This window comes from Bradyrhizobium sp. Bra64, assembly GCF_024519875.1.
In the GTDB taxonomy this organism is placed as follows: Bacteria; Pseudomonadota; Alphaproteobacteria; order Rhizobiales; family Xanthobacteraceae; genus Bradyrhizobium; species Bradyrhizobium japonicum_G.
The window spans coordinates 926,954-1,616,569 of sequence record NZ_JALJRD010000001.1; the positions used below are offsets into that span (position 1 = coordinate 926,954).

The 689,616-nt window shown below is 64.0% G+C and carries 619 protein-coding genes, 1 tRNA gene, 2 other RNA genes, 8 pseudogenes and 1 riboswitch; of the genes and pseudogenes, 365 read left to right on the forward strand and 265 right to left on the reverse strand.

Annotated features, from left to right (window positions below):
• From NR187_RS04485 to NR187_RS04585, 21 genes are all read left to right on the forward strand, one after another.
• Positions 1 to 430 (forward strand): flagellin (locus NR187_RS04485; protein ID WP_256805836.1); only part of this gene is annotated, 430 nt, incomplete at its 5' end.
• Between the two features lie 271 nt (positions 431 to 701).
• The gene (locus tag NR187_RS04490; RefSeq protein ID WP_211387292.1) at positions 702 to 1,619 is read left to right on the forward strand and encodes a flagellin; all 918 of its coding nucleotides are present in this window, start codon (positions 702 to 704) and stop codon (positions 1,617 to 1,619) included.
• A 298-nt stretch (positions 1,620 to 1,917) separates the two neighbouring features.
• A complete protein-coding gene (fliF, locus tag NR187_RS04495) occupies positions 1,918 to 3,546 on the forward strand; it encodes a flagellar basal-body MS-ring/collar protein FliF (protein WP_211387291.1) in 1,629 nt (542 codons plus the stop codon).
• The gene (locus NR187_RS04500) at positions 3,543 to 4,247 is read left to right on the forward strand and encodes a hypothetical protein (protein WP_211387290.1); all 705 of its coding nucleotides are present in this window, start codon (positions 3,543 to 3,545) and stop codon (positions 4,245 to 4,247) included. The genes fliF and NR187_RS04500 overlap by 4 nt, the downstream gene beginning before the upstream one ends.
• 6 nt (positions 4,248 to 4,253) lie before the next feature.
• Complete coding sequence (locus NR187_RS04505; protein ID WP_211387289.1) at positions 4,254 to 5,579, forward strand: MotB family protein; 1,326 nt, start codon at positions 4,254 to 4,256, stop codon at positions 5,577 to 5,579.
• Complete coding sequence (locus NR187_RS04510; protein ID WP_256805837.1) at positions 5,576 to 6,772, forward strand: chemotaxis protein; 1,197 nt, start codon at positions 5,576 to 5,578, stop codon at positions 6,770 to 6,772. Before NR187_RS04505 ends, NR187_RS04510 begins: the two co-directional genes overlap by 4 nt.
• Complete coding sequence (locus NR187_RS04515; RefSeq protein ID WP_256805838.1) at positions 6,769 to 8,124, forward strand: flagellar hook-length control protein FliK; 1,356 nt, start codon at positions 6,769 to 6,771, stop codon at positions 8,122 to 8,124. The genes NR187_RS04510 and NR187_RS04515 overlap by 4 nt, the downstream gene beginning before the upstream one ends.
• Positions 8,075 to 8,656 carry a transglycosylase SLT domain-containing protein gene (locus tag NR187_RS04520; RefSeq protein WP_256805840.1) on the forward strand — a complete coding sequence of 194 codons (582 nt, stop codon included), beginning with the start codon at positions 8,075 to 8,077 and terminating at the stop codon, positions 8,654 to 8,656. Before NR187_RS04515 ends, NR187_RS04520 begins: the two co-directional genes overlap by 50 nt.
• Positions 8,657 to 8,776: 120 nt before the next feature.
• On the forward strand, positions 8,777 to 10,006 hold the full coding sequence (locus NR187_RS04525) for a flagellar hook protein FlgE (RefSeq protein ID WP_256805841.1): 1,230 nt from the start codon (positions 8,777 to 8,779) through the stop codon (positions 10,004 to 10,006).
• Positions 10,007 to 10,040: 34 nt separating this feature from the next.
• Complete coding sequence (flgK, locus tag NR187_RS04530; RefSeq protein ID WP_256805842.1) at positions 10,041 to 11,516, forward strand: flagellar hook-associated protein FlgK; 1,476 nt, start codon at positions 10,041 to 10,043, stop codon at positions 11,514 to 11,516.
• 3 nt (positions 11,517 to 11,519) lie between these two features.
• Positions 11,520 to 12,566: a flagellar hook-associated family protein gene (locus tag NR187_RS04535; RefSeq protein WP_211387283.1), complete on the forward strand. Its 1,047-nt coding sequence runs from the start codon at positions 11,520 to 11,522 to the stop codon at positions 12,564 to 12,566.
• A gap of 68 nt (positions 12,567 to 12,634) precedes the next feature.
• Positions 12,635 to 12,979 carry a flagellar biosynthesis regulator FlaF gene (gene flaF, locus NR187_RS04540; RefSeq protein WP_211387282.1) on the forward strand — a complete coding sequence of 115 codons (345 nt, stop codon included), beginning with the start codon at positions 12,635 to 12,637 and terminating at the stop codon, positions 12,977 to 12,979.
• On the forward strand, positions 12,979 to 13,389 hold the full coding sequence (gene flbT / locus NR187_RS04545) for a flagellar biosynthesis repressor FlbT (protein ID WP_211387281.1): 411 nt from the start codon (positions 12,979 to 12,981) through the stop codon (positions 13,387 to 13,389). Before flaF ends, flbT begins: the two co-directional genes overlap by 1 nt.
• Positions 13,390 to 13,403: 14 nt before the next feature.
• The gene (flgD, locus tag NR187_RS04550) at positions 13,404 to 13,826 is read left to right on the forward strand and encodes a flagellar hook assembly protein FlgD (protein ID WP_211387280.1); all 423 of its coding nucleotides are present in this window, start codon (positions 13,404 to 13,406) and stop codon (positions 13,824 to 13,826) included.
• The gene (fliQ, locus tag NR187_RS04555) at positions 13,823 to 14,089 is read left to right on the forward strand and encodes a flagellar biosynthesis protein FliQ (protein WP_018453982.1); all 267 of its coding nucleotides are present in this window, start codon (positions 13,823 to 13,825) and stop codon (positions 14,087 to 14,089) included. Before flgD ends, fliQ begins: the two co-directional genes overlap by 4 nt.
• Before the next feature lie 76 nt (positions 14,090 to 14,165).
• Positions 14,166 to 16,247, forward strand: a complete 2,082-nt coding sequence (gene flhA, locus NR187_RS04560) for a flagellar biosynthesis protein FlhA (protein ID WP_211387279.1) — start codon at positions 14,166 to 14,168, stop codon at positions 16,245 to 16,247.
• On the forward strand, positions 16,244 to 16,996 hold the full coding sequence (gene fliR / locus NR187_RS04565; RefSeq protein WP_211387278.1) for a flagellar biosynthesis protein FliR: 753 nt from the start codon (positions 16,244 to 16,246) through the stop codon (positions 16,994 to 16,996). Before flhA ends, fliR begins: the two co-directional genes overlap by 4 nt.
• A gap of 6 nt (positions 16,997 to 17,002) precedes the next feature.
• Positions 17,003 to 17,422, forward strand: coding sequence for a hypothetical protein (locus NR187_RS04570; protein WP_211387277.1), 420 nt, complete (start codon positions 17,003 to 17,005; stop codon positions 17,420 to 17,422).
• Complete coding sequence (locus NR187_RS04575; RefSeq protein WP_211387293.1) at positions 17,419 to 17,895, forward strand: rod-binding protein; 477 nt, start codon at positions 17,419 to 17,421, stop codon at positions 17,893 to 17,895. Before NR187_RS04570 ends, NR187_RS04575 begins: the two co-directional genes overlap by 4 nt.
• Before the next feature lie 42 nt (positions 17,896 to 17,937).
• Positions 17,938 to 18,450 (forward strand): flagellar biosynthesis protein FlgN, encoded by a 513-nt coding sequence (locus tag NR187_RS04580; protein ID WP_211387276.1) that lies wholly within the window; start codon positions 17,938 to 17,940, stop codon positions 18,448 to 18,450.
• Positions 18,447 to 18,905 carry a hypothetical protein gene (locus NR187_RS04585; RefSeq protein WP_211387275.1) on the forward strand — a complete coding sequence of 153 codons (459 nt, stop codon included), beginning with the start codon at positions 18,447 to 18,449 and terminating at the stop codon, positions 18,903 to 18,905. The genes NR187_RS04580 and NR187_RS04585 overlap by 4 nt, the downstream gene beginning before the upstream one ends.
• Before the next feature lie 132 nt (positions 18,906 to 19,037).
• On the opposite strand, the gene NR187_RS04590 is transcribed toward NR187_RS04585, so the two are convergent.
• Positions 19,038 to 19,808 carry a response regulator transcription factor gene (locus tag NR187_RS04590; protein WP_256805843.1) on the reverse strand — a complete coding sequence of 257 codons (771 nt, stop codon included), beginning with the start codon at positions 19,806 to 19,808 and terminating at the stop codon, positions 19,038 to 19,040.
• Positions 19,809 to 20,625: 817 nt separating this feature from the next.
• On the opposite strand from NR187_RS04590, the gene NR187_RS04595 reads away from it, so the two are divergent.
• Positions 20,626 to 21,567, forward strand: coding sequence for a hypothetical protein (locus NR187_RS04595; protein ID WP_256805844.1), 942 nt, complete (start codon positions 20,626 to 20,628; stop codon positions 21,565 to 21,567).
• A 13-nt stretch (positions 21,568 to 21,580) separates the two neighbouring features.
• On the opposite strand, the gene NR187_RS04600 is transcribed toward NR187_RS04595, so the two are convergent.
• Complete coding sequence (locus tag NR187_RS04600; RefSeq protein ID WP_256805845.1) at positions 21,581 to 22,159, reverse strand: MarR family winged helix-turn-helix transcriptional regulator; 579 nt, start codon at positions 22,157 to 22,159, stop codon at positions 21,581 to 21,583.
• Between the two features lie 675 nt (positions 22,160 to 22,834).
• Here NR187_RS04600 and NR187_RS04605 point away from each other — a divergent pair.
• Positions 22,835 to 23,722 (forward strand): dienelactone hydrolase family protein, encoded by an 888-nt coding sequence (locus NR187_RS04605; protein WP_256805846.1) that lies wholly within the window; start codon positions 22,835 to 22,837, stop codon positions 23,720 to 23,722.
• 109 nt (positions 23,723 to 23,831) lie between these two features.
• Here the strand turns inward: NR187_RS04605 and NR187_RS04610 are convergent, their stop codons facing one another.
• Together NR187_RS04610 and NR187_RS04615 are read right to left on the reverse strand one after the other, a co-directional pair.
• Positions 23,832 to 25,097 carry a serine hydrolase gene (locus NR187_RS04610; RefSeq protein WP_256805847.1) on the reverse strand — a complete coding sequence of 422 codons (1,266 nt, stop codon included), beginning with the start codon at positions 25,095 to 25,097 and terminating at the stop codon, positions 23,832 to 23,834.
• 119 nt (positions 25,098 to 25,216) lie between these two features.
• Positions 25,217 to 26,068, reverse strand: coding sequence for an SDR family oxidoreductase (locus NR187_RS04615; protein WP_211384228.1), 852 nt, complete (start codon positions 26,066 to 26,068; stop codon positions 25,217 to 25,219).
• A 142-nt stretch (positions 26,069 to 26,210) separates the two neighbouring features.
• On the opposite strand from NR187_RS04615, the gene NR187_RS04620 reads away from it, so the two are divergent.
• Positions 26,211 to 26,951, forward strand: coding sequence for an HAD family hydrolase (locus NR187_RS04620; RefSeq protein ID WP_256805848.1), 741 nt, complete (start codon positions 26,211 to 26,213; stop codon positions 26,949 to 26,951).
• Positions 26,952 to 27,006: 55 nt separating this feature from the next.
• Here NR187_RS04620 and NR187_RS04625 read toward each other — a convergent pair whose 3' ends face one another.
• Positions 27,007 to 27,414 (reverse strand): nuclear transport factor 2 family protein, encoded by a 408-nt coding sequence (locus NR187_RS04625; protein WP_211384229.1) that lies wholly within the window; start codon positions 27,412 to 27,414, stop codon positions 27,007 to 27,009.
• An 85-nt stretch (positions 27,415 to 27,499) separates the two neighbouring features.
• Positions 27,500 to 28,969: a mannitol dehydrogenase family protein gene (locus NR187_RS04630; protein ID WP_256805850.1), complete on the reverse strand. Its 1,470-nt coding sequence runs from the start codon at positions 28,967 to 28,969 to the stop codon at positions 27,500 to 27,502.
• A gap of 143 nt (positions 28,970 to 29,112) precedes the next feature.
• Here NR187_RS04630 and NR187_RS04635 point away from each other — a divergent pair, with 143 nt between their 5' ends.
• The 6 genes from NR187_RS04635 (at position 29,113) to uxuA (ending at position 35,366) form a co-directional block, all read left to right on the forward strand.
• The gene (locus tag NR187_RS04635; RefSeq protein WP_256805851.1) at positions 29,113 to 29,937 is read left to right on the forward strand and encodes a FadR/GntR family transcriptional regulator; all 825 of its coding nucleotides are present in this window, start codon (positions 29,113 to 29,115) and stop codon (positions 29,935 to 29,937) included.
• A gap of 88 nt (positions 29,938 to 30,025) precedes the next feature.
• On the forward strand, positions 30,026 to 30,985 hold the full coding sequence (locus NR187_RS04640; protein WP_211384795.1) for a sialic acid TRAP transporter substrate-binding protein SiaP: 960 nt from the start codon (positions 30,026 to 30,028) through the stop codon (positions 30,983 to 30,985).
• Positions 30,986 to 31,124: 139 nt separating this feature from the next.
• Complete coding sequence (locus tag NR187_RS04645) at positions 31,125 to 31,703, forward strand: TRAP transporter small permease (RefSeq protein WP_211384232.1); 579 nt, start codon at positions 31,125 to 31,127, stop codon at positions 31,701 to 31,703.
• 4 nt (positions 31,704 to 31,707) lie between these two features.
• Complete coding sequence (locus NR187_RS04650) at positions 31,708 to 33,114, forward strand: TRAP transporter large permease (RefSeq protein WP_256805852.1); 1,407 nt, start codon at positions 31,708 to 31,710, stop codon at positions 33,112 to 33,114.
• Positions 33,111 to 34,160, forward strand: a complete 1,050-nt coding sequence (locus tag NR187_RS04655; protein WP_211384234.1) for an L-idonate 5-dehydrogenase — start codon at positions 33,111 to 33,113, stop codon at positions 34,158 to 34,160. Before NR187_RS04650 ends, NR187_RS04655 begins: the two co-directional genes overlap by 4 nt.
• 18 nt (positions 34,161 to 34,178) lie before the next feature.
• The gene (gene uxuA, locus NR187_RS04660) at positions 34,179 to 35,366 is read left to right on the forward strand and encodes a mannonate dehydratase (RefSeq protein ID WP_256806205.1); all 1,188 of its coding nucleotides are present in this window, start codon (positions 34,179 to 34,181) and stop codon (positions 35,364 to 35,366) included.
• 169 nt (positions 35,367 to 35,535) lie between these two features.
• Here the strand turns inward: uxuA and NR187_RS04665 are convergent, their stop codons facing one another.
• Positions 35,536 to 36,474, reverse strand: a complete 939-nt coding sequence (locus tag NR187_RS04665; RefSeq protein ID WP_256805853.1) for a LysR family transcriptional regulator — start codon at positions 36,472 to 36,474, stop codon at positions 35,536 to 35,538.
• 211 nt (positions 36,475 to 36,685) lie between these two features.
• Between NR187_RS04665 and NR187_RS04670 the strand changes: the two genes are divergently transcribed.
• From NR187_RS04670 to NR187_RS04695, 6 genes are all read left to right on the forward strand, one after another.
• Positions 36,686 to 37,765: an ABC transporter ATP-binding protein gene (locus tag NR187_RS04670; RefSeq protein WP_256805854.1), complete on the forward strand. Its 1,080-nt coding sequence runs from the start codon at positions 36,686 to 36,688 to the stop codon at positions 37,763 to 37,765.
• 30 nt (positions 37,766 to 37,795) lie between these two features.
• The gene (locus tag NR187_RS04675; RefSeq protein ID WP_256805855.1) at positions 37,796 to 38,512 is read left to right on the forward strand and encodes an HAD family hydrolase; all 717 of its coding nucleotides are present in this window, start codon (positions 37,796 to 37,798) and stop codon (positions 38,510 to 38,512) included.
• A gap of 15 nt (positions 38,513 to 38,527) precedes the next feature.
• Positions 38,528 to 39,835: an FAD-binding oxidoreductase gene (locus tag NR187_RS04680; protein WP_256805856.1), complete on the forward strand. Its 1,308-nt coding sequence runs from the start codon at positions 38,528 to 38,530 to the stop codon at positions 39,833 to 39,835.
• Between the two features lie 22 nt (positions 39,836 to 39,857).
• Positions 39,858 to 40,907, forward strand: coding sequence for an ABC transporter substrate-binding protein (locus NR187_RS04685; protein ID WP_211384239.1), 1,050 nt, complete (start codon positions 39,858 to 39,860; stop codon positions 40,905 to 40,907).
• Between the two features lie 73 nt (positions 40,908 to 40,980).
• Positions 40,981 to 41,793, forward strand: coding sequence for an ABC transporter permease (locus NR187_RS04690; protein WP_211384240.1), 813 nt, complete (start codon positions 40,981 to 40,983; stop codon positions 41,791 to 41,793).
• Positions 41,790 to 42,575 (forward strand): ABC transporter permease, encoded by a 786-nt coding sequence (locus tag NR187_RS04695; protein ID WP_211384241.1) that lies wholly within the window; start codon positions 41,790 to 41,792, stop codon positions 42,573 to 42,575. The genes NR187_RS04690 and NR187_RS04695 overlap by 4 nt, the downstream gene beginning before the upstream one ends.
• A 6-nt stretch (positions 42,576 to 42,581) precedes the next feature.
• On the opposite strand, the gene NR187_RS04700 is transcribed toward NR187_RS04695, so the two are convergent.
• A complete protein-coding gene (locus NR187_RS04700) occupies positions 42,582 to 43,232 on the reverse strand; it encodes a TetR/AcrR family transcriptional regulator (RefSeq protein WP_256805858.1) in 651 nt (216 codons plus the stop codon).
• 207 nt (positions 43,233 to 43,439) lie between these two features.
• On the opposite strand from NR187_RS04700, the gene NR187_RS04705 reads away from it, so the two are divergent.
• Together NR187_RS04705 and NR187_RS04710 are read left to right on the forward strand one after the other, a co-directional pair.
• Positions 43,440 to 44,780 (forward strand): MFS transporter, encoded by a 1,341-nt coding sequence (locus NR187_RS04705; protein WP_256805859.1) that lies wholly within the window; start codon positions 43,440 to 43,442, stop codon positions 44,778 to 44,780.
• A gap of 23 nt (positions 44,781 to 44,803) precedes the next feature.
• Entirely contained in the window at positions 44,804 to 46,318 is a 1,515-nt protein-coding gene (locus NR187_RS04710; RefSeq protein WP_256805860.1) for a carboxylesterase family protein, read from the forward strand.
• A gap of 38 nt (positions 46,319 to 46,356) precedes the next feature.
• Here NR187_RS04710 and NR187_RS04715 read toward each other — a convergent pair whose 3' ends face one another.
• The 7 genes from NR187_RS04715 to NR187_RS04745 form a co-directional block, all read right to left on the reverse strand.
• On the reverse strand, positions 46,357 to 46,989 hold the full coding sequence (locus tag NR187_RS04715; RefSeq protein WP_211384245.1) for a hypothetical protein: 633 nt from the start codon (positions 46,987 to 46,989) through the stop codon (positions 46,357 to 46,359).
• Between the two features lie 8 nt (positions 46,990 to 46,997).
• Positions 46,998 to 49,250, reverse strand: a complete 2,253-nt coding sequence (locus NR187_RS04720) for a xanthine dehydrogenase family protein molybdopterin-binding subunit (protein ID WP_256805862.1) — start codon at positions 49,248 to 49,250, stop codon at positions 46,998 to 47,000.
• Between the two features lies 1 nt (position 49,251).
• A complete protein-coding gene (locus NR187_RS04725; RefSeq protein WP_211384247.1) occupies positions 49,252 to 49,716 on the reverse strand; it encodes a (2Fe-2S)-binding protein in 465 nt (154 codons plus the stop codon).
• A 244-nt stretch (positions 49,717 to 49,960) separates the two neighbouring features.
• Positions 49,961 to 50,689: an aspartate/glutamate racemase family protein gene (locus NR187_RS04730; protein WP_256805863.1), complete on the reverse strand. Its 729-nt coding sequence runs from the start codon at positions 50,687 to 50,689 to the stop codon at positions 49,961 to 49,963.
• A 39-nt stretch (positions 50,690 to 50,728) separates the two neighbouring features.
• Positions 50,729 to 51,487: an amino acid ABC transporter ATP-binding protein gene (locus NR187_RS04735; RefSeq protein ID WP_256805864.1), complete on the reverse strand. Its 759-nt coding sequence runs from the start codon at positions 51,485 to 51,487 to the stop codon at positions 50,729 to 50,731.
• Positions 51,484 to 52,146, reverse strand: a complete 663-nt coding sequence (locus NR187_RS04740; RefSeq protein WP_211384250.1) for an amino acid ABC transporter permease — start codon at positions 52,144 to 52,146, stop codon at positions 51,484 to 51,486. Before NR187_RS04740 ends, NR187_RS04735 begins: the two co-directional genes overlap by 4 nt.
• Positions 52,147 to 52,159: 13 nt before the next feature.
• Complete coding sequence (locus tag NR187_RS04745) at positions 52,160 to 52,999, reverse strand: transporter substrate-binding domain-containing protein (RefSeq protein ID WP_256805865.1); 840 nt, start codon at positions 52,997 to 52,999, stop codon at positions 52,160 to 52,162.
• Between the two features lie 220 nt (positions 53,000 to 53,219).
• Between NR187_RS04745 and NR187_RS04750 the strand changes: the two genes are divergently transcribed.
• The 10 genes from NR187_RS04750 to NR187_RS04795 all read left to right on the forward strand — a co-directional run bounded on the left by NR187_RS04750 (position 53,220) and on the right by NR187_RS04795 (position 62,535).
• Positions 53,220 to 54,137, forward strand: a complete 918-nt coding sequence (locus NR187_RS04750; protein ID WP_211384252.1) for an NAD(P)-dependent oxidoreductase — start codon at positions 53,220 to 53,222, stop codon at positions 54,135 to 54,137.
• A gap of 12 nt (positions 54,138 to 54,149) precedes the next feature.
• Positions 54,150 to 54,503 carry a RidA family protein gene (locus NR187_RS04755; RefSeq protein ID WP_211384253.1) on the forward strand — a complete coding sequence of 118 codons (354 nt, stop codon included), beginning with the start codon at positions 54,150 to 54,152 and terminating at the stop codon, positions 54,501 to 54,503.
• Between the two features lie 10 nt (positions 54,504 to 54,513).
• Positions 54,514 to 55,740 carry a pyridoxal phosphate-dependent aminotransferase gene (locus NR187_RS04760; protein ID WP_256805866.1) on the forward strand — a complete coding sequence of 409 codons (1,227 nt, stop codon included), beginning with the start codon at positions 54,514 to 54,516 and terminating at the stop codon, positions 55,738 to 55,740.
• Entirely contained in the window at positions 55,737 to 57,398 is a 1,662-nt protein-coding gene (locus NR187_RS04765; protein ID WP_211384255.1) for a thiamine pyrophosphate-binding protein, read from the forward strand. Before NR187_RS04760 ends, NR187_RS04765 begins: the two co-directional genes overlap by 4 nt.
• A gap of 3 nt (positions 57,399 to 57,401) precedes the next feature.
• On the forward strand, positions 57,402 to 58,667 hold the full coding sequence (locus NR187_RS04770; protein ID WP_256805867.1) for an FAD-binding oxidoreductase: 1,266 nt from the start codon (positions 57,402 to 57,404) through the stop codon (positions 58,665 to 58,667).
• 9 nt (positions 58,668 to 58,676) lie between these two features.
• Positions 58,677 to 59,420, forward strand: coding sequence for an aspartate/glutamate racemase family protein (locus NR187_RS04775; RefSeq protein WP_211384257.1), 744 nt, complete (start codon positions 58,677 to 58,679; stop codon positions 59,418 to 59,420).
• Between the two features lie 111 nt (positions 59,421 to 59,531).
• Entirely contained in the window at positions 59,532 to 60,233 is a 702-nt protein-coding gene (locus NR187_RS04780) for a GntR family transcriptional regulator (protein WP_256805868.1), read from the forward strand.
• A 326-nt stretch (positions 60,234 to 60,559) separates the two neighbouring features.
• Positions 60,560 to 61,102 carry a thiamine pyrophosphate-binding protein gene (locus NR187_RS04785; protein WP_256805869.1) on the forward strand — a complete coding sequence of 181 codons (543 nt, stop codon included), beginning with the start codon at positions 60,560 to 60,562 and terminating at the stop codon, positions 61,100 to 61,102.
• A 5-nt stretch (positions 61,103 to 61,107) separates the two neighbouring features.
• Entirely contained in the window at positions 61,108 to 61,698 is a 591-nt protein-coding gene (locus tag NR187_RS04790; RefSeq protein ID WP_256805870.1) for a thiamine pyrophosphate-dependent enzyme, read from the forward strand.
• Between the two features lie 57 nt (positions 61,699 to 61,755).
• Positions 61,756 to 62,535, forward strand: coding sequence for an SDR family NAD(P)-dependent oxidoreductase (locus NR187_RS04795; RefSeq protein ID WP_256805871.1), 780 nt, complete (start codon positions 61,756 to 61,758; stop codon positions 62,533 to 62,535).
• Positions 62,536 to 62,542: 7 nt separating this feature from the next.
• On the opposite strand, the gene NR187_RS04800 is transcribed toward NR187_RS04795, so the two are convergent.
• From NR187_RS04800 to NR187_RS04815, 4 genes are all read right to left on the reverse strand, one after another.
• Positions 62,543 to 63,337: an IclR family transcriptional regulator gene (locus NR187_RS04800; RefSeq protein ID WP_256805872.1), complete on the reverse strand. Its 795-nt coding sequence runs from the start codon at positions 63,335 to 63,337 to the stop codon at positions 62,543 to 62,545.
• Between the two features lie 17 nt (positions 63,338 to 63,354).
• Positions 63,355 to 65,088 (reverse strand): FAD-dependent oxidoreductase, encoded by a 1,734-nt coding sequence (locus NR187_RS04805; RefSeq protein ID WP_256805873.1) that lies wholly within the window; start codon positions 65,086 to 65,088, stop codon positions 63,355 to 63,357.
• 8 nt (positions 65,089 to 65,096) lie between these two features.
• Entirely contained in the window at positions 65,097 to 66,311 is a 1,215-nt protein-coding gene (locus NR187_RS04810) for an ABC transporter substrate-binding protein (RefSeq protein WP_211384268.1), read from the reverse strand.
• A 260-nt stretch (positions 66,312 to 66,571) separates the two neighbouring features.
• Complete coding sequence (locus NR187_RS04815; protein WP_256805874.1) at positions 66,572 to 68,113, reverse strand: hypothetical protein; 1,542 nt, start codon at positions 68,111 to 68,113, stop codon at positions 66,572 to 66,574.
• Positions 68,114 to 68,308: 195 nt separating this feature from the next.
• Here NR187_RS04815 and NR187_RS04820 point away from each other — a divergent pair, with 195 nt between their 5' ends.
• From NR187_RS04820 to NR187_RS04855, 8 genes are all read left to right on the forward strand, one after another.
• Positions 68,309 to 69,658, forward strand: coding sequence for a PotD/PotF family extracellular solute-binding protein (locus NR187_RS04820; protein ID WP_211384270.1), 1,350 nt, complete (start codon positions 68,309 to 68,311; stop codon positions 69,656 to 69,658).
• An 84-nt stretch (positions 69,659 to 69,742) separates the two neighbouring features.
• A complete protein-coding gene (locus tag NR187_RS04825) occupies positions 69,743 to 70,621 on the forward strand; it encodes an ABC transporter permease (RefSeq protein WP_256805875.1) in 879 nt (292 codons plus the stop codon).
• Entirely contained in the window at positions 70,618 to 71,523 is a 906-nt protein-coding gene (locus tag NR187_RS04830; RefSeq protein ID WP_256805876.1) for an ABC transporter permease, read from the forward strand. The genes NR187_RS04825 and NR187_RS04830 overlap by 4 nt, the downstream gene beginning before the upstream one ends.
• 7 nt (positions 71,524 to 71,530) lie before the next feature.
• Positions 71,531 to 72,637 (forward strand): ABC transporter ATP-binding protein, encoded by a 1,107-nt coding sequence (locus NR187_RS04835; protein ID WP_256805877.1) that lies wholly within the window; start codon positions 71,531 to 71,533, stop codon positions 72,635 to 72,637.
• A gap of 21 nt (positions 72,638 to 72,658) precedes the next feature.
• Positions 72,659 to 73,150: a (2Fe-2S)-binding protein gene (locus NR187_RS04840; RefSeq protein ID WP_256805878.1), complete on the forward strand. Its 492-nt coding sequence runs from the start codon at positions 72,659 to 72,661 to the stop codon at positions 73,148 to 73,150.
• Between the two features lie 2 nt (positions 73,151 to 73,152).
• Entirely contained in the window at positions 73,153 to 75,540 is a 2,388-nt protein-coding gene (locus tag NR187_RS04845; RefSeq protein WP_211384277.1) for a xanthine dehydrogenase family protein molybdopterin-binding subunit, read from the forward strand.
• Between the two features lie 11 nt (positions 75,541 to 75,551).
• The gene (locus NR187_RS04850) at positions 75,552 to 76,349 is read left to right on the forward strand and encodes a xanthine dehydrogenase family protein subunit M (RefSeq protein ID WP_211384278.1); all 798 of its coding nucleotides are present in this window, start codon (positions 75,552 to 75,554) and stop codon (positions 76,347 to 76,349) included.
• Between the two features lie 16 nt (positions 76,350 to 76,365).
• A complete protein-coding gene (locus NR187_RS04855) occupies positions 76,366 to 77,853 on the forward strand; it encodes an amidase (RefSeq protein ID WP_211384280.1) in 1,488 nt (495 codons plus the stop codon).
• Positions 77,854 to 77,856: 3 nt separating this feature from the next.
• Here the strand turns inward: NR187_RS04855 and NR187_RS04860 are convergent, their stop codons facing one another.
• A complete protein-coding gene (locus NR187_RS04860; RefSeq protein WP_211384282.1) occupies positions 77,857 to 78,756 on the reverse strand; it encodes a LysR substrate-binding domain-containing protein in 900 nt (299 codons plus the stop codon).
• 215 nt (positions 78,757 to 78,971) lie between these two features.
• On the opposite strand from NR187_RS04860, the gene NR187_RS04865 reads away from it, so the two are divergent.
• The gene (locus NR187_RS04865; RefSeq protein ID WP_211384283.1) at positions 78,972 to 79,769 is read left to right on the forward strand and encodes a fumarylacetoacetate hydrolase family protein; all 798 of its coding nucleotides are present in this window, start codon (positions 78,972 to 78,974) and stop codon (positions 79,767 to 79,769) included.
• Between the two features lie 152 nt (positions 79,770 to 79,921).
• Positions 79,922 to 80,323, forward strand: coding sequence for a hypothetical protein (locus NR187_RS04870; protein ID WP_256805879.1), 402 nt, complete (start codon positions 79,922 to 79,924; stop codon positions 80,321 to 80,323).
• 10 nt (positions 80,324 to 80,333) lie between these two features.
• Here NR187_RS04870 and NR187_RS04875 read toward each other — a convergent pair whose 3' ends face one another.
• The 4 genes from NR187_RS04875 to NR187_RS04890 are packed head-to-tail and all read right to left on the reverse strand — an operon-like array spanning position 80,334 to position 83,660.
• A complete protein-coding gene (locus NR187_RS04875) occupies positions 80,334 to 81,077 on the reverse strand; it encodes an IclR family transcriptional regulator (protein ID WP_211384286.1) in 744 nt (247 codons plus the stop codon).
• A 33-nt stretch (positions 81,078 to 81,110) separates the two neighbouring features.
• Entirely contained in the window at positions 81,111 to 81,962 is an 852-nt protein-coding gene (locus NR187_RS04880) for a CoA ester lyase (RefSeq protein WP_211384288.1), read from the reverse strand.
• A complete protein-coding gene (locus NR187_RS04885) occupies positions 81,962 to 82,420 on the reverse strand; it encodes a MaoC family dehydratase (RefSeq protein ID WP_349643101.1) in 459 nt (152 codons plus the stop codon). Before NR187_RS04885 ends, NR187_RS04880 begins: the two co-directional genes overlap by 1 nt.
• Before the next feature lie 37 nt (positions 82,421 to 82,457).
• On the reverse strand, positions 82,458 to 83,660 hold the full coding sequence (locus tag NR187_RS04890) for a CaiB/BaiF CoA-transferase family protein (protein WP_211384290.1): 1,203 nt from the start codon (positions 83,658 to 83,660) through the stop codon (positions 82,458 to 82,460).
• Positions 83,661 to 83,888: 228 nt separating this feature from the next.
• On the opposite strand from NR187_RS04890, the gene dctP reads away from it, so the two are divergent.
• From dctP to NR187_RS04920, 6 genes are read left to right on the forward strand one after another with little or no spacing between them, the layout of a single operon-like run.
• Complete coding sequence (dctP, locus tag NR187_RS04895; protein ID WP_256805880.1) at positions 83,889 to 84,917, forward strand: TRAP transporter substrate-binding protein DctP; 1,029 nt, start codon at positions 83,889 to 83,891, stop codon at positions 84,915 to 84,917.
• A 35-nt stretch (positions 84,918 to 84,952) separates the two neighbouring features.
• On the forward strand, positions 84,953 to 85,507 hold the full coding sequence (locus tag NR187_RS04900) for a TRAP transporter small permease (protein ID WP_211384293.1): 555 nt from the start codon (positions 84,953 to 84,955) through the stop codon (positions 85,505 to 85,507).
• Positions 85,508 to 85,515: 8 nt separating this feature from the next.
• Positions 85,516 to 86,805, forward strand: coding sequence for a TRAP transporter large permease (locus tag NR187_RS04905; RefSeq protein WP_256805881.1), 1,290 nt, complete (start codon positions 85,516 to 85,518; stop codon positions 86,803 to 86,805).
• A gap of 40 nt (positions 86,806 to 86,845) precedes the next feature.
• Positions 86,846 to 88,012 carry an acyl-CoA dehydrogenase family protein gene (locus tag NR187_RS04910; RefSeq protein WP_211384297.1) on the forward strand — a complete coding sequence of 389 codons (1,167 nt, stop codon included), beginning with the start codon at positions 86,846 to 86,848 and terminating at the stop codon, positions 88,010 to 88,012.
• A gap of 31 nt (positions 88,013 to 88,043) precedes the next feature.
• Complete coding sequence (locus NR187_RS04915) at positions 88,044 to 89,597, forward strand: class I adenylate-forming enzyme family protein (RefSeq protein WP_211384299.1); 1,554 nt, start codon at positions 88,044 to 88,046, stop codon at positions 89,595 to 89,597.
• Between the two features lie 6 nt (positions 89,598 to 89,603).
• Entirely contained in the window at positions 89,604 to 90,851 is a 1,248-nt protein-coding gene (locus NR187_RS04920) for an acetyl-CoA hydrolase/transferase family protein (RefSeq protein ID WP_211384301.1), read from the forward strand.
• Position 90,852: 1 nt separating this feature from the next.
• Here the strand turns inward: NR187_RS04920 and NR187_RS04925 are convergent, their stop codons facing one another.
• From NR187_RS04925 to NR187_RS04940, 4 genes are all read right to left on the reverse strand, one after another.
• On the reverse strand, positions 90,853 to 91,389 hold the full coding sequence (locus NR187_RS04925; protein WP_211384303.1) for a hypothetical protein: 537 nt from the start codon (positions 91,387 to 91,389) through the stop codon (positions 90,853 to 90,855).
• A 13-nt stretch (positions 91,390 to 91,402) separates the two neighbouring features.
• On the reverse strand, positions 91,403 to 92,722 hold the full coding sequence (locus NR187_RS04930; RefSeq protein ID WP_372702956.1) for a hypothetical protein: 1,320 nt from the start codon (positions 92,720 to 92,722) through the stop codon (positions 91,403 to 91,405).
• A 63-nt stretch (positions 92,723 to 92,785) separates the two neighbouring features.
• Positions 92,786 to 95,200: a hypothetical protein gene (locus NR187_RS04935; RefSeq protein ID WP_256805883.1), complete on the reverse strand. Its 2,415-nt coding sequence runs from the start codon at positions 95,198 to 95,200 to the stop codon at positions 92,786 to 92,788.
• A 183-nt stretch (positions 95,201 to 95,383) separates the two neighbouring features.
• On the reverse strand, positions 95,384 to 95,677 hold the full coding sequence (locus NR187_RS04940) for a hypothetical protein (RefSeq protein WP_211384306.1): 294 nt from the start codon (positions 95,675 to 95,677) through the stop codon (positions 95,384 to 95,386).
• A gap of 35 nt (positions 95,678 to 95,712) precedes the next feature.
• Between NR187_RS04940 and NR187_RS04945 the strand changes: the two genes are divergently transcribed.
• From NR187_RS04945 to NR187_RS04995, 11 genes are all read left to right on the forward strand, one after another.
• On the forward strand, positions 95,713 to 96,411 hold the full coding sequence (locus tag NR187_RS04945) for an RNA polymerase sigma factor (RefSeq protein WP_256805884.1): 699 nt from the start codon (positions 95,713 to 95,715) through the stop codon (positions 96,409 to 96,411).
• Positions 96,412 to 96,552: 141 nt separating this feature from the next.
• The gene (locus NR187_RS04950) at positions 96,553 to 97,377 is read left to right on the forward strand and encodes a flagellin (RefSeq protein ID WP_256805885.1); all 825 of its coding nucleotides are present in this window, start codon (positions 96,553 to 96,555) and stop codon (positions 97,375 to 97,377) included.
• Positions 97,378 to 97,441: 64 nt separating this feature from the next.
• The gene (gene fliD / locus NR187_RS04955; protein ID WP_256805886.1) at positions 97,442 to 99,136 is read left to right on the forward strand and encodes a flagellar filament capping protein FliD; all 1,695 of its coding nucleotides are present in this window, start codon (positions 97,442 to 97,444) and stop codon (positions 99,134 to 99,136) included.
• Entirely contained in the window at positions 99,136 to 99,564 is a 429-nt protein-coding gene (gene fliS / locus NR187_RS04960) for a flagellar export chaperone FliS (protein ID WP_256805887.1), read from the forward strand. Before fliD ends, fliS begins: the two co-directional genes overlap by 1 nt.
• Positions 99,565 to 99,718: 154 nt before the next feature.
• A complete protein-coding gene (locus NR187_RS04965) occupies positions 99,719 to 99,991 on the forward strand; it encodes a hypothetical protein (RefSeq protein ID WP_211384310.1) in 273 nt (90 codons plus the stop codon).
• Positions 99,992 to 100,269: 278 nt separating this feature from the next.
• Complete coding sequence (locus NR187_RS04970) at positions 100,270 to 100,938, forward strand: flagellar hook assembly protein FlgD (protein ID WP_211384311.1); 669 nt, start codon at positions 100,270 to 100,272, stop codon at positions 100,936 to 100,938.
• Between the two features lie 19 nt (positions 100,939 to 100,957).
• Positions 100,958 to 102,223, forward strand: coding sequence for a flagellar hook protein FlgE (gene flgE, locus NR187_RS04975; protein ID WP_211384312.1), 1,266 nt, complete (start codon positions 100,958 to 100,960; stop codon positions 102,221 to 102,223).
• Positions 102,224 to 102,226: 3 nt separating this feature from the next.
• A complete protein-coding gene (locus NR187_RS04980) occupies positions 102,227 to 102,487 on the forward strand; it encodes a hypothetical protein (RefSeq protein WP_256805888.1) in 261 nt (86 codons plus the stop codon).
• Positions 102,488 to 102,496: 9 nt separating this feature from the next.
• The gene (locus NR187_RS04985) at positions 102,497 to 102,970 is read left to right on the forward strand and encodes a flagellar protein FlgN (RefSeq protein ID WP_211384314.1); all 474 of its coding nucleotides are present in this window, start codon (positions 102,497 to 102,499) and stop codon (positions 102,968 to 102,970) included.
• A gap of 19 nt (positions 102,971 to 102,989) precedes the next feature.
• Entirely contained in the window at positions 102,990 to 104,765 is a 1,776-nt protein-coding gene (gene flgK, locus NR187_RS04990) for a flagellar hook-associated protein FlgK (RefSeq protein WP_256805889.1), read from the forward strand.
• A 14-nt stretch (positions 104,766 to 104,779) separates the two neighbouring features.
• Positions 104,780 to 105,691, forward strand: a complete 912-nt coding sequence (locus NR187_RS04995; protein ID WP_256805890.1) for a flagellin — start codon at positions 104,780 to 104,782, stop codon at positions 105,689 to 105,691.
• Positions 105,692 to 105,698: 7 nt separating this feature from the next.
• Here the strand turns inward: NR187_RS04995 and NR187_RS05000 are convergent, their stop codons facing one another.
• From NR187_RS05000 to NR187_RS05010, 3 genes are all read right to left on the reverse strand, one after another.
• A complete protein-coding gene (locus NR187_RS05000) occupies positions 105,699 to 107,285 on the reverse strand; it encodes an AMP-binding protein (RefSeq protein WP_256805891.1) in 1,587 nt (528 codons plus the stop codon).
• A gap of 33 nt (positions 107,286 to 107,318) precedes the next feature.
• Positions 107,319 to 107,954 carry a uracil phosphoribosyltransferase gene (gene upp / locus NR187_RS05005; RefSeq protein ID WP_211384318.1) on the reverse strand — a complete coding sequence of 212 codons (636 nt, stop codon included), beginning with the start codon at positions 107,952 to 107,954 and terminating at the stop codon, positions 107,319 to 107,321.
• A gap of 69 nt (positions 107,955 to 108,023) precedes the next feature.
• The gene (locus NR187_RS05010) at positions 108,024 to 108,764 is read right to left on the reverse strand and encodes a crotonase/enoyl-CoA hydratase family protein (RefSeq protein ID WP_211384319.1); all 741 of its coding nucleotides are present in this window, start codon (positions 108,762 to 108,764) and stop codon (positions 108,024 to 108,026) included.
• Between the two features lie 82 nt (positions 108,765 to 108,846).
• Here NR187_RS05010 and NR187_RS05015 point away from each other — a divergent pair, with 82 nt between their 5' ends.
• On the forward strand, positions 108,847 to 109,428 hold the full coding sequence (locus NR187_RS05015) for a TetR/AcrR family transcriptional regulator (RefSeq protein WP_256805892.1): 582 nt from the start codon (positions 108,847 to 108,849) through the stop codon (positions 109,426 to 109,428).
• 3 nt (positions 109,429 to 109,431) lie between these two features.
• On the opposite strand, the gene NR187_RS05020 is transcribed toward NR187_RS05015, so the two are convergent.
• From NR187_RS05020 to NR187_RS05055, 8 genes are all read right to left on the reverse strand, one after another.
• A complete protein-coding gene (locus NR187_RS05020) occupies positions 109,432 to 109,560 on the reverse strand; it encodes a hypothetical protein (RefSeq protein ID WP_256374891.1) in 129 nt (42 codons plus the stop codon).
• Positions 109,561 to 109,660: 100 nt separating this feature from the next.
• Complete coding sequence (locus NR187_RS05025) at positions 109,661 to 110,056, reverse strand: hypothetical protein (RefSeq protein WP_211384321.1); 396 nt, start codon at positions 110,054 to 110,056, stop codon at positions 109,661 to 109,663.
• 18 nt (positions 110,057 to 110,074) lie between these two features.
• Positions 110,075 to 110,266, reverse strand: coding sequence for a hypothetical protein (locus NR187_RS05030; protein ID WP_211384322.1), 192 nt, complete (start codon positions 110,264 to 110,266; stop codon positions 110,075 to 110,077).
• Positions 110,267 to 110,380: 114 nt separating this feature from the next.
• A complete protein-coding gene (locus tag NR187_RS05035; RefSeq protein WP_256805893.1) occupies positions 110,381 to 110,779 on the reverse strand; it encodes a hypothetical protein in 399 nt (132 codons plus the stop codon).
• Positions 110,780 to 110,804: 25 nt separating this feature from the next.
• Complete coding sequence (gene dapA / locus NR187_RS05040; RefSeq protein WP_256805894.1) at positions 110,805 to 111,722, reverse strand: 4-hydroxy-tetrahydrodipicolinate synthase; 918 nt, start codon at positions 111,720 to 111,722, stop codon at positions 110,805 to 110,807.
• A 24-nt stretch (positions 111,723 to 111,746) separates the two neighbouring features.
• Positions 111,747 to 112,001: a hypothetical protein gene (locus NR187_RS05045; RefSeq protein ID WP_211384324.1), complete on the reverse strand. Its 255-nt coding sequence runs from the start codon at positions 111,999 to 112,001 to the stop codon at positions 111,747 to 111,749.
• Between the two features lie 133 nt (positions 112,002 to 112,134).
• Complete coding sequence (locus NR187_RS05050) at positions 112,135 to 112,413, reverse strand: hypothetical protein (protein WP_211384325.1); 279 nt, start codon at positions 112,411 to 112,413, stop codon at positions 112,135 to 112,137.
• Between the two features lie 21 nt (positions 112,414 to 112,434).
• A complete protein-coding gene (locus NR187_RS05055; RefSeq protein ID WP_211384326.1) occupies positions 112,435 to 112,902 on the reverse strand; it encodes a hypothetical protein in 468 nt (155 codons plus the stop codon).
• A 428-nt stretch (positions 112,903 to 113,330) separates the two neighbouring features.
• Here NR187_RS05055 and NR187_RS05060 point away from each other — a divergent pair, with 428 nt between their 5' ends.
• The 6 genes from NR187_RS05060 (at position 113,331) to NR187_RS05085 (ending at position 121,563) form a co-directional block, all read left to right on the forward strand.
• A complete protein-coding gene (locus NR187_RS05060; RefSeq protein ID WP_038965694.1) occupies positions 113,331 to 113,420 on the forward strand; it encodes a K(+)-transporting ATPase subunit F in 90 nt (29 codons plus the stop codon).
• A gap of 112 nt (positions 113,421 to 113,532) precedes the next feature.
• Positions 113,533 to 115,236, forward strand: a complete 1,704-nt coding sequence (kdpA, locus tag NR187_RS05065; protein ID WP_256805895.1) for a potassium-transporting ATPase subunit KdpA — start codon at positions 113,533 to 113,535, stop codon at positions 115,234 to 115,236.
• Positions 115,237 to 115,285: 49 nt separating this feature from the next.
• Positions 115,286 to 117,400 carry a potassium-transporting ATPase subunit KdpB gene (gene kdpB / locus NR187_RS05070; protein ID WP_211384328.1) on the forward strand — a complete coding sequence of 705 codons (2,115 nt, stop codon included), beginning with the start codon at positions 115,286 to 115,288 and terminating at the stop codon, positions 117,398 to 117,400.
• 107 nt (positions 117,401 to 117,507) lie between these two features.
• Positions 117,508 to 118,113, forward strand: coding sequence for a K(+)-transporting ATPase subunit C (locus tag NR187_RS05075; protein WP_256805896.1), 606 nt, complete (start codon positions 117,508 to 117,510; stop codon positions 118,111 to 118,113).
• Positions 118,114 to 118,153: 40 nt separating this feature from the next.
• On the forward strand, positions 118,154 to 120,877 hold the full coding sequence (locus NR187_RS05080) for a sensor histidine kinase KdpD (protein WP_256805898.1): 2,724 nt from the start codon (positions 118,154 to 118,156) through the stop codon (positions 120,875 to 120,877).
• Entirely contained in the window at positions 120,874 to 121,563 is a 690-nt protein-coding gene (locus tag NR187_RS05085) for a response regulator (RefSeq protein ID WP_211384331.1), read from the forward strand. The genes NR187_RS05080 and NR187_RS05085 overlap by 4 nt, the downstream gene beginning before the upstream one ends.
• Before the next feature lie 132 nt (positions 121,564 to 121,695).
• Here NR187_RS05085 and NR187_RS05090 read toward each other — a convergent pair whose 3' ends face one another.
• Positions 121,696 to 122,580, reverse strand: a complete 885-nt coding sequence (locus NR187_RS05090) for a Ku protein (RefSeq protein WP_256805899.1) — start codon at positions 122,578 to 122,580, stop codon at positions 121,696 to 121,698.
• A 119-nt stretch (positions 122,581 to 122,699) separates the two neighbouring features.
• On the opposite strand from NR187_RS05090, the gene ligD reads away from it, so the two are divergent.
• The gene (gene ligD / locus NR187_RS05095; RefSeq protein ID WP_256805900.1) at positions 122,700 to 125,360 is read left to right on the forward strand and encodes a DNA ligase D; all 2,661 of its coding nucleotides are present in this window, start codon (positions 122,700 to 122,702) and stop codon (positions 125,358 to 125,360) included.
• A gap of 98 nt (positions 125,361 to 125,458) precedes the next feature.
• On the opposite strand, the gene NR187_RS05100 is transcribed toward ligD, so the two are convergent.
• Positions 125,459 to 125,623 (reverse strand): DUF3309 family protein, encoded by a 165-nt coding sequence (locus tag NR187_RS05100; RefSeq protein ID WP_211384334.1) that lies wholly within the window; start codon positions 125,621 to 125,623, stop codon positions 125,459 to 125,461.
• Positions 125,624 to 125,795: 172 nt separating this feature from the next.
• Here NR187_RS05100 and NR187_RS05105 point away from each other — a divergent pair, with 172 nt between their 5' ends.
• Entirely contained in the window at positions 125,796 to 126,113 is a 318-nt protein-coding gene (locus tag NR187_RS05105; RefSeq protein WP_211384335.1) for a polyhydroxyalkanoic acid system family protein, read from the forward strand.
• 3 nt (positions 126,114 to 126,116) lie between these two features.
• Here the strand turns inward: NR187_RS05105 and treY are convergent, their stop codons facing one another.
• The 6 genes from treY to NR187_RS05135 are packed head-to-tail and all read right to left on the reverse strand — an operon-like array spanning position 126,117 to position 140,120.
• Positions 126,117 to 128,903 carry a malto-oligosyltrehalose synthase gene (gene treY, locus NR187_RS05110; RefSeq protein WP_256805901.1) on the reverse strand — a complete coding sequence of 929 codons (2,787 nt, stop codon included), beginning with the start codon at positions 128,901 to 128,903 and terminating at the stop codon, positions 126,117 to 126,119.
• A 1-nt stretch (position 128,904) separates the two neighbouring features.
• The gene (gene treZ, locus NR187_RS05115) at positions 128,905 to 130,659 is read right to left on the reverse strand and encodes a malto-oligosyltrehalose trehalohydrolase (protein ID WP_256805902.1); all 1,755 of its coding nucleotides are present in this window, start codon (positions 130,657 to 130,659) and stop codon (positions 128,905 to 128,907) included.
• A complete protein-coding gene (gene glgX / locus NR187_RS05120; RefSeq protein WP_256805903.1) occupies positions 130,656 to 132,734 on the reverse strand; it encodes a glycogen debranching protein GlgX in 2,079 nt (692 codons plus the stop codon). Before glgX ends, treZ begins: the two co-directional genes overlap by 4 nt.
• A 3-nt stretch (positions 132,735 to 132,737) precedes the next feature.
• A complete protein-coding gene (gene glgB / locus NR187_RS05125; protein WP_256805906.1) occupies positions 132,738 to 134,876 on the reverse strand; it encodes a 1,4-alpha-glucan branching protein GlgB in 2,139 nt (712 codons plus the stop codon).
• Positions 134,869 to 138,162 (reverse strand): maltose alpha-D-glucosyltransferase, encoded by a 3,294-nt coding sequence (gene treS / locus NR187_RS05130; protein WP_256805908.1) that lies wholly within the window; start codon positions 138,160 to 138,162, stop codon positions 134,869 to 134,871. Before treS ends, glgB begins: the two co-directional genes overlap by 8 nt.
• An 11-nt stretch (positions 138,163 to 138,173) precedes the next feature.
• Complete coding sequence (locus tag NR187_RS05135; RefSeq protein ID WP_211384341.1) at positions 138,174 to 140,120, reverse strand: maltotransferase domain-containing protein; 1,947 nt, start codon at positions 140,118 to 140,120, stop codon at positions 138,174 to 138,176.
• A gap of 203 nt (positions 140,121 to 140,323) precedes the next feature.
• On the opposite strand from NR187_RS05135, the gene malQ reads away from it, so the two are divergent.
• On the forward strand, positions 140,324 to 142,285 hold the full coding sequence (malQ, locus tag NR187_RS05140; protein WP_211384342.1) for a 4-alpha-glucanotransferase: 1,962 nt from the start codon (positions 140,324 to 140,326) through the stop codon (positions 142,283 to 142,285).
• A 30-nt stretch (positions 142,286 to 142,315) separates the two neighbouring features.
• Positions 142,316 to 144,121 (forward strand): glycoside hydrolase family 15 protein, encoded by a 1,806-nt coding sequence (locus NR187_RS05145; protein ID WP_211384343.1) that lies wholly within the window; start codon positions 142,316 to 142,318, stop codon positions 144,119 to 144,121.
• 173 nt (positions 144,122 to 144,294) lie between these two features.
• On the opposite strand, the gene NR187_RS05150 is transcribed toward NR187_RS05145, so the two are convergent.
• Genes NR187_RS05150 through NR187_RS05175 form a run of 6 tightly spaced genes read right to left on the reverse strand, consistent with a single transcriptional unit; the run spans position 144,295 to position 151,809 of the window.
• Positions 144,295 to 145,107, reverse strand: coding sequence for an HAD family hydrolase (locus NR187_RS05150; RefSeq protein WP_256805909.1), 813 nt, complete (start codon positions 145,105 to 145,107; stop codon positions 144,295 to 144,297).
• 34 nt (positions 145,108 to 145,141) lie between these two features.
• Positions 145,142 to 145,672, reverse strand: coding sequence for a gluconokinase (locus tag NR187_RS05155; protein ID WP_211384345.1), 531 nt, complete (start codon positions 145,670 to 145,672; stop codon positions 145,142 to 145,144).
• Positions 145,659 to 146,408, reverse strand: a complete 750-nt coding sequence (pgl, locus tag NR187_RS05160) for a 6-phosphogluconolactonase (RefSeq protein WP_256806206.1) — start codon at positions 146,406 to 146,408, stop codon at positions 145,659 to 145,661. The genes NR187_RS05155 and pgl overlap by 14 nt, the downstream gene beginning before the upstream one ends.
• Positions 146,408 to 147,919, reverse strand: coding sequence for a glucose-6-phosphate dehydrogenase (gene zwf / locus NR187_RS05165; RefSeq protein ID WP_256805910.1), 1,512 nt, complete (start codon positions 147,917 to 147,919; stop codon positions 146,408 to 146,410). The genes pgl and zwf overlap by 1 nt, the downstream gene beginning before the upstream one ends.
• Positions 147,920 to 147,947: 28 nt before the next feature.
• Positions 147,948 to 148,946 carry a phosphogluconate dehydrogenase (NAD(+)-dependent, decarboxylating) gene (gene gnd, locus NR187_RS05170; protein ID WP_211384348.1) on the reverse strand — a complete coding sequence of 333 codons (999 nt, stop codon included), beginning with the start codon at positions 148,944 to 148,946 and terminating at the stop codon, positions 147,948 to 147,950.
• 13 nt (positions 148,947 to 148,959) lie between these two features.
• Positions 148,960 to 151,809, reverse strand: coding sequence for a bifunctional transaldolase/phosoglucose isomerase (locus NR187_RS05175; RefSeq protein ID WP_256805911.1), 2,850 nt, complete (start codon positions 151,807 to 151,809; stop codon positions 148,960 to 148,962).
• 308 nt (positions 151,810 to 152,117) lie between these two features.
• Between NR187_RS05175 and NR187_RS05180 the strand changes: the two genes are divergently transcribed.
• The 4 genes from NR187_RS05180 to NR187_RS05195 all read left to right on the forward strand — a co-directional run bounded on the left by NR187_RS05180 (position 152,118) and on the right by NR187_RS05195 (position 157,838).
• On the forward strand, positions 152,118 to 152,768 hold the full coding sequence (locus NR187_RS05180; RefSeq protein ID WP_211384350.1) for an STM3941 family protein: 651 nt from the start codon (positions 152,118 to 152,120) through the stop codon (positions 152,766 to 152,768).
• A 297-nt stretch (positions 152,769 to 153,065) separates the two neighbouring features.
• Positions 153,066 to 155,009: a PrkA family serine protein kinase gene (locus NR187_RS05185; protein ID WP_211384351.1), complete on the forward strand. Its 1,944-nt coding sequence runs from the start codon at positions 153,066 to 153,068 to the stop codon at positions 155,007 to 155,009.
• 19 nt (positions 155,010 to 155,028) lie between these two features.
• A complete protein-coding gene (locus NR187_RS05190) occupies positions 155,029 to 156,306 on the forward strand; it encodes a YeaH/YhbH family protein (protein WP_211384798.1) in 1,278 nt (425 codons plus the stop codon).
• Positions 156,303 to 157,838 carry a SpoVR family protein gene (locus NR187_RS05195; protein WP_211384352.1) on the forward strand — a complete coding sequence of 512 codons (1,536 nt, stop codon included), beginning with the start codon at positions 156,303 to 156,305 and terminating at the stop codon, positions 157,836 to 157,838. Before NR187_RS05190 ends, NR187_RS05195 begins: the two co-directional genes overlap by 4 nt.
• 9 nt (positions 157,839 to 157,847) lie before the next feature.
• On the opposite strand, the gene NR187_RS05200 is transcribed toward NR187_RS05195, so the two are convergent.
• The 6 genes from NR187_RS05200 to NR187_RS05225 all read right to left on the reverse strand — a co-directional run bounded on the left by NR187_RS05200 (position 157,848) and on the right by NR187_RS05225 (position 160,620).
• On the reverse strand, positions 157,848 to 158,291 hold the full coding sequence (locus tag NR187_RS05200; RefSeq protein ID WP_211384353.1) for a DUF1801 domain-containing protein: 444 nt from the start codon (positions 158,289 to 158,291) through the stop codon (positions 157,848 to 157,850).
• Positions 158,288 to 158,500 (reverse strand): hypothetical protein, encoded by a 213-nt coding sequence (locus tag NR187_RS05205; protein WP_372702963.1) that lies wholly within the window; start codon positions 158,498 to 158,500, stop codon positions 158,288 to 158,290. Before NR187_RS05205 ends, NR187_RS05200 begins: the two co-directional genes overlap by 4 nt.
• A 54-nt stretch (positions 158,501 to 158,554) precedes the next feature.
• Positions 158,555 to 158,986, reverse strand: a complete 432-nt coding sequence (locus tag NR187_RS05210) for an SRPBCC domain-containing protein (protein WP_211384355.1) — start codon at positions 158,984 to 158,986, stop codon at positions 158,555 to 158,557.
• On the reverse strand, positions 158,983 to 159,306 hold the full coding sequence (locus NR187_RS05215) for a helix-turn-helix transcriptional regulator (protein WP_211384356.1): 324 nt from the start codon (positions 159,304 to 159,306) through the stop codon (positions 158,983 to 158,985). Before NR187_RS05215 ends, NR187_RS05210 begins: the two co-directional genes overlap by 4 nt.
• A 203-nt stretch (positions 159,307 to 159,509) precedes the next feature.
• Positions 159,510 to 159,959 (reverse strand): DsrE family protein, encoded by a 450-nt coding sequence (locus tag NR187_RS05220; protein ID WP_211384357.1) that lies wholly within the window; start codon positions 159,957 to 159,959, stop codon positions 159,510 to 159,512.
• Positions 159,960 to 159,999: 40 nt separating this feature from the next.
• A complete protein-coding gene (locus tag NR187_RS05225) occupies positions 160,000 to 160,620 on the reverse strand; it encodes a hypothetical protein (RefSeq protein WP_211384358.1) in 621 nt (206 codons plus the stop codon).
• A 196-nt stretch (positions 160,621 to 160,816) separates the two neighbouring features.
• On the opposite strand from NR187_RS05225, the gene NR187_RS05230 reads away from it, so the two are divergent.
• The 3 genes from NR187_RS05230 (at position 160,817) to NR187_RS05240 (ending at position 163,660) form a co-directional block, all read left to right on the forward strand.
• The gene (locus tag NR187_RS05230; RefSeq protein ID WP_211384359.1) at positions 160,817 to 161,395 is read left to right on the forward strand and encodes an STM3941 family protein; all 579 of its coding nucleotides are present in this window, start codon (positions 160,817 to 160,819) and stop codon (positions 161,393 to 161,395) included.
• A gap of 250 nt (positions 161,396 to 161,645) precedes the next feature.
• On the forward strand, positions 161,646 to 163,196 hold the full coding sequence (locus NR187_RS05235; RefSeq protein ID WP_256805913.1) for an SUMF1/EgtB/PvdO family nonheme iron enzyme: 1,551 nt from the start codon (positions 161,646 to 161,648) through the stop codon (positions 163,194 to 163,196).
• Between the two features lie 17 nt (positions 163,197 to 163,213).
• On the forward strand, positions 163,214 to 163,660 hold the full coding sequence (locus NR187_RS05240; protein ID WP_211384361.1) for a DUF4399 domain-containing protein: 447 nt from the start codon (positions 163,214 to 163,216) through the stop codon (positions 163,658 to 163,660).
• Here the strand turns inward: NR187_RS05240 and NR187_RS05245 are convergent, their stop codons facing one another.
• From NR187_RS05245 to pqqA, 10 genes are all read right to left on the reverse strand, one after another.
• Positions 163,661 to 164,716, reverse strand: coding sequence for a 2-oxoacid:ferredoxin oxidoreductase subunit beta (locus tag NR187_RS05245; RefSeq protein WP_256805914.1), 1,056 nt, complete (start codon positions 164,714 to 164,716; stop codon positions 163,661 to 163,663).
• Positions 164,713 to 166,560, reverse strand: a complete 1,848-nt coding sequence (locus NR187_RS05250) for a 2-oxoacid:acceptor oxidoreductase subunit alpha (protein WP_211384363.1) — start codon at positions 166,558 to 166,560, stop codon at positions 164,713 to 164,715. The genes NR187_RS05245 and NR187_RS05250 overlap by 4 nt, the downstream gene beginning before the upstream one ends.
• Positions 166,530 to 168,329, reverse strand: coding sequence for an FAD-dependent oxidoreductase (locus NR187_RS05255; protein ID WP_256805915.1), 1,800 nt, complete (start codon positions 168,327 to 168,329; stop codon positions 166,530 to 166,532). Before NR187_RS05255 ends, NR187_RS05250 begins: the two co-directional genes overlap by 31 nt.
• A 232-nt stretch (positions 168,330 to 168,561) precedes the next feature.
• Positions 168,562 to 169,239 carry a DUF4286 family protein gene (locus NR187_RS05260; RefSeq protein ID WP_211384365.1) on the reverse strand — a complete coding sequence of 226 codons (678 nt, stop codon included), beginning with the start codon at positions 169,237 to 169,239 and terminating at the stop codon, positions 168,562 to 168,564.
• Positions 169,240 to 169,252: 13 nt separating this feature from the next.
• Positions 169,253 to 170,239: a prolyl aminopeptidase gene (pip, locus tag NR187_RS05265; protein ID WP_211384366.1), complete on the reverse strand. Its 987-nt coding sequence runs from the start codon at positions 170,237 to 170,239 to the stop codon at positions 169,253 to 169,255.
• Positions 170,229 to 171,428, reverse strand: a complete 1,200-nt coding sequence (gene pqqE / locus NR187_RS05270; protein WP_256805916.1) for a pyrroloquinoline quinone biosynthesis protein PqqE — start codon at positions 171,426 to 171,428, stop codon at positions 170,229 to 170,231. Before pqqE ends, pip begins: the two co-directional genes overlap by 11 nt.
• Positions 171,425 to 171,736, reverse strand: a complete 312-nt coding sequence (gene pqqD, locus NR187_RS05275; protein ID WP_211384368.1) for a pyrroloquinoline quinone biosynthesis peptide chaperone PqqD — start codon at positions 171,734 to 171,736, stop codon at positions 171,425 to 171,427. The genes pqqE and pqqD overlap by 4 nt, the downstream gene beginning before the upstream one ends.
• A gap of 11 nt (positions 171,737 to 171,747) precedes the next feature.
• A complete protein-coding gene (gene pqqC, locus NR187_RS05280; RefSeq protein WP_306235238.1) occupies positions 171,748 to 172,503 on the reverse strand; it encodes a pyrroloquinoline-quinone synthase PqqC in 756 nt (251 codons plus the stop codon).
• 20 nt (positions 172,504 to 172,523) lie between these two features.
• On the reverse strand, positions 172,524 to 173,453 hold the full coding sequence (gene pqqB / locus NR187_RS05285) for a pyrroloquinoline quinone biosynthesis protein PqqB (protein ID WP_256805919.1): 930 nt from the start codon (positions 173,451 to 173,453) through the stop codon (positions 172,524 to 172,526).
• 117 nt (positions 173,454 to 173,570) lie between these two features.
• Entirely contained in the window at positions 173,571 to 173,651 is an 81-nt protein-coding gene (gene pqqA / locus NR187_RS05290) for a pyrroloquinoline quinone precursor peptide PqqA (protein WP_007595659.1), read from the reverse strand.
• A 249-nt stretch (positions 173,652 to 173,900) separates the two neighbouring features.
• Here pqqA and NR187_RS05295 point away from each other — a divergent pair, with 249 nt between their 5' ends.
• The 6 genes from NR187_RS05295 (at position 173,901) to NR187_RS05320 (ending at position 178,233) form a co-directional block, all read left to right on the forward strand.
• Entirely contained in the window at positions 173,901 to 174,158 is a 258-nt protein-coding gene (locus NR187_RS05295; RefSeq protein ID WP_211384371.1) for a hypothetical protein, read from the forward strand.
• Positions 174,159 to 174,297: 139 nt separating this feature from the next.
• Positions 174,298 to 175,698, forward strand: coding sequence for an amidase family protein (locus NR187_RS05300; RefSeq protein ID WP_256805920.1), 1,401 nt, complete (start codon positions 174,298 to 174,300; stop codon positions 175,696 to 175,698).
• A gap of 2 nt (positions 175,699 to 175,700) precedes the next feature.
• The gene (locus tag NR187_RS05305) at positions 175,701 to 176,177 is read left to right on the forward strand and encodes a glutathione peroxidase (RefSeq protein ID WP_211384373.1); all 477 of its coding nucleotides are present in this window, start codon (positions 175,701 to 175,703) and stop codon (positions 176,175 to 176,177) included.
• Positions 176,174 to 176,431, forward strand: a complete 258-nt coding sequence (locus NR187_RS05310) for a DUF3297 family protein (protein ID WP_018318553.1) — start codon at positions 176,174 to 176,176, stop codon at positions 176,429 to 176,431. The genes NR187_RS05305 and NR187_RS05310 overlap by 4 nt, the downstream gene beginning before the upstream one ends.
• 125 nt (positions 176,432 to 176,556) lie before the next feature.
• A complete protein-coding gene (tarD, locus tag NR187_RS05315; protein ID WP_211384374.1) occupies positions 176,557 to 177,726 on the forward strand; it encodes a D(-)-tartrate dehydratase in 1,170 nt (389 codons plus the stop codon).
• Between the two features lie 219 nt (positions 177,727 to 177,945).
• Positions 177,946 to 178,233, forward strand: a complete 288-nt coding sequence (locus NR187_RS05320) for a GIY-YIG nuclease family protein (protein WP_211384375.1) — start codon at positions 177,946 to 177,948, stop codon at positions 178,231 to 178,233.
• 290 nt (positions 178,234 to 178,523) lie between these two features.
• Here the strand turns inward: NR187_RS05320 and NR187_RS05325 are convergent, their stop codons facing one another.
• Both NR187_RS05325 and NR187_RS05330 read right to left on the reverse strand, forming a co-directional pair.
• Positions 178,524 to 179,876, reverse strand: a complete 1,353-nt coding sequence (locus tag NR187_RS05325; RefSeq protein WP_211384376.1) for a malonyl-CoA decarboxylase — start codon at positions 179,874 to 179,876, stop codon at positions 178,524 to 178,526.
• Between the two features lie 272 nt (positions 179,877 to 180,148).
• Positions 180,149 to 180,949, reverse strand: coding sequence for a helix-turn-helix transcriptional regulator (locus NR187_RS05330; RefSeq protein WP_256805921.1), 801 nt, complete (start codon positions 180,947 to 180,949; stop codon positions 180,149 to 180,151).
• Positions 180,950 to 181,008: 59 nt separating this feature from the next.
• Here NR187_RS05330 and NR187_RS05335 point away from each other — a divergent pair, with 59 nt between their 5' ends.
• On the forward strand, positions 181,009 to 182,181 hold the full coding sequence (locus NR187_RS05335) for an MFS transporter (RefSeq protein WP_256805922.1): 1,173 nt from the start codon (positions 181,009 to 181,011) through the stop codon (positions 182,179 to 182,181).
• 385 nt (positions 182,182 to 182,566) lie between these two features.
• Positions 182,567 to 184,834, forward strand: a complete 2,268-nt coding sequence (locus NR187_RS05340; RefSeq protein ID WP_211384379.1) for a cation:proton antiporter — start codon at positions 182,567 to 182,569, stop codon at positions 184,832 to 184,834.
• Here the strand turns inward: NR187_RS05340 and NR187_RS05345 are convergent.
• Both NR187_RS05345 and NR187_RS05350 read right to left on the reverse strand, forming a co-directional pair.
• Positions 184,831 to 187,998: an efflux RND transporter permease subunit gene (locus tag NR187_RS05345; protein WP_256805923.1), complete on the reverse strand. Its 3,168-nt coding sequence runs from the start codon at positions 187,996 to 187,998 to the stop codon at positions 184,831 to 184,833. The genes NR187_RS05340 and NR187_RS05345 overlap by 4 nt on opposite strands.
• A gap of 12 nt (positions 187,999 to 188,010) precedes the next feature.
• Complete coding sequence (locus NR187_RS05350; protein ID WP_256805924.1) at positions 188,011 to 189,204, reverse strand: efflux RND transporter periplasmic adaptor subunit; 1,194 nt, start codon at positions 189,202 to 189,204, stop codon at positions 188,011 to 188,013.
• Positions 189,205 to 189,479: 275 nt separating this feature from the next.
• Between NR187_RS05350 and NR187_RS05355 the strand changes: the two genes are divergently transcribed.
• The 3 genes from NR187_RS05355 to NR187_RS05365 all read left to right on the forward strand — a co-directional run bounded on the left by NR187_RS05355 (position 189,480) and on the right by NR187_RS05365 (position 193,486).
• Positions 189,480 to 190,271 (forward strand): ABC transporter substrate-binding protein, encoded by a 792-nt coding sequence (locus tag NR187_RS05355; RefSeq protein ID WP_256805925.1) that lies wholly within the window; start codon positions 189,480 to 189,482, stop codon positions 190,269 to 190,271.
• A 148-nt stretch (positions 190,272 to 190,419) separates the two neighbouring features.
• A complete protein-coding gene (locus tag NR187_RS05360; protein ID WP_256805926.1) occupies positions 190,420 to 192,126 on the forward strand; it encodes a phospholipase C in 1,707 nt (568 codons plus the stop codon).
• A 16-nt stretch (positions 192,127 to 192,142) separates the two neighbouring features.
• Complete coding sequence (locus NR187_RS05365) at positions 192,143 to 193,486, forward strand: cytochrome-c peroxidase (RefSeq protein WP_256805927.1); 1,344 nt, start codon at positions 192,143 to 192,145, stop codon at positions 193,484 to 193,486.
• On the opposite strand, the pseudogene NR187_RS05370 reads toward NR187_RS05365, so the two are convergent.
• Together NR187_RS05370 and NR187_RS05375 are read right to left on the reverse strand one after the other, a co-directional pair.
• Positions 193,483 to 194,152 (reverse strand): annotated as a pseudogene (locus NR187_RS05370) (IS5 family transposase). The gene NR187_RS05365 and the pseudogene NR187_RS05370 overlap by 4 nt on opposite strands.
• Positions 194,153 to 194,334: 182 nt before the next feature.
• On the reverse strand, positions 194,335 to 195,327 hold the full coding sequence (locus NR187_RS05375) for an ABC transporter substrate-binding protein (RefSeq protein WP_256805928.1): 993 nt from the start codon (positions 195,325 to 195,327) through the stop codon (positions 194,335 to 194,337).
• Positions 195,328 to 195,462: 135 nt separating this feature from the next.
• Between NR187_RS05375 and NR187_RS05380 the strand changes: the two genes are divergently transcribed.
• Entirely contained in the window at positions 195,463 to 196,998 is a 1,536-nt protein-coding gene (locus NR187_RS05380) for a winged helix-turn-helix domain-containing tetratricopeptide repeat protein (RefSeq protein ID WP_256805929.1), read from the forward strand.
• A 208-nt stretch (positions 196,999 to 197,206) separates the two neighbouring features.
• Here NR187_RS05380 and NR187_RS05385 read toward each other — a convergent pair whose 3' ends face one another.
• The 6 genes and pseudogenes from NR187_RS05385 to NR187_RS05410 form a co-directional block, all read right to left on the reverse strand.
• Positions 197,207 to 198,280 carry a hypothetical protein gene (locus NR187_RS05385; RefSeq protein WP_211384387.1) on the reverse strand — a complete coding sequence of 358 codons (1,074 nt, stop codon included), beginning with the start codon at positions 198,278 to 198,280 and terminating at the stop codon, positions 197,207 to 197,209.
• A gap of 41 nt (positions 198,281 to 198,321) precedes the next feature.
• A complete protein-coding gene (locus tag NR187_RS05390) occupies positions 198,322 to 198,771 on the reverse strand; it encodes a cupin domain-containing protein (RefSeq protein ID WP_211384388.1) in 450 nt (149 codons plus the stop codon).
• A 134-nt stretch (positions 198,772 to 198,905) separates the two neighbouring features.
• On the reverse strand, positions 198,906 to 199,985 hold the full coding sequence (locus tag NR187_RS05395) for an HWE histidine kinase domain-containing protein (RefSeq protein WP_256805930.1): 1,080 nt from the start codon (positions 199,983 to 199,985) through the stop codon (positions 198,906 to 198,908).
• 212 nt (positions 199,986 to 200,197) lie between these two features.
• Positions 200,198 to 200,368 (reverse strand): hypothetical protein, encoded by a 171-nt coding sequence (locus NR187_RS05400; protein WP_211384390.1) that lies wholly within the window; start codon positions 200,366 to 200,368, stop codon positions 200,198 to 200,200.
• Positions 200,369 to 200,402: 34 nt separating this feature from the next.
• Positions 200,403 to 202,244 (reverse strand): annotated as a pseudogene (locus NR187_RS05405) (ATP-binding protein).
• 129 nt (positions 202,245 to 202,373) lie between these two features.
• The gene (locus tag NR187_RS05410; RefSeq protein ID WP_306235249.1) at positions 202,374 to 203,006 is read right to left on the reverse strand and encodes a cupin domain-containing protein; all 633 of its coding nucleotides are present in this window, start codon (positions 203,004 to 203,006) and stop codon (positions 202,374 to 202,376) included.
• Positions 203,007 to 203,227: 221 nt separating this feature from the next.
• On the opposite strand from NR187_RS05410, the gene NR187_RS05415 reads away from it, so the two are divergent.
• The 7 genes from NR187_RS05415 to NR187_RS05445 all read left to right on the forward strand — a co-directional run bounded on the left by NR187_RS05415 (position 203,228) and on the right by NR187_RS05445 (position 212,349).
• Positions 203,228 to 204,919, forward strand: a complete 1,692-nt coding sequence (locus tag NR187_RS05415) for a peptide ABC transporter substrate-binding protein (protein WP_211384392.1) — start codon at positions 203,228 to 203,230, stop codon at positions 204,917 to 204,919.
• 27 nt (positions 204,920 to 204,946) lie between these two features.
• Positions 204,947 to 205,897, forward strand: a complete 951-nt coding sequence (locus NR187_RS05420) for an ABC transporter permease (RefSeq protein ID WP_211384393.1) — start codon at positions 204,947 to 204,949, stop codon at positions 205,895 to 205,897.
• 2 nt (positions 205,898 to 205,899) lie between these two features.
• Entirely contained in the window at positions 205,900 to 206,775 is an 876-nt protein-coding gene (locus tag NR187_RS05425; RefSeq protein WP_211384394.1) for an ABC transporter permease, read from the forward strand.
• A 52-nt stretch (positions 206,776 to 206,827) separates the two neighbouring features.
• Complete coding sequence (locus NR187_RS05430; protein WP_211384395.1) at positions 206,828 to 208,156, forward strand: FAD-binding oxidoreductase; 1,329 nt, start codon at positions 206,828 to 206,830, stop codon at positions 208,154 to 208,156.
• A 13-nt stretch (positions 208,157 to 208,169) separates the two neighbouring features.
• Entirely contained in the window at positions 208,170 to 209,096 is a 927-nt protein-coding gene (locus tag NR187_RS05435; RefSeq protein ID WP_211384396.1) for a glyoxylate/hydroxypyruvate reductase A, read from the forward strand.
• Positions 209,097 to 209,297: 201 nt separating this feature from the next.
• Positions 209,298 to 211,166 (forward strand): ABC transporter ATP-binding protein, encoded by a 1,869-nt coding sequence (locus NR187_RS05440; protein WP_211384397.1) that lies wholly within the window; start codon positions 209,298 to 209,300, stop codon positions 211,164 to 211,166.
• A gap of 259 nt (positions 211,167 to 211,425) precedes the next feature.
• A complete protein-coding gene (locus NR187_RS05445) occupies positions 211,426 to 212,349 on the forward strand; it encodes an AraC family transcriptional regulator (RefSeq protein ID WP_211384398.1) in 924 nt (307 codons plus the stop codon).
• 62 nt (positions 212,350 to 212,411) lie between these two features.
• Here NR187_RS05445 and NR187_RS05450 read toward each other — a convergent pair whose 3' ends face one another.
• A complete protein-coding gene (locus NR187_RS05450; protein ID WP_256805933.1) occupies positions 212,412 to 213,338 on the reverse strand; it encodes a catalase family peroxidase in 927 nt (308 codons plus the stop codon).
• Positions 213,339 to 213,446: 108 nt separating this feature from the next.
• Positions 213,447 to 214,670, reverse strand: coding sequence for a polyhydroxyalkanoate depolymerase (locus NR187_RS05455; RefSeq protein WP_256805935.1), 1,224 nt, complete (start codon positions 214,668 to 214,670; stop codon positions 213,447 to 213,449).
• A gap of 169 nt (positions 214,671 to 214,839) precedes the next feature.
• Here NR187_RS05455 and NR187_RS05460 point away from each other — a divergent pair, with 169 nt between their 5' ends.
• On the forward strand, positions 214,840 to 215,496 hold the full coding sequence (locus NR187_RS05460) for a glutathione S-transferase family protein (protein WP_211384401.1): 657 nt from the start codon (positions 214,840 to 214,842) through the stop codon (positions 215,494 to 215,496).
• Positions 215,497 to 215,775: 279 nt separating this feature from the next.
• On the opposite strand, the gene NR187_RS05465 is transcribed toward NR187_RS05460, so the two are convergent.
• Positions 215,776 to 216,000 carry a hypothetical protein gene (locus NR187_RS05465; protein ID WP_211384402.1) on the reverse strand — a complete coding sequence of 75 codons (225 nt, stop codon included), beginning with the start codon at positions 215,998 to 216,000 and terminating at the stop codon, positions 215,776 to 215,778.
• 183 nt (positions 216,001 to 216,183) lie between these two features.
• Between NR187_RS05465 and NR187_RS05470 the strand changes: the two genes are divergently transcribed.
• Entirely contained in the window at positions 216,184 to 216,540 is a 357-nt protein-coding gene (locus NR187_RS05470; protein WP_211384403.1) for a hypothetical protein, read from the forward strand.
• A gap of 9 nt (positions 216,541 to 216,549) precedes the next feature.
• Here NR187_RS05470 and NR187_RS05475 read toward each other — a convergent pair whose 3' ends face one another.
• A complete protein-coding gene (locus NR187_RS05475; RefSeq protein ID WP_256805936.1) occupies positions 216,550 to 217,653 on the reverse strand; it encodes a mandelate racemase/muconate lactonizing enzyme family protein in 1,104 nt (367 codons plus the stop codon).
• A 177-nt stretch (positions 217,654 to 217,830) separates the two neighbouring features.
• On the opposite strand from NR187_RS05475, the gene NR187_RS05480 reads away from it, so the two are divergent.
• From NR187_RS05480 to NR187_RS05500, 5 genes are all read left to right on the forward strand, one after another.
• On the forward strand, positions 217,831 to 218,676 hold the full coding sequence (locus NR187_RS05480; RefSeq protein ID WP_211384405.1) for an AraC family transcriptional regulator: 846 nt from the start codon (positions 217,831 to 217,833) through the stop codon (positions 218,674 to 218,676).
• A 137-nt stretch (positions 218,677 to 218,813) separates the two neighbouring features.
• On the forward strand, positions 218,814 to 219,740 hold the full coding sequence (locus tag NR187_RS05485; protein WP_211384406.1) for an SMP-30/gluconolactonase/LRE family protein: 927 nt from the start codon (positions 218,814 to 218,816) through the stop codon (positions 219,738 to 219,740).
• 108 nt (positions 219,741 to 219,848) lie between these two features.
• Positions 219,849 to 220,442 (forward strand): GNAT family N-acetyltransferase, encoded by a 594-nt coding sequence (locus tag NR187_RS05490; protein WP_211384407.1) that lies wholly within the window; start codon positions 219,849 to 219,851, stop codon positions 220,440 to 220,442.
• Between the two features lie 111 nt (positions 220,443 to 220,553).
• Entirely contained in the window at positions 220,554 to 222,200 is a 1,647-nt protein-coding gene (locus NR187_RS05495) for a GMC family oxidoreductase (RefSeq protein ID WP_211384408.1), read from the forward strand.
• A gap of 54 nt (positions 222,201 to 222,254) precedes the next feature.
• Positions 222,255 to 222,542, forward strand: a complete 288-nt coding sequence (locus NR187_RS05500; protein ID WP_211384409.1) for a hypothetical protein — start codon at positions 222,255 to 222,257, stop codon at positions 222,540 to 222,542.
• Between the two features lie 939 nt (positions 222,543 to 223,481).
• Here the strand turns inward: NR187_RS05500 and NR187_RS05505 are convergent.
• Both NR187_RS05505 and NR187_RS05510 read right to left on the reverse strand, forming a co-directional pair.
• The gene (locus NR187_RS05505) at positions 223,482 to 224,324 is read right to left on the reverse strand and encodes a MoxR family ATPase (RefSeq protein WP_211384410.1); all 843 of its coding nucleotides are present in this window, start codon (positions 224,322 to 224,324) and stop codon (positions 223,482 to 223,484) included.
• Positions 224,325 to 224,416: 92 nt separating this feature from the next.
• Positions 224,417 to 224,662, reverse strand: coding sequence for a GlsB/YeaQ/YmgE family stress response membrane protein (locus NR187_RS05510; RefSeq protein WP_027519717.1), 246 nt, complete (start codon positions 224,660 to 224,662; stop codon positions 224,417 to 224,419).
• 123 nt (positions 224,663 to 224,785) lie between these two features.
• Here NR187_RS05510 and NR187_RS05515 point away from each other — a divergent pair, with 123 nt between their 5' ends.
• The 3 genes from NR187_RS05515 to sseA all read left to right on the forward strand — a co-directional run bounded on the left by NR187_RS05515 (position 224,786) and on the right by sseA (position 227,484).
• Positions 224,786 to 225,961 carry a VWA domain-containing protein gene (locus tag NR187_RS05515; protein ID WP_256805937.1) on the forward strand — a complete coding sequence of 392 codons (1,176 nt, stop codon included), beginning with the start codon at positions 224,786 to 224,788 and terminating at the stop codon, positions 225,959 to 225,961.
• A 131-nt stretch (positions 225,962 to 226,092) separates the two neighbouring features.
• Complete coding sequence (locus NR187_RS05520) at positions 226,093 to 226,506, forward strand: rhodanese-like domain-containing protein (protein ID WP_211384412.1); 414 nt, start codon at positions 226,093 to 226,095, stop codon at positions 226,504 to 226,506.
• Between the two features lie 126 nt (positions 226,507 to 226,632).
• The gene (sseA, locus tag NR187_RS05525) at positions 226,633 to 227,484 is read left to right on the forward strand and encodes a 3-mercaptopyruvate sulfurtransferase (RefSeq protein ID WP_256805939.1); all 852 of its coding nucleotides are present in this window, start codon (positions 226,633 to 226,635) and stop codon (positions 227,482 to 227,484) included.
• A 2-nt stretch (positions 227,485 to 227,486) separates the two neighbouring features.
• Here the strand turns inward: sseA and NR187_RS05530 are convergent, their stop codons facing one another.
• On the reverse strand, positions 227,487 to 228,332 hold the full coding sequence (locus NR187_RS05530; RefSeq protein ID WP_256806207.1) for a hypothetical protein: 846 nt from the start codon (positions 228,330 to 228,332) through the stop codon (positions 227,487 to 227,489).
• 368 nt (positions 228,333 to 228,700) lie between these two features.
• Between NR187_RS05530 and NR187_RS05535 the strand changes: the two genes are divergently transcribed.
• Complete coding sequence (locus NR187_RS05535; protein WP_211384415.1) at positions 228,701 to 229,888, forward strand: L,D-transpeptidase; 1,188 nt, start codon at positions 228,701 to 228,703, stop codon at positions 229,886 to 229,888.
• 722 nt (positions 229,889 to 230,610) lie between these two features.
• Here NR187_RS05535 and NR187_RS05540 read toward each other — a convergent pair.
• Positions 230,611 to 231,573, reverse strand: coding sequence for a D-2-hydroxyacid dehydrogenase family protein (locus tag NR187_RS05540; RefSeq protein WP_211384416.1), 963 nt, complete (start codon positions 231,571 to 231,573; stop codon positions 230,611 to 230,613).
• A gap of 130 nt (positions 231,574 to 231,703) precedes the next feature.
• On the reverse strand, positions 231,704 to 231,919 hold the full coding sequence (locus tag NR187_RS05545; protein WP_018454129.1) for a hypothetical protein: 216 nt from the start codon (positions 231,917 to 231,919) through the stop codon (positions 231,704 to 231,706).
• 232 nt (positions 231,920 to 232,151) lie between these two features.
• Here NR187_RS05545 and ettA point away from each other — a divergent pair, with 232 nt between their 5' ends.
• Positions 232,152 to 233,801 (forward strand): energy-dependent translational throttle protein EttA, encoded by a 1,650-nt coding sequence (gene ettA / locus NR187_RS05550; protein WP_211384417.1) that lies wholly within the window; start codon positions 232,152 to 232,154, stop codon positions 233,799 to 233,801.
• 7 nt (positions 233,802 to 233,808) lie between these two features.
• A complete protein-coding gene (locus NR187_RS05555) occupies positions 233,809 to 235,035 on the forward strand; it encodes a lytic murein transglycosylase (protein WP_211384418.1) in 1,227 nt (408 codons plus the stop codon).
• Positions 235,036 to 235,134: 99 nt separating this feature from the next.
• Here NR187_RS05555 and NR187_RS05560 read toward each other — a convergent pair whose 3' ends face one another.
• Both NR187_RS05560 and NR187_RS05565 read right to left on the reverse strand, forming a co-directional pair.
• Complete coding sequence (locus tag NR187_RS05560; RefSeq protein WP_211384419.1) at positions 235,135 to 235,419, reverse strand: hypothetical protein; 285 nt, start codon at positions 235,417 to 235,419, stop codon at positions 235,135 to 235,137.
• Between the two features lie 232 nt (positions 235,420 to 235,651).
• The gene (locus NR187_RS05565; protein WP_211384420.1) at positions 235,652 to 235,990 is read right to left on the reverse strand and encodes a hypothetical protein; all 339 of its coding nucleotides are present in this window, start codon (positions 235,988 to 235,990) and stop codon (positions 235,652 to 235,654) included.
• A gap of 131 nt (positions 235,991 to 236,121) precedes the next feature.
• Here NR187_RS05565 and NR187_RS05570 point away from each other — a divergent pair, with 131 nt between their 5' ends.
• The 3 genes from NR187_RS05570 to bfr all read left to right on the forward strand — a co-directional run bounded on the left by NR187_RS05570 (position 236,122) and on the right by bfr (position 237,474).
• On the forward strand, positions 236,122 to 236,418 hold the full coding sequence (locus NR187_RS05570) for a hypothetical protein (RefSeq protein ID WP_256806208.1): 297 nt from the start codon (positions 236,122 to 236,124) through the stop codon (positions 236,416 to 236,418).
• Positions 236,419 to 236,579: 161 nt separating this feature from the next.
• Positions 236,580 to 236,852, forward strand: a complete 273-nt coding sequence (locus NR187_RS05575; protein ID WP_195802814.1) for a bacterioferritin-associated ferredoxin — start codon at positions 236,580 to 236,582, stop codon at positions 236,850 to 236,852.
• Positions 236,853 to 236,985: 133 nt separating this feature from the next.
• Positions 236,986 to 237,474, forward strand: a complete 489-nt coding sequence (gene bfr, locus NR187_RS05580) for a bacterioferritin (protein WP_011089420.1) — start codon at positions 236,986 to 236,988, stop codon at positions 237,472 to 237,474.
• Between the two features lie 70 nt (positions 237,475 to 237,544).
• Here the strand turns inward: bfr and NR187_RS05585 are convergent, their stop codons facing one another.
• Together NR187_RS05585 and NR187_RS05590 are read right to left on the reverse strand one after the other, a co-directional pair.
• Positions 237,545 to 238,147 (reverse strand): MSMEG_1061 family FMN-dependent PPOX-type flavoprotein, encoded by a 603-nt coding sequence (locus tag NR187_RS05585; RefSeq protein WP_211384421.1) that lies wholly within the window; start codon positions 238,145 to 238,147, stop codon positions 237,545 to 237,547.
• Between the two features lie 31 nt (positions 238,148 to 238,178).
• A complete protein-coding gene (locus NR187_RS05590) occupies positions 238,179 to 238,580 on the reverse strand; it encodes a DoxX family protein (RefSeq protein WP_249129123.1) in 402 nt (133 codons plus the stop codon).
• 187 nt (positions 238,581 to 238,767) lie between these two features.
• Here NR187_RS05590 and NR187_RS05595 point away from each other — a divergent pair, with 187 nt between their 5' ends.
• Together NR187_RS05595 and NR187_RS05600 are read left to right on the forward strand one after the other, a co-directional pair.
• Positions 238,768 to 240,183 (forward strand): S8 family serine peptidase, encoded by a 1,416-nt coding sequence (locus NR187_RS05595; RefSeq protein WP_256805943.1) that lies wholly within the window; start codon positions 238,768 to 238,770, stop codon positions 240,181 to 240,183.
• 44 nt (positions 240,184 to 240,227) lie between these two features.
• A complete protein-coding gene (locus NR187_RS05600; protein ID WP_211384424.1) occupies positions 240,228 to 240,470 on the forward strand; it encodes a hypothetical protein in 243 nt (80 codons plus the stop codon).
• Between the two features lie 5 nt (positions 240,471 to 240,475).
• On the opposite strand, the gene NR187_RS05605 is transcribed toward NR187_RS05600, so the two are convergent.
• A complete protein-coding gene (locus NR187_RS05605; RefSeq protein ID WP_256805944.1) occupies positions 240,476 to 240,826 on the reverse strand; it encodes a hypothetical protein in 351 nt (116 codons plus the stop codon).
• Positions 240,827 to 240,958: 132 nt separating this feature from the next.
• Positions 240,959 to 242,020, reverse strand: a complete 1,062-nt coding sequence (locus NR187_RS05610; protein WP_211384426.1) for an alpha/beta fold hydrolase — start codon at positions 242,018 to 242,020, stop codon at positions 240,959 to 240,961.
• A 125-nt stretch (positions 242,021 to 242,145) separates the two neighbouring features.
• On the opposite strand from NR187_RS05610, the gene NR187_RS05615 reads away from it, so the two are divergent.
• Both NR187_RS05615 and NR187_RS05620 read left to right on the forward strand, forming a co-directional pair.
• Positions 242,146 to 242,412 carry a DUF2277 domain-containing protein gene (locus tag NR187_RS05615; protein ID WP_211384427.1) on the forward strand — a complete coding sequence of 89 codons (267 nt, stop codon included), beginning with the start codon at positions 242,146 to 242,148 and terminating at the stop codon, positions 242,410 to 242,412.
• Positions 242,413 to 242,508: 96 nt separating this feature from the next.
• The gene (locus NR187_RS05620; protein ID WP_211384428.1) at positions 242,509 to 242,718 is read left to right on the forward strand and encodes a hypothetical protein; all 210 of its coding nucleotides are present in this window, start codon (positions 242,509 to 242,511) and stop codon (positions 242,716 to 242,718) included.
• Positions 242,719 to 242,721: 3 nt separating this feature from the next.
• On the opposite strand, the gene NR187_RS05625 is transcribed toward NR187_RS05620, so the two are convergent.
• Entirely contained in the window at positions 242,722 to 243,231 is a 510-nt protein-coding gene (locus tag NR187_RS05625; protein ID WP_256805945.1) for a collagen-like protein, read from the reverse strand.
• A gap of 152 nt (positions 243,232 to 243,383) precedes the next feature.
• Here NR187_RS05625 and NR187_RS05630 point away from each other — a divergent pair, with 152 nt between their 5' ends.
• A complete protein-coding gene (locus NR187_RS05630) occupies positions 243,384 to 243,665 on the forward strand; it encodes a hypothetical protein (RefSeq protein ID WP_211384430.1) in 282 nt (93 codons plus the stop codon).
• Positions 243,666 to 243,674: 9 nt separating this feature from the next.
• Here NR187_RS05630 and NR187_RS05635 read toward each other — a convergent pair whose 3' ends face one another.
• Together NR187_RS05635 and NR187_RS05640 are read right to left on the reverse strand one after the other, a co-directional pair.
• On the reverse strand, positions 243,675 to 243,923 hold the full coding sequence (locus NR187_RS05635; RefSeq protein ID WP_211384431.1) for a helix-turn-helix domain-containing protein: 249 nt from the start codon (positions 243,921 to 243,923) through the stop codon (positions 243,675 to 243,677).
• A gap of 216 nt (positions 243,924 to 244,139) precedes the next feature.
• Positions 244,140 to 244,907 carry an SDR family NAD(P)-dependent oxidoreductase gene (locus NR187_RS05640; RefSeq protein ID WP_256805946.1) on the reverse strand — a complete coding sequence of 256 codons (768 nt, stop codon included), beginning with the start codon at positions 244,905 to 244,907 and terminating at the stop codon, positions 244,140 to 244,142.
• A gap of 277 nt (positions 244,908 to 245,184) precedes the next feature.
• Here NR187_RS05640 and NR187_RS05645 point away from each other — a divergent pair, with 277 nt between their 5' ends.
• Both NR187_RS05645 and NR187_RS05650 read left to right on the forward strand, forming a co-directional pair.
• Positions 245,185 to 246,747: an outer membrane protein gene (locus NR187_RS05645; RefSeq protein WP_256805947.1), complete on the forward strand. Its 1,563-nt coding sequence runs from the start codon at positions 245,185 to 245,187 to the stop codon at positions 246,745 to 246,747.
• A 171-nt stretch (positions 246,748 to 246,918) separates the two neighbouring features.
• Positions 246,919 to 247,404 (forward strand): J domain-containing protein, encoded by a 486-nt coding sequence (locus tag NR187_RS05650; RefSeq protein ID WP_256805948.1) that lies wholly within the window; start codon positions 246,919 to 246,921, stop codon positions 247,402 to 247,404.
• A gap of 6 nt (positions 247,405 to 247,410) precedes the next feature.
• Here NR187_RS05650 and NR187_RS05655 read toward each other — a convergent pair whose 3' ends face one another.
• The 4 genes from NR187_RS05655 to NR187_RS05670 all read right to left on the reverse strand — a co-directional run bounded on the left by NR187_RS05655 (position 247,411) and on the right by NR187_RS05670 (position 249,436).
• A complete protein-coding gene (locus NR187_RS05655) occupies positions 247,411 to 248,049 on the reverse strand; it encodes a hypothetical protein (protein ID WP_256805950.1) in 639 nt (212 codons plus the stop codon).
• A 94-nt stretch (positions 248,050 to 248,143) separates the two neighbouring features.
• Positions 248,144 to 248,395, reverse strand: coding sequence for a hypothetical protein (locus NR187_RS05660; protein ID WP_211384436.1), 252 nt, complete (start codon positions 248,393 to 248,395; stop codon positions 248,144 to 248,146).
• A 241-nt stretch (positions 248,396 to 248,636) separates the two neighbouring features.
• A complete protein-coding gene (locus NR187_RS05665) occupies positions 248,637 to 248,897 on the reverse strand; it encodes a hypothetical protein (RefSeq protein WP_211384437.1) in 261 nt (86 codons plus the stop codon).
• Between the two features lie 155 nt (positions 248,898 to 249,052).
• A complete protein-coding gene (locus tag NR187_RS05670) occupies positions 249,053 to 249,436 on the reverse strand; it encodes a RidA family protein (protein WP_211384438.1) in 384 nt (127 codons plus the stop codon).
• Between the two features lie 518 nt (positions 249,437 to 249,954).
• Here NR187_RS05670 and NR187_RS05675 point away from each other — a divergent pair.
• A complete protein-coding gene (locus tag NR187_RS05675; RefSeq protein WP_211384439.1) occupies positions 249,955 to 250,389 on the forward strand; it encodes a hypothetical protein in 435 nt (144 codons plus the stop codon).
• 216 nt (positions 250,390 to 250,605) lie between these two features.
• Here the strand turns inward: NR187_RS05675 and NR187_RS05680 are convergent, their stop codons facing one another.
• Complete coding sequence (locus tag NR187_RS05680; RefSeq protein WP_256805951.1) at positions 250,606 to 251,301, reverse strand: glutathione S-transferase family protein; 696 nt, start codon at positions 251,299 to 251,301, stop codon at positions 250,606 to 250,608.
• Between the two features lie 66 nt (positions 251,302 to 251,367).
• Positions 251,368 to 252,018, reverse strand: a complete 651-nt coding sequence (locus NR187_RS05685; protein ID WP_256805952.1) for a glutathione S-transferase family protein — start codon at positions 252,016 to 252,018, stop codon at positions 251,368 to 251,370.
• Between the two features lie 160 nt (positions 252,019 to 252,178).
• On the opposite strand from NR187_RS05685, the gene NR187_RS05690 reads away from it, so the two are divergent.
• A complete protein-coding gene (locus NR187_RS05690; RefSeq protein ID WP_256805953.1) occupies positions 252,179 to 252,907 on the forward strand; it encodes an SDR family oxidoreductase in 729 nt (242 codons plus the stop codon).
• 121 nt (positions 252,908 to 253,028) lie between these two features.
• On the opposite strand, the gene NR187_RS05695 is transcribed toward NR187_RS05690, so the two are convergent.
• The 8 genes from NR187_RS05695 to NR187_RS05730 all read right to left on the reverse strand — a co-directional run bounded on the left by NR187_RS05695 (position 253,029) and on the right by NR187_RS05730 (position 260,009).
• Complete coding sequence (locus NR187_RS05695; protein ID WP_256805954.1) at positions 253,029 to 253,541, reverse strand: mismatch-specific DNA-glycosylase; 513 nt, start codon at positions 253,539 to 253,541, stop codon at positions 253,029 to 253,031.
• Positions 253,542 to 253,617: 76 nt separating this feature from the next.
• Positions 253,618 to 254,604 carry a DUF2971 domain-containing protein gene (locus NR187_RS05700; protein WP_256805955.1) on the reverse strand — a complete coding sequence of 329 codons (987 nt, stop codon included), beginning with the start codon at positions 254,602 to 254,604 and terminating at the stop codon, positions 253,618 to 253,620.
• A gap of 30 nt (positions 254,605 to 254,634) precedes the next feature.
• Complete coding sequence (gene thiC / locus NR187_RS05705; RefSeq protein WP_256805956.1) at positions 254,635 to 256,533, reverse strand: phosphomethylpyrimidine synthase ThiC; 1,899 nt, start codon at positions 256,531 to 256,533, stop codon at positions 254,635 to 254,637.
• A 168-nt stretch (positions 256,534 to 256,701) separates the two neighbouring features.
• Positions 256,702 to 257,310, reverse strand: a complete 609-nt coding sequence (locus tag NR187_RS05710; RefSeq protein WP_256805957.1) for a thiamine phosphate synthase — start codon at positions 257,308 to 257,310, stop codon at positions 256,702 to 256,704.
• Positions 257,297 to 258,079: a thiazole synthase gene (locus NR187_RS05715; protein ID WP_256805958.1), complete on the reverse strand. Its 783-nt coding sequence runs from the start codon at positions 258,077 to 258,079 to the stop codon at positions 257,297 to 257,299. The genes NR187_RS05710 and NR187_RS05715 overlap by 14 nt, the downstream gene beginning before the upstream one ends.
• Before the next feature lie 4 nt (positions 258,080 to 258,083).
• Entirely contained in the window at positions 258,084 to 258,281 is a 198-nt protein-coding gene (gene thiS, locus NR187_RS05720; RefSeq protein ID WP_211384447.1) for a sulfur carrier protein ThiS, read from the reverse strand.
• 7 nt (positions 258,282 to 258,288) lie between these two features.
• Complete coding sequence (locus NR187_RS05725; protein ID WP_256805959.1) at positions 258,289 to 259,308, reverse strand: FAD-dependent oxidoreductase; 1,020 nt, start codon at positions 259,306 to 259,308, stop codon at positions 258,289 to 258,291.
• A riboswitch (TPP riboswitch) is annotated at positions 259,296 to 259,423 on the reverse strand. (Overlaps the previous gene by 13 nt.)
• Positions 259,424 to 259,475: 52 nt before the next feature.
• The gene (locus NR187_RS05730) at positions 259,476 to 260,009 is read right to left on the reverse strand and encodes a lytic transglycosylase domain-containing protein (RefSeq protein WP_211384449.1); all 534 of its coding nucleotides are present in this window, start codon (positions 260,007 to 260,009) and stop codon (positions 259,476 to 259,478) included.
• A 235-nt stretch (positions 260,010 to 260,244) separates the two neighbouring features.
• Between NR187_RS05730 and NR187_RS05735 the strand changes: the two genes are divergently transcribed.
• Positions 260,245 to 260,463: a hypothetical protein gene (locus tag NR187_RS05735; RefSeq protein ID WP_211384450.1), complete on the forward strand. Its 219-nt coding sequence runs from the start codon at positions 260,245 to 260,247 to the stop codon at positions 260,461 to 260,463.
• Between the two features lie 2 nt (positions 260,464 to 260,465).
• On the opposite strand, the gene NR187_RS05740 is transcribed toward NR187_RS05735, so the two are convergent.
• Entirely contained in the window at positions 260,466 to 261,794 is a 1,329-nt protein-coding gene (locus NR187_RS05740; RefSeq protein ID WP_256805960.1) for an ATP-binding protein, read from the reverse strand.
• Positions 261,795 to 261,807: 13 nt separating this feature from the next.
• Positions 261,808 to 262,578 carry a response regulator gene (locus NR187_RS05745; RefSeq protein ID WP_211384452.1) on the reverse strand — a complete coding sequence of 257 codons (771 nt, stop codon included), beginning with the start codon at positions 262,576 to 262,578 and terminating at the stop codon, positions 261,808 to 261,810.
• A 180-nt stretch (positions 262,579 to 262,758) separates the two neighbouring features.
• Between NR187_RS05745 and NR187_RS05750 the strand changes: the two genes are divergently transcribed.
• Complete coding sequence (locus tag NR187_RS05750) at positions 262,759 to 263,310, forward strand: hypothetical protein (RefSeq protein WP_256805962.1); 552 nt, start codon at positions 262,759 to 262,761, stop codon at positions 263,308 to 263,310.
• 224 nt (positions 263,311 to 263,534) lie between these two features.
• On the forward strand, positions 263,535 to 264,077 hold the full coding sequence (locus NR187_RS05755) for a PRC-barrel domain-containing protein (protein WP_256805963.1): 543 nt from the start codon (positions 263,535 to 263,537) through the stop codon (positions 264,075 to 264,077).
• A gap of 192 nt (positions 264,078 to 264,269) precedes the next feature.
• Here NR187_RS05755 and NR187_RS05760 read toward each other — a convergent pair whose 3' ends face one another.
• The 8 genes from NR187_RS05760 to NR187_RS05795 all read right to left on the reverse strand — a co-directional run bounded on the left by NR187_RS05760 (position 264,270) and on the right by NR187_RS05795 (position 274,106).
• Positions 264,270 to 265,481: an ABC transporter substrate-binding protein gene (locus NR187_RS05760; protein ID WP_256805964.1), complete on the reverse strand. Its 1,212-nt coding sequence runs from the start codon at positions 265,479 to 265,481 to the stop codon at positions 264,270 to 264,272.
• A gap of 295 nt (positions 265,482 to 265,776) precedes the next feature.
• Complete coding sequence (locus NR187_RS05765; protein WP_256805965.1) at positions 265,777 to 266,607, reverse strand: ABC transporter permease; 831 nt, start codon at positions 266,605 to 266,607, stop codon at positions 265,777 to 265,779.
• A complete protein-coding gene (locus NR187_RS05770; protein WP_372702957.1) occupies positions 266,604 to 267,866 on the reverse strand; it encodes an ABC transporter permease in 1,263 nt (420 codons plus the stop codon). Before NR187_RS05770 ends, NR187_RS05765 begins: the two co-directional genes overlap by 4 nt.
• Positions 267,867 to 268,087: 221 nt before the next feature.
• Positions 268,088 to 269,146 carry an ABC transporter substrate-binding protein gene (locus NR187_RS05775; RefSeq protein WP_256805966.1) on the reverse strand — a complete coding sequence of 353 codons (1,059 nt, stop codon included), beginning with the start codon at positions 269,144 to 269,146 and terminating at the stop codon, positions 268,088 to 268,090.
• A gap of 67 nt (positions 269,147 to 269,213) precedes the next feature.
• The gene (locus NR187_RS05780; RefSeq protein WP_256805967.1) at positions 269,214 to 270,323 is read right to left on the reverse strand and encodes an ABC transporter ATP-binding protein; all 1,110 of its coding nucleotides are present in this window, start codon (positions 270,321 to 270,323) and stop codon (positions 269,214 to 269,216) included.
• A gap of 129 nt (positions 270,324 to 270,452) precedes the next feature.
• Positions 270,453 to 272,015 carry a DUF4403 family protein gene (locus tag NR187_RS05785; protein ID WP_256805968.1) on the reverse strand — a complete coding sequence of 521 codons (1,563 nt, stop codon included), beginning with the start codon at positions 272,013 to 272,015 and terminating at the stop codon, positions 270,453 to 270,455.
• A 201-nt stretch (positions 272,016 to 272,216) separates the two neighbouring features.
• Positions 272,217 to 272,855 (reverse strand): PQQ-binding-like beta-propeller repeat protein, encoded by a 639-nt coding sequence (locus NR187_RS05790; protein WP_211384460.1) that lies wholly within the window; start codon positions 272,853 to 272,855, stop codon positions 272,217 to 272,219.
• A gap of 30 nt (positions 272,856 to 272,885) precedes the next feature.
• Positions 272,886 to 274,106 carry a helix-turn-helix domain-containing protein gene (locus tag NR187_RS05795; protein ID WP_256805971.1) on the reverse strand — a complete coding sequence of 407 codons (1,221 nt, stop codon included), beginning with the start codon at positions 274,104 to 274,106 and terminating at the stop codon, positions 272,886 to 272,888.
• A gap of 162 nt (positions 274,107 to 274,268) precedes the next feature.
• Between NR187_RS05795 and NR187_RS05800 the strand changes: the two genes are divergently transcribed.
• Complete coding sequence (locus NR187_RS05800; RefSeq protein ID WP_256805972.1) at positions 274,269 to 275,063, forward strand: DUF899 domain-containing protein; 795 nt, start codon at positions 274,269 to 274,271, stop codon at positions 275,061 to 275,063.
• Positions 275,056 to 275,331, forward strand: coding sequence for a hypothetical protein (locus NR187_RS05805; RefSeq protein ID WP_256805973.1), 276 nt, complete (start codon positions 275,056 to 275,058; stop codon positions 275,329 to 275,331). Before NR187_RS05800 ends, NR187_RS05805 begins: the two co-directional genes overlap by 8 nt.
• Before the next feature lie 58 nt (positions 275,332 to 275,389).
• Here NR187_RS05805 and NR187_RS05810 read toward each other — a convergent pair whose 3' ends face one another.
• Entirely contained in the window at positions 275,390 to 275,809 is a 420-nt protein-coding gene (locus tag NR187_RS05810; RefSeq protein ID WP_211384464.1) for a cytochrome c family protein, read from the reverse strand.
• Positions 275,810 to 275,917: 108 nt separating this feature from the next.
• Positions 275,918 to 276,625, reverse strand: a complete 708-nt coding sequence (locus tag NR187_RS05815) for a L,D-transpeptidase (protein WP_256805975.1) — start codon at positions 276,623 to 276,625, stop codon at positions 275,918 to 275,920.
• 274 nt (positions 276,626 to 276,899) lie between these two features.
• Between NR187_RS05815 and NR187_RS05820 the strand changes: the two genes are divergently transcribed.
• The 3 genes from NR187_RS05820 to NR187_RS05830 all read left to right on the forward strand — a co-directional run bounded on the left by NR187_RS05820 (position 276,900) and on the right by NR187_RS05830 (position 279,578).
• A complete protein-coding gene (locus tag NR187_RS05820; RefSeq protein ID WP_256805976.1) occupies positions 276,900 to 277,952 on the forward strand; it encodes a glycosyltransferase family 1 protein in 1,053 nt (350 codons plus the stop codon).
• A gap of 35 nt (positions 277,953 to 277,987) precedes the next feature.
• Entirely contained in the window at positions 277,988 to 278,677 is a 690-nt protein-coding gene (locus NR187_RS05825; RefSeq protein ID WP_256805977.1) for a methyltransferase domain-containing protein, read from the forward strand.
• A gap of 241 nt (positions 278,678 to 278,918) precedes the next feature.
• Positions 278,919 to 279,578: a hypothetical protein gene (locus tag NR187_RS05830; RefSeq protein WP_211384468.1), complete on the forward strand. Its 660-nt coding sequence runs from the start codon at positions 278,919 to 278,921 to the stop codon at positions 279,576 to 279,578.
• A 337-nt stretch (positions 279,579 to 279,915) separates the two neighbouring features.
• Here NR187_RS05830 and NR187_RS05835 read toward each other — a convergent pair whose 3' ends face one another.
• The gene (locus NR187_RS05835) at positions 279,916 to 281,580 is read right to left on the reverse strand and encodes an aminotransferase class III-fold pyridoxal phosphate-dependent enzyme (RefSeq protein ID WP_256805978.1); all 1,665 of its coding nucleotides are present in this window, start codon (positions 281,578 to 281,580) and stop codon (positions 279,916 to 279,918) included.
• A gap of 35 nt (positions 281,581 to 281,615) precedes the next feature.
• On the opposite strand from NR187_RS05835, the gene asd reads away from it, so the two are divergent.
• Positions 281,616 to 282,479, forward strand: coding sequence for an archaetidylserine decarboxylase (asd, locus tag NR187_RS05840; protein WP_211384470.1), 864 nt, complete (start codon positions 281,616 to 281,618; stop codon positions 282,477 to 282,479).
• Between the two features lie 66 nt (positions 282,480 to 282,545).
• Positions 282,546 to 283,112 carry an NUDIX hydrolase gene (locus NR187_RS05845; RefSeq protein ID WP_211384471.1) on the forward strand — a complete coding sequence of 189 codons (567 nt, stop codon included), beginning with the start codon at positions 282,546 to 282,548 and terminating at the stop codon, positions 283,110 to 283,112.
• A gap of 78 nt (positions 283,113 to 283,190) precedes the next feature.
• Here the strand turns inward: NR187_RS05845 and NR187_RS05850 are convergent, their stop codons facing one another.
• Positions 283,191 to 284,645 (reverse strand): FecR domain-containing protein, encoded by a 1,455-nt coding sequence (locus tag NR187_RS05850; protein ID WP_256806210.1) that lies wholly within the window; start codon positions 284,643 to 284,645, stop codon positions 283,191 to 283,193.
• Between the two features lie 187 nt (positions 284,646 to 284,832).
• Positions 284,833 to 285,609: a DUF2147 domain-containing protein gene (locus NR187_RS05855; protein WP_256805980.1), complete on the reverse strand. Its 777-nt coding sequence runs from the start codon at positions 285,607 to 285,609 to the stop codon at positions 284,833 to 284,835.
• 194 nt (positions 285,610 to 285,803) lie between these two features.
• Between NR187_RS05855 and NR187_RS05860 the strand changes: the two genes are divergently transcribed.
• Positions 285,804 to 286,682, forward strand: coding sequence for a DUF2147 domain-containing protein (locus NR187_RS05860; protein ID WP_256805981.1), 879 nt, complete (start codon positions 285,804 to 285,806; stop codon positions 286,680 to 286,682).
• Positions 286,683 to 286,981: 299 nt separating this feature from the next.
• Positions 286,982 to 288,184, forward strand: a complete 1,203-nt coding sequence (locus tag NR187_RS05865; protein ID WP_256805982.1) for an extensin family protein — start codon at positions 286,982 to 286,984, stop codon at positions 288,182 to 288,184.
• Positions 288,185 to 288,228: 44 nt separating this feature from the next.
• Here NR187_RS05865 and NR187_RS05870 read toward each other — a convergent pair whose 3' ends face one another.
• Positions 288,229 to 288,408 carry a hypothetical protein gene (locus tag NR187_RS05870; protein ID WP_256806222.1) on the reverse strand — a complete coding sequence of 60 codons (180 nt, stop codon included), beginning with the start codon at positions 288,406 to 288,408 and terminating at the stop codon, positions 288,229 to 288,231.
• A 119-nt stretch (positions 288,409 to 288,527) separates the two neighbouring features.
• Here NR187_RS05870 and NR187_RS34870 point away from each other — a divergent pair, with 119 nt between their 5' ends.
• The 6 genes from NR187_RS34870 (at position 288,528) to NR187_RS05900 (ending at position 294,364) form a co-directional block, all read left to right on the forward strand.
• Positions 288,528 to 288,665 (forward strand): hypothetical protein, encoded by a 138-nt coding sequence (locus NR187_RS34870; protein ID WP_306235158.1) that lies wholly within the window; start codon positions 288,528 to 288,530, stop codon positions 288,663 to 288,665.
• A gap of 312 nt (positions 288,666 to 288,977) precedes the next feature.
• Positions 288,978 to 290,276 (forward strand): M20 family metallopeptidase, encoded by a 1,299-nt coding sequence (locus NR187_RS05880; protein ID WP_256805983.1) that lies wholly within the window; start codon positions 288,978 to 288,980, stop codon positions 290,274 to 290,276.
• Positions 290,273 to 291,112, forward strand: coding sequence for an ABC transporter permease (locus tag NR187_RS05885; RefSeq protein ID WP_211384477.1), 840 nt, complete (start codon positions 290,273 to 290,275; stop codon positions 291,110 to 291,112). The genes NR187_RS05880 and NR187_RS05885 overlap by 4 nt, the downstream gene beginning before the upstream one ends.
• Positions 291,113 to 291,134: 22 nt before the next feature.
• Positions 291,135 to 292,145 carry an ABC transporter substrate-binding protein gene (locus NR187_RS05890; RefSeq protein WP_211384478.1) on the forward strand — a complete coding sequence of 337 codons (1,011 nt, stop codon included), beginning with the start codon at positions 291,135 to 291,137 and terminating at the stop codon, positions 292,143 to 292,145.
• Between the two features lie 63 nt (positions 292,146 to 292,208).
• Positions 292,209 to 293,588 carry an amidase family protein gene (locus NR187_RS05895; protein ID WP_256805993.1) on the forward strand — a complete coding sequence of 460 codons (1,380 nt, stop codon included), beginning with the start codon at positions 292,209 to 292,211 and terminating at the stop codon, positions 293,586 to 293,588.
• A gap of 47 nt (positions 293,589 to 293,635) precedes the next feature.
• Positions 293,636 to 294,364 (forward strand): Crp/Fnr family transcriptional regulator, encoded by a 729-nt coding sequence (locus tag NR187_RS05900; RefSeq protein WP_211384480.1) that lies wholly within the window; start codon positions 293,636 to 293,638, stop codon positions 294,362 to 294,364.
• A gap of 15 nt (positions 294,365 to 294,379) precedes the next feature.
• Here NR187_RS05900 and NR187_RS05905 read toward each other — a convergent pair whose 3' ends face one another.
• Both NR187_RS05905 and NR187_RS05910 read right to left on the reverse strand, forming a co-directional pair.
• On the reverse strand, positions 294,380 to 294,715 hold the full coding sequence (locus tag NR187_RS05905) for a DUF6665 family protein (protein WP_256805996.1): 336 nt from the start codon (positions 294,713 to 294,715) through the stop codon (positions 294,380 to 294,382).
• A gap of 179 nt (positions 294,716 to 294,894) precedes the next feature.
• Entirely contained in the window at positions 294,895 to 295,530 is a 636-nt protein-coding gene (locus tag NR187_RS05910) for a TetR/AcrR family transcriptional regulator (RefSeq protein WP_211384482.1), read from the reverse strand.
• 199 nt (positions 295,531 to 295,729) lie between these two features.
• Between NR187_RS05910 and NR187_RS05915 the strand changes: the two genes are divergently transcribed.
• From NR187_RS05915 to NR187_RS05930, 4 genes are all read left to right on the forward strand, one after another.
• Positions 295,730 to 297,049, forward strand: coding sequence for an HlyD family secretion protein (locus tag NR187_RS05915; RefSeq protein ID WP_256805998.1), 1,320 nt, complete (start codon positions 295,730 to 295,732; stop codon positions 297,047 to 297,049).
• 204 nt (positions 297,050 to 297,253) lie between these two features.
• A complete protein-coding gene (locus NR187_RS05920; RefSeq protein ID WP_211384484.1) occupies positions 297,254 to 298,837 on the forward strand; it encodes a DHA2 family efflux MFS transporter permease subunit in 1,584 nt (527 codons plus the stop codon).
• A gap of 327 nt (positions 298,838 to 299,164) precedes the next feature.
• Positions 299,165 to 300,964, forward strand: coding sequence for an ABC transporter ATP-binding protein (locus NR187_RS05925; RefSeq protein WP_256806007.1), 1,800 nt, complete (start codon positions 299,165 to 299,167; stop codon positions 300,962 to 300,964).
• Positions 300,965 to 301,025: 61 nt separating this feature from the next.
• Positions 301,026 to 302,432 (forward strand): MATE family efflux transporter, encoded by a 1,407-nt coding sequence (locus NR187_RS05930; RefSeq protein WP_256806009.1) that lies wholly within the window; start codon positions 301,026 to 301,028, stop codon positions 302,430 to 302,432.
• A 403-nt stretch (positions 302,433 to 302,835) separates the two neighbouring features.
• Here the strand turns inward: NR187_RS05930 and NR187_RS05940 are convergent, their stop codons facing one another.
• Positions 302,836 to 303,906, reverse strand: a complete 1,071-nt coding sequence (locus NR187_RS05940) for an AraC family transcriptional regulator (protein WP_256806011.1) — start codon at positions 303,904 to 303,906, stop codon at positions 302,836 to 302,838.
• Between the two features lie 62 nt (positions 303,907 to 303,968).
• Here NR187_RS05940 and NR187_RS05945 point away from each other — a divergent pair, with 62 nt between their 5' ends.
• Positions 303,969 to 304,337 (forward strand): DsrE family protein, encoded by a 369-nt coding sequence (locus NR187_RS05945; RefSeq protein ID WP_256806013.1) that lies wholly within the window; start codon positions 303,969 to 303,971, stop codon positions 304,335 to 304,337.
• Positions 304,338 to 304,440: 103 nt separating this feature from the next.
• On the opposite strand, the gene NR187_RS05950 is transcribed toward NR187_RS05945, so the two are convergent.
• Together NR187_RS05950 and NR187_RS05955 are read right to left on the reverse strand one after the other, a co-directional pair.
• Complete coding sequence (locus NR187_RS05950; RefSeq protein ID WP_211384489.1) at positions 304,441 to 305,184, reverse strand: sulfite exporter TauE/SafE family protein; 744 nt, start codon at positions 305,182 to 305,184, stop codon at positions 304,441 to 304,443.
• A gap of 137 nt (positions 305,185 to 305,321) precedes the next feature.
• Entirely contained in the window at positions 305,322 to 306,692 is a 1,371-nt protein-coding gene (locus NR187_RS05955) for a PLP-dependent aminotransferase family protein (protein WP_256806015.1), read from the reverse strand.
• A gap of 49 nt (positions 306,693 to 306,741) precedes the next feature.
• Here NR187_RS05955 and NR187_RS05960 point away from each other — a divergent pair, with 49 nt between their 5' ends.
• The gene (locus NR187_RS05960; RefSeq protein WP_256806017.1) at positions 306,742 to 307,206 is read left to right on the forward strand and encodes a DUF983 domain-containing protein; all 465 of its coding nucleotides are present in this window, start codon (positions 306,742 to 306,744) and stop codon (positions 307,204 to 307,206) included.
• A 72-nt stretch (positions 307,207 to 307,278) separates the two neighbouring features.
• Complete coding sequence (locus NR187_RS05965) at positions 307,279 to 307,992, forward strand: alpha/beta fold hydrolase (RefSeq protein ID WP_211384492.1); 714 nt, start codon at positions 307,279 to 307,281, stop codon at positions 307,990 to 307,992.
• A 130-nt stretch (positions 307,993 to 308,122) separates the two neighbouring features.
• On the opposite strand, the gene rnpB is transcribed toward NR187_RS05965, so the two are convergent.
• Positions 308,123 to 308,553, reverse strand: an RNA gene (rnpB, locus tag NR187_RS05970) — RNase P RNA component class A.
• Positions 308,554 to 308,702: 149 nt separating this feature from the next.
• Between rnpB and NR187_RS05975 the strand changes: the two genes are divergently transcribed.
• Both NR187_RS05975 and NR187_RS05980 read left to right on the forward strand, forming a co-directional pair.
• Positions 308,703 to 309,056: a YciI family protein gene (locus NR187_RS05975; protein ID WP_256806019.1), complete on the forward strand. Its 354-nt coding sequence runs from the start codon at positions 308,703 to 308,705 to the stop codon at positions 309,054 to 309,056.
• A gap of 22 nt (positions 309,057 to 309,078) precedes the next feature.
• Entirely contained in the window at positions 309,079 to 310,311 is a 1,233-nt protein-coding gene (locus NR187_RS05980) for an RNA polymerase sigma factor (protein ID WP_256806021.1), read from the forward strand.
• A gap of 72 nt (positions 310,312 to 310,383) precedes the next feature.
• Here NR187_RS05980 and NR187_RS05985 read toward each other — a convergent pair whose 3' ends face one another.
• A complete protein-coding gene (locus NR187_RS05985; RefSeq protein ID WP_256806023.1) occupies positions 310,384 to 311,166 on the reverse strand; it encodes an N-acetylmuramoyl-L-alanine amidase in 783 nt (260 codons plus the stop codon).
• 511 nt (positions 311,167 to 311,677) lie between these two features.
• On the opposite strand from NR187_RS05985, the gene rsmH reads away from it, so the two are divergent.
• The 20 genes from rsmH to ligA all read left to right on the forward strand — a co-directional run bounded on the left by rsmH (position 311,678) and on the right by ligA (position 338,169).
• Positions 311,678 to 312,667: a 16S rRNA (cytosine(1402)-N(4))-methyltransferase RsmH gene (gene rsmH / locus NR187_RS05990; protein WP_211384496.1), complete on the forward strand. Its 990-nt coding sequence runs from the start codon at positions 311,678 to 311,680 to the stop codon at positions 312,665 to 312,667.
• 3 nt (positions 312,668 to 312,670) lie between these two features.
• Positions 312,671 to 313,063 (forward strand): hypothetical protein, encoded by a 393-nt coding sequence (locus NR187_RS05995; RefSeq protein ID WP_256806027.1) that lies wholly within the window; start codon positions 312,671 to 312,673, stop codon positions 313,061 to 313,063.
• Positions 313,060 to 314,814, forward strand: a complete 1,755-nt coding sequence (locus NR187_RS06000; RefSeq protein ID WP_211384498.1) for a penicillin-binding protein 2 — start codon at positions 313,060 to 313,062, stop codon at positions 314,812 to 314,814. Before NR187_RS05995 ends, NR187_RS06000 begins: the two co-directional genes overlap by 4 nt.
• A gap of 83 nt (positions 314,815 to 314,897) precedes the next feature.
• Entirely contained in the window at positions 314,898 to 316,370 is a 1,473-nt protein-coding gene (locus NR187_RS06005) for a UDP-N-acetylmuramoyl-L-alanyl-D-glutamate--2,6-diaminopimelate ligase (protein WP_256806029.1), read from the forward strand.
• Entirely contained in the window at positions 316,367 to 317,746 is a 1,380-nt protein-coding gene (murF, locus tag NR187_RS06010; RefSeq protein ID WP_256806031.1) for a UDP-N-acetylmuramoyl-tripeptide--D-alanyl-D-alanine ligase, read from the forward strand. The genes NR187_RS06005 and murF overlap by 4 nt, the downstream gene beginning before the upstream one ends.
• A 165-nt stretch (positions 317,747 to 317,911) precedes the next feature.
• The gene (mraY, locus tag NR187_RS06015; protein ID WP_024339539.1) at positions 317,912 to 319,015 is read left to right on the forward strand and encodes a phospho-N-acetylmuramoyl-pentapeptide-transferase; all 1,104 of its coding nucleotides are present in this window, start codon (positions 317,912 to 317,914) and stop codon (positions 319,013 to 319,015) included.
• A gap of 7 nt (positions 319,016 to 319,022) precedes the next feature.
• Positions 319,023 to 320,423, forward strand: a complete 1,401-nt coding sequence (gene murD, locus NR187_RS06020) for a UDP-N-acetylmuramoyl-L-alanine--D-glutamate ligase (RefSeq protein WP_256806032.1) — start codon at positions 319,023 to 319,025, stop codon at positions 320,421 to 320,423.
• A 2-nt stretch (positions 320,424 to 320,425) separates the two neighbouring features.
• Complete coding sequence (locus tag NR187_RS06025) at positions 320,426 to 320,824, forward strand: hypothetical protein (RefSeq protein ID WP_256806033.1); 399 nt, start codon at positions 320,426 to 320,428, stop codon at positions 320,822 to 320,824.
• A gap of 100 nt (positions 320,825 to 320,924) precedes the next feature.
• Complete coding sequence (ftsW, locus tag NR187_RS06030) at positions 320,925 to 322,076, forward strand: putative lipid II flippase FtsW (protein WP_211384503.1); 1,152 nt, start codon at positions 320,925 to 320,927, stop codon at positions 322,074 to 322,076.
• 113 nt (positions 322,077 to 322,189) lie between these two features.
• The gene (gene murG / locus NR187_RS06035) at positions 322,190 to 323,290 is read left to right on the forward strand and encodes an undecaprenyldiphospho-muramoylpentapeptide beta-N-acetylglucosaminyltransferase (RefSeq protein ID WP_306235161.1); all 1,101 of its coding nucleotides are present in this window, start codon (positions 322,190 to 322,192) and stop codon (positions 323,288 to 323,290) included.
• A 123-nt stretch (positions 323,291 to 323,413) separates the two neighbouring features.
• The gene (murC, locus tag NR187_RS06040; RefSeq protein ID WP_211384504.1) at positions 323,414 to 324,817 is read left to right on the forward strand and encodes a UDP-N-acetylmuramate--L-alanine ligase; all 1,404 of its coding nucleotides are present in this window, start codon (positions 323,414 to 323,416) and stop codon (positions 324,815 to 324,817) included.
• A gap of 275 nt (positions 324,818 to 325,092) precedes the next feature.
• Entirely contained in the window at positions 325,093 to 326,013 is a 921-nt protein-coding gene (murB, locus tag NR187_RS06045) for a UDP-N-acetylmuramate dehydrogenase (RefSeq protein ID WP_256806035.1), read from the forward strand.
• Between the two features lie 131 nt (positions 326,014 to 326,144).
• A complete protein-coding gene (locus NR187_RS06050; protein WP_211384506.1) occupies positions 326,145 to 327,131 on the forward strand; it encodes a D-alanine--D-alanine ligase in 987 nt (328 codons plus the stop codon).
• Positions 327,132 to 327,480: 349 nt separating this feature from the next.
• Positions 327,481 to 328,509: a cell division protein FtsQ/DivIB gene (locus NR187_RS06055; protein ID WP_211384507.1), complete on the forward strand. Its 1,029-nt coding sequence runs from the start codon at positions 327,481 to 327,483 to the stop codon at positions 328,507 to 328,509.
• Entirely contained in the window at positions 328,506 to 329,828 is a 1,323-nt protein-coding gene (ftsA, locus tag NR187_RS06060) for a cell division protein FtsA (protein ID WP_211384508.1), read from the forward strand. Before NR187_RS06055 ends, ftsA begins: the two co-directional genes overlap by 4 nt.
• A gap of 87 nt (positions 329,829 to 329,915) precedes the next feature.
• A complete protein-coding gene (gene ftsZ, locus NR187_RS06065; RefSeq protein WP_211384509.1) occupies positions 329,916 to 331,712 on the forward strand; it encodes a cell division protein FtsZ in 1,797 nt (598 codons plus the stop codon).
• 360 nt (positions 331,713 to 332,072) lie between these two features.
• The gene (lpxC, locus tag NR187_RS06070; protein WP_256806038.1) at positions 332,073 to 333,035 is read left to right on the forward strand and encodes a UDP-3-O-acyl-N-acetylglucosamine deacetylase; all 963 of its coding nucleotides are present in this window, start codon (positions 332,073 to 332,075) and stop codon (positions 333,033 to 333,035) included.
• A gap of 245 nt (positions 333,036 to 333,280) precedes the next feature.
• Positions 333,281 to 334,171, forward strand: a complete 891-nt coding sequence (locus NR187_RS06075; protein ID WP_211384511.1) for an outer membrane protein assembly factor BamD — start codon at positions 333,281 to 333,283, stop codon at positions 334,169 to 334,171.
• A 13-nt stretch (positions 334,172 to 334,184) separates the two neighbouring features.
• Positions 334,185 to 335,855, forward strand: a complete 1,671-nt coding sequence (recN, locus tag NR187_RS06080) for a DNA repair protein RecN (RefSeq protein ID WP_211384512.1) — start codon at positions 334,185 to 334,187, stop codon at positions 335,853 to 335,855.
• Between the two features lie 160 nt (positions 335,856 to 336,015).
• Complete coding sequence (gene ligA / locus NR187_RS06085; RefSeq protein WP_256806039.1) at positions 336,016 to 338,169, forward strand: NAD-dependent DNA ligase LigA; 2,154 nt, start codon at positions 336,016 to 336,018, stop codon at positions 338,167 to 338,169.
• A 113-nt stretch (positions 338,170 to 338,282) separates the two neighbouring features.
• Here the strand turns inward: ligA and NR187_RS06090 are convergent, their stop codons facing one another.
• Together NR187_RS06090 and NR187_RS06095 are read right to left on the reverse strand one after the other, a co-directional pair.
• Positions 338,283 to 339,557 (reverse strand): multidrug effflux MFS transporter, encoded by a 1,275-nt coding sequence (locus NR187_RS06090; RefSeq protein ID WP_256806040.1) that lies wholly within the window; start codon positions 339,555 to 339,557, stop codon positions 338,283 to 338,285.
• A gap of 234 nt (positions 339,558 to 339,791) precedes the next feature.
• The gene (locus NR187_RS06095; RefSeq protein ID WP_256806041.1) at positions 339,792 to 341,618 is read right to left on the reverse strand and encodes an aminopeptidase P family protein; all 1,827 of its coding nucleotides are present in this window, start codon (positions 341,616 to 341,618) and stop codon (positions 339,792 to 339,794) included.
• Positions 341,619 to 341,805: 187 nt separating this feature from the next.
• On the opposite strand from NR187_RS06095, the gene NR187_RS06100 reads away from it, so the two are divergent.
• Complete coding sequence (locus NR187_RS06100) at positions 341,806 to 341,979, forward strand: hypothetical protein (protein WP_211384516.1); 174 nt, start codon at positions 341,806 to 341,808, stop codon at positions 341,977 to 341,979.
• A 29-nt stretch (positions 341,980 to 342,008) separates the two neighbouring features.
• On the opposite strand, the gene NR187_RS06105 is transcribed toward NR187_RS06100, so the two are convergent.
• Positions 342,009 to 342,896, reverse strand: coding sequence for a 50S ribosomal protein L11 methyltransferase (locus NR187_RS06105; RefSeq protein ID WP_256806042.1), 888 nt, complete (start codon positions 342,894 to 342,896; stop codon positions 342,009 to 342,011).
• 164 nt (positions 342,897 to 343,060) lie between these two features.
• On the opposite strand from NR187_RS06105, the gene NR187_RS06110 reads away from it, so the two are divergent.
• Positions 343,061 to 343,216, forward strand: coding sequence for a Flp family type IVb pilin (locus NR187_RS06110; protein WP_049823422.1), 156 nt, complete (start codon positions 343,061 to 343,063; stop codon positions 343,214 to 343,216).
• A 244-nt stretch (positions 343,217 to 343,460) separates the two neighbouring features.
• Here NR187_RS06110 and NR187_RS06115 read toward each other — a convergent pair whose 3' ends face one another.
• Positions 343,461 to 345,071 (reverse strand): NAD(P)/FAD-dependent oxidoreductase, encoded by a 1,611-nt coding sequence (locus tag NR187_RS06115; protein ID WP_256806043.1) that lies wholly within the window; start codon positions 345,069 to 345,071, stop codon positions 343,461 to 343,463.
• 231 nt (positions 345,072 to 345,302) lie between these two features.
• Here NR187_RS06115 and NR187_RS06120 point away from each other — a divergent pair, with 231 nt between their 5' ends.
• Entirely contained in the window at positions 345,303 to 347,582 is a 2,280-nt protein-coding gene (locus NR187_RS06120) for a spermidine synthase (protein WP_256806044.1), read from the forward strand.
• Between the two features lie 36 nt (positions 347,583 to 347,618).
• On the opposite strand, the gene NR187_RS06125 is transcribed toward NR187_RS06120, so the two are convergent.
• Entirely contained in the window at positions 347,619 to 348,554 is a 936-nt protein-coding gene (locus NR187_RS06125) for a glycerophosphodiester phosphodiesterase (RefSeq protein ID WP_249129128.1), read from the reverse strand.
• 219 nt (positions 348,555 to 348,773) lie between these two features.
• Here NR187_RS06125 and NR187_RS06130 point away from each other — a divergent pair, with 219 nt between their 5' ends.
• From NR187_RS06130 to NR187_RS06140, 3 genes are read left to right on the forward strand one after another with little or no spacing between them, the layout of a single operon-like run.
• A complete protein-coding gene (locus tag NR187_RS06130; protein ID WP_256806045.1) occupies positions 348,774 to 349,733 on the forward strand; it encodes a fatty acid desaturase in 960 nt (319 codons plus the stop codon).
• Between the two features lie 45 nt (positions 349,734 to 349,778).
• On the forward strand, positions 349,779 to 351,161 hold the full coding sequence (locus tag NR187_RS06135) for an MBOAT family protein (protein ID WP_211384522.1): 1,383 nt from the start codon (positions 349,779 to 349,781) through the stop codon (positions 351,159 to 351,161).
• Complete coding sequence (locus NR187_RS06140; RefSeq protein WP_211384523.1) at positions 351,136 to 352,149, forward strand: hypothetical protein; 1,014 nt, start codon at positions 351,136 to 351,138, stop codon at positions 352,147 to 352,149. Before NR187_RS06135 ends, NR187_RS06140 begins: the two co-directional genes overlap by 26 nt.
• Positions 352,150 to 352,161: 12 nt before the next feature.
• Here NR187_RS06140 and NR187_RS06145 read toward each other — a convergent pair whose 3' ends face one another.
• From NR187_RS06145 to NR187_RS06155, 3 genes are all read right to left on the reverse strand, one after another.
• Positions 352,162 to 353,862 carry a fatty acyl-AMP ligase gene (locus NR187_RS06145; protein ID WP_256806046.1) on the reverse strand — a complete coding sequence of 567 codons (1,701 nt, stop codon included), beginning with the start codon at positions 353,860 to 353,862 and terminating at the stop codon, positions 352,162 to 352,164.
• A gap of 25 nt (positions 353,863 to 353,887) precedes the next feature.
• Positions 353,888 to 354,142: an acyl carrier protein gene (locus NR187_RS06150; protein ID WP_148744638.1), complete on the reverse strand. Its 255-nt coding sequence runs from the start codon at positions 354,140 to 354,142 to the stop codon at positions 353,888 to 353,890.
• Positions 354,143 to 354,418: 276 nt separating this feature from the next.
• Positions 354,419 to 355,198, reverse strand: a complete 780-nt coding sequence (locus NR187_RS06155; protein WP_256806047.1) for a L,D-transpeptidase — start codon at positions 355,196 to 355,198, stop codon at positions 354,419 to 354,421.
• 315 nt (positions 355,199 to 355,513) lie between these two features.
• Here NR187_RS06155 and NR187_RS06160 point away from each other — a divergent pair, with 315 nt between their 5' ends.
• Positions 355,514 to 355,837: a hypothetical protein gene (locus tag NR187_RS06160; protein WP_211384526.1), complete on the forward strand. Its 324-nt coding sequence runs from the start codon at positions 355,514 to 355,516 to the stop codon at positions 355,835 to 355,837.
• Positions 355,838 to 355,886: 49 nt separating this feature from the next.
• Here the strand turns inward: NR187_RS06160 and NR187_RS06165 are convergent, their stop codons facing one another.
• Positions 355,887 to 356,648 (reverse strand): ABC transporter permease, encoded by a 762-nt coding sequence (locus NR187_RS06165; RefSeq protein ID WP_211384527.1) that lies wholly within the window; start codon positions 356,646 to 356,648, stop codon positions 355,887 to 355,889.
• The gene (locus NR187_RS06170; protein WP_211384528.1) at positions 356,645 to 357,568 is read right to left on the reverse strand and encodes an ABC transporter ATP-binding protein; all 924 of its coding nucleotides are present in this window, start codon (positions 357,566 to 357,568) and stop codon (positions 356,645 to 356,647) included. The genes NR187_RS06165 and NR187_RS06170 overlap by 4 nt, the downstream gene beginning before the upstream one ends.
• Before the next feature lie 290 nt (positions 357,569 to 357,858).
• Here NR187_RS06170 and NR187_RS06175 point away from each other — a divergent pair, with 290 nt between their 5' ends.
• On the forward strand, positions 357,859 to 358,581 hold the full coding sequence (locus tag NR187_RS06175) for a hypothetical protein (protein WP_211384529.1): 723 nt from the start codon (positions 357,859 to 357,861) through the stop codon (positions 358,579 to 358,581).
• A gap of 153 nt (positions 358,582 to 358,734) precedes the next feature.
• Here NR187_RS06175 and NR187_RS06180 read toward each other — a convergent pair whose 3' ends face one another.
• Positions 358,735 to 359,127, reverse strand: a complete 393-nt coding sequence (locus tag NR187_RS06180; RefSeq protein ID WP_211384530.1) for a PRC-barrel domain-containing protein — start codon at positions 359,125 to 359,127, stop codon at positions 358,735 to 358,737.
• Between the two features lie 365 nt (positions 359,128 to 359,492).
• Here NR187_RS06180 and NR187_RS06185 point away from each other — a divergent pair, with 365 nt between their 5' ends.
• Positions 359,493 to 360,482 carry a putative zinc-binding metallopeptidase gene (locus NR187_RS06185; protein WP_211384805.1) on the forward strand — a complete coding sequence of 330 codons (990 nt, stop codon included), beginning with the start codon at positions 359,493 to 359,495 and terminating at the stop codon, positions 360,480 to 360,482.
• 21 nt (positions 360,483 to 360,503) lie between these two features.
• On the opposite strand, the gene NR187_RS06190 is transcribed toward NR187_RS06185, so the two are convergent.
• Positions 360,504 to 361,355, reverse strand: coding sequence for an alpha/beta fold hydrolase (locus tag NR187_RS06190; protein ID WP_256806049.1), 852 nt, complete (start codon positions 361,353 to 361,355; stop codon positions 360,504 to 360,506).
• A gap of 131 nt (positions 361,356 to 361,486) precedes the next feature.
• Here NR187_RS06190 and NR187_RS06195 point away from each other — a divergent pair, with 131 nt between their 5' ends.
• Entirely contained in the window at positions 361,487 to 362,104 is a 618-nt protein-coding gene (locus NR187_RS06195; RefSeq protein WP_256806050.1) for an ABATE domain-containing protein, read from the forward strand.
• Between the two features lie 34 nt (positions 362,105 to 362,138).
• Here the strand turns inward: NR187_RS06195 and NR187_RS06200 are convergent, their stop codons facing one another.
• Positions 362,139 to 362,816 (reverse strand): TetR/AcrR family transcriptional regulator, encoded by a 678-nt coding sequence (locus NR187_RS06200; RefSeq protein WP_256806051.1) that lies wholly within the window; start codon positions 362,814 to 362,816, stop codon positions 362,139 to 362,141.
• A 171-nt stretch (positions 362,817 to 362,987) separates the two neighbouring features.
• Between NR187_RS06200 and NR187_RS06205 the strand changes: the two genes are divergently transcribed.
• The 3 genes from NR187_RS06205 to NR187_RS06215 all read left to right on the forward strand — a co-directional run bounded on the left by NR187_RS06205 (position 362,988) and on the right by NR187_RS06215 (position 365,955).
• Complete coding sequence (locus NR187_RS06205; protein WP_211384806.1) at positions 362,988 to 363,839, forward strand: DUF3313 domain-containing protein; 852 nt, start codon at positions 362,988 to 362,990, stop codon at positions 363,837 to 363,839.
• Positions 363,840 to 364,064: 225 nt separating this feature from the next.
• Complete coding sequence (locus tag NR187_RS06210) at positions 364,065 to 364,874, forward strand: outer membrane protein (RefSeq protein WP_256806052.1); 810 nt, start codon at positions 364,065 to 364,067, stop codon at positions 364,872 to 364,874.
• 136 nt (positions 364,875 to 365,010) lie between these two features.
• On the forward strand, positions 365,011 to 365,955 hold the full coding sequence (locus NR187_RS06215) for a LysM peptidoglycan-binding domain-containing protein (RefSeq protein WP_211384535.1): 945 nt from the start codon (positions 365,011 to 365,013) through the stop codon (positions 365,953 to 365,955).
• Positions 365,956 to 366,070: 115 nt separating this feature from the next.
• Here the strand turns inward: NR187_RS06215 and NR187_RS06220 are convergent, their stop codons facing one another.
• A complete protein-coding gene (locus NR187_RS06220; protein ID WP_256806053.1) occupies positions 366,071 to 370,159 on the reverse strand; it encodes a VCBS domain-containing protein in 4,089 nt (1,362 codons plus the stop codon).
• A gap of 502 nt (positions 370,160 to 370,661) precedes the next feature.
• Here NR187_RS06220 and NR187_RS06225 point away from each other — a divergent pair.
• Together NR187_RS06225 and NR187_RS06230 are read left to right on the forward strand one after the other, a co-directional pair.
• Complete coding sequence (locus tag NR187_RS06225; protein WP_315986369.1) at positions 370,662 to 371,279, forward strand: FecR family protein; 618 nt, start codon at positions 370,662 to 370,664, stop codon at positions 371,277 to 371,279.
• A gap of 60 nt (positions 371,280 to 371,339) precedes the next feature.
• A complete protein-coding gene (locus NR187_RS06230) occupies positions 371,340 to 372,146 on the forward strand; it encodes a tetratricopeptide repeat protein (RefSeq protein ID WP_256806054.1) in 807 nt (268 codons plus the stop codon).
• Between the two features lie 36 nt (positions 372,147 to 372,182).
• Here the strand turns inward: NR187_RS06230 and NR187_RS06235 are convergent, their stop codons facing one another.
• Positions 372,183 to 373,256 (reverse strand): tartrate dehydrogenase, encoded by a 1,074-nt coding sequence (locus NR187_RS06235; protein WP_256806055.1) that lies wholly within the window; start codon positions 373,254 to 373,256, stop codon positions 372,183 to 372,185.
• Between the two features lie 21 nt (positions 373,257 to 373,277).
• Positions 373,278 to 374,576 (reverse strand): MFS transporter, encoded by a 1,299-nt coding sequence (locus tag NR187_RS06240; RefSeq protein ID WP_211384540.1) that lies wholly within the window; start codon positions 374,574 to 374,576, stop codon positions 373,278 to 373,280.
• Between the two features lie 132 nt (positions 374,577 to 374,708).
• Here NR187_RS06240 and NR187_RS06245 point away from each other — a divergent pair, with 132 nt between their 5' ends.
• Together NR187_RS06245 and NR187_RS06250 are read left to right on the forward strand one after the other, a co-directional pair.
• Positions 374,709 to 375,626, forward strand: a complete 918-nt coding sequence (locus NR187_RS06245) for a LysR family transcriptional regulator (RefSeq protein ID WP_211384541.1) — start codon at positions 374,709 to 374,711, stop codon at positions 375,624 to 375,626.
• 38 nt (positions 375,627 to 375,664) lie between these two features.
• On the forward strand, positions 375,665 to 376,489 hold the full coding sequence (locus NR187_RS06250; protein WP_256806056.1) for an aspartate dehydrogenase: 825 nt from the start codon (positions 375,665 to 375,667) through the stop codon (positions 376,487 to 376,489).
• A 3-nt stretch (positions 376,490 to 376,492) separates the two neighbouring features.
• On the opposite strand, the gene NR187_RS06255 is transcribed toward NR187_RS06250, so the two are convergent.
• From NR187_RS06255 to NR187_RS06290, 8 genes are all read right to left on the reverse strand, one after another.
• Positions 376,493 to 377,797, reverse strand: coding sequence for a sorbosone dehydrogenase family protein (locus tag NR187_RS06255; RefSeq protein ID WP_256806057.1), 1,305 nt, complete (start codon positions 377,795 to 377,797; stop codon positions 376,493 to 376,495).
• A 226-nt stretch (positions 377,798 to 378,023) separates the two neighbouring features.
• Positions 378,024 to 378,233, reverse strand: coding sequence for a hypothetical protein (locus NR187_RS06260; protein ID WP_256806058.1), 210 nt, complete (start codon positions 378,231 to 378,233; stop codon positions 378,024 to 378,026).
• 92 nt (positions 378,234 to 378,325) lie between these two features.
• Positions 378,326 to 378,952, reverse strand: coding sequence for an isoprenylcysteine carboxylmethyltransferase family protein (locus NR187_RS06265; protein ID WP_211384545.1), 627 nt, complete (start codon positions 378,950 to 378,952; stop codon positions 378,326 to 378,328).
• Between the two features lie 30 nt (positions 378,953 to 378,982).
• Complete coding sequence (locus tag NR187_RS06270) at positions 378,983 to 380,014, reverse strand: NAD-dependent epimerase/dehydratase family protein (protein WP_256806059.1); 1,032 nt, start codon at positions 380,012 to 380,014, stop codon at positions 378,983 to 378,985.
• 29 nt (positions 380,015 to 380,043) lie between these two features.
• Positions 380,044 to 380,580, reverse strand: coding sequence for a DUF962 domain-containing protein (locus tag NR187_RS06275; RefSeq protein WP_256806060.1), 537 nt, complete (start codon positions 380,578 to 380,580; stop codon positions 380,044 to 380,046).
• Between the two features lie 154 nt (positions 380,581 to 380,734).
• Positions 380,735 to 381,406: an OmpA family protein gene (locus NR187_RS06280; RefSeq protein ID WP_211384548.1), complete on the reverse strand. Its 672-nt coding sequence runs from the start codon at positions 381,404 to 381,406 to the stop codon at positions 380,735 to 380,737.
• A complete protein-coding gene (locus NR187_RS06285; RefSeq protein WP_211384549.1) occupies positions 381,406 to 381,822 on the reverse strand; it encodes a hypothetical protein in 417 nt (138 codons plus the stop codon). The genes NR187_RS06280 and NR187_RS06285 overlap by 1 nt, the downstream gene beginning before the upstream one ends.
• A gap of 91 nt (positions 381,823 to 381,913) precedes the next feature.
• On the reverse strand, positions 381,914 to 384,520 hold the full coding sequence (locus NR187_RS06290; protein ID WP_256806061.1) for an ATP-dependent helicase: 2,607 nt from the start codon (positions 384,518 to 384,520) through the stop codon (positions 381,914 to 381,916).
• A 240-nt stretch (positions 384,521 to 384,760) separates the two neighbouring features.
• On the opposite strand from NR187_RS06290, the gene NR187_RS06295 reads away from it, so the two are divergent.
• Positions 384,761 to 384,934 (forward strand): DUF1328 domain-containing protein, encoded by a 174-nt coding sequence (locus NR187_RS06295; protein WP_211384551.1) that lies wholly within the window; start codon positions 384,761 to 384,763, stop codon positions 384,932 to 384,934.
• A 6-nt stretch (positions 384,935 to 384,940) separates the two neighbouring features.
• Here NR187_RS06295 and NR187_RS06300 read toward each other — a convergent pair whose 3' ends face one another.
• Entirely contained in the window at positions 384,941 to 385,447 is a 507-nt protein-coding gene (locus NR187_RS06300) for a thioesterase family protein (RefSeq protein WP_256806062.1), read from the reverse strand.
• A gap of 86 nt (positions 385,448 to 385,533) precedes the next feature.
• Between NR187_RS06300 and NR187_RS06305 the strand changes: the two genes are divergently transcribed.
• The 3 genes from NR187_RS06305 to NR187_RS06315 all read left to right on the forward strand — a co-directional run bounded on the left by NR187_RS06305 (position 385,534) and on the right by NR187_RS06315 (position 388,859).
• Complete coding sequence (locus NR187_RS06305) at positions 385,534 to 386,958, forward strand: FAD-binding oxidoreductase (protein ID WP_211384553.1); 1,425 nt, start codon at positions 385,534 to 385,536, stop codon at positions 386,956 to 386,958.
• A 99-nt stretch (positions 386,959 to 387,057) separates the two neighbouring features.
• A complete protein-coding gene (locus tag NR187_RS06310; protein ID WP_256806063.1) occupies positions 387,058 to 388,374 on the forward strand; it encodes a Spy/CpxP family protein refolding chaperone in 1,317 nt (438 codons plus the stop codon).
• 122 nt (positions 388,375 to 388,496) lie between these two features.
• On the forward strand, positions 388,497 to 388,859 hold the full coding sequence (locus tag NR187_RS06315; protein WP_211384807.1) for a hypothetical protein: 363 nt from the start codon (positions 388,497 to 388,499) through the stop codon (positions 388,857 to 388,859).
• 147 nt (positions 388,860 to 389,006) lie between these two features.
• Here NR187_RS06315 and NR187_RS06320 read toward each other — a convergent pair whose 3' ends face one another.
• The 3 genes from NR187_RS06320 to NR187_RS06330 all read right to left on the reverse strand — a co-directional run bounded on the left by NR187_RS06320 (position 389,007) and on the right by NR187_RS06330 (position 393,423).
• Positions 389,007 to 390,731, reverse strand: a complete 1,725-nt coding sequence (locus NR187_RS06320; RefSeq protein WP_211384555.1) for a SulP family inorganic anion transporter — start codon at positions 390,729 to 390,731, stop codon at positions 389,007 to 389,009.
• 134 nt (positions 390,732 to 390,865) lie between these two features.
• The gene (locus NR187_RS06325) at positions 390,866 to 392,356 is read right to left on the reverse strand and encodes a caspase family protein (protein WP_256806064.1); all 1,491 of its coding nucleotides are present in this window, start codon (positions 392,354 to 392,356) and stop codon (positions 390,866 to 390,868) included.
• Positions 392,357 to 392,502: 146 nt separating this feature from the next.
• Positions 392,503 to 393,423, reverse strand: a complete 921-nt coding sequence (locus NR187_RS06330; RefSeq protein WP_256806065.1) for a LysR family transcriptional regulator — start codon at positions 393,421 to 393,423, stop codon at positions 392,503 to 392,505.
• A 95-nt stretch (positions 393,424 to 393,518) separates the two neighbouring features.
• On the opposite strand from NR187_RS06330, the gene NR187_RS06335 reads away from it, so the two are divergent.
• Positions 393,519 to 393,962, forward strand: coding sequence for a DoxX family protein (locus NR187_RS06335; protein ID WP_211384558.1), 444 nt, complete (start codon positions 393,519 to 393,521; stop codon positions 393,960 to 393,962).
• A 2-nt stretch (positions 393,963 to 393,964) separates the two neighbouring features.
• On the opposite strand, the gene NR187_RS06340 is transcribed toward NR187_RS06335, so the two are convergent.
• Positions 393,965 to 394,123: a hypothetical protein gene (locus tag NR187_RS06340; RefSeq protein ID WP_211384559.1), complete on the reverse strand. Its 159-nt coding sequence runs from the start codon at positions 394,121 to 394,123 to the stop codon at positions 393,965 to 393,967.
• A 182-nt stretch (positions 394,124 to 394,305) separates the two neighbouring features.
• Here NR187_RS06340 and NR187_RS06345 point away from each other — a divergent pair, with 182 nt between their 5' ends.
• The 3 genes from NR187_RS06345 to NR187_RS06355 are packed head-to-tail and all read left to right on the forward strand — an operon-like array spanning position 394,306 to position 398,187.
• A complete protein-coding gene (locus tag NR187_RS06345; protein WP_211384560.1) occupies positions 394,306 to 395,337 on the forward strand; it encodes a TRAP transporter substrate-binding protein in 1,032 nt (343 codons plus the stop codon).
• 7 nt (positions 395,338 to 395,344) lie between these two features.
• On the forward strand, positions 395,345 to 397,198 hold the full coding sequence (locus NR187_RS06350; protein WP_211384561.1) for a TRAP transporter large permease subunit: 1,854 nt from the start codon (positions 395,345 to 395,347) through the stop codon (positions 397,196 to 397,198).
• An 11-nt stretch (positions 397,199 to 397,209) separates the two neighbouring features.
• A complete protein-coding gene (locus NR187_RS06355; protein WP_256806066.1) occupies positions 397,210 to 398,187 on the forward strand; it encodes an NAD(P)-dependent oxidoreductase in 978 nt (325 codons plus the stop codon).
• A gap of 6 nt (positions 398,188 to 398,193) precedes the next feature.
• Here NR187_RS06355 and NR187_RS06360 read toward each other — a convergent pair whose 3' ends face one another.
• Positions 398,194 to 399,360: an ABC transporter substrate-binding protein gene (locus tag NR187_RS06360; RefSeq protein WP_256806067.1), complete on the reverse strand. Its 1,167-nt coding sequence runs from the start codon at positions 399,358 to 399,360 to the stop codon at positions 398,194 to 398,196.
• Positions 399,361 to 399,684: 324 nt separating this feature from the next.
• Between NR187_RS06360 and NR187_RS06365 the strand changes: the two genes are divergently transcribed.
• The 5 genes from NR187_RS06365 (at position 399,685) to NR187_RS06385 (ending at position 408,270) form a co-directional block, all read left to right on the forward strand.
• Positions 399,685 to 402,075, forward strand: coding sequence for an EAL domain-containing protein (locus NR187_RS06365; RefSeq protein WP_256806068.1), 2,391 nt, complete (start codon positions 399,685 to 399,687; stop codon positions 402,073 to 402,075).
• A gap of 100 nt (positions 402,076 to 402,175) precedes the next feature.
• Positions 402,176 to 403,477: an MFS transporter gene (locus NR187_RS06370; RefSeq protein ID WP_256806212.1), complete on the forward strand. Its 1,302-nt coding sequence runs from the start codon at positions 402,176 to 402,178 to the stop codon at positions 403,475 to 403,477.
• A 157-nt stretch (positions 403,478 to 403,634) separates the two neighbouring features.
• Positions 403,635 to 406,220: an EAL domain-containing protein gene (locus NR187_RS06375; RefSeq protein WP_256806069.1), complete on the forward strand. Its 2,586-nt coding sequence runs from the start codon at positions 403,635 to 403,637 to the stop codon at positions 406,218 to 406,220.
• 80 nt (positions 406,221 to 406,300) lie between these two features.
• Positions 406,301 to 407,674, forward strand: coding sequence for an HD-GYP domain-containing protein (locus NR187_RS06380; protein WP_256806070.1), 1,374 nt, complete (start codon positions 406,301 to 406,303; stop codon positions 407,672 to 407,674).
• 134 nt (positions 407,675 to 407,808) lie between these two features.
• Positions 407,809 to 408,270 (forward strand): hypothetical protein, encoded by a 462-nt coding sequence (locus tag NR187_RS06385; protein ID WP_211384566.1) that lies wholly within the window; start codon positions 407,809 to 407,811, stop codon positions 408,268 to 408,270.
• Between the two features lie 55 nt (positions 408,271 to 408,325).
• Here the strand turns inward: NR187_RS06385 and NR187_RS06390 are convergent, their stop codons facing one another.
• The 3 genes from NR187_RS06390 to NR187_RS06400 form a co-directional block, all read right to left on the reverse strand.
• On the reverse strand, positions 408,326 to 408,754 hold the full coding sequence (locus tag NR187_RS06390; RefSeq protein WP_256806071.1) for a hypothetical protein: 429 nt from the start codon (positions 408,752 to 408,754) through the stop codon (positions 408,326 to 408,328).
• A gap of 14 nt (positions 408,755 to 408,768) precedes the next feature.
• Complete coding sequence (locus NR187_RS06395; protein WP_211384568.1) at positions 408,769 to 409,122, reverse strand: hypothetical protein; 354 nt, start codon at positions 409,120 to 409,122, stop codon at positions 408,769 to 408,771.
• Positions 409,123 to 409,183: 61 nt separating this feature from the next.
• Complete coding sequence (locus NR187_RS06400; RefSeq protein ID WP_256806072.1) at positions 409,184 to 409,615, reverse strand: hypothetical protein; 432 nt, start codon at positions 409,613 to 409,615, stop codon at positions 409,184 to 409,186.
• 182 nt (positions 409,616 to 409,797) lie between these two features.
• On the opposite strand from NR187_RS06400, the gene NR187_RS06405 reads away from it, so the two are divergent.
• Entirely contained in the window at positions 409,798 to 411,036 is a 1,239-nt protein-coding gene (locus NR187_RS06405) for an MFS transporter (RefSeq protein WP_256806073.1), read from the forward strand.
• A gap of 12 nt (positions 411,037 to 411,048) precedes the next feature.
• Here the strand turns inward: NR187_RS06405 and NR187_RS06410 are convergent, their stop codons facing one another.
• A complete protein-coding gene (locus tag NR187_RS06410) occupies positions 411,049 to 411,660 on the reverse strand; it encodes a TetR/AcrR family transcriptional regulator (protein ID WP_211384570.1) in 612 nt (203 codons plus the stop codon).
• Positions 411,661 to 411,792: 132 nt separating this feature from the next.
• Here NR187_RS06410 and NR187_RS06415 point away from each other — a divergent pair, with 132 nt between their 5' ends.
• From NR187_RS06415 to NR187_RS06430, 4 genes are all read left to right on the forward strand, one after another.
• Complete coding sequence (locus tag NR187_RS06415; RefSeq protein WP_211384571.1) at positions 411,793 to 413,025, forward strand: cytochrome P450; 1,233 nt, start codon at positions 411,793 to 411,795, stop codon at positions 413,023 to 413,025.
• A 132-nt stretch (positions 413,026 to 413,157) separates the two neighbouring features.
• Positions 413,158 to 416,817 carry an AsmA-like C-terminal region-containing protein gene (locus NR187_RS06420; protein WP_256806074.1) on the forward strand — a complete coding sequence of 1,220 codons (3,660 nt, stop codon included), beginning with the start codon at positions 413,158 to 413,160 and terminating at the stop codon, positions 416,815 to 416,817.
• Between the two features lie 351 nt (positions 416,818 to 417,168).
• Complete coding sequence (locus NR187_RS06425; RefSeq protein WP_211384573.1) at positions 417,169 to 418,293, forward strand: DUF2336 domain-containing protein; 1,125 nt, start codon at positions 417,169 to 417,171, stop codon at positions 418,291 to 418,293.
• 47 nt (positions 418,294 to 418,340) lie between these two features.
• The gene (locus tag NR187_RS06430; RefSeq protein ID WP_211384574.1) at positions 418,341 to 418,589 is read left to right on the forward strand and encodes a hypothetical protein; all 249 of its coding nucleotides are present in this window, start codon (positions 418,341 to 418,343) and stop codon (positions 418,587 to 418,589) included.
• A gap of 41 nt (positions 418,590 to 418,630) precedes the next feature.
• On the opposite strand, the gene NR187_RS06435 is transcribed toward NR187_RS06430, so the two are convergent.
• A complete protein-coding gene (locus tag NR187_RS06435; protein ID WP_211384575.1) occupies positions 418,631 to 419,368 on the reverse strand; it encodes a 3-oxoacyl-ACP reductase family protein in 738 nt (245 codons plus the stop codon).
• A 98-nt stretch (positions 419,369 to 419,466) separates the two neighbouring features.
• Between NR187_RS06435 and NR187_RS06440 the strand changes: the two genes are divergently transcribed.
• Positions 419,467 to 420,060, forward strand: a complete 594-nt coding sequence (locus tag NR187_RS06440) for a TetR/AcrR family transcriptional regulator (protein WP_211384576.1) — start codon at positions 419,467 to 419,469, stop codon at positions 420,058 to 420,060.
• A gap of 177 nt (positions 420,061 to 420,237) precedes the next feature.
• Positions 420,238 to 420,717, forward strand: a complete 480-nt coding sequence (locus tag NR187_RS06445) for a YkgB family protein (protein ID WP_256806075.1) — start codon at positions 420,238 to 420,240, stop codon at positions 420,715 to 420,717.
• 12 nt (positions 420,718 to 420,729) lie between these two features.
• On the opposite strand, the gene NR187_RS06450 is transcribed toward NR187_RS06445, so the two are convergent.
• Entirely contained in the window at positions 420,730 to 421,227 is a 498-nt protein-coding gene (locus tag NR187_RS06450; RefSeq protein WP_256806076.1) for a GNAT family N-acetyltransferase, read from the reverse strand.
• A gap of 311 nt (positions 421,228 to 421,538) precedes the next feature.
• Between NR187_RS06450 and NR187_RS06455 the strand changes: the two genes are divergently transcribed.
• Entirely contained in the window at positions 421,539 to 423,200 is a 1,662-nt protein-coding gene (locus NR187_RS06455; RefSeq protein WP_211384578.1) for a hypothetical protein, read from the forward strand.
• Between the two features lie 241 nt (positions 423,201 to 423,441).
• Here the strand turns inward: NR187_RS06455 and NR187_RS06460 are convergent, their stop codons facing one another.
• From NR187_RS06460 to ssrA, 7 genes are all read right to left on the reverse strand, one after another.
• Positions 423,442 to 425,313: a ferrous iron transporter B gene (locus tag NR187_RS06460; RefSeq protein WP_211384579.1), complete on the reverse strand. Its 1,872-nt coding sequence runs from the start codon at positions 425,311 to 425,313 to the stop codon at positions 423,442 to 423,444.
• Positions 425,314 to 425,335: 22 nt separating this feature from the next.
• The gene (locus NR187_RS06465; protein WP_211384580.1) at positions 425,336 to 425,611 is read right to left on the reverse strand and encodes a FeoA family protein; all 276 of its coding nucleotides are present in this window, start codon (positions 425,609 to 425,611) and stop codon (positions 425,336 to 425,338) included.
• Between the two features lie 115 nt (positions 425,612 to 425,726).
• Positions 425,727 to 425,981 carry a ribbon-helix-helix domain-containing protein gene (locus NR187_RS06470; protein WP_211384581.1) on the reverse strand — a complete coding sequence of 85 codons (255 nt, stop codon included), beginning with the start codon at positions 425,979 to 425,981 and terminating at the stop codon, positions 425,727 to 425,729.
• Positions 425,978 to 426,166, reverse strand: a complete 189-nt coding sequence (locus NR187_RS06475; RefSeq protein ID WP_211384582.1) for a DUF4169 family protein — start codon at positions 426,164 to 426,166, stop codon at positions 425,978 to 425,980. The genes NR187_RS06470 and NR187_RS06475 overlap by 4 nt, the downstream gene beginning before the upstream one ends.
• A 277-nt stretch (positions 426,167 to 426,443) precedes the next feature.
• Positions 426,444 to 427,877 carry a class II fumarate hydratase gene (gene fumC / locus NR187_RS06480; protein ID WP_211384583.1) on the reverse strand — a complete coding sequence of 478 codons (1,434 nt, stop codon included), beginning with the start codon at positions 427,875 to 427,877 and terminating at the stop codon, positions 426,444 to 426,446.
• An 87-nt stretch (positions 427,878 to 427,964) separates the two neighbouring features.
• A complete protein-coding gene (locus NR187_RS06485; RefSeq protein WP_211384584.1) occupies positions 427,965 to 428,483 on the reverse strand; it encodes an SspB family protein in 519 nt (172 codons plus the stop codon).
• Positions 428,484 to 428,597: 114 nt separating this feature from the next.
• Positions 428,598 to 428,963: a transfer-messenger RNA gene (gene ssrA, locus NR187_RS06490) on the reverse strand.
• Between the two features lie 96 nt (positions 428,964 to 429,059).
• On the opposite strand from ssrA, the gene NR187_RS06495 reads away from it, so the two are divergent.
• The 11 genes from NR187_RS06495 to NR187_RS06545 all read left to right on the forward strand — a co-directional run bounded on the left by NR187_RS06495 (position 429,060) and on the right by NR187_RS06545 (position 438,695).
• The gene (locus NR187_RS06495) at positions 429,060 to 429,665 is read left to right on the forward strand and encodes a chromate transporter (protein WP_211384585.1); all 606 of its coding nucleotides are present in this window, start codon (positions 429,060 to 429,062) and stop codon (positions 429,663 to 429,665) included.
• Positions 429,662 to 430,192 (forward strand): chromate transporter, encoded by a 531-nt coding sequence (locus NR187_RS06500; protein WP_256806077.1) that lies wholly within the window; start codon positions 429,662 to 429,664, stop codon positions 430,190 to 430,192. Before NR187_RS06495 ends, NR187_RS06500 begins: the two co-directional genes overlap by 4 nt.
• Positions 430,193 to 430,286: 94 nt before the next feature.
• Positions 430,287 to 431,048, forward strand: coding sequence for a tripartite tricarboxylate transporter TctB family protein (locus NR187_RS06505; protein WP_256806078.1), 762 nt, complete (start codon positions 430,287 to 430,289; stop codon positions 431,046 to 431,048).
• 7 nt (positions 431,049 to 431,055) lie between these two features.
• Entirely contained in the window at positions 431,056 to 432,570 is a 1,515-nt protein-coding gene (locus NR187_RS06510; protein WP_211384588.1) for a tripartite tricarboxylate transporter permease, read from the forward strand.
• A 224-nt stretch (positions 432,571 to 432,794) separates the two neighbouring features.
• Entirely contained in the window at positions 432,795 to 433,589 is a 795-nt protein-coding gene (locus NR187_RS06515) for a thymidylate synthase (RefSeq protein WP_211384589.1), read from the forward strand.
• A 5-nt stretch (positions 433,590 to 433,594) separates the two neighbouring features.
• A complete protein-coding gene (locus NR187_RS06520) occupies positions 433,595 to 434,080 on the forward strand; it encodes a GNAT family N-acetyltransferase (protein ID WP_211384590.1) in 486 nt (161 codons plus the stop codon).
• Positions 434,080 to 434,589, forward strand: coding sequence for a dihydrofolate reductase (locus NR187_RS06525; protein ID WP_211384591.1), 510 nt, complete (start codon positions 434,080 to 434,082; stop codon positions 434,587 to 434,589). The genes NR187_RS06520 and NR187_RS06525 overlap by 1 nt, the downstream gene beginning before the upstream one ends.
• A 158-nt stretch (positions 434,590 to 434,747) precedes the next feature.
• Positions 434,748 to 435,887 (forward strand): FtsH protease activity modulator HflK, encoded by a 1,140-nt coding sequence (gene hflK, locus NR187_RS06530; protein ID WP_211384592.1) that lies wholly within the window; start codon positions 434,748 to 434,750, stop codon positions 435,885 to 435,887.
• On the forward strand, positions 435,884 to 436,780 hold the full coding sequence (hflC, locus tag NR187_RS06535) for a protease modulator HflC (RefSeq protein WP_211384593.1): 897 nt from the start codon (positions 435,884 to 435,886) through the stop codon (positions 436,778 to 436,780). The genes hflK and hflC overlap by 4 nt, the downstream gene beginning before the upstream one ends.
• A gap of 70 nt (positions 436,781 to 436,850) precedes the next feature.
• Entirely contained in the window at positions 436,851 to 437,057 is a 207-nt protein-coding gene (locus tag NR187_RS06540; protein ID WP_211384594.1) for a DUF2065 domain-containing protein, read from the forward strand.
• 144 nt (positions 437,058 to 437,201) lie between these two features.
• Positions 437,202 to 438,695, forward strand: coding sequence for a Do family serine endopeptidase (locus NR187_RS06545; RefSeq protein ID WP_211384595.1), 1,494 nt, complete (start codon positions 437,202 to 437,204; stop codon positions 438,693 to 438,695).
• A 74-nt stretch (positions 438,696 to 438,769) separates the two neighbouring features.
• Here the strand turns inward: NR187_RS06545 and serB are convergent, their stop codons facing one another.
• The gene (gene serB, locus NR187_RS06550; protein ID WP_256806079.1) at positions 438,770 to 439,675 is read right to left on the reverse strand and encodes a phosphoserine phosphatase SerB; all 906 of its coding nucleotides are present in this window, start codon (positions 439,673 to 439,675) and stop codon (positions 438,770 to 438,772) included.
• An 11-nt stretch (positions 439,676 to 439,686) separates the two neighbouring features.
• Here serB and miaA point away from each other — a divergent pair, with 11 nt between their 5' ends.
• The 8 genes from miaA (at position 439,687) to ilvC (ending at position 447,681) form a co-directional block, all read left to right on the forward strand.
• Positions 439,687 to 440,643: a tRNA (adenosine(37)-N6)-dimethylallyltransferase MiaA gene (gene miaA / locus NR187_RS06555; RefSeq protein ID WP_211384597.1), complete on the forward strand. Its 957-nt coding sequence runs from the start codon at positions 439,687 to 439,689 to the stop codon at positions 440,641 to 440,643.
• Between the two features lie 329 nt (positions 440,644 to 440,972).
• The gene (locus NR187_RS06560) at positions 440,973 to 442,748 is read left to right on the forward strand and encodes an acetolactate synthase 3 large subunit (RefSeq protein ID WP_256806080.1); all 1,776 of its coding nucleotides are present in this window, start codon (positions 440,973 to 440,975) and stop codon (positions 442,746 to 442,748) included.
• A gap of 4 nt (positions 442,749 to 442,752) precedes the next feature.
• Positions 442,753 to 443,724, forward strand: coding sequence for a threonine dehydratase (locus NR187_RS06565; RefSeq protein WP_211384599.1), 972 nt, complete (start codon positions 442,753 to 442,755; stop codon positions 443,722 to 443,724).
• A 22-nt stretch (positions 443,725 to 443,746) separates the two neighbouring features.
• Positions 443,747 to 444,289 (forward strand): acetolactate synthase small subunit, encoded by a 543-nt coding sequence (gene ilvN / locus NR187_RS06570; protein ID WP_211384600.1) that lies wholly within the window; start codon positions 443,747 to 443,749, stop codon positions 444,287 to 444,289.
• A 3-nt stretch (positions 444,290 to 444,292) separates the two neighbouring features.
• Positions 444,293 to 444,988 (forward strand): class I SAM-dependent methyltransferase, encoded by a 696-nt coding sequence (locus tag NR187_RS06575; protein WP_211384601.1) that lies wholly within the window; start codon positions 444,293 to 444,295, stop codon positions 444,986 to 444,988.
• A gap of 40 nt (positions 444,989 to 445,028) precedes the next feature.
• The gene (locus NR187_RS06580) at positions 445,029 to 445,919 is read left to right on the forward strand and encodes an EamA family transporter (protein ID WP_256806081.1); all 891 of its coding nucleotides are present in this window, start codon (positions 445,029 to 445,031) and stop codon (positions 445,917 to 445,919) included.
• A gap of 7 nt (positions 445,920 to 445,926) precedes the next feature.
• Entirely contained in the window at positions 445,927 to 446,529 is a 603-nt protein-coding gene (locus NR187_RS06585; RefSeq protein WP_211384603.1) for a LysE family translocator, read from the forward strand.
• 132 nt (positions 446,530 to 446,661) lie between these two features.
• On the forward strand, positions 446,662 to 447,681 hold the full coding sequence (ilvC, locus tag NR187_RS06590; RefSeq protein ID WP_007600992.1) for a ketol-acid reductoisomerase: 1,020 nt from the start codon (positions 446,662 to 446,664) through the stop codon (positions 447,679 to 447,681).
• Positions 447,682 to 448,058: 377 nt separating this feature from the next.
• On the opposite strand, the gene NR187_RS06595 is transcribed toward ilvC, so the two are convergent.
• Positions 448,059 to 448,679, reverse strand: a complete 621-nt coding sequence (locus NR187_RS06595; RefSeq protein ID WP_211384604.1) for a hypothetical protein — start codon at positions 448,677 to 448,679, stop codon at positions 448,059 to 448,061.
• A 106-nt stretch (positions 448,680 to 448,785) separates the two neighbouring features.
• Between NR187_RS06595 and NR187_RS06600 the strand changes: the two genes are divergently transcribed.
• The 5 genes from NR187_RS06600 to NR187_RS06620 all read left to right on the forward strand — a co-directional run bounded on the left by NR187_RS06600 (position 448,786) and on the right by NR187_RS06620 (position 454,905).
• A complete protein-coding gene (locus NR187_RS06600; RefSeq protein ID WP_249129135.1) occupies positions 448,786 to 449,454 on the forward strand; it encodes a TetR/AcrR family transcriptional regulator in 669 nt (222 codons plus the stop codon).
• A 304-nt stretch (positions 449,455 to 449,758) separates the two neighbouring features.
• On the forward strand, positions 449,759 to 451,471 hold the full coding sequence (locus tag NR187_RS06605; RefSeq protein ID WP_211384606.1) for an LTA synthase family protein: 1,713 nt from the start codon (positions 449,759 to 449,761) through the stop codon (positions 451,469 to 451,471).
• Positions 451,472 to 451,803: 332 nt separating this feature from the next.
• Entirely contained in the window at positions 451,804 to 452,970 is a 1,167-nt protein-coding gene (locus NR187_RS06610; protein WP_211384607.1) for an NEW3 domain-containing protein, read from the forward strand.
• A complete protein-coding gene (locus tag NR187_RS06615; RefSeq protein ID WP_256806083.1) occupies positions 452,967 to 453,953 on the forward strand; it encodes an ABC transporter ATP-binding protein in 987 nt (328 codons plus the stop codon). The genes NR187_RS06610 and NR187_RS06615 overlap by 4 nt, the downstream gene beginning before the upstream one ends.
• Complete coding sequence (locus tag NR187_RS06620; protein ID WP_211384609.1) at positions 453,943 to 454,905, forward strand: ABC transporter permease; 963 nt, start codon at positions 453,943 to 453,945, stop codon at positions 454,903 to 454,905. Before NR187_RS06615 ends, NR187_RS06620 begins: the two co-directional genes overlap by 11 nt.
• A 92-nt stretch (positions 454,906 to 454,997) precedes the next feature.
• Here the strand turns inward: NR187_RS06620 and NR187_RS06625 are convergent, their stop codons facing one another.
• Both NR187_RS06625 and NR187_RS06630 read right to left on the reverse strand, forming a co-directional pair.
• Positions 454,998 to 456,557 carry a glycine betaine ABC transporter substrate-binding protein gene (locus tag NR187_RS06625; RefSeq protein ID WP_256806084.1) on the reverse strand — a complete coding sequence of 520 codons (1,560 nt, stop codon included), beginning with the start codon at positions 456,555 to 456,557 and terminating at the stop codon, positions 454,998 to 455,000.
• Positions 456,554 to 457,336: an ABC transporter ATP-binding protein gene (locus NR187_RS06630; RefSeq protein ID WP_256806085.1), complete on the reverse strand. Its 783-nt coding sequence runs from the start codon at positions 457,334 to 457,336 to the stop codon at positions 456,554 to 456,556. Before NR187_RS06630 ends, NR187_RS06625 begins: the two co-directional genes overlap by 4 nt.
• Positions 457,337 to 457,470: 134 nt before the next feature.
• Here NR187_RS06630 and NR187_RS06635 point away from each other — a divergent pair, with 134 nt between their 5' ends.
• The 14 genes from NR187_RS06635 (at position 457,471) to NR187_RS06700 (ending at position 470,078) form a co-directional block, all read left to right on the forward strand.
• Positions 457,471 to 458,289 (forward strand): ABC transporter ATP-binding protein, encoded by an 819-nt coding sequence (locus NR187_RS06635; protein WP_256806086.1) that lies wholly within the window; start codon positions 457,471 to 457,473, stop codon positions 458,287 to 458,289.
• On the forward strand, positions 458,289 to 459,074 hold the full coding sequence (locus NR187_RS06640) for an ABC transporter permease (RefSeq protein ID WP_211384613.1): 786 nt from the start codon (positions 458,289 to 458,291) through the stop codon (positions 459,072 to 459,074). Before NR187_RS06635 ends, NR187_RS06640 begins: the two co-directional genes overlap by 1 nt.
• A gap of 100 nt (positions 459,075 to 459,174) precedes the next feature.
• Positions 459,175 to 459,711: a DUF305 domain-containing protein gene (locus NR187_RS06645; RefSeq protein WP_256806087.1), complete on the forward strand. Its 537-nt coding sequence runs from the start codon at positions 459,175 to 459,177 to the stop codon at positions 459,709 to 459,711.
• Between the two features lie 8 nt (positions 459,712 to 459,719).
• Positions 459,720 to 461,189: a YncE family protein gene (locus tag NR187_RS06650; RefSeq protein WP_256806088.1), complete on the forward strand. Its 1,470-nt coding sequence runs from the start codon at positions 459,720 to 459,722 to the stop codon at positions 461,187 to 461,189.
• Between the two features lie 40 nt (positions 461,190 to 461,229).
• On the forward strand, positions 461,230 to 461,748 hold the full coding sequence (locus tag NR187_RS06655; protein ID WP_256806213.1) for a sigma-70 family RNA polymerase sigma factor: 519 nt from the start codon (positions 461,230 to 461,232) through the stop codon (positions 461,746 to 461,748).
• Positions 461,745 to 462,518 carry an anti-sigma factor gene (locus NR187_RS06660; protein WP_256806089.1) on the forward strand — a complete coding sequence of 258 codons (774 nt, stop codon included), beginning with the start codon at positions 461,745 to 461,747 and terminating at the stop codon, positions 462,516 to 462,518. Before NR187_RS06655 ends, NR187_RS06660 begins: the two co-directional genes overlap by 4 nt.
• Before the next feature lie 104 nt (positions 462,519 to 462,622).
• A complete protein-coding gene (locus tag NR187_RS06665; RefSeq protein WP_256806090.1) occupies positions 462,623 to 463,648 on the forward strand; it encodes an ABC transporter substrate-binding protein in 1,026 nt (341 codons plus the stop codon).
• Positions 463,649 to 463,678: 30 nt separating this feature from the next.
• On the forward strand, positions 463,679 to 464,383 hold the full coding sequence (locus NR187_RS06670) for an NUDIX hydrolase (RefSeq protein WP_211384619.1): 705 nt from the start codon (positions 463,679 to 463,681) through the stop codon (positions 464,381 to 464,383).
• Between the two features lie 94 nt (positions 464,384 to 464,477).
• The gene (locus tag NR187_RS06675; protein ID WP_306235176.1) at positions 464,478 to 465,788 is read left to right on the forward strand and encodes an ABC transporter substrate-binding protein; all 1,311 of its coding nucleotides are present in this window, start codon (positions 464,478 to 464,480) and stop codon (positions 465,786 to 465,788) included.
• 15 nt (positions 465,789 to 465,803) lie between these two features.
• Positions 465,804 to 466,574 (forward strand): ABC transporter ATP-binding protein, encoded by a 771-nt coding sequence (locus NR187_RS06680; protein WP_211384621.1) that lies wholly within the window; start codon positions 465,804 to 465,806, stop codon positions 466,572 to 466,574.
• Entirely contained in the window at positions 466,574 to 467,278 is a 705-nt protein-coding gene (locus tag NR187_RS06685; RefSeq protein WP_211384622.1) for an ABC transporter ATP-binding protein, read from the forward strand. Before NR187_RS06680 ends, NR187_RS06685 begins: the two co-directional genes overlap by 1 nt.
• Before the next feature lie 13 nt (positions 467,279 to 467,291).
• On the forward strand, positions 467,292 to 468,173 hold the full coding sequence (locus NR187_RS06690) for a branched-chain amino acid ABC transporter permease (RefSeq protein ID WP_211384623.1): 882 nt from the start codon (positions 467,292 to 467,294) through the stop codon (positions 468,171 to 468,173).
• On the forward strand, positions 468,170 to 469,189 hold the full coding sequence (locus NR187_RS06695; protein WP_211384624.1) for a branched-chain amino acid ABC transporter permease: 1,020 nt from the start codon (positions 468,170 to 468,172) through the stop codon (positions 469,187 to 469,189). The genes NR187_RS06690 and NR187_RS06695 overlap by 4 nt, the downstream gene beginning before the upstream one ends.
• Complete coding sequence (locus NR187_RS06700) at positions 469,149 to 470,078, forward strand: polyphosphate kinase 2 family protein (RefSeq protein ID WP_211384625.1); 930 nt, start codon at positions 469,149 to 469,151, stop codon at positions 470,076 to 470,078. The genes NR187_RS06695 and NR187_RS06700 overlap by 41 nt, the downstream gene beginning before the upstream one ends.
• 194 nt (positions 470,079 to 470,272) lie before the next feature.
• Here NR187_RS06700 and NR187_RS06705 read toward each other — a convergent pair whose 3' ends face one another.
• Positions 470,273 to 471,163, reverse strand: coding sequence for an MBL fold metallo-hydrolase (locus tag NR187_RS06705; protein ID WP_211384626.1), 891 nt, complete (start codon positions 471,161 to 471,163; stop codon positions 470,273 to 470,275).
• A gap of 759 nt (positions 471,164 to 471,922) precedes the next feature.
• Here NR187_RS06705 and NR187_RS06710 point away from each other — a divergent pair.
• The 4 genes from NR187_RS06710 to NR187_RS06725 all read left to right on the forward strand — a co-directional run bounded on the left by NR187_RS06710 (position 471,923) and on the right by NR187_RS06725 (position 477,374).
• On the forward strand, positions 471,923 to 474,262 hold the full coding sequence (locus tag NR187_RS06710) for a mechanosensitive ion channel domain-containing protein (RefSeq protein WP_256806092.1): 2,340 nt from the start codon (positions 471,923 to 471,925) through the stop codon (positions 474,260 to 474,262).
• A 375-nt stretch (positions 474,263 to 474,637) separates the two neighbouring features.
• On the forward strand, positions 474,638 to 476,290 hold the full coding sequence (locus NR187_RS06715) for an NAD-dependent malic enzyme (RefSeq protein WP_211384628.1): 1,653 nt from the start codon (positions 474,638 to 474,640) through the stop codon (positions 476,288 to 476,290).
• 301 nt (positions 476,291 to 476,591) lie between these two features.
• A complete protein-coding gene (locus NR187_RS06720) occupies positions 476,592 to 477,116 on the forward strand; it encodes a septal ring lytic transglycosylase RlpA family protein (protein ID WP_256806093.1) in 525 nt (174 codons plus the stop codon).
• A gap of 102 nt (positions 477,117 to 477,218) precedes the next feature.
• Positions 477,219 to 477,374: a hypothetical protein gene (locus NR187_RS06725; RefSeq protein WP_256806094.1), complete on the forward strand. Its 156-nt coding sequence runs from the start codon at positions 477,219 to 477,221 to the stop codon at positions 477,372 to 477,374.
• On the opposite strand, the gene NR187_RS06730 is transcribed toward NR187_RS06725, so the two are convergent.
• From NR187_RS06730 to NR187_RS06745, 4 genes are all read right to left on the reverse strand, one after another.
• Positions 477,349 to 477,630 (reverse strand): hypothetical protein, encoded by a 282-nt coding sequence (locus NR187_RS06730; protein ID WP_256806095.1) that lies wholly within the window; start codon positions 477,628 to 477,630, stop codon positions 477,349 to 477,351. The genes NR187_RS06725 and NR187_RS06730 overlap by 26 nt on opposite strands.
• Before the next feature lie 14 nt (positions 477,631 to 477,644).
• The gene (locus tag NR187_RS06735) at positions 477,645 to 477,950 is read right to left on the reverse strand and encodes a hypothetical protein (RefSeq protein ID WP_256806096.1); all 306 of its coding nucleotides are present in this window, start codon (positions 477,948 to 477,950) and stop codon (positions 477,645 to 477,647) included.
• A 111-nt stretch (positions 477,951 to 478,061) separates the two neighbouring features.
• A complete protein-coding gene (locus NR187_RS06740; RefSeq protein WP_211384632.1) occupies positions 478,062 to 478,334 on the reverse strand; it encodes a hypothetical protein in 273 nt (90 codons plus the stop codon).
• 132 nt (positions 478,335 to 478,466) lie between these two features.
• The gene (locus NR187_RS06745) at positions 478,467 to 481,154 is read right to left on the reverse strand and encodes an alpha/beta hydrolase fold domain-containing protein (protein WP_256806097.1); all 2,688 of its coding nucleotides are present in this window, start codon (positions 481,152 to 481,154) and stop codon (positions 478,467 to 478,469) included.
• Positions 481,155 to 481,345: 191 nt separating this feature from the next.
• On the opposite strand from NR187_RS06745, the gene NR187_RS06750 reads away from it, so the two are divergent.
• Together NR187_RS06750 and NR187_RS06755 are read left to right on the forward strand one after the other, a co-directional pair.
• Complete coding sequence (locus NR187_RS06750) at positions 481,346 to 481,594, forward strand: hypothetical protein (RefSeq protein ID WP_306235253.1); 249 nt, start codon at positions 481,346 to 481,348, stop codon at positions 481,592 to 481,594.
• A gap of 80 nt (positions 481,595 to 481,674) precedes the next feature.
• Complete coding sequence (locus NR187_RS06755) at positions 481,675 to 483,132, forward strand: carboxylesterase/lipase family protein (protein ID WP_256806099.1); 1,458 nt, start codon at positions 481,675 to 481,677, stop codon at positions 483,130 to 483,132.
• Between the two features lie 17 nt (positions 483,133 to 483,149).
• Here the strand turns inward: NR187_RS06755 and NR187_RS06760 are convergent, their stop codons facing one another.
• Positions 483,150 to 483,329: a hypothetical protein gene (locus tag NR187_RS06760; protein WP_027519499.1), complete on the reverse strand. Its 180-nt coding sequence runs from the start codon at positions 483,327 to 483,329 to the stop codon at positions 483,150 to 483,152.
• Between the two features lie 142 nt (positions 483,330 to 483,471).
• Between NR187_RS06760 and NR187_RS06765 the strand changes: the two genes are divergently transcribed.
• On the forward strand, positions 483,472 to 484,275 hold the full coding sequence (locus tag NR187_RS06765; RefSeq protein ID WP_211384636.1) for a class III extradiol ring-cleavage dioxygenase: 804 nt from the start codon (positions 483,472 to 483,474) through the stop codon (positions 484,273 to 484,275).
• 27 nt (positions 484,276 to 484,302) lie between these two features.
• On the opposite strand, the gene NR187_RS06770 is transcribed toward NR187_RS06765, so the two are convergent.
• Positions 484,303 to 485,022, reverse strand: a complete 720-nt coding sequence (locus NR187_RS06770; RefSeq protein ID WP_256806100.1) for a Crp/Fnr family transcriptional regulator — start codon at positions 485,020 to 485,022, stop codon at positions 484,303 to 484,305.
• A gap of 167 nt (positions 485,023 to 485,189) precedes the next feature.
• The gene (locus NR187_RS06775; protein WP_211384638.1) at positions 485,190 to 485,462 is read right to left on the reverse strand and encodes a hypothetical protein; all 273 of its coding nucleotides are present in this window, start codon (positions 485,460 to 485,462) and stop codon (positions 485,190 to 485,192) included.
• Positions 485,463 to 485,682: 220 nt separating this feature from the next.
• Between NR187_RS06775 and NR187_RS06780 the strand changes: the two are divergent.
• Positions 485,683 to 485,873: pseudogene (locus tag NR187_RS06780) on the forward strand (hypothetical protein); the annotation flags it as partial.
• Between the two features lie 6 nt (positions 485,874 to 485,879).
• Here NR187_RS06780 and NR187_RS06785 read toward each other — a convergent pair.
• The 5 genes from NR187_RS06785 to NR187_RS06805 all read right to left on the reverse strand — a co-directional run bounded on the left by NR187_RS06785 (position 485,880) and on the right by NR187_RS06805 (position 490,116).
• Complete coding sequence (locus NR187_RS06785; RefSeq protein WP_211384639.1) at positions 485,880 to 486,140, reverse strand: SemiSWEET transporter; 261 nt, start codon at positions 486,138 to 486,140, stop codon at positions 485,880 to 485,882.
• Positions 486,141 to 486,383: 243 nt separating this feature from the next.
• Entirely contained in the window at positions 486,384 to 487,838 is a 1,455-nt protein-coding gene (gene glgA, locus NR187_RS06790; protein ID WP_256806101.1) for a glycogen synthase GlgA, read from the reverse strand.
• Positions 487,835 to 489,097: a glucose-1-phosphate adenylyltransferase gene (gene glgC, locus NR187_RS06795; protein WP_211384641.1), complete on the reverse strand. Its 1,263-nt coding sequence runs from the start codon at positions 489,095 to 489,097 to the stop codon at positions 487,835 to 487,837. The genes glgA and glgC overlap by 4 nt, the downstream gene beginning before the upstream one ends.
• A 242-nt stretch (positions 489,098 to 489,339) precedes the next feature.
• Positions 489,340 to 489,738: a hypothetical protein gene (locus tag NR187_RS06800; protein WP_256806102.1), complete on the reverse strand. Its 399-nt coding sequence runs from the start codon at positions 489,736 to 489,738 to the stop codon at positions 489,340 to 489,342.
• A gap of 189 nt (positions 489,739 to 489,927) precedes the next feature.
• Positions 489,928 to 490,116: a hypothetical protein gene (locus NR187_RS06805; protein WP_211384826.1), complete on the reverse strand. Its 189-nt coding sequence runs from the start codon at positions 490,114 to 490,116 to the stop codon at positions 489,928 to 489,930.
• A 245-nt stretch (positions 490,117 to 490,361) separates the two neighbouring features.
• On the opposite strand from NR187_RS06805, the gene NR187_RS06810 reads away from it, so the two are divergent.
• The 3 genes from NR187_RS06810 to NR187_RS06820 all read left to right on the forward strand — a co-directional run bounded on the left by NR187_RS06810 (position 490,362) and on the right by NR187_RS06820 (position 492,688).
• Positions 490,362 to 490,814 carry a hypothetical protein gene (locus NR187_RS06810; RefSeq protein ID WP_211384643.1) on the forward strand — a complete coding sequence of 151 codons (453 nt, stop codon included), beginning with the start codon at positions 490,362 to 490,364 and terminating at the stop codon, positions 490,812 to 490,814.
• A 344-nt stretch (positions 490,815 to 491,158) separates the two neighbouring features.
• Complete coding sequence (locus tag NR187_RS06815; RefSeq protein ID WP_211384644.1) at positions 491,159 to 491,470, forward strand: septal ring lytic transglycosylase RlpA family protein; 312 nt, start codon at positions 491,159 to 491,161, stop codon at positions 491,468 to 491,470.
• Between the two features lie 48 nt (positions 491,471 to 491,518).
• A complete protein-coding gene (locus NR187_RS06820) occupies positions 491,519 to 492,688 on the forward strand; it encodes a Gfo/Idh/MocA family protein (RefSeq protein ID WP_256806103.1) in 1,170 nt (389 codons plus the stop codon).
• Positions 492,689 to 492,770: 82 nt separating this feature from the next.
• Here the strand turns inward: NR187_RS06820 and NR187_RS06825 are convergent, their stop codons facing one another.
• The 9 genes from NR187_RS06825 to NR187_RS06865 all read right to left on the reverse strand — a co-directional run bounded on the left by NR187_RS06825 (position 492,771) and on the right by NR187_RS06865 (position 504,083).
• On the reverse strand, positions 492,771 to 494,081 hold the full coding sequence (locus NR187_RS06825; RefSeq protein WP_211384646.1) for an ABC transporter substrate-binding protein: 1,311 nt from the start codon (positions 494,079 to 494,081) through the stop codon (positions 492,771 to 492,773).
• 195 nt (positions 494,082 to 494,276) lie between these two features.
• Entirely contained in the window at positions 494,277 to 495,515 is a 1,239-nt protein-coding gene (locus tag NR187_RS06830; RefSeq protein WP_256806104.1) for an ABC transporter substrate-binding protein, read from the reverse strand.
• A 40-nt stretch (positions 495,516 to 495,555) separates the two neighbouring features.
• On the reverse strand, positions 495,556 to 497,037 hold the full coding sequence (locus NR187_RS06835; protein ID WP_211384811.1) for an ATP-binding cassette domain-containing protein: 1,482 nt from the start codon (positions 497,035 to 497,037) through the stop codon (positions 495,556 to 495,558).
• Positions 497,037 to 497,963 carry a branched-chain amino acid ABC transporter permease gene (locus NR187_RS06840; protein ID WP_211384648.1) on the reverse strand — a complete coding sequence of 309 codons (927 nt, stop codon included), beginning with the start codon at positions 497,961 to 497,963 and terminating at the stop codon, positions 497,037 to 497,039. The genes NR187_RS06835 and NR187_RS06840 overlap by 1 nt, the downstream gene beginning before the upstream one ends.
• A 1-nt stretch (position 497,964) precedes the next feature.
• Positions 497,965 to 498,840: a branched-chain amino acid ABC transporter permease gene (locus tag NR187_RS06845; protein ID WP_211384649.1), complete on the reverse strand. Its 876-nt coding sequence runs from the start codon at positions 498,838 to 498,840 to the stop codon at positions 497,965 to 497,967.
• Positions 498,841 to 498,948: 108 nt separating this feature from the next.
• Positions 498,949 to 500,160: an ABC transporter substrate-binding protein gene (locus NR187_RS06850; protein WP_249129170.1), complete on the reverse strand. Its 1,212-nt coding sequence runs from the start codon at positions 500,158 to 500,160 to the stop codon at positions 498,949 to 498,951.
• A gap of 283 nt (positions 500,161 to 500,443) precedes the next feature.
• On the reverse strand, positions 500,444 to 501,547 hold the full coding sequence (locus NR187_RS06855; RefSeq protein ID WP_211384651.1) for an FAD-binding oxidoreductase: 1,104 nt from the start codon (positions 501,545 to 501,547) through the stop codon (positions 500,444 to 500,446).
• 59 nt (positions 501,548 to 501,606) lie between these two features.
• Positions 501,607 to 502,728 (reverse strand): D-alanine--D-alanine ligase family protein, encoded by a 1,122-nt coding sequence (locus NR187_RS06860; protein ID WP_306235180.1) that lies wholly within the window; start codon positions 502,726 to 502,728, stop codon positions 501,607 to 501,609.
• 131 nt (positions 502,729 to 502,859) lie between these two features.
• Positions 502,860 to 504,083 (reverse strand): SMP-30/gluconolactonase/LRE family protein, encoded by a 1,224-nt coding sequence (locus NR187_RS06865; protein WP_211384653.1) that lies wholly within the window; start codon positions 504,081 to 504,083, stop codon positions 502,860 to 502,862.
• Positions 504,084 to 504,320: 237 nt separating this feature from the next.
• Between NR187_RS06865 and NR187_RS06870 the strand changes: the two genes are divergently transcribed.
• The 5 genes from NR187_RS06870 to NR187_RS06890 all read left to right on the forward strand — a co-directional run bounded on the left by NR187_RS06870 (position 504,321) and on the right by NR187_RS06890 (position 508,896).
• On the forward strand, positions 504,321 to 504,629 hold the full coding sequence (locus NR187_RS06870) for a hypothetical protein (protein ID WP_211384654.1): 309 nt from the start codon (positions 504,321 to 504,323) through the stop codon (positions 504,627 to 504,629).
• A 389-nt stretch (positions 504,630 to 505,018) separates the two neighbouring features.
• The gene (locus NR187_RS06875; RefSeq protein WP_211384655.1) at positions 505,019 to 506,587 is read left to right on the forward strand and encodes a 2-isopropylmalate synthase; all 1,569 of its coding nucleotides are present in this window, start codon (positions 505,019 to 505,021) and stop codon (positions 506,585 to 506,587) included.
• A gap of 246 nt (positions 506,588 to 506,833) precedes the next feature.
• The gene (locus tag NR187_RS06880) at positions 506,834 to 507,835 is read left to right on the forward strand and encodes a TRAP transporter substrate-binding protein (protein WP_211384656.1); all 1,002 of its coding nucleotides are present in this window, start codon (positions 506,834 to 506,836) and stop codon (positions 507,833 to 507,835) included.
• A gap of 195 nt (positions 507,836 to 508,030) precedes the next feature.
• Entirely contained in the window at positions 508,031 to 508,651 is a 621-nt protein-coding gene (locus NR187_RS06885; protein ID WP_256806105.1) for a Spy/CpxP family protein refolding chaperone, read from the forward strand.
• Positions 508,652 to 508,820: 169 nt separating this feature from the next.
• Positions 508,821 to 508,896 (forward strand) — tRNA-Lys (locus NR187_RS06890).
• A 482-nt stretch (positions 508,897 to 509,378) separates the two neighbouring features.
• On the opposite strand, the gene NR187_RS06895 is transcribed toward NR187_RS06890, so the two are convergent.
• Complete coding sequence (locus NR187_RS06895) at positions 509,379 to 509,894, reverse strand: Lrp/AsnC family transcriptional regulator (protein WP_211384658.1); 516 nt, start codon at positions 509,892 to 509,894, stop codon at positions 509,379 to 509,381.
• Positions 509,895 to 510,006: 112 nt separating this feature from the next.
• Between NR187_RS06895 and NR187_RS06900 the strand changes: the two genes are divergently transcribed.
• The 6 genes from NR187_RS06900 to NR187_RS06925 all read left to right on the forward strand — a co-directional run bounded on the left by NR187_RS06900 (position 510,007) and on the right by NR187_RS06925 (position 516,735).
• Positions 510,007 to 510,297 (forward strand): hypothetical protein, encoded by a 291-nt coding sequence (locus NR187_RS06900; protein WP_211384659.1) that lies wholly within the window; start codon positions 510,007 to 510,009, stop codon positions 510,295 to 510,297.
• A complete protein-coding gene (locus tag NR187_RS06905) occupies positions 510,294 to 511,523 on the forward strand; it encodes a thiamine pyrophosphate-dependent enzyme (RefSeq protein WP_256806106.1) in 1,230 nt (409 codons plus the stop codon). The genes NR187_RS06900 and NR187_RS06905 overlap by 4 nt, the downstream gene beginning before the upstream one ends.
• A gap of 2 nt (positions 511,524 to 511,525) precedes the next feature.
• On the forward strand, positions 511,526 to 512,539 hold the full coding sequence (locus NR187_RS06910; RefSeq protein WP_256806107.1) for an alpha-ketoacid dehydrogenase subunit beta: 1,014 nt from the start codon (positions 511,526 to 511,528) through the stop codon (positions 512,537 to 512,539).
• Between the two features lies 1 nt (position 512,540).
• Positions 512,541 to 513,803, forward strand: coding sequence for a dihydrolipoamide acetyltransferase family protein (locus NR187_RS06915; protein WP_256806108.1), 1,263 nt, complete (start codon positions 512,541 to 512,543; stop codon positions 513,801 to 513,803).
• Between the two features lies 1 nt (position 513,804).
• Positions 513,805 to 515,211, forward strand: a complete 1,407-nt coding sequence (gene lpdA, locus NR187_RS06920) for a dihydrolipoyl dehydrogenase (protein ID WP_256806109.1) — start codon at positions 513,805 to 513,807, stop codon at positions 515,209 to 515,211.
• Between the two features lie 72 nt (positions 515,212 to 515,283).
• Positions 515,284 to 516,735, forward strand: a complete 1,452-nt coding sequence (locus NR187_RS06925) for an aldehyde dehydrogenase family protein (protein ID WP_256806110.1) — start codon at positions 515,284 to 515,286, stop codon at positions 516,733 to 516,735.
• Between the two features lie 55 nt (positions 516,736 to 516,790).
• Here NR187_RS06925 and NR187_RS06930 read toward each other — a convergent pair whose 3' ends face one another.
• From NR187_RS06930 to NR187_RS06940, 3 genes are all read right to left on the reverse strand, one after another.
• Positions 516,791 to 517,885, reverse strand: a complete 1,095-nt coding sequence (locus tag NR187_RS06930; protein ID WP_211384665.1) for an isocitrate/isopropylmalate dehydrogenase family protein — start codon at positions 517,883 to 517,885, stop codon at positions 516,791 to 516,793.
• A 14-nt stretch (positions 517,886 to 517,899) separates the two neighbouring features.
• The gene (locus NR187_RS06935) at positions 517,900 to 518,646 is read right to left on the reverse strand and encodes a glucose 1-dehydrogenase (RefSeq protein ID WP_256806111.1); all 747 of its coding nucleotides are present in this window, start codon (positions 518,644 to 518,646) and stop codon (positions 517,900 to 517,902) included.
• Positions 518,647 to 518,779: 133 nt separating this feature from the next.
• Positions 518,780 to 519,490, reverse strand: a complete 711-nt coding sequence (locus NR187_RS06940; RefSeq protein WP_211384667.1) for a GntR family transcriptional regulator — start codon at positions 519,488 to 519,490, stop codon at positions 518,780 to 518,782.
• 136 nt (positions 519,491 to 519,626) lie between these two features.
• Between NR187_RS06940 and NR187_RS06945 the strand changes: the two genes are divergently transcribed.
• The 7 genes from NR187_RS06945 to NR187_RS06975 all read left to right on the forward strand — a co-directional run bounded on the left by NR187_RS06945 (position 519,627) and on the right by NR187_RS06975 (position 528,052).
• A complete protein-coding gene (locus tag NR187_RS06945) occupies positions 519,627 to 521,048 on the forward strand; it encodes a sulfatase (protein WP_211384668.1) in 1,422 nt (473 codons plus the stop codon).
• A 118-nt stretch (positions 521,049 to 521,166) separates the two neighbouring features.
• Entirely contained in the window at positions 521,167 to 522,747 is a 1,581-nt protein-coding gene (locus tag NR187_RS06950) for an ABC transporter substrate-binding protein (RefSeq protein ID WP_256806113.1), read from the forward strand.
• A gap of 31 nt (positions 522,748 to 522,778) precedes the next feature.
• Positions 522,779 to 523,732, forward strand: a complete 954-nt coding sequence (locus tag NR187_RS06955) for an ABC transporter permease (RefSeq protein WP_211384670.1) — start codon at positions 522,779 to 522,781, stop codon at positions 523,730 to 523,732.
• Positions 523,725 to 524,633, forward strand: coding sequence for an ABC transporter permease (locus tag NR187_RS06960; RefSeq protein ID WP_256806114.1), 909 nt, complete (start codon positions 523,725 to 523,727; stop codon positions 524,631 to 524,633). Before NR187_RS06955 ends, NR187_RS06960 begins: the two co-directional genes overlap by 8 nt.
• Before the next feature lie 30 nt (positions 524,634 to 524,663).
• Positions 524,664 to 526,076, forward strand: coding sequence for an amidase (locus tag NR187_RS06965; RefSeq protein ID WP_256806115.1), 1,413 nt, complete (start codon positions 524,664 to 524,666; stop codon positions 526,074 to 526,076).
• Positions 526,077 to 526,088: 12 nt separating this feature from the next.
• Positions 526,089 to 527,069, forward strand: a complete 981-nt coding sequence (locus NR187_RS06970; RefSeq protein WP_256806116.1) for an ABC transporter ATP-binding protein — start codon at positions 526,089 to 526,091, stop codon at positions 527,067 to 527,069.
• Between the two features lie 14 nt (positions 527,070 to 527,083).
• Positions 527,084 to 528,052 (forward strand): ABC transporter ATP-binding protein, encoded by a 969-nt coding sequence (locus NR187_RS06975; protein WP_211384674.1) that lies wholly within the window; start codon positions 527,084 to 527,086, stop codon positions 528,050 to 528,052.
• 414 nt (positions 528,053 to 528,466) lie between these two features.
• Here the strand turns inward: NR187_RS06975 and NR187_RS06980 are convergent, their stop codons facing one another.
• The 4 genes from NR187_RS06980 to NR187_RS06995 form a co-directional block, all read right to left on the reverse strand.
• Positions 528,467 to 529,894, reverse strand: a complete 1,428-nt coding sequence (locus NR187_RS06980; protein WP_211384675.1) for an undecaprenyl-phosphate glucose phosphotransferase — start codon at positions 529,892 to 529,894, stop codon at positions 528,467 to 528,469.
• Positions 529,895 to 531,118: 1,224 nt separating this feature from the next.
• Positions 531,119 to 532,264 carry an acyltransferase gene (locus tag NR187_RS06985; protein ID WP_256806117.1) on the reverse strand — a complete coding sequence of 382 codons (1,146 nt, stop codon included), beginning with the start codon at positions 532,262 to 532,264 and terminating at the stop codon, positions 531,119 to 531,121.
• A complete protein-coding gene (locus NR187_RS06990) occupies positions 532,261 to 533,274 on the reverse strand; it encodes a hypothetical protein (protein ID WP_211384677.1) in 1,014 nt (337 codons plus the stop codon). The genes NR187_RS06985 and NR187_RS06990 overlap by 4 nt, the downstream gene beginning before the upstream one ends.
• Before the next feature lie 29 nt (positions 533,275 to 533,303).
• On the reverse strand, positions 533,304 to 534,533 hold the full coding sequence (locus tag NR187_RS06995) for an O-antigen ligase family protein (RefSeq protein WP_211384678.1): 1,230 nt from the start codon (positions 534,531 to 534,533) through the stop codon (positions 533,304 to 533,306).
• Positions 534,534 to 534,622: 89 nt separating this feature from the next.
• Here NR187_RS06995 and NR187_RS07000 point away from each other — a divergent pair, with 89 nt between their 5' ends.
• The 3 genes from NR187_RS07000 to NR187_RS07010 all read left to right on the forward strand — a co-directional run bounded on the left by NR187_RS07000 (position 534,623) and on the right by NR187_RS07010 (position 538,083).
• Complete coding sequence (locus NR187_RS07000) at positions 534,623 to 536,290, forward strand: hypothetical protein (RefSeq protein WP_211384679.1); 1,668 nt, start codon at positions 534,623 to 534,625, stop codon at positions 536,288 to 536,290.
• A 70-nt stretch (positions 536,291 to 536,360) separates the two neighbouring features.
• Positions 536,361 to 537,284: a glycosyltransferase family 2 protein gene (locus tag NR187_RS07005; protein WP_211384680.1), complete on the forward strand. Its 924-nt coding sequence runs from the start codon at positions 536,361 to 536,363 to the stop codon at positions 537,282 to 537,284.
• Positions 537,285 to 537,357: 73 nt separating this feature from the next.
• Complete coding sequence (locus NR187_RS07010; protein WP_211384681.1) at positions 537,358 to 538,083, forward strand: FkbM family methyltransferase; 726 nt, start codon at positions 537,358 to 537,360, stop codon at positions 538,081 to 538,083.
• A 36-nt stretch (positions 538,084 to 538,119) separates the two neighbouring features.
• Here the strand turns inward: NR187_RS07010 and NR187_RS07015 are convergent, their stop codons facing one another.
• The 3 genes from NR187_RS07015 to NR187_RS07025 all read right to left on the reverse strand — a co-directional run bounded on the left by NR187_RS07015 (position 538,120) and on the right by NR187_RS07025 (position 543,545).
• Positions 538,120 to 539,406, reverse strand: a complete 1,287-nt coding sequence (locus NR187_RS07015) for a lipopolysaccharide biosynthesis protein (RefSeq protein WP_211384682.1) — start codon at positions 539,404 to 539,406, stop codon at positions 538,120 to 538,122.
• A gap of 219 nt (positions 539,407 to 539,625) precedes the next feature.
• Entirely contained in the window at positions 539,626 to 540,702 is a 1,077-nt protein-coding gene (locus tag NR187_RS07020; RefSeq protein ID WP_249129139.1) for a glycosyltransferase family 2 protein, read from the reverse strand.
• Between the two features lie 350 nt (positions 540,703 to 541,052).
• Positions 541,053 to 543,545, reverse strand: coding sequence for an Ig-like domain-containing protein (locus NR187_RS07025; protein ID WP_256806118.1), 2,493 nt, complete (start codon positions 543,543 to 543,545; stop codon positions 541,053 to 541,055).
• Positions 543,546 to 544,347: 802 nt separating this feature from the next.
• Between NR187_RS07025 and NR187_RS07030 the strand changes: the two are divergent.
• Together NR187_RS07030 and NR187_RS07035 are read left to right on the forward strand one after the other, a co-directional pair.
• Positions 544,348 to 545,427 (forward strand): annotated as a pseudogene (locus NR187_RS07030) (acyltransferase family protein); the annotation flags it as partial.
• Between the two features lie 213 nt (positions 545,428 to 545,640).
• Positions 545,641 to 546,552: an aldo/keto reductase gene (locus NR187_RS07035; RefSeq protein WP_256806215.1), complete on the forward strand. Its 912-nt coding sequence runs from the start codon at positions 545,641 to 545,643 to the stop codon at positions 546,550 to 546,552.
• Between the two features lie 50 nt (positions 546,553 to 546,602).
• On the opposite strand, the gene NR187_RS07040 is transcribed toward NR187_RS07035, so the two are convergent.
• A complete protein-coding gene (locus NR187_RS07040) occupies positions 546,603 to 547,850 on the reverse strand; it encodes an acyltransferase (RefSeq protein WP_256806119.1) in 1,248 nt (415 codons plus the stop codon).
• 171 nt (positions 547,851 to 548,021) lie between these two features.
• On the opposite strand from NR187_RS07040, the gene rfbF reads away from it, so the two are divergent.
• From rfbF to NR187_RS07065, 6 genes and pseudogenes are all read left to right on the forward strand, one after another.
• The gene (rfbF, locus tag NR187_RS07045) at positions 548,022 to 548,864 is read left to right on the forward strand and encodes a glucose-1-phosphate cytidylyltransferase (protein ID WP_211384685.1); all 843 of its coding nucleotides are present in this window, start codon (positions 548,022 to 548,024) and stop codon (positions 548,862 to 548,864) included.
• Positions 548,865 to 548,877: 13 nt separating this feature from the next.
• The gene (locus tag NR187_RS07050; RefSeq protein ID WP_256806120.1) at positions 548,878 to 549,936 is read left to right on the forward strand and encodes an NAD(P)-dependent oxidoreductase; all 1,059 of its coding nucleotides are present in this window, start codon (positions 548,878 to 548,880) and stop codon (positions 549,934 to 549,936) included.
• Positions 549,937 to 550,235: 299 nt separating this feature from the next.
• On the forward strand, positions 550,236 to 551,006 hold the full coding sequence (locus NR187_RS34955; protein ID WP_211384687.1) for a response regulator transcription factor: 771 nt from the start codon (positions 550,236 to 550,238) through the stop codon (positions 551,004 to 551,006).
• Between the two features lie 285 nt (positions 551,007 to 551,291).
• Positions 551,292 to 551,560: pseudogene (locus tag NR187_RS34960) on the forward strand (transposase); the annotation flags it as partial.
• Positions 551,561 to 551,915: 355 nt separating this feature from the next.
• Positions 551,916 to 552,209, forward strand: a pseudogene (locus NR187_RS34965) (hypothetical protein); the annotation flags it as partial.
• Positions 552,210 to 552,272: 63 nt separating this feature from the next.
• A complete protein-coding gene (locus tag NR187_RS07065; RefSeq protein ID WP_244550073.1) occupies positions 552,273 to 552,578 on the forward strand; it encodes a Crp/Fnr family transcriptional regulator in 306 nt (101 codons plus the stop codon).
• A 128-nt stretch (positions 552,579 to 552,706) separates the two neighbouring features.
• Here the strand turns inward: NR187_RS07065 and NR187_RS07070 are convergent, their stop codons facing one another.
• Positions 552,707 to 554,116 (reverse strand): glutamate-1-semialdehyde 2,1-aminomutase, encoded by a 1,410-nt coding sequence (locus NR187_RS07070; protein ID WP_256806216.1) that lies wholly within the window; start codon positions 554,114 to 554,116, stop codon positions 552,707 to 552,709.
• A 579-nt stretch (positions 554,117 to 554,695) separates the two neighbouring features.
• On the opposite strand from NR187_RS07070, the gene NR187_RS07075 reads away from it, so the two are divergent.
• From NR187_RS07075 to NR187_RS07085, 3 genes are all read left to right on the forward strand, one after another.
• Positions 554,696 to 555,277, forward strand: coding sequence for a dTDP-4-dehydrorhamnose 3,5-epimerase family protein (locus NR187_RS07075; RefSeq protein ID WP_256806121.1), 582 nt, complete (start codon positions 554,696 to 554,698; stop codon positions 555,275 to 555,277).
• Between the two features lie 169 nt (positions 555,278 to 555,446).
• A complete protein-coding gene (locus NR187_RS07080; protein WP_211384814.1) occupies positions 555,447 to 556,682 on the forward strand; it encodes a class I SAM-dependent methyltransferase in 1,236 nt (411 codons plus the stop codon).
• 29 nt (positions 556,683 to 556,711) lie between these two features.
• Positions 556,712 to 558,073 (forward strand): DUF4910 domain-containing protein, encoded by a 1,362-nt coding sequence (locus tag NR187_RS07085; protein WP_256806122.1) that lies wholly within the window; start codon positions 556,712 to 556,714, stop codon positions 558,071 to 558,073.
• A gap of 540 nt (positions 558,074 to 558,613) precedes the next feature.
• On the opposite strand, the gene NR187_RS07090 is transcribed toward NR187_RS07085, so the two are convergent.
• A complete protein-coding gene (locus NR187_RS07090) occupies positions 558,614 to 560,647 on the reverse strand; it encodes an HlyD family type I secretion periplasmic adaptor subunit (RefSeq protein WP_256806123.1) in 2,034 nt (677 codons plus the stop codon).
• Positions 560,648 to 560,716: 69 nt separating this feature from the next.
• Positions 560,717 to 562,858, reverse strand: coding sequence for a type I secretion system permease/ATPase (locus NR187_RS07095; RefSeq protein WP_256806124.1), 2,142 nt, complete (start codon positions 562,856 to 562,858; stop codon positions 560,717 to 560,719).
• A 347-nt stretch (positions 562,859 to 563,205) separates the two neighbouring features.
• Here NR187_RS07095 and NR187_RS07100 point away from each other — a divergent pair, with 347 nt between their 5' ends.
• From NR187_RS07100 to NR187_RS07115, 4 genes are all read left to right on the forward strand, one after another.
• A complete protein-coding gene (locus tag NR187_RS07100) occupies positions 563,206 to 564,561 on the forward strand; it encodes a glycosyltransferase family 4 protein (protein ID WP_256806125.1) in 1,356 nt (451 codons plus the stop codon).
• Position 564,562: 1 nt separating this feature from the next.
• A complete protein-coding gene (locus NR187_RS07105; protein ID WP_256806126.1) occupies positions 564,563 to 565,696 on the forward strand; it encodes a radical SAM protein in 1,134 nt (377 codons plus the stop codon).
• 17 nt (positions 565,697 to 565,713) lie between these two features.
• A complete protein-coding gene (locus NR187_RS07110; protein ID WP_256806127.1) occupies positions 565,714 to 566,919 on the forward strand; it encodes a glycosyltransferase family 4 protein in 1,206 nt (401 codons plus the stop codon).
• 465 nt (positions 566,920 to 567,384) lie between these two features.
• Positions 567,385 to 568,101, forward strand: coding sequence for a hypothetical protein (locus tag NR187_RS07115; protein WP_256806128.1), 717 nt, complete (start codon positions 567,385 to 567,387; stop codon positions 568,099 to 568,101).
• Between the two features lie 39 nt (positions 568,102 to 568,140).
• Here NR187_RS07115 and NR187_RS07120 read toward each other — a convergent pair whose 3' ends face one another.
• Positions 568,141 to 568,380, reverse strand: a complete 240-nt coding sequence (locus tag NR187_RS07120) for a cold-shock protein (protein WP_211384697.1) — start codon at positions 568,378 to 568,380, stop codon at positions 568,141 to 568,143.
• A gap of 857 nt (positions 568,381 to 569,237) precedes the next feature.
• Positions 569,238 to 569,483, reverse strand: coding sequence for a DUF1488 family protein (locus tag NR187_RS07125; RefSeq protein ID WP_211384698.1), 246 nt, complete (start codon positions 569,481 to 569,483; stop codon positions 569,238 to 569,240).
• A gap of 401 nt (positions 569,484 to 569,884) precedes the next feature.
• On the opposite strand from NR187_RS07125, the gene galE (NR187_RS07130) reads away from it, so the two are divergent.
• Together galE (NR187_RS07130) and NR187_RS07135 are read left to right on the forward strand one after the other, a co-directional pair.
• Positions 569,885 to 570,877, forward strand: a complete 993-nt coding sequence (gene galE / locus NR187_RS07130; RefSeq protein ID WP_256806129.1) for a UDP-glucose 4-epimerase GalE — start codon at positions 569,885 to 569,887, stop codon at positions 570,875 to 570,877.
• A 1,555-nt stretch (positions 570,878 to 572,432) separates the two neighbouring features.
• Positions 572,433 to 572,876 (forward strand): cupin domain-containing protein, encoded by a 444-nt coding sequence (locus NR187_RS07135; protein ID WP_372702964.1) that lies wholly within the window; start codon positions 572,433 to 572,435, stop codon positions 572,874 to 572,876.
• 120 nt (positions 572,877 to 572,996) lie between these two features.
• Here the strand turns inward: NR187_RS07135 and NR187_RS07140 are convergent, their stop codons facing one another.
• The 5 genes from NR187_RS07140 to NR187_RS07160 form a co-directional block, all read right to left on the reverse strand.
• The gene (locus NR187_RS07140; RefSeq protein WP_256806130.1) at positions 572,997 to 573,224 is read right to left on the reverse strand and encodes a hypothetical protein; all 228 of its coding nucleotides are present in this window, start codon (positions 573,222 to 573,224) and stop codon (positions 572,997 to 572,999) included.
• Between the two features lie 94 nt (positions 573,225 to 573,318).
• Positions 573,319 to 573,918, reverse strand: a complete 600-nt coding sequence (locus NR187_RS07145) for a DsrE family protein (protein ID WP_256806131.1) — start codon at positions 573,916 to 573,918, stop codon at positions 573,319 to 573,321.
• Positions 573,919 to 573,954: 36 nt separating this feature from the next.
• Positions 573,955 to 574,575 carry a hypothetical protein gene (locus NR187_RS07150; RefSeq protein ID WP_256806132.1) on the reverse strand — a complete coding sequence of 207 codons (621 nt, stop codon included), beginning with the start codon at positions 574,573 to 574,575 and terminating at the stop codon, positions 573,955 to 573,957.
• Positions 574,572 to 575,615, reverse strand: coding sequence for a TAXI family TRAP transporter solute-binding subunit (locus tag NR187_RS07155; RefSeq protein WP_256806133.1), 1,044 nt, complete (start codon positions 575,613 to 575,615; stop codon positions 574,572 to 574,574). The genes NR187_RS07150 and NR187_RS07155 overlap by 4 nt, the downstream gene beginning before the upstream one ends.
• A 94-nt stretch (positions 575,616 to 575,709) precedes the next feature.
• Entirely contained in the window at positions 575,710 to 577,401 is a 1,692-nt protein-coding gene (locus NR187_RS07160; protein WP_256806134.1) for a hypothetical protein, read from the reverse strand.
• 270 nt (positions 577,402 to 577,671) lie between these two features.
• Here NR187_RS07160 and NR187_RS07165 point away from each other — a divergent pair, with 270 nt between their 5' ends.
• Positions 577,672 to 579,324 (forward strand): polysaccharide biosynthesis/export family protein, encoded by a 1,653-nt coding sequence (locus NR187_RS07165; protein ID WP_211384703.1) that lies wholly within the window; start codon positions 577,672 to 577,674, stop codon positions 579,322 to 579,324.
• Between the two features lie 68 nt (positions 579,325 to 579,392).
• The gene (locus tag NR187_RS07170) at positions 579,393 to 580,247 is read left to right on the forward strand and encodes a class I SAM-dependent methyltransferase (RefSeq protein WP_256806135.1); all 855 of its coding nucleotides are present in this window, start codon (positions 579,393 to 579,395) and stop codon (positions 580,245 to 580,247) included.
• 78 nt (positions 580,248 to 580,325) lie between these two features.
• Here NR187_RS07170 and NR187_RS07175 read toward each other — a convergent pair whose 3' ends face one another.
• From NR187_RS07175 to NR187_RS07215, 9 genes are all read right to left on the reverse strand, one after another.
• Positions 580,326 to 581,663: a hypothetical protein gene (locus tag NR187_RS07175; protein ID WP_256806136.1), complete on the reverse strand. Its 1,338-nt coding sequence runs from the start codon at positions 581,661 to 581,663 to the stop codon at positions 580,326 to 580,328.
• Complete coding sequence (locus NR187_RS07180) at positions 581,657 to 582,931, reverse strand: glycosyltransferase family 4 protein (protein WP_256806137.1); 1,275 nt, start codon at positions 582,929 to 582,931, stop codon at positions 581,657 to 581,659. The genes NR187_RS07175 and NR187_RS07180 overlap by 7 nt, the downstream gene beginning before the upstream one ends.
• A 13-nt stretch (positions 582,932 to 582,944) precedes the next feature.
• Positions 582,945 to 583,703 (reverse strand): hypothetical protein, encoded by a 759-nt coding sequence (locus NR187_RS07185; protein WP_256806138.1) that lies wholly within the window; start codon positions 583,701 to 583,703, stop codon positions 582,945 to 582,947.
• The gene (locus tag NR187_RS07190) at positions 583,690 to 585,687 is read right to left on the reverse strand and encodes a hypothetical protein (RefSeq protein ID WP_211384708.1); all 1,998 of its coding nucleotides are present in this window, start codon (positions 585,685 to 585,687) and stop codon (positions 583,690 to 583,692) included. Before NR187_RS07190 ends, NR187_RS07185 begins: the two co-directional genes overlap by 14 nt.
• On the reverse strand, positions 585,654 to 586,820 hold the full coding sequence (locus tag NR187_RS07195) for a glycosyltransferase family 4 protein (protein ID WP_211384709.1): 1,167 nt from the start codon (positions 586,818 to 586,820) through the stop codon (positions 585,654 to 585,656). Before NR187_RS07195 ends, NR187_RS07190 begins: the two co-directional genes overlap by 34 nt.
• Before the next feature lie 44 nt (positions 586,821 to 586,864).
• Entirely contained in the window at positions 586,865 to 587,653 is a 789-nt protein-coding gene (locus tag NR187_RS07200; protein WP_249129143.1) for a glycosyltransferase family 2 protein, read from the reverse strand.
• Positions 587,650 to 588,906 carry a SidA/IucD/PvdA family monooxygenase gene (locus NR187_RS07205; protein ID WP_256806139.1) on the reverse strand — a complete coding sequence of 419 codons (1,257 nt, stop codon included), beginning with the start codon at positions 588,904 to 588,906 and terminating at the stop codon, positions 587,650 to 587,652. Before NR187_RS07205 ends, NR187_RS07200 begins: the two co-directional genes overlap by 4 nt.
• 219 nt (positions 588,907 to 589,125) lie before the next feature.
• Complete coding sequence (locus NR187_RS07210) at positions 589,126 to 590,688, reverse strand: hypothetical protein (RefSeq protein ID WP_256806140.1); 1,563 nt, start codon at positions 590,686 to 590,688, stop codon at positions 589,126 to 589,128.
• Positions 590,689 to 590,696: 8 nt separating this feature from the next.
• Positions 590,697 to 591,812, reverse strand: a complete 1,116-nt coding sequence (locus tag NR187_RS07215) for a hypothetical protein (RefSeq protein WP_256806141.1) — start codon at positions 591,810 to 591,812, stop codon at positions 590,697 to 590,699.
• Positions 591,813 to 592,056: 244 nt separating this feature from the next.
• Between NR187_RS07215 and NR187_RS07220 the strand changes: the two genes are divergently transcribed.
• The 6 genes from NR187_RS07220 to NR187_RS07245 all read left to right on the forward strand — a co-directional run bounded on the left by NR187_RS07220 (position 592,057) and on the right by NR187_RS07245 (position 602,683).
• On the forward strand, positions 592,057 to 593,280 hold the full coding sequence (locus NR187_RS07220) for a cellulase family glycosylhydrolase (RefSeq protein ID WP_306235183.1): 1,224 nt from the start codon (positions 592,057 to 592,059) through the stop codon (positions 593,278 to 593,280).
• Positions 593,277 to 594,281 (forward strand): glycosyltransferase family 2 protein, encoded by a 1,005-nt coding sequence (locus tag NR187_RS07225; RefSeq protein WP_256806142.1) that lies wholly within the window; start codon positions 593,277 to 593,279, stop codon positions 594,279 to 594,281. Before NR187_RS07220 ends, NR187_RS07225 begins: the two co-directional genes overlap by 4 nt.
• Before the next feature lie 47 nt (positions 594,282 to 594,328).
• Positions 594,329 to 595,387 (forward strand): UDP-glucose 4-epimerase GalE, encoded by a 1,059-nt coding sequence (gene galE / locus NR187_RS07230; RefSeq protein ID WP_211384714.1) that lies wholly within the window; start codon positions 594,329 to 594,331, stop codon positions 595,385 to 595,387.
• Positions 595,388 to 596,108: 721 nt separating this feature from the next.
• A complete protein-coding gene (locus NR187_RS07235; protein ID WP_256806143.1) occupies positions 596,109 to 598,514 on the forward strand; it encodes a family 16 glycosylhydrolase in 2,406 nt (801 codons plus the stop codon).
• A gap of 109 nt (positions 598,515 to 598,623) precedes the next feature.
• Positions 598,624 to 601,272, forward strand: coding sequence for a type I secretion system permease/ATPase (locus NR187_RS07240; RefSeq protein ID WP_256806144.1), 2,649 nt, complete (start codon positions 598,624 to 598,626; stop codon positions 601,270 to 601,272).
• Positions 601,259 to 602,683, forward strand: coding sequence for an HlyD family type I secretion periplasmic adaptor subunit (locus tag NR187_RS07245; protein WP_211384717.1), 1,425 nt, complete (start codon positions 601,259 to 601,261; stop codon positions 602,681 to 602,683). The genes NR187_RS07240 and NR187_RS07245 overlap by 14 nt, the downstream gene beginning before the upstream one ends.
• Positions 602,684 to 602,887: 204 nt before the next feature.
• Here the strand turns inward: NR187_RS07245 and NR187_RS07250 are convergent, their stop codons facing one another.
• Entirely contained in the window at positions 602,888 to 603,601 is a 714-nt protein-coding gene (locus tag NR187_RS07250) for a response regulator transcription factor (RefSeq protein WP_249129144.1), read from the reverse strand.
• A gap of 1,415 nt (positions 603,602 to 605,016) precedes the next feature.
• Here NR187_RS07250 and NR187_RS07255 point away from each other — a divergent pair.
• Positions 605,017 to 605,202: a hypothetical protein gene (locus NR187_RS07255; protein ID WP_256806145.1), complete on the forward strand. Its 186-nt coding sequence runs from the start codon at positions 605,017 to 605,019 to the stop codon at positions 605,200 to 605,202.
• Positions 605,203 to 605,550: 348 nt separating this feature from the next.
• Complete coding sequence (locus tag NR187_RS07260; RefSeq protein WP_256806146.1) at positions 605,551 to 606,267, forward strand: response regulator transcription factor; 717 nt, start codon at positions 605,551 to 605,553, stop codon at positions 606,265 to 606,267.
• Between the two features lie 646 nt (positions 606,268 to 606,913).
• Here NR187_RS07260 and NR187_RS07265 read toward each other — a convergent pair.
• The 5 genes from NR187_RS07265 to NR187_RS07285 are packed head-to-tail and all read right to left on the reverse strand — an operon-like array spanning position 606,914 to position 611,493.
• Complete coding sequence (locus NR187_RS07265) at positions 606,914 to 607,639, reverse strand: SDR family NAD(P)-dependent oxidoreductase (protein ID WP_256806147.1); 726 nt, start codon at positions 607,637 to 607,639, stop codon at positions 606,914 to 606,916.
• Positions 607,632 to 609,017 carry an AMP-binding protein gene (locus tag NR187_RS07270; protein WP_256806148.1) on the reverse strand — a complete coding sequence of 462 codons (1,386 nt, stop codon included), beginning with the start codon at positions 609,015 to 609,017 and terminating at the stop codon, positions 607,632 to 607,634. The genes NR187_RS07265 and NR187_RS07270 overlap by 8 nt, the downstream gene beginning before the upstream one ends.
• The gene (locus tag NR187_RS07275; protein ID WP_211384722.1) at positions 609,004 to 609,249 is read right to left on the reverse strand and encodes an acyl carrier protein; all 246 of its coding nucleotides are present in this window, start codon (positions 609,247 to 609,249) and stop codon (positions 609,004 to 609,006) included. The genes NR187_RS07270 and NR187_RS07275 overlap by 14 nt, the downstream gene beginning before the upstream one ends.
• 34 nt (positions 609,250 to 609,283) lie before the next feature.
• Positions 609,284 to 611,227 carry a long-chain-acyl-CoA synthetase gene (locus NR187_RS07280; RefSeq protein WP_372702958.1) on the reverse strand — a complete coding sequence of 648 codons (1,944 nt, stop codon included), beginning with the start codon at positions 611,225 to 611,227 and terminating at the stop codon, positions 609,284 to 609,286.
• Positions 611,224 to 611,493 carry a phosphopantetheine-binding protein gene (locus NR187_RS07285; RefSeq protein ID WP_211384822.1) on the reverse strand — a complete coding sequence of 90 codons (270 nt, stop codon included), beginning with the start codon at positions 611,491 to 611,493 and terminating at the stop codon, positions 611,224 to 611,226. The genes NR187_RS07280 and NR187_RS07285 overlap by 4 nt, the downstream gene beginning before the upstream one ends.
• 243 nt (positions 611,494 to 611,736) lie before the next feature.
• On the opposite strand from NR187_RS07285, the gene NR187_RS07290 reads away from it, so the two are divergent.
• The 6 genes and pseudogenes from NR187_RS07290 to NR187_RS07315 all read left to right on the forward strand — a co-directional run.
• On the forward strand, positions 611,737 to 612,963 hold the full coding sequence (locus tag NR187_RS07290; RefSeq protein ID WP_211384723.1) for an acyl-CoA dehydrogenase family protein: 1,227 nt from the start codon (positions 611,737 to 611,739) through the stop codon (positions 612,961 to 612,963).
• Positions 612,964 to 612,988: 25 nt separating this feature from the next.
• Positions 612,989 to 613,993, forward strand: coding sequence for an amino acid--[acyl-carrier-protein] ligase (locus NR187_RS07295; RefSeq protein WP_211384724.1), 1,005 nt, complete (start codon positions 612,989 to 612,991; stop codon positions 613,991 to 613,993).
• 31 nt (positions 613,994 to 614,024) lie between these two features.
• The gene (locus NR187_RS07300; protein ID WP_211384725.1) at positions 614,025 to 615,299 is read left to right on the forward strand and encodes an O-acetylhomoserine aminocarboxypropyltransferase/cysteine synthase family protein; all 1,275 of its coding nucleotides are present in this window, start codon (positions 614,025 to 614,027) and stop codon (positions 615,297 to 615,299) included.
• A gap of 27 nt (positions 615,300 to 615,326) precedes the next feature.
• Entirely contained in the window at positions 615,327 to 616,484 is a 1,158-nt protein-coding gene (locus NR187_RS07305) for a homoserine O-succinyltransferase (RefSeq protein WP_256806149.1), read from the forward strand.
• A gap of 11 nt (positions 616,485 to 616,495) precedes the next feature.
• Positions 616,496 to 617,356 (forward strand): acyl-CoA acyltransferase, encoded by an 861-nt coding sequence (locus NR187_RS07310; RefSeq protein WP_211384727.1) that lies wholly within the window; start codon positions 616,496 to 616,498, stop codon positions 617,354 to 617,356.
• Positions 617,357 to 617,384: 28 nt separating this feature from the next.
• Positions 617,385 to 617,720: pseudogene (locus tag NR187_RS07315) on the forward strand (branched chain amino acid aminotransferase); the annotation flags it as partial.
• Positions 617,721 to 617,865: 145 nt separating this feature from the next.
• Here the strand turns inward: NR187_RS07315 and NR187_RS07320 are convergent.
• Positions 617,866 to 618,141: a hypothetical protein gene (locus NR187_RS07320; protein ID WP_211384728.1), complete on the reverse strand. Its 276-nt coding sequence runs from the start codon at positions 618,139 to 618,141 to the stop codon at positions 617,866 to 617,868.
• A gap of 694 nt (positions 618,142 to 618,835) precedes the next feature.
• Here NR187_RS07320 and NR187_RS07325 point away from each other — a divergent pair.
• The 3 genes from NR187_RS07325 (at position 618,836) to NR187_RS07335 (ending at position 621,092) form a co-directional block, all read left to right on the forward strand.
• Positions 618,836 to 619,354 (forward strand): hypothetical protein, encoded by a 519-nt coding sequence (locus tag NR187_RS07325; protein WP_249129145.1) that lies wholly within the window; start codon positions 618,836 to 618,838, stop codon positions 619,352 to 619,354.
• A 413-nt stretch (positions 619,355 to 619,767) separates the two neighbouring features.
• Positions 619,768 to 620,031, forward strand: a complete 264-nt coding sequence (locus NR187_RS07330) for a hypothetical protein (protein WP_211384729.1) — start codon at positions 619,768 to 619,770, stop codon at positions 620,029 to 620,031.
• A gap of 305 nt (positions 620,032 to 620,336) precedes the next feature.
• Positions 620,337 to 621,092, forward strand: a complete 756-nt coding sequence (locus tag NR187_RS07335) for an outer membrane protein (RefSeq protein ID WP_211384730.1) — start codon at positions 620,337 to 620,339, stop codon at positions 621,090 to 621,092.
• Positions 621,093 to 621,170: 78 nt separating this feature from the next.
• Here NR187_RS07335 and NR187_RS07340 read toward each other — a convergent pair whose 3' ends face one another.
• From NR187_RS07340 to NR187_RS07350, 3 genes are all read right to left on the reverse strand, one after another.
• Positions 621,171 to 621,410, reverse strand: a complete 240-nt coding sequence (locus tag NR187_RS07340) for a hypothetical protein (protein ID WP_256806150.1) — start codon at positions 621,408 to 621,410, stop codon at positions 621,171 to 621,173.
• 154 nt (positions 621,411 to 621,564) lie between these two features.
• Positions 621,565 to 622,059, reverse strand: coding sequence for a hypothetical protein (locus NR187_RS07345; RefSeq protein ID WP_211384732.1), 495 nt, complete (start codon positions 622,057 to 622,059; stop codon positions 621,565 to 621,567).
• A 162-nt stretch (positions 622,060 to 622,221) separates the two neighbouring features.
• On the reverse strand, positions 622,222 to 622,755 hold the full coding sequence (locus tag NR187_RS07350) for a GNAT family N-acetyltransferase (protein WP_256806151.1): 534 nt from the start codon (positions 622,753 to 622,755) through the stop codon (positions 622,222 to 622,224).
• A 207-nt stretch (positions 622,756 to 622,962) separates the two neighbouring features.
• On the opposite strand from NR187_RS07350, the gene NR187_RS07355 reads away from it, so the two are divergent.
• The 6 genes from NR187_RS07355 (at position 622,963) to fabI (ending at position 630,266) form a co-directional block, all read left to right on the forward strand.
• Positions 622,963 to 623,808 carry an HD domain-containing protein gene (locus tag NR187_RS07355; protein ID WP_256806152.1) on the forward strand — a complete coding sequence of 282 codons (846 nt, stop codon included), beginning with the start codon at positions 622,963 to 622,965 and terminating at the stop codon, positions 623,806 to 623,808.
• Positions 623,809 to 623,880: 72 nt separating this feature from the next.
• Positions 623,881 to 624,987 (forward strand): AI-2E family transporter, encoded by a 1,107-nt coding sequence (locus tag NR187_RS07360; protein WP_211384735.1) that lies wholly within the window; start codon positions 623,881 to 623,883, stop codon positions 624,985 to 624,987.
• A 65-nt stretch (positions 624,988 to 625,052) separates the two neighbouring features.
• The gene (locus NR187_RS07365) at positions 625,053 to 627,281 is read left to right on the forward strand and encodes a DUF3141 domain-containing protein (protein WP_256806154.1); all 2,229 of its coding nucleotides are present in this window, start codon (positions 625,053 to 625,055) and stop codon (positions 627,279 to 627,281) included.
• 23 nt (positions 627,282 to 627,304) lie between these two features.
• Positions 627,305 to 628,261 (forward strand): phosphate acetyltransferase, encoded by a 957-nt coding sequence (locus NR187_RS07370; protein WP_256806155.1) that lies wholly within the window; start codon positions 627,305 to 627,307, stop codon positions 628,259 to 628,261.
• A 5-nt stretch (positions 628,262 to 628,266) separates the two neighbouring features.
• Positions 628,267 to 629,481 carry an acetate/propionate family kinase gene (locus NR187_RS07375; RefSeq protein ID WP_256806156.1) on the forward strand — a complete coding sequence of 405 codons (1,215 nt, stop codon included), beginning with the start codon at positions 628,267 to 628,269 and terminating at the stop codon, positions 629,479 to 629,481.
• A complete protein-coding gene (gene fabI / locus NR187_RS07380; protein ID WP_256806157.1) occupies positions 629,478 to 630,266 on the forward strand; it encodes an enoyl-ACP reductase FabI in 789 nt (262 codons plus the stop codon). Before NR187_RS07375 ends, fabI begins: the two co-directional genes overlap by 4 nt.
• 32 nt (positions 630,267 to 630,298) lie before the next feature.
• Here fabI and NR187_RS07385 read toward each other — a convergent pair whose 3' ends face one another.
• The 5 genes from NR187_RS07385 to NR187_RS07405 form a co-directional block, all read right to left on the reverse strand.
• On the reverse strand, positions 630,299 to 630,757 hold the full coding sequence (locus NR187_RS07385) for a MaoC family dehydratase (RefSeq protein WP_211384740.1): 459 nt from the start codon (positions 630,755 to 630,757) through the stop codon (positions 630,299 to 630,301).
• 13 nt (positions 630,758 to 630,770) lie between these two features.
• A complete protein-coding gene (locus NR187_RS07390) occupies positions 630,771 to 631,421 on the reverse strand; it encodes a 3-oxoacid CoA-transferase subunit B (protein WP_211384741.1) in 651 nt (216 codons plus the stop codon).
• A gap of 3 nt (positions 631,422 to 631,424) precedes the next feature.
• Complete coding sequence (locus NR187_RS07395; RefSeq protein WP_256806158.1) at positions 631,425 to 632,072, reverse strand: CoA transferase subunit A; 648 nt, start codon at positions 632,070 to 632,072, stop codon at positions 631,425 to 631,427.
• Positions 632,073 to 632,150: 78 nt separating this feature from the next.
• Positions 632,151 to 632,603 carry a hypothetical protein gene (locus NR187_RS07400; RefSeq protein WP_256806159.1) on the reverse strand — a complete coding sequence of 151 codons (453 nt, stop codon included), beginning with the start codon at positions 632,601 to 632,603 and terminating at the stop codon, positions 632,151 to 632,153.
• 152 nt (positions 632,604 to 632,755) lie between these two features.
• Positions 632,756 to 633,682: an alpha/beta fold hydrolase gene (locus tag NR187_RS07405; RefSeq protein ID WP_211384744.1), complete on the reverse strand. Its 927-nt coding sequence runs from the start codon at positions 633,680 to 633,682 to the stop codon at positions 632,756 to 632,758.
• Positions 633,683 to 633,815: 133 nt separating this feature from the next.
• On the opposite strand from NR187_RS07405, the gene NR187_RS07410 reads away from it, so the two are divergent.
• From NR187_RS07410 to NR187_RS07425, 4 genes are read left to right on the forward strand one after another with little or no spacing between them, the layout of a single operon-like run.
• Entirely contained in the window at positions 633,816 to 636,323 is a 2,508-nt protein-coding gene (locus NR187_RS07410) for an alpha/beta hydrolase (RefSeq protein WP_211384745.1), read from the forward strand.
• 9 nt (positions 636,324 to 636,332) lie between these two features.
• Complete coding sequence (locus NR187_RS07415) at positions 636,333 to 637,196, forward strand: alpha/beta fold hydrolase (protein ID WP_211384746.1); 864 nt, start codon at positions 636,333 to 636,335, stop codon at positions 637,194 to 637,196.
• Positions 637,197 to 637,227: 31 nt separating this feature from the next.
• Positions 637,228 to 637,578, forward strand: coding sequence for a phasin (locus NR187_RS07420; RefSeq protein WP_211384747.1), 351 nt, complete (start codon positions 637,228 to 637,230; stop codon positions 637,576 to 637,578).
• A 26-nt stretch (positions 637,579 to 637,604) separates the two neighbouring features.
• Positions 637,605 to 638,063, forward strand: coding sequence for a potassium channel family protein (locus NR187_RS07425; protein ID WP_211384748.1), 459 nt, complete (start codon positions 637,605 to 637,607; stop codon positions 638,061 to 638,063).
• On the opposite strand, the gene NR187_RS07430 is transcribed toward NR187_RS07425, so the two are convergent.
• Positions 638,041 to 638,724, reverse strand: coding sequence for a helix-turn-helix domain-containing protein (locus tag NR187_RS07430; RefSeq protein WP_211384749.1), 684 nt, complete (start codon positions 638,722 to 638,724; stop codon positions 638,041 to 638,043). The two genes, NR187_RS07425 and NR187_RS07430, sit on opposite strands and share 23 nt — an antisense overlap.
• A gap of 355 nt (positions 638,725 to 639,079) precedes the next feature.
• On the opposite strand from NR187_RS07430, the gene NR187_RS07435 reads away from it, so the two are divergent.
• Positions 639,080 to 639,703: a response regulator transcription factor gene (locus NR187_RS07435; RefSeq protein WP_211384750.1), complete on the forward strand. Its 624-nt coding sequence runs from the start codon at positions 639,080 to 639,082 to the stop codon at positions 639,701 to 639,703.
• A gap of 192 nt (positions 639,704 to 639,895) precedes the next feature.
• Positions 639,896 to 640,270 (forward strand): response regulator transcription factor, encoded by a 375-nt coding sequence (locus tag NR187_RS07440; RefSeq protein ID WP_211384751.1) that lies wholly within the window; start codon positions 639,896 to 639,898, stop codon positions 640,268 to 640,270.
• Between the two features lie 15 nt (positions 640,271 to 640,285).
• Here NR187_RS07440 and NR187_RS07445 read toward each other — a convergent pair whose 3' ends face one another.
• From NR187_RS07445 to NR187_RS07455, 3 genes are read right to left on the reverse strand one after another with little or no spacing between them, the layout of a single operon-like run.
• Entirely contained in the window at positions 640,286 to 640,900 is a 615-nt protein-coding gene (locus tag NR187_RS07445; protein WP_211384752.1) for an invasion associated locus B family protein, read from the reverse strand.
• A gap of 29 nt (positions 640,901 to 640,929) precedes the next feature.
• Positions 640,930 to 641,817, reverse strand: coding sequence for a S9 family peptidase (locus tag NR187_RS07450; protein WP_211384753.1), 888 nt, complete (start codon positions 641,815 to 641,817; stop codon positions 640,930 to 640,932).
• Between the two features lie 11 nt (positions 641,818 to 641,828).
• Positions 641,829 to 643,517 (reverse strand): aspartate:alanine exchanger family transporter, encoded by a 1,689-nt coding sequence (locus tag NR187_RS07455; protein WP_256806160.1) that lies wholly within the window; start codon positions 643,515 to 643,517, stop codon positions 641,829 to 641,831.
• A 134-nt stretch (positions 643,518 to 643,651) separates the two neighbouring features.
• Between NR187_RS07455 and NR187_RS07460 the strand changes: the two genes are divergently transcribed.
• From NR187_RS07460 to NR187_RS07480, 5 genes are all read left to right on the forward strand, one after another.
• Entirely contained in the window at positions 643,652 to 644,326 is a 675-nt protein-coding gene (locus NR187_RS07460; protein WP_256806161.1) for a YoaK family protein, read from the forward strand.
• Positions 644,323 to 646,065 (forward strand): SulP family inorganic anion transporter, encoded by a 1,743-nt coding sequence (locus NR187_RS07465; RefSeq protein WP_256806162.1) that lies wholly within the window; start codon positions 644,323 to 644,325, stop codon positions 646,063 to 646,065. Before NR187_RS07460 ends, NR187_RS07465 begins: the two co-directional genes overlap by 4 nt.
• A 171-nt stretch (positions 646,066 to 646,236) precedes the next feature.
• Positions 646,237 to 648,990, forward strand: coding sequence for a decarboxylase (locus tag NR187_RS07470; RefSeq protein ID WP_211384757.1), 2,754 nt, complete (start codon positions 646,237 to 646,239; stop codon positions 648,988 to 648,990).
• A 13-nt stretch (positions 648,991 to 649,003) separates the two neighbouring features.
• Positions 649,004 to 650,704, forward strand: a complete 1,701-nt coding sequence (locus NR187_RS07475) for an aspartate:alanine exchanger family transporter (protein ID WP_211384758.1) — start codon at positions 649,004 to 649,006, stop codon at positions 650,702 to 650,704.
• 32 nt (positions 650,705 to 650,736) lie between these two features.
• Complete coding sequence (locus NR187_RS07480; protein ID WP_211384759.1) at positions 650,737 to 651,171, forward strand: hypothetical protein; 435 nt, start codon at positions 650,737 to 650,739, stop codon at positions 651,169 to 651,171.
• A 42-nt stretch (positions 651,172 to 651,213) separates the two neighbouring features.
• On the opposite strand, the gene ppk2 is transcribed toward NR187_RS07480, so the two are convergent.
• Complete coding sequence (ppk2, locus tag NR187_RS07485; RefSeq protein ID WP_256806163.1) at positions 651,214 to 652,014, reverse strand: polyphosphate kinase 2; 801 nt, start codon at positions 652,012 to 652,014, stop codon at positions 651,214 to 651,216.
• 38 nt (positions 652,015 to 652,052) lie between these two features.
• Positions 652,053 to 652,505 (reverse strand): hypothetical protein, encoded by a 453-nt coding sequence (locus tag NR187_RS07490; RefSeq protein ID WP_211384761.1) that lies wholly within the window; start codon positions 652,503 to 652,505, stop codon positions 652,053 to 652,055.
• 159 nt (positions 652,506 to 652,664) lie between these two features.
• On the opposite strand from NR187_RS07490, the gene NR187_RS07495 reads away from it, so the two are divergent.
• The 7 genes from NR187_RS07495 to NR187_RS07525 all read left to right on the forward strand — a co-directional run bounded on the left by NR187_RS07495 (position 652,665) and on the right by NR187_RS07525 (position 660,875).
• Entirely contained in the window at positions 652,665 to 653,096 is a 432-nt protein-coding gene (locus NR187_RS07495; protein WP_256806164.1) for a hypothetical protein, read from the forward strand.
• Positions 653,089 to 654,321 carry an HlyD family secretion protein gene (locus NR187_RS07500; RefSeq protein WP_211384762.1) on the forward strand — a complete coding sequence of 411 codons (1,233 nt, stop codon included), beginning with the start codon at positions 653,089 to 653,091 and terminating at the stop codon, positions 654,319 to 654,321. The genes NR187_RS07495 and NR187_RS07500 overlap by 8 nt, the downstream gene beginning before the upstream one ends.
• Before the next feature lie 100 nt (positions 654,322 to 654,421).
• Positions 654,422 to 655,741, forward strand: coding sequence for a TAXI family TRAP transporter solute-binding subunit (locus NR187_RS07505; RefSeq protein WP_211384763.1), 1,320 nt, complete (start codon positions 654,422 to 654,424; stop codon positions 655,739 to 655,741).
• Positions 655,742 to 655,838: 97 nt separating this feature from the next.
• On the forward strand, positions 655,839 to 657,743 hold the full coding sequence (locus tag NR187_RS07510; RefSeq protein ID WP_211384764.1) for a HAMP domain-containing sensor histidine kinase: 1,905 nt from the start codon (positions 655,839 to 655,841) through the stop codon (positions 657,741 to 657,743).
• A 129-nt stretch (positions 657,744 to 657,872) separates the two neighbouring features.
• Complete coding sequence (locus tag NR187_RS07515; RefSeq protein ID WP_256806165.1) at positions 657,873 to 659,510, forward strand: DUF3300 domain-containing protein; 1,638 nt, start codon at positions 657,873 to 657,875, stop codon at positions 659,508 to 659,510.
• Positions 659,507 to 660,424: a DUF2950 domain-containing protein gene (locus tag NR187_RS07520; protein WP_211384766.1), complete on the forward strand. Its 918-nt coding sequence runs from the start codon at positions 659,507 to 659,509 to the stop codon at positions 660,422 to 660,424. Before NR187_RS07515 ends, NR187_RS07520 begins: the two co-directional genes overlap by 4 nt.
• Positions 660,408 to 660,875, forward strand: coding sequence for a hypothetical protein (locus tag NR187_RS07525; RefSeq protein ID WP_211384767.1), 468 nt, complete (start codon positions 660,408 to 660,410; stop codon positions 660,873 to 660,875). The genes NR187_RS07520 and NR187_RS07525 overlap by 17 nt, the downstream gene beginning before the upstream one ends.
• A 147-nt stretch (positions 660,876 to 661,022) precedes the next feature.
• Here the strand turns inward: NR187_RS07525 and NR187_RS07530 are convergent, their stop codons facing one another.
• Positions 661,023 to 661,373: a RidA family protein gene (locus NR187_RS07530; RefSeq protein WP_211384768.1), complete on the reverse strand. Its 351-nt coding sequence runs from the start codon at positions 661,371 to 661,373 to the stop codon at positions 661,023 to 661,025.
• A 314-nt stretch (positions 661,374 to 661,687) separates the two neighbouring features.
• Between NR187_RS07530 and NR187_RS07535 the strand changes: the two genes are divergently transcribed.
• Positions 661,688 to 664,009: a molybdopterin guanine dinucleotide-containing S/N-oxide reductase gene (locus NR187_RS07535; protein ID WP_256806166.1), complete on the forward strand. Its 2,322-nt coding sequence runs from the start codon at positions 661,688 to 661,690 to the stop codon at positions 664,007 to 664,009.
• A gap of 84 nt (positions 664,010 to 664,093) precedes the next feature.
• Here the strand turns inward: NR187_RS07535 and NR187_RS07540 are convergent, their stop codons facing one another.
• Positions 664,094 to 665,074 (reverse strand): helix-turn-helix domain-containing protein, encoded by a 981-nt coding sequence (locus NR187_RS07540; RefSeq protein ID WP_256806167.1) that lies wholly within the window; start codon positions 665,072 to 665,074, stop codon positions 664,094 to 664,096.
• 350 nt (positions 665,075 to 665,424) lie between these two features.
• Between NR187_RS07540 and NR187_RS07545 the strand changes: the two genes are divergently transcribed.
• On the forward strand, positions 665,425 to 668,304 hold the full coding sequence (locus NR187_RS07545) for a winged helix-turn-helix domain-containing protein (RefSeq protein WP_256806168.1): 2,880 nt from the start codon (positions 665,425 to 665,427) through the stop codon (positions 668,302 to 668,304).
• Positions 668,305 to 668,369: 65 nt separating this feature from the next.
• Here the strand turns inward: NR187_RS07545 and NR187_RS07550 are convergent, their stop codons facing one another.
• The 4 genes from NR187_RS07550 to NR187_RS07565 form a co-directional block, all read right to left on the reverse strand.
• Entirely contained in the window at positions 668,370 to 669,326 is a 957-nt protein-coding gene (locus NR187_RS07550) for an alpha/beta fold hydrolase (protein WP_256806169.1), read from the reverse strand.
• Between the two features lie 120 nt (positions 669,327 to 669,446).
• Positions 669,447 to 670,148 carry a type 1 glutamine amidotransferase domain-containing protein gene (locus NR187_RS07555; RefSeq protein WP_256806170.1) on the reverse strand — a complete coding sequence of 234 codons (702 nt, stop codon included), beginning with the start codon at positions 670,146 to 670,148 and terminating at the stop codon, positions 669,447 to 669,449.
• 188 nt (positions 670,149 to 670,336) lie between these two features.
• Complete coding sequence (locus NR187_RS07560) at positions 670,337 to 671,044, reverse strand: hypothetical protein (protein WP_256806171.1); 708 nt, start codon at positions 671,042 to 671,044, stop codon at positions 670,337 to 670,339.
• A 118-nt stretch (positions 671,045 to 671,162) separates the two neighbouring features.
• The gene (locus NR187_RS07565; protein WP_256806172.1) at positions 671,163 to 674,003 is read right to left on the reverse strand and encodes a winged helix-turn-helix domain-containing protein; all 2,841 of its coding nucleotides are present in this window, start codon (positions 674,001 to 674,003) and stop codon (positions 671,163 to 671,165) included.
• Between the two features lie 326 nt (positions 674,004 to 674,329).
• On the opposite strand from NR187_RS07565, the gene NR187_RS07570 reads away from it, so the two are divergent.
• The 7 genes from NR187_RS07570 (at position 674,330) to msrA (ending at position 679,782) form a co-directional block, all read left to right on the forward strand.
• On the forward strand, positions 674,330 to 675,001 hold the full coding sequence (locus tag NR187_RS07570) for a sensor histidine kinase (protein ID WP_211384776.1): 672 nt from the start codon (positions 674,330 to 674,332) through the stop codon (positions 674,999 to 675,001).
• Between the two features lie 33 nt (positions 675,002 to 675,034).
• The gene (locus tag NR187_RS07575) at positions 675,035 to 675,748 is read left to right on the forward strand and encodes a VOC family protein (RefSeq protein ID WP_211384777.1); all 714 of its coding nucleotides are present in this window, start codon (positions 675,035 to 675,037) and stop codon (positions 675,746 to 675,748) included.
• A gap of 255 nt (positions 675,749 to 676,003) precedes the next feature.
• A complete protein-coding gene (locus NR187_RS07580) occupies positions 676,004 to 677,317 on the forward strand; it encodes an epoxide hydrolase family protein (RefSeq protein ID WP_256806173.1) in 1,314 nt (437 codons plus the stop codon).
• A gap of 62 nt (positions 677,318 to 677,379) precedes the next feature.
• A complete protein-coding gene (locus tag NR187_RS07585; protein ID WP_256806174.1) occupies positions 677,380 to 678,228 on the forward strand; it encodes an enoyl-CoA hydratase/isomerase family protein in 849 nt (282 codons plus the stop codon).
• Between the two features lie 108 nt (positions 678,229 to 678,336).
• Positions 678,337 to 678,759, forward strand: coding sequence for an OsmC family protein (locus NR187_RS07590; protein ID WP_007601290.1), 423 nt, complete (start codon positions 678,337 to 678,339; stop codon positions 678,757 to 678,759).
• Positions 678,760 to 678,779: 20 nt separating this feature from the next.
• A complete protein-coding gene (locus NR187_RS07595; RefSeq protein WP_256806175.1) occupies positions 678,780 to 679,229 on the forward strand; it encodes a cupin domain-containing protein in 450 nt (149 codons plus the stop codon).
• 37 nt (positions 679,230 to 679,266) lie between these two features.
• The gene (gene msrA, locus NR187_RS07600; protein ID WP_211384781.1) at positions 679,267 to 679,782 is read left to right on the forward strand and encodes a peptide-methionine (S)-S-oxide reductase MsrA; all 516 of its coding nucleotides are present in this window, start codon (positions 679,267 to 679,269) and stop codon (positions 679,780 to 679,782) included.
• Positions 679,783 to 679,955: 173 nt separating this feature from the next.
• Here the strand turns inward: msrA and NR187_RS07605 are convergent, their stop codons facing one another.
• Positions 679,956 to 680,660, reverse strand: coding sequence for a TetR/AcrR family transcriptional regulator (locus NR187_RS07605; RefSeq protein ID WP_256806176.1), 705 nt, complete (start codon positions 680,658 to 680,660; stop codon positions 679,956 to 679,958).
• A gap of 81 nt (positions 680,661 to 680,741) precedes the next feature.
• Between NR187_RS07605 and NR187_RS07610 the strand changes: the two genes are divergently transcribed.
• From NR187_RS07610 to NR187_RS07625, 4 genes are all read left to right on the forward strand, one after another.
• A complete protein-coding gene (locus NR187_RS07610; protein WP_256806177.1) occupies positions 680,742 to 681,887 on the forward strand; it encodes an HlyD family secretion protein in 1,146 nt (381 codons plus the stop codon).
• A complete protein-coding gene (locus tag NR187_RS07615) occupies positions 681,884 to 683,380 on the forward strand; it encodes an MDR family MFS transporter (RefSeq protein WP_256806178.1) in 1,497 nt (498 codons plus the stop codon). Before NR187_RS07610 ends, NR187_RS07615 begins: the two co-directional genes overlap by 4 nt.
• 92 nt (positions 683,381 to 683,472) lie before the next feature.
• On the forward strand, positions 683,473 to 684,411 hold the full coding sequence (locus NR187_RS07620; protein ID WP_256806179.1) for an aldo/keto reductase: 939 nt from the start codon (positions 683,473 to 683,475) through the stop codon (positions 684,409 to 684,411).
• A gap of 604 nt (positions 684,412 to 685,015) precedes the next feature.
• Positions 685,016 to 687,865 (forward strand): winged helix-turn-helix domain-containing protein, encoded by a 2,850-nt coding sequence (locus NR187_RS07625; RefSeq protein WP_256806180.1) that lies wholly within the window; start codon positions 685,016 to 685,018, stop codon positions 687,863 to 687,865.
• A gap of 7 nt (positions 687,866 to 687,872) precedes the next feature.
• Here NR187_RS07625 and NR187_RS07630 read toward each other — a convergent pair.
• A pseudogene (locus NR187_RS07630) lies at positions 687,873 to 689,616 on the reverse strand (ATPase); the annotation flags it as partial.

Consider the following 689,616-nt stretch of genomic DNA (forward strand, 5'->3'; position numbering starts at 1 on the left):
CACGATCGGCTCCATCACCGTGACGACCGCCAACTACTCGCTCTACACCAGCACGCAGAACGGCCTTCTGGACACGGCGGCCAGTTCGAGCGCTCCGTCGATCGACACGATCAACATCTCGGCGCTGACCGACTCGGCGGCTGACCAGACCCTGCTCGATGGCTACATCGCGCAGGTCACCGCCGGGATCAATTCGGTGGCCTCGGCCGCCGCCAATCTCGGTGCCGTCAAGAACCGCATCGCGACCAACACGGACTTCGTGAAGTCGCTGATGGACTCCGTGGACCGCGGTGTCGGCCAGCTCGTCGACGCCGACATGAACCAGGAGTCCACCCGTCTGGCGGCTCTCCAGGTCCAGCAGCAGCTCGGTGTGCAGGCGCTCTCGATCGCCAACAACAGCAGCCAGAGCATCCTGTCGCTGTTCCGCTAAGCCTTCAACCATCCAGGCGAGGGCCGCGCTTCTCGCGAAGCGCGGCCCTTTCGTTTGGCGCGACGTCCTGCGCGCCGTCATTTCGGCAGCCCTGTTGCCGAGGGGGCACAGAGCCACAAGCCTCGCACAAGCTTCGCTCGCTAACATCGCCACTACGACAGGTTGGGCCTAACGCGCATTTCCGCAGCCCAAAGGCATGACGCCGCCCTGTCGTACCGGTGCAAGCCCGGTATGTCCCCCAAGCTCAATTCAATCTCAAAGGGACATCAAAATGGGTTCTAGTCTGCTTACCAACTCCGCCGCAATGACCGCGTTGCAGACGCTTCGGAACGTCAGCTCCAGCCTGCAGACGACCGAAAACCGGATCTCGACCGGCCAGCGCGTCTCGACCGCCTCGGACAACGCCGCCTATTGGTCGATCGCGACGTCGATGCGCTCCGACAACGCCGCGCTCTCGGCAGTCTCCGACTCGCTCGGTCTGTCGGCCGCGACCGTCGACACCGAATATACCGCTCTGACCTCGGTCATCGGCGACAAGGACTCCGGCCTGACCAAGCTCCAGGCGCTGCTGGTCGAAGCCAAGACCGCTGGTATCGACCGCACCAAGATCCAGGCTGACATCACCCAGATCCAGCAGGATATGAAGCTCAAGGCCAATTCGGCGACCTTCAACGGCGTGAACTGGCTGAGCACGACGACCGGCACCACGCCGACGAGCTTCAACCTCGTGTCGTCGTATTCGCGCGTCGGTGGCACGCCTACGATCGGCTCCATCACCGTGACGACCGCCAACTACTCGCTCTACACCAGCACGCAGACCGGCATCCTGGACACGGCGGCCAGCACGACTGCTCCGTCGATCGACACCATCAACATCTCCGCCCTGACCGACTCGGCGGCTGACCAGACCCTGCTCGATGGCTACATCGCGCAGGTCACCGCCGGGATCAATTCGGTGGCCTCGGCCGCCGCCAATCTCGGTGCCGTCAAGAACCGCATCGCGACCAACACGGACTTCGTGAAGTCGCTGATGGACTCCGTGGACCGCGGTGTCGGCCAGCTCGTCGACGCCGACATGAACGCGGAATCGACCCGCCTTCAGGCGCTGCAGACCCAGCAGCAGCTCGGCGTTCAGGCGCTCTCGATCGCCAACCAGAACAGCCAGAGCATCCTGTCGCTGTTCCGTTAAGCCGCGGCTTCGAAACCGGCCGTGCTCCCAAGGGAGCACGGCCTCCGCCATGGACGGCGGATCCGGTGGCACAAGACGTGCCCGCAATCGACCTCCCGACGCCAGACTCGACCCAGTACGTATCGCCGATCGCGCTGTCATTCGCCCGATCGCCCGCACGTTGCCGCCGATCGCGTCGTTCACTCGCTTGCAAAATTGCAACGCCTCGCCGGCGAACCGGCACATTCGCATTCTCGCGCAACCTTCAGACAAGGTTGGCAGCGGAGTGTCCTCTACGTTCGCATCGGTACGAGGTCACATGCTGCTCAGTCGTGCGCAGATACAGCAACTGCTCAACAACCTTCTGGAGCTTGGGCCGCGACGCCTGATGGCCCTGGGACTGATCGGCTTTGCCGTTCTCGTCACCGTCGTCGGCGGCGCCTATTATCTGAGCCGGCCCGAATTCGAGACGCTCTATACCGGCCTCAGCCGGGAAGACGTGACGCGGATGGGCGCCGCGCTGCGCGAGCAGAACATCACATTCGACGTCAATACCGCCGGCGATGCGGTTTCGGTGCGCCCGAGCCAGACCATGCAGGCGCGAATGCTGCTCGCCGAGAAAGGGCTGCCGACCAGCGCCAATTCCGGCTACGAGCTGTTCGACAAGATCGGCTCGCTCGGCCTGACTTCGTTCATGCAGGAAGTCACGAAGCTGCGCGCGCTCGAAGGCGAGATCGCACGCACGGTGCAGTTGATGAAGGGCGTCAAGGCCGCAAGGGTGCATATCGTGCTGCCGGTGCGCGGCTCGTTTCGTGCCACCCAGCAACCGCCGTCGGCCTCGGTCGTGCTGCGTACCGACGGTGCGATCGAGGCGCGCACGGCGCAGTCGATCCGTCACCTCGTCGCGGCCGCGATTCCAGGCATGACCCGCGACAAGGTGACGGTGCTGGATGCCGACGGTTCGATGCTGCTGGCCGAAGACGACGAGGCGAGCGCCGCGCCGACCAAGATGGCGAACCTCCAGAAGACGGTCGGCGGGATGGTGCAGGAGAATATCCGCAAGGCGCTGACGCCGTATCTGGGCCTCGACAATTTCGAGGTGAGCGTCGCGCCGCAGCTCTCCACCGACAAGCGGCAGATCAACGAGACCGTCTACGATCCGGAGACCCGCGCCGAGCGTTCCGTCCGTAACGTGCGCGAGAAAGAATCGTCGCAGAACGCGGATCGCTCGACGCCGACTACGGTGCAGCAGAACCTTCCGGACCAGCAGGTCAACGCCGGCGGCACCAAGAACTCCAGCGAGGACAAGACGCGCCGCGAGGACGTCACCAATTTCGAGGTCTCGTCCAAGACCACGACGACGGTGAGCGACGGCTATCTGGTGAAGAAGTTGTTCATCGCGGTCCTGGTCAATCGCGCGCGCCTCGTCGCCGACCTCGGCGACAAGAGCAACCAGGCCATCGTCGACAGCAAGCTCGCCGAGATCAGCCAACTCGCGGCGACGGCGGGTGGGCTGGACAAGCAGCGCGGCGACCAGATCCAGGTAACGGCCGTCGACTTCATCGAAGGCTCGCGCGAACTGGCGCCGGTGCCGCCGATCAGCTTCGTCGAAATGATCAACAAGCAGCTCGGCAGCGTCATCAACGCGGTGACGATCCTGGCCGTTGCATCGATGCTGGTCTGGTTCGGGCTTCGCCCCGCGGTCAACGGCATTCTGACCCATCGCGCTGCGCAGGAGCAGACCGAGGCGGCAGAAGCTGCCCAGCTCGAGGCCGCCGGAGCCCTTGCATTGGCTGAAAGCGAGGAGGCCGAGCTCAACCTCGTCGAAGATCTCGAAGGCAAGATGCAGCGAACGCCGCAGAAGCGGCTGGAGCAGATCGTTCGGCTCGATCAGATGCAGGCGGCAGCGATCCTCAAAGACTGGATGCGACGCGAGGAGGCGGCATGAACGCGGCAATCGGAAAACTTCTGACGCAGTTCGACGCGAACGGCCGGGCCAAGTCGCCGCCGCCTCCGCCGCCCAAGATCCAGGACGTGCTGACGAGGCAGAAGGAGGTCCGGCGCGAGCCGCAGCCCCAGCCTCAGCTTCAGGGTCAACCGCAGCCGCAGCCTCAGCCTCAGTCGCCGTCTCCCGCTCCGAAGGCGGAAGCTCCGTCGGCCAACCTTCTGGACGATGCCTATCGGCGCGGCCATGCCGCGGGCGTCGCGGAAGGCGACGCCCGGATCGCCGAGGAGCGGGTGCGCAGCGCGATCCGGCTCGGCGAGGAGCGGGCCAAGTGGTCCGACCAGCAGGCGGTCGCGGTCGTCAGTGGCTTCGAGACGGCTTGCCGCGAGATCGAGACCAACATCGCGAGCTCCGTCGCACGGATATTGCTGCCGTTCCTGGCTGAGGCGGTCCGCGACAAGGCGATCGGGTCGCTGGTGGAGCAGATTGCGGCGCTGACCGGCAATTCGCCGGTGCCGGTGTTCAAGGTCACCGGCCCGAGCGAACTGCTCGACCTGGTGAAGATACAGCTCGATACGGCCCGCCGAACGGGTATCGAGTACGAGGCCGCCGAGACCTTCGAGGTCCGCGTCGTCGCCGACCAGACCGTGATCGAGACTCAGCTCTCGGCCTGGAGCGAACGCCTGAAAGAGGCGCGCCGGTAGCCCGCCATGAATGAGGTCAAAGCAGAGCTCGTCATCATCCGTCGGCGGAGCGCCTTCGACGACGAGAAGCCGCACGGTGGCGTCTGGAAGATCGCCTATGCGGACTTCATGACCGCGATGATGGCGTTCTTCCTGGTGATGTGGCTGATCAATGCGCTGAACCAGGACCAGAAGCAGGTGGTGGCGAGCTATTTCAATCCGATCAAGCTCGCGGAGAACGCGCCCGCGCCGAAGGGCCTCAAGGATCTCTCCAAAAAGGAGCCGTCGTCGTTCGAAGGCCAGGACGGCAGGCGTCAGCCGGCCGGACCCAGCGAGGAACGTCGCGGCGACTCCCCGACCGCCGAGAAGCCGCCCTTCTACGAGGAGAAGGTCCTGTTCCGCGATCCCTATGCGACGCTCACCGAGATCGCCAACAGCGCCAACCAGGCCTCGGGCCAGCGGCGCGCCGGCGCGCTGACGTCGGCCGAAGAGGACGGCCTCAAGGGTGGCGACGCCTACCGAGATCCCTTCGATCCCGGCTATTGGAAGCTCGCGCCGCAGGCGTCCAAGGATGCCGATCGCATCATCGAGAGCGAGCCCAAGCCGAATGCGTCCGCGCGCGACAATGCGGCCGGGACAGTTCAGGGCGAGCCGCAGGCGCGTCGTGCCAGGGCGGACGATGCCGCCGGAAACGTGGCTCCGAACGCCGATGCTTCGTCCGCAAGCCTGTCGCCTCTGCTGCCGCCGGGGCCTGCGCCGTCGCAGTCTGCACGCGACGGCAACGCGCAGCCGGGCGCCCAGTCTGGCGTTCAAGCCAACGCCGCCGCACCCGCGCGGCTCAACGATACGACAAAGGAGTCCGAGCCGCGCGATGCGGCCCAGACGCAGCAACCGACGGTCAAGCAGCTGCAATCGGCAATCGCAGAGGCGCTGTCGGACATCAAGGCCGGCGCGGGACCGGCGGCCGAGGTGCGTCAGGTCGAGGAAGGACTGCTGATCAGCCTGACCGACGACGCCAGCTTCGGCATGTTCGCGGTCGGCTCTGCTGAGCCCCGGCCGGAGCTCATCCGCGTGATCGACAAGATCGGCCCGCTGCTGACGAAGCGGCCTGGCATGATCATCGTCCGGGGACACACCGACAACCGGCCATACAAATCGGAGACCTACGACAATTGGCGGCTGTCGACGGCCCGTGCGCAGATGGCCTATTACATGCTCGTCCGCGCCGGCGTCGATGCGCGGCGGATCGAGCATGTCGAGGGTTACGCCGACCGGCGGCCCAAGCTTCAGAACGATCCGGCGGCCGCGCAAAATCGCCGGATCGAGATCCTGATCCGGGAGAAGCGTCCTTGATCAAGCCACTGCTCCGCGCCGCGCTGCTGGCGCTGCTGCCGATAACGGCGGCGGGCGCATTTGCCGAGCCGGCACCGGCTCCGGCGCCATCGACATCGGGCGAGCCATATGAGCTCGTGCGCGCATTGCAGGCCGCGCAGGACGGCATCGCCAACGGCGATACTGCGGCGTATGGCAAGCACATCGCGTTGATCCGGCAGATCGGCGAAAAATTTGTCGCTGCGGATCCGGGCGTGTGGAGCAACCCGCAGAACGGCCAGGCCGTCGTCATCTATCTGCTCAGCGGCGGCGGGCCGCAAATCGTCCGCAAACTGCCGCGCGACAAGCTGAACGTCGACGCACGGCTGTTCGATGGTGCGCTTGCCTATGTCGAGGGCCGTCAGGACGAAGCGCGCGAGTTGCTCAAGGACGTCAAGCCGCGCACGATTCCGTCGGGCCTGGGCGGACAGGTCGCACTGGTGCAGGGGGCGCTGTTCGCGCGCACCGAGGCGTCGCTCGCGATCGAGCGCCTGGACGACGCGCGCCTGCTCCTGCCGGGCACGCTGGTGGAGGAAGCGGCGCTGCGGCGCCAGATCCTGCTGGTCGGCCAGGCGGAGGATTTCGACAAGTTCGAGTTCCTGACGCTGGCCTATATCCGCCACTACCGCAACTCGGTCTATGCCGGGGATTTCTGGCAGCGTTTTTCCACGGGCGTGACGCAATCGAGCCTCGCGCTCGACGAGCGCCGCTTTGCGCGGATCGTCACTCTGCTCGAGCAGATCGATCGCGCGAGCCGGCTCAAGCTCTATCTCGTGATCGCGCGCACCGCGATGGTGCGCGGACGGCTGGTCGTGACCCGGCTTGCCGGCGAGCGCGCGCTCGCGCTCAGCGCCGATGCCTCGGCGGATCGCGAGCGCGCGCATTTCTTCCGCGGCGCCTCGCGGGCGCTGACGGACGAATATGACGGCGGTATCGCCGAGCTGAAGGCGCTCGTCCGGTCGAAATTGCCCGAGCGCGATCTTCCGCTCCTGAATGCAACGCTGCAGCTCGCGCTCGATGTCCGCAAGCCGTTCGCGGGCGGAACGGTCGCCGCAGCCGACAAGCCTCCGGTCACGCCGGCGCGTCTCGATCTCGCATCGTCGGCCGCGACGCTCGCGCGCGCGCAGAAGCAGTTCGGCGAACTCGAACTTCTCACCAGGGATCGCCGTCCATGACGAAGCTCAGTGGAACCTCCGGACAGGTGTTTTCGGGACTAGCCGAAAGCCTCAGCATGCGGGGCGCATCGCGCTCCGGCAAGAGTGCCGCGGCGAAACCGCAGGCGGACTCGTCGTTCAACGATCTGCTCCACACCGTCTCGAACCTCGCCAAGCGGGCCCTGAACGATGAGGGCGGCGATACGGCCGTCAAAGCGGCAACGCTTCGGACGGGCCTGGCGCATCAGAGCGACAAGGACAAAGCAAGGGACGAGACGGCGCACGACGGCACCGCGACGGTCGAGGACTCCAAATCCACCGGGAAATCCCCCGCGAAGAAGACCGGCAAATCGTTGGAGAAGCAGGCTCCGGTCGACCCCGGCGAGAAGGCCGACGTCCAGAACCGGCCGGGGATTTCCGCAATCGTCGGACAGGAGATCGCCGCCGCACCGGCCGCGAAGCCGCAGCTGCAAGCAACAGCCGGCGACAAGCAGGATACCCCCGTGCGCGGCGAGCGGTCCTTCACTGCGAAGCGCGAAGTTCAGGTCACGGACTTGACGAAGGCGGCAACGGCCGAGTCCCGCCCGTCTGCTGTCGCTCCGACCGCTGCGCGCTCGCAGGCCGCGGCTCCGCGAGCGATAGACGCCGCCCAAGCGCTATCGACGCAAAGCGAAGAGCCGTCGAAGGCGATGCCCATTGCACCCGGCTTCGAGGCCGTCGCCGCCAATGTCGAACGCGCCGCCAAGGCCTCGGCGCGGGATGCGCTGCCCGAGGCGACCAAGGTCACGGTGATCCAGCAGGAAACCCATCTGCCTCCGGCGCAGTTCAACGCCCCACAACAAATTGCCAATGCCGTCGTCGCCGAGCTGAAGGAATCTCCGGTGCCGGCGGCGTCCGCAGCTCCCGATTCTGCGGCATCCCAGACCTCCGCGCCGGACCAGCCGCTCAAGATCCTGACCATCAATCTCGAGCCGCCCGCGCTCGGCAACGTCACCGTTCGGCTTCGTCTCGTCGGCACCGAAGTGTCCGTCCACCTTGCCGCCGAGCGCAAGGACACGAGCCAGATGCTGGACCAGCGGCGCGACTCGATCCGCGAGCTCATGCAGTCGGCGGGCTACGTCGCCGACGTTGCCCCTGTCCAGCACGGCTCGTTGGATGGATTCCAGAGCGGCACCGGCCAGTCGCAGTCGCAGCTCTCGGGCCAGCAACAGCCGTCGTCGCAGTCGCAAGGCACGTTCGGCGGCACGAGCACGTCGTCTGGACAATCGGACGGCGGCGCGAAGCAGACCCGACAGGAGCGCCAGTCCAACCAGGAGACGCGTCATGACCAGGACGTGGCGCCGCAGATTCGTCGCGGCCCTGTTTATCTGTAACGCCGGCGCCGCGGCAGCGGCGACCGACAATTCGCGCCCTTGCGAGCGCGAGATGGCGCGCGCGTCCCAGCAGCACGGGATTCCGCTCGGCATTCTCTATGCGGTCGGACTGACCGAGACCGGGAGGCGCGGCGCGCTTTATCCCTACGCGCTCGGCGCCGAGGGACAGACCGTCTTCGCCAAGGACATGAACGACGCGATCGCGAATTTCGAGGCGATGCGAGCCAAGGGCATCAAGCTGATCGACCTCGGCTGCATGCAGATCAACCACTATTATCACGGCGACAAGTTCGCCTCGGTGCGGGCGATGTTCGATCCCGCCAGGAACGTCGACTACGCCGCGCGCTTCCTGAAGGAGCTCAAGCAGCGCGAGGGCAGCTGGACAATGGCGGTCGCCCGCTACAATGCGGGGCCCAACAACCGGCCGGCGCAGAAGCGCTACGTCTGTCACATCGTCGCTCATCTCGTCTCCAGCGGCTTCGGCGCGTGGACCGACAAGGCGCGCTCGTTCTGTCGGCCCAAGACCACCTGAAGAGACTACCTGAAGAGACCACCCGAGGAGCGACATCAAGTTGTGCATCGTTCCCGATCATCAGCCTCGCGCAAGCAACAACCCCCATTGTAACTGCAACCTACCAAAGGAGCCCAATTCATGAGCCTGTATGGTGTTATGCGCACCGGAGTCTCCGGGATGAACGCGCAGTCCAACAAGCTGTCGACGGTTTCGGACAACATCGCGAACGTCAACACCACCGGCTACAAGCGGGCTTCGACGGAGTTCTCCTCGCTGATCCTGAAGAGCGGCTCGGGCAATTACGATTCCGGCGCGGTCGAGACCACGGTCCGCTATGCCATCACCGATCCCGGCAACCTCCAGTTCACGACCTCGACGACGGACCTCGCGGTCCAGGGCAACGGCTTCTTCGTCGTGCAGGACCCGAACGGCAACAATTTCCTCACGCGCGCTGGCTCGTTCGTGCCCGACAGCACGGGCAATCTCGTCAACACGGCCGGCTTCCAGCTGATGGGCTACAACATCCAGAACGGTGCCACGCCCACCGTCGCCGCCAACGGCTTCGGCGGCCTTCAGGTCATCAACGTCAACCAGATGGCGCTCCAGGCCGCGCCCTCGACCAAGGCGACCGTGGCGGCCAATCTCGATCCGAGCGCAACCGCGATCGCGGCTCCGGCCGGTCCGGCCAACTACACGTCGAAGACCTCGATGGTGACCTACGACAACATCGGCAATGCCGTGACGCTCGACGTCTACGCCGCAAAGACGGGCGCGAATACCTGGGATATCGAGGTCTACAACGGCGCAACCGCGCTGACGACGAGCGGCCCCGCGACCACGTTCACCTTCGACGTTACGGCGGTCGGCAAGGGTGCGCTGGCCGCCGCGAGCCCGACGTCGCTTTCGGTGGCGATCCCTGGCGGTTCTGCTGCCTTCAATATCGACCTCTCGGCGATGACGCAGGTCGCCTCCGCCTTCGACTTCAAGGCGACCGTCGACGGCAACGCTCCGTCCGCTGTCGAGAAGGTCAACATCGACGACAAGGGAGTGGTCACCGCGGTCCTCAAGAACGGCACCGAACTTCCGAGCTTCCAGATCGCGCTGGCGACCGTGCCGAGCCCCGACCATCTGACGCCCGAAGTCGGGAATGTCTATTCGCCGAACCTGGATTCCGGAAACGTGCAGGTCGGCCTCGCCGGCCAGGGCGGCCTCGGCACGATCCAGTCGGGCGCGCTGGAGGATTCCAACGTCGATCTCGCCGACGAATTGACCTCGATGATCGAGGCGCAGCGCGGCTTCACCGCGAACTCGAAATCGTTCCAGACCGGCGCCGATTTGCTGGACGTGGTCGTCAACCTGAAGCGCTGATTCCCGCAGCGTTCGTCGCCGGCAAGAGCAGATCATGAACCTTACCGCCGCTCTCGAATCCGCCCGCTCCTCGCTCATGGCGTCGGGCATCCAGTCGTCGGTCATCTCGCGCAACATCGCCGGTGCCAGCTCCACCGGCTATTCGCGCAAGATTGCCGTGTTGGACAACCTGCCCGGGACCGGCGTCTACGTGGCGGGGATACAGCGCGCGGCCAGCTCGGGTCTCTACAACAACGTTCTGATCGCGACCTCGTCGTCGGCCAAGCAGAGCGCGATCCATGACGGCCTCCAGAAGATCGCATCTGCCACGGTGGACGATCCGGAACTCGACCAGTCGCCGACGGCGCAGCTCAATGCGCTGAAGCAGGCGCTCCAGCAATATGCCAACGCCCCGGACAACACTACGCTGGCGCAGGCGGCGGTTGCGTCAGCCAAGGACATGGCGACCGCGCTCAACCAGGCGACCCAGACCGTGCAGTCGGTCCGTGAGGGTGCGGATGCCGACATGAAAACGTCGGTCCAGAACATCAACCGGCTGCTCTCCCAGTTCCAGTCCGTCAATACGGCGATCGTGAAGGGCACGATCTCCGGCGACGACGTCACCGACTACCTCGACCAGCGCGACAGCATCGTCTCCCAGCTGTCGCAGGAGCTCGGCGTCACGATGTCGATCCGCACCAACGGAGACGCGGCACTCTACACCGACAGCGGCGTCGTGCTGTTCGACAAGACGGCGCGGACGGTGAGCTTTGCGCCGACCAACGCCTATACGGCCGGCACCACGGGCAATGCTGTCTATATCGACGGCGTGCCGGTGACCGGCGCCAATTCGGTGATGCCGCTGAAGTCGGGCAAGCTGGCGGGCCTCGCCCAGCTGCGTGACCAGGACGCGGTCACCTATCAGAGTCAGCTCGACGAGATCGCGCGCGGCCTGATCAATACCTTCAAGGAGAGTGATCAGTCCGGCGCGGCGCTGCCCGACGTTCCCGGTCTCTTCACCTATCCCGGCGCGCCGGCGATGCCGGCGAGCGCCACCGTCTCAGTAGGCCTCGCAGGCACGATCTCGGTCGCCGCGTCGGTCGATCCGGCCCTGGGCGGCAACCCGGATCTGCTGCGCGACGGTGCGATCAGCGGCAACGCCGCATACCAATACAACACCGCCGGCAACGGCGGCTATTCGACCCGGTTGCAGCAGCTCATCGGCGACATGGATGCGTCGCAGCCGTTCGATGCCACCACGCAAGGCAAGCCGAGCGGCAGCCTGATCGACTTCGCCTCGTCGTCAACGAGCTGGATCGAAAACCAACGCAAGGCCGCGGACGACAACGTCACCTACCAGAACACGCTGCTCGACCGCAGCACTGCGGCGCTGTCGAACGTCAGCGGCGTCAACATGGACGACGAGATGTCCTTGATGCTTCAGGTCGAGCGCACCTATTCGGCGTCGTCGAAGATCATCTCGACCGTCGACGAAATGTTGCAGAGCCTGCTGGCTGCCGTGGGGAATTGAGCCATGATGAGCGCGAACTACATCTCGACGTTGATGCTGTCTTCGTCGTTGAGGTCCTCGATCACGAACAACCAGGCTGCGCTGAGCAAGGCGTCGACGGAGGCAACCACCGGCCGCTTCGCCGATATTGGCCTCGAACTTGGTGCCACGACCGGCAGCGACGTCACCCTGCGGGCGGATTGGAGCTTCGCCGATCAGCTCGTCGATACCAACGGGCTCGTCTCGGGACGCCTGGACGTGACGCAGAACCGGATCACCCAGCTCAGCACGACCGCAACGGACTTCCTCAAGGACCTGATCGCGGCCCGCAGCACCGACGGCGGCGGGCGGATCATCCTGCCGCCTGCGTCCTCCAATCTCCAGGATCTGATCGGCGCGTTGAACGTGTCCTATAACGGCTCGTACCTGTTCTCGGGCATCAACACGCAGAACCAGCCGATCACGGCTTACGCCGCCGGCTCGGCCAGCAAGAACCAGGTCGACTCCGATTTCCTTGCGACTTTCGGCTTCTCGCAATCCTCCGCCAGCGTGAGCAGCATCACCGCCGCTCAAATGCAGACCTTCCTCAACACCAGCTTCGATGCCGAGTTCGCGAGCCCGGCCTGGAACACCAACTGGTCAACGGCCACCGACCAGGTCATGCAAAGCCGGATCTCAACGACCGAGATCGCCGATACGTCCGTGAGCGCCAACCAGGCCGGCTTCCGCAAGCTCGCCGAGGCCTACACCATGATGGCGGATCTCGGGAACACGAACCTGAGCCAGGAGACGTTCCAGGTCGTCGTGGACAAGGCTATCGGCCTCGTCGGTAACGCCATCACGGACCTCGCTGCGCTCGGCGGCAGCGTCGGCACGGTCCAGCAGCGGCTCACCACCGCAACCAGCAAACTGAAGGCGCAGCAGGACATTCTGAACAATCAGATCGTCGGTATGGAGCAGGTCGATCCGGCGGAAGCCTCGGTCCGGGTCAACACCTTGCAGACCCAGATCCAGACGGCGCTCGCGCTGACCTCGCAGCTCCAGAAGATCAGCCTCATCAACTATCTCTGAGTCATAGCCCGTTCGTAAGGCCTGCAATCCTTGTCTTGTTATTCGGTCTCCTGCGCAGAGTTTTCCTGATGACGTTTGAAGCCTATGAAGCGGTCGTCGACGAGAGCGGCTATGAGGCGCGGGGCCGCGAGCGGCAGGCGCTCAGCCTCGGCATCGATCGGCTCGAGCGAATCCAGAAGGGGCGCTTCAGCTTCGAGGATCTGGTCGAGAGCCTGCTCTATGTGCGGCGGCTGTGGACGATCTTCATCGAGGATCTCGCGCATCCGGAGAACGGACTGCCGGACAAGCTGCGCGCCGACATCATCTCGATCGGCCTGTGGGTCGTCAAGGAAGCTGACCGCCTCCGCGAAGAGAAGTCGGACGACGTGATGCAGCTCATCGAAATCAACCGCCTGATCCGAGACGCTCTTTGATGAAGATATCCTTGCGCGCGGGTGAACGGGTCTACATCAACGGCGCGGTGCTGCGTGTGGACCGCAAGGTCTCGCTCGAACTCGTCAACGACGTGATGTTCCTGCTCGAAGGGCAGGTGATGCAGGCCTCCGACGCCACCACGGCGCTGCGCCAGCTCTATTTCATCGTCCAGCTCATGCTGATGAATCCGACCGACGTCCGGGATGCATCGGCCCTGTACGGGCAGCATCACGCGGCCCTGGTCGCGGTGTGCGAGAGCCACGAGATGCTGGTCGGGCTTGGCGCTGTCGACGAACTGGTCGGAGCGACGCGTTACTTCGAGGCGCTCAAGCGGATCCGGGCGCTGTTTCCGGTGGAGCAGGCCATCCTGGCGGGCGCCAAGACCGATTCCCCATCCGAAGCTGCCTGACAGCGGAGAGGCACATGAACGTCACCAGCGCGACCGATAGCACCGGCAAGTCGTCCAGTTCGACCGGTTCCACCACGTCGACGTCGAGCACCGGCGTCGACTACAACACGTTTCTTCAGCTGCTCATCGCCGAGATGAAGAACCAGGATCCGACCAATCCGATGGATACCTCGCAATATATGAGCCAGTTCGCGCAGCTCTCGTCGGTCGAGCAGGCGATGCAGACCAATACGAAGCTCGACGCACTGCTGTCTTCGCAGTCGCTGTCGCAGGCCGACGGCTTGATCGGAAAGACCGTCAGCTTCACGGACTCGACCGGAGCGACCTTCAGCGGCAAGGTCGCTTCGATTTCCATCAACAGCGACGGCTCCGTCGCGACCCTCGAGGACGGCACCAAGGTCGCCGTCGGGCCCGGTCTCACGATCAGCCAGTCATGAATGAACGGGACGCCCTCGACATCGTCCAGGCGGCGATCTGGACCATCATCGTCGCCTCCGGCCCTGCCGTCGGCGCCGCGATGCTGGTCGGCACCATCATCGCGCTGATCCAGGCCCTGACCCAGATCCAGGAGGTGACGCTGACCTTCGTTCCGAAGATCATCGTCATTCTCGTGGTCGTTGCCGTCTCCGGCTCCTTCATCGGGGCCCATCTCTCCACCTTCACCGAGATGGTCTATTCGCACATCGAGCGCGGTTTCTGATCCGGACGGCCCCGGCCACCACCCCCGCGTAAGCTTTGCACGGCAGATTACGCGCCGGATCCTCTGCCGGTGACCCATGGCCGATACGTTAGCTGCTAGCCTGCCGACCCCGCGACGATTGGGCGCCGACGCCTTCTTCGCGGGCGGCATCGTGGCCATGCTCACGATCCTGTTTCTGCCGATTCCGCCGATCCTGATCGACCTCGGCCTCGCCTTCTCGATCGCGCTGTCGGCATTGATCCTGATGGTCGCGCTGTGGATCCAGCGGCCGCTCGACTTCTCGGCCTTTCCGACCGTGCTGCTGATCGCGACGATCCTGCGCCTGGCGCTGAACGTCGCGACGACGCGGCTGATCCTGTCGCGGGGCGGGGAGGGCGAGCAGGCGGCCGGTCACGTCGTTGCCGGCTTCTCCAAGTTCGTCATGGGCGGCGACTTCGTCATCGGTCTGATCATCTTCGCGATCCTCGTCACGGTGAATTTCGTCGTGATCACCAAGGGTGCCACGCGTATCGCCGAAGTCGGCGCCCGCTTTACCCTGGACGCGATCCCGGGCAAGCAGATGGCGATCGACGCGGATCTGTCGGCGGGCCTGATCGACGACAAGGAAGCGCAGCGCCGGCGCCGCGAACTCGAGGAGGAGAGCGCGTTCTTCGGCGCCATGGACGGCGCCTCGAAGTTCGTTCGGGGCGATGCCATCGCCGCCCTGATCATCACGGCGATCAACATCTTCGGCGGCATCATCATCGGCGTCACCCATCACGGGCTGACGCTGTCGCGCGCAGCCGACGTCTACACCAAGCTCTCGGTCGGCGACGGCCTGGTGTCGCAGATGCCGGCGCTGATCGTGTCGCTGTCGGCGGGCCTGCTCGTCTCCAAGGGCGGCACCAGGGGCTCAGCCGAGCAGGCCGTGCTGCGGCAGCTCAGCGGCTATCCGCGCGCGGTGTCTGCCGCCGCGCTGATGATGTTCGTGCTCGCCTTGATGCCGGGGCTGCCGATGGCGCCCTTCCTGCTGCTCGGCGGCGTCATGGCATTCATCGGATACGCGCTGCCGAGGCGGCAGGCGGCGCGGGAGCGGAAAGAGGATGCGCGCAAGGCCGACGAGCGCGCCCAGTCCGAGGCCAAGGAATCCGTCAAGGAATCGCTCAAGACCGCGGAGATCGAGCTGGCGCTCGGCGGCCACCTTTCGGTCCATCTGCTGGGCTCGCGCACCGAGCTCGCGCACCGCGTGGCCAAGATTCGCAAGAAGTTCGCCAAGCAGTACGGCTTCGTGATTCCCGAGATCAAGCTCACCGACAATCTGTCGATCGACCCCAAGGGATACCAGATCAGGCTCCACGACACCCGCATCGCCCAGGGCGAGCTCCGGCTCGGCGAGGTGCTGGTGCTCGTCGACAAGGACGGCAAGCCCGACGTGCCCGGCGAAGAGGTGATCGAGCCGGCCTTCGGCATGAAGGCATTGTGGGTGACCGACGCGTTCACCGACGAGGTCAAGCGGCAGGGTTGCAAGCCGGTCGACAATCTGTCGGTGCTGCTCACGCATCTGAGCGAAGTGATCCGGGCCAATCTCGCCCAGCTTCTGTCATACAAGGATATGCGCGGCCTGCTCGACCGGCTCGATCCCGAATACAAGCGCCTGGTCGAGGACCTCTGCCCGTCGCAGATCTCGTACTCGGGCCTGCTGGCGATCCTGAAGATCCTGCTGGCCGAACGCGTGTCGATCCGCAATCTGCATCTGATCCTGGAGGCCATCGCCGAGATCGCGCCCCATGTGCGGCGCTCCGAGCAGGTCGCAGAGCACGTGCGCACGCGCCTTGCCCAGCAGATCTGCGGCGACCTCTCGGACAACGGCGTGCTCAACGTGGTCCGTCTCGGCAACCGCTGGGACCTGGCGTTCCACCAGAGCCTGAAGCGCGACGCCAAGGGAGACGTCGTCGAATTCGACGCCGATCCGCGCCTGATCGAGCAGTTTGCGACCGAAGCCAGCGCCGCGATCCGCAAGTTCACCGAGAACGGTACCAGCGTTGTGCTGGCGGTGACCCCTGAAGCCCGTCCCTATGTCCGGATGATCCTGGAGCGGGTGTTTCCGACGCTGCCGATCCTGTCGCATGTCGAAGTCGCGCGCAGCGCAGAGATCAGAGCGCTCGGAGCCATATCGTGATCAGCGGCCTCGCCGACAGCGTTCTGGTGACGTTCATCGTGTTCTGCCGCATCGGCGCCTGCCTGATGCTGGTGCCCGGCTATTCCAGCGTCAACGTCCCGGTCCAGGTCCGCCTGTTCGTCGCACTCGTCACAACGTTTGCGCTGACGCCGATCCTGATCGCTGTCCTGAAACCCCTCACGGACAATGCCGCGCCGCTGACGCTCGCGCTCCTGATCGGCTCAGAGCTCGTGGTCGGCAGCGTCATCGGGCTCGGCGGTCGCGTGTTCTTCCTCGCGCTCCAGACCATGGCCACCATGATGGCGGGCGCGATCGGGCTGAGCAACATCCCGGGAACGCCGATCGCCGACACCGATCCTGCGCCGGCTTTGGTGCCGCTGATCATGGCGGCCGTCACCACGCTGTTCTTCATGACCGACCAGCACTGGCAGGTCCTGCGCGGGTTGATGAACTCCTACGACGTCTGGCATCCCGGCGACAGGCTCGGCGGCGGCATGGCGCTCGACCAACTCGTCGGCCGGCTGTCCGAGGCGTTCGTGCTGACGCTGCGGATCACCAGCCCTTTCATCGTCTATTCGGTGATCGTCAACCTGGCGGTCGGCCTGATCAACAAGCTGACGCCGGCGATTCCGGTCTATTTCATCTCGGTGCCCTTCGTGCTGTGCGGAGGCTTCCTGCTGCTCTACCTCACCAGCGACGAGCTCTTGACGCAATTCATGCTCGGCGTCTCGTCGTGGCTGGCGGAGTGACCGGTCATGACGTCGCGCGCGGACAAGCTCGGCCGGATGGTCTCGCTCGTGAAGCTCCAGCTCCGGCTGTCCGAATGGCAGCTCGCGCAATTGCGGCAGCAGGAGAGAAGCTTGCAGGACGAGCAGGAATGGCTGGTCGGGACCCTGAACGACGGGACGCCCCCGGCGGGATCATCGAGCGAATCGATCGCGCGGCGCTTGAGCAGGACGAGCGTCGGCGCACGCGCGGTTCAGGCCCAGGCCTCGCAGCAGCTCGACCAGGTCCGCGCGGAGAGCCGCCGTATGAAGCAGCTCGAACAGGTCGCGAAGGCGGCACTCGCGGAAAAGCTTCGCGACGCCGAAAAGCGATCGCTCGAGGAGATGACGGGAACCAGCCTCATTGTGCGCGAGTGGACGCCACGGCCAGCCAACCGGACCAAGACATGATCGTAACAGCGACAACCGACCTCGTTCTCGACGTTCTCGATGCGGCCGACCCGGTAGCGCAGCGCGCGGCGACCGCCAAGCTCGACGGGCTGAAAGCCTCCGATGCCGATTTCGCCGCCACGATGGATGCGGAGGTGGGCAAGGCTGCGGCGGCGGCCGATCAAGCGGCGACGAAGCTTTCGGAAGCGCAGCCGGGTGCGGTGAACGGGGCTCCGGTGCCGGTGATCAAGGCGCCGGCTTCGGGCGAAGTGTACCGGAAGTTCGAAGCTTTCATTCTCCAGACCTTCGTCGAGACGATGTTGCCGAAGGAGTCGGAGGAGGTCTTCGGCAAGGGCACGGCCGGCGGCGTCTGGAAGTCGATGCTGGCGGAGCAACTGGGTGCTCAGCTGGCGAAGGGCAAGGGAATTGGCATTGCCAAGCAGCTCGCCGCCGCGCATCCGGCGGGGCCTGACGTTACGGGCAAGGGCGGATGACGATCCGGAAATGGAAGACAGAAGTTGAAGGGTGAATTTCCTATGCAGGCACAAGATGGCGCGGCGACCCTGGTGATGGAACAGCCGGTCGTGGAAACCGGGGCGATGACGACGGCAGCCGCGACGACCGACGTGCTGTTGCCCGTGCCGCTGCCGAATGGCGGCGGCGAGATCGTGAGCGACGGCGCGGACGCGGCGAGATCCGACGAGGTGCGCGGCCTGCTGGCCGCGATCCGCCGGCTCGAAAGCATCGTCGAGGAGGAGACCGCCGCGCTCTCGACGGGCAATAAGATCGATTTCGACGATTTCAGCGCCCGGAAGAGCCGGAGCATGCTGGAATTCGTCCGCTTGATGCGGGCACGAATGCATCTCGGCGGCGAGGTCGAGATCACCGAGGAGATCCAGCGGTTGCGCGAGAAGCTTGAACGGAATCGCGCCATCCTCGAGATGCATTACGACGCGGTACGCGAGGTTGCGGCCATCATCGTCAAGGCCATCAGGGACGCCGAATCGGACGGCACCTATACCGGTCGCGCAGCACAGGACGGAAAATGATCAGACTCGTGCTGGCCGGGCTCTGGGTATGCATCCTCACCGCGGGCACGAGCTATGCCGTGGCCTATTGGAAGGAAAACGGCAGCCTGCTGCCGGCGAAAGACGAATATCTCGAGGGGCTGCAGTACCAGAAGACGCGGGCGCTGAGCGTGCCGATGGTCGAGGGCGGCAACGTGCAGGGCTATATCGTCGCGCGCTTCGTCTACACCGTGGATGCGAGGACCTTGCACCAGCTCACCGTTCCGCCGGAGCCGTTCGTCGTCGATGAGGCCTTCCGCAGGATCTATGCCGACGACCGCCTCGACTTCAGAAAGCTCGCCCGTTACGATCTTTCCATCCTCACGACGGCCATCAAGCAGCGCGTTAATGAGCGGATGCAGGCGGAAATCGTCCAGGACGTCCTGGTCGAGGATTTCAACTACGTGTCGAAGGACGAATTCCAGCAGAAGCCCTGACGCACCAGCCGGCTCCGGAGCGTCGCGGGACCGTGCCTGCGTTCGCCGCTTCTATCGTTGAAACTACAACGGCCTCTGCGAAATTGGTTAGCAGAGGCCGTTGTCGGTTTCGAGGGTGTGCGCCCCGCCGGTTCAGTTTCCAGCCGGATACGCCGCCGGGGCGGCATGTGCCCGGTTCAGGAGAATGCCGACCTCGTCGAGCTCCTGCATCGGCACGTCAATGGTCTCGCCGGCCGGGATGTTGAGGCGGTATCCGACGTAGCGCCGGGCCACGATCGCGTCGAAGCCGAGGCGGTCACGAAGTTTCTTGCGCAGCTTGCTGACGTGACTCTCGATGACGCTCTCGTCGAAGGTCGACTCGAAGATGCCGTAGACCGCGTTGAAGATCTGCGTCTTGGTGATCCACTTGCCGTGGTTGCTGACCATATATTCGAGAATGCGCAGTTCGCGGCGGGGCAGGGTGAGGGCGTGGCCCGCGATCTCGGGGTCACGTCCGTTGAAGAAGACCTGGATCCTGGTCTCGCAGGGCCTCGGCAGTTCGCCCACGCGACGGCGCGCGATCGCGGCCGTTCGGGCGAGGATCTCGCGGAGATGAATCGGCACGTGCACGACGTCATCGACGCCCGATTCGAACAGCTCGAGCGTGTTCTTGAGCATCTTCTGGCCGCTCATGGCGATGATGGGCGCCGAAGAGCGCTTGCGCATCGCCCGCGGCAGGCTTCCACGGGCGTCGCAATCCCCGAGGAGGAACGCGTCCACCGCAGCCAGATCCGATTCACTCGCAGATTGCAGCCAGTCCCAGAATTCTCCGGAGGAGAAGCCGATCGACGATACACCTTCGCGAACGAGCCCTCCGACGTAGCTGTTCGCGACGCTCTCGCGATCATCAACGATAATATACATCAGTCTTTCGCCCCTGTTTCGCAACTGTTGCGGCCGGTTGTTTGTTGTGATGCCCCGGCTCGGCAACGATGCTGTTTGACGACATTCCTTCCCGCGAACCGTTATTATGGTTTCGATATTCGCGGGCAGCCCTACGCATTCAGTGCCTGCGTCTCGCAGGCCTGCTACTTCGACTCGATACTGAACGCTTACTGCGTGAGGCCCGGCGGGTGTCTTACGGATCACCCCGCGGAGCGGATTGAGAAAGCGACCTAGAACAGTTGCGCCAGGTTGCTCATCGCGTCCGAACGCTACTGCACTGTGTCGATCTCCTCGCCAACTGGCGAGAATCACTTGAGTAGGACCGTAACAATTGCCGATTTCCGATCAAGCGTGCGCAACAAAGCGATTGCTACACGTGCTTGATGCTGTTGGTTTGTTTCGGGTTGTTTCTTTGTATATCCAATCGCATCAGTTGATTTGGAATTCGAACTAGTTTTGCACCGTGGCGGTTCTAAAGTTCCGCATCCCCGTATGATTGCAGCTATTTTGGGTGGTCTTGCAGGTCATGCACATCGAGTGGTTCTCAACCCGGGATTGACTCTCGCCGTCGCGTTTCCATGTGCGACAATTCGACTCATTATGGCGAGATGACTCCAGTTTGGCGAAATCTTGGCGGGTGTGTGTCTTTCGAGTCGCACTCTCGCCACGTGTATGACTCGTCGGACTCATGTGACGTCGTCGCACGCGATGAAAAGTTTTCGATACGCACGTTTCGGGCAAGCTTCGGCAAATAACGTCATCGTCCGACAGATCGAACCGAACGGAGCATTCCCGCATGTTGTCCGATGGACAAGCTCGTCCCAACGCGACCGCTGATGTTTCCGCAGCGGCGAAGCCGGCTGCGGAGGTGCGCGATGTCAGGGACAATACGGCGCGAGCCCCCAAGCCCGCTGCGAATACCAAGCGTGTGTCGGCGGCAGCGAGTGACGAAACTCTGGCAAAAGAGGCGCTCGAGGGTCTGAAGCGTATTCGCGCCAAGGCGCGCCTCGACAAGATGGCGATACCGAAGCCCGCGCCGACCGTGATCAAGCCGGCAGTGATCGTGGCCAAGCCGCCGCCGCCGCGCCCGACATGGGTTGCGCCGCTCGCCACATTGGCGGTCGCTTCGATCCTGGTGGTCTGTGCCTGCACCGGCGTGATCGCCTATCTCACCACGCAGCCCGCCCAGAGCAGCGTCGCAGCCAATACGGAGATCAGGATTCTGCGCGAGACGGTGGCGCAGCTACGCAAGCAGGTGTCGGGCGTGTCCGAAAATCTCGACGGCCTGCGCACCGCGGTCGATCAATCAAGCAAGGCAACCAATGACCGTTTTGGCCGTTTCGCCGAGAACCTGGATCGCATAGAACGGGTGAGTTCGTCCTCGACGGTGAAGCTCGACAAGCTCGCCCTGGCCCAGGACCAGGCTCCGACGCCCGCCGCCTCGCAACCGCAACAGCCAGTGCCGATGATGGCTTCGGTCGCGGCACCCGAGATCACGGGATCGGTGCCTCCATCCGAGCGCGGGTCGGCACCGCGAAAGGCGGTCAAGGGCTGGTCGGTCCGCCAGGCCTATGAGGGAATTGCGATCCTGCAGGGCCCCAACGGCGTCATCGAGGCCGTGCTGGGACAGCAGGTGTCCGGCCTTGGCCGCATCGAGGAGATCAGAAGCGAGAACGGACGTCTGGTGGTGGAGTCCAGCGGGGGCGTCATCTATTCGTCACGAAAGGCGGCACCCTGATCGAAGGCCGCTTCTATTGACGGTGATGCTCGAAGCTGGTGCATAGCAGATCGACCTCCGCCTCCGCGATCGGCGCGCGAAACAGGCGGCAGCTGAACTCGACCGTCGTCTTGCTGTCCGTCGTGGTGCGGTCTTCGCGGAGGAAGATGCATCGCTTGCAAACGTCGGTGTGATGCCGCTGTTCTGCGGCGTCCGACTGATCCAGCACATGCCGGAACGTGTCGCGGAAGCGGATCTTTGCCTCGTCGTCGAGTACGTCGATCGCCTCGACGAGGACGTTGACGGGGTCGCGCACCAGGAACTTCTTGCCCTGCAGCGTGACGCTCAGCATCACCGAGCGCTTGTCCTTGGCCGAGCGCTTTCGCTCGACATAGCCGAGCCGCTCCAGCTCGCCGATGATGAACGAAGCAGTGCCGCGCGTGGTGCCGACGTAACTCGCGAGCGCCGACGGTGTTCGGGAAAATCGGTTGGCGCGGGACAGGAAACGCAGCGCCATCCACTCGCGGTCGCGCAACCCGTGCTTGGCGCCTTCGAACCACAGGATCCGCGCGGCCTGCTCCAACAGTTCAATCGATTCGCGAGCCAAGTTCATTTCAATTCCAGGTCGGATAAAGCTTTATTCAATTGAGCCTTTGGTAGCGCAATCTGGGTGGACGAGGATGAATCTCTCGGGCGATCCTTCCTCCGTTGCCGGAAGGCAGACCGCGCGCGGGAAGAGCCTTGGTTCTGCGGAGGGAACTTCCGGACGTGGAACTAGAGCTTCACAAAGAAAGTTCGAGTAAATCGCCTCGCTCAACTCTTCCGATAATTTCAGTCAAATGACCGCAGTTCGCGCGCGGATCTCCGATGGCTTGCGATGCGGGAGCAACATGATGTGTTGTTGCGGCTACGGCAGAGCTCATTTGTTGCCGCGACGTGCTTCGAATTGCGCGACGAGGCGCGTCGGCTGCAACTCCCGGCAGCGCAAGTCAGGACGAGGGAACCGCCATTTTCGGTTAATGGATGTTGCGCCGCAGCGCAGCCAGCCGGTTAAATCCGAAATACGATCGGGCCTGGGAATGCCAGCGTGCCGTCCGTGATCGAGCAAGCAAACCGTTCAGCATCTTGTTGCGACGAGCCTGATGCCCGAGGCCGCGCCGGTGAAACAGCGCCGCAAGCAGGCCTGATGGCGGCAGCGCTCGCAGGCTGGTGATTTGCGTTTGGCCGGCAACCAAGGGCGAATGCGCCGCCTGAAGGATCGGGGCCAGGCATCAGGAAGGACCGACCGATGAGTCTCGAAACCACCATCACATCCGACGTCGTCGGGCTGACGAAAGTCGCCCCGGTCTCGCGTCGCGGCTTCATGAGCGTCACCGCGGCTGTAGCCGCCGGCTACACGCTTGCGGCCGGGCCGGTCCGCGCCGAGGTGATCACGACAGACACCAACGGTCTCCAAACCGGCGATGCCAGGATCAAGGTCGGCTCCGAGGAGATGCCTGCATATTTTGCCCGCCCCGCCGGCAATACCAAGGCGCCGGTGATCATCGTGGCGATGGAGATCTTCGGCCTGCACGAATACATCAGGGACGTGACGCGGCGCCTCGCCAAGCTCGGCGCATTCGCGGTCGCGCCCGACTATTACTTCCGCAAGGGCGTCGATCTGACAAAGGTCACCGACATCAAGGACCTGCTGCCGGTCGTCAATGCCAAGCCGGACGCGGAGCTGCTGTCCGATCTCGACGCAACGGCGGCGTGGGCAGGATCACAAGGCGGCGATACCACGAAGCTCGGCATCATCGGCTTCTGCCGCGGCGGTCGCACGGTCTGGGAATATGCCGCCCACAGCGGCACGCTCAAGGCCGGCGTCGCGTTCTATGGTCCGCCGGTCGATGCGCCTAATCCGCTGTGGCCGAAGAGCCCGATGCAGCTCGCGCCCGAGATGAAGGCGCCGGTGCTCGGCCTCTATGGCGGCGCCGATACCGGCATTCCCGTCGCCCAGGTCGAGCAGCTCAAGGCCGCGCTCGAGCGGAACAAGAAGACGGCCGAATTCAAGATCTATCCGGAGGCGCCGCATGGCTTCCATGCCGACTACCGCGGCAGCTACCGCAAGGACGCGGTGGATGATGCCTGGAAGAAGGCGCAGACCTGGTTCAAGAAATACGGCGTGTTGAGCTGACGCTGAGGCATGATCCGGAAAAGTGCGCAGCGGCTTTCCGACAAGATCATGCTCAAACAATTCAGGAGGCGGCCCGAGCGGTCGCCCTTGCTATTTCAAGGCGCCGGTCTCACTTCACCATCGCGCCATAGACGATGTCCTGGACCTGCTCGCGGTAATATTTCCTGACTTCGCCAGGTGCCGCCGTTCCCACCACGACGACGAGACGCTCCTTGGGGTCGCAGAAGAACTGCGTCCCGTAGGCGCCATTCCAGGTGAACTCGCCGGGATTGCCGGGAACCGATGACAATCCCTCGCTGGTCCGGACCGCGACCGCGAGGCCAAAGCCGAAGCCGGCGCGATGCGGCTCGACATTCGCCACGTTGTTCTTGATCTCGGGACCGAGATGGTTGGTCGTCATGTGATGCACGGTCTTCGGGGAGAGGATGCGCTGGCCGTCGAGATCGCCGCCGTTGAGCAGCATCTGGCCGAAGCGGATGTAGTCGCCGACCGTCGCGAACGAGCAGGCGCCGCCGCAGTCGAACCTGGTCGGCGTATCCAGCAGCTTGATGGCCTGCGGCTTGCCGGTCAGCGGATCGTTGCCGAACGGGCGGGCGAGGCGCGGGCGCTGTATGTCGGTCGGATGAAAGGTCGCATCCTTCATGCCGAGGGGTTGCCACACGTTGGCGGCGAGATAGTCTCCGAGCTTCTGCTCGCTGACCTTCTCGACGACGGCGCCGAGCACGTCGATGGAGAAGCCGTATTCGAATTCGGTCGAGGGCTGATGCGCCAGCGGCAACTTCGTGATGCGGTCGATGAACGCCTGGGTGTCGCCTTCGATCGCCGGCGCGACGCCATCAGGATATTGCCGCGCCACCGGGCTAGATGAGTCTGGGCGGCCGCCATACATCAATCCGGACGTATGCCGGTAGAGATCGTGGATGAAGATCGGCGAGGCCTGCGACTCGAGCTTGAGCGAACCGTCGGCCTGGACGACGCCGACTTTCATGCCGGCAAAGCCGTGATAGTAGTCCGACAGCTTGGCCTGGAGCGGCAACTTGCCTTGTTCCATCAGTGTCAGGCCCGCGACCGCGGCCATCGGCTTGGTCATCGAGGCCAGCGCGAAGATCGCATCGACGGGCATTGGCGTGCGCTTGTCCGGATCGAGCATGCCGTAGGCCCTGTAGTGCACGAGCTTGCCGTCCCGCGCCACAGCCACGACCGCGCCGGGCACGCGCTTGGCGGCGATCTCGCGGGCGAAGAAATCGTCGAGGCGGGTGAGGCCCTGCTTTGAGAAGCCGGCATCGTCGGGATTGGCTTCGGGCAGCGGCGCGGCTTGCGCTGGACCGAACGTGATGACGGCAGCCGCCGCGATCATGGCGATCGTCTTCTTCATTGTTTCCTCCCAAGGCGAGCTCGTTATGCAGTGGCCCCGCTCAACGGGTAGATCAAGGCCGCGCTGGCGCGAAGTCAAGCGCGAGCACGGCATGTCTGGGGCGGCGGAGATGCCGACCCCTATCGTCCTTCCCCCGCGCGCCATAGCGCATCCAGGGCGTGGCGGTAGCTCGGATAAGCAAGCGTGACGCCGAGCTCGCGCTTCAGTCTGGCGTTGCAGACGCGGGCGCTGCTGGCATAGAAGCTGCGGGCCATCGCCGACATCTCGGCCGTCTCGAACGCCTCTTCGGGCGGCGGTGCAACATTCATCAGCTCCGCCGCGTAAGCAATCACGTCCTGCGGCGGCGCCGGCTCGTCGTCGCAGACATTCCAGGTGCCGCCGCCCGGGCGATGAATGGCGGCCATGATCGCGCTCGCGATGTCGTCGACATGGATGCGGTTGAAGACCTGTCCCGGCTTGATGATGCGCCGAGCTGTTCCAGCGCGCAACGTCACCAGCGCGTTGCGGCCGGGGCCGTAGATGCCGGCAAGCCGCAGGATCGCGACATTGCCGTGCGCCGCGTCCCTCCAGGCCTGCTCGGCAGCAAGGCGCAAGCGCGCGCGCTCGAGGCTCGCCTGCGGCGGCGTGCTCTCGTCGACCCACCCGCCGGCGTGATCACCATACACGCCGATCGTGGACAGATAGACGATCTTGCGGTGGCGGCCCGCCGCCAGCACGCCGGGAAAGGCCTTGATTGCGGGATCGCCGGTGCCGCCGGGCGGGATCGAGACGAGAAGGATATCGGCGTCGCGGATGCGTTCGACTGTCTCGCGTGCCGGACCGCCGCCGGAGAAGGCATGTGTCTCGATGCCGGCAAGGTCGTTTCGTGTTCCGGGATCGCGCACCGTGCCGGCGATATGCGTGAAGGTGCCGCCAAACCTGCGGACGAAATGCCGGGCGCTGTAGCCGAGGCCGAGGATGAAGAGCCGCATGCGTCTGCCGTTCTGGTCGGAGTTCCCGTTCGCGCGAGCTGCGCATCCTCGCTCATAAGAGATTTTTGGGTCCGGCAAAAGATATTGCGATTTGTTCCGCCCGCCAGTGCGGGCGATGCTTGCCTGTCACAGAGGGGACAGGATGAATGCGTCGATCACGCGGGCAGAATTCCCCGCTAGAGTGCCAAGGGACGCTGCGGAGCTGATCCGGAGCGCCGCCGCGCTGATCTTCGATGTCGACGGCACCTTGGCCGAGACCGAGGAGCTGCATCGGCAGGCCTTCAACCATGCCTTCACCCGCCATGGCCTCGACTGGCAGTGGGACCGTGCCGTCTACAAGGACCTGCTGCGGGTCACCGGCGGCAAGGAGCGCATCCGCGCCCACCACGAAAGGCTGCGGATCGCTGCGCCATTGTCGGACGAAGACATCGCTGCGCTCCATCGCGTCAAGACCGCACAATACGCCGAGCTGGTCGCGACCGGCTGCTGCCCCTTGCGGCCGGGCGTGACGGAACTCCTCGCTGCTGCAAAGGCGCGCGGCCAGCGGCTCGCGATCGCAACCACCACCTCGCACGGCAACATCGATGCGCTGCTGTCGCAGGCGCTGGGAACGCGCTGGGCGGCGGACTTCGACGCGATCGTGGCCGGCGATGACGTGCGCCAGAAGAAGCCGGCACCGGATGTCTATCTCGAAACGCTGGCCCGGCTGAACCTGGAGGCTTCCGACTGCGTCGCGATCGAGGACTCAGCCAACGGGCTGATCGCGGCCTCGCGCGCCGGCATTCCGGTCCTCATCACGCGGAGCATGTTCTTCAGCGACGATGATTTCGGCGATGCACGGTTCGTGCTGGATGATTTGTCGGAACTCGGGGCCGCCAAATGAAAAAGCAACAAAACAACCCCATGCACAGTAGAACGCGCCCGCGGGCCGGCCGCCTTCAGTGGACCCGGTGGCTCGCTCTATCGTCTTCGCCCTGCTCGACAATCTGCGCAATTGGGCTCGACTGATGATGCACAAGGCGCCAGCCGTCGCCGACGCGCCGAAAATGATTGGCGGCGGCCAAAGCGGTGCCGTCGACGATCTCGATGCAGAGCACGCGCGCGCTGTCGCCATCGACGATCGCCTGCGGTTCGGCGCAGACGATCTGCGGCCGCTCCGGATTTTGCAGGATGTCGCGCCAGCTTCCGATCACGGTGGCGCGGCCGATGATGGCCGGCCAGCCGGGGTGGATGCAGGAAATGGCGTCATCGTCCGCCCACATCCGCTCCATGCCGTCGAAGTCGCCCTTTGAAAAGGCGGCGTAGAAGGCCGCGTTCGCGGCGATGACCTTGCTGTCCTTTGCCATGCCTTTCGGGTGGGGCAACGACAGGCAAAAATCAAGCGCGACTTCCGTCGGTTTTGACCGCAGTGCAGCATTGCTCGCTTTGTAGTCACGCCGAGATGAGCATCGCCACCGCGCGCCGCGCGCCGTTCTTGTAAAGCCGGTCGAGCGCCGCGGTCACGGCCTCGCGCAGGCGCGGCTCGGCGGCCAGCGGTCCGAACACCTTCTCGACCCCAAGCAGCGCGGGCGCGAGCCGTTCGGCGACGGACCCCGCCTCGCGTGCCAGCGCCGCGAGCTCGCCGGCAAGCGGATCGCGCACGTCGATCGCGCGGCCCTGCTCGTCGAGGGCTGTGACGTAGCGCATCCAGCCGGCCACCGCGAGCGCATGCGTTGCGATCGGAAGGTTTCTGGCGAGACGGTCCTGCATCGCGCCGAGCAGGCGCTGCGGCAGCTTTTGCGAGCCGTCCATCGCAATCTGCCAGGTGCGGTGATGCAGGGCAGGATTGGCGAAGCGCTCGAGCAGCGAGGCACGATAGGCGGCAAGGTCGGTGCCGACAGGCATCGTCAGCGTCACCGCGGCCTCTTCCATCACCTGTTCGGCGAGACGGGCGAAATGCGGATCCAGCATCGTGTCGGCGATGGTCTCATAGCCCGCGAGATAGCCGAGATAGGCCAGCGCCGAGTGGCTGGCGTTGAGCAGCCGCAGCTTCATCAGCTCGAACGGCTTGACGTCGGTGACGAGCTCGACACCCGCGGCGGCAAGATCAGGCCGTCCCGCTGTAAAACGGTCCTCTACCACCCATTGCGTGAAGGGCTCGGTCATGACGGGCCATGCATCGCGCATGCCGAGCGCGGTCGAGACCATATCGCGGTCGGCATCATTCGTCTCCGGCACGATGCGATCGACCATGGTCGACGGGAAGGCGGCGCTATCAGCGATCCACTTGCCGAGATCCTTCGAGCGCAGTGTCGCGAACTGCGTCACGATCCGCTGCACGGTATGGCCGTTGGCGGCAAGGTTGTCGCAGCACAGCACGGTGAAGGGCGCGAGTCCCTGCGCCCGCCGCCGCGCCAGCGCAGCCACGATGAAGCCGGGTGCCGAGCGCGGCGCGTCGAAATTGTTGAGATCGTGCACGACATCGGGATGGCGCTCGTCGAGATCGCCGGTCTGCGGCGTGTGGCAATAACCCTTCTCGGTGACGGTGAGCGAGACGATGCGGATGGCGGGATCGGCCATCCGCTCGACCAGCGCTGCCGGCTTCTCGCGCGCGACCATGCTGTCGAGCAGCGCGCCGATCACGCGGTGCCCGGTGCCTTCGGCGGCACGCACGGCGACAGTGTAAAGATGGTCCTGCGGGGCGAGGGCGTCGCGCGTATCCGGGCTACGCAGGCTCGCGCCGACGATGCCCCAGGCGTTGCTGCCTGCGGCAAGACAATCGTCGATGACGACCGCCTGATGGGCGCGATGGAAAGCCCCAAGGCCGAGATGCACGATGCCGGGCGTAACGCGCGAACGGTCATAGGCCGGGCGGCGGATAGCCTGCGGCAACCGCTCGAGATTGGCGCTGCCAAGGCGCATGGACGTCTCCCTTTGCTTTGGCCGCTGCTTGACATGGCGCCCGTCCTCGGTCAATGCTCCGGTCAATTGGTAAGACCAATTTTCCAAAATTGGCGGGCCGCCGGGGGAAGCCTCCCCTGCGAGACCTTTTAGGGAGGACCAGCGTGCCGCTGGAAGCTGTGGAGGCGAGACGGCTTTATCGCCAGGTCGCCGATCAATTGCGAAGCCTGATCGACAGCGGCGAGTACGCGGTCGGCAGCCGCTTGCCGACCGAGCGCGAACTCGCCGAGCAGCTCAAGATCTCGCGGCCGACCGTGCGCGAAGCCCTGATCGCGCTCGAGGTCGAAGGCCGCCTCCGCATCCGCGTCGGCTCCGGCATCTATGTGATCGAACCGGCGGCCGTTGCGGCGCCCGCAACCGCCGCAGTGATCGAGGGGCCGTTCGAGCTGCTGCGCGCCCGCGAATTCCTGGAAAGCGCGATCGCCGAACAGGCCGCGCGCGTGGCGACGAAGGACGACATCGCGCGGATCGACGCTTCCGTTCTAGCGATGGAGAATGTCGAGCATCCCGGCGAAGCCTCGATGGTCCACGACCGTGCCTTCCACGTCGCGATCGCCGGAAGCCTCGGCAATGCGGTTCTCGTGCGCGTGGTCGGCGAACTGTTCGACCAGCGCCTCAATCCCTATTTCGCGCAGCTTGCGCATTATTTCGAGAGCCCAGGCACGTGGCGCACGGCGCTCGACGAGCATCGCGCCGTGCGTGACGCCATTGCGGCACACGATCCGCAAGCTGCCCGCGATGCCATGCGCGATCATCTGGCGCGCTCCCAGGAACGCTTTGCGCAGAATTTCGGCGCCGAGACCGCGGCAGGATCGTCTGCCGGGCGAGGCCGGGCGGCGCGATCTGCACCAACGCCGGCGGGATCAAAACGAGCGCCGAAGAAGCGGGCCAAAAAGCAAGCCAAGAGCGGCAGCGCGCGACAGCGATGAGATTGGGCGGCCCGTCTCGGTTTTGGGCGGGCGAACAAGAAGCAGACTTTAGTCAGTGGAGGATAAGTCAGTGTTGAAGAAAATGACGATGGTGCTGGCGACTTCGGTCGCGGCGATGTTCGCGACGACCCATGCCGGCATGGCGCAGACCAAGCTGAAATGGGCGCATGTCTACGAGACCTCGGAACCGTTCCACACCGCTTCGGTCTGGGCCGCGCAGGAAATCGGCAAGCGCACCAACGGGCGCTACCAGATCGACGTCTATCCGGCATCCCAGCTCGGCAAGGAAGCCGACATCAACCAGGGCCTCTCGCTCGGCTCGGTCGACATCATCATTTCCGGCTCGAGCTTCGCGGCCAAGAGCTTTCCGCCGATCGGCGTGACCTACTATCCCTACACCTTCCGCGACGCCGACCATCTCCTCGCCTACACCAAGAGCGACATCTTCAAGGAGCTCGCCAAGGGCTATGAGGACAAGAGCGGCCACCACATCGTCGCCGTGACCTATTACGGCGTGCGCCAGACCTCGTCGAACAAGCCGATCAAGACCTGTGCCGACCTCAAGGGCCTGAAGATGCGCGTGCCCGACGTTCCGGCCTATCTGGCGATGCCGCGTGCCTGCGGCGCCAACACCGCGCCGATCGCGTTTGCCGAAGTCTATCTTGCGCTCCAGAACGGCACCGTCGAGGCGCAGGAGAATCCGCTGACCACGATCGAGGCCAAGAAGTTCTACGAGGTGCAGAAGCACATCGTGCTCACCGGCCACATCGTCGACCACCTCAATACGGTGGTGGCGGGCGCGCTCTGGAAGAAGCTGAGCGACGAGGACAAGAAGATCTTCACGGACGTGGCGCAGGAGGCTGCCGCCAAGGCGACCGCGGAAATCAAGCAGAACGAAGCCAAGCTGGTCGCCTTCTTCAAGGAGAAGGGCCTGACCGTGACCGAGGTCGACAAGAACGAGTTCCGCGACGCCGTGCTGAAGAACGTCGCGTTCGAGACCTTTGGCTATCGCAAGGCGGATTGGGAGCGAATCCAGGCGGTGAAGTAGCGACCTTGTCGTCATTCCGGGGCGGTCCGCAGGACCGAACTACGGTGCGCAATAGCGCACCTGAGAATCTCGAAGTTCCGGGTCCGGTGCTAGCGCACCAACCCGGAACGACGCGTTGCAGGTTTTGAGGAGCATCCCCATGTCCACCGCCGAAACGCACCGGCAGATCACCGCGGACGAGATCGCCCATACCTTCGAGGAGGAGGCGGCGCCGAAGGTCGATCTCGGCATCTACGCTTTCGAGGACTGGGTGGCGCTGGCGATCTTCTGGGTGATGGCGCTCGCCGTCTTCCTGCAGTTCTTCACGCGCTACGTGCTCAACGACAGCTACGCCTGGACCGAGGAGATCGCGACCTACTGCCTGATCGGCGTGGTCTTCATCGGCTCCTCGATGTGCGTGCGGCTGTCACGGCACATCCAGGTCGATCTGATCTATCGCTATCTGCCGCATCTACCGGCGCGCGCGCTGTCGACCGTCATCGACCTGATCCGGATCGCATTCTTCGGCTACGCCATCAAGCTGGTCTGGGTCTACATCCAGATCATCGGCGATGAATCGATGACCACGATCAATCTTCCCAAGGACTACGTCTACTACGCGGTGCTGCTCGGCTTCGTGCTGATGTTCGTGCGCTCCGTGCAGGTGGCGGTGCAACATCTGCGACAGGGCTACTCGATCCTCGAACGTCCCGGCGCCTACGACGGTTTTGAAGGATAAAGTCATGCTGCTGTTGCTTGGAGGCTTCCTCATCCTGATGCTGCTCGGCGTACCCGTGGCGATCGCCATGGCCTCGTCGTCGCTGCTCTACATCCTCGTCAGCGGGGTGACGCCCGACGTCACGCTGGCGCAGCGCATGATTGCCGGCGTCGAGAGCTTTCCGTTGCTCGCTGTGCCGTTCTTCATCCTGGCCGGCAACCTCATGAACATCGCCGGCGTGACCGGCCGCATCTACAAATTCGCGGTCGCGCTGGTCGGCTGGATGCGCGGCGGCCTCGGTCACGTCAACATCATCGGCTCGGTGATCTTCTCCGGCATGTCCGGCACCGCGATCGCGGACGCCGCCGGTCTCGGCACCATCGAGATCAAGGCGATGAAGGACCACGGCTACACCATCGAGTTCTCGGTCGGCGTCACCGCGGCCTCCGCGACGCTCGGTCCGATCATCCCGCCGTCACTGCCTTTCGTGATCTACGGCATGATGGCGAACGTCTCGATCGGTGCGCTGTTTTTGGGCGGCGTCATTCCCGGCGTCGTCCTGACCCTGCTGATGATGGCGACCGTCACTTATTTCGCCCACAAGAACAAATGGGGCAGCGACACCCCGTTCTCCTGGCCGCAGCTCGGCTCGGCCGGCCTCGAGATCGCCATCGTCCTGGCTTTCCCGCTTGCGATCTGGCTGATGGTGGTTGCCGGCATGTCGACCAACATGGCGGTCGTCATCGGCCTCGGCGTGCTGCTCGCGATCGACTGGTACTTCGACTTCTCCGCGGTGATGGCGCTGATGGCGCCGGTGATCCTGATCGGCGGCATGACGCTCGGCTGGTTCACGCCGACGGAGGCCGCGGTCGCCGCCGTGATTTGGTCGCTGTTCCTCGGCCTCATCCGCTACCGCACCATGACGCTGAAGACGGTGGCCAAGGCGACCTTCGACACCATCGAGACCACGGCCTCGGTGCTGTTCATCGTCACGGCAGCCTCGATCTTCGCGTGGCTGCTCACGGTGTCGCAGGCGGCCCAATTGCTGTCGGACTGGATGCTCAGCATCACCCACAACAAATGGGTGTTCCTGGCGCTTGCCAACGTCCTGATCCTGTTCGTCGGCTGCTTCATCGACACCACGGCGGCGATCACCATCCTGGTGCCGATCCTGCTGCCGATCGTGCTCAAGCTTGGCATCGATCCGATCCATTTCGGCCTGATCATGACGCTGAACCTGATGATCGGCCTGCTGCATCCGCCGCTCGGGATGGTGCTGTTCGTGCTCGCCCGCGTGGCAAAGCTCTCGGTCGAGCGCACCACGGTCGCGATCCTGCCCTGGCTGGTGCCGCTGATGCTCGCGCTGATCGCGATCACCTACATCCCCGAACTGACCCTCTGGCTGCCTAAATACATGGGACTCTCCAAATGACCTCCACGGCTCTCGCCGCTACCCTGTTCGGGCCCGAAGACCTGCGCATGATCGAGCATCCGCTCGACAAGCTCGCAGGCGGCATGGTGCGTATCCGCTTCGGCGCCGGCGGCATCTGCGGCTCGGACATGCATTACTTCCGTCATGCCCGGACCGGTGATTTCGTGGTGAAGTCGCCGCTGGTGCTGGGCCATGAGATCTCTGGCGAGGTCGTGGAGATATCCGGCTCCGCCGCCAATTTGAAGGTCGGCGACCGCGTTGCCGTCAATCCGTCGCGCTGGTGCGGCCATTGCGTCGCCTGCCGCGAAGGCCGGCCGAACCTCTGCGAGAACATCTACTTCATGGGTTCGGCCTCGAAGACGCCGCACATGCAGGGGGGCTTTGCCAATTATTTCGACGCGATCCCGGCCCAGTGCGTGAAGATCCCGGATCATGTGTCCTATCAGGCCGCGGCGCTCGCCGAGCCGCTTGCGGTCTGTCTGCACGCGGTCGCGCGTGCCGGCAACATCGAGGGCAAGCGCGGCATCATCTTCGGTGCCGGTCCGATCGGGCTTCTGACCATGCTGGCTGCGCACCGCGCCGGCATGACTGACATCACGGTCGCCGACATCGCGCCGGCGCCGCTGGCCTTTGCTAGCCGGCTCGGCGCCTCTCATGTCGAGAACGTCGCAAGCGGCGAGGAGGGCCTCAAGGCGCAGGCTGCTTCGCGGCCCTATGACGTCGCTTTCGAGGTCTCGGGCACGGCCGCGGGCCTTGCCAGCGCCATCGGCATCATCCGGCGTGGCGGCATCGTGGTGCAGATCGGCAATCTGCCGGGCGGCCAGATTCCGGTGCCGGCCAACGCGGTGATGGCGAAGGAAATCGACCTGCGTGGCTCATTCCGCTTCGGCTTCGAATTCTTGAACGCGGTGGAACTGATCGGAGCCGGCAGCGTCGACGTGCTGTCGCTGGTCACCGCCGAGCGGCCGCTGTCGACCGCGCCCGACGCGCTGCGGCTGGCGCTCGACCGCTCGCAGAGCGTCAAGGTGGTGCTGACGGCGAACTGACCCGGGAGAATTTCGATGATGCTAGAGGGATGGCGCTGGTACGGGCCCGATGATCCCGTGTCGCTCGACGATGTTAGGCAGGCCGGTGCGACCGATATCGTCTCGGCGCTGCATCAGGTGCCGATCGGGGAGGCCTGGACGCGCAAGGCGGTCGAGGAGCGCAAGAATTTCATTGAGCGCGGCCAGCCCGGCCGCTCGCAACTGACCTGGTCGGTGGTGGAATCGATTCCGATCCCCGACGACGTCAAGCGTCTCGGGGGCAAGGCTACAAAGTCGATCGAGGCGTGGATCGCGAGCCTTGAAGCCGTGGCGGCCTCCGGCATCAAGATCATCTGCTACAATTTCATGCCGGTGGTCGACTGGTGCCGCACCGATCTGGAATGGGAGCTGCCGAACGGCGCCCGCGCCATGCGTTTCGACCAGGATCGCTTTGCCGCGTTCGAGCTGCACATCCTGAAGCGTCCCGCGGCACTCGAGGAATACTCGCCCGAGCAGCAGGCGCGCGCGAAAAAGCTGTTCGACGGGATGAACGAGGTCGACATCGACTATCTCGTCATGGTCATCGCCAGCGCGCTGCCGGGCTCGACCACCGAGCCGATGACGATCCCGCAGTTCCGCGACCGGCTTGAAACGTATCGCGACATCACGCCAAAAATCCTGCGGCAGCATCTCGCCGAATTCCTCGCGCGCGTTGCGCCGGTCGCCGAGCAACTCGGCGTCTCGCTGACGCTGCACCCGGACGATCCGCCGCGCCCGCTGTTCGGCCTGCCGCGCGTCGCCTCCAGCGCCGACGACTATCGGGCGCTGTTCGACGCCGTGCCGTCCAAGGCCAACGGCATCTGCCTGTGCACCGGCTCGCTCGGCGTGCGCGCCGAGAACAACCTGCCTGCCATGGCCGAGCGCTTCGGCCCGCGCATTGCCTTTGCGCATCTGCGCGCGACCAAGCGCGAGGCGGATGGCCTGTCGTTCTACGAGTCCGATCATCTGGACGGTGACGTCGACATGGTCGCAGTGCTCAAGGCACTGCTGAAGGAGAACGCGCGGCGTTCGCCCGACAAGCGGATCGTGTTCCGGCCCGACCACGGCCACCGCATGCTCGACGACCTCGCCGCCACCAAGCGCACCAATCCCGGCTACACCGCGATCGGCCGCCTCCGCGGCCTCGCCGAGCTGCGCGGTGCGATCCGCGCAATCGAACATCGGTAGGGACGGCGCTCTATCCACCCGTCATTGCGAGCGCAGCGAAGCAATCCAGAATCCCTCCGCGGAAAGACTCTGGGTTGCTTCCGCCTTCGCCAAGGCTTCGGCGGACAAGTCGCTGCGCTCGCAGTGACGTGGAGGGAGAGGTGCCCCACTCCAAACACCTCCCGCTCGCTCAATAGCACGCCGCCATCGCACCGAGTTTCGGATGGAGCCGGTCGATCGCGGCGATCTCGCTTTGCATCTGCGCGGTGATCCAGTCGCGGATTTCGGCGGCGATGGGGCGCATCGGCCGGTTGCGCGGCGGCAGGAACTCGCAGATGCGCCGCGTGGTGGTGAGCGCGTTGGATGCCGGCACCAGCGCGCCGGTCAACAGCCAATGCGAGGCAACCGTCAGCCAGCCGAGCGCGATGCCCTGGCCGAGCAGGGCGGCCTGCACCACGACGGCATAATCGGTAAAGCTCAGCGCCTTGGCCGCGCCACGCCGCCGGGTGAGGAACGATGAATAATCCGCCGCCCAGTCGCCGGGCGTGTCGGCAAGGCGGATGATGGTGTTGCCCTCGGCAGGCCCGGTCTCGCCGAGATAGGCAGGGCTGCACACCGGCAGCATCACCTCTTTCATCACCAATGTGCCGCCCGAAGACGGTTCTTCGCGATCGCGGAAGCGCATGCCGAGATCGACATTCTCCACCGGTCCGCGCAGCGCGCCCGAGATGAGCTGGAAGCGCAGATCGACCTGCGGAAACTGTTTCTGAAGCTTGTCGATCCGCGGCATCAGCCAATGCGTGGTGAAGGCGGAGGAGACCGAGAGCGTCACCGTCTCGGTGCCCTTGCGGCGGCGCTCGATCTCGATCAGCCCGGTTTCGATGCTGCGAAAACCGTCGAGCACGCGCCGATAGAGCAACTCGCCTTCCTCGGTGAGCACCGCGCGTCCCGCTTTGCGGTCGAACAGGCGTACGCCAAGATGATCCTCGAACTGGCCGAGCATGCGGCTCACCGCCGGTTGCGTGACGTTCAATTCAGCCGCAGCGGCCGTGAAGCTGCCGTTGCGCGCTGCTGCGTCGAAGACGAACAGAGCGTTACTTGAGGGCAGCATCCGGCGCAGCTCGGGCATAACGCCATGTTATGAGCCTGGTAAGAATTTGGCAATTGCCGAGTTCTGCCAAGTCTGGTGTCATTGGCATGACAGCATAAAGACAGGGTCTTGGAGCAAAGATTGGTTGCAGCGCACGCTGCGATCCGGATTGCTCCGAATCCCTGTCTATAAAGCAGGCTTATGGCGTGCAGTGAGGCACGCTGTTGCAGGACACAGACGGGGTCGATCGTTGGACAAACGAGCGGAAAGCGTCGAGATCAGGTCCGCGAGCAAGGCTTACGGCGCGGTTCGCGCCCTCGACGACGTGTCCCTCAATGTCGGCGCCGGCGAGTTCGTCTCGCTGCTCGGCCCCTCCGGTTCCGGCAAGACCACGCTGCTCGGCATTTTGGGCGGTTTCATCCTGCCATCGTCCGGCTCGATCCATTTCGGCGGCCGAGATGTCACCTGGATGCCTCCGCACAAGCGCGACATCGGCGTCGTGTTCCAGAACTACGCGCTGTTCCCCCACATGAGCGTCGGCGAGAACGTCGCCTTTCCGTTGCGCGCACGGCGCCTGCCGAAGGCGATCTGGCCGGACAAGGTGCGCGCCGCGCTGGCGATGGTCGGTCTCGCCGGCTACGAGGAGCGCGGCATCGCGCAGCTCTCCGGCGGCCAGCGCCAGCGCGTGGCGCTGGCGCGCGCCATGATCTTCGAGCCGCGCCTGATCCTGATGGACGAGCCGCTCTCCGCGCTCGACAAGCAGCTCCGCGAATCCATGCAGATCGAGCTGCGCGCGCTGCACAAGCGCATCGGCGCCACCATCATCTACGTCACCCATGACCAGCGCGAGGCGCTGACCATGAGCGACCGCGTCGCCGTGATGAAGGACGGCAGGCTGATCCAGATCGACGCGCCGGCGCGCCTGCACGATTACCCCGCAGATTCCTTCGTCGCGAGCTTCATCGGCGAGGCGACGATGCTGCCCGTCCGCCGCGTCGATGCCTCCAGCGTCGCGCTCGGCAACGCTCTTCTGCGCAGCGCCCGCGCCATTCCCGACGGCGATGCCCTGATGCTGGCCGTGCACAGCGAGAAGCTGCTGATCGACGACGACTCGCAGGATATCGCCTGCAACCGGTTGACCGGCACCGTCACCGACATCGTCTATCAGGGCGAGAGCCTGCGCATCTTCCTCGCGCTCGAAGGCGGCGTCGCGCTCAGCCTGCGCCAGCCAAGCTATCACCAGGCCTATAGCCGCATTCCGCCGCTCGGCGGCAGTCTCACCGTCACCCTTCACCCCGAGGACACCATCATCGTGCCCGGGGGAACCTAAGCCTTGTCCAACCCGAGAGAAGAAGCGCAAATGTCGTCAGCAGCCTCGTTCAGCAATTTCAAGGTCCTCACCTTCGATGTCGTCGGCACCTTGATCGATTTCGAGACCGGCGTGCTCTCCGCGGTGCGCAGGATCTCGGGCAAGTCGCCGGCCGAGCTCAGCGACGACAAGATTTTCGAATCCTACAAGCGCGGCCGCGACCGGCATTATGAGCGCTCGAGCGAGGTGATGTTCCACGTCTATCGCTACCTCGCCAAGGAGCTCGGGCTTCCGGCGGACGATGCAGCGTGCGACATGTTCCAGCTCTCGGTGTTGCGCTGGGGACCGTTCCCGGACTCGGTCGAGGCGTTGAAGCGTCTGCGCACGAAATTCCGCCTGGTCGCCATGACCAATGCCGACCGCGTCGCGCTCTCATGTTACGCGCATGCGCTCGGCGATCCCTTCGATGACACCGTCTGCGCCGACGAGACCGGCGTTGCAAAGCCCAATCCGGAGTTCTTCGCCTACAACAAAGGTCGTCAGTCCGCCTTCGGCTACAAGCAATCCGACATCCTGCACGTCGCGCAGAGCCAGCACCACGACATCGGGATCGCGCGGAAGCTCGGCTACAAGGTGTGCTGGATCGAGCGGCGCCAGGGCATGGCGGGCTTCGGCGGCACGCCTGCCGTCGAGAAGCTGACCAAGCCGGATTTCCACTTTTCGACGCTGAAGGCGCTCGCTGACGCGGCCATCGGGCCGGCGGCGTAATCGGTGAGCACGGGCATGACACGGGACTGGAGCGCGCTGCCATCGGCCAACTCGCTGTGGGAAGCCACGGCGGAGCCGGCGCGCGCGTTTCCCGTGCTGTCGGGCGAGAAACAAGCGGATGTGGTGATCATCGGTGCGGGCTATACCGGCCTGTCCGCGGCGCACCACATTACCAGGAGCGGGCTCGCGCCGGTCGTGCTCGAGGCCAACCGGCCCGGCTGGGGCGCGAGCGGCCGCAATGGCGGCGTGATCACAGCGAAATTCCGCCTGTCATTCCGCGAGATCGATGCCGTGCACGGCCGCGCCATGGCGCAGCGCATGTACGGGATCGCGCATGAATCCACCGACATGGTCGAGGAGCTCGTCTCCGAATTCGGCATCACCAGCGCAGCGCTGACGCGCACCGGTCAGGTCAAGGCCGCGCACAACGAGACGACGCTGAAGGCCGCGATCGACGAGGCCAACTGGATGAAGCGCGAGATGGGCGATGCGGAAGTCCGCATCCTCGACAAGCGCGAGGTGCGCGAGGAGACCGGCTCCGACATCTTCGTCGGCGGCGTGCTCAATCCCGGTTCTGGTGGCATCCATCCGCTGAACTATCTGCGCGGCCTCGCCGATGGCGTGGCGCGTCGCGGCGTTCCGATCTTCCAGGAGTCGCCGGTGATCAAGCTCCGGCGCGAGAACGACGGCATCGTCGCCGAAACGCCACAGGGCGCGGTGCGGGCGAAGCAGGCGATCATCGCTAGCAACAGCTATTCGGATCTGACCGGTGCGACCGCGCATATGCAGCGGACGCTGATCCCGTTCCGCAGCGCCATGGTCGCGACCGAGCAGCTGCCGCGCAATCTCGCCGGTCGCCTGATGCCGACCGGGCGCACCTATACCGAGACCAAGCGCATGATGCGCTGGTTCCGCATGGTCGACAATCGCGTCATCTTCGGTGGCCGCGGCGCCTTCGGCAAGCAGGATTCCGAAGCTGCCTTCGATGCGCTGCGCAAGGCGATGGTCGGCATTTTTCCGGACCTCGCGGATGTGCCGCTCGCATACAAATGGTCGGGCCTGGTCGGCATGACGCTGGACTCCGTGCCGCATATCGGCCGGCTCGACGACCGCACGCTGTTCTCGATGGGCTACAACGGCGCGGGTGTGGCGATGTCGAGCCTGATGGGCCGCTATCTTGCCGCCTTCGCGCGCGGCGAGACGCCCGAGGTCGGGCTGCTCGATGCGCGGCGCCTGAAGGCCATTCCGTTCTATCCGCTGCGCGAGCCCGCCGTGCGCATGGTCGCCGGCTGGTACCAGTTTCTCGATGCGATCGGTCAATGAGATTTATTTGGAGGAGGCGAGGATGACGATGAAGCGGAATTCTGGGTTTGGCTACACCCTGCTGGGCGCGATCGCGCTCGGTGGCACTGCGGCCCATGCGGCCGAGCAGATCACCTTCGTCTCGCAAGGCGGAGCCTATCAGCAGGCACAGACGGTGGCGATCCTCGATCCCTCCGCCAAGAAGCTCGGCATCACCATCAACCAGGACTCGATTCCCGACGCCTGGCCCGCGATCAAGACCCAGGTCGGCAGCGGCAAGCCGATCTGGGACGTCGTCGACACCCCGACCGGCTATTGCCTGCGCGGCGGCGAGCAAGGGCTGATCGAGAAGCTCGACTTCTCGAAAATCCCGAACGCGGCGGCGATGCCGGAGGCGTATCGCAGCCCCTATTCGGTGTCCTACGAGTTCTATTCCAGCGTGCTGGCCTACAGCCAGAAAACCTTCCCGAAGGATGCGCCGAACAGCTGGGTCGACTTCTGGGACGTCAAGAAATTCCCCGGCCGCCGCGCCCTGCGCAACCACCCGATCGCCACGCTCGAGGCGGCGCTGATGGCCGACGGCGTCGCGCCCGACAAGCTCTATCCGCTCGACGTCGATCGCGCCTTCAAGAAGCTGGAAGAGATCAAGCCGAATATCACGGTGTGGTGGACCTCCGGTGCGCAGTCGGCGCAGTTGCTCAACGACGGCGAGGTCGACATGGAGATGGCCTGGAACGGCCGTGTCAGCGCCGTCGCGAAAGAGGGCGCGAAGGTCGCTTTCACCTACAATCAGGGTATCCTGCAGAGCACCTCGCTCTGCATCCTCAAGGGTGCGCCGAACCTCGACACCGCCGTGAAGTTCCTCAACGAGGCCGTCGATCCCGTGCACCAGGCCAATCTGCCGCTGCAGATCGACTATGGTCCGGGCAATCCCAAGGCGTTCGAGACCAACGTGATCAAGCCCGAGCGCGCCGCGCAATTGCCGAGCGAGCCGGCCAATGCGGCCAAGCAGGCGCTGATGTCCTACGCCTGGTGGTCCTCGCCCGCCGGCGAGGCGGCCGAGAAGCGCTGGGCGTCGTTCATGCAGAAGTAAGCGAAGCGAGGCCGCGTTGACGACATCCGTGCCAGATCCCTCCCAAAAGCATCAGCGCCGTGAGCACTGGCTGATGCTGGCATTGGTGTCGCCGGCGCTGCTCGTGATCCTGCTGCTGATCGTGCTGCCGGTCGGCTGGCTGGCCTGGCAGTCGATCTACCATGACGGCTTCACGCTGGAGAACTATCGCCGCATCTTCACCGAAGACATCTACTGGCGCAGCTTTGCGCTGACCTTCGAGATCAGCCTCGCGGTCACGTTGATCGCGCTGTTGCTCGGTTATCCCGTCGCCTATCTCGCCAATTCCGTGCCGAAGGGGTGGAGCATCCTGATCCTTGCGCTGGTCGTGCTGCCGTTCTGGACCAGCGTGCTGGTGCGGGCCTATGCGTGGCTGGCGCTGCTCCAGCGCACCGGCGTGATCAACCAGCTGTTGCGTTATCTCGATGTGATCTCCGAGCCGCTCGCGCTGGTCCACAACACCTTCGGCACGGTGGTGGCGACCGTGCACATCCTGCTGCCATTCATGGTGCTGCCGCTCTACGCCACCATGCAGAAGATTCCGGGCGATTTGATGCAGGCCGGCGCCAGCCTGGGTGCGAGCCCGTCGCTCACCTTCGCCCGCGTCTTCCTGCCGCTGTCGCTGCCGGGCGTGCTCGCGGGCTGCACCATGGTGTTCGTGCTCTGCCTCGGCTTCTACATCACGCCGGAACTGCTCGGCGGCGGCCGTACGGTGATGGTGTCGATGCTGGTGAGCCGCAACGTCGAGCTCTACAACCAGTTCGGGGCTGCGAGCGCGGTCGCCGTCGTGCTGCTCGTCAGCGTGCTCCTGATCTTTGTCGCCGTCAGCCGCTTCATCTCGCTCGATCGTATCCTGGGGCAGAAATGATGCGAGTGTCGCCCGCCCGGATCGCTCTCTATGTCGTCAGCGCGCTGGTGCTGGTCTATCTGATCCTGCCGGTGCTGATCATCGCGCCGATCTCGTTCTCCAGCGCGCGCTTCCTGACCTTCCCGCCGCCGTCGCTGTCGCTGCGCTGGTATCAGCAGTATTTTTCCAATCCGGCCTGGATGCAGGCGACGCGGGTGACGCTGACGGTTGCGCTCCTGACCGTTCTGATCGCCACGCCGCTCGGGGTTGCGGCCGCCTATGCGATCAGCCAGTCGAAGCTGCGCATCATGCGGTTGATCCACATGATGCTGTTGTTGCCGCTGGTGGTGCCGATCATCATCACCGCGGTCGGCATCTTCTTCGTCTATGCCAAGGTCGGCCTGGTCGCGACCCTGCCGGGCCTCGTGCTCGCCAACGTGATGCTGGGCCTGCCCTACGTCATCATCTCCGTGCTGGCGGGCTTGCAGAGCTTCGATCCGGCGCAGGAAATGGTGGCGCGCAGCCTCGGCATGAACCGCCTGCGCAGCTTCTTTGCGGTCACGCTGCCGCAGATCAAGTCCAGCGTGGTCGCCGGCGGCATCTTCGCCTTCATCTCGGCGATGGACGAGACCATCGTCGCGCTGTTCATCTCCGGCGGCCAGTATCAGCCGCTGACCAAGCGCATGTTCACCGCGCTCCGCGACGAGATCGATCCGACCATCGCCGCGATCTCGACGCTGATGACGGCGGCCTCGTTCATGCTGGTGCTGCTGGCGAGCGCGCGGCAGAAGAAGAGTGGGTGAGGGCTACTAATTCTGCTTCCCCAGCCACGCCAGGATCATCTCTACGATCTGCGTGCGGCTCTTCGCGAGCACCCTGGGCTCGCTGAGGTCGCGGTCGAACAGGGCGCCGAAAGTGTGGCGGTTGGCGACGCGGAAGAAGCAGTAGGAGGAGATGGCGAGGTGCAGGTCGATGGCGTCCACGTCGTTGCGGAAGACGCCTTCGCCACGGCCGCGCTTGAGGATGCCGTCGAGCGTCGCGATCACGCTGGCATTGAGCTGGCGCAGCTGCAGATTCTGCTTCAGGTGCTTGCCGTGGTGGATGTTCTCGATGCTGACGAGGCGGATGAAATTCGGATTGCGCTCGTCATGGTCGAAGGTCGCCTCGATCAGGCGGCGCAGTCCCTCGCGCGCGTCGCAACTGGCGATGTCGAGCTGGTCCTCCAGCGCGCGGATGCTGCGATAGGCCTCCTCCAGCACCGCAAGGTAGAGCTGCTCCTTGCCGCCGAAATAATAATAGATCATCCGTTTCGACGTGCGCGTCCGCGCCGCGATCGCATCGACGCGGGCGCCGGAATAGCCCTCCGAGGCGAATTCGGCCATCGCCACCTCAAGGATGTCGCGCCTGGTTCGCTCGGGGTCGTTGATGCGCTTCGATAGGGGCGGCATGCGCTCGAGCATCGCTGTTTCTCCCGCCAGTTTCCACGGATCACCTTGAAGGTGAAGGCAAATTTCACCTGTCGCGGCATTGATCCAATGCGTATTGCATAAACGTACTAGTTCGTACATTATGGCTTCAAACCAAGGTTGCGGCAACCAGAACCACAAAAACGCGCGCGGCGGTCAGCCTGACGCGAACCGCACCGGACACATGGGGAGGAGATTCAGATGACGTTGACATCAACCGCACCGCTGCACGCGCCGTCCAGCGCGGAGGCCACGCCGAACAAGCTGCCCAAGCGCGCCGCGCTCGTCAGCTTCGTCGGCAGCATGCTCGAATACTACGACTTCTTCATCTACGGCACCGCGGCGGCGCTGATCTTTCCAAAAGTGTTCTTTGCCAATGTCGATCCGTCGACCGGGACGCTGCTCGCGCTGCTCTCTTTTGGCATCGGCTACGTCGCGCGTCCCGTCGGCGCCGTCATCCTCGGTCATTTCGGCGACCGCATCGGCCGCAAGACGGTGCTGCTGTTCACCCTCGTGCTGATGGGCGGCTCGACGCTTGCGATCGGCCTCTTGCCGGATGCCAAGGCGATCGGCAACGCCGCGCCCGTCATCCTGACCCTGCTTCGCCTGTTGCAGGGCCTCTCGGCCGCCGGCGAGCAGAGCGGGGCGAACTCGCTGACGCTGGAGCATTCGGCCAATTCCAACCGCGCCTTCTTCACGAGCTGGACCCTGAGCGGCACACAGGCCGGCGCGATCCTGGCGACGCTGGTGTTCATCCCGGTGTCGAGCCTGCCGGAAGACCAGCTCCTGAGCTGGGGCTGGCGCATTCCGTTCCTGCTGTCGTTCTTCGTGCTGGTCGTCGCCTATCTGGTGCGGCGGACCATGCCGGAGACGCCGGTTTTCGAGGACATCAAGGACAAGGCGCAGGTTGCGCGCTTCCCCGTGGTCGCGTTGCTGCGCGACTATTGGCCGGACGTGCTGCGCGTGATCGCCTGCGCGCTGATCGCCACCGTCAGCACCATGACCGCCGTGTTCGCGCTCGGCTACGCCACCAGCAAGTTCGGCGTCGCGCGCCCGACCATGCTGTGGGCCGGCGTGCTCGGCAATGTCACGGCGCTGATCACGCAGCCGTTCTGGGCCCTGCTCGCCGACAAGATCGGTCGCAAACCAGTGTTCATCGGCGGCGTGCTCGGTTGCGCGGTGCTGCTGTTCCCGTATTTCATGCTGATCACGTCGGGAAATACGATCGCGGTCTTCGCCGCTGCGATGATCCTCTCGGGGATAATCTACGCCGCGCCGAATGCGATCTGGCCGTCCTTCTATGCCGAGATGTTCGCGGCGCGCGTGCGCTATTCCGGCACCGCGATCGGCACCCAGCTCGGTTTCCTCGCCGCCGGCTTCACGCCGCTGGTGAGCGCGAGCCTGGTCGGCGAGGGACCGAACGGCTGGATTCCCGTCGCGATCTTCGTGGCCTGCTGCTGCGTGATCTCGGCGGCGGCCGCAGCGACCGCGCGCGAAACCCACAATGTGGATATCGCCGATCTCGGCAAGCGACGTGCTTGAGCGAAAAACAGGATAGCGATCGCATGCTGACCAATGCAGTTCCGACGACGAGTGGGCCGATCGTCGGCTCTGAACAGGCCGGCATGCGTGCCTTCAAGGGCGTGCCGTTCGCGATCGCGCCGCGCTTCGCCAGTGCGAGGCCGCCGCTTTCGTGGACGGAACCGCGCCGCTGCACGGACTACGGCGCTTTTGCGCCGCAGCCCGGGCATCTCGACAACGCGGATGAGGTGTCCTGTCTCAGCCTGAACATCTGGGCGCCGGCGGGGGCCGATCGTCCGCTGCCGGTGCTGTTCTTCATCCATGGCGGGGCCTTCGTCACCGGTGGCGGCGCCGATTATGACGGCTCTTTCCTTGCCGCGCGCGGGCCGGCCGTGATCGTCACCATCAACTATCGGCTCGGGCCGCTCGGCTTCCTGCAATTGCATCGTCATGGGCTCGACGAGGCGAACAATCTCGCGACGTCGGACGCGGTCGCTGCGCTCGACTGGGTGCGCGCCAATATCGCGAATTTCGGCGGCGATCCGGATGCGATCACGCTGTCGGGCCAGTCGGCCGGCGCCTCCATGGTGATCGCGCTCGCAACCTTGCCACAGGTCAAAGGCAAGTTCATCCGCGCCCTCGCGCTCAGCGCGCCCGGGCGCAACATCATGAGCGCCGATCATGCCGACGACGTCGCGCGCCGTGTGTTCGACGAGCTCGAACTTGCAGGTGATCCCGCCGCGATCGCGGCCGTGCCGCTGCCAGAGCTCTTTGCGGCGGTGGAGCGGGTCGGCCGCAGGCTTGCGGACGAGACCGCCTCAGGCACCGTGTTCGGCCCGGTGCTGGACGGCATCGTGATCCCGCGGGAGCCGCGCGAGGTCTTTGCCGACGGGACCTTGCGCGACATCCCGCTTTGGCTCGGCTCCTGCCGCGATGAGATGGTGATGTTCCTGAAGAGCACCCCGCCCGCCGCGATGATCCGCACCACCGAGCGGAATGTGCGCGCCGCATTCGGCGACGCCGGTTGGGAGCGCCTGCTTGGTTGTTACCGCGCGACGGCGCGCCGCGACGAGGATCCCTACGAAGCGCTGCTGTCGGATGCGTTCTGGCATCGTCCGATGGCGGACCTCGCGCGGGTTCACGCTGCGGCAGGCGGTGCAGTGTGGCTGAGCCGGTTCGACCATCGCCCGGCGCTGGAGCCGTTCCTGTCGCAAGGGCCGACCCACGGCGCCGATAATGCCTGTCTTTGGGCGCATCCGCCGAATTTCATCGATCGCCCGATCCTGAAGCGCAAGGGCGGTCCGATGACACCTGCCGACATCGATGTCGCCGCGCAGTTCCAGGCAGACCTGTTGCGGTATGTCACGACGGGCCGGCCCGATATTGCCGAGGCCTGGCCGAGGTTTGGTGCGAGCAAGGAGGCTCGTGCGATTTTCGCTCAGCCGTTCCAAGTCTGTGCGCTCAACGAAGGCGCGCGCTTCCGCGTCTGGGCGGAGCTTCTGGCAGCAGATGCGACGCAGGGTACGGTCGCAATGCGGGGTGAGAGCGTCCGCGCCTGAGCCGACTGCTCTCGGCATCGTCGTCGCAGCATGCGCTGTCAGTTTGGGCAGGGTTGCCCGGCGGCTCCCCACATGGCCATGTCCTTGACGTGATCCTCAAACGTGCCGGGCGGCGTCGTACGACCCGCTCCGGGCGCCCATCCGCGCGGGATGAAGCCGTTCAGCGATGCATCGTGCCTGAGATGCTCGAGGAGACCGACGGCGTCGCGCCCGCCATTGCGTTTGGGATCCTTCAGCTGTGCACAGATCTCGGCGCCGCTCTTGCCGAACCAGATGAACTCGACCGGAGCAAGCTGCCAGTCGATGCCGGCGCGTGGCGGCGATGGTGCCGGCTCGTTGGCCTGGGTGGAGGTCATGTGACAGGTCGAGCAGGCGATCTTCTCGGCGCCGATGCGGCTGTCGCCGCCATGGATGTTCATGCCATGCACGCGCGGCCTGGTTTCGCCTGCCGGCGTCCAGATCGGAATGGCTCTGGCATCGACGTGACAGTTGGCGCAGCGCGGATGCGTCACCACCGCTTCGATCCGCTTCCAGGCTTCCAGCCCTTCGGCGCGGCTGACGCTGCCCGGCGGCAGAGCGTCCTTTTTGGCCTCGTCCTTGGCCGCGCCAATTCCGGTGAGGGCCGCAATGGCCGAAGCGGCGAGGGCGAGCCTAATCAGGGATCTCTTCATGACCCGCCTCACACGAAATCAATGAACTTGTTGAAGGGCATTTCGCGGATGCGCAGTCCGGTCGCCGCGAAGATCGCATTGGCAAGCGCGGGCGCGGCCGGCGGGACGGGCGGCTCTCCAACGCCTCTCACCTTCGGATCGTTCTCGAGCCCGCGAACCTCGATGACGGGACATTGGTAGATCCGCATCGCCTCGTGATGATTGTAGTTGGTCTGCTGCACCGCGCCTTTGGCGTAAGTCAGCTCGCAATTGATGGCGTGGCCGAGCCCCCAGATCACGCCGCCCTGCACCTGGTTTTCGAAATTGACGGGGTCGACCACCTTGCCGACATCGACCGCGATCCAGACCTTGTCGATCCTGATGCCTCGCTCCGTCTTCGTGACCTCGACGACTTCGGCGGTCGGCGTGCCGAAGGACTCCACGAAGGCGACGCCACGGCCCCTGCCGTTGCCGAGCGGTCCCTTCCAGTCCGACATCTCCGCGACCGTTTCCAGCACCTTGCGGTAGTGCGGCACGGTGCACATCGCGATGCGCGCCTGCATGGGATCGAGACCGGCCGCATGGATCAGCTCGTCGATGAAGCTTTCGGTGAAGAAGCCCGATGTGGAGGCGCCGACCGACCGCCACGTGGTGCTCGGCGACAATCCCTGGGCCTCGTAGCTCGTGGCCCGGAAATTGGGGATGTCGTAATAGACGTTCCACAGACCCGCGGCCAATTGCCCGTCGGGATCCTTCGAGGGGGTGCCCGAACGCTCGAGCAGCCCCTTGAGCGGCGTCGTCGAGGCCAGTTGCAGATCGGCTGCGACGATCGTGCTCTTGTCGACGCTGCCGCGGTGCCTTGCGATCGCAATCTGCCGCGGAATGTCCTGCAGGAAATCCTCCTCGCGCGAGAACACGAGCTTGATCGGTGTTCCCTTCATCTGGTTTGCGATTTCTGCAAGAACCCGTACGTTCTCGTATTCGAGACGATGGCCAAAACTTCCGCCGGCCCATTGATTGTGGAAGGTGACCTGTTCGGGCTTGAGGCCGATCGCTGTCGCCGCAACATACTGCACGAAACGGGGGCTTTGATGGCTGACCCAGATATCCATCCCCTTGTCGGTGACGAGGCCGATCCCGTTCAGCGGCTCGAGCGGCTGATGCGCCACATAGGGCGCGCGATATTCGGCTTCGACAAGCCTGCCTGTCTTCAGGCCGGCTTCGATATCGCCGATCTTCCGCCACTCCTTGCCGAGGAATTCAGGTTTGAACGAGGATTCCAGCACCTTCCAATGGTCGGCCTGCTCGGCGGGATAGGCCGAGGCCGCCCACTCGCAAGCGATGGCGTCGACCGCCTTCATGGCGTACCAGCTGTTCGTGGCGATCACCGCCACGCCATTCTTGATTTCGAGGATCTTCCTGACCCCCGGCATCGCGCGCGCCTTGCTGGCGTCGTATGACTTCAGCGGCTGGCCCTTGCCAGGGTTCAGCTTGACGGAGGCATACAGCATGCCGTCCGTTTTCAGGTCGATGCCGAACTTCAGCTCGCCCATGACCTTCGCGCGAATGTCGAGGCGCGTCATCGGCTTGCCCAGCAAGCGCCATTTCGACGGATCACGCGGCTTGGCATCGAGCACCGGCGGAATTCTTGCGGCATCCGCGGAAAGATCGACATAGGCGATCTTGGTGCCGTTGGGCAGGATCACATGGCCCGATTGGGTGCGCAGGTCAGCCACGGCGACCCCCGACCGCTTGGCGGCGGCGGCCTTCAGCGTCTCGCGCGCGACCGCGCCGGCAACGCGCAGCTTTTCGTAGGTGTCCGGCAGCGTGCTCGACCCGCCGGTCATCTGCAGGCCCGACTGTCTGAGCCATTCGAGCGTCTTGGCGCGCGCTTCCTCGGCGGCCGGACTTTGGTCGGCAGCCACGAACGGCGCGAATTCGTCCGCAAAGCCCGTATTGAAATAGGCGGGGCTCGGGCCGGCGAAGCGAACTTCGAACTGGCCGGGATCGAGGTCCATCTCTTCGGCGATCATGATCGGCTGTATCGAGCCGACGCCCTGACCGATGTCGGCATGCTGCGCGATCAGCGTGATTTTATCCGGGCTGATCTCGACCCAGGGGTTGAAGCTTGCGGAATTCGGTCCGAGCCGGGCGGACAAGGGATTGTCACTGTCCGTCGCGGCTTGCGCAGCGTCGCCGTAGGAGCCGAATACGACACCGCCGGCCACCGCGGCGGAGCCGAAAACGAATGCGCGGCGGGACAGCCTCTGCAACTCGCCCATCTCACTTCTCCGCCATCTTCTTCGCGGCCGCAGCGTGGATCGCCGCCCGAATGCGGGGATAGGTTCCGCAACGGCAGAGATTGCCGGACATCACCTCGTTGATGTCCTCGTCGGTCGGCTGGGAGATCAGATCGAGAAGCGAGATGGCCTGCATGATCTGCCCGGTCTGGCAGTAACCGCACTGTGGAACCTGATGTTCGATCCAGGCCTGCAGAACCGGGTGCTGGTCCCGCTTTTCCAGCCCTTCGAGCGTGACGACCGACTTGCCTGCGATCTCGCCGATATGCGCCTGACAGGCCCGGACCGCCATTCCCTCGATCTGGACGGTGCAGGCGCCGCATTGCGCGACCCCGCAGCCGTATTTGGGACTGGTGATACCAAGCTCGTCGCGGAGCACCCAGAGCAGCGGCATCTCCGGAACAACATCGACCTGGCGCTTGATCCCATTGACCGTGAGCTCGATCATGTCGGTGTCCTTTCGCGCGTCCTTGCGGGACGTGAGGTCGAACGAGTACGCTCCAGCGAGCGTCGTCGAATTGTTAGACCGGCATGCTCAGCGTGTCGCTGATGCGGCGATGCTGTCAAACCGCGCCGCCGCGGCATTTGCAAAATCGCACGACGACGAAGGTGTGTGATTTTGCCGCGCCCTTCAGGGCGATCGAAATAGATTCAGAAATAGATTCAATTGTCTTTGATCGTTCGGAAGGCGATCAGCGCAGGAACGGCACCGGATTGGCCGCGCGGTAGAACAGATTGATCAGCGTGTTGATGTCGAACACCGGCAGGCCCGACACCTCGGCGACGTCCTTCGAGAACGGGCACATGTTGGTGCACTCGAACAGGACCGCGCCGGGATTCTTGCAGGACGCCATGAAGGCCTGCGTCATCTCGATCATCTCGGCGCGCAACACCTCGGTGTCCAGTTCCTCGCGGCCGAGAATATAAGTCGCTGGAAACTGCGCATCCGGCTTCATGCCCTGGATATGAACGGGAATTTGCTTCTGCGACCAGCCGACGCCGCGAAAATGCTCGTCGTTCATGTGATGGCCGCGTTCGGTGAAGACGCCGATGACCTTGCCCGGCGGCAGCATGGCGTGGATCAGCGGCGCCTGGATCAGGCTCGTGGTGAAGACGGGAATGTTCACGGCGGCGGCGAGCTGCTTCTGGAACGGCGCGAGAAAGCCGCAGCTCGTCGTGATGGCCTTGACGCCCTCGGACTCCAGCTCGCGGGCCGCTGCGACGAACGGCTCGAGCAGGGCCGGATCTGGATGATCGCCCATGATCTTGGTGGCGTGCGCGCCGCGCACGATCTTGTAGCGCACCGGGAAGTCGTAGGAGAGCGCGTTGCCGATGTCGCCGCGCGGGCGCGGGAAGCGGGTATCGAGCATCAGGATGCCGATCGTCTCGCCGTAATTCGTGAAGCCGCCGCGGAGTTTCATGGTTGTCCCCACCGATTCGGGATGGTCGTCACCAGCAGTCTAATGCGTCTCGTGAAACCGGCTCAAGAACGCCTTCAGCCGTTCGCTGCGCGGCCGGCGGATGGTTTCCTCGGGCGTGCCGATCTCGGCCATGATGCCGTCGTTCATGAAGCCGACGCGGGTGGAGACGTCGGCGGCGAAGGCCATCTCGTGCGTCACTAGCACCATGGTCATGCCTTCGGCGGCGAGGCTGCGGATTACGGCGAGGACTTCGCCGACGAGTTCGGGGTCGAGCGCGGAGGTCGGTTCGTCGAACAGCATCACCTCGGGCTTCATCGCGAGCGCACGCGCGATCGCGACGCGCTGCTTCTGGCCGCCGGACAGGCGGCTCGGGAAAGCGTCGGCCTTGTCGGCGAGGCCGACCTTGGCGAGCAGATCGCGGCCGAGCGCGTCGGCTTCGTTTCGTGCCATGCCCTTGACCTGCACCGGGCCCTCTTTGACGTTGGCGAGCACCGACATGTGCGGGAACAGGTTGAAGTGCTGGAACACCATGCCGACATTTTCGCGCAGCTGCGCCAGTTGCGCGTCCTTCGGTGCGCGAGGACCTTTGCCGAACGCGAACCGATGCGTGCCGATCGCAAGCTCGCCCTGCTGCGGCATTTCGAGCAGGTTCAGGCAGCGCAGGAAGGTGGACTTGCCGGAGCCGGAGGCGCCGATCAGCGTGACGACCTCGCCGCGCTCGACCGACAGCGAGACGCCCTTGAGCACCTCGTGGTCGCCGAACGCCTTGTGGATGTTGCTTGCGATCAGGGCACTCATCGATGTGCTCCCAGCTTGAGCTCGACCCGGTCGGCGACCAGCGTCAGCGGGAACAGCACGACGAAATAAAGCACGGCGATCGTGGTGTAGACCTCAAGCGGCTTGTAGCTCGTCGCCGTGATCACCGAGCCCTGATAGAGGAGGTCCCCGACCGCGACCACCGACACCAGCGAGGTGTTCTTCAGCTGCATGATGGTCTGGTTGATGAAGGAGGGGATCATCACCTGGGTTGCCTGGGGCAGCACGATGCGGCGGAAGATCTTGCCGCGCCGCATGCCGATGGCGCGGCCGGCTTCCCACTGGCCGACGTCGACGGCCTCGATGCCGCCACGAAAGATCTCGGCGTAGAACGAGCCGGCATAGAGCGACAGCGCGATGAAGCAGGCCATCGCCGGCGACATGTCGACGCCGATCAGGACGGGCAGGGCGTAGTACATCCAGACGAGTTGCACCAGGAGCGGCGTGCAGCGAAACACCTCGATATAGAGCCGCAGCGGCACCGAGACCCAGCGCGGTGCCGTCGTGCGCAGAATGCCGACGACCAGTCCGATCGCGAGGCCCGCGACCACCGTGGTCACCGTGTAGAACAAGGTGACCAGGAGCCCTTGCCAGATCAGGCCCCAATACGGCTTGAGCGCCGCGAACTCCCAGACATACATCGTCGAACGGTCGTCAGAACTGCACTTCGGCCGGAAGGTCCTCGGCGGTGAGGCCGACTGCTTCAAAACCCTTCAGCATCCATTCGCGGGTCTGGCCCATCGCGCGGTTGTAATCGGCCCAGGCGCTGAGGAAGTCCTTGTAGCGGCGATCGCTCTCGGCGCGGATGCCCATGTTGGTCGGCAGCGTCAGCAGCGGCCGCGGGATCGCGAGATCGCCGAGATTCGGGTTCTTCTTCAGGGTCGAGACCGAGAGCACTGCCAGCGATACGTTGCAGTCGGCGCGGCCGGTCGCAACCGCGAGGATCGCCTCGTCGCGGTTCTTGAAGCCGAGGATGGTCGCCTTCGGGCAGTAGCGGCGCGCGATGGTCTCGTGCGTCGAGCCGATGTCGACGGCGATCTTGACCTCGGGCTTGTTCAACTCGGCCCAGGTCTGCGGCTTGGCAAAGCCCTTCTTGGTGATGACCGTGAAGGAGTGCACCAGGATCGGCGTCGGGAAGTCGATGACGAGGGCGCGTTCCGGCGTCGGGTTCACTGCGAAGGCGAGGTCGACCTTGTCGGCCTGGAGGTCGAGGATCTGGTTGCCCCAGGTCGATTCCAGCGTCTCGACCTTGGCGCCGAGCTTGCCGGCGATGTCGTTGGCCATGTCGATGCAGGCGCCCGACCACGTGCCGGTGGCGAGGTCCTTATGGAAGTAGGGCTCCTGGCCGACGATGACGGCAACGCGCAGCACGCCATTCTTCTTGATGCGGTCGAGCGTGGAGGTCGGTGCGGTGTCGGCCCTGGCCGGGCTGCTCGCGGCGGCAATCGCTGCGCCTGCCAGCGCCACGGTGGTGAGAGCGTCCCTGCGATTCATGGTCTCTGTCTCCCTGGAATTTGGGTCGGATCGGTCGCTGGACTAGTTCTGTATTCAGGATAATATGCAATACGGTATTTTAGATTGCTGACCATTTGTGCGACAGGGCAGAAATCAGCCCAATATCTTGGCAGAGCTATATAAAATTGAGGTTGTCATTCGCATGATTATCTGAATACAAGTCTGAATGCAATTTTCTCGTGATCTCAAGGAGAGGCCTGTGCGCGCTCTGTTCGTCGATGCAAACGACACCCTGGCGGCGGTGACCGACAAGCTGCTGCGCTCGCAGAACCTGGCTGTTGGCATCAACCGCAACCCCTCCATCAAGCCGGACGATCTCCCCAGCCTGCTCGGCGATTCCGAGATCATGATCGTCGATCACACGGCAGTGCCTTCAGTGATTGCCGCCAAGTGCAGCAAGCTGAAGCACGTCGTCTTCCTCGGCACGGGCGCCCGCAGCTACATGAATCCGGAAGAGCTCGCCGAGTGCGGCATCGCCGTCCACACCATCAAGGGCTATGGCGATACGGCAGTCGCAGAATGTGCGATCGCGCTGATGTGGGCCTCCGCCAAGAGTTTTGGCGAGATGGATCGCGGCATGCGCGAGGGCAACTGGCTGCGCCGCGACGCGGTCCAGCTCACCGGGAAGACGCTCGGCCTGATCGGCTTCGGCGGTATCGCTGCGGAAGCAGCCCGCATGGCGGCGGGCTGCGGCATGAAGGTGATCGCCTGGAACAGGACCCCGAAGACGCATCCGGGCGTCGAGTTCGTTGCGCTGGAGAAGCTGCTGGCGGAAAGCCACGTCATCTCGCTGCATCTTCTGCTCAACGACGAGACCAAGGGTTTTCTGTCACGTGAGCGTATCGCGCAGATGCGTCCAGGCAGCATCCTGATCAACACCGCGCGTGGCGCCGTCGTCGATGAAGACGCGATGCTCGACGCGCTTCGCTCGGGTCACATCGCCCATGCCGGCCTCGACGTCTTCACCGTCGAGCCGCTGCCAGCCGGACATCCGCTGACCAAACTGCCGAACGTGACGCTGTCGGCGCATTCGGCGTTCCGCACGCCGGAGGCCAGCGACAACCTGATCGGCGCCGCGCTGGATCACTGCCGCCGCATCATCGCCACCGGCAAGTAACAAGGACGTCCCATGTCTGATATCACCCGCATCGACCAGAACGCCCGCCGCAGCCGCGCTTCCGTGTTCGGCGATCTCGTCTTCCTCGCCGGGCAAGTGGCGGACACCAAGACCGCCGATATCACCCTGCAGACCCGCGAGGCACTCGGTAAAGTCGACGACATGCTGGCGCGCGCCGGTACCGACAAGTCGCGCCTGCTCAGCGTGCAGGTCTGGCTCAGGACCATGGACGATTTCGACGCCATGAACGCGGTCTATGATGCCTGGGTCGTGCCCGGCAACGCGCCGACGCGTGCCTGCGGCAAGGTCGAGCTCGCCGATCCCGCCTACCGCATCGAGGTGATCGCCATCGCCGCGCGCAAGTAAGGGCTGGCTCGTGACCGTCCAGGCTCCCGCAACCGGCTTCCGTCCAGCCCAGCGCATCAGCGCCATCGGCGTCTCCGAGATCCTGAAGATCGGTGCGGTCGCGCAGCGGCTGAAGCGCGAGGGGCGGCCGGTGATCGTGCTGGGCGCCGGCGAGCCGGATTTCGACACGCCCGATCATGCCAAGGACGCGGCCGAGCGCGCGATCCGCGCCGGCCAGACCAAATACACCATCCTCGACGGTTCGATGGAACTGAAGGCGGCGATCGCTGAGAAATTCCGCCGCGAGAACGATCTCGTCTATGCCACTGAGGAGATCACCGCCGGCGCGGGCGCCAAGCAGGTGATCCACAACGCCTTCATGGCGACGTTGAGCCCGGGCGACGAGGTCATCATCGCCGCGCCCTACTGGACCAGCTATGCCGACATGGTGCGCATCGCCGACGGCACTCCGGTCGACGTGCTCTGCCGCGAGGACAACGGCTTTCGCCTCGATGCCGCCGACCTCGAACGCGCGATCACGCCGAAGACGCACTGGCTGCTGCTGAACTCGCCGTCCAATCCGACCGGCGCTGCGTACTCCGCGGCGCAGTTGCGCCCGATCCTGGATGTGCTGGGGCGCCATCCGCATGTCTGGCTGATCGCCGACGACATCTACGAGCACCTGACCTATGACGGCATGCCGTTCGTCACGGCGGCAGCGCTTGAGCCCAGCCTGAAATCGCGCACGCTGACGGTGAATGGCGTCTACAAGGCCTATGCCATGACCGGCTGGCGCGTCGGCTATGGCGGCGGCCCGCGCGAGCTGATCGCAGCAATGGCGGTGGTGCAGAGCCAGAGCACGACCAATCCGTGCTCGGTGAGCCAGGCCGCCGCGATTGCCGCACTGACCGGGCCGCAGGATATTCTGGCCGAACGCCGCGCCGCGTTTCAGCGACGCCGCGACATCGTGGTCGATGCGCTCAATGCGATCGACGGCGTCAGCTGCCGCCGGCCGGAGGGCGCGTTCTACACCTATCCCAGCTGCGCTGGCCTGATCGGCCGCCGTGCCCCCGACGGCACCACGATCGACAGCGATGCCGCGTTCTGCCGCTTCCTGCTGGAGAGGCATGACGTAGCCGTGGTGCCGGGCAGCTGTTTCGGCCTTGCACCTTATTTCCGCCTGTCCTACGCCACCTCGGAACAAAACTTGCGCGAGGCCTTAAAGCGCATCGCCAAAGCCTGCAGGGAGCTGTCATGACCATTCGCAACACCCGCACCGGGGGCCAGATCCTGATTGATCAGCTCGTCGCGCAAGGCGTCGAGCGAGTCACCTGCGTGCCGGGCGAAAGCTATCTCGCCGCGCTGGACGCGCTGCATGACAGCCCGATCGACGTCATGATCTGCCGCGCCGAAGGCGGCGCCGCGATGATGGCGGAGGCCTACGGCAAGCTCACGGGGCGCCCGGGCGTCTGCTTCGTCACCCGCGGCCCCGGCGCGACCAATGCCAGCCACGGCGTCCACATCGCGATGCAGGATTCGACCCCGATGATCCTGTTCGTCGGCCAGGTCGATACCGGCATGCGCGAGCGCGAGGCGTTCCAGGAGCTCGACTACAAGGCGGTGTTCGGCACCATGGCGAAATGGGCGGTCGAGATCGATCGCCCCGACCGCATCCCGGAGCTGGTCGCACGCGCCTTCCGCGTCGCGATGCAGGGCCGTCCCGGTCCCGTGGTGATCTCGCTGCCGGAGAACATGCTGACCGAGACCGCTGCTGTCGCCGATGCCATGCGCATCGAGCCGGCGGTGAGCTGGCCCGCGCCTGCCGATATCGAGCGTCTCGGGGCGATGCTCGCGAGTGCCAAGGCGCCGCTGGTCATTCTCGGCGGATCGCGCTGGACCGATGAGGCAACCAGGAGCATCGCGCGCTTCGCCGAGCGGTTCGACCTGCCGGTTGCGACCTCGTTCCGCCGGGCGTCGCTGATCGATGCCGATCATTCGCACTATGCCGGCGACCTCGGCATCGGGCCGAGCCCGGGCCTGAAGGCGCGCATCGACGGCGCCGATGTCCTCCTTCTGATCGGCGGCCGCATGTCGGAGATGCCGTCCTCGTCCTACACGCTGCTCGACATTCCGACGCCGCGACAGAAGCTGATTCACGTGCATCCGGGCTCGGAAGAGCTCGGCCGCATCTATCAGCCGGAGCTTGCGATCCAGGCCACGCCCGCCGCCTTCGCCGCCGCTGTCGAGACACTGAAGCCGGCCGCCGCGCCTGCCTGGAACGGCGAGGCCGCCAAGGCGCATGCCGATTATCTCGCCTGGACCGAGAAGGCGCGCGAGCTGCCGGGTACGTTCCAGTACGGCCAGGTCATGACCTGGCTGCGCGACCGCCTGCCGAAGGATGCGATCGTCTGCAACGGCGCCGGCAATTATGCCGGCTGGATCCATCGCCATCACCGCTTCCACAGCTTTGCCTCACAGCTTGCTCCGACGTCGGGCTCGATGGGGTATGGCGTTCCGGCGGCGGTGCTGGCCAAGCGGCAATACCCGGATCGCACCGTCATCGCCTTCGCCGGCGACGGCTGCTTCCTGATGAACGGCCAGGAGTTCGCGACCGCCGTGCAGTACGACGCGGCGCTCGTCGTGATCGTCGTCGACAATTCACAATACGGCACCATCCGCATGCACCAGGAGCGCGACTATCCCGGCCGCGTGGTCGGCACCCAGCTCAAGAACCCGGATTTTGCGATGTACGCAAAAGCGTTCGGCGGCCATGGCGAGCGGGTCGAGCGCACCGAGGAGTTCGCTCCGGCTTTCGAGCGCGCGCTGGCCTCGGGCAAGCCGTCGATCCTCCACTGCATCATCGATCCGCGCGCGATCTCGGTCGGCAAGGATTTTGTCCCAGCGGTGAAGGCTTAAGCGATGTCCGAGGGCCGCCACGTCGCCATCATCGGTGCCGGTGCGGTCGGCGTGATCAGCGCCATCGAGGCGCTGCGCGAGGGCCATCGTGTCACGCTGATCGATCTGGGCGAGCCCGGAGGCGAGCAGGCGGCGAGCTACGGCAATGCCGGCTGGCTCTCCTCGCATTCGGTGATCCCGCCGGCCGAGCCCGGCGTCTGGAAGAAGGTGCCGGGCTATCTGATGGACCCGCTCGGACCGCTCGCGATCCGCTGGTCCTATTTGCCGAAGGCGCTGCCGTGGCTGATCAAGTACCTGCTGTCGGGCTGGACCGAGGCGCGCGTCGAGAAGACGGCTTTCGCGCTGCGCGATCTCCTGAAGGATGCACCGCTGCTGCACCGGAAGCTGGCGGAAGAAGCCGGCGTGCCTGAATTGATCGAGCGCAACGGCGTGATGCATGTGTTCCCGTCGCGCGGCAAATTCGACAACGATCTCGGCTGGCGCCTGCGCAAGAAGGTCGGCGTCGAATGGCTGGAGCTCAACGGCGATGAAATGCGTCAGCGTGAGCCGGATCTGCATCCGCGCTACACCTTTGGCGTGGTTGTGGAGGAAGCCGGACGCTGCCGCGATCCCGGCGCTTACGTTGCTGCGCTCGCCAATCATGCGATCGCCAGTGGTGTGAAGCTCGTGCGTGCCAAGGCGACGGGCTTCAGGCTTTCCGGCGACAAGCTCGTTGCTGTCGTTACCGAGACTGGCGAGATTCCTTGCGACGCGGCAGTGGTCGCCGCCGGTGCGCATTCAAAACGGCTCACCGCTTCGGTCGGCGATCCCTTGCCGCTCGAGACCGAGCGCGGCTATCACGTCATGATCGAGAACCCGGAGTCGGGGCCGCGCAGCTCGATGATGGCGTCGGACGCCAAGATGGTGGTGAACTGGACCGACAAGGGCCTGCGCGCCGCCGGCACCGTCGAGATCGCGGGCCTCGAGGCCGCGCCGAACTGGAAGCGCGCCGAGATTTTGCGCAACCACCTCTTCAGTATGTTCCCGAAACTGCCGAAGGACATTCCGCCCTCGCGCATCAAGACCTGGTTCGGCCATCGGCCGAGCATGCCGGACGGACTTCCCTGCATCGGCCATGCCCGCGCCTCGCGCGACATCGTCTACGCCTTCGGCCACGGCCATGTTGGCCTGGTCGGCTCGGCCCGCACCGGCCGCCTCGTCGCCCAGCTCCTGAGCGGCAAGAAGACTGAGATTCCGCTCACGCCGTTTTCGCCCAATCGTTTCCTCTGAGATCGCACCATGACCACTCCAGCCAGCTCATCCTCCCGCATCGCCCGTGGCGGCAAGGCCATCTACGGTGCGCCGCTCGGCATCTTGATGCTGGAAGCGCGCTTCCCCCGCATTCCCGGGGATATGGGCAACGGCACGACCTGGCCGTTCCCCGTGCTCTATCGCGTGGTGAGCGGCGCCTCGCCGGAGAAGGTGGTGCTGAAGGGCGCGGCCGGCCTGCTGCCCGACTTCATTGATGCGGCGAAGGATCTGGTGCGGCTCGGGGCCGAGGCGATCACCACCAATTGCGGTTTCCTGTCGCTGTTCCAGAAGGAGATCGCGGCCGCCGTCGGCGTGCCCGTCGCGACCTCGTCGCTGATGCAGGTGCCGTGGGTGCAGGCGACACTGCCGCCGGGCAAGCGCGTCGGCCTCGTCACGGTGTCCGGCTCGACCTTGACGCCGGCCCATCTCGAAGGCGCCGGGGTGCCGCTCGATACGCCGCTGGCCGGCACCGAGAACGGCAAGGAGTTCTTCCGCGTCCTGATCAAGGCCGAGAAGGACGACATGGACATTGCGCAGGCCGAGCGCGACGTGGTCGAGGCCGGCAAGGCGCTCGTCGCCAGGAACCCCGATGTCGGTGCGATCGTACTGGAATGCACCAACATGCCGCCTTACGCTGCAGCACTTCAGGCCGAAGTCGGATTGCCCGTCTATGACATCTATTCGATGATCACCTGGTTTCACGCGGGACTGCGTCCGCGCGCCTTTTCCTGATTCCGGCCGTCCCAAAGCACTGAACAAGCCCTGCCAGACCTTCGTTTGCATTGCCATCGTCTGAGGCGCCCCGGTATATTGAACTGTGTTCGGGCATAAATGCAGATTGTGATGAGCAACGTGGAACTGGCTTCCGACAGTATCGTCGATCGCGTCTATGAACAGCTCAAGGCGATGGCCGTGAGCTATGAGTTCAAGCCGGGCGAGCGGCTCAACGAGGGCGAGCTCGCCAAGCGTCTCGGCGTCAGCCGCACGCCGCTGCGCGAGGCGCTCAACCGCCTCAACACCGAAGGGTTTCTGCGCTTCACGCCGGGCAAGGGCTTTTTCTGCCGCGAGCTCGACGCGCACGAGATCTTCGATCTCTACGAGCTGCGCAAATCGATCGAGGTCGCCTCGATCCGCCTCGCCATCAGGCGCGCCAAGGACGAGGACATCGACGCGCTGCTGAAATTCCTCGAGGCCACCGGTCCCGATCCCGGTGAGCGCTCCTCGGTCGAATTGGTCGAGTTAGACGAGACCTTTCACGAGCGGCTGATGGGCATGTCGAACAATGCCGAGATGCTGCGCGTCCTGCGCAACGTCAACGCCCGCATCCGCTTCGTGCGCTGGATCGACATGGACAGCATCAACCGGTCCAACACGCAAGCCGAGCACCGCGCCGTCGTCGAAGGGCTGAAGGCACGCGACGAAGAGGTCTGCGTATCGGTGCTGGAGAAGCACATCGACCGCCGCCTCGATCGCATCACGTCCGCGATCAAGGAAGGCTACGCGCAGATTTATATGCCGACGACGGCGCGGTCTGCGGCCAACTAGTCTGCGTACCGCAGTGACGGTGCTCTCCCTTTTCCCCTTGTGGGAGAATGTGGCGCGAAGCGCCGGATGAGGGGTATCTCTCCGCGCATGCCGATGCGCGTGAGCGCGTAGAGGCAACCCCTCACCCGAGCGAGGCCGTGTCGACTTGCGGGGATGCCCTCTCCCACAAGGGGAGAGGGCGCAGCAATGCGCATCGCGCCTCCGGTCCCGCAGGCGCACCAGCGCACGCAGCTATACAATCCTTCAATATCTGATCGTGCCAGACGGTCAGAGCCTTCGCACGCGAACGTCGCTAGCGTGCTGCTCGAAATTCATGGAGACCCACGGTGCACAGCCCTCAACCCAATCTCGACACGCGCACAAGCGACGACTGGCCGGAAGAGCTCTATCGCATCCTGAAAGCCGCCGACGTCAGGCAGATATCCTATGTCCCAGATGCCGGCCATAGCCAGCTGATCCGGCTGTTCTCCGCCGATCCTGACGTCACCACCAACGTGCTGACGACCGAGGAGGAGGGCGTCGCGATTGCCGCCGGCGCCTGGCTCGGCGGCCAGCGCAGCGTGCTGCTGATGCAGTCGAGCGGAGTCGGCAATTGCATCAACATGCTGTCGCTGTCGGCGATCGGCCGCTTTCCGCTGCTGATGCTGGTGACGATGCGCGGCGAATGGGCCGAGTTCAATCCCTGGCAGGTGCCGATGAGCCGGGCCACGCAGCCGTCGCTGGAGGCGATCGGGCTGAAGGTGATGCGGGCGGAGACGGCGGAGGATCTGGTCGAGACGGTCGAATCGGCGGCTGCGCTCGCGTACGATTCCGATCAGCAGATCGCGGTCCTGATCGGGCAACGCCTGATCGGCAAGAAGAAGTGGTGATATCGATGTCCGTACCCTCTCAGCTTGATCGTCGCGTTGCCGTCGCGGCTCTTCTCGAGAACCGCAAGGACACGCTGGTCGTTTCCGGCCTCGGCTCGCCCACTTACGACCTTCATTCTGTCGGCGACCACGACGGCAATTTCTATCTCTGGGGCGCCATGGGCGGCGCCGCGCTGATCGGCTTTGGCCTTGCTCAGGCGCAGCCGGGAAAGCGCGTGATGGCCCTCACCGGCGACGGCGAGCAACTGATGGGCCTCGGCGGCATTGCCACCATCGGCGTCGCGCGCCCGCGCAATCTCGACGTCGTCGTGATCGACAACCAGCATTTTGGCGAGACCGGGATGCAGGCGAGCCACACCGGCCGCGGCGTCGATCTCACGGCGATCGCCGCAGCATGCGGATTTGCCGCGACGAGGACCGTGCGGACGCTGGCGGAGGTGCAACGCCTCGCGTCGCAAATCGCTGAGCCGGCCGATGGCCCGCGGCTTTTCGTCATCAAGGTTCTGGCGGAAAATCCGCCGCGTTCGCTGCCGTCTCGCGATGCCGTCTTTATCAAGAACCGGTTCCGTGCTCATCTCGGATTTGCGGCGGCTTGAGCTGAGGCCCTTGCCCGGAATAGGTTTGCCGCAAGCAGCTATTCTGGAGTGAGCCCCATGAAATTATCCGGCAAGGTCGCCGCCATCACCGGCGCGGCGCGCGGCATCGGCAAGGCCTGCGCAAAACGATTCCTCGACGACGGCGTCAAGGTCGTCATATCGGATGTCGATGCCGAGGGCCTCGCTGCGACGGCCGTCGAGCTCGGGCATCCGGACGCCTTGCGCACCGTCGTTGGCAATGTCGCCAAGCGCACTGACGTGGATCAGCTCGTCGCAGCCGCCGTGAAGGAGTTCGGCCGGCTCGACATCATGGTCAACAATGCCGGCGTCGCCCGCAACCGGGATATCCTGGAGATTTCCGAGGAGGAATTCGACGAAATCATCGGCATCAATCTGAAGGGCGCGTTCTTCGGCGTGCAGGCGGCGGCCAGGCAGATGATCGCGCAGGGCGGCGGCGGGGTCATCATCAACATGTCCTCGGTCAACGCGCTGCTGGCGATCCCGGCGCTTGCGACCTACGCGATGTCCAAGGGCGGCATGAAGCAGCTCACCTCGGTCGCTGCCGTCGCGCTGGCCCCGCACAATATCCGCGTCGTCGCGGTCGGGCCGGGCACGATCCTGACCGACATGGTGGCCTCGTCCATCTACACCTCGGAGGATGCCCGCAAGACCGTGATGTCGCGCACGCCGGCCGGCCGCGGCGGCGAGCCGAGCGAGGTGGCGTCCGTGGTCGCGTTCCTCGCCAGCGACGATGCGTCCTACATCACGGGGCAGACCATCTATCCCGATGGCGGCAGGCTGATCCTGAACTACACGGTGCCGGTGAAGGAGAGGTAGGGCCGGTTCACTCCGCGGCGATCGTCATCCCGTAGCCCAGTCGCTTCGAGATGCCGCCGGCGCAGTCGCGCAGCGCATTTGCGATCGGGCTATCCCAGCGGGCGTCAAAGGTGCCTTCCGGCCCCATCGCGGTGATGACCAGCGCGACATGGCCGGAATGATCGAACACCGGTGCGGAGAACGCATTGACCCCGGGCAGGGGATCGCCGAGCGCACGGGCGAGGCCGTGCTTGCGGACTTCAGCGAGCATCTCGGCGACCTTCGCGCCTCTTACAGCGCGCTTCGGATTGTAGCCGACGCCGTGACGATCGAGTCCGCTCTCCAGCGCGGCGTTGATCGTCTTCTCGGGCAGAAAGGCCGCAAAGGCGCGGCCCGTGGCCGTCTCCAGCAGCGCCATCACCGAACCGGCGCGCATCACGACGTGCACGGGCTGGCCGGGTTCTTCGAGCTGCACCACGGTCGGGCCGTGCGTCCCCCAGACCGCAAGCGAGACCGCGTGCCCGATCTGGCTTGCGAGGCCGGCGATCTTCGGTCCGGCGATACGCACGCCGGAGAGACGGCGCAGGCTGATCAGGCCGAGCTCCAGCGCCAGCGCGCCGATCTCGTAGCGGCCGGTGGTCTCGTCCTGCTCGATCAGGCCGATGCGGGAGAAGCTGGCGAGATAAGGATGCGCCTTGGCCGGCGTCATGCCCGCCTCGCGGGCGAGATCGCGCAGCATCATCGGTTCGCCGCATCTGGCGAGCGCGCGGAGCAATTCTCCACCGACCTCGATCGACTGGATACCGCGGCTTTCTCTCTTCATGCGCCTCCTGGCGTGGCCTATGCCGCGTCGCGCCTGGCGGCGCGGTCGGCGAGATGACGGCCGGCAATGTAGCCGAAGGTCAGCGCCGGCCCAAGCGTGATGCCGGCGCCGGGATAATTGCCGCCCATGATGCTGGCCATGTCGTTGCCGGCGGCATAGAGCCCGGGAATCACCCGGCCCTCGGAGTCCAGCGCCCGCGCATTCTCGTCAGTGACGATGCCGGCATAGGTGCCGAGATCGCCGACCACCATCTTGATGGCGTAGAACGGGCCGTTTTGGATCGGCGCGACGCAGGGATTCGGGCCGTGCAGCGCGTCGCCCTGGTAGCGATTATAGGCCTTGGTGCCCTTGCCGAAGGCGGCATCGTGGCCCTGCGGCGCGGTCGCATTGAACTGCTTGACGGTCTCGGTGAACGCGTTGGCATCGATGCCGGCCTTCGCCGCCAGTGCCTCCAGCGTATCGCCGCGCATGAGATAGCCGGTATTCAGATGGTGGCCGAGCGGCATGGGGAAGGGCGGCACGCAGCCGAGGCCGTATTTGCGCAACGTCGGATGATCGCAGACGAGATAGGCGGCGATCTCTTCGCCGGGCTTGGCGGCTTTGACCATGGCCTGGACGAAATCGTGATAGGAATTGCCTTCATTGGCAAAGCGCTTGCCGTCACGCATCACCGCGATCACGCCAGGCTTGGCGCGGTCGATGAAATGCGGCATCACGCCCATTGAACCGTCCTTGCGCGTGGTCAGCGACACCGGCACCCAGGCGGCCGCGTTCGGCAAGCGATCCTCGACGTGACCACCGACGGACTCCGCAAGGCGCAAGCCGTCGCCGGTATTGCCGGTCGGTCCGGGCGAAAAATGCTCGTTGCCGGTCGGCGCGTGCGGAAACATTTTCTTGCGGCGTTCGACGTCATGGGGGAAGCCGCCGCAGGCGAGCACGACGCCTTGTCTTGCATGAATGCGGACGTCGCGTCCCTCGCGCGAAACGATCGCGCCGGTGACGGTGCCGTTTTCAACCGTCAGCTCGCGCACCGGCGAGGACAGCCACATCGGAATCTTCAGATCCTGCGCGGATTTCGCGAGGCGGCCCGCCAGCGCATTGCCGTTGGTCAACGTCATGCCGCGGCCGTAGCGCAGCACGTCCATCAGATGACGCGACAGGCGCTTTGCGACATATACGGCGGACGCCAGCGACTTCGTCACGCGCATGAAATGGATGATCTCCTTGCCGGAGCCCAGCATCATGCCGAACACGGTGAGTTCGGGTAGCGGCATGCCGAGCGTCTTGATCTGCTCACCCAGCTCGCGGCCGTCGAACGGGCGCGTCACCATCGAGCGGCCGCCCTGCGCGCCGCCGGGCGCTTCGGCATGATAGTCCGGAAATACCAGCGGCATGTCGAAGCGGAGCGCGGTCTGGCTGGTGAAGAAATCGACCGCCTCGGGGCCGGCGCTGAGGAATGCGTCGACGCGCGCGGCGTCGAAATTGTTGCCGGCTTCGTGCCGCAAGTAAGTGTGGGCCTGGTCCCGCGTCTCCGCGATGCCATAGGCCTTCGCCAGCGATGTGCCGGGAATCCAGAGCCAGCCGCCTGAGCGCGCTGTGGTGCCGCCGAAGCGCGGCTCTTTCTCGACGATCAGCACGTCGAGGCCGCGATGGCGTGCGGTGATCGCGGCCGACATGCCGGAGGCGCCCGATCCGGCCACGAGCACATCGCACTCGTAAGTCTCAATTGCGTTGTGCGCGTTGCTGGTCATGTCTCACCTCACTTCTTCAGCAGCGGACATTTGGATTCGGAGACCGGACGGAAGGCGTCCTCGCCCTTCACCGTCTTGATGATCTCTAGGTAGTCCCAGGGTTCCCTGGACTGCTCGGGCGACTTCACCTTGGCGAGATACATGTCGCGGATGACGCGGCCGTCCTCGCGCAACTTGCCGCCATGGACGAATGTATCCTCGATCGGCAATTCGCGCATCTTGGCCATTACCTTGGCGGCATCGTCGGTGCCGGCCGCCTTGATACCTTTCAGGTAATGCAGCACCGAGCCGTAGACGCCGGTGTGGATCATGGTCGGCATCACCTTGGTGCGCTCGTAGAATTTCTTGGACCAGGCCCGGGTCGCCTCGTCCATGTTCCAGTACGACGCCGTGGTCATGTAGGTGCCCTGCGCGGCCTTCAGGCCGACCGCGTGGACGTCGGTGTCGAACATCAGGAGGCCGACGAGCTTCTGGCCGCCCTGCACGAGGCCGAATTCGCCGGACTGCTTGATCGCATTGTCGGTGTCCTGGCCGGCATTGGCGAAGGCGACGACGTCGGCTTTCGAGCTCTGCGCCTGGAGTGCAAAAGAGGAAAAGTCCGCCGTGTTGGTCGGATGCTTGACGCCGCCGAGCACTTTGCCGCCCATTTCGTTGATGAAGCGCGTCGCGTCCTTCTCGAGCTGCTGGCCGAAGGCGTAATCCGCGGTGATGAAATACCAGGATTTGCCGCCTTCCTTGATCACGGCGGAGGCCGTCACCTTCGACAGTGCGTAGGTGTCGTAGGTGAAGTGCACGGTGTTCGGGCTGCACAGCTCGTCGGTCAGCGAGCTCGCGCCGGGGCCGGAGAGCAGTGCGATCTTGCCCCGCTCGCGCACCATATTGTGGACCGCGATGGCGATGCCGGAATTGGGAATGTCGACCACGGCGTCGACCTTGCCGTTGTCGAACCAGCCGCGCACGATCTGCACGCCGACGTCGGTTTTCATCTGGTGGTCGGCGCTGATGATCTCGATCGGCTTGCCGAGCACGGTCGGCCCGAACTCCTCCACCGCCATTTTTGCGGCTTCGACGGAGCCCGGCCCGCTGTTGTCGCGGCCCCAGCTCGACAGGTCGGTCAACACGCCGATCCGCACCGCGTCGTCGGAGACTTGCGCGGTCGCAGTCGTTGTCATCGCAGCCGAACTCATGGCCGCGAACATGGCCCAGGCGAGATGCCCTCTCATCGTCGTTCCCTCTCTTTTTACGGGCCGCTTGGCGCGGCCGGCTATTCTCGCGATAATTAGATATTAACAAATAGGTTTGTCAATGACGAATTTGATGGGATGGTTGGGTTCCGGGCCGTTGGCTCGCCATGACGACGTCCCAAACCGTCGTCATGGCGAGCCAACTGGTCCGCGCGAAGCGCGGCCCGATGACAGGCTTCGCGAAGCAATCCAGAATCTCCCCGCGAATGACGCGCGAATTGCTCGGGTCGCGAGCGTGGTCATCGGCACGCGGGGTTCGCGGCGCCTGGGACGACGAGGAACGTGATGGTCTCGGGCGCGAGGCGAACTGCACCGGCAGCCGTCGCTCGCCCGGCGAGGTGCGGCAGCTCATCACCGTCGGTCAGCGCGAGTGTCGTGCCGTTCAGTTGCACTGTCGCGCCTTGCTGCCTCTCTGCCTGCAAGCTATAGCGCTCGGCGGAACGCGGCAGCACGATCGCGCGCGAGGTGCGGTGTGAGATGTTGATCGCGAGCATGGTCACGGCGCCGGGCCTCGATGGATGACAGTGGGCGTAGACGTGCAGGTCGGGCACTGCCGCCGCGCTTGCATCGAGCACTGTCGCTCCCATCAGCCGATGCCAGAGCAGCGCGCCCCAGTAATTCGGACGTGGACGGAACGTCGTCTCGTCGAGCAGGCCGTAATCGCTCGCCGCCAGCGTGTTGTGCATCACCACCTGAACCCCGGCTCGTGCCAGGCGTCCGAGCTGGTCGAGATAGCGGAAGGTGTCGAGAAACGTCCTGTCCCAGCGATTGCCGCCGCAAGCGGCATCGGCGGTTTCCGTCAGCCAGATCGGTTTGCCCGGCGCGAATTCATCGCGCAGGCCGCGGTAGATCGACAGCGTCACATCGGTTCGGGCCAGCCATTCTTCGGACAACGCGCGTGCCGGCGCGTCCCGGCCGCCGCAGCGTGGCGAGATCGTGTTGTAGTGATGATAGGAGAAGCGATCGATGTCGGCTCCGGATTTCGCGAGCAGGTCGTGCGTGCGAATACCGGATGCGGAAGGGGATGCGGAATCGCCGACGGAGCCCGGGCCGACGATCAGCGTCTCCGGCGCCGCGCGCCGTATCCAGTCGCGAAAGACGTCGAAATCGCGGACATAGGCTTTCGCGTCATATCCCCGCGGCGCTCCGCTCGTCGCCGCGAGCGTCGGCTCGTTCATGAACTCGGCGGCGGCGATGTGGTGGCCCAGCGATCGCGTGTCATCGACCAGACGCCGCGCCTGGTCCGGACTCCACACGCCATCGGCACCGCGGCTGCCGGGACTGATCGCGAAGGAGGTGACGATCTCCGCATCAGTCGCACGCGCAAAGTCGACGACGCCGCGCCACTGTGCACGGCTCAGCACCGTGTCAAACCCCGGCGGCGGCGCGGCTGGTGCCTGTTCGCTGCGGGCAAAGAACGTCGCATTGGCCCAGGTGCCGCTTACGCGCAGATAGGCCGGCGACAAGGCGGCAGCGAGCTTGCGCAGTCGCGCATTGGCAAGATCGATCGGCGGCCGGTCGCTGTAACGATTTCGCTGATCGATCGTGTGCATCGTTTGCGGATAGGGCTTCCAGAACCGTCCGCCGGTCACCTCCACCATCTCGATGTTGTAGGATTGAAAGCGCGGATCGATCGTGCCGATAAATTTCAGTTCCGCTGGCGCGATGGACACATCTCCGGCGCGCGCCGCGCACAACGTTGAGGCAATCAGCAGCGCGATTGTCGTCAGAGCCGCCGCTGGGACGAGCCCGCACGACCGAGGCCACCGGCTTGCATGCATGTCCTGACGCCTTCTTATGCGCGCTGCTAAAAGCCGATGCAGCGGGGCGAACCATTAGCCGCGTTTATACCGCGAATTTTTACTTCCAATTTTACTTCGCGACATCCGGCCCATAGCCTCGCCCGCAACTGATCACATCCGCAGCCGGTCAATGACGATCGGAGCGAGCGCTTATTGTAACCAACGAGGGTTGCCATGCTTGACAGGGACAAGGGGACATCCACTGCCAATCCGGCGGGGACGAGCGACAAGTCTGCGAAAAAGCTGAGCCGGCGCACGCTGTTGAAGGGCGCGGCAGCAATTGCCGGCGCAGCCGCAGGCTCGGACGCGATCCGCGGCTTCCCGACCATCTGGGCGCAGGAGATCAAGGATATCGAGCTGCGCCATGTCGGCGTGTCCTATTCGGTGGTGAAGGCGATCGGCGACCAGGCCGCCAAGGATCTCGGTTTCAAGGTGACGATGCAGAACCTCGACACCTCCGCCGCCATCAACCGTTTCATAAGCCAGCCTAATACGGTCGATATCGCCGACCTCGAGGGCTGGCAGGCCAAGCTCGCCGCCAAGCGCAGCGTGATCCAGGGCATCGAGGTCAAGAAGATCAAGGAGTTCGACAACATCCTGCCGATCTTCACCAAGGGCGAGATCGACGGCCACAAGATCCCGCGCCAGGGCATCTCGCCCTACGAGGCGATGTACATCTCCAAGCCCGACTCGACCGACCTGCATGACGGCGTCACCGAATGGGCGACGTTCCTGCCGCAGGTCTACAACGCGGACTCTATCGGCTATCGCCCGGATCTCGTCGGCCATGAAGTGACCGAGTGGAAGGACCTGATCGACCCGAAGTTCAAGGGCAAGGCGGCGATCCTCGACGTGCCCGCGATCGGCATCATGGACGCCGCGCTCTGCTTCGAAAGTGCCGGGCTGATCAAGTACGGCAACAAGGGCAACATGACCAAGGAGGAGATCGACTTCACCTGCAACAAGCTGATCGAGCTGAAGAAGCAGGGCCAGTTCCGCGCGACCTGGACCACCTTCGACCAGTCGGTGCAGCTGATGGCGGCGGGGGAAGTGGTCATCCAGTCGATGTGGTCGCCGGCGGTCGCTGCCGTCCGCGTCAAGGAAATCCCTTGCGTCTACGCGCCGGTCAACGTCAAGAACGGCAAGGAAGGCTATCGCGGTTGGTGCAACGGCATGGGCCTGATGAAGCACCTCTCCGGCAAGAAGCTGGATGCCGCCTACGAATATCTCAACTGGTATCTGTCGGGCTGGCAAGGCGGCTTCGTCGCGCGCTACGGCTATTACAGCCCGGTGCCGTCGACCGCGAAGAAATTCCTCACCCCGGCCGAGTGGGCGTTCTGGTACGAGGGCCAGCCGGCGCCGGAGGTGGTCAACGATCCCTATGGCGTTGCGATGGAGAAGGCCGGCACCAAGCGTGACGGCGGTTCGTTCCTCGACCGCGTCAAGAACATCTCGTGCTGGAACACGCTGATGGACGAAGCCGCCTACATGAACAAGCGCTGGAACGACTTCAAGGTGGCGTAAATCCTGCTTTCCCTGGCCCGACACGAGCGCCGGCGCGGCGACGCTCCGGCAGAGAGACCGAACTGAAGCGTGGCTTTTGCCGACATGCAGCCAAGTCCAAACCCATCACGCGCCAATCTCGCCGGCTGGCTCTACGTGTCGCCGCTGGTCCTGGTGCTCGTGCCGTTCTTCGTGGCGCCGATCCTCGTCGTGCTGGCCGCAAGCTTCTTTGCGACGGACGGCTTTGGCGGGCTGACGCCGGGTTTCACGCTCGCAAGCTATGTGGAAGTGCTGCATTCGGCGCTGACGCTGAAGCTCTATCTGGCGACCATCAAGTTCACGGTGCTGACCTGGATCTTCACCCTCGTCATCGGATTCTTCGTCGCCTACTTCCTGGTGTTCCACGTCCGCAATCAGCTGCTCGCGATCGGCCTGTTCCTTTTGTGTACGGTGCCGTTCTGGACCTCGAACATCATCCGGATGATTTCCTGGATTCCGCTGCTCGGCAAGGAAGGCCTGATCAACCAGGCGCTGCTGGCGCTCGGGGTGATCCGTCAGCCGCTTGAGGTGCTGCTGTTCTCCGACCTCGCGGTCGTCATCGCCTATGTCCACCAGCTCACGATCTTCATGATCGTGCCGATCTTCAACTCCATGGCGCGGATCGACAAGAAGCTGATCGAGGCCGCAATCGACGCCGGCGCGAGCCGTTTCGACATCATGCGCCTGATCGTGGTGCCGATGTCCAAGAGCGGCATCGCGCTCGGCACCATCTTCGTGGTGTCGATCGTGATGGGCGATTTCTTCGTCGTCAAGGTCATGTCCGGCGGCGGCTCGGCCTCGGTGGTCAGCGCCTTCTACGAGGACGTCGGCGTGCTGCAATATCCGACCGCGGCGGCGAGCGCCGTGCTGCTGACGCTGGTGCTGGTCGCGATCGTCTCGCTGATCCTCCGCACTGTCGACATCAGGCAGGAGATCACGCGGTGAGCGCCATTCTTGCCGATATGCCCAAGACCGACGCGTCAAAGACGGGCGCGCCCGCGACGACCAGGGCGATCGCACCGAGCAAGGGCGGCCGTCCCTGGACGTTCTACGTCCTGGCGACGCTGTTCGCGTTCTATGTGATCGCGCTCTATGGCCCGATGTTCTGCATCTACGTCCTGTCGTTCCAGGATATCCGCGGCGGGCTCGTGTTTCCGATGAAGGGTCACTCGCTGCACTGGTTCGTCGATCTCTTCACCCAGGTGCGGACCGGAGACGTCAAGGGCTCGTTCGACCGCTCGATCAAGCTCGCGGTCATCGTCACCGTCATCACGGTGGTGGTCTCGTTCCTCGCCGGGCTCGGCTTCCGCAAGCGTTTTCGCGGCGATACCGTCGTCTTCTACATGATGATCGGCAGCCTGGTCGCACCGGGCCTCGTGCTCGGCCTCGGCACCGGCCTTCTGTTCCAGGCGCTCGGGCTGAATGCGAGCTGGTACACCTCGGCGCTCGGCGCGCAGCTGTCCTGGACGCTGCCGTTCGGCGTGCTGGTGATGTTCGCGGTGATGTCGCGCTTCAACCACGTCTGGGAGGAGGCGGCCTACGACCTCGGCGCCAGCCGCTGGCAGTCGATCCGCCTGGTGATGATCCCCGTGCTGGCGCCCGGCCTCGTCGCGGTCGCACTGTTCGGATTCACGCTCTCTTACGACGAGTTCGCGCGCAGCCTCCAGACCGCGGGCTCGCTGAACACGCTGCCGCTGGAGATCTGGAGCATGACGCTGAACGTCACCTCGCCCTCGCTCTACGCGCTCGGCACCGTGACGACCATCGTCTCCTTCATCGTCATCGGCGCGAGCCTGGGCAGCATCGTGCTGATCCAGAAAAAGCGCGGCAGCAGCGCAAAGGGTTGAGTTGGGAATGAAGAGCGATCGAGGCGATATCGAACTGGCGGGCGTCTGCAAGAGCTTCGACGGCGCGACCTACGTGGTCGACGGCGTCAATCTCAAGATCGCCGACGGCGCCTATTGCTGCTTCATCGGCCCCTCCGGCTGCGGCAAGACCACGATCTTGCGCATGATCGCCGGCCATGAGGACCCGACTGCCGGCGAGATCGTGATCGGCGGGCAGAACGTCGTCGGGCTCGCGCCGGTGCAGCGCCGTACCGCGATGATGTTCCAGTCCTACGCGCTGTTCCCGCATCTGACCGTACGCGACAATATCGCGTTCGCCTTGCGCGTGCGCGGCATGTCGAAGGCCGATCGCCTGCGCGCGGCCGACGCCATGATCGAGAAGGTGCGGCTGACGCAGTTCGCCGACCGCCTGCCGGCGCAGCTCTCCGGCGGGCAACAGCAGCGCGTGGCGCTGGCGCGCGCCGCGATCACCGAGCCGCGGGTGCTGCTGCTCGACGAGCCGCTGTCCGCGCTCGACGAGCAGCTTCGCGTGCAGATGCGCCAGGAGCTGCGGCGGATGCAGCAGGATCTCGGCATCACCTTCATCCACGTCACCCACACCCAGCTCGAGGCCATCGCGCTCGCCGATCTCGTGGTGGTGATGGAGCAGGGCAGGATCAAGCAGGCCGGAGCGGCGCGTGACGTCTATGCCCATCCGCATGACCGTTACGTCGCCGAGTTCATGGGCGGCCAGAACGTGCTGTCGGGGCTGGTCAAGAAGGTCAACGGTTCGACTTTTACGCTCGCGCAGGTCGCGCCTGATGGCATCGAGGTTCCTCTTCAGGCGCGGTCCACGGTCAGCGTCGGCGACAAGATCGATATCGCCGTGCGACGCGACGACGTCGCGCTGGTCCGGCCGGGCAGGGAGCTGCCGCCGGGCTGCACGACGTCGCTGCCGAGCCGCGTGCTCGCGATCGAGTACCAGGGCTATTTCGTCAAGGTCATGCTCGACACCGTGCCGGACGACGCGTTCGTCGCCTATGTGCCGGAAAAGGTCTTCTTCGCGGATCCGTTCACCGTCGGCGACGTCGTGATGGCCACATGGGCCACCGGCAGCGCGCTTCCACTCGCCTAAAGCCCCGTCGCGCACAGGAGTATGACCGTGCAGATATCCTTTACACTCAACGGACGGCCAACTACTGTCGAAGTCGAGCCGGCAACGCTCGTCGCCGAGCTGCTGCGCGAACAGCTCAGCCTCACCGGCACTCACATCGGCTGCGACACCAGCCAGTGCGGCGCCTGCGTCGTGCATCTCGACGGCCTGCCGGTGAAGAGCTGCACGCTGCTGGCACCTGCGCTCGATGGCGCGACGCTGCTCACTATCGAAGGCCTGCAAGGTGCGCCCGGTTCGAACCGGATGCATCCGATGCAGGAAGCGTTTCGCGAGCATCACGGCCTGCAATGCGGCTTCTGTACGCCCGGCATGCTGATGACAGCGGTGGCGCTCGCGACCGAGAAGCCGGACCTGACCGAGGCTGATGTCCGCCACGGCCTCGAAGGCAACATCTGCCGTTGCACCGGCTATCAGAACATCGTCGTCTCGGTGATGGCAGGCGCTGCCGCCATGAACGCCGCCAAGGGAGAGTGACCATGGGCAACGTGATCGGCATCGGCGCATCACCGAAGCGGAAAGAGGATCAGCGCTTCCTCACCGGCCGCGGCAATTACGTCTCCGACATCAAGCGACCCGGCATGACCGCGGGCGTTTTCGTCCGCTCGCCGCATGGCCACGCGGTGCTGCGCGGCATCGACAGGAGCGCGGCGCTGGCCGCGCCCGGGGTCATTGCCGTCCTGACTGGCGCGGATGCCGCGGCCGACAAGCTGGGCTCGCTGCCCTGTGGCTGGGGCATCTCGGATGCCAAGGGTGTGCCCATGAAGGAGCCGCCGTTTCCGATGCTGGCGCAGGGCAAGGTGCGCTTCGTCGGCGACATGGTGGCCTTTGTCATCGCGGAGACACCGGAGCAGGCGAATGCGGCGGCCGAGCTGCTGAAGATCGACTATGAGGTGCTGCCCTCCGTGGTCGGCGTGCTCGAGGCTTTCAGGCCGGGCGCGCCACAATTGTTCGACGACGTGCCGAACAACATCTGCTGCGACTGGGAGCTCGGCGACAAGGCCGCGGTCGAGTCCGCGTTCCGAAAGGCGGCGCATGTCGCAAAGCTGAGCCTCGTCAACAATCGCCTGATCGGCAACCCGATGGAGCCGCGCGCGGCGATCGCGGAATACGAGCCGGGCACCGACCGCTTCACGTTGTGGACCACCAGCCAGTTCCCGCACGTCGTGCGCTTTCTGATGGGCGCGCTGGTGCTGAACATCCCGCAGCACAAGCTGCGCGTGGTCGCGCCCGATGTCGGCGGCGGCTTCGGCGTCAAGCAGTTCCACTACGGCGAGGAGGCCGTGATCACCTGGGCCGCCAAGCGCGTGATGCGGCCGATCAAATGGGTCGCGAGCCGTTCTGAGGGCTACGTCTCGGATCGCCACGGCCGCGATCACGTCACCGAGGCCGAGCTTGCCCTCGACGAGACCGGGAAGTTCCTGGCCTTCCGCGTCAACACGCTCGCCAATATGGGCGGCTATCTCTCGACCTTCGGGCCGAACATCCCGACCAATCTCTATGGCCCATTGCTCGGCGGCGTCTATACCACGCCGGCGATCTACTGCAACGTGAAGGTGGTGTTCACCAATACCGTTCCGGTCGACGCCTATCGCGGCGCCGGCCGGCCCGAGGCGACCTTCGTGCTGGAGCGCATCGTCGATGTCGCAGCGAGCGAGATGGGCATCGATCGTGTCGAGATCCGTCGCCGCAACATGATCCCGAAGGAAGCCTATCCGTATCAGACGCCGGTGCTGGTGCAGTACGATTCCGGCGATCCCATGGGCTGTCTCGACGGTGCGCTGGTGGCGGCCGACGTCAAGAATTTCGGCGTGCGCAAGTCGGCCTCGGCCAGCAAGGGCAAATTCCGCGGGCTCGGCTACTCGACCTATGTCGAGGCCTGCGGCCTTGCGCCGTCGCGTTTCGCCGGACGGCTGGGGGCGCGCGGCGGCCTCTATGAAAGCGCCACGGTGCGCGTGCATCCGACCGGCCAGGTGACGGTCATGATCGGAACGCACAATCACGGCCAGGGCCACGAGACGACGTTCGCGCAGATCGTCTCGGAAAAGCTCGGTGTCGCCTTCGAGAATGTCGATATCGTGTTCGGCGACACCGACCGCGTGCAGTTCGGCATGGGCACCTACGGTTCGCGTTCGCTGGTGGTCGGGGGCGCGGCGCTGTCGAAGGCGACCGACAAAGTGGTCGCCAAGGGCAAGAAGATCGCGGCTCATCTGCTCGAAGCCGCCGAAGTCGACATCCAGTTCAAGTCCGGAAAATTCTCGGTCGCCGGCACTGACCGCGCCAAGACGTTCGAGGAAATCGCGGGCGCCGCTTACGTGCCGCATGACTATCCGCTCGAAGTGCTGGAGCCGGGGCTGGAGGAGCAGGCCTATTACGACCCCGTCAACTTCACCTATCCCGGCGGCTGCCACATCGCCGAGGTCGAGGTCGATCCGGAGACGGGCACGGTGACGCTCGTGAATTACACCGCCGTGGATGACGTCGGCACGGTGATCAATCCGATGATCGTCGAGGGCCAGCTGCATGGCGGCATCGTGCAGGGCGTCGGCCAGGCGCTGTTCGAGAACGCAGTCTATGACGAGAGCTCAGGCCAACTGCTGTCGGGCTCGCTGATGGACTATTGCATGCCGCGCGCCGATCACATGCCGATGATGAAGGTCGCGACCCATTCGACGCTGTGCACGCACACCCCGATGGGCGTGAAAGGCTGCGGCGAGGTCGGCACGATCGGCTCGCCGGCCGCCGTCATCAACGCGGTGGTCGATGCGCTGTCGCATCTCGGCGTCACCCATGTCGACATGCCGGCGACGCCGAACCGGATCTGGCGGCTGCTGCAGAACGCGTCGCTACCGGTCGCGGCGGAATAGGGAGAGCAACAATGAAACCGTTTGCCTATCACCAGCCGGACCAGATTCCCGACGCTGCTAAACTCCTGACCTCGATCGAGGACAGCAAGCTCGTCGCCGGCGGCATGACGCTGATCCCGACGCTGAAGCAGCGGCTGGCCAACCCGCCTGCCTTGATCGACCTGTCGAAGCTCGGACACCTGAAGGGTATCACCGACGACGGCGACAGCATCACCGTCGGTGCGATGACGCCGCATGCGCAGGTCGCCGCCTCGAAGCTGGTGCAGACGAAAATTCCCGGTCTCGCGGCGCTGGCCTCGATGATCGGCGATCCTGCCGTGCGCAGCCGCGGCACCATTGGCGGCTCGGTCGCCAACAATGATCCGGCCGCGGATTATCCGGCCGGCGTGCTCGGTCTCGGCGCCACCATCGTCACCAGCACGCGCGAGATCGCGGCCGACAGGTTCTTTCTCGGCCTGTTCGAGACCGCGCTCCAACCCGGCGAGATCATCACGGCGATCCGCTTTCCCTTGCCGCTCAAAGCGGGTTACGCAAAATTCAAGGCGCCGGCGTCGCGTTACGCGCTGGTCGGCGTGTTCGTCGCAAAATTCGCCGATGGCGTCCGTGTCGCCGTGACCGGTGCGGGTCCCGGCGTATTCCGCGTGCCGCCGATGGAGATGGCGCTGTCGGAGAACTTTGATCCGTCTGCAATAGCGGCGATCAAGATCGATAATGACGGCCTCACCTCCGACATCCATGCCGAAGCCGACTACCGCGCGCATCTCGTCACGGTCATGGCCAAGCGCGCCGTCGACGCGGCGCTCAGCTAACTCTTTAGGGTTGATGATGACTGATGGTTCCGGCCGAACGGCCTTTCCGCCGGCGCCGACTGGCCTTGGCGCGCTTTCTGCAGCCGAGATCATGGCCGGCTACCGGCGCAAGGCGTTTACCCCGCGCGATGTCGTCGACGACACCATCGCCGCGCTTCTGGCGACGAACGAGACCTGCAACGCGGTGGTGACGCCGATGTACGAGCAGGCGAGGGCGGAAGCCGATCGTCTCACCAGGGAGATGCGTGCGGGCGAAGCCAGGGGGCTGCTTGCCGGCGTGCCCGTCACGATCAAGGATCTCGTCTTTGTCGCGGGTGTGCCGGCCTATGGCGGCTCGCCGATGAACAAGAGCTTTGTCCCCGAGGCCGATGCGGCCGTGGTGTCGGCGCTGAAGGCGGCGGGTGCGATCATCACCTGCAAGACCACGACCTGCGAGTCCGGTTACAAGCTCACGGCCGACAGCCCCGTCACCGGGACGACGCGAAACCCCTGGAATCCCGGCCGCACCAGCGGTGGATCGAGCGGCGGTGCGGCGGCGGGCGTCGCCGCCGGCTGCGGTCCGATCGCGATCGGCACCGACGGTGTCGGCTCGATCCGGGTGCCGTCGTCCTTCTGCGGCGTGTTCGGCCTCAAGCCGACCTTTGGCCTGGTGCCGCGCTCGCCCGGCTTCTCGCCACCGTCATGGGGCTCGCTCGCACATACCGGGCCGATCACGCGCACGGTCGCGGATGCCGCACTGACGCTGGAGATCATCGCTGCTTACGATCTGCGCGATCCGGCGAGCCTGCCGGCGGCGCCGCGGCGGTTTGATACCAACGTCGCGCCGTTGAATGGCATTCGCATCGGCGCCAGCGTCGATCTCGGCTACGCCGCCGTCAGCCCCGACGTGCGCTCGGCGTTCGGCAAGGCGCTGGCTGTTCTCGATGCGTGCGGCGCGCAGGTCACCATGGATGGACCGGGCCTCGATCCCGGCATTCTGGAACACACGCTCAAGCCGATCGCCTTCACCGAACAGGCGGCTGCGGTCGCGACCAAGACCACGGCCGATCTCGCCGGCTCCGAAGCAGATTATCGCGATGTCGTCAGTGCCGGACGGCGCTACAGCGGCACGGACTATATCGAAGCCGGTTATCGCCGCGGCCAGGCGCGCAGCGGCTTTCTGAAGCTTTTCGAGCGCGTCGATGCGCTGGTGACGCCGACGGTTGCGGTGACCGCGTTCGAGGCCGGCCGGATTGGCGTCGACATGATCGACGGCAGCAAGGTCGATCCGCATCTCGGCTGGTCGCCGTTCACCTGGCCGATCAACCTCGCTGGCCTTCCGGCCGCGACGCTGCCCTGCGGTTTCGATCGCGACGGAATGCCGATCGGCCTTCAGATCGTCGCTCCCTGGCTCGACGAGCCCACGATTTTTCGCATCGCTGCTGCGTTCGAGGCGGCTTTGCCCTGGGCGAAGTTCTGGCCGCAGCTGGCGCTTCGCGAAAGTCCCGCGCGCGCGAAGGCATGAAGCTCAGGACAGCTCGATCGGCACCCCACGGCCGCTGAGTTCTTCGTCGAGGCGCAGATAGTGCGCGAGATAGTCGTGCAGCGCTGTCGCCGCCTTTGAGGTCGCGCCGCTGGATTTGTAGAGCAGCAGCTCGATCTTCGGCAGCGGCGGCAGGCCCTCGTTCGGGCCGATCTCGCGCATCGCCGGCACCAGCGCGCTGCGGCCGAGCACGGTGACGGCCATGCCGGCAAAAGCCGCAGCCTGCAGGCCGCCGACACTCTCGCTGACGCAGGCGATGCGCCAGCGCAAATTCGCGCGCTCCAGCGTATCGATGGCGTAGTCGCGATAGATGTTGCCGGGGGGCAGCAGCGCCAGCGGAATCGGGCGTTCCTGATGCGCGGCGGATTGCTCGCCGGTCATCCAGACCAGCTGCTCGCGCCGCACCACCTGGCCGCCGGTGAAATCGTTCATACGGGTAACGAGTGCGATGTCGACATCGCCGCGCTTGACGAGGCCGACCAGCGGCGTCGACAACGCGCAATTGAGCTCGACCTGGACGCGCGGAAAGGATTTTCGAAACACGCTGAGGATTTGTGGCAGCATGAACGCCGCATAGAGGTCGGGCGTGCCGAGCACGACCTGGCCCTCGATCTCCTGCGACGCCAGTTGCGAGATCAACTCGTCATGCAACCGCAGGATGGACTTGGCGTAGGTCAGGACCGTGGTGCCGTCTTCGGTCAGCGTCAGCCTGCGGCCGGCGTGCTCGAACAATTGCTTGCCGGTCAGCTCCTCCAGCCGCTGCAATTGCAGGGTGATCGCCGGCTGGGTGCGACCCAGCCGTCGCGCGGTCTCGGTGATGCTGCCGGTCTCGACCACCGAGATCAGTGACCGGAGCATACGGATATCGAGACTGATGAGGTTCATGCGGCGTCCATGTCGCCCAGATTTTATGCAAGTTCCATGCTAACGGGGCGGCAGTCCGGCCTGGGCTGCGAAACCGCAGGATGGCCTGCTCTCAACAATAAGGCGATGCCGCGTCGCGTCCCGTCCCGTCGTTGTTGCTGGCATACTGAATATCGATTATCAGCCGGAGCGGCGCGTACGACGCTGCCCAATAAGGCTGAAAGGGAGCACAAAACATGAAAGAGACCTCATCCACGCGACGCGATCTGCTTGCCACCGCCGTGGCGGTGACAGCAGCTTCGATGGCCGAAATTGCTCCCGCCGCGGCGCAAGCCGGGCCGAAGCCGATCTTCCCGGTGCCGATGGTCACCATCCCGATCGTCGGCGAGACCCAGGTGTTCCAGGTCCGCCGCATCTATTGCATCGGTCGCAATTATGCGGCGCACGCGATCGAGCGCGGCTCGGATCCGAACCGCGAGCCGCCGTTCTTCTTCCAGAAACCGACCGACGCGATCCAGAACGTCGCGGTCGGCGAGGTCGCCGACCATCCCTATCCGTCGCTGACCAAGAACTATCATCACGAGGTCGAGCTGGTCGCCGCGCTGAAATCCGGCGGCACCAACATCCCGGCCGAGAAGGCGCTCGAGCATGTCTACGGCTACGCGCTCGGCCTCGACATGACCCGGCGCGATCTCCAGAACGGCATGGCCGCGGAGAAGAAGCCGTGGGAGATCGGCAAGAGCTTCGACCACGCCGCGGTGCTGGGTCCGATCCATCCCGTGAGCAAGACCGGTCATTTCGAGAAGGGCGCTATCTCTCTGGCAATCAACGGCAACGTCAAGCAGAGCTCGGATATCAGCAAGATGATCTGGAGCGTTGCCGAGCAGATCGCGAAGCTCTCGGAAGCGTTCGAGCTGAAGGCCGGCGACATCATCTATTCCGGCACGCCGGAGAATGTCGGCCCGGTGGTCAAGGGCGATGTGCTGCTGTGCAAGCTCGAGGGCCTCCCGGACATGTCGATCAAGATCGTGTAGTGGTCGCGCCGACGGGCCTCCGCGGCTCAGTTGGCTGCGGAGCTCTTCGATTGACATCGGGTTCCCCGGCCGATTGCCTTTTGTTGGCCGGCAAGCGAACCTCGTGAGGCCATATTTGGGCATGAGTCATCTCCCGTGAGGGAGGCGCTCCGATGAACAAAGCTTTGATCGCTGCCGTCGTGATGGTGGTTGGCGTGCCCGCGAGTGCTGTCGCGCAGGAGCGCGCCGGCGCTGCGGCTCTGGGTGCCGTATCAGGCGCCGTCGTGCTCGGTCCGATCGGTGCCGTCGCGGGCGCTGTGGTGGGTTATACCGCGGGGCCTGCAATTGCCCGGTCCTGGGGCGTGAGAGATTCACACTCGGCGAGACATCGGCCGCCGCCGCGCCGCGATGCGTATCGCGCAGCCGGCGCTCCGCCGCGCGCACGCGAGGCGATGAATGCCAACGGCCAGATCAGAGCTGCTACCAATCCGCCCGCTCAAGCCGCGCCTGCGGTGCAGCCTGTCGAAGCTGCGCCGGCGCAGACGTCGGCGCCGCCCATTCAGGGATTCGAATGAAGCTTCGGCGTCAGGCCGCGGTGGTCTTCGGCCGCAGCCGGTCGACCGTCCTTGCGATCAAGGCGGCCACTTCGCCGACCTTCGGCCCAATCCGGAACTCCGGGCCGGCGACGACGACTGATAGACGGCGATCTCCGATCGGCAGTGGAATCGCGGCGCCCGCGAGGTCGCGGCTGTAGTCGCCGAAGCTCTGGCAATAGCCGCGCGCGATCGAGTTGCGCAGCTCGGCTTCCACCGCCTCGATGCTGATCGGCGTCGACGGGCCGTATTGCTTGAATTCGATCTTGCGATAGACGGAGTCGCGCTCCTCCTGCGAATATTGCAGCAGCAGCGCGCGGCCGCTCGCGGTGGCGTGGATCGGTACGCGGTGGCCGATGGTTGCGAAATAGCGGATCGCGGCCCCGGATTCGACGACGTCGATGAACACCGCCATCACGCCGGCCGGTGCCACGATCGAGGCGGTCTCGCCGGTCTCGGCGGAAAGATCGGCGATCAGCGTATGCGTCCAGGGCGGAAGCGGCTCGACCTCCGAGATCATCCGCGCCATCGCGAGCCACCGCGGCGTCGGATAGAACCCTGCGCGCGGCCGCGGTTCGTAGAGATAGCCCTTCTCCGACAGCGTCGCGAGCAGATTGAAGGTCGACGAGCGCGGCCAGCCGAAATGATCCGCGATCTCGGCAAGCGTTGCCGGCTTCCTCGTTTGCGCGAAGAATTCCATGATCTCCAGAACATTGGCGGCTTGGCGAACGATCATGATGGATCCCGTCTGGCGACGCTGCGTCCTGATCTAGGGCTGGCCGAGGATCTTCTTCGCGGCGCGAAGATGCGGCTTGTCGATCATCTGGCCGTCGAGCCGCAGCGTGCCGGAATTCGGATTGCTCGCGAACGCCGCGATCACCTTCTCCGCCCATGTGCGCTCGGCCTCCGTCGGCGCAAACGCCGCGTTGACCACGTCGACATGCTTGGGATGGATCAGCGCCTTCGCCGAAAAGCCGTCGCGCCGCGCCGCGCGCGTCTCCTGCTCGAGACCGGCGAGGTTATCGATGTCGGTATAGACGGTGTCGATCGGCGCGACTTCGGCCGCGGCCGCCGCCATCAGGCAGAGATCGCGCGCCAGACGATACGGGCTGTGGAACACGCCGCCCGAGGCCTTTTCGGTGGCGCCGAGCGAGGCCGAGAGATCTTCCGCGCCCCACATCAGGCCTGCGAGGCGAGGGGAGCATCCCTTGTAGCTGCCGAGGCCGAAGATCGCGCCGGCGGTTTCCGTCGCGACACAGACGATGCGCGTCGTCCCGACCGCGATGCCGGCTGCAGCTTCCAGCGCTTCGAGCCATGTCGCCACCTGCCGCACGTCGTCACCGCCCTGTGATTTCGGCAGCACGATTCCGTCGGGCTTGCCCGGCATGACGGCGGCGAGATCGGCGAGCGTCATGCCGGTGTCGAGGGCATTGACGCGGACATAGAGCTGATACGGCCCGCTGCGTCCTTTCAGCATCGCGAGCGTCAGCCCGCGCGCCTCTTCCTTCTTCTCGGCGACGACGGAATCCTCGAGATCGATGATCAGTGCGTCGGCCTTGCCTTCGCTCGCCTTCTCGAATTTGCGCGGGGAATCCCCCGGCACGAATAGCATCGAACGCATCAGACCGGCCTCTTGTGCATCATCGCCATGCGGCGGCATTTACCGACGATCTCGTCGTTCTGGTTCAGGGCGTGGTGCTCGAACTCGACAATGCCCGCCTTGGGGCGCGATTTGGATTCCCGCAACGAAAGCACCTTCGTCGTCGCCCGCAACGTGTCGCCATGGAAGACCGGCTTCGGAAAGGTGACGTCGGTCATGCCGAGATTGGCGACGGTGGTGCCCATGGTCGTATCATAGACCGTCATGCCGATCATGATGCCGAGGGTGTAAAGGCTGTTGAAAATGCGCTGGCCGAACTCGGTCTTTGCGGAAAAATGGGCGTCGATGTGCAGCGGCTGCGGGTTGAGTGTCAGCAGGCTGAACATGGTGTTGTCCATCTCCGTCACGGTCCGGGTCAGCGGGTGCCTGAACTCCTGGCCCACGGAAAAGTCCTCGAAGTAAAGTCCGGCCATCGCCATCTCCTCCCTATGTCCTGCGATTTGGCTGGCGCGGCCGTTAAGCTAGCGCCGCCAGTTGAACTGCTTTCTGCTCTGCGAGCCGTTCGATTTCGTCGGCCGAGAAGCCAGCCTCGCGCAAAATATCGCGACCGTGCTGGCCGAGCGTCGGAGCGGGGCCGGCGGCTTCCGGCTGGGTTACGCTCCAGGTCGAGGGCACGCGCATCTGCCGGATACGGCCTTCGACGGGGTGATCGACGGTCTGGAAGAAGCCGACGGCGTTGAGATGCGGATCGTCCAGAATCGTCTCCAGCGTATGCATCGGCATTACCGGAATGTCGGCGCGCTCCAGCAGTTCGCGCCATTCGGCGGTGCTGCGCGTTGCGAAGATGTGGCCGATCTCCTCGTAGATCTCGTCGATATGCTTGGTGCGCGACGCATGGTTGGCAAAGCGCGGCTGATCGAGGAAATGCGGCTGCCCGATCGCCTCGAAGAAGCTGCGCCAGTGCTTGTCGTTGTAGATGAGGACGCAGAGATAGCCGTCGCTGGTCTTGTAGGGCTTTCGATAACGCGAGAGCAGGCGGGCATAGCCGCCATGATCGAGCGGCGGATCGTAGGTCAGTCCGCCGAGATGATCGACCAGCACGAACTCCGTCATCGATTCGAACATCGGCACGTCGATGCGCTGGCCGACACCGGTGCGCTGCTGGTGCATCAGCCCGCCCATGATGGCGTTGACCATCATCAGGCCGACGATGCGGTCGGCGATGGTGACCGGAACGTAGCGCGGTGTGCCGTCGCCGGCTGCCGCGAGCAGCGTCGGAATGGTTGCCGCGCCCTGGATCAGATCGTCGTAGGCGGGCTTGGCGGCATAAGGGCCGGACTGGCCGTAGCCGAAGGCGCCGACATAGACGAGAGCGGGATTGATCGCGGCCAGCGTCTCATAATCGAGGCCGAGCCGCGCCATTGCCTGCGGGCGCACATTATAGACGAGCGCGTTGGCGCGCCTCGCCAGCCGCAGCAGCGCGTCCCGCCCCTCCGGTTTTTTCAGATCGACGACGATGCTGCGCTTGCCGCGATTGGCATTGAGAAACATCCCGCCCATGCCGGGCGTACGGCCGGGACCAATTTGGCGGACGATGTCGCCCTCGGGGCTTTCGACCTTGATGATGTCGGCGCCCATGTCCGCCAGCACTTGGGTGCCGTAGGGGCCCATCAGCACCGAGGTCAGATCGAGAATGGTGAAGCCGGCGAGCGGTCCCATGGGGCCTCGTGGGATGAATTCATATACGTGGAGTTAGAGTTCAGAAAAGACTGGTGTCAATTCGGCAACTTCGCACCGCGGTGCATAGCCATATGACAAATTTCATATACTTGACAGATAAATTCACATATATGTATTTTTAACTCAAGCAAGAATTGGAGTGAAGGCCGAGCGGTCGGCAGCGATGAGCTGCCGCCTTCGGCGTGGGAACGCGTCAAGGAGAAGCAAATGAAGAGAAATCTGGTCCGGGCCGCCGTAGCGCTCTCACTCTCGCTGCCGCTCTCGACGCTGCAGGCCCAGGCGCTGGAGCTGAAAGTCGCCGACTCTTTCCCCGGCGACCACTATCTCGTTCGTCTGATGCTCAAGCCGTGGATGGAGGATGTCACCAAGCGCACCAACGGCGGCGTCACTTTCACCCATTATCCGAACCAGCAGATCGGCAAGGCCACCGACATGCTGCGCCTGACCCAGTCCGGCGTGATCGACATCGGCTACATCGGGCCGTCCTACGTCTCGGACAAGATGCCGCTTTCCGAGGTCGCGCAATTGCCGGGCGCATTCCAGACCAGCTGCCAGGGCACAATGGCCTATTGGAAGAGCGCGCGGGAAGGCATCCTGGCCAAGCAGGAATATGCGCCGAACAAGATCAAGCTGCTGATGGCCGTGGTGCTGCCGCCTTATCAGGTGTGGACCGCCAAGCAGAAGGTCGAGACGATCAAGGACATGGCTGGCCTGAAGCTGCGCACTACCGGCGGCGCACAGGATCTCACCGTGCGCACGCTCGGCGCGGTGCCGGTACGCATGGCCGCTCCGGATGCCTATGAATCGCTGTCGCGCGGCACGATGGACGGGCTTCTGTTCCCCATGGACAGCGTCGTCGCATACGGCCTGGACAAGCTCGTCAAGTATGCGACCGAAGGCGTCAGCTTCGGCAGCTTCATCGTCGCCTACTCGATCAATCAATCGGTCTGGGACAAATTGCCGGACGATGTGAAGAAGGCGATGAACGAGGCGTCCGAGGCGATCACGCCAAAGGCCTGTGCCGATGTTGACAACGAGCAGGACGTCACGCGGCAGAAGATGAAGGATCAGGGCATCGGCTTCACCGCGCTTCCGGATGCCACGCGCACGGAAATGAAGGAAAAGCTCAAGGGCGTCGCGCACGAATGGGCGGCCGGGCTGGACAGCCGCGGCAAGCAGGCCTCCGCCGTGCTCAAGGAGTTCGAGGGCTTGCTCGCCGCCGGCGCCGCGAAGTAGTGGGGCACCATCGAAGCGGAAGGGAGACGTCGGAGATGATCAAGCGAGCAGCGGATGTGCTCGGTGTGCTGGAGCGCGCGCTGACGGTGATCGCGGCGGTCTCTCTCTTCGCGATCATGGCGCTCGTGGTGGCCGACGTGTTCATGCGCTACGTCATGAACAGTCCGTTCTCCTTCACCTATGATCTGATCGGACTCTATCTCCTTGCCGGCGTGTTCTTCCTGACGCTGTCGGACACCTTGCGCGTGCATGCGCATGTCGGCGTGGACATCCTGCTGTCACGATTTCCGCCGGCGGGCCGGCGGCTGTCGGAGGTTGTGACGGCGCTCACGGGGCTGTTCGTCTTCGTCCTGATCTCAAAGGTCGGGTTCGAGCGTGCACTCGAGAACTACCAGCAGCAAGACGTGCTCGCCGGCGCCATCCCGTGGCCGACCTGGATCTCCGCTGCGCTGGTGCCGTTCGGCTGCTGTGTGCTGGTGTTGCGTCTGGCGCTGCAATTGATCGGCCACGGGCTCAGCCTCGTGAGCGGTCGCGACCTCTTTCCCCTGCCGCCGGAGACCGGGACCGGCGAAGCCAACTCGTTCGAGTAGCCCATTCCATGACAGTCATCATCGTTCTTGTGCTGCTCTTCCTCCTGCTGGCGATCGGCACGCCGGTCGGTTTCGCCATGGGATTCGCCGGGTCGGTCGGCTTGCTGATGGTTGGCGGCACCGGCACGCTGTTCGGCATTCTCCAGACGGCGCCGCTTTCGACGGTATCGTCCTATGAATTGATCACGATCCCGATGTTCCTGCTGATGGCGGATCTCGTCTTGCTGTCCGGCGTCGCCGACGACATGTTCAAGACGGCGTCGGCCTGGGTCGGCCGCATTCCCGGCGGGCTCGGCATGGCGACGGCGCTGGCCGGCGCGGGCTTCGGCGCGATCTGCGGCACCTCGACGGCGTCCGCAGCGACGCTGGCATCGACGAGCCTGCCGGCGATGATCCGGCAGGGCTATGAGCCGAAGATGGCGGCCGGCGTCGTGGCCATCTCGGGAACGCTGGCCATGCTGATCCCGCCCAGCGTGGCGCTCGTCATTTTCGGTTTGCTCGCTGAAGTCAACATCGGGCAGTTGCTGATCGGCGGCATCATTCCGGCGATGCTCGTGACGGCAACGATCATGGCGACGATCGGCTTCCTGGTCTGGCAGGACCCTTCGCGAGCCCCTCGCGTGGAACCCGTGCCGTGGCGGGAGCGGTTTGCGCTGCTATGGCAGGTCGGCCCGATGGTGCTGTTGTTCTCGCTCGTCACTGGCACCATCTATCTCGGCATTGCGACGCCGACGGAAGCTTCGGCTCTCGGTGCCGCGGGAGCGCTGGTGCTCGCCATCGCCAAGGGCAGGGTTACGCCCGGCTCGCTCTACAAGGCGCTGCTGAGCGCTTGCCATGGCACTTGCATGATCGTGACGATCCTCGTCGGCGCCTCGATCTTCGGCTACTTCTTCACGCTCACCCACGTCACGCAGGACCTCGTTGCCTGGATCGGCTCGCTGTCGACCTCGCGCTGGGTGATCATCACGCTGATCCTGTGCGGCTACATCGTGCTCGGCTCCTTCATGGACCAGATCGCGATCCTGGTGTTGACCGTGCCGATCGTGCTGCCGCTGATCAAGACGCTCGGCTTCGATCCGATCTGGTTCGGCGTCATCAAGATCGTCACCGCCGAAGTCGGCATGATCACGCCGCCGGTCGGGCTGAACTGCTTTATCGTCGCCCGCTATGCCAAACGGCCGGTGGCCGAAGTGTTTCACGGCACCTTCCCGCATTTCATCGCCCACCTGATCGCGATCGCGATCCTGGTGGCGTTTCCGAGCATCATTCTCTGGCTGCCCTCGCAGATGGGGCGCTAGGATCGGAGCTCTCGCGGCTCCCAAGAAGGAGATCAAGAACATGGATTTCGCGCTCACCGATCAGCAGGAAGCCATTCGCGATGCCATCGCAAAGATCTGCGAGGGCTTTCCCGACGCCTATTGGCTGAAGAAGGACCACGACGGCGGCTTCCCGCACGACTTCCACAAGGCGCTGGCCGATGCCGGCTGGCTCGGCATCTGCGTGCCGGAAGCCTATGGCGGCTCCGGCCTCGGCATCACCGAGGCCGCGATCATGATGCGCGCCATCGCGGAATCCGGCGCCGGCATGTCCGGGGCCTCCGCGGTGCACATCAACGTGTTCGGACTCAACCCCGTCGTCGTGTTCGGCACCGAGGAGCAGCGCAAGCGCATGCTGCCGCCGATGGTCGAGGGCCGCGAGAAGGCGTGCTTCGCGGTCACGGAGCCCAACACCGGCCTCAACACCACGCAGCTCAAGACCCGCGCGGTCGCCAAGAACGACCGCTACATCGTCAACGGCCAGAAGGTGTGGATCTCCACCGCGCAGGTGGCGCACAAGATCCTGCTGCTCGCGCGGACCACGCCGCTCGAAGAGGTGCGCTCGCCGACCCATGGCCTCAGTCTGTTCTATACCGATTTCGACCGCAACAAGATCAAGGTCCACGAGATCGAGAAGATGGGCCGCAAGGTCGTCGATTCCAACGAGCTGTTCTTCGAGGACTTTGAGATCCCGATGGAAGATCGCATTGGCGAGGAAGGCAAGGGTTTTCAGTACATCCTCGAAGGCATGAACCCCGAACGCATCCTGATCGCGGCGGAGGCGGTGGGCCTCGGCAAAGTCGCGCTGTCGCACGCCAGCGAATACGCCAAGACGCGCGTTGTCTTCAACCGGCCGATCGGCAAGAACCAGGGCATCCAGCATCCGCTCGCGGTGAACTGGGTCGAGCTCGAGGCGGCCTGGCTGATGGTGATGTCGGCGGCTTGGCAATATGACAAGGGCCTGCCGTGTGGGGCCGCCGCCAATGCCGCAAAATATCTCGCGGGCGAAGCGGGCTTTTCCGCCTGCGAGCAGTCCGTGATGACCCATGGCGGCTTCGGCTACGCCAAAGAGTTTCATGTCGAGCGCTATTTGCGTGAAAGTCTGATCCCGCGCATTGCGCCCGTGAGCCCGCAGCTTGCGCTCAGTTTCATCGCGGAAAAGGTGCTTGGGCTAGCAAAGTCGTACTAAGCTGACGCGCGGATAGCTCGGCAGGATCGCCATGAACCTCGCTTACCATCTTCTGCGGGCCGCCAGGGCCGACGCATCCGTGCCGGCGTTGCTGAAGGGGTTGACGCCGGTTGCCGATTACGGCCGGCTCGCTGCGACGGTGGCGTCGCTGGCTGCGTCGCTTCAACAGCATTTTGGCCTCGCCAAAGGCGACCGCGTTGCCTTGCTGATGAAGAACGTGCCGGACTATGTCGCCTGTCTCTATGCCTGCTGGCATGCCGGGCTGGTCGCAGTTCCCATCAACGCAAAGCTGCATCCGCGCGAGGTCGCGTTCATTCTCGACAATTCGGGCGCGGCGATCGTGTTCGTGACCGAGGACATGGCGGGGGTTGCCTCGGAAGCTTTGGTCCTCGGCACCGCCAAGCCGCGCATCGTCGAAATCGGCACCGCCGAATATCGCAGGTTGGAGAAGAGCGAAGGCATTGCCATCGCCGACGTCACGATCACCGACCCGGCCTGGATCTTCTACACCAGTGGCACGACGGGCCGGCCGAAGGGCGCGGTGCTGAGCCATCGCAATTTGCTTGCGATGTCGCTGAACTATCTCGCCGAGATCAATCCGATCGCGCCGGGCGAAGCGCTGCTGCATGCCGCGCCGATGTCGCATGGCTCCGGCCTCTACATGGTGCCGCACGTGCTCGGCATGGGCGCGCAGATCATCCCGGAGAGCGGTCGCTTCGAGACGGACGAAATCCTTGAGCTGACGACGAAGCGCGACGGCATCTCCTTCTTCGCTGCGCCCACCATGGTGCGGCGCCTGACGGTCGCGGCTGAGGCAGCGGGGGTGACCGCGCGGGGGCTGAAGACGATCATCTATGGCGGCGGCCCGATGTACGTCGCCGATTGCAAGGCCGCGCTGGCCGTGTTCGGACCAAAACTCACGCAGATCTACGGTCAGGGCGAGACGCCGATGACCATCACATACCTGCCGAAATCGATGCATGCCGATGCCGGGCATCCGCGCCACGAGGAGCGCCTTGCCTCGGTCGGCATTGCCCAGGGCGTCGTCCAGGTGCGCACCGTGGATGAGGCAGGGCAGGATGTCGCGACGGGTGAGATCGGCGAGATCATCGTGCGGGGTGACACCGTGATGTCCGGCTACTGGCAGAATCCGGACGCAACCGCGAGCACGCTGCGCGACGGCTGGCTCTACACCGGCGACATGGGAGCTTTCGACGCGCACGGCTTCCTCACGCTGAAGGACCGCTCCAAGGACGTCATCATTTCCGGCGGCACCAACATCTATCCGCGCGAGGTCGAGGAGGTGCTGCTGCGGCACGAGGCCGTCGCCGAGGTTTCGGTGATCGGCCGGCCGCATCCGGAATGGGGCGAGGAGGTCGTGGCGGTCGTCGTACCCGTCACCGGAAAAACCGTGGCGCGCGATGAGCTGGATCAGATCTGCAACGCCTGGATCGCCCGCTTCAAGCGACCCAAGCATTATTACGTCACCGGCGAGCTGCCGAAAAACAGCTACGGCAAGATCGTCAAGACAGAGCTGCGCACGCTGCTCGGCGAATCCTCTGCGCGCCTCACGCCGATGGGTTGAGTGGCCATGCCCGAGCACGCGCCGCCGATCGACTTTTCCGGCCTGATCCGTCACGGCGATCTCATCGTGTGCGGCCAGGCGACGGCGGAGCCCGCCACGCTGACCGAGGCGCTGATGGCACAGGCGGCACATCTTCCGCCGTATCGCATGATGCTTGGGCCGGTGTTCTCGGAGACGTTTTCCGCGTCTTGCACGGGGAGCGTCTCTTTCCAGAGCTACGGTGTGATCGGCAATGCGCGGCGGCTCGCGAAAGCCGGGCGGCTCGACGTGATCCCGAGCAATTACAGCGCCTTCTGTGCGGACTTCGCCGCGCGCCGCCACAAGGCCGATGTCGTTCTGGTGCAGCTTGCGGAGTCCAGGGGCCGGCTCAGCGCCAGCCTCTCCAACGACTATGTCATCGACGCCGCACGCGGCGCGCGCCTCGTCATCGCCGAGATCAATCCGGATTCGCCCTTCACGTTCGGCGCGGAATGGCCGGAGGATGCGCCGATCCATGTCCGCGTGGTGGCTCGGAGGCCGCCAGTTGAATTGGCACCGATGCCGCTCGACGATGTTTCGCGGCGCATTGCGGCGCATGCGGCCGGCCTGATCGTCGACGGCAGCACGCTGCAGTTCGGTGTCGGGCGGATACCGGACGCGGTCCTCTCCTCGCTCTCCCATGTACGCAATCTCGGCATTCATTCCGGCCTGATCGACGATGCTGTCGTCGACCTGATCGAATGCGGTGCGGTGACGAATGCGGCGAAGGGCATCGATGCCGGGATCACCGTCACCAACCAGGTGATCGGTAGCCGGCGGCTCTATCGTTTCGTGCACGAGAACAAGGCGGTCGCGGTGCGGCCGACGTCCTATACGCACGGCCAAGGCGTGCTGGCGCGGATCAGCCGGTTGGTCGCGATCAACTCGGCGCTTCAGGTCGGGCTGGACGGCAGCGTGAATTCCGAGACGCTGAACGGCGTCGCCATCGGCGCGATCGGCGGGCAGCTCGATTTCGTCCGCGGTGCCAATGCCTCGCCCGGGGGCAGGGCGATCATCGCGCTACCGGCGGCGGCCTCTGACGGGAGCTGCCGGATCGTCTCCAGGGTCGAGACCGTGACGACGCCGCGCGCCGACGTCGATGCCATCGTCACCGAATGGGGCGTTGCGGAGTTGCGAGGTTGCGGCCTGGCCGAGCGGGCACGCCGCATGATCGCGATCGCGGCGCCCGAACACCGCGACGCGCTCTGGGAACAGCTTCGCCGCGCCGCGTGCTAGCTCAGTTCATCATCGCGAATGCCGGACGCTGGCTCTCGCTGGAGCCGATGATACCGGGGAGGTCCGCCGCCTCGCCGGCGATCATGCCCGACATCTGCCAGAACAGATGGGCGAGACGGGAGAACACCAGGCGCTCGCGTTCGGCAGGAACGGTGCCGTCCGGGACCGTCACGGTTTCGAGGCCGACAACCTTCTTGAAATCCGGCCAGATCGTCATCGATTGCGCGATCACGGAATAGCAGCGCGGATCATCGTCGCTCTCGTCGGGTGCCGGCGGCAAGCCCGGGTATTGTACCGGTGCCGCGTAGAACTTGTAGGCACCATAGCCGAGCTGGAGCAGGAACTTTTCGGAGACGGCGACGTCAGCGGCAAAGGACACCAGCCGCGCTTCGCTCAGCACCTCCGGTTCGATCGAGCTGAGGTCATGGGCGCGCAGCGCCGAGCAGAAGGCGAGATCGTGATTGTGCTCTCGGAGCAGATTGGCCAGGGGCTGCTGCTGTTGCACGGTGTCGGTGAGCAGGATGATGGTCTTGAGCATCTTGTGACATGCCTCAGGGAAAGAGATGGCGGGCGGTCATGACCGCATCGTCGGCGGCGTGGTGAGCGAAGAAGTCGTTGGCGATGCGCTGTCCCGGCGCGATCTCCAGGATGCGGTAGCGCGCGAGAGCTGCGGCGTCCCGCGCGGCGCCGACGTCGTCCTGCCAGGCGCAGAGCGACAGCTCGAGCCGGCCATATCCGCCGCAATCGGCGGCATAGGCGCCGGTCACGGCCTCGACAGTTGCGGCCACCGCGCCCGCGTCGCTTGCGGAGATATCGCGCAGGATCACGGAGATGCCGTTGCCGGCTTCGGCCTGCGACGTCATCACCATGAAGGCATCGCGGGCGCCGGTGCGGCCGGCGCGACGGGCCGCGCGCACCATGCTTGCAAAGGCCGGATCGGGCCCGAGCTCCAGCGTTGTGGTCTGCTGGTCATGCAGGATCGTGGCGCGCATCGCGCCGAGGTCGCCCTTCAGCGCGTGATAGGAGCGCGGCAGCCATACCGTGTCGAGTGGCAGCTGTGACGAGGTCAGGCTCCAGGCCTGGTCGAGCAGATAGCCCTCCCAGATCGCGGGATAGGATGCGGCGAGTTGCTGCCAGCTGCGCAGGAGCATCTCCGCCCCCTTGGTGCGGCCGAGATAGAGCGTGCGCGCCGACATCTCCCAGCGGTTCCACTTGTGCAACGCGACGTCGCAGCCGAGGTAGGACGGCAGCAGCGGCGCCTCGCGCAGCATGGCGCCGGCTTCGACGAACAGCAGCGGCTCGCGAAACTTGTTCCACATCCGCATCATGAACTCCGCCTTCTCGAAGCAGAGGACGCGGTCGCTGAATTCCGTCTCAATCGCCTCGATGTGACAGGCCAGGTCGAACCGCTCGAGCGAATGCCGCAAGGCGAACGCTGCTGTCGCGTCGCCGCCGCGCGGATAGCATGAGACGATCCGCGGCCGGAGGGAGGAGGCATCGGAAGCGGCGAGAAACTTCGACCAGCCGATGCCGCCCCACCACATCTCGTGCGGGCCGTCCGCACCGCAGGGGCCGACCGAGCCGAACTCGGTCAGCTTGGACTTGAGAAAATCGAAGCCGGGATTTTCGCTTCTTGGGATGACGACGGCACAGCCGGGCGTGAGCGAGCGGTAGAACAGCTCGGCCGCAGCGCCGCTCAGCGGCTCCTTGAGGATGACGACGCCGTTTCGGCGGCCCTCGCTGACGTCGTCGAACGTCGGCGCACCATACTGGTTGACGAGCCAGCCCAGGCGGTCGCGCTGGGCCCGGCCGAGTCTCACGCCACCCGATTGCAGCAGCCGATCAAGGTTTGCGTGCGCCTCGTCCGTCAATTCCGTGCCCCTCAAATCGTCAGCCCTTGGACTTCAACGTCCCGAGCGGCGCGATCAGGCGCACTATTTGGGGCTGGAGCCGAGCGGGGTGATCGCGACGGAATAGACCGCGATCTGCTGCGTCATGGGAACGACGGGGATCAGCAGGCAGCCATCGTCGCTCTCGGCGCGATAATGCGAGCCATTCCGCCGCACGCCGGCATAGACCAGGCTGTCGGCCCCGATGCCGACGACGTCCTGGCTCTCGGCGGCGCCACGAACGTCATCGCCTTGCTGTACAGTCACGCCATGAAGAAGGCCCTCGGGCGCGAAATTCGCCAGCGGCAGCGCGATCATGGTGATACCCATGGTGCGCGACAGGGGAATGCGCAGGCGCAACTCGCCGAGACCGGTGCGATGGGCGCTTACGCTCTCCAGCGCCGCATCGCCGCCAGCGCGGAACAGGCCGACTTGAACCGGGCCGCAGGGCCGTTCCTCGAAGACGTCGGCAGGCAGGCGGTTGGTACCGAACAGCACATAGAGATAGCCGTAGGAGGGGGACAGGCCGGCAAAGCTGCCGGCGAGCCACATCGGCGGTGCCACCGAAGCGCAGGCGGCCGAGAGGCCGCGGGCGGTGATCTGGTCGCGCACGAATCGTTCGTCGAGCAGCGGCGCGAGCGCGTGGGTACCGAGATTGACGTCGTGCTTCAACGTGCCGAGCAGCGCGAGCTCGTCATCGTCGGGCAACAGCAGGAGCCGCGCCAGCGTCGCCGCGCACCAGCGCGCGGCAACCTCGGGCGCAGCATAGGGATCGAGGCCATGGTCGAGCGCGAGGTCTCCCGCGTTCTGCGCGAAGGCGTGCGCGCCGGCCTGGATCTCGGCGGCAAGCGCCATTTGTTCCGCGGGACGCGGATTGATCTCGCGCAGCACCGCGCGGCCGTCGTAATCGCGAACCGAGCCGTCGGCGGAGCAGCAGGCCTGCTCCAGCAATGCCACGTTGCGGATCAGCATGCGCTTGACATGCGGCGTGACCACGAGGTCGGATACAAAACCCATCGCACTGTCCTGCTCGGCGAGATCGTCGAAGGCGTCGTCGAGCGAGATCAGATAGGCGCCGTGGAGGCGGATCTCGATGCCTTCCAGGTCGAAGATTCGGCGCAGCGCCTTCTGCACGCTGCCGGAATAGCCGAGATCGGCGAGCACGAGGTCGGTGCAGTCGTCGAAGCCGGGGATGGCGTGGCGAAGATAGACGAGCAGACGGGCCCGCAGGCCGGTGGCGAGTGCGACGATTTCAGCCGGATCCATCAGTCCGGGAAGCGCCTCGGCGAGCTCTTCGCCGGAGGCGATACCGCCGGGACAGCCGGCAAAGAAGGCCGCGACCTCCGACGGCAGGATCTTCACCATGTCGCGGAAGGTCGGTGCGTCGATCCTGAAGACCTTGCCGAGGAGATCGACGAGCGGCTGCATCGTGTCGGCCGAGGCAATCAGGCCGACGCGACGGTTGATCTCGACATAGGCCGACGGCATCCCGTGCAGGTCCTGCCAGATCAAATGCGACAGGAAGCCGTCGCGGCCGAGAAAGGCGAGAGCAACCTTCCTGCCGGGACCTGCGACCTCTTCGCACCGCCTTGCGACGAAAGCGTCGAATGCCGTCATGACCGGGCCGAGCACCGTGACACCCAGGTGGAAGGCCGGCGACCTCTCGGCGTTGCGCGCGGCGGCCATGCGCCGCAAGGTGCGCGCGCCGTGGTCGAGCCGCGACGGCGCGCCCTGACACAGCAGCTCGAACAGCGCCGTCTCGCGCTGAAATTTCGATGCGAGCCGGGCCGTGGCCTGCGGATAGTAACGTGGGCGAATGCCGTGGCGCCTGGCACCCTTGATGTCGGCCTTGTCATTGTCGCCGACGTGAAAGGAGGCGCTGGCGTCGATGCCCTCGGTAGCGAGGTATTTTTCGAACAGCGCCTCGCTCTTGCTGCTGCCGTGGTCGCAGGAGGCGTAGAGAAAGTCCCACGTCAGCCCGGGACGGCAAGCCCGCAGCAGCCGCGCCAGCCGGTCGGAATCCCAATACGTGTCGGAAATGAAGCCGACGCGATGGCCCGTGCGCTTCATGTCCAGATATTGCCGAAGCATGTCCGGGTTGGCGCGACAAAGCTCGATCTCGGCCCCGAACTCCGATTCGACCAGATCGTTCAGTTGGCCGCGTGTGAGACCGAACAGCCTGAACGGAAAATAGGAATAGATCTCCGCGATGTGAACTTCGCTTCCGCCGCGCTTCTCCTTCGCGGTCCTGCGCGCACGTGCTTCGGCCTGGATTCGATGCTGAACGAAACTTGCGGAAACATTCGGACAAGTTCCTGAAATGCCGGATAGCTCGTAAGTCCTTTCAAACACACCATCCGGCGTCGTGCAGGCGCGAAGCAGAAACGTATCGAAAACATCGAACGACCATGCAGAAACAATTTTCGCGCGGGGCTCGAGCTCGGCCGTTGCGATCTTCATGCGACAATTCCCCGTCCACCAGGACGATTAACGTGCGCATGCACGGAGTCAGGCGCCGCAAATGCGAAAAAAATTCACGCGCGATTCAAAATCGCGTTCGTCGCGACTGACAGATTCAAAAAAAGCGCTAGGTTCGAAAAGGTGATTCGGAAAAAATTGCCGAGTGCAGAAGTCGTCTCGCGTTCATTCACACTCGGAAACAATCGCGTCTGCTTGCAGTACGCGCGTGTCGCGTTCGATCATCCAGTGCCGCGTAATGTCAGCGTTTTCTCCCGAGTGCATCTGTTCAGGATGGACGATCCGCCATGGCGCGAGACGATGTGATGATTGCAGGCTGGACGCGCGATGGTCACGCGCAGTCGGCAATTCTTGCCCGATGCTCGGCAAAAGATACCGGATAACATCTTGAAAAATAACAAAAAATCTCCGCCTGGATTGTTTTGGCTCCGCGTTCAACGCCTGGAAGCCGTGTGGCATGTGCGCCCCCGGCATTGCGGGTTGGAGGTTGCGGGATGAGTTACGCTGCTGATGTCTGGGCTCCCGCCGAGGCCGGGATCGCGACGACGGCGCCGGTCGATGCGATCGTGCCGGTGACGCCGTCGGTGCCGCTCGCGCCGGACAGTGCACCTGTCACCGCCGATGTCGTCTATGACGAGGACAGCGAGCTCCTCGACAGGCTCGCGGCCGGCGACGAAGCCGCGTTCCGTGCGCTGGTCGAACGCCACATCGATCGCGCCTATGCGATCGCGCTTCGCATCGTCGGCAACGCGGCGGATGCCGAGGATGTGGTCCAGGACACCATGCTCAAGATCTGGAGCCATCGCGGACGCTGGCAGCACGGCCGCGCCAAATTCTCGACCTGGCTCTACCGCGTCATCTCCAACCGCTGCATCGACCTGCGCCGCAAGCCGCGCAACGAGAATGTCGAGACGGTGCCGGAAGTCGCCGACGGACAGCCCGGCGCCGTCGAGATCATCGAGCGCAACGAGCTCAACGGCATGCTGGAGCTCGCGATGCAGCGCCTGCCCGAGCAGCAGCGCATCGCGGTGATCCTGTCGTACCACGAAAGCATGAGCAACGGCGAGATCGCCCAGGTGATGGGCACCACGGTGGCCGCGGTGGAATCGCTGCTCAAGCGTGGCCGCCAGCAGCTGCGCCAGCTGCTGCGCAAGCACGAGCGCGACATCCGCACCGCGTTTACCGACTGCTAACCATAAAAATCACTTCACGAAGATTTTCGCGCCTGATCTGCTTGCGCTCCGCCGTTTGAGCGAACGGACGGGGCTGCGGTCCGCGTCGTCAATCGTCTTCAACGATGCGGCACGCCATGCCCATCAGCACAGGAGCTTCCAATGCCCGCAATCAATACCAATAGCGCCGCCAACGCAGCGGTCCGCTATCTCAACATCAACTCCGCGCAGGAAAGCAGCTCGCTCTCGAAGCTGTCGAGCGGCTCGCGCATCACCTCGGCATCCGACGACGCCGCGGGCCTTGCGATTTCCACGCGTATCTCCTCGGACGTCACCACGCTCCAGCAGGCCGCGACCAACGCCTCGCAGGCCACCGCGATCCTCCAGACCGCCGACGGCGGCGCCTCGAACATCTCCGACATTCTCGCGCGCATGAAGTCGCTGGCCTCCGAGTCCGCTTCGGGCACCACGACCGACTCCAGCCGCGCCTATATCCAATCGGAATTCTCGCAGCTCAACTCGGAAATCGACTCGATCGCGACCGGCACCCGCTACTCCAGCCAGAGCCTGCTCGACGGATCCAGCGTGTTCTCGTCCGGCGTGTCCGTGCTGGTCGGCTCGGACGGCTCCGACACCATCACCATCACGCTGACCAGCCTCACGGCGTCCTCGCTCGCCGTCACCTCGCTCGACGTCAGCACCCAGTCCGGCGCGACGTCGGCGCTCGACGCCCTCGATACCGCGATCGACACGGTCTCCGCCGCGCGCGCCTCGATCGGCGCCCAGGAATCGCGATTCAACTTCTCGTCGGATTCGATCTCGACCCAGACGCAGAATCTCCAGTCGGCAAACTCCGCGATCAAGGACGTGGATATCGCTGCCGAGCAGTCCAGGCTGTCTTCGGCCGAGGTGAAGACCCAGGCTGCCGTGTCGGCGCTGGCCGCCGCCAATCAGATGCCGCAGTACCTCCTCAAGCTGCTGGGCTGATGACCAACCGACCGGGCCGGCATGATGCCGGCCCGGCCCTCTCTGTCAGGGACGGACGAGCAAAGTGACCAGCGTCAGTTCGAGCACCAGCAGCACAAGTACGACGAGCTCGTCGGGCGTATCGGTCACGACGAGCGGAACCACCAATTCGAGCAGCATCGACTGGACGGCGCTGATCCAATCGGCCGTCGACGCGAAGACCGCGCAGGCGGACACGATCTCGACCACGATTACGAACAATGAGGCCAAGATATCGGCCTATCAGACGCTCCAGAGCGATCTGAAGACGCTGTATTCAGGGCTGGCGTCGCTTTCGACCGCGGTGGTCAACTCGCTGTCCACCAGCGCATTTGCGACGCGCGCGGCGAGCATAAGTTCCACCGGCGACGTGAGCGCCTCGTCGGCGCTCTCCATGACGCTGAAGAGCGGGGCCGCGATCGGCGACCACACGCTGACGATCAGTCAGCTGGCCGCCGCTCAAAAGGTTTCCGGCACCTCGCAATCGAGCCAGACCGACGAACTCGGATACTCCGGCACGTTCTCAATCGGCCTGGAGGGCGGCAGCACCGCCGACATCAGTGTCACCAGCACGATGTCGCTTCAGGACGTCGTCGATGCCATCAATGCCCAGACCTCGACGACCAACGTCCAGGCCTCGATCGTGCAGGTCTCCAGCACTTCGTTCCAGATGGTGCTGACGGGCACGGAGGATGCCGCCGACATCACTTATTCCAGCACGTCCGGCGACGATATCCTGAACAAGCTCGGCGTGACCGACAGTTCGGGGAGCTTCACCGACGTGCTCCAGGAGGCGCAGGCCGCCGAGTTCACGCTCGACGGCATCGCGATGACGCGCGACACCAACGATATTTCGGACGTCCTGAGCGGCGTCACCTTCAGCCTGCTCCAGGAGACGCCGGACGGAGCGACGCTGAACATCAGCATCGAGACCGACACCAGCCAGATTGAATCGACACTGGAGACGTTCGTCACCAACTACAACGCCTTTCGCGACGAGGTGGTCGCCCAGCAGGCGACCGCAACGGACGGCACCGCGGATTCGAGCGCAGTGCTGTTCGGCGACGGCACCATGCGCAACATCATGGACGCGCTCCAGAATGCCCTGAACACGACCGTGGGCGGCATGACCATGGCCGATCTCGGCCTGTCCTTCAACGAGAGCAACGAACTCGAGCTGGATACCAGCACGCTGTCGGATATCCTGAGCACGAATCTGAGCGGTGTCACCAAGCTGTTGTCGGCGCAGACGACGACGTCGTCGAGCCAGCTCAGCGTCGTCAATACCGGAACGTCGCCGCAATCCTTCACCCTGGATCTGGCAGTCGATTCCGACGGCAACCTCACCTCGGCGTCGGTCGGCGGCGACACATCGCTGTTCACGATCAGCGGCACCACGATCATCGGCGCTTCCGGCTCGATCTACGCCGGCATGGCCTTCACCTATAGCGGCTCGACCTCGCAGTCGATCACGGTGACGTCGACCTTGGGCATTGCAACGCAGCTCTATCAGATCGCTAAGGACTACTCGTCGTCGACCGGCGCGCTGCAAACGCAGATTACCAGCCTGACGACCCGCGATGATGATCTCCAGCAGAAGGTCGACGACATCAACAGCGCGGCGTCGACGCTGCAGTCGCAGCTCGAGACGCAATACGCGAAATACCAGGCGGCGATCGAGAGCGCCAACAGCACGCTCGATTATCTCAAGGCCCTGCTCAATTCCAGCTCGAGTAATTGATGATGAATAATGCAATGGCGTACATGGCCAACCAGGCCTATCGGGGGACAGCAACGAGCGTGCCGCCGCTCAAGGCGGTCTCGATGCTGCTTGGCGGCACGATCACCTTGCTCCAGAAGTCGCTGAACGCGCAGGAGGGACGACGCTTCGAGGAGGGGCACGAGCACCTGATGAAGGCGACCGCGATCCTGCGCGGGCTGAGCCACAATCTCGATTTCACGAAGGGCGGGGCGGTGGCGGAACAGATGTTCCAGACCTACAACGCTTTGATCCTGGCGAGCCTCAAGGCTTACGGCCGGCCGCATGCCCGCGAGAGTTTTCGGCGGATCATCGCCGGGCTGACCGAGCTGCGGGAGGCCTGGGAATCGGTCGATGCCACGTTGCGGAGCAGCAAGGCCGGGCCGGTCGATTCGGCCCGCGCGGGCTGAAGCGGCCTATTCCTCCGCAGTGCGGGAGGGGCGTTGGGGGCGGTTGTTTTGTCCCCATTTGCCGGCGATTTTGGCGGCCGGAGCCGCTGAAATCCGGTTTCCGCATCGCCCGCAATGCTTTATGACGGCCTGACCGAGGCGGGACCGGCGGGCGATGGACGTCACCGAGTTTGAAGAACTGATCGACCGGCTGGGCGAGGATCTCTCGCTTTGGCCCGATGATCGGCGTTTGCCCGCCGAAGAGCTGCTGGCGCACTCGTCGGCTGCGCAAGCCCTGCTCGAGGAGGCCCGCGCGGTTCGCAGCGCGCTTGCAGCCCCTCCGGTGCGTGCGCCCAAAGGCCTCGCCGACCGCATCGTCGCCGCCGCTGCGAAAATGAAAGGCGACACTGCCGAGCCGCGCACCGAAGGCGAGACAACGGAGAGCTGAAGGGCTCCTTCCGAAAGCGTGTTCTTCAATTCGTTGCGGTTGCCGCCAAGCCCGGCCATGACGCAGTGGAAGCGTCGGCACCCCGAACACTCCTCTCGGATGCGATTGCTTTGCCGCGCGTGAGGCCCGCACGGCAGATTTTGCCGTGTCGAAAGCCGTTTTTGCGCGCGTGAATCCCCGCCTGAATCCGCGCGCGCACCCGTTTCATCAGCACACAGATTTCAAGCGCCGCCGACCGACGTCTCGTCGCCGGCGGCGCGGGAAGGCCGGAGTTTCTGATGACCGTTTCCGCAACGAGTTCTGCGTCGACCGCCACCACGACGACATCGTCGTCGTCGAGCACGTCGTCCAATTCGACGCTGACCTCCAGCGATTTCCTGAGCCTGCTCGTCAGCGAGCTCCAGAACCAGAATCCGCTGGATGCGACCTCGACCACCGACCTCGTCAATCAGCTCACCTCCTACGCGAATTTCACCTCCCAGCAGTCGATCAACTCCAACCTCAATTCGCTCGCGAGCTCGTTCTCCAGCCTCGTGACGCTGAATTCGGTGAACTACATCGGCCATACCGTCGAGGCAAAGACGGACACCTCGACCTTGAGCAACGGCTCGGCGACGTTCGGCTACTCGCTGTCCTCTGCCGCCTCGAACGTGTCGATCAGCATCTCGGACTCCTCCGGCAACGTCGTCTACACCGGCACGGGGACCGGCAATTCCGGCTCGAACAGCTTCACCTGGGACGGCAAGGACTCCAGCGGCAACCAGCTTTCCGACGGCGGCCAGTACACGATCGCGGTGACCGCGACGAATTCCTCCGGAAATTCGGTGCTCAATTACACGACCGTCACCGGCACGGTGACCGGCATCGACACCTCGACCTCGACACCCTCGCTTACCGTGAACGGCATTTCCGTCAGCGCGGCCAACATCATCGGCGTCACATCCTGATTTCTTCCGGAGTTCTATCATGAGTCTCAGCGGCGCATTATCCTCGGCGATCTCGGCGCTCAGCGCGCAGAGCCAGTCCCTGTCGATGATCAGCGACAACATCGCCAATTCCGACACGACCGCCTACAAGACGACGTCCGGGATGTTCGACGCGCTCGTGACGGCGTCGAGCAACACCACCTCGTATGCCTCGGGCGGCGTCACCGTCTCGGGCCGCGCCAACATCACCCAGCAGGGCCTGCTGGCCGCGACCTCCAACGCCACCGACGTCGCGATCCAGGGCTCGGGCTTCTTCGTTGTCACCGACGCCAAGTCGGGCGGCACCGTCGCCTACACCCGCAACGGTGCCTTCACCACCGACAATGCCGGCTATCTCCAGAACAACGGCTATTACCTCGAGGGCTGGCGCACCGACGCGGACGGCAATGTCGTCGGCAACGAATCGGCGAGCAATCTCGAAGCCATCAACACCCAGGTCGCCTCGACCAGCGGCAGCGCCACCACCAAGACCACGATCGCCGCCAATTTGCCGTCGGACGCCGCGACGGGCGAGACCTATACCAGCTCGATGACGGTCTACGATTCGCTTGGCGCCGCGAATTCGATGCAGATCACCTGGTCCAAGACCGGCACCAACACCTGGAGCGCGAGCTTCGCCAACCCGACCTCGGCTTCTGACACCACCACCGCGACGGGGACCGCTTCCGGCACGATCGACATCACCTTCAACAGCGACGGCTCGCTGGCCAGCACCAGCCCTGACCCGGCGACCGTCTCGATCACGGGCTGGACCGACGGCGCGGCCGACAGTACGATCACCATGGATCTCGGCACCGCCGGCAAGACCGACGGTCTGACGCAATACGCGTCCGGCGAAACCACGCCGTCGGTCAACGTCACCAGCATCGACTCGGACGGCCTGTCCTACGGCAAGCTGTCCAGCATCTCGATCGGCGACGACGGCGTGGTCGATGCGACCTATTCGAACGGTCAGACCATCGCAATCTACAAGATCGCGGTCGCGACCTTCGCCGATCCCAACGGGCTCGCCGCCTCCAGCGACGGGATCTATTCGGCGACCGTGACGTCGGGCAACGCCGCGCTGCAGGCGTCCGGCGAGAACGGCGCGGGCACGATCTACGGCAGCGAGCTCGAATCCTCGACCACCGATACCTCCAGCCAGTTCTCGAGCATGATCTCGGCGCAGCAGGCCTATTCGGCGGCGTCCCAGGTCATTTCGACCGTCAACAAGATGTACGACACCCTGATCTCGGCGATGAGGTGAGTGGTGCGCAGTGAGGAATCCGGGACTGTCGGCGAGGCGCTGCTGCGTCGGCTGCAACGACTGGTGGCGCGGGCCGCGACCGCCAAGGGCGGCGAGCGCAGGCAATTGCTCGCACTGATCGACGACCTCGAGACGGCGCGCCGCGGCCTGTTGCGGGAATGCGCGGAGGTCGAGGGCCAGATGAGGCAGGCAGCCGTCAGGACGGCTGCGATCGCCGCTTACCTGCGCAACGCGCAGGCCAGCCGCGGCAAACGGAATAACTAGAAGAAGGCGATGACCATGACTGTAGCCCAAGCCAAGAGCCACGCCACGAGGACGAGCGCCGCAAACGGCGACACGCGGATCAAGTCGCTGATCGCGCTGATCGACACGCTGACCGCGCTGGTCGCCGAGGAGAATGCGGAGCTTGCCAAGGGCCTGCCGGCCTCGCGCCTGAAGCAGGTCGACGAGAAGAACCTCCTGGCGGAGATGTTCGAACGGACGGTTGCCGAGTGCGCGGCGGGCACGACCAGCCTGAACGTACCGGACCGGATCCTGCGTGAGCAGCTCATGGAGCGGATACTGAAGCTGCGCGCGGCGATGGACGAGAACCTGGTGCGCCTGCGCGCGGCGATCGAGGCCAGCAACCGCCGGATCGAGGCCGTCATGCAGGCGATCCGCGAGCAGATCGCGGCGGTGTCGCCCTATGGCGCTTCCGGCCGGGTCGCCGCGCGCTCCGTCTCCAGCGGCACCAGCCGCAGCGCCTGACGATTCGAGGGGCCCCGCCGTGTCACTCAATATCGCACGATCGATCGCCTTCAGCGGACTATCGGCCACGTCGGTGCAGATCAGCGTGACGTCGTCGAACATCTCGAACGCCGACACGACGGGCTATACCGAGAAGACCGCCAGCCAGTCGAGCAGCGTCACAAACGGCGTCGGCACTGGCGTCACCGTGACCGGCATCACCTCAACCGTCGACAAGCTGCTGCTGAAGTCGCTGGTCGCGGCGACTTCCGACCTCGGATCGGCCGATACCACCAACACCTATCTGACCTCGCTCGAAAAGCTCTACGGTTCGACCAGCAGCACCGATGGGAGCTCCACGGGAACCTCGCTCGCAAACAGCATCGCCACGCTGGAATCGGCGTTGGCGTCGCTGGCGAACACGCCGAGCAGCGCCTCGCTGCAATCCAATGTCGTCAGCGCCCTCGATGACGTCGCGAGCCAGTTGCGGGAGACGTCGAGCGGCATCCAGAAGCTCCGCGGCGACGCCGACCAGGACATCTCGTCCTCGATCGACGACGTCAATGCGGATCTGGAGCAGATCGCGGATCTCAACGCCGCGATCAAGCAGACGGCGGCGGCCGGCCAATCGACCGCGGACCTGGAGGACCAGCGCAACACCGCGCTCCAGGACGTCGCCTCCAAGATGAACATCAGCTATTTCACGGCGTCGAACGGCGATCTGCAGGTCTATACCACGTCCGGGCAGGCGCTGGTCGACAGTTCCGCGCACACGATCAGCTATACCGCCGCGGCCAAGGTGACGGCGTCGACGACTTACACCGCCGGCTCATCGTCGAGCGGCTTCAGCGCGATCACGGTGAACGGCGTCGATATCACTTCCCAGATATCAGGCGGCGACATCGGCGCACTCGTCACGCTTCGCGACAAGACCCTGTCGGAGGCGCAGTCCCAGCTCGACCAGCTCGCACAGCAACTCGCCTCGGCCATGAACAGCGTCTCGAACGGCGCTTCTTCGGTGCCGGCACCAACCAGCCTGACCGGTACGACTGCCGTCACCAGCAGCACGGCGCTCTCCGCCACCGGCACGGTGCGCATCGCCGCCACCGACCAGAGCGGCAATCTGGTCTCTTACGGTGATCTCGACCTCTCGTCCTATTCCACGGTCGGCGATCTCGTCACCGCGATCAACGGTATCTCCGGGCTCTCCGCATCGGTCGATTCGGACGGCCATCTTTCGATCACGGCGACCGGCTCCGGCAATGGCGTCGCCATCAATGAGATGACGAGCTCGGTGGGAAGCTCCGGCGAGGGGTTTTCGGAGTATTTCGGTCTCAACGATTTGGTGACGGGAACGAGCGCGTCGGATATCGCGGTCAACAGCAAGATCCTGTCCGGAACCAACGAGCTTCAGCTCGCGACACTGGACTCCTCGTCGAGCCTGACGGCCGGCAACACGGTGCTGTCGTCGGGGTCTGCCACGGTCGTCAATGCCTTCTACGATGCTTTGACGGAGTCGCGGACATTTTCCTCCACCGGCGGGCTCGCCGCCACTACCGGCTCACTCGCCGATTACGCCTCGGCGGTCGTGTCCGATGTCGCGAGCAAGTCGTCGCAGGCCTCCACCAACTACACCGCCAAGGAGACTGCGCAGTCGACCTATGCGAACTCCCTGTCGTCGCAGTCGGGCGTCAACCTGGACGAGGAATCGGCGAAACTCAGCACGCTCCAGAACAAATACTCGGCAGCCTCCGCGCTGATCCAAGCCATCAACTCCATGTACTCGGCGCTGCTCTCCGCCGTGCAGTCGACATAGGAGGCACCCTGGGCATGGTGGCGATGCGGGTCGCGACCTTCGCGCAGTCGAGCAAGATGATTTCCGACGCGCTGCGCGTGCAGGCGGTCATGGCCGAGAAACAGGTCCAGGAATCGTCCGGCATCGTCTCGAGCGATATCGGCGGTTACGGTTCGGACGCCCAGCACGTCGTCAACCTCCAAGTCTCGGTGACGCGTGCGCAGTCCTATATCGATGCCGCGACGCTCGCCGACAGCAAGGTGCAGGTGATGTATTCGGCGGTCGGCTCGATGACCGACATCATCACGCAACTTCGCTCCCAGCTCAGCGCCGCCTCGACCGGCAGCACGACCGAAGCGACCTCGGTGATCAGCTCCGCCCAGCAGATGCTGGAGGAGATGGGGTCGATCATGAACACGCAGTATGACGGCCAGTATGTCTTTTCCGGCGGCAAGACGGACACGGCCCCGGTCGATCTCACGGGCTTTTCGTCGGGGACGGGCTCTCTCGCCACGGCGGACAGCAGCTACTACGGGGGCGACGACGAAATCGCCTCGGTGCGTGTCGGCGCCGGTGAAACCGTCTCCTATGGCGTAACCGCCGACAATTCGGCGTTCGAGGAGGTGATGCGTGTGCTGAAATTCGTCGCCAACAGCACCTCGCTGTCGTCCGCGGACATCTCCAGCGCGCTCGATCTTGCCAGCACGGCGCTCGACGACACGGCGGCCGTGCAGGCGAAGCTTTCCAGCGCGGCGTCCTCGATCGAGACGGCGAGCGCCCGCCAGAGCGACTACAAGAGCTATGCCGAGACGTTGTCGAGCGACCTCACCAGCGTCGACGTCGCCGCCATTACGGCGCAGCTCTCTACCTACGAGTCGCAACTTACCGCGTCCTATTCGGCGCTTGGCAAGATCCTGAGTCTGAATCTTGCGAGCTATCTGAAGTAGGACAGGCTCATTCGGCCGCGATGCGCTCCATCGCCATGGCACGAAGCCGGGCGCGCTGGATCTTGACGCCGTTGGCGCTGTCGGTGACGGGGAAGGTCTCCACGACATAGATCCGCGCCGGCACCTTGTAGCCGGCGAGCCGCTCGCGCAGGCGCGCGACCAGCTTCTCCTGTTGCGGCGGCTCCTGGTGCGGTTCCTGGGCCGGGATCACGAAGGCGACGCAGCGGGCGTTTCCCTTCAGATCGACCGCGACCACCTGGGCGTCGGCCACGCCAGCGCACGATTTGAGCTCGTCCTCGATCTCGCCGGGGGCGACGAGAAAGCCGCCGAGTCGCATCGCGTCTCCTGCACGGGTCTCGTAGACGAACGAGCCGTCGCCGCGCAGCCGGCCAATGTCGCCGGTGCGGAAGAAGCCGTCCGCCGTGATCGCATCGCGCGTTGCGTCCGGGTTGTTGAAGTAGCCGAGGAAGCGCGAAGGCGCGCGGATCTCGATCTCGCCGGAGACGCCTTCGGCCGCGAGCTCGCCGCTCTCGGTGTCGCGCACGCGCACCATCGCGTCGGGTGACATCGGCCAGCCGCCGCCCTCGATGCGGTCGGCAAAGGCATCGCCAGGCCGGGCTATCGAGAACAGCGCCTGCACCTCGCTCGAACCGTAGAGGCCGAACAGCTGCACGCCGCGCGCCTCGGCGTCTGTGCCAAGCTCGCGCCAGCCTGGCTGGAATGCAGCGAAGCCGCAGACTTCGAGATGCGGGAACGGCCGCGGCGCATCGGCGAGTGCGAGGATGCGGCGAAGCATCTCGTCGGAGCCGAAGGAATGCGTGATCCTGCACTCGCCGAGAATCTTGAGCGCTGGCGCTGCTTCGAAAGCCTCGAGCACATGAACGGTCGCGCCCGCGGCAATGAAGCCGAGCAGGCTGGTCATGCCGAAGGTGCCGCAGAATGGCAGCATGGCCAGCAGCGAGTGACGCTGCGGCAAGAGTTTCAGCGCTTTGGCGACGGAGGCGGCGTGGGTGGCCAACGTCCGCTGCGAATGCGCAACGAGCTTTGGTCCCCTGGTCGTGCCCGATGTCGTGTACAGCAGAACCGGCAGGTCGACGTCGTTCTGCGGCGGTGGGGCCGGCGGATAAGGCTTGTCGAAGGCGTCGAAGCGTACACAGGGCCATTGTGCGGGAATCCTGTCCGCGCCGACCACGGCGAGTTCCCGCAATGCGGGGACCTCGTCCCTGGCGACGTCGGCGAGGATGGCGGCGAAGTCGATCGAGCGGAACGCGGCTTCAACCACCATGAGCCTGGCGCCGGAAACCTTGAGCAGATGGGCGACCTCCGCGCTGCGGTAGCGGGTATTGACGGCAGTAACGACCGCGCCAAGGCGGGCGGCAGCGAACAGCAGCGCGACCCATTCGATCCGGTTGACCAGCCAGATCGCGATCACGTCGCCCTTGCCGACGCCTTGCGCGGCAAGCCAGGCGGCAGCCTGTTCGACCTTCTCTGAAAGCTCCGCGCGCGAGACGGGCGTGCCGTCGAACACGAAGGCAGGGCCGGCCGCGGCTTCGCTCCGGATCAGCCATTGCAGCGAAAGTTCATTGGCGCTCATGCCAACCGAACTAACCCGATCGCGCAATCCTGTCTACTTTGTGCCGAACATCCGGTCGCCGGCGTCGCCGAGGCCCGGCACGATGTAGCCGTGGTCGTTGAGCCGCTCGTCGATCGCGGCGGTCCAGATCGGCACGTCGGGATGCTCGCTCTGAAACTGCGCGATGCCCTCGGGGGCGGCTAGAAGGCACACGAAGCGGATATCGCGGGCGCCGCGCGCCTTGAGCAGGGAGGCGCCGGCGCAGGCCGAGTTGCCGGTCGCCAGCATCGGGTCCATCAGGATCACGGTGCGGTCGGACAGGTCCTGCGGCGCCTTGAAGTAATATTCCACGGCCTGCAATGTTTCAGGATCGCGGTAAAGCCCGATGTGGGCGATGCGCGCCGAGGGCATCAGTGCCAGCATGCCATCGAGGAAGCCGACGCCCGCACGGAGGATCGGCGCCAGCGTGAGCTTTTTGCCGGCGATCTTCGGCGCCTGCATCGGCGCGATCGGCGTCTCGATCTCGACCAGCTCCAGCGGCAGGTCGCGCGTCACCTCGTAGCCGAGCAGCATCCCGATCTCGTTCAGGATCTCGCGAAAGCTCTTGGTCGAGCGGTCCTTCTCCCGCATCAGGGAGAGCTTGTGCTGGACCAGGGGATGGGCGACGACGTTGACGCTGCTTGTGCTCATGAAACCGATCTACACGGTTCCGTGAAATTGCGCCAGATCGGCCGGGTGTTTTCCGCCGGATACGTGGCCTCAAGCCGGCATCGCGACCTCCTTGCGGGCACGGCTGCTTGCCTCGTAGGCAGCCATGGTCAATTCACGCTCGATCGCCGTTCGCATGGCGTCGATGGCCGGCTGGCGCAGGCGCTTCTTCGCGGTCGCATGCGACGGCATGTGGATCGCGCGCAATGCCGCGATGATCTCCTCGAGGGCGTTGTCGATGGCTTCCGGCGAAACGACGCGATCGAGAAAGCCCGCAGTCAGCGCCTCTTCAGGCTCGTACATTTCGCCCAGCGTCGCGGTGCGGCTGAGCCAGGCCGGATGCAGGCGGCTGCGTGCGAGCTCGATGGCGAAGCTGGGCGGCGCAATGCCGATCGCGACCTCGTTCAGCCCCATGCGGTGCGGCCCGCGGGCGCCCAGCCTGACGTCGCAGGCGAGCAGCAGGAACGTCCCCATCGGAAAGGCATGGCCCTCCATCACGCCGATGGTCGGATGCGGAAACGACATCAGCCGCAGCGCAAGCTCCGCGCCGGCCCGGACCATCTCGAGACTCCCGGCGGCATCGCCCGAGGCGAACACCTTCAGATCGAATCCCGCGGAAAAGACGCCCGGCCGCGCCGAGCGCAGCACCACGATCCGCGCTTCCGTCTCGGCGCGGTCGAAGGCGGCTCCGATCTCGCCCAGCATGGCGGCCGACATCACGTTGACCTTGCCGTCGTCGAGCCCGACCCGCGCGACGCCGTCCTTCAGCTCGTAGGTCAGTCCCTTTGCCATTTGCCTCTCCTCGTTGTCACGCCTTGACTGTCGGAGGCTGATGTAGACCAATCAATATAATTTATGATCGAAGGAGGACGCCATGCCGGCCGTGCCAAGACACCGCCAGCCCATCATCAATGCGGCGGTGACGCTGTTCCGCCGCCAGGGCTTTGCCCGCACCGGCCTGAACGACATCGTGGACGTCAGCGGTGCGCCGAAGGGGTCGCTCTATCACTACTTTCCGGATGGAAAGTCCTCGATTGCCGTCGCTGCGGTCGAGGAAGCCGGCCGCCGCGTCGCGGCGACCGTCGCAAAACTCGCGGCCGAATGCGGCTCGACCGGCGATTTGCTGCGCGCCCACGCAAGGCTGCTGGCGGGATGGATGCAGGGCTCCGGCTTTCGCAATGGCTGCCCGATTACGACCGTGCTGCTGGAGCTTGCACCGCGCGAGCGCGCGGTGTCCGATGCCGGCCGCAAGGCTTATGCGGCGCGGATCGCGCTGCTTCGTGACAAGCTGATTGCGGACGGGTTCGCCAGGCCGCGGGCGGAGGCGCTTGCCGTGCTCTGCACGTCGGCGCTCCAGGGGGCGTTGATCCAGGCGCGAGTCGAACGCAGCGGCCGGCCGATCGAGATCACCGCGGTGGAACTGGCGCGCCTGATCGAGACGGAAGTGAAGCGGTGAGGACTAGACGCCGAGTCCCCGCGCGACGAGCGTGATCACGATCGTCAGGATCGCGCCCCAGACCAGGCTCAGCGTCATCGTCAGGATCGTCGTGGTGACCGCGTGCTCGAGATTGCCCTTGAGGAGCTGCATGCTAGCTGTCCGAGGCGGGCGCTGCGGTGAGGCGCATGCCGAACAGGAGCGCGGCCATCAGCGCGATCAGCATGATGATCTTGAGCTCGACCATGTCCAGCTACCTCGCAGCCTTGTGCCCCAGGAGACGCTTGAGCCCGTCCAGCACGTGTGCGGCTGTCACGATCAGCGGATTGCCCTGGTTCTGGACGTCGAGCTCGAAGGTCTCGGCGGGAAATACCAGCGCGCATCGTGCCGGTCCGCTCTGCCGGTTGGCGAAATCCACCGCCGAGCTCTTGAACAGGAAGACGCCGCCCGTGCATCCGTTCGCCTCGCGCGCGACCCAGAGGCCGGCGCCGTTGCGCCCGATGAAGAAGGCGGGGATGGCGGCACTGACGACATCCGGGTCGAGCGGCCCAAGCGTCGCCGCCTGCGCGTGCCGGGTCTCCGGCCGGCGGCGGGAAGCCTGGAGGGCGATCGCAGCCATGGCGGCCTCCTCACACATCTGCAAGGTCATGATCGTCTCCCATGCTCGTCAGGCGTGGAGGTGCCAGACATAGATCGCGGTCTTCAGCGCGATCAGCGCGGTGAGCACGCTGCCCATCGAGAGCACGGCCAGCGCACTCAGCGCGATGCGCTTGAGCCGGGCCTTGCGTGCATCCGATATCAGCGCGGGGCGTTCCGCCCAGCCAAGGGGGCGTTCAACGCCATGTGTCAGCATCGACATTCTGGTATTCCTTCGAAAGCCTGACGGCGGTCGAAGCCGCCGCCATCAGTCTCGAATGATGGCCATCGGCGCGTAGGATTGCGAGATGAGCGCCGGGCTCGCTGCATAGGAATCTCATAAAGAAGCGGTCTGTCGTGTCGGCAGGCCCCTGAACAGATCCGGGCTCCGCTTGCGGCGAACGTTGGATGGAGCAGGGCTCGAACCCGTGATCCCGAGGGCTGCGGCAAAGGCGAGCCGCAGCCGTGATTCGTCAATTTGTTGGCAAAAATGGCCAAGAATCGCTTCGGCGTCCTCTTGCTGTCCATTGATCGCAACGCAGAGCCGCGAGCTGGATCGCCGGAAGAAGTGGAGGGAGTCATCGGTGTTGCGCCGGCCGAGACGATCGAGTTCTCCGGCCAGAGCCGCGATGTTCACTCTGTCGCAATCATCCCGCGTCACGGCAAAGCGCAGCAGCGCCAATTGCCAGGCACGGAGCAACCGGTGATGCCCATCGGCCGGTGGGATAGAGCTCACGCAAAAATCGCCCGCACCTGGAACATCAGGCACCGACGCCGTCGATCAGTTCCTCGTCGGCGATCGCGGCGAAGGCTCGCACCATTTCCCGCTGCGCCGCCGCGTCCAGCGGCACGATCGGCAGTCGCGTCTGTGCCGACATCAAGCCGAGCACGCCAAGTGCATGTTTGAGCGCAGCCGGGCTCTCCTTCGAGAGGCAGGCGATGAGCGGGATCAGTCGCTTGTGTAAATAGCGGGCGGATTGCAGCCGGCCCTGCCGGACCTGGGAGAAGATCGTGCGGCAGAGATCCGGAGCGATGTTGGCGACCTCGGAGATTGCGCCGTCGCCGCCGCTGGCTATGAAGCTGAAGGCGGTGGGATCGTCGCCGGATAGGAAGCGAAATCCGGCCGGGAGGTGCCGGGACAGCCGCATCGGGCGGGTGATGTCACAGCTTCCATCGCGCAGGCCGACGAACTGGCGGGATTCGAGGAGACGCAGAAGCGTCTCGTCGGCAAGCGGGCGCAGCGTTCGGGACGGAACGTCGTGCAGGATCACCGGCAAGCCGATCGCACCGGCGATCGCGCGGAAGTGCGCGAGCATTCCCTCCTGCATCGGCTTGTTGTAAGCGGGCACCACCGCCATGACGGCATCGGCGCCGGCTGCCTCCGCCCGCCGCGCAAGTTCGATGGCTTGGCCGGTGCCATTCGACATCGCGCCGGCGATGATCCGAACGCGGCCGCGGGCGACGTCGACCGCGGCGCGAATTACGAACTCCTGCTCGGCCGGCGAGAGCGTCGGTGCCTCACCGGCGGTTTCGCACAGCACGAGTGCGGGAACGCCGGCCGCGACCTGCCGCTCACACAGCGCGGCGAACGCCTTCAGGTCGATCGTGTCCGCCGCATCGAACGGGGTCGGCATGTCCGGGATGAAGCCGGTGAACCAGGCTGAGGGTGGAGTGAACATGGCTTTTCGCCTGTATGCGCCGGCTCAGGCGGCGCGGCGTGCGCTGTTGCTGCCGGGGCTCTTGCCCATGTCGAGCTCGATCTCGCGCGGCAGCTCGACGATGGTTTCGGGGTGCTGGCCGTTTTCGAACAGCGCATATTTGATCGCCTGCGCGCGGCTGACGAACAGGCCGCCATAGAGGCCGCTCTGTTCCTGGGCGACCCATTGTCCCCCGTGGTTGCGGCCAATGAAGACGATGGTCGAAGGCGAGCTGCACGAGGGAGGTTCAACGAGTTTCACGGATGTAGTCCTTCCGATTGATGCGGGCGGCGGGGACATGTCCCGCAACCGTTCGATCAATATCTTTTCAGGTGGGTATGATTTCGAGAGCGTTCGGAAGGTGATCTCATAGGAAGATCATAAAGTCTGGCGTTCAGGTCAGCTCGTTGACGACGTGAACCAGCGCGAACAGCGCACCGAACGCCGCGCACTCGTCCCAATGATTGAGGGCGCCACCGAACAGCGGCTCGCGTCGCAAGAGGGCGACGGCGGCGCACAGAATGATCGACATCCAGAGCAGCGCGGCGAGGCTCCGCCCGAAGCTTATGCTGCCGAAGGCGGCAAAGGCGGCGAGGAGTACGACGCGGACGGCAAAGCGCGCGATCGCGCGTGTCGGGCTCAGGACCCTCGATATGTCCGAAGACTGCGGCAAGGCGCGAACCCGCCCGGCCGGCTAGCTGAAGTTCTCGCAGCCGACCGGCTCATAGAACGGGTCGGGGGCGGGGCGCACGATGGGAACGCTCGGCCGCGAGATTTCCACGGCCAACGCCTGTACCTCGATGAACGCCGACAGCAGGGCCAACGCAAGGTCGGCATGCCGGGCTTCGACAGCGGCGTCGAGCCAGTCCGGCAATTCGCGCTCGCGCGAGAGCGCGCAATGCCATTCACCCTCGTCATAGGCGATGCGGCGGACCTGCCACAGCGGCAGCTCGAGCTCCAGCAGCGCCAGCGCGGCATCGGCCCAGGCCTCGGCATCGACCAGGCGCATGATGCGCGCTGTGCGCTCACTTTGTCCAAGCGAAGGGAAGCGCCGGCAGGCGTGATCGATGATGTCCAGCAGCAGCGATCGCGTCACTGTCGGTGCCGCGCGAAGCCGCTGGCTGATTGAAGGCGGGTCGTAGTGTCGGAGTGTGGCGGTCATGTCAGGCCTCCTGGAATTGGCGTCGGTCAGTCGGCCGGCCTCTCCAAAATGGCGAAAATGGCATTTGAAAACGAGATGGGGACGGGGCGGGAGATATAGGGATTTCATAAGTGGCGGGCCTATCCCGCTCGGCGCCGCGCCCCGGCCTTTATGAGATTCCTATAACGTCGCCATAGCCCTCATCTCGAAAACCTATGCCCGTGGTGGCACTTCAGCACGGTCAAAAATCCCGACTGGCGCCGTGGAAGCGCGTTGCATTCCATGTCCGCGCGCCCCGCCGGGTCCCAGAGAAATGGTTGCGCCGGACATAAAGACGCAACGAGGAGTATCTCCATGATGGACATTCTGATGCTGGCGCTGGGCTTCGCCTTTTTCGCCCTTGCGATCGGCTACACCTACGCCTGCGAACGGCTGTGAGGGAGCGGACCATGATCTTTGATTATGCGCTCGCCGGTGCCGTCTCGTTCGGCCTCCTGTTCTACCTCACCTACGCGCTTCTGCGGCCGGAACGGTTCTGAGCCGTGCTGCTCCTTGTCGAATTGCTGCTGGCGGACGCCGTGCTCGTCGCCTGCCTGCTGACGGTGTTCCTGCCGCTGTTGCGCCGGGCGCCAAGCCTGAAGGATTGATTCCATGACCATGATCGGTTGGCTCCAGATCATTCTCTATTGCGCGATCATCGTCGCGCTCGCCAAGCCGCTCGGCTGGTACATGACGCGCGTGTTCGACGGCGAACGGACGTTCCTGTCGCCGGTGCTGCGGCCGATCGAGGCCGGCATCTACTGGTTCTCCGGCGTCGACGAGAAGCGCGAGCAGCACTGGCTGACCTACACGGTCTCCATGCTGCTGTTCCATGTCGGCGGCTTTCTCATCATCTATGGCGTGATGCGGTTGCAGGCCGCGCTGCCCTTCAATCCGGCAGGCCAGGGCGCGGTCGCGGAGGACCTCTCCTTCAACACGGCGATCTCCTTCATCACCAACACCAACTGGCAGAACTACGGCGGCGAGAGCACGATCTCCTATCTCGTGCAGATGCTCGGCCTGACGCACCAGAATTTCCTGTCGGCCGCAACCGGCATCGCGCTCGCGGTCGCCCTGATCCGCGGCTTCTCGCGCGCCTCGGCGCGCACCGTCGGTAATTTCTGGGTCGACGTCACCCGCACGACGCTCTACGTGCTGCTGCCGATCTGCGTCGTCTACACGCTGTTCCTGGTCTGGCAGGGCATGCCGCAGACGTTGGGCGATTATGTCGAAGCGACGACGCTCGAAGGCGCCAAGCAGACCATCGCGGTCGGCCCGGTCGCCTCGCAGGTCGCGATCAAGATGCTCGGCACCAACGGCGGCGGCTTCTTCAATGCCAACGCCGCGCACCCTTTCGAAAACCCGACCGCGCTGTCGAACTTCGTGCAGATGCTGTCGATCTTCGCGCTCGGTGCGGCGCTTACCAATGTGTTCGGCCGCATGGTCGGAAATCAGCGCCAGGGCTGGGCAATCCTCGCCGTGATGGGCGTGCTGTTCGTCGCCGGCGTCGCCGTCACCTATTGGGCCGAAGCCAACGGCACCTCGACCCTGCAGGCGCTCGGCCTGACCGGCGGCAACATGGAAGGCAAGGAAGTCCGCTTCGGCATCGTTGCCTCCTCGCTGTTCGCGGTGATCACGACGGCGGCCTCCTGCGGTGCGGTCAACGCCATGCATGACAGCTTCACCGCGCTCGGCGGCATGATTCCCCTGATTAACATCGAGCTGGGCGAAATCATCGTCGGCGGCGTCGGCGCCGGCATGTACGGCATGCTGCTGTTCGTCATCCTTGCGATCTTCGTCGCAGGCCTGATGGTCGGCCGCACGCCGGAATATGTCGGCAAGAAGATCGAGGCGCGCGAGGTCAAGATGGCGATGCTCGCCATCCTGGTGCTGCCGCTGATGATCCTGGGCTGGACCGCGGTCGGAGTGGTCTATCCGGCGGCGGTCGCCTCGATGGCGAATGCCGGCCCGCACGGCTTCACCGAGGTGCTCTACGCCTTCACCTCGGCGACCGGCAACAACGGCTCCGCCTTCGCGGGGCTCACCGGCAACACCTTCTTCTACAACCTCACGCTCGCCAGCGCGATGTTCGTCGGCCGGTTCTTCATGATCGTTCCCGCGATGGCGATCGCGGGCTCGCTCGCCGCGAAAAAGTCCATTCCGCCGTCTGCGGGCACCCTCCCGACCACCGGCGGGCTGTTCGTCGGCCTCGTCGTCGGCGTGATCCTGATCATCGGCGGCCTGACCTTCTTCCCGGCGCTCGCGCTCGGCCCGATCGTCGAGCATCTCGCGATGAACGCCGGCCAAGTTTTCTGAACAGCAAGTGTTCTGATCGACAGCCTTCTGATTGTTTGGAGTGACCTCCATGGATACGATGAAACTGCAAAAACGCGCTTCCGTCTCGGCGATGCTCGATCCCAAGATCGTCGTGCCCGCGATTCGCGCGTCCTTCACCAAGCTCGACCCGCGGCTGATGATCAGAAATCCCGTGATGTTCGTGGTCGAGACCGTGGCCGCGCTCACCACGGTGATCTTCCTGCGCGACCTCGTCACCGGCGGCGCGAATCTCGGCTTCACCTTCCAGATCATCCTCTGGCTCTGGTTCACGGTGCTGTTCGCCAATTTCGCCGAAGCGGTCGCCGAAGGCCGCGGCAAGGCGCAGGCCGATTCGCTGCGCAAGACCCGCACCGAGAGCCAGGCCAAGCTGCTGACCGGCGCCGGGCAGGCCTTCCAGCTCGTGCCGGGCACCAGCCTGAAGGTCGGCGACATCGTGCTGGTCGAGGCGGGCGATACCATCCCCTCCGACGGCGAGGTGATCGAGGGCGTCGCCTCCGTCAACGAGGCCGCCATCACGGGTGAGTCCGCGCCCGTGATCCGCGAGTCCGGCGGCGACCGTTCGGCGGTGACCGGCGGCACGCAGGTGCTGTCCGACTGGATCCGCGTCCGCATCACGGCGGCGCAGGGCTCGACCTTCATCGACCGCATGATCAAGCTGGTCGAGGGCGCCGAGCGGGCGAAGACGCCGAACGAGATCGCGCTCAACATTCTGCTCGCGGGTCTCACCATCATCTTCGTGTTCGCCACCGTCACCATCCCGAGCTATGCGGCTTATGCCGGCGGCTCGATCTCGGTGATCGTGCTGGTCGCGCTGTTCGTGACGTTGATCCCGACGACGATCGGTGCGCTGCTGTCGGCGATCGGCATCGCCGGCATGGATCGCCTGGTGCGCTTCAACGTGCTGGCGATGTCGGGCCGCGCCGTCGAGGCCGCCGGCGACGTCGATACGCTGCTGCTGGACAAGACCGGAACGATCACGCTCGGCAATCGCCAGGCGACTGCGTTCCGTCCGGTTCGCGGCGTGACCGAGCAGGAGCTGGCGGACGCAGCTCAGCTTGCCTCACTCGCCGACGAGACGCCGGAAGGCCGTTCCATCGTCGTGCTGGCGAAAGAGAAGTATGGCATTCGCGGGCGCGACATGGCCGAGCTTGGCGCGACGTTCATCCCGTTCACGGCGCAGACCCGCATGAGCGGCGTCGATGCCGGCGGCTCGTCGGTGCGCAAGGGCGCGGTCGATGCCATGCTCAATTATGTCGGGGGCGGCGCGCCGCTGGCCGTCGCTTCCGGCAACACCGCACGGGCCATCCAGCCGGTGGCGCTGTCGGACATCGGACGCGAGGTCCAGACCATTGCGGACGACATTGCGAAGGCGGGCGGTACCCCGCTTGCTGTCGCCAGGGACGGCAAGCTGCTCGGCGTCGTTCAGCTCAAGGACATCGTCAAGGGCGGCATCCGCGAGCGCTTTGCCGAGCTGCGCCGCATGGGCATCCGTACCGTCATGATCACGGGCGACAACCCGATGACGGCCGCGGCGATCGCGGCGGAGGCCGGCGTCGACGATTTCCTGGCGCAGGCAACTCCCGAGGACAAGCTCAAGCTGATCCGCGACGAGCAGGCCAAGGGCAAGCTGGTGGCCATGTGCGGCGACGGCACCAACGACGCGCCGGCGCTCGCGCAGGCCGACGTCGGTGTCGCCATGAACACCGGCACCCAGGCGGCCCGCGAGGCCGGCAACATGGTCGACCTCGATTCCAACCCGACCAAGCTGATCGAGGTAGTCGAGATCGGCAAGCAGCTGCTGATGACGCGCGGTGCACTGACCACGTTCTCGATCGCCAACGACGTCGCAAAGTATTTTGCGATCATCCCGGCGATGTTCCTGGCATTCTATCCGCAGCTCAACGTGCTCAACGTCATGAACCTGTCGAGCCCGCAAAGCGCCATCCTGTCGGCGATCATCTTCAACGCGTTGATCATCATTGGGTTGATCCCGCTGGCGCTGAAGGGCGTCGCCTATCGTGCGGTCGGTGCCGGCGCTTTGCTTCGACGCAACCTGCTGATCTACGGCCTCGGCGGTATCGTCATTCCCTTTATCGGCATCAAGGCGATCGACCTCGTCGTCGTCGCCTTGCATCTGGCCTAACCCGTCATTGCGAGGAGCGAAGCGACGAAGCAATCCAGACTGCCTCGGTGGAAAGACCCTGGAATGCTTCGCTTCGCTCGCAATGACGATATATTTGGAGACCTAACATGCTCAGAGAAATCCGCCCCGCCATCGTCCTGCTGCTGGTGCTGACCGCCATCACGGGCCTGGCCTATCCGCTCGCGATGACGGCTATCGCCGGCGCGATCTTCCCGGCGCAGGCGCAAGGCAGCCTGATCGAGAAGGACGGCAAGGTGATCGGCTCCGCCCTGATCGGGCAGGAGTTCAAGGACGACAAATACTTCCACGGCCGCCCCTCGGCGACGCTCGCGCCGGACCCGAACGACTCGACCAAGACGGTCTCGGCGCCCTACAACGCCGCCAACTCCGGCGGCTCCAATCTCGGTCCGACCAGCAAGGCGCTGGCCGACCGGTTGAAGGAAGACGTGGACAGGCTCAAGAGTGAGAACCCGAACGCGGCCGTGCCGGTTGACCTGGTCACGACCTCGGCCAGTGGTCTCGATCCGGACATCTCGCCGGAAGCTGCCGAATTCCAGGTGCCGCGGATCGCCAAGGCTCGGAATATGCCGGAAGACACGCTGAAGCAGCTCGTGGCCTCCACCACGCAGGGCCGTTGGCTCGGCCTGCTTGGCGAACCCCGCGTTAACGTATTGGCGCTGAACCTCGCGCTTGATCGTGTGGCCGCGAAGTAGCGCTCTATGCTAGGAATGCCCGGATGACTATATTGGCCTGATGGTCCGAGAGCGCCGCGATCCCGAACAACGGCCGTCTCCCGAGGCGCTGCTGGAAGCTGCGCGCCGGGAGGAGGGCGCGAGCGGCAAGTTGAAGATCTTTGTCGGCGCCGCCCCCGGCGTCGGCAAGACCTACGAGATGCTGCAGAGCGCCCACGCCAAGCGCAAGGCCGGCATCGACGTCGTGGTCGGCTTCGTCGAGACCCATGGCCGCGCCGAGACCGAGGCTCTGGTGCGGGGGCTCGAGGTGGTCCCGCGCAAGCGGCTCGACTACCGCAGCCAGATCGTCGAGGAGATGGACCTCGATGCGGTGATCGCAAGGCGGCCGAAAATCGCCTTGGTCGACGAGCTCGCCCACACCAATGCGGCTGGCAGCCGCCATCCAAAACGCTATCTCGACGTCGAGGAGCTGCTCTCCCACGGCATCGACGTCTACACCGCCGTCAACATCCAGCACATCGAGAGCCTCAACGACGTCGTCGCGCAGATCACCCATGTGCGGGTGCGCGAGACGGTGCCCGATTCGGTATTCGACCGCGCCGATGCGATCGAGCTGATCGACCTCACGCCTGACGACTTGATCCAGCGGCTGAAGGAGGGCAAGGTCTATGTGCCCAAGCAGGCCGAGCGCGCGCTGGAGCATTATTTCTCGCCGGGCAATCTGACCGCGCTGCGCGAGCTGGCGCTGCGGCGCACGGCGGAGCGGGTCGACGAGCAGCTGCTCACGCACATGCAGGCGAACGCTATCGCCGGGCCCTGGGCCGCAGGCGAGCGCATTCTCGTCTGCGTCAGCGAGGACCCGCGCGCTGCGAGCCTCGTGCGCTACACCAAGCGGCTGGCCGACCGATTGCATGCGGCGTTCACCGCGATCTCGATCGAGACACGGCGCTCGCTCCAGCTTTCCGACGAAGAGCGCGACCGGGTCGCCGATACGCTGCGGCTCGCGGAAGCGCTCGGCGGCGAGGCCCTGACCATCCCCGCCGTCGGCCGCCGCATCGCCGACGACGTCATCAATTTCGCGCAAGGCAACAACGTCACCCAGATCGTGATCGGCAAGTCGACGCGATCGCGGTGGTTCGAATTGACGCGCGGTTCCGTCGTGCATGATCTGGTGCGCAGTGCCGGCAATATCAGCGTTCACGTCATTCCCGGCGATGAGCTCGCGATCGAGCCCGCGCCGAAGTCGGCGATCCAGACCGCGGCACGTTCCGAGCCGTTTGACGCACGTCCCTATCTGAAGGCGCTCGGGATCACTGCGCTCGGCCTTGCCGCAGCGGTGGGCATCAAGCCCTATTTCGGCATCGAAAACGTCGACCTGATGTTCCTGACCGCGGTGGTCGCCGTGGCCGTTCGCTATGGGCTATGGCCGTCGCTCCTGGCGAGCATAGCGGCGTCGCTGGCGTATAATTTCTTCTTCCTGCCGCCGGTCTACACGTTCACGATTACCGATCCGACCAATGTCGCGGCGTTCTTCTTCTTCATGCTGATTGCGTTTGTGGTGTCGAACGTTGCGGGACGGGTGCGGACCCAGGCCGACACCGCGATCGGCCGCATCCGCACGACCGAGCAGCTCTATGCGTTCAGCCGCAAGCTTGCGGGCACCGCCACGCTCGATGACGTGCTGTGGGCGACCGCCTATCAGACCGCGCTGATGCTGAAGGTCCGCGTGGTGCTGTTGTTGCCCGAGGACGGCCTGCTCACGGTCAAGTCCGGTTATCCGCCGGAGGATGAGCTCGACCAGGCCGATCTTGCCGCCGCCAACTGGGCCTGGAGCAACGATCGCACGGCCGGCCGCGGCTCGGACACGCTGCCGGGTGCAAAACGGCTGTTCCTGCCGATGCGTACCGGGCGCGGCCCGATCGGCGTCATCGGCATCGACGACGATCGCACAGGTCCCTTGCTGACGCCGGACCAGCGACGGCTTCTCGACGCGCTGGTCGACCAGGGCGCGCTCGCGATCGAGCGCGTGCTGCTGGTCGAGGACATGGACCGCGTCAAGCGGACCGTCGAGTCCGAGCGGCTGCGCTCGGCGCTGCTGACCTCGATTTCGCACGATCTCAAGACGCCGCTCGCGTCCGTGCTGGGGGCCGCCTCGACCATGCGCGATCTCGCCGGGGCGTTGTCCGACACCGAGAAGCGCGACCTGCTCGCCACCGTGATCGACGAGTCCGAGCGGCTCAACCGCTTCATCGCCAATCTGCTCGACATGACCAAGCTCGAATCCGGTGCCATCGTGCCCAACACGGCGCTGCACGACCTCGGCGAGATCGTCGGCAGCGCGCTGCGACGGGCAGCCAAGATTCTCACCGCCCACAAGGTCGAGCTGGTGCTTGCCGCGGACCTCCCCATGCTCCAGCTCGATGCCGTGCTATTCGAGCAGGTGCTGTTCAACCTGCTCGACAACGCCGCCAAATATTCGCGGCCCGACACCACGATCTCGATCAGGAGCCAGCGCGACAGGGATCATGTGGTGCTTCAGGTCGCCGACGAAGGCGACGGCATTCCGCCGGACGAGCTCGAGAGCGTGTTCGACAAGTTCTACCGCGCGCAGAAGGGCGATCACGTCCGCCCGGGCACCGGGCTCGGCCTTGCCATCTCCCGCGGCTTCGTCGAGGCGATGCGCGGCACGATCGCGGCCGCCAACCGCAATGACCGGAGCGGCGCGGTCCTGACCATCCGTCTGCCTGTTCCGGCACAGACCCACTCATTGGATACCGCCGCATGAGCGCTGCCCCCATCAAGGTGCTGGTCATCGACGACGAGCCGCCGATCCGCAAATTGCTGCGGATGGGGCTGACGACGCAGGGCTATGAGATCCTGGAGGCGCCGAACGGCAAGACCGCGCTGGAAAAGCTCAGCGAAGAGCCCGCGCTTATCATCCTCGATCTAGGCTTGCCCGACGTCCAGGGCCACGAGCTGCTGCGCACCATCCGCGCCCGCAACGAAAGCGTGCCGATCGTGGTGCTGTCGAGCCGCGGGGACGAGGCCGGCAAGGTGCAGGCGCTCGATCTCGGCGCCGACGACTACCTGACCAAACCGTTCGGCATGGACGAGCTGCTGGCGCGCCTGCGCGCCGCGCTGCGTCACCAGTTGCAGGTCCAGGGCGAGCGCCCGATCTTTCGCAGCGGCGATCTCTCGGTCGATCTCGTCCGCCGCATCGTCAAGATCGGCGAGCGCGACATCAAGCTGTCGCCGAAGGAATACGATCTGCTGCGTGTGCTCGTGCAGCACGCCGGCAAGGTGCTGACCCATCGCTTCCTGCTCAAGGAGCTGTGGGACGAGCTGACCGACGCGCAATATCTGCGCGTCTATGTCCGCCAGCTCCGCCAGAAGATCGAGGCCGATCCGGAGCGTCCGCAATATGTGCTGACGGAGACGGGGATCGGCTACCGGCTGAAGGCGGGAGATTAGTGTATTTCACGCCGTAGGACTGAAGAGCGCGTTTCCGGCCATACCCGTCATTGCGAGCGCAGAGAAGCAATCCAGGCTGTCTCCGCGGAAAGATTCTGGATTGCTTCTCTGCGCTCGCAATGACGGAATGGGTTAACCCGCCTTCCGGTGTCGGGCTGTCGAACGATGCGTCTTCTTCGCGCTGCGGCTACGCCCCGTCGCGCGGCGCGCGTGAGCCTTCGCTGCCGTTTTCTTTCCGCCGCGTCCCTTCAGGCTCTGCTTCAGCGCGTCCATCAGGTTGACGACGTTGCTCGGCCGCTCTTCGGGCTCCGGCAGCTCGATCTTCCTGCCGCTGGCCTTGCGCTTCACTAGCGCCTTCAGGGCGTTCTCGTATTCGTCCTTGAACTTGCTGGGGTCGAAATGCGAGGCCTTGGTATGCAGGATGTGGCCGGCGAGCTCGACCATGTCCTTGGTGGTCTTCGGGTTCTTGATGTCGTCGAAGAACTGGTCCTCTTCGCGCAGCTCGTATGGGAAGCGCAGCGTGGTGCCCAGCAGGCCCTTGCCGAGCGGCTCGATGGCGATGATGTGCTCGCGGTTGGTGAGCACGATCTTGGCGAGCGCGACGCGGTCCTGGTCCTTCATGGCATCGCGGATCACGGCGAAGGCGTCGACCGCAGCCTTACCGTCGGGCGCGATGTAATAGGGGTGGTTGAGATAGCGCTGGTCGATCTCCTCGCTCGGCACGAAGCTCTCGATGTCGATGGTGTGATTGCTCTCGATCTGGAGCGCCTCGAGCTCTTCCGGCTCGATCTCGACATATTTGCCCTTTCGCAGCTCGTAGCCGCGCCCCTTCTGGTCGCTTTCGACGACGTCGCCGGTCTCGGCATCGACCATCTGCTGCTTGAGCCTGTTGCCGGTCTCGCGGTTGATCATGTGAAACCGCGTCTTCTCGGCCGCAGTGGTCGCGGGATAAAGCACGACCGGACAACTGACCAGCGAGAGCTTCAACGTTCCCTTCCAATAGGCACGGGGGGCCATTCCATTCTCCAGCGATTCCAAGGCTTTTCAGGAACTCCAACCGGGCTCCGGGGTTTTGGTTCCGGCTGGGACTTTTGCCGTGATAGGCTTTAACGCGATTAGATAATGCGGGACCGGTCGTGCTGCGAAAACTCTCCACCTACCGACAGAAGCGTGACTTCGAGAAGACACCGGAGCCGTCCGGCAAGACCGCAGTGGCGCCATCGAAGCAGCGGCGTTTCGTGATCCAGAAGCATGACGCCACCCGCCTTCATTACGATCTCCGCCTCGAATTCGACGGTGTCTTCAAGTCCTGGGCCGTGACGAAGGGTCCTTCGCTTGACCCGCATGACAAGCGCCTGGCGGTCGAGGTCGAGGACCATCCGCTCGACTATGGCGATTTCGAAGGCACCATCCCCGAGGGACAATATGGCGGCGGCACGGTGATGCTGTGGGACCGCGGCACCTGGGAATCGGATGATCCGGAAGCCGGCTTCAAGAAAGGCGATCTCAAGTTCACCCTGCATGGCGACAAGCTGCACGGAAGCTGGGTGCTGGTGCGCATGCGCAATGACCGCAGCGGCGGCAAGCGCACCAATTGGCTCCTGATCAAGCACCGCGACGAATATGCGGCCGAGGGCGAGGACATTCTCAGCGAGGACAAGTCGGTCGCCTCCGGCCGTGCGATGGATCAGATCGCCGAAGGCAAGGGCCGCGCGCCAAAACCGTTCATGCTGGCGAAGGGCGCCAGGACCAAGGCGGACGCGGTCTGGCAGTCCAACCGGGCCGACGAGACGAAAGGGCGCACGGTCATGCCGGCGCCGCGCACGGCCTTGAAGACCCGGAAGGCAGGGAAGACGACGACGGCCTCGAACGCCAAGAAGGTCGCGGAGATGCCGGACTTCGTGGCGCCGCAGCTCTGCACGCCAGTCGAGCGGCCGCCGGGCGGCGAGGGCTGGTGCCACGAGATCAAGTTCGACGGTTATCGCGTGCAGCTCCGCGTCGAGGAGGGCGAGGCGACGCTGAAGACGCGAAAAGGTCTCGACTGGACCGACAAGTTCGCCGCGATTGCGAAGGAAGCGGGTGTGCTGACGGACGTGATCATCGACGGCGAGATCGTCGCGCTGGACCACAATGGCGCACCGAATTTCTCCTCGCTCCAGGCTGCGCTATCGGACGGCAAGACCGACGAGCTCATCTTCTTCGCCTTCGACCTCTTGTTCGCGGACGGCCTCGATCATCGCCGTCTGCCGCTCGGCGAGCGCAAGGCGCGGCTGAAGGAACTTCTGGAAGCGCGCAAGCGCAAATCGAGCCAGATCCGCTATGTCGATCATTTCGAGAGCAGCGGCGACGCCGTGCTGCAATCGGCCTGCAAGCTCGAGCTGGAAGGCGTGGTGTCAAAGAAGCTGGACGCGCCCTATCGCTCCGGCCGCACCGAGAGCTGGACCAAGGCCAAATGCCGCGCCGGCCATGAGGTCGTGATCGGCGGCTACAAGACGACCAACGGCAAATTCCGCTCGCTGATGGCCGGCGTGCACCGCGGCGATCATCTCGCCTTCGTCGGCATGGTCGGCACCGGCTTCGGCGCGGACATGGTCAAGCGCATCATGCCGTCCTTGAAGGCCATGGAGGCGAAGCAAAGCCCGTTCGGCGGCAAGAACGCACCGAAAAAAGACCGCGAAGTGCACTGGCTGAAGCCGGAACTCGTCGCCGAGATCGAGTTCGCCGGCTTCACCGCCGACGGCAACATTCGTCAGGCCGCCTTCAAGGGGCTGCGGCAAGACAAGCCGGCGGAGGAGGTCGAGGCGGAGACGCCAGTTGATACCGAGCTCGCTGAGCCTTCGCCGAAGAGACGTTCTGCGCCAAACTCCAGCAAAAAGAAGGGCGCCGGCACTGCCGAGGTGATGGGCGTCTTGATTTCCAAGCCGGACAAGGAGCTGTGGCCGGACGGCGGCGACGGCGAGGGCGTCACGAAGCTCGATCTCGCGCGGTATTTCGAGGCGGTCGGCGGCTGGATGATCGAACATCTCAAGGGCCGCCCCTGCTCGATCGTGCGCGCGCCGGATGGCATCGGTGGCGAAAAATTCTTCCAGCGCCACGCCATGCCGGGGAGCTCGAACCTGCTTGAACTGGCAAAAGTCTCAGGCGACCGGAAGCCGTACTTGCAGATTGACCGTGTCGAGGGGCTTGCCGCGGTCGCGCAGATCGGTGGCCTCGAACTGCATCCCTGGAATTGCGCGCCGGGCGCGTATGACACGCCGGGCCGCCTGGTGTTCGACCTCGACCCGGCGCCGGACGTCGAGTTTGCCGACGTGGTCGAGGCGGCCAAGGAGATGCGGCAGCGGCTGGCCGATGTCGGCATGGAGAGTTTTTGCAAGACCACCGGCGGCAAGGGTCTGCATTTGGTGGTGCCGCTGCGCCATGGCGCCCGCGACAAGGTGAGCTGGAAGGAAGCCAAGGCCTTCGCGCAGGGCATCTGCCAGTGGATGGCCGACGACGATCCCGAGCGCTATCTGCTCAACATGTCCAAGAAACTGCGCAACGGGAAGATCTTCCTCGATTATCTGCGCAATGATCGCATGTCGACGGCGGTCGCGCCCTTATCGCCCCGGGCGCGCGATGGAGCGACCGTGTCGATGCCTGTGACGTGGGCGCAGGCGAAGGGCGACCTCGATCCGAAGCGGTACACGGTGCGGACCGTGCCGGGATTGCTCGGCCGCTCGAAGGCGTGGGAGAATTATGATGATGCGGCCGCGCCCATCAAGGCGGCGATGAAGAAGCTTGCGGCGAAAACGAAGTAGGGTGGGCAAAGCGAAGCTTGCCCACCAGCTTTCCTGCGTCGCGAGGAAGAGGTGGGCACGGCGCGTTGCGCCTTTTGCCCACCCTGCGATGTCAGTCGCTAGATCCGTCCCATCAGCAGCAGGATCAGCAGGATTACGATGATTAGCCCGAGGCCGCCGCCGCCGTAATAGCCGGTGCCGTAGAACGGGCCGCCGCCGATGCCGCTGAAGCCGCCGAGCAGCGCGATGACCAAAATGATCAGGATGATTGTACCGATAGACATGCGAATCTCCTCCAGCCCTTCGTCAAAGGGTTGCTATGTTGTGCTCAGGGCAACTTGCCGCAGGTTTTAAAGTTCCAGATATGAAACAGGGCGTGGCTGGTAAGGCGGATGGAACCTTTGGCCTCGCGACCGGCATGACTATGTGAGGATCAATCACTTACAGGGCAGGGCCATGTCAGCACCACTTGTCGTTTCCATCCCGCATCGTCTCGGCCGCGAGGAAGCGGTGCGCCGGCTCAAGACCGGGCTCGGCCGTGCCGCAACAAGCATTCCCGTGATGCAGGTCGAGGAGGAGCGCTGGAGCGGCGACACCATGAATTTTCGCATCCGCGCAATGGGCCAGGTCGCGACGGGGCAGGTCGACGTTGCCGACGACCATGTCAAGGTTGAGGTGGTGTTGCCCTGGCTGCTGCAGCGCTTCGCCGAGATGGCGCAGGCCACGATCCGCAAGCGCGGCCAGTTGCTGCTGAGCAAGGACGGAAAAAGCTAGCGTTCAAGCGCGGGCGCGCTGCCGGACCGGCTTCGCCGCACCCGCGGTTCGTGCCGCGATGACGGCTGCGGGGAAATTGCGAAAAGCCTGCGCCAGCGACAGATCGTTGCCCGCGAGATCCGGCACGTCGTAGCCCGCGACGTCGACGGTTGCGTCGAAACCATCGTGTGTCGGCCATTCGCGTCCTGCTTGCGCGAAAGGTGCGAACTGGCGGCCGACCAGGATGATGGCCGCGGCACGGCCATGCCGGCGGACGAACGCGACCACATGGTCGGCATGGGCGCCCCGCACCTGAAGCGGCTGGTAGTCGCCTCGGGCGAAAACGTCAGGAAGCTCGTTGCGCAGCTTGAGGAGGTGGCGCGTCCAGGCCAGCTTGAGCCGGCCGTCGGGCCAGCTCTTGATCAGCTTATCCCAATCCGGATCGTCCAGCGTACTCAGCGCCGCGTGGCGCGCGGAAAAATCCACCGGGCGGCGGTTGTCGGGATCGACCAGCGAAAGGTCCCAGAATTCGGTGCCCTGGTATAAGTCGGGCACGCCGGGCAGGGTCGCCTTGAGCGTGAGCTGGCTGAGCGCGTTCAGCGCCCCAAGCAGCGCGATGCGGCGGGCCAGGGTCTGCAGCGCCTCCAGAAATTCGGCTGATTGCGCAGGATCGAGAATCTTCGCGATGAAGCTCGTTACGCCGCTCTCATACGCCCCATGGGGGTTGAGCCAGCTCGTCTCTTCCTTGCCCTCGCGCGCGGCCTTGAGCGCATAGGCCTGGATACGCTCGACGAAGCCGGCATCGGCCTTCTCCTGAAGCGGCCAGGCGCCGAGCAGGGTCTGGTAGAGCATGTATTCGAAAGTCGCCGACGGCGCGCGCAGATTGCCGTCGAGCGCGAGGTGCGGGGCGTTCAGGACTTTCCAGCGTGCCACGGCGCTGGTCCATTCGCCGGGAATTTCACTCAAGGCAGCGATCCGCGCGCGGGTGTCCTCGCCGCGTTTGGTGTCATGCGTGGCGGTCGCCGTCATCCCTTGCGGCCATTCCCTGGCGCGGGCCTGCATGATCTCGTGGAAAGCGCCAATGGTGAGGCCCTTGCTCGCGGGATCGCCGCCAACCTCGTTCAGGGCCAGCAGCCGGTGGAATTGATAGAAGGCGGTGTCCTCCAGCGACTTCGCCATCATCGGCCCTGTGAATTGCTGCACCTTCAGCGCAAAGCGGCGCACCCGCGGGGCGCTGTGCGGGAGGCGGCCCGGCTTGAGCAGGTCCATGGTGAGCGCATCGCGCAGGAAATCGAAGATGCCTTCGTCCGCGGCGAACCATTCCGCACGGGCGCGCACAATGGTGTCGTCGATCAGCTTGCGATCATGCGCCGCCGGCGCGCTCGTCGTCAGGTAGGTACGGTACACCGGGAAATGCAGCACATAGAGCTCGAGCGCCTGCCGCAGGCTGTCGGCGGAAAAGTCGCGGGTCGAATAATGGCCGTTGGCGATGCGCGCGAGCAGGCGCGTCAGCACCGTGAATTCGCTGGTCAACAGCGTCTCCAGCACGCGCCGCTTGGCGTCCTTGACGTACGGCGCGAGCCGTGGCGGCCGGTTGCTGATCTGCCGCCAGGTTTCGTCCAGGGCCTCCAGCCCCTTGGCGTCGACGAGGACGTGAGTGATGGCGTTCATCCACTCATAGCCGGTGGTGCCCTGGACGCCGGCGAAGTGCGGCAGGCGCTCGTGCTCGCACAGGATCTTCTCGATCACCGTATAGAACGGCTTTGTCTTGCCCTGCGCGTCGCGCACCAGCCGGCGCAGCCGCTGGCAATATTGCGCGGGATCGCGCAGGCCGTCGATGTGATCGAGGCGGATGCCTTGCAGTCTGCCGTCGGCAACGAGTTGCTTCACCAGCCGGTGCGTTGCGGCGAACGTGCCGGCATCCTCGACGCGCAGCCCGGCGAGGCCGTTGACGTCGAAGAAGCGGCGATAATTGATGTCGCTGGAGGCAAGGCGCCAGTGCCCGAGCTTGTAGTGCTGGCGCTCCAGCAGATGATGCAGCGTCAGCGTCTGCGCGGGACGGTCCTTGGCGGCGCGATAGGCATCGAGGCCGCGCGCGACGAGGTCGGCGCTGCCTGCGATCTCCCTGAGTTCGGCCTTGAAGCCCGGCGCCTCCTTGCGATTGGGACGGCGCAGTCCCGTGTAGCGGGCCGCGAGCGACAGCAGGCGCTTGCCGGCCTCGGTCTCGGCGGCGTCGGCTTCCTTCACGATCATGCGCAGCAATTCGCCGTAACGCTCCGGCGCGATCGGCAGGCGATGCTCGAAATACCAGGCGGAAAAACTGCCTTCGTCCGGGTCGTAGCGCAGCTCGATATCGCCGCGCTCCAGTGCCTCGCCGTAGGATGCGCCGAGGATCGGCAGCAGCACGCCGTCGCGCGCACGGAAGGCCAATTGATCCCAATCGATGTCGAAGGAGACTGCATGGGGCGATGCCTGGCCCCATTCCAGTACGTCGAGCCACCAGGGATTATCGGCAAAATGCACGCCGACATGGTTGGGCACGAAGTCGATGATGAGGCCGATATCGTGCCTGGTCAGGGCCTCGCTCAGCCGGACAAAACCGGCCTCGCCGCCGAGCTCCGGATTGAGCTGGCTGTGATCGACGGTGTCGTAGCCATGGGTCGAGCCCTTGCGCGCCTTCATCACCGGCGAGGCGTAGAGATGCGTGATCCCCAGCGCCTTGAGATAGGGGACGATTGCGGCGGCCTTGTCGAAGTCGAATTCTGCGGTGAGCTGGAGCCGGTAAGTTGCGAGAGGGATTGCCGAAGGCATATCAATCTCCGAGATGCCAGACCACCGACCACGGCGAAAGCCGGTCGCCGCTTGCACTGCCCCAGATCGGCGTGCCTGCATTGCCGCTGGCGTACGGGATGTCCTTGTCGGACAGATTGGCAGCGAGGCGCAGCGTCGCGCCGTCGCCGAGACGCCAATGCGCGGTCAGCAGGCCGCTGTCGGCCGCCTCGGCATCGCCGAACCTCGCCCCCTTCAGCCGGGGCGCGATCTCCTTGTGGCGAAGCGCGAGCAGATCGCGCACCAGCGCAAGCCGCACGGCTTGCTCCGGCGTGTGGCCGGTCCAGTCGAGCACGGCCGATTGCGGCGTTGCCGGATCGAGCGGGTCGGGCACCTCGTCGCCGTAGGTCTCATAAGCCCAGGCGTATTCCTGACGGCGGCCCTTGCGGACGGCGTCGGCAAGACCGCCCTGGAAGTCGCAGAAGAACGGGAAGGGCGCGGTCGAGCCCCACTCCTCGCCCTGAAACAGCATCGGCACCATCGGCGCGAGCAGGGTCACTGCCAGCGCGGCTTCGATCTGCTGCGGCGATGCCAGGCTCTCGAGCCGGTCGCCGAACGGCCGGTTGCCGATCTGGTCGTGGTTTTGCAGGAAGTTGACGAAGGTTGCGGGCGGCAGCTCGCCGCTGGTCTCGCCGCGCGGCTGCTTGCCCCAGAATTCCGAGATCTCGCCCTGGTAGACGAAGCCGGAGGCGAGGGCGCGGGCGAGATCGAGGCGCGGCGTTTGATAGTCGGCGTAATAACCGGCGGTTTCGCCGGTCAGCATCACGTGCCAGGCGTGGTGATAGTCGTCGTTCCACTGTCCGCGATATTTGCCGTTCGGCGGCTCCTGCGCAGCGTCGAGCAGGCTGGCGCGGTTGTCGCCGTTCTCCAGCACGAGATGGATGTGCCGCCCCGTCGCCTTGGCAAGCTCGCCTGCGGCGACGCTGAGGTCCTGCAGCATCGACTGCTCGCCGGGGATTGCCATGATGTGATTGGCGGCATCCAGCCTCAGACCGTCGAAGCGGTAGTCGCCGAGCCAGGACAGCGCGTTCTCGACCGCGAAGGCGCGCACCTGCGGCACGCGATAATCGATCGCGCTTCCCCAGGGCGTGTGTGCGTCGGCGAAGAAGGACGGCGCATAGCGGCCAAGGTAATTCCCCTCGGGGCCGAAATGGTTGTAGACGACGTCGAGGAACACCATCAGCCCGCGCAGATGGGCTTCGTCGATCAGCGTCTTAAGGTCATCAGGGCGGCCATAGGCACTGTCGGGCGCATACCACAGCACGCCGTCATAACCCCAGCCGCGGCGGCCGGCGAAATCGGCCAGCGGCATCAGTTCGACCGCGGTGATGCCGGTCGCAACGAGATGGTCGAGCCTGTCGATCATCGCGCGGTAGGTGCCTTCAGGGGTGAAGGTGCCGACATGCGTCTCGATCAGCGCCGTCTCTTCCCAGGGACGGCCGCGCCAATCGCGCGCACGCCAGGTGAAAGCATCGTGATCGATCACCTCGCTGGGGCCGAACACGTCGTCGGGCTGGAATGCAGACGCCGGATCGGGCACGTCGATCTCGTCGTCGATCCTGAACTTATAGGTGCTGCCAACGGCCAGGTTGGGAATCTCGGCGACATACCACCCCTCCTGCCGGCGCTGCATCGCGTGCCGTCTGTCGAGCAGCAGGTCGACGCGCCGCGCACCCGGCGCCCACAGGCGGAACGACAGGCCGTCCTTCGTCGGCCTTGCCCCGAAGGATGGCCTCATAGCGCCCCCGCGAAAGCGAGCACGGAGCGCGGCGGCGCCTTGCTGTCGCTTCCGGGCGGGAAGTCGATCGTGTTCAGCATGGCGTCGGTCGTGTTCAGGATCTGCTGCCAGCTCTTGTATTCGGTCATTTTGGGCAATTTGAATGCGATCTCTTCGGGGGCGGCGTTCAGTACGATAAAGATCGCGGCGCTGCCCGGTTCCATCGGCCCCATCACATAGGAGAGAAACCGCCCCTCGGGAAACTTCCAGTCGCTTTCCGTCATTTCGTCGCCGGCCGGCGTCAGCCACAGCGCACCGTATGAGATGCCGTCCTTGGGGCGGCCGTCGAGCCAGCGATGGCTGCGAAGCTGCGAGAACCGGCGGCGGATGTCGGCGAGTTCGGCGACGAACTCGATCATGTCGTCGCCCTCCTTGCCGAGATTGTCCCAGCCGACCCAGCCGACCTCGTTGTCCTGGCAATAGGCGTTGTTGTTGCCGGATTGCGAATTGCCGACCTCGTCGCCGGCGAGAATCAGCGGAATGCCCTGCGCCAGCATCAGGCAGGCCAGCCCGTTCTTGCGAAGCTGTCGGCGCAGGCCGATAATTCCGGGATCGTCGGTCGGGCCTTCGAAGCCGCAATTGTTGCTGTGGTTGTCGTTGGAGCCGTCGCGATTGTCCTCGCCATTGGCCTCGTTGTGCTTCTCGTTGTAGCTGAAGAGGTCGGCCAGCGTGAAACCGTCATGGACGGTGATGTGGTTGATGCTGGCGCGCGGCCGCCGTCCGTCATGATTGAACAGGTCGGACGATGCCGTCATGCGGCTGGATATGTCGCCGATCAGGCTGCCTTCGCCGCTCCAGTAGCGGCGCATGGCGCTGCGATAGCGATCGTTCCACTCCGACCATTGCGAGGGAAATGCGCCGACCTGGTAGCCGCCGAGGCCGAGATCCCAGGGCTCGGCGACGAGCTTGACGGACGCCAGCACCGGGTCCTGCCGGATAGCGGTCAGGAACGAGATGCCGCGGTCAAAACCGTTCGGACCGCGTGCGAGCGTGGTGGCAAGGTCGAACCGGAAGCCGTCGACGTGGCAGACCTCGACCCAATAGCGCAGGGAATCCATCACCATCTGTAGCACGCGCGGGTGGGTGAGGTTCACCGACGAGCCGCAGCCGGTGAAGTCGTCGTAGAAGCGCGGGTTGTCGCGGTTCAGCCAGTAATAGGAGGCGTTGTCGATGCCGCGGTAGCACAGCGTCGGGCCGAGGTGATTGCCCTCGGCTGTGTGGTTGTAGACGACGTCGAGCATCACCTCGATGCCGGCATCGTGCAGGCGTGCGACCGTGGTGCGGAAGGAATCGAGCGCGTTGTCCTGGGCGTAGCGCTGCTCGGGCGCGAAGAAGGACAGGGTGTTGTAGCCCCAGTAATTGGCGAGCTTCTTCTCCACCAGGATGCGGTCGTCGACGAAGCTGTGCACCGGCAGAAGCTCGACCGTGGTGACGCCGAGCTTCTTCAGATGCTCGATCATCGCCGGCGAGGACAGGCCCCCATAGGTGCCGCGCAGATTCGGCGGCACGTCGTCGCGCTTCTGCGTCAGGCCCTTGACGTGGGCCTCGTAGATGATGGTGTCTTCCCAGGGGATGTTGGGACGGATCTCGCGGCGGCCCCAGTTGAAGGTCTCGTCGACCACGACGGCCTTGGGCATGCCGCGCGCATTGTCGCGCCGGTCGAAGGACAGATCTTCGCGCGGGCTGCCGGTGCGATAGGCGAAATGCGCGTCGCTCCAGACCAGCCGCCCGGAAAGCCGCTTGGCATAGGGGTCGAGCAGCAGCTTGTTGGCGTTGAAGCGATGACCCTGCTCGGGCTCGTAGGGGCCGTGCACGCGGTAGCCATAGAGCTGGCCGGGCGAGACATCGTTGAGATATCCATGCCAGACGTCCTCGGTTCGCTCCGGCAGCTCGATGCGCTCGAGCTCGCGGCGGCCTTGCGTGTCGAACAGGCAGAGCTCGACCTTGTGGGCGTTGGCGGAGAACAGCGCGAAATTGGTGCCGCGTCCGTCCCAGCTTGCGCCGAGGCGTGCGGGCGATCCAGCAGTCAGACGCATCGGTCAGCTTTCCGGAACGAGGAAGATCGCGGCGAGCGGCGGAATGGTGAGGCGGAGCTCGCCATTGACCGCCTGGACCTCGCCGATATTGCCGACATTGCTGCCGCCGTAATGGGCGGAGTCCGAGTTGAGAACTTCCTTCCATTTGCCGCCGAACGGCACGCGAACGCGGTAGTTCTGGTAGACGTTGGGCGAGAAATTGATGATCACCATGCACCTGGCGTGCTCGTCGAATCCCTTGCGCAGCCAGGCGAACACGTTGCGGTTGGCGTCATCCGTGACCAGCCATTCGAAACCGGCCTGGTCGCAGTCCATCTGGTGCAGAGCCGGCACCGCGCGATAGAGCCGGTTGAGGTCGCGGATCAGCGCCTGGATGCCCGAGTGGAACTTGTATTCGAGCAGGTGCCAGTCGAGCGACTGGTCGTGATTCCATTCGCGGCTTTGCGCGATCTCCGCGCCCATGAACAGCAGCTTCTTGCCGGGATGGCCGAACATGAAGCTGTAATAGGCGCGCAGATTCGCAAAGCGCTGCCATTCGTCGCCGGGCATGCGGCCCAGGATCGAGCGCTTCCCGTGCACGACCTCGTCATGCGACAGCGGCAGGATGAAGTTTTCCGAGAAGGCGTAGTGCAGGCCGAACAGGATGTCGCCGTGATGATGCTTGCGGTGGATCGGATCCTTGCTGATGTAGTTCAGCGTGTCGTGCATCCAGCCCATGTTCCACTTGTAGCCGAAGCCGAGCCCGCCGAATTCGACCGGGCGCGAGACCTGCGGCCAGGCGGTGGACTCTTCGGCGGCCGTGGTTGCCTGCGGGAAGCGGGCGAAGACTTCCGTGTTGAAGCGGCGCAGGAAGTTGATCGCCTCGATGTTTTCCCGGCCGCCATACTGGTTCGGAATCCACGCGCCTGGCGGCCGGCTGTAGTCGAGATAGAGCATCGAGGCGACCGCATCGACGCGCAGGCCGTCGATGGCGTAGCGCTCCAGCCAGAACAACGCGTTCGACACCAAGAAATTCGTCACTTCGGTGCGGCCGTAATTGTAGATCAGCGTGCCCCAGTCGAGATGGCGGCCCTGGAGCGGATTGGCGTGCTCGTAGAGCGCGGTGCCGTCGAAGCTGCCGAGCCCGTGAGGGTCGTCCGGGAAATGGCCGGGCACCCAGTCGAGCAGGACGCCGACGCCCTCCCGATGGCAGGCATCGACCAGCGCGGCGAAATCCTCCGGCGTGCCGAAGCGGCTGGTCGGCGCATAGAGGCCGGTCGGCTGATAGCCCCAGGAGCCGTCGAACGGATGCTCGCTGACGGGAAGGAATTCGAGATGGGTGAAGCCCATGTCGCGGGCATAGGCCGGCAGCTGCTCGGCGAGCTCGCGATAGGTGAGCCATTCACCGCCGTTCTTGCGTCGCCATGAACCGAGATGAACCTCGTAAATCGACATCGGCGCCGACAGCGCGTTGATGCCGTCGGGAATCGGACGCGGCCGAGGCAGATGCGCCTCGTCGAACACGATGGAGGCGGTCTTCGGACGCACTTCGCTCGCAAACGCCATCGGGTCGGATTTCAGCGGCAGCAAGTGGCCGTGCGGCCCAATGATCTCGAACTTGTAGTGGTCGCCCGCCTTGGCGTGCGGAATGAACAATTCCCAGTAGCCGGCGCCGCGCACCCGCATGGGATGGCGCCGCCCGTCCCAGAAGTTGAAGTCGCCGACCACCGACACGCGCCGCGCATTGGGCGCCAGCGCCACGAAGCCGATGCCGTCGATGCCTTCGAGCCGCATCGGATGCGCGCCGAGCTTGTCGTAAAGGCGCTGATGTGTGCCCTCGCCGAGCAGATAGAGATCGAAATCGGTCAGGATCGGCGGGAAGCGATAGGCGTCCTCGAACTCGACGACGTCGTTGCCGAACTTTGCGCGGAGCTGATAGCGCTTCGAGCCGTTCGGCAGGGCGCCGACGAACAGGCCCGAAGCATGGACGCGGTCGAGCGTCGCCACCTCGCCGTGCTCGCCGACCGCCTCGACATTGGAGGCTTCGGGAAGAAACGCGCGTACCACGCTCTTGCCGCCCTCGGGATGCAGCCCGAGATAGTGGAAGGGGTCGGAATGGCGGCCCTCGATGATCGCGTAGGCTTCGGCTGGGAGTTTAGGCATGGGCTTCGCTCTCGGTACTGGTCAGAATGCGAAGCAGTCCGGACAGCGGCGCATGGAGCCCCTCAGGCCGGTGGGACAGCTCGTACTCTACTTCGTCGAACGCTCGATCAAGCAGGAAAAACCTTAACAGGCCTGCCGCGGATTGCCGCTCTTCCGGCCACAGCCGCCGATCGGTCATGGCTTCCCGGTAGGCGGTGAGGAACGTCGCGGCGGCGCGCTCGCGCCATTCGTCGAGCGCGGCCGTAAGCCGGCCCTGCTCGTCGGAGGCGCCCGCGAGCGCGCGGTAGAGCGCCGCGTTGACCGAAAGATCAATCGAGCGGATCAGGCCGGCGACGTCACGCGCGGCAGGTGCCTTGCGCCGCTTGTCGGCCAGCGGCAGACGCGGATCGCCGTCGAAGTCGATGATGAAGATGTCGTCCTTCACGATCAGAGTTTGCCCGAGGCGGAAGTCGCCATGATGACGGATGTTCAATCCGCCGATGTCGGATGGCAAGAGCACATTCAGCCGGTCGGACAGCGTCGCACGCGCCGCCGTGAGCTGATCGATCAGCGGCCGGTCCGCCTCGCGCAGGCCGTCGCGGCTGTCGGCCAGCCGTTCGAAGACGCGTTCGGCCCGTGCCTTGAGGTCGGATGCCCAGCGCTTGGCGTGTGCGGAGCCGATCGGCTCCGGCGCGAGATCGCCGGGCTTCGCGGCGGCGAGAGCCACATGCAGTTCTGCGAGCCGCCTGCCGATCTGCGCCATGAAGTGCAGATAGGGTGCCTGCTCCTGGGTCTCGTGCGCCATCTCGCCCGGCGGCAGTACTCGCTGCTCGTCGATATAGCGGTCGAGATAGCCGGCAGTGACGGCCCAGCCGTCGCCCTGGTTCTCGACATAGGCGTGCAGCACGCCGAGCGCGCTGCGGCTGTCGCCTTCGACCAGCTCGACACTGCCGAGCAGCGCCGGCGTGTTGCTAAAGCGGGCGACCTCGGTGAGGTAGGTGCCGATCTCGATCTCGGGATTGATGCCGCTTTCGAGCTGGCGATAGATCTTGGAGACATACTGGTTGTCGACCAGCGCGGTGCTGTTGGACTGCTCGACGGCGCGGATGCGCTCGGGCTCCTTGATGGAGTAGTCGGCGAACCGGCTGGTCGCCTTGAACTCCAGCCGGAGATTGTTCTCCTCCACCACCAGGTTCTGCGACAAATTGCGCAGGAACAGACCTATGAAGATCTGCTCCGTCGCAACGTCGAGCAGTGTGCCCTCGCGCGCGCCCTGGCGGACGGCGGCGAGCGCCTTCGGGTTGAAGCGTTCGCGGTCGAAGCGCACCCACTCGATCTGCATCGGCAGCACGTAGCGCGTCTTGACCTCGTCCCGCGCCGTCTCGAAAAACGCGATCCAGGGCCGGTTGTCGCCGATGTCGCAGAACGGCACCGCCGAGGTCAGCGTCGGCTTGATGTGCTTGGGATTTTGCTCGGGAAACCAGCGCGTGCGCGACAGGAATCCCGGCAGCACCTCGTGCTCGAACACGCCGCGCTCGCGCGCCAGCGACACCCAGGTCGAATTCACCGGCACGACCAGCGTCTCGAATTCCGGCACCGCGCTTGGTGTCACTGGCTCGGACTTGTCGCGCTCCTGGAGCTGGAACCAGTAGAACCCATAGGGTCCGAGCGTGATCATGTAGGGCAGTTCGCCGATCGCGGGGAAGCGGCTGCGGCCGAGCATTTCCTGCGGGATGCGGTCCTTCCACGGCGACAGGTCGAGTTCTGTCGCTTGCGCAGCGCGCGAAAGATTGGCGACGCAGAGGATCACCTCGCCGCGATACTGACGGACATAGGCCAGCACGGACCGGTTGGCCGGACGGATGAAAGTCATGGTGCCGCGGCCGAAGGCGAGCGTCGACTTGCGCACCGAGATCAGGCGCTTGGTCGCGCTGAGCAGCGAGGACAGGCTGCGCGACTGTGCCTCCACGTTCACCGATTCGTAGCCGTAGACGGGGTCCATGATCAGCGGCGCGTAGAGGCGGGCCGGGTCGCAGCGCGAGAACCCGCCGTTGCGGTCAGGGCTCCACTGCATCGGCGTGCGCACTCCGTTGCGGTCGCCGAGATAGATGTTGTCGCCCATCCCGATCTCGTCGCCGTAATAGATGATCGGTGTGCCGGGGAAGGACAGCAGCAGCGAGTTCATCAGCTCGATCTTGCGGCGGTCGTTGTCCATCAGCGGCGCGAGGCGGCGGCGGATGCCGACATTGATGCGGGCGCGGGGATCGTTGGCGTAGGTGGTCCAGAGATAGTCGCGCTCGACGTCGGTGACCATCTCCAGCGTCAGCTCGTCATGGTTGCGCAGGAACAGCGCCCATTGGCAGCTCGCCGGAATATCCGGCGTCTGGCGCAGGATGTCGGTGATCGGGAAACGGTCCTCCTGCGCGATCGCCATGTAGAAGCGCGGCATCAGCGGGAAGTGGTAGGCCATGTGGCATTCGTCGCCGCGGCCGAAATATTCCTGCACGTCTTCCGGCCATTGATTGGCCTCGGCCAGCAGAAGCTTGCCCTTGGAGTAGGAATCCAGCTCCTGCCGCAGCCGCTTGATGATGGCGTGCGTCTCGGGGAGGTTCTCGTTCGAGGTGCCTTCGCGCTCGCACAGATAGGGAATGGCGTCGAGCCGGAAGCCGTCGACGCCGGCATCGAGCCAGCGCTTCATCACCTGGATCAGCGCGCTGACGACGCGCGGATTGTCGAAATTGAGGTCCGGCTGGTGCGAGAAGAAGCGGTGCCAGTAGAACGCACCGGCCTCGTGATCCCAGGTCCAGTTGGACTTTTCCGTGTCGGTGAAGATGATGCGGGTGCCCTGGTATTTTTGGTCGGTGTCGCTCCAGACATACCAGTTGCGGGCGCTCGAGCCCGGATGGCTGCGGCGCGCGCGCTTGAACCACGTGTGCTGGTCCGAGGTGTGGTTGACGACGAGCTCGGTGATGACGCGCAGGCCGCGCTTCTGCGCTTCCTGGATGAAGCGCTTGAAATCCTTCATCGTCCCGAAATCGGGATTGACCGAGCCGTAGTCGGCGATGTCGTAGCCGTCGTCGCGGCCGGGCGAAGGATAGAACGGCAGCAGCCACAGCGCGGTGACGCCGAGCTCCTGAAGATAGGGCAGCTTTTCGGTCAGCCCGGCGAAGTCGCCGACGCCGTCATGGTTGCTGTCGGCAAACGCCTTGACGTGGAGCTGGTAGATGATGGCGTCCTTGTACCAGAGCTCGTCCACGATCTCGGCAGCCTCGGCTTTCTTGGTGTCGACGGAAGACAGAACATTCATGGCGTGGCCCCTTACGCCAGGCAGCGGAACAGCAGCGCCGGATCACGGTCGGGATCGATACGCAACTTGATCCCGCCCCATTCGATGCGGGACTGTTCGCCGGTGAGGAGGTTTTCGAGCGCGGTGACGTGGCGGCGCTCGCCGCCGACGTCGATGGTGAGGTCGCCGAGCGGCAACCAGAATTCCCGCGCATGGCGCGAGAGCGCGATGGCCGCGACGACGGTATTGGCGGGATCGGTGGCCTCTTTGGCGAAGGCGATCGTCTCGCCGTCCTCGATGCCGAGGAAGCGCAAATCGGCGGTCTGCTGAAGCGCCGCATTCTCACTGCGGATGCGGTTGAGCTGCGTGATGTAGGGCTTGATATTGCCGGGCTTGTCCCAGTCGCGCTGCTTGATCTGGTATTTCTCGGAATCGAGATATTCCTCGCGGCCCGGGACCGCTTCGTGCTCCAGCAGCTCGACGCCGCTGTAGACGCCGTAATTGCCGGACAGCGTCGCGGCCAACGCGACGCGCGATTTGAACGCCCAGGTCTCGCCGCTCTGGAGATGATAGGGCAGCAGGTCGGGCGTGCTCACGAACAGGTTCGGCCGATAAAAGTCGCGCTCGGGATAGCGCGTCAGCTCGCCGAGATATTGCTCCAGTTCCCACCTTGCCGTCCGCCACGGGAAGTAGCTGAAGGATTGCGCAAAGCCGAGCTTGGCGAGGCCCTTCATCAGCTTCGGCCGCGCAAAAGTCTTGGAGAACAGGATCACCTCGGGATGCCGGCGGCGGATGTCGCGGATCAGCCACTCCCAGAATGGAAGCGGCGCGGTATCGTGATTGTCGATGGCGAAGATGGTGACGCCATGGTCGATCCAGAACAGCATGGCGTCGCGGAAGGCGTTCCAAAGCCCGATCCGGTCGACCGAGGCGAAATCGGGGATGATGATGTCCGAATAGGGGCCATCTGCCGTCCGCACCGAACGGTCCGGCCGCCATTTGAACCATTCCGGATGCTGCGTCAGCCAGGGATGATCCGGCGAGCATTGCACGGCGAAGTCGAGCGCCAGCTCGAGGCCGTATTCGAGGCAGGTCGCGACCAGCGCGCGAAAATCCTCGATCGTGCCGAGCTCGGGATGCAGCGCATCGTGCCCGCCCTCGGCGGCACCGATTGCATAAGGCGAGCCGGGATCGCCCTCGGTCGCCACCGGCGCATTGTTGCGGCCCTTGCGGCGGGTGCGGCCGATCGGGTGGATCGGCGTGAGGTAGAGCACGTCGAACCCCATCGCGGCGATGTCGGGCACGCGCGCAATGCAATCGCGGAGCGTGCCGTGCCGGCCCGGGATCCGGCTCTGGCTCCGCGGCATGATCTGATACCAGGCCCCAAAGCGCGCCTTGTCGCGGTCGACGATCAGCGGGAAGGGCACCGAGCGGGTGAGGTCGGGCCGCGACTGGCTCTCGGCCATGGCTTCACCGAGCTCGGTTGAAAGCAGCGGGGCGACGTCCCCGGTCTGAAGATAATTCTCGCACTGTCTGACGATGACGGCCGCGGCGTCCTGCTGCGCGCCATGCGCCTTGGTCAGAAGGCCGGCGCCCTCGATCGCGTCGAGGCTGACATCCGCGCCGGTGCGTTGCTTGCGCGCGACCCCATGAGACCAGGTCGCGAACTCGTCGGTCCAGGCTTCGATGGCGTAGACATACTGGCCGGGCTCGACTGGCGTGAATGCGCCGGACCAACGATCATTGCCGCGATGGATCATCGGCTCGCTCCGCCAGTCCCGGTCCTGCTCACCGCGCCAGATCAGCGCGGCGCCGATCACGGCGTCGCCGTCGCGATAGACGTCGGCCCAGACCTCGACCCGTTCGCGCGCGATCCGTTTCACGGCAAAGCGACCGCCGTCGATCGAGGGGTAGACGTCTTCGATGAGGAAAGCGCTGCCGGCTGCGGCACTTTCGACAGTTTGAATTGTCTTGTTCACGGTGATGCCATTGACAAGAAAGCAGGACCCCGTTTCCCTTGTCGGGAACCTACGCTTGGTACCTATATAGAAAGCCGGTTGTGTGTCATTAGTTCCCTGGGAACGGTCAGCGCGGTTTGCGAGTTGACTCCGACTAACGTCTTCCACCACCTCGTTAAAATCGATGCCCCCGGCCCAAAAATGGCCTGCAAGCTGCGTGCCGAATGGATCTTTTAGCTCAAGCCCGGATCAAGGGCGTTCAGTCCGAATTCGTCGATGCCCTCGGAAAGTTGCGGGTTACCGATCCCGTGGCGCTCAAATCCATCCTCGACGCCCTGCCGGAGAAGCGGGTTTACCGCTTCGTCAGCGGGCCCGTGGTGGTCCGGGCCCTGGGACATCCGCGCACCGAATTGGCGACGATGGGCGCGCCGCCGCTGCAATGGACATTGCGCGCAAACGGCAATGTGATTGCGCAGGGCGAGACGCGCGAGCCCGTGATCGCCTGGCCCGCCGATCTGCCGCTCGGATATCACCGGTTGACGCTGACCGATGCCGAGGGTGTTGCGGAAGAGGTGCCGATGATCGTGGCGCCCGAACGGGCCTTTGGCGGCGAGTTCGACCGCGGCTGGCTGCTCGCCGTGCAGCTCTACGGCGTCCGCTCGGAGCGCAATTGGGGCATCGGCGATTTCACCGACCTTGCCGATCTCGTCCGGCTCGCCAAGCAGCTCGGTGCCGACGGTGTCGGGCTCAATCCCCTGCATGTGCTGTTCGACAATCATCCGGCCGATTGCAGTCCTTATTCGCCGAACAGCCGGTTGTTTCTCAATCCGCTCTATATCGACGTCGAGGCGATCCCGGAATTTACCGCGGATCTCGTCCCCGACGCGGCCGCGACCGCCGCGCGCCTGCGTGAAGGCAATCGTGTGCCCTACGCCGACATGGCGGCCTTGAAGTGGCTGGGCTTGCGCGCCGCCTATGGCAGCTTCGTGACCAGCGCGAGCGGCGTCCGCCGCAACCAGTTCGACGCCTTCCGGGCCGACCGCGCGCCGCTATTGTCCCGCTTTGCCTGCTTCGAGGTGCTGCGGCATCGCTTCACCGGACCGTGGTGGGAATGGCCGTCCGAATGGCAGCAGCCTGACGAGGCCAAGTGCGCCGAGTTGCGCAACGGTCCCGACAAGCGCGATGTCGAATTCATCGAATTCGTGCAATGGACGGCAGATTCGCAGTTGCAGGCCGCCAAGGAGCTTTCCATCCAACTCGGCATGCGCGTCGGGCTCTATCTCGACGTCGCCGTCGGCGTGCAGTCCAACGGCTTCGATGCCTGGAACGAGCAGGCGGCAATTTCCCGCCATCTCGCCGTCGGCGCGCCGCCCGACGTGCTCAACACCGTCGGCCAGGATTGGGGTCTTGCCGGCTTCAATGCGGGCGGCCTCGAAGCGCAATCCTTCGTGCCGTTCGCCGACATGCTCGCCGCCTCGATGCGCCACGCCGGCGCCATCCGGATCGATCACGTGCTGGGATTGAAGCGGCTTTATCTGGTGCCACGCGGTTTCAAGCCCGACAATGGCGCCTATGTGCAGATGCCGTTCGAGGCGCTGCTCGGCGCCATCGCACGCGAGAGCACGGTGCATCAATGCATCGTGATCGGCGAGGACCTCGGCACCGTGCCGGAAGGTTTTCGCGAGACCATGCAGGATTTCGGCATCTGGTCCTATCTCGTCATGATGTTCGAGCGCGACGATGCCGGCCATTTTCGCAACGTCGACTTCTATCGGCCGAACGCGCTGGTGACGCTGAACACGCACGACCTCTGCACCTATGCGGGCTGGCGCTCTTTCAGCGATCTCAGGGTTAAGCTGTCGCTCGGGCTGGACCCCGGCGAGAGCGATCAGGCGCGCTGGGACGCGCTCGGCAGGCTCGACGAGATCCTGCGCCAGAACGGCATCAGCGCCAACGATCTCTATTCGGTGCTCGCCTTCCTGTCGCGCACGCCGTCGCGGCTGCTGGCGGTGTCGATGGAGGATCTGCTCGGCGTGATCGACCAGCCCAACATTCCCGGCACGATCGACGAGCATCCGAACTGGCGCCAGCGCCTGCCCGTTGCGCTCGACAAGATCGCGACCAAGGTCGATCTCGCAGCTTTGAAGGCCGCCACACGGGAACGTTCCTTGATCGGCGGGAGTTGATCGCCGGGGATTTTTTAGGCTCGCAGAACATTGTCTCAGAAGATCGAAGACTACGCGCTGATCGGCGACTGCGAGACGGCGGCGCTGGTCGGACGCAACGGCTCGATCGACTGGCTGTGCTGGCCGGCCTTCGATTCCGATGCCTGTTTTGCCGCGATCCTCGGCACGCCCAAGAACGGGCGCTGGCTGATCGCGCCGAGCGAGGACGTCACCGCGACCTCGCGCCGCTATCTCGGCCATACCCTCATCCTCGAGACGCGCTTTGAGACGAAGACCGGCACCGTCGCGCTGATCGACTTCATGCCGCCGCGCGGCAAGGCCTCCGACATCGTGCGGCTGGTGCGCGGTGTCAGCGGCACTGTGAAGCTGCGGATGGAGCTCGTGATCCGCTTCGGCTTCGGCGTCGATATCCCCTGGGTGCGGCGGATCGACCATTCCCTGCTGGCGGTCGCCGGCCAGGATATGACCGTGCTGCGGACGACGGCGAAGACCCGCGGCGAGGATATGACCACGGTGTCCGATTTCGAGGTGAAGCAAGGCGACACCGTGCCGTTCGTGCTGACCTACGGCCCCTCGCATCTCGATCCGCCCGCGCCGATCGACCCGGAGCTCGCGCTCCAGGAGACCGAAAAATTCTGGAATGACTGGTCAAGCCGCTCCACGCATGACGGCGAGTATCACGATCTGATCATGCGCTCGCTGATCACGCTGAAGGCGCTGACCTTCGCCCCGACCGGCGGCATCGTCGCGGCGCCGACCACGTCATTGCCGGAGAAGCTCGGTGGTGCCAGGAATTGGGATTACCGCTTCTGCTGGCTGCGCGATGCCACCTTCACGCTGCTGGCGCTGATGAACTCGGGCTATACCGAGGAAGCCTCGGCCTGGCACAATTGGCTGTTGCGCGCCGCCGCGGGGTCGCCGGCGAACATGCAGATCATGTACGGCATCTGGGGCCAGCGGCGGCTTTTGGAATGGGAGGCCGACTGGCTCGACGGCTACGAGGGCGCGCAGCCGGTGCGGGTCGGCAATGCCGCGCATGCGCAGCTGCAACTCGACGTCTACGGCGAGTTGATCGACGCCTTCCACCAGTCGCGCATGGCCAAGCTGAAGCTCGACGATGAAGCGACCTGGGCGCTGGAATGCGCCGTGCTCGATCATCTCGCCGAAGTCTGGGACCAGCCCGACCACGGCATCTGGGAGCGGCGCGGACAGCCGAAGCACTATGTCTTCTCCAAGGTGATGACCTGGGTCGCCTTCGACCGCGGCATCAAGAGCGCGGAGACCTTCGGCTTCAAGGCGCCGCTGCTGCACTGGCGGACCCTGCGCGATGCGATTCATCGCGACGTCTGCAACAGGGGTTTTGACGCGGAGGAGAATGCGTTCGTCGAATCCTACGGCTCAAAACTGCTCGATGCCAGCGTGCTGCTGCTGCCGGCGGTGGGCTTCCTGCCGGCGCAGGACCCACGCATCCGCGGCACCGTCGCCGCCGTCGAAAAGCACCTGCTGCGTGACGGCTTTGTGCTGCGCCACGATCCGCGGGAGATGTCCGAGGAGACCCAGCCGATCGAAGGAGCGTTCCTCGCCTGCAGCCTGTGGCTGGCCGACGCCCATGTGCTGTCCGGCAATCTCGACAAGGCGCAGGCGCTGTTCGACCGCGTGGCTGCGCTTGCGAACGATGTCGGACTGCTGGCCGAGGAGTATGACTCCCTTGCGCGGCGCCAGACCGGAAATTTCCCGCAGGCGCTGACCCACATCGCGCTGATCAACACTGCGCACAATCTGTCGGCGGCGAGGCAAGAGTGCGATAAGCCGGCAGTACAGCGATCGAAGCAGTGAACGCCTTGACTGCATCGCCAGCGACGGTTCGCTCCCTCTCCCGCCTGCGGGGGAGGGCTGGGGTGGGGGTGTTTCCGCCGGGCGAGAACCCCCGAGAGGAGAGAACCCTCACCCGCCGCTACGCGGCGACCTCTCCCGCAAGCGGGGAGAGGTGAAGCGAGCCGGAAGCCCGTTCAGCCAACCCCGTTCCGCTTCAGGATCATCTCCATCGCCTCGGCAAAACCATCCTGCTCGTTGCTCGAGGTGACGTTGGTGGCCTGCTCCTTGACGCTGTCGGTGGCGTTGCCCATGGCGATCGAGGTGCCGCTGACGCGGAACATCGCGAGATCGTTCTGCATGTCGCCGATGGTGGCGACCGCGTCGGTCGAGATACCGAGCCGCTTGGCCATGGCCTGCACGAACGTGCCCTTGTCGAAGCCGGGCGGGGTGATGTCGAGATAATAGGTCTGCGAGCGAACGGCGGTGGCCGCGCTGCCGAGCGCCTCCTGCATCGCCTTCTCGCAGGCCTCGAGCCCGGCCGCATCGGCGCTGGCGCCGACGATCTTGCAGGCGCCGGAGAGATACGGCGTAAAATCCGTCACGACGGTCGGATCGGACCGGATCGTGTGCTGTTCATGGGGGACGTACTTGCCATCGGGATTGTCGATCAGCCATTTGTCGGTGGTGAACAGCCAGATGTCGGCGCCGAACTCGCGCAGGATCTGCAGCGACCGTTCGGCCGCGGTCGCCGGGATCAGATGCTGCTCGACCGGGTGCATCTCGGGATCGACGATGGAGGAGCCGTTGAACGGGCCGACCGGGAGCCAGAGCGCCAGCGGCTCGATCAGGAACCGCATGCCGATCGCGGGGCGGCTCGACGTGATCGTGAAGCCGATACCGGCCTGGTGCAGCCGCTGCACCGCGGACCTCGCACGTTCCGTCAGCGTCTTGTCCTTGGTCAGCAGCGTGCCGTCGACGTCGGAGACCACGAGTGCGATTTTCGTCATGGCAGGACCTTGGCTTTCCCGAGGATGATTGGCCTCAGCGTTTCGTGCCGCGCGGTTTCAGTTGCCGCACGATGCCGTCCACGATCGCTTCGACGGATTCGTCGATCGAGACGGTGATGACGTGCTCGCCCGTCGCCGGCGGCTCCAGCGTGTTGAACTGGCTCGTCAGCAGCTCCGGTGGCATGAAGTGACCCTTGCGGTGCGCGAGCCGGTCGGCGATCAGCTCCTTCGTGCCCTTCAGGAAGACGAAGCGGACGTCGTCGCGCCCCCGCAGCAGCACGTCACGATAGGTGTGCTTCAGCGCCGAGCAGGCGATGATGACATGCCCGCCGCGTTCGCAGACCCGTGCGATCTCGTCGGCGATGGCGTTGAGCCAGGGCCAGCGGTCCTCATCGGTGAGGGGGTGGCCGGCCCGCATCTTCTCGACATTGCTGGCGGGATGAAAGCTGTCGCCGTCCTCGAAGCGCCAGCCGAGCCGCTGGCCCAGCGCTTCCGCAATCGTGCTCTTGCCCGAGCCCGACACGCCCATCACGATCAATGCACAAGGTGCTTCAGCGCGGCCCACGAATTCCCTCCGGAAGCGCGGCCTGGTCGACCAGCCAGACGGTCTCGCCATTCGAGCGCGCGCGCAACGCCGGCAGAGTCTCGCCATTGAGGAGGCGCGTCAAGATCGGCTGCTTGTCATGCCCGGCAATCTCGAACAGCATTTCACGGCAGGACGCCAGCGCGGGCAGGGTGAGCGAGACCCGCGGCACGAACGGCGCCACATTGGCCTTGGGCACCCCGACGACCCAGCGTTCGGTCTCCTCGATCGCGGGATAGCCGGGAAACAGCGAGGCGGTGTGGCCGTCCGGTCCGGCGCCCATCAAGACCATGTCGAACAGCGGCCGCGCCGGATCGAGCCGGTCCGCGCCGTAGAAAGCCTGCAGCTCGCGCGCATAGGCCTCGGCGCTTTGATCCGGATTGTCAGCCGTGGTCGGGATCGGGTGGATATGGCCGGAGGGCGCGTTGCGATCGAGAAAGGCCGCGCGCGCGACCGCCATGTTGTTGAGGGGATCGCTTTCGGCCACGAAGCGCTCGTCGCCGATGAACCAGTGCACGCGCTCCCACGGGATCTTGCCACGCCAGGCGTCGCTGCCAAGCAGCTGATAGAGCCTCTTCGGGCTGGAGCCGCCGGTCAGGCAGATCGCGATGCGCCCGGGATTGGCCGCGATTCGCGCCATCACCCGTTCGGCTGCGGCCTGTGCGAGGGCTTCGGCGTCGGCTGCGACGATCAGCTCGGGCTGGCCGGCCGCCGCCATCACGAAAACTTCCGCCAGCTTCGTCCGTCGCGCCGGAGCAGCTCGTCGGCGCAGGCCGGGCCGTCGCTGCCGGCTTGATAGGTCTCGATGCCGTTGGTGCCGGCCTGCTTCCAGGCGTCCAGGAAAGGCTGCACCGCCTGCCATCCGGCCTCGACGCCGTCGGCGCGCTGGAACAGGATGTTGTCGCCGATCATGCAGTCGTAGATCAGGGTTTCGTAGCCGGTCGAGGGATCGGCCTGAAAATAGTCGCCGTAGCGAAACTTCATCTCGACGCCGTCGATGGTGATGCTCGGCCCCGGAATCTTGGCGTTGAACTGCAACTCGATGGTCTCGGTCGGCGCGATGCCGATGGTGAGGAAGTTCTGCGACAGGCGATCGACGGTGGTGCCCGAGAACATCGACAGCGGCGCCTGCTTGAACTTGATCGCGACTTCCGTGCGCTTGTGGCCCAGCGCCTTGCCGGTGCGCAAGTAGAACGGCACGCCGGCCCAGCGCCAATTGTCGATCATCAGTTTCAGCGCGACATAGGTCTCGGTGGTGCTGCCGGGCTTGACGTCCTCGGTCTTGCGGTAGTCCGGAATCTCGTCGTCGCCGATGCGTCCCGCGAGATATTGCGCACGGACCGAATTCTTCAGCGCTTCCTCGTCGGTGGGCTGCTGGATCGCCGAGAGAACATCGGCCTTTTCGGAGCGGACCGAATGGGCGTCGAAATGGGTCGGCGGCTCCATCGCGACCAGCGACATCAGCTGGAACAGATGGTTGGGCACCATGTCGCGCAGCGCGCCGGTGGCGTCGTAGAAGCCGCCGCGATGGCCGACGCCGAGCTTCTCTTCCACCGTGATCTGGATGTGGTCGATATGGTTGCGATTCCAGATCGGCTCGAACATGCCGTTGGCGAAGCGCAGCACCAGGATGTTCTGCACCGTCTCCTTGCCGAGATAATGATCGATCCGGTAGATCTGGTGCTCGTCCATGATCTTCAGCAGCTCGGCGTTCAACGCGCGCGCCGTGACGAGATCGGTGCCGAACGGCTTTTCGATCACGAGCCGGCGCCAGGCGCCGTTCTCCTTCATCATGCCGGTACGGCCGAGCTCGCGCGCGGTCGGCGCGAACGCGGCGGGCGGGGTGGCCAGATAGAACAGCCGGTTGCCACCGGTGTCCTGCGCGCATTCGAGCGAATCAAGATGCTCGCGCAGGCGGTCGAAGGACGGTGGGTCCTTCGGATCGGCCTCGACGAAGGTCACGCATTGCAGCAGCTTCTGTGCGATGTCGTCGTCCACGGGCCGCGTTGCGAACTGGCGCAGGCCCTTCAGGAGGCTGTCGCGCAGCTCGCCGTCCGACTGGCTCTTGCGGGCCACGCCGACGACGCAGAACTTTTCCGGGAGCAGGTGCTCGGCGGCAAGATTGTAGAGCGATGGCATCACCAGACGGTGAGTGAGATCGCCGGTTACGCCAAAGATGACGAAGGCGCAATTTTCCGGCTTGCGCTTTACTTGCGGGTCTTTTGTCACGAACGATTGGCCTTCGCTTTGTTGCGCCCTATTTGGGTTTCGAAGCACCCGGCTGCTTCGGCTCCTTGTGGCCGCCGAACCCCGCACGCATCGCGGAGAGAATTTTCTCGGCGAAGGTGTGTTCCTTGCGGGAACGGAAACGTGCGTAGAGCGCCGCGGTCAGCACTTCGGCCGGCACCGCCTCGTCGATCGCGGCATTCACGGTCCAGCGTCCTTCGCCGGAATCCTCGACGAAGCCGGAATATTCCGCCAGCGCCGGGCTGTCGGCGAGCGCGGTTGACGTGAGGTCGAGCAGCCAGGACGGGATCACGCTGCCGCGCCGCCAGACTTCCGCGATATCGGCGAGATCGAAATCGTAGCGATGCTCCGCCGGCAACGCCTCGATGCTGGCGTTCTTGAGGATGTCGAAACCTTCGGCATAGGCCTGCATCAGGCCGTATTCGATGCCGTTGTGGATCATCTTGACGAAATGCCCGGCGCCGACCGGGCCGGCATGGATGTAGCCCTGCTCGATGCGGGGATCGCGGCCCTCACGTCCTTCCGTGCGCGGAATGTCGCCGGCGCCGGGCGCGAGCGCGGCGAAGATCGGGTCGAGCCGGTCGACCACCGGTTTCTCGCCGCCGATCATCATGCAATAGCCGCGGTCGAGACCCCAGACGCCGCCGGAGGTGCCGACGTCGACATAATGAATGCCGCGCTCCTTCAGCGCCTTGCCGCGGCGGACGTCGTCCTGCCAGAACGTGTTGCCGCCGTCGATGATGACGTCGCCGTCCTGCATCGCGCGAGCGATCGTCTCGATCGTGGTCTCGGTGATGTGGCCTGCCGGCAGCATCACCCAGGCGGTGCGCGGCCGTTCCAGTTTGGCGACGAACTCTTCCAGCGTCGCCGAGCCTTGCGCGCCGTCTGCGGCAAGGCCGGCGACGGCCTTGGCGTCCTTATCGTAGACCACGGTCGAATGGCCGTGGCGCATCAGGCGTCGAACGATGTTGCCGCCCATCCGGCCGAGGCCGATCATGCCGAGTTGCATTTGAGGGATTCCCTTAGTTCAGCGCGTCGTTGAGCGCCGCGTTGAGCGCCGCGAGACCTTTCTTGAGCCCGCCCTTCAGATGGACGCGGAGCGCGCGACGGCCGCGCTCGGTGAGCACGTCGAAGTCGCCGCGCGCCTGCGCCGCCTTGATGACGCCGAAGCTCGCTTTCTGGCCTGGAACGGCCAGATCCTTGGCCTCGTCGGCGGTGATCTGGAGGAACACGCCGCTGTCGGGTCCGCCCTTGTAGGCCTGCCCGGTCGAGTGCAGGAAGCGCGGCCCGAACTCGGCGCAGGTTGCGACATGCCGCTTCTCGCGCACTTCGAGCCGCATGGCCTGAAGTGCGTCGATCGTCGCCTTGTCGCGCGCGATGTAGCCGAGCAGGGCGACGTAATCGCCATGACCGGAGCGGGAAAGATGCGCCTTCAGCCATGAGGTGAGGTCGCCATTGGCGCCGGCGGCGCGGAGCGCCGCGGCGTTTGCCTCGTCGGTGTAGAGATCGGCATCTGCGGTGCTGACCACCGGTTCCTCGGCCGGCAACGAACCGGTCTTCTCGAACGACGCGGTGAGTTCGCGGGTCTTGATCTTGGCCGCTTCGACGTCCGGCTGGTCGAACGGGTTGATGCCGAGAATGCTGCCGGCGACGGCCGTTGCCATCTCGAAGCGGAAGAACTCCTGGCCGAGATGGTCGATCGACTTCATGACGATGCGCACGACGGGATGGCCGGCCGCTTCGATCGCAGCCAGCTGCGAGTCATGGGCGGCGTCGGCCTCGCCCTCGATACGGATGTCGATGAAGAGCCGGTCGTTGCCGTAGACCGAGGGCTCGCCCAGCGGCTCGCCGTCGATCGGGATCAGGCCCTTGCCTTCCTTGCCGGTCGATTCCGCGATCAGCTGTTCGGCCCAGGCGCCGAAATCGGCGATCTTCTTCGACGACAGGATCGTCACCTTGTCGCGGCCTTCGAGCGCCGCAAGGCCCATGGAAAGGCCGAGCTGCACGCCGGGGTTCTCGGCTGGCGGCACGTCCGGTCCGCAGGAGCGCGCCATCGCGAGCGCGTGCTTGATGAAGGTCTTGACGTCGATGCCCGCGGTTGCCGCCGGCACCAGGCCGAACGGCGAGAGCACGGAATAGCGACCGCCGATCGAGGGCTCGCCATGGAAGATTCGCGCGTAGTTCAGCTTCTTCGCCGCCTTCTCCAGCGAGGAGCCGGGATCGGTCACCGCGATGAAGCGATGGCCGGTCTTCACCTTTGGGCCGACCGCCTGCGCGACGCGCTCGTGGAAATAGTCCTTCATCGCATTCGGCTCGGTGGTGCCGCCGGATTTGCTGGAGACGATGAAGACGGTGTTGGCGATGTCGATCTTCGCCTCCATCGCCCGCACCTGCGCCGGATCGGTGGAATCGAGCACATGCAGCTTCGGGAAGCCTGACTTTCGCGCGAACGTCTCGGCCAGCACTTCGGGCCCGAGGCTCGATCCGCCCATGCCGAGCACGACGGCGTCCGAGAACTTCTGGCCCTTCACGCGGCTGGCATAATCCTCATAGTCGGCGACGTCGGCCTTGGCGGCGCTGTCGAGCCAGCCGAGCCATTTGTCCTCGTCCGTGCCTGTCCAGACCGATTTGTCGCGCTGCCAGAGCCTGCGGATCCTGGCTGACGCCCGCCATTCCTCCGTGCTCTTGGCCACCGCCTTGCCGAGCCCGTCGCCGAGCGAGAGAAGCTGGCGGTCGATCGCGGGGCCGAGCACGGTGGCGCGCTTATGGGCGACCGCGCCATACAGCTTGTCGGCCGCGTCGGCGAACTGCCTGACGCCGTCCTTGACGAGTTCCTCGGTGATGGCGTCCAGCGAGACGCCGGAGCGCTCCAGCTCCTCCAGCACGCGCCGGGCGTCGTCGACGTTCTCTTCCAGGCTGTCGCGCGGCTTGCCGTGGTCGCGGAACGCATCCAGCGTGGCCGGGGGCACGGTGTTGATGGTGTCGGGGCCGATCAGCTCCTCGACATACAGGACGTCGCTATAGTCCTTGTTCTTGGTGCCGGTGGAGGCCCAGAGCATCCGCTGCGGCTTGGCGCCCCTGGCGGCGAGCTTGTCCCACCGCGCGCCCGAGAACAGGCGTTTGTAATCCTGGTAGGCGACCTTGGCGTTGGCGATCGCGACCTTGCCCTTCAGCGCCGCGAGCCGCTCCTTCTCGGATGGATCATTGGCGCGGGCGATCTTCTCGTCGAGCTGCTTGTCGACCACCGAGTCGATGCGGCTGACGAAGAAGCTCGCGACGCTGGCCACGTGCGAGGGGTCGCCGCCACCTGCGACATATTTCTCCAGACCGGCGAGATAGGCCTTGGCGACCTCCAGATAGACGTCCCTGGAGAACAGCAGCGTGATGTTGATGCTGATGCCGTCGCCGATGAGCTGTTCGATCGCCGGCAGGCCTTCCGGCGTCGCCGGCACCTTCACCATCAGGTTCTTGCGATTGACGTCCTTCCAGAGCCGCCGTGCCTCGGCGACCGTGCCGGCGGTGTCCATCGCCAGATAGGGCGAGACTTCGAGGCTGACATAGCCGTCGCCGCCCTTGAGGCGATCATAGACCGGCCGCAGCACGTCGGCGGCGTTCTGGATGTCCTCCACCGCGACAGCCTCGAACAGGTCGGCGACCGACCGATCGCCACGCTTCAACGCCTTGCCGATCGGCGCGTCGTACTCGTCCGAGCTGCCGATCGCCTTTTCGAAGATCGAGGGATTGGAGGTGACGCCCTTGACGCCATCGGTTTCGATCAGCCGCTTCAGGTCGCCGTTGGCGATGAAGCCACGGGCCAGGAAGTCCAGCCAGACGGCTTGTCCGTGCTTTTCCAGTTCTTTGACGGGATTCATGGTGCTTATTTATCTCCAAGCCTGCGGGCGAGGGGTTTCCGCGCCGGTCCTGACGCGCTATCCTCTAGCTTACATGCTTCCTTGAGGGAACCAATCAAGGGTATGGGAGTCATACCCTCCAGTGTAACTCCGTCGCCATGATGGCGATCCCGGTGGAAGAAGCCGAGTTGCGTAAATAGTCGTTGGCCGTGAGTTAATCGGCCGAAGTCTGGTTGCGTAACGTCAGCTGCTTCGCCTCGTCGCTCGTGGCTGCGCGGATTACCATCGGCGGATTCCGGTCCGCCTGATGCATTGTGGCTCGGTCGCGAATGGCCATGCTGGGGGTAAGCATGCACGCACATCATGACCGTCTGACGCTCGCGATCGCGGAGAGCCCGCCATCGACCGCGGCGACCCCATGCGTCGACGCGTCCCCCGACCTCGAAATCGGTCCATGTACCGTCCAACTGCGGCTGCTGATCGCGGCGGGCTTCGCGATGACGTTGCTCAGCGCAACCCTCGCCTTCGACTGGTGGGACGGTCTTGGCGATTACGATACCGTGGCCGGCTCTGCCGGCGTCGCGGTGTTCGCCCTGTTGACCATCCGGCTGATCTGGATGCTCCCCGCCGAGCGGGGACCGGTGGTGGTCGTCACCCCCTATGGCATCCGCGACCTCCGCATCGGCAATGAATTTCTGCTGTGGGACTCGATCGCGAGGATCTCGGCTGAAGAACGCCGCGGGCGCAAGATGATCGTGCTGACGCCGACGCCGGCCTTGCAGCGGCAGCTCCGCAGCATCCGCACCCTGGCCCGAAGTGCGCAGGGCGATCGGATCGTCATCCGGACGGAGGACCTGGCGACCGATTTTGATACACTGCTTCGCGCCTGCCGCGACTGTCACGCGGCCAGAGCTCCGCGCACCGCATTGCAGCAGGAAGATGAACGCGGCGCGCAAGGCTTCGCCGTACAAGCGTCATAAGATCGCCGCTCGCCGATCGCTATGCTGCGGCGCCGGATGGCCTCATATCCGGTAATGCCCGGATGTTGCGACCGAGTGACATTTTCTGGAAATGCGCCAATATAGAGAGAGATTCGCACAAATTACAGGCATGTGCCTGTTCGTAACTCAACGAGTGCCTACGTTGTGCGTTGCGTCGAGTCGACACCCGGGTGTCCAATGATCGTCATGTGCTCACGCTGATTCGATCCGGCCTGAGGAACGGTCCGGTAACTGCTTTCGTTTCAGCTTGTAGCGGAACTCACGCGGAGAGGGATCATGTACAACGATTCGCTATTCAACGCTTTCGCTAAGTCGTTCGAGGCGAGAAGCCAGCACGACATGTCGATGGCGGAATATCTGGAATCGTGTCGAAGCGATCCCATGAAATACGCGAATGCGGCCGAGCGACTGCTAGCAGCGATCGGTGAACCCCAGACGATTGACACGGCCAAGGACCCACGCCTTGGCCGTATTTTTTTGAACCGCACGATCCGCACCTATCCGGCCTTTGCCGGCTTCTACGGCATGGAAGAAACCATCGAGCGCATCGTTGGTTTCTTCCGTCACGCGGCGCAGGGCCTCGAAGAGCGCAAGCAGATCCTCTATCTGCTCGGCCCGGTCGGCGGCGGCAAATCCTCGCTCGCCGAGCGGCTGAAGTCGCTGATGGAAGTGCACCCGATCTACGTGCTCAAGGCCGGCGACGAACTCTCGCCCGTGTTCGAGAGCCCGCTCAGCCTGTTCGATCCGGATCAGCTCGGTCCGATGCTGGAAGAGAAGTACGGCATTCCGCGCCGCCGGCTCACCGGCCTGATGAGCCCGTGGTGCTACAAGCGGCTGGAAGCCTTCGGCGGCGACATTTCCCAGTTTCGGGTCGCAAAGATCCAGCCGTCGCGGCTGCGCCAGATCGCGATCGCCAAGACCGAGCCGGGTGACGAGAACAACCAGGACATCTCCTCGCTGGTCGGCAAGGTCGACATCCGCAAGCTGGAGACCTACGCGCAGAACGACCCCGACGCCTACAGCTATTCCGGCGGCCTCAACCGCGCCAACCAGGGCGTGCTCGAGTTCGTCGAGATGTTCAAGGCGCCGATCAAGATGCTGCACCCGCTGCTCACCGCGACGCAGGAAGGCAACTATATCGGAACCGAGAACATCGGCGCGATTCCGTTCACCGGCGTCATTCTCGCGCACTCCAACGAGGCCGAGTGGTCGAGCTTCAAGGCCAACAAGAACAACGAAGCCTTCATCGACCGCATCTGCGTGATCAAGGTGCCATACTGCCTGCGGATCACCGAAGAGCAGAAGATCTACGAGAAGCTGATCCAGGGCTCCGAGCTCGCCTCCGCGCCTTGCGCGCCCTCGACGCTGGAGACGCTGGCGCGGTTCTCGGTGATGTCGCGTCTGCGCCGGCACGAGAATTCCACGGTGTTCGCCAAGATGCGGGTTTACGACGGCGAGAGCCTGAAGGAATCCGATCCGAAGGCGCGCAGTGTCCAGGAATATCGCGACGCCGCCGGCGTCGACGAGGGCATGGACGGCGTCTCCACGCGCTTTGCCTTCAAGATCCTGGCCGCGACCTTCAACCATGATCCGCAGGAAGTTGCCGCCGACGCCGTGCACCTGATGTACGCGCTGGAGCAGTCGATCAAGCGCGAGCAGCTGCCCGAGGAAGTCGAGAAGCGCTACCTCGAATTCATCAAGGCGGATCTGGCGCCGCGTTATGCCGAGTTCATCGGCAACGAGATCCAGAAGGCCTATCTCGAATCCTACTCGGATTACGGCCAGAACCTGTTCGATCGCTACGTCGACTATGCCGACGCCTGGATCGAGGACCAGGACTTCAAGGATGCAGATACCGGCCAGCTGCTCGATCGCGAACTGTTGAACCAGGAACTGACCAAGATCGAGAAGCCGGCGGGCATCGCCAACCCCAAGGATTTCCGCAACGAGGTGGTCAAATTCTCGTTACGGTCGCGGGCCCAGAACGGCGGCAAGAATCCGACCTGGATCTCCTACGAGAAGATTCGCGATGTGATCGAAAAGCGGATATTCTCCCAGGTCGAGGACCTGCTTCCGGTCATCTCGTTCGGGTCGAAGAAGGACGGCGAGACGGAGAAGAAGCACGGCGAGTTCGTCGCACGCATGGTGGAGCGCGGCTACACCGAGCGTCAGGTTCGCCGTCTGGTCGAATGGTACATGCGCGTGAAGCAAGCCGGTTGAGGCGGATGAGAAAGTGGCCATTCACATCATTGACAGGCGCCTGAATCCAGGCGGCAAGAGTCTTGAGAACCGGCAGCGGTTCTTGCGTCGGGCCAAATCCCTGGTGCAGGGCGCCGTCAAGAAGACCTCGCAGGAACGCGACATCAAGGACGTCCTGGAGGGTGGTGAGATCACGATACCGCTCGACGGCATGCACGAGCCGCGTTTCCGCCGCGAAGGCGGCACGCGCGACATGGTGCTGCCCGGGAACAAGAAGTTCATCGAAGGCGACTACCTCCAACGCTCGGGGCAGGGCAGCGCCAAGGATTCCGGTCCGGGCGAAGGCGACAGCGAGGACGCCTTCCGCTTCGTGCTGAGCCGCGACGAGTTCGTCGATCTCTTCCTCGACGACCTCGAGCTGCCTGATCTTGCCAAGCGCAAGATCGCGCAGACCGAGAGCGAGGGCATCCAGCGCGCCGGCTACACCACGTCCGGCTCGCCGGCGAATATCTCCGTCAGCCGGACGGTGCGGCTCGCGCTCGCGCGCCGCATCGCGCTCAAGCGTCCGCGCAAGGACGAGATCGAGGAGCTGGAAGCCGCGATCGCCGCATGCACGGACGAGGACGAGCGGGTGGTGCTGCTCGCCCAGCTGGAAAAGCTGAAGGCGAAGACCAAGCGCATTCCCTTCATCGATCCGCTCGACATCCGCTACCGCCGCTTCGAGACGGTGCCCAAGCCGGTCGCCCAGGCGGTGATGTTCTGCCTGATGGACGTGTCAGGCTCGATGTCCGAGCACATGAAGGATCTGGCCAAGCGCTTCTACATGCTGCTCTACGTGTTCCTGAAGCGCCGCTACAAGCATGTCGACATCGTCTTCATCCGCCACACCGACCGCGCCGAGGAGGTGGACGAGCAGACGTTTTTCTACGGCCCGGCCTCTGGCGGCACGCTGGTCTCCAGCGCGCTCCAGGCGATGCACGAGATCGTGCGCGAACGCTTCAATCCCTCGGACTGGAACATCTACGCCGCGCAGGCCTCCGACGGCGACAATTCCTATTCCGACGGCGAGCTCACGGGCATGCTGCTGACCGACAAGATCCTGCCGGTCTGCCAGTTCTTCGCCTATCTCGAGGTCGGCGAGTCCGGCGGCAGCGCCTTCGATCTCTCCGACTCCTCGCTCTGGACCCTCTACGAACGCCTGCGCAACAGCGGCGCACCGCTCTCGATGCGCAAGGTCAGCGAGCGCAGCGAGATCTTCCCGGTGTTCCACGACCTGTTCCAGCGCCGCGAAACTGCCCAGGAGAAAGCCGCTCCATGACGGAACGCTTGTTCGAAGGCGCCGATTGGGATTTCCACACCTTGCAGCGCATCACCGATGCCTGCGAGGAGGTGGCATTCAAGGATCTCGGGCTCGACGTCTATCCGAACCAGATCGAGGTCATCACCGCCGAGCAGATGCTGGATGCCTATTCCTCGGTCGGCATGCCCTTGTTCTACAAGCACTGGTCGTTCGGCAAGCAGTTCGCGTACCACGAAGCGTCCTATCGCAAGGGCCTGATGGGGCTCGCTTATGAGATCGTGATCAACTCCTCGCCCTGCATCTCCTATCTGATGGAGGAGAACACGGCGACGATGCAGACGCTGGTGATCGCGCACGCGGCTTTCGGCCACAACCACTTCTTCAAGAACAACTATCTGTTCAAGCAGTGGACCGATGCCGACGGCATCCTGGACTACCTCGATTTCGCCAAGAACTACGTCATGCAATGCGAGGAGCGCTACGGCCGCACCGAGGTCGAGCGCACGCTGGATGCTGCGCATGCGCTGATGTCGCACGGCATCGACCGCTATCCCGGCAAGAAGAAGCTCGATTTGCGCGAGGAAGAGAAGCGGGCAGGGCGCCGCCGCCAGCACGAAGAGGAAGTCTTCAACGATCTCTGGCGCACGGTGCCAAAGGGAGCGTCGAAGACCCGGTCCGCGATCTCGCTCGAACGCCGCCGCAAGCTGCTCGGCCTGCCGCAGGAAAACCTGCTCTATTTCCTTGAAAAGAGCGCGCCGCGACTGGCGCCCTGGCAGCGCGAGCTGCTCCGCATCGTCCGCCACATCGCGCAATATTTCTATCCGCAGAGCCAGACCAAGGTGATGAACGAGGGGACGGCGACCTACGTCCACTATCGCATCATGACCAAGCTGCATCAGCAGGGCCGCATCACCGACGGCAATTTCCTCGAATTCCTGGGATCGCACACCAATGTGGTGTTCCAGCCCGAATTCGACGATCAGCGCTTCTCAGGCTTCAATCCCTATGCGCTCGGCTTCGCGATGATGCAGGACATCGAGCGCATCGTCACCAGGCCGGAAGACGAGGACCGCGAATGGTTCCCGGACATCGCCGGCAAGAACGACGTGATGGGCGTGCTGCGCGACGTCTGGGCCAATTATCGCGACGAAAGCTTCATCGCGCAGTTCCTGAGCCCGAAGCTGATGCGGCAACTCCGCATGTTCCACCTGCATGACGATCCCGAGGAACGCGCCGGCATAAGGGTCGATGCGATCCACGACGAGCGCGGCTTCCGCCGGGTGCGGCGCGAACTGGCGCGGCAGCACGATGTCGGTTACATCGACGCCAATATCGAGGTGGTCGACGTCGATCTGTCCGGCGACCGCCGGCTGATCCTGCATCACCATGTCATCAAGGGCGCGCAGCTCAACGAAACCGACGCCAAGCGGGTGCTCCAGCATCTCGCCGATCTCTGGACCTACGACGTCGCGCTGATCGAGGTCGACGCCAACGACAAGGTCCTGCGCGAATATGTGGTTAGCCCGCGCCCGATTCCGGCGGCGGCTTGACGCCGCCGTCTATGCCGAACGTTTGGCCGGCTTCTTCCTGGCCTTGGACCTGTTCAAGTCCACGGCCGCGCGGATCAGTGCCTTCAGCGCCGTCTCGTTGATCTTCTCGCCCTCGCGAAAATCGATCGCGCGCCGCACATTGCCCTCGAGGCTGGAATTGAACAGGCCGGTCGGATCGTCCAGCGCCGCGCCCCTGGCAAACGTCATCTTCACCACCGCCTTGTAGGTCTCGCCGGTGCAGATGATGCCGTCGTGCTCCCACACGGGAACGCCGCGCCATTTCCATTCCTCCACGACCTCGGGATCGGCCTGCTTGATCAGGCCGCGGATCTTCCCCAGCATTTCGCCGCGCCAGTCGCCGAGCTCCTTGATCCTGCCGTCGATCAATTTGGAGGGTGAGGCTGCCTTTGCTTCCGTCGGACCACTCCTGGTCGCGGTCACGGCTTTCTTCATGATCTCGCCTCGCTTCGCACAGCGTCGCTGCGGCCGAGATAGGGCAGTGCGAACAGATACAGCCCGGTCGCGAGCAGCGGGATCAGCGGGACCAGCGCCATCAGGCCGATCCACACGGCCTGGAGCTGCATGATCATGGCGACGATGTTCGCGATGACGGCGATCGTGAAAGCCATCGACAGCCAGCGATGAATCTGTCGAATCCACATGTTCGTGCTCAATGAGACCTCCTTGGCAAATGATCGGAACGGACGCCGGCCGAGCTACTCAGCCCGTGCCAGCACCTCGTCCAGCTTGGCGAAAAACTGCTTCCAGCCGGCATGCGCGCCGCCAAAAGCCTGCTTCTGCGTCGGGCTGAAGCCGGCTTGCTCGACACGCAGGTGCGTGCCCGCACCCGTCGGCGTCAGCGTGAAGGTCACGACGCTCTTGAGATCGAACGCTGCGTCCTCATGCGCAAAATTCCAGGTGTAGGCGAGGGTGCGCTGAGGCTCGATGGCAAGCACCTCGCAGTCCAGCACGCCGCCCCACTCGCCGCGCAGGTTGAAGCGATGGCCGACGGTCGGCTTGAAGTCATTCTTCATCAGCCATTCCTCGATCAGATGCGGCTGCGTCAGCGCGCGCCAGATCCGCTCTGCGGGAAAGGCAAATTCGCGCTCGATGACGACGGAACGTGTCTCGGTTGCAGCTTCGGTCATTGGTCCATCCTCTTCAGGAGATCGTCGAGTGCGTCGAGCCGGTTCTGCCAGAAGCCGGCCATCTGGCTGGTCCAGTCGACCAGCGGATTGAGCGCACCGGGCTGCGCGCTGTAATGCGTCTGGCGTCCTTCATGCCGGTCGCGCACGAGGCCAGCCTGCTTCAGCGCGCCGAGATGTTTCGAGACCGCCGGCTGGGAAACGCCCGATCGCAGCGTCAGTGCCCCGACGGTCTGCTCGCCCTCGCGGCAAAGCCGTTCGAAGATCGCTCGCCGCGTCGGATCGGCGAGCGTTCTGAAAAGAAGGTCGGGTGCGGCGGACATAAGATCCATAACCAGAAAGTTATGGATTTACTCATAACCGTAGGGTTATGGGTGTGTCAAGCCCGATGGGGGATGTGGACTCGTTGGCGCAACGCGCACTACCGTCATTGCGAGGAGCCCTTGCGACGAAGCAATCCAGTCTGTCTCCGCGGACGGACTGGATTGCTTCGCTACGCTCGCAACGACGGAGGAGGTGGCGGCGCCTACGGCCGCAGATAGAGGTAGCCCTGCGATTGAAGCTCGGCGAGGCGGACCACGCCGCCTTTCTCCGCGCTGACGAAGCCCGGCAGCAGATCCGTCAGCGTGATGTTCTGCGCCTTCATCGTGTTGCCGCAGGCGGCGAGTTCGACGCCGTCCTTGGAGAAATCGCCGACGCGCTTGCTGACGTCGGGGTTGGCCTGCGCCGCGTGAAACGCCTTCAGCGCCGGCCCATGGATGACCAGCGCGATCGTGACGTGATCCGGGCCGCCGACACCGTCGATGTGGTTCTGGATGTTGCCGAGCACGAAATTGACCTTCTCGGCGTCACTGAGATGGTAGACCACCTTGAGCTTGTTGCCCGGGCCCGCGTCCGTCGCGGCCTTGGCGCTGGAGGCGCCAAGCGCGACGCCCAACGCCGAGACGGCGCTCCACAAGATGTTCCGGCGGTTCATGGCGATCTCCCTCGGCTGACCTGAATTTGCCGGAGACATATCATTTGTGACGGAGGGCGGCGAGTTCCTTGCGGTCGGTCACGAGCGAGGCGCACTCCGCGGTGTCGGTGCGGTCGAGGCGGAAAATGCCGTCGTCGGCGCCGGCGACCAGCGACTGCTCGGCATCGTCATCCGGCTTGTTGTTCTGCCAGACCCTGACCCGTGCCAGCCGCACGATTGCCGATTTGTCGTCCTTCGACAGCGCCACGCCGATGCCGCCGCCTTCGCAGTCGACGCCGCAGCCGAGGCGGATCTCGGTGCCGTCCTTGGTGAACACGGCGTGGTTACAGGAGCCGCTGGAGTCGAAATCGCCCGAGCGATGGCGATATCTGAAGCCGAGGCGGAAGGAGTTGTGGAGCTGCTTGTCTTCCTGGTCGGCCTCCGCGGAGATCAGCAGCTTCATGGCGGCGACCTTCTGCTTCGGATGCCGCGCCAGATGCCCGGCATCGTAGCGGCGCACGAAGCAGGCGTAGGCCTTGCTGCCGGGCGTGCCCGCATACATGCGCGCGTTGAAGGTCTCGGCCTCGGCCTTGGTGGCTTCGCGGATGTCGTCGGCCTCATCGGCCCGGGCAGCGCCGACGTAGGCGGCAAGAGCAAGCGGAAGGACGAGGGCAAGCTTCATGATCGCACCGGATGCGTGAGCCGTCGGCGGCCCGCCTGGTGAGGCGGGGCCGGTTGGCGGTTAGTCGCAGGCGGAGCGGCCCGCGTTCAAGTGCTTCCGCCTCACCCTGCTGCGGGGAGCCTCGCGCAAGGTTCCAGCCCTAGAAGGAGGGCGTTGATATTCCCCTGGTTGTTGCAGATGGCTGGTGGCGGTCACGATGTCCGTAAGTCAGAACTTGCCCAACCTTGCGATCGGCTATTCCCTGGCGCGGCTGCTCGGGCTCCTCGGAGCCAGCCTGTTGCTGACGCTGCTGTGTGCCGCACTCGCATTCAACTGGCACGACGCCAAGAACATCACCGCGTTCCAGATCGCGATCTGCTATTTCGGCGTCGCGTTGTTCGGCCTGGCCACCTGCAAGATGCTCCGGACGCTGATCTCCTCGCGGGAGCCGGTCGTCTTCGTCACCCGTGTCGGCATTCGCGATATCAGGATCGCCGATGACACCATCTCCTGGCGTTCGGTGCGGGACATGTCGATGTGGCGATACCGCAGCCAGAAGATCGTTGTGCTCCAGCTCGATCCTCTTCTCGCCGACCGGTTCGCCGGGAGCTTTCTGAAGCGCGTCTTGTCGCTGATGAACAAGCCGATCGGCGCGGACGGCGTGCTCGTCAATGCAGGCGGCCTGACCATGGACGGCGAAGCGCTATTCGAAACCTGCCGGCAATACTGGACGGCCGGCCGGTTGGCATATTCGGGCCGCTCCGCAACCGAGCCCGAACCCGAGCCGGTCCATTAGAGCGCGATGCGCCGAGTCCGGGCACAGCGTGCCCGCTTCCAGCGAGCTGTGATCGAGGCTCCGTGCGTTGCCTTAGTCGCAGGCCGGGCCAGGAAGGTTCACGCAATGCAAGCCCTCGGTTCGCTGGAACTCGATGTCGGCTGATCCTTCGACATTGTCCCGATTCGTCAGTGTGATAGCCTTCACAGACGAATGCCTCTCGAAGTCGTAGGGTGCGGCTGCCTCTTGCAAGTTTGTGGAGTGCCCCGCAATGGGCGAAATTCGCAACTTCAGATCCGGAAGCCACGATGACCCGCCGCCAAACGGCAGGATGTCTCGTCGTCTCGCGGCGATTATTGTCGGAGACATTGCTTCCTACAGTCGCTTGATGCAGGCCGACGAGGAAGGCACGCATGTTCGCGTCAAGCGGATCGAGCGGGACCTCATCGAGCCCAGTATCGTCGAGCATCACGGCAGCCTGGTGAAGACGACGGGGGACGGCTTCATCGCTATTTTCGACAGTCCGGTTGAGGCCGTCCGCTGCAGTATCGTCATCCAGCAAAATCTCATTGGCCGCAACGCCTCGCTGGCGAAGGAGTCCCGGATCGAATACCGGATTGGAGTCAATCTCGGTGACGTCATCGTGGAGCCGGACGACGTCTATGGCGATGGCGTCAACATCGCCACGCGGATCGAGGGCATCGCCGAGCCCGGTCAGGTCTATATCTCGGGCGCGATCTACGAGCAGATCAAGCACAAGGTGGTGTGCGGTTACGAAGCGCTTGGCGACCGCAAGGTGAAGAACATCACCGATCCCGTGCGCATCTATCGTGTGCTGCCGGATGCGGATGCCGTGGGCAGGACGCGCGGTCGGCGCGAGAATGTGCTGATATTCCTGCTGGGACTGACACTGCTTGTTATTGCGAGCGGCGTACTTTGGTATCTGCTCATGCAGCCACACAGCCCCGGCGAGCAGGCTGCGGCTCCCCCGCTGCCGGTTCCGGCAGCATCCCCCACGTCGCAATCCGCTCAAGCCGAACCCGGTTCTTCGACCCAGGCGCCGCAGACAGCACCTGCGGCTGCTCCCTCGATCACAGCGGCGCCCACAACCTCGCCGTCGCCAGCTCCGACGCAATCCACGACGTCGGTCCAGGAGCCGGAAATGGTTGCGATCCGCGGCGGCAGTTTCGCGATGGGCAGCAACGATGACCCGACGGAAAGACCCGTCCACCAGGTCGCGATCAAGCCGTTCGCGATCGGCAAATACCCGGTGACGGTGCAGCAGTGGAACGAATGCGCAGCCGCAAAGGCGTGCGCCTTCACTGCCGTCGGCAAGGACGATGCGCCGATCACCAATGCGAGTTGGACCGACGCACAGCAATATGCTGCGTTTCTCGCGCAGGCGACAACGAAGTCGTACCGGCTCCCAAGCGAAGCCGAATGGGAATATGCGGCGCGGGGCGGAACGCAGACCAAATACTGGTGGGGCGACAAGCTCCAGCCGGGCATGGCCGGGTGCAAGGATTGCGGCGACGCCGCGGCCGAGCAGCCGGCGAAAGTCGGCAGCTTCAAGCCCAATCCCTTCGGGCTCTACGATATGGGCGGCGGCGTCGACCAATGGGTCGAGGATTGCTGGCACAAGACCTATCAAGGCGCGCCCAATGACGGCTCGGCATGGAGTGGGGGGGACTGCAGCTCGCACGTCCTGCGCTCGGGCTCCTGGAAGAACGACTCGCGATACGTGCGACCGTCCAACCGCGATGGTTACGATACCAATGTTCGTTACCCGACGCATGGATTCCGCGTCGCTCTCAGTCCCTAGGTGCTGGAGTAAATCTGATGCAAATCCTTCGCTGCGTTGTGCTGTCGGCTGCGCTCGCATTGATTCCAGGCATCGCCTGTTCGCAGGGCAAGACCGCTCCCAAGGACGCAAAGCTCTATTTCATCACCCCGTATGACGGGCAGAAGGTGCGCGGCGGATTCCTGGTTCGGTTCGGCCTGCGCAACATGGGCGTGACGCATGCCGGCGACGACTACCAGAACGCCGGCCATCATCATTTGCTGGTCGACGTCAGCGAACCCCTCGATCCGAAGGAGCCGATCCTGCAGGACAAGTCGCATCTGCATTTCGGGGCAGGGCAAACCGAAACATTTCTCGAGCTTCCGCCCGGGACCCATACCCTTCAGCTGGTGCTGGGCGACGCGAAACACTATCCGTTCGAGCCGCCTGTCGTGTCGGATAAGATCACCGTGCGCGTCAGGCCGCCGCTTCAGCGCGGCAAATGATCAGCGCAGGCTGGCGTTGAACTTGTCCAGTGCCGCCGAGCCCGGGCACAGCGTGTCCGCTTCCAGCGTGTTGAGCGGCGTCTCGACCGTGTTGAGATGCGCGTGCATATCTTCCGCATCGGGGTCGACATAGAGGAGCCCGGTGACGATCTGCCCCTTGGCGGCGTGCCTCGCGAGGAACGTCTGCGCGCCGAGCCGGTCGTGCGGATCGTAGTCGGCGTCGATCTTGCGCAGCGCGATCTTGCTGCCGTCATGCTGCTCGACCATTTGCACGGTGCCCGGCGCGTAATCCACCGCGATCAGGTCGCGGCCGACCAGCACGTCGAGCCGGTTGACCGCGTCATTGTGCTCGCGGACGTAGTCGAAGCTCTTGGTCGAGCCGGCGTGGTTGTTGAAGGCGATGCAGGGGCTGATGACGTCGATGAAGGACGCGCCCTTGTGGCGGATCGCCGCCGCAATCAGCGGCACCAGCTGGGTCTTGTCGCCGGAGAACGAGCGCGCGACGAAAGTGGCGCCCAGTTGAAGTGCGATCGCGACGAGATCGATGGCGTTGTCGGTATTGGTGACACCCTTCTTGGACTTCGAGCCGCGATCGGCGGTCGCCGAGAACTGCCCCTTGGTCAGGCCGTAGACGCCGTTGTTCTCGACGATATAGGTCATGTTGACGCCGCGCCGGATCGAATGGGCGAACTGGCCGAAGCCGATCGAGGCGGAATCGCCGTCGCCGGAGACGCCGAGATAGATCAGGTCGCGGTTGGCGAGGTTGGCGCCGGTCAGCACCGACGGCATGCGGCCGTGCACGGAGTTGAAGCCGTGCGAATTGCCGAGGAAATAGTCCGGCGTCTTCGACGAGCAGCCGATGCCGGAGATTTTTGCCACCCGGTGCGGCTCGATCGACAGCTCGTAGCAGGCCTCGATGATCGAGGCCGTGATCGAATCGTGGCCGCAGCCGGCGCACAGCGTCGAGATCTTGCCTTCGTAGTCGCGGTGGGTGTAGCCGAGCTCGTTCTTCTTGAGGCCCGGATGGTGGAATTTCGGCTTTGCAATGTAGGTCATGACACGGCCTTGCGGAGCGGGGTCACCTTGAGGTGATCCTGGTGGTCGCCAATGGCTTTTGCGATGAAACGGGCGGTGATCGGCGAGCCGTCGTAATGCACGATCGGCACGAGCCGCACCGGGTCGATGCCGTTCTCGTTGACGATGAGCTGGCGCAGCTGGCTGTCGCGGTTCTGCTCGACCACGTAGACGAAATCGTGCTCGGCGAGGAAGCTCGCGACGCTGGAGTGGAACGGGAAGGCGCGGATGCGCAGGCGGTCGAGCTGATGCCCGCGTGCTTCCAGAAGGGCGATCGCCTCGTCCATCGCCGGCGAGGTCGAGCCGAAATAGATCACGCCGTATTTGGTCGGACGTTCGGCATTGGCCTGGAGCGGACGCGGGACCAGATCCTGCGCGGTCTCGAACTTGCGCATCAGGCGCTGCATGTTGTCGGCGTAGACCGAGCCTTCCTCGGAGTAACGCGCATAGCGATCGCGCGACGTGCCGCGGGTAAAATAGGAGCCCTTGGTCGGATGCGTGCCGGGATAGGTGCGGTAGGGGATGCCGTCGCCGTCGACGTCGAGATAGCGGCCGAAGTCGCGGCCTTCCTCCAGCATCGCCGCGGTCATCACCTTGCCGCGGTCGTACTGCCTTGCGTCATCCCATTTCAGCGGACGGCAGAGCCGGTGGTTCATGCCGATGTCGAGGTCGAGCATCAGGAAGATCGTGGTCTGGAGCCGCTCGGCGAGATCGAAGGCGGCGGCCGCGAATTCGAACGCTTCTGCGGGATCTTCCGGGAACAGCAGCACGTGCTTGGTGTCGCCGTGCGAGGCATAGGCACAGGCGATGATGTCGCATTGCTGGGTGCGGGTCGGCATCCCGGTCGAGGGGCCGGCGCGCTGGATGTTCATGATCACGGCCGGAATTTCGGCGAAGTATGACAGGCCGATGAACTCGGTCATCAGCGATATGCCGGGGCCGGAGGTCGCGGTGAAGGCGCGGGCGCCGTTCCAGGAGGCGCCGATCACGATGCCGATCGAGGCAAGCTCGTCCTCGCCCTGTACGATGGCGTATTTCGCCATGCCAGTATCAGGGTCGTGCCGGTACTTCTTGCAATGGGCGGTAAAGGCTTCCGCCACCGACGACGACGGCGTGATCGGATACCAGGCGCACACCGTCGCGCCGCCATAGACGGCACCGAGCGCGGCGGCGCTGTTGCCCTCGATGAAGATGCGGTCGCCGACCTTGTCGGACTTCTTCACGCGCAGACCGATCGGGCATTTGAGGTTCTGCAGCGCCCAGTCGCGGCCGAGATGCAGTGCGTGGACGTTGGAGGAGAGCAGCTTCTCCTTGCCCTTGTACTGCTCGCCGATCAGCTGCTCGATCAGCTTCGGGTCCATGTCGAGCAGCGCACTGAGCGCGCCGAGATAGATGATGTTCTTGAACAGCTGGCGCTGGCGCGGATCGGTGTAGGTCGAGTTGGTGATCGCCGTCAGCGGCACGCCGATCACGGTGATGTCGTCGCGGAATTTGGTCGACGGCATCGGCTTGGTGGAATCGTAGAACAGATATCCGCCGGGCTCGATGCCGGCGACGTCCTTGTCCCAGGTCTGCGGGTTCATCGCCACCATCATGTCGACGCCGCCGCGAGCGCCGAGATGGCCGTCTTCGGTCACCCGCACCTCGTACCAGGTCGGTAGCCCCTGGATGTTGGAAGGGAAGATGTTGCGCGGTGACACCGGAACGCCATGGCGCAGGATCGCGCGCGCGAACATCTCGTTGGCGCTGGCCGAACCCGATCCGTTGACGTTGGCGAAACGGACGACGAAGTCGTTTACGCTGCTGATCGGCTTCTTGTCGGACATGATGATCCCGCTTGAGTCATTTCGATCAAATATTTCTGCATGTCCCAGGCTCCGGTGGGACAACGCTCGGCGCACAGCCCGCAATGCAGGCAGACATCCTCGTCCTTGACCATCACGCGTCCGGTCTTGAGGTCGCCGGAGACGTAAAGGTCCTGGTCGGGGTGTAGCGACGGTGCCTTCAGGCGCTGGCGCAGATCGGCTTCCTCGCCATTCTCCGTGAAGGTGATGCAGTCCATCGGGCAGATGTCGACGCAGGCGTCGCACTCGATGCAGAGCGAAGTCGAGAACACGGTCTGGACGTCGCAGTTCAGGCAGCGCTCGGCCTCGCCCAGCGCCAGCTTGACGTCGTAGCCAAGCTCGACCTCGGTGCGGATGTCCTTCAGCGCGATCACCTTGTCGCGATGCGGCACCTTGAAGCGCTTGTCGTTGGAGATGTCGTTGTCATAGCTCCATTCGTGGATGCCCATCTTTTGCGAGGAAACATTCACCTCCGGCAGCGGCCGTTCGGTGATGTCCTCGCCCGACAGCAGCTTGTGGATCGACAGCGCGGCGTCATGGCCTTGGGCCACGGCCCATATGATGTTCTTCGGACCGAACGCGGCGTCGCCGCCGAAGAAGACCTTGGGGTTGGTCGAGACGAACGTCTTCGGATCGACCTTGGGCATATGCCATTTGTCGAACTCGATGCCGCAATCCTGCTCGATCCAGGGGAAGGCATTCTCCTGGCCGACCGCGACCAGCACGTCGTCGCATTCGATGGTCTGGTCGGGTTCGCCTGACGGAACGAGATTGCGGCGGCCCTTGGCGTCGTACTCGGCCTTCACCTTCTGGAAGGTGATGCCGGTGAGCTTGCCGTTGTCGTGGATGAAGGAAACCGGAACAAGGAAGTTGAGGATCGGGATGTCCTCGTGGATCGCATCCTCCTTCTCCCAGGGCGAGGCCTTCATCTCCTCGAAGCCGGAGCGCACGACGACCTTGACGTCCTCGCCGCCGAGCCGGCGCGCGGTGCGGCAGCAATCCATCGCAGTGTTGCCGCCGCCGAGCACGACCACGCGCTTGCCGATCTTGTCGGTGTGGCCGAACGACACCGAGGACAGCCAGTCGATGCCGATATGGACGTGGGCGGCAGCTTCTTTCCGGCCGGGAATGTCGAGCTCGCGACCGCGCGGCGCGCCGGAGCCGACGAAGATCGCGTCATACTTCTCCGCGAGCAGCGCCTTCATGCTCTCGATGCGGTGGCCGCCCCTAAACTCGACGCCGAGATCCAGGATGTAGCCGGTCTCCTCGTCGATCACCGAGTTGGGCAGGCGGAATTTCGGGATCTGCGTGCGCATCATGCCGCCGGCTTCCGGATCGCCGTCGAACACGGTGCAGTGATAGCCGAGCGGCGCGAGGTCGCGCGCCACCGTCAGCGACGCGGGGCCGCCGCCGACGAATGCGACGCGCTTGCCGTTTTTCGCGGAGGGCTTCGGCAGGCGATGCGTAATGTCGTCCTTGAAGTCGGCAGCGACGCGCTTGAGGCGGCAGATCGCGACCGGCGTTTCCTCGACGCGTCCGCGGCGGCATGCCGGCTCGCATGGACGATCGCAGGTGCGTCCCAGAATTCCGGGAAACACGTTCGATTTCCAATTGATCATGTAGGCGTCGCTGTAGCGGCCTTGGGCGATCAGTCGGATGTATTCGGGAACGGGGGTGTGCGCAGGACAGGCCCATTGGCAATCGACCACTTTGTGAAAGTAGTCGGGGGCCGCGATATCGGTCGGTTTCATTCCTACCCTGTCCGCGCAGGCTCAAAGACCCGGCGGCCTCTTCTGAGCTTGGCGAACGCTTAACGCGCGTCGATCTGGTTTCTGAATGACGTCATTGGGTTAGCTTATTAGAACCGGTCCGAAGTACAACGGCAAATTTTCGCGCTTCCCCTCTTTCATGGGAGCTGCGCGCGCACAGCATTAACGGAAGCGCGCAGCAATGCGGCGGTGCAACATGTTGCGCTGCGCTGCTTCAGCCGCGCGCGATCTCGCTCTTCGCCAGATCCCACATCAGCGCGTAAGTGCCGACCGAGACCGGAAGCGGGAAGGGCGCTGCCGCAGGACCGGTGAAGCTTTCGGCGATGACCGCCGAGACCGCGCCGACACGGGTGCCGTCGATCAGCACGAACCAGTCGCGTGCACCTTCGTTGCGCATTGCCGGAATCTCAGGCGTCGCACCCGACAATTCCGGCTCGCTTTCGAGCAGATGCATCGAGATGATGCCGTCGTGTTTTTCCGGCGCCAGCCTTTCTTGCAGTGCGTCACGCCACGCCACGGCATTCTCCGGGGTCGGCCGCAGCCGCACCACGCCGAGCGCGGCGCCGCGCCCTGCTCCGTTGCTGATGGTGATCCGCGCGACGACGCGCAGCATGTCCTTGAACCGCGCCATGCTCTGCCGCGACCAGTCGGTCGGGTTGGCGAGCCGCGCCCGGTAGGCAGGGCTGTCGAGCACGTCGAGCGTCGCGGTCGAATACAGGCAGAGATATTTGGGATTGGCGGCGTGCGCGACATAGCGCCGCGCTTCGAGGAATCCCTCGATCGCAACGCGCTCTTCCAGATGCTCGCGATCGTACCAGCGGTTGAAATCGGCCTCATCGGCCGCGTCGATATTCATCGACGTCAGCAGCATGCCTTTCCCGGCGAGCGGCATTTTTCTTGTCCTGTTATCGTGCGGCCTTTGATGCGAGGTCTGCGATCGACTTCATGACCGCGTCCCGCACGCCGGCATCATAGAGCGAATGCCCGGCTTCTTCCACGATGCGAATCTCGGAACCCGGCCACGCCTTCGCCAGCGCCTGAGATGTCTCAGGAGGGCACAACAGGTCGTAGCGGCCCTGAACGATGATGCCGGGAATGCCATCGAGCTTGCCGGCGTTCCGCAACAGCTGGTCCTCCGTCATGAAGCTGTCGTGGACGAAATAATGCGCCTCCATGAACGGCGTCGCCGGCAATGTGCGCCACACGTTCAGCGACGCCAGGTCCAGCCGCGTCTTTGCCGCCTTGTGTTCCGACAACGCGCGTTCGGTGTCGTGCCAGGCGCGCGCCGCGGGCCCGTGCACGGCGGGATCGGTATCGAGGATGCGGCGATAGTAAGCTTCCACCGGCCGCTCGCGCTCCTCTAGCGGCAGTACGCTCAGAAAATCCTCGTAGAGCGCGGGATAGAATTGCGACAGGCGCGAGGTAAAGGCCGTCTCCACTTCCGCGCGCGTGCCGAGAAACGTCGCGCGCAGCGCAATGCCGCTGACGCGCCCGGGATGCGCCTGCGCATAAGCCAGCGCCAGCGTCGCGCCCCAGGAACCGCCGACCACTATCCAGCGTTCGAAGCCGAATTTTTCGCGGATCTTCTCCATGTCCGCGATCAGGTGCGCCGTGGTGTTGTGCTGGCGCGATCCCTTGGGACGGCTGCGGCCGCAGCCGCGCTGGTCGAACAACACCGCGCAGAAGCGGTCGGGATCGAACAGCCGGCGATGATCGGGCTGGCAGCCGCTGCCGGGGCCGCCATGCAGATAGATGGCGGGAATGCCGTCGGCCCGGCCGACGCTTTCGACATAGAGCTCGTGGCCCTCGCCGACATCGAGCATTTCGGAGGTCAGCGGCGCAAAGGGATCGGCGCGCCTGGCGGATGCGGCCGCGTCGGCGTCAGGCGCCATTCTCGGATTCCAAGGTGCCACCGGCAAAGTTGCGGTAGAGGAAGCGGTTGGTCTCGCCTTCGGCCTCGCGCTCGGCCTGCTTGAAGATGGTTTCGTGCAGCGGCGACAGCGCGCAGGCGGGGTCGGTGTTGGCGGCATCGCCGGTCAGCGCGAAGGCCTGGCAGCGGCAGCCGCCGAAATCGATCTCGCGGAATTCGCAGGACTTGCACGGCTCCTTCATCCAGCCGGTGCCGCGATAGCGGTTGAAGGCCTCGGAGTTCTGCCAGATCCAGGCGATCGAATGGTTGGAGCGCACCGATTCGAAGTCGAGCCCGGTGATGCTTTCGGCGGCGTGGCAGGGCAGCACCTTGCCGGCGGGCGAGATGTTGAAGAACTGCCGGCCCCAGCCGCCCATGCACTTCTTCGGCCGCAGCGCGTAATAGTCGGGAACGACGTAGTCGATCGTCAGCCGCCCCTTCAGCCGCTCGCGCGCCTCTTCGACGATCCGGGTGCACTCTTCGAGTTGCGCCACTGTCGGCATCAGCGCGGCACGGTTCTTCAGCGCCCAGCCGTAATATTGCACGTTGGCGACCTCGAGCCGGTCGGCGTCGAGATCGACCGACATTTGGACGATGTCAGGGAGCTGATGCAGGTTCTGCCGGTGCATCACCGCATTGACGGTCAGCGGCAGATCCAGCTCGCGGGTCCATTTCGCCACTTCGAGCTTCTTGCGATGCCCGTTTTTATAACCGGCGACGCGATCGGCGAGGCCTTCTTCGACGCCCTGGAAAGAGATCTGGACGTGGCAGAGCCCGGCGTCCGCAAGCTCGCTCAGCCGCTCGCGCGTCAGCAGCACGGCCGAGGTGATGAGGTTGGTATAGAGGCCGACGTCGCTCGCATGCTTGACCAGCTCGACGAGATCCTTGCGCGCCGTCGGCTCGCCGCCGGAGAAATGCACCTGCAGCACGCCGATCTCGGCAAGCTCGCTCAGGACCTTCTTCCATTCCCCGGTGGTCAGCTCCTTGCCCGAGCGGTCGAGCTCGACCGGATTCGAGCAATAGGGGCATTGCAGCGGGCAGCGATGGGTGATCTCGAGCAGCACCGCCAGCGGAATGCCGAAGGTTTCCGCCGTCGAGCGCTGCTTCTCCAGCACGGCGAGGCTGTCGCTGGCGTCGGGTGGAATTGCCGGGTTGCCGAGCACATCGCTCATGACGTCTTCTCCCGGGCCTCCGTGAGGAAGCCCTTGTCGGCGAGATCCTGCAGCATGACGATGACGTCGGCCAGGATCGCCTCGCGCGGTGCGGCATATTTCGCGGCCAGCTGATCGGCGATATCGCCGACATTGCGCTCGCCGTTGCAGAGCTGCAAGACCTCGACCGCGATCTCGTCCGGCGCCAGCACCCGTTCCGGGGCCAGGATCACCCAGACTTGTCGCGTCTCGTCGTATTTCAGCCTGGCGTGGCGCGGCAGCACCGGGCGGCTTGCCTCGCTGACGCTGATATTGCGCGGCCCGGCCATCGCTTTATCCCTTAACCCGCTTTGGGCACGAACGCGCCCGGCGGAATGTGGCCCTCGACATAGGCGTGCTGGAGCGCATCGAGCTGCACCCACAGCACGTTGGTCTTGAAGATCAGCGCATTGCAGACCTGCGCGCGCTGCTCCGGCGTCGTGGCATGCGCCTTGACGTAATCGAGCGCAAAGCCGGCATCGCGCGGCGCCTGGGTCAGGCGCCGCTTGAAGTAGCTCATGATATCGGGATTGACGAAGTCGTAGTGCTCCAGCATGCCGGAGATACGCTCCTCGTGCAGGTTCGGCGCGAACAATTCGGTCAGCGAGGACGCGATCGCCTCCAGCGGGCTCTTCTCGCGGCAGTAATGGACATAGGCTTCGACCGCGAAGCGCGTCGCCGGCAAGATGCCCTCGGTCGATTCCACATAGGCCGTGTCGAGCCCGAGGCCTTCGGTCAGCTTCAGCCAGCGTTCGATGCCGCCCTCGCTGCCGACATCGCCGTCATGGTCCTCGATGCGGTGGCGCCATTCCAGCCGGGTGGCGCGGTCGCGGAAGCGCGAGATCACCACCGCGTCCTTGATCGGGATCGTGCTCTGGTAATAATAGCGGTTCAGCGCCCAGGCCTGCACCTGGCCCTTGTTCAGCTTGCCGCCGTGCAAGAGCTTATGGAACGGATGCAGGCTGTGATAGCGCGTCGCCCCGATATGGCGCAGCGTCGCCTCCAGCTCCTCGGCGCTAGTGAGCCTGATGTCCTTGCCGATCGAGAGCGCGGTCATTCCAGTCGGTGACGCGGCATTCACAGCACGATCTCCGTTCCGTCGGCGGGTATCTGCCAGCCCGCCTGCTCGGCAGACTTGCGCTCGGGCGAGCCAGGCAGCAGCGCCGGGTTCGAGTTATTGATATGCAGAAACATCTTCCTGTCGAGTGTGAGGTCGGCGAGCCGCGCGATCGCGCCGTCGTCGCCGGACATCGCGACATGACCCATGCTCTTGCCGGTCTTGTGGCCGAGCCCGGCCCTGATCATCTCGTCGTCCCGCCAGACCGTGCCGTCGAAGAACACCAGCGCAGCGCCGTCGATCTCGGCCTTGAGTGCGTCGGTCACCTCGGCGCAGGCGGCGATGAAGTAGAAGCACTTGCCGGTCGACTTGTCGGTGATCTTGAGCCCCAGCGTGTCGCCGTCGCCGCTCTGGCCGCCGGGATGTGCCTTGCCTTCCAGATACCACGCCGATTTGCCCGGCACCGCGAAGGGCAGCACCTCGAGCCCCGAGCGCGCGCCGTCCGGCAGCCGCGGCTCGAACGGCTCGTTGATGGCGATCGGCTGGCGCCTGACGTTCTTCTCGTTCAGCACGTTGAAGATGCTGTTGCTGTTCAGGATCGCCAGCACCTTCTCGTGCGCATAGACCGTGAAGGGCGAGCCCTCGCGCATCGACAGCAGGCCCGCGACCGCGTCCACTTCGCTGTTGGTCAGGATCACGCCCGCAATCGGCGTATGGCGCAACGCGCCTGCCTTGGGATGCAGCTGCGGCGTGGCATTCAATTGCTGGCGGAGATCAGGGGAAGCGTTGATCAAAAACCAGTGCTCGCCATCGCCGCTGAAGGCGACCGAGGCCTGGGTTCGATGAAGCTCTTGGCCGTGGCTGCGCGCCGCCCGGCAGGCCTCGCAACCGCAATTCCATTGCGGAACTCCGCCGCCGGCCCCGGCGCCCAGGACGACGACGCGAAGCATGATCCGTCTCCTGGAGGCAATGTCGCGAGGTGGACCTCACGCCGACACAAATCCTGTCTTCCGGACATGCATCGTGACCGAAAGATCCACCTGCGCAGAACGCAGATCACCAACCGCTTACTTGCGGGTGGCGCTCACATACATGTTGATTTCCATGCCACAGGGCACTTCGACGATCTTGGGGGCTTTCCAGGCCATTTTGGCTCTCCATTTTCGAGATTTCGGACGTATCCGCCCGAGGCTAAGTTACTGCGAGCACAAAAGTTCGCCAGTGAAATTTTCCCGAGCAGGGCCATATTGCGCCGCGAAAAATGCGCGGGGAACAGTACTTTCTGGTGATGCGGCCCTGCGCCTGGCGCATTCGGTCGTGAACGCTGTCCTGATAAAGCAGTTGTGAGTGCAGTGCAGCTTTCAATCCGGTACATGCGACTTTAGCTGGATCTCGTGATGCCCAAATATTTCTTCAACACCCGCATCGGCGACGAATTGATCGTGGATCCCGAGGGAGAGGATCTGCGCAATCCCGATCGCGCCTGGGAGGTCGCCCGCCAGATGATCCTGGAAGTGGTGAAATCGGAGGGCGCCCAGCCGGCCCTGATGGAGGCGGTGATCGAGGTCACCGACGTCGAAGGCGAGATCGTGCTCGAATTCCCCTTCACCGAGGCGCTCCTGGACATCCCGGACCAGTCTGCGACGCGGCATTAGCCACGGCTCTCTCCGCCGTCATTGCAATGACGGCGGTTGCGGCCATAGTCCGCGCATCCCACCCCCTTCGCCGCTGCGAAATCCGCATGGCTTTGCCGCGTTCCCGGCGCTAAAAGACGGTGGTTACACGGAGTTCGCCATGCAAGATCTCTGGCGCCTGTCGGCCGCCGACCTCGTCACCCTCGTCAAAGCCAAAAAAGTCTCCGCCAGGGAGGCGGCCCAGGCCGGGCTCGCCCGGCTCGACGCCGTCAATCCCAGGCTCAACGCCGTGATCGACCACCGGCCGGACGACGTGCTCAAGCAGGCCGACGCCGTCGATGCCGCCATCGCGAGGGGCGAGGACCCCGGTGTCCTCGCCGGCGTGCCCGTCACCATCAAGGCCAATGTCGACCAGGAGGGCTTTGCCACCACCAACGGCCTGAAACTCCAGCGCGACCTGATCGCGCGCGAGGACAATCCCGTGGTCGCCAATTTCCGCAAAGCGGGCGCCGTTCTGCTGGGGCGCACCAATTGCCCGGCCTTCTCCTATCGCTGGTTCACCACCAATCTGGTCCATGGCGACACCAAGAACCCCCGCGATGCCTCGCTGACGCCGGGCGGCTCGTCCGGCGGCGCCGGCTCGGCGGTTGCGGCCGGCATCGGCCATATCGCCCATGGCACCGACATTGCCGGCTCGATCCGCTATCCCGCCTATGCCTGCGGCGTGCACGGCCTGCGCCCGACGCTGGGCCGGATTCCCGCCTTCAACCCGGCGCTGCCGGAGCGCCCGATCGGGCCGCAGATCATGGCGGTGTCGGGTCCGCTGGCGCGTACCGTCAACGACATCAGGATCTCGCTCGCCGCGATGTCGGCCCGCGACGCCCGCGACCCCTGGTTCGTGCCGGCGCCGCTGGAAGGCCCGGCGCGGCCGAAGCGCGCCGCGCTCTGCCTCAACCCGGACGGCCTTGCGACCACGCCTGAGGTGAAGGCCGCGGTGATTGACGCCGGCAAGCGCCTGGAGCGGGCGGGCTGGACCGTCGAGACAATCGAGAACACCCCGCCGATGCGCGAAGCGGTCGAGTGGCAGATCAAGCTCTGGCTCGGCGACGGCTACGAGGCGCAACTCGAAATGGCCGAGCGCGAGGGCGATCCCGGCGCGCTGGCGTGCCTGCGCGGCAACCGCAGCAGGGTGACGCCGATGGACCAGGCGAATTACGCCAAGGCGCTGACCCGAAGAGCCATGCTGACCCGCGACTGGATGGCGTTCTTCGAGACCTACGCGGTACTGTTGACGCCGGTCTCCGGCGAACTGCCGTTCCCGGATCACCTCGACCGCAAGGACGACGAATCCTTCAAGCGCGTCTGGGAAGCGCAGCTGCCGCAGATCGCCATTCCCTTCATGGGGCTGCCGGGGTTGGTGGTCTCGACCGGCCTCGTCGGCAAGGCGCCGGTCGGCGTGCATATCGTGTCCGGCCGCTACCGCGAGGATCTCTGCCTCCTCGCCGGCGAAGCGATCGAGGCGGGCGGCGTGCCGCCGTCGCCGATCGATCCCGTGGGCTAGCGATGTCCGCGATCTACGACTTCAAGGCCAACTCGCTTGCCGGCGACGAAGTCGCCATGCGCCGTTTCGAGGGACAGGTGCTGCTGATCGTCAACACCGCGAGCAAATGCGGCTTCACGCCGCAATATCGCGGCCTCGAGGATCTCTATCGCGACCTGTCGCCGCGCGGCTTCTCCGTGCTCGGCTTCCCCTGCAACCAGTTCGGCGCGCAGGAGCCGGGGCGGGCGAGCGAGATCCAGGCGTTCTGCTCGGCCAATTACGACGTCACCTTTCCCCTGTTCGAGAAGATCGACGTCAATGGAAGCAACGCGCACCCTTTGTACGAGTACCTGAAACGCCAGCAATCCGGCCTGCTCGGCGCCGCCATCAAATGGAATTTCACGAAATTCCTGGTGGACCGTGCCGGCAAGGTGATCGCGCGCTACGCGCCGACCGCCCGGCCCGAAGGATTGCGGCAGCAAATCGAGACCCTGTTATGAGCGAGACAATCATGAGCGACGAATTTCCCGACCGCCTGTCGGTCGATCCGAACAGCCCCTATTACAACGCGGACATCCTGGCGCGCGACGTCGGCATTCGCTTCAAGGGCGTCGAGAAGACCAATGTCGAGGAGTACTGCATCAGCGAAGGCTGGGTCCGCGTCACCGCCGGCAATGCCAAGGACCGCCACGGCAACCCGCTGACCATCAAGGTGCACGGGCCGGTGGAGCCGTATTTCAGGGACAAGAAGTAAAGTCCAACCGCCGTCATTGCGAGCGAAGCGAAGCAATCCAGAATCTTTCCGCGAGTGACAGTCTGGATTGCTTCGTCGCAAGAGCTCCTCGCAATGACGAAAATAACCATCGAAGGCTGAACCGCATGTCCGTCCGCATCGTCGACGTCCGCGAGATCACAAAACCGATCTCGTCCCCGATCCGCAACGCCTATATCGACTTCACCAAGATGACGACGAGCCTGGTGGCCGTCGTCACCGACGTCGTGCGCGACGGCAAGCGGGTCGTCGGCTACGGCTTCAACTCCAACGGCCGTTACGGGCAGGGCGGCCTGATCCGCGAGCGTTTCGCCTCGCGCATCCTGGAGGCCGATCCGAAGTCGCTGCTGAACGCGTCCGGCGACAATCTCGACCCCGACAGGGTCTGGGGCGCGATGATGACCAACGAGAAGCCGGGCGGCCATGGCGAGCGCTCGGTCGCGGTCGGCACCATCGACATGGCGGTGTGGGACGCGGTGGCGAAGATCGCCGGCAAGCCGCTGTTCCGCCTGCTCGCGGAGCGTCACGGCGTCAAAGCCAATCCGCGCGTGTTCGTCTACGCCGCCGGCGGCTATTACTATCCCGGCAAGGATCTCTCGATGCTGCGCGGCGAGATGCGCGGCTATCTCGACCGCGGCTACAACGTCGTCAAGATGAAGATCGGCGGCGCGCCGATCGAGGACGACCGCACCCGCATCGAGGCGGTGCTGAAGGAGATCGGCAAGGACGCGCAGCTCGCCGTCGACGCCAACGGCCGCTTCAATCTCGAAACCGGGATCGCCTACGCCAAGATGCTGCGCGACTATCCGTTGTTCTGGTACGAGGAAGTCGGCGACCCCCTCGACTACGCGCTGCAGGCCGCGCTCGCCGAATTCTATCCGGGCCCGATGGCAACTGGCGAAAACCTGTTCAGCCACCAGGACGCCCGCAATCTAATCCGCTACGGCGGCATGCGCCCCGACCGCGACTGGCTGCAGTTCGACTGCGCGCTGTCCTACGGCCTGTGCGAATACCAGCGCACGCTGGAGGTGCTGAAGACCCATGGCTGGTCGCCCAGCCGCTGCATCCCGCACGGCGGCCACCAGATGTCGCTCAACATCGCAGCAGGCCTTGGCTTGGGCGGCAACGAAAGCTATCCCGACCTGTTTCAGCCCTATGGCGGCTTCCCCGACGGCGTCCGCGTCGAGAACGGCCACATCACCATGCCGGAGCTTTCAGGGATCGGCTTCGAAGGCAAGTCGGATCTCTACAAGGAGATGAAAGCGCTGGCGGAGTAACGTTGGGGGCGACGGCCGCGCCACATTCTCCGTCATTGCGAGCGTAGCGAAGCAATCCAGATTCTCTCCGCGGCGGAAGTCTGGATTGCTTCGTCGCAAGGGCTCCTCGCAATGACGTGCAATGAGAGTCCGCATATTTTTATCGCGCCGATCGCGGCCGTTGCTCACAATCATCTCTTGGTTGTGATAGTCTTGAAGCTCTCTCAAATGAGGGTGATCATGAAGCAGCCTTGCGTGTACATGTTCGCCAATCGCCGCAATGGGACGATCTACACGGGCGTTACCTCCAATCCGCCGCGCCGCGCGTTCGAGCATCGCGAGGGTCTCGTGAAAGGCTTCTCCTCGAAGTACGGCTGCAAGCTCCTCGTCTGGTACGAGCTAAATGCCACCATGACCGACGCGATTACGCGCGAGAAGCAGATCAAGGCTGGCAGCCGGGCAAAGAAGCTTGCTCTGATAGAGAGCATCAATCCGGATTGGACGGATTTGTACGAGACGCTGATCTGACCTCGAGCCCGGGTGCCCGCCACATTCTCCGTCATTGCGAGCGAAGCGAAGCAATCCAGAGTCTTTCCGCGGCGACAGTCTGGATTGCTTCGTCGCAAGGGCTCCTCGCAATGACGACGGAGCGGGCGATATTGCTTGTGGGCGCCTGGGCCTGCGGCGGACAGCGGCCGGGATCGCGCGAGGGCACTCGTCATTGCGAGCGAAGCGAAGCAATCCAGAATCTTTCCGCGAAGCCAGTCTGGATTGCTTCGTCGCAAGTGCTCCTCGCAATGACGGTGTGGAGCGAGCGTCTACGACAGCCTCATATCCAGCAGCCGCCTGCCTTCGCCCTTCAGCAGCTTCTTCACCGCGCTCGACGCTACGACCTCGCCGTCATTGGCATAGGCCTCGTGGTTCTTCTCGATGTCGTCGAGGCGGTAGAGATAGTTGACCATGACGCCGGCCGACTCACGCAGGCCCTTGGGCGAGAGGTCGCCGAGCCAGTTGATGCGTTCGAGCCTTGCGCCGTTGCCGAGATGGAAGCGGGCGACGGAGTCGATCAGCTTGCCCTTCGGCGTGCGCGCCTTGAGGAAGTAGTGCGCCGCGAGCGGCTCGATCACGGCGCGGAGCAGCGCGGTCGTCTCGGGGTTCTCGAACCATTTGGGATCGTCGAGGCGCTTGAGCACCTCGCGGTCCTCGTCCGACAGCGGCATGTCCTTGTCCTGCTTCACCCATGACATGAAGCCCGGCACCGGCGACAGCGTCACGAAAGTGTCGAGCTTCGGCGTTTCGCGGCGCAGCTCCTCGACCACCTGCTTGATCAGGAAGCTGCCGAAGGAGATGCCGCCGAGGCCGCGCTGGGTGTTGGAGATCGAATAGAACACCGCTGTGCGCGCCTTCTCTATGGGAAGGTACTGGCGATCGACGGCAAGCAGCGGCGCGATTGCGCCCGGGATCGTCTCGGTCAGCGCCACCTCGACGAAGATCAGGGGCTCGTCGACCATCGCGGGATGGAAGAAGGCGTAGCAGCGGCGGTCGACCGGATCGAGGCGGCGGCGCAGATCGTCCCAGTCGCTGATCTCGTGCACGGCTTCATAGCGGATGATCTTTTCGAGGATGTTGGCCGGGGTCGACCAGTCGATCCTGCGCAGCACGAGAAACCCCCTGTTGAACCACGAAGAGAGAAGATGCGAGACGTCGCGATCGAGCGCGGCGAGATCGGTGTGCCCGTTCATCATGCCGAGCAGGTCGGCGCGCATGTTGACGAGGTCGCCGGTGCCGCCCGGCGCGCGGTTGAGGCGGCGGATCAGCTCCTGCCGGCGCGGCTCCGAGGCGAAGTGCAGGAAGCTCGCGTCCTCGTCACTGGGCTTGGTACGCCATGCCTCGATCGCCTTCGACAGACGCTCCCGATCCGGGCCGAAATCGCGCACCAGGGCGTCGAAGAAGGCACGGCGTCCCGTCGCATCCAACTCCTGGTAGATGTCGAGCACCTCACGCGCCATGGCGGTGCCCGAAGCTTCGCCCCGGCCCGACAGCAGCGCGCCGCACAGCTCGATCAGCCCGTCGGCATCCTGTTTGGTGTCCTGGCCGTCACCGCGGCGAAGCAGCGTGCGGCCGCGCTCGGAAATCGTTGCGAGCAGGTCGGAGAAGAAGGCGTTGGCCATCTGGGCTTTCGAATCCGGTTTGTGCGATGCGGTAAGCTTACACGGGATTTAGGCGGAAGCCGATCACAATCAAGCGGAGGAATTTGGCAACTTTAGCTGGGCCGTGCGTTTCGAGAATGCTGTCATGCCCAATCTTGACCGGTTCACCCATTTGGAGAACAAGGCGGCTGCCTCACCCGCCGTCATTGCGAGCGTAGCGAAGCAATCCAGGGTCTTTCCGCGGCAAAAGTCTGGATTGCTTCGCTACGCTCGCAATGACGGAGGTTGGGGACCTACCCCTTCCCCGCAAACTCCCTCGGCGTCCGCCCCGTCACCTGGCGGAACGCTGCCGAAAAGGCCGGCACGCTGGCATAACCGAGCTGGGTCGCGAGCTGCTTCACCGATACACCGGCATCCGTCGACAGCCGGTGGATCGCCGCCGCGATGCGGGCGCGCTGGCACCAGCTCTTGAAGCTCAGCTGCGTCTGCGTCGAGAACAGCCGCGACAGCGTGCGGGCGGAGGTTCCGACCTCGCGCGCCAGCGTGTCGATGTCGTGCAGGCCGGTGGGATCGTCGAGCACGATCATCGCCGCGCGCCGGCAGCGCGGCTCGTGCGGCAGCGGCACGAAGGTCGCGGAATCCTCGGCCTGATGCAGTTCCAGCATCACCAGGCGCACCAGCAATTCGGTGCGTTCTTCCGTATTGCGCGCGTCGAACAGCGCCAGGATCGCCTGGTTCAGCAGCGGCGACACCCGCACCACGAACTCCTTCGTGAGTCCCTCATGGCGCTTCTGGCGCTTCAGCCAGGGCAGGTCGAAATACAGCGTGCGCATCTCGATGTCGGCGAGCAGATCGATGGCGTGCTGGAGCCCGGCCGGCACCCACACCGCGCGGTCCGGCGGCACCAGCCAGCGGCCCCCGGGCGTCGTCACCTGCATCGTGCCCTTGGCGGCATAGATCAGCTGTGCCTCGCGGTGCATGTGCGGATCGATCCGCATGCCCTTGGGATAGTCGCGGGCGACCAGATGCACGCCCGCCGGCGAGCGGTGGTTGCTCCGGACCTCCCGGAGGATTGGCGTTTCGACGACAGTCATTGGCAGCATCCCGTCATGGGGTCGACATATAACTCATTTCGGAGCAGGAGAGGATTCGCATGAACAGCCCCAGCCGGGTGATCAGCTTCGTCAACGCAGGCCATTTCATCGACCATTATGCGATGCTGATCTTCGCCGCCGCCGTGATCATCATGGGGCCGGCGCTCGGCATGGCCTATTCGGAACTGCTGCCCTACGCGACGCCCGGCTTCGTCGCCTTCGGCGCCGGCTCGCTGCTGACCGGCTGGCTCGGGGACCGCTGGAGCCGCCGCCACATGATGCTGATCTTCTTCGTCGGCATCGGCTTGTCCATGATCTCGGTCGGCTTGGTGCAGACGCAGGCGCAACTCGGCGCGGCGCTGCTCGCCATCGGCATTTTTGCCTCCATCTATCATCCGGTCGGCACCGCGATGATCGTGTCCTACGCCGACAAGCTCGGCCGCGAGATGGGATTGAACGGCGTCTGGGGCAATCTCGGCGTTGCTTCCTCCGCACTCGTCACCGGCGTGATCGGCCAGTATCTCGGCTGGCGTTTCGCCTTCATCGTCCCCGGCATCGTCACCATCCTGATCGGTATCGCGTTCGCGATGACGGTCGTGCATGAGGATCGCAAGGGCTCCAGGCAGGCGGCAGCTCAGGCGCGCGTGGCCAAGCAGGACATGTGGCGCGTGATCCTCGCGCTGCTGATCGTCGTGATCGCGATCTCGACGACGTTCAATGCCGTCACCGTCGCGCTGCCAAAGCTGTTCGCGGAGCGGCTTGCGGATCTGACCAAAAGTCCGGCGCTGCTCGGCGTCATCGCGGCCTGCGTCTACGTGTTCGGCGCGATGACGCAGTACACGATCGGCCGGCTGCTCGACCGCTACTCGCTGAAGACGGTGGCGCTGCCGCTGTCCTTCATGCTGGCGCCGTTCCTGTATCTCGCGGCGAGCCTGAACAATCTGCCGCTGATCCTGGTTTCGATCGGCATCGTCATGGGCGCGTTCGGGCAGGTCACGGTGAACGATGCAATGGTCGGCAAATACACCAGCGAGGAATGGCGCTCGCGCGCCTACGCCGTGCGCTATTTCATCGGCTTCACCGCCGCCGGCGCCTCGGTCGGCCTGGTCGCCTGGCTCTACGAGCAGGGCGGCTTCGTCACCATGCTGCATGCCTTTGCCGGTCTTTGCCTGCTGGCGATCGCGGCGGCGATCATCCTCCCGCGCGAGATCAGGACGCCGCAGGCGGCGTGATCTCGTCCTTGCGAGCGTAGCGAGGCAATCCATACTGTCTCCGCGGAAGGACTCAGGATTGCTTCGCGGAGCCTGTCATCGGGCCGCGCGTTCGCGCGGACCCGTTGGCTGGCAATGACGGAGAAGCTCGCAATGGCGGGGAGACGGCGTGCGTTGCGCCACGTCACGTATGCCGCCGATGATGCCATCATGCCGGTGTTTTGCCCGACGGAGCAAGTAGTTTCGGTAAGACCGAAATTTCTTAAGCTTTTTCGACCCCGTCTCTACTGTGCATGGGGTTGTTTTCGACTTTTCTGTTGGAGGGAACTCCCTCTGCCTCCCGCGGGTTCTGTCCCTGTCGCCGCCGGCACCTCGCCGCGGCGAATGAAGGGGGAAAGACACCTGCATGCAGTGGCGCCTGTTCCGACCGGTCGGTCTTGTCCCCGCGGCGCTTGTCCTCACCACCATTGCGGCCAGTGCCGAGGGCGGCAAATCCGCCGGCCCGTCCGAATTCCTGCTGGTGGCGCAGATCGTGCTGCTGATCGCGGTCGGCCGCGGCCTTGGCGAGATCATGCAGCGCATCGGCCAGCCCTCGGTGATCGGCGAATTGCTCGCCGGCATCATCCTCGGGCCGTCGCTGTTCGGCTGGATCTGGCCGGAGGCGCAGCACGCGATCTTTCCCAAGACGCCCGAGCAGAAGGCGATGATCGACGGCATCGCCCAATTCGGCATCCTGCTGCTGTTGCTGCTCACCGGCATGGAGACCGACCTGAAGCTGGTCAGGAAGGTCGGCAAGGCCGCGATCGCGATCTCGATCGCCGGCATCCTCGTGCCCTTTGCCTGCGGCTTCGCGCTGGGCGAGTTCCTGCCCGATGCGCTGCTGCCCCAACCGGAGCAGCGCCTGGTGGCCTCGCTGTTCATGGGCACGGCGCTGTCGATCTCCTCGGTGAAGATCGTCGCCGTGGTCGTGCGCGAGATGAACTTCATGCGCCGCAATGTCGGCCAGATCATCGTCGCCACCGCCGTGATCGACGACACCATCGGCTGGATCATCATCGCCGTCATCTTCAGCCTGGCCTCGCACGGGGCGCTGGATATCGCCTCGGTGGCGAAAGCCGTGCTGGGCACGCTCGCCTTCCTCGCCATCAGCTTCACCATCGGCCGCAGGCTCGTGTTTCAGCTGATCCGCTGGGCCAACGACAACCTCGTCAGCACGGCGCCTGTCATCACCGTGATCCTGCTGCTGATGAGCGGCATGGCGCTGATCACGCACCTGATCGGCGTCCACACCGTGCTCGGCGCCTTCGTCGCCGGCATTCTGGTCGGCGAGTCCCCGATCCTGACGCGGCAGATCGACGAGCGCCTGCGCGGATTGATCTCGAGCTTCTTCATGCCGGTGTTCTTCGGCCTTGCCGGGCTCAGCGCCGATCTCTCGGTGCTGCGCGACCCCAATCTGCTGATGCTCACCGGCCTGCTGGTCGTGATCGCCAGCGTCGGCAAGTTCGGCGGCGCCTTCGTCGGCGGCACCTTGGGGGGCCTGAGCACCAGGGAATCGCTGGCGCTGGCGAGCGGGATGAACGCGCGCGGCTCGACCGAGGTCATCATCGCGACCATTGGCCTCTCCATCGGCGTGCTCAGCCAGAACCTGTTCACGATGATCGTGACCATGGCGATCGTGACCACGATGGCGATGCCGCCGATGCTGCGCGCCGCGCTGGCAAAGCTGCCGATGAACAAGGAGGAGAAGGAACGGCTGGAGCGGGAAGAATTCGAGAAGCGCGGCTTCGTCGCCAATCTCGAGCGTCCCCTGCTGGCGGTGGACGAGAGCGTCAACGCCACCTTCGCAGCCCACATCGCCGGCCTGATCGCCGGCATGCGCGGCCTGCCGATCACGGTGCTGCATGTCGGCCAGCGCGCCAAGGATCAGGAGAAGGCCCGCGGCGAGGAGAAGAGCCACGAGGTCGTGGTGAAGAAGGCCGCCGACACCGTCTCCGCAAATGGCGACGGCGATGCCGGCAGCGTCGATGTCACGACCCGGGTTCGCAAGTCCGGGCTCGGCGAGGCGATCGGCGACGAGGCGAAAAAGGGCTTCGATCTCCTGGTCGTCGGCGTCGACAGGGTCACCGCGACCAACGAGCGCTTCGATCGCAAGATCGAGGACATCGCGGCGGAGTTCGAGGGGGCGCTCGCGATCGTGGCGGCCAAGGGCAAGCACCTGAAGCAACCGATGCCCGACGCTCTCAACATCCTCGTCCCGGTCTCGGGCAGCGGCGTCTCCAAGCGCGGCGCCGAGGTCGCGGTCGCGCTGGCGCAGGCCGGATCAGGCTCGCTCCGCGTGATCTACGTGGCGACGACGCGGGACAAGGGCGCGCAGCGCGGCGCGTCCCGCGGGCTGAGCCAGGAGGAGGGAATCCTGAAAGACACCAGCGACCTCGCCGCCCGCTACGACGTCGACATCACCACGACGTTGCGCGTGAACAGGGCACCGGAAGCCGCGATCCTGCGCGAGATCGACACAACGGATATCGATCTCGTGGTGATGGGCGTCGATCGCATCCAGGGCGACCATCTCTCATTCGGCGGCGTCGCCGACGCCGTGCTGCGGCAGTCGAAGGTCTCGGTGCTGCTGGTCTCGAGCGGCGAGGCGCGGCGATCGCCGGCGGAGAGTGCCTAGGACTTCACCTCCGCGGCCGGTTGTGCCACCTGCGTCTTTGCCACCTTCTTCGACGCGCGCCAGTTCTCGAAGCGCTGCACCACCACGAAGAAGGCCGGCACGAACAGCACCGCGAGGCAGGTCGAGGCCAGCATGCCCGAGAACACCGTGATGCCGATCGATTTGCGGGCGCTGGCGCCGGCACCGGTCGCGATCACCAGCGGCACCACGCCGAGGATGAAGGCGAACGACGTCATCAGGATCGGGCGGAAGCGGGCGCGGGCCGCCTCGATCGCGGCTTCCAGCACCGGCTTGCCGTCGCGGCCGTGCAGCTCTAGGCCCACCTCCACGATCAGGATGGCGTTCTTGGCCGAGAGCGCGATCAGCAGGATCAGGCCGATCTGGCAATAGAGGTTGTTGTCGATCTTCAGGCCGTTGAGGATCAGCATGGGTCCGATCAGCGACAGCGGCACGGCGAGGATCACCGAGATCGGCGCGTACCAGCTCTCGTACTGGCCGGCGAGCACGAGATAGACCAGCAGCATGGCGAGGCCGAACACCCAGTAGATCTGGTTCGAGACCGCCTTCTCCTGATAGGACATCGCGGTCCATTCGTAGCCGGTGCCCGGCGGCAGCGTCTTGTCCGCGATCTCTTCCATCAGCTTCAGCGACTGGCCGGACGAATAGCCCTGCGCCGGCAGGCCGATGACGGTCGAGGAGGGATAGAGATTGTAGAGGCTGATCAGCGACGGACCGGTGGCCGGCGTGATCGTGGCGACGGTGCCGATCGGGATCATGTCGCCGTTCGAGTTGCGTACCTGCATGTTGGCGATGTCGCGCTCGGTGACGCGGAAGGCGGGATCGGCCTGGGTGTAGACCTGGAATACGCGGCCGAACTTGTTGAACTGGTTGACGTAGGACGAGCCGAGATAGGTCGACAGCGCCGCGAACACCTGATCGGTGGTGACGTGCAGGGTCTGGGTCTTGATGCGGTCGATCTCGACGTTGAATTGCGGCACCGACGAGCGGAACGAGGACTGCACGCGCTGCAGCGCGCTCTGGCTCTGTCCGTTGGAGACCATCGCGCCGGTGATTGCTTGCAGCTTGGCGAAATCACTGTTGCCGTCGCGCAGCTCGACCTGCATCGAGAAGCCGGCGGCGTTGCCGATGCCCTGGATCGGCGGCGGCGGCAGCACCAGCGTGCGCGCCTCCATGATGGCCGCGAGCTTGTCGTTCAGCCCGTACACCAGCGAGCGCAGATCCTCGCCCGGTCCCTTGCGCGCCTCCCAGTCCTTCAGGATGATGTAGGCGACGCCGGCATTGGCAAGGCTGGCGCTGTTGTCGAGCGCGGAGATGCCGGCGATGGTGATGACCTGCTGGACTCCGGGCGTCTCCTTGATCAGCTCGCTCGCTCTGTCGAGCACCTTCTGGGTCCGCTCCAGCGCGGCGCCGTCGGGCAGCTGCACGGCGGCGATCAGATAGCCCTGGTCCTCGATCGGCAGGAAGCCGGTCGGCACCCGCGACAGGCCGTAGCCGCCGATTACGATCAGCACCAGCGCGAACGCGACCGAGATCGTGCTGTTCCTGCACAGCACGCCAATGAGCCGCGTGTAACCCCGCTCGACGCGGTTATAGACCGCGTTGAAGCCGCGGTAGAAGAAGTTGCGCCGCTCCGGCGGCACCGTAGGCCGCAGCCACAGCGCGCATTGCGTCGGCTTCAGCGTGGCCGCGTTGATGGCAGACAAAAGCGCGGTTGCGGCGATCACCAGCGCGAATTGCGAATAGATGCGCCCCGTCAGGCCAGCGAGGAACGAGGCCGGCAGGAACACCGAGATCAGCACCAGCGTGATGCCGACGATCGGCGCGAACAGCTGGTCCATCGCCTTGATCGCGGCGTCGTGGCCGTTCATGCCCTGCTCGATGTTGTGAGCGGCGCCTTCCACCACGACGATGGCGTCGTCGACGACGATGCCGATCGCCAGCACGATCGCGAACAGCGTCGACATGTTGATGGTGAAGCCGAGCGCCGCCATCGCGGCGAATGCGCCGATGATGGTGACCGGCACCGTGGTTGCCGGCACCAGCATGGCACGCCAGTCCTGCAGGAACACCAGGATCACGACCAGCACCAGGAGGCCGGCCTCGATCAGCGTCATGTAGACCTCGTGCACCGAGGCCTGCACGAACTTCGTGGTGTCGAACGGCGTATCGTACTTCATGCCTTGCGGGAACGCCTTTGCGAGCTCCGCCATCTTCTTTTCGACGGCCTGCTCGACCTGGAGTGCGTTGGCGCCCGGCGACTGGAACACGCCGATGCCGGTGGCGGGCTGCTTGTTCAGCGAGAAGATCTGGCTGTAGGTCTGCGCGCCGAGCTCGACCCAGCCGACGTCGCGCACCCGCGTGACGTCGCCGCTGGTGCCCGACTTCACGATGATGTTCTCGAACTCGCTGGTGTTGTCGAGCCGGCCGTTGACGTTGAGCGTGTACTGGAACGCCTGGCCCGGCGGCGTCGGCGGCGCGCCGACCTGGCCGGCGGCAACCTGCTGGCTCTGCTGCTGGATCGCCTGGATGACGTCCTGCGGCACGAGGCCCCGGACCTGCAGCTTGTTCGGATCGAGCCAGACCCGCATCGAATACTGGCCGGCGCCGAACACCGTGACATTGCCGACGCCGGGCAGGCGGGAGAGCTCGTCGCGGATGTTGATGGTGGCGTAGTTGCTCAAGTAAAGGCTGTCGAACCTGGAGTCCGGCGAGGTCAGGGTCACGAACAGCAGGATCGAGGTCGACCGTTTCTGCACGGTGACGCCTTGATTCTGCACCGAGGTCGGTAGTTGCGACAGCGCGCTGGAGACGCGGTTCTGCACCAGCACCTGCGCGAAGTTGAGGTCGGTGCCGATCTTGAAGGTCACCGTCAGCGTGTAGGTGCCGTCGGAGCCGCTGTAGGACTGCATGTAGAGCATGTCCTCGACGCCGTTGACCTGCTGCTCGATCGGCAAGGCAACCGTGTCGATCACGGTCTTGGCGCTGGCGCCGGGATAGCGCGTCGTCACCTGCACGGTCGGCGGCACGACGTCGGGATATTGCGCGACGGCGAGATTGAACAGCGCGACGCCGCCGATCAGGATCATCAGCAGCGCGATGACGTTCGAGAGGACCGGCCGCTCGATGAAGAACTTTGAGATCATGGCTGGCGCTCCCTACTTGGCAGACGCCTGCGGCTGCTCGATCTTCGTCACCTGCGGGTCGATCTTCTGGCCCGGGATAACCCGCAGCAACCCTGCGATCACGACGCGGTCGTCCGGCTTGAGGCCGCTTTCGATCACGCGCAGGCCGTTGTCGACGGGGCCGATCTGGACCTTGCGCTGCTCGACGATGTTGTCGCTGCCAACGACGAGGAGATAGCGGCCGCCCTGGTCGCTGCCGAGTGCGGTGTCGGGAACGAGCAGGGCGTCCTTCTCCTGGGTGAACGGCACGCGGACGCGGACGAAATAGCCGGGCAGCAGCACCCGCTTGTCGTTGGGCACGAGGCCGCGCACCGCGAGCGTGCCGGTCGACTGGGTGAGGGTCGGCGCGACGTAGTCGAGCTTGCCCTCATGTGGATAGCCGGCTTCGGTCTGCAGGCCGACTTGAATCGGGAATTGCTTCATGTCGGCGGCGGTCAATCCGCGTCGGGCGGCCTCGGCGCGGATGCGCAGCACGTCTTGCTCGTTGACGGTGAAGTTCACATAGATCGGGTCCATCGCGACGATGGAGGCGAGCTGGGTCGGGGAGGAGACGCCGACGAGCTCGCCGACCGAGACCATGTGAGCGCTGACGATGCCATCGAAAGGCGCGGTCACGTTGGTGTAGCCGTAGTTTACCTGGGCGAGCCTGGTGTTGGCCTGGGCCTGCTGGAGATTGGCCTGCGCGTTGTCGCGGGTGGATGTCGAGGTATCGAGCGTGGCCTGCGACACCGCCTGGCGCTGCACCAGATCGCTTTGTCGCTTGAAATCGGCTTCGGCCTGCCGGACCGAGGCCTGCGCGCCGGCCTCGGCCGCCTGCGCCTGCTCGAGCTTGACCTTGTAAGTCTCCGGCTCGATGGTGAACAGCTGGGTGCCCTGCTTGACGAAGGTGCCGTCCTGATAGTCGATCGATTGCAGGAAGCCCTGCACGCGCGCGACGAGATCGACGCTCTTGATCGGCGCGGTGTTGCCGGTGGCCTCGACATAGCGCGTCACCGGGCGTTGCACCGGCGTTGCGACGTCCACCTTGGGCGGTGGCGGGGCCACGAAGCTGTTCTTCTCCTCGCAGCCGGGGAGCGCCGCCAAGGCCATCGCGGCGGCGAGCGCCCGCCCGACACCTCTCCACGCTCCGTTGCGCCGTGCGGGAGATGCGGGATTCGCGCAGGTCATTCGGTGGCCCCCGATTATTGTCTGTCGGTGCGGCAGGCTATCAACAAATGTCCGGCCGTGGAACACCATAGCCATGGCGGTCAGCGGCCTTGCACTGCAAACAGCGCTGTGGCCTTTGACAGTTTTGTCACGACAAACCGCTTTTCATCGTGCGCACGATCGACCAGAATTGTGTCAAAGGCCGAGCGACGGCGCGCGGCGCGGTCGGGACGAAGAAGAGAAGAAAAAGAAGAGACTCAGAAGAAACGAAGAAGAAAAGGTCAGGAGATTATGGCATGCCAAGGTCGCTCCCGTCGGCTCTCGCCGGCCTCGTTCTCGCAGCGTTGGTCGCCATGCCTGCACTAGCGGACGGTTTAAAGGACGAGATCGCGCCGACCGGCAGGCTCCGGGTCGCGATTGCGATCAGCCCGGCGGGCGGAGCGTTCTGGTCGACCAAGACCGAAGCCGGCTATGCCGGCGTCCCCGTCGATCTCGGCCGGGAGATGGCGGCCCAGCTCGGCGTCGCCGTCGAATATGTCGTGCACCAGAATTCCGGTCAGATCACCGATGCGGCGTCGAAGGGGACCTGGGACGTCACCTGGCTCCCCAAGGATCCCGAGCGCGAGACCATGATGATGTTTGGCCCGGTCTACGAGGTTGCGGACGCCACCTACATCGTCAAGGCCGGTTCGAGCGTTACCAACTTTGCCACGCTCGACCAGGCGGGCATCAAGGTCGCGGCCGTCAACGCCACCACCACCATGCGCGGCGCGATCGCGCATTTGAAGAATGCGAAAGTCACGGGCTATCAGACCTATGACGAGATATTCGGTCTCCTGAAGAGCGGCGAGATCGATGCCTTCGCCCTATCGCGCGACCAGCTCAACAAGATGGCGCAGAAGATTCCCGGCACACGGGTGCTGGACGAGACGTTCAAGAAGACGGTGACGGCCGTCGCCGTGCCGCTCGGCCATCAGCAGGCGCTGAGCTTCGTCACCAGGTTCATGAACGAGGCGACGACGAACGGCACCTTGCGCAAGGCCTATGACAATAACGGCCTTAAGGACACGCCGATCCGCATCGAGTAGGGCAGGCAGCCTCGGGTAAAGCGCCCATATTGAAAAAAATGTCTGAACAACTGCGCAAAGTGTCTCTTGCGTCAAACTGACACAGCTCTGTCATCGCGCGCCATTAACGTCCCGAGGGTCGGCGTCAATCTTTCGGGGCAACACAACAATGAAATCCAGATTTCTGACGACGGCCGCGATTTTCGCGGCCGCGACGGCACTCGCGTGCGCCATGCCGGTGCTCGCGGACGATTTCGGCCGGGACCGGGATCATGACCATGATCATCATCGCCATCCGCATGGCATCCACACCGAGACGCCGATCAAGCATCTCGTGATCATCTTCAACGAGAACCGCTCGTTCGACCACTACTTCGCGACCTACCCGAACGCGACCAATCCGTCCGGTTCGATTCCCTTCGCGCCGAAGCCGCATACGCCGAAGGTCAACAACCTCGTCACGGCGAACCTGCTGGTCAACAACCCCAACAACAGCCCGGCCAACGGCACCGGCGCGACGGATCCGTTCCGCCTCGACCGCACCCAGGCCAATACGCGCTCGCAGAACCATTCCTACACGCCCGAGCAGCAGGCCGTGGACAACGGCAAGGAAGACCTCTTCCCGAAATTCACCGGTCGCGGCACCGCCGGCGGCGCCGGCGCCTTCGGCACCAACGGCCAGGTGATGGGCTATTTCGACGGCAACACCATCACCGCCCTCTGGAACTACGCCCAGCACTTCTCGATGAGCGACAATGCCTGGACCGACACCTTCGGCCCGTCGACGCCGGGCATGCTCGAAGTGATCTCCGGTCAGACCAACGGCGTGCAGAACATCGTCGGCACGTCAGCGTCGATCGCCGACGGCCAGGGCGGCCTGACGCTGATCGGCGACACCGATCCGGGCAACGATCCCTGCTCGAGCAAGACCAGCACGATCCTGATGGACGGCAAGAACATCGGCGACCTGCTCAATGCCGAGCACATCAGCTGGGGCAGCTTCATGGGCGGCTTCGACCTGACGCTCAAGAACGCCAACGGCACCACCGGTTGCGGCCGAAGCACGTTCTCCAGCAACGTCAACGGCAGCATCGTCGACTACATTCCGCACCACGCCTGGTTCCAGTACTACAAGTCGACCGCCAACCCGACCCATGCGCGGCCAAGCTCCGTGCGTGCGATCGGCCACACCCATGACTTCAACGGCAACGTCGATCCGGCCAACCACGGCTACGATCTCGAGGACTTCTACGCTGCGGTGAAGGCCGGCAATTTCCCGGCCGTGTCATACATCAAGATGCCGGCCTTCCAGGACGGTCATGCCGGCAACTCCGATCCGCTCGACGAGCAGGTTGGCAATGTCGAACTGATCAATTTCCTGCAGAGGCAGCCGGAATGGCGCGAGACCGCGGTCATCATCACTTATGACGATTCCGACGGCTGGTACGACCATCAATACGTCGCGCCGAAGAGCGCGTCCTACGACCCGACGGCCGATCAGGTCAACGGTCCGGGCCTGTGCGGCCTGGGTGCGCAGAAGCAGCCGGCACCGAAGGGCCTTGGCGGCAAACCGGTGAACGGCCGCTGCGGTCCGGGTACGCGCATTCCCTTCATCGTGGTCTCGCCCTATGCGAGGTCGAATTTCGTCAGCCACACCTACATCTCCCAGGCCTCCGTGGTGCGGTTCATCGAGGACAATTGGCTGCATGGCCAGCGTCTCGGCGGCGGCTCGTTCGACGCCAGCTCTGGCTCGATCGTGGACCTGTTCGACTTCGATCATGATCACAGCCATTACCTCCGGACGGATGCGCTGTTCCTCGACCCGACCTCGGGCACGGTGATCACCAGCCCGCCAGACGAGCACTATCACCACTAGTCCAACGGGACGCTTTATGAACAGCCGCACCATGTGGCTTCTCGGCGCCGGCCTGCTCTGTCTGGCCGGCGCCGTCTTTGCTGTCGAGACGCAAGGATTCGCGGAGGCGATTCCTGCCGGCGCGAATCCCAACCCGGTCCGCCTCATGCGCCCGCCGGTCGCGCCGTTGTCGGCGATGGCACAGCTTGGCAAGGAGATCTTCTACGACGCCTCGCTGTCCTCGTCAGGCGCGCTGTCATGCGCCTCCTGCCACAGCCCGGATCACGCCTACGGTCCGCCCAATGACGGACCAGTCATGCTCGGCGGCGCGGCCCTGTCGCGGCAGGGCGCGCGCGCGGTGCCGTCGTTGACCTATCTCGATCGCCATCCGAATTTCAGCATCGGCCCCGACAAGGGCGATGACGACAACGTCATCGATCTCGCACAGATGGCAGCAATCGGCCAGCAGGCGGCGCGCACGACGAAAACCGCGGGCGGCACCGGCGCGTCCGCGAACATCGTGCCGCAAGGCGGCCTGTTCTGGGACGGTCGCGCCGACACGCTGCAGGATCAGGCGCTGTTTCCGCTGCTCGACCGCAACGAGATGGACGGCGGCAGCGCCGAGATCGTCGCCGACAAGCTGCGCCATGCGTCTTATGTGCAGCGCTTCGTCGAGCTGTTCGGAGCGGGTGTGCTCAAAAATCAGCGACTCCTGATCGCGGAGGCGATGTTTGCGGTGGCGCGCTATCAGGTGGAGGAGCCGAACTTCCATCCTTACACCAGCAAGTACGATCATTGGCTCGAGGGCAAGGCGCGGCTGTCCGAGAGCGAGCTGCGCGGCCTGCAATTGTTCAACGACCCCGACAAGGCCAATTGTGCCGGCTGCCATACCTCGGCGCCGACGCGCGACGGACTGCCGCCGCTGTTCACGGATCACCAGTACGAGGCGCTCGGCGCGCCGCGCAATGCCGCGCTCGCGGGCAATCGCGATCCCGATTACTTCGACCTGGGCGTCTGCGGTCCGCATCGCACGGACATTGCCGAGCAGACGCAGTATTGCGGCATGTTCCTGACGCCGACGCTGCGCAACACGGCCACGCGCCACGCCTTCTTCCACAACGGTGTCTTCCATACCCTCGAGCAGGTGCTCGACTTCTATAATTTCCGCGACACAAATCCGGAGAAAGTCTTTCCGCGCGCGGCCGAGGGCACGGTTCAGAAGTACAACGATCTGCCGCAAAAATATCACGCCAATGTCGATGTCACCGATCCGCCGTTCGACCGTCACCCCGGCGACAAGCCGGCGATGAGGGAGCAGGACGAAGCCGACATCATCGCGTTCCTGAAGACGCTGACGGACGGCAACAAGCCGGAGAACTAGGCCGCGGACTCATTAAGACGCAGCCGTAGCCTGATTGACGCAAGTTGAACGAAGGCGAGGTAGTTGTCGGCCAGCCTGTCGCAGCGCGTCGCCACCCGACGACATTGTTTGATCTTGTTGAAGAACCGCTCGACACGGTTGCTCTCTAATCCAGTCGGCGTCATAGCCACGGTCGGCAAGCAGTATTGACCCGGATTTAAGGCGAGACAGCAGTTTTCCGGCAAGCCGAACGTCGTGGGCCTCGCCGGGGCTCAGCGCCAGCCGTACCGGTGGACCATTGCTATCGACTACAGCATGAATTTTGCTCGTCAAGCCGCCGCGTGATCTTCCCATCGATTGGCGCTGGTTACTTGTGACGCACGCTCCATGCTGATGCACGTGGACAATGGAGGTGTCGATCATCTGAACAGCGTCATCATGGGCAGAAGCAAGTACGTCCATGATGCGGCCCCAGACACCAGTCCGCCGCCAGCGTACGAAGCGGTTGTAACACGTGGTGTATGGCCCCAACGCTTCGGGCAGATCACGCCATGGTGCTCCGAATCGCAGGACCCAGAAGATACCATTAAGAATACGACGGTCGCTTACCCCAGGAACGCCGCGCGGCTTGTTCGGCAGCATCGGCTTGATGGCAACCCATTCATAGTCGGCGAGTTCGTAGCGCATGATTCGAGCTCCCCAATTTGGGAGTTTGAATCACAGGGGTCCAGCCGAACGCAATGCCACTCACCTAACCCGGTTCGGGGCTCCTGTGACAGAAGCGCACATCAATTAGCCGGCAAACCACCGCCGCATCCGTCGAAAACGACCCAGAATGGACAGGGGCCTCAGTGTCGATCTATCGGACGCTACTCGATGACTCGGTCTGCGCGCTTCAGCAGCTCTTCGGGGATGGCTACGCCGATCGCATGCGCAGTCTTCAGATTCACCACGAACTCGCGCCGAGTAATCGTTTCGATCGGAATCATGCCCGCAGCGGTGCCCTTCAGGATTTTGTCTGCCAGCACCGGCATGCGGGGCCACGTATCGAGGACACTAGTGCCGTAGGCAATCAATCCCCCGGTGCTGGATTGGCCTCCAGGAAAAATCGACGGCATGCGCCGCGCACTCGCGGCCTCCGCGACGATCTTGCCGTCGCGCAGCGGCATCGGAACCTCCAGCACCAGTAGGGCCTCGGCACCGTTCTTGAGCATATCGTCCAGCGCGGCCGCATAATCGGGGGTGGGTCCCCCGGCAACCTTTCGGACGATGGGCTCGATGCCGAGCTTGCGCGCGGCCGCAGAATTGGCGCGATCGATCGGAGCAAGCCCGCTCGCATCTGCGCCCGGGATCGTGTCGTCGCTGAGAACGCCCACACGGGCGAGCTTCGGGAACATGTTGCGCAGAAGAGCCAACTGGCGGTCAGCCTGCTCGGGGTCAAGGCTGGTCAACCCCGTCAGGTTGCCGCCGGGACGCTCCATGTTTTCCACAAGGCCCAGCAGCAGGGGATCTGTGACGATCGAGAAGACGACGGGAATGGTCGAGGTGGCGCCCTTGGCCGCCCGCGATGCCGGCCCGCCGGCCGCAAGGATCACGTGGACGCCGGCCTGCACCAGTTCGCCCGCAAGTGCTGGCAATCGATCTAGTTGACCGCGGGCAAACCGGTGCTCGAAGATCAGGTCGCGCCCCTCGGCGTAACCCAGCGTCTCGAACGTCTCCTTGAAAACCTGCAGGATTGGACCGGGACCACCGTTGATCAGCGAACCAACCCTGACCACCCGGCCCGCAGACTGTGCACGCGCCATGATGGTGGAGATGCCTAAGGCACTCGCAGCAACGATGAATTCACGGCGCTCGATCATGCGACTCTCTTCCGGACGTCTGTTAGAACGATACGGCTCCGCGGGGCATTTGACTTCACCAATGCTTGGTTTTTTCTAATCGACACCTCACCGCGGCATGTTACTGTGCCGCGGGACCGCCTTGGTGGGTGCGCCATGCGCTTCTGCTTTGAAGATTTCGCGCTCGATACGTCTCGGCAAGAGCTGAGCCGTCACGGTCTGGTCATGCCGGCCTCGCCTCAGGTGCTCGCGTTGCTCGTTCACCTGATCGAGCACCGAGACAACGTGGTCACCAAGCAGCAGCTCGTGGAGTCGGTATGGAACTGCCGCATCGTAAGCGATGCTGCCGTGACGACGCGCATCAACGTCTTGCGAGAGCTGCTGGGCGACAACGGGCGGGAGCAGAGGCTCATCAAGACCTACCCGCGCAGGGGATTTCGCTTTGTTGGTGATGCGCGGGTAGAATGGCACGCCTCGCCGCAGCCGGCCTTGGCTAGAAGGGACCTGCCGTCCATTGCTGTCTTGGCGTTCGCGAATCCTCTCGGCGACCCTGCGCAGGCTTTCTTCGGCGATGCGCTGGCCGAGGAGGTGCTGACCGAACTGGCGCGCCTTCGCTGGCTTCTGGTGATCGCTCGCAACTCGAGCTTCATCTATCGAGGCCGCGCCGTTGATGTTCGTCAGGTCGGCACCGAGCTCGATGTGCGGTATGTCCTTGAAGGCAGCGCTTGGCATGACAACGGCCGCGTCCGGGTTACGTGCAGGCTCATCGACGCAACAACTGCACTGCAGATATGGTCAGCGCGCTACGATCGCAATCTCACGGATCTGTTCCAGGTGCTGGACGAAATAGGGGAAGCCGTGATCAGCGAAATCGGGCCGGCAATCCTCGATGCAGAGCGAAGCCGCATCGTGCGCCTGCCACCCGATAGCCTGACCGCGTGGGAAGCCTATCAGCGTGGCGTCGCATACATGCTCACGCCGTCGGTAGAAGGGAACGTTTCGGCCAGGCAATCATTTCAACAGGCCGTCTCGCTCAAGCCGGACTATTCGCACGGATTCGACGGATGGGCATGGACTCACCTGGTGGATGCTTCCGCTCTCGGTCGAATGCCGGTCGACGAAGCGTGCGACCTTAGCGAGCCGCTGGTGCGCAGGGCCTTGCAGCTTAACCCAGACAATACAGGCGCACGCACCCGACTTGCCCTGACGTTTCATCTGAGGGGAAACAACCAGGCGGCGATCGAGGAGACGGAAGCGGCGTTGGCCACTGTAGCGAACTGTGCGGATGCGTTTGGAGCGCAGGGAACGGCTCTCGTCTTCTCCGGCCGGCCCGGTGAAGGCCGGGTCGCCATCGAGAAGTTTCTCCGCCTCAGTCCGCGGGATCCGGCGAAGTCGATCAGGCTGTCTCAGCTTGCCGCTTCCTACTACTTCGAGAATGATTACGAGAATGCGCTACGCGTCGCGCGGCAGACGATTCGCGACTATCCAGACATACCGATGGCTTTCCGATGGATGGCGGCCGCACTCGGCCAACTCGGCCGTCGCGCGGAGGGCTGTCGTGTCATCGAGACTCTTCAAATGCGTCATGCGGCTTCAATCGCGGCCTATGTTAGCCGACCGCCCCGATATTTTCGCCTTCAAGATCACGAGCACTTAATGGAGGGATTGGGCAAGGCCGGGTGGCGCAAATGAGACGCTGCCGTGAGGTCAGGGACTGGTTGCGCTTTCAGGCGCCGGCCGGTTGCCCCCGACGATAGAGCGGCTCCTTCTGGTCCCTTGCGACCTTTGCTGCGGTTGCACAAAGGCGGTCGGTACCGAATCAAGCGGACATTGACGAAGAATTATGAGTACGCGCCTTAGCTCGTCTTGTCGGTGTGCCAAGCGGCGAGCAACCTGCCCCTCAGCGCGGCTTGATCTCCGCGTACTTCGCCATCGCCTTCTCGAACTTCCGGTTGAACAACCACATCGCGGCGAGAATCTCGCGGAAGCTCGCCGAAGTGCGCGCCCGGTCCGCCTGCCCGAATGCGAAGATGCTGTTGTTGCGCAAGTGCTTCATGATCGTCGGACTGGATACCCGGTAGTTCAGAAGATCTCCCGATTTAAGCGCGGACCGGGTCGGGGTGGGAACGATCTGGATCAGCTCGAACAGCTTCATCTGGTCGATCGGGTCGGGCAGCGTCTTCACGATGCCGGGGATCTCCCTGAAAACATCGGCGTGCGCGTTCATCAGGCCGTCGCGCACATTGGTCCAGTGGTTGAAGCGATAGTCGGTGCCGCGGGCACGCACCTCTTCCTTGTCGTCACGCGCGCTTAGCTCGGGATTGGCCGCGGCGATCTCGCCTTTGATCGCCTCCCATTTCCTGCGGCCGTTGCGGTCCTCGGACGGGCCGGTCTGGAAGCTGCCCATATAGGTGTTCGAGCGCCCGTTGCGGACGTTCTGCTTGCCGTTGGTCTCCGCAAAGAACAGCCCGAGGCTGATGCGTCCCGCAGCTTCGGCGTGAACCGGTGCAAGCCCCTTGGCGCGTGCGATTGCGACCGCGAGATCAACGACGTCCTTGAACGGCGTCGCCGAGTTCTGCGCTCCCGCCGGCGGCGCTTCCATGACCTCGAACAGCGCGGCATATTCGTCGATCAGTGGCTCGATGTCGGCATCGAAATAGGCTGGTGGTATCTCGAACTTGTTGGGCCTGCCGATCCGCGATGGCATGGCGTCGGTGAGATCCTTGTAGGTACTGATGACGGCGACGCGTGCGAGATAGATGGCCTGACCCGGCAGGTTCGGCAGCGGCTGCTTCGCGTCTATCTGCTTGCGCCGCTCGGCGAGTATCGCCTTGAAATCGCCGAGCGCGCGCTCGTAGGCCGCCTGTGCTTCCGATTGCTTCGCCGTGAGCGTTTGTGCCTGGCTCGTCGCGAATGTCGTCAAGATCAGCCCGAGCGCGGCGATGATGGCGATGACATGACGTCGTGCAGGCATGGCCGGTTCCCCCAACGATTCGTGCATCGGGAGATCGTAGCCTAGTCGTTGGCCTCCGGCGGCAGGAAGTCGACCTCGTGCTCGGCCGAGATGCGCACGACCTCGGCGGGGTCGGTCAGATTGTGAAGCTGGTTGAACAGCGCCTCCAGCTTCTGCATCGGCGAGACCCAGAACAGCGCGCGGGCCGGCTTGTCGGATTTGTTGAAATAGCCGTGCGGAATGCCGCGCGGCAGGCGCACGAGGTCGCCGGCATGGGCCTTGACCCATTGGCCGTCGAGCTTGAGGTCGAGCGTGCCTTCCTGCACCAGGATGAATTCGTCCTGGGTCGGATGGATGTGCACCGGGACGAACTGGCCCGGTTCGCTGTTGGTCTCGAACGCGAAGGTGGACTCGGTGACGGCCTTTGGGAAATAGACCTGGCCGAGGATGTTCCAGCTCTTGCCGCCATAGCCCGTGCCAACGGCGGTAATGCCCTTCTCGAGTGTCGTCATGGCTCGCCTCCAATGAATGTTCGATGGACGGAGCATCGGCCAGGAGCGACGCGCTGTCCATCCGTGAAACGAGGCCGGACGCATCGCTGGTGGAAGCCGGATACCGCATCCGCGGGCGGGCCTGCACTCGCGCGCTAGTCGAGGGTTGATGCCAGATTTTCGAGGGGCGCCGTCAGTCGGCAGACCAGCCCGCTGGATTCATAGGACACTTCGACCGAACCGCCGAAATCGTCCTGCAGAACCCGCGATATGAGGCGCGAGCCGAAGCCCACGCCGGCCGGCTTGGACGCAGGCGGGCCGCCGGTCTCACGCCAGACGAAAGTGAATTTCGGTTCGCCCGCCTGATCTTCGGACGCCCAGGTAATCGACACGTGGCCACTTGCGGCGGTCAGAGCACCATATTTCAAGGCGTTGGTCGCGAGCTCGTGGATTGCCAGGGACAGAGCGAGGGCCTGCCGGGACTTGACGACAAGCGGAGGCCCCGACACCGTGAACCGGACGTCGCCTGCCCTGTAGGGACTGAGGGCCGTGCTGATCACGTCTGGAAGGGGTGCCGCCGCCCAGTTTGCTGCGGTCAGCAAGTCGTGCGCGCGTCCGAACGCGGCCAGCCTTCCTTGATATTTGTCGAGATCGGCCTTGCTCGATGCGTCGCGAAACGTTTGCGTGGCCACCGCACCGAGCACCGTCAGCGTATTCTTGACGCGGTGCTTCAGTTCCTCGTTGATGAGGTTCAGCGCTTCCTTTCTCATGTGCTCGGACGTGACGTCCTTGCAGACGACGAGCACGCCGCCGACCTTGCCTTCGAAATCGATCGGGCCAAAGCTGTACGTCCACCAGACATTCTCGCGACGGCCGTGGCGCGTCACCGGCACCAATTGGTCCTCGTGCCAGGTCGCTCCGTGGCCCGCCATGACGTACTCGATCTGGGGACCGATGATGTCCCAGATCTCCTCCCAGCACTCGCGGCCCCGCGCGCCCAGGGCGCTCGGATGCCGTTCGGGTCCCATCGTCTCGCGGTAGGCGTCGTTGTAGAACTGGATGAGGTCCGGTCCCCACCAGATGAACATCGGATGGCGCGAGGTGAGAACGAGCCGGACCGTCACCCGAAGACTCTGCGACCATGTGTCCGGGGAACCGAGCGCGGTCTTTGACCAGTCAAATTCTCGCGTCAGGGCGCCCATCTCGCCGCCGCCCGCCAGGAAGTCGCTGACCACGTCTCCACCCACGCACAACCTCACTCGAACATTGCAGCCAAGCCTATAGTCCGGCTTTCGCAAAGTACAATGGCGCCCCTGGGCCGAAGGCCGACGTCATGGATCGGCCGTCGAGCCGGCGGCTTGTTCGCATTTCGGCTTGCGGACGTAACTGCAGCATTCGAATACCGCGTCACCGTCGACAAGCCTGCAGGCGGTCGCAATGCCGCGCGTTAGGGCTGTTTTGAGTCAGTCGTCCATTGCGGATGGCAGCCGCGACGACCGCCGCCCTCGCAGACCATATGGCACGCGTCGTCCATCGCACAAGCGAGATAGAACCACACGACATACGAGGCGATGACGATGAAGGCGATCCACAAGGTCGCCTTGGTCGATCGATCCATGTTCGCACCAGGAATTTTGCCGAATCCTATCACGCTAACGGCGGTCGCGGTCGGACGTCTGCCTGCGGAGAAAGCCCTCGACATCGGCCTGCACCGAATAGGGCGTCGGGATCGCATCGCCCGCGGCGTCGACGGCGGTGTCGAGGCTGCGGCGCAGCATGCGCGCGAGCTCGGCCTTGCGATAGGGTTTCGTCAGAAGCGGCGCGCCCATCGTGCAGCCCTGCGCGTGCAGCGAATCGTAGGCATAGCCTGACGTGAACAGCACCCGCAGCGAGGGCCGCGCCGCCACCATCTGCTCGGCGAGCTCGCGCCCGTTGAGGCCGCCGGCCATGACGATGTCGGTGAAGAGCAGGTCGAACGGCGAGCCCTCGGCGGCGATGGCCAGGGCCTCGGTCGCGTTGGCCGCAGGGATGACCTTGTAGCCGAGGCTCTCGAGCTGGACCGTGACATATTGACGGACGTCGCGGTCGTCCTCGACGCACAGGATGGTTTCCGTTCCGCCCACGATCTTGCGCTCGTCATAGCCGGTCGGGCGAAGCGTGCTCGCCTCCGCCTTCGGCAGGTAGATCGTGAAGATCGTGCCGCTTCCTTCTTCGGACGTGACCTTGATGCCGCCGCCGGACTGCTTGACGAAACCGAACACCATGCTGAGCCCGAGACCCGTGCCCTTGCCGACGTCCTTGGTCGAGAAGAAGGGATCGAAGATCCGCTCCCGAAGAGCCTGCGGAATCCCGGTGCCGGTGTCGGCGATCTCGATCCCGACATAGTCACCGGCATAGCCGGCACCGACCGCGACGGCCTCGCGCACGCCGAACACGACGTTGCGCGTCGTCAGCGTCAGCTTGCCGCCATCCAGCATCGCGTCGCGGGCATTGATCGCGAGGTTGAGCAGCGCCGAGCTCAATTGGCCGCGATCGACGAGGGCGAGCCAGACGTTGCCGTCGAGCCTGGTGACGATCTCGATCTTCCTGTCGAAGGTCGCCAGCAGCAGTTTTGCGAGCTCTTCAAGGAGTTCGTTGACGTCGATCTCGGCCGGCCGCAGCGCCTGCTTGCGGGCAAAGGACAACAGGCTCGACGTCAACGCGGCGCCGCGATCGGCGGCCTCGCTGATCAGCTTGGTGATGGTCGCAAGCGGCGGATTGTCCTTCACGGCCTCGGCGAGGATCTCGATCGTGCCGGTGATCACGGTGAGCATGTTGTTGAATTCGTGCGCGATGCCGCCGGTGAGCTGGCCGACCGCCTCCATCTTCTGCGCCTGGATCAGCTGCTACTCGGCCGCGCGCTTCCGGGTGACGTCCTTGACGAAATTGTTGATGATGGTGCGCCCGCCGATCTTGAGCGCGGTGCTCGACGCCTCGATCAGGATCTCCTCGCCCTCCCGGTGCAGCAGGGTCGCCTCGAACCGGATGCCGGTCGGCGTATTCGACAGCTCGGGCAGCAGCCGCATCATGCGTTGCCGAAAACCGTCGCGGAGCGGCTCGGCGATGAGGAGGTTGACGACGTCGGTGCCGAGCGCCTCCTTGCGCGTCCATCCGGTCAGGGCCTCGGCCTGAACGCTCCATTCCAGGACGGTGCCGTCTGCGTCGGTCTGAACGAAGGCATCGAGCGCGGTCTTGATCACGGCTTGGGTCATCTGGGCGCTGGCCTGCGCCTGCTCGGCCAGCTGCGCGGCGGTGCGCTGTTGCTGGGCCGTTTCGATCGCACGCGTACAGAGCCGCGCGAGCAGGACCGCAACCGCGGCGCTTGCGAGCAGTGCGATGAACTGGACCGGGCCGAACCCGGCGGCACCGGTCACCGCATACGAGGTCAGAAGGGCCGCCGCGGTCACGATGACCTGCGCAGCCATCGCGAGTGTCAGAAGCCCCCTTAGTTTCATGGTCTCACACCAATGCGTCAGTCACGGGCCCTCGCGTCCGCCCTGTCGATCAGTCCGGCTCCATGTGAGCTACAGACTCCGTGCGGCGGCGTCGAGGGGCAATTTGCGGTGGTGCCCGGCGGCGGCGCGTCAACCTGCCGGCGAATCGGCCTGGCGCAGCGTGGTCACCCAGATCACGCGCGCCACCTGCTGGGTGGGGTTGTCGAACATGTGCGGCACGATGCTCGGAAAGCGAAAGCTGTCGCCGGCCTCGAGCAGGTGGGCCTGGTTGTCGAGCCACAGCCGCAGGCTGCCGGACAGGATGTAGCCGGCCTTCTCGCCGGTGTGCTGCAGGAAGTCGGTGCCGGACGAGGCGCCCGGGTTGAGCGTGAGCTCATAGAGTTCGAGCTGGCCTTTGTCTGCCGGCGTCAGGGCTTCCTTGACGACGCCGCTGGCGGTGAGCCGCAGCAGGCGCCGGCTGTTCTTGCGCACGATGTAGCGCTGCACGTCGGCGGGATCAGTGGTCTCGAAGAAATAGGAGATCGGAACGTCGAGTGCGATGCTGAGCAGGCGCAGAGATCGGATCGACGGCATGGCGCGCGCGCGTTCGAGCTGGCTGATCATGCCGGTGGAGAGACCGGTCTTGTTGGCGACGTCCTGGATCGACAGCCCGGCGCGCTGGCGCAGCAGCCGCACGGTTTCGCCGAGGCGCTGGTCGACGGCATCGTCGGCCTCGATCGTCGGGGCGTCCTTCGGTCCGTTGGTATCGCCGCGACCATCCATGTCGCTCTCTCCCATGCATCATCTCAGCCCCGGACCGCATCGGTTCTAGGCTTTAGTCGGAGTGAAAAGGTCGCGCATCCTAGCAATGTGATTGACAGCTGTATTTAGTCATGATGAAATTTTGGTAGAAAAATTTAGAAGCACTAAAGCTCACTCCTGTCCCTTTGCCGGGGTCTCGGGGGCGCGGGAGATGGTGCCGCGTGCGAAAACGGAGAGTGGTCATGACAGACGACACCGGCAGGTTCGGCACTCCGGCACTGCATCCCGGCATTCCAAATCGCCGTCAGTTCTTTCAGCTCGGCGCCGGCGCCGCGGCGGGATGGAGCCTTGCTGGCAACGCCTTCGCCCAGACCGAACGCCCGACCAACCCGCCGGACAAGCCGCGCGGGCAGGTGATCGCGGCGCTGTCGCAGGAGCCGACCGTCTTTCATCCGCTGATGCCTGGCATCGAGGTCGATCAGGGCGTCTGGTGGCAGGTGTTCTCGCTGCTCTGGTTCATCGATCCCGACGGCAATTTCGTTCCCGATCTGGCGCGCGAAGTCCCGACCATCGAGAATGGCGGCCTGTCGGCCGACGGCCTGACCTGGAAGATCAAGCTGCGCAGCGACGTGAAGTGGCATGACGGCACGCCGTTCACGGCCGACGACGTCAAGTTCTCGCTCGAGCTGATCAACAACCCCGATTTCCGCGCGCGCAGCCGCGTCGGCCACAGCCTCGTGAAGGACATCAAGGTCGTCGCGCCCGACGAGATCCACTGGCGGATGGAAGCTCCCTATTCGCCCTACATGTCGATCCTGGGATCGCTGACCTTCATCGTTCCCAAGCACATCCTGGAGAAGGTGTCCGATCCGAACGCCTCGCCGTTTCACAACGCGCCCGTCGGCACCGGACCGTTCCGCTGGGGCGAGCGCGTGCCGGGCGACCACATCCTCCTGAATGCCAACACCGGCTATCACGGCAAGGGGCCGTACGTCGAACGCGTGGTCTTCAAATACATTCCCGACCTCACCGTGCTCTACACCCAGTTCCGCACCGGCCAGGTCGATTACACCGGCCTGCAAGGTATCCTGCCGAACTTCGTGCAGGAGGCGAAGACGCTGAAGGGGCGCAAGATCTTCGTGTCCTCGACGTCCTCGGTCGAGCACATCGCGCCCAACCTCGAGTTCGGCGCGTTGGCCGACCGCACGGTGCGCGAGGCGCTGTATTTCGCGATCAACAAGCAGGCGATCATCGACGCATTGAACTACGGCCTGCCGAGGCAGACCGAAAGCTTCGTGCCGCAGCAGGCCTGGTCGTTCCAGCAGGGGCTGCCGCAGCACAAATACGATCCTGCCAAGGCCAACGCGCTGCTCGATGCGGCGGGATGGGTGCGTGGCTCGGGCGGCGTGCGCGAGAAGGGCGGCGTCAAGCTCGAATTCACCAATTCGACGACGTCGGGCAACGCGGTGCGCGAGCAGACCCAGCAGCTGCTGATCCAGGACTGGCGCGCGATCGGCGCTGCGATGCGCGTCAACAACATGCCGGCCGCCGTGATCTGGGGCGACTTCTGGCAGCAGTCGAAATTCAATTCGGTGATAGTGGGCGTGAACTTCATGCTGGGCAGCGACCCCGACGTGACGCCGCGCTTCGGCTCCGGCGCCATTCCCGCCCAGGGCGGCCGCGGCTACAATACCTATCAGTACAAGAGCCCCGAGGCCGACCGCCTTCTCGCCGAAGGCGCCAGGCAGTTCGATCTCGCGCAACGCAAGACGATCTATGGCGATCTGCAAAAGCTGATCCGCAATGACCTCGCGATCCTGCCACTGTTCCAGGGTTTCATCGCCGAGGGGGTGAAGGAAGGGCTGCAAGGCTTCCGTCCCAACATCAACACCTCCATCAACAGCTGGAACATCCGCGAATGGTACTGGGCCTGATATATCCGGCTTGCTGGATCGCCTGAGATGGCCCGCTACGTCGCCAATCGCCTGGCGCAGGCGATCATGCTGCTTGTGATCGTCTCGGCGATCGGCTTTGCCATCCTGCATCTCGCGCCCGGCGGTCCGCTGTCGCAATTTGCCGCCTCCGCCCAGATGACGCAGGAGGATCTCGACCGCGTCACCAAGCAGCTCGGCCTCGATCGCCCGTTGCCGATCCAGTATCTCGACTGGTTCGGCCGCATGCTGAAAGGCGACTGGGGCCGCTCCTATCGCGACGGCGAGGCGGTGCTGTCGGTGATATCGTCGCATCTCGGCGCGACCCTGGAGCTGATGGCGACCGCGACGATCATCGCGGTGCTGCTCGGCTGCTGGATCGGCGTGCTCGGCGCGCTGCGCCGTTACTCGCTGTTCGATACGCTGGCGACCGTCGGCGCCATGATCGCGCTGTCGATCCCGACCTTCTGGTTCGGCCTCGTCACCATCTATGTGTTCTCGGTGAAGCTCGGCTGGCTGCCGTCCGGCGACCGCGAGACCGTCGGCGACGGTTCGGTGCTCGATCTCCTCCATCACCTCATTGCGCCGGCGCTGGTGCTGGCGCTGGTCGAGACCGCGATGTGGGGACGCTTCATGCGCTCCTCGATGCTCGAGGTCATCAACCAGGACTACATCCGCACCGCGCGCGCCAAGGGCATGCCGGAATGGCGCATCCTCACCGTGCACGCGCTCCGCAACGCGCTGCTGCCGATGATCACGGTGGCCGGCCTTCAGCTTCCGACGTTGCTCGGCGGCGCGCTGGTCGCAGAGACCGTGTTCACCTGGCCCGGCATGGGCCGGCTGTTCCTCGACTCCATCGGCTACCGCGACTATCCGGTGGTGATGGGCATCCTGATGTTCTCGGCGACGATGGTGCTGATCGGCTCGCTGCTCGCCGACATCCTCTATGCCGTCGTCGATCCGCGCATCCGGGTGGGCTAGGGATGACGACTGCCGCCCTCTCCACCGACCAACTTGCGCCCGGCCAGGCTGCGTGGCGGCGCTTTCGCCGGCACCGGCTCGCGCTCGCGGGGGCGGTGATCATTTTGGTCCTCGTCTTCGGGTCGGCGTTCGGTCCTTATCTCCTGCCGTTCGACGACACCTATATCGACATCATGAAACGGTTCGCGCCGCCGCTGTCCGGTGCGCATATCCTCGGCACGGATGAGCTCGGACGCGACGTGCTGGCGCGGCTGATGATGGGCGCGCGGGTCTCGCTGTCGATCGGCATCACCGCGATGGTGATCGCGATGGCGGTCGGAATCGCGGTCGGTGCCTTCGCGGGCTTCTATGGCGGCGTGGTCGGCGCGGTCCTGATGCGGCTCGTCGATGCCGTGCTGTGCTTTCCGACGATCTTTCTGCTGATCGCGCTGGCGGCGCTCACCGAGCCCGGCTTCGTCACCACCACCGTGCTGATCGCGGCGACCGCCTGGATGTGGGTGGCCCGCGTCGTCGAGGCCCAGGTTCGTTCGCTCAGGGAGCGCGAGTTCGCGGTCGCCGCCGTCGCCTTCGGCTCGTCGAACCTGCGGATCATGTTCCGCGAGCTCGTGCCCAACGCGATCGCGCCAATCGTGGTGGCGGCGACGCTGAACGTCGCCAAGGCGATCCTGCTGGAATCCTATCTCAGCTATCTCGGCTACGGCATCCAGCCGCCGGCCGCGAGCTTGGGCAACATGCTCAATAACGCCCAGATCTACCTCACCAGCGCGCCGTGGCTTGCGATCGCGCCGGGCGTCGCCATCACGCTGGCGGTGACGAGCTTCAACTTCCTCGGCGACGGACTGCGCGATGCGCTCGATCCGCGAATGAACATCCCATGACGAGCAATATCTCGATCGAACTGAAGTCCAGGCTGACGTTAAGGAGTGCCTCATGTCCCCGCCGCTCAACCGTATAAATAGCGACGAACGCCTGCCGGCGCAGGCGGACGTCGTCGTCATCGGCGGCGGTGTCATCGGCGTTTCCGCGGCCTATCATCTGGCGAAGAAGGGCCTCTCGGTCGCGCTGGTCGAGAAGGGGCATGTCGGCGGCGAGCAGTCGAGCCGCAATTGGGGCTGGTGCCGCCAGCAGGGCCGCGCGCGTGAGGAAATCCCGCTGGCCCGCGAGGCGTTGCGGCTGTGGGAGGACATGCAGAACGATGCCGGCGTCGATGCCGGGTTTCGCCGCACCGGGGTGCTGTTCCTGACCAAGAGCAAGGATGAGCTCGCCAGTTGGGAGCGGTGGGCCGCAACGGCGCGCGAGATGCAGGTGCACTCGACCGTCCTGACGCCGGCCGAGGTCGCCGAACGGCTGCCCGGCAATTCGGACAAATGGGTCGGTGGCCTGCACACGCCGAGCGACGGGCGCGCCGAGCCCTCGATGGCCGTGCCCGCGCTCGCCGCCGCCGCACGAAAACACGGCGTCACCATTCATCAGGGCTGCGCCGCGCGCGGGCTGGAGACGACCGGCGGACGCGTCAGCGCCGTCGTCACCGAAAAGGGGACGATCCGGACGCAGTCCGTGCTGCTGTCGGGCGGCGCTTGGTCGTCGCTGTTCTGCCGCCGCCACGGCATCGAGCTGCCGATCGGCCTCGTCAATGCCACCGCATGCCGGACCACGCCGGCGCCGGAGATCACCTCCGGCGCGCTCGGCACCGACTTCTACTGCATCCGCCGGCGGCTCGACGGCGGCTTCACGCTGGCGCTGCGCAACCGCGGCACTGTGGAGCTGTCGCCCGACCTGTTCCGCTACGCCCGCACCTTCTGGCCGACCTATCTGCATCGCCGCAACGGCCTGAAGATGTCGTTCGGAAAGTCGTTCTTCGACCAGCTCATGCGCGGCACCAGCTGGAGCTTCGACAAGCCGTCACCGTTCGAAACCGAGCGCGTGCGCGATCCCGAGCCCGACATGTCGCTGGTCAATGCGGCGCTGGCCTCGTTGATCAAGTCGAATCCTGAATTGAAGGACATCGAGATCGCGGAAGCCTGGGGCGGCACCATCGACTGCACGCCTGATACGATTCCCGTGATCTCGCCGGTGGATGCACTGCCGGGCTTCTTCCTCGCCACCGGCTTCTCCGGCCACGGCTTCGGCATCGGTCCCGCAGCCGGCAAGCTCGCCGCCGACATCGTGACCGGCGCGACGCCCCTGGTCGATCCCGCGGCCTACAGCCACAAGCGCATGATCGACGGCCGCCGGCTCGCGCCGGTCAGCCCGTTCTGAGAGTTTTGGTGGCATGACGGTTCTCTACAAGGCCAACATGGTTCGCGGCGCCGAATGGGCGACCTTCTTCGCGGAGCGTGCGCCCGACCTGCCGTTCCGGCTCTGGCCCGACATCGGCGATCCCGCCGAGGTGCGCTATCTCGTGGCGTGGGTGCCGCCGGATGACATCGGGGCGACCTTCCCCAATCTGGAGCTGGTCTTCTCGGTCGGCGCCGGCGTCGACCAGTTCGACGCCACGAAACTCCCGCTGCACATTCCGCTGGTCCGCATGCTGGAGCCCGGCATCGCCGAGACGATGGTCGAATACGTCACCATGGCCGTGCTCGGCCTGCATCGCGATCTCCTGCATTTCATCAGCCAGCAGAAGGAGCAGGTCTGGCGCGAGATCCGGATCACGCCGGCAAAGCGGCGGCGCGTCGGCGTGATGGGGCTCGGCCAGCTCGGCCAGGCCGTGCTCGAACGCCTCAGGGCGTTCGGCTTTCCGCTCTCGGGGTGGAATCGCTCGCCGCGCGAGATCGAAGGCGTCACCTGTCACGCGGGCATGGAGGCGTTGCCAGATTTCCTCGCGCAGGCCGACATTCTCGTCTGCCTGCTGCCGTTGACCGACGAAACGCGTGGCATCCTCAACGCCGACCTGTTCGCGCGCCTGCCGCGCGGTGCGGGGCTCGTCAATGTCGGGCGTGGCCCGCATCTGGTCGAGGCCGATTTTCTCGCGGCACTCGACAGCGGCATGTTGTCGGGGGCGGTGCTCGACGTCACCGAGCCCGAGCCGCTGCCTTCGGGTCATCCCTTCTGGAGCCACCCGCGCATCCTGCTGACCCCGCACAATGCCAGCATGACGTCGCCGGATAGTGCCGTCGATTTCGTGCTCGACGTCATCGCACGCCATCGCCGCGGCGAAGATCTGCCGGGGCGTGTCGACCGGACACGGGGCTACTAAGGGCGAGATGATGATGGTCGCATCGGTGCAGCCGCGGGCTCCCCTTACCTCTCCCGCTTGCGGGAGAGGTCGCGCCAGAGGCGCGGGTGAGGGTTCTCTCCTCTTGGGGGCCCTCGATTGTGGAAGCACCCTCTCCCCAACCTTCCCCCGCAAGCGGGAGAGGGGGCGCACCTTGGCTGCGGTATGTACTGAGGTCTTCGCATGAGCAGCGGCGCAAGCAGACCCGACCAAGTCGTTGCCGAAGCGCAGGCGCCGGTGCTGTCGGTCGCGGGCCTCACCACCTCGTTCATGCGCGAGCGGCAATGGCTTCCCGTCGTCCGCGACGTGTCGTTCGATGTCGCTGCCAAAGAGACGGTGGCGATTGTCGGCGAGTCCGGTTCGGGCAAGAGCGTCACTGCGCTGTCGATCATGCGGCTCATCCCGAAGGAGAGCGGCCGGATCGAGGGCCGCGTCACGCTCGCCGGCCGCGATCTCCTCGCGTTGCCCGAAGCGAGCATGACGGACATTCGCGGCAACGACGTCGCCATGATTTTCCAGGAGCCGATGACGAGCCTCAACCCGGTGCTCACCATCGGCTTCCAGATCGCGGAGGCACTGATCCAGCATCGCGGCCTGTCGCGCGCGGCGGCGGAGGCGGAGACCATCCGCCTGCTCGACCGCGTGCGGATACCCGCGGCAAAATCGCGCTTCCACGAGCATCCGCATCGCTTCTCCGGCGGCATGCGCCAGCGCGTGATGATCGCGATGGCGTTGGCCTGCAAGCCCAAGCTGTTGATCGCGGACGAGCCGACCACCGCGCTCGACGTCACCATCCAGGCCCAGATCCTGGAACTCCTGAAAGAGCTTCAGCAGGAGGAGGGGATGTCGATCCTCTTCATCACGCACGACATGGGCGTGGTCGCCGAGATCGCGGACCGTACCGTGGTGATGTATGGCGGGCAGGCCGTGGAGACCGACGTGACGGCGCGCATCTTCGCGGCGCCCTCGCATCCCTATACCCGCTCGCTGCTCGCAGCTGTGCCGCGCCTCGGCTCGATGGACGGGCGTCCGCGGCCGATGCGCTTTCCGATCGTCGACAAGGTCACGGGCACCTCGGATGAGCCGACCGAGACACCGGATACGGTCTCGGCCGCCGGGCGGCCACTGCTTGAAGTCGCGGGCCTCACCACGCGCTTTCCGATCCGCTCGGGCTTGTTCGGCAAGGTCTCGGGCCGGGTCCACGCGGTCGAGAACATCTCCTTCACATTGCGGGCCGGCGAGACGCTGGCGCTGGTCGGCGAGTCCGGATGCGGCAAGTCGACCACGGGCCGCTCCATCCTCAAGCTGACGGAGCCGGACAGCGGGACCGTCCTGATCGACGGTCAGGATGTGCTGGCCATGAATGCCCGCACCTTGCGTGATTTCCGCAAGCAGATGCAGATCGTTTTCCAGGACCCGTTCGCGAGCCTCAATCCGCGCATGTCGGTGGGAACGGCGATCGCTGCCCCGCTGCTCGCCAACGGGCTCGCCACGGCGGCGAAGGCGCGAGAGAAGGTCGCAGACCTCCTCGTGCGGGTCGGCCTGACCGCGGACATGGCCGCGCGTTTCCCGCACGAATTCTCCGGCGGCCAGCGCCAGCGCATCTGCATTGCCCGCGCGCTCGCCCTCGGGCCGAAGCTGATCGTCGCGGATGAGGCGGTCTCGGCGCTCGACGTCTCGGTCAAGGCGCAGGTGGTCAATTTGATGCTCGACCTTCAGGCCAGCATGGGTCTTGCCTATCTCTTCATTTCCCACGACATCGCGGTGGTCGAGCGCATGAGCCATCGCGTCGCGGTGATGTATCTCGGCGAGATCGTCGAGACCGGCCCGCGTGCCGCATTGTTCGGCAATCCGCAGCATCCCTACACGAAGAAGCTGATGGCGGCCGTGCCGGTGCCCGATCCAGCGCGCCGCGGCTCCAGGCGCGAGGTCTCGAACGACGAGATCAGAAGCCCGGTGCGCGCGCCGGACTACCAGCCGCCGGTCCGGCAGTATCGGGAAGTGTCGCCCGGCCATGTCGTCCAGGTGTGGGGCGAGGAATGGTCAGACTGAGGCAATGCCCCCAGCTGCAAATACTTTCAAGAACGCACGATGAAATCGCGCGGTCATTCGCCCAACAGGTCAACGGCGTTGTCCTTCGCGATGCCGAGCCTCTGAAATCGCAATGAATTCACCTCGTCGCGGTCGGCGCGACGGCCTGCCACAACACTTCATGTTGATGCCGTGGAGGTGGACCGTTGGCCATCGATCCGATAATGCGTCGATCGGAAAGGCCGACGGAGACGTGCCGTTCACTAATGGGTTTACTGAGATGACACAAGCAGGCGTCTACGGACAGAGACTCGGACAGGGCCTTCACTTGAAGCAGGCACCGGCGCTGATCACGCGTTCGCTGCACAGCGCCGAGCTCGCGGTCACCGAAGCCCGCAATGACGATCCGATGCCGGATTTGTCCGGCTCCTTGCCTGCGGAGGATGCCTATCTCGTCAGCCTGAAATTTCGCGACTATCCGGATTGCGAATGCTGGGAGGAGGGCCGCTGTGTCGCCAAGGCGGATGTTCGCGCAGGTGCGACCTATCTGTACGACCTCAAGCGCGACCCGCGCTATGTGATCGACAAGCCGTTTCACTCGCTCTTCTTCTATTTGCCGCGCTCGGCCCTCAGCGACATCGCCAGGCAGCCCGGCGGACCGCGCGTTGGCGAGCTCAGCTACGAGCCCGGTGTCGGCCATGACGATGCGACTATCCGGCATGTCGGCGCCTCGTTGCAGCAAGGGCTGCGCCGGCCCGAAGAAACCAACCAGCTTTTCGTCGATCACATGATGCTCGCGCTCACCGCCCATGTCGGCCAGACCTATGGCGGGCTGAAGCCCGCCGCAGAACCGAACCGCGGCGGCCTCGCGCCATGGCAGGTCAAGCGCGCCTGCGACCGGCTCGACTCCGATCTCTCGGGCAAGATCGCGTTGCAGCGGATCGCGACCGAGCTAGGCCTCTCGGTCAGCCACTTCTCTCGAGCATTCCGGATCTCCACCGGCCTGCCGCCGCATCAATGGCTGCTCCGCCAGCGCGTGAAGGCGGCGAAGCAGCTGATGACGGTCCGCGACCTCCCGCTGTCCGAGATTGCCATCTCGGCCGGGTTCGCCAATCAGAGCCATTTCACGCGGGTGTTCTCGTCCATGGTCGGCGTCAGTCCGGGCGCGTGGCGCCGGGAAACGGATGGCGGGCCCGACGAGTAGCGTTTTCGAGCGAAGTGGAGCCCGGTTGGCGTCAAGAAAACGCGTCCAAACAAAGGATCTGATCAGCGGCGCTTCGCCAGCGAGATCGCATAGGCCGCGCGGCGCGCCGCAAAGATCTCGTCGGGCGGATGGCCGATACCGTCGGCAAGATGGGCCGGATTGAAGATGGACCCGTCGCAGGCATCGTCGGCTTCGAGACTGGTGATGACGATCGTCCCCAGCCGCATCTCCTCGCGCTTGTCCTCGTCCGGCCATCGCAGCGTTACGTCCAGCGTGGGATCGCCGGGACGGTCGAGCAAGGCCATGACGTTGAAGCGGACTTCGCCGGCTGCGATCTTCCGCGCGAGATCCTCGTGCAGGAAGTCGGCGGACTTCGTCCTGGCTTCGTCCTCGCTCAGCGTGACATCGCCACCGACAGGCGCGAGCTTGAACTTGATGAAGCGGGTCTCACCCGCGGCATTCGTGGCGGGAAAGGCGTGCACGCCCCAATAGGTCGTGCCGGCGAAGCTCGCGGGCAGCCGCCGCGCGGCGATGTAATGCGCCTGGTTCAGCGTCTCGGGGTTGGCCGCGGAGAACGCCTTGACCTTCTCTGCATCAGGTTTGCCGTCCGCGCCGGGAATGCGCGCCTCGAGGAAGGCGAGCATCTGGTCGAGCGTCCTTGCGAAATGCACCGGAGCGCTTTCCACCAAAATGTCCGAGCGATGGGCCTCGTCGCCAAGCCTGAAGCTGAAGCCGCGCAGCACGAGGTTGTTGGTATCGGCGACTTTCAGGTTGCCGCCGCCGACGGAGAAGCGCGCCAGCACGCGCGACGGTCTTGTGAAGCTCGGCGACCGCGTGATCTCACCGGCGCTCTCGGATGGGGTATAGGTGCCGCGTACGCATCGACCCTTGGCGAAGCTCGCGCGTACCTTTGGCGGATTGCCCGCAACCGCCTTCAGCGCGTCGACGATCGCGGCCGGCGTGGCATTAGGGGGTGGCAATTCGGACATGGCAGGGCCTCGGGCTCGAGCGACATGCCTTGCCTTAAGCCTGGTGCAGCGCTCGCGTCTTTCCCAAAGCCGCGACGCTTTGTCCGATCCTGCTGAAGGAATCCGGTCTTACGAATTCACGTGCACGAAATCCCGCAGCAGCGGGTAGATCTCGTTATTCCAGCGCTTGCCGGAGAACACGCCGTAATGGCCGACGCCGGCCTGCATGTGGTGGACGCGACGATAGGCGCGCACGCCGGTGCAGAGGTCTTGCGCCGCCAGCGTCTGGCCGATCGAGCAGATGTCGTCCTTCTCGCCCTCGACCGTCATCAGCCCCATGCGGCTGACGGCCTTGGTGTTCACCGGACGTCCGCGATGCATCAGCTTGCCCTGGGGCAGGAGATGCTCCTGGAAAACGTCGCGCACGGTCTCGATGTAGAACTCGGCCGGCAGGTCCATCACGGCGAAATATTCGTCGTAGAAGGTCTTGATGCTGGCCGCCTTCTCCTTCTCGCCCTTGGCGATGTGGTCGGCGAGATCCATGTGCTGCTTGATGTGGCGCTCGAGATTCATCGAGACGAAGGCGGTGAGCTGCACGAAGCCCGGATAGACCTTTCGCAGCGCGCCGCGGCACTGCACCGGCACGTAGTTGATCAGGTTCTGCTCGAACCAGTCGATCGGCCTGCTCTTGGCGAACTCGTTGACCCTGGTCGGCTGGATGCGCGTGTCGATCGGCCCCGCCATCAGCGTCAGCGTCGCGGGCCGCGAGGGATGGTTGCCCTCGCACATGATCGCGGCGGCCGCGAGCGCGGAGACCGAGGGCTGGCAGATCGCGACCATGTGCGGGCGCGGACCCAATTGACCGAGGAAGTCGATCAGATGCTCGGTGTAGTCGTCGAGGCCGAAGCGGCCCTCGCTGCGGGGAATGTCGCGCGGGTTGTGCCAGTCGGTGATGTAGACGTCGTGGTCCTGGAGCAGCGTCTTCACGGTGCCGCGCAGTAGCGTCGCGAAGTGTCCGGACATCGGCGCCACCAGCAGCATGCGCGGCTGCTCGCCCACGCCCTCCTTCCTGAAATGCAGCAGCGAGCCGAATGGCGTCGCGTAGGCGATCTCCTCGGTGACGGCGACCTCGCGATTTCCGACCATGACGCTGTCGATGCCATAGGCCGGGCGATGATAGGTGAGGGTGGAGCGCGAGATCAGCTCCAGCGCCGCCGAGAGCCGGCCAACGACCTGATCCGACAGGCCCTGCGGCACCAGATGGAGGAATTTGAGCGCGGAGGACGCCCCCGCCCGCCACGGCGCCGTCAGGTCCATTTGGTTCTGAAACGCCTGATAATACATCGACATCATACTGGAGTGCCCACCTGTCCCATGTTGCCATGCAATATCGAAGCCAGACCTGAGTCAAATCGCCCGGAAAACTGGCACGTGGCTTGCTGCTGAACGGGTGGGAAGCACAGGTAATGGGCACGCCGCGGGCCGGACGGAGTGCCGGTATCAGGCGTGAGGGAAGGGCCAAATGGCGAAGGCGACACTGACCATCAGCAGCAAGAACTACTCGTCCTGGTCGCTGCGTGGCTGGCTGCTGACGAAATTTTCCGGGCTCGATTTCGAGGAGATCGTCACCGCGCCGGACGACGCGTCGGCGCGCGCCGAAATCCTGCTGCTGTCGTCGTCGATCCTGGTGCCGTGCCTGCGGCACGACGGCGCCACCGTCTGGGACACTCTGGCGATCGCCGAATATCTCAACGAGGCGATGCCGGATGCCGGCCTGGTGCCTGATGACCGCGTCCAGCGCGCACATTGCCGCTCGATCTGCGGCGAAATCCATTCCGGCTTCACCACGCTGCGCGCCTCGCTGCCGGTGAACCTGAAGGGACATTTCCCCGGCTTCAAGATCTGGTCGCGCGCGCAGGCCGACATCGATCGCGTCTGGGCGATCTGGCGCGACTGCCTGGAGAAGTCGGGCGGTCCCTTCCTGTTCGGCGAGAGGCGCACCATGGCGGATGCGATGTACGCCCCCGTGGTGACGCGCTTCGTGACTTATGACGTCAAGCTCGAGCCGCTTCTGAAGGCGTATGCCGACACCATCATGGCCATGCCCGAGATGAAGGAATGGATCGCGGCGGCAAAGGAAGAGCCGGCCGAGATCGAGGAGCTCGAGGTCGAATATTAGGCAGGCCTGGCGCCGTCCTGCCTGTTTTGGGAGCGGGGCCCTCGCCGCTCCAACCAGGGGCCATGTCATTGAAGTCGTTAACTTTCGGCGTCGGATCCGGCGCGGGCCTGCTCACGCGCTGCGCAGATATTGTATGCGCGCACCGGCGCGTTGCGACATCTAGCCGTGAACAGGCGTGGACACTGTCTTACGGCTGATTCGGACGTGATTCGTTCGGGCCGCGTTCCGAAGGTTAAGGCGGAGCGCGGCTCCGTTGCATTTTGACACAAACCCTGACGTTCAGGCCGCGCCCGAATGCTTCGAGCGCGGCACGCGCCAGCCGATCACGGTTGCTTCGACCGCGACGCCGGCGGTGTGGTTTTGCCAGCGTCCTTCGACATAGCGGCAGGCGAACGGCAGTTGATACGTTCCGCTGTGGTCTTCGCACAGCACTTCGACTGCAAGGCCGGGCGGCGGTTCTCCGGCGCCGTCGAATTCCGCCAGTCGTCTGTCGCGCGTTGCCATTCCAAAAATCTCCCCTAAACAAAGCCGCGGAAGGAGTGCCCACTTCCTCCGCATGCGGATCATTGCTCCCCGTCCGAGGGAACAGGCCAAGCTCAACGCGAGAATGCGGTACGAGTGTGGTAGCCTCCGGCGACCGCGCGCAAAAAGCGCACATTGCCGTGATTGAATCGACGAGGAACCTGCATGCTGCTTCGAAGCGCCGGCGTCTGTGTCGCGATGTTGCTGCTCGCCATGCTGGCGATTGCGCCGGTCCGCGCGCAGGACGTGCCCGGCATCGAGATCTGCACCGTCGAGAAGACCATGGAGCGGCGCACCAGCTGCCTCCAGAGCAACGTCGATTTCCTCCAGAAGACGATCACGAAGCTCAACCTCGATCACCAGCAGAAGCTGGATGCCGCGGCTCGCCAGATCGACGCGTTGAAGGTGACGGTTGCCGGCTTGCAGAAGACGCTCGGCGATCTCCAGGCCGCGCAGGCGAAGGTCGCCGAGGACGTGAAGAAGAAGCAGGACGCGCCGCCGCCGAAGGACGCGGCGAAATAGGCGCCGCGCTCACGCGACGCGATATCGCTCCATCACGCTGCGGTCGGGCTCATAGCCGAGCCCAACTCCAGTCGGCACCGCGACATGGCCGGTGGCATCGACATCGGCGCGGCCGCCCCAGAGGCAGGCCTCGCGCTTGAGATAGAACATCTCGACGAGGCCGTCGTCACGCGTCGCCAGCAGATGGAGCGTCGCGAGCAGACCCGGACCGAAATACGGGGAGTGCGGAACGACCTTGACGCCGAGCCCATCTGCGAGCGCCGCAACCTTCAGAAATTCCGTGATGCCGCCGACCTTGATCACCGACGGCTGGGCGTGGCTGACCGCGCCCGCATCCATCATCTGGCGGAATTGATATTCCGTGCAGGCGTTCTCGCCGGCGGCGACGCCGAGCCCGCCCTTGCTGCGGACCTCGGCGAGCGCTGCAAAATCCTCCGGCGGCCAGACCGGCTCCTCCAGGAACATCGGCTGCGCGTCCCGGCATGTCCTGGCGAACGCGATCGCCTGCTCGCCTGACAGCGGGCAGTTCATGTCCACCATCAGCGGAATTCCGGGCCCGATCGCTTCGCGCGCGGCAAACACCGCCGGTGCCGTGGTCTCGTGCAGCTTGATGGCGCCATAGCCGAGCGCACGCGCCTTCCTGCATTCGGCGGCGATGTTGTCGGGCGAGCCGATCCGCAACAGGCTCGCATAGGCCGGAATGGCCGGGCGCCTTGTCTCGCCGAGCAGGCGGTGCACCGGTACGCCCCTGATCCTGGCGGCAAGGTCCCACAGCGCGATGTCGAGTCCGGAGATCGCAAACATGGTGATTCCATAGCGGCCGAACAGATGCAGATTGCGCTGGATCTGCTCCATCACCGCGGGAATGCCGGCGGCATCGGGTACCTCCAAGCCGCGGGCCTGCGGTGCGATCATCTCCTCGACGGCGCTGCGCGTGGTGCGGGGACAGACATAGGCGAAGGCATCGCCCCAGCCGGTCAACCCGGCGTCGGTGGTGACCTCGACGATCACCATGTCGAGGGCGGTGATGGCGGAGGCGCCCTGGCGGAAGCTCGCGACACCGGCATCATAGGGGATGCGGATATGGTGCGCCCGCACATCGGTGATCTTCATGACGCGGTTCCTCCTGCTTTCTTGTGAGCGGTTTCAAGGACGCACCGAGTGTAGCCGTGAACGCCCGGACGTTGCCAGTGGCTGTTCCGGCGTTATCCTCTCGCAGGACCGCAACGCCGATCAAGCGAAGCAAGCGGGCTTTCGTGCATCCTGGTCACGCTTCGAACGAGAACCACCATGAACCCAGCCCAGCGCGCGCTCTGGTACATCGAGAGCCATCTGGCCGAGCCGATGACGCTCGACGAGATCGCCGCGGTTTCAGGCGTGTCGCGGTTCCACATCGTGCGCGCGTTTGCCGCAGCCACTGGCTATCCCGTGATGCGTTACGTTCGCGCGCGGCGGCTGACCGAGGCGGCGCGCAGCCTCGCGAACGGCGCGCCGGACATCCTGTCGCTGGCGCTGGAGGCGGACTACGGCTCGCACGAAGCATTCACCCGCGCGTTCCGCGACCAGTTTGGCACCACACCCGAAGCGGTGCGGGCCGCGACATGCGTCAGCCATCTCAAGCTACAGGAGCCGATCCTCATGGATTCCACCATGCTCGATCATCTCGCCCCGCCGCGTTTCGAAACCACAAGCGCCTTCCTCGTCGCAGGCATCGACGAGCGCATCTCCTGCGACAACGGCGCGGCCATTCCCGGACTGTGGCAGCGCTTCCATCAGGAGGTCGCCGACATCCCCGCGGGCATCGGCCAAGGGAAAGATCAAGTCGCCTATGGCGTCTGCTGCAACGGCGATGATGCCGGCAATTTCGACTACATTGCCGGCGTCGAGGTCGCCGATTTCTCCGACCTGCCGCGCCGGTTCGGTCGCATCCGCATTCCCGAGCAGCGCTATGCGGTGTTCACCCATACCGAGCACGTCGCCTCGATCCGCCGCACCGTCAACACGATCTGGAATCAATGGCTGCCGGCGTCCGGGCTGAGAGCCGCCGATGCGCCGAACTTCGAGCGCTATGACGAAAAATTCGATCCTGCCACCGGCAACGGCGGCTTCGAGATCTGGGTGCCGGTGACGGAGTAGGACTGCAACGCTGGCATACCATCCCGCTTGCTTGGCAAGGCGGACCTGTTTTGCCATAACCGCAGGCAAATCTTGCGTGTGGGGCCCGTGCCGGACATCCCGTGCAAGTCATAACAAGCAGCCGGGAGGGTCACCACATGTCCAACGTCCGCGTTCTCGCCACCGACCTCGAATTTCCCGAAGGGCCGGTCGTGATGCCGGACGGCTCGGTTGTGCTGGTGGAAATCCGCGGCCAGCGCCTGACCCGTGTTTATCCCGACGGGCGGAAGGAGATCGTCGCCAAGGTGCCGGGCGGGCCGAACGGCGCGGCCCTCGGCCCCGACGGCAAGATCTACATCTGCAACAATGGCGGCTTCTCCTGGATCCCGACCGGCAAGATGATCATGCCGGGACCACAGCCGGACGATTATCTTGGCGGCTCGATCCAGCGCGTCGACCTGCAATCCGGCAAGGTCGAGACCGTCGTGACCAAATGCGGCGAGCACGATCTGCGCGGGCCGAACGATCTGGTGTTCGACAGGCACGGCGGCCTCTGGTTCTCCGATCTTGGCAAGCGTCGTCCACGCGAGATGGACGTCGGCGGCATGTACTATCTCAAGCCCGGCATGACCGAGATCGTCGAAGTCGTGCACGGTGTGCTGCCGGCCAATGGCATCGGCCTGTCGCCGGATGAAAACACCGTCTATATCGCGGAAACGCCGACGGGCCGGCTCTGGGCCTACGAGCTCTCCGCGCCCGGCACGCTCAAGCCGCGCGAGGTGATCTATCGCGGCGAGCGGGGCAAGCCGATCTGCGGCCTCGGCGGCTACCAGATGTTCGACTCGCTCGCGGTCGAAGCGAACGGCAATGTCTGCGTCGCCACCCTCGTTTCCGGCTGCATCTCGGTGATCGCGCCGGATGGTACCCTGGTCGAGCAGGTCCCGACCGGCGACCGCGTCACCACCAACATCGCCTTCGGCGGCCCCGAGCTGAAGACCGCTTACATCACGCTGTCCGGCAAGGGCGAGCTGATCGCCATGGACTGGCCGCGCGGCGGTTTGCCGTTGAATTTTTTGAACAAGTGAGCCAAGCCGTCATTGCGAGGAGCGAAGCGACGAAGCAATCCAGGCTGCCGCCGCGGTAAGATTCTGGATTGCTTCGCTTCGCTCGCAATGACGTAAGGAGACTTCAAAATGCCCTGGCCTGATCCCATCACCCTGCGCGGACAGCACGCCCGTCTCGAGCCGCTGTCGCATCAGCATCGCGAGGGGCTGGTCGAGGCCGTGAAGGACGGCGAGCTCTCGAAGCTCTGGTACACCGCGATTCCCCTGCCTGAGAACATGGGCAAGGAGATCGACCGCCGCTTAGGGCTGCAGGCCGCGGGCTCGATGCTGCCGTTCACCGTGTTCGACGCCGGCGGCAATATCGTCGGCATGACGACCTACATGAACATCGACGCCGCCAACCGCCGCGTCGAAATCGGCTCGACCTGGTACGGCAAGAGCGCGCAGCGCGGCCCGCTCAACACGCAGTGCAAGCTCCTGCTGCTGCGCCACGCCTTCGAGACGTTGGACTGCATCGCGGTCGAATTCCGTACCCACTTCTTCAATCACCAGAGCCGCCGCGCCATCGAGCGCCTCGGTGCCAAGCAGGACGGCATTCTGCGCAGCCACCAGGTCACGCCGAACGGCACGCTGCGCGACACCGTGGTTTACAGCATCACCGCCGCCGAATGGCCGACGGTGCGGACGCATCTCGAATATCAACTCAACGAAAAGCCGCGCTAGAGATGATGTGCACCGGATTGGCCGCGCGCTCGATCACCTCTCCCATAGGGAGAGGTGTCGGCCCGCGCCGCTGCAATTCACTCAATTTCACGACACGCTGGGGACGGACGAATGGACAGATTTGATTATGTGATCGTCGGTGCGGGCTCCGCCGGTTGCGTGCTCACCAGCCGGCTGAGCGAAGATCCCGGCACCAGCGTTTGCGTGCTCGAGGCCGGGCCCAGCGACTGGCATCCCTACATCCATCTGCCGGCGGGCTTCATCAAGACCTTCCACATGAAGAGCATCAACTGGGCCTACCAGCAGGAGGTCGGGCCCTGGACCGGCGGGCGCAGCATCTACGCGCCGCGCGGCAAGACGCTCGGCGGCTCGTCCTCGATCAACGGCCACATCTACAACCGCGGCCAGCGGATGGATTTCGACACCTGGGCGCAGATGGGCAATCGCGGCTGGGGCTATGCCGACGTGCTGCCCTACTTCAAGCGGCTGGAGAAGCGGGTCGGCGAGGGCGACAACACCTTCCGCGGCCGCGACGGCAAGCTCACGGTCACGACCATGGAGTGGCGCGATCCGCTCTGCGAAGCCTTCATGGAAGGCGCGGTCTCGCTCGGCATTCCCCGCAACCCCGATTACAACGGCGCGAAGCAGGAAGGCGTCTCCTACTGCCAGCGCACCATCGACAACGGCCTGCGCGTCTCCGGTTCGACCGCCTTCCTCAAGCCCGCGATGAAACGGCCGAACGTGCATGTGCACACGCACGCGCACGCGACCGAGATCATCTTCGAGGGCAAGCGCGCCGTCGGCGTGCGCTACATGAAGGGCGGCCGCAATGGCACGCCGGTCGAGGTGCGCGCCAACAAGGAAGTGATCCTCTCCGGCGGCACCTATAATTCGCCGCAGCTTTTGCAGCTCTCCGGAATCGGCTCGCCGGACCTGCTCCAGGCCCACGGCATTGCCGTGCGCCATGCGCTGCCCGTCGGCGAAGGCCTTCAGGATCACTACGCGCCGCGCACGGTCGCACGCGTCAAGGATATCAAGACCATCAACGAGCTGCGCCGCGGCCTCTCGCTCTGGATCGAGGCGCTGAAATGGGCGACCACGCGCCGCGGCCTGCTGTCGCTGTCGCCGACCATGGTCTATTGCTTCTGGCACTCCGGCGAGAGCGCCGACTCTTCCGACCTCCAGCTTACCTTCACGCCGGCAAGCTACAAGGAAGGCGTGCAGGGCCAGCTCGAGGACGAGCCCGGCATGACGGTCGCGTCCTGGCAGCAGCGCCCGGAAAGCCGCGGCTATGTCCGCATCCGCTCCAGTGATCCCTTCGCGCCGCCGATCATCCAGACCAACTATCTCGACGCCGAGCTCGACCGCCGTGTCATCGTCGGCGGCATGAAGCTCGCGCGGCGCCTGCTGAAGAGTGCGCCGCTGTCGCCCTATTACGCCTACGAGGATTTCCCCGGTCCCAACATCAATACCGACGACGAGTTTCTGGCCGCTGCCACCGAACGCGGCACCACCACCTTCCACCCAGGCTGCACCTGCCGCATGGGCCCGGCGGATTCGAGCTGGGCGGTGGTCGACGACCAGCTCCGCGTCCACGGCCTGGAGGGCCTCCGCGTCATCGATGCTTCGGTGATGCCGCGCATGATCTCGGCCAACCTCAACGCCTCGACAATGATGATCGCGGATCGCGCGTCGGACCTCATCCGCGGCAAGCAGCCGATGGAAGCGGCGCGGATTCCGGATGCCGCGGTGGCGTGATATTTCGTAGGGTGGGTTGCGCTTGACGGCCAAGCCGCCCTACGAGCTCCGTTCATGGAAACGCGGCAAATGCCCCAAATCAACGATGAGCGGCAATCTGTTGGCCAGATCGCCATCTGCGCGATCGTCTTTCTCTGTACCGCCATTCCGATTGGTTTGCTGTTGCGGGTAGGGTGGCGGGATTGGACCCTGTTGGTCGGTGCCTGGGCGGCAGTGTACTTCATGGGTGGAGTGCGATGGTTTCCTTGGGGCACCCCAGTTCGAAAGGCGTTTTCAACCGGTGTGTTTGTTGGCACGGTGCTTCCAGCTCTTGAGTGGGTCTCGACGTTGCAGACCCCGTAGCCCGGATGGAGCGCAGCGCAATCCGGGACGGCCCGTCGTTTGTGGCACGATCCCGGATTACGCTTGTGCTCCATCCGGGCTACTGGATCTCGTTGCCCGTCGGCCAAAACACCCCTCACCCCCGTCAATCCCTTCCCTCAAAAATATTCCACTTTGCCGAAATTCGGAATTGCGTCATAACCCAAAACAGCCCGGCCCACGAAGAGGGGCGGTTCGCGAGTCGTTCGAAACGCGGGCCGGGTTGCGGTGGACGCGGCAGCGTCGTGCGCGAGAGGCGCGGGCAGGGCGGGTAGTCCCTGTGAGCCCGAGGCTTCGTGCGGACGAGCGGCGCCGAAGTCCGGCGAAGCCTCATGGCGAAGCCGGATGAGCTGCGTACGGCAAAACCGTGTGGTCCTGGCCGTCGTTGCTACGGTCAAGCCTTTGCGGAGATGTGCGCGAGCCCAACCGGGTGGACGGCATCGTCAATTCGCAGGGCGAGGGAGGCCAGCAGGAACTCGGCTCCCGGGAGAGCATGGCATAAGCCGTCCGACCACTGCGCAGGGAAGGCCGTGTGTTTGGCTTCACCTGTATGCCGCTGTGCAGTTTTTCTGCGTGTGCTTTCGCACAGCGGACCGTGGGTGCCAGCCGGCACCCGGCCTTCCCTGCGCCCTCTTTCTTTGGGGGGGCGACGGACAGAGCAAAGCTCGGGCGAAATGCGCCGCGAGGATGCGAAGGTTTGTCTGCGATTGCGATGCGGGTTGGAGAAGCAGCGATGCCCCTTGCTCCGTCATTGCGAGCGCAGCGAAGCAATCCAGTCTGCTTCCGCGGAGGGATTCTGGATTGCTTCGCGGCGCTCGCAATGCCGAGGTGGAGGGGGCATGCGCCCACACCTCGCTCTCGCGCCCCGGACGCAGCGCAACGCTCCTTCAGCGGTGCGCTGCAGAGCCGGGACCCAGAAGCCTAAACTTCCCGCCTGCTCAAGAACGCCAGCCGCTCGAACAGGTGCACGTCCTGCTCGTTCTTGAGCAGCGCGCCGTGCAGCGGCGGGATCAGCTTGCGCGGGTCGCGCTCGCGCAATTGCTCGACGCTCATGTCTTCGTTGAGCAGGAGCTTGAGCCAGTCGAGCAGCTCGGAGGTCGAGGGCTTCTTCTTCAGGCCGGGCACCTCGCGCACCTCGAAGAAGATGCGCAGCGCTTCCTCGACGAGGCGCTTCTTGATGCCGGGGAAGTGGACGTCGACGATGCGGCCCATCGTGTCGGCGTCGGGAAACTTGATGTAGTGGAAGAAGCAGCGGCGCAGGAAGGCGTCCGGCAGCTCCTTCTCGTTGTTGGAGGTGATCATCATGATCGGGCGCTGCTTGGCCTTGATCGTTTCGCCGGTCTCGTAGACATGGAATTCCATGCGGTCGAGCTCGAGCAGCAGGTCGTTGGGGAATTCGATGTCGGCCTTGTCGATCTCGTCGATCAGCAGCACCGGGCGCTGCTCGGCGGCGAAGGCGTCCCACAGCTTGCCGCGCTTGATGTAGTTCCTGATGTCCGACACACGCGCATCGCCGAGCTGGCTGTCGCGCAGGCGCGACACCGCGTCGTATTCGTAGAGGCCCTGCTGCGCCTTGGTGGTGGACTTGATGTGCCAGGTCAGCAGCGGCGCGTTCAGCGCCTTCGCCACTTCCTCCGCCAGCACCGTCTTGCCGGTGCCGGGCTCGCCCTTGATGAGGAGCGGACGCTCCAGCACGATCGAGGCATTGACGGCGACCTTGAGATCGTCGGTCGCTACATAGTCCTTGGTGCCGGTAAATTTCATTGCGCGTCCTTGTTGGTCGTCGGCCGGGGCTCGCCCCGGTCGCGACATGGGAACGGCCGCACGCGGCGGCCGTTCCTGGTTCGGTCAGGCTTTCAGACCCGTTTTATCAGCGAAAGGATGACGAGCACAATCACCGCGCCGATGGTGGCGTCCACGATGGCGCCGACCGTGCCGGTTGCGAGCTGGATGTGCAGCTGGGGCAGAACCCAGCTTGCCACGAGTGCGCCGATGATGCCGACGACGATGTTGCCGATCAGCCCAAATCCCGCCCCATGGACAATCTTGCCGGCAAGCCAGCCGGCGATCGCGCCGATGATCAGCGCTGCGAGAATTCCCATTGCAAACGTCCCCCAAACAACCCCGTGAGGCCGCCAATTCTAGAGCAAAAAGCCTCCCGGTCCAGCGCCGAGCAGTGGCCGCCGCCCCTTGACGTCCGCCACCCGACGGGCAATCTGTCACCCATGTTCCTGCAATTCTTCACTTCTCTGCGCGACGCGCAGGTCCCCGTGACGCTGCGCGAATACCTCACGCTGGTGGAGGCGCTCGACGCCGATCTGGCGGATTATTCGGTCGAGAATTTCTACTATCTGTCGCGCACCGCGCTGGTGAAGGACGAACGCAATCTCGACAAGTTCGACCGCGTCTTCGGCACCGTGTTCAAGGGGCTGGAAAGCCTGCTCGATGCCATGGAGGGGGCCGAGATCCCCGAGGAGTGGCTGAAGAAGCTCGCCGAGAAATACCTGACGGACGAGGAGAAGAAGCAGATCGAGGCCATGGGCTGGGACAAGCTCATGGAGACCCTGAAGAAGCGCCTCGAGGAGCAGAAGGGCCGCCACCAGGGCGGCTCGAAATGGATCGGCACGGCAGGCACCTCGCCGTTCGGCGCCCACGGCTACAATCCCGAAGGCGTCCGCATCGGCCAGGAGAAGAACCGCAACAACCGCGCCGTGAAGGTGTGGGACAAGCGCGAGTTCAAGGATCTCGACGGCAATGTCGAGCTCGGCATCCGCAACATCAAGGTGGTGCTGCGCCGCCTGCGCAAGTTTGCGCGCACCGGCGCGCCCGACGAGCTCGATCTCGACACCACCATCCGCGAGACCGCCAATCACGGCTATCTCGACGTGCACATGCGTCCCGAGCGGCGCAATGCGGTGAAGCTTCTGGTGTTCTTCGACATCGGCGGCTCGATGGACGCGCATATCGAGCAGGTCGAGGAGCTGTTCTCGGCGGCGAAGAGCGAGTTCAAGCACATGGAGTATTTCTACTTCCACAATTGCCTCTATGAAGGCGTGTGGAAGCAGAACAAGCGCCGCTTCACCGACCGTACCCCGACCTGGGACGTGCTGCACAAATATCCTCACGACTACAAGATCGTGTTCGTCGGCGACGCCTCGATGTCGCCTTACGAGATCATGGTGCCCGGCGGTTCGGTCGAGCACGTCAACGAGGAGCCCGGCTCGGTCTGGCTCGACCGCATCATCCGCACCTATCCGCATTCGGTGTGGCTGAACCCGGTGCAGCAGAAGCACTGGGACTATTCGGAATCGACCACCATCATCAAACGCATCTTCGCCAACCGCATGTACCCGATCACGATCGAAGGTCTGGAAGGCGCGATGAAGGAATTGACGCACTAGCCACACACGCCGTCATTCCGGGGCTTGCGCAGCGAGAACCCGGAATCCATCGGGCGGCAGTGTCAGTGGAGGAATGGATTCCGGGCTCGCGACTGCGTCGCGCCCCGGAATGACGAGAAGAGGAGAACCACGTGCCCCAGACCATCACCCGCGGCATCAAGGCGCTGATCGACGAGGCCAATGCCGAGATCGAGACGCTCACAGCGAAGGATGCGATCGAGATATCCAAGAACGGCGACGTCGTCATCGTCGACATCCGCGATCCGCGCGAGATCGAGCGCGACGGCCGCATCCCCGGCGCGTTCGCCTGCACCCGCGGCATGCTCGAATTCTGGATCGATCCGCAGAGCCCCTATGCCAAGCCGGTGTTCCAGGAAGACAAGAAGTTCGTGTTCCACTGCGCCGGCGGCCTGCGCTCCGCACTTGCCGCCAAGACTGCCCAGGACATGGGCCTGAAGCCCGTCGCTCACATCGCCGGAGGCTACGCCGCCTGGCGTGACGCCGGCGGACCGGTGCAGCAATGGGAGCCGAAGAAGAAGGGGTGAGGGGGCTCGCTCCGTCATTCCGGGGCGCGCGCAGCGCGAGCCCGGAATCCATTCATCCACCAACACCGCCGCGCGATGGATTCCGGGCTCGCCCTCCGGGCGCCACGGAATGACAAGGAAACACCGATGGCCACCGATCCCCTCGTCTCCACCGAATGGCTCGCCGCCCACATCAACGACGCCAACGTCAAGGTGCTCGACGCCAACTTCAAGCTGCCGGGCGTGCTGCCTCTGCCGAAGGACGACTATCTCGCCGCGCATCTGCCGGGCGCGGCGTTCTTCGACGTCGATGCGGTGTCCGATCATTCCAACCCGCTGCCGCATATGTATCCGAGCGCCGAGCAGTTCGGCCGTGACGTCGGCAATCTCGGCATCTCGAATGCCGACACCGTCGTGCTCTACGATGCCGGCGGCTGGGTCGCAGCGCCGCGCGCGTGGTGGATGTTCCTGTCCTATGGCCACGCCAACGTGCGCATCCTCAATGGCGGCCTGAAGAAGTGGCGCGCCGAAGCGCGCGCCGTGGAGAGCGGCGAGGTCAAGCCGAAGCCGGCGAGCTTCAAGGCGAGTTATGATGCGAAGCGTGTGCGCAGCATGCAGCAACTGGTCGCCAACGTCGAAAGCCGTGCCGAGCAGGTGATCGATGCGCGCGCTGCCGACCGTTTCGAGGGCCGTGCGCCGGAACCGCGGCTGGGCATCCGCTCCGGTCACATCCCCGGCGCCCGCAACGTGCCCTACAATCAGCTGTTCGATGCCGCGACCGGAACGATGAAGCCGCTCGACGATCTCCGCGCTGCGTTCACCGACGCCGGCGTCCAGCTCGACGCCCCGATCGTGACGAGCTGCGGCTCGGGCGTGTCGGCCGGCGTGCTGACGCTCGCGCTCTATCGCCTCGGCATCACCGACACCGCGCTCTATGACGGCTCATGGTCGGAATGGGGCCAGGAAAAAGGCCCGCCGGTCGCGACCGGGCCGGCGTGAGATTATTGCCGCGCGCGCGTGGTCGTTGCGGCGAGCGTCGGCTGCGGCCGTCCGAACGGATCGAGCTGCTGAACCGGCGGCGGTGGGCGCCGTACGACGCGGCGGCGCTTCTTCACCTTATGCGCCCGCGGCTTGGCCGCCTTGCTCTCCGGCGTGCTGCTGCCGGTCTTGACCTTCGCCGGCGGATCCTTCCAGGCCGTGGTCGCGGGATCGTTCAGTACGGCCATCTTGTCCGAGGTGATGTCGCGTGCCGATGAGGCAAGGGCGGCACTGGGGTCGGCCGCCGCCGGCGCGCTGGCGGCCGCGGCAGGCTTGGTCTCGGGGATCGACGCCGCGGTATCGGCCGGTGTGAGCGTGTCGGCGGGAGCCGGCGCAGCAGCGTCCGTTGTCTTCTCGGGCTCGGTCGTCTGGGGCTCGGACGTCTCGGCCTTGGTCGTCTCGGGCCTGATCATCTCGGGCTTGATCGTCTCGGGATTGGCCGGCTCGGCGGCCGGGACCTCAGCCGGAGCCACAATGACTTGCGGCTGGACGTCGGTCCCGGTCGTCACCGTGGCCACCTGTTCGGGCTCGCTCAACGGCAGTGCGATGGTCGGCACCTGGTCGCGCAGCGATGGCGACGGCGTCGGCTCAGCGGCCGCCTCCGGCTCGGCGCGGAGGACCGCGAGCACAGGCTGGGCGGGCTCGGGAGCTTGCGCAAACACCTTCTCCTGCGGGCCGTTCCGCCAGGAGGGGTTGCTGACATACTGCTCATGGCTCGCCCGCAGCAGCGCGGCGGCGCCCAGGCCGAACACCAGGATGGAGGCTGACAGCAGGATCGCGGCAAACAGGAAGCGAAAGCCGGGAAGCATCGAGAAATTGCGAATTTCCGCCCCGGCGGCGACGTGCCAGGGCCCATGAGCCATCTGAACGCGGTGACGATACTGATTGCCGCGTTCGCCACGCAGGGATTCTGAGCTCAAAGCGGTGGCGAATCAGGCTTATTCGAACATAGCGCAACGATTCCGCGCCGTTCCGTAAAAACCGAGCCGAAAACTCCGCCGATTTGCCGCAGGAGATGATTTTCGCCCCGTGATGCAACGGGGCAACGGTAGTGTTGCGGATCACAAATCGGCAAGTCCGGCGCAAATAAGCCCGATATGTCTTGAATGTGCCGCTATCTTCGGTCATCTGGCCGTTAACGGTCCGGACGGGGCCCGGGGACTATACAAGAGCGATGATGATCAAACATTTTCTGACGATATGCGCTGCCGCAACAGTCGCTGCGGCGGGAACCTCGCTCGCACAGGCTCAGAGCTATCCGGTCCAGCAGGCGCCGAGCTATGGGGCGCCGGCTGAATACCGCCCCGGCGACCGCGCCCCGAATTTCGACGCGCTGGAAGATGACGACGATGCGATGCCGCAGGCTGCGTTGCCGCCGCCCGGCCCGGTCGACGATCCGCGTTACGGCCGTCCGGCCGGCCCTCCGGTCTATTCGGCGGCCCCGCCGCAGGGGCCGGTGATGTCGCCGGATGATCCGCGTTATGGCCGTCCGGCTGGTCCCCCGGTCTACTCGGCGGCGCCGTCACAGGGCCCCGTGATGTCACCCGATGATCCCCGCTATGGCCGTCCCGCCGGACCGCCCGCGGTGATCTATGCCGATCGCCCGGGCCAGGCACCCGGCGGCGACGGCCTGCGCCCGCCGGAGGCCGTCGGTGGTCCCGCAGCGACTGGAGCGGTTCAGGCGCAGCCCCCCGTGGGCAACGATGGCCGGCCGATGGCGATCGCTTCGCTGCCGCCCGAGGAGCAGCCCGACGCTGCGCCGGCGCAGCTGGCGCCGAACCTGCGCCGCCAGGAAGTTTCGCTGGCGACCAAGGAGCCGGCTGGAACGCTCATCGTCGATACCCCGAACACCTACCTCTATTACGTGCTCGGCAACGGCCGGGCGATCCGCTACGGCGTCCGCGTCGGCCGCGATGGTTTCACCTGGACCGGCGTGCAGAAGATTACCCGCAAGGCCGAGTGGCCGGATTGGCATCCGCCGACGGAAATGATCGAGCGCCAGCCCTATCTGCCGCGCTTCATGGCCGGCGGCCCCGGCAATCCGCTCGGCGCGCGCGCGATGTATCTCGGATCGACGGTCTACCGTATTCACGGCACCAACCAGCCCTCGACGATCGGCAAGTTCGTCTCGTCCGGCTGCATCGGCATGCTGAACGAGGACGTCTCGGATCTGTTTGATCGGGTCAAGGTCGGAACCCGCGTGGTGGTGCTGCCGGGTGGCCCGCCGCCGGGAACGGCGACCGCTTCCGCTGCGCCGACGCCGGGTGCTGCCGGGCCGGCTCCGATGGCTGCCCAGGCTGGCCCCGTCCCGGGTACCCAGCCGACGGTGGTGCCGCCGCTGCCAGCGCCGGTCACCGTGCGCTAACCTCGCGTGGAACAATTGGATTGATTGCGGCGCGTGTGCCTCGGCCACGCGCCGCAAATGTTTGTGGCGCTGACGATGACCGGCGAGTGTGTTCGCCGGGGTGAATCCCGGCACGCGTCGACTACCTCACGGAAGAATTGCGACGACGTGAGGAGCACAGGATGCGAATCTTTGTTGCAGGCGCGACCGGTGCGATCGGTCGCCATCTGGTTGCCATGCTCATCGCCAAGGGACACACGGTCGTCGGCTCCACGCGAGCCACGGAAAAGGCCGGGATGCTCATGGCATTGGGGGCCGAACCCGTTGTCGCCGATGGCCTCGACCAGCTGCACCACCGGCGCGTGCCGCTGATCGGCGATGGCGGTGGTTACTGGTCGTTCACTCACACCGAAGATGCCGCGTCTGCCACCGTCGCCGCAGTCGAGCGCGGCCGTCCGGGCAACATCTACAACATCGTCGACGACCACCCGGCACAGGTCAGGGAATGGCTGCCGGCGCTGGCCGAGTTGCTGGGTGCCAAGCCGCCGCTTCACGTGCCGGCATGGCTCGGTCGGTTGTTGGCCGGCGAGCATATGGTCTCGATGATGACGCGTGCGCGGGGCTTCCAACGCCAAGGCCAGGCGCGAACTGGATTGGCTCCCGGCTCATACCTCCTGGCGCGACGGTTTCGCCGACGTGGCAAGGCAGCCCGTCAGCCAGCGCTCCGCCGCGTAGCCGACCGTCTAGGCCAGCTTCCGCGGCAGCTCGCCGCCCTTGGTCCAGGCATCGATCGCCTCGACCATCTGGCCGTAATGGATGCGCAGGCCGTCCTCGGTCGCGTAGCCGAGATGCGGCGTCAGCACGAGGTTGTCGAGCTTGCGGAACGGATGGTCCGTCGGCAACGGCTCGACCGAGAACACGTCGATGCCGGCGCCCGCGATCTTCTTCTGCTGCAAGGCCTCGAGCAGCGCCTGCTCGTCCACGATCGGCCCGCGCGCGGTGTTGACGAGGAAGGCCGTCGGCTTCATCCGCGCGAGATCGGCACGGCCGACCAGTCCGCGCGAACGCTCGCTCAGCACCACATGGATGGTGATGATATCGGCCTTGGCGAACAGCTCTTCCTTGCTGGCATAGCCGACGCCGGCGTCCTTGCACTTCTCCGGCGTGAGGTTCGGGCTCCATGCGATCACGTTCATGCCGAACGCTTTCGCAATGCCCGCCATCTTGCTGCCGAGCTTGCCGAGCCCGACGATGCCGAGCGTCATTCCCTCGATCTCGACGCCGGCAAAGGCCTGCCAGGGCGCGCCCGCATGCATGCGGGCGTTCTCGCGGCCGATGCCGCGGGTCAGCTCCAGGATCAGGCCCATGGTGAGCGGCGCGGTGGGGTCGCGGGAATATTGCGTGCCGCCGATCGTGACGCCCCGCGCCTTCGCGGCCTCCATGTCGATCGAGGCATTGCGCATGCCTGACGTCAGCAGCAGCTTCAGCTTGGGGAGCGACGCGAACAGGCTCTTGGGGAATGCCGTACGCTCGCGCATGGCGCAGATGATGTCGACGTCGGCGAGCGCGCTGGCCGCGGCTTGCTCGGAGGCGAAGGGATGGCTGAACACGGTGACATCGACCCGGTCGGACAGGCTTTGCCAATCGGCAACGTCGAGGGCGAGGTTGAAATAGTCGTCCAGAATTGCACAGCGCAGCCGCGTCATCAGCGTTCATCCATGGCAAGGGGCGATGGCACCGGCGGGAGCGCCATCATCGGAACCCGGCCATGGTTGCGCGCAATCACACCTGCGCGCAAGCCGCCGACATTTCAAAAATCCGCTAGGGAAGAAGGGTTCAGAGGTCGCGGGGCTTGAGCCGGAACGGCGCATTCATGCCGTGCTTGGCGCGCCAGGCCGGGCCGGGGCCGCGCATGTAATGCAGTTCGGGCCGGTAAGGGTTGAAAGCGGTGGCGAAGAAGCGCTTCCAGAAGCCCTTGATCTCCGAGGCGAACGCGGAGGCGCTGCCGGCTTCTGCCGGAACGGGAAGGGAATTGGTCTCGATCATGGCCATGACGCTGTCTCGCTGTGCTCCCGTTCATTCTGAGCGGGTGGCGCTGTTTCCGCGCGAAACCAAGCTTTGGCCTGATTTATTAAAAGAAGGTTTCAATTGTCCGGATCGGCGGCGGGATGGTGTCCGTCCCGTATTCATCCGTGGTGAACGGAGGGAAAACATTGCCCTTTGGGGGCGGGATCGCTACATCGGCGGCAAGCAAATTTCCTCAAATCGAAGGTTTTCGGGACCGATGGCGCGCCAGTTCATCTATTTCATGCAGGGCCTGACCAAGAGCTATCCGACCCGGAAGGTGCTCGACAACATCCATCTGAGCTTCTACCCGGACGCCAAGATCGGCGTGCTCGGCGTCAACGGCTCGGGCAAGTCGACGCTGCTCAAGATCATGGCCGGCCTCGACAAGGAGTATAATGGCGAGGCCTGGGTCGCCCAGGGCGCCCGCGTCGGCTATCTCGAACAGGAACCGCACCTCGATGCCAGCTTGTCCGTGCGCGAGAACGTCATGCTGGGCGTCGCCAAACAGAAGGCCATCCTCGATCGCTACAACGAGCTGGCGATGAACTATTCCGAGGAGACGGCCGACGAGATGACCAAGCTGCAGGACGAGATCGAGGCCCAGGGCCTCTGGGATCTCGACAGCAAGGTCGATCAGGCCATGGACGCACTGCGTTGTCCGCCCGACGATGCCGACGTGACGAAACTGTCCGGCGGTGAGCGCCGTCGCGTCGCGCTGTGCAAGCTGCTGCTCGACCAGCCCGAACTCCTGCTGCTCGACGAGCCCACCAACCATCTCGACGCGGAGTCGGTGTCATGGCTGGAAGGACATCTGCGCAATTATCCCGGCGCGATCCTGATCGTCACCCATGATCGCTACTTCCTCGACAACGTCACGAGCTGGATCCTCGAGCTCGACCGCGGCAAGGGGATTCCCTACGAGGGCAATTACTCGTCCTGGCTGGTGCAGAAGCAGAAGCGGCTCGAGCAGGAGGGACGCGAGGACGCCGCGCACCTGAAGACGCTGGCCCGCGAGCAGGAGTGGGTCGCCTCGTCGCCGAAGGCGCGTCAGGCCAAGTCCAAGGCGCGTTACCAGCGCTACGAGGATCTGCTCAAGCAGGCCAGCGAGAAGCAGACCCAGACTGCGCAGATCATCATTCCCGTCGCCGAGCGGCTCGGTGCCAACGTGGTCGATTTCGAAGGCCTCAGCAAAGGCTTTGGCGATCGCCTGCTGATCGACGATCTCACCTTCAAGCTGCCGCCCGGCGGCATCGTCGGCGTGATCGGCCCCAACGGCGCCGGCAAGACCACGCTGTTCAAGATGATCACCAAGCAGGAAGCGCCGGACAAGGGCACCATCACAGTCGGCGAGACCGTGCATCTCGGCTATGTCGACCAGTCGCGCGACGCGCTCGACGGCAGCAAGAACGTCTGGGAGGAGATCTCCGGCGGCAACGAGCTGATCCTGCTCGGCAAGAAGGAAGTGAACTCGCGCGGCTATTGCTCGGCCTTCAACTTCAAGGGCGCCGACCAGCAGAAGAAGGTCGGCGCGCTATCGGGCGGTGAACGCAACCGCGTGCATCTCGCCAAGATGTTGAAGTCCGGCGCCAACGTTCTGCTGCTCGACGAACCGACCAACGACCTCGACGTCGACACCCTGCGTGCGCTCGAAGAGGCGCTGGAGGATTTCGCCGGCTGCGCCGTCATCATCAGCCATGATCGCTGGTTCCTCGACCGCATCGCGACCCATATCCTGGCCTTCGAAGGCGACAGCCACGTCGAATGGTTCGAAGGCAACTTCCAGGACTACGAGAAGGACAAGATGCGCCGGCTCGGCCAGGACAGCATCATTCCGCACCGCGTGAAGTACAAGAAGCTGACGCGGTGATCCGGGCATGATGCGGCGGATGCTCATCGCTGCGGTGATCGTGATCACCTGCGGATGGTCGTCCGCCCGCGCCGCCGATGCCGCTTTCACGCAATTCATCGCCTCGCTCTGGCCGGAGGCGCAGGCCGCCGGCGTGTCGCGTGCGACGTTCGAGCGAGAGACGCGCGGGCTCGAGCCCGATTACAAGCTGCCTGATCTGATTTTGCCGGGACGGCCCGCGACGGGTGCGCCGTCGCAGGCCGAGTTCGTTCAGGTGCCGGCTGACTACGTCAAGGAAGCCTCGATCGCGCGGCTTGCGGGTGAGGGACAGCGGCTGATGCAAAAATATCGTCCGGCGCTGACGGAGATCGAGAGAAACTCCGGTGTGCCTGCGTCCGTCATGCTCGCGATCTGGGGTCGCGAGACCGATTACGGCCGCTACACGCTGCCTTACGACCTCGTGCGCGTGCTGGCGACGCAGGCCTATGTCGGCCGCCGCAAGGACACCTATCGCAACGAGTTCATCCTCTCGCTGAAGATCCTCGGCGAGGGCGCGGTGACGCGCAAGGACATGCGCTCGTCCTGGGCCGGTGCCACCGGGCTCACGCAGTTCCTGCCGTCGGAATATTACAAGCACGGCGTCGATTTCGACCGCGACGGCCGTATCGACATCTGGCACTCGGTGCCGGATGCGCTGGCATCGGCCGCACAGCAGCTCGTCAACAAGGGCTGGCAGAACGGCGTGCGTTGGGCCTACGAGGTGCAGGCGCCGGCGAAGGTCGATTGCACCGCCGGCGTGCCCGAGGTGACGAAGCCGATCGGCCAGTGGCTGCGCGAAGGCTTTGTGCCGGTCCGTGGACAAAAGCTCAGCGCCGCCGAGCAGGCGCAGCCGGCCTCGCTGCTCCAGCCGGAAGGCATCTACGGTCCGTCATTCCTGACCACGAAGAACTACTTCGTCATCAAGGAATACAATTTCTCCGACCTCTATGTGCTGTTCGTCGGCCATCTCAGTGACAGCATGACCAGCCCGTTGCCGTTCGCGACGGCCTGGTCGGCCTCCAAGCAGTTGCGCACCAAGGACGTCGAGACCATGCAGCGCGGGCTCACGCGCGTCGGGCTCTACAAGGACAAGATCGACGGCAAGGCCGGCATGCAGACGCGCGCCGCGCTCGGCGCCTATCAGAAGTCGGCAGGTCTCAAGGTCGATTGCTGGCCGAGCGAAGAGGTGCTGCGCTCGATCCAGGCGGCGCGGTAGCGACGCAGCTCTTCGCCAAAGAAAAAAGCCCGGCCGATGGTTTCGGCCGGGCTTCGATCGCGGCGCGGAGGCGCCTGACGATCAGATCTTGCGATCAGATCAATAGCAAACGCGAACCGGGCGAACGACCCAGCCATAGCCGTCCCAATAGCGCTGGCGCTGCCAATAGCAGGGCGGGGGCGGCGGGCCGGGCTCGGCCACGTAAACCGGACCACCATAGGCCGGACGGCTCGACGCGATGGCGCCGCCGACGATCGCGCCGCCGATCAGGCCGGCCGCGATGCCGACACCGACGCCGTCACGGGCCTGGGCGGACGGCGTGGCGGTCACCAGCGAACCGGCGATCGTCGCAACCGTGAGGGCGGCAACTAAAGTCTTCTTCATGCTCTTGGCTCTCCTGAGAGGTGGACGCTCCTTGTTAGAAGCGCCCGGGGTTCAAAGGTTCACGCAGACTCTGATGGGATTGGCCTTGCAGCTAGGAAGCGCGCAAATGGTCAATCCGCGGTAAACGCACACGGAGCTGTGACGAGAAAAAGCGGTCTTTTTCAGGCCCCGAGATGAACGGCGCATCCGTAGTGAACCGGACCAGCAAGCGGTTTAAGCGGTTCAAGTCGCCTCAGCCACAGACTCTGACGCGGCGGACGCGCCAGCCATAGCCGTCCCAGAAGCGCTGCTTCTGCCAGACGCAGCCGTTGCCGTAATAGTCGTCGGCGACATAGCCGGGACCCGGCGCGTAATAGCGGGGCGGGTAGTAGCCGGGGCCATAGCCCGGACCATATCCATAGGCGGGACCGGGTCCGTAATAATACGGAGAAGCCAGCGCCCCGCCGACAATGGCACCGCCGATGATTCCGGCGGCCACGCCCGCAGCGACGCCGCGCTGCGCGTGGGCTGGCGTTACGGCCGTCAGGGCCAGGGTGGCGACGGCAGCGACCGCCAGGAGCGACTTCTTCATTGGCTTGACCTCTTCATACGCGGAACTCTTTGGGGACCAGAGTTCCATACTTCGTTTGAATGATCAATGAACGGCACCTTTGCCGGGTGCGACCAAATAATATGGATCGGGCACTCCGCCAGGCGGGGATGATGGGCAATACGATGATGAATGCTTTGATCGCCGCCGGGATCGCGTTCGCGATCGGCTACGGCTGGTTCACCCACCTCCAGAACCGCGTCCGGCGCTCCCGCGCTGCGACCGGTGGCGATGGGGGAAGCAGCGAGAGCTATTCGGGAACCAGCGACGGCTTCTCGCTTGGAAGCTGGTTCTCCAGCGACAGTTCGGGAAGCTCGACCGACGGCGGCAGCTGTTCCACGAGCGATGGCGGCAGCAGTGGCGGGGATTGCGGAGGTGGCGACGGTGGGGGAGGCGGTGGCGGCGACTAGGTCCTCCGCAATCTTGATCCAGCGCAACTCGCTATTTTAGAGCCGTTCTAGGCTGTTTCCGGGCTAGTTTGGAATAGCTTCAAATTCCGGTTTTTCCTTTTGCATCCGGGCGGCCCCTTAAATATCGATGATGGCGCATCACCGAAGGGCCTTCCGCTTCCATGATCGTTTGTTCCTGTAACGTGCTGAGCGATGATGACATCCGCGCCGCCGTCGCCGAGTCCGACGACGCCGTGCGCCATGCCAAGCAGATCTACGGGTGCCTCGGCTGCAGCGCCGAATGCGGCCGCTGTGCGCGGACGATCAAGACCATCATCGACGAGGCGCTCGGCCCCTGTGCCAAGTCTTGCTGCTCCGGCTGCCCGCACAGCCACACGGTAGCAGCCAACGACGAGACGGCTGAGCCTGCCCAGTTCGCCCTCGCGGCCTGCTGAAATCTTCCGCCCCTCGGCTGAGCTTTTCCCCCGGCTGCGTCCCCGTAGCCGGTTGCTCCCATCTTTAAACTCATTTAGAAGCGTTCTAAATTCGGTTTAGAGCCGATTTGGACTGCAAGAGCTGGAGTGAACCATGCAGGGCGACGCAAAAGTTATCGACTATCTCAACAAGGCACTGCGTCACGAACTGACTGCGATCAACCAGTACTGGCTGCACTACCGCTTTCTCGACAATTGGGGCCTCCTCGACATGGCCAAGGTCTGGCGCAAGGAGTCCATCGAGGAAATGGAGCACGCCGACAAGCTCACCGCGCGCATCCTGTTCTTCGACGGCTTCCCGAACATGCAGGTGCTCGATCCCCTGCGCATCGGCCAGAACGTCAAGGAGATCATCGAGTGCGACCTCGCCGCCGAGATGAGCGCGCGGGCCCTGTACCAGGAAGCGGCGACTTACTGCCACGGCGTCAAGGACTACGTCACGCGTGACCTGTTCGAGAAGCTGATGAGCGACGAGGAGCATCACATCGACTTCCTCGAAACCCAGCTCGACCTGATCGGCCGCATCGGCCTCGAACTCTACACCCAGAAGCACGTCGGCGGGCTCGAGGGCGAGGGGCACTGAGCCCTGAGGTCGCCACACACTCCCGTATCGTCCCGGCCTCGCCGGCACGACACAAAGCTGGCTGCGCCGCCTACAGCTGCGCCTTGTAGCGCCCTTCCACGATCTCCTGACTGTCCGGCTCGCCGAGGCTGGTCTGGTCGTGGATGATTTCGGTGATGCTCGGCATCACCGAGCGCGGCACCTTCTCCGGGGACCATAGCTTCGAGCGCATCAGCGCCTTGCCGCAGTGGAAATAGACTTCGCTGACGGCGACGTTCAGCACCGCGCGCGGCGGCTTGCCGAACTCCACCATCGAGGCGAGCAGGTCCGGATCGGCCGACAGCGTGCCGCGTCCGCCGACCCGCAGCGTCTCGTCGATGCCGGGCACGAAGAACAACAAATGTACGAAGCCCGAGCCTTCGACGACGTTGCGAAAACTGTCGATCCGGTTGTTGCCGGAGCGGTCGGGCATCAGCAACTGGTTGGGGCCGGCGACGTGGACGAAGCCGATGCCGCCGCCGCGCGGCGACGCGTCCACGCTGCCATCGGTGCCAGAGGTCGCGAGCACGCAGAACGGCGACATCTCGATGAATTTCTTCGCATGCGCATCTATCGCGGGACGCGCTTTGGCGATCACGCGCGGGCTCGGCTTGGCATAGATGGTGGCGAGGTCTTCGGCGCAAAGATCAGTCACGAAGGTCTCCCTGATTGGAGGCTCGAGGATATCATTCCCCGGCCTGGTCGCTATCCCATTTCTCACGGCGCCACGGCCAGTCGACCACGCCAGCACAATACAGAGCCCACCAGATCAGGACCGGCTGAAGCACCAGCCGTGGCCCGTGGTACAGCCAACTGTTGGGGATGGGTGGCAGGTCGATGCCCTGCAGGGCGTGCCTGATGTTCGCCGGCCACACACAAAGCGCATAGAGCGCAAGTGCGACGCCCGCCCACCAGCGCAGCGGCTTCGTCACCAGCGCGATGGCACCTGCGATCTCGCAGACGCCGGTGACGAGGATGACCTGCATCGCAAAGGGGACCCAGCGCGGCGTGATTGCGAGCAGCTTGTCCGGAACCCAGAGATGCGCGATGCCCGCAGCCAGATAGAATGCCGCGAGAACGAAGCGCATGACGGTGCGTGTCCGATCGTTGGTGCGATTGATATCCATCAGCCGAAATAGCATGCGCGGCAGGGAGTGACCACCGAATGTCGCAGCGAGCGGGAGTAGCACAATCGGATGGTTCAGGTAGCGTTGAATACCAATTTCGCTTATAACGCGTGAGATAATTTTTCGATTTTAAAGAAAGGAATTCGCCATGGCCCCCACGCAGGCAATGCGGGTCGCGGGCGATGGGCCGCGCCGTCGCAAGCACGTCCCGGGACAGTTGATCGTTCGGTTGAAGCCGTCCGCCGTGCGGCAGATCGTGGCGATGTCACTTCAGGCGACGACGCCGCGTGCGCTGATGGCCGCGATGCCCGATGAAGTCAGAGGTCCGATCGATTTTCTGCACGACAAGCTCGGGCTTCAGTCGATGAAGCCGCTGTTCGTGGTCGATGGCGGTGATGCACCCGCGCGGCCGCAGGCGATGGCTTTGGCCGCGGTTCATCGCGCGATGGCACGCTCCGCAACGGCGGCTCCGCGGGAGGCGCTGGCCGGATTTCAGATCGTGCAGGTGAAGGACAGGAAGATGGACGAAGGAGTCCTGAAGCGCCTGCGTGCCTCCAGGGCGGTGGACCTGGTCGAGCCCGTTCCCAACCGATGGCTCAGTGCCGCGGCCGATCCCATGAAGATTCGGCAGTGGGGCCTTCGCGCCATCAGGTGGTTCGACAGACCGCGGCCAGGTGCGGGGCGGGTTCACGTTGCCGTGCTCGACAGTGGTGTCGACGCCCGACATCCCGATCTCGCAGAAACGATCGAGGAATATCGTCACGACGGCAACGTCGCGCGCGATTTCCTCGGCCATGGCACCCATGTCAGCGGCACGATCGCGGCCGTGGTCAATAATTCGGCCGGCATCGCAGGCGTGGCCAATTGCCGTCTGCATTGCTGGAAGGTGTTTGACGATCCCAAGCGCCCAGGCGACGACGAGAACTTCAACTTCGAGTTCTACAGCAAGGCGCTCGCGGCTGCGCTCGATTCCAGCATCAAGGTCATCAACCTCAGCATTGGGGGTGAGGACCATTCGAAGGCGGAAGCGACGATCTTCGCCGAACTGATCGATGCCGGCGTCGTCATCTCCACCGCCATGGGCAACGAGTTCGAGGACGGCAACCCGAAGGAGTATCCGGCGGGCTACGCGGACACGATCGGAGTTGGCGCCGTCGACGAGTCCCATCGGCGCGCCTCGTTCTCCAACACGGGGAAGCACATCAAGCTGGTCGCCCCGGGGGTCAACATCCTGTCGACGGTACCCCGGGTGAAGGCAAGCTTCGCCGACCATACCAGCTACGATTCCTGGCCCGGAACGTCGATGGCAACGCCGCATGTCACGGGTGCCGCCGCACTCGTCTATATCAACAGGCCGAAATCCAGGGCGGCCGGGCTTGCGGTCGCCAGGCGCCTGATCGCGACCGCGACGAAATTGCCGGCGATGCGGGGAAGGGATTTCACGCAAGAATATGGTGCCGGCCTCCTGGACGTTGCCGCTGCGCTCGGCCGTGCAAAGACGGGCAGGAAAATCGGCAGGAAAACCGGCAAGAAAACAGCCAAAGCGAGGAAGGGACGAAAATAGGTCTGCGACCTTGAACGGGCGCCGCGAACGGCTAGCTTCTCGGTATGTCCGTGCAGTTCAAATTCCACGATCGTGTCGATCAGCGCCGGCGGCGCATGATCATCAAGACGCTCGGCGATGCCGGCTATGTCGCCGAGAACCTGTTTCCGGGCCAGAAGCGGCAAAACCTCGCGGCGATCTTCACCGTCGCTGAGGCCGACGCCAAGTCCGTTCGCGCCGCGCTCGTCGATTTCGGCGATGACATCGAATATGTAGAGGCCGCGCCCAGGCGAGACCTTAAGGCCTGAGTGATCTACACCGCATCCGCCGGCACGAAGCAGCTGATGATGATGGCGCCGCGGTGGTGGACGTACCACACGACGGCCTGTCCGACCGGATTGCCGCGGTCGCGGATGATGGCGCGGTCGGGCACCTCCATCCATTGTCCCTCGATCGGCACCCAATAGTTGCCGCCCCGCACATCGTACTCGGTACGATGGCCGTCGGAAATGTCGCAGCAGGGCACGCCGTTCGGTGCGATCACACTCTTGAACCAGGCGCGTATGTCGGGCGGCACGTGGTCGTATTGGCCATTGTCAAACGCGAACGCGGCGCTCGTCAGCGCCATCGCGGCCAGCCAAACGCACAGCGCGAGCCTGTGCATGCGATCCTCCGTCGCGTTCGATTCGTGTCGTTGATGCGATTAAGCCCGAGCTGTCAGCTCATTGCATGCTCAAATAATATGCGGCGCCGAGGCGCCGCATATGATGCGTTGCGATACGAGCGGCCTGCCGCGTTACATCGTCCGCTGCGGTGCGGTCTGCAGCAATTGCCTGATCTGCTCGACATAGAATTTCGCGTTGCCGGTGGTACCGTGGCCGCGGGTCTCGGTGCTTGCGGGGATCAGATACAGCTTGCCGTTCTTGACCCGCTTCATCGCAGCGTCCGTGATGCCGGTCTCGGGCGGGTTGCGCTCGTCGTCGGCGGAATTGATCAGCAGCAGCGATGCCTCGATCTGCTCCAGCTTCTCGCCGGCATTGTAGTCGTGCGAGGACTCCCATTGATAGACGAAGTCGTTCGCATCAGCCGTGATCGGCGTCGCCAGCCGTTCGTCGACGATCTTGTCGGCCTTGGCTGCCGTCGGCGCCTGCGATTGATAGGCCAGCGTTCCGCCGATGCTCGCGATGCCGTAGGCGGTGACGGCGTATTTCATCATGCGCGGCTGGCTGGTGTAATTGCCGCCATTGTAGTCGGGATCGCTGCGGATGGTGTCGAGCATGATCCGCCGCAGCATCCAGTTGCGCGACGCCATCTCGGTCGGCTGCGAGGCCATCGGGACCAGCGCGTCCATTGCCTTCGGATATTTCTCGCCCCACAGCCAGGTGTGCATGCCGCCCATCGAATTGCCGATGACGAGCCGCAGATGCTTGACCCCGAGCCCTTCCGTCACCAGGCGATATTGCGCCTCGACCATGTCGTCGTAATCGTATTTTGGGAAGCCCGCCTTCATCCCGTCGGACGGCTTCGACGATTTGCCATGGCCGATATTGTCGGGGATGATGATGTAATATCTGGACGCGTCGAGCGGCTGCCCCGCGCCGAACAGCTCGCCGGCAAAGGCGGGCGACAGCATGCTCGCGCCCGAGCCGCCGGTGCCATGCAGCACCAGCACCGGCTGGCCGGTCGGCTCTCCGACGGTGGTGTAGTGCAGCTTCAGTTCCGGCATGGTCTCGCCGGTGTGGAACTTGAAATCCCTGGCGATCCAGTCGCCCTGCTTGGGCGCCGGGTAGTCGGCGGCCATGGCGGGTATTGCGATGGACAGCAGGATGGCCGACAGCGCTGCGCAAGAAGCTTTCATGTTTCTCTCCCCATGCGGCTCGTATCCGGCGGCCGCGTTGGGGCGGAACTTAGCAGAATTGTCCGGAAGGATGTAGGATTTCCCTTCCGCCGATCGTCCTCGAGGGAAATGTCCGGAGAGCCTGCATGTGCCGCAACATCAAGACGTTGTTCAACTTCGAGCCACCCGCGACGGAGGACGAGATCCACGCCAGCGCGATCCAGTTCGTGCGAAAACTGTCCGGCTTCAACAAGCCGTCGCAGGCCAACCAGGCCGCCTTCGACCGCGCCGTCGCGGAGGTCTCGGAGGCCGCGCGAAAACTCCTGACGTCGCTGCACACCCATGCGCCGGCGCGCGACCGCGAGATCGAGGCGGAGAAGGCCAAGGAGCGTTCGCGGCTGCGCTTCGGTTAGGCGGATCGAACGTCCGTTCCGTGACCTGGCTCACGGTCTGGAGCGCCTCAACTTGCAATGATGCTCGCCGGGGTTTTGACAGCCCGGAGCACGATCATGAACCGCCCCCTTCTTCCGCTGAAAGCAGGTGCCATCGCCTTCACGCTGCTGTGGACCGCGTGGATGATGTGGTGGAGCGGTTCGTTCTCGAGCGCGAACGTCGTGATCCTCGCCCTGTGCGGCGCGGCGGTCGGCTATCTCTGGTACCGCGCCATGCGCTGGCAATTCGAGCGCATGGGCATGCTGCCGCGGCGTGAGGACCAGTAGCCGCTAATCCTTGTTGCCGTGCTTCTTCTTTTTCTTCTTTTTCCTGTGATCGTCGCCTTCGCTGCCGTCGTCCTCGTCATCGAGGGGTACGTCGTCGGCCTCCTGCACGGCGGCCTCCAGCGCCGCGCGCTCGGCAGCTTCATGCTCGCGCTGGCGGCGGCGTTCATCCCAGGCGTCGAAAAGCTGATCGAGCCACGGCAGCACCTGCTCGATCGACGGCAATGGGCCGGGCGGCCCGGGTTCGCCGCGCGGGCCTTGCGGCCCCGCCGGTCCCTGCGGTCCGATCGATCCCTGTGCTCCGGCGGCCCCGCGCGGGCCGGCTTCGCCCTGCTTGCCCTGCGGACCGGGCTTGCCCAACGGTCCGGCCTTTCCGATCGGGCCCGGCTTGCCCTGCGGTCCCGGCTTGCCGCGCGCGCCATCCGGCCCCCGCTTGCCCGGATGACCCTGCGGGCCCGGCCGACCCGGTTCGCCCTGCCGCCCTCGCGGTCCCTGCCGTTTCTGTTCGTCTGCCACGCCACTGCTCCCTTGACCGGAAGCAAGCTACTTAGCGGCGTTTGACGACGGCAGCAATTCCGCCCGGGCAATGCGCAGGGCTTGATCAACATCAATCGGCGGCACGAGGCGCCGTGTCATTGATCGTGCGCAGTCCCGGCAAGGAGCGACCGATGCGCGTAGCGTGGAACGTCTTTTGCCTGTTCGCTGTCATCCTCGTGGCCGCGCTCGGCCTCGCTCACCTGCTGGTGCCAGACATCGTGCCGGTCGCATTCGCCGAGGAGCCGCAGCCGACATGGGCGGTCATGACGGCCTTCCTGCTCCGCACGATCGAGATGATCGCAGCGGCGGTTGCGATCATCTCACTTGCACTCTTAGCCGTCGCACATCTGCGGCACGAGCTGCGACGCTGGTCGCGCGGTGCATCGTCACGCAAGGCGTCGCAGGCGGACTGACGTCACGCGCTAGTCGTGATAGGCAGGCACCTCGATGCCGGAAGCGGCATAGATCCTGATCTTGTTGCGCAGCGTCCGCACCGACAGGCCGAGCACGCGCGATGCGCGCGTCCGGTTGCCGTCGCAGCGCGCAAGCGTCTGGAGCACGAGCTCGCGCTCGACCTCGCCGACGGTCGCGCCGATCAGCAATGGAACGATCTGGTTGGGTGCAAGGAAATATGCGCCCGGTTCGGACGCAGCGACATGAACAGTGGTCATCGACTCACTCCCCGATCAACGCCCGCTTCCGTCTTTGGAAGCGGATCGAGAACAAACGACCCCCAAGCCGTAGATCTACGGTGGGCGGGTTTGGTTAACGAAAGGTTAACCGCGGGCGATCGCACCAATTGACCTCAGGAATACCCCGAAGCCGCCGCGATTGGCACGGATTGCATATTCCCGCGAGCATACTTCGCGTCAAAAAGCAGCCATCGCTCACACCGTTCGATATCCGCCATCCACCATCACGATCGTTCCCGTGACGTAAGACGACAGGTCCGAGGCAAGGAAGACTGCGGGGCCAACGATGTCCTCGGGCTTGCCGGTGCGCGCCAGCGGGGTGTGGTCGACGAAGGCCTGCACCAGCGCCGGATTGGTGGCGCGCACATTGGCGTTGATGTTGGTCTCGATGAAGCCGGGCCCGATCGCGTTGACGCGCACGCCGTCCCTGCCGAGCTCGACCGCGAGCGCCTTGGTGAAGCCGAGCACGCCGTGCTTCGAGGTGGTGTAGGCCGCCGAGCTCGGCGTGCGCAGATGCACGAAGGACTGGATCGAGCCGATATTGACGATACGGCCCTTGGCTGCGCGCAACGGGCTGAGGAACGCCTGCGTCATATTGAAGACGCCGTTGAGATTGAGCGAGATGATGTCGTTCCAGTCCTTCGCCACCGTCTCGGTCTCCGCGGTGAAGGCGTTGCGGCGGGTGATGCCGGCATTGTTGACGAGGATCGAAACCTGCCCGACCTTGTCGGCGACTTGCTTTGCCAGTGCAAAGCAATCCTCGCGTCTTGTCACGTCCAGCGCAAAGCTCTCGGCCCTGCCGCCGGCCTTGCGGATCTCCGAGGCGGCTTCCGCGACGGTGTTGGCGTTGACATCGAGCAGCACCACTTGCGCGCCCTCGCGGGCGTAGCCGGCCGCGATGGCGCGGCCGATGCCGGACCCGGCGCCCGTGACGACGGCGATGTGGTTTTGGAGAAGCGGCATGGGGTTTCCTCGGCTGTTTGTTTCGAATGTTGGCGGCAAGACTAGTTGAAAACCGAAGCGACGAAAACGTCGCGCGGCGCTCGCGCCTCATGCAATCGCGGCGAGGACACCCCTGTGTATGTGGCAAAGATGCCACGCCACCGCAGAAAGGGCGCCGGTTCGTGCCTGTCCAATCCGCGGTCGTTTGCGTCCAAGAAGTCTGGAGCCGCTGGCCTCACATCTTGTTCCGGACATATGGGGCCGCGACGATTCCGCGCGCCAATGGGGACAGGGGCGCATGAAGAAAGTCACATGCGGAAGTGCGGCGCTGATCGCGCTCGCGGTGATGGGGCGTGCCCTGGCGGCGGATATCGGGGCCGCGCCCGTCGACAAGGCCGCGCCGGCAGCGGCGTCGCCCTGGAGCGGCTTCTATGCCGGTCTCGGGTTTGGCTTCCGCGCCTCGCGCACCGACGCCACGACGACATCGGAGACGATCGCCGGCATCCCGCAAAATCTGGCGGATGGCCGGCCGACCGCCGCGTCCTTCGACGGGCTCGGCTTTCGCACCAGTTCCAATGTCGGATTCAACTGGCAATTTGCCCCGCAATGGGTCGCAGGCCTTGAGGGTGATGTCGGCTTCGCCGACCAGTCGACCACGCGCCAGTCGCAGGCGTTCTCGCCCGGCTTCAGCTTCTTTGCCCGGCCGCCCGATAGACTGACGGTGAAGACCGATTGGGACGCCAGCCTGCGTGCGCGTCTCGGCTTCCTGCTCACACCCGCCACGCTGGCCTATGCGACCGGCGGCGTCGCCTGGCAGCGCAGCGAATTCAGTTCGATCTGTGCCATCGACGGCTGTCTTGACTTTGGCCTCTCGCCCTCCGTGATCTCGGCCTCACGCATCCAGGCCGGCTGGACCGTCGGCGGCGGCATCGAGACTGCGCTTGGCGGCAACTGGATTGCACGTGCCGAATATCGCTATGCCGATTTCGGCGCGACGCCTTTCACCATTGCACGAACCGGCCCTTCCGGTTCACCCCTCAATCCGACCTCGGACAATTTCGATCTGAAAATGCGGACTCACAATGCCTCGTTCGGCGTGGCCTACAAATTTGACGACCCGATCGTGGCAGGAGCGCAGGCAGCGATCACCAAGGCAGCGCCGATCGCGACGTCGTGGACCGGCCCCTATTTCGGTCTTGGTCTCGGTGCCCGCGCGCTGCAGGCGAATGCGGCGGCGAGATCGGAAGTGTTTGGCGGTGCGCCGATCCCGATTGCTGAGCATGTCGTGCCGTTCAACGGCACCGCGTTCCGCGCCAGCCCCTATGCCGGCGTCAACTGGCAATTCGCGCCCAAATGGGTTGCCGGTATCGAGGGCGACGCCGGCTTTGCCGACCGGAGCGCCACGCTTGCCGGATATCCGGTGTCGCCTGCCTTCGGCACCTTCCACGAGGCCGCCGATTCCCTTGTGGTGAAGACAACATGGGACGCGAGCCTGCGAGCGCGTCTCGGCTTCCTGGTGACGCCGGCGACGCTGCTATTCGCGAGCGGCGGTGCTGCGTGGCAGCATGACGAGGTGACCTCGACCTGCGGGAGCGCACCCTGCCGGACCTTGTTCAATCTATCGCCGTCGGTGATAGCGAATTCCACGACGAAGCTCGGCTGGACCATCGGCGGCGGCCTGGAGACGGCGCTGGGCCATCACTGGCTGGCACGCGCCGAATACGGCTTTGCCGATTTCGGCACGTCGACTTACAGGATCAGCCGAACGTCGCACTTCGCGCCCAGCAACACCGTCGACACTTTCGATGTTACGCTGCGCAGCCACGTCGCGACCTTCGGTCTCGCGTATCAGTTCAATTGACCGGTGCCGGCTCCGGCCGCTTATCCGGTGGGTGGCGTGACGACGGCGATATGGTTAGCGAGCAATGCCATGACAATTTCGCTTCTAAGTTTCATGAAAAGCTAACTCGAAATTAAGGGGTCGGAAACGGCGGCCTTGGCATACTGTTCTTGATTGCTAAACGTTGCGCGCATGATGGAACGGCTTGAATCCTGGAAACTCGCTCTCGAACGCCTGCGGTCGGCGCAGCCGGCTGATTGGGCCGAGGCGGGCCGGCTCGTCGCCGAGATCGCGCGGATGAGCACCGACACCATGCTGCGCCAGGCGGCCGAGCAGGCGCTTCCGGTGCTGCGACAGGCCGTGGACAATGACGATCACGGCATCGCGCTGGCGGCCCAGCGCCGCATCGGCGTGGTTCTCGACGTCGTTCATGAACTGACCGCGCCGCGCTTCGGCCGCCGCAATTCCAAGCCGAAGAATCTGTCCAGCGAGGATCGTGCCCGCAAGATGCTCGGCCTGCCGCTCGCGGTGCAGCTCACCTGCGAGGACATCAACCAGGCCTATCGCCGCGCCGCCAAGGGCATGCATCCCGACCGGGGCGGCAGCGCGGAAGCCTTCATCGATCTCGCCGCCGCGCGCGATATCCTGATCCATCCCGGCGCGCACAAGGACGCGTGAGAGCGCTCAGCTCTTGTTCACGCAGCTCGGATAGGGCGCAGCTTCACCTGCGACGATCGGGCAGAGCTCGATCGGGCTGAGCTCGCGCAGACGCGCCTGCCAGCGCTCGTCATTGACCGGCGGCTCGTCGCTTTCGGGGCCGCGCTCGGCCCATTGGATGGTGTAGTAGTCGCTCGCGCCCTTGAGCGTGACCAGCAGCGCGGTCTCGGTGTGCCGGGTCGGGCCGCTATCGATGCGGCCGCAGCCGATCACCGCGACAAAACCTTCGAAGCGGCCGAAATTCGCGGCGCCGAGCGATTTTGCCGCGAAGCTGTCGGGGCAGGCGGATATGAAGCCGCCGGCGATCGAGCCCGCGAATTTCTCCGGCGATGCACCCGGCGTCAGCGTCATGCCCTTCTCGCCTGTCACGGTGATCATCTGGGTCCAGCGCTCGGGCGTCTCGCCCTTCAGCACCGCCTCGCGGATGTAGTGCCCGCCCTTGGTGTTCTCGAACACAACGACGAAATTCGACGGCATCGCGAAGCTGACGAGCTGACCGAAGATCGGCGAGATCACGCGGAAGGTTTGCGGCGCCTGCGCCTGGCTTGCGGAGGCGAGTGCGAAAGCAACGCCGAATATGGCGGCCGTCGTGGTGAGCGTGCGCATCGATTGATCCCGCAAGGAGTGGCTGGAAACGCGATCGGGCAAGGACGCTAGCATCGCATCCTTGCCCGACCCTTGTCGTCCGCCGATCGAAATCTTACCAGCTGCAGTGGCCGTCCTTCAACGCATGGTCCTTCAACATGAGCGCGTCGCCGAAGGTCGGCACGGTCGCGCTGACGCGAGCGTAGTCGGAGGGCCACGGTGTGGTCGGGATGCTCTCGTCCCAGATCTGGCAGAAACCGCCGTTCTGCCAGCGGATCAGATGATAGCCGGCTTCGGCCTGGCTGGTGGCTGCGAAGGCCGCAAGGGCAAGGCCCGCAGCAGCGCACAGCACGGAAATACGACGCATGATCAGCTCCTCAAATGAAAGTTGTGATGCGCCTCCCGACAATGACGGGGAGGGGTGGTGCGGGACGCTTTGGGGGTGCGCGCCCCGGACAAGATGTGAGTAGTTCCATCGGCGGGGCAGGTTCAAAGCGCGTGCGCCGGAAATGGGTGATTTGGCCCGGGAAAACCAGCGGCCCGTCGAAAGGAAAAAGGGCGGACCGCTCGCGCGATCCGCCCCTTGAATTCGATCTGGCGCGTCAGGCTCAGAGCGTGCAGCGGCGCTCCGCGCGCAGCTTGATCTGGAGGTCCGAGGCCGCGGTGAAGGTCGGGAGCGGCTTGCTGACGACCTTGTAGGTCGACACGCCCCACTGCAGCGGCTTGTACTTCAGGTCCTCGTTCCAGACCTGGCAGATGCCGGTGTTGTCCCAGCGGATCACGTAATAGCCGACCTTGGCCGAGGCCGGCACGGCGAAGACGGAGGTGGCGATGCCGGCAACGGCACAAAGGGCGAGAACGCGACGCATGAAATAATCTCCTTGTGGGGAAGGGTGACCCGAAAATTCGTGCGGTAAAAGCAGGTGCTTTGCAAGCCGGGGAGCGGCAGTTCACGGATATGTCAGATGGAGCCGCGCACTTGGTTTGGCCGAGTGCCCGGCAAGTCACACGTGCAAGGCGTGACTCACTTCGCCAGTGACGCCACTGCCTCGATCTCGATCAGCATCGTCGGACCGGGCAGCGCCTGCACCACGCAGGTGGTGCGTGCAGGGTAGGGCGGCGGGCCGAACGCGCCGGCATAGAGCGCGTTCATGGCGGCAACGTCCGAGGCGCGGGTCAGGAGCACGTTGACCTTGACGAGGTCGCGAATACCAGCGCCGGCCTCGTCCAGCACGCGCTTGATGTTGACGACGACGTTGGCGAACTGCGCCTCGAACCCGTCGGGCAGCGCGCCGGCTGCGTCGAAGCCGGGAATGCCGGAGACAAACAGGAGATCGCCGGCGCGCGTCGCAAAGGACAGCGGCGGCGCCTTGACGTGCGGCGGGGGCGCGAAATGCTGGATCGGCATGGGATCACCTCGGATGGGACGGTCGCGTGGCCCGCATCAGCGTAGCGGGATGCGGGCCAGTTGCAATCGGGATCGGGAGGGCCGGCGCAGAGGCAAAAGTAGAAAATGCGAAAACAACCCCATGCACAGTAGAGAAGTCGCTGGATTTCCTCGAATTCATTTAATCCGAAATATCGCTTGACCCGTCGGGCAAAACAGGAGCAGAATGGCATGATCGCGATGGTGCCGGTGTGGGCGGGAGTTCGCCTCTCCCCGCGTGCGGCCCTCCGGGGGAGACGCCGGAATCCATCCGCACCCGTCATTGCGAGCGCAGCGAAGCAATCCAGACTGCCACCGCGGGAAGATTCTGGATTGCTTCGCTGCGCTCGCAATGACGGAGAATGAGGACTTTCCGCGAACTCAAGTCGGCACCGCACTTGCGGAAACTCATACCATCATGTTGCCGCCGCGATCCATCGGATAGATTCGACCCGTCTGATTCGATTCCCTCCTTGAAAAATAGCCCCCGGAGACGCCCCATGAAGTTCGCATCCACCTTCCGCGCCGCGCTGGTCGCAATTGCCGCCCTTGCCGGGCTCTCGACCTCGGCAATGGCCGATGGCGGCACCGTGGTGCTGACGATCTACAAAGCGGGCTGGATCATCGGCGGTTCCGGCGGCTCGGGCATGCTGAACTTCCGCGGCCGCTCCTATTCGCTCTCCACCGGCGGGCTCGACTACGGCCTCGTGTTCGGCGGCTCCAAGACCGTGCTGCGCGGCCGCGTCTCCAACATCAACCGCCCCTCCGACGTCGCCGGTGTCTACGGCGCCGCCGGTGCCGGCCTCGCTGTCGGCCGCGGCGCCCGCGCCATCGTGCTGACCAACCAGAAGGGCGCGGTGCTGGAGCTGTCGGGCTACCAGACCGGCCTGATGGCGAATGCGGATCTCAGCGGGCTTGCGATCACGATGCGGTAGGGCACGCGGTGCCGTAGGGTGGGGAAAGGCGCGCAAGCGCCGTGCCCACCATCATCTCCGTCTCCGCAATTACAGGCCTCATCCTGAGGAGGCTGCGGAGCAGCCGTCTCGAAGGATGGCCGCGGGCGAAAGGGACGGTGGGCACGCTTCCGCCTTCGCTCTTCGAGCTACGGCGGACAAGTCGCTTTGCCCACCCTACGAGATACGAAGCCCGGCCTACGCTCCCGTCACCGCCGCATGAATCCGCGCGCAATGCGCGACGAGATTTGCATGCGCATCGACGAAGGCCTTCAGCGGCGTCGGGATTGGAAAGAAGAAAATGTTGGCGATGAAGCCGTAGATGCCGGCATCGACGCTGGTCGGCCGCTCGCCATGGACGAAGCCGTTCGCCGGCACGATCTCCGCCAGCACCTGCAGATCGGCGAGCCCTCGCGCGTAGGCCTGGTCGGGCGTGTAGCGGCCGATGCCCTGGTAATGATAGCGCAGTGCATTGTAGGCCTTCGCCTTCTCGAATCCGGCCGCGTCGATCTGCGGGTGCTGCGCGATGAAGCCGTCGCGGAACGCCGGATAGAAGCGGTCGTCCTTCCAGCGCGAATACGACATCACCCAGTAGAGGTCGTCGAGCATGCGCGTGACGAAATGATTGGTGCGGCGCTGCTCCGGCGATAATGCGGCATCGATGCCCAGGCGATATTTCGCGGTCGCGTGCGCGATGATGGTCTCGCTGTCGCCGATGGTCTCGCCGTCGTCGACGACGTAAGGCAGCTGCCCGCGCGGCGCGGCGGAGGCATCGAAGACGTGCTCGTGCACGAACGGCACGCCGGCGAGCTTGAGGAAGGCGTAGACCTTGAGGCCGTAACCGTTGTTGTCGGCGACGCCGAACAGTTCGGGATAGGAGTAGAGGGTCAGCATGGGACGCTCCTCTGCGTTGGGGATAGCATGCAGGGGAGCCGCGGCGGACGCAATGAGGGAGTGCCCCTACGAACGCGACGCCGCGGTGAACACCGCCAGCTGCGCATCGAACGCCCGCCTGAACGCCGGCCGCGCTTCGCCGCGGGCGACATAGGCGGCGATGTCAGGATATTCGTCCAGCAGGCCCGATGTGTGCAACCGGCGCAGCACGGTCACCATCATGAGATCACCTGCGCTGAACGCGCCGTCGAGCCAGTCGGCCGCGCCGAGGCGGCGGGACAATTCGCCGAGCCTGACACGGACGCGATCCTGCAGCATGGGCAGTCGCTCCGCGTACCAGCTCCTGTCGCGCTCGAACAGCATCGCCATTCCGAGCTCGACGACCGGCGGCTCCAGCGTGCTCAGCGCGGCGAACATCCACACGATCGCGCGGCTCCTGGCGTTGGCGTCGTCGGGCAGCAGCCCGGCATGACGCTCCGCGATATGGAGCACGATCGCGCCGGACTCGAACAGGGTGAGAGTGCCGTCCTCATAGGTCGGAATTTGCCCGAACGGATGCAACACAATGTGCGCGGGTTCCTTCATCGCCTTGAACGATACGAGGCGCACATTGTAGGGCTGGCCGACCTCTTCCAGCGCCCAGCGCACCCGCATGTCGCGGGCCTGTCCCCGGCCGCGGTCGGGAGAGCTTTCGAAGGCGGTGATGGTGGGATGCATCTGGGAACTCCGGAGTGAATGCGATTTGTCCAAAGGACGAACGGCCGACGCGGATTCCGACATGATGAGGCTTTGCCCGCGCGACGGTTTGGCGGCGTGATCCACTTCGCCAGGTCGCCCTGGATCGCTATACTGCCAATCTCAGCAGGATGGTGTGCCCATGGGAAACGAATTGGAAGGCAAGGTTGCCGCCGTGACCGGGGCCGCGTCCGGCATCGGATTGGCGAGCACCGAGGCGATGCTGGCCGCGGGCGCGCGCGTGGTGATGGTCGACCGCGACGCCGCCGCGCTCGAGGCGCTCTGCAACAAGCATGGTGACGCGGTGATTCCGCTGGTCGTGGACCTGCTGGATCCAAAAGACTGTGCATCGCTGCTGCCGCGCGTTCTGGAGAAGACAGGCAAGCTCGACATCCTGCATGCAAATGCGGGGACCTATGTCGGGGGCGACCTGGTCGATGCCGACACCACGGCGATCGACCGGATGCTGAACCTGAACGTCAACGTCGTGATGAAGAACGTGCACGATGTGCTGCCGCACATGATCGCGCGCCGGATCGGCGACATCATCGTCACGAGTTCGCTGGCGGCGCATTTTCCGACGCCATGGGAGCCGGTCTATGCGTCGTCCAAATGGGCGATCAACTGCTTTGTCCAGACGGTGCGGCGCCAGGTCTTCAAGCACGGCATCCGCGTCGGCTCGATCTCGCCCGGCCCGGTCGTCAGCGCACTGCTGGCGGACTGGCCGCCCGAGAAGCTGAAGGAAGCCAGGGACTCCGGCAGCCTGCTGGAGGCCAGCGACGTGGCCGAGGTCGTGATGTTCATGCTGACGCGGCCGCGCGGCATGACCATTCGCGACGTGGTGATGCTGCCGACCAATTTCGATCTTTAGTGTCCAGGATGCGTAGCTCTCGTAGGGTGGGCAAAGGCGCGCTCTTCGCGCGCCGTGCCCCACCGTTTTGCCGGATTTGTGGAGAGATGGTGGGCACGGCGCAAGAGCGCCTTTGCCCACCCTACGAAGCGATCCAAGCCGCGAGCTCCCGCCACGGCTCCAGCGTCCAATGCCCGGACGCCGCGCCGGACGGCGAGGGCAGCACGAACACCTCGGGCAAACTCTCGTCGCGCTGCTGCCGCCCGAGCGCAATCGCAGCCGACGGCCTGCCATAAAACAAACTCGCGGCCTTCTTGCTCGTGAACGCAATCGTCCGCGGCCGATATTTTTCGATCTTGGCCTTGAAGCCGGGTACGTCGATCGATGCAGCCTCGATCTGGTGATCCATCCCGGCGCCCGACTTGGACAGATCAGTGAAGCCGATCCCGAGCGCGATCAGCTCCGCGAACTCCCCCGGCTGATAGCGCCGCGGCGTGATGCCGGCCTCATGGATCGCGCGCCAGAAGCGATTGCCGGGATGGGCGTAGTAGTGCCCGCGCTCGGCCGAGCGCGTCGAGGCGGCGGTGCCGACGAAGACGAGGCGGAGGTTGGGGCGGAGCTGGTCGGGGAGGCGGTGGGATTGTGAGTCGGGCACGTCAACTATCCGCTTCTGTAGCCCGCATGGTCGTCAGCGACATGCGAGCCAGCAGCCAATCCCGACGCCGCTTAGCTCATCCTACCCGGAACGGTATCTTAGACGCTTCCAAGGACACCCCGTCGTAGCCCATTTGCTCGAGCAACGTACGGCCGGCCAACAAGGAGGTATCTGTAGCTCTGCCCGGGCCGGACCAAAGCTTTGTAATCGGCAGGCGATCAGGAAGGCTAGCGCGGCCCAAATGTTTCAACCGTTCTGAGGAGATATCCGCGGCGGGTGCTCCGAGCTTTAGCTCGACAAACGGAGCGAGGCCCGTTGATCTTGGCAAAAGTCGCACCTGCTCTTTCCAAGCTGGCATGAAGATAATTCGCCACTCTCGTTCTTCAAAGAATGCAGGGTTCTTGATCAACGGCGCAGCAGCTGTCGCACGCCACAGGAACATATGGGCCCAGTCGCGTCGATGTTCGTCGCGATCATTGACGGGTATAGTGGCAGCAACCTTCTGATACTCCGCAAGCCCCCATTGGAGCAGTTTTCGCACTACAGCTATCTGCCGCGAGGGCTCATAGATCACCGACGCTAATACAGCATCTAAACCTAACACGTACTGACCAAGCTGAACGCGGTCGAAGCCTATCGAGTAGCCGCCTTCCCCCCGCCCATATGCACGCCACTGATTAAGACTGTTTTCTTCGCTTGACAGGCAACTGACGAAATAGGGGCCAACGTGCTGCGGGCCAGCGAGGGCAACTGGGTCTTTGACTTCCTTCAGCAGACTGATCCTTAGCGGGTCAATTTCGCTCAAGAGAGCTTGGTCGATCTCCTGTGCTAGAAGGGATACCGCATGGAGATACTCGCTCGCATCGTTCAAAAAAGCGAGGTGGGTCGCGCGAAGCAGCCCGCTCTCTACGATGCCCTTTAAGCCTCCCGCATCAGTGTAGTGATATAAAGTTTGAGGCAGCTGTATGTCCCGATAAACCTCGTTCATCAGTGTCCAGACAGCCACCCGGATGGCAGAGTCCTGCTCCTGAGGAATCGGTCGTTGCGGAACGAAATCAAACATCGGGATACTCGAAGCTAGGTCGTTATTGCCTCACAACACCCGATTGCTCTCCTTCACCTTCTCCGCATCCAGATACAAGTTCTCACCCATTTCCTTGAACTTCGCGCTCATCTGCTTCATGCCGTCTTCGGCCGTGCCGGCCATCGACATGCCGACGCTGTTCGGATCGTTCAGCGTCGCCGCATAATCCCGCACGTCCTGCGTAATCTTCATCGAGCAGAATTTCGGGCCGCACATCGAGCAGAAATGGGCGACCTTGTGGGCTTCCTTCGGCAGGGTCTCGTCGTGGAAGTTCTTGGCGGTATCGGGGTCGAGACCGAGGTTGAACTGGTCGCTCCAGCGGAAGTCGAAACGGGCGCGAGAGAGCGCGTCGTCGCGCAGTTGCGCTGCCGGGTGGCCCTTGGCGAGATCGGAGGCATGGGCGGCGATCTTGTAGGTGATGACGCCGACCTTGACGTCGTTGCGATCGGGCAGGCCGAGATGCTCCTTCGGCGTGACGTAGCAGAGCATGGCGCAGCCGAACCAGCCGATCATGGCCGCACCGATGCCTGAGGTGATGTGGTCGTAGCCCGGCGCGATGTCGGTGGTCAGGGGCCCGAGGGTGTAGAACGGCGCCTCGCCGCATTCCTTGAGCTGCTTGTCCATGTTGATCTTGATCTTGTGCATCGGCACGTGGCCGGGGCCTTCGATCATGACCTGGCAGCCCTTGTCCCACGCGACCTTCGTCAGCTCGCCGAGCGTTTCGAGTTCGGCAAACTGGGCGCGGTCGTTGGCATCCGCGATCGAGCCCGGACGCAGGCCGTCGCCGAGCGAGAACGAGACGTCATACTTGCGCATGAGGTCGCAGATCTCGTCGAAATGGGTGTAGAGGAAGCTTTCCTTGTGATGCGCCAGGCACCACTTCGCCATGATCGAGCCGCCTCTGGAGACGATGCCGGTGACGCGGCTGGCGGTGAGGTGGATGTATTGCAGGCGCACGCCGGCGTGGATGGTGAAATAGTCGACGCCCTGTTCGCACTGCTCGATCAGCGTGTCCTTGTAGAGCTCCCAGGTCAGCTGCACCGGATCGCCGTTGCACTTCTCCAGCGCCTGGTAGATCGGAACGGTGCCGATCGGCACCGGCGAATTGCGCAGGATCCATTCGCGGGTGGTGTGGATGTTGCGTCCCGTCGAGAGGTCCATCACGGTGTCGGCGCCCCAGCGGATCGCCCATACCATCTTCTCGACCTCCTCCTCGACCGACGACGTCACCGCCGAGTTGCCGATATTGGCGTTGATCTTGGTCAGGAAGTTGCGGCCGATGATCATCGGCTCGAGTTCACTGTGGTTGATGTTGCAGGGGATGATGGCGCGGCCGCGCGCGATCTCGCTGCGGACGAACTCCGGGGTGATGAAGGCGGGGACTTCCGCGCCAAAGCTTTCGCCGTCGGCGAGGGCTGCTTCCGCGCGCTCGAGCTGCTCCTTGCGGCCGAGGTTTTCGCGGGCGGCGACGTAGATCATCTCCTTGGTGATGATGCCGGCGCGGGCGAATTCGAGCTGCGTGATCTTGTGGCCGTCGAGGCCGCGCAAGGGCTGGTGATAGGCCGAGAAGGCGCGCGCGGCCTTGTCGGTGGAGACGCTGCCGTTGTCTTCCGGCTTGATCTGGCGGCCCGCATATTCCTCGACGCCGCCGCGTTCCAGCACCCAGGCCTTGCGGCCGCGCGCGAGGCCGGCGTTGACGTCGATGGTGACGGACGGATCGGTGTAGGGACCGGAGGTGTCGTAGACCGGCAGATTCGGCTCGCCCGCGCCCTCGGACAGGATGATCTCGCGCAGCGGCACGCGCAGCTCGGGCGCGGCGTCGGGGGACGCGAAGATTTTTCGCGACGAGGGCAGCGGGCCGGTGGTGACGGCGGGGACGGTCTTGTCGGGATTGGAGCGGATGTTCATGGGATCCTCCGGTTTAATTCTGGTGGGCGTGCGTACGGGCGACGCCGGTGAGTTCTTGTTCCGTCATTGCGAGCGCAGCGAAGCAATCCAGAAATGCTTCCGCGGAAGCAGTCTGGATTGCCTCGTCGCAAGTGCTCCTCGCAATGACGGGTGGAGAGAGAGTGGGCATCACGCCGCCTCCGCGGACAGGCCGAGCCATTGTTTGACCCGCGCGTCCGGGTCGGCATTCTGGGTGACGTCGCTGACGACGGCGATGGAATCCGCACCCGCGGCAAAGATCTCCGTGGCGTGCTCGAACTTGATGCCGCCGATCGCGACCAGCGGGATGCTGCCGATACGCTGCTTCCATTCCGCGATCTTCGGAATGCCCTGCGGCTCGAAGCGCATCGATTTGAGGGTGGTGAAGAAGATCGGGCCGAGCGCGACGTAGTCGGGTTCTGCGGCGAGCGCGGTCTCGAGCTCCGTATCGTCATGAGTGGAGACGCCGAGGAGAAGGCCGGCCTCGCGAATGGACTTGAGGTCCGCATCGGCGAGGTCTTCCTGGCCGAGATGCAGGTACTTTGCACCGGCGACGATCGCCGCACGCCAATAGTCGTTCACGACGAGCTTTGCCTGCGTGCCGTTGGTGATGGCCAGCGCGTCGGTGACGATCTGGAGCGCTTCGGCGTCGTTCAGATCTTTCGAGCGCAGTTGAATCGTGCCGACGCCGAGCTGCGTCAGGCGCTCGACCCATTTGAGGCTGTCGACGACGGGATAAAAGCGATCAGGATACGGCATGCCAGAACGGGGTCCCAACGACAGGGGTTGAAGGGGAGGCGAAGTCGCGGGCGTTCATCAGCCCGGCCTCAAAGGCGGTGCGGCCGGCATCACAGCCCAAGCGGAAGGCGTTGGCCATGGCGACGGGATCGGCGGCTTTGGCGATGGCGGTGTTGAGCAGCACGGCGTCATAGCCGAGCTCGAGCGCCTGCGCCGCGTGGCTCGGCGCCCCCAGGCCGGCGTCAACCACCAGCGTGATGTCGGGCAGCCGCTCGCGCAGCAGCCTGAGCGCATCGCGGTTGGTGATGCCTTTGGCGCTGCCGATGGGGGCGGCCCACGGCATCACCACCTTGCATCCGGCATCGACCAGGCGGCTCGCGACCGAGAGATCCTCGGTGCAATAGGGGAACACTTCAAAGCCGTCCTTGATCAGGATGGCGGCGGCCTCGACCAGGCCGACAACGTCGGGCTGCAGCGTGTCGTTGTCGGCGATGACTTCGAGCTTGATCCAGGACGTGCCGAACAGCTCGCGCGCGAGCTTGGCGGTCGTCACCGCCTCGCGCACGCTGCGGCAGCCGGCGGTGTTCGGCAGCACGGCGACGTCGAGCTCGCGGATCAGCTTCCAGAACGCGTCCCCGGTCTTGCCGCCGGCGGCCTCGCGCCGCAGCGACACCGTGACGATGTTCGAGCCTGAGGCGCGGATCGCCCCCTGCATGATCGCAGGCGAGGGATAGAGCGCGCTGCCGATCAGCAGGCGCGAGGCGAAGGTCTTGCCGTAGAAGGTCACCATGTTCTCACCCTCCCTGCCGCGGCGTGATGATCTCGATCTCGTCGCCTGCCTTGAGGTGGGTCTCGGCCCAGCGGCTTTTCGGCACGACGTCGAAGTTGAGCGCAATCGCGAAATGGGTGCCCTCGTAATCGAGCTCGGACAGCAGCGCATCGACGCTGGCCGAGTTCACCTCGCGCTGCTCGCCGTTGATGATCAAACGCATTGGACGATCACGCGCATTGCATCACCTCATTGTCGATCTGGCCGCGCTGGACGTACTGCAACGTCAGCTCGGCGAGCGCGGGCGCGATCAGGAAGCCGTGGCGATAGAGCCCGTTGACGCTGATCCTGCCGCCGCGAATGCCGATACGCGGCAGATTGTCGGGGAAGGCCGGCCGCAGGCCCGAGCCGAATTCGACGATGCGGGCCTCGCCGAAGGCGGGATGCACGGCATAGGCCGCGCCGAGCAGCTCGAGCGCCGAACGGACGCTGACGCCGGTGTCCTCGGCCTCGATCGAGGTCGCACCCAGCATGAACAGGCCTTGCTCGCGCGGGATCACATAGAGCGGCCAGCGCGGATGGATCAGGCGCACCGGGCGCGAAAGCTCGACCTCGCCGGTCTCGATCAGGATCATCTCGCCCTTGACGCCGCGAAGCTCCGGCTGCTCGTCGCGCGCGGCCAGGCCGCGGCAGTCGATCACGATGCCGTCGAGGTCTTGCAGATCTTGGGCGGAAACGTCGCTGGAGAATTTGATGGTGCCGCCGGCAGCTTTGATGCGCTCGTGCAATTTGGGCAGCACGCGGCGCGGCTCGACATGGCCCTCGGTCGGGAAGAACAGCGCGTCGCGGAAGCGGCCCTCCAGCGACGGCTCGAGCTCGGCGAGGCCTGCGGCATCGAGCCGGCGGTGTCCCCCGGTCATCCGGGCAAAGCGCTCGAAATCGTTGCGCTCGCGCGGGTGGGCGACGACGAGCGAGCCGTTGAACGGCGTATCCGGCAATTCGCGCCGCCAGATGTCGAGCGAGCGCAGGCCGAGCCTGGAAATGACGGGTTCGGCGACCTCCGCCTCGCACCAGGGCGCCAGCATGCCGCCGGCCCAATGGCTGGTGGCGTCGGTCATCGCCGCGTCACCGCGCTCGTGTAGCGTCACGGCATGGCCGGCCTGCGCGAACAGCAGTGCCTGCCATGCGCCCGCAATGCCTGCGCCGATGATGGATACCGGGGAATCCGGTCGCTTGGTCGTCTGCAACATCCCTGTCCCTTCGCCGGCATGACCCGGATCAGGTTCAAAGGGTCACCGCGGTCCTGGGCGGATTGCCCATTTAGCGGTATCTCAGCTCCTCCTCGGAGCACCCCTCGGAACGGCTCTAATGTATGCCAGTGGGGCGTGGTGTCAATGTATGTTGCCGGGAACCGGGGTTACTTCGGCGCCTGGGCGCGAGCGTTGCGGACGCGCTGGGCGAGCTTCCTGTGCGGCGTCGCGCCGAACATGGGCTGCGGATTGCCGTTCGGCTCGAGCCAGGTCTCGCCGACATTGGCGACCTGCACGGCCTCCTGCCGCTGCCGTTTTGCGGCGTAGTAGTAGCCGCCCGCGAAATAGCGCACGGCGCGGGCATGGTCGCCATTGGCGGCGTGATAGGCGCCGGCGAGGTATTTCACGGCATAGGTGAGGTTGGTGTTGGGATCGCGCAGCCCGGCGGCATCGCCGGTGTAGCCAACCCCGCGAGCGGTCGCGAGCTTGATCTGCATCAGCCCGATGGTGCCGCCACGGCCGACGAGGCCGGGCTGATAGCGGCTCTCGCGCATGATCACGCGATGCACCAGCGCCTCCGGCACGCCGTTGGCGCGGGCATGGGCCGCGACCATCTCGGCGTATTCGGCTTCGCCCGCGAACGCGGCCTGCGGTAACACCAGTCCGGCCGCGAGCAGCGCGGCAACGCGTAAAATTTTCATCGGATATCCCGGATGTCCCTGAGCAACCTGCGCCCGGCCTGCCGTTAGGCCTTCCGAACGCGGCGATGATGTGGCCAAACGCCGTCGTTCTCGTTTTCGCAGCGCCGAGCCGCTATTACGACTCAATGCCGGCGCAAGAGTTCCCTCAGGCAGGACAGCTCGCGACAGCACGCCTGTCTATTCGCGCAAGCCTGCGAAAGCGAGTATGCAAGCGCTGCAAATCGGGAGAGGTGCCATGACAAAAGCAACCATGGTCGAAGCCAGCACCGGCGACATCCCCAAGCAGAACCCCTGTGCCCAGTGCGGCGCGCCGATCGCGCAGCCCGACTGGATCGAGCCGGGCGAGGGGCGCGTCTCGTATCTCTGGACGTGCCACGCCTGCAGCTATCGCTTCGAGGCGATCGCGATCTTCGATGAGCCTGCGGCCATCGCGTATCCGCCACTCGCAGCCTGAGATCAAGCCGCCAGCCGCGGCTGCTGCCACACCGGCAATTGCATCCGCACGATCAGGCCGTGCGGCTCGCGGTCGTGCAGCGAGAGCTCGCCGCCATGGGCGATCGCGATCGCGCGCGCGATCGACAGGCCGAGCCCGAAGCCGGTGGACTCGTCCATGGTGCGCGCGTCGTCGCCGCGCACGAACGGCTCCAGCATCTCCTGCTTGCGCGCATCCGAAATGCCGGGACCGTCGTCCTCGACGTCGATGACGAGTTTCGTGCCCGACATCTCGAGGCGGATCGTGACCTCGGCACCGAAGCGCACCGCGTTCTCGACGAGGTTGGTGACGCCGCGATGCAGATCGTCGGGCCGCGCCGCGGCGGTCGCGCAGAGCGGGCCGTCATAGTGCACGACATGGCCCATGTCGCCGAACTGGTCGGCGATGAGCTGCAGCGTGCTCGCGATGTCGACCAGCGTCACCGCCTCGATCTTGCGGTCGTTGCGCAGCAGCGACAGCACCGATTCCAGCATCGAGCGCATCTGGTCGAGGTCGATCAGCATGCGCTTGCGGTTGCCCTCGTCCTCGATGAACTCGGCGCGCAGGCGCAGCCGCGTGATCGGCGTGCGCAGATCGTGGCTGATCGCGGCCAGCATCCTGGTCCGATCCGACATCAGCCGCGCGATCCGCTCGTGCATGCGGTTGAGCGCGCGCGCGACCGAGCGGATCTCCTCCGGACCGCGCTCGGGCAGCGGCTCGCCGGCGACGTCGAGACTGAAATTTTCTGCGGCCTTGGCGAAGGACGACAGCGGCGCGGCCAGCGCATAGGCCGCCCACAGGCCGAGCATGGTGACGCTGATCAGCGCGAACAGCAGCGTGATCATCCACGGGCCGCCCCAGAATCGCGGCGGATAGGGTCCCTGCTCGACCCGGCCCGCGATCATGGTGCCGTCGGGCAATCCGATCGCAATCCGGTGCGTGCCGGCCTGCGGCGCCAGCGCCGTGACGCTGTATTGACGGCCGAGATGCCGGCGGACGTTGTGCACATGCGGGCCGTCGCTGTTCCCGGCGACCGAGGCGGTCCCTGGCGCCAGCAGCTCGATCCCGGCCTTCGGGAACGCTCGCGCGATATCGGCGAGGATGCGTGGCCGCTCGCCGGCATCGGCGCCGTCGAGGAGGAGGGCCGCATCGGCGAGCTGATGTGCGCTGTCGGGCGGTGGATCAGCGCGGTCCGGCCGGCTGATCAGGAAGCTGACGGTGAGGATCAGATGCAGCGCGACGATCGACGCCACCACCAGCGCGGCGATCTGTCCGCCGATGCTCTTGAGGTGGAAGAAGCGGAACGGCATCATGAGGGCCGCCCCACTAGTTGCCCAGGGGCGCCGCGATCGCTTCGTTGCTCGCCGCTTCAGTTCCAGCAGCTTCAGTTCTTGGCGTGAACAGATAGCCGCCGGAGCGCACCGTCTTGATGATGGTCGGATCGGCCGGATTGGGTTCGATCTTGCGGCGGATGCGGCTGACCAGCACGTCGATGGAACGCTCGAACGAGCCGGTGTTGCGGCCCTGCGTCAGGTCGAGCAGGCTGTCGCGCGACAGCACGCGGCCGGGCCGCTCGCAGAACGTGCGCAAGAGATCGAACTCGGCGCTGGTCACCGCGACGCGGGCGCCTTCCGGATTGCGCAGCTCGCGCAGGCGCAAATCGATGCGCCAGCCTTCGAAGGCGAGCGTGGAGGCCCCCTCGATCGAGCTCGCCGCCTGAGCGGCGGCCTGCCGGCGCAGCACCGCGTTGATGCGCGCGAGCAGCTCGCGCGGGTTGAAGGGCTTCGACAGATAATCGTCCGCGCCCATCTCGAGGCCAACGATGCGATCGACGTCCTCGCCCCGCGCGGTCAGCATGATGATCGGCGTCTGCCCCTCCGACCGCACCTTGCGGCACAGGCTGAGGCCGTCCTCGCCGGGCAGCATGACGTCGAGGATGATGAGGTCGACGCGATGATCGGCCATCGCGCGCGACATCTCGCGGCCGTCGCTCACGGCAGTGACGTTGCAGGCGTTGTTGCGCAGGTACTTCGCGATCAACGTCCGGGTTTCGCGGTCGTCCTCGACGACCAGGATGTTGGGATTGGGAATGGCCATGCGCTTTGTTTGTCCAAGATTCGGGCCAAATGGCGAAGATTTTTGTTTCGGATTGTTTCCATGGTCCACGCCGCAACACCGGGACATGACCTGGTCGTGGAGCGGCAAGGTCTCGTTAAGCCCGTTAACCATACCGTGACGGCGTTTGCTACGAAACCCCGCAAAACCCACGGAGCCATGATGACCTCGATTTCGGCGGCCTCCGCCGGTAACTACCAGTCGCCGCTGCAGCGACTGCAGCAGGAACTGCAATCGGAAGTTTCCGCCGGCACGGTTTCGTCGTCGGACCAGTCGGCGCTCTCGACGGCGCTGACCGACATCGACACGGCCTTGCAGTCGAGCCGGTCCAGCGACCGGTCGAGCGGCACGCCTCCCTCCAAGGACGAGCTTCAGTCGAAGATCGACGACCTCATCTCCAACGAGGTGTCGAACGGGACGCTGACCTCGGACCAGGCCGACGAGCTCAAGAACGTGTTTCAGTCCGCCTTCGCGAGCGGTCCCGGCGGCGCAGGCGGGCCGCCGCCCGGTCCGCCTCCGGATGACAGCTCTTCGGATTCGTCGTCGACGGATTCGACCAGCAGCACGTCGACCGACTCCACCACGGCGGAAATTCTCCAACAGTTCCTCCAGGCGCTGCAGCAGTCGCAATCGTCATCGTCGTCCTATGGCGCCAGCGGCAGCTCATCCGGCAGCTCGGATTTCTCGGCGCTTCTGATCGATTACAAGAGCTGACCTGAGCGACGCGGGTCGGCGCGTTCCTCGCCGCGGTCGTGCTTCACCCAGGGCGCACGGTCGTCGGCGGGGAACGGTGCGCTGCAAAATGTTCCTTAGTGATTCTGGAACAATCGCACGCGTTCACGCGCGCGCATCGCGCGACGAAATTGCAGCACGCAAGGAACTGCGAGTGATCAGCGCTGTTTTCTCCGTATCAGTTTTTTGCTGAAGGAGAGAACAATATGTTGATGAAATCGATCGCGGCCGGCCTCGCCGGAACCGCACTGCTCGCAACCGTTGCGTTCGCACAGAATCCGACCGCGACCACTGACAAGGCTCCGGCTGCCGTCGCCACGACGACGACCACGAGCGCGTCCGGGCAGTGGCGTACGTCCAAGATGGACGGCGTCAAGGTCTACAACGAGGCCAACGAGAACATCGGCTCGATCAACGACCTGCTGATGGACAAGAGCGGCGCCATCAAGATTGCCGTCATCGGCGTCGGCGGCTTCCTCGGCATGGGCGAGCATCTGGTTGCCGTGCCCTACGACAAGCTGAAGTTCGTCAATGAGGCCGTGGCCTATACCGGCGCGGCCGGCGCAAATCCGAACGCCAAGCCGGCCACCACCACGACCACGGGTGCTGCGACCGGCACCGAAAAGACCACGACCACGACCACGACCACGACGGCGACGGCCTCGTCGAAGTGGTATCCGGACCACGCCGTGTTCAACGCGACCAAGGACGAGCTGAAGAACATGCCCGAGTTCAAGTACTCGGAGTAATGCGGCTCTGACTGGCTAAACGAAGCGCGCCCGGTCTTGCCGGGCGCGCTGTCGTGTTTTTTCGTCTCCCGTCATCGCGGAGCACTTGCGACGAAGCAATCCGAAGCGGATGGATTTCTGGATTGCTTCGCTTCCGCCTTCGCTCTTCGAGCTACGGCGGACAAGTCGCTCGCAATGAAGGAGGATGCTGGTTCAGTGCGTCACCAGCGGGCAGCCGCCCTTGTCGAGCGGACGGAACGCCTCGTCGCCGGGCACGGTGGCGATCAGCTTGTAGAGGTCCCACTCGCCCTTGGATTCCTCGGGCTTCTTCACCTCGAACAGATACATGTCGTGGACCATGCGGCCGTCGATGCGGATCTTGCCGTTCCTGGCGAAGAAGTCGTTGACCGGCGTGGCGCGCATCTTTTCCATCACCTTCGGCGCCTCGTCGGTCTTGATGGCCTCGATCGCCTTCAGATAGTGCATGGTCGCCGAATAGAGGCCGGCCTGGATCATGGTCGGCATGTGACCGACCTTCTCGTTGAAGCGCTTGGAGAAGGCGCGCGTCTCCTCGTTCATGTCCCAGTAGAAGGCGTCGGTGATGATCAGGCCTTGCGTCGCCTTGATGCCGAGCGAATGAACGTCGGTGATCTCCATGAGCAGCGCGATCATCTTCTGGCCGCCTTGCACGAGACCGAACTCGGCCGCCTGCTTCAGCGCATTGGTGGTGTCGCCGCCGGCATCGGCCAGCGCGACCACCTTGGCCTTGGAGGCCTGGGCCTGGAGCAGGAAGGAGGAGAAGTCCGAGGAATTGAGCGGATGACGGACCTCGCCGAGCACCTTGCCGCCGCTCTCCTTGACGACGTTGGCGGCGTCGCGCTGCAGCGCCATGCCGAAGGCGTAGTCGGCGGTGATGAAGAACCAGCTGTCCTCGCCGCGTTTCACCATCGCCTTGCCGGCGACGTTCGACAGCGCATAGGTGTCGTAGGTCCAGTGCACCGTGTTGGGCGAGCAGGCGACGCCTGTGATGTCGGACGAACCGCCGCCGGAATTGATGTTGATCTTGTTCTTCTCGCGCGTCAGCGCCGAGATCGGCAGCGCCACCGACGAGGTCGGCACGTCGAAGATCGCGTCGACCTTGTCGTTGTCGTACCAGTTGCGGGCGATGTTGACGCCGACATCGGGCTTGTTCTGGTGATCGGCGGCGACCACTGCGACAGGCTTGCCGGCGACCTTGCCGCCGTAATCGGCGACGGCCATCTCGACGGCGGCCAGCGAGCCTTTGCCGGTCGCGTCGGCATAGAGGCTCGACATGTCCGTGAGCACGCCGATCTTGACGACGTCGTCGGAAATCTGCGCCTGCGCGGCGCCTGACGTGGCGGCGAGCGCGAGACCGGCCGCGACGGCGGCGATGAGTTTTTGCATGGTTTTTCTCCCCGTGTGTTGTTGTTTGGGTTTTGTTGCGGGGACTGTTCTAGCGACAAACGGTCGCGGCAGCTAAGCCAAAGATGCGTGAGGGGGTGGACAAATAAGCAGGGGGCGACGGTGTTCTAGCCCTCTCCCCTTGTGGGAGAGGGTGGCTCGCCGCATAGCGGCGAGACGGGGTTCTTGCCGCATGCAACCATCTTGCATTCGTACTTGCGGAGGCAACCCCTCATCCGGCGCTTCGCGCCACCTTCTCCCACAAGGGGGGAAGGAAGAAGAAAAAGTGCGCCGCCGGTCAGGCGCCGCTGCCCTTGAGCCGTTCGTTGCGTCGGCGCAAGCCTTCCAGGGTGGCGAGGAGGATGACCGACACCGTCGTCAGGATCACCGCCGCCGCCGTGATGGTCGGGCTGATGTTCTCGCGGATGCCGCTGAACATCTCGCGCGGCAGGGTGCGCTGCTCGGGACCTGCCATGAACAGCACGATCACGACCTCATCGAAGCTGGTCGCGAAGGCGAACAGCGCACCTGATGCCAGGCCCGGCAGGATCAGCGGCAGGATCACGCGGCGGAACGCGTCAAGCGGCGAGGCGCCGAGCGAGGCGGCGGCGCGCGCCAGATTGGTGTCGAAGCTTTGCAGCGTCGCGCCGACCGTGATCACCACAAAGGGCGTCGCCAGCGCGGTGTGGGCCAGGATCAAGCCGAGGTAACTGCCGGTCAGTCCGATCGGCGCGAAGAAGAAATACAGGCCGACCGCGGTGATGACGCCCGGCACGACCACCGGCGACAGCACGAAAGCGAGCACGAGCGGTTTGAGCCGGCTCTTCCATTGCGCCAGCCCCAGTGCGGCCAGCGTGCCGAGCACCATCGACAGCAGGGTCGAGGCGACGCCGATGATCATGCTGTTCTTCAGCGAATTCATCCAGCGCGGCGAATTGATGAAGTCGCCGTACCAGCGCAAGGAAAGGCCGGGCAGCGGATAGGTCAAATAGGAGCCTGAGCTGAAGGACAGAGGCATGATCGCCAGGATCGGCGTGATCAGGAAGATGAACACCAGCGTGGAGACAACGATCGTCGCGGTCCACGCGATGCGCTGGCTGGGTGTGCGGAGGGAAGGAGCTTCGCTCAATTCTTCATGCCTCCGGTGACTTGCTGGCCCTGCACCAGCTTTCCGTAGACGAGAGCGAGCAGAACGGTGGCCAGCAGCAGCACAGCCCCCAGCGCCGAAGCGAGGCCCCAATTGGCCGTCTCGGTGGTGTAGAGCGCGATGAAATAGCTGATCATCTGATCGGCGGCGCCTCCGACGAGCGCCGGCGTGATGTAATAGCCGAGCGCCAGGATGAAGACGAGCAGGCTTCCCGCGCCGATACCGGGCAGCGTCTGGGGCACGTAGATCCGCAGGAAGGCGGCGAGCGGCGGCGCACCGAGCGAGGCGGCGGCACGCATGTAGGCGGGCGAGATCGCCTTCATGCTGCTGTACAGCGGCAGGATCATGAATGGCAGGAGAACGTGGGTCATGGCCACACAGACACCGAAGCGGTTGTAGATCAGGCGCAACGGCTCGTCGATGATGCCAAGCCAGTGCAGGCTGTCGTTCACGACGCCTTTGCTCTGCAACAAGACGATCCAGGCGCATGTGCGGACCAGAAGCGACGTCCAGAAAGGAAGCAGTACGCAGATCATCAGCAGGTTGGACCGGCCCGGCGGCAATGTCGCCAGCAGGTAGGCGACCGGGAAGCCAAGGATCAGGCAGAGCACCGTGACACTGAGGCTGATGAGGAAGGTGCGGGCGAAAACGCTGCGGTAGATGGCCTGATCCGGCGGGGCTGCGACGATCGCGCCGTCCACGTTCCGCGTCAGGTCGAGCGCTGCCAGAAGGTAGAAGCCGGTCACGGGGCCACTGGCGTCCTTGATCGTCGTCCAGGTGGAGCGTTCGCGCCAGGCCGGGTTGATCTTGCCCAGCGTCTCCCTGGCGGTGCCGGGCTCCGGCACCGCCTTCAAATTGCGTGCGGTGCTGATGAGGATCGTGCGAAAGCCGTTCAGTGCGTAATTGAGCCGCTTGGCCGCGATGGCGATGGTGCCGGACGCGCGCGCCGCCAGGATGTCGCCTGCCAGCGCCGCGTAGGCCTTTTCGTCCGGCAGGTCCCTGCCGTCCCAACTGGCGAGAGCCGCGACGGTTTGAGGCAGAGCCTGACGCACCTCGCGGTCATCGACGGCGCGCCACAGCATGCCGGCGATCGGGCCCGCGAAGGTGAAGAGCAGGAAGACGAGAAGCGGCAGCACCAGCGCCAATGCCTTGACCTGGCGTGTCCGCTCTGCACGCCTCAATCGGCGCTTGAGCGGCACCTCGGTCGACGAACTGGCGCCGGCTAGAGACATTCCTGTCATGGAGTGAGCCCTTCGGAGCGGCCCGAGCAAGCGCCTCGTCCTTCGAGACGACCGCATCGCGGTCTCCTCAGGATCAGGCTCTTCGACGATGGTGCCCGTAGAGTCACTGCCACAAACTCAGACCTCATCCTGAGGGCCCGCCGTAGGCGGGCGTCTCGAAGGATGCGCCGCAGGCGTGCTATCTGCCACGTCTTTGCCTCAGCGCCAATTTCGGCCGCGCGCTATTTCGCGGCCCATTTATTGAAGCGCTCGGTCAGGCGGTCGATGTTCTCGAGCCAGAAGGCAACGTTGATCTCGACCGCGTTCTTGATGTTGTCAGGCGCTGTCGGCAGGTCCTTCAGCACGGCGGACTGCAGCTTGGCGGCGGCGTCCTTGTTCGAGGTCCCGTAGGCAATGTTCTCCGACAGCTTCGACTGGTTCTCGGCCTTGCCGGCGAAGTCCAGGAACTTGTAGGCCGCGTCCTTGTTCGGGCTGCCCTTCAGGATGACCCAGCTGTCGAGGGTGAAGAGCGCTCCGTCCCACACCATGCCAAAGTTCTTCTTCTCGTTCTTGTTCGCGGTATCGATGCGGCCATTGTAGACCGAGGTCATCGCCACCTCGCCGGAGGCGAGCAATTGCGGCGGCTGCGCGCCGGCCTTCCACCAGACGATGTCGCTCTTGATGGTGTCCAGCTTCTTGAAAGCGCGCTCGATGCCCTCGTCGGTCGCCAGCACCTTGTAGACGTCCTTCGGTGCGACGCCGTCGGCCATGAGGGCGATCTCGAGCGTGGTCTTCGGGCCCTGACGCAGGGCGCGCTTGCCCGGAAACTTCTTGGTGTCGAAGAAGTCGGCCCAGCCTTTGGGCGCGTCCTTCAGCTTGTCCTTGTCGTAGCCGAGCACGAAATCGTACAGGATGGCGCCGACGCCGCACGGATTGACCGACGGCTGTATGTAAGCGGCCTCGCCGCCGATCTTGGAATAGTCCAGCTTCTCGAACAGGCCTTCCTCGCAGCCGACCGCGAGTTCGTCGCTCTCGACCTGGACGACGTCCCAGGTGGCGGCGCCGCCCTGGACCTTGGCGCGCAGCACGCCGACGCCGCCGTCCCAGGACTCGTCGTTCATGGCAATGCCGGCCGCCTTCTTGAACGGCTCGAAATAGACCTTCTTCTGGGCGTCCTGATACGCGCCGCCCCATGACACGACGGTGAGGTCACGCGCCTGCGCGACTGTCGCCAGCCCGGCGCTGGCAGTGAGTGCAGCGGCGAAACCCAGAGCAATCTTGCCAATCTTGCGCTTCAGCATGGTCCTTGTTCCTTCTTCATCTGCGTTGCGTTGAGGTTGATCGGTGCAAGTGCCGCTTGCGTTGGAATCAGACGGGATCGAGGGCGAGGCAATCCTCGGGGCGGAAGGTGATGAACACGCTTTCGCCGTGTCGCAGCCCATCATGCGCCCCCGGCTGAAGCTTGACCATGAACTCGGCGTTGCCGGCGACATCGAGCACGGCCAGCGCGTGGTCGCCGAGATAGATGGTGTTCTGCACCTTGGCCGGCAGCCGGTTCGGTCCGTCGCTGGAGGTGCTGTCAGGGATAATGGCGATCCGCTCCGGCCGCACCGACAACGAGGTCGATGCGCCTGCGCCTGATACGTTGACCGCACGGGCCATGACGGAGCCGCCGGCCGCCAGCGCGACGCGGCAATAGTCCTTCTCGATCGTCTCCACGGTGCCGGCCAGCACATTGTTCTCGCCGACGAAGTTGGCGACGAAGCTGTTGACCGGATGCTCATACAGCGCATCGGGCCTGTCGATCTGCTGCACGATGCCGTCGTTGAACACGGCGATACGGTCCGACATGGTGAGCGCTTCGCTCTGGTCGTGGGTGACGTAGACGACGGTGATGCCCATCGTCTCGTGCAGTTGCTTGATCTCCAGCTGCATCTGCTCGCGCAGGCGCTTGTCCAGGGCGCCCAGGGGCTCGTCCATCAGCACGAGTTGCGGGTTGAAGACCAGCGCGCGGGCCAGCGCCACGCGCTGCTGCTGGCCGCCGGACAGTTGCCCGGGCCGCCGCTGCGCCAGGGTTTCCATCTTGATCATCCGTAGCGCTGCCTTGACGCGCGCTTGCGTTTCCGCCTTGTTGACCTTGCGCACGGACAGCGGAAAGGCGACGTTCTCCTCGATCGTCAGGTGCGGAAACAGGGCGTAGTTCTGGAACACCATGCCGATGTCGCGCTTGTGCGGCGGCACGTTCTTGATCGGCCGCTCGGCGAGGTAGATCTCGCCATGCGTCGGAACCTCGAAGCCAGCCAGCATCATCAGCGTGGTCGTCTTGCCCGAGCCCGACGGGCCAAGCAGGGTCACGAACTCGCCCTTCCTGATGTCGAGATCGAGGTTCTTCACCACGAGATGCTCGCCATCATAGGTCTTCTGAATGCCGGAAAAGCGCACCAGTGCCGGTGCTGGCGTGACCATACCGGCTTCCATATTTTCCTCGCGTTGTCAGCTACAGTGCTGTCGGGACCTCGTCCGAGGTTGCGAAGAACAGCTTAGCAGCCTCCGACAAGAATGCCAGCGGCGGAAGCGATTTGCGCGGGCCCGGTGGGTGAAAGCGCGCTACATTCCCGACAGCTTGCTCACGGACACGTTCAGCGAGCCGCCGGCTTCGGCGACGATGCGCAGCGTCTTGGAATCGAAGGCGATGTCGGCCAGCGTCAGGCTGTCGATCTTCGCCTCGACCTTGAGGCCGTCCTCGTTCCTCTGGTAGTCGGCGATCGCGGCGGCAATTTTCTCGCGGGCGTTGGCGGCGATCGGCTTCAGATCGAGCGTCGCCTTCTGCACCAGCGCTTGCTGCATCTGCGGCACCACCGCGCGTGCGGCGGCGCCCAGCAGGCCGAAGGCCGCCTCGGATTCCACCGCGAGCTGGATGTCGGCGAGGCGCAGCGTCTGCTGTGCCTGGTCCAGCATCGGCCGGCCCCAGATGTGCACATTTGCTTCGGCGCCGAGACCGAGCCAGCTCTTCTTCTCCTTGGCGCGCACCAGCAGCGAGATCAGAAGGCGCTCGCCCGACGGGACCACGTTGACGCTCTTGACGGTGACGTCCACCGGGCCGGAGCCGTCCTCGGGATAGGTGTGGCCGACCATCTGCGCCGCGATCAGCTTGTTGATCTCGGTGAAGGGCACGTCGATCGGCACGCCGATGTTCACGCCGGTGCCGGTCGGCGGCACGATCGAGATCTTGTCGGGAAACGGGCAGTCCGGCTTGGTCGGCGTCGACGTGACCCGCGTCTCGGCCTCGAGGCCCAACAGCAGCGTCACCGCCTGCGCGTCGACGCGCGGCTGCGCCGCGATGGCGCGGATCGGCTTCATCTCCAGCCAGAGCGGCGGCAGCGCGGCCGAGGAACCTTGCAGCGGAATCGAGCGGCAGGCCTTGGCCCATTGCAGCTTCGCATTCTCGCGCAACGAAGGATCGTTGCGGATGCGCTCGGAAACAATATTGATCTGCTCGCCGACGTTCTTGTCGATCAGCGGCTTGACCTGCGCCGGCACGTTGACCTTGGCGCCGGCGACGTTGAGGTTGGTGTCGCCGAGATTGACCTGGGCGCCGAGATTGGGCTCGAGATGCCAGTTGGCCGCGAGCTTCGGCCGCGAGGTGACGACGACGTTGCCCCTGATCTCGGCGCTGGCGTTCAGGTTCTTGATGTTGACCGCGCCGATCTGTTTGGCGGCATTGCCGCCGAGCACGCTGCCGAGCGCCTCGCCGAGGGCGCCGGTCGCTTTCGACGACAGCGAGCCCGTCACGTTCAGCTTGCCCGTGAGCGGCGTCGACAGCGTCAGCACGTCCTTGTCGCCGGCCGCCGACATCGGTCCGCGCGCCGCCGTCCAGCCGATGTCGGCATCCTGCAGGATCTGCGAGATCGGGTTCTCGGCCTTGCCGGCGAAATTGCGCGGCGAAGCCTTCTCGGCCTGCTCGCGGATCGCCGACAGCGCGATCGCGACCGGCGCCACCACGATCGAGCTCTTCGAGACCGGCGGCAGCGGCGGCAGTTGCGCGACCGGCGGCGCGGAATTCGTCGCTCGCGGCGACAACAAGTCCATCGCCTTCAGGCTGATGAAAAACGACGCCGCGAGCACCGCGACGCCGATCAGGATAGTCTTCAGGTTCAACGTCAGACGCATCTTACCCCCAAGCCGCCCAACGGGGATTTTACAGGGCAGGCGAGCAGGGCGCTAGAGCGCACCGATGGGGTGGAATTGGGGCGAATGGGTTAACGGCGGCGAACGCGCCGTTGCCGTGCATTCAGGCCATCATCGCGCCTAAAGCTGTTGTTTGAGCATGATCTTTTCGGAAAACCGCTTCGCACTTTTCCGGATCATGCTCTATGTGCGCTTGGGACGGCGGACCGCTCTCACCTTGCCGGCGCTTCCCCCACCGCAGAAGAAGCGGTCGCCGCCGTCGGATTCCAACCCTGAAACCATCGTGCCGGCGGGCAGGTCGAGCTGCTCCAGCACCTTGCCGTTCTCGGGGTCGATCCGCCTCACGTCACTCTCTTCGCCCTCCCAGGTGCCGTGCCAGAGCTCGCCGTCCACCCAGGTCACCCCGGTGACGAAGCGCTTGCTTTCGATGGTGCGGAGAATCTTTCCCGACTGGGGATCGACCTGATGGATCTTGCGCTCGCGATATTGACCGACCCAGAGCGAGCCCTCGGCCCAGGCCAGTCCGGAATCGCCACCGCCGCCGGGCGCCGGGATGGTAGCAAGCACCTTGCCGCTCGCCGCGTCGATCTTCTGGATTCGGTCCTCGGCGATCTGGAACAGGTGCCGGCCGTCGAACGCCGTTCCCGCATGCGCGGCGACATCGATCGAGCGCGCAATCTTGCCGTCGGCCGGGTCGACCGCATTCAACCTGTCGCCGGACGCGAACCACATATGGCTCCCGTCATAGGTGACGCCGTGCACGGCTTCGACGCCCGCAAAGGGCCCGTATTCCCTGACGATCTCGGCTGCTGAACGCTTCATGTTGCTCGATCCCTGTGAGACGATCCCACCTTACGTCTTCAGGAGCGGGCCGGGGAGTAACAAGCCTGTCGGGAAACCCGGGACGGGCGGGGTCATCCAGCGTCTTGCCCGGCCATGGCCGAAGCACTGCACTTTGTGCGACCGCGCCAGCTCTTCGAGAGACCTCTGCACGGTGCGCGCGCTCGTTCCCAGCGCGAGCGCGAGCGCCGAGCTAGACCAGGGTTCGCCATCGGAGAGGAAGGCGAGCACCGCGGCGTGCTTTTCCTCGACGGGCCGCGCCAGCACGAGGACGTCTCTTGTCCTGCGCGGTGTCAGCGCAAAGCCCTGCCTGGTCGCGCTGACATCGGCGAGAGGCTTGAGCTTGGTGCGGAGCCGCCCGATCTCGACCCGCAGGCGCGCGCGATGCGATTCATCGACGTGCCTCGCCTGAAACGCCCCTGTGATCAACGCCTCCCGGGAGACATCCGCGGGCCAAGCCTGCGCGAGGATGCGGGCGAGCGCGAACAGTACCGGCCGCCTTCCGAGCGCCACCACGGTGCCTCGCCGGCGAACCGAGTGATGGAACGTGTCCACCAGCAGCGCCTGCGATGTCGCGAGCTCCTCGACCTCTTCGAGCCGTAACGGCCGCTCGTGTCCGCGCGTGATCAGCCGCGCTGCCGGCGTATCGAGCACGCGGTTCGTGCTTTCGACCTCGGCCGCGAGCGCAGGGATGCCGGCCTGCTGTGCTGCGCGATAGGCGCGCTCGAGCGCCGTGCGCGCATCCTTCGTTCGCAGGCGCCTGATTGCGATGCCCGCGACGACGAGCTCACGGGCGACCTGGGAGGCAGGTGGGAGCGATGCGGTACCGAGCCCCGCTAGCGTGCGCTCGGCCTCGTCGAGGCGTCCGAGAAGGAGAAGACGGCGCGCCTCGATGTGGCCCGCATGGGCGGCGTTGGCGAGATCGCCGTGCCGTTCGAGCGTGGCTCGCGCAGCCGCGAGCGTGTTCGCCGGCCAGTTCAGGTCGCGCGAGACGAGCGCGATCTCGGCCTCCGCCACGACGCACCTTGCGCGCGCGACCGCCTCTCTCGGACCGAAGGCGCGTGCGGCGCTCCGCAGCAGCGTCTTCGCCTTTGCGAGATCGCCGAGCTGCGCCATCGCGATGCCGCGCAGCGCCAGCGACGGTGCATCGTTGCGCAGCGCAACGCGGTTCAGCGCGCCGAGCGGATCGCCGGCTTCGAGCGCGCGCGCCGCGGCCGTGATCAGCGACTCCATTCAAATCCCGCCACACTTGTTACTCCCACCGCGCAACCGTCCGATGCCACAAATCGTTGACCGCCGGCAACATGTGGTAAGGGGCGAGCGGTTCCGCGTCTGTCATAGCGACCCGCGGAGAGCCCGCCCAGACAAGAGATTTGGCAAGAGGTTTGGAGAGCCATGATGACATCAGCAGAAAAAGCAGGAACGAACGGACAGACCGCCATGCAGACACCGCCGGTGGTGTCGCCGCAGGACTGGGAGGCAGCCCGCCAGCAACTGCTCGTGAAGGAAAAGGCGCATACCCGTGCCCGCGACGCCCTGGCCGCCGAGCGCCGGCGCATGCCGTGGATGGAAGTGGCCAAAACCTATGCGTTCGAGGGGCCCGGCGGCAAGGTCAGTCTGCACGACCTGTTCCAGGGCCGCCGGCAGTTGATCGTCTACCGCGCCTTCTTCGAGCCTGGTGTGTTCGGCTGGCCCGATCATGCCTGCCGCGGCTGCTCCATGGTGGCCGACCAGGTCGCTCATGTTTCGCATCTGAACGCCCGCGACACCACGCTGGTCTTCGCCTCGCGCGCGCCGCAGGCCGACATCATCAGGCTGAAGAAGCGGATGGGCTGGACCATGCCCTGGGTCACCGTCACCGACAGTTTTGACGCCGATTTCGGCGTCGACGAATGGCACGGGACCAACGTGTTCTACCGCGACGGGAATCGCATCTTCCGCACCTATTTCGTCAAGAGCCGCGGCGACGAGCAGATGGGCGGTACCTGGAATTATCTCGACATCACGCCGCTCGGCCGCCAGGAGGTCTGGGAGGATTCACCGAAGGGCTATCCGCAGACGCCGACCTACAAATGGTGGAACTGGCACGACACCTACGCGGAAGGCGCCGCGCCCGACAAGAAATGGGTCGAGATCTCGGACGCCGGCGAAAAGGCCTTTCGCGAGGAGGCGGCGGAAGGACGTGACTAGTCCCCTCAGCGCGGCTGGCAACGCCAGCCGCGACGGCGCCATCGCCGCGCGGCACCTCGCCAGATGGCTGGGCCTCGCCGCCACGCCGACTTTCGCAATCATGGCCGCGCTGACGACCATGATTGGCGGCTCCGCGGACATGCTCTGCTCCGCCGGACATGGCTCTTTGCTGGGCGGGATGGTGCCGATGTATCTCCTGATGAGCGCGTTTCACTCGGCGGCGTGGCTGAAGCTGATCGCGGAGCGGCGGGGTGGAGGTGGGAGGTGAGGTGCGAAGTCCCACATTGCCCCCGCCGCAACCGCATCGTAACGACGCGCCAGGGCCGTTACTGCGAACTCACCGCCTGCAAATATGCAATCACCTTCGCAGCCTCGTCGGCCGAGACGCCGCCGTAGGGCTGCATCTTGTTGCCCGACACGACCTCGTCCGGCCTGAGCATGAAGCGGGTGAGCTTGTCCTGGTCCCAGACGAAGCCGGCTTCTTTCATGGACTGGGAGTAGTTGTAGTTCGGCAGCGAGCCTGCCTTGCGGCCGACGATCTTGCTGAGATTGGGACCAAGGCGATTGTCGCCTTCCTTGACAGAGTGGCAGGTGCGACAGGAATTGTTGAAGGCCTGCTGGGCTGCGTCGGCGCTCGCCGGCTGCTGCGCGAGCGAGAAGGGCGTGGACAGGAGCAGCGCCAGTATTCCGGCGCAGGCGATGGCGTGTAGCCATGGGCGTGGCAACGTTTGCATCTGCGCCTCCATGAGAAATTGCGCTCGTGCTCTCGGGGGCGAAGTCGGCCGGAGAGCTCCATGCAAACGAAAACGGCCCCGGTGGGTTCCGGGGCCGTTTGCGTCACAATGTCCTGTCGCTTACCGCAGCGTGCGGCCAAGCTCGGCGCGCCGCTCCGTCATCGGCAGCACGATCACCTTGGTGCCGACGTTGACGCGGGAGTAGAGGTCGCTCACGTCTTCATTGGTCAGCCGGATGCAGCCGGAGGAGACGTGCTTGCCGATCGTGTCGGGAGCGTTGGTGCCGTGGATGCGGTAGATGGTGCCGCCGAGATACATGGCGCGGGCCCCTAACGGGTTGCCGGGGCCGCCGGCCATGTGGCGCGGCAGATAGGGCTGGCGGGCGATCATCTCCGGCGGCGGGGTCCAGTCCGGCCACTCGGCCTTCTTGGTCACTGACTGGATGCCGGACCAGGTGAAGCCGTCGCGCCCGACGCCGATGCCGTAGCGCACCGCCTGGCCGTTACCGAGCACATAATAGAGATAGGTGTTGGGCGTATCGATGATGATGGTGCCCGGCGCCTCGCGCGTCGCGTAGGCGACGGTCTGGCGGCGGAAGCGGGCCGGCATCACGGCCGGGTCCTCGTCTTCGGACGGCGCGGTCTGGTACGGCGTCGCCTGATAAGGCTGGTAAGGCTGCGGCGCGGTCATCGTCGGCAGCGGCTGGAAGAATGGAAACAGTTGCACGGGCGCGGCCTTGGCCTGGCCGGCAAATGCGATCGCGGCAACAGCCACTGCGCCCAAAGCAACGGCGCGCGAATACGTCTTGAACGTGTCCAGATTGAACATGTGATCGCCCCTGTTTGCTCGGTGTTTTTGTCCACCGCGGCACCATTGCGGTGCTCCGTTGGGTCAATCACTACCGGCAATAGGTTTCGGGACGTTTGCGCGGAAAACCGAAAACGGTTTCATCGCGGCAAGGATTGTTTCATGACAGTTTCGTGGCCGCGTCGCCCCGTTAACGAACAAAACAGCGGGCCGACACTTATGTGACGTCACACGCCTGAAATATCCGTGGTTGATGGTCGTAAGCCGAGAATCATCAAACTCTCGGGATTTTCCGATGCGGGTATTAATCGCGACTGACGCCTGGCATCCGCAGGTCAACGGTGTGGTCCGGACGCTGACCTCGCTGGCGAACGCGGCCAAGGCCCTCGATGTCGAGATCGACGTTCTGACGCCGGACGGCTTTCCGTCCTGGCCGCTGCCGACCTATCCGGGCCTGCGCATCGCGCTGCCGAGCCGCAAGGAGATCGCGCGGCGGATCGAGAAGGCGGCGCCGGAAGCCCTGCACATCGCGACCGAAGGCCCGATCGGATGGGCCGCGCGCGCCTATTGCCGCCGCAACCGGCTCGCCTTCACCACCTCCTACACGACGCGCTTTCCGGAATATATCTCGGTGCGGACCGGAATTCCTGATGCCGTCGGCTATGCCGTGCTGCGGCACTTCCACGATGCCGCCGCGATGACCATGGTGGCGACACCTTCGCTGCGGCAGGAGCTCTCCGAGCGCGGCTTCAAGCGGCTGGGATACTGGACGCGCGGCGTCAACACCGAGCTGTTCCATCCTGATTCTCCGGCCAGGCTCGATCTGCCGGGCCCGATCTTCATGACCATGGGCCGCGTCGCGGTGGAAAAGAATCTCGAAGCGTTCCTGTCGCTCGATCTGCCCGGCACCAAGGTCGTCGTCGGCGACGGCCCGCAGAAGGCGGCGCTCGAAAGGAAGTATCCGGACGTCGTCTTCCTCGGCGAGAAGAAGGGCGCGGATCTCACCGCGCATCTCGCCGCCGCCGACGTGTTCGTGTTCCCGAGCCTGACCGACACGTTCGGCGTGGTGCAGCTCGAAGCGCTGGCCTGCGGCACGCCGGTTGCGGCGTTTCCGGTCACGGGGCCAAAGGACGTCATCGCCGATCACCCGATCGGCGCGATCGACCACGATCTGCGTACTGCGTGCCTGCGTGCACTGACCATGTCGCGCGAGACTTGCCGCAACTTCGCGCTGGAGCGCTCCTGGGAGAACAGCGCGCGCCAGTTCGTCGGCAACCTCACCTCACTTCAGCCCAGCCGCATCCTGCGCGCCTCGCCGGTCATGGCGCGGCGGCCGGTGCGCGGCTGATCCTCACGTCCTGACCCAAAGCGAGAACCACACCGATGTCCAAGATCATGAACCTTGACGGCACCCAGCAGCTTGACCTCACCCGTGGCACGGTCGAGCAGGCCTATGACCGCTGGGCGCCCGTCTACGACCTCGTGTTCGGAGGCGTGTTCGCCAAGGGCCGGCAGGCGGCGATCGCGGCCACAAACAAGATCGGCGGCCGCGTGCTCGAAGTTGGCGTCGGCACCGGCATCTCGCTGCCGCTCTACGCGCCGCACCTGCGCATCTTCGGCACCGACATTTCGGAAGCGATGCTCGACAAGGCGCGCCAGCGCGTCACCGAGGGCAATCTGAAGAACGTCGAGGGTCTCGCGGTGATGGACGCCGAGAAGCTCGAATTCCCCGACAATTCCTTCGACGTCGTGATGGCGCAATACGTCGTCACCGCCGTGCCGAATCCGGAAGTCGCGCTGGACGAATTCGCCCGCGTGCTGCGCCCGGGCGGCGAGCTGATCATCCTCACCCGCGTCAGTGCCGATACCGGCATGCGCCGCTTCATCGAGCAGAAGCTGCAGCCGGTGGTTCGTCCGCTCGGCTTCCGCACCGCCGAGTTCGCCTGGTCGCGCTACGCCAAGTGGCTGTCCGGGGCCAAAGGCATCGAGCTTGCCGAACGCCGCCTGATTCCGCCGCTCGGTCATTTCTCGCTGGTGCGCTTCCGCAAGATCGACGTCGCCATGGCAGCGTAACTGCCGCTCCTCATGGTGAGGAGGCGCGGTAAGTGCCGTCTCGAACCATGAAGGCCCGTGCAGATGCACCTCGGCCTTCATCATTCGAGACGCGCGTTCTGCGCTCCTCAGGATGAGGGGATAAAGAGTACCCCGTGCGTCACCGCGCCGCTGCACATCGTCATATGACAAAATGATGATGTCACACGGCCTACATCGAATCCCTGTAAATCCTGAACCCGAAAGCATTTTGGGGGAGAGCATGATCAAGAATTATCTGGAGCAGCTGCGGATCCAGCGCTGGGACGACCATCGCTACTATCACCACAGCCGCATCAATCAGAGCCTGCACTTCGTCAGCGCGCTGAGCTTCCTGTTTGCCTATGTCTGGCTGTTCGTCGATCCCATGATCTCCGCGCTGGTCGGCTGGCTGGTCTCGATGACCTCGCGCCAGGCCGGCCACTTCTTCTTCGAGCCGCACGATTACGACCACATCAACCAGGCCACCCACGAGTACAAGGAAGACATCAAGGTCGGCTACAACCTTCAGCGCAAGGTGGTGCTGATGGCGATCTGGGCAGCATCCCCGCTGGTGCTGTTCGCCGATCCGACTGTGTTCGGCCTGTTCACGCCCTGGGCAAGCGCGACCGACTTCATGCGTCAGGTTGCCAAGATCTGGCTCGTGATCGGCGGCGGCGGCCTCCTGTTCCGTACCGTGCACCTGTTCTTCATCCGCGACGTCGAGACCGGCCTCGTCTGGATGACCAAGATCCTGACCGACCCCTTCCACGATCTGATGCTCTATCGCAATGCGCCGCTGGCGCTGATGCGCGGCGAACTGATGGATCCCGGCCTGCACCTCAATCCCGAGCACACGCTGGGCCTGATCGGCGAGCCCGCGCTCGAAGAGCAGCACGCCTGAACGCGCTGCGCACACAAGACACTCCGATGTCTGATGATTGCGTCATGCCCGGCCTCGTGCCGGGCATCAACGTCTTGGGGATATCTTTAAAGTGACTCAGTGGAGCCGCGCGCTCTCTTCACCTCGTCCCGTCTGCGGGGAGAGGTCGGATTTGCGCGTAGCGCAAAGCCGGGGGAGGGGGGGTATCCGCGGGGGCGCCGCTAGCGGATCGTGCGCCAACGCTCACCGCGCGCGCGGAGGGTCCCCCTCACCCCAACCCTCTCCCCGCAGGCGGGGAGAGGGGGAGGAGAGGGCGGTGTTCGTGGTGCTCGCGGCGCGGCGTGCGTGTGGTGAGGCCTCAGCGCCCCAGGCGTTTGGCCAGCATCTCTTTCAGGATCTGGCGCTTGATGTTCTTGTTGGTGAGCACGCCGTCGTGCCACCAGAAGCCGTCGGCCTTCATCTTCTCCGCGGCGCTGACGAAGCGTTCGGCCACCTCGGCGAAGTCGGCGTCGGTGTAGTTCAGGCTGAAGATCAGCCGGCCGGTGCCGACCCAGCTCAGGGACAGGCCTTCGGCGCGCAAGTAGTATTGCAGCATCCAGTTGTAGCGGGACGGCGTGGTGTATTTCACCGTCCAGATCGAGGAGAAGTTGGCGAACCGCACCGGCAGGCCGGCATCGGTCATCATCTGGTTGAGCTTTTGCGCGCGCCCGTTCCAGGTCGCGTCCAGCCCGTCATAGATCGCGCGGAAGTTCGGGCTGGCGAGCCGGCTCAGGAACTCGTCCATCGCCGTCATGACATAGGGATGCGAGTTGAAGGTGCCGCGGGCGAAGCAGACGTCGGCGGGACGATCGTCGCGGAAGCGGCGCATCAGCTCCTTCTTGCCGCAGACCACGCCGACCGGCAGACCGCCGGCGAGGCTCTTGCCGTAGGTCACCATGTCGGCGCGAACGCCGAAATATTCCTGGGCGCCGCCGGCGGCGAGACGGAAGCCGACGAAGACCTCGTCGAAGATCAGAACGATGCCGCGCTCGGTGCAGACCTCGCGCAGCTTCTTCAGCCACTCGGTATAGGCCGCACGATCGAAATTGCCGCCGCGGGAGGAATCGACCAGCGAGGAATCGCCGGGCGCGTTGGCGTTCGGATGCAGCCCCTGCAGCGGGTTGACCAGCACGCAGGCGATATCCTTGCGCGTGCGCAGCACATGCAGCGTCTTCTCGGACATCTCGGCGAGGGTGTAGGTCTCGTGCGCTGGAATCGGATTGCCGACGCCGGGCTGCACGTCGCCCCACCAGCCGTGATAGGCGCCGGCGAAACGGACGAGATGCGTGCGCTTGGTGTGGTAGCGCGCGAGCCGCACCGCCTGCATCACGGCTTCGGTGCCGGACATGTGGAACGAGACTTCGTCGAGGCCGGAGATCCGGCAGAGCCGCTGCACGTTATCGAGGATGACGGGATGGTATGGGCCGAGCACCGGTCCGAGCGCATGCGCCCGCTTCTCGGAGCCTTCGATGCACTCCTTGTAGAAGTCGTTGCCGAAGATGTTGACGCCGTAGGACCCCGTGAGGTCGTAGGAGGTGTTGCCGTCGACATCCGTGACGGTGACGCCGCGCGAGGACTCCATGAAGGTCGAGGTGCCCAGGTGCTCGCGGACGAGGCGCGAGAACTGGAACGGCACGCGGTAGGTCTCGGTGAAGTGCAGGTCGGAGATCTTGTCCGCCGCCTCCTTCGTCATCGCGCGACCCTTGGGGTAGCGATCGGCGTAGAGTCGCGCGAGGCGGAAGAAGGCGTCCTTGCGCTGCAACACCACGTTGGCCGGTGCGCCGTCGCAGCCGAAATACTTGTCGCCTTCGAACTCGTAGAACGGGAGCAGCCGGGCCACCCGGCGCGACATCTTGGAATGCCCGGCGAGCGACCGGTGCTTGGCGCGGGACAATTCGAGCCGCGCCTTGATCTTCGGGAAGGCGGCGGCAGCGGACGCTGCGGCGGCCACGGAAAATGAGAGAATCGGGAGTGTCGTTTCCATGACAACAAGCGCTAATACTGCGAGCTGACAGATTCATGACAGTCAAAGCCCTCATCGCCTCTTTCACCCAGCAGGAAGACCTCAACTTCCTGTTGACCAATCGCATCCCGCGCGCCGCGCTGACCCGCTTCATGGGCTGGTTCTCCAAGATCGAGAACCCGCTGGTGCGGGACGGCTCCATCGCGCTGTGGAAGCTGTTCTCCGACCTCGATCTGTCGGAGGCACACAAGACCCATTTCAGGAGCCTGCACGACTGCTTCACCCGGGAGCTCAAGCCCGGCCTGCGGCCGTTTGATCCGGACCCCGCGGTCGTCGCCAGCCCGTCCGACGGCATCGTCGGCGCCCACGGCCGGATCGCCGACACCGAGCTGTTCCAGGTCAAGGGCGCGCCCTATTCGCTGCTCGACCTGCTCGGCGATTCCGCGCTGGTCGATCAGCACCGCAACGGCTCCTTCGTCACGTTGCGGTTGACCTCGAGCATGTATCACCGCTTCCATGCGCCCCATGACGCGCATATCGAGCGTGTCACGCTGATCCATGGCGACGTCTGGAACGTCAACCCGATCGCCTTGAAGCGGGTCGAGCGGCTGTTCTGCAAGAACGAGCGTGCGGTGATCCGCACGCATCTGTCGACCGGTGAAGCCGTGACGCTGGTGCCGGTCGCCGCGATCCTGGTCGCGAGCATCCGGCTGCACTTCCTCGACATGGTGCTGAACGCGCAGACCCGCGGCCCGGTCAATTTTCCTTGCAACGTCAACGTGACCAAAGGCGAGGAGCTCGGCTGGTTCGAGCACGGCTCGACCATCATCATCCTGGCACCCGGCGATTTTACCTTCTGCGACGGCATCGCCGAGGGCACGCGCATCCGTGCCGGTCAAGCGCTGCTGCGAAAAAACTAGCCTTCAATCCGCCGTCCCGGCCGCCTATATCCTCGGTGGGACGGCTGGATCGACACGGATTTGGTGATGGCGCGGGCGCCGGTGCTGGCGGCGGGTGGTATTGTGCTGCGGCGGGGTGCGCCGCCGCTGATCGCGGTCGTGCGCCAGCGCAAGCGCAACGAATGGGTTTTGCCCAAAGGCAAGCTCGACGACGGCGAAACGCCGAAGCAAGCCGCACATCGCGAGGTGCTGGAAGAGACCGGCCACGAGGTCGCGATCCACGAATTCCTGGGCACGCTGGTCTATCAGTCCGGTGGCCGCTCCAAGGTCGTGCATTTCTGGCGCATGGAGGCCGGAAGCGGGCCGGTCCGCAAGCTGATGAACGACATCAAGGCGGTCGACTGGCTGACGCTGGACGATGCGCTCGTGCGCCTGTCGCGGGAATATGAGCGCGCCTTCCTGGTCCAGGTCGGTCCGATCGCACTCGCTGCCGCAGGCGTTGCAATCGCCGAAGCCGACGTCACACCGCCGCTCGCAACCGAGGATGTCGATGCAGCCTTGCAGACGCTGACGCCGGCCGAAGCCGTCTCCGTCGACGAACTGCGCCATGGCCTGTTGCAAAAGGTGAAGGCCTGGCTGCGCGGCGAGGCGTGAGCCGTCGCTTTCTTTACCTCGCCCCACTCGTCTCCCCGTAACAACGGAGAGAGGGAGCGCGCCGGTGCGCACTACACTTTACCGCTGCTCCCTTTTCTCCTTCGGAGCCGGCACCGGCTTGCGCGGTGCTGCTGGGCGTTGTGCGCCCGGCACGCGCTGCTGGAATCCGCCCTGGCGCTGGATGCTGCCTGGTTGCTGAGTTGCGGGTGGCTGGCCGGGTTGCAGTCCCGTGCGCGGCGTTTGCGGTTGCTGCGGAACGGTCACGCCCGGCTGAGGCGGCGTCGCTGTTGCGGGCTGCGTCGGAGCTTGTCCGTTGCGCTGTGGCTGTGCCTGCGTCGCACTGCCCGGCTGCGCGCCTTGCCCGGTGCGTGGCCGGCCTGCCGGCTGTCCCGCACGTTGCTTCTGCCCCTGACCCACGCGCGGCGTGCCCGGCTGCACCGTGCCGCCTTGTCCTTGGCCCTGCCGCTGCGGCGGCTGGCCGCCTTGTTGGCCACCTTGTTGGCCGCCTTGGCGACCCGGCGCGCCCGGCTGCTGCCGATCCGGCCGGTTGTTCTGGCCGGGTTGAACGTTCGGCCGCTGCGGCTGCTGGCCTGGCGCCGTCGCCGGCCGCAATTGTTGCTGCTGCGGCATCTGGGTCGGACGCGGAATGCGGCTGATCGCGGTCGGATTGGCGCGGCGGAAGTCACGCTGCTCGGTGACGATCTGGCGGCCTGTGGTCTGCGCCAGATGCACCTGGCTGACGAAGCCGCGGTCGCGTGCGATCTGCTGTGCGGGAATGACGATCGGCACCGCGGCAAAGCGCATGGGGCCGGCGGCGCCCGCGCCGGGCCGGATCGCAAAGCCGCTCGCGGCTTGCGTCAGCGCGCCGAGCCGCGTGCCGCTGGTGCGGTCGTCGACGTCGATTTGCCCGACACGGCCATCCGCGTCGGGATAGAGCTTGATGTTGACGTTGCTTGCGCTGCGCGCCGCAGCGCCTTCGGGCACGTCGACGACGCCGGTGGTGCCGCGGATGCCGAGCGTCGCGGTCGGCGTCGTGATCTTCATGTCGCCGGTCTTCGCCACCGCCGCCGCGACGAAGGCGACCGTGCCCTTGCCGACGTCGAAAATCGCCGAGTTCTGCTTGCCGCCATCCTCGTACACGTAGTTGTCGATGGTGATTTTTGCGCTGGCGGAGAGATTGAACGTGGTCGCATCGTTGAAGGTGATGCCGAGCGCGGAGTTCGACGAGGTCTGCACGACGTCGTTGAGATAGATGTCGTCGCGCACGCGCAGCGGATAGGAATTTCTGTCGCGGATCACGGTCGCGATTCCCGTCACGGTCGCGACGTTGCCGATCGGCTCGACGGCGGCGGGCTGCGCGTCTGTTGCCGGTGTCGGCGAGGCTGATGGAATCGGGGAAGGCGCGGGTGCCGGCTGCGATTGTGGTTGCGCCTGTGCAAGCTCGATCGCGTCGGATGCGCATGCCGCGGGCGCGCCGGCCAGCGGCAAGGCCAGCAGGGCAAGCGCGACGACGAAGCGGCGCCAGGCAATCATTGAAGTCACGAGGGGGGTCCCGGTGAGAACGCGAAGGCGAGGTCGGCGGATTTCAGTCCGATGGAGCTGAATGGTGGATGAACATGTGTCAGGGGAGGGGCGAACGTTCAAGCGCCACGTCCCCGTGTCAGGGACGTGGCGCCATCATAAGAACAAGAAGGCTGGACGCTGCGGCGAGTGACCGGCTTCAGCTCACGCGCTTCCAGGTCTGGCCGCCGCAGAACATGCCGCCGAAGGCGCAGCCCTGCACGCGCATCGCATTCGGGCCCTTCATCGCGATGGTGGAGTCGTAGTTGCGGCCGGAGTCGGGATCGTGGATGCGGCCGCTCCACTTCGCGCCTTCGGGCTTCATGTTGATCAGGATGCGCTCGTTCGACTTCACGGCATAGCCGCAGAGATTGGCGCCGCATTGTTCGACGCGGACGTTGCCCTTGTTCTCCTCGGTCGCCCAGACGCCGATCGGCGTGTTGGCGGCCAGGACAGGCGCAGCAGCCGCCGGAGCGGGAGCGGGCGCCGGAGCAACCGCGACCGGCGCGGGCGCAGCAACGGGAGCAGGAGCCGCGACCGGCGCCGTATTGTCGTAGCTGGCGGCCGGAGCAGCGGCAATTGTCGCGGCCGGAGCGGCGGGGGCAACAGCGGGCGCGGTCGCCTGGACCGGGGCCTGCTGCACGGGCTGCTGCTGCACCGGAGCCGGCGCGGGCTGCGCGGTCGTGGCCGGAGCCGGCGTGGTGTCGACGTCATCGTCCTTGGACCCGAGGCCCTTGAGGTTGATGTTGTTCAGCTTGATCGGCTTGTCGGACAGGCCCGGCGCGACGATGGTGATGCAATTGAGCGAAGCGCAGTTGCGCGGCGTCTCGATGCGGATGTGCTGGCCCTCGACCTGGAACGAGATCGAGTTGCCGGCATGTGCGGCGGCGGTCGAAGCGAGGAAGAGTGCCGTGGCGGCGATGGTGAGCTTGTTCATGACAACCTCCGAAAAATGTGGGTCCCGATATGGACTGAAGTCGCTGGTGGATGAAGCGTGGTTCGACCCTATGCCGGGCCGGTCAGGGGTTCTGTGACGGACGTCACAACGGCTCGCGGCCGCTCGGTGAGGCAGCGCACATTCAGCCGCGATCCATCCCGCGTAACCTCGTCGCGACACAGAGGGAGGCGCCGATGACGCGGCTTGTGACTTCGCTTGGCATCGTGATCGCGCTGACGGCGATGGCGCCCGCGGCCCAGGCCGGTTCTTACGCCTTCTCGGTCGGCGGCCACCGGTTCCATATCGAAGCGGCGCGCAATTGCCGGTCCAGTTCCTGTGTTTCGATTTCCAGTCGCAGCCTGCGGCCAGCGGAAGATGTCGGCACGACACTGCCCCCGCCACCTGCGCCCGCACCAATTGTCCAGGCGCCGCAGCCGGTTTATCCGGTTGCCCCGGTCAGGCCGGTGCAGGCAAGCGTGGTCGCCCCGCCACCGGCGCCGCCGGCCCCCGTCCTTGCCGCCGCGACTTCGCAGCCCGTCGCGCCTCCGCCGGCACCAAGATTCGAGGCGCCAACGAATGAGCCGCTGAGCCCCAATCCGCCGCGGATTGATTGGCAACGCATCGAACCGCCGAAGGCTGTTACGCTCGCTCCGCCGGTTGTCGCTCCGAACCCCGAGATCAAGGAAACGTCGCCGATCGCACAGCGCAGCGACGACGAGCCGGCTTATCTGCCGCTCGGCGAATGGGAGAGCACCGGCGCGAAAGGCACGGTTCGGATCGAACGCTGCGGCCCGGCGCTGTGCGGTTTCGCGCTTACTGAAGCGTCGAGCCGGGGCGAGAGCGTGCTCGTCAACATGAAGCCGAAAACGCACGATGTCTGGACCGGCAGCATCTACAGCCGCTCCAGCGGCAGCACCTATTATGGGAAGATGACATTGACGAGCACCGGCAAGCTCCATGTCGAGGCTTGCGCATTCGGCCGCTTCTGGTGCTCCGGCAACGATTGGACGCGCGTCGAGGAGCGGCAGGAGAAACTGGTCACGACGTCGGGGCAGTGGAGCGCGCGATCATGAAGCGCGGAACCAAGTGATGCGGCGGCGCGATCTAGATCATGCCGAGCACGATGGCGCCGACGAAGGCCATGGCGAGGTACGCGGTGATAACGCTCAGTCTCCCTGTGAACGTCATGAGGCGCTCCCTCCGTCGCGCGGCCTTCGTGCGGGAATGGTTAACAGAAAGTCTCTTTCGGAAAAAGTCAGCCTTGCTGTCGCTCGTCTCCGCCGGGGTCCGGGCGTTTGCGCACGGCATGGTTAAAGAAGGCTGAAATCAACACGTTGAAGAGTCTTTAAGTAAATTCACCGAACGTGCGTGCATGACGCGCGGAGTTCGTTTGTATCTCGTCGGCTCCATCGTCCTTGTTTCGCTAGCGGGTTGCGGACGCGGCTTCTTCCAGGCCGAACGTGAACCGTGGCGGGCCGAGGCCGAAGCGGCGTGCCTGAAATCGGGCGCCGTGAAAGAGGGGCCGGATCTCGTCCGCATCGACCCGATCTCCGGGCCCGGCCAGTGCGGCGCCGAATTTCCGCTCAAGGTCGCCGCCCTCGGCGAAACCTCGAGCAGCTACGGCTTTGCCGATGAGGAACTGCGCCCGCCCGGGACCGTCGGCAACCAGCCGCGCTGGCCGGTGACGCAGCCGCGATCGAATTACCCGCAGAGCCAGACTTATTCGGCCTCGTCCTATCCGCAGCGGTCGAACTATCCCGAGAGCGCGGTGCGCCAGCCTTCCGGCTACGGCGCGCCGTCCGGTCCGGTGTCGCTGAACGCGCCCGGCGTGGCGCCGCAGGAGGACGAGATCGACCTGCCGCCCGAGGGCATCGATGCCGCGGGCGCTACGCGCTACATGAATGCGCCGAGCTATCCCGCCCGGCCGGCGCCTTACTCACAGGCGCCCGTGCAGCAGGCATTGCCGCGTCTTGGTCCGGCGCAGGGTAATCCCGTCACCGCCGTCGGCCCCGTCGCGATCAAGCCGGTTGCGACGCTGGCCTGTCCGATCGTCTCCGAGCTCGACCGCTGGCTCGCCGACACGGTGCAGCCCTCGGCGATGCGCTGGTTCGGCGCGCGCGTCGTCGAGATCAAGCAGATCTCCGCCTATTCCTGCCGCGGCATGAACGGCAATTCGCATGCTCACATCTCCGAACATGCCTTCGGCAACGCACTCGATGTCGCCGCCTTCGTACTCGCCGACGGCCGCCGCGTCACGGTGAAGGACGGCTGGCGCGGCATGCCGGAGGAGCAGGGGTTTCTGCGCGACGTGCAGTCGGGCGCGTGCGCGCATTTCACCACCGTGCTGGCGCCGGGCTCGAACGTCTATCACTATGATCACATCCACGTCGATCTGATGCGCCGCGCCAGCCGCCGCCTGATCTGCCAGCCTGCCGCCGTCTCCGGCGAAGAGGTTGCCGGGCGGGCCCAGCAGCGCAATCCTTACGCCGGCAGGCGCGATCCCTATGTCACCGGCTCGCTCGGCCGCAAGAGCGCGCCGCGCAAACACGAAGAAGACGAGTACGCCGACGAGTGAGATGACCGCCGACATCGTCCGCTATCTCACCCGCAAATCGACCCTCACGTGCCCGTGCCGCAATGGGGCCTGAGCCCGGTCGGACGCGCGCGAACCGAGACGGTGGCGCAGGCGGGCTGGCTTGCTAACACCACGCAGATCATCTCGAGCGAGCGCAAGGCGATCGAGACCGCCGGGATCATCGCGGGCCCGCTCGGGATCATGATCGAAATCCGGGAGGCCATGCATGAGAACGACCGCTCCGCGACCGGCTTCCTGAAGCCGGCCGAGTTCGAGCAGGTCGCCGACCGGTTCTTCGCAGAGCCGCATCTCAGCGTCCGCGGCTGGGAGCGCGCCGTGGATCGTGCGCGAGGCCGAGGCGGTGCTGGCGCGCAATCGTCCCGGCGACATTCTCTTCGTCGGCCACGGCGCCGTCGGCACGCTGCTGTTCTGCCATTTTAGCGGGCATCCGATCGATCGAGTCCATGATCAGCCGGCTTAAGGCGGTCATTGCTTTGCGCTTGCAAGGCAGGACAGCAGCATTCTGCACGCATGGTGCAGGATGGAAGAGATCGTCTCCTAGTGTGACGGATTGCCCGCGATCGCGAGGGCGGCCGCAGGCAACGAGCGCTGCGTCTTCGGCAACGCAATTCTCTCGCGCAAAAATTTGCGCAGTCGGGATTTTCCTCCAAGGCATTGAACTGTCATCACTAATCGCGCCCTGACGGGTTTCACCGGCGGTTGGCACAGTCGCTGCAATGAGAGTGCTGCAACGAAGCGGTGCGGCCGGCGCCGTGAGCCATCGGAACCCGTCATGCAGATGTCCGTCACCCCGCCTTGCTCCGATCTCGAACAGCGCGTGCTGTCGCGCATCACGGAGGAGCGCTGGCTTGAGCTGGCATCCGAGCTGATCCGCACCGGCCAGCCGCGCTCCGGCAATCCGCTCGATCCCGATCTGCCGCCTGCCGAGGAGGAAGCCATCTCCATGCTGGTCGCGGGAAAGCTCGAAGCCCTCGGCATGGAGGTCACCAAGCATAGCGCGCAGCCGCACCGGCCGAACGTGCTCGGCGTGCTGAAAGGGCGGGAAGGCGCGCCGTCGCTGATCCTCAACGATCACCTCGACACCTATCCGGTGGCCGAGCCCGAAAAGTGGCACATGACCGATTTCGATCCGTTCAAGGCCACGCGCCACGGCGATCTGCTTTACGCGCGCGGGACCTCCGACACGCGCGGCAATCTCGCGGCGTCATTGCTCGCGGTGCAGGCGCTGATCGAGGAGGGTGTGAAATTCGATGGCACCCTGATGTGCTGCTACACCGTCGACGAGGAGCGCAACGGCACCGAGGGCTCGATCTACATGCTGAACCAGGTCGGCCTCACCGCCGACTACGAGATCACCGCCGAGCCCACGGCCTGGGGTGATGTCAGCAAGGACTGGGGCATGAACCTCTCGGTGGCCAATTCCGGTCACTGCCTGGTAGAGGTCACGGTCGAGGGCATCAAGTCGCATATCTGGCGCCCCGACATCAGCGTCAACGCCATCATGGAAGCGGGCAAGCTGCTGCCGAAGCTGAAGGAGATGGCGTTCACGCATGTGCCGAGCAAGTTCATGGGACATACGCCGCCCTGCTGCTCGGTGGTTCGCATCCGCGGCGGCCTTCCCGGCGAGATGCAGTTCTCGCCCGATGCCTGCACGATCACGCTCGCGGTGGTCGGCATCGTGCCGGGCATGACGCTTGGAAGCGTGATCTCCGACATCGAGCGGCTCGGGCAGGAAACATTTGCGGGCGTCAACGACGTCAAGGTCGGGGTTCGCCAGGTCCCCGGCTCGCTGTTCGTCAACGCGACCGAACCGGTGCCGGTCGAGGAAGAGCCTTGCCGCTCCTTGCGCGCGGTCTATCGGCGCCTGATGGGCCGCGAGCCCGGCGTCAATCGCAAGAACGCCTTCAACGACACCATCCGTTTCCGCGAGGCCGGCATCAACGCCGTGACCTTCGGTCCGGGCGAGGATGGCTGGGCCGTCGACAACGAGAACATCTCGATCACCAAGTCGGTGATGGCGACTCGAATTTACGCGCTGACCATCATGCAGATCCTGGGAGTGCGCGCATGAGCGCCGAGGCGAGCCCCATGGCCATTCCGATCCCGGCCGATCGCACCCGAAGGGGCACCCTGCGGCTGCCGAGAGTCTCGCGATCGATGCTGCTCTCGACGCTCACGGTTGCCGTGCTGCTTGCCGCTTGGGCCATCGTCACGGAGATGGGCTGGGCCAACGAGTTGTTTCTGCCGAAGCCGCAGGCGGTGTGGGCCGCATTCATCAAGACCATGACCAAGGGATATCAGGGCGCGACGCTGCTCCAGCATCTCGGTGCCAGCCTGTACCGCATTCTTACGGCGTTCGCGCTGGCGTGCCTCGTCGGCATTCCGCTCGGCGTTCTCATGGGCGTGTCGCGCAACGCACGCGCACTGCTCAATCCGCTGATCGAGTTCTACCGGCCGCTGCCGCCGCTCGGGCTCTACACGCTGCTGGTGATGTGGCTCGGTATCGGCGAGAGCTCGAAACTGTCACTGCTGTTCCTCGCCGGTCTGCCGGGCATCGTGATCTCGACGATCCAGGCCGTCACCAGCGTCGATCCGGTCTACGTGCGCGCCGCGCAGTCGCTCGGTGCAAACAGGCGCCATCTGCTGTTCCACGTCTATCTGCCCGCGGCGGGACCCTTGATCCTCGCCGGCATGCGCATCTCGCTCGGCTTCACCTACACCGTTCTCGTCGCCGCCGAGATCGTCGCAGCCTCCGCCGGAATCGGCTGGATGATCTGGGACGCTGCGAAATTCCTGCTGTCCGACGTCGTGATCATGGGCCTGATCGTGCTCGGCCTCACAGGCGTCGTGCTCGACCTCATGATGCGGGGAATCGCCAGATTGTTGATGCCGTGGGCCCGAACCTGATCCTGATCGAGGAGAGATCGATATGATGAAGAGACTGATTGCGACCCTTGTTGTTTCCACGTTTGCGCTCACTGCGGCGGCGCGGGCCGAGGACAAGCCGGCGAAGGTGACCGTCGGCTATCTGAACCTTGTGAACGCGCAGCTCGTCACCAAGCATCTCGGCCTGCTGGCCAAGGAGATGCCGGGCGTCGACATCAAATACGTCAAGGTCGGTGGCGGCGGCGACATGCTGCGGGCTATCGCCGGCAACGACGTCGACTTCGGCGGCCTCGGCAATCCGCCGACCGCGATCGGCGCAACCCGGGCGCTGCCGATTAAGGGCATCCTGGTGATCAACCTGCTCGACTATGTCGAGGCCATGGTGGTCCGCACCGACAAGAACATCACGTCTCTCAAAGACCTCAAGGGCAAGACAGTCGCGGCGCCGTTCGGATCGACGACGCATTATCTGCTGCTCCAGGCCCTGAAGGACGAGGGCGTCGATCCCGCCTCGATGAAGATCCTGGACCTCGCGCCGTCGGACATCGCGGCGGCATGGCTTCGCGGCGATATCGATGCCGCCTGGTTCTGGGAACCCAACCTCGACAAGGCCGTCAAGAACGGCGGAAAGATCCTCATCACCTCGGGCGAGATGACGAAGCGCGGCTATCCGACCTGGGACATCGGCGTCGTCATGAACGCGTTCGCAGAGAAATATCCATCGTATGTCGAGAAGTTCATCAAGGCCGAGTGCGAGGGGATCGATTTCTGGCTGAAGAACCCGGAGAAGACGGCCGAGATCATCGCGGAGGAGCTGTCACTGCCGCTTCCCGACGCGACGCGGATGATGAAGGGGACCGGCATGGTTCCGTGTAACAAGCAGATCACGGAGGAGTATCTCGGCACGTCCGCGAAGAAGGGCAAGTTCGTCGATACGCTGATCTCGACGGCGGATTTCCTGGTGAAGCAGGAACGGCTGCCCAAGTTGCTGCCGCGCGCGGACTTCGAAGCCTTCATCCAGCCGGCCTATCTGGAAAAAGTGACCGGCCACTGAGGCCGAGAGCCGGCGAGGCGGGCCTCGCCGGCTCCTTCCCATTCCCACCAGTACGTGACCGACATGAATCTCGCGCCTAGCCACCTTCGCGTCGCCTACCGCAGCGGCGAGTTCAAGCCGTCCGGTGTCGCCGCGCACGTGCTGTCGCGTTTGAACGACGCCGACCAGAGCGGCGTCTGGATCTCGACGGCGAATCCCGAAAGCGTCATGGCCGCCGCGCGCGCTCTCGATGCGCGCATCGGCGAAATCGATGCGCTGCCGCTCTATGGCCTGGTGTTCTCGGTCAAGGATTGCATTGACGTTGCAGGCGAGCAGACCACGTCGGCCTGTCCCGAATTTGCCTATCTCGCGAAGGACACGAGCCCGGTGGTGGCCGATGCCATTGCCGCCGGCGCGATCTATGTCGGCAAGACCAACATGGATCAGTTCGCGACCGGCCTCGTCGGTGTGCGCTCGCCCTATGGCGTCGCCCGTAACCCGCACAATCCCGATTACATTCCCGGCGGCTCCAGCTCCGGCGCGGCGGTGTCGGTCGCGACCGGGACGTCGTCCTTTGCATTCGGCACCGACACCGGCGGATCGGGCCGGGTGCCGGCGTCCTATTGCGGCGTCACCGGCTTCAAGCCGGCACCGGGCGCCTTCAGCCAGCGCGGCATGGTCTACGCATGCCGGAGTTTCGATACCATCTCGCTCTACACGCAGCAGCCGGACGATGCCTACGACGTCTATCGCGTGCTGGCGCGGCACGATCCCGATGACTGCTTTTCGCCGGTCGAGTTTGCCGGTTGGACGGAGCAGGCATCGCCGCCGCGGCCGCTGAAGGTCGCAACGCCGCGCGTGGATCAGCTCAAGTTTTTTGGCAATACCGAGACGGAGAGGCTGTTCGGCGATGCGCTTCACAGGCTGAGGCAGCTCGATCTGCCGGTCGCTCCGGTCGATTTCTCGCCGTTCACCTCGATCAACGATCTGATGTTCTTCGGGCCGTTCCTTGCCGAGCGGGATGTCTCGGTCGGTGCGTTCCTCGATGTCAATCCCGATGCCGGCGTCAGGATCGTGCGCGATCTCGTCATCGGCAGCCGGAAGTTCACCGCGGCTGATACCTACCGTGCGCTCTATGAGGTCAGGGAAGTCCAGCGTTCGCTTCGTGAATTCTGGGAGACGCACGATGCGCTGGTCGTTCCGACGGTCGGCACCATCCTCAGCATCGCGGACGTTGCGCGTGATCCGCTGACGTCCAATTTCAACAACGGCTACTACACCAACTACGCCAATCCGCTCGGGCTCGCCGCAATCGCCGTGCCGAATGCGGTGACCGGAGCCGGCGTGCCCTATGGCGTCACGTTTCTGGCGCCGGCCGGAAGGGAGCGCCTGCTCACCGATCTGGCCTGCGCCTTCATGGAGGCGGCAGCCGGCCCCGAACATCTGCGCCGCGTTGCAATCTGATCGGAGACCTCCTAGCCTTCGAGCCGTCACTCGAAGGGAGACCGATCGTGGAGCGCAGCGATGCGCATGAGGTGGCCGATCCAGCCGAGTCGCGCGCCGAGCTGTCACGGCCCGGGACCGGACGTTACGTGCTGAAGGCGTTGGACAAGCCCGATCTCGATCTGGTGATGCGCACCGGCAGGCTAGCCACCTACCAGAACCGCGAGTATCTGCTGCGGGAGGGCGAGCCCGCGAACGGCATCCACATCATCCTGAACGGGATCGTCGAAAGCACCCATGCGGGCACGCAGGGGCGCGAGCTGATGCTGTCGACCTGGGAGGCTGGCGATTTCGTCGGTGCCCCCTACATTCTCGGCGATCATCGGCACAGTTGGTCGGCCCGCGCGCTCGGCCGGGTCGAGGCGCTGCATCTCGATCAGGACGCCGTCCGCCGGCTGATCGCCCAGTCGCCGTCGTTTGCGGTCGCGTTGATCGAATGCCTGGGCTTCAAGGGCGAGACCTATTCGATGCTGGCGCAGATGCTGGCGGGGCAGAAGGCGGCCGAACGGCTGGTGCTGCTGCTGGTCAAGCTGTGCGAAAACGCAGCGCAGGACGAGAGCGGCCCGATCTCGCTCGGCCGCATCACGCAGGCCAATCTGGCACGTATGATCGGCGCGACGCGCCAGTCGATCAGCCTGATCCTCAACCGTCTCCAGGACGACGGCATCATCGCGACCGGCCCCACCAAGATGGTCGTCAATGATCTCGCGGCGCTGAGGAAGCAGGTGACCGACTAGCGCGCGCTGCCGTAGTCATGACGAGCCCAGCTTCGACGGGACCAGCCCCATGCACCGCTGCACCTCGCCCGGGACGTTGTAGGTGCGCATGATATGGCGGCTGTCGCGCAGGCCGGTCGCCTCACGTTGCACCACGAGCATCCAGAGCGCCTGGCCGGCTTCCATCACCAGCTTGTGCCTGACCGGCTGCATCGAGGCCGGCGTTTCCGGGAGCGCGTGAACGGCATCGAACTCGCGCAGGCGCGCGAGCGCCTGTTCGAGCGCGCGGCCCATGCGTCCAAGCGCGGAGGCCTGTTCCTGGACGATCTCGTAATGGAGGATATCGACGGGCGGGCGAAGATCACGAGGCATGAGCCCAAATATAATGCTGAGACTTCTACAGGTGCAACTCAGCCGTCATTGCGAGGAGCGAAGCGACGAAGCAATCCAGAGTCTTTCCGCGAGGGATTCTGGATTGCTTCCGCCTTCGCCAAAGGCTTCGGCGGACAAGTCGCTGCGCTCGCGATGACGGCAGAGCTTGTTCTGCGCGGTTACCTCGCCCGGTACGCCGCCAGAAACATCCGCGTCGCGCTGTCGACCACCTCGGTCATGCGTTCTTCCGACGGTGCCGGTGCGGCCTGGAACACGAATGGCAGGAAGAGCGAGGCCTTGCACAGCTCCATGAACTGCGAGGCGGCAAGATCGCAATCGTCGATCTTCAGATCGCCGGAGGCGGCATGGGCTTTGAGATAGTCGGAGAGGCGGTTGATGGTCTTGTCCAGCACCCGCGCATAGTAGCGGCGGCCGACATCGGGCATGCGCTCGGCGATCGCCATCACGGTGCGGATCGCCGACCCGCCGCCGGGCCGGCACAGCAGATGGATGTAGGCCTGGCCGAACTCCTTCAGCGTGGTCTCGGCGTCGCGCGCGGGATCGAAATTGAACACGACCTGGCCGTGCTGGAGCGCTTCCTGCTCGAGGATGGCTTCGAACAGCGCGCATTTGTCGGCGAAGTAGACGTAGAGCGTGCCCTTGGAGACCTGCGCCGCACGCGCGATCTCGCCCATGCTGGCACCGTCGAAACCGAGATCCATGAACACCTTGCGGGCCCCGTCCAGGATCTGGCGGCGCTTGGAGCTGTCCTCCTCTTGGATGACGTGCAGATGTTCGCGGCTGGCTACAACCATTGGTTCAGGGTCTCGGAAGGTTTCTCGGCGGGGCCCCAACTATGAAACGCAAATAAAGGATTCGGGCCAGTAGGGTCCCGCCCGGGAACATTATGTATATTGACCGAACCGTTCGGTCAATGGTATTTGGGATGAGCGAGAGGGAACAGTGCCGCAGGTCGGCCGTCCTTGATCGCGCCTTTATAGTGGGGAGGCCTTTATGGCCGTATCGAGAGACCAGGCCGCGCGCGTCCTTCGCCAGGAAGCGGTGGAGACGATGCCGGCGAATGGTGAAGCTGCGACCGAGACAGCCGCCCCCCTTGCCGAGCAGTTGCGCTCCCATGTGGTCGAGGAAACCAAGCGCCGCACCGGTGAGGCGCCGGAGAAGCCCGTGACCGACAAGCCGGCTGCACCAGCGCCAGAGGCGACCGCCGCTGCGGGCGCACCGAAGTCCGGCAAGCGCAAATTCGTCATGATGGGAATCGGCCTCGTGCTGGCGCTCGCGGCTGCCGGCTACGCCGGCTATTACACGCTGGTCGGCCGCTTCTACGTCTCCACCGACGATGCCTATGTCCGCGCCAACAACACCATGCTGGGCGCGCGGGTTGCCGGCCACATCTCCTCGATCCTGGTCGGCGACAACGCTCTGGTGCGCGCCGGCGATATCGTCCTTCGCATCGACGACGGCGACTACAAGATCGCGCTCGATGCCGCCGCGACCCGGATCGCGACCCAGCAGGCCACCATCGATCGCATCGGGCGTCAGGTCGCGGCGCTCGAAAGCCAGGTCGCACAGGCCAAGGCGCAACTCGTCTCCGCGGAAGCGGGCCTTAAGCGCGCCGATCTCGACTATGAGCGCCAGCAGGCACTGAACAGCAAGGGTTTTGCCTCGCGCGCCACCTTCGAAACCTCGGAGGCCGGACGTGACCAGGGTGCGGCCGCGGTCAAGGCCGCGCAGGCCGCCTATGACGTCGCGGTCAGCAATGTCGACGTCGCCAAGGCGCAGCAGGCCGAAGCCCAGGCCCAGCTCGCCGAGCTCAAGACCACGCTGGCCAAGGCGGAGCGCGATCTCGCCTTCACCGCGGTGCGCGCGCCGGTCGACGGCACGTTCTCGAACCGCCTCGTCAGTGCCGGCGACTTCGTTGCGGTCGGCCAGCGGCTTGGCAACGTCGTGCCGCTCGACAACGTCTATATCGACGCCAATTTCAAGGAAACGCAGCTCAAGCGCATCCGCCCCGGCCAGCCCGTGACGATCAAGGTCGACGCCTATGGCATGCGGAAGTTCTCGGGCGTCGTCGACAGCATCGCGGCCGGCGCCGGCTCGGTGTTCACGCTGCTGCCGCCCGACAACGCCACCGGTAACTTCACCAAGATCGTGCAGCGTGTGCCGGTCCGCATCCGCGTGCCGAAATCGGTGGCGAAGCAGAACCTGCTCCGCGCCGGCATGTCGGTCTACGCCACCGTCGATACCAACAAGGGCGCGGCCGACGCCGACAGCGAGGTCGATCTCGACGATCCCACCGCGATCCACCCGCAGTAGGATTTGGTGACATGAGCCGCGCCGCCGCCTCTCACGCAGGTGCGCTCCCTCTCCCGCTTGCGGGAGAGGGCTGGGGCGAGGGTGCCTCCGCAACGGGACAATCCCCAAGCGGAGGGAGCCGTCACCCGGCGCTTCGCGCCGACCTCTCCCGCAAGCGGGAGAAGTGCACCGACCTCGCGGCTTGCTTCAGTCAGAGCTGACACAATGGCCAACGCCACCACCGCTTCACCCGCCATGATGGCGAACCCCGCTTCGGAGCGCATCGCGCCGAAGCGATTGTTCGCCTTCATCATCATGGTGTTCGGGATGTTCATGTCGATCCTGGACATCCAGATCGTCTCGGCCTCCCTTAGCGAGATCCAGGCGGGCCTGTCGGCGAGCTCCAGCGAAGTCTCCTGGGTCCAGACCGCCTATCTGATCGCCGAAGTCATCGCGATCCCGCTGTCGGGATTTTTGTCGCGCGCTTTCGGCACGCGGCTGTTGTTCGCGATCTCTGCGGCCGGCTTCACCGCCTCGAGCCTGCTCTGCGGCTTCGCCACCACCATCGAGGAGATGATCCTCTGGCGCGCGCTCCAGGGCTTTCTCGGCGCCGGCATGATCCCGACGGTGTTCGCCTCGGCCTACACCGTCTTCCCGCGCTCCAAATTCCATATCGTCGGTCCCATCATCGGTCTCGTCGCGACGCTGGCTCCGACCATCGGGCCGACCGTCGGCGGTTACATCACCGATCTGATGTCGTGGAACTGGCTGTTCTTCATCAACGTCGTGCCCGGCATCGGCATCACTCTGGGCGTGCTGGCGCTGGTCGATTTCGACGAGCCGCATTTCGAACTGCTCGACCGTTTCGACTGGTGGGGGCTGCTGTTCATGGCCGGCTTCCTCGGCACGCTGGAATATGTGCTGGAGGAAGGCCCGCAATATGAATGGATGCAGGACACGTCGGTTGCGATCTGTGCCTGGATCTGCGCGATCTCGGCGATCGCCTTCTTCTGGCGCGTCTTCACGGCGGCCGAGCCGATCGTCAATCTGCGCACCTTTGCCAACCGCAATTTCGCGATCGGCTGCCTGCTGCAGTTCTGCATCGGCATCGGCCTCTACGGCCTGACCTATATCTATCCGCGCTATCTCGCCGAGGTGCGCGGCTACAGCGCGCTGATGATCGGCGAGACCATGTTCGTCTCGGGCATCACCATGTTCCTGGTCGCGCCGCTGGTCGGCCGTCTGATGGTGAAGTTCGACATGCGCTACATGATCGCGTTCGGCCTCGTCGTGTTCGCGATCGGCTCCTACCAGATGACCTGGATCACCCGCGACTACGATTTCTACGAGCTTCTGGTGCCGCAGATCCTGCGTGGCGTCGGCATGATGTTCGCGATGGTGCCGACCAACAACATCGCGCTCGGCACGCTGGCGCCCGACCGGGTGAAGAACGCCTCCGGCCTGTTCAACCTGATGCGCAATCTCGGCGGCGCCGTGGGCCTCGCCGTCATCAACACCGTGCTCAACGACCGCACCGATCTGCACATCAGCCGCCTCCAGGAGCGGGTGACCTGGGGCAATGCGACCGCGACCGAAACCCTGACCATGTTCATGCAGAAATTCCAGGGGCTCGGCGATTCCACGCTGATGGCGATGAAGCAGCTCTCGCAACTGGTGCACCGACAGGCCGTGGTCATGAGCTTCGGCGATGCCTTCTTCATGCTGACGCTGTTCTATCTCGGCCTCAGCCTGCTGGTGACCCTGCTGAACAAGCCGGCCTCGATGACCGGCGGCGGCGACGCGCATTAATTTGCAACACTCGCGCGTGATCTCGCGCGAGCCCCGTTGCAAATCCCCGGCGACGCATCTATAAAGCGCACCTCATTCACTCGAACCGGGAGGATTTGCATGATTTCGTCGCTTTCGCAGATCGTACGCCCGCGCTCGGTGATGTTCTGGCTCGGTACGTACGCGGCCTGTTAGAGGCCATTTCCGCCAGCTTCGATTGGGCTCCAAGTCCCGATCGCCCGATTTCCCAACCCAAAGCCACCTTTAGCTGACGCCGTCTCGGCCCGTCGTGGCCGGCCTGCGTCCATCGATGGAGCCGGCCCGCGCCAAAAGCGGCCGGATGATGCCATGACCGCTCTGTCAAAAAAGCCCGCGGCGATACGCGTGGTGCTGCCTTTCGTGTTCCGGCACTGGCTGAAGCAGCCGGGGCCAACGCTTGCCGTCGTCGGCAGCCTGATAGGGGCGACGGCCGCCGACCTGTTCATGCCGCTCTTTTCGGGGCATCTGATCGATGCGCTGACGCGCGGGCCGTCCAATCCCGACGCGCGTCACGCGGCGCTGGTCGCATTCGGCGCCATCGTGGCGCTGGGCGCGGCCTCGATGGTGCTGCGGCTCGCAGGGCTGCAGGCGATCGTGCCGTTCACGCTGAAGATCATGTCGGAGGTCGCTCAGGACGCGTTCATGCGCGTGCAGCGATTCTCGACCGATTGGCACGCCAACTCTTTCGCCGGCTCCACCGTGCGCAAGATCACGCGCGGCATGTGGGCGCTCGACCTGTTGAACGACACCATCCTGCTGGCGTTGTTGCCCTCGCTGGTCGTGCTGATCGGCTCGATGGTCCTGCTCGGCTTGCACTGGGCCTCGCTCGGCGGGGTGATCGCGCTCGGCGCGCTGGGCTATGTCACGATGACGGTGCTGTTCTCGACGCGATACATCGCGCCGGCCGCGCGAATCTCCAATGCCTGGGACACCAAGGTCGGCGGAACACTGGCGGATGCGCTGACCTGCAACGCCGTGGTGAAATCATTCGGCGCCGAGCTGCGCGAGGATGCGCGGCTTGCCCGCGTCGTCAGCCGCTGGCGCGTGCGGGTGCGGCGGACCTGGTTCCGGTACAACTACACGGCCATGTCGCAGCTCTCGCTGCTGCTGTGCCTGCGTGCGTCCGTGATCGGAGGCTCGGTGTTGCTGTGGATGTCGGGGCACGCTTCGCCCGGTGACGTCACTTACGTGCTGACGAGCTACTACGTCATCCACGCCTATTTGCGTGACGTCGGCATGCACATCAACAATTTGCAGCGCTCGGTCAACGACATGGAGGAGCTGGTGGCGATCCATGACGAGCCGATCGGCATTGCCGATGCTGCCGACGCGGTGCCGATCGCGATCGAGGGCGGCGAGATCGTGTTCGACGACGTCACGTTCCAATATGGCGGCCACCGCACGCCGCTCTATGACGGCCTGTCGGTGAGGATCCGTGCCGGCGAACGGGTCGGCCTGGTCGGCCGCTCCGGCTCCGGCAAGACCACCTTCGTCAAGCTGGTGCAGCGGCTCTACGACGTCACCGGCGGCCGCGTGCTGATCGACGGGCAGGACATCGCGAAGGCGACGCAGCAATCGTTGCGCAGCCAGATCGCGATCGTGCAGCAGGACCCGATCCTGTTTCATCGCACGCTCGCCGAGAACATCGCCTATGGCCGGCCCGGCGCCAGCCTGGAGGCGATCGAGCAGGCGGCGCGGCTCGCCAATGCGCACGACTTCATCCTGCGCCTGCCGAAGGGTTACGGCACCCTCGTCGGCGAACGCGGCGTCAAGCTGTCGGGCGGCGAGCGGCAGCGCGTCGCGCTGGCGCGCGCCTTCCTTGCGGATGCGCCGGTGCTGATCCTGGACGAGGCGACCTCGAGCCTCGATTCCGAATCGGAGGCGCTGATCCAGCAGGCGATGGAACGCCTGATGAAGGGCCGCACCTCGATCGTGATCGCGCACCGGCTGTCGACGGTGAAGAGCCTCGATCGCATCCTGGTGTTCGACCGCGGCGAGATCGTCGAGCAAGGCACCCATGCCATGCTCGCGGGCAAGCAAGGCGGCATCTATCGCGGCCTGTTCGAGCGCCAGGTGGTGGAGCTCGGACACATCGCAGCAGCGGAGTGAGGCGCGTGGCGGCAGCGCGGACGTCCCCGCCGCCTAAGGAATGCGTCAAGGATGGAATGACATGAAAGACCTGACGAACGGCTCCATCGTGAGACACATCCTGGCCATGACGCCGCCGATCATGGCCGGCATGATCTCGATCATGATCTGCCAGCTGGTCGATCTGTATTTCGTTTCGGGATTGGGCGATGCCGCCGTTGCGGGTGTCGCCGCGGCCGGCAACGCCGGCTTTCTCGTCAACGCGCTGATGCAGGTACTCGGTGTCGGCACGGTGGCGCTGATCGCGCATGCGGTGGGACGCAAGGATCGGCCGGATGCCAATTTGATCTTCAACCAGGCGGTCGCGCTGTCGGCGCTGTTCGGCCTGTTGACCCTGGTCGCGGGATCGGCGCTGTCGCGCCTCTACATGCGTTCGATCGCCGCGGACCAGGCCACGATCGAGGCGGGAACCATTTATCTGTTGTGGTTCATGCCCGCGCTTGCCCTGGAGTTCGTCATGCAAGTGATTGCATCCGCGCTGCGCGCGACCGGCATCGTGCGCCCCGCCATGTTGGTGCGGGTTCTCGCGGTCATCATCAACATCGCGCTTGCGCCGGTGTTGATCTCGGGCTGGGGCACGGGCTACGCGCTCGGCGTTGCCGGCGCGGGGCTGGCGAGCTCGATCGCGGTCGCCATCGGCGGCCTGATGCTGCTTGCGTATTTCCGCAAGGTCGAGCGCTATGTCGCCTTCAATCCGGCGCAGTGGTGGCCGCAACCGCGCCATCTGAAGCGCATCCTCAACGTCGGCCTGCCGGCCGGCGGCGAGTTCGCGATGATGTTCATCTTCATGGCGGTGGTCTACTACGTCATCAGCGATTTCGGCGCCGCGGCGCAGGCGGGATTCGGTATCGGGCAGCGGATGCTCGGTCTGATCCAGATGCCGGCGCTCGCGGTGGCCTTGGCTGCCGGTCCGATCGCCGGCCAGAACGTCGGCGCTGCCAATGGCGCGCGCGTGCGGGAAACGTTCGTCAAGTCGGCGCTGATCACCACCGTCGTGATGGTCGGCTTCATGATCCTCGCGCAGGTGAAGCCGGAGCTGCTGCTCGCCGGGTTCTCGAACGACCAGGAGACGATGGCGATCGCCTACCTGTTCCTGCGGATCATCTCGCTCAACATGGTGGCGCAGGGCCTGATCTTCACCTGCTCGAGCATGTTCCAGGGTCTCGGCAACACCAAGCCGGTGCTGCTGAGCTCGGTGACGCGCGTGTTCACCTATTCGCTGCCGGCGATCTGGCTGTCGACGCGGCCGGGCTTTCGGATCGAGCATGTCTGGTACCTGTCGATCGCAGCGACGACGCTGCAGGCGGCTTTGAGCCTGTGGCTGCTGCGCCGCGAGTTCAGGAAGCGCCTGGTGGTGGTCCGGCACGAGGAGGCGTCAGACCAGGCTGCGCCGGAGCCCGTGGCGTCGCCTGCACGTGCGCCCGCGTAGCGATACCTTGTCCTGTCCCCACGGCTGCGGCTAATTTGCGGGGCCGTCGGAACGGGGATTGGGTATTTTCCGCGTTCCTGGTGTCCTGCACGGCGCTGATGCTCTATTCGTTCGCCGTCGCGATCAATCCCGCGCTGTCGCTGAAACTATGTCTGTCGCGCGACCGTGGCGAAGTTCGACGGCGACCATGAGCTCAGTGCCGTTGAGAACGAAGTCAGCGGCAGGGGACGCGGCTGGAGTTCTGGCGCAATTCAGTCGGCTTTGTCGCTGCCGCGCCGTTGTTCGGTCATGGCACCGGTGCGACCCGCGGTCTGGCTCCCTGGATTGTCCTCCTGGACGTGGTGCATAACATGCCGTCCTCGCTGCTCAACGCGCATCTTTTCGATTTCGCCGCGGGTTGGATCTACGTGTTCGGCGTCGGCGTCGCCGGCGGCATGGTGCTCGACGGGCGGCGCAGCATGTTGCTTGCGGCGGCCGGCGATGTCGAACGCGCCCGTCTTCTCCAATCCCCCGGCGGTACGCCGAAGTGGCGCCTGAAGGCCCGACTGAACGACGCCTCCGACTCGTAACCGATCTGGCAGGCGATGGACTTGATCGGTGTCGCAGTCGATGTCAGGGCGTGCGCGGCCAGCCGCAGGCGCCAGTGACCGAGGTATTGCATCGGTGGCTGATCGAGAAAGTGCTTGAAGCGCCCGGCCAGCACGCTGCGCGAGACCCCGACGCGACGCGCCAGACTGTCCACGGTCCAGTGGTGAAACGGCATGGCATGCATGTGCCTCAAGCCGGCGCCGGCAACCTGGTCATTGATGGCGGCGAACCAGCCGATTTCGTTCGCCGGAAGCTCCTGCATGTACTTGCGAAGGATTTCAACGAACATCAATTCGGTCAGGCGAGGCAGCAAGCTGCGTGACCCCGGCCGCAGGCTGCTCGCCTGCGCCGCGGTGTGGCGGACGATGCTGGCCAGCCATTCGTCGGCGGGACATGCGGGGCTGACGTGCAGCAATCTGGGCAGGTGGCACAGCACGGGGTGGAACAGCAACTCGTCACATTGAAGAAATCCGCAAATGATCCGTGTGTTGGGACCGGCGCCGCCATGCTCGATGACGACAACGTCCGTCCAGGGCGGGTTCGGCAACAGGCTGCCGACTTGCATCGGCAGGACGGGCTCTCGTCCGCGGAGCCGATGACTGTCGCCGTACGGAAGAACAACGACGTCGCCCTCGCTCAACCGCACCGCCGGATGCTCGTTCAATTCCATCCAGCACTCACCTGATGCGATGATGTGAAGGGGAATGACCCGTTCGGTCCGCAGCGGCAGCAGCCGGGCAAGCTGGCACGCCTCCGGTGTCGTGACCGCCCAGGGCTCACGAAACTCGGCGCGGAACAGCACGGTGCCCGCAAGATGCATGCTGCCCAGCACGTCCGACAGAAGGTCAGCCGGCGTTTCGGTCAAGACTTGCGGAGCCTTGGTCATGTTCGGCCGGTGCTCAGACACATAGGATGCAATCTCGCAAACCGATTGAAAGGGTATTCAACTTGAATAACGAGGCACGTGATCTGGTCGTGGTCATGACACATGGTACCGACCACGAATTGTCGTCCGTTGGCGTGACCATAGCTCTCGGCGGAATGACGGCCGGCCTTAAGGTCTCCATCTTCCTGACCAGCGCCGGTGTCGACATCGTGCGACGCGGCGCGGCCGATCTTACGCAGGTCAAGCCGCTCGATCCACTGGCCGACATGCTCCGTGACTTCATGGGCAGGGGAGGGAAACTCTGGGCTTGCACGCCCTGTGTCAAAAGCCGCGGCTATGTACAAGAGGACCTGCTGGATGGTGTCGTCATCTCCGGTGCGAGCGTGATGCACGAACTGATCAAGGGCGGCGCGGCGACGCTCAGCTTCTGAACCGGAAGAAGGCGCGCCACGATCTTCTTTCTAACCCAATAGGAATGATTCCGGTCTGCCGCATCCTCCGATTGGGGGATGCGGACATGCCGGCAAGCACGAGTCAGTGCGGCCCCAGCATGCTCCAGACGAGGCCGAGGCCCGACAGGAACAACAGGCCGAGCACGACGTCGCCAAAATGCTTGTCGCTCAGCGCGTGATAGACGCGGGCGCCGGCCCATGCGCCGATCAGCGTGCCCGGAAAGGCGACAGCTGCGAGCCAGACGACCTTCAGCTCGACGAGGCCTGACGCCGTCTGCAACACCAGTGCGGTCGCGAGCACGGTGAAGTTGAACAGCTGGAAGATGCCGCGCCGCTCATGCTTGTTCCAGCCGCGAATATTGGCCCACAGGATCGGCAATGGCCCGGACAACCCGGCAAGGCCGCCGAGGATGCCGCCGGCAAAGCCGATCGCGCCGTCGGCGATCCGTCCGCCGAAGGTGATGGCGAGCGGCTTCTTGTTCAGGTACAGCGCGCTCGAGAAGATCAGCAGCAGCACGCCGACGCTCAGCTTGAACACTTTTGGATCGGCTGAGGCGACCAGCATGGTGCCCAGCGGCACGCCGATCAGTCCGCCGATCAGGAACGGCCAGACCAGCGAGAGATCGAAACTCTTCCACATCGACGGCAGCGTCGAGGTCTGCGCGATCACCGAGCAGATCAGCACCAGGGGCACCGCGAGCGAGGGCGGCAGCACGTAGAGCCAGATGCCGAGCGCCATCAGTGCCGTGCCGAAGCCGGCAAGGCCCGAGACGAAGCCCCCGGCCAGTGCGCCGAGCAGCAGCAGCGCGTAGGTGAGCGTTTCCAACAGATTGTTCCGTTCGCCAGAGCGATCTCGTACTCTTGATCGCCATCGCTCGCATAGCACAGCTGCGGCGGTGCAGGTCAATTTCAAAACTCCACGCAAGCGTGATCGCCGACGGCGGGCGTTGGCGAAAGACGGGCCTAGACGATCTGCCTGGTGTCGGCGGGCCTGTGCAGCGCGCCGACCAGGATGCGCAGCGCTTCGGTCAATTCCGCCCTGTTGCGGGCTGCGCCAAGCGATACGCGCGCCGCATGTGGCGGTGTCCCGTCGACGGTGAAGGCATCGCCGGCGACGACCGCGAGTCCATTGCGCAACAGATGTGCCGCCACGTCGGGGCGCCCCTCCGGCAGCCTTAGCCACAGATGATGGGCTGCGGGCTTGGCCAGGAACTGAAACCCTTTCAGTGTTCGTTGCGCGAGTTGCTGGCGGCCGATTGCCTCGTTGCGGATCGCGGTGATGATGCGATCGGCGATGCCGGCCTCGATCCAATGCGTCACCAGCGCGACCATCAGTGGCGCCGGCATCTGCACGGTGGCCTGCAAGCAGCTGCGCATCTGAAGCTGTGCGCCGGCGTCGGGCGTCACCAGATAGGCTACCCGCAGCGCCGGCGCGATGCATTTTGACAGCGTGGTCGCCAGATAAGTCCGCTCCGGAATGAGGTTCGCGATCGGTGATGCCGAGCGATCGAGCAGCCCGTAGGCGTCGTCCTCGATCAGAATCGTATCGGCGTCGCTGATGATCCTTGCGATGGCGCTGCGCCGCTCGGGGGCAAGCGTCGCCGTGGTCGGATTGTGCAGCGTCGGAATGAGGTAGACGGCCTTCGGTCTGTGCGCGCGGCATGCTTTCGCCAACGCATCGGGCAGGATGCCGCCGTCATCCATCGCGACGCCGACGAGCTTGACGCCGAGCTGCGCCGCGGCTGCCTTGATGCCGGGGAAGGTGAGAGCTTCCGTCAGCACGACGTCACCAGGACGCGCAAGGTGTGCGAGCAGGTTGAACAGGATCGTCTGCGCGCCGGGAAAGATCACGAGCTTGTCGGCATGCGCGTGTGGAACCCGTGCCCGCATCCAGCGCGCCGCGACCTCGCGCTCGTGCGCGCTGCCGCCCGGCGGCTGGTAGTTCAGGAAGGCGGTCAGTCCTGATTGCGCCCGGAGGGCTTCCAGCCCCGCGACGATGCGTTCGTCGAGCTGCGCCTCGAGCGGATGCGGCGGCACGTTCATCGAGAGGTCGATCGCGACGGGATGCGGCAGGTCGACCGCGCGGCGCGCGCTGGTCTCCGACACGAACGAACCCTGGCCGACGCGGGCCTCCATGATCCCGCGGCGCCGCGCCTCGGTGTAGGCGCGCGTCACCGTGGTGAGGTCGATGCCGAGCGCTTTTGCCAGTGCGCGCTGTGTGGGGAGCTGCTGGCCGCGCACCAGCCGGCCGGCGGCGATGTCGGCCTCCATGGCCTCGACGATGCGCTGGTAGCGCGGCCCGCTCAGCTCCGAGATTGTAGGGGTCCAATCCATGCAATTTAGGCCCATATCCTTTGAATGTATGGATGCAAGATATTATTGTATGGATCAGCGAAAAGGAAGAGGTGCTGTCATGGCAACCGGTTCAGTCTCTCTCTCGAAGGCGATGTGGCGCGGCTTTTCGGGCAAGTGCCCGAATTGCGGCGAAGGACATATGTTCGGCCGTTTTCTTAAGGTCGCCGATAGTTGCGACCATTGCGGCGAGGAGCTTTTCCACCAGCGCGCCGATGACTTCCCGGCCTATCTCGTGATGGTCGTTGTCGGCCATCTCGTGGTGCCGGCGATCCTCGCGGTCGAGACCGCCTATGCGCCGGCCGTCTGGCTGCAATTGGCGGTGTGGCTGCCGGTGACGCTGTTCGCCTCGCTCGCGCTGCTGCAACCGACCAAGGGTGCCATCGTCGGCCTGCAATGGCAGATCGGCATGCACGGTTTTGAGGCGAGCAAGCTTCGGCGCGAGCCGGTTGAACTTGCGCCGGTGATGGTGAAGGCGGACACGCGCGCCGCCTGAGCGGCGCCGGCGTTTACATCGCGCGACCGGCCGCTACACTCCATCGTACAAGCAAGAACGATGGAAACGCCGATGGCCGCAGTCTCGAAGACCTTTTTGCTCTGTCACGGCGCGTGGTCCGGCGGATGGGCCTGGAAGAAGATGCATCCGCTGATGGCGCAGGCCGGGCACCGCCTGGTCGCGCCGACCTATACCGGGCTCGGTGAGCGCGCGCATCTTGCGAATCCAGCGATCGATCTCGAAACGCATATCCAGGACATCCTCAACGTCATCAAATTCGAGGACCTCGACGACATCGTGCTGCTGGGCCACAGCTATGGCGGCATGGTCGCGACCGGCGTCGCCGATCGCGCGCGCGAGCGGGTGACGCAACTGATCTACATCGACGCCTTCGTGCCGCGTGACGGCCAATCGCTGTTCGACCTCAACGAGAGCGGGCGCGAGCCGATGCGCAAGGCGGCAGCTTCAGGCGACGGCTACCGCATCCCGCCCAATCCGCCGCCGCCGGATACGCCGCAGGCCGATCTCGACTGGCTCAACGCGCGCCGGGTCGCCATGCCGGTCAAGTGCTTCGAGACGAAGCTGAAGCTCGAACACGGCGAGCCGGCGATGCCGCGCAGCTACATCTATTGCAAGCGCATTCCGCCGGACGACGTGTTCGGGCAGTTTGCGACGCGCACGAAGAACGAGGCTGGCTGGCGCTATTTCGAGCTCGACGCCAGTCATGCGCCGAACGTGACGGCACCGGAGGCACTGATGACGGTGTTGGCGAAGATCGCAGGCTGATCCACGCTCGTCATTCCGGCTCAAATGGTGAGGGGTCCGATGCGTTAGCATCGAACCCCTCGTCACTTCCTTAGTAAGACGCGTTTTCTTGACGCGAACCGGAAAACCACTTCGCTCGAAAACGCTTTAGAATATCAGCCGGCCTGTAAGCCGGGTTCTGTAAGGCACCGTCCGCTTGCGCGAACGATACGCGACGGCCATTCCTCTGGGACCATGTTTGCACATGGCCTCGAGCAACCTACCCGGACGGCGGGCCTGACATCGCCCCGCGGCGTTATCGCTTTCGCGAACAGCCCGCTATGCCGTCCCTATTCGGTTTTGCTCCCGGTGGGGTTTACCATGCCGGCTCCGTTGCCGGAGCCGCGGTGCGCTCTTACCGCACCTTTTCACCCTTACCTGCCTGCGCAGCTTGCGCTGCGAAGGCTGGCGGTTCGTTCTCTGTGGCACTTTCCCTGAGGTCACCCTCGCCGGACGTTATCCGGCACCGCATGTCAAGGGAGCCCGGACTTTCCTCCCCGGCGGCCTTTCGGCGGTTGCTGGAGCGGCCGTCCGGCCGACTGACGGGGTACGCATGGGGCATTTGTGACGGTTTCGTCAAGCGAAGATCGCCGTGCACGCCGGGACGAAAATAATTATCCTGAAGATGTCGTTTGAGATGCGTTCCGTTCGACTGGATGTCGGCGATCCAGCCGAGCCACAGGAGTTAAGCGATGCAATATCTATTGATGATCTACCAGAACGAGGTCGAATACGCGAAGAACGACGCGGCGACCAGCCAGAAGATGCTGGCTGAATACCAGGCCTTCACGCAAGGCATCGTCCAGAGCGGCAATTTCAAGGCCGGCGACCGTTTGCAGCCGACCACGACCGCGACGACCGTGCGCGTGCGCGAGGGCAGGACGCTGACGACCGACGGCCCTTTTGCGGAGACGCGCGAGCAACTCGGCGGCTATTATCTGGTCGAGGCGAAGGATCTCAACGCGGCTATCGAGATCGCGGCGCGGATCCCCAGCGCGCGGATCGGCTCGATCGAGGTGCGGCCGATCTGGGTGTACGAGAAGTGATGGCGTAGCCGCGCATCGCCGCATGACCCCTTCTGAGATCGAAACAATCTTCCGCGACGAGGCGGGGCGGGCGCTGGCCACGATGATCCGCCTCGTCGGCGATTTCGATCTCGCCGAGGACGCGCTCCAGGATGCCTTTGCCGTGGCGCTGGAGCGCTGGCCGGCATGCGAGGTGCCCGACAATCCGCGCGCGTGGCTGGTCAACGTCGCGCGCAACAAGGCGATCGACCGTATCAGGCGCCACGCCGTCTTCCGCGGCAAGCGGCAGGCGCTCGTGCACGAGCTCGAGCTGAATGCGCAAGCGCCTGACGAGCCGCCGGCCATGCTCGACGACGACATGCTGCGGCTGATCTTCACCTGCTGCCATCCTGCATTTGCGCCCGAAGTCCAGGTCGCGCTGACGTTGCGCACCGTCTGCGGTCTCTCCACCGCGCAGGTCGCGCGCGCCTTCCTTGTCGGCGAGGAGGCGATGGCGCAGCGCCTCCTCCGCGCCAAGCAGAAGATCCGGCTCGCCGGCATTCCCTACGAGGTGCCCGAACGCGCCGCGCTGGCGCCGCGGCTGGATGGCGTGCTCGCCGTGATCTATCTCGTCTTCACCGAAGGCTATGTGGCGACGTCGGGCGCCGATTTGATGCGGCCCGATCTTGCGGCCGAAGCGATCCGGCTCGGCCGCTTGCTCGACCGGCTGATGCCCGATCGGACCGGCATCAAGGGCCTGCTGGCCCTGATGCTGCTACACGATGCGCGCCGCGCCGGGCGCGAGACCGCCGCCGGCGATATCGTGCTGCTGGAGGAGCAGGACCGTTCGCGGTGGGACCGCGCGCAGATCGAGGAAGGCCTTGTTCTGGTGGACGGTGCGCTACGCATGCCAGGCCGGCCGCAATCCTATGCAGTGCAAGCCGCGATCGCCGCGCTTCATGCGCGCGCGCCGAGCTATGAGCAGACAGACTGGCCGCAGATCGCCGGGCTCTATGAGGTGCTGCTGCGCATCACCCCGTCGCCGGTGGTCGAGCTCAACCATGCTGCGGCGGTGTCGATGGTCGACGGACCCGCACGTGCGCTCGATCTGGTGGATGCGACCGCCGCCCGCGGCGGGCTTGACGGCTACGAGCTGTTGCCCGCGGTGCGCGCGGACCTGCTGCGACGGCTCGGCCGCAAGGACGAGGCGATGGAGGCGTATGTTGCGGCGACGAAGGCGACGCAGCTCGCGCCGCTGCGACGACTTTATGCGCGAAGGATGAGGGAATTGACGTAGTTGCCGGAAACTCCGTCATTGCGAGGAGCCCTTGCGACGAAGCAATCCAGAATCTTTACGCGCCGGCGAGCGTCACTTCGACGCAACGACCGTCCCATCCACCGGCAAGCTCGCCAGCAGCGCCTGCAGGGTCGTCAGCGTGGAGTGATCCGCAACACCATCCAGCCGTGCCGGGCGGAAGTGGCGCTGGAAGGCGGTGACGACTTCCATCGTCGCGGCATCGTATTTGCCGGTCAGCGGCACCCCATAGCCGTATCTGGCGAGCGCCTGCTGCAGGCTCAGCACCTCGTCGCTGATGGTGCCGAGCATCAGGCTCTCGCCGCGCACGACCGGTGCGGGCGTCACCCAGTGACCGACGCCGGAATTGGCCAGCGAATGCCAAGGAAATTTTTCGCCCGGATCCTTCTTGCGCGCCGGCGCAACGTCGGAATGGCCGAGCACCCGATGCGCGGGTACCTTGCGGCGCAGCATGATGCCGCGGCATAGCGCGATTACGGCGGCGATCTGGCGCAGCGGAAACTCCGGATAGCCCCAGTCGTGGCCGCGATTGACGATCTCGACCCCGATCGAGCAGGAGTTGATGTCATCCTCTCCGGCCCAGGACGAGACGCCGGCATGCCAGGCGCGCCTCGCCTCCGGCACGCATTGCACGATGCGGCCATCCTCCAGCACGACATAATGTGCCGACACCTCGGTGCCCGCGGAGCAGAGCCGCGCCAGCGCACCCTCGACGTCGGGCATTCCGGTGTAGTGCAGCAAGATCATGTCGGGCTGCCGGCCCTTGTTGCGGTCGCCATGGTTCGGCGAGGGGATGATGTCGGAGACGATCGACGAATCCGGCTCGAACGTCCGCATGTTCGCCGCGGCCTTGGGAACCGGGAGAACGCGTTGACGCTTCGAATCAGATCCAGACGGAGTGGACGAACCGGACGACATAAACAGCTCGAGACGGACAGAGAGCGGGCCAAGCCTTTCTCTTTACCATTCCTTTACCCTCGGCCGTGCGCAATCGCGCGGCGCGGTTAACGGATGCATTTTGGCCCGTGTGTGTGGATGAGGCACCACTGCGGCATCACCTTTTCGACTTGTAATGGGCCGATCAACGCTTTCTTAACGCTAAGGGCCGTTACTGAGAGATGAAGAGCCGACCCGCGTCCGGAGGCGGCCAAAGCGTATTTTGGCTCGAAATCCCATGGCTGCCCGACAAATTCCACTGGGAACACCGGGTTGGCGGCTCAGGGTGACCGGGCTCGGGTACCATGCTGGACGGGGGTTGGGTCGTGGAACCGCCGCGACGCGGAATCATTCGAGGCGTTATGGGCTCGCTCGTCCCCGATCTCACATCTGCGTTCGGCAGGCGTGGCGCATGAGCCCGGCTCCGCACGTCCCCGTTCTCGGCCGCGAGGCCATCGACCACCTCGCGCCGCGCGAGGGTGGTGTCTATGTCGACGCGACCTTCGGCGCAGGCGGCTACAGCCGCGCCATCCTCGACGTGCCGGGAACCCGGCTCATCGCGATCGACCGCGACCACACCGCCATTGTTGGCGGTGCCGAACTGGTCGAACGCTCCGCGGGCCGGCTGACGCTGGTCGAAGACCGCTTCTCCAATCTCGCCGAAGTCTGCGCGGCGCAAGGCGTCGATGCCGTCGACGGCGTCGTGATGGATGTCGGCGTATCCTCGATGCAGCTCGACCAGGCAGGCCGCGGCTTTTCCTTCCGCCTCGACGGTCCGCTCGACATGCGGATGGGGCAGGCGGGACCCACGGCGGCCGACATCGTCGCGCGCGCCTCGGAAAGCGATCTTGCCGACATCATTTATCTCTTTGGCGAGGAGCGGCATTCGCGCCGCGTTGCCCGCGCCATCGTCGCGGACCGGCAGGAAACACCGTTCACGACCACGCGCGCGCTCGCCGATCTCGTCGGCCGGGTGGTTCGTACCAAGCCCGGCGATATTCACCCGGCGACGCGGACGTTCCAGGCTTTGCGCATCTTCGTCAACGAAGAGCTCGAGGAACTCCAGACCGCGCTCGTTGCGGCCGAGCGTGTGCTCAAGCCCGGCGGCCGGCTCGTGGTCGTCTCGTTCCATTCGCTGGAAGACCGCATCGTCAAGAATTTTCTCGCCGAGCGCTCCAGGACCGGCGGCGGTTCGCGCCATCTGCCGGAAATGTCGCAAGCGGTGCCTAGCTTCGAGCTTCTGACGCGGCGGCCCGTCGTTGCAGGCGAGGACGAGCTCGCGCACAATCCGCGGGCACGTTCCGCAAAGCTGCGCGCTGCCGAGCGCACCTCCGCGCCTGCGCATGACGATGGCGCGCAATCGTCCTGGCCAAGGCTCTCCGACGTGATGAGGGGCGGCTAGCGCATGCGCTTCATCCACCTCCTCGTCATCGGCGCGCTGATCTTCGCGGCAGCCTATGTCTACCGGATCAAGATGGACTCCACGGCGCGCACGGAGAAAGTGTTGCGGCTGCATGCGGAGATCCGCGAGCAGCGCGACGCGATCGCCTCGCTCCGCTCCGAATGGGCCAAGCTCGATGCGCCGCTGCGCCTGCAAGGCCTGTCCGACCGGCATCTGCAGCTCAAGCCGGTCAACGGCACGCAATATGATGCGCTGAAGAACCTGCCGGAACGACCGCCGCGGATGTTCAGGCCGGGCGAGCCGGATCCGATCGGGGCCATGCTCAACACCATCGAAGCTGCGAGCGATCCCAAGAATGTGACGGGCTCGGTGCCTCAGTCCGAGGACAAGCAATGAGTCCGGCGACGCCTGCAAAACCCACCGAAACTCCGACTGAACCATGGCGGCAGCGGCTGATTCGCAGCCTGCTCTACGGGCGCAACGTCGACCGCGCCGCGAAGGCGCGGGCGCGCGTCGGCCTCGCGATGCTCGCCTTTGCCTCGGTCTACGCCCTGATCGGCGGCCGGCTCGTGATGTTCGCGATCGGCGCCGACGCCCACGGCGCACGCCGCGCCGCGGCACAGGAGGTGGTCGCGACCGCGCGGCCCGACATCATCGATCGCAATGGCGCGATCCTGGCGACCGACGTCAAGGCGTCGAGCCTGTTCGGCGAGCCGCGCCGCATCATCGACAAGGACGAGGCGATCGAGCTTCTGACCGCCACGGTGCCCGACCTCGACGAGGCCGAAGTGCGCGAGCGCCTGTCGGCGCGCAAGGGCTTCGTCTGGCTCAAGCGCGAGATCACGGCGAAGCAGCAGCAGGACATCCACAAGCTCGGCATTCCCGGCATCGGCTTCCTGCGCGAGAACAAGCGCGTCTATCCGACCGGCAACGAGGTCGCCCACGTTATCGGTCTCGTCAACATCGACAACCAGGGCATCGCCGGGATGGAGAAGTGGCTCGACAATCAAGGGCTCGCCGATCTCCATCGCGCGGGCTTTGCCACCGACCGCCTGCAAAAGCCGATCGAGCTTTCGATCGATCTGCGCGTCGAGCACGCGCTGCGCGACGAACTCTTGAAGGCCAAGGAGAAGTTCCACACCAAGGCCGCCTCCGGCATCGTCTCCAACGTCAAGACCGGCGAGATCGTGGCGATGGTCTCGCTTCCGGATTTCGATCCGAACAACCCGAAGGAAGCGCACGACCCCGACCGCATCAACCGCCTGACCACCGGCGTCTACGAGATGGGCTCGACCTTCAAGGCGTTCACGCTGGCGATGGCGCTCGATTCCGGAAAGATCAGCCTGAACTCGATGTGGGATGCGCGCGGAAACCTGCACTACGGCAAGTTCACCATCCACGACAGTCATTCGCTCGGACGTTTCATCAACACCAAGGAGGTGTTCACCTACTCGTCCAACATCGGCGCGGCGCGGATAGCGCTCGGCCAGGGCGTCGAGGCGCACAAGGCCTTCCTCGCCAAGATGGGCCAGCTGACGCGGCTGCGCACCGAACTGCCGGAGAGCGCGGCTCCGCTGGTCCCGCGCCGCTGGAGCGAGCTGAACACGGTCACCATCGCGTTCGGCCAGGGCATGTCGGTGGCGCCGTTGCAGGCGGTGATGGGCATCAACGCGCTGGTGAACGGCGGCTATTTGATTCCTCCGACCTTCATGAAGCGCAGCGAATCCGAAGCGGCGGCAATGGCCAAGCGCGTGATCAAGCCGGAGACCAGCGACAAGATACGGTTCCTGATGCGGCTCAATGCCGAAATCGGCACAGCCAAGACCGCCGACGTCAAGGGCTACTATGTCGGCGGCAAGACCGGCACCTCCGAGAAGGTCATCAACGGCCGCTATGCCAAGAAGCGCGTGCTCAACTCCTTCACCGCGATCATGCCCTGCGACGATCCGAAATATCAGATCCTGATCATGCTGGACGAGCCGCAGGCGATTCCCGAGACGAAGGGTTTCATCACCTCGGGCTGGAACGCGGTGCCGACCGGAGGCAAGGTGATCGAGCGGATCGCGCCGCTTTTGGGCGTCGAGCCGCGGTATGACCTGCCGCCGTCCGAGCGCCTTATTCTTGCAGCATCCAGGACAACCCAGTAATCAACCGGGTGGGCCGTTGCCGCTGCTGAGTCGGGATTTCCCAGGGATTCGGCTTTCCGGTACGGCATGTCGACTGGAAGACCATGAAGCTGCGCGACCTGCTAGGTCAGGATGTTCTGGGCACTGATGCCGCACTCGAGCCCGCTGTCGCGGGGCTCGAGGTGAGCGGCGTTGCCCTCGACAGCCGTGTGGTCCAGCCGGGCGATCTCTTCTTCGCACTTGCGGGCAGCAAGACCGATGGCGCGCGCTTCATCGATGCCGCGATTGCCGCGGGCGCCGTGGCTGTGGCCGGCGACCACGCTCCGGCAGCCGGCCGGGTGCCGTTCGTCACGGTGCCCAATCCGCGCCGCGCGCTGGCGCTGGCCGCTGCGAAATTCTACCCCGCCCAGCCGGCGACCATTGCCGCGGTCACCGGTACCAGCGGCAAGACCTCGGTGGCCGCGTTCACCCGCCAGATCTGGGAGCGGCTGGGGCATGCCTCCGCCAGCATCGGCACCATCGGGCTCGTCTCGCCGAAGCGCACCGTCTACGGTTCGCTGACGACGCCCGATCCGATCGCGCTGCACCGGCAGCTCGACGAGATCGCGCGCGAGGGCGTGACCCATCTCGCCTTCGAAGCCTCCTCGCACGGGCTCGACCAGTATCGCCTCGACGGTGTGCGCGTCTCCGCCGGCGGCTTCACCAATCTCTCGCGCGACCACATGGATTACCATCCGACCGTCGCGCATTACCTTGCGGCAAAGCTGAGGCTGTTCCGCGAACTGGTCCTGCCCGATGGAGCCGCCGTGATTTCGGCGGACCACGACTGCTCGGCGGATGCGATCGCCGCGGCGAGGTCGCGCGGCCTGCGCGTGATGGCGGTCGGCCGCAACGGCGACGGGGCAGGCGAGGGCATTCGTCTCGCCGGTGCCGAGGTCGAAGGCTTCTCGCAAGTGCTCGCGCTCGAGCATCGCGGCAAACATCATTCGATCCGGCTGCCGCTGGTCGGCGAATTCCAGATCGAGAATGCGCTGGTGTCGGCCGGTCTTGCCATCGGCACCGGCAGCGACGCCGCAAACGTGTTCGCGAGCCTCGAACATCTCGAAGGCGCCAAGGGGCGGCTCGAGCGCGTCGGCGCGCACAACGGCGCGCCGATCTTCGTCGACTACGCGCACAAGCCGGATGCGCTGGCAAAGGCGCTGCAGGCTTTGCGTCCTTACGCGAAGCGCAGGCTGGTCGTCGTGTTCGGCGCCGGCGGCGATCGCGATGCCGGCAAGCGGCCGATCATGGGCGAGATCGCAGCTGACAATGCCGACGGAATCATCATCACGGACGACAATCCGCGCAGCGAGAAGCCGGAAGTTATTCGCGCCGAAATCCTCGCCACCGCGAAGGGCGCCCGCGAAATCGGCGACCGCGCCGCGGCGATCCGCGCCGCGATCGAGGAATTGCAGGATGGCGATGCGCTGCTCATCGCCGGCAAGGGCCACGAGACTGGACAGATCGTCGGCGGCCAGGTGCTGCCCTTCAGTGATCACGAGGCGGTTGCCGCCGCATTAGCGTCGAGGATTGCATGAGCGCGCCGATATGGACGGTGGCCGAAGTGGCGCGTGCGGTGGGCACTGCCGGATCATTCCCGGACACGGGAATCGATTTCGTCACCCAGGACAGCCGGCTGGTGAAGCCGGGCAGCCTGTTCGTCGCGCTGAGCGGCACGCCGAGCGGCGGCTTCACCTCGAGCTTCGCCAGCGCGCGCGACGGCTGGGAATTCGCGGACAAGGCGGCGGCTTCGGGCGCGGTCGCGATGATCGTGCCGCACGAGATCGCGGGCATCGGCATTCCGCAGATCGTCGTGAAGGACACGCTGATCGATGGCCTCTGGGGCCTCGCGCGCGCCGCCCGGTCACGCTTCCACGGTCCGGTGATCGGCCTCACCGGCAGCGCGGGCAAGACCAGCACCAAGGAATTCCTGGCGGCCTATCCGAACGCCTATGCCAGCCCGTCGAGCTTCAACAATTTCTGGGGCGTGCCGCTGACGCTGTGCAACGCGAAGCCCGACGCCAGCCTCTGGGTCGTCGAGATGGGCATGAACCAGACCGGCGAGATCGCGCGGCTCAGCGAGCTCACGCGGCCGACGGTCGCGCTCGTCGTCAACGTCCAACCCGTGCATCTGGAGAAGCTCGGCTCGCTCGACGCCATCCGCCGCGAGAAGGTATCGATCGCGCTCGGCCTGCCCTCGGACGGTGTGCTGGTGCTGCCCGCCGGAATCAAGGCGCCGGACTGGAAGGGCAAGGTGTTGCGCTTCGGCGAGAAAGCCGAGGTGCACGAGGTCGCGCATGCCCCGCATGGCGAGAGCTGGCAGGTCGTGGCCGCGCTCGGCAAGAAGGAGATCGCCTTCCGCCTGACGCCGGGCGCGCCACACCGCGTGCAGAACGCGCTCGCCGCGCTCGCTTCGATTCGCGCCGCGAATCTCGATGCGGCGACGCTTGCGATCAAGCTCGACCGGGTCGGCATCATGAGCGGTCGCGGCGTCGAGCAGGCGGTCGGCGGCGTCACCGTGATCGACGACAGCTTCAATGGCAACCCGGCCAGCGTCGCTGCTGCGCTGCAAAGCCTCCAGGCGCGCAACGTGACCGGCGGCCGCCGCATTGCGGTTCTCGGCGACATGCTGGAACTGGGCGATGACGCACCGAGCTACCACACCGGCCTTGCCATGCATCTCGACGGCATCGACGGCGTCTACTGTGTCGGCCCGCTGATGCGCCACCTGTTCGAGGTCCTTCCTGCCGGCAAGGGCCTTGGCTGGCACGACGATCCCGTCACGCTGAAGCCGGACGAGGTCGCGAACCTGCTGAGGGCAGGCGATGTCGTGGTTGTCAAGGGCAGCAAGAAGATGTTCTGGGTCAACAAGTTTGTGCCGGGCCTAGTGGCCGCCTTGCAGGCAAAGGCGTAAACTGCTTGGAAGGCGCTGTTCCCGAATCCCACCCTTTTTGCGGCGCGAACCCGACCGTTTTCCCAGAGGTCGCCCGACCCCATGATGAAGACCAGCGAATGCGCGTGACGCAGGTTGACAAGGCCAAGATCAAGGCGCGTGCAAAGGCGCCATAGGACCGTCTGAATGTTTTACTGGCTGATCGAGCTCTCGAACACATTTCCGGGCTTTGGTGCCGTCCGCACCTTCCTGAACGTCTTCCGCTACATCACCTTCCGCACCGGCGGCGCGGTGGTCACCGGCGCGCTGTTCGTGTTCCTGTTCGGGCCCTGGATCATCGATCATCTGCGCATCCGCCAGGGCAAGGGCCAGCCGATCCGGACCGATGGCCCGCAATCGCATCTCGCCAAGAAAGGCACGCCCACCATGGGCGGGCTGATGATCCTGTCCGGCCTCACGGTCGGCACGGTGCTGTGGGCCAACCCGCTCAATCCCTACGTCTGGATCGTGCTGGCGGTGACGCTCGGTTTCGGTTTCGTCGGCTTCTATGACGATTACCTCAAGGTGACCAAGCAGACCACGACGGGCTTCGGAAGCAAGCTTCGCCTGCTGATCGAGGCGGTGATCGCGCTGGTCGCCTGCTACGCGCTGGTGCGGCTGAACCGCGATCCGGCGTCGACCGCGCTGACGATCCCGTTCCTCAAGGACACCGTGCTGCATTTCGGCTGGTTCTTCGTCGTGTTCGGCGCCTTCGTCATCGTCGGCGCCGGCAACGCGGTGAACCTCACCGACGGTCTCGACGGCCTCGCCATCGTGCCCGTGATGATCGCGACCGCGAGCTTTGCGATGATCGCCTACCTCGCCGGCAACGCGGTGTTCGCGGATTACCTCCAGATCAAATATGTCGCCGGCACCGGCGAGCTCGCCGTGCTCTGCGGCGCGCTGCTGGGCGCCGGCCTCGGCTTCCTCTGGTTTAACGCGCCGCCGGCGTCGATCTTCATGGGCGACACCGGTTCGCTCGCGCTCGGCGGCATGCTGGGTGCGATTGCGGTCGCGGTGAAGCACGAGATCGTGCTCGCGGTGATCGGCGGCCTGTTCGTGCTCGAGGCAGTCTCCGTCATCGTGCAGGTGGTGTCGTTCAAGCTCACGGGAAAACGCATCTTCCGGATGGCGCCGATCCACCACCATTTCGAGCAGCTCGGCTGGACCGAGCCGCAGATCGTGATCCGGTTCTGGATCATCTCGGTGATGCTGGCGTTGGCCGGCCTGTCGACCCTGAAGCTGCGGTGACCGGTCGATGATTCCCGTCACCTCCTTCGCCGGCAAGACGGTCGCGGTGTTCGGCCTCGGCGGCTCGGGGCTCGCCTCCTGCCACGCGCTGAAAGCGGGCGGCGCCGAGGTGATCGCCGCCGACGACAATGCCGAGAACGTGGCCAAGGCGGCGCAAGCAGGCTTCATCACGGCCGATTTGCGCAACGTCTCCTGGGTGAATTTCGCCGCGCTGGTGCTCGCGCCCGGCGTGCCGCTGACCCATCCGGTGCCGCACTGGAGCGTGCTGAAGGCGCGCGAGGCTGGCGTCGAGGTGATCGGCGATATCGAGCTGTTCTGCCGCGAGCGGCGGAGGCATGCACCGGATGCGCCGTTCGTCGCGATCACCGGCACCAACGGCAAGTCGACCACGACGGCTTTGATCGCGCATCTCACGAAGGTCGCCGGCTACGACACTCAGATGGGCGGAAATATCGGCACCGCGATCCTGTCGCTGGAGCAGCCAGGCACGGGCCGCGTCCACGTCGTCGAGATGTCGTCCTACCAGATCGACCTCACGCCCTCGCTCGATCCCTCCGTCGGCATTTTGCTCAACGTCAGCGAGGACCACATCGACCGTCACGGCACCATCGCGCATTACGCCGCGGTGAAGGAGCGCCTCGTCGCCGGCGTGCAATCCGGCGGCACATCGATCATCGGCGTCGACGACGGCTATTGCCGCGACATCGCCGACCGGCTCGACCGCGCCGGCAAGGACGTGGTGCGCATCTCCGTCAAGAATCCGCTGGCCTCCGGCATCCATGTCGAACATGGCACCATCGTGCGCACCGCGGGCGGTGCGCGCAGCGAGGTCGCCAAGCTCGGTGGCATCGGTTCGCTGCGCGGCCTGCACAATGCGCAGAATGCTGCCTGTGCCGCTGCCGCCGCGCTCGCGATGGGCATCAGCCTCGATGTGCTGCAGAACGGTCTGCGCAGCTTTCCCGGCCTCGCGCACCGCATGGAGCAGGTCGGCCGCCGTGGCAACGTGCTGTTCGTCAACGATTCCAAGGGCACCAACGCGGATGCCACCGCGCATGCACTGTCGTCCTTTTCGGACATCTTCTGGATCGCCGGCGGCAAGCCGAAGGCGGGCGGTATCACCGGTCTGACAGGCTACTTCCCGCGCATCCGCAAGGCCTATCTGATCGGCGAGGCCGCGCAGGAGTTTTCCGGCACGCTCGGAATGCAAGTGGCGCACGAGATCAGCCAGACCCTCGACGTCGCCGTCGAGCGCGCCGCGCGCGATGCGGAAGCATCGGGGCTTGCGGACGCGGTCGTGCTGCTGTCGCCCGCCTGCGCCTCCTTCGACCAGTATCGCAACTTCGAAATCCGCGGCACCAGGTTCCGCGAGCTGGTGCAGGCGCTGCCGGGTGTGAAGCCGGTGGTGTGAGAATGGTGCGGCGACGCTGGATCGGAATCGCCGTGGTTGCTCTTGCTGTTCCGGTCGGTTTCCTTTTTGTTGTATTTTTTGACAAAGTCATGAGCGGTTTCGGCGCGTGCCGCATCGTTCGTCAGAGTGCGTTTGCCTCCCCAAGCGGCAGCAAGTTGGTTGTCGTGGTCTGGAAGGAGTGCGGAGCGACGGTACCTGACAGCACGCAGGCCAGCATCGTGGCTCGCGGTCGGACGTTCTCACCTGAAAGCACGCCGACCTTCGTCAGCGTGCGCGGGCATCTGGACGTGGTCGTCGCTTGGAGTAGTGAGCGGGCGGTCACGATCGGCTTCATTCCCGGGGCAGACGAAGTCTACAAGCGCGATCAGCACGCGGGGGACATCACGATCAACTACGAATAAGGCCACGGGTCGGTCTATCGCTAAAGATATCCGCTTCCTTAACCCCCCGGTAACCAACCTCGGCGACCAATGGACCGACCTCTGTCCGAAAGCGGCCGCCATGCTCTCCCGTGAAGAACGCACCCCCTTTTCCGAGTGGTGGTGGACCGTCGACAAGCCGCTGATGGGCGCCATTCTGGCGCTGATGCTTTGCGGCGTGATCCTGTCGTTGGCGGCGAGCCCGCCGGTTGCGACCCGCATCGGGCTCGAGCCCTTCCACTTCTTCAGCCGCCATGTGATGTTCCTCGTGCCCTCCTGCCTGGTGCTGCTCGGGGTCTCCTTCCTGTCGCCGCGCGCGATCCGTCGCTCGGCCCTGATCATCTTCGCGGCCAGCATCATCCTGATCGTGCTGACGCTGGCGATCGGGCCTGAGGTGAAGGGCTCGCGGCGCTGGATCACGCTGCTCGGCGTCAACATCCAGGCCTCCGAGATCGCCAAGCCGTCGTTCGTCGTCATCGCCGCCTGGCTGTTCGCCGAATCCACCAAGCGGCCGGAGATGCCGGCGACTTCGATGGCGCTGGTGCTGCTATTGATGCTGGTGACGCTGCTGGTGATGGAGCCGGATTTCGGCCAGACCATGCTGATCCTGATGGTGTGGGGCTCGCTGTTCTTCATCGCAGGCATGCGCATGATCTGGGTGTTCGGACTCGCCGGCCTAGGCGCCGCCGGCCTGTTCAGCGCCTATCTGTTCGTCCCGCACGTCGCAGGCCGCATCAAGCGTTTCATGAACCCGGCTTCCGGCGACACCTTCCAGGTCGATACCGCCATGGAAGCTTTCTACAACGGCGGATGGTTCGGGCTCGGGCCAGGTGAGGGCATCGCCAAACGCAGCCTGCCCGACAGCCACACCGACTTCGTGTTCGCGGTCGCCGCCGAAGAGTTCGGCATCATCCTGTGCCTTGCGATGCTGGCGCTGTACGCCTTCGTCGTCATCCGCACACTGTCGCGGGCCTATGCCAACGAGGACATGTTCTCGCGCTTTGCGGCATCCGGACTTGCGATCCTGTTCGGCGTGCAGGCCGCGATCAACATGTCGGTGAACCTCCAGCTCATCCCCGCCAAGGGCATGACGCTGCCCTTCATCTCCTACGGCGGCTCCTCGATCGTGTCGCTGGCCTATGGCGTCGGCATGATGCTGGCCCTGACGCGGCTGCGCCCGCGCACCGAGGTCGAGGCAAGCGGCCGCGCCGAGGCGATGCGCAGCTACGCTTGAGCCGTCGTTGCGAGGAGCGGAGCGACGAAGCATTCCAGAGTGTCTCCGCGGAGTGACCCTGGATTGCTTCGCTACGCTCGCAATGACGGCGGAGGCCCTGTAAAAGGGCAATTATGGACAATTCCCCCCTGATTCTGCTCGCCGCGGGTGGCACCGGCGGCCATCTGTTTCCGGCCGAGGCGCTCGGCGTCGAGTTGATCCGGCGCGGCTTTCGCGTCCGCCTCGTCACCGACGAGCGCGCGCTGCGCTACAGCGGGCTGTTCACCAAGGACATGATCGACGTCGTCTCGAGCGAGACCGCGCGCGGCCGCAATCCGCTGCAGCTCGCTTACGCCGGCCTCACGCTCGCGGCCGGCACGCTCTCCGCCTACAGGCTGATCAAGCGATTGAAGCCGGTCGCCGTCGTCGGCTTCGGCGGCTATCCGACGCTGCCGCCGCTGGTCGCCGCGAAGTTCGCCGGTGTGCCAAGCATCATCCACGATGCCAATGCCGTGCTCGGGCGTGCCAACCGGTTCCTGTCGAGCCGCGTCAGCGCCATCGCGACCTCCTTGCCGGGCGTACTCGATCGCGATCCGGCGCTGGCAGGCAAGGCCACGACCGTCGGCACGCCGATGCGCCCGGCAATCCTCGCTGCGGCTGCCGTGCCATATGTCGCGCCGGAGGTGAACGGACCGCTGCGCCTGCTCGTCGTCGGCGGCAGCCAGGGCGCGCGCATCATGGCCGACATCGTGCCGGGTGCGATCGAGCGGCTCGAGCCTGCGCTGTGGAGCCGGCTGATCCTCACCCAGCAGGTACGCGACGAGGACATGGCGCGCGTGCGCGCGGTCTACGACAGGCTCAAGATCAATGCCGAGCTTGCGCCGTTCTTCACCGATTTGCCGGCGCGGCTCGCTTCCAACCATCTGGTGGTGTCGCGCTCCGGCGCCGGCACGGTCGCCGAACTCGCCGCCATCGGACGGCCCTCGATCCTGGTGCCGCTGCCGGGCGCGATCGATCAGGATCAGTTCGCCAATGCCGGGGTGCTGGCCAAGGTCGATGGCGCGATCCGCATTCCTCAGACCGAGTTTTCCTCCGACCGGCTTGCCGCCGAGATCTCCGCCTTCGCCGCCGAGCCCGCGCGCCTTGCCGCCATGGCGCAGGCCGCCCGCGGCGCCGGCCGGCTCGATGCGGCCGAGCGGCTGGCTGATCTGGTGGTCAAGGTCGCCGGAATCTGACGCGAAAAAGCCCTTGTCTTGGCCTTCCAAAGCGGGGCATCCAGTAGGAAAGGCGCGCGGCTGATTTGGCCGTGACCTTCGCCAGATGCCGCCCTTTCCGGCGGCAAGGTCAGGGAACAGAGCATGAGACTGCCGCGCGAGATCGGACCCATCCACTTCGTCGGGATCGGCGGGATCGGCATGAGCGGCATCGCCGAGGTGCTGGTCAATCTCGGCTACGCCGTGCAGGGCTCGGACGCCTCCGACAATTACAATCTCGACCGCTTGCGCAAGAAGGGCGCCAAGGTCTCGGTCGGCCACAAGGCCGAGAACGTCGACGGTGCCGAGGTCGTCGTCGTCTCCACCGCGATCAAGCGCGACAATCCGGAACTGATGGCGGCGCGCGAGCGGCGCATTCCCGTGGTGCGCCGCGCCGAGATGCTGGCCGAGCTGATGCGGCTGAAAAGCTGCGTCGCGATCGCCGGCACCCACGGCAAGACCACGACGACCACGATGGTCGCAACGCTGCTCGATGCCGGCGGTCTCGATCCGACCGTGATCAATGGCGGCATCATCAATGCCTACGGCTCCAACGCCCGCCTCGGGGCCGGCGACTGGATGGTGGTCGAAGCCGACGAGAGCGACGGCACGTTCCTGAAGCTGCCGACCGATGTCGCGATCGTCACTAATGTCGACCCCGAGCATCTCGATCACTTCAAGACCTTCGAGGCCGTGCAGGACGCCTTCCGCCATTTCGTCGAGAACCTGCCGTTCTACGGCTTTGCCGTGATGTGCATCGATCATCCCGTCGTGCAAAGCCTGGTCGGCAAGATCGAGGATCGCCGCATCGTCACCTATGGCGAGAATCCGCAGGCCGATGTGCGGTTCGTCGATCTGACTCCGATGGGCGGCGGATCGAAGTTCAAGGTCGCATTCCGCGATCGCAAGACCGGCGCTGTGCACGAGATCGCCGATCTCATGCTGCCGATGCCGGGCCGCCACAATGCCTCCAACGCGACGGCGGCGATTGCGGTCGCGCGCGAGCTCGGCGTGTCGGACGACGCGATCCGAAAGGCGATCGCCGGCTTCGGCGGCGTCAAGCGTCGCTTCACCAGGACCGGCGAATGGAACGGCGTCACCGTGATCGACGATTACGGCCATCACCCCGTCGAGATCGCGGCAGTGCTGAAGGCGGCGCGGGAATCCACCAACGGCAAGATCGTCGCCGTGGTGCAGCCGCATCGCTATACCCGCCTGCAGTCGCTGTTCGAGGAATTCTGCACCTGTTTCAACGATGCGGATGCGGTGGTCGTCGCCGACGTCTATGCCGCGGGCGAGGCACCGATCGAGGGCATCGACCGCGACCATTTCGTCACGGGCCTGCGCGCCCACGGTCACCGCGAGGTGATCCCGCTGCCGGCGGCATCGGAGCTTGCGGGCATCGTCAAGGGGCTCGCAAAGTCGGGCGATCTCGTCGTGTGCCTGGGTGCCGGCAACATCACGCAATGGGCGTATGCGCTGCCCGGCGAATTGAAGGCGCTGGGGTAGGGCGACCGGATGTCGAGTCATCGTCGATCACCGCCCGTGTGGCCACCCCTCTCCCTAACCCTCCCCCGCAAGGGGGGAGGGAACCCATCCGTCGGTGCCTTCCTGACTCTCGCAAAGGATCAGAGCGTAGCCGTGACGCGAGGTGAGGTGAGCACGCCGGTCAGGCTCCCTCCCCCCTTGCGGGGGAGGGTTGGGGAGAGGGGTAAGCTCCGGCCGCTGGCGGACAACGTCACGCGGCGCAATCTCGATCCAGCTCGCATGTCGGTCAGCGCGCGATGACCTTCCCGGACATCACGCCCGCTCTCAAAGCCGCGATGCCGGAGCTGCGCGGCCGGCTGCTCGCCAACCAGTCGCTTGCCGAACTCACCTGGTTTCGCGTCGGCGGTCCGGCGCAGGTGCTGTTCACGCCGGCGGATGAGGACGATCTCGCCTATTTCCTCGCGCATCTTGCGTCCGACATTCCCGTCTATGTCGTCGGCGTCGGCTCCAACCTGATCGTGCGCGACGGCGGCATTGCGGGCGTGGTGATCCGGCTTGCGCCGCGCGCCTTTGGGGAGGCGAGTGCAAGCGCCGATGTCGTCACCGCAGGCGCTGCCGCGCTCGACAGGCGGGTGGCGGAAGTGGCGGCCGGCGCCAATATCGGCGGCCTCGAATTCTATTTCGGCATTCCCGGCACCATCGGCGGCGCGCTGCGCATGAATGCAGGCGCCAACGGCGGCGAGACCAGGGACGTGCTGATCGAGGCACGAGGCGTCGGGCGCGACGGCACGAAGCACACCTTCTCCAATGCCGACATGAAATTCGTCTACCGCAACAGCGGCGTCGATCCCTCGATCATCTTCACGTCCGCGCGCTTTCGCGGCGAGATCAGGGATACCGAGGCGATCCGCGCGCGGATGGCGGAGGTGCAGACCCATCGCGAGACCGCGCAGCCGATCCGCGAAAAGACCGGCGGTTCGACCTTCAAGAACCCGCCCGGCCATTCCGCCTGGAAGCTGGTCGATGCCGCCGGCTGCCGCGGCCTGCGCGTCGGGGGCGCACAGGTCTCGGAGATGCACTGCAATTTCCTGATCAACACGGGCGATGCCACCGCGCACGACATCGAGACGCTGGGCGAGACCGTGCGTGAACGGGTGAAGGCAAATTCCGGAATTGAGCTGCACTGGGAAATCAAGCGGATCGGAGTTTCCGCGTAAGTGTCATTCCGGGGCGCGACGCAGTCGCGAGCCCGGAATCCATAACCCCGGCTCGTGGTTATGGATTCCGGGCCTGCGCCTAACGGCGCATCCCGGAATGACGACGACTGGCTAGGATAGGTAACAAAGACATGCGCATCACCATCCTCTTTGGCGGCTCCAACAGAGAGCGTCTGGTTTCGGTCGCCTCGGCCCAGGCACTGCACCAGGCGCTGCCCGAGGCGGACCTCTGGTGGTGGGACGTCGAAGACAAGGTGCACACCGTCCAGTCCAGGCAACTGCTCGAACATGCCCGTCCGTTCGAGGACGAGTTCAAGCCGGGCACATCAGGCATTCCGCTGGAGCAGGCGCTCGACCAGGCGAAGACGGAAGACCGCGTGCTGGTGCTCGGCCTGCATGGCGGGCGTGCCGAGAACGGCGAATTGCAGCTGATGTGCGAGACACGCGGCGTGCCTTTCACCGGCTCGGGCTCGGCCTCCTCGCATCTTGCCTTCGACAAGATCGCGGCCAAGCGGTTCGCGGCACTCGGCGGCGTGACGCCGCCGGCAAACCTTGCGCTGGACGAGATCGATCAGGCTTTCGCCGAATACGGCCGGCTGATCGCAAAGCCGGCCAAGGATGGTTCGAGCTATGGCCTGATCTTCGTCAACGCCAAGCAGGACCTCGTCGCCGTCCGCAATGCTGCGAGCCACGAAGAGTACGTGATCGAGCCCTATATCGCCGGCGTCGAGGCAACCTGCGGCGTACTGGAGCGGCCCGACGGCTCGATCATCTCGCTGCCGCCGATCGAGATCATTCCGGGCGAAGGCAATTTCGACTACGCCGCGAAATATCTCCTGAGCACCACGCAGGAGATCTGCCCGGGCCGTTTCACCGCAGAGGTCACCGCCGCGCTCAAGAACCAAGCGATGCTGGCGCATCGGGCGATGTCCTGCACCGGCTATTCCCGTTCGGACTTCATCGTCTCGGACAAGGGCCTGGTCTATCTCGAGACCAACACGCTGCCCGGGCTGACCAAGTCCTCGCTCTACCCAAAGGCGCTGAAGGCCGAGGGCATCGCGTTCGTCGACTTCCTGCGCGGCCTGGTCGAGCTCGCCGGGCGGGGTGTGCGGAAATAGTTAGGACTGGTTAACGGCCAAATCGGCGAAATGGGCGGTTTTGGAACCCAAAACCGGTAAAATGCCGGACATAGCGGCATAAATACCTCACAGGCCTAGGCAAAAAGCGCGCGCCGTTAACGAACTTTACCTTTTGTTTACCAGGACGTCCGAAGGTTAACGCTGGCGGCGCATATGACGCGTTGGCTGCCGGCGTGTGGGCTGTTGCGGGTGTTTCACCTCCAGCGAACGCTTTGAAGGGGAGAGGTTTTCTTCTGCTGAAGACCAGCACCCGGCCCGGCAAGTCCGAGACGTCATGTTCGCCAGGACCCGCGCGATGTCGCGGGCAAACTGTTGACGAGCTCGTGCAATGGATCGTGCAGGAAGCCTCACCCGGTCGCTTTTCAGATCGCTGAGGCCCCAAGCTGACCTGAAGGCGGCCGCTATCGGAGCGGTCGTGCTTCTGCGCGAGTGGGTGCAGGAGAAGCGCGACGACAAGCGCGCTGCCGCCAAGGACAGGATCAAGACCAAAGCGAAGGCCAAGGCCGTCGTCGAGCGCGAGCCGCCGCCGCGCCTGATCGCGCTGGTCGAGCGCTATCTGCCGCGCCGGGTCGGGATCAGCATGACCGTGCTGCTGCTGATCGGAAGCTGCGGCTTCGGTATCGTCAAGGGCGGCCATCTCCAGGATTTCATCACGGCGGTCAACGACACCCGCAACGCGCTGGCCAATTCCGCCGGCTTCCGCATCACCTCCGTCGCGATCAACGGCCGCAAGCAGCTCAGCCAGGACGAGATCCTCGCGATCGGCGGCGTCAGCGGCCGATCCTCGCTGCTGTTCCTCGATGCCGACGCCGTGCGCGACAAGCTCAAGGCCAATCCCTGGATCGCGGACGCGACCGTGCTGAAGCTCTATCCGGGCCGGCTCATGATCGACATCACCGAGCGCCAGGCATTCGCGCTGTGGCAGGAGGCCGGCCGGCTTTCCGTCATCGCTGATGACGGCGCTGTGCTCGAACCCTATGTCTCGCGCCGTTTCCTGTCGCTGCCGCTCGTGGTCGGCAAGGGTGCCGACACGCAGGCCCGCGACTTCCTCGCCCTGCTGGCGCGCTACCCGCAGGTCAATTCGATCACGAAGGCCGCGATCTTCGTCGGTGAGCGGCGCTGGAATTTGAGGCTCAAGGACGGCCTCGACATCCGCCTGCCCGAGCAGGACGTCGGCAACGCGCTGGCGATGCTGTCCAGGCTCGACAAGGAGGACAAGCTGTTCTCCCGCGACATCGTCGCCGTCGACATGCGCCTGCCCGACCGGCTGGTGGTGCAGCTGTCCGACGACGCCGCCAAGGCGCGCGAAGACCTGTTCAAGGACAAGAAGAAAAAGAAGGCCGGGGACGCCGCATGACCGGTCTTGATCGCACCCAGACGCCGAAGACGCGCCCGATGCCGCACAAGCGCGGCGGCCTCGTCGCCTGCCTCGACATCGGCACCAGCAAGATCGCCTGCATGATCGCACGGCTGAAGCCGTCGGCGCCGAGCGACGCGCTGCGCGGCCGCACCCACGCGGTCGAGCTGATCGGCTACAGCCAGATCCAGTCGCGCGGCATGAAGGCCGGCGCGGTGGTCGATCTTGGCGAATGCGAGCAGGCGGTGCGACAGGCCGTCGGGCTTGCGGAGAAAATGGCCAAGGTGCGGGTCGAATCCGTGCTGCTGTCGGTCTCCGGCGGCCGGCTCTCCGGTCAGCTCGTTGAAGCTGCGGCCGACATCCGCGGCGGCGCCGTGACGCCGGCCGATGTCAGCCGCGTCACCTCCACCGGCATGCGCCACGCCACCGGCGAGGGCCGCACCGTGCTGCACGCGCTGCCGGTCGGCTACACGCTCGACGGCGTCAAGGGCATCCGCGATCCCCGCGGCATGGTCGCGCACCAGTTCGGCGTCGACATGAACGTCGTCACCTGCGACGCCACTGTGGCGCGAAACCTGATGCTGGCGGTGGAACGCTGCCACATCAATGTCGAAGCCATGGCGGCGAGCCCCTACGTGGCCGGTCTGTCGGTCCTGACCGATGACGAGGCCGATCTCGGTGCCGCCGTCGTCGAGATGGGCGCGGGCACCACCACGATCGCGGTCTATTCCGGCGGCCGGTTCGTGCATGCGGCGGGTTTTGCGGTCGGCGGGCAACACATCACGATGGATCTCGCGCGGGGACTCTCCGCGACCATTGCCGATGCCGAGCGAATCAAGACGTTATACGGCACCGTCATCACCGGCGGATCGGACTCGCGTGAGCTGATGTCTGTGCCGACAGCCGGTGACGAGCAGGATCTGCCGCAGATCGTCTCCCGCGCCACCATCGCCAACATCGTCAAGCACCGTGCCGAGGAAGTCTTCGAAATGGTTCGGGACAAGCTGAAGGATTCGCCCTTCGCCTCAGAGCCGAACGGCCGCGTCGTGCTCTCGGGCGGCGCCTCGCAGCTCACCGGCCTCGTCGAGCTCGGAACGCAAATTCTCGGCCGGCCCGTGCGGGTCGGGCGTCCGCTCGGTTTCGGCCGGCTGCCCAACGAGGCGAAGAACGCCGCGTTCGCGGTGCCGGCCGGGCTCCTCGTCTACCCGCAATATGTTCACCACGAGCATGTCGAACCGCGGCATACGCGGCAGCAGGTCAAGACAGGGACGGGCGGTTATTTTGGAAAGGTCGGACGATGGCTACGCGAGGGCTTCTGATGAACCTGTTCCGCAATCTTCGAATTTCACCAACTCCCGCGGCCGCCGGCCGGGGCGAACCCACGCGCGCGTGATCGAGAGGCAAACATGACCATCAGCATCAATGTTCCTGATATTCACGAGTTGAAGCCCCGGATCACCGTGTTCGGCGTCGGCGGCGCCGGTGGCAACGCCGTCAACAACATGATCACGGCGGGCCTCCAGGGCGTCGACTTCGTGGTCGCCAACACCGATGCGCAGGCGCTGACGATGTCGAAGGCGCAGCGCATCGTGCAGATGGGCACGGCGGTCACGCAAGGCCTCGGTGCAGGCTCGCAGCCGAACGTCGGTGCTGCGGCGGCCGAAGAGGTGATCGACGAACTGCGCGACCATCTCTCGGGCGCCAACATGGTGTTCGTCACCGCCGGCATGGGCGGCGGCACCGGCACCGGTGCAGCGCCCGTGATCGCCAAGACCGCGCGCGACATGGGTATCCTCACCGTCGGCGTCGTCACCAAGCCCTTCCACTTCGAGGGCGGTCGCCGCATGCGCACCGCTGAAGCCGGCATCAACGAGCTTCACAAGGTGGTGGACACGCTCCTGATCATCCCGAACCAGAACCTGTTCCGGGTTGCCAACGAGAAGACCACCTTTGCCGATGCCTTCGCGATGGCCGACCAGGTGCTCTATTCGGGCGTTGCCTGCATCACCGACCTGATGGTCAAGGAAGGCCTGATCAACCTCGACTTCGCCGACGTCCGCGCCGTGATGCGTGAGATGGGCAAGGCGATGATGGGCACGGGCGAAGCCTCCGGCGACAAGCGCGCGCTGACCGCCGCGGAAGCCGCGATCGCCAATCCGCTGATCGACGACAGCTCGATGAAGGGCGCCAAGGGCCTTCTCATCTCCATCACCGGCGGCAAGGATCTCACTTTGTTCGAGGTCGACGAAGCCGCGACCCGCATCCGCGAGGAAGTCGACCAGGACGCCAACATCATCGTCGGCGCGACCTTCGACGAAGCGCTCGACGGCCTGATCCGCGTCTCGGTCGTCGCCACCGGCATCGAGCAGGCGACGATCGCCCGCAACACCCAGGCCACCAGCGCTCCGGTCGCGAACGCGGCGCCGCAGGCGCAGCAGGCTCCCGCTGCTCCGGCCGCGGTTGCCGAGAGCCGCCTCGCCGACCTGACCGCGCGCCTCCGCGCCGACAATCAGCGCATGGCCGAGCGTGCCCAGAAGCTGGAAGCGCAGGTCCCGGCCGCCGCGCCGGCTCCGGCCGCCGCCGCCCCGCGTTCGAACGTCGAGCGCGCCGCGCTCGCCGCCATCGCCGCCGCCGTTTCGGACGTCCCGCAGGCTCCGGCGCCGATGCAGACCTACGGCGACGTCACCGTGCGTCCGATCGCGCAGAAGCCGACCCTGTTCCCGGAGCCCGAGCAGGCGCCGCTCGCCATGCAGGAGCCGATGACGCCGGAAACCTTCATCCCGCCGCAGGCCGAGCGTGCGCCGGTCCGCGCACCGCGGATGCCGCGTATCGAGGAGCTGCCGATGCCGGCCCAGGCCGAGCTTCGCCAGGCCCGCGGCGAGATGGAAGAAGAGACCCCGCAGAAGACCCGCCTGTCGCTGCTCCAGCGGCTCGCCAATGTCGGCCTCGGCCGTCGCGACGAGGAAAGCGAAGCGCCGATCGCGGCCCGTACCGCTGGTCCCGCGATGCCCCCGCTGCCCGATCGCCGCCCCCAGAAGACCGTGGCGCAGCAGATCGCGGCCAGCGAGCCGGTGTCTGAGTATGCCCGCCGTCCCGCGCCCCAGGGCCTGGACATGCATGGCCGTCCCGCGCCTGTTGCACCCGCGCCACAGGGAGACGACCATCTTGATATCCCGGCCTTCCTGCGGCGGCAGGCGACCTGAGGATTGTTACAATAAGGCAGACGCAAAAAGGTCCCGGCGGGAAGCTTGCCGGGACCTTTCCTTTTGTCCCGTGCATATCCGGATTGCGAAGGCAAGCAACTGATTTTAAATAATTAATTACGCATTCGATGGTTCAGTAAAACTGCCGATAACGGTCCAAAACTCCGGCCCAATTTGGTTAAGCCTTGGCGCGAATGCGGCAGGTTTGGGGTAACAATCGGTAAAAAAGCGTGAGTTGGCGCTGTTTGAGGCAGTGACTATGGTTTGCCGTGACTTGGGGATACGGATTCGGAGCGAGCGGCCTTGGCCGGTCGATCGGGTTCAGTATAAGTCGCAGTGGTCGTAGTGGGGCGGTTCCTGATGAAATTTAGCCGGCAAACAACGCTTGGTGCGCAAGCCTCCGTGGCAGGCGTCGGCGTTCATTCCGGTCTTCCCGTCACTCTCACCCTTGGGCCTGCGCCTGTCGACGCGGGTCTTATTTTTGTCCGCACCGGGCTCGAGGGAAGTGACCGCGAAGTTCAGGCGACTGCCGAGCAGGTGATCGCGACCGATTTCGCCACTGTCCTCGGCGATCGCAACGGCCCGCTGGTCTCCACTGCCGAGCATGTCCTTGCTGCACTGCGGGGCATGGGTGTCGACAACGCCATCATCGAGATTGACGGGCCGGAAGTGCCGATCATGGACGGCAGCGCCGCGGCTTTCATTGCCGCGATCGATCAGGCCGGTATCGTGACCCAGCCGGCGCAGCGCCGCTTCATTCAGGTTTTGAAGCCGATCTCGGTCAAGATCGGCGATTCCTTCGGCGAGATCAGGCCCCACGCCAGCGGGTTCCGCGCCGAGGTCGAGATCGATTTCACCAATCCTGTCATCGGCCAGCAGAGCTATGCCTTCGACCTCAGCCCGGAACGTTTCCGCCGCGAAGTCGGCCGCGCCCGGACTTTCGGTCTGATGTGCGACGTCGCGCGGCTCTGGAGCGCCGGCTACGCCCTCGGCGCCTCTTTCGACAACACCGTCGTGTTCGACGAGGAGCGGCTGCTCAACACCGAGGGCCTGCGCTACGCCGACGAATGTGCACGGCACAAGGTGCTGGATGTGATCGGCGACCTCGCGCTGGCCGGTCTGCCGCTGCTTGGCGCCTACCGCTCGGTGCGTGGCGGCCACAAGCTCAACCATGCCGTCCTGACCGCGCTGCTCGCCGACCGTACCGCCTGGCGGGTGGTCGAGGGCGAGGCGGCCCGTCGCACCGCGCGTCCCGTGGCCGAAACCGGTCGCAGCATCGTCGGCGGCCGGATCGCCGCGGCCTACGGGCCGGACGTGTCCTGAACAGACCCGTTACCGCTGGCGTTTGGCGGCGCTTTTCCCCGGGAAACTCCTGGTAATAATGATCGGCTAGGATTGCGGCGCGTTCGCCTTAATCCGGGCGAAATGCCTGCCTATCCGGTTGGTACAAGATCGTTTTTCGGTTACACCGGCGTGGTCGCATGGCAGGCACCACGGCTACATTTCGCGCCCGTGACGGGGTTCATGGGCTGGCGGACACCGCATCACAGGGCGTCAGGGCAATATTCATGTCGGCACAGCGTATGACGCGCGGATCTTTTTCGGCCTCGCCCCGAGCCCGCGGGCTGCTTCAGGCCGCCACCCTCTTCCTGCTCGCGATGCCGCTGGCTGGATGCGGCACCGGCGCGCTCTGGGACAAATTCACCGCCAAGGACGACACCTTCGTCGAGGAGCCTGCCGACAAGATCTACAATGAGGGCCTGTACCTCATGAACGAGAAGAAGGACATGAAGGCGGCGAACAAGAAGTTCGAAGAGGTCGACCGCCAGCATCCTTATTCCGACTGGGCCCGCAAGTCGCTGCTGATGTCGGCCTATGCGTCCTACCAGGGCGGCGACTACGACAGCTGCATCGGCGCCGCGACGCGCTACGTCACGCTGCATCCCGGCAGTCCGGATGCGGCCTATGCCCAATACCTGATCGCCGCCTCGCATTACGACCAGATCCCGGACATCAGCCGCGACCAGACCCGCACCGAGAAGGCGATCGCCTCGCTGGAAGAGGTGGTGCGCAAATATCCGACCTCCGAATATGCGACCTCGGCCAAGGCCAAGATCGAGGGTGCGCGCGACCAGCTCGCCGGCAAGGAAATGAACGTCGGCCGCTATTACGCGCAGAAGCGCGACTACACGGCGGCGATCAACCGCTACAAGGCCGTCGTGACGCAGTACCAGACCACCCGCCACGTCGAGGAGGCGCTGTACCGCCTGACCGAGGCCTATATGGCCATCGGCATCGTCGGCGAGGCTCAGACGGCCGCCGCAGTGCTCGGGCACAATTTTCCTGACAGTCGCTGGTACAAGGACGCCTATAATCTTGTAAAATCAGGCGGTCTCGAACCGAGCGAGAATCAGGGGTCCTGGATCAGCAAGACCTTCAAGAAGATGGGTCTCGGCTAGGAAATAGAGTTTCATGCTGGCGCGTCTGTCGATCCGTGACATCGTCCTGATCGAACGGCTCGATATCGAATTCGCAACGGGCCTCGCGGTTTTGACCGGCGAGACCGGGGCGGGCAAATCCATCCTGCTCGATGCCTTTGCGTTGGCGCTCGGCGGCCGCGGCGATGCCGGCCTCGTGCGCCACGGCGCGGAGCAGGGGCAGGTCACCGCCGTATTCGATATCCCGAAGAATCACCCCGCAGCGAAGATCCTCGCCGAGAACGGGCTGGACGATACCGGCGAGATGATTCTCCGCCGGGTGCAGCTCGCTGATGGCCGCACCCGCGCCTTCATCAACGACCAGTCGATCAGCGTGCAGACGCTGAAGGCGGTCGGTGCCGCCCTGGTCGAGATTCACGGCCAGCATGACGAGCGCGCGCTGGTCGATGCCGCCACCCACCGCCGCCTGCTCGACGCCTTCGCCGGTCTCGAAAAGGATGTCGCGGCGGTCGAAGCGCTCTGGGACGCGCGCCGGACCGCCAACACCGCGCTGGAGGAACATCGCGCCGGCATGGAGCGTGCCGCGCGCGAAGCCGATTACCTCCGCCACGCCTCGGACGAGCTGAAGCAGCTCGCGCCCAAGGACGGCGAGGAAACCTCGCTCGCGTCCCGCCGCACCACCATGATGCAGGGCGAGAAGATCGCCTCCGATTTGCGCGAGGCGCAGGAGGCCGTCGGCGGCAACCATTCGCCGGTCGCGGCGCTGTCGGCCGCCGTGCGCCGGCTGGAGCGCCGCGGCGTCAATTCGCCGGCGCTGGTCGAGCCCGCCGTGAAGGCGATCGACATCGCCATCAACGCGCTGGAGGAGGCCGACCAGCACCTCCAGGCTGCGCTCGCCGCAACCGACTTCGACCCGTCCGAGCTCGAGCGCATCGAGGAGCGGCTGTTCGCCTTGCGTGCCGCGTCTCGCAAATATTCGACGCCGGTCGACGGGCTCGCCGCGCTTGCCGCCCAATATGCCGCCGACGTCGTGCTGATCGATGCCGGTGCGTCGCGACTGAAAAAGCTGGAGCAGGCCGCGATCGAGGCAGATAGCCGCTATGCCGCCGCCGCCAAGAAGCTGTCGCTGGCGCGGCAGAAATCGGCGGAGAAGCTCAACAAGGCCGTCAATGCCGAGCTCGCCCCGCTCAAGCTCGAACGCGCAAAGTTCATGACCCAGGTCGAGACCGATGAGGCCGCGCCGGGCCCGCAAGGGTTCGACCGCGTCGAGTTCTGGGTGCAGACCAATCCGGGCACCAAGCCGGGCCCGCTGATGAAGGTCGCCTCCGGCGGCGAGCTGTCGCGCTTCCTGCTGGCGCTCAAGGTCGTGCTGTCCGATCGCGGCTCGGCACCGACGCTGGTGTTCGACGAGATCGACACGGGCGTCGGCGGCGCGGTCGCGGATGCCATCGGCGGGCGGCTCGCGCGCCTTGCCGGCAAGGTCCAGGTGATGGCCGTGACCCACGCCCCGCAGGTCGCCGCCCGTGCCGACCAGCATCTGCTGATCTCCAAGGATGCGCTGGACAAGGGCAAGCGCGTCGCCACCCGCGTCAATGCGCTGGGCGCCGACCACCGCCGCGAGGAGATCGCGCGCATGCTCGCCGGCGCCGAGATCACGGCCGAGGCGAGGGCGGCTGCGGAACGGCTGCTCAAGGCGGCGAGTTAGCCTTCGTGTCCCGGACGCGCGCCGCGCAAGCCGGGACCCGGAATGTTGCCCCATGGGCCGCGGCTCTGCAGCGCACCGCCGAAGAGGCGTTGCGCCGCGTCCGGGGCACGAAATTGTAACCGTCTTTACCCTCCCGCCCGCTCCGTCGTATCCAAGCACCATGGCCAGAGCAGCAAGATCCAAAGCAACACCGCTTCGCGACGTCGCCGACCTCACCAAGGCGCAGGCCAAGGTCGAGCATATGCGGCTCGCGCTCGAGATCGAGGCGCATAACGAGCGTTACTATCAGGACGACGCCCCCACCGTCACCGATGCCGCGTACGACGCGTTGCGCCAGCGCTTCAACGCGATAGAGAAGCGCTTCCCGGAATTCGTCAGCGCGGACTCGCCGTCGCAGAAGGTCGGCGCGGCGCCGTCGGGGCGCTTCAGGAAGGTCCGGCATTCCGTCCCGATGCTGTCGCTCGACAACGCCTTTGCCGAGGAGGACGTGCGCGACTTCGTCGGCCGCATCGTGCGCTTCCTGAAGCTCGACGACGACAAGGTCGATTTCTCCGCCGAGCCGAAGATCGACGGCCTCTCGATGTCGCTGCGCTATGAGAGCGGCGAATTGGTCACGGCCGCGACGCGCGGCGACGGCGCGGAGGGCGAGGACGTCACCGCCAACATCCGCACGCTCGAAGACGTGCCGCAGAAGCTGAAGGGCCGCAATATCCCCGATATCTGCGAGGTGCGCGGCGAGGTCTACATGACCAAGAAAGCCTTCCTCGCGCTCAACGAGCGGCAGAAGGCGGAAGGCAGCACCATTTTCGCCAATCCGCGCAACTCGGCCGCGGGATCGCTCCGGCAGAAGGATCCGACCATCACCGCCTCGCGCCCCCTGGGCTTCTTTGCCTATGCCTGGGGCGAGATGAGCGCGATGCCCGCGGATACGCAGAGCGGCATGATCGGTTGGTTCGAGCGCTGCGGCTTCAAGACCAATCCGCTGACGAAGCTGTGTCACACCGTCGAGGAACTGCTCGCGTTTCATCATTCGATCGAGGAGCAGCGCGCCAAGCTCGACTACGACATCGATGGTGTCGTCTACAAGGTCGACCGGATCGACTGGCAGGAGCGACTCGGCTTCGTCTCGCGCACGCCGCGTTGGGGCATCGCGCACAAATTCCCGGCTGAACAGGCCATGACCGTGCTGCGCGACATCGAGATCCAGGTCGGCCGCACCGGCTCGTTCACGCCGGTCGGCAAGCTCGAGCCGGTGGGCGTCGGTGGCGTGATCGTGCAGAACGTCACGCTGCACAACGAGGACTATATCAGGGGCATCGGCAACAAGGGTGAGGTGCTGCGAGAGGGCCGCGACATCCGGATCGGGGACACCGTCGTGATCCAGCGCGCCGGCGACGTCATCCCGCAGATCGTTGACGTCGACCTCGACAAGCGACCGAAGAGCGCCAAGGAATACCTCTTCCCCAAGAAATGCCCGTGTCCGCTGCATACCGACGTCGTGCGCGGGGAGACGGCGGCCGGCGAGGAGGAATCGCGCGCCCGATGCACCGGCGAGTTTGCCTGCCCCTATCAGAAGATCGAGCACCTCAAACTGTTCGTGTCGCGGCGCGCCTTCGACATCGACGGTCTTGGCGAGAAGCAGCTCCAGTATTTCTTCGACGAGGGCTTTGTGAAGGAGCCTTCCGACATCTTCACGCTGGAGAAGCGCAACTCGAAACTCAAGCTGGAGGAGATCGAGGGTTACGGCGCGACCTCGGTGCGCAATCTGTTCGGCGCCATCGAGAGCCGGCGCAGGATCGCGCTGGAGCGCTTCGTCTACGCGCTCGGCATGCGCCATGTCGGCGAGACCACGGCGCTGGCGCTGGCACGCGGCTACGGCTCCTGGGAGGCTTTCCACGATGCCTGCCTGAAGGTCGCCAGGGGCGACGAGGAGGCGATGGCGGAGATGGACGCGCTCGACCAGATCGGCGACACCGTGATCAAGAGCATCGCCGATTATTTCGGCGAGAGCCACAATCGCGGCATCGTCGAGCGGCTGACGAAGGAGGTCGAGATCGTCGACGCCGAGAAGCCGAAGAGCAACTCGGCCGTCGCCGGCAAGACCGTGGTGTTCACGGGCTCGCTGGAGAAGATGACGCGCGACGAGGCCAAGGCGACCGCCGAGCGGCTCGGCGCCAAGGTGTCGGGCTCGGTGTCGAAGAAGACCGATCTCGTCGTTGCCGGCCCGGGCGCGGGCTCGAAGCTCGCGGAGGCCAACAAGCACGGCGTCAAGGTGCTGACCGAGGACGAGTGGCTGCAGCTGATCGGGGAGTGAGGATTCCCGTCATTGCGAGGAGCGAAGCGACGAAGCAATCCAGAATCTTTCCACGGCGGTAGTCTGGATTGCTTCGCTTCGCTCGCAATGACGGGGAGGCCACTCTGCGCCACTCACATCATCCCGCTCTCTTCCTCCTCCGCCTGTCCGATCAGCGTCTCGCTCACCACCACCTCGCGGCGGGGGACGACGAAGATCATCATGCAGGCGCAGAGCAGCGAGATCGCGAGGACCGCAGCGGTGAGCGGCAGCGTCGTCGAGGAATGGCCGCCGAGATAGGCACCGAATTGCGACATCAGCGCGCCGATGCCCTGCTGGAGAAAGCCCATCGCACCCGACGCGGTGCCGGCGGCCTCGGGACGGATGCTGATCGCGCCCGCGGCGGAGTTCGCCATCACGAAGGCATTGCCGGCCATCACGATCATCTGCGTGCCGAACAGCCAGGCGGGCGCCTCGTTCCAGCCGGTGAAGCTCCAGAGCAGGTTCAGCAGGCTGCCGCAAAGCTGGAGGCCGAGTCCGAACCAGATCAGCCTCTCCAGCGAGTGCCGCGGCGCAAAGCGCACGCAGAGCAGGTTGCCGACGAGATACGCAAAGCCGGTCGTTGCGAACCACGCGCCGTATTCGGCGCTGCTGCGGCCCATCTGCGTCACCACGATGTAGGGGCCGCCGCCGGCAAAGGTGAAGATGATCTGCGAGGCCAGCACCTGGCACATGACGTAACCGACGAAGGCGCGGTTGCGGATGAGCACGCCGACGTCGCCGCGGAAGCCGCTGCCGGCGGCGCGGGTGCGGCGCGTCTCCGGCAGTGCCACCGCGATGCCGACGGCAACGCTGATCGCGCCGACGGTGATGACGTAGAAGATCGCGCGCCAGCCCAAGGCGGTCTCGATCAGGCCGCCGGTGAGAGGCGACACCATCTGCCCGATCATCAGCGCCGCGACCACGAGGCTGATCATCGAGGCGACGCGGTCGCGCTCGTAGATGTCGCGGATGATGGCGCGGCTCACCACCATGCCGGCGGCGCCGCCCAGCGCCTGGAAGAAGCGTGCGGCGATCAGCTGCGGCAGGTTCTGCGCGAAGATGCAGGCGACGCTGGCGGCGACCATCAGCGCGAGGCCGGTGAGCAGCACCGGACGCCGGCCGAAGCGGTCCGACAGCGGCCCCATGATCAGCTGGGACAGCGCGATGCCGACCATGTAGAGCGACACCGTCATCTGCGCGATCGAGATGTCGCTGCCGAAATTCGCCGCCAGCACCGGCAGCGCCGGAACCAGCATGTAGAGCGAGATCGGCGCGATCCCGGTCATGACGACCAGGAGCAGCAACACCACGCGCGAGGTCGCGATGTTCTGTGCCGCTCCCGGCGGCTTGCTGATCATGCCGTGCATGCGTGTCCGTCTCGTTGCAATTCGAATCGGACTGTAGCTTGCTCACGCAAGACGGATATCGGCGTTTCGGAATGCGGCTATACGGATTCCGGGACGGTTGTAATGGCAGCGCGATTGCGACGAATTGGACGCGAGTTGCATCGCAAATTCGCTTTCATGAACCCGGCTTTGCGCGCCATGACGGCTGTGGTGCGAGGAGAGCCTTGCGCAAATCGCCTAGCGCCATGCGCTGCGCTATTTCAGCTCCGCCGTCGCCTCGTCGAGCCAGGCCCTGGTCGCCTCGTCCAGCGCCGGCCGCACCTCGGCGCTCACGCGCGCGTGGTAGGCGTTGAGCCAGTCGAGTTCGTCCTTGCCCAGCATGCCGACATCGATCAGCCGGCGGTCGATCGGTGCCAGGGTCAGCGTCTCGAAGGCGTTCATGGATTTCTCGGCGCCCTCGATGTCGGCGGCGACGACCAGCTCGAGATTTTCGATGCGGATGCCGAAACCGTCGGTCTTGTAGTAGCCCGGCTCGTTGGACAGGATCATGCCGCGCTTCAGCGGCGTGGTGCCGAGCTTCGAGATCCGCGCCGGTCCTTCGTGCACCGAGAGATAGCTGCCGACGCCGTGGCCGGTGCCATGCTCGAAATCGACGCCGGCGGCCCAGAGATATTGCCGTGCGAGCGTGTCGAGCTGTGCGCCATTGGTGCCGTCGGGGAAGATCGCGCGCGCGATCGCGATGTGGCCGCGCAGCACGCGGGTGAAGCGGTCGCGCATCTCGCCCGTCGGCTCGCCCACGGCCATGGTGCGGGTGACGTCGGTGGTGCCGTCTTCATATTGCGCGCCGGAATCGATCAGCAGCAGATCGCCGGGCGCGATACGCCGGTTGCTCTTGCGGGTGACGCGGTAGTGCACGATGGCGCCGTTCGGGCCGGTGCCCGATATGGTCGGGAACGACACATCCTTGAGCGCGCCGGTATCGCGGCGGAACGTCTCCAGCGCCTCGACCGCGTCGATCTCGGTGAGCTTGCCGCTTGCCGCCTCGCGGTCGATGAAGGCGAGGAAGCGCGCCAGCGCGATCGCATCGCGTCGGTGCGCCGTCTGCGTGCCCTTGATCTCGGTCGCGTTCTTCACAGCCTTGAGCAGCGCGATCGGATCGTTGCCGCGAACCGGCTTGCCGCCGGCACCCGCGATCAGTCGGCTTAGCGCGTCGGCCGCGGTCGCATTGTCGAGTGCGATCGCCGCGCCGCTTCTGGCCAGCGCCATCAGCGTCGGCGCCATCGCATCGGGCTCGCGCACGTCTGCCGACTGCTCGATATGGTCGCGCGTCAGGTTCGAGAGCTTGCGGTGGTCGAGGAACACGGTCGGCCGTCCGTCCCTCGGCACCAGCGCATAGGACAGCGGCAGCGGCGTGTGCGCGACGTCGGCGCCACGGATGTTGAAGGTCCAGGCCACGGCATGGCTGTCGGACAGCACCAGCGCGTCGACGCCGAGCTTGCCGATCTCGCTTCTGATCTGCGTCAGCTTTTCGGCTTCAGAGACGCCGGCATGTTGCAGTCCGTGCACCGCGACCGGCGCTATCGGCGGCTGCGGCCGGTCCTGCCAGACCGCATCGACCGGGTTGCTGTCGACGGCGACCAACTCGGCGCCGGCCTTGGCGCAGGCGGCGGACAGGCGCTCGGCTGCCGCAAAAGTGTGCAGCCACGGATCAAATCCGAGGCGATCACCGGCTTTCAAATGTGCCGTCACCCAGCTTTCCGGCGGCGGATCGATCAGCGATTCCACCGCCCAGGCCTTTGCATCGACCTGTTTGGCCGCCTGGATCGTGTAGCGGCCGTCGACGAAGACCGCGGCCTCGTGGGTCAGCACCACCGCCAATCCCGCCGAGCCCGTAAAGCCGGTCAACCAGGCCAGGCGCTCCTCCGACGGCGGCACATATTCGTTCTGCTGCTGATCGGCGCGTGGGATCACGAAGCCGGTCAGCTTGCGGCGGGCGAGTTCTTCACGGAGCGCGGCCAGGCGCGCCGTCAATGCGACGCCGGCCTCGGGCTCCTCGAATGTCTGGAAGTGCGCTTCGAACATGGTGGATCACTTTAGGATCATGAGGATCAGTCCGCAATGTAGACGCATTTGAGGTCGCATCTGGCACGGACTGTGCTTGAATAGGTTCCATTCGAATTGAGTGGAGTACGGATGCGGCAGTTGCGCTTCGTCCGGATAACAGGAAAATTCGAGCAGGTGGTTCATCTCAACGGCGAGGGGACACACGATGCCGGCGTTCACGTTTGAGAAGATTTCCCCGCCGGTGCGCCGCGCCCCGGCTGCGGCGACACCGAAGAAGCCGCGCGGCCTCATCGGCCAGATGATCAATCGTTTCGCCGAGCGCCGCGCAAAGCGGGCGTTGCGCGCATCGACGCCCCGTGACGAGAAGCCTGCGAAGTAGCGCGGCGTCGAGCGCAGCGCTCATCGACCTTACGAAAGCTTCCGCAGCAACAGGCTGCTCCACCCCTCGATCCGCAAGTGTCGCAACGGCACGAGGCCGCGCGCGCGGTAGGCCGCGATCACGGCAGGGGCCTGGTGCGTCAACAGGCCGGAAAGGATGACGCGTCCGCCGGGCGCAAGGTGCCGTGCCATCGGACTCGCCAATTGCCGCAACGGATTGGCAAGGATGTTGGCCAGGACGAGGTCGAACGGGACGCGCTTGCCGAAATCAGGCGCGGCAAAGCCGGTGGCGCGGATCACCCGCACATGATGACCAACCTCGTTCAGCGAGGCGTTCTCGGCGGCCACCCGTACCGAGGGCGGGTCGATGTCGGAGGCCAGCACCGCGCGGTGCAGCGCTTTCGCCGCCGCTATGGCCAGCACGCCGGTGCCGGTGCCGAGGTCGAGCAGGTTCCTCGGTCGGGAACTCTTCAGGACATGGTCAAGCAACAGTAAACAGCCGCGCGTGGTACCATGGTGTCCGGTGCCGAAGGCGAGCGCCGCCTCGATCTCGATGGCGAGCTTGTTCGGCGTCACCCGCTCGCGGTCATGGCTGCCGTGGACGACGAAGCGCCCGGCCGGCACCGGGACAAGATCTTCCAGGCTCGCCTTGACCCAGTCCTTGGCTTCGACGGTATCGAAGGTGAGCGTGTCCGCGATCTGGATTCCTGCTGAGTTTGCAACGAGTTCGCGCAGCCATGCCTGGTCCGGCGGGTCCGCGAAATGCAGCGTGACGTCCCACTGTCCGTCAGGCTGCTCGAAGGCCGCGACTGCCGCATCGCCTTCGAAAAACACCTCGGTGAGCACGTCGACAACGCGCCTGGCGGCGTTCTCGCTGCCGATCGAAAAACTGGCGCGATGGGTGGGGGTCAGCTGCATTCTCGGGTTCCGTCGGGTTCAATTTTTGGAACTTTTGTTCCCAATTTTCCACATAACTTGCAATCTCCGGCTTAACCGAACCTCAGGTTGTGCGTCGTAGATTTACGGATGTTGAGGGCAAGCAACACAGCTTGAGATAGAAATGGAGACGAGTCTTGAAGCACATGGTTTTGAAGTTCTGGTCCGATGAATCCGGTGCGACGGCGATCGAGTACGGCCTGATCGCAGCCGGTATCGCGCTCGCAATCATCACCGTGGTGAACGGCCTGGGCACCACGATGAACGACAAGTTCACTTCGATTAGCACCTCCTTGAAGTAATTTCCGCCTCCCATTTCCCAGCGAGCTAGTTTCTTCATAGGCTATTTCCCGACGATCGCCCGCCCGGAGGATTGCCCCGGGCGGGCTATCCGCTCGTTTTCCGGACCTTGTCCACGGCCTTATCCCGGCACTCATCCCCAGATTTTCCACCGCCTTGTACCCGGCTTGGCCGGATCGGCCGCGAGGGGTTTCCACCGCCGCTTCACAGCTTTGCCAACAGCCTGTCCACAACTCATCCACAGACCTATCCACGGCTTCCGAACAGCGAGCGGTGGTCCCGCAGGATCGCCTGCGCGGCGTTGTGGCCGGGAGCGCCGGTGACGCCGCCGCCGGGGTGGGCGCCGGAGCCGCAGTGGTAGAGGCCCTTCAGGGGGCCGCGATAATCCGCATGACCCAGCATCGGCCGCGCCGAGAACAGCTGGTTCAGCGTCAGCGCGCCGTGGAAGATGTCGCCGCCCAGGAGACCGAATTGCCGCTCGAGATCGAGCGGTGACAGGATCTGGCGGCCGAGCACGCTCGCCGCAAAACCAGGGGCATATTTGTCCACCGTCGCGATCATGAGGTCGGCGACCTCGTCGCGATGGTCGTCCCACGACTTTCCATCCGGAAGCTCGGGGGCAACGTGCTGGCAGAACAGGCTCGCGACATGCTTGCCCCCGGGCGCGAGCGTGTCGTCGAGCGTCGAGGGGATCAGCATCTCGACCACGGGCTCACGGCTCCAGCCGCGCGCGCGAGCGTCGAGCCAGGCGCGGTCCATGTAGCCGAGATCAGGTGCCAGGATGATGCCGGAGGTAAGGTGATCGCCCTCGCCCGGCAGCGCCGTGAAGGAGGGCAGGCGGTCCAGCGCCACGTTCATGCGGAAGGTGCCGGAGCCGTTCTTCCAATTGCGAATGCGGGCGAGGAAGTTTTCGGGCAGGGCGTCGGCCGCGATCAGCCGGGTATAGAGCAGTTTTGGATTGACGTTGGACGCAACATATTTGGCGCGGATCGTCTCGCCGTTCTCCAGCGCGATTCCGACGGCGCGGTCGCGCTCGACGATCACCTCGCGCACGTCCGCATCGGTGTCGATCGTCACGCCCCGGTCGCGTGCGGCGCGCGCCATCGCCTGCGTGATCGCGCCCATGCCGCCGATGGCGTGACCCCAGACGCCCTTCTTGCCGTTCACCTCGCCGAAGGCGTGATGCAGCATCACATAGGCCGAGCCGGCGGCGTAAGGGCTGGCGTAGTTGCCGACGATGGCATCGAAGCCGAACAGCGCCTTGACCAGATCGTGCTCGAAGCGCTCGTCCAGCATCTCGCCGGCCGAGCGGGTGAAGAGATCGAGCAGGCTGCGGCTCTGCTCCAGCGTCAGGCCGCGCAGGATGTTGGCGCTCTGGACCGCGTTGAGAGCCTCGCGGATCGCCGCCGTGCCGAAACCAGCGAGCAGGTTCGGCGGTGCGCGCAGCACGAATTGCCTGAGTACGTCGGCGATATCTTCCAGCTCGCGCGAAAATCCGTCGAGCGCGTTGGCGTCATGCGCGCTGAGCCGCGCGACGGACTCCTTCGTCCGTCCCTCGCCGGTGAGGAGATGGCTGCCGTCGGGCGCGGGCAGGAAATTCTGCGCGCGCCGCTCGACGATTCGCAGGCCCTGCTCGGCGAGCCCCAGGTCGCGAACCACCTGCGGATTGAGCAGGCTCACGGTGTAGGCCGCCACCGAATTGCGGAAGCCCGGATGAAACTCCTCCGTGACTGCGGCCCCGCCGACCACCTTGCGGCGTTCGACCACGCGCACGCGCAGGCCGGCCATCGCGAGATAGGTCGCGCAGGTGAGGCCGTTATGGCCCGCGCCGATGATGACGACGTCGGTTTCGGTCATGACGAGTTCAATTTGTTCCGATGTCACTCCGGGATGGTCTGAAGGACCGAGCCCGGAATGACATCTGTATATCAGGCATTTCTCGCTGCAACATCACGAGACCCTTTATTGCCCGTTCAGGTGCCCTGTGCTCCATTGCGCGCGGCCGGCGCCCGCCGGGCAGTTATTCGACGCGTTTTCTCGCGCGAACCGGTGCCCACTTCGCTGGAGAACGCTTTTGCTGGAGCTTCCATGGATTCGATCGTGCAACCCGCCGCCACGAAGCAGCCGTCCTCGTCGCGCAACCGGCTGCTGCTGACGGTCTACACCGCCGCGATCTTCGTCAGCGCGCTCCTGCTGTTCTCGGTGCAGCCGCTGTTCACCAAGATGGTGCTGCCGCGGCTCGGCGGCTCGCCGGCGGTGTGGTCGGTGGCGATGGTGTTCTTCCAGTCGCTGCTTCTGGCGGGCTATGCCTATGCGCATCTCTTGATGCAGATCCGGAGCCGCATCGTTCCCGTCGCGGTGCATCTCGTGTTGCTCGTGCTTGCCTTCGCCACGCTGCCGCTCGGCATCGCCTCGGCCTATGGCGAGCCGCCGGCTTCCGGCTACGCGATCTGGCTGCTCGGCCTGTTCGTGATCTCGATCGGCCTGCCGTTCTTCGCGCTCGCCGCCAACAATCCGTTGTTGCAGGCCTGGTTCGTCCGCACCGGACATCCCGCCGGGCACGATCCCTACTTCCTCTATGCCTCCTCCAACATCGGCAGCTTCCTTGCGCTGTTGTCCTATCCGTTCCTGCTGGAGCCGATGTTCACGCTGCACACGCAGAACCGGCTCTGGACCGGCGGCTACGGTCTTCTGATCCTCCTGATCGCCGCGTGCGGCGTACTGCTGTTGCGCTCGCCGAAGCTGGCCACGGTCGATGCGCGAACCGGGGACATCAACGCGCCGGCGCCCGGCGTCCTGACGCGGCTGCGCTGGATCTTCCTCGCCGGCGTGCCGTCCGGCCTGCTCATCGCGGTGACCGCGCACATCTCGACCGACGTTGCGGCTGCGCCGCTGCTGTGGGTGCTGCCGCTGTCGCTGTACTTGCTGACCTGGGTGGTGGTGTTCCAGTCGCGGCCGCTGCTGCCGCACAAATGGATGCTGATGCTTCAGCCGGTTGCGATTGCCGGCGTCGTCGTTCTGCTGGCCTTCGGCGGCGAGCAGAACCTGCTGCTGACCCTCGGCGGCCATCAATTGTGCTTCTTCGTCATCGCGATGGCCTGCCACGGCGAATTGGCGCGGACCAGGCCGGCGGCCAAATATCTCACCGGCTTCTATGTCGCGCTGTCGTTCGGCGGCATGGTCGGCGGCCTGTTCGCCGGGCTCGTTGCGCCCTTTGCATTCTCGTGGATCGCGGAATATCCGATCCTGATTGCGCTTGCCGTGTTGTGCCGGCCGCCCGCGAACGAGCGGCTGGCGGGCATCGTCAAATGGTACTGGCTGGCGCTGGCCGCGCTCGCGGTGGCGCTCGTTGCGCCGTCCACCACGACGGGCGGGATCTCGACCTGGTTCGAGGATCACCGCGTCTGGGTGGCCGGTGCGGTCGGCGTGCTCGCCGCGCTGCTGGTGCTGGCGGTCAATGCCGGCCGCTGGAAGATATTCGCCACCGTCGCGCTCGCACTGGCGTTGATCCGCGTTTATCCGGCGGACGAGGGCCGCGTCACCACGGTGCGCAGCTTCTTCGGGGTGCACAAGATCGTGGTGACGCCCGGCGGCTATTTCCACGTGCTGATGCACGGCACCACCATTCACGGCGCCGAGCGCTTCCGCAACAATGACGGCACGCCTGTTACCGGTCGGCCCGAGCCCATCACCTATTATCACAAGGACGGCGGCATCGGTCAGGCCGTCAGCGCGATCCGCGAGCGCAAGGGCGCACCGCTGAAGGTCGCCGCGATCGGCGTTGGCTCGGGCACGCTCGCCTGTGCGGCCGAGCCCGGGGAGAACTGGACGTTCTTCGAGATCGACCAGTCCATGGTCGACGCGGCGAGTGACCCGAAGAACTTCCGCTACATTTCGAGCTGCATGCCGGGCCTGAAGCCGGTGATTGGCGACGCCCGCCTCACCTTCGCGAAAGAGCCCGACGGCGTCTATGACCTGATCATCGTCGATGCCTATTCGTCGGATGCGATCCCGATTCATCTGGCCACCGAAGAGGCGATGAAGATCTACAAGGACAAGCTCGCCCCGCACGGCGCCGTGGTGATGCACGTCTCCAACCGGCACCTCGATCTCGAGACCGTCGTGGTCGGCATCGCCGATGCCAACGATCTCAAGAGCTGGGTCTACAACGAGGATTCCGGGCGCGATTCCGATTACATCTTCTCGACCGACGTCGTCATTTCCGCGCGCGAGGATGCCGATGTCGGCAGGCTCGCATCGTCGAAAGTATGGGAGCAGACCGAGGCCGACGACAGGGTGCGGGTCTGGACCGACGATTACTCCAACATCCTGGGCGCGCTCTACCGGCGCCTGAGGGACGGGGAGTAAGGTCGTCGTAGCTTCGGGCTACAGGATGGCTGGGAGTTACGGCACCACCGGCGTGCCCACGGGCAACGCAATTCCCTTCTCGCCGGCGATCTGCCGCAGCAGGTCGGGGCGGTCCGAGATGATTCCGTCGACGCCGATCTCGATCATGCGCGCCATGTCTTCGGGCTTGTTGACGGTCCAGACCACGACGTGCAGTCCCAGCGTGTGGGCCTCGGCGACAAGTGCCGCGCTCACGTCGCCGAAATAAGGCGACCAGATCGCGCCACCCGCGGCCTTGATCGTTCGCGGCAACGAGCCGCCGTGATCGGCCGGGCTGAACCCCGCCGTCCAGTTGGTTGCCTGATCCAGCGCCACCGTCCGGCCCGAGCCGCGCTGGAGCGTCAGGTACACCGTCGGCATCGTCGGTGCCCGCTGCTGGACGAGCTGCAGGGTTCGCCAGTCGAACGACTGGATCATGACGCGGTCGGAGAATTTTTCCGTCTCGATCAGGGCGAGCAACCTGGTGACGAAAGCCTGCGGATCGGGAGACTGGTCCGGATGGTTTGGGTCGATCTTGGTCTCGATGTTGAATCGCACACGCGTGTTGCCGGACCTGCGCACCAGCGCGAACAGCTCGCTCAAGGTCGGAATGCGTGTCCCGGGCACGGCGCGCTGATCGGGAAATTGCTTCGCGTAAGGACTGTCCGGCCGGATCTGGCCGACGTCGTAGGTCCTGACGTCGGCGAACCGCATCTTCACGAACGGCGTGCCGGGGGGCGCGACATAGGTGCCGCTCGCATCCCGCGCCAGATCGGGATTGAGCCCGCGCTCATGCGAGACGACGACCTCGCCGTCGGCGGTCACCCCGACGTCGAGCTCCAGCGTGTCCACGCCCATCGAGAGCGCGTTGGCGAAGGCCGGCAGGGTGTTTTCCGGCAGCAGCGCCCGACCGCCGCGATGCGCCTCGAGGTCGAAGGCCGAATCGGATCCCATGGCCTCTCCCGCAATGAGAAATGTCAGCACGGTCAGGAATATCGCAGCAGGTGACGGCATGGTGGCTCGAAGGGCAGGCGGAAAGGACGGCATTTGAACGCATTCGGCGCGGCCGGCCTATTCTATAGGCTTTCGCGGCTGTTGAAAGCTTGGGCGGCGGCTTGGGTTGCGTCCGCCCGGCTTGTATGTACTCATGGTCGCCGCCCTGGAATCCCGCCCGTGCAACAGAAACGCGATCACCGCATCATCCGCAGCCGCCATTTTCATCGGATGCAGCGGCGACATTTCATCATCTTCGACGTGCTGCCATTCGTCGGCACGCTGGTGGCACTCGCCCTGCTGTTCTACCGCCCGATCGGTGCGATGGAACTCGGCCTGTTCTTCGGGTTCTGGCTGGTCACCGGCCTCGGCCTCACTGTCGGCTATCACCGCCTGTTCACCCATCGCGCCTTCGCGACCTCCACGACGATGAGTGCGATCCTGGTCATCATGGGTTCGATGGCGGGGCGCGGTCCCATGCTGTCCTGGGCCGCGATGCATCGCCGCCACCACGAATTGTCCGATCACGATGGCGATCTGCATTCGCCGCGTCTGCATGGCGACGGCCCATTCGGTCGCCTGCGCGGCTTCCTGCACGCGCATCTGACCTGGATGGTCGAGCACGATTATCCCAACGTTGCGCATTACGTGCCGGATTTGATGGCGGACCGCAGGCTGGTTGTCGTCAACAGCTACTATTACACTTGGGCCGGTCTCGGCCTGGTGTTGCCCGCCTTGATCGGCGGCCTCGCCACCATGAGCCTGTGGGGGGCGCTGAGCGGCTTGCTCTGGGGCGGCGTGGTCCGCATGTTCGTGGTCGAGCAGACCATGTCTGCGATCAACTCGATCATGCATACGTTTGGCGCGCAGCCGTTCGCCACCCGCGACGACAACAGCCGCAATCTCGGCGTGATGGCCTGGCTGGCCTGGGGCGAGGGCTGGCACAACAACCACCATGCCTTTCCGTATTCCGCCGCCTTCGGCCTGCGCTGGTTCGAATTCGATCCCGGCTTCGTCTTCATCCGGGCGCTGGAAGCGCTGGGACTGGCTTGGGACGTCAAAGTGCCGAGCGAGGAGAAGATCGCGCGGCGCATGCTGCGGCAGCCGGGCGATGCTGCGCCCGACCTCGAAACGGGCTGAGCATCATCTGCCGGCTAACGCCGGCGATGACGCGGCTTTGAACCGATGCTGTTCAACGACTACCCCTTCCTCCTGGTCTTCCTGCCGGCGGCACTGCTGATCTACCGCCTGGCCGATCCCTATCCGCGACTTCGGATCGGTGTCCAGGTCGCGCTGTCGCTCGCTTTCTATGCCTGGGGCAGCCCGTTCTTCATCCTGCTCCTGATCGCCTCGATCGCGATCAACTGGCTCGCCTCGGTCGCCTATAGCCGTATGAAATGGTCCGGGGTTCTTACGCTCGTGATCGTGCTCGATCTCGCGGTGCTGGCGCTGTTCAAATACGCCAACTTTCTGCTTGCCAATCTCGGCTTCGTGCTCGGCTCGACACTTCCGGCGTTCGACATCGGGCTGCCGCTCGGCATCTCCTTCTTCACCTTCCACCACATCATGTATCTGGTCGATCTGAAGCGGGGGAAGGCGCCGCTCTATGCGCCCGATCGCTACGCGCTCTACATCGCCTTCTTCCCGCAGGCGATCGCCGGCCCCCTGGCGCGCTGGTCGGAGGTGATGCATCAGTTCGGCAGGCAGGTCTATGTGCCGGGCTGGCAGCGCCAGTTCTGCATCGCGACCTGCTTCATCGCGATCGGCCTGTTCGAGAAAGTCGTGATCGCCGACAGCATCGCGCATCTGCTCGATCCGATCTACACGCAGGCCGCGAGCGGACCGCTTCCAAGCGGCGATGCCTGGCTCGCCTTCTGCTTCTCGTTCCAGATATTGTTCGACTTCTCCGGCTATTCCGACATCGCGATCGGACTCGGCCTGCTGTTCGGGGTGCAGCTGCCGTATAATTTCAACGCGCCGCTGCGCTCGACCAACATCCAGGACTTCTGGCAGCGCTGGCACATCACCCTGATGCTGTTCCTGCGCGACTACGTGTTCTATCCGCTGGTCAATCTGCGCCTCTTGCCGCGGCGCTGGCTCCCGGTGCAGTTCTTCGGCGCCATGCTGATCACGATGGCGCTGTGCGGCCTGTGGCACGGTGCGAGCTGGGCTTTCGTGTTGTGGGGCGTGCTGCACGGGCTCGCGCTGGTCGCCTGCACTCTGTGGCGCCGCTACGGCCCGGAGGTCCCGTCATGGCTCGGCTGGGCGCTCACCGTGCTGTTCGTGCTCGCGACCGGGGTGATCTTCCGCGCCGGATCGGTCGAGGCGGCCAGGCATGTTTTTTCCGGGCTTGTCGAGCCGCTGCCGCTGGAGCGTGGAAAGCATCTGTGGCCGCTGATCGCGGCGCCGCTGTTCGCCTTCCTGTTGCCGGCGAGCCAGGACATCGTGGCGGTGCTCACGCGCCGCCCGAATCCGTGGCTCGCCGGTCTGCTCGGCCTTGGGCTGTTCGCATTGCTGCTTCAGATGGGTGGTCGGGATCTCCATGAGTTCGTCTATTTCAAGTTCTGAAACCGATCCCGGCTGGGGCCGGAGCCTGAAGGCGTGCCTGGGCGCGCTAGTCGGCGCTGCGCTGCTGGTGCTCGCTCTGATGGTGCTGGTCGACCCCTACGACAGCGGCAAGCTAGGGCTGCTCGGCATCGACGGCGTCGACAATCGCCTCACCCAGATCACGGCCGCGAGCCGCGCCAGGAATCCGGATTTCAATGCGGCCATCCTCGGCAATTCGACGGCGCAGATGATCGAGCCGGCGGAGTTGTCGCGCGCGACGGGCCTGCACTTCGTGCAGCTCCACATGACCGGTTCAATTCCGCGTCAACAGCTTGCGGTGCTCCACTTCTTCCTGCGACATCACAAGCAGGTCGGCGCATTGGTGATCGTGGCCGATCCCGGCTGGTGCGAGCATGCGCGGCCGAAGGAGGAGGGCGGGGTCCCGTTTCCCGATTGGCTCTACGACAGAAGCGTCGTCACCTATGCGGTGCGGCTGATCTCCTGGCAGGCGATCGAGCAGGCATTTCAGCGCTTGAGCATCGGGCTTGGCCGGCGGCAGCGGATGAATCCCGACGGGTATTTCAGCTACGAGGACATCTGGCCGCCCGGCCAATTCAGGGAGATCAACTGGCCCAGGGATCCCCCGCCCGCCGCCTCGGCCGAGATACGAACGCGTTTTCCCGAGATCGATGCGCTGGCCGATATCGTCAAAGGCCTGCCGGCCGATGCGCCCGTCGTGATCGTCGTGCCGCCGACCTTCGCGGCCACCGTGCCGAAGCCCAGCACCGAGACAGCCTTGGAGCGCAGCGCCTGCGACGCCGCACTGAAGCAGGTGGTTGCGGGCCGACCCCGCAGCAATTTCATCAGCTATCGGGTCGACAACGATCTGACGCGCGATCGCGCCAATTTCGCCGACTTCATTCACTACCGCCCGAAGCTCGCGCGCAGGATCGAGCAGGGCATCGCCGCGAGTCTGCGTGACGGGGAGAGCGCGCGGATCGATTTCTGAACAACTGGCGGCTCAAGCAAGCTGTTCGAATCCGCCCTCGAGCCAGAGCTTGCGGGCCAGCTTGCGCTGGATCTTGCCGCTCGTGGTCTTCGGCAGCGCGCCGGGCCGGATCAGCGCGATGTGCCGCGCGGAAATCTCGTGGTTGTCGGCGACGGCCTCGCGGATCCGGCCCTTGATCTCTTCGGTGTCGATCGTGTGGCGCGCGGTGCGCTCGACCTCCTGGACGATGACGAGGGTCTCTTCGCCGCTCTCGTCCGGCACCGAGAACGCCGCGCCGCAGTTTTCGCGCAGCGGGCCATCGAGGGACTGCACCGTGCGCTCGATGTCCTGCGGATAATGGTTGATGCCGCGGATGATGAGGAGGTCCTTGATCCGGCCAGTGACGAACAATTCGCCTGTCACGTCGACGAAGCCGAGGTCGCCCGTGCGCAGCCACGGCCCGCCCTCGCCGGCGATCTCCGCATTGAGCCCCGCGCGCGTCGCTTCGGCGTTGCGCCAATAGGCGCGGGCGATGTTGGCGCCATTCACCCATATCTCACCGACGCGGTCGGCGGGCAGGCGTGTGCACTTGTCCGCGTCCACGATGGCGATCCTCTCGCCGGTGAGCGCGCGCCCGCAGCCGACGGCGATTTGCGTATCCCCTGCATCGGAAGGTTCTTCCATCGCATGTTCCTGCAGCGCCGCACGGCTGACAGGGCGCGTGACATGGCCGCCGCCGCGCCGTCCGCCGGAAATCAGCAGCGTCGCCTCCGCCATGCCGTAGGCCGGATACATCGCGCGCGGATCGAAGCCGTGCGGCGCGAATGTCGCGATGAATCGTTCGATGGTCTGCGAGCGCACCGGCTCCGCACCGTTGAGCGCGATCTTGAGCGAGGACAGGTCGACGCCCTCCATCTGGTCGGCGCGATAGCGACCGACGCAGAGGTCGAAGCCGAAATTGGGGCTGCAGGCGACTTCGGCACGATAATGCGAGATCGCGCGCAGCCAGCCGAGCGGCCGCTGCATGAACGCGTTCGGCGCCATCAGCACGCAAGTCGCCCCGACATAGAGCGCCTGCAGCGCGTTCAGGATCAGTCCCATGTCGTGATAGAGCGGCACCCAGTTGACGTAGGTCGATCGGCTGGTGTTGCCGAGCGCGAGCCGGATCATCTCGAGATTAGCGAGCAGATTGGCATGGCTCACCATCACGCCCTTCGGCTCGGAAGTGGAGCCTGAGGTGTATTGCAGCAAGGCGACGTCGTCCTGCGCCGGCTCGGGAAGTGCAACTGTCTCGGCGTCGGCCGCGCTCGGACCGACCTCGATCCAGCGAATGTTCTCCTGCGCGAAGCGCGCTTGCAGATCGCCACGGAGCGCGACGGCTGATGTGGTCAGTGCTACCGCCGGCGTGCAATTGGCGAGGATCGCGGCGCTGGCGTCGCGCGCGCCGTTTCGCCGCGGCATCATCATCGGCACGGCAATGATGCCCGCCACCAGGCAGCCGAAGAACGCCACCATGAACTCGATGCCGGGTGGAAACACCAGGACGGCACGCTCACCGCGCCGCGCGATCGCGATCAGGCGCGCGGCGAGCATGCATGCGGAGTGATGCAACTGGCGGAAGGTGAGGACAGCTTCCTCCGTTCCGCGATCGGAAACGAAGACGTAAGCACGGTCGTCGCCCTGCTCCTCAGCGCGCCGGGCCAGCAGTGCCACGAGCGAGCGGAAGCTTTCCATGTGGGGTGCGCGGCTTCAGCCGCCCTCAGGCGGCGGAGCGGATGGCGCGCTTGTCGGCGAGAAATCGCGACAAGGCCTCAACGGTCGGATGGTCGTAGAAGTCGTCCGTCGACAGTTCGAGGTCGAGCTTCTCCTCGAGCTCCATCATGAGGTAGACCAGCATCGCCGAATCGAGGCCGAGACGGTTGAATTTCGTGCCGGTGTCGACGCGGTCCCTCGAAATTCGCAGGATATTCGCCAGGGCGGTAACGCAGAAATCCGAAATCTGCTCGCGTGTCATGTCATGTCCCAGAAACAACGGGAACGACAATACGGGCGACCCCCTAGTTGTCAATTTGCCCGGAACGCCGCTGCGTTGAAGGTTGGGGACTGTTGCTTTCCTGCGTCGTCCGACTGCTCAATTCAGGCGCAAACAGGCGCGACGTTCCGCAGTCGCGTCCCCAAATGACGATTTGACGGGGGAGGAGCAGCCGCGCTCGCGCTGAACGAATCAGCAGTCACGGCGCTCTTGCGTGCCGAAGATCGTCGAGCGCGGCAAGCGCTGCGCTCGGACGCGTCAGTTCTGATAGTAATAGCCGCGCGGCTGATAAACCTGCCGGGGCTGTGGCTGATAGTAGTAGCCCTGCTGGCCGGTGCCTTGATTGTAGTACTGCTGCGGCTGCTGCTGATAGACCTGCGCGTCATAGAGCGGGCGGCTGCCGCGCGGCGCCGGATAGCGCGCGCCGGTATCGCTGCCGTCGGCCGGGTAGATGTAGTTGTCGTCCTGCGGCATGTAGCGGCGGGCGGGGGCGGCCTGAGGCATCAGGTTCACGGGATCGCCTGACGTTACGTACTGGTTTTCGGCCGGCTGTGGTGCGCGGGCCACCGCCGTGGGGTTGCGGCCGCGCGGATTGCGGGCCAGCGCCACCTGCGCCGAGCCGGTCAACGTTACCGTCGTGTTGAGCACGCCCTGCTGCTGCACCAGCGCGTAGAGCGTCGAGGCATTCTGGCGCGACAGCCGTACGCAGCCGTGCGAGGCGGGCGAGCCGAGCCGGCCGACCGAGTCGGTGCCGTGGATGGCGTGGCCGACCTTGGTGAAGAAGATCGCGTGCGGCATCGGCGCGTCGTCGAATTCCTTGGAGTAGTGATCCTCTTCCATGCGGAAGGCGCGGAACGCGCCGCTCGGCGTCTCGCGCGAGGGGATGCCGGTCGACACCGGCCAGCGATAGCGCGCGACGCCGTCGACTGCGACGGTCATCTGCTGATTGTCCTTGTCGACGGTGATCTCGACCTTGGCCTGCGCGGCGCCTGCGCTCAAAAGCATCAGGGAGGTGAAAGCGATGAAAAATGAACGCATCTGGAAACGCATTTGAATCCTGGCCTCCGGCCTGTTCACGCCAGGCGCTGCGGCTCTCCGTCCCCCGGCCTGCAATATGCCTGCAATCCGGCTTTCGTTCCAGCGGCCTGGGCACCCATCGTTAACGTGGCGCCGGGCGTAAGCAAGGCCGCTTGTGCCGTGCCGCGTGCGGCAGCGGTGACATTTTCGCGAGCGCGGCTGTTCATGATGGCGCCAATTTGTCACGAAGGCGCAACCAATTGGCCGCATCGGCGTTGACACTGAGCCCACCTTTGCCAGCGGCTTTCGTCGCGGGCTTACCCATTAGGAAACGTGATGAACAAAGCTCGTGTCACCGCCGCTTCGTTGCCGGCCGGTTTACCCGGCCGCCTGCTCCTTGCAGGCGCCGCTATCGTTCTGACCCTGACGTGCCTGCCGCATCCTGGCCACGCCCAAGGCATCGTGCGCGGCGCCCAGGAAGGTTCGTATGAAGGCAACCGCATCGCCGGACCGGTGGGCGGCGCGGTCGGGGGTGTCGTCGGGGCCGGCGTTGGCGGAGCCGTAGGTGCCGTGGATGGTATCCTGGGCATTCCCTATCACGGCCATCGCCGCTGCCGCGGCTATTACGACGGCCACAACCGCTTCCACTGCTACCGGTAATCCGCAGCAGTCATCCGGGGCTCGCGCTTGTCGCGCCCCGGAATGACGGTCAGTTCTTCAGCCGATACCCTGTCCGGAAGATCCACCAGATCACGACCAGGCAGATCACGAGGAACGCGGTCGTCATGCCGATGCTGACGGCGACGCTGACGTCGGCGATCTCGTAGAAGCTCCAGCGGAAGCCGGAGATCAAATAGACGACCGGGTTGAGCAGCGCCACCGTGCGCCAGGCGGGCGGCAGCATGTCGATGGAATAGAAGCTGCCACCGAGGAAGGTCAGCGGCGTCACCACCAGCATCGGGATCATCTGCAGCTTCTCGAAGCCGTCGGCCCAGATGCCGATGATGAAGCCGAACAGACTGAACGTCACCGCCGTCAGCACCAGGAAGGCGAGCATCCAGACCGGATGATGGATGTGCAGCGGGACGAACAGGCCGGCTGTCGCCAGGATGATGAGGCCCAAAATGATCGACTTGGTCGCGGCCGCGCCGACATAGCCGAGCACGATTTCGTAATAGGAGATCGGCGCCGACAGGATCTCGTAGATCGTGCCGGTGAATTTCGGGAAGTAGATGCCGAACGAGGCGTTCGCGATGCTCTGGGTCAGCACCGAGAGCATGATCAGGCCGGGCACGATGAAGGTGCCATAGCTGACGCCCTCGACCTGGCTGATGCGCGAGCCGATCGCGGCGCCGAACACCACGAAATACAGCGAGGTCGAGACGACCGGCGAGACGATGCTCTGCAGCAACGTACGCCAGGTGCGCGCCATTTCGAACAGATAGATGGCGCGGATGGCGCGGTGATTCATGACGTCCTCACGAGATCGACGAAGATATCCTCGAGCGACGATTGGGTCGTGTCGAGATCGTTGAAGCGGATGCCGGCGGTGCGGAGGTCGCCGAGCAGGCTGGTGATGCCGGTGCGCTCGCCCTTGGTGTCGTAGTCGTAGATCAGCGTCGCGCCGCCGTCGCAGAGGTCGAGCTCGTAATGCCTGAGGCTCTCCGGCAGCGCATCGAGCTTGCCCTGCAGGTGCAGCGTCAGCCGCTTCTTGCCGAGCTTCTGCATCAAGGTGGCCTTGTCCTCGACCAGCACGATCTCGCCCTTGTTGATGACGCCGATGCGGTCCGCCATCTCCTCGGCTTCCTCGATGTAGTGCGTGGTCAGGATGATGGTGACGCCGGATTGCTGGAGGGTCCGTACCACCTCCCACATGCCCTTGCGCAGCTCGACATCGACGCCGGCGGTCGGCTCGTCCAGGAACAGGATCTGCGGCTCGTGCGACAGCGCCTTGGCGATCATCACGCGGCGCTTCATGCCGCCGGAGAGCGTGATGATCTTGTTGTCCTTCTTGTCCCACAGCGAGAGGTCCTTCAGCACCTTCTCGATATGCGCAGGATTCTTCGGTTTGCCGAACAGGCCGCGGGAGAAGCTCACGGTCGCCCACACGCTCTCGAAGGCGTCGGTGTGCAATTCCTGGGGCACCAGGCCGATCAGCGAGCGTGCCTTGCGATAGGAGGTCTGGATGTTCTCGCCGCCGACCAAAACCTTGCCTTCGCTCGGATTGGCGATGCCGCAAATGATGGAGATCAGCGTGGTCTTGCCGGCGCCGTTGGGGCCGAGCAGCGCAAATATCTCGCCGCGCTGGATATCGAGATTGACGTTCTTGAGCGCCTTGAAGCCGGACCCATAGGTCTTCGACAAATTGGCGACGGAAATGATGGAAGACATGATGGCCGCAAGCCTGAGGGGCAAATGGTGGGGGAGGGAAGCTGGAACCTGCCGGTAACGGGGGGGCCAGCGGAGCCCTGAGATAGGAATGTCCTTACCGGGCTGCAATCGGCTGGAGAAAAATGGTCTCAAAACAGGCCCTTACGTGGCAGGTTTCGGGCAAGTGTTGCGCGATGGTCACTGCTTGCTGCTAAGATTGCTGCTCACGCGGCTCTTTGTTGCGTCTGCGAGCAGGCCATGGCTACGATTCCGGCCAATCGCAAAGCGCATCGTCCCCAGGGAAAACATCGATGAGACCGAACGGCCGTCACACCGCGGGCGCCAGCCAGCTGTCCGCCCTCCGTGCGTGGGCGATGGGCCTGCTCCTGCTGTCAGCTGTTGCCATCAGCCCGACCACCGCCAAGGCGGCGCCGAGCCAGGCGGCCGCGACGACGCACGTCTATCTGCTCCGCGGCGTGCTCAACATCTTCTCGCTCGGGCTCGACACCATCGGCGCCCGGCTCCAGGCGCAGGGCATTCCGGTGACGGTCGCGAATTTCGTGTCCTGGTCCTCGCTCGCGGATGAAGCCGCGACCGCCTACAAGGCCGGCCGGCTCAAGACCATCGTCCTAGTCGGGCATTCCTCGGGTGCGACCGCGCTGCCGGACATGATTGCCAAGCTCAACCAGCTCGGCGTGCCCGTGAAGCTCGCGATCGGCCTCGATTCCGTGTTCAAGACCAAGCTCTCGACCGGCGCCGAGCGCTACATCAACATCTATATCGGCGACGGCCCCGGCGAGCCGGTGCGGGCCGCGGCGGGCCTGCGCGGCAAGCTCGACAATGTCGACGTCCGCGGCTCCGGCGTCGGTCACATCTCGATCGACAAGAACGAGGCGATCCAGCGCCGCGTCATCGCCGAGATCGACGCCGCCATCATGCGCTCGCGCGCGCCGGCTGCTCACGTCGCCGAACCCGGCGCCCCCGCCGCGCCGCGGCAGGCGCGCTCGGCGGCGGCAACGGCGCCGCGGAACTGATCGTTAGCCAGGAATAGCCACTCATCACGCCGCCGTCGACTTCGTTGTCGGCGTCGTCGTCGTTTTGTCTTTCGCGAATGTGCCATCGCCAAAGAAGAGAAAGGCCCGCCGCGGCAGCGGCGAGCCCTTTCGAAGCGTCGAGCCCAGCTGCGGTTACTTCTTCTCGGGCACCCAGGTCGTGCTGGCCTTGTCGTACTTGAAGCCCGGGGCCTCCTTGAGGCTGTCCTTGGACTCGTCGAGCGTCAGCCACCATTTGTCGTTCTTCTTGGTGGTTTTGACCGCGCTGAAGGGAATGATGACGTCCTTCTCGCCGGCGCCCAGGAAGCCTCCGACGCCAAGGACAAGCCCAGTGATCTTGCCGGACTTGTCGACGAGCACGTCATCGATGTCGCCGATCTTGCTTTCCTTGGGATCGTAGACGGCCTGCTTGTAGTAGTTGGTCACCGTCCAGCTTTCCGACGGCGCCGATTTCACGGTGGTCGTTGCTGCATGGGCGGCAGTCGCGGCGGCAGCAGCGAGAGCACATGCCAAAGCCAGCTTTTTCATTTCGGTCTCCTCAGCTTGATCGATCGCGGTGGCAACATGCGGTTCAAGCGAGGTTCCTGTCCGTCGAATTCAAGGAACTCGGCCCACAATCTGGTGTTGTTACACCATGGCAAAGAGACGAGACGTTCGCCCAATGACGGTTCAGCCCGAGCGAAACTGGGCCGCTCGGCCGGTCGCCGAAAATGCGCCTGAGAAAAAGCCGCGGCCACGATCGGACCGGTTGAGCGCGACGCGGGCCACCTCGTTAAGGCAGCATGCGCTCCGAACGCAGCGCGCGTTGCTCGCCGGCAAGAGCGACGGTCGCAGGAGCACCTCGAAATGATAAGCCGGTCTTTCGGCGTGCCGGCTGTTTGGGGTCAGAACACGTGAAGATATTTCAGTGCCCGTCATGTCGCCAACCTGTTTCGTTCGAGCACGTCGCGTGCGCGAATTGCAGCACCGAGCTGGTGTTCGATTCCGCGCGCATCGACATGACGAAACTTGCATCCAATCAGTCTTGCCGTAACCGCGAGATCATCGGCTGCAACTGGTGTGTCGAGGGTGCGGACTGGTATTGCGGCTCATGCCGCCTTACGCGCACCACACCAGACCTCGGCAGCACCAGAAACATCATGCTCTGGCGGCGCATGGAGGAAGCCAAGCGCCGTCTCCTCTACGACCTCGCTCGCCTGGGGCTTCCGCTTGCATCCCGCAGTGGCGCGCAATTGGCGTTCGACATACTCTCGGACGAAGCCAATCCGATTTTGACGGGGCATCTCTCGGGCCTGATCACGCTCAATCTCGCGGAGGCCGACGACGTCGAGCGCGAAGCGCGCCGCGTGGCGTTCCGGGAGCCGTACCGCACCCTGCTCGGACATTTCCGGCACGAGATCGGTCACTTCTATTGGGACCTCCTCGTCGACGGCACCACATTCCAGGCGCCGTTCAAGCTGATTTTCGGTGACGAGACCCAGGACTATCAGGCCGCGATCACCGGCTATTACGGCCGCACCGATCGTTCATACGACCGGCGCGGCTTCATCAGCGAATACGCCACCTCCCATCCCTGGGAGGATTGGGCGGAAACGTTCGCGCATTTCCTGCATATCGTGTCGACGCTCGACTCGCTGGCAGGTCTGCCGTTGTCCCTTGACGAGCGCGCCCGCCAGACCCTGACGGATCCCTATCTGGAGAGCGATTTCGAAGCGCTCCTGGCATTGTGGACGCCGCTCTCCCGCGGCATCAACGCGCTCAATCGCTCGCTCGGAATGAGCGACGCCTATCCGTTCGACATATCGCCGGCGGTGAAGGGCAAGCTGCATCTCGCGCACATGGCGATCAGCGCATTTCGTGATCAGCAGAGATTGGCGGCATAGCGCCGCGGAGAATGGCCCCGGTCATCTCAAGAACGCGCGAATGCTCTCCGCGATCTCCCGTGCATGCGTTTCCAGCGCGAAATGACCGGTGTCGAAGAACTGCACCACAGCGTTGGGATTGTCGCGCTTGAACGCCTCGGCGCCGGGCGGAATGAAGAACGGATCGTTCTTGCCCCAGACCGCGAGGAACGGCGGTTTGTGCGTGCGGAAATACTCCTGGAATGACGGATAGAGCGCGACGTTACTTTTGTAGTCGCCGAACAGATCGAGCTGTACGTCGTCCGAGCCCGGACGCGCCAGGTAGAAATTGTCGAGGTTCTGGCCGTCCGGCGACACCAGGGTCGCATCGGGAACGCCATGAGTGTACTGCCAGCGGGTCGCCTCCGGCGCGAGGAAGCCGCGCAGCGCCTCGCGATTGGCCGGCGACGGATCCTGCCAATAGGCCTTGATCGGCGTCCAGCCATCGCTGAGGCCGTCCTCATAGGCGTTGCCGTTCTGCGAGATGATCGCCGTGATCCGCTCGGGGTGGCGCAGCGCGAGCCGGAAGCCGGTCGGAGCGCCGTAATCAAACACGTAGACAGAGAAGCGATCGAAGCCGATCACCTCGGTGAAGCGCTCGATGACGTTCGCGATCTTGTCGAAGCTGTAGCGGAAGGTTTCGCGCGGGGGCATGTCGGACTGGCCGAAGCCGGGCAGGTCGGGCGCAACGATATGAAATTTGTCGGCGAGCAGCGGGATCAGGTCGCGGAACATGTGGCCGGCGCTCGGGAAGCCGTGCAGCAGCAGAAGCTTTGGCGCGCCCGAAGGCCCGGCTTCGCGATAGAACACCTTGAAGCCATCGACGTCTGCGGTGCGGTAGGTGGTCTGGGTCATGGCCGTCTCCGTTGCTCGAAGTAACCTGTTAAATGCCTAAAAATAGGTTATTAGTCCATATCGTAACTTGTCAATAGTCATTTTACAGGTTACTTGGTCGAGCCATCCTTCGAACCGGCCAGGGACCGCTCATGGACAGACCGCCTGCCATGTTCATCGCCGACTCGCTCGGCCTCGATTTCCTCAACTCGGTGGCGACACCGGTCGAAACGCCCGTCGATTGGATCGACGATGGTGACGGCCTGATCGACTGGCTCGCCCAGTCGAAGCTGGTGCCGGTCGATGAGCTCGCCGCGTTGCAGGCGCGCGCGGTGCCGGGAGAGCTGGACAAGGTCGCAAGCGAGGCGCGCGCCTTGCGCGAATGGTTCAGGGGCTTCGTGCGCAAGCATGCGGGCAGGCCGCTCACGGCGGCGGCTCTCAAAGAACTCGGTCCGTTGAACAGCTTGTTGGAACGCGACGAGACCTTCAGCCGGATCGAATCCGGACACGGCGATGGCGGCGCTCTTTCGCTGCACAGGAAGCGGCGATGGCGATCGCCCGAAGCGTTGCTGCTGCCGGTTGGCGAGGCGATGGCGAAGTTCGTCTGCGAGGAGAATTTTGCCGACGTGAAGGCGTGCGAAGGCCATCACTGCACGATGTTGTTCGCCGACCACACCCGCAGGCGCGCACGGCGGTGGTGCATCATGGCGGTCTGCGGCAACCGCGCCAAGCAGGCCGCGCATCGCAACCGGCTCAAGAGCAGGCGGTAATCGACGACGTCCCGGCGCCTCTGTAGCGGCCGACCTATCGCTTCCTGACCAGCTTGAGAGGACGAGCGGTTCTCTGGGTGCGGGGCTTGATCGCTTCAATTTGCGCATCGGGTGGGCCCAGGAAGCGGACGAACATCGTCTTCAGGTGCGCCGCGCTCTGCTTGATATCCAGCGTCGGGTTGCGGATCGGCATCGCGCGGGATCCGTCGATGAGGGCGATCAGGACGTCCGCCGTCGCATCCGGATTCAGTCCCGGATCGACCCGTCCCTGGCTTTGTGCCTGCCGCAGGAAATCGCTCCACATGCGGCGCACCGTCTCGGTGTGGCGTTCGATGAGCTTGGCGAATTCCGGATTGCGGGCGGCCTCCGCGAGACCGTCCAGGTTGAGGATCTGCGCAGGGCGAAACCGCAGGCTGGTTTCCTCGATGTCGGTCAGCAGCGCCTCGATCACGTCGGGGGCGGCGAGAATTTTTTCGAAGCGCTCCGCCGCATGCGCGAGGCCCAGGTCGATCATCGCCTCGATGATCGCCTCCTTGCTCGGAAAGTAGTGATAGAGGTGGCCGGGACTGATGCCGGCCGCGGTGCAGATGTCTGTCGTGCTGGCGCCGCGGAATCCGTCTCTGATGAAGCAGCGGATCGCCGCGCCGAGGATCTCGCCGCGCTTCTGCTCATGCTTGACGGGGTCGACTTTCCTCAAACCGGACATCTCCATTCACACTCGCCCCGTTTAGCACGACGATTCGCCACGAGAAAATCAAAATTAGAGAGTTCCATCTATTTATGTTGACGGATGTTGCTGAACATGGGAGTGATTATTAGAGTGATCTATCTAATAATCTGTCGTTGCGGGAATGGGACCATGCGCTTTCCTCGGACGGTCCTGATGAGTGTCGCGCTGGCTCTCGGCGGGTGCGCGACCGCGCCGCTCGAGCGGGCCGGCTCGCTCAGGAGCTACGACCGGATGTCGGACGCGAACGGGCTGGTGACGCGATCGCAAATCCGCGTCAACAAGAAGGACGTGCTGGCGGCGAAAACGATCCGGATCGCGTCCACCGTCTTTCCCGCGCGCAACGATGTTGCGTTGAACCAAAAGGAGCGTCGCCTGGTTGCGAACGCCATCAGCCGCGAGCTGTGTCTGCGCTTGAGCGAACGCTTCCGCATCGTCTCTGCCGACGACGACGCCGACCTCACGGTGCAGGCGACGGTGACGCATGCCACGCCGACCAGCCCGACCGCTTCCGGCGCATCGAAGGCACTGTCGATTGCCAAGACGGTTGCACTTCCCGCCGTGCCTGTGCCGGTGCCGAGGCTTCCGGTCGGGCTCGGCAGCCTGTCGGTCGAGGCGGAGGCGCGCGACTTCGCCGGATTTCAGAAGGCGGCGATGGTCTGGGCGCGCAGCGCCAACTCCATCTCGAACTCGCCGCGGGTTGCCAACGAGGGCGATGCCTACGACCTTGCCGCCGATTTCGGCGCGGACTTCGCCAAGCTGGTCACATCGGGAGAATCGCCGTTCGGTGGAATCCCTGCGCTGCCTCCGATGGACAGCATTCCCGTCCGGCTCGGTGGTGCGCCCAAATATGTCGCGTGCGAAGCGTTCGGCCGGTTTCCGGGCCTCACCGGTTTCGCAGGCCAGGGACTCGGCTTGCCGCCAGCCTGGACGGATTCCGGTGCCAAGGACAATTCACCTCCGGCACCAGCGCACGAGGTGAATTCAGGGCAGCCGCTCACGCAATGACCTCGACGCATTCTCTGCCGCGTTCGCCGCGGCGTCCGCCCGAGCGCTCGCCCTTGGCCGCCAATCCGTGCATGCCCTGGCCGCCATTGTCGTAATTGGACGACCCCGGTCGCGGTCGTCCAAGCGGTCTATCGGCAGGCGGGCTAGAGTGCCGCGAAGATTGTTTCGCCGACTTTGGAATGTCGCGTCCGATCAGGTCTTCGGATGTGACGGCTGGGGATCAACATGAAGAATTTTGCTATGGCTGCTCTGTTCCTTGCCTTCGGAACGGTGGCGGTCCTGGCCGCCGACCTCCCCGTCAAGGCGCGACCTGTGGTCATCGATCCCGGCTACAATTGGAGCGGCTTCTACGTCGGCGTGAACGGCGGCTATGCCTGGAATAACGCCAACGACGTCGTCGTTTCCGGCACCCCTGTGATCACGGTCTCGCAGTCCGGCGCGGTCCCCTTCGCCGTCGGCGGACTGCGGCCGGAGGGCTATCTCGTCGGCGGACAGGTCGGCTGGAATTACCAGTTCGGCGCCGGATTGGTCGGCATCGAGGGGGATTTCGATTTCGCCGACATCAAAGACTCCCGCAATGTCGATTTACCAGTGCTCGGACCGGCTGCCAGGACCAGCGCGAGCGAGAAGATCGACTTCTTCGGCACGGTGCGCGGCCGTCTCGGCGGAATCGTGTCGCAGCGGCTGCTGCTGTTCGCGACGGGCGGTCTCGCCTACGCCAACGTCAAGGACAGCGCCAACATCAACGAGTTCTTCAATGCGCCGGTGATTGGACGGCAGTTCATCGCGAACGCCTCCGACCTGCGGTTCGGATGGACGGTCGGCGCCGGCGCAGAATGGGCCTTTGCCAGCAACTGGAGCGTCAAGGGCGAGTACCTCTATTACGATCTCGGCAGCCCCACGATCACGGGCTCCCAGACCAATCCGGTCGATACAGAGTTCGCGACCTACAGCTTCTCGACTCGCGGAAACATCGTGAAGGCGGGCTTGAACTACAGGTTCGACGGAGGCGGCCCCATTGTTGCAAGATACTGATCTCGGCTAAGACACCGATTGACCGCCGCCCGGGCGTTGCCTTGGCGCCCATTCTTGCCCCAAAAACCACCAAATCGACGGTCACTAAGCCGGGCAACGGGGGCTTCTGCTGCCCGGTGGTGGGACTGCGGACTAAATGATTGATCCAAGGCGACTTGTGGTGCTGTCAGCGGTTGCGCTGCTCGCCTTGAATCCCGGCCTGGCCGCAGGCTCGCCCGCCAAGTCGAAGCGGGCGGCAGTGGCGACCGTCGCGCCGCCTCCACCCCCGCCGGCCGAGCCGCTGCCGCCGCCGAAGATCTACCTGTTTCGCGGCGCCATGGGCCCGATCTTCTCGACCGGCATGGACCGGCTCGGCGAAAAGCTGACGAAGGCCGGCTTCTCGGCGGATGTCTACGAATTCACCATCTGCCGATGGATCGGCGATCGGGCCATCTCCAGCTACAAGGAGACGCCGGCGCCGATCGTGCTGATCGGCCACTCCATGGGCGGGCTGTGCTCGATCGTCATCTCCGAGATGGCGGCCAAGGAGAACATCCCGATCAGCCTCGTCATCACCATCGATCCCGCGCATGCGACCGGCGACGTGCCGCTCAATGTCGAGCGCTTCATCAACATCTTCCTGTCCGACAGCGTGCTCGGCGGCGGCGATGTCGTGGCCGTGCCCGGCTATCGCGGTCACTACGCAAGCTACGACCTCAAGGAGAACAGCCGCGTCTCGCACATCAATATCGAGAAGTCGGACGACATCCACCGCCAGATCGTCGAGATGGTGACGCAACTGCCGCGCATCCCGCCCCAGACCCAGGTCGATGCCGTGCCGCTGCGCTATCTCGTGCCGGCGGATACGCTGGTGGAGTTGTGGGATTCCGGCGTGCGGGTGCCTGTGCGCGCCGGCGACACCATGGGGAGCATCGCAGCCGCCCACCGCGTGCCGCTGTGGTCGATCGCGCAGAGCAACTCGCTGGCGGAGAACGCGCCGCTTATGCCCGGCCAGTCCATCATCGTCCCGCGTCATCTGACGCCGCTTGAGCCGATCGCCGCGATGGCGACGCCGCCGCCCGCGCCCGCTGGGCGGAAGTAGGAGAAGATCGGGCTGTCGCAGGCCAAGAAGTTGGATTCCCCTCCCACGCGCAGGGAAGCGCCACGCAGACATTCCGCGATACATGCTCGGCATGCGCATTTTCAGCAGATCGAGGTCACACGAGGAGATCGTGCGGCACATGAGACCCGGCTAAGCCGCCCACGACGTGAGTGCTATCGTCCAGATGCGGAACCTCGCCCGCTGTCGCGGCGCTACCATGTCCGCCGGCATGTGCCGCGCCTTCATGATGATCGAGCGGCGCTGGGAGATCGTCCACAAATGCGATGCTCGACCTCTCGATCGCCGGATTCAGGAAGTTGAAGGAATCGCCCAGTCCCGACGGATGTGCCTGCGCGTTTCCGTGTGGGCCGCCTGTGCCGCCTTCCGCGGAATGAAGTTGGTCATTGGGCCTGTCGGGCGCCGCCATCGAAGCATGACTGTGTTCGCTTGCCTGCGATGGAATCGAATGAGCGGTGCCGCCGTTCACGAGGCCTTTCTGGGAGGCGACATCAGGCGTATTGCCGGCGTCGGCAAGGTTCGCTCTGCTATGAGCCTCCGCAGCCTTGCCGTCACCGGGATGCTGGTCGATGGCAGGGAGCGCATCCGGCGCACTGAAAGCGACGGCATGATTTTGCTCCAGCATGCCGGTTGCGCTAATTCCCTTCGGATGGATGCTGTCGTCGGTCCAGGATGGTTCGAAGACAAATTTGAAGTGGTCCATCGATAGCGAATGGATTGCCGGCTCCGAGGTGCCGGGTTGTGTCGGAACCTCGTCCGGGGCGGAAGAGGTGATCTCCTTGCTCCCCCCGCTTTGATCCCGGTCAAAATCGAAGAGAAAGCTCACATCGATTGCGGTCGAGCTTCCGTCCAACGATACAGAGCCGCTACTGCTCTTCGCTTCGGTCGAGGCGTCGGAGGTGCTGAATGTCATGACCGCCGCGTCGCCTTGCGCGGCGGCGGCCGGATCGAGGGTGTCGTTCACCGCCAAGGCCGGTGCCGCGGTTTGATCCACGATGAAGTCCGCCGAATCGATGGTCGCGACGCCCTGGAGATGAACTTCCAGCAGGCTGGAATCGCCGATCTGGAGGGTTTGATCCGTCGGATTGACGTACACGATGGTTTCATTGGCTGAGCTGTCGTAAATCCAGGCGATGGTGTGCGGCGGCACGGACGTACTCGTCGAGCTCAATGCCAGGATCACGAATCCGAGCGCGCCGATCGCCGTCAAATCGATCTTGTCGGTTCCCGATATGAAATCGGTAATCGTATCGAAACGGCCGGCTCTTGAATCCGCCACCGACAGATAAGCGAAGACATCATCGCCGTTGCTGCCCGTGAGCTGGTCCGCGCCGAGCCCGCCGATGATGGTGTCGTTCCCGTTGCTGCCGTCTATATCGTCGTGTCCGGAGCCACCGTAGAGGACGTCATCGCCGTTATTGCCCTTGATCGTATCGTCGCCCGATCCGCCAAAGATGGTATCGTTCACGCCGGTGCCATTGAGAGTGTCGTCGCCGGCGCCTCCATAGACGATCTGGGAAATGCTGCCGCCACCGGCGATGGTCTCGCCCGCGGGAGTGCCGTAGACGAACGGGGGATCGGATACGACAGTGGCTCCCGTTGCCAGATTGTCGAAGTCATTGGGATCGGCGTCGCTGGCGCCGTGGATGGCGATCGTGATCTCTTGCGTGGTGCCGTCGATGCTCGTCACCGTGAAATGGTCGGTGAGCGTATCGCCGACGTCGAGCGCGTCCACCACGCTGTTGTTGTTGTCCAGCGTATAAGTCCACAGCCCGGACGCGGTCATTGTAAAAGTGCCGTAGCCGCCGTCGCTTGCAGTAGGCGAGGTCACGGCCGTGAAAGTGTTGGCGGAGTTGTCGACGTCGGTATCGGTGAGCGTGCCGGTCGTGACAGGTGTGCCGGGAGTGACGCCGCCTGCTTCGAGCACCGAGCCCGTCGTCATCCCGGAAATGATGGCGGCGTCGTTCGCGCCGTTGATCGTGATCGTCACCACTTGCGGCGTGCCGTCGGCGGTCGTCACGGTGAATTGGTCGATCAGGACATATCCGGCATTGAGCGCCTGCACCGTGGCGTTGCTGTTGTCGAGCGTGTAGACCCACGTGCCCAGCGCCGTCATCGTGAAGGTGCCGAAGCCGCCCGCGCTCGGCTTGGGCGTGCTTACCGCGGTGAAGCTGTTGGAGGTGTTGTCGGGATCGGCGTCGCTCAACGTGCCGGTCGCAGTCTGCGTACCAGGCGAACCATTGGCGAAACCTCCGGCCTCGATCACAGAGCCGGTCGCCGTTCCGGAAATCACCGCAGCATCATTGCTGCCGTTGACGGTGATCGTCACCGTCTGCGCCGTGCCGTCGGCCGTGGTTACGGTGAAACTGTCTGTCAGCGTGTCGCCGTTGTTGAGCGCCTGCACCGCGACGTTGGTATTGTCGAGCGTGTAGCTCCACACGCCGGCCGTGGTGATGGTGAAGCTGCCATAGCTTTGTGCGCTTGCAGTCGGCGCGTTGACCGCCACGAACGCGTTGGCCGGGCTGTCGACATCCGCGGCGGCGAGCGTGCCCGTCGCGATCGGCGTGCCGGGCGAAGTGCCGCTCGCCTCGACGACTGAACCGGTCGCGGCCCCGGAGACGACGGCGGCGTCGTTGCTGCCCTGAATGGTGATCGTGACGATCTGGGGTGTTCCGTCGATGCTGGTCACGGTCAGGGTGTCGGTCAGGGTGTCGCCGACATTCAGGGCCTGTACCGTGCTGTTGCCATCGTCGAGCGTGTAGGTCCACACGCCGCCGGCTGTCATCGTGAAAGTGCCGTAGCCACCCGCGCTCCTGGTCGGCGAACTGACCGCCGTGAAGGTGTTGGGCGGATTGTCGACATCCGTGTCAGTAAGCGTGCCGGTTGCTGTCGGCATGCCCGGCACCGCGTTGGCGACGCCGCCCGCCTCTACCACCGTGCCGCCGGCGTTGCCCGAGATAATGGCCGTGTCGTTGACGCCTTTGATGGTGACTATGAAGGTTTGGCTCGTCGAGAGCCCGCCGTCCGATACGGTGACGACGAAGCTCGTGGTCGTCGGCGACGACAGGGCATTGATTGCATCGCTGTTCGGAACAAACGTGTAGGCGCCGGATGTGCTATTGAGATAGAGCGTGCCATACGGACCGGTCTGCGAAAGATCGAATGTGGCTCCATCCAGCACCGTGGTGCCGCCCGTCCCGCCGGCGAGACCGTAGGTCAACACGGCATTGAACAGGCTACTAGCGGTGAAGATCCCGCTTGTCGCGGTGAATTGGTCGTCGAATTTGAACGTATCGATTTCGGTTGGGCCGGCCGGCACGTTCAGTGTCGGCAGCGGGCGCTCGATCAAGGGGATGTTGAACGGCGCCACCATCGGAAGCAGGTTTGGCGGCGCAGTCGTGTTTTCCGACGTGAAATTGATGTGCTGCGGCGAAAGCGAGCCGGCGAAGGGTGGCGTGCTCGATCCTGCCGGACCTCGCGTGAGATTGGCGAGCACGTCCTGCTGAGCCGCCTGCAATTCCTCCATGCGAGCGGCACTGTTGGCGACCTGGTTTACGCTGACCGAGGAGCCGGTCTTGTGCAGGACGAAAGTCTCGCCCGGATCGTCGACGATGATATGTCGCGGCACCGGCTCCTTGGTGATGAGTTCGAATGTGCCGTGCTGAAGGTCTTTGTAGGTGATCGTGTCATCGTCCAGAAACGTGGCGTCCGGGTCTGCGGCCTGTGCGTCCTCCATCATGGAGAATGTCAACGCCGCAAGCGTCAGGATGCCGAAGCCCGTCGCATATGACCGGCCACGAACGCTCCCGACCGGCGTGTCGACTGTCAGAGTACCGCTGTTTGCCAGTCGGCCGGCGGCAAAAGCAAAGCTCCCGCTGCTGACCGCAACGACGGTCGAACCCGAAGTGACGTCGGAAGCGGAGGCGAATTCGCGCAACTCCATGCGAGCTTGGCCGGAGATGTCGAAGACCGTGTCGTCGAGAAGCCGAATTCCGATCTGTGCATCCGCAGCAGTTTCGATTATGTCACCGCGGCAGACAAGGTCGCCAATGCTGACCTGAATCGTCGCGCCGCCGTGGCGTATGAGGGTGACGCAACCGAATGCCCTTTGGACGATGCCGACGATCTGGAGAGGCAAAGCCGCAACGACCCCATTCTGGGGTCCAACGCCAAAAGCAACTGACATGGTCGTGGCCTCGCGTGCCGAATAACTCGGGCTCGGCGCGGTGCCGCGGTCTTCTTGTCGGTTTTGCTACGCCAAAGGCGAAATGCGCAATTTTTGGCGTTAGCAACCCCAGGCCTGCACGCCGAAGACGTTTGTTAAAAAACTGAACTCTATAGGTCTAGCCAGACTCTATAGGTCTGGCCAGGATGATAGCAGGTTCAGCGGAGATGCCTCTCCGCGACAGCAATTTGCGCTCTCAAGAAGTTGACGGTCGAGAGGCGCGAAATCTAGCTCTCTTTCGCTGGTCACGCAAACGGCTTGGGCCTAAGATCGACTAACGAAGAGATACGAAGAGATGCTTTGTCTGGAAGTCAGGTCCGTAAGGACCGATCCAGGTTGCAGATATTGACGATGCACGAATTGCGAGCTTGGCCGGGGGCTCATACAGCTCCCCTCAGGCGGCACGCAAACAAGATCTTCTCGGAAAGGGCGGGTCATGTGCAGACATACGATTGCAGTATTCGTGACTGGCCTCATTTGGGCATCCGCAAGTGTTCTTGCGGTGCAAGCGCAGGCTCAAGTCAATCCCGTGACACGCGGCCTTGAGGACGTCGTGCCAAGACCCATCGGCAAGGTCGTAGCCGTTACAGGTTCGGTTTCGATCGAGCACGCAGGTGCGGTCTTGGTCCAGGCGAAGCTTGGCGATCCGGCTGCTGAAACGAGGGCTGGCGATGTCGTGTATCTTCGCGACGTGGTGCGAACCGGAGCGGACAGCCGGGTCAGCATCAATTTCAGCGATGGCTCGTCGTTCAATCTGTCGAGCAACGCGCGTATGACCTTGGATGAATACGTGTATGAGCCGGACGGCAAGTCCAACGCAACGTTTTTCAATCTGGCCAGAGGAACGGCGACATTTGTCGCCGGCCAGGTCGCGAAGACCGGCGATATGAAGGTCGATACGCCCGTCGCAACGATGGGAATCCGAGGCACCACCCCGCGCATCGAAGTTTCGGACGACGGCGCGGTCAGGTTTTCGACTCTCATCGAAGAGGGCAAGAGCAAGTTGATGAAGAAGCGCGTCACTGCTGCAATGCCCGACCGGGGGAGCGGTCCAAGGCTGAACATTTGCAGGGGATGCTGAAGCGACACGGAAATGACTATCAGGGCCGCCATCATCGACCGCCTCGCGCCCATTCTCGTGATGCTGTCGCTCGGTTTGCCGGCGGCTGCGCAGCAGCCGCAGAAAAATAGCCACCTCAAGAGCATTGAGCAGTGCAACGGTACGGACCGTATTCCGGCCCAAGCCCGGATCGCCGGCTGTACGGCGCTCATCAATTCGGGTGATGCCAAGCCGGAGGCGCTGGCTGTGGCTTACAACAATCGTGGCAACGCCCATGCCGCAGCGGCGGAGTACGACCGTGCGATCAGCGATTTCGATCGAGCGATCGAGCTCGCCTCAGGCTATGTCAAGCCGGTGAATAATCGCGGCGTCGCCTATTTGAGGAAGGGAGCATATGAGGACGCGGTCAAGTCCTTCGACGAGGCAATCAGGCTCAACCCGGCTTATGGCAGCGCCTTCGCCAATCGCGCGGAAGCCCACTTGAAGCTGAACCGGTATGATCGGGCCGCGCTGGATTTCGACGAGGCCATCCGGCTCGATCCGAATTTGGCGTGGGCAAGAAGCGGACGCTGCTGGACCCGAGCGGTCATCGGCGATCTGCAGGCCGGGCTCGACGATTGCGACAGAGCGATCCAGTCGGGGTCGAACGATGCTGCGACATACGATTCACGCGCGCTGATCCATCTGAAGATGGGCCAGCTCGCCGCGGCGATCGACGACTACAGTTTTGCGTTGCGCCTGGCACCAAACCTGGCAAGCGCGCTCTATGGACGAGGACTTGCCAGGCTCAGGCAGGGCGACAATGCCGGCGGCGATCGCGACGTCTCGGCAGCAAAGCTCATCGACGTCAAAGTCGCCGACGAGTTCGCCCGCTACGGCGTGCAGTGACGTCAGGATTGGCCCACCGAAATTGGCGCTGGCCTGCTAGACGTTCGACCCGTGGATCGCGTCGATCACGGCGTCCGTCACTTCCTTCGTCGTCGCCTTGCCGCCGACATCGGGCGTCAGCACGCCCGCCGCGCAGACCCGCTCGACTGCGGCCATCAGCCGCATGGCCGCGTCCTTCTCGCCGAGATGCTCCAGCATCTGCGCGCCGGTCCAGAACGTCGCGACCGGATTGGCGATGCCCTTGCCGGTGATGTCGAAGGCCGAGCCGTGGATCGGCTCGAACATCGAGGGGAAGCGGCGCTGCGGATCGATGTTGCCGGTGGGCGCGACGCCGAGGCTGCCCGCCAGCGCGCCGGCGAGATCGGAGAGGATGTCGGCGTGCAGATTGGTCGCAACGATGGTGTCGAGGCTCTTCGGATGCAGCGTCATGCGCACGGTCATGGCGTCGACCAGCATCTTGTCCCAGGCGACGTCGGGGAATTCGGCGGCGACTTCGGCGGCGATCTCGTCCCACATCACCATGCCGTGGCGCTGCGCGTTCGACTTCGTCACCACGGTCAGGAACTTGCGCGGACGCGACTGCGCGAGCTTGAACGCGTAGCGCATGATCCGCGTCACGCCGACACGGGTGAACACCGCGACCTCGGTGCCGACCTCCTCGGGCAGGCCCCTGTGGGCGCGGCCGCCCATGCCGGCATATTCGCCTTCCGAATTCTCGCGCACGATCACCCAGTCGAGGTCGCCGACGCCGACATTGCGCAGCGGCGAGGCGACACCCGGCAAAATCTTGGTCGGCCGCACATTGGCATATTGGTCAAAACCCTGGCAGATCGGCAGCCGCAGCCCCCACAGCGTGATGTGATCGGGCACGTCGGGCGCGCCGACCGCGCCGAAATAGATCGCGTCGAATTTCTTGAGCTCGGCGAGACCATCGGCCGGCATCATCACGCCGTGCTTCTTGTAATAGTCCGAGCCCCAGTCGAACGTCTTGATGGTGAACGCGAGGTCGCCGCTGCGCTGCGCCAGCGCCTCCAGCACCCGGACACCGGCCGAGATTACCTCAGGGCCGATCCCGTCGGCGGGAATGGCTGCGATCGAATGTGTGCGCATGAGAATGCTCCGTTTGAGAGATCAGTGAGATTGCGGGACGGGTTCGACGGGTACGGGCTGTGCGCGCGACAATAGCAGGGTGACGGCCGCGGAGAGAACGAGCAGGCCGGCGACGAAGTAAAGCCCGCCGACAAAACTGCCGGTCCGGTCCTTGATCCAGCCGATCATGGCGGGACCGACGAAGCCGCCGAGATTACCGATCGAGTTGATGGTGGCGATGCCGGCCGCTGCCGCGGGACCGGACAGGAACAGCGTCGGCATGCTCCACAGCGGCGGCTTTGCGGAGGAAATGCCGATATTGACGAGGGCAAGCGCGACCAGCACGGCGACGACGCCGGTCGCAAGGCCGGCATAGGCGAGCCCGGCTGCGGCAATCAGGCAGGCCCACACGACATGCCAGGTGCGCTCGCCGGTGCGGTCCGAATGCCGCGCCCACAGGATCATGGCAACGACCGCGGCGGTTGCCGGCAACGCGTTGAGGAAGCCGACCTGAAGCGAGGACAGGCCGAACTGCTTGATGATCTGCGGGGCCCAGACGCCGAGCGTATAGAGCCCCGCCGAGGTGCCGAAATAGATCAGCGCCAGCGCCAGCACGCGTGGATCGGCAAGCCCGCGCCAGATGCTGTGGCTCGCGGTCGCGGCCTTGCTGGTGGTCTCCAGATTCATCGTCTCGACCAGCCAGCGCCGCTCGTCCTCCGCGAGCCATTTCGCCTTCTCCGGGCGATCGGTCAGGAAGCCCAGCACGACGAAGCCGAGCAGCACCGCCGGCAGCGCTTCCAGCACGAACAGCCATTGCCAGCCCTTGAGGCCGAGCATTCCGTCCATCTCCAGCAGCGCGCCGGAAACCGGCGAGCCCAGCACGGTCGAGAGCGGCGCGGCCGCCATGAACAGCGCGGTGACCGCGGCTCGCTGGCGCGCCGGAAACCAGTAGGAGAGATAGAGGATGATGCCGGGAAAGAAGCCGGCTTCGGCGACGCCGAGCAGGAAACGCAGCACGTAGAAGCTGGTCGGTCCCTGCACGAAGGCCATCGCGGCCGAGACCAAGCCCCATGTAATCATCACCCGTGCGATCCAGATCCGCGCGCCGATCTTGTGCAGGATGATGTTGGAGGGCACCTCGAACAGGAAATAGCCCCAGAAGAAGATGCCGGCACCGAAGCCGTAGACCGTGGGCGACAGGCCGATGTCCTTGTTCATCGTCAGCGAGGCAAAGCCGATATTGACGCGGTCGATGAAGGCCACGAAGTAGAGCAGCATGATGAAAGGAACGATGCGCAAGGTGATCTTGCGCAGTACGCGCGTCTGAATCTCGCTCGCCACCCTGGCCTCCCTGAATCCGGTTTGTCGTTATGCCGCAGTGAGCCTAGGCGTGAGCGGGAGGTTCGCTCAATTGGCGCTGGTTTATACAAAAAAATGATATAATCCTCGCCGGGCGAGACGAGAGGGTACGCGATGGAATTGCATCAGCTTCGATGCTTCGTGGCGGCGGCCGAACAGCTGCATTTCGGCCGCGCGGCGCAGCAGCTCCAGATGCTGCCCTCCGCGCTCGGGCGCCAGATCAGGCTGCTGGAACAGGATCTGGGCACGCGGCTGTTCGCGCGGACGACGCGTGCGGTGTCGCTGACGGAAGACGGCGCAACGCTCTTGCGCGATGCTCGCGCCATCCTCGCGCGGGTCGAGGCGGTCGAGAATAATCTGCGCAACCGTTCGCGTGCGGGGGCCGCGCGGCGGCTGCGGGTCGGTGCCATCGACAGCGCGGCGGCGGGATTGCTGCCGCCGCTGCTGCGTGATTTCCGCGACAAGCATCCTGACATCGCGGTGCAGCTTCTGGAGGACAAGACTGTCCGGCTGCTGCCGAAGATCCTGACCGGCGCGCTTGATCTTGCCTTCGTGCGCCCGCCGGTGCAGCCGGACAAGCGGCTCGAGTTCCGCGACCTTATCCAGGAGACTGCCATCGTGGCATTCCCGCAGCGCCACGCGCTGGCCGGGAAGAAGTCGGTCACGCTGGCCGAGATCGCCGACGAAGCGATGCTGGTGCCGGACCGCCGCTCGCGGCCGCATAGCCACGACCTCACCATCAAGCTGTTCGAGCAGGCGGGCCTCACTCCGCGCATCGTGCAGGTCGCCGACGAGAAGCAAACCATCATCCATCTGGTGGCAACCAGGCTCGGGGTCGCGATCGTGCCGCGCTGGACCACGCGGATGGCAGTGACGGGCGTGCGCTTCGTGCCGCTGCGGCCGAAGCAGAGCGGTCCCGTCGGCCGACTGCCTCTTGCCGCCGCTTGGATGCGCGGCTCGCGCGATCCGGCCCGCGATGCAATGCTGTCGGTGCTCGAGGCACGCCTGCGCAGCTATGCGCGGGAGGCGTGAGGAGCTATGACGTTGGCGTGGACAGAAGGTGTGATGTGATGAGCCGTCAGAAAGCTTCGAACGAGTTGCGGGTGGCCATTGCAGGGCTGGGCTCGATCGGCACCAGGATCGCGACCGCGCTCGATCAGGGCATCGAGGGGCTGACATTGTCCGCCGTCGCCGTGCGCGATCCCGCCAAGCATCAAGCCTTTCTGGGTGGCCTGCGCCGCCTGCCGCAGGTGCTGCCGATCGACCGGCTCGGCGAGGCCGCCGACATCGTGGTCGAATGCGCGCCGAGCAGCCAGTTGCGCGCGATCGTCGAGCCTGCGGTGAAGTGCGGCAAGGCCGCGGTCGTCGTCAGCGTCGGCGGGCTGCTCGACAATTTCGATCTGGTCGATCTCGCCCGCGCCAATGGCGGCCGCATCATCGTGCCGACGGGCGCGCTGATCGGGCTCGATGCCGTCAATGCCGCCGCGATTGGCGCCATTCATTCGGTGAGGATGGTGACGCGCAAGCCGATCGATGGCTTGAAGGGCGCGCCGTTCATCGTCGAGAACAACATCGACATCGACAAGCTGCGCGAGCCGCTCAAGCTGTTCGAGGGCACGGCGCGCGAGGCCGCAAAGGGTTTTCCCGCCAATCTCAACGTCGCGGTCGCGCTGTCGCTCGCCGGTGTCGGGCCCGACCGCACAATGGTGCAGATCTGGGCCGACCCAGGCGTGACGCGCAACGTTCATCGCGTCGAGGTCGAGGCCGATTCGGCGCGCTTCTCGATGTCCATCGAGAACATCCCGTCGGAGAATCCCAAGACGGGATTGATCACGGCACTCTCAGTGGTCGCGCTGCTGCGCAAGCAGCGCGCCACGCTGTGCGTCGGGACGTAACCTTTACGCGCCTGTGACGCGCCAGATCACGTTGCCGACGTCGTCGGCCATCAGCAGCGACTTCTTGTCGGGACCGATCACGACGCCAACCGGGCGGCCGTAGGATTCCTTCTCGTCCGGCGCGAGGAAGCCCGACAGGATGTCGCGCGCCGGGCCGGAGGGTTTGCCGTTCGCGAACGGGATGAACACCAGTTTGTAGCCGGACAGCGTGCTGCGATTCCACGAGCCGTGCTGGCCGATCGCCATGCCGTCGGGGAAGCCCGGCAGCGTGCCCGCGGGCATCCAGCACAGGCCGAGCGAGGCGGTGTGGCCGCCGAGCGCGTAGTCCGGCGCGAGCGCCTTGGCGACCATCGCCGGATCCTGCGGCACGCGGTCGTCCACCGTCTTGCCCCAGTAGCAATAGGGCCAGCCGTAGAAGCCGCCGTCGCGCACTGAGGTGAGATAATCCGGCGGCGTCTCGTCGCCGAGGCCGTCGCGCTCGTTGACGACGGTCCAGAGCACGTTCGTGTTCGGCTCCCAGGCAAGGCCGACCGGGTTGCGCAGGCCGGCACCGAAGATGCGATGCGTGCCGGCGAGGAGATCGAGCTCATAGACCGCGGCGCGGCCTTCCTCGACCTCCATGCCCATCTCGGCAATGTTGCTGAGTGAGCCGACGCCCGCATAGAGCTTCTTGCCGTCGGGGCTTGCGAGCAGGCTGCGCGTCCAGTGCCCGCTAGGCTTGAAGGTGGTGAGCCGCTTGCCTGGCGCGGTGATGCTGTCGGCATTCGCGACGTAAGGAAAGGCCATCACGCCGTCGGTGTTGCCGACATAGAAGGTGTCGCCGACCAGCGCCATGCCGAACGGCTGGCTGAGGTTTTCCATGAAGGCGCCGCGAACTTCGGCGACGCCGTCACCGTCCTTGTCGCGGAGCAGCGTGATGCGGTTGGCGGAAACGCCGAGCGCGGCGGCGCGCCGCATCGTCGCCTGCATCGCGTAGTGAAACACGGATCGCGGGGCGCCTGCGATCTGCGTCGCTTCCGCGATCAGCACGTCGCCATTGGGCAGCACCTCGATCCAGCGCGGATGGTCGAGGCCGGTTGCGAACGCGTTGACCTTGAGCCCGGCGGCTGCCGTCGGCTTCTGCCCTTCGCTCCAGCCGCGCGCGGTCGGCATCTTCAGGGTCGGGATAGCGCCTTGCGGTTTGGCTTCGGGAATGGCGGGCGCGTGGCCCCAGGCGGGCGCGGGCTGGGTCCCCGTCAGCTTCCGCCATTGCAGCGCGATGCCGCCGAGGAGCGCGACGAACTGCGCAAAAATGCTGGAAAAATTCATGAGAAGCCCCTGTCGAACCTGCGGCACTGTCCGACGCCGGATCGCACCAGGCCCCGCGCGGGCTCAGGCCTGATCGTCGACCTCCTCAGATCCACGATGGATGTCGTCGTGCCTCGTTGCGCGCGCATCCAACTTGGTCGCGGTAAAAAGGTCAACCGTGGCGGAACTCAGCAGAGGTCTATTCCCGTGGAATGGCTGCCGGCCGAATTTGCATAGGGGCGGGGATTCATTGCTGTACTTGCCGTTCCAGCCGTCGCGCCGTCCGAAAATCCTCGAGGTGATGGACATTCGGCGCAAGCGCAGCTTCCTTGGAGAGCAGGTGATAGACGCGCGCGACCGTGCGCTGCTTCAGCTTCGGCCGCCCGGGCGGCAGCGCTCTCGCCTTGCGCACGGCGGCAATCGCGTGCTCGCGAAAATAGTCATAGGCGTCGGACATGGCTCGATGCTCTGCGGTCTGTGCAGGTGTCGAGAAGTTAACGGGCTTGGGAAAAGGTGGTTCCTGGCTGAATGTTTCGGGCGTATCTGCCCTCAGCGCGGCGACAGGAACGGGATGATCATCGGCACGCGGCGGCAATAGGCGCCGTAGGCGTCCTCGCCGAGCTCCTTGGACAGGAACACTTCTTCCATCCGGCCCTTCTGCCACATGCCGAGCGAGATCAGGATCGCGCCCAGGATCGTCGTGACCATGCCGATCGCGATCCCGGTGACGAGCATGCCGAAGATCAACCCAGTGTAGATCGGGTGACGCACGATGCCGTAGGGGCCGGTGTCGATGACGCGGTGGTCTTCTTTGTGGGTGATGGTGTTGGACCAGAACTTTCCGAGATGCAGCCGGCCCCACCAGGCGAAGGCGATGCCGGCGATCGAGAGCATCGCGGCGACATAGATGCCGCTGTCGCCGAGCACCCAGAGCGGCTTCCAGCCCAGGAGCTCCGCAACCCACGGCGTGTACAGGATGCCGCCGACCAGGATCGGCAGGCTATAGCGCTGCGACTCCAGCGTCATGACCTGCTTCTTGGTCCGGCCCTGCCAGAACGAGGCGCCCACCCAGCTGGCGAGAAAGGCGAGCCAGATCAGAGCCAGCAGTTCGGTCGGCCAGGTCGTGGTCCAGCCACCCCAGGCGACAGAGAGAAGCTTGCTGAAATCGAAGGACATGCGGAAAGGTTCTTTGGGTTGGGCGGCAGCTCAGCTGGCGCGCGAGGAGAGCGCGTGATGCTCGATGGCGCCGGAAGCGGGCGCGACGCCGCGGGCGAGAAGATGGGTGATGGTTTCGCGCAACACGGGCTCGATCGGGCGCGGCGAATAGCCGAGCTCGGTGCGCGCCTTGCCGATCGAGAGGTCGCTCGCGGCGAGCGCAATGCGCACGCCCTCGGCGGTGCCGTTGGGCGGCCGGCGCGTGATGTGGTCGGAGACGTATTCGAGCATGATCGCGGAGAGCTCGGCGATTTTGCCGGGCACGACGACCGGAAACTGCCGGCGCCCGCTCATCGCCGACATCATCCGCAGGATGTTGCCGAGCGGGACGCAGTCGCCGCCGAGGATGTAGCGCTGGCCGATGCGGCCGCGTTCCATCGTCAGCACGAGGCCCATGGCAACGTCGCGGACGTCGACGAGGTTGACCGGGAAGTTGAGGTGCGGCTGCACCTTCTTCTGCAGGAAGTACCACAGCATCGCGGTCGGCGGCGTCAGGTTGTGGTCGGCGGCGCCGATCGGCATGGTCGGCGTGCCGATCACCAGCGGGAAGCCTGCAGCCGCGGCCTTCGCGGCGCAATGCTCGGCCAGCGACTTCGACCGCGTATAGGCGCCCGGCATCGCATCGGCCCGCTGCAGCGCCTCTTCGGCGGGAACACCGCCCAGGTCGGAATAGCGGAACAGGATCGATTCCGTCGAGCAGTGCAAGAAGCGCGACACGCCGCGCTGCATCGCGGCCGCGAGCACGATTTCGGTACCGCGGCAATTGACGTCGTGAAAGGCCTGCTTGTCGGCGACCCACATGCCGGGCAGGCCGGCGAGGTGATAGACCTGATCGACGCCGGCCAGCGCGGCATCGACCGCGGTGCCGTCCAGCACCGAGCCATGGGCATATTCAACGTCGGCATGCGCCGCGGCCGGCGCACGGACATCGAGAACACGCACCCGCTGCCCACGGGCGCGGAGCGCTTCGACGAGATGATGTCCGATGAAGCCACTGCCACCGGTAACCAGTACGAGAGCCATGCAGAAGGTTTGCTGTTTCGCTTCGAGGACTATCGGGTTGAAAGGGAATTGGTCGGAAGAGGCGCCAGAATCGCGGCAAGGTCGCGACGGAAGCCCAATGCAATGAATAATTTTGCCATGACAAACATCGGTCCAAGCAGGAAATGCGTGGGGTGGTCGACCATCGACGGCTGCCGTTCCTCGAAAACCTTGTGGCCGACGATCTGCGCTGCGACGCCAAATCCGATCAGCACCGCAAAAATCGACCACATCATGACGATCGAGACCTGATTTCCGATCGCGGTTGCGACCGAAAGCAGCACGATCATCGCGGCGAGGATGCCAAGCCCGATCCCGGCGTCCAGCATCAGCCAGTAAACCAGCACCGGCAGGGCCAGAATCACGGCCAGACTCACCTCGATCCCGAAGATCGGGAAATGCACGAAGGTCAGCGGCAGCACGGCGCCGGTGAAGAGCAGGAGGATGCCGACCACGTGCATCGCGCAGTTCCAGGGATCGCGATGATATTCGACGTAGTCGGCCAGTTGACGTTGAAAATAACTGGCCATCTCGGTCTCGTGCAGCATGGGGTCGGGGAAGGTCGAAAAAAGCCTATAGCACCTGATAGGGCGGTGCACAAACCGGCACTATTGTCGCGCAAAACCGTTCTGTCGCGCCGTGGGACAGGTCACAAACGATCGGGACTTCAAAGGGTTCCGTTAGGCGACGGGGCACGTATGATCAGCGCTTCTTGGCGGGCTTTTTCGTCGCAGGCACAGGTGTCGCAACCGGACGCGCTGGCGCGTCATCCGGCAGCTTGGCGTAGGTCAGAATCTGCAACTGGCCGTTGACGGCCGAAGTCGGCTTGGCGCGGTCGATGAACTGCTCCTCGCCGAGGCCGATTGGGTGCAGCCGCTTGGTCGAGATCTTGAACGTGTTCACCAGCACGTCGCGGATCGCGTCCGCCCGGCGCTGGCTCAGGATCGCGTTGGCCTCGCGCGTCTTCGCATTGGATTCGACGTGGCCGACGATCAGGAAGGTGTAGGGCAGCAGGGAGGCGTGAACCAGCGCGTCGGCAATGCGGCCGACGGTCTGGTAGGACGTCGGCTGGATGATCGGCGTGTCGGCGTCGAACTGGATCTGCGCGGTGAAGGTCGGCAGGCTGGCGAGGTCTGGCGCGATCAGCGGCCGGTTCACCGGACCCGGGTCGTTCTTGATCCTGGCCTTGGCCCGCTCCATCACCTGCTGCTTCAGCGCGGGGATGTCGACCTCGGCGGCCTGTTCGAAATGGTTGAGCTTGCCGACGATGTCGTCGCGGGTCGGTGGTGCCGTTTGCGCAGCTGCCGCGTCCGCGAGCAAGGCGAGGCCGAGCGTGATGCAGAGTCCGGCGGTCGACAGCCTGTTCGCGCGCATCAGCGGTACCCCGCGTCGTCGACGGCCTTCAGGCAGTTGTTGCTGATACCCTTGGGCGTCGAGACCAGGCAGGGGACCGATTTGCTGGTTTCCTTGGTCGAGCCGCCGCAGACCTTGACGATCTCGCGCTGGCAGACGTTCGCCACGGTGACGCGGGCGGCAACGCGCTTCTGGATCGCGTCGAAGGCACCGAGATAGTCGCTCTGGCACTGCTGGGACAGCACGTCGCGGTTGCGCGACAGGCATTCCTTCAGCCGGGTCGAGTCCGGATTGACGCCGCGGCAATTGGCGACGATTTCCGCGCCGCAGCTCTTGGCCAGGAGCCCGAGCGAATCGCCAAAGCTCATGGTCTCCGCCGCCGCAAGCGACGGCATAACCAATGCCAGCACGATCGATGTGACGGAGCCCCGGACCATGGGCGCATCTGATACGGGGAAGTTCGCGATGGTCAAGGGGCGGGGAGGGAAGAAAGATGGCGCCGTAACGCTGCCGCAACAGGGCAGTGCCTCACGCCCGCTGCACGAAGCTGTCCACGACCTTCTTCTCGCCGGCCTTGTCGAAGGCGATGGTGAGCTTGTTGCCGTCGATCCTGGTGACGCGGCCGTAGCCGAATTTCTGGTGGAAGACGCGGTCGGAGAGCGAGAATTCCGAGGTCGTGCCGGTGGATTTGGCGACCAGCTCGCCCTCGATCGTCATGGGGCCGCGGCGGCGCGGGGAGAAGCTGCCGAAATCGGGCGAGGATGACGCGGACGAGAACGACGAGACTTGTTCCTCGAAGCCGCCGCTACCGCCGCCATTGCGGCCCTGTCCATTCGCCTGGCCCCGGTTGCGGTTGCCTTCCCGGTTTGCCTGGGCGCGCTGCCAGCCGGGCGTCGAATAGGTCGAGCCGAAAGCCTCCATGTCGTCGAAGCGGGAGGCGCCGTAGCCGCCGGTGCCGCCCCAGGCGGAGCCGCCCTTGGATTCCGTGATCTCGACATTGGCCGCCGGCAATTCGTCCAGGAAGCGCGACGGGATCGTGGTCGACCAAGTGCCATGGATCCGGCGGTTGGTCGCGAAGTAGATTTTTGCCCGGCGGCGGGCGCGGGTCAGGCCGACATGGCCGAGCCTGCGCTCTTCTTCCAGGCCGGCGCGGCCCTGCTCGTCCAGCGTACGCTGGCTCGGGAACAGGCCTTCCTCCCAGCCCGGCAGGAACACGTTGTCGAATTCGAGGCCCTTGGCCGAATGCAGCGTCATCAGCGACACCGCGTCCTCATCGGCCCCGCTGTCGCGGTCCATCACCAGCGAGATGTGCTCGAGGAATCCTTGCAGGTTCTCGAACTCCTCCATCGAGCGCACCAGCTCCTTGAGGTTCTCAAGCCGGCCCGCGGCGTCCGCCGAACGGTCCTTCTGCCACATCTCGGTATAGCCGCTCTCGTCGAGCACGATCTGGGCAAGATCGGTATGCGCGGTGACCTCGCGCTGGGCGCGCCAGCGGTCGAACTGGGCGACGACGTCGCGCAGGGACCCGCGCGCCTTCGGCTTCAGCTCGTCGGTCTCGACCACTGCGCGCGCGGCCTCAAACAAGGGAATCCGGCGCTTGCGGGCGTGGTCGTGCAGCATCTGCACGGTGGCATCGCCAAGGCCGCGCTTGGGGACGTTGACGATGCGCTCAAAGGCGAGATCGTCGGCGGGCGAGTTGATCACGCGCAGATAAGCCAGCGCGTCGCGGATTTCGGCGCGCTCGTAGAAGCGCGGGCCGCCGATGACGCGATAGGGCAGGCCGAGCGTGACGAAGCGGTCTTCGAATTCGCGCATCTGGTACGAGGCGCGCACCAGGATCGCGATCTCGTTGAGCTTCTCGCCCTGACGCTGGATCTGCTCGATCTCCTCGCCGATGCCGCGCGCTTCCTCTTCCGAATCCCACGAGCCCGTCACCGTGACCTTTTCGCCGTCCTGGTCCTCGGTGCGCAGCGTCTTGCCGAGCCGGCCTTCGTTATGGGCGATCAGGTGCGAGGCGGCGGCGAGGATGTGGCCGGTCGAGCGGTAATTGCGCTCGAGGCGGATCACCTTGGCGCCGGGGAAATCGTGGTCGAAGCGGAGGATGTTGTCGACCTCGGCGCCGCGCCAGCCATAGATCGACTGGTCGTCGTCGCCGACGCAGCAGATGTTCTTGACGTGGGCTTTTTCAGTAACGGGGGGCGGCGCCGCATCATCGCTCTCGTCATCACCGGGCCGGCGCGAAGCGTCGAGACCCGGTGATCCATCTCGCGAAGAATCGATGGATGGCCGGGTCAATCCCGGCAATGACGGGTTGGACGTCGGCGCCTGCGACAGCAGCCTTAGCCACAGATATTGCGCGACGTTGGTGTCCTGGTACTCGTCGACCAGGATGAATTTGAAGCGCTGCTGGTACTGCCGCAAAATATCCGGGTGCTCGCGGAAGATGCGGATGTCTTCGAGCAGCAGGTCGCCGAAATCGGCAGCGTTCAAGATCTTCAGTCGCTCCTGGTAGCTCGCATAGAGCTTGCCGCCCTTGCCGTTGGCGAAGACGGCGGCTTCGCCTGGCGGCACCTGCGACGGCGTCAGGCCGCGGTTCTTCCAGCCGTCGATCAGCCCGGCCAGCATGCGCGCCGGCCAGCGCTTGTCGTCGATGTTGTCGGCCTGCAGCAGCTGCTTGAGCAGCCGCACCTGATCGTCGACATCGAGCACGGTGAAGTTCGACTTGAGCTGCGCCAGCTCGGCATGGGTGCGCAGGATGCGCCCGCCGATGGAGTGGAAGGTGCCGAGCCACGGCATGCCTTCGACGGCGTGGCCGAGCATCTGGCCGAGCCGGTGCTTCATCTCGCGCGCGGCCTTGTTGGTGAATGTCACCGACAGGATCTCGGCGGGGCGGGCGCGGCCCTGGCTCAGGATGTGGGCGATACGCGTGGTCAGCACGCGGGTCTTGCCGGTGCCGGCGCCGGCCAGCACCAGGACCGGACCGTCCAAGGTCTCCACGGCGTCGCGCTGCTCGGGATTGAGCCCGGACAGGTATTTCGGGCCCACCGAGGCGCGCGCACGCGCGGCAATGCCGCCGGCTGCGGGCTGGTGGTCGGGGACGCTGGTGATCTTGCTCGGCTCGGTCATGCGAATCATTGGCCCCACGATGGCACCGCGGGGTTGCGGAAGGGAGCCTTCATAACAGGGATTGGTGCCTATATGGGGCGCCGGGAAGAGGTTTTCCACGTGCGCGGCGGGGCGATTTTGTTCCTGCGGGCAGGCGAATTTCCGGCGGCAGCGGGCCGGAACCAATGTTCCGAGTTGGAGATTGTTTGGGCAAGTGAGGCGCGTCAGTCGCGCCGTTCGCGGACAGTCATTGAAACAGAGGTTTTGACCATGCTGAGCTGGGTTGTGACGTTTCTGATTATCGCACTGATCGCGGGTATTCTGGGCTTTGGCGGCCTCGCCGGCGCATCGATCGAGATCGCCAAGATCATCTTCTTCATCGCGGTTGTCCTGTTCCTGGTCTCGGCCGTGGTCGGATTGGCCCGCGGCCGCACCAGGGTCTAGCGGCGCTTACCGCTTCGAGGGCATCGCCACGTTTCGGCCGATGCCCTCGGGCCGCGGCAGGGCGCTGTGGGCCTTGGCGACCCCGGCGATACGCTGCTGGATGTCGGGTGGAAACGGTGCAACGCGCCGCGCGTTCATGTCCATATGCAGCGACATGTTCTCCGAGGTGGCCGACAGCCAGCCTTCGGTGGCATGCCTCATCTCCTCGAACGTGTGCAGCCGCTTGTCGTCGGCCTCCAGCAGCCAGACCAGGATCTGCACGGGATCGCCGAGGTGGGTCTCGCGTAGATAGCGCACATGGCATTCGGCAGTGAAGGTCGAGCCGTGGCGCTCCTTCTTGTAAGCAGGACCGATCCCGAGCTCGAGCCAGAACTCGTCGATCGCACGGTCGAACATCACGTTGTAATAGGCCATGTTGAGATGGCCGTTATAGTCGATCCATTGCGGCTCGATCTGCATGATCGAGGTCCGGAACGGCTCCGCGTTGGGGGCTGTGGCGGCGGTGTCGGGCATGTTTCCTTCCCGGGCTATGCGTTCGGTCGCTTGACTTGACCGGTTAGATGTCCTTTGCCACGGTTCTTCTGTCGGGAGGAATGTCCGTGGGTACGACCATCACCAATAATCCGCCGCGGCCGGAGCCGAAAGCCCTCGCAAGCGCGCTGGAGCAGCTTGCCGCACGGTTCGGCAACCGCCTCATCACCTCGCAGGCCGTGCGCGAGCAGCACGGCCACACCACGACATGGATCGTCAATCAGCCGCCGGACGGCGTGGTGATGGCGCAGGAGACCGCCGACATCCAGGACGTGGTGCGGATCTGCGCCAAAAACCGTGTGCCTGTCATCGCCTTCGGCACCGGCACCTCGCTGGAAGGCCAGGTCAACGCGCCCGCCGGTGGCATCTCGATCGACCTGCGCGACATGAACAAGGTCCTCGCGGTGCATGCCGAGGACCTCGACTGCGTGATCCAGCCCGGCGTCACCCGCAAGGCGCTGAACGAGCATCTGCGCGACCAGGGCCTGTTCTTCCCGATCGATCCCGGCGCGGACGCCTCGCTCGGCGGCATGGCCTCGACCCGCGCCTCCGGCACCAATGCGGTGCGCTACGGCACCATGCGCGACAGCGTGCTGGCGCTGAAGGTGGTACGCGGCGACGGCGAGATCATCACGACCGGCACCCGCGCGAAAAAATCCTCCGCGGGCTACGACCTGACGCATCTGTTCGTCGGTGCCGAGGGTACGCTCGGGATCATCTCGGAATTGACCATTCGGCTGCGCGGCATCCCCGACACGATCGCGGCCGGCGCGGTGTCGTTCGAGACCGTGCATGGGGCGTGTCAGGCCGTGATCCTGGCGATCCAGACCGGCATTCCCGTGGCGCGCATCGAGCTGCTCAACGCCGCGCAGGTCAAGGCCTGCAACGCCTATTCGAAGCTGACGCTGCCGGAGACGCCGCTGCTCTTGATGGAATTCCACGGCAGCGAGATCGAGGTCGCCGAGCAGTCCAAGGCCTTCGGCGAGATCGCCAAGGACTGCGGCGGCGGCGATTTCTCCTGGACCACCAAGCCGGAGGATCGAACAAAACTTTGGCAGGCGCGGCACGATGCCTATTGGTCGGTGAAGGCGCTGCGGCCCGGCGACAGCATCGGCGTGGTCGCGACCGACGTCTGCGTGCCGATCTCGCGCCTTGCCGAATGCGTCGGCGAGACCGAGGAGGATCTGAAGCGCCTCAATTTGTTGTCGCCGATCGTCGGCCATGTCGGCGACGGCAATTTCCACTGCTCGCTGGTCTGCGACACCAACGACGCCGACGAGATGGCGCGCGGCGAAGAGTTCATGCATCGCCTGGTCGAGCGCGCGCAGGCGATGGACGGCACCTGCACCGGCGAGCACGGCATCGGCCAGGGCAAGCAGAAATACCTCAAGGCGGAGCTCGGCCCCGAGGCGATCGACGCGATGCGCGCGCTGAAAAAGGCGCTCGATCCGCTCAACATCTTCAACCCCGGCAAGATCGTGCCGGAGGCGTAGCGCCTGCTGCGTCGCGTTCGCGGAACTTTCGGCCGCGAGACCGGTTCCAATTCCGTCAGCTTCCGATGCCTCAATGGCGCGGCTCTGCGGGAGGATGCGATGTTGCGACCGGTCATTGGAATTGCCGCGATGGCGTTTGCCTGCATTTTGGCGGGCACGGCCCTGGGCAAGGGCGGCGGTGGTGGCCATGGCGGTGGGCACGGAGGCGGTCATGGTGGTGGCGGGCATGGTGGCGGCCACCACGGCGGCGGCCATTTTGGCGGTCAGGGCTTCGGACACGCGCATGGCGGCGGCCATCATGGCGGGCCGCACTTCGCGACGGGAGCGCGACATGGTGGTCCGAACTTCGGTCAGATCCGCAATGCGGCCGTTCGCCCCGCGAATTTCCGCAACGCTCTCAACGCGCATTCCAGCGCCTTCCGCAACGGCCGTCTGATAGGCAATCCGGCGGCGCGAGCCCAGATCGCAGCGGCGGCGGCACTGGCCGGCTGGCATGGTGCCAGCAGCGGATGGTGGCAACATGCGGGCGGCGGTTATGGCTGGGTCGGACCGCTGTTCTGGCCGTTCGCGTATAACGATCTCTACGACTACACGATCTGGGGCGATGGTCTCGGCTTCTGGGGCTACGGATATCCGGACATCTACGCCGGCATCTTCGGGCCCTATGGCTACGACGGTCTTTCGGCCTATCTGCCGCAGCGGCCGCAGGGCCGGCGGCAAGCGCGCGGCGTTGCGCTGGATCAGCTTTGCGGCAGCGACCGCCGCGAAATCGTCGGTCTGCCGATCGACCAGATCGCCGCTACGGTGCAGCCGAGCGAGGCGCAAGGCGCAAGCCTCGACGAGCTCGGCAACGCCTCGATCCAGGCGGCGGGCATGATCCGTGCGTCCTGCCCGGCGCAAGTCGCGGCGACGGCGCCCGGTCGGCTGGCGGCGATGCAGCAGCGCATCGAGGCGATGGAGAAAGCCGTCGATCTCGTTCAGCCCGCCCTGGATAATTTCTACGGCTTGCTCTCGGACGAGCAGAAGGCGCGCTTCAATGCGCTGGCCCAGGACCAGCGTCGCGCGACAGCTTCCAACAACACCGAGGGATCGCTGGTCCAGAATTGCGGGGCACCTGCCGCGCTCGATTGGCCCAGCACCGACATCGAGGCGCGGCTTCATCCCAACGACACTCAGCGCGCTACGCTACAGGTGCTCCAGGATACCAGCGCCAGGGTCAGCGCATCGCTCAAGGCGGCCTGCCAGCCCAGCGACGTGATGACGCCGCCGGCGCGAATGGCCGCGGTCCGCAAGCGGCTCGACATCATGCTCGACGGCGTCAAGTCGGTTCGCGCAGCGCTGGAGGACTTCTACGGCACGCTGAATGACGAGCAGAAGGCCCAGTTCGAGGCCATCGGACCACGCCGGACGTCGTGAATGCGTCCCGAGTCAGGGAGTGTCGCGGAAGAATCGCCTCGCCCATTTCGATAGGCCTCTCTATGCTCAGCGAGCCTGAAGAGCGGCAATACGGCGGCTGGAAGACCGCGGGTGGTGGGGCGATGAAGTGGTTCGCGAAGCGGAAGCCGGCGGACATCTGGGACGAGACGATCGAAGGGCCGCTCGGCGACATCGAGGCCGCCGAGCGTATCCGCGCCATTTGTGAGGCCGCGGCCACGAGCGCGGCAGGTTCCGCGCGCAACGACAAGCGGGAGAGCGGGCGTTACGAGCGCGCGGCCAAGGTCGCGATGGAAATCGCGATGAAGATCTCGGATGGATTGATGCGCGATGATGCGGTCCATCGCATCGTCAAACTCTGCATGAAGGCCGACGACCTCAAGACTGCGCAGATCCTGTTTCGCGCGATCCATGCCAGCTGGATCCGCGAGACGATCCAGCGGGATCACCCGACGCTGGCGGAGTGATGGCTGACCGTTGCCGCATTGAAGGCGCTTCCTCTCCCGCTTGCGGGAGAGGGTTGGGGAGAGGATATCTCCGCAGCGGGACAATCCCCAGGAGGAGAGAGCCCTCACCCGGCGCTCCGCGCCGACCTCTCCCGCAAGCGGGAGAGGTTACAGCGAGTTCGCGGCTCCGCCTGCGTGACCCAACTGCCATTCCTGTTTCGCCAGCTTGCGCACGGCCTCGTCCACGCTGTGGAAGACGTGCTCCTTCGGCAGCACGTCGTACAATCTGAATCGCTCGAATGCCTCCTGCGCGCGCACCGATTCCAGCCGGGCCAGCGCGACCGTGACGCCCTGTTCGCTACACGCCCTGAACACGTCGAGCAGGATCTGCGCGGCGGTGAAGTCGATCTCGACCATGCCGCTGGCCTCCAGCACCAGCAGCTGCGGCGTCGCCGCGCCGAGCACCTTGCCCACGTCGCTGCGGAAGCCTGGCGCATTGAGGAACGAGAGCGGCGCCTGCAGTCCGATCACCGCGACGCCGGCGATGCGCTCGCCGGTGATGTGCGGATGCGCGGGCCACCAGATCGTGGTGCCCGGCACGCGCTCGAACTCGACCAGCCGCGCGCGCGTCGTGCTCCAGATGCCGTGCAGCAGCGACAGCACGATGCCGAGGAACGCGCCCTGCTGGATCGGCAGCACGATGATCAGCGCTGCGGTGGCGGCGATCAGCAGGAATTCGCTGAAGGACTGCTTGTAGACCGTGACGATCTGCTTGACGCGGATGATGCGCAGCGCGACGAACAGCAAAATGCCGCCGAGCGCGGCGTCCGGAACGTGCTGCAACAGTCCCGTGCCGAATGCGAGCAGCGCCAGCACGATGGCAGCCGCCGCAAGGCCCGCAAGCTGCGACTGTCCGCCGGTCTCCGCGACGATGCCCGTCCGCGGCGGGCTGGCGTTGACCGGAAACGCGCCGAACAGGCCGGCCAGCACGCTGCCGGCGCCCGCGCCGAGGAAATCGCGGTCGACATCGGCCGGCTTGTCGGGATCGGACGGGAACGACCGCGTCGTCGCCGCGGTCTGCACCATCACCACGATGGTGATCACGAAGGCGAGCGGCACGAGACGCACCCATTGCTCCGGTGCAAGCATGGGGAATGTCGGCCGTGGCAGTGTGCCCGGCACCGTGCCGACGACGCTCACGCCCTTGGTCTCGAGGCCGAGTGCGATCGTGGCCAGCGTCGCGGCGACGAGCCCGATCAGCGCGCCGGGAATTTTTGCGCTGACCTTCTCGGAAACGAAGACCACGGCCAGCACGCCGAAGCCGATGCACAAGGTGAAGGGATTGACCCGGCCGAGCTCGGTGGCGAGCACGCCAATGCGATCGAGCGTCGGCCCGCTCGGCGATTCCAGCCCGAGCACGCCCGGCAGTTGCGAGACGATGATGTGGACCGAGATGCCGGCGAGGAAGCCGACCATCACCGGCACCGACAAGAGATTGGCGATGCCGCCGAGGCGGAAGGCGCCGCCGGCCAGCATCATTGCGCCGACCATCAGCGCCAGCGCGATCGCAAGCCCCTGATATTCGGGCGAGCCGGCAGCGGCCAGTGCGGCAAGCCCGCCGGCGAAGATCGGCGTGATCGTGGAATCGGCGCCGCAGGACAGGAAGCGGTTGCCGCCGAGCAACGCAAAGCCGAGCGAGCCCGCCATGAAGGCGAAGAAGCCGAGCTGCGGCGCGAAGCCGCCGAGCCGCGCCGTGGCCATCTGCTCGGGGATGGCGATCGCCGCCAGCGTCAGCCCCGCCATGAGATCGCCGGGCAGGGAATAGGACGCGAGTGAGCGAAACAGCGGCCAGGCATGCTCCTTTGAGCCCTTGGCGTGAGCGTCGTGCGGCATCGATGAGAAATCCCCGGAAATTCCTGTCCGCTGATAAGACTACAGCATTTCCGTATCGGGAAGCGGCAGACGCAATTTCCCTGCATCGCAATGACGGAGGACGGATTGTCCTCCGCGTCACGCGATCTGTGGTCTCAGTACCGGCTGCGATAATTGTCGCCGCGTCCGTAGCCGCCACCGCCGTGGCCACCCATGCCCATGCCGAGACCGATGCCGACACCAATTCCGACGCCGACGGCTTCGGGCGACGGGCCGGGCGGCGGCGCGCGCTCGTAAACCACGTCATCGGGCGGCGGCCGGCGCGGCTTCGGCGGCGTCTCGACCACCTTGCGCTTCGGCGGCGTAGCGTCGACGCGCTTCTTGATGACAGGGGCGACCGCCGGGTTGACCGGCGTTGCCGGTATCGACGGTGTCGAGCACGGGCAGGTCGGCGCCAGCGCGACGGCGACCGGAGCGGGAGCGGCCGCGACCGCAGCAGGCAGGACGTAGTTGCGGTTCTGCACCCGGAGCAGCAGCCTGCGCGCGGTGGCGGCGAGGTCGCTGTTGTCCCAGTTCGCCAGATAAGCCTCGAACGAGGCCCGGGTGTTGATCGCGGTGGCCCGCTCCCAGGCCAGCATCTGGCGCCGGCGCTCCAGGATCGTGCGCAGGCGCGGCGTGAAGGACGCCTGCGCGTACAGCTCGACATAGGCCTGATACGCCTCGACTGTGTCGTCGGCGATCACGATCTCATAGGCAGCCTTCGGCTCCTTGCCCTGCAAATCCTTGCGCCAGTCCGCGACGCTGCGCGTGCCGCTGGCCAGCGCCATGGAGGACGCGCCGGGAACCGCTGGCTGCTGGCTGCTGCTCTCGCCGCCGAAGAACTTGAAGTCGGTCGTCAGCGACGAGCTCTCCCAGGGAATCTGCCGCCCGTCGGTCGATTGCGCCACGGAGATGCGGATGCGCTTGAAGACCTCCTCGATCGGCAGATTGGGCTGCTTGGCGACGGTCAGCGCCGCAGTGGTGTACGGGCTGTCGATGCCGCTGCCGTCCTCGGCCTCCGCGCCGGGCGAGGTCGAATAGGAAATGAAGGAGCCGGGCGCGCCGGCCTTGGTGTCGACGATCGCGAGCCCGTGGCCGGCGCCGCTGAGCGCCGGGAAGGGATTGTTGCGGCACGCATCGAGCATGAAGATGCGGGCCCGCGTCGGCAGTGCCCCGAGCGTGTTGAGCAAATCGTTCAGCCGTACGCCCTGCAGCGGAATGTCGGCCTCGCGCTTGGGGTCGAGATCGACCGGCACCAGATAATTCTCGCCGTCGATCTGAAGGCCGTGGCCGGCATAGAACACCAGCGCGACGGTGTCGGCGCCGCTGGCGCTGACCTTGCCGGCGAAATCCGAGATCGCCTGACGCATGTCGTTCTGCGCCAGATTGGATGCCGTGGTGACGGTGAAGCCGGCATTGCCCAGCAGTTCCGTCATGCCCTTGGCGTCGTTGGCGGCATTGGGCAGTTCCGGCACGGTGCGATAGGCGGATTGACCGATCACGAGCGCGAGCCGCGCTTCGGCCGCGGCCCCCGTCGGCGTCATCAATTGGGTGAGTGCAAGAAGACCGGATGCGAGAAACAAATTGCGAAGGACTGGACGGCGCATGGTGTCTCCTCCACCGGCAATATGCGCGATGATGTCACCTTTTCTAGGTCGCTGCCACGCGTCTGTCTGTGCACTGGATCACGCTGCAAGCTGCGGCAAAATGGGGCAGCGGAACTGCCGGAGCTGGCGCGTCAGGCCGTGCGCCGTCAGAACAGTCCGCGATCCCAGGGCGGCTCGGGCGCAAAATGCGCAGCGAGAAAGTCGATGAAGGCGCGCACCTTGGCGGGCGGACGCCGGTCGGGTAGGTAGACCGCGTGCACCGCCGAGGTCTGGACCTCCGGCTGGTCGAGCGGAAGCGCGACCAGCGTGCCGACGCGAAGGTCGTCGGCGATGATGAAGGTCGGCTGTCGCGCGAGGCCGAGGCCCGCCAATGTTGCCGCGCGCAGCGCATCGCCATTGTTGGCGCGCAGGGTGCCGCTGACCTGGACGCGGATCTCGCCATCGACGCCGAACAGCCATTCCGCCGCGCTCGCCTGCTGCGAGAGCGTGTAGCCGAGGCAGTTATGGGCGGCGAGGTCGGCGACGCTGCGCGGCGTGCCGTGCTTCGCCAGATAGGACGGCGCGGCGCAGACGACCATGCGGTTCGGCGCGAGGCGTCGCGCCACCATGCTGGAGTCGCGCAGCTTGCCGATGCGGATCGCGAGGTCCCAGCCTTCCTCGGCGAGATCGACGAGGCGGTCGTTGAGGCCGAGCTCGACGGTGACCTCGGGATGGCGTTCCGAAAACTCGGCGATGGCGGGCGCGATTTGCCGGGTGCCGAACACGACGGGGACATTGACCCGCAACAGCCCGCGCGGCTCGACGCGCTCGCGCGCGACCGCGGCGTCGGCGGCCTCCATGTCGGCGAGGATGCGCTCGGAGGATTCCAGATAGCTCCGTCCGGCCTCGGTGATGGACAGCCGCCTTGTGGTCCGGTGGAACAGTCTTGTGCCGAGCCGGGCTTCGAGCGCGGCGACATGCTTGGTCACCATGGTCTGCGACAGGCCCATGGCCCGGGCCGCGCCGGACAGGCTCCCGATCGCCGCGACCTTGGCGAAGACTTCCAGGCTGGTCAGCCGGTCGAGCATTCATCTCACTCTATTGGTGTGAGGTATATTTCCATTATAGCGGATTATCGTGATCTTGAGAATAGATCATAGCTGCCTCCAACAAGGAGACCACCATGATCGATTCCCGTACCGCTCCCTACGCCGCGCTGGTGCTGCGCGTGACGCTGGGTGCGCTGTTCCTCGCCCATGCCAGCCTGAAGTTGTTCGTGTTCACCCCCGCCGGCACCGCAAAGTTTTTCGGAAGCCTCGGCTTCCCGCCCGAGCTCGCCTACCTCATCATGACGGTGGAAGTTCTCAGTGGCGTCGCGCTGATCCTCGGCTTCTGGACCCGCTATGCGGCGCTGGCCGGCATTCCGATCCTGCTCGGTGCGATCTTCACCGTGCACGGCGCCGCCGGCTTCTTCTTCACCAACCCGAAGGGCGGCTGGGAATTCCCCGCCTTCTGGGCGATCGCGCTCGCGGCGCAAGCCCTGCTCGGCGACGGCGCCTACGCGCTGCGTCCGTCCCGCGACGTCGCGGTGGCGAGCGGCCAGCTCAGCGGCGCGCATTCGCGCTGACGTCACGGCATCCGCTCGATCGCAACAGCCGCGGGATCAATATCCCGCGGCTTGTTCTGCTTCGCACCCATCAATCTGCGTTCGGCATTGATCCATACCTGAATTGGATCGATCCGCGTCAATCTTGCATGGCGGGCCTCGTCGCTGCCGTGCGGCATCATCGGAAACACCGACAAACACAGGCGTTCCGAGGCGGTCTCTGCCGACGCGCCTGCTTCTTGCGCCATCGCGGCACCCCGGCTGCAACTCTTGCCTGCGCCGTCGCTTTGGCCATACAGTCCGCACAACGGGCTGCGGCAACGACCGCGGCACGAAAAAATAATAATTGGGGAGAGACCGCATCATGACCATCGTGCCCGTGAACCGTCGCGCGTTCATCAAGTCATCGACGGGACTTGCCGCCGGCCTCGTGTTCTCCCCCGCCCTCATCGGCCGCGCCGAAGCCGCCACGATGAAGCTGAAATGCTCATCCTCGCTGCCGAACGATCCAAAATACGCCAACGGCCGCGTCTACTACGACAATCTGGTCAAGAACCTGAAGGGCAACGGGCTCGGCGAGCAGGTCGAGGTCGCGTTCTTTCCCGACAACCAGTTGGGGCAGGAAATCGACGTCATCAACTCGGTGAAGCTCGGTGTCATCGACCTGATGGTGTCGGGCTCCTCGATCTCGGCCAATTTGGTGCCGCTGGTCGGCACCTACGACCTCGGCTTTCTGTTCTCGAGCTTCCCGCAGCAGACCAAGGCGTTCGACGCCGGCGCCGCCAAGCCGATCGAGGACGCGCTGCTCAAGGGCGGCAACATCCGCATCATCGCCTGGGCCTATAATTTCGGCTCGCGCAGCGTCCTTGCGAGGAAGCCGGTGAAGACGCCGGAGGATCTCGCCGGCCTCAAGATCAGGACGCTGCCAAATCCCGTCATCACCGAATGCCTGCGGCTGATGGGGGCCGCCGCGACGCCGCTGGCGTTCGGCGAAATCTACACGGCGCTGCAGGCCGGCGTGCTGGACGGGCTGGAGCACGATCCGCCGACGATCCTGGCCAGCAAGTTCTTCGAAACGGCGAAGTTCTACGCGCTGACGCAGCACAATTTCTCGCCGCTCGCGATCTATTTCAGCGACATGACCTACAACCGCATGGATCCGAAGCTGCGCGAAGGCTTCCTCGATGCCGCGAAGAAGGCCGCGGCCGACACCCGTACCCATGGGCTTGCGGTCGAGAAGGAAGCGCTGGCGGCCTTGACCGAGAAGGGCGTGACGGTCGCCGAATGCGACCGCGAGGCGTTCAGGAAGCGCGTCGCGCCGCAGATCGAGAACTTCATCAAGGCGCGGCCGGAATCGAAGCCGGTCATCGACATCATCCGCGCGACGCAAGCCTGAGATGGCGATGACAGCCGCCGTGCCCCTCTCGGGCGGCCGCCACGGTAGCATCGCCCTGCTGCTTCGCTCGAGCGACGCGATCGCGGCCATCCTGCTGGCTGCGGATCTCGTGGTCGTCTGCGCGTCCGTGCTGCTGCGCTTTTGCTTCAACGCACCGGTCGAATGGTCCGACGACGTCGCGCGCGGCCTGATGGTCGGCTCGGCCTTCTTCGGCGCGGCGAGCGCGCTCGCGCGCGGCGAGAATGTCGGCGTGTCCTTCTTCCGCGACCTGTTGTCGCCGCGGCTGCGGACGCTGGTCGACGCCGCCGCCGCGCTGCTGATCGTGCTGATCTCCGGCTATGTCGCCTACAACGCGATCAAGCTGGGCTCGCTGACGGCGGGCCAGACCACCGGCTCGGGCCTGCCGCTGGAGCTGACCTTCTATCCGATGGGCGTCGGTGCGCTGTTCATGACGGTGTTCGCGATCGACCATCTTTGCGCCAGGCCGCTGCCCGACATCGTCCGGGGGCTCGTCGCGATTGCCGTCGTGACCGGGCTCTATCTGGCCTGGGATTATCTGTCGCCCGCCACGGTGCCGTCAGCGGGCACGCTGATGCTGATCGGCTTTTTCGCGACGCTGTTCGGCGGATTGCCGATCGGCTTTGCGCTGGCGCTGGCCGCGCTGATCTTCATCTGGGTCGAGGGCGCGCTGCCCGGCGTGATCTTCGCCCAGCAGATGGCGCGCGGCATCGACAATTTCGTGCTGCTGGCGATTCCGTTCTTCATTCTCGTCGGCTACCTCATGGAAGCCAACGGCATGTCGGTGCGCCTGATCGAGTTGTTGCAGCGCGGGGTCGGCCGCATGCGCGGCGGGCTCAACGTGGTGATGGTGGCCTCGATGGTGCTGTTCTCGGGCATCTCGGGCTCGAAGATGGCCGACGTCGCCGCTGTCGGCTCCGTGCTGATCCCTGCGGCGCGCCGCTCCAAGCAGAATCCGGGCGGCGCGGTGGCGCTGCTCGCGGCTTCCGCCGTGATGGCGGAGACGATCCCGCCGTGCATCAACCTGATCATCCTGGGATTCGTGGCGAACCTGTCGATCGGCGGCCTGTTTGTCGCGGGCCTGCTGCCGGCGGCGCTGATGGCGCTGGTCCTGATCGCCGTCTCCATCATCTTCGGCAAGCGGCCAGCCGATGCCGAAGAGGTCGCGCCACAGATTCCGGTGTCCGGCCTGTGGAGCGGCGCGATCGCCTCGTTCGGCCTGATCTTCATGATCTTCTTCGGCTTCAAGAGCGGGTTTGCCACAGCCACGGAAATCTCGGCCTTCGCGGTCGCCTATGCGCTCGTCGTGGGCAGCCTGGTGTTCCGCGAGCTCGGCTTCACATCGGCCGCGCACAGTTTCGTGCAGGCCGCAACGCGCGCGGGGCTCGTGCTGTTCATCGTCGCCGCGGCGCAATCGCTCGCGTTCACGCTGACCTTGCAGCAGGTGCCGCATGCGGTCGGCGATTTCATGCTGGGACTGTCGAAGACCTCGGGCGTCTGGCTGTTCATGCTGCTCGCGATCGCGGTGCTGATCGTGATGGGCTCGGTGCTGGAAGGCGCGGCCGCGCTGATCATCTTCGGGCCGCTGCTGCTGCCGGTCGCGGTGCAGCTCGGCATCGATCCCCTGCATTTCGGCGTGGTGCTGGTGATCGCGATGGGGATCGGCCTGTTCGCGCCGCCGCTCGGGCTCGGGCTCTACGGCGCCTGCCTGATCGGCAACGTGCCGATCGAGCAGACGGTGAAGCCGATCATGGGCTATCTCGGCCTGTTGTTCCTCTGCCTGCTGGTGATCGCCTTCGTGCCATGGCTCTCGACCGCGCTGCCGCGCGCATTCGGCTACTGAAGGAGTTTTCCGTGAAAGTCCTGCTGGCTCACACGCCGGAGATGCGCCGCAATTACTACGGCGACCGCAGCCTGAACGGCCTGCGCGCCACCGCCGAGGTGATCCTGCACGAGCGCGACAATACGCTGGACGCGGCCAGCCTCGTGCGCGCGGCGAAAGATGCCGACATCATCGTCGCCGACCGCATGACCGAGGGGCGCGGCGAGATCTTTGCGCAACTGCCGCGCCTGCGTGCCTTCGTCCGCTGTGCCGTCGATATCCGCAACGTCGATGTCGAGGCCGCCTCGACCGCCGGCGTGCTGGTGACCCGCGCCGGCCCCGGCTTCGTGCAGGCGGTGGCCGAGCTCGCACTCGGCTTCATGGTCGATCTTTCCCGCGGCGTCTCGCGGGCGACCGCCGACTATCAGTCCGGCCGCAAGCCGGAAGCGCGGATGGGCCGTCAGCTCGCCGGCAGCCGGATCGGCATCATCGGTTATGGCAGCATCGGGCGTTACCTCGCCGAAGTGGCAAAAGTGCTGCGCATGGAGGTGCTGGTCTCCGATCCCTTCGCGACCGTCGGCGACAGCGCCATCCGGCAGGTCGGTCTCGACGAGCTTCTCGCCGCGTCGGACTATGTCGTATGCCTTGCGGTTGCGAATGAAGCGACCGAGAACCTGATCGGTGAGGCGGCGCTGGCGTGCATGCAGAAGCACGCGCTGTTCATCAATCTGTCGCGCGGCAATCTCGTCGACGAGGCGGCGCTTGCCCGCGCGCTGCGCGAAAACCGCATCGCCGGCGCGGCGATGGATGTCGGCCGTGCACCCGACCAGATGCCGACGCCGGAGCTGGCGAGGCTCCCCAATGTCATCGCCACGCCGCATGTCGGCGGCCTGACGCCGCAGGCGATCGAATATCAGTCGCTGGAAACGGTGCGGCAGGTCGCGGCCATCGTCAAGGGCGAGGTGCCGCAAGGCGCCGTCAACGCGGAGCGCTGGACGCGGCGGCCGTGAGCGCCGCTATAGCCGGTCCACTGCCTTGAACGTCCCGTCCTTCTGGATCACGGTCAGGAACACCTTCGGCGGCGTGTCGATCATGCCCACGCCGACGGTGACGATGCTGCCGCTGATGTCGAAGCGGCCGACATCGTTGATGGCGCGCAGCAGGCTCGCGCGCGTCGGTTGCGGTCCGGCCTGTTCCAGCGCCGCGGCAGCTAGGCGGCCGGAGAGGTAGCCTTCGAGCGACACGAAGTCCGGTGTCAGCGCCGGGTCGAACGCTTTCTGCGCCGCCTGGTAGTCGGCGACCAGCTTCAGCGAGCGGTCCCAGGGAAACGGCACGACCTGCGAGACGATGACGCCTTCGCCCTCGGGGCCGAGCTCCTGGGCGAGCGCGTTGGCGCCGACGAAGGAGATGTTGACGAAAGTCGGATGCGCGCCGCTGCGGTGAGCGAGCTTGATGAACTCCGCGCAGGGACCGTAGGTCCCGACCATGACGATCGCCTCCGGCTCGACGCGCTTGATCATGCGCCAGGCCGAGGTGACCGCGCGGGTGTTGCGCTCGAAGGTGCCTTCGGCGGCGAGCTCGAGGCCACGTTTGGCGAGCGCGCGCTTCACGCCGGACAGACCGTCGCGGCCGAAGGAATCGTCCTGGTAGAAGATCGCGATCCGGGTGAAGTGGAGATCCTCCGTGAGGTGCTTGACCCACGCCTCGGCTTCGGCGCCATAGCTCGCGCGGATATTGACCACGTTCGCAAGCTCGAGGTCGCGCAAGAATTCGGCGCCGCTGAACGGACCGATGAAGGGCACCTTCCTGGGGCTGGTGATCGGAATTGTGGCCATTGCGGTCGGCGTGCCCACCGCACCGATCAGCGCGAACACCTTGTCGTCCTCGATCAGCCGCAGCGTCTGCGCAGCCGAGCGGTCGGGGTCGTAGCCGTCGTCGCGGCTGATGAGCTGGAGCTTGCGGCCGTGGACGCCGCCCTTGGCGTTGATCTCGGTGAACGCCGCGACGATGCCCTGCCGCATCCGCTGTCCGAGTGCGGAGGAGGGGCCTTCCAGGGCTGCGGCCTGGCCGAACAGGATCGCATCCTCGCTGACGCCGACCTCGTCGCCTCGCGCCGGCAGCATCGCCGCGGACAGCCATGCGATGGTCAATGCGGCGTATGTCGCGGATCGCGATCGTGTCATGACGAGCTGGCCGGATGCTGGAGACGTTGCGGAGACGATAGGTCTGGCGCGCTGAACAGGTCGCTAACCTGGGATGCGTCGAGAGGTCCGTAAGACTCCGGGGAAAACCGGCAGGATACTGTCAGACTGACGTAACTCGCAGGTCAATCGTTAACTAAGCCGCGTGATGCGGAACAGGCCGGTTCCGAAATTGGGCAGTTCTTAACCGCGTTCCTTGTCCGATAGTGGTTCCGGCGGCTCAACCAGAAGTTCGAGTGGCCGTGCGATGGGGACTTGCGGATCAAGATGGGCGGTCGCGATCAGAACGATCAGGATCGGAGGCGTATGACCGGGTGGTGGCGTGCCGCGCCGCTGCTCGGGCTCTATCGCCCTGCGCTCGTCGCCGTCGGCGTCGGGCTTCTGTTCTCGATCGCGGGCGCGGCCGCCGTGGCGCGATGGGAACATCGTGTCAACAGGATCGAGTTCGAGAACGCGGCCGAGACCGAGGCCATCGTCATGCAGCACGGCATGGGCGAGTACATCTCCAGGCTCGTCGCCCTGCGCACGCTGTTCGAATCGACCAACGAGGAGATCACCCGCAGCGAATTCGAGACCTTCAGCGCCCGCCTGTTCGAGCGCCATCCCGGCATGCTGCGCATCGCCTGGGTGCCGCGCGTCAACCGCAAGGAGCGCGCCGAATACGAGGCCGCCGCGGTGACCGACGGCGTGTCCGGCTACCGCATCAAGTCGCTCCAGGGCGATGCGTTCGCGACCGCGCCGCAGAGCGATGAGTATTTTCCGGTGTTCTACTCGACCCAGCCGAAGACGTCGCCGGTCTACGGCATGGACTACGCGAGCGTTCCGGAGCGCCGCGCGGCCCTCGAGCGCGCGCGCGATACCGACCGTGTTGTGGCCATTCGCACGCGCCTTTACGAGCCGAGGGAGGGCAGCCGGCAGCCCGACGTCCTCGTCGCCATTCCCGTCTACGCCAAGGGAACCTCGCGCGACACGTCGGTGGACCGGCGCCGCAATCTCGCCGGCTTCGTCGTCGGCGTCTTCGACCTGCCGCTGCTGATTCAGTCCATTCGCGTGACCACAGGCGCAAGCCCCGCGGTCAGCGTCAACGTCTATCCACCGTTCACGGGTCAGATCGTCAGCCTGGATGAAATGCTGCCGGATTATGCGTCGGCCGCGACGGCGCCGCAGTCGATGCGTGACGTCGCGCAGGCCCTGCACTGGTCAGGCAGCCTCAAGATCGGTGACACCGATTGGCAGGTGCGGGCGGTCCCGGCTTCCGGTGGTCCGCTGGAGACGACTTACGATCGCGCGGGCGCGGTGCTGATCGTCGGCATGCTGCTGACGCTGTCGCTGTCGACCTACCTCATGCTTGCAAGCCGCAATTCGCGGCGGCTGTCGCTGGCGAACCGGCGGGTGCTCGAGCTCGCCCATACCGACATCCTGACCGGACTGCCCAACCGCGCCTTCTTCCTCGCCCGGCTCGACGAGCTCAATGGCCGTCTGAACGACGGCGGTCCGGCCTTCTCGATCCTGATGCTCGACCTCGACCGCTTCAAGAACGTCAACGACTCGCTCGGTCACGGTGCCGGCGATGCGCTGCTGCGCCAGGTCGCGCAGCGGCTGAAATCCGCCATGCGCGCCAGCGACGTGCTGGCCCGGCTCGGCGGCGACGAATTCGCCATCATCCAGGAAGCTTGCGAGGACCAGCGCGTCTGCTCGACCGAGCTGGCGGGGCGGATCGCAAAGCTCATCGCCAACCCGTTCCTCCTGCCCGGACACCGCGTCGAGATCGGTACCAGCATCGGTATTGCGATTGCGCCCGATCACGGCAGCGGCCAGGAGCAGCTGTTGAAAAAGGCCGACCTTGCGCTCTACCGCTCGAAATCGGCCGGCCGCAACTGCTTCACCATCTACGACGAGGCGATGTCGGCCGAGCTCGAGGCGCGCAACGTGCTGGAAGGCGATTTGCGCGACGCCATCGCACGGTGCCAGCTGGAGGTGCACTACCAGCCGTTCATCGACGCGCTCAGCGGCGAGCGGCGCGGCTTCGAGGCGCTGGTGCGCTGGCGGCATCCGACGCGCGGATTGATTCCGCCGGACCAGTTCATCCCGCTTGCCGAGGAAACCGGACTGATCGTGCCGCTCGGCGAGTTCGTGCTGCGGCGCGCCTGCGCGGACGCAGCCGGGTGGCCCTCCGGCCTCGCGGTCGCCGTCAACCTGTCGCCGATCCAGTTCAAGGAGGCCGAGCTGTTCGAGATGATCAGCGCGGCGCTCGCCGATTCCGGGCTGCCGCCGCAGCGGCTGGAGATCGAGATCACCGAATCCGTCCTGCTGGAGCGCGGGGTCGAGAACCACGCCTTCATGGAACGGCTGAAGAGCATCGGCATCGAGCTCGCGCTCGACGATTTCGGCACCGGCTATTCGTCGCTCAGCTATCTGACCGCGTTCCCGTTCGACAAGATCAAGATCGACAAGTCGTTCATCCGCAACCTCACGCATCAGCCGCGCAGCTCCGCCATCATCTCCTCGATCGTGACGCTGGCGCGCGGGCTCGACATGTCGGTCACCGCCGAGGGCGTCGAGACCCGCGAGGAGTACGAGCGGCTGAAGGCGCTCGGCGTCAATTTCGCACAGGGCTATCTGTTCGGCCGCCCGCAGCCGATCGAGCGGATCCTGTTCGACGCGCCGGTCAAAGCCTCACGGCGCGACGCCGCCTGAGCGCGGCGCACAAGCGTCCCGCTCAACGGGCATGCGCGAAAAACGCTTGACCCGGTCAGTCCCGGATGGTCGGAAGGATCGGCCAGGGATGAAACACACAATGCGGCTTCCGTTCTTCTACGGCTGGGTCGTGGTCGCGGTGACTTTCGTCACCATGGCCATCGGCGTGAACGCGCGCACCGCCTTTTCGTTGTTCTTCCCGCCCATCATCTCCGAATTCGGCTGGGAGCGCGGTGTCACCGCGGGTGCCTTCTCCTTCGGCTTCGTCGTCTCGGGCGTGGTCAGCCCGCTGATCGGCCGCCTGATGGACCGTGCCGGTCCGCGCGCGGTGATGGAGCTCGGCGTGGTCCTGATGGGGGGCGGGCTGCTGCTCGCGCCGCTCACCACCCAACCCTGGCATCTCTACGTCACCATCGGCGTCATGGTCGGCGCCGGCTCGGTGTGTCTCGGCTATTCCGGCCAGTCGCTGTTCCTGCCGAACTGGTTCATCCGCAAGCGTGGCTTTGCCATCGGCATTGCCTTCGCCGGCGTCGGCATCGGCTCGGTGACGCTGCTGCCGTGGGTGCAGCACATGATCGAAGGGACCGGCTGGCGCACCGCCTGCACCGCGATGGGCCTGCTCGTTCTCGTCGTGCTGGCGCCGGTCAACCTGTTCCTGCACAAGCGCCCCGAGGATATCGGCCTCCAGCCGGACGGCGATGCCGCCCCGGCCCCAGGGGCCGCAAAGCCAAGCTCCAACATCGTCGATCCCGTCTGGGTCGCCACCGAATGGACGCTCCGACGCGCCGTCGCGACCTCGCGCTTCTGGTGGATCGCGCTCGGTTATTTCTGCGGCCTGTACATCTGGTACGCGGTCCAGGTGCACCAGACGAAATTCCTGCTCGACATCGGCTTCAGCGCTGGTGTCGCGGTGTGGGCGCTCGGCATCGTCAGCCTGCTCGGCATTCCCGGCCAGATCCTGCTCGGCCATGTCTCCGACCGGATCGGGCGGGAATGGGTGTGGGCGATCAGCTGTGCGGGCTTCGCGATCTCTTTCGCGGCGCTGATGGCGCTGAAATTCCAGCCGTCATTGTGGCTGGTCTACCTCATGGTGTTCACGCAAGGCGCGCTCGGCTACGGCCTCACCTCGATCATGGGCGCGGTGGTGTTCGAGATCTTTCAGGGCCGGCACCAGGGCAGCATTTTCGGCACGATCATGCTGGCGGCATTGGCCGGCGGCGCCGCCGGGCCGTGGATCACCGGCCTGCTTTACGATCGGGTCGGCGACTACACGCTCGCCTTCGGCATCGCGATCGTCGTGAGCGGATTGTCGGCGCTGTCGATCTGGCGGGCCGCGCCGCGCAAGGTGCGCGCCGTGGCCGGCCGCCAGCACAAGCTCCAGGGTGGAACCGGCGCCGAATAGGTTCCGTACACACTGACTTACCGTCCGGTTTTTCGCAGAACGTTAAGCATGTCGCGTCTTGCCGCGGCACGGAGGAATTGCAAAAACGTCTTGGACACCATCGCAGCGTTAGCGTTGGCCCCATTGCCGCCTCTCCCCGATGCCTCCGGGTCCAACGATGTCCGCCTCCGATTGTCCCATGACAGAAACTCCGGAAGTGCTGCTGGCTGCGCTCGAATGCGCCGACGATGGCATCGTCATCGTCGACAGCGCGCATCGCATCACGCATTTCAACGCCGGTGCCGAGCGAATCTGGAAACTCGCGCGCGCCGATGTGCTCGGCCGCGACGCCGAGCTTCTCGCGCTCAAATTCCTCCAGGCCGAACCGGTCGCGGAGTTCAGCAACGAGATCAGCCTCGTGCGCCGCGACGGCAGCCGCATCCGGGCGGCCATCTCGCTTTCATCAATTGCCAGCGGCGGCGTGACCCATCACGTCGTGTTCGCGCGCGACGTCACCGCGGAGGCCGAGCGCCGCGTCAGAATCGGGCTCCTCCACGCCGTCTCCGACCAGACCAACCGCGCGGTGATGATCACCGACACCGAGCAGAACATCGTCTACGTCAATTCCGCATTCACGACGCTGTTCGGCTATACCAGCGAGGAAGCCGAGGGCCGCCGCGCAGGCGGGCTGATCGCCGGCCGCCACACCGATCGCAAGGCCGTCGCGAAGCTCGTCAAGCGCCTGATGCATGGCGGCCATCGCGGCGAGGTCGAGGCGCTCGCCTATGACAAGGACGGCGAGGAGATCTGGGTCTGCGCCCGCATCGACGCCTTCCGCGACGGGAAGGGCCGGGTCAAGCACATCTTCGCATTGATCGAGGACATCACCGAGACCAAGCAACTGCGCTCGCTTCAGCAGCTCATCATGAGTTCGCTTGCCGACGAGGTTCCGATCACCGATATCGCCGGCAGGCTGTGTCGCCGGGTCGAGGAGATCGCGCCCGACGTCGTCTGCTCGCTGCTTCACGTCGATGCCGCGGGCCTGCTCCATCCGCTCGGCGGCCCGAGCCTGCCCGAGGACTATTCCCGCGCACTGGACGGAATTGCCATCGGCCCCGACGTCGGCTCGTGCGGAACCGCGGCCTTTTACGGCGAGCCGGTTCTGGCGACCGATCTGGAGACCGACCCGCGCTGGCAGCCCTACAAGGCGATGCCGCTCGAATTGGGCTTGCGCGCCTGCTGGTCGACGCCGATCAAGGCCAAGGACGGGCGGGTCATCGCCACCTTCGCCTTCTACTTCCGTGAGCCGCGTGCGCCGAGCAACTGGCACCGGCGCATCGTCGAGGCCTGTGTCGACCTCGGCGCTTTTGCGATCGAACGCAAGGAGGCGCGCGCCGAGATCGCGCGGCTCGCCTATCACGACATCCTCACCGGCCTGCCGAACCGCGCGCAGCTGCGGAACCTGATCACCACCGCGATCGACGCCTGTCCGACCGGCAGCCATGTGGCGCTGGCCTTCCTCGACGTCGATCATTTCAAGGACGTCAACGACACGCTCGGTCACGCCGCCGGCGACGAATTGCTGATCCAGCTCGCGCAGCGCCTGCGCGAACAGATCGGGCCCGAGGACATGCTGGGGCGGCTCGGCGGCGACGAGTTCGTCATCCTGCTGCCGCAGCGCAATGCCGAGAGTGCGGAGCGCGTCGCGGCCGGGATCACCGACGCGCTGGCCGCGCCGCTGCGGCTCGGCTCCAGGCAGCTGCAGATGTCGGTGAGCATCGGCGTCAGCCTCTATCCCGATCATGCGACCGACATCGACACCTTGATGCAGCAGGCGGATGCGGCCATGTACATGGCCAAGCAGGCCGGACGTTCGACCCATCGCCTGTTCAGCGCCGAGATGAACGGACTCACCGAGCAGCGGCTGGCCCTGATCGGTGCGTTGCGCCGCGCCATCGCCGAGGGCGCGCTGACCCTCAGCTACCAGCCGCAGATACGCAGCAGCGACGGCGCGATCCACGGCGTCGAGGCGCTGGCGCGCTGGCACGACGCCGTGCTCGGCGACGTCTCGCCGGCCAAATTCATCCCGCTCGCCGAGGAGTGCGGCCTGATCGAGCAGATCGGTCTGTGGTCGGTGCGCGAAGCCTGCCGGCAGATGGCGATCTGGCGCCGCGCCGGGCTCAACATTCCCTGCGTGTCGGTGAACCTGTCGCCGATCAATTTCCGCAACGTCACGCTGGCCGCGCGGCTCAAGGACATCTTCGCCGAATACGATCTGCCGGCGGATGCGCTGATGCTCGAGATCACCGAAGGCGCGTTCATGCAGGACAGCGTCGCCGCGCTCGAGACGATGAACGCGATCCGCGAGCTCGGCGTCGGGCTTTCCGTGGACGATTTCGGCACCGGCTATTCGAGCCTCAGCCGGCTTGCGCATTTGCCGATCCGCGAGCTGAAGATCGACCGCAGCTTCATGCGCGACATCGAGAAGAATGCCGGCGCGCTCGCGATCGCCACCGCGGTGGTGCGGGTCGGACAGGGCCTCGGCATGACCGTCGTCGCCGAAGGCGTCGAGACCGAGGGCCAGCGCAGGACGCTGGCCGAGCTCGGCTGCGACGTCGTGCAGGGCTTTCTCTATGCACCCGCGCTCCCGCCGATCGCGTTCGAGCGCTGGCTGATCGAGCACTGCGCCGAGCAGGCGAGGGCGATGCTGGGGCGGCTTGATGTGGCGCAGGCAGCTGCGGTTGCGGTGAAGCGGTCGGCCTGATCGCCGAACGGTTCTTTAACTCACAAGCAACAAGTTCTCTTTATCTGTCCACCGGCCGAAGCTGCCCGGCAGCACTTTCGATGGAACCCATGCCTCACGTCCCCAAGCCGCTCGACAGGATCACACTTGCCGAGTTGCTCGGCGCACTGAGCCACGCGCTCGATCTCTCGGAGGGGCAGCCGGCAGGGCATTGCGTGCGGTGCAGCCGCATCGGAGTCATGATCGGCAGGGAAATCGGCCTCGGCGAGGACGAACTGGTCGAACTCTATTACGCGCTGCTGCTGAAGGATCTCGGCTGCAGCAGCAACGCTGCGCGCATCTGCGAGCTGTATCTGACCGATGATCTCTCCTTCAAACAGGACTTCAAGCTCATCGATGGCAGCCTGCCGCAGGCGCTGCGCTTCGTGCTGGGCCATACTGGGCTGAAGGCCGGCCTGGCCGAGCGGTTCCGCGCCATCGTCAACATCTTCCAGAACGGCGGCGAGATCGCCCGCGAACTGATCGAGACGCGCTGCCATCGCGGCGCCGACATTGCCCGCAAAATGCGCTTCTCCGAACCGGTGGCGGAGGGCATCAAGAATCTCGATGAGCATTGGGATGGTGGCGGCAAGCCCCTCGGCCTTCGTGAAACGGCGATCCCGATTTACTCGCGCCTAGCATTGTTGGCCCAGGTGGTCGATGTGTTCTACATCGCGAACGGCCCCGAGGCTGCGCTTCGTGAAGCCCGGAATCGATCGGGCAGCTGGTTCGATCCGCGGCTCGTGGCTGCGCTTGAGCGCCTCGCGGAGCAGCCTGGATTCTGGGACACGCTCGGCGCTGAGGACCGGCTCGAGGCCCTTCCGCTGCTGCCGCAGCAGGCGAGCGTGCCGGTCGACGAGGACTATCTGGATGACATCGCGGCCGCTTTCGCCCAGGTGGTCGATTCGAAGAGTCCCTACACCAGTGGTCACAGCGAGCGCGTCACGCTTTTCACTGACATGATTGCGGAGCAGCTGGAGTTCAGCGACGAGCGGCGACGCTGGCTCAAGCGTGCCGCGCTGCTGCACGACATCGGCAAGCTCGGCGTCAGCAATGCAATCCTCGACAAGCCGGGCAAGCTCGACGATTCCGAATGGGAGGTCATGCGCATGCATTCCGCCCATTCGGAAGCAATCCTGTCGCGCATCAGTGCGTTCAGCGAGCTCGCACCGATCGCCGGCGCGCACCACGAGCGGCTGGACGGCAAAGGCTATCCGAGCGGCCTTTCGGCAGACCAGATCTGCCTGGAAACCCGGATCATCACCACCGCGGATATCTTCGATGCGCTGACCGCGGACCGGCCGTATCGCGCTGCGATGCCGGTCACGAAAGCTCTCGCCATCATGTCGGGGATGGTCGGCACCCAGCTCGACCCGGACTGCTTTGCGGCTCTTCGCCGGGCCCTCGGACGGGTCGACGAGACGCTGGCGGCCTAGCGAGCGTTTCGACGCTATCATCTCGCTTGCGCCGTCTGGTGAGATGACACGGGCAACGCGCATTATTTTCGCGGATCGGAACCTCGGGCTTTTCCCCACGTTGTCGGCCGTTCAACGCAAAACCCGGCACGACCATGAAGAAGATCGCCGCCATCGCAGTCATGCTACTGCTCCCTGCGTTGCCGGCTGCTGCCGGCGCCGAAGGCTGGACCAGCTATCGCATTCCCGAGAGTGGCACCAGCGTCGACATTCCCTCGTCCATCTTCACCGAGGAAGCGGCGCGGCCCGACGGATATGGCATGCAGTACCGGACCGGCGACGGCCGCGCGGACCTCACGGTGCAGGCCGTTCCGAACGACGGCAGCTCGCCGGCCGTTTTCCTGGCCCGCAAGAATCCGCCGTCCGGCATCATCTACAAGCGCATCACCCCGCGCTTCTTCGTGGTCTCCAGCATCCGGCGCGGCAAGATCTGGTACAATCGCTGCAACTTCGCACCCCGCTACGTGCATTGTGTTCTGATCAATTATCCGGCCGCGGAGAAGCGGCAGTGGGATGCGATCGTGACCCGTGTCAGCCGCACGCTGAGCGGCGGTTGATCGCTACGACGAAAAACTGCCCGCGGCTTGCGGGCAGCAGTCTCGCGGGGATGGTTCAGCGGACGTTCGTCGAGGTCGTCGACATGGTCGGCTTGGAGCCCGGCTCGTGCGACATGGTCTTGGTGGTCGACCCGACCTCCTCGCCCGCCTTCACTTTCGTACGCGTGTGGGAGCGGCTGAACGTGCCGCCCTCATGCGCCTGCGCCCGCGCATTGGAGTTGAGCACCGGACCGTTGCCCTTGTTCATGCTGGTGCCGGACTGCGCCTTGCCGCTGGCGGAAGCGGCACTGCCTCCCGCAGCAATCGACGAACCGGTCTGTCCGGAGCTCGAAGTCGAGGTGCCACCGGTGCCGAGAGTCGTGGCCGAGGTGCCGCCGGCGGCGGCCGAACCGCCGCTGCCGCCGGTCATGCTGGTCTGCGCGAAGAGCGGAGAGGCGCCGGCGAGCAGAAGTGCGACCGCCGAAGTCGCGATCAATGTCCTCATTGTCGAATCCTTTCCTATGGTGACGATGTCGAGATCGTGCAGCCGTTGACTGTGACGGTGCTCGCGCTGGTCGAACCGGGGCCGCCGGCCGTCGAGGACGAGCTCGACACGCTGCCGCCGCCGGCCTGGACGTGCACCGACGATCCGCCGGCCGAGCTCGAGCTCGACAGCGAGCCGCTGGATGCGGTCGAGCCGGTTGTCCCTGAGCCCGATGAGCCGAGTGCGGTGACGCTGCCGTCGGGATGTTTCTCGACCGTGACCCGGCAGGTCTCGCCTGAGGCGGTCTTGCCGGTCTTCTGCATGGTTTCCGCCGCAGCGGCGCTGCCCATCATAGTCAACGCTGCGATCGCAACGATTGATCGGTGCATGCGAGTCCTCCTTCAACAAGGGCGAAGGAGCGGCATTGCTGCCGCTCCGCCGACCAGGATGTCAGTCCTTGTCCTTCTTCATCTCGTCCCTGTGGTGGCCCTTGCCCTTCTCCATGCCCATGTCACTGGCATGTCCCGCGGACGAGCCGGCCGTTCCCACGGTCGAGCCGCTCTTGCCACCGCCCGCCGACGAGCCGCCGGTGCCGACGGTCGATGCGGAGTTGGAGCCGGAGCCTGCCGCGGAGCCGCCCGTGCCGACCGACGAACTGCTGGTGCCGCCGCCGGCCGACGAGCCGCCGGTGCCAAGCGTCGATGCCGAGCCCGAGCCGCTGCCCGAACCAGCCGACGAGCCGCCTGTGCCGACGGTCGAACTGCTGGTGCCGCCGCCGGCTGACGAGCCGCCGGTGCCGACTGTCGAACTCGACTGCGCCATGGCGAGCGCGGTACCGGCCAGCAGCGCAGCTGCGGCCGCAGACAATTTCAGAATCCTCATCACTGTCTCCTCCGATTATCAAGTTGCCAAACAAGGCGCGGGATAAAGTGGCAGGACGCTGAAACGTTCCTTTGGCAGGCATGGTGATGTGGACATGCGCAGCACGATCGCGCGCAGAAATTATCAGGGCTGTCTCAGGAACAAATCAAGGTATTCTCAAAGCTTTCCATCGGATCCGCGTCATGATTGCGCGATCGAACCTATTGAAGCAGAAAGCTCATCAGATGTTGCGATATCGCGCCTGGTACACGACGGGATCCGCGGCCCTCATGCTCGCGCTCGTCATGGGCACTCTGGTCAACGGTCTTACGGCGTTTTTTGTCGCGATCGAGGCCGCCGAAGGTTGGGGCCGATCTGAAATAGCCGCGATCAACAGCTTCGGACTTCTCGGCATAGCGGCCGGAAGCGTCGTCATGGGGTTCGTCTCCGATCGTCTCGGCATCAGGCCGATATGTCTGATCGCAGTCACCGTCATGGGCGCTTGCCTGCTCTTGACGGCCTATGCGCATGCGCCCTGGCAACTCTATGTCATCTTCTTTCTCGCCGGGGCACTGAGTGGAGGCGCGCTCTTCGCTCCGATTTTCGCGACGGTTGGAAACTGGTTCCCGACCTCGGCGGGCCTCGCAATCGGTATCGCCGCCGCAGGGCAAGCCGTTGGTCAAGGTGGCGTCCCCTTCCTCTCTGCGTATCTGATGGAGCGCTTCGGCTGGCGCGGCGCGATGATCGCCTTGGGAACGGCCGTTCTCGTGACGCTTCTGCCTTTGGCTGCATTCATGCGCGACGCGCCCGCGCCCGCTTTTGGAAGCGGCGCAGCGTATGTTCCCCCGATTCGGTCGACCGTCGCCGTTCCCATCCTCAGCGTGGCAGTCTTCCTTTGCTGCTCCTGTATGGCGGTGCCGCTCATGCACTTGATGCCTCTGATTCAAGGCCTCTGCATTCCCGCGACCGACGCCGGCGGCGTGATGCTTGCCATGCTTCTTGCCGCAATTGCCGGGCGGATCGCATATGGCAAGCTGTGCGACATGATCGGTCCGCTTTCATCGTGGGCGGTGGCGTCGGCGCTCCAGACGGCTGGAGTCCTGGCATTCACGCAATTCGTATCCTTTCGCGGGTTCTTGATTTTTTCCATTGTGTACGGGTTCGCTTACGCCGGTGTCATGACAAGCGTGCTGGTCTCTGCACGGGCTCTAACGCCGCCGGCGCGCCGTGGAGCCCTGATGGGAATCATTCTCGCGTTCGCCTGGATCGGTCATGCATTCGGTGGCTATCAAGGCGCTGCGATCTTTGACCTGACGGGAAGCTATACGACGGCTTTCGCGATCGGCTCTGCCGCGGGCCTTTTGAACCTGGCTCTTGTGATGACGCTGCTGGTGCTCTCGCATCGCGGGCGTCTGCCGGCAACTGCAGAAGTGTTGACCTGAACTGCAGCCGCTTCACTCCGACGCCAATCCCGTCCTGCGCCGCAAATCCGTGATCGCGCGCAGAAAGCTGTCGGCCGGCGTCGTCTCCGGATCGATCAGGCGGTGCAGGCGAAAGCCGTCTTCCAGCGCGAGCACGACCGAGGCCATCCAGGGCGGGTCCAGCGTGTCGCCTCTTGCGCTGCTCTTCAACGTGGCCTCGACGATGTCGGCAACCAGCTTGCGCCGCGCGCGCAGGCGCTTGGCCAGCTCCGGGCGGCGCTTCTCGGCGCGGGCGACGAACAGGATCATCTCCATGTGCAGCAGCGGCGAGCGGCCGAGCGGATCCTGCTTGCCGCGATCCATCGCCTTCAAAGCCGCGATGAAGTCGTCGAGATTGCCGTGCCGCGCGAGGATGTCCATGTTGCGCCGGATCGACTGCTCGACATGGTCCTCGAGCATGGCGATGATCAGCTCGTCCTTGCTCGTGAAGTTCGAATAGAACGCGCCGCGGGTGAAGCCGGCCGCCGCCGCAATCGCCTCGATGCTGGCGCTGCCGATGCCGTCCGCCTCGAACACGCGGGCGGCTGCCTCGAACAGTCTGTCGCGCGTATCGTCCCTGGTTGGCCTGGTTCTCACCCTTGACATCGGGGCAGCTTAAGGCAGAATGCAACTCGATACAAGAATGTATCGGATTGATAATTGAGTTCAAGGGATGGTTACGCCGTGCACTTGGGCAGCCGGCGTATCGTGTCATGCGGCAACCGACGTGAGGTCACCATGAACGAGCAATTGCAATCCGCCGCCGGCGATCCCCTGTTCAACCCGCTGTCGCCGGACTTCATCCGCAATCCCTATCCACACTTTGACCGGCTGCGCACCACCGATCCGATGCATGTGACGCCGTTCGGCGCCTTCGTCGCCAGCCGCCATGCCGAGGTCAGTCTCGTGCTGCGCGACAAGCGATTTGGAAAGGACTATGCCGACCGCAGCAAACGGCGCTACGGCGATGATATTCTGGCGCAGCCGATTTTCCGCAACATGTCCCACACCATGCTGCAGGCAGATCCGCCCGATCACACGCGCCTGCGGGGTCTCGTGGTCAAGGCCTTTACTGCGCGACGAGTTGAGGACATGCGGCCGCGAATCCAGGAAGTGGTCGACCAGACGCTCGACGCGATATGTGATCGCGGCCAGATGGACCTGATCAAGGATTTCGCTTACCGCCTGCCGGTCACGATTATCTGCGACATGCTCGGCATCCCGCAGGACCATCGTGAGATGTTCCACACCGGATCGAGTGAAGGTGTGCGGATCCTCGAGCCGTCGCCGATGACGCCGGACGAGATCAAGCAGGGCAACGCCCGCATCCAGATGGCGCTGATGTATTTCCAGCAATTGTTCGATCTGCGCCGCCGTGATCCCGGCGACGACCTCATCACCCAGCTGGTGCAGGCGGAGGAGGATGGTAACAAGCTTACGAACGAGGAGCTGACCGCCAACATCATGCTGCTGTTCGTCGCTGGCCACGAGACCACCGTCAATCTGATTGGCAACGGCCTGCTGGCACTCCATCGCAATCCAGACCAGCTCGGGTTGCTGAAGGCGCAGCCCGACCTCATCACCAATGCGATCGAGGAATTCCTGCGCTACGATTCCTCGGTGCAGATGACCGGCCGCGTCGCGCTGGAGGAGATTGATGATCTCGGCGGTAAGCGGATCCCCAAGGGCGAGTCGGTGCTCTGCCTGCTGGGCTCGGCCAACCGCGATCCGGCGGTCTATCCCGACCGGCCCGACCGGCTGGACGTCACCCGCCAGAATGTGAGGCCGTTGTCGTTCGGGGGCGGTATCCATTTCTGCCTCGGGGCCCAATTGGCGCGCATCGAGGCCGAGATCGCCATCGCGACGCTGTTGCGCCGGCTGCCGGACCTGCGCATCGACGACGTCGAAAACCCGGAATGGCGGCCCACCTTCGTGCTGCGCGGCCTGAAGCGGCTGCCGGCGAGCTGGTGACGGCCGCCAGCGTTAACCTCCGCGCGCAACGGTCGCTGTGACTTCGCCACACTTCCCTCTATATAAGGGGCTGTTCCGGCGCGCCTGAGGCCCTCAGGTTGGGCCCGGGCCGGTTTGGCCGAGGGGAGACCCGTGCAGACGACGCTGCTCGGATTGGCGATTGCCTTCATCATTGCGCTGCTGGCCGCGCTGATCGGGCCCTACTTCATCGACTGGAACCAGTTCAGGCCCCAGTTCGAGGCGGAGGCGGGCCGAATCATCGGCGTGCCGGTGCGGGTGGCGGGTGAGCTCGACGCGCGGCTGTTGCCGGCGCCGAAGCTGCGGCTGCGCGCCGTCACCTTCGGCGGCAACAACGATCTCGGCCGCCTGCGCGCCGACAAGCTCGACGTCGAGTTCAGCCTGAGCTCCCTGATGCGCGGCGAATGGCGCGCCACCGAGCTTTCGGTCAATGGCATGGCGGTCGATCTCGGGCTCGATGCCAGGGGGCGGGTCGATTTGCCCTCCACCGCGAGCGGCACCTTCAATCTGGCCTCGCTGGCGATCGAGCGGCTGAACCTCACCGGCCGAATCGCGTTGCATGACGCCGCCAGCCGCTCGACGCTGGAACTGAACGACATCGCCTTCTCCGGCGACGTGCGCTCTCTGGCCGGATCGGTCCGCGGCGACGGCAGCTTCACGGCGACCGGGGTGCGCTATCCGTTCCGCGTCTCCTCCGGTCCGAGCGCCGACGGCAGCGCCACCCGTCTCCATCTCAACATCGACCCCGGCGAGCGTGCGATCCTCGCGGATCTCGAAGGCGTGCTTGCCTTCGACAATCGCCTGCCGAAATTCGAGGGTGCGCTGACGCTGGCCGTGCCCGCGATCAGGAAGGCGGGCGAAGCGGGGCCGATGCCGTGGAAGCTCACGACAAAACTCAAGGCAGATCCGGCGGGCGCGAAATTCGAGCAGATCGATGCCAGTTTCGGCCCCGAAGACACGGCGCTGAAGCTCGGCGGCGTCGGCGACCTCAGGTTCGGCGCTTCGCCGCTGTTGCGTGCGGTCCTGTCGGCACGCCAGGTCGACGCCGACAAGCTGACGGCCAGGAACGATACCGATCCGCAGCGTGTCATGCCGGCGCTGCGCGCGGGCCTCGCCGCGATTCCGCAGGCGCCCATTCCCGCGCAGATCGAGTTCAACTCCGACCAGATCATGCTCGGCGGCCGTCCGCTCCAGAACATCACCGCGGAGCTAGCGACCGACGGGCGGTCCTGGACGTTCCAGCGGCTCGAGCTGCGCGCGCCCGGCATGACGCAGCTCTCGCTCAACGGCGCGACGCCCGGCGCCGACAGTTTCAGCGGCCGCCTCAGCATCGAATCCTCCGATCCCGATACGCTGGTGGCCTGGCTCCAGGGCCGCACCGAGGTCAACCGCCGCAGCACGCGGCCGCTGCGGCTTGCCGGTGACGTGACGATCGCCGCCAATCATTTCGCCATCGACAGGCTGAAAGCCGAGATCGAGGGCGGCGCGGTCGAAGGCCGCATCGCCTTCGTCCAGACCGGCGCGAGCAAGGGCTCGCGGATCGATGCCGAGCTCAAGGCCGACCGCCTCGACCTCGATGCCGCCGCAAGCTTCGCGCGCGCGCTTGCCGGGCCGCAGGGCGAATGGCCGGAGGAGGCGAAGCTGTCGCTCGATATCGGACGCGCGATCTCCGCGGGCCAGGAACTGCGGCCGTTTGCGGCGAAGCTCGGCTACGGTCCTGCAGCGCTGTCGCTGGAGCAGTTGCGGTTCGGCCAGGCCAGCGGCGTGACCACGGAAGCAAGCGGCAGCTTCGACCGCGCCAGGGCCACGGGCAAGCTGACGCTGAAATCCTCTGCCAATTCGCTGCGCGACCTCACGGCGCTGCTCGAGCCGATTGCGCCCTCGGTCCGCGCGCGGCTCGACGCGATGCCGTCGCTGCCCGGGGCGACGCGCCTCAAGCTCGACCTCAGTCTCGACACCAACGCCGAGCATGCCGATCGCAACGACGCCCGTGCCGTGCTCGATCTCGACGCGCCGCAGCTCAAGGCCATCGCGACGCTGGCCGCCCAGACGCCGGTCGCCGCAATCAACGGCATCGATATCGATCGCTTGCGCAACAGCGACTTCACGCTGGACTCGAAGATATCGACGCCGCAGGCCGGCGCACTGCTGGCGCTGTTCGGGCTCGATCGCGTGGTGGCCGCGGGCGAGGGGGCCTCTCAATTCGAGGGCAGGCTGAGCGGCGCCTGGCGGCGGCCATTGCAACTGAGTGCAAAGCTCAGCGGCGGCGGGCTGGATGCGAACGCGCAAGGCAGCGTCGACTTGTCGTCCGAGCTCAAGGGCAGCGTGAACCTTCGCGTACGCAACGCCAATCTGGCGCCGCTGTTCGGAACCGGTCCAGCCGTCCAATCGGTGCGGACCGTCAACCTGTCCTCGCGCGTCGGCCTCTCCGGCAACCGCCTGACCTTCGACGATCTCGACGGCGGCGCGGCCGGCTCGCATCTGCGCGGTCATCTCGCGATGACGCTCGATCAGGAGAAGAGCGTCGACGGCGAGGTGGGCCTCGATACGCTCGACTTCGCGCCCGCGCTCGCAATGGCCATCGGCGCGGCCGGCCATGATTCCGGCGAGCCGCTGGGTGCGGGTCTTCTCGGTGGCTGGCGCGGCCGCATCGCCTTCCAGGCCTTGCGCGGCATGCTGCCGGGCGGCATCGAGCTGCGCCCCTTTGGCGGCACGATCCGGAGCGACGGCCAGTCGCTCGCGCTCGACGCGCTCAAGGGCGGCCTCGGCGGCGGCGAGATGTCGGCGAGTCTCGACGTGCGCAATGGCCCGAGCGGCGTTGCGCTGAGCGCGCGCATCGAGCTCGGCAATGTCGATGCGACGGCGCTGCGCTACCGCGATCTCGCGCTGCCCAAGGGACGCGCCTCGTTGCAGATGGCGCTGACCAGCCAGGGCCGCAGTGTTGCGGCCTTGACCGGCGCGCTCGCCGGCAACGGCACGGTGACGTTGGACGCCGCTGAAATCTCAGGCCTCAATCCCCGTGCTTTCGAGATCGCCATCCGCGCCAGCGACGGCGGCCAGGTCGCCGACGACGCCAGGCTGCGGCAGCTGGTCGAGCCCGCGTTGTCGGCAGCTCCGATCGCGGTTGCCTCGGCACAGATTCCGTTCACGATCCGTGACGGCCGCCTGCGCGTCGGCGCGACGTCGCTGGAAGCAAAGAACGCGCGTGCCATCGTCTCCGGAGGCTACGACATTCCCGCGGACCAGGCCGACATCCGCGCCAGCCTGACGCCGATCATGACCGGGCTCTCCGGCGCGCCGCCGGAGATCCAGTTGTTTGCGGCAGGTCCTCCCGACAAGCTGAGCCGCACCGTCGATCTCGCGCCGCTGTCCTCGTGGCTTGCGGTGCGAACGATCGACCGCGAGACGCGCCGGCTCGACGCGATCGAGCGCGGCGAGCCGCCGCCCGCGACCGCCGCGCTGCCGGCGCTGGTCTCGCCAGAGCCGCTGTCGGAGCCGCCGCTGCTGGACGTGCCGATGCCCGGCCGCGATCCGCGCCGCGCGCCGCCCAAGCCCAGGATTGAACCGAAGGCGGCGCCGCTGCCGAAGGCGCCGCTGGCCGCGCCCGCCGCGCCAAGTCCTCCACTCACAAGTCCTCCACACGCAAGCCCGCCGCTTGCGAGCCAGCAGGCCGCGCCGCTGCCGCCGCCGATCGACGTGCGGCCGGCCCCGGGTCCGCCGCCCGCAAAGCCCAGGCCGAAGCCGCCGCTGGTTTTGACGCCGTCGAACCCGTGAGGGCGTCGTGGTTGGGAGGTTGGGCGGCAGGCTGCTCTTACCTCTCCCGCTTGCGGGGGAGGTCGCGCCGAAGGCGCGGGAGGAGGCTCTCTCCTCTGGGAGAATCCCTCTGTTGAGGCACCCTCTCCCCAACCCTCTCCCGCAAGCGGGAGAGGGAGTGAACCTCCCGCGTTACGCGGTGGTAAATCCATTCCCTCGCATTTGAATGAATATTGTCGGCAAAACTGCTCTGCCGGTTTTACTGGATTTGCGCGTTTGTTCCCTAGTCTCGTTGCCAGAGGAATTCGGCGTCCTGCCGACGCAAGCAGGACGGCTCGCCAAGAACTGGGTTTGAGAACTGGGGTGATCGACATGAACGGGGCGAAAACGCTTCTGCAGGATCTGGACGACGCGATCGCTCGCGGCACCGACGAAAGCCGGACCAAGGCGTTGTGGCATGCGACCGACATCCTGATCACCGGCCGCTACAGCGACGACGAGATCAGCATGTTCGGCGAGGTCATCGGCCGGCTTGCCGAAGAGATCGAGGTCGCCGCGCGCGCGCAGCTCTCGGAACTGATGGCGGCGTGCGATCATGCTCCGCTCAACGTCATCGAGAAACTCGCCTCGGACGACGAGATCGAAGTCGCCGGTCCCGTGCTGCGCGACTCCACGCGTATCGACGAGAAGATGCTGATCGAGAACGCCCTGACCAAGGGGCAGGCGCATCTGCTCGCGATCGCCCAGCGCGAGTCGATCGGCGAGGCCGTGACCGACGTGCTGGTCAAGCGGGGCAACCAGGAGGTCGTGACGTCGGTTGCGAAGAACGAGGGTGCTCGCTTCTCCGGCTCGGGCCTCCTCCACATGGTCCGCCGCGCCGAGGGCGACTCGATCCTCGCCGAGCAGCTCGGCCTGCGCAAGGACGTGCCGCGTCACGTCTTCCAGCAGCTGATCTCGAAAGCGTCGGAAGACGTCCGCCGCCGGCTCGAGAGCGAGCGCCCGGAGATGATGGCGCAGATCCAGAGTTCGGTGACCGAGGTCACCGGCGACCTGCAGTCGAAGTTCGGCCCCTCGTCGCGCAGCTATTTCGTCGCCAAGCGCGTGGTGACGACGCAGTATCGGCAGGGCAACCTCAATCAGGAATCGATCTCGAACTACGCACGCCAGCACCGCTTCGACGAGGTTCAGATCGGCCTGTCGCTGCTGTCCGCGCTGCCGGTCGACGTGATCGAGCGCGCGATGATGGACCGCAACCGCGAGATGATCCTGGTGCTGTGCAAGGCGCTCGACTTCTCCTGGGAGACGACGATGTCGCTGCTGTTCCTCGGCGCCAAGGATCATTTGATCACGGCACGCGAGCTTCACGACAATGAGCGTGATTTCGGCCGGCTCAAGACCGAGACCTCGCGCAGCGTTCTGAAGTTCTACCAGTCGCGCAAGACCGGCGCGGGTGCCGATTCCGTTTCGGGCCGTCAGCCCGAGCTCCAGATCCACTGAACGGGTGCACTGAGCATCATCCCGGAATTCGAAGGGGAGTATTTGCAATGTTGCCTCAATTCGGCACCGCAATTCGCAAGAGTCCGAACAAGTCCCTCAACACGGCTGCAGCCGGCGATATCGGCGGCGCGCCGGACAAGGCCTCGGTCGATGCCGCATGGCTCGTGCTCGAGGCCGCCAACGATCTCGGCGACCACGCCGCGATCGAAGCCTGCCGCCGCGTCATCGACGCCGAGCTGAACGGCACGGTCGCCGGCAACTCGGACCTCGATCTCGTGCTGGGATATTTCCGGTAGAACTCGGCCGGGCCGCGCCCCGCCGGGTGCTCATTCGGCGTCTAGGCGTTCGCGCCGCCGTCGACGGTCAATGTCGAGCCGGTGATGTACTTGGCCTTCGGGCTGGCGAGGAACGCGACTGCATTGGCGATATCGTCCGTCGCGCCGTACCGGCCCAGCGCCATGAACTGCTTCAATGTCTCCGCGGTCGGGCCACTCGCAGGATTCATGTCGGTGTCGATCGAGCCGGGCTGCACCAGGTTGACCGTGACGTCCCTGGGGCCAAGCTCCCGCGCAAGCGCCTTCGTGAAGGCGGCGAGCGCCGACTTCGACGCCGCGTACACGCCGAGCACCGGCGACGGCACGCGGTCGGCGAAATAACTGCCGATGGTGATGATGCGGCCGCCCTTGCCGAGGTGGGGCAGTGCGGCCTTGCTCGCGACAATCGGGGAACGGACGTTGACGTTCAGCAGCGCATCGATATCCCCGAGCGAGATGTCGTTGAGGCCGCCCAATCGCAGAATTCCGGCGTTGTTGACCAGGATATCGAGCCCGCCCAGTGCCGCGACGGTCTTGTCGACCGAGGCCCGGACGGCGGCGACATCGGCGCTGTCGGCCTGGATCGCCACGGCGTTCCGCCCCTCCGCCTTGATGGCGTCAACGACGCCTCCGGCGCTGTCTGCCGACTTCTCGTAAGTAATTGCAACATCTGCGCCTTCCGCGGCCAGCGCCTTTGCGATGGCTGCACCGATACCCCTGCTTGCGCCCGTGACCAGGGCCCGTTTTCCTGCCAGATTCATTTGCTCTCTCCAATTCTGTAACGATCGACACAGAATATGTGGAGTCTTGAACGGCGGCGTCAAGTCAATTATGTGTTGATCATTACAGAAAGCGAGCGATGGCCGGACGTCCCAGGGAATTCGACCGCGAGGCAGCACTCGAAGCCGCCATGCTCCTGTTTTGGCGCAAGGGGTTCGAGGCGGCCTCGATGCACGATCTCTGTGACGCCATGGGCGTCCGCTCGCCGAGCCTCTATGCGGCTTTCGACAGCAAGGAGGCGCTCTATCTCGCCGCGATCGAGCATTACGTCCTGACCCACGGGCAATCGGTCTGGGACAGGCTCTCGGAAGGAAAAACCGCGCGGGCCGGCATCGAGAACCTGCTGATCGGGGCCGCCGAGACCCTGCCGAAATCCCGGACGGCTCCGGCCGGCTGCATGGCCGTGCTGGGCGCCGTCAGCGACGAATGGCCGGCCGCGATTGCACGCGCCATCAGGAAGGTCCGGCTCGAGATGTTCGGCAATCTGCGCGCGCGGATCGAGGGGGCGGTCGCCAACGGCGAAGTGCCCGCCGCGACCAACATCGAGGCCCTGAGCCGGTTCTATCTCAGCGTCTTCCAGGGCATGGCGATCCAGGCCAAGGACGGCGCCACGCCCGAGGAACTGAGAGGCGCAGCCAAGGCGGCGATGGCTGCGTGGCCGGGGAACGGATAGAGCGAGTCTGTCCGCAACGCGTGCGTCTCGACCGCGACGCGGACACGCCCATTGCACGCAGCTGTGATCGGGGAACCTCGGCCGCGCCTGTAACGAGTGACGCTCCCCTCCGTAAAGGGCGTAGCGAACGCTCCGTTCGCCAACAGTTGCGCGCGCGGTCAGGGGAGACATCGTCACATGAAAGGCGTCGCCGAGAATGGCGGCGGTTCTTATCGTTCGCTCGCCATTCTGCGCTGGGTCATGGTGATCGTATTCGTCTCGTTTGGAATGCAGAAATTCACGCTGCAATCCGCACAGGGCATCGCTCAGTTCATCAGCAAAAGCCCGTTCATCTCCTGGCTGTCGGTGTTCGGCCTGAGGGGAGAGGTCTATTTTCTCGGTGTCGCCGAATTCGTGATTGCGGCGCTGCTCGCGGCCGGCAGCTTCAGTCCGGTCATGTCCGCGCTCGGTTCGTTCATGGGCATGGTGACCTTCGCGATCACTTGGTCGTTCTTCTTCACGACGCCGGGCGTCGTCAAATGGAGCCTTTCGTCCGATCCGATGGCGTGGAATCTGACCGGCGAATTTCTGTTCAAGGATATCGTCCTGCTGTGCGTTTGCGGGGTGTTGTTTCTCGCCTCTTTGCCGCGGTCGGTTGTCCGACTGCGCACCGGCTGAGCGTCAAGCCCCTCACCGCCGGATGCGGTAGATCACGACGTCATTGCCGTGGCGTATCGTGCTTTGCTCGAGCAGATAATTCGACTTCTCCAGCACCCGGCGGGACGCGCCGTTCCCGACATAGACGATGCCGATGAGGGACGGCAGCTCGAATCGCGACAGGCCGATGTCCGTCAGCGCCGTCGCGATCTCGCTTGCCAGTCCCTGGCCCCAGAACTCGCGCTTGAACGCGTAGGCGATCTCGATCTCGTCGATGTCGTCCACCATGATGTGGCGGATGCCCGCCCGTCCGGCGAATGTCCCGTCCTTCGATCGCAGCACCCAGAGCCCGAAGCCGTGCTGGTCCCAATGCGCCATGTTGGTGCCGAGATAGGTCCTGGTCACCTCGGGTGCGCGCACGCCGCCGAGATAGCGCGACACCTCGGCATCGAGATGCAGCGCGACGAGATCGTCGAGGTGATCTTCGTTCAGCCTCTCCGCGGTCAGTCTGCTGGTGCTGAAATGATCCATGGAGACAGATAGCAGCTTTCTGAGCCGGACGTCACCACGCCGGCGAGGAGTCTTCGCGTGCAGTGCTAGCGCAACGGTCGCTGTGACTGCAATCCCGGCCGCACCGGGATTGCGTTTTCCGGCCGCCTTGTCGGGATGTCGGGGGCGTGCCGGACACGGCATCGTGTTCTCCTGACTGAGAGAGTTGGACGAAAACGCCCAGAGGGTGTGAATTGCCTCACACACACGTAGTCGCTCCGGACTTACGGTATGCTCTAATTCCGCGTAGAGCGGCCCGTACGAACTATCTCGAGCAAGAGGGAGTTCAGGCTATGGCTAGCATCGTGTTGGGAATTGTCGTTTCCATTCTACTATCGACACAGGCCTCGCTGGATCAGGTCGGCGACGCCGCGTCCGAACTGCTACCTTCGCTGGTACGCTGGTCCATCACGTTGCTGGGCCTTGTCGTGGCAGGCCGGTTGGCCTGGCAAGCGTTTGGCCGTGCGGTCACCATTGCCGAAGTCCCGACTTTCCCTCGATACATGACGACCCGGCAGCAGTATCGACTGGGCGGTTTCATCTTCGTCGTATTCTCATGCGGCTTTTTCCTTCTTCTCATCCATGAGAACCGCGACGTCATCGCCCTGGCGCCGCTGGTTCCCGCAATTCCGGAAGCCGTCGTAGAGGCCGCGAAAAGTCAGTCCGCGCCCTATCTGACCGTCGTCGCCGCGATGGGGGCCGTGTATCTGTTCCTTCTGACAAAGGAGGCTCAGTGGAACGTCCTGCTGATGGTCCGCGACGTGATCCAGAGCTGGATCAGCGTGCCTCAACTCGCCAAGCAGATCATGGCGCAAATCCGCTTCTCGCTGCGCGTGCCACAGGACGTGCTCTCGAAGGTCATCGCGAATTCGCCGGACGTCGTCGATCAGGACTTCCGCAAGGATCCGAACACCCCGGATCGGATGTGGGCGGAAATCTGCTACATGAAATGGTGGCTGACGCAGGGGCGCGACACTGGAGATGACGCCACCTTCTTCACCGAGGACAGCTTTGGTTTCGACAAGCTGATGGCGGACTTCCAGCAAGCGGCGCCGACAATGAGCCAGTGGAAAGCCGGCACGCTGATGGGGCTCGCCGCGCCCCAGGCCACGCAATTGATCAAAGACCTCTACAACCGGTTTGCCCGGCTTGTCGCGTGTTACCTGATCTACCGCAACGGGTCCCGAATTGACCTGCGCAATGAGGCCAGCAAGTTCGGCATCGAAATCGATGCTCCCATTCACGACAATCCGTTGCGATACTGGATCGTCTATATCATTGCACTGATCTGTTCCGTCTATCTGGGCGTGACCATTTCGGCCGTCGTGTATGACGTGCTGCAGGGCAGGGGTATCGTCTGGGCGCAAGACCCCAATCGCTCGATGGCATGGGTCATGTATTCGCTCTGCAATTATGGATTCGCGATCGTCGTCGTTCTCTTGCTTCGATTTGCGATGTCTTCTCTGGGAAACAATTCAGATCAGTCGCACCTCACGACCTATTGCTGGAGCTTTCTGGTCGCGCTCGTCGTGGGGCCCGCGGGTCTGACGGTGGCCGTGCATTACTTCGGCGAGGGCAATCTGCGGGAAATGTCCCTTGCCAGTCTTTACTATGCGATGTTGAAGTGGGGGCTCGGGCCGGCGCTCGTGACCGTCTATATTTCGTACTATCTCGACAGGCAGAGCTGCTCCGATCTGCCGGACATCGATAATTCAGTACGAACGGTCGCGTGGCGGCTGTCCAATTGCCTAGGCTTTGCGGCAACCAACGTGTTCCTGCTTCTTCCGCCCTTGCTGTCGATGACGGCACAGGAAGGGGCGATCTGGGAAACCAGCAAGCTGCGCTTCATTGCGGCCGGCACGACGTTCTGTCTGGCACTCGGCCTCGCATTGGCGGCCCAGTTCGCACTCAAGAAGGACCGCGTTGGAGCAGTGCTGGCTCACAAGCCGGCATGATCCCGGATACGGTCGGTCATGGCGATGATGGCATTGTGCCGGTGTTTTGCCCGACGGGTCAACCGGCGCTTTGCCGGTAGCCCGGATGGAGCGGCTTGTCCGCCGTAGCTCGAGGAGCAAAGGCGGAAGCCGCTCCATCCGGGCTACGGTCGGATGATTTCGTGCTTGCCTAACCCATTGATCTCACAGCTTCCGTCTACTGTGCATGGGGTTGTTTTCGCAGCTTTGGTTTGAGGGGGCTCTATCCCGCCCCCAACGCGACCGCGATATTGTAGGTCAGAAGGCTCGCCGCATAGGCCAGCACCAGCATGTAGCCGAAGGTCACTGCCATCCATCGCCAGCTTCCGGTCTCGCGGCGGATCACGGCCAGCGTCGAGGCGCATTGCGGGGCGAAGATGTACCAGGCCAGCATCGACAGCGCGGTCGCGAGCGACCATTTCGTCGCCAGCACCTGGCCGATCTGCTCGGCCGCTTCCTTGCCGCCTTCGATCGCATAGACGGTGCCGAGGGCGGCGACCGCGACCTCGCGGGCCGCCATGCCCGGGATCAGCGCGACCGCGATCTGCCAGTTGAAGCCGACGGGGGCGAGCAGGGGCTCGAGCGCCTTGCCGATGATCGCGGCGAGGCTGAAGTCGATGGCGGGCTCCGTGGCGCCCGCCGGCGGCTGCGGGAACGAGGCCAGGAACCAGATCAGCACCATCATCGAGAAGATCGTGGTGCCGGCGCGGTGCAGGAACATCTTGGCGCGCGTGGTGACGCCGATCACGATCGATTTCAGCCGCGGCATCTTGTAGTCGGGCAGCTCCAGCATGAACGGCGCCGGTGCATAGTCGCGGAGCATGAAGAATTTGATCAGGAACGAGACGGCCAGCGCGCTGGCGATGCCGGCCGCATAGAGGCCGAACATCACGAGGCCCTGGAGGTTGACGAAGCCCCAGACGTCCTTCGCCGGAATGAAGGCGGAGATGATCAGCGTGTAGACGGGGATGCGCGCCGAGCAGGTCATCAGCGGCGCGATCAGGATCGTGGTCAGCCGGTCGCGCTTGTTGTCGATTACGCGCGTCGCCATGATGCCGGGAATGGCGCAGGCAAAGCTCGACAGCAGCGGAATGAAGGCGCGGCCGTGCAGGCCGGCGCCGCCCATGATGCGGTCCATCAGGAACGCGGCGCGCGCCATGTAGCCGAAATCTTCCAGGAGCAGGATGAACAGGAAGATGATGATGATCTGCGGCAGGAACACGATGACGCTGCCGACGCCCGAGATCACGCCGTTCTGCAGGAAGCTCTGCAGCAGGCCGGCGGGCAGGGTGGCGTGCACGAACTCGCCGAGCGCGTCGAAGCCCGAGTTGAGCAGCTCCATCAGCGGCTGCGCCCAGGCGAACACCGCCTGGAACATCACGAACAGGATAGCCGCGAGCACGATCAGGCCGCCGACCGGATGCAGCACCACGGCATCGATCCGCGCGGTCCAGGTGTCGGGTCTAGCAGGCAGGCTGACGCAGTCGGCGATGATGCGGTCGGCCTCACGCTGGGTGGAACGCAGTTCGCCGACGCTGAGCGCGCGCCAGGTATTCTCCTGCGGCTCGGCGGCGAGTCTTGCCGAGATCTCGTCCGTCAGCGTCAGCAGGTCGGCCGTGCCGCCCTTGCGCACCGCGATCGAGGTGACCACGGGGACGCCGAGCTCCTTGGCGAGCCGCTCCACGTCGACGGTGATGCCGCGCCGGGCCGCGATGTCGAACATGTTGAGCACGAGGACCATCGGCCGGCCGGTGCGCTTGAGCTCCAGCAGCAGGCGGATGGTCAGGCGCAGATTGGTGGAATCGGCCACGCACAGCACGAGATCGGGCACCGTCTCGCCGGAGGCCTTGCCGAGCACGAAGTCGCGGGTGATCTCCTCGTCCGGGCTGCGGCCGCGCAGCGAATAGGTGCCGGGCAGGTCGACCACCGAGACCTGGCGGCCCTGGGGCGTGACGAAGAAGCCTTCCTTGCGCTCGACGGTGACGCCCGGATAGTTCGCGACCTTCTGCCGGCTGCCGGTCAGCGCATTGAACAGCGAGGTCTTGCCGCTGTTGGGCGTGCCGACCAGGGCGAGATGCAGCAGGGGTAATTCCATGGGATTTACTGGTCCGGCCGCATCACGCGACGATGATGGCCATGGCTTCGCGCCGACGCACCGCGATCGTGATGCTGTCGACCCGCACGGCGATCGGGTCGCGCCCGACCAGCCCCTCGTGCAGGACCTCGACCCGGGCACCCTCGACGAAGCCGAGCTCGATCAGCCGGCTCTCGAGCTCGATGTCGGAGAGCGCCGAGGCCGCTTCTTTGACGGAAAGGTGCTGGATGACGCCGGTGTAGCCGCGCTGGGCCAGACCAAGCGGCATATGCGGGCGCGTGTCATTGGTTTCGGTCATGCCCTGTATTTTCAACGCAGGGCATCGAGGTCAAGCGCGCGGGTCGGCCGAAACTGCACCTTAGAGCGATTTTAAAGTGCAGAGCCGGACGCCGCCGAGGGCGAAGCCCCAACGCCTATTGGGCCGGGACCTTGTCCGGCTGGAGGGCGGCCATGGCGCGGCTCTTGAAGTAGTCGAGCACGAACAGGCGGATCGCCGAGGACAGATTGCCCTGCTGGCGGTTGCCGTCGATCTCGCCGACCAGCTCGGACAGCGTCATGTTGCGCAGGCCCGAGATCTCCTTCATGCCGTTCCAGAACGCCTCTTCCAGGCTGACGCTGGTCTTGTGGCCGGCGACGACGATCGACCGTTTCACGACCGGCGATTTCATGGCTGTTCCTCGCGATCGATCTGATGCTGATCCAGGCGTTCCTTCGCCTGGTCCGCGCGCGTCTGCTCCGCCGACCGTTCCGCCTTCGTGCGGCCGAACTTCGCCCGGTTGGCGTCCGCCTGCTTCGCCGAGGTCTCCCGTTCGGCGCGCTTCCTGAAACGATTCAGGTTGATGACGTTCCCCATGCCGCGTCTCCATCATCCGATCCTCTGCAGGCAGGATGAAAACTTCAGAAACAGGGGGCCGCGTGGCGCCCCACAAGACTTGATCGCCATTCGCTTGTCCTCGTCAATCGGCCCTTGGACCATCAAACGATGAATTTCGCCCGGTGGAGGGCAGTGGGACTGCGTAACACGCCGCCCAGCCGCAACATTGACGGTAATCAAATCCCGCCGCCAAAGCCGCATATTTCTGTGGGCGGAGCGTCCGTATCACTACGGATGGCTATCGGAATTCGGAATTTTATCCCGGGCTGGTCATCTTCTCCGGGCGCACCAGGCGGTCGAACTCCTCCGCCGAGACGAAGCCGAGCCGCAGGGCCTCCTCCTTCAGCGTGGTGCCGTTGGCATGCGCCGTCTTGGCCACCTTGGCGGCGTTGTCGTAGCCGATTTTCGGCGCGAGCGCCGTCACCAGCATCAGCGAGCGCTGCATCAGCTCCTTGATGCGCTTCTCGTCGGCGCGGATGCCGCTGACGCAATGCTCGGTGAAGGAGCGCGCGGCGTCCGCCATCAGGCGGATCGAGTGCAGCATGTTGTAGGCCAGCACGGGCTTGTAGACGTTGAGCTCGAAATGGCCCTGGCTGCCGGCGACCGTGATCGCGGTGTGATTGCCGAACACCTGGCAGCACACCATGGTCATCGCCTCGCACTGCGTTGGATTGACCTTGCCCGGCATGATCGAGGAGCCCGGCTCGTTCTCCGGCAGGATCAGTTCGCCGAGGCCCGAGCGCGGGCCCGAGCCGAGCAGGCGGATGTCGTTGGCGATCTTGAACAGGCCTGTCGCAACCGAATTGATGGCGCCGTGCACCAGCACATAGGCGTCGTTCGAGGCCAGCGCCTCGAATTTGTTGGCGGCACTGGTGAAGGGCAGCTTCGTGATCCCGGCGACGTGCTTTGCGAACAGTTTTGCGAAGCGCGGCTTCGAATTGAGGCCGGTGCCGACGGCGGTGCCGCCCTGCGCCAGCGGATGCAGCTCCTTCACCGCGACCTTGAGCCGGGCGATGCCGCTTTCGACCTGGGCGGCATAGCCGGAAAACTCCTGGCCGAGCGTCAGCGGCGTCGCATCCTGGGTGTGGGTGCGGCCGATCTTGACGATGTTCGAAAACGCCTTCTCCTTCTTGCGCAGCGCGCGGAGCAGCTCGCCGAGGGCCGGGACGAGATCGGCATTGATGCGGCTTGCGGCCGCGATGTGCATCGCGGTCGGGAACGAGTCGTTGGACGACTGGCTCATGTTGACGTGATCGTTGGGATGCACGGGCTTCTTGGCGCCGAGCTCGCCGCCGAGCAGCTCGTTGGCGCGGTTGGCGATCACCTCGTTGAGATTCATGTTGCTCTGGGTGCCCGAGCCGGTCTGCCACACCACGAGCGGAAAATGATCGTCCAGCTTGCCCTCGATCACCTCGCGCGCGGCGCGGATGATGGCATTGGCGCGGCGCCGGTCGAGCAGGCCGAGTTCGAGGTTGGACTGCGCTGCGGCGAGCTTGACGATGCCGAGCGCATGCACGAGCGAGATCGGCATGCGGTCGATGCCGATGCGGAAGTTCTGGCGCGAGCGTTCGGTCTGCGCCCCCCAATAGCGATCGGCGGGGACCTCGATGGGGCCGAAGCTGTCGGTCTCGGTGCGGGTCGCGGGGTGGACGGTCTTTGAGTTGGTAGCCTTGGCCATGAGCACATCCATTGCGCCGCACCAAACGCCGGGCGGCTTCTTCATGTGCCTCTATATAGGGAGTCTGGCCGCGTGCGACGGGCTCTGGCCCGATCTAGATCATTTCTTGCGGAAACGATCGAGCCGCACGACTTCGGCGCCGCCCTGGTTGGGGCCCGCCGGCTCCTCGGTGCTTTCCGCGGGCTCGGCGGCAGGCGCCGGCACCGCGACGGCCGACGGCGCGGAAGTGGCCGGCAAGGTCTCGGGCGCGACCTCGGCGACATCGGAGGTGTCGAACTGGAGGCCGAACTTCACGGACGGGTCGAGGAAGCTCTTGATGGCACTGAACGGAACGATCAGCCGCTCCGGAATGCCGCCAAAGGACAGGCCGACCTCGAAACGGTCCTCAAGCACGATCAGATCCCAGAACTGGTGCTGCAGGATGATCGTCATCTCTTCGGGATATTGCGCCAGCAGCCGCGACGAAAGCTTCACGCCCTCGGCCTTCGACACGAAGGTGATGAAGAAATGATGCTCGCCCGGCAGTCCATGGGAGGCGGCATCAGTCAGCACCTTGCGCAGCACGCCGCGCAACGCGTCGCGAGCCAGCACATCGTATCGGATATGATCGGTCGTCATGGTGGTCCTGTTGCATTCCAGGAGCTGGGCCCTGCCGGCCCGACTCGCCAAGCCGCAATAGTACCGCGCCTGACGGGTCAGCAGGAGTCCCCGCGGGGTAGGAAATAAAAGGCAAGTGGAGGCTTCTGTTGCCAGGTGCCTCCGAACCCCGCCTAACGGAGCTTAACCCGTTAGGACTTCAGAATGGTCTTTCAAACTGCGTTACGCAGCCTGAGCAACCGGAGCAAAGTTGTCGTTGGCAACTATTGCATAGCCCGATAACGGCGGAACAATACCGAGAAAAAGAACGCCCTTTACGCCCTCGTCGATCCTATTTCGCCCCCGCCAAAACCCGCTTTTGGGCTCGCCCGCTGGTGGGCTTTGGTGGAGGCGCCGGGTACCGCCCCCGGGTCCGAATGGTTTATTGCGACGACCGTTTATTTCCATAGCCGGCGAACCGGCACCCCCAATATAGGGCGCAAAGGTTTCAAATGACAGGTGTTTCGAGCAGTCTTGGCGAGGTTCCCTTTGGATAGGTTCCGGACGGCTGTCCGGATGACCTTGGCCCCGCTGCCGCGCCCGTTCTAAGCTCCTGACATGTCCCTGGATTCCGCACCGGCCGCACAAGAGCCCGGTATCCCCACCGTCCATGCTTCTCCACCCGGCCTCGTCGCGCTGTTCCTGGCCTTCGCCCGGATGTCGCTGGCCGGCTTCGGCGGGGTTTTGGTGTTTGCCCGGCAGGCCATCGTCGAGCGGCACCGCTGGATGACGGCGGACCAGTTCAACGAGACCTTTGCGCTCTGCCACTTCCTGCCCGGGCCCAACATCGTCAATCTGTCGATGGTGTTCGGGTCGCGGCTGCGCGGGATCGCGGGCGGCGTTGCCGCCTTTACCGGGCTGCTGCTGCCGCCGACGCTGATCATGACTGTGCTTGCGATCGTCTACGCCAGGTTCGGCGATGTGGAGGTGCTGCGCCGCGTCCTGGCGGGCATCTCCTGTGCGGCGGTCGGCCTCTTGATCGCGGTGGTCTTCCGCATGATGACGCCGCTGCTCAAGCGGCTGGACGCCGTCGCGCTCATCCTGATGCTGGGGGTGTTCCTCGCCATCGGCGTCCTTCGCCTGCCGCTCCAGGCCGTGCTTCTGGTCGCGATCCCCCTGAGTGTCGGCGCCATCTTCCTGATGCGGCGGAAGGTAGCAGCATGAACGCCGAGAACCCGATCTGGGCGCTGATCTCCACCTTTGGTCTGATGTCGCTGTTTGCAGTCGGCGGTGCCGCGGCGGCGGTGCCCGAGATGCACCGCATCGCGGTCGAGGTGCATCACTGGATGACGGACAAGCAGTTCGCCGACGCCTACGCGATCGCGCAGCTCTCGCCAGGTCCGAACGTGCTTATCGTGACGTTAATCGGCTATGCCGTCGCCGGCATTCCCGGTGCGCTGGCGGCGACGCTGGCGATGTGCCTGCCGACGGCGCTGCTTGCCTATTGTGTCAGCCGGCTCCTCAACCGGCCGAGCCAATCGCGCTGGCCCGGGCTGATTCAGGCTGCACTGGTTCCGCTCTCGATCGGATTGATGTCAGCCAGTGCCCTGATCCTGGCCCAGTCGACCGATCGCACGCTTGCTGCATTGCTCCTGACCGCGACGGTTGCGGTGATCGCCTCGATCTCGCGCATCAATCCACTATGGCTTTTGCTCGTCGGAGGCCTGTTGGGTTTTGCTGGCATTGTTTAATGAAAATCGCTAGGCAGTGATCCGGGCGGGGGATCGTTTTCCAGCCGATTAGAACAACATTGCTCGTGACTTACGGGTCGCGGAGGAGACAGGCATGGCCGATACGATGGGCCACTCGGCGACAGCCAACCGAAACACGTCGGTGGTGATCAGCTTTTGTCTGCTGGCCATAGCGCCGCAGATTTTCGAATTCATCTGGTCGTTCGGGACGATCTTTGGCTGGGGCGCCGGACGTGGCCCGGCCGCCGTCGTGATCAGCCACGCTACGGCGCTGCTCGCGGGCGCGCCCGGCGCGTTACTCGGGGTGGTCGGCGGTGACACCAAGAAGGCGTCATCCGATGTGCTGCTGGCGCTGATCTATTCCTATCCGATCTTTGCGGTCGCGATCCTCACGATCTTCATGACGATCAGGTCGGCGCAGGACTATGTCGGCGGTATCGTTCTGATGGCGCTCGCCTTGTTCGCGCTGTGGGCCTCCAGCGATTTGCAGGGTATGCGCGGCTTCTCCTTTGGCGCCGGCACGGCGCCGCGAATGTTTGGCGGGCTCCTCGTCGCACTTGGCGCCGGCATCGCGTTGACGGGACTGCTGACCGATGGGCCGAACATGGCGCACTATGCCTGGCGTGGGCCGCTCTTCGTGATGGTCTCGATCGTCTTCTTCGCGCTGGCGATCCGTCCGCTTGGGGTGGTGGTTTCGGCATTCACGAGCTTCCTGATCGCGGCGATGGGCACGCATGAGACGCGCTGGGTCGAAACGATCATCGTCGGCGCCTGCCTGACGGCCGGCTGCGCAATTCTATTCCCCTACGTGCTCGGATTGCCGATGCCGATGTTCCCGCGTTTCCTGGTCCAGTGAGGGCGTAATGGATATTTTTGCCAACCTCGCTCACGGGTTCGCCGTCGCGCTTTCTCCGATCAACCTCCTGATGTGCCTGATCGGTGCCCTCGTCGGCACGCTGGTCGGCGTTCTCCCGGGTATCGGCACCATTGCGACGGTCGCAATGCTGCTGCCGATCACCTTCGGACTGCCGCCGGTCGGCGCCTTGATCATGCTCGCCGGCATCTATTACGGCGCGCAATATGGCGGTTCGACCACGTCGATCCTCGTGAACATACCGGGCGAGGCGACATCGGTCGTCACCGCCATCGACGGTCACCAGATGGCCAAGCAGGGCCGTGCCGGCCCGGCGCTGGCGATCGCGGCGATCGGCTCGTTCTTCGCCGGCTGCGTTGCGACCGTGCTCATCGCCGTGCTCGGCGCGCCGCTGACCAAGCTTGCGTTGGCGTTCGGCCCGGCCGAATATTTCTCGCTGATGGTGCTCGGCCTGATCTTCGCGGTGGTGCTGGCCAAGGGCTCGGTGCTGAAGGCGATCGCGATGATCGTATTCGGTCTGCTCTTGTCGATGGTCGGCTCCGACATCGAGACCGGCGCCTCGCGCATGGCCTTCAACATTCCGGAGCTTGCCGATGGTCTCGGCTTCGCGACGGTTGCGATGGGCGTGTTCGGCTTCGCCGAGATCATCCGCAATCTCGACGCCGGCGCCGAGATGAACCGCGATCTCGTGCAGCAGAAGATCACCGGCCTGATGCCGACCAGGAAGGATCTGAAAGACTCGGCGCCTGCGATCCTGCGCGGCACGGTGCTCGGCTCGATCCTCGGCATCCTGCCGGGCGGCGGTGCTGTGATCGCCTCGTTCGCGGCCTATACACTCGAGAAGAAGATCGCCAAGGACCCGTCGCGGTTCGGCCGCGGCGCGATCGAGGGTGTGGCGGCGCCGGAAAGCGCCAACAACGCCGCAGCGCAGACGTCTTTCATCCCGCTGCTCACCCTCGGCATCCCGCCGAACGCGGTGATGGCGCTGATGGTGGGCGCGATGACCATCCATGGCATCGTGCCGGGTCCGCAGGTGATGCAGAAGCAACCCGACCTCGTCTGGGGCATGATCGCCTCGATGTGGATCGGCAATCTGATGCTGATCATCATCAACCTGCCGCTGGTCGGAATCTGGGTGCGGCTCTTGCGCGTGCCTTACCGGCTGATGTTCCCCTCGATCGTGATCTTCTGTGCGATCGGCATCTACTCGGTGAACAACGCGCCGGTCGACGTCATCCTCGCGGGTGTCTTTGGCCTGGTCGGCTATTGGCTGATCAAGCACGATTTCGAGCCGGCGCCGCTGCTGCTCGGCATGGTGCTCGGACCGCTGATGGAAGAGAACCTGCGCCGAGCACTTCTGATCTCGCGCGGCGATTGGAGCGTGTTCCTGACGCGTCCTCTGTCGGCGGTGCTGCTCGCGATTGCGGCCTTCCTGCTGGTGCTGACGCTGTTGCCCATGCTGCGTGCCAAGCGCGATGAGGTGTTCACCGAATCCGAGAACTGAGGGCGACGCGCCAGCGTCGGCGCCGTAGCTCAAACCCAAGCCGGCAAGTTAGCCAGCAGGATCAAGCTGATAGGCAAGGGGGCGGAGCGCAGGTTCCGCCCCCTTGCCGTTTGCACCGAGAGCGCTCACTTTTCCGGGTATAATGCAAAAGGATGGCGAATCGCCGCTGTCGCAGTGCGGAGGCGGTCGTTAAATTCGCCGCCTTCCCAAAGGCTCAGTTGCACATGCACCAATATCAGGACCTGCTCGAGCGGATTCTTTCAGACGGCGCCGAGAAAACCGACCGGACCGGCACCGGCACGCTGTCGGTGTTCGGCCATCAGATGCGCTTCAACCTGTCCGCCGGTTTCCCGATGCTGACCACCAAGCGGCTGCCGCTGAAGGCGATCGTGCATGAGCTGCTGTGGTTCCTGAAGGGTGACACCAACATCAAATATCTGCGCGACAAGGGCGTCAGCATCTGGGACGAGTGGGCGGACGCCAATGGCGATCTCGGACCCGTCTACGGCCATCAATGGCGTTCCTGGCCCGCGCCGGACGGGCGCAGCATCGACCAGATCGCTAACGTGGTCGACATGATCAAGCGCAATCCGGACTCCCGCCGCCTGATCGTCTCGGCCTGGAATCCGGCCGAGGTCGACAAGATGGCGCTGCCGCCGTGCCATTGCCTGTTCCAGTTCTACGTCGCCAACGGCAAGCTATCGTGCCAGCTCTACCAGCGCTCGGCCGACGTGTTCCTCGGCGTGCCCTTCAACATCGCGTCCTATGCGCTGCTCACCATGATGGTCGCGCAGGTCACCGGCCTGAAGCCCGGCGACTTCGTGCATTCGTTCGGCGATACCCACCTCTATTCCAACCATCTGGAGCAGGCGCGGCTCCAGCTCACGCGCGCGCCGCGCGCGCTGCCGGTGATGCGGATCAATCCCGACGTGAAGGACATCTTCTCCTTCCGCTACGAGGATTTCGAGCTCGTCGGCTACGACCCGCATCCGCACATCAAGGCGGAAGTCGCGGTCTAGCGTCGATGTCGCTCAACATCCGCCGCGCGCGTCCCGGCGAAGCCGGACTCGTTCTCGCGTTCATTCGGGAGCTTGCCGAATACGAAAAGCTTTCGCACGAGGTCGAGGCGACCGAGGCGATGATCGAGGAGGCTTTGTTCGCTGACGATCCGCGGCTCTTCTGTGCGATCGCCGAATGGAATGGCGAGCCGGCCGGCTTTGCGGTGTGGTTTCTCAATTTCTCCACCTTCAGCGGCCGCTACGGCATCTATCTCGAAGATCTCTACGTGCGGCCGCCGCATCGGGGCAGGGGCCTCGGCAAGGCGCTGCTGGTCTATCTGGCGAAGCAATGCGTCGAGAACGGCTGGTCGCGGCTGCAATGGGCGGTGCTGGACTGGAACGCCCCGTCGATCGCATTCTACAGATCGCTCGGCGCCGTCATGCTGGACGATTGGACGCTGTGCCGCGTCGCCGGGCCTGCGCTGACACGACTTGCCGGGAGCCAATCCTGATGGAGATCGTCTTCGTCGTTGCGATCGCGGAGAACGGCGTCATCGGCGCCGGCAACGCGATCCCGTGGCGATTGAAATCCGACATGGCGCGTTTCAAGGCGCTCACGATCGGCAAGCCCGTGATCATGGGCCGCAAGACCTTCGAATCCCTGCGCCGGCCGCTGCCGGGCCGCACCAACATCGTCGTCACGCGCGATGCGGGCTATCGCGCCAATGGTGCCATCGTCACGACGTCGGCTGCCGATGCAGGGATGGTCGCGCGCGGCGATGCCCTGCGGCGTTCGGTCGCCGAGATCGCGGTGATCGGCGGCGCCGAAATCTATCGGCAATGGCTCGATCGCGCCGATCGCCTCGAAATCACCGAAGTGCATGCGCGTCCCGAAGGCGACACGCATTTCGACATCGACAAGGCGGAATGGGATGAGGTGGCGCGCGTCCGCCATCCTGCCGGCCCCGACGACGGCGCCGACTTCTCCTATGTGACATATCGTCGGCGGCGGCCCCATTAACCGCTTTTGCCAATGTTTACATTGACTTTTTCGTGCCCGAGCATAGCTCGGAGGGCGGCGAGGGCTGCGTTGTAAGGGACCTGCCTGTCCCCTATAAAGCCGGACCGGACAATGCGGGCCGGATCAGTTTTAATCCGGTCTGCCGAGGAGAACGTCGAATGCCGTGGAAGAATCAGGGCGGTGGCCCGTGGGGCTCGGGTCCAAAGGGACCATGGGGCTCAGGCCCGCAACCGGTCGGGCCGAGGCCGCCGGATCTGGAAGACCTTCTGCGGCGCGGTCAGGACCGCCTTCAGCAGATCATGCCGGGTGGCTATTTCTCCGGCATCGGCATCACGCTGATCCTGCTCATCATCGTCGCGCTCTGGCTGTTGTCGGGCTTTTTCCGCGTGCAGTCTGAAGAACAAGGCGTCGTGCTGCGCTTTGGCAAGCACGTGCGGACCGTGGACCCGGGCCTGAATTATCACCTGCCCTATCCGATCGAGACAGTGCTGCTGCCGAAGGCGCTACGCGTCTCCACCATCTCCATCGGCATGACACTGATCGACGATCCGGCCCGGCGTGGCCGCTCCATCCGCGACGTGCCGGAAGAGAGCCTGATGCTGACCGGCGACGAGAACATCGTCGATGTCGACTTTACCGTGCTTTGGCGCATCAAGCCGAACGGCGTCGGCAACTTCCTCTTCAACATCCAGAACCCCGAAGGCACTGTGAAGGCCATCGCCGAGAGCGCGATGCGCGAAGTGATCGGCCGCTCCAACATCCAGCCGATCCTGACCGGGGCGCGGACGCAGACCGAAAGCACCGTGCAGGACTTGATGCAGAAGACGCTCGACAACTACGGCGCCGGCATCCAGATCGCCCAGGTGCAGATGCAGAAGGTCGATCCGCCCGCACAGGTGATCGATGCGTTCCGCGACGTGCAGGCGGCGCGCGCCAACCTCGAGCAGTTGCAGAACGAAGCGCAGACCTACGCCAACAAGGTGGTGCCGGAGGCGCGCGGCCGCGCGGCTCAGATCGTGCAGGCGGCCGAAGGCTACAAGGAGCAGGCGGTTGCCGAGGCCAAGGGCCAGAGCTCGCGCTTCCTGAAGGTGTACGAGGAATACAAGAAGGCGCCCGACGTGACGCGTGAACGGATTTATCTGGAGACGATGGAGCGCGTGCTCGGCGGCTCGGAAAAGCTGATCTATGACGGAAGCTCCTCGGGGCAGGGTGTCGTGCCCTATCTTCCGCTCAACGAATTGACGCCCAAGCGGCCGTCCACGACGACCGGCCAGCAGTCGAGCGGAGGCAGCCGATGAGGTCTCCGGTCACAGGTATCGTCGCGCTTCTCGGACTTCTGCTGGTCGTGATCGTCGCCTACATGTCGCTGTTCACGGTGCAACAGACCGAGCAGACCATAGTGCTGCAGTTCGGCAAGCCGGTGGACGTCGTCACCGATCCCGGGCTGCATTTCAAGGCTCCGTGGAACTCGGTGATCAACATCGACAAGCGGATTCTCGACCTGGAGAATCCCTCTCAGGAGGTCATCGCCTCCGACCAGAAGCGCCTCGTGGTCGACGCCTTCGCGCGTTACCGGATCAAGGACGCGTTGCGTTTCTATCAGAGCGTCGGTTCGATCCAGGCGGCCAACCTCCAGCTCACGTCGCTCTTGAACGCGGCGCTGCGCCGCGTTCTCGGCGAGGTCAACTTCATCACCGTCGTGCGTGACGAGCGCGAGAAGCTGATGGGGCGGATCCGCGAGCAACTCGACCGTGAGGCCGACGGCTACGGCATCGAGGTCGTCGACGTCCGCATCCGTCGCGCCGATCTGCCGGAGCAGAACAGCCAGGCGGTCTACCAGCGCATGCAGACCGAACGTCAGCGTGAAGCCGCCGAATTCCGCGCGCAGGGCGGTCAGAAGGCGCAGGAGATCCGCTCCAAGGCCGATCGCGAGGCGACGGTGATCATTGCCGAAGCGAACTCGACCGCCGAACAGACGCGCGGCGTCGGTGACGCCGAGCGCAACCGTCTGTTCGCGGAGGCCTACGGCAAGGATGCCGACTTCTTCGCCTTCTACCGGTCGATGACGGCCTATGAGAACGGGCTGCGCTCGAGCGACACCCGCTTCCTCTTGCGCCCGGACTCGGATTTCTTCCGGTATTTCAGCAACCCGAGCGGCAAGACGGCGACCGAGACACCGGCGAAGCCGTGAGCTAGACAGAGGGCGGCAGTTCTGCCGCCCTTCGTCCAGACAAGAGAGCACAACGGGAGGTTCCAATCCGATGAGGTCCATTGCGTTCGCCGACTTCCTCATCGGCTTAGGCATCCTGTTCGTGCTGGAAGGCTTGATGTTTGCGGCCAGTCCGGCCTGGATGCGCAAGGCCATGAAAAGCGCCATGGCCACCCCCGACAACGTCCTGCGGGCGGTCGGGATCGGTTCGGCCGTGGCCGGCTTGATCCTGATCTGGGTTATGCGACGTCCAATTTAGCCACAGCGCCAACGCCAAAGTGAAGGCGAGAGACCGGTTTTCGCCTTATTATCCGGGTGTTGAGGCCTGTTGAGGTCCGCGCTTGCGCCGTCCCCCCGTTCGAGCGCAGTCTTGACGCCGAATCCTTGTTTTCTGGAGATCACAATGACCGCTGCCACCATTGCACCGATCCGCTTGCGCTTAGGGCTGGCTGCGCTCGCCGTCAGTGCTTTCAGCGCGTTCGGCACGCCGGCCTATGCGCGCGGACCGGAAGGCATTGCCGACGTCGCCGAGAAGGTGATCGACGCGGTCGTCAACATCTCGACCTCGCAGACCGTCGAGGCCAAGGGCGGCGGCAGCAACACCATGCCGCAACTGCCGCCCGGCTCGCCGTTCGAGGAGTTCTTCGACGACTTCTTCAAGAACCGCAAAGGTCCCGGCGGCGGCGGCAAGGGCGGCGACAACGGCCCACCACGCAAGACCAACTCGCTCGGAAGCGGCTTCATCATCGACACATCGGGCATCGCTGTCACCAACAACCATGTCATCGCGGACGCCGACGAGATCAACGTCATCCTCAACGACGGCACCAAGATCAAGGCCGAGCTGGTCGGTGTCGACAAGAAGACCGACCTTGCCGTGCTGAAGTTCAAGCCGACGAAGCCGCTGGTCGCGGTGAAGTTCGGCGACTCCGACAAGCTCCGCCTCGGCGACTGGGTGGTCGCGATCGGCAATCCGTTCAGCCTCGGCGGCACGGTGACGGCCGGAATCGTCTCGGCCAAGAACCGCGACATCTCCAACGGGCCCTATGACAGCTACATCCAGACCGACGCCGCCATCAACCGCGGCAATTCCGGCGGCCCGCTGTTCAACCTCGATGGCGACGTCATCGGCGTCAACACATTGATCATCTCGCCGTCCGGCGGCTCGATCGGCATCGGCTTCGCCGTGCCGTCGAAGACGGTCGCCGGCGTCGTCGACCAGCTCCGTCAGTTCGGCGAATTGCGCCGCGGCTGGCTTGGCGTGCGCATCCAGAGCGTCACCGACGAGATCGCCGAAAGCCTCAACATCAAGCCGCCGCGCGGCGCGCTGGTCGCCGGCGTCGACGACAAGGGCCCGGCCAAGCCCGCCGGCATCGAGCCCGGCGACGTCGTCGTCAAGTTCGACGGCAAGGACGTCAAGGACCCCAAGGACCTTTCCCGCGTCGTTGCCGACACGGCGGTCGGCAAGGAGGTCGACGTCGTCATCATCCGCAAGGGCCAGGAGGAGACCAAGAAGGTCACGCTCGGCCGTCTCCAGGATCCCGAGAAGGTGCAGGCCGCGGTGAAGGCCGACGAGCCTGCTCCAGAAAAGACTGTGACGCAGAAGGCGCTTGGCCTAGATCTGGCGGCACTCAGCAAGGATCTGCGCACGCGCTACAAGATCAAGGACAGCGTCAAGGGCGTGGTCGTCACCAACGTCGACGCCAATTCGGACGCCGCCGAGAAGCGGCTCTCCGCCGGCGACGTCATCGTCGAGGTGGCGCAGGAGGCGGTCGCCAGCGGCGCCGACATCCAGAAGCGGGTCGACCAGCTCAAGAAGGACGGCAAGAAGTCCGTACTGCTGCTCGTCTCCAACGGCGACGGCGAGCTGCGCTTCGTGGCGCTGAGCGTTCAGTAAGGTCTCTGGAATACTGGATCACCCGCTCCACTGCGCAATTGCGCACAAGACGGGTGATGACAGCGGAGAGGGCGTTACGCCTCCACGAACTCGCGCCGCCGATACCCCTGCGCATACAGCAGCGCGGTGAGATCGCCGTGATCGATTCGCGCCGCTGCCGCGGCGGCCACCGCCGGCTTGGCGTGATAGGCCACGCCCAGCCCCGCCGCCTGGATCATCGCGAGGTCATTGGCGCCGTCGCCGACCACGACGGAATCGATGTCGTCGAGATCGAACGACTCCATCAGATCCACCAGCGTCGCGAGCTTCGCCGCGCGGCCCAGGATCGGCTCCCTCACCTCGCCGGTGAACTTGCCGTCGCGGACGACGAGCTCGTTGGCGCGGTTTTCCTGGAAGCCGATCCTGGCGGCGACCGCGCTGGTGAACAGCGTGAATCCACCGGAGACGAGACAGGCATAGGCGCCGTGGGCGCGCATGGTTGCGACCAGCTCACGGCCGCCTGGCGTCAGCGTGATGCGTTCGGCCAGCACCTTGTCGACCACGCCGACCGGGAGGTCCTTCAGCAGCGCGACGCGCTCGCGCAGCGCCGGCTCGAACTCGATCTCGCCGCGCATCGCGCGATCGGTGATGGCAGCCACGTGGGCCTTCAACCCGGCAAAATCGGCGAGCTCATCGATGCATTCCTGGCTGATCATGGTGGAATCCATGTCGGCGAGAAAAAGCTTCTTGCGCCGGAAGCCGACTGGCTGCACGACGATGTCGATGGGCAGGTCGCCGCGAAGCTCGCGGAGCCGCTGTTCGATGGCGTGACGGTCGCCTTCGAGGTTACTGTCGGCGCCGAAGGGGATGTCGACCGCAACCCCGTCGAACAGCCAGTGCGCGGGAGCTGCCTGAGGCAGCACCGCGCGGGCGCCGTCGACGATGGTAGAGTCGAGCGCGGGATTATTCGGGTTGCAGATCAGCGTGGCGACGAGGGACATTTGAGGTTTTCGTGAGCGAGAGGCAGGTCAGCGGAAGCTATGTCGGCAAGGCCGTGCTTATCGCAGGCCCGACCGCCAGCGGCAAGTCGGCGCTGGCGCTCGAGCTGGCGCTCGCTGCGGGCGGGGTCGTGATCAATGCCGATTCCATGCAGGTCTACCGCGACCTCCGCATCATCACGGCGCGTCCCACCCATGGCGACGAGGCGCGCGCTCCGCATCGCCTTTACGGTCATGTCGATGCCGCCATGAATTTCTCGGCCGGTGCCTGGGTCAGTGATGCGGCGAAGGCGCTCGACGAGGCGAAGGCCGAGGGTCGCCTGCCGATCTTCATCGGCGGCACAGGGCTCTATTTCAAGGCGCTGACGGCGGGCCTGTCCGTTGTGCCGGCGATCCCCGCAGAGGTGCGCGAGGACGTGCGGGCGCGGCTGGAACGGAACGGCGTCGAGGCGCTGCACGCGGAACTCGCAGTCTCCGATCCGCGTGCGGCCGAGCGATTGAACCTGCGCGACCGCACCCGGATCGCGCGCGCGCTCGAAGTGGTCGAGGCGACCGGGCGTTCGCTGCTCGACTGGCACCATGAGGGCCAGCCGCCCTTGCTGCCCAAGGACAGTTTTCGCGCGGTGTTTCTCGCGCCCGAACGCGACGAGCTCTACGCGCGCATCGACGCCCGCTTCGATGCCATGTTGGGCGCCGGCGCGCTGCAGGAGGTCGAGCAACTCGCCGTCCGACACCTCGATCCGTTGTTGCCGGCCATGAAGGCCCATGGCGTGCCGGCCTTGATCCGGCATCTGCGTGGCGAGCTCAGCCTGGAGCAAGCCGGCACGATCGGCCGTGCCGATACCCGCCATTACGCCAAGCGGCAATTCACCTGGTTCCGGCACCAGCTGCCGGAATTCGAATGGTTGAAGCCGCAGGACGCACGGGGGTGGCTCGCGGCGATCGTGAGGGCGGCTCGGGACCCCGGCTGACACGGTTTTGTGCCGCGGTTCCCAAATTTACCTCTCGCCGAAGCCCGGGAACACCGCTACACTGGCAAAATCGCGCGGGAAGGGCCGCATTGCCTTGACATCAGGGCATTGGTCGCTATGTTTCGCGCAACCTTCGGGAAGCCGGACACCTGCCATGCGTAACATTATTACCAAACTCCTTATCGCCGTCGTACCCAGGCACACCGCCGGGGGTGGCTAGCTGCCATCCACATGACAGGCGGTGTGCATGGGTCCCTCTTCGGGGCCTTTTTTATTTCCCGAACCAGACACAAAGAAGCCGCTGACAACAGCGCATCCGGAGCAAGCCAATGAACGACAAGAGCCACGATCCGAACCAGATGACCGGCGCAGCGATGATCGTCCGCGCACTCATCGATCACGGCGTGACCGACATTTTCGGCTATCCCGGCGGCGCGGTGCTTCCGATCTATGACGAGATCTTCCAGCAGAGCGAGGTCCAGCACATCCTGGTCCGCCACGAGCAGGGTGCGGGCCATGCCGCCGAGGGCTATGCGCGCTCGACCGGCAAGCCGGGCGTTGCCCTGGTGACGTCGGGCCCCGGCGCCACCAACATGGTGACGCCGCTGACCGACGCGCTGATGGACTCGATCCCGCTGGTCTGCATCTCCGGCCAGGTGCCGACGCACCTGATCGGCAACGACGCGTTCCAGGAATGCGACACCGTCGGCATCACGCGCCCCTGCACCAAGCACAATTGGCTGGTGCGCGACGTCAACGATCTCGCCAAGATGCTGCACGAGGCCTTCTATGTCGCGACCACGGGCCGTCCGGGCCCGGTGCTGGTCGACGTCCCCAAAGACGTGCAGTTCGCGACCGGCACCTATCATCCGCCGCGCAAATCCGACGTGCATCGCTCCTACGCGCCGCGCGTGAAGGGCGATGCGACGCAGATCCGCAAAGCCGTCGCGCTGCTCGCCACTGCCAAGCGCCCCGTGATCTACAGCGGCGGCGGCGTCATCAATTCCGGCCCTGAGGCCACCAAGCTGCTCCGGGAACTGGTCGAGGTCACCGGTTTTCCGATCACCTCGACGCTGATGGGACTGGGTGCGTATCCAGCGTCGGGCAAGAACTGGCTCGGCATGCTCGGCATGCACGGCACCTACGAGGCCAACATGACGATGCATGATTGCGACGTCATGCTGTGCGTCGGCGCGCGCTTCGACGACCGCATCACCGGCCGCGTCGACGCGTTCTCGCCAGGCTCGAAGAAGATCCACATCGACATCGACCCGTCCTCGATCAACAAGAACATCCGCGTCGACGTGCCAATCATCGGCGATTGCGGCAACGTCCTCGGCGACATCCTCCAGGTGTTCAAGGCGGAGGCGAAGAGGCCCGACATCAAGGCGTGGTGGCAGCAGATCGCGCAATGGCGCGCCCGCAACTCGCTCTATTACAAGAAGAGCAACGACGTCATCCTGCCGCAGCATGCGATCCAGAGCCTGTTCGAGGCGACGCGCGGCAGGGATACCTACATCACGACCGAGGTCGGCCAGCACCAGATGTGGGCGGCGCAGTTCTACGGCTTCGAGGAGCCGCATCGCTGGATGACGTCGGGCGGTCTCGGCACCATGGGCTACGGCCTGCCGGCCGCGGTCGGCGTGCAGGTGGCCCATCCCGACAGCCTGGTCATCGACATCGCCGGCGATGCCTCGGTGCAGATGACGATGCAGGAGATGTCGACGGCGGTTCAGTACGAACTGCCGATCAAGATCTTCATCCTGAACAACCAGTACATGGGCATGGTGCGGCAGTGGCAGCAGCTGCTGCACGGCAACCGGCTGTCGCATTCCTATTCGGAGGCGATGCCGGACTTCGTCAAGCTCGCGGAAGCCTATGGCGGCGTCGGCTTCCAGGTGCACAAGCCCGGCGATCTCGACGGTGCCATCCAGGAGATGATCTCGGTCAAGCGCCCGGTGCTGTTCGACTGCCGCGTCGCGTCGCTGGAAAACTGCTTCCCGATGATTCCCTCCGGCAAGGCGCACAACGAGATGCTGCTGCCGGAGCAGGCCAACGACGAAGCCACGGCAAAGGCATTTGCCGGCGGCAAGGCGCTGGTGTGACGCGATGTTCGACCTGAAGGAGCTCGAGCGCGCGCACGAGATCGTGGGGCAGGCGGTGCCGGCGACGCCGGCGCACGCCTGGCCGCTGCTCAGCCAGCGGCTCGGCACGCAAGTTCTGGTCAAGCATGAAAATCACACGCCGATCGGCGCCTTCAAGGTGCGCGGCGGGCTCGTCTATCTCGACCGGCTGAAGCGCGAACGGCCGAACGTTCCGGGCATCATCTCGGCGACGCGCGGCAATCATGGCCAGAGCCTGGCCTTTGCCGCGAGCCGCCACGGCGTGCCGGCGGTGATCTACGTGCCCCGCGGCAACTCGGTCGAGAAGAACCGGGCGATGAAGGCGTTTGGCGCCGAACTGATCGAGCATGGCGACGACTTCCAAGCCGCGCGCGAGGAGGCGGGGCGCCACGCGCAATTCGCCGGGCTTCACATGGTGCCGTCGTTCCACCCAGACCTCGTTCTGGGGGTGGCGACCTACGCGCTCGAGCTGTTCGGGGCCGCGCCCGATCTCGACATTCTCTACGTACCGATCGGGCAGGGCTCCGGCATCTGCGGCTGCATCATGGCGCGCGATCTCCTGGGCCTGAAGACCGAGATCGTCGGCGTGCAGTCGACCGAGGCGCCGTCCTACGCGCTATCGTTTGCGGCAGGTCACGTCGTGACCACCGAGAGCAGCAACACGCTGGCCGACGGGATGGCGACGCGCATTCCCGACGGGGATGCGTTCGCGCTGATCCGCAAGGGCGCCTCGCGCATCGTAGAGGTTACCGACGACGAGGTCGCCGCCGCGATCCGCGCCTACTGGACCGACACGCACAATCTCGCCGAAGGCGCCGGCGCCGCCGCGCTCGCCGCGGCGCTTCAGGAAAAGACAAAACTGTCGGGCAAGCGCGTCGGTCTCGTGCTGTCCGGCGGCAATATCGATTTCGATCTGTTCCGCCGTTGGGTCGGAACGGACGCGCCAGCAATGGCGTGACGGGAGACAAGAGGGGACGACAATGAACCAGCCCGCATCCGCCTATTTCATCGAGGAGCGTCACGATCCCAACGAGACGCACACACTATCGGTGCTCGTGCAGAACGAGCCCGGCGTGCTCGCCCGCGTCATCGGCCTGTTCTCCGGGCGCGGCTATAACATCGAGAGTCTCACGGTCTCGGAGACCGAAAGCCAGAAGCATCTCTCGCGCATCACCATTGTCACCACGGGCACGCCGATGGTGATCGAGCAGATCAAGCACCAGCTCGACCGCATGATCCCGGTCTATCGCGTCGTCGACATGACGCTGACCAAGCGCTCGATCGAGCGCGAGCTTGCGATGGTGAAGGTGCGCGGACTGGGCGAGCATCGGGTCGAAGCGCTGCGACTGGCGGACGCCTTCCGCGCCAGGGTGATCGACGCCACCACCGAGAGCTTTGTGTTCGAGATCACAGGCAATACCGACAAGATCAATCAATATATCGACCTGATGCGTCCGCTCGGCCTTGTCGAGGTGTCGCGCACCGGCGTCGCCGCGATCGGCCGCGGGCCTGAAGGGATGTGAGACATGCTGGCGCGCGACTGGTACTACAACGAGCGGAACCGGATGGGGATCGGGCCTGCAGTGGCCTCGATCTACGACTCCCACGACGATGCCGATCTGCGGGCGCGCGCCGCGCTGAAGATGCTCGGCGTCCAGCGCGGCTGGCGCATCGCCGATATCGGTTGCGGCAACGGCGTGCTGGCGACCGAGGCTGCGCTGATGGGCGCCGAGGTCGACGCCATCGACATCTCGCCTGCGATGCTTGCGCTCGCCGAGATCTATGCGCGTGACCGCAAGGCGCCCGTGCGGACGCAGTCCGCTGGTCTGCTCAGCTTCGCCTACCGGCCGGAATCCTATGACCTGATCGTCAGCGAATTCACACTGCACCATCTGCCGGATTTCTGGAAGGCGGTGGCGATGTCGCGGATCTATCGCGCGCTCAAGCCCGGTGCGACCTTCTATTTGCGCGACATCGTCTACGCTTCGATGCCCGATGCCGTCGAGCGCGACGTCGAGCAATGGGCCGACTTCGAGATCAAGAACCACGATTTCTCGCGGGCGAGCGTGGTCACGCATATGCGCGACGAATATTCCACCTTCGGCTGGGTGATGGAGCGGATGCTGACCGACGTCGGCTTCACGCTGGTCTCGGCCGACTACCAGGCGCCGATGCACGGCACTTATCTTTTGCGTAAACCGAAAGCCGGCGAGCAAGGCTAAGACAACAGGGCTGCACGACAGGGCAGAACCGGAAACAACAATGAAGCCGGCCGACATCCTCATCGCCATCTTGGTGGCGGTCATCTGGGGGCTTGCGTTCGTCGCAAGCCGGATCGCTCTCGACGAGTTCTCGCCGGAACTGATGACGGCGATGCGCTTCACCATTGCAGCGGTGCCGTGCCTGTTCATTCCCAGGCCGAAGGTCGCCTGGCGGCTGCTGATCGCGATCAGCTTCACGCTGTTCCTCGGGCAGTTCCTCTCGCAAGCTTACGGCATCGCCCATGGCGTGCCGGTCGGGCTGACCAGCGTTGTCGTGCAGAGCCAGGCCCTGTTCACGATTGGCTTTGCTGCCGCTGCATTCGGCGAGCGGCCGACGCCGGCGCAGACGCTGGGCATCGTCATTGCAGCAGTCGGCCTCCTGATGATCTGCGGTACCGTCGGTTATGATTTCAGCGTTGGCGCGTTTGCGGTTCTGATGATCGCGCCGGTCAGCTTTGCCGTGGGCAACGTCCTGCTGCGAGGCGCGCGCGGCGTGCCGATGTTCGACCTGTTCGCCTGGTTGTGCCTTGTCACCGCGGTGCCCCTGCTCTTGCTCGCGCTGGTCGTCAACGGGCCGGAGCCGACGTGGCGCTCGCTGATCCATATGTCGCTCACCGGCCTCATCTGCCTGCTGGTGATCGGGGCCATCTCGACCAGCATCGCCTACTGGCTCTGGGGCCGGCTGTTGCGTGACTATCCTGCCGCACAGGTGGTGCCGTTCGCGCTGCTCGTGCCGTTCGTCGGCTCGGCCGCCTCCAGCATCGTGTTCGGAGAAAGATTCGGACCCTTGCGCCTCGCCGGCATGCTGACCGTGATCGGCGGTATCGCGGTGATGGTGCTGGCGAAGCGACCCGCGGCGTTACCCAAAGAACCGCAACCGAAGACGGCGTGAGGTGAGCATGTCCCAATCGCTGTTCTATGCCTTCCTCGCCTTCATGGTGGTGATGTACTTCACGCCAGGACCGAACAACATCATGCTGCTGGCTTCTGGCCTGACCTACGGTTTCCGGCGTACCATCCCCCACATCGTTGGCATCGTCCTCGGCTTTGCCTTCATGGTTGCCGCGGTCGGCCTCGGGCTCGGCACGGTGTTCCTGGCCTATCCGATCCTCCAGACCATCCTGAAATATGCCGGTGCCGCCTACCTGATCTATCTTGCCGCCGCGATCGCCATGTCCGGCCCGGCCAAGCCGGGCGCGGAGAGTGCCCGCGGCCCGATGACCTTCTGGGGCGCGGCGATGTTCCAATGGATCAATGCCAAAGGCTGGGTGATCGTGATTGGCACCATTACCGCCTATGCGGCGATCGCCCGGTTTCCGATCAACATCGCGATCCAGACCCTGGTCAGCCTGCTCGTCGGCACCGTCTCGACGGTGCTCTGGGCCCTTTTCGGGACAGCGCTGCGTCCCGTTCTGACGTCAGAGCGGCTGGTCCGCGCCTTCAATATCCTGATGGCGATCCTGCTGCTGGCCTCCCTCTACCCCGTTTTCATGGATGCATGATGTCGCGGATTTCCATGCAGAAACGGGTTTCCTTAAGGGGCCAAAATGCTCTAGACAGCCCCGGAAATCCGCAAATTTCACCCTTCGGACACTGACCATCGGCCGATTCTGGCCCTGAACGAGGAAACGACCATGCGTGTTTATTACGATCGCGACGCTGACCTGAACCTGATCAAGGGCAAGAAGGTCGTCATCGTCGGCTACGGCAGCCAGGGCCACGCCCATGCGCTGAACCTCAAGGATTCCGGCGTCAAGGACGTCGCCATCGCGCTACGCAAGGGTTCGGCCTCGGCCAAGAAGGCGGAAGCCGCCGGCTTCAAGGTGATGGAAGTCGCCGAAGCTGCCAAATGGGCCGACCTCGTCATGATGCTGACCCCGGACGAACTCCAGGGCGACATCTACCGCGAGCACCTGCACGACAACATGAAGAAGGGCGCCGCCCTCGTCTTCGCGCACGGCCTCAACGTCCACTTCAATCTGCTCGACCCGCGCGCCGATCTCGACGTGCTGATGATCGCGCCCAAGGGCCCCGGCCACACCGTGCGCTCGGAGTACCAGCGCGGCGGCGGCGTTCCCTGCCTGATCGCGATCGCCAAGGACGTCTCGGGCAACGCCCATGACCTCGGCCTCTCCTACGCCTCCGCGGTCGGCGGCGGCCGGGCCGGCATCATCGAGACCACCTTCAAGGAAGAGTGCGAGACCGATCTGTTCGGCGAGCAGGTCGTGCTCTGCGGCGGCCTGGTCGAGCTGATCAAGGGCGGCTACGAGACCCTGGTCGAAGCCGGCTACGCCCCGGAGATGGCCTACTTCGAGTGCCTGCACGAAGTGAAGCTGATCGTCGACCTGATCTATGAAGGCGGCATCGCCAACATGAACTACTCGATCTCCAACACCGCCGAGTACGGCGAGTATGTTACCGGTCCGCGCATCGTCACCGACGAGACCAAGAAGGAGATGAAGCGCGTGCTCAACGACATCCAGTCCGGCAAGTTCGCCCGCGACTGGATGCTCGAGAACAAGGTCAACCAGACCTCGTTCAAGGCGACCCGCGCCAAGCTCGCCGAGCATCCGATCGAGGAAGTCGGCGCCAAGCTTCGCGACATGATGCCCTGGATCAAGAAGGGCGCGCTGGTCGACAAGAGCAAGAACTAAGTCGTCGTCGTCGCGACGCGAGAGCACAAGCTTCGCTCGCCAAACCAATTCTTAAACCTTCGCGACTATATCTGAGCGAGATCGCAAACCGCGGTCTCGCTCTTTTCATCTCGCGCGAAGCACTGCTGCTTCATTCAAATTCTTCGCGAGTAGAAGCGCCCTCTGAGCGCGAAGAAATGACGCTTAAATCACATTCTTGGTCTGGCGTCGTTTCTCGGTCCTTCTCGTAAGATTCCAAGCGCCAAAACACCAGCGTCTTCAGAGCCGAAGACTCGGCTCTTCATCTGCTCTCTCATCGCGCGATAATCTCGCCGCGTGCCGCTTGCGTGCGACTTCATCTTAAGAAGCGAGGTCAGCTGCGGCGTCTTGCGCGAGCATTATTGCGCGTCAGCAGTCTGCCGGGCGGGGCTCGCGGCCATCGCGATCAGCCGCAACGCCATCACCGCGAGGAGCGGAATGAGAAATGCGGCGTAGAGCGGCATCGCCGGCACGCGCTTGCCGAACGACACCATGAACTGGACCCAGAGATAGTATCCGCCTGCTAGGTGCAGCGCGCGCCAAGCGCGCGGCCCGAGCAGCGCGGCGGTGCGGTCGAACGAGGTCGCGCTCATGGCGATGATGACGGCATAGCCGATGCCGCCGAAGATGTAGGAGGCCGCCGAGGTGGTCTCGGCAAAGCCGGCCGGATCCATCTCGGCGAACGCGACGATCGCGCCTGCGTGGATGGCGTGGGAGGCGGCGAAGCTCAAGCCCAGATAGCGCCGGTTGCGTCGCTGCCAGCGCGTCCAGCTGTTGGGCCACAGCCGCGCCAGTGCCGCGGCACTGAAGGCGAGGCAGAACAGCAGCAGCGAGCTTCGTGCCGTGAAGCGGATCACCATCCGCACGCCCTCGACCTCGAACTGTCGCATCGAGGCGATCCACAGGCTCAGGACGATCAGGCTCAAGCAGAAAGCGGCGAGCAGCCGCCAGCCTTCAAACCAGCTTTGGCGTTGTGTCATGGTGGTCTCCTCCATTATGTAATCATCGATTACATTTGGGGAGGGGGTGACCGTCAATGGTGTAATCGCTGCTTACATTCACGTTCGGGTGATGCTAGAACGCGGCATGCCCGCTCGACCGCCGTCCAAGCCGCGTGCTCGCCGCACCAATCTCCCCGAACCCCGGCCCTATCACCATGGCGACCTCCGCCGCGCGCTGATCGATGCTGCGCTGCAACTGGCTGCGGAGGGTGCGGAAGTCTCGGTGCGCGAGGCCGCACGACGGGCCGCGGTGTCGCCGGGGGCGCCGTTCCGGCACTTTCCGAACCGCGATGCCTTGATGGCGGCGGCGGCCGAGGAGGCGCAGCGGCGCTTTCGAGCCGAGATCGAGGTGGCGCTGGATCAGGCACCGACCGCCGCTCCGCTCGGCCGCTTCCGCGCCTTCGGCCTTGCCTACCTGCGCTGGGCGATGCGCAATCCCGCGCATTTCGAGATCATCTCCACCGGGCGCTATTTCGCCCATGGCAGCTCGGCGGAGCTGACGCGCGACAATGCCGAGTTGATCGCTCTGACCGAGCAGATCCTGGCCGATGCGGCGAAGCAGGGCCTGTTGCGATCGGCCGACCTCAAGAGCATCCAGGTCGCCGGCCGCGCCATGGTCTACGGCTTTGCCCGGATGAACCTCGACGGCCACCTTCCGCGGTGGGGCGTGGAGGAGGGCGAGATCGACCAGATGGCGGAAGGGGTGATCGACCTGTTCATCGCCGGGATCGCCAGGCCGGCGCACGGCGCCTGATCCTGCCCGACCCTCATGGTGAGGAGGCGCGTAGCGCCGTCTCGAACCATGCAGGCCCAACTCGGGCCTCGCCCTTCGAGACGCCTGCGTCGCAGGCTCCTGAGGGTGAGGGATGGAGTTGGCCACGCGGCCGTTCGCCGTCCACTAACATTAAGCGAAGATCGGCCCGTGACGCGCGTTGCTTGTCCGTGACCGTTCAATTACAGTTTTATGACACGGTGCAGGCCTCCGGCTGCGCCGAACGCCGCAGGCCGGCCAGACGGCTGGGTATTCATCGCGCCGGACCAGAAGTTGCGTGTCGTCGATGGCGTCCGCGCCCAGTCCAGGTCCCTTTGGCACGACCGCCGTGCTGGCGAGCGTCGCCGCGCTCGGCATGTGGCGGCTGCTCGCGGTCGCGGCGCCCCATCTGGCGGCGCTCGCGCTGATGTACGAGACCGAGACCGATTTCGGCTCGCGCCTCTCCTTCGCGCTGGCCTGGGGCATCCTCAACTTCTTCTGGATCACGCTGCTGCGGCGGCCGGCGCTGTCGGGTGCGCTGTCGCTGACCATGGTCGTGGTGCTGGTGCTGCTGTCGCGGCTCAAGCACGACGTCGTGCAGATGACGGTCAACTTCATCGACCTGATGATGATCGACCGCGACACGGTGGCATTCCTGTTCACGATCTTCCCGAATTTGCGCTGGTCGGTGATCCTGGCCGGCCTCGTCACGCTGCCGCTGATGTATGCGCTGTGGTGGCTCGACCCGTTCCGCATCCGCCGCCTGCCGGCGCTCGCCTGCAAGCTCGCTTGTCTTGCCGCGCTGGTCGGCTATTCGCTCTATCGTCCGGACGAGGCCTGGCGCGGCTATTACGACGACGGCTATCTCTCGAAATTCTTCCGCTCCGGCGTCAGCGCGGTCTCCGACTTTGCGCAATACGGCTTCATGGAGTCGGCCGCTTCGACCAGCGAGCGGCTCAATATGCCGCTGGTCGATGCCTGCCATCCAGCGGGCCGGCGACCGAACATCATCATGGTCCATGATGAATCGAGCTTCGACATCCGCGCGGCCCAAGGCATCAAGGTGCCGCCGGGCTATGGCAGCCATTTCAAGTCCTGGGACGGCAAGGAGCGTACGTTCCTGGCCGAAAGCAATGGCGGGCCGAGCTGGTTCACCGAATACAACGTGCTCGCGGGCCTTTCCTCGCGCTCGTTCGGCCGCTTCGCATATTTCGTGACGCGCATCGCCTCAAACCGCGTCGAGCGCGGCCTGCCGCTGGCGCTGCGCCGCTGCGGCTACGATACCCTATCGCTCTATCCCGCCTATGGCGGCTTCATGGGCGCGCGCAGCTTTCAGATGACGACCGGCGTCGAACGCTTCCTCGACTCGAAGGATCTCGGCGCCAAGGATGTCGAGCCGGACTCTTTCTTCTATGACAAGGCGCTCCGGCTGATGGGCGAGCGGAGGCCGAACAAGCCGCTGTTCACCTTCATCTATCTCGGCGCCAATCATTTCCCCTGGGAGACGCGCTTCCGCCCCGATCTGCTGCCGAACTGGCGTGCGCCCGGCAATGTCCCGTCGATCGACGAATATCTGCGCCGGCAGGCGATGAGCGCCGAGCAGTACAGAGCGTTCGTCGCGGGCCTGAAGAAGAGTTTTCCCGGCGAGCCCTTCCTGATCGTGCGCTACGGCGACCACCAGCCTGAGTTTGCGCCGAATATTCTCGAGCCCGGGCTCGACGAGGGCGCTATCGGCAAGAAGCTCGACGCCTACGATCCGCGTCTCTACGCGACCTATTATGCGATCGACGCCGTCAATTTCGAGCCGGTCAAGAGCGAGGCCGTGATGGACACGATCGACGGCCCGTATCTGCCGCTGGTCATCCAGGAAGCCGCCGGTATTCCGCTTGATCCGTCCTTCGCCGAGCAGAAGCAGATCATGCTCCGTTGCAAGGGAATCTTTTACGGCTGCAAGGACGGGGCGGAAGCGCGGCGGCTGAACCGGCTGCTGATCGATGCGGGGATGATCCGGGGGCTGTAGCGCCCCTCGCGGCTCTTTCCGATCATCGACGCCGATGGCGCCCTATAGTGTGCTGGCAACTTCATTCGCGTGATCGCTTCGGAAAACTTGCAGGCCCGCATCGGCGGCCCGGTCTCCTTTCACACCCGAAGAGCGCAGGCGACATTACCAGTCGTTCATGATTGGTCGGACTAAAGTCTGAGCCGCAAGCACCCGCAATCACCGACTTGTAATTGGCGCGATGCGCCGCTTCCAAACGATTGTCACGATTGCTTCCATCATGAGGCGCGTCGCCACCTCGGTCTTCCGGCGGCACGTCCATCTGATCCAACTTTCTTGCAGGAGTTCTGTCCATGCGAGCGCTTCACGCTGCGCGGCTTGCAATTGCCCTGGCGTTGCTTGGTCCCGTCGTTCATGCGGCCGAGCCGCCACACGATATCAAGGGGCTCTACCTGATGACCGACTATCCGGCGATCACGGTGCGGCCCGGCACCACCGCCAACGTTTCGCTGCGCTTGCAGGATTACGGGCTGTCGCCGGAGCGCTATCAACTTTCGGTCGCGGGCGTGCCGAGCGGCTGGACGGCAACGCTGCTCGGCGGCGGCCAGCCGGTTGGAGCGGCGATGCCGGCACCCGATGGCAGCGTTGCATTGCAGCTCAGGCTCGACGTTCCCGCTGGCAATGATCTCAGCGCGCACACGCTCACGGTCAAGGCCGAAGGGCAGGGCACCAATGCGGAGCTGCCCATCGCGGTATCGCTCGCCAAGGAATTGCCCGCAAAACTCAGCGTGAAGTCGAGCCTGCCGTCGCTGCGCGGCAGCCCGAAGTCCAATTTCGACTATACGCTCTCGATCAAGAACGACTCAGGACGCAACCTCGTCGCAAGCTTCGGCGCCGAGGCACCGGCCAATTTCGAGACCTCGTTCACCGAGGCCTATGGCACGCAGGAGCTGTCCTCGATCCCGATCGACGCCGGCCAGTCCAAGGACATCAAGCTGAAGGTACGTCCGCCCAGCACGATCGATGCCGGTCACTTCCCGGTCAAGGTCACCGTGAAGGCGGAGGACGCCTCGGCGTCCACCGAGCTCGCGCTTGACGTGGTCGGCCAGCCGCAGCTCCAGATCTCCGGCCGCGACGGTCTGTTGAGCGCACGTGCGGTCGCGGGGCAGCAAAGCTCGATCCCGCTCGTCGTGACCAACACCGGTACGGCGCCGGCCGAGAACATTGCGCTGGCAGGGAGCGCACCGAGCGGATGGAAGGTAACATTCGAGCCGGCGACGATCGACCGCCTCGTGCCAGGCAAGGATAGCGAAGTGCAGGCGCTGCTTACCCCCAGCGACAAGTCGCTGGCCGGCGACTACCAGACCACGCTCCGCGCCACCTCGCGCGGCGAAAGCGCCTCCAGTCAGTTCCGCGTCACCGTCGGCACTTCGACGGTATGGGGCATGGCGGGCGCGGGCGTCATCGGCGTCGCGCTGCTGTTGATGCTGGGTGCAGTTGCGAGGTTTGGACGGCGATGAGCGATCAACAGAACGATGCCCGACGGACGGCCCGAGACCACGTCATCACCGCGCGCGGGCTGACAAGGCGCTACGACAAGACCGTGGTCGTCGACTCCATCGACTTTGACATTGCCCGCGGCGAGGTGTTCGGTCTGCTCGGCCCGAACGGCGCCGGCAAGACCACGACCATCCTGATGATGCTCGGCTTGACGGAGATCTCGTCCGGCGAGGTCAGCGTGCTCGGCTTCAACCCTGCGCGCGAGCCGTTGAAGGTCAAGCGGCGAGTCGGCTATCTGCCCGATTCCGTCGGCTTCTACGATCAGCTTACGGCCACGGAAAACCTCGCCTACACCGCCAAGCTGATGGGACTGCCGCGCGCCGAGCGCGTGCGGCGGATCGAAGCGGCGTTGGTGCGGGTAGGATTGGCGGACGTCGCGTCACGCCGCGTCGCGACATTCTCGCGCGGCATGCGCCAGCGGCTGGGCCTTGCCGAGATCATCGTCAAGCGTGCCGAGATAGCGATCCTCGACGAGCCGACTTCCGGACTCGATCCGCAGGCGACGCAGGAATTCCTCGGATTGATCGGGGAGTTGAAATCCGAGGGCATCACGGTGCTGTTGTCCTCCCACATGCTCGACCAGGTTCAGCGCATCTGCGATCGCGTCGCGCTGTTCCAGGCCGGCCGCATCGTGCTGATGGGCGCTGTGCCGGAACTGGCGGTCAAGGTGCTCGGCGCCGGCTTCGTCGTGGAAGTCGAGGCCGAGGGGCTTGGCATCGCCCGGCGGCTCGCGATGATCCCCGGCGTGACCCAGGTCGAGACGCTTGCCGCCGATCGCTTCCGCATGACCGCGGAGCGGGACGTGCGGCCGGACGCGGCGCGCGCCGTCGTCGCGGTCGATGGATCGCTGCGGCGCTTGTCGGTCGACGAGCCGAGCCTGGAGGCGATCTACGCGCGCTATTTCCAGGTCCAGCCCACCGGAGACGTTCGTCATGCGGCGTGAGGGTTCACCATTCCAGGGACTGTCCACGGTCTTCGTCAAGGAACTCGCGGACCACATCTCCAGCGTCCGAATGCTGATGCTGGAACTGCTGATCGTCTTCACGGCGCTCGCCGCGCTCTACGAGGCGATCAACAGCCTGCGGCAGAACACGGCCGAAGATCCGTTCCTGCTGCTGCGGCTGTTCACCATCGACCAGGCGCCGCTGCCGTCCTTCGTCGCGATCCTCGGATTTCTCATCCCCCTGATGGCGATCGGATTGGGCTTCGATGCCGTCAACAGCGAACACAACCGGCGGACGCTGTCCCGTATCCTGGCGCAGCCGATCTACCGGGATGCGTTGCTGATGGGGAAATTTCTCGCAGCCCTCGCGACCATCGGCATCAGTCTCGCCGCATTGTGGCTTTTGGTGATCGGCCTTGGCCTGATTTTCCTCGGGGTGCCGCCCGGCGGCGAGGAGATCGCGCGCTCGCTCGTTTTTCTGGTGGTGGCGATCTTCTATGCCGGGGTCTGGCTGTCGCTTGCGATGCTGCTCTCGATCGTATTCCGCTCGCCCGCGACCGCCGCGCTGGTCTCGCTCGGCGTCTGGCTGTTCCTGTCCGTGCTGTGGCCGATGCTGGCCCCCGCGATCGCGCAGGCGGTCGCGCCGTCCGATCCGCGCTACGCGCTGCTCGGCCTGAACGACCCGGCAACCGCGATCTGGACCCAGGAACTGCTGCGGCTGTCGCCAAACGACCTGTTCGGGGAGGCCATGCTTGCCGTGCTGTCGCCGAGCACGCGCACGCTCGGCCCGGTCTTCCTCGATCAGCTCCACGGTGCCGTCATGGGCGCGCCGCTCCCGTTCGGCGAAAGCGTCATGATTGCCTGGCCGCAGACCGTAGGCCTCGTCGCGGGCACCATCGTGCTGTTCGCGTCCGGCTACGTGCTGTTCCAGCGGCAGGAGGTGAGGGCGTGAACTGATTGCGCTTTGCCCTCTCTTCCTCCAGAGATGGGCGAAGAGGGGGTAGCCGGAGTCCCCCGTCCCGGCTACCCCCTCGACTCTCTGTTTCACCGTCGCCCGGTCTTCTCCCACAGCCACCGCGCCACCGCATCAGGCGACGAGTTCGCGTCATTGCCGCTGGCGCGCAAATTGGCTTCGCGCATGGTTGTGATGTCGATCTTGTCGAGCAGCGGTCTGAGCGCAGCCTGCAGCCGCTCGTCGCCGGCGCGCTTCGGGGCGAGCAGCAGGATCGCATCGTAGGGCGGAATCGCCTGCCTGGGATCGTCGAGCGCAACGAGATCGTATTTCGCGATCAACCCGTCGCTGGTGTAGCCGGCGATCACGTCGACCTCGCCGCTGGCGACGGCCGCATACATGAAATCCGGCTGCATCTGGCGCTGGGCGCGGAACTGGAGCCCATAGGCCTTTTGCAGTGCGGCCCATTCGGGCCGCGAGAAGAACTCATAGTCGCCGGCGATCGACAGCGTCGGCGCATGCGCGGCGAGATCGGCGATGGTGCGGATGCCAAGCGCCTCGGCGCGCTTTTTCGGGATCACCAGCGCATAGGCATTCTCGAAGCCGAGCTCGCCGAGCAGGGTGATGTTCTCCTTCGCAAGTGTTGTCTTCAGCTCCGCGAGCAACTCGGCGCGCGGCTTGATGTCCGTGCGATGCAGCTGGTTGGCCCAGAGCGTGCCGGAATAATCGACGTAGAGATCGATGTCGCCGGCCTTCAACGCCGCGAAGATCACGCTGGAGCCGAGGCCCGATCGTGCGGTGGCCGAGAGGCCGGCGGCCTGGAGACGCTCCCTGAGCAGGGCCGAGAGCACATATTGTTCGGCAAAAGTCTTGGCGCCGACGACATAGCCTTGCGCGGAGCGTCCCATCGTCGGCACCAGCGTTGCAGCGACCAGCGCCGCGATCCCGCCCGCGCCAAGCGCCATACGCACGCGGCTGCGGCGGCGCAGGCCGCTCTCGATCAGGCCGAGCAGTTGATCGACCGCGAGCGCGAGCAGCGCCGACGCAAAGCAGCCGAACAGCACGAACACCCAGTTCTGGGTCTGAAGCCCGGCAAAGATGTAATTGCCGAGGCTGGTCTGCCCGATCGGGGTCGACAGCGTCGCGGTGCCGATCACCCACACCGCGGCGGTGCGGATGCCGGCCATCATCACCGGCAGCGCCAGCGGCAGCTCGACCATGACGAGCGACTGCCGGGCCGTCATGCCGACGCCCTTCGCGGCCTCGATCAGCGCGGGATCGATGCCGTTGAGGCCGGTGATGCCGTTGCGCAGCACCGGGAGCATCGAATAGAGCGCCAGCGCCAGCATCGCCGGCAGGAAGCCGAAGGCGGAGAAGGAAATGCCGAACCAGGCCAGCGTCACGGAGGCCGCCGCAAGCAACAGCGGATAGAACAGCGCAAGCAGCGCCAGACCCGGGACTGTCTGCACGATGCTGGCGAGCGCGAGCAGGACGCCGCGCGGTGCCGGGCGGTTGCGCGTCACGATCGCCAGCGGCAGGCTGGCGGCAAGGCCAAGCGCGAGCGCGGCGAGACTCACCCGCACATGATTGCCGAGATAGTCGGGCAGATGCGCCAGCGCCTCGCCCCAGCGCGGATCGGACGACAGGCTCATGCCGCACCGCCGTGCGGTAGCAGCGCGTTCAGCCGCTCGACCTGTCGTCGTGGCGTGCGCAACAACTCCAGCACATAGGCGTCGCTGCTTCTCGAGAGTTCCGCCGGCGTGCCCTGCGCGAGCAGCTTTCCGCTGCGCATCACCGCGATACGGTCGGCGAGCAGGATCGCTTCCGTCATGTCGTGCGTGATCATCACGGTGGTCAGGCCAAGGCTGCGGTGAAGCGAACGATAGTCGTCGCCGAGCGCATCGCGGGTGAGGGGATCGAGCGCGCCGAACGGCTCGTCCATCAGCACGATGCGGGGCTTTGCCGCGAGCGCCCGCGCCACGCCGACGCGCTGGCGCTGACCGCCCGAGAGTGCCTCCGGCAGACGGTCGCGATGCGCGGCACGGTCGAGCTGCACGAGTTCGAGCAGTTCGTCGACGCGAGCGCCGATGTCCGACGGCGGCACGCCCAGCAGCCTCGGCGTGATCCCGATATTGTCGGCCACGCTCAGGTGCGGAAACAATCCGCCGCTCTGGAAGACGTAGCCGATCCGCCGGCGCAGTGCGACCGGATCGACATTTTGGACGTCCTCGCCCTCCACAGTGATGGTGCCGCCATCCGCCTCGATCAGCCGATTGGCGAGCCGCAGCAACGTCGTCTTTCCCGAACCCGAGCCGCCGACGATGGCCACAAACTCGCCTTCGGCGATGTCGAGCGACAAATCGTCCACGGCGTTGAGCGCGCCGAAGCTCTTGGTGACGTGGGCATAGCCAATCATCGGCCTGGACGGCATCGGGCGGGGCTCACTGCGCTGACCCGCCCAATGGAGGGAGGGGATGACAAGGCCCATGCGTACCACGCTTGGCCGGTTGATTGAACTTGGCCGCGCGAGGGGCTAAGGCATCGGGCCAAATTCGGAGGGAACCCATGACAATGCCCACGGCAGTGGCGCTGGAAAATGCCAAGGTCGCGTTCCGGCTGGGGGACGACCGGGTCTATACGGCGGTGGAGCAGGCGAATCTGACAGTCGGGCAGGGCGAGTTCGTCGCCATCGTCGGCCCGACCGGTTGCGGGAAGTCGACGCTGCTCAACGTTGCGGCCGGGCTGCTCAAGCCGGCCGCCGGCGGCGTCGAGATATTCGGCCGGCCGCTCGCCGGGCTGAACCGGGATGCCGGCTATCTGTTCCAGGCCGACGCTCTGTTCCCCTGGAAGACCGCGATCGACAATGTCGCGATCGGGCTCGAGATCAAGGGCACACCGCGCAGCGAGGCGCTGCCGCGGGCGCAGAAATGGCTGACGTCGGTAGGCCTCGGGGCCTTCGCGGGCCGCTATCCGCACATGCTGTCGGGCGGCCAGCGCAAGCGTGTGGCGCTGGCGCAGGTGCTGATCCGCGATCCAAAGATCCTGCTGATGGACGAGCCGTTCGGGCCGCTCGATGCGCAGACGAGGCAGGTCATGGGTAACCTTCTGCTCGACCTCTGGAATGCCGACCGCAAGGCCGTGCTGTTCGTGACCCATGACCTCGAGGAGGCGATCGCGCTCGCCGATCGCGTCGTGATCATGTCGGCGGGGCCGTCCTCGCGCATCATCGGCGACTGGCGCGTGAGCTTGCCGCGACCGCGCGACATTTTTGAAGTGCGGCTAGACAAGGAGTTCCATGCGCTTCATCGCGAGATCTGGGGAGTGCTCAAGGACGAGGTCATGAAGGGCTATGCGCAGTCCACCCACGCGACGGAGGCAGTCTGATGTCGCGGGTCACGCTGCTTGGGCTGCAAATCCTGGTCGCCATCGTCGGCATCGCGCTGTGGCAATTGCTGTCGACCGTCCCCGTGTTCGGTAAGATCCTCCTGCCGCCGTTCTTCTTCTCCAACCCGGTCGACGTATTCGCGCAGATCGTCAAGTGGTTCTCGTCCGGTGTGATCTGGAAGCATCTCGGCATCACGCTGACGGAATCGATCCTGGCCTTCGTGATCGGATCGCTCGGCGGTGTGCTGATCGGCTTCTGGTTCGCGCGCCAGCCGCTGGTCGCCGCGGTGTTCGACCCCTACGTCAAGATGGTCAACGCGCTGCCGCGCGTGGTGCTGGCGCCGATTTTTGCGCTGTGGCTCGGCCTCGGTATCTGGTCGAAGGTCGCGCTCGGCGTGACGCTGGTGTTCTTCATCGTGTTCTTCAACGTCTATCAGGGTGTCAAGGAAGTCAGTCGCACCGTGCTCGACAACGGTCGCATGCTCGGCATGAGCGAGCGGCAGTTGATGCGCCACGTCTATTGGCCCTCGGCCCTGTCCTGGATGTTCTCCTCGCTGCACACCTCGGTCGGTTTCGCCGTGGTCGGCGCGGTCGTCGGCGAGTATCTGGGATCGGCGGCAGGACTCGGCTATCTCATCCAGCAGGCCGAAGGCATATTCGACGTCGCCGGCGTATTCGCCGGCATGTTCGTGCTGTCGGCCTTCGTCATCCTGATCGACTTCGGGGTGACGCTGGTGGAACGGAGACTGTTGGTCTGGCGGCCGACCGTGGACGGGCGCGGCTAAGCCGGCCCGCGCCGGCTGACATTTATGTGATTGACCGGCTGGAATAGAACGCGCGCTCACGCGTCAAACCCCCATGCAACCACCTGCATGGGAGTTCAGGATGCCCCCCTCACAGTTTCGGCGCGCGGTAACGGCGCTCTCAGGCAGATGCCGATGGCCGCGGCCGCCTGGCCTCGGCACAGCACTCCTTGCCGCGCGCATTCTCGTTGCGTTCGCGCTCCCTCCAATCGTCTTCGCGCACGAGTCCCATCCGAGCCAGCCTGCTGCGCTGAGCACGGAGGAGAGCGCCTTCCTGCAGGAGAACGATTCCGCCATGACCAGGATGATGAACGACATGGCGGCCAAACCGACCGGCGACATCGATCGCGATTTCGTCGCGATGATGAGCCCGCATCATCAGGGTGCCATCGACATGGCGGTGATCGAGCTGCGGTACGGCAAGAACGAGCAGCTTCGGCGCATCGCCCAGGAAATCATCGTCGATCAGATGCAGGAGATCGCCGCCATGAAGCTCGCCATCGGCGAGCCGGCGACCGACGCCACCCCTGCTCCGACCCAGCCGCAATCCGTTCCCATCGCAACCGTTCATCATCACCAGGGAATGCAGATGGACATGTCCACTGGAATGAAGAAGTAGGAGCCCAGATGACCACGTCACGAATCAATATGATGAAGAGCATTCTTCTGGCGGCCACCATGCTCGCTACCGGTCCCGTCGCATGGGCTGGACAGGCGCCGGGCGCGCTGTCCGCCCCCGACATTCCGATCAGTCATCACGACCGCGTCTACGCGGCGGAGCAGTTCTCGAATACGGTTTCGGTCACCGACCCGGTCGACAACAAGCTGCTTGGTGTGATCCGGCTCGGTGACCCGCAGCCCGGCAATTTCAGCCCGCTCTACAAGGGCCAGGTGCTCGTGCACGGCATGGGTTTCTCGCCCGATCACAAGACGCTGGCCGTTGTGTCGATCGGCTCGAATTCGGTAAGCTTCATCGACACCGCGACCAACGCGGTCAAGCACGTGACCTATGTCGGGCGGTCGCCACACGAGGCGTTCTTTACGCCTGACGGCAAGGAGGTCTGGGTTACCGTCCGCGGCGAAAACTACATCTCTATCATCGACCCGACGAGCTTCAGGGAGAAAACCCGCATCACGACGCCGAACGGGCCGGGCATGCAGATTTTCTCACCCGACGGCAAATACGGCTACATCTGCTCGTCCTTCAATCCCGAGACCGACGTGGTCTCGGTGGCCGAGCACAAGATCATCGCCACGGTGAAACAGGAGAGCCCGTTCTGCCCGAACATCGCGGCGACGCCGGACGGAAAACAGGTGTGGTTCACGCTGAAGGACGTCGGTCGGACCCAGGTGTTCAACGCCAGGCCGCCGTTCAACGCAATCAGGACGATCGACACCGGGCCGATCACCAATCACGTCAACTTCGCGCACACCGCCAAGGGCACATTCGCTTATGTCACCATCGGTGGCCTGAACCAAGTGAAGGTGTTCCGCACCGACGACTTCTCGCAAGCCGCGACGATTTCGGTGGGCAGTCTGCCGCACGGCGTCTGGCCGTCCGGCGACGGCACACGCATCTATGTGGGCTTGGAGAACGCCGACGCGCTTGCGGTGATCGACACCGCGACCAACAAAGTGGTCGGAAACGTGCCGATCGGCCAGGCGCCACAGGCGATCGCCTATGTTCCAAATGCCGCGCCCGACCCGGATGACCGTCAGAATTTGCAGGCACTCGGCATCGCTGGTCAGGTCGCTCATCTCACGCTCGCATCGAAGGACGCTGCAAAGGACGGAAAGGCGCCGACCAGCGTCTCACTGTTCGATCAGGGTCTGATCCAGATCTTGCAGGCTTCGGTGACGGGACTTCAGCCCAAGCAGAAATATGTGTTGGCACTTGCGGAACGCAGTGACGGGGGCGGCCCATTGCAGCCGCTGGCAGCCTTCATGACCAATCCGGCCGGATCCGCTATCGTCAACGCGGCCGGTCCGATCCGGCAGATCGTCGACCAGTCTGCCGCGGCCGCAAAGCGCTATTTGGTGATAGCGTCCGGCGACGCAGCCATGCCGGGCGCGGCGGTCCAGATCGAGGCGCAATGACGCCGGTTCGAGCGGCGATGGAGAGGTGGCGGAGCGCTTCATGAAGGATATGCTGGTTCAGGTCGAGCCGCTGATCCCCGCGCTCCGCCGCTATGCGCGCGCGCTCATGCGCGAACGCGCGGCGGCCGACGATCTGGTTCAGGATTGCCTGGAGCGTGCCGTCAGCCGCTGGCACCAGCGGCGCGACGGCAGCGTGCGCGCCTGGCTGTTCACCATCCTTCACAACCTGGCGGTCACTCAGTTTCGCCAGGCGACAGCGCGGGGCAGGCATATGCCGATCGACGATGCAGGCGAGCGGGACCTTGTCAGCGCGGCGGAACAGGAGCACAGGCTGATCTATCAGGACGTGCTGGGCAAGCTTGCGAAACTCCCGGAGGAGCAGCGGGCTGTGTTGTTGCTGGTCGCAGTCGAGGATCTCTCCTATGCGGATGCCGCGGTGGTGCTGAACATCCCGATCGGGACCGTGATGTCGCGCCTGTCGCGTGCGCGGGAAAGGCTGCAGCAGGAGATGGATGGCGTTGCGGCTGGAAATGTCGTGGCTTTGCGGAGCGTGAAATGAACCAGCGGCCGATCACCGAGGATGATCTCCACGCCTATGTGGACCAGGCGCTCGAGCCCGAGCGTCGCGCGGAGGTCGCCTCCTATCTGGACGATCATCCGGATGTCGCCGCGCGCGTTGCGGCCTTCGCGACCCAGCGTGAGCATTTGCGCGGTGCGCTTGCGGCGATCGCCGACGAGCCGTTGCCGGCCGAGCTGAACCTGTCGCGCATCATCGAGCGCCGGAAGCTGCGTCCTCAGCGGGCGTGGTGGGCCGTCGCTGCGATGTTGCTCCTGGGCATCGGTGGTCTCGGCGGGTGGACCATGCGCAGCGTGTTGCAGGAGGGCTCAAACGGACTGTCTGCGCTGGCACAAGAGGCCGCCTACTCCTATGGCGTCTACGCACCGGATCGCGTGCGGCCGGTCGAGATAAGGGCGTCCGAAAGTGCGGAACTCACGCAATGGGTCTCGAACCGGTTGAAGCAGCCGGTGAAGGTGCCGGACCTCTCTGTCTCAGGCTACAGGCTGATGGGTGGGCGCCTGGTTGCGACGTCCCACGGCCCGGCCGCGATGTTCATGTATGATGATGATCACGGCGACCGTCTCGTTGTGTTGACGCGCCCGATGAGCAACCGCAATCTGGACACGCCGATGATGCCGCAATCGACCGGCGATGTCGCGGGTTTCGTGTGGGCGGACGGCGGCATGGGTTACACGCTCGTCGGGCAGCTTCCGGGGGAGGCCCTCAAGCCGATCGCGAATGAGATCCGGAAGCAGGCGCGCCCGATTTAGCTCTCCGCCCGTCGCGCCGAAAGGCTGAAGGCCAGAGCCTTGCTCGGCGCTTCTCAAGCGGCTGGCGCTGCTCTATGGTGCCGCCAGCCGAACGGAGGAAACCAATGAAGAACACGATTGCCAGGCTCGCCGGCGCGTTGCTCGCGCTGATGCTCACCACCGGTCTTGCCGCGGCGCAAAGCAAGGTAACCATCGCGGTCGGCGGCGGCTCCTGCCTGTGCTATCTGCCGACGGTGCTGGCCAAGCAGCTCGGCGAATACGACAAGGCCGGCCTCAATGTCGAGCTCGTGGACCTCAAGGGCGGCTCGGACGCGCTCAAGGCCGTGCTCGGCGGCAGCGCCGACGTGGTCTCCGGCTATTTCGACCATTGCGTCAACCTGGCGGCCAAGAAGCAGGAGCTTCAGGCTTTCGTGGTCTATGACCGCTATCCCGGCCTCGTGCTGGTGGTCTCGCCGTCGCACACCAACGAAATCAAGTCGGTCAAGGATCTCGCCGGCAAGAAGGTCGGCGTCAGCGCACCGGGTTCCTCCACCGACTTCTTCCTGAAGTATATGCTCAAGAAGAACGGCCTCGATCCGGCCGGCACCGCCGTGATCGGCGTCGGCCTCGGCGCCACCGCTGTTGCCGCAATGGAGCAAGGGCAGATCGACGCGGCGGTGATGCTCGATCCGTCCGTGACCGTGCTCCAGGGCAGCCACAAGGATCTGCGCATCCTCAGCGATACCCGTACCCAGAAGGATACGCTCGAGACGTTCGGCGGGGAATATCCCGGCGGCGCGCTGTATTCGACGGCTGCATGGGTCGCCGGCCATGAGAAGGAGACGCAGGCGCTCACCAACGCGATCCTCGCAACGCTCGCCTGGATTCACTCGCATTCGCCCGAGGAGATCATGGCGAAGATGCCGGAGGAGACGGTCGGCAAGAACAAGGACCTCTATCTCGCGGCGCTGAAGAACACGATCCCGATGTTCTCCGAAACCGGCAAGATGGACCCGAAGGGCGCCGACGCCGTGCTCGCGGTGTTCAGCGTCGGTTCTCCCGAGGTGGCCAACGCCAAGATCGATGTCAGCAAGACCTTCACCAACAAGTACGTCGAACAAGCGAAGAAGACCACGGGGAGCGCCAAATAGCTGACGCGAAGACGTGGTAACCGGCCCGTCATGACATCCCCGGTCATTCATCGCGTCACGACGCTTGATCTCGCCGTGCGGCCGATGATCTGGCCGTTCGCCGAGGAGCGGCGCGCCGAGATCGCGGCGCACTTTGCCGAGAATCAGCGCGAGCGGCCGAAACTCTGGAACGGACGCGTCCTGCTCGGGCGCGACGCCGTCTTCACGGACGGCCATCTCGCCGCGACCTATTTCGAGACCGATTTTGCCAGCTTCCTCGCCTGGCGCGACTGGGGCTTCCCTGACACCGCCGTGTTCAACGGTTTTGGCATGGGGGCATTGCGGACTTCCGACGGCGCCTTTGTCATGGGCGAGATGGCGCCCCACACCGCCAATGCGGGCCGCATCTATTTTCCCTCGGGGACGCCCGATCTCGACGACGTCAGGGACGGAGCGCTCGACATCCCCGGCAGCGTCGTCCGCGAACTCGGCGAGGAGACCGGCCTGACGGCGGCCGACTACCAGGCCGAGCCGGATTGGCATTGCGTCGTCAGTGGCCGAGCGATTGCAATGATTCAGGTTCTCAACCTGGATATGCCGAGCGATGTAGCGCGTGCGCAAATTGAAGCCAATCTCGCGCGTGAGGCCGAGCCGGAGCTGTCGGCCATTCATCTCGTGCGCGGGATGAGCGATCTCACGCCGTCCATGCCGCGATTTGTCACGGCCTTCGTCGAGCAGCAGTTTGCTTCGCGCTGATGCGCGAGACTTGACATCGCTTCGCTCAACCCATGTGATGGGAAAAAAGCAAAAGCAAAAAGAATGCAATGCACAATGGTCCAGGGAGGTTTTGATGCGCCTGCGCATGGCTGCCCGCTTGGTACGTGGGCTGTTGGTCGCGATATCAGCGACGGGCTTGGCGATGTCCGCCCAGGCCCAGGAGAAGAAGATCAAGATCGGCGTCGTTTTCGATTTGACCGGACCTCTCGCCGGCGGCGGGTCTGAGCTCGGTTACATCGGCGCAAAAATCATCCTCGACCATTTCGCCAGGACCGGCGTCGAGGGCTACAAGATCGAGGCGGTTTACGCCGATGCGCAGAGCAAGCCCGACATCGCCATCAACGAATCCGTCCGCCTGCTCGAGCAGGAGAAGGTCGACATGGTGCTCGGCTTCTTCTCCTCGGCGCAATGCGTGCCGGTGGCCGCGCGCGTCGAGCAGCTCAAGAAGTTCATGTGGATGACGACTTGCATCTCGTCGGCCGTGTTCAACGAGAAGGGCTACAAATACGTGTTCCGCCCGCAGGCGAGCGGCGACCAGTTCGGCATGATGACGATGGATTTCATCGCGCAGAACGCCGAAGCGAAGTTCGGCAAGGAGCCGAAGGACTTGCGCGTTGCCATCATCCACGAGGACGGCGCCTATGGGGTCGACGTCTCCAGGGGCAACGAGGCCGGCGCGAAGAAGGCGGGCTTCAACGTCGTGATGAAGGAGGGCTATTCGGCCACCGCGCCTGATCTCTCCGCGCTGGTGACCAAGCTGAAGCGCGCCAAGCCCGACGTAATTTTTCACACCGGCTATAACCCCGACATCACGCTGTTGCTGCGCCAGGCCCGGGAGCAGGGCCTGAAGTTCGGCGCGCTGATGGGGCACGGTGCGGGTTACGGCGTCTATGAGAAGCTGAAGGAGGGCATGGGAGCCGACGCCACCTACATCTTCAACACCGATCCGATCTCGATCTGGCTCGCCAACCAGAAGACCATGGATCCGAAGCTTCCGCCCGTCATCAAGATGGTCGGTGAGGAGTTCGACAAGATCCGGCCCGGCGTCGCCATCCGTTCCGCCCATGTCGGCATCGGTGCCTCCAACACGTATGTCTTCCTGGCCGACGTGCTGCCGCGCGCGATCAAGAAATATGGCGGGGTCGATCCAGACGCCTTGCGCAAGGCCGCGCTCGATACCGATATCCCCGAGGGCGGCACCATGCTCGGCTTCGGCGTCAAGTTCTACGGCGAGGGCACGCCGATGGCGGGGCAGAACGAGCGCTCATTCCCGGTCGTGATCCAGTATATCGACGATAAATCCTCCGTGGTGTGGCCCAAGAGCCAGGCGCAGCGCGAGGCTGTACTGCCGCTGCCGAAGGGCACCACCTACAGCAACCAGTAGCGGCGGAGCGGGACGGTGCTGGAAGTCAGCGGGCTGGTGAAGCGCTTTGGTGGCTTCACCGCCGTCAACAACGTGTCGTTCAAAGTCGATCAGGGCGAGATCCTCGGCCTGATCGGCCCCAACGGCTCGGGCAAGAGCACGATCTTCAACATGCTCTCCGGCACGCTGGCGCCGACCTCGGGTTCGATCCTGTTCGGCGGTTCCGAGATCGCGGGCCTCGCGCCGCACCGGATCATCAACAGCGGCATCGGCCGCACTTTCCAGATTCCGCGGCCATTCCGCCGCCTGACCATCTTCGAGAACGTCGCGCTGGCCGGCTTCTACGGCCAGGGCCGCCACAGCCGTGCCAGGGCGGAGGAGGCGGCCGAGCGGTCGCTCGCCATGGTCGGCCTGCCGACCGATCGCCATGCCAGCGTCGATGGCCTCGGCGCGGCCGGCCTGAAGAAGCTCGAACTGGCGAAAGCGCTTGCCACGGCGCCAAAACTATTGCTTGCCGATGAGAGCCTCGGCGGTCTCGACGAAGCCGAGATGGGGCAGGCGGCCGATATGCTGCGCAACATCCGCGACGAGCTCGGCATCACCATCATCTGGGTCGAGCACATCATGGGCGTGCTGATGCGCGTGGTCGACCGCGTCATGGTGCTCGATCACGGCGAGAAGATCTCGGAGGGACTGCCGAGCGCGGTTGCCGGCGATCCGCGCGTGATCGAGGTCTATCTCGGCACCGACGCCGAGACCACGCAGGCCGCGGCCGCCGCAGCGCGCCGCCGCGCGGGAGGGCAGTGATGCTGGAGCTCCGCGGCGTCAATGCCGGCTATGGCACGTTCCAGGCGCTGTTCGACGTCAATCTCGACGTCAAAGCCGGCGAGGCCGTCGGCGTCATCGGCCCGAACGGCGCCGGCAAGACCACCTTGATGCGCGTCATCTCCGGCCTGATCCGTCCCTCGCGCGGGTCGATCAGGATGGAGGGTGTCGATGTCGTGGCGACACCGCCGCACAAGATCGTCAGCCTCGGCATTGCGCATGTGCCCGAGAACCGGCGGCTGTTTCCGCAGCTCTCGGTCGACGACAATCTCAAGATGGGCGCCTTCATGAAGGAGGCGCGCGGCCATTATGCCGAGCGGCTGGACGTCGTGTTCGACCTGTTTCCGCGCCTGAAGGAGCGCCGCCACCAAATGGCCGGCACCATGTCCGGCGGCGAGCAGCAGATGTGCGCGATCGGCCGCGCGCTGATGTCCAAGCCGAAGCTGCTGCTGCTCGACGAGCCCTCGGCGGGACTCGCGCCGGTCGTGGTGCAGCAGGTGTTCGAGCTGGTGAAGCGGATCCGGGCCAGCGGGCTGACGGTGCTGATCGTCGAGCAGAACGTGCAGCAGGTGCTGAAAGTCGTCGATCGCGCCTATCTGATCGAGGCGGGCACGATCAGATCGTCCGGCACGTCGGCGGAGATGCTGGCAAGCGACACGGTCAAGGAAGCGTATCTCGGGGTGTGAGGTTCATGCGGGCATGCAAGCTTTTCTGGACATTTTCGATATCTACCTGCTGGAAGCCGTGATCAACGGCATCCTGCTCGGCGGCGTGCTGGCGCTGCTCGCGCTCGGGCTCAATCTGATCTTCGGCGTCATCGACGTGACCTGGATCTGCTACGCCGAACTGGTGATGATCGGCATGTACGCGATGTATTTCCTGGTGCAGTATTACGGCGTCAGCTATTTCGTCGCCGCGCCGCTCACGATTCTGCTGGTTGCGATGCTCGGCGCCGCGCTGCACTACCTCGTGATTGCGCCGCTGCTCACGGCCCCGCCGATCAACCAGCTGCTTGCAACGGGCGGTGTGCTGTTCGTGCTCCAGAGCTTTGCCACCGTTGCCTTCGGCATCGACTTCCGCAATCTCGGCATCCGCCTGCCGGTGCTCGCTTTCGGCGACATGAATTTCAGCTACGCACGGCTGCTGTCGTTCCTGGCCGCACTGGTCGGCATGGTCGCGGTCTACCTGTTCATGACGCGGACCTTCACCGGCACCGCGATCCGCGCCATTTCGCAGGACCGGCAGATCATGGCGCTGATGGGCGTCGATACGAAGAAGATCTACCTGATCACCTCTGCACTCGGCGGCGCGCTGGCCGGGCTCGCCGCCTGTCTGCTGGTGCTGCAATATGACGTGCATCCCTTCGTCGGTCTCTCCTTCGGACCCATCACCTTCCTGATCTGCGTGCTCGGCGGGCTCGGCAATTTCATCGGCGGCTTCATCGCCGCCTTCGTGTTCGCCGAGATCATCTCGCTCGGCGGCCTGTTCTCCGATCTCGAATGGGGCTACGTGCTCGCCTTCGCCTTCTTCATCGTCATGATGTTCATCCGGCCCGCGGGCCTGCTTGCGAGGCGCCGATGATGGGGCAGGGGCGCCTTGCAGCCTGGGCGGTCGGGCTGGCGGCGCTGATCGCGCTGCCCTTCGTCTATCGCGATCCCTATCATCTGCACATCCTGGTGCTGATCCTGATCTGGTCGTTCGCCTATACATCGTGGTCGATGATGGGGCGGTTCGGCCTCGTCTCGCTCGGCCACGGCGGCTTCATGGGGATCGGCGCCTATGTCACCGCGCTCTTGTGGAATCATCTCGGCTGGTCGCCCTGGATCGGCATTCCCATCGGCATGGTCGCGGCCGGCGCGCTGGCGCTGATCGTCGGCTATCCCTGCTTCCGCTTCCGCATCACCGGGCATTATTTCGTGCTGGTGACGCTGGCGCTCTCCGGCATCGTGCTCCAGGTCATCACCGCGACGCGCGACTATACCGGCGGCTCGCTCGGCTATACGCCGAACCGCGCCTCGGGCAACAAGCTCCTGGCGCTGCAATTCGACGACAAGATCACCTGGTACTTGATCGCGCTCGGGGTCTGGCTCTTCGGCATCGTGGTCTGGCACTGGGTCGACCGCAGCATGGCACGTTATGCGCTGGAGGCGATCTCGGAAGACGAGGACGCCGCGGCCGCGGCCGGCGTCGACGTCACCGCGGAAAAGCTGAAGATCACGCTGCTCAGCGCCTTGATGACGGCGCTGGCCGGTGCGCTCTACTGCCAGTACCAGATGTTCATCACGCCCGACACCGTCAGCGGCATCGCGGTCTCGCTCCAGATGGTGTTCGCGGCCATCGTCGGCGGCCTGTTCGTCTCGCTCGGCCCGACCTTCGGCGCCGTCATCACAATTTTGCTGGCCGAGACCCTGCGTATCGGCTTCGGCACCAAAGCGGTCGGCTGGGACAATCTCGTCTACGGCGTGCTGCTGGTCCTTTTCATCATATTCCTTCCCAAGGGTATCCTTGGTAGCGTGCTCGACCGATTGAAGCCGCAACGCAAGGTGCCCCGCGCTCATGAGCAAGAAGCCGTCCAAATCGCTCGCCCAGGAACTTGACCGCTACATCACGCCGTTTCGCTATGATGGGTCGGGCAAGTTTCATCTCAAGGACCACAAGACCAACGAGAGGGACGACCTCGACAAGGAGACGGCGCAGGACATTCTCGACGCCAACAAGAAGCGGCTGATCGAGTTTCAGGAGAGGCTCTACGCCCAGGACCGCTGGTCGCTGCTGATCGTGTTCCAGGCCATGGACGCCGGCGGCAAGGATTCTGCGATCAAGGCGATCTTCGAGGGCATCAATCCGCAGGGCTGCGAGGTCCATGCCTTCAAGGCCCCGAGCACCAACGAACTGGACCACGATTTCCTCTGGCGTCACGCGGTCGCGCTGCCCGCGCGCGGGCATATCGGCATCTTCAACCGTTCCCATTACGAGGAATGCCTGGTGACACGCGTGCACCCGGAGATCCTCGCCAAGGAGAAGCTGCCGCAAAAGCTCGTCACCAAGAACATCTGGAAAGAGCGGTTCGAGGACATCTCGGCTTTCGAGCGCTACCTCTACCGCAACGGCACACTGGTGTTGAAGTTCTTCCTCAACGTCTCCAAAGAGGAGCAGCGCGAGCGCTTCCTCGACCGGCTGGAGGATCCGGCCAAGCAGTGGAAGTTCTCAATGGGCGATATCAAGGAGCGCGCACTGTGGCCGCGCTACCAGGCGGTCTATCAGGACATCGTCCGCCACACGGCCACGCCCCATGCGCCGTGGTACGTCGTGCCGGCCGATCACAAATGGTTCGCACGGGTCGTGATCGGATCGGTGATCAATGCCGCGCTCGAAAAGCTGGACTTGCGCTTTCCCCGCGCCGACAAGGCCTCGGCTGCGGAGTTCGAAGCGGTGCGCGAGGCGCTTCAGAAGGAGGAGAAGGAGAGCAAGAAGCGAGCAAGGTGATCGCCGGCAAGCGGCAAAACCCGCGTACTCGCCGGCCCCCGACGAAAAGTTCGAAAACAACCCCATGCACAGTAGCCGGTGCCAGCGAAATCAATGGCTTGACCGCCCACCCGAATGGATACGGATTTTACGAAATCTGTTTGACGCGTCGGGCAAAACAGGGGCATGATGTCATCATCGCCCCTGTGCCCCCCTCAATACCCGCGGCCCCACCAGTAGCAGAAGCGCTCGACGTTGGCGGGAAGGCCCGCTTCGTAGTTCCCCCATTTCTCGTATTTCGGCAGCTTCACTTCCTTCATCGCGGTGTCGAAGCATTTGCCGGCATCAGCTGCCTTCTTCACCTCGGCGGAGAGGTCTTCCATGTAGGCAATATCGTCCTCGATATCCTTCTTGGTGCCGAAGCGTCCGCCGGCATAGGGGTGACCGGGGATCATCCGCTCCCAGTCGAGCGAGGCCAGCTTCTTCAGCGAGGCGATGTATTCCAGCGGCGAGGCGTTGTCGGGAATGTTGCGGAACTGGACGGACTCGATCGGCGCGAAGTCGACGACGAAGACGATCTTCTCCTTCGGCAGCCGCATCACCAGCGAGTTGTCGGAATGGTTGCGGCCGACATAGTCCAGCTCCAGCGTGGTACCGCCGAGCGTGATGGTCTTCTTGTCGTCCACCACCTCATCCGGCATCACGACGTCGGCGAGCAGGGATTTCTGCTTCTTCAGTTCGAGCAGGCGTTCCTTGGTCCGCCGGTGCGCGATGAAGGTGGCGCCGAGATCCTTGAACGGCTGGCCACCGGCGATGTGGTCGTAGTGATGATGGCTGTAGATGACGTATTTGATCGGCTTGTCGGTGACCGCCTTGATCGCGTCGATATAGGGTTTTGCCGGCCGCAAATACGAGATCGGGTCGGTCGCAATCACGCCCTTCGGCGTCACCACGAACATCGACTGGTGGCCGCCATAGCGGAAGACGTAGACGTTCTCGGTGCCGTCGACCTTTTTGGTCGAGGTCTGCGGCGGGTTTTGCGCGGCGGCCGATCCAATTCCGGCAACGAGCGCGGCAAGCGCAATGAGGCAAATCGATATCTTCATCTCAGGCTTTCTGGAAATGACGGAGGGCAGGAGAGGTGGATATCCTCATCATCACTAACGCTGCCGGGAAGACTTTATTCCGCTACATCGGGTCGCAGGCCGTCCAAACCGACAGGTCATGATGCGTTGCGCTGCCGCTCGCGGAACTGCCACGTTCAATTGTGATGGCTTGGGCCTTTGATCCTGCTTGACAGTTTTGTGTCGCAGGAGGACCATGCAGATGGTCGCGAATACGCGACGCGCAACGTCCACCTCAAGAGCAAGGGGAGGTCTATGACACCACCTCCGCAAATCCAGCCGCGTTAAGTGCGATGGAGCTCGTTCGGACTATCGCATAGCGGCGCAAACCGCGAACGGCACGCCGGGTCAAGGTCTAGAGGGCTGCATCAGTGTGGCATGGCCCCTACCTGCCCGGCGCTGTGCTTTTACAGCCCGCTCATCGTGTTGGATGCCTTGACGAGGCCACCTGCGCGAATGTCCTGATAGCCTGCTTTCTCTCCTCCTCCTCACCGTCATTCCGGGTCCGATTCCCGGAATGACGAGAGAGGTTTTGCGTGCACCGGATTCTATGGCGCGCGCGTCTTTGCCGAGCCGCCTTCCCGATCCTGCGTTGCAGCAAATGCCAAGAGATTGTCGCCCCATCGGCAAACTTCCGACACAGGACGCGGGCGAATAACGACCATCCGACATGACGCATGCGTTTCGGCGGTGACCGCTCCGATTCCGCCGGGACGCATCTATTTTTTCCAGGGAATCCTCGTGTCGCATAAGCTTGCCCCCGCGCTTCTTGCCGCTCTCTTCCTCGCCGTCGCATCTCTCGCCGGAGCCCACGCCGAGCCAGCTGTGCCAGCGACCAGCAACGCTGCCGCGCTGTCGCCGGATGATGCCAGGCGCGCACTGGAGACGCTCCAGGACGACAAGAAGCGCGCGCAGATGATCGACACGCTGCGCGCGATCGCGAATGCATCCGGTCCACAGCAGCCTGCACCGCCCGCGCCCGAGCAGAAATCTGCGATCCCGCTCTCGGCCGACGGCCTCGGGGCGCAGCTCCTGCTCACCGTGTCCGAGGAGATCGGAGATATCTCGCGCCAGGTCGCCGACGTTGCCCGTACGCTCACGCATTTCCCGGCGTTCTACTACTGGATCGTGCGGACCGCGAACGATCCAACAGCCTACAATCTCCTGATCGAGATCGCCTGGAAGCTCGCGCTGGTGCTCGGTTGCGCCCTCGCGGCGGAATGGGTGATCTTCCGGCTGATCCGGCGCCCGGTCATATTCCTCGAATCGCGCGTGCCGCAGACCGTGCACGTACCGGCACAGCCGCTGGCCGCCGGCGACCCTCCATCGTCCGCGTCCGGCGTCGCCGCCCAGCCCGAGCAGCACCGGCGCCGCGTCAGCCTGGCGCGCGCGTGGCAATTGCTGCTGCGGCTGCCCTTCGTACTCGGACGCCTATTGCTGGAGTTGCTTCCCGTCGTCATCTTCGTGGGCGTGGCGACCACGCTGCTCGGAACGGAGATCGGCGACCCCGCCACCGTCCGTCTCGTCATCCTCGCGGTCGTGAATGCCTATGCGTTCTCGCGCGGGCTCATCTGTGTCGTCCGCGCACTGGCGGGCCCCTACGGCCTGTTTCCGGTCCGTGCCGAGACCGCGGCCTATATCGAGATCTGGGCGCGCCGCATCGTCGGCGTCGGTGTCTCAGGCATCGCCTTTGCCAATGTGGCGCTGTTGCTCGGGCTGCATCGCGCCGGCTATGCGGCGCTGCTGCGCATGGTGATGCTGGTCGTGCACCTCTTCGTCGTCGTCATCATCCTGCAATGCCGCCGTCAGGTCGCCGAAGCCATCCGTGCGCCCGCCGACCGGCAAGGCATCGCGGCCCGGATGCGCAATCGTATCGCCGGCGGTTGGCATTATCTCGCCATCGCGCTCGACATCGCGCTGTGGGCGGTCTGGGCGCTCAATATCCGCAACGGCTATTCGCTGCTGCTGCAATATTTCGTCGGCACTATCGCTGTGGTGCTGATCACCCGCGTCGCCATCATGGTGACGCTGAGCCTGATCGATCGCGGCTTTCGCATCAAGCCGGAGATCCTGCAGCGCTTTCCGGGCCTCGAGATCCGGGCCAACCGTTATTTGCCGCTGCTGCGGAAGATCGTCTCAGGTGTCATCGCCTTCATTGGTTTCGTAGCGGTGCTCGAGGTCTGGGGCGTCGATGCCATCGTCTGGTTCTACGGCGGCCAGATCGGCAGCCGGCTGATCTCGGCGGTGGCGACCATCGGCATCGCCGTCTTCATCGCCGCGGCGATCTGGGAAGCCAGCAACGCGCTGCTGGACCGTCAGATCAATACACTGTCGCGGGACGGGCATTATGCCCGCGCCGCGCGCCTGCGCACGTTCCAGCCGATGCTGCGGACGGCGCTTCTGTGCCTGATAGCCACCGTCGTCGGCCTGACCGCGCTGAGCGAGATCGGGGTCAACGTCGCGCCGCTGCTGGCGGGCGCCGGCATCGTCGGCATCGCGATCGGCTTCGGTTCGCAAAAGCTGGTGCAGGACCTCATCACCGGGCTGTTCCTGCTGCTGGAGAACACGGTCCAGGTCGGCGACAACGTCAGCGTGTCGGGACTGTCGGGCGTGGTCGAGAACGTTTCCATCCGCACGATCAGGCTCCGCGCAGGCGACGGCGCCGTGCACATCGTGCCGTTCAGCGCGGTCACGACCATCACCAATGCCAGCCGTGGCGCCGGCAATGCTTCGGTCAGCGTCAACGTCGCCTACAAGGAGGACACCGACCGTGCCGGCCAGATCCTCAAGGACATCGTCGACGAGATGCGCCGCGAGCCTGAATTCCGCAGCCTGATCCGCGGCGACCTCGATCTTTGGGGCATCGACAAGGTCGATGGCGCCATGGTGTCGATCGTCGGCCAGATACGCTGCACCGAGGCCGGCCGCTGGCCGGTCCAGCGCGAATTCAACCGCCGCATGAAGCAGCGTTTCCAGCAGAACGGCATCGAGGTCGCGTCCGCCACCCAGACCATCTTGATGCACATCGCGCCGCCGGCCGAGGGCGCCGTGAACCTCACGCAGCGAAGAGCGGCTGGATAGTCGCTCGGAAAACTTACTGCTTGCCTCGGTCGAACCGGCATCGTTCACTCCGCCCCACCGAGAAAGGGTGGCCGATCGTGAAAGCCGCCGACATCAAGCCTGAGTAGTTTCGAGGCGCCAAGAGCATTCCTGCCTCATCCTGGGCCGTCTCGAAGGATGGCCGCGGGCGAGATCGGGAGCCTTCATGGTTCGAGACGCGCGTGCCGCGCTCCTCACCATGAGGCGAGAGAGCTGCGACGTTAACCTTTCATGCTGCGCGGCATTCTCGCTGCGGTGCGAGATCACAATCAATGCCTAGAATTCTACGTCCTTGATCTCAGGTGAGCGGTGGCCGACAATGTCGGCTGTTCAATAAGAAACTCCCTGGGGGAATTCGTGAATAGACCTGCTCGGGTCAGCGCCCATTCGACATCATCCGACTCCGCGCACGGCATGGCGCTGCTGCGTGACCCCTTGCTCAACAAGGGCACCGCCTTCACGGAAGCGGAGCGCGACGCGCTCGGCCTGCGCGGCCTGCTGCCGCCGTGCGTGCTGACGATGGAGACCCAGGTCGAGCGCGTGCTGACCAATCTGCGCATGCTGCCGACGGACCTGGAAAAATTCGTCGCGCTGAACGCACTGCATGACCGCAACGAGGCGCTGTTTTTCCGCGTGGTCGTCGACAATATCGACGAGATCCAGCCGATCATCTACACGCCGACGGTCGGGCTCGCCTGCCAGAAGTTTGGCCTGATCTACCAGCGTCCGCGCGGCATGTTCATCTCCTCGCGCGATCGCGGCCAGATCGCGGACATTCTGAAGAACTGGCCCAACCCCGCAAAACTGATCGTCGTCACCGACGGCGAGCGCATTTTGGGACTCGGCGATCTCGGCGCCAACGGCATGGGCATTCCGGTCGGAAAGCTCTCGCTCTACTCAGCTTGCGCCGGTGTGCATCCCGAGCATTGCCTGCCGATCGTGCTCGACGTCGGCACCAACAACGAAGAGCTTCTGAACGATCCGTATTATCTCGGCCTGCGCGAGCGCCGGCTCACCGGCGAGGCCTATGACAGCTTCGTCGACGAATTCATGGTCGCCGCGCGAAAGACGTTTCCGGGCGTGCTGATCCAGTTCGAGGATTTTGCCAATCACTCGGCATTCAAGCTGCTGCACAAATATCGGGACGAGGCCTGCGTCTTCAACGACGACATCCAGGGCACCGCGGCGGTGGCGCTCGCCGGCCTGTTCTCAGCCTTGCGCGTCAACGGCGGCAGGCTGAAGGACCAGCGCATCCTGTTCCTCGGCGCGGGCGAGGCGGCGACGGGCATCGCCGATCTCGTGGTCTCCGCCATGATGGCGGAGGGGGCTTCGGAAGCCGAAGCGCTCCGGCGTAACTGGCTGGTGGATTCCCGCGGACTCGTCGTCGGCAGTCGCGAAGGCCTCCACGGTCACAAGCTCCGCTATGCCCATTCCGACCAGGCGCCGATCGCCGACTTCCTCACGGCGATCAAGACACTGAAGCCGACGGCGATCATCGGCGTTGCCGCAGTCGGCGGCGCCTTCACGCCCGACGTGCTGAAGGCAATGGCCGAGCTGAACGAACAGCCGATCGTATTCGCGCTCTCCAACCCGACCTCGAAGGCCGAGTGCTCGGCGGAGGATGCCTATCGCTACACCGAGGGCCGCGCACTGTTCGCCTGCGGCAGCCCGTATGACCCGGTCAAGCTCAACGGCCGCACCTTCGTGCCACGCCAGGGCAACAACTCCTACATCTTCCCCGGCGTAGGCCTCGGCGTCATTGCCAGCCGTTCGCGGCTGGTGACGGATGAGATGTTCATGGCCGCCGCCCATACGCTTGCCGATTGCGTCGGCAAGGAGGACCTCGCGCAGGGCAGCCTCTATCCGGCGCTCCCTCGTATTCGCGAGGTCTCGGTACGCATCGCGGCCGCCGTCGCAGACGTCGCCTTCCAGCGCGGGCTCTCGGACGGACCCGCGCCCAACGACGTGAAGGGCCTGGTCCAATCCCAGATGTACGAGCCGAAGTACTAAGCTGTTGCGGGAAGCCGGAACGGCTTGGCTAACGCTCTCACATCGTCATGGCCGGGCTTGTCTCGGCCATCCACGCGTTGCCCGTGGTCCAAGAAATCCGGATGCCGGAGATACAAGCCCGGGGCGCTTGGCTCGCCGCATCACGTTGATTTTTCACCAGTCTGTCTCGATTCAGGACAGGCCAGTGTGGTGGAATCGTCACAGCTGGCGCGAAATGGCCGCGGCCTCAGGCGTGCTTTTGTTCTGACAAGGTTCTGCCCTCATTGCCCACCGAAACTGCGGGTCGTTCGGAGGGCGTACCATGTATCGCATTGCACGTGCCGAAAGTACCCGGATTTCCCTCGTCACCTCGGGCCGGTTGCTGCTCGCCATCCTTGGCGCCGCCTCGCTCGCCGCCTGCGCGCAATCGCCGGTCGGCCGCCAGAAGGCGGATCTCGCCGGCACAAGCCGGCAGGCCAATGTCGAGCGCCCCCACAGGGTCGCGGCGCTGCATCCGCGGCCGATCAGCCGGGCGCGTGCGCCTGACCGTGCCGGAGACGCAAAGCAAACCGCCTCGCATGGCGTTGCCAGCTTCTATTCGGATACCGAGACCGCGAGCGGCGAGAAGTTCGACAAGAACGAATTGACCGCGGCCCATCCCAGCCTGCCGTTCGGCACCAAGCTGCGCGTCACCGACGTCTCCTCCGGCCGCTTCGTGACCGTCAGGGTCAACGATCGCGGGCCCTATGTTCGCGGACGCGTGGTCGACATCTCTCCCTCCGCGGCCGAGGCGCTCGGCATGATGGACAAGGGCATTACCAATGTCAGGCTCGACGTCGTGCGATAGGTGCGATTGAACGACCAGGACGCTGCCGCTTAACCGACTGTTAGCCGCTTCTCAAGCACCATGGATGCCCGAACAATTCGGGGCTTTTGGGGAGGCGGACGCTTGAACACGATCCAGTATCTCGAAGATCAGGCTGCACGCGCCGAGCGGCTCGCCAAACGGATCACGGATACGCTGACGATCGAAAAGCTGCTGAGCTTCGCCGGCGAACGCCGCCGCGAAATCGAGGTCATCACCGCGAAATATCGGCGCGCATAACTCCTCCTAAACCATGCAGCGGACGCATTCCCCGTCGCTTTGAGGCGCGGAACTTCTTTTCGCCTCCTGCGTCATCTGGACGGTGCATGAGGAGGAAGAAGTCATGGGTTTTGGACGAGGTGCTTTGCTTTGGTTGCTTGGCGTGCCGCTGCCGATCGTTCTGCTGCTGGCATTGTTCTGGCATCACTGACGTTGCCACACGAAAAGCGCCGCGGAAGCGGCGCTTTTTTGTTGCCTGCAATTTGACGGCGATCACCGCGCGGCGCGTCGTTAGCTGTGGTTCTCGACGAAGTCGCTGAGATAGTCGGGCAGCGTCACGCCATCGATGTCGCAGCGCGCCTGGATTTCGCCGGCGACGTCGGTCGAGATATCCTTCATCCAGTGCTCGAGCGTGTTGAACGAGATGACCTTGATGGGATCGTTGAAGCAGCCGGCGACGAGTTCGCGGATCGTGGCGTCGAGGTCGGTTCGCTCGATGCGGATTTCAGTCGCCTTGTCGCGGCGATCGATCACCACGAACAAGGTCTGGTCTGCGCCATAGGGCACGACCGGGGATGGTACGCCAGCTTCAAGCATCTCAGATACCCTCGCCTTGGCTTTCGACCCGTTAACGGGAAAAACCGGAAGAAGGTTCCTTCGTTGGTGAGAAGCTTGTCGGACGCGTGCAGCTTCGGTGTCTGCACGCAATCAGAGATACTCCCTCAGCCGCGATAGCTCGATGACGTGCTCGGGCGAAAGGATATCCGTGACCAGGGGCGGCTGCGCCGCCGTATGGATTTCGTAGAGGTGCCTGGTGGCCGCCGGCTTCTCCATGAAGGCCGAGATGCATTCGTCGAGCGTGCCTTCGCTGACCTGATAGGAATCTCTGTCGGGCCGCCGCTGGTTCGCAAGCGACGGCCATTTATGCAGCGCCGCGAGCATGCCGAAATCGACCTTTGAAACCCCAGCAACGTCCCCCATCGCACCGCCTCACGCAAAAAACACCCCAGCACGCGGACTTGCGTGCCGGGGCCTACATCTGTCGCTGCATCTCAATGCCACGTGAGCCTCAACGCGGCGGCCGGGAAAAGGTTCCCGGCCACCTTGCCGTTCTCAGCTCGCGGCGGCCGCAATCCTGTGCCCCGGGCTGCCGTGACCGTGGCTGTGTTCGTCGCCGCGGCCGACCTCCGGCGGCAGTCCGGCGAAGCGGCGCAAGGCTTCCGCCATCTGCACCCGGCCCGAGACGCCGGTGATCACCACGTCGACCATCGCAAAGGACGAGTGGAAATGCCCGCGCGCCTTGAGTTGCTCGACCCGGACGCCGGCGGCGGCCATCGCCTCGGCATAGGCGATGCCTTCGTCGCGCAGAGGATCGAATTCGCAGGTGACGACGAAGGCCGGCGGCAACCCTGAGACCTTGCCGCGCAGCGGCGAGACGCGCGGATCGGTGCGGTCGGCCGGTGAGCAGTAGAGGTCCCAGAACCAGTACATCAGAGAACCGGTCAGGAAATAGCCGGTCGCATTGTCGTTGTAGGAGGGACGATCGAAGCTGCAGTCAGTCACCGGACAGACCAGGAGCTGGCCGGCGATCTCAGGCCCGCCGCGATCGCGTGCGAGCTGGCAGGTGACGGCGGCGATGTTGCCGCCGGCGCTCCAGCCAGCGACCAGCACCGGGCCCGGCTTGCCGCCGAGTTCGGCGGCGTGCTCGGCGATCCAGCGCGTTGCCGCATAGCCGTCTTCGGCTGCGGCCGGGAAGCGATGCTCGGGCGCGTGGCGATAGCCGACGCTGACGAACATCATGCCGGTTCGCCGCACCATGTCGCGGCAGAACGGGTCGTCCGACTGCTCGTCGCCGAGCACCCAGCCGCCGCCATGGAAATAGACCACGACCGGATGCGGCCCGGGCGATGCGGGCTTGTAGACACGATAGGGCAGCGGACCGTCGGTGCCCGGCAGCGTGCCGTCGACGATGTCACCGATCGGCCGCCCTGCGGGGCGGCCCTTGTTGAACTCGTTGACGAAGGCGCGGGCGCCTAGCGCGCCCATCGACTCGATCGGCGGCAGGTTGAGCGACGCGAGCAGGTTCAGCACCAGCCGCACATCCGGCTGCAGCCGCACCACCTCGCCGTCGTTGCACTGCGCCGCGATGTCGGGGCCGGCGAGCCTGAAGCCGAGCATGCCGCGGCCGACGACCTCGTCGCAGATGCTGCGATAGGGACCGACGCCGCCGGTATAGGGCATCAGGCCTTGCACCTTGCCGGGTACGTTGGCGCCGGTGTACCAGGTGTTGGCGAGCCGGTGCAGCGTCACCATCGAACAGTCGGCCATGTGCCGGCCCCAGCCGGCTTGCGCCGTCTCGGTCGGCTCGATCGTGGTGAAGCCGGCATCCCGCAGCGCTGCGAGCCGGTCGACGACCCAATCGACATGCTGCTCGATCGACACCGCCATGTTCGACAGCACCGACGGGCTGCCGGGCCCGGTGATCATGAAGAAATTCGGGAAGCCCTCGACGGTGAGCCCGAGATAGGTTTGCGGTCCCTGCGCCCAGACATCGGTGAGCGACTTGCCGCCGCGCCCGGTGATCGGATGCACGGCGCGGATCGCGCCGGTCATGGCGTCGAAGCCGGTCGCGAACACGATCACGTCGACGTCGAAGTTGCGCTTGCCGGTGGTGATGCCGCTTGCGGTGATTGCCTTGATCGGCTCCTGGCGCAGATTGACCAGCGTGACGTTCGGCCGGTTGTAGGTGGCGTAGTAGTTGGTATCGAGGCAGGGCCGCTTGGCGCCGAACGGATGATCGTGCGGCATCAGCGCCGCCGCGGTTTCCGGATCCTTCACCGCCGCCGAGATTTTCTCGCGAATGAGCTCGCCGATTAGCGCGTTGCCATCGAAATCGACGGCCTGGTCGGCCCAGAGCTGCGTCAGGATGTGGACGAGGTCCCCGGCTGCCCAGGCACGTTCGAACCGCTCACGACGCTCGGCATCGCTCAGTTGCCAGCTCACGACGGTTTGTTGCGGGTAGGGCACCCCGGCCATCGACTGGCGTGCCTGCTCGCGATAGGCCGCGCGGTCGCTCTGGAACAGGTCCATGCGATCGGACGGCGCGGGGCCGTTATGCGCAGGCAGCGCGAAATTCGGCGTGCGCTGGAACACGGTCAGATGCGCCGCCTGCTCGGCGATCAGCGGGATCGACTGGATGGCCGACGAGCCCGTGCCGATGACCGCGACGCGCTTGCCGGCGAGATCGACGCCGTCATGCGGCCAGCGTCCGGTGAAATAGACCTTGCCGCCAAAATCCTTGACGCCGTCGATCTCCGGCGGCTTTGGCGCCGAAAGGCAGCCGGTGGCCATGATGTAGTGGCGGCAGGAGACCGGCGCGCCATTGTCGGTGGTGAGCTGCCAGCGCTCGGTCGCTTCGTCCCATCTGGCTTCGGTGACCTTGGTCCTGAAGCGGATGTCGCGGCGCAGGTCGTAGCGGTCCGCGACGAAGCCGAGATAGCGCAGGATCTCGGGCTGGGTCGCGTATTTCTCCGACCAGGTCCAGGCCGTATCAAGTTCCGGATCGAAGGTGTAGCTGTAGTCGATGGTCTGGATATCGCAGCGCGCGCCGGGATATCGGTTCCAGTACCAGGTGCCGCCGACATCGCCGGCCTCTTCGAGTGTGACCGCCGAGAAGCCGGCCTTGCGCAGCCGGTGAAGAAGATAGAGGCCGGCAAATCCCGCACCGACCACGGCAACATCGACCCGTTGGGCTCCGCTCGCCGCCTTGGATTCACGTGCGGCAACCATTGCGTCAGGCATGGCATTCCTCCCGTGTATTTTGTTTTGCCGGCAGGCTATCGCCGCAGGCTCGGCTTGTCATCAGAACAAGTGCAATCTTCGGTAGCCATTTGTGGCGTCAGCCGTGGCCGCGCGAAGGTTGCGGCGATACACGCATCGCGATGCACAATCGCCGGGATAGCCCGGACTCATCAGACCACATCCCTCTGTGTATGCTTGCGGATACTAGCCACGCGTGCCGACCGAGCGTCATGACAGAGTTGAGTGAACGGACCAAAGCGAACATGGACGTCGTCCTGGAGGAGACGTGTCGCCAATTGCCGCATGGCGGCGATCACGACAGCCGCAGGTTCATCGCCGAGCGCCTGATCGAGGCGGCACAGTCCGGTCACTCCACGCTCGGTGAGCTCGGCATCATTGCACGGCGCGCGCTCGCGGAGCTCATCGCTAAGAACGGTTAGGGCCGCTGCGGCGCTTGCTTCCCCATGGGACGCGGACGTAACCTGACGGCGAACCCGTCCGCGCATCGAGATCCACCAAGATGCGGTCCTTGCTCGCGCTTGCTGCGGCTTCCGCATTCCTTTGCACCGGCCCGGCCGCGGCCCAGCCCGCCGGACAGTTTCCATTCGCTTTGACGCGTGAAGGACAGATGCTCGGCGCCGTCGAAGGCGAAGTCGCGTCCTTCAGGGGGCTGGCCTATGCAGCGCCGCCGGTCGGCGCCCTGCGCTGGCGTCCCCCGCAGGCCACGGCCGAGAACGCCGAGATGCACACCGCCTATGAGTACGGCGCGCCCTGCCTTCAGCCATCGCTGCCGGGCGCGCGCGAGGATTGCCTCACGCTGAACGTGTTCCGTCCCTTCGGGGTCGACGGCCCGCTGCCGGTGATGGTGTTCATCCATGGCGGCGCCTTCGTCACCGGCACCGCGAACGATCCGCTGTTCGACGGCGCGAAACTCGCGCAGGCCGGCCTGATCGTGGTGACCGTGAATTTTCGTCTCGGCGCGCTCGGCTGGCTCATTGACCCCGATCTGTCGGAAGGCGGTTCGGGCAATTACGGTCTGATGGACCAGATTGCGGCGCTGCATTGGGTGCACGACAACATCGCGGCCTTCGGCGGCGATCCGGGCAACGTCACGCTGTTCGGCAGCGGCGCCGGCGCGGCGTCGATCGCGCTGCTGATGCTGTCCGCGCAATCGCGCGATCTCTTCCAGAAAGCCATTCTGCAATCGGTGCCCGGCCGTATGCGACTGCGCTCGGCGCAGGAGGCGGAGCTCGTGGGCCGGCAATTCGTGGCGGCGCTTGGGCGGCAGGCGGATCCGCGCGCGGCCGAGCCGCGACGCCTGCTCGCCGCCGAAAGGCATCTGCTGGAAAAATCGTCGCGCAGCTTCGCGCCGATGATCGATGGAAGCCTGGTGATCGAGGATCCTGCCGCGGGCTTTGCGGCCGGACATGAGAGCCGCATTCCCCTGATGATCGGCTCGACCGACGACGAGACGAATTTCGACAGCGAGCTGGAAATCAAGGAGGAGCTTGCATCGTCCGGCACCACCAGCGATGAGCTGCGCAAGCTCTATCCGGACCTCGCCGGGTCTTCGGAGCTCGCGGCGAGGTTCTACACCGACAAGGCCTTCTCGGAGCCGGTGAGGCTATTGGCGCGCCTGCATGCGGCAAGCGGCGCGCCGACCTTTCGCTATCGCTTCGGCTATGTGCCGGAGGCGCGGCGCGCAAATCCCGAGGGCGGTCACGGGCGCGAGTTGCAGTTCATCTTCGGTGTGGAAGGCGTGCCCGGTGCGGGGATCCTGTCACGAAGTGATCGCGAGGTCGCAAGCCGCATGCGCGCCTACTGGATCAACTTCGCCAGGAGCGGCGATCCTAACGGCCCCGACCTGCCACGCTGGGACGTGGCGGCAGGCCGCGATCGCCTGCTGCTGATCACGAACGATCGGATTGCGAGCGGAGACGACCCCTGGACGGAGCGTCTCGACCGGCTCGGGCGCTAGGGCTGGATGAGCTGGACTTAAGCCGCGAGCTCGACGCGCGGCGCCGGGCTCAGCCGGTCTTCCTCGAGATAGTCCATCGCACCGTCCTTCTCGACGGCGTAGAACTGCTGGCCTTCCTTCGACCTGTAGGCGGCGCGAACGACGCCGCGGCGGCCCTTGTCACTGTTGACGACGTCCCCCAGCGCAAACTTCTTCATCTTACGTCTCGCTTGTCTTCAGGCCGATTCCTTCGGCCACGCCGGCGATTTTGTGCGGTGAATCGTTAACGTCTTGCTAACCATAGGAGTTTGCCTATGCTCGCGGCCGATCGTATGTGGCCAACGAGATGAGCTTCCACCAATGACGCGGTTTCCTACCTTCTTCCTGTCGCATGGCGGCGGCCCCTGGCCTTTCATGGAGGACAGGCGGGTGCAATATGCCAGGACCGCCGAAGAGTTCGGCCGGTTGCCGCAGCTTCTGCCCGAGAAACCCAAGGCGGTGCTCGTCATCACCGGCCATTGGGAGGCCGACGCCTTCACCGTGTCGACCTCGGCGCATCCGCCGATGGTGTACGATTATTACGGTTTCCCCGAGCACACCTATCACCTGAAATATCCGGCGCCGGGCCGGCCCGAGCTCGCCGCGGAGGTGAAGGCGCTGCTCACGCGCGCCGGCCTCGATTGCCGGGAGGATCCCAATCAGGGCTTCGATCACGGCACCTTCGTGCCGCTCGGGCTGATGTATCCGAACGCCGACATGCCGATCGTGCTGCTGTCGCTGAGATCGACCTATGATGCGGCCGAGCACGTCAGGGCCGGGGAGGCGATCGCATCGCTGCGCGATGAAGGCATTTTGATCGTCGGCAGCGGGCTCACCTATCACAACATGCGTGGCTTCGGGCGGGCAGAGTCGAAGCCGGTCTCGTATGATTTCGAGGCCTATTTGAACGAGGCGATCAGCCACAAGGATGCGGCGCGCCGCAACGCGATGCTGGTTGACTGGGAGAACGCCCCGAGCGCGCGTCTGGCCCATCCGCGCGAAGATCATCTGCTGCCGCTGATGGTGGCCGCCGGTGCGGCCGGCAGCGACGTCGGCCATCGCGTTTTTGTCGACGAGGTCGCAAACGTCGCGATGGCGTCGTATGTGTTCGGCAATCAGCCCTGAATCGCGCGGCTGCACTCAATTCACGATTTACGCCAACGACGCGTCGATCTTTCTCGCGGTATCCGTTCCGAGCAATTGCTCATAGCGAGCCTTGACGGCGGCGTAACATTCGCACGTGCCTTCCTCCAGCCCCTCGGCATCCAGAATCCTGATCTTGCCGCGCGCGTAACGGATCAGACCGGCCGCTTGCAGCGTGCGTGCGACGACGGTCACGCTCGATCGCCGAGCGCCCAGCATCTGTCCGAGATATTCCTGCGTGAACTGGAGTTGGTCGCTGCCGGACAAGTCACGCGCGCGCAGCAGCCAGCGACAGAGCCGGGCCTGGACGCTATGCGAGGCGAAGCACGCTGCCGACTGCTGGGCTTGGGCGTAGACGGCCTGCTCATGCCGCATAAGGAGCGCCAACAACCTGGGACTCTGGAGCGTGGCCGTCTTCAGCGCATCCATATTGCAGACGACGATGTCTCCGCCAAGTTGAACGATGCCGCGACAGAGGGACATCCGCCCGTCCAGCGCCGCGGCTGCGCCGACGACGCCATCGATTCCGACCATCGCAGTTTCAATCATCTCTCCGGTCGAGAGGGTCACCACCAGCGAGACCACTGCGCCGGCAGGAAAGTAAACGGAGCGAATTTCCTGATCGGCCTCGAACAGCAGAGAATGCTGCTCGAAGGCGACTGTCTTCAAGTGCGGTTCGAGGATTCTGAAATCGGTTTCGGAAAGATGCCTCAGCAAGAGGTTCTTCATGCGTCGCTCCCTGGGACAGGCGGGAGCGCAGAGAACTCTCAGCTATCGGTGCCTCATGCGGATATCCGATAATGGAACAACAGTAAGAGCCGTACCGCACATAGCGAGTCTTTATTTCACTATGCCAGATTTTGACATAAGGATCGAAGGGAATCCGGTCGAGAACGTCAGTAAGGCTCGCCTGTATCTGCGGCGCGACAGCTAACCGCTGCGGGGCCTTCACATGTCTCGGCGAGCAGCCGAATGCGATAGATGGGCTCCCGTCTTGGACCCAGAAGCTCGATCCGCCATTCGGCATTTTTTTCGAGAATGCAGTCTCGCGCCAAATCCCCGAACACTCTCGTCGTTTCCGTCCATGCAGATTTATGATCCGCGATCTCGGCCAGATGCTCGACCGTGCCGCCGTCGCACCTGGTAATCCGGAAGTAATGGTCGGGCATGATGCGCTCCGAACGGCCGCGAGGGATATCACTCAGTCTGACCGGTCCGCCAATTATGTCAGCTAACGCACATAAGGACCCTGGGCGCCTGTACCTGCAAATGCAAGCGAAATCGGGCGCATGGCCTGAGACTGAATCTCGCAAAGGTTGAATCGTGACGCCGGCTTTTGGGCGGGACCCGGCGGTCCGCACTCCAGCGTGCCTATTCTCCTCGTTTCCAGGAGCTCGCCGGAACAGCGTTTCGCTGGTCGCTCATGCTCTTCAGCAGGCGAACGTCATTCGATTCAGCCGCGGCCACATCGAGTCGTCAACGTCGCAGAGCTCAATAAGGCGACCCGCGAATGCTATCGCGCGGTGAAGTTGCAGTACAAGCGGCTCCGGTTTTCTCCGGAAGAGAAATCCGAGGCTTGAACAAGCCTAACCGTACTTCAGCTTCATCACCAGAATGCCGCCGGCGAGCACCATGGTGACGGTGTTGGCGGCGACCAGCGGAGCGTCGCCGGAGAGCAGGCCGTATATCAGCCAGAGTGCCAGGCCCAGCACCATGATCAGGAACATGCCGAGCGAAATGTCGCGCGCCGAACGGGTCTTCCAGACCTTGATGGCCTGGGGCGCGTAGGCGATTGTGGTGCAGGTGGCGGCAGCGAAGCCGATCAGCTTGATCGCGAAGGGGTCCATGGCGGCTCTATAACATTGATTCGGCGGCGGCAGAGCGTCTGAGGCGGCCCTCCAGGCGGCAGTCTGCCCGCGCCTCGTCCTTCGAGACGGCGCTTAGGCCCCCCTCAGGATGAGGCTGGGCAGCACGGTGCTGTGGAAATTGTTGCCGCATATTCCGCCCTCATCCCGAGGAGGCCGCGGATGCGGGCGTCTCGACGGATGCGCCGCAGGAAGCCGCTATTCAAATGCGAGAGGCCTGCCGCTTCAGGTGCGTCCAGCAATGAGATCGCGATAGAGCGCGGCATAGTCGCCTGCGCGGTTGCGCCAGGACACGTCGGTTGCAAGGCCGCTCAATTGCAGCCGGCGCCAGGTCGGCTTGTCGTGGAAGGCGGTGTTGGCCTTGCGCAGTGTGCCGGCGAGGGCGTCCGCGGTGACGGGTGCGAACTTGAAGCCGGTGGCATCGCGGCCTGACGCAGCGGCCTCGCCGATATCGACAATGGTATCCTCGAGACCGCCGACGCGCGAGACGATGGGCACGGCGCCGTAGCGCAGCGCGCAGAGCTGTGTCAGGCCGCACGGCTCGAAGCGAGACGGCACGATGAGCGCGTCCGAGCCGGCCTGGATCAGATGCGCGAGAATTTCGTCATAGCCGATCACGACCCCGATCCGGCCGGGGTTCGCACGCGCGGCGGCCTGATAGCGATCCTGCAGATCGCGGTCGCCGCTGCCGAGCAGCGCGAGCTGCATGCCTTCGCGCAAAATGGTCGGAATGGCCTCGAGCAGGAGATCGAGCCCCTTCTGCCAGGACAGGCGGCTGATGACACCGAGCAATGGCGCCTCGTCGGAGGAATCCAGATTGAACTGCTGCTGGAGCACGGCCTTGTTTGCGGCCCGGAACGTGAGGTCCTCCGCGCCGAAGCGGTAGGCGATGTGCGGGTCGCGTTGCGGGTTCCACACCTCGATGTCGATGCCGTTGAGGATACCGCTCAGCACGCTGGCGCGGGCGCGAAGCAGGCCGCCGAACCCCATGCCGCCCTCGTCGCTCTGGATTTCCTGCGCGTAGGTCGGCGACACCGTGGTGATGCGATCGGCGAACTGCAGGCCTGCCTTCAGGAAACTGATGCCGCCGAAATATTCGAGGGCGTCGACGTTGAAGGCGTGCCAGGGAAGGCCAATCGTTCCGATGAGCTGAGGAGCGAACTTGCCCTGATAGGCCATGTTGTGGATGGTCATCACGGTGGCGGGCCGTGGCCGGTTGTCGTAGTGCAGATAGGCCGGCGTCAGCCCGGCCTGCCAGTCATGGGCATGCACCACGTCAGGCACGAAGGCGGAAACGAGGCCGTGGCCGATATCGGCCGCGATGCGCGACAGGGCCGCAAAGCGCACGCCATTGTCCGGCCAGTCGACGCCTTCGGCCGTCACGTAAGGGTTGCCAGGCCGCGCGTAGAGATGCGGCACGTCGAGCACGAACAGGTCGAGGCCGTCATGTGAGCCGGCCAGCAGGCGTCCGGGGCCGCCGAAATAATCCGGCCAGCGCCGGATTTCCTCGGCTCCCCCCAGCAGCCTCATCACGTCGGGATAGCCCGGCATCAGCGTGCGCATCTCGATGCCATGCGCCTTCAGCGCAATCGGCAGCGCGCCGGCGACGTCCGCGAGGCCGCCGGTCTTGACGATGGGATAGACTTCAGAGGCGACCGCGAGGACGCGAACAGGCGTCATGTATTGAGCCTGTCGAGCATCGGCTGGGTGATGAGCGAAATGCCCTGTTCGGTGGTGCGGAAGCGCTTTGCGTCCAGCTCGGGATCCTCGCCGACGACGAGGCCTTCCGGGATCTCGACGCCGCGATCGATCACGACGTTCTTCAAGCGCGCGCCGCGGCCGATATTGACGTAGGGCATGATCACAGCGTTCTCGACATTGGCATAGGAGTTGATGCGCACGCCGGTGAACAGCAGCGAACGCCGCAGCGAGGCGCCGGAAATGATGCAGCCGCCCGAGACCAGCGAGCTCACGGCCTGGCCGCGGCGACTCTCCTCGTCATGGACGAATTTCGCCGGAGGCGTGATCTCCGAATAGGACCAGATCGGCCAGGCGCGGTCGAACAGATCGAGTTCCGGCACCACGTCGGTGAGGTCGATATTGGCGGCCCAATAGGCGTCGACCGTGCCGACGTCGCGCCAGTAGGAGCGGGGGTCTTCGCCGGAGCGGACGCAGGAGGTCGAGTACTGGTGCGCCATGGCGCGGCCGTGCTTGACGAGGTAGGGAATGATGTCCTTGCCGAAATCGTGGTTGGAGTTCGGGTCCTCGGCGTCGCGCTTGAGCTCCTCGAACAGGAATTTCGCGTTGAACACGTAAATGCCCATGCTGGCCAGCGAGACATCCGGCTTGCCGGGCATCGGCGGCGGATCGGCCGGTTTCTCCAGGAACGACTTGATCCAGCCGTTCTCGTCGATGTGCATGATGCCGAAGCCGGAAGATTCCTGGCGCGGCATCTCCAGGCAGCCGACGGTGACGTCGGCGCCGCTCTCGACGTGCTGGCGCAGCATCACCTCGTAGTCCATCTTGTAGATGTGGTCGCCGGCGAGCACGACGATGAAGCGGCAGGCGTGGGATTCGATGATGTCGATGTTCTGGTAGACCGCATCCGCCGTGCCGACATACCACATGTTCTCGGAGACGCGCTGGCTCGCCGGGAGGATGTCGAAGCTCTCGTTGCGCTCGGGGCGGAAGAAGTTCCAGCCCATCTGAAGATGCCGGATCAGGCTGTGCGCCTTGTACTGGGTCGCGACCGCGATACGGCGAATGCCCGAGTTCACCGCGTTCGACAGCGCGAAATCGATGATGCGGGATTTTCCGCCGAAATAAACCGCGGGCTTGGCGCGCCGGTCGGTCAACTCCAGCAGCCGGCTGCCGCGTCCGCCGGCCAGAACGAAGGCCAGCGCCTGGCGGGCAAGCGGCTCGGGTCTCGCGGCACTCATTTGATCCTCCCACACAGACTGGGGCGCAGCCAAAATCCCTCTCTCACGGAGGGCCTGTCGGGCGCCGTCGGGCAAAGAATAGTAGCGGTAGGAACGGTAAGTCGGAAAGTAGGTTGTTGGTTGCGAAACGCATGAACCTTAATGCTTTATCGCGGCCCGCGTGGGCCGGCGTTCCCGGATCGGCCGCCGGGATGACGATGGCCGGGCCAGGCGATCTGTCCGGCCGGCTTGGCTCATCGTCGCTATTGGGGCCTGGGCCTGCAGGTATGGAACGGCTGATGGGCAAGGATACCCGTGCACCACGGGCTTTTCAGGCGAGTGACGATATGCCGCCTGGTTGGCTCGACAGCCAAATTTCCGATCCCGGCCGGTTTGCTGTCCTGCCCGGGCGTTGTCCAGGCGTCGCCCGTCTTTACGCGGGCCATCCTTGCGGCCATGCCGTCGAGGGCTTCGAACAATCGAACGAGATTGTCATCAAGTGTGGCGGTTTCGGGTGGCGGCCTGAACTCGAAGCGGTCGCCAGTGACCAACAACAACGTCACGACGACGAGACCGATTGCGCAACATGCCAAGGCAACGGCCGTCGCGATCATGGCACGGTAATCGTCCGTATCGTCGCTGAACGGTTGAGACAGCAACATGGATTATGCAAACCGTCGACGCCAGGTGACCTCAATCCCGAATGCTTCCGACCAGGGTTGGCCTAGATCAGGCAAGTCAGGTAAACAACGGCGGCGGTGAGCGCGGTCGCAATCGACCAGAGCGCGGGATCGAAAGTCTCCGCGATCACTTTGGCTTCGGCTCTTTTCCTTCGCATGGATTTCCTCCAGTCAACGGGAAGCGGCGAGCACCGCGCTGCCTGCGATATGCGGCCTTCCGAGCGCTGCTTCGATCGTAGCCGGCTTGGCATACACATGAACACACAGTGTGAATGCAGTGACCGAGATGGCAGCGAGCAGCGCCACAATCACGATTTTGCGGTGGGTCGCGCGATCCGCATGGTGAATTGAATGGCTCATCAAGGCCCCTCCGTGCCCACCTGGGCACGATCAACCAGAACCTGGCGGCTTGGATATTGCGCTGCTTATCTTAGGGAGACTTACCTAGGTGGTTTGACGGAGGCGTACGGACCACATGGCACGGGCGGCGGAGTCCCTGCTGTCTTGTGCGGTGCACCGCAAAACGAAGTCTTTGACTTGGGGCAATGAAACGCCATCGTGGTGTGCGACGTTTGAGATCGAGGCGTCAGACAAGGAGTGAAGCGATGAGCATCTGGAAGACAGGAGCTGCCTGTGCACTGGCAATAACCGTGACGGTCGGCCAATTGGAGCAGGCCGCGGCGGCGCCGATGCCGACCAATATCGAAACCATGAAGACGATGGTTCCCAACGACGCCACGCAGGTGCATTGGCGCGGCGGCGGCTGGGGATTGGGCATCGGTGGTCTCGCGGCCGGCGCGATCATCGGCGGCGCTATCGCGAGCGGCGGCTATTACGGCGGCGGCCCGTATTACGGCGGCTATGGATATCCGGGCTACGGTTATGGTTATGCGCCAGCCTACTATGGCGGCGGTCCGTATTATGGTGGCTACGCGCAGCCTTACGTCTATCCCCGGTATTACGGCTACCGTCGATATTACCGGCCTTACTATGGTCCGCGTTATGGATACTACAGGCCCTACGGTGGCTATCATCGATACTACCGTCGCCATTGGTGAACTCGCGAGCCCGGTAGACGAAGACCCGGTAGACCAAGGGATGCCTGAACCTGATCATGCTTGAATCGGGTTTGGGCATGCCTGAACGGGTAGACGGGGCGCCAATCGTATCATGCGGTTGCAGGTCGGGCTTGCCGGCCATTCGGCAAGCCCGCTGATTTGTCATAGGCAGGCCTTTGACATAGACGCGAACGCACGCAGCGGCTGCGCCGGCTCGCACGCGGGTGCTTCATAAACAGTAACAATGTGTGATGGCACCACCGGCCGGGCCCTGCCGCGGCTTGGAACCTCGTGGAACAGCGGAACGTTTGTAGCGCGGGGCAGGGCTAACGGGGAGCGGTGCCGTGCGAGCGCAGCCGACGCTATTGTTTTGTCTAGCTACCTTCTTGCTTTCAGCTTTTTCTGTCGCCCACGCTGAAAGCGGGCTTGCCTCCTATTACGGATACGGAAAGGCCGGAAAAGGCGAACTGACCTGCGCTCACCGGACGCGGCCCTTCGGCAGCATGCTGCGGGTGTCGTATGGTAGCCGCTCGATTCAGTGCCGCGTCAACGATCGCGGCCCCTTCATCCGCGGTCGCATCGTCGATCTCTCGGTGCCGGCCGCCAGAGCGCTTGGCATGATGAGCGCCGGCGTGGTGCGGGTCTCGGTGGAATAGACCTGCCGGCGCGCTATAGTGCTGCCCAAGGTATGGGTGAGGGGCGCTATGGCCAGGATCAGGGTGGGACTCGTCGGCTGCGGCTTCGTGTCGGAGCTGCATATGTATGCGTTCCGGCGCGTCTACGGCGTGGATGTCGAGGTCGCGGCGGTCGCCGCGCGCGGGGACCACGTCGTCGAATTCGCCGCCCGCCATCAGATCCCGCGCGTCTACCGCAGCTTTGCCGAACTGATCGCCGACCGCGAACTCGACGTGATCGATATCTGCACGCCGCCCAATTTCCATGCCGGGATGATCGTCGCCAGCATGCAGGCCGGCAAGCACGTGATCTGTGAAAAGCCCTTTGCCGGCTATTTCGGCCGTCAGGGCGACAAACAGCCGATCGGCAAGCACGTCCCGAAGGCGCAGATGTACGAACGCGTGCTGGAGGAGATGGACGCGACCCGCGCCGCGATCGAACGTACCGGCAGGCTTTTCATGTATGCCGAGGACTGGATCTACGCGCCCGCGGTGACCAAGACCGCGGAAATCATCAAGGCCACCAAGGACAAGATCCTGTTCATGAAAGGCGAGGAGAGTCATTCCGGCTCGCATGCGGCGCATGCCGCGCAATGGGCGATGACCGGCGGCGGATCGCTGATCCGGATGGGGTGCCATCCGCTCTCCGCCGTGCTCTATCTGAAGCAGGTCGAGGCCAGAGCGCGCGGCGAAACCATCCGTGTTGCCAGCGTCACCGGCGATGTCGGCAACGTCACGGCCGTCCTCAAGCCGGAGGAGCGCACCTACATCAAGGCCAATCCCGTCGACGTCGAGGACTGGGGCACGCTCACCGCGACCTTCTCCGACGGCACCAAGGCCACCGTGTTCTCCGGCGACATGATCATGGGCGGCGTGCGCAACCTGATCGAGACCTACACCTCCGGCGGCTCGCTGTTCGCCAACATCACGCCGAACACGCATCTGATGAGCTACCAGACCTCCGAGGAGAAGCTCGCCTCCGTCTACATCACCGAGAAGGTCGACCGCAAAACCGGCTGGCAATATGTCTGCCTGGAGGAGGAATGGACCCGCGGCTATCTCCAGGAGATCCAGGATTTCATGGAGTGTGCCGCGACGGGCCGGCAGCCGCTGTCGGACCTCGCGCTGGCCTACGAGACGATCAAGGTGAACTACGCCGGCTATTGGGCGGCGGAGGAGGGGCGGCGGGTGGTGCTGTAGGGCGTGGCGAGTGGGTAGAACTATCGCCGCAGCTGGACTGCTCCCTCTCCCCGCAAGCGGGGAGAGGCGCAGAACGATAGTCTCACGTCCCGTAAGTCGATCCCTTCGGCAGCGGAAACACCGGGTCCCGCGTCCTGATGTTGGTCGGCCACACCACGGAGATGTGCTCGCCGGCATTCTGCATCACCACGGGCGTCGAGCGCTCGTTCTGGCCGGAGAGCGGCGTGCCCGGCGGGAAGAATTTCACGCCATAGCCTTGGATGGTGCCGCCGGCGGGAATGTCGACGTCGAGCGCGGCCTTGCGGATGGCCTCGGGCTCGAAGCCGCCGTACTTTTCCTTGGCGACCGGCAGCACGTTGTTGAGCAGCACCCAGGTCTGGTTGAAGCCCATCGAACAGTGCGGCGGTACGTCGGTCGCGCCGGTCTTGGCCTGGTAGCGCGAGACCATGATCTTGGTCAGATCGCCGATGCCCGGCGCAAGCTTGGCGGGATCGAGCAATTGTGCCGGCACCGGATCGATGTTGCAGAAATTGTCGATGTCGGCGCCGAAGGTCGCGCGCAGCTTGTCGAGCTGGCTGTAGCCGGCGCCGGCGCCGAACAGCATCTTGAAGCGCAGGCCGCTCTCGCGGGCCTGGCGCAGGAACAGCGTGATGTCCGGATTGTAGCCGGCATGCGAGATCACATCGGCCTTGGCGCGCTTGATTTTTGTGACAAGCACCGACAAATCGGGGGCCGAAGCCGAATAGCCCTCTTTCAGCACGACCTGAAGTCCGGCCTCCTTGGCATAGGCCTCGTCCGCGGCGGCGACGCCAACACCGTAAGGGCCGTCCTCGTGGATCAACGCGATCTTGACGTCCTTTGGCTCCATGCCGAGCTTCGCCTTGGCGTGCTCGTTCATGAAGCCGGCAAAGGCCTGGCCATACTGGTCCGAATGGATCTGCGCGCGAAACACATATTGCAGGTTCTTGTCCTTGAACACGGCGGTCGAGACCGCGGTCGTGATCCAGAGGATCTTCTTCTGCTGCTCGACCTTCGCCGCCATCGGCACGGCATGCGCGCTCGAATAGACGCCGTTGATGATGTCGATCTTTTCCTGGCTGATCAGCCGCTCGGCCTCGTTGATCGCCACGTCCGCCTTGCTCTGCGAATCCGCCGCGACCGGCACGATCTTGGTCTTGCCGCCGATGCCGCCCTTCTCGTTGACGAGGTCGATGGCGATCTGCGCGCCGACCGAGGAAGCGACCGAACCGCCGGCGGCGAACGGGCCGGTCAAATCGTAGATCAGGCCAATGCGCAGATTCTCGGCTTGCGCCTGGGCCCGTGTCCAATCCAGGCTGAGTGCGGCGGCGGCAGCCGCCGAGCTCTTCAGCAGCTGCCTGCGTGAAGTCGGCATTCTATCCTCCCTCGAAACCGTCTTATGATCTGGTCTTGTTATTTTTTTTCGAAGTATGGCGAGCGGGACCGCGGAAAGTCAACATCGCCCAAGGTCGATACGCGCCGGCCGCGGCACACAACGCACCTGCGAAAGGCAAAGCAAAAGCCCACCGCTCCCCGCGGAGCGATGGGCTTGATGCTGGCGTAAGCCGATTTACTGCGACAGTTTCACGAACGCCGGAAACTTCAGCTTTCCTTCGGCGATTTTCTCCGGCCACACCACGACCTGCTTGCCGTCCTGCCATTGGAAGACCAGGCCGGACACGGTTGTGGGGCCGGACTTGATGCCATGGGTGAACTCGTCATCCTTGCCATAAAACTGGATGCGGCCAATCGTGCCCTCGAAATCGGTCTTCTCGAGCTCGGTGACCATCTTGTCGGGATCGGTCGAGCCTGCGCGCTTGATGGCTTCCGTAATGAAATAGACCTCGTCATAGGCGGTATAGCCGGTATAGGCCGGCGGCGCGCCGAACTTGGCCTTGTAGGCGGCTGCGAACGGTTTGGTCTTGGAGGTCACGGCGACGTCGGGCGTCGCGACGGCGAGCGACGGCACGCCGTCGGCGGCGCCATTGGTGTCCTTCCAGAAGGTCGGGCTCAGCGCCTGCGCGCTGATTCCGAACATCGGGACCGGCACCTGCTGGTTCTTCCACTGCACCGTCGGCTGTACGCCGACATGCGAGATGCCGGTCACGATCACATCAGGCTTCTTGCCCTCGATGTTGTTGAAGATCGGCGTGAAGTCGGTGGTGTCGGGCGAGAAGCGCACGTGCTCGACGACTTTCAGGCCCGCCTTGGGCAGGCAGGCCTCGTAGCCGACGTCGAGCGGTTTGGTCCAGGCGGCGTCCTCGCTCATGATCGCGACGGTCTTGAATTTGAGCTTGTCAACGAGGAGATCCTTGGCGGCGTCGCAGACGAGCTGGGCCTGGGCAGCCGAGGTCAGATAGCCGTGGAAGGTGTATTTGTTCTTCTCGTAGTCGTTGTGGATCGCCTTGGTGATCTCGTTCGAGGCGGCACCGGGGGTGATCAGCGGCATCTTCAGCCGCGCCGCCCAGGGCTCGAGCGCCAGCACGACCTCGCTGATGTAGCTCGCGATCACCGCCGACACCTTGTCCTCGCTGACGGCACGCTGGAACGCGCGCACGGAGTCCGCCGAGGAGCTCTTGTTGTCGTAGGTCACGATCTCGATCTTGCGGCCGAGGATGCCGCCCTTGGCGTTGATCTCGTCAGCGGCGATCTGGGCGCCGCCCGGCGTCGCGGCACCGGCGATCGATTGCACCTCGGCGATGACGCCGATCTTGATCGGATCGTTCGACTGCGCGTAGGCGGGAGCAGCGAGGCACAGCGCCAGCGCGGAGGCGAGGAGGCTGCTGCTCATATTCGTCGATGGTCGCATGGTCGTTTCCCTTTCGTTTGTTCTTGTTGATGCTTGCGCGCTACAGAAAATCGGCGCCGGCTTCCGCGGCGAAGCGGCCGGGATCGCCCTCCCAGACGACCCGGGCATGCTCCAGCACATAGACGCGGTCGGCATGCGGAAGCGCGAAGGTCACGTTCTGCTCGCCGAGCAGCACCGTGATCGAGGTGGTCTGCCGCAGCTTCGTCAGCGCCTTGGACAATTGTTCGAGGATGACGGGGGCGAGGCCCAGCGTCGGCTCGTCCAGGATCAGGATCTGCGGCTGCATCATCAGCGCGCGGCCGATCGCGAGCATCTGCTGCTCGCCGCCGGAGAGCGTCTGCGCCATCTGGCCCTGGCGTTCCTTCAGGATCGGGAACAGCTCGAACAACCAGGCGAGCTGCTTTGCGCGGGCCTCGTCGGCCAGATGCTGGCCGCCGAGATCGAGATTTTCCCGCACGCTCATCTCGCCGAACAGCTCGCGCGATTCCGGACATTGCACGAGACCGCTGCGTGCGATCCTGGCCGGGCTGGTGCCGCGCAGCCTGTCGCCGCCGCGCACGATCTCTCCGCTATAGGGCAGGAAGCCGGAGATGGTGTTGAACAGCGTGGTCTTGCCGGCGCCGTTGAGGCCGACGATCGAGACGAACTCGCCCTCGTGGACGTGGATAGAGACGTTCTCCAGCGCCTGCGCCTTGCCGTAGAATACGCTGACATTCTCGACCTGGAGCAGCGGCACCTTGTCCTTGAAGCTGGTCTCGGGCCGCGCATGGGTCTCGATGGCGCCGCCGAGATAGACCCGCCGCACGGTCTCGTTCTTCATGACGTCCTCGGCCTTGCCGGTGACGATCTCCTCGCCGAGATACATCGCGAGCACGCGGTCGACGAGCGCGGCGACGCTCTTGACGTTGTGGTCGACCAGCATCACCGCACGGCCCTCGTCGCGAAAGCTGCGGATCAGGTCGGAGAAGATTTCGACCTCGGCCCGCGTCAGCCCGGCGAAGGGCTCGTCCACCAGCACGACTTTTGGATCGCGCGCGATGGCCTTGGCGAGTTCCAGCCGGCGCAAATCCGCGAATGGCAGCGTCGGCGGGCGGCGGTGCATGACGGCGCCGAGGCCGACGCGGTCGGCGATCCATTTGGCGCGCTCGATCAGCGCCTTGTCCGGGAACAGCATGAACAGGCTGTCCGGCAACAGCGCCACCATGATGTTCTCCAGCACCGTCTGCCGGTTCAGCGGACGCGAGTGCTGGAACACCATGCCAAAGCCCTTGCGCGCGATCTTGTGCGCGGGCAGGCCGGCGACGTTCTCGCCTTCGAAGATCACCTCGCCCGCGGTCGGGCGCTCGATGCCCATCACGCTTTTCATCGCGGTCGACTTGCCCGAGCCGTTCGGCCCGATCAGGCCGAAGATCTCGCCGCCGTTGACCTCGAAGCCGAGGTTCTTCACCGCCGTGAGACCGCCGAAGCGCTTGGTCAGACCGCGGACTTCGAGCACGGCCCGGTTTGAAAGCCTCATATCCATCACGAACGAGCCTCGCGCGAGAGGGCCGCTCCGAGGAAGCCGCCGGGAAAGAACAGCACGACGAGCAGGGCGACCGCCGAGACGATGAAGGTCGCAAGCTCCCCGGTCGGCCGCAGGAATTCGCCGGCGACGATCAGGAAGATCGCGCCCAGCGCAGCGCCAAGCACGGTGCGCCGGCCGCCGAGCACGGCCGAGACGATGACGTTGACGCCGACCGCGACGTCGACCACGGTGCCGACCGAGGCGGTGCCGAAATAGAACACCAGCAGCGCGCCCGAGAGCCCGGAGAAGAACGCGCTGACGATGAAGGCGGCGAGCTTGTGCTTGACGATGTTGAAGCCGAGCGCGCCGGCCTGCACCGGATCCTGGCCGCTGGCCTGGAGCACGAGGCCGATCGGCGATTGCGACAGCCCGTAGAGGATCGCGGCCGAGATCGTCATGAAGCCGAGCGCGATCCAGTAATTGGCGCCGGCGTTGATGGTGATGACGTCGGGGATGGTCAGCCCGATCTCGCCGCCGGTCAGATCGGCGAACACCACGATGAAGTTCTGCAGCATCAGCACCGCGACCAGCGTGGTCAGGCCGAAATAGGGTCCGCGCACCCGAAGCGCCGGCAAGGCCAGCACGAGACCGGCGATGACGGAGGCAAGCGCGCCGAGTACGATGCAGAGATAGACCGACCAGCCGAACTGGGCATTCAGGATGCCGGCGGTGTAGGCGCCGACGCCGATCAGGAAGGTCGGGCCGAAATTGACCTCGCCGGCGAAGCCGAACAGCAGGTCCCAGGCCATCGCGAACACGCCGAAATAGAACGCCACGGTGAGCAGGCCCAGCACGTAGCCGGAGACGTAGAGCGGCAGCGTCGCCGCGACGACGACGAGCGCGAGCGAGATGAAGAACAGGCGTGAGGTGAAAAAGCTGGACATCTCAGCGCCTCCCCAGAAGGCCCTGGGGCCGGATGTACATCACGAACACGAGCAGCAGCAGCGCCGGAATGGTGCGGTAGGCCGGCGAGACCAGATAGGCCGTCAGCGTTTCGAGATAGCCGACCACGAAGGCCGCGATCAGCGAGCCTGAGACGCTGCCGAGGCCGCCGAGCACCACGATCGAAAACGCGCTCGCCGTCAGTGGTCCGACACTGTAGGAGCTGACGCCGAGGAACATGCCGAGCAGCACGCCGGCGATGCCGGCGAGGATGCCGTAGATTCCCCACACCACGATGTAGATGTTGGTGAGCTCGAGCCCGAGGAGGGTGACGCCGCGCGGGTTCATCGACGCCGCCAGCACCGCCTTGCCGGTGCGGGTGCGGTTCACCAGCAGCCACAGCAGCGCGATGACGAGGCAGCACACGATCGCGGTGAAGATCTCGTTCTTCGGCGTGCGCACGCCGAGGATCTCGACGACGCCCTCGACGATCGGCAGCACGGTTTTGGCGTTATTGGTGAAGAAATAGGCGATCAGCTCCTGGATCATGATGCCCCAGAGCAGCGTTCCCGTCAGAACGAATATCTCCTTCTCCTCATTGGGGATGCGCCGGGAATCCTGGATGGGCTTCACCACCGCGAAATAGGTGGCGAAGGCGGTGAGGAGAGCGACACCGACGCCGATCAGCGCGCCGGCATAGGTGCCGACATTCAGCACGCTGGCGGCGGCCCAGGCCGCCACCGCTGCCGCCACCATGATGGCGCCGTGGGAGAGGTTGAGCACGCCGGAGACGCCGAAGATGAGCGTGAAGCCGGTGGCACCGAGAGCATAGAGGGCGCTGATGGCAAAGCCATCGATCAAAATCTGGAAAGCTCGCATTGATGATTGGCCGCGTGGCAGCTCGGGCTGCCGCTTTGAGGAAAGGTGCTGCGGGGACGCCGCAAGTGGAAGCTCCCGGGAGGTGATCCCGGGAGCATGTCCTGCCGACTAGTTGCTGAGCTTGATGAAGCTCGGGAACTTGATATCGACCTTGGCGATGTCCTTGGGCCAGACCGCGCTCTGCTTGCCGTCCTGCCATTGCAGCATCAGCCCGGTGATCAGGCCCTTGCCGTACTTGATCGAGTGGGTGAACGGATCATCCTTGCCATAGAACTGGACGCGGCCGATCGTGCCTTCCCAGTCGGTCGTCTCCAGCGCAGCGACCAGCTTGTCGGCGTCGGTCGAGCCCGCGCGTTTCACCGCATCGGCGATGTAATAGACCTCGTCATAGGCGGTGTAGCCGGCATAGGACGGATAGTTGCCGAACTTCTTCTTGAAGTTCTCCGCGAACGGCACCGACTTCGGCGTCACTGCCACGCCGGGGCCGGAGACGCCCTGGTAGAGCACGCCTTCGGCGGCCTGGTTGGTGTCCTTGCCGAAGGTCTCGTTGGTGGCCTGCGAGGAGATGCCGAACATCGGGATCGGCACCTGCTGGTTCTTCCACTGCACCGTCGGCTGCACGCCGACGTGGGAGATTCCGGTGATGATCACGTCGGGCTTGGCGCCCTCGATCTTGTTGAAGATCGGCGTGAAGTCGGTGGTGTCGGGCGAGAAGCGGATGTGGTCGAGCACCTTCAGCCCGATCTTGGGCAGGCATTCCTCGTAGCCGACGTCGAGCGGCTTGGTCCAGGCGGCGTCCTCGCTCATGATGACCGCAGTCTTCATGTGCATCTTGTCGACGAGCAGGTCCTTGGCGCCGTCGCAGACCGACAGCGCCAGCGCCGCGGAGGTCAAATAGCCGTGGAAGGTGTATTTGTTCTTCTCGTAGTCGGCATGCACGCTCTTGCTGATCTCGTTGGAAGCGGCGCCGGGCGTAACGAAGGGCGTCTTCAGCCGCGAGGCCCAGGGCTCAAGCGCGAGCACGACCTCGCTGATGTAGCTGGCGATCACGACGTTGACCTTGTCCTCGTTCACCGCGCGCTGGAACGCACGCACTGAATCTGCCGAGGAGGAATGATTGTCGTAGCCGACGATTTCGATCTTGCGGCCATCGACGCCGCCCTTGGCGTTGATCTCGTCGGCGGCGAGTTGCGCCGCCTGGGGAATCGACGCGCCGGCGATTGCCTGCGCTTCCGCGATCACGCCGATCCTGATCGGATCGGCCGCAAGTGCCGCGCCTGACGTCATCAACACACCGGCTGCGGCGGTACCGAGTGCCATTCGCAACGCAACAGAGAGTCGTTTCTTCATCTTGTTCTCTCCCTTTGAACAGGCCTCTTGTGAGCCATTGTGTCGCAACTATACCGGCGAGGGCACTCTCGGCAAGTGAAACTGCGTTCAGGATTGTGAGAGAGAACTAAAGTCTAGCGCTGCGCAAATTGCAGGCAAAAGAGCAGCGAAACACTGATCGTGCGCAGGCATGCAGATTCCGTCGGCGGGCATGCGTGAGTATCAAGGGCTGAGAGCAATCGTCGGTTGACGAGCCGCGATCTCGTCAAGCGCTTCAGCGTGCTTGCAGCAGGGATGGATCGAGCGGTGTCAGCCGGGCGGGATCGAATGGCGACAAGTCAATCTCGCGCGTTGCACCTTCAGCGATCAGTTCTGCCAGCGCTTGCCCGGTCGCCGGCGCATTGAGGATGCCCCAGACATTGTGCCCGGTCGCAACATAGAGGTTATCGCTCCGCGGCACCTTGCCGATCAAGGGCAAGCCGTCCTGCGTCACCGGACGGAAACAGGCCTGCTGCGCGATGATCCTTTCGGGACGGAACAGCGGCGATAGCCGCCCGGACATGGTCTGCAGCCGCGCGATCGCATCGCGATCGGGCGTCACGGCGGCGGGATCGAGCGGCAGCGGCGCGATGTCGGAAAGAGCCGTGATGTGCGTGCTGCCGTCCGCGCGTGGGAAGACCTCGATCGACACTGCGCTGCCGTCTTCCTCCCTCTCCAGGAATAACGCTTCGGCCGGTGCGTCGCCGTCGGTGTCGTAGACGATGCTCGGGCTGCGCTGGCCGTAGACGGGAGGCAGGCTCATCCATTGCGCCGCGAGCAGCGACCACGGTCCCATCGCGATCACGACGGCATCCGCCTCGATCAGATCACCATCGATCTCGACGCCCCCGGCTGTCATTCCGTCAGTGCCGCGCGTGATGCCGGTGACACAGCCATGATGCAGCTTCGCGCCTTGCGCCCGCGCCGCGTTCATCACGGCCGACGTGAACTTGCGGGGATGAACGATCGCAGTCGTCTCCGCCGTGCCGATGCACTGTGCAATGACGACGCCGTCGCTGAGCCAGCCAAGCGCGGACGGTGCATCCCGGCGCGCGTCGCCGTCGGACGCAACGAAACCGCTATAGGCGGTCATCGGCCGGTAGCCCCAATCGCCCGAGATTTCCTCCGGCAGTTGTGCGTGAAGCGCAAAGCTGCGCCGGGCCAACGCATCGAGCGGCGTGCCGGTGCACCAGTCCCGTGCCAGGAAGCCGCCGGCCTTGCCCGACGCGGCGGCCGCGACCTCGGTCCGTTCCACGACGGTCACGTCGATGCCGCGGCGGCGCAGGAAATAAGCCGTGCAGGCCCCGATCACGCCGCCGCCGCAGATCACAACGCGCATGATTTCTTTCCTGACTCAGGTCGCTCCCGGGAGCCCGTTTCGACTCCATCGGAAACAACCTAGCTCGCGTAACCCCGTTCCAGCGATTGACGCTGCCGGTGCCGGTCCAGCGCCAGATCGACGAGCCGCGTCAGCAGCTCGCCATACGGTACGCCCGAGGCTTCCATCATCTTCGGATACATGCTGATCGACGTGAAGCCGGGCAGGGTGTTGATCTCATTGAAATAGAACTCGCCGGTTTGCCGGTCGAGGAAGAAGTCGACGCGTGCGAAGCCGCCGCATTCGAGCGCGGCGAACACTTCTGTGGCCAGTGAGCGCACGCGCTCCATCTGCGCGGCGTCGAGCCGGGCCGGAAGGTCAACCCGAGCGCCATCGGGATCGAGATATTTTGCCTCGTACGAATAGAACTCGTGATGGGCATTGGGGTTCAGCTCGCTGGCGACGCTCGCGAACAGCGTCTCGCCCTCGAGCACCGCGACCTCGATCTCGCGCGCGTCGATGCCCTGTTCGACCAGCACCTTGACGTCATAGCGAAACGCATCGTCGAGCGCCGTTTCTAGCGCATCCTGCGTCTTGACCTTGTGGATGCCGACGCTGGAGCCCATGTTGCACGGCTTGACGAAGACCGGGAGATTCAGGCCCTCGACTGCCTTCGCAAGCGATGAGATGCGGTCCTGGACCAAGGCCTTGCGGGTGAGCACGCGATAGGGCGCGACCGGAATGCCGGCGAATTCAGCGAGCCGCTTGGCGACATCCTTGTCCATGCTGACGGCGGAGGCGAGAACGCCCGATCCCACATAGGCGACATCGGCCAATTCCAGCAGGCCTTGCACGGTGCCGTCCTCGCAGAGCGGCCCGTGGATGACCGGAAACACGACGTCGATCTCGATCGGGTTGGCAGCGCCTTGCGTGATCGGCATCAGGGCTCCGCGCCCATCGGGGCCTCTGGCGAGCCGCATCTCCGGCGCATCGGGCAGAATCGGCAAAGCCGTCGCGTGCGACTGATCGAGCGTCTGAAGATCGTTCCATTGCCACCGGCCCGTCTTGTCGATGGAGACCGGGATCACCTCGAAGCGGGTGCGGTCGAGATGCCTGAATACGGAGGCGGCCGATTTCAGCGAGACCTCATGCTCACCGGACCTGCCGCCATAGAGAACAACGACGCGAATTTTGTCTGCCATGGCTCAATTATCATGCGCTCGATCCGGAAGTCACCCTTTGTTGTCCGATTCGAGCATCAACGCAGCGATGGAAACAACACGGCGCCGGCGAGGCACACCGGCGCCGTGTCGCAATTGAAGGCTTGTGCCGTTCAGCCCGGGCCTGCACCTTGCGTTGCCGTGTACACCGCGTAGAGCGACTGGCTCGCAGCCATGAACAGTCGGTTGCGCTTCGGGCCGCCGAAGCAGATGTTGCCGCACACTTCCGGCAGCCGGATGCGGCCGAGTAGCTTGCCTTCGGGCGACCACACCGTCGCGCCGCTATAGCCGACGGCGCGGCCGGCATTGCTGGAGGCCCAGACGTTGCCGTTGACGTCGCAGCGCACGCCGTCCGGTCCGCACTTCACGCCATCGACAACGCACTCGCTGAATCGCTTGTGGTTGGTGAGCTTGTTGTCGCTGCCGACGTCGAACACGAAGATCTCGCCTTTGCCACCGGGGCCGGTATCGCCCGGTCCCTTGCCGGTCGATACGACATAGAGCTTCTTGAAGTCCGGAGAGAAGCACAGCCCGTTCGGATCGGGCACCTGCTCCTCGGTGACGACGAGATCGATGCGGCCCGATGGGTCGATGCGATAGCAATTGGTCGGCAGCTCGCGCTTGCCGGGCACGAAGCCGGCCGGCTGTCCGATCCGCGGATTGAGCTTGCCGCCGGAATTGCTTGGGCCGCCCGCGGCGTCGGGCTCGCCTTCATAGAGCTGGCCGCCATAGGGCGGATCGGTGAACCAGTAGCTGCCGTCTGGATGTGCAACGACATCGTTCGGCGAGTTCAGCCGCTTGCCCTGATAGGAGTCGGCGAGCACGGTCGCGGTGCCGTCATGCTCGTAACGCGTCACCCGCCGCGTCAGGTGTTCGCAGGAGAGCTGCCGGCCCTGGAAGTCGAACGAGTTGCCGTTGGAGTTGTTGGACGGCGAACGGAATACGCTGACGCGGCCGTCGTCTTCGCTCCATCGCATTTGCCGGTTGTTGGGAATGTCGCTCCACAGCAGATAGCGGCCCTGCGCGCTCCAGGCCGGGCCTTCGGCCCACAGCACGCCGGTGTGCAGGCGCTTGATCGCCGTGTTGGGCTGCGCGAGATCGTTGAAGGACGGATCGACCGCGATGATGTCGGGGTCCCAGAAATAAGTGGTCGGCGCGCCGTGGGGGCCGAAGTCGCGCGGCGGGGTGGTGATCGTCGTCGGCGGTGCGGCAGGTCCGGTCTGGGCCAGCGCGGCGCCGGCACCGGCCATGGTGGCCGCGCCGAGCGCGAGTCCCCGGACGAGTGTTCGTCGTGAAAGCGCAGTCTCCTGGTCACGCTGAGCCTCTTGGCGTGTCATCGCGTCCTCCCGGTCTTGTTCGCTGGCCGGTTGATCCGGCCGAGCAAGGGGAAGGTTAGTCCGGTCTGGTGACGGTTGCGAGGGGTAGGCTCGCATCCTCTGCGCGATATCGCGCCGCAAGCGGGTTGGAATATCGAACAAGAAAACGACAAATTCGTCTCGGCGCGGGCGGGTCGCAGAAACCGGTTCCGGGCGTCGCCAGGCTGTGGAGCATGTCAAGCCTTGACCTCCTGCGCGATGCTGGCAGAACGTCATTCGGGGCGCAGGTCGGAGTTCACTGTGGCAGTCGCTGTCGTCGTACTGGTTATGCTGCTGGCGATCGCTTTTTCGGCCGGCTATTTCACCCGCGACTATGTCTCCCGGAAACGGCGGGCGGCGGCGCGTCGCTGGCGCGGGTACACCGAGCCGGATTGGCTCCGCGCCAATGCGCCGGCCAACACCAACGAGGTCGCGAACCCCGACGAGGCGATACCTGTCGCCACCGGCGAACTCGGTCAGATGCTGGACCGCTGGGAGAGCAGGGCGCGCTCCCGCCGCGCGGGATAGCCGGCGAACCGCCCATCCCTCGGAAATCAGGTCAGCTGTTCTGACCATCTTTTGGCGTTGCAGGGGCCGCCAATTCTCGTCTAGAAACATTGCATCGAGCCTCCCGGCAACCAACCGTCAACGGTTTTGACCGAGGATTGAGGGCTCAAAAGGGTCTGGCAATGCTGATTCGCGGCCAAATTGATGGGATTTCGAGGGAGGTGGCTCTGGCCGCCGCCACGATCCCGGCCGCGCTGCTGCCCACCCTCCTGATTGGCGGGCTTCTTCTTAGCTGCCCCTGAGGGCCGGCTGGGCGCCATGCGCCTGGGCGCTCAGGGGTTGGTCGAGATCACCGGACACCTCAAGCGCCCAGAACACTGACGGCGCAAAAGCTCAAAAGGAATTTTTCAATGGCCTCCGTGAACAAGTCCGACAAGGACCGCGTCATCATTTTCGACACCACGCTGCGCGACGGCGAGCAGTGCCCCGGCGCCACCATGACCTTCGAGGAGAAGCTCGAGGTCGCCGAGATGCTGGATGATATGGGTGTCGACGTCATCGAGGCCGGCTTCCCCATCACCTCGGAAGGCGACTTCCAGGCGGTCAGCGAGATCGCCCGCCGCTCCAAGAACGCCGTCATCGCCGGCCTGTCGCGCGCCCATCCCGCCGACATCGATCGCTGCGCCGAGGCGGTGAAATTTGCAAAGCGCGGCCGCGTCCACACCGTGATCGCGACCTCGCCGCTGCATATGCGGGTGAAGCTGAACAAGACCCCCGAGCAGGTGCTCGAGACCTCGGTCGCCATGGTTGCGCGCGCCCGCAACCAGATCGACGACGTCGAATGGTCGGCCGAGGACGGCACCCGCAGCGAGATGGATTATCTGTGCCGCATCGTGGAAGCCGTCATCAAGGCCGGTGCGACCACGGTGAACATCCCCGACACCGTCGGCTACACCACGCCCGACGAATACACCCACTTCATGAAGACGCTGATCGAGCGCGTGCCGAACTCGGACAAGGCGGTGTTCTCCGTGCACTGCCATAACGATCTCGGCATGGCGGTGGCGAACTCGCTGGCCGGCGTCATCGGCGGCGCGCGCCAGGTCGAGTGCACCATCAACGGCATCGGCGAGCGTGCCGGCAACGCCGCGCTGGAAGAGATCGTGATGGCGATCAACGTCCGCAACGACAAATTCCCGTTCTGGAACAAGATCGACACCACGCAGCTCACCCGCGCCTCGAAGGTGGTGTCGGCGGCGACCTCGTTCCCGGTGCAGTACAACAAGGCGATCGTCGGCCGGAACGCCTTCGCCCACGAGAGCGGCATCCATCAGGACGGCGTACTGAAGGACGCCTCGACCTACGAGATCATGCGGCCCGAGATGGTCGGCCTGAAGCAGTCTTCGCTGGTGCTGGGCAAGCATTCCGGCCGCCATGCCTTCGTGCACAAGCTGGAGGAGATGGGCTACAAGCTCGGCCCGAACCAGCTGGAAGATGCGTTCACGCGGATGAAGGCGCTCGCCGACCGCAAGAAGGACATCTATGACGAGGACATCGAGGCGCTGGTCGACGAGGAGATGGCGGCCTCGCACGACCGCATCAAGCTGACCTCGCTGACCGTGATCGCCGGCACCCATGGTCCGCAGCGCGCGACCATGAAGCTCGACGTCGACGGCCAGATCAAGATCGAGGAGGCCGAAGGCAACGGTCCGGTCGACGCCGTGTTCAACTGCATCAAGGCGCTGGTGCCGCACGAGGCCAAGCTCGACCTGTACCAGGTCCACGCCGTGACCCAGGGCACCGACGCGCAGGCCGAGGTTTCGGTGCGGCTGTCGCATGAGGGACGCGCGATGACCGCGCGCGCGGCGGATCCGGATACGCTGGTGGCGTCGGCCAAGGCCTATCTCGGCGCGCTCAACAAGATCGTCATGAAGCGTCAGCGCGACACGGTCACGACGGCGACGGCGGCGGCAAGCTGAGCTGCACTCACGGCCAATCGGCAGAAACGCGGCGCGCTCGGCGCCGCGTTTTTCGTTCATCGTCCTGCGTGGTGCTTCCGCGGATATCCCCGCGGCCCTGCATTTTTGCAAGGAGACCCCCTGCTAACAGGCAATGGTGCCGATACCGGCTTCCCTATAAAGCTGCCTTCAAGTCTTTGACTTAAAATCTTGAAATCAAGCTTTGGGGCCGGCGTGCCGCGCCTCACAAGAAATGCGGGAGGAAGCATGAGGAAACTCATTTTGGCTGCGGCGTCGATTGCGGCCCTGGCGCTGACCGGGCCGGCACTGGCTCAATCGCCGATCATCATCAAGTTCAGCCACGTGGTCGCCGCCGACACGCCGAAGGGCAAGGCGTCGCAGAAATTCAAGGAGCTCGCCGAGAAGTACACCGGCGGCAAGGTCAAGGTCGAGGTCTACCCGAACTCGACGCTCTACAAGGACAAGGAAGAGCTCGAGGCGCTTCAGCTTGGCAGCGTGCAGATGCTGGCGCCGTCCAACTCGAAATTCGGCCCGCTCGGCATCCGCGAGTTCGAGGTGTTCGATCTGCCCTACATCCTTCCCGACCTGAAGACGCTGCGGAAGGTGACGGAAGGCCCGCTCGGCCTCCGCCTGCTCAAGCTCCTGGACTCCAAGGGCATCACCGGCCTTGCCTATTGGGACAACGGCTTCAAGCAGATGAGCGCCAACAAGAAGCTGATCGCGCCGGCCGATTACCAGGGCGTCAAATTCCGCATCCAGTCCTCGCGCGTCCTGCAGGCCCAGTTCAAGGCGCTCGCCTCGCTGCCGCAGGTGATGGCGTTCTCGGAAGTCTACCAGGCGCTCCAGACCGGCGTGGTCGACGGCCAGGAGAACACCTGGTCGAACATCTATACCCAGAAGATGCACGAGGTGCAGAAGTACATCACCGAGACCAACCACGGCTACATCGGCTACGTCGTGATCGTGAACAAGAAGTTCTGGGACGATCTTCCGGCCGACATCCGCGAGCAGCTCACGAAGGCGATGAAGGAAGCCACCGACTTCAACAACACGCAGTCGCAGAAGGAGAACGACGACGCGCTCGCCGAGATCAAGAAGAGCGGCAAGAGCGAGATCATCAAGCTCACACCGGCGCAGGACGAGGCGATGCGCAAGGCGATGGAGCCGGTCTACAAGGACGCAGCCAGCCGCGTGGGCCAGCCGCTGATCGACGAATTCTTGAAGGAATCGAAAAGCACGACGAACTGAGCCAGACGATGCATGAATGAGGGGCTTCCGTGCCGGGCGCGGAAGCCCTTTTTTTGTTGCGAATGATTTCCGGTCGCGGCTGGAGGTAAAATCAGGCGTTACATCCTCGTAACAACGCCCTCCCTGTCCAAGTTGTAAGTTGCGCGTCAGCCTCGCGGGCCCCATCTTCAGGGCATCCTTCCAGAGGAGGTCCGGATGAAGAAGTTCACCATCGCTGCCATCGCCGTGCTCAGCATCGCCGGCTCGGGCGCGGTTTATGCCCAATATCATCGCCCGTGGATGGAGCACATGCGCCACATGCGCATCAATCCGGAAGACCGCGCCGCCTTCGTCGACGCGCGGATCGCCGCCGTCCATGCCGGGCTGAAGCTCAACGCCGACCAGGAGAAGCTGTGGCCGCCGGTCGAGGCCGCCGTGCGCGACTTCGCCAAGCTGCGCATCGATCGCGCCAATGCGCGAATGAATGCCGGCCCGGACGATGCGGGCAGGGATGCAAGCAAGGATGCCGACAGGCCGGAGGATCCGGTTGCTCGCCTGCGCCAGCGTGCCGACGACATGGGCGCGGCGTCGGTGGCCCTGAAGAAGATCGCCGATGCCGCCGATCCGCTCTACAAGACCCTGGATGACGGCCAGAAGCGGCGCCTTGCCGTGCTGACCCGCCACCGCGGCCCGTTCGGCGGCGGCGAGGACGGCCCGCATCGCCACTTCATGGAACGCGGCATGGACCGGATGATGGAGCGCGGCATGGACCGCTTCCACCATGACCGTTTCGACCGCGACGGCGGCCCGGACCGGGACCGCGAGGGCCGGCTTTGAGCCATCGGGGATTTTGCGGGAATCAGCCCCTGGATTAACCTTGGCGAAGCCGCTGGAATCCAGCGGCTTTTCGCTTTTTGGGGACTGCTGAAAAACCTTCGCCGCATCGCTTGCCATACCCGGATCGCTTTGCTAAACGACCGGCCTCGCAAGGCATTGACCGCCTTTCGGGCGCATAGCTCAGTTGGTAGAGCAGCTGACTCTTAATCAGCGGGTCCCAGGTTCGAGCCCTGGTGCGCCCACCAAGTCAAAGACTTAGCGACCAAGACCGTTTGAGCAGCTAACTTTTCAAACGGTCTTTTTGAAGCAGCGATATCGGCCGTTTAACGTCTGAGAGGCCTGTCTTGCGGCCGTAGGTCAGGAGGTCGTGCTCTTGAGCTATTGCTTTCGCGGGACACGATTTTTTGCGGCCGGAACCCTCAGCCGACGGTGAGCGCGATCTGTCCAGTGATGGATCGGAGCGACAGTTCAAGCTGTTCAATAGGTTGTAAGGTCGCGTGCGCACGACGTGTGCATCCGGAGATCATGAAAAATCTTGCGACAGCCAACGTGAGCAAGTCTCTGAAGTCGTAGGCTCGCCCCGGGTCACGGCTTATCGAGCAGTGCGACCCATTGGAAAGATATGCCGACGATGGGTCTCGAAATACTCGGTGAGTTCGCCAAGCTTCACCCCAGCTCAGCACTCAGTTTCGCCACGATCAGGCTCTCCCTGAATTCTCGGTGAATATTAGATGCCCGCATTGACGAGCAGCGGATCGGCTGAGGTCACGAGCTTCAGGGTCCGCAGCGAAAAGGTCGATCGGGTGTGCCGGATGCCCTGGATCCGGTAGAGCTTCTCCCGGAGAAAGCGCTCGTAATGCGTGGTGTCGGCGACCGCGACCTTGACCAGATAGTCGTAATCGCCGGTGACGAGATTGGCCTCGATCACCTCCGGGATCTTTGCAAGGGCGTCGCCAAACCGGGCCAGCACCTTGTCGTCGTGCTTGTCGAGCGTGACCTCGATGAAGACGATATCCTTCAGACCGATGGCGACGTGGTCGATGACGGCCGCGTAATGCTTGATCACGCTGATCTCCTCCAGATACCTGACCCGCGACCAGCACGGCGACGACGACAGTCCGACGCGATCGGATAATTCGTTGATTGTCAGCCGTCCTTCGTTGCGGAGGATCGAGAGAATCTTTCGATCGACCAGGTCGAGGTCCGCCTTGGTGCGCGGCTTAGCGCGGGAAGACGATTTCATCAGAGATCTCCGGAAATGCAGACGATTCTTCTGCAAAATCCGACTATCCCACAAAATATCGGGAAAATCACCTGTTGACCCGGCAGTAGAGTCTCGTCGAGGAGATCAGCCAATGTCGTCCACCGCATGTCGCGCTTCGTCCGTCGTCTTCAGAGCCATTGCCACGGATTCGCTTGCCGCGGCATCCCAGCTTCTGGCCGATGTGCAGCGCTTCGGGCTGCAGATGGTCGAATTCCGGATGCTGGTCGATGGGGAAGGCGGAGCGGCCATCGACTTCGGCATCGACGCAAACCCGGACCGCGATCCCTTGGTGCTCTGCTCTCGCTTCGCACGACATCCCGCGCTCCGTTCGGTCGAAATTGTCGGACGGTCGCCGGTCAACGCCGAAGGCACGGTGTCATGAACGTCCAGCCTCTCACCTTTCATGTTCCCGAGCCGCACCCTTGCTTCGGCAGCGCGGCGGATGTCAGCGGCTTCCAGCTGTCGGACGCAGCACGGGTTCGTCGCCCGGAGATCGATGTCGAGGCGAGCGAGATCCGCGATCTCGCCTACGAGTTGATCCGGGTGCTCGATGCCGACGGACATGCGGTCGGCCCCTGGTCTGAGGCATGTACCGTGGATCAACTCCGCTCCGGCCTGCGCGCGATGCTCAAGACGCGGGCCTACGATGCGCGCATGACCGTGATGCAACGGCAGCGCAAGACGTCCTTTTACATGCAGTGCACCGGCGAAGAGGCGATCGCGTGCGGCTTCCAGTCGGCGCTGCAGGCAGGGGACATGAACTTCCCGACCTATCGCCAGCAGGGGCTGTTGATCGCGCAGGACTGGCCGCTGGTCGACCTGATGTGCCAGGTGCTGTCGAACGAAAAGGATCGCATGAAAGGTCGCCAGCTTCCGGTGTTCTATTCGGCGCGTGAGGCCGGCTTTTTCTCGATCTCCGGTAATCTCGCCACCCAGTATGTGCAGGCGGTGGGTTGGGCGATGGCGTCGGCGATGCGGGGCGACAGCCGCGTGGCCGCAGCCTGGATTGGCGAGGGCGCGACCGCCGAAAACGACTTCCATGCCGCGCTGGTGTTCGCCTCGGTGTATCGCCCACCCGTGGTTCTCAACGTCGTCAACAATCAGTGGGCGATCTCGACGGCGCAGTCAGTAGCCGGCGGCGCACAGGCGACCTTTGCGGCCCGCGCGCATGGCTACGGAATTCCCGCGTTGCGCGTCGATGGCAACGATTATCTGGCCGTTCACGCGGCGGCGTGCTGGGCCGTGGAACGCGCCCGCCGCAATCTCGGGTCGACGCTGATCGAGTGGGTGACCTATCGGGCCGCACCGCATTCGACCTCAGACGATCCGTCGAAATATCGCCCGCAGAACGACCAGGCGGTGTGGCCGCTCGGCGATCCCGTCGAACGGCTGAAGGATCATTTGACCGGGATTGGTGAATGGAGCGAGGCGCGTCACGTCCAGCTAAAAGCGGAGCTCGACGAGGAGATCGCCGGCGCGGCGAAGGAGGCGCAGGGTTCTGGGACGCTGGTCGAGGGCTCCAAGTGCAGCCCGGCCTCGATGTTCGATGATGTCTACAAATCGATGCCGCCTCACTTGCGCGAACAGCGGCAGGAGCTTGGGTTCTGACCATGCCGTCCTTGACGATGATCGAAGCGATCCGCGATGCCATGGACGTGATGATGGCGCGGGACGACCGTGTCGTCACCTTCGGCCAGGACGTTGGTCGCTTCGGCGGCGTGTTTCGCTGTACCGACGGCCTGCAGGGCAAATACGGGTCATCGCGCTGCTTTGATACACCGATCTCTGAAAGCGGCATCGTCGGCATCGCGGTCGGCATGGGGGCGTACGGCTTGAGGCCGGTCGCTGAAATCCAGTTCGCCGACTACATGTATCCGGCCTATGACCAGATCGTGTCGGAGGCGGCGCGGCTGCGCTACCGCTCGGCCGGCGAGTTCAGCGCCCCGATCGTGGTGCGCATGCCCTGTGGCGGCGGCATCTTCGGGGCGCAGACGCACAGCCAAAGCCCAGAGGCACTGTTCACCCATGTGGCGGGGTTGAAGACGGTCATTCCCTCGAACCCGCATGACGCGAAGGGATTGCTCATCGCTGCGATCGAGGATGACGATCCGGTGGTGTTTCTCGAACCGAAGCGGATCTACAACGGTCCGTTCGACGGTCATCACGACCGGCCGGTCGTGCCGTGGTCGAAGCACGAGCTGAGTGAAACGCCGCAGGGTCATTACACCGTGCCGATCGGCGAAGCGGTCGTTCGCCGGGAAGGAGCGGAGGTGTCGATCCTGGCCTATGGCACCATGGTCCATGTCGCCGAGACGGCCCGTCGGGAGGTTGGCATCGATGCCGAGATCATCGATCTCAGGTCGCTCATTCCGCTCGACGTCGACACCATCGTGCAATCGGTGATCAGGACCGGCCGCTGCATGATCGTGCACGAAGCGACCCGCACGTCGGGCTTTGGCGCCGAGCTTTCCGCGTTGATCCAGGAGAAGTGTTTCTATCATCTCGAGGCGCCGGTCGTGCGGGTGACGGGCTGGGACACGCCTTACCCGCATGCGCAGGAGTGGGACTATTTCCCGGGGCCGGATCGCGTCGGCCGCGCGCTGATCCGGCTGATGGAGAGTTGAGATGCCCGTCGAGCTGGTCAAGCTGCCCGACGTCGGAGAGGGCGTTGCCGAGGCGGAAATCGTCGAATGGCATGTGGCCGTCGGCGAAGCGGTCAAGGAGGACCAGATCCTGGCGGCTGTCATGACCGACAAGGTGACGGTCGAGGTTCCTTCGCCAAGGGCTGGCGTGGTCGTCGAGCTCGGCGGAGAACTGGGCGCGCGTCTTGCTGTCGGCAGTGCGCTGGTCGGAATCAGGTTTGGAGCTGACGATGACGGCGTTGCAAATGGGCACGAAGCTGTCGCGCGGGTCATCGTTGGTACTGGCTCTGATGCGATCCCGGTTGAAGTGACGCCCCGGACCACGGGGGATCGACGCAACCGCGCGGCCGGCGCCATCGCAACACTGTCGCCGGCACGGCCGATTGCCTCGCCGGCGACAAGGGCGCGAGCGCGTGAGGCGGGAATTGATCTCCGCTTGGTTTTGGGCTCTGGGCCCGCCGGCCGGATCACGCGCGACGACCTCGCCGATCATGTTCGAAATCGATCGAAGGGGACCGGTGGCCACCGGATCGCGCAGTGCAATGATGCTGTCGAGCAGATCAAGGTCATTGGTCTGCGTCGCAAGATCGCCGAGAGGATGGCGGAATCTACCCGGCGTGTGGCGCATTTTTCCTATGTCGAGGAAATCGATGTCACGGCGCTCGAGGAATGCCGCAAGCAGCTGAACGCGCGGTTTGCCGACGCCCGGCCGAAGTTGACCGTCTTGCCCTTTGTCGTCGCGTCGCTTGTTCGCGCGCTGCGCGATTTTCCGCAAATCAACGGAACCTATGACGATGACAAGGAGGTCGTCAGCCGCCACAGTGCCGTTCATGTCGGCATAGCCACGCAGACTCCATCCGGCCTGATGGTGCCTGTGCTCTTCCATGCCGAGGCGCGCGATCTCTGGGGCTGCGCGGAAGAGATCAAGCAGCTCGCGACGGCGGCGCGCGAAGGCCGCGCGAAGCGGGAAGAACTGAGCGGCTCGACCATCACCATCACCAGTCTCGGCGATCTCGGTGGCATCGCAACAACGCCCGTCATCAATCGGCCGGAGCTCGCGATCCTCGGCGTCAACCGAATGATGATTCGCCCGGTGTGGCAGGATGGTCAATTGGTTCCGCGTATGATGATGAACCTGTCGTCGTCATTTGATCACCGCATCGTCGATGGCTACGAGGCCGCGCAATTCATCCGGCGTGTGAAAGAGCTGCTCGAGGCGCCGGCCCTTCTCTTGGTTGGAAACTGACGTGCGGGAGAGCACCGCAGAGGTCGTGATCATCGGCGGAGGGCCCGGCGGCTATGTCGCCGCCATTCGTGCCGGGCAACTGGGATTGCGAACCGTACTGATCGAGCGCGCCGCCCTGGGCGGGACCTGCCTGAATGTCGGCTGCATCCCGTCCAAGGCGCTAATCCACGCCGCTGATGCGTTCCATGTCGCCAATGGGCAACGTGAAACCACGCCGTTCGGCTTGAGTATGGGGGAGGCGAAGCTCGATTTCGGGCGGACCGTTGCGTGGAAGGACGCGATCGTGAATCGCCTGACAGGCGGCGTCGCAGGCCTCCTGAAGCGAAGCGGTGTGTCGGTGATCTCAGGCGTCGCCGAAATACTGGATGGCAAGACCGTCAAGGTCGGAACGGCTGATGCGACGACGCGTGTTCGCGCCAAGCACCTCGTTCTCGCAACCGGTTCGGTGCCGCAGGTCCTGACCACGCTGCCGTTCGGCGGCAATGTCATCTCATCGACCGAGTTGCTCTCGCTGCCCGAGAGGCCGCGCAACCTCGTTGTTGTCGGTGCCGGGTATATCGGCCTTGAGCTCGGAATGGCCTTCGCAAAGCTCGGATCTGATGTGACAGTCGTCGAGGCCGCCGAGCGAATCCTGCCGAGATGGGACGCGGCGTTGACGCGACCTGTGGTGAGGCGGCTTGAGGAGCTAAAGGTCAGTGTCATCACCTCGGCGTACGCTCAGGGGCTGACGCCGGATGGCGAGAGCTTGTTGATCGAGCAGCGCGGGCGGGCTCCGCGCGAACTACCAGCGGACAAAATCCTGGTCGCCGTCGGGCGCACGCCTTGCACTGAGGGTTTCGGCTTGGAGCGGCTGGATCTCGCGATGGACGGAAAGTTCGTTGCGATCGATGACCGCTCCGAGACGTCGATGTCGAATGTCTGGGCGATCGGCGATCTCACGGGAGAGCCGATGCTGGCACATCGCGCCATGGCGCAGGGCGCGATGGTGGCGGAGAACATTGCGGGACAACGCCGCTCCCTCGATGCCACAGCCATTCCGTCCGTGTGCTTCACCGATCCGGAAGTGATTTCGGTCGGACGAACGCCGGAAGAGGCCAAGGCAGATGGCAAGGTGGACGGTTACGAGATCAAGGTCGCGACCTTTCCCTTCGCTGCCAATGGCCGGGCCCTGACGCAGGTGGACGAGGAGGGGTTCGTACGGATCGTCGCGCGCGCCAGCGACCACCTCGTGCTGGGGGCGCAGGCGGTCGGGGCGGGAGTCTCGGAACTGACGTCGTCGCTGACACTTGCCATTGAAATGGGAGCGGTGCTCGAGGACATTGCCGGCACCATCGGCGCCCATCCGACGCGGAGCGAGGCGATCCACGAGGCTGCGCTTGGCGCGTTGGGGCGCGGCCTGCATTTTTGATGGACGCGAAAGAAAATTTGGTGGAAACGTCCTGCAAGACTTGCAGCAGGATCAAACTCTGGAGCGCGGACCTTGTCTAAATCTGAACGGACTTACCGCAACTACATCGCCGGCCGCTGGGTCGATGCCGCCGATGGACGCCGCCTCGAGATCCTGGATCCGTCCGACGGTTCGCATCTTGCCGATATTGCCCGTGGCAGCCGCGAAGACATCGATCGCGCGGTCCTGGCGGCCCGAGCGGCGCTGGCCGGCGACTGGGGACGCATGTCGGCGACTGACCGTGGCCGTGTCCTGCACCGGATCGGCGAGGGTGTTCTGAAACACGTCGATCTGCTGGCGGATCTCGAAGCACGTGACGTCGGCAAGCCGCTCAAGCAGGCGCGAGCCGATGTCGAGGCACTGGCGCGCTACTTCGAATTCTATGGTGCCGCCGCCGACAAGGTTCACGGCGACACCATCCCTTATCGTTCCGGCTTCACGGCCATCACACTGTATGAGCCTCACGGCGTAACCGCCCATATCATTCCCTGGAACTATCCGATGCAGATCATCGGACGCAGCCTTGGTGCAGCCCTTGCCATGGGCAACGCCGCCGTCGTGAAGCCGGCGGAAGAAGCCTGCCTTACGGTGATCGAGTTCGCCCGCATTGCGGAAGAGGCGGGATTGCCGCACGGCGCGTTCAACCTTGTCACCGGGACCGGCGAGGAGGCTGGCGCGGCCTTGTCCGGCCATCCCGGCATCAATCACATTTCGTTCACGGGTTCGGTGGCGACCGGCGCGCTGGTGCAGGCAGCCGCGGCGCGGAATGCGGTGCCGGTGACGCTGGAGCTTGGCGGCAAGTCGCCGCAACTGGTGTTTGCCGATGCCGATCTCGATCGGGCTTTGCCGTTCCTGGTGATGGCGGGCATTCAGAACGCCGGCCAGACCTGCTCTGCATCGTCGCGGATCCTGGTCGAGCAGTCGGTCTACGAAGAGGTCGTAGCACGCATGGCCGATGCGTACCGAAAGCTGAAGGTGGGACCGGCGCTGTCCGACCTGGATGTCGGCCCCGTGGTCTCCCGCCGGCAGAAGGACATCGTCGACGGTTATATCGGTCTTGCCGAGCGTGACGGCGCGCGTATCGCAGCGCAAGGCACGATCGCGCCAGATGCACCTGCCGGTGGCGCCTATGTCAAGCCGACGCTGATCCGCGACGTTTCGCCCAGCCACCGCCTCGTGCAGGAAGAGATCTTCGGGCCGGTCCAGGTGATCATGCCCTTCGACAGCGAGCAACATGCGCTCGAACTGGCGAACGGTACGCCCTTTGGCCTTGTCTGTGGAATCTGGACCCGGGACGGCGCGCGACAATTCCGCCTCGCGCGCGGGATTCATTCAGGCCAGGTCTTCATCAACAACTACGGCGCCGGCGGCGGCATCGAGCTGCCGTTCGGCGGCGTCAAGCGCTCAGGCCATGGCCGCGAGAAGGGCTTTGAAGCGCTCTACGGCTTTGCAACGACCAAGACGATTTCGATCTATCACGGCTGACGGCTGCGAAGTGCTGGCGGCGATCAAGCCGCCCGGCACTAACCGTGATTGCGCGTCAGGCGCGCCCGCGCAACCTTGCGCAGAGAATGTCAGTGATTTCCTCGGAACCGGCCGTTCCGCCGAGATCCCGGCTCAAAGCCATTTCGTCGGCGAGAGCAAAGTTGACGGCCGCTTCGATCCGATCCGCCGCTTCGACCAACCGTGCATCGGCATGACGCCGGCCCAGCCAGTTCAGCATCAGGGCGGAGGCCAGCACCGTTCCGTAGGGATTGGCGATTCCCTTGCCGGCGATATCCGGAGCCGAGCCATGGGAAGCCTGAAAGAAGCCGTTGCCGTCGCCGAGTTCGGCGGACGGTGACATGCCCATGCCACCGATCGTCGCGGCTCCAAGATCGGAGATGATGTCGCCGAACATGTTCTCCGTGACGATGACGTCGTAATGCGATGGACGATTGATCAGGTGGACGGTCATGGCGTCGATCAGCACGTGTTCAGCCTCGACATCAGGATATTGTGCCGCGATCTCATCGAACACACTTCGGAAGAACGCGTAGCTGCGCAGCACATTGGCCTTGTCGCAACAGGTGACCCGACGGCGTCCGTCGCGCGGAGCGCCGCCACGCGTGCGGGCGAGTTCGAATGCGAAGCGCACGATCCGTTCGATGCCCTTGCGGGTCTGCACCAGGGGATCGACGGCGACCTCGCCGCGAAGCAGCGTTCCTGCGCCACGTGCGGCATAGAGGCCTTCGCTGTTCTCACGAACGATGACGTAGTCGATGGCGCCGGCATCGCGCAGCGGCGATCGCACGCCTGGTAGCAGCTTGATCGGCCGGACATTGGCGTAGAGATCGAGTTTCCCGCGCAGCGTCAGGGTAAAATCGAGGCCTGCCTCGGTGCCGTCGGGGTGGACGACGCCTGGCATGCCCGCAGCGCCGTGTAGGATCGCGTCGGCGGCGCGACATGCCTCGAACGTCTCGCCCGGGAAGGATTCGCCGGCTTCGAGGAAATGCTGCGCGCCGGCGGGGTGCTCGCTGAAGTGAAGCGGCGAGGTGTCGCCGAACGCGGCCTCCAGCGCCCGGACCGTTGCCTTGCCCACCTCAGGTCCAATGCCGTCGCCGTGGACGACGCAGATTTCGTACGTGGTTTTCATGACGTGGTCTCGCCTCAGATGCAGCGGCCGCCGTCGACTTCCATCGCGACGCCCGTGATCATGCTTGCCTCGTCCGAGCACAGGAAGGCGGCAGCGTTGCCCATGTCCTCCGGCGTGGAAAAGCGGCCGAGTGGAATCGTCGACAGGAATTTGGCGCGGATCTCGGGCGTGTCCTGGCCCATGAAGGTCTTCAGCAGCGGCGTTTCCCCGGCGACGGGGTTGATCGCGTTGACGCGGATGCCGAACGGCGCAAGCTCAACAGCCATCGCGCGCGTCGCCGTGATGACCCAGCCTTTCGAGGCATTGTACCAGGTCAGGTTCGGTCGCGGACTGACGCCGCCGGTCGAGGCTACGTTGAGCACTACGCCAGATTTTTGCTGCTTGAAATGCGGCACGATGATCTTTGCGCCGTAGTAGATCGACTTCATGTTGACGCTGGCGATCCGGTCGAACATGTCGTCCGTCACCATTTCGAGCGGTTGGGGGGTGTGACCGACGCCGGCATTGTTGACGAGGACATCGAGTCCTCCGAAATCCCGCTGGGCTTTCTGCACGACTGAAGCGAAGCCGGACTCGGTGGAGATATCCGCCTCCGCCGCAATGGCTTTGCCGTCGAACAAGCCAGCCACGCGCTCTGCCGCGGCTCGATCGCGATCGGCCACGACAACGCGGGCACCTTCGGCTACGAATTTGCGAACGATGCCTTCGCCGAAGCCGGAGCCGCCGCCTGTCACGATTGCGATCTTGTCTTTCAATCTCACGGCGGTCCTCATGGTTGGAAGTGTTCGAGATTGGCTGGCCGCCGGCACCGCTTGAATGGCAATGCGATCGCCGGTGAAGACGCGGGAGCTGCCTCGCTTTGCAGACGAATGGGAGGAGAGGGGACCGTCTGGGTCAGGACGAGTCGTTGAGAATGCCGGCGTTTGCCGCCTGCGCGGCGTTGTGCCGGCCACCCCATACGTCGCGCGACCTTTCCAGGTGTCGTCGGATGGTTGCTTCGGCCCCGCAGCGATCCTGCTTCGAGATGTAGTCGAGCAGCTTGAAATGCTCATTCGCGGATTGCTTGAGAAAGTCTCGCGGCGACTCGCCGCTTGCAAAGCCCTGCAGCCGCACGCGGTCCCTGAGCGTCTCGACCAGTTTGGCGAGATAGTGATTGCCGAGCGTGGCGATCAGCTGAACGTGGAATCTGAGATCGGTATCAAGGAAGGCAATCAGATCGCCGGAATCCGCCGTCTGACGCGTGGCCTCCGCCAGTTGATGAAGTTCGTCGAGTTGTCCACCCGACAAGCCGCTCTGGGCGATATCGCCGAGGCTCGGCACCTCCAGCAGCAGCCGGACAGCAAAGATATCGTTGAGTTCGTTGAGCGACAGCGACACCACGCGAAAGCCGCGATTGCGCTCCGCTTCGAGCAGGCCTTCGCGCTCGAGATCGAGCAAGGCTTCCCGTACCGGTGTCGCCGACACGCCGAGTTCGGCCGCCAACCGCGGCACCGAGTAGAGTTGATCCGGTTGCATCTGCCCGGTGATGACAAGCCCGCGGATCACCTGACGCGCCTGCTCGCGCAGGCTTGGCGCCGAAATCAGCCCTGCCGAGCCCTTTTGCATCGTTTCCATGCATTCTCATTAGCACACTGGCTTAAAAATCTACAATATAAAGCGTGATGTGTGATATATTATAGCTTGACGATCAAAGTGTGATGCGTGATATTTTACTCCAGAAGAAAAACCAGGGAGATAACAAATGGCGGTAGATCGCATCCTCATGATCGTGTCCGACACTGTGCGGACGGACATGCTCGGCTACAACGGTGGTGGGGTTAGAACTCCCAATCTCGACAAGCTTGCCGCCAAATCGATGGTGTTCGATCGCTACTATGCATCGAGCTTTCCGACCGTCCCCGCGCGCTACGATTATCTGACCGGTAAGCCAGCCTTCGCCGGTGTCGGCTGGGGCGCGCTGCCGCGCGCGGATCGCTCGATCGCAACCACATTGACCGAAGCGGGCTACACGACGCTCGGCGTGGTGGACACACCATTCTATCAGGTCAACGGCTACTCATATGACCGCGGATTCAATTTCTTCTACGACATGAAGTCCCAGCTGTTGGGAACGCCGCACTATTCGTCCTACAGCGCGCCCAACAAAACCAAGCGCCAGGGCGAAGGCAAGCTGCCGCAATGGCCGATCACCGGCAAGGTAAAGCCCGATCCGCGTACGGGCGAGATGGACTGTCCGGCGCCGCTCACCATGGTGCAGGCTGCCAAATCTCTGGAGCAAATCTACGAGGACAAGTTCTTCGCGCTGGTCGACACCTGGGATCCGCACGAGCCGTGGGATCCGCCGGCCTATTACGTCAGGCACTATCTTCCCGATTATGCCGGCGAGCGCGTGCACCCGCCCTATGGCGAATGCAAGAAGCACGGCATGACCGATCGCGACATCGCGGTGGCGCGCGCGCTCTATAGCGGCGAGCTCGAGCTCGTCGATCGCTGGATCGGGCATCTGCTCAATCAGCTCGCCTATCTCGGCATCGAGGACTCCACCGCCATCATCTTCGTCTCCGACCACGGTTTCCTGCTGGGAGAGCATGGGCTGATGGGCAAGATGGTCCGCAGGGCGCCCGGCGAGGCGACGTGGATGCGCTCGCCGCTTTACGAGGAGATCGCGAAGGTGCCGCTGTTGATTCATGTGCCGGGCGCAAAGGCCGGTCGAACCAGCAAGCTTGCCTGCGCGCTCGATCTCGCGCCCACGATTTGCGACATGGCCGGCCTGCCGCGCCAGGCGGAGATGCAGGGGATCTCGCTGCTGCCCGCAGTCCATGGCCAGCCGTTCGAAGGACGCGACCACGTGCTGACCGCGCTGCCGCTTGCCAATCCCGGCGATACGGTTGAAGTCGTCGACGATCTGATGCGGACGGTGGTCGAGTGGCAGCCCGTCACCATCACGACGGAGCAATGGTCGCTGCTCTACGCGACTCCGAACGATCCGGTCGAGCTCTATGATTTGCGCTCCGACCCGAAGCAAGCGACCAACGTGGCGGCAAAACATCCCGACGTCATCCGCTCTCTGCTGAAGTTGTATGCGGAAGACCTGCGACGCGCCGGCGTCACCAGGAAATACAGCGATCCGCGCCTCGCCGCGTTGCTCGAACCCGCATCCTAGTTCGCATGAAGACGACGCATCAAAACAGGGATCCGGAGCGTCGGCTCTGATTCAATCAGAACCGACCATGCTCCAGGTCGTTACGGCGGCAAAACTCGATCGACTGGTGGAGAGAGACATGAGGGGCGACTTCACGCGAAGGCAATTCCTCGGCTCCACCGCGACGGGGCTGGTTGCTCTCGGATACGGCGTAGGGGCGCCGTCGATGGCGGCGGAGGGCGAGGGGCCCACGCCGAAGCGAGGCGGCGTGCTGACGATCGGTCAGGACGAGAATCCGATCGGGCTCGACCCGCACAAGACGGCGGCGTTTTCGACCACGAACATCGCCGAGCATATCTTTACCTGCCTGCTCAGGTGGGATGCGACTGTGAGCCGTGTCGAACCGGACCTCGCGGTTGCGTGGGAGAATCCGGATCCCCAGACATTCGTCTTCCATCTGCGCGACGGCGTTAAATTCCACAATGGCGATGTGCTCACCAGCGACGACGTCAAGTTCACGTTCCAGCGCATGGTCGATCCCGCGACCCGCTCGCCGTGGGCCTCGATCTTCTCGGTGATCCGCGAAATCGAGACGCCGGATCCGCGGACCGTGGTGTTTCGTCTCGCCCATCCGTTCTCCCCATTCCTCAACTATCTCGCCACGGTCAGATATACCGCGATTGTCAGCCGCGAGGATGTGAAGCGCCGCGGTGACCTCGTCACGGGCGGCGTCGGCACGGGGCCATTCATGCTGGAGGATTTCCGGCCGAACTCGCTGGTGCGGCTGAAGCGCAACGCGGACTATTACGAGCCCGGATTGCCTTATCTCGACGGCCTCGACTTCCGCATCATTCCCGACGAAGGCAGTCGCATGGCGGCGTTGCGGGCGGGCAGCGTTCAGCTGACCTGGCTGAGCCGCCCCGATTCGGCTGCGCAGATGCGCGATGTCACAGATATCGTGGCGCCCGAGCCTGAAGCCTATTCGCGGCTGATGCTGCTCGAATTCGATCAGCGCAAGCCACCCTTCAACGACGTTCGCGTTCGCCGCGCCTTCAGTCTCGCGCTGAACCGTGAGCTGATCGTCAAGGTGGTTTGGCGCGGCCGGGCTGGCCTCACGGCCGCGCTGCCGCCGATGCAAGCGCCTTTCGCGGTCCCGAGCGGCGAGGTGCCCGGCTTGCCCTATGCCAGGGAAGACGTGGCCGCGGCCAAGGCGCTGATGGCAGAGGCCGGCTATGCCGGCGGCTTCGAGACGATTTTTGCCGTCTCGCCGGCCAACTATGGCGACGTTCAGATTGCCCAGATCATTCAGCAGATGGTTGGCCGTGTCGGCATCAGGATCAAGATCCTGCAGAAGGAATGGAGTAATCTCGTCACCGATTTCCAATCGACGGAATCTCCGATCTCGATGGCCGGCCTGGTTTGGGGACCCGATCCCGACACCAACATCTCGATCCGGCTGGACTCTCATTCCACGGTCAACCCGGGCAAGACGGCCGATCCCGTGCTGGACGATCTGCTCGCCAAGGCTCGCCAGAGCTACGACCAGGCCGAGCGTGTCAGCCACTATCGCGCGGTCCAGCAGCGCGTCGCCGAGATGGCTTACGTCATCACGCCCTGTGCCGCCGCGCTGCGATGGGAGATGTGGTCGACGAAGCTGCAGGGCTACCGCGCCTTGCCGTCGACGCTGCGTGTCTATCTTCGGCAGTCCTGGTTGCAATAGGCGCAAGCGCAGGACTTGAATGGAGGTGTCGATGCTCAGATATGCCGCGGGCCGCATCGTTCTCACCGTGCCGGTGCTATTCGGCGTGTCGCTGATGAGCTTCGCCATCATCCATTTGATCCCCGGCGATATCGTCAGCGTGCTGGCGGGCCCCACGGTGGCGCTCGACTCGGAAGCGGCCCAGAACATCCGCCACGCGCTGCATCTCGATCAGCCGCTGCCGGTCCAATACGGCATCTGGCTGACCGGCACGCTGCGCGGCGATTTCGGCAACTCGTTGGTGATGGGGCTGCCGGTCGGCCCGCAGATCGCCTCGCACCTTCCGGTGACGCTGGTCCTGACCGCCCTGTCTCTGATTCTAGCGATCATGATCGGATTGCCAGGAGGCGTCGTCGCGGCGACGACCCGCGGCCGCTGGCCCGATCTCGCCATTCGCGGCGTTGCTCTGCTCGGCCTGTCGACGCCGCCATTCTTCGTCGGCGTGGCCGCGGTGTTGCTGCTTTCGATCTATCTGCCATCGTTCAAGACGCTGGGCGCCGTCGACCTCCATCACGATCCGCTCGGCGGACTTCAGACCTTGCTGCTGCCGGCTTTCGTGCTGTCGCTGGCGTCCGCCACGACGATCATGCGCTACACGCGCGTCGCCATGCTGGAGGTGCTGGCGGAGCCTTACATGGCGACGGCGCGCGCCAAGGGTGCCGGTCGTCTCCGCGTGCTGATTCGGCATGGTCTTCGCAATGCCCTGTTGCCGGTGGTGACCGCGGTCGGTGTCACCGCGGCTCACCTCATCGCGGGCGCGGTCGTGGTCGAACAGGTGTTCGGCCTGCCCGGTATCGGACAGTTGATGCTCAACGCGATCTATCAGCGCGACTATACTCAGGTTCAGGCCACGGTGCTGGTGATCACCACGCTCGTGGTCCTGATCAATATCATGGTCGACCTCAGCTATTATTTACTCGATCCGAGGATTCAGCAGCATGGCTGATGCGCATCCGACCGTGATCGACGTGCCGGACCAACCCGGTGTGCAGCTGAACCGGCCGACGATCGCCGACGAATCCGATCTGGCTTCCTGGCGTTTCCGGCTTCGCCTGAATCTGCCGCTCCTGATCGGTGCCGCGATCGTCCTGCTGTCGATCGGGCTCGCGCTCACCGCACCCTGGCTGACGTCGCACGATCCCCTGGAGATCGCCGACGCATCGCTCTCGCCGCCGTCAAGTCAATATCTGCTGGGTACGGATCAACTCGGACGGGACGTCCTGACGCGGATCCTTTACGCAGCGCGCATCTCGCTCGCGGCGGCCTGCCTGAGCGCTGCGCTGGCGTTCGTATCAGGCACCATGATCGGCCTCCTTGCCGGATACTCCAGCGGGCCGCTGGATGCCTGCCTGATGCGCGTGCTCGACATCCTGCAGGCCTTTCCCGCTCTTTTGCTGGCCATTGCGCTGGTGGCCGCACTCGGGCCGAACCTGCCCAATCTCGTGTTCACCATGGGCCTGTTGTTCATGCCACGCTTCGCCCGTGTTGCGCGCGCCTCGACGCTGTCGGTGCGGGAGCGGGACTACATCACCGCTTCCATCGGGCTCGGCGTATCGCGCGCGCGAACCCTGTGGCGGCACGTTCTGCCGAACATCGCGGCGCCCCTGATCGTCGAGGCGTCACTGACGGTGACGATCGCGATCCTGACCGAGGCCTCGCTGTCGTTTCTCGGGCTCGGCGTGCAGCCGCCCGATCCGACCTGGGGCGGCATGATCGCCGAATCCACCTCGGTGATGGCGCTCGCGCCATGGCTCGCCCTTAGTCCGGGGCTTGCCATCGTGTTCGTCGTCGTCGGCTTCACGCTCATGGGCGATGGCTTGCGCGATGCTCTGGATCCAAGAGGTTGATCGATGCTCGAAAAATTGAAGACTGATGCAATGCGCGATCGGCCCTCCGATCTTCACTGGATGCCGGCTTGGCAGATCCGCGAAGCCATCGTCACACGGCGCCTGTCGGCGACCGAGGTCGCCTGTCATTTCATCGAAAGGATCGAGAAGCTCGATCGACGTCTCCACTCCTTCTTCACGGTGTCGGGGGAAGTGGCGCTGGCCCAGGCCAGGGCGATCGATCGGCGGATCGATCGCGGCGAGCCCGTCGGTGCGCTGGCGGGTGTGCCGGTGTCGATCAAGGATCAGTTCTTGACCAAGAGCATCCGTACCACCAGCGGATCTCGGATCTATGCCGACCATGTGCCGGAGGAGGATTCGCTACACGTCGCGCGCGTGAAGGCGGCCGATGGCGTGATCATCGGAAAGACTGCCACGCCTGAATTTGGGACGTTCTGGCGCACAACCGGCCGCGTCGCGCCGGAATGCGTCAATCCCTGGGATCCCCGACGCACGTCTGGGGGCTCAAGCGGAGGGGCGGCGGCAAGTGTCGCTGCCGGCTTCGGCCCGCTGGCGCTAGGGAGCGATTCGGGTGGATCCATTCGGTTGCCCTCGGCGATGTGCGGGGTGCTCGGCGTGTTGCCGAGCAACGGCAGGGTACCACAGCACGGCTCGCTCGGATCCACCATGTTCCTTTGTAGCGCAGGCCCGATCAGCCGCGACGTGCGCGATGCGGCCACGTTGCTGCAGCTACTGGCGCAGCCGTCCGTCGACGATTCCCTGTGCCGGCTGGATGAGCCGCCCGACTATCTTTCCGGGCTCGATGACGGCATCGCGGGACTGCGGCTCGGATGGTGGGAGGATCAGAGCATTTCGGGTCAGGTCGATGCCGCCGTGATCACCGCGATCAAGAAAGCTGCGTTTGGCCTCGGCTCGCTCGGTGCCAACATTGTCGATGATGCCGTGACGTTCGACACGCAGGGGGTGGACGAAGCCTGGCGGGTGCTCGACTTCGTCGATCGTTACGCCTCGCTCGGCGAGTCGCTCTATGCCGACCCGCTGGCACGGCGCAAGCTGACCCAGTATGCGCGCGAGCGATTTGCCTGGGCCAAGGGCGTGAGCGGCGCCGATTATTCGCGCGCGGTGCTCCGGCGCGCCGCCTTCATCCGCTCGTTCGAGGCCGGCTTCCGCAGCTGTGATCTCGTGCTCTCGCCGACGCTCGGCTTCACCGCGCCGGTGATTGAATCCGTCGGTCCCGCCCAGCGCATCCCGGCGCTGGTCGCCTATACACTGGCTGTCAATTTCGCCGGCTTCACGTCCGTGACAATTCCCTGCGGTTTCGTCGATGGAATGCCGATCGGCCTGCAGGTGATCGCGCCGCCAAATCAGGAGGCGCTGGTGCTGCGCGCGGCGCGTGCCTTCGAGCTCGCTTGGCCGTGGGCCGGACGAAGGGCCGCGGTTTAGCGGAGCATAATCATGTCGCTGCTGCGCGTTGAAAATCTCCGAACGTATTTCGACACGCGATCCGGCGTGATGAAGGCCGTCGACGGAATCAATCTCGAGGTTCGCGAGGGCAGCACGCTTGGCATCGTCGGTGAATCCGGCAGTGGCAAGAGCGTTACCGCGCTTTCGATCATGCGTTTGATCGAGCGGCCGGGTCGCGTCCTGCCTGGTAGTCATATCTATTTCGAAGGCAAGGACCTTGCAGCGATTTCGGAACGGGAGCTCGAGGACGTTCGCGGCAATCGGATGTCGATGGTGTTTCAGGAGCCGATGACTTCGCTGAACCCGGTCTATACGGTCGGCAACCAGATCATCGAAGCCATCAGGTTGCATCGTCGAGTGAGCGTGCGGGATGCTCGCGAGCGTGCGATCGAATTGCTGGAGCTCGTGGGAATTCCCTCGCCCGAGCGCCGCATCGACGCCTTTCCGCATGAGCTGTCCGGTGGCATGCGGCAGCGTGTCATGATCGCGATGGCGCTCGCTTGCGAGCCCAAGCTCCTGATCGCCGACGAACCGACGACTGCGCTCGACGTCACCATTCAGGCGCAGATTCTCGAATTGCTCAGGCAGTTGCGCGACAAGCTGGCTATGGCGGTGATCCTGATCACCCACGATCTCGGCGTCGTCGCAGAGATGTGCGATGATGTCGCGGTGATGTATGCAGGCGAGGTGGTGGAGCGAGGCTCCGTCGACGCCGTCTTCTGTGCTCCCCAGCACCCCTATACCGAGGCATTGCTGAGGTCGGTCCCACTGTTGGGAATGACACAGGCCGAGCCGCTCAACGTGATTCCCGGCATGGTTCCGAGCGCGCTCCACTGGCCGGTGGGCTGTCGGTTCGCGGCGCGTTGCGATTACGCGTCCGACCATTGCCATCGTGAAGCGCCGGAATTAGTCGCAACCCGCGCGGGATATGCAGCCTGTTGGTTGCGCGGCAATGCACCGAGCAGCGAATAGTGGGGAAGCGAGCTATGCATGAGCCGTTGTTGAATGCTCGTGGCGTCAAGAAGTATTTTCCGATTCGCAGTGGGCTATTGGGACGCAATGTGGTCCAAGCGCGGGCCGTTGACGGTGTAGATCTCAGCGTCAGCTCTGGAGAGACACTCGGTCTGGTCGGCGAATCCGGTAGCGGAAAATCCACGCTCGGACAGATTTTAGTCGGCCTGATGAAGCCGAGCGCTGGCGAATTGTCGTTCGATGGCACACCGATCGCCGATCTGAAGGGATCTGAATTGCGACGTTCGCGCCGCCAGATGCAGTTCATCTTTCAGGATCCGAGAGGATCGCTCGACCCCCGCATGAAGATCCACGACATCATTGGGGAGGGCCTCGATGCTGCCCAGAGCATGGAGCGTCCCATGCGTGACAGGCTCATTGCAGAAATGCTGGACAGGGTGGGGCTGCGGCGGGAAGCTGCGCAGCGCTATCCTCACGAGCTGTCAGGTGGCCAGCGTCAGCGTGTCGGGATTGCAAGGGCGCTCGTACTTCGACCGAGACTTGTGGTTGCCGACGAGCCCGTTTCCGCACTCGACGTCTCGATCCAATCACAGGTGCTGAACCTGATGGTGGAACTAAAGCGCGAGCTGCACCTGACTTACGTTTTCATCTCGCACAATCTCGCGGCGGTCAGCTATGTCAGCGATCGGATCGCGGTGATGTATCTTGGCAAGCTTGTTGAGCTCACATCTACCGAGCGGCTCTGCCGCGCGCCGCTTCATCCCTATACTCAGGCGCTGGTGTCGGCGGTGCCAGAGCCGATTCCGGGCCGCCAGCGACAGATCGTCGTATTGCGGGGGGACATTCCAAATCCGATCCAGCCTCCTTCCGGTTGCCGCTTTCGGACGCGCTGTCCACTGGCACAGCCGATTTGCGCGGAAAGAGAGCCGCAGCTGAAGGCGGTTGGAGTGGCAGATCATCTCGTTGCCTGCCATTTCGCATGACCGGCCCTATCACTGTGCTTGAGTACCGCCACCTAGGGGCGAAGCGCTTGCATCGCCACACGAACCCCAGGCTTCCGCCTATCTCCTTGATGTCGCCGTACGACGAGTGGTGAAATTCGTAAATCGTTCGTGCTGAAACCCAGCAAAGGGTGCACCGATTGGCAGCGTGTCTCGCGGCGAAAATCAACGAGAGAGCTGCGGGTGCTTCTGCTAGGGCTTCCGGCGGACTATGGCAATTGTAATCGCGGCACTCAACTCGGACCGTCTGAGTTGCGCGACCGCAAATATCGATAAATCGAGCACCACAGGATTTCTGCGCGGGAGCGCTTCCGTCCTTCCTTTCCTACCAGCAATTCGAGTAGATCGATGCCGGAGATGGCGCGATCCGCGTCGCGAGCCCACGATAAGAATGGTTCAGTAAACGTCCTGACCCGAGAGCGCTATCACGGTCCGGATCATGATGCGAATGTCCAACCAAATGCTCCAATTGGCGACGTACCAGACATCGTACTCAACGCGTTTCTTCATCAGGTCGATGGTAGGAGTCTCGCCGCGCAAGCCGTTCACCTGAGCCCAACCGGTGAGGCCGGGTTTGACGTGACGGCGACAGGCATAATTGCCAATCGTCTGGTCGTAATATTTGTCATGTGCGAGAGCATGCGGCCGTGGGCCAACCAACGACATTTCCCCGCGCAGCACGTTCCATAATTGAGGCAATTCGTCGATGCTGGTCTTCCGCAAAATGCGCCCAACTCTGGTAACCCGCGCATCCTCCTTACTTGCCTGCTTGATCTCGGAACCATTCTCCGAAACCGTCATGGTGCGGAACTTCCAGATGTCAAACAACTTGCCGTTGAAGCCGCGGCGCGTTTGACGAAATATGACGCTACCTGAGGACTCGAGCTTGACCAGGAGCGCCGTCACAACAAGCAAAGGCGCAAGGAACAACAACCCGAACGATGCAAGACCAATATCGACGCTGCGTTTCAGGGCTCGCTCGCTGACCGAAAGAGGCGCTCGCTGGATTTCGATCGCGACTGATCCGCCAATGGGTGCGAATGGCCGCGATACAAGGTCGGCGATTTCAAAATCCGGCAGCAGGCGGACGGGATTTGGCACCTGGCGCAGGCATTGGCTGAGGCGTTGAAACAACGGCAGGTCGTTCCAGTTGAAGGCAAGAAGAAATTCGTCGACGCCTGCTGCGCGCGAACTTCGAATGATGGTCGTCAGCTCGCGCTCCATTGCCGCGTCGTCAGCCTTTAGCACAGCGTCCAGAACGAAGTGACGTACCACCTGAAAGCCGTTCTTGCGCAAGTCCTTGAAGCGGCTTGAGGTAAAGTCGAGCGGCTCGCCGCTAATCAGTACGACGCTTCGTTTGACGGAATGTCTTCGCGCGAAAGAAGAGTTCAAGGCGAGGCGCCAGATCGCGCGATGCGCGCCCAGACCGACAAGGCCGGCCGCTGCAAACAGAACGATGGTGATGCGGGACAGCTCGGCAGTCGATCTAAGCAGGAAAGCAGAAAATGCGAGAATCGCGAGTGACAGAACCCACACGGATGAAGCCATACGCAATTGCCAGCTTGTATTGACTAGATTGTGGCGGTCGTAGCAGCCTCTGAAAAAGGCGATCGCGACGAACGCTGTCGCCACAAGCAACGCGACGCCGACCGAAAGTTCTCGCTCAGCCAGTGTTGCCATGAATTTGCGGTGAATTAGGTTGGCGGCGGCATAGCTGAGCAGAATGAGCAGGAAGTCGCCTGTCATAATGCCAAATTGAAACGGTGTTTGCAGTGAGACGCCGCGTCTCGTCGAGGACTTCGAACCATATGTGGCTAATGACATGAAAGGCCTCGTTCTAAAGACTGTACGCGGCAATGCACTGACGAAAGCAAGGGCATATTCAAAACCCTGCATCGAGAGACTGCAGACCCGATGATATCGATGTAGCTCCTCGCGACGTTTCGACGACGGAGATCGCGGGTATCAACTGCGTTTAGGGGGCCGACCGTGGCGCCAAGGTCCGCAGACAAGGCGAGGGTCCAGATGCAGTGCGCTGCATGCCGGCGGCTGTAGCAGGAAGCGGAGACTCGGCCAGGGGTGGAGGCGGGTCTGCGACAAACTGCGCGGTGCTGCCCGAAAAGAAGTATAGTGTGGACCAATCTGGGGAGAGCTCGACCCAGTTGCTGTTGCCGGCCCCTCGATTGTTGGCGCCGCTGTGCGGCGAGTCAGGAGAACGCCACCAGTCGGCCCCAACGTTGGCAACCACTCTCATCTCGGGGTCCGTCGTCTTCATGTCTATCTGGACGTAGACAGAATCGACAGCTCCGGCGGCGAAACCGCCGCGTCTCACGAGCCACATCAGGTCGTTGCGGCCGGGAGGGGGACCGTCAACAAGGGTGCCTCCATTCGTCTGAACTTCAATCTTCATCTGGACAGCAGGGCTCTTGGGAACCATTGCGTCAAAATGGGCTCCAACGATCTCGTTCTCTGTCTGATCCTGCACTAGGATCCATTCCTTCGTGCTGCGAAGGCGTACATATGTCTTTCCGTTGGCGACCAGGACCTTGCCGTCCTTGTTCGATGTGTTCGCCCCAAACTTTGGAAATACCGATGCCATTCCTGTGACGGCAGTGAATTCGGCGGGAGGTTCGCCGTTCTCGGGCTTGGAGGCGCCGTTGCACCAGGAGGATGTCTTGGGGGCACCGGCAGGATATGCCTGGCTATACCCAACGCTGTTCTGCTCGATGACGCGCGAAGCGAGACTCACAGAGGTGACGGCATCCGGTCTTCCACTCGCCGCATCGGCACTCTCCGTGGAGGCGGCCAGAATTCCAATGAGGCCGAGTGGCAGGAGCCAACCCGAGGCAGATCGCTCGAGGATGCAAATCATACGTGTAATAGCAGCGCGCGGCGAGCAGGATGGGATAAAATGGTAAGTGTCAGACATAGACCGACCCATAACCAGTTAAACGTCTTCTTATATCGTAGACACCGGGCGCTCGGCCAACTTGACAATCGTCAAGAATGGATCTGCGATTTGGGACCGTTCAACCGCGTGTTGCACGGTTAGCCTGTTTGACGTCGTAACCCTTCGTTCTCGGATGCAACGACGTCTGCGACGCTACGCTTATTCGCTCGACCGAGACCGTCGATATAGCGCCGAGCCGGCGTTTCAATCACAAAGTAGGAGAAATAGGAGACAGCGAATATGATCAACCAGGAGACTATGCAGAACGCGACCATCAGTCCGGGCGACGCGTGAAAGAGCTTGTCGGCGATCGCATTCATGACAATCAGAATTACCAGGGGATGCCACATGTAGATTGAATAGGTGAGCTGGCCGAGAGGGGCGAGGCGCTTCACCAAGGGTGGCGCAGTCCCCTGATCGGCCGCCATCGCGGTGATCGCGACGACATAGACGAGTCCCAGCGAGATGAGATGATGGGTATAGGTCATCATCGAGATCAGCAATAGCGCCATTGACAATAGCAAAGCTCGCCTCGGCGCAGGAATGATCTGAAGTTTGTGTCGAAAGCAAAAAAGGCAAATGCCAATCATGAAGGAAGGAAGCGCCCTGAAGGGCGGCCACACGTCGACCCACGAGCGGTCGATGGAATTCTGAGTGAGATCGATGGCGATCATGACGACAAGAACAAGGAAGGACGCCACCAGAAGCCCAAGCCTTGATCTGACTGCCGCCCAAGCGAAGAGCGGAAACATCAGATACATTGCCATCTCGGCGCCAATCGACCAGGATACACTGCTGAACGAAATTCCATTGCCGCAGGTCAACATCGCATTGAGGAGAAGGGCGGTTTCCGCGATGCATGTCGCTTCGAAAGACGGTTGGTGATTTCCCGCCTTGCCGAGCACGACGAATACAGACCAGACAATGATGGAAGCCGCCAGCGTCAACCAGTGCAGCGGCATGAGCCGGCCGACACGTCGCTGGAGAAATGATCCATAATCGGAGAGCGTCTCGACTTTTCCTTGATAGACATGCGCAATAACAAATCCGGAGATCACGAAAAAAAGGTCAACGAATAGGGCAAGGCCGCTCGGTAGCGTAGGCCGAATGGCCGCCGGAAAGAAGAACTCGAAAGAATGTCGAACTACGATGCCGATAGAGGCGACGAATCGAAGCAAATCCAGATGCAGCATCTCGCCGGACGCAACACGAAGAACTGGAATTGTCCACGCTTTGACCGTCATGTCGCCGCGTTCCGGCTTGTTCGTTGGCGACCCGGCGGGTTGTTACGGCTGACTTTGGCCAGTGTTCCCAGCGTCAGAGCAAAGGCCAGAAGGCAGTCGTTTGAGAAGGCTTGCGCGGTTGCGGTTGAATCGGCAGGGATGGGGCGTGAACCGGCCTCAATAAGCTGCTGCCGTCCGTCTGCCGACGGAGAGGATCTATCTCTGTCGTTGTCCGCAGAATTGCTCCACTGGCTGGAACGGGCCCCGAGAGCAGCCGATTTGCCTTGGATGAGAATCTCGCCGCTTCGGGTTGGTCTCGAGGGGGACGCGGGCAATATCTCCTTTACCAATCCGCGCAGCGGCGGAGCTGGGCTCGCGCGAAAGCCGTCAGCGCTCATGGAATAGAAACCGATCGTCTTCCACTGGGTCGAAAGTTCGATCCAGTTGCTGCCGCCGACGCCTGGATTGTTGCTGTGGTCTTCGAGATAGGGCGCTCGCGCGTCGCGCCACCAGTCGGCGCCGACCATGGCCACGAGATGCAGGTTCGGATCGGTAACCCTCATCTCCATCTGGACATAGACGGCATCCGCAGCGCCAGCCGGGTAGGTTCCGCGCGCCTTGTACCAAAAATGATTGTTGTAGCCGGCCGGAGGCGCGCCAAAAGCGATCGTCGTGCCGGCCACGGGGGTGGCTTTCATCGGGATGGCAACGTTGCCAACGAAGTCCGGGACGAAATGCCCTCCAGTCAGTTGCGTTTTCGACTGGTCTTGCACCAACGTCCATTCACCAGTGTGCTTGAAGCGAACGTAAGTCCTGGCGTTGGCGACCTCAACGGCCGCGTCCGGATTTGAATACGGCGGTGACCCCACCTTCGGATAGACTTGTCCCCAGCCTTCGACCGCAGTGAAATCCGCGGGCGGCGACCAAAGCCCGCCATCATTCCATCCCTGGTACCAATTGTAGCTCGGGGGCACGCCTGCAGGAAAGCCTTCGCTACTCCCAGGAGTGTTCTGTTTGATGAGATCGGACATTGAGAAGTCCATCAACGACACTTCCTTGCTCATGCGCCGGACGGGCTGTGTGCAAGCCATTTCGGCGACGTAAACCGGCCCGCGTAGCAAAAGAACAACGTCATCGATGTGAAATTGTCGATGAGGTTCTCGGATAGAAAGTAGATGAGGAGCACCGTGTACATGGTCTTCGCCGCCCGATCCTTCAGCGAAAAAACGATGGTGAAGACGAAGATGGCGAAGACCAGAAAATTCAGCAGCCCATACTCTGCCAATACGCGCAGGTAGTCATTGTGCGGCGGCAGCGGCAGGACAGTAAGGACACCGGTCTGACTTGCGCCATATCCGAACAATATTCCGCCGATTCCGAGCGACGAATATATCTGCCATATGTTCGTCCAGTGTGTGACGCGGAAGAACGCAGACATGTCCGTCGTTCCGGTCAAATCGATCAACTGCTTCGTCGACATTCGGGCGACGGTGCTCGGATCGAGGCTCCAGATCAGCGCGATTGCGTTCAACCCGGTTATCAGTCGATCCAGCGCGCCGACGGCGTAGGCCGCAACGCTGGCGCATGCCAACAAGATGAGCGCGACGAAGACCTGTGGTCGCAATGGGAAAAAAGACCAAAGGCCGATGGAGACGATGGTCGCCAGGGCTGGGCCAACACGGTTCATGATGGCAGCGTTTATGAACTGTGCGACCAGGACCTTGTTTCCGAACCAGGGGGACAAGGCAAAGAACAGGGCCGAGAAGTACAGCGCTGCCGTGTTTGTGTTCGGAAAGTAGGAGAACACGTCAGGATATTCGATGCCGGTATAGACGTGAGTGTGGCCGATCACCTTGAACAGCAGCGGCAATGCCGCAAGCACATAGATGCAACGCTTTTCGGCCGGCTGGATCCGTTGGGCCATGCCGCGGCCCGCTACGTAGAATGAGTAGATTGAGACAAGCTTCAACCCATCGGACAGCTCGAAAGCGCCAAAGTTCACCAGGTAGCTCGCGCCCGTGAAGATGCAAGCGAGAGTCAACAGGGCATTGTAAAAGTAGCTTCTCTCGTCCGCGATCAGCACATGGCGCGCAGACCACAGGATCAGAAGCAGGCTTGTCGAATTGCTCAGGACGTTGAATACCGTCGAGCCGGTGAAATGATAGAGAAAGGTCAGGCAGTTCAGGAACACGAGGCCAAAGCAGGTCACCACGAAGAAGCGGCCCTGCATGGTCGTCGAACCGGAGGCGAGGTGCGGTGTACCCTCTCTTCCCAGAGCTAGATCGTTCACAACTGGGTACTCCGCGCTTCTGACCTTTCGGTTCCGCGTCGTCCCTCCGAACGGGAGCGCGCTATCCGGGACCGACCTGTCGGATCAACATGTCGGGAATCGCCAAGTCCGAGTTGACGATCGTCAATTCCCGCCCGTCCGCTTCGGTGGAGCTTAAGCTGTCAGAAGAATTGGAGTCGACAGTGGAACGTGGCACGAGCAGTGTATTAGCCAGCGCGTTCGGTCTGTTATGGCGTCGGCAATGGGTCATATATCTGTGCCTGTTGCTGACGTCCGGCGCGGCCTTTCTTTACTACGCTGCGGTTGGAGAGCGCTACGAAGCGTACGTCTTGCTTCGCGCCGGGCAGGGAATCAAGGAACGATCTTCCAGTAACGCGGCGACTACGCCGTTCGGGGAGGGCGTTGACCTACAAAGCCGAATGGAATCACTGTCGCGCATCGCCAAGATCGATCTGGTCATCCTGGAGGCGGCGAAGAACGTCGGTTACGAGAGACTATCGTCCGACTCAAACCCGACGCTCCTGGCCAGATTTATGGCATGGGGAAGGGAGATTGATCTTCGAGACGTGTTTGCCAAGGAACCTGCAGAACCGAAGGCGCAGGCGAAGCCGGTTGACGAGACGGAAGAGGACATAGAGCGTAACCAAGCGGGCATTCTAAGCTTGCGAGACCGCGTCAACGCGAAACAGGAGGGGCGCTCCGATCTATTGAGGATAACGTTCCGTCACAAGGATCCGGTGATCGCCGCGAGCTATCTGAACGAACTCGCGAACGCGTTGGTCACCGTGCAAAGCCTCGACGTGCAAATGCCAGGTGCACAGGAGTTCTTCCAGCAACAAACGAAGCGGCTGGAGGAGGAGGCCGAGATAGCAGCTGCAGAACTGAAGCGCTTCTCCGTCGAGGCCTCGATCTATGCCGTCGACGACCAGCGGCAGCTGCTTCTCAAACGTGCCAGTGATCTGTCTGCGCTGATCGCCACGACGCGAGGAGCGATCGAGGACAAGAAGGGGCAGAAACAGTCGGTCGCCGAACAATTGGCCGTATTGCGGCCAGTTGCGCAGAACAAGGCCATCAGTCGGATGGTAGCCACGCTCGGAGGGCAGGATGGCCGTAGGGGTCTTGACCCGGTCGCGAAGCCGCCGGAGCAGTTTGAGGAGCAGCCGCCGTTGCTTCTGATCAAGGTCTACCAGGACAACATGGCAACGCTGATGAAGCTGAATGCCGAACTGAATGGGCAGACGGAGCTCCTGAATCAGCTCGGTACTGAGCTCGAGAAGGTAAACAAAGAGCTGGCGTCGCTTTCCGCAAAGGAAGCAGAATACGGCAGATTGAAACGAGTTCTCACGACCGCGTCATCGGCCGCCGCACAGTATGCAACTCGTATTGTCGAAGAGCAGATAAGCTCCGAAGTGGCCAAGAAGAGCCAGCTCTCCAGTCTTAGAGTGGTGCAGAAGGCGATAACGCCAACGGCGCCGGTGTTTCCGCAAGTCTCGCAGCTTGTCGCATTGGCAGTCGCTGGCGGAATTCTGCTTGGCTTAGGCGGTATCTTCGGTCCCGAGCTTGCCAAGAGCACCAGGTATCCGGCGTCAAACCCGGCTACCGCCGTTGAGGATCACGATCCGATAAAGAACTTGTTGATGGCCGTTCCAAGAGGGGACGGGATGAGGGGGCTTCATCCCGTCGGATGGGCTGACTACGAGGAAAACGGCGCCGGGATTGGCGCGCGATCACCCAGAGTGCCTCCACTGAAGGGGTGAATACAATGTGCCATGAGAGTGCCATGTGACGGGTCGGTGGCCGTCACCGGTACCAAGGGTAATCCTCGACATGAAGATATTCAGCATTTGTTGCGTTCGAGACGAGAACGACATTGTCGGCGAGACGTTGAAAGCGGCTCTCGAATGGAGCGATCGGATCTTCGTTTTTGACAATGGAAGTGTCGATGGAACCTGGGAGACGCTTCAAGACTTGGCGAATTGCTATCCCAAGATCGAGCTTGTTGGCCACGACGATCGGAGGTTCACCGATGAGCTACGCGGGGAAATATTTGAAACGAGACGGCACGTAGCGTCGCCGGGGGACTGGTGGTGCAGGCTCGATTCTGACGAGTTCTTTATCGATGATCCGGCGCAGTTCCTTGGGAACGTGCCCCAAAGCTATGGCTTCGTTCTTTCGGCGACTATGAATTTCTATTTCACGGACGCCGATCTGAAGAACTACGAAGAGAACCCGGCTGAATGGCTCGCCCGCTCCGTGCAAGAGCGGCTCAGGTACTATCAGAACAACTGGAGCGAACCGCGCTTCGTTCGCCATCGAGGCGATCTCCATTGGGGCGGATTGATCTGGCCACATAATCGCGGACGGACATCTCCATCGCGGATACGTTTAAAGCATTTCCCATATCGCTCGCCGGCGCAGATATCCAAGCGACTGGCGATACGTCAACAGCAGCCGGGGCTGTTCAAGCACGAGGCGAACCGAGCGCTTGCGAAGGGCTTGCAGCCTGACTGGATGGAAAAGGGTCCAATGCCCTTTCATGAGCTGGCCTCCTGGCGCGATCGCGTGAGAGAGGCCGCTGAATGTGACGTTGATCGGGGCGATGGAATGTTCTTCATGCGCGATGACCTCATGCCGCCACTTCCGTCGCCGGCCTTGGACCTGGTGAAGGTCGGTCTGCGGCGGACCCAGGTAGGGAGAGCAATTGTGTCACCGCTCCTGAGATGGCGTCGAAGCCAACTCGGCAGGCGGTGAGCCGTCTGTCCCACTTGCGCGCGATATCAACGGCCGAACCGAGCTGGACGAAAACTGACAGGAGCAGAGAAATATGGTGGTGAAAGACCGACTGAAATCGTTCGTGAGGTCAGCAGGATACGAAATTCGCCGTCATCATCCGAATTTGGCGGAGTTCCTCCGATCCCGTTCCGTAAACCTTGTTCTGGACGTCGGAGCGAACGAGGGCCAGTTCGTACACGATCTCAAATCCCAAGGTTATGCAGGGAGGATCGTCTCCTTCGAGCCTGTGGTTGATGTGTTCAAGAGACTCGAGAAAGGGTGCGAGGCCGATCAGAAATGGGAGTGCCGAAATTTGGCGCTGGGCGATATCAACGGTATCATCCAGATCAATGTGAGCAAGAACACGGCGATGAGCTCGATCGTCAGCCAGACAGAGATCGGTCGGAACAGCATCTACGAATCCCAGGTGGTTCGCGTCGACAAGGTCCGGATCGCCACGCTCGATTCGATATTTGAGGAGTTCGTCGGCGAGCGTGTTTTCCTGAAGGTTGATACGCAGGGATTTGAGCAAAGCGTCCTGCGCGGGGGGGCAAACTCGCTTCATCGCCTGGTTGGCGTCCAACTCGAATTGCCGCTGATCCATCTTTATGAGGATACCTGGAAGTTCGATGAAGCACTCCGCTTCATGCGTGAGGCTGGCTTTACGCTGAGCCAGCTGCGTCCGGTGACCTACTACTCCCGGGATCCAGCGTCGCTGCTCGAGGTAGATTGCCTATTTAGGCGGACTGATTACGCCGATGGTCTCAGCTACGATTAATTGCCGAACATTCCTGAGATCGTTCTGAATCTGCGATTAGGCGCCCACTCGGCGGGAATAGGCGCTCGAGATCGGGAAGCCGAACAGCAACCAGTAGCGCCATAGTGCCATGATGAGCGACGTCAACAGGATCGCCACTCCGGCGCCATGGAGTCCGGCGAGCGGCAACAGCGCCAATTGCGCTATCACTAGAACTCCTACCGAGGTCAGGTTCGTGACCGTCGTCAGGCGGTCAAGATGCGCTGTAAACAAGGCCAAGACGCCGAAATCGGCCATATAGCGAACAGCCAGTCCAGCGACGATCAACCAGAATGCCGACCACTGGACGACGAGCGCGGGCTGAGCGACCCATGGCAGAAGGACCTGGAAGGCAAATCCGACCGCCGTGCTGAGCGCAGCGGTCGCGAGCGCGGTTGTCCGCAGGAAGCGCCAGGCCAGCTGACGGTGCGCCGAGGGGCCGCTGGTCCGATATGCGCTGATCAGCGATGGGCGCTGCTTTTGTTGAAGGACCAGAGCCAGGAAGGTGGTTGCGGAACTGCCGACCGTCCAGAAAAGGAAGTAGATGCCGGCGACTTTCAACCCCAGGAACAGTGTGATCAGGTAACGGTCGATATACTGGCTCGTAATAAAGCCGAGGTCGCTCAACAGCATGAGGAAGGACTTTCGGATCGCGTCGGTGATCACTGAACGCCTGAACGGCCGGAAGAAGGATGCCAGCCATGGCCATGACCGGCTCAGGAAAGCGAACAGCCCCACTGAGGCAACGCCTCCCACCAACCAGAAGCCGAACAGATACGGAAGCGATCTGAAGCTGGTGTCCCAAATGGCGAGCGGAACATAGAAGAGGATCCAGGCCGCGCCGCGGATGAAACCGATGGCGTTCGCCCAGACGTGCCGCTGCAGGCTGGAAAGGAGGTAGAAAATGTCGTTGCCAACATGCTCGAACATGATCACGGCGACGATGAGGATCCAGAGAGGCGGAGTGCCGAAGAGGACGGTGACCAGCGTCGTGATCGTCAGAAGAACCGCGTACGCTAAGACCACGAAGCACCAATAGTGGCGCATGCTGTCGATCATTTCGCTGGTGGAGGCCGTTACGGCGTCGCGCATCAGCAGGTGGTTCATACCGAGATTGACCACGATCGGAACGGCTGCGATCGCGCCGGCGGCGAGGCCATAGAGACCCAGCGACGACAGATCAAGATAGCGAGCAATGAACAGGGTGAGGCCGAATTTGCAGCCCATGACGCTCGCCCGCATGGCCATGACCATTAGATCGACGAGGAGGCGGCTGGGAGAGTCGTTCAAGGCTGGTGTGCTCATGATGCAGGCAATGAATCAGGCATAACAGATCACCATCGCATTCATCTCGCGTCCGGTCCGCTCGATCGGAAAACCAATGACTCCCGGGGGAGCCTATGGGTGCGAGAACCGGCCGAATTTGAGAGGCATCAATAACGGTTTAAGCCGACAAATGTGGCCGACAGTGCTTGCTGTCAGACTCGTGGGTCGGGAAACGGACCACAATCCGTGCGGTTACCGTCAAGCGAGTTGTTCCGGTGTGCTGCGCCTCAGGCGACGCAAGCGGGCGGCGAGAAACGGCGGACAAAGGGCGACAGCAACGAAACGAAGGACGGCTTGCAGGCTGACGCCATGAAGATCCCGGCGAAATTGCCAAGCCACGCTCGACATCTCCACTATGCTCGCACCGCCTTTACGAAAATCTGTCAGCGTGATCAGTCCCCGACGCGCAAAGCAGCGCCTGGCCTGGAGCTGGACGGTTTTGCGCAGCTGTGTGTCCTGGACACTGGATTCGGCAGTCTGCGCGATCAAATCGGCTACCTTGCGTGCGTCGTGCAGAAGCTGCTCCACCCCCAATCGAGCCGTCTCAGAATCCTCGTGATAGGTGTAGGTCGCACAGGCCTCGTTGATGAGACCTGCTTTGCCGAGAAGTAGCAGCGGCGCCCAGGCAGCGACGTCGGCCGTGTGCGGCAGATCCAGCGGGATGCCGCCGCGCTCGCGCAGGAGGGCAGTGCGCATCACCACGCCGCATACGTTAACGGTGATCTGGTCGGTCAGGAACGCATTCAGAATCGTGGTGCCGTCCCGAATGCCTGTATCGAGAGTCCGACTGACGCGTGGAGGGCGCGTCTGGCCGAGCGAGGCCGCATGTAGATTGCTTAGGGTAATGACGATTGGAAGTTGCGGGTGTTGGTCGATGAGGGCAACGCATCGCTCGAGCAGCGACGGCATTATTCTGTCGTCATCGGAGACGAGGATGATGTATTCGCCTCGAGCATTCGCGAGACATGCATTCCAATTCGGGAGCAGGCCGATGTTCGTTTCCTGGGTGATGACGCGTAATCGTGGGTCGCTAAAGTCGTTCAAGGTCTGTGCGGTATCATCTGGCGAAGCATTGTTCGAAACGAGGACCTCGAAATGGGGGTAGGTCTGCGCCAGGGCCGACGCGACGCATCCCTTCAATAGGGCGGCACGGTTATACGTGGGAATTGCAATCGTCACATAGGGATGGCTTGTCGTGGCCGGAGGCATACGACTCGCGATTGCATTCGCAATATTCGAGGGCGGACACTCCGTGATATTTGCCGAATGTGTCATGGAATTTCGATTGTCAGACCTGTCGTCGCGACAATCGCCATGAGACGCTCGGTCCGGTATTGTTTGGTTCCCGATCGAAAGTGAACTTCCTGGAATGCACGGCCGGCTCCTTCCACGTGTGAAATCGCACAAGGGCGTCATGGACGGCGAACGGCATCATTCTGGGCGCGCCCGGCATCATCTAGACTGCGACAGACGGGGTCCGAGTTGACGGCTATCAATTCCGTCGCCCGTTGTTCGTCAAGCCGCGGCTGCTTGCGTGAAGGCGTTCCTCACGGGCGGGCGCAAGCGAGCATGCGAGGGCCGTGAAACGGCGCCCCGAGGTTTTGTTCTATCCCATCGCGAGAAAACTAGTGTTGGGCAGGCAACGAGAGCGTCTGCGCGAGTGAAGCGTTCGGATCGGCCGCGAGAGGCCCGTTCGTCACCGCGCTGGTTGTGATCGCATCGGTTGCGGCATATTGGTTCATTAGCGCAACCGCCTGACTTGCACTGCTCAGCAGGGACGCCGAGGCAGAGCTCGCCGGCTTTGCAACCAAAGACACATTGTCATAGAGCGCACCGAGCCCGTCACTGCCTTGGCCCGCGACCTCGCGGAATGTCACGCGGTCCTGCCCGCCTGTACCGGTCACCGTGAAATCATAGTTTTGCCAGGTGCTGTCGGGAGGAACCAGCCCAACGACCGAGCCATTCCAGAGGACTTCGATCGAGCAGGTCGAGCTTGTGAATCCCGGGCGCGAGCGCGCATCGAAGGAAAGGACGTATTGCTGCCCCGCCACGGTTTTCACATCCTGGTAAAGTCCGTCACGGGCTCCAGCATAGTCCAATTCGCCGTAGTTGACGCCGTCGCTCGCTTTCACGCCATTTAGATTGTTCCAGAGCTCGATGGTTCCGCCACTGATGGCGTGCCAGCCTGGGATAGCATCGAAGGCCCCCCAGCGGCCGCCTTGGAGTGGCGTCAGCGAGGATGACTCGAACGATCCGTTCACCAGGAGAGTCTTATCCGCGCCCCCCGGTAGTGAATCGGCTGGCGTCGCCGTGGCGACGGTGAGTTCGATATTGTCATAGAGGGCACCCAGGCCGTCGCTGCCCTGGCTAGCTACTTCGCGGAAGGCAAGGCGATCGTTGCTGCCGGTGCCTACGACCTTGAAATCATAGGCGTCCCAACTACTGCCAGGCGGAACGGTCGCAATGACTGAGCCATTCCACAAAACTTCGATCGAGCAGGTCGCGCCGGTGAAGCCGGGCCGTGACCGCGCATCGAAGGACAGTTGATAAACTTGTCCCGCGACGGTCTTGACGTCCTGGTAGAATCCATCTCGGGCGCCGGCATAGTCGAGCTCGCCAAAATTGCCGCCGTCGCTCGCCTTGACTCCGCCAAGATTGTTCCAGAGCTCGATCGTGCCGCCGGAGATCGCGGTCCAGCCGGACACCGACTTGTAGGCTCCCCAACGGCCGCCAGCGAAGGGCGCCAAAGACGTTGCCTCGAACGACCCGTTGACAAGCAAGTTCTTTCCATTTGCCGGTGGTGAGGTGACGGGCGCGCTCACCGTCACATTCAGGGCGGCAGATTTCGTGCTGACGTTGCCCGCAGCGTCAGTGGCCATCGCAGCAAAGGCATGGTTCCCGGTAGCCAACTGGGCCGTTGTCAGGCGCCAAGCGCCGCCCGCGTCAGCAGTGGTCGTGCCAATCACGGTCGTTCCCTCAACGACCTTAACCGTGCTTCCCGCTTCCGCCGTGCCGCCCAACGTCAGTTGCCTGGTGTTCGTCGTCTTGGCCGCGACGGTGCCACTGTCCGGTGTGAATGCGGCAATCTTGGGGGCTGCTGGCGCAAGCGTGTCCACAAGGATACTGCGAGAAGCGGATTTTGAACTGACGTTGCCTGCAGCGTCTGTGGCGGTTGCGGTGAAAGCATGATTGCCGTCCGGCAATTGGGCAGTGGTCAGGCTCCAGGTGCCGCTCGCACTGGCCTTGGCCGTGCCAATTGCGGTGGTGCCCTCAAATACCTTGATGGTGCTGCCCGCTTCTGCCGTTCCGCTCAACGTCAATTGCTTGACGTTGGTGATGTTGTCTCCGACGGTACCTGTATCCGGCGTGATTGCGACTATCGTGGGCGATGCCGGTGCCAGCGTGTCGGAAGGCTCGACTGGAGGAGAAGATCCAAACAACGGCGGAGGCAAGTCTGCCTGGAACGCCGCAGTGCTCATGGAATAGTAACCGATCGTCTTCCACTGGGTTGATAGCTCAACCCAGTTGCTGCCTCCGACACCTGGATTGTTGCTGTGGTCGGCAAGATACGGCGCTGTCGCGTTGCGCCACCAGTCCACGCCGACCATGCCCACCAGCTTCGCGTTGGGATCGGTCTTCCTCATGTCCATCTGGACGTAAACGCCGTCGACCGTGCCAGCTGCGTAGGTCCCGCGCGATCCATACCAGAAATGATCGTTGTATCCGGTCGAAGGCGCATCAAAGCTCGCCGCTCCGTTTGACAGGCGAGTCACCGTCATCGGATAAGCTGAGTTACCGGCGAAATCAGAGACGAAATGCCCGCCTCCGATGCCAAGCTTTGACTGGTCCTGAACCAGCAACCACTGGCCGGTCTCCTTGATGTGCACGTAGGTTCTTGCGTTCGCGACTTCGATGTCCGAACTTGGGGACGCTGGAGCCCCTTCCTCCGTATAGACCTGCCCCCAACCTTCGACCGCGGTGAAGCCGGCGGGCGGGGTCATCTGACCGCCAGGATTCCAACCCTTGTACCAACTGTAGCTGTGCGGAACACCGGCAGGATACCCCTCGCTGAGCCCAAGCGTGTTCTGTTTGATCAGCTCCGATAGCGAAATCCCCATTTCACTTTCCTAGTCGTTCGAATGTGTGAATGTGAGACAACGTTTAAAGCTGCCCGCGAACGTGCGAGGACAGAACGCACAATCGACGTTTCGCCGTTCGCGCCAACTAAACGCTGTTTCTGCTGATACTCGAAAGTTGCAAGAACCGGCCCGACGCCCTGCGGCCATCGTCTCGCATTACCGAAATCGGACTTGCCGAATCACCTTGAGCCTTTCCACAAAGCATGAACCAAGCCGCAGTAAAGTTCAATCGACGCGTCGCAACGAACTCTTCACAGCTTCTGCGACTGCACTCATTTTGAGCAACCGGTCGTCAGCGCAACGACCTGCAAATGCAACCTAGCGCATTCCCGAGTTCACGCTCGCAACAGAATCTGTCGTCAATGTGATTGATTTGTTGCGGAATGAGGTGGCAGTGAGGCGCTCTCCCATCATCGCCGTCTAATGGTGGCGTTTGCGGCTTGAGGCAGCAGGAGCTATTTTATCACCACGTTTGCTATCACGAGGAAATACCGGCTGTTTTTGTGTTTGGCTCGCTGTGGTGTGGTCGCATGTTGAGCGCATTGCGTCGAATTGTCCCGCCTCAGTGAGACGCATGCCGTTTCCGACATTTGAAGCTTTGAGCATCGACCCTTCGACGGGTGCGGTGGTCGAAATCCCTGCGACGAGAGGTTTCCGCACCTCTTATTGTTGCGCCGCTCATTATTGAGCATCGTCAACTCGATTGGAACGGTTGGGTCTAACCGAGAGGAAAGGCGTCTCTTCTGTGGTTCGCCGAAAGGGTTCGAGACGGAGGCATCACGTGATCGGCTTTCGTGCACAGACCGGAATTTCGAGTGTTCTATCGGACTGGCTCGATCTTGCGCGCGGCCTCGCTGCCGTCGAGGTGCTGGCATTCCATTCCTATCAGTTGATGTTCATGGAGAAGCTGCCGGGCGAGAGTTACGACCCGGCAATGAGAGCGGTCTATTCCATTCTGTGGGCAGCAAGCGCGAATGGCCCCGCGGCTGTTCTCGTGTTCTTTGTTTTGAGCGGTTACCTTGTGGGAGGGCCAGCTCTGGTTGGAGCCTTGCGAGGACGGCTGAACGCTGTTGACTATTTCTCGGCGCGCTTATCGCGCCTCTATGTCGTGCTCCTGCCTGCGCTGACGATATCCTTCTGCCTCTATATCTCGGCGCGGCAGTCAGCGGGGTGGCAGGTATATGTGTCCTCGCATCAGGACGTCTACAATAATGCGGTCATCTTTCACGCGCCTGTTGGCGCGGCCGCCGCGATCTGCAACGGCCTGTTTTTCCAGACGATAGCCTGTTCGGAATTCGCAGGAAATGCGGCCCTCTGGAGCTTGTCGAACGAATTCTGGTACTATGTGTTGTTTTTTGCGCTGATTTCGGTGCGTAAGAAACCGGCCTACATCGCGATGATCTTCACGGTCTTCGGGCTGTTTGCGCTCGCCGAACACCATGACGCGGGCGGCACGCATGTCGGTCTGAAGTTTGTCTTCTTTTTTTTCATCTGGTGCTTCGGCGTGATCGCCTATGCGGTGATTGCGCCGGCCTGGGCGTGGTGTTGCGGCTTTCTCTTGAGCATGACGGGACTGTATCTTCTCACGTTGAAGGGCATCTTCCCTCAATGGGCGTCGTTCAGCATGGTGGTCGGGTTAGGGACGGCCGCATTCATTGTTGGCATAGACCGTCTGAAGGTGCGTCTGCCTTCATTTCTTCGAGCCGGCAGGGAGCTCGCAAAGTTCAGCTTTTCCCTCTATGCGATTCACTATCCGATCCTGCTGCTCCTGAACGTCACCGCCGCCAGTGATCGCCAGGAATTCACGCTGGCCTCGGTCGGGCTTAACGCAAGTTTCATGCTGGCCTGCCTGTTCACAGCGGCAATCTTCTATCTCGTTTTTGAAGCCCGCACCCCAACGATCCGCGACTGGTTGAGGGTCAAGATGCTTCGCGGCTGGACCGACAGTCGTCTGCTGCATCCTACGGTGGCTGTTGACGCCGCCGCTCTGCCATACGCGCTCGGATCTGATCGTGCTGCGGTGCCCCCTGCTGCCGCCGGAGCCGGACCGTCCTTTCCGTCGGCTGCCTCTGGAATGCCGCTGAAGCAGGCAGAACCGTCGCGAGGGCGCCTTGCAGCAGTCGCAACTCGAGTCCCGATGGTGTCGCTCAAGGACGGCCATGCATTGCCTCAGCTCGGCTTTGGAGCCTGGCAGGTCGACAACGCGATTGCGCCGGAAGTCATCACATCCGCGATCAACGCAGGCTATCGCTTGATCGACACGGCTGCGGATTATGGAAACGAGAGCGGAGTTGGCACGGCCCTGAAGCAGGTAAGAAACCAATTCTATATCACGACGAAGCTTCGCAATGAGGATCAGGGATACGATCGGACAATGCGTGCGTTTGACGCAAGCTCTGCTAGGTTGCAACTCGACGTTGTCGATCTCTATCTGATTCATTGGCCATGCCCTCAACGGCGGGCATATATCGAGACTTGGCGTGCGCTCATCGAGCTCCAGAAACAAGGACGTGTCCGGTCGATTGGTGTATCGAACTTCATGGCCGATCATCTGGAACGCATCGTGCATGAGACCGGCGTCGTACCAGCGGTCAATCAGGTCGAGCTGCATCCAGCGTTCCAACAGCGCGAGCTACGGAATATCCACGAGCGCTATGGCATCGTGACTCAGGCATGGAGTCCGCTCGGGCGGGGCGCGGCTCTCACCAATCCGAGAATATTGGCCATCGCAGAACGGTGCGGCTGTTCGCCTGCGCAGATCGTGCTTCGCTGGCACCTCGAAAACGGCACGATCGCGATACCGAAATCGGCAAAGGCAGCTCGCATGGCCGAGAACATCGACCTGTTCGACTTTGAGTTGACCAGCGACGACCACGCCGTCATTTCGAGGCTCGATCGGCCTGATGGTAGAATCGGCCCCGATCCTGCATCCTATGGGCAAACGGGCTTATTTCGTCGACTGACCCGTCTCCTATCGAGGACTTGAGGCAGCTCGGGTTTTGTCTTTCCGTGGCTGCCGGTTGAGCTCATATCGGCTCAGTTTGTCGGAACCGGCGGCTTGGAAGGCGCTGTACGGGCTTCCGCAGGGCGGCCAAACAGCGAACTCCACGCGGTTACGAGCATGTACCGCACTCGATCCACGAGCATTGAGACGAACGCCAGGATCTGCTTCTTCCCTGTCATCACCCTGGATTCGAGCAGATGCCAGGATGCAATCGCGAAGATCGAGGTCACGGCAAGGCTGATCCCAAAATTGACGTACCAAATGCGGTAGGTCGGCAAGAACTGGGCAACTGTTTGCTGAACGGGAAACCCGTAAAGATAGATGCCATACGAGTAGTCGGTCACCCGGGTGACAGGTCCGACGTTGAAATTGAGTAGTCCGACATACACCGTGAGGTAGCTGACGAAGAGCGCGGCGAGATCCTCTCCGGCGCGGCTCGAGGCGAGGACGGAAGCAACGAAGCCAACGAGGCTGATCAGCAGCAGCCAACGCGAAAACACGATCCGGGTTCGATTCAGGAACAGCGCCACTCCGCACAGGAAGGCGAGAACTAGCATCCGGCCCGGTGGAGCGGCAAGCGAAGCGGGCTTCCCGCCAACAATGTCACGCAGCGCCAATGCGCTGACTACGAACAGGACTGCGAACAAGAAGAGTCGGCGGCGCCTCGTCAAGCCGATTAACGCGGCCGCACTGATGGCAACATAACATTCTAGTTCGTGCGGAACGGTCCAAAGCTGGCTGTTTACCATGTTTGGTACGGGCAAGTCGGCAAAGACGCCGGGCAAATAAAAGTGAACGTCACCGATTGCATTGAGGAAGTAGCGAAAGAAGGCGGGGTCGGTGAAATAGTGCGACAGGGCGAGGTTTGTGAAGAGCGGGCCGATCAGCATAGCCGAGATTACGACTTCTGCAGTCAGGGCGGGAACTATCCTGATGACCCGCAGCGTGACAAAAGCCGGAAGGTTGTTCCGTTCGAGGCTTCCTGCAACGAGGAAGCCGCTGAGGGCAAAGAAGGCGGGGACGATAAGCCAGACAATGGGCTTCAATGAGCCACCATAGAACCATTGTTCGGCGGGCAAGCCGTAGCAAACCGCGACAGAGTGCCAAAGAATGACGGCGACTGCCAATGAGATGCGCAGGAGATCGAAACCCGCGGGCCGTCCCTTCGCCGCTTCCCACTTGTCACCGATCGATGTCATCGCGTGTTCTTCCGGGGTGGTAGGCGTTCGCCTCGATCTTTGAATATCGGCAGCGCAGATCGGCAAGTTGATGATCGTCAAATCGTTTATGCACGCGAACGCTTGTCATGACGCGGTGAGCGGCATCAACCGATGTCTGCCGAGTTGACGGTCATCAACTTGGTCGTGCCCCAGCGAACTACGGTCAGAACTGCGCCATCCGAAAGTGCATCTGCGCATGTTTCGGTCGGGAACCTAGGACAGGAGATCCCTATGAAGGTTGTTATTCTCGCCGGTGGCTACGGTACGAGATTGAGCGAGCAGACTTCGGTGGTGCCGAAGCCGCTGGTTGAGATCGGTGGTCGTCCGATCCTGTGGCATATCATGAAGCTGTATTCCCATCATGGCCTCAACGAGTTCGTCATCTGCTGTGGCTACAAGGGCACGATGATCAAGGACTATTTCATGAGCTACCTGTCTCACCAGGGAGACTTCACGCTCGACCTTCAGCGCAACCGCATCGAAATGCATCGAAACGGATCGGAGCCTTGGCAGGTTACGCTGGTCGATACCGGAGAGAAGACGATGACCGGGGGACGCCTCAAACGAGTGCGCGAGCATCTCGGGAATTCGACCTTCTGCATGACATACGGCGATGGCGTCAGCGATGTCGACATACGTGCGCTAATCAAATTCCACCATCAGCAGGGCGCGTTGGCGACTGTCACCGCGGTCCAGTTACCCGGCCGCTTTGGCGCGATCAATCTCTCGTCTGATCGCCCCCGCGCGGCCGGCTTTCGCGAGAAGGACGCGACCGACGGTCAAGTCATCAACGGAGGTTTCTTCGTTGTCGAACCTCAGGCCCTCGATCTCATCGACGACGACAGCACGAGCTGGGAAAGCGAGCCGCTCGCCCGTCTGACCGAGCAGGATCAACTGGCTGTCTACAGGCACCGTGGCTACTGGCAGAACATGGACACCTTGCGCGACAAGGCCATTCTCCAGGATCTCTGGGATACCGGGGATCCACCCTGGTACGTCTGGAATAAGGGCGTTGCCGCGAATGGAAGCAACAAGTTATCGCACCCCGCAATCGCCGATCGGACAACAATCTGAGGAGATGAAGCAGATGCGCGTTCTCTTCACTGGAGCTGACGGATATATCGGTGCGGTGCTCGGCCCGAGGCTGCTCGAGCACGGTTACGATGCGATCGGGATCGACACGGGCCTCTACCGCCGCGGCTGGCTATTCGATGACGGCAGGACACGGCCAATGGTCATGTCGCGCGATACGCGGCAGTTGTCACTGTCTGATTTGGAGGGGTTTGACGCTGTGGTGCACCTCGCGGAGCTCTCCAATGATCCGCTGGGAGAGAATGACCCTGCGATCACGATGGAGATCAACCATCGCGGCTCCGTGGAATTTGCCCGCAAGTGCAGGGAGGCGGGAATCGGGCGATTCATCTATGCGTCCTCTTGCAGCATCTATGGAGCGGCCGGCAGCGAGGTGAAATCCGAGACGTCTTCTTGCGAACCTCAGACGGCTTATGCGCGATGCAAAGTGCTCGTCGAGCGCGATCTCGTCGAACTGGCTGACTCCCGGTTCACGCCCGTGTTTCTGCGTAACGCCACCGCGTTTGGAGCGTCTCCCCGGCAGCGCTTCGATCTCGTCCTGAACAACCTTGCGGGGTGGGCCTTCACAACAGGAAAAATTCGCGTCATGAGCGACGGCACCCCCTGTCGTCCGTTGGTCCACATCGAGGACATCTGCCAAGCCATCCTGTGCGCTTTGGACGCTCCCCGCGAAGCGGTTTGCGCCGAGGCGTTTAATGTCGGCGATGAAAGTCAGAATTATACGGTGCGCGAGATCGCGGAGATCGTTAACGACACTTTCACCGATTGCGATCTTTCGTTTGGTCCGAGTGGTCCGGACAATCGCAGCTATCGCGTCTCCTTTGCGAAGATTAGGGCCCACATGCCGAATTTCCGCTGCCAATGGAATGCGGAGCGCGGCGCGCGGCAATTGAGCGGGGTATTCCAGCGCATCCAATTAGACGAAGCGACCTTCAATGCCGCGCCATTTACTCGCCTTTTGGAGCTTCGACACCTGCAGCACACCGAGCAACTGGATCTTCATTTGCGGTGGACGCCAATTCCCGAAATCGTGCCGGCGCTCGCGCGCACTTAGTAGCCTTTGCGGCGGGAAGGTTCGCGTATTTGCCTGCCGATGCCGATGGACCCAGGTCGAAGCCCGTCCGCGCGGCAGCGTTGGAAACGAATTGCTATCACCAGTTGACTTTTCCTCAACTGATCATAATATTATTGCAATGCGGCAATCCTGATTATGGGTGGCCGCGTATGGCCGGAGGGAAGGGAACACCGAGCAGAAGTACCAATGGGTGAGGTTGTTTTGCCGTTTCATCAGTTCAAGCTGCCAACGATGTGAGAGTCCCGGGTAAGAGTACGGGATTGCTCGGAGATTGAGCAGTGCCAGTCATCCTAATAGTTGATCAGCACAGTGTTTATCGTAGCGGTCTCCGAGATGTAGTTGAGGCCAAGTTTAAGAAGTCCCGCGTCATAGACATGGCACAGCTTGAGAATTTTGAGCTGGAGACAGGCATCGATTTGATCTTGATCGATCTAGGTTGTCTTAACCAACGTTCGCTCTCGGTTCTCTCGGAAGTCGTCGACTTGAGGCCCGCTACTCGTATTGCAGTGATGTCGGCTTCGAGCAGCCGTACGGACGTGCTGAAATGTCTTTCGGCTGGATTTCATGGATTCTTGCCCAAGCTTCAGTCGGATGAGGAATTGCTGTCCGCGGTCGGCGATTTGCTGTCTGGACGCATCTATGTTCCGCGGTGGTTGGCCGATGATGATGTAGGCCGACCAGAGCCCCCTCAGGCGGTCAACTTCAACCTGGAGGCTCTGCGATTGACACGCCGGCAGAACGAAATTCTTCCGCTGCTGGCCCAAGGAATGTCGAACAAAGAGATTGCGCGCGAGCTAAGCATCGCGGAAGGAACCAGCAAGATCCATACAGCGGCGCTTCTGCGCGCGCTTTGTGCCCGCAATCGGACGGAGGCGGCCTTTATAGCCGCGAAGTTGGTCGGGCCCAGGGACAGGTTGGCTAGCAGAATGAGAAGCAAGAGGTTCTCGATCGACCGGGGTAATGGCTCAGGCCCAGGTTCGGAGTTGATCGTTGGCGATCGATGGGCGCAGCCCACGGACAGGCCTCTCTTTCGAAGACCAGCCGGGTGATCGCTGCATTTTCCAGCTTGCCGCGCTTGGCAACAACGTCTTGCTCGGCGCCGGCTGCTAGAGATGCAACCCCGGGGCCGTGTCCCCGGCGAATGGTGGTGGAGAGCTCGGCAGAGCAACGCTCCCCTACGCGCCTGAGATCCTAGCGGGTCGGCAGCTTTGCGGAGACTGGAGAGTCGCCGGTAGGATTGGGTTGCGACGCGCCAGCGCAACCGAGGAACCACCGATGATCGACGATATCATGACGCTCCGCGCGCTCGTGGACGAACCAGGTGAAAGCCCTATCGTCCGATCGAGGGCGACTGGCCATATCTGTGGATCGACGCAACCCAAGTGAAGGGCTAGCCAGCAGGGATGCATCGTCCGGGTCGTGGCGATCGTCGCGGTCGGCGTCAACGCCGATGGCTGGCGCGGGGTTCTCGGCAACGGATATTCAGTCTCCTTGAGGCAGCCTTCGCGGCATCGTCTCCGATCCCCCCAACGAGAACAAGGTTCTCAACGCCAGCTGGCAGCGTTGCCGCGTCAACCTCATGCGCAACGCTCTGGCGCACGCAAGTGGTTGCCATGTGAATTGTGGGAACCTCGTGGGAGGCTCGCAGCTTCGGATCAAATTACTCAGCAAGGACAATTGCGCTCCTCGACCGCAACTCTTCCCAAAAAATCGATCCGACAGAAGGCGCTGTGTAATTGGGCACAGCTGGTACACGCGTGAGCACTTTCACTGCGAGCTTGCACGAGCTTTTTGCTCTTTTGAGCGCGGCATAGGCAGCGAACAGTTTCTTCGCCCGACGGACTAGTCCAACTGGCTTATACGGAACCAGTAAAATCCTAACGCTTTAGCCTGAGTATCCTTCGGATTAGGTCCGCCTACACTTCAACGTATTGGATTACGTATTGAGGTGAATTCAAATGCTTACAGAATCCGCTTTACTTCAGGGTAAACTTTCTCCGCAAGTTCATAGATCGACCAGCGTTCCCGATTTTCGACGCCCGTCTACGTCCTTCGTACCTCGCTGCAGGGCTCTCTTTTGGGAAGGAGAGGAAGAAGCTCAGAAGATCGAGATCGTTGAGGGGGTCGTACGGGCAGTCCGCCTTCTTGAGAACGGAAATCGCCAGATTCTTGCTTTCTACTGGCCCGGCGATGTCGTTATGCCGACCCATTCAACCCATCAGCAGTTTACTGCAGAGGCCGTGACAGATTGTCGCGTTATCCGATCGAGGACTTCTGGGGTGTGCCGGAGCGATGAGCCCTGTGGGGCCCACCAGGTGCTGGCAGATACCCTCACCTTGGTGATGACCATGAGCCAAAAGAACTGCGTGGCGCGCATCGCCTGGCTCTTGCTGCGCATACGGCCACACTTGCCTGCGGACCCAAAACGCCCTGGCGCGCTCCGACTTCAGTTACCCCGGGCTGATATCGCCGATCACGTTGGAACGTCGCTCGAAACGGTTTGTCGTACCTTGGCCGAGTTCAAGGCGAAGAAGGTCATCGACCTTCCCAATCGTAAGACGATCAAGTTCACCGATCTTGAGGGGCTAGCGAGGATTTCCAACGGGCGAGCCGTTGATTAAACCGCTTCGTGCTGTAAGCGTCTCGCCGCGACTGTTCTTTGTGGTTCGCGGCGGGTTATCCTCGGATGTCGAACGTGATCAGATTGAGGCTTTCACAACTACACCGCCGCGCGCCAGGCCTTGATCGGCTAACTGGCTTTCGCATCGCTTGACCCGCGAACTCTCGTTCTCGGCGTTCCGGCCGAAGTCGAAGTGGCCTGTCGACGGAACACCGGTGCGACCGGCCTGCCAATCAGATGGGCTTCCGGCCCGTCCTCCAGCGCCTTCTGATATACGGCGAGTGCGCCGTCGATGGCCTCGATGGTTCGGTCGATATCATCGTTGGTGTGCGAATAGCTTGTGACCAGTGAGGGCGCTAGCAAGCCGCGGCGGATTGTCTCCTGGAGAAACAATGTGCGGAAGGTCTGTGATGGCACTCCGTCACGATCACAACAAGCATAGACCATGTTGGACGTCCGGCCGGCGAGCTTGAAATAGCGGGTTAATCCGCGGCGCTGCGTGGAGTCTTCGATGCCGGCCTTCAGGCGACTTCCTTGGCGATGGAGCGTCTCGATGACTGGTTCGTCGCGATAGGTGTTCATGACGGCCAGGGCCGCAGCCAAAGCGTGAGTCTCGGCACCATGTGTCGTCGAAAGCAGGAAGACGCGATCGCGATCATGATTGAGGCCGCCCAGCTCCATGATTTCGCGTCTGCCGAGCAGCGCAGAAATTGCGATGCCGTTGCCCATCGCCTTGCCGAAGGTCGATAGGTCGGCCTTAATTCCATGGTGACGCTGGGCAGAGCACTCCGGCCATCGAAAGCCTGTGATCATCTCGTCGATGATCAAGAGAGCACCGTTCCGATGACACAGTTCGTGCAGTTCGGCGAGATATCCCGGCGTCGGCGGTACCTCCTTTTCGGCTTCGAGGATCAGGGCTGCCAACCGACCCGGGTATCGAGCGAACAGCGCCTCCGCCGAGGACAGGTCGTTGTACCGGAATCCCTGTGTCAACTGCGCCATAGCCCGGGGTATGCCGGCGCTCATGGGTGTCGTGCAGATCGCCCAGTCGTCGTAGGAGAAGAAGGGCTGACCGGAGCAGAGCGCTATCATGTCCCGGCCCGTATAAGCTCGGGCAAGCCGTATGGCAGCCGTCGTGGCAGTTGATCCGTCCTTGGTGAATTTCGCCATTTCGGCGGCGGGGACGAGCTCGATCAGGCGCTCCGCACATTCGACCTCAAGTGCCGAAGGCCGCGTAAAGTTTGTGCCTTGTGCCAGCTGCGCGGCTGCGGCCTGCATGACAGCTGGAAAGCCATGGCCCAGCGACACCGCGCGCAGTCCCATTCCGTATTCGATGAACTCGTTGCCGTCGACGTCCCATACATGGCAGCCCAAGCCTCTCGAGATGAAGCCTGGCGCGAGGAGCGGGTACTGATCGTCGCCCTTCGCGTAAGTATGTGCTCCGCCCGGGATCGCAGCGCGCGCCCGAAATCGCAGCGCTCCCGACGCTGCGAAGTTGTCTAGATTTGTTTCCGCGAAAAAACTCGACCTAATATTCATCGCCAAACCCCTTTTCAACGCGTGATGTTCGAAGAACCGCAATTACGCGCCGCCCGGCTGCATTTGATGACACAAGAATGTCACGTATTTGAGGGTTCTCAACTTGGCATCAGCCGCGACCTGGAATCCAGACGACCTTTCCCAATTGCCGCAGTTCGGTCAGGCTGACTGCAAAGGTAGTCGACCTTTTGACAATCTCCGTTTTTTGGGGCGGACGCAGCTGGCCTGGCGGGGTACATCACCCCGCTACCCAGAGCATCGTTTGAACGCCGCCATTGCATGGCCCACCGTTATTGAGCTTTGTCAGATTGGCGAATTCAGCTCTGGCTAGGCTGTCGTGAGGTCATGTCACGGATTGAGTGGGCAATGTCTGAATTCGAACAACTCAGAAACGCAACCTACGCAACCCAGTTCAGGGGCACGAAAGCGGCGAGCCGAAGTTTCGAATGGCCTGTCCTCGGTATCGCATTTGCGCTGGTCAGCGTCGTTGCGTGGGATCTAGCTCTGCTGTGGCTTGCAGCCAAACTCTGTCGGATCGTGTTCATCTAGTAGCCTGAACCCAGCTATTTCATCTGCCTCATGATATTTTCCGAAACAATCCTCGCCGGCGCCTACACGGTGGAGATAGATAGGCATCAGGACAACCGGGGATACTTCGCTCGGGTATTCTGCGCCGACACATTTCTTGCGCACGGCCTCAAGCCCGTCGTCGCACAGGCAAGTATCAGCTACAACGCAAAACGCGGTACGCTGCGCGGCCTGCATTTCCAATATCCCCCAGCGACGGAAAACAAGTACGTCCGATGCACCAAGGGCGCGGTGGCCGACGTGATCGTCGACCTGCGGCCGGAATCGGCAACCTATTTGCGACATATCATCGTTAACCTCTCCGCGGACAATGGCCGCGGGCTCTACATACCGGAACGCTTCGCGCATGGTTTCATCACGCTCACTGACGACACAGAGCTGATTTATCTAATCAGCAACTATTACACGCCGGGCGCGGAAGGCGGGTTGCCGCATGACGATCCTTCGCTTGGAATTTCCTGGCCGGCAGAAGTGCGCGTGCTCTCGGATCGTGACAGGGCATGGAAGCCCCACAGCAATATCGGGAACGAATTGAAGGCCCGCATGAATATCGCTGTCCCCAAGAGGTCGTAGGCGAGGGCTCCACGTTCGCAAAAAGCAAACGTGACTTGACGACCGTCAATAGCTCTGTCCCGATCAACGCTAGCGTGTCGGTGACATCACAGATTGCCATCGGCAGGAGCATAGAATGCTGAAAGAAGCAGCATCCACCCTTAACGTCAAAGCACCAACTGCGCATGCAATGGAGTTGAGCTGTTGTCGTTTCTGTAGCGCGCCTCTTGAACGTGTGTTTATCGATCTCGGAATGTCTCCATTGGCAAATTCCTATCTCCGGAACGAGAAAGCCAAACAAGACGAGCGCTTCTTTCCGTTGCGGGCTTACGTTTGCGGAGAGTGCTTCCTTGTCCAGCTCGAGGAATGGGAGGCGCCGGAGAATATCTTTGGAGACTATGCCTACTTTTCATCCTACAGCGATTCATGGCTGCAGCATGTTAAGTCCTACGTCACCCGAGTCATCGAAAGGTTCGGAATCGGGGCAAACAGCAAGGTCGTCGAGATCGCGAGCAACGACGGCTATTTGCTGCAATACTTTGTCGAAGCCGATGTGCCGGTTCTAGGCATCGAGCCGGCTCAGAACGTCGCTGCCGTTGCGCGCGCGAAGGGCATTCCGACCCGTGTGGAGTTCTTCGGCGAACGTGCAGCCCGTACCTTGCGACGCGAGGGGCTACGCGCTGATCTGTTGATCGGAAACAATGTCTTGGCTCACGTGCCAAATTTGAATGACTTCGTCAAAGGCATGAGCCTTCTTCTCGCCGACGCGGGGGTCATCACGATGGAGTTCCCCCATCTGATGCGCCTGTTTGACGAGTGTCAGATTGACACCATCTATCACGAGCATTTTTCATACTTCTCGCTTATCGCTGTCGAGAAGATCTTTGCCGCCCACGGCCTGACATTGTTTGATGTCGAAGAGTTGCCGACCCATGGTGGCTCGTTGCGAATCTATGCTCAGCACGCCAACAAAGGATGGCATCCGATCTCCCATCGGGTACTGGATCTCAGGCGCCGCGAAATCGATGCCGGATATGCCAATCTTGACCACTACGACGCATTCGAAGAGCGCGCTGTGGAAACCAGGCAAAAGCTTCTTTCCTTTCTGGAGGATGCAAAGCGACAGGGCAAGCGTGTTGTCGGGTACGGCGCCCCAGCCAAGGGCAACACACTCTTGAACTACTGCGGCATAACCTCGGACCTCATTGAGTATACGGTCGACCGAAACCCACACAAGCAGGGGGCGTTGTTGCCGGGATCCCACATTCCAATTCTCGAGCCCGAACGCATAAACGTGACAAAGCCGGACTACATTCTCATTCTACCCTGGAACCTGAAGCGGGAGATCGTTAGCCAGCTGTCATTCGCCCGCAGTTGGGGAGCTCAGTTCGTGGTGCCGATACCCGAGCCCAGGATCGTGGATTGAGCCGACCGGATACCGGAGGGACGTGGAGCATGGATGACATTGCAAGGCATGCAGACTTCGCGGACCTCAGGGAGAGTGAGGCGGCCGTTGACCTGTCAGCGGACAAGACCGGACGTGCACTCCACGAGTTTATTGCGGATATGTATCCCATCTCCCGCAGCATAACGGGGGATGGGATCCGAAGAACGATCGATCTCATCCGGAACTACGTTCCTCTTACCACGTGCGAAGTACCGTCCGGCCTCCAGGTATTTGATTGGACCGTTCCACCGGAGTGGAACGTGCGTGATGCATATGTCAAGAACAGCGCCGGCGAGCGCGTGATCGATTTCGGGAAGTCGAACCTGCACCTCCTGGGCTACAGCATACCGGTGAGGGCGCACATGACGCTCGACGAGCTTAAGCCTCACCTCTACTCGGATCCGGATAAGCCGGACTGGATTCCCTATCGGACAAGCTATTACCAGAAGACCTGGGGCTTCTGTCTGCCGCACAATGACCTATTGGCAATGCAGGAGGACGATTACGAGGTTTGTATCGATGCCAGCCTCGCACCGGGTCATCTGACTTACGGCGATCTGAGACTGCTTGGTCGCACCTCGGACGAGGTGCTGATCTCCTGCCATATCTGTCATCCGTCGCTCTGCAATGACAACCTGTCCGGGATCGCGGTCGCAACCGCGCTGGCGCAGCACCTTCGGAAGATGGAGCTCAGGTATACATATCGCTTCGTATTTATCCCCGGCACTATTGGAGCGATCACCTGGTTGGCGCTCAACGAGGCTCATGTCGGTCGGGTGAAGCATGGATTTGTGTTGACCTGCGCCGGCGATTCGGGGGCGATGACCTACAAGAGGAGCCGCCGCGGCAACACAGAGATCGATCGAGCCTGGTCCTATGTGCTTGAGCAGAGCGGCGAACCGCACGAAATCCAGGAGTTCTCACCTTACGGCTATGACGAGCGGCAATATTGCTCGCCTGGCTTCAACCTACCAATCGGCACCGTAATGCGAACGCCGTTCGGTAGATTCGCGGAGTATCACAGCTCGGCCGATAATCTGGAGTTTGTTCGCCCTGCTGCGCTGTACGATACTCTAACGAAGGCGATTGCAGCCATCGACGTCATCGAGAACAACGCCTACTTTCGGAACGAGAAGCCATTCTGCGAGCCAAAATTGGGCAATTATGGCCTTTATCGTGGATTGGGCGGGCTCGCGGCCGGAGACTTCCAGATGGGGCTGCTATGGGTCCTGAACATGTCGGACGGGGATCATTCACTCTTCGACATCGCCGAACGATCCAAGTTGCCTTGGGCGGTGATAAAGGAAGCGGCCGCCGCGCTGAGCCGAGCTGGTCTCATCAAGCAAACCGAGCCGAGCCCGACAAACTAGTTTCGTCAGGGCGGGTGGTGTTTGGCCGCCGATAGAGGTTGAGACAGCTGAAGGGCGACGAGTTGATGGTGTCCGCTGGAAAAGCGGCTCGCCAGCACGTCGAATTTGAGCATTCCCGGACCGGCGAGAGGTCATGATACAGAGGGTGGTGCTCATTGTCGGGTGGGTGGTACTCGTGTTCATCACGTTCACTAACACCAATTCAAGGTCGTCCGAGGTTGGCTGGCCTTCAACTGGAGCACTTCGCTGCCTTCGCTGTAATGGGCTCTGCGTTTTCGTTCGGCATGACACGTCGTACATGGGCTGTACTTGCCTTGGTGATCCTCAGCGCGCTTGCTCTCGAAGGCATGCAGTTGCTAGCGACGGATCGGCATGGTCGGATTCTCGACGCCGCAGTGAAGGTCATCGGGGGAGTCTGCGGGGCCGGCGCCGGCCGTCTAGTTCCGCATCTGATCGATATCCTGACTTCGCCATCCGCGAAACGTCATCAGTAACAGCGCGTGGTATTTGCAGCGAATCCCTTGCACAGCTGCTCGTGCGCTACCGCTCCCGCAAGCTTTCCTGCTTATACCGCATGATCGGTGATAAGAGATAGCTAATGACACTACGTGATCCAGACTTGATCTCGACGGTGGCAGCCATACCGGGTGAAAGGCTGACATGCTTGTTCTCGATGTTCATGTAGCTGCGGTCGAGCGACACCCGCGCTGCGTAGACGAGCTCCTGTCCATTGGGTTCGCTGCTGGTTGTCCCGGCGCCGAGAGGCCTGGTGTTGCCGTTCTCCGGTGGCTTGTTCCGGGGAATGGCGTCCTGGGAGATGTTGATCACCTTGCCATGTAGCAGTCCGTACCGGGTAAAATTGAAGGTATCGATCTTGATGGCGGCGTTCTGGCCTGCCTCGACGAAGCCGATATCCTGATTCGAGATCATGGCCTCAACTTCGAGATTGCTATCGATTGGAACGATCATCATGATTGGTTGCGCCGGCGTGACGACACCCCCGACGGTATGAACTGCGAGTTGCTGTACGACGCCATCAATTGGCGCAGTCAGGTTTTGCAGGCCGGTGTGCCGCTCGGCTTTGATGACGTCCTGGCTTAGACCGGCAGCCTTCTGTTCCGCCTTGGCGAGTTCCTCGAGCAACGTTCGTTCGTATTCGGCAATGGTCTTGTTGCGGTTCTCCACCAGAACCCCGACGGCGGCATCTGCTTCGCCAAAACGGCTTTGCTGAACGAGTATCTCCTGTCGTTGACCGAGTAGCTCTTGGTAGTCGGCCAAGTACTGCAGCTTAGAACCGAGTTCTTTCTGGTACAGCTGCTCGCGTATCTCGACGCGCTGCTGGAGCGGGCCAATTGTGGCTTTCAGCTTATCCATCGACGCCTTCGAAGTGGCCCGTTCAGCTTCCTTTTGTGAGATTTGGCGGTCAATTGCAGCGAGTTTGGCAGCCTGCTCGGTGGCTTGGCTGACGAGAAAGCGACGATGCATCTCGATCAGCGCAGTTGTGGCGGCTGGGGGCGGGTTAAACGCCGAAGCGGGATCAGTCTTATTTGACAGTAACGCCTTCAGGCGGGAGGCGTCGAGCTGCGCACTCATCAGATCGCTCTTGAGGTGGTTCAGCTCTGCAGCGGAAATGGTCGCATCCAGATCAACCAGGCGTTCACCGGCTCTGACGGTTTGGCCGTCGTGAACGTAGATCGCGCGAACAACGGCGGTCTCGAAGGGCTGGATGGTCTTGGTTCGGTCGCTCGGGATGATCTTGCCAGGAGCGATAGCAACAATGTCGATGGTTCCAAGGCAGGCCCAGAGCAAGGCGACAATGAAACCCGCCGTGATGCTGATGACGATGGTACGTCCAACGGGCGAAGGAGGGGTCTCGATGATTTCGAGTGCTGCGGGGAGGAAAGCGAGTGCTTCGCTCGGATGAATCCTGTGGGAAGGCGTCAGCCCGACAACGGCGCGGCCGAGCTTGCGGGCGTGATCCGCGAAAACAATGACCGCGTTCCCGCTGTTCGCATTCCGGGGAGGCTCCGTCGGCGCGGCCGGCCGCTGCTTGGACATTGCAGATGCGCGATCGGCGCGAGACGAAAACATACCAGCCAGTCGTGCCCTAACAATCAGGGATCGCTCCTTTGAACGCCGGATGAATTCCAGGCAGCATCGTGAAAAGCGCAGTAGCCGAGCGGTGATGGCGCGTTGATGGGCGATCACGACGAGCCGTCCGTCCCAATTGGACTCAAGCTCGTATCTGGAAATGATAGATGGCCTTGCGGCGCCAGCGGTCATCACCACGGCCTCATAGCCATGTACTTTTCCGAGTAGGAGAAAGCTGCCGCTGCGAATCGGGAGGATGCCAGGCAGGGCTGATGCCGATAGTCCGTCCCAATCGGTCAGAACACAGCTCGCAGAGAGATTGAGCTCCCTCGCATAAGCGAGCATTTCCGGGACATCGATAGGCGTGTAGCCGGACCGCTGGCGAATATGATCGAGGCTGCTGTCAACACCACGCAATCGGAGCAGGAGGTCGAGCACAAACAGCCCCGGATCGTCGAACGTCTCTGCCGTCGTCTTTTTCATGCGGCCTCGTCGATGCCCGCGTGAGCTCGACCGTGTCGCCTGTCGGTGTCGACGCAAGCGAAGGGCAGGCTATGCAAGGTCATGGAAGCCAGACTGTAGGCGGAAGAGCTTTGAATAACGTCCTCCGCGCTTGACCAGCTCTTGATGAGAGCCATCCTCGACCAAGCGGCCATCTTCAATCGTGATGATCCGGTCGGCCATTCGTAAGGCCGATAGCCGATGCGCAATGATCAGGACAGTACGGCCGTGCACGATTTTGGCCATGTTCTGTTGAACGATGTGCTCACTCTCGTAGTCGAGTGCGCTGGTCGCCTCGTCAAAGATCAGGATCCGGGGATTGGTTACCAGCGCGCGCGCAATCGCAATGCGCTGACGCTGTCCGCCGGACAGGCTGCTCCCGCGTTCGCCGACTATCGTGTCGTATCCGTTCGGTAGTTGTAGAATGAAATTGTGTGCACCGGCCATTGTGGCCGCTTCAACCACACGCTCCGTCGATGTCGCGGGATCCGCGAAGGCAATATTGTCCCTGACCGAACAGTTGAAGAGGACACTGTCCTGGAGAACTACACCGATCTGTCGGCGCAGCCAGGCGGGGTCAACCTGAGTCACGTCGATCCCGTCGACGAGGACCCGGCCTCGCTCCGGGATATACAGCCGCTGCACCAGTTTGGCCAAAGTGCTCTTCCCCGAGCCCGAGGAGCCCACTATTCCAATGACCTGCCTTGCCGGAACGTGCAGCTGCACATCTCGAAGGATTTCAGGCCCATCGATGCGGTAGCGAAAGGCCACCTGTTCGAACGCAATATCACCTCGGATGCTATGCAGCGCCGTTTTTCCAGGGCTGTAAACAGGCTCCGGCTCTGTGTTCAGGATGTCGCCGAGGCGCGCGATCGAGAGCCTGGCTTGGTGAAAATCTTGCCAAGTCTGGGCTAATCGGAGGACCGGGCCGCTGATGCGACCGGAGATCAGATTGAAGGCAACCAGCTCGCCAACAGTAAGATCTCCAGCCATGACGAACCGAGCGCCGAAATAGAGGATGGCGACGCCGACCAGCTTGTTGACAAGCTGGACCGATTGGCTGGACACGTTCGCCAGGCTGATGACACGAAAGCTCGCTGCGACGTATCCGGCGAGCTGTTGCTCCCAGCGACGTTGCATCTGAGGCTCGACAGCCATCGCCTTGAGCGTTTCCATCGCGGTGACGCTCTCCACAAGAAAGGCCTGGTTCTCCGCACCCAGCCGAAATTTTTCGTCGAGCCGCCGCTGAAACAGAGGCGTCGCTCCGGCAGAAATTGCGACATAGACCGGAAGCGAAGCGAGGACGATCCAGGTTAGCGTTGGCGAGTAGAAGGCCAGCACTGCAATGAAGACAACCGAGAAGGACAGGTCGATGACCAAGGTCAGAGCAGAACTCGTCAGGAAATTGCGGATATTTTCGAGTTCCCTGACCCTCGCGACAGAGTCACCCACCCGCCGAGCCTGGAAGTAGCCGATCGGCAAGGCCAACAGGTGACGGAATAGCCGAGCGCCTAGTTCGACATCGATTCGGTTGGTGGTGTGAGAGAAGAGGTATGTACGGAGAACTCCGAGGATCGTTTCAAACATCGCGGTCGCTACGAGGCCGATGGCGAGTACGTCCAGCGTACTCATGCTGCGATGCACTAGAACCTTGTCGATAACCACCTGGAAGAAGAGCGGCGATACCAGGGCAAACAGCTGAAGGCAGAACGATGCTGCAAGGACTTCGAGGAGCAATCGCCGGTATTTTCGAATTGCGCCGAGAAACCACGTGATGTCGAAACGCCGTGCAAGATCGGAAAGAGCGGCTCGACGCGTCATCAGAATGACCGCGCCGTCCCAGACGGCTTCGAGTTCTATCCGCGACATCATGACCGGTTGCGGGCGACCCGGCTCAAGCGCGATGACCCGCTCCTCGGTGGCCTTTCCGAAGATAAGAAATCTATCCTCACGAAGGATCGCGAGCGCGGGCATCGGCAGACCGGAAAGCCTAGACCAATTGGTCCTGACGACACGTGCCTTCAACCCAAGCTCCTTGGCAGAGCGGAGAATCTCGGCGACCCTGATAATGGTCCCAAACTGATGACGGATGCGCTCAGGATCTATGGCGAGGCCGTTGAAGCGGAGCATCATAACCAACGCGATCAACCCTTGATCGGGGATTGCGCCAATTGGCTCAAGGTGCTCGGGCATCCTCTCTCCGCATTGCATCGAGCAGTTGCGATCCGGCAGTCACCGGGCAGTTCTCGCCGATCACGAAGTTATGTCGTTTTGACGCCCGAGCGCGTCCTTAGACGCAGCCCGTATCCTCAGAATTGGGCCGCATTCCGACTCGAAGAGGGGCCAGCACCCCATCATCCTAGGCCGCGCACTGGTGGCGAGTTGACGGCCGTCAATATCGGCGCATAGCGGTCGCCTATCATCCTGCTGATGGTTGTAGTTGCGACGAGATCAGCCTGCCCGACCGAACACCATCCTGCAGGCGTTGGTGTCCGCCCCGCAGTGTGGCCTGTTTCGGTCTCCAGAAAAGGACCGCGGCGATGACGGAGCCTTCGTTCGATTTCAGCGAAGAAATCGCTGTTTCGGTGGCGCGCTCAAGGCTGAGTCCGGAGCAGGATGTCCCGTCTTCTAGACGAGAACGGCTTGGCGGATCGGGTCGGAACGCTATGAAAGTGTTGTTTGCGAACAAGTTCTTCTTTCGTAACGGCGGCTCCGAAGTCGTGATGTTCGACGAGATGGAGTTGATGCGCAGGCGGAATGTTGATGTCGTCGAATTCTCCATGAATGACGATCGAAATATTCCATCACGCTTCCAATCGTACTTCGTCTCGCAGAAATCGTATCGCGCATCATCCAGACGCGAAAAGCTGAGATCGGCATTATCCTTTATTCATTCATCCGAAGCTGTCTCGCAAATTACGCGCCTCATCCGAGATGAGAAGCCGGACATATTGCACTGTCATAACATCTATCACCAGCTCACTCCCTCGATCGTCACCGCAGCAGCGGAAATGGGGGTTCCCGTCGTTCTCACGCTTCACGACTACAAACCGGTGTGTCCCGTCTATACGCAGCTAAGCAACGGACAGGTGTGTGCGAGATGCGGCGACGGCGCCTTCGAGACGATTCTCGCTCGTCGTTGCGCCGACGGTTCTCTAGGGCGCAGCGCCTTGCTTTGGGCGGAGGCGCGCTATCACGCGCTGCTGGGAAGCTATCATCGCGTCGGAAAATTCATTGCGCCGAGCAAGTTCATGTATGAGGCCATCGTCCGTCGGTTCGGTGCAGATAAGGTGGTTCATATTCCAAACGGGATCGACGCATCGCGTATCGATACCTCTGTCGGCGATGACGGATACGCACTGTATTTCGGGCGCCTGTCGCCTGAAAAAGGCGTTGAGGATCTCCTTAAAGCTCATGCGACCGCCCAAGGCGCCTGGCGGCTGGTAATCGCCGGCACTGGACCGCTTTTCGATGAGCTTCGGCGGAAATACCCCGCGGCGGAGTTCAGAGGGCATCTCATGGGCATCGACCTCGAGCGCACAATCAGGGAGGCGGGTTTGATTGTCGTGCCCTCGGTGTGGCACGAAAACAGTCCTCTCTCGATTCTTGAGGCGATGGCGCATGGCAAGCCAATCGTCGCTTCCCGCATTGGCGGAATTCCCGAGTTGGTCAGAGACGGGACGACAGGTCTGTTGTTTGACCCTGGCGACGTTATTCCACTCTCTGAAAAGGTCAGAACTCTCCTGGTCGACCGCAGTCGTCGCGAGGTGTTCGGTCGCAACGCACGCAAGACCGTCGAGAACGAGTACTCGCTCGAGAAACACGGTGCGGCGTTACTCTCGTTATACGAGGATCTGATTGCATCAGTCGGCTTACACAGGAAAGTTGGATCATAAAATGGACCTTACCGTCATTTCCACGTTCCGCTGCAACTCCAAGTGTCAGATGTGTTACATCTGGCAGAATCCGACCGAGCCGAAGGAAGAGGTGTCGCTGGCTACGTTGTCGAAGCTTCCATCCGGCTTCGACAATTTGAATGTGTCGGGTGGAGAGCCGACGCTTCGCAAAGACCTCGAAGAGATGATCGATCTTCTCTATCCGAAGGCAAGAGTGACGGAAATATCGTCGAACGGGCTGCATCCGGAGCGCCTCGTTCCGATCATCAAGAAACACCCCAACATCAAGGTACGCTTCTCGCTCGAGGGCGATCAGGAGACCAGCGATAGAATTCGCGGGGAGAAGGACGGTTACAGCACCAAGATCGCGGGACTTCGTATGCTGCGCGAAGCCGGCGGCACCGACCTCGGCTTTGCGATGGTCATCCAGGACGAAAACGTCGATCAGCTCGTCAATGTCTATGAGTTCGCTCGCAAGGAAGGATTCGAGCTGGCAACTTCCACGCTTCACAATGCGTGGCAGTTCTACAAGAACGACAATTACTTCTATGATCGGAAGGCAGTCGCGCGGAAGGTTGAAGGGCTTATTTCGGCGATGCTGCGTAGTCCGAAGCCAAAGAACTGGTTTCGGGCCTACCTGAACCTTGGCCTGATCGAGAAGATTCTCGGTCATGATCGGTTGATCCCGTGCAGTGCGGGTAAGGATTTTGCCTTCATCGACCCGTGGTCGGACGTATGGGCTTGCAACGTCCGCTCGGATCTGCCCATGGGAAATCTTGCGCGGGAATCATGGAGCGAGATCATGAACAGCGAGGCCGCTCAGCAGACACGGAAAAAGGTCGCGAGCTGTGGGCAGAACTGCTGGATGGTGACGACCGCGCGGACCGCGATGCGGTCCAACCTGGTCCCTCAGCTTCCGAAAGGCGAGCCGTTGTTATGGGTCATCAAGAACAAGCTCAAGGTCTCGATCGGCAAGAGCATATGCTTTGACAGCTATATTGATTATTCCGACGTGCGTCCATCGCCGCATGTCGAGCGAACGTCGTTCTTGAACAAAAATGTCAAGGCCCGGCTGGTCAAGGGCCGCATAACCCCGGACGAGCATTACCCGCTGCGAACATTTATGAACAATTAGATTGGAAGGAAGTCCAGATGAGAAGGCGTGAGATCTACATGTTCGGCTTCCGTGGCTTCCCTCAAATTCAGGGTGGTATCGAGACGCATGCAGAAAATCTCGCACCAAGGTTGGTCGAGCTAGGCAGGGGGGTTACCGTCTGCATGCGATCTCCTTACGTCGCCCCGAATGTCCCCAAAGTCTGGAAGGGGGTGCGGGTACTGCGACTGTGGACTCTAAGTAACAAGTATCTGGAGACTCTGCTCCATTCCGTAGTCTGCGCACTTGTCGCAATGGTGCGGCGGCCGGCGTTGGTGCACATTCACGGTATAGGTCCTGCAATTGTAACGCCGTTGCTTCGTGCTGTCGGCCTGCGGGTCGTCGTCACGCATCATGGTGAGGACTACAATAGGGAAAAATGGGGCTGGGCGGCGCGTATGGTCCTGAGGACCGGCGAAGCTGTCGGAATGCGCTATGCTAGCAAGCGCATCGCAGTCAGTCGCAGCATAGGCGAACTCATCACTTCCAAATATGGCAAACCCTGCGAGGTGGTGCCGAATGGCGTGGTGTTCTCGGACTTGCCGCAGCAAAGCGAACAGGTGGTCGGGTTGGGATTGGAGCCGGGACGATACGTATTGACGGTCGGCCGGCTTGTTCCTGAGAAGCGGCAGCTCGATCTTTTGCGCGCATTCCTGGCTACGGCAATGCCGGGATGGAAGCTCGCCATAGTTGGAAAGATCGACCACCAGAATGAGTACGCGGATCAGCTGGTTAGAGAGGCGGCCCGCCACCAGAACGTTGTCATGGCCGGGTTTCAGACCGGCGACGGGCTGCGACAACTCTACGCCCATGCGGCACTGTTTGTTTTGCCGTCGTCGCATGAGGGATTGCCGATCGTTCTGCTTGAAGCGCTTAGCTATGGATTGCCGGTGCTGGTAAGCGATATCGCACCTAACCTGGAGGTGGTGGGCGATCCCGAGCACATTTTCCATGTCGGTGATTGTGAGGAGTTGGGTGCGAAGCTGTTGGTGCTGACAAAGACGCGTCTGAGCGCGTCTGAGCGCGAAATGGTACGTCGCGAAAGCGCCTTGCGGTACGATTGGTCCGATATCGCATCGAGAACGTCGGATATCTATGATGACCTGCTCGGCCGGACACGGCAGCAAGACGATCTATCGCGCGCAAGCTGGGGCGCCAGCGCAAGGTCGCAACAATCGGCATACGGCAGACCAGCCAACCATTGAGGCATTGCCAGTGCTTTCGACGACAAAGTCTGGCAGCATATTGGCGCCCCATACGTTGATCGGGTTGAAGCGATGCCGCTCCCGGGCTGGCGGTGCCGAGGATTATGGCTGTTACTCGGAGCTTGATTTCAAGTCGGGCGTCCCCGGTTCTCAGTGCTGAGATCTCAGCTCTTGCGGTCCTCCCGCAACTATGGTCTGGCGATAGCGTCGGCCATGGTCGATGGGCGTGGCGGCCAGAGTCTGTAGCCCGCGACCGAAACCTCGGGGAGCCACGGGCTCTGCGACCGGATCCGATCGGTCGGCCAGCCGCCAGCACAAGCTGGATTTCTCCCATTGCCTAGATAATGGACATAGATTGGGGCTTCCGAAAGCCGTCGAACCCTGAGAGGCTCCGGGTCGGGGATTCGCCGGCCCGATGAAGCTGGCCAGGTGTCGAAGCGCCGGGCGTTGCTGGATTATGTGAGAATGAGCAGGGTGGATGAGCTAACGACCGGTGAGATTGACGAGCAGATTGTTTCGATCATCGAGCTGGCCGGTGAAAATTTAGTGCGCCTGTCCGATCCGTCATTCGAGTTCGTGCCGGAGCGGATGACAGGAGCGATATCGGCCATTCATCAGCGCCTGAAAGCGGAGCTTGCTGCGCTTCTTAAGCTGCGGACCGTATACGGCGATCTGATCGTTTGCCGCATTGTTGCCGGCAGCTATCCCTGGATCCGTGACCAATTGTCGCCGTATCAACATTTGAGACTCGCGTGGCTACAGCTCACGCAGCTGAGCAGCATGTTTGATCACTCCATGACTGAGCTCGATCGCCTTCACGACGAAACGCTAGAGTTGCTTTCTATCGACGTTGAAAGAGCGGTTGCTGATGGCTCTCCTCGAACGAGGGCGGGCGGGCGGAACACGCGGGTAGATCGCTGGTTCGAAGTTGTGCCGCAGCACGAAGCGCCAACGTTCGAGACCATGAGGATTGCAAGCGAGTTGTCGATCGCTGACGCACTCATCGCGGAGTACTGTGACGCTGCGCGGCGCGAGCTATTGGGAGAGATCGACGCGACCGCACAAATCGTGAGTTCCAGCATCGCTGGTTTTTTGTCGGATCATGGGGGCGAGCTGATAGACCTTATTGGTCGTTACAACGACATGGTCGAGAACCTCAAACTCCGGTATCGCCGAACGTGAGACGCAGATTTTGAACTGTCGGGAACACGAAATATCCTTTCATTCTGCAGAACTCGATTCCTGTTTAGATTCCTGGATACCGACTCGCAGCTGACTGGCCGTTACCCTGCCTGCGACGGAAGCGAGCTCGTAGCTCACTCTTTGCCCTTCAATCAACGTCGAAATGCCGGCTTCCTCGACGGCGGACATATGAACGAATATGTCCTTGCCTCCGCCGTCGGGCCTTATGAAGCCGTAACCCTTAAACTTATTGAACCAGACTACGAATCCGTTAGCCAAAGTTCCTCCGGCATCCGCATGATCTAGTCCGACGTAAAGATTGCGAAGCGTAGAAATTCACATCGGGCGTAGAATGACTTCTTTTGCTCAAACCCCGGTTGTTACCCCTTGGTCCGATGAGGGGTGAGTTTCGTTCATTCAGACTAACCGGCGCTGCAAAAATGCTGCGTATGAATCGGAACTCGTGGCCCAATGCTCACATCCCCACAATAGATACGTCAAGTGTTGCTGCGCAAATAAGCAATATGCCGCGTTTATTTGCAGATATGCCTCCTGCCTTGCGTGTGCTGTAGGCGCAAGCGCCTCTCGAAACGTCGATCGACTTAAATGCTGCATCTCGCGATTAGTTGCAAAGACGCAGTGTTAAAGCGATCGCGATCTGAAAGCCTGGTTAAGCCAAGAAAGAGCTACGGCAATATGGAATGTCGCACAACGCACCTCTTTCGCGACAACCAGGGTCTGGGGCGAAAGCGATTCGCGACGAGGAGGCGATTAGCAGAGCAGGTGCCTGCCTTGGTTTCGTCGGGAAGCGCAAGTTTGACAGGCATTTGTGATATTCTCCGACCGTCCGCGTGAGATGACGTCAGTCGAGTGCCGGAGATTGAAGCCGATTCACCTCGCCAGATCGACAAGTCGGAGTGGAAGCTTTAGCCTGCTAACGATCTTTCTCACAGCTTGTGGTGTTCTTCCAAGGCGTCGTGAAACGGCGTGCAAGCTCTTTCCCTCTAAAATGAGGAACCGTACCTGCTCGATCTCGTGATGACTCCATGGCGGAGCAACCTTTCGCTTGGTGGTCTGCGGGGCCAACACTATAGCGCTCCTTTTCAGGCTGTTACGAAGAGGCAAGGGTCTCGAGGTCAGGGAAGCGGGGTGAGCTGGTAAGTCGTGACAATCGGGCTTGCTTGCTCCGCATCATAGTTCTGGCTGGCTATAGCTTGGATGGCCTCGCGATGCCGATGAAAGGTCGCTCGAATGTCCATTTCATCGGCGCCATCGACCGCTGCGCGATCAATAAGAGCGTCCCAATCAACTTTGCAGATCACTCGTTTGGGACCGTCAAACATCGCGAACAGGATGCCCGAATGTTGGTCAACAACGGTCATCTCTCCGGAAGGGTCATGTCGAAGGGGCATCGCAGCGGATCTCCGTTGTGCAATTCTTCGTTGGAGTTTGCTCCGGGGTTCAGGAGTTTCTTTCGCACTACGCCCTATGCCGGCGAAGACTGCCTTGCACGAGATGGAAGCTAGGGAAATAAAGCAATGTTGAATCTGATCACGGTCAAGTTGTGGGACCGGCCCCGGCATCAAATCGCCTCATGCCAAAGGAGTTTGCTATCGGCTCTCCGCAATAGCTGTCTCTGGTCCGCTGGTCCGAACCAGCGTCGCCCTCGATTGCGCCGCAAAGGGATCATGGATGGTTGAAGCTCGTACTGGTGCGCTCTGCTCAGATTTTATGCTGTCGACGATTGATTGGCGATTAGTGACTTCGCTTCGGGGTAGCAACCATGACCGACCGACCGACTGTCCTCGTCACGGGAGGCGCCGGCTATATTGGCTCGCATGCCTGCCGCGCCCTGGCCGCCGCCGGCTATCAGCCCGTCGTTTATGACAATCTTTCGACGGGTCATCGCAGCTTCGTTGCCGGCCCCCTGGTGACCGGCGACCTTCTCGACGGCGCAGCGCTGGCGCGCGCCTTCGCCGATCACAAGGTCACGGCCGTGATGCATTTCGCGGCGGCGAGCCTTGTCGGCGAATCCATGACCGACCCGCAGAAGTACTACATCAACAATTTGCAGGGCACGCTGTCGCTGCTCCAGGCGATGCGCAACGCCGATTGCCATCGCATCGTGTTCTCCTCGACCGGCGCCGTCTACGGCAACGCCGATTCCAAGGAACTGCCGGAAGACTTCCCCTGTGCGCCGATCAATCCCTATGGCGCGTCGAAATGGATGATCGAGCGGATGCTCGCCGATTACCGCGCGGCCTATGGCTTCGGCGCGTTCTGCCTGCGCTATTTCAACGCCAGCGGTGCCGATCCGGCCGGCGGCATCGGCGAGTTGCGCGACAACGAGACCCACCTCATTCCGCGCGCCATGATGGCTCTCCAGGGCCATGTCGACTTCGCGGTGTTCGGCGATGACTACGACACGCCCGACGGCACCGCGATCCGCGACTACATCCATGTCACCGACCTCGCCGCCGCGCATGTCGCGGCGCTGAAGCTGCTGGAACAGGGACATGCCGGCGGTAGCTTCAATCTCGGCACCGGCTCCGGCTTTTCGGTGCGCGAGATCCTGGGCGCGATCCGGCAGGAGACCGGCCGTGAGGTGCCGCACACCGTCAAGCCGCGCCGCGCCGGCGATCCCACCTATCTGGTCGCCGACCCCTCCGCCGCACGAAAAGTTCTTAACTTCGTGCCGCGCCATTCCGACCTGCCGACTGTGATCCGCACCGCCTGGGCCTGGCACCAGAAGGCGCATCCGCTCACGCGATTATAACGTACGAGCCAGTAGTCCGGCTTGGCGCATCGAGGTCAACCGTGCTGATGGGTTGCGACAAGCCCGGGGCATCGCTGTGCACGGGGATTGCTATGGAGCGGGGAGAACCACCGGTGGATTGCCGGCACGCCCGGTACGGTGGCTGGTCGCATGCAGGAGTGGTTAGAGGCCGGCGCCTGACGGCATCAGGTTGCAGGTCCCCTATCTTCCGAGCGGCTTGGAGGAACTGGTCCACGGGCTACTACCGGAGCGCAATGTAGCGGCTTATTCCGCACGGATTGCGACGGTCCGAGCTTGCGCCAAGCGCTAGGCCTCCCCCCGCCTGGCGAGTTAAGCGGCGCCTCTTGATCTATCCGTTGTACTCTTCAATTTCAGTCGTTCCCAACATCCTCAGCGCAGCGAGTATCGTGGTCGTGCGACAGATGCCCGATTGCGGCCGGATAAGCCCTAGTTCGCGACCGGTAAGTCATTGATGGTTCTCAACCCGTCGCTATCTCTTAATCAGCGGGTCCCAGGTTCGAGCCCTGGTGCGCCCACCATACAAGATCAAGACCTTAGCGAGAGAAACCGTTTGAGAGCGCCGAACTAAAACGGTTCTTCAAACGGTGTTTTTGGCGGCCGACCGGCGAGTCCCCTCGCGGCATCGTGCTCTACTTTGCTCGCTCAAGCAGAGGCGAAGCCGACTCGAAGGCCGACCGGCAGAACCGCTTCCTCAGTTCTCTATCTGGGTCAGAGCCGCCCGACATAGCGGGTATTTTTCCACTTTTGTTCTACATCATCAGTGACGCATTGGGGCGGCTGTGCCGCGCTGCTGTTGAAATAGTGCTTGAAGTGGATGTGAACCCTCATGTTGTCCGGCCGATAAGCCGCCATGCAGTCGTAGAGGAGAACCGATCCCGCTTCGAAGGGCCATATGGCGCTCTGCAGGATTTTGAATCCCAGGGAGCAGGCAAGTGCTTACCTGCAGTCTCAGCTGTTCGAGGCGGAATGATCGTGTGCCTGCTGGAGGTTGGGCAGGCGAGCTCGCGCCGGGCGAGATATCGTGCCGGACGAAGGCGCCGGCGTGAGCGTCTCTCCCTTCCCACCGACACCTCGGGCAGAATCGAAGAATACGCAGAGGTTTGCTGAAGTACGGGCTGACACTGCATGACGGAGTACAGATCCTGATCGATGAAGGCCGGAAACTCTTCGCGTCCCCGCCGCAGGCGAACCACCAAGGACGAATTCATCTTCGCGCGGTGGGCAGGAGGTAGTGCCTGAAGCTGACGTCGTCCTTCGTGACCGGCCACGAATTCGACAGCCCAAGTGGAAACACGAGCTGCGCGGTGTTGATGCAAGCATTTTGCGAGGCGCCATCCAGGAGAGTCGCGGAGCCGTCGATCGCCAAAAGGCAGCGCAAAACATCATCCGTGAAGCTGCCGGGACGAGGTACCTCGTAAGGGGAGTGCGACAAGGCGGCATCTTCACGGGCTTCGCCGGGCGCCTCAATATGCCGAGGTGGGCGGGAGATGGGGCCCAATGTCTATCAAGCAATGCGAATGATGCATTCGAGGCGTTGATGCGCGAACTTGTTGAAGCGGCATATTGCGAGATGGTCAATCTGAAGCCTGCTCCGATTGAGCCGTCGTGGATCATTGAAGGCAATCCGGAAGCTTGTTCGCACCTTGTGTCGACGAGCGCCTGTAAGACTGCCTGGACCATGATCTGGTCCTGCACCCAGGGCAAGTTCAACTGGCATTACGATTTCGACGAGACCGTCGTGATTCTCGAAGGATCAATCCTGCTCGAGGTCGATGGGGCTCCTCCGACGCGTTATGGAGTCGGAGACGTGATCGTGTTCCGTACCGGGGCGCGTGCCAAATGGCACGTCGAAGATAGTGTGAAGAAGGTCGCCTTCTGCCGGCTCAACAATCCGTCTCCGCTGGGCCTCGCCATCCGTGCCGCCAACAAGCTCAAGTCACTGATGCCTAGCCAACCTGCAGCGTCGCGACTTACTTGACGGGATGCAACTTAATAGCCGGACACGAAAGAAGTCGCTCAATGCGAGCATCACTTCTCTCGATCGAATTGGAACGACCCTGGCGCGGGAGTCGATTCCAGTCAGGCCCCGACCCATGCTTTAATCCGGCTTCCCCGGGTCGATGTCGTCATCGATCGCCGCCACATAGTTCACATGCAGAGTGATTGGGACCTTCGATCCGTCCAGAACCACACGCAGGCTTCTCGGATAAAATCCGCCGCCGATGACGCGTCCGGTCTTTCCAGCCAAGCGAGCGCCGGCTTCAGGCTTTACCTGGACCCGTGAGCCCGGAGGAAACCCGAGATTGGTGCAGGCTGATTCCGGCATGGCCTTCTCAGTAGTGAAAGAGACAGTGCTCGACGCCGCGAAGTTCAAAGGAAATGTTCTTAGGCATGGCGGCCGACGTCGCCGTAGGTACCTGTCACGGCTTGACGTAGGTCCAGCCCAGCTCCTGCAATTCCATGACACGCACGACGCCAGATTTCACGATTTCCGCCTGACGAACAATCGGTATGTCCTTATCCTCGGCCTTCTTCATCTTCTCCTGGGTGTTGCCGCAGGCCTTGAACGAGACCTCGGGCGTGCTCAGGGCCATCTCCTCAATGCGTGCCTTTACCGGCGAGGTGTCGCCACGCAGCATGTGCAGGCCGGGCCCGAACGTGACGACCTCGATCTTCACCTTCTCGCCAGCGTCCTTGTAATATTGCGCCACATTGGTTGCGTTGTTAAGCGCGAGATTCATCGCTGCGGGGTCGTTGGTATTCACCTGCAGGATCAAATGATGTTCTCTTTTCTTCGGTGTGGCCGAAGCCTCCATGCGGGCAAACGCGGAGTGCTTCCACGTCGCCGTCGTCGGCTTCGCGACCTGCTGCCTCTCATGGCTCGCCTTATGCGGGACGGGTTGCCCGTCTGCCGGGGTCCAGTATTTTCCGCCCTGCTCCGCGGCCGCAAACGATGCGGAAACCAGAACGGCGATCGCTGCCATCGCGGCCGCTTTGGCAATATGTTGAAGCCTGATCATTATCCGCCTCCATTGAAGAAAATCATATGCACGCCATCAATGATTTGGTGTCGCGATCGCGCGCGGCCATTTGCACGCCGCGGCCATCTTCGCACGCGCCGCGTCCAGCCCGGCGAGGGAGAACGTTCCGTCACGGGCAGCGCCGCCCCGCGGTGAAAGCAGGACAATGAGGTCCCCGCTGTCTGGAAGCGACTGCAGCAAGCGAACGACGTCTCCTGCGAACGCGACGCCGGGACCGAATGCCGGGATGGCTGCCGCGACCTGCACCGCAGGACTATCATTGACGCGATAGGAAATTGCATCGTCACCGTCTCCGCGGGAGATGCCGGGTCCCGCGAGCACTAGCTCCGTCCGGCCGCTGCGACAGCGGATCGATAATTGCATTGAGGGCTCGCCGGTCCCACCGCGCGACGATGTCGTAGCGGTCGCGATCGGTGAGTAGTCTATGGGGGAGGTCGTTTGGCTGACGATCCAGTCGTCTTCCGGCGTCAGGCGATGCTGAGGCGTGACGGTACGCGTCAATTTATTCAGACACGCCAGGCGCTCCGCGTGTTCCTTCTGAAGACAGGAACGGAGCTGCGTCATGGGGTCCTGGGCCAACGCAATGCCGCCTGCACCCCCGAGCGCAACAAGAAGAAGCATCGCGGCCCGTGTCATTGCGATGCTTGTGTTGCGCGAGGCTGGCGATTCAGCCACGCCTGCGCCGCAGGGACGCGCGTGAGACCCGGAACCGTTGCGGCGAGGTTGATGGATCTCCACTTTGGATCGAAACCGGGCCCCTGTAATCTGTCGATCCGGGAGAACAGGTGGTCGATGAAGCGCGCGACGCGCTCGGAGCGATTCGAGTTGGCCGGCCAATTGAAGGCGACCAGAGCGGTCGGCACCGCGATCGTTGAAACCCGTTCGCCCGGTTTGATCAGATTGGGATAGTCAGCCCCATCGAGGGCGGCAGGAAGATAATAGTCCTCGAACTTGCTGTCGTATGTGAGGGGCAGGAACTTGAAACCCGGCTCCCAGCGGCCGCGCACAAAGGCATCCACCGGCTTCGAGGTAATGAAGACGACGGCTGCCATCTCGCCCTTGCGCATCTGTTCGAGCGCGATTTGATGCGGAATGAACGTCTTTTCCACCTCGAGATTGAGCCGGCTGAAGATCAGCGGCCCCGAATAGGCCGCGGCTGTGCCCCGCGTATTGAAGTTGACCTTCTTGCCGGCGAGATCACTCAAGCTCCGAATCTCGGGTCGAACGAAGATGTGCAGCTCGGACGGGAACAGATTCAGGACATACGCAATCCGTCGCTGGATGTCCGGCACCTGGCTCTTGTATTCCTCGAGCGCGTCGGAGTTGATGATGGCCGCATCGATGCCGCGTAAATAGAGCAGGGAATTCAGATTTTCAGTGGCTCCGCGAGTGACGATCGGCAGAACATGCATGTTGTCTCCGTCGTCGACCACACGGGCGATCTCCGCCGCCAGGCGGATCGGGGCGCCCTCAAGCAGGCCTCCAGCCAGGCCGATCGTCCAGGCGTTCATAGAGATCGCCTCAGGCCTTGGCTGCGGCGGCTCGGGCCGCACCAGACGAACCTTGTGAGGCCGATTATTCTGCGGCCGGGCATCCGCCCAAGGCGGGAGGGCCAGGAGGAATGGTGCAAACGCCGCGAGCAAGATCAGCCGATGCAATCCAGTAAGCCTTTTCATTGCCCAAGGTCCTCTACACATGCCTCATGCGCGTCAGCGCTTTCGGATCTCGATAGCGCGTGGTCGTTTGGAAAAATGGCCGCACGGGACCGCGCTATCGACCCAACGCTTCGAATCGCGCCTTCGCCTCCTCGACTCCTCCGGCTTCGGCCCGCGCATAGAGATCACGCGCCTTGCTCGCGTCGCTGTGGGTTCCATAAGTTCCAAAACTGGGAAGCGTCAGCGGATCGTAGGTTTCCGCGAGCACGAACACTGCCTGCGCACTGCCCATTCGGGCGACGTGCTCCAGCACGATTCGCGCCGCGCCGATGTCGCCCCGTTCAAGCAGCAAGCTTGCGCGCGCGATCAGCCTCGCTACTTGCATCCCTTCGTCAGGATTGACCTGCGCATCGTCTGGGCTGCGCGCCACCATAGCCTGGTCTTGGACTGGCTCATCTTGGGCAGGCCGGTCCTGGAGTGGCCGTGCCGGCGCCTCGCGCGCGGCCTGGCCGGTGGTAGCGAACTGAGACGCAGCGGTGAGACCTTTCGCCACAAGTGCGCCGTTGTCGTGACGCGCCAATGCAAGAGTTCTTTCCAGTCCCTCGGCCCGCTCGCGCTCACGCTGCAACAAGCTGCGCAACTCGGCCGAGTCGCGCTCTCTGGCCTGCTTGATCCACACGACTTCGTCGCTCGCCTTGGACGCCCGCTCGGTCTGCGCGTCGAGCTCGCGGCCTGCTTTAGCAAGATCCCGAGCCAGCTGCTCGACCCGCTCGCGCTCCCGTTGCTGCGATTGCCCCAGCGAGGCGGTATCGCTCGCCTCCGCCTGTTTGAGCTGTGCCGCTTCCTCGCTGGCTTTGGCGGCTTGAGCTTCGTAGGCGTAGACCTTGCTGCGTGCCATCGAGAGATCCTGCGCCAGCGCATCGGCTCTCTCGCGCTCCTTCTGCATCGATCGTCTCTGTTCCGCGGCGCCAGCTTTTTCAGCTTGCGTCAGCCTGGCGACCTCGTCGCTCGCCGCTGCCGCTCGCGCCGTTTGCACATCGATATCGCGTCGCGCGGCTGCGATCACCTGCTCCAGCTGACCGTTCCGATCCCGCTCCTGTTGCAGGGATTGCTGCAACTCCGCCAAGCCACCTTCCGCTGCCTGCTTCAGCTGGGCGGCCTCGTCGCTCGCCTTTGTCGCGAGTGCTGTCTGAGTATCGACGTCACGATGCGCGACTGCAAGCGCCTGCTCGAGCCGGCCGGCCCGGTCGCGCTGCTGTTGCAGGGATTCCTGTAATTCCACGCGGCCACCTTCCGCCGCCTGCTTGAGCTGGACAACCTCGTCGCTCGTCTTTGCCGCAAGTGCTGTCTGAGCATCGACGTCGCGTCGCGCCGCCGTCAACGCCTGCTCCAGCTGTTCGGCTCGATCGTGCTCGTGTGCGAGACCTTGCAGGAGCTCGATATCGTGTTTCGCATTGCCGAGTTCGCAGGACAGCGCGTCAGGCCCGCGCGGCTCCAGTTCCGGAGACTGCTGCGGCTCTCCTCTTTCGGTTGCTGCCGCTTGCGCGAGCCGCATTGAGTCGCGATGGTCGGAAACACTCGCCTGTCGTGCATCCACGACGTATCGCGCGTGATCGGCGGACGCCTGCGCGTCCGGAATGGACGTGATCACGAGCATAGCCGCCGCCAGCCACAGGGGCGCGAACCATCCCAGCCCGGACAGGTGTCTTGCCGTCTCCGGCGCGAACAGCGTCTCGTCGCAAGCACGGCGCGACGTATCTGCGACGTCGCAGGTGGTGTTCAAATGAAGAATGGCCGTGCGACCCATTTGCAGTGACCCGTCGCATGATGGTGCGGTTCGTTACAGGTGCATCATTATGCGCGCCGCCTATCCGTGATTCCTATTACTCGCATGGAGGACCCTCGCTTCCCCCTTTCCCTGCTCAGAAGAGGTACCTCCAGGGATGCCCACAAAGGGTCGTTGTGCCTGTGATCTTCAGAGGCCACGATGGGCAGCGTTATCGTACTTGTTGTCCACGTTTGCACCCAGTGACGGATGCGGCGGGATTGCTGCCATCGAAATCGAGAACCATTCACCATGGATGCCAAGGGAAAATCCGAGCCCGTCATTCGACTGCCCAACGTAGCTTTGCGCAGGGGAAAGAAACCCCTGCTGTTGTTCCTGGGGGCCGTCTCCGGGCTCGCGCTTCTGGGGGCCGGAGCGGCCAGGAATTGGGAGGCGGTCGAGGTTGCCTCCGGAGCCCTCGTGCAGAAGGTGTCCGCTGCAATCGGTACACAGCAAGACCAGCCGGGTCAGGCCATGGCTGAATCCGCCGGCGTGCTCGGAGCTCAGGCGCCGGGCGCAGCGCTGATCGAACGGAGCGCCATCCTTGCCGTCCCCACCATGACTGAGCGCCCGAGAACGGTCGGCATGCCGCTGGACGCGCCGGCGGCTGGCCTTTTCGTCGTCGGCGACCGGCTCAAGCTCGCGTTCTACGAGCGCGTTGACGTCGAGGAAGACAAGTGGGGGCGCTCATCGTCCGCGTCGGCTCTACGCGGCATCCTGCAGCGCCCGGAACTGAGCGGGGAATACGCCGTCGAGGAGGACGGCAAGATTTCTGTGCCCTTGCTCGGCTCCATTCCGGTCGTCGATCGGTCAGCGCAACAGGTGCAAACCGAGCTGCTGGAGCGATTCGATCAGCTGCTGGGCCGCAAAGGTATGATCAACATTCTGTCGGTGGAGCGCTCGCCTATTTACGTGCTGGGACCGGTCAAGAATGCGGGCTCGTTCAAATACGTGCCCGGCATGACGGTCCTTCATGCGATCGCGCTGGCCGGGGGGCTTGATCGGGGTACCAATGAGCCATGGCAAAAGATCGAAGCTGTGCGGGAAATCCAGAGGCGCAGTGCGGCGGTCGATGCCATGCTGAAGTTATTGGCGCGTGCGGCGGTGCTGAAGGCCGAGCGCGAAGGGACCGAACCAAAGATTCCGCTCCGGCTGCTGGAATTGGTCGGCTCGACCGAGGCCGCCAATCTCGTCAATGAGCAGAGCGACCGACGCAAGGCCGTCGCTACGGCCCGCAAGAACCGCGAGCACGCCATCCTGACCGCATTGGATTCGGCCAAGCAGGATGTTGCTGTATACGGGCGCACGGAGGCGCTCGACGAGCTCGTCAAGCTGCGCCAGGATCGCGTCAGCAGCATGCGGACGCTCGTGGACCGCAACGTTCTCAGCATGACGGTACTCAATCAGGTCCAGAGCGAGTTGACCGACGCCGAGCAACGTCGGCGGGATGCCCTCAATCAGTACGGGATGGCCAAGCAGCGCCTCGCTTCCATGGAGGCCGAGGCAATGAAGGTCCAGGCCGATGTCAAGAACGATCTGGAGGTCGAGATCGAGACGATCGAGCGCCAGATTGCGGACAATGAGCGCGAGTTCAACATCAGCGAAGGCGTGCTTAGCACATTGCCGGCGACCCGTGCCCAGTTTGCGAAGGAGGCGAACCGGGTGACCTACGAGGTCGTGCGGCAGACTGCAGCCGGACCGGTCGCCATCGCCTCCGCGGGGATGAGCGTGTTGCTACCTGGTGACCTCGTCAACATCATCACGGGCGAAAGCGAGACAAAAGAGCGGGCCGGCGCGCCGGTCGCGACCTCGCCGGCGGGCGAGAGACTGCCGGCCGGGCGTCCCGCCGATCGTGCCGATACGACCGGTCGCGCTGTCGCGGACAAGAGGGCCGGTCCGAAGTGATGGCGTTCGGGAGATTGAACCGCAAAGGTGATGGGCCTGCTGGCAGCCAAATCGGATCGGAAGCGCCTGTGTCGACGAAGCTGAAGCCCGACTATAGGGCGATCCAGCGGCGCTTGAAGGACACTCGATCGCCCGAGCGCCTGATCGCGCACTACGAACTCGAGCGCCGGCTCGCGGATCGTCTGCGGGCCGCCACCGGCGACGAGCGCTCCCGTCTCTATGCCGAAGTCTATTCGGAACTGTTCAACAGCCTGCCGGACCATCCGCAAAAAGCCGCCGGCAGCTCGCGGCCGGACCGGGTTGCGAGACAAGTCAGGCTGCTCAAGCCTCTGATGGAGCGCGGCGGCGTGTATCTGGAGATCGGCGCCGGTGACGCCCTGCTGCCCTACGCGCTGTCCAGCGTCGCCCGTGAGGTGCTCGGCTTGGATGTCACGGATGCTCTTGTGAATTTCCCCGCCGCTCCGGCGAATTTCCGATTCGTGAAGACCGATGGGGTCGACATTCCGCTCGCGGACAACTCCGTCGATCTGGCGAATTCGGATCAGCTCATGGAGCATCTGCACGTCGAGGACGCCAAGGACCAGCTCCGGGAGATCCACCGGGTGCTCAGGCGTGGCGGGCGTTACGTGTGTACGACGCCGAGCATCGTTACGGGGCCGCACGACATTTCTGCGCTCGTCGACGATGTGGCGACGGGCATGCACATGCGCGAATATGACTACCGTTCGCTGCGCGCCCTGATGCTCAGGGCCGGCTTCCGCCGAGTCGAGTTCCCCCTGGTGACCGCCGGATATCGGCTCGCCACGCCACCCTATCGCCTGATGCGCGGCGTCGAATGGGCTCTGCAACGCCTCCCGGCGCGTTTGCGGCGCAATCAATTGGCCGGCGTCCTGATGGGCATCACGGCAATTGCAACCAAATAATCGCGCGAGACTCAGAACAAGCCTCCGGCGGCGCCGATCACGATGGTCCGCAGGCATCCAATTTTGCGGATGATGCCCCTACACCGTGATCGGAGTTTTCTTGGGGCGGGCCATGCCTTCGCGCACTGAGCCGGCGGCAGAATCCAGCTTCGTTGCGAAGGCCAACACGAGGGCCGCACACGTCCCCTCGATGCTGACGGCGAGTATCCAGCCCAGGACCAGGCCTTGCAGTCCGCCAAGTTTTGCGCCAGCGACCGCGAAGCCGATATCCAGCAATCCGCCAAGCGCGAACCAGACAGACGCCTTGCGCATCTTGTCGCCAAGCCGCGCCAGCGTGCAGCCATGAAACTTGAGCGTAAGTCCCAGAAGGCTGAATCCGAGCAAGCGCATGCTCGAACCGGCGATCTCCGGATAGGCCGGATTGAAGAGCGCAAGGAGTTGCCGCGAATAGGCGAAGACAACGACGGCGCAGACCAGGGAGAAGAGCAGTGACGCGGTCAGCGACACCAGCAGGTCGTGACCGAATTGTCTGGAGTTTGCTCTGACCACGGGGAACAGGACTGTGGCCAAGGCTGCCGGAATCAGCGCGGCCATCGAGACCAGCATCCACAAGGTTGCGAAGGCGGCGTTGATGGTCGGGGACAGGAGGACCAGCACAAGGTATGGCATGATGATGGCGGGAGCCTGGACGGAGACATCAAGCGCGTAATGGCCGAGCACCTTGCCGCGAAGAGCATGGAGCAGCCCGAAATCGGGCGCTCCGACGAGGCTACGCGCACCACCTCGAGTCAAGAGATCGAGACCGATCCAGGATGCGAGCAGGCCGACCACCCAGGTGAGAAGAATCGCGGCATTGGAGGCAAGTCCGGCGGTGGCGGCAGCGGCGATCAGCATCAGCTTGAGCGTCGAGAACAGCACTTGCCGGACCATCCTGGCGCCGCTGCGCAGACTGCCTACCAGCGCCTGCTCGAGCACGAAGCTGAGTGCGGTCAGGCTACAGCCAAGGACGAACAGGCAGGCCTCGGACCAGCCGCCGATCGGGCTGGCCGAGCTGAGTTGTCCTTCGGCGATGACAAACAACAAGGCCAGGCCGAGCGCCAGCGTCGCCGCGATACATGCCGCCGCGGCCGCAAGCCCGGCCCCCTGGCCGGGATGCCGGACGATTTCGCCGATCAGCAAGGTCCCGACTCCGGCCTCCCCCAGGAGAGCAATGAGGCCCATCACGGACAGAAGGCCGGAGGCGTTGCCGATCACCTCCGGCGGGAACATCCGCGCGGCGAGCCACCAATAGACAAATCCAAGACCCGCCGACGCTATCGTTCCGATCGCCAGTGCGCCCGAATTCGTGAAGAAAATCGCGCTCTTTCGAAGCGTCCTGGGTAGGCGCGCGATGAACGTCCATGCGAGCGCTAGCATGATGGCTCTCCCGAACATTGCTTTGCCGGCGGCTCGACCCGGCTGGCGGCCGGGCGCAGCACGTCGCGGTAGACCTGCTCGATCCGGGTCACGACCGCACCGGCCTTGAGACGCCCCACCCGGGCGAGACTTTTCGACTCGAGGTGGGCCAGCAAGGTGCGGTCGTCCAGAAGTGATTGCATCGCGCGGGCCAAGGCTTGCGGGTCGCCCGGCGGCACGAGAAGGCCCGTTTCGCCGTGATCGACGAGATCCGGCATACCACCGACGTCTGTCGCGACGACGGCTTTGCCGGACGCCATTGCTTCCATGATGACGGTCGCGCAAGCTTCCGGCCCGACCGAGGGCAGCACGCCGAACAGCGATCTGTGCCATGCATGCATGATGGCGGAATGTGGCCAGTTGTTGAAAACGCGAACGTTCGGCGGAAACACGGTTGGCGTATCGGCGACCCGGCGTCCGATCAGGATCAGCGGCGGCGCCCGCTCGAGCCGGGCATAGGCCTTCAGGAGAACGTCGATGCCCTTGAGCCGCATCATGTCACCGACGAACAGGATGAATCCATTTTTCGGCAGCTGCCGCAGGCAGGGATCTTCCGAGCCAAGTACGCCGACATCATCGGGCACGAAGTTTGGGATGACCTCGTAGGGCGTGCGGCCTCCGGTGAGACCGGTGTGTCGCGCCACCGCGTGGCTCACCGCGATGAAGCGGTCGACCACGCGCCGCGCGACGAAACTTGATGCCCAGTTGCCAAGCGTCGTCGCGGTGGCTTTCACGGCGCCGTAGTGAGCGGTGGCGCAGGGCAGGCACTTCGCGAGTCGCGGGCCATCGCACAGATGCGTGCCCAGGTGCATGAAGTTCTTCCTGGCGCAGACGAGGCCGTAATCATGGAGCGTCACCACGAGGGGCGCGCCACCGAGAAGCCTGAGCGGCAGAAAGGAGGCGTAGATCCAGTTATGGGCGTGGACGATGTCCGGCCTCTCCTCTGCGACTAGCCGCTTCAGCGCCAGCAGCAATCCGGGATCGGGGAAGGGTGGGGCGTGGCGGCGCTCGGAATCGGCGTGGAGATTTGACAGGCGCTGGACTGTGCCGCGCAGGCGACGCACGCGGACTGCGCCGTCGAACTCAGTCTCTGGTGATCCGGGATGCATGAAGGTCCCGACGCTTACACTATGGCCGCGCTGCGCCAGTGCCCTGCCGAGGTTACGGACGTGTCGCTCCTCGCCTCCGATCACCGGAGGATAGAATTGCGACAGCAGCAGGATGCGCATGATCGGCCTCGTTTCAGGTGCGCGGCACCAGCGTCGAGACGCTGCGATAGAGTCGATGGTCGTCCGGCCTGTAGAGCCGGGCTTCGGCCCTTTGGGAGGTGGCCGAGACGGGTACCGGGATCTGTCGCGCCCAGGTCTCGCCCGGCGCGATGGTAAGCGAGCGGAAAACCGCGGACAGTCGCCCGTCGATGGTGATTTCCACGTCGAAACGGTGAGTCTGGGTCTCGGCGCTGCGGAGGCCGACGGTGAGCCGGCCCGGGCGATCGCCGGCCGGTGGCAACATCCACAACTCCGTGTAGCTGAATTGTCGGTAAGTCGTTTCGTCGCGGACAGCCAGCGCATAAGCGCCGGTCGCCAAGAGCAACGCGAGTACGATCGCTGCGCCCTGCCAGAAGCGGACCCGCACCGGACCTGGCCAGGGAGGCAGATCGGGAGCGTCGCTGCGACTGTCGGCCACGAGCGCAGCGCCGATGGTGATGGCGCAAAACCAGATCGCCCAGCCGAGCGGCCCCAGGAAACCTGCGGTGTTCAAGGCAAAGCCGCCGGCGATGCCGATGGCGAGGCTCGTGCCGACCGCGTAGGCGAGATGCTCGGATACGGAGGTGGTCCTGATGCCGATCGCCCGCAGCACGGCGTGACCAGAGACGAGGAAAACGATGGGTGCGCCCAGGATGGTGCGCAGGAACAAACTATCGCTGACGGCCACCGCAGCCAGCGTGACGGCCGCCCAGACGCAGGTGGCCAGAAGGTCCCGGCTGCTAGGAATTCCCATGCAATCCTCTCACGTCGTAGATGACGATCCAGCCGTTGTCGTAGATGCGCGTGATGCCCTTGATGTCGTCGAACTTGAGCAACATGTCGCTTGAAAGCGGCTTTCCTTGCTGCACCTGCCACGGCTCGAAGTAGAAGCCGAGCACCGGCGGGGCCGTGCACAAACGCAGATCCACCAGCAGGAAGTCGATGTCGCTCCTGGCCAACGCCCAGAAGTCATCGGGCCCCAACGTTTCGGCTTCGAATAAGCGCGCGGTATCAACGCCTGCGGCGATCTTGACCCTCACGTCCTGTCGCCCGTAGCTGGCAAGCAGCAGGCGATTGACGCGGTCGGCGGTGAAGCGATTGCCGGCCGCGAGCCACTGCTTGGTCCAGAGTGCAGTTTCGATTCCCATGGGCTCGACCGATTGCTGGTCGGCTGCCACCCTGTACGGTCCACGGATCGGATCGAGCGCAGAGCTCGTGACGCCGCCCATGACAATAACGGAGAGCGCGATTGCCGGCCCAATGAGGCGCCACCCACGGGGCTCGCGGCCTTGCCAGAAATGCACGATGCTCACCGCGACGACCAGCCCGACGGCGATGAACACGAACGTTCCCATGCGGTTGCCGATTTCCCATCCGGCGCTGGTCAGCCGGAACGCCACCGAGATCGGGAATCCGAAGGCCAATAGGGTGAGGAGCAAGATGCGGCCGTCGCGCCAGCGACGCCTCAGAATGTCCTGGATCGGACGCCAGCCTGCGCGCGCGCTGCTCGGTGCTGTCGTCGCCAGCGACCTGAAGAATCCTGTCGCCAGTCCCAGTGCCAACAGCAGGATCGCCACCATGGTTGTCAGCCGCATGCCGAGGGGCTGGGCCGGGGGGCCGAGATGCTCCGACCGTGGGGTGGGTGCGCCCATGATCTTCCCCAGCAACGTCCTAAAGCCGCCTTCGATGACCGGGCCAAGATAACCCGTGAGAAGGTTACCGTGGGCTTCCATCCACAGGAACGGCAGGGCGATGGCGAGGAGAGCCGTGGCGCCCACGGCAAATCTTGCCTCGATCTGCATGGGGCCGCGCCGCAAGGCTTCGAAGCCGGCCAGTGCTCCGAAATAGATGGCCGCGAAGGCGGCCGAGAGGTGATGCGTGACCGCAAGGGCCCCCAATAGCAAGGCGATCAACCCAAGCGCTCGCAGCCGCGGTCGCCCATCGAGATCCCTGGACGCTACTTCGACCGCGATGGCCAGCACGCACAGTACGACGCCAAGGCTCTCGTAGGAGAACATTGCCTCGAACACTGCGAAGGTTGTGCAGCCCATATAGACGAGACAGGCGATGGCCGAGGTGCGCGGTGATCCGGAGAGCTTTTCGTAGAACAGGAACAGACCGGCGACGAAGGTGCCCTTCAGGATGACCAACAGCAGCGTCCCCGCCGCAAACAACGACAGTCCGGTGAGATCGACGATCGCAGTCGTCAGAATTTCCAGTGCGGGATACGCCGGGCCGATCGGCAGAAGCGGGTTGGACAGGAATAGCCGGCGTGCCGTCAAGAGATCGTCGGCAGCGACCCAGTGCAGGAATTCGTCGTGACCGATGAAGCTCGTCGGAGAATAGACAGCCTTGCAGTAGAACAGGGCTTCGGCAAGCAGGAACAGCAGGAAGAGTCGTTCGCCCCGGGCGACCCTGGGCCAGCCGGTGCGAAGGCTGATTGGGACGACCAGCAGGACCACGCCAGACCAGAAAAGCAGTGGCGCCATGTCGTTGGACCGGCGCCCGGCGGCGTGCCCCGCCACCACGAGTAGCAAGGCCATAGCCGCCGTCAGGCACAAGGCCGCGATCCATTCGCAACTCACCGGTCGCGTCGGGGCGTCGGAGCTGCCGCCGTGAAGATCGGGGCCGATGACCGCCGAGACGAATTGGACTCCGGTCTGGAGCGGGTTTGTCCCGGTTGCTGCGGTTAGATGAGCCCGCGTCATCGGCGTGGTGCCTTCGTCGCAGAAGGCCACGAGGGGATGCCGCCGAGCGGTAGGCGCCCCCTGGACCGGCTGCTCAAAATGTCGTTGCAGACATCGTCGTAAACTTCGCTCAGCGCTTGTGCGCAGTCATCCCAGTCCGGCAACGCCCAATCCGGGACCTCCCGCTGGGCCTTCAGTCCCTCGGCCATAGCGGCAGCTAGCGCGCTCGGGTTTGCGTCGCGCGCAATCGCCCGGCACAGACCTTTGGACGCAAGCTCTCCAAGCCCGGACGTGTCACTCACGAGGACCGGGCGCCGCAACGACAAGGCTTCCATCACGGCGACCGGATGGGCTTCGTATTCGCTGAACAATACAAACAGCCCGGCGCTCGCCAGGAGGTCGGCCATCTTCTGTCGCTCGGATCCGGGAAGGGTTGAGATGCTGACCCGATTTTCAAGGCCAAGCGTCGCGACGAGGCGCCGCAATTCTCCCTCATAGGGGCCCGATCCGACGACATGCAGTCGGACGTCTGGTACCCGGCGGATCAGTTCGGGCATAGCTGCAATCGCCCGGTGATGGCCCTTGTAGCGCTCGAGCCTGCCGCTGGAGACGATCAGGTGGGGATCGACCTTGACACCGGGACTCGCAGCTGGCATCGCCGCGCCGTTTGGAATGACGACGAAGCGTTCGCGCGGCACGCCCATCCGGGCGCTGAAGAACCTGGCTTCGAATTCGGAGACGCCGATCAGCCGCGCGGCTCGGGCCACGAGCGGCCGGAGCAGCGCGTGCTGCGTCCCGCGCACTGCATTGCGCAGCCGCGAGGAATGTCCGCCACTGTGGAAGGTCATGACGAATGGTATATCGCCGCGGATGGCCGCGAGCAGCCCGATCGGCGCCACGAAGGTGTTGTAGCCCTGGAAATGGATGAGATCCCAGACACCGCTCCGGATCGCAGTGTAGATGCCGGGCGACACATAAAGGTCCCGTTCCCTCGGCCAAGCCGGCACCCGCTGCACGCGCATGCCACGCATATACTCCTCAACCGGCAGTTCTCCCGAGGGGTCGGTGGTGAGCACGTCGACCACATGGCCACGCTCCACGAGGCGGGGGCCGACCTCATGGATGTGGGTTTCGATGCCTCCCGTGAAGGGGTAGCAGCGAGCAGCAACCATCAGGATTTGCATCGGGCTATCCCTTCACCAGACGATTTCTCGATCGTCCCAGCCCTTCACGGATATCCATAGGCTACCAGCGAGACAGGCGACAGCACGCGCTCGCGCAGGATCGTCTTGAGGACGCGCCAGCCGTCCGGGATCGCGCGTAGATTGCTCTCACCACTGATGCGCGGAGCCTCGAAACTCGCGACCTCGACTATGTTGAGGTGGTTCTTCAAGGCCCGCACGCTGATGAGGGTCTCGATCTCGAATCCGTCGCAATCGCAGTCGAGCGTGGCGACGTGCTTGGTCCAGAACGCTATGTATCCGTAGCAGAGATCGGAGAACACGCCGCCATAGAGCAGCCGCACGGTCTGGGTCAGCCCCCAGTTGCCGAGCATGCGGAACGGTGACATGTCGTCGGTACCGGCTCCCTGGAGGAAACGCGAGCCCTTGACCAGATCAGCGCCGGCCATCAACGCACTCACGAAGACGACGGCCTCTTCCGGGATCATGGAGCCGTCGGCGTCGATCATGACGATGATGTCGCCGGAGGCTGCCCGGAATCCCGCTCGCAGTGCCGCGCCTTTGCCTCGTCGGGGTTCCATGACAACCTTGACGTCACGCAGGCGGCGCGCCACCACGACGGTATCGTCCGTCGAACGACCGTCCACGATAATGATCTCATGTGCCCAGTTCGGGATGCGCGGCAGAAGCCAGGGGAGGTTCTTGGCTTCGTTGAGTGTCGGGACGATGAAGCTCACGCGAGGCAGAATCAGCGACCGCCCCATAGCGATATTGATCGGGGCAGGCGCCGGAGCGCCCCCGACATGGGCGAGAATGCTGGGGACAGGGGCGTTCATGGCGACACCGTACGGTCGAGCGGCCGAAGCTGGAACGCGGGCCGGTAGCGTACCAGGACAGCCGACAGGTGGCGGGCTAGATGACGGGCCGGGTGATATGTGCCGTAGACGAAGCGACACACCGGACCAAAGCTGTTTGCCGCGGCCGGACCAATGAAATGCAGGCCCGGCACGGTCGTCTCGTAATGCGCCGAGAGTTGCGGCGCTCCATCGATCAGCTGCATTCGACGCAACAGCGTTTCGTTCAGGAAGCCCAGCCGGCTCACGTCGACCTTGTAGCCGGTTGCAAAGATGACGTGGTCAGCCCGCATCGAACGCGGCGCACCAGCGAAGTCGACGAGATCGAGCATGACTTTACCATCGTGCGTCTCGATGCCACGAATGGCCTGACCGAGCCACACCGGCACTTGTCCGAGAACGCGGTCCTTCACGAAAGCGCCGCCCAGCGGGCCCAGCGCCCCGTGGTCGGCGAGCCGGACTCGCAAGTCCTTCGACAAAAGCCGGATCAGTTGCGGATATTTGGCGCAGGTCGCCAACGCCCAGCCATGGCCGATGCCGCTCATCGGAGCCGTGGTGCGCGCGAACAAGGAGCGGTGCCGGGGGCCGTCGGCGAAATTCAGCTTTGGCCGGCGCGCAACGAGCGAAACCGCAATCCCTCGCTCATGGAGCAGCGCCGCCAGATCAGACGCCGATGATCCGGATCCGACCACGATGACCTCTCTGCCGTCGAGGGCCTCCAGCGAACCGTACTCGCCGCTGTGCGAGCACAGCTCGACCGGCAGATGCGCAACCTCCTGCGGCAGGCACTTGAAGGGATTCAGGCCGATCGACACCACGACGCGGCGCGCATGGACCGTTTCGCCGTCGTCGAAAGTGGCGCGAAGAATGCCCGGGCCGGGCTCCAGGGCGATCAAAGTCTTGCGCTCAACGGCGGGTACGTAACGCGCCTGGAAAGCTTCGCCGTAGTCGATGAACCGGCTGAGCGGCAGCGGCATCAACTCGTCATGATAGGGCAGGGCACGTTCGTTGCAGAAGCTCTTCAGGCCGAATTCCGACTTCGGGTCTGAGAGGCTCGTGGCCCAAGGATAGGATTTGAGCAGCATGCCGCGGGGCATGTTGGTTTTCCAGGGCCCCATGGGCTCTCCGAAAATCCGGTGCTCCACGCCGCGTGCGCGCAGGTGCGCGGCCAGCGACAATCCGTAGGGGCCGGCTCCAATGACCGCCACATCTACGGACGTGCTTGACCTCGCCATTATGCAGACTCCGTACAGGGGGCAATGAAGATCAGATGATAGATCCTTGGAGAGGAAGGTTCTGGGGCCCTCTGACCTGACTTGACTGGAGCATCCCCGATGCGATGGTGCGATGGAAGCACGATAGATGGTTAGCTCATTGTGGTTATGCGTTCAGGTCGGTCTCGGCCGTACCACGGTCAGCTTCCCTCGGCCGCGGAACTCGGGGTTGCCGTGCAACTACTTTCGCAACGTCGCAAAATCCGAATCGACCGGTGCAGGAGTTTGGTCATAGGCGATCGATGGGCGGGATGAGAGCGGACCATAGGTGACTGTAACTTCCCGTAGGCCGCCGACGTGACCGAACAGGTCGACAACCTCCAGGCCGGACTGACGGTTGTACGTGTGGCACCCGAACGCTCCGGACGTGATGCGGCCGACCGGAGTCTGCACAAACTTCGACCGGTCGAGCGCATCGATCTGGCAAAATGTCACCGCGCCGCCATAGTAGCGCGAGCAATCCTGGACCGGGCGTAGCGTGCGCCCGCCTTGCCGGATGAAGGCGCCTGCGGGACGGCTAAGTGTTGCATCGATCAGCACTGGGTCTTCTGCCTGGGGCGTCCATACTCCTGTCAGGCTCTCGGCACGGTAGATGCTGAGGACATCCCAGGACGTCGATCCCCACACCCTTCGACTGACGAAGAACCAGAAGGCGCCCGCATGCTGCAGCGGTGTGGTGTCGTAACACTCGATGCCTTCGACGAGGCAGGCTTCGCGCGTCCATCGATGTGGGAATTCCACGGCCCTGTAGAGGCTCACACTCCTGGCCGCCCCTGATTCCGGAATCATCCAGATCTGTCCGTCCTGCTCGAATACGAATGGGTAGGACAGATGATGCGGTTCCTCGACGACGATCTGTGGTGGGGTGGTGGTTCCATTCCGGTCCGCTGTCACGACCGCAATGCATCCCCGGCTCTTGGTGTTGAGATACTGTTCGACAAAGATGTAATCCCGACCCTGATGTCGAAACGGGAACGGGTCGGCAAGATAGCCATTGGCGTGCGAAGTGAGGACACGAAAGCCTGCGTTACCCTTGTCGAGCAGGCTGGCGTTTTCGTCGAAGCGCCAGCCGATTCCCCACGTCTTGCCGCCCCGCGCCAGGACATCCAGGAACCTGATTGCCTTCGATGCCACGGTGCTGGTCGCAAATGCGAGGGCCGAAAACGCGCCAAGGCACCGGGTGGTTGTCAGGGCGGCGCGGACATCGGACGCGGTCCCACCGGCTTCCTCGCGCAAGGCCTTGAGGATCAGCACCACAGCGCAGGAGAGCGCGCTGTCGAGGCCTGCTGCGAACACGTCGCGGTCCAAACGGGCCGGTCGCGCCGTCCATGAGCCCGAGGGGAAAGCCGTGTCGTGTAGGTCGATGAGGAGGTCCTGGTCATTGGCGAGCGCGGTCATGACGCCGATCTCGCCGGGTACGCCGTTGAAGAGTGGCGTCAGCAGACGTCCTCCTCCCGTGAGCGGTTCCTCTCCGCTGAAATTGATCACCACATCGACATCCCCGGCCGGAGCCGTCGGCAGGGACCGCAGCGCCGTTTCGACGGGATCGGTGGCGCGGTTCGCGCCAAAGCCATGGATCAGCCGTTCGAGGTCGATCAGAAGACGGCACATCGACGGGAGCGGGCGTCGGGTGGTTGCGAACGCGCAGGAGACCTCGTTGCCGGGCGTCCCGGCAAGCGCCTCCGCCAGCCACTGATGCCAGCGAAAAAGTCGAGACGGATCGAGATACAGGCAGATGCGCATTGTTGGTCTCACGCCTCCGAAGGACGGCACGTGGCGGCGCCAAGTTTCCGCTGCGACTCCACAATCCAAGGTTGCAGATGCAAGGCTACGCCGTGTGCCGCGTTGCGCGGATAGTGCGCGAGTGCTGGCAGCGGATCGTCGCGGCGCCAGTAGCCATCCACCACAACGGACCGAGGCGGGATCGGTGTCGCACCCAGGCGGATCCGCTCGATCCAGGAACTCTGCCACACCATTCGGCCGTCGATCGGGCCGTCAGGAAGGGGCGGCAGGCCGAGCTCGTGCCGATAAGCTATCAGCGGGATGTTGACCCCGGCGAGCGTCGCCGCCTCCTCCTGCCAGTCGGTGCGCCCGACCGTCGGCTCGATGATCAGGAAGCGTTCGCTCCTGGCATCCCGCTTGTATTCGATGCCACCAAATCCGAAGTAGTTCACCTGATCGAGAATGCCTTTCGTCGTGCGCTCCAGCTCCTCGTTGGTCGAAGCCGTACAGAAGGCCGTGCTGCCGCTGCCCGGCGGTGTGCTGGCGAGCTTTTGTCCGGTGAACAGGCCGAGCGTCTCACGGTCGCGGCCCCGGTAGAACAGGCAAAAGTAGATGTTGTCGTCCGGTCCCTCGATGGTTTCCTGCACCAGGACCTCGCCGGCCTGAGCCAGCAACCTCTCGGCCGTCGCGATTGCGTCGGCGTGACTGTGCGCAGTGAGCAGGCGGGGAGCGTGTCCTTCATGGACGTGGCGCTTGTCAGCCGGCTTCAGAATCATCGGCAGGCGGAGTGTCGCGATTTTCTGGACGTCCGTGAGAGCCCGCACGACCACGCCGTTCGGTATCGGCCAGCCGTGCAGGCCGGCGCTCTCGTGAAACCTGGCTTTGTCGTGCAGCATGAGAACCGTCCCGTGAGCCGGCAATCGGAAGCGATAGAGTCTCTCGAGCTCTTTACGATGTTCCGAAATCGTGAGCAGTGCCAACTCGTCCGTGACGACCAGGAAGGGCGGCTTACCGAGCCGGCGTTGTAGATCACGCAGAAAGTCAATGAAGCCTGGACCGTGCAGGGTGTCCGTGAGGACCTGATGGGCGTAGCGTGACCACAGCGCCGGGTTCGAGCGCTTGCAGTCGACCACCCAGATGGGCATCCCGCCCACCGCAAGGCTGCGGCACACTCCGAGGCCGTTCAGCTCGCCACCGATTACGACAGCGGGGACGCGCCGCTCCGACGAGCCGGACATTTGGTTGGTTATTGACACCGCTGGGCTCTACCGAAACGACCGGAACCGGCAAAGCGCCACTATGCCTCATCGGCGACGGATCGTGCGACGCCAGTGGAGGTAATCCTTCGGGGCGGTTGCGTTCGGCCTCGGGCGAAGGTCACGTGGAGATATGATTGTCGACTGGCAACGGGCGAGAGACGGGCTGCGCGACGCCGGAATGCGTGTGCTGGTGCTCGCGTTGCTGTTTGCCCCGGCATCCGTGAGCGTCGCGCACGATATGTCGGCAACGTCCTTCGTCAAAACTTCCGGAACGGATTTCACGGTCGACGGCCGGCAGTTCTTCGTTGTCGGCGTCAACAACCATTATCTGACCTTCGGCTCGCGGAACGAGGTGACGCGTGTTCTCGACGACGCGGTGGCCATGGGCGCCAATGTAGTCCGTACGTTCCTCCAGCCGGTAGTTGGGTCGCTCGATGGAAGAAACGCAACGATCTGGAACTGGAAGGCTGATGGCGATGCCAATGATCTCGCGGTCAGGGGTACGTACCTTCTCTACTGGGACGCTCGCGCTGGTGAGATGGCGATCAATGACGGCGCGAACGGTATGCAGAAGGTTGACTTCCTCATTGCCGAAGCGGGCAAGCGACGCCTGAGGCTAGTCATCGCCTTCCTGGATTTCTGGGCTTACACGGGCGGCGCCCAGCAGATGCGGGCTTGGTATGGGAGCCAGGACAAGTCCGGATTTTTCTTCAAGGATCCTCGCACGAAGCGCGACTACAAGAGCTGGGTCAGCCATGTCGTGCAGCGGGTCAACCCGCTCACAGGGCTCGCCTACCGGGATGATCCGACCATCATGGGCTGGGAGCTGATGAACGAGGGCAATGCGCAGCCAGAGGCCTTGCGTTTGGCCTGGACTGCCGAGATGTCGGCCTACGTAAAGTCGCTCGATCCCAATCACCTCGTCAGCTCGGGGCACGCGAACGTCGACGCGAAGCTATCCGATCTGACGATTCCGACTCTCGATTTCGGGACCTGGCACGGCTACCCGCTCTTCTACAAGCTGACCGTCAAGCAATTCAACGACACGATTACCGAGTTTTGCCAGCTGGCAGCGCGTGCGAAGAAGCCGGTCCTACTGGAGGAATTCGGCTATGCCCGCTCCAACCCCGGCTCGGCCGAGGCTTACGCGATGTGGCTTGACACGCTTGCGCGCGATCCAAACTGCGCCGGCTGGATGGTGTGGCGGCTGGTGTCGCGGCAGGACAGCGGACGCTATCCCGTCGACGAGCACGACCAGTTCGATATCCGTAACGATGGAAGCACGATCTGGAACATATTCAAAGCAGCGGAGCGGACGGCGCGGATCCGGGAGACCACCGGGAGCATCCGATGATCGAAGCTTCCGTCGTGATCTGCGCGCATACGCTCGACCGCTGGGACGAGCTGACACGCGCCGTCCAATCTGTCCGCAACCAAACGCGTGCCCCGCGCGAAATCGTCGTCGTGGTGGACAACAACGATGCCTTGCGAGAGCGCGCAGCACGAGAGCTTGCCGGTGTGACCGTCCTAGCCAATGCCAAGCAAGCGGGCTTGTCGGGCGGACGCATGACTGGGGCGGAATACATCACGGCGCCTGTGATCGCCTTTCTTGACGACGATGCCGCCGCCGATCCGCACTGGCTGGAGGAACTGCTGGAGGCCTACAAGGATCCAGCCGCGCTCGGAGCAGGCGGCCCGGTCGAGCCACTGTGGCAGGCGCCACCGCCCCCCTGGTTTCCGGGTGAATTCCGCTGGGTCGTCGGCTGCACCTACACGGGCATGCATGTGCAGGACGGCCGTATCCGCAATCCGATCGGCGCCAACATGTCGGTGCGTGCCGACGTGCTGCGGCGCGCAGGTGGCTTCACGTCGGAGCTCGGACGCCGCAAGCTCGGATTTTCCGTCAGCGGCCGCGCGAGGATCGGCGGCAAGGCCGAAAGCTGCGAAGAGACGGAGTTCTGCATCCGGGCTACCCGCCTTCACCCTGGAGGCTACTGGGCTTATCGGCTCGGTGCACGGGTGCATCACGCGGTGCCTGCCCAACGTACGACATGGAAATACTTCGTCCACCGCTGTTTGGTGGAGGGCACCGCCAAGGCGGTCTTGACGGGTCTCGCAGGGTCCAAAGATGGCCTCGGAGCGGAAGGCCGCTACGTCAGGGACGTGTTGCCGCGCGCGGTCGCAAGCGATTTGAGGGCAGCCATGCGCGGCAAGGTCGGCGCCGCGCGTCGGGCCGGAGCGATTGTCGCGGGCTTCGCTCTTACCGCTTTCGCCTACGCCACGACCCGCCTAGGCGGAGCCGCGGAAGCGTTGTCGCAGCAGGTGTTATCGCGGGTCTGGGTCTGGAGAGCATAGCTGGCGTCGTACTGAGGCCCGGTTAGCGAATGCGGAAGGTGTCCGAGATGATCTTGGTGACCGGAGGTGCCGGCTATATCGGATCCCACGTCTGTATCGCGTTGCTGGACGCCGGGTTCGACGTCGTCGCGGTCGACAATCTCTCCAACAGCAACAAGGCCTCGCTCGAGCGCGTGCAATCCATCTGCGGACGTTCGCTCGTTTTTCGGCACGCCGATATCCGGAATGAAGAGGTACTCCGCGACATCCTCCATGCCTGCAGAGTGACTGCGGTCATTCACCTCGCAGGGCTGAAGGCGGTGGGCGATTCCAACGTACGGCCCATGATGTATTACGAAAACAACGTCCTGGGAACGATGCGGCTGGTGTCGGCCATGAGGAGGGCGCATGTAAAGACTCTCGTCTTCAGCTCGTCTGCGACCGTTTACGGGTTGCCGAGATACTTGCCGCTCGACGAGAAGCATCCCCTCGGTCCGACCAATCCGTACGGCCGCACAAAGCTCGTCATCGAAGAAATGCTGAAGGATCTCTGCAGGTCCGACGACGGTTGGCGGATCGGCAATCTGCGCTACTTCAATCCGGTTGGCGCGGACGAAAGCGGGCTCGTCGGAGAAGACCCACTGGGCGTTCCCAGCAACCTGCTACCGTTCGTGGCGCAGGTAGCGATTGGACGGCGGGAGAAGCTGCAGATCTGGGGAAACGACTATGACACGCCCGATGGGACTGGAATCCGCGACTTCATTCATGTGGTCGATCTTGCATCCGGACATTTGAGTGCCTTGCGCCACCTCACACAGCCCGGTGTGCTCACGGTCAATCTTGGAACGGGTTGCGGCAGCAGCGTTCTGGAGGTCATTCGCACATTTGAGGCAGCGAGTGGGCGATCGGTCCCCTATGAAATCGGGCCGCGCCGGGCCGGTGATGTCGCCGTCTGCTATGCCGACCCTACCTTTGCGAAGGACGCGCTGGGCTGGACATCGACGCGGTCGTTGCAGCAAATGTGTGAGGACCATTGGCGTTGGCAATTGCAGAACCCCAATGGCTATCAGCGTAGCGAGCTTCCGAAGGTTCGGGAGCGGTCCAGGCAACTCCGCCGTCATGGCTGAACTCGCACGCCCGAGGTGGTTGGCGAGCACCGAGGGCCTGACAGCAAGAGTGGAGTTCGAGGCGAGCCGCCGCCGCAAGTAAACCGCCCATCAGAGGTAGCTCGCAATGACCCGAAATCTCCACGCCGCAGAGCAAGCCTGCAGGTAAGATGCCGTCGCGTATGGGAATTTGCGATGCCACACTATCGTGCATACGTTCTGGACGAACACGGCCGGTTGGGGGGCGTGGTCAACCTTTACTGCCCAGACGACGCGTCCGCAACCAAGCGGGCCGGGCAGTTAGCAGACGGTCATGAGGTTCAGCTTTGGCGACTGGTCGCTGAGCTCAAATTTGACGATCCGCAGCATCGACCCAAGCGGCGGCGGAGTGTCCGCGCACCAATGCACTAGGATCGATTGGCGCGTGTGCGTTCGTTTCGCGCATCTTTGACAGTTTGGGGCGCTTCGACCGCGATGTCATCAAATCCGGAAACAGCGGCTCGCGCGTGGGAAATGGACGCACGATCACGCGGGCCGAAAGCGGTCGCCGGTAATCCGGTCTAGAATGGCCTGCACGGCATACCAACGTATGCCTGTATCCGCGTTTAGAAATCACATTTCGAAACTTTTTTCGCCATGTTTCATTAATACCTACCCTCCCAGCAGTCGGGGGGCGCTTTCAAAAACCCACTGCACTGAAATCTGTTCGCCAAGCAGAGCTTGCGAGCATGCGGTATGTCGCGTGCGTTCACGCAGCGGCAGTGGAATTCCCTGTTATCAACGTCAAGAGGATACCGGAATGACCCTTTCCGCACCTGCGGGCTATACTTCGAGCGATCTCATCTTCCAGGAAGACTTCTCCGGCACGACGCTCGACAGCTACTGGCACAATTACATCACCAGCAACGCCGCCAACGGCTGGCCGTGGAACAGCTACGGATCAGGCGGTAGCGGGGTCGGCGGTCCGTATGACGCCGACTACTTCATGCCGAGCCAGGTGACCGTGAACAATGGAGTATTGGACCTCACGGCGATCCGGCAGTCGGTGTCCGGCATGAACCAGGGGACGCAACAGACATTCCCGATCACGTCTGGCACGGTCAGCAGCTACGGCAACTTCGAATTCAATGGCGGCTATCTTCAGATCAGCATGAAGGCGCCGAGCGGCGATGGTGCGTGGCCGGGCCTCTGGCTGATGCCGGGCAAAGGCGCGGGCAGCAGTGGCGATAATTTCGAAATCGATATCCAGGAGGGTGGATATACCGGCTCCGGCCCTGCAAACCAGGCCTTCAGTTGGCATCTTCATACGCCCTCCGGGACCGTCGGCGGCACCGTCGACACCGGCGTCGACCTGACGGCGGCCTTCCACACCTATGCCATCGACTGGCAGCCCGGGAAATCGATCACCTGGTACCTCGATGGGAAGCAGATCGCACAGGTGACCAGCGCGCAGGTGCCGATCCCGAATGAGCCGATGGAATTGATCATGGACAATCAGGTCGCTAATTCCAACACGACCGGATGGCATACGGCTCTTGACAGCTCGACCCCTTCCTCGATGCCGATGCAGATCGACGCGATCCAGCTCTATCAAAAAGCAGGGAGTGGCGAAACCGTCACGGGTGCGAACGTCACGGCCACGACGCAGCCGACGGTCCAGCCGGCGGTGACGCAGGCCACGGCTTCTCCCGCAACGGGCATCGAGTATGCCGGCGATACCATCACTCTGTCGCTCGCCTTCAACGAGGCCGTGACGGTGACGGGTACGCCGACGCTGTCGCTCAATGACGGCAATACCGCCACCTATGTGGGTGGTTCGGGCACAGGTACGCTCACTTTCCGCTCCACAGTTGCGTCCACCGACAAGGATACCTCGGCGCTCGCCATCACCGGCGTCAATCTTCCGAGTGGTGCGACCATCAAGGACGCGAGCGGCGTCGCTGCGAACCTCGCTGGCGCCGTGAAGACGTTCACCGGTCTCCAGATCGATCCAATCTTGCCGGCGGTGACACAGGCTACGGCTTCTCCGACAACCGGCACCGAGCACGTGGGAGACACGATTTCGCTGTCGCTCGGCTTCAACGAGGCCGTGACCGTGACGGGTACGCCCACGCTGTCGCTCAATGACGGCGGCACGGCCACTTATGCCGGTGGTTCGGGCACGGGCACGCTCACCTTCAAGACCACGGTCGCCTCGACCAACACCAGCACCTCGGCGCTCGCCATCATCGGGGTCAATCTTCCGAGCGGTGCGACCATCAAGGACGCGAGCGGTGTCGCTGCGAATCTCGCTGGCGCCGTGAAGACGTTCTCCGGTCTGCAGGTCGACCCGACGTCATCGACGCCAACGTCGCCGTCGACCCCATCGGCGACCACGCCAGTCCTCACTATCGCGGATAACTCGCTCTGGGTGGCCGGGAGAGGTGGTACCGTCGATCTCGGGGCCAAGGTAACGACGACCGACGCCAACGATCTCGTGACCGTGAACATCACGGGGTTGCCGAGATATGAGTCGATTACCGACAAGCTGGATGGTCGGACCTTCACGGGGAAAAACATCACCCTGACGGCCGCGCAGGTCGACAGCGGACTGACACTGACCTCGCAATATCGGGGCGGGGGTCAGCCGGTTGCGACACTTTCGCTGACGGCAAGTGCAACGGATCCGTCAACCGGCGCGGTTTCGACGGCTTCGCCGCAGACCATCACGGTGACGGATCCTCGACCCGCAGACGTCACGACCACAACGTCGTCGCACCACCAACACACCGCGACGGATCATCAGCCTGCTGCCACCGCGACGGCCGTGGCTCCGATGGCGCCGCAGACGGTCGACTTTGCGAATCATTCGCAGCCGACCACTGCAAGCACGGTGGTCTTGGCAAGCCGGGCCTCTGCACTGCTCCAGCAACATGTGGACCCGGCCACCAACACCCTGGCAACGACCGCGCCGCAGCCGATCACTGTGGCAGATCATCCGGCTGCGAGCGGCACGACGACGGCGTCCATGGCAAGCCAGAGTTTTGCGCTGCTGAACCAGTATCTGGCCGCTCACACCGGCCAGGTGGATTCCGGCCAAATCGTGGCGGCTGTCTCGCAAGCGATCGGCTGGGGTCACGAACCGTTGCTGGCCCGACCGCAACATTAGTGCTCCGCCGCACCCAGGCTCAACGCCTGGGTGCGGCTCCGTCTATGTTTGTGAATGCATGAGAAGGAACATCGTACGCGGCCGGTAGCCGCGAAGGGTTGAGTAAAAAATGGCGATCCAGAATGGAAATGCCCATGCCGCAGATCTCGGGCTTCGATCCCTGGCTCTGTTCTTGCGCCTTCATGGCGTGAATGCCGAATCCGACCAGATCCGCTACCGTTGCGGGGAGAGTGAAATCGGCATCCGTGCGATGCTTCGCTGCGCCCGCGATTTCGGACTGAAGGTCGGTTCGCGCACGACACATTGGAAAGAGCTCGCAGGCATCAGCTTGCCCGGAATCGCAGCGCTGCGTGATGGCGGATTTCTGCTGCTCGGGAAGGTCGAGGACGATGCGGCGCTCGTGCTGCATCCGACCTCGACACATCCGACGTTGATGCCGCGTGCGGAATTTGAAGAGATCTGGGACGGCCGCTTGATCCTGACCGGATATCAAAGCCTCGCCGGTCGGGCGCATCATGCCTTTGCCGGTCTGATTGCGCTCGGGCGTGATGTGGTTGGCCGTGCCGGTGACGTCCTGACGCATGCCTTTTCCGCCCTTCGTCGCGATATGCCCGTCCATGAACCGGTTCCTGAGCCTGCGGATGGCGATGAGTCTGGGCTCATCGCGGTGGCGATACTGCTGCGTTGCCATGGCATCGCGGCCGACCCGGAGCAGATTCGGCATCGCATGGGCACGTCGCGGGTCGGTGTGACCGAAATCCTGCGCAGTACGAGGGAGTTCGGGCTCAAGGCTCGGGCACAGCGGTCGGGCTGGAACAGGCTTGCCGTCACGCCGCTGCCGGCAATTGCCGTGCTGCGCGACGGCAGCTTCCTGATCCTGGGCAAGGTCATCGACGACAAGCTTCTTGTTCAGCGCCCATTGTCTCCACGACCCGAATCCGTGACTCAGGCCGAACTCGAGGCCGTCTGGGACGGCGACATCATCCTGATGACCCGACGCGCCGCCCTGACGGATCTCTCCCGGCGATTCGATATCAGCTGGTTTCTCGGTGCGGTCCACAAGTATCGCCGTCTTCTCGGCGAAGTTCTGATCGCGTCTTTCTTCCTACAGGTCTTTGCCCTCGTCGCGCCGTTGTTTTTCCAGGTCGTCATCGACAAGGTGCTCGTGCATCGAAGCATCAGCACGCTCGATGTTCTGGTCGCGGGCCTCGTTGCGTTGACGTTGTTCGAGACTGTTCTCGGCACGTTGCGCGTCTATCTGTTCGCGCACACGACGAACCGCATCGACGTAGAGCTCGGCGCTCGGCTGTTTCGTCACCTGATGGCGTTGCCGATCGCATACTTCCAGACACGCCGTGTTGGCGATTCGGTCGCACGCGTTCGCGAGCTCGAGAACATCCGCCAGTTCCTGACGAGCTCGGCGCTCACACTCGTCGTCGATCTTCTGTTCACCGTCGTCTTCCTTGCGGTGATGTTCTACTATTCGACGCTGTTGACGCTGATCGTTCTGGCCTCGTTCCCCTTCTACATCGGAATTTCCGCCAGCGCCGCGCCGCTGTTTCGCCGACGCCTCGATGAGAAGTTCAATCGCGGCTCGGAGAACCAGGCCTTCCTGGTCGAGAGCGTCACGGGCATCGAGACGCTGAAGGCGATGGCGGTCGAACCGCAGATGCAACGCCGCTGGGAGGAGCAACTCGCCGGCTATGTAGGTGCGAGCTTCCGAGTGCTCAGCCTGAACAACACGGCGAGCCAAGCGGTTCAGATGATCAACAAGCTGGTCACCGTCGCAACGCTCTACTTCGGCGCCAGGCTCGTGATCGGCGGTGACCTGACCGTCGGCGAACTGGTCGCGTTCAATATGCTGGCGGCGCGGGTGAGCATGCCAGTGCTTCGGCTCGCGCAGATCTGGCAGGATTTCCATCAGGCCCGTTTGTCGGTCGATCGTCTGGGCGACATCCTCAACACCATGCCGGAGCCAAGCTTCAGTTCGGCCCGCGCCGCGCTGCCGGCGATCCGCGGCAAGGTCACCTTCGAGCACGTAACCTTCCGCTACCGCGTCGACGGCCCCGAAGTGCTGCACGATGTGTCCTTCGGCGTCGAGCCCGGCCAGGTCGTCGGTATCGTTGGCTCTTCGGGCTCGGGCAAGAGCACCATCGGCAAGTTGATCCAGCGTCTCTACGTGCCGGAGAGCGGACGCGTGCTGGTCGACGGCGTTGACCTCGCGACGGTCGACCTGACCTGGCTTCGGCGCCAGATCGGCGTGGTTTTGCAGGAGAACGTGCTCTTCAATTGCTCGATCCGCGAGAACATTGCGCTCGCCGACCCGGCCATGCCCATGGAGCGCGTCATCGAGGCGGCGGCGCTCGCCGGCGCTCACGACTTCATCCTGGAGCTGCCCGAGGGCTACGACACCATCGTGGGTGAACGCGGAAGCAGTTTATCCGGCGGGCAGCGCCAGCGTGTCGCGATCGCTCGCGCACTCATTACCAACCCCCGCATCCTTATCCTCGACGAGGCGACCAGTGCGCTCGATTACGAAAGCGAGCGCGCCATCCAGCAGAACATGAAACGGATTGCCGCCGGTCGGACTGTATTCGTCATCGCTCATCGGCTCTCGACCGTGCGCAATGCGAACCGGATCGTCACTCTCGAGCATGGCCGCATCGTCGAGGACGGAAGCCATGATGAGCTGATCCGCTCGAATGGGCGTTACGCAAACCTTCATTATCTGCAGGCCGGTATCCATGACGTCCGCTAGCCGAAATGTCGTTCCGTTTCCGAGAGCCGAGATTCGACGGCGTGAGCACGAGATCGCATTTCTGCCCGCGGCGCTCGAGATCACCGAATCGCCGCCATCGCCGATCGGTCGCGCGATCGGGGCGAGCATCATCGCAGTCTTTTGCGTCGCGCTGTTGTGGGCATCATTCGGCAGCGTCGATATCGTCGCCACTGCGACGGGCAAGATCGTGCCTGGTGGCCGTACAAAGCTGATCCAGCCGTTCGAGACGGGTGTTGTCCGCGCCATCCACGTCCGAGACGGACAGAGCGTCAAAGCCGGCGACGTTCTGATCGAGCTTGACCCAACGATGACGGAGGCCGATCAGGAGCGCCAGAGAAGCGATCTCGTCGCAGCCGAACTCGACGTTGCGCGGCTGCGCGCAGCGCTCAGCGACGATCCGCTTGGCGCTTTCCGATCACCGCCGGGCGCAAGTGCCGCGGAGATCGAGATGCATCGCCAGTTTCTGATCAGCCAGCGCGCTGAGCAGAGCGCCAAGCTCGCCGAGATCGAGCGCCAGCAAGGTCAGAAGGAAGCGGAGAGGGCGACCACGTCGGCGAGCGCGGCGAAGCTCCAGGCGACGATACCGGTGCTCCAGGAGCGAGTCGACATTCGCAAGAATCTCGTCGACAAGGCCTTGGCCTCGAAGGTTGTCTATCTCTCCGAGTATCAGGAGCTGGTCGGCCTTCAGCAGGATCTGGTGCTCCAGCAGAGCCGCCTCCGCGAAGCCGACGCTGCCATCGCCTTGTTGAAGGAAACGAAAGAAAGGACCGCCGCGGAGTATCGGCGTGCCACCTATGACGCACTCGCGAAAGCTGAGCAGAAGGCAGCGAGCGCCGCGCAGGAAGTGGTCAAGGCGGACCGGCGCACGAAGCTTCAGCATTTGACCGCGCCGGTCAACGGCGTCGTGCAACAGCTCGCGGTTCACACGGTGGGAGGTGTGGTGACGCCGGCACAGGCGCTGGCCATCGTGGTTCCAAGTGAGAGTCAGCTTGAGATCGAGGCCATGCTGTCCAATCGCGACATCGGCTTCGTGCATCCCGGACAGAAGGCGGAGATCAAGATCGATACGTTCAACTTCACGCGCTATGGGCTCCTGCATGGGGACGTACTCAGCGTGTCGACCGACGCGATCACGCGGGACAGGCAGGGCGGATCGAACGACCGCGCGCCCGGCACGGCGCAAGGCAGCAGCGAGCCGAAAGGCCAGGAGCTAGAGTATGCGGCGCGCATTTCACTCGACCGCACGCACATGCAGGTGGAGGATAAGCTCGTCAAGCTCGGTCCCGGCATGGCGGTGACGGTCGAGATCAAGACGGGCACGCGCAGGATCATCAGCTACCTTCTCTCGCCGCTGGCGAGATACAAGCAGGAGGCGCTGCGGGAGCGATAAAGGGCCGGCTCCCGCAGCCTGTGCGCTCCGCGTCGTCAGCACGAGGAGCGTATCCGCGCGATCTCGAGTGCCATTCCTGCAGGAGCAGCGGGGAACACGCTGCCGGGCGCCTAGACGTCGCGAAGCCGACGAAAGGGTCGCGGCTTAAGCCTTTACTCCGCATGACCGTTTGCGCGACGGCAGTTCGTTTCCGAGCCCCTGCGTCTACTTGTAGAACCGTACCGCGGCGGGATTCCCCCGGTCCACGCCCTGGCGGAGTAAGCCGTCGATAGGGGGTGCCACGACGGGAACTAGTGGAGCTGGCTCCATTTCGGAGATCGCCTCGATAGGCTTCGCGATCCCTCTGCCCGCATCGACTGCTGAGGGGGCGCGACCGTTTGCCGGCCGTACCAGCGACCCATGGTTCATCCCCCAGATGGCCGCTTGTGTCCGGTTCTGGACCCGGATCTTGCGCAGGATCGCCTTGACGTGAACTTTCACGGTGGCCTCGGCGATATTGATCTTTCTGGCGACGCACTTGTTGGAATCACCCTCGATAAGGCAGGATAGAATTGCCTTTTCTCGCGGAGAGAGCTGCGGAAGGATCGCGTCCTCTGCAGCGGCGAGGATGGCTTGTTCGCATTCGCTTGGCTCCGCCGTTTCGCGTGCGCGATTGGAATCAAGGGCGAATGACAGAAATGCAGGCGGGAAGACGGTCTCGCCCATCGTCACGAGCTCGACGGATTTGATGAATGCGTCGCACGAATTAACGTTCACGAAGTAGCCGTTCGCCCCTGCTCGAAATGCGGAGGCAAGGTCGACTGGCCGATAATTGTCGGACACGATCGCGATGCGCGCGTCCGGGTACCGATCTTTCACAAATCCGATTTGTTCTATCGCCACGCTGAAGCCATCACCGGTATGGACGATGAGGAACATCAGTTTCTCTACTTGAAGTGAGCTTGGCAATTCCTCTGGGCGAGAGACCGATATCGGGATGCGAAAAGTCGCCGCGTGCAAAATTCTGGCAATTCCTTCTCGAATTAAAACGCTCTTTCCGATAAGAACTACCTCATGAGATTGATGCCTCCTCATTTGGTCCTCCAGCCAACGCAATGACACAACAGAAACGCAAATCAATTAAGTCTGGCGAGGGATGACCAGCCATTGTTGATGGTTGGCCGTTCTAGCTTCTAGCTATCTTGAGTTACTCCGAGCCTTCCCGAACGCCATCGGCAAATCCACCGATCTTGTATTCTTTAGGCTTTTAATAATGTTAGTTGAATTTCCAATCGCCTATATGCCGTTCGTTATAGACGCGGGGGTAGGTCCAGGCCCACGAGCCTCGCGGAACTCGTTTCGCGCGCCGTCTCTGGGTGGCACGGCACGTTGGCGAGCTTGAACCTGCCTGGAATTGAACTGCGCGTTAGGCGCCGTCCCTGCATTTTAGCCGGGGGCGGTTGTCTGCGGACCAATTTGATGGAATGCAACTAACAAGAAATGACGGGAATTTGTGCGACGATGCGGTGAATTGCTTCACGGCGCTTTCTCAGACCAAACCCAAGATGTGGCGCGATCGAGCGCGCGCAATTCGAATAGGGAATTTGGTCATGGCTATTGCACAACACTCAGCACCTATGCCGTCCTTGGTTCGCAGTTACGACGGCGTGACTATTTTGGGCTACATGGCGTTCGCCGTAGTGATGCCTGCCGCAATCGACTTTGCCTCGTGAGGTCCAGGCTTCGCTGATGCTGATCTGTCAGCTATGACTTCCTTGTTCCTCTCGAGGCACGCCAGTCTATCTAACTGACCGGCTAAACCCCGCAAGGTTCGGGCGATGTTTTTGAGGACGGCGGCGCGATCCTCAGAAGGGGTAACCTCACGGAAAAGTGTAGAGTAGTGGTCAGCAGCTTCTTGGCACTGTGTGATGCTTATCATCCATTGCCTCTGATGTCGTTCCGGCCACCGACATTCTTGTCATGCATGGCAGACCAGATCTGAGCAAAATTGCACACCTTTGGGCAGCCTCACTGTTTGCATCGCGTCTGTCGTTTTCCTTCTGAAGACCGTTGTTTTCGAGACGGCCGTCAAGGCGAACTGATCTTCACTAATCCCGAAGGTGGGGCATTCTCTGAAAACGCGATGCTCGCGGTACTTGATCGTCTCGGTTAAGGCTCGCTGCCAAATAACGGGCAACAGCCTACGCCAACGGCTGGCTAGCGGCGTTTAGTTCGTCGCGAAGATGCCGAACGTCCTGTTCGTGGATGGCCTGCGTATCCCTCAGCGTACCTAAAATCTTGAGGGCGTCCGTGGCGTCGTGGCCGCGCTGATGTAGGCCCGTAACCAGCGTCTCTTGGCGAGCGACAAGGCGCCTTCCTTCGGCGGCGTGCCGTTCGGCTTGGGCAAGGTGCTTCTGGATCGTGGCCAGGTCCATCGGCTAACAACGCCAGTGGGCTGGAAGCGGTTCGGCGGCGCTGCGCAGAGCTTCTCCGTGGCCATGTTGATGATGCCGGGGCCAAGTGGCATTGCCGAGTCCTAGGGCAAGGTTTTTGCATGTTGCAGGTGAAGCCAAAACGGAACATCGCCGGCCATAGCGGCGGTTGGCTTGGCCGGTAGTCATACTGGCCTGGCGCGGAAGAGATTTAGGGCTGTGCCCACGTTGCGCAATTGCGCCGTGGTTCATCTCGGGCCATTGCAGACTGGTCGCGAGACGGTTTGAGGCATTCCAGCGCATATTGGGACGAAAAGCCGGGGCGTCCTGCTCTGATGTTGCGTCGCAACATGCCGTCGTCTCGGGAGATATTTGAACTGATCCTGCCTTTATGGGTTAGAAATAGGAGCAGATTTGGCGCGTTAAGATTGGGGGGCCTCGGCGGAGGAGTGCCCAATGCGACGTAGCAGCGTAGTCATTGCACACCGGCATCCGATCGTCTTGGTGGGCCTGAGTATCGTGCTCGATGCCCTGGCCGATTTTGAAATCGTTGCATCTTGTAAGAACGCTGCAAGCTGCGTCGAAGCGATTCGTAACTTCGCTCCCGACATCGCGATCGTCGATCCCGCAATGACCGAGTTCGCCGCACTAATGGTTCTTTCGACCCCTACTTCAGAAAATCGTTCGTTGGAAAGTCGTTCGACACATGTGGTCTTTCTTGGCTCAAGTGAAGATTGCGCCATGGTGCTGGAAGCCGCACCCGCAACCTGCAGCATTGTCCTGAAGGACACGGAGCCTGAGGCGCTGGTTGAGTTCTTGCGGCGCATCGCTAATGGCCACAGCTTGTTGCCACCGACGTCGTCCGATCCCGTGGCACCGCAGGGAATGGGGACGAATGCGGAACACATGCTGGCAACCCTCACGTACCGCGAGCGTCAAATCGTGCATCTGGTCTCGAGAGGATTGTCGAACAAGGAAATCGGGCGGCGGTTGAACATTGCCGATGGCACTATCAAACAGCATCTTCACAACATCTTTCAGAAGCTTGAAATCAGCAATCGGACGGTGCTCGCGGCCATTGCCATCTTGCAACATGATCGTACGACCACCTCCGGGGAGAAGGCGCAGCATGCCGGATTGAATCCGACGAGTGACGAGCGCTGGGAGTCGTAACTTTGGGTCAGCATCGGCGCGGCCAGTGATGTAAGCATGTTGTCACGGCGACGCCCCGGCAGCACAGCGGATCAGCTTGAACGAACAGCCTTGAGGGCTGGAGACTGATTTCAAGCGCTGCTTGACTGGCGGTTAATGTCCGGGAAGCAAAATGGGGTAGTCCGTCGGGACTTGCGGCTGATCCGAAATCGCAGCCCAGGTAGCGGGAGGGAAGTGTAATCATTCGTCATCTGCAGCTCTGGGTCGATCGCGATTTGTCCGTTGTCAGGTAAAGCGAAGTCGCGGGCAACAGATCGGCTCCAGATGCGATCGCAGAGGTGTAGCGGTGTGCTGACTGGATATCGGTACATCGGGAGCGGCGGCCCTGGCCCTTCCTGCCCTGCCCCCAGCGGTCAGGGCCGCTTCTCTGTAGTCGGCCTGCCAAGAGAACTGAAATTCTTGGGTTGAGCTGAAAGCGAGTGCGCGGATTGGCGGTTCCGCGATTTCAACCTTCGCGGAGGCGGAGAAGGCCTGCAACATGATGCTTGAGCATCCGAAGGGGCTGTCGCCGAAATGACGTGTCCAGCCTGCGGTCAGGCTAGGTCGACATTCGAGTAATTTAGCCAAGAGGAGAGGTCACCCGCGACGGGGATCCGATTCTCAGCGGTCAGGCAGTGCTACCGGCGTCGACCGTCACCACGGTGCCGGTGATGTTCCGGCCGCCTTCGCCGAGAAGATATTCGACCACGGAAGCGACGTCGTCGGCTTCGGGGCGGTGGCGCAATGCGCTGCGGCTAGCGATGCGTCGGCGGCCTTTTTCGTCCAAGGACCTGGTCAACTCCGTGTCGACGAAGCCGGGCGCGATCGCGTTCACGGTGATGCCGACCCTACCGACTTCTCGGGCCAGCGAATGGGTGAAGCCGGCAATGGCGGCCTTGGACGCGGCGTACACGGACAGGCCGCTGTAACCCGTCGAGGCGACAATAGAGGAAATGTTGACGATCCGCCCGGCGCCGTTGGCCATCATATGGCGTGCCACGTATTTAGTCAGGATGATCGGCGACAGTACGTTTAGGCGAATCAAGGCCTCAATTTCGGAATTGTGCATGGTGGCCAGCAGCCCATCGGTACCGATTCCGGCGTTGTTGACGAGGCCGTAGATCGCGCCGAATTCGTCGCGCACTGATTTTGCGAAGACCGGAATCGTTTCGGTGAGCCCAAGGTCGCAGGCGCGGAAATGCAGTCGCCGTTGTGCTTCGCCGGCTGCAGCCGCAAGCTGTCCGCTCTCGCGGCGCGCCACCGCGACCACATTGTAGTCGCCGCATGCGGCGAGCCTGCGCGCAATGGCAAGACCGATACCGCGGCTGCCGCCGGTGACGATGACGTTACGCATCGGCGCGCGCCAGTTTCCCGGCTGCCGTGACGTCGAGTCGCTCGACGAAGCGGATCACCGCAGGCACCTTCCATGCAGCCAGGCAATCTTTGCAGCGGCCGAGAATCTCCGTGCGAATCGTCTCCTGGCGCTCGGCATCGGTGCCGTTGGCGAGAATGACGTCGGCGACCACAATGGCGCCGGTGATCGGGCTCCTGCGCGATCGCGCGCGCGACATCTGGACGGAGGCATGCCGGTTGATCACGGCTTCCACCTCCTCCGGATGCACCTTCAGCCCGCCGATGTTGATGATGCCGCCTCGCCGGCCCACGAAATGGTATCGTTCGCCGCGCAGTTCGACCATATCGCCGGTATCGACGAAGCCCTCGGTGTCGGCGAGCGGCGGAGCATCGGTGCCGACATAGGAGCGCGCGGTGCGCCGGGAACGGATCCGCAGTGAGCCGTCGACCACCTTCATCTCAACGCCGGTGTGACTCTGCCCGATCAGGTGGGCAGGAAAACCCTCGCGCCCATCGTCCACGCTGAAAACGACGCCCGCCTCGGTCGAGGCATAGGCATGCCCGATAGACGCACGCGGAAATGCCCCGGCCAGGCCGTCCAGCACTGCCTGGTCAGCGATTTCGCCCGACAGACGGACATAGTCCGGCGAGAAATTGGCGGACGCGCCGCTCATCAGGAGCTTGCGCCAGTGCGATGGCGTCCCTGAGATGTGGGTGACGCCGCCCGCGCGCAGCCGCGCCACATGGGCAGCGACGGCTTCCCCTGGCTCCGAAAGCACCATCGATCCGCCGCCGATCACGGCTCGCAGGAAAATTTGCAGGCCGCCGTAGCGGCGGATGTCGTAGAACGTCGCCCAGGTTGCGTTCCGGTTGCGCGCGGGCCCCTCGGCGATGATCGCGCCAGCGAGCCCATCAAGCGTATGCCGGACAATCTTCGGCAGCCCAGATGTCCCCGAGGTCAGCATCAGCCACTCGGTCGCGCGATCGACCTCCGATCCCATGGCCGGCCGCTCAGGCAGGTCGACGCCGATAACGATGTACTTGCCAGCACTACTTCGATGTAACGGCCGATCGGTGACGATGGTGTCGATATCGGCCTGCTCGAGCAGGACTTGCAGGCGATCCCAATCGAGGTCGGGCGGGCATAGAAGCAGGCGGCGGGCGATGCCGTCTAGCTCGATCATTGCGAGTGCGGACAGCAACTGTCCAGACGTCGCAAGCAGCACGGAGCGGCCGGACAGATCGCAGGATCTACCGGTCAAGCAGCTGTATTGGATTATGTCGGTCAACGATACAGTGTGCCGGGCATCAGAAATCGTGCGGTCCTTCAGCTCCGGGCCGAGATACTCGCGCAACGCGACGATGTCAGGCTGGGACATTCTCGTAGGCTCTGACAAACTCGCCGAGGGTTGACGGGAAGGCTGCGTCCTCGGCGACAGTGAATGGATCGACACCGACTTCGTCCTCGAGCCGCGCAACCAGGATTGCGAATGCCAGCGAATCGAACCCGGTTTCGTTCAGAGACAGATCGTCCTCAAGCGGCGGAAGCGTGACCTTTTGTTCCTCGGCGATCTGCTTCATCGCAGAGAAAATCTTCGACTTGACCGACATGATACACCTCACATTTCGGCTTTCCGAGCCGATGTTAGAGCCTGATTTCGCCCGCAACGATGCGCGCGTAGACCGCCCGGTCGATCGAACGATAGTCGCCGGTCACCGGATCGCGCAGGAACAGCGGATCGTCTACCACCGAAGGATCAAATCCCTCGCGGATCAGCCGCTGATTATTTTGCTTAAAAGTGTCGGTCGCCTCGAGCGCCCAGCACAATCTGACGAATGCCGGAACTGCATAGCGCGGAAGCCGATACAAAAGGTGTTCGCTGAATATCCCGAAATCGAATCCTCCGTCGACCACCAGGGCCGCCATGCCGACTCGGCCATCGGCCCCGGAAACGGCAACCCCATAGGTCGAGGCGTCCAGAACGCCGGGGCAGTCCCTTATTGCGTCGTTCACTTCGCTGGTCGCGACGTTCTCGCCCTTCCAGCGGAAGGTGTCGCCGACGCGGTCGACGAAGTGCAAGTAGCCCTGCTCGTCGCGCAGCATCAGATCACCGGTGCGGAACCACGCGTCGCCCTCGGCGAAGACGTCACGCAGAATCTTCTTCTCGGTCTCCTCGGGATCCGTGTAGCCTTCGAAAGGCCGGCCGTCACGATCGCCATCACCGATACGTCCAACGGCCTCGCCGATCTCGCCAGGTGCGCAGGCGATGCAGAGCCCTGCGACGCTCCGGACCGGGCTGCTGCTGTCGGCATCGATCTTGACGATCGAGGCGGGAAAGCGATGTGCCAGAACCGGCGGGATCCGGCCGATCGCACCGGGTTTTCCTTCGACGTTGTACAGCGAGAAATTGCCTTCCGTTGCGGCATAGAATTCGAGGATTTGCGGAATCGCGAACCGGCTGGCGAACATCTCCCAGATGTCGCCCCGCAATCCGTTGCCGACAGCCAGCCGCAGCCCGTGTCGCGCCTTTTGTTCAGACGCCGGCGCCTTCAGCAAATAGCGGCAGAGCTCGCCAATATATTGGAAAACAGTACAGTTGAAACGTTCGATGTCGTCCCAAAAGCTGCCAGCGGAAAACTTCTCCGCAATCACGACCGATCCGCCCGCGTAGAGCATGCTGCAGGGGGCAGCGACGCCGCCCACGGAATGATGGAGCGGCAGGCAATCGTAGAGACGATCGTCGGTGGACGCGTCCGTAAGTCCGGCAAACCACGCGCCCCAGGTGAGAATGCGGCGATGACTGACGTTCGCGGCCTTCGGTAGCCCCGTGGTGCCCGAGGTGTAGATAAGGAGTGCGCGTCCATCGATCGTGACGTCGCCACGTTCGGTGGAGGACAGCGGACTTGGCTCGAAGGCGGCGAGCGCCGCATCCAGATCGTCGCTTGGGTCGCCGGTGCCGAGGGGCGAAGTCTGCGGCACGCGGTGCAGGTGCGGACGTGCGCTCTCGAACGCATCCACGCAATCGGCAGCGAGGATGAGGTGATCCGCGTGCGCTACGTCGATGCAATGGGCGAGGGACCGGCCGACCAGCCTGGTATTGATCAGTGCCACTGTCCCGCCGACGCTGCTGATGCCGAGCCAGCAGGCGAGGTAGTCCGGCCGGTTCGGCATCATCAGACAGACGGTGCGGCCCGCATGAAGGCCGAGGCTCCGCGCCCAGCGCGCATACCGGTTGATCCGGGCGGTGAGTTCTCCATACGTGAAAGATTGGCCGTCCGAGAGCAAAGCGGGTCGCCTTGGCTGATGCTGTGCCCATTCTTCCACGACGTCGGCGAACAACCGATGCGGATGGGCGTCGACCCGCGCCGTTAGTGCGATGGCTTGCAGCCAGGTCCTGGCGGCGGAGCGTCGGCGCCGCGGAGCGCCGCGTCTGGTGGTCCGCTGCATCACAGCTGCCTTCACGACCGTATCGACGCCCGTGCTCGCCTGCTCGCTGGGCGGCGAGGTTGGAGCCCTAACGACCTCGCAATCCTTGTCGATGCCGCTCGCCAGGTTGTCGAAGCGGAATCTCCGTTCATCCGGCGTCATCCCGACCCGGGTCCGAGTTGGTTGAGGATCATTCGCTCCATCGCCTTCACCGATTGGAAATTTTCGGGCGTGATTTCGAGTTGGGGAAGGATGAGATCAAATTCCGCTTCAATCTTGAGCATTAGCTCGACCATGCCCATCGAGCTCAACCCGATATCCACCAGCCGGGACTCCGGGTGGACATCGGCGGTGATCGCGTTCTGCCGGATGACGTTCCTGACGACGGATAGAACACGGTCCTGAACGTTGACGACAAAGTCGTGCATTTCACTGGCCCCCTCACCGCAGCCGGGCGTGATCACAATCGGGACGACGATACCCAACTACTCCTCGGGCCAATAGCTCTGCTTCGGAGGTACCTCGCCCGGGAGTGGTAGCTCCTTGACACCCACTTCTGCGCCAACGACGCAGCAAGGGAAGTGGGCTAGCTGTGAATTTTGAGCGGAATCCATCTCGACCGGGCACGCGTCGTCCAACCATGACAACGATGAAATAGGAGGCTTTGGCCCATGAGTGTGCAGGAGGTCCAGTTCCGCAACATCGCCACGGGCATCGGCCGAATAGCATTCTCTCCCGACGGCCCCTCGTTCCGGCAGCGGGCAGCGGTTGTCGCGGAGGTCGCTGCGGCGGAAGCCGAGGCGGTCGATCGTGAGGCACGCTTCCCACGGAAGGCGATCGACGCGGCGCGCAAGGAGAGACTCCTGGGCGCTCAGATCCCGATCGAGTTCGGTGGAGGCGGAGCGTCTATCTCCGAGGTGGCCGATATGTGCTACGCACTCGGCCGCGCCTGCGCCTCGGCCGGGATGATCTTCGCGATGCATCAGACCAAGGTCGCATGCCTGGTCCGCCACGGAGCGGGCAGCGGCTGGCACGAAAGTCTCATGCGTCGCGTGGCTGCCGAGCAGCTGCTGCTGGCATCTTCGACCACGGAAGGCCAGAACGGCGGGAACATACGCTTCAGTTCGGCCGCAGTGGAGAGCGCTGGCACCGAGATTTCTCTGGTGCGCGACGCGACGGTGATTTCGTACGGAGCCGAGGCCGACGGCATCATCACCATCGCCCGTCGCTCCGACTCCGCTGCCGGATCCGATCAGGTGCTACTGGCCATCACCCGTGACGAATATACGCTGGAGCCCACTCTCGCGTGGGAGACGCTTGGCATGCGTGGGACCTGCAGCGCCGGGTTCAGGCTGAATTTCAGGGGCGCTGCGGACCAGATATTCCCCGTGGCATACGAAAAGATCCATGCGCAGACGATGACGCCCGTCGCCCACCTGTGCTGGTCCTCGGTATGGGCGGGGATCGCGGCAGCTGCGGTGGATCGGGCGCAGCTCTTCATCCGCAAGGCCGCGCGTGGGTCGGGCGGCAATATGCCTCCCGGCGCGGCGCACTTCACCGCCGCCAAAATGACGCTGACGAAACTGCGCGCCATCATCGCCGCGAATCTCCAGTTCTATGAAGTTCGCGAACGGGACGAGCGCGCGCTGTCGTCCGTCGACTTCCAGTCCTCGATCAATCTTCTCAAGGTGGAAGCCTCCGAACTCGCGGTGGCAGCCGTCATGCACGCGATGCGCGCCTGCGGCCTGTCCGGTTATCGCAACGACACCGATGTAAGTATCGGCCGCCACCTGCGCGACGTGCTTTCCGCTCCGATCATGATCAACAACGATCGCATCCTCGCCAGCATCGGTACCTCCACGCTGATGAGCACCGTTCCGGACTCTCTATACGATTGACTTTCTCTCAAAAGGAATAGGCCTGATGAACGTGGCCATTGTTAAAGAACCGGCTGACTCCACTCTGTCTCCGGCCGATCCGTTGGACCATCTCGCCGATGCGCTGTTCCACGAGATGGGCTCTCCCGGCGTCTATGGCCGCACGGCGCTCTATGAGGACGTCGTGGAGCGAATTGCGGCGGTGATCTCACGGAATCGCGAACTGAACACTGAGGTGATGCGCTTCCCGCCGGTCATGAGCCGCGCCCAGCTTGAGAGGTCGGGCTATCTGAAGAGCTTTCCCAACCTCCTCGGTTGCGTCTGTGGCTTGCACGGCACGGAAAGCGAGATCGACGCGGCGGTCAGCCGCTTCGATGCCGGCTTTGACTGGACCGCGTCGTTATCGCCGGCCGATCTTGTTCTGTCGCCGGCCGCCTGCTATCCGGTCTATCCGATCGCGGCGAGCCGAGGTCCCGTGCCGGCAGGCGGTTGGAGCTTCGATGTGGCCGCCGAGTGCTTCCGTCGCGAGCCCTCGCGCCACCTCGACCGGCTGCAGTCCTTCAGGATGCGCGAATTCGTCTGCATCGGTAGCGCCGATCACGTCTCGGCGTTTCGGGAGCGCTGGATCATACGCGCCCAGAAGATCGCCCGAGATCTCGGGCTAACCTTCAGGGTCGACTATGCCAACGACCCGTTCTTCGGCCGGGTCGGTCAGATGATGGCGGTGAGCCAAAAGCAGCAGTCGCTGAAGTTCGAACTGCTGGTGCCTCTTCGCTCCGAGGAGCGGCCGACCGCCTGCATGAGCTTCAACTACCACCGGGATCATTTCGGCACTGCCTGGGGCCTCGTCGATGCTGCCTCCGAGCCGGCCCACACCGCCTGCGTGGCATTCGGGATGGACCGTCTCGCCGTCGCCATGTTCCACACCCACGGCAATGACGTCACCTTGTGGCCGAGCGCAGTGCGGAATCTGCTGGGCTTCGCGCAGACCGATCGCCGGGCGCCGTCAGTATTAGAGGGGGTCCGATGCGCCAAGGAAGTCGGGAGCTAGCCCGGGATCGAAGAGCCGAAGGCCAGCCTCCATGAAGAGAGAGACTCTCGCCGTCCACGGCGGCTTCGAAAGCGATCCCGCAACGAAAGCCGTTGCTGTGCCGATCTACCAGACGGCCTCGTACGCATTCGACAGCGCCGACCATGGAGCCGCGCTCTTCAACCTTGAAGTGGACGGCTTCCGCTATACCCGGATCGGCAATCCAACCAACGCGGTGCTGGAGAAGCGCGTCGCCGCCCTGGAAGGAGGCATCGAGGCGCTCAGCGTGGCCTGTGGTCAGGCCGCGGTGAACTATGCGGTGGTCAACATCACGGAGATGGGCAGCAACATCGTCTCGGTTCCGCAGCTCTACGGCACGACGCATACGCTGTTCGCATACATCCTGCCGAGGCAGGGCATCACGGTCCGGTTTTCGGAAGACGACCGGTCGGCGAGCGTCGAAAAACTGATCGACGATGATACGCGGGCGGTGTTCTGTGAGAGCGTCGGAAATCCGGCCGGAAACGTCTGCGACATCGAAGCAATGGCCGACGTCGCGCACAGGCACGGCGTTCCGCTGATCGTCGACAACACGGTGCCGACACCGATCCTGCTCAGGCCGATCGAATACGGCGCAGACATCGTGGTGGAGTCGCTCACGAAATTCATGGGCGGGCATGGGACCACGCTCGGTGGAATTATCGTCGACAGCGGCAGGTTCCCGTGGGCGGAGCATCGCCGGCGCTTCCCGATGATGAATGAGCCGGAGAAATCGTACCACGGGCTGGTCTTTACCGAGCGCTACGGGGCCGCCGCTTACATTGCCCGTTGCCGTGCCGTCTCCCAGAGGACCACCGGCGCCGTCCTGGCGCCGATGAACGCGTTTCTGCTACTCCAGGGCATTGAGACCGTCGCGCTCCGGATCGAGCGGCACGTCGAGAATGGCGAAAAGGTCGCACAGTTCTTGCGCAATGACCGCCGTGTCGGGTGGGTGAATTATGCGGGCTTTCACGGCGGCCCCTATTACGAGTTGATGCAGAAGTATCTAGGTGGTCGGGCGTGTTCGCTGCTGACTTTTGGCGTGGCTGGAGGCTTCGAGGCGGGCAAGCGGTTCTACGACGCGCTGAAGCTCTGTAAGCGGCTGGTCAATATTGGCGACGCGAAAACGCTCGCCTGCCATCCCGCATCGACAACGCACCGGCAGATGTCGCCCGAAGAACAGGACAAAGCCGGCGTGCGGCCCGAGATGATCAGACTGAGCGTCGGAATCGAGCACATCGACGACATCGTCGCGGATCTCGATCAGGCTCTCTGTGCCGCGAATTGATGTTTCGTAAAGCATGAAGGCATTCGGATGACTGTCCTAATCGACATAGATTCGTACGAGCACCACCTCTTCTCGAGAGTATCGAACAGAGGTGCTTGTGCGATGGCGTCACCCGGAAATCGGGTGGATTGCCTCGACATCGGGCTCATCAACAACATGTCGGATGCTGCCTTGATGTCGACCGAGCGCCAGATCTTCGACCTGCTCGATGCGGCGGCCGGACGACTTAGCGTCAGGCTGCATTTCTATACGATGGAGGCGACTCCCCGTTCCGAATGGGGACGCGACTACGTGCGTCGATACTATCGCGGCATCGACGATCTGCTGAAAGGAAGCCTGGATGGAGTGATCGTGACCGGTGCCGAGCCGAGAGCCGCCAGTCTGACGGAAGAGCCATATTGGACCACCTTCGCCGAGATCGCCGACTGGGCCAGGGAGAATACCGTGTCGTCGGTGTTTTCCTGTCTGGCCGTCCATGGGGCCGTCCTGCATATGGACGGCATTGCGCGCCACAAGCTGCCTACCAAATGCTTCGGCGTCTTCGCTCAAACAAAGACGAGACATCATCCCTTGATGCACGATGTGCCGAGGACCTTCCGAATACCGCACGCCCGGTGGAACGAGGTGCAGGAGGAGGATCTCTCGAACTGCGGATATTCGGTTCTCACTTGGTCGGCGGAGGCTGGGGTCGACTGCTTCGTCAAGCAGCAGAAGAAGAGCCTTTTCGTCCATTTCCAGGGCCATCCGGAATACGAAACCCGGACCCTATTGGGCGAATACAGGAGAGATATGGGACGCTTCCTCCGCGGAGAGAATGAAGTCTGTCCGACGATACCGAGGGGTTATTTGGACGAGGAAGCGGAAGAGATGCTGATCGCTTTTCGACAGAAAGCCCTTTCCGGCAGACGCCCGGAGCTTTTCGCCGACTTTCCAGCCGATCAGACGGCGAAGGATCTGAACAACGTCTGGCATCAGCCGGCCAAGCGCATATACCGCAACTGGTTGCTGTACATGGTGTCGCAGCGAGCTGGACGCACAAAGCCGCTGGGGGCGCGAGAAGCTGTTCTCTCCGCAACCGGGATTCCGGCGCGTCGTCATGGACGCAAGTTGGTCGTCGCTCGATCTGCTCGCCTGGCGCGCTCGCCAAACCTGATGACCAGAAAGAAGCTGGGATATTATGAGTGAGAGTTCGGGCCATGATCCGATGCCGCGAGATAGGAGCAGCCGATCTTGACGCCATCGCCGATCTTCTGACACGCGGATTTCCGATCCGCTCGCGCAACTACTGGATCGACGGACTCCGGCGCCTGTCTGTGCGGGAGACGCCCGACAATTTCCCGCGCTTCGGCTACATGCTCGAGCATGACCGCAGGCCCGTCGGCGCTCTGCTGTTGATCCACACCGCACGGAATGATGACGGCTGTGCCTCCATTCGCTGCAATCTCTCCAGCTGGTACCTGGAACCTGCTTTTCGCAGCTATGCGCCGATGCTGACCAAGGTCGCGCAGCGCAACAAGGACGTCACCTACGTCAATATCAGTCCGGCGCAATGGACCTGGCGCGCCATCGAAGCGCAGGGATTCCGGCGCTATTGCGGCGGGTTATTTTTCTCTTTTCCGGCGGTGTCGCGTCCGGTCAAGGCTATGCGCGTCGAAGTCGTCGGGCCGGACGCACAGACGGTCGACGGCTTGTCCGAAGCCGACGGCGCGCTGCTAGCACGTCACGCAGCTTACGGCTGCCTCAGCCTGGTATGCCGCGCCGCCGATGGCCCCGCCTTTCCGTTTGTCCTGCAGCCGATGCGCGTCGGTCGCATCAGGCTGCCGGCGATGCAGATGATCTATTGCCCCGATGTGGCCGATTATGTCGCGTGCGCCGGCGCTATCGGCCGCTTCTTGCTGCGGCGCGGCAGGATATCGATTGCACTCGACGCCAACGGCCCCGTAGTTGCCCTCGTCGGCATCTACAGGAAGCAAATCGGCTGCAAATACTTCAAGGGTCCTCATTGCCCCCGGCTTGCCGATCTATCGGATTCCGAACTGGTGATTTACGGACCATAGTTCAGTCGTCCCAAATTGGAGATTCGTCATGGATCCCGGCAACAGCTCCGTCAGTCATTCGCGGACACTGAAATTCTTCCGGGCCAGTGGCACGAGGGTAACGTGCCGATCTTGGGGCCACGCACCCATGGGCTCTGGCTCCCCTCGATCGCGTTCGATGGCGCGCGCGCCTTCGAAGGCGTTCGACCTTGATCGTCATTGCGCCCGCGTCAATCAATCCGCGGTCAACTTCGGGCTCAAAGTCGTCGATCTCGGCACGTGGCTCGGACTGTCGCGTGAAGGCATCGCTCGTTTCCCAGTCGATGCCGAACCGTACATTTGCCCGATGTACTGGCCGCAGAACGGCGTTGCGGAAAGTGCGCTGAGCCGAGGCAACTCGTACACGCCTCAGTATGACTGAATGAGCCAATCCCATTGATGTTGCCATCGAGAATCGGATGCGCAACTGGCGCATCCTGCGGGGACGTCATCCTGCAGGATGCGGCGTTCAGAGCCGGAAATGGCGGCCGTCAGCGGCAGACATAAGCCCCGTTGACCAGCACGCGGACGCATGCCGTGCCGACCGCGGCCGCGCCGACGGCCGCACCGCCAACCACCGCGCGCCTGGTCGTGCGGCGTGCAACGCCGGCCACCGACACTGGCGTGAGGGGCCGTCCGACGCGTGCCTGGGCCTCGCCCAGCGATAGCGAAAGGCCTTCGTCAGCTGACCAGCCAAGCGAACCAGATACTCCGAGGGCGATCACGGCAACAGCGAGTAGGAGCTTTCCGAGCATGCCACGCTTCATGATGGTCTCCATTCTGTGAGAGTGAATTTGGATCGATCCATGGACTGGTGCTCCGACCATTGATCAAGGTCAAGGAACTCGGAGAAATGTCCCAAGCGGTCGGTGACAGGCTCCGAGGCGGCATGGCGCTACTCGATCTGCGCTTCATCATCTCTGTCGTTTGGTCCGTTGGCCCGTGTTGCGCCGCGACAAATTTGCCGAATGCGAAGCAAAATCTGGCAACGACACCACTTCTCAATTCGTGCTCATAATGAAGCGTCTCGTCCGCCAGGCGTGACCAGCTTCTTGCCTCGGCCATCCACGCGGATCGGTTTTCCGGATCCCGGCTCGCAAGCTGCCGGCAAAGTGCTGCGCGCGAACTCAGCTCGAACTGACTCATCATCGGCCCTCCCTGCCAGAAGCTCGATGTACACCACGAGAGTCCTACGCTGCGAGCCGCGCCCGTCCAATTGCTCTCGTGGTCATTGTACCAAAGTGCATGTCACCGGAGCTGACCAAGCTGTGCAGCGTCGCGCGAGGCAACGTCGCTAAAACCCGATTCGTTGATCTGGCTCAAGCGAAGCCGGGCGGCAATGCGATGAACATCAGCCTGCTGAAGCATGCGTGCGCGAATGCCCCGCAAGCCTCGGCAAGTGCTTCGCCAGGGATACGCCGCGGCAGATGCAACGGCGGTTCGATTTAGGCAACCACGCCCATGCAGGTTGCGTTGTTTCGCCAATGTTGCCGCCGCCGGCCGTTGCTTTCCGGACGAAAAACCGCGGCAATGATGGCGCCGACAATGCCCGTCTCGTCATACCTGGTCTATGTCGGCGGTGCGTTGCTGGCGCTGCTCTTCATTGCGGATGCCTTTCTTCTGGATCGGCCCGCCATGCGCGGCGGGCCCGGTGCTTCGGTCGCCATCCGCATCCATTCCAATTTGAAATTGCCGGAGCGAGTCGTTCTCGACACCAGCCAGCCCACGATCGTGCCGACGGACATCGCGAAGGCGGAGCTTGCTGCCCCGCCCGGCGCCGACTCCCGAGAGATACGCGCGCAGGAGGCATTTGCCCAGCTTCGACCGCTCGATGCAGAACGACTGCAATCGCGTCAGTCGACAAAGCCTGAAGCGAAGCCGCAGCGTCAAAGCAAAATTGCAAGAAGGCACATCGAAAGACGCATCCGGCTCGTTGCGCGACCGCCGCAATTTGGCTGGTTCGGGTCCCAGTTGTGGTGAGCATGGCCGGTCCGATCGCTGGGTCTGAGCGGCCATGGCAACGACGCTGATCGCTGACGACGATCAATGCACGTCGAGCAATTGACGACTGAAACGTCCTCGAGATCGGGAGATCGCAGACATGCGTGAAACTTCAAGGTGTGAACCAGTCGCTCGCCGAGAGGCTCTTTCGCTGCCGGGATTGGCCGCGGCGCTCGGATTGGCGCCATCCGGCGCGTTCCTGTTCGGAATACAAGCGCTGGCGCAGACGGTCGGCATGGAACGACGCCAAGAGAGACGGGGAAGCACGTCATGAGCGGCGCACGAGACGCACCGAGCGTCGCGAAGAGCGGCGCAACCAGGACGACGACATGATCTCACCGGTCATTTTGGGTCGACAGATATCCGCTTGATCGCGATACGGGAGCTGGCGGATGCCGCAGATCTGGTACGTTACCTTCGAAGTGCACAGGCGTGGGACCTTGCCGAAGCGGCGAAGTCCCCGGGAGACCCGCACATTCGAGAACGAAGAAGAAGCGCGGGCTTTTGCGCGAGAGAAGTTCAATGAAGGATTGATCGTGTTCGCAGGCACGCTCAATCCCTCTTTGCCGCGACGGCTGATCCCCTCGAGCGACATCCCGTCCTGGATCGAGCAAGACGAGGAGGTCTCCGGGGCCAAGCGCGACCTGGAAAGATAGTCGACGCAATCGCATCCGATCCTTGCCTGTCACGAGAAGCGAACCCTGGCGGGCAGGCTGCTTTCCGTCATTCGGACCAAGTCATCAACGGTCAAGTCATCAGCGGACAGGTCGTTCGTGCCGGCCGGCGAGACAGATTAGGGTCGAGTTTCAGTGCCGAGTTCGAAAAGTCTTGAGTGTTGCCATTATGGCACGGGGAGATCGAACGCTCGCCCGTAGAGTTTCAGCCGGAAGTTGGGGGATGATTGCATTGCAACAACCCGCCGTTTCGAGCAATCAGAGACGGCCGGCAAGGAGAGCACACAATGAGAAGGCTTCTGCTGACAACCGTTGGTCTGGTGGCGCTGTGCGCGGGGGGGACCGCCATGGCTGCCGATATGGCCGTAAAGGCTCCGCCACCGGCACCGATTATTCCGATCTACAATTGGACCGGCTTCTATATCGGCGGCAATGGTGGCTGGGCGCAGAACCACAACTGCGTTGATTTCCTTGACGCGGCCGGCGTAGCCGTCGCTTCCGGCTGCCGCGATCGGTCCGGTGGCGTCATCGGTGGCCAGCTCGGTTATCGCTGGCAAGCCAGCCAGTGGGTGTTTGGTCTGGAAGCTCAAGGCGATTGGGCGGATCTCAGCAACCAGCGCGTCAGCCTGATCGATGCGACGCTGTCCACGCGCTCCAAGACCAGTGCCATCGGCCTCTTCACCGGCCAGATCGGTTACGCCTGGAATGCGTCGCTGCTCTATGTGAAGGGCGGCGCGGCGGTCACCGACAACCGCCTCAGCATTCTTGACACGCCCTCCGGCACCGAGCTGGTCGCGCAAAGCGCAACCCGCTGGGGTGGCGTCATTGGTGTTGGGTTCGAGTATGGCTTCACGCCGAACTGGTCGGTGGGTCTCGAATACGACCATTTGTTCATGGGACACCGGAATAATTCGTTCACGATCGCTGATCCGCGACTTGCCGCCTTTGTCAACGACCGGGTCACCCAGGACGTCGATATGGTCACCGTGCGCTTCAACTACCGCTTCGGTAGCTATGGCAACCCGGTCGTCGCGAGGTACTGAGCTCTCCCGGTCTGAGGTCTTCAGGGGGCCGGCAGCAGTGCCGGCCCTGATTTTTCCGGGGCTATCGCAGCAGGCCGATCAGCGCCTGCCAACGCGATCGACTGGACCGCCGCGATTGGCCGGAGTGCCGGGCCGCACTGCCTCGCGTGCAACTGCGCCCGCGACGGGTCTGGGCCGCAGCACGACGCCCGCCGGCGCGACACAGCTGGGTGGATATTCGACATATTGGCAGTACACCACGGCATTGGCGCTTTCAGAACTCGCGAAGACGTATCCGATCATCACCAGCGCGACGGCTAATCCGATTGATGGCTTCATTTCCGGCCTCCTCTGGATTGGAGCCGTAGTCGATGCCTGCGCTCTGCGTGCGAGTTGATCCAGATCAACGAAAGTGTAGCGCCCGCGCCAGCAAGACGCAGAGCGCAGAGTGACGGTAGCAAAAGCGCGTGCTCATTAAGTCCCGAGCCAGGATTCACCAGCCGGAGTAATAGCTCCGCCTCGCGTAGTAGCCGCCATAACCGCCATAACTGCCGTAGGCGCCATAAGCGCTGGGCGGACAATAATCGGAGCCGTATCCGCCGCCGTAATAGGAGTATCCTCCTCCGTAGTAGGGGCTTCCGCCATAGTAGCCGGAGCTTGCGATCGCGCCGCCGACGAGGGCGCCTGCTACGACGGCGCCGGCTCCCCATCCGCGATAGCCATAACCTCTATATCCATAACCTCTATAGCCATATCCGGCGCTGCGATAACCCAGGCCACGATAACCCCATCCTCCTCCGCGGTAGCCTCCGCCCCATCCGCCGCGATAGCCCCAGCCGCCATAGCGTGCCTGCACGACATCGTTGTCGAGCACGGCTTTCATCGCGCCGACATGGGTCGGCAACGGCGCGGCTTGGCTTCCGGGTACAAAAATGAACGTGCCGGCGACAGTAAGAATCGTCGTAAATGCTGCCTTCGTGAACGTCATAACGTCCTCCGTCTGGGTTGAAATATCGACAGACCGGCGAGGGAAGGGCTCCGTCGCGCGGGCGGCATCACCGTGCAGATGAAATGTTTGCGGTCGCTGCGGAACCGGCCTTGATTTGAATCAAACGAGCGGAGATGGACGCCCCTAAGCGGCGCCGGCCGGTCACCGGCTCGCTTGTCCGAGGCGCCGCGCCAGATGGATCGTATGCGGGTCGCTGCGCGCGTCCGGCTTGAAACCGAACTTGCCGAACACGGCCAGCATCGCCTTGTTCTCGGGCAGGACTTCTGCCGTGAGCTCGTGCAATCCCGAATTGACGGCAATCCTGCCGAGATGATCCATCAGGATAGAGCCGACGCCGCGTCCCTGCCAGGCATCGACGACGACGAAGGCCATCTCGGCCCGTCCGGGCTCGAAGACAACGTATCGACCGCCTCCGACGATGATGTCCCGGCCGGCCTGCGCGGCCAGCACCACCAGCGCGACGTGATTACTGAAATCGACCTCCATGAAGAAGGCCCGCTCCTTGTCGGAGAAATGACGCTTCATGGCAAAGAACCGGCGCTGCAGCGACTGCGGGCTCGTCTGGTCCAGTGCGGCGAGCATATCGGCCTCATCCTCCGGCCGAAGCCCGCGGATCTCGACCGGGCTGCCGTCCCGCAGGTGCTCTGTTGCGCTGTATGTGGCGGTGTTCGACATGCGCGGTCTTGTCTCAGGAGCTTGCCAATGCAACTACCGGAGCCTCGTCCATGACCAACCCGGTTGGCTGCGGGCTTGATCTGTGTCAAGGGCCGGCGCGATATCGGCCGCCGTACTTGTTCGTTCGCGGCGCTTGACTCATGGGGCGCGGAGAGTGGTGAGCCAGATCTAAAATATCGTCCCCATCTACCATCGTGGAGCGGCCTGATGATCACAGTTCCGGAACTGGTGTCGCAAGCTCTGGGCGCATTTCTGACCACAGAAACCAAGGACCGGTTCGGCGCCTCGTATTCCGGTCTGACCGAATTGCTTCCGTTCGCGGCAAAGCTCACCATGGAGTGCATCGGCAATAGCGATGCCCTCTATCATAACATCGAGCATACGTTGCTCGTGACCCTTGCCGGGCACGATATTCTGACCGGTCGTTCGCTGCTGCGTCCCACCACGGCGAACGACTATGCGAATTTCATTCTGGCGTGCCTTGCCCATGACATCGGATACGTGCGCGGCGTCGTTCAAGGCGATGAGGACGAGCTGTTCATCGCCGACGTGAACGGCGGCACTGTTCGTCTGCCGCGAGGATCGTCTGACGCGGCTCTCGCGCCATACCATGTCGATCGCTCGAAGCTGTTCGTGCTGGAGCGGTTGGATTCTGTCGAACAGCTGGACGCAGAGCGGGTCGCTCGTGCGATCGAGTATACCCGGTTTCCTTATACGATGCCCTCTAACGATAGCCTCATGGAGGAGGAGGGATTGTTGCTGCGCGCAGCTGATCTCATCGGTCAGCTCGGCGATCCCAATTATCTGAAGAAGTCGAACGCACTGTTCTACGAGTTTGAAGAGATCGGACTCAACAAGACCTTGGGCTACGCAACGCCGGCGGACGTCGTCTACAAATATCCGCAATTCTATTGGAGCAACGTAGCTCCCCAGATCCAGCCGGCGATACGCTACCTCAACGTGACCTCGCGCGGTCGGCAATGGATAGCGAGTCTCTACGGCAACGTATTCAGGGCCGAGCGTGAACTCAACCTGTCCGGACCTCAGCCCTAGAAGACCCATCGCCGCTTGATCTGGATCAAGATCGCCGCGCGAGTGCGGAGATTAGCGTCGCCTGCAACCTGCATGGATGAGGGCACGTCCGTGAGAACACTTCGCCAGATATTCTCCGGAGACGAGATCGTCCAGCTTGCGATCCGGCTGGGGTTGCTCGCGGTCCTGATCGTCTGGACGCTGCTCCTGATCCGTCCGTTCGTGCCGATCCTGGCCTGGAGCGTCGTGCTCGCCGTCGCGCTCAACCCGGTGTTTCAGCGGCTCGCCAAAATTCTCGGCGGCCGGCCGAAGCTTGCTGCAGGAATTCTCACCCTCGTCAGTCTCGCCATTGTCATCGGTCCCGCGACCTGGCTCGGCATGGGCGCAGTCGATGGGATCAGGGATCTTGCCGGGCAACTGACGGCGGGTGAGGTGCTGGTTCCGACGCCGCCTCAGTCGCTCAAGGAATGGCCCCTCGTCGGACCTCAACTCTTTGATCTCTGGGATCATGCCTCGACCAATCTTCGTTCCCTGCTGCGCCAAGTGGTGCCTTATCTCAAGCCTTTCGCGACGACGTTGCTTGGATTTGCCGGCAATGCCGGTGTGGGGACGGTCAAGTTCCTGCTGTCCGTTGTCGTGGCCGGTGTCCTGTTTCCGTACGGCCCGCAACTCGTCGCCGCGAGTCGCGACTTTCTGTCGCGGATCGTTCCTGAACAGAGCGAGCACTTCCTCGACCTCGCCGGTAGCACCATCCGTGCGGTAGCCCAGGGTGTGATCGGCGTTGCGATCGTCCAATCCTTGCTGGCCGGTATTGGATTCAAGCTGGCCGGCATCGGTGCCGCGGGACTTCTGGCATTCGTGGTGCTGTTGCTGTCGATCGTGCAGATCGGCGGCGCGATCGTCATCCTGCCGGTCATCATCTGGATCTGGGCCGACAAGGAATTTCCGATTGCGCTCCTGCTGACGGTGTTTCTCGTGGTCGTATCGGTGCTCGACAACATCCTGAAACCGCTGCTGATGGGGCGCGGCCTGACCACGCCCGCACTCGTCATCCTGATCGGGGTGATCGGCGGAACCCTTGTCCACGGCATCATCGGCCTCTTCATCGGACCGATCATTCTGTCGGTGGCCTGGGAGCTGACGGTTGCCTGGATTCACGCGAAACGTGTTCCGCCGGCGAAGCTGGCGGCCGAGCGTTGACCTAAATCAACACTGGCGGATGCGCAGGCCTTTGAATGAAATCGACACGACGATGAGGTCGAACCATGTCGATGGAAATGCCTGCGTTACCCGGTGGCGCGATGTCCGGACTTGTCGCTTCGGCGGTCGAATACATGGTCGATGCCGGACAGCGAAGTATCCTGTTTCTCGACGTGATGCGCCGGCGCGGCGACCAGTATCGGGAGCACGTCGCCCAGACGGCGCCGCACGTCCTGCAATATGCCGCCGAATTGATCATCGACGGTCGCAAGCTGGATGAACCCGTGAACTATGCGCTGGTCCGCATCATCCCGCCCAAGGATGTCGAGATCGATCCTGCACGCCGCCCGTTCATCGTGATCGATCCGCGCGCCGGGCACGGCCCGGGTATCGGCGGATTCAAGGCCGACAGCGAGATCGGTGTCGCGATGAAAGCGGGTCATCCCTGCTACTTCATCGGCTTCCTGCCGGAACCGATGCCGGGACAGACCATTGAACGGATTGCGCACGCCGAGGCGCTGTTCATCGAGAAGGTCATCGGCCGCCATCCGGAAGCCGACGGCAAGCCCTGCGTGATCGGCAATTGTCAAGCCGGCTGGGCCGTCATGATCCTGGCGTCGCTGCGGCCTGAACTGTTCGGACCGCTGATCATCGCCGGTGCGCCGCTCGCTTATTGGGCGGGCGTGCACGGCAAGAATCCAATGCGCTATTCCGGCGGCCTGCTGGGCGGAAGCTGGCTGACCGCACTTGTCGGTGATCTCGGCGCAGGCAAATTCGACGGCGCCTGGCTGGTACAGAATTTCGAGAGCCAGAATCCTTCGAACACGCTCTGGACCAAGCAGTATAACGTCTATTCGAAAGTCGACACCGAGGCCGAGCGTTACCTCGAGTTCGAGCGGTGGTGGGGCGGACACGTCAACCTCAACGCCGAGGAAATCCAGTTCATTGTCGATGAGCTCTTCGTCGGCAACAATCTGGCCGCCGGCAACATCAAGATGTCCGACGGCCAGCAGGTGGACTTGCGCAATATCAGGTCGCCGATCGTGGTGTTCTGCTCGAAAGGCGACAACATCACGCCGCCGCAGCAGGCGCTGGGCTGGATTCTCGATTGCTATGCCGACGTCGACGATATCAGGTCCTATGGGCAGACCATTGTCTACACCGTTCACGAGAGCGTCGGCCATCTCGGCATCTTCGTCTCCGGCGGCGTGGCCAAGAAGGAGCACGCGGAATTCTCCAGCAATATCGACCTGATCGACGTGCTGCCGCCCGGACTTTACGAGGCGACCTTCGAGGCCAAGGGCGCCGACACCACGCATGCGGACCTCACCATCGGCGAGTGGGTGATGCGCTGCGAGGCGCGGACGCTCGACGACATCCGGGCCATGGGCGGCAATTCGCCCGAGGACGAGCGCCGCTTCGCCGCCGCCAAGCGAGTCTCGGAGCTCAACCTCGCCGCCTATCGGAAGTTCGTGCAGCCATGGATCAAGAGCATGGTGGCGCCCCAAACGGCGGAGTTGATGCGCAATCTGCATCCGTTGCGGACGCAGTATGAGGCGTTCAGCAGTCAGAATCCGTGGATGACGGCGGTGAAGTCGGCGGCGGATGGCTTGGAAGAGAACCGCAAGCCGGTTTCGAAGGACAATCCTTTCCTGGCGTTTCAGGAGCAGGTCTCCAAGCAGATCGTTCATGTCCTGGACGCCTGGCGCGATTCGCAGGAAGCGCTGAGCGAAGCGATCTTCCTCAACGTGTATGGCTCGCCAGCGCTCCAGGCTGCCGTCGGGATCGATCCGAAGGCCGACCCGTCGCACCGGCGGGAGATGCCCGCCGAACACCGCGCCATGCTCGAGAAACGGACCGCCGAGCTCAAATCCAGGATTGGGGAGGGCGGACTGCGCGAAGCTGCCATTCGTGCCCTGCTCTATGTCGGCTCGGCGAGAGGAATGGTGGACGAGCGCAGCATCGAGGCGTTGCGGCAGGCTCGTCGCGACGACAGCGGAGCGAAGTTGACGCTTCCAGAGTTCAAGATGCTGGTCCGCGAGCAATTCTTCATGCTGCTGCTCGATCGCGAGGCGGCGCTGGCTGCGATTCCGAAGTTGCTCCCCGACGACGTCAATCAACGCCGAGCTGCCTTTACGACGATGAACGAGGTGCTGTCGGCCAGTGAGGATATCACGGGCGAGCGCGCCAGCCGCCTGCAGCGTGTCGCAACGCTGTTCGGTCTCGACGCCGGCGAGACGTCGGGGAGGGCGTCGAACGTTGCCCCTTTCGATCCCAAGGCGAAGGCGTCGTAACACTGGTTGGAAGGAGCGGCCTCATGTCAGCCGACGCGACGCAGACCCCGAGCAAATACGACCGCCTGATCGCCGCCGCGAGGGCGGTGCCGCCGACCCCGACCGTCGTCGTGCATCCCTGCGACGAGACATCTCTGCGCGGTGCCGTCGAAAGTGCACAGGCCGGCATCATCCGGCCAATCCTGGTCGGGCCTGAAAAGAAGATCCGGGAGACGGCCGCCAAACATGGCCTCGACATTGCTCCCTTCGAGATTGTCGATGCCGCGCACAGCGACGAATCTGCCGCCCGCGGGGTCGAACTGATCCATGTCGGCAAAGGCGAGCTGCTGATGAAGGGCAGTCTGCACACCGACGAACTGATGCGCGCCGTCACCGCCAAGGTCGGCGGCCTGCGCACCGACCGACGCATCAGCCATGTCTTCGTGATGGACGTGCCGGCTTATGCCGAGACCATCTTCGTGACGGATGCGGCCATCAACATCTTTCCCGATCTCGACGCCAAGCGGGACATCATTCAGAACGCGATCGATCTCTATAATCAGGCGGGCTTCGGCACGTCGCCGCGGGTGGCGATCCTGTCGGCCGTCGAAACGGTGACCTCGAAGATTCCGTCCACGATCGAGGCGGCCGCGCTCTGCAAGATGGCCGATCGCGGCCAGATCACCGGCGGGCTGCTCGACGGCCCGCTCGCGTTCGACAATGCCATCGATATGGAGGCAGCGCGGATCAAGGGAATCAAATCGGAGGTCGCCGGCCGGGCGCAGATCCTGGTCGTTCCAGACCTCGAGGCCGGCAATATGCTCGCGAAGAATCTCGCCTATTTCGCCAAGGCGGACGGCGCCGGCATCGTGCTTGGAGCCCGGGTGCCCGTTGTCCTGACCTCGCGCGCGGACTCGGCGCGTGCGAGGATGGCTTCCTGCGCGGTGGCAGCGCTGTACGCCCACGCGCGGCGCCAGCATGCTCCGACGATTGCCGCGTGAGCGCCATGGACACTATCCTTGTCGTCAATGCCGGCTCTTCCAGCGTCAAGTTCCAGATCTATTCGATCGAGGGTGAAGGAGCGCTACGTCAGCAGCTCAAGGGGCAGATCGACGGCATTGGAAGCCGTCCGCGCCTGCGCGCGAGCGGCGCCAGTGGCGATCCGCTTGCCGATCGCGCTTATCCGATCGAGACGGTGCCGGACGTCCCCGCCGCGATGGACATCGCCGGCGCCTGGCTGAGGGACGAGCTTCGCATCCAGCCCATTGCCGTCGGCCACCGCGTCGTTCACGGCGGACCCGACTATGATCGCCCGATCCGGATCGACCATGGCGTCGTGACCCGGCTGGAACGGTTCATCGCGCTGGCGCCGCTGCATCAGCCGCACAATCTGGCGCCGATCCGCTCGATTCTCGCCAATTTTCCGGCGCTTCCGCAGGTCGCCTGTTTCGATACCGCATTTCATCGCACGCATAGCGCGGTCGCTGATCATTATGCGATCCCGCACCAGCTTCATGCCGAGGGCGTGCGCCGCTACGGCTTTCACGGTCTCTCCTACGAATACATTGCGAAGTCCTTGCCGAAGATCGCGCCGAAAATTGCGAATGGGCGGGTGATCGTCGCGCATCTCGGGAGCGGAGCCTCGATGTGCGCGATCAGAGGCGGACGCAGCGTCGAGAGCACCATGGGTTTCACGGCCCTCGACGGGCTCCCGATGGGGACGCGCCCCGGTCAGATCGATCCGGGCGTCGTGCTCTACCTCATCTCCGAGAAGGGAATGTCCGCGCCGAACGTCCAGGATTTCCTCTATCGCGATTGCGGCCTCAAGGGATTGTCCGGCATCAGCAACGACATGCGCGAGCTTGAAGCCAGCGACAGCTTTAACGCCAAGCTGGCGATCGACTATTTCGTCTATCGGATCGGGCTCAACGCCGGCATGCTCGCGGCGGCATTGCAAGGGCTGGATGCCTTCGTCTTCACGGCCGGCATTGGCGAGAACTCCGCGACTATTCGCGCGCGCATCTGCGATCAACTCGCATGGCTCGGCGTCGGCATCGACCAGGCGGAAAACGCCCGTAATGCCCGGCTGATATCGCGCTCGCACAGCCTCGTTCCCGTCTACGTCGTGCCGACCGACGAAGAACTGATGATCGCGCAACACACGCTGTCGCTGCTGATGAACTCGCCATCGTCCACCCCCAGACATGAGAAAGCGTCATGATTCCCGCATTTCCGGAAACCAAGGTCGCCCTCAAGGGCAAGAAAGGCCTTGTCGTCGGCATCGCCAACGACCAGTCGATCGCATGGGGATGCGCCAGGGCCTTCCGCGCGCTCGGAGCGGATCTCGCGGTGACCTACCTCAATGACCGCGCCAAAAAACATGTCGAGCCGCTCGCGCAGGCGCTTGAGGCGCCGATCTTCATGCCGCTGGACGTCATGGTGGAAGGACAGACGGAGGAGGTGTTCGCCCGGGTCGAGAAGGAATGGGGGCAGCTCGATTTCCTGCTGCACTCGATCGCCTTCTCGCCAAAGGAAGCCTTGCACGGGCGCGTGGTGGACGTCGGCCGCGACGGCTTCCTGAAGACGATGGAAGTCTCCTGCTGGTCATTCATGCGCATGGCTCATCTGGCCGAACCGCTGATGAAGAACGGCGGCACGATGTTCACCATGACCTATTACGGCAGCCAGATGGTGGTCGAGAACTACAACGTGATGGGTGTGGCCAAGGCGGCGCTTGAAGCATCCGTCCGCTACATTGCCGCCGAACTGGGGCCGAAGGGCATCCGCGTGCACGCGATCTCGCCCGGCCCGCTGGCCACGCGCGCGGCGTCAGGCATCCCGGAATTCGACGAGTTGATGGACAAGGCGCAATCCAAGGCGCCGGCGCGCAGCCTCGTCAGCATCGAGGACGTCGGCAACGCCACGGCCTTCCTCGCCCTTGACGGCGCCAAGCTGATCACTGGCGGCGTGCTTTATATCGACGGTGGCTATCACATCATCGATTGAACGACGAGCCCGGCGGGCGTCCCGCGCGCCGGCTAGCGATAGTGCAGGGCGATCAACTCGGCGACGCAAGCCGGGCGTTTGCCGCCTTCGATCTCGATCACGAGATGGTAGTTCACGCGCAGGCCGTCGGGAGGCACGTCCTCCGTCTCGGCAACGGTGACGCGGCCGCGCAGCTTTGAGCCCGCCGGGACCGGCGCAAGGTACCGGATCCTGTCCGCGCCGTAGTTCAGGGTGTTGCGCAGGCCCTTCAGCCCCATTACCGATCGGATAAACATCGGCGCCAGCGCCAGCGACAACAGTCCGTGGGCGATGGTGGTGCCGCCGGGCAGTTCCTTCCTCGCACGCTCCTGGTCGACATGGATCCACTGCTCGTCGCACGTCGCTTCCGCAAACCTGTTGATCCGATCCTGCGTCACCTCGATCCAGTCGCTGACGCCGATTTCGGTGCCGACCGCGGATCTGATCTCGTCGAAATCGCTGAATATTCGCATGTCCGTCACCTCGTCAGATATTCATTTCCGGGACGTGGTCGGGGACGACGAGGTCGGCCTCCGTCACCGCCATGACTTCACCGACGCTGACGCCCGGCGCGGTCTCCAGCAGCGTGGCCTTGCCGTCCGGGAAGCCGATCACCGCCATGTCGGTGACGACGAGATGGACGGGCCGCGCGGAGGTTAGCGGCAACGTGCACTTGCCGACGATCTTCGACTTGCCCTTTGCGGCATGCTGCATGGCGACGATGACGCGCTTGGCGCCGCTGACGAGGTCCATCGCGCCGCCCATGCCGGGCACCATCTTGCCAGGGATCATCCAATTGGCGAGATGGCCGTGCGCATCGACCTGAAGACCGCCGAGCACGGTGACATCGACGTGGCCGCCGCGGATCAATCCGAACGACATCGCGCTGTCGAAGGTGCTGGCGCCGGGCAGCGCACTGATCGGGCGTCCGCCTGCGTCCGTCAGCGTCGGATGCGCCAGACCTTGCTCGGGGATGGGCCCGGTGCCGATCAGTCCGTTCTCCGACTGGAAGAATACTTTCAGATCCGCCGGAACGTAGTTCGCAACCAGCGTCGGAATGCCGATGCCGAGATTGACGAGGTCGCCGCTCTTCAGCTCCTTGGCGACGCGCCGGGCGATGACAATCTGCGGATCCATGGGTCACCCGTTCGCAATGAGGTAGTCGACGAGCGGTGCCGGCGTCACGACGTGGTCGGGAGCGATCACACCGACGGGCACGATGTTCTCGGCCGTCACGATCACCGTGTCGGCCGCCATCGCCATGATCGGGTTGAAGTTGCGCGCCGTCAGCGCGTAGGTCAGGTTGCCGAGGTAATCCGCGAGAAAGGCGTGCACCAGCGCGAACTGCGCACGCAGGGCCGTCTCCAGCACGTACGGCTTACCCTCGACTTCGATCTGGCGCTTGCCTTCCGCAACCAGCGTGCCGACACCGGTCGACGTCAGGACGCCGCCCAGGCCGCATCCGCCGGCGCGAATGCGCTCGGCAAATGTTCCCTGCGGTATGAGATCGACGGCGATCGTGCTAGCCAGCATCTGCTGCTGCGCCTTCGCATTGAGACCGATATGCGTTGCGGTCAACCGCGACACCAGCGCAGCGTCGAACAGCTTGCCGACGCCTTTGCCGGGGGTCGCAGCGTCGTTGCAGATCAACGACAGGCCGGTCTTCTTCTGGCGCACGATCTCGTCGAGCAGTCGCTCCGGTGTCCCGACGCCCATGAACCCGCCGACCATGACGCTGGCGCCCGCCGGGATCATTGCGACGGCTTCTTCGACGGAAACGACCTTCATGACGACAACTCCGGTCGGGGCACAGAAGCGACGGTTGTTGAATGTTGGGGGGCGCCGGCCGCGCGCCCTTGATCTGCGTCAAGCCCCCGCATTATTCGCGACTGCGATTCCCACGCTTTCGAGCGCGTCGCTCCAGAGCTTGCGCAACTCGGTGTGTCGGCGTTCGAGCGCCGCGCCGACGACATCTCTGAAAGGCACCAGGTCCGGCCCCTTCAGGAACATGATTTGAGCCTGCAACAGCCGGCCGCTCTCGAATTCGATCCGGCGCAGCGCCACCGCGAAGGGATCGTTCGCATTCGCCTCGATCGGCAGCAAGGCCGCCGGTCGTATTCCGGCATGAACGGCATGGGCAAGCGTGGTCAGGTGCACCGCTTGCGCAAGTAAGCTTTCGCTGATGCCTTTGATCGGCGTCGGGAACCATGCTGTCTCCCAGGACGTGGCCATGTAGCACAGGGCAAGGTCAGGCACCCACGTGGTTGCGCGCATCAGAAGCGAGACGATCTCGGTCTCGCGGTAGAACTGCGCGTTCAACTCGCTCTGCCAGGCGGACTGAAGCTTGAGGGGCAGGGTGAACGCGAACTGCCGCGCCAGGGCGCCATGGGCGGAGATCAGGAAAGCGGCGGCGCGCGTCTGCTGGTGCGGTGGTACGCGACCTTCGGGATCGAGAGGTCCAAAGAATCCGCTCATGTTGACGTCCCCTGCACGGGGATCGCGCGCAGATGATCGTAGCCGGCGGGAAACGGGGTGAGCTCATCGCCGGGATCTTCCGGCGCAATCCAGACCGCCTTGTTGCCCCGCCAGCGTCCGGCCAGCACGTCATCGGCGAAGCGCGCGAGCAGGTCAGCTGTGAGCGCACCCTTCTCGAGCGTAAAGGCGTGATAGGCACGCGGGATGATCACGAGCGCGCTGTCGGGGATTTCGACCCGCAAGGTCTCGTGCAGCGCGCGCGGCGTCAGGAAGTCGAACTCGCCGTTCAGGATCATGGTCGGCACGGCGATCGACGAAAGCTGCGGCGTCAGCGGCTGAAAGTCGAGAAACGACTCCATCAGGTTCTGAAGCGCGTAGACATCGTTGACCAGCCAGCCCTGCCGCTTCACGCTGTCGAGCTTGTTCAGCAGCGGCTTGAGCCATTCATCGGACAGGTTCATCGGCAGCAGCAGATCCTGGAGATAGCCGGTGCCGCCCAGGATCAGTCCGGTGCGCAGGGCATTGCCGATCAAGAGAAGCTGGGGCGAAAGCTCGGCAAAGCAGCTCATCGGCACCAGGCCCGAAAGGCGCTTGCCATGCTCGATGGCGTAGCGAAGCGCGATCAAGCCGCCGAAGCTGATACCGCTGAGGAAGATCGGCTCATCGCCGAGCTCGCCGATCAGGCGATGCAGCGCCAGGACCTGGTCGTCCTGATTGATGAAGAGCGCGGGCTTGTCGGAGGCGCCCTGACCGAGCAGATCGAAGGTCGCAACGCGAAACCCACGCGCGATCAGCGCGTCGCGATAGGGGGTCCACAGTTCGGAATATTGTGTCAGTCCGTTGACCAGCACATAGGCCGGCGCCTTGGCAGGACCGTCGAGCTCGTACCGGATCCGGTAGGAGCCGTGGCTGAGGAAAGGCATCGCGGCGCCCCGGCGGGAAATTCGTCGTGGAAATTCTCGCGCGCGCAGTGCGAATTCCCTTGCGCTAGATCAAGGGTCGCGCCGCCGCCGCTCATAGCGTTTGAAAAAATGTAGCCTGCCGGAGGAATTCGCCATGATCGTGAGACATGTCATGCGGCGATATCTCATCAGCCTGCTGTTGCTGTTGATCGGGACATCGCTTGCGGTCGCGCAGCCGTTCTCGCGCCGCTCGTCGCAGGTGCAGCACGACGGGTTGAAGAAGACCTACGAGATCGCCAACTTCCGCCTCGGCGGAAAGTACGATCTCGCCGATCCCTCGAAATGGGAGAATGGCGGCGAGGGCGGCGTCACGCTGGAATCGCTTGGCGCCGGGAAACTGCACACGGCCTATATCGCGGTCGGCACGCCGCGGCGCAATGCCGCCGGCGAGATCACCAATGCCGTCGTCATCAACTCATACTATTCCGGCGATTCCACCGACATGTATGAGCAGTGGGTCAAGGGCGCCGCCTTGTCCGGCACCGTGCCCATCATCGGTCCGGGCCGGCCGATCGATACCGACCGCTATTACGTCATCATGGTCGACCCGCTCGGGACCTGGGGCGCGAGCAAGCCGTCCGACGGGCTTGGCATCAAGTTTCCGCAGTACAGCTACTATGACATGGTCCAGGCCAATTACCGGCTGCTGCGCGACGAGCTGAAGGTCGCGCGCGTGGCCCTCGTGTCGGGCGTCTCGATGGGCGGCACCCAGACCTATGTCTGGGGCGTGATGCATCCGGAATATATCGGCGCGCTGATGCCGATCGGTGGCACGACGCAGTCGGATGGCGAGGATCCCGTCGGCAACTGGACGTTCCAGATGATGACCGCAGCGATCGAATCCGATCCGGTGTGGCAGGCGACGAAGGGCGATTATTACAAGCTGCCCAAGGAGAAGCATCCGATGCCGGGCGTGGCATTCGGCTGGTCGATCCTCGGCATGACGGGCTATGACTTTGCCTTCCGTACGTCCCAGAACTGGGGGGCCGTCCAGCCCGAAATCTTCTATTGGGACCCACCGAACGAAAAGGCGGCGCTGAACGTCGTCAACCGTGCCAAGCTTTACGACGCGGTCGACCTCGTCTGGCGCAACCGGGTCGGCGAAACGCACAACATCAACGCTTATCTCGGCCGCATCCAGGCGCGCACGCTGGTGATGCACATCACGAACGACCTTTGGCTGAACTTCAAGCTGGCACAACAGGCGGTCGACCGCGTGCCCGGTGCGGACCTTATCGCTCAAGAAAGCCCGGTCGCCCATTATGGCGTGTTTCCGATCATCAACCAGCGGAAGAACGACCCGAAGTTCGTCGCCTTCATGGACGATGTCGCAAGCCTCGATCGCGCGCAGAAGTTCGTCGACAAGAACTATCGCGTGCCCGGCGTCGCCGGGAATATCGATCCGAAGAAGTCGTTCTGGAAGGAGTTCGTGACCTACCCCTATCCGGTCAAATACGCCAACGCCAAGGACAAGAGCGGCAATACCTGGCAGATCGGCTACATGGATGAATATGCCGGCACCGACAAGGATCCGAAGGTCCTCGTCGTCATCCATGGCAAGGGCGCTTTCGGCGGCCACTACGGCAACATCATGCAGTATGCGCTACGCAGCGGCCTGCGCGTGATTGTGCCCGACCTGCCGCATTACGGCATGTCCGGGCCCGGCAATCTCGACAAGAGTCTGGCGCGCACCATGCAGGACATGCGCGAGGTCATCTACGACCTCGTCGTCAACCAGCTCGGCGTCAAGAAAGCGTACTATCTCGGCCATTCGCTCGGCGGGCAGTTCGTGATGGGTTACGCCCTGACCTGGCCGGATGCGGTGCAGGGCCTCGCACTGGAGGCGCCGTCGGGGCTCGAGGAATATCCGCGCGACATCACTATCGCCAAGGGCAAGAAGGCGCGATTGTTCGACCCGGCCTTCGATCATGACTTCGACAAGTGGAAGGCGACCTGGGACCAAACCGGCATTCTGGCCGCGGAGAAGGCGCGTGACGAGCAGAACATCCGCGATTTCTTCTACTTCAAGAAGCGCGACCCTGAGACCGGCGCGGTGTCTGCGGCGAAGAGCGGCTATTTCTTCAGCGACAGCGAATATGCCCGCCTCCACACCGAGCAGCGCGTCGGGCTGACCAAAGGTAATCCGAAGGAGCTCGAGCAGTGGTGCAACGTGTTCATCTATGACGTCTACACGATCGGTGCGGAGCTCCAGCAGGATGATCCGAAGAACCTCTACGAGCGACTCACGCAGATCAAGGCACCGATCTTTCTCGCCTTTGGCGACAAGGAGCCGTTCATCCCGACGCCCGCCTTCAACGGGCTGACGGATCTCGGCCGCGACGCCATCACACCGTTCATGACGCGCATGACCAATGCGGGTAACCGGCCGATCCTCAAGATCTATCCGGAGACCGGGCACTTCATTCATACCGACAACCCGGTCGAGTATCCGGCCGACGTCGTGGATTTCGTGACGAGGGGAAGCGTCGACACGTCATCGCCGCTCGGGACCGATCGCATGATCAAGGGCTCGGTGGTTTCGGCCCTGCCGGTGGCACCGACGCCGCCAGGCGCGGCGCCCACTGCCGGCCTGAACAAGTAGGACCGGTTCATGCCGAGGGTGCAGGCGGGTGAAATTCAGCTGGGCTGGCGAGAGTGGGGACACGGCGACATCACCGTCGTCTTCATCCACGGCAATCTCGCCAGCAAGGACTGGATCGAGCTCGCTGCGCCGCTTTTTCCCTCCGGCCTCCGTGTGATCGGGATCGACTGGCGCGGCTGCGGCGACAGCGATCGGCCGAAGCCCACGGTCGATTATACCAACTATACGATGCAGCAGCACGCGCAGGACATGCTGGCTGCACTGGATACGCTGGGTATCAATTACTGCCATCTTGCAACGCATTCGACCGGCGGCATCATTGCGGCCCGCATGCTGTTGATGCAGCCACGCCGGTTCGGACGGGTGTTTGCGCTTGATCCGGTCACCCCGCTCGGCATGGCATTCAATGCCGACCAGATCGGGCTGTTCCGCGCGATGATGGCGAGCAAGGAGTTGACCCGGTCGGTGATGGCGACCGCAGCGTCATCTTTGTTCGTGCCGGAAAGCATGGCGCCGAATATGATCCCGCAATTCCGTCCAGGGATCCCGGACATCCAGGCGCTGTTCGACCGGATCATCGAACAGACCTTTGGTGTCTCCGAGGGCATCTGGATCGGCACGCCCGTCAATCTCACCCGCGAGAAGGAGAGCCGCGAGCTGGAGCTCCGGATGCCGGATATCGGGCATTCGCATCTGGTGCTCTGGGGCGAGTGGGACGGCTGGATTCCGCCGGCCGATCTTCGCAGGATGGCCGAGGCGATGCCGGATTGCCGGCTCGTCGTGGTGCCCCGGGTCGGACATTCAATGAATCTCGAACTGCCCGCACTCTACGCCGGCTATTTCGGTGCGTGGTTCGGCGGGCTAACGGCATAGGACTTGCAGCATAACCAGGAGGAACGACACCATGGCCGACATCAATCCATCTGCCGAAGGCATTCGTACGATGCTAGCCGAGACGCTCGGCCGTCTGCGCAAGGCCAATGCGGAATATTTCGAGCAGCTGGAGAAGGGCCTGAGCGCCTCGCCGCTGCCGATTGCCAACCAGGCCAAGGAATTCTGCAGCTACATGCAGCGCAACGTCGCTGCGACATTTGATCTCGGCGACAAGATCATTCAGGCCAAGGACATGCAGGACGCGCTCAAGATCCAGTCCGATTTCTTCCAGGAGCAGATGCGTTTGCTCACCGATCAGACCAGGAGCATGGGCGAGTCCGCAATGAAGGCGGCGGCAGGGGCCTTTACGCCGAAGGCGTGAGCAGTGCGGTTGCCTCGGGGCGCGCGATGGCGGTTCAGTTCCTGCTCGGCACCTTCGTCAGCGTGATCGACATCATGATCCACGCGCTGGTGACCGTTGCAGCGATCGACATCGCTCGCGCGGCGGGATTGCAGCATACGTCGCGGCCTCGATCGCATCTGATGGCCGTGATGGTCACGACGGCTGTCATTTTGATGGTCGCGCATACGGTTGAGGTGCTGGTCTGGGCGCTGGCCTATGCCGTGGTTGGCGCAGCGCCTGCCGGAAGCGATCTGCTGTATTTTACCTTCGTGAACTACACCACGCTCGGCTATGGCGATATTACTCCCGTGGAGGGGTGGCGGCTAACCGGACCGATGACCGCAATGAACGGAATCCTGATGTTCGGCTGGTCCACCGCCGTCTTGTTCGAGGTGCTGCGCAAGACGCTCGAACATCTCGCCGCTATTGCGGCCGCCGGGTCTAGTTCTGCAGATCGAGGCTAGCGAGCTGCGGCCGATCCAGCAGCACGATCTGGCGCTGGTTGCTGCCGATGAAGCCGAGGATGCCGAGCTCGTGCAGTCGCGACAGCGCGCGGGACACGGTCTCCAGGGTCAGTCCGAGATAGTCCGCGATGTCGCGCCGCGACATCGGGAGCGCCAGGATGCCCGCGGCCGTCAGCCGCTTGTCCATTTCGATCAGGAAGGCCGCGACCCGCTCCAGCGATGTCTTGCGGCCCAGCAGCAGCATGTGGTCTTCGGCATGCTGAAGATTGCTGGTGGTCATGCTGAGCAGATTTCGAGCGACCATGGCGTCGCTTTCCGCAACGAGCTCGAGGCTTTGCCGCCTGACCAGGCGAACCGCGGTGTCGACGACGGCCTCCGCCGTGAATCTGTGTTCGCTGCCGTTCTCCAACCCGAATATGTCGCCGGCCAGGTGAAACGCGCCGATCTGGCGGCGGCCGTCGGACAGCAACTTGTAGCTTCGGACCGCGCCCAGCTTGACCTGGTAGACGTAGTCCGCGGGCTCCTTCTCGCCGTAGATCTCGGTACCCTTCTTGTAGGCAAATTCGTTTAAACTGATGATCGGATTCGAATCACTGGTCATTCCGAGTTCGCGCAGCGAGTTGGGGCGAGGGGAGGTATCGATGGCGCTACGGATGAACATGGCCAACTCCCGAACTGATGATGATGTGATAGCCCGCCATCGTTGAGGGGAAGGAGCCGCCGATACCCCCATTCCCGCATGGGTGGCTTACGACTAAAACCGCATATTCAGCCATTGTCTCTAGGTTCATTGTACCAAAGGACAGCGCAGCGAACGGTGCGCTAAATGAGATGATTGGCATGGGGCCTGCCCGATCTCTGGGGAGTATGGTGCGATCGAGATATTTCGGCATAATGTTGCTGTTCGATTATGCCGTGACTTCGGACGGACGGTGGCTTCCTTCGGGTGGCTTTTGATTAGCACTTCGCGATTTCGTGGCTTGCCCACGGTTCTGTGAGTGGCTCGAGAGGGGACATTGCCAGGCCTCGTTTATGTCGTGGACGACGACGAATCGTTTCGAGTGGCAATCGAGCGCCGGCTCAAGGTTGGCGGCTATGAGGTCGTGACGCATTCATCGGCGCAGGAGCTGCTTGATCACATGCCGGATGCTTCAAGACCCGGATGCATCCTGCTCGACGTGCAGATCCCCGGGCTGAGTGGACCCGAGTTGCAAGCACGGCTCATCGAACTGGGTTCGATGCTGCCGATCGTGTTTCTCACCGGTCATGCCGATACCGCAACCACCGTCCGCACCATCAAGGCCGGGGCGGAGGATTTTCTGACCAAGCCGGTTTCATCGGAGCAATTGATCGATGCGATCGAACGGGCATTGGCCCGCTGGGAAGCCTCGCGCGGCCGACAGAGCAAGCTCGACGCGCTACGTGCTCTTTTGGCGTCGCTGACGCCGCGCGAACGGCAGGTGTTCGACCTGATCGTGCGCGGCAAGATAAACAAGCAGATCGCCCATGAGCTTGGGACCACCGAACGTACGGTGAAGGCGCATCGCCATCAGGTGATGGAGAAAATGCGGGTGCCTTCGTTCGCCGAGCTGGTTTCAATCGCCGAGCGCTTGGGTCTGCTCGATCCCGGGAAGATGTAACTAACCGGTCGGTACATGAGCCCGTCGCTGTTGTTCTCATTGCGTCCTGTACGAAGGGACAATATGAAACTTTGTTGACAGAATCCGGCAGAAGCTGCGTAGTGTTTTCTCGTCGAGAGCGGCGCGGAATTATCAAACGACCGGATCAATAGCGATATCGCCGCAACTTCTCCGGACTCAGAAAGAGATCTCTTGTCCGCACGCAGATTCATTTTCGTTGTGGATGATAATTCTTCCGTGCGCCGAAGCATAGAGCGTCTGCTTCGCGAGCGTGGCTTCGATGTGATCCCGTTCGACTCGGCCAGCGCACTGCTGCGTCATGGCCGTTTCGACGAAGCCTGTTGCATCGTTCTGGATATCAACCTGAACGGCGAATCCGGCATCGTTCTCCGCCGCAGGATCGCGCAGGAGGGCGCTACCGTGCCGGTCATCTACATCACCGGCAACGACAGCCACGCGAACCAGGCGGCGGCGATCGAGTCGGGATGTGTTGCCTATCTGACGAAGCCGTTTGCCGCGGATGCATTCATCGAGTCGGTGGAACGTGCCTGCACCGGAAGCGTCTAACCCGATCGCGCTCGTTCATTCGTCGATGTCCTGTTCAAATGTCTTTGCCGCCGCGCCCTTGTGGACGGAGGCGAACTGGGTGAGCGGCAGTGAAGTCGTCACGGCCAGAAGGCTGGAATCAACCACCACGAGTACCAGTGCCTTTCCGGACTCCATCGCTGTGACGAAGCTGTGATCCACGACGTCGGCGGCGATGCAGGCGTTGGTAAGGCACCAGTTGTAGGGGAGCAGCTGCTCGCTGCCCTGATCGACCGTCAGCTTGGCTGGCTGTTTTAGATACATGCCGACCGGAACGAACACTTGCAGCCGCGCGGCGCGGTCGCCGTCACGCTCGATCAGGTCCACGCGTACCGCCGTTTGCCCGGTCGGAAACTTGCCCGTGATCGACGTCCGGCACAGCGCACGCGCACCGCCCGGCTTGAAGCAGAGCTTCTGCCAGTCGCCGAAAGTGATGTCCTTGGCTTCGCGCTGTCCGCGGGGCGCGATTTCGGCGGGTTTCGCCTGGCGCGCCTGCTGTTGCGCTGCAGCGGCGCTCAGAACCGAAGCTGGTCCGGTGATAGCGGCAGCGAACAGAATCGACAGGCAGGCGCGTGCAGGCCTGGGCCACGGTGTTGAAGCTGTGTCGATCATGACAGTGTCTCCAGGCGCCGCGCTTGCGGCTACTTCTGTGCGTCGAGGAATTTTTCGACGAGCGGCGACCACATCGGGATCGCATCGGGCGAGCCGACGAAGAAATGACCCTCATTGCCGAAGGGCGGCATCAGATGATACTCGGCCCTGCCGCCGGCGGCGGTGAAGGCGTCATGCATGCGTTTCGACAGGGCCGGGCCGAAGAACGTGTCGTTTTCGATGTAGAACCACAGCATCGGCACCCGCGAGGTCCGGCCGAAATCCGCGGTCGCTTCGACCAGCCTGTCCGGTGCGCAGTTGTTGTTGGGCTTGCCGTCGACGCGTCCGCCGCGACCGGCTGCAAAGGTGATGATCGCCTTGACCTGCGACGGGTTCACGCTCGACAGCGCGATCGAACCCCAGCCACCGGCGGACTGCCCGATGACGATGACGTCCTTCGCGAGCACGCGTTTCTCGGCGACCATGTAGTCGATGATCCAGAGGTCGACCTGTGCCAACGCGCGTCCGGCATCCTTGAAATTTGGATTGCTGCAGTTGCCGATTTTGGCGAAGAAGGGCCCGTAGAGTCCGCGCTCGGGAATGTCGATGGCGGCCGCGCCATATCCGGTGCCGACCGGCGCCACGACGAAATAGCCGTGTTCTGCGAACCACTTCGCGGCGTCGCGGAATTCCACCAGCGGAAAGAAGCTCCGGTCGACCGGCTTGAGCGACACGCCATGGTTCATGATCGCGAGAGGAAAGGGGCCGTCACCGACGGGGCGTACCACGTAGGCGAGCATCGGGAGCGGGAGCTGCAGCGCCCAGATTTCCTCCTGGATGGGGCCGCCGTCTGCGGCCCGCGCCGGGGCGAACAGGCAGATCAGGAGGGCCAATGCCGCCGCTATCGACTTTAGGGCTGGGGCATGCAGGAGATTCATGCGCGCCTCGCTCAACCGGCGAATGTGCTGGCCACGATAATCGGGCCGAGCACGGTCAGGACGACATTGCCGACCGCGTAAGGCACGGCGACCCCGAGCACCGGCGTCTGGCTTTCGGCAACATCGCAGGCACCGGTTACGGCGGCGTCGACCGTCATGGCTCCGGCCAGCGCGCCGCAAATAATGACCGGGTTCATCCGCAGCACACGATGGGCGAACAGGGTTGTAACAACGAGCGGCACCAGCGTGACGATCAGGCCCATGCCGACCAGCAGCATGCCGTGCGACTGGATCGCAACCCATGCCGCATGGCCGTTGCCGAGCCCGATCGCTGCGATGAAGCCGCCGAGCCCGAGATCGCTGAGCGTCTGCTGTGCCGCGGGCGGCATTGCGCCTATCGTGGGCCGCCTCGAGCGCAGCCAGCCACAGAACAGCCCGGCGATCAGGGCGCCGCCGCCACCGCCCAGCGTGAGCGGGACTGAGCCGATCTTGACGCTCGCGAGCCCGGCGAGCAGGCCCACGGCGATGCCCGCGGCAAGGAACGCGATGTCGGTGCGGTCGCCCGAGCGCAGAATCTGGCCGACCTTCGCGGCGGCGCGCTCGATATTGCGGGTGCTGCCGACCAGCGTCATGACATCGCCGACATAGACGCGGGTGTCCGCGCTCAAGGGGACCGCGCGTCCCATCCGCGTCAAAGTACGCAGGAAAACGCCACGCGCGTTGTCGCCGACGCGTTCGGCGACGTCCTTGACAGAGCGGCCATGGAGCTTGCGGTTGTCGACGAGGACATCGATTACGTTGCCGGGGATTGCCCTGAGAATCTCGTCGGCGTCGATCTCGGTGCCAATGATCGGCTTTGCTGCAACAAGAACCGCGGTCCGTCCTGCGATGACGATGTCGTCGCCTGCTTCAAGAACGGTGTCGAGATGCGGCTCGACGTCGGCGCCCTGACGCACGATCCGCTCGACCACGCTACGACTGCCGATCTCGCCTTCGACGGCGCCGACGGTCCGTCCTGCTGCGACCGACACCCGGTAGGCGCGGGCCTGGAATTTTCGATAGTGCAGATTTTCAGTTTGTGGCGGGTCGCCACCCGAAAGCTCCGCCTCGAGCTTTGCGGCTTCCGCTTTCAAATCGATCCGCATCAATTTCGGCGCGACAAACGGCACGTACAGGAGCGTGAGGATATAGCCGAGCACGTAGGTGACGGCGTAGCCGGCGGCAATATTGGCGTCCTGCTGCTCCAGCACCTCTTTGGCGAGTCCGAGCTGGGCCAGTGCGCCAGATGCGGTGCCGATGACCGAGGACTGTGTCAGGGCTCCCGCAGCAAGACCGGAAGCGGTGCCGGGACCGAGCGCGAACACATGGGCAAATATGAGAACGATGACGAGGCCGGTCCCACCGAGCACGAGCGCGAGCGCGACCTGCGCCAGCGTGCGGATACTCAGCGAGGCAAAGAACTCGGGTCCGGACCGGTAACCGATCGTGAACACGAACAGGCTGAAGAGAATGACCCTGAGCAGGGAGGGAAACGTGAAGGTGCCGAGCTGCCCGATGAGGACGGCGATGATGAGCGTGCACGCCGTGGTGCCGATCGAAAAGCCGTGGATCCGGACCCGGCCAAGAATGGTGCCGAGTGCGACCGACAGCAGCAGGAAGATTTCCGGAGCGGCGGAGATGATCCACTTGACCGTGCTCATGACGCATGCCCTCCAGCGATTTGCGCCAAATCTGGTTCGTCAAACCCGGCGATGCTTGATCCAGATCAACCCCTGCCGAGGGCTAAGCCGCTCCCTGTTCAGGCTCTACAGCACCCGAGACCCGGCGTTCGGACATGAGCACGATGGATATCGCCCCTGTGTCGTCGATAGGCCGCGACGAAACGGTGCCAATCGCGCTGCTGCTGGCCTTCGCCGGCGGCTATCTCGACGCCTATACCTGGATCGTCCACGGCGTGATGGCCAACGCGCAGACCGCCAATCTCGTTCTGCTTTGGGTCTATGGGTCGATCGGCGACTGGACGAAAGCGCTCCACTTCGTTCCACCGATCCTCGCGTTCGCGGCCGGTATCGTGATCGCGGCATGGCTGCGCCGCGCAACCGGCGAGCGCGCCAGGGTGATCAGCACGCTGGTCGAGATCGTGCTTTTGGTCGTCATCGCCGTCCTGCACAACCGCCTGCCGGATCTCGCCGGAACGCTCGGCATTTCATTCGTCGCCGCCATACAGAGCGCCGTCTTCACCCGGGTCGAGGGCGTTGTCTTCAGTTCGGTGATGATCACGGGCAATATGCGGCAGGCGATTGAAGGTGCGTTCGCTGCAGCGTCCGGCGATGGATCGCTGCGCTCTCCAGGTATTTTCGCTACCTTGTGCCTCACTTTTGGCCTCGGGGCCGCCCTCGGCGCCTTCGCGACCAAGCAAATCCCGAATCTGGCGCTCGGTTTGCCCGTGATCGCACTGCTGGTCGTGCTGTTGCTCTGCGAAGCCCCGCGCGACGAGGCCAGCCTATGACGACTTCCGAGCGGAGAGCGCGCTGGACTTTCCTGTTTCCGCCGGCGACATGGCTTGCGCACTACCGCAGCGCCTGGCTGCGCCCGGACGCCGTCGCCGGCATCACCCTCGCGGCCTACGCCATTCCCGTGTCGCTCGCCTATGCTGCGCTGGCGGGCCTGCCGCCCCAGATCGGAATCTACGGTTACATGCTTGGCGGCATCGGCTATGCGCTGCTCGGGTCGTCGCGTCAGCTTGCAGTTGGTCCGACCTCCGCGATCTCGTTGATGATTGCGGCCTCCGTCGGAGCGTTGGCGGGCGGAGACGCGACAAAATACGCCGAGATCGCCAGCCTGGCGGCATGCGCGGTGGCGCTGCTCTGTCTGATCTCCTGGCTGTTCAAGCTCAGCGTTCTCGTCCGCCTGGTGAGTGACAGCATCCTGGTCGGATTCAAGGCCGGCGCCGGACTCACCATCATGATGAGCCAGTTGCCGAGCCTGTTCGGCGTCGCTGGCGGCGGTCACAATTTCTTCGATCGCGCCATCAAGCTTGCCGGACAGCTCGGCGGCATAAATTGGCTGGTTCTCGCGATCGGAGCCATCGCGCTCTTCTTCCTGCTGGTGGGAGAACGGCGGCTGCCCGGGAGGCCAGTCGGGCTCACGATCATGGCGCTGTCGATCGTCGTTGCGACGTTGCTCGGGCTTCCGTCGCTTGGCGTGCCGGTCACCGGCAAGATTCCCGAGGGATTGCCGTCAATCGGCTTGCCCAGGTTCGGTCTGTTGGAGCCCGACGAGCTCTTCCCGCTGGCTGCGGGTTGCGTGCTGCTGGCCTACATAGAAGGCGTGTCCGCCGCCCGCAGCTTCGCTGCCAAGCATGGCTATGCGCTTGATGTCCGGCAGGAATTTTTGGGGCTCGGCGCGGCGAACCTCGTAGCGGCATTCGGCCACGGCTATCCCGTGGCCGGAGGGCTGTCACAATCTGCGGTCAACGACAACGCAGGGGCGCGCACGCCGCTGGCGCTGATGATCTGTTCGGCGACGCTTGCGCTATGCCTGCTGTTCTTCACGGGCCTGTTGACGAATCTGCCCAAGGCAGTGCTTGCGGCGATCGTCTTTGCCGCCGTCTACAGACTGGTGGACATACGCGCGCTGTTGCGGATGTGGCAAGTCAGCCGCATCGACTTTTATGCCGCGGCCATTGCGCTGCTGGCAGTGTTGCTCCTCGGGATATTACAGGGCGTCCTGCTGGCGGCCATTGCATCGATCGTTCTGCTTTTGGCGCGGGCCTCACGCCCGAATGTCGCTTTCCTTGGTCGCCTGCAAGGGACCGGCCGTTACTCCGACAATGCGAGACATGAAGGCGTCGAGCCGCTGGTCGGAATCATCGCCTTTCGACCCGAAGCCTCGCTGCTCTATATCAATGCCGAAACGATCCTGGAAGCGGTGTTGGACACCTTGCTGAGGTCGGTCGATATCAGGCTGGTCGTCTGCGATCTCTCGGCCTCGCCCTATATCGATCTGGCCGGGGCGCGTATGTTGCACGATCTCTATGACGAACTCGCCTCCCGGAAGATCGCATTCGCGATCGTTGGCGCGCATGCACAGTTGCGCGATCTGTTGAGGGCTGAGGGTCTGGCGGAAAAGACCGACAGCGGAGCGTGGCTCCACTCGCTCGACAGCGTGCTGGGAGAGGGCAAAGCCGGGCAATCGCCGGATCCCAAACCGGAGGATCCGGCGGACTTGTTGGCCGGCCGGCTCTGACCTGTCCCATTGATCGCTCGCCGTCCTTCGCGCGGCAGCCGCCCGGACGATATTGCATCGCGAAGTGTTCCAGGCCTGTTCAAGATGCGCGACCGTTGACTTGGATCAATGGACCGAGGTGAGCGGGCACCACGATGCGGCCGGGACTTTGCAAAAGATCCGGAGAGAGACATGTCCAAGGACGCCAAGCCAGCAGAAAAGCGCATCGATCAGTTCATTTCCGGGCCCGGCGGGCGAGCGGACGACTGGCGCGATCTGGTCGAGGCAGCCAAGGCATGGGCGCGCGGCGGCGACCGCGCGAAGTATGATGCGGCGCTGGCCGATCTTTCCGTCATAGAGGAGTTTCACGGCTATCCCGGGCTGCAATTGATGGCGGCGTTGCGGGAGGCGGCCTCGGCGGGCGATGCGGCGGGCTCACTGAGCCTTGCGACGCGCATCACGCAGGCCCTGATGACGAGATCCTTCCGCCAACATGCCGGCGACTGGAATGCCAGGGATGACGGCAACGGCGATGCGCCCGAGCTCGTGCCCTCGAGTTTCGGGTCGCATGAGGGCCATCGGCCCTATTTTGAAACGCTGATCGTCACCGGCCTCTCGTCCGACAAATGGCCGGCGCTCGCTGCCGAATGGCGCAAGCTGCGACGTCCGGTGGATTCCTTCGTCTATGAGCCGGTGATCGTCGGCAGTCTTGAAGACGCCTTTTGTGCGACGATGCTCAATCCCACCATCGCGGCCGTGATCATCAACGAAGGGTTTGGCCTGCGCTCGCGTCACAACGCACCGATCCTGCGCACCATGACCGCGACGGCGGGCATCAATGACGAGACCGACGCGTCCGCACTCCGGCTTGCACACATCATCAAGCGGGTACGTCCCGAGCTTGACCTCTATCTGATGTCGAATCGCGACGTCGAGAAGATGGCGGGAGATCCCGACGCCAACGTGGTTCGGCGGATATTCTACTCGATCGAAGAGCTCCTCGAACTCCATCTCTCCATCCTCGAAGGTATCCAGGATCGATTCGACACACCGTTCTTCGACAATCTCAAGAAATACGCACAACGCCCGATCGGGACGTTCCACGCGCTGCCGATCGCGCGCGGAAAATCCGTGTTCAAGTCGGACTGGATCCGCGACATGGGCGAATTCTACGGCTTGAACCTGTTCCTTGCCGAGAGCAGCGCCACCACCGGCGGTCTCGACAGCCTGCTGGAGCCGACCGGCAACATCAAGAAGGCGCAGGACAAGGCGGCGCGCGCGCTCGGTGCGGACCGCGTTTTCTTCGTGACCAACGGCACCTCGACCTCGAACAAGATGGCGGTGCAGGCGCTGCTTGGGCCGGGCGACATCGCGATCGTCGATCGCAACTGCCACAAGTCGCACCACTACGGGATGGTGCTGGCCGGCGCCCAGCCGATCTACGTCGAAGCGTTTCCGATGACGGAATACTCGATGTACGGCGCGGTGCCGCTGAAGACCATCAAGCAGGCCCTGCTGAACGCCAGGGCCGATGGCCGGCTGGACCGTGTCAAGATGCTTGACCTGACCAACTGCACGTTTGACGGCCACATCTACAACACCCGGCGGGTGATGGAGGAATGCCTCGCCATCAAGCCCGACTTGATCTTCCTCTGGGACGAAGCCTGGTTCGGCTTTGCGCGATTCTCGCCGTTCCTGCGGCGACGGACCGCGATGGGCGCCGCCAATGAGATCGAGGCCTGGATGCACGATCCGAAATCGGTCGCGGCTTACGAGAAGCAACAGGCCGAGCTCGGCAAGACCCCCTCGGACGAGGTGCTGCTCAAGACCAGGCTGATCCCGGATCCGCGTCAGATCCGCTTGCGCGTCTACCAGACCAACTCGACCCACAAGTCGATGTCGGCGATCCGGCAGGGCTCGATGCTGTCCGTCAAGGACGTCGAATTCCACACCGTCGAGCAGCAGTTCAAGGAGGCGGTCTTCACGCATGCATCGACCAGCCCGAACCAGCAGATCATCGCGAGCCTCGACGTATCGCGGCGCCAGATGGAGCTCGAGGGCTATGGTCTGGTGTCCAATGCGATCGAAATCGCTTTCGCGATCCGCCAGGCGGTCAACAACAATCCGCTGATCTCCAAATACTTCCGGATTCTCGGCGCGGACGCGATGGTGCCGGCGCAATACCGCCAGAGCGGCTTTACCGACTATCTGGCCCCCGGCATGAACTGGGCGAACGCCCTGAAGAGCCTGGACGACGACGAGTTCTGCCTCGATCCGACCCGCATGACCCTGGTGTGCGGCACCGCCGGCTACGACGGCACGCAGTTCAAGGGAATCCTGGCCAACGAGTACGATATCCAGATCAACAAGACGTCACGCAACTCGGTGTTGTTCCAGTCCAACATCAACAACACGCGCAGCGACGTTGCGCATCTGGTAAGAGTGCTGGCCGAGATCGCGGGCGAGGTCGATCGCGGGCTGGTTCAGGGCGGCGTCAATGCGAAGAAGACCTTCGAGGCGCGGGTCAAGAGCCTGATGACGGACGTGCCGGACTTGCCGAACTTTTCGCATTTCCACCAGAGTTTCCGTGGCGATGCCGGCACCAAGACCAACGAAGGCGACATCCGCAGCGGTTTCTACTCGGCCTATGACGCGGCGGGGTGCGAATATATCCGGCTGGCCGATCCCGAGATCGACCGTCGTCTGAAGGCCGGTCCCGATCTCGTGTCTGCCAGTTTCGTGATCCCGTACCCGCCGGGCTTCCCGATCATGGTGCCGGGACAGGTCATCACCCAGGAAACCATCGACTTCATGCGCAAGCTCGATGTGAAGGAAATCCACGGCTACGACGCCAAGGAAGGGCTGAAGCTCGTACGTGCCGAAGCCCTGGCGAAGATTGGCCGGCCCAAGCCCGGTGCGACGCCGAAGCTGAAGGCCGCATCATAGATAGGGGACGACCATGCTAGGGTTTTTCACGTTCTTGCAGCAGAATCCGTTTCTGTTGCTGTTCTTCGTCGTCGGGCTCGCCGTCTGGATCGGCCGGGCCAGCATCAAGGGTTACGGCCTCGGCATGGTCGCTGGCGCCATCGTGGTCGGCGCCGGCCTAGCCGTCTGGGCTTCGAGCTACGGCGTGAAGCTCGAGCTGAACAACTTCGCCAAGAGCCTGTTCTACTACCTCTTCATGTACGGCGTCGGCTTGCGCGTCGGGCCGTCCTTCATCAACAGCCTGAGGGGGGACGGCATCAAATTCGTGCTCCTGGCGGTGGTGTCGAGTGTGCTCGGTCTGGCGCTCGTCGTCATTCTTTCAAAGCTCTTCGCGCTGCCGATCGGCGCCGCCGGCGGCATGCTGGCGGGGTCGCAGACCATGTCGGCCGCGATCGGTTCGGCCGAGCAGGCAATCACCTCGGGTGTCGTGAAGCTTCCCGAAGGGATGAAGCCTGAGGACGCGACCGGCATGATCGCGCTGTCCTACGGCATCACCTATATCTGGGGTACCGTCGGCATCATTTTGATCTGCAAGTACCTGCCGCGTTGGTGGGGTGTCGACGCCAAGGCGGCTGCCACGCAGTATGAGAAGGAGTTCGGCGTCAAGGATCTCGAGGGCGGCGGCCTGACCGGCTATCGGCAGTTCGGTCTGCGCGCCTACCGGCTCGACAATCCGGCCCAGGTCGGCATGAGCATCGCCAAATTCCGCACGATCAACCCGGAATACCGCATCGTCAACGTGGTGCGGGGCGGTCAACCGTTGGGAGCCGATCCCGAAATCGTGCTGCAAAAGGGAGACGTCGTCGCGCTCGGTGGCGCGACCGAGCATCTGACCGACAAGATGGGCCTGATCGGCCCCGAGGTTGCCGATGCCAAGGCGCTCGGTATTCCCATGGACCAGGCGGACATCCTCGTCACCAACAAGGAGATGGTCGGACGCACCTTCGAATCGTTCCGCGAGACAGCGTTGGCGGGCCAGTTGCAGGTCACCAAGGTCGAGCGTGGTGGTGTGCCGCTTGCCGCCGGTCTCAAGACCGAGTTGCAGCGGATGGATATCATCTCCGTTGTCGGTCTCAAATCGGCCGTCAACGAGCTCGGCGAGATGTGGGGGCGCATTGCGCGGACCAACACCTCGACCGATCTTCTCACGCTCGCCGCGGGCATGATCATCGGCTTCCTGATCGGCATGATCGAGTTTCCGGCCTTCGGTGCCAAGATCGGCCTCGGAAACGCCGGCGGTCTATTGCTATCGGGCGTGATCGTCTCGTCGCTGGTTTCGCGGCTGCGCTTCTTCGGCAACACGCCGAACGCGGCGCGCAACGTGCTGGAGGATCTCGGCCTCGTCGTCTTCGTCGCCATCGTCGGCGTCAATGCCGGCGCCGGATTGCTGGCGCAGCTCACGGGTGCGGTTGCCTTGAAGATATTCGTCGCCGGCTTTATCGCCTGCACGATCCCGCCTTTCGTCGTCTGGGCGATCGGCTACCACGTCTTCAAGATCAACCCCGCGGTGCTGATGGGCGGCGTTGCCGGCGCGCGGTCGCACTCCGGTCCGTGCCGCGAAGCGGCGGTGGAAATCCAGAGCTCCGTGCCCTGGATCGGATTCCCGGTCGGCTACGCCGTGTCGGGCATCCTGCTCACCGTGTTCGGCTACTTCGCAATGCTCCTTGCCCAATAGCTCGGCATCACAACCAAAGGGAAACGAAAGTCATGAGAAAAGTCGCCATCTGCGCCGTCCTGGCCACCGCGCTTGCAAGCATCGCCGGTTTCAGCACGCCATCGCGTGCCGAGACCGGCCAGGTTGCCGTGGTCTTCACCAAGGGCGGATTCATCGTCGGCGTCGGTGGCGGCGAGGGGGTTCTGCTTTATCGCGGCAAGAAATATCCCTTCACGGTCTCCGGCATGAGCGTCGGTTTCACGATCGGCGCCTCGACCACCAAGCTGGTCGGCCGCGCCCTCAATCTGAGGGGACCGGAGTCCATCGAAGGCTCCTACGCGGCGGGCGGCGCGGGCGGCGCCGTTGCCGCGGGCGCCGGGGCCGTTCAGTTGCAGAACGGCAACGGCGTGATCCTCCAGCTCAGCGGACCGAAGGTCGGCGCGGAAGTGTCGGCCGCCGTCGGCGGTGTGACGATACGGTTGAAGTAGACCAACGATCGGGCCGCGTCTAGGCGCGGCCTGATCGTCTCGTCAATATCGTTCGGTGACGAAGTTCATCCCGCGCAGGGTGGCCTGGTCGTTGTAGCGTCCCTTGTCGGAACGCTTGGGCAGCTTGACCTTGGTCTTCCTGATCCGCTTGTAGGGGATCGCCCTGAGCAGATGCGCGATGCAGTTCAGCCGCGCCCGCCGCTTGTCGTCGGAGCGGATGATGTACCATGGCGCATGCTTCGTGCTCGTCTTCTTGAGCATCAGGTCGCGTGCGCGTGAGTAATCGTACCAGCGCTTGAAGGATTCCAGATCCATCGGGCTGAGCTTCCACTGCCGCACCGGGTCGTCGATGCGAGCCGTGAAGCGGCGCTCCTGCTCCTCCATTCCGACCTCGAGCCAGACCTTGATCAGGATGATGCCGCCGTCGATGACGTACTTTTCCATCTGCGGACAGAGCGAGAGAAAGCGGTCGTGCTCGGCGGGCGAGCAGAAGCCCATGACGTATTCGACGCCGGCGCGGTTGTACCAGCTGCGGTCGAAGATCACGACCTCGCCGCCGGCTGGAAAATGCTTCATGTAGCGCTGAAAGAACAGCTGCGACTTCTCGCGGTCCGACGGCGCCGGCAGCGCAACCACGCGGAACACGCGCGGACTGACCTTTTCCGTGATCGCCTTGATCGTGCCACCTTTGCCGGCTGCGTCCCGCCCCTCGAACAGCACGATGACCCGAAGCTTGTTTTCCCTGACATAGTCCTGGAGATGGCAAAGTTCGACCTGGAGCTTTTCGAGCTCCTTCTCGTAATCCTTGCGCTTCATCCGTTCCGTCGCCCCGGCCTTTGCCATGCTTCGCGTTCCATTGCGTCAATGCGGCCAAACCGCGATCAGTCCCCCCAGGAAATGGTCACCCCGATGTCGCCGGGCACGCCGCCGGGAAAGTCGATGACCTGATAGCCGATCCGATAGCCGCGCGGCTTGAGGTATTCGGTCCAGAGCTCGAAGATCTCCTTTGGAATTCCCGTCAGCGTTTTCTCCCAGCCTGCCTCCATCTGGTTGATGGCGCGGCCCTTGTCGGTGCACAGCGTATTCGGGAAGCGATAGACTTGTACTTCGGTCAGGCCGTTGCGTACCGCGCGCTGGATGATGGTCGAGGCGAGCTTGATCTTCTCCTCCTCGGACTTGCCGGACGGTTTGCTCAGCCGTTCGATCAAGTCGCGTTTCTCGGCTTCGGCCGCCGCGGCGAGGCGAACATATTCCTCGGCCTTTCTGGCTTCCTCGAGCGCGGCTTCCTTGCGGATTTGCAGTGCGTTGGGAATGAGATCATCGATGCCGGGCATGATTGATGCGTTCCTGGCTTGCTGTTGGGGCAGAGTCAGGACTAGTCTAGGTTTCGCGCCGTCTCGACCTTTGATTCATATCAAGCAATTTCTCACCTGCGTGGCCACGGTGGCCGTGCGGTGCATAAGCCGCCCTGGTCCCTTCCGTGGAGAAGAGCATTGAGCGAGCAACTTCATCCGCTGGCCCCTCATCATTTGCCGTTCTATCTCGCGCCGGGAAGCGGGACCGACGTGCTGATGGCGGTGATGGGGATCTTCCTGGTCGGTACCGTGCTCTGGGTGGGCACGCTCTACTGGAAGCTGCACAGCCTACCCGAGCGGATGGCGCACAAATCGCAGAAGCTGCAGTTTGAGATCGTGGCGGTGCTGGGCATTATCTCGCTCTTTACGCACTTGCACATTTTCTGGGTGGCGGGTCTGCTGCTCGCGATGATCGACCTGCCCGATTTCGGCACGCCGCTACGCAGCATTGCCGGCTCCGTCGAGAGGATCGCTGATGCGGCGCCGGGCGAGGCGCGCGAGCCCGACCAGCCGAGCCCCGCGCCGATAGAGACGTCAGTCCCGAAGGAGAAGGAGCGCAGCCATGTTTGAGCTCATGTTCTGCTCCCTTCTGACCATCCTGCCGGACTATCTCTACCGCCGCTATGCCCAGGGCAAGCGCTTCGGCAAGGAGATCACGTTCTTTTCCATCTGGTACGAGCTGCGCTGGGGCATCACCGGCTGCCTGATGCTCACGGTGTCGCTGATCACCATGATCTTCTACTTTCATCCGGCGACCAACTCGGCGGCAATCTACTTCCGGACCGTGCCGATTCTTCCCGAGGGTTCGGGGCGCGTCGCCGAGGTCAAGGTCAGATACAGCCAGTCGGTGAAGCAAGGCGACGTCCTGTTCACGCTGGACAGTTCGAAACAGCAGGCCGCTCTGGAAACGGCCAGGAGCAAGGTTGCCGAAGTCGATGCTTCGCTGATTTCGGCGCGCGCCGACGTCGTCAAGGCCGAGGCTCAGCTGGAGGAGGCGAAATCCTCCTTTCAGCAGGCCAAGGACGAACTGGATGTGAAATCCGAGCTGCAGCGTCGCAATCCCGGCATCGTGCCGCAGCGTGACATCGAGAAGTTGCAAGTGGTGGTCAACGGACGGCAAGCCGGTATCGACGCCGCGAATGCCACACGGGAATCCGCGTCCTTGCGAGTCTCCACGCTGCTGCCCGCGGAGAGAGCCAGCGCCTCCGCCGCGATGGCGCAGGCACAGGTCGATCTCGACAAGACCTTCGTTCGCGCCGGCGTCGATGGGCGGGTCGAACAGTTCTTCGTTCGGCCCGGCGATCTTGTTGCACAGATCATGCGACCAGCCGGTGTTTTGATACCGACAGAATCCGGCAAGGGTGGGCTGCAGGCCGGGTTTGGACAGATTGAAGCGGGGGTGATGAAGGTAGGGATGGTCGCGGAAGCGACCTGCATCTCCAAGCCGTGGGTGATCATTCCGCTCATTGTCACCGATGTGCAGGATTACATCGCCGCCGGCCAGGTCCAGGCTGGCCAGGAATTGATTGAACTTCAGAATGCACGGAAGCCGGGTTCGATACTCGCCTTCCTGGAGCCGCTCTACAAAGGCGGCCTTGAAGGCGTCACTCCGGGGAGCAGCTGCATCGTCAACGCCTACACCAGCAATCACGAGGAGATCTCGGCGAAGGAGACCAGCACCGTCCGCGCCATTGCCTTGCATGTCGTCGACGGCGTCGGGCTGGTGCATGCGATGCTGCTGCGCATTCAGGCGCTGCTGCTGCCGATCAAGACGCTGGTGCTCAGCGGACACTGATCGGGTTCGACGCGCTACCAAATCGAGCGGGCAAATTGCTCCAGGCGGAGTGAGATTAGCCCGTCCGGCCTGCGAACGTCATCTGTTCTGCGAGAGCCGCATGGTCTCAGCGAGAATGCCGATATGGTTTCGTTTCGTCATCGTCGCCGGCTTGGTCGTGCTGGTTCTCGGGGCTGGCCTGTTCGGCTATCGCTGGTATTCCCGCCCGACGGTGCTGACTATCGCGGTCGGATCCCTGGACCGGGAGGCCACACGGCTGGTAGCGGCGCTGGCGAGCCGGCTCGCTGCGGTCAATGCTCCGGTGCGCCTCAAGCTGGTCGAGACGACCAGCGCTGTTGACGCGGCCGATTTGTTTGCGGCCGAGAAGGTCGATCTCGCCGTCGTGCGCGGCGACGTCGGCGATCTGTCGCAGGCCCAGGCCGTCGTGGTGCTCGCCCATGCCGTCGTTCTGCTGGCGACTCCGCCGGGATCGTCCATCACCGACATCGCCGGCTTGAAGCGCACCAGCGTCGGCGTGATCGGCGGCGAGATCAATCGCAAGATCGTCAACGTCCTGAGCGACGAATATGGCCTGGCCCGCGCCAACGTGACGTTCCGCAATCTCCAGCCGCCAGACGCGCGGCGCGCGCTGGACACCAAGGAGGTCCGGGCGATTCTGATCGTCGTTCCTCTCGCCGAAAAATACCTCGCTCTGTTGCGCGGCCTGTTTTTGCAGACGCCGAAGACCGCGCCGGTTCTGCTTCCCATCGATGCCGCCGGTGCCATCGCCGCGAAGCAGCGCGCATTTGAAAGCTTCGATGTCCCGAAGGGCACGTTGCGCGGTTCGCCTCCTGTCCCGAGCGAGGATATCACCACGCTGCGGGTCTCATTCTATGTGGTCGCGCAAAAGCAGCTCAGCGCAAAGGTGGCCGGCGGCCTGGCTGACGCGCTGATGAAGGCGCGCAGGGACCTGCTCGGCGAATTGCCGATCCTCTCGCAAATGACAGCGCCGAGCACGGATTCGGACGCCTTCCTCCCGGTCCATCCCGGCGCCGCCGCGTTCTACAACGGCACACAGCAGAGCTTTCTGGACGAATGGGGAAACGCGATCTTCCTCGCGCCGATGATCCTGGGCGGGCTTGTGTCGGTGCTGGCGGCCGCGTGGAAATTCCTTCGGGCGGGCGATCCTTCGAAGGATGAGCACGACCTGGATTCGCTTTATGCGCTGGGTGCGCGGATACGCACGACCGGCGCGGAAACCGAACTGTCCGAGATCGAGGCCGAGATTGACCGGGTTCTCCAGGCGCAGCGGGCCAGGACGGCGGCGGGAGACGAGAACGCGCTCGATGTCACGACCCTGAACGTTGCCGCGCATCGCCTTCAGAGCCTGATCCACGACCGCCGGATTCTGCTGTCGGCGCTGCCGGACTCGAGCGCTTGAGCGGCGCGGCCGAAGGGCGATAGAGGCGCAGTGCGTTAGCGCAAGAGTTGTGCTGTAATAGCCGCCGTTTAGACTTTTGAGGCTGCCGGGGAATAGAATGAACGGGCGCATTCCCATCGGCGCGGTCAACATGGTCTGGCCCGGGGTAGCTGCGCGTGTCGTCGTCTGCCTGCTGGTTTGGGCCATGCTGCCGGCCGCCGCGAGCAGCGAGCCGCGTGGCCAGCCCAAGCGCGTCCTCATGCTCCACTCCTTCGGACGCGACTTCAGACCATGGAGCGAATATGCCCGCACCATCCGGGCCGACCTCCAGCAGCAATCGCCGTGGCCAATCGACCTGCAGGAGCACACGCTCCTGACGGCGCGGTTCAACGATCCGGGTCCGGAGGCACCGTTCGTCGCCTATCTCCGCTCGCTTTATCGCGACAACCCGCCCGACATCGTGATGAGCATTGGGGCGCCGGCGGCAAGGTTTGTCCAGAAACATCGTGACCAGCTATTCCGCGACACGCCCATGGTGCTGACGGCGGTCGAACAACGGCTGGTGAACCGCATCGAACTGACCGACAGCGACGTTGTCGTCGCCGTTCACAACGACTTCCCGGCGTTCTTCGGCAGTATTCTTCAAGTCATGCCGGAGACCGAGACGATTGCCGTCGTCATCGGCTCTTCGCCGCTTGAGAAGTTCTGGCTCGAGGAGATCAAGAGGGAAGCGAAGCCGTTCGAAAACCGGGTCGCATTCGTCTGGTATGCAGACTTGGCATTTGAACAGATTCTTCATCGGGCGTCGGCGCTTCCGCCGCATACGGTGCTGTTCTGGCATCTGATGTCCGTCGATGGCGCCGGTATCGCACACGAAGGTGATCTCGCGCTGCGCAGCCTGCATGCGGTCGCCAACGCGCCGATTTTTTCCTACCAGGAGGCGTTCTTCGGTCACGACACCGTCGGCGGCCCGATGCATTCGATCGCGGGAGCGAGCCAGGCGACCGTCAACGTTGCGATCCGCCTTCTCGGCGGCGAGAAGCCCAGCGCGATCAAGATCGAGCCGCTTCGGTTCGCGTCGCCGAGATACGATTGGCGCGAGTTGCAGCGCTGGGGCATCAGCGAGAGCAATCTGCCCGAGGGCAGCGATATCCTGTTTCGCGAGGCAACCATTTGGGACAGATATCGCTGGCAGCTGGTGCTGCTTGCCAGCGTGATCCTGATCCAGGGGGCGTTGATCAGCGGATTGCTCCATGAGCACCGCCGCCGCCGCCTAGCCGAGGTCGAGGCGCGCCAGCGGATGGTGGAGCTCGCCCATGTCAACCGCTACGCGGCCGCCGGCGAACTCACGACGTCGGTCGCGCACGAACTCAACCAGCCGCTGGGCGCCATCCTCACCAATGCGGAGACTGCGGAGCTCATGCTGAGGAGCACCTCGCCGAACCTCCGGGAAATCGCCGATATTCTCGCCGACATCAAGCGGGACGACCAGCGCGCCAGTGAAGTGATACGCCGGCTTCGCAGCGTGCTGAAGAAGACGCCATTCGAGATCAGGGACATCGACCTCAATCAGACGGTGCGCGAGGCGATGGGATTTGTGGGCGATCTGGCGCGTGGACAGGGTGTGGTGTTGAATTATGTTCCGCCCCCGACCGAGCTGCACGTCAAGGGGGACCCTGTTCAACTGCAACAGGTCATGCTCAATCTCATCATGAACGCAATCGACGCGGTGTCCGACGCGGACCCGAGGAAGCGCGAAATCAGCGTCACGGCGGTCCACGCCGGCAGCCATGCCGAGATCAAGGTCGCCGACAACGGGCAGGGCATTGCGCCCGGCGACCTGAATACGATCTTCGATCCGTTTTTCTCCACCAAGCCGCAAGGCATGGGCATGGGGCTGGCCATCGTCCGCACCATTGTCGAGGCGCATCAAGGGCGTATCGCCGCTGAAAATCAGCCATCGGGGGGCGCGCTCTTCACCGTTAGGCTTCCGATCGGTCGCGGCAGCGCGAAATCGGCTTGATACCGCCGTATCGCTCTGGCGTCGCAGCAGGTTTCCTCCCCGCGCCGGATGCGCGTTCCTTTGATCTTGATCAATGAAGGCTGTTGACCTTCCAGGATGCTCGCGCTGCGAGGCCCGAGGGAGGATGTGATGTTTCGTTGCGGCAAGACCTTGATCGCGATGGCGCTGCTGCTGGCGATCCCGGTCGCTGCGGTCGCTCAAACGGCTGGCACCCCGACTGCCCCGGGCGGTCAGGCACAACCGTCAAGCCAGCCGCCGCCGACTGTCGAGTTGCTCAAGCCCGAGCAGCTCGAGGCACTGGTGGCGCCGATCGCGCTCTATCCCGACGAACTGCTCGCCAATGTGCTGGCGGCATCCACCTATCCTCTGGAAGTCGTGCAGGCCGATCGCTGGCTGAAAGAGCGCAAGACCCTGAAGGGCGATGCGCTGAAGACCGAGGTCGAGAAGCAATCCTGGGACGACAGCGTCAAGGCACTGGCCTCGACCGCCGACGTCCTCACGATGATGAGTGACAAGCTCGACTGGACCAAGGCGCTCGGCGACGCCGTGCTGGCGCAGCAGCCGGACGTGATGGATGCGGTCCAGCGGCTCCGTTCCAAGGCCTTTGACAACAAGAAGCTGGTCACCACCAAGCAGCAGAAGGTCAGCGTCCAGACCCAGGAGAGCAGGCAGGTGATCGTGATCGAACCGGCCGTATCAGATACGATGTACGTGCCGTATTACGAGCCGGCGACGGTCTACGGCGAGTGGCCCTACGCGGAGTATCCGCCGTATTACTTCGGTTACCCGTCCTACATTGGTGCGGGCGTCGTCGCGGCGGGTCTCGCCTTCGGCACGGCCTGGGCCATTGGCCGCTGGGGCAATTATTGGGGCGGTGGCTGCAACTGGGGCAACCGCAACGTCTACATCAATCACCGAACCACCAACGTTGGAAATGGCTGGCAACACAATCCGTCGCATCGCCAGGGCGTTCGCTACAACAACGCAAATGTTCAGCAGCGCTTCGGCAATAGCAACCTGAAGGCCGGTGCCTCCGACCGGATGGATTTCCGCGGACGCGACGGACAGCAAGTGTTGAAGCCGGGACAGGACCGGGCAGGTTCTGGAGATCGTGCGGGAGATCGTGCAGGAGACCGCGCCGGCGATCGAGGTGGCCAGGGTGCGGGGGATCGCGCCAAGGGCGGAGGTGATCGTGCGGCCAAGGGTGGTCCCAAGAATGCCGGTGCCAAAAATGCGGGTGCCAAAAATGCCGGTGCCAAGAGCGCCGGCAACAAAGCAGGCGGTGGCAAGGGCGGTGCTGCGGCTGCGAACCGTGGTGGCGGCAGCTCACGCGGCGGAAGTGCGCTGAACGTATCGTCGGGCCGCTCGGCGGCGGCGGCGTCGGCCCGCGGTCACGCCAGCATGGCGAGCGCGGGGCCGCGTGGCGGCGGTGGCGGCGCCAGCTTCGCCGGCCGCGGTGGTGGCGGTGGAGGCGGCCGCGGCGGTGGTGGCGGCGGGCGCCGTTCCGACATCTCGCTGAAGCACGATGTCGTCTTGCTTGGCCATCTCGCAAACGGACTCGGCTATTATCGCTTCAACTATATCGGCAGCGACAAGGCCTATGTCGGCGTCATCGCGCAGGAGGTCGAGGAGGTGATGCCGAAAGCTGTCACCCGCGGAGCGGACGGTTATCTCCGGGTCTATTACGAAAAGCTCGGTCTTAAATTCCGCACCTACCGCGATTGGCTCGCCGGCGGCGCGAAGATTCCTGCGGAGGTGACGCCATGATGGGCTTGAATACGGTTCATCGTGCGGTTGTGCCGGCCATCATGGCACTGGCGCTCATGGGTTCGCCGTCGCTCGCGCAGCAGTCCTATCCGACACCGGAGGAAGCAGCGGCGGCGCTCGCCACCGCCGTCAAGAGCGGGCCGGACAGGGCCATCCTGAAAGTGCTCGGCAGCGCCGCCGACGACATCGTCTCGTCCGGCGACGAGGTGGCCGACGTCGACATCCGGAAACGCTTCACCTCGATGTACGATGCGAAACATTCGATCAAGGCGGAGGGTAACAAGAAAGCGACGCTGATGCTGGGGCCGGACGACTTCCCGTTCCCGATCCCGCTCGTCAACACCAAGACCGGCTGGGAGTTCGACACCGCCGAAGGCCGCATCGAGATCCTGTATCGCCGTATCGGCCGCAACGAGCTCGACGCGATCCAGACCAGCCTCGCCTTTGTCGATGCGGAGAACGAGTACGCCGATAAGGATCGCGGCGAGGGAGCCGGCGTGTACGCACAGCGCATCGTCAGCAGTGCGGGCAAGAAGGATGGGTTGTTCTGGCGCGACGACAGTGACCCGAGCCCGCTCGGCGCACTGGCGGCACAGGCTTCGACCGAGGGCTACAAGGCCGAGGAGGGGCCGGCGCCCTATCACGGCTACTATTTCCGCATCCTGAAGGGGCAGGGCGCAAACGCGCCGGGCGGCGTGCTCAACTATGTCGTCAAAGGCAAGATGATCGGGGGCTTTGCGCTGATCGCCTGGCCTGCCGAGTACGGCAATTCCGGAGTGATGACCTTCCTGGTCAACCATGCGGGCATCGTCTATCAGAAGGATCTGGGGACTCGGACCAAGGTCCTCGCTCCCCGCATGACCGAGTTCGATCCGGACCAGACCTGGAAGAAGGTCGATGCTGCAAAACCCTGAGCGACGCACGGAGATATCGCGCCGGCTGCTTGGGCGTCTCGCACCACTCGTGTTGCTCGCGCTCCTCGCCTCGATGACCCCCTCGTTCGCGCAGGCGTCCGCCCAGGTCCGCGTCAAGATCGTCAAGGCGGGGCTGCTCTTGGGTGGTGGCGCCGGCAGCGGGGTGCTGACTTATCGGGGCCGCCATTATCCATTCCGTGTCACCGGGTTGAGCTTGGGTTTCACCGCCGGCGCCACGGTTGGACGGCTCGAGGGCCGGGCTTCAGGAATTCGAGAGGTCGGCGATTTTGCCGGTACGTACAGCTCGGTCGGCGGCGGAGCCGCCCTGATCGGCGGCATCAACGGCGTTCAGTTGCGCAACGACAGAGGTGTCACGATGGTGCTGCAGGGACCAAAGGCCGGGCTGGAGTTCGCCGCCAACCTCAGCTCGATCATGATCTCCCTGAGGTGAGCGTGCAGCGGCGAAATGGGGACCTCACATCCAGCGCCCCCTGACGCCTTTTCGCTCGCAACGCCACTGCTCCGATGACGGGGCGTAATTGACTGGGCTTTCAGATCACGAGCTCGAATTTCTCGCGCGGCAGAAACTGATCTGAAGCTATTGTCGGGCAGCGATTGCGGTCATCTCGAGTTTGACGCCCGGACCGAGATCGGCCACGCCGATTGCGGCGCGCGCCGGCAGATGAGCTTCTGCGAAGTGCGCCTTCCAGGCCGCATTGAACTCTGCCTTCTCCTTGAGGTCGGCCATGTAGATGGTGACCTGCAAGACGTTGGCGAGATCGGACCCGAGGGTCTTCAGCAGGTGGGCCAATTGTCCGAGGACGTCGTATGCCTGGCCCGACATATCGAGACTCGTGTCCTCGGGGACGATGCCACCGATGTAAAGCACGCCGTTATGCTCGACCACTTCGTGGAGCAGACCTTCGTAAGGCAAGACGCGCTTGATCATGACGAAACCGATGTTGCTGTGAGGACCGGCGGCATATCGCACATTTCAATGTCGGTGTCGTTGCAAGAGATGGCGTACGCCTGCGAAAGGGCCACTCCGATCGTGGTCAGATAAAGTATTGAAAATAAAGGAACAAATTGACCTGCGAATCGTCGTCATCGCTCTGGCGAAGGTCACCAGCCTCTCATTGCGCACGAGGGCCCGGCATTTCCGCAGGCCTTGACCCTGACGACATCGGAAAGTGGATCGGTATACTGGCACCCGAATGACGCGGGGCTGCCGGACCATGCCGTGCCCGGAACAAGGATCAGACGATGGACGATACGATTGGCTTCCCCGACCCCGGCCTCGACCTGTCCGACGGCTTCAAGCCGCACACCTCCCATTGGGGCGTGTTCTCGGCGCGTCAAAGCGCGGCCGGGCTCGAGGTCAGGGCGTATGCGGGCGATCCCGATCCGAACGGCATCATCGACAATTTCCCCGGTGCGCTGCGACACCAGGCGCGTATTGGCCAGCCGGCGATCCGCCGCGGCTGGCTCGAGCGTGGCCCGGGCCCGGACGATCGCCGCGGCCGCGACGAGTTCGTCTCCGTCAGCTGGGAGAAGGCGCTCGATCTCCTCGGCGACGAGCTCGGTCGCATCCGTGACACGCGCGGGCCCGGTGCCGTGTTCGGCGGCTCCTATGGCTGGTCGAGCGCGGGCCGCTTCCATCACGCCCAGAGCCAGGTGCACCGTTTCCTCAACATCGCCCTGGGCGGCTATGTACGCTCTGTGAATTCCTATTCCTCGGGCGCGTCCTCGGTGCTGCTGCCGCAGATCCTCTGCGGCTACGAGGACATCACCAAGCGCAACGTCACCTGGGAGCAGATCGCGGCCGAAACCGACATCGTGCTGGCGTTCGGCGGCATGGCGTTGAAGAACTCGATGGTCGCCGGCGGCTCGATCAGCAAGCATGTCGAGCGCGGCGCGATGGCAGCTGCGCGCCGGCGCGGCTGCGAGTTCATCCTCTTCAGCCCGCTGCGTGAAGACCTGCCCGTCGAGGCCGGTGCCGAATGGATGACATGCGTGCCCGGCACCGACACCGCGCTGATGCTCGGAATCGTCCACACGCTGGCGAGCGAAGGCCTGCACGACCAGGCTTTCCTCGATCGCTACACGGAGGGGTGGCCGGTCTTCCTGCGCTATCTCACCGGCGAAACCGATGGCCAGCCGAAGAGCGCCGAGTGGGCCGCCGCGATCTGCGGCGTCGGCGCGGACACGATCCGCCGGCTGGCGCGTCGCCTGGCCGGAAAGCGCGCGCTGATCACCGTCTCCCATTCGCTCCAGCGCGCCGAGCATGGCGAGCAGCCGGTGTGGATGGGCATGGTGCTGGCGGCAGCCCTTGGCCAGATCGGCCTTCCCGGCGGTGGCTACGCCTATTCGTTGGGTGCGATCGGTTATTACGGCCGCCGCGTCAACGACGTGCCGGGGCCGACGCTGGGGCAGGGCCGCAATGCCGTCCGTGATTTCATTCCGGTGGCGCGCATCGCCGACATGCTGCTCAACCCCGGCAGCACCTATCGCTACAACGGCGAGACGCGCACCTATCCGGACATCCGTCTCGTCTACTGGGCCGGCGGCAATCCCTTTCATCACCACCAGGACATCAACCGCCTGCGCAAGGCGTTTGCGAAAGTCGACACGCTGGTCGTGCACGAGCTCGCATGGACCGCCACGGCCCGGCATGCCGACATCGTGCTGCCCTCGACGATGACGCTCGAGCGCGAGGACATCGGCTATTCCAGCAACGATCCGCTGATGGTCGCCATGCACCGGATCGCCGAGCCGTTTGGCCTTGCGCGCGACGATTACGAGATTTTTGCCGATCTCGCCGAACGTCTCGGCGCGCGCGAGCCTTTCACGGAGGGACGCACGTCGCGAGAATGGCTAGAACATCTTTACGAGCCGACCCGCGCATCGCTGGAAGCGCGCGGCCTTGAGGCCCCGGCCTTCGAGGACTTCTGGCAGCGCGGCAGCCTGGTCGTGCCGCAGCAACCCGATGACGGCGGCCGGCTGCGCAGTTTCCGCGACGATCCTGTCAATCATCCGCTGCCGACGCCGAGCGGCCGCATCGAAATATTCTCCGCCAAGATTGCGGGCCATGGCGACGCGGATTGTCCCGGCCATCCGGTCTGGCTCGACAAGACCGACATGCCCAAGCCCGGCGCGCCCTGCTTCCTCGTCGCCAACCAGCCGGCGACGCGTCTGCACAGCCAGCTCGATTTCGGCGGACATTCGCTGGCGGCAAAGCATCGCGGCCGCGAGGTCGCGCGCATGAATCCGCGCGATGCGAGCGCGCGCGGCATCGGGGACGGCGACATCATCCGCCTGTTCAACGCGCGCGGCGCGTGCCTTGCCGCAGTCCATGTCACCGACGGCGTCGCGCCGGGCGTCGTGCAGCTTCCGACCGGCGCCTGGTACGATCCGATGGATCCCGAAGACGAAGCGCCGCTCTGCGTTCACGGCAATCCGAACGTGCTCACCCGCGACATTGGCACTTCATCGTTCGCCCAAGGCTGCACCGGCCAGCTCACGACGGTCGAGGTCGAGAAGTTCACCGGCAATCTGCCGCCGATCCGGGCTTTCGATCCGGTGTAGAAAAAAGCGGGGCCGCCCTGTTGGGTGCAGGGACGGCCCCGAGAGGCTCGCGGGCCCGGGAGGAGGAGGGCGCGAGCTGAATGCTTAGGCGGCCGCGCTGATCCATTCCCTCTGTGCAGAACCACGACGCGGCGGAAGCGCCTTCACCTCGGGCCGCTCGCCCTTGCTGGCGAGGCGCCAGCGTGCCGGTGATTGACCGCTGATGCGCTTGAAGACGGTGGAAAAATGCGCCTGCGTGCTGAAGCCGACCGCAAGCGCGATCTCCGCCAGAGGCCGCTCGGTCGTCGCCAGCAGCGCCTTGGCCTGCTCGATCCGGTAATTGAGCAGATACTCCCGGGGGCGATAACCGGTCGCGGTGCGGAATTGCGCCGCAAAGTGCATTCTGGACAGGCCGGCGACGTTGGCGAGCTCGGACAGGCTGATGCACCGGTCGAAATGATCGGCGACATATTGCTCGATGCGCCGCAGCCGCCATTTCGGCAACGCATTGACCCTGGCGCGCGGCAATTCCACGCGCGCAAGATGCATCGCAAGGGTCTGGCCGATGCAGCACGTAAACTTGTGGTCCACGGCGTCGCCATGTTCGATCAGCGCCTTGGCAAGTTCGGCGGCGAGCGGGTCGCGCAACAGCACGAGGTCATTCAGTCCTTCGGTCGCGGCGAATTGCGCCGGAAAATGCTCCGTGGCGATGTGGACGTGCAGGAAGGCGCAGGGCGACTGGAATTGCACGGCGAGAGGTTTCGACGGCGCGGTGAGATAGAGGGTGCCGGCGGGCATCGTGCCGTCGAAAATGATCTGGCGGTCCCGGCTCAGTTTTAGGCGCGTGGTCTTCAACGCGATGCCGACGAAATAGCGATCCTCGGGCGTCGTCGCTTCGTGCGAGGACGTGCTCCGCGGGTCTTCCCATCGCGAAACCGTGATGTCCTCGACGGCCTCGGGGCCGCAATCGATCTGGCGCCATTGGCGCTCCCGAATGATCGCCTGTGTCGATTGGGGGATCTCGTGACCCCGCTGGCCGGCCGGAAAATCAGTCCAGGCAGGCGCTCCCTGCGAATTGGTCAACATCGTTGGTCCTCTCCAGGCTTTGCGGCTGCTTGCAATCGGCAAACGCGCAAACCCATGCTTTCGATGTTGAGAGGATAGGCGTGCTCTGGCCAGGAAGCCCGTTAGTGGTGATTAGGATCTGTTAGTTTTTGTGGGGCGCGTCACGTGCGGCAGCTCGTCGCAGAAGGGGACGTTTTTGCGCGTTTTATCAACTGTTTGCGCAGCCCGATCCGACTCGGGAGAGCGCGGGCTATCACGCGGCTATCCATGCAGCGGCGTGGGTTTCCTACGATGCCCTCGCTGGACCTCGCACCGGTGCCGGGTATAGTCGCGCCGCATTTCGATGGAGCGGCTGTCAAGATGAGTCAGAAGTGACCGAGCTCTCGGCAGGTCATGGCCCCCGTGGCAGCGGCGCCGCAACGATGCTCGATTTCGAGGCCGTCTCGTTCGGTCCATTTTCGCTTCGGTCGCGGCTGCTGGAGAAGGATGGCCTGCCGGTCAGGCTCGGCAGCCGCGCGATGGATATCTTGCGCCTGCTCGTCAGCCGCGCCGGCGAAGTGGTCCCGAAGGACGAGATTCTCGGCTATGCGTGGTCCGGACTCTCTGTCGAGGAGATCAGCCTTCGCGTCCATGTCGCGGAGCTGCGCAAGGTGCTGGGCGACGGAAAAAGTGGCGCCCGCTACATCACCACCATCCCTGGCCGGGGCTATTGCTTCGTCGCGCCCGTGCGGCGCGTCGAGCGCGCAGAGGTGTCTGCGTTGGCGTCGCGGGCACCTCAAAAGGCGGCGCCACCGCCGTCTCTGCCGCATCGACTGGACCGGATGGTCGGGCGGGAGGACGCCGTGGCCGAGTTGACGGCGCGCTTGCTCCGCGATCGCTTCGTCACGCTACGTGGGCCGGGCGGCATCGGCAAGACCACCGTCGCGACCGCGATCGCGCATGACATGTGCGATACCTTCGACGGCAACGTCCATTTTCTCGAATTCGGTCCCCTGAAGGACGCGGCGCTGGTTGCGAGCACGGTTGCCGCCGCATTGGGCCTCGTCGTTCACCACGATGATCCATCGGGCAGCATCGTCAATTTCCTGCGCGGGCGGCGGCTGCTTCTCGTTCTCGACAGCTGCGAGCACGTGATCGACGAGGTCGCGCGCCTTGCGGAAAACATCTACCGGGAGGCGCCCGGCATCGTCATTCTCGCCACCAGTCGCGAGTCGCTGCTGGTGGAAGGCGAGCAGATTTTCGAGCTCGTTTCGCTGCCCGGCCCCCCGCAGGGAACCCGCCTCAATGCCGGCGAGGTGCTGGCTTATCCCGCTGCGCGTCTGTTCGTCGATCGCGCGGTCGCCGCGGGGCATCGCGACGACATCACCGACGCCGATGCGGAGATCCTGTCCCGGATTTGCGGCAAGCTCGATGGCATCGCGCTCGCGATCGAGCTGGCTGCCGCACGCGTCGGTCTCTACGGGCTGCGCGAGATGGCGGATCTGCTCGACAGCCGGCTGCAGCTCGAATGGCGCGGGCGGCGAACGGCGCCGCCGCGGCAGCAGACCCTCAGTGCAACGCTCGATTGGAGCTTCGGCCTGATCGGCGAGAGCGAGCGGATCGTGTTCCAGCGGCTCGCCGTCTTCGCGGGCAACTTCACGTTGAAAGGCGCGATAGCGGTCGCGGCCGGGGAGGCGCCGGAAGAAGGCGTCGTCCACGCACTGGAGCAGCTCGTGGCCAAGTCGCTGGTGTCCGCGCTGCCGGACGGAGCGTCGCGGCGCTATCGCCTGCTGGATGCCACGCGCGCCTATGCCATGCAGAAGCTGGCGGATGGCGATCAGGCAAACGAGATCGCGCGCCGTCACGCGCTATATGTTCAACGCGCGCTCGAAGCAGGCATGAGGGATCATGGGGGCACCGATCATGCATCCCTTGTGCAGGAGCGCGTGAGCCTGCTCGCCGACGCTCGCGCGGCGCTGCAATGGAGTTATGCCAACGACGACGGCGCCGGCTTGCGCGTGCCGCTGGCGGCCGGCTGCACAAGGCTGTTCGTCGAGCTCAATCTGCTCAGCGAGGCCCGCATCTGGTCCGATCGCGCACTCGCAACGCTCGACAATGCCGACCGGGGCGGCAGATGGGAGCTCGAGCTCCAGTCCACGCTCGGTCACGCCCTCATGTTCACCGAGCGCAACAGCGAGCAGGCGGAAGCGGCGCTCCGGCGCGGGCTGGAGCTTGCGGAGGCGCTTTCCGATCACGCCAACACGTTCAGGCTGCTGTCGCGGCTCAACATGTTCTACCGCCGCACCGGTGGCTATCGGCATCTGGTGCCGACCGCGCTTCACGCCGAGCGGATTGCCCGCCTGATCGGCGACATCGCGGGGATTGCCGGCAGTAAGGCGCTGCTCGGCGTTTCCTATCACCTCGCCGGAGATCAGGTCGCGGCGGAGGCCCATCTCGACCAGGGCGTACGCGACGACGCTGCGCTACGCGGAACGCAACCCGGACATTTCGCCTATTCGCGCACGCCGCAAATTCCGCTCGCGCGCGTGCTGTGGCTGCGCGGCTTTCCCGATCGTGCGCTCGAATGCGTCCGGCCGCTTGTCGGCGCTTCAGCGCCGCGCGACGCGGTGATGCATTGTATCGCGCTGTGCTGGTCCGCCTCCGTGTTCGGGTGGGTTGGCGACTGGTCGTCCGTCGAGACCATGACCGGTCGCTTGTCGGCGCATGCGGGCATGCACGGACTCGTACCCTACGAAGCCGTCGCGACCGGCTTTCGAGCCCAGGCCATGATCGGCCGCGGCGAGGTCACCGGCGGCATCGACTTGTTGCGGAGCGCGCTTCCACGCCTGCATGCCGATCGCTACGAGCTCTATGCATCGGCGTTCGCCTCGGACCTGTGCCGGGGATTGGTCACTTTGGGACGATTGACGGAAGGCGCCCAGGTCCTGCACGAAACCATCGACCGGGTCGTGCAGGAAGGCGGGGCCTTCGACATGCCCGAACTGCTCCGTCTGCGGGGAGAACTCGAGGCTCGTGGCGGCAATCTCGAGGCGGCCGAAGCAGATCTTGTCGCGTCGATCACCCTTGCCGAGCAGCAGGGCGCATTGTCCTGGCGGCTGCGGGCCGAGACGTCGCTGGCGCAGCTTCGTGTTCGGCGGGGTGTGCAGGCTCCGCTGGAACGGCTCGCCGAAACCTACGCCCGCTTCTGCGAAGGATTCGAGACCGCCGATCTCATTGCGGCGCGGCGCATGCTGAACGGGCCGGCGGCCTGAACACGTCGCAGCAACCGGCCGTCAAGGCCTCTCCTAAGGCCTGTCCTAAGCGCGTCCATCGGCGGTCATCTCTTCTGTCCGTCCAGCCGCGCCAGGAAGTCGCGGACGAGCGCGGCGATCTCGTCGGTGGCTTCATCCAGCGCGAAGTGGCCGGCTTCGAGGATGTGAATCTCGGCATCCGGCACGTCGTCGCGATAGGCCTCGGCGCCTGCGACGGTGAAGGACGGATCGTATTTGCCCCAGACCACCAGCGTCGGTGGCCGCGTCTTGCGCAGCCAGTCCAGCCATTTGGGATATGAGGCGACGTTGGTCCGGTAATCGAGGAACAGCGTGGTCTGGATCTCGGCCTGGCCGGGACGCGTCAGGAACGCGTATTCGTCGGTCCAGGTGTCGGGGTCGTAGCGTTCGGGGTGCGGGCTCGAGCCGAGATGCCGCTGACGGGTCGCTTCCAGGGACGTGAAGTTGGCCTTGAGCGCCTCGAGCTCGTGTGCGGGATCGGCCCAGTACTTCCTGCGCGCACTCCAGAGCGGACCCAGCCCCTGCTCGTGCGAAACCGCGTTCTGAACGATGATGGCGCTGATACGTTCGGGCTGCGCCAGGGCCATGCGGAAGCCGACAGGACCTCCGTAGTCCTGCATGAACAGGACGTAGCCGGCAAGTCCGAGCTTTGTCGTGAGCTCGCCGATCACGGCGGCGATGTTGTCGAACGTATAGGTGAAATCTGACGGCGGCGGCGCGCTGCTGTTGCCGAAGCCAGGATAGTCCGGAGCGATGACATGATATTTGTCGGCGAGCAACGACAGCAGGGGCTCCCACATCCGCGACGACGAGGGAAAGCCGTGCAGCAGCAAAACGGCCGGGGCGTCGGTGGGGCCGGCCTCGCGGTAGAAGACCTTGAGGCCCTCGATCTCGACGGTGTGATAGCTGATCGAGCGTCGGCTCGACCGCAACTCTTGCGCCGACGCTGTCACGGTCGCGCCGACCATCGCGGCCGAGAGGACGAGTGCGGCTGGGATGTTCATGTCATCGCTCCGGTCCGGTATGTCGGGTGAAGATCTGTCGAAAGCGGGTCATGCGCTTGCGACTGCGATGTCGGGAGGCGCCGTCACGGGCCCCTCCCGAGATGTGGCCGCATCCCGGCTTTACGAAGCGCGCGCCAACGGTTTGCCCTTGAGGGCGGCGAGCAGCGCCTGCGCGGCCGGCCTGGACGAATGCGGGTTCTGTCCCGTGATCAGCAGGCCGTCGCTGACGACGTGGGGCGTCCAGTTGGCCTTCTTCGAGAAGGTGGCGCCGAGGCGCAGCATCTCGTCCTCGACCAGGAACGGCACCACCTTGGTGAGGCCGACGGCTTCCTCCTCGCCATTGGTGAAACCGGTCACTTCCCTGCCCCGCACCAGTGGCTTGCCGTCCGGCGTCTTGACGTGGCGCAGCGCCGCCGGGGAATGGCATACGATCGCGACATGCTTGCCGGCGGCAAAGAACGACTCGATCAGCTTGACCGAGTCCGGGTCTTCGGCAAGGTCCCACATCGGGCCGTGGCCGCCGGGATAGAACAGCGTGTCGAAATCCTCCTGCCTGACGCTGTCGAGGCGAAGCGTCTTGTCGAGCTGTGCTTCCGCGGCGGCATCCGCTTCAAAGCGCAGCGTTAGGTCGGTGCGGAACTCGGGCTCGTTGCTCTTGGGGTCGAGCGGCGGACGGCCGCCCTTGGGCGAGACGAGCGTGATCTCCGCGCCCGAATCCTTGAACACGTAATAGGGGGCGGCCAGCTCCTCGAGCCAGAAGCCCGTCTTGCGCCCGGTGTTGCCGAGTTGATCGTGTGACGTGAGAACCATCAGTACTTTCATGACTGTTTCCCTTGAGTGTGTTCACTGAAATGATGCGTTCCAACCCGATGGAGATGGGCCGCCTGCGTCTCGTTCGAGCACGTCGTTCGATGCTCGCAAGCGCAATCTGCGCTCGAGGCGCGCTGTTGGCCCGTTATGTATTGTTAGACGTTGAGAGCGGTGGTTCGTTGCCGGGCCTGCGCGCGCGGTTACTCGAACACGGCGTCGAATATCTCGACGTCCATCAGCACCGGCTTGGCGATCACGGTTCCGTCGGGCCGTAGCGTCTGCGCACGTCGAAGCGTCGGCACCACGATGCCGCCGAAGATGTCATGGGCCCAGGAATAATTTGCGACCTTCATCCCGAACAGATCGTGATCCGTCCGCCGTTGCAGGGCGCTCTCGTCGAAGTAGAAGATCTGCTCGGGCGCGAGCGTGATCAAATGCGCGGGAAATTGCGCCCGCAGCCGCCGCCAGGTCTCGGCGCCCTCGCGCCATGGCGCCAGCTCCTCCGTGACGACATCGGGATGGGCAAGGAGGAATGGGCTGGTCAGGTAATTCCAGATTGCGACGCCGCAGAAGAAGACGAGGTGCAGTTCGTCCGCGAGCGCAGGCGAGCCGACCTCGGGAAATGCAAGGCTCGGGTTGCGCCAGGACCGCAGGACCTCGCCATCCAGGCTCTCGATCGTGATCGCATCGGGCTGGAAGGAGCCGGAGTGTTCGCCCCCGGTGATGCCTGTGAAGCGGACCGATTGTGTCTTGGTCGAGCCTTCCGCAGTCACATCCTTGAATTCCCTGGCATGTCCGGCGCTGGAGAACAGCGTTCCGCCGACGGACAGGTGGAGGGTGAACCGGTTCAAGCTGTTCCAGCGGGCCAAACCACCGCTGGCATCGATGACGTCGTCAAGAAGGGCCATGTCCCGCCATATCCACCGTGAAGTGCCACCACCATGGCGGGGTGTATGCGGCTTGGCGTGTTAGAAGTTGTTAGGAGTTGCGAGCGCGCAGCATGGTGGTATCTCCTTGAAGATACTCTCAATTCAGGCTGCCCAGGAGCTCCCTTGCGGCGACCAGATCGCAAGTCTGGAGGCCTTCCCTGTATCGCGCCACGAGTGGGGTGAGCAGGGCCCGCGCGTCGGCGGACTTGCCGGCCCGCTCCCAGATGCGGCCGAGACTGATCGCTCCGCGGAGCTCCCAGCCAAGCGCGCATTGCCGGCGTGACAGATCGAGCGATTTGCGGACGTAGTTCTCGGCTTCCGCTGAGTGACCCGACCGCGCAAGGATGTCGCCCTTGATCCTGAGCATCTCCGGCATGTCGAAGGACTCGCCGTTATCGGGAATCTGGGCGATGGCCTCATTGATCGTCTGCAAGGCCTCCTCGGCCTGGTTCTGGGCGGCGAGACCCTCCGCGAGCGCCGTCGCGAACACCGTCGTCATGATCCGGTGCCGGGTCGCGTACAGCGTGGCCTGGCTGCGGCGCAGGAGTTCGATGCCGGCGGCGACCTCGCCGCGGCGCAGCAGCAGCTCGCCCTTCTGGCCGATGCCGACCGCGTGATAGGGGCCGAGGAAGTGCCGGGCGGAGTGATCGATCAGGCGCTCGATCAGGCTTTCGGCATTGGCCCAGTCGCCGACCCAGAGGAACACGTAGATCGTCCAGATCAGGGAAATACCGAGCGTGAGCGGCTGCTCGAGCAGCTCGGCCTCGCGCACCGTGTATCTGGCCGCCTCGATCGCATGATCGGGCCTGCCGGTGAGCCAGAGCCCGCGCGCCAGCGCCACCAGCGCGACGATGCGGTCGTCATAACCGAGATGGCCGATATTGAGCCGCTGCGAGCCGGGATTATGCACCATCGCGCTCTCGCAGAACTGCACCGCCTTGTCCTGGTTGCCGATCAAATGATGCGCGACGCCCAGCATCCATTCCACGTTCAGCGTGCTGGCGGGATCGTTCAGCTTCCGCGCAACGCTTTCGCCCTGTTCGCCGGTCCCGAGCGCGCCGTGAAAATCTCCGACCCGGGTCAGGTAGATGTGCAATCCGCGCAGCAGCCAGAGCTGCCAGTGCAGATCCTCGAGCTCCCGGGCAAGCTGGAGGCTGCGCGTGAACGCCGAGTGGACCGCTTCGGTATTGCCCTGCGTGAACATCGCGGAGACGCCGAGCGCGGCTTGCAGCGTCATCTCCGTGCGGCTGTCGGCCGCGCTCGCATCGAGCAACGCCAGCGCCTGCTGGGTCCAGCGGGAGCATTCCGTCAGCAAGGTCAGCTCGAGGAAGAACTGGGCCGCCGCGGCCGCCAGATCCACGCCGATGGTCCGGTCGCCGCCGTCCGAAAAGCTGAAGGTCAGCGCGGCCCGGACATTGGGCAGATGATCGGCATAGGGAAGGAAGCCGCCCGCGCTCTGCATGCCAGTGGATTTCAGTGCGATGTCGCGCAGGAAATCGCGGAAATATTCGGCGTGGGCGCGCGCGACGCGGGGCGCTTCCCCGTTCTCGACGAGCTTGTCCGCGACGAAGGCGCGTGTCGTGTCGAGCAGGCGATAGCGCAGCCGCCGCTCCGCAGGCGAGGTCGCGATCAGCGATTTCGACAGCAGGTTCGAGATCGCCTCGACCGCTTCGGGCTCGCCGATGCCCTGGCAGGAGGCGACCGCAAGCGCGGCTTCCAGCGTGAATGGCCCGACGAACACCGACAATCCGCGCAGCGTTGCGCTCTCGGCTGCCGGCAGCAGATCGTAGCTCCAGGCGAGCGCCGCGCTGAGGGTCTGGTGCCGCGGGATCGCGGTGCGCCGCCCCCGCCACAGCAGCGAGAAGCGGCTGTCCAGCAGCGAGGCGGTTCCGGCTATGCCATAGGCGTTCACGCGCCCGGCCGCGAGCTCGATCGCGAGCGCGATGCCGTCCAGCCGCCGGCAGATCTCGGCGACGAGCGGCGCATCCTCTTCGCTGAGCTCGAATTCTCCGAGGCTTTCGGCAATGCGTTCCACGAAGAGCTGACTTGCGGGATAGGCAAGGATGTCGGCGAGGCCGAGCCCGTCGCGCTCCGGCGGGCAATCCAGCGGAAACAACCGATGGACGCGCTCCCCTTCCGAGCGGAAGGATTCGCGGCTGGTGGCCAGAATATGCAGCTCGCCCGCCTCCCGGACGATGCGCTCGGCCAGGGGGGCGAGGTCGTCGAGGATGTGCTCGCAACTGTCGAAGACCAGCAGCATCCGCCGGCTGCGCAGGTGCGTCAGCAGCCCCGGCATCGGTTCCTCGGAATTGACGGTCAGGCCGAGGGCGGCTGCGATCGTTCCGGTAACGAGCCGGGGCTCCGTCAGCGCGCCGAAATCGACGAAGCACACCTGGCCCTCGAAGGCATGGAGCTCGGCGTGCGCGACGGCCAGTGCGACCGAGGTCTTGCCGATCCCGCCGGGGCCGACGATCGTGACGAAGCGATGCAGGGCAAGCTCGGCCGAAATCTTCTCGATCGCATCGTCCCGCCCGATCATCTTCGCGAGTGGCGAGGGCAGCGAGCGGGGCGAAGCTGCGGGCAGGCCGGACCGGTTCTCCGAAGCAGGCTGCAGCAGCGGAGCCGCGAAGCAATAGCCGCGCCCTGGGACGTTGACGACGTAGCGGGAGGCTTCCCCGGCATCGCCCAAGGCCTTGCGGAGCGTCGTGATGTGAAAGCGAAGGCTGCCTTCGTCGACGTTCACGTCGGCCCAGACGCGCTTGATCAACTCACGCTTGTCCACAACCTCGCCGGCGCGCTCGGCGAGAAAAACGAGGAGGTCGAGCGCACGACCGCCAAGGTGAACGGGAGCGCCGTCCTTCTCGAGCAGCCGCGACTTTGCGAACAGCCGGAACGGTCCGAAGGCAATGGCCGAATCCTGGTCGTTGGTGTCCGGCACGGGCTAGTGATTCCAGTGAAAAGGCTGGTGTCTGCGCTTTGATCTACCAGAACGAGGTCATCAGTAAACTGGCCGAAAGTGGCAAAATCGCGTGGCGATGACCGACCGCAGGCGGAATCTCAGCCGCAAATTTGCTTAAACGCGAACGGTTTACGACGCGACCGCGACAATTCGTCAGTGGGCCTGACCGTCGCGGCGGCAGTCGCCACTGCCAGATCGTGATGCCGCCGATCATAACAAAAACTTGCAACGTCTAACGGGCAAAACACGCGCGATGCATCCAGTATGGCTTCCGAGTTAGATCCTATTTCAACAGGGAGGCTATGATGTCCGCTATCGGGTCCATGCCGAACGGTAGCTCCGTTCGTGCTCAATTTGTCGCCAGCCTCGACGACCAGTCGCGTGATTGGGAACTCGTGCTGCGGGAGTCCCATCATCGCATGAAGAACACGCTGACGCTGCTCGGCGCGTCGGTCCGTCGCGACTTCACGCGGGCCGGCACCAGGGACGTGTCGCTTGCGGTGGATCGGTTCGAGCGGCGCATCGTCGCCTTCGGCAGGCTCTACCAACTCCTGTCTGACAATGACGACCATTCGGCGATCTCCGTTGCAGGCTTCTTCGAAAGCCTGTGCGCGGCGATTTCCGAGGCCGTGCTGGAGCCGTCGGGCATCCGCTGCGAAGCGGCCATCGAAGACGGCACGCTGCCGGCATGGCAATGCCATCGACTCGCATTGATGCTGACGGAGCTGGTGACGAATGCGGCAAAGCATGCCTTCCCGAACAGGAATGGTGCGCTGATCCGCATCGACATGGCCAAGCGTGACGGCGCCTGGTTCTGCACGGTGGCCGACAACGGGATCGGCGCGACCAAGCCGCTTCAGGGCACCGGCAGCCGGCTTCTCGAAGGACTCGCACGCGGCATTCGCGCGCAGCTGCACGGCGAGGCGGGAGAGGGCGGCACACGGGTGACCATCGTGATGCCGATCGAAGCCGCCTGAGGCTCGTTTCAAATCCAACTCAGGGAGTTCGACATGGCCACACTCGACATCGACCGTGATGCCGCGGTCAAATCTTCGGAGACGTCTGCAAGCAAGCCTTCGACGTCGCCTGGCGTTGATCTGAGGCTCGAGGTGGTCGTGATCCCCGTGTCCGACGTCGACCGCGCCAAGGCGTTCTACACCCGTCTCGGCTGGCGGCTCGACGCCGATTTTGCCTCGGACGACGACTGGCGTGTGATCCAGTTCACGCCGCCGGGCTCGGCCTGCTCGGTGATCTTCGGCAGCAACGTGACGGCGGCGGCGCCCGGGTCGGCGCGGGGCCTGTACCTGATCGTGTCCGATCTGGAGGCGGCCCGAAAGGATCTGCTCGACCGTGGCATCGAGGTCAGCGCTCCGTTCCACGGTGCCGGCGACGTTCATTCCGGATCGGACGAACCATATCTGTTCGGCCGCGCGCGAGTCGGCGGTGCTGACCCGAAGCGCGGCAGCTACAGCTCATTTGCCTCGTTCAGCGATCCCGACGGCAATGGCTGGCTGTTCCAGGAAGTCACCACGCGACTGCCGGGACGCATCGCGGGCGGCGGCACGACGTTCGCTTCGCAGGCCGAGCTGGCCGCGGCATTGCGCCGTGCGGCGGCGGCCCATGGCGAACACGAAAAGCGGACCGGCGGGCACGACGAGAACTGGGCCGATTGGTACGCCGACTACATCGTCCGTGAGCAGGCGGGCCAGCCTCTGCCATCCTGAGCTGGGCGGCACGAACGCTTCAACCGACGCAAGCCGACGCGGCGCGCGATGACCGAGGTCATCGCGCGCCGCGTTGCTTTTTGCCGCGGGGATTGCGCGATCGGCGATGTGCCCCGCCGGCTCGCAACGGCTAACGCAGTCTAACAATGCATAACGAGCCAATTGCAGTTGTCTGCGTCACTCTCTGCCCATGACGAGCCGACGCGTCGATTTCGAATTCGATCGGCGTCACCGATCAAGCAAGGGAGAGCCAACATGACCACGCAAGCACGAGCCGACATCCTCAACCCCGACCGCCGTCAATTGCTGACCCAGGCCGCGATGACGGCGGTTGCCGCCAGCGTATCGAGCCTGCTGCCGCTGCATCCGGCGAAGGCCGCTGCAAGCGGCGCCGTCCGCCCGTTCCACGTCAGCGTGCCGGAGGAGGATCTGCTCGATCTCCGTCGTCGCCTCGCAGCGACGCGCTGGCCGGATCGTGAGATCGTCGCCGATCAATCGCAGGGCGTGCAGCTGGCGACGGTGCAGCAGCTCGTGCGCCACTGGCAGAACGACTACGACTGGCGCAAGATCGAGGCGCGGCTGAATGCCTTGCCGCAATTCGTCACCGAGATCGACGGCGTCGACATCCACTTCATTCACGTCCGCTCTCGTCACGAGAACGCGCTGCCGATGATCGTCACGCATGGCTGGCCCGGCTCGATCATCGAGCAGATGAAGATCGTCGGCCCGCTCACCGATCCGACCGCGCACGGTGCAAAGGCGGCCGACGCCTTTGATCTCGTCATCCCCTCGCTGCCCGGCCACGGCTTCTCCGGCAAGCCAACGGCACTCGGCTGGGACCCCCAGCGCGTCGCGCGCGCCTGGATCGTGCTGATGAAGCGGCTCGGATACGGCCGCTACGTTGCGCAAGGCGGCGATTGGGGCAATGCCGTGACGGAGCAGATGGCGTTGATCGCGCCGCCGGAACTGCTCGGCATCCACACCAACATGCCTGCCACCGTTCCCGACGATATCGCCAAGGCGCTACAGCCCGGCGGGTCGCGGCCGGCTAATCTCTCGGCCGACGAACGCCATGCCTACGACCAGCTCGACGATTTCTACAAGCACGGACTGGGCTACGCGATCGAGATGTCGAACCGACCCCAGACACTCTATGGCCTCGTGGATTCGCCGGCAGGTCTCGCATCCTGGATGCTCGATCACGATGCGCGCAGCGCTGCCATGATCGCGCGGGTGTTCGACGGCAGGACAGAAGGGTTGTCGCGGGACGATGTGATCGACAACATCACGCTCTATTGGCTCACCAACACTGCAGTGTCGTCGGCGCGGCTCTACTGGGAGAACAAGCTGGTGTTCTTCGAGCCCAAGCACATCAAGATCCCGGTCGCCGTCAGCGTCTTCCCGGACGAGATCTACACCGCGCCCCGCAGCTGGACCGAGAAGGCCTATCCGAAGCTGATGCACTACAACCGAATCGACAAGGGTGGGCATTTCGCCGCCTGGGAGCAGCCCGCGCTGTTCGCTGCGGAAATGCGCACCGCGTTCCGCCCGCTGCGCCAGTCGATCTGAGAACGAGCAGGGACACGCAATCCCGCACGTCCCCGACCGCCCCGACATCAGGAGTTACAATCATGAACCGTCCCGAACGCAATTTCACGACCGGAGACATTCGTCTGGAACGCCGTCTGCCGTCCTACTGGCGCGTCACCTTCGACATGCCGCCGGTGAACATATTCGGCCCGAAGCATCTTCCGCTACTCGACGACATCGTCACGGCGGTCGAGACCGATCCGGAGGTGAAAGTCGTCGTTTTCGACAGCGCCGTCGCAGGCTTCTTCATCACGCATTACGACTTCCTCGCGCCGCTGGAGGATTCGCTTCGTATCCCGCCCGGACCGACCGGATTGCAGGCGCTGCCCGACGCGCTGGTTCGCCTCAGTCGCGCGCCGGTCGTTTCCATTGCGTCCATCCGGGGCCGCGCCACCGGCGTCGGCAGCGAGCTCGCGCTCGCCAGCGACATGCGCTTTGCCAGTCGCGAGAAGGCGATCCTGTCGCAATGGGAAGTTGGTGCGGGCCTGGTGCCCGGCGGCGGCCCGATGGCGCGGCTGCCGCGCCTGATGGGCCGCGGCCGCGCGCTCGAAGTGCTGCTCGGCGCCGACGACATCCACGGCGATCTCGCCGAGCGCTACGGCTATGTGAACCGGTCGTTGCCCGATGCCGAGCTCGACGGTTTCGTCGAGGCGCTCGCGATGCGCATCGCGTCGTTCGACAAGGACGCCATTGCCGAGACCAAGCGTCTCGTCGACGTCGCGAGCCTGCCGCCGGATGTCGAGATCAAGCCGGAATGGGACGCGTTCCTGGCCGCGCTCGGCCGCCCCGCGAGCCAGACCCGCATCAAGGCGTTGATGGCACGTGGCTTCCACCGCGCCGGCGACGTGGAGAATCGCCTGGGTTTCCACGTCGGCCAGATTGGGGCCTGACGGAACCGCCGCGGCGCTTGGCCGGTTGGAATGGCGACAGGCGGTCGTGCCAATGTCGCTTTCCTCCGGTACGGACGCCGGTGCTGAAAATCAACAAGGAGAATTGAGATGATCCGCAAGGCAACAGCAGTCTGGAAGGGGACCGGTCGCGACGGCACCGGTCAGCTATCGAGCGAATCCGGCGTGCTCGCCGCAACGCCTTATTCGTTCAAGACCCGCTTCGAGAACGAGAAGGGCACCAATCCCGAGGAGTTGATCGCGGCGGCCCATGCCGGCTGCTTCACCATGGCGCTGGCGTTCGGCCTTCAGCTCGCCGGCTTCACGCCGGACGAACTCTCGACGGAGGCCGCCGTCACGCTGGAGCCGGAAGGCAAGGGCTTCAAGATCAGCAAGTCCGCGCTGACCCTGCGCGCCAAGGTGCCGAACCTCGATGACGCAGGCTTCGCCAGGATCGCCGGCGAGGCCGAGAAGAACTGTCCGGTGTCGAAGGTTCTCAACGCCGCGATCACGCTCGATGCCAAATTGACCTAGGCAACACAGGGAGCGGCGCCATGCTTCGTCAAGATCCGTCCCGTCAACATCAGCCGGACGAAGACAGGTTTCGGGCGATACTGCCCGAGGATATCGCATGGCTGCCGTTCCCGGCGTTTCCATCCGGGGCGCGGCTGGCCGTGATCGTCGGTCATCCCAATGAACCCGGACCCTACGTGGTCCGGGTGAAGGTGCCCGGCGGTACCAAACTGATGCCACACAAGCATCCGGAGGACCGCGTCTACACGGTCATGTCGGGTGTGTTCTATATCGGACTCGGCGAGCGTTTCGACGGCGACGATGTCAAGGCCTACCCGCCCGGTAGCGTGATCGTGCTGCCCGGCGAAACCTGGCATTTCCATTGGGCGAAGTCCGGTGAATATGTCACACAGGTCTACGCCATCGGCCCATTGGGCCTCGAATATCACGACGACGATGATGACCCGCGCCTCCATGCAGTTGCCAGGTAGAGCGCCGGGGATATCGGCTGAACGAATGGAGGATCAAATGACGACAGAGCGCGCGGTTCTGGCCGGAGGATGCTTCTGGGGCATGCAGGATCTGATCCGCAAGCAGCCCGGTGTGATTTCGACTCGCGTCGGCTACACCGGCGGAGAGGTCAAGAACGCGACCTATCGCCATCACGAGGGCCACGCCGAGGCGATCGAGATCATCTTCGACCCGGCGAAGACGAGCTACCGAACGATGCTGGAGTTCTTCTTCCAGATCCACGATCCCACCACGCTCAACCGTCAGGGCAACGACTGGGGTACGAGCTATCGCTCGGCGATCTTCACGACGAGCGACGAGCAGAAGCGGATCGCGGAAGACACGATCGCCGATGTCGAGACCTCGCAACTGTGGCCTGGTAAAGTAGTGACCGAGGTCACGCCCGCCGGCGAGTTCTGGGAGGCCGAGCCTGAGCACCAGGATTATCTCGAGCGCTATCCGGACGGCTACACCTGTCACTTCATCCGGCCCGGCTGGAAGCTGCCGCGTCGGGCGGCGGCGGCGGGAGGCTAGATCGCACCGTTACAAATTGCCGGGGAGAGCCCGGCTGGGTCCGGCTTGCGAACCGCTCGCGACGGCGGCCATTTGTTGACGAGGAATGCAAGTGTGCCGGTTGAAGTCATCTCATTGCGCGGAAGAATCGCTCCCGACCGTCACCGGCTCGCGAGCCGAGAACGCCTCGCTGCTCAGCGCACCTCTGTCCGGCAATCGCAGATCACGTCCACGGCCTTCCGGGCAAGCTCCCTCAACTCGGCGCGGCGAGCGCCGGCGCGGGCGCGAATGGCGATGGTATGCATCGTGGCTGAGGCGAGGATTGCAAGCGCAGCGGGATCCGCATCACGCTTCAGTTCGCCCTTGTCCTGGGCAAGGCGGAAGCGGGCCTCGAAATCGGCATCGATCGCGCGGAGTCCCGCCGCTACGCTGTTCCGGATTGCTGCATCCTCTGCCACTTCGGTCACCGCGGTTCCCACCACGAAGCAGCCGCGCGCGGTTCCCTTGCCGGAAAAATAGATCGACAGCGCAGCGTCATAGGCCAGCATCAAGGCTTCGTCCAAGGGAAGGTCCCCGGCGAGGGCCTCACGCGTTGCGGCAAGGCTCATCTCCCAATAGCGCGCGAGCGCTTCGAGATAGAGCGCGTGCTTGTTGCCGAACACGGCGTAGAGGCTCGGTGGACTCATGCCGGTCGCGGCGGCGACCTTGTCCAGTGATGTGCCGGAATAGCCGGTCCGCCAGAACGTCTCCGTGGCCCGCTTGAGGGCCGTCTCTGCATCGTAGGCGGGCGGCCGTCCGCGGCGCGCCGGGCCCGTTTCGCTCTTCTTCCGTGCCATATCGCCAAAATCCTGGTTGCGATGTTTCACACATATATTTGTATGGATCGTTATAAAAATCAATGGCCGCGCACCTTGATCGGCGCACCGGAGTACAATATTTGTAACGATCGTTAGTGAAAAGGATAAGACGAGGGCCTTACGATGCGCTTGAATTTTGCGCCAATCGCCGGCTGGTTGGGCGATCGCAGGAGCTTCCGCGGGAGCGAGGCTGCTGCGCCATTGTTCGGAGCGGACCTTGGCAGGCGGCTGCGCCGGCCCCTGATGCTCGCGCTGCCGACTGCGGCCGCCGTGTTCGGCGCCGTCATGTATCTGGCGCAGGAACAATATGTCTCGACCGACGACGCGTTCCTGCGTTCTGCCAAGGTGACCATCAACGCGCGGGTGTCAGGCCAGGCGGTCGAGATCGCCGTGCGCGATAACGAGCGCGTGCGACGGGGCCAGGTCCTGTTTAGAATCGACCCGGAGCCCTATCAGATTGCAGTCGATCAGGCCGAGGCGCGGCTCGGCAGTGCGCGGCTCCAGATCGCCTCCCTCAAGGCGACCTACCGCCAGCAGCAGGCGGAACTGCAATCGGCGAAGGAATCGGCTTCCTTCGACGAACGTGAGTTCGATCGCAAGAAGATGCTGGTCGCCTCCGACTTTACGCCGCGCGCGGTCTATGAACGGGCCGAGACCGATCTCAAGGTCGCCCGCCATCGCATGGCATCGATCGAGCAGCAGATCGCCAACACGGTCGTCGCGCTTAACGGCGATCCCGATATCGATGCCGATCGTCATCCGACAGTTCGCGCGGCAAGAGCCCAGCTTGACCGTGCGCGGCTCGATCTCTCCTACGCCACGGTGATTGCGCCCGACGACGGTATCGTGACGAAGGTCGACGACTTGCAGATCGGCGGCTTCGTCAACGCGGGGGCGCCGACGTTCTCGCTGATGTCTAGCCGGAACATCTGGATCGAGGCGAATTTTCGCGAGACCGGCTTGACCCACATGCGTCCGGGCCAGGAGGCGACGATCGACGTCGACGCCTATCCGGATCGCAAGTTCAGGGCGCATATCGTCAGTATGAGCCCCGGCACCGGCTCGGACTTCTCGATCCTGCCGCCCGAGAATGCGACCGGAAACTGGGTCAAGGTCGTCCAGCGGCTGCCGGTGCGCCTCGAGCTCGACGATCTCGATCCGACGCGGCCGCTGTTCTCGGGCATCAGCGTGACGGCGCGGGTCGACACCGGCCATCGCCGAAGCTGGCCGCATTTGCTCCAAGGCGCGCTTGCGACGGAGGTCAAATGAGTACGCCCCTCCCATCGACCGCGGCGACCGGCGGTCACCACGCGATCTCCGCGGCGGCGCTCATGGCGACCTACATGCAGGCCGTCAACATCTCGATACCGAACGCGGCGTTGCCGCATATTCAGGCGACGCTCTCGATGGCGAACGACGAGGTCGGCTGGGTGTTCTCCTCGTATATCGCGGCAAGTGCCGTGACCATGTCGGTCACGCAGTGGCTCGCGGGGCGCTATGGCCGCAAGGCGGTCTATCAGGCTGCCCTCGCCATCTTCACGCTCGGTCTTGTCCTCGACACGCTGGTAACGACGTCGATCCAGTTCGTGCTGGCGCGGATCCTCCAGGGCGCGGCGAGCGGGCCGCTCGCGACGCTCTCCTTGGCGATCCTGCTCGAGGTGACGCCACCGGCGCGGCACGCGCGGATGGGCCTGGTGTCCACCGTCTGCTCCCTGCTCGGCATCAGCACCGGCCCCGCCATTGGCGGCTGGCTCAGTGAATATTACGGCTGGCCGTCGATCTTCCATTTCAGCCTGCCGATGACGGCCTTCATCTTCCTGACGATGGCCTTGCTGCTGAGCGAGAAGCGGGTCGAACGAAGCCAGCCCTTCGACTTCTTTGGCCTCACGACCTTCTCCGTCGGCATGATCGGACTACAGATGCTGCTGGACCGCGGCGAGCGCCTCGAATGGTTCGCATCGACGGAGATATGGGGCGAAGCGATCGCCTCGGTGCTGGGTTTCTATCTCTTCATCGTGCACGTTCTGACGAAGAAGGAACATTTTCTCCGCACGGCGCTATTCAGGGATCGCAATCTCGTCCTCTCGACGGTGATCTCCTTCGCGCTTGGCTTCGTCCTGCTGCCGACATTGGCGTTGACGTCCCCGATGCTGGAGGAGTTGCTCAATTACCCCGTCGACACCACCGGCTACATGACCATTCCGCGCGGCGTGGCGCTGATGGGCGCGCTGGTGCTGACGAGCCTGGTTCCGGGACAGGTCGACTACAGGCCGTTCCTCATGGGTGGAATGACGTTGGTGATCTATGCCAATTGGCTGATGCTCGGCTACTCGCCCGCGATGGATTGGCGGCCGGTCGTCGAAGCCGGTTTCCTCCAGGGCGCAGGTCTCGGCATGTTGTTGCCGGCGCTCGCGAGGGCTGCGTTCGGCACGCTCGATCCGAAGCTCCGGCCGGAGGGCAGCGCGATGATCAACCTGTCGCGCCTCTATGGCAGCACCATCGGCATCGCGGTGGTCCAGCTCTTCTTCTATGCCAACACCCAGGCCGTGCACATAGCGCTTGCCAAACACCTCACGCCTTTCCGTGTCGCGGCGAACGTTGCGGGCCCGATCGGGAAGCCGGCCCTTGTCGCGCTCAACGGAATGGTCACGCGTCAGGCGGCAACGGTCGCGGTCATCGATCAGTTCGAGATCCTGATGTTCGCCATGCTCGTCGTGATCCCGCTCGTATTCTTTCTCCGTAAGCCGCGTCCCGCCGGTTAACGCCGGGGAGTCGTGAATGACATCGCATCGGCAATTTCGATCACTTCGTGCCCCGCTGGTGCCGGGGACGCAGACAAGCAAAGGAGCCTACCATGACGATCTCCGATTCACTTCGCTACACAAAGATTCCCACACGTGGGTCCGGCACGATTCCCGCGGTGGGATTTGGCACGCTCATTCCGGATCCGCTCGTGACCAGGCAGGCCACCAGGGCCGCATTGGAGGCCGGATTTCGACATCTCGATTGTGCCGAGCGCTATCGCAACGAAGCGGCCGTCGGCGATGCGATACAGGACGCGTTCAGGGCGGGCACGCTTCGGCGCCAGGACCTGTTCGTGACGACGAAGCTATGGAACACCAATCATCGGCCGGAGCGGATCAAGCCTGCCTTCGACGCCAGCCGCCGGCGGCTGAAACTCGACGATATCGACTGCTACATCATCCATACGCCCTTCGCCTTTCAGCCCGGTGACGAGCAGGATCCGAGGGACGCGAGCGGCCGCGTCATCTATGATTCAGGCGTAACGTTGGCGGAGACATGGCACGCGCTGGAGCGCCTCGTCGACGAGGGGCACTGCAAGTCGATCGGCCTGTCGGACATTACCCTGGAGAAGCTGCGCGAGATCGTTGCCGTCGCGCGGATCAGGCCGGCCATGGTGCAGGTCGAATCGCATCCGTATCTCCCCGAATGGGAGCTGCTCGAGTTCTGCCGCGAGCATGGAATTGTCCTGCAGGCGTTTGCGGCGCTGGGACACGCCATGGAGCCAAACCTTTTGGCCGACCCGGTGATCACCGCCATCGCGGAGCGCATGCACAAGACGCCGGCCCAGGTTGCCCTGGCATGGGCTGTCCAGCGCGGCACGGCTTTCCTGACGACCTCGACCAATCCCAGGCGCATCCAGGAGAATTTCGATATCTCGACGTTGCCTGAAGACGCTATGCGCCAGATGCGGGACAGGATCACGACGAATGTCCGGTTCAACGCGGTGGTCGAGACCGGCGTGCCCGGATTTATTCCCCGGGCTACTTGAATTGAGCCGAGCAACCGCGACCCCGCGCTCGGGGTCGCTATTCCGGCCCTGGCACCGGAAAGTTTCACGACTTTCCTCCATTTCCCGGTTTCATCTGCGATGAGCTTGCCGAAGTCGCCCGGCGATCCCGCAAGAATCGTTCCGCCCATGTTCGTGGCCTGAGTCCTCAGATCCGGCTGCGCCATCGCGGCATTGATCTCCCGATTGTCGGTCGCGCCGGATAGTCCAGCGTTCGGGCGATGCGGGGCAGGATTGGAAGGATGGTCGCAGCGGCGGCAAAGTGAAGAAATCTCCGTCGTGGCTGTCTCGTGACGCGCCCAGATAATCGTCGCCGGCGGCAGAAACTGTGACTGTTTTTTCGGAGGGATCGGAAGGGACTGATGGACCTTACCCATGGCGAGATCGCCTTTCGCGTCGCTTCACATCAACCGTGAGATGTGCCATTTCAACTCAAGCTTGCGTGAGGCCGCGAATATGGTCGCAAGCGAGAGCTTCGCGCCGGTTGGTTGCTGGCCCGAACGACGGTCTGCTATCCTGGGCGGTCTGGATTTGGGCCGAGAGAAACGGATCGGCCTCGCGCGCACTGAATAAGAACACGGGGCCGATGAAGACGCCGGTGGTGCTACGCAACGAGATACTGTCGTTCGGCCCGTTTCGCGTCACAGCAAGCGAAAGGTTGCTGACGAAGGACGGCGTCGCTGTGGAGCTTGGTGCCCGGGCGTTCGATATTTTGATCGCGCTGCTGTCGCGCCCGGCCGAAATCATCAGCAAGCACGATCTGATAGCGCGAGTCTGGCCGGGCGTCACCGTCGAAGAGGTCAGCCTGCGATTTCACGTCGCCAGCCTGCGCAAGGCTCTCGGTGACGGCAAGGACGGTGTCCGCTACATCACGACGTCGGCGGGACTGGGCTATGGCTTCGTCGCGCCGGTGTTGCGATCGGTCGAGCAGACGCCCCTGCTCAAAGCGTCCGAGCCCGGCTTTCAGCATGCCAACCTGCCGGTCCGCCTGTCTCGGATGATTGATCGGGAGGAGGACCTTGAAAGCCTTTCGGTGTTGGTCGACCGGGAGCGCTTCGTCACCATCGTTGGCTCCGGCGGTGTCGGCAAGACGACCGTCGCGGTCGTGGTCGGGCATCAGTTGATTGATCGCTTCACCGGCGCGGTACTCTTCGTCGATCTCAGCATGCTCAACGATTCCGATCTGGTGGCAACGGTCATCGCTTCGCTGCTTGGACTGTCCGTGCAGTCCCATGACGCAACGTCCAGCCTGGTCGCATATCTGCGCGACAAGCGGATCCTGCTGATACTCGACACCTGCGAGCATCTGATCGAAGCCGTGGCCGTACTTGCTTCACTGATCTTCGCATCCGCGCCGCAGATCCACATCCTGGCAACCAGCCGCGAGACGCTTCAGGCCCAGGGCGAACACGTTTACCGGCTCGAGCCGCTCGCGTGTCCACCAGACGGCGAACTCTCTGCGGAGGTCGTCAAGACTTTTCCGGCTACGCAATTGTTCCTCGATCGCGCGCTGGCGAGCGGCGCGCAGCTCGATTTCAGCGATGCGGAAGCGGCGACCGTCGCTGAGATGTGCCGCAAGCTCGACGGCGTCGCTCTGGCGATCGAGCTCACGGCACGGCGTATCGAGGCCTATGGCGTGCATCAGACGGCGGCACTGCTCGATCAGCGCCTGACGCTCTCATGGAGCGGGTTGCGCGGTGCACCGGCGCGGCAGAAGACCCTCCAGGCGACGTTGGATTGGAGCTATAGATTACTGTCCGAAGTCGAGCGGGTCGTGCTGCGTAGACTCGCCGTTTTTGTCGGAAGCTTCACGATCGACGCGGCACTTTGGGTTGCCACGACCGCGACCGTAGATCGTTCGCTTGTTCTTGGTGCCATCGACGGGCTGGTCGCGAAGTCCATGATCGCGGTTCGCCCTGCCGGAACGCTGATGCGGTATCAGCTTCTGGACACGACGCGGGCCTATGCCCGGCAGAATAACCTCGAAGCTGCCGATTTCGCCGATCTTCACTCTCGCCACGCCAACTACTACCGGCAATGGCTGGAGACGACAGGGCTCAAATGGCCGATCCTTGCTACGGCCGCGGAGCGCGCGCCCCACTTCATTGCGCTCAACAACGTTCGTGCGGGCCTGGAATGGTGTTTTGGCGCCGGCGGCGATGCTGATCTTGGCGTGAGGCTTGCGGCCGCTGCCGCGCCGGTGTTCTGGGCAATGTCGCTGCTTCCCGAATGCCATCGTTGGTCGCTCCGTGCCATCCAGGCCCTTGACGAAACGAGCAGAGGCAGCCGCGAGGAAATGCATCTTCAGGCGGGCCTTGCGACCTCGTTCATGAACGTCAACGGGAAAACCGACGACGCGAAAGAGGCCTTTCATAGGAGCCTCGCTATCGCCGAGGAACTCGGCGATAGCCTTGCGCAAATGGGACTGCTTGGAATATTGCACGTGCTTCACGTGCGCGGCGGAGATTTCAAGACCGCATTTCAATATGCGCAGCAGGCGTCCGTCGTCGCCGCCGGGATCGACGACGCGACGGCAAAGGCGTTTGCCCACAGTTTGCTGGGGAGAGCATTTCTCTTCGAGGGCGATGTCGCCAATGCACGTCTCGAGTTGGAGGCGGCGGTGAGGCATCAGCCAAATCCTGAACAAATCAGTCCGATCTATCTGGCGGCCGATCGGCACTACCGGCCGGGCATTCAGCTCGCGAGAACGCTTTGGTTGCAGGGCTATCCGGCCCAGTCGGTGGAGCGGGTGCACAATACGCTCAAGGAGGTGACCGATCATCCGGTCGCACTGACAGGCGCCTTGACGTTTGCAATCGGGGTATTCTTCTGGACCGGCGACCTCGCGAGTGCCGAAGCGCATATCGACTGGTTCCTGGCCCATGCCGAAGCTCATTCGCTCGGCCCCAATGCTGCGGTTGGACGGGGCTTGCGAGCACAATTGGCCATTTACCAGGGTGATGCAGAAACGGGGGTCGAAACGTTGCGTGGCTCCATGGCGAGAGTCCACGCCGCCCGTCACGGCCTCCTGGTCACGGAGTTCAACATTTCGCTGGCCCGCGGCCTGATGGCCATCGGTCAGTTCACGGAAGCGATGACGTTGATCCAGCAGGCGATCGATCGGGTCGACGCCGCCGGCGACACGTTTTCCAAGCCGGAGCTGTTGCGATTGAGCGGGCGCGTGCATCTTTCGAAGCCGGAGGCCGATGCTGCTGCGGCGGAATCCTGCCTGCTGCAATCACTTGAGTTGAGCCGGCGCCAGGGCACCTTGGCGTGGGAGCTGCGGACCGCCATTGACCTCGCCGAATTGTTCGCCAACCAAGGGCAACCGCAGCGTGGCCGAATGCTTCTTGAACCCGTGTTCCTGCGCTTCACCGAGGGGTTCGAGACAGCCGATCTCGCGGCCGCCGAGCGGCTGCTGGCGGGGTTGCGCTGACGCGGCGTCAGGCTCGCATCTGTGCGATCAGGCCGCGGGCAGCGCGCATGTCGGCGATGTCTGCGCCTTCGGCAAACGCCGCGCAGACATTGTCGAGGACCGCGAGAGCCTCTGCATTCTGGCCAGTCGCCATCATGTAGCGCGCGAGGCTAATCGCACAGCGCAGCTCCCAGAATCTTGCGCCCTGCCGGACGGAAATGTCCATGGCCTCTCGAAAGCGCGCCTCGGCATCCCCGGAATGCCGCGCGCTCCTGAGCATCAACTCACCCTTGATGCGGATCAGCTCCGGCAGATACCAGAGCTCCTGACGGTCGTTGCAGCGGGTCAGGCCGTCCTCGATCACGTCGAGGCCGCGGTCGACCTGGTCGGTCTCCAGAAAGCACGCCGCGAGCTCGCCGAGCAAAGGAAGAAAGCGCGGCAGGAAGCGCGCATCGCCGGCACGATTGAGCTCCTCGCGCAGCAGGGGCAGGCCGGTCGCGACGTCGCCGCGCTTTACGATGACCGCGGCGTTGAAGGCCCGCGCCCACAAGCCCCATAGCCGGATGGCGTGGCGCTCGGTGTGTTCGAGCAGCTCGGTGCCGTGGCGCTCGGCGGCATCGAAATCGCCGGACCAGAAGGCGATCGGGCAGGTGGCTTGGCCCAATACACTGCAGAAGGTCAGGGCATGGCCATTGGCGCGACCTTCCTCGATGTTCCTGGCGGCGAGCGCCTGGGCCTGATCGGCGAAGCCCTGAAGCCACAGGATGCGGGCGCGGAAATATTGCGTGGATAATCGCAGGTCGAGCGGAAAGATCTTCGGTTTCTCCGCCAGCACATGCAGCGACGCATTAACCCGGTCGATGCGCAGCCGTGCCTCGTTCTGGTCCCCGAGATAATGCAGCGCGACGGCCATCAACCGGTCGCCCAGCATGGGATCGGTCTTGTCGGGCGAGTTCGCCGCTGCATTCGCGAAGCGATCGGCGAGCGCGCGGGCCTTGCCGAACTGTCCGTTGTTGAACTGGTCGATGCACAGGCCCCAGAGCGCGCGCAGCCGGAAATCCTTGTCGTCGAGCCTGTCAGCCAGCTCGAGGGTCGTCTCGAGGATCGGCCGCGCCTCGCGCGCGCGGCCCTCGCCATACATCAGCGACCAGCCGAGCGCCGACAGCAGCTGCATGCGGATACGGTCGTGGTCGCCGTTGTCGCCGAGCGCGGCGAGCGCCGTTCTGGTGCGCTCGCGACATTCGGCGAACAGCGAAAGGCGCACCCACAGCGTGACCGCGGCCGCCGTCAGCGCGATGCCGAGCGTCGCATCGCCCTCGGATCCGAAGGCCCAGTTCAACGCCGCGCGTGCATTGTCCAGCTCGGCGCCATAGATGCTCAGCCATTCCGGGAGCGGCGTCGACGTGTCGGCCTCCGCGCGCGCGAAAAAATCGCGAAAATGCTCGGCGTGGCGGCGCGCGAACTGACTGGTTTCGCCGAGTTCGCTGAGCTTCCCGTGCGCATAGGTGCGCGTGGTGTCGAGCAGACGATAGCGCAGCGTCCGTACGCCGGACGGCGAGATCAGCGACTTGGTGACGAGGCTGTCGATCGCTTCGAGAGTCTCGGATGCGTTGAAGCCGTCACCGGAGGCGACCGCGGCAGCCGCCTCCGGCGCGAAAGGCCCGGCGAAGACCGACAGGCGTCTCAAGGTGGCGCTCTCCGCGGCAGGCAGCAGATCGTAGCTCCAGTCGAGGGCCGCGGCGAGGGTCTGGTGCCGCGGCACGGCGGTGGCC

What these genes read in the sequence shown, in the direction of transcription:
- NR187_RS04490 (WP_211387292.1), top strand. Translation starts at nt 702, where the DNA reads ATGGGTTCTAGTCTGCTTACCAACTCCGCCGCAATGACCGCGTTGCAG.
- fliF (WP_211387291.1), top strand. Translation starts at nt 1,918, where the DNA reads ATGCTGCTCAGTCGTGCGCAGATACAGCAACTGCTCAACAACCTTCTG.
- NR187_RS04500 (WP_211387290.1), top strand. Translation starts at nt 3,543, where the DNA reads ATGAACGCGGCAATCGGAAAACTTCTGACGCAGTTCGACGCGAACGGC.
- NR187_RS04505 (WP_211387289.1), top strand. Translation starts at nt 4,254, where the DNA reads ATGAATGAGGTCAAAGCAGAGCTCGTCATCATCCGTCGGCGGAGCGCC.
- NR187_RS04515 (WP_256805838.1), top strand. Translation starts at nt 6,769, where the DNA reads ATGACGAAGCTCAGTGGAACCTCCGGACAGGTGTTTTCGGGACTAGCC.
- NR187_RS04520 (WP_256805840.1), top strand. Translation starts at nt 8,075, where the DNA reads ATGACCAGGACGTGGCGCCGCAGATTCGTCGCGGCCCTGTTTATCTGT.
- NR187_RS04525 (WP_256805841.1), top strand. Translation starts at nt 8,777, where the DNA reads ATGAGCCTGTATGGTGTTATGCGCACCGGAGTCTCCGGGATGAACGCG.
- flgK (WP_256805842.1), top strand. Translation starts at nt 10,041, where the DNA reads ATGAACCTTACCGCCGCTCTCGAATCCGCCCGCTCCTCGCTCATGGCG.
- NR187_RS04535 (WP_211387283.1), top strand. Translation starts at nt 11,520, where the DNA reads ATGATGAGCGCGAACTACATCTCGACGTTGATGCTGTCTTCGTCGTTG.
- flaF (WP_211387282.1), top strand. Translation starts at nt 12,635, where the DNA reads ATGACGTTTGAAGCCTATGAAGCGGTCGTCGACGAGAGCGGCTATGAG.
- flbT (WP_211387281.1), top strand. Translation starts at nt 12,979, where the DNA reads ATGAAGATATCCTTGCGCGCGGGTGAACGGGTCTACATCAACGGCGCG.
- flgD (WP_211387280.1), top strand. Translation starts at nt 13,404, where the DNA reads ATGAACGTCACCAGCGCGACCGATAGCACCGGCAAGTCGTCCAGTTCG.
- fliQ (WP_018453982.1), top strand. Translation starts at nt 13,823, where the DNA reads ATGAATGAACGGGACGCCCTCGACATCGTCCAGGCGGCGATCTGGACC.
- flhA (WP_211387279.1), top strand. Translation starts at nt 14,166, where the DNA reads ATGGCCGATACGTTAGCTGCTAGCCTGCCGACCCCGCGACGATTGGGC.
- NR187_RS04570 (WP_211387277.1), top strand. Translation starts at nt 17,003, where the DNA reads ATGACGTCGCGCGCGGACAAGCTCGGCCGGATGGTCTCGCTCGTGAAG.
- NR187_RS04575 (WP_211387293.1), top strand. Translation starts at nt 17,419, where the DNA reads ATGATCGTAACAGCGACAACCGACCTCGTTCTCGACGTTCTCGATGCG.
- NR187_RS04580 (WP_211387276.1), top strand. Translation starts at nt 17,938, where the DNA reads ATGCAGGCACAAGATGGCGCGGCGACCCTGGTGATGGAACAGCCGGTC.
- NR187_RS04585 (WP_211387275.1), top strand. Translation starts at nt 18,447, where the DNA reads ATGATCAGACTCGTGCTGGCCGGGCTCTGGGTATGCATCCTCACCGCG.
- NR187_RS04590 (WP_256805843.1), bottom strand. Translation starts at nt 19,808, where the DNA reads ATGTATATTATCGTTGATGATCGCGAGAGCGTCGCGAACAGCTACGTC.
- NR187_RS04595 (WP_256805844.1), top strand. Translation starts at nt 20,626, where the DNA reads ATGTTGTCCGATGGACAAGCTCGTCCCAACGCGACCGCTGATGTTTCC.
- NR187_RS04600 (WP_256805845.1), bottom strand. Translation starts at nt 22,159, where the DNA reads ATGAACTTGGCTCGCGAATCGATTGAACTGTTGGAGCAGGCCGCGCGG.
- NR187_RS04605 (WP_256805846.1), top strand. Translation starts at nt 22,835, where the DNA reads ATGAGTCTCGAAACCACCATCACATCCGACGTCGTCGGGCTGACGAAA.
- NR187_RS04610 (WP_256805847.1), bottom strand. Translation starts at nt 25,097, where the DNA reads ATGAAGAAGACGATCGCCATGATCGCGGCGGCTGCCGTCATCACGTTC.
- NR187_RS04615 (WP_211384228.1), bottom strand. Translation starts at nt 26,068, where the DNA reads ATGCGGCTCTTCATCCTCGGCCTCGGCTACAGCGCCCGGCATTTCGTC.
- NR187_RS04620 (WP_256805848.1), top strand. Translation starts at nt 26,211, where the DNA reads ATGAATGCGTCGATCACGCGGGCAGAATTCCCCGCTAGAGTGCCAAGG.
- NR187_RS04625 (WP_211384229.1), bottom strand. Translation starts at nt 27,414, where the DNA reads ATGGCAAAGGACAGCAAGGTCATCGCCGCGAACGCGGCCTTCTACGCC.
- NR187_RS04630 (WP_256805850.1), bottom strand. Translation starts at nt 28,969, where the DNA reads ATGCGCCTTGGCAGCGCCAATCTCGAGCGGTTGCCGCAGGCTATCCGC.
- NR187_RS04640 (WP_211384795.1), top strand. Translation starts at nt 30,026, where the DNA reads ATGGTGCTGGCGACTTCGGTCGCGGCGATGTTCGCGACGACCCATGCC.
- NR187_RS04645 (WP_211384232.1), top strand. Translation starts at nt 31,125, where the DNA reads ATGTCCACCGCCGAAACGCACCGGCAGATCACCGCGGACGAGATCGCC.
- NR187_RS04650 (WP_256805852.1), top strand. Translation starts at nt 31,708, where the DNA reads ATGCTGCTGTTGCTTGGAGGCTTCCTCATCCTGATGCTGCTCGGCGTA.
- NR187_RS04655 (WP_211384234.1), top strand. Translation starts at nt 33,111, where the DNA reads ATGACCTCCACGGCTCTCGCCGCTACCCTGTTCGGGCCCGAAGACCTG.
- uxuA (WP_256806205.1), top strand. Translation starts at nt 34,179, where the DNA reads ATGCTAGAGGGATGGCGCTGGTACGGGCCCGATGATCCCGTGTCGCTC.
- NR187_RS04665 (WP_256805853.1), bottom strand. Translation starts at nt 36,474, where the DNA reads ATGCCCGAGCTGCGCCGGATGCTGCCCTCAAGTAACGCTCTGTTCGTC.
- NR187_RS04675 (WP_256805855.1), top strand. Translation starts at nt 37,796, where the DNA reads ATGTCGTCAGCAGCCTCGTTCAGCAATTTCAAGGTCCTCACCTTCGAT.
- NR187_RS04680 (WP_256805856.1), top strand. Translation starts at nt 38,528, where the DNA reads ATGACACGGGACTGGAGCGCGCTGCCATCGGCCAACTCGCTGTGGGAA.
- NR187_RS04685 (WP_211384239.1), top strand. Translation starts at nt 39,858, where the DNA reads ATGACGATGAAGCGGAATTCTGGGTTTGGCTACACCCTGCTGGGCGCG.
- NR187_RS04690 (WP_211384240.1), top strand. Translation starts at nt 40,981, where the DNA reads ATGCTGGCATTGGTGTCGCCGGCGCTGCTCGTGATCCTGCTGCTGATC.
- NR187_RS04695 (WP_211384241.1), top strand. Translation starts at nt 41,790, where the DNA reads ATGATGCGAGTGTCGCCCGCCCGGATCGCTCTCTATGTCGTCAGCGCG.
- NR187_RS04700 (WP_256805858.1), bottom strand. Translation starts at nt 43,232, where the DNA reads ATGCTCGAGCGCATGCCGCCCCTATCGAAGCGCATCAACGACCCCGAG.
- NR187_RS04705 (WP_256805859.1), top strand. Translation starts at nt 43,440, where the DNA reads ATGACGTTGACATCAACCGCACCGCTGCACGCGCCGTCCAGCGCGGAG.
- NR187_RS04710 (WP_256805860.1), top strand. Translation starts at nt 44,804, where the DNA reads ATGCTGACCAATGCAGTTCCGACGACGAGTGGGCCGATCGTCGGCTCT.
- NR187_RS04715 (WP_211384245.1), bottom strand. Translation starts at nt 46,989, where the DNA reads ATGAAGAGATCCCTGATTAGGCTCGCCCTCGCCGCTTCGGCCATTGCG.
- NR187_RS04720 (WP_256805862.1), bottom strand. Translation starts at nt 49,250, where the DNA reads ATGGGCGAGTTGCAGAGGCTGTCCCGCCGCGCATTCGTTTTCGGCTCC.
- NR187_RS04725 (WP_211384247.1), bottom strand. Translation starts at nt 49,716, where the DNA reads ATGATCGAGCTCACGGTCAATGGGATCAAGCGCCAGGTCGATGTTGTT.
- NR187_RS04730 (WP_256805863.1), bottom strand. Translation starts at nt 50,689, where the DNA reads ATGAAACTCCGCGGCGGCTTCACGAATTACGGCGAGACGATCGGCATC.
- NR187_RS04735 (WP_256805864.1), bottom strand. Translation starts at nt 51,487, where the DNA reads ATGAGTGCCCTGATCGCAAGCAACATCCACAAGGCGTTCGGCGACCAC.
- NR187_RS04740 (WP_211384250.1), bottom strand. Translation starts at nt 52,146, where the DNA reads ATGTATGTCTGGGAGTTCGCGGCGCTCAAGCCGTATTGGGGCCTGATC.
- NR187_RS04745 (WP_256805865.1), bottom strand. Translation starts at nt 52,999, where the DNA reads ATGAATCGCAGGGACGCTCTCACCACCGTGGCGCTGGCAGGCGCAGCG.
- NR187_RS04755 (WP_211384253.1), top strand. Translation starts at nt 54,150, where the DNA reads ATGTCTGATATCACCCGCATCGACCAGAACGCCCGCCGCAGCCGCGCT.
- NR187_RS04765 (WP_211384255.1), top strand. Translation starts at nt 55,737, where the DNA reads ATGACCATTCGCAACACCCGCACCGGGGGCCAGATCCTGATTGATCAG.
- NR187_RS04770 (WP_256805867.1), top strand. Translation starts at nt 57,402, where the DNA reads ATGTCCGAGGGCCGCCACGTCGCCATCATCGGTGCCGGTGCGGTCGGC.
- NR187_RS04775 (WP_211384257.1), top strand. Translation starts at nt 58,677, where the DNA reads ATGACCACTCCAGCCAGCTCATCCTCCCGCATCGCCCGTGGCGGCAAG.
- NR187_RS04780 (WP_256805868.1), top strand. Translation starts at nt 59,532, where the DNA reads ATGAGCAACGTGGAACTGGCTTCCGACAGTATCGTCGATCGCGTCTAT.
- NR187_RS04790 (WP_256805870.1), top strand. Translation starts at nt 61,108, where the DNA reads ATGTCCGTACCCTCTCAGCTTGATCGTCGCGTTGCCGTCGCGGCTCTT.
- NR187_RS04795 (WP_256805871.1), top strand. Translation starts at nt 61,756, where the DNA reads ATGAAATTATCCGGCAAGGTCGCCGCCATCACCGGCGCGGCGCGCGGC.
- NR187_RS04800 (WP_256805872.1), bottom strand. Translation starts at nt 63,337, where the DNA reads ATGAAGAGAGAAAGCCGCGGTATCCAGTCGATCGAGGTCGGTGGAGAA.
- NR187_RS04805 (WP_256805873.1), bottom strand. Translation starts at nt 65,088, where the DNA reads ATGACCAGCAACGCGCACAACGCAATTGAGACTTACGAGTGCGATGTG.
- NR187_RS04810 (WP_211384268.1), bottom strand. Translation starts at nt 66,311, where the DNA reads ATGAGAGGGCATCTCGCCTGGGCCATGTTCGCGGCCATGAGTTCGGCT.
- NR187_RS04815 (WP_256805874.1), bottom strand. Translation starts at nt 68,113, where the DNA reads ATGCATGCAAGCCGGTGGCCTCGGTCGTGCGGGCTCGTCCCAGCGGCG.
- NR187_RS04820 (WP_211384270.1), top strand. Translation starts at nt 68,309, where the DNA reads ATGCTTGACAGGGACAAGGGGACATCCACTGCCAATCCGGCGGGGACG.
- NR187_RS04825 (WP_256805875.1), top strand. Translation starts at nt 69,743, where the DNA reads ATGCAGCCAAGTCCAAACCCATCACGCGCCAATCTCGCCGGCTGGCTC.
- NR187_RS04835 (WP_256805877.1), top strand. Translation starts at nt 71,531, where the DNA reads ATGAAGAGCGATCGAGGCGATATCGAACTGGCGGGCGTCTGCAAGAGC.
- NR187_RS04840 (WP_256805878.1), top strand. Translation starts at nt 72,659, where the DNA reads ATGACCGTGCAGATATCCTTTACACTCAACGGACGGCCAACTACTGTC.
- NR187_RS04845 (WP_211384277.1), top strand. Translation starts at nt 73,153, where the DNA reads ATGGGCAACGTGATCGGCATCGGCGCATCACCGAAGCGGAAAGAGGAT.
- NR187_RS04850 (WP_211384278.1), top strand. Translation starts at nt 75,552, where the DNA reads ATGAAACCGTTTGCCTATCACCAGCCGGACCAGATTCCCGACGCTGCT.
- NR187_RS04855 (WP_211384280.1), top strand. Translation starts at nt 76,366, where the DNA reads ATGACTGATGGTTCCGGCCGAACGGCCTTTCCGCCGGCGCCGACTGGC.
- NR187_RS04860 (WP_211384282.1), bottom strand. Translation starts at nt 78,756, where the DNA reads ATGAACCTCATCAGTCTCGATATCCGTATGCTCCGGTCACTGATCTCG.
- NR187_RS04865 (WP_211384283.1), top strand. Translation starts at nt 78,972, where the DNA reads ATGAAAGAGACCTCATCCACGCGACGCGATCTGCTTGCCACCGCCGTG.
- NR187_RS04870 (WP_256805879.1), top strand. Translation starts at nt 79,922, where the DNA reads ATGAACAAAGCTTTGATCGCTGCCGTCGTGATGGTGGTTGGCGTGCCC.
- NR187_RS04875 (WP_211384286.1), bottom strand. Translation starts at nt 81,077, where the DNA reads ATGATCGTTCGCCAAGCCGCCAATGTTCTGGAGATCATGGAATTCTTC.
- NR187_RS04880 (WP_211384288.1), bottom strand. Translation starts at nt 81,962, where the DNA reads ATGCGTTCGATGCTATTCGTGCCGGGGGATTCCCCGCGCAAATTCGAG.
- NR187_RS04885 (WP_349643101.1), bottom strand. Translation starts at nt 82,420, where the DNA reads ATGGCGATGGCCGGACTTTACTTCGAGGACTTTTCCGTGGGCCAGGAG.
- NR187_RS04890 (WP_211384290.1), bottom strand. Translation starts at nt 83,660, where the DNA reads ATGGGACCGCTCGCCGGCTTCACCATTCTCGATCTGACCTCGGTGCTG.
- dctP (WP_256805880.1), top strand. Translation starts at nt 83,889, where the DNA reads ATGAAGAGAAATCTGGTCCGGGCCGCCGTAGCGCTCTCACTCTCGCTG.
- NR187_RS04900 (WP_211384293.1), top strand. Translation starts at nt 84,953, where the DNA reads ATGATCAAGCGAGCAGCGGATGTGCTCGGTGTGCTGGAGCGCGCGCTG.
- NR187_RS04905 (WP_256805881.1), top strand. Translation starts at nt 85,516, where the DNA reads ATGACAGTCATCATCGTTCTTGTGCTGCTCTTCCTCCTGCTGGCGATC.
- NR187_RS04910 (WP_211384297.1), top strand. Translation starts at nt 86,846, where the DNA reads ATGGATTTCGCGCTCACCGATCAGCAGGAAGCCATTCGCGATGCCATC.
- NR187_RS04915 (WP_211384299.1), top strand. Translation starts at nt 88,044, where the DNA reads ATGAACCTCGCTTACCATCTTCTGCGGGCCGCCAGGGCCGACGCATCC.
- NR187_RS04920 (WP_211384301.1), top strand. Translation starts at nt 89,604, where the DNA reads ATGCCCGAGCACGCGCCGCCGATCGACTTTTCCGGCCTGATCCGTCAC.
- NR187_RS04925 (WP_211384303.1), bottom strand. Translation starts at nt 91,389, where the DNA reads ATGCTCAAGACCATCATCCTGCTCACCGACACCGTGCAACAGCAGCAG.
- NR187_RS04935 (WP_256805883.1), bottom strand. Translation starts at nt 95,200, where the DNA reads ATGAAGATCGCAACGGCCGAGCTCGAGCCCCGCGCGAAAATTGTTTCT.
- NR187_RS04940 (WP_211384306.1), bottom strand. Translation starts at nt 95,677, where the DNA reads ATGCCACACGGCTTCCAGGCGTTGAACGCGGAGCCAAAACAATCCAGG.
- NR187_RS04945 (WP_256805884.1), top strand. Translation starts at nt 95,713, where the DNA reads ATGAGTTACGCTGCTGATGTCTGGGCTCCCGCCGAGGCCGGGATCGCG.
- NR187_RS04950 (WP_256805885.1), top strand. Translation starts at nt 96,553, where the DNA reads ATGCCCGCAATCAATACCAATAGCGCCGCCAACGCAGCGGTCCGCTAT.
- fliS (WP_256805887.1), top strand. Translation starts at nt 99,136, where the DNA reads ATGATGAATAATGCAATGGCGTACATGGCCAACCAGGCCTATCGGGGG.
- NR187_RS04965 (WP_211384310.1), top strand. Translation starts at nt 99,719, where the DNA reads ATGGACGTCACCGAGTTTGAAGAACTGATCGACCGGCTGGGCGAGGAT.
- NR187_RS04970 (WP_211384311.1), top strand. Translation starts at nt 100,270, where the DNA reads ATGACCGTTTCCGCAACGAGTTCTGCGTCGACCGCCACCACGACGACA.
- flgE (WP_211384312.1), top strand. Translation starts at nt 100,958, where the DNA reads ATGAGTCTCAGCGGCGCATTATCCTCGGCGATCTCGGCGCTCAGCGCG.
- NR187_RS04985 (WP_211384314.1), top strand. Translation starts at nt 102,497, where the DNA reads ATGACCATGACTGTAGCCCAAGCCAAGAGCCACGCCACGAGGACGAGC.
- NR187_RS04995 (WP_256805890.1), top strand. Translation starts at nt 104,780, where the DNA reads ATGGTGGCGATGCGGGTCGCGACCTTCGCGCAGTCGAGCAAGATGATT.
- NR187_RS05000 (WP_256805891.1), bottom strand. Translation starts at nt 107,285, where the DNA reads ATGAGCGCCAATGAACTTTCGCTGCAATGGCTGATCCGGAGCGAAGCC.
- upp (WP_211384318.1), bottom strand. Translation starts at nt 107,954, where the DNA reads ATGAGCACAAGCAGCGTCAACGTCGTCGCCCATCCCCTGGTCCAGCAC.
- NR187_RS05010 (WP_211384319.1), bottom strand. Translation starts at nt 108,764, where the DNA reads ATGGCAAAGGGACTGACCTACGAGCTGAAGGACGGCGTCGCGCGGGTC.
- NR187_RS05015 (WP_256805892.1), top strand. Translation starts at nt 108,847, where the DNA reads ATGCCGGCCGTGCCAAGACACCGCCAGCCCATCATCAATGCGGCGGTG.
- NR187_RS05020 (WP_256374891.1), bottom strand. Translation starts at nt 109,560, where the DNA reads ATGCAGCTCCTCAAGGGCAATCTCGAGCACGCGGTCACCACGACGATC.
- NR187_RS05025 (WP_211384321.1), bottom strand. Translation starts at nt 110,056, where the DNA reads ATGACCTTGCAGATGTGTGAGGAGGCCGCCATGGCTGCGATCGCCCTC.
- NR187_RS05030 (WP_211384322.1), bottom strand. Translation starts at nt 110,266, where the DNA reads ATGTCGATGCTGACACATGGCGTTGAACGCCCCCTTGGCTGGGCGGAA.
- dapA (WP_256805894.1), bottom strand. Translation starts at nt 111,722, where the DNA reads ATGTTCACTCCACCCTCAGCCTGGTTCACCGGCTTCATCCCGGACATG.
- NR187_RS05055 (WP_211384326.1), bottom strand. Translation starts at nt 112,902, where the DNA reads ATGACCGCCACACTCCGACACTACGACCCGCCTTCAATCAGCCAGCGG.
- NR187_RS05060 (WP_038965694.1), top strand. Translation starts at nt 113,331, where the DNA reads ATGATCTTTGATTATGCGCTCGCCGGTGCCGTCTCGTTCGGCCTCCTG.
- kdpA (WP_256805895.1), top strand. Translation starts at nt 113,533, where the DNA reads ATGACCATGATCGGTTGGCTCCAGATCATTCTCTATTGCGCGATCATC.
- kdpB (WP_211384328.1), top strand. Translation starts at nt 115,286, where the DNA reads ATGGATACGATGAAACTGCAAAAACGCGCTTCCGTCTCGGCGATGCTC.
- NR187_RS05075 (WP_256805896.1), top strand. Translation starts at nt 117,508, where the DNA reads ATGCTCAGAGAAATCCGCCCCGCCATCGTCCTGCTGCTGGTGCTGACC.
- NR187_RS05080 (WP_256805898.1), top strand. Translation starts at nt 118,154, where the DNA reads ATGGTCCGAGAGCGCCGCGATCCCGAACAACGGCCGTCTCCCGAGGCG.
- NR187_RS05085 (WP_211384331.1), top strand. Translation starts at nt 120,874, where the DNA reads ATGAGCGCTGCCCCCATCAAGGTGCTGGTCATCGACGACGAGCCGCCG.
- NR187_RS05090 (WP_256805899.1), bottom strand. Translation starts at nt 122,580, where the DNA reads ATGGCCCCCCGTGCCTATTGGAAGGGAACGTTGAAGCTCTCGCTGGTC.
- NR187_RS05100 (WP_211384334.1), bottom strand. Translation starts at nt 125,623, where the DNA reads ATGTCTATCGGTACAATCATCCTGATCATTTTGGTCATCGCGCTGCTC.
- NR187_RS05105 (WP_211384335.1), top strand. Translation starts at nt 125,796, where the DNA reads ATGTCAGCACCACTTGTCGTTTCCATCCCGCATCGTCTCGGCCGCGAG.
- treY (WP_256805901.1), bottom strand. Translation starts at nt 128,903, where the DNA reads ATGCCTTCGGCAATCCCTCTCGCAACTTACCGGCTCCAGCTCACCGCA.
- treZ (WP_256805902.1), bottom strand. Translation starts at nt 130,659, where the DNA reads ATGAGGCCATCCTTCGGGGCAAGGCCGACGAAGGACGGCCTGTCGTTC.
- glgX (WP_256805903.1), bottom strand. Translation starts at nt 132,734, where the DNA reads ATGCGTCTGACTGCTGGATCGCCCGCACGCCTCGGCGCAAGCTGGGAC.
- glgB (WP_256805906.1), bottom strand. Translation starts at nt 134,876, where the DNA reads ATGCCTAAACTCCCAGCCGAAGCCTACGCGATCATCGAGGGCCGCCAT.
- treS (WP_256805908.1), bottom strand. Translation starts at nt 138,162, where the DNA reads ATGAATGTTCTGTCTTCCGTCGACACCAAGAAAGCCGAGGCTGCCGAG.
- malQ (WP_211384342.1), top strand. Translation starts at nt 140,324, where the DNA reads ATGGATCTTTTAGCTCAAGCCCGGATCAAGGGCGTTCAGTCCGAATTC.
- NR187_RS05150 (WP_256805909.1), bottom strand. Translation starts at nt 145,107, where the DNA reads ATGACGAAAATCGCACTCGTGGTCTCCGACGTCGACGGCACGCTGCTG.
- pgl (WP_256806206.1), bottom strand. Translation starts at nt 146,408, where the DNA reads ATGGCGGCGGCCGGCCAGCCCGAGCTGATCGTCGCAGCCGACGCCGAA.
- gnd (WP_211384348.1), bottom strand. Translation starts at nt 148,946, where the DNA reads ATGCAACTCGGCATGATCGGCCTCGGCCGGATGGGCGGCAACATCGTT.
- NR187_RS05175 (WP_256805911.1), bottom strand. Translation starts at nt 151,809, where the DNA reads ATGAATCCCGTCAAAGAACTGGAAAAGCACGGACAAGCCGTCTGGCTG.
- NR187_RS05180 (WP_211384350.1), top strand. Translation starts at nt 152,118, where the DNA reads ATGGCCATGCTGGGGGTAAGCATGCACGCACATCATGACCGTCTGACG.
- NR187_RS05185 (WP_211384351.1), top strand. Translation starts at nt 153,066, where the DNA reads ATGTACAACGATTCGCTATTCAACGCTTTCGCTAAGTCGTTCGAGGCG.
- NR187_RS05195 (WP_211384352.1), top strand. Translation starts at nt 156,303, where the DNA reads ATGACGGAACGCTTGTTCGAAGGCGCCGATTGGGATTTCCACACCTTG.
- NR187_RS05200 (WP_211384353.1), bottom strand. Translation starts at nt 158,291, where the DNA reads ATGAAGAAAGCCGTGACCGCGACCAGGAGTGGTCCGACGGAAGCAAAG.
- NR187_RS05205 (WP_372702963.1), bottom strand. Translation starts at nt 158,500, where the DNA reads ATGTGGATTCGACAGATTCATCGCTGGCTGTCGATGGCTTTCACGATC.
- NR187_RS05210 (WP_211384355.1), bottom strand. Translation starts at nt 158,986, where the DNA reads ATGACCGAAGCTGCAACCGAGACACGTTCCGTCGTCATCGAGCGCGAA.
- NR187_RS05215 (WP_211384356.1), bottom strand. Translation starts at nt 159,306, where the DNA reads ATGTCCGCCGCACCCGACCTTCTTTTCAGAACGCTCGCCGATCCGACG.
- NR187_RS05220 (WP_211384357.1), bottom strand. Translation starts at nt 159,959, where the DNA reads ATGAACCGCCGGAACATCTTGTGGAGCGCCGTCTCGGCGTTGGGCGTC.
- NR187_RS05225 (WP_211384358.1), bottom strand. Translation starts at nt 160,620, where the DNA reads ATGAAGCTTGCCCTCGTCCTTCCGCTTGCTCTTGCCGCCTACGTCGGC.
- NR187_RS05230 (WP_211384359.1), top strand. Translation starts at nt 160,817, where the DNA reads ATGTCCGTAAGTCAGAACTTGCCCAACCTTGCGATCGGCTATTCCCTG.
- NR187_RS05235 (WP_256805913.1), top strand. Translation starts at nt 161,646, where the DNA reads ATGGGCGAAATTCGCAACTTCAGATCCGGAAGCCACGATGACCCGCCG.
- NR187_RS05240 (WP_211384361.1), top strand. Translation starts at nt 163,214, where the DNA reads ATGCAAATCCTTCGCTGCGTTGTGCTGTCGGCTGCGCTCGCATTGATT.
- NR187_RS05245 (WP_256805914.1), bottom strand. Translation starts at nt 164,716, where the DNA reads ATGACCTACATTGCAAAGCCGAAATTCCACCATCCGGGCCTCAAGAAG.
- NR187_RS05250 (WP_211384363.1), bottom strand. Translation starts at nt 166,560, where the DNA reads ATGTCCGACAAGAAGCCGATCAGCAGCGTAAACGACTTCGTCGTCCGT.
- NR187_RS05255 (WP_256805915.1), bottom strand. Translation starts at nt 168,329, where the DNA reads ATGAAACCGACCGATATCGCGGCCCCCGACTACTTTCACAAAGTGGTC.
- NR187_RS05260 (WP_211384365.1), bottom strand. Translation starts at nt 169,239, where the DNA reads ATGCCGCTCGCCGGGAAAGGCATGCTGCTGACGTCGATGAATATCGAC.
- pip (WP_211384366.1), bottom strand. Translation starts at nt 170,239, where the DNA reads ATGGCGCCTGACGCCGACGCGGCCGCATCCGCCAGGCGCGCCGATCCC.
- pqqE (WP_256805916.1), bottom strand. Translation starts at nt 171,428, where the DNA reads ATGAGCGATGTGCTCGGCAACCCGGCAATTCCACCCGACGCCAGCGAC.
- pqqD (WP_211384368.1), bottom strand. Translation starts at nt 171,736, where the DNA reads ATGGCCGGGCCGCGCAATATCAGCGTCAGCGAGGCAAGCCGCCCGGTG.
- pqqC (WP_306235238.1), bottom strand. Translation starts at nt 172,503, where the DNA reads ATGACCGCGCTCTCGATCGGCAAGGACATCAGGCTCACTAGCGCCGAG.
- pqqB (WP_256805919.1), bottom strand. Translation starts at nt 173,453, where the DNA reads ATGCTTCGCGTCGTCGTCCTGGGCGCCGGGGCCGGCGGCGGAGTTCCG.
- pqqA (WP_007595659.1), bottom strand. Translation starts at nt 173,651, where the DNA reads ATGGCCTGGAAAGCCCCCAAGATCGTCGAAGTGCCCTGTGGCATGGAA.
- NR187_RS05295 (WP_211384371.1), top strand. Translation starts at nt 173,901, where the DNA reads ATGCCCAAATATTTCTTCAACACCCGCATCGGCGACGAATTGATCGTG.
- NR187_RS05300 (WP_256805920.1), top strand. Translation starts at nt 174,298, where the DNA reads ATGCAAGATCTCTGGCGCCTGTCGGCCGCCGACCTCGTCACCCTCGTC.
- NR187_RS05305 (WP_211384373.1), top strand. Translation starts at nt 175,701, where the DNA reads ATGTCCGCGATCTACGACTTCAAGGCCAACTCGCTTGCCGGCGACGAA.
- NR187_RS05310 (WP_018318553.1), top strand. Translation starts at nt 176,174, where the DNA reads ATGAGCGAGACAATCATGAGCGACGAATTTCCCGACCGCCTGTCGGTC.
- tarD (WP_211384374.1), top strand. Translation starts at nt 176,557, where the DNA reads ATGTCCGTCCGCATCGTCGACGTCCGCGAGATCACAAAACCGATCTCG.
- NR187_RS05320 (WP_211384375.1), top strand. Translation starts at nt 177,946, where the DNA reads ATGAAGCAGCCTTGCGTGTACATGTTCGCCAATCGCCGCAATGGGACG.
- NR187_RS05325 (WP_211384376.1), bottom strand. Translation starts at nt 179,876, where the DNA reads ATGGCCAACGCCTTCTTCTCCGACCTGCTCGCAACGATTTCCGAGCGC.
- NR187_RS05330 (WP_256805921.1), bottom strand. Translation starts at nt 180,949, where the DNA reads ATGACTGTCGTCGAAACGCCAATCCTCCGGGAGGTCCGGAGCAACCAC.
- NR187_RS05335 (WP_256805922.1), top strand. Translation starts at nt 181,009, where the DNA reads ATGAACAGCCCCAGCCGGGTGATCAGCTTCGTCAACGCAGGCCATTTC.
- NR187_RS05340 (WP_211384379.1), top strand. Translation starts at nt 182,567, where the DNA reads ATGCAGTGGCGCCTGTTCCGACCGGTCGGTCTTGTCCCCGCGGCGCTT.
- NR187_RS05345 (WP_256805923.1), bottom strand. Translation starts at nt 187,998, where the DNA reads ATGATCTCAAAGTTCTTCATCGAGCGGCCGGTCCTCTCGAACGTCATC.
- NR187_RS05350 (WP_256805924.1), bottom strand. Translation starts at nt 189,204, where the DNA reads ATGACCTGCGCGAATCCCGCATCTCCCGCACGGCGCAACGGAGCGTGG.
- NR187_RS05355 (WP_256805925.1), top strand. Translation starts at nt 189,480, where the DNA reads ATGCCAAGGTCGCTCCCGTCGGCTCTCGCCGGCCTCGTTCTCGCAGCG.
- NR187_RS05360 (WP_256805926.1), top strand. Translation starts at nt 190,420, where the DNA reads ATGAAATCCAGATTTCTGACGACGGCCGCGATTTTCGCGGCCGCGACG.
- NR187_RS05365 (WP_256805927.1), top strand. Translation starts at nt 192,143, where the DNA reads ATGAACAGCCGCACCATGTGGCTTCTCGGCGCCGGCCTGCTCTGTCTG.
- NR187_RS05375 (WP_256805928.1), bottom strand. Translation starts at nt 195,327, where the DNA reads ATGATCGAGCGCCGTGAATTCATCGTTGCTGCGAGTGCCTTAGGCATC.
- NR187_RS05380 (WP_256805929.1), top strand. Translation starts at nt 195,463, where the DNA reads ATGCGCTTCTGCTTTGAAGATTTCGCGCTCGATACGTCTCGGCAAGAG.
- NR187_RS05385 (WP_211384387.1), bottom strand. Translation starts at nt 198,280, where the DNA reads ATGCCTGCACGACGTCATGTCATCGCCATCATCGCCGCGCTCGGGCTG.
- NR187_RS05390 (WP_211384388.1), bottom strand. Translation starts at nt 198,771, where the DNA reads ATGACGACACTCGAGAAGGGCATTACCGCCGTTGGCACGGGCTATGGC.
- NR187_RS05400 (WP_211384390.1), bottom strand. Translation starts at nt 200,368, where the DNA reads ATGGATCGATCGACCAAGGCGACCTTGTGGATCGCCTTCATCGTCATC.
- NR187_RS05410 (WP_306235249.1), bottom strand. Translation starts at nt 203,006, where the DNA reads ATGGATGGTCGCGGCGATACCAACGGACCGAAGGACGCCCCGACGATC.
- NR187_RS05415 (WP_211384392.1), top strand. Translation starts at nt 203,228, where the DNA reads ATGACAGACGACACCGGCAGGTTCGGCACTCCGGCACTGCATCCCGGC.
- NR187_RS05420 (WP_211384393.1), top strand. Translation starts at nt 204,947, where the DNA reads ATGGCCCGCTACGTCGCCAATCGCCTGGCGCAGGCGATCATGCTGCTT.
- NR187_RS05425 (WP_211384394.1), top strand. Translation starts at nt 205,900, where the DNA reads ATGACGACTGCCGCCCTCTCCACCGACCAACTTGCGCCCGGCCAGGCT.
- NR187_RS05430 (WP_211384395.1), top strand. Translation starts at nt 206,828, where the DNA reads ATGTCCCCGCCGCTCAACCGTATAAATAGCGACGAACGCCTGCCGGCG.
- NR187_RS05435 (WP_211384396.1), top strand. Translation starts at nt 208,170, where the DNA reads ATGACGGTTCTCTACAAGGCCAACATGGTTCGCGGCGCCGAATGGGCG.
- NR187_RS05440 (WP_211384397.1), top strand. Translation starts at nt 209,298, where the DNA reads ATGAGCAGCGGCGCAAGCAGACCCGACCAAGTCGTTGCCGAAGCGCAG.
- NR187_RS05445 (WP_211384398.1), top strand. Translation starts at nt 211,426, where the DNA reads ATGACACAAGCAGGCGTCTACGGACAGAGACTCGGACAGGGCCTTCAC.
- NR187_RS05450 (WP_256805933.1), bottom strand. Translation starts at nt 213,338, where the DNA reads ATGTCCGAATTGCCACCCCCTAATGCCACGCCGGCCGCGATCGTCGAC.
- NR187_RS05455 (WP_256805935.1), bottom strand. Translation starts at nt 214,670, where the DNA reads ATGATGTCGATGTATTATCAGGCGTTTCAGAACCAAATGGACCTGACG.
- NR187_RS05460 (WP_211384401.1), top strand. Translation starts at nt 214,840, where the DNA reads ATGGCGAAGGCGACACTGACCATCAGCAGCAAGAACTACTCGTCCTGG.
- NR187_RS05465 (WP_211384402.1), bottom strand. Translation starts at nt 216,000, where the DNA reads ATGGCAACGCGCGACAGACGACTGGCGGAATTCGACGGCGCCGGAGAA.
- NR187_RS05470 (WP_211384403.1), top strand. Translation starts at nt 216,184, where the DNA reads ATGCTGCTTCGAAGCGCCGGCGTCTGTGTCGCGATGTTGCTGCTCGCC.
- NR187_RS05475 (WP_256805936.1), bottom strand. Translation starts at nt 217,653, where the DNA reads ATGAAGATCACCGATGTGCGGGCGCACCATATCCGCATCCCCTATGAT.
- NR187_RS05480 (WP_211384405.1), top strand. Translation starts at nt 217,831, where the DNA reads ATGAACCCAGCCCAGCGCGCGCTCTGGTACATCGAGAGCCATCTGGCC.
- NR187_RS05485 (WP_211384406.1), top strand. Translation starts at nt 218,814, where the DNA reads ATGTCCAACGTCCGCGTTCTCGCCACCGACCTCGAATTTCCCGAAGGG.
- NR187_RS05490 (WP_211384407.1), top strand. Translation starts at nt 219,849, where the DNA reads ATGCCCTGGCCTGATCCCATCACCCTGCGCGGACAGCACGCCCGTCTC.
- NR187_RS05495 (WP_211384408.1), top strand. Translation starts at nt 220,554, where the DNA reads ATGGACAGATTTGATTATGTGATCGTCGGTGCGGGCTCCGCCGGTTGC.
- NR187_RS05500 (WP_211384409.1), top strand. Translation starts at nt 222,255, where the DNA reads ATGGAAACGCGGCAAATGCCCCAAATCAACGATGAGCGGCAATCTGTT.
- NR187_RS05505 (WP_211384410.1), bottom strand. Translation starts at nt 224,324, where the DNA reads ATGAAATTTACCGGCACCAAGGACTATGTAGCGACCGACGATCTCAAG.
- NR187_RS05510 (WP_027519717.1), bottom strand. Translation starts at nt 224,662, where the DNA reads ATGGGAATTCTCGCAGCGCTGATCATCGGCGCGATCGCCGGCTGGCTT.
- NR187_RS05515 (WP_256805937.1), top strand. Translation starts at nt 224,786, where the DNA reads ATGTTCCTGCAATTCTTCACTTCTCTGCGCGACGCGCAGGTCCCCGTG.
- sseA (WP_256805939.1), top strand. Translation starts at nt 226,633, where the DNA reads ATGGCCACCGATCCCCTCGTCTCCACCGAATGGCTCGCCGCCCACATC.
- NR187_RS05530 (WP_256806207.1), bottom strand. Translation starts at nt 228,332, where the DNA reads ATGCTTCCCGGCTTTCGCTTCCTGTTTGCCGCGATCCTGCTGTCAGCC.
- NR187_RS05535 (WP_211384415.1), top strand. Translation starts at nt 228,701, where the DNA reads ATGATCAAACATTTTCTGACGATATGCGCTGCCGCAACAGTCGCTGCG.
- NR187_RS05540 (WP_211384416.1), bottom strand. Translation starts at nt 231,573, where the DNA reads ATGACGCGGCTGCGCTGTGCAATTCTGGACGACTATTTCAACCTCGCC.
- NR187_RS05545 (WP_018454129.1), bottom strand. Translation starts at nt 231,919, where the DNA reads ATGGCCATGATCGAGACCAATTCCCTTCCCGTTCCGGCAGAAGCCGGC.
- ettA (WP_211384417.1), top strand. Translation starts at nt 232,152, where the DNA reads ATGGCGCGCCAGTTCATCTATTTCATGCAGGGCCTGACCAAGAGCTAT.
- NR187_RS05555 (WP_211384418.1), top strand. Translation starts at nt 233,809, where the DNA reads ATGATGCGGCGGATGCTCATCGCTGCGGTGATCGTGATCACCTGCGGA.
- NR187_RS05560 (WP_211384419.1), bottom strand. Translation starts at nt 235,419, where the DNA reads ATGAAGAAGACTTTAGTTGCCGCCCTCACGGTTGCGACGATCGCCGGT.
- NR187_RS05565 (WP_211384420.1), bottom strand. Translation starts at nt 235,990, where the DNA reads ATGAAGAAGTCGCTCCTGGCGGTCGCTGCCGTCGCCACCCTGGCCCTG.
- NR187_RS05570 (WP_256806208.1), top strand. Translation starts at nt 236,122, where the DNA reads ATGGGCAATACGATGATGAATGCTTTGATCGCCGCCGGGATCGCGTTC.
- NR187_RS05575 (WP_195802814.1), top strand. Translation starts at nt 236,580, where the DNA reads ATGATCGTTTGTTCCTGTAACGTGCTGAGCGATGATGACATCCGCGCC.
- bfr (WP_011089420.1), top strand. Translation starts at nt 236,986, where the DNA reads ATGCAGGGCGACGCAAAAGTTATCGACTATCTCAACAAGGCACTGCGT.
- NR187_RS05590 (WP_249129123.1), bottom strand. Translation starts at nt 238,580, where the DNA reads ATGCGCTTCGTTCTCGCGGCATTCTATCTGGCTGCGGGCATCGCGCAT.
- NR187_RS05595 (WP_256805943.1), top strand. Translation starts at nt 238,768, where the DNA reads ATGGCCCCCACGCAGGCAATGCGGGTCGCGGGCGATGGGCCGCGCCGT.
- NR187_RS05600 (WP_211384424.1), top strand. Translation starts at nt 240,228, where the DNA reads ATGTCCGTGCAGTTCAAATTCCACGATCGTGTCGATCAGCGCCGGCGG.
- NR187_RS05605 (WP_256805944.1), bottom strand. Translation starts at nt 240,826, where the DNA reads ATGCACAGGCTCGCGCTGTGCGTTTGGCTGGCCGCGATGGCGCTGACG.
- NR187_RS05610 (WP_211384426.1), bottom strand. Translation starts at nt 242,020, where the DNA reads ATGAAAGCTTCTTGCGCAGCGCTGTCGGCCATCCTGCTGTCCATCGCA.
- NR187_RS05615 (WP_211384427.1), top strand. Translation starts at nt 242,146, where the DNA reads ATGTGCCGCAACATCAAGACGTTGTTCAACTTCGAGCCACCCGCGACG.
- NR187_RS05620 (WP_211384428.1), top strand. Translation starts at nt 242,509, where the DNA reads ATGAACCGCCCCCTTCTTCCGCTGAAAGCAGGTGCCATCGCCTTCACG.
- NR187_RS05630 (WP_211384430.1), top strand. Translation starts at nt 243,384, where the DNA reads ATGCGCGTAGCGTGGAACGTCTTTTGCCTGTTCGCTGTCATCCTCGTG.
- NR187_RS05635 (WP_211384431.1), bottom strand. Translation starts at nt 243,923, where the DNA reads ATGACCACTGTTCATGTCGCTGCGTCCGAACCGGGCGCATATTTCCTT.
- NR187_RS05640 (WP_256805946.1), bottom strand. Translation starts at nt 244,907, where the DNA reads ATGCCGCTTCTCCAAAACCACATCGCCGTCGTCACGGGCGCCGGGTCC.
- NR187_RS05645 (WP_256805947.1), top strand. Translation starts at nt 245,185, where the DNA reads ATGAAGAAAGTCACATGCGGAAGTGCGGCGCTGATCGCGCTCGCGGTG.
- NR187_RS05650 (WP_256805948.1), top strand. Translation starts at nt 246,919, where the DNA reads ATGATGGAACGGCTTGAATCCTGGAAACTCGCTCTCGAACGCCTGCGG.
- NR187_RS05655 (WP_256805950.1), bottom strand. Translation starts at nt 248,049, where the DNA reads ATGCGCACGCTCACCACGACGGCCGCCATATTCGGCGTTGCTTTCGCA.
- NR187_RS05660 (WP_211384436.1), bottom strand. Translation starts at nt 248,395, where the DNA reads ATGCGTCGTATTTCCGTGCTGTGCGCTGCTGCGGGCCTTGCCCTTGCG.
- NR187_RS05665 (WP_211384437.1), bottom strand. Translation starts at nt 248,897, where the DNA reads ATGCGTCGCGTTCTCGCCCTTTGTGCCGTTGCCGGCATCGCCACCTCC.
- NR187_RS05670 (WP_211384438.1), bottom strand. Translation starts at nt 249,436, where the DNA reads ATGCCGATCCAGCATTTCGCGCCCCCGCCGCACGTCAAGGCGCCGCCG.
- NR187_RS05675 (WP_211384439.1), top strand. Translation starts at nt 249,955, where the DNA reads ATGAAGTTCGCATCCACCTTCCGCGCCGCGCTGGTCGCAATTGCCGCC.
- NR187_RS05680 (WP_256805951.1), bottom strand. Translation starts at nt 251,301, where the DNA reads ATGCTGACCCTCTACTCCTATCCCGAACTGTTCGGCGTCGCCGACAAC.
- NR187_RS05685 (WP_256805952.1), bottom strand. Translation starts at nt 252,018, where the DNA reads ATGCATCCCACCATCACCGCCTTCGAAAGCTCTCCCGACCGCGGCCGG.
- NR187_RS05690 (WP_256805953.1), top strand. Translation starts at nt 252,179, where the DNA reads ATGGGAAACGAATTGGAAGGCAAGGTTGCCGCCGTGACCGGGGCCGCG.
- NR187_RS05700 (WP_256805955.1), bottom strand. Translation starts at nt 254,604, where the DNA reads ATGTTTGATTTCGTTCCGCAACGACCGATTCCTCAGGAGCAGGACTCT.
- thiC (WP_256805956.1), bottom strand. Translation starts at nt 256,533, where the DNA reads ATGAACATCCGCTCCAATCCCGACAAGACCGTCCCCGCCGTCACCACC.
- NR187_RS05710 (WP_256805957.1), bottom strand. Translation starts at nt 257,310, where the DNA reads ATGCCGTATCCTGATCGCTTTTATCCCGTCGTCGACAGCCTCAAATGG.
- NR187_RS05715 (WP_256805958.1), bottom strand. Translation starts at nt 258,079, where the DNA reads ATGGTGACCTTCTACGGCAAGACCTTCGCCTCGCGCCTGCTGATCGGC.
- thiS (WP_211384447.1), bottom strand. Translation starts at nt 258,281, where the DNA reads ATGCGTTTGATCATCAACGGCGAGCAGCGCGAGGTGAACTCGGCCAGC.
- NR187_RS05725 (WP_256805959.1), bottom strand. Translation starts at nt 259,308, where the DNA reads ATGTTGCAGACGACCAAGCGACCGGATTCCCCGGTATCCATCATCGGC.
- NR187_RS05730 (WP_211384449.1), bottom strand. Translation starts at nt 260,009, where the DNA reads ATGAAAATTTTACGCGTTGCCGCGCTGCTCGCGGCCGGACTGGTGTTA.
- NR187_RS05735 (WP_211384450.1), top strand. Translation starts at nt 260,245, where the DNA reads ATGACAAAAGCAACCATGGTCGAAGCCAGCACCGGCGACATCCCCAAG.
- NR187_RS05740 (WP_256805960.1), bottom strand. Translation starts at nt 261,794, where the DNA reads ATGATGCCGTTCCGCTTCTTCCACCTCAAGAGCATCGGCGGACAGATC.
- NR187_RS05745 (WP_211384452.1), bottom strand. Translation starts at nt 262,578, where the DNA reads ATGGCCATTCCCAATCCCAACATCCTGGTCGTCGAGGACGACCGCGAA.
- NR187_RS05750 (WP_256805962.1), top strand. Translation starts at nt 262,759, where the DNA reads ATGACCTCGATTTCGGCGGCCTCCGCCGGTAACTACCAGTCGCCGCTG.
- NR187_RS05755 (WP_256805963.1), top strand. Translation starts at nt 263,535, where the DNA reads ATGTTGATGAAATCGATCGCGGCCGGCCTCGCCGGAACCGCACTGCTC.
- NR187_RS05760 (WP_256805964.1), bottom strand. Translation starts at nt 265,481, where the DNA reads ATGCAAAAACTCATCGCCGCCGTCGCGGCCGGTCTCGCGCTCGCCGCC.
- NR187_RS05770 (WP_372702957.1), bottom strand. Translation starts at nt 267,866, where the DNA reads ATGACAGGAATGTCTCTAGCCGGCGCCAGTTCGTCGACCGAGGTGCCG.
- NR187_RS05775 (WP_256805966.1), bottom strand. Translation starts at nt 269,146, where the DNA reads ATGCTGAAGCGCAAGATTGGCAAGATTGCTCTGGGTTTCGCCGCTGCA.
- NR187_RS05780 (WP_256805967.1), bottom strand. Translation starts at nt 270,323, where the DNA reads ATGGAAGCCGGTATGGTCACGCCAGCACCGGCACTGGTGCGCTTTTCC.
- NR187_RS05785 (WP_256805968.1), bottom strand. Translation starts at nt 272,015, where the DNA reads ATGCGTCTGACGTTGAACCTGAAGACTATCCTGATCGGCGTCGCGGTG.
- NR187_RS05790 (WP_211384460.1), bottom strand. Translation starts at nt 272,855, where the DNA reads ATGAAGCGTTCAGCAGCCGAGATCGTCAGGGAATACGGGCCCTTTGCG.
- NR187_RS05795 (WP_256805971.1), bottom strand. Translation starts at nt 274,106, where the DNA reads ATGGAGTCGCTGATCACGGCCGCGGCGCGCGCGCTCGAAGCCGGCGAT.
- NR187_RS05800 (WP_256805972.1), top strand. Translation starts at nt 274,269, where the DNA reads ATGATGACATCAGCAGAAAAAGCAGGAACGAACGGACAGACCGCCATG.
- NR187_RS05810 (WP_211384464.1), bottom strand. Translation starts at nt 275,809, where the DNA reads ATGGAGGCGCAGATGCAAACGTTGCCACGCCCATGGCTACACGCCATC.
- NR187_RS05815 (WP_256805975.1), bottom strand. Translation starts at nt 276,625, where the DNA reads ATGTTCAATCTGGACACGTTCAAGACGTATTCGCGCGCCGTTGCTTTG.
- NR187_RS05820 (WP_256805976.1), top strand. Translation starts at nt 276,900, where the DNA reads ATGCGGGTATTAATCGCGACTGACGCCTGGCATCCGCAGGTCAACGGT.
- NR187_RS05825 (WP_256805977.1), top strand. Translation starts at nt 277,988, where the DNA reads ATGTCCAAGATCATGAACCTTGACGGCACCCAGCAGCTTGACCTCACC.
- NR187_RS05830 (WP_211384468.1), top strand. Translation starts at nt 278,919, where the DNA reads ATGATCAAGAATTATCTGGAGCAGCTGCGGATCCAGCGCTGGGACGAC.
- NR187_RS05835 (WP_256805978.1), bottom strand. Translation starts at nt 281,580, where the DNA reads ATGGAAACGACACTCCCGATTCTCTCATTTTCCGTGGCCGCCGCAGCG.
- asd (WP_211384470.1), top strand. Translation starts at nt 281,616, where the DNA reads ATGACAGTCAAAGCCCTCATCGCCTCTTTCACCCAGCAGGAAGACCTC.
- NR187_RS05845 (WP_211384471.1), top strand. Translation starts at nt 282,546, where the DNA reads ATGGCGCGGGCGCCGGTGCTGGCGGCGGGTGGTATTGTGCTGCGGCGG.
- NR187_RS05850 (WP_256806210.1), bottom strand. Translation starts at nt 284,645, where the DNA reads ATGATTGCCTGGCGCCGCTTCGTCGTCGCGCTTGCCCTGCTGGCCTTG.
- NR187_RS05855 (WP_256805980.1), bottom strand. Translation starts at nt 285,609, where the DNA reads ATGAACAAGCTCACCATCGCCGCCACGGCACTCTTCCTCGCTTCGACC.
- NR187_RS05860 (WP_256805981.1), top strand. Translation starts at nt 285,804, where the DNA reads ATGACGCGGCTTGTGACTTCGCTTGGCATCGTGATCGCGCTGACGGCG.
- NR187_RS05865 (WP_256805982.1), top strand. Translation starts at nt 286,982, where the DNA reads ATGACGCGCGGAGTTCGTTTGTATCTCGTCGGCTCCATCGTCCTTGTT.
- NR187_RS05870 (WP_256806222.1), bottom strand. Translation starts at nt 288,408, where the DNA reads ATGGCCTCCCGGATTTCGATCATGATCCCGAGCGGGCCCGCGATGATC.
- NR187_RS05880 (WP_256805983.1), top strand. Translation starts at nt 288,978, where the DNA reads ATGCAGATGTCCGTCACCCCGCCTTGCTCCGATCTCGAACAGCGCGTG.
- NR187_RS05885 (WP_211384477.1), top strand. Translation starts at nt 290,273, where the DNA reads ATGAGCGCCGAGGCGAGCCCCATGGCCATTCCGATCCCGGCCGATCGC.
- NR187_RS05890 (WP_211384478.1), top strand. Translation starts at nt 291,135, where the DNA reads ATGATGAAGAGACTGATTGCGACCCTTGTTGTTTCCACGTTTGCGCTC.
- NR187_RS05895 (WP_256805993.1), top strand. Translation starts at nt 292,209, where the DNA reads ATGAATCTCGCGCCTAGCCACCTTCGCGTCGCCTACCGCAGCGGCGAG.
- NR187_RS05905 (WP_256805996.1), bottom strand. Translation starts at nt 294,715, where the DNA reads ATGCCTCGTGATCTTCGCCCGCCCGTCGATATCCTCCATTACGAGATC.
- NR187_RS05910 (WP_211384482.1), bottom strand. Translation starts at nt 295,530, where the DNA reads ATGGTTGTAGCCAGCCGCGAACATCTGCACGTCATCCAAGAGGAGGAC.
- NR187_RS05915 (WP_256805998.1), top strand. Translation starts at nt 295,730, where the DNA reads ATGGCCGTATCGAGAGACCAGGCCGCGCGCGTCCTTCGCCAGGAAGCG.
- NR187_RS05920 (WP_211384484.1), top strand. Translation starts at nt 297,254, where the DNA reads ATGGCCAACGCCACCACCGCTTCACCCGCCATGATGGCGAACCCCGCT.
- NR187_RS05925 (WP_256806007.1), top strand. Translation starts at nt 299,165, where the DNA reads ATGACCGCTCTGTCAAAAAAGCCCGCGGCGATACGCGTGGTGCTGCCT.
- NR187_RS05930 (WP_256806009.1), top strand. Translation starts at nt 301,026, where the DNA reads ATGAAAGACCTGACGAACGGCTCCATCGTGAGACACATCCTGGCCATG.
- NR187_RS05940 (WP_256806011.1), bottom strand. Translation starts at nt 303,906, where the DNA reads ATGACCAAGGCTCCGCAAGTCTTGACCGAAACGCCGGCTGACCTTCTG.
- NR187_RS05955 (WP_256806015.1), bottom strand. Translation starts at nt 306,692, where the DNA reads ATGGATTGGACCCCTACAATCTCGGAGCTGAGCGGGCCGCGCTACCAG.
- NR187_RS05960 (WP_256806017.1), top strand. Translation starts at nt 306,742, where the DNA reads ATGGATCAGCGAAAAGGAAGAGGTGCTGTCATGGCAACCGGTTCAGTC.
- NR187_RS05965 (WP_211384492.1), top strand. Translation starts at nt 307,279, where the DNA reads ATGGCCGCAGTCTCGAAGACCTTTTTGCTCTGTCACGGCGCGTGGTCC.
- NR187_RS05975 (WP_256806019.1), top strand. Translation starts at nt 308,703, where the DNA reads ATGCAATATCTATTGATGATCTACCAGAACGAGGTCGAATACGCGAAG.
- NR187_RS05980 (WP_256806021.1), top strand. Translation starts at nt 309,079, where the DNA reads ATGACCCCTTCTGAGATCGAAACAATCTTCCGCGACGAGGCGGGGCGG.
- NR187_RS05985 (WP_256806023.1), bottom strand. Translation starts at nt 311,166, where the DNA reads ATGCGGACGTTCGAGCCGGATTCGTCGATCGTCTCCGACATCATCCCC.
- rsmH (WP_211384496.1), top strand. Translation starts at nt 311,678, where the DNA reads ATGAGCCCGGCTCCGCACGTCCCCGTTCTCGGCCGCGAGGCCATCGAC.
- NR187_RS05995 (WP_256806027.1), top strand. Translation starts at nt 312,671, where the DNA reads ATGCGCTTCATCCACCTCCTCGTCATCGGCGCGCTGATCTTCGCGGCA.
- NR187_RS06000 (WP_211384498.1), top strand. Translation starts at nt 313,060, where the DNA reads ATGAGTCCGGCGACGCCTGCAAAACCCACCGAAACTCCGACTGAACCA.
- NR187_RS06005 (WP_256806029.1), top strand. Translation starts at nt 314,898, where the DNA reads ATGAAGCTGCGCGACCTGCTAGGTCAGGATGTTCTGGGCACTGATGCC.
- murF (WP_256806031.1), top strand. Translation starts at nt 316,367, where the DNA reads ATGAGCGCGCCGATATGGACGGTGGCCGAAGTGGCGCGTGCGGTGGGC.
- mraY (WP_024339539.1), top strand. Translation starts at nt 317,912, where the DNA reads ATGTTTTACTGGCTGATCGAGCTCTCGAACACATTTCCGGGCTTTGGT.
- murD (WP_256806032.1), top strand. Translation starts at nt 319,023, where the DNA reads ATGATTCCCGTCACCTCCTTCGCCGGCAAGACGGTCGCGGTGTTCGGC.
- NR187_RS06025 (WP_256806033.1), top strand. Translation starts at nt 320,426, where the DNA reads ATGGTGCGGCGACGCTGGATCGGAATCGCCGTGGTTGCTCTTGCTGTT.
- ftsW (WP_211384503.1), top strand. Translation starts at nt 320,925, where the DNA reads ATGCTCTCCCGTGAAGAACGCACCCCCTTTTCCGAGTGGTGGTGGACC.
- murG (WP_306235161.1), top strand. Translation starts at nt 322,190, where the DNA reads ATGGACAATTCCCCCCTGATTCTGCTCGCCGCGGGTGGCACCGGCGGC.
- murC (WP_211384504.1), top strand. Translation starts at nt 323,414, where the DNA reads ATGAGACTGCCGCGCGAGATCGGACCCATCCACTTCGTCGGGATCGGC.
- murB (WP_256806035.1), top strand. Translation starts at nt 325,093, where the DNA reads ATGACCTTCCCGGACATCACGCCCGCTCTCAAAGCCGCGATGCCGGAG.
- NR187_RS06050 (WP_211384506.1), top strand. Translation starts at nt 326,145, where the DNA reads ATGCGCATCACCATCCTCTTTGGCGGCTCCAACAGAGAGCGTCTGGTT.
- NR187_RS06055 (WP_211384507.1), top strand. Translation starts at nt 327,481, where the DNA reads ATGGATCGTGCAGGAAGCCTCACCCGGTCGCTTTTCAGATCGCTGAGG.
- ftsA (WP_211384508.1), top strand. Translation starts at nt 328,506, where the DNA reads ATGACCGGTCTTGATCGCACCCAGACGCCGAAGACGCGCCCGATGCCG.
- ftsZ (WP_211384509.1), top strand. Translation starts at nt 329,916, where the DNA reads ATGACCATCAGCATCAATGTTCCTGATATTCACGAGTTGAAGCCCCGG.
- lpxC (WP_256806038.1), top strand. Translation starts at nt 332,073, where the DNA reads ATGAAATTTAGCCGGCAAACAACGCTTGGTGCGCAAGCCTCCGTGGCA.
- NR187_RS06075 (WP_211384511.1), top strand. Translation starts at nt 333,281, where the DNA reads ATGTCGGCACAGCGTATGACGCGCGGATCTTTTTCGGCCTCGCCCCGA.
- recN (WP_211384512.1), top strand. Translation starts at nt 334,185, where the DNA reads ATGCTGGCGCGTCTGTCGATCCGTGACATCGTCCTGATCGAACGGCTC.
- ligA (WP_256806039.1), top strand. Translation starts at nt 336,016, where the DNA reads ATGGCCAGAGCAGCAAGATCCAAAGCAACACCGCTTCGCGACGTCGCC.
- NR187_RS06090 (WP_256806040.1), bottom strand. Translation starts at nt 339,557, where the DNA reads ATGCACGGCATGATCAGCAAGCCGCCGGGAGCGGCACAGAACATCGCG.
- NR187_RS06095 (WP_256806041.1), bottom strand. Translation starts at nt 341,618, where the DNA reads ATGTTCGAAGCGCACTTCCAGACATTCGAGGAGCCCGAGGCCGGCGTC.
- NR187_RS06100 (WP_211384516.1), top strand. Translation starts at nt 341,806, where the DNA reads ATGCCGGCGTTCACGTTTGAGAAGATTTCCCCGCCGGTGCGCCGCGCC.
- NR187_RS06105 (WP_256806042.1), bottom strand. Translation starts at nt 342,896, where the DNA reads ATGCAGCTGACCCCCACCCATCGCGCCAGTTTTTCGATCGGCAGCGAG.
- NR187_RS06110 (WP_049823422.1), top strand. Translation starts at nt 343,061, where the DNA reads ATGGTTTTGAAGTTCTGGTCCGATGAATCCGGTGCGACGGCGATCGAG.
- NR187_RS06115 (WP_256806043.1), bottom strand. Translation starts at nt 345,071, where the DNA reads ATGACCGAAACCGACGTCGTCATCATCGGCGCGGGCCATAACGGCCTC.
- NR187_RS06120 (WP_256806044.1), top strand. Translation starts at nt 345,303, where the DNA reads ATGGATTCGATCGTGCAACCCGCCGCCACGAAGCAGCCGTCCTCGTCG.
- NR187_RS06125 (WP_249129128.1), bottom strand. Translation starts at nt 348,554, where the DNA reads ATGGGATCCGATTCGGCCTTCGACCTCGAGGCGCATCGCGGCGGTCGG.
- NR187_RS06135 (WP_211384522.1), top strand. Translation starts at nt 349,779, where the DNA reads ATGCTGTTCAACGACTACCCCTTCCTCCTGGTCTTCCTGCCGGCGGCA.
- NR187_RS06140 (WP_211384523.1), top strand. Translation starts at nt 351,136, where the DNA reads ATGAGTTCGTCTATTTCAAGTTCTGAAACCGATCCCGGCTGGGGCCGG.
- NR187_RS06145 (WP_256806046.1), bottom strand. Translation starts at nt 353,862, where the DNA reads ATGGAAAGCTTCCGCTCGCTCGTGGCACTGCTGGCCCGGCGCGCTGAG.
- NR187_RS06150 (WP_148744638.1), bottom strand. Translation starts at nt 354,142, where the DNA reads ATGACACGCGAGCAGATTTCGGATTTCTGCGTTACCGCCCTGGCGAAT.
- NR187_RS06155 (WP_256806047.1), bottom strand. Translation starts at nt 355,198, where the DNA reads ATGCGTTCATTTTTCATCGCTTTCACCTCCCTGATGCTTTTGAGCGCA.
- NR187_RS06160 (WP_211384526.1), top strand. Translation starts at nt 355,514, where the DNA reads ATGAACAAAGCTCGTGTCACCGCCGCTTCGTTGCCGGCCGGTTTACCC.
- NR187_RS06165 (WP_211384527.1), bottom strand. Translation starts at nt 356,648, where the DNA reads ATGAATCACCGCGCCATCCGCGCCATCTATCTGTTCGAAATGGCGCGC.
- NR187_RS06170 (WP_211384528.1), bottom strand. Translation starts at nt 357,568, where the DNA reads ATGTCTTCCATCATTTCCGTCGCCAATTTGTCGAAGACCTATGGGTCC.
- NR187_RS06175 (WP_211384529.1), top strand. Translation starts at nt 357,859, where the DNA reads ATGAGACCGAACGGCCGTCACACCGCGGGCGCCAGCCAGCTGTCCGCC.
- NR187_RS06180 (WP_211384530.1), bottom strand. Translation starts at nt 359,127, where the DNA reads ATGAAAAAGCTGGCTTTGGCATGTGCTCTCGCTGCTGCCGCCGCGACT.
- NR187_RS06190 (WP_256806049.1), bottom strand. Translation starts at nt 361,355, where the DNA reads ATGACCCAGACCACCTACCGCACCGCAGACGTCGATGGCTTCAAGGTG.
- NR187_RS06195 (WP_256806050.1), top strand. Translation starts at nt 361,487, where the DNA reads ATGGACAGACCGCCTGCCATGTTCATCGCCGACTCGCTCGGCCTCGAT.
- NR187_RS06200 (WP_256806051.1), bottom strand. Translation starts at nt 362,816, where the DNA reads ATGGAGATGTCCGGTTTGAGGAAAGTCGACCCCGTCAAGCATGAGCAG.
- NR187_RS06205 (WP_211384806.1), top strand. Translation starts at nt 362,988, where the DNA reads ATGAGTGTCGCGCTGGCTCTCGGCGGGTGCGCGACCGCGCCGCTCGAG.
- NR187_RS06210 (WP_256806052.1), top strand. Translation starts at nt 364,065, where the DNA reads ATGAAGAATTTTGCTATGGCTGCTCTGTTCCTTGCCTTCGGAACGGTG.
- NR187_RS06215 (WP_211384535.1), top strand. Translation starts at nt 365,011, where the DNA reads ATGATTGATCCAAGGCGACTTGTGGTGCTGTCAGCGGTTGCGCTGCTC.
- NR187_RS06220 (WP_256806053.1), bottom strand. Translation starts at nt 370,159, where the DNA reads ATGTCAGTTGCTTTTGGCGTTGGACCCCAGAATGGGGTCGTTGCGGCT.
- NR187_RS06230 (WP_256806054.1), top strand. Translation starts at nt 371,340, where the DNA reads ATGCTGTCGCTCGGTTTGCCGGCGGCTGCGCAGCAGCCGCAGAAAAAT.
- NR187_RS06235 (WP_256806055.1), bottom strand. Translation starts at nt 373,256, where the DNA reads ATGCGCACACATTCGATCGCAGCCATTCCCGCCGACGGGATCGGCCCT.
- NR187_RS06245 (WP_211384541.1), top strand. Translation starts at nt 374,709, where the DNA reads ATGGAATTGCATCAGCTTCGATGCTTCGTGGCGGCGGCCGAACAGCTG.
- NR187_RS06250 (WP_256806056.1), top strand. Translation starts at nt 375,665, where the DNA reads ATGAGCCGTCAGAAAGCTTCGAACGAGTTGCGGGTGGCCATTGCAGGG.
- NR187_RS06255 (WP_256806057.1), bottom strand. Translation starts at nt 377,797, where the DNA reads ATGAATTTTTCCAGCATTTTTGCGCAGTTCGTCGCGCTCCTCGGCGGC.
- NR187_RS06260 (WP_256806058.1), bottom strand. Translation starts at nt 378,233, where the DNA reads ATGTCCGACGCCTATGACTATTTTCGCGAGCACGCGATTGCCGCCGTG.
- NR187_RS06265 (WP_211384545.1), bottom strand. Translation starts at nt 378,952, where the DNA reads ATGTCCTTCGATTTCAGCAAGCTTCTCTCTGTCGCCTGGGGTGGCTGG.
- NR187_RS06270 (WP_256806059.1), bottom strand. Translation starts at nt 380,014, where the DNA reads ATGGCTCTCGTACTGGTTACCGGTGGCAGTGGCTTCATCGGACATCAT.
- NR187_RS06275 (WP_256806060.1), bottom strand. Translation starts at nt 380,580, where the DNA reads ATGCTGCACGAGACCGAGATGGCCAGTTATTTTCAACGTCAACTGGCC.
- NR187_RS06280 (WP_211384548.1), bottom strand. Translation starts at nt 381,406, where the DNA reads ATGCGCGCGAACAGGCTGTCGACCGCCGGACTCTGCATCACGCTCGGC.
- NR187_RS06285 (WP_211384549.1), bottom strand. Translation starts at nt 381,822, where the DNA reads ATGGTCCGGGGCTCCGTCACATCGATCGTGCTGGCATTGGTTATGCCG.
- NR187_RS06290 (WP_256806061.1), bottom strand. Translation starts at nt 384,520, where the DNA reads ATGATTCGCATGACCGAGCCGAGCAAGATCACCAGCGTCCCCGACCAC.
- NR187_RS06295 (WP_211384551.1), top strand. Translation starts at nt 384,761, where the DNA reads ATGCTGAGCTGGGTTGTGACGTTTCTGATTATCGCACTGATCGCGGGT.
- NR187_RS06300 (WP_256806062.1), bottom strand. Translation starts at nt 385,447, where the DNA reads ATGCCCGACACCGCCGCCACAGCCCCCAACGCGGAGCCGTTCCGGACC.
- NR187_RS06310 (WP_256806063.1), top strand. Translation starts at nt 387,058, where the DNA reads ATGTTGCGACCGGTCATTGGAATTGCCGCGATGGCGTTTGCCTGCATT.
- NR187_RS06315 (WP_211384807.1), top strand. Translation starts at nt 388,497, where the DNA reads ATGAAGTGGTTCGCGAAGCGGAAGCCGGCGGACATCTGGGACGAGACG.
- NR187_RS06320 (WP_211384555.1), bottom strand. Translation starts at nt 390,731, where the DNA reads ATGCCGCACGACGCTCACGCCAAGGGCTCAAAGGAGCATGCCTGGCCG.
- NR187_RS06325 (WP_256806064.1), bottom strand. Translation starts at nt 392,356, where the DNA reads ATGCGCCGTCCAGTCCTTCGCAATTTGTTTCTCGCATCCGGTCTTCTT.
- NR187_RS06330 (WP_256806065.1), bottom strand. Translation starts at nt 393,423, where the DNA reads ATGCTCGACCGGCTGACCAGCCTGGAAGTCTTCGCCAAGGTCGCGGCG.
- NR187_RS06335 (WP_211384558.1), top strand. Translation starts at nt 393,519, where the DNA reads ATGATCGATTCCCGTACCGCTCCCTACGCCGCGCTGGTGCTGCGCGTG.
- NR187_RS06340 (WP_211384559.1), bottom strand. Translation starts at nt 394,123, where the DNA reads ATGATGCCGCACGGCAGCGACGAGGCCCGCCATGCAAGATTGACGCGG.
- NR187_RS06345 (WP_211384560.1), top strand. Translation starts at nt 394,306, where the DNA reads ATGACCATCGTGCCCGTGAACCGTCGCGCGTTCATCAAGTCATCGACG.
- NR187_RS06350 (WP_211384561.1), top strand. Translation starts at nt 395,345, where the DNA reads ATGACAGCCGCCGTGCCCCTCTCGGGCGGCCGCCACGGTAGCATCGCC.
- NR187_RS06360 (WP_256806067.1), bottom strand. Translation starts at nt 399,360, where the DNA reads ATGACACGATCGCGATCCGCGACATACGCCGCATTGACCATCGCATGG.
- NR187_RS06365 (WP_256806068.1), top strand. Translation starts at nt 399,685, where the DNA reads ATGACCGGGTGGTGGCGTGCCGCGCCGCTGCTCGGGCTCTATCGCCCT.
- NR187_RS06370 (WP_256806212.1), top strand. Translation starts at nt 402,176, where the DNA reads ATGCGGCTTCCGTTCTTCTACGGCTGGGTCGTGGTCGCGGTGACTTTC.
- NR187_RS06375 (WP_256806069.1), top strand. Translation starts at nt 403,635, where the DNA reads ATGTCCGCCTCCGATTGTCCCATGACAGAAACTCCGGAAGTGCTGCTG.
- NR187_RS06380 (WP_256806070.1), top strand. Translation starts at nt 406,301, where the DNA reads ATGGAACCCATGCCTCACGTCCCCAAGCCGCTCGACAGGATCACACTT.
- NR187_RS06385 (WP_211384566.1), top strand. Translation starts at nt 407,809, where the DNA reads ATGAAGAAGATCGCCGCCATCGCAGTCATGCTACTGCTCCCTGCGTTG.
- NR187_RS06390 (WP_256806071.1), bottom strand. Translation starts at nt 408,754, where the DNA reads ATGAGGACATTGATCGCGACTTCGGCGGTCGCACTTCTGCTCGCCGGC.
- NR187_RS06395 (WP_211384568.1), bottom strand. Translation starts at nt 409,122, where the DNA reads ATGCACCGATCAATCGTTGCGATCGCAGCGTTGACTATGATGGGCAGC.
- NR187_RS06400 (WP_256806072.1), bottom strand. Translation starts at nt 409,615, where the DNA reads ATGAGGATTCTGAAATTGTCTGCGGCCGCAGCTGCGCTGCTGGCCGGT.
- NR187_RS06405 (WP_256806073.1), top strand. Translation starts at nt 409,798, where the DNA reads ATGATTGCGCGATCGAACCTATTGAAGCAGAAAGCTCATCAGATGTTG.
- NR187_RS06410 (WP_211384570.1), bottom strand. Translation starts at nt 411,660, where the DNA reads ATGTCAAGGGTGAGAACCAGGCCAACCAGGGACGATACGCGCGACAGA.
- NR187_RS06415 (WP_211384571.1), top strand. Translation starts at nt 411,793, where the DNA reads ATGAACGAGCAATTGCAATCCGCCGCCGGCGATCCCCTGTTCAACCCG.
- NR187_RS06425 (WP_211384573.1), top strand. Translation starts at nt 417,169, where the DNA reads ATGAACGGGGCGAAAACGCTTCTGCAGGATCTGGACGACGCGATCGCT.
- NR187_RS06430 (WP_211384574.1), top strand. Translation starts at nt 418,341, where the DNA reads ATGTTGCCTCAATTCGGCACCGCAATTCGCAAGAGTCCGAACAAGTCC.
- NR187_RS06435 (WP_211384575.1), bottom strand. Translation starts at nt 419,368, where the DNA reads ATGAATCTGGCAGGAAAACGGGCCCTGGTCACGGGCGCAAGCAGGGGT.
- NR187_RS06440 (WP_211384576.1), top strand. Translation starts at nt 419,467, where the DNA reads ATGGCCGGACGTCCCAGGGAATTCGACCGCGAGGCAGCACTCGAAGCC.
- NR187_RS06445 (WP_256806075.1), top strand. Translation starts at nt 420,238, where the DNA reads ATGAAAGGCGTCGCCGAGAATGGCGGCGGTTCTTATCGTTCGCTCGCC.
- NR187_RS06450 (WP_256806076.1), bottom strand. Translation starts at nt 421,227, where the DNA reads ATGGATCATTTCAGCACCAGCAGACTGACCGCGGAGAGGCTGAACGAA.
- NR187_RS06455 (WP_211384578.1), top strand. Translation starts at nt 421,539, where the DNA reads ATGGCTAGCATCGTGTTGGGAATTGTCGTTTCCATTCTACTATCGACA.
- NR187_RS06460 (WP_211384579.1), bottom strand. Translation starts at nt 425,313, where the DNA reads ATGGAATTACCCCTGCTGCATCTCGCCCTGGTCGGCACGCCCAACAGC.
- NR187_RS06465 (WP_211384580.1), bottom strand. Translation starts at nt 425,611, where the DNA reads ATGACCGAAACCAATGACACGCGCCCGCATATGCCGCTTGGTCTGGCC.
- NR187_RS06470 (WP_211384581.1), bottom strand. Translation starts at nt 425,981, where the DNA reads ATGAAATCGCCGGTCGTGAAACGGTCGATCGTCGTCGCCGGCCACAAG.
- NR187_RS06475 (WP_211384582.1), bottom strand. Translation starts at nt 426,166, where the DNA reads ATGGGGAACGTCATCAACCTGAATCGTTTCAGGAAGCGCGCCGAACGG.
- fumC (WP_211384583.1), bottom strand. Translation starts at nt 427,877, where the DNA reads ATGGATGTGCTCATGGCCAAGGCTACCAACTCAAAGACCGTCCACCCC.
- NR187_RS06485 (WP_211384584.1), bottom strand. Translation starts at nt 428,483, where the DNA reads ATGACGACCGATCATATCCGATACGATGTGCTGGCTCGCGACGCGTTG.
- NR187_RS06495 (WP_211384585.1), top strand. Translation starts at nt 429,060, where the DNA reads ATGTCCCTGGATTCCGCACCGGCCGCACAAGAGCCCGGTATCCCCACC.
- NR187_RS06500 (WP_256806077.1), top strand. Translation starts at nt 429,662, where the DNA reads ATGAACGCCGAGAACCCGATCTGGGCGCTGATCTCCACCTTTGGTCTG.
- NR187_RS06505 (WP_256806078.1), top strand. Translation starts at nt 430,287, where the DNA reads ATGGCCGATACGATGGGCCACTCGGCGACAGCCAACCGAAACACGTCG.
- NR187_RS06510 (WP_211384588.1), top strand. Translation starts at nt 431,056, where the DNA reads ATGGATATTTTTGCCAACCTCGCTCACGGGTTCGCCGTCGCGCTTTCT.
- NR187_RS06515 (WP_211384589.1), top strand. Translation starts at nt 432,795, where the DNA reads ATGCACCAATATCAGGACCTGCTCGAGCGGATTCTTTCAGACGGCGCC.
- NR187_RS06520 (WP_211384590.1), top strand. Translation starts at nt 433,595, where the DNA reads ATGTCGCTCAACATCCGCCGCGCGCGTCCCGGCGAAGCCGGACTCGTT.
- NR187_RS06525 (WP_211384591.1), top strand. Translation starts at nt 434,080, where the DNA reads ATGGAGATCGTCTTCGTCGTTGCGATCGCGGAGAACGGCGTCATCGGC.
- hflK (WP_211384592.1), top strand. Translation starts at nt 434,748, where the DNA reads ATGCCGTGGAAGAATCAGGGCGGTGGCCCGTGGGGCTCGGGTCCAAAG.
- hflC (WP_211384593.1), top strand. Translation starts at nt 435,884, where the DNA reads ATGAGGTCTCCGGTCACAGGTATCGTCGCGCTTCTCGGACTTCTGCTG.
- NR187_RS06540 (WP_211384594.1), top strand. Translation starts at nt 436,851, where the DNA reads ATGAGGTCCATTGCGTTCGCCGACTTCCTCATCGGCTTAGGCATCCTG.
- NR187_RS06545 (WP_211384595.1), top strand. Translation starts at nt 437,202, where the DNA reads ATGACCGCTGCCACCATTGCACCGATCCGCTTGCGCTTAGGGCTGGCT.
- serB (WP_256806079.1), bottom strand. Translation starts at nt 439,675, where the DNA reads ATGTCCCTCGTCGCCACGCTGATCTGCAACCCGAATAATCCCGCGCTC.
- NR187_RS06560 (WP_256806080.1), top strand. Translation starts at nt 440,973, where the DNA reads ATGAACGACAAGAGCCACGATCCGAACCAGATGACCGGCGCAGCGATG.
- NR187_RS06565 (WP_211384599.1), top strand. Translation starts at nt 442,753, where the DNA reads ATGTTCGACCTGAAGGAGCTCGAGCGCGCGCACGAGATCGTGGGGCAG.
- ilvN (WP_211384600.1), top strand. Translation starts at nt 443,747, where the DNA reads ATGAACCAGCCCGCATCCGCCTATTTCATCGAGGAGCGTCACGATCCC.
- NR187_RS06575 (WP_211384601.1), top strand. Translation starts at nt 444,293, where the DNA reads ATGCTGGCGCGCGACTGGTACTACAACGAGCGGAACCGGATGGGGATC.
- NR187_RS06580 (WP_256806081.1), top strand. Translation starts at nt 445,029, where the DNA reads ATGAAGCCGGCCGACATCCTCATCGCCATCTTGGTGGCGGTCATCTGG.
- NR187_RS06585 (WP_211384603.1), top strand. Translation starts at nt 445,927, where the DNA reads ATGTCCCAATCGCTGTTCTATGCCTTCCTCGCCTTCATGGTGGTGATG.
- ilvC (WP_007600992.1), top strand. Translation starts at nt 446,662, where the DNA reads ATGCGTGTTTATTACGATCGCGACGCTGACCTGAACCTGATCAAGGGC.
- NR187_RS06595 (WP_211384604.1), bottom strand. Translation starts at nt 448,679, where the DNA reads ATGACACAACGCCAAAGCTGGTTTGAAGGCTGGCGGCTGCTCGCCGCT.
- NR187_RS06600 (WP_249129135.1), top strand. Translation starts at nt 448,786, where the DNA reads ATGCCCGCTCGACCGCCGTCCAAGCCGCGTGCTCGCCGCACCAATCTC.
- NR187_RS06605 (WP_211384606.1), top strand. Translation starts at nt 449,759, where the DNA reads ATGGCGTCCGCGCCCAGTCCAGGTCCCTTTGGCACGACCGCCGTGCTG.
- NR187_RS06610 (WP_211384607.1), top strand. Translation starts at nt 451,804, where the DNA reads ATGCGAGCGCTTCACGCTGCGCGGCTTGCAATTGCCCTGGCGTTGCTT.
- NR187_RS06615 (WP_256806083.1), top strand. Translation starts at nt 452,967, where the DNA reads ATGAGCGATCAACAGAACGATGCCCGACGGACGGCCCGAGACCACGTC.
- NR187_RS06620 (WP_211384609.1), top strand. Translation starts at nt 453,943, where the DNA reads ATGCGGCGTGAGGGTTCACCATTCCAGGGACTGTCCACGGTCTTCGTC.
- NR187_RS06625 (WP_256806084.1), bottom strand. Translation starts at nt 456,557, where the DNA reads ATGAGCCTGTCGTCCGATCCGCGCTGGGGCGAGGCGCTGGCGCATCTG.
- NR187_RS06630 (WP_256806085.1), bottom strand. Translation starts at nt 457,336, where the DNA reads ATGCCGTCCAGGCCGATGATTGGCTATGCCCACGTCACCAAGAGCTTC.
- NR187_RS06635 (WP_256806086.1), top strand. Translation starts at nt 457,471, where the DNA reads ATGACAATGCCCACGGCAGTGGCGCTGGAAAATGCCAAGGTCGCGTTC.
- NR187_RS06640 (WP_211384613.1), top strand. Translation starts at nt 458,289, where the DNA reads ATGTCGCGGGTCACGCTGCTTGGGCTGCAAATCCTGGTCGCCATCGTC.
- NR187_RS06645 (WP_256806087.1), top strand. Translation starts at nt 459,175, where the DNA reads ATGCCCCCCTCACAGTTTCGGCGCGCGGTAACGGCGCTCTCAGGCAGA.
- NR187_RS06650 (WP_256806088.1), top strand. Translation starts at nt 459,720, where the DNA reads ATGACCACGTCACGAATCAATATGATGAAGAGCATTCTTCTGGCGGCC.
- NR187_RS06655 (WP_256806213.1), top strand. Translation starts at nt 461,230, where the DNA reads ATGAAGGATATGCTGGTTCAGGTCGAGCCGCTGATCCCCGCGCTCCGC.
- NR187_RS06660 (WP_256806089.1), top strand. Translation starts at nt 461,745, where the DNA reads ATGAACCAGCGGCCGATCACCGAGGATGATCTCCACGCCTATGTGGAC.
- NR187_RS06665 (WP_256806090.1), top strand. Translation starts at nt 462,623, where the DNA reads ATGAAGAACACGATTGCCAGGCTCGCCGGCGCGTTGCTCGCGCTGATG.
- NR187_RS06670 (WP_211384619.1), top strand. Translation starts at nt 463,679, where the DNA reads ATGACATCCCCGGTCATTCATCGCGTCACGACGCTTGATCTCGCCGTG.
- NR187_RS06675 (WP_306235176.1), top strand. Translation starts at nt 464,478, where the DNA reads ATGCGCCTGCGCATGGCTGCCCGCTTGGTACGTGGGCTGTTGGTCGCG.
- NR187_RS06685 (WP_211384622.1), top strand. Translation starts at nt 466,574, where the DNA reads ATGCTGGAGCTCCGCGGCGTCAATGCCGGCTATGGCACGTTCCAGGCG.
- NR187_RS06690 (WP_211384623.1), top strand. Translation starts at nt 467,292, where the DNA reads ATGCAAGCTTTTCTGGACATTTTCGATATCTACCTGCTGGAAGCCGTG.
- NR187_RS06695 (WP_211384624.1), top strand. Translation starts at nt 468,170, where the DNA reads ATGATGGGGCAGGGGCGCCTTGCAGCCTGGGCGGTCGGGCTGGCGGCG.
- NR187_RS06700 (WP_211384625.1), top strand. Translation starts at nt 469,149, where the DNA reads ATGAGCAAGAAGCCGTCCAAATCGCTCGCCCAGGAACTTGACCGCTAC.
- NR187_RS06705 (WP_211384626.1), bottom strand. Translation starts at nt 471,163, where the DNA reads ATGAAGATATCGATTTGCCTCATTGCGCTTGCCGCGCTCGTTGCCGGA.
- NR187_RS06720 (WP_256806093.1), top strand. Translation starts at nt 476,592, where the DNA reads ATGTATCGCATTGCACGTGCCGAAAGTACCCGGATTTCCCTCGTCACC.
- NR187_RS06735 (WP_256806096.1), bottom strand. Translation starts at nt 477,950, where the DNA reads ATGCTTGAAGCTGGCGTACCATCCCCGGTCGTGCCCTATGGCGCAGAC.
- NR187_RS06740 (WP_211384632.1), bottom strand. Translation starts at nt 478,334, where the DNA reads ATGGGGGACGTTGCTGGGGTTTCAAAGGTCGATTTCGGCATGCTCGCG.
- NR187_RS06745 (WP_256806097.1), bottom strand. Translation starts at nt 481,154, where the DNA reads ATGCCTGACGCAATGGTTGCCGCACGTGAATCCAAGGCGGCGAGCGGA.
- NR187_RS06750 (WP_306235253.1), top strand. Translation starts at nt 481,346, where the DNA reads ATGCTTGCGGATACTAGCCACGCGTGCCGACCGAGCGTCATGACAGAG.
- NR187_RS06755 (WP_256806099.1), top strand. Translation starts at nt 481,675, where the DNA reads ATGCGGTCCTTGCTCGCGCTTGCTGCGGCTTCCGCATTCCTTTGCACC.
- NR187_RS06760 (WP_027519499.1), bottom strand. Translation starts at nt 483,329, where the DNA reads ATGAAGAAGTTTGCGCTGGGGGACGTCGTCAACAGTGACAAGGGCCGC.
- NR187_RS06765 (WP_211384636.1), top strand. Translation starts at nt 483,472, where the DNA reads ATGACGCGGTTTCCTACCTTCTTCCTGTCGCATGGCGGCGGCCCCTGG.
- NR187_RS06770 (WP_256806100.1), bottom strand. Translation starts at nt 485,022, where the DNA reads ATGAAGAACCTCTTGCTGAGGCATCTTTCCGAAACCGATTTCAGAATC.
- NR187_RS06775 (WP_211384638.1), bottom strand. Translation starts at nt 485,462, where the DNA reads ATGCCCGACCATTACTTCCGGATTACCAGGTGCGACGGCGGCACGGTC.
- NR187_RS06785 (WP_211384639.1), bottom strand. Translation starts at nt 486,140, where the DNA reads ATGGACCCCTTCGCGATCAAGCTGATCGGCTTCGCTGCCGCCACCTGC.
- glgA (WP_256806101.1), bottom strand. Translation starts at nt 487,838, where the DNA reads ATGACGCCTGTTCGCGTCCTCGCGGTCGCCTCTGAAGTCTATCCCATC.
- glgC (WP_211384641.1), bottom strand. Translation starts at nt 489,097, where the DNA reads ATGAGTGCCGCGAGACCCGAGCCGCTTGCCCGCCAGGCGCTGGCCTTC.
- NR187_RS06800 (WP_256806102.1), bottom strand. Translation starts at nt 489,738, where the DNA reads ATGTTGCTGTCTCAACCGTTCAGCGACGATACGGACGATTACCGTGCC.
- NR187_RS06805 (WP_211384826.1), bottom strand. Translation starts at nt 490,116, where the DNA reads ATGAGCCATTCAATTCACCATGCGGATCGCGCGACCCACCGCAAAATC.
- NR187_RS06810 (WP_211384643.1), top strand. Translation starts at nt 490,362, where the DNA reads ATGAGCATCTGGAAGACAGGAGCTGCCTGTGCACTGGCAATAACCGTG.
- NR187_RS06820 (WP_256806103.1), top strand. Translation starts at nt 491,519, where the DNA reads ATGGCCAGGATCAGGGTGGGACTCGTCGGCTGCGGCTTCGTGTCGGAG.
- NR187_RS06825 (WP_211384646.1), bottom strand. Translation starts at nt 494,081, where the DNA reads ATGCCGACTTCACGCAGGCAGCTGCTGAAGAGCTCGGCGGCTGCCGCC.
- NR187_RS06830 (WP_256806104.1), bottom strand. Translation starts at nt 495,515, where the DNA reads ATGCGACCATCGACGAATATGAGCAGCAGCCTCCTCGCCTCCGCGCTG.
- NR187_RS06835 (WP_211384811.1), bottom strand. Translation starts at nt 497,037, where the DNA reads ATGGATATGAGGCTTTCAAACCGGGCCGTGCTCGAAGTCCGCGGTCTG.
- NR187_RS06840 (WP_211384648.1), bottom strand. Translation starts at nt 497,963, where the DNA reads ATGTCCAGCTTTTTCACCTCACGCCTGTTCTTCATCTCGCTCGCGCTC.
- NR187_RS06845 (WP_211384649.1), bottom strand. Translation starts at nt 498,840, where the DNA reads ATGCGAGCTTTCCAGATTTTGATCGATGGCTTTGCCATCAGCGCCCTC.
- NR187_RS06850 (WP_249129170.1), bottom strand. Translation starts at nt 500,160, where the DNA reads ATGGCACTCGGTACCGCCGCAGCCGGTGTGTTGATGACGTCAGGCGCG.
- NR187_RS06855 (WP_211384651.1), bottom strand. Translation starts at nt 501,547, where the DNA reads ATGCGCGTTGTGATCTGCGGCGGCGGCGTGATCGGGGCCTGCACGGCT.
- NR187_RS06860 (WP_306235180.1), bottom strand. Translation starts at nt 502,728, where the DNA reads ATGGCAGACAAAATTCGCGTCGTTGTTCTCTATGGCGGCAGGTCCGGT.
- NR187_RS06865 (WP_211384653.1), bottom strand. Translation starts at nt 504,083, where the DNA reads ATGACACGCCAAGAGGCTCAGCGTGACCAGGAGACTGCGCTTTCACGA.
- NR187_RS06870 (WP_211384654.1), top strand. Translation starts at nt 504,321, where the DNA reads ATGCTGGCAGAACGTCATTCGGGGCGCAGGTCGGAGTTCACTGTGGCA.
- NR187_RS06875 (WP_211384655.1), top strand. Translation starts at nt 505,019, where the DNA reads ATGGCCTCCGTGAACAAGTCCGACAAGGACCGCGTCATCATTTTCGAC.
- NR187_RS06880 (WP_211384656.1), top strand. Translation starts at nt 506,834, where the DNA reads ATGAGGAAACTCATTTTGGCTGCGGCGTCGATTGCGGCCCTGGCGCTG.
- NR187_RS06885 (WP_256806105.1), top strand. Translation starts at nt 508,031, where the DNA reads ATGAAGAAGTTCACCATCGCTGCCATCGCCGTGCTCAGCATCGCCGGC.
- NR187_RS06895 (WP_211384658.1), bottom strand. Translation starts at nt 509,894, where the DNA reads ATGAAATCGTCTTCCCGCGCTAAGCCGCGCACCAAGGCGGACCTCGAC.
- NR187_RS06900 (WP_211384659.1), top strand. Translation starts at nt 510,007, where the DNA reads ATGTCGTCCACCGCATGTCGCGCTTCGTCCGTCGTCTTCAGAGCCATT.
- NR187_RS06905 (WP_256806106.1), top strand. Translation starts at nt 510,294, where the DNA reads ATGAACGTCCAGCCTCTCACCTTTCATGTTCCCGAGCCGCACCCTTGC.
- NR187_RS06910 (WP_256806107.1), top strand. Translation starts at nt 511,526, where the DNA reads ATGCCGTCCTTGACGATGATCGAAGCGATCCGCGATGCCATGGACGTG.
- NR187_RS06915 (WP_256806108.1), top strand. Translation starts at nt 512,541, where the DNA reads ATGCCCGTCGAGCTGGTCAAGCTGCCCGACGTCGGAGAGGGCGTTGCC.
- NR187_RS06930 (WP_211384665.1), bottom strand. Translation starts at nt 517,885, where the DNA reads ATGAAAACCACGTACGAAATCTGCGTCGTCCACGGCGACGGCATTGGA.
- NR187_RS06940 (WP_211384667.1), bottom strand. Translation starts at nt 519,490, where the DNA reads ATGCAAAAGGGCTCGGCAGGGCTGATTTCGGCGCCAAGCCTGCGCGAG.
- NR187_RS06945 (WP_211384668.1), top strand. Translation starts at nt 519,627, where the DNA reads ATGGCGGTAGATCGCATCCTCATGATCGTGTCCGACACTGTGCGGACG.
- NR187_RS06950 (WP_256806113.1), top strand. Translation starts at nt 521,167, where the DNA reads ATGAGGGGCGACTTCACGCGAAGGCAATTCCTCGGCTCCACCGCGACG.
- NR187_RS06955 (WP_211384670.1), top strand. Translation starts at nt 522,779, where the DNA reads ATGCTCAGATATGCCGCGGGCCGCATCGTTCTCACCGTGCCGGTGCTA.
- NR187_RS06960 (WP_256806114.1), top strand. Translation starts at nt 523,725, where the DNA reads ATGGCTGATGCGCATCCGACCGTGATCGACGTGCCGGACCAACCCGGT.
- NR187_RS06965 (WP_256806115.1), top strand. Translation starts at nt 524,664, where the DNA reads ATGCGCGATCGGCCCTCCGATCTTCACTGGATGCCGGCTTGGCAGATC.
- NR187_RS06970 (WP_256806116.1), top strand. Translation starts at nt 526,089, where the DNA reads ATGTCGCTGCTGCGCGTTGAAAATCTCCGAACGTATTTCGACACGCGA.
- NR187_RS06975 (WP_211384674.1), top strand. Translation starts at nt 527,084, where the DNA reads ATGCATGAGCCGTTGTTGAATGCTCGTGGCGTCAAGAAGTATTTTCCG.
- NR187_RS06980 (WP_211384675.1), bottom strand. Translation starts at nt 529,894, where the DNA reads ATGTCATTAGCCACATATGGTTCGAAGTCCTCGACGAGACGCGGCGTC.
- NR187_RS06985 (WP_256806117.1), bottom strand. Translation starts at nt 532,264, where the DNA reads ATGACGGTCAAAGCGTGGACAATTCCAGTTCTTCGTGTTGCGTCCGGC.
- NR187_RS06990 (WP_211384677.1), bottom strand. Translation starts at nt 533,274, where the DNA reads ATGTCCGATCTCATCAAACAGAACACTCCTGGGAGTAGCGAAGGCTTT.
- NR187_RS07000 (WP_211384679.1), top strand. Translation starts at nt 534,623, where the DNA reads ATGTCGGGAATCGCCAAGTCCGAGTTGACGATCGTCAATTCCCGCCCG.
- NR187_RS07005 (WP_211384680.1), top strand. Translation starts at nt 536,361, where the DNA reads ATGAAGATATTCAGCATTTGTTGCGTTCGAGACGAGAACGACATTGTC.
- NR187_RS07010 (WP_211384681.1), top strand. Translation starts at nt 537,358, where the DNA reads ATGGTGGTGAAAGACCGACTGAAATCGTTCGTGAGGTCAGCAGGATAC.
- NR187_RS07015 (WP_211384682.1), bottom strand. Translation starts at nt 539,406, where the DNA reads ATGAGCACACCAGCCTTGAACGACTCTCCCAGCCGCCTCCTCGTCGAT.
- NR187_RS07020 (WP_249129139.1), bottom strand. Translation starts at nt 540,702, where the DNA reads ATGACACATTCGGCAAATATCACGGAGTGTCCGCCCTCGAATATTGCG.
- NR187_RS07025 (WP_256806118.1), bottom strand. Translation starts at nt 543,545, where the DNA reads ATGGGGATTTCGCTATCGGAGCTGATCAAACAGAACACGCTTGGGCTC.
- NR187_RS07035 (WP_256806215.1), top strand. Translation starts at nt 545,641, where the DNA reads ATGCCGCTGAAGCAGGCAGAACCGTCGCGAGGGCGCCTTGCAGCAGTC.
- rfbF (WP_211384685.1), top strand. Translation starts at nt 548,022, where the DNA reads ATGAAGGTTGTTATTCTCGCCGGTGGCTACGGTACGAGATTGAGCGAG.
- NR187_RS07050 (WP_256806120.1), top strand. Translation starts at nt 548,878, where the DNA reads ATGCGCGTTCTCTTCACTGGAGCTGACGGATATATCGGTGCGGTGCTC.
- NR187_RS07070 (WP_256806216.1), bottom strand. Translation starts at nt 554,116, where the DNA reads ATGAATATTAGGTCGAGTTTTTTCGCGGAAACAAATCTAGACAACTTC.
- NR187_RS07075 (WP_256806121.1), top strand. Translation starts at nt 554,696, where the DNA reads ATGATATTTTCCGAAACAATCCTCGCCGGCGCCTACACGGTGGAGATA.
- NR187_RS07080 (WP_211384814.1), top strand. Translation starts at nt 555,447, where the DNA reads ATGGAGTTGAGCTGTTGTCGTTTCTGTAGCGCGCCTCTTGAACGTGTG.
- NR187_RS07085 (WP_256806122.1), top strand. Translation starts at nt 556,712, where the DNA reads ATGGATGACATTGCAAGGCATGCAGACTTCGCGGACCTCAGGGAGAGT.
- NR187_RS07090 (WP_256806123.1), bottom strand. Translation starts at nt 560,647, where the DNA reads ATGAAAAAGACGACGGCAGAGACGTTCGACGATCCGGGGCTGTTTGTG.
- NR187_RS07095 (WP_256806124.1), bottom strand. Translation starts at nt 562,858, where the DNA reads ATGCCCGAGCACCTTGAGCCAATTGGCGCAATCCCCGATCAAGGGTTG.
- NR187_RS07100 (WP_256806125.1), top strand. Translation starts at nt 563,206, where the DNA reads ATGACGGAGCCTTCGTTCGATTTCAGCGAAGAAATCGCTGTTTCGGTG.
- NR187_RS07105 (WP_256806126.1), top strand. Translation starts at nt 564,563, where the DNA reads ATGGACCTTACCGTCATTTCCACGTTCCGCTGCAACTCCAAGTGTCAG.
- NR187_RS07110 (WP_256806127.1), top strand. Translation starts at nt 565,714, where the DNA reads ATGAGAAGGCGTGAGATCTACATGTTCGGCTTCCGTGGCTTCCCTCAA.
- NR187_RS07115 (WP_256806128.1), top strand. Translation starts at nt 567,385, where the DNA reads ATGAGCAGGGTGGATGAGCTAACGACCGGTGAGATTGACGAGCAGATT.
- NR187_RS07125 (WP_211384698.1), bottom strand. Translation starts at nt 569,483, where the DNA reads ATGACCGTTGTTGACCAACATTCGGGCATCCTGTTCGCGATGTTTGAC.
- galE (WP_256806129.1), top strand. Translation starts at nt 569,885, where the DNA reads ATGACCGACCGACCGACTGTCCTCGTCACGGGAGGCGCCGGCTATATT.
- NR187_RS07140 (WP_256806130.1), bottom strand. Translation starts at nt 573,224, where the DNA reads ATGCCGGAATCAGCCTGCACCAATCTCGGGTTTCCTCCGGGCTCACGG.
- NR187_RS07145 (WP_256806131.1), bottom strand. Translation starts at nt 573,918, where the DNA reads ATGATCAGGCTTCAACATATTGCCAAAGCGGCCGCGATGGCAGCGATC.
- NR187_RS07150 (WP_256806132.1), bottom strand. Translation starts at nt 574,575, where the DNA reads ATGACACGGGCCGCGATGCTTCTTCTTGTTGCGCTCGGGGGTGCAGGC.
- NR187_RS07155 (WP_256806133.1), bottom strand. Translation starts at nt 575,615, where the DNA reads ATGAAAAGGCTTACTGGATTGCATCGGCTGATCTTGCTCGCGGCGTTT.
- NR187_RS07160 (WP_256806134.1), bottom strand. Translation starts at nt 577,401, where the DNA reads ATGGGTCGCACGGCCATTCTTCATTTGAACACCACCTGCGACGTCGCA.
- NR187_RS07165 (WP_211384703.1), top strand. Translation starts at nt 577,672, where the DNA reads ATGGATGCCAAGGGAAAATCCGAGCCCGTCATTCGACTGCCCAACGTA.
- NR187_RS07175 (WP_256806136.1), bottom strand. Translation starts at nt 581,663, where the DNA reads ATGCTAGCGCTCGCATGGACGTTCATCGCGCGCCTACCCAGGACGCTT.
- NR187_RS07180 (WP_256806137.1), bottom strand. Translation starts at nt 582,931, where the DNA reads ATGCGCATCCTGCTGCTGTCGCAATTCTATCCTCCGGTGATCGGAGGC.
- NR187_RS07185 (WP_256806138.1), bottom strand. Translation starts at nt 583,703, where the DNA reads ATGGGAATTCCTAGCAGCCGGGACCTTCTGGCCACCTGCGTCTGGGCG.
- NR187_RS07195 (WP_211384709.1), bottom strand. Translation starts at nt 586,820, where the DNA reads ATGCAAATCCTGATGGTTGCTGCTCGCTGCTACCCCTTCACGGGAGGC.
- NR187_RS07200 (WP_249129143.1), bottom strand. Translation starts at nt 587,653, where the DNA reads ATGAACGCCCCTGTCCCCAGCATTCTCGCCCATGTCGGGGGCGCTCCG.
- NR187_RS07205 (WP_256806139.1), bottom strand. Translation starts at nt 588,906, where the DNA reads ATGGCGAGGTCAAGCACGTCCGTAGATGTGGCGGTCATTGGAGCCGGC.
- NR187_RS07210 (WP_256806140.1), bottom strand. Translation starts at nt 590,688, where the DNA reads ATGCGCATCTGCCTGTATCTCGATCCGTCTCGACTTTTTCGCTGGCAT.
- NR187_RS07215 (WP_256806141.1), bottom strand. Translation starts at nt 591,812, where the DNA reads ATGCCCATCTGGGTGGTCGACTGCAAGCGCTCGAACCCGGCGCTGTGG.
- NR187_RS07220 (WP_306235183.1), top strand. Translation starts at nt 592,057, where the DNA reads ATGATTGTCGACTGGCAACGGGCGAGAGACGGGCTGCGCGACGCCGGA.
- NR187_RS07225 (WP_256806142.1), top strand. Translation starts at nt 593,277, where the DNA reads ATGATCGAAGCTTCCGTCGTGATCTGCGCGCATACGCTCGACCGCTGG.
- galE (WP_211384714.1), top strand. Translation starts at nt 594,329, where the DNA reads ATGATCTTGGTGACCGGAGGTGCCGGCTATATCGGATCCCACGTCTGT.
- NR187_RS07240 (WP_256806144.1), top strand. Translation starts at nt 598,624, where the DNA reads ATGGCGATCCAGAATGGAAATGCCCATGCCGCAGATCTCGGGCTTCGA.
- NR187_RS07245 (WP_211384717.1), top strand. Translation starts at nt 601,259, where the DNA reads ATGACGTCCGCTAGCCGAAATGTCGTTCCGTTTCCGAGAGCCGAGATT.
- NR187_RS07250 (WP_249129144.1), bottom strand. Translation starts at nt 603,601, where the DNA reads ATGTTCCTCATCGTCCATACCGGTGATGGCTTCAGCGTGGCGATAGAA.
- NR187_RS07260 (WP_256806146.1), top strand. Translation starts at nt 605,551, where the DNA reads ATGCGACGTAGCAGCGTAGTCATTGCACACCGGCATCCGATCGTCTTG.
- NR187_RS07265 (WP_256806147.1), bottom strand. Translation starts at nt 607,639, where the DNA reads ATGCGTAACGTCATCGTCACCGGCGGCAGCCGCGGTATCGGTCTTGCC.
- NR187_RS07270 (WP_256806148.1), bottom strand. Translation starts at nt 609,017, where the DNA reads ATGTCCCAGCCTGACATCGTCGCGTTGCGCGAGTATCTCGGCCCGGAG.
- NR187_RS07275 (WP_211384722.1), bottom strand. Translation starts at nt 609,249, where the DNA reads ATGTCGGTCAAGTCGAAGATTTTCTCTGCGATGAAGCAGATCGCCGAG.
- NR187_RS07280 (WP_372702958.1), bottom strand. Translation starts at nt 611,227, where the DNA reads ATGACGCCGGATGAACGGAGATTCCGCTTCGACAACCTGGCGAGCGGC.
- NR187_RS07285 (WP_211384822.1), bottom strand. Translation starts at nt 611,493, where the DNA reads ATGCACGACTTTGTCGTCAACGTTCAGGACCGTGTTCTATCCGTCGTC.
- NR187_RS07290 (WP_211384723.1), top strand. Translation starts at nt 611,737, where the DNA reads ATGAGTGTGCAGGAGGTCCAGTTCCGCAACATCGCCACGGGCATCGGC.
- NR187_RS07295 (WP_211384724.1), top strand. Translation starts at nt 612,989, where the DNA reads ATGAACGTGGCCATTGTTAAAGAACCGGCTGACTCCACTCTGTCTCCG.
- NR187_RS07300 (WP_211384725.1), top strand. Translation starts at nt 614,025, where the DNA reads ATGAAGAGAGAGACTCTCGCCGTCCACGGCGGCTTCGAAAGCGATCCC.
- NR187_RS07305 (WP_256806149.1), top strand. Translation starts at nt 615,327, where the DNA reads ATGACTGTCCTAATCGACATAGATTCGTACGAGCACCACCTCTTCTCG.
- NR187_RS07310 (WP_211384727.1), top strand. Translation starts at nt 616,496, where the DNA reads ATGATCCGATGCCGCGAGATAGGAGCAGCCGATCTTGACGCCATCGCC.
- NR187_RS07320 (WP_211384728.1), bottom strand. Translation starts at nt 618,141, where the DNA reads ATGAAGCGTGGCATGCTCGGAAAGCTCCTACTCGCTGTTGCCGTGATC.
- NR187_RS07325 (WP_249129145.1), top strand. Translation starts at nt 618,836, where the DNA reads ATGCAGGTTGCGTTGTTTCGCCAATGTTGCCGCCGCCGGCCGTTGCTT.
- NR187_RS07330 (WP_211384729.1), top strand. Translation starts at nt 619,768, where the DNA reads ATGCCGCAGATCTGGTACGTTACCTTCGAAGTGCACAGGCGTGGGACC.
- NR187_RS07335 (WP_211384730.1), top strand. Translation starts at nt 620,337, where the DNA reads ATGAGAAGGCTTCTGCTGACAACCGTTGGTCTGGTGGCGCTGTGCGCG.
- NR187_RS07340 (WP_256806150.1), bottom strand. Translation starts at nt 621,410, where the DNA reads ATGAAGCCATCAATCGGATTAGCCGTCGCGCTGGTGATGATCGGATAC.
- NR187_RS07345 (WP_211384732.1), bottom strand. Translation starts at nt 622,059, where the DNA reads ATGACGTTCACGAAGGCAGCATTTACGACGATTCTTACTGTCGCCGGC.
- NR187_RS07350 (WP_256806151.1), bottom strand. Translation starts at nt 622,755, where the DNA reads ATGTCGAACACCGCCACATACAGCGCAACAGAGCACCTGCGGGACGGC.
- NR187_RS07355 (WP_256806152.1), top strand. Translation starts at nt 622,963, where the DNA reads ATGATCACAGTTCCGGAACTGGTGTCGCAAGCTCTGGGCGCATTTCTG.
- NR187_RS07360 (WP_211384735.1), top strand. Translation starts at nt 623,881, where the DNA reads ATGGATGAGGGCACGTCCGTGAGAACACTTCGCCAGATATTCTCCGGA.
- NR187_RS07365 (WP_256806154.1), top strand. Translation starts at nt 625,053, where the DNA reads ATGTCGATGGAAATGCCTGCGTTACCCGGTGGCGCGATGTCCGGACTT.
- NR187_RS07370 (WP_256806155.1), top strand. Translation starts at nt 627,305, where the DNA reads ATGTCAGCCGACGCGACGCAGACCCCGAGCAAATACGACCGCCTGATC.
- NR187_RS07375 (WP_256806156.1), top strand. Translation starts at nt 628,267, where the DNA reads ATGGACACTATCCTTGTCGTCAATGCCGGCTCTTCCAGCGTCAAGTTC.
- fabI (WP_256806157.1), top strand. Translation starts at nt 629,478, where the DNA reads ATGATTCCCGCATTTCCGGAAACCAAGGTCGCCCTCAAGGGCAAGAAA.
- NR187_RS07385 (WP_211384740.1), bottom strand. Translation starts at nt 630,757, where the DNA reads ATGCGAATATTCAGCGATTTCGACGAGATCAGATCCGCGGTCGGCACC.
- NR187_RS07390 (WP_211384741.1), bottom strand. Translation starts at nt 631,421, where the DNA reads ATGGATCCGCAGATTGTCATCGCCCGGCGCGTCGCCAAGGAGCTGAAG.
- NR187_RS07395 (WP_256806158.1), bottom strand. Translation starts at nt 632,072, where the DNA reads ATGAAGGTCGTTTCCGTCGAAGAAGCCGTCGCAATGATCCCGGCGGGC.
- NR187_RS07405 (WP_211384744.1), bottom strand. Translation starts at nt 633,682, where the DNA reads ATGCCTTTCCTCAGCCACGGCTCCTACCGGATCCGGTACGAGCTCGAC.
- NR187_RS07410 (WP_211384745.1), top strand. Translation starts at nt 633,816, where the DNA reads ATGATCGTGAGACATGTCATGCGGCGATATCTCATCAGCCTGCTGTTG.
- NR187_RS07415 (WP_211384746.1), top strand. Translation starts at nt 636,333, where the DNA reads ATGCCGAGGGTGCAGGCGGGTGAAATTCAGCTGGGCTGGCGAGAGTGG.
- NR187_RS07420 (WP_211384747.1), top strand. Translation starts at nt 637,228, where the DNA reads ATGGCCGACATCAATCCATCTGCCGAAGGCATTCGTACGATGCTAGCC.
- NR187_RS07425 (WP_211384748.1), top strand. Translation starts at nt 637,605, where the DNA reads ATGGCGGTTCAGTTCCTGCTCGGCACCTTCGTCAGCGTGATCGACATC.
- NR187_RS07430 (WP_211384749.1), bottom strand. Translation starts at nt 638,724, where the DNA reads ATGTTCATCCGTAGCGCCATCGATACCTCCCCTCGCCCCAACTCGCTG.
- NR187_RS07445 (WP_211384752.1), bottom strand. Translation starts at nt 640,900, where the DNA reads ATGATCGACACAGCTTCAACACCGTGGCCCAGGCCTGCACGCGCCTGC.
- NR187_RS07450 (WP_211384753.1), bottom strand. Translation starts at nt 641,817, where the DNA reads ATGAATCTCCTGCATGCCCCAGCCCTAAAGTCGATAGCGGCGGCATTG.
- NR187_RS07455 (WP_256806160.1), bottom strand. Translation starts at nt 643,517, where the DNA reads ATGAGCACGGTCAAGTGGATCATCTCCGCCGCTCCGGAAATCTTCCTG.
- NR187_RS07460 (WP_256806161.1), top strand. Translation starts at nt 643,652, where the DNA reads ATGAGCACGATGGATATCGCCCCTGTGTCGTCGATAGGCCGCGACGAA.
- NR187_RS07465 (WP_256806162.1), top strand. Translation starts at nt 644,323, where the DNA reads ATGACGACTTCCGAGCGGAGAGCGCGCTGGACTTTCCTGTTTCCGCCG.
- NR187_RS07470 (WP_211384757.1), top strand. Translation starts at nt 646,237, where the DNA reads ATGTCCAAGGACGCCAAGCCAGCAGAAAAGCGCATCGATCAGTTCATT.
- NR187_RS07475 (WP_211384758.1), top strand. Translation starts at nt 649,004, where the DNA reads ATGCTAGGGTTTTTCACGTTCTTGCAGCAGAATCCGTTTCTGTTGCTG.
- NR187_RS07480 (WP_211384759.1), top strand. Translation starts at nt 650,737, where the DNA reads ATGAGAAAAGTCGCCATCTGCGCCGTCCTGGCCACCGCGCTTGCAAGC.
- ppk2 (WP_256806163.1), bottom strand. Translation starts at nt 652,014, where the DNA reads ATGGCAAAGGCCGGGGCGACGGAACGGATGAAGCGCAAGGATTACGAG.
- NR187_RS07490 (WP_211384761.1), bottom strand. Translation starts at nt 652,505, where the DNA reads ATGCCCGGCATCGATGATCTCATTCCCAACGCACTGCAAATCCGCAAG.
- NR187_RS07500 (WP_211384762.1), top strand. Translation starts at nt 653,089, where the DNA reads ATGTTTGAGCTCATGTTCTGCTCCCTTCTGACCATCCTGCCGGACTAT.
- NR187_RS07505 (WP_211384763.1), top strand. Translation starts at nt 654,422, where the DNA reads ATGGTCTCAGCGAGAATGCCGATATGGTTTCGTTTCGTCATCGTCGCC.
- NR187_RS07510 (WP_211384764.1), top strand. Translation starts at nt 655,839, where the DNA reads ATGAACGGGCGCATTCCCATCGGCGCGGTCAACATGGTCTGGCCCGGG.
- NR187_RS07515 (WP_256806165.1), top strand. Translation starts at nt 657,873, where the DNA reads ATGTTTCGTTGCGGCAAGACCTTGATCGCGATGGCGCTGCTGCTGGCG.
- NR187_RS07520 (WP_211384766.1), top strand. Translation starts at nt 659,507, where the DNA reads ATGATGGGCTTGAATACGGTTCATCGTGCGGTTGTGCCGGCCATCATG.
- NR187_RS07525 (WP_211384767.1), top strand. Translation starts at nt 660,408, where the DNA reads ATGCTGCAAAACCCTGAGCGACGCACGGAGATATCGCGCCGGCTGCTT.
- NR187_RS07530 (WP_211384768.1), bottom strand. Translation starts at nt 661,373, where the DNA reads ATGATCAAGCGCGTCTTGCCTTACGAAGGTCTGCTCCACGAAGTGGTC.
- NR187_RS07535 (WP_256806166.1), top strand. Translation starts at nt 661,688, where the DNA reads ATGGACGATACGATTGGCTTCCCCGACCCCGGCCTCGACCTGTCCGAC.
- NR187_RS07540 (WP_256806167.1), bottom strand. Translation starts at nt 665,074, where the DNA reads ATGTTGACCAATTCGCAGGGAGCGCCTGCCTGGACTGATTTTCCGGCC.
- NR187_RS07550 (WP_256806169.1), bottom strand. Translation starts at nt 669,326, where the DNA reads ATGAACATCCCAGCCGCACTCGTCCTCTCGGCCGCGATGGTCGGCGCG.
- NR187_RS07555 (WP_256806170.1), bottom strand. Translation starts at nt 670,148, where the DNA reads ATGAAAGTACTGATGGTTCTCACGTCACACGATCAACTCGGCAACACC.
- NR187_RS07560 (WP_256806171.1), bottom strand. Translation starts at nt 671,044, where the DNA reads ATGGCCCTTCTTGACGACGTCATCGATGCCAGCGGTGGTTTGGCCCGC.
- NR187_RS07570 (WP_211384776.1), top strand. Translation starts at nt 674,330, where the DNA reads ATGTCCGCTATCGGGTCCATGCCGAACGGTAGCTCCGTTCGTGCTCAA.
- NR187_RS07575 (WP_211384777.1), top strand. Translation starts at nt 675,035, where the DNA reads ATGGCCACACTCGACATCGACCGTGATGCCGCGGTCAAATCTTCGGAG.
- NR187_RS07580 (WP_256806173.1), top strand. Translation starts at nt 676,004, where the DNA reads ATGACCACGCAAGCACGAGCCGACATCCTCAACCCCGACCGCCGTCAA.
- NR187_RS07585 (WP_256806174.1), top strand. Translation starts at nt 677,380, where the DNA reads ATGAACCGTCCCGAACGCAATTTCACGACCGGAGACATTCGTCTGGAA.
- NR187_RS07590 (WP_007601290.1), top strand. Translation starts at nt 678,337, where the DNA reads ATGATCCGCAAGGCAACAGCAGTCTGGAAGGGGACCGGTCGCGACGGC.
- NR187_RS07595 (WP_256806175.1), top strand. Translation starts at nt 678,780, where the DNA reads ATGCTTCGTCAAGATCCGTCCCGTCAACATCAGCCGGACGAAGACAGG.
- msrA (WP_211384781.1), top strand. Translation starts at nt 679,267, where the DNA reads ATGACGACAGAGCGCGCGGTTCTGGCCGGAGGATGCTTCTGGGGCATG.
- NR187_RS07610 (WP_256806177.1), top strand. Translation starts at nt 680,742, where the DNA reads ATGCGCTTGAATTTTGCGCCAATCGCCGGCTGGTTGGGCGATCGCAGG.
- NR187_RS07615 (WP_256806178.1), top strand. Translation starts at nt 681,884, where the DNA reads ATGAGTACGCCCCTCCCATCGACCGCGGCGACCGGCGGTCACCACGCG.
- NR187_RS07620 (WP_256806179.1), top strand. Translation starts at nt 683,473, where the DNA reads ATGACGATCTCCGATTCACTTCGCTACACAAAGATTCCCACACGTGGG.
- NR187_RS07625 (WP_256806180.1), top strand. Translation starts at nt 685,016, where the DNA reads ATGAAGACGCCGGTGGTGCTACGCAACGAGATACTGTCGTTCGGCCCG.